This is a genomic window from Amycolatopsis sp. 195334CR (genome assembly GCF_017309385.1).
Taxonomy (GTDB): Bacteria; Actinomycetota; Actinomycetes; order Mycobacteriales; family Pseudonocardiaceae; genus Amycolatopsis.
Map to the genome: position 1 here is coordinate 3,374,059 of NZ_JAFJMJ010000001.1, position 922,746 is coordinate 4,296,804.

Annotated in this window: 744 protein-coding genes, 1 other RNA gene, 7 pseudogenes and 1 riboswitch (2 of these 753 cut by a window edge); of the genes and pseudogenes, 422 read left to right on the forward strand and 330 right to left on the reverse strand. The window is 70.9% G+C overall.

From position 1 onward, the window contains the following. Positions 1 to 226, forward strand: partial view of a hypothetical protein gene (locus tag JYK18_RS16580; RefSeq protein ID WP_242579178.1) — the 3' end only. It extends 785 nt beyond the left edge of the window; 226 of the gene's 1,011 nt are visible here — the last part of the coding sequence; its start codon lies beyond the left edge, outside the window; it ends in the stop codon at positions 224 to 226. Positions 227 to 588: 362 nt separating this feature from the next. Here JYK18_RS16580 and JYK18_RS16585 read toward each other — a convergent pair whose 3' ends face one another. Genes JYK18_RS16585 through sdhC form a run of 4 tightly spaced genes read right to left on the reverse strand, consistent with a single transcriptional unit; the run spans position 589 to position 4,049 of the window. Continuing rightward, positions 589 to 1,365 carry a succinate dehydrogenase iron-sulfur subunit gene (locus JYK18_RS16585; RefSeq protein ID WP_206802904.1) on the reverse strand — a complete coding sequence of 259 codons (777 nt, stop codon included), beginning with the start codon at positions 1,363 to 1,365 and terminating at the stop codon, positions 589 to 591. Then, positions 1,365 to 3,152, reverse strand: a complete 1,788-nt coding sequence (sdhA, locus tag JYK18_RS16590; RefSeq protein ID WP_206802905.1) for a succinate dehydrogenase flavoprotein subunit — start codon at positions 3,150 to 3,152, stop codon at positions 1,365 to 1,367. The genes JYK18_RS16585 and sdhA overlap by 1 nt, the downstream gene beginning before the upstream one ends. A gap of 34 nt (positions 3,153 to 3,186) precedes the next feature. After that, positions 3,187 to 3,603: a succinate dehydrogenase hydrophobic membrane anchor subunit gene (locus JYK18_RS16595; protein ID WP_153035852.1), complete on the reverse strand. Its 417-nt coding sequence runs from the start codon at positions 3,601 to 3,603 to the stop codon at positions 3,187 to 3,189. Further along, positions 3,603 to 4,049 (reverse strand): succinate dehydrogenase, cytochrome b556 subunit, encoded by a 447-nt coding sequence (sdhC, locus tag JYK18_RS16600; protein ID WP_153035851.1) that lies wholly within the window; start codon positions 4,047 to 4,049, stop codon positions 3,603 to 3,605. Before sdhC ends, JYK18_RS16595 begins: the two co-directional genes overlap by 1 nt. Before the next feature lie 331 nt (positions 4,050 to 4,380). Here sdhC and JYK18_RS16605 point away from each other — a divergent pair, with 331 nt between their 5' ends. The 10 genes from JYK18_RS16605 (at position 4,381) to JYK18_RS16640 (ending at position 15,959) form a co-directional block, all read left to right on the forward strand. Further along, a complete protein-coding gene (locus JYK18_RS16605; protein WP_206802906.1) occupies positions 4,381 to 7,221 on the forward strand; it encodes a glycoside hydrolase family 95-like protein in 2,841 nt (946 codons plus the stop codon). A gap of 8 nt (positions 7,222 to 7,229) precedes the next feature. Beyond that, complete coding sequence (locus JYK18_RS46710) at positions 7,230 to 7,844, forward strand: glycoside hydrolase family 97 N-terminal domain-containing protein (protein WP_242579180.1); 615 nt, start codon at positions 7,230 to 7,232, stop codon at positions 7,842 to 7,844. Next, a complete protein-coding gene (locus tag JYK18_RS46715; protein WP_242581162.1) occupies positions 7,793 to 8,566 on the forward strand; it encodes a glycoside hydrolase family 97 catalytic domain-containing protein in 774 nt (257 codons plus the stop codon). Before JYK18_RS46710 ends, JYK18_RS46715 begins: the two co-directional genes overlap by 52 nt. A 16-nt stretch (positions 8,567 to 8,582) precedes the next feature. After that, the gene (locus JYK18_RS46720) at positions 8,583 to 8,822 is read left to right on the forward strand and encodes a glycoside hydrolase family 97 C-terminal domain-containing protein (protein WP_307795927.1); all 240 of its coding nucleotides are present in this window, start codon (positions 8,583 to 8,585) and stop codon (positions 8,820 to 8,822) included. Positions 8,823 to 9,099: 277 nt separating this feature from the next. Beyond that, entirely contained in the window at positions 9,100 to 10,215 is a 1,116-nt protein-coding gene (locus JYK18_RS16615; protein WP_242581166.1) for a BMP family ABC transporter substrate-binding protein, read from the forward strand. A gap of 127 nt (positions 10,216 to 10,342) precedes the next feature. Beyond that, positions 10,343 to 11,905, forward strand: a complete 1,563-nt coding sequence (locus tag JYK18_RS16620) for an ABC transporter ATP-binding protein (RefSeq protein ID WP_206802908.1) — start codon at positions 10,343 to 10,345, stop codon at positions 11,903 to 11,905. After that, positions 11,902 to 13,011 carry an ABC transporter permease gene (locus tag JYK18_RS16625; protein ID WP_206802909.1) on the forward strand — a complete coding sequence of 370 codons (1,110 nt, stop codon included), beginning with the start codon at positions 11,902 to 11,904 and terminating at the stop codon, positions 13,009 to 13,011. Before JYK18_RS16620 ends, JYK18_RS16625 begins: the two co-directional genes overlap by 4 nt. Before the next feature lie 35 nt (positions 13,012 to 13,046). Beyond that, positions 13,047 to 14,285, forward strand: a complete 1,239-nt coding sequence (locus JYK18_RS16630) for an ABC transporter permease (RefSeq protein WP_206804276.1) — start codon at positions 13,047 to 13,049, stop codon at positions 14,283 to 14,285. Further along, complete coding sequence (locus JYK18_RS16635) at positions 14,278 to 14,676, forward strand: cytidine deaminase (RefSeq protein ID WP_206802910.1); 399 nt, start codon at positions 14,278 to 14,280, stop codon at positions 14,674 to 14,676. Before JYK18_RS16630 ends, JYK18_RS16635 begins: the two co-directional genes overlap by 8 nt. Positions 14,677 to 14,681: 5 nt before the next feature. Beyond that, positions 14,682 to 15,959 carry a thymidine phosphorylase gene (locus tag JYK18_RS16640; protein ID WP_206804277.1) on the forward strand — a complete coding sequence of 426 codons (1,278 nt, stop codon included), beginning with the start codon at positions 14,682 to 14,684 and terminating at the stop codon, positions 15,957 to 15,959. Positions 15,960 to 16,116: 157 nt separating this feature from the next. Here JYK18_RS16640 and JYK18_RS16645 read toward each other — a convergent pair whose 3' ends face one another. Then, positions 16,117 to 17,214: a PA containing protein gene (locus JYK18_RS16645; protein WP_206802911.1), complete on the reverse strand. Its 1,098-nt coding sequence runs from the start codon at positions 17,212 to 17,214 to the stop codon at positions 16,117 to 16,119. Between the two features lie 256 nt (positions 17,215 to 17,470). Here JYK18_RS16645 and JYK18_RS16650 point away from each other — a divergent pair, with 256 nt between their 5' ends. Together JYK18_RS16650 and JYK18_RS16655 are read left to right on the forward strand one after the other, a co-directional pair. Beyond that, on the forward strand, positions 17,471 to 18,577 hold the full coding sequence (locus JYK18_RS16650; RefSeq protein ID WP_206802912.1) for an adenosine deaminase: 1,107 nt from the start codon (positions 17,471 to 17,473) through the stop codon (positions 18,575 to 18,577). Between the two features lie 119 nt (positions 18,578 to 18,696). Beyond that, on the forward strand, positions 18,697 to 19,878 hold the full coding sequence (locus JYK18_RS16655) for an MFS transporter (protein WP_206802913.1): 1,182 nt from the start codon (positions 18,697 to 18,699) through the stop codon (positions 19,876 to 19,878). A 29-nt stretch (positions 19,879 to 19,907) separates the two neighbouring features. Here the strand turns inward: JYK18_RS16655 and JYK18_RS16660 are convergent, their stop codons facing one another. Continuing rightward, a complete protein-coding gene (locus JYK18_RS16660; protein ID WP_206802914.1) occupies positions 19,908 to 21,167 on the reverse strand; it encodes a primosomal protein in 1,260 nt (419 codons plus the stop codon). A 149-nt stretch (positions 21,168 to 21,316) separates the two neighbouring features. Here JYK18_RS16660 and JYK18_RS16665 point away from each other — a divergent pair, with 149 nt between their 5' ends. Then, entirely contained in the window at positions 21,317 to 23,851 is a 2,535-nt protein-coding gene (locus JYK18_RS16665; RefSeq protein ID WP_206802915.1) for an RNA helicase, read from the forward strand. Between the two features lie 6 nt (positions 23,852 to 23,857). Here the strand turns inward: JYK18_RS16665 and JYK18_RS16670 are convergent, their stop codons facing one another. Continuing rightward, positions 23,858 to 24,721: a triacylglycerol lipase gene (locus JYK18_RS16670; RefSeq protein WP_206802916.1), complete on the reverse strand. Its 864-nt coding sequence runs from the start codon at positions 24,719 to 24,721 to the stop codon at positions 23,858 to 23,860. 207 nt (positions 24,722 to 24,928) lie between these two features. Between JYK18_RS16670 and rho the strand changes: the two are divergent. Together rho and JYK18_RS16680 are read left to right on the forward strand one after the other, a co-directional pair. Then, positions 24,929 to 25,993: pseudogene (rho, locus tag JYK18_RS16675) on the forward strand (transcription termination factor Rho); the annotation flags it as partial. A 719-nt stretch (positions 25,994 to 26,712) separates the two neighbouring features. Further along, positions 26,713 to 27,837, forward strand: coding sequence for a serine hydrolase (locus JYK18_RS16680; RefSeq protein ID WP_206802918.1), 1,125 nt, complete (start codon positions 26,713 to 26,715; stop codon positions 27,835 to 27,837). Positions 27,838 to 27,843: 6 nt separating this feature from the next. Here the strand turns inward: JYK18_RS16680 and JYK18_RS16685 are convergent, their stop codons facing one another. The 3 genes from JYK18_RS16685 to JYK18_RS16695 form a co-directional block, all read right to left on the reverse strand. Next, positions 27,844 to 28,323 (reverse strand): GNAT family N-acetyltransferase, encoded by a 480-nt coding sequence (locus JYK18_RS16685; RefSeq protein ID WP_206802919.1) that lies wholly within the window; start codon positions 28,321 to 28,323, stop codon positions 27,844 to 27,846. A gap of 93 nt (positions 28,324 to 28,416) precedes the next feature. Then, on the reverse strand, positions 28,417 to 28,611 hold the full coding sequence (locus tag JYK18_RS16690; protein ID WP_206802920.1) for a ferredoxin: 195 nt from the start codon (positions 28,609 to 28,611) through the stop codon (positions 28,417 to 28,419). Then, positions 28,608 to 29,780 carry a cytochrome P450 gene (locus tag JYK18_RS16695; RefSeq protein ID WP_206804278.1) on the reverse strand — a complete coding sequence of 391 codons (1,173 nt, stop codon included), beginning with the start codon at positions 29,778 to 29,780 and terminating at the stop codon, positions 28,608 to 28,610. The genes JYK18_RS16690 and JYK18_RS16695 overlap by 4 nt, the downstream gene beginning before the upstream one ends. A gap of 166 nt (positions 29,781 to 29,946) precedes the next feature. On the opposite strand from JYK18_RS16695, the gene JYK18_RS16700 reads away from it, so the two are divergent. Continuing rightward, positions 29,947 to 30,588, forward strand: a complete 642-nt coding sequence (locus tag JYK18_RS16700) for a TetR/AcrR family transcriptional regulator (RefSeq protein ID WP_206802921.1) — start codon at positions 29,947 to 29,949, stop codon at positions 30,586 to 30,588. Between the two features lies 1 nt (position 30,589). On the opposite strand, the gene JYK18_RS16705 is transcribed toward JYK18_RS16700, so the two are convergent. From JYK18_RS16705 to deoC, 3 genes are read right to left on the reverse strand one after another with little or no spacing between them, the layout of a single operon-like run. Beyond that, entirely contained in the window at positions 30,590 to 31,456 is an 867-nt protein-coding gene (locus tag JYK18_RS16705) for an aldehyde dehydrogenase family protein (protein ID WP_206802922.1), read from the reverse strand. Then, positions 31,449 to 32,888 (reverse strand): aldehyde dehydrogenase family protein, encoded by a 1,440-nt coding sequence (locus JYK18_RS16710; protein ID WP_206802923.1) that lies wholly within the window; start codon positions 32,886 to 32,888, stop codon positions 31,449 to 31,451. Before JYK18_RS16710 ends, JYK18_RS16705 begins: the two co-directional genes overlap by 8 nt. Continuing rightward, complete coding sequence (gene deoC, locus JYK18_RS16715) at positions 32,888 to 33,865, reverse strand: deoxyribose-phosphate aldolase (RefSeq protein WP_206802924.1); 978 nt, start codon at positions 33,863 to 33,865, stop codon at positions 32,888 to 32,890. The genes JYK18_RS16710 and deoC overlap by 1 nt, the downstream gene beginning before the upstream one ends. 107 nt (positions 33,866 to 33,972) lie before the next feature. Between deoC and JYK18_RS16720 the strand changes: the two genes are divergently transcribed. Beyond that, entirely contained in the window at positions 33,973 to 34,308 is a 336-nt protein-coding gene (locus JYK18_RS16720; protein WP_206802925.1) for a hypothetical protein, read from the forward strand. Here the strand turns inward: JYK18_RS16720 and JYK18_RS16725 are convergent. The 5 genes from JYK18_RS16725 to JYK18_RS16745 all read right to left on the reverse strand — a co-directional run bounded on the left by JYK18_RS16725 (position 34,298) and on the right by JYK18_RS16745 (position 40,257). Then, the gene (locus tag JYK18_RS16725; RefSeq protein WP_206804279.1) at positions 34,298 to 34,918 is read right to left on the reverse strand and encodes a DUF1707 domain-containing protein; all 621 of its coding nucleotides are present in this window, start codon (positions 34,916 to 34,918) and stop codon (positions 34,298 to 34,300) included. The genes JYK18_RS16720 and JYK18_RS16725 overlap by 11 nt on opposite strands. 75 nt (positions 34,919 to 34,993) lie before the next feature. Further along, complete coding sequence (locus JYK18_RS16730; RefSeq protein ID WP_206802926.1) at positions 34,994 to 36,160, reverse strand: hypothetical protein; 1,167 nt, start codon at positions 36,158 to 36,160, stop codon at positions 34,994 to 34,996. A gap of 15 nt (positions 36,161 to 36,175) precedes the next feature. Continuing rightward, positions 36,176 to 38,107, reverse strand: a complete 1,932-nt coding sequence (locus tag JYK18_RS16735; protein ID WP_206802927.1) for a hypothetical protein — start codon at positions 38,105 to 38,107, stop codon at positions 36,176 to 36,178. After that, positions 38,104 to 38,937 carry a toll/interleukin-1 receptor domain-containing protein gene (locus tag JYK18_RS16740; protein WP_206802928.1) on the reverse strand — a complete coding sequence of 278 codons (834 nt, stop codon included), beginning with the start codon at positions 38,935 to 38,937 and terminating at the stop codon, positions 38,104 to 38,106. The genes JYK18_RS16735 and JYK18_RS16740 overlap by 4 nt, the downstream gene beginning before the upstream one ends. A 36-nt stretch (positions 38,938 to 38,973) precedes the next feature. Next, positions 38,974 to 40,257 carry a helix-turn-helix transcriptional regulator gene (locus JYK18_RS16745; protein ID WP_206802929.1) on the reverse strand — a complete coding sequence of 428 codons (1,284 nt, stop codon included), beginning with the start codon at positions 40,255 to 40,257 and terminating at the stop codon, positions 38,974 to 38,976. Between the two features lie 323 nt (positions 40,258 to 40,580). Here JYK18_RS16745 and upp point away from each other — a divergent pair, with 323 nt between their 5' ends. Then, the gene (gene upp / locus JYK18_RS16750; protein ID WP_206802930.1) at positions 40,581 to 41,204 is read left to right on the forward strand and encodes a uracil phosphoribosyltransferase; all 624 of its coding nucleotides are present in this window, start codon (positions 40,581 to 40,583) and stop codon (positions 41,202 to 41,204) included. A gap of 32 nt (positions 41,205 to 41,236) precedes the next feature. Here the strand turns inward: upp and JYK18_RS16755 are convergent, their stop codons facing one another. Continuing rightward, entirely contained in the window at positions 41,237 to 41,845 is a 609-nt protein-coding gene (locus tag JYK18_RS16755; RefSeq protein WP_206802931.1) for a TetR/AcrR family transcriptional regulator, read from the reverse strand. A 69-nt stretch (positions 41,846 to 41,914) separates the two neighbouring features. Here JYK18_RS16755 and JYK18_RS16760 point away from each other — a divergent pair, with 69 nt between their 5' ends. The 3 genes from JYK18_RS16760 to JYK18_RS16770 are packed head-to-tail and all read left to right on the forward strand — an operon-like array spanning position 41,915 to position 44,284. After that, positions 41,915 to 42,313, forward strand: coding sequence for a MerR family transcriptional regulator (locus JYK18_RS16760; protein WP_206802932.1), 399 nt, complete (start codon positions 41,915 to 41,917; stop codon positions 42,311 to 42,313). Between the two features lie 53 nt (positions 42,314 to 42,366). Continuing rightward, the gene (locus JYK18_RS16765; protein WP_242581174.1) at positions 42,367 to 43,293 is read left to right on the forward strand and encodes an aldo/keto reductase; all 927 of its coding nucleotides are present in this window, start codon (positions 42,367 to 42,369) and stop codon (positions 43,291 to 43,293) included. Positions 43,294 to 43,297: 4 nt separating this feature from the next. After that, a complete protein-coding gene (locus JYK18_RS16770; RefSeq protein WP_206802934.1) occupies positions 43,298 to 44,284 on the forward strand; it encodes an aldo/keto reductase in 987 nt (328 codons plus the stop codon). Between the two features lie 64 nt (positions 44,285 to 44,348). Here the strand turns inward: JYK18_RS16770 and hisS are convergent, their stop codons facing one another. From hisS to JYK18_RS16785, 3 genes are read right to left on the reverse strand one after another with little or no spacing between them, the layout of a single operon-like run. After that, positions 44,349 to 45,635: a histidine--tRNA ligase gene (gene hisS / locus JYK18_RS16775; RefSeq protein WP_206802935.1), complete on the reverse strand. Its 1,287-nt coding sequence runs from the start codon at positions 45,633 to 45,635 to the stop codon at positions 44,349 to 44,351. Between the two features lie 14 nt (positions 45,636 to 45,649). Then, entirely contained in the window at positions 45,650 to 47,170 is a 1,521-nt protein-coding gene (locus JYK18_RS16780) for an MFS transporter (protein WP_374195023.1), read from the reverse strand. Continuing rightward, positions 47,167 to 47,856: an LppX_LprAFG lipoprotein gene (locus JYK18_RS16785; RefSeq protein WP_206802936.1), complete on the reverse strand. Its 690-nt coding sequence runs from the start codon at positions 47,854 to 47,856 to the stop codon at positions 47,167 to 47,169. The genes JYK18_RS16780 and JYK18_RS16785 overlap by 4 nt, the downstream gene beginning before the upstream one ends. A gap of 171 nt (positions 47,857 to 48,027) precedes the next feature. On the opposite strand from JYK18_RS16785, the gene JYK18_RS16790 reads away from it, so the two are divergent. Genes JYK18_RS16790 through JYK18_RS16805 form a run of 4 tightly spaced genes read left to right on the forward strand, consistent with a single transcriptional unit; the run spans position 48,028 to position 52,652 of the window. Continuing rightward, positions 48,028 to 49,257 (forward strand): MFS transporter, encoded by a 1,230-nt coding sequence (locus JYK18_RS16790; protein WP_206802937.1) that lies wholly within the window; start codon positions 48,028 to 48,030, stop codon positions 49,255 to 49,257. A 57-nt stretch (positions 49,258 to 49,314) separates the two neighbouring features. After that, positions 49,315 to 51,474 (forward strand): ATP-binding domain-containing protein, encoded by a 2,160-nt coding sequence (locus JYK18_RS16795; RefSeq protein ID WP_206802938.1) that lies wholly within the window; start codon positions 49,315 to 49,317, stop codon positions 51,472 to 51,474. Between the two features lie 39 nt (positions 51,475 to 51,513). Then, the gene (locus JYK18_RS16800) at positions 51,514 to 51,972 is read left to right on the forward strand and encodes a hypothetical protein (protein WP_206802939.1); all 459 of its coding nucleotides are present in this window, start codon (positions 51,514 to 51,516) and stop codon (positions 51,970 to 51,972) included. Positions 51,973 to 51,992: 20 nt separating this feature from the next. After that, a complete protein-coding gene (locus JYK18_RS16805; RefSeq protein ID WP_242579184.1) occupies positions 51,993 to 52,652 on the forward strand; it encodes an HAD family hydrolase in 660 nt (219 codons plus the stop codon). Here the strand turns inward: JYK18_RS16805 and JYK18_RS16810 are convergent. Next, positions 52,649 to 53,101, reverse strand: a complete 453-nt coding sequence (locus JYK18_RS16810; RefSeq protein ID WP_206802940.1) for an NAD(P)H-dependent oxidoreductase — start codon at positions 53,099 to 53,101, stop codon at positions 52,649 to 52,651. The genes JYK18_RS16805 and JYK18_RS16810 overlap by 4 nt on opposite strands. A gap of 45 nt (positions 53,102 to 53,146) precedes the next feature. Here JYK18_RS16810 and JYK18_RS16815 point away from each other — a divergent pair, with 45 nt between their 5' ends. Further along, a complete protein-coding gene (locus JYK18_RS16815) occupies positions 53,147 to 53,422 on the forward strand; it encodes a DUF6412 domain-containing protein (protein ID WP_206802941.1) in 276 nt (91 codons plus the stop codon). Between the two features lie 72 nt (positions 53,423 to 53,494). Beyond that, a complete protein-coding gene (locus JYK18_RS16820; protein WP_206802942.1) occupies positions 53,495 to 54,196 on the forward strand; it encodes a membrane protein insertase YidC in 702 nt (233 codons plus the stop codon). Here JYK18_RS16820 and JYK18_RS16825 read toward each other — a convergent pair. After that, positions 54,174 to 55,814 carry a phospho-sugar mutase gene (locus JYK18_RS16825; protein WP_374195024.1) on the reverse strand — a complete coding sequence of 547 codons (1,641 nt, stop codon included), beginning with the start codon at positions 55,812 to 55,814 and terminating at the stop codon, positions 54,174 to 54,176. The genes JYK18_RS16820 and JYK18_RS16825 overlap by 23 nt on opposite strands. Positions 55,815 to 55,869: 55 nt before the next feature. Here JYK18_RS16825 and JYK18_RS16830 point away from each other — a divergent pair, with 55 nt between their 5' ends. Next, positions 55,870 to 57,033 (forward strand): glycosyltransferase, encoded by a 1,164-nt coding sequence (locus tag JYK18_RS16830; RefSeq protein WP_206802943.1) that lies wholly within the window; start codon positions 55,870 to 55,872, stop codon positions 57,031 to 57,033. Here the strand turns inward: JYK18_RS16830 and JYK18_RS16835 are convergent. Next, positions 57,020 to 57,808: a purine-nucleoside phosphorylase gene (locus tag JYK18_RS16835; RefSeq protein WP_206802944.1), complete on the reverse strand. Its 789-nt coding sequence runs from the start codon at positions 57,806 to 57,808 to the stop codon at positions 57,020 to 57,022. The genes JYK18_RS16830 and JYK18_RS16835 overlap by 14 nt on opposite strands. Before the next feature lie 108 nt (positions 57,809 to 57,916). On the opposite strand from JYK18_RS16835, the gene JYK18_RS16840 reads away from it, so the two are divergent. Next, positions 57,917 to 58,549, forward strand: coding sequence for a GPP34 family phosphoprotein (locus JYK18_RS16840; protein WP_206802945.1), 633 nt, complete (start codon positions 57,917 to 57,919; stop codon positions 58,547 to 58,549). On the opposite strand, the gene JYK18_RS16845 is transcribed toward JYK18_RS16840, so the two are convergent. Next, a complete protein-coding gene (locus JYK18_RS16845; RefSeq protein ID WP_206802946.1) occupies positions 58,546 to 60,330 on the reverse strand; it encodes a serine/threonine-protein kinase in 1,785 nt (594 codons plus the stop codon). The genes JYK18_RS16840 and JYK18_RS16845 overlap by 4 nt on opposite strands. Positions 60,331 to 60,429: 99 nt before the next feature. On the opposite strand from JYK18_RS16845, the gene JYK18_RS16850 reads away from it, so the two are divergent. The 6 genes from JYK18_RS16850 (at position 60,430) to JYK18_RS16875 (ending at position 68,675) form a co-directional block, all read left to right on the forward strand. Further along, complete coding sequence (locus tag JYK18_RS16850) at positions 60,430 to 62,316, forward strand: methylmalonyl-CoA mutase family protein (protein WP_206802947.1); 1,887 nt, start codon at positions 60,430 to 60,432, stop codon at positions 62,314 to 62,316. Further along, the gene (gene scpA / locus JYK18_RS16855; protein WP_206802948.1) at positions 62,316 to 64,496 is read left to right on the forward strand and encodes a methylmalonyl-CoA mutase; all 2,181 of its coding nucleotides are present in this window, start codon (positions 62,316 to 62,318) and stop codon (positions 64,494 to 64,496) included. The genes JYK18_RS16850 and scpA overlap by 1 nt, the downstream gene beginning before the upstream one ends. 6 nt (positions 64,497 to 64,502) lie before the next feature. Beyond that, positions 64,503 to 65,495 (forward strand): methylmalonyl Co-A mutase-associated GTPase MeaB, encoded by a 993-nt coding sequence (gene meaB, locus JYK18_RS16860; RefSeq protein WP_206802949.1) that lies wholly within the window; start codon positions 64,503 to 64,505, stop codon positions 65,493 to 65,495. A gap of 59 nt (positions 65,496 to 65,554) precedes the next feature. Next, positions 65,555 to 65,839: a hypothetical protein gene (locus JYK18_RS16865; protein WP_242579192.1), complete on the forward strand. Its 285-nt coding sequence runs from the start codon at positions 65,555 to 65,557 to the stop codon at positions 65,837 to 65,839. Between the two features lie 211 nt (positions 65,840 to 66,050). Next, a complete protein-coding gene (locus JYK18_RS16870; protein ID WP_206802950.1) occupies positions 66,051 to 67,349 on the forward strand; it encodes a M20 family metallopeptidase in 1,299 nt (432 codons plus the stop codon). 300 nt (positions 67,350 to 67,649) lie between these two features. Further along, on the forward strand, positions 67,650 to 68,675 hold the full coding sequence (locus tag JYK18_RS16875; protein ID WP_206802951.1) for a hypothetical protein: 1,026 nt from the start codon (positions 67,650 to 67,652) through the stop codon (positions 68,673 to 68,675). Between the two features lie 58 nt (positions 68,676 to 68,733). Here the strand turns inward: JYK18_RS16875 and JYK18_RS16880 are convergent, their stop codons facing one another. After that, the gene (locus JYK18_RS16880) at positions 68,734 to 69,186 is read right to left on the reverse strand and encodes a gamma-glutamylcyclotransferase family protein (RefSeq protein ID WP_206802952.1); all 453 of its coding nucleotides are present in this window, start codon (positions 69,184 to 69,186) and stop codon (positions 68,734 to 68,736) included. Between the two features lie 135 nt (positions 69,187 to 69,321). Between JYK18_RS16880 and JYK18_RS16885 the strand changes: the two genes are divergently transcribed. Together JYK18_RS16885 and JYK18_RS16890 are read left to right on the forward strand one after the other, a co-directional pair. Continuing rightward, on the forward strand, positions 69,322 to 70,725 hold the full coding sequence (locus JYK18_RS16885; protein ID WP_206802953.1) for an NAD(P)H-quinone dehydrogenase: 1,404 nt from the start codon (positions 69,322 to 69,324) through the stop codon (positions 70,723 to 70,725). 197 nt (positions 70,726 to 70,922) lie between these two features. Continuing rightward, positions 70,923 to 71,630: a VOC family protein gene (locus JYK18_RS16890; protein WP_242579197.1), complete on the forward strand. Its 708-nt coding sequence runs from the start codon at positions 70,923 to 70,925 to the stop codon at positions 71,628 to 71,630. Between the two features lie 74 nt (positions 71,631 to 71,704). Here the strand turns inward: JYK18_RS16890 and glpK are convergent, their stop codons facing one another. Both glpK and JYK18_RS16900 read right to left on the reverse strand, forming a co-directional pair. Continuing rightward, positions 71,705 to 73,210: a glycerol kinase GlpK gene (glpK, locus tag JYK18_RS16895; protein ID WP_206802955.1), complete on the reverse strand. Its 1,506-nt coding sequence runs from the start codon at positions 73,208 to 73,210 to the stop codon at positions 71,705 to 71,707. A 29-nt stretch (positions 73,211 to 73,239) separates the two neighbouring features. Next, positions 73,240 to 73,989: an MIP/aquaporin family protein gene (locus tag JYK18_RS16900; protein WP_206802956.1), complete on the reverse strand. Its 750-nt coding sequence runs from the start codon at positions 73,987 to 73,989 to the stop codon at positions 73,240 to 73,242. Positions 73,990 to 74,200: 211 nt separating this feature from the next. Here JYK18_RS16900 and JYK18_RS16905 point away from each other — a divergent pair, with 211 nt between their 5' ends. After that, positions 74,201 to 75,967: a glycerol-3-phosphate dehydrogenase/oxidase gene (locus JYK18_RS16905; protein WP_242579198.1), complete on the forward strand. Its 1,767-nt coding sequence runs from the start codon at positions 74,201 to 74,203 to the stop codon at positions 75,965 to 75,967. Positions 75,968 to 76,047: 80 nt separating this feature from the next. Here the strand turns inward: JYK18_RS16905 and JYK18_RS16910 are convergent, their stop codons facing one another. From JYK18_RS16910 to JYK18_RS16990, 17 genes are all read right to left on the reverse strand, one after another. Beyond that, complete coding sequence (locus JYK18_RS16910; RefSeq protein ID WP_307795929.1) at positions 76,048 to 77,376, reverse strand: fatty acid--CoA ligase family protein; 1,329 nt, start codon at positions 77,374 to 77,376, stop codon at positions 76,048 to 76,050. Beyond that, positions 77,355 to 77,885, reverse strand: a complete 531-nt coding sequence (locus JYK18_RS16915) for a GNAT family N-acetyltransferase (protein WP_206802957.1) — start codon at positions 77,883 to 77,885, stop codon at positions 77,355 to 77,357. The genes JYK18_RS16910 and JYK18_RS16915 overlap by 22 nt, the downstream gene beginning before the upstream one ends. 22 nt (positions 77,886 to 77,907) lie before the next feature. Further along, complete coding sequence (locus JYK18_RS16920) at positions 77,908 to 78,531, reverse strand: response regulator transcription factor (protein ID WP_206802958.1); 624 nt, start codon at positions 78,529 to 78,531, stop codon at positions 77,908 to 77,910. After that, positions 78,528 to 79,763 carry a sensor histidine kinase gene (locus JYK18_RS16925; RefSeq protein ID WP_242579200.1) on the reverse strand — a complete coding sequence of 412 codons (1,236 nt, stop codon included), beginning with the start codon at positions 79,761 to 79,763 and terminating at the stop codon, positions 78,528 to 78,530. The genes JYK18_RS16920 and JYK18_RS16925 overlap by 4 nt, the downstream gene beginning before the upstream one ends. A 96-nt stretch (positions 79,764 to 79,859) precedes the next feature. Next, positions 79,860 to 80,249 carry a DUF1707 domain-containing protein gene (locus JYK18_RS16930; protein ID WP_206804286.1) on the reverse strand — a complete coding sequence of 130 codons (390 nt, stop codon included), beginning with the start codon at positions 80,247 to 80,249 and terminating at the stop codon, positions 79,860 to 79,862. A 97-nt stretch (positions 80,250 to 80,346) separates the two neighbouring features. Continuing rightward, positions 80,347 to 82,146 carry an acetyl/propionyl/methylcrotonyl-CoA carboxylase subunit alpha gene (locus tag JYK18_RS16935; protein WP_206802960.1) on the reverse strand — a complete coding sequence of 600 codons (1,800 nt, stop codon included), beginning with the start codon at positions 82,144 to 82,146 and terminating at the stop codon, positions 80,347 to 80,349. Between the two features lie 38 nt (positions 82,147 to 82,184). After that, entirely contained in the window at positions 82,185 to 82,778 is a 594-nt protein-coding gene (locus tag JYK18_RS16940) for an acireductone dioxygenase (protein ID WP_206802961.1), read from the reverse strand. Between the two features lie 22 nt (positions 82,779 to 82,800). Then, positions 82,801 to 83,421, reverse strand: a complete 621-nt coding sequence (gene mtnB / locus JYK18_RS16945) for a methylthioribulose 1-phosphate dehydratase (protein WP_206802962.1) — start codon at positions 83,419 to 83,421, stop codon at positions 82,801 to 82,803. Continuing rightward, on the reverse strand, positions 83,418 to 84,137 hold the full coding sequence (gene mtnC / locus JYK18_RS16950; RefSeq protein WP_206802963.1) for an acireductone synthase: 720 nt from the start codon (positions 84,135 to 84,137) through the stop codon (positions 83,418 to 83,420). The genes mtnB and mtnC overlap by 4 nt, the downstream gene beginning before the upstream one ends. Positions 84,138 to 84,289: 152 nt before the next feature. After that, entirely contained in the window at positions 84,290 to 85,300 is a 1,011-nt protein-coding gene (locus JYK18_RS16955) for a s-methyl-5-thioribose-1-phosphate isomerase (protein ID WP_206802964.1), read from the reverse strand. Continuing rightward, positions 85,300 to 86,457, reverse strand: coding sequence for an acyl-CoA dehydrogenase family protein (locus JYK18_RS16960; protein ID WP_206802965.1), 1,158 nt, complete (start codon positions 86,455 to 86,457; stop codon positions 85,300 to 85,302). Before JYK18_RS16960 ends, JYK18_RS16955 begins: the two co-directional genes overlap by 1 nt. Further along, complete coding sequence (locus JYK18_RS16965; protein WP_206802966.1) at positions 86,450 to 87,196, reverse strand: nucleoside phosphorylase; 747 nt, start codon at positions 87,194 to 87,196, stop codon at positions 86,450 to 86,452. Before JYK18_RS16965 ends, JYK18_RS16960 begins: the two co-directional genes overlap by 8 nt. Next, a complete protein-coding gene (locus JYK18_RS16970; protein WP_206802967.1) occupies positions 87,193 to 88,047 on the reverse strand; it encodes an ABC transporter permease in 855 nt (284 codons plus the stop codon). The genes JYK18_RS16965 and JYK18_RS16970 overlap by 4 nt, the downstream gene beginning before the upstream one ends. After that, positions 88,044 to 89,072, reverse strand: coding sequence for an ABC transporter permease (locus tag JYK18_RS16975; RefSeq protein WP_242579204.1), 1,029 nt, complete (start codon positions 89,070 to 89,072; stop codon positions 88,044 to 88,046). The genes JYK18_RS16970 and JYK18_RS16975 overlap by 4 nt, the downstream gene beginning before the upstream one ends. 109 nt (positions 89,073 to 89,181) lie before the next feature. Continuing rightward, a complete protein-coding gene (locus JYK18_RS16980) occupies positions 89,182 to 90,621 on the reverse strand; it encodes an ABC transporter ATP-binding protein (protein ID WP_206802968.1) in 1,440 nt (479 codons plus the stop codon). Further along, on the reverse strand, positions 90,618 to 91,649 hold the full coding sequence (locus tag JYK18_RS16985; RefSeq protein ID WP_206802969.1) for a BMP family ABC transporter substrate-binding protein: 1,032 nt from the start codon (positions 91,647 to 91,649) through the stop codon (positions 90,618 to 90,620). Before JYK18_RS16985 ends, JYK18_RS16980 begins: the two co-directional genes overlap by 4 nt. Before the next feature lie 99 nt (positions 91,650 to 91,748). Then, positions 91,749 to 92,027, reverse strand: a complete 279-nt coding sequence (locus JYK18_RS16990; RefSeq protein ID WP_153037615.1) for an SAV_915 family protein — start codon at positions 92,025 to 92,027, stop codon at positions 91,749 to 91,751. Between the two features lie 189 nt (positions 92,028 to 92,216). Here JYK18_RS16990 and JYK18_RS16995 point away from each other — a divergent pair, with 189 nt between their 5' ends. Next, positions 92,217 to 92,924: a hypothetical protein gene (locus JYK18_RS16995; RefSeq protein ID WP_206802970.1), complete on the forward strand. Its 708-nt coding sequence runs from the start codon at positions 92,217 to 92,219 to the stop codon at positions 92,922 to 92,924. Between the two features lie 6 nt (positions 92,925 to 92,930). Here the strand turns inward: JYK18_RS16995 and JYK18_RS17000 are convergent, their stop codons facing one another. Both JYK18_RS17000 and JYK18_RS17005 read right to left on the reverse strand, forming a co-directional pair. Next, positions 92,931 to 94,277: a dicarboxylate/amino acid:cation symporter gene (locus JYK18_RS17000; protein ID WP_206802971.1), complete on the reverse strand. Its 1,347-nt coding sequence runs from the start codon at positions 94,275 to 94,277 to the stop codon at positions 92,931 to 92,933. A gap of 114 nt (positions 94,278 to 94,391) precedes the next feature. Then, positions 94,392 to 95,012, reverse strand: coding sequence for a nucleoside triphosphate pyrophosphatase (locus tag JYK18_RS17005; RefSeq protein WP_206802972.1), 621 nt, complete (start codon positions 95,010 to 95,012; stop codon positions 94,392 to 94,394). 157 nt (positions 95,013 to 95,169) lie between these two features. On the opposite strand from JYK18_RS17005, the gene JYK18_RS17010 reads away from it, so the two are divergent. Next, a complete protein-coding gene (locus JYK18_RS17010; protein ID WP_242579206.1) occupies positions 95,170 to 96,996 on the forward strand; it encodes a glycoside hydrolase family 3 N-terminal domain-containing protein in 1,827 nt (608 codons plus the stop codon). 19 nt (positions 96,997 to 97,015) lie between these two features. Here JYK18_RS17010 and JYK18_RS17015 read toward each other — a convergent pair whose 3' ends face one another. From JYK18_RS17015 to JYK18_RS17030, 4 genes are all read right to left on the reverse strand, one after another. Next, a complete protein-coding gene (locus JYK18_RS17015; protein ID WP_206802974.1) occupies positions 97,016 to 98,569 on the reverse strand; it encodes a DHA2 family efflux MFS transporter permease subunit in 1,554 nt (517 codons plus the stop codon). Beyond that, positions 98,553 to 99,170, reverse strand: a complete 618-nt coding sequence (locus tag JYK18_RS17020; protein ID WP_206802975.1) for a PadR family transcriptional regulator — start codon at positions 99,168 to 99,170, stop codon at positions 98,553 to 98,555. The genes JYK18_RS17015 and JYK18_RS17020 overlap by 17 nt, the downstream gene beginning before the upstream one ends. Before the next feature lie 163 nt (positions 99,171 to 99,333). Continuing rightward, entirely contained in the window at positions 99,334 to 99,552 is a 219-nt protein-coding gene (locus JYK18_RS17025; protein ID WP_206802976.1) for an acyl-CoA carboxylase epsilon subunit, read from the reverse strand. A gap of 11 nt (positions 99,553 to 99,563) precedes the next feature. Next, positions 99,564 to 101,207: an acyl-CoA carboxylase subunit beta gene (locus tag JYK18_RS17030; RefSeq protein ID WP_206802977.1), complete on the reverse strand. Its 1,644-nt coding sequence runs from the start codon at positions 101,205 to 101,207 to the stop codon at positions 99,564 to 99,566. Between the two features lie 98 nt (positions 101,208 to 101,305). On the opposite strand from JYK18_RS17030, the gene JYK18_RS17035 reads away from it, so the two are divergent. Next, positions 101,306 to 101,701 (forward strand): PPOX class F420-dependent oxidoreductase, encoded by a 396-nt coding sequence (locus JYK18_RS17035; protein ID WP_206802978.1) that lies wholly within the window; start codon positions 101,306 to 101,308, stop codon positions 101,699 to 101,701. A 5-nt stretch (positions 101,702 to 101,706) separates the two neighbouring features. Here JYK18_RS17035 and JYK18_RS17040 read toward each other — a convergent pair whose 3' ends face one another. From JYK18_RS17040 to JYK18_RS17050, 3 genes are read right to left on the reverse strand one after another with little or no spacing between them, the layout of a single operon-like run. Next, positions 101,707 to 102,762 carry an epoxide hydrolase family protein gene (locus JYK18_RS17040; RefSeq protein WP_206802979.1) on the reverse strand — a complete coding sequence of 352 codons (1,056 nt, stop codon included), beginning with the start codon at positions 102,760 to 102,762 and terminating at the stop codon, positions 101,707 to 101,709. A 29-nt stretch (positions 102,763 to 102,791) separates the two neighbouring features. Beyond that, positions 102,792 to 103,481, reverse strand: a complete 690-nt coding sequence (locus JYK18_RS17045; protein WP_206802980.1) for a tetratricopeptide repeat protein — start codon at positions 103,479 to 103,481, stop codon at positions 102,792 to 102,794. A gap of 9 nt (positions 103,482 to 103,490) precedes the next feature. Then, positions 103,491 to 104,171, reverse strand: coding sequence for a TetR/AcrR family transcriptional regulator (locus JYK18_RS17050; protein ID WP_206802981.1), 681 nt, complete (start codon positions 104,169 to 104,171; stop codon positions 103,491 to 103,493). A 45-nt stretch (positions 104,172 to 104,216) separates the two neighbouring features. Between JYK18_RS17050 and JYK18_RS17055 the strand changes: the two genes are divergently transcribed. Next, positions 104,217 to 105,014 (forward strand): thioesterase family protein, encoded by a 798-nt coding sequence (locus JYK18_RS17055; protein ID WP_206802982.1) that lies wholly within the window; start codon positions 104,217 to 104,219, stop codon positions 105,012 to 105,014. 2 nt (positions 105,015 to 105,016) lie between these two features. Here JYK18_RS17055 and JYK18_RS17060 read toward each other — a convergent pair whose 3' ends face one another. Beyond that, positions 105,017 to 105,949 (reverse strand): TetR/AcrR family transcriptional regulator C-terminal domain-containing protein, encoded by a 933-nt coding sequence (locus JYK18_RS17060; RefSeq protein ID WP_206802983.1) that lies wholly within the window; start codon positions 105,947 to 105,949, stop codon positions 105,017 to 105,019. 159 nt (positions 105,950 to 106,108) lie between these two features. Here JYK18_RS17060 and JYK18_RS17065 point away from each other — a divergent pair, with 159 nt between their 5' ends. Then, positions 106,109 to 107,317 carry an FAD-dependent monooxygenase gene (locus JYK18_RS17065; RefSeq protein WP_206802984.1) on the forward strand — a complete coding sequence of 403 codons (1,209 nt, stop codon included), beginning with the start codon at positions 106,109 to 106,111 and terminating at the stop codon, positions 107,315 to 107,317. Between the two features lie 20 nt (positions 107,318 to 107,337). Here JYK18_RS17065 and JYK18_RS17070 read toward each other — a convergent pair whose 3' ends face one another. After that, the gene (locus JYK18_RS17070; RefSeq protein ID WP_206802985.1) at positions 107,338 to 107,625 is read right to left on the reverse strand and encodes a hypothetical protein; all 288 of its coding nucleotides are present in this window, start codon (positions 107,623 to 107,625) and stop codon (positions 107,338 to 107,340) included. Positions 107,626 to 107,773: 148 nt separating this feature from the next. Between JYK18_RS17070 and JYK18_RS17075 the strand changes: the two genes are divergently transcribed. Beyond that, positions 107,774 to 108,574 carry a DUF2804 family protein gene (locus tag JYK18_RS17075; protein WP_206802986.1) on the forward strand — a complete coding sequence of 267 codons (801 nt, stop codon included), beginning with the start codon at positions 107,774 to 107,776 and terminating at the stop codon, positions 108,572 to 108,574. Here JYK18_RS17075 and JYK18_RS17080 read toward each other — a convergent pair. Genes JYK18_RS17080 through JYK18_RS17090 form a run of 3 tightly spaced genes read right to left on the reverse strand, consistent with a single transcriptional unit; the run spans position 108,546 to position 110,139 of the window. After that, entirely contained in the window at positions 108,546 to 108,686 is a 141-nt protein-coding gene (locus JYK18_RS17080; protein WP_206802987.1) for a hypothetical protein, read from the reverse strand. The genes JYK18_RS17075 and JYK18_RS17080 overlap by 29 nt on opposite strands. A 1-nt stretch (position 108,687) precedes the next feature. Beyond that, a complete protein-coding gene (locus tag JYK18_RS17085; protein WP_206802988.1) occupies positions 108,688 to 109,143 on the reverse strand; it encodes a VOC family protein in 456 nt (151 codons plus the stop codon). A gap of 42 nt (positions 109,144 to 109,185) precedes the next feature. After that, entirely contained in the window at positions 109,186 to 110,139 is a 954-nt protein-coding gene (locus tag JYK18_RS17090; protein WP_206802989.1) for a C40 family peptidase, read from the reverse strand. 75 nt (positions 110,140 to 110,214) lie between these two features. Between JYK18_RS17090 and JYK18_RS17095 the strand changes: the two genes are divergently transcribed. From JYK18_RS17095 to JYK18_RS17130, 8 genes are all read left to right on the forward strand, one after another. Then, positions 110,215 to 111,057, forward strand: coding sequence for a biotin--[acetyl-CoA-carboxylase] ligase (locus JYK18_RS17095; protein WP_307795930.1), 843 nt, complete (start codon positions 110,215 to 110,217; stop codon positions 111,055 to 111,057). Between the two features lie 47 nt (positions 111,058 to 111,104). Beyond that, the gene (locus JYK18_RS17100) at positions 111,105 to 111,659 is read left to right on the forward strand and encodes a PH domain-containing protein (protein WP_206802990.1); all 555 of its coding nucleotides are present in this window, start codon (positions 111,105 to 111,107) and stop codon (positions 111,657 to 111,659) included. Between the two features lies 1 nt (position 111,660). Beyond that, on the forward strand, positions 111,661 to 112,590 hold the full coding sequence (locus JYK18_RS17105; RefSeq protein ID WP_206802991.1) for a hydroxymethylglutaryl-CoA lyase: 930 nt from the start codon (positions 111,661 to 111,663) through the stop codon (positions 112,588 to 112,590). A gap of 98 nt (positions 112,591 to 112,688) precedes the next feature. Beyond that, positions 112,689 to 113,159 carry a YbaB/EbfC family nucleoid-associated protein gene (locus JYK18_RS17110; RefSeq protein WP_206802992.1) on the forward strand — a complete coding sequence of 157 codons (471 nt, stop codon included), beginning with the start codon at positions 112,689 to 112,691 and terminating at the stop codon, positions 113,157 to 113,159. Further along, positions 113,156 to 113,461 (forward strand): hypothetical protein, encoded by a 306-nt coding sequence (locus tag JYK18_RS17115; RefSeq protein ID WP_206802993.1) that lies wholly within the window; start codon positions 113,156 to 113,158, stop codon positions 113,459 to 113,461. Before JYK18_RS17110 ends, JYK18_RS17115 begins: the two co-directional genes overlap by 4 nt. A 10-nt stretch (positions 113,462 to 113,471) precedes the next feature. Then, complete coding sequence (locus JYK18_RS17120) at positions 113,472 to 115,190, forward strand: TNT domain-containing protein (RefSeq protein WP_206802994.1); 1,719 nt, start codon at positions 113,472 to 113,474, stop codon at positions 115,188 to 115,190. Continuing rightward, positions 115,187 to 115,459 carry a hypothetical protein gene (locus JYK18_RS17125; protein WP_153035764.1) on the forward strand — a complete coding sequence of 91 codons (273 nt, stop codon included), beginning with the start codon at positions 115,187 to 115,189 and terminating at the stop codon, positions 115,457 to 115,459. The genes JYK18_RS17120 and JYK18_RS17125 overlap by 4 nt, the downstream gene beginning before the upstream one ends. 42 nt (positions 115,460 to 115,501) lie before the next feature. After that, positions 115,502 to 116,092, forward strand: coding sequence for a GNAT family N-acetyltransferase (locus JYK18_RS17130; protein WP_206802995.1), 591 nt, complete (start codon positions 115,502 to 115,504; stop codon positions 116,090 to 116,092). Here the strand turns inward: JYK18_RS17130 and hisN are convergent. Next, complete coding sequence (gene hisN / locus JYK18_RS17135) at positions 116,089 to 116,871, reverse strand: histidinol-phosphatase (RefSeq protein WP_374195025.1); 783 nt, start codon at positions 116,869 to 116,871, stop codon at positions 116,089 to 116,091. The two genes, JYK18_RS17130 and hisN, sit on opposite strands and share 4 nt — an antisense overlap. Positions 116,872 to 116,913: 42 nt before the next feature. On the opposite strand from hisN, the gene JYK18_RS17140 reads away from it, so the two are divergent. Beyond that, positions 116,914 to 117,615, forward strand: coding sequence for a response regulator transcription factor (locus JYK18_RS17140; protein WP_153035760.1), 702 nt, complete (start codon positions 116,914 to 116,916; stop codon positions 117,613 to 117,615). A 3-nt stretch (positions 117,616 to 117,618) separates the two neighbouring features. Further along, on the forward strand, positions 117,619 to 118,905 hold the full coding sequence (locus JYK18_RS17145) for an ATP-binding protein (RefSeq protein ID WP_206802997.1): 1,287 nt from the start codon (positions 117,619 to 117,621) through the stop codon (positions 118,903 to 118,905). Here JYK18_RS17145 and JYK18_RS17150 read toward each other — a convergent pair whose 3' ends face one another. From JYK18_RS17150 to JYK18_RS17165, 4 genes and pseudogenes are all read right to left on the reverse strand, one after another. Beyond that, positions 118,906 to 119,451, reverse strand: coding sequence for a GtrA family protein (locus tag JYK18_RS17150; protein ID WP_206802998.1), 546 nt, complete (start codon positions 119,449 to 119,451; stop codon positions 118,906 to 118,908). Positions 119,452 to 119,479: 28 nt separating this feature from the next. Then, positions 119,480 to 119,995: a GtrA family protein gene (locus JYK18_RS17155; RefSeq protein WP_206802999.1), complete on the reverse strand. Its 516-nt coding sequence runs from the start codon at positions 119,993 to 119,995 to the stop codon at positions 119,480 to 119,482. A 49-nt stretch (positions 119,996 to 120,044) separates the two neighbouring features. Then, positions 120,045 to 120,968 (reverse strand): hypothetical protein, encoded by a 924-nt coding sequence (locus JYK18_RS17160; protein WP_206804436.1) that lies wholly within the window; start codon positions 120,966 to 120,968, stop codon positions 120,045 to 120,047. A 706-nt stretch (positions 120,969 to 121,674) separates the two neighbouring features. After that, positions 121,675 to 122,436: pseudogene (locus JYK18_RS17165) on the reverse strand (RNA polymerase sigma factor); the annotation flags it as partial. A gap of 60 nt (positions 122,437 to 122,496) precedes the next feature. On the opposite strand from JYK18_RS17165, the gene JYK18_RS46725 reads away from it, so the two are divergent. The 6 genes from JYK18_RS46725 to JYK18_RS17195 all read left to right on the forward strand — a co-directional run bounded on the left by JYK18_RS46725 (position 122,497) and on the right by JYK18_RS17195 (position 129,661). After that, the gene (locus tag JYK18_RS46725) at positions 122,497 to 123,330 is read left to right on the forward strand and encodes a GGDEF domain-containing protein (RefSeq protein WP_307795931.1); all 834 of its coding nucleotides are present in this window, start codon (positions 122,497 to 122,499) and stop codon (positions 123,328 to 123,330) included. A 187-nt stretch (positions 123,331 to 123,517) separates the two neighbouring features. Continuing rightward, complete coding sequence (locus JYK18_RS17175) at positions 123,518 to 124,882, forward strand: glycosyltransferase 87 family protein (protein WP_206803000.1); 1,365 nt, start codon at positions 123,518 to 123,520, stop codon at positions 124,880 to 124,882. Then, positions 124,857 to 126,026, forward strand: a complete 1,170-nt coding sequence (locus tag JYK18_RS17180; protein ID WP_206803001.1) for a glycosyltransferase 87 family protein — start codon at positions 124,857 to 124,859, stop codon at positions 126,024 to 126,026. Before JYK18_RS17175 ends, JYK18_RS17180 begins: the two co-directional genes overlap by 26 nt. 12 nt (positions 126,027 to 126,038) lie before the next feature. Then, positions 126,039 to 127,223 (forward strand): 5-(carboxyamino)imidazole ribonucleotide synthase, encoded by a 1,185-nt coding sequence (locus JYK18_RS17185; protein ID WP_206803002.1) that lies wholly within the window; start codon positions 126,039 to 126,041, stop codon positions 127,221 to 127,223. 204 nt (positions 127,224 to 127,427) lie between these two features. Further along, positions 127,428 to 127,925 (forward strand): 5-(carboxyamino)imidazole ribonucleotide mutase, encoded by a 498-nt coding sequence (gene purE, locus JYK18_RS17190; protein WP_206803003.1) that lies wholly within the window; start codon positions 127,428 to 127,430, stop codon positions 127,923 to 127,925. A gap of 26 nt (positions 127,926 to 127,951) precedes the next feature. Beyond that, a complete protein-coding gene (locus JYK18_RS17195) occupies positions 127,952 to 129,661 on the forward strand; it encodes an acyl-CoA dehydrogenase (protein WP_206803004.1) in 1,710 nt (569 codons plus the stop codon). Between the two features lie 51 nt (positions 129,662 to 129,712). Here JYK18_RS17195 and JYK18_RS17200 read toward each other — a convergent pair whose 3' ends face one another. Continuing rightward, complete coding sequence (locus tag JYK18_RS17200) at positions 129,713 to 131,374, reverse strand: class I adenylate-forming enzyme family protein (RefSeq protein ID WP_206803005.1); 1,662 nt, start codon at positions 131,372 to 131,374, stop codon at positions 129,713 to 129,715. Between the two features lie 102 nt (positions 131,375 to 131,476). Here JYK18_RS17200 and JYK18_RS17205 point away from each other — a divergent pair, with 102 nt between their 5' ends. Next, positions 131,477 to 132,640, forward strand: a complete 1,164-nt coding sequence (locus tag JYK18_RS17205) for an acyl-CoA dehydrogenase family protein (protein WP_374195051.1) — start codon at positions 131,477 to 131,479, stop codon at positions 132,638 to 132,640. Positions 132,641 to 132,684: 44 nt separating this feature from the next. Here JYK18_RS17205 and JYK18_RS17210 read toward each other — a convergent pair whose 3' ends face one another. Continuing rightward, entirely contained in the window at positions 132,685 to 133,368 is a 684-nt protein-coding gene (locus JYK18_RS17210) for a site-specific integrase (RefSeq protein ID WP_242579209.1), read from the reverse strand. 89 nt (positions 133,369 to 133,457) lie between these two features. Between JYK18_RS17210 and JYK18_RS46730 the strand changes: the two genes are divergently transcribed. Further along, positions 133,458 to 133,841: an HAD family hydrolase gene (locus JYK18_RS46730; RefSeq protein WP_242579210.1), complete on the forward strand. Its 384-nt coding sequence runs from the start codon at positions 133,458 to 133,460 to the stop codon at positions 133,839 to 133,841. Between the two features lie 185 nt (positions 133,842 to 134,026). On the opposite strand, the gene JYK18_RS17220 is transcribed toward JYK18_RS46730, so the two are convergent. Both JYK18_RS17220 and JYK18_RS17225 read right to left on the reverse strand, forming a co-directional pair. Further along, entirely contained in the window at positions 134,027 to 135,418 is a 1,392-nt protein-coding gene (locus tag JYK18_RS17220) for a PIN domain-containing protein (RefSeq protein ID WP_206803007.1), read from the reverse strand. A gap of 822 nt (positions 135,419 to 136,240) precedes the next feature. Further along, positions 136,241 to 137,494 carry a helix-turn-helix domain-containing protein gene (locus JYK18_RS17225; RefSeq protein ID WP_206803008.1) on the reverse strand — a complete coding sequence of 418 codons (1,254 nt, stop codon included), beginning with the start codon at positions 137,492 to 137,494 and terminating at the stop codon, positions 136,241 to 136,243. Positions 137,495 to 137,889: 395 nt separating this feature from the next. On the opposite strand from JYK18_RS17225, the gene JYK18_RS17230 reads away from it, so the two are divergent. The 9 genes from JYK18_RS17230 to JYK18_RS17270 all read left to right on the forward strand — a co-directional run bounded on the left by JYK18_RS17230 (position 137,890) and on the right by JYK18_RS17270 (position 155,156). After that, positions 137,890 to 139,434, forward strand: a complete 1,545-nt coding sequence (locus JYK18_RS17230; RefSeq protein ID WP_206803009.1) for a CocE/NonD family hydrolase — start codon at positions 137,890 to 137,892, stop codon at positions 139,432 to 139,434. Next, positions 139,431 to 140,357, forward strand: a complete 927-nt coding sequence (locus tag JYK18_RS17235; RefSeq protein WP_206803010.1) for a R2-like ligand-binding oxidase — start codon at positions 139,431 to 139,433, stop codon at positions 140,355 to 140,357. The genes JYK18_RS17230 and JYK18_RS17235 overlap by 4 nt, the downstream gene beginning before the upstream one ends. 147 nt (positions 140,358 to 140,504) lie before the next feature. Beyond that, positions 140,505 to 141,698, forward strand: a complete 1,194-nt coding sequence (locus JYK18_RS17240) for an MFS transporter (protein WP_206804290.1) — start codon at positions 140,505 to 140,507, stop codon at positions 141,696 to 141,698. 140 nt (positions 141,699 to 141,838) lie between these two features. Next, positions 141,839 to 143,575 carry a fatty acyl-AMP ligase gene (locus JYK18_RS17245; protein ID WP_206803011.1) on the forward strand — a complete coding sequence of 579 codons (1,737 nt, stop codon included), beginning with the start codon at positions 141,839 to 141,841 and terminating at the stop codon, positions 143,573 to 143,575. Then, complete coding sequence (locus JYK18_RS17250) at positions 143,572 to 149,991, forward strand: beta-ketoacyl synthase N-terminal-like domain-containing protein (RefSeq protein WP_374195026.1); 6,420 nt, start codon at positions 143,572 to 143,574, stop codon at positions 149,989 to 149,991. Before JYK18_RS17245 ends, JYK18_RS17250 begins: the two co-directional genes overlap by 4 nt. After that, positions 149,946 to 151,532 carry an acyl-CoA carboxylase subunit beta gene (locus JYK18_RS17255; protein ID WP_206803012.1) on the forward strand — a complete coding sequence of 529 codons (1,587 nt, stop codon included), beginning with the start codon at positions 149,946 to 149,948 and terminating at the stop codon, positions 151,530 to 151,532. The genes JYK18_RS17250 and JYK18_RS17255 overlap by 46 nt, the downstream gene beginning before the upstream one ends. A 14-nt stretch (positions 151,533 to 151,546) precedes the next feature. Then, a complete protein-coding gene (locus JYK18_RS17260; protein ID WP_206803013.1) occupies positions 151,547 to 152,521 on the forward strand; it encodes an alpha/beta hydrolase family protein in 975 nt (324 codons plus the stop codon). Between the two features lie 26 nt (positions 152,522 to 152,547). Then, on the forward strand, positions 152,548 to 153,783 hold the full coding sequence (locus JYK18_RS17265) for a lipase family protein (RefSeq protein ID WP_242579211.1): 1,236 nt from the start codon (positions 152,548 to 152,550) through the stop codon (positions 153,781 to 153,783). A gap of 152 nt (positions 153,784 to 153,935) precedes the next feature. Then, a complete protein-coding gene (locus JYK18_RS17270; protein WP_206803014.1) occupies positions 153,936 to 155,156 on the forward strand; it encodes an acetyl-CoA carboxylase biotin carboxylase subunit family protein in 1,221 nt (406 codons plus the stop codon). A 21-nt stretch (positions 155,157 to 155,177) separates the two neighbouring features. Here JYK18_RS17270 and JYK18_RS17275 read toward each other — a convergent pair whose 3' ends face one another. The 3 genes from JYK18_RS17275 to JYK18_RS17285 all read right to left on the reverse strand — a co-directional run bounded on the left by JYK18_RS17275 (position 155,178) and on the right by JYK18_RS17285 (position 157,178). Beyond that, positions 155,178 to 155,654 (reverse strand): helix-turn-helix transcriptional regulator, encoded by a 477-nt coding sequence (locus tag JYK18_RS17275; RefSeq protein ID WP_206803015.1) that lies wholly within the window; start codon positions 155,652 to 155,654, stop codon positions 155,178 to 155,180. Beyond that, the gene (locus JYK18_RS17280; protein ID WP_206803016.1) at positions 155,651 to 155,911 is read right to left on the reverse strand and encodes a hypothetical protein; all 261 of its coding nucleotides are present in this window, start codon (positions 155,909 to 155,911) and stop codon (positions 155,651 to 155,653) included. Before JYK18_RS17280 ends, JYK18_RS17275 begins: the two co-directional genes overlap by 4 nt. Before the next feature lie 82 nt (positions 155,912 to 155,993). Next, complete coding sequence (locus tag JYK18_RS17285) at positions 155,994 to 157,178, reverse strand: helix-turn-helix domain-containing protein (protein WP_206803017.1); 1,185 nt, start codon at positions 157,176 to 157,178, stop codon at positions 155,994 to 155,996. Positions 157,179 to 157,417: 239 nt separating this feature from the next. Here JYK18_RS17285 and JYK18_RS17290 point away from each other — a divergent pair, with 239 nt between their 5' ends. From JYK18_RS17290 to JYK18_RS17305, 4 genes are all read left to right on the forward strand, one after another. After that, the gene (locus JYK18_RS17290) at positions 157,418 to 157,732 is read left to right on the forward strand and encodes a type VII secretion target (protein ID WP_206803018.1); all 315 of its coding nucleotides are present in this window, start codon (positions 157,418 to 157,420) and stop codon (positions 157,730 to 157,732) included. Continuing rightward, positions 157,733 to 159,334, forward strand: coding sequence for an alpha/beta hydrolase (locus JYK18_RS17295; RefSeq protein ID WP_206803019.1), 1,602 nt, complete (start codon positions 157,733 to 157,735; stop codon positions 159,332 to 159,334). Between the two features lie 12 nt (positions 159,335 to 159,346). Further along, entirely contained in the window at positions 159,347 to 159,745 is a 399-nt protein-coding gene (locus tag JYK18_RS17300; RefSeq protein WP_206803020.1) for a hypothetical protein, read from the forward strand. An 81-nt stretch (positions 159,746 to 159,826) separates the two neighbouring features. Continuing rightward, positions 159,827 to 160,645: a DUF1206 domain-containing protein gene (locus JYK18_RS17305; protein ID WP_242579212.1), complete on the forward strand. Its 819-nt coding sequence runs from the start codon at positions 159,827 to 159,829 to the stop codon at positions 160,643 to 160,645. A 1-nt stretch (position 160,646) separates the two neighbouring features. On the opposite strand, the gene JYK18_RS17310 is transcribed toward JYK18_RS17305, so the two are convergent. After that, a complete protein-coding gene (locus tag JYK18_RS17310) occupies positions 160,647 to 160,892 on the reverse strand; it encodes a hypothetical protein (protein ID WP_242579213.1) in 246 nt (81 codons plus the stop codon). Positions 160,893 to 160,909: 17 nt separating this feature from the next. On the opposite strand from JYK18_RS17310, the gene JYK18_RS46735 reads away from it, so the two are divergent. Next, complete coding sequence (locus tag JYK18_RS46735) at positions 160,910 to 161,449, forward strand: hypothetical protein (protein WP_242579215.1); 540 nt, start codon at positions 160,910 to 160,912, stop codon at positions 161,447 to 161,449. Between the two features lie 160 nt (positions 161,450 to 161,609). Then, on the forward strand, positions 161,610 to 162,050 hold the full coding sequence (locus JYK18_RS17320; protein WP_206803021.1) for a DoxX family protein: 441 nt from the start codon (positions 161,610 to 161,612) through the stop codon (positions 162,048 to 162,050). A gap of 1 nt (position 162,051) precedes the next feature. Here JYK18_RS17320 and JYK18_RS17325 read toward each other — a convergent pair whose 3' ends face one another. From JYK18_RS17325 to JYK18_RS17335, 3 genes are all read right to left on the reverse strand, one after another. Continuing rightward, positions 162,052 to 162,756, reverse strand: coding sequence for a TIGR03089 family protein (locus JYK18_RS17325; RefSeq protein ID WP_206803022.1), 705 nt, complete (start codon positions 162,754 to 162,756; stop codon positions 162,052 to 162,054). Positions 162,757 to 162,766: 10 nt separating this feature from the next. Further along, entirely contained in the window at positions 162,767 to 164,269 is a 1,503-nt protein-coding gene (locus JYK18_RS17330; protein ID WP_374195027.1) for an LCP family protein, read from the reverse strand. Positions 164,270 to 164,364: 95 nt separating this feature from the next. After that, positions 164,365 to 165,948, reverse strand: coding sequence for an LCP family protein (locus tag JYK18_RS17335; RefSeq protein ID WP_374195052.1), 1,584 nt, complete (start codon positions 165,946 to 165,948; stop codon positions 164,365 to 164,367). A 232-nt stretch (positions 165,949 to 166,180) separates the two neighbouring features. On the opposite strand from JYK18_RS17335, the gene rfbB reads away from it, so the two are divergent. Further along, complete coding sequence (gene rfbB, locus JYK18_RS17340) at positions 166,181 to 167,167, forward strand: dTDP-glucose 4,6-dehydratase (RefSeq protein WP_206803023.1); 987 nt, start codon at positions 166,181 to 166,183, stop codon at positions 167,165 to 167,167. Then, positions 167,164 to 168,051, forward strand: a complete 888-nt coding sequence (gene rfbD / locus JYK18_RS17345; protein ID WP_206803024.1) for a dTDP-4-dehydrorhamnose reductase — start codon at positions 167,164 to 167,166, stop codon at positions 168,049 to 168,051. Before rfbB ends, rfbD begins: the two co-directional genes overlap by 4 nt. A gap of 62 nt (positions 168,052 to 168,113) precedes the next feature. Here rfbD and JYK18_RS17350 read toward each other — a convergent pair whose 3' ends face one another. The 3 genes from JYK18_RS17350 to JYK18_RS17360 are packed head-to-tail and all read right to left on the reverse strand — an operon-like array spanning position 168,114 to position 172,648. Next, positions 168,114 to 169,199 carry a glycosyltransferase family 1 protein gene (locus JYK18_RS17350; RefSeq protein ID WP_206803025.1) on the reverse strand — a complete coding sequence of 362 codons (1,086 nt, stop codon included), beginning with the start codon at positions 169,197 to 169,199 and terminating at the stop codon, positions 168,114 to 168,116. Continuing rightward, positions 169,192 to 171,690, reverse strand: a complete 2,499-nt coding sequence (locus JYK18_RS17355; protein WP_206803026.1) for a glycosyltransferase — start codon at positions 171,688 to 171,690, stop codon at positions 169,192 to 169,194. The genes JYK18_RS17350 and JYK18_RS17355 overlap by 8 nt, the downstream gene beginning before the upstream one ends. A gap of 34 nt (positions 171,691 to 171,724) precedes the next feature. Next, a complete protein-coding gene (locus tag JYK18_RS17360) occupies positions 171,725 to 172,648 on the reverse strand; it encodes a glycosyltransferase (RefSeq protein ID WP_307795933.1) in 924 nt (307 codons plus the stop codon). 18 nt (positions 172,649 to 172,666) lie between these two features. On the opposite strand from JYK18_RS17360, the gene JYK18_RS17365 reads away from it, so the two are divergent. Genes JYK18_RS17365 through JYK18_RS17375 form a run of 3 tightly spaced genes read left to right on the forward strand, consistent with a single transcriptional unit; the run spans position 172,667 to position 175,865 of the window. Beyond that, positions 172,667 to 173,788 (forward strand): glycosyltransferase family 1 protein, encoded by a 1,122-nt coding sequence (locus JYK18_RS17365; protein WP_307795934.1) that lies wholly within the window; start codon positions 172,667 to 172,669, stop codon positions 173,786 to 173,788. A 40-nt stretch (positions 173,789 to 173,828) separates the two neighbouring features. Continuing rightward, the gene (locus JYK18_RS17370) at positions 173,829 to 174,968 is read left to right on the forward strand and encodes a glycosyltransferase family 1 protein (protein ID WP_206804298.1); all 1,140 of its coding nucleotides are present in this window, start codon (positions 173,829 to 173,831) and stop codon (positions 174,966 to 174,968) included. 30 nt (positions 174,969 to 174,998) lie between these two features. Beyond that, the gene (locus tag JYK18_RS17375) at positions 174,999 to 175,865 is read left to right on the forward strand and encodes a glycosyltransferase family 2 protein (RefSeq protein ID WP_206803029.1); all 867 of its coding nucleotides are present in this window, start codon (positions 174,999 to 175,001) and stop codon (positions 175,863 to 175,865) included. Between the two features lie 74 nt (positions 175,866 to 175,939). Here JYK18_RS17375 and JYK18_RS17380 read toward each other — a convergent pair whose 3' ends face one another. Next, complete coding sequence (locus JYK18_RS17380) at positions 175,940 to 176,341, reverse strand: hypothetical protein (protein WP_206803030.1); 402 nt, start codon at positions 176,339 to 176,341, stop codon at positions 175,940 to 175,942. 147 nt (positions 176,342 to 176,488) lie between these two features. Here JYK18_RS17380 and JYK18_RS17385 point away from each other — a divergent pair, with 147 nt between their 5' ends. Beyond that, positions 176,489 to 177,568, forward strand: coding sequence for a sugar phosphate nucleotidyltransferase (locus JYK18_RS17385; protein WP_206803031.1), 1,080 nt, complete (start codon positions 176,489 to 176,491; stop codon positions 177,566 to 177,568). Next, positions 177,561 to 178,469: a DNA-3-methyladenine glycosylase gene (locus JYK18_RS17390; protein ID WP_206803032.1), complete on the forward strand. Its 909-nt coding sequence runs from the start codon at positions 177,561 to 177,563 to the stop codon at positions 178,467 to 178,469. Before JYK18_RS17385 ends, JYK18_RS17390 begins: the two co-directional genes overlap by 8 nt. Positions 178,470 to 179,068: 599 nt before the next feature. Here JYK18_RS17390 and JYK18_RS17395 read toward each other — a convergent pair. Genes JYK18_RS17395 through JYK18_RS17420 form a run of 6 tightly spaced genes read right to left on the reverse strand, consistent with a single transcriptional unit; the run spans position 179,069 to position 183,928 of the window. Continuing rightward, complete coding sequence (locus tag JYK18_RS17395; RefSeq protein ID WP_206803033.1) at positions 179,069 to 179,473, reverse strand: GntR family transcriptional regulator; 405 nt, start codon at positions 179,471 to 179,473, stop codon at positions 179,069 to 179,071. Next, positions 179,470 to 180,261 carry a hypothetical protein gene (locus tag JYK18_RS17400; RefSeq protein WP_206803034.1) on the reverse strand — a complete coding sequence of 264 codons (792 nt, stop codon included), beginning with the start codon at positions 180,259 to 180,261 and terminating at the stop codon, positions 179,470 to 179,472. The genes JYK18_RS17395 and JYK18_RS17400 overlap by 4 nt, the downstream gene beginning before the upstream one ends. Before the next feature lie 56 nt (positions 180,262 to 180,317). Next, on the reverse strand, positions 180,318 to 180,854 hold the full coding sequence (locus JYK18_RS17405; protein ID WP_206803035.1) for an NUDIX hydrolase: 537 nt from the start codon (positions 180,852 to 180,854) through the stop codon (positions 180,318 to 180,320). Then, positions 180,851 to 182,191: a coenzyme F420-0:L-glutamate ligase gene (locus tag JYK18_RS17410; protein WP_206803036.1), complete on the reverse strand. Its 1,341-nt coding sequence runs from the start codon at positions 182,189 to 182,191 to the stop codon at positions 180,851 to 180,853. The genes JYK18_RS17405 and JYK18_RS17410 overlap by 4 nt, the downstream gene beginning before the upstream one ends. Further along, entirely contained in the window at positions 182,184 to 183,182 is a 999-nt protein-coding gene (cofD, locus tag JYK18_RS17415) for a 2-phospho-L-lactate transferase (RefSeq protein WP_206803037.1), read from the reverse strand. Before cofD ends, JYK18_RS17410 begins: the two co-directional genes overlap by 8 nt. After that, on the reverse strand, positions 183,179 to 183,928 hold the full coding sequence (locus JYK18_RS17420) for an N-acetyltransferase (RefSeq protein ID WP_206803038.1): 750 nt from the start codon (positions 183,926 to 183,928) through the stop codon (positions 183,179 to 183,181). Before JYK18_RS17420 ends, cofD begins: the two co-directional genes overlap by 4 nt. 43 nt (positions 183,929 to 183,971) lie before the next feature. Between JYK18_RS17420 and JYK18_RS17425 the strand changes: the two genes are divergently transcribed. From JYK18_RS17425 to dapC, 3 genes are all read left to right on the forward strand, one after another. Next, positions 183,972 to 184,148 (forward strand): hypothetical protein, encoded by a 177-nt coding sequence (locus JYK18_RS17425; protein WP_206803039.1) that lies wholly within the window; start codon positions 183,972 to 183,974, stop codon positions 184,146 to 184,148. A 141-nt stretch (positions 184,149 to 184,289) separates the two neighbouring features. Further along, positions 184,290 to 184,610, forward strand: a complete 321-nt coding sequence (gene fdxA, locus JYK18_RS17430; RefSeq protein WP_153035717.1) for a ferredoxin — start codon at positions 184,290 to 184,292, stop codon at positions 184,608 to 184,610. After that, positions 184,607 to 185,692 carry a succinyldiaminopimelate transaminase gene (dapC, locus tag JYK18_RS17435; RefSeq protein WP_206803040.1) on the forward strand — a complete coding sequence of 362 codons (1,086 nt, stop codon included), beginning with the start codon at positions 184,607 to 184,609 and terminating at the stop codon, positions 185,690 to 185,692. Before fdxA ends, dapC begins: the two co-directional genes overlap by 4 nt. Here the strand turns inward: dapC and JYK18_RS17440 are convergent. Further along, the gene (locus JYK18_RS17440) at positions 185,689 to 186,318 is read right to left on the reverse strand and encodes a TetR/AcrR family transcriptional regulator (RefSeq protein WP_206803041.1); all 630 of its coding nucleotides are present in this window, start codon (positions 186,316 to 186,318) and stop codon (positions 185,689 to 185,691) included. The two genes, dapC and JYK18_RS17440, sit on opposite strands and share 4 nt — an antisense overlap. Before the next feature lie 71 nt (positions 186,319 to 186,389). Between JYK18_RS17440 and JYK18_RS17445 the strand changes: the two genes are divergently transcribed. Continuing rightward, complete coding sequence (locus JYK18_RS17445; RefSeq protein ID WP_206803042.1) at positions 186,390 to 187,733, forward strand: FAD-dependent monooxygenase; 1,344 nt, start codon at positions 186,390 to 186,392, stop codon at positions 187,731 to 187,733. A 72-nt stretch (positions 187,734 to 187,805) separates the two neighbouring features. Continuing rightward, a complete protein-coding gene (locus JYK18_RS17450; RefSeq protein WP_277992167.1) occupies positions 187,806 to 188,834 on the forward strand; it encodes an IS30 family transposase in 1,029 nt (342 codons plus the stop codon). 57 nt (positions 188,835 to 188,891) lie between these two features. Here JYK18_RS17450 and JYK18_RS17455 read toward each other — a convergent pair whose 3' ends face one another. Genes JYK18_RS17455 through JYK18_RS17465 form a run of 3 tightly spaced genes read right to left on the reverse strand, consistent with a single transcriptional unit; the run spans position 188,892 to position 191,433 of the window. Then, positions 188,892 to 189,875, reverse strand: a complete 984-nt coding sequence (locus JYK18_RS17455) for a CHAD domain-containing protein (protein ID WP_307795935.1) — start codon at positions 189,873 to 189,875, stop codon at positions 188,892 to 188,894. A gap of 39 nt (positions 189,876 to 189,914) precedes the next feature. After that, complete coding sequence (dapD, locus tag JYK18_RS17460; RefSeq protein WP_206803044.1) at positions 189,915 to 190,895, reverse strand: 2,3,4,5-tetrahydropyridine-2,6-dicarboxylate N-succinyltransferase; 981 nt, start codon at positions 190,893 to 190,895, stop codon at positions 189,915 to 189,917. A gap of 25 nt (positions 190,896 to 190,920) precedes the next feature. Next, on the reverse strand, positions 190,921 to 191,433 hold the full coding sequence (locus JYK18_RS17465) for a hypothetical protein (protein ID WP_206803045.1): 513 nt from the start codon (positions 191,431 to 191,433) through the stop codon (positions 190,921 to 190,923). Between JYK18_RS17465 and dapE the strand changes: the two genes are divergently transcribed. From dapE to JYK18_RS17485, 4 genes are all read left to right on the forward strand, one after another. After that, positions 191,432 to 192,490, forward strand: coding sequence for a succinyl-diaminopimelate desuccinylase (gene dapE, locus JYK18_RS17470; protein WP_206803046.1), 1,059 nt, complete (start codon positions 191,432 to 191,434; stop codon positions 192,488 to 192,490). The genes JYK18_RS17465 and dapE overlap by 2 nt on opposite strands. Positions 192,491 to 192,593: 103 nt before the next feature. Then, positions 192,594 to 194,408 (forward strand): glycoside hydrolase family 9 protein, encoded by a 1,815-nt coding sequence (locus JYK18_RS17475; protein ID WP_206803047.1) that lies wholly within the window; start codon positions 192,594 to 192,596, stop codon positions 194,406 to 194,408. Positions 194,409 to 194,418: 10 nt separating this feature from the next. Then, complete coding sequence (locus JYK18_RS17480; RefSeq protein WP_374195028.1) at positions 194,419 to 195,207, forward strand: TIGR00730 family Rossman fold protein; 789 nt, start codon at positions 194,419 to 194,421, stop codon at positions 195,205 to 195,207. Beyond that, on the forward strand, positions 195,207 to 195,788 hold the full coding sequence (locus JYK18_RS17485; RefSeq protein WP_206803048.1) for a TIGR00730 family Rossman fold protein: 582 nt from the start codon (positions 195,207 to 195,209) through the stop codon (positions 195,786 to 195,788). The genes JYK18_RS17480 and JYK18_RS17485 overlap by 1 nt, the downstream gene beginning before the upstream one ends. On the opposite strand, the gene JYK18_RS17490 is transcribed toward JYK18_RS17485, so the two are convergent. After that, a complete protein-coding gene (locus JYK18_RS17490; protein WP_206803049.1) occupies positions 195,773 to 196,402 on the reverse strand; it encodes a hypothetical protein in 630 nt (209 codons plus the stop codon). The two genes, JYK18_RS17485 and JYK18_RS17490, sit on opposite strands and share 16 nt — an antisense overlap. Before the next feature lie 69 nt (positions 196,403 to 196,471). On the opposite strand from JYK18_RS17490, the gene JYK18_RS17495 reads away from it, so the two are divergent. Next, positions 196,472 to 197,419 carry a glucosyl-3-phosphoglycerate synthase gene (locus tag JYK18_RS17495; protein WP_206803050.1) on the forward strand — a complete coding sequence of 316 codons (948 nt, stop codon included), beginning with the start codon at positions 196,472 to 196,474 and terminating at the stop codon, positions 197,417 to 197,419. 9 nt (positions 197,420 to 197,428) lie between these two features. Here the strand turns inward: JYK18_RS17495 and cydC are convergent. The 4 genes and pseudogenes from cydC to JYK18_RS17515 all read right to left on the reverse strand — a co-directional run. Next, positions 197,429 to 198,832 (reverse strand): annotated as a pseudogene (cydC, locus tag JYK18_RS17500) (thiol reductant ABC exporter subunit CydC); the annotation flags it as partial. Beyond that, a complete protein-coding gene (cydD, locus tag JYK18_RS17505; RefSeq protein ID WP_206803051.1) occupies positions 198,823 to 200,373 on the reverse strand; it encodes a thiol reductant ABC exporter subunit CydD in 1,551 nt (516 codons plus the stop codon). The gene cydD and the pseudogene cydC, both read right to left, overlap by 10 nt. A gap of 9 nt (positions 200,374 to 200,382) precedes the next feature. Then, positions 200,383 to 201,339 carry a cytochrome d ubiquinol oxidase subunit II gene (locus tag JYK18_RS17510; RefSeq protein WP_206803052.1) on the reverse strand — a complete coding sequence of 319 codons (957 nt, stop codon included), beginning with the start codon at positions 201,337 to 201,339 and terminating at the stop codon, positions 200,383 to 200,385. Positions 201,340 to 201,341: 2 nt separating this feature from the next. Further along, a complete protein-coding gene (locus JYK18_RS17515) occupies positions 201,342 to 202,505 on the reverse strand; it encodes a cytochrome ubiquinol oxidase subunit I (RefSeq protein ID WP_206803053.1) in 1,164 nt (387 codons plus the stop codon). A 117-nt stretch (positions 202,506 to 202,622) separates the two neighbouring features. Here JYK18_RS17515 and JYK18_RS17520 point away from each other — a divergent pair, with 117 nt between their 5' ends. The 6 genes from JYK18_RS17520 to JYK18_RS17545 all read left to right on the forward strand — a co-directional run bounded on the left by JYK18_RS17520 (position 202,623) and on the right by JYK18_RS17545 (position 206,013). Then, positions 202,623 to 202,961, forward strand: coding sequence for a helix-turn-helix transcriptional regulator (locus tag JYK18_RS17520; protein WP_206803054.1), 339 nt, complete (start codon positions 202,623 to 202,625; stop codon positions 202,959 to 202,961). Beyond that, positions 202,943 to 203,626 carry a permease prefix domain 1-containing protein gene (locus JYK18_RS17525; RefSeq protein WP_206803055.1) on the forward strand — a complete coding sequence of 228 codons (684 nt, stop codon included), beginning with the start codon at positions 202,943 to 202,945 and terminating at the stop codon, positions 203,624 to 203,626. Before JYK18_RS17520 ends, JYK18_RS17525 begins: the two co-directional genes overlap by 19 nt. Next, positions 203,623 to 203,928, forward strand: a complete 306-nt coding sequence (locus JYK18_RS17530; protein ID WP_206803056.1) for a DivIVA domain-containing protein — start codon at positions 203,623 to 203,625, stop codon at positions 203,926 to 203,928. The genes JYK18_RS17525 and JYK18_RS17530 overlap by 4 nt, the downstream gene beginning before the upstream one ends. Continuing rightward, positions 203,928 to 204,383, forward strand: a complete 456-nt coding sequence (locus JYK18_RS17535) for an SRPBCC family protein (RefSeq protein WP_206803057.1) — start codon at positions 203,928 to 203,930, stop codon at positions 204,381 to 204,383. The genes JYK18_RS17530 and JYK18_RS17535 overlap by 1 nt, the downstream gene beginning before the upstream one ends. Then, positions 204,380 to 204,943, forward strand: a complete 564-nt coding sequence (locus JYK18_RS17540; protein WP_206803058.1) for a DNA-3-methyladenine glycosylase I — start codon at positions 204,380 to 204,382, stop codon at positions 204,941 to 204,943. Before JYK18_RS17535 ends, JYK18_RS17540 begins: the two co-directional genes overlap by 4 nt. A gap of 122 nt (positions 204,944 to 205,065) precedes the next feature. Further along, entirely contained in the window at positions 205,066 to 206,013 is a 948-nt protein-coding gene (locus JYK18_RS17545; protein ID WP_206803059.1) for a hypothetical protein, read from the forward strand. A gap of 97 nt (positions 206,014 to 206,110) precedes the next feature. Here JYK18_RS17545 and JYK18_RS17550 read toward each other — a convergent pair whose 3' ends face one another. Continuing rightward, positions 206,111 to 206,914, reverse strand: coding sequence for an enoyl-CoA hydratase-related protein (locus tag JYK18_RS17550; RefSeq protein WP_206803060.1), 804 nt, complete (start codon positions 206,912 to 206,914; stop codon positions 206,111 to 206,113). Positions 206,915 to 207,106: 192 nt separating this feature from the next. Here JYK18_RS17550 and JYK18_RS17555 point away from each other — a divergent pair, with 192 nt between their 5' ends. Then, complete coding sequence (locus tag JYK18_RS17555; protein WP_113698116.1) at positions 207,107 to 207,274, forward strand: DUF3117 domain-containing protein; 168 nt, start codon at positions 207,107 to 207,109, stop codon at positions 207,272 to 207,274. Between the two features lie 85 nt (positions 207,275 to 207,359). Then, complete coding sequence (locus JYK18_RS17560; protein WP_206803061.1) at positions 207,360 to 208,814, forward strand: M17 family metallopeptidase; 1,455 nt, start codon at positions 207,360 to 207,362, stop codon at positions 208,812 to 208,814. On the opposite strand, the gene JYK18_RS17565 is transcribed toward JYK18_RS17560, so the two are convergent. Continuing rightward, a complete protein-coding gene (locus tag JYK18_RS17565; RefSeq protein ID WP_206803062.1) occupies positions 208,805 to 209,710 on the reverse strand; it encodes a LysR family transcriptional regulator in 906 nt (301 codons plus the stop codon). The two genes, JYK18_RS17560 and JYK18_RS17565, sit on opposite strands and share 10 nt — an antisense overlap. 62 nt (positions 209,711 to 209,772) lie before the next feature. Here JYK18_RS17565 and JYK18_RS17570 point away from each other — a divergent pair, with 62 nt between their 5' ends. Then, positions 209,773 to 210,960: an MFS transporter gene (locus JYK18_RS17570; RefSeq protein ID WP_206803063.1), complete on the forward strand. Its 1,188-nt coding sequence runs from the start codon at positions 209,773 to 209,775 to the stop codon at positions 210,958 to 210,960. On the opposite strand, the gene JYK18_RS17575 is transcribed toward JYK18_RS17570, so the two are convergent. Further along, positions 210,949 to 211,575 (reverse strand): class I SAM-dependent methyltransferase, encoded by a 627-nt coding sequence (locus tag JYK18_RS17575; protein ID WP_206803064.1) that lies wholly within the window; start codon positions 211,573 to 211,575, stop codon positions 210,949 to 210,951. The two genes, JYK18_RS17570 and JYK18_RS17575, sit on opposite strands and share 12 nt — an antisense overlap. A gap of 200 nt (positions 211,576 to 211,775) precedes the next feature. Between JYK18_RS17575 and sigE the strand changes: the two genes are divergently transcribed. From sigE to tatB, 4 genes are all read left to right on the forward strand, one after another. Next, entirely contained in the window at positions 211,776 to 212,405 is a 630-nt protein-coding gene (gene sigE / locus JYK18_RS17580; protein WP_206803065.1) for an RNA polymerase sigma factor SigE, read from the forward strand. Further along, the gene (locus tag JYK18_RS17585; RefSeq protein ID WP_206803066.1) at positions 212,402 to 213,043 is read left to right on the forward strand and encodes an anti-sigma factor; all 642 of its coding nucleotides are present in this window, start codon (positions 212,402 to 212,404) and stop codon (positions 213,041 to 213,043) included. Before sigE ends, JYK18_RS17585 begins: the two co-directional genes overlap by 4 nt. Before the next feature lie 257 nt (positions 213,044 to 213,300). After that, positions 213,301 to 214,836 carry a S1C family serine protease gene (locus JYK18_RS17590; protein ID WP_206803067.1) on the forward strand — a complete coding sequence of 512 codons (1,536 nt, stop codon included), beginning with the start codon at positions 213,301 to 213,303 and terminating at the stop codon, positions 214,834 to 214,836. Between the two features lie 68 nt (positions 214,837 to 214,904). Beyond that, a complete protein-coding gene (tatB, locus tag JYK18_RS17595; RefSeq protein ID WP_206803068.1) occupies positions 214,905 to 215,324 on the forward strand; it encodes a Sec-independent protein translocase protein TatB in 420 nt (139 codons plus the stop codon). A 309-nt stretch (positions 215,325 to 215,633) separates the two neighbouring features. Here the strand turns inward: tatB and JYK18_RS17600 are convergent, their stop codons facing one another. From JYK18_RS17600 to JYK18_RS17615, 4 genes are read right to left on the reverse strand one after another with little or no spacing between them, the layout of a single operon-like run. Next, a complete protein-coding gene (locus JYK18_RS17600) occupies positions 215,634 to 216,779 on the reverse strand; it encodes an Mrp/NBP35 family ATP-binding protein (RefSeq protein WP_206803069.1) in 1,146 nt (381 codons plus the stop codon). 9 nt (positions 216,780 to 216,788) lie between these two features. Beyond that, on the reverse strand, positions 216,789 to 217,301 hold the full coding sequence (locus JYK18_RS17605; protein WP_206803070.1) for a DUF1003 domain-containing protein: 513 nt from the start codon (positions 217,299 to 217,301) through the stop codon (positions 216,789 to 216,791). Next, positions 217,294 to 218,592 carry a magnesium transporter MgtE N-terminal domain-containing protein gene (locus tag JYK18_RS17610; RefSeq protein ID WP_206803071.1) on the reverse strand — a complete coding sequence of 433 codons (1,299 nt, stop codon included), beginning with the start codon at positions 218,590 to 218,592 and terminating at the stop codon, positions 217,294 to 217,296. The genes JYK18_RS17605 and JYK18_RS17610 overlap by 8 nt, the downstream gene beginning before the upstream one ends. A 9-nt stretch (positions 218,593 to 218,601) precedes the next feature. Next, positions 218,602 to 219,504, reverse strand: coding sequence for an aminoglycoside phosphotransferase family protein (locus JYK18_RS17615; RefSeq protein ID WP_307795936.1), 903 nt, complete (start codon positions 219,502 to 219,504; stop codon positions 218,602 to 218,604). A gap of 64 nt (positions 219,505 to 219,568) precedes the next feature. Between JYK18_RS17615 and JYK18_RS17620 the strand changes: the two genes are divergently transcribed. Beyond that, positions 219,569 to 220,372, forward strand: coding sequence for a slipin family protein (locus tag JYK18_RS17620; protein WP_206803072.1), 804 nt, complete (start codon positions 219,569 to 219,571; stop codon positions 220,370 to 220,372). On the opposite strand, the gene JYK18_RS17625 is transcribed toward JYK18_RS17620, so the two are convergent. Continuing rightward, entirely contained in the window at positions 220,369 to 220,758 is a 390-nt protein-coding gene (locus JYK18_RS17625; RefSeq protein WP_206803073.1) for a DUF4190 domain-containing protein, read from the reverse strand. The two genes, JYK18_RS17620 and JYK18_RS17625, sit on opposite strands and share 4 nt — an antisense overlap. 233 nt (positions 220,759 to 220,991) lie before the next feature. Between JYK18_RS17625 and JYK18_RS17630 the strand changes: the two genes are divergently transcribed. From JYK18_RS17630 to JYK18_RS17655, 6 genes are all read left to right on the forward strand, one after another. Continuing rightward, positions 220,992 to 222,188 carry an acyl-CoA dehydrogenase family protein gene (locus JYK18_RS17630; RefSeq protein WP_206803074.1) on the forward strand — a complete coding sequence of 399 codons (1,197 nt, stop codon included), beginning with the start codon at positions 220,992 to 220,994 and terminating at the stop codon, positions 222,186 to 222,188. Between the two features lie 73 nt (positions 222,189 to 222,261). Further along, entirely contained in the window at positions 222,262 to 222,792 is a 531-nt protein-coding gene (locus JYK18_RS17635; RefSeq protein ID WP_153037599.1) for a general stress protein, read from the forward strand. A gap of 272 nt (positions 222,793 to 223,064) precedes the next feature. Beyond that, on the forward strand, positions 223,065 to 224,387 hold the full coding sequence (locus tag JYK18_RS17640; RefSeq protein ID WP_206803075.1) for an ABC transporter substrate-binding protein: 1,323 nt from the start codon (positions 223,065 to 223,067) through the stop codon (positions 224,385 to 224,387). Next, positions 224,384 to 225,337, forward strand: a complete 954-nt coding sequence (locus JYK18_RS17645; RefSeq protein ID WP_307795937.1) for a sugar ABC transporter permease — start codon at positions 224,384 to 224,386, stop codon at positions 225,335 to 225,337. Before JYK18_RS17640 ends, JYK18_RS17645 begins: the two co-directional genes overlap by 4 nt. Next, positions 225,337 to 226,179: a carbohydrate ABC transporter permease gene (locus JYK18_RS17650; protein ID WP_206803076.1), complete on the forward strand. Its 843-nt coding sequence runs from the start codon at positions 225,337 to 225,339 to the stop codon at positions 226,177 to 226,179. Before JYK18_RS17645 ends, JYK18_RS17650 begins: the two co-directional genes overlap by 1 nt. An 8-nt stretch (positions 226,180 to 226,187) precedes the next feature. Continuing rightward, positions 226,188 to 227,369 carry an ABC transporter ATP-binding protein gene (locus JYK18_RS17655; protein ID WP_206803077.1) on the forward strand — a complete coding sequence of 394 codons (1,182 nt, stop codon included), beginning with the start codon at positions 226,188 to 226,190 and terminating at the stop codon, positions 227,367 to 227,369. Positions 227,370 to 227,677: 308 nt separating this feature from the next. Here JYK18_RS17655 and JYK18_RS17660 read toward each other — a convergent pair whose 3' ends face one another. The 4 genes from JYK18_RS17660 to corA form a co-directional block, all read right to left on the reverse strand. Then, entirely contained in the window at positions 227,678 to 228,517 is an 840-nt protein-coding gene (locus JYK18_RS17660; protein WP_206803078.1) for a chromosome partitioning protein ParB, read from the reverse strand. Beyond that, a complete protein-coding gene (locus tag JYK18_RS17665; RefSeq protein ID WP_206803079.1) occupies positions 228,514 to 229,176 on the reverse strand; it encodes a metallophosphoesterase in 663 nt (220 codons plus the stop codon). The genes JYK18_RS17660 and JYK18_RS17665 overlap by 4 nt, the downstream gene beginning before the upstream one ends. Before the next feature lie 24 nt (positions 229,177 to 229,200). Further along, entirely contained in the window at positions 229,201 to 229,596 is a 396-nt protein-coding gene (locus tag JYK18_RS17670; protein ID WP_307795938.1) for a hypothetical protein, read from the reverse strand. 152 nt (positions 229,597 to 229,748) lie between these two features. After that, on the reverse strand, positions 229,749 to 230,822 hold the full coding sequence (gene corA / locus JYK18_RS17675) for a magnesium/cobalt transporter CorA (RefSeq protein WP_206803080.1): 1,074 nt from the start codon (positions 230,820 to 230,822) through the stop codon (positions 229,749 to 229,751). 331 nt (positions 230,823 to 231,153) lie between these two features. Between corA and JYK18_RS17680 the strand changes: the two genes are divergently transcribed. Together JYK18_RS17680 and JYK18_RS17685 are read left to right on the forward strand one after the other, a co-directional pair. Further along, the gene (locus JYK18_RS17680; RefSeq protein WP_206803081.1) at positions 231,154 to 231,657 is read left to right on the forward strand and encodes a MaoC family dehydratase; all 504 of its coding nucleotides are present in this window, start codon (positions 231,154 to 231,156) and stop codon (positions 231,655 to 231,657) included. Further along, complete coding sequence (locus JYK18_RS17685) at positions 231,650 to 232,747, forward strand: DUF2332 domain-containing protein (RefSeq protein WP_206803082.1); 1,098 nt, start codon at positions 231,650 to 231,652, stop codon at positions 232,745 to 232,747. Before JYK18_RS17680 ends, JYK18_RS17685 begins: the two co-directional genes overlap by 8 nt. A gap of 71 nt (positions 232,748 to 232,818) precedes the next feature. Here the strand turns inward: JYK18_RS17685 and JYK18_RS17690 are convergent, their stop codons facing one another. Next, positions 232,819 to 233,226 carry an NUDIX hydrolase gene (locus tag JYK18_RS17690; protein WP_206803083.1) on the reverse strand — a complete coding sequence of 136 codons (408 nt, stop codon included), beginning with the start codon at positions 233,224 to 233,226 and terminating at the stop codon, positions 232,819 to 232,821. 324 nt (positions 233,227 to 233,550) lie between these two features. Between JYK18_RS17690 and JYK18_RS17695 the strand changes: the two genes are divergently transcribed. The 6 genes from JYK18_RS17695 to JYK18_RS17720 all read left to right on the forward strand — a co-directional run bounded on the left by JYK18_RS17695 (position 233,551) and on the right by JYK18_RS17720 (position 237,269). Further along, positions 233,551 to 233,712, forward strand: a complete 162-nt coding sequence (locus tag JYK18_RS17695; RefSeq protein ID WP_113696211.1) for a hypothetical protein — start codon at positions 233,551 to 233,553, stop codon at positions 233,710 to 233,712. A gap of 23 nt (positions 233,713 to 233,735) precedes the next feature. Then, the gene (locus JYK18_RS17700; RefSeq protein ID WP_206803084.1) at positions 233,736 to 234,296 is read left to right on the forward strand and encodes a PH domain-containing protein; all 561 of its coding nucleotides are present in this window, start codon (positions 233,736 to 233,738) and stop codon (positions 234,294 to 234,296) included. Positions 234,297 to 234,325: 29 nt separating this feature from the next. Then, the gene (locus JYK18_RS17705; RefSeq protein ID WP_206803085.1) at positions 234,326 to 235,192 is read left to right on the forward strand and encodes a PHP domain-containing protein; all 867 of its coding nucleotides are present in this window, start codon (positions 234,326 to 234,328) and stop codon (positions 235,190 to 235,192) included. Further along, on the forward strand, positions 235,192 to 235,818 hold the full coding sequence (locus tag JYK18_RS17710) for a MarC family protein (RefSeq protein WP_206803086.1): 627 nt from the start codon (positions 235,192 to 235,194) through the stop codon (positions 235,816 to 235,818). The genes JYK18_RS17705 and JYK18_RS17710 overlap by 1 nt, the downstream gene beginning before the upstream one ends. Before the next feature lie 200 nt (positions 235,819 to 236,018). After that, complete coding sequence (locus JYK18_RS17715; protein WP_206803087.1) at positions 236,019 to 236,894, forward strand: PD-(D/E)XK nuclease family protein; 876 nt, start codon at positions 236,019 to 236,021, stop codon at positions 236,892 to 236,894. A 15-nt stretch (positions 236,895 to 236,909) separates the two neighbouring features. Next, positions 236,910 to 237,269 carry a hypothetical protein gene (locus JYK18_RS17720; RefSeq protein WP_242579223.1) on the forward strand — a complete coding sequence of 120 codons (360 nt, stop codon included), beginning with the start codon at positions 236,910 to 236,912 and terminating at the stop codon, positions 237,267 to 237,269. Here JYK18_RS17720 and JYK18_RS17725 read toward each other — a convergent pair. Genes JYK18_RS17725 through JYK18_RS17735 form a run of 3 tightly spaced genes read right to left on the reverse strand, consistent with a single transcriptional unit; the run spans position 237,266 to position 241,073 of the window. Beyond that, a complete protein-coding gene (locus JYK18_RS17725) occupies positions 237,266 to 238,162 on the reverse strand; it encodes an alpha/beta fold hydrolase (RefSeq protein WP_206803088.1) in 897 nt (298 codons plus the stop codon). The two genes, JYK18_RS17720 and JYK18_RS17725, sit on opposite strands and share 4 nt — an antisense overlap. Before the next feature lie 9 nt (positions 238,163 to 238,171). Next, positions 238,172 to 239,479 carry a hypothetical protein gene (locus tag JYK18_RS17730; protein ID WP_206803089.1) on the reverse strand — a complete coding sequence of 436 codons (1,308 nt, stop codon included), beginning with the start codon at positions 239,477 to 239,479 and terminating at the stop codon, positions 238,172 to 238,174. Positions 239,480 to 239,483: 4 nt separating this feature from the next. Further along, complete coding sequence (locus tag JYK18_RS17735) at positions 239,484 to 241,073, reverse strand: DEAD/DEAH box helicase (protein ID WP_307796010.1); 1,590 nt, start codon at positions 241,071 to 241,073, stop codon at positions 239,484 to 239,486. A 404-nt stretch (positions 241,074 to 241,477) separates the two neighbouring features. Between JYK18_RS17735 and JYK18_RS17740 the strand changes: the two genes are divergently transcribed. The 3 genes from JYK18_RS17740 (at position 241,478) to JYK18_RS17750 (ending at position 243,800) form a co-directional block, all read left to right on the forward strand. After that, a complete protein-coding gene (locus JYK18_RS17740; protein WP_206803090.1) occupies positions 241,478 to 242,134 on the forward strand; it encodes a ferritin-like fold-containing protein in 657 nt (218 codons plus the stop codon). Positions 242,135 to 242,178: 44 nt separating this feature from the next. Beyond that, on the forward strand, positions 242,179 to 242,409 hold the full coding sequence (locus tag JYK18_RS17745) for a DUF3107 domain-containing protein (RefSeq protein WP_206803091.1): 231 nt from the start codon (positions 242,179 to 242,181) through the stop codon (positions 242,407 to 242,409). Between the two features lie 146 nt (positions 242,410 to 242,555). Continuing rightward, positions 242,556 to 243,800, forward strand: a complete 1,245-nt coding sequence (locus JYK18_RS17750; protein ID WP_307795939.1) for an acyltransferase family protein — start codon at positions 242,556 to 242,558, stop codon at positions 243,798 to 243,800. Positions 243,801 to 244,102: 302 nt separating this feature from the next. On the opposite strand, the gene JYK18_RS17755 is transcribed toward JYK18_RS17750, so the two are convergent. Next, entirely contained in the window at positions 244,103 to 244,435 is a 333-nt protein-coding gene (locus JYK18_RS17755) for a DUF4873 domain-containing protein (RefSeq protein ID WP_206803093.1), read from the reverse strand. Next, entirely contained in the window at positions 244,432 to 245,196 is a 765-nt protein-coding gene (locus JYK18_RS17760) for a TetR/AcrR family transcriptional regulator (protein WP_374195029.1), read from the reverse strand. The genes JYK18_RS17755 and JYK18_RS17760 overlap by 4 nt, the downstream gene beginning before the upstream one ends. Before the next feature lie 74 nt (positions 245,197 to 245,270). Between JYK18_RS17760 and JYK18_RS17765 the strand changes: the two genes are divergently transcribed. Together JYK18_RS17765 and JYK18_RS17770 are read left to right on the forward strand one after the other, a co-directional pair. Beyond that, complete coding sequence (locus tag JYK18_RS17765; protein WP_206803095.1) at positions 245,271 to 246,176, forward strand: diiron oxygenase; 906 nt, start codon at positions 245,271 to 245,273, stop codon at positions 246,174 to 246,176. Then, complete coding sequence (locus JYK18_RS17770) at positions 246,173 to 247,057, forward strand: alpha/beta fold hydrolase (protein ID WP_206803096.1); 885 nt, start codon at positions 246,173 to 246,175, stop codon at positions 247,055 to 247,057. The genes JYK18_RS17765 and JYK18_RS17770 overlap by 4 nt, the downstream gene beginning before the upstream one ends. A gap of 74 nt (positions 247,058 to 247,131) precedes the next feature. On the opposite strand, the gene JYK18_RS17775 is transcribed toward JYK18_RS17770, so the two are convergent. Beyond that, positions 247,132 to 247,761 (reverse strand): TetR/AcrR family transcriptional regulator, encoded by a 630-nt coding sequence (locus JYK18_RS17775; protein WP_153035660.1) that lies wholly within the window; start codon positions 247,759 to 247,761, stop codon positions 247,132 to 247,134. Positions 247,762 to 247,881: 120 nt separating this feature from the next. Between JYK18_RS17775 and JYK18_RS17780 the strand changes: the two genes are divergently transcribed. The 11 genes from JYK18_RS17780 to JYK18_RS17830 all read left to right on the forward strand — a co-directional run bounded on the left by JYK18_RS17780 (position 247,882) and on the right by JYK18_RS17830 (position 261,817). Then, positions 247,882 to 248,865, forward strand: coding sequence for an alpha/beta fold hydrolase (locus JYK18_RS17780; protein WP_307795940.1), 984 nt, complete (start codon positions 247,882 to 247,884; stop codon positions 248,863 to 248,865). 80 nt (positions 248,866 to 248,945) lie between these two features. Continuing rightward, on the forward strand, positions 248,946 to 250,067 hold the full coding sequence (locus tag JYK18_RS48010) for a DUF3152 domain-containing protein (protein WP_206803097.1): 1,122 nt from the start codon (positions 248,946 to 248,948) through the stop codon (positions 250,065 to 250,067). Between the two features lie 110 nt (positions 250,068 to 250,177). Next, entirely contained in the window at positions 250,178 to 251,356 is a 1,179-nt protein-coding gene (gene moeZ, locus JYK18_RS17790) for an adenylyltransferase/sulfurtransferase MoeZ (protein ID WP_206803098.1), read from the forward strand. 42 nt (positions 251,357 to 251,398) lie between these two features. Continuing rightward, positions 251,399 to 252,205: a TIGR02569 family protein gene (locus tag JYK18_RS17795; RefSeq protein WP_307795941.1), complete on the forward strand. Its 807-nt coding sequence runs from the start codon at positions 251,399 to 251,401 to the stop codon at positions 252,203 to 252,205. A 120-nt stretch (positions 252,206 to 252,325) separates the two neighbouring features. Next, a complete protein-coding gene (locus JYK18_RS17800) occupies positions 252,326 to 254,371 on the forward strand; it encodes a molybdopterin oxidoreductase family protein (RefSeq protein WP_206803099.1) in 2,046 nt (681 codons plus the stop codon). Continuing rightward, a complete protein-coding gene (locus JYK18_RS17805; RefSeq protein ID WP_206803100.1) occupies positions 254,368 to 255,807 on the forward strand; it encodes an FAD-dependent oxidoreductase in 1,440 nt (479 codons plus the stop codon). The genes JYK18_RS17800 and JYK18_RS17805 overlap by 4 nt, the downstream gene beginning before the upstream one ends. A 17-nt stretch (positions 255,808 to 255,824) precedes the next feature. Next, on the forward strand, positions 255,825 to 257,168 hold the full coding sequence (locus tag JYK18_RS17810) for a NarK/NasA family nitrate transporter (RefSeq protein ID WP_206803101.1): 1,344 nt from the start codon (positions 255,825 to 255,827) through the stop codon (positions 257,166 to 257,168). An 11-nt stretch (positions 257,169 to 257,179) separates the two neighbouring features. Next, positions 257,180 to 259,690 (forward strand): nitrite reductase large subunit NirB, encoded by a 2,511-nt coding sequence (nirB, locus tag JYK18_RS17815; RefSeq protein ID WP_206803102.1) that lies wholly within the window; start codon positions 257,180 to 257,182, stop codon positions 259,688 to 259,690. Next, positions 259,687 to 260,028 carry a nitrite reductase small subunit NirD gene (nirD, locus tag JYK18_RS17820; RefSeq protein ID WP_206803103.1) on the forward strand — a complete coding sequence of 114 codons (342 nt, stop codon included), beginning with the start codon at positions 259,687 to 259,689 and terminating at the stop codon, positions 260,026 to 260,028. Before nirB ends, nirD begins: the two co-directional genes overlap by 4 nt. Further along, positions 260,025 to 261,140 carry a uroporphyrinogen-III synthase gene (locus JYK18_RS17825; protein ID WP_206803104.1) on the forward strand — a complete coding sequence of 372 codons (1,116 nt, stop codon included), beginning with the start codon at positions 260,025 to 260,027 and terminating at the stop codon, positions 261,138 to 261,140. Before nirD ends, JYK18_RS17825 begins: the two co-directional genes overlap by 4 nt. Before the next feature lie 2 nt (positions 261,141 to 261,142). After that, a complete protein-coding gene (locus JYK18_RS17830; protein ID WP_307796011.1) occupies positions 261,143 to 261,817 on the forward strand; it encodes a sirohydrochlorin chelatase in 675 nt (224 codons plus the stop codon). A 61-nt stretch (positions 261,818 to 261,878) separates the two neighbouring features. On the opposite strand, the gene JYK18_RS17835 is transcribed toward JYK18_RS17830, so the two are convergent. Continuing rightward, positions 261,879 to 262,976 (reverse strand): winged helix DNA-binding domain-containing protein, encoded by a 1,098-nt coding sequence (locus tag JYK18_RS17835; protein ID WP_206803106.1) that lies wholly within the window; start codon positions 262,974 to 262,976, stop codon positions 261,879 to 261,881. 11 nt (positions 262,977 to 262,987) lie between these two features. Beyond that, a complete protein-coding gene (locus JYK18_RS17840; RefSeq protein WP_206803107.1) occupies positions 262,988 to 263,383 on the reverse strand; it encodes a DUF3224 domain-containing protein in 396 nt (131 codons plus the stop codon). 62 nt (positions 263,384 to 263,445) lie between these two features. Between JYK18_RS17840 and JYK18_RS17845 the strand changes: the two genes are divergently transcribed. Both JYK18_RS17845 and JYK18_RS17850 read left to right on the forward strand, forming a co-directional pair. Continuing rightward, on the forward strand, positions 263,446 to 264,408 hold the full coding sequence (locus JYK18_RS17845; protein WP_206803108.1) for a YafY family protein: 963 nt from the start codon (positions 263,446 to 263,448) through the stop codon (positions 264,406 to 264,408). After that, positions 264,401 to 265,198, forward strand: a complete 798-nt coding sequence (locus tag JYK18_RS17850) for a uroporphyrinogen-III synthase (protein ID WP_206803109.1) — start codon at positions 264,401 to 264,403, stop codon at positions 265,196 to 265,198. Before JYK18_RS17845 ends, JYK18_RS17850 begins: the two co-directional genes overlap by 8 nt. Here JYK18_RS17850 and JYK18_RS17855 read toward each other — a convergent pair. Both JYK18_RS17855 and JYK18_RS17860 read right to left on the reverse strand, forming a co-directional pair. Beyond that, positions 265,195 to 266,028, reverse strand: coding sequence for a siderophore-interacting protein (locus JYK18_RS17855; protein ID WP_206804308.1), 834 nt, complete (start codon positions 266,026 to 266,028; stop codon positions 265,195 to 265,197). The two genes, JYK18_RS17850 and JYK18_RS17855, sit on opposite strands and share 4 nt — an antisense overlap. A gap of 32 nt (positions 266,029 to 266,060) precedes the next feature. Continuing rightward, positions 266,061 to 266,372: an MGMT family protein gene (locus tag JYK18_RS17860; RefSeq protein ID WP_206803110.1), complete on the reverse strand. Its 312-nt coding sequence runs from the start codon at positions 266,370 to 266,372 to the stop codon at positions 266,061 to 266,063. A gap of 107 nt (positions 266,373 to 266,479) precedes the next feature. Between JYK18_RS17860 and JYK18_RS17865 the strand changes: the two genes are divergently transcribed. The 4 genes from JYK18_RS17865 (at position 266,480) to JYK18_RS17880 (ending at position 274,607) form a co-directional block, all read left to right on the forward strand. Continuing rightward, a complete protein-coding gene (locus JYK18_RS17865; protein WP_206803111.1) occupies positions 266,480 to 269,671 on the forward strand; it encodes an ATP-dependent DNA helicase in 3,192 nt (1,063 codons plus the stop codon). Beyond that, complete coding sequence (locus JYK18_RS17870) at positions 269,668 to 272,940, forward strand: ATP-dependent helicase (RefSeq protein ID WP_374195030.1); 3,273 nt, start codon at positions 269,668 to 269,670, stop codon at positions 272,938 to 272,940. Before JYK18_RS17865 ends, JYK18_RS17870 begins: the two co-directional genes overlap by 4 nt. A gap of 65 nt (positions 272,941 to 273,005) precedes the next feature. After that, the gene (locus JYK18_RS17875; protein ID WP_206803112.1) at positions 273,006 to 274,079 is read left to right on the forward strand and encodes a TrkA family potassium uptake protein; all 1,074 of its coding nucleotides are present in this window, start codon (positions 273,006 to 273,008) and stop codon (positions 274,077 to 274,079) included. 60 nt (positions 274,080 to 274,139) lie between these two features. Beyond that, a complete protein-coding gene (locus JYK18_RS17880) occupies positions 274,140 to 274,607 on the forward strand; it encodes a hypothetical protein (RefSeq protein ID WP_206803113.1) in 468 nt (155 codons plus the stop codon). 70 nt (positions 274,608 to 274,677) lie between these two features. On the opposite strand, the gene JYK18_RS17885 is transcribed toward JYK18_RS17880, so the two are convergent. After that, positions 274,678 to 275,799 carry a neutral zinc metallopeptidase gene (locus tag JYK18_RS17885; RefSeq protein WP_206803114.1) on the reverse strand — a complete coding sequence of 374 codons (1,122 nt, stop codon included), beginning with the start codon at positions 275,797 to 275,799 and terminating at the stop codon, positions 274,678 to 274,680. A gap of 215 nt (positions 275,800 to 276,014) precedes the next feature. On the opposite strand from JYK18_RS17885, the gene JYK18_RS17890 reads away from it, so the two are divergent. From JYK18_RS17890 to JYK18_RS17910, 5 genes are all read left to right on the forward strand, one after another. Then, positions 276,015 to 277,184, forward strand: coding sequence for a YciC family protein (locus tag JYK18_RS17890; RefSeq protein ID WP_206803115.1), 1,170 nt, complete (start codon positions 276,015 to 276,017; stop codon positions 277,182 to 277,184). Further along, positions 277,181 to 277,798 carry a DUF4129 domain-containing protein gene (locus tag JYK18_RS17895; protein WP_206803116.1) on the forward strand — a complete coding sequence of 206 codons (618 nt, stop codon included), beginning with the start codon at positions 277,181 to 277,183 and terminating at the stop codon, positions 277,796 to 277,798. Before JYK18_RS17890 ends, JYK18_RS17895 begins: the two co-directional genes overlap by 4 nt. Positions 277,799 to 277,965: 167 nt before the next feature. Then, a complete protein-coding gene (locus JYK18_RS17900) occupies positions 277,966 to 279,102 on the forward strand; it encodes a DUF4350 domain-containing protein (RefSeq protein WP_206803117.1) in 1,137 nt (378 codons plus the stop codon). Further along, positions 279,099 to 280,058, forward strand: a complete 960-nt coding sequence (locus JYK18_RS17905; protein ID WP_206803118.1) for a MoxR family ATPase — start codon at positions 279,099 to 279,101, stop codon at positions 280,056 to 280,058. Before JYK18_RS17900 ends, JYK18_RS17905 begins: the two co-directional genes overlap by 4 nt. Beyond that, the gene (locus tag JYK18_RS17910) at positions 280,058 to 281,329 is read left to right on the forward strand and encodes a DUF58 domain-containing protein (RefSeq protein WP_206803119.1); all 1,272 of its coding nucleotides are present in this window, start codon (positions 280,058 to 280,060) and stop codon (positions 281,327 to 281,329) included. Before JYK18_RS17905 ends, JYK18_RS17910 begins: the two co-directional genes overlap by 1 nt. Here the strand turns inward: JYK18_RS17910 and JYK18_RS17915 are convergent. After that, entirely contained in the window at positions 281,326 to 282,333 is a 1,008-nt protein-coding gene (locus tag JYK18_RS17915) for a stage II sporulation protein M (protein ID WP_206803120.1), read from the reverse strand. The genes JYK18_RS17910 and JYK18_RS17915 overlap by 4 nt on opposite strands. Positions 282,334 to 282,411: 78 nt before the next feature. Between JYK18_RS17915 and JYK18_RS17920 the strand changes: the two genes are divergently transcribed. The 7 genes from JYK18_RS17920 to JYK18_RS17950 all read left to right on the forward strand — a co-directional run bounded on the left by JYK18_RS17920 (position 282,412) and on the right by JYK18_RS17950 (position 290,461). Beyond that, positions 282,412 to 283,254, forward strand: coding sequence for an RDD family protein (locus tag JYK18_RS17920; RefSeq protein ID WP_206803121.1), 843 nt, complete (start codon positions 282,412 to 282,414; stop codon positions 283,252 to 283,254). Positions 283,255 to 283,342: 88 nt separating this feature from the next. Then, complete coding sequence (locus JYK18_RS17925; protein ID WP_307795942.1) at positions 283,343 to 285,013, forward strand: DUF2207 domain-containing protein; 1,671 nt, start codon at positions 283,343 to 283,345, stop codon at positions 285,011 to 285,013. After that, positions 285,010 to 286,269 carry a DUF2207 domain-containing protein gene (locus JYK18_RS17930; RefSeq protein ID WP_206803123.1) on the forward strand — a complete coding sequence of 420 codons (1,260 nt, stop codon included), beginning with the start codon at positions 285,010 to 285,012 and terminating at the stop codon, positions 286,267 to 286,269. The genes JYK18_RS17925 and JYK18_RS17930 overlap by 4 nt, the downstream gene beginning before the upstream one ends. A gap of 10 nt (positions 286,270 to 286,279) precedes the next feature. Further along, positions 286,280 to 287,566, forward strand: coding sequence for a pitrilysin family protein (locus tag JYK18_RS17935; RefSeq protein ID WP_206803124.1), 1,287 nt, complete (start codon positions 286,280 to 286,282; stop codon positions 287,564 to 287,566). Continuing rightward, positions 287,563 to 288,939, forward strand: coding sequence for a pitrilysin family protein (locus tag JYK18_RS17940; RefSeq protein ID WP_206803125.1), 1,377 nt, complete (start codon positions 287,563 to 287,565; stop codon positions 288,937 to 288,939). Before JYK18_RS17935 ends, JYK18_RS17940 begins: the two co-directional genes overlap by 4 nt. Next, the gene (gene nudC / locus JYK18_RS17945) at positions 288,936 to 289,955 is read left to right on the forward strand and encodes an NAD(+) diphosphatase (protein ID WP_206803126.1); all 1,020 of its coding nucleotides are present in this window, start codon (positions 288,936 to 288,938) and stop codon (positions 289,953 to 289,955) included. Before JYK18_RS17940 ends, nudC begins: the two co-directional genes overlap by 4 nt. Continuing rightward, positions 289,952 to 290,461 carry a hypothetical protein gene (locus JYK18_RS17950; RefSeq protein WP_206803127.1) on the forward strand — a complete coding sequence of 170 codons (510 nt, stop codon included), beginning with the start codon at positions 289,952 to 289,954 and terminating at the stop codon, positions 290,459 to 290,461. Before nudC ends, JYK18_RS17950 begins: the two co-directional genes overlap by 4 nt. Here the strand turns inward: JYK18_RS17950 and JYK18_RS17955 are convergent. Genes JYK18_RS17955 through JYK18_RS17965 form a run of 3 tightly spaced genes read right to left on the reverse strand, consistent with a single transcriptional unit; the run spans position 290,447 to position 293,115 of the window. Continuing rightward, a complete protein-coding gene (locus JYK18_RS17955; RefSeq protein ID WP_206804310.1) occupies positions 290,447 to 291,538 on the reverse strand; it encodes a bifunctional RNase H/acid phosphatase in 1,092 nt (363 codons plus the stop codon). The two genes, JYK18_RS17950 and JYK18_RS17955, sit on opposite strands and share 15 nt — an antisense overlap. A gap of 2 nt (positions 291,539 to 291,540) precedes the next feature. Continuing rightward, positions 291,541 to 292,278, reverse strand: a complete 738-nt coding sequence (locus tag JYK18_RS17960; protein ID WP_206803128.1) for a zinc ribbon domain-containing protein — start codon at positions 292,276 to 292,278, stop codon at positions 291,541 to 291,543. A gap of 24 nt (positions 292,279 to 292,302) precedes the next feature. Next, positions 292,303 to 293,115 carry a Nif3-like dinuclear metal center hexameric protein gene (locus JYK18_RS17965; protein ID WP_206803129.1) on the reverse strand — a complete coding sequence of 271 codons (813 nt, stop codon included), beginning with the start codon at positions 293,113 to 293,115 and terminating at the stop codon, positions 292,303 to 292,305. Between the two features lie 32 nt (positions 293,116 to 293,147). Between JYK18_RS17965 and JYK18_RS17970 the strand changes: the two genes are divergently transcribed. The 4 genes from JYK18_RS17970 to JYK18_RS17985 are packed head-to-tail and all read left to right on the forward strand — an operon-like array spanning position 293,148 to position 295,921. After that, positions 293,148 to 293,711, forward strand: a complete 564-nt coding sequence (locus JYK18_RS17970; RefSeq protein WP_206803130.1) for a chorismate mutase — start codon at positions 293,148 to 293,150, stop codon at positions 293,709 to 293,711. Positions 293,712 to 293,766: 55 nt separating this feature from the next. Further along, positions 293,767 to 294,180, forward strand: coding sequence for a protein tyrosine phosphatase (locus tag JYK18_RS17975; protein ID WP_206804312.1), 414 nt, complete (start codon positions 293,767 to 293,769; stop codon positions 294,178 to 294,180). Then, the gene (locus tag JYK18_RS17980; RefSeq protein ID WP_307795944.1) at positions 294,177 to 294,998 is read left to right on the forward strand and encodes a fructosamine kinase family protein; all 822 of its coding nucleotides are present in this window, start codon (positions 294,177 to 294,179) and stop codon (positions 294,996 to 294,998) included. Before JYK18_RS17975 ends, JYK18_RS17980 begins: the two co-directional genes overlap by 4 nt. Positions 294,999 to 295,030: 32 nt before the next feature. Further along, the gene (locus JYK18_RS17985; RefSeq protein WP_206803131.1) at positions 295,031 to 295,921 is read left to right on the forward strand and encodes an SURF1 family protein; all 891 of its coding nucleotides are present in this window, start codon (positions 295,031 to 295,033) and stop codon (positions 295,919 to 295,921) included. Between the two features lie 88 nt (positions 295,922 to 296,009). Here JYK18_RS17985 and JYK18_RS17990 read toward each other — a convergent pair whose 3' ends face one another. Next, positions 296,010 to 296,948, reverse strand: coding sequence for a cobalamin biosynthesis protein (locus JYK18_RS17990; protein ID WP_206803132.1), 939 nt, complete (start codon positions 296,946 to 296,948; stop codon positions 296,010 to 296,012). Between the two features lie 102 nt (positions 296,949 to 297,050). Here JYK18_RS17990 and JYK18_RS17995 point away from each other — a divergent pair, with 102 nt between their 5' ends. Next, entirely contained in the window at positions 297,051 to 297,536 is a 486-nt protein-coding gene (locus JYK18_RS17995) for a gluconokinase (RefSeq protein ID WP_206803133.1), read from the forward strand. Here the strand turns inward: JYK18_RS17995 and JYK18_RS18000 are convergent. From JYK18_RS18000 to JYK18_RS18010, 3 genes are all read right to left on the reverse strand, one after another. Continuing rightward, positions 297,533 to 300,340 (reverse strand): AAA family ATPase, encoded by a 2,808-nt coding sequence (locus JYK18_RS18000; protein ID WP_206803134.1) that lies wholly within the window; start codon positions 300,338 to 300,340, stop codon positions 297,533 to 297,535. The genes JYK18_RS17995 and JYK18_RS18000 overlap by 4 nt on opposite strands. Before the next feature lie 505 nt (positions 300,341 to 300,845). Then, positions 300,846 to 301,184: a zf-HC2 domain-containing protein gene (locus JYK18_RS18005; RefSeq protein WP_206803135.1), complete on the reverse strand. Its 339-nt coding sequence runs from the start codon at positions 301,182 to 301,184 to the stop codon at positions 300,846 to 300,848. 16 nt (positions 301,185 to 301,200) lie between these two features. Continuing rightward, entirely contained in the window at positions 301,201 to 301,716 is a 516-nt protein-coding gene (locus JYK18_RS18010) for a sigma-70 family RNA polymerase sigma factor (protein ID WP_206804313.1), read from the reverse strand. 287 nt (positions 301,717 to 302,003) lie between these two features. Here JYK18_RS18010 and JYK18_RS18015 point away from each other — a divergent pair, with 287 nt between their 5' ends. The 6 genes from JYK18_RS18015 to JYK18_RS18040 all read left to right on the forward strand — a co-directional run bounded on the left by JYK18_RS18015 (position 302,004) and on the right by JYK18_RS18040 (position 307,144). After that, complete coding sequence (locus tag JYK18_RS18015) at positions 302,004 to 302,795, forward strand: DUF4142 domain-containing protein (RefSeq protein ID WP_206803136.1); 792 nt, start codon at positions 302,004 to 302,006, stop codon at positions 302,793 to 302,795. A gap of 84 nt (positions 302,796 to 302,879) precedes the next feature. After that, complete coding sequence (locus JYK18_RS18020) at positions 302,880 to 303,704, forward strand: ferredoxin (protein ID WP_206803137.1); 825 nt, start codon at positions 302,880 to 302,882, stop codon at positions 303,702 to 303,704. Continuing rightward, positions 303,701 to 304,972 (forward strand): NAD(P)/FAD-dependent oxidoreductase, encoded by a 1,272-nt coding sequence (locus tag JYK18_RS18025; RefSeq protein WP_206803138.1) that lies wholly within the window; start codon positions 303,701 to 303,703, stop codon positions 304,970 to 304,972. The genes JYK18_RS18020 and JYK18_RS18025 overlap by 4 nt, the downstream gene beginning before the upstream one ends. A gap of 38 nt (positions 304,973 to 305,010) precedes the next feature. Further along, positions 305,011 to 305,793 carry a hypothetical protein gene (locus tag JYK18_RS48015; protein ID WP_206803139.1) on the forward strand — a complete coding sequence of 261 codons (783 nt, stop codon included), beginning with the start codon at positions 305,011 to 305,013 and terminating at the stop codon, positions 305,791 to 305,793. Positions 305,794 to 305,811: 18 nt separating this feature from the next. Beyond that, positions 305,812 to 306,220: RNase P RNA component class A (gene rnpB, locus JYK18_RS18035), an RNA gene on the forward strand. A 42-nt stretch (positions 306,221 to 306,262) separates the two neighbouring features. Further along, a complete protein-coding gene (locus JYK18_RS18040) occupies positions 306,263 to 307,144 on the forward strand; it encodes a hypothetical protein (RefSeq protein WP_206803140.1) in 882 nt (293 codons plus the stop codon). Between the two features lie 206 nt (positions 307,145 to 307,350). Here JYK18_RS18040 and JYK18_RS18045 read toward each other — a convergent pair whose 3' ends face one another. Then, positions 307,351 to 308,916, reverse strand: coding sequence for a DUF1996 domain-containing protein (locus tag JYK18_RS18045; protein WP_206803141.1), 1,566 nt, complete (start codon positions 308,914 to 308,916; stop codon positions 307,351 to 307,353). 675 nt (positions 308,917 to 309,591) lie between these two features. On the opposite strand from JYK18_RS18045, the gene JYK18_RS18050 reads away from it, so the two are divergent. The 7 genes from JYK18_RS18050 to JYK18_RS18080 all read left to right on the forward strand — a co-directional run bounded on the left by JYK18_RS18050 (position 309,592) and on the right by JYK18_RS18080 (position 318,444). Then, positions 309,592 to 309,858, forward strand: coding sequence for a hypothetical protein (locus JYK18_RS18050; protein WP_113696269.1), 267 nt, complete (start codon positions 309,592 to 309,594; stop codon positions 309,856 to 309,858). A gap of 7 nt (positions 309,859 to 309,865) precedes the next feature. Next, complete coding sequence (locus JYK18_RS18055) at positions 309,866 to 310,303, forward strand: hypothetical protein (RefSeq protein ID WP_206803142.1); 438 nt, start codon at positions 309,866 to 309,868, stop codon at positions 310,301 to 310,303. A 3-nt stretch (positions 310,304 to 310,306) separates the two neighbouring features. Continuing rightward, entirely contained in the window at positions 310,307 to 313,237 is a 2,931-nt protein-coding gene (locus JYK18_RS18060) for an ATP-binding protein (protein WP_206803143.1), read from the forward strand. Positions 313,238 to 313,298: 61 nt separating this feature from the next. After that, complete coding sequence (locus JYK18_RS18065; protein ID WP_206803144.1) at positions 313,299 to 315,368, forward strand: magnesium transporter; 2,070 nt, start codon at positions 313,299 to 313,301, stop codon at positions 315,366 to 315,368. Between the two features lie 3 nt (positions 315,369 to 315,371). Then, positions 315,372 to 315,977, forward strand: a complete 606-nt coding sequence (locus tag JYK18_RS18070; protein WP_206803145.1) for a hypothetical protein — start codon at positions 315,372 to 315,374, stop codon at positions 315,975 to 315,977. A 3-nt stretch (positions 315,978 to 315,980) separates the two neighbouring features. Next, positions 315,981 to 316,979: a C40 family peptidase gene (locus tag JYK18_RS18075; protein ID WP_206803146.1), complete on the forward strand. Its 999-nt coding sequence runs from the start codon at positions 315,981 to 315,983 to the stop codon at positions 316,977 to 316,979. 10 nt (positions 316,980 to 316,989) lie between these two features. Then, entirely contained in the window at positions 316,990 to 318,444 is a 1,455-nt protein-coding gene (locus tag JYK18_RS18080) for a hypothetical protein (RefSeq protein WP_206803147.1), read from the forward strand. A gap of 1 nt (position 318,445) precedes the next feature. Here the strand turns inward: JYK18_RS18080 and JYK18_RS18085 are convergent, their stop codons facing one another. Next, complete coding sequence (locus tag JYK18_RS18085; protein ID WP_206803148.1) at positions 318,446 to 319,546, reverse strand: chitinase; 1,101 nt, start codon at positions 319,544 to 319,546, stop codon at positions 318,446 to 318,448. A 126-nt stretch (positions 319,547 to 319,672) separates the two neighbouring features. Here JYK18_RS18085 and JYK18_RS18090 point away from each other — a divergent pair, with 126 nt between their 5' ends. Genes JYK18_RS18090 through JYK18_RS18100 form a run of 3 tightly spaced genes read left to right on the forward strand, consistent with a single transcriptional unit; the run spans position 319,673 to position 322,130 of the window. Next, positions 319,673 to 319,870 (forward strand): hypothetical protein, encoded by a 198-nt coding sequence (locus tag JYK18_RS18090; RefSeq protein WP_206803149.1) that lies wholly within the window; start codon positions 319,673 to 319,675, stop codon positions 319,868 to 319,870. A 60-nt stretch (positions 319,871 to 319,930) separates the two neighbouring features. Beyond that, positions 319,931 to 321,337: an RNB domain-containing ribonuclease gene (locus tag JYK18_RS18095; RefSeq protein WP_206804314.1), complete on the forward strand. Its 1,407-nt coding sequence runs from the start codon at positions 319,931 to 319,933 to the stop codon at positions 321,335 to 321,337. A 10-nt stretch (positions 321,338 to 321,347) separates the two neighbouring features. Next, positions 321,348 to 322,130: a helical backbone metal receptor gene (locus JYK18_RS18100; RefSeq protein WP_206804315.1), complete on the forward strand. Its 783-nt coding sequence runs from the start codon at positions 321,348 to 321,350 to the stop codon at positions 322,128 to 322,130. On the opposite strand, the gene JYK18_RS18105 is transcribed toward JYK18_RS18100, so the two are convergent. Both JYK18_RS18105 and gabT read right to left on the reverse strand, forming a co-directional pair. Continuing rightward, positions 322,087 to 323,496, reverse strand: coding sequence for an aldehyde dehydrogenase family protein (locus JYK18_RS18105; protein WP_206803150.1), 1,410 nt, complete (start codon positions 323,494 to 323,496; stop codon positions 322,087 to 322,089). The genes JYK18_RS18100 and JYK18_RS18105 overlap by 44 nt on opposite strands. Then, positions 323,493 to 324,815, reverse strand: a complete 1,323-nt coding sequence (gene gabT, locus JYK18_RS18110; RefSeq protein ID WP_206803151.1) for a 4-aminobutyrate--2-oxoglutarate transaminase — start codon at positions 324,813 to 324,815, stop codon at positions 323,493 to 323,495. The genes JYK18_RS18105 and gabT overlap by 4 nt, the downstream gene beginning before the upstream one ends. A 74-nt stretch (positions 324,816 to 324,889) precedes the next feature. Here gabT and JYK18_RS46750 point away from each other — a divergent pair, with 74 nt between their 5' ends. Further along, positions 324,890 to 326,842, forward strand: coding sequence for a PucR family transcriptional regulator (locus tag JYK18_RS46750; RefSeq protein ID WP_242579231.1), 1,953 nt, complete (start codon positions 324,890 to 324,892; stop codon positions 326,840 to 326,842). Between the two features lie 11 nt (positions 326,843 to 326,853). Here JYK18_RS46750 and pip read toward each other — a convergent pair whose 3' ends face one another. Beyond that, positions 326,854 to 327,807, reverse strand: a complete 954-nt coding sequence (pip, locus tag JYK18_RS18130; protein ID WP_206803152.1) for a prolyl aminopeptidase — start codon at positions 327,805 to 327,807, stop codon at positions 326,854 to 326,856. 285 nt (positions 327,808 to 328,092) lie between these two features. Continuing rightward, positions 328,093 to 328,968 (reverse strand): 3-methyl-2-oxobutanoate hydroxymethyltransferase, encoded by an 876-nt coding sequence (panB, locus tag JYK18_RS18135; protein ID WP_206803153.1) that lies wholly within the window; start codon positions 328,966 to 328,968, stop codon positions 328,093 to 328,095. 248 nt (positions 328,969 to 329,216) lie between these two features. Between panB and lysX the strand changes: the two genes are divergently transcribed. The 7 genes from lysX to JYK18_RS18170 all read left to right on the forward strand — a co-directional run bounded on the left by lysX (position 329,217) and on the right by JYK18_RS18170 (position 338,350). Continuing rightward, complete coding sequence (lysX, locus tag JYK18_RS18140) at positions 329,217 to 332,525, forward strand: bifunctional lysylphosphatidylglycerol synthetase/lysine--tRNA ligase LysX (protein WP_307795945.1); 3,309 nt, start codon at positions 329,217 to 329,219, stop codon at positions 332,523 to 332,525. Positions 332,526 to 332,562: 37 nt separating this feature from the next. Further along, positions 332,563 to 333,192 (forward strand): DUF998 domain-containing protein, encoded by a 630-nt coding sequence (locus tag JYK18_RS18145; protein ID WP_206803155.1) that lies wholly within the window; start codon positions 332,563 to 332,565, stop codon positions 333,190 to 333,192. 10 nt (positions 333,193 to 333,202) lie between these two features. Next, on the forward strand, positions 333,203 to 333,784 hold the full coding sequence (locus tag JYK18_RS18150; RefSeq protein WP_206804317.1) for a DinB family protein: 582 nt from the start codon (positions 333,203 to 333,205) through the stop codon (positions 333,782 to 333,784). A gap of 319 nt (positions 333,785 to 334,103) precedes the next feature. Further along, positions 334,104 to 335,885 (forward strand): cytochrome c oxidase subunit I, encoded by a 1,782-nt coding sequence (gene ctaD, locus JYK18_RS18155; RefSeq protein ID WP_206803156.1) that lies wholly within the window; start codon positions 334,104 to 334,106, stop codon positions 335,883 to 335,885. 70 nt (positions 335,886 to 335,955) lie between these two features. Further along, positions 335,956 to 337,185, forward strand: a complete 1,230-nt coding sequence (gene serB, locus JYK18_RS18160; RefSeq protein WP_206803157.1) for a phosphoserine phosphatase SerB — start codon at positions 335,956 to 335,958, stop codon at positions 337,183 to 337,185. After that, positions 337,182 to 337,934: a peptidyl-tRNA hydrolase gene (locus JYK18_RS18165; RefSeq protein ID WP_206803158.1), complete on the forward strand. Its 753-nt coding sequence runs from the start codon at positions 337,182 to 337,184 to the stop codon at positions 337,932 to 337,934. The genes serB and JYK18_RS18165 overlap by 4 nt, the downstream gene beginning before the upstream one ends. 11 nt (positions 337,935 to 337,945) lie before the next feature. Beyond that, entirely contained in the window at positions 337,946 to 338,350 is a 405-nt protein-coding gene (locus JYK18_RS18170; RefSeq protein ID WP_206803159.1) for an OsmC family protein, read from the forward strand. Here the strand turns inward: JYK18_RS18170 and JYK18_RS18175 are convergent. Beyond that, complete coding sequence (locus JYK18_RS18175; protein WP_206803160.1) at positions 338,325 to 338,870, reverse strand: TetR/AcrR family transcriptional regulator; 546 nt, start codon at positions 338,868 to 338,870, stop codon at positions 338,325 to 338,327. The two genes, JYK18_RS18170 and JYK18_RS18175, sit on opposite strands and share 26 nt — an antisense overlap. Positions 338,871 to 339,074: 204 nt before the next feature. Here JYK18_RS18175 and JYK18_RS18180 point away from each other — a divergent pair, with 204 nt between their 5' ends. After that, complete coding sequence (locus JYK18_RS18180; protein ID WP_206803161.1) at positions 339,075 to 339,482, forward strand: DUF4267 domain-containing protein; 408 nt, start codon at positions 339,075 to 339,077, stop codon at positions 339,480 to 339,482. A gap of 11 nt (positions 339,483 to 339,493) precedes the next feature. Here the strand turns inward: JYK18_RS18180 and JYK18_RS18185 are convergent, their stop codons facing one another. From JYK18_RS18185 to JYK18_RS18195, 3 genes are read right to left on the reverse strand one after another with little or no spacing between them, the layout of a single operon-like run. Next, the gene (locus JYK18_RS18185) at positions 339,494 to 339,841 is read right to left on the reverse strand and encodes a hypothetical protein (protein ID WP_206803162.1); all 348 of its coding nucleotides are present in this window, start codon (positions 339,839 to 339,841) and stop codon (positions 339,494 to 339,496) included. Between the two features lie 56 nt (positions 339,842 to 339,897). Continuing rightward, complete coding sequence (locus JYK18_RS18190; RefSeq protein ID WP_206803163.1) at positions 339,898 to 341,976, reverse strand: ATP-dependent DNA helicase; 2,079 nt, start codon at positions 341,974 to 341,976, stop codon at positions 339,898 to 339,900. 27 nt (positions 341,977 to 342,003) lie between these two features. After that, positions 342,004 to 342,594 (reverse strand): biotin transporter BioY, encoded by a 591-nt coding sequence (locus tag JYK18_RS18195; protein ID WP_242579233.1) that lies wholly within the window; start codon positions 342,592 to 342,594, stop codon positions 342,004 to 342,006. A 259-nt stretch (positions 342,595 to 342,853) separates the two neighbouring features. Here JYK18_RS18195 and JYK18_RS18200 point away from each other — a divergent pair, with 259 nt between their 5' ends. Then, positions 342,854 to 343,510, forward strand: a complete 657-nt coding sequence (locus JYK18_RS18200) for a hypothetical protein (RefSeq protein WP_206803164.1) — start codon at positions 342,854 to 342,856, stop codon at positions 343,508 to 343,510. 18 nt (positions 343,511 to 343,528) lie between these two features. On the opposite strand, the gene JYK18_RS18205 is transcribed toward JYK18_RS18200, so the two are convergent. Continuing rightward, positions 343,529 to 344,101, reverse strand: coding sequence for an isochorismatase family protein (locus JYK18_RS18205; protein ID WP_206803165.1), 573 nt, complete (start codon positions 344,099 to 344,101; stop codon positions 343,529 to 343,531). A 14-nt stretch (positions 344,102 to 344,115) separates the two neighbouring features. After that, positions 344,116 to 345,411 carry a nicotinate phosphoribosyltransferase gene (locus JYK18_RS18210; RefSeq protein ID WP_206803166.1) on the reverse strand — a complete coding sequence of 432 codons (1,296 nt, stop codon included), beginning with the start codon at positions 345,409 to 345,411 and terminating at the stop codon, positions 344,116 to 344,118. A 64-nt stretch (positions 345,412 to 345,475) separates the two neighbouring features. Here JYK18_RS18210 and clpS point away from each other — a divergent pair, with 64 nt between their 5' ends. From clpS to JYK18_RS18240, 6 genes are all read left to right on the forward strand, one after another. Then, positions 345,476 to 345,769: an ATP-dependent Clp protease adapter ClpS gene (clpS, locus tag JYK18_RS18215; protein ID WP_206803167.1), complete on the forward strand. Its 294-nt coding sequence runs from the start codon at positions 345,476 to 345,478 to the stop codon at positions 345,767 to 345,769. Continuing rightward, positions 345,766 to 346,323, forward strand: coding sequence for a DUF2017 domain-containing protein (locus tag JYK18_RS18220; RefSeq protein WP_206803168.1), 558 nt, complete (start codon positions 345,766 to 345,768; stop codon positions 346,321 to 346,323). Before clpS ends, JYK18_RS18220 begins: the two co-directional genes overlap by 4 nt. Next, a complete protein-coding gene (locus JYK18_RS18225) occupies positions 346,320 to 347,321 on the forward strand; it encodes a P1 family peptidase (RefSeq protein ID WP_307795946.1) in 1,002 nt (333 codons plus the stop codon). The genes JYK18_RS18220 and JYK18_RS18225 overlap by 4 nt, the downstream gene beginning before the upstream one ends. A 66-nt stretch (positions 347,322 to 347,387) precedes the next feature. After that, entirely contained in the window at positions 347,388 to 347,798 is a 411-nt protein-coding gene (locus tag JYK18_RS18230; RefSeq protein ID WP_307795947.1) for a M67 family metallopeptidase, read from the forward strand. A 57-nt stretch (positions 347,799 to 347,855) separates the two neighbouring features. Further along, positions 347,856 to 348,134 carry a MoaD/ThiS family protein gene (locus JYK18_RS18235; protein ID WP_153035571.1) on the forward strand — a complete coding sequence of 93 codons (279 nt, stop codon included), beginning with the start codon at positions 347,856 to 347,858 and terminating at the stop codon, positions 348,132 to 348,134. Positions 348,135 to 348,137: 3 nt separating this feature from the next. Further along, positions 348,138 to 349,088, forward strand: a complete 951-nt coding sequence (locus tag JYK18_RS18240; protein ID WP_206803170.1) for a PLP-dependent cysteine synthase family protein — start codon at positions 348,138 to 348,140, stop codon at positions 349,086 to 349,088. Positions 349,089 to 349,147: 59 nt separating this feature from the next. Here the strand turns inward: JYK18_RS18240 and JYK18_RS18245 are convergent, their stop codons facing one another. Then, on the reverse strand, positions 349,148 to 349,573 hold the full coding sequence (locus tag JYK18_RS18245; protein WP_206803171.1) for a Rid family hydrolase: 426 nt from the start codon (positions 349,571 to 349,573) through the stop codon (positions 349,148 to 349,150). Between the two features lie 109 nt (positions 349,574 to 349,682). Between JYK18_RS18245 and JYK18_RS18250 the strand changes: the two genes are divergently transcribed. Then, a complete protein-coding gene (locus JYK18_RS18250; RefSeq protein WP_206803172.1) occupies positions 349,683 to 350,159 on the forward strand; it encodes a MarR family winged helix-turn-helix transcriptional regulator in 477 nt (158 codons plus the stop codon). Here the strand turns inward: JYK18_RS18250 and JYK18_RS18255 are convergent. Then, the gene (locus JYK18_RS18255) at positions 350,149 to 351,021 is read right to left on the reverse strand and encodes a LysR family transcriptional regulator (RefSeq protein WP_206803173.1); all 873 of its coding nucleotides are present in this window, start codon (positions 351,019 to 351,021) and stop codon (positions 350,149 to 350,151) included. The two genes, JYK18_RS18250 and JYK18_RS18255, sit on opposite strands and share 11 nt — an antisense overlap. 108 nt (positions 351,022 to 351,129) lie before the next feature. Here JYK18_RS18255 and JYK18_RS18260 point away from each other — a divergent pair, with 108 nt between their 5' ends. Further along, on the forward strand, positions 351,130 to 351,762 hold the full coding sequence (locus tag JYK18_RS18260; protein ID WP_206803174.1) for a dihydrofolate reductase family protein: 633 nt from the start codon (positions 351,130 to 351,132) through the stop codon (positions 351,760 to 351,762). Between the two features lie 198 nt (positions 351,763 to 351,960). Here the strand turns inward: JYK18_RS18260 and JYK18_RS18265 are convergent, their stop codons facing one another. Beyond that, on the reverse strand, positions 351,961 to 352,479 hold the full coding sequence (locus JYK18_RS18265; RefSeq protein WP_206803175.1) for a methylated-DNA--[protein]-cysteine S-methyltransferase: 519 nt from the start codon (positions 352,477 to 352,479) through the stop codon (positions 351,961 to 351,963). 52 nt (positions 352,480 to 352,531) lie between these two features. Between JYK18_RS18265 and JYK18_RS18270 the strand changes: the two genes are divergently transcribed. Next, positions 352,532 to 353,161, forward strand: coding sequence for a rhomboid family intramembrane serine protease (locus JYK18_RS18270; RefSeq protein WP_206803176.1), 630 nt, complete (start codon positions 352,532 to 352,534; stop codon positions 353,159 to 353,161). Here the strand turns inward: JYK18_RS18270 and JYK18_RS18275 are convergent. After that, on the reverse strand, positions 353,158 to 356,241 hold the full coding sequence (locus JYK18_RS18275; protein WP_206803177.1) for an amidohydrolase family protein: 3,084 nt from the start codon (positions 356,239 to 356,241) through the stop codon (positions 353,158 to 353,160). The two genes, JYK18_RS18270 and JYK18_RS18275, sit on opposite strands and share 4 nt — an antisense overlap. Before the next feature lie 124 nt (positions 356,242 to 356,365). On the opposite strand from JYK18_RS18275, the gene JYK18_RS18280 reads away from it, so the two are divergent. Genes JYK18_RS18280 through JYK18_RS18290 form a run of 3 tightly spaced genes read left to right on the forward strand, consistent with a single transcriptional unit; the run spans position 356,366 to position 358,616 of the window. Further along, a complete protein-coding gene (locus tag JYK18_RS18280; protein ID WP_206803178.1) occupies positions 356,366 to 357,025 on the forward strand; it encodes a rhomboid family intramembrane serine protease in 660 nt (219 codons plus the stop codon). Next, positions 357,022 to 357,822, forward strand: coding sequence for a glutamate racemase (gene murI / locus JYK18_RS18285; RefSeq protein ID WP_206803179.1), 801 nt, complete (start codon positions 357,022 to 357,024; stop codon positions 357,820 to 357,822). Before JYK18_RS18280 ends, murI begins: the two co-directional genes overlap by 4 nt. A gap of 26 nt (positions 357,823 to 357,848) precedes the next feature. Then, positions 357,849 to 358,616, forward strand: coding sequence for an MBL fold metallo-hydrolase (locus JYK18_RS18290; RefSeq protein ID WP_206803180.1), 768 nt, complete (start codon positions 357,849 to 357,851; stop codon positions 358,614 to 358,616). Here JYK18_RS18290 and JYK18_RS18295 read toward each other — a convergent pair. After that, positions 358,604 to 359,434 (reverse strand): hypothetical protein, encoded by an 831-nt coding sequence (locus JYK18_RS18295; protein ID WP_206803181.1) that lies wholly within the window; start codon positions 359,432 to 359,434, stop codon positions 358,604 to 358,606. The genes JYK18_RS18290 and JYK18_RS18295 overlap by 13 nt on opposite strands. Positions 359,435 to 359,529: 95 nt before the next feature. Here JYK18_RS18295 and rph point away from each other — a divergent pair, with 95 nt between their 5' ends. Next, positions 359,530 to 360,303, forward strand: coding sequence for a ribonuclease PH (gene rph / locus JYK18_RS18300; protein ID WP_206803182.1), 774 nt, complete (start codon positions 359,530 to 359,532; stop codon positions 360,301 to 360,303). Further along, positions 360,300 to 360,905: an RdgB/HAM1 family non-canonical purine NTP pyrophosphatase gene (gene rdgB, locus JYK18_RS18305; RefSeq protein ID WP_206803183.1), complete on the forward strand. Its 606-nt coding sequence runs from the start codon at positions 360,300 to 360,302 to the stop codon at positions 360,903 to 360,905. The genes rph and rdgB overlap by 4 nt, the downstream gene beginning before the upstream one ends. Here the strand turns inward: rdgB and JYK18_RS18310 are convergent. The 5 genes from JYK18_RS18310 to JYK18_RS18330 all read right to left on the reverse strand — a co-directional run bounded on the left by JYK18_RS18310 (position 360,902) and on the right by JYK18_RS18330 (position 365,751). Then, the gene (locus tag JYK18_RS18310) at positions 360,902 to 363,892 is read right to left on the reverse strand and encodes an NACHT domain-containing NTPase (protein ID WP_206803184.1); all 2,991 of its coding nucleotides are present in this window, start codon (positions 363,890 to 363,892) and stop codon (positions 360,902 to 360,904) included. The two genes, rdgB and JYK18_RS18310, sit on opposite strands and share 4 nt — an antisense overlap. A 1-nt stretch (position 363,893) precedes the next feature. After that, positions 363,894 to 364,367, reverse strand: coding sequence for a thioredoxin-dependent thiol peroxidase (gene bcp / locus JYK18_RS18315; protein ID WP_206803185.1), 474 nt, complete (start codon positions 364,365 to 364,367; stop codon positions 363,894 to 363,896). A 20-nt stretch (positions 364,368 to 364,387) separates the two neighbouring features. Then, the gene (locus JYK18_RS18320) at positions 364,388 to 364,921 is read right to left on the reverse strand and encodes a hypothetical protein (RefSeq protein WP_206803186.1); all 534 of its coding nucleotides are present in this window, start codon (positions 364,919 to 364,921) and stop codon (positions 364,388 to 364,390) included. A 222-nt stretch (positions 364,922 to 365,143) separates the two neighbouring features. Beyond that, the gene (locus JYK18_RS18325; RefSeq protein ID WP_206803187.1) at positions 365,144 to 365,326 is read right to left on the reverse strand and encodes a hypothetical protein; all 183 of its coding nucleotides are present in this window, start codon (positions 365,324 to 365,326) and stop codon (positions 365,144 to 365,146) included. Positions 365,327 to 365,352: 26 nt separating this feature from the next. Continuing rightward, the gene (locus JYK18_RS18330) at positions 365,353 to 365,751 is read right to left on the reverse strand and encodes a helix-turn-helix domain-containing protein (protein ID WP_206803188.1); all 399 of its coding nucleotides are present in this window, start codon (positions 365,749 to 365,751) and stop codon (positions 365,353 to 365,355) included. 116 nt (positions 365,752 to 365,867) lie between these two features. Here JYK18_RS18330 and JYK18_RS18335 point away from each other — a divergent pair, with 116 nt between their 5' ends. Together JYK18_RS18335 and JYK18_RS18340 are read left to right on the forward strand one after the other, a co-directional pair. Further along, positions 365,868 to 367,289 (forward strand): DHA2 family efflux MFS transporter permease subunit, encoded by a 1,422-nt coding sequence (locus JYK18_RS18335; protein WP_206803189.1) that lies wholly within the window; start codon positions 365,868 to 365,870, stop codon positions 367,287 to 367,289. Between the two features lie 103 nt (positions 367,290 to 367,392). Continuing rightward, on the forward strand, positions 367,393 to 368,361 hold the full coding sequence (locus JYK18_RS18340) for a glycoside hydrolase family 25 protein (RefSeq protein WP_206803190.1): 969 nt from the start codon (positions 367,393 to 367,395) through the stop codon (positions 368,359 to 368,361). 50 nt (positions 368,362 to 368,411) lie between these two features. Here the strand turns inward: JYK18_RS18340 and JYK18_RS18345 are convergent, their stop codons facing one another. Beyond that, a complete protein-coding gene (locus JYK18_RS18345) occupies positions 368,412 to 368,933 on the reverse strand; it encodes a DinB family protein (RefSeq protein ID WP_206803191.1) in 522 nt (173 codons plus the stop codon). A gap of 579 nt (positions 368,934 to 369,512) precedes the next feature. Between JYK18_RS18345 and JYK18_RS18350 the strand changes: the two genes are divergently transcribed. The 3 genes from JYK18_RS18350 to JYK18_RS18360 all read left to right on the forward strand — a co-directional run bounded on the left by JYK18_RS18350 (position 369,513) and on the right by JYK18_RS18360 (position 371,126). Further along, positions 369,513 to 369,818, forward strand: a complete 306-nt coding sequence (locus JYK18_RS18350; RefSeq protein ID WP_206803192.1) for a hypothetical protein — start codon at positions 369,513 to 369,515, stop codon at positions 369,816 to 369,818. Positions 369,819 to 369,994: 176 nt separating this feature from the next. Further along, positions 369,995 to 370,225 carry a DUF397 domain-containing protein gene (locus tag JYK18_RS18355; RefSeq protein WP_206803193.1) on the forward strand — a complete coding sequence of 77 codons (231 nt, stop codon included), beginning with the start codon at positions 369,995 to 369,997 and terminating at the stop codon, positions 370,223 to 370,225. A gap of 31 nt (positions 370,226 to 370,256) precedes the next feature. Further along, positions 370,257 to 371,126, forward strand: a complete 870-nt coding sequence (locus tag JYK18_RS18360) for a Scr1 family TA system antitoxin-like transcriptional regulator (RefSeq protein ID WP_206803194.1) — start codon at positions 370,257 to 370,259, stop codon at positions 371,124 to 371,126. 3 nt (positions 371,127 to 371,129) lie between these two features. Here the strand turns inward: JYK18_RS18360 and JYK18_RS18365 are convergent, their stop codons facing one another. The 5 genes from JYK18_RS18365 to JYK18_RS18385 form a co-directional block, all read right to left on the reverse strand. Beyond that, positions 371,130 to 372,977: a CheR family methyltransferase gene (locus tag JYK18_RS18365; protein WP_206804320.1), complete on the reverse strand. Its 1,848-nt coding sequence runs from the start codon at positions 372,975 to 372,977 to the stop codon at positions 371,130 to 371,132. A gap of 7 nt (positions 372,978 to 372,984) precedes the next feature. Then, positions 372,985 to 373,728 (reverse strand): ATP-binding protein, encoded by a 744-nt coding sequence (locus tag JYK18_RS18370; protein WP_206803195.1) that lies wholly within the window; start codon positions 373,726 to 373,728, stop codon positions 372,985 to 372,987. Then, positions 373,725 to 374,708: a chemotaxis protein CheB gene (locus tag JYK18_RS18375; protein WP_206803196.1), complete on the reverse strand. Its 984-nt coding sequence runs from the start codon at positions 374,706 to 374,708 to the stop codon at positions 373,725 to 373,727. The genes JYK18_RS18370 and JYK18_RS18375 overlap by 4 nt, the downstream gene beginning before the upstream one ends. Positions 374,709 to 374,815: 107 nt before the next feature. Continuing rightward, the gene (locus JYK18_RS18380; RefSeq protein WP_206803197.1) at positions 374,816 to 375,295 is read right to left on the reverse strand and encodes an ATP-binding protein; all 480 of its coding nucleotides are present in this window, start codon (positions 375,293 to 375,295) and stop codon (positions 374,816 to 374,818) included. A gap of 80 nt (positions 375,296 to 375,375) precedes the next feature. Next, positions 375,376 to 376,029: a GntR family transcriptional regulator gene (locus tag JYK18_RS18385; protein WP_206803198.1), complete on the reverse strand. Its 654-nt coding sequence runs from the start codon at positions 376,027 to 376,029 to the stop codon at positions 375,376 to 375,378. Positions 376,030 to 376,070: 41 nt separating this feature from the next. On the opposite strand from JYK18_RS18385, the gene JYK18_RS18390 reads away from it, so the two are divergent. After that, a complete protein-coding gene (locus JYK18_RS18390) occupies positions 376,071 to 376,502 on the forward strand; it encodes a VOC family protein (protein ID WP_206803199.1) in 432 nt (143 codons plus the stop codon). A gap of 39 nt (positions 376,503 to 376,541) precedes the next feature. On the opposite strand, the gene JYK18_RS18395 is transcribed toward JYK18_RS18390, so the two are convergent. After that, positions 376,542 to 377,135: a YdcF family protein gene (locus tag JYK18_RS18395; protein ID WP_206803200.1), complete on the reverse strand. Its 594-nt coding sequence runs from the start codon at positions 377,133 to 377,135 to the stop codon at positions 376,542 to 376,544. After that, entirely contained in the window at positions 377,132 to 378,010 is an 879-nt protein-coding gene (locus JYK18_RS18400) for a TIGR03620 family F420-dependent LLM class oxidoreductase (RefSeq protein WP_374195031.1), read from the reverse strand. Before JYK18_RS18400 ends, JYK18_RS18395 begins: the two co-directional genes overlap by 4 nt. Before the next feature lie 65 nt (positions 378,011 to 378,075). Here JYK18_RS18400 and JYK18_RS18405 point away from each other — a divergent pair, with 65 nt between their 5' ends. Next, a complete protein-coding gene (locus JYK18_RS18405) occupies positions 378,076 to 378,507 on the forward strand; it encodes a VOC family protein (protein WP_206803201.1) in 432 nt (143 codons plus the stop codon). 1 nt (position 378,508) lies between these two features. Here JYK18_RS18405 and JYK18_RS18410 read toward each other — a convergent pair whose 3' ends face one another. Next, on the reverse strand, positions 378,509 to 378,841 hold the full coding sequence (locus JYK18_RS18410) for a helix-turn-helix transcriptional regulator (RefSeq protein WP_206803202.1): 333 nt from the start codon (positions 378,839 to 378,841) through the stop codon (positions 378,509 to 378,511). A 23-nt stretch (positions 378,842 to 378,864) separates the two neighbouring features. Then, a complete protein-coding gene (locus JYK18_RS18415; protein WP_206803203.1) occupies positions 378,865 to 379,068 on the reverse strand; it encodes a hypothetical protein in 204 nt (67 codons plus the stop codon). 116 nt (positions 379,069 to 379,184) lie between these two features. Between JYK18_RS18415 and JYK18_RS18420 the strand changes: the two genes are divergently transcribed. Next, entirely contained in the window at positions 379,185 to 379,460 is a 276-nt protein-coding gene (locus tag JYK18_RS18420) for a GlsB/YeaQ/YmgE family stress response membrane protein (RefSeq protein WP_206804322.1), read from the forward strand. A 55-nt stretch (positions 379,461 to 379,515) separates the two neighbouring features. Here JYK18_RS18420 and JYK18_RS18425 read toward each other — a convergent pair whose 3' ends face one another. Next, positions 379,516 to 380,205 carry a TetR/AcrR family transcriptional regulator gene (locus JYK18_RS18425; RefSeq protein WP_206803204.1) on the reverse strand — a complete coding sequence of 230 codons (690 nt, stop codon included), beginning with the start codon at positions 380,203 to 380,205 and terminating at the stop codon, positions 379,516 to 379,518. A 38-nt stretch (positions 380,206 to 380,243) separates the two neighbouring features. On the opposite strand from JYK18_RS18425, the gene JYK18_RS18430 reads away from it, so the two are divergent. Next, the gene (locus JYK18_RS18430; RefSeq protein WP_206803205.1) at positions 380,244 to 381,620 is read left to right on the forward strand and encodes an FAD-dependent monooxygenase; all 1,377 of its coding nucleotides are present in this window, start codon (positions 380,244 to 380,246) and stop codon (positions 381,618 to 381,620) included. Here JYK18_RS18430 and JYK18_RS18435 read toward each other — a convergent pair. After that, on the reverse strand, positions 381,613 to 381,990 hold the full coding sequence (locus JYK18_RS18435; protein WP_206803206.1) for an SgcJ/EcaC family oxidoreductase: 378 nt from the start codon (positions 381,988 to 381,990) through the stop codon (positions 381,613 to 381,615). The genes JYK18_RS18430 and JYK18_RS18435 overlap by 8 nt on opposite strands. Before the next feature lie 95 nt (positions 381,991 to 382,085). Between JYK18_RS18435 and JYK18_RS18440 the strand changes: the two genes are divergently transcribed. Then, positions 382,086 to 382,724 (forward strand): TetR/AcrR family transcriptional regulator, encoded by a 639-nt coding sequence (locus JYK18_RS18440; RefSeq protein ID WP_206803207.1) that lies wholly within the window; start codon positions 382,086 to 382,088, stop codon positions 382,722 to 382,724. A 67-nt stretch (positions 382,725 to 382,791) separates the two neighbouring features. Here the strand turns inward: JYK18_RS18440 and JYK18_RS18445 are convergent, their stop codons facing one another. The 3 genes from JYK18_RS18445 to JYK18_RS18455 form a co-directional block, all read right to left on the reverse strand. Continuing rightward, complete coding sequence (locus JYK18_RS18445; protein ID WP_242579235.1) at positions 382,792 to 383,469, reverse strand: SDR family oxidoreductase; 678 nt, start codon at positions 383,467 to 383,469, stop codon at positions 382,792 to 382,794. Between the two features lie 51 nt (positions 383,470 to 383,520). Then, entirely contained in the window at positions 383,521 to 384,078 is a 558-nt protein-coding gene (locus JYK18_RS18450; protein WP_206803208.1) for a TetR/AcrR family transcriptional regulator, read from the reverse strand. Positions 384,079 to 384,170: 92 nt separating this feature from the next. Further along, entirely contained in the window at positions 384,171 to 385,769 is a 1,599-nt protein-coding gene (locus JYK18_RS18455) for an alpha/beta hydrolase (protein ID WP_374195032.1), read from the reverse strand. Between the two features lie 264 nt (positions 385,770 to 386,033). Between JYK18_RS18455 and dnaE the strand changes: the two genes are divergently transcribed. After that, positions 386,034 to 389,567 (forward strand): DNA polymerase III subunit alpha, encoded by a 3,534-nt coding sequence (gene dnaE / locus JYK18_RS18460; RefSeq protein ID WP_206803209.1) that lies wholly within the window; start codon positions 386,034 to 386,036, stop codon positions 389,565 to 389,567. On the opposite strand, the gene JYK18_RS18465 is transcribed toward dnaE, so the two are convergent. Continuing rightward, entirely contained in the window at positions 389,512 to 390,906 is a 1,395-nt protein-coding gene (locus JYK18_RS18465; RefSeq protein ID WP_206803210.1) for a nitrilase-related carbon-nitrogen hydrolase, read from the reverse strand. The two genes, dnaE and JYK18_RS18465, sit on opposite strands and share 56 nt — an antisense overlap. Beyond that, positions 390,890 to 391,465: a TetR/AcrR family transcriptional regulator gene (locus JYK18_RS18470; protein ID WP_206803211.1), complete on the reverse strand. Its 576-nt coding sequence runs from the start codon at positions 391,463 to 391,465 to the stop codon at positions 390,890 to 390,892. The genes JYK18_RS18465 and JYK18_RS18470 overlap by 17 nt, the downstream gene beginning before the upstream one ends. An 88-nt stretch (positions 391,466 to 391,553) precedes the next feature. On the opposite strand from JYK18_RS18470, the gene ligD (JYK18_RS18475) reads away from it, so the two are divergent. Further along, positions 391,554 to 392,528 carry a non-homologous end-joining DNA ligase gene (gene ligD, locus JYK18_RS18475; protein ID WP_206803212.1) on the forward strand — a complete coding sequence of 325 codons (975 nt, stop codon included), beginning with the start codon at positions 391,554 to 391,556 and terminating at the stop codon, positions 392,526 to 392,528. On the opposite strand, the gene JYK18_RS18480 is transcribed toward ligD (JYK18_RS18475), so the two are convergent. Further along, positions 392,517 to 393,737 (reverse strand): cytochrome P450, encoded by a 1,221-nt coding sequence (locus JYK18_RS18480; protein ID WP_206803213.1) that lies wholly within the window; start codon positions 393,735 to 393,737, stop codon positions 392,517 to 392,519. The genes ligD (JYK18_RS18475) and JYK18_RS18480 overlap by 12 nt on opposite strands. A gap of 104 nt (positions 393,738 to 393,841) precedes the next feature. Beyond that, complete coding sequence (locus JYK18_RS18485) at positions 393,842 to 394,747, reverse strand: aminoglycoside phosphotransferase family protein (protein ID WP_206803214.1); 906 nt, start codon at positions 394,745 to 394,747, stop codon at positions 393,842 to 393,844. A gap of 115 nt (positions 394,748 to 394,862) precedes the next feature. Between JYK18_RS18485 and JYK18_RS18490 the strand changes: the two genes are divergently transcribed. Next, on the forward strand, positions 394,863 to 395,474 hold the full coding sequence (locus tag JYK18_RS18490; RefSeq protein ID WP_206803215.1) for a TetR/AcrR family transcriptional regulator: 612 nt from the start codon (positions 394,863 to 394,865) through the stop codon (positions 395,472 to 395,474). Here JYK18_RS18490 and JYK18_RS18495 read toward each other — a convergent pair. Continuing rightward, complete coding sequence (locus JYK18_RS18495) at positions 395,471 to 396,211, reverse strand: SDR family oxidoreductase (protein WP_206803216.1); 741 nt, start codon at positions 396,209 to 396,211, stop codon at positions 395,471 to 395,473. The two genes, JYK18_RS18490 and JYK18_RS18495, sit on opposite strands and share 4 nt — an antisense overlap. Positions 396,212 to 396,309: 98 nt before the next feature. Here JYK18_RS18495 and JYK18_RS18500 point away from each other — a divergent pair, with 98 nt between their 5' ends. Next, a complete protein-coding gene (locus JYK18_RS18500) occupies positions 396,310 to 396,783 on the forward strand; it encodes an Rrf2 family transcriptional regulator (protein ID WP_206803217.1) in 474 nt (157 codons plus the stop codon). Here JYK18_RS18500 and trxA read toward each other — a convergent pair. From trxA to JYK18_RS18515, 3 genes are read right to left on the reverse strand one after another with little or no spacing between them, the layout of a single operon-like run. Continuing rightward, positions 396,780 to 397,112, reverse strand: a complete 333-nt coding sequence (trxA, locus tag JYK18_RS18505) for a thioredoxin (protein WP_206803218.1) — start codon at positions 397,110 to 397,112, stop codon at positions 396,780 to 396,782. The genes JYK18_RS18500 and trxA overlap by 4 nt on opposite strands. After that, entirely contained in the window at positions 397,109 to 397,507 is a 399-nt protein-coding gene (locus tag JYK18_RS18510; RefSeq protein ID WP_206803219.1) for a MerR family transcriptional regulator, read from the reverse strand. Before JYK18_RS18510 ends, trxA begins: the two co-directional genes overlap by 4 nt. Positions 397,508 to 397,535: 28 nt before the next feature. Continuing rightward, on the reverse strand, positions 397,536 to 398,162 hold the full coding sequence (locus tag JYK18_RS18515; protein ID WP_206803220.1) for a TetR/AcrR family transcriptional regulator: 627 nt from the start codon (positions 398,160 to 398,162) through the stop codon (positions 397,536 to 397,538). Positions 398,163 to 398,247: 85 nt separating this feature from the next. Between JYK18_RS18515 and JYK18_RS18520 the strand changes: the two genes are divergently transcribed. Then, complete coding sequence (locus tag JYK18_RS18520) at positions 398,248 to 399,744, forward strand: NAD(P)/FAD-dependent oxidoreductase (protein WP_206803221.1); 1,497 nt, start codon at positions 398,248 to 398,250, stop codon at positions 399,742 to 399,744. Between the two features lie 56 nt (positions 399,745 to 399,800). Beyond that, on the forward strand, positions 399,801 to 400,550 hold the full coding sequence (locus JYK18_RS18525; RefSeq protein ID WP_206803222.1) for a cyclopropane-fatty-acyl-phospholipid synthase family protein: 750 nt from the start codon (positions 399,801 to 399,803) through the stop codon (positions 400,548 to 400,550). A gap of 4 nt (positions 400,551 to 400,554) precedes the next feature. Here JYK18_RS18525 and JYK18_RS18530 read toward each other — a convergent pair whose 3' ends face one another. After that, complete coding sequence (locus JYK18_RS18530; RefSeq protein ID WP_206803223.1) at positions 400,555 to 401,016, reverse strand: hypothetical protein; 462 nt, start codon at positions 401,014 to 401,016, stop codon at positions 400,555 to 400,557. A gap of 277 nt (positions 401,017 to 401,293) precedes the next feature. Here JYK18_RS18530 and JYK18_RS18535 point away from each other — a divergent pair, with 277 nt between their 5' ends. After that, positions 401,294 to 402,121 carry a nitroreductase/quinone reductase family protein gene (locus JYK18_RS18535; RefSeq protein ID WP_206803224.1) on the forward strand — a complete coding sequence of 276 codons (828 nt, stop codon included), beginning with the start codon at positions 401,294 to 401,296 and terminating at the stop codon, positions 402,119 to 402,121. A gap of 42 nt (positions 402,122 to 402,163) precedes the next feature. Here the strand turns inward: JYK18_RS18535 and JYK18_RS18540 are convergent, their stop codons facing one another. Next, positions 402,164 to 402,892: an SDR family NAD(P)-dependent oxidoreductase gene (locus JYK18_RS18540; protein ID WP_206803225.1), complete on the reverse strand. Its 729-nt coding sequence runs from the start codon at positions 402,890 to 402,892 to the stop codon at positions 402,164 to 402,166. A 58-nt stretch (positions 402,893 to 402,950) separates the two neighbouring features. On the opposite strand from JYK18_RS18540, the gene JYK18_RS18545 reads away from it, so the two are divergent. Continuing rightward, positions 402,951 to 403,544 carry a TetR/AcrR family transcriptional regulator gene (locus tag JYK18_RS18545; RefSeq protein ID WP_206803226.1) on the forward strand — a complete coding sequence of 198 codons (594 nt, stop codon included), beginning with the start codon at positions 402,951 to 402,953 and terminating at the stop codon, positions 403,542 to 403,544. A gap of 11 nt (positions 403,545 to 403,555) precedes the next feature. On the opposite strand, the gene JYK18_RS18550 is transcribed toward JYK18_RS18545, so the two are convergent. The 4 genes from JYK18_RS18550 to JYK18_RS18565 all read right to left on the reverse strand — a co-directional run bounded on the left by JYK18_RS18550 (position 403,556) and on the right by JYK18_RS18565 (position 409,503). Beyond that, a complete protein-coding gene (locus JYK18_RS18550; protein WP_206803227.1) occupies positions 403,556 to 403,693 on the reverse strand; it encodes a hypothetical protein in 138 nt (45 codons plus the stop codon). A gap of 656 nt (positions 403,694 to 404,349) precedes the next feature. Continuing rightward, positions 404,350 to 405,429, reverse strand: coding sequence for a LacI family DNA-binding transcriptional regulator (locus tag JYK18_RS18555; protein ID WP_206803228.1), 1,080 nt, complete (start codon positions 405,427 to 405,429; stop codon positions 404,350 to 404,352). A 9-nt stretch (positions 405,430 to 405,438) separates the two neighbouring features. Continuing rightward, positions 405,439 to 406,926 (reverse strand): radical SAM protein, encoded by a 1,488-nt coding sequence (locus tag JYK18_RS18560; protein WP_206803229.1) that lies wholly within the window; start codon positions 406,924 to 406,926, stop codon positions 405,439 to 405,441. Further along, the gene (locus tag JYK18_RS18565; protein ID WP_206803230.1) at positions 406,927 to 409,503 is read right to left on the reverse strand and encodes a glycosyltransferase; all 2,577 of its coding nucleotides are present in this window, start codon (positions 409,501 to 409,503) and stop codon (positions 406,927 to 406,929) included. Positions 409,504 to 409,583: 80 nt separating this feature from the next. Here JYK18_RS18565 and JYK18_RS18570 point away from each other — a divergent pair, with 80 nt between their 5' ends. Then, complete coding sequence (locus JYK18_RS18570) at positions 409,584 to 410,750, forward strand: MFS transporter (RefSeq protein ID WP_242579239.1); 1,167 nt, start codon at positions 409,584 to 409,586, stop codon at positions 410,748 to 410,750. On the opposite strand, the gene JYK18_RS18575 is transcribed toward JYK18_RS18570, so the two are convergent. Further along, positions 410,742 to 411,185 (reverse strand): hypothetical protein, encoded by a 444-nt coding sequence (locus JYK18_RS18575; protein WP_206803232.1) that lies wholly within the window; start codon positions 411,183 to 411,185, stop codon positions 410,742 to 410,744. The two genes, JYK18_RS18570 and JYK18_RS18575, sit on opposite strands and share 9 nt — an antisense overlap. Before the next feature lie 52 nt (positions 411,186 to 411,237). On the opposite strand from JYK18_RS18575, the gene JYK18_RS18580 reads away from it, so the two are divergent. Then, positions 411,238 to 412,497 carry an MFS transporter gene (locus JYK18_RS18580; protein WP_206803233.1) on the forward strand — a complete coding sequence of 420 codons (1,260 nt, stop codon included), beginning with the start codon at positions 411,238 to 411,240 and terminating at the stop codon, positions 412,495 to 412,497. A gap of 193 nt (positions 412,498 to 412,690) precedes the next feature. Further along, positions 412,691 to 412,879, forward strand: coding sequence for a hypothetical protein (locus tag JYK18_RS18585; RefSeq protein ID WP_206803234.1), 189 nt, complete (start codon positions 412,691 to 412,693; stop codon positions 412,877 to 412,879). A 166-nt stretch (positions 412,880 to 413,045) separates the two neighbouring features. On the opposite strand, the pseudogene JYK18_RS18590 reads toward JYK18_RS18585, so the two are convergent. Then, positions 413,046 to 413,885 (reverse strand): annotated as a pseudogene (locus tag JYK18_RS18590) (family 16 glycosylhydrolase); the annotation flags it as partial. Between the two features lie 205 nt (positions 413,886 to 414,090). On the opposite strand from JYK18_RS18590, the gene JYK18_RS18595 reads away from it, so the two are divergent. Beyond that, positions 414,091 to 415,047, forward strand: coding sequence for a glycoside hydrolase family 6 protein (locus JYK18_RS18595; RefSeq protein ID WP_206803235.1), 957 nt, complete (start codon positions 414,091 to 414,093; stop codon positions 415,045 to 415,047). On the opposite strand, the gene JYK18_RS18600 is transcribed toward JYK18_RS18595, so the two are convergent. Then, positions 415,044 to 415,631: an SMI1/KNR4 family protein gene (locus JYK18_RS18600; RefSeq protein ID WP_206803236.1), complete on the reverse strand. Its 588-nt coding sequence runs from the start codon at positions 415,629 to 415,631 to the stop codon at positions 415,044 to 415,046. The two genes, JYK18_RS18595 and JYK18_RS18600, sit on opposite strands and share 4 nt — an antisense overlap. 82 nt (positions 415,632 to 415,713) lie before the next feature. Here JYK18_RS18600 and JYK18_RS18605 point away from each other — a divergent pair, with 82 nt between their 5' ends. From JYK18_RS18605 to JYK18_RS18620, 4 genes are all read left to right on the forward strand, one after another. Continuing rightward, on the forward strand, positions 415,714 to 416,295 hold the full coding sequence (locus JYK18_RS18605) for a TetR/AcrR family transcriptional regulator (RefSeq protein WP_206803237.1): 582 nt from the start codon (positions 415,714 to 415,716) through the stop codon (positions 416,293 to 416,295). Beyond that, positions 416,292 to 417,842 (forward strand): carboxylesterase/lipase family protein, encoded by a 1,551-nt coding sequence (locus tag JYK18_RS18610; RefSeq protein ID WP_206803238.1) that lies wholly within the window; start codon positions 416,292 to 416,294, stop codon positions 417,840 to 417,842. Before JYK18_RS18605 ends, JYK18_RS18610 begins: the two co-directional genes overlap by 4 nt. An 83-nt stretch (positions 417,843 to 417,925) precedes the next feature. Continuing rightward, positions 417,926 to 418,936, forward strand: a complete 1,011-nt coding sequence (locus JYK18_RS18615) for a YhjD/YihY/BrkB family envelope integrity protein (RefSeq protein WP_206803239.1) — start codon at positions 417,926 to 417,928, stop codon at positions 418,934 to 418,936. Between the two features lie 103 nt (positions 418,937 to 419,039). After that, positions 419,040 to 419,768, forward strand: coding sequence for a GAF and ANTAR domain-containing protein (locus tag JYK18_RS18620; protein ID WP_206803240.1), 729 nt, complete (start codon positions 419,040 to 419,042; stop codon positions 419,766 to 419,768). Between the two features lie 3 nt (positions 419,769 to 419,771). Here JYK18_RS18620 and JYK18_RS18625 read toward each other — a convergent pair whose 3' ends face one another. Both JYK18_RS18625 and JYK18_RS18630 read right to left on the reverse strand, forming a co-directional pair. Then, complete coding sequence (locus JYK18_RS18625) at positions 419,772 to 420,170, reverse strand: ATP-binding protein (protein WP_206803241.1); 399 nt, start codon at positions 420,168 to 420,170, stop codon at positions 419,772 to 419,774. 114 nt (positions 420,171 to 420,284) lie between these two features. Next, positions 420,285 to 421,715 (reverse strand): glycoside hydrolase family 76 protein, encoded by a 1,431-nt coding sequence (locus JYK18_RS18630; protein ID WP_206803242.1) that lies wholly within the window; start codon positions 421,713 to 421,715, stop codon positions 420,285 to 420,287. 100 nt (positions 421,716 to 421,815) lie between these two features. Here JYK18_RS18630 and JYK18_RS18635 point away from each other — a divergent pair, with 100 nt between their 5' ends. Further along, positions 421,816 to 422,910: an MsnO8 family LLM class oxidoreductase gene (locus JYK18_RS18635; RefSeq protein WP_307795948.1), complete on the forward strand. Its 1,095-nt coding sequence runs from the start codon at positions 421,816 to 421,818 to the stop codon at positions 422,908 to 422,910. 274 nt (positions 422,911 to 423,184) lie between these two features. Here the strand turns inward: JYK18_RS18635 and JYK18_RS18640 are convergent, their stop codons facing one another. Beyond that, entirely contained in the window at positions 423,185 to 423,940 is a 756-nt protein-coding gene (locus JYK18_RS18640) for a group II truncated hemoglobin (RefSeq protein WP_206803244.1), read from the reverse strand. A 54-nt stretch (positions 423,941 to 423,994) separates the two neighbouring features. Between JYK18_RS18640 and JYK18_RS18645 the strand changes: the two genes are divergently transcribed. Next, a complete protein-coding gene (locus tag JYK18_RS18645; protein WP_206803245.1) occupies positions 423,995 to 424,339 on the forward strand; it encodes a helix-turn-helix domain-containing protein in 345 nt (114 codons plus the stop codon). Here JYK18_RS18645 and JYK18_RS18650 read toward each other — a convergent pair. The 6 genes from JYK18_RS18650 to JYK18_RS18675 all read right to left on the reverse strand — a co-directional run bounded on the left by JYK18_RS18650 (position 424,326) and on the right by JYK18_RS18675 (position 429,518). After that, the gene (locus JYK18_RS18650) at positions 424,326 to 424,550 is read right to left on the reverse strand and encodes a helix-turn-helix transcriptional regulator (protein ID WP_206803246.1); all 225 of its coding nucleotides are present in this window, start codon (positions 424,548 to 424,550) and stop codon (positions 424,326 to 424,328) included. The genes JYK18_RS18645 and JYK18_RS18650 overlap by 14 nt on opposite strands. Further along, on the reverse strand, positions 424,550 to 425,194 hold the full coding sequence (locus tag JYK18_RS18655) for a hypothetical protein (RefSeq protein WP_206803247.1): 645 nt from the start codon (positions 425,192 to 425,194) through the stop codon (positions 424,550 to 424,552). The genes JYK18_RS18650 and JYK18_RS18655 overlap by 1 nt, the downstream gene beginning before the upstream one ends. Positions 425,195 to 425,257: 63 nt before the next feature. After that, positions 425,258 to 426,676, reverse strand: coding sequence for an FGGY-family carbohydrate kinase (locus JYK18_RS18660; RefSeq protein WP_374195033.1), 1,419 nt, complete (start codon positions 426,674 to 426,676; stop codon positions 425,258 to 425,260). Further along, a complete protein-coding gene (locus JYK18_RS18665; RefSeq protein ID WP_206803248.1) occupies positions 426,673 to 428,013 on the reverse strand; it encodes an MFS transporter in 1,341 nt (446 codons plus the stop codon). The genes JYK18_RS18660 and JYK18_RS18665 overlap by 4 nt, the downstream gene beginning before the upstream one ends. Before the next feature lie 90 nt (positions 428,014 to 428,103). Continuing rightward, complete coding sequence (locus JYK18_RS18670) at positions 428,104 to 428,892, reverse strand: DeoR/GlpR family DNA-binding transcription regulator (RefSeq protein ID WP_206803249.1); 789 nt, start codon at positions 428,890 to 428,892, stop codon at positions 428,104 to 428,106. Continuing rightward, positions 428,889 to 429,518 (reverse strand): histidine phosphatase family protein, encoded by a 630-nt coding sequence (locus JYK18_RS18675; protein ID WP_206803250.1) that lies wholly within the window; start codon positions 429,516 to 429,518, stop codon positions 428,889 to 428,891. Before JYK18_RS18675 ends, JYK18_RS18670 begins: the two co-directional genes overlap by 4 nt. 77 nt (positions 429,519 to 429,595) lie before the next feature. On the opposite strand from JYK18_RS18675, the gene JYK18_RS18680 reads away from it, so the two are divergent. The 6 genes from JYK18_RS18680 to JYK18_RS18705 are packed head-to-tail and all read left to right on the forward strand — an operon-like array spanning position 429,596 to position 435,602. Next, positions 429,596 to 430,279 (forward strand): HAD family phosphatase, encoded by a 684-nt coding sequence (locus JYK18_RS18680; RefSeq protein ID WP_206803251.1) that lies wholly within the window; start codon positions 429,596 to 429,598, stop codon positions 430,277 to 430,279. After that, positions 430,276 to 431,967 (forward strand): dihydroxyacetone kinase family protein, encoded by a 1,692-nt coding sequence (locus JYK18_RS18685; protein ID WP_206803252.1) that lies wholly within the window; start codon positions 430,276 to 430,278, stop codon positions 431,965 to 431,967. The genes JYK18_RS18680 and JYK18_RS18685 overlap by 4 nt, the downstream gene beginning before the upstream one ends. Next, positions 431,964 to 432,425: a ribose-5-phosphate isomerase gene (locus JYK18_RS18690; protein ID WP_153035484.1), complete on the forward strand. Its 462-nt coding sequence runs from the start codon at positions 431,964 to 431,966 to the stop codon at positions 432,423 to 432,425. Before JYK18_RS18685 ends, JYK18_RS18690 begins: the two co-directional genes overlap by 4 nt. A 31-nt stretch (positions 432,426 to 432,456) precedes the next feature. Next, positions 432,457 to 433,488, forward strand: coding sequence for a 2-hydroxyacid dehydrogenase (locus tag JYK18_RS18695; protein ID WP_206803253.1), 1,032 nt, complete (start codon positions 432,457 to 432,459; stop codon positions 433,486 to 433,488). Between the two features lie 5 nt (positions 433,489 to 433,493). After that, positions 433,494 to 434,951 (forward strand): FGGY-family carbohydrate kinase, encoded by a 1,458-nt coding sequence (locus JYK18_RS18700; RefSeq protein ID WP_206803254.1) that lies wholly within the window; start codon positions 433,494 to 433,496, stop codon positions 434,949 to 434,951. After that, positions 434,952 to 435,602: a class II aldolase/adducin family protein gene (locus JYK18_RS18705; RefSeq protein ID WP_206803255.1), complete on the forward strand. Its 651-nt coding sequence runs from the start codon at positions 434,952 to 434,954 to the stop codon at positions 435,600 to 435,602. A 16-nt stretch (positions 435,603 to 435,618) separates the two neighbouring features. Here JYK18_RS18705 and JYK18_RS18710 read toward each other — a convergent pair whose 3' ends face one another. Next, complete coding sequence (locus JYK18_RS18710; RefSeq protein WP_206803256.1) at positions 435,619 to 436,350, reverse strand: SDR family NAD(P)-dependent oxidoreductase; 732 nt, start codon at positions 436,348 to 436,350, stop codon at positions 435,619 to 435,621. 92 nt (positions 436,351 to 436,442) lie between these two features. On the opposite strand from JYK18_RS18710, the gene JYK18_RS18715 reads away from it, so the two are divergent. Beyond that, a complete protein-coding gene (locus tag JYK18_RS18715) occupies positions 436,443 to 436,805 on the forward strand; it encodes a helix-turn-helix transcriptional regulator (RefSeq protein ID WP_242579247.1) in 363 nt (120 codons plus the stop codon). Positions 436,806 to 437,045: 240 nt separating this feature from the next. On the opposite strand, the gene JYK18_RS18720 is transcribed toward JYK18_RS18715, so the two are convergent. Then, positions 437,046 to 438,014, reverse strand: coding sequence for a helix-turn-helix domain-containing protein (locus JYK18_RS18720; RefSeq protein WP_206803258.1), 969 nt, complete (start codon positions 438,012 to 438,014; stop codon positions 437,046 to 437,048). Between the two features lie 52 nt (positions 438,015 to 438,066). Here JYK18_RS18720 and JYK18_RS18725 point away from each other — a divergent pair, with 52 nt between their 5' ends. Further along, the gene (locus JYK18_RS18725) at positions 438,067 to 438,456 is read left to right on the forward strand and encodes a cupin domain-containing protein (RefSeq protein WP_206803259.1); all 390 of its coding nucleotides are present in this window, start codon (positions 438,067 to 438,069) and stop codon (positions 438,454 to 438,456) included. Here JYK18_RS18725 and JYK18_RS18730 read toward each other — a convergent pair. Continuing rightward, positions 438,453 to 439,421: a TDT family transporter gene (locus JYK18_RS18730; protein ID WP_242579249.1), complete on the reverse strand. Its 969-nt coding sequence runs from the start codon at positions 439,419 to 439,421 to the stop codon at positions 438,453 to 438,455. The genes JYK18_RS18725 and JYK18_RS18730 overlap by 4 nt on opposite strands. A gap of 226 nt (positions 439,422 to 439,647) precedes the next feature. On the opposite strand from JYK18_RS18730, the gene JYK18_RS18735 reads away from it, so the two are divergent. Beyond that, the gene (locus tag JYK18_RS18735; RefSeq protein WP_206803261.1) at positions 439,648 to 440,559 is read left to right on the forward strand and encodes a LysR family transcriptional regulator; all 912 of its coding nucleotides are present in this window, start codon (positions 439,648 to 439,650) and stop codon (positions 440,557 to 440,559) included. Here JYK18_RS18735 and JYK18_RS18740 read toward each other — a convergent pair. Both JYK18_RS18740 and JYK18_RS18745 read right to left on the reverse strand, forming a co-directional pair. Further along, a complete protein-coding gene (locus JYK18_RS18740; protein WP_242579250.1) occupies positions 440,483 to 440,950 on the reverse strand; it encodes an ABA4-like family protein in 468 nt (155 codons plus the stop codon). The genes JYK18_RS18735 and JYK18_RS18740 overlap by 77 nt on opposite strands. Continuing rightward, the gene (locus JYK18_RS18745; protein WP_242579251.1) at positions 440,947 to 441,894 is read right to left on the reverse strand and encodes a hypothetical protein; all 948 of its coding nucleotides are present in this window, start codon (positions 441,892 to 441,894) and stop codon (positions 440,947 to 440,949) included. The genes JYK18_RS18740 and JYK18_RS18745 overlap by 4 nt, the downstream gene beginning before the upstream one ends. Before the next feature lie 123 nt (positions 441,895 to 442,017). Between JYK18_RS18745 and JYK18_RS18750 the strand changes: the two genes are divergently transcribed. From JYK18_RS18750 to JYK18_RS18765, 4 genes are all read left to right on the forward strand, one after another. Beyond that, positions 442,018 to 442,647, forward strand: coding sequence for a MerR family transcriptional regulator (locus JYK18_RS18750; RefSeq protein WP_206803262.1), 630 nt, complete (start codon positions 442,018 to 442,020; stop codon positions 442,645 to 442,647). A 21-nt stretch (positions 442,648 to 442,668) separates the two neighbouring features. After that, positions 442,669 to 443,535 carry a spermidine synthase gene (locus tag JYK18_RS18755; RefSeq protein WP_206803263.1) on the forward strand — a complete coding sequence of 289 codons (867 nt, stop codon included), beginning with the start codon at positions 442,669 to 442,671 and terminating at the stop codon, positions 443,533 to 443,535. A 7-nt stretch (positions 443,536 to 443,542) separates the two neighbouring features. Continuing rightward, positions 443,543 to 444,757, forward strand: coding sequence for an MFS transporter (locus JYK18_RS18760; RefSeq protein WP_206803264.1), 1,215 nt, complete (start codon positions 443,543 to 443,545; stop codon positions 444,755 to 444,757). Positions 444,758 to 445,008: 251 nt separating this feature from the next. Further along, a complete protein-coding gene (locus JYK18_RS18765; RefSeq protein WP_206803265.1) occupies positions 445,009 to 446,238 on the forward strand; it encodes a GGDEF domain-containing protein in 1,230 nt (409 codons plus the stop codon). Positions 446,239 to 446,515: 277 nt separating this feature from the next. Here JYK18_RS18765 and JYK18_RS18770 read toward each other — a convergent pair whose 3' ends face one another. From JYK18_RS18770 to JYK18_RS18780, 3 genes are read right to left on the reverse strand one after another with little or no spacing between them, the layout of a single operon-like run. Beyond that, the gene (locus JYK18_RS18770; protein ID WP_206803266.1) at positions 446,516 to 447,175 is read right to left on the reverse strand and encodes a response regulator transcription factor; all 660 of its coding nucleotides are present in this window, start codon (positions 447,173 to 447,175) and stop codon (positions 446,516 to 446,518) included. After that, the gene (locus JYK18_RS18775) at positions 447,172 to 448,587 is read right to left on the reverse strand and encodes an ATP-binding protein (RefSeq protein ID WP_206803267.1); all 1,416 of its coding nucleotides are present in this window, start codon (positions 448,585 to 448,587) and stop codon (positions 447,172 to 447,174) included. The genes JYK18_RS18770 and JYK18_RS18775 overlap by 4 nt, the downstream gene beginning before the upstream one ends. Continuing rightward, the gene (locus JYK18_RS18780) at positions 448,574 to 448,840 is read right to left on the reverse strand and encodes a hypothetical protein (RefSeq protein WP_206803268.1); all 267 of its coding nucleotides are present in this window, start codon (positions 448,838 to 448,840) and stop codon (positions 448,574 to 448,576) included. Before JYK18_RS18780 ends, JYK18_RS18775 begins: the two co-directional genes overlap by 14 nt. Before the next feature lie 168 nt (positions 448,841 to 449,008). Between JYK18_RS18780 and JYK18_RS18785 the strand changes: the two genes are divergently transcribed. After that, entirely contained in the window at positions 449,009 to 451,144 is a 2,136-nt protein-coding gene (locus JYK18_RS18785; protein WP_206803269.1) for a molybdopterin oxidoreductase family protein, read from the forward strand. On the opposite strand, the gene ahcY is transcribed toward JYK18_RS18785, so the two are convergent. Continuing rightward, positions 451,138 to 452,598 (reverse strand): adenosylhomocysteinase, encoded by a 1,461-nt coding sequence (ahcY, locus tag JYK18_RS18790; protein ID WP_206803270.1) that lies wholly within the window; start codon positions 452,596 to 452,598, stop codon positions 451,138 to 451,140. The two genes, JYK18_RS18785 and ahcY, sit on opposite strands and share 7 nt — an antisense overlap. 18 nt (positions 452,599 to 452,616) lie before the next feature. Next, a riboswitch (S-adenosyl-L-homocysteine riboswitch) is annotated at positions 452,617 to 452,698 on the reverse strand. 56 nt (positions 452,699 to 452,754) lie between these two features. Between ahcY and JYK18_RS18795 the strand changes: the two genes are divergently transcribed. The 3 genes from JYK18_RS18795 to epsC all read left to right on the forward strand — a co-directional run bounded on the left by JYK18_RS18795 (position 452,755) and on the right by epsC (position 456,255). Then, positions 452,755 to 453,762 (forward strand): GTP-binding protein, encoded by a 1,008-nt coding sequence (locus tag JYK18_RS18795; RefSeq protein ID WP_206803271.1) that lies wholly within the window; start codon positions 452,755 to 452,757, stop codon positions 453,760 to 453,762. A 103-nt stretch (positions 453,763 to 453,865) separates the two neighbouring features. Then, positions 453,866 to 455,662, forward strand: a complete 1,797-nt coding sequence (asnB, locus tag JYK18_RS18800; RefSeq protein ID WP_206803272.1) for an asparagine synthase (glutamine-hydrolyzing) — start codon at positions 453,866 to 453,868, stop codon at positions 455,660 to 455,662. Then, on the forward strand, positions 455,662 to 456,255 hold the full coding sequence (gene epsC / locus JYK18_RS18805) for a serine O-acetyltransferase EpsC (RefSeq protein ID WP_206803273.1): 594 nt from the start codon (positions 455,662 to 455,664) through the stop codon (positions 456,253 to 456,255). The genes asnB (JYK18_RS18800) and epsC overlap by 1 nt, the downstream gene beginning before the upstream one ends. A gap of 145 nt (positions 456,256 to 456,400) precedes the next feature. Here epsC and JYK18_RS18810 read toward each other — a convergent pair whose 3' ends face one another. Together JYK18_RS18810 and JYK18_RS18815 are read right to left on the reverse strand one after the other, a co-directional pair. Continuing rightward, a complete protein-coding gene (locus JYK18_RS18810) occupies positions 456,401 to 457,081 on the reverse strand; it encodes a helix-turn-helix domain-containing protein (RefSeq protein ID WP_206803274.1) in 681 nt (226 codons plus the stop codon). A gap of 210 nt (positions 457,082 to 457,291) precedes the next feature. After that, a complete protein-coding gene (locus JYK18_RS18815; RefSeq protein WP_242581428.1) occupies positions 457,292 to 458,110 on the reverse strand; it encodes an AfsR/SARP family transcriptional regulator in 819 nt (272 codons plus the stop codon). Between the two features lie 271 nt (positions 458,111 to 458,381). Between JYK18_RS18815 and JYK18_RS18820 the strand changes: the two genes are divergently transcribed. The 4 genes from JYK18_RS18820 (at position 458,382) to JYK18_RS18835 (ending at position 464,786) form a co-directional block, all read left to right on the forward strand. Next, positions 458,382 to 458,543 carry a hypothetical protein gene (locus tag JYK18_RS18820; protein ID WP_206803275.1) on the forward strand — a complete coding sequence of 54 codons (162 nt, stop codon included), beginning with the start codon at positions 458,382 to 458,384 and terminating at the stop codon, positions 458,541 to 458,543. Position 458,544: 1 nt separating this feature from the next. Beyond that, complete coding sequence (locus JYK18_RS18825; RefSeq protein ID WP_206803276.1) at positions 458,545 to 460,803, forward strand: TOMM precursor leader peptide-binding protein; 2,259 nt, start codon at positions 458,545 to 458,547, stop codon at positions 460,801 to 460,803. A gap of 25 nt (positions 460,804 to 460,828) precedes the next feature. Further along, positions 460,829 to 462,283 carry a SagB/ThcOx family dehydrogenase gene (locus JYK18_RS18830; protein WP_307795950.1) on the forward strand — a complete coding sequence of 485 codons (1,455 nt, stop codon included), beginning with the start codon at positions 460,829 to 460,831 and terminating at the stop codon, positions 462,281 to 462,283. 100 nt (positions 462,284 to 462,383) lie between these two features. Then, the gene (locus JYK18_RS18835; protein ID WP_206803277.1) at positions 462,384 to 464,786 is read left to right on the forward strand and encodes a sensor histidine kinase; all 2,403 of its coding nucleotides are present in this window, start codon (positions 462,384 to 462,386) and stop codon (positions 464,784 to 464,786) included. A 180-nt stretch (positions 464,787 to 464,966) separates the two neighbouring features. Here JYK18_RS18835 and JYK18_RS18840 read toward each other — a convergent pair whose 3' ends face one another. Further along, the gene (locus JYK18_RS18840; protein WP_113696430.1) at positions 464,967 to 465,572 is read right to left on the reverse strand and encodes a DNA-binding response regulator; all 606 of its coding nucleotides are present in this window, start codon (positions 465,570 to 465,572) and stop codon (positions 464,967 to 464,969) included. Between the two features lie 441 nt (positions 465,573 to 466,013). On the opposite strand from JYK18_RS18840, the gene JYK18_RS18845 reads away from it, so the two are divergent. The 16 genes from JYK18_RS18845 to JYK18_RS47520 all read left to right on the forward strand — a co-directional run bounded on the left by JYK18_RS18845 (position 466,014) and on the right by JYK18_RS47520 (position 483,653). Further along, entirely contained in the window at positions 466,014 to 466,430 is a 417-nt protein-coding gene (locus JYK18_RS18845) for a hypothetical protein (RefSeq protein WP_206803278.1), read from the forward strand. Positions 466,431 to 466,477: 47 nt separating this feature from the next. Then, positions 466,478 to 467,299: a helix-turn-helix transcriptional regulator gene (locus tag JYK18_RS18850; RefSeq protein WP_242579253.1), complete on the forward strand. Its 822-nt coding sequence runs from the start codon at positions 466,478 to 466,480 to the stop codon at positions 467,297 to 467,299. A 132-nt stretch (positions 467,300 to 467,431) separates the two neighbouring features. Then, complete coding sequence (locus JYK18_RS18855) at positions 467,432 to 468,430, forward strand: DUF1702 family protein (protein ID WP_206803280.1); 999 nt, start codon at positions 467,432 to 467,434, stop codon at positions 468,428 to 468,430. Positions 468,431 to 468,615: 185 nt separating this feature from the next. Beyond that, on the forward strand, positions 468,616 to 469,590 hold the full coding sequence (locus JYK18_RS18860; protein WP_206803281.1) for a DUF1702 family protein: 975 nt from the start codon (positions 468,616 to 468,618) through the stop codon (positions 469,588 to 469,590). After that, positions 469,587 to 471,512: a CRTAC1 family protein gene (locus JYK18_RS18865; protein WP_206803282.1), complete on the forward strand. Its 1,926-nt coding sequence runs from the start codon at positions 469,587 to 469,589 to the stop codon at positions 471,510 to 471,512. The genes JYK18_RS18860 and JYK18_RS18865 overlap by 4 nt, the downstream gene beginning before the upstream one ends. A gap of 3 nt (positions 471,513 to 471,515) precedes the next feature. Beyond that, complete coding sequence (locus tag JYK18_RS18870; protein WP_242579262.1) at positions 471,516 to 472,592, forward strand: enediyne biosynthesis protein; 1,077 nt, start codon at positions 471,516 to 471,518, stop codon at positions 472,590 to 472,592. Further along, positions 472,589 to 473,971: a cytochrome P450 gene (locus JYK18_RS18875; protein ID WP_307795951.1), complete on the forward strand. Its 1,383-nt coding sequence runs from the start codon at positions 472,589 to 472,591 to the stop codon at positions 473,969 to 473,971. The genes JYK18_RS18870 and JYK18_RS18875 overlap by 4 nt, the downstream gene beginning before the upstream one ends. 487 nt (positions 473,972 to 474,458) lie before the next feature. Next, positions 474,459 to 474,989, forward strand: a complete 531-nt coding sequence (locus tag JYK18_RS18880) for a DUF5987 family protein (RefSeq protein ID WP_206804332.1) — start codon at positions 474,459 to 474,461, stop codon at positions 474,987 to 474,989. Beyond that, positions 474,986 to 476,638 carry an FAD-dependent oxidoreductase gene (locus tag JYK18_RS18885; protein WP_206803283.1) on the forward strand — a complete coding sequence of 551 codons (1,653 nt, stop codon included), beginning with the start codon at positions 474,986 to 474,988 and terminating at the stop codon, positions 476,636 to 476,638. Before JYK18_RS18880 ends, JYK18_RS18885 begins: the two co-directional genes overlap by 4 nt. Positions 476,639 to 476,642: 4 nt before the next feature. Then, on the forward strand, positions 476,643 to 477,236 hold the full coding sequence (locus JYK18_RS18890; protein WP_206803284.1) for a hypothetical protein: 594 nt from the start codon (positions 476,643 to 476,645) through the stop codon (positions 477,234 to 477,236). 2 nt (positions 477,237 to 477,238) lie between these two features. Continuing rightward, a complete protein-coding gene (locus JYK18_RS18895; protein WP_206803285.1) occupies positions 477,239 to 477,835 on the forward strand; it encodes a DUF6239 family natural product biosynthesis protein in 597 nt (198 codons plus the stop codon). 35 nt (positions 477,836 to 477,870) lie between these two features. Next, a complete protein-coding gene (locus tag JYK18_RS18900; protein ID WP_206803286.1) occupies positions 477,871 to 478,908 on the forward strand; it encodes a carboxymuconolactone decarboxylase family protein in 1,038 nt (345 codons plus the stop codon). A 192-nt stretch (positions 478,909 to 479,100) separates the two neighbouring features. Continuing rightward, positions 479,101 to 479,895 carry a TIGR03084 family metal-binding protein gene (locus JYK18_RS18905; protein WP_206803287.1) on the forward strand — a complete coding sequence of 265 codons (795 nt, stop codon included), beginning with the start codon at positions 479,101 to 479,103 and terminating at the stop codon, positions 479,893 to 479,895. Next, positions 479,892 to 480,707, forward strand: coding sequence for a methyltransferase domain-containing protein (locus tag JYK18_RS18910; RefSeq protein ID WP_206803288.1), 816 nt, complete (start codon positions 479,892 to 479,894; stop codon positions 480,705 to 480,707). Before JYK18_RS18905 ends, JYK18_RS18910 begins: the two co-directional genes overlap by 4 nt. 31 nt (positions 480,708 to 480,738) lie before the next feature. Beyond that, complete coding sequence (locus tag JYK18_RS18915; RefSeq protein WP_206803289.1) at positions 480,739 to 482,289, forward strand: class I SAM-dependent methyltransferase; 1,551 nt, start codon at positions 480,739 to 480,741, stop codon at positions 482,287 to 482,289. Then, positions 482,289 to 483,653: an FAD-dependent oxidoreductase gene (locus JYK18_RS47520; protein ID WP_206803290.1), complete on the forward strand. Its 1,365-nt coding sequence runs from the start codon at positions 482,289 to 482,291 to the stop codon at positions 483,651 to 483,653. The genes JYK18_RS18915 and JYK18_RS47520 overlap by 1 nt, the downstream gene beginning before the upstream one ends. An 85-nt stretch (positions 483,654 to 483,738) precedes the next feature. Here JYK18_RS47520 and JYK18_RS18925 read toward each other — a convergent pair whose 3' ends face one another. Then, on the reverse strand, positions 483,739 to 484,158 hold the full coding sequence (locus JYK18_RS18925; protein WP_206803291.1) for an enediyne antibiotic chromoprotein: 420 nt from the start codon (positions 484,156 to 484,158) through the stop codon (positions 483,739 to 483,741). A 234-nt stretch (positions 484,159 to 484,392) separates the two neighbouring features. Further along, positions 484,393 to 486,003, reverse strand: coding sequence for an MFS transporter (locus JYK18_RS18930; protein WP_206803292.1), 1,611 nt, complete (start codon positions 486,001 to 486,003; stop codon positions 484,393 to 484,395). A gap of 250 nt (positions 486,004 to 486,253) precedes the next feature. Between JYK18_RS18930 and JYK18_RS18935 the strand changes: the two genes are divergently transcribed. From JYK18_RS18935 to JYK18_RS18980, 10 genes are read left to right on the forward strand one after another with little or no spacing between them, the layout of a single operon-like run. After that, positions 486,254 to 487,303: a PrpF domain-containing protein gene (locus JYK18_RS18935; protein ID WP_206803293.1), complete on the forward strand. Its 1,050-nt coding sequence runs from the start codon at positions 486,254 to 486,256 to the stop codon at positions 487,301 to 487,303. After that, a complete protein-coding gene (locus JYK18_RS18940; RefSeq protein ID WP_206803294.1) occupies positions 487,300 to 488,406 on the forward strand; it encodes an acyl-CoA dehydrogenase family protein in 1,107 nt (368 codons plus the stop codon). Before JYK18_RS18935 ends, JYK18_RS18940 begins: the two co-directional genes overlap by 4 nt. Next, on the forward strand, positions 488,394 to 489,755 hold the full coding sequence (locus tag JYK18_RS18945) for a dihydroorotase family protein (protein ID WP_206803295.1): 1,362 nt from the start codon (positions 488,394 to 488,396) through the stop codon (positions 489,753 to 489,755). Before JYK18_RS18940 ends, JYK18_RS18945 begins: the two co-directional genes overlap by 13 nt. An 11-nt stretch (positions 489,756 to 489,766) precedes the next feature. Continuing rightward, positions 489,767 to 491,032, forward strand: coding sequence for an MFS transporter (locus JYK18_RS18950; protein ID WP_206803296.1), 1,266 nt, complete (start codon positions 489,767 to 489,769; stop codon positions 491,030 to 491,032). Positions 491,033 to 491,044: 12 nt separating this feature from the next. Continuing rightward, the gene (locus tag JYK18_RS18955) at positions 491,045 to 492,286 is read left to right on the forward strand and encodes an ATP-grasp domain-containing protein (protein WP_206803297.1); all 1,242 of its coding nucleotides are present in this window, start codon (positions 491,045 to 491,047) and stop codon (positions 492,284 to 492,286) included. After that, positions 492,283 to 493,104, forward strand: coding sequence for a hypothetical protein (locus JYK18_RS18960; protein ID WP_206803298.1), 822 nt, complete (start codon positions 492,283 to 492,285; stop codon positions 493,102 to 493,104). Before JYK18_RS18955 ends, JYK18_RS18960 begins: the two co-directional genes overlap by 4 nt. Continuing rightward, positions 493,101 to 494,357, forward strand: coding sequence for an acetyl-CoA carboxylase biotin carboxylase subunit family protein (locus JYK18_RS18965; protein WP_206803299.1), 1,257 nt, complete (start codon positions 493,101 to 493,103; stop codon positions 494,355 to 494,357). The genes JYK18_RS18960 and JYK18_RS18965 overlap by 4 nt, the downstream gene beginning before the upstream one ends. Further along, the gene (locus JYK18_RS18970) at positions 494,350 to 495,480 is read left to right on the forward strand and encodes an NAD(P)/FAD-dependent oxidoreductase (protein ID WP_206803300.1); all 1,131 of its coding nucleotides are present in this window, start codon (positions 494,350 to 494,352) and stop codon (positions 495,478 to 495,480) included. Before JYK18_RS18965 ends, JYK18_RS18970 begins: the two co-directional genes overlap by 8 nt. After that, positions 495,480 to 496,454: a PLP-dependent cysteine synthase family protein gene (locus JYK18_RS18975; RefSeq protein WP_206803301.1), complete on the forward strand. Its 975-nt coding sequence runs from the start codon at positions 495,480 to 495,482 to the stop codon at positions 496,452 to 496,454. Before JYK18_RS18970 ends, JYK18_RS18975 begins: the two co-directional genes overlap by 1 nt. A 15-nt stretch (positions 496,455 to 496,469) precedes the next feature. Continuing rightward, positions 496,470 to 497,192: a class I SAM-dependent methyltransferase gene (locus JYK18_RS18980; RefSeq protein WP_206803302.1), complete on the forward strand. Its 723-nt coding sequence runs from the start codon at positions 496,470 to 496,472 to the stop codon at positions 497,190 to 497,192. A gap of 503 nt (positions 497,193 to 497,695) precedes the next feature. Here JYK18_RS18980 and JYK18_RS18985 read toward each other — a convergent pair. The 3 genes from JYK18_RS18985 to JYK18_RS18995 form a co-directional block, all read right to left on the reverse strand. Then, a complete protein-coding gene (locus JYK18_RS18985) occupies positions 497,696 to 498,895 on the reverse strand; it encodes an acyltransferase (RefSeq protein ID WP_206803303.1) in 1,200 nt (399 codons plus the stop codon). Positions 498,896 to 499,142: 247 nt separating this feature from the next. After that, positions 499,143 to 500,585: an extracellular solute-binding protein gene (locus JYK18_RS18990; protein ID WP_206803304.1), complete on the reverse strand. Its 1,443-nt coding sequence runs from the start codon at positions 500,583 to 500,585 to the stop codon at positions 499,143 to 499,145. Positions 500,586 to 500,822: 237 nt separating this feature from the next. Beyond that, the gene (locus JYK18_RS18995) at positions 500,823 to 501,284 is read right to left on the reverse strand and encodes an SRPBCC domain-containing protein (RefSeq protein ID WP_153035430.1); all 462 of its coding nucleotides are present in this window, start codon (positions 501,282 to 501,284) and stop codon (positions 500,823 to 500,825) included. 309 nt (positions 501,285 to 501,593) lie between these two features. On the opposite strand from JYK18_RS18995, the gene JYK18_RS19000 reads away from it, so the two are divergent. Both JYK18_RS19000 and JYK18_RS19005 read left to right on the forward strand, forming a co-directional pair. Further along, a complete protein-coding gene (locus JYK18_RS19000; RefSeq protein ID WP_206803305.1) occupies positions 501,594 to 502,805 on the forward strand; it encodes an acyl-CoA dehydrogenase family protein in 1,212 nt (403 codons plus the stop codon). Beyond that, positions 502,802 to 504,442 (forward strand): AMP-binding protein, encoded by a 1,641-nt coding sequence (locus tag JYK18_RS19005; RefSeq protein WP_206803306.1) that lies wholly within the window; start codon positions 502,802 to 502,804, stop codon positions 504,440 to 504,442. The genes JYK18_RS19000 and JYK18_RS19005 overlap by 4 nt, the downstream gene beginning before the upstream one ends. A gap of 272 nt (positions 504,443 to 504,714) precedes the next feature. Here JYK18_RS19005 and JYK18_RS19010 read toward each other — a convergent pair whose 3' ends face one another. From JYK18_RS19010 to asnB (JYK18_RS19040), 7 genes are read right to left on the reverse strand one after another with little or no spacing between them, the layout of a single operon-like run. Then, entirely contained in the window at positions 504,715 to 505,869 is a 1,155-nt protein-coding gene (locus JYK18_RS19010; protein WP_206803307.1) for an acyl-CoA dehydrogenase family protein, read from the reverse strand. Between the two features lie 17 nt (positions 505,870 to 505,886). Next, on the reverse strand, positions 505,887 to 506,639 hold the full coding sequence (locus tag JYK18_RS19015) for an SDR family NAD(P)-dependent oxidoreductase (protein ID WP_206803308.1): 753 nt from the start codon (positions 506,637 to 506,639) through the stop codon (positions 505,887 to 505,889). 1 nt (position 506,640) lies between these two features. Then, a complete protein-coding gene (locus JYK18_RS19020) occupies positions 506,641 to 507,423 on the reverse strand; it encodes a thioesterase II family protein (RefSeq protein WP_206803309.1) in 783 nt (260 codons plus the stop codon). 9 nt (positions 507,424 to 507,432) lie between these two features. Continuing rightward, complete coding sequence (locus JYK18_RS19025) at positions 507,433 to 508,146, reverse strand: aspartate/glutamate racemase family protein (protein WP_206803310.1); 714 nt, start codon at positions 508,144 to 508,146, stop codon at positions 507,433 to 507,435. Position 508,147: 1 nt separating this feature from the next. Beyond that, on the reverse strand, positions 508,148 to 510,421 hold the full coding sequence (locus JYK18_RS19030; RefSeq protein ID WP_206803311.1) for a condensation domain-containing protein: 2,274 nt from the start codon (positions 510,419 to 510,421) through the stop codon (positions 508,148 to 508,150). Positions 510,422 to 510,468: 47 nt separating this feature from the next. After that, positions 510,469 to 512,277: a non-ribosomal peptide synthetase gene (locus JYK18_RS19035; RefSeq protein ID WP_206803312.1), complete on the reverse strand. Its 1,809-nt coding sequence runs from the start codon at positions 512,275 to 512,277 to the stop codon at positions 510,469 to 510,471. 13 nt (positions 512,278 to 512,290) lie between these two features. Beyond that, entirely contained in the window at positions 512,291 to 514,138 is a 1,848-nt protein-coding gene (gene asnB, locus JYK18_RS19040; RefSeq protein ID WP_206803313.1) for an asparagine synthase (glutamine-hydrolyzing), read from the reverse strand. A gap of 250 nt (positions 514,139 to 514,388) precedes the next feature. Between asnB (JYK18_RS19040) and JYK18_RS19045 the strand changes: the two genes are divergently transcribed. The 4 genes from JYK18_RS19045 (at position 514,389) to JYK18_RS19060 (ending at position 522,294) form a co-directional block, all read left to right on the forward strand. Next, positions 514,389 to 515,816, forward strand: a complete 1,428-nt coding sequence (locus JYK18_RS19045) for an NAD(P)/FAD-dependent oxidoreductase (RefSeq protein ID WP_206803314.1) — start codon at positions 514,389 to 514,391, stop codon at positions 515,814 to 515,816. Between the two features lie 102 nt (positions 515,817 to 515,918). After that, positions 515,919 to 519,092, forward strand: a complete 3,174-nt coding sequence (locus tag JYK18_RS19050) for an AMP-binding protein (protein WP_206803315.1) — start codon at positions 515,919 to 515,921, stop codon at positions 519,090 to 519,092. A gap of 5 nt (positions 519,093 to 519,097) precedes the next feature. After that, positions 519,098 to 520,708, forward strand: a complete 1,611-nt coding sequence (cmdF, locus tag JYK18_RS19055) for a tyrosine 2,3-aminomutase (RefSeq protein ID WP_307795952.1) — start codon at positions 519,098 to 519,100, stop codon at positions 520,706 to 520,708. Between the two features lie 23 nt (positions 520,709 to 520,731). Beyond that, entirely contained in the window at positions 520,732 to 522,294 is a 1,563-nt protein-coding gene (locus JYK18_RS19060; RefSeq protein WP_206803316.1) for a 4-hydroxyphenylacetate 3-hydroxylase family protein, read from the forward strand. Between the two features lie 265 nt (positions 522,295 to 522,559). Here the strand turns inward: JYK18_RS19060 and JYK18_RS19065 are convergent, their stop codons facing one another. Both JYK18_RS19065 and JYK18_RS19070 read right to left on the reverse strand, forming a co-directional pair. Then, positions 522,560 to 522,976 (reverse strand): SgcJ/EcaC family oxidoreductase, encoded by a 417-nt coding sequence (locus JYK18_RS19065; RefSeq protein WP_206803317.1) that lies wholly within the window; start codon positions 522,974 to 522,976, stop codon positions 522,560 to 522,562. 19 nt (positions 522,977 to 522,995) lie between these two features. Continuing rightward, a complete protein-coding gene (locus tag JYK18_RS19070) occupies positions 522,996 to 524,177 on the reverse strand; it encodes an acyl-CoA dehydrogenase family protein (protein WP_206803318.1) in 1,182 nt (393 codons plus the stop codon). A gap of 189 nt (positions 524,178 to 524,366) precedes the next feature. Between JYK18_RS19070 and JYK18_RS19075 the strand changes: the two genes are divergently transcribed. From JYK18_RS19075 to JYK18_RS19085, 3 genes are read left to right on the forward strand one after another with little or no spacing between them, the layout of a single operon-like run. Then, the gene (locus tag JYK18_RS19075) at positions 524,367 to 525,710 is read left to right on the forward strand and encodes a condensation domain-containing protein (protein ID WP_206803319.1); all 1,344 of its coding nucleotides are present in this window, start codon (positions 524,367 to 524,369) and stop codon (positions 525,708 to 525,710) included. A 27-nt stretch (positions 525,711 to 525,737) separates the two neighbouring features. Then, entirely contained in the window at positions 525,738 to 525,983 is a 246-nt protein-coding gene (locus tag JYK18_RS19080) for a phosphopantetheine-binding protein (protein WP_206803320.1), read from the forward strand. Further along, positions 525,980 to 526,816, forward strand: a complete 837-nt coding sequence (locus JYK18_RS19085) for a phytanoyl-CoA dioxygenase family protein (RefSeq protein WP_206803321.1) — start codon at positions 525,980 to 525,982, stop codon at positions 526,814 to 526,816. Before JYK18_RS19080 ends, JYK18_RS19085 begins: the two co-directional genes overlap by 4 nt. A 145-nt stretch (positions 526,817 to 526,961) precedes the next feature. Here JYK18_RS19085 and JYK18_RS19090 read toward each other — a convergent pair whose 3' ends face one another. Further along, a complete protein-coding gene (locus tag JYK18_RS19090; RefSeq protein ID WP_206803322.1) occupies positions 526,962 to 528,188 on the reverse strand; it encodes a cytochrome P450 in 1,227 nt (408 codons plus the stop codon). Between the two features lie 408 nt (positions 528,189 to 528,596). On the opposite strand from JYK18_RS19090, the gene JYK18_RS19095 reads away from it, so the two are divergent. From JYK18_RS19095 to JYK18_RS19140, 10 genes are all read left to right on the forward strand, one after another. Then, positions 528,597 to 534,446 carry a type I polyketide synthase gene (locus tag JYK18_RS19095; RefSeq protein ID WP_206803323.1) on the forward strand — a complete coding sequence of 1,950 codons (5,850 nt, stop codon included), beginning with the start codon at positions 528,597 to 528,599 and terminating at the stop codon, positions 534,444 to 534,446. Between the two features lie 2 nt (positions 534,447 to 534,448). Then, complete coding sequence (locus JYK18_RS19100) at positions 534,449 to 534,940, forward strand: thioesterase family protein (RefSeq protein WP_206803324.1); 492 nt, start codon at positions 534,449 to 534,451, stop codon at positions 534,938 to 534,940. 137 nt (positions 534,941 to 535,077) lie between these two features. After that, entirely contained in the window at positions 535,078 to 535,551 is a 474-nt protein-coding gene (locus JYK18_RS19105; protein WP_206804334.1) for a flavin reductase family protein, read from the forward strand. A gap of 13 nt (positions 535,552 to 535,564) precedes the next feature. Beyond that, complete coding sequence (locus JYK18_RS19110; protein WP_307795953.1) at positions 535,565 to 536,602, forward strand: NAD-dependent epimerase/dehydratase family protein; 1,038 nt, start codon at positions 535,565 to 535,567, stop codon at positions 536,600 to 536,602. Continuing rightward, positions 536,599 to 536,838, forward strand: coding sequence for a DUF6222 family protein (locus JYK18_RS19115; RefSeq protein ID WP_242579268.1), 240 nt, complete (start codon positions 536,599 to 536,601; stop codon positions 536,836 to 536,838). The genes JYK18_RS19110 and JYK18_RS19115 overlap by 4 nt, the downstream gene beginning before the upstream one ends. 212 nt (positions 536,839 to 537,050) lie before the next feature. Further along, positions 537,051 to 538,583 carry an acyl-CoA carboxylase subunit beta gene (locus JYK18_RS19120; protein WP_206804337.1) on the forward strand — a complete coding sequence of 511 codons (1,533 nt, stop codon included), beginning with the start codon at positions 537,051 to 537,053 and terminating at the stop codon, positions 538,581 to 538,583. Next, positions 538,580 to 538,783, forward strand: a complete 204-nt coding sequence (locus tag JYK18_RS19125; protein ID WP_206803325.1) for an acyl-CoA carboxylase subunit epsilon — start codon at positions 538,580 to 538,582, stop codon at positions 538,781 to 538,783. Before JYK18_RS19120 ends, JYK18_RS19125 begins: the two co-directional genes overlap by 4 nt. 97 nt (positions 538,784 to 538,880) lie before the next feature. Then, positions 538,881 to 539,045, forward strand: coding sequence for a hypothetical protein (locus JYK18_RS19130; protein ID WP_206803326.1), 165 nt, complete (start codon positions 538,881 to 538,883; stop codon positions 539,043 to 539,045). 21 nt (positions 539,046 to 539,066) lie between these two features. After that, complete coding sequence (locus JYK18_RS19135) at positions 539,067 to 539,534, forward strand: MarR family winged helix-turn-helix transcriptional regulator (RefSeq protein WP_206803327.1); 468 nt, start codon at positions 539,067 to 539,069, stop codon at positions 539,532 to 539,534. A gap of 38 nt (positions 539,535 to 539,572) precedes the next feature. Then, the gene (locus JYK18_RS19140; RefSeq protein ID WP_206803328.1) at positions 539,573 to 540,487 is read left to right on the forward strand and encodes an LLM class flavin-dependent oxidoreductase; all 915 of its coding nucleotides are present in this window, start codon (positions 539,573 to 539,575) and stop codon (positions 540,485 to 540,487) included. On the opposite strand, the gene JYK18_RS19145 is transcribed toward JYK18_RS19140, so the two are convergent. Then, positions 540,470 to 541,177: a bifunctional 2-polyprenyl-6-hydroxyphenol methylase/3-demethylubiquinol 3-O-methyltransferase UbiG gene (locus JYK18_RS19145; RefSeq protein ID WP_206803329.1), complete on the reverse strand. Its 708-nt coding sequence runs from the start codon at positions 541,175 to 541,177 to the stop codon at positions 540,470 to 540,472. The genes JYK18_RS19140 and JYK18_RS19145 overlap by 18 nt on opposite strands. Further along, positions 541,174 to 542,211, reverse strand: a complete 1,038-nt coding sequence (locus JYK18_RS19150; RefSeq protein ID WP_206803330.1) for a DNA polymerase IV — start codon at positions 542,209 to 542,211, stop codon at positions 541,174 to 541,176. The genes JYK18_RS19145 and JYK18_RS19150 overlap by 4 nt, the downstream gene beginning before the upstream one ends. A 116-nt stretch (positions 542,212 to 542,327) precedes the next feature. Between JYK18_RS19150 and JYK18_RS19155 the strand changes: the two genes are divergently transcribed. The 3 genes from JYK18_RS19155 (at position 542,328) to JYK18_RS19165 (ending at position 545,650) form a co-directional block, all read left to right on the forward strand. Next, a complete protein-coding gene (locus tag JYK18_RS19155) occupies positions 542,328 to 542,822 on the forward strand; it encodes an SRPBCC family protein (protein ID WP_206803331.1) in 495 nt (164 codons plus the stop codon). 55 nt (positions 542,823 to 542,877) lie between these two features. Beyond that, a complete protein-coding gene (locus tag JYK18_RS47530; RefSeq protein ID WP_277992172.1) occupies positions 542,878 to 544,272 on the forward strand; it encodes a S9 family peptidase in 1,395 nt (464 codons plus the stop codon). A gap of 295 nt (positions 544,273 to 544,567) precedes the next feature. Beyond that, positions 544,568 to 545,650 (forward strand): IS110 family transposase, encoded by a 1,083-nt coding sequence (locus JYK18_RS19165; RefSeq protein WP_206803332.1) that lies wholly within the window; start codon positions 544,568 to 544,570, stop codon positions 545,648 to 545,650. A gap of 34 nt (positions 545,651 to 545,684) precedes the next feature. On the opposite strand, the gene JYK18_RS19170 is transcribed toward JYK18_RS19165, so the two are convergent. From JYK18_RS19170 to JYK18_RS19205, 8 genes are all read right to left on the reverse strand, one after another. After that, positions 545,685 to 546,281: a peroxidase-related enzyme gene (locus tag JYK18_RS19170; protein WP_307795954.1), complete on the reverse strand. Its 597-nt coding sequence runs from the start codon at positions 546,279 to 546,281 to the stop codon at positions 545,685 to 545,687. Beyond that, complete coding sequence (locus tag JYK18_RS19175) at positions 546,239 to 546,661, reverse strand: DUF6187 family protein (protein ID WP_206803333.1); 423 nt, start codon at positions 546,659 to 546,661, stop codon at positions 546,239 to 546,241. The genes JYK18_RS19170 and JYK18_RS19175 overlap by 43 nt, the downstream gene beginning before the upstream one ends. Then, entirely contained in the window at positions 546,654 to 547,973 is a 1,320-nt protein-coding gene (locus tag JYK18_RS19180) for an FAD-dependent oxidoreductase (protein WP_206803334.1), read from the reverse strand. The genes JYK18_RS19175 and JYK18_RS19180 overlap by 8 nt, the downstream gene beginning before the upstream one ends. Positions 547,974 to 547,976: 3 nt before the next feature. Next, positions 547,977 to 548,462 carry a DUF6423 family protein gene (locus JYK18_RS19185; RefSeq protein ID WP_194240373.1) on the reverse strand — a complete coding sequence of 162 codons (486 nt, stop codon included), beginning with the start codon at positions 548,460 to 548,462 and terminating at the stop codon, positions 547,977 to 547,979. A 263-nt stretch (positions 548,463 to 548,725) separates the two neighbouring features. Beyond that, positions 548,726 to 549,028 carry a DUF6235 family protein gene (locus JYK18_RS19190; RefSeq protein WP_206803335.1) on the reverse strand — a complete coding sequence of 101 codons (303 nt, stop codon included), beginning with the start codon at positions 549,026 to 549,028 and terminating at the stop codon, positions 548,726 to 548,728. Between the two features lie 168 nt (positions 549,029 to 549,196). Continuing rightward, the gene (locus JYK18_RS19195; protein ID WP_242579272.1) at positions 549,197 to 549,658 is read right to left on the reverse strand and encodes a hypothetical protein; all 462 of its coding nucleotides are present in this window, start codon (positions 549,656 to 549,658) and stop codon (positions 549,197 to 549,199) included. A gap of 115 nt (positions 549,659 to 549,773) precedes the next feature. Then, positions 549,774 to 550,166, reverse strand: a complete 393-nt coding sequence (locus tag JYK18_RS19200) for a YchJ family protein (protein WP_206803336.1) — start codon at positions 550,164 to 550,166, stop codon at positions 549,774 to 549,776. Positions 550,167 to 550,200: 34 nt separating this feature from the next. After that, entirely contained in the window at positions 550,201 to 551,550 is a 1,350-nt protein-coding gene (locus tag JYK18_RS19205) for a hypothetical protein (RefSeq protein ID WP_206803337.1), read from the reverse strand. A 44-nt stretch (positions 551,551 to 551,594) separates the two neighbouring features. Between JYK18_RS19205 and JYK18_RS19210 the strand changes: the two genes are divergently transcribed. The 8 genes from JYK18_RS19210 to JYK18_RS19245 all read left to right on the forward strand — a co-directional run bounded on the left by JYK18_RS19210 (position 551,595) and on the right by JYK18_RS19245 (position 563,073). Then, the gene (locus JYK18_RS19210) at positions 551,595 to 551,960 is read left to right on the forward strand and encodes a PH domain-containing protein (RefSeq protein ID WP_206803338.1); all 366 of its coding nucleotides are present in this window, start codon (positions 551,595 to 551,597) and stop codon (positions 551,958 to 551,960) included. A 101-nt stretch (positions 551,961 to 552,061) separates the two neighbouring features. Next, on the forward strand, positions 552,062 to 554,386 hold the full coding sequence (locus JYK18_RS19215; RefSeq protein ID WP_206803339.1) for a lanthionine synthetase LanC family protein: 2,325 nt from the start codon (positions 552,062 to 552,064) through the stop codon (positions 554,384 to 554,386). A 72-nt stretch (positions 554,387 to 554,458) separates the two neighbouring features. Beyond that, the gene (locus JYK18_RS19220; RefSeq protein WP_153035399.1) at positions 554,459 to 554,653 is read left to right on the forward strand and encodes a ferredoxin; all 195 of its coding nucleotides are present in this window, start codon (positions 554,459 to 554,461) and stop codon (positions 554,651 to 554,653) included. Further along, positions 554,650 to 555,846: an NAD(P)/FAD-dependent oxidoreductase gene (locus tag JYK18_RS19225; RefSeq protein WP_206803340.1), complete on the forward strand. Its 1,197-nt coding sequence runs from the start codon at positions 554,650 to 554,652 to the stop codon at positions 555,844 to 555,846. The genes JYK18_RS19220 and JYK18_RS19225 overlap by 4 nt, the downstream gene beginning before the upstream one ends. Before the next feature lie 119 nt (positions 555,847 to 555,965). Next, positions 555,966 to 557,423 (forward strand): sorbosone dehydrogenase family protein, encoded by a 1,458-nt coding sequence (locus JYK18_RS19230; RefSeq protein WP_242579273.1) that lies wholly within the window; start codon positions 555,966 to 555,968, stop codon positions 557,421 to 557,423. Continuing rightward, positions 557,416 to 558,348, forward strand: a complete 933-nt coding sequence (locus tag JYK18_RS19235; RefSeq protein ID WP_206803341.1) for a hypothetical protein — start codon at positions 557,416 to 557,418, stop codon at positions 558,346 to 558,348. Before JYK18_RS19230 ends, JYK18_RS19235 begins: the two co-directional genes overlap by 8 nt. A 154-nt stretch (positions 558,349 to 558,502) precedes the next feature. Continuing rightward, positions 558,503 to 560,560: a type IIA DNA topoisomerase subunit B gene (locus tag JYK18_RS19240; RefSeq protein WP_206803342.1), complete on the forward strand. Its 2,058-nt coding sequence runs from the start codon at positions 558,503 to 558,505 to the stop codon at positions 560,558 to 560,560. 26 nt (positions 560,561 to 560,586) lie between these two features. Further along, entirely contained in the window at positions 560,587 to 563,073 is a 2,487-nt protein-coding gene (locus tag JYK18_RS19245) for a DNA topoisomerase (ATP-hydrolyzing) subunit A (protein ID WP_206803343.1), read from the forward strand. Between the two features lie 63 nt (positions 563,074 to 563,136). Here JYK18_RS19245 and JYK18_RS19250 read toward each other — a convergent pair whose 3' ends face one another. The 3 genes from JYK18_RS19250 to JYK18_RS19260 form a co-directional block, all read right to left on the reverse strand. After that, entirely contained in the window at positions 563,137 to 563,955 is an 819-nt protein-coding gene (locus tag JYK18_RS19250) for a trypsin-like serine protease (protein ID WP_206803344.1), read from the reverse strand. Between the two features lie 294 nt (positions 563,956 to 564,249). After that, complete coding sequence (locus tag JYK18_RS19255) at positions 564,250 to 565,284, reverse strand: radical SAM protein (protein ID WP_206803345.1); 1,035 nt, start codon at positions 565,282 to 565,284, stop codon at positions 564,250 to 564,252. Between the two features lie 10 nt (positions 565,285 to 565,294). Further along, on the reverse strand, positions 565,295 to 566,305 hold the full coding sequence (locus JYK18_RS19260; protein ID WP_206803346.1) for a hypothetical protein: 1,011 nt from the start codon (positions 566,303 to 566,305) through the stop codon (positions 565,295 to 565,297). Between the two features lie 182 nt (positions 566,306 to 566,487). On the opposite strand from JYK18_RS19260, the gene JYK18_RS19265 reads away from it, so the two are divergent. Continuing rightward, on the forward strand, positions 566,488 to 567,228 hold the full coding sequence (locus tag JYK18_RS19265) for a hypothetical protein (RefSeq protein WP_206803347.1): 741 nt from the start codon (positions 566,488 to 566,490) through the stop codon (positions 567,226 to 567,228). On the opposite strand, the gene JYK18_RS19270 is transcribed toward JYK18_RS19265, so the two are convergent. Beyond that, positions 567,121 to 567,987, reverse strand: coding sequence for a LysR family transcriptional regulator (locus JYK18_RS19270; RefSeq protein WP_206803348.1), 867 nt, complete (start codon positions 567,985 to 567,987; stop codon positions 567,121 to 567,123). The two genes, JYK18_RS19265 and JYK18_RS19270, sit on opposite strands and share 108 nt — an antisense overlap. A gap of 99 nt (positions 567,988 to 568,086) precedes the next feature. Here JYK18_RS19270 and JYK18_RS19275 point away from each other — a divergent pair, with 99 nt between their 5' ends. Beyond that, a complete protein-coding gene (locus JYK18_RS19275) occupies positions 568,087 to 568,563 on the forward strand; it encodes a cupin domain-containing protein (protein ID WP_206803349.1) in 477 nt (158 codons plus the stop codon). On the opposite strand, the gene JYK18_RS19280 is transcribed toward JYK18_RS19275, so the two are convergent. From JYK18_RS19280 to JYK18_RS19310, 7 genes are all read right to left on the reverse strand, one after another. After that, positions 568,555 to 569,736 (reverse strand): alpha/beta hydrolase, encoded by a 1,182-nt coding sequence (locus tag JYK18_RS19280; protein ID WP_206803350.1) that lies wholly within the window; start codon positions 569,734 to 569,736, stop codon positions 568,555 to 568,557. The genes JYK18_RS19275 and JYK18_RS19280 overlap by 9 nt on opposite strands. Positions 569,737 to 569,777: 41 nt before the next feature. Then, complete coding sequence (gene cysC, locus JYK18_RS19285; RefSeq protein WP_206803351.1) at positions 569,778 to 571,604, reverse strand: adenylyl-sulfate kinase; 1,827 nt, start codon at positions 571,602 to 571,604, stop codon at positions 569,778 to 569,780. Continuing rightward, positions 571,604 to 572,506, reverse strand: a complete 903-nt coding sequence (gene cysD, locus JYK18_RS19290; protein WP_206803352.1) for a sulfate adenylyltransferase subunit CysD — start codon at positions 572,504 to 572,506, stop codon at positions 571,604 to 571,606. Before cysD ends, cysC begins: the two co-directional genes overlap by 1 nt. Before the next feature lie 573 nt (positions 572,507 to 573,079). Continuing rightward, positions 573,080 to 573,706, reverse strand: coding sequence for an alpha-ketoglutarate-dependent dioxygenase AlkB (locus JYK18_RS19295; protein ID WP_206803353.1), 627 nt, complete (start codon positions 573,704 to 573,706; stop codon positions 573,080 to 573,082). A 34-nt stretch (positions 573,707 to 573,740) separates the two neighbouring features. Next, positions 573,741 to 574,400 (reverse strand): response regulator transcription factor, encoded by a 660-nt coding sequence (locus JYK18_RS19300; RefSeq protein WP_206803354.1) that lies wholly within the window; start codon positions 574,398 to 574,400, stop codon positions 573,741 to 573,743. Between the two features lie 38 nt (positions 574,401 to 574,438). Next, positions 574,439 to 575,053 (reverse strand): helix-turn-helix transcriptional regulator, encoded by a 615-nt coding sequence (locus tag JYK18_RS19305; RefSeq protein WP_206803355.1) that lies wholly within the window; start codon positions 575,051 to 575,053, stop codon positions 574,439 to 574,441. Then, positions 575,053 to 576,738 (reverse strand): BTAD domain-containing putative transcriptional regulator, encoded by a 1,686-nt coding sequence (locus JYK18_RS19310; protein WP_206803356.1) that lies wholly within the window; start codon positions 576,736 to 576,738, stop codon positions 575,053 to 575,055. The genes JYK18_RS19305 and JYK18_RS19310 overlap by 1 nt, the downstream gene beginning before the upstream one ends. 60 nt (positions 576,739 to 576,798) lie before the next feature. Between JYK18_RS19310 and JYK18_RS19315 the strand changes: the two genes are divergently transcribed. The 6 genes from JYK18_RS19315 (at position 576,799) to JYK18_RS19340 (ending at position 584,726) form a co-directional block, all read left to right on the forward strand. Continuing rightward, the gene (locus JYK18_RS19315; protein ID WP_242579275.1) at positions 576,799 to 577,473 is read left to right on the forward strand and encodes a response regulator transcription factor; all 675 of its coding nucleotides are present in this window, start codon (positions 576,799 to 576,801) and stop codon (positions 577,471 to 577,473) included. Next, positions 577,470 to 578,711, forward strand: a complete 1,242-nt coding sequence (locus JYK18_RS19320; protein WP_206803357.1) for a sensor histidine kinase KdpD — start codon at positions 577,470 to 577,472, stop codon at positions 578,709 to 578,711. The genes JYK18_RS19315 and JYK18_RS19320 overlap by 4 nt, the downstream gene beginning before the upstream one ends. A 91-nt stretch (positions 578,712 to 578,802) precedes the next feature. After that, positions 578,803 to 580,554 carry a fibronectin type III domain-containing protein gene (locus JYK18_RS19325; protein WP_206803358.1) on the forward strand — a complete coding sequence of 584 codons (1,752 nt, stop codon included), beginning with the start codon at positions 578,803 to 578,805 and terminating at the stop codon, positions 580,552 to 580,554. Then, a complete protein-coding gene (locus JYK18_RS19330; RefSeq protein WP_206803359.1) occupies positions 580,551 to 581,510 on the forward strand; it encodes a MoxR family ATPase in 960 nt (319 codons plus the stop codon). Before JYK18_RS19325 ends, JYK18_RS19330 begins: the two co-directional genes overlap by 4 nt. A 4-nt stretch (positions 581,511 to 581,514) precedes the next feature. After that, positions 581,515 to 582,633 carry a DUF58 domain-containing protein gene (locus tag JYK18_RS19335; protein WP_206803360.1) on the forward strand — a complete coding sequence of 373 codons (1,119 nt, stop codon included), beginning with the start codon at positions 581,515 to 581,517 and terminating at the stop codon, positions 582,631 to 582,633. Further along, on the forward strand, positions 582,630 to 584,726 hold the full coding sequence (locus tag JYK18_RS19340) for a transglutaminase domain-containing protein (protein ID WP_206803361.1): 2,097 nt from the start codon (positions 582,630 to 582,632) through the stop codon (positions 584,724 to 584,726). Before JYK18_RS19335 ends, JYK18_RS19340 begins: the two co-directional genes overlap by 4 nt. Here the strand turns inward: JYK18_RS19340 and JYK18_RS19345 are convergent. Both JYK18_RS19345 and JYK18_RS19350 read right to left on the reverse strand, forming a co-directional pair. Then, positions 584,723 to 585,943, reverse strand: a complete 1,221-nt coding sequence (locus JYK18_RS19345) for a protein kinase (RefSeq protein WP_206803362.1) — start codon at positions 585,941 to 585,943, stop codon at positions 584,723 to 584,725. The genes JYK18_RS19340 and JYK18_RS19345 overlap by 4 nt on opposite strands. 7 nt (positions 585,944 to 585,950) lie before the next feature. Further along, positions 585,951 to 586,565, reverse strand: a complete 615-nt coding sequence (locus JYK18_RS19350) for a TetR/AcrR family transcriptional regulator (protein WP_206803363.1) — start codon at positions 586,563 to 586,565, stop codon at positions 585,951 to 585,953. Between the two features lie 109 nt (positions 586,566 to 586,674). Here JYK18_RS19350 and JYK18_RS19355 point away from each other — a divergent pair, with 109 nt between their 5' ends. Both JYK18_RS19355 and JYK18_RS19360 read left to right on the forward strand, forming a co-directional pair. Beyond that, positions 586,675 to 587,631, forward strand: a complete 957-nt coding sequence (locus JYK18_RS19355; RefSeq protein ID WP_206803364.1) for an ATP-binding cassette domain-containing protein — start codon at positions 586,675 to 586,677, stop codon at positions 587,629 to 587,631. Continuing rightward, positions 587,628 to 588,431 carry an ABC transporter permease gene (locus tag JYK18_RS19360; RefSeq protein WP_206803365.1) on the forward strand — a complete coding sequence of 268 codons (804 nt, stop codon included), beginning with the start codon at positions 587,628 to 587,630 and terminating at the stop codon, positions 588,429 to 588,431. Before JYK18_RS19355 ends, JYK18_RS19360 begins: the two co-directional genes overlap by 4 nt. On the opposite strand, the gene JYK18_RS19365 is transcribed toward JYK18_RS19360, so the two are convergent. Then, positions 588,421 to 589,149 carry an LmeA family phospholipid-binding protein gene (locus tag JYK18_RS19365; protein ID WP_206803366.1) on the reverse strand — a complete coding sequence of 243 codons (729 nt, stop codon included), beginning with the start codon at positions 589,147 to 589,149 and terminating at the stop codon, positions 588,421 to 588,423. The two genes, JYK18_RS19360 and JYK18_RS19365, sit on opposite strands and share 11 nt — an antisense overlap. 102 nt (positions 589,150 to 589,251) lie before the next feature. On the opposite strand from JYK18_RS19365, the gene JYK18_RS19370 reads away from it, so the two are divergent. From JYK18_RS19370 to JYK18_RS19405, 8 genes are all read left to right on the forward strand, one after another. Next, complete coding sequence (locus tag JYK18_RS19370; RefSeq protein WP_206803367.1) at positions 589,252 to 592,536, forward strand: DUF4132 domain-containing protein; 3,285 nt, start codon at positions 589,252 to 589,254, stop codon at positions 592,534 to 592,536. Further along, positions 592,533 to 593,618, forward strand: coding sequence for an AAA family ATPase (locus JYK18_RS19375; protein WP_206803368.1), 1,086 nt, complete (start codon positions 592,533 to 592,535; stop codon positions 593,616 to 593,618). Before JYK18_RS19370 ends, JYK18_RS19375 begins: the two co-directional genes overlap by 4 nt. Beyond that, positions 593,618 to 595,804, forward strand: coding sequence for a DUF5682 family protein (locus tag JYK18_RS19380; protein WP_206803369.1), 2,187 nt, complete (start codon positions 593,618 to 593,620; stop codon positions 595,802 to 595,804). The genes JYK18_RS19375 and JYK18_RS19380 overlap by 1 nt, the downstream gene beginning before the upstream one ends. Beyond that, a complete protein-coding gene (locus JYK18_RS19385) occupies positions 595,798 to 596,907 on the forward strand; it encodes a VWA domain-containing protein (RefSeq protein ID WP_307795955.1) in 1,110 nt (369 codons plus the stop codon). The genes JYK18_RS19380 and JYK18_RS19385 overlap by 7 nt, the downstream gene beginning before the upstream one ends. Next, positions 596,904 to 599,051: a hypothetical protein gene (locus JYK18_RS19390; RefSeq protein ID WP_206803370.1), complete on the forward strand. Its 2,148-nt coding sequence runs from the start codon at positions 596,904 to 596,906 to the stop codon at positions 599,049 to 599,051. Before JYK18_RS19385 ends, JYK18_RS19390 begins: the two co-directional genes overlap by 4 nt. Before the next feature lie 306 nt (positions 599,052 to 599,357). Then, complete coding sequence (locus JYK18_RS19395; protein WP_206803371.1) at positions 599,358 to 601,619, forward strand: molybdopterin-dependent oxidoreductase; 2,262 nt, start codon at positions 599,358 to 599,360, stop codon at positions 601,617 to 601,619. 85 nt (positions 601,620 to 601,704) lie between these two features. Continuing rightward, positions 601,705 to 602,217, forward strand: a complete 513-nt coding sequence (locus JYK18_RS19400) for a toxin-antitoxin system HicB family antitoxin (protein ID WP_206803372.1) — start codon at positions 601,705 to 601,707, stop codon at positions 602,215 to 602,217. Positions 602,218 to 602,256: 39 nt separating this feature from the next. Continuing rightward, positions 602,257 to 603,102 (forward strand): DUF4097 family beta strand repeat-containing protein, encoded by an 846-nt coding sequence (locus JYK18_RS19405; protein WP_206803373.1) that lies wholly within the window; start codon positions 602,257 to 602,259, stop codon positions 603,100 to 603,102. A 104-nt stretch (positions 603,103 to 603,206) separates the two neighbouring features. Here JYK18_RS19405 and JYK18_RS19410 read toward each other — a convergent pair whose 3' ends face one another. After that, positions 603,207 to 604,241, reverse strand: coding sequence for a Glu/Leu/Phe/Val dehydrogenase (locus JYK18_RS19410; protein ID WP_206803374.1), 1,035 nt, complete (start codon positions 604,239 to 604,241; stop codon positions 603,207 to 603,209). A 112-nt stretch (positions 604,242 to 604,353) separates the two neighbouring features. Between JYK18_RS19410 and JYK18_RS19415 the strand changes: the two genes are divergently transcribed. Then, positions 604,354 to 604,815, forward strand: a complete 462-nt coding sequence (locus tag JYK18_RS19415) for an Lrp/AsnC family transcriptional regulator (protein WP_206804344.1) — start codon at positions 604,354 to 604,356, stop codon at positions 604,813 to 604,815. Here the strand turns inward: JYK18_RS19415 and JYK18_RS19420 are convergent. After that, positions 604,812 to 606,119, reverse strand: coding sequence for an NAD(P)/FAD-dependent oxidoreductase (locus JYK18_RS19420; RefSeq protein ID WP_206803375.1), 1,308 nt, complete (start codon positions 606,117 to 606,119; stop codon positions 604,812 to 604,814). The two genes, JYK18_RS19415 and JYK18_RS19420, sit on opposite strands and share 4 nt — an antisense overlap. Before the next feature lie 62 nt (positions 606,120 to 606,181). Further along, complete coding sequence (gene cobF, locus JYK18_RS19425; RefSeq protein ID WP_206803376.1) at positions 606,182 to 606,919, reverse strand: precorrin-6A synthase (deacetylating); 738 nt, start codon at positions 606,917 to 606,919, stop codon at positions 606,182 to 606,184. 31 nt (positions 606,920 to 606,950) lie between these two features. Here cobF and JYK18_RS19430 point away from each other — a divergent pair, with 31 nt between their 5' ends. Beyond that, positions 606,951 to 609,155, forward strand: coding sequence for an ATP-dependent RecD-like DNA helicase (locus JYK18_RS19430; protein ID WP_206803377.1), 2,205 nt, complete (start codon positions 606,951 to 606,953; stop codon positions 609,153 to 609,155). A 9-nt stretch (positions 609,156 to 609,164) separates the two neighbouring features. Here the strand turns inward: JYK18_RS19430 and JYK18_RS19435 are convergent, their stop codons facing one another. Beyond that, on the reverse strand, positions 609,165 to 609,551 hold the full coding sequence (locus JYK18_RS19435; protein WP_206803378.1) for a hypothetical protein: 387 nt from the start codon (positions 609,549 to 609,551) through the stop codon (positions 609,165 to 609,167). Between the two features lie 125 nt (positions 609,552 to 609,676). Beyond that, positions 609,677 to 612,154: a BTAD domain-containing putative transcriptional regulator gene (locus tag JYK18_RS19440; RefSeq protein ID WP_206803379.1), complete on the reverse strand. Its 2,478-nt coding sequence runs from the start codon at positions 612,152 to 612,154 to the stop codon at positions 609,677 to 609,679. A 521-nt stretch (positions 612,155 to 612,675) separates the two neighbouring features. Between JYK18_RS19440 and JYK18_RS19445 the strand changes: the two genes are divergently transcribed. Beyond that, on the forward strand, positions 612,676 to 615,450 hold the full coding sequence (locus JYK18_RS19445; protein ID WP_206803380.1) for a LuxR family transcriptional regulator: 2,775 nt from the start codon (positions 612,676 to 612,678) through the stop codon (positions 615,448 to 615,450). Positions 615,451 to 615,633: 183 nt separating this feature from the next. On the opposite strand, the gene JYK18_RS19450 is transcribed toward JYK18_RS19445, so the two are convergent. Genes JYK18_RS19450 through JYK18_RS19470 form a run of 5 tightly spaced genes read right to left on the reverse strand, consistent with a single transcriptional unit; the run spans position 615,634 to position 620,742 of the window. Further along, complete coding sequence (locus tag JYK18_RS19450) at positions 615,634 to 616,842, reverse strand: cytochrome P450 (RefSeq protein ID WP_206803381.1); 1,209 nt, start codon at positions 616,840 to 616,842, stop codon at positions 615,634 to 615,636. A 9-nt stretch (positions 616,843 to 616,851) separates the two neighbouring features. Then, positions 616,852 to 617,655, reverse strand: coding sequence for a 2-oxo acid dehydrogenase subunit E2 (locus JYK18_RS19455; protein ID WP_206803382.1), 804 nt, complete (start codon positions 617,653 to 617,655; stop codon positions 616,852 to 616,854). Beyond that, the gene (locus tag JYK18_RS19460; protein WP_206803383.1) at positions 617,652 to 617,876 is read right to left on the reverse strand and encodes an acyl carrier protein; all 225 of its coding nucleotides are present in this window, start codon (positions 617,874 to 617,876) and stop codon (positions 617,652 to 617,654) included. Before JYK18_RS19460 ends, JYK18_RS19455 begins: the two co-directional genes overlap by 4 nt. Beyond that, positions 617,873 to 619,711 carry an HAD family hydrolase gene (locus JYK18_RS19465; RefSeq protein ID WP_206803384.1) on the reverse strand — a complete coding sequence of 613 codons (1,839 nt, stop codon included), beginning with the start codon at positions 619,709 to 619,711 and terminating at the stop codon, positions 617,873 to 617,875. The genes JYK18_RS19460 and JYK18_RS19465 overlap by 4 nt, the downstream gene beginning before the upstream one ends. Next, positions 619,711 to 620,742, reverse strand: coding sequence for a 3-oxoacyl-ACP synthase III family protein (locus JYK18_RS19470; protein ID WP_206803385.1), 1,032 nt, complete (start codon positions 620,740 to 620,742; stop codon positions 619,711 to 619,713). The genes JYK18_RS19465 and JYK18_RS19470 overlap by 1 nt, the downstream gene beginning before the upstream one ends. Positions 620,743 to 620,897: 155 nt before the next feature. Between JYK18_RS19470 and JYK18_RS19475 the strand changes: the two genes are divergently transcribed. The 8 genes from JYK18_RS19475 (at position 620,898) to JYK18_RS19510 (ending at position 628,162) form a co-directional block, all read left to right on the forward strand. Beyond that, on the forward strand, positions 620,898 to 621,563 hold the full coding sequence (locus tag JYK18_RS19475) for a response regulator transcription factor (RefSeq protein ID WP_153035353.1): 666 nt from the start codon (positions 620,898 to 620,900) through the stop codon (positions 621,561 to 621,563). After that, positions 621,556 to 622,899 (forward strand): cell wall metabolism sensor histidine kinase WalK, encoded by a 1,344-nt coding sequence (locus tag JYK18_RS19480; RefSeq protein ID WP_206803386.1) that lies wholly within the window; start codon positions 621,556 to 621,558, stop codon positions 622,897 to 622,899. The genes JYK18_RS19475 and JYK18_RS19480 overlap by 8 nt, the downstream gene beginning before the upstream one ends. A gap of 215 nt (positions 622,900 to 623,114) precedes the next feature. After that, a complete protein-coding gene (locus tag JYK18_RS19485; RefSeq protein WP_206803387.1) occupies positions 623,115 to 623,561 on the forward strand; it encodes a hypothetical protein in 447 nt (148 codons plus the stop codon). A gap of 11 nt (positions 623,562 to 623,572) precedes the next feature. Continuing rightward, positions 623,573 to 624,631, forward strand: a complete 1,059-nt coding sequence (locus tag JYK18_RS19490) for an HlyD family efflux transporter periplasmic adaptor subunit (RefSeq protein WP_206803388.1) — start codon at positions 623,573 to 623,575, stop codon at positions 624,629 to 624,631. Then, on the forward strand, positions 624,628 to 625,311 hold the full coding sequence (locus tag JYK18_RS19495; protein WP_206803389.1) for an ABC transporter ATP-binding protein: 684 nt from the start codon (positions 624,628 to 624,630) through the stop codon (positions 625,309 to 625,311). The genes JYK18_RS19490 and JYK18_RS19495 overlap by 4 nt, the downstream gene beginning before the upstream one ends. Continuing rightward, positions 625,308 to 626,528, forward strand: coding sequence for an ABC transporter permease (locus JYK18_RS19500; protein ID WP_206803390.1), 1,221 nt, complete (start codon positions 625,308 to 625,310; stop codon positions 626,526 to 626,528). The genes JYK18_RS19495 and JYK18_RS19500 overlap by 4 nt, the downstream gene beginning before the upstream one ends. 97 nt (positions 626,529 to 626,625) lie before the next feature. After that, entirely contained in the window at positions 626,626 to 627,111 is a 486-nt protein-coding gene (locus JYK18_RS19505) for a hypothetical protein (protein WP_206803391.1), read from the forward strand. 4 nt (positions 627,112 to 627,115) lie between these two features. After that, a complete protein-coding gene (locus tag JYK18_RS19510; protein WP_206803392.1) occupies positions 627,116 to 628,162 on the forward strand; it encodes an efflux RND transporter periplasmic adaptor subunit in 1,047 nt (348 codons plus the stop codon). Positions 628,163 to 628,239: 77 nt separating this feature from the next. Here JYK18_RS19510 and JYK18_RS19515 read toward each other — a convergent pair whose 3' ends face one another. Then, complete coding sequence (locus JYK18_RS19515) at positions 628,240 to 629,373, reverse strand: hypothetical protein (RefSeq protein WP_206803393.1); 1,134 nt, start codon at positions 629,371 to 629,373, stop codon at positions 628,240 to 628,242. Positions 629,374 to 629,719: 346 nt separating this feature from the next. Here JYK18_RS19515 and JYK18_RS19520 point away from each other — a divergent pair, with 346 nt between their 5' ends. After that, positions 629,720 to 631,339, forward strand: a complete 1,620-nt coding sequence (locus JYK18_RS19520; RefSeq protein WP_206803394.1) for a PQQ-binding-like beta-propeller repeat protein — start codon at positions 629,720 to 629,722, stop codon at positions 631,337 to 631,339. A 52-nt stretch (positions 631,340 to 631,391) separates the two neighbouring features. Here JYK18_RS19520 and JYK18_RS19525 read toward each other — a convergent pair whose 3' ends face one another. Beyond that, the gene (locus JYK18_RS19525; protein WP_206803395.1) at positions 631,392 to 631,610 is read right to left on the reverse strand and encodes a DUF5988 family protein; all 219 of its coding nucleotides are present in this window, start codon (positions 631,608 to 631,610) and stop codon (positions 631,392 to 631,394) included. A gap of 246 nt (positions 631,611 to 631,856) precedes the next feature. Here JYK18_RS19525 and JYK18_RS19530 point away from each other — a divergent pair, with 246 nt between their 5' ends. Continuing rightward, the gene (locus JYK18_RS19530) at positions 631,857 to 632,624 is read left to right on the forward strand and encodes an AfsR/SARP family transcriptional regulator (RefSeq protein WP_242579277.1); all 768 of its coding nucleotides are present in this window, start codon (positions 631,857 to 631,859) and stop codon (positions 632,622 to 632,624) included. 155 nt (positions 632,625 to 632,779) lie between these two features. Here the strand turns inward: JYK18_RS19530 and JYK18_RS19535 are convergent, their stop codons facing one another. From JYK18_RS19535 to JYK18_RS19575, 9 genes and pseudogenes are all read right to left on the reverse strand, one after another. Then, complete coding sequence (locus JYK18_RS19535) at positions 632,780 to 633,955, reverse strand: cysteine desulfurase-like protein (protein WP_206803396.1); 1,176 nt, start codon at positions 633,953 to 633,955, stop codon at positions 632,780 to 632,782. Continuing rightward, a complete protein-coding gene (locus JYK18_RS19540; RefSeq protein ID WP_206803397.1) occupies positions 633,952 to 635,112 on the reverse strand; it encodes a serine hydrolase in 1,161 nt (386 codons plus the stop codon). The genes JYK18_RS19535 and JYK18_RS19540 overlap by 4 nt, the downstream gene beginning before the upstream one ends. Positions 635,113 to 635,153: 41 nt before the next feature. Then, positions 635,154 to 638,642 (reverse strand): annotated as a pseudogene (locus tag JYK18_RS19545) (type I polyketide synthase); the annotation flags it as partial. A gap of 47 nt (positions 638,643 to 638,689) precedes the next feature. Then, positions 638,690 to 643,981 (reverse strand): type I polyketide synthase, encoded by a 5,292-nt coding sequence (locus JYK18_RS19550; RefSeq protein ID WP_374195053.1) that lies wholly within the window; start codon positions 643,979 to 643,981, stop codon positions 638,690 to 638,692. A gap of 14 nt (positions 643,982 to 643,995) precedes the next feature. Next, the gene (locus tag JYK18_RS19555) at positions 643,996 to 662,229 is read right to left on the reverse strand and encodes a type I polyketide synthase (RefSeq protein ID WP_206803400.1); all 18,234 of its coding nucleotides are present in this window, start codon (positions 662,227 to 662,229) and stop codon (positions 643,996 to 643,998) included. Positions 662,230 to 662,243: 14 nt separating this feature from the next. Further along, positions 662,244 to 663,212: a hypothetical protein gene (locus JYK18_RS19560; RefSeq protein WP_206803401.1), complete on the reverse strand. Its 969-nt coding sequence runs from the start codon at positions 663,210 to 663,212 to the stop codon at positions 662,244 to 662,246. A 44-nt stretch (positions 663,213 to 663,256) separates the two neighbouring features. Beyond that, positions 663,257 to 664,177: a phosphotransferase gene (locus tag JYK18_RS19565; RefSeq protein WP_242579281.1), complete on the reverse strand. Its 921-nt coding sequence runs from the start codon at positions 664,175 to 664,177 to the stop codon at positions 663,257 to 663,259. Between the two features lie 7 nt (positions 664,178 to 664,184). Then, positions 664,185 to 664,940, reverse strand: a complete 756-nt coding sequence (locus tag JYK18_RS19570) for a thioesterase II family protein (RefSeq protein ID WP_206803402.1) — start codon at positions 664,938 to 664,940, stop codon at positions 664,185 to 664,187. 21 nt (positions 664,941 to 664,961) lie between these two features. Further along, positions 664,962 to 666,377, reverse strand: a complete 1,416-nt coding sequence (locus JYK18_RS19575; protein ID WP_206803403.1) for an acyl-CoA carboxylase subunit beta — start codon at positions 666,375 to 666,377, stop codon at positions 664,962 to 664,964. Between the two features lie 270 nt (positions 666,378 to 666,647). Here JYK18_RS19575 and JYK18_RS19580 point away from each other — a divergent pair, with 270 nt between their 5' ends. Then, on the forward strand, positions 666,648 to 667,574 hold the full coding sequence (locus JYK18_RS19580; RefSeq protein ID WP_206803404.1) for a proteasome assembly chaperone family protein: 927 nt from the start codon (positions 666,648 to 666,650) through the stop codon (positions 667,572 to 667,574). Here JYK18_RS19580 and JYK18_RS19585 read toward each other — a convergent pair. Further along, on the reverse strand, positions 667,569 to 668,396 hold the full coding sequence (locus JYK18_RS19585) for an alpha/beta hydrolase (protein WP_206803405.1): 828 nt from the start codon (positions 668,394 to 668,396) through the stop codon (positions 667,569 to 667,571). The two genes, JYK18_RS19580 and JYK18_RS19585, sit on opposite strands and share 6 nt — an antisense overlap. A 124-nt stretch (positions 668,397 to 668,520) precedes the next feature. Between JYK18_RS19585 and JYK18_RS19590 the strand changes: the two genes are divergently transcribed. After that, a complete protein-coding gene (locus JYK18_RS19590; protein WP_206804347.1) occupies positions 668,521 to 669,264 on the forward strand; it encodes an SDR family NAD(P)-dependent oxidoreductase in 744 nt (247 codons plus the stop codon). Positions 669,265 to 669,440: 176 nt separating this feature from the next. Here JYK18_RS19590 and JYK18_RS19595 read toward each other — a convergent pair whose 3' ends face one another. Next, positions 669,441 to 670,187: a FadR/GntR family transcriptional regulator gene (locus tag JYK18_RS19595; protein WP_206803406.1), complete on the reverse strand. Its 747-nt coding sequence runs from the start codon at positions 670,185 to 670,187 to the stop codon at positions 669,441 to 669,443. 163 nt (positions 670,188 to 670,350) lie between these two features. Here JYK18_RS19595 and JYK18_RS19600 point away from each other — a divergent pair, with 163 nt between their 5' ends. The 3 genes from JYK18_RS19600 (at position 670,351) to JYK18_RS19610 (ending at position 674,665) form a co-directional block, all read left to right on the forward strand. Next, positions 670,351 to 671,253 (forward strand): M23 family metallopeptidase, encoded by a 903-nt coding sequence (locus JYK18_RS19600; RefSeq protein WP_206803407.1) that lies wholly within the window; start codon positions 670,351 to 670,353, stop codon positions 671,251 to 671,253. A gap of 7 nt (positions 671,254 to 671,260) precedes the next feature. Beyond that, complete coding sequence (locus tag JYK18_RS19605; RefSeq protein WP_206803408.1) at positions 671,261 to 673,129, forward strand: sialidase family protein; 1,869 nt, start codon at positions 671,261 to 671,263, stop codon at positions 673,127 to 673,129. A gap of 63 nt (positions 673,130 to 673,192) precedes the next feature. Further along, positions 673,193 to 674,665 (forward strand): alpha/beta hydrolase, encoded by a 1,473-nt coding sequence (locus JYK18_RS19610; RefSeq protein ID WP_206803409.1) that lies wholly within the window; start codon positions 673,193 to 673,195, stop codon positions 674,663 to 674,665. 46 nt (positions 674,666 to 674,711) lie between these two features. On the opposite strand, the gene JYK18_RS19615 is transcribed toward JYK18_RS19610, so the two are convergent. Together JYK18_RS19615 and JYK18_RS19620 are read right to left on the reverse strand one after the other, a co-directional pair. After that, positions 674,712 to 675,953, reverse strand: a complete 1,242-nt coding sequence (locus JYK18_RS19615; protein WP_206803410.1) for a hypothetical protein — start codon at positions 675,951 to 675,953, stop codon at positions 674,712 to 674,714. A gap of 81 nt (positions 675,954 to 676,034) precedes the next feature. After that, positions 676,035 to 678,992: a BTAD domain-containing putative transcriptional regulator gene (locus tag JYK18_RS19620; protein ID WP_307795956.1), complete on the reverse strand. Its 2,958-nt coding sequence runs from the start codon at positions 678,990 to 678,992 to the stop codon at positions 676,035 to 676,037. Between the two features lie 150 nt (positions 678,993 to 679,142). On the opposite strand from JYK18_RS19620, the gene JYK18_RS19625 reads away from it, so the two are divergent. Both JYK18_RS19625 and JYK18_RS19630 read left to right on the forward strand, forming a co-directional pair. After that, the gene (locus tag JYK18_RS19625; protein WP_206803411.1) at positions 679,143 to 679,805 is read left to right on the forward strand and encodes a hypothetical protein; all 663 of its coding nucleotides are present in this window, start codon (positions 679,143 to 679,145) and stop codon (positions 679,803 to 679,805) included. 49 nt (positions 679,806 to 679,854) lie between these two features. Beyond that, entirely contained in the window at positions 679,855 to 681,408 is a 1,554-nt protein-coding gene (locus tag JYK18_RS19630) for an alkaline phosphatase (RefSeq protein ID WP_206803412.1), read from the forward strand. On the opposite strand, the gene JYK18_RS19635 is transcribed toward JYK18_RS19630, so the two are convergent. Together JYK18_RS19635 and JYK18_RS19640 are read right to left on the reverse strand one after the other, a co-directional pair. Then, positions 681,405 to 681,827 carry a cold-shock protein gene (locus JYK18_RS19635; RefSeq protein ID WP_206803413.1) on the reverse strand — a complete coding sequence of 141 codons (423 nt, stop codon included), beginning with the start codon at positions 681,825 to 681,827 and terminating at the stop codon, positions 681,405 to 681,407. The genes JYK18_RS19630 and JYK18_RS19635 overlap by 4 nt on opposite strands. Positions 681,828 to 683,056: 1,229 nt before the next feature. After that, on the reverse strand, positions 683,057 to 684,001 hold the full coding sequence (locus JYK18_RS19640; protein ID WP_206803414.1) for a methionyl-tRNA formyltransferase: 945 nt from the start codon (positions 683,999 to 684,001) through the stop codon (positions 683,057 to 683,059). Between the two features lie 198 nt (positions 684,002 to 684,199). On the opposite strand from JYK18_RS19640, the gene JYK18_RS19645 reads away from it, so the two are divergent. The 3 genes and pseudogenes from JYK18_RS19645 to JYK18_RS19655 all read left to right on the forward strand — a co-directional run bounded on the left by JYK18_RS19645 (position 684,200) and on the right by JYK18_RS19655 (position 699,482). Beyond that, entirely contained in the window at positions 684,200 to 685,549 is a 1,350-nt protein-coding gene (locus JYK18_RS19645; RefSeq protein WP_206803415.1) for a lysine N(6)-hydroxylase/L-ornithine N(5)-oxygenase family protein, read from the forward strand. Positions 685,550 to 685,584: 35 nt separating this feature from the next. After that, a pseudogene (locus JYK18_RS19650) lies at positions 685,585 to 699,291 on the forward strand (amino acid adenylation domain-containing protein); the annotation flags it as partial. Then, positions 699,288 to 699,482: an MbtH family protein gene (locus tag JYK18_RS19655; protein ID WP_153035317.1), complete on the forward strand. Its 195-nt coding sequence runs from the start codon at positions 699,288 to 699,290 to the stop codon at positions 699,480 to 699,482. The pseudogene JYK18_RS19650 and the gene JYK18_RS19655, both read left to right, overlap by 4 nt. Before the next feature lie 154 nt (positions 699,483 to 699,636). On the opposite strand, the gene JYK18_RS19660 is transcribed toward JYK18_RS19655, so the two are convergent. The 3 genes from JYK18_RS19660 to JYK18_RS19670 all read right to left on the reverse strand — a co-directional run bounded on the left by JYK18_RS19660 (position 699,637) and on the right by JYK18_RS19670 (position 704,214). Beyond that, positions 699,637 to 700,704 (reverse strand): iron-siderophore ABC transporter substrate-binding protein, encoded by a 1,068-nt coding sequence (locus JYK18_RS19660; protein ID WP_206803416.1) that lies wholly within the window; start codon positions 700,702 to 700,704, stop codon positions 699,637 to 699,639. 100 nt (positions 700,705 to 700,804) lie between these two features. Further along, on the reverse strand, positions 700,805 to 702,562 hold the full coding sequence (locus JYK18_RS19665) for an ABC transporter ATP-binding protein (RefSeq protein ID WP_374195034.1): 1,758 nt from the start codon (positions 702,560 to 702,562) through the stop codon (positions 700,805 to 700,807). Continuing rightward, positions 702,559 to 704,214, reverse strand: a complete 1,656-nt coding sequence (locus tag JYK18_RS19670) for an ABC transporter ATP-binding protein (RefSeq protein ID WP_206803417.1) — start codon at positions 704,212 to 704,214, stop codon at positions 702,559 to 702,561. The genes JYK18_RS19665 and JYK18_RS19670 overlap by 4 nt, the downstream gene beginning before the upstream one ends. Before the next feature lie 89 nt (positions 704,215 to 704,303). Between JYK18_RS19670 and JYK18_RS19675 the strand changes: the two genes are divergently transcribed. Both JYK18_RS19675 and JYK18_RS19680 read left to right on the forward strand, forming a co-directional pair. Then, positions 704,304 to 705,356 carry a FecCD family ABC transporter permease gene (locus JYK18_RS19675; RefSeq protein WP_374195035.1) on the forward strand — a complete coding sequence of 351 codons (1,053 nt, stop codon included), beginning with the start codon at positions 704,304 to 704,306 and terminating at the stop codon, positions 705,354 to 705,356. Further along, a complete protein-coding gene (locus JYK18_RS19680) occupies positions 705,326 to 706,408 on the forward strand; it encodes an iron chelate uptake ABC transporter family permease subunit (RefSeq protein WP_307795958.1) in 1,083 nt (360 codons plus the stop codon). The genes JYK18_RS19675 and JYK18_RS19680 overlap by 31 nt, the downstream gene beginning before the upstream one ends. 8 nt (positions 706,409 to 706,416) lie before the next feature. On the opposite strand, the gene JYK18_RS19685 is transcribed toward JYK18_RS19680, so the two are convergent. Next, positions 706,417 to 707,277, reverse strand: coding sequence for a DUF11 domain-containing protein (locus tag JYK18_RS19685; protein ID WP_206803418.1), 861 nt, complete (start codon positions 707,275 to 707,277; stop codon positions 706,417 to 706,419). Positions 707,278 to 707,649: 372 nt separating this feature from the next. Here JYK18_RS19685 and JYK18_RS19690 point away from each other — a divergent pair, with 372 nt between their 5' ends. Next, positions 707,650 to 708,885 carry an HNH endonuclease signature motif containing protein gene (locus tag JYK18_RS19690; RefSeq protein ID WP_206803419.1) on the forward strand — a complete coding sequence of 412 codons (1,236 nt, stop codon included), beginning with the start codon at positions 707,650 to 707,652 and terminating at the stop codon, positions 708,883 to 708,885. Positions 708,886 to 708,928: 43 nt separating this feature from the next. After that, complete coding sequence (locus tag JYK18_RS19695) at positions 708,929 to 709,675, forward strand: SDR family oxidoreductase (RefSeq protein ID WP_206803420.1); 747 nt, start codon at positions 708,929 to 708,931, stop codon at positions 709,673 to 709,675. A gap of 178 nt (positions 709,676 to 709,853) precedes the next feature. On the opposite strand, the gene JYK18_RS19700 is transcribed toward JYK18_RS19695, so the two are convergent. The 3 genes from JYK18_RS19700 to JYK18_RS19710 all read right to left on the reverse strand — a co-directional run bounded on the left by JYK18_RS19700 (position 709,854) and on the right by JYK18_RS19710 (position 716,595). Then, a complete protein-coding gene (locus JYK18_RS19700) occupies positions 709,854 to 711,305 on the reverse strand; it encodes a glutamate synthase subunit beta (protein ID WP_206803421.1) in 1,452 nt (483 codons plus the stop codon). After that, positions 711,298 to 715,833: a glutamate synthase large subunit gene (gene gltB, locus JYK18_RS19705; protein WP_206803422.1), complete on the reverse strand. Its 4,536-nt coding sequence runs from the start codon at positions 715,831 to 715,833 to the stop codon at positions 711,298 to 711,300. The genes JYK18_RS19700 and gltB overlap by 8 nt, the downstream gene beginning before the upstream one ends. 471 nt (positions 715,834 to 716,304) lie before the next feature. Continuing rightward, positions 716,305 to 716,595, reverse strand: a complete 291-nt coding sequence (locus JYK18_RS19710) for a hypothetical protein (protein ID WP_206803423.1) — start codon at positions 716,593 to 716,595, stop codon at positions 716,305 to 716,307. Positions 716,596 to 716,769: 174 nt separating this feature from the next. On the opposite strand from JYK18_RS19710, the gene JYK18_RS19715 reads away from it, so the two are divergent. Further along, positions 716,770 to 719,550: an FAD-binding and (Fe-S)-binding domain-containing protein gene (locus tag JYK18_RS19715; protein ID WP_206803424.1), complete on the forward strand. Its 2,781-nt coding sequence runs from the start codon at positions 716,770 to 716,772 to the stop codon at positions 719,548 to 719,550. A 161-nt stretch (positions 719,551 to 719,711) separates the two neighbouring features. Here JYK18_RS19715 and JYK18_RS19720 read toward each other — a convergent pair whose 3' ends face one another. Continuing rightward, a complete protein-coding gene (locus tag JYK18_RS19720; RefSeq protein ID WP_206803425.1) occupies positions 719,712 to 720,638 on the reverse strand; it encodes a phosphotransferase family protein in 927 nt (308 codons plus the stop codon). Positions 720,639 to 720,691: 53 nt separating this feature from the next. Here JYK18_RS19720 and JYK18_RS19725 point away from each other — a divergent pair, with 53 nt between their 5' ends. Next, a complete protein-coding gene (locus JYK18_RS19725; RefSeq protein WP_206803426.1) occupies positions 720,692 to 721,900 on the forward strand; it encodes an aminotransferase class V-fold PLP-dependent enzyme in 1,209 nt (402 codons plus the stop codon). Here the strand turns inward: JYK18_RS19725 and mtnA are convergent. Together mtnA and JYK18_RS19735 are read right to left on the reverse strand one after the other, a co-directional pair. Next, complete coding sequence (gene mtnA / locus JYK18_RS19730; protein WP_206803427.1) at positions 721,878 to 722,858, reverse strand: S-methyl-5-thioribose-1-phosphate isomerase; 981 nt, start codon at positions 722,856 to 722,858, stop codon at positions 721,878 to 721,880. The genes JYK18_RS19725 and mtnA overlap by 23 nt on opposite strands. Positions 722,859 to 722,872: 14 nt before the next feature. Beyond that, positions 722,873 to 724,465: a DASS family sodium-coupled anion symporter gene (locus JYK18_RS19735; RefSeq protein ID WP_206803428.1), complete on the reverse strand. Its 1,593-nt coding sequence runs from the start codon at positions 724,463 to 724,465 to the stop codon at positions 722,873 to 722,875. 105 nt (positions 724,466 to 724,570) lie between these two features. Between JYK18_RS19735 and JYK18_RS19740 the strand changes: the two genes are divergently transcribed. The 3 genes from JYK18_RS19740 to JYK18_RS19750 all read left to right on the forward strand — a co-directional run bounded on the left by JYK18_RS19740 (position 724,571) and on the right by JYK18_RS19750 (position 727,017). Then, positions 724,571 to 725,455 carry a LysR family transcriptional regulator gene (locus tag JYK18_RS19740; protein WP_206803429.1) on the forward strand — a complete coding sequence of 295 codons (885 nt, stop codon included), beginning with the start codon at positions 724,571 to 724,573 and terminating at the stop codon, positions 725,453 to 725,455. 73 nt (positions 725,456 to 725,528) lie between these two features. Further along, positions 725,529 to 726,593, forward strand: coding sequence for a tartrate dehydrogenase (locus JYK18_RS19745; protein WP_206803430.1), 1,065 nt, complete (start codon positions 725,529 to 725,531; stop codon positions 726,591 to 726,593). A 10-nt stretch (positions 726,594 to 726,603) separates the two neighbouring features. Continuing rightward, the gene (locus JYK18_RS19750) at positions 726,604 to 727,017 is read left to right on the forward strand and encodes a RidA family protein (protein ID WP_206803431.1); all 414 of its coding nucleotides are present in this window, start codon (positions 726,604 to 726,606) and stop codon (positions 727,015 to 727,017) included. Here the strand turns inward: JYK18_RS19750 and JYK18_RS19755 are convergent. The 8 genes from JYK18_RS19755 to JYK18_RS19790 are packed head-to-tail and all read right to left on the reverse strand — an operon-like array spanning position 726,983 to position 735,058. Then, positions 726,983 to 728,086 (reverse strand): acyl-CoA dehydrogenase family protein, encoded by a 1,104-nt coding sequence (locus tag JYK18_RS19755; protein ID WP_206803432.1) that lies wholly within the window; start codon positions 728,084 to 728,086, stop codon positions 726,983 to 726,985. The genes JYK18_RS19750 and JYK18_RS19755 overlap by 35 nt on opposite strands. Beyond that, positions 728,079 to 728,498: a RidA family protein gene (locus JYK18_RS19760; protein WP_206803433.1), complete on the reverse strand. Its 420-nt coding sequence runs from the start codon at positions 728,496 to 728,498 to the stop codon at positions 728,079 to 728,081. Before JYK18_RS19760 ends, JYK18_RS19755 begins: the two co-directional genes overlap by 8 nt. After that, positions 728,483 to 729,310 (reverse strand): enoyl-CoA hydratase family protein, encoded by an 828-nt coding sequence (locus JYK18_RS19765; RefSeq protein ID WP_206803434.1) that lies wholly within the window; start codon positions 729,308 to 729,310, stop codon positions 728,483 to 728,485. Before JYK18_RS19765 ends, JYK18_RS19760 begins: the two co-directional genes overlap by 16 nt. Next, positions 729,307 to 729,999, reverse strand: a complete 693-nt coding sequence (locus JYK18_RS19770; protein WP_206803435.1) for an SDR family NAD(P)-dependent oxidoreductase — start codon at positions 729,997 to 729,999, stop codon at positions 729,307 to 729,309. The genes JYK18_RS19765 and JYK18_RS19770 overlap by 4 nt, the downstream gene beginning before the upstream one ends. Then, positions 729,996 to 731,495, reverse strand: coding sequence for a benzoate-CoA ligase family protein (locus JYK18_RS19775; RefSeq protein ID WP_206803436.1), 1,500 nt, complete (start codon positions 731,493 to 731,495; stop codon positions 729,996 to 729,998). The genes JYK18_RS19770 and JYK18_RS19775 overlap by 4 nt, the downstream gene beginning before the upstream one ends. Next, the gene (locus JYK18_RS19780; RefSeq protein ID WP_206803437.1) at positions 731,495 to 732,238 is read right to left on the reverse strand and encodes a creatininase family protein; all 744 of its coding nucleotides are present in this window, start codon (positions 732,236 to 732,238) and stop codon (positions 731,495 to 731,497) included. Before JYK18_RS19780 ends, JYK18_RS19775 begins: the two co-directional genes overlap by 1 nt. Position 732,239: 1 nt before the next feature. Continuing rightward, complete coding sequence (locus JYK18_RS19785) at positions 732,240 to 734,261, reverse strand: FAD-dependent monooxygenase (RefSeq protein ID WP_206803438.1); 2,022 nt, start codon at positions 734,259 to 734,261, stop codon at positions 732,240 to 732,242. After that, entirely contained in the window at positions 734,258 to 735,058 is an 801-nt protein-coding gene (locus tag JYK18_RS19790; protein WP_206803439.1) for an LLM class flavin-dependent oxidoreductase, read from the reverse strand. Before JYK18_RS19790 ends, JYK18_RS19785 begins: the two co-directional genes overlap by 4 nt. A 90-nt stretch (positions 735,059 to 735,148) precedes the next feature. On the opposite strand from JYK18_RS19790, the gene JYK18_RS19795 reads away from it, so the two are divergent. The 3 genes from JYK18_RS19795 to JYK18_RS19805 are packed head-to-tail and all read left to right on the forward strand — an operon-like array spanning position 735,149 to position 737,870. After that, positions 735,149 to 735,934, forward strand: a complete 786-nt coding sequence (locus JYK18_RS19795) for a PaaX family transcriptional regulator C-terminal domain-containing protein (RefSeq protein WP_206804353.1) — start codon at positions 735,149 to 735,151, stop codon at positions 735,932 to 735,934. Next, positions 735,931 to 736,719, forward strand: a complete 789-nt coding sequence (locus JYK18_RS19800; protein ID WP_206803440.1) for a tryptophan 2,3-dioxygenase — start codon at positions 735,931 to 735,933, stop codon at positions 736,717 to 736,719. Before JYK18_RS19795 ends, JYK18_RS19800 begins: the two co-directional genes overlap by 4 nt. Continuing rightward, entirely contained in the window at positions 736,716 to 737,870 is a 1,155-nt protein-coding gene (locus JYK18_RS19805; protein ID WP_206803441.1) for an aminotransferase class V-fold PLP-dependent enzyme, read from the forward strand. Before JYK18_RS19800 ends, JYK18_RS19805 begins: the two co-directional genes overlap by 4 nt. Here the strand turns inward: JYK18_RS19805 and JYK18_RS19810 are convergent, their stop codons facing one another. After that, the gene (locus JYK18_RS19810; protein ID WP_206803442.1) at positions 737,871 to 738,461 is read right to left on the reverse strand and encodes a GGDEF domain-containing protein; all 591 of its coding nucleotides are present in this window, start codon (positions 738,459 to 738,461) and stop codon (positions 737,871 to 737,873) included. Between the two features lie 184 nt (positions 738,462 to 738,645). On the opposite strand from JYK18_RS19810, the gene JYK18_RS19815 reads away from it, so the two are divergent. From JYK18_RS19815 to JYK18_RS19830, 4 genes are read left to right on the forward strand one after another with little or no spacing between them, the layout of a single operon-like run. Continuing rightward, positions 738,646 to 739,101 carry a helix-turn-helix domain-containing protein gene (locus JYK18_RS19815; RefSeq protein WP_206803443.1) on the forward strand — a complete coding sequence of 152 codons (456 nt, stop codon included), beginning with the start codon at positions 738,646 to 738,648 and terminating at the stop codon, positions 739,099 to 739,101. A gap of 4 nt (positions 739,102 to 739,105) precedes the next feature. After that, the gene (locus JYK18_RS19820) at positions 739,106 to 739,654 is read left to right on the forward strand and encodes a hypothetical protein (protein WP_206803444.1); all 549 of its coding nucleotides are present in this window, start codon (positions 739,106 to 739,108) and stop codon (positions 739,652 to 739,654) included. Next, positions 739,651 to 740,781, forward strand: coding sequence for an MAB_1171c family putative transporter (locus tag JYK18_RS19825; RefSeq protein WP_206803445.1), 1,131 nt, complete (start codon positions 739,651 to 739,653; stop codon positions 740,779 to 740,781). The genes JYK18_RS19820 and JYK18_RS19825 overlap by 4 nt, the downstream gene beginning before the upstream one ends. Then, positions 740,778 to 741,983 (forward strand): NAD(P)/FAD-dependent oxidoreductase, encoded by a 1,206-nt coding sequence (locus JYK18_RS19830; protein WP_206803446.1) that lies wholly within the window; start codon positions 740,778 to 740,780, stop codon positions 741,981 to 741,983. The genes JYK18_RS19825 and JYK18_RS19830 overlap by 4 nt, the downstream gene beginning before the upstream one ends. A gap of 67 nt (positions 741,984 to 742,050) precedes the next feature. On the opposite strand, the gene JYK18_RS19835 is transcribed toward JYK18_RS19830, so the two are convergent. Both JYK18_RS19835 and JYK18_RS19840 read right to left on the reverse strand, forming a co-directional pair. Then, positions 742,051 to 742,785, reverse strand: coding sequence for an alpha/beta fold hydrolase (locus JYK18_RS19835; RefSeq protein WP_206803447.1), 735 nt, complete (start codon positions 742,783 to 742,785; stop codon positions 742,051 to 742,053). Positions 742,786 to 742,811: 26 nt separating this feature from the next. Continuing rightward, positions 742,812 to 743,960, reverse strand: coding sequence for an NAD(P)/FAD-dependent oxidoreductase (locus JYK18_RS19840; protein ID WP_206803448.1), 1,149 nt, complete (start codon positions 743,958 to 743,960; stop codon positions 742,812 to 742,814). Between the two features lie 108 nt (positions 743,961 to 744,068). Between JYK18_RS19840 and JYK18_RS19845 the strand changes: the two genes are divergently transcribed. The 3 genes from JYK18_RS19845 (at position 744,069) to JYK18_RS19855 (ending at position 746,729) form a co-directional block, all read left to right on the forward strand. After that, positions 744,069 to 744,629, forward strand: a complete 561-nt coding sequence (locus JYK18_RS19845; protein ID WP_206803449.1) for a TetR family transcriptional regulator — start codon at positions 744,069 to 744,071, stop codon at positions 744,627 to 744,629. Positions 744,630 to 744,795: 166 nt separating this feature from the next. Beyond that, the gene (locus JYK18_RS19850; protein WP_206803450.1) at positions 744,796 to 745,869 is read left to right on the forward strand and encodes a Glu/Leu/Phe/Val dehydrogenase; all 1,074 of its coding nucleotides are present in this window, start codon (positions 744,796 to 744,798) and stop codon (positions 745,867 to 745,869) included. Next, positions 745,866 to 746,729: a serine hydrolase gene (locus JYK18_RS19855; protein ID WP_206803451.1), complete on the forward strand. Its 864-nt coding sequence runs from the start codon at positions 745,866 to 745,868 to the stop codon at positions 746,727 to 746,729. The genes JYK18_RS19850 and JYK18_RS19855 overlap by 4 nt, the downstream gene beginning before the upstream one ends. On the opposite strand, the gene JYK18_RS19860 is transcribed toward JYK18_RS19855, so the two are convergent. Beyond that, complete coding sequence (locus tag JYK18_RS19860; RefSeq protein WP_206803452.1) at positions 746,714 to 747,916, reverse strand: LysR family transcriptional regulator; 1,203 nt, start codon at positions 747,914 to 747,916, stop codon at positions 746,714 to 746,716. The genes JYK18_RS19855 and JYK18_RS19860 overlap by 16 nt on opposite strands. An 84-nt stretch (positions 747,917 to 748,000) precedes the next feature. Here JYK18_RS19860 and JYK18_RS19865 point away from each other — a divergent pair, with 84 nt between their 5' ends. Continuing rightward, positions 748,001 to 748,954 (forward strand): MBL fold metallo-hydrolase, encoded by a 954-nt coding sequence (locus JYK18_RS19865; protein ID WP_206803453.1) that lies wholly within the window; start codon positions 748,001 to 748,003, stop codon positions 748,952 to 748,954. A gap of 80 nt (positions 748,955 to 749,034) precedes the next feature. Here JYK18_RS19865 and JYK18_RS19870 read toward each other — a convergent pair whose 3' ends face one another. Continuing rightward, complete coding sequence (locus tag JYK18_RS19870) at positions 749,035 to 749,223, reverse strand: DUF5302 domain-containing protein (RefSeq protein ID WP_153035279.1); 189 nt, start codon at positions 749,221 to 749,223, stop codon at positions 749,035 to 749,037. A gap of 152 nt (positions 749,224 to 749,375) precedes the next feature. On the opposite strand from JYK18_RS19870, the gene JYK18_RS19875 reads away from it, so the two are divergent. Further along, complete coding sequence (locus JYK18_RS19875) at positions 749,376 to 750,164, forward strand: SgcJ/EcaC family oxidoreductase (protein WP_206803454.1); 789 nt, start codon at positions 749,376 to 749,378, stop codon at positions 750,162 to 750,164. On the opposite strand, the gene JYK18_RS19880 is transcribed toward JYK18_RS19875, so the two are convergent. Together JYK18_RS19880 and JYK18_RS19885 are read right to left on the reverse strand one after the other, a co-directional pair. Continuing rightward, positions 750,146 to 751,861 carry an FAD-dependent oxidoreductase gene (locus JYK18_RS19880; protein WP_206803455.1) on the reverse strand — a complete coding sequence of 572 codons (1,716 nt, stop codon included), beginning with the start codon at positions 751,859 to 751,861 and terminating at the stop codon, positions 750,146 to 750,148. The two genes, JYK18_RS19875 and JYK18_RS19880, sit on opposite strands and share 19 nt — an antisense overlap. Next, positions 751,861 to 753,309 carry an NAD(P)/FAD-dependent oxidoreductase gene (locus tag JYK18_RS19885; RefSeq protein WP_206803456.1) on the reverse strand — a complete coding sequence of 483 codons (1,449 nt, stop codon included), beginning with the start codon at positions 753,307 to 753,309 and terminating at the stop codon, positions 751,861 to 751,863. The genes JYK18_RS19880 and JYK18_RS19885 overlap by 1 nt, the downstream gene beginning before the upstream one ends. A gap of 119 nt (positions 753,310 to 753,428) precedes the next feature. Here JYK18_RS19885 and JYK18_RS19890 point away from each other — a divergent pair, with 119 nt between their 5' ends. The 3 genes from JYK18_RS19890 to JYK18_RS19900 all read left to right on the forward strand — a co-directional run bounded on the left by JYK18_RS19890 (position 753,429) and on the right by JYK18_RS19900 (position 757,070). Beyond that, a complete protein-coding gene (locus JYK18_RS19890; protein ID WP_206803457.1) occupies positions 753,429 to 754,475 on the forward strand; it encodes an AraC family transcriptional regulator in 1,047 nt (348 codons plus the stop codon). 65 nt (positions 754,476 to 754,540) lie between these two features. Beyond that, the gene (locus JYK18_RS19895; protein WP_206803458.1) at positions 754,541 to 755,995 is read left to right on the forward strand and encodes a carotenoid oxygenase family protein; all 1,455 of its coding nucleotides are present in this window, start codon (positions 754,541 to 754,543) and stop codon (positions 755,993 to 755,995) included. A 343-nt stretch (positions 755,996 to 756,338) separates the two neighbouring features. After that, complete coding sequence (locus JYK18_RS19900; protein WP_153035273.1) at positions 756,339 to 757,070, forward strand: TetR/AcrR family transcriptional regulator; 732 nt, start codon at positions 756,339 to 756,341, stop codon at positions 757,068 to 757,070. A gap of 196 nt (positions 757,071 to 757,266) precedes the next feature. Here the strand turns inward: JYK18_RS19900 and JYK18_RS19905 are convergent, their stop codons facing one another. Further along, positions 757,267 to 757,878, reverse strand: a complete 612-nt coding sequence (locus JYK18_RS19905) for a hypothetical protein (RefSeq protein ID WP_206804438.1) — start codon at positions 757,876 to 757,878, stop codon at positions 757,267 to 757,269. Between the two features lie 134 nt (positions 757,879 to 758,012). Here JYK18_RS19905 and JYK18_RS19910 point away from each other — a divergent pair, with 134 nt between their 5' ends. The 6 genes from JYK18_RS19910 to JYK18_RS19935 all read left to right on the forward strand — a co-directional run bounded on the left by JYK18_RS19910 (position 758,013) and on the right by JYK18_RS19935 (position 764,939). Beyond that, entirely contained in the window at positions 758,013 to 759,020 is a 1,008-nt protein-coding gene (locus JYK18_RS19910) for a LacI family DNA-binding transcriptional regulator (RefSeq protein ID WP_374195036.1), read from the forward strand. Positions 759,021 to 759,134: 114 nt separating this feature from the next. Continuing rightward, entirely contained in the window at positions 759,135 to 760,502 is a 1,368-nt protein-coding gene (locus JYK18_RS19915) for an ABC transporter substrate-binding protein (protein ID WP_206803459.1), read from the forward strand. Then, positions 760,499 to 761,386: a carbohydrate ABC transporter permease gene (locus tag JYK18_RS19920; protein ID WP_206803460.1), complete on the forward strand. Its 888-nt coding sequence runs from the start codon at positions 760,499 to 760,501 to the stop codon at positions 761,384 to 761,386. The genes JYK18_RS19915 and JYK18_RS19920 overlap by 4 nt, the downstream gene beginning before the upstream one ends. Continuing rightward, positions 761,383 to 762,270, forward strand: a complete 888-nt coding sequence (locus JYK18_RS19925) for a carbohydrate ABC transporter permease (RefSeq protein WP_206803461.1) — start codon at positions 761,383 to 761,385, stop codon at positions 762,268 to 762,270. Before JYK18_RS19920 ends, JYK18_RS19925 begins: the two co-directional genes overlap by 4 nt. A gap of 30 nt (positions 762,271 to 762,300) precedes the next feature. Next, positions 762,301 to 763,920, forward strand: coding sequence for an alpha-amylase family glycosyl hydrolase (locus JYK18_RS19930; RefSeq protein ID WP_206803462.1), 1,620 nt, complete (start codon positions 762,301 to 762,303; stop codon positions 763,918 to 763,920). Beyond that, positions 763,917 to 764,939, forward strand: coding sequence for a glycoside hydrolase family 99 protein (locus JYK18_RS19935; protein WP_206803463.1), 1,023 nt, complete (start codon positions 763,917 to 763,919; stop codon positions 764,937 to 764,939). The genes JYK18_RS19930 and JYK18_RS19935 overlap by 4 nt, the downstream gene beginning before the upstream one ends. A 75-nt stretch (positions 764,940 to 765,014) precedes the next feature. Here the strand turns inward: JYK18_RS19935 and JYK18_RS19940 are convergent, their stop codons facing one another. Next, entirely contained in the window at positions 765,015 to 766,859 is a 1,845-nt protein-coding gene (locus tag JYK18_RS19940; RefSeq protein WP_206803464.1) for a VanW family protein, read from the reverse strand. A gap of 147 nt (positions 766,860 to 767,006) precedes the next feature. Between JYK18_RS19940 and JYK18_RS19945 the strand changes: the two genes are divergently transcribed. After that, a complete protein-coding gene (locus JYK18_RS19945) occupies positions 767,007 to 768,017 on the forward strand; it encodes a PHP domain-containing protein (RefSeq protein WP_206803465.1) in 1,011 nt (336 codons plus the stop codon). A gap of 29 nt (positions 768,018 to 768,046) precedes the next feature. Here JYK18_RS19945 and JYK18_RS19950 read toward each other — a convergent pair whose 3' ends face one another. The 3 genes from JYK18_RS19950 to JYK18_RS19960 are packed head-to-tail and all read right to left on the reverse strand — an operon-like array spanning position 768,047 to position 770,558. Then, positions 768,047 to 768,637 carry a TetR/AcrR family transcriptional regulator gene (locus JYK18_RS19950; RefSeq protein WP_206803466.1) on the reverse strand — a complete coding sequence of 197 codons (591 nt, stop codon included), beginning with the start codon at positions 768,635 to 768,637 and terminating at the stop codon, positions 768,047 to 768,049. Between the two features lie 36 nt (positions 768,638 to 768,673). Next, positions 768,674 to 769,843 carry a trans-acting enoyl reductase family protein gene (locus tag JYK18_RS19955; RefSeq protein WP_206803467.1) on the reverse strand — a complete coding sequence of 390 codons (1,170 nt, stop codon included), beginning with the start codon at positions 769,841 to 769,843 and terminating at the stop codon, positions 768,674 to 768,676. A 10-nt stretch (positions 769,844 to 769,853) separates the two neighbouring features. Continuing rightward, positions 769,854 to 770,558 (reverse strand): TetR family transcriptional regulator, encoded by a 705-nt coding sequence (locus JYK18_RS19960; protein ID WP_206803468.1) that lies wholly within the window; start codon positions 770,556 to 770,558, stop codon positions 769,854 to 769,856. Positions 770,559 to 770,616: 58 nt separating this feature from the next. On the opposite strand from JYK18_RS19960, the gene JYK18_RS19965 reads away from it, so the two are divergent. Then, positions 770,617 to 771,432 carry an SDR family oxidoreductase gene (locus JYK18_RS19965; protein WP_206803469.1) on the forward strand — a complete coding sequence of 272 codons (816 nt, stop codon included), beginning with the start codon at positions 770,617 to 770,619 and terminating at the stop codon, positions 771,430 to 771,432. Positions 771,433 to 771,436: 4 nt separating this feature from the next. On the opposite strand, the gene JYK18_RS19970 is transcribed toward JYK18_RS19965, so the two are convergent. Next, positions 771,437 to 771,700 (reverse strand): hypothetical protein, encoded by a 264-nt coding sequence (locus JYK18_RS19970; RefSeq protein ID WP_206803470.1) that lies wholly within the window; start codon positions 771,698 to 771,700, stop codon positions 771,437 to 771,439. A 234-nt stretch (positions 771,701 to 771,934) separates the two neighbouring features. Here JYK18_RS19970 and JYK18_RS19975 point away from each other — a divergent pair, with 234 nt between their 5' ends. The 6 genes from JYK18_RS19975 to JYK18_RS20000 are packed head-to-tail and all read left to right on the forward strand — an operon-like array spanning position 771,935 to position 778,399. Beyond that, on the forward strand, positions 771,935 to 772,789 hold the full coding sequence (locus tag JYK18_RS19975; RefSeq protein WP_206803471.1) for a fumarylacetoacetate hydrolase family protein: 855 nt from the start codon (positions 771,935 to 771,937) through the stop codon (positions 772,787 to 772,789). Then, a complete protein-coding gene (locus tag JYK18_RS19980) occupies positions 772,789 to 774,087 on the forward strand; it encodes an enolase C-terminal domain-like protein (RefSeq protein ID WP_206803472.1) in 1,299 nt (432 codons plus the stop codon). Before JYK18_RS19975 ends, JYK18_RS19980 begins: the two co-directional genes overlap by 1 nt. Next, entirely contained in the window at positions 774,084 to 774,824 is a 741-nt protein-coding gene (locus tag JYK18_RS19985; protein WP_206803473.1) for an SDR family NAD(P)-dependent oxidoreductase, read from the forward strand. The genes JYK18_RS19980 and JYK18_RS19985 overlap by 4 nt, the downstream gene beginning before the upstream one ends. 32 nt (positions 774,825 to 774,856) lie before the next feature. Beyond that, positions 774,857 to 775,894 carry a sugar ABC transporter substrate-binding protein gene (locus tag JYK18_RS19990; RefSeq protein ID WP_206803474.1) on the forward strand — a complete coding sequence of 346 codons (1,038 nt, stop codon included), beginning with the start codon at positions 774,857 to 774,859 and terminating at the stop codon, positions 775,892 to 775,894. Continuing rightward, complete coding sequence (locus tag JYK18_RS19995; protein ID WP_206803475.1) at positions 775,891 to 777,393, forward strand: sugar ABC transporter ATP-binding protein; 1,503 nt, start codon at positions 775,891 to 775,893, stop codon at positions 777,391 to 777,393. The genes JYK18_RS19990 and JYK18_RS19995 overlap by 4 nt, the downstream gene beginning before the upstream one ends. Further along, positions 777,386 to 778,399, forward strand: a complete 1,014-nt coding sequence (locus JYK18_RS20000; protein WP_206803476.1) for an ABC transporter permease — start codon at positions 777,386 to 777,388, stop codon at positions 778,397 to 778,399. Before JYK18_RS19995 ends, JYK18_RS20000 begins: the two co-directional genes overlap by 8 nt. A gap of 106 nt (positions 778,400 to 778,505) precedes the next feature. Here JYK18_RS20000 and JYK18_RS20005 read toward each other — a convergent pair whose 3' ends face one another. Then, on the reverse strand, positions 778,506 to 779,198 hold the full coding sequence (locus JYK18_RS20005) for a FadR/GntR family transcriptional regulator (protein WP_206803477.1): 693 nt from the start codon (positions 779,196 to 779,198) through the stop codon (positions 778,506 to 778,508). A 69-nt stretch (positions 779,199 to 779,267) separates the two neighbouring features. Here JYK18_RS20005 and JYK18_RS20010 point away from each other — a divergent pair, with 69 nt between their 5' ends. From JYK18_RS20010 to JYK18_RS20020, 3 genes are all read left to right on the forward strand, one after another. Next, complete coding sequence (locus JYK18_RS20010) at positions 779,268 to 779,594, forward strand: L-rhamnose mutarotase (protein WP_206803478.1); 327 nt, start codon at positions 779,268 to 779,270, stop codon at positions 779,592 to 779,594. Then, positions 779,591 to 780,550 (forward strand): aldo/keto reductase, encoded by a 960-nt coding sequence (locus JYK18_RS20015; protein ID WP_206803479.1) that lies wholly within the window; start codon positions 779,591 to 779,593, stop codon positions 780,548 to 780,550. The genes JYK18_RS20010 and JYK18_RS20015 overlap by 4 nt, the downstream gene beginning before the upstream one ends. 61 nt (positions 780,551 to 780,611) lie before the next feature. Continuing rightward, positions 780,612 to 780,905, forward strand: a complete 294-nt coding sequence (locus JYK18_RS20020; protein ID WP_113698167.1) for a WhiB family transcriptional regulator — start codon at positions 780,612 to 780,614, stop codon at positions 780,903 to 780,905. Between the two features lie 16 nt (positions 780,906 to 780,921). On the opposite strand, the gene JYK18_RS20025 is transcribed toward JYK18_RS20020, so the two are convergent. After that, positions 780,922 to 781,380, reverse strand: coding sequence for an ANTAR domain-containing protein (locus JYK18_RS20025; protein WP_206803480.1), 459 nt, complete (start codon positions 781,378 to 781,380; stop codon positions 780,922 to 780,924). 279 nt (positions 781,381 to 781,659) lie between these two features. Between JYK18_RS20025 and JYK18_RS20030 the strand changes: the two genes are divergently transcribed. From JYK18_RS20030 to JYK18_RS20085, 12 genes are all read left to right on the forward strand, one after another. After that, entirely contained in the window at positions 781,660 to 782,343 is a 684-nt protein-coding gene (locus JYK18_RS20030; protein WP_307795960.1) for a response regulator transcription factor, read from the forward strand. Positions 782,344 to 782,513: 170 nt separating this feature from the next. Further along, the gene (locus JYK18_RS20035) at positions 782,514 to 783,038 is read left to right on the forward strand and encodes a hypothetical protein (RefSeq protein WP_206803482.1); all 525 of its coding nucleotides are present in this window, start codon (positions 782,514 to 782,516) and stop codon (positions 783,036 to 783,038) included. Beyond that, complete coding sequence (locus JYK18_RS20040; RefSeq protein WP_206803483.1) at positions 783,035 to 783,592, forward strand: DUF3558 family protein; 558 nt, start codon at positions 783,035 to 783,037, stop codon at positions 783,590 to 783,592. Before JYK18_RS20035 ends, JYK18_RS20040 begins: the two co-directional genes overlap by 4 nt. A gap of 11 nt (positions 783,593 to 783,603) precedes the next feature. Further along, complete coding sequence (locus JYK18_RS20045; RefSeq protein WP_206803484.1) at positions 783,604 to 785,055, forward strand: hypothetical protein; 1,452 nt, start codon at positions 783,604 to 783,606, stop codon at positions 785,053 to 785,055. Between the two features lie 29 nt (positions 785,056 to 785,084). Then, positions 785,085 to 785,852 carry an ESX secretion-associated protein EspG gene (locus tag JYK18_RS20050; RefSeq protein ID WP_242581573.1) on the forward strand — a complete coding sequence of 256 codons (768 nt, stop codon included), beginning with the start codon at positions 785,085 to 785,087 and terminating at the stop codon, positions 785,850 to 785,852. Between the two features lie 26 nt (positions 785,853 to 785,878). After that, positions 785,879 to 786,763 carry an Ldh family oxidoreductase gene (locus JYK18_RS20055; protein ID WP_206803486.1) on the forward strand — a complete coding sequence of 295 codons (885 nt, stop codon included), beginning with the start codon at positions 785,879 to 785,881 and terminating at the stop codon, positions 786,761 to 786,763. Further along, positions 786,751 to 788,190, forward strand: a complete 1,440-nt coding sequence (locus JYK18_RS20060) for a mannitol dehydrogenase family protein (RefSeq protein ID WP_206803487.1) — start codon at positions 786,751 to 786,753, stop codon at positions 788,188 to 788,190. The genes JYK18_RS20055 and JYK18_RS20060 overlap by 13 nt, the downstream gene beginning before the upstream one ends. A 3-nt stretch (positions 788,191 to 788,193) precedes the next feature. After that, the gene (locus tag JYK18_RS20065) at positions 788,194 to 788,958 is read left to right on the forward strand and encodes an SDR family NAD(P)-dependent oxidoreductase (protein WP_206803488.1); all 765 of its coding nucleotides are present in this window, start codon (positions 788,194 to 788,196) and stop codon (positions 788,956 to 788,958) included. 50 nt (positions 788,959 to 789,008) lie between these two features. Continuing rightward, a complete protein-coding gene (locus JYK18_RS20070; protein ID WP_206803489.1) occupies positions 789,009 to 789,950 on the forward strand; it encodes a S8 family serine peptidase in 942 nt (313 codons plus the stop codon). Positions 789,951 to 790,049: 99 nt separating this feature from the next. After that, positions 790,050 to 793,421, forward strand: a complete 3,372-nt coding sequence (locus tag JYK18_RS20075) for a pyruvate carboxylase (protein ID WP_206803490.1) — start codon at positions 790,050 to 790,052, stop codon at positions 793,419 to 793,421. A gap of 4 nt (positions 793,422 to 793,425) precedes the next feature. Further along, entirely contained in the window at positions 793,426 to 794,964 is a 1,539-nt protein-coding gene (locus JYK18_RS20080; RefSeq protein ID WP_206803491.1) for an adenylate/guanylate cyclase domain-containing protein, read from the forward strand. Positions 794,965 to 795,180: 216 nt separating this feature from the next. Continuing rightward, positions 795,181 to 796,005 carry an arginase family protein gene (locus JYK18_RS20085; protein WP_206803492.1) on the forward strand — a complete coding sequence of 275 codons (825 nt, stop codon included), beginning with the start codon at positions 795,181 to 795,183 and terminating at the stop codon, positions 796,003 to 796,005. Here JYK18_RS20085 and JYK18_RS20090 read toward each other — a convergent pair. Beyond that, the gene (locus JYK18_RS20090) at positions 795,983 to 796,693 is read right to left on the reverse strand and encodes a SagB/ThcOx family dehydrogenase (protein WP_206803493.1); all 711 of its coding nucleotides are present in this window, start codon (positions 796,691 to 796,693) and stop codon (positions 795,983 to 795,985) included. The genes JYK18_RS20085 and JYK18_RS20090 overlap by 23 nt on opposite strands. Positions 796,694 to 797,007: 314 nt before the next feature. Between JYK18_RS20090 and JYK18_RS20095 the strand changes: the two genes are divergently transcribed. After that, positions 797,008 to 798,354: a CdaR family transcriptional regulator gene (locus JYK18_RS20095; protein ID WP_206803494.1), complete on the forward strand. Its 1,347-nt coding sequence runs from the start codon at positions 797,008 to 797,010 to the stop codon at positions 798,352 to 798,354. 59 nt (positions 798,355 to 798,413) lie between these two features. Here JYK18_RS20095 and JYK18_RS20100 read toward each other — a convergent pair whose 3' ends face one another. The 5 genes from JYK18_RS20100 to JYK18_RS20120 form a co-directional block, all read right to left on the reverse strand. Beyond that, complete coding sequence (locus tag JYK18_RS20100; protein WP_277992174.1) at positions 798,414 to 799,442, reverse strand: IS30 family transposase; 1,029 nt, start codon at positions 799,440 to 799,442, stop codon at positions 798,414 to 798,416. A 112-nt stretch (positions 799,443 to 799,554) separates the two neighbouring features. Further along, entirely contained in the window at positions 799,555 to 800,175 is a 621-nt protein-coding gene (locus tag JYK18_RS20105; protein WP_206803496.1) for a TetR/AcrR family transcriptional regulator, read from the reverse strand. A gap of 75 nt (positions 800,176 to 800,250) precedes the next feature. Then, complete coding sequence (locus JYK18_RS20110) at positions 800,251 to 801,942, reverse strand: NAD(P)/FAD-dependent oxidoreductase (protein WP_206803497.1); 1,692 nt, start codon at positions 801,940 to 801,942, stop codon at positions 800,251 to 800,253. Next, positions 801,939 to 802,715 carry a carbon-nitrogen hydrolase family protein gene (locus JYK18_RS20115; RefSeq protein WP_206803498.1) on the reverse strand — a complete coding sequence of 259 codons (777 nt, stop codon included), beginning with the start codon at positions 802,713 to 802,715 and terminating at the stop codon, positions 801,939 to 801,941. The genes JYK18_RS20110 and JYK18_RS20115 overlap by 4 nt, the downstream gene beginning before the upstream one ends. Continuing rightward, complete coding sequence (locus tag JYK18_RS20120; RefSeq protein WP_206803499.1) at positions 802,712 to 804,145, reverse strand: amino acid permease; 1,434 nt, start codon at positions 804,143 to 804,145, stop codon at positions 802,712 to 802,714. Before JYK18_RS20120 ends, JYK18_RS20115 begins: the two co-directional genes overlap by 4 nt. A gap of 228 nt (positions 804,146 to 804,373) precedes the next feature. On the opposite strand from JYK18_RS20120, the gene JYK18_RS20125 reads away from it, so the two are divergent. Then, positions 804,374 to 805,186, forward strand: coding sequence for an FAD-binding oxidoreductase (locus tag JYK18_RS20125; protein WP_206803500.1), 813 nt, complete (start codon positions 804,374 to 804,376; stop codon positions 805,184 to 805,186). 9 nt (positions 805,187 to 805,195) lie between these two features. After that, positions 805,196 to 805,747, forward strand: coding sequence for a GNAT family N-acetyltransferase (locus JYK18_RS20130; protein WP_206803501.1), 552 nt, complete (start codon positions 805,196 to 805,198; stop codon positions 805,745 to 805,747). On the opposite strand, the gene JYK18_RS20135 is transcribed toward JYK18_RS20130, so the two are convergent. After that, positions 805,686 to 806,057, reverse strand: coding sequence for a hypothetical protein (locus tag JYK18_RS20135; protein ID WP_206803502.1), 372 nt, complete (start codon positions 806,055 to 806,057; stop codon positions 805,686 to 805,688). The two genes, JYK18_RS20130 and JYK18_RS20135, sit on opposite strands and share 62 nt — an antisense overlap. A 92-nt stretch (positions 806,058 to 806,149) precedes the next feature. Continuing rightward, positions 806,150 to 806,857, reverse strand: coding sequence for an SRPBCC domain-containing protein (locus tag JYK18_RS20140; protein WP_206803503.1), 708 nt, complete (start codon positions 806,855 to 806,857; stop codon positions 806,150 to 806,152). 109 nt (positions 806,858 to 806,966) lie between these two features. Between JYK18_RS20140 and JYK18_RS20145 the strand changes: the two genes are divergently transcribed. Both JYK18_RS20145 and JYK18_RS20150 read left to right on the forward strand, forming a co-directional pair. Next, positions 806,967 to 807,386 carry a YciI family protein gene (locus tag JYK18_RS20145; RefSeq protein WP_206803504.1) on the forward strand — a complete coding sequence of 140 codons (420 nt, stop codon included), beginning with the start codon at positions 806,967 to 806,969 and terminating at the stop codon, positions 807,384 to 807,386. A 100-nt stretch (positions 807,387 to 807,486) separates the two neighbouring features. Further along, on the forward strand, positions 807,487 to 808,902 hold the full coding sequence (locus tag JYK18_RS20150; protein WP_206803505.1) for a trypsin-like serine protease: 1,416 nt from the start codon (positions 807,487 to 807,489) through the stop codon (positions 808,900 to 808,902). Positions 808,903 to 808,954: 52 nt separating this feature from the next. On the opposite strand, the gene JYK18_RS20155 is transcribed toward JYK18_RS20150, so the two are convergent. After that, entirely contained in the window at positions 808,955 to 810,754 is a 1,800-nt protein-coding gene (locus JYK18_RS20155; RefSeq protein ID WP_206803506.1) for a S8 family serine peptidase, read from the reverse strand. Further along, a complete protein-coding gene (locus JYK18_RS20160; RefSeq protein WP_206803507.1) occupies positions 810,754 to 812,283 on the reverse strand; it encodes a S8 family peptidase in 1,530 nt (509 codons plus the stop codon). The genes JYK18_RS20155 and JYK18_RS20160 overlap by 1 nt, the downstream gene beginning before the upstream one ends. A 344-nt stretch (positions 812,284 to 812,627) precedes the next feature. Here JYK18_RS20160 and JYK18_RS20165 point away from each other — a divergent pair, with 344 nt between their 5' ends. After that, entirely contained in the window at positions 812,628 to 815,489 is a 2,862-nt protein-coding gene (locus JYK18_RS20165) for an AAA family ATPase (RefSeq protein ID WP_242579282.1), read from the forward strand. 33 nt (positions 815,490 to 815,522) lie between these two features. Here the strand turns inward: JYK18_RS20165 and JYK18_RS20170 are convergent, their stop codons facing one another. Together JYK18_RS20170 and JYK18_RS20175 are read right to left on the reverse strand one after the other, a co-directional pair. Then, on the reverse strand, positions 815,523 to 815,879 hold the full coding sequence (locus JYK18_RS20170) for an Lsr2 family protein (RefSeq protein WP_206803508.1): 357 nt from the start codon (positions 815,877 to 815,879) through the stop codon (positions 815,523 to 815,525). Positions 815,880 to 815,973: 94 nt separating this feature from the next. Next, on the reverse strand, positions 815,974 to 816,804 hold the full coding sequence (locus tag JYK18_RS20175) for an aldo/keto reductase (protein ID WP_206803509.1): 831 nt from the start codon (positions 816,802 to 816,804) through the stop codon (positions 815,974 to 815,976). 74 nt (positions 816,805 to 816,878) lie between these two features. On the opposite strand from JYK18_RS20175, the gene JYK18_RS20180 reads away from it, so the two are divergent. Beyond that, complete coding sequence (locus JYK18_RS20180) at positions 816,879 to 817,781, forward strand: LysR family transcriptional regulator (RefSeq protein WP_206803510.1); 903 nt, start codon at positions 816,879 to 816,881, stop codon at positions 817,779 to 817,781. A gap of 241 nt (positions 817,782 to 818,022) precedes the next feature. Here JYK18_RS20180 and JYK18_RS20185 read toward each other — a convergent pair whose 3' ends face one another. Together JYK18_RS20185 and JYK18_RS20190 are read right to left on the reverse strand one after the other, a co-directional pair. Continuing rightward, a complete protein-coding gene (locus tag JYK18_RS20185) occupies positions 818,023 to 818,382 on the reverse strand; it encodes an STAS domain-containing protein (protein ID WP_206803511.1) in 360 nt (119 codons plus the stop codon). A 42-nt stretch (positions 818,383 to 818,424) separates the two neighbouring features. After that, positions 818,425 to 821,592, reverse strand: coding sequence for a BTAD domain-containing putative transcriptional regulator (locus JYK18_RS20190; protein ID WP_206803512.1), 3,168 nt, complete (start codon positions 821,590 to 821,592; stop codon positions 818,425 to 818,427). Positions 821,593 to 821,742: 150 nt separating this feature from the next. Between JYK18_RS20190 and JYK18_RS20195 the strand changes: the two genes are divergently transcribed. Next, entirely contained in the window at positions 821,743 to 822,618 is an 876-nt protein-coding gene (locus JYK18_RS20195; protein WP_206803513.1) for an NAD(P)-dependent oxidoreductase, read from the forward strand. Continuing rightward, positions 822,615 to 823,349 (forward strand): SDR family oxidoreductase, encoded by a 735-nt coding sequence (locus JYK18_RS20200; protein ID WP_206803514.1) that lies wholly within the window; start codon positions 822,615 to 822,617, stop codon positions 823,347 to 823,349. The genes JYK18_RS20195 and JYK18_RS20200 overlap by 4 nt, the downstream gene beginning before the upstream one ends. Before the next feature lie 78 nt (positions 823,350 to 823,427). On the opposite strand, the gene JYK18_RS20205 is transcribed toward JYK18_RS20200, so the two are convergent. Genes JYK18_RS20205 through JYK18_RS20215 form a run of 3 tightly spaced genes read right to left on the reverse strand, consistent with a single transcriptional unit; the run spans position 823,428 to position 826,251 of the window. Then, a complete protein-coding gene (locus tag JYK18_RS20205; protein ID WP_206803515.1) occupies positions 823,428 to 824,216 on the reverse strand; it encodes an SDR family NAD(P)-dependent oxidoreductase in 789 nt (262 codons plus the stop codon). A gap of 5 nt (positions 824,217 to 824,221) precedes the next feature. Further along, on the reverse strand, positions 824,222 to 825,055 hold the full coding sequence (locus tag JYK18_RS20210; protein ID WP_206803516.1) for an aldo/keto reductase: 834 nt from the start codon (positions 825,053 to 825,055) through the stop codon (positions 824,222 to 824,224). 29 nt (positions 825,056 to 825,084) lie between these two features. Beyond that, a complete protein-coding gene (locus tag JYK18_RS20215; RefSeq protein ID WP_206803517.1) occupies positions 825,085 to 826,251 on the reverse strand; it encodes an MFS transporter in 1,167 nt (388 codons plus the stop codon). Positions 826,252 to 826,392: 141 nt separating this feature from the next. Between JYK18_RS20215 and JYK18_RS20220 the strand changes: the two genes are divergently transcribed. Genes JYK18_RS20220 through ligD (JYK18_RS20230) form a run of 3 tightly spaced genes read left to right on the forward strand, consistent with a single transcriptional unit; the run spans position 826,393 to position 828,943 of the window. After that, positions 826,393 to 826,842 (forward strand): MarR family winged helix-turn-helix transcriptional regulator, encoded by a 450-nt coding sequence (locus JYK18_RS20220; RefSeq protein ID WP_206803518.1) that lies wholly within the window; start codon positions 826,393 to 826,395, stop codon positions 826,840 to 826,842. Positions 826,843 to 826,877: 35 nt separating this feature from the next. Continuing rightward, on the forward strand, positions 826,878 to 827,951 hold the full coding sequence (locus tag JYK18_RS20225) for an ATP-dependent DNA ligase (RefSeq protein WP_206803519.1): 1,074 nt from the start codon (positions 826,878 to 826,880) through the stop codon (positions 827,949 to 827,951). Next, positions 827,948 to 828,943, forward strand: coding sequence for a non-homologous end-joining DNA ligase (gene ligD, locus JYK18_RS20230; RefSeq protein ID WP_206803520.1), 996 nt, complete (start codon positions 827,948 to 827,950; stop codon positions 828,941 to 828,943). Before JYK18_RS20225 ends, ligD (JYK18_RS20230) begins: the two co-directional genes overlap by 4 nt. A 22-nt stretch (positions 828,944 to 828,965) precedes the next feature. On the opposite strand, the gene JYK18_RS20235 is transcribed toward ligD (JYK18_RS20230), so the two are convergent. After that, positions 828,966 to 831,164, reverse strand: a complete 2,199-nt coding sequence (locus JYK18_RS20235; protein WP_206803521.1) for a germacradienol/geosmin synthase — start codon at positions 831,162 to 831,164, stop codon at positions 828,966 to 828,968. Positions 831,165 to 831,329: 165 nt separating this feature from the next. Between JYK18_RS20235 and JYK18_RS20240 the strand changes: the two genes are divergently transcribed. Beyond that, on the forward strand, positions 831,330 to 832,118 hold the full coding sequence (locus JYK18_RS20240; RefSeq protein ID WP_206803522.1) for an MBL fold metallo-hydrolase: 789 nt from the start codon (positions 831,330 to 831,332) through the stop codon (positions 832,116 to 832,118). A gap of 5 nt (positions 832,119 to 832,123) precedes the next feature. On the opposite strand, the gene JYK18_RS20245 is transcribed toward JYK18_RS20240, so the two are convergent. Continuing rightward, entirely contained in the window at positions 832,124 to 832,753 is a 630-nt protein-coding gene (locus tag JYK18_RS20245) for a class I SAM-dependent methyltransferase (RefSeq protein WP_206803523.1), read from the reverse strand. Between the two features lie 36 nt (positions 832,754 to 832,789). Here JYK18_RS20245 and JYK18_RS20250 point away from each other — a divergent pair, with 36 nt between their 5' ends. Next, a complete protein-coding gene (locus JYK18_RS20250) occupies positions 832,790 to 833,236 on the forward strand; it encodes a MerR family transcriptional regulator (protein ID WP_206803524.1) in 447 nt (148 codons plus the stop codon). A 498-nt stretch (positions 833,237 to 833,734) separates the two neighbouring features. Here JYK18_RS20250 and JYK18_RS20255 read toward each other — a convergent pair whose 3' ends face one another. The 4 genes from JYK18_RS20255 to JYK18_RS20270 form a co-directional block, all read right to left on the reverse strand. Next, entirely contained in the window at positions 833,735 to 835,279 is a 1,545-nt protein-coding gene (locus JYK18_RS20255; protein ID WP_206803525.1) for a DHA2 family efflux MFS transporter permease subunit, read from the reverse strand. Between the two features lie 212 nt (positions 835,280 to 835,491). Beyond that, positions 835,492 to 836,706: a cytochrome P450 gene (locus JYK18_RS20260; protein WP_206803526.1), complete on the reverse strand. Its 1,215-nt coding sequence runs from the start codon at positions 836,704 to 836,706 to the stop codon at positions 835,492 to 835,494. 331 nt (positions 836,707 to 837,037) lie between these two features. Continuing rightward, complete coding sequence (locus JYK18_RS20265; protein WP_206803527.1) at positions 837,038 to 838,897, reverse strand: ABC transporter ATP-binding protein; 1,860 nt, start codon at positions 838,895 to 838,897, stop codon at positions 837,038 to 837,040. Next, positions 838,894 to 840,537, reverse strand: a complete 1,644-nt coding sequence (locus JYK18_RS20270) for an ABC transporter ATP-binding protein (RefSeq protein ID WP_206803528.1) — start codon at positions 840,535 to 840,537, stop codon at positions 838,894 to 838,896. Before JYK18_RS20270 ends, JYK18_RS20265 begins: the two co-directional genes overlap by 4 nt. 276 nt (positions 840,538 to 840,813) lie before the next feature. Between JYK18_RS20270 and JYK18_RS20275 the strand changes: the two genes are divergently transcribed. The 4 genes and pseudogenes from JYK18_RS20275 to JYK18_RS20310 form a co-directional block, all read left to right on the forward strand. Continuing rightward, on the forward strand, positions 840,814 to 841,848 hold the full coding sequence (locus JYK18_RS20275) for a GDP-mannose 4,6-dehydratase (RefSeq protein WP_206803529.1): 1,035 nt from the start codon (positions 840,814 to 840,816) through the stop codon (positions 841,846 to 841,848). 214 nt (positions 841,849 to 842,062) lie between these two features. After that, a complete protein-coding gene (locus JYK18_RS20280) occupies positions 842,063 to 869,416 on the forward strand; it encodes a type I polyketide synthase (protein ID WP_206803530.1) in 27,354 nt (9,117 codons plus the stop codon). An 8-nt stretch (positions 869,417 to 869,424) separates the two neighbouring features. Continuing rightward, complete coding sequence (locus JYK18_RS46770; protein WP_242579283.1) at positions 869,425 to 891,111, forward strand: type I polyketide synthase; 21,687 nt, start codon at positions 869,425 to 869,427, stop codon at positions 891,109 to 891,111. Between the two features lie 56 nt (positions 891,112 to 891,167). Beyond that, a pseudogene (locus JYK18_RS20310) lies at positions 891,168 to 896,312 on the forward strand (SDR family NAD(P)-dependent oxidoreductase); the annotation flags it as partial. A 308-nt stretch (positions 896,313 to 896,620) separates the two neighbouring features. Here JYK18_RS20310 and JYK18_RS20315 read toward each other — a convergent pair. The 4 genes from JYK18_RS20315 to JYK18_RS20330 are packed head-to-tail and all read right to left on the reverse strand — an operon-like array spanning position 896,621 to position 901,453. Continuing rightward, a complete protein-coding gene (locus JYK18_RS20315; RefSeq protein WP_206803532.1) occupies positions 896,621 to 897,805 on the reverse strand; it encodes a cytochrome P450 in 1,185 nt (394 codons plus the stop codon). A gap of 11 nt (positions 897,806 to 897,816) precedes the next feature. Next, positions 897,817 to 898,992 (reverse strand): cytochrome P450, encoded by a 1,176-nt coding sequence (locus tag JYK18_RS20320; protein ID WP_206803533.1) that lies wholly within the window; start codon positions 898,990 to 898,992, stop codon positions 897,817 to 897,819. A 2-nt stretch (positions 898,993 to 898,994) separates the two neighbouring features. Next, on the reverse strand, positions 898,995 to 900,053 hold the full coding sequence (locus JYK18_RS20325) for a DegT/DnrJ/EryC1/StrS aminotransferase family protein (RefSeq protein WP_206803534.1): 1,059 nt from the start codon (positions 900,051 to 900,053) through the stop codon (positions 898,995 to 898,997). An 8-nt stretch (positions 900,054 to 900,061) separates the two neighbouring features. Further along, entirely contained in the window at positions 900,062 to 901,453 is a 1,392-nt protein-coding gene (locus JYK18_RS20330; protein ID WP_206803535.1) for a glycosyltransferase, read from the reverse strand. 116 nt (positions 901,454 to 901,569) lie between these two features. Here JYK18_RS20330 and JYK18_RS20335 point away from each other — a divergent pair, with 116 nt between their 5' ends. Next, positions 901,570 to 904,335, forward strand: a complete 2,766-nt coding sequence (locus JYK18_RS20335) for a LuxR family transcriptional regulator (RefSeq protein WP_206803536.1) — start codon at positions 901,570 to 901,572, stop codon at positions 904,333 to 904,335. 76 nt (positions 904,336 to 904,411) lie between these two features. On the opposite strand, the gene JYK18_RS20340 is transcribed toward JYK18_RS20335, so the two are convergent. Both JYK18_RS20340 and JYK18_RS20345 read right to left on the reverse strand, forming a co-directional pair. Continuing rightward, entirely contained in the window at positions 904,412 to 906,019 is a 1,608-nt protein-coding gene (locus JYK18_RS20340) for a bifunctional 3-(3-hydroxy-phenyl)propionate/3-hydroxycinnamic acid hydroxylase (protein WP_206803537.1), read from the reverse strand. Positions 906,020 to 906,031: 12 nt separating this feature from the next. Beyond that, positions 906,032 to 907,180, reverse strand: a complete 1,149-nt coding sequence (locus tag JYK18_RS20345; protein WP_242579284.1) for a 3-deoxy-7-phosphoheptulonate synthase — start codon at positions 907,178 to 907,180, stop codon at positions 906,032 to 906,034. Positions 907,181 to 907,427: 247 nt separating this feature from the next. On the opposite strand from JYK18_RS20345, the gene JYK18_RS46775 reads away from it, so the two are divergent. Next, positions 907,428 to 915,161 carry a type I polyketide synthase gene (locus tag JYK18_RS46775; RefSeq protein WP_242579285.1) on the forward strand — a complete coding sequence of 2,578 codons (7,734 nt, stop codon included), beginning with the start codon at positions 907,428 to 907,430 and terminating at the stop codon, positions 915,159 to 915,161. A gap of 36 nt (positions 915,162 to 915,197) precedes the next feature. Further along, positions 915,198 to 922,746, forward strand: partial view of a type I polyketide synthase gene (locus tag JYK18_RS48020; RefSeq protein ID WP_307795963.1) — the 5' portion only. Its footprint extends 25,382 nt past the window's final position; 7,549 of the gene's 32,931 nt are visible here — the first part of the coding sequence; it begins with the start codon at positions 915,198 to 915,200; the stop codon falls past the right edge of the window.

The following is a 922,746-nucleotide window of genomic DNA, read 5'->3' on the forward strand; positions in this document are numbered from 1 at the left end:
GTACCACACGAACATCGAGGCGGGCGGGTCGATGCGGATTACCGAGGTGGGGAATGACTTCGGTAAGCGGAGGCATTTGGGGGTGTTTCACGCGCCGATGGCGGGAGCCCCGGACAACGGGCGGTGCGCGGCGCCGTCGTTCGGGACGGATGGGGGCGTGGAGTACATGATTTATGAGGCGGGGGCGCGGTTGGAGGGGTCTATTGCGATTGCCCGGGCGGTGTGAGGGTGGGGTAGCCACCCCGGTTTTTTATTGTGACTACGGCGAAGGCCGGTTAGTCAAGGCGGGAAAGATGCCTTGACTAACCGGCCTTCGCCGTGTTTTTGGCTGTGGACCGGGGATGGGGAGGGGATGGGTGGCGGGGTGGTTCCGTCTCGTGCCCGGCCGCCGGTAGGCACCCGGGTGGCTGCCGGTGTCCCGTTGGCACCCGGGCTTCCCGTTGGCGCCCCGGCTGCCCGTTGGCGCCCGAGTGGCTCCGGTGTCCGGTTGGCGCCCGGCTTCCCGTTGGCACCCGGTCGGGCCCTGTTCTGTGCTGTGAATGTGGCTTTCACTGCGGAATCTGCAGTGAAAGCCACATTCACAGCGGGTCAGACGCGCTTGAACAGGAGGGCGCGTTTGACTTCCTGGATCGCCTTGGTGACCTGGATGCCGCGCGGGCAGGCATCGGTGCAGTTGAAGGTGGTGCGGCACCGCCACACGCCTTCGGCATCGTTCAGGATGTCGAGGCGTTCTTCGGCGCCTTCGTCACGGGAGTCGAAGATGAACCGGTGGGCGTTGACGATCGCCGCCGGGCCGAAGTAGGAGCCATCGCTCCAGTAGACCGGGCACGACGAGGTGCAGCACGCGCACAGGATGCACTTCGTGGTGTCGTCGAAGCGCTCCCGGTCCGCGATGGACTGGACCCGCTCGCGCGTCGGCTCGTTGCCGTACGAGATGAGGTACGGCTTCACCGCGCGGAACGCCTCGAAGAAGGGCTCCATGTCGACGTAGAGGTCCTTCTCCGTCTTCAGACCCTTGATCGGCGCGATCGAGATGGTGGTCGGCTTGCCCTTCTTCGCCAGCAGGTCCTTCACCAGCACCTTGCAGGCCAGCCGGTTGATCCCGTTGATCTGCATGGCGTCGGACCCGCAGATGCCGTGCGCGCAGGACCTGCGGAACGACAGCGTGCCGTCCACGTAGTTCTTGATGCTCATCAGCAGGTTGAGCACTCGGTCGGTCGGCAGCGCCGGCACGTCGTAGGACTCCCAGTGCGGCTCGGAGTCCAACTCCGGGTTGAACCGCAGGATCTTCACCGTGACGGTGAGCGAGCCCTCCGGGGCGGGGATCTGCGAGGTGTCGTGCGCCTGTTCGGCTACCGCGGTCATCAGTACTTCCGCTCCATCGGCTCGTACCGGGTGAAGGTCACCGGCTTGTAGTCCAGCCGGATGTCCGCGAGGAAACCGGTCAGCCCGAGCGGGGCGTCCGGGTCCTCTTCCTCCGGCATCTGCTTGTACGACATCGAGTGCCGCATGAAGTTCACGTCGTCGCGGTTCGGGTAGTCCTCGCGCGCGTGCCCGCCGCGGGACTCCTTGCGCGCCAGCGCGGCCACCACCAGCGCCTCGGCGAGGTCGAGCAGGAAGCCCAGCTCGATCGCCTCGAGCAGGTCGGTGTTGAACCGCTTGCCCTTGTCCTGCACCGCGATCCGGCCGTAGCGCTCCTTGAGCGCCTGCACGTCGGTCAGCGCCTGCTTCAGCGTGTCCTCGGTGCGGTAGACCGCCGCGTTCGAGTCCATCGTCTGCTGCAGCTCGGTCCGGATGTCGGCGACCCGCTCCCCGCCGTGCGCGGTGCGCAGGTGCTCGACCATGCCCTCGACCAGGTGCGCCGGGTTGTCCGGCAGCTCGACGAAGTCGTGGCCGGCGGCGTACTCCGCGGCGGCGATGCCGGCGCGGCGGCCGAACACGTTGATGTCCAGCAGCGAGTTGGTGCCCAGGCGGTTCGCGCCGTGCACCGACACGCAGGCCACCTCACCGGCGGCGTACAGGCCGGGGATGACGTTGTTGTTGTCCCGCAACGCCTCGCCGTGGACGTTGGTCGGGATGCCGCCCATCGCGTAGTGCGCGGTCGGGTACACCGGCACCGGCTCCTCGACCGGGTCCACGCCCAGGTAGGTGCGGGCGAACTCGGTGATGTCCGGCAGCTTGGTCTCCAGCACCTCGGCCCCGAGGTGGGTGCAGTCCAGCAGCACGTAGTCCTTGTTCGGCCCGGCGCCGCGGCCTTCGAGCACCTCGAGCACCATCGACCGGGCGACGATGTCACGGGGCGCCAGGTCCTTGATCGTCGGCGCGTACCGCTCCATGAACCGCTCGCCCGACTCGTTGCGCAGGATCGCGCCCTCGCCGCGGGCGCCCTCGGTGAGCAGGATGCCCAGCCCGGCCAGGCCGGTCGGGTGGAACTGGTAGAACTCGATGTCCTCCAGCGGCAGGCCCTTGCGGAAGTAGATGCCCATGCCGTCGCCGGTCAGCGTGTGCGCGTTCGAGGTGGTCTTGAAGACCTTGCCGAAGCCGCCGGTGGCGAACACGATGGACTTGGCCTGGAAGACGTGGATCTCGCCGGTGGCCAGCTCGTAGGCGATCGCGCCGGAGGCCTTCGGGCCGTCCGGGGTGTCGGTCATCGCGATGTCGAGCACGTAGAACTCGTTGTAGAACTCGATGCCGTGCTTGACGCAGTTCTGGTACAGCGTCTGCAGGATCATGTGGCCGGTGCGGTCCGCGGCGTAGCAGGCGCGGCGCACCGCGGCCTTGCCGTGGTCGCGGGTGTGCCCGCCGAACCGGCGCTGGTCGATCTTGCCCTCGGGGGTCCGGTTGAACGGGAGCCCCATCTTCTCCAGGTCGAGCACCGCGTCGATGGCCTCCTTGGCCATGATCTCGGCGGCGTCCTGGTCGGTGAGGTAGTCACCACCCTTGACCGTGTCGAAGGTGTGCCACTCCCAGTTGTCCTCTTCGACGTTGGCCAGTGCCGCGCACATCCCGCCCTGGGCGGCACCGGTGTGCGACCGCGTCGGGTACAGCTTGGTCAGCACCGCGGTGCGGGTGCGCTGGCCTGCCTCGATGGCGGCGCGCATGCCGGCGCCGCCCGCCCCGACGATCACCACGTCGTACTTGTGGAACTGCATTTGCCGCTTCTTCCTGAAGACCGTGTGTGGTGGGTTAGCTGGCCGGCATGTCCGGGTCGAAGGTGAAGATCACCATGGTGCCCACGGCGAGGATCAGCACCATCGAGACGTAGAGCACGATCTTCAGCCAGAACCGCGTGCTGTCCTTGCGCGCGTAGTCGTCGATGATCGTGCGCACGCCGTTGCCGCCGTGCAGCTGGGCCAGCCACAGCATGGACAGGTCCCAGAACTGCCAGAACGGCGAGGCCCAGCGGCCGGCCACGAAGCCCCAGTTGATCCGGTGCACGCCGCCGTCGAGGATGTTCATGATGAACAGGTGGCCGAGCACCAGCACCATCAGCGCGACGCCGGAGATGCGCATGAACAGCCAGCTGTACAGCTCGAAGTTGCTGCGCCGGGCGGCCGGGCGCCGCGGGCTGCGCGGCTTGTCGAGTGGGAGCGCTGCGCTCATCAGTGACCGCCTCCGAACATCGTGCTGACGGTCCGCTCCAGCATGAAGTAGGTGCCGGGGACCATCACCAGCACCCACAGCCCGACCAGGCTCCAGAGCATCTGCTTCTGGTAGCGCGGGCCCTTCGACCAGAAGTCGACCAGGATCACCCGCAGCCCGTTGAGCGCGTGGAACAGCACGGCGCCGACCAGGCCGACCTCGATCAGGTTGACGATCGGGGTCTTGTAGGTCTCGATGACCTCGTCGTAGGCGTTCGGGGAGACGCGGACGAGCGCGGTGTCGAGCACGTGGACAAAGAGGAAGAAGAACGTGAGCACGCCGGTGATCCGGTGCAGGACCCAGGACCACATGCCGGGGTCACCGCGGTAGAACGTCCCGTTCCGGCGCGAGGCACCCGCCCGATCGCTTTGCGCCGCTTCGCTCGCGGCGCCAGCAGTGGTGGACATCGGTGAACGGCCTCCAACGTCACTGATGGACTTGAACCCCGGTGACCTGGCTTCGACGTGTTCACCTGCGACTTCTCCGGTGACGACGCCTTGGTCAAGGTCATCGGGCGTGGATGCAGAGGATGCTAGACCTGCCCTTGACGCGGGGCTCACCCTCGGGTTGCCGTATGTGATGAGCGTTATGTCCGTGCGGTTCGGCTGACCCGGCTTACGAGAGCGCTTACATCGGATCTATCGGCCATCCGTGTGCGACCAACTCCGGTTCGTTGACGGTAATTGTCTACGGTCATACGTTGTTCAAGACCGAGACATCCGATCAATGGAGCTCTTGATGGCTCATCGTGGCGAGTTCTCCCGGCGACGGCTGCACGGACTGGCCGGTGGGGTGGTGGCCGGAGCGGTACTGGGCGCGCCACCCGCGACGGCCGCTGAGGAGGCGGTGCCGGAGCCGAGCGGCTGGCTGCGCGACCGGATGCGCACGGACGGCGAATGGGCGCGCTTCCTCGCCGGGCAGGACCTCGTCTGGCGGCGCGTGCCCCGGACCTGGTACGAAGGCCCGTTCCTGGGCAACGGTTTCCTCGGCGTGCAGGTCTACCGCGAGCCGGGCGCGAACGCGCTGCGGTTCACCGTGGACCACAGCGAGGTGCAGGACCACCGCCCGAAGTTCGGCAACGAATGGGGCGTCGCGCGGCTGCCGGTCGGCCGGGTGCGGCTGACCCCGGTCGGCGAGATCACCGGCGTCGACCTGCGCCTGGTCCTGTGGAACGCCGAGCTGCGCGGCACCGTTTTCACCACCTCGGGTGAACTGGCGATTCGCTCGTTCGTGCAGGCGGAGCGCGAGCTGTTCCACCTGGAGGTCAGCGCGGACGGCGGCGAGCGCGAGTTCGAGCTGGAGTTCACCCCGCTCCCCGCGGTCAGCCCGCGCACCGTTCGCGAGGACCCGCCGGCGAACTTCACCCCCAACCCGCCGCCGGTCACCACCACCGAAGGCGAGCTGACCGTGGTCGTGCAGCCGATGGTCGCGGGTGGGCAGACGGCGACGGCCTACCGCGTGCGCCGCTCGCCGGGTGGCGCGGACCTGCTGCTCTCGACGACCCACAGCTTCCCGGCGGCGGACGCGGAGCAGCGGGTGCGCGCGATCGCCGCCGGGGCCGCCGACGAGCGGGCCCACCGGGACTGGTGGCACACCTTCTACCGGCGCAGCTTCCTGTCCATTCCGGACGGCCTGCTCCAGAGCTTCTACTGGATCCAGCTGTACAAACTCGCCTCGGCGGCCAGGGCGGCGGCGCCGGTGATGGCGACCACCGGACCGTGGATCGAGCCGACGCCGTGGCCGTCGGTGTGGTGGAACCTCAACGCGCAGCTCGAATACTGGCCCGTCTACGGCTCGAACCACCTGGAACTCGACCCGATCCCGCGCACGATCCAGGAGAACCAGCAGGTGCTGGTGGACGGCCTGCGCCCGGAGTACCGGCACGATTCGATGGGCCTGCGCCGCAGCACGGACGCGCGGTTCGCCGACGCCGGGTACGTCGGCGTGCCGAACCCGAACAGCGACGCGGAGATCGGCGACCTGCCGTGGTTACTGCACAACGTGTGGCTGACCTACCGGCACACCATGGACACCTCGGTGCTGCGCGAGGTGTTGTTCCCGGTGCTGACCAAGGCGGTCAACTACTACCTGCACTTCCTCTACCTGGGCCCCGACGGCCGGATGCACCTGCCGCCCACCTTCTCGCCCGAGTACGGCCGCGCGCCCGACTGCAACTACGACCTCGCCCTCATCCGGTGGAGCTGCGCGACGCTGCTGGAGACCGCGAAGATCCTCGGCGTTTCCTCCCCGCTGGAACCCAAGTGGCGCGAGGTGCTGGACAAGCTCGTCGACTACCCGACCGACGCCAACGGGTTCATGGTCGGCGCCGGCGTGCCGTTCGCGAAGTCGCACCGGCACTACTCGCACATGCTCGCGGTCTACCCGCTGTACCTGGTCAACGCCGAAGGCGACCGCGAGTTGATCGAGCGGTCGCTGGAGCACTGGATCAGCTTCGAGGGCGCGTTGCGCGGCTACAGCTTCACCGGCGCCGCCGCCATTTCCGCGCAGCTGAACCGCGGTGACGACGCGCTGGCCCACCTGCGCGAGTTCGTCGCCAGGTTCGCGCAGCCGAACACCAACTACTACGAGGCCGGGCCGGTGATCGAGACGCCGTTGTCCGGGGCGCAGTCCCTGCACGACATGCTGTGCCAGAGCTGGGGCGGGGTGATCCGGATCTTCCCGGCGGTGCCCGGGGCCTGGGCCGACGTGACCCTGCACAACTTCCTGGCCGAGGGCGCGTTCGAGGTGAGTGCCGTGCGCAAGGCCGGGACCACGCGGTTCGTGCGCGTCCGCAGCCTGGCCGGGCAGCCGCTGAAGCTCAAGCCCGGTATCGACGGCCCGCTCACGGTCGCCGGTTCTGGTGGGCGGGTGAAGTGGACCGAACTGCCCGGCGGCCTGCTGGAGATCGACCTGCCGAAGCACGCCGAAGTGCTGGTGCACCGGAAGGGACCCCGGCCGGACCTGGTCATCGAGCCGGTGCGGACCACCGTGCCCGCGCCGCCGTGGGGGCTGCCCGAACTGCCGCCCGGTGGCGCGTCGGTGCCGGTCGACCTCACCGCGTTCCTCGGCAACGACGCGATCACCAGCGAGTTCTACCTCGGTGACGGCGATTTCGACGGCGCGGGCAACACCTATCCCGCCGCGCAGCTGCCGCAGACCGGGAAGGTGGTCGACGACGGCATCGAGTTCACCTTCGTCAACGGCCACGAAGGCACGCCGAACAACGTCGTGCCCGGTGGTGGGCCGATCGCGTTGCCATCGGGGGCGTTCCGCGCGCTGCACCTGCTCGGCGCGAGCGACAACGGCAACACCAACACGAAGATGACCATCACCTACACCGACGGTTCCACCGCGGAGCTGCCGCTGCGGCTCACCGACTGGCGGAACTCCGCCGCGTTCGGGGAAAGCGAGGCGATCACCACCAGCCAGCTGCACGCCAAGGACGGGCCGAAACCGGTGAAGCTGGCGATCTTCCACCAGACGATCGAGCTGGACCCGGCCCGCTCCCCGAAAGCACTCACCCTGCCCGCCGCCACCAGGCCTCGACCGCACCTGTTCGCGATCACCTTGGAAAAGTGAGGAAAGCGATGAGGAAACGCGCGCTGGCGGCCGCCGTGCTGGTGGCCGGTGCGATCACCGTCGCCGTGCCCGCGCTGGGCGCCGCGGCCGAGCGCTGGACGATCACCGCGCCCGGGATGTCCGCGCGGGCCGGTGGTCCGGTCGCGGAGGTGGCGCTGGACCAGGCGGGCAAGCTCAGCCTCGGTGTGCGTCGCGGGGCGACCACCGTGCTGGAGCCTTCGGCACTGGGCCTGGAGGCGGCGCACGCCGACTTCACCACCGGCCTGGAGCTCACCGGCCTGACCCAGCGGGTGGTCAGCGAGCGGTACACCACCGTCACCGGGCGCCGGACCCAGCACAGCCTGGACGCCTCCGAGCTGACGCTGAAGCTGACCAGCGCGTCCCAGCAGCCGTTCGAGCTGGTGGTGCGGGAGGCCTCGGAGTTCCGGGTGCCCGGCGATGCGGACTCCTTCCTGCTGCCCTACGACAACGGCCGCGGCGACTACGAGAGCGCGCACGTGCACGCGAAGCTGTCCGCTCAGGCACGGCTGAGTACGGCTACCCCTCGCTGTTCCACGTCGGCGACAGCTGGCTGGCCGTCATGGAGTCCGATGTGGACGGCCGGTACGGCGGCTCGCGGCTGACCCTGGACGGCGGCTCGCTCCGGCTCACCCTGCCCGACCCGGCCGAGACCTCGACCGGGCCGCTGGCCACCCCGTGGCGCACGATGGTGGTCGGCGACCTGGCCACGGTCACCGAAAGCGATCTGGTCACCGATCTGGCGAGCCCGTCGAAGATCGCCGACACGTCCTGGATCAAGCCGGGCGCCGCGGCCTGGTCGTGGTGGGCCGACAACCTGGTCGACTCCGGCTGGGACGCGAGCTGGATCCCCGAACTGGTGGCCTACGCGAACGCGCGGAACGTGAAGATCTGGCTGTGGGTGCGGTGGCAGACCGTCGACACCGACAGCGAGCGGGAGAAGCTGTTCCGGCAGTACGCCGACTGGGGCGCGGTCGGGCTCAAGATCGACTTCGTGGAGTCCGACGGGCAGGACCGCATGCGCTGGTACGACGAGGTCTTCGCGGCGACGGCGAAGTACCGGCTGATGCTGAACTTCCACGGCGCGCCCATCCCGCGCGGCACCGAGCGGACCTGGCCGCACGTGGTCACCGTGGAGGCGGACTTCACCCCGGTGACCTTCAGCGGGGTGCGGCCGAACAGCGACGCCGGTGAGCTGGCACTGGCCGTGGTGTACGAGTCCGGGGTGCAGCACTTCGCGGACAGCCCGGCCAACTACGCGAAGCAGCCGCTGGCCGAGCAGCTGCTGCGGGTGGTGCCGACGGTCTGGGACGAGACGCGACGGTGACCCCGGGAAGCGGGCGGTGCTGGCGTGGCACTCCGGTGCCGAGTGGTTCGTCGGCGGCATCATCGCCGGGGAGGCGACGCGGCTGTCCACCGGTCTCGGCTTCCTCCCGCCCGGGAACTGGGTCGCCGAGGTGTACTCGGACGGTGCCGATCAGAAGATCGCCTTCTCGACGCGGCAGGTGACCTCGGCTTCGGTGCTCGACCTGCCGGTGGCGAAGCACGGCGGGTTCACCGCGCACCTGCGACCCGCGCCCTGAGCTGGGCGTTCCGCTCTCGTGGGGTCCCACAAAGCGCCTTGTGGGACCCCACGCTTCGGTGACCATGAGTACACGATCGATCGCACGGGCGAACCGTGAACAAACATTTGGGTTACGTAGCGTGCCGTCGATGTGTCCCCGTCATGGCGGACGGGTACGGTTCGCCCGTCGAACCCGGCAGTGGAGCCGGGTTGTTCTCGGGCACCGTTGTGAAAGACAGCGGGGAGGGAGAAGCACCGTGCGCGGTACACGCAATCGCACACTGGCCGCCGTCGCCATGGCCGGTGTGCTGGCGCTGGCCGGTTGTGCGAAGGATTCCGGCAACACCGGCGGAGATGCCGCCGCACCGGCCGACCAGGGCGCACAGGGTTGCGTCACCGCGCCCAAGCCGCCCGCCGCGGCGCCGGCCGGGGAGAGCAAGGCCCAGGACAGCGAGAAGGTGGACGCCTCGAAGCTGAAGGTCGGGCTGGCCTACGACGTGGGTGGCCGGGGTGACGCCTCGTTCAACGACGCCGCCGCCGCGGGCGCCGACAAGGCCAAGGCCGAGCTGGGTGTGCCCGAGATCAGCGAGAGCACCGCCACCGGCACCGAGTCCGAGGACTCGAAGCAGCAGCGCCTCAACCAGCTGGCCAGCGAGGGCTTCAACCCGATCATCGCGGTCGGCTTCGCCTACGCGGACTCCATCAAGGCGGTCGCGCCGAAGTTCCCGGACACCAAGTTCGCCATCGTCGACGACGACTCGGTGCAGGCGCCGAACGTCACCCCGCTGGTGTTCGCCGAGGAGCAGGGCTCGTTCCTGGCCGGCGTCGCCGCGGTCTACAAGAGCAAGAGCTGCCACGTCGGCTTCGTCGGCGGGGTGGACACCCCGCTGATCCAGAAGTTCGAGGCGGGCTTCCTGCAGGGTGTGAAGGCGGCTTCGTCCAAGGCCAAGATCGAGGACGAGTACCTCACCCCGGCCGGTGACATCTCCGGCTTCAACGACCCCGGCAAGGGCAACATCAAGGCCGCCGCGCAGATCAACAAGGGCGCGGACGTGATCTACCACGCCGCCGGTGCCTCCGGTAAGGGCGTGTTCGAGGCCGCGAAGTCCTCGGGCAAGGCGCTGGCCATCGGGGTGGACTCCGACCAGTACAACCAGAAGACGGTGGAGAACGCCAAGGACGTGATCATCACCTCGATGATCAAGCGCGTCGACGTGGCCGTGTTCGACTTCATCAAGGCCGTGGCCAAGGGCGACACCTCGACCCTGCCCAAGCGGTTCGACCTCAAGGTCGACGGCGTCGGCTACGCCACCTCCGGTGGCAAGGTCGACGACATCAAGGACGTGCTGGACGGGTACAAGGCGCAGATCGTCAGCGGCGCCATCACCGTGTCCGACAAGCCGCAGAAGTAGTGCGGGGGTCTGGGGGTCGCTCCCCAGATCAATACAGTCCGCTTTATTCCACAAAACGCGTGGGGCCCTCCGGCGGCGAACCCGTCCGGCGGGCCCCCCGCGTTGTTTCCGGGAGTCATTCGTAGTCATGACACAGCCGCAGCCCGAGCCCGGGTCACGCAGGCCGGTGGTCGAACTGGCCGGGATCACCAAGCGCTTTCCCGGCGTGGTCGCCAACTCCGACGTCAATCTGACCGTGTACGAGGGCGAGGTCCACGCGGTCTGCGGGGAGAACGGCGCCGGCAAGTCCACCCTGATGAAGATCCTCTACGGCATGCAACGGCCGGACGAGGGCACCATCACCGTCAACGGCACCCAGGTCGAGCTGCGCAACCCGCAGGACGCGATCAAGGCCGGGATCGGCATGGTGCACCAGCACTTCATGCTCGCCGACAACCTGACCGTGCGCGAGAACGTGCTGCTCGGCGCCGAGTCGCTGCACGGCATCGGCCGCGCGGCCAAGGCGCGGCTGGCCGAACTCGCCGAGCGCACCGGCCTGCGCGCCGACCCGGACGTCCTGCTCGAGGACCTCGGTGTGGCCGACCGCCAGCGGGTCGAGATCGTCAAGGTGCTCTACCGCGGCGCGAAGATCGTCATCCTGGACGAGCCGACCGCCGTGCTGGTGCCGCAGGAGGTCGACGCGCTCTTCGAGACCGTGCGCGACATGCAGCGCCAGGGCTTCACCTTCATCTTCATCTCGCACAAGCTCGACGAGGTGCGCGCGATCGCCGACTCGGTGACGGTGATCCGCCGCGGCACCACGGTCGGCTCGGCCGACCCGAAGAAGATCAGCTCGCGCGAGCTGGCCGAGATGATGGTCGGCAGCGAACTGCCCAGCCCGGAGACCCGCGAGTCCACCGTGACCGAGCGCGACGTGCTCCGGATCTCGGGGCTGCGCCTGGAGGTCGAGGGCTCGGACCGGGCGGTGCTCGACGACATCTCGTTCAGCGTGCGCGCCGGCGAGGTGCTCGGCGTGGCCGGGGTCGAGGGCAACGGGCAGACCGAGCTGGTCGAGACGATCATGGGCATGCGCAAGGCCTCCGGCGGCACGGTCGAACTCGTCGACGCCGACGGCAAGGTCCGCAACCTGACCAGGCTCGGCACGCTGGCCCGCCGTGAGGCCGGCATCGGCTACATCGCCGAGGACCGGACGCGGCACAGCCTGCTGCTGACACAACCGTTGTGGGCCAACAGAATTCTCGGGTACCAGACGCGGAAACCGGTGGCCAGCGGGCAACTGCTGGACATCGCGGGCGCGCGCCAGGACACCGAGCGGATCGTCGCCGACTACGACGTGCGGACCCCGGGCATCGACGTGCCCGCCGCCGCGCTGTCCGGCGGCAACCAGCAGAAACTGGTGGTGGGCCGGGAACTCTCCGGCGACCCGGTGCTGCTGATCGCCTCGCACCCGACGCGCGGGGTGGACGTCGGCGCGCAGGCGCTGATCTGGGAGCAGATCCGCGTCGCCCGCGCCAACGGGCTGGCCGTGCTGCTGATCTCCGCGGACCTGGACGAGCTGATCGGGCTCTCCGACACGATCCGCGTCATGCTGCGCGGGCGCCTGGTCAGCGAGGCCGACCCGGCGACCGTGACGCCGCAGGAACTGGGCTCGGCGATGACCGGTGCCGCTGAAGAAGGTGAAGTCGCATGAGTTCGTGGCGCACCAAGCTGCTGCCACCACTGCTGGCGATCGTGTTCGCCGTGCTGATCTGCACGGTGGCGCTGCTGATCTCGGGAGCCGACCCGCTGCGGGCGTTCGGCACGATGATCGCCCAGTTGTTCAAGGGCACCACCGCGATCGACACGCTGAACCTGGCCACGCCGTACTACCTGGCCGGGCTCGCGGTGGCGATCGGCTTCCAGATGAACCTGTTCAACATCGGCGTGGAGGGCCAGTACCGGTTCGCCGCGGTGGTCGCCGCGATCGCCGGTGGCGCGCTGCACCTGCCGCCGGTCATCCACGCGATCGTGATCATCCTGGTCGCGGTGCTGGCGGGCATGCTCTACGCGGCCATCCCGGCGGTGCTGAAGGTGACCCGCGGGGTCAGCGAGGTCATCTCGACGATCATGCTGAACTCGATCGTCATCGGCATCATCGCCTTCCTGATCAACCCCGAGCAGTTCGGCGTGCAGCGCGGCAACAACGTGCACACCGAGCCGATCGACGACTCGGGCCTGATCCCCGGCATCCCGCTCGGCCGCCTCGGTGAGCTGTTCGGCTTCGTGCTGATCGCCATCGCGGTCGGCGGCGCGTACTGGTTCATGCTGAACCGCACGCGCTTCGGCTTCGAGCTGAAGGCCAGCGGCGAGTCGACCACGGCCGCCGCGGCCGGTGGCGTGAACGCCAAGAAGATGACGCTGATCGCGATGCTGCTCTCCGGTGGCGTGGCCGGGCTGGTCGCGCTGCCGGAACTGCTCGGCCGCGACCACGTCTACGCCATCACCGCCGCGCAGGGCTACGGCTTCACCGGCATCGCGGTGGCGCTGCTCGGCCGCAACCACCCGGCGGGCATCGCGCTCGGCGCGGTGCTGTGGGCCTTCCTGGACAAGTCGGCGGTCTCGCTGGAGCAGATCCAGGTGCCGAAGGAGATCGCCACCATCATGCAGGGCACGATCGTGCTGTCCGTCGTGGTCGCGTACGAGATCGTGCGGCGCGCCGACCTGGCCGCCGAGCAGCGGCGCGTCGGGCGGGCACTGGCGGGCAACGGCCGCAAGCGCGGCAAGCCGGCCGACGTCAGCGAAGGGGGTGCGGTGTGAGCGTGCCGACCGATACCAATCCGGCGCCCGCGCCGATGACCGTGACCGAGGCCAAGCCGAAGCGGCGGCTGCCGGGCTGGGCCCGCGCGATGCTCTGGGCCGCCGCGGCGCTGGTGGTGCTGTCCACCACCTCGTACCTGACCGGCGTGCCGGACCTGACCTCGTCGAACACCTCGCAGACGGCGTTGCGCCTGGCGCTGCCGATCCTGCTGGCCGGGCTCGGCGGGCTCTGGGCCGAACGCTCCGGCGTGATCAACATCGGCCTCGAGGGCATGATGATCCTCGGCACCTGGGGGGCCGCCTGGGGCGCGTACTACGGCGGCCCGTGGGCCGGGCTGGTGGCCGCGATCGTGCTCGGCGCGCTCGGCGGGCTGCTGCACGCGATCGCCACGGTCACCTTCAACGTCAACCACATCGTCTCCGGGGTGGCGCTGAACCTGCTCGGGCTCGGCGTGGCGAAGTACCTGGCGAGCCTGGTGTTCCGGCCGCTGTCGGGCAACCCGAAGCAGTCGCCGCCGGTGGAGAAGTTCGACACCTACTCGGCCACCTTCCTCTCCGACTGGCTCGGTGACCTGGAGAACGCCCAGCGGGTCGGCATCTCCGACGTGGCGGGCATCGTGCGCGGCCTGATCACCGGTGTCTCGCCGCTGGCCATGCTGGCGATCCTGCTGATCCCGGTGAGCTACTGGGTGCTCTGGAAGACCCGGTTCGGCCTGCGCCTGCGCTCGTGCGGGGAGAACCCGGTGGCCGCGGAGTCCCTCGGCGTGAACGTCTACGTGCACAAGTACGTGGCGCTCGCGGTGTCCGGTGGGCTGGCCGGCATGGGTGGCGCCTCGCTGGTGCTGCTGCCCGGCGGCGCGGACTACCTGGAGAACCAGACCAACGGCCGCGGCTTCATCGGCCTGGCCGCGATGATCTTCGGCAACTGGCGGCCGGGCGGCCTGCTCGGTGGCGCGGCACTGTTCGGGTACGCCGACGGCTTGCAGCTCTCCGGTGGCGGCGAGGCGGTGCTGGCGCTGCTGTACGGCGCGGTGATCCTGCTCGGCGTGATCGTGGTGATCCAGCTGGTCCGCCGCAAGTGGGTGGCGGCCGCGCTGGGCCTGGCCGGTGCGCTGGTCCTCTACTACATCTACTGGTCCAACGACGAACTGCCGAGCGACCTGATCCCGTACTCGGCGCACTTCGTCACGATCATCGTGCTGGCGGTGGCGTCGCAACGACTGCGGCCACCGAAGAAGATCGGTGCCAAGTATCGGCGAGGCGAGGGTGACTGAGTTTTCTGTTGACTGGGAAGCGTTGCGGGCCAGCGCGGTTCGGGCCGCGCAGCTCGCTTATGCGCCGTACTCGGGACTTCTGGTCGGCGTGGCGGCCATTGTGGACGATGGCCGCGAGATCACCGGCTGCAACGTGGAGAACGCCTCGTACGGGCTGGGCCTGTGCGCGGAGTGCACGATGGCCGGGCAGCTGCGGTTGTCCGGCGGCGGTCGCCTGGTCGCGGTCGCCTGCCGCAGCGGTGACGGCGACCTGCTGATGCCGTGCGGCCGGTGCCGCCAGCTGCTCTACGAACACGGTGGTCCGGAGTGCCTGGTGGACACCCCGAGCGGCATCCTGCCGATGTCGGCGGTGCTGCCCGACGCCTTCGGCCCGGAGCACCTGCCCGCATGAGCGCCGTGGAACCGTTCGCCGCCGTCGACGTCATCAGGTCCAAAAGGGACGGTGGACGGCTGACCGACGAGCAGATCGACTGGGTGGTCGGCGCGTACACCCGCGGCGTGGTCGCCGAGGAGCAGATGTCCGCGCTGGCCATGGCGATCTTCTTGCGGGGCATGGATTCCGGGGAGATCGCGCGCTGGACCGGCGCGATGATCGAGTCGGGGGAGCGGCTGTCGCTGGCGGTGTCCCGGCCGACCGTGGACAAGCACTCCACCGGCGGGGTGGGCGACAAGATCACCCTGCCGCTGGCGCCCTTGGTGGCGGCCTGCGGGGCGGCGGTACCGCAGCTGTCCGGCCGCGGGCTCGGCCACACCGGTGGCACGCTCGACAAGCTGGAGTCCATTCCCGGCTGGCGGGCGGCGCTGTCCACCGAGGAGATCACCCGGCAGCTCGACGAGGTGGGCGCGGTGGTCTGCGCGGCGACGCCGACGCTGGCCCCGGCGGACCGCAAGCTCTACGCGCTGCGGGACGTGACGGCCACGGTGGAGTCCATCCCGCTGATCGCCAGCTCGATCATGAGCAAGAAGATCGCCGAGGGCTCGGCGGGCCTGGTGCTCGACGTGAAGACCGGCTCGGGCGCGTTCATGAAGACCCGCGCGCAGGCCACTGAACTGGCCGAGGCGCTGGTGGCCATCGGCAAGGCGCACGGCGTGGCGACCACCGCGCTGATCACCGAGATGGGCACCCCGCTGGGCCGCGCGGTCGGCAACGCGGTGGAGGTGGCCGAAGCGGTCGAGGTGCTGCGCGGTGGCGGTCCGGCGGACGTGATCGAGCTGACCGTGGCGCTGGCGCGCGAGATGCTGGCGCTGGCCGGGCTGGGTTCGGTGGACCCGGCCGCCGTGCTGGCTTCGGGGGAGGCGTACGAGACCTGGTGCCGGATGATCCGCGCCCAGGACGGCGACCCGGAGGCGGCGCTGCCGACGCCGGCGCACGTCCACATCGTGGAAGCCCCGGCGGACGGCGTGCTGTCCACACTGGACGCCTACGCGGTCGGCGTGGCCGCCTGGCGGCTCGGCGCGGGCCGGGCGCGCAAGGAGGACCCGGTGCAGTACGCGGCGGGCATCCTGTGCCACGCGAAGCCGGGCGACCGGGTCCGCGCCGGCGACCCGCTGCTGGAGCTGCACACCGACACCCCGGAAGCCGTCCCGAGCGCCCTCCGTGCCCTGGACGGCTCCTACACCCTCACGGACACCGCCCCCGCCCCACCCCCCGTCATCCTGGACACCTTGCGCTGACGAGTGCAGTGAATGTGGCTTTCACTGCCGAATCCGCAGTGAAAGCCACATTCACTGCATCGCCGAGGGCCCCGGACGTGACGGTGGGGCGGTGCTCCGAAGAGCGCCGCCCCACCTCTGTCACCGATCGCTCCGGCCGGGGGCCGGGGCTGGTGGCTCAGCTGTCGCTGCTGTCCTCGCCCTCGCCGGAGGTCTTGGCCTTGGCGTCGGCGGCCTTCGGGGCGCGGCCGTTGCGGGCGCGCCGCGGCTGCCGCGGGGCGGGCGGGGTCACCGCGACCACCGGCTGCGGCGAAGCGGGCCCGCCACCGAGCATCAGCTCGGCGAAGGTGGCCATCGCCTCGTCCAGCTGACCGCCGATGCGCCGCTCGGACTCCTCGTTGCTCTTGCGCACCAGCGAGGTCACCGAGTCGGTGTCCGGGCGGTTGTTCAGCGTGCCCTCGACCTTCGACAGGCCGCTCTTGATCGAGCCGTCCAGGTCGCCGAGCTGCGCGGCGAAGCCGTCCTCGACCTTGTCCAGCCTGCTGCCCAGGTCGTCGAGGCGGTTGGTGACCTGCTCGAGCCGGTTGCCCAGCTTCTCCAGCCGGTCCGAGGCGTCGATCATCTCGCCGGTCTCGGTCAGCGCGGTCTTGAGCGCCTCGGTGTTCTGGCCGATGCGCTCCTTGGTGGCGCTGTCCAGGTCGTCGATGCGGGCGCGCAGGTCGCTGTCGCCGGCGTCGATCCGCTCACGCAGCGTGGCCTCGGCGGTGTCGATGCGCTCGCGCACCGGGCCGTGCACCGACTGCGGGATCGAGTCGAGCTTGCTGTCCTGCTTGTCCAGGTGCCCGTTCAGCTCGTCGATGCGGCGGTGGATGTTCTGGAGCTTGTCCTCCAGCCCGTCCATCCGGCCCGCGACACCCTCGAACCGGGCGCCGACGCCGTCGAGCCTGCCGTCGAGCTGCGCGAACGGCTTGGCCAGCTTGTCCACCAGGCCGTCCACCGCGCGGGCGATCTCGGCGAGCGCGTTGTCCTGCGCTTCCAGCCGGGACATGGCCTCGTCCAGCCGCTCGGCCAGCACGCTGACCTCGGTCCGGTCGGGGAGTTCGGAGAGCCGCTTGCGGACCGCGCCCAGCGAGTCCACCGGGGCCAACCGGGCGTAGATGTCGTCGAGAGCGTCGAAGATCTGCTGCTGCTCGCTCTCCCTGACCTCGGCGGCGCGCACCAGCATGTTGCGCATCCGGTCGAAGGACGGGGCCCCAAGGTGGTTGTCTGTGGTCACTGCGGTGTCCTCCGTCGGGGAAAAGGGACTGGGGCCGAGCTTAGCGATCGTCCAATTGCTCACAGTATCCGGCCCGTGAAATGTAAATGTCGTGGTCAACTCGTTGGACGATTAGGGTCCATGATCGACAAAGCTCTGGGTAAAGTCGAGACTCAGAGTTACGGCCACGTAGGTGACCGATGTTCACCACAGTAGCCCGCCACGCAAGACCCGTTCGGCGCAGCCCCTCACCGGTGCGCGCAAGTACCGTTGTCGCATGTCGTCCGATATCCCATCCCAGACTCTGGACCCCGAAAACATCCGCCGAGCGCCCAAGGTGCTGCTGCACGACCACCTCGATGGCGGATTGCGCCCCGGCACGGTGATTGATCTCGCTGACTCGATCGGTTATCGAGACCTGCCGGTGACCGATGTGGGTGAGCTGGGCCGGTGGTTCCGTGACGCGGCGGATTCGGGCTCGCTGGAGTCCTACCTGGAGACCTTCGCGCACACCTGCGGCGTGATGCAGACCGAGGAAGCGCTGGTCAGGGTGGCCGCGGAGTGCGCGGAGGACCTGGCGGCCGACGGCGTGGTCTACGCCGAGGTCCGCTACGCCCCGGAGCTGTTCGTCGAGCGCGGACTGTCACTGCCCGCCGTGGTCGAGGCCGTGCAGGCGGGGTTCGCCGAAGGGGAGCGCCGGGTGGCCGCCAACGGCGGCCGGATCCACATGAGCACGCTGCTCTGCGCGATGCGCCAGCACGCCAGGGCGCACGAGATCGCCGAGCTCGCGGTGCGCTACCGCGACAATGGTGTGGCCGGTTTCGACATCGCCGGCCCGGAGGCCGGATTCCCGCCCACCCGCAACCTCGACGCATTCGAGTACCTGCGCACCAGCAACGCCCATTTCACCATTCACGCAGGTGAGGCCTTCGGGCTGGCGTCGATCTGGGAAGCGATTCAGCACTGCGGCGCCGAGCGGCTCGGCCACGGCGTGCGGATCGTGGACGACATCAAGACCTCCGCCGACGGGGAAGTCCAGTTGGGACGGTTGGCGAACTACGTGCGCGACCGGCGGATCCCGCTGGAGCTGTGCCCGTCCTCCAACGTGCAGACCGGCGCCGCGCCGTCGATCGCCGAACACCCCATCGGCCTGCTCACGAAGCTCCGCTTCCGGGTCACGGTGAACACCGACAACCGGTTGATGAGCGGCTGCACGATGTCCAGCGAGTTCGCCGCGCTGGCCGAGGCCTTCGGATTCGGCTGGGCCGATCTCCAGTGGTTCACGATCAACGCGATGAAGTCCGCATTCCTCGATTTCGACAAACGGCTCGATATCATCAACAACGTGATCAAGCCGGGTTATGCGGGCTTGATCGGTTCTTGACCGATTCGCGACTGCCAGCCCCGCCCGGAAGCGGTTTTCCGGGCGGGGCTTGTTTTATTTAGCCTTGCGAAGTAAAGTCCATATAGTAGGAGTTGTGTTCCACTATTTGGGAGGACGTGATGGTCCAGGCGGTCACCGCGAGTCGCCGTCGCTGGCTGGTGCTGGCGCTCGGACTGCTCGCCCAGGCCGCGAGCTGCGCGTTCCTCTACGGCATCCCGTTCCTGGTGCCGGTGCTCCAGGAAGCCGAGGGCCTCTCCCTCGCCGCCGCGGGCGCGGTGGTGGCCGCACCTTCCATCGGGCTATTGCTGACCCTCATCGTGTGGGGCGCCGCCGCCGACCGTTACGGAGAGCGACTCATCATGGCGCTCGGCCTGGGCGCCTCCGGTTTGCTGTTGAGCTACACCGCGTTGAACCCGACTTCACTGCCCGTGTTGTTCGGCGTCTTCCTGCTCGCCGGGGCCGCCACGGCGTCGGTGAACGCGGCCAGCGGGCGGGTGGTGATGGGCTGGTTCAGCGCGAGCGAGCGCGGCATGGCGATGGGCCTGCGGCAGACCGCCCAGCCGATCGGCGTCGGCATCGCGGCGCTGGCGCTGCCGCCGCTGGCGCAGGCGCACGGCTGGCGCGCGGCGTTGTTGTTCCCCGGTTTGCTGGCGATCCTCGTCGCGGTGCTGGTGGCCGCGCTGGTCACCGACCCGCCCCGGCCGGAGCCGGTCGCGGGGGCGTCGGGCAAGCCGCCGTCGCCGTACCGCACGCCCGCGCTGTGGCGGCTGCACGGCGCGAGCGCGCTGCTGGTGGTGCCGCAGTTCGCCGTGTCCGCGTTCGCGCCGGTCTACCTGGTGGCCGTGCGGGACTGGAGCCCGCTGGCCGCCGGGTGGTTCCTGGCCGCGGTGCAGGCGCTGGGCGCGCTCGCGCGCATCGGCACCGGGTACTGGTCGGATCGCGTGGGCAGCAGGCTGCGGCCGATGCGTCAGCTGGCCATGGCGAGCGCGGCGGTGATGCTGCTGGTCGCGGCCGGGGACGCGACCGCGCCCTGGCTGGTGGTGATCGCGCTCGTGCTGGCCGCGGTGATCAGCGTGAGCGACAACGGCCTCGGCTTCACCGCGTCGGCCGAACTCGCCGGGCACGCGTGGGCGGGTCGCGCGATGGGCGCCCAGAACACCGGCCAGAACATCGCCGCGGCGGCCACGCCGCCCCTGCTGGGCCTGGTGATCGGCGATTCGCGGTACGCACTGGCGTTCTGCGTGGCCGCGGTCTTCCCGCTACTGGCCATCTGGCTCACCCCGGTCCGCGCCGAGCGATGACCTCGCCCGGCGCGGACCCGAGTGCTGGGTCAGTGCGTGCGCAGGCGGTCTTCGAAGGACTCGACCAGCTTGCGCCAGGCGCCTTCCTCCGCGTCGAACGGGGCGCTCGGCGCGAGCCGCGTCGGGTCCGGTTCGATGACGAAGTTGACCAGCCAGCCCAGGCTCTCCGACTTCTGCAGCGCCTCGCCGACGCTGTCGTCGTCGGCCCAGTCGGCGGTGTCGGTGAGCAGTTCCACCGCCAGCTCCAGCTGGGTCGGGTCGATCGCGTCGATGCCCTCGGCGATGTCCTCGTCCAGCCCGGCCAGCACGTAGGTGTTGTCCTCGTGGACCTCGATCTCCAGGTCCCCGCCGGTGGCCTTGGCCAGCACTTCGTCCCAAGTGGACACTTCGGCCAGCTCGCTGCCGGCCAGTTCCTTCGGCTCGGCCAGCGCCCTGGACAGCGCGCGCGGCGAGCCGTAGACGTCGATCCGGCCGTCGGAGCCGAGGAAGATCGGCTCGTCGTCGAGGTAGCAGCGCAGCGAGTAGTACTCGTCGGACTTGGTGACGATCTTGATCGGGTCGATGCCGACCTCGGCCCAGAACCCGGTGGGCGCCTCGTCCTCTTCGGTCTCGGCGTCCTCGCCGTCGACGGCTTCGAGGTCGTCGTCGGTGCCCTCGGCCGCGGCGGCCTCGGCTTCGGCCGACTCCTCCAGGAAGGTGGCCAGCTCCTCGGCGGTCTGCTCCAACAGGGTGGCGTCCACGTCCGGCACGGTCACCAGGCCGTCGATCGCGTCGAGCACGACGTCCCACTTCTCGGAGACGGCCTCGGACAGATCGGTCCACAGGCGCTCGCCCTCACGCCCGGTGAACGGCAGCCTGCCCTGCTCCAGCAGCGAGAAGCCCTCGCAGCTGTCGAGCACCTCGTGCACCTCTTCGAGCTCGCAGACGTCCGCGAGCGAGCGCACGATGCCGACGATCTCGGCGAGTTCGCCGATGGTCCAGGAGTCCGGCTCCTCGGCGACCAGCTCGGGCACGCCGACCAGGTCGTAGGAGTGGTCGTCGTCCGGGATCAGCTCCGGCACGTTCAGCGCGGGCACCACGTGCCACGCCGGGTGGTCGATCAGGTCGTGCTGTTCGGCCGTCCGGACGAACGCGGCGAGGTGGGCCGCGTCGGGGAAGGCGTACAGGTCCTCCTCGTCGCCGAGGAAGGCTTCCCACTCCTCGCCGTCTTCCCGCCAGCGCGGTGCCCAGAGGGTCACCAGGTCACCTTGGGGCAACCCGAGCTCGACCGGGACGATGTCCTGTGCCATTACCTGTCCTCCGCCAATCACCCACCGTATGCGCTCCGGCCCAGGCTTCCCCCTGTCGGTGCGCGGTATGCGCAGCCTACGGGTTCGGCCCTCGCGGCGCGATCACCCCCGCCCGTCCGGCTGGCGGAGATGGCACGATGACTTCCCTGATGAGCACACAGCCCGCACCGAGCACCCAGCGACTCGACGACCGCCTCCCGGCGGTCCCCGAGCCCGACGCCCTGTTCGAAGCCTTCGCCGACTGGGCCGCCGACCGCGGCCTGCAGCTGTATCCGGCGCAGGAAGAGGCCTTGATCGAGGTCGTCTCCGGCGCCAACGTGATTCTGTCGACGCCGACCGGATCCGGCAAGAGCATGGTGGCCGTCGGCGCGCATTTCACCGCCATGGCCCACGGCAGGCGCAGTTACTACACCGCCCCGATCAAGGCGCTGGTCTCGGAGAAGTTCTTCCAGCTCATCGAGATCTTCGGGCCGGCCAACGTGGGCATGATGACCGGCGACTCCAGCGTCAACGCCGACGCGCCGATCATCTGCTGCACGGCGGAAATCCTGGCGAACATCGCGTTGCGGTTCGGTGCCGGGGCCGATGTGGGCCAGGTGGTGGCCGACGAGTTCCACTTCTACAGCGAGCCCGATCGCGGCTGGGCCTGGCAGATCCCGCTGCTGGAGCTGCCGAAGGCGCAGTTCGTGCTGATGTCGGCCACCCTCGGCGACGTCTCCTTCTTCGAGAAGGACCTGACCCGGCGCACCGGCCGCGAGACCGCGGTGGTCACCTCGGCGCAGCGGCCGGTGCCGCTGACCTACCGCTACGCGCTCACGCCGATGCACGAGACCATGTCCGAGCTGCTCCACGGCGGCCAGGCACCGGTGTACGTGGTGCACTTCTCCCAGGCGGCGGCGATCGAACGCGCGCAGACGCTGATGAGCATCAACGTGTCCAGCAAGGCGGAGAAGGAGGCGATCGCCGACCTGATCGGCGAGTTCCGGTTCTCCGCCGGGTTCGGCAAGACCCTCTCGCGCCTGGTGCGCCACGGCATCGGCGTGCACCACGCCGGCATGCTGCCCAAGTACCGCCGACTGGTCGAGCAGCTGGCCCAGGCCGGGCTGCTCAAGGTGATCTGCGGAACCGACACCCTCGGCGTCGGCATCAACGTGCCGATCCGCACGGTGGTGTTCTCCGCGCTGACCAAGTACGACGGCGTGCGGCAGCGGCACCTGAAGGCCCGCGAGTTCCACCAGATCGCCGGGCGCGCCGGCCGGGCGGGCTACGACACCGACGGCTACGTGGTGGTGGAGGCGCCGGACCACGTCATCGAGAACGCCAAAGCACTGGAGAAGGCCGGTGACGATCCGAAGAAGAAGCGGAAGATCACCCGCAAGAAGGCGCCAGAGGGGTTCGTGAACTGGACGGAGAGCACCTTCGAGCGGCTGGTGTCCGCCGATCCGGAGCCGCTCACCTCCAGCTTCCGGGTCAGCCACTCGATGCTGTTGAACGTGATCTCCCGGCCGGGCAACGCCTTCGACTCGATGCGGCACCTGCTCGAGGACAACCACGAGGACCGCCCGGCCCAGCGCAAGCACATCCTGCGGGCCATCGCGATCTACCGCGCGCTGCTCGCCGCCGGCGTGGTCGAGCGGCTGCCCGAACCGGACGAGCAGGGCCGGATCGTCCGGCTCACCGTCGACCTGCAGTTCGACTTCGCGCTGAACCAGCCGCTGTCCCCGCTGGCGCTGGCCGCGATCGAACTGCTGGACACCGAGTCGCCGAGCTACGCACTGGACGTGGTGTCCATTGTGGAATCCATTGTGGACGACCCGAGGCCGGTGCTGTCGCAGCAGCAGTTCAAGGCGCGCGGCGAGGCCGTGCAGGCGATGAAGGCCGAGGGCATCGAGTACGACGAGCGGATGGAGTTGCTGGAGGAGGTCACCTACCCGAAGCCGCTGGCGGAACTGCTGGAGGTCGCCTACCGCAGCTACCGCCAGGGTCACCCGTGGGTGGACGACTACCAGCTCTCGCCGAAGTCCGTGGTGCGCGACATGTACGAGCGCGCGATGAACTTCGTCGAGTACATCGGTTTCTACCAGCTGGCGCGCTCGGAGGGCCTGGTGCTGCGGTACCTGGCCGACGCCTACGACACGCTGCGGCACACCGTGCCCGACGAGGCGAAGACCGAGCCGCTGCAGGACCTCATCGAATGGCTGGGCGAGCTGGTGCGCCAGGTCGACTCCAGCCTGCTCGACGAGTGGGAAGCCCTGCGGCACCCCGATTCCGACGATCCGCACGCACCGCCCGCGCTGCCGGAAGGACCGCCGCCGGTCACCCGCAACGAGCGGGCATTCCGCGTGCTGGTGCGGAACCAGCTCTTCCGGCGGGTCGAGCTGGCGGCCCGGCGGAACTACTACGAGCTGGGTGAACTGGACGCCGCGTCCGGCTGGAACGCCGACGAGTGGGAAGACGCGATGGAGGAGTACTTCGAGGAGCACGACGACCTCGGCACCGGCCCCGACGCGCGTGGCCCGGCGTTGCTGATGATCGAGCGCGAACCGGAACTGTGGAAGGTGCGCCAGATCTTCGACGACCCGGACGGCAACCACGACTGGGGCATCAGCGCCGAGGTTGACCTGGCGGCGTCCGACGAGGCGGGGACCGCGGTGCTGCACGTCACCGCGGTCGACCGCCTCTGAGGGGCTCTACCAGTCCCCGTTGCGGCTCAACGCGTTGTAGGCCGTTTCCAGCGGTGCCCAGCCGTTGGTGGTGTCGTGCTCCTTGCCCTCACTGGAGTGCCAGTAACGCAGGTTGAACTTCTCCTTGCCGGGCGCCAGCTTCCGGATGTTCGTGTGCGAGATGTCGTAGTCGGCGTCCGGGCGGTACCGGTACTTGTGGTCGGCGTGGTAACCCTTGTCGATGGCCGAGTCGTAGCTGACCGTACCGTCCTCATCGGACCCGACGAAGCTCCAGTCGGTGCCCTTGGCCCAGCTCTCGGTGAGCCGGTTCTCCGGCGCGTGCAGCACGTCCATGAAGGTGGAGCCCGGCTTCATCGAGTCCCACTGGGTGCTGTTGTACTTGCCGGGGTCGGTGATGCCCTGGTGCGGGGTGGCCAGCGTGACCACGTCGCTCACCTTGAGCTTGCCCTTCGGGAAGCCTTCCCAGCCCTGGGCCGAGCCGAGCAGCGCGACGCGCGTGACCAGTCCGCCCATCGAATGCCCGACGATCTCGACGGATTCGCCCTTGCTGGTGTGGTCCCTGTAGATGCGGTTCGCCAGGTCGGCGGCGACGTGCTTGATCCGCGTGCCGGTGCTGGCGTTCGCCACGGTGACGTCGCAGTTGGTGTCGCCCGCGTAGTAGCCGACGGTCTTCAGGTCGCTCCGGCTCTTGCCGCGCTCCTTGAAGTAGTCGATCGCGTTGCCCCACAGGGACGCGCAGTCCGACTTGCCGGTGTCGTTGTAGCCGTGCACGAAGTAGACCGGCTGGGCTTCGGCGGCGTGTGCTGCGGTCAGGCCGCTGACTGCGAGTCCGGCCGTGACCAGTGCCGCGACCGTCCTGCCGTACTTCATCGAGTGTCCTCCTCGGTTCGGGTATTCGAGATGGGACGCGGCGGGGCCCGCCGCGGTTCCCGGTTGCGCACCTCGGCCCCGCTGGGTTACCGTGGTGTCATCTCCTCCGGCGGATGAAGGCCTCGCCTCCCGCCTCGGACCTGCTTTCTCCACCTGTCACCGGCGCTGATCCGCCGGCCCCTCATTCATTTCCCTGCAGAAGGATTCATCATGACTACCAACGGAATACTCGACATCGTGCGCAACCGCGCACAGGTCCGGGCCGACGGCTACCTGCCCGGCCCGGACGACGTACCCATCCCGCAGCAGGTCGTCCGCGAGCTGGGCCTCCGCCGCGGCGACCTGATTTCCTTGGGGGACAACGGGAAGGTGGTCGGCGTCAACGGCCACGACCCGAACCGGCGGCCGCGCCCGGCCTTCGCCGACCTGGTTCCCCTGTACCCCAACCAAAGGCTCCGCCTGGAGACCGAGCAGCACGAGCTGACCACCCGGATGATCGACCTGGTGATGCCGGTCGGCAAGGGGCAGCGGGCGTTGCTCGTGGCGCCGCCCAAAGCGGGGAAAACCACTGTGCTGCAAGCGATCGCGCACGGCATCAGCAAGAACCACCCGGAGTGCCACCTGATGCTGGTGCTGGTCGGTGAGCGCCCGGAAGAAGTGACCGAGCTCTCCCGCGCGGTACCGGGCGAGGTGATCGCCGCCACCTTCGACCACCCGCCCACCGACCACACCGCCCTGGCCGAGTTGGCCATCGAGCGGGCCAAGCGCCTGGTCGAACAGGGCCGGGACGTGGTGGTGCTGCTGGATTCCCTGACCCGGCTCGGCCGGGCGTACAACCTGGCGGCCCCGGCCTCGGGCCGGATCCTGTCCGGTGGCGTGGATTCCACCGCGCTGACGCCGCCGAAGCGCTTCCTCGGTGCTGCCCGCAACATCGAGAACGGGGGTTCGCTGACCATCTTCGCCACCGCCCTCATCGACACCGGCTCGGTCGGCGACACGGTGATCTTCGAGGAGTACAAGGGCACCGGCAACGCCGAACTGCGCCTGGACCGTCGGCTGGCCAGCAAGCGGGTGTGGCCGGCCATCGACCTGCCGCAATCCAGCACCCGCCGGGACGACCTCCTGGTCAGCCCCGCCGAATCCCACGCCGTCAAGTCCCTGCGGCGTGCACTGGAAGGCCGGGACCGCCCCACCGAAACCCTGCTCGACGGCCTACGCAAAACCGAGACGAACCAGGAGTTCCTGGCCCAGCTGGTGCGCCCTCGCCCCTGATTCCTGGTTGTGCCGGGCAACCTCAACCACCGCACCAGCTTCCTTCCGCAGCCCGCAGCCCGCAGCCCGCAGCCCGCAGCCCATCGCCGCTCGCCGCCCGTCCGGCAAGACCCACGCCCCAGCGCGAAACCCGGAGCCCGCAGCCCGCTTGCCGCCCGCCGCCCGCCGCCCGCCGCCCGGAGTTCAGCCCCGGAGCCCGCCGCCTGTCCGGCGAGATCCGCGGCTCAGCGCGGAACCACGCGCCCGCAGCCCGCAGCCAGCCGTCCGGCGCCCGCCGCCCGCAGCAGCCCGGAGCGCAGCAGTCCGGAGCCCGCCGCCCGTCCGGCAAGATCCGCGCCCAGCGCGCTGCCCGTCCGGCAAGATCCAGGCCCCAGCGCGGAACCACGCGTCCGCCGGTCACGTCCATCGAGTTGATGTTCAACCACCAGGACGGAGCGCGAACCGCGTGACCACGTACCAACCCCCGACCGCCCACCGGCCACCCGCCACCCCGGCGCCACCCGAGAACCTCGAAGAGCTGCAACGATCCTGGGACCTGCACTCCGGCCCGCGAATTCCTGCTCACGGCGGCGAATCCCGCGACCTCGGGCACCCGCGATGGCACCCGCGCGATGGCCTCCACGTCACGATCGCGTTCGCGGCGAATTGGCGGAACCGAGTTTACATCAGTATTTCATCGGCTCCTCCTAGCGTGGGCGCGAACCCGCCGAGGAGGAACCATGATCGCGAAGACCACCGCGCTGTTGAGCCTGGTCGCGGCCGCGGTACTGACCGCGCCCACCACCGCGTCGGCGCAGGTTGCCGAGCACGCTGAAACCCAGGCCGCGCTGAACAGCTACCTCGCCCACGCCGGGCCGGGCGCCTCGGTGTACGCCGGTGACGCCACCGGCTCATGGTCCGTGCAGAGCGGAACCGCCACCCCCGGCAAGAACGTGGCGATCAAGCCGGACGACCACTTCCGGGTGGCCAGCCAGACCAAGATCTTCACCGCCGCCGCCGTGCTGAAGCTGGTGGACGACGGTGCGGTCCAGTTGGACGCGCCGATCGAGGGCTACCTTCCCGGTGTGGTCACCGGCAACGGCTACGACGGCACCCTGATCACCGTGCGCCAGCTGCTCCAGCACACCAGCGGCATCGCCGAGAACCAGACCGCGCCCAACCCGCAGGCCGGTCCGGACGGCATCTTCTCGCTCGCTGAACTGGTGCGGGACGGCCTGTCCCACACCCCGGTTTTCCCACCGGGCGGCGGTTTCCAGTACTCCAACACCAATTACCAGATCCTCGGCCTGCTCATCGAAGCCGTCACCGGCCAGCCCGCGGAGGAGGCCATCGCCGCGCGGATCTTCCAGCCGCTCGGCCTGACCGGCACCTCGTTCCCGGCGAACAAGAGCCTGCCCGCGCCCTACCTGCACGGCTACGAGGGCGGCCGGATCGGCCCGATCTACTTCTGGAACGACGTCAGCAACTGGCTCGACCCGAACCTGCTGCGCACCGCGGGCTCGGCCGTGTCGACCCAGACCGATCTGGCCGAATTCGAGCAGTCCCTCGCCGCGGGCGAGGTCGTGTCCCCGGCGCTGCTCGCCGAGATGCGCGAAACCGTCGCCATCCCCGGCGGCGCGCACGCGATCACCGGCGACGGCTACGGCCTGGGCGCCTTCCGCCTCGACCTGCCCTGCGGCGGCCAGGCGTGGGGCCACGCCGGTGACACCAAGGGCTACAGCTCGCTGACCATGGCCACCGACGACGGCCGGTACGCGTCACTGGTCACCAACACGATCGTGACCAGCACCAACAACCCCGGTCGCTTCACCGTGGTGGAAACCGCGCTGTGTGAAGGAAAGTGACCTCGCTCAGAGGGAAAACCGGAGGACCGTGCGCGGCCCCAGATCGTCCAGGCCCACTGCTTGTTCGTGCGCGCGTAGCTCACGCAGGCCCGGGGACGGGTCGAGCACGTCGGTGAAGCCGAGCTTCCGGTAGAACGGGCCGTTCCACGGGATGTCCGCGAAGGTGCACAGCGTCACCGCGGGGAACCCGTTGTCCCGCGCCCAGTCGACGACGGCGCGCACCAGCAGCGTGCCGATGCCCTGGCGGAAGTGCGCCGGGTGCACGGCGAGTTGTTCCAGGTGCGCGTTGCCGTCGACCACCTCGACCCTGGCGAAACCGGCCGGCGGGGTGCCCGCGACCAGCACCAGCCGGGCGGCGGCCAGCTCGTCGGGACTCCCCGGCGGCGGCAGCGGCGGGAATCCCAGTTCGGCGAAGATCGAATCGGCGGCCGATTCGAGTGCCGGCAACGTGGCCAGCTCCGCGACGGTCGCTTCCCGGATCTGCATACGGTCTTCTACCAGCCGCCCCCGCGCCGCGACAACCGAATTAGCCCGGCACCGGTGCCGTGAAAGCCACCTTCACGGCACCGGTGCCGGGCACTAGTCCGAAATGGACAGAGCCTGCGCCGGGCAGATGTAGGTGGCTTCCCGCACCCGGTCCGCGGTCTCCCCGCTCACCTCGTCGGTCAGCAGGACGACCGTGCCGTCCTCCTCGTTCTGGTCGAACACCTCCGGCTCGGCGAGCACGCACTGCCCGGCACCGACGCAGCGGTCGACGTCCGTGCTGATCCTCACGACCACGCCACCGGCAGCGAGTGCAGCCCGTAGATCGTGCTGTTGCGCTTGTAGTCCAGCTCGTCGATCGCCCGCGCGATGCGCAGCGACGGCACCCGCCGGAACAGCGTGTCGAACACGATCTGCAGTTCCATCCGCGCCAGGTTCTGGCCGAGGCACTGGTGCGCGCCGAAACCGAAGGCCACGTGGTTCCGCGCGCCCCGCGCGATGTCCAGCTCGTCCGGCCGCTCGTAGGCCGCCGGGTCGTGGTTCGCGGCGTTCGACAGGCCGAGCACGCCCTCGCCCGCCTTGATCAGCACCCCGCCGATCTCCACGTCCTCGGTGGCCAGCCGGGTGGTGGCCAGTTCCGCGATGGTGAAGTACCGCAGCAGTTCCTCGACCGCGCTCAGCGTGACACCCGGGTCGTCGCGCAGCAGCTGCAGTTGGTCCGGGTGTTCGAGCAGCGCGACCACGCCGAGCGAGATCATGTTCGCGGTGGTCTCGTGCCCGGCGACCAGCAGCAGGAAGCCGAGGCTGACCAGCGCCTCGTGATCGACCTCGCCCTCCTCGCGCTGCTTGAGGATCTGCCTGCCGAGCAGGTCGTCGGTCGGCGCCTCCTCCTTCTCCGCGATCAGCTTGTCCAGGTACCCGGTGAGCTGGTCGACCGCGTCCCGCCGGTCCTCGGGCGGGGTTTCCCGGCTGAGCAGCCTGCCCGAGTGCTGCTGGAAGAACTCGTGGTCGGCGTACGGCACGCCCAGCAGCTCGCAGATCACCAGCGACGGCACCGGCAGCGACAGGTGGGTGACCAGGTCGGCGGGCTCGCCTGCGGCCAGCAGGTCGTCGATGGCCTGGTCGACGATCTCCTGGATCCGCGGCCGCAGCGCCTCCATCCGGCGCACGGTGAACTCCCCGACCACCGCGCGCCGCGCCGGCCCGTGCTCGGGCGGGTCCATAGAGATCAGCGAAGGCTTGAACGACTCGCGCACCCTCGCGTTGTCCACCAGCGCCGGAAACCGCGGGTTCGCCCGGTCCGAGCTGAACCGGGGGTCGGCGAGCATGGTGCGCACGTCCTCGTGCCGGGTGAGCACCCAGGCCCGCTTGCCGGTGGGCAGTTCGACCTGCGACACCGGGTTCTCCGCGCGGATCCGGTCGTATTCGGCGGGTGGGGCGTACGGGCAGCGGCGCTCCATCGGGAACGACGGGACCCGCTCGGTGGTGGTTTCGGACACGGCTACCTCAATCCGGACGAATCGTATGTGGAGGTTTACCTTCCGTTTTTCACGGTACCGATGTGGAATGCGAGCGTCCACATCCGTTGGGGTGAGACAATCCCGCGGAAGCTGAGAGGTGGCTGAGATGACGGTGGAACAAGAGGAGACCCGGTTGCGGGCGGACGCGCGGCGCAACCGCGATCAGATCCTCGCCGCCGCCAAGGAGTTGTTCGCCGACGCCGGGCCCGACGTGCCGATGGAGGAGATCGCGCGCCGCGCGGGCGTCGGCGTCGGCACGCTCTACCGGCGCTTCCCGGACCGCACTTCGCTGCTGCGCGAGATCGCCAGGGACACCTTCCGCAGCGTGCTGCTCGAGGCGCGGGCCGCGGAGGAAGAGGAGCCGACGGCCTGGGACGCACTCGTCCGGTTCCTCCGGCTCACCCAGAAGGTGAAGCTGAGCGTGCAGCTGGCCATGCTGTCACCGCTCGCGCGGGAGGTGCTCCAGGAGGACCCGCGCACCCGCGAATTCCGCCGCGAGGCGCTCGGCATCCTGGACCGGATCGTCGAGCACGCGCAGGAGGAGGGCACGCTGCGGCCCGACGTGGGTCCCGGCGACGTGACCATCATGCTGTCGCTGCTGCTGCGTGAACTGCCGCCGAGGTCGGCGGCGGTGGCCTCGTTCGCCACCGAGCGCTGCATCCAGCTGATGCTGGACGGGCTGAGCGCCCGGCCGGGCACGCCGTTGCCCGGCCGGGCGGTGACCAGCGCCGATCTGCTGATGGAGTAGGTCAGACGCCGAGCGGGTGCCAGACCGTCTTGGCCTCCAGGTACCGCCGCAGCCGCTTGATGTCCGGCTGCGCGGTCCAGTCCGGCTCCTCGGCGGGCACGCTGAGCACCCGCTTGACCGTGCCCGCGGCCGCCTTCGCCAGCTCGGCGCGGTCGGCCTCGGCCGCCCCGGTCGGGTCCAGCGCGTTGACGTCCCCGTGCGAAGCCAGCCAGGAACCGAGTTCCGCGGCACGCCCGGTGAGGATGTTCGCCACCCCGCCCGGCACATCCGAGGTGGCCAGCACCTCGGACAGGGTGATCGCCGGCAACGGCCGGTCGGCGCTGCTCACCACCACCGCGGTGGATCCGGTGGCCAGCACCGGCGCCAGCACGCTGACCAGGCCCAGCAGGGACGACTGCTGCGGCGCCAGCACGCCGACCACCCCGGTCGGCTCCGGCACGGTGAAGGAGAAGTACGGGCCCGCCACCGGGTTCGCCGCCCCGAGCACGGTGGCGATCTTGTCGGTCCAGCCCGCGTACCAGACCCAGCGGTCGATCGCGGCGTCCACCAGGGACTCCGCCTTCTTGGCCGGCACGCCTTCGCAGGCGCTCACCTCGCTGACGAACTGGTCGCGGCGGCCTTCGAGCACCTCGGCCACGCGGAACAGCACCTGGCCGCGGTTGTAGGCGGTGGCGCCGGACCAGCCGCCGAAGGCCTTGCGCGCGGCCACCACGGCGTCGCGGACGTCCTTGCGCGAGGCGTGCGAGGCGTTGGCCAGGAACTTGCCCTTGGCGTCGGACACCGGGTACGAGCGCCCGGACTCCGACCGCGGGAACTTCCCGCCGATGTAGAGCTTGTAGGTCTTGGTCACCGAAAGACGATCAGACATCGAGGTAAGCCTCCAGACCGGTGCGCCCGCCCTCGCGGCCGAAGCCCGATTCCTGGTAACCGCCGAACGGAGCGGCGGGATCGAAGCGGTTGAAGGTGTTGGCCCAGACGACGCCGGCCCGCAGCCGGTTCGCCATCCACAGGATCCGGGAGCCCTTTTCCGTCCAGATCCCGGCGGACAGGCCGTACGGCGTGTTGTTCGCCTTGGTGACCGCTTCCTCCGGCGTGCGGAAGGTGAGCACCGACAGCACCGGCCCGAAGATCTCCTCGCGGGCGATCCGCATCGACTGCTGCACGTCGGAGAACACCGTGGGAGCGAAGAAGAAACCCCGCTCCGGCACCGGGCACGGGCTGGTCCACCGCTGCGCGCCCTCGGTGTCCCCGGACTCGACCAGTTCCTGGATCTTGGTCAGCTGCTCGCGCGAGTTGATCGCGCCGATGTCGGTGTTCTTGTCCAGTGGGTCACCGATGCGCAGCGTGGACACGCGGTACCGCAGCTTCGCCAGCACCTCGTCCACAATGGACTCCTGGACCAGTAGCCGCGAACCGGCGCAGCAGACGTGGCCCTGGTTGAAGAAGATGCCGTTCACGATGCCCTCGACCGCCTGGTCCAGCGGCGCGTCGTCGAACACCACGTTCGCCGCCTTGCCGCCCAGCTCCAGGGTGAGCTTCTTCGGCGTGCCCGCGACCGTGCGCTGGATCAGCTTGCCGACCTCGGTGGAGCCGGTGAAGGCGATCTTGTTCACGTCCGGGTGGCCGACCAGTTCGGCGCCGATGTCCCCGGCACCGGGCAGGATGTTCACCACCCCGGGCGGCAGTTCGGCCTGCTGGCAGATCTCGGCGAAGACCAGCGCGGTGAGCGGGGTGGTCTCGGCCGGCTTGAGCACCACGGTGTTGCCGGTGGCCAGCGCCGGGGCGATCTTCCAGGCCAGCATGAGCAGCGGGAAGTTCCACGGGATGACCTGACCGGCCACGCCCAGCGGTCGCGGGTCCGGCCCGTAGCCCGCGTAGTCCAGCTTGTCCGCCCAGCCCGCGTGGTAGAAGAAGTGCGCGGCGGCGGTGGGGATGTCGGAGTCGCGCGACTCCTTGATCGGCTTGCCGTTGTCCAGGCTCTCCAGCACGGCGAGCTCGCGCGCGCGTTCCTGGATCAGCCGCGCCAGGCGGAAGATGTACTTGGCGCGCTCGGCGCCCGGCATCCTGCCCCAGGTCTTCTCGTAGGCCCGCCGCGCGGCCTTCACCGCGGTGTCCACATCGGACTTCGACGCGGTGGAGACCTCGGCCAGCACCTCCTCGGTGGCCGGGTTGACCGACTTCAGCGGCTCACCGGCACCGTCGACGAACTCACCGTTGACGAACGGCCGGTAGGCGGGCTTGAGGTTCGCGAGGTCGCGGGATTCGGGCGCGGGCGCGTAGTCGAAGGGTGAGTCGGGCATCAGTCCACCGTCACGTAGTCGGGACCGCTGTAGTGGCCGTCGAGCTGGGTGCGGCGCTGCAGCAGGAGGTCGTTGAGCAGGCTGGAGGCGCCGAACCGGAACAGGTGCGGGTCGAGCCACGGCGGCCCGGCGACCTCGTGCACGGCGACCAGGTACTTGATCGCGTCCTTGGTGGTGCGGATGCCACCGGCCGGCTTCACCCCGCGCAGTTCGCCGGTGACCTGGTGCCAGTCGTGCACCGCCTGCAGCATCACGTGGGTGACCGGCAGGGTGGCCGCCGGGGAGACCTTGCCGGTGGAGGTCTTGATGAAGTCGCCACCGGCAAGCAGCGCCAGCCAGGAGGCGCGCCGCACGTTGTCGTAGGTGGCGAGTTCGCCGGTCTCCAGGATCACCTTGAGGTGGGCCTGGCCGCAGGCGGCCTTGATCGCCTGGATCTCCTCGAACACCTGGCCGTAGCGCCCTTCGAGGAAGGCACCGCGGTCGATCACCATGTCCACCTCGGTGGCGCCGGCGTCCACGGCCATCGCCACGTCGGCGAGCTTGATCTCGCGGCTCGACCGGCCCGACGGGAAGGCGGTGGCGACGCTGGCCACTCCGATCCCGGTGCCGTGCAGCGCCTCGACCGCGGTGCCGACCAGGTCCGGGTACACGCAGACCGCGGCCACGCGCGGGGTGTCCGGGTGCTCGGGGTCGGGCAGCTTGGCCTTGGCGGCCAGCGCGCGGACCTTGCCCCGGGTGTCGGCGCCCTCCAGCGTGGTCAGGTCGACCATCGAGATGGCGGTGTCGATGGCCCAGCGCTTGGCGGCCTTCTTGATGCTGCGGGTGCCGAGCCCGGCCGCGCGCTGCTCGACGCCGACCTGGTCGACGCCCGGCAGCCCGTGCAGGAACCGGCGCAGGCTCGTCTCGTCGCGCGTGGCGTCGGCGAGCCGCTCGGGCAGCGGTGACGGGGTGTCCGTCGCCGTTGACGTAGCTGTCATGCCCGCGAGTCTAGGCGACGTCGATCCGGGAAATTCGACGTTAGTGTTTTGGTCGTAATACGGCGTATTACGATGAGGACAGGTAGGTGAAAAATCGAGGAGGCGCGATGTCCGACGACTTCCCCACCCGGCGGCTGCAGGAGGCCGCGCGGCGGGCCGAGGAGGAGATCGAATCGTTCATGCGCCGGCCCGAGCCGTCGAAGGGGCCGAGCGAGGTCTACAGCGTCCGCCTGCCGGTCGAGCGACTCGAGGAGCTGCGGTCGCTGGCGGACCGGCGCGGGGTGCCGCCGACCGCGCTCATCCGCAACTGGGTGCTCGCGCAGCTGGACGCCGCGAACGGCGGCAGCGGGGAGACCAAGCAGTGGGAGGAGGAGCTGCGCGAGACCACCGACCGGCTGCGCGCGCTCCTCGACGAGCGGCCGTGGGTGCCGGTCAGGGAGTGATCTGCTTGGCCTGGCTGGGGGCCTGACGCGGTTTGCGGATCACCGTGACCGCGCCCCAGAAGGCGAAGCCGGTCACCTTGAGCACCGGCGCGTCGTCCGGGGCCTGCTGCACGTCGCCGCGGTCGTGGCTTTCGAAGGCGCCCATGAAGCCGATACCGGTGACGTCGAGAATGATGTCGTCGGGCACCACGATGTCGATGCCGGCCATGATCGCGACCGCGTTGATCGTGGTGTGCTGCTCGGCGAAGCGGGCGTGCATCAGGTTGATGTCGACGCCGCCCCAGAAGGCGAAGCTGTTGTGCGTGGCCGGGATGACCCAGCTGCCCTTGCGCTCGGTGCCGGACATCACCGCGACCGAACTGGTCGAGCCGGGGCGCCCGCCGACCAGGTTGTGCGGGCTCGTCACCGCGCGGGAGGTGGACGGCGCCACCACTCCGGCGTTCCCGTCCACCGGCAGGTCGAGGGTCACCGGGTGCAGATCGGCCGCCGTTTTGGCGGCGTAGACCACGGAGAGCCGCTCCTCCAACTCCTCGACGGTGATCCGGCCCTCGCTCATCGCCTTGTGCAGGATCTGCGCGACCCGCTCCCGATCAGCGTCGGACACCCGCATCTGCGACGGTTCGGGAAGGCCAGGGTGCTCACTCACGGCAGGCAGCCTAGCGCCCCGGCAGACCCCGCGCGTCAGTCATTCGTACGACAGGCTGCGGTCTCCGTCCGCCGGCCACGAAACCGCCTCGTTCTCCGTGTGTTCGGCCGTGTCCACTGTGTCATCACCGGGTTGGTCGGCAGGGGCGTCAGGTTCGGTGTCGGTCGGCAGGTCGAAGTCGCGCCGGATCTCCTCGGCGATGTCCGGCCGTCCCGTGGTCTCGGCCGAGCGCGCCAGCCGGTGGGCGAGCAGGCTCCACTCCGGGTCTCCTGGATCGAGGCCGATCTCGGTCATCCAGGTCCGGAGGTAGCGGGTACGCGTGGTTTGGTCGGCGTCGGCGTACATCGCGTCGAAGGCGGTGTCCGCCGCGTGGCCGTTCAGGTCTGCCCCGGACTGCGGGTCCATCAGGAAGTTGCGGAACAGCGGCGGGATCTCGGTGTTGTTCGCCGCCGCTGAGAGCTGGGCGAGGTTGCCGATGAGGTCCACCGTCTCCTGGATCGCGGTGTCCTTCTTGGCCAGCCACCACACCACGGCACTGCCGGTGTCCTTCAGCACGTCCTCACCGAGGTACTGCCGCTTGTTGCGCTCGTACTCGCGTTCGTGCTCCCAAACCTCGCGGTTCTTGCGGACGTCGGCGAGGGACCGCAACCGTGCTTCGTCGTCGGGGGCCAGTGAGACCTTGATGCTGTTGGCCGACGCCTCCACCACGCCGCCGGGATCCTGCCGGGTGGTGCCGAGCACGCCGCTCAGGTGGTGTTCGAGCAGGGAGTAGTCCTCGGGATTGGCCTTCACCGCCTCGTGCTGCGCCTGCCGGACGACCAGGCTGATGGCCAGCCCGGCGGGATTGGCGTGGGCGATCGGTGGGCGGCCGGGGGTGAAGCGCCACCAGACCTTCGCGGAGAAGACGAACCGGTAGTCGGCCGAAGCGCTGGGCAGGTAGGTGGCGCCGACCAGCACCTCTTCGTATTCGGACGGTTCCGGGACCGGCTCGGCCGGGAGGTACTGGCTCATCCGGGCGTCCTGGAGCTGCTCGCCGCGAATGCGTTCCGCGATCGCCGCACGCACGACCAGTACGGCGCCGACCGAAGCCACCGTGATCAGCACCCACAGCCAGGTCGGCCAGGCCAGGCTCAGTCCGGCGGTCACCGGCGCGAACACGGCGAGGAAACCGAGAACGATCAGGAGGGTTTTGTCCCGTTGGGTCACCTTGGGCTCCAATGTTCAGCAGGCGGTGGGGTCGAAGTCCTGGGCCTGGTCGATCTGCTCGATGAATCGGGTGAAGGTGTCGCGAGCGGGCACCGGATCCGCGTGTGCGCCGCGGACCCACTCCCTGGCGATGCCGAACATCCGGGAGCAGGCACCGTCCACCTCGCTCGCCGCGACGGCGAGGACTTCGGTGAGCTGGGCGCCGAGCGGGTTCTGCCCGGCCTCGTCGAGCCACGCCGTCACGTGGTCCGGCCAGTTCGACGGTTTCCGCCTCGAGAGCACGTCGGACCACAGCCGGACCAGCGTGCGGCGGACGCCTTGGTCGGCGAGCAGCGGCTGGGTCCTGCGGTCGGCGCGGGTCACCAGGACCGGGTTCGCGATCTCGAGGAAGAGGCTGAAGTCCGCGGCCCGCCGATTCTCGGCCGGGTAGTGGCCGAGCCGGGCGAGGAGACGCCGGAACAAGCGCCCATCCGGCTCGCACAAGAGCTTGAGCGCGTCGCGGGCCAAGGCGTACGCGTCCCGCGTGCTGTCTTTGCGCCTGGCCAGCCGGTGGAGCCGAACGAGGGCTTGTTCGGGGTAGCGCGGCGCGATGGTGTCCACGCAGAGCTGGATCAACACCTTGGCCAGCGGATCGGGCAGCATCGCCTTGCCACTCCAGTAGTAGAGCTGCTGCCGGAACTCACCGGCCCAGCGCTCGTCGGTGAGGCCTTGCTGCAGCAGTTGGGCGGCGGGCTCCGGATAGGTGCCCGCCCACGCCTCGGCCAAGTTCCGCAGGTCCGCCGTCCGGCCGGTGCGCAGGCACTGCACGGCGAGCTTGCCCGCGACCTCGCGGCGTCCCGCGTCGCTCAACTCGCGAAGGCGCACGACCCGGTCGGCCCACGTGGTCAGCTTGGCCCGCAGGTCCGGGAAGTTGTCCCAGAAGTACCGGAGAACCGCCTCGTCCTTGGCCAGGTCGAGGAAGCGAACCGTTCGCGCGTCCGTGATCTCCGCGCGTATACCCCGCAGTCGGGTGCTGAGCGCGTTCCTCGAGAGCACGGGTTCGGGCGGTTCGGGATGGGCGGTGATGCGGAGGATTTCGTTCGCCGCGTGGTGCACGACGTCAGCGGGACCGTTCTCCAACAGGGCAACGGACAGCATGGCGGCTCTGGCTGGGCCGTCGGTGATGCTTCCCAGCTCCAGCGCCACATCGCTGTCGCGTTTCAACCACGACTTTTTCGCGGTGGCGAGCCAGCTCTTGAAGTCGAGTTCCGAGTTCTTTTCGCGAGCTGCCTTCACGAGTTCGACGAGGCGTGCCAGGCGTTCCAGCGAATCGATTTCGAGTTTCTCGTGGATTTCCTCGTCCACCGCGTCCGGCTCGAACTCGATGCCATCGGCTTTCAGGTGGCGGAAGAACGCGGTTCGCGCGTGGGGGCGGCCGATCGTGACGACGGAGTCGCGCAGTTCCGGGACCAGGTCCTCGAAGGCGTTGTGCGGGAGCACCACCAGCAGATGGGCGCCTCGTTCGGCGATCAGGGGCAGAGCCGTGACGAGGTGCTGCTGTGCCGAACGGAAGGTGGGCCGGTCACTGGCGGAGAGGTCGAGCAGGAACCGATCGCCCGGCTCGACCTGGGTTTCGTCCAGCAGCGGTTCGTCACCGTCCGAGCGGTCCGGGAGTTCCCGGAAGCCGGTTGTTGTTCTGGCGAGGCCGTAGAGCAGCATTTTCGCCGCGCTTTGGCGACCACTGCCCGGCGCGCCGCCGAGGAGGACGGTGCCCGGTTCTGCCACGGTCCGCTGTGCTTCGGCGTAACCGCGGGGGTAGGCGTAGCGCCGGTACAGCCACTGCAGGTAGGTGCGGGCCGCCTGCCGGTGGTTCGCCCTGGGGCGCCGTCCGGGGAAGTCGCCGTAGTAGACGTGGTTCTGCTGGTTGACCACCGTGCCGGCGGTCGGCGCGGTGGTGTGGCTGGTCATTGGCTGGGGCCGTTGTCGCGGCGGTCGCCGAACTGCACGTCGCCGTCGACCTTGCCGACGACCGGTCCGTCGCCGAACTCCTGCGAGCCGACGATGGCCCCCTCACCAAACTGCTGCGAGCCGACGACGGATCCCTCACCGAACTTCGGCGAGCCGACGACGGACCCGTCGCCGAGCGTGGGTGAGCCGACAAAGGATCCGTCGCTGATTGCGGGCGAGCCGATAAAGGATCCGTTGCCGAGCGTGGGCGAGCCGACGATCGAACCGTCGCCGCCGATGTTGACCGAGCCGACGCCGTGCAGGTTGTGCGACCGGTCGCGGGTTTCGCGCGGTGTGTCCGGTTCGGGGGCCACCGTCCGGTCCACCAGTCCGGGCACCAGGTCGGCCACGTCCGCCGCGATCTTGTCCAGGCAGGCCGCCGAGTCGCGGGTGTCGAAGAGCAGGCTCTGGCGCTGGGCCAGTTCGACGAGTTCGGGCGGGAGGTCGCCTTCGCTGAGCCGCTCGGTCTTGCGGCCGACGAGGATCGGGATGACGTGGACGCCGAAGTCGAAAGCCGTGATGATCTCGCGCCGGGTCCAGTCCGCGGGGTTGTCGATCGCCCGCTCGCCCCGGCTGTTCGCGGCCAGCCAGTCCGGGCCGATCACGGCCAGCAGCACCGTGCTGCGCCGGACGGCAGGCAGCAGTTCCTTGGTGAAGTTCTCGCCCGACTTGATCGACTGGCTGGCGTAGAAAACGTGTTCGCGGCCGAACCGGCGGCTCAGGTCGGCCTGGATGTGGTCGGCGACGCCTGCTTGGTCCGCCGTTCGATAGTTGACGAAGATTTCGGGCATGGTGAAGCGATCCCTCCTCTACCGGGTGAACTGATTTCAGGCAGTCGGTGCGTGCAGCGCGGCGTCGAGCAGCGGGGAGACCTCGCGCACCGCCGGCTGGCTGCGGAAGCGCGCCAAGGTCCGCCTGAGTCGCTGCACGTCGAGCGTGATGGTCGCCGAACTGACCACGTCGATGAGGCCGATCAGCTCGTGGGTCAGCGCGCAGGCGTGGTCGACCTCGTTGGCCGTGGCATGCGCGAGCGCTCGTCTGATGCCGTAGCGAGCCCTGGTGCGCAGCGCCTCCGCCGGGATGAGGTCGACCTCCCGGTCCAGCACCTCCGCCGCTTCTCGTGCCCGGCCCATGTCGAACATGCACCAGCCGAGCACCATCTTCGCCGGGTTGGGCAGGTTCGTGGTGCCCAGCACGGGCCCGGGCGCCGCATCCGCGCGCCCGAGGAGTTCCTGGGCTTCGTCGAGGCTGCGCAGGCAGGCGTCGCGGTCACCGGCGAGCGCGTGTCCCTGTGCTTCCCGTTGCGCGGCGAGCCCGCGAATCCTGGCTGGTACCGGGAAGGACTGCGCGTGCTGGGCCAGCTCGATCGTCTGCCGCGCGTCGTCCCGGTAGAGGGTCACCAGTGCGCGGCGGACCAGCGAGTAGGCCGCGAGGTCGTGGTCACCGCCGGCCTCCGCCATCTCCACGGCGCGATCGGTCCACCAGAGCGCGGCCTTGTCGTCCCCGGACTCCTGAGCCATCCAGCCGGCGTATTCGGCGTACCGGGCCCCGAGCAGCAGCAGGTCGTTCCGGTGGTGCTCGGTGGCCCGCCCGGCCAGTTGCTGGATCGTATGGGTTTGCGCGACCAGCGCGGGAAGCACGACGCCGGGGCTCGCCGTCTGGCCGAGTCGGCGGAACTGGTCGAAGTGGGCGTGCAGGGCGGCCAGCGCGGTGGTTTCGCCCGAGGTGGCGCCGAGCCCGGCGGTGCCGAGCCCGAAGCCGATCGCCGAGCCGACGCCCATCGCCATCGCTTCCCGGCGGCCCATCGGCCGGAACCAGCTCGACCCGTCCGCGGAAAGGTTCATGATCCACACCTCGCTGTCATCTTGGGTTTCCGGAAGCGGAGCTCCGGTCAGATGCGCGGGGACGAGCGCGGTGAGCGCGCCCTTGGCGGCGAGAGCGACGTCGCACAGGCGAGCCAGCTCCGGCGGAGGTGGCTTGCGATTCGTCTCGATCTTGCTCAGATATCCCTTGCTGTAGTGCACCTTGGCGGCCAGCTGGGTGAGGGAGAGCCCAGCCTCGTTCCGGCGCCGCCGGAGCTCCGTACCGAACAGTCTGCGTCCTTCGGCCACGTCGACCCTTCCGTTGCCGGTTGCCTCTTCCGGTCGTTCCCGGGAAACACCCGTGAGCGCAGAATGTGCCTGCTTGCCTACGGAAGGTAGTGCGGTCACCGGCTCGAGTGGAGCGGGCTGCCGAAGGGAAACTCGAATGGACCAAGGCCGGGTCGTTCGCGCGCTTTCCACCTGGCACCCCCGTCGACCGCATTCCGGCATTGGCATCACCGTTGCGATTCTGACCAGGTCGAGGCCCGTTTTTGTAGTCGCTCGCCGGGTTTCCTGTTGCCTACTCGCAGGTAACAACAGGGGGTGGTGCGGTGGCGGCTACGGTGTCCACCATGGACGTCCACGTCGTCGATCATCCGCTGGCCAAGGCCCGGCTCTCCACCATGCGGGACGCCCGCACGGACAGCGCGGCCTTCCGGGCGGCGCTGCACGAGCTGACCATGATGCTGATCTACGAAGCCACCCGCGACGCGCCCGTGCGGGTGGAGCGCATCCACACCCCGGTCGCCCGCACCGACGGCTACCGGCTGGCGAACCCGCCGTTGCTGGTGCCGGTCCTCCGGGCCGGGCTCGGCATGGCCGACGAGGCCCACAAGCTGATCCCGGACGCCCAGATGGGCTTCGTCGGGTTGGCCAGGGACGAGGAGACGTTGCAGCCGACGCCCTACCTGGAATCACTGCCGGAATCGCTCGGGGGCCGGCCGGTGCTGGTGCTCGACCCGATGCTCGCCACCGGTGGCTCGATGGCGTACACCATCCGGCTGCTGATCGACCGCGGCGCGACCGACGTCACCGCGATCTGCGCGCTCGCCGCGCCGGAGGGCATCCGGCACCTGGAGGAGTCCGGGATGCCGGTGCGCGTGGTCACGGCCAGCATCGACGAGCGCCTGAACGACTCGGGCTTCATCGTGCCCGGGCTCGGCGACGCGGGCGACCGGCAGTACGGCGCCGTCTGAGCAGCAGCCGTCGTACGGTGCCGTCCGAGCCGTCAGTTCGGTGCTGGTTGCGTGCGCAGCCAGCCTCGGCCGTTGGCCCGCAGGGCGGCTTCGTACGCACCGCTGACGTCGAAGCCGGGTGGCAGGTTTCCGTTGATCTCCAGCGAAACCATGCCGTGCGCGATGCCCCACGACGACGCCGCTATCCGTTCGGCGGGCTCGTTGACGAAAACCCCGTCGGCGATGCCCGTGCGAATGGTGTCCAGCAGCGGGTTCATCGTCGACCGCGCGAGGTCGGTGGCCGATTCGTCCGGTTCGAAGCCGGGCACCGCCTTGGTGAACATGATCGAGTACATGTGCGGGTCGGCCAGCGCGCTGGCCCGGTAGGCCAGGCCCAGCGACACCAGGTCCTCGAAGTGGTCGCCCGTGCGCACGATGGCCGCCAGCCGCTTCTCGAACCGGGCGAACCCCTCCACGTACAACGCGCTGATCAGATCGGGCTTGCTGCCGAACAGCGAGTACACCGCGGTGGTCGAGGTACCGGCGTCCTTCGCGAGCCGTCGCAGGCTCAGTGCGCCGGGGCCCTCGCCGGAGAGGAGTTCACCGGCGCGGTCGAGCAGCCGGACGCGGAGGCCGTCGTCGTGGGTTCTGGGGCGGGCCATGCGCGCAGCGTAACGCGGACGGGCTTCGGGAGTTGACCTGGAGCGCACTCCAGGTCGTACCGTCGAGACATGAGCTTTTCGATAGCCGAGGCCGCCCGCCGGAGTGGCCTGTCGATCGACACCCTCCGGTACTACGAGCGCATCAAGCTGCTCGAGGCCCCGGCCAGGGATACGGCCGGGCGCCGCGTCTACTCCGACGACGACCTGGCCTGGTTGGGCTTCCTGACCAAGCTCCGCACCACGGGCATGCCCATCCGGATGATGCGCGAGTACGCCTCGCTGCGCCGCCACGGCGCGGCCAGCGCCGGCCGCCGCAAGGCGATCCTGGTCGAGCAGCGCCGCTCGGTCCGCGAGCGCATCGAGGAACTGCAGGGCTGCCTCGAGGTGCTCGACTACAAGATCGACAACTACGACCAGATCGAGCGGAAGTTCACCGAACAGAACGCTCCGATCAAGGAGACCGCGTGAGCACCACCAAGAAGCTCGGCGAGCTGACCGTCGGCGCGCAGGGTCTCGGCTGCATGGGGATGAGCCAGGCCTACGGCGTCCGCGACGACGAAGCCGAGTCGATCGCCACCATCCACCGGGCGCTGGAACTGGGCGTGAACCTGCTGGACACGGCCAACGTCTACGGCGCGGGCGCCAACGAGGAACTGGTCGGGCGGGCCATCAGGGACCGGCGCGACCAGGTCGTGCTGGCCACGAAGTTCGGCATCGTCTGGGGCGAGGGCGGCGCGATGAGCGCCCGGGGCGACGCCGGGTTCGTCCGCCAGAACTGCGAGGACTCGCTGCGCCGGCTCGGCGTGGACCACATCGACCTCTACTACCAGCACCGGGTGGACCCGGACACGCCGGTGGAGGAGACCTGGGGCGCGCTGGCCGGGCTGGTCGCCGAGGGCAAGGTCCGCTACCTGGGCATTTCCGAGGCGGGCGCGGAGACCATCCGGCGGGCGCACGCGGTGCACCCGGTGACCGCGCTGCAGAGCGAGTGGTCGCTGTGGACCAGGGGCATCGAGGACGAGATCCTCGGCACCTGCCGGGAGCTGGGCATCGGCATCGTGCCGTTCTCGCCGCTCGGCCGGGGCTTCCTGACCGGCAACATCACCTCGGTGGACAGCCTGCCCGCCGACGACATGCGCCGCGGCCTGCCCCGGTTCACCGACGGCAACCTGGAGCGCAACCTGGCCATCGTCGAGGCGCTGCGCGGGCTCGCCGAGCGCAAGGGCGTCACCGCCGGGCAGCTGGCGCTGGCCTGGGTGCAGCACCAGGGCGACGACGTGGTGCCGATCCCGGGCACCAAGCGCCGCAAGTACCTGGAGGAGAACGCCGCCTCCGTCCACATCGAACTGTCCGAACAGGACATCGCCGAGATCGAAGCGGCCGCGCCCGCCGAGGCCGTCGCCGGGGCGCGGTACCCCGAGCGGCTCGCCCGCGCGGCGGGGAAGTGAGCTGATGGAAGAGCGCAAGCTGGGGTCGCTCACCGTGGCCGCCCAGGGGCTGGGCTGCATGGGCATGAGCGAGTTCTACGGCGAAGGCGACGAGACCGAGTCGATCGCCACCATCCACCGCGCGCTGGAGCTGGGCGTGACCCTGCTCGACACGGCCGACATGTACGGCTTCGGGCGCAACGAGGAACTGGTCGGGCGGGCCATCGGGGACCGGCGCGACCAGGTGGTGCTGGCCACCAAGTTCGGCATCCTGCGCGACGAGAACGATCCGTCGAAGCGCGGGGTGCGCGGGGACGCGGCCTACGTGCGCGAGGCGGCGGAGGCGTCGCTGCGACGGCTCGGCGTGGACCACATCGACCTGTACTACCAGCACCGCGTGGACCCCTCGGTGCCGATCGAGGAGACCGTCGGCGCGATGGCCGAGCTGGTCACCGCGGGCAAGGTGCGGCACCTCGGCCTGTCCGAGGCGGGGGCCGAGACGATCCGGCGGGCGCACGCGGTGCACCCGATCACCGCGCTCCAGACGGAGTGGAGCCTGTGGTCGCGGGACATCGAGGACGAGGTGGTGCCGGTCTGCCGCGAGCTGGGCATCGGCGTGGTGCCGTACTCGCCGCTCGGGCGGGGGCTGCTGACCGGGCGGTTCCAGTCCAAAGCAGACTTCGGGGCCGGTGACTTCCGGCAGCAGAGCCAGCCGCGCATGGCGGACGGCAACCTGGAGCGGAACCTGGAACTGGTGGCGAAGCTGCGCGAGCTGGCCGAACGGCGGGGTGTGACCGCGGGGCAGCTGGCGCTGGCGTGGGTGCAGGCGCGCGGGGCGGACGTGGTGCCGATCCCGGGTACCAAGCGGCGGAAGTACCTGGAGGAGAACGTCGCCGCTGCCGGGCTGGAACTGTCCACTGAGGACATCGACGAGGTGGAGCGCACGGTGCCGCGGGAGGCGGTCGCCGGGCAGCGCTACCCGGACGAGGGCATGCGCCTGGTCGGGCGCTGATCCGGTGCCGTGAATGTGGCTTTCACCGCGGAATGCGCGGTGAAAGCCACATTCACCGCATTCGTCAGAGGAGCGAGGCCACCGAAGCGGCAGCCGAGTCGACGGCGACGGTGGACTGTTCCCGGGTGGCCAGGCTGCGCACGGTGACGTTCCCGGCGTCCCAGTCCTCCTGACCGACGATGACCACGGCCCGCGCGCCCGCCTTGTCGGCGCGCGTGAGTTCCTTGCCCAGTTTCCGGTGCTCCAGCGGGCTCGACGTGCGCAGCCCCGCCGACCGCAGCTTCGAGGCGACCGTGCGCGCGGCACCGGTCAGCTCGGCCGTCACCGGGATGACCGCCACGTCGTACTCGCTGCGGGGCGAGGGCACCAGGCCGTGCGTGGTCAGGAAGTCGATCAGGGTCACGTCACCCATGCCGAAGCCGATGCCCGGGATCTCCTTCGCGGTGAACAAGCCCGCGAGGTCGCTGTACCGGCCACCGCCGAACAGGGCGCGGTTGTTCTCCGGCGAAGTGTCGAACACCTCGAACACCGTGCCGGTGTAGTACGCCAGGCCCCGCACGATCAGCGGGTCGAACTGGACCAGGTCGGCCGCCTCGCTGCGCAGCACCCGCACCAGGTTGGACGCGTCCTTCACCTCGGCGGGCAGCTCGTCCAGCAACGCCGTCCCGGCGCCCAGCGTCTCGGCCAGGCGGGCGAACTGCTTGTCGCTCAGGCCGATCTCCTCGGCGTCGGCGGCGAGCTTGTCGCGGTCGTACTTCTCCCAGCGGTCCACCAGCGAGTACACCGCGGCCAGGTGTTCCGCGGGCACGCCGGCGAGATCGGTGAGCGCGCTGGCCAGCAGCGTCCGGTCGTTCGCGCGGACCGCGTACATGTCCCGCGTGGCGCCGAACTCGCCGAGCAGCGCGTGGATCACCTCGAAGATCTCGATCTCGCAGCTGGCCGCGTCCGAGCCGAAGATGTCCACGTTGAGCTGCCAGTGCTCGCGCACGCGACCGCGCTGCGGGCGCTCGTAGCGGTGGCAGTTCGGGTGGCTGTACCAGCGCACCGGGAACTGCAGCGAACCCGCGTTGCCGGCGATCATCCGCGCCACCGACGGGGTCATCTCCGGGCGCAGCGCCAGCCGCCGCCCGCCGCGGTCGGTCAGCGTGTAGAGCTGCTGGTCGGCGATCTCCTGGCCGGACTTGGCCTCGTAGATCTCCGCGGACTCCAGGATCGGCCCGTCGTAGCGCTGGTAGCCGAAGCGCTCGACCACGTCGTAGAGATGGCCGAACACCTGCGTCCGGACGGACATCTCCGCGGGGAGGAAGTCCCTGGTTCCCCGGTAGGGGGCGGTCGGCAGGTACTCGGGCACGATCGATCCTTCGACTAGGTCAGCTGGTCGGCTCCAACTCTAGCTTTCGGCCCGATCAGCAGGGCCAGCAGCGCCCCGCCCGCGCAGAGGAACGCGGTGATCAAGAAGATCTCGCCGTACTGGTCGAGCAGGGCCTGCTTGAGCGCGGTGGTGTACCGGCTCAGCGCCACCTCGTACTCCTCCGGCGACGGGAACAGCACCTTGATCGGCGTGTCCAGGTCGGCGGTCAGCTCGTGGAACCGGTGCAGCCCCCACGCCGACAGCGCCGCCACGCCGACCAGCATGCCGGTCATCCGCGCCACCACCACGCCCGCCGACGCCACGCCGTGCTGTTCCGCCGGGGTCACCCGCAGCACCGCCGAGGACAGCGGCGCGATCACCAGCCCGAGCCCGAACCCGGTGACCACCAGGTCCACGTCGAGCCGGGGCAGGCCGAGCAGCACGCTGCGCGCGGCCAGCACGTCCAGCGGCCACGCCGAGACCAGCACGAACCCGCCCGCCGCGATCAGCAACCCGGCGAAGGCGACCCAGCGCTCACCGAGCCGCGAGGACACCATCCCGCCGACCACCGCGCCGACCGGCAGCGCGATCAGGAACCGCAGGAGCAGCAGCACGCTGCCGTGGTCGTCCCGGCCGAGCAGGGTCTGGGCGAACAGGTCCACGTCGACCAGCGTCACCATCAGCGCGGCACCCGCCGCGACCGACGCCCCGAGCGTGGCGAAGAACGGCCCCAGCCGCAGGCCGGTCGTGTCGATCAGCCGGACCTTCGCCCGCTTCTCCCAGAGCACGAAGGCCACCAGCACCACCAGCGCCGCGGCCAGCACCGGCCAGCCCCAGCTCGGCAGCACCTGCTCACGCGGGTTCGGGTTGTACAGCCCGACCACCAGCAGCGCGAGCGTGACCGCGAGCAGGCTCGCGCCGACCACGTCCGCCTTCGGCCGCGGGCCGTCCGGGCGCGGGCTCGACGGCAGCGAGAACCACACCGCGACCATCGCGAGCACGGCCAGCGGGACGTTCACCCAGAACACCCCGCGCCAGTCGGTCAGCGCGGACAACACGATGCCGTACACCGGGCCGAGCACGCTGCCCAGTTCCTGCGCGCCACCGACCACGCCGAGCACGGTGGCGCGACGGCGTTGCGCCCACAGGTCGGCGGCCAGCGCCATGGTCACCGGCAGCAGCGCGCCGCTGGCCACCCCCTGCACCACGCGCCCGACGACGAGCACCTCGAGGTTCCCGGCCAGCGCGGTGATCGCCGAACCGGCGAGGAAGCCGCCGAGGCAGAGCTGCAGCAGGGGTTTCCGGCCGAACCGGTCGGAGGCCTGCCCGAGCAGCGGCATCGCGGCGACGTACCCGAGCAGGTAACCGGTGACCACCGGGGTGACCTGCTCCAGCCGGTTCACCGGGATCCGCAGCTCGTCGATGATCTGGCGGAGCAGGCCGATCACCACGTAGGTGTCCAGCGCGCCGAGCAGCACGGCGAGCCCGCCGGCCGCGATCGCGCTCGCCCGGCCGCGGCGGGTGGTGGTGATCACGCCGGCGGGGTCACCGTGACGGGCTTGTCCACATCGGACAGCTTGACGTCGACCGTGGCGTTGTCCGGGAACTTCGCGGTGGCCTTGACCGGGAGCTTGGTGTCCTTGGCCAGCCAGAAGGTGAGGTCGGCGTCGGCCTGGATGCCGGGCAGCAGGCCGACGAGCACGTCCTTGCCGATCCGGCCGGAGACCTTCCAGGTGGCCGTGCCGTCGACGTCCTCTTCGGCCTCGGTCTTCGGGTTCTGCAGGCTGGAGACCAGCTTCGCGATGCCGCGCTGCGGGTCCAGGATGGCCGACGGGTCGTAGACCAGCGCCGCGGTCAGCGCCGGGATCTTCTGGAAGGTGCCGGTCGGGCCCTTGAGGTAGAAGTTGTCCTGCACCACCACGAACTCGGCCTCGATCAGCTGCCCGCCGACCTCGATCTTGCCGGTGCCCTTGGCCGCGCCGGACGGGCCGCCCTCCTTGGTCAGGTCGCCGTCGAGGCTCTGCACGCTCAGCCCGGTGATCGACCCGTTCACCTGGAGCGAGAAGTGCGTGCTCCGCACCGCCGAGGTGGCCGCGGTGGCCTCCTGGACAAGTTGTTCCGCTGGGGGGAAGGAACTGGTGTCCGGCTCGTCCGAGGAACAGCCGGTGGCGGCGGTGACGGCGAGCGCGAGCGCTCCGAGCAGGATCCGGCGCATGAACATGCGTGCATCGTAGGGCGGCGGGGGTGGCCGTGGAGCAGAGGTTGCCGCTTTCCGGTCCGTGAATTCCTGGTCTGAATCGAGCAATCCGTCGTGCTCTTCGTAATCGGGTGATTGCTGCGCGTGTCCGCGGAACTTAACATCAAGTCACTCCGTGTGCTGGAGGGAGTGGCCATGTCGGGAAAGGACCGCCGGTTGACCTGGCTGCTCTCCGCGAGTTCGGCGTCGAACCTGGGCGACGGCGTCGGCAAGGTGGCCTTCCCGCTGCTGGCGGCCACGCTGACCAGGGATCCGCTGCTGATCGCCGGCCTGTCGGCCACCCAGTTCCTGCCCTGGCTGCTGTTCGCGCTGCCGGTCGGCGCGCTGCTCGACCGGGTGGACCGGCGGCGCGCGATGGTGGCCGCGAACGCCGCCCGGGCCGTGCTGGTCGGGCTGCTCGCCGTGCTGGTGCTGAGCGGCGCGGTGTCCATCTGGGTGGTCTATGCCTTCGGCCTGCTGCTCGGTGTGGTGGAGACGGTCGCGGACAGCGCGGCGAACGTGCTGCTCCCGTCGGTGGCGGGCCGCGGTGGGCTGGAGAGCGCGAACAGCAAGCTGCAGGCGGTCGAGGTGGTCGGGCAGAACTTCCTCGGCGGACCACTCGGCGGGGTGGCGTTCGCGGTGTTCGCCGCGTTCCCGTTCCTGCTGAACTCGGCCGGGTTCGCGCTGGCCGCCGCCCTGCTGCTGGGCGTCACCGGCTCGTACCGGCCGGAGGCAGCCGAGCGCGGATCGGTGCGCGCCGAGATCGCCGGCGGGCTGGGGTGGCTGCGGCGCAACCCGTTCCTGACCCGGCTGGTGCTCATCGCCGGGGCGACCGCGCTGCTGGTGGAAATGCCGATGGCGCAACTGGTCCTCTACGGACTGGAGGACCTGCGGTTGTCCGAAGTGGTGTTCGGGGTGTTCGCATCGGGTGCGGGGGCGGGCGGCCTGCTCGGTGCGGCGGTGGCGCCGAGGCTGATCTCGCGGTTCGGCCGTCGGGGGGTGCTGCTGGGCGGGATGCTGGCAGTCGCCGTGCTGATCGGCGGCATGGGCTTGGTGGCGCATCCAGTGGTGGCCGGGGTGCTGTACGGGCTGTTCGGTGCCGCGGTGGTGGTGGTCAACGTGGTGCTCGCGACGCTGCGCCACCTGCTGGTGCCGAGTGAGTACCTCGGCCGGGTGATGGGGGCCTGGCGCACGGTGGTCTGGGGGGCGGTGCCGCTGGGCGCGTTGCTCGGCGGGCTGGCCTCGTCGCTGCTGGGCAGCGCGAGCGCGACGTTCGTGCTCTCGGGTGCGCTGCAGGTGGGGTTGGCGGTGGTGGCGGCCGTGGCGTTGCGGCGCCGGGCCGAGGAGTTCGCGGCGAAAGCGGAGCCGGTGCTGCACGACGGCTGAGGCCGCCGGAAAGAACAAGACTGTTTCTTGCCGGGTTCGCCGCGCATTCTCGTCGGCATGAGCAGTGGGGAACTCGCGGTCGAGCAGCGCTATCTGACCGAGCTCTACCGGCGGGTGGACGCCCTGCGCGCGGAGGCGGCCGAGGGGGAGGGCGAGTTCTGGCGCGGTGAACTGGCGCGCCTGGAGTCGGTGGAGGACGGGTTGTGCTTCGGGCGGCTGGACCTGACCGACGGCCGTCGTGTCTACATCGGACGCATCGGGTTGTTCGACGGGGACGAGCCGCTGCTGCTCGACTGGCGGGCCCCGGCGGCCAGGCCGTTCTACACTGCGACCGCGGTCGACGCGCAGGGCGTGCGGCGGCGGCGCCGGATCACCACGCGCGGGCGGACGGTGGTCGCACTGGACGACGAACTGCTCGACACCCCGGCCGGAGACGACGAACTGGTCGGCGAGGCGGCCCTGTTGTCCGCGCTGACCGCGGACCGCACCGGGCGGATGCGCGAGATCGTCACCACCCTGCAGGCGGAGCAGGACCGCATCGTGCGCGACGAGCACCTCGGCGTGCTGGTGGTGCAGGGCGGTCCCGGCACCGGGAAGACCGCCGTCGCCCTGCACCGGCTGGCGTACCTGCTCTACACCCGGCCGCACCTGCGGTCACGCGGCGTGCTGGTGATCGGTCCCAGCCGGGTCTTCCTCGACTACATCGGCCAGGTCCTGCCCGGTCTGGGCGAGCACACCGTGGTCACGGCGACGCTGCCGGACCTGTGGCGCGGTGGGGTCGAACGGGTCGAAGTCAACGTGGAGAAGGGCCGCGCGGAGATGGCCGAGCGGGTGGCCGCCGCGGTATGGGCGCGGATCCAGGAAGAGACCGTCGAATTCGAGTTCGAGCAGCAGGTGGTGCGGTTGGAACCGGCTACCTGGAAGCGAGTCGTGGCGACTGCCAAGGGGTTGCCGTACCGCCAGGCGCGGCTCGTCTTCGAGCGGGGAGTCGTGGTGCTGCTCGCGCGGGAGTTGGGCGACCGCATGGAGAGCGTCGTGCTCACCGAGGCGGGCGAGGCCATCGACGGGGGCGACGCCGACGGCAGCCTGAGCGCGGCCGACCTGCGGGCACTGGCGGCGGCGGGCGTGGTGGTCGATCCGGACGAGCCCCAGGGGCCGCGGCACGTACTGGACGACACCGACCGGGCCGGCCTGCGGGCCGCGTTGCTGGCCGACGCCGGGGTGCGGGAGGTGCTGGACCGGGTGTGGCCGCCGTTGACCGCGGAACAGGTGGTGGCCGGTCTGGTCGGCACCACCGCGTGGAGCACCGCGGACGTCCCGCTGCTGGACGAAGCCGCCGCGGTGCTCGGCGAGGGCGTGCCGACGTTCGGGCACGTGGTGGTCGACGAGGCGCAGGAACTGTCCGAAATGGACTGGCGGATGCTGGTGCGGCGGTGCCCGGCCAGGTCGATGACGATCGTCGGTGACCTGGCGCAGACCGGGAGCGCGGCGGGCGCGTCCGGGAGTGCGGCGGGCGCGTCCGGGAGTGCGGCGGGCGCGTCCGGGAGTGCGGCCGGCGCGACTGGCTGGGCGGCGGGCGCGACCGGCTGGGCGGAGGTGCTGCGGCCGCACGTGGCCGACCGGTGGCGACTGGCCCAGCTCACCGTCAACTACCGCACGCCCGCGGAGATCATGGCCGCCACCGAGGAGCTGTTCGCCGCGCACCACCCGGGGCTGCGGCCGCCCCGGTCGGTGCGCTCGACGGGCGAACAACCGTGGCGGCTGGGGACCACCGCCGCCGAACTGGCCGACGTCGTCGCCCGCCTGGTCGCGGCCCACCAGGAGGGCAGATGGCCGGTGTGCGCACCGCCAGCGCACCAGGAGGAAGGCCCGGCGGTGATCGCACAGCCGGGCCACCACGCGGGCAACCTGGCGGTGATCGCACCGCCCGTGCACCGCGAGAGGCTCGCGGAGGTGTTGCCGGTCGCGGGGCCGCCCGAGCTCACCGAACCGGTCGTCCTGCTCACGCCCGGCGAGGCCAAGGGCCTGGAGTTCGACGCGGTGCTGATCGTCGACCCGGCGGCGATCCTGGCCGCCGGGCCGTTGGGGCACAACGATCTCTACGTCGCGATGACGCGGGCCACGCGGCGCCTCGGTGTGGTGCACCCCGGCCCGTGCCCGGCCGTGCTGGCCGGGCTCGCCGCCTCCCCCGGTGGAGGGAATGCATTCCCGCCTTGAGGGGAGGCGGTTGCGCCGTCCGCCGGACAGCCTGGACGGATGAAAAGAGCACTGATCACCTTGCTGGGCGCCACCGCCCTCGCACTGTCCACTGTGGGCACAGCGGCCGCCGCGACGGGCGGCTCGGTGCTGGGCGGCGCCGAGATCGAACTCACCGACCCCTACTCGGTCTTCGAGTTCTCCGTGCACGCCTCCGGCGACGGCCGCGCCGGTCAGGGCGTGGTCTGGCTGGCGCACCGCGACGACCAGCGGATCGGCTGGATGGTCGCCAGGGTCGACTGCGTCCGCGTGACGGGCTCGCTGGGCGTGGTGACCGGGGTGGTCAGCGACGCGCAGGACTTCGCCGTGGCCGCTCCGGGCGACCCCATCGCGCTGACCGTGCGGGACGGCGCGAAGGACAGCATCAGCTTCGCGTCCAGGGAAGAAGCGCGGAAGTGCGGCCGCTCGCCCGCGCCCGCGCACGAGATCACCCGGGGCGACTTCCGCGTTCTTCGCTGACGGGCTGGTACTCCTGGAACATGACCGAACTGCGGGCAGTCGTGTTCGACTGGCGAGGCACCCTGGTGACCGGGCTCGGCGGCAAGGAGTGGGTGGCGGAGGCGCTGCGGCGACTCGGCCGGGACGCCTCTCCGGACCGGGTCGGCGCGGTGTGGGAGCTGATCGCGGAAGCCGCCGGGGACCCGGACCGGCTGGACGCCCCGGGGGTGGACAGCGACCGGGACCGGCACCGGGCGGTGTACTACGACGTCTTCGCCGACGCGGGCGTCGACGCGAACCTGGCCGACGCGCTCTACGCCGTGGAGTCGGACGCGTCGCACAACCGGTTCGCCGTGGACGTGGAACCGACCTTGCGCGCGATCGCCGCGAAGGCGCGCAAGATCGGCGTGCTCAGCGACATCCACTTCGATCTGCGCCCGGCCTTCCGGGCGGCCGGGCTCTCGGACTTCGTCGACCTGTTCGTGCTGTCCTACGAGCACGGGGTGCAGAAACCCGATCCGGCGATCTTCCACGTGGCGCTGGACGGGCTCGGCACCCGCGCGGAGGAGACGCTGATGGTCGGCGACCGGCCGGTGCAGGACGGCGCGGCGGTGGCGGTCGGCATGCCGGTCCTGCTGGTGCCGCAGCTCGGTGACGTCGCCGAGCGCCGGCTCGGCCTGGTCCGGACCCTGCTGGGTTAGGGCATCAGCGTCGCGGCGACCGTGGCGCCGAGTTCCCAGCAGGCGGCGAGGTCGTCCTTGCTGGGTTCACCGGTGACGGTGACCGCGGCGGCGGCCGACGCCCAGCCGAGGCCGGTGGTGATCGACTCGATGCCGCGGACGGTGCCGGAGACGTCGCTGCCGCCGTGCACGTAGTACCCGAACGGGCGTCCCTTGGTCGTGTCCAGGCACGGGTAGTACACCGTGTCGAAGAAGTGCTTGAGCGCGCCGCTCATGTAGCCGAGGTTCGCCGGGGTGCCGAGCAGGTAGCCGTCCGCGGCGAGCACGTCGGCGGCGGTCGTGGCCAGCGCGGCCCGCCGGACCACGTCCACGCCGTCGATCTCCGGGTCGGTGGCGCCCGAGACGGCGGCCTCGAACATCGCCTGCATGCCCGGCGACGGCGTGTGGTGGACGATCAGCAAGGTGGCCACCCCGCCATCCTCGGCTACGCTGGTGCTGACGCGAAAGGGGGAGTCATGCTCACGCTGCTCTTCCCGGCACTGGTGGCCACGGCCGCCGACCTGCTCGGCAACCCCGCCGCGCTGCTCGCGCTCGCCCTCGGCCTGATGCTGGTCATCGCCGTGCACCAGGTGCACGGTTCGGACCTCGACCTGTGGGCGCTGCCCGCCCGCGGTCGGGCCAGCGCGTTGACCGAATGCGCCCGTCAGGCCGCTTTCCTGCGCCTGCGCGATCCCCGCGCACCCGGCAGGCGGCAACCCCGCGCACCTTCCGCGGCCCTCCTGGCCGCTTAGTCCACCTCACGCAGCGGCCACTCCCGGTCCGTTTTCTCGCCATCCGAACCCCGGAAAGAGTGCTGCGCAAAAATGTTCGAATTCCTCGACGTGCCGGTTTCCGGCGCGCTCTTCCTCGTCGACCGCTTCGCCGGATTCATCGACCCCGTCACCGCGCCGATCAGCGTGGCGGCGACCATCGTGGTGTTCACCGCCGCCGTCCGCCTGCTGCTCCTGCCGTTGAGCCGGGCCGCGGTGCGCGGGGAGAAGGCCCGCGCCAAGCTCCTGCCCGAACTCAAGAAGCTCCAGGAGAAGCACAAGAACGACCCCGAGAAACTGCGCGCGGCCGCGGCCGATCTGCAACGCGAATCCGGCACCTCGTTCTTCGCCGGGTGCCTGCCCTCGCTCGCGCAGATCCCGTTCTTCATGGTGATGTACCGCCTGTTCGCCTTCCCCACGGTCGGCGGGGCACCGAACCCGCTGCTCGACGACACGCTGTTCGGCACCCCGCTGGGCGCGCACTTCGGCAGCGCGGCCGGGCCGGTGTTCTTCGGCCTGTTCGCGCTGCTCGCCGTGGTCGCCTGGGTCTCCTCGCGCTGGCAGGCGAAGCTCATGGCAGGTAACCCGGCGCCCGGCGGCGCGCTGCTGCGGCTCCTGCCGTTCGGCACGCTGCTGGTGGCCGCGTTCGTGCCGCTGGCCGCCGGGCTCTACCTGCTCACGACCACCACGTGGACGCTGGTAGAACGGGCCGTGCTCCGGCGTGAACCCGGGCTCACGACCCCAGTAGCGGGCTGAGGTCCGCGCGCAGGGCGGCCAGTCGTTCGGCCGCCCCGCGCCGGGCGTCCGCCAGCGAATCGGCGTCCGGTACCGGCTCGGAGACCTCCAGGTACGCCTTCAACTTCGGTTCCGTGCCCGACGGGCGCACCACCACCCGAAGGCCGTCGGCACGCAACCGCAGCACGTCGGCCTCGGGCAGCAAGTCCTCTGTGGACACCGCGAGCCCGGCCAGTTCGGTGGGCGGGGTGGCGCGCAGCTGGGCCATCACCGCGCCGATCCGGCTCAGGTCCGTCACCCGCACCGAGATCTGGTCGGTCAGGTACACCCCGTGCCGCACCGCCAGCTCGTCCAACGAGTCCACAAGGGACTTACCGGCCGCCTTCAGCGTGGCGGCCAGGTCACAGGCGAGCGTGGCGGCGGCGATGCCGTCCTTGTCGCGCACGAAATCCGGGTTCACGCACAGGCCGAGCGCCTCTTCGTAGGCGAAGACCAGGCCGTCCCCGGCGCGCGCCAGCCATTTGAAGCCGGTGAAGGTCTCCTTGTACCGGGCGCCGTGGGCCTTCGCGATCTCCGCCAGCATCGACGAGGACACGATCGTGGTGGCCACCAGCGGATCCGGCGTGGACACCGTGTCCAGCACGTGCGAACCGAGCAGCACACCCGTTTCGTCACCCCGCAGCATCCGCCACGAGCCGTCGCGGTCCCGCACGCCGAGTGCGCACCGGTCGGCGTCCGGGTCGAGCGCGATGGCGAGGTCGGCGTCCTTCTCCTCGGCGAGCGCGAGCAGGAGGTCCGTCGCGCCCGGTTCCTCCGGATTGGGGAAGGAAACCGTCGGGAAGTCCGGATCGGGCGTCGCCTGCTCGACGACGAGGTGCACATCGGTGAAACCGGCGCGGTTCAACGCGGCTTCGAGCGGCGCGGCGCCGACGCCGTGCAACGCGGTGGCGGCCACCCGCAGTTCGCGCGCGGTGCCGCGCGGCAGTTCGGCGACCTTGCCGAGGTACTCGTCCAGCACCTCGTCGCCGAACACCCGGAACCCCGGCGTGCGCGGCACGGAAACCGCGCCGGGCGCGGCCGCGATCGCCGCTTCGATGCGGGCGTCGGACGGCGGCACGATCTGCGTGGCGGTGCTGTCGTAGAGCTTGTACCCGTTGTCCGCCGGGGGATTGTGCGACGCGGTGATCTGGATCCCGGCCACCGCGGCGAACCGCTTCACCGCGAACGCCAGCACCGGCGTCGGCAACGGCCCCGGCAGCATCCGCACGTCGAACCCGGCCGCGGTGAGCACCTCGGCCGCGGCGGTCGCGAACGCCTCCGAGCCGTGCCGCGCGTCCCGGCCGATCACCACCGTGCCGCCGTCACGACCGTCCTCGACCAGCCAGCGCGCCACCCCGGCGGTGGTCCGGACGACCACCGCGCTGTTCATCCCGTTGGGCCCCGCCCGCACCGGCCCGCGCAGGCCGGCGGTGCCGAATTCGAGCGGCCCGGCCATCCGGTCCTCGAGTTCGGCGAGTGCTTCGGCTTCGCCGCCCATCGCCCGCGCCAGCACGGTTTGCAGTTCCGTGCGGGCGTCCGCGTCGACGTCGTCGGCGATCCAGCGGAATGCGCGGTCGCGCAGTTCGGGAGTCAGCTTCACGGAGTTCACCCTACGGCCGTGGCGACCGGCCACGGGAATGGCTACGCTCGATGCAGTGCGAATTATTTTCTCGAGCCTGGACGCATTCGGGCATTTCTACCCTTTGCTCCCGCTCGCGACGGCCGCCGGGGAAGCCGGGCACGAAGTCGCTTTCGCCACGGGGGAGCAGTTCCACCCGACCCTGACCGAACTCGGCATCGAACCGCTGACCGCGGGCAAGAGCATGCGCGAGGTGATCGCCGAAGCCAGCGGCGATCCGAACCACGATCCGCGGCACACCAGGGAACACGCCAGTCCCGAGGAACTGGAGCGGCTGATCGCACGGGCGTTCGGGCGGGTGCTGCCGAGGGTGTGGGTCGAGCACCTCGCTCCCATTCTGGCCGAGCGTGAACCCGATCTGGTGGTGCAGGAGGTCGGGGCCGCCGGGGCCGCCTTCGCCGCCCTGCTCGCCGGGGTCCCGGTGATCGGGCACGGCTTCGGCCGGGTCAGCACCGACGACAGCACCACCCGCGCGATCGCCCGCGAGCAGCACGAGTTCGCCCGCGAACTGGGCCTCGACCTGCCCGAGGACTTCGCGCACGGCCTGCCGTTCGTCGACATCGCGCCGCGGTCGCTGCAGGACAAGACCTTTCTCGCCACAGCGAACCGGATCGAGCTGCGCCCGGTGCCGTTCGCGACGCCGGGCCCGCTGCCCGCGCTCGCCCGGGCCGACCGGCCGCGCCCGCTGGTCTACCTGACCCTGGGCACCGCGTTCGGCGCGGCCGAACTGCTGCGCGAGGCCATCGACGGGCTCGCCCCGCTCGACGCCGACGTGCTGGTCGCCGCCGGGCCGACGGTCGACCTCGCCTCGCTCGGCGAACTGCCGCCGAACGTGGTCGTCGAATCGTGGGTGCCGCAGGCGGACCTGCTGCCGTTCACCGATCTGGTGGTGCACCACGGCGGCAGCGGCACCACGCTGGGCGCGCTGGCCGCCGGTGTGCCGCAGCTCGTGCTGCCCCAGGGCGCCGACCAGTTCACCAACGCCGCGGCCGTGCTCGAAGCCGGGGCGGGGGACCGGCTGCTGGCGGGTCAGCTCGGCGAGCTCACCGCGCGGGCGCGGGCGCTGCTGTCCGATGTGGACGTCCGGACCGCCGCGCGGGCCTTCGCCGGGGAGATCGCGGCGATGCCGTCCCCGGCCGAGGTCGCGCGGCGGTTGCCGGAGTACGTCAAGCGCGGGTGACCAGCTCGCGGAGCAGGGCGCCCATGCGCTCGGCCGCGGCCTGCCCGGCTTCGAGCACTTCCTGGTGGTTGAGCGGCGCCCCGGTGATGCCGGCGGCGAGATTGGTCACCAGGGAGAGGCCGAACACCTCGAGCCCGGCCGCGCGGGCGGCGATCGCCTCCAGCACGGTGGACATGCCGACCAGGTCCGCGCCCATGGTGCGCAGCATGCGGATCTCGGCCGGGGTCTCGAAGTGCGGCCCGGGGAAGCCCGCGTAGACGCCCTCCTCCAGGCTCGGGTCGATCTCCTTGGCGATCGCCCGCAGCCGGGCGGCATACAGATCGGTCAGGTCGACGAAGTTCGCGCCGACGATCGGGGAGCGGGCGAGCAGGTTGATGTGGTCGGAGATGAGCACCGGCTGGCCGACCTCGAAGCCCTGGCGGAGCCCGCCGGCGGCGTTGGTCAGCAGTACCGTGCGCGCCCCCGCGGCGGCGGCGGTGCGCACGTTGTGCACCACCGGTTCGACGCCCTTGCCCTCGTAGAGGTGGGTGCGGCCGAGCAGGATCAGCGCGCGCTTGTCGCCGACCTGCACCGAGCGGGCGGTGCCGCCGTGGCCGACCGCGCTGGGCGCGATGAAACCGGGGAGCTCGCCGAGCGGGATCTCCGCTTCGGCGGTGCCGATGACGTCGGCGGCCGGGCGCCAGCCCGAGCCCAGCACGACCGCGATGTCGTGCTTCTCGACTCCGGTGCGCGCGGCGATCGCCGAGGCAGCCGCCGCAGCTTGTTCTTGACTCATGGAGCCGGAGCCTAGTCGGCCACGCGCTGTGTCGCGGGTCACGCGGCGCCGGAGTTGAGTGTGCCGTCGCGGCCGGGTGTCTGCTGGTGCCAGCCGAGAGGAGACACCATGAACCCGACCTTGCCGCAACGGCTCTACCTGCTCGTTTTCCGCCCGGAGGAGAACAAGCTCGACTCCGCCAGCGCGCTGGTCCGCGGTCAGCTGGTGCGAGCCGGGGCGGTGGCCGAGCTGAGGCTGACCGGGCTGCTCCACGACCACGGCGGCAAGGCCGTGCCGAACCCCGCCACCCCGCCGCCGCGCGATCCCTTCCTGGCCGAGGTGTTCCACGACGCGCCGCGGACCTGGTTCAACCTGGTGGACCGCAACTGGCACAAGGCCGAACGCACCGTGCGGGACCAGCTCGAAGCGGCGGGCGCGGTCACCGTCGGCAAGGGCCGGGCGCTGGGGCTCTTCCCGACCCGCGAGCCCAGCCTCGCCGAGCCGCGGCGGGTGGGGGCGCTGCGGGAGCAGGTGCGCAACGCGGTGCTGCTCGGCCACGACCCGGCCGGTGTCCCGGTGGCGGACGCGGTCATGGCCGTGCTCACCGCCGACTGCGACGTCCGCAGTGTGTTCACGCCCAAGGAACGCCGGGCGCACAAGCCCGCGCTCACCGCGTTGCGGAACCACGTCGACGCCGTGCTGCCGGGCTTGCGCAAGGCGACCGAGCTCTCGATAGCCGCCCGTCGAGCAGGCGCGGCCTAGTCCGCCGGGTCGAAGGTGGGCTGGATGCGGTCGAACAGCTCCCGGCGGCCCGAGTCCTCCTGCTCGGTGGGCACGGTGACGCGCACCGACCACAGGCTGGTGCCCCGGCGGAAGACGTGCGCGAAGGTGGTCCGGCCCATGCTGCCCGCGGTGGGCGCCTCCTCCCGCGTGCGGTAGGTCAGCATCAGGTCGTCCGAGATGCCCTGAGTGGGGGTGTACTCGTTGAGCCGGAACGCGCCGAGGGGCCAGCCGGTCTGCAGGCTGGCCACGTAGTCGTCGATCTTGCTCGTGGTGAAGAAGTTCGCGAAGCGCTCCACGCTCAGCGTCTGCCGCCCGTCGACCGAGACGTACTGCACCAGCGTGCTCGGCGGCAGCGGTTTCGCCGCGCGCTGGGTGACGAACGGGGTCCAGTCGCGCGGCACGTCCACCGAGAACAGGCCGCCGGTGGTGCCCTTGAGATTGGTGGCGTCACCGTTGCGCGTGACCAGCTCGGCCAGCGGTGGCGCGGGCACGCTGGGCGCGGACGCCGGGACGGGCGGGGTCAGCGGCTGCGCGGCCATCAGCCTGGTCATGGTGAAGCCCCCGGCGGCGGCCGCGAGGAAGATGAGGACCGCGGCGATGGTCAGCGCGGTCCCGGCCAGCGCGCTGCGGCCCGGCCGTTCCTCGGCCACCGCGACCGGGGCCGCGGTGGCGGCGGGAGCGGGTGCGGGTGCTGGGCTGGGGGTCGCCGCGGGAGCGGCCGAGCCGTCCACGGCGAACGGCAGCGGACCGGGGTCGGCGGCCAGTGCCGGACCGTCGTCGGCCGAAGCCGCCGCCGAAGCCGCCGCCGACGGTGGTGCGATCGGCTGCGGCGCGATGACCTGGGTGTCCCCGCCATCCAGCTGGTCGGGGTCACGCGGCTTGACCGGCGTGGCGAACAGCGCGGCCTCGAACAACCGGTCGCGCGGGGTGGTCAGCAGCGGGTGCAGCCGCCGCCGGACCTCGGCCAGCGAGAGCCGCTTCTTCGGCTCCTTCGCCATCAGCCCGCGGATGATCGGCTCCAGCGGACCGGGCTTCGGCTTGGGCACCTTGCCGTGCACGACCTCGGTGACCGTCTGCAGCGGATCACCGTTCACGTCGTAGGGCGGACGGCCTTCGAGCACCGCGAACAGGGTCGCGCCGAGGCCCCACAGGTCGGCGGCGTGGGTGACCTCGCCGCCGGAGGCCACCTCCGGCGCGATGTAGGCGGGTGAACCCAGCATCATCCCGGTGCTGGTCATGGTCGCCTCGGAGACGTTGCGCGCGATGCCGAAGTCGGTCAGCTTGATCCGGCCGTCCTCGGCGAGCAGCACGTTGCCGGGTTTGACGTCGCGGTGCGTGATGCCCGCCGCGTGCGCGGCCTCCAGCGCGGCGGCCACCGCGTCGGCGATCGCGGCCGCCTGCTCGGTGGTGAACGCGCCGTGGTCCCGCATGAGCGTGGCGAGGCTGTGCGAGGGCAGCAGCTCCATCACCACGAACGGCTCGCCGTTCTCCCTGGCCACGTCGTGCAGGATGATCACGTTCGGGTGGGACAGCACGGCGATCGCCCTGGCCTCCCGCAGGGTCCGCTCGCGCAGCTCGTCGGCCTGCGTGACCTGCACACCCGGCGGCAGGCGGACCTCCTTCACCGCGACCGGGCGGTGCAGGAACTCGTCGTAAGCCGCCCAGACGGTGCCCATCGAGCCTGAGCCGAGCACGGACCGCAACCGGTACCGCCCGGCGACCACACGTGACTCTTCGGCTGAGGCAGACACAGCGCACATTCTGTCGGATCACCCGTCCGGGCGGCCTGTCGGACACCCCGTGCGGACGGGACGAGTGTCACAGGTAGGGGTTGTTCACGGGCCCTAACATCAATGGGTATGACGAACGTGGGTGAGAAAGCCGGGTCAGCGCCGACCCCGGTGGACCCCGAGGAGCCGGGCAGGCTGGCCCTCGCCGCCGAGTTCCCCGCCGCCGACCAGGAGAAATGGCGTGACCTGGTGGCCGGGGTGCTGCGCAAGTCCGGTGCGCTGGAAGAGGACTTCGACGGGCTCCCGGAGAGCCTGCTGAACACCCGCACCTACGACGGCTTCGACATCCGCCCCCTCTACACCGCCGAGGACGCCGCGCCCGCCGCCGGCTTCCCCGGCCTGCCGCCGTTCGTGCGCGGCGGGGTGCCGGAAGGCCGCGTCGCCACCGGCTGGGACCTGCGGCAACGGCATTCCGGCACGGATCCGGCGGCGGCCAACAAGGCCATGCTCGCCGACCTCGAAGGCGGGGTCAGCTCGCTCTGGCTGCGCGCGGGCACCGGCGGCATCCCGGTCGGCTCGCTGGCCGACGCGCTGAACGGGGTCTACGTCGAGCTGGCGCCGGTGGTGCTGGACGCGGGCGCGGAGTACGAGGCCGCCGCCGAGGCGCTGCTGGAGGTCTTCCGCGAGCGCGAGATCCCGGCGAGCGCGGTGACCGGCGGGCTCGGTGCCGACCCGATCGGCCTGCGGGCGCGCACCGGTGAAGCCCACGACGTCCGGCCCGCCGCCGAACTCGCCGCGCGGCTCAACGGCCAGTACCCCAAGTTGTCCGCGCTGGTGGTCGACGGCCTGCCGGTCCACGAAGCCGGTGGTTCGGACTCGCAGGAGCTGGGCGCGGCGGTCGCCGCGGGCGTGGCGTACCTGCGTGCGCTCACCGAGGCCGGGCTGAGCGTGGACGACGCGGCGGCCCAGCTGGAGTTCCGGCTCGCCGCCAGCGCCGACCAGTTCCTCACCATCGCCAAGCTGCGGGCCGCGCGGAAGCTGTGGGCCAGGGTCACCGAGGTCTCCGGGGCCGGGGTCGCCGCGCGCGGCATGCGCCAGCACGCGGTCACCTCGCCCGCCATGTTCACCCAGCGCGACCCGTGGGTGAACATGCTGCGCGGCACGGTCGCCTGCTTCGGTGCCGCGGTCGGGGGTGCCGACGCGATCACCGTGCTGCCGTTCGACGCGGCCATCGGCGAACCGGACGCCTTCGCCAGGCGGATCGCCCGCAACACCAGCGTCATCCTGCACGAGGAGTCGCGGCTGGGCGGTGTGATCGACCCGGCGGGCGGCTCCTGGTACGTGGAGAACCTGACCGCCGAACTGGCCAGGGCGGCCTGGGCGGAGTTCACCGCGATCGAGGAGGCGGGCGGCATCGAGTCCGCTTTGGACTCCGGTTTCCTCGGTGAGCGCCTGGCCTCGACGTGGGCGGCGCGCTCGAAGCGGATCGCCCGGCGCAAGGACGCCATCACCGGGGTCAGCGAGTTCCCGAACCTGACCGAGAAGCCGGTGGCCCGACCCGAGTCCACTGTGGAGCCTTCGGGTGGGCTGCCGCGGATCCGGTACGCCGAGGCGTTCGAGCGGCTGCGCGACCGGTCCGACGCGCAGGCCGAGCGCCCCCGGGTCTTCCTCGCCACGCTGGGCCCGATCGCCGCGCACACCGCGCGGGCGAGCTTCGCGGCGAACCTGTTCGCGGCGGGCGGCATCGAGTCGGTCAACGGCGGCGCCACCTCGTCCACCGAGGACGTGGTCAAGGGCTTCACCGAGAGCGGCGCGCGGATCGCCTGCGTCTGCGGGACCGACAGCCAGTACGCCGAGCAGGCGGCCGAAGTGGCCGCCGCGCTGAAGGCGGCCGGTGCGCAGCGAGTTCTGCTGGCCGGACGCGGGGAACACCCCGAAGTGGACGAGAACCTCTACGCCGGTTGCGACGCGCTCGCGGTGCTGACCGGCACCCTCGCCGAGCTGGGAGTCGAGTGATGACCATCCCGAACTTCGCCGGTGTCCCGCTGGAGGACGGCGAACCGACCGCCACCCAGGCCGACTGGGCGCAGGCGCTGCAGGACCGCACCGGCAAGGGCCCGGACGCGCTCGCCTGGGAGACCCCGGAGGGCATCGGCGTCAAGCCGGTCTACACCGCCGACGATCTGTCCGATGTGGACTTCCTGGGCACCTATCCCGGGATCGCGCCGTACCTGCGCGGGCCGTACCCGACGATGTACGTGAACCAGCCGTGGACGGTCCGGCAGTACGCCGGGTTCTCCACCGCCGAGGAGTCCAACGCCTTCTACCGGCGCAACCTGGCCGCCGGGCAGAAGGGTCTCTCGGTCGCCTTCGACCTGGCCACGCACCGCGGTTACGACTCCGACCACCCGCGCGTGTCCGGTGACGTCGGCATGGCAGGCGTGGCGATCGACTCGATCTACGACATGCGCCAGCTCTTCGACGGCATCCCGCTGGACAAGATGAGCGTGTCGATGACGATGAACGGCGCCGTGCTGCCGGTGCTGGCGCTGTACGTGGTGGCCGCCGAGGAGCAGGGCGTGCCGCCGGAGAAGCTGGCGGGGACCATCCAGAACGACATCCTCAAGGAGTTCATGGTCCGCAACACCTACATCTACCCGCCTCAGCCGTCGATGCGGATCATCTCCGACATCTTCGGCTTCACCTCGCAGCACATGCCGCGGTACAACTCGATCTCCATCTCCGGCTACCACATGCAGGAGGCCGGGGCGACCGCCGACCTGGAACTGGCCTACACCCTGGCCGACGGGGTGGAGTACATCCGCGCGGGCGTGGACGCCGGGCTGGACGTGGACAAGTTCGCGCCGCGCCTGTCGTTCTTCTGGGCGATCGGGATGAACTTCTTCATGGAGGTCGCGAAGCTGCGCGCGGCGCGGTTGCTGTGGGCGAAGCTGGTCAAGCAGTTCGAGCCGAAGTCGCAGAAGTCCTTGTCCCTGCGCACGCACTCGCAGACCTCGGGCTGGTCGCTGACCGCGCAGGACGTCTACAACAACGTGGCGCGCACCTGCGTCGAGGCGATGGCGGCCACGCAGGGGCACACGCAGTCGTTGCACACCAACGCCCTCGACGAGGCGCTCGCGCTGCCGACGGACTTCTCCGCCCGCATCGCCCGCAACACCCAGCTGATGCTGCAACAGGAATCCGGCACCACGCGGGTGATCGACCCGTGGGGCGGCAGCGCGTTCGTCGAGCGGCTGACCTACGACCTGGCGCGCAAGGCGTGGGCGCACATCGACGAGGTCGAGTCCGCGGGCGGCATGGCGCGGGCGATCGACGCGGGCATCCCGAAGCTGCGCATCGAAGAGGCGGCCGCGCGCACGCAGGCACGGATCGACTCCGGCCGTCAGCCGGTGATCGGGGTCAACAAGTTCCAGGTCGCCGAGGACGAGCAGATCGACGTGCTCAAAGTGGACAATGCCGGGGTTCGCGCGCAGCAGCTGGAAAAGCTGCGGCGACTGCGTGAAGAGCGCGATGAAGAGTCCACTCAGGACGCTCTGCGGCGGCTGACCGCCGGGGCCGAGGCGGGCGGGAACCTGCTCGCGCTGGCCATCGACGCCGCCCGCGCGAAGGCCACCGTCGGCGAGATCTCCGATGCGCTGGAACGCATCTGGGGGCGCCACTCCGGCCAGATCCGTACCATTTCCGGGGTGTACCGGGAGGAAGTCGGCAAGTCCGGGAAGGCGCCGAACGTGGAGAAGGCACGCGAAGAGGTCGAGGCCTTCGCCGAGGCGGAGGGCAGGCGGCCGCGCATCCTGGTGGCGAAGATGGGCCAGGACGGGCACGACCGCGGCCAGAAGGTGATCGCCACCGCGTTCGCCGACATCGGCTTCGACGTCGACGTCGGCCCGCTGTTCTCCACCCCGGCCGAGGTCGCGCGGCAGGCGGTGGAGGCCGACGTGCACATCATCGGCGTCTCCTCGCTGGCCGCCGGGCACCTTTCGCTGGTGCCCGCGCTGCGGTCGGAACTGGCCGAGCTGGGTCGCGAGGACATCATCGTGGTGGTCGGCGGGGTGATCCCGCCGCAGGACTACGACGAACTGCGCGAGGCGGGCGCGGCGGCCATCTTCGGGCCCGGCACGGTGATCGCGGACGCGGCGCTGGACCTGCTCGAACAGCTCAACGCGCAGCACTCGTAGGCCCGCATGCCACGGACCATCGACGTCACCGCGTACGCCAAGGGCGTGCTCGCGGGTGATCGCGGCCTGCTGTCCAAGGCGATCACGCTGGTCGAGTCGCAGCGCGCCGACCACCGCGGGCAGGCCCAGGACCTGCTGGTGGAGCTGCTGCCGCACGCCGGTGGCGCGCAGCGCGTCGGCATCACCGGCGTGCCCGGCGTCGGCAAGTCGACCTTCATCGACCAGCTGGGCACCGAGCTGACCGAGGCCGGGCACAAGGTCGCGGTGCTCGCCGTCGACCCGTCGTCCACCCGGACCGGCGGCAGCATCCTCGGCGACAAGACCAGGATGGCGCGGCTGTCGGTGGACCCGTCCGCGTTCATCCGGCCGTCGCCGACCTCGGGCACGCTCGGCGGCGTCGCCCGCGCCACCCGCGAGACGATCGTGCTGATGGAGGCGGCCGGGTACGACATCGTGCTGGTCGAGACGGTCGGCGTCGGGCAGTCCGAGGTGACCGTGGCGAACATGGTCGACTGCTTCCTGTTCCTCACCCTGGCCCGCACCGGCGACCAGCTGCAGGGCATCAAGAAGGGCGTGCTGGAGCTGGCCGACGTGATCGCGGTGAACAAGGCCGACGGCGACCACGAGCGCGAAGCCAAGCGCGCGGCCCGCGAGCTGTCCGGGGCGCTGCGGATGATCTACGGGCCCGAGGCCGACTGGACGCCGCCGGTGCTGACCTGCAGCGCGCTGCACGGCGTCGGGCTCGGCACGGTGTGGGAGCAGATCGGCAGGCACCGGGACGCGTTGTCGGCCTCCGGTGAGCTGGCGGAGAAGCGGCGGCGGCAGAACGTCGACTGGACCTGGTCGATGGTCCGTGAGCAGCTGCTCGGCCGGTTGTCCGCGCACCCCGGCGTGCGCTCGGTGGTGCCGGAGGTCGAGCGGGCGGTCCGCGAGGGCGAACTGACCGCGACTTTGGCCGCCGAGCAGATCCTCGAGGCTTTCACCGGCCCCGTCGAGTGACTCGCGGTCGCCGGGGCGGCACACTGAGGAGCAACCGTTCGTCGGAAAGGGTTGCCGTCTTGATCACGAAGCTGCGCGGACTGCTGCCGGCCGTTCTGCTGGGCCTGCTGGTGCTGCTGCCCGCTCCCGCGCTCGCCGCCGGGGAACCGGCCACCGCGGTCTCGGTGGTGGTGGCCCAGGACCCGAGCCCGCCGCCGGGCCCGGTCCTCGACCCCGCCGAGAGCGAGCGCGCGAACAGCGAGAAGACCAAGAACCAGCTGATCGCGGGTGGTGCGGCGGTGGTGTTGCTCGGCATCGTTCTGTGGGGGAGGCGGGTGCGCGCCAAGCGCCGCAAGTCCGGTTGATCACCGGGGAAAGATCTACAGCCAGGCCGAATTCCGCTACGCCGTTCAGCGCAGATCCACTACCGGCCGTCTCGTGATGGCTCGCCGCTTGAGCGGCTTGCCAGGTGCATGGTGCAGGATCAAGGCAAATGCGTACGACTTTGCTCACATTTCGAACGGCAGGCCGGGTGCTCGGCGCCCAGTTGGCCCGCGCTACGAACGGCGGTGCGGCGTGACAGTGCTCGACTCCCGATGGGACATCCCCGGGGATCACAGCGGTGGTGAAGGTGCCCCATCCGGTGGCCCCGCCGCGCTGCTGTCCTCGGATGGGGTCAGCATGGCACCCGTGGGAGATGTCGGAAGTGGCCGTGGTCCGTTCTGGCTGGACGAGTGGCTCGAGAAGAACGCGGCCGACGTGATCGCCTGGCGGCGGCACATCCACGCGCACCCGGAGCTGTCGCGGCGCGAGTTCGCCACCACCGAGCTGGTGCTGAAGGTGCTCAGCTCGGCCGGGTTGAAGCCGCAGGTGCTGCCGGGCGGCACGGGCGTGCTGTGCGACATCGGCGACGGGCCGCGCTGCGTGGCGCTGCGCGCCGACATGGACGCGCTGCCGCTGACCGAGGCCACCGGGCTGCCGTACGCCTCCACCGTGGACGGCGTGGCGCACGCCTGCGGGCACGACGCGCACACCACGATCCTGCTGGCCGCGGCGCTGGCGCTGAACTCGGCGCCCGAGCTGCCCGGCCGGGTGCGGCTGATCTTCCAGCCCGCCGAGGAGGTCATGCCCGGTGGGGCGCTGGACGCCATCGCGGCCGGTGCGCTCAACGGCGTCGGCCGGATCTTCGGGCTGCACTGCGACCCGCGGCTGCCGGTCGGCAAGGTCGGTACCCGGGTCGGCGCGCTGACCTCGGCCGCCGACCTGATCGAGCTGCGGCTGACCTCGCCGGGTGGGCACACCTCGCGCCCGCACCTGACCGCCGACCTGGTGCACGCGCTGGGCACGGTGATCACCTCGCTGCCCTCGGTGCTGTCCCGGCGGGTCGACCCGCGGTCGGGCACGGTGCTGGTGTGGGGCGCGGTGCACGCCGGCGAGGCGGCGAACGCCGTGCCGCAGGAGGGGCTGCTGCGCGGCACCCTGCGGACGGCGGACCACGAGGTGTGGAGCGCGCTGGAACCGCTGGTCGCGGCGGCGGTGGAGTCGCTGCTGGCGCCGACCGGGGTGGGGTTCCAGCTGGACTACCGGCGGGGGGTGCCGCCGGTGGTGTCGGATCCGCTGTCCACCGACGTGCTGCGCGCCGGGGTGGAGGCCGCGCTGGGCGAGGACTCGCACGCGGCGACCGAGCAGTCTTCGGGTGGGGAGGACTTCGGGTGGTACCTGGAGCACGTGCCGGGCGCGTTCGCGCGGCTGGGCGTGTGGCCGGGCGAGGGCCCGATGCGCGACCTGCACCAGCCGACGTTCGAACTGGACGAACGGGCTCTGCTGGCCGGGGCGCGGGTGATGGTGCACACGGCACTGGCGGCGTTGGCCTGAGGCTGGCGCTCGGCTGCGGTCGGTGCTCGGTGCTCGGCTGATGCTCACCGGATGTTGGCGCTCGGAGGTTGGTGCTCGCCGGAGGTCGGTGCTCGCCGGACGTTGGCGCTCGGCGGAGGTCGGTGCTCGCCGGACGTTGGTGCTCGGCTGGGGCTGGTGCTCGCCCATCCTCGGCGCTTGCCGAAGGTTGGTGTTCGCCGAGGGTGGGCGCTCGCCTGAGTTGTCCACATCCCCCGGGTTATCCACAGGCTTGCCCACAAGCCCTTGGCTCCCACCCCCACCCGGTGTGACGGTGGACCCATGTTCCCGTTTCCCGAGGGCAGCCACGGCGCCCACCAGCGTTCGGCGCTCGAAGCCACGATCGGCGTCGAGCGCGTCCGAGCCGCGCTCGCGCAGGGCTGGTTGTCCCGCTATTCGGCCTCTGTACTGGTAGAACGCCGGCGGTTCGCGGAGTTCCGCACGCGGGCCGCCGCCGCTCTGCTGCACGCCGGCCCCCAGGCCGCGCTGACCGGCGACTCGGTCTTCGCACTGGCCGGGTTCACCTCCGCCGCGGGCCGGTGGGTCGAGGTCCTGGTACCGGATCCCCGCCCGGTCCGGCGAAGACCGGGCCTGGTTATCCACAGCGCCGAGTTCTCCGAAATCGACGTCGACGTGCATGCCGGCCTTCGAGCGATGACCCCGGATTTCGCACTGGCCGAGCTGTTGAGCCGGGACCGCGGCTTCGCCTGTCTGGAGGAGGCGCTGGCATCTTGCCCACCCTCCCGGCGCGAGGGCCTCCGGACCAGCGTGCTGGCCAGGATCATGGCGCGCCCGGACTCGGGCGGCCGGGCGCGGGCGCGCTTCCTGGTGGACCTGGGTACCGGCCTGACGAGGTCGCCCCTGGAAAGCCGGGTGCTCCTGCTCACCGTCGATGCAGGCTGGCCGCGGCCCGTCGCACACTTCCCGATCCGGGGTTCTGCCGGTCGGACCCTGTACCACTTACCGCTGGCCTGGCCAGATGCCCGAGTGGCCCTCGCCCCAGAGCCCGCCCCGGCCCCCGAGCCCACCCTTGCCCCCGGACCCTCCGCTGCTCCCGGGACCGCCGCCGCTGAGCCCGGGACCGCCGCCGGGGAGGCTCGCGCTGACGAGATCGATGCTGCTCGCGAGGCGACTGCTGCTGCTCGCGAGGCGGCCGCTGTTGCTCGCGAGGCTGCCGCTGCCCAGGACGAGGACCTATGGCGCCGCGGCTGGACGATTCTCCGGCCCACCGCCGCCGATCTGCGGGCCCCGGTGCACTTCCTCTCCGATCTGCATGCCGCCCTCACCCAAGGCGGACTCGCCGCATGAGCCCGTACGCACGTAGAACTCCCCTACCCGAACGAGGGGCCCGGCCAGCGCGGAGAAATCAGGGGGTGATGCCCGTACAGGGCCGCGTCCGCAGGGCTTCCACGTAGTCCGCCGGGGCCGAGGCCGCTTCGGCCGCATCGGCCAGGGCGCCCAGGTACCGCGCCGACGGCAGGCCGCCTTCGTAGGCGTCGAGCACGTACAACCACGCGAGCACCGAACCCTCCAGGGTCTGCACGCGCAGCCGGATCTTGTTGTGCATTCCCAGCTCGCCGCCCTCCCAGCGGTCCAGCCGGGCCTCGTCCTGGGGGAGCACGTCGTAGAGCACCACGAAAACCCGGGAATCCGGGGCCTCGACGATCGTCGCCAGCGCGCCTTCCCAGCCGATGTCCTCGCCGCCGAAGGTGAGCCGCCAGCCTTCGAGCCAGCCGGTCCCCGCCATCGGCGAGTGCGGCGCGCGCTGCATCATCTGGTTGGGATCCATGTTGGACCCGTACGCGGCATACAAGGGCACGGCGACAGCCTAGCGACCTTCCGCCGCCGAAGCGGACGCACTCCGCGTGTCCGGCCACTCGACCGGACGAACGGTCCTCCGCGTACGGTGAGCGCGAGCCGGTGACCCACGGCGCACAGAAGGAGGAGAGCACAGGTGACCAGGATCGTCATCATGGGCGGCGGACCCGCGGGCTACGAGGCCGCGCTGGTGGCCGCGCAGCACGGCGCCAACGTGACCGTGGTCGAGCGCGATGGCCTGGGCGGCGCCTGCGTGCTGTACGACTGCGTGCCGTCGAAGACGTTCATCGCCTCCTCCGGGGCGCGCGCCAGCCTGCACGGGCTGCACGAGCTCGGCATCGCCACCGATCTGGCCGACACCAGCGTCGATCTGCACACCGTGCACGGGCGCGTCCGGGGCCTGGCGCTCGCCCAATCGGCTGATATTCGGGCCAGGGTGCAGCGCGAGGGCGTCCGGGTGATCACCGGCACCGCCCGCTTCTGCGACGAGGAGCCCGGCCTGGCCACCCACAAGGTCGCGGTCAAGGCCGACAACGGCGACGAAGAGGTGCTCGACGCCGACGTCGTCCTCATCGCCACCGGCGCCACCCCGCGCGTGCTGCCGGGCGCGGTGCCCGACGGCGAGCGCATCCTCGACTGGCGCCAGCTCTACGACCTGCCCGAACTGCCCGAGCACCTCGCCGTCATCGGCTCCGGTGTCACCGGCGCCGAGTTCGCCTCCGCCTACACCGAGATGGGCGTCAAGGTCACCGTCGTCTCCAGCCGCGACCGCGTGCTCCCGCACGAGGACGCCGACGCCGCCGCGGTGCTGGAGGAGGTCTTCTCCCAGCGCGGCACCACGGTGGTCAAGCACGCCAGGGCCGACCGCGTCGAGCGCACCGCCGACGGCGTGCTGGTGCACCTCGCCGACGGCCGGGTGATCGAGGCCAGCCACGCGCTGATGACCGTCGGCTCGATCCCGAACACCACCGACATCGGCCTGGAGACCGTCGGTATCGAGCCCGGCCCCGGCGGCTTCATCACCGTCGACCGGGTCTCGCGCACCAACGTCTCCGGCATCTACGCCGCCGGTGACTGCACCGGCGTGCTGATGCTCGCCTCGGTCGCCAGCATGCAGGGCCGCATCGCGATGTGGCACGCGCTCGGCGAGGGCGTGGCCCCGATCAAGCTGAAGACGGTCGCGGCGAACGTGTTCACCCACCCGGAGATCGCCACCGTCGGCATCAGCCAGCAGGCGATCGACTCCGGCGAGGTGCCCGCCCGCACCATCATGCTGCCGCTGGCCACCAACGCCCGCGCCAAGATGGAGGGGCTGCGCCGCGGTTTCGTCAAGCTGTTCTGCCGCCCGGCGACCGGGGTGGTGGTCGGCGGCGTGGTGGTGGCGCCGACGGCGAGCGAGCTGATCCTGCCGATCGCGCTGGCCGTGCAGAACCAGCTCACCGTGGAGCACCTGGCGCTCACCTTCTCGGTGTACCCGTCGCTGTCCGGGTCGATCACCGAGGCGGGCCGCCAGCTCATGCGCCACGACGACCTGGACTGACCCGCCGCCCATTTTCGCCGTCCCGAATTCGGTTCGTTTATCGCGGACCGCGGCGAAACACGCCCGCATTTCGAGTGGGTGGAAAATGGTGGGTGGTGTGCTAGAAAATCCCGGCGTAGCAGGGTCAACGGCGGGAGCTCGGGATGCCCATTCGTTATTCACCGTGGCCGCGCGGCATGCCGTGCTGGGTCGATCTGATGATTTCCGACCTGACCAAGGCCAAGGAATTCTACGGACAGTTGTTCGGGTGGGAGTTCGAACACCGGGCCGGCCGGCTGCGCTGCACGATCGGGGGACGCGAGGTGTCCGGGATCGGGGAGCGGACCGGTCCGGAGACCGCCGCGGTGTGGACCACCTACTTCGCCGTGCCCGATCTCGACGCCACGCTGCGCGCGATCACCGGCGCCGGTGGCCGCGTCCTCCGGCCGGCCACCGAAGTCGGGAACGACTGCCGGTTCGCCGTGGTGGGTGACCCGAGCGGCGCGGTGTTCGGGCTGTGGCAGGCCGGGGCGCGGATCGGCGCCCAGGTCACCGACGAGCCCGGCGCGCTGGTGTGGAACGACTGCTTCACCGCGAACGTGACCGCCGCCGCGGCCTTCTACACCGGGATCTTCGGCTACGGCTCGGCGGACCTGTCCGCGCCGGGGTTCAGCTACACCGCGCTCACCCTGGGCGGGGAGGCGGTGGGCGGACTGGCCGAACTGCCCGCCGACGTGCCGGGTGAGGTGCCCGCGCACTGGGTGACCTACTTCGCCGTCGCGGACGCCGACGAAAGCACCGAGAAGGTGCGGGAACTCGGCGGCAGCGTGCTGAACCCGCCGTTCGACTCACCGGACGGGCGGCTGGCCGCGGTGACCGACAACCAGGGCGTGTCGTTCTGCCTGGTCGGCCCGAGCGCGGGCTGAGGCGGACCGACCAAGGTGGTGTCGTTCTGCCTGATCGGCCCCAGCGCGGGCTGAGGCCGACCAGGCAGCCGGGCTCACTCCACCCAGTCGAAGGTCTTGGTGACGGCCTTCTTCCAGTTCTTGTACTGGCCCTCGCGGGTGTCCGCGTCGAGCTCCGGCGTCCACTCCTTGTCCTTGGCCCAGTTGGTGCGGATGTCGTCCTCGCTCTTCCAGAAGCCGACCGCCAGGCCAGCCGCGTAGGCGGCGCCGAGCGCGGTGGTCTCGTTGACCACCGGCCGGATCACCGGCACGCCGAGGATGTCCGCCTGGAACTGCATGAGCAGCTCGTTGACCACCATGCCGCCGTCCACCTTCAGCGAGGTCAGCTCGACCCCGGAGTCGGCGTTCATCGCGTCGATGACCTCGCGGGTCTGGAAGGCCGTGGCCTCCAGCACCGCCCGGCACAGGTGGCCCTTGTTCACGAACCGGGTGAGGCCGACGATCGCGCCGCGGGCGTCGGACCGCCAGTACGGCGCGAACAGGCCGGAGAACGCGGGCACGAAATAGGTGCCGCCGTTGTCCTCGACCTTGCGGGCGTGCTCCTCGATCTCCGCGGCCGAGCCGATCATGCCGAGGTTGTCGCGCAGCCACTGCACCAGCGAACCGGTGACCGCGATCGAACCCTCCAGCGCGTACACCGTGTCGTTCGAACCGATCTTGTAGCAGACCGTGGTGAGCAGGCCGTTCTCCGAGAGCACCTTCTCGGTACCGGTGTTCAGCAGCACGAAGTTGCCGGTGCCGTAGGTGTTCTTGGCCTCACCGGGGGACAGGCACGCCTGCCCGAAGGTGGCCGCCTGCTGGTCACCGAGGATGCCGGCGATCGGCACCCCGGCCAGCGCGCCGCGCTCGCGGACCTTGCCGAACTCCTCCGAGGAGGACCGGATCTCCGGCAGCATGGACAGCGGGATGCCCATGTCCTCGGCGATCGAGGCGTCCCAGGACAGCGTGTCCAGGTCCATCAGCAGGGTGCGCGAGGCGTTGGTCGGGTCGGTCGCGTGCACGCCGCCCTCGGGGCCGCCGGTCATGTTCCACAGCACCCAGGTGTCCATGTTGCCGAACAGCAGGTCACCGGCCTCGGCGCGGGCGCGCGCACCGTCCACATTGTCCAGGATCCACTTGATCTTCGGCCCGGAGAAGTAGGTGGCCAGCGGCAGCCCGGTCTTGGCGCGGTAGCGCTCCTGCCCGCCACCGAGCGCGCCCAGCTCCTCGACGATCTTGTCGGTCCTGGTGTCCTGCCAGACGATCGCGTTGTACACCGGCTTGCCGGTCTTGCGGTCCCAGACCAGCGTGGTCTCGCGCTGGTTGGTGATGCCGACCGCGGTGATGTCGGCGGCGGTGATGTCCGCCTTGGCCAGTGCGCCGGCGGCGACCGCGCGGGTGTTCTCCCAGATCTCCTCGGCGTTGTGCTCGACCCAGCCCGCCTGCGGGAAGATCTGCTCGTGCTCACGCTGGTCCACCGCGATCGAGCGGCCGGCGTGGTTGAAGATCATCATGCGGGTGGACGTGGTGCCCTGGTCGATCGCGGCGACGTAGGAAGTCATTTCGCTTCAACTCTCCGGTGTCAGTGGGGTCAGGCGGCCGTCGGCAGCACGAGGAACAGTAGGGCCGCGAGTGCCCCGCCGACCAGCGGGCCGAGCACCGGAACCCAGGAGTAGCCCCAGTTCGGGTTGGCCTTGCTGCGGATCGGCAGCAGGAAGGCGTAGGCGATGCGCGGGCCGAGGTCACGGGCGGGGTTGATGGCGTAGCCGGTCGGCCCGCCGAGCGAGGTGCCGATCACCAGCACCACGAAGGCGACGCCGGCGTAGCCCAGCGCCGAGTTGCCGAAGTCCGGCACCCCGCCGTCGCCCGCCTTGACCACCGGGCTGAGCAGGATCCAGGCCACCAGCACGAAGGTGCCGATGATCTCGGTCACCAGGTTCCACACCTTGTGCGGGATCTGCGGCGCGGTGGAGAAGATGCCGAGCGTGTTCTCCGGCTCGGGGTGGTCGTCGAACTGCAGTTTGTAGGTGGCCCAGCACAGCGCCGCGCCGATGATCGCGCCGAGCATCTGCGCGAGGAAGTAGATCGGCACGTCGGCCCACGCGGTCTTCCCGGCGACCGCGAGGCCGAGGGTCACCGCCGGGTTGAGGTGCGCGCCACTGGGCGCGGCGATGCTGGCGCCGGCGAACACGGCGAAGGCCCAGCCGATGTTGACAAAAAGGAAGCCGGTGTTGTGCCCGTTGTTCTTGCGCAGCACGTGGTTCGCCACGACACCGTTACCGAGCAGGATCAGCACCGCCGTGCCGATCAGCTCCCAGATGAAAATTTCCCCAGCTGCCATCTCGTCCCTCCACAACGGACACTTCGCGCGCAGGGTCGATCACGGCGTGCCACGGCGCCGTTGCCGACCCACGATCATGGGAACGCTACTAGTTGGTAGTCGAACCTTCCAGGCGCGAACGGCGTCAATTTTTCAAGATCAGGTGAACCGCCGGAAGACTGCTCAGTCACACTCGGACGCTCGCCGGGATGCGGGCGCTTGAAGACGTGACATGCTGGACGGCGAGCATGTCGAGGAGGATGCGGTGACCGATTCTGCACGCGGGGCTGGCCAAGCCGAACTGGGGCCGCGGACCCGTGAGGACTCATGGCGGCGACTGGGCGGGGAGAGCTTCGACCTGGTGGTCATCGGCGGTGGCGTGGTGGGCGCCGGGGTGGCGCTCGACGCGGCGACGCGCGGGCTGCGCGTGGCGCTGGTCGAGGCTCGGGACCTCGCCTCCGGCACGTCGAGCCGGTCCAGCAAGCTGTTCCACGGTGGGTTGAGGTACCTCGAACAGCTGGAATTCGGGCTGGTGCGCGAGGCGCTGCGCGAGCGCGAGCTGATGCTCACGCGGCTCGCCCCGCACCTGGTCAAGCCGGTGAGCTTCCTCTACCCGCTGACCAAGCGCGTCTGGGAGCGGCCGTACACCGCGGCCGGGCTGTTCATGTACGACACCATGGGCGGCGCGCGGTCGGTGCCCGGGCAGAAGCACCTGACCAGGGCGGGGGCGCTGCGCATGGTGCCCGCGCTCAAGCGGGACGCGCTGATCGGCGGCATCCGCTACTACGACGCGCAGGCCGACGACGCGCGGCACACCATGACGGTGGCCCGCACCGCCGCGCACTACGGCGCGGTGGTCCGCACGTCCACCCAGGTGGTGCGCTTCCTGCGGGAGGCCGACCGGATCTCCGGCGTGCGCGTGCGCGACGTCGAGGACGGCCGCGAGACCGACATCCAGGCCAGCGCGGTGATCAACTGCACCGGGGTGTGGACGGACGAACTGCAGCGGCTGTCCGGCAGCCGCGGCCGGTTCCGCGTGCGCGCCAGCAAGGGCGTGCACATCGTGGTGCCGCGCGACCGGATCGTCTCGGAGTCGGGCATGATCCTGCGCACCGAGAAGTCCGTGTTGTTCGTCATCCCCTGGCGCAACCACTGGATCGTGGGAACCACCGACACCGACTGGAACCTGGACCTCGCGCACCCGTCGGCCACCAAGCACGACATCGACTACCTGCTCGAACACGTCAACACCGTGCTGGCCACGCCGCTCACGCACGACGACATCGAGGGCGTGTACGCCGGGCTGCGGCCGCTGCTGGCCGGGGAGAGCGAGGAGACCTCGAAGCTCTCGCGCGAGCACGCGGTGGCCAGGGTGGCGCCGGGGCTGGTCGCCATCGCGGGGGGCAAGTACACCACCTACCGGGTGATGGCGGCGGACGCCGTCGAGGCCGCGGCGGTGGACCTGCCCGGGCGCCCGCAGCCGTCGATCACCGACAAGGTGCCGCTGCTCGGCGCCGACGGGTACCACGCGCTGGTCAACCAGGCGGACCACCTGGCCGCGCAGCACGGCCTGCACCCGTACCGCGTGCGGCACCTGCTCGACCGCTACGGCTCGCTGGTGCACGAGGTGCTCGCGCTCGGCGAGGGGCGTCCCGAACTGCTCAAGCCGCTCGAAGCCGCGCCGGACTACCTGGGCGTGGAGGCGGTGTACGCGGTCAGCCACGAGGGTGCGCTGCACCTGGAGGACGTGCTGGCCCGGCGGACGCGCATCTCGATCGAGTACCCGCACCGCGGGGTGGACTGCGCGCGGCAGGTCGCGAAGCTGATGGGCGAGGTGCTCGGGTGGTCCGATGAGGAGACCGCACGCGAGGTCGAGGTGTACATCGCCCGGGTCGAAGCCGAACGGGACTCCCAGTCGCAGCCGAACGACGAGGCCGCCGACGAACGCCGCAACGCCGCCCCCGAAGCCCGCTCGCGCCTGACCGAACCCGTCAGCTAGCCCGTATCCGCCTGACCGAACCGGTCAGCTGAGTGCAGTGAATGTGGCTTTCACAGCGTCAGACGCTGTGAAAGCCACATTCACTGCAGACGTTTCCGGTCGAGCTTGCCGATGTGGGTGAGTGGTAGCTCGGCAACGAACTCCACGGTGGCCGGGACGAAGTGCGGCTGCCCCAGCGTGGTGGCCACGTGAGCACGCAACACCGAGGCGGTCACCGGGCCCTCGGCGACCACCATGGCGTGCAGCACAACACCGTCCGGAGTGGACCGTCCGAGGACGGCTGACTGCCGCACGCGGGGGTGCGCACCCAGCGCCTCCTCCACCCGCGCCGGGTGGACCTTCGTGCCGTGTTCGCCGGTGATGATCACGTCGTCCGAGCGGCCGTGCAGGTAGAGGTAACCGTCCTCGTCGAACTCCCCGAGGTCGCCGGTGCGCAGCCACTCCTGGTCGAACGGCCGGTCCAGGTAACCGTCCATCAAGGACAGTCCCTGCACCAGCACCTCGCCGTCCTCGGCGACGCGGGCGCGCATGCCGGGCACGATGCGGCCGACTGAGGCGAGTCGCGAAGGGTGCCCCTCGTACTCGGCCGCGGTGATGGTGGCGATCATCGGCGCCTCGGTCAGGCCGTACCCCTGGCCGACGATCGGGCCGAACACCGCCAGCGCCTGCTCCAGCCGGTGCACCGGCAACGGGCTGGCGCCGAGCGAGACCGCGCGCAACGCGCTCAGGTCGGCCTCGGCGAGCCCCGGGTGGTCCAGCAGCGCGCCGAGCCGCGCCGGGGTCAGGCTGAACCGGGTGATCCGGTCCCCGGCCAGCGCGGCGACCACCGCACCGGGCTCGAAACCGTCGTGCAGCACCACGGTGTCCCCGCAGAGCAGGGCGCCGAGCACCGCGGCGTTCCCGGTCAGGTGCGAGATCGGCGCGACCACCAGGATCCGGTTCGGGCCCGCCGGATCGGGGTGGAAGACGTGCACCATGCCCTCGTACGTGCCGGAGTGCCGGATCAGCTTGGGCGGGCCGGTGGTGCCGCCCGAGGTGAACACCGTCTCGGCGCGTTCGGGCAGCTCGATCTCGACCGGATCCGCGTCCAGCGAAGCGGGGTCCAGCAGGACGGCGTCAGCCGCGTCGAGCGCGGCCTGGCGGTCGGAAGGCGCGGCGGACGCGGCGATCAGCAGCACCCGGCCCCCACGCAGTTGCGCGGCCAGCTGGGTGAGCACCGCGTCCGGCTCGTTGCCCGCGGCGATCGCGACGGTCCGGCCGTCCAGTGGAGGCAGCGCGGCGTGCAGCCGTCGCAGGCGCTGCCCGGCTTCCGCGTACGTCAGGTCCATTGTGGAGTGACGGAACAGGACCCGCCCGGCGTACTCGTCGAAGACCTCGAGCACGCGGTTCAGGAAGAAGCTTTTGTCCACACCAGGTCCTTCTCGCCCGCGGTCGGCACCACGGCTTCACCGATGTGCGTGAACCCGCAGCGCCGCGCGATCTTCGCCGACGCCTCGTTCGTCTCGGCGTGCCGGTATTCGACCAGCTTCAGGTCCAGCGCCCCGAACCCGAACCGCAGCGCCGCGGCCACGGCCAGCGTGCCGATCCCCTTGCCACGCCCGCGCGGGTGCACCCAGATCGCCGCCTCGGCGGTGCCCGCGGTCAGGTCGACCTGCTTCAGCCCGACCTCCCCGAGCAGGTCGCCGGTGGTCGGCTCGGCGATGGCCCACGAGCAGCGCGTGCCGTCGGCCCACTCCCGCGCCCGCAGCGCCACGTACTCCCCGGCTTCTTCGAGCGTGTCGATCGGGTAGTTCGGCACGTACCGGCGGTGCACCGGATCGCCGAACGCCTCCACCAGCGCGGGCCGGTCGTCCATCAGGTCGTCCGCGCGCAACTGCCGCAGGTAGTACGTGCCCGCGTTGATCTCCACCGGTTCCACGCGATGAAGATACCCGCGCCGATCAGCTCAGCAGGCCGCGCCGGTACGCCTCGCCGACCGCCGCCGCGCGGTCGCGCACCTCCAGCTTCGCGTAGATGTGCAGCAGGTGCGTTTTGATGCTGGCCTCGCTGATGAACAGCTTCGCCGCGGCCATCCGGTTGGTGGCCCCGTCGGCGACCAGTTCGAGCACCTCCATCTCGCGCTTGGTCAGCGTGTTCTTCGGCGCGGGCGCCCGCATCTGGCCGAGCAGCTTGACCGCCACCGTCGGTGAGAGCACCGACTCGCCCTTGGCCGCCGCGCGCACCGCGCGCAGGAGTTCGGCGGTGGGCGCGTCCTTGAGCAGGTAACCGGTGGCACCCGCTTCGATCGCGGGCAGCACGTCGGCCTCGGAGTCGAAGGTGGTCAGCACCAGCACCTTGGTGTGCGGCGCGATCTCGCGGAGTTCGCGGATCGCGGACACCCCGTCCATCCGCGGCATGCGCAGGTCCATCAGCACCACGTCCGGGGCGAGCGCGCCCGCCAGCACCAGCGCTTCGGCGCCGTCGGCGGCCTCGCCGGCGATCTCCAGGTCGGTCTCGCCGACGAACGCGCCACGCAGGCCGTCCCGGACGATCGGGTGGTCGTCCACCAGCAGCAGCCTGATCATGTGGGCTCTCCGTTCGCGGTGACGATGGCCGGTAGCTGGGCGTTGATCGTGGTGCCTTCGCCGGGGGTGCTCTCCACGGCGAGCGTGCCCGCCACGCGCTGCACCCGCTGGCGCATGCCGGACAGGCCGAACCCGCCGCTGTCCGACGGCGCTCCCGGGGTGAAGCCGACGCCGTCGTCGCGCACGTCCAGCATCACCACGTCGTCCACATAGGACAAGGTGAGCGCGACGCGGCTGGCCTTCGCGTGCTTGCCGGTGTTGGTCAGCGCCTCCTGCGCGACGCGGTAGAGGGTGACCTCCAGGTCCGGCAGCAGCGGGCGCGGGTCGCCGGTGACCTCCACCTTGACCGGCACACCGGAGGTGTCGGTCCAGGTGCGGCCGAGTTCGGCCATCGCGTCCGGCAGGCGGGAGTCGGCCAGGCGTTCCGGGCGGAGCGCGCGCACCGAGCGCCGCGCCTCGGTCAGGTTCTCCCTGGCCAGGGCGTGCACGTTGTCGAGGTGGCGCTGGCGTCGTTCGGCGTCGGCACCGCTGCGTTCGGCGGCCTGCAACTGGGTGATGATCCCGGCCAGGCCCTGGGCGATGGTGTCGTGGATTTCCCCGGCCATGCGCTGGCGTTCGTCGAGCACGCCGGTTTCCCTGGCCTGGCTGAGCAGCTGGGCGTGCAGTCCGGCGTTCTCCTCCAGCGCGGTTTCCAGCTTGGCGTTGGCTTCTTCGAGCTGGGCGTTGGACTTGCGGCGCTTCTCGCTCTCCGAGCCGACCACCCAGCCCGCGTAGAGCAGGGGCGCGGCCACCGAGACCAGGGTCACCCAGGTCGGGCCGTCCGTGCCGCCGCGCGCGACCATCGGCAGGATCGCGGTCGCGGCCACGCCGAAGAAGCTCATCCGGGGCGTGAGCAGGCCGAAGGCCAGCGGGTAGCCGACCGAGGCGAACACCGCGAAGCCGTCGCCGCGCGGGCTCAGCGCGGTGGCCAGTGCGAGGAAGCCGAGGTAGTAGAGCACCACCAGCCCCGGGGTCGACGTCCGGCGGGGGAACACCCAGATCACCAGCGGCATCCAGAGGGTGGCCGCGCCGATCAGCACGAGCGTGCTGGTGGCGGTGGTCGCGTCGGGGGCGGTGAGCACGTGCCAGACGGCCGAGATGGCCAGCCCGGCGAGCCCGACCGCGGCGAACACGCAGCCCGCACGCCGCTCGTCGCGGCGGGACAGCGTTCTCGGCAGCACTCCGACCAACATCCTCACCTCCCGTTTCCCGCGATTCATCATCGCAGCGGAAAACTGGGTGAAAGGTCGGCGATCTCGTCAATCCCCATCCACCGATCGGTGGATGAACTACCCACGTCGATTGCCGCGCTGGAAGCCGCCAGCCAGCAGGGCGGCGGCCGCGGGCAGCAGGAACACCGGCCAGAAGCCGCGCGCCACGGTGAAGAAGAGGACCAGCGCGATCACCGCGGTGATCGGCACCGCCTTCGCGGCCAGCGCCTGGGCCGGGGTCAGCCGCGGCGCCGGGCCGGTGATCGACGGGGTGAACAGCTCGCGGCTGAGCACGCTCGGGTGCGGCGCGGGGAGGTCCGCGAACAGCGGTTCCAGCTCCCCGCGCCGGGTGGCCACGGTGACCTTCGCCGAGCGGTCGGCGTACTCGTCCACGTCGAGCCTGCCGGTGCGGACGTGCTCTTCGAGCGCGTCCAGCGCCTCCTGCCGCTCGGCGTTGCTCAGCCGCATCTCGCCCGGGTTGTCACCCATGGGACGAGTCTACGGTTGGAATCGAGGCCGAGCGCGCAGCGCTTCCGTTGAGGGTGGTGGTGGGCTGGCGGGCGGGTCAGTCCTTCAGCTCCAGCAGCGCGGTGCCCTGGGAGACCGCCGCGCCGACCTCCGCGGTCAGGCCGGTGACCGTGCCCGACTTGTGCGCGGTGACCGGGTTCTCCATCTTCATCGCCTCCAGCACCACGATCAGCTCACCGGCCTCGACCTGCTGGCCCTCTTCGACCGCGACCTTGACGATGGTGCCCTGCATCGGCGCGGTCACCGCGTCGCCGCTGACCGCGGTCTTGCCGCCGCCGCTGCGCTTGCGCGGCTTGGCCTTGGCCACCGCGGCACCGGCGCCACCGCCACCACCGAGGGCCAGGTTGCCGGGCAGGCTGACCTCCAGCCGCCGCCCGCCGACCTCGACCACCACGTTCTGCCGCGGCTGCTCCTCGTCCTCGACCTCGGCCGGGGAGGTGAACGGCTCGATCTGGTTGTCGAACTCGGTCTCGATCCAGCGGGTGTGCACGCTGAACGTCGTGCCGTCGCCGATGAACGCCGGGTCGCGCACGATCGCGCGGTGGAACGGGATCACCGTGGCCAGGCCCTCGGCGACCAGCTCGTCCAGTGCGCGGCGGCTGCGCTCCAGCGCGTTCTCCCGGTCGGAACCGGTGACGATCAGCTTCGCCAGCATCGAGTCGAACTGCCCGCCGATCACGCTGCCGGACTCGACGCCCGAGTCGACGCGGACACCGGGACCGCTCGGCGCGACGAAGTTGGTCACCGTGCCGGGCGCGGGCAGGAAGTTGCGGCCGGCGTCCTCGCCGTTGATGCGGAACTCGATCGAGTGGCCGCGCGGCTCCGGGTCCTCGGTGAAGCGCAGCTTCTCGCCGCGCGCGATGGCGAACTGCTCGCGCACCAGGTCGAGGCCGGTGGTCTCCTCGGACACCGGGTGCTCCACCTGCAGGCGGGTGTTCACCTCCAGGAAGGAGATGGTGCCGTCGGTGCCGACCAGGTACTCGACCGTGCCGGCGCCGGAGTACTGCGCCTCGGCGCAGATGGCCTTCGCCGAGCTGTGGATGGTGGCGCGCTGCTCGTCGGAGAGGAAGGGCGCGGGGGCCTCCTCCACCAGCTTCTGGTGCCGCCGCTGGAGCGAGCAGTCACGCGTGCCGACCACGATCACGTTGCCGTGCTGGTCGGCCAGCACCTGCGCCTCGACGTGGCGCGGCTTGTCCAGGTAGCGCTCCACGAAGCACTCACCGCGGCCGAACGCCGCCACCGCCTCGCGGGTGGCCGACTCGAACAGCTCGGGGATCTCCTCGATGGTCCTGGCCACCTTCAGCCCGCGGCCACCACCACCGAACGCGGCCTTGATGGCCACCGGCAGCCCGTGCTCCTCGGCGAAGGCGATGATCTCCTCGGCTCCGGCCACCGGCTCCTTGGTGCCCGGCACCAGCGGCGCGCCGGCCTTGAGCGCGATGTGCCGCGCGGTCACCTTGTCGCCGAGGTCGCGGATGGCCTGCGGGGTTGGGCCGATCCAGGTCAGCCCGGCGTCCAGCACGGCCTGCGCGAAGTCGGCGTTCTCGGAGAGGAAGCCGTAACCGGGGTGCACCGCGTCGGCGCCCGAGCGGGCGGCGACGTCGAGCAGCTTGTCGAAGACCAGGTAGCTCTCCGCCGCGGTGGTCCCGCCCAGTGCGAAGGCTTCGTCGGCCAGCCGGACGTGGGGTGCGTCGCGATCGGGATCGGCGTAGACCGCGACGCTGGCGATGCCCGCGTCCTTGGCCGCTCGGATGACCCGTACCGCGATTTCGCCGCGGTTGGCGACCAGCACCTTCGTCACCGGTCCGCCCTGGCTCGCGCTGGCTGCTTCGGGCACGCCCTACCTCCATGTGTGGCTACTGGCTTCGCAGCAGTTTACGGACTTGGCGTCGAGTTCGTCTTGAGAGCCGAGTCACCCTCGCGGGTCAGCTCGTCCATCGGCGGGAAGCGATCCGCGATGGATTTCTCCAGGAAATCCCCGACCCAGCCATCTGTATCGTGGAAGAACCGAATGGACACGTAATCCGGCTTCGTGCCCATGTCGAACCAGTGCGTGGTCTTCGCCGGCACGCTGAGCAGATCGCCCGCGGTGCACAGCACGGCGTGCACCTTCCCCGCCAGGTGCAGGTAGAACACGCCGGAGCCGCGCGCGAAGAAGCGGTCCTCGTCGTCGTCGTGGGTGTGCTCGCTGAGGAACTTCGCCCGCGCTTCGGCCGCGCCGGGATCCTCCGGGCTGAGGCTCTTGACGTCGACGAAGGTGTAGCCCTCGGTGCGGATCACCTCGTCGACCTCGGCGCGGTAGGCGTCGAGCACCTGCTCCTCGGTCGGCGTGGCGGGCAGCTCCCGCACCGGCCACCGGTCGAACTTGACCCCCAGCTCGCCCAGCACGGCGCCGATCTCCTCGGCGTCGGTGGTGCGCCGGAGCACCGTGGCGGGATCTTGCTCCGCCCAGACGGTCAGCAGGGTCATGATGGCCACCTTTCACCTGTTCTCACTGGGGAGACCCCTCGAATGCACGGTACAAGCGGGTTCTGAAGCGGAGCAGCCATTCGAGGCACTCGAGGCGCTGGCGGGCGTGGGCGAGGTCGTCGCCCCAGACGTAGATGCCGTGCCGCGCGACGATCAGCGCCGGGGTGTCGGCGCGGAACCCGGCTTCGAAGGCGTCCCCGAGCACGCGCATGTCCTGGTCGTTCGGCACCACCGGCACGGTGACCAGGTCGTCGTGCGCGCGGCGGCCGAAGCCCTTGAGCATCTCCAGGTCGCGCAGTTCGACGCCGTCCGGCCAGAACTCGGCGGCGAGCACCGGCGCCATCGCGTGGACGTGCACCACCGCGCCCGCGCCGGCCACCCCGGCGATCCGCGCGTGCAGGCCCGCTTCGGCCGACGGCGCCTGGTCCTGGCCGGGCACGGCCTGGCCGTCGGCGTCCACTTCGACCACGTCCTTCGCGGTCAGCGCGCCCTTGTCCAGCCCGCTCGCGGTGACCGCCAGCCGCAGCGGATCCCGGGAGAGCGTGACCGAGAGGTTGCCCGAGGTGCCGCGCATCCAGCCCATCGCCTCGTAGCGCGCGGATTCGGTGGCGAGTGCGCGTCCGGCCAGGTCGAGCACGCTCATCCGAGCCCGATTTCAAGGTCGTCGAACGAAGCCACCGTGCGGTGCAGGCCGAAGTCGGCCTTCTCGTACGGCTCGCCGGACCGCGCCAGGCCGACGACCTGCCAGCCCGCGGTCTTCGCGGCGTCCAGTTCGGCCGGGACATCGGAGAGGAACAGGATCTCCGAGGGCAGCGGGTCGCCGAGGCCGTGCGCGATGGCGTGGTAGGAGGCGGCTTCGCGCTTCGGGCCCGCGTTCACCGTGTCGAAGTGGTGCTGGAAGAACGGGCGCAGATCGCCCTCGGTGGTGTTGGAGAAGGAGGCGATCTGGCCGGGCACCGAGCCGGAGGAGAACACGGCCAGCGCCAGGCCGCGGTCGCGCCACGCCCGCAGCGCCGGGACCACGTCCGGGAAGTACTCCGAGGTCAGTTCCCCTCGGGCGTAACCCTGTTCCCAGATCAGTCCCTGCAAGGTCTTGAGCGGGGCGGCTTTTTTGTCCTCGTCCATCCAGGAATGCAGTACGCGCACCACTTCCCCGGTACCCGCGTCGGCGGGCAGGCCGCCCTCGGTGCGGGTCGCCTCGACCGCCTCGGTGACCCGCGGGTCCTCCGGGTGCTCGTCGATCCACGGGCCGAGCCGGGGCCGGGCGTAGTCGTAGAGCACCACGTGGACCTGGCTGGTGGCGGTCAGCGTGCCTTCGATGTCGAGGACCACCCAGCGGGTGGTCAGCTGCTCGCTCACGATTCTCCTTGTCGTCGGCCGCGCCTTCGGCGCGGCGGGCGAGGTCGCCGGGAAGCCGAGGGCTTCCCTCGGCACGTCAGACCGCTGGGCGGCCTGACGCACCTCAGTCCAGCCCTCGGCGCGACCTCGCGATGTAAGTGGTGAAGCGGTCGTCACGGTTCTACTTGCTCGTAGTACTGGTTCAGGTGCGCCGGGCCCAGTGGACCACGGTCGGTGACCACGGTGGTGACGAACTCCGGCGGCGTCACGTCGAAGGCGGGGTAGAGGCCCTGGACGCGGGTGCTCGCGGTCCGCCGCCCCAGGGTGTGCAGGACGTCGTCGCCGTCGCGGTATTCGATCGGGACGTCGGCGGCGGTCGGCGCGGCGCGGTCGGGGGCCTGCACCTGGGCGTGGAACGGCACGCCGAACGCCTTGGCGGCCACCGCCAGGCCGAGCGTGCCGATCTTGTTGACCACGTGCCCGTCCATGCTGACCCGGTCCGCGGCGGTGACCAGCGCGTCCACCAGGCCCTGGCTGAACAGCGAGGCCCCCATGCCGTCGGTGACCAGCGTGGTCGGCACGCCCATCTCCGCCAGCGTTTCCGCGGTCAGCCGGGCGCCCTGCAGGTACGGGCGCGTTTCGGTGCAGAAGAAGCTCAGCTCCTTGCCGCGCCGCTGGGCCGCGGCCACGGTCTCGGTCAGGTACAGATCGGCCCAGCAGTGCGTGAGCACCCTGGCGCCGTCCGGTAGCAGGTCCACTGTGTACTCACCGAGCGCGCGGCTGCGGGCGCGGTACAGCTCGTCCCCGGCCCGGGCGCCCCGGAGTGCCGACTCGACGACATCGCCGTCGTCTTTGTCCACTTCGGACAGCACGGCGCGCACGGCCTTGCCGAGGTGGTTGTTCGTCGACCGGCTGGCGATCAGCCGGTCGCCCGCCACCCCCAGCGCCGCCCGCGCCTCGTCCCGGGGCAGGTCCGCGGCCGCGCGCGCGGCCAGCACCATGCCCCACAACGCCGCGAAGTACGGGCCGGAGGACTGGGTGACCATGTCCTCGATCGCCTTGGCCACCTCCTCGACCGTGCGGCAGTGCACCCACACCCGCTCGAACGGGAACACCCGCCGGTCGAGGATGTGCACGCCGTCGTCGGCCAGGCGCACGCTGTCGGCCAGGATCGGGGTGGCCATCAGCTGTACCCGGTGACCGGCGGGAACTCGCCGTCGAGCAGGTTCCGGCCGACCTCGGTGGCCTTGTAGGCGACCGGATCGTGCAGGGTCAGCGTGCGGGCGTTGCGCCAGAACCGGTCCATGCCGTACTTCGCGCCGGTGGCCCGCGCGCCGGTCAGCTCGAAGACCCGGTTGCCGATCTCCAGCGCCACCTCGGTGCTGACCACCTTCGCCTTGGACAGCAGGATGCCGAGTTCGCCGCGCTTGTGCTCGTCGATCTCGCGCGCGGCGTCGTCGAACGCCGCGGCCGCCGCGTCCACCAGCAGTTCCGCCGCGGTCAGCCGGGAGGCCAGCGTGCCGTAGGCGGCCAGCACGTGCGGGTCGTCGGCTGCTCTGTCCACACCAGACAGTGGCCAGGCGCGGGAGCTCTCACTGGTGTAGCGCGCGCCTTCGGCCAGCGCACCACCGGCGATGCCGACCTGCACCTGGGCGAGCAGCAGCTGGAAACCCAGCGGGGCCAGCGAATCCCGCCAGCGCCGGGGTTCACCCTCGCCGGGCTGGTGGCCGAGCAGTTCGGTCTCGGGCACGAAGACGTCGGTGAACTCGACGCCGCCGCTGGCCGACAGGCGCTGCCCGAGGTTGTTCCAGTCACCGAGGAACCGGACGCCCTCGGTGCGCGCGGGCAGGGTGAAGGTCGCCTTGCGGTCGCTGCCCGTCCAAGTGCCACTGACGATCAGTTGGTCGGCCACCGAGGCGCCGGTGGCGAAGAACTTGCGGCCGTGCACGGTGAACCCGCCGTCGGCGGGGCGCAGTTCGAGCGCGGCGTCCCGCGGATTGCTGACCCCGGCCCAGAACCAGTTGCCCGCCGCGCTGTCCCGCTCCAGCCGGTCCGCGATCGGGGTGTCGAAGAGCCTGGTGCGCCACAGCTGGAAGTAGTGGTACCCGAGCAGGTGCCCGAGCGAGCCGTCCGCGACGGCGATCCGCCGGATCACCCGGTGGGCCAGTGGCCAGTCGCCGCCCGCGCCACCGTGCTCGGCCGGGATGAGCAGGCGCAGCAGGCCGGACTCCCGCAGCAGCTCGATCTCGGCACGGGGTTCGGCCCCGCGTTCCTCCCGCTCGACCGCGTCCCCGCGCAGCTTCTCGGCGACCTCCGCCGCCACCGCCTGCCAGTCACTCATCCGCCTGCCCCATCCCGATCAACGCGTCCAGCACCACACCGGTGGCCCGGTGCACCCCGTCGGCGACCACGTCGCGGTGGGGGTCGTAGGTCGACGGCCCCACGTCGTCGCCCGCCGCGTTGCCGTCGATCACCAGCGCACCACCCGCCGCCAATCCATTCAACCCGGCGAAAACGAACAGTGCCGAAAGCTCCATCTCGATCGCGATCACGCCGGCGGCGAGGTACTCGCGCATCGGCAGCCGCAGCACGCCGGGGGAGAACGCGGCCCGCGTCCAGACCACGCCGCGGTGGAACGGCACCTGGTGCGTGCGGGACGCGCCGACCAGCGCCGGAACGGTTTCCGCGGTGGCGAAGGCCGGGTACTCCGCGGGCACGAGCTGCTGGCTGACGCCGTCGTCGCGGACCGCCGCCTCGGCGATCACCAGGTCGCCGCTGTGGATGTCCTTGCGCAGCGAGCCCGCCGTGCCGAGCCGGAGGAAGGTGTGCACGCCCGCCTCGGCGAGTTCGGCGAACGAGCAGACCGCGCCCGGTCCGCCGACCCCGTGCGACGCCACCGTGACCGGAGTCCCGCGCCAGGAACCGGTGTACGTGCGGTACTCGCGGTTCTCCCCGGCTAGTTCGGCGTCGTCGAGCCGGGCCGCGATGTCGGTCGCGCGCTGTGGCGCGCCGACCACCACCGCCAGCGGGGGCAGCCCCGATCGGGGGATGCCGGTGACCGGCAGCGTCGAACCTGTCATGTGGTGCTCCTTTCGCGGCGGAAGAGCCGCTGGGAAAACAGGGCCAGCAGGGTGACCACGTACGGCGCTGCGTCGGTCGCCTGCTGCGGCAGGCCGAGGCCCTGCAAGCGGAAGCCGAGGCCTTCGGCCAGGCCGAACAGCAGCGCGGCCAGCAGCACGCCGACCGGTGCGGCCATGCCGAGCATCACCGCGACCACGGCGATCCAGCCGCGTCCGGCGGTCATGTTCTCGGAGAACAGCGTCACGTTGCCCAGCGCCAGTTGCGCGCCGCCGAGCCCGCACAACGCACCGCCGGCGATGATCACGCGGTAGCGCTCGCGGGCCACGTTCACCCCGAGATTGGCCGCCGCCTCGGCGTTCTCACCGATGCCGCGCACCTTCAGGCCCCACGTGGTGCGGTAGAGCAGGAAGGCGAGCACGGCGACGGCCACCCACGCGGCGTAGACCAGCGGCGAATGCCCGAACAGCACCGGGTCCAGCCCGCGCAGGCCGGGGTCGCTGAAGCTGCCGGTGGTGCCGAAGACGGTTCGCAGCAGGAAACCGGTCAGGCCGACGGCCAGCAGGTTCATCGCGATCGACAACACGATCGGGTCCCCGCCGAGCGCCACCGAGCCGATCGCCAGGATCAGCGAGTACGCCGCCGACGCGAGCACCGCGGCCAGCACGCCGAGCCACGGGTTGCCGGTGAACCAGCTGCCAGCCACCGCGGCGAAGCAGCCGACCAGCATGGTGCCTTCGAGCGAGATGTTGAACACGCCCGCGCGCTGGCACAGTGCCCCGGCCAGCGCGGCGAACAGGATCGGCGTGACCGCGCGCAGCACGGACGAGAGCAGGGCGAGGTCGAAGTTCACCGCGCACCCGCTTTCCGCCGGTTGAGCAGCCCGGTCGCGGCGGCCAGGAAGATGATGATCACGGCTTGCAGCACCGCCGTCAGTTCGCGGGGGGCCTGCGTCACGCGTTCGGCCTCGAAGCCGCCGTTGGTCAGCGCCGCGAAGAAGAACGCGGCGATCACCGTGCCCAGCGGGTGGGCCCCGGCGAGCAACGCGGCCAGCAGGCCGATCCAGGTGTAGGTGGGGGTGATCAGCGCGCCGTCGATGAACCGGTGCGGGAAGCCGAGCACCATGATCGCGCCGACCAGCCCGGCGAGGCCGCCGGAGGTGGCGAGCACGCGCAGCGTCAGGCGTGGCCTGCTGATCCCGGCGTACGCGGCGAACCGCGCGCCGAGGCCGGTCATCCTGATCTCGTAGCCGATCGGGGCGCGGGCGTCGATCACCACGTACGCGACCGCGGCGACGGCGACCAGGACGAGCCCGATCCCGGTGACCTCGATGGCCACGCCGTCCGGCAGCCGTTCCGACTGGGGCAGGCTCGAACCGGCGTCCGCCAGCGGGAACCGCACCAGGTAGGAGGCGAAGGACATCGCCGGGTAGCTCAGCAGCAGCGTGCTCACCAGGAGCGGGACGCCGAGCTTGTTCTCGAAGAACGCGGCGAGCGCGGCGTACGCGGCCCCGGCGAGCGAGCCGCCGAGGAGCGCGAGGATGACGGTCGGCACGGCGGGCAGTGGACTGGACAACCCGATCACGGTGCCGGCGATCGCGCCGAGCACGAGCTGGCCCTCGCCGCCGAGGTTGACCATGCCCGCCCGGAGCGGGACCGCCAGCGCGACGGCCATGCCGACCACGGGCACCGCGTACGCGAGCGTGCCGGGGAAGCCGTCGGCGCCGAACGCGCCGGTGATGATCGAGGAGTACGCGCTGAGGGGGTCGGCGCCGGTGCCGGCGAGGATGAGCGTGCCCAGCACGAAGGCCCCGAGCAAGGCGACCACCACCGCCCAGCGGCGCCGCCCGGAGGAGGCCATCCCGGTCCAGCGGCTCATGCGAGGCCTCCCGGTCGCGGCCTCGGTCGTGCAGTGAATGTGGCTTTCATAGCGTCAGGCGCAGTGAAAGCCACATTCACTGCATCGGCCACCACAGCGCAGCGGCGGGTCATGAGGGTTCTCCTGCCATGGCCAGGCCGAGGCGTTCCTCGGTGGCCTCTTCGCGGGACAGTGAAGCGACGATCCGGCCGTCGAAGAAGACGATCACGCGGTCCGCCAAGCCCCGGATTTCGCTCAGCTCCGCGGAAACCACCACGATCGCGTGTCCGGCGTCCCGGTGGGCGACGAGTTCGGCGTGGATGTCGCGCACCGAACCGATGTCCACACCCCGGGTCGGCTGCTCGGCGATCAACAATGGCGCGTCGCGCGTGAGTTCCCGGCCCAGCAAGGCTTTCTGCTGGTTCCCACCGGAGAGCACCCCGATCGGAGCGGTCACCGAAGCCGCCTTCACGTTGAACCGCGAGACGATCTTCTGCGCGTGCGCGCGCATCTTCGCGGGCGAAAGCAGGCCGCTCCGGTGATATCCGACGACCAGGTTCTCGGCGAGGCTCGCCGTCTGCGCCGAGCCGACCTCACCCCGGTCCTCCGGCAGGTACGCGACCGCGGCACGCGTGAGCGGCTTACCCAGCAACGAGACGCTGCCCGTGAACGCCCGCAGGCCCGCGAGTGCTTCGGCGAATTCGCTCTGCCCGTTGCCCGCGACCCCGGCTACCCCGAGGATCTCCCCGGCCCGGACGGTCACCGAAGCGTTGTCCACCAACGGTTTCGTCCCGCCCGCCACGGTCAGCCCGCGCACGTCCAGCACCACGTCGCCCGGGGTTCCCGGCGGCTGGATGACGTCGAGTTCGATGTCGCGGCCGGTCATCGCGCGGGCGAGGTCGGCGGCGGTGGTGTCCGCGGTCCGCAACCCGGCGACACGACGGCCGTCTCGCAGCACCGTCACGCGAGAGCTGATCGCCAGCACCTCGCGCAGCTTGTGGGTGACCAGGATGACGCTGCGGCCTTCGGCGGCCAGCTCGCGCAACACCTCGAACAGCCGGTCGGCCTCGGCGGGCGTGAGCACCGCGGTCGGCTCGTCCAGGATGAGGATCCGGGAATCGCGGTACAGCAGCTTGAGGATCTCGACCCGCTGCCGCACGCCGATCGGCAGGTCCCGCACGCGGGCGTCCGGATCGAGGCCGAGGCCGTACCGCTCGATCAGCCCGGCCACCTCGGCACGTGCCTTCCGCGCCAGCACACCCCGGTTGTAGACCACGTTCTCGGTCACGGTCAGCCCGCCGAACAGCATGAAGTGCTGGTGCACCATGCCGATCCCGGCGGCGATCCGGTCGGCGGGCCCGTGCCCGCGCGCCGGTTCGCCGAGCAGTTCCACGCTGCCTTCGTCCGGCCGTTGCGTGCCGTACAGAATGGACATCAGCGTGGTCTTGCCCGCGCCGTTCTCCCCGACCAGCGCGTGGATCTCGCCGCGGTCGACGCTCAGGTCCACGCCGTCGTTGGCCAGGACCCCGGGAAAGCGCTTGGTGATCCCGCGGAGTTCGACCGCGGTCATCCGGCGGCGGGGTCGGTCACCTTGATGGTGCCCGCCACGATCTCGTCCCGCAGTTTCCGCACCTGCTCGATGACCTCCGGGTGCTGCGCGATGACGCACTGCGAGGTGGCCACGTCCGGCAGCAGGCCGTTGAGCCCGAGCCCGTCCTCGGCCAGGCCGTACGACCGCGCGGTGCCCGGCTGACCGTCCAGAATGGCCTTGATGCCGTCCGCGATCACCACGTCGGTGCGCTTGACCACGTTGTCCACCACCTGACCGGGGCTGGCCGGGCACTGGTTGGCGTCCACCCCGTAGGCGAAGAACCCGCCCGCCTTGGCCGCCTCGAACACGCCGAGGTTCCCGGCCGCCGAAGCCGCGCCCATCACCTGGTCGACGCCGTTCCCGGCGAGCGTGCCCGCCAGTTCCTTCGCCCTGGCCGGGTCGTTGAACGGGTTCTGCCCGCCGATGAACAACTGGCTGAACACCACGTCCGGGCGGGTCTTCCTGGCGCCCTCGCCGAACGGGTCGGAGAACCGGTGGAACTGCGGGGAATCCAGCACCACCACCGCGCCGACCTTGCCGGTCTTGGTCAGCAGGCCCGCCTGCGCGCCGGCCAGGTAGCTGGCCTCGTACTCGCGGAAGGTGGCGCAGGTGACGTTCGGGAACTGCTTCTCGGTGCAGGAGTCGACGAACAGGAACTGCTGCTGCGGGTTGCGCTCGGCCTCCTGCGCCAGCACGTCGGCGAAGTTGAAGCCGACCGCGACGATCACGTCCGGCTTGTCGCGCACGGCGGCGGCGACGTTCTGCTGGATGCTCGCCGGATCGCTGCTCTCGTAGGTCCGGGTGGTGGCGCCGTGCGCCTGCGCGGCGTCACCGATGCCCTTCACGGACAGCTTGAGGAAGTCGTTGACGCCGACCGGGTTCGGGGTGACGAGCACGAACGACTTGCCGTCGGCCGCGGGCGCGGCGGCCTGGTTCGAGGACGCGTTGCAGGCCGCGGTGGCGAGCAGCACGGCCGCGGCGATGGGGAGCAGTACAGGGCGGGGCATGGGGATCCTTCGCTAGCCGGGAGTCCACATGCTAAAGCCGATTCGGCACGGTGAAGAGGCACTTCCCGGGTGGTGGGAAGTGCCTCTCCGGGCGGGTGGTCAGCTGATCCGGTGCGAGGCCGGGATGTCCAGGTCGAGGTAGGCGACGTCGAACGGTTGCGCCGCGTGGATCTTGTCCAGTTTGTCGGTGCGCATCAGCACCCAGGACTGCTGGTCACCGCAGCAGTTGACCAGCCGGTCGAGTGCCGAGTACGCGAGCAGGGCCGTGCGGCCGTCCGCGGTCCGGCGCAGCTCGACGATGGCTTCGGTCTCGGAGGCGTACCTCGGCCCGGTCGGCAGGTACACGGCGGGCGGGAATCCCTGTGTCTGCTTGAGCATGGTCACCGTCACGATTCTCGCAGACCCGAATACGGGGAGCGACGCCGACTCCCGCCTTCCCAGCCGTCGGGAGCACCTTGTCAGGCGGTGTCCGGTGTGAGTCCGCTCGATGGGCCGCCTGGGCGCGGAGACCGCGAGCCGACTCGCCGGACAGCGCCTACGCTGCGGAAGGCGGGAGAGGAGGGGAAAGTGGCTGCTCCGCGTTCGATCGTGGTCACCGCGGTGCTGGCGGTGCTGGTGACGGCGGGTGCGCTGGTGACCGCGGTGCTGTTGCGCCCGGACGCGCCGCGCACCGCCGTGCCGGGGGCGGGCGGGGTGCCGACGTCCTCCGGCACCGGTTCCGAATGCGGGCCGAGGGCGTGCCAGGTGCTGGCCAGCCAGCCGGTCAAGGGCACCACGGCCGAACTGCTCGCCGACCCGGAGGGCCGCTCGGCGCACGTGCGCTTCGGCGGGCTCGGCTCGGACTTCGTGCTGGAGAGCGCACTGGCCTCGATGGAGGTGGCCGTCGGCCAGGACTCGCTGCAGTGCGTGGACGGCCCGCTGGCGGCCTGCCTGGTGCACGGCGACTACCAGGGCGGCGAGATCGCCGAACTGCTGGTCGCGCCCGCGGACACCTGGCGCCAGTCGGACCGGCTGTACTTCTCCGACGCCGGCCGCGTGCTGCTCGCGCAGGTGGCCGGGGACGCGGCGCCGGAGGTGGTGGTCGTGCGGCACGAATGCGCCTCGGCCGCACCGGCCGCGCCGGGGTGTCCGCGCGGGCCGGTGCTGGCCGAGGTCTTCGATCTGAGTGGGAAGCAGACCGGCTGCACCAAGCGCTACTCGACGCCGTCGCAGCTGCGGGGCTGGCCGGACGTCCGGCTCAGCGAAGCCGATCTGCGTCCCTGCCCGACTTCGTGACCGGGATCAGGCGGGCGCGGGTTCCGGGCGGCGGCTGGGCGTCGCGCCGGTGTCGCTGAGCAGCGGCGGCGTGCTCGGGGTGTTGAGCACCTCGTCGTCGAGCAGGCCCTCGCCGCGGGCGACGATGGTCGGCACCACGATCTGCCCGGCCACGTTGGTCGCCGTGCGCGCCATGTCCATGATCGGGTTCACCGAGTAGATCAGCGCGATGCCCAGCGCCACCTGCTCCGGGGCCAGCCCGATCAGGCCGGTGGTCAGGGTCAGCGCGGTCAGCCAGCCGGTGGTGCCCGCGGTGGCCAGCGCGCCGAAGATCGCCACGAAGACGATGCCGACGTACTGCCACACGTTCAGCGTCACCCCGGAGATGTTCGCGATGAAGATCGCGCCGATGGCCGGGAAGACCGCCGCGCAACCGTCCATTTTGGTCGCGCTGGCCAGCGGGGTGGCGAAGCTGGCGTACCCGGGGTTGACGCCGAGGTTCACCGCGGACTGGCGGGTCAGCGGCAGTGTCGCGGCCGAGGACTGCGAGACGAAGGCGAACTGGATGGCCGTCCACGCCTTGCCGAAGAACTTGGCCGGCGAGACCTTCGCGACGAACCGCAGCAGGATCGGGTACACCACGAAGAGCACCAGCCCGGCGCCGATCCACACCGCGCCGGTCAGCCAGGCGAGCGGCCCGAGCAGGGCGTCGCCGTAGTTGGCCACCGCCGCGCCGATCAGGCCGAGCACGCCGATCGGGGCGAGCCGGACGATCCAGCCGAGGTAGCGCTGCACGATCTCGAACACGCTGGTGGTCAGGTCGACGAACGGCTTGGCGCGCTCACCCAGGCTGTAGGCGGCGGCACCGAACAGGATGGCCAGGAACAGCACCTGCAGCGTCTCGCCCTCGGCGAAGGCGGCGAAGAAGTTCTGCGGCAGCAGGCCTTCGATGAAGGCGGTCCAGGAGCCGCCGGTGGCCTTCGCGGCGCGTTCGGCGTTCTTCGCGGTGGCCTCGGCGGCGAACCCGCCGCTACCGGGGTCGACGATCTTGCCGACCGCGATGCCGATCAGCACCGCGATGAACGAGGTGATGGCGAACCACATCACCGTCTTCCCGCCGAGCCGCGCCGCGGTCTTGCCGCCGCCGAGGTTCCGCAGGCTGCTGATGCCCACCACGATCGCGGTGAACACCAGCGGGATCACCGCGATCTGCAGCAGCGTGGTGAACGCGCTGCCGATCTGGTCCAGGGTGTCGGTCAGCCACTGGGTCTCGGTGGTCCTGGCCAGCACACCCAGCAAGGCGCCGACGACGAGTCCGCCGAGCACGGCTCCGGCGAACACCGACGGCTTGTTGTAGGTCCGTATGAAAGACACGGGCTCGCTCCGGTGCGTGAAAGTTTCGTGAACTGCCGAGCGGGTTCAACGCTCGGCGCTGGGAGACTCTTCCGCAACCGGGGGTCGTGTGGGGCGGCTCTCAGAATGTGAGAGCTATTCACGCCAGAGGTCGGTGACCCGCACGCCGACCTCCGCCAGCAGGTTCCTGGTCAGCGGCAGGCTGATCCCGATCACGCTGGACGGGTCGCCGTCCACGCCTTCGACGAACCAGCCGCCCAGACCGTCCAAAGTGAACGATCCGGCTACGGAAAGTGGTTCGCCCGTTGAGATGTAGCGCTCCAGTTCCTCTTCGGACGGAGCGGCGAAGCGCACCGTGGTCGACCGGGACCCGGCGGCCTCGGCCACGCGCTCGCCGTTGCGCAAACGGATCACCGAGTGCCCGGTGAGCAGGTCGCCGGAACCGCCGGACATCGCCGCCCAGCGCTTCCGCGCCACCTCCGGCTGACCCGGTTTGCCGACCATTTCCCCGCCGATGGACAGCATCGAGTCGCAGCCGACGACCACCGCCTCGGCGTGCGTGGCGGCCACCTCGTCGGCGACCACGGCCGCCTTGGCCCTCGCGAGCGCGACCACGAGTTCGCTGGGTGAGGGGTCGGTCAGCGCCGCGGCAACGGCGTCCTCGTCGACACCGGAGACCACGACGCTGGCGTCGATGCCGGCGGCGCGGAGCACCGCGAGACGGGCGGGTGAGGCGGAAGCGAGAACGAAGCGCACGAGGCGAAAGGTTAACGGACCTGCCGCTGTTATCGAATTGTGACTCCTGTGGGCCAGGTCACGGTCTACTTTGTTGTCGCGCGCAACATATGCCCGAAATCCCTCTCCCCGGAGGACACCGATGTCCCTTCGTCTCCGTGCCAGGAGATCGTCCCGAATGGCGGGCGTACTGGTCAGCGGCCTGCTGCTGACCGGCGCTGTGCTCACCCCGGCCACCGCGTCCGCCGCGCCCGAGGCGTTCTGGCCGCTGTACAAGAACCCGTACCTGCCGGTTCAGCTGCGGGTGCACGACCTGATGAACCGGATGAGCCTGGACGACAAGATCGGCCAGATGACCCAGGCCGAGCGGCAGGCGGTCACCCCGCAGCAGGCCGCCGACCTGCGGCTCGGCTCGATCCTGTCCGGCGGTGGCTCGGTGCCGACGCCGAACACCCCGGCCGCGTGGGCCGACATGTACGACGCGTACCAGAAGGCGGCGGTGTCCACGCCGCTCGGCATCCCGAGCCTCTACGGCGTCGACGCGGTGCACGGCCACAACAACGTCTACGGCGCGACGATCTTCCCGCACAACGTGGGCCTCGGCGCCGCGCACGACCCGAAGCTGGTCGAGAAGATCGGCAAGGTCACCGCGTCCGAGGTCCGTTCGACCGGTCCGACCTGGGACTTCGCCCCTTGCCTGTGCGTCTCCCGCGACGACCGCTGGGGCCGCGCGTACGAGTCGTTCGGCGAGACCCCGAAGGACGCCATCGACAACGCGACCATCGTCAACGGCCTCCAGGGCCGCTCGCTGAAGGCGAAGGGCTCGGTGCTGGCCACCGCCAAGCACTACGTCGGCGACGGCGGCACCACCGGCGGTGACGACCAGGGCAACACCGAGATCAGCGAGAGCGAGCTGCGGAAGATCCACCTCCCGCCGTTCCAGGAGGCGCTGAAGCGCGGTGCCGGTTCGGTGATGATCAGCTTCTCCTCGTGGAACGGCCAGAAGGCCCACGGGCACAAGTACCTGATCACCGACGTGCTCAAGAAGGAGCTGAAGTTCTCCGGGCTGGTGGTCTCCGACTGGAACGGCATCCACCAGCTCAACGGCAACAACGACGACCTCACCGCGGAGGAGGTGCGGGAGTCGGTCAACGCGGGCATCGACCTGTTCATGGAGCCCTACGACGCGCCGAAGTTCATCTCGCTGCTGCGCGCCGAGGTGGACGCGGGCCGGGTGTCGAAGGCCCGGATCGACGACGCGAACCGCCGCATCCTGACCAAGAAGTTCGAGTCCGGGCTGTTCGAGAACCCGTACGCGGACCGCTCGCTGCAGAAGGACTTCGGCAGCGCCGAGCACCGCGCGGTGGCGCGTGAGGCGGTCAAGAAGTCGCAGGTGCTGCTGAAGAACGAGGGCGCGCTGCCGATCAAGAAGGGCAGCAAGGTCTTCGTCGCGGGCAAGAACGCCGACGACATCGGCAACCAGTCCGGTGGCTGGACCATCACCTGGCAGGGCAGCAGCGGCCCGATCACCACGGGCACCACGATCCTGCAGGGCATCCAGCAGGTCGGCGGGGCGAAGACGAAGGTCACCTACGACCGCGAGGGCGACGGTGCCGACAAGAGCTACGACGTCGCGGTCGCGGTGGTCGGCGAGACGCCGTACGCCGAGGGTGAGGGCGACCGGCCCAACGGCCTGAAGCTGGACGCCGAGGACCTGTCGACCATCGCGAAGCTCAAGGCGACCGGCGTGCCGGTGGTCGTGGTGACGGTGTCCGGGCGGCCGCTGGACATCACCTCGGAACTGGGCGGCTGGAACGCGCTGCTCGCGGCGTGGCTGCCGGGCACCGAAGGTGCCGGTGTCGCCGACGTGCTCTTCGGTGACCACAAGCCGAGCGGCAAGCTGACCTTCTCCTGGGCGGAGAACTTCAGTCAGCTGCCGATCAACGTCGGCGACGGCAAGAAGGCGCTGTTCCCGTACGGGTACGGCCTGACCTACCAGAAGTAGGCGCGGTGGGTGCGCGGGGTCAGTCCCGCGCACCCACTTTGCCGCGTGCCCTGCGCATGGTGAACGCGGCCGCCACGCCGGCCAGCAGCACGACCGCGGGCAGCAGCAGCGCGCTCTTCGCCGAGCTGACCAGTGCGTCGAGGATGATCCCGGCACCGAGTTCGGCGTACTTCCCGCCGGTCGGCGGTGGCCCGAACTCGCTCCCGCTGCCCGCCGCCTCGGTGAGCCCGCCCACGAACGCCGCGCGGTCTTCTGCGGGCAAAAGCAGGCTCGCCGAGGTCGCCGAGCCGGTGATCGCCGAGGTGATCCTGGCCTGCAACAGCACCCCGACGCCCGCGCTGCCGAGCACCCCGCCGACCTGCCGCGCGGTGTTGTAGACCCCCGACGCCGAGCCGGTCAGCTCGCGGTCGACCGAGCCCATGGTCAGCGTGCTCATCGGCGGGAACAGCGATCCGATGCCGACCCCGCACAGGAACAGCGCCGGGACCAGTGCCCACGGGCTGGTGCCCGCTTCCGCCTGCGTCGACAGCAGCGTCAGCCCGCCCGCCAGCGCCACCAGTCCGGCGATCAGCACGTACCTGGCGTCGAACCGATCGGACAGCTTGCCCGCCAGCGGGGCGACAAACCCCTGCGTGAGGCACATCGGGATGGTCACCAGCGCGGCTTCGGTCGGGCTCAGGCCCAGTCCGCCCTGGAGGTAGATGACCAGCGGGATGAAGATCGCGGTCATCGCGAAGCCGACGGTGATCGAGACGAAGGTGCCCGCGGAGAAGTCCCGGTTGCCGAACAACCGCAGCGGCATCAGCGGTTCCTTGCGGTTGCGCCGCTGCCAGAACACGAAGACGAGCAGGCAGAGCACGCCGGCGCCGATGATCTCGGGCACGGTGATCGGACCGGCCACGGTGCCCCAGTCGTAGTGCTGGCCGTTCTGCAGGCCGAACACGACCAGCGTCAGCCCGGCCGCGGAGAGCAGGATGCCGGGCAGGTCGAAGGAGTGCGCGTGCTTCGGTTGCCAGTCCGGCACCAGCACCAGCGCGGCGACCAGGGCGATCACCCCGACCGGCAGGTTCACGAAGAAGATCCACTCCCAGCCGAGGTGGTCCACCAGCACCCCGCCGAGCAGCGGGCCGGAGATCGTGGCGATCCCGGCGACCGCGCCCCAGAAGCCCATCGCCGCGCCGCGGCGGGCCGGCGGGAACAGGTGCGTGATGAAGGCCAGCGTCTGCGGGGTCATCAGCGCCGCGCCGATGCCCTGGAACGCCCGCGCCACGATCAGCGTGGTGATCGAACCGCTCAGCCCGCACCACAGCGAGGCCGCGGTGAACAGGACGAGTCCGGTCAGGTACATCCGCTTGGGGCCGAACCGGTCGCCGAGGCGGCCCGAGAGCAGCATCGGTACCGCGTAGGTGAGCAGGTAGACGCTGGTCACCCAGACCACCGAGTTCAGGTCGGCGCGGAGGCCGGTGATCATCGACGGGATCGCGATCGACACGATCGTGGTGTCCAGCAGGATCATGAAGAAGCCGAGGCACAGCGCGACCAGCGCGGCCCAGGGATTAGCCGTTCTGGGCACCGGAACCGTCCTCGGTGAGCAGGGTCAGCGCGGGTTTGTCCTCGTGCCAGGAGATGCGCCCGTGCTTCAGGTCGTCGATCAGCTGCCGGGTCCACTCCAGCTCGAACTCGCGGCGGGCGGCGGAGTACCGCCAGTGGAGCTGGTGCACGCCGGCGACCTGCTGCTCGTGCAGCTTGGCCAGGATCACCTGGTCGGCGGCGACGCCGGTGGCCAGCTCCAGCTCGCGGCGCCGCAGCTCGACGATGGCCTCTTCGGCGCCGAGCTCGTCGATGAGGGAGAGGCCATTGACGAACTCGGGGTACTCCTCGGCCGGGGTGCTCAACATGGCGCGGGCGCGTTCGAGCACTGCGTCGCGCCCGGCGGGGGTGATCCCGTAGACGGTGCGTTCGGGGCGTTTGCCGTCGCGCTGCGTGCCGACGACCTCGATCAGTTCGGCGGCCGCGAGCCGGTCGACGGTGTGGTAGAGCGAGCCGGCCTTCACCTTGACGTGGTGGTCGGTGAAGCGCTCGCGCATGAGCTGGGCCATCTCGTACGGGTGCATCGTCTTCTCGTGGAGCAGCGAGAGCACCGCGACGGCCAGCGGGGTGAGCTTGGCGCCCATCCTGGATCCCCCAGAGGTAGTCCTTACCGTTTATTCCATGCGGACTATACGGCGGGGATCATTCCCCTGTCGACCAGGACAAACCGGGCGGGCTGAATGCTATGAGTGGGGCATTACTTGCATTCAACGCAAGTAATGCCCCACTCATAGCATTGGGCTGGGGTCAGCGGGGGAGGGCGGAGGCGCGCCAGGCGCCCGGGCCCGGCTGCATCGGCTGCCGCAGGTTCGCGGTCCGGTCGGCCCACCTCGACCGGCGCCTCGGTGGCTCGGACCGGCTTTCGCCCGCGGAAGCCGCCGCGGCGATCACGGCGGCCAGCGCGGCCAGTTCGTCGTCGGCCGGGGTGCCGCGCACCACGCGCAGCAGCGGTCGGTTCTCGGACATGCGGTACCCCCTTACAGCGGGATGTTGCCGTGCTTCTTGGGCGGCAGGGTCTCGCGCTTGTCGTTGAGCAGCCGCAGCGCGCGGGCCAGGTGGCTGCGGGTGTGCGCGGGCACGATCACCGAGTCGACGTACCCGCGCTCGGCGGCCACGTACGGGTTGCACAGGGTGTCCTCGTACTCCTGGATCAGCTTCGCGCGCAGGCCGTCGACGTCGCCGTTCTCCTTGGCGGCCTCTTCGGCCAGCGTCTTCCGGTGCACGATGTTCGCCGCGCCCTGCGCGCCCATCACCGCGATCTGCGCGGTCGGCCACGCCAGGTTCAGGTCGGCGCCGAGGTGCTTCGAGCCCATCACGTCGTACGCGCCGCCGTAGGCCTTGCGCGTGATCACCGTGATCAGCGGGACGGTCGCCTCCGCGTAGGCGTAGATCAGCTTCGCGCCGCGGCGGATGATGCCGTTCCACTCCTGGTCGGTGCCCGGCAGGAAGCCCGGCACGTCGACGAAGGTGAGCACCGGGACGTTGAACGCGTCGCAGGTCCGCACGAACCGCGCGGCCTTCTCGGAGGCGTCGATGTCCAGGCAGCCGGCGAACTGCGTCGGCTGGTTGGCCACGATGCCCACGCTCTGCCCGGACACCCGCCCGAAGCCGACGATGATGTTCGGCGCGAACAGCTCCTGGACCTCCAGGAACTCGCCGTCGTCGAGCACGCGGGTGATCACCTCGTGCATGTCGTACGGCTGGTTCACCGAGTCCGGGATCAGCTCGTTCAGCTCGCGGTCGGAGTCGGTGACCTCGTCGTGGATCGACTCGCCGGTCGGCTGCGGGGCCTCGAACACCGGCGCCTCGGAGAGGTTGTTCGCCGGGAGGTAGGACAGCAGTTCCTTGACGTAGGCGATGGCGTCCTCGTCGTCGGAACCCATGTAGTGCGCGTTGCCGGACTTGGTGTTGTGCGTGCGGGCGCCGCCGAGTTCCTCCAGCGTCACCTCCTCGCCGGTCACCGTCTTGACCACGTCCGGGCCGGTGATGAACATCTGCGAGGTCTGGTCGACCATCACCACGAAGTCGGTCAGCGCCGGGGAGTAGACGTGCCCGCCCGCGTTCGCGCCCATGATCAGCGAGATCTGCGGGACCACGCCGGAGGCCTTGACGTTGCGGGTGAAGATCTCGCCGTAGAGGCCGAGCGAGACCACGCCCTCCTGGATGCGCGCGCCACCGCCCTCGTTGATGCCGATGATCGGGCGGCCGGTCTTGATCGCCAGGTCCATCACCTTGACGATCTTCTCGCCGTAGACCTCGCCGAGCGAGCCGCCGAAGACGGTGACGTCCTGGCTGAACACGCAGACCGGGCGGCCGTCGACGGTGCCGTAGCCGGTCACCACGCCGTCGCCGTAGGGGCGGTTGCGGTCCTGGCCGAAGTTGGTCGAGCGGTGCCGGGCCAGCTCGTCCAGCTCGATGAACGAGCCGGGGTCGAGCAGGAGGTCGATGCGCTCGCGGGCGGTTTTCTTGCCCTTGGCGTGCTGGCGCTCGACCGCGCGCGCCGAGCCGGCGTGCACCGCTTCGTCGTAGCGCCGGTACAGGTCGCCGAGCTTGCCGGCGGTGGTGTGGATGTCCGGTTCTTCGCTCGGGGGCGTCCCGACAGGCTCCGTCGCACTGCTCATGGCTGGCGAGCTTAACGACGCGAGGCGGTTTTCGGGGGTCTGGCGTCGCCTATGTCACCGGGGTCTGGGGGTTCACCTACCGCGATAGGTTTCCCGGCATGGGTGTGGAACTGAGCGAAGCGGTGCGGGCGCTGGTCGACGGGCGCAACTACGCGGCACTGGCCACGATCAACGCGGACGGCGGGCCGCAGACCTCGGCGATGTGGGTCGGCCGCGACGGCGACGACCTGCTGTTCTCCACCGTCGCGGGGCGGTTGAAGGACCGGAACATCCGCCGCGACCCGCGCGTCAGCGTGACGATCATGGACCGGGAGGACCCCGAGCGCTACACCGAGATCCGGGGCCGGGCGAGCATCACGCCCGATCCCGAGCGGTCGCTGGACCACGAGCTCTCCCACAAGTACGACGGCCGCGACGCCGGCCCGGACGCCCCCGGCGCCGAACGGGTGATCGTCCGGGTGGTCGCCGAGCGCGTCACCGGCCACGTGCGCTGAACCGCCTAGCCGAGTCCGCCGAAGAACTCGCGCAGGTCGGTGACGATCGAAGCCGGGTTGGCCATGGCGATCATGTGGCTGCCCCCGGCGTCCCGGTTCTCCCAGTGCACGATGTGGTTGTTCGCCGCGGCGACCTGGCGGAGCTCGTCGGGTCCGCCGTGGGAGACGCCCGTCGGGACCAGCGCCTGGTCGATCGGCATGCCCGCCGAACCCGTGTAGTACGGCCACGCCGAGCTCGCGCCGGTCTCGGTCAGCCAGTAGACGCTCGCGTTGGTCAGGATCCGGTCGCGCTCGATCGGCTCGGTGCTGCCCGCCTGGTGCCAGCCGTCGAACTCCTTGAACCGCTCGACCAGGTAGGCCAGCTGCGCGACCGGCGAATCGTGCCAGCCGTACGCAAGCGTTTGCGGCCTGGCCGCGAGGTACTCGGCGTACCCACTGCCGCCGACGCCCCACTCGGCCATCATTTCCTGCGTGATGCCCAGGCCGCCGGTGATGTGCACGCCGGCCACGTGCTCGGTGTCGACCACCGCGAGCTGCGGCGACACCAGCGCGCCGGCGTCGTTGCCGTGGGCGCCGTAGCGCTCGTAACCGAGGCGGCTCATCAGCTTCGCCCAGGTCCGCGCCACTTTCTCGACGTCCCATTCGGGTTCGACGAGCGGCGAGAAGCCGAAGCCGGGCAGCGAGGGCGCGACCACGTGGAAGTCCTCCGACAGCGGCCCGAGCACCTCGCCGAACTCCGCGAACGAGTTCGGCCAGCTGTGGGTGAGCAGCAGCGGGAGCGCGTCCGGCTTGGCCGAGCGGAGGTGGAAGAAGTGGATCGGCTGGCCGTCGATTTCGGTCAGGAACTGCGGGAACTCGTTGAACTTCGCCTCCTGGGCCCGCCAGTCGAAGCCATCGCGCCAGTATTCGGCCAGTTCGCGGAGGTAGGCGACCGGGATGCCCCGGCTCCACTCGCCGCCGGGCAGCTGGCGCGGCCAGCGCGTGCGGGCCAGGCGTTCGCGCAGGTCGTCGAGGTCGGCCTGCGGGATTTCGATGCGGAAGGGCTTGCTCTCGGTGCTCATGGAGCAACCGTAGGAAGCATGTAGGTCAGTTAGTGACCTAGTTTACGACGGACCATCCGGCGAACCAGCGTCGGCGCGAACCAGGAGTAGAGCGCGTAGGCGAACCAGGCGACGCCGAGCAGGACCGCGAGCGGGGTCAGGCCGAACATGCGCAGGCAGAAGATCACCACGATGACCCCGACCCAGGTCTTGATCGGCCCGAACCGGTTGAGCGGCGCGAGCGGCCGCAACAGCGGGTGCCGCTCCACCCGCTGCTCCTCCTCGTCGGCTGCTTTTGCCCGCAGAAGCAGGTCACGGGTGCGGCGGGTGACGTCGGCGGCCGGGGTGGCGCGGTCCAGCAGGTCGGCGGCTTTCTGCAGCTGACCAGCGTCGATGCAGACACGGGCGTAGGCGCAGAGCAGGTGGGTGTCGTCCGGGCTGAGCGCGAGCGCGTCCAGCAGGGCGCGTTCGGCCTTCGGCAGCTTGCCGAGCGAGTGGTACGCCTGCCCGAGCACGCTGAGCAGCGGCGCGTGCGGGCCGAACCGTCTTATCCCCGCGGAAGCCGCTTTGACGGCGTCGGCGTCCTGGTCGTTCATCCAGAGCGCCAGCGCGCGCAGATAGGTGGAGTCGACCTCGTCGCGCCAGCGGAAACCGTCCAGCTCGGCCAGCGCGCGGTCGTACCGGCCCTGTTCGAGCCACATTTTCGCGGGGGCGAGCCGATCCTGCTCGGGTTCGGTCACGCCGTAACCCTAGTGCCCGCGCCACTCTTTCGTGAGGGCGTCGAGGCCCGCAGACAGCGCCTCGCTCGACGGGGTCGCCTCGCGCGGGATGCGGGAGGCGAGCACGCTGCCGAACCCGGCCATGCGGATGGTGCCGTCGATCAGCGCGTCCCGGTCGGCCGGCCAGGCGAACTCCGGATGCGCGATCAGCAGCGTCACGCACCCGTGCAGCGCCGACCACAGGCCGACCGCCAGCGACTCCGGGGCGCCGCGCATGATCCCCGCGTCCACGCAGGCCGCGACGGCTTGGACGATGTGCCGGAAGCACGCGTCGGCACCGGGCGAGAGGCCGCTGGTCGGGCGCATCATCAGCACGCGGTACTGCACCGGGTGGTCGAGCGCGAAGTTCGCGTACACCCGCCCGCACCGGCCGAGCGCGCGCAGCGGGTCGTCGACGCCACTGGCGTGGTCGTGCATCCGCGCCGCCAGCTCATGCCAGACCCGCAGGCAGACGGCCTCGAGCAACGCGCTTTTGCCCGCGAAATGCAGGTAGACCGAGGGGGTGGTGACGCCGACCTGACGGGCCACGGCCCGCAGCGTGAGCGCCTCCTCGGTACCCGCTTCGATCAGCAGCGCCTCGGCGGCTTCGAGGATCTCCTCCCGCAGCTTCTCGCCGTCACCCGCGTTCGCCCGCTGTCGTTTCCCGTCCACCGGACCAGGTTGACAGCGTCAAGTTAACAGTGTCAATGTGCACCCATGGGTAACTTCCAGGAGGCCACCGCGCTCGTCCGGCGCTCCGAAACCGAGTTCGACGCCGAACTGGACCCGCAGTGGTCGGTCGGCGGCAAACTGCACGGCGGCTACCTGCTCGCCGTGCTCGGCCGGGCCACCGCCGAGCTGGCCCCGGCGCACCCGCACCTCACCGCGGTCAGCGGCTCGTTCTCCGCACCGCCCGACGCCGGGGCCGCGCAGGTCACGGTCGAGGTGCTGCGGGCCGGTCGCGGCGTGACCCAGCTGCGCGCCCGGCTGGCGCAGGACGGCAAGCCCCGCGTCGAAGCCCTGGTCACGCAGGGTCTGCTGGACGAGGCCGACCCGTGGTGGTCCGGGATCGAGCCGATCGACATCCCGCCGGAAGAGGACTGCGTGCCCGCGCCGGCCCGGGCACCGGGCGCCGGGTTCACGGTGGACCTGATGAACGTGGTCGAGCAGCGGCTCGACCCGCGTGTGCTGGGCTTCACCGTCGGCAAACCGGCTCGTGGTGGCGTGATCTCGTCGTGGCAGCGGCTCGCCGACGGCGCCGACTGGGACCCGCTGAGCCTGCTGGTCGGCCTGGATCCGGTGCCGCCGGTCTCCTACGACCTCGGCCTGTCCGGCTGGGCGCCGACCGTGCAGTTCTCGGCGTACGTGCGGCGGCTGCCCGCGCCCGGCCCGATCCGCGTCCGCATGACCGCCGGCGACGTCGGCGGCAACCGGATGGACGAGGTGGCGCACGCCTTCGACAGCAAGGACCGCCTGGTCGCGCAGGCCATGCAGATCGCGGGCGTGCGGCACTAGCTTCAGCGGGGGAAATCCCGTCGTTCGAGCGAGGCGGCGATGCCGTCGAGCGTCCAGCGCAGGCCCAGTTCGAACAGCACGTCCAGGTCCAGGTCGAAGTCGTCGTGCCGGGCGAGGTCGGCGAAGGCGGGGATGGCGCCGGACGCGACGATGCGGTTGAACTCGGTTTCCTGCGTTTCGAGCCACTCGTCCGCGCTCAGCCCGGTCTCGCGCTCGGCCTCCGCCTCGGGCTCCAGGTTCGCGGCGGCCCCGCGGACGTAACCGAACACGGCGAGGTGGAAGTACAGCGTCGTCGACCGGGGCAGGCCGAGTTCGCGGAGTGCCTGGATCGCCCATTCCGCGTGCCGGAGCAGGTTCTCCAGCGGCTGCGGGCGGGTCATCGAGATGACCTGCGCCAGCCACGGGTGGCGCCGGTAGGTCTGCCACTGCGTGCGTGCCGCCAGTTCGAGCCGCGCCCGCCAGCCCGGAGGTGCTTCCGCGGGCAAAAGCAGCTCGCCGAAGCAGGCGTTCGCCATGAGCAGGACCAGTTCGTCCTTGCCGGGGACGTAGCGGTAGAGCGACATGGTGGCGGCGCCGAGGTCGGTGGCCACCCGGCGCATGGACAACGCGGGCAGGCCCTCGGCGTCGGCGATCTCGATGGCCCGCCGCACCACGGCCTCGCGGCTCAGTTCGGCCTCGGCCATCCGGCGGCGGGTCGCGCGCACCGGCGGCGCGGGGACCTCGGTGGTCCGCACCACGGTGCCGACCCCGGGCACCGCGCGCACCAGGCCCGCCCGGCGCAGCGTGGTGAGCACCTTGGTGGCGGTGGCCATCGCCACGCCCCAGTCCTGGGTGATCTGCCGGGTCGACGGCACCCGGTCGCCCGGCTTCAGCTCGCCCGCCTCGATGCGCGCCTTGATCTCGTCGACGATCCGGGCGTACGGCGCGGCGTTCATCGCGGGACTCCTTTCCGTGGGCGGCCACCATCCTAGTGCACCATGTTGCTGCACTAGTGCGCATGCGCAGTAAAAACCCGATTTACTGGACTTATGTAGGGCGTACGGGTATCTATGTACAGTGTACGTAGCGCACTAGGCAGAACTTGGGGAGAAACCATGAAGAACGTCCTGATCTCCGGTGCCAGCGTGGCCGGTCCGGCGCTGGCCCACTGGCTGCGCCGCCACGGGTTCGCGCCGACCGTGGTCGAGCGCGCGCCCGCGCCCCGCCCCGGTGGGCAGGCGATCGACCTGCGTGGTGCCGCGCGCACGGTCATCGAGCGCATGGGCCTGCTCGACGCGGTGCGGGCCGCGCACACCGGCGTCCGCGGCATGGCCAACGTCGACGAGTCGGGCCGCCGGGTGGTGGAGTTCCCCGCCGAGGCGCTCGGCGACTCCGGCGGCATCATCGCGGAGCTGGAGATCCTGCGCGGCGATCTGGTCGAACTGCTGGTGGGGGCCGCGCAGGACGGGGTCGAGTACCTGTTCGGCGACAGCATCACCAGCCTCACCGAGCACGCGGACGGTGTGGAGGTCACGTTCGCCGAGGCGGGCACGCGGACCTTCGACCTGGTGGTGGGCGCGGACGGGCTGCACTCGAACGTGCGGGCGCTGGCCTTCGGCCCGGAGCGCGAGTTCGTCACCGATCTCGGCTACCAGCTGGCGATCTTCGGCCTGGACGCGCCGCCGTCGCTGGGGGACTGGCAGCTGATGCTCAACCTGCCCGCGGCGAACGGCGTCGGCGGGCGCATGGCGAGCCTCTACCCGACACCGCGCGGCGCGCGGGGGTACCTCTACTTCGTCGCCCCGACCGGCTTCTGCGGGCAAAAGCAGGCGGTGGCGGCGGCGTTCGAGGGGGCGGGCTGGGAGGTGCCGCACCTGCTGCGGGGGATGTGGGCGGCCGACGACTTCTTCACCGACCGGGCGGCGAAGGTGCACGTCGACGGCTGGTCGCGCGGGCGGGTGGTGCTGCTCGGGGACGCCGCGTTCGGCGGGTCGGTGGGGATGGGCACGAGCATGGCGCTGGTCGGTGCCTACGTGCTGGCGGGCGAACTGGCGGCGGCGGGCGGGGACCACCGGGTCGCCTTCGCCGCGTACGAGGCGAAGCTGGGGGACTACGTGCGGGCGAACCAGCGGCCGATGCCCGGCGGTACTCGGGCGTTCCTGCCGTCGTCGGCGCTCGGGATCCGGCTGCGCAACGGGGTCACGCGCGCGATGCTGGCCGGGCCGTGGCGCAAACTGCTCACCGGCGACATGCAGTCGAAGTCAGAATCGGTCGAACTGGCGGACTACGGCGTGGTGGTCCAGGGATTCGGTCGAGGCGCCTGAGCGTCGAGCGGGGACGGGCGTCAGGCGGCTTCCGGCAGGGCCTCCGCGGCGCGCGCCCGGGCGTGTTCGGCGAACTTGTGCCTGGTCGACGCCACTTTCCGCCAGCGGCGCCCGCGTTCCGGGTCGAGCAGTTCGGTGCGGCGCGCCAGCACCTCGGCGGCCTGCGCGGCCGAGGTGATCTCGGCCGCCGCGGCCAGGTACTGCCCGGCCTCGATCAACGCGTAGGCGTGCCGCATCTCGGTCTGGGCGGTGGCGTACACGGCGTAGGCGGTGAAGTTGTCGGCCAGCGGTCCGAGTGGGTGGGACATCGCTTTCTCCGTTCCGGTCAGCGGGTGCCTTCACCTCTACGTCGAAGCCGCCCGCCGGATATCGACATCGCCTACGAGAAAATTCTGCACCGGTTCTCCCTAGGGGATACGTCAGTGCTTCGGTGTGTCGCGTCCTTAGGATTGCCCGATGCGTGAACTGCCCTGGCGTGGTGACGGATCCGGACCGCTCGATCCCACGCGGTTACCCGCGTTTCGCGGACTGCGCCCCCTCAAGCGCTGGCGCTACGTCGGCGTCTACGGACCGCGCCTGCAACTGTGCGTCGGCCTGGTGCGGATCGCCGGCGCGCCGCAGTCGTTCTGGGCCGTGCACGACCGCGAGCGCGGCGCGTTCCGGGAGCGCACGGTGTTGCGCAAGGCCGTCGACCTGGCCGGTGACCGCGTGCTCTTCCCCGGCGGCGAACTGCGGCTGACCAGCGCCGGTGATCGGGTCGAGGTGGTCTCGCGGCACGGCGAGCACCCCATCTGGACGCGCAAGACCCCGCTGCGCGTGCACGGCTGGGTCGACGCGGGCGGCGAGCGGATCGAGGTCGACGCCCCGGGCCTGCTGGACGAGTCGGCCGGGTACCACGCGCGAGTCACCGAGTGGCGCTGGAGCGCCGGCTGCGGGACCACCACGGACGGCCGCCCGGTCGTCTGGAACCTGGTCGACGGAATTCACGACGGCAGTTCTTCGGAACGCACCGTGTGGGTGGACGGAACGGCGAAGGAAGTGCCGCCCGTGCATTTCGCCGACGATCTTTCCGAGGTCTCCGGTGCGAATGAGACCCTGCGGTTCACCGTCGAGGAGGAACGGTCCCGCCACGACCGGCTGTTCTTGGTGGACAGTGCTTATCGACAGCCGTTCGGCCGCTTTTCCGGCGTCGTTCCCGGTGGGGTGGAACTGGCCGAGGGCTTCGGGGTCATGGAAGCGCACTCGGTGCGCTGGTGAGCCGGAAGCCGATCCCCTCCGGGCTGGTGATCCGGCCGGAACCGGGGTGGTCGACCGGCAGTTCGAGTTCCCACGCGGCCGAGCCGCCGACGAACTCGGCGGAAGGCGGCACCTCACCCAGCACGTTCTCGTAGAAAGCCCGTGCCGCCGCGGGATCCGGGCAGGCGAGCACCAGCCTGCCCGGCGGTTCCGGCCACCCGCGGAACGCGGGCCTCCCAGAACGACACGGCGGCACCGGTCGGATCGAGCAAAGTGGACAGACGACCCTGGTCCCCGGCGTCGAACGGCCCCGCCACCAGCCGCGCCCCGTGGTCGAGCGCCACCGCGGTGCGGCGGTCGACGTCGTCGACGGCGAGGTAGAAGGCCAGGTGCGGCGGGGTTTCCGGCGGGTAGACCGGGTTCGCCAGATCGCTCACCCCGCCGAGTTCGCGGTCGCCGAGGTAGATCTTGGTGGCCTTGCGCCAGTCCTGCTCGTCCACGGCGAAGCGCCAGCCCAGCGCGGCCGAGAAGAACTCGGCGGTGCCCGTCACGTCCCGCGTCTTCAGGTCCAGCCAGCAGAAGTCGGTCACGGCCGTGACGGTAGGGGAACCCGGCGGCGCCGGGCACCGGAATTACCGCGGGCGCGCGGCCCCGGCGTAGTCGTCGCCGCGGGTGCGGTAGCTGTGCAGCTGGATGGCCTGGCCTTCGGTCGGCGCGTTCACCATCAGCCCGTTGCCCACGTACATGCCGACGTGGTGGATCCGCCCGTGCCCGTAGAACACCAGGTCGCCGAGCGAAGGCTCCGCCGCCGACGCGCCGAGCGCGCGGAACTGGCTGTCGGCCGTGCGCGGCAGCTCCACACCCGCGCTGTCGTAGGCGGCTTTGGTCAGCCCCGAGCAGTCGAAACCGGCTGCCCCGGCGTCCGGCCCGTTGCCGCCCCACACGTACGGCAGGCCGATCTGGTCGAGCGCGAACCGGGTGGCGCGGGTGGTCGGGGCCGTCGCGAGTTCCGGGTTCAGCGAGAGCGTGGCGTAGAGCTGCGCGTTGCCGAGCGCCTTCTGGCGGAAGAGTTCGCCGTCGGTGGCGGAGTACGCGCCGACCGCCTTCCACCAGCCGGTGTTCAGGTCGACGCCCTTGTCGCACAGCTTGCGCCCGGCGGCGATCGCGCCGTCGGCGGAACCCCCGCGGTGGTTGTGCTCCGCCTTGCCCATCCCGGCCAGCGTGACCCAGGTGAGGTGGCAGTCCGGCCGTTCCTCGCGCAGCTTCAGCTCACCGGTGGCGTACGCGGCCAGCGCCTGCGGCGGGATGTCCAGCGGTCCGGCCAGCTTGGCCACCCAGACGTCCAGTTCGTTCGGCGCCGCGGCGGGTGTCACGGCTTCCACCGGCGCGGTCTCGCGCAGCGTCGACGGCCCGGCGGGCACCGCGCCACCACCGACCGGGTTCGGCGCGGCCGCCTGCGGCACCGGTTGCGCCGACTCGGGTTCGGCCAGCAGGTACCCGCCGATCGCCAGCGCGCCGACCAGCGGAACTGCCACCAGTGCCCGCCCGCCCGCGCCCGCGAGAAAGCGGTGGAGTCGATTCGCCACGCGGTCAGGCTAGAGGGGCGGCCGGGAGCCGACCGCCGAATGTCCCGAAGCGCGGGACTCTTCTAACCTGAAGGGGTGAATCACCGGAGCGCCCCCGTGGACGCGGCCCCTCTTCGCGCCGCCCTCCTGCCGCCGAACGGCCCGTACGCCGCGATCGACGTGGTGGCCAGCACCGGCTCCACCAACGCCGATCTCCGCGCCGCCGCCACCACCGACGACGGTTTCCAGGCCGAGGACCGGACCGTGCTGATCGCCGACGAGCAGACCGCGGGCGTCGGCAGGCGCGCCCGCGACTGGCGGTCGCCGAAGGGCGCCGGGATCTACCTCAGCGTGCTGCTGCGCCCGCGTGAGGTGAGTTTCGCCGGCCTCGGCTCGCTCGCCGTGGTCGCCGGGCTCGCGCTCGTCGACGTGGCCGCGGACCTCGGCGTGGACGCGGTGCTGAAGTGGCCGAACGACGTGCTCGCCGGACCCGATCGGGCGAAATGCGCCGGCGTGCTGTCCGAGGCGCTGTCCTCCGACGAGATCGGCGTGGTGCTCGGCATCGGGCTGAACGTGCTGCCGCTGAAGGAGAAGGTGCCGCCGGGCCCGGGCGGGCTGCCCGCCACCTCGCTGGCCGAGCAGGGCGCGCGGACCACCGACCGCACGGAGATCGCGCGGCTGCTGCTGACCGCCTTCGCCGAACAGGAAAACCGCTGGCGGGCGGCGGGCGGCGACCTGGCGCGGGCCGGGCTGCTGGCCGACTACCGGCAGCACTGCGCCACCCTCGGCCAGGGCGTCAACATCATCACGCCGGACGGCGGCGCGGTGCCCGGCGAGGCGGTGGACGTGGACTCCTCGGGGCAGCTGGTGCTGCGCACGCCGGGTGGTGAGCGACGCACCATCTTTGCCGGTGATGTGGTGCACCTGCGCCCCAGCTGACGAGTACGGTAAGGCCCACCTGCAGGCTTCGAGCACGGGAGCGTCACGTGGCTTACCCAGACGATCTGCTCAGCGAAGGCGAGCGCGTCGTGGTGCACAAGCACCCGCACTTCAAGATGCTGGTGGTGCCGTTCCTGGTCCTGCTGATCACGATCGGCGCGGGGATCTGGCTGGCCACGCTGGCCGTGGACGCGACGCCGCCGTGGGACATGGTGTGGCTGATCGCCATCGGCGCGGTCGGGCTGCTGTTGATCGTGTGGTTGTTCCTGACCCCGTTCGTGCGGTGGCGGACCACGCACTTCATCGTCACCACGGACCGGCTGATCGCCCGTGAAGGCGTGCTGAAGCGGACCGGGATCGACATCCCGATGTCGCGGATCAACAGCGTGCGCTTCGAGCACGGGCTGATCGACCGCGTTTTCGGCTGCGGCACGCTGATCATCGAGTCGGCATCGGACGAGCCGCTCACCTTCGAGGACATCCCGAAGGTCGAGCAGGTCCACACGCACATCTACCGCGAGGTCAACGACAACCCGTACGACGACTTCGTGCAGCAGCAGGCCCCGCCGCAGGAGCCGCCGCCGCGCGGACGGGGGCGCTGAGTTGGGCGCACGCGAGGTCGGCCTGCCCGACCGGGTGGCCGCGGCCGGACTGCCGGAGCGGGTGACGATCTGGGAGGTCGGCGCGCGCGACGGGCTGCAGAACGAGCAGTCCGTGGTGCCGGTCGAAGTGAAGCTGGAGTTCCTGGACCGCCTGGCCGACGCGGGGTTGTCCGTGCTGGAGGCGACCAGTTTCGTGCACCCGAAGTGGGTGCCGCAGCTGGCCGACGCCGAGCAGTTGCTGGCCGGGCTCGAGCAGCGCGACGGGGTGTCGTACCCGGTGCTGGTGCCGAACGCGCGCGGGCTGGACCGGGCGCTGGCCGCCGGGGTGTCGAGCATCGCCATCTTCGCCAGCGCCACCGAGACCTTCGCCAAGCGCAACCTGAACTCCAGCCTGGACGAGCAGTTCGGCATGTTCGAGCCGGTGGTCTCGCGGGCGCTGGCCGAGGGGCTCGAGGTGCGCGGGTACCTGTCGATGTGCTTCGGCGACCCGTGGGAGGGCGCCGTGCCCGCCGAGCAGGTGGTCGCGGCCGGGCAGCGGCTGCTGGACCTGGGCTGCTTCCAGCTCTCCCTCGGCGACACCATCGGGGTGGCCACGCCGGGCCAGGTGGAACGGGTGGTCGGCGGCTTCGGCTCGCCGGAGAAGCTGGCCGTGCACTTCCACGACACCTACGGCCAGGCGCTGTCGAACACGCTGGCCGCGCTGCGCCTTGGTGTGTCCACTGTGGACTCCTCGGCCGGTGGGCTGGGCGGTTGCCCGTACGCCGAGTCGGCCACCGGCAACCTCGCCACCGAGGACCTGGTCTGGATGCTGGACGGCCTCGGCATCGAGCACGGCACCGACCTGGACGCGCTGGTGCGCACCAGCGCGTGGATGGCGGAGAAGCTCGGGCGCCCCAGCCCGTCGCGGGTGGTCAAGGCGCTCGCCGGCTGAGCCGGCTCGATGTGGCCACATTTTCCCGCCGGGTGGAACCGGCGGGCCCTCTGGCGCGTCAGAACCGTTGCCGACCGCTGTGGCTGGAGGAGACCGTGGTGACCGAGCATCGAGCGCGCGTGGACGAACTGCTCGCCGACTACCGGCGCAGCCGTGATCACCTGGCCGGCGTGCAGCGGGAGCTGGCTGCCGTGCGGGCCACCGCGAGCAGCGGCGACGGGCTGCTCAAGGCCACCGTCGGCCCCCAGGGCGCGCTGACCGGGCTGGAGATCGGCGCCGCCGCGTACCGCGAGTACGGGCCCGCCGAGCTCGCCAGGGAGATCGTCCGGCTGGTCGACACGGCCGGGATGAAGGCCTTCACCAGTGCCGAAGAAGTGCTGGCCCCGGCGTTGCCGAAGGGCACCGATCCGCATGCCCTGCTGCGCGGCACGGCCGATCTGGACGCCGCCGAGCTGGTGCCGGAAGCCCCGCCCGCCAAGGAAAGGGAGCCGGTCGAGGACGAGAGCTTCGAGGACCAGGTCTGGCTGGACGACGAGGGCTGGCCGACCGCCGGGTCGGACGGGCGGTGACCGGATTCGAGGCCGACGCCCGCCTGCTGCGGGTCAAGGCCGGTGAGTTCGAGGGGTTCGCCGAGCGGGCGCGGCACATCGCGGCCGATCTCGAGTGGGCGCTCGAAGCCACCGGGGAAGCCTGGGGCACCGACACCCCGGGGCAGAGCTTCGCCGCGTCGCACGCCGCGCCGGCGGCGGAGACACGCGCGCTGGTGCAGGGGTTGAGCGCGCGGCTGGGGGCATGGGGTACGAAGTTCTCCACAGCGGCGGGGCAGTACACCGGGGCGGATGCCGCGGCGGCAGAGGAACTGAACGGCTAGGGGGAGCGGAATGGGCATCGAGCTTCCCGGCGAGCTGGCCGAGGTGGCCGAGGCGGTCGGGCTCGAATGGCCGCAGGCGGACGAGGACGCCCTGCTGGAGCAGGCGGGCGCCTGGCGCGAGGCGGAGCGGCAGTTGTCGGCGCTGGCGTCCGAAGCGGACGTGGTCGCCAGCGAGGCGCTGACCGCGCTCTCCGGTGACGCGGGGGAACTCGCGCGCCGGGCGTGGGCCGGGTTCGCGGACGCGGACACCGGGCAGCTGGTCGCGGCGGCTCGCGGGGCCGGGCAGGCGGCGTCGCGGTTGGAGCACGCCGCCGCCGAGATCGGCGCGGCGAAGGTGGAAATGGTGCGCCAGCTGGTCGACGCGGCCAAGAACCGCGACGCCGCGCTGGCCGCGGCGGACGCCGGCCACCCGGCGGCGGCGCTCGGGGTGGACACGGTGCTGACCGGCCTCGCGGCCAACCTCGGCGCGGTGTCGGACCGGCTGACCACGGCGATCGGCCCAGGCGACGAGGGCTTGGCGGCGGCCACCGAACTGGTCGACCCGAACCCGGGGGCGCACCTGCGCACGCCGCTGTCGCTGCCGGTGCTGTCCGAAGTGGACGGTGGGGCGGTGCTGGGTACCGGCCCGATCGCGCTGCCGCCCGGCGAATACCAGGGCTTGCTTCCCCAGGGCGGCTTCGAAGACGTACCGACGCCGCCCTCAGGCCTGGCGGCGGCGATGAAGACCGGGCCGATCGGGCCGTTGCCGATCTCGGGCACAACTGCGGCCGCTTTCGCGGAGGCTGCTGGGGTGCCGGGTGCGGCGCAGCAGGTCGGGGCCCAGCAGGTGGCGCCGCAGCAGGCTGGGGTTCAGCCGCCGGTGCCACCGCAGCAAGTGGTGGCACAGCAGGCTGCGTCCCATCAGCAGGCCTCGCCCCATCAGCAGGGGGTGGGCCACCAGCCGGTCGCGGCGCCGCAGCAACCGGTCCGGCAGCCGTACTACCCGCCCGCGTACGCACCGCAGCAGTACCCGCCGCCGGGCGCCTACCAGTGGGGCGGCCACCGGCCAGCCCAGCAGTACCCGTACCAGCCCTACCCGCACCCACCCCAGCATCAGCCACACCAGCCGCCCCAACAGCCGCCGCTGGGGACGCCGCGCAAGGAGCGCGAGAGCATCGTCGCGTTGTTCCTGGTGCACATGTTCCCGATCGGCCACCTGCCGGTCGCCTCCGACCGTCCGGCCCGCCAGCTTCCCTTGCCCGCCAGGGGCTTCCCGCCGCACGACCACCCCGAGTCGCACCTGATCGACACCGAGGAGGCGCTCGCCGGCGTCCGCGCGGGCCGGTGGCGCGTGGCCGGCCCACCCGGCGAACCACCCGCGCTCGACCCAGTGGTCACCGAACCCGATGACCAGCACCCCGGCGACCCGGCGACCCCCGACGACCGGCACCCCAGCGACCCGGCGACCCCACCCGACTGGCATCCCGGCGACCCGGTCGTACTGGCCGAGGGCACCCTCATCGACCGCTTCGGAACCGTCGAGGGGCGCATCTTCGCCGCCGACGGGCTGCCGTACCACCGGCGCGCGCTCCCGCTGTCGTACTTCGAAACCGGTTACCGCCGCTACCGCGTGTGCCGCGCGCTGCCGATGTGGGCCGGTGACGACCGCTACCGCGCGCTCTACTCGGCCGACGAACTGGTCACCCTCGGCTACCTCGCCGACATCACCTTCGAAAGGGTTGAGGCGTGAACACCGACTCGATCACCCGCTGGCTGGATTCGCTCGGCGTGCCGTCCGAGGTCGTGTCGATCGGCGCCGAGGCGGACAACGCCTGGTGCCTGCTGCGGGTCGAGGAGCCGGAACCGGCCTGGGAGGTGTTCTGGCGCGAGCAGGGCAACCGCTACGACTGGGCGCGGTTCACCAACGAGCAGGTGGCCTGCCACTACCTGTTCGGCAGGCTGGCCTGGGCCCAGGTGGCGCGGGGCGCGGTGGGCGTGCTCCCCGGCGCCCGAACTTAAATCGCTCGCTTGTTCGAGCTCGCCGGTGTCACGCTGCTGACCATGACAACGTGGGAAATCAGGCGCGAAGGTGAGCTGGGACGGGCGGAGCACGCCCAGCTCGCGACCCTGCTCCGGGCGGCGTACCCCGATTTCCCCTCGGCGTTCTCCGGCGAGCTGACCTGGTACGGCTCCCGGCCGGAGGCGCGGGTGATCGGCCGCGAAGGCGATCGGGTGATCGCGCACGCGGGGGTGCTGCGGCGGTTCGTCCGGGTGACCGAAGGCGGCGAAGTGACCGAAGGCGGCGAACCGCTGGAGGTGCTCGTCGGCAACGTCGGGCTGGTCGCGGTGCACCCCGAATTCCAGGGCCGCGGCATCGGCCGCGAACTGGGCACCCGGGTCACCTCGCTGCTCGGCGAGCTGGCCGTGCCGTTCGGCCTGCTGATGTGCGGGGAGCACTCGGTGGGCTACTACCAGGCGCTCGGCTGGTCGCGGTTGCCCGAAGTGCACGTGCGCTACCTCGACTTCGAGCAGCGCGACCCGTACCGGGTGATCGACGAGCAGTGCGCGACCACCATGGTGCTGCCGGTCCGCGTCCCGCTGCGGGCCTGGCCGACGGTCGACCGCCTCGACTGGGCGGGCAGCCAGGTCTAGCGCTTCAGGATCCGCAGTGCCTCGTCGTGCAGCAGGCCGTTCGAGGACAGGGCCGACCCCTGGTCGTAGCGCGGCCGTCCCGACAGGTCGCTGAACCGGCCGCCCGCCTCGGTGACCAGCACCTGCGCGGCGGCCACGTCCCACGGGTTCACCACGGCCTCGGCGGCCAGGTCGATGGCACCTTCGGCGACCAGGCAGTGGTGCCAGAAGTCGCCGAACGCGCGGTTCTCCCAGCACGCGTCGGTGAGCGCGAGATAGGCCTCGCGGGAGTGGTACTCGACCCAGGAACCGAGGTGCGTGGTGGACAGGTAGGCGTCTTCGAGCGAGGACACGCTCGACACGGAGATGCGGCGTTCCCCAGCAGCGTCGCGGACCCAGGCGCCGGAACCGGTCGCCGCCTGCCAGCGGCGGCCGAGCAGCGGGGCGCTGACCACGCCGACCACCGGTTCGCCGTCCTCCACCAGCGCGATCAGCGTGGCCCACACGGGCAGGCCGCGCAGGAAGTTCTTGGTGCCGTCGATCGGGTCGAGCACCCAGGTGCGCCCGGTCGCGGCCGCCTCCCCGCCACGTTCCTCGCCGGCCACGGCGTCGTCCGGGCGCTCGGCGGCCAGCAGCTCGCGGATGGCGTCCTCGACCGCGGTGTCCGCGTCGGTCACCGGGGTGCGGTCGGGCTTGCGGTCCACGCGCAGATCGAGCGCGCCGAAGCGCGCGGTGGTGATGGCGTCGGCGGCGTCCGCCAGCCGGGTGGCGAGCGCCAGGTCCTCGGTGAAGCGCGGCATGATCACCATGCTTTCACGAGGGGTCCCCGTAGAGTTGCTCAGGTGAGCACGGTTCTGCTGGCTGAGGACGATCCCGCGATCGCGGATCCGTTGTCGCGCGCGCTGCAGCGCGAGGGGTACACGGTGAAGGTGGTCGGCGACGGTCCATCCGTGCTCGACTGCACCGCCGCCGACCGGGTCGACCTGCTGGTGCTCGACCTCGGCCTGCCCGGCATGGACGGGCTGGAGGTGTGCCGCCGCCTGCGGGCCAGCGGTACCGAGCTGCCGGTGCTGATGCTCACCGCGCGCACCGACGAGGTCGACTTCGTGGTCGGCCTCGACGCCGGTGCCGACGACTACGTGGCCAAGCCGTTCCGGCTGGCCGAACTGCTCGCCCGCATCCGCGCGCTGCTGCGCCGCCGGGCGCCGGACGCGCTGGAAGCCGGTGGCGTGCGCATGGACCTCGGCGCGCGAATGGTCACTGTGGACGGTCGCGAGGTGCAGCTGGCGAACAAGGAGTTCGAGCTGCTGCGGGTGCTGATGAGCCGGGCCGGGCAGGTGGTCAGCCGCGAGGAGATCCTCGCCGAGGTGTGGAACGACCTGGAGTCCAAGACCTCCAAGACGCTGGACATGCACATGTCCTGGCTGCGCCGGAAGCTGACCATCGCCGGTGAGGACGGGCTGTCGCGGCCGGGCAAGCCGAACGACGCCGAACGCCGGATCGCCACCGTGCGCGGGGTCGGGTTCCGCTTCAACGCCGAATGACCCATGCGCCGCCGCATCCTGCTCGCCATCCTGCTGGCCGTCGCGGTCACCGGGGCGGCGCTCGGCATCCCGCTCGGGGTGACCGCGTGGCTGCTGGTGGACAACCTGAACGGCGAGGACCTGGCGGCCAGGGCGCAGGTCATCGCGGCCACCATCGACGACGACATCGCCGCCAGCCGCACCCTCGAACTGGACAAGCTGCGGGCCGGTGTGCCGCCGGACGGCCGCCTCATCGTCAAGCAGCGCAACGAGGCGGACAAGCTCTACGGCGTCGACCCCGGCAGCGATCCGGTGACCGTGACCGTGCCGATCGCACGCGAGGGCACGGTCACCCTGGAGAGCCCGTCCGGCCCGCTGCGGACCACGCAGACGCAGGTCACGCTGGCCGTGGTGCTGCTGGTGGTGCTGTCGGTGGGCATCGGCACGGTGGTCGCCACGGTCACCGCGCGGCGGCTCGCGAAGCCGCTGCGGCACGTCGCCGACCGGGCCGCGCGCCTGGGTGGCGGCGACTTCCGGCCCGACCCGAAGCGGTACGACGTCGGTGAGCTGGACATGGTCGCCGAGGCGCTGGACTCCTCCGCCACCGCGCTCGCGCAGCTGGTGCAGCGGGAACGGCAGCTGGTCGGGGACGTCTCGCACCAGCTGCGCAGCCGGCTGACCGCACTGCAACTGCGACTGGAATCACTCACCCTGTCCGGGGATCCCGAGGTGGTCGACGACGCCCGCGCCGCGCAGGAGCAGGCCGACCGGCTGGCCGAGGCGCTGGACGAACTGCTCGAAGCCGCCCGCGCGGCGAGCGAGGTCGGCGCCGAGCCGATGGACCTGCCCGCCGAGCTGCCCGGCATCGCCGAGGAGTGGCAGCAGACGCTGCGCGCCGAGGGTCGTCACCTGAGGCTGCGCGTGGCCGAGGGCCTGATGGCCAGGGCCACGCCGAGCCGGTTGCGCGAGGTGATCGGGGTGCTGCTGGACAACGCGCTCCGGCACGGCTCCGGCACGGTCACGCTGGCCGCGCGGCGTGGCGACGCCGACGGCACGGTGGTCGTCGAGGTGCACGACACCGGCGCGGGCGTGCCCGACGAACTCGCACCGCACATCTTCGAACGCGGCTTCTCCGGCGGCGGCTCCACCGGTGTCGGCCTGGCGCTGGCCAGGGCGCTCGCCGAGGCCGACGGCGGCAGGCTGGAGCTCTCGGTCAAGCGGCCGGCGACGTTCAGCCTGTTCCTGCGCGTGCCGCGGCCGGCGGACGCGGTCGCCGCGATGAACTGGCCGGTGGAACGCACCCCGCGGTGATCAGCGGGTGGGGAACTCGTGCACCTCGGCGTCTTCTTCCTCGGTGTCCCGGCGGCGGTGGCCCAGCTCGTCCGGGAACACCCACTTCTTGAAGCCCCAGAACCGGAAGACCATGGCCAGCAGCATGCCGATGATCGAGCCGCTGGTGAAGTCGGCGATCTCCTGCGCCCAGTACGGCACGTGCGGCACCTCGAGGTCGAGCACGTATCTGGAGGTGTAGAGCGGGATCAGGTTCACCACGATCGCCACGCCGCTGATCAGGAAGAACAACGCGGCCTCGTGGTGGCGTTCGCGCCCGCCCCTGGTGCGGAACGACCACTCGCTGTTGAGCACGTACGACACGATCGTCGCGACGATGATCGCGACGGCCTTGGCCGTGGTCGGCTTGGACTCCAGCACGGTCAGCTTGAGCAGGTACCAGACCCCGTTGTCGACCAGGAAGGTGGTGCCGCCGACGATGGCGAACTTCAGCAGCTCCCGGTGCTTGATCAGGATCGAGCGCAGCGGTTTCGGGACGCGACTGAGCACCGTCTCGACAATGGTCACGGCTTGAAGTGTACGTAGCGTGCGGTTTTCAGGCGGCCCGGTCCTGCGGAATCGCCGGGTCCGGCGGGGTGCGGCGCCGCGTGCGCGGGCGGGCGCCCGCCTCCGGGAAGACCCATTTCTTCATCGCCCACCAGCGGAAGACGGTGCCGAGCAGGGTGCCGATGATCATTCCGCTGAGGAAGTCGGCGACCTCCTGGGTGAGCATCGTGACGGTCGGCACGCGCAGGTCGAACACGTACCGTGAGATGCCGAGTGGCAGCGCGTTCAGGCCGAGGCTGATCCCGCTGATCAGGAAGAACAACGCGGCTTCGTGGTGGCGTCGCCGGCCGCCTCTGGTGCGGAAGGACCACTCGCTGCTGAGGACGTAGGACACGATCGTCGCGACCAGCACGGCGATGCCCTGCGCGGTCACCGGGTGCGCGGTGAGCACGGTGAACTTCAGCGCGTAGTTGACCGCCAAGGTCAGCACGAAGCACACCCCGCCGACCAGCGCGAACCGCACCATTTCCCGGTGCCGGGCCAGCAGCAGCCTCAGTTTCCCCATAGTGCGGGGCACGCTATCGAACCCGCGGCCCCGCGGCTGTCGAGGGTCGTCAGAGGAAGGGCAGGTCCCAGCGCGGGCCCGGCGTGAGCGCGGGTGGCGCCGGTGGTTGCGGCGGCGAAGGCGGCTGCGGTTCCGGCGAAGGCGTGGACGGCGTCGGCTCGGAGGTCTCGCTGGACGGCGGCGTGCTCGACGGCGTCGACGGGTCCGAGCTGCTCGGCGGGCTGGTCGTCGGCTTCGAGGGTGGCGTGGACGACGGGGTCGGCGTCACCGACGATGACGGCGGCTTGCACTTGCGACCCCAGCAGTCGAAGGTCACCGTCTGCGACTCGACGTCCTTGCCCAGCTTCGCGGTCACCGTGACCGTGACGTCCTTGCTCGGCTGCTTGTCCAGCAGCACCCAGATGTGCAGCCGGTCGCCCGGGTTCATCGCCTTCTTGCTGGCGCAGCTCGTGGTCCCGCCCGCCGTGGTGCAGGTCGCCCGGTACGTGCCGAGGATCAGCTTCGCCGGGCTGTCGACGGTCACCGTCGCCGGTTTGATGGTCGGGCCCGCGTTGTGCAGGCTGATGTGCAGCACCGGGTGCCGCGCCCACGGGAAGGTCGAGGTCCACGCCTGGCTGACGCTCAGCTTCACGTCGTCCTTCGCGGCCGCGACCGGCACCTTCACCGCCACCGGCACGGTCGTGCCCGACGAGACCGAGCCGGTCACCTGGCTCTCGTCCGCCGTGCCGTCGGCGATCAACCGGAACGTCAGCACCGCCTGCTGCCCCGGCTCCAGCCCGGTACCCGTCGTGCAGGTCACCGTGCCGGACCCGCTCGGGCAGCTCACCGCCAGCGGCGGCGGCGGTTCGGCGGACGGCTGCTGGGCGCGCGCGGCGCCACCGCCACCCCCGGGCATCTGCACCGCGCTCACGCCCGGCGGCAGGTTCAGCGTGACCGTCACCGGCTCCGACACCGTGCCACCGGTGTTGTTCACGGTGAACGGAACATCGACCGCCTCCCCGCCCGGGGTGAGTTCGAGGCTCGCCGGCGGCGGGGTGGTGACGATGTTCGACGGCTCCGGCGCGGGCGGTTCCGGCTCGGGAGCGGGCTCCGAAGGCTCCGGCTGGGGCGCCGGTTCGGGTTCGGGAGCGGGCTCCGGCGCGGGTTCCGGCGATCGGAAGGGGGGCGGGGAGGGGAATAGTGTACGGTGTAGTGGGCGTCGTGGAGGTTGGAGGGATAGCAAAAAAAAAAAGAAATACGTCCACGGCGCAGGCGGCTACGGGCCGGCTGCTCCATCCTCGCTTACTGTCATTCTTCCCGTTTTTATTCATAATCGCCCCGGACCCTCCATCGACCACAACGTCAACGTACGCCCTTTCCTTCCCCGTCTCTCTTCCGATCTCGATGAACTGCCGGGGTCCCGACGCGGCCAGGTTCGCCATCGCGCCACCGCCACCACCCGACGAGGCGCCAGCGCCGGCCCCAGCCCCGGCGGCCGCGGCACCGGCCGCCGCCGCTCCCGCGGTCGCCGCGGAGGCCTTCGTCGCACCGGCCGCGGCCAGGTAGGCGAATACCGCGCCACCCAGCACCAGCGGGGCGACCACGGCGCGCAGGGCACCGTTGACGTCGGCGAGTTCGGCGGCCAGCGCCGAACAACGCTCACACTCGTCGAGGTGCGTCTCGACCTGGGCGCGTTCCCGTTTGGACAGTCCGTCCCTGGTCCACGCGCCGAGCCGGTCGGCGGTCGCGCGGCAGCGTTCTGCCGAGGTCTCGGCCAGGTGGACCTGCAGGTACGCCTGCCGGAGGCCCTCGCGGGCGCGGTAGGCCAGCGCGGAGACGCCGTTCGCGGTGAGCCCGAGCAGCGGCGCGACCTCGGCGGGCGTCTGCTGCTCGATCTCGGTGTGCCAGAGCACCGCCTGCCAGCGCTCGGGCAGCCGCGCGAAGGCCTTCGCGGCCATCGTGCGCTCCAGCCCGGCCACCGCGGTGTCGGAGAACTGCACGGTCAGCGCCTCGGCACCGACGGTGCTCATGTCCTCGTTGAGGTCGACCTTCTTGTCCTTGCGCGTCTTGTCGTAGGCGGTGTGGCGCAGCGCGGTCAGCAGGTAGGCGCGGAAGGCGGTGTCCGGGCCCTTGCCCGCCCGCAGCGTGTCCAGCACCTTGGCGAAGGCTTCGGAGACCAGGTCGTCGGCTTCGGCGGGCGAGCGGGAGAGCTGCCGCGCCAGGTTGTACGCGGCGTTGACGTGCCGTTCGTACAGCTGTCCGTACGCGGAAATCGTGCCCGTGCGCACCGAAGCGATCAGTTCGGCATCGCTCTGGCCGCTGACATCAGCGGGTACGGTGGCCACGGTCCTCCCCTTCACAACCGGCGGCGCTGCCCGCGCGCCGCGACCAGTGTGACTGAGGCTCTCCTGAACGTCACGCCATGGGTGTGCCGGACAACCGGATTGGTCGAACCGCGTCACGCGCGGCGCCCCGTCGCGTCCCCTTCCCGTCGAACCCCCATGGACGAAGGGAACCCTGCGGTGACGGATGTGCTCGGCTGGCCGCCCAAGGCCACCGGCTCAGGCGCGCTCGGTGCCGGGACCCGCACGCTGCGCGACCGCTGGCGCACCGCCAGCCTGGCCGCCGGCTGGCGGTTCCCGAGCGACTGGGCGCTGCCCGAGGTCGACATCGTCTGCGCCGCGGTGGTCGGCGGCACCCCGCCCGAGGTGGCATTGGCCGGACTCGGCCGGGCCAGGGCGGCCGCCGGCGCCGGGCTCGCCGAGACGCTGGCCGATCTGGCCGCCCTGCACGCGGTGCTGGCCCAGCCGGACTGCGCCGAGGGGCTGGTCGTGCCGAATGTGGACGCCACCCCGTCGAACCTGCTGAGGGTGACCGCGGTGGCCTGGGCCGACGTCGCGCTCGACCAGCTCGCCAAGGCCGAGGTGACCGACCCGCTGACCAGCCTGCCGACCGCCGCCTACCTGCGGACGCGGCTGGCCGAGGTGTACCGGGAAGCCACCCGCCGGGGTGAGCCGGCGTCGATGGACCACATGTTGCTGGTGGTCACGATGGACTTTTCGGCGCTGGCCGGCTGGCCCCGGCTGACCGGCATGATCCTGGTCGCCGACGCGGTCCGGCAGGTGTTCGACGGTGGGGAGAGCGTGGCCGCGCTGGGCCCGTCGACGGTGGCAGTGCTGTTGCGCCGCGACGGCGGGATCGCGCAGCGTGGCGTCCTGCTGCGCCGGGAACTGCACGAACGGCTGAGCGTGGACGCCCAGTTGCACCAGGCCGGTGATCCGCGGATCCGGGTGCTGCGGCTGCCCGCCACGCACGAAGGCGCCTGCGAACTGCTCGGCTCGCTGGGGCGCGCTTGATCGCCCGGGGTGGCTGACTCGGTGGGCCGCGCGTGATTGCGTCAACCTGGCTGAGTCGCGGGTGCACGCCCGGCCTGGCTGACTCGGCGGGCCGTGCGTGATCGTCCGGCCTGGTTGGCGTGCTGGACCGCGCTTGCTCGTCAGACCTGGCTGACCTGCGGGGGCGGCCCCGTGATTTGCTGGTCGGGTGACCCAGCACGCGCCGCCCGCCACCGACGGCGAGGTCGCTCCACCGGCCCGCCACCCCCGGCTGGCCCTCCGCACCTCGCTCGCCAGGCTGTCCGTCCGGCCCCGCTCGATCCTGCTGCTGGCCGCCGTGCCGCTGATCGCGATCGCGGCCGGCGTGGTCGGCTGGCTGCTGGACTGGCGCCTCGGCGTGGACAGCGCGGTCTACCGCGCCGGGGCACTGACCCTGCTCAACGGCGACCCGCTCTACGACTCGAACACGCTGAGCACCGAGCCGTGGTGGGCGCTGCTGCCGTTCACCTACCCGCCGACCGCGGCCCTGTTCTTCGTCCCGCTGGCGATCATGCCGATCCAGGTCGCCTGGGGCGTGCTGACCGCGATCTCCATCCTCGCCATGGCGTTGTGCATACGCATCGCGATCGGTTCGCTGCCGCGCCCCGAGCCGGACGCCCCGCGCTGGTGGGCCTCCCCGGCCCGCGCCACGCTGGTCTTCTCGGTGGTGCTGCTGGCCATCGAACCGGTCTGGCGGACCGTGTTCCTCGGCCAGATCAACCTGATCCTGATGGCGCTGGTCATGCTGGACGTGCTGGTGATCTCGGCCCGCGGTTCGCGCTGGGGCGGCGTGCTGACCGGCGTCGCCGCGGCGGTGAAGCTGACCCCGCTGATCTTCATCGCGCACCTGCTGTTCACCGGCCGCTGGAAGGACGCGCTGCGCGCGCTCGGCACCTTCGTCGCGCTGCAGGGCCTGATGTTCCTGCTCGTCCCGCACGACGCGTGGCGGTACTGGACGCACACCCTGCCGGACACCGGCCGCATCGGGCCGTTGCACTGGGCGGGCAACCAGTCGCTGAACGGGCTGGTCAACCGGCTCACCGACCTGGCACCGTGGGCGTCGACGGCGAGCCACGCGGCGGCCGCGCTGCTGGCCGCGCCCGCGGTCTGGTTGATGCTGCGGTTCCACCGGCGCGGGCAGCACCTGGCCGCGCTGTTGGTCACCGCCTTCTGGATCCTGCTGGCCTCGCCGGTGTCCTGGTCGCACCACTGGGTGTGGGCGGTGCCGCTGATCGTGCTGCTGGTGTCGCGCCTGCCGCGGACCACCCCCGCCGTGGCCTGGCGCCGCTGGGCGGTCGCGCTCGGCGTGGCGGGCATCTTCGTCAGCTGCGTGCTGCTGATCCTGCCGAACGGCCGCAACATCGAGCTGCACTGGGAGTTCTGGCAGTTCGTGCTGGGCAGCGCGTACATCCTGGTGCCGTTCCTGCTGGCGCTGCTGCTGCTCGTGCGCTGGCTGGTCTTCCGGCGCCGGGGCGCGGAGGAACCGGCGGAACCGGTCTCGGAACAGCATGTCGACGTTACGTCTGCGCGCTGACCTCAGGTGGTGGCCTGCCGGCGCGCTGGCGGGTGCCGCACTCGCGGTCGGCGTCGCGGCCTGGCTGCTGAACTGGCACCTCGGCGCGGACAGCGCGGTGTACCGGGCAGGCGCGCTGACCATGCTCAAGGGCGAGCCGCTCTACATCCGTGAGCACCTGACCACGTTGCCCTCGTGGGTCCGGCTGCCGTTCACCTACCCGCCCGCCGCGGCGCTGCTGTTCTCGCCGCTGGTGCTGGTGCCGCCGGGCCTGGTCTGGGGCGTGATCGGCGCGCTGTCCGTGCTCGGGCTGGCAGCCGTGGTGAAGGTCAGCCTGCGGTCGGTGAACCGGTCGGTCGGCTGGCCCGCGGTGGCCGGGCTGACGGTGGCCGCGTTCGCGCTGGAGCCGGTCTGGAAGACGGTGTTCCTCGGGCAGATCAACCTGATCCTGATGGCGCTGGTCATGCTGGACGTGCTGGTGCTCTCGGCGCGGGGTTCGCGCTGGGGTGGCGTGCTGGTCGGGGTGGCGGCGGCGGTGAAGCTGACGCCGTTGATCTTCATCGCGCACTTCGTCTTCACCGGCCGCTGGAAGGACGGGCTGCGCGCGCTCGGCACCTTCGCCCTGCTGCAGGCGCTGATGTTCGCGGTGATGCCGGCCGACGTCGTGCGCTACTGGACCGAGGCCGCCTCCGACGCCGAGCGCATCGGGGCCACGCACTGGATCTTCAACCAGTCGCTGAACGGCATGCTCGGGCGGGCCACCGAGGTGGCGCCGTGGGGCATGCCGGTGGCGCTGGCGATCGGCGCGCTGCTGGCGGTGCCCGCGGTCTTCCTGGTGGTGCGGTACCACCGGCGCGGCGAGGCGCTGGCCGCGGTGCTGGTGACCGCGTTCACCGCGTTGCTGGTGTCGCCGGTTTCCTGGACGCACCACTGGGTGTGGACGGTGCCGCTGGTGGTGCTGCTGCTGGCGAAGCGCCGGTACTGGCTGGCCGCCGGGGTGGTGGCGCCGCTGGCCGGTTGCCTGATCATGCTGGTGCCGAACGGGGGCACCACCGAGTTCGGCTGGGGTCCGGTGGAGATCGTGCTGGGCAACGCGTACGTGCTCGTCACCGCGGTCGCGCTGGTCGTGCTGGCCGCGCGCGAACTGCGGCGGCCGTCGAATTAGGGTAGGCGCATCATGGACAAACGAACCGGACTGCCGATCGTCGGCATGGTGGGCGGCGGCCAGCTGGCCCGGATGACGCACCAGGCGGCGATCGCGCTCGGCCAGTCCCTGCGGGTGCTGGCGGCCGACGAGAACGACTCGGCCGGCCTGGTCGCCGGGCAGGTGGTGCTCGGCAGCCACACCGACCTGGACAAGCTGCGCGAGTTCTCGTCCACTGTGGACGTGCTCACCTTCGACCACGAGCACGTGCCCGGTGAGCACCTGCAGACGCTGACCTACGAGGGCGTGGTGGTCCGGCCGGGGCCGGACGCGCTGCTGCACGCGCAGGACAAGCTGGTCATGCGCGAGCGGATGCAGTCGACCGGCATCCCCGGGCCCGCCTTCGCCAGGGTGTCCGATGTGGACGACGTGCTGGCGTTCGGCGAGGCCCAGTCCTGGCCGATCGTGCTCAAGGCGGCGCGCGGCGGGTACGACGGCCGCGGGGTGTGGATGCTCGACTCCGCCGAGGAAGCCGCGAACCTGGTGCCGGAGCTGATCGAGGCGGGCACGCCGCTGCTGGTGGAGCAGAAGGTGGCCATGCGCCGCGAGCTGGCCGCGCTGGTCGCGCGCTCGCCGTTCGGGCAGGGCGCTGCGTGGCCGGTGGTGGAAACCGTGCAGCGCGACGGGATCAACACCGAGGTGCTCGCGCCCGCGCCGGGGCTGTCGCAGGAGAAGTGGCAGCAGGCGCAGGACCTGGCGCTGCGGGTGGCCGCCGATCTCGAGGTGGTCGGCGTGCTGGCCGTCGAGCTGTTCGAGACCGACGAGGGCCTGCTGGTCAACGAGCTGGCCATGCGCCCGCACAACTCCGGCCACTGGACCATGGACGGTGCGCGGACCTCGCAGTTCGAGCAGCACCTGCGGGCGGTGCTCGACTACCCGCTCGGGACCACCGAACTGCTCGCGCCGCACTGCGTGATGGCGAACGTGCTCGGTGCGCCGGAGGCGCCGCGGATGGGGCCGGACGAGCGCGTGCACCACCTGTTCGCGCGGTACCCCGACGTCAAGGTCCACCTCTACGGCAAGGGCGAACGGCCGGGGCGCAAGCTGGGCCACGTCAACCTGCTCGGGGACGACCTCGACGACCTGCGCCACCGCGGGAAACTGGCCGCGCACTGGCTGTCCCACGCCGAGTGGCTCGACGGCCACGAGATCCACTAGAGAGTCGAGTGCGTGGCTTGCGTGGCGGTGCGGGTGGCGGAACCTCAGGCGCCTTCTCGCTCCGGGAGCTCCACCTCATGAATGCCGATTCACCACGGTGAAGCTGTCCTCGCGAGAAACCGCCTGAGAACCCGCCGCGGTGCGGGTTGATGGCCCACAGCAAGCGGCTCCGCCGCTTGGGAAACGATGAGGAGATCGTTCGAAATGTCTGCCGTTGTCGGTTTGATCATGGGTAGTGACTCGGACTGGCCGGTGCTCGAGGCCGCCGCCAAGGCGCTGGATGAGTTCGAGGTGCCCTACGAGGTGGGCGTGTACTCCGCCCACCGCACCCCGCGGCGGATGATGGACTACGCCGAGTCGGCCGCCGAGCGCGGGCTGAAGGTGATCATCGCCGGCGCCGGCGGTGCCGCGCACCTGCCCGGCATGGTGGCCTCGGCCACGGTGCTGCCGGTGATCGGCGTGCCGGTCCCGCTGAAGTACCTCGACGGCATGGACTCGCTGCTGTCGATCGTCCAGATGCCCGCGGGCATCCCGGTGGCCACGGTCTCGGTGGGCGGCGCGCGCAACGCGGGCCTGCTCGCGGTGCGCATGCTGGCCGCGAACGACGAGTCCCTGCGGGCGCGGATGGTCCGCTTCCAGGCCGACCTCGAGCAGCTCGTCCTGGACAAGGACGCCGCGCTCCGGGCGAAGCTTGGTTCCTAGCCCGGTCTTTGTTACTGTCCAGTAACATGGAACTGTTCAACCCGCGTACGTACGACCCCGCGCACTTCGACGCGGAAACCCGGCGCCTCCTGCGGGCCACCATCGACTGGTTCGAGGCACGCGGCAAGACCGCGCTGATGACCGACTACCACGCGCAGACCTGGTACGCGGAGTTCCTGGAGTTCGTCGCCAAGGAGCGCGTGTTCGCCACCCTGCTCACCCCGTCGGCCGACGCGGACGGCGACGAGAACAAGCGCTGGGACACCGCCCGCGTCGCCGCGATGTCCGAGCTGCTCGGCTTCTACGGGCTGAACTACTGGTACACCTGGCAGGTCACCATCCTCGGCCTCGGCCCGGTGTGGCAGAGCGAGAACCCGGCGGCCCGCGCGCACGCGGCCGGGGTGCTCGAGTCCGGTGGCGTGCTCGCGTTCGGACTGTCCGAAAAGGAGCACGGCGCGGACATCTACGCCACCGACATGGTGCTCACCCCGGACGGTGACGGCTTCCGCGCCACCGGCGGCAAGTACTACATCGGCAACGGCAACGTGGCCGGCGTGGTCTCGGTGTTCGGCCGCCGCGCCGACGTCGACGGCCCCGAGGGGTACGTCTTCTTCACCGCGAACAGCGCGCACCCGAACTACCACCTGATCAAGAACGTGGTGCCCTCGCAGATGTACGTCAGCGAGTTCCGGCTGGAGGACTACCCGGTGCGCGCCGAGGACGTGCTGCACACCGGTCCCGCCGCCTTCGACGCCGCGCTGAACACGGTCAACGTGGGCAAGTTCAACCTCGGCTTCGGCGCGATCGGCATCTGCTCGCACGCGCTGTACGAGGCGGTCGCGCACGCGCACGGGCGCCTGCTCTACGGCAACCGCGTCACCGAGTTCCCGCACGTGCGCCGCGAGCTGGTCGACGCCTACGCGCGGCTGAGCGCGATGAAGCTGTTCGCCGACCGCGCGATCGACTACTTCCGCACGGCCGGGCCCGAGGACCGCCGGTACCTGCTGTTCAACCCGATCACCAAGATGAAGGTGACCACCGAGGGCGAGCGGGTGATCGACCTGCTGTGGGACGTCATCGCGGCGAAGGGCTTCGAGAAGGACACGTACTTCTCGGCGGCTTCGCGGGACATCCGCGGCCTGCCGAAGCTCGAAGGCACGGTCGCGGTCAACCTCGCTCTGGTGCTGAAGTTCATGCCCGCGTATTTGTTCAACCCGGCTTCCTACGAGCCCGTGCCCACGCGCCAGGACGCGGCCGACGACGAATTCCTGTTCCGCCAGGGTCCGGCGAGGGGACTCGGGAAGATCCGTTTCCACGACTGGCGGGAGCCCTATTCGCAGTACGCGGAAGTGCCGAACGTGGCCCTTTTCCGCTCGCAGGCCGACGCGTTCTGCACGCTGCTGACCACGGCCGCGCCGGACGAGGCGCAGCAGAAGGACCTGGACTTCCTGCTCACCCTCGGCGAGCTGTTCACGCTGATCGTCTACGGGCAGCTGGTGCTGGAGCAGGCGCGGATCGTCGAGCTGGACACGGACACCATCGACCAGATCTTCGACGTGCTGGTGCGCGACTTCTCGCGGTACGCCACCGAACTGCACGGCCGGGCCTCCTCGACGGAGGCGCAGCAGGAATGGGCCCTCTCGCAGGTGCGCAAACCAATCGGGGACGCGGACCGGTACGCCCGGATCTGGGCCACCGTCGAAGCCCTCGCGGACACCTACTTGATGCGCCCCTGACCGATGCAGTGAATGTGGCTTTCACAGCACATTTCGCTGTGAAAGCCACATTCACTGCAGCTGGTCGCGTAGTTTTCGCTTCAGGATTTTTCCGGCGCCGGAGATCGGCAGCTTGTCCACGAAGTGGAGTTCGCGCAGGCGTTTGTACGGCAGCACGAGGTCGTTCACCGTCGCCATCAGGTCGGCGGCGGTGGCGTCCGCGTACCCCGGCGCGCGCACCACGAAGGCGACCGGCAGCTCCCCGGCCGCCTCGTCCGGCCGTCCCACCACGGCCGCCACGGCGACCGCTGGCTGCGCCGCCAGCAGTTCCTCCAGCTCCCGCGGGTAGACGTTGTACCCCTTGTACAGCAGCAGGTCCTTCTTGCGATCCACAATGGACAGGTAGCCGTCCTCGTCGATCGTGCCGATGTCGCCGGTGTGCAGCCAGCCGTCCACCAGCACGGCGGCCGTCTCCTCCGGCCGGTTGTGGTACCCCGGCATCACCTGCGGCCCGCGCAGGCACACCTCCCCGCGCGAACCCGCGGGCAGCGGCTCCTCCCCGCCCTCCGCGGCGACGATCTTCACCTCGGTGTCGGCCAGCGGCACCCCGACCGTGCCCGGCTTCCGCAGCCCCGACCGGAAGGCGGGCGCCGCGATCGCGCCCATGGTCACCTCGGTCAGCCCGTAGCCCTCGGCGATCACCGCGTTCGGCAGCCGTTCGCGCAGCAGCTTGATCGTCGACACCGGCAGCGGTGCGGCCCCGGAGGTGACCAGCCGCACCGAGGTCAGGTCCCGCGTCTGGAAGTCCGGCACGGCCAGCAGCGCGGCGAACAACGCGGGCGCGCCACCCACCATGGTGACCCGCAGGCGCTCGGCGTCGGCGAGGTACGCGGCCGGGTCGAGCCGGTCGTGCAGGACCACGCTGTAGCCGGTGAGCACGGGCGCGTTCAGCGCGGCGATGATTCCCATGGCGTGGAACCAGGGGGTCAGATTGATGGCCACGCCGGTGCCCAGCGGCACGGGCCACTCCTCCGGCGAGCCGATCTGGTCGAGCACCAGATCGCCGTCGGTGTTGAGCGCGGGGACCGCTCCGTGGGACCACGAGCTGTACTGCAGCGTGTTCGCCACCACGTGCCGGTGGGTCAGCCGGACGCCCTTGGAGCGGCCGGTGGTGCCGCCGGTGTAGGCCAGGTGCGCGAGCGTCTCGCGGACGTCGATGGCGGCGGCCGGGCGCTGGTCACCCGCCTCCCGGTAGAAGGCGCCGAACTCGACCGCGCCGGGCGGCAGCTCGCCGATCGGGTTGGCCACCAGCACGATGCGCACCTCGGTGCGTTCGAGCACGCTGGTGAGCGTGCCGGAGGCAGCGCCGCAGGTCACGGCCACCACGGCGCCGCTGTCGGCCAGTTGCGCGGCCAGGTCCTCGGCGGGCAGCAGCGGGTTCGCCGGGGTGAAGGTGGCCCCGGCGAGCAGCGTGCCGTAGTAGGCGATCGGGTAGGAGAGGCAGTTCGGCAGGTGGATGGCGACCACGTCGCCGGGACCGATGCCGTGCGCGCCGAGCGCGTTGGCGAACCGGCAGGCGGAGCGCCAGAGCTGCTCGTGGCTGAGCTGGGCGCCACCCTGCCGGAAGGCGGTGCGCCCGCCGTAGCGGGCGGCCGAGCCGGCCAGGATCGAGCCGACGGGAACCTCGGGATAGACCAGGGAGCGCGGGAGACCCGGGGGCGAGGTGATCGACATCACTGAACCGTACGAAGAGTGCGAGCGAGGACACAAGCTCCACATTGTGAACGAGCGCTAACATTGACAGTTGATCCCGCCAACGGAGATGAGGTGGCACGAGTGACTGAGGGCGTCGGGCTGTACCGGCTCGCGGAAGAACACGAGGAGCTGCGTGCCGCCGTGCGGGCGCTCGCGGAGAAGGAGATCGCGCCGCACGCGGCCGACGTCGACGAGAACGAGCGCTACCCGGTCGAGGCGGCTGCCGCGCTGGTCCGCTCCGGGTTCAACGCGGTGCACATCCCCGAGGAGTACGAGGGGCAGGGCGCGGACGCGATCGCCGCGTGCATCGTGATCGAGGAGATCGCGCGGGTCGACGCGTCGGCCTCGCTGATCCCGGCGGTGAACAAGCTGGGCACCCAGCCGATCTTGCTCTCGGCCTCCGAGCAGCTGAAGAAGAACGTGCTGCCGTCGATCGCCTCCGGTGACGCTTCGGCGTCCTACGCGCTGTCCGAGCGCGAGGCGGGCTCGGACACCGCGTCGATGCGCACGCGGGCCCGGTTGGAGGGTGACACGTGGGTGCTCAACGGCACCAAGGCGTGGATCACGAACGCCGGTGAGTCGACCTGGTACACCGTGATGGCGGTGACCGATCCGGAGGCGGAGAAGAAGGCGAACGGGATCTCGGCGTTCGTCGTGCACAAGGACGACCCGGGGTTCTCGGTGGGGCCGAAGGAGCGGAAGCTCGGCATCAAGGGCTCGCCGACGCGGGAGATCTACTTCGAGAACTGCGTGATCCCGGAAGATCGGATCATCGGTGAGCCGGGGACCGGGCTGAAGACCGCGCTGCGGACGCTGGACCACACGCGGCCGACGATCGGGGCGCAGGCGCTGGGGATCGCGCAGGGTGCGTTGGACGCGACGCTGGACTACGTGAAGGACCGCAAGCAGTTCGGCAAGTCGATCGCGGACTTCCAGGGCGTGCAGTTCATGCTGGCGGACATGGGCACCAAGATCGAGGCGGCCCGGCACCTGGTCTACGCCTCGGCCGCGGCTTCGGAGCGCGGTGACGCGCGGGCGGGGTTCATGGCGAGCGCGGCGAAGTCGTATGCGTCGGACATCGCGATGTCGGTGACGACGGACGCGGTGCAGTTGTTCGGCGGGGCCGGGTACACGCGTGATTTCCCGGTCGAGCGAATGATGCGCGACGCGAAGATCACCCAGATCTATGAGGGCACCAACCAGATCCAGCGGATGGTGATGGCTCGGGCTCTGTTGAAGGGCTGATTTGATCTCTCGCCGGTAGTTCGGGCGGGTCCTGGTTTCCATGATCAGGCCGCCTCCAGGCCGTCATCGTCACCAGGCCGCCCGAACACCGCGTCGATCGCCTTCCTTGCCCGCTCGTGGCTGGACGGCACCAAGTGCGTGTACGTCCGCAGCGTGAACCCGGCGTCCGCGTGCCCCAGGTACTCCGCTAGCTCCTTAATGGACACACCGCGTGACAGCAGTGTGGACGCGTAGAAGTGCCGCAGCGCATGCATTCCGTCACCACGGCCCCGGTGTTCGATCTTGGCTTTCCGGAAACCGCCCATCCACACCACCTTGGTGAACAGGTCGCCCGTGTACAGCCGCCCGTTCTCGCCGGTCATGAGCAGGCGAACGGTCACCGGCTCACCGTCTGGGGTACGCCAAGGCAGCGCGACGGCCGTCGCGGGGAACTGGTCTTCGTGGTCGTCGATCTCCGCCAGCACGGCGGGGGAGACGGGCACGGTCCGCGACTTCCCGCCCTTCGGAGGCGTGAACATCATCACGCCCCGGACCGTCTTGATCTGCCGCTGAACCCGGACCACCATCTCTGACCGGTCGATGTCGTCCGGCGAGAGCGCCAGGATGTCACCCTGCCGCGGGCCGAGCCCGGAGCCGAGCGGTACCGCAACCTTGAACGGTCCGGCAGGCCCATGTGGACCACCATCGCCAAGGAGTACACCCCGGTGACCATCGGCGACGAAGGCCAAGGCCCGCGAACTCCTGGCCAACGCCAAAGCCCTACTCCTGGACTTCGGCGGCCCCATCTGCTCCGTCTTCGCGGGCCTACCCGCCGCGGTTGTCGCCGAACAACTACGCGTGGTTCTGGCTGACGGCGGCCACACCGACCTACCAGAACCCGTCGCCACCCCCGACGCCCTTCGACGTCTTCCGCCACGCCGCCACCCTCGGCGACGACGAAGCCCGCTACGTCGAAGCCGCCTTCACCGCCCTCGAAGTCGAAGTCAACACCACCGCCGAACCCACCCCAGGCGCCCACGACCTCATCCGCGCTTGGCACGAGACCGGCCGCCCACTTGCCATCGTCAGCAACAACAGCACTTCTGCAGTCGCAGAGATCGACTTCATCTCGGCACGCGTTGGTTATGATGCTGAGTTCTCAAGCTGGATCCGACTTTATAATCGCGACACTGCGGAATCTTCTGATGAATCCAAGTCATAGTGTAATGATCGGCGACTCTGTGACTGACATTCAAGCGGCGGTAAGAGCAACTATTGGAAACATCGGATACGTCAACCGGGCTGGCAAACTGGAGGATCTGAAAGCAAGTGGATGCATGGCTGTCGTCACCGACATGACTTCATTGCAAACGTGGCAGTGCGTCGACTGGTTAACTTAGGTAAGCTTTACTCCATCTCCGTCGCTGTCAGTTCGCTGGTGACCTCTACTAGCCTACTCTCGGCGCGCTGCAGGCGCTCTTCGGCCTTATGGAGCTCGACGAAATCATCCCTTATTGCGCTGACTTCGTTGATTAGTCGCTGCGAGCTTTCCAGGTCGTGCATACTTCGGCTTATGACGTGGTCAAAATGTTCCAATTCGACAAACGCGCGACTTGATTCATTGTTGTCGGCGGCGGAAGAGGAATCTGTAGATGCCAGGATTTTCCGCAGGTTGTCACGTTCAGCTGAAAGAGTTGCGATTCGTGCGGTCGTCTCGGCATGGTCTAACTCGGCTCGCGTCAAAAGGTCGCGAAATTCAGAAAAGCTGCCAGGCCAAGTTTCATTGAGTCTTCCTCTCAATCTTTCGACGGCGACTCGTTGCTCCTCGAAATGCTTGAGTGCGCTGCCGTAGGACTGTCGAATCTGGTTGAGTCTCCTTCTTCTGACTGCGGCTTGCCTGTCTAGCATTCTCCCTCGTTCGAGGGTGGCGCTTATTTCGCGAACCTCCTCCACGGTCTCTTGCGATACGCTCGTGTTTTGGACTTCGTTGAGTGCTTGCACGAAATTCTGCACGCGGTAGGCGTAGAACCTATGTCCGGCTTTCGTGTAGAACTCCGCGCGTAAGCTAGGGTGTGGACCCAGGCGTTCACCCTTAGAGGTCCACCACCAGTCGTCTTTGCCATCGTCGGTGACAAAAATTATGTCTTGCGACTCATTTTTGGCGTAATCAATTACCTGTTTCCATATGACGAAATCTCCATACTTTTTATCGCCATCCTTGTTCTGGTCGTTGAATCCGGGAGGGATCTGATTTTTGAAACGCTCGTCACCCTCCTTGCGAATAAGCTCCCAGTCGCTCTCTGAATACGGAGATCCCACGCGTTGGTCATACAATGTTACTATTTCGTTCAGTATCGGATCACTCTGCGGCGTGATAGCGTATTGTGACGCCCTCGTGCGGCAGCGCTCCACCTCTTCCTTATGTAAAATCTCAAAAAACTCCGAGATTCTTTTCGAGATTGCTTTAATTTCAACAAAGGGATTCGTTCCCAGATTGTCTAGGTGAGAGCTGGCGCTCCTCGAAACCTGTTTGATGTTCTTATCTAGATTCTCGCAGAAAGCTTGCTGTTCACGTATCACGCCTACGCGACGTCGATGGAATTCATCGGCGACTTGATGCGGAATCCAAAGTCGTCGGGAAATGCTCTTCAGTCCTGTAAGAAGCTCCCGTCGTGCCTTGGGTGTGTATCTGTAAAGGTTAAGTAGTGCATTGGTATCCAGTACAATCGTGGCGTTCTGAAGCAGGCTCGCATGTTCGTCTTCTTTTAGTGGAATATAGCCATGAAATAAGTCGCGCAATTTCTCTCCTGTAACTGATCTGGCTATCGTTCGACATGCACGGGCGGTCGGCAGGTTCCATCTTCTCGCTCGCCTGCCGAATTTGGCTCTATGGGATCAAGAGCGCGCCGCCAGCGGCGGCGCGCGGGTCGCCCGAGCCGGCCGTCCGCGCGCGGCGAGCGCATCCATACCGACACACCGGGCTCCCGCTCCGCTCCGCCCGGCGACAGGTCGGCGCGCCCGCCGAACGTACGGCCGGGCTCGGCAGCCGCCAGCGGCGCGCGTGAGCCTTCGAGCATCGGACCTCCCTGTCGAGCGTCGTTCAAGCGGAGTCGGTAGACGCGCGTGGGCCGTTACGGCGAGTAAGCATGCGGTGATCACCCCGAAGCCTGATCGTGACAACGGCCGGTCACGCCGCGTCAAGGCGGGAAAGCGTGCCTTGACCCGTCGCAACTGGCCGCGTAGGGGCTTCGTGTCGGGGTGATGGGGGGCGTGGGCGGTCCCGCGTCAGGCCGTCTCTAGGCCGTGGGAGCGCGGGCAGGAGCAAGAACCGGCGAGAACTGGTGGTAAGTATCCGCGCTGGTCAGAGGTCATCTACGGGCAAGATCGGCAGGTGGTCAAGATCCGGGCGAGAGATCACCCAGATCTATGAGGGCACGAACCAGATTCAGCAGATGGTGATGGCTCGGGCTCTTTTGAAGGGCTGATTTTGGGCTGGTTGCCGACCGGGGTGAGGGGAGGACTGGATGGGCTCGTGATTGGGTTTCGTGTCTGGCTGCCGGTTGGTATCGCGGTTATGGGGGTGGGTGGTGGCGGTTTGTTGCCCGGCTGCCGGTGCTCTTCTTATTGCTGTTCCAGGGGGTTGTCGTGCAGTAGGCGGTGGGCTTCCAGTGAGAGTTGCATTTCGAAGCGGAGTTCTGGGGTGTTCAGGCGGTCACCGAACAGCTCGGTGAGTTGGTTCAGCCGGTAGCGCACGGTTTGCGGGTGGATGTCCAGGGCCTCGGCCACCTCCGGGGTGCTGCCCCGGTACTCCAGCCAGGCCAGCAGCGTGCTTCCCAGGCGGACCTGCTGCTTCGGCGTCAGGCCCGCCAGCGGCGCCAGCGCGCGTTTGCTCAACTGCCGCAACAGGAACTCGTCCGAGAGCAGGAGGAGTTTCGAGAGGTGGTCACCGCTGCGCGTGATGGGGGCGTTGGGCAGGATCGCGCGGTGGACCAGGTCCAGGGTTCGGCGGGCCCAGTGCAGGGACGTCGCCGCCTCGGCCAGGGGGACGTGCGGGCCGGCGGCGGCGCGCCAACCCTCCAATTCGGACTCCAGGGTGGCCAGGTCGCGCTTCGGGTCCGGGGTGAGCAGGTACGGCTGCGTGCCTTCCAGGTCCAGCAACACGTCCGCGTGCACGGCCGGCGTGTGCGGCCGGTCGATCCGGGCCTCCAGCGCCACCAGGGTGACCGACTCCGGGACCGGCCACTCCGCCGCGGCCGCCATCGCGGCGATCGTCTGCGCCGAGGACGTTGGGGTGGCGAGGATTCGCTCCAGCAGCCGTTGCCGCCGCCGCTCCAAAGTGCCCGCCGCGCGGGCCTGCGCCATGGTGTAGCCCTCGACCGAGTAAGCCGAAATCTCGTCCACGAAAGCGAAAATCGCCTCCGCGCCGACGCAGAGCATGGAGGCGGGCAGGCGTAGCTTCTGGCCGAACGCCGACACGTACCGCCACGCCGCCCGGCCGCCGACGCGGTAGGCCGACTGCAGCGAATCCAGGCTGCGCCCGTCGTTGTACACCCGGCGGCCGATGCCGCGGAACAGGTCGTCCCACTTCTGCTGCGCGGTGCCCCGGCCTTCGATGCTGTCGATGCAGTTCAGCACCGCGCGCTCGATACCGAGCGTGATCACCTTGCCGAACTGGCCCTCCAGCGGCTGGGCGTACTCGGGCACCGCGCGCTGGATCTCCTCCAGAATGGTGCCCGCCAGCTGGTCCGCGTGCGGCCGGAACCGCCTGGCCACCTCGCCGGGGAGCGAATACCAGAGGCTCTGCGAATGGCTGGTCTGGCTCTCCGGCACCGCCGGGACCTGCTGCCGCAGCGCATTGTCGCTTGCCGGGTGCATCTTGCCCCCTTTGTGCTCGCAGTAGTTTCCACGCTGATCACGTACCGCGCCCGGAGTATGCACTCACGGTCAGAACAGTTCTGGCAACCCTTGTGTCCGATGCCTCACGAGAACTTGTCAGCGCCGGAGTGCGGCGGCAATGATCTTTGTCCGTTTTTGCCAAACGCCACCCTTTCGGGGGTGCGGTAGTTGCGCTGGGTGGTCGGCTGCGCCGGGGTGAGCAAGGCCCGCCGAGAACTTGTGCTGCGCATGACAAGTGGGAAACGCACACCTTCTCCGCGCTGATTGCCGACTGCTACCTTTCGATCTCCGACGAGGTCCGGGGCCGGGAACGCTTTCCGCCGGACGAATTTCGCGAATCATATTCACCTTTCCGCGAGGAGGTTTTCGCGCGCATGATCCGCCGGGCGAAATGGGTGGTCCACCGGGTGCTCGCGGTGGTGTTGCTGAGCGCCGTGGTGGCAGCTCCGGCCGTCGCCGCCGAGGGCTTCACCACCAGGTTCGTCACCGTGCCCGCCGCCGACGGCATCGGGCTCGGGGCGATGGTGCTGGAGCCGAGAGCCCCGGGGCCGCACCCGGTGGCCGTGTTGATCAGCGCGTGGGGCGGCGGTTCGACGCAGAACGTCGTCCCGGCCAAGAACCTGGCCGACCGCGGGTACGTGGTGGTGGCCTATGGCGCGCGGGGATTCGGTGAATCCGGTGGTCAGGTCGAGGTCGCGGGTGCGGCCGACATCGCGGACGTGTCCACGGTGCTCGACTGGACGCTGGCGAACACCGACGCCGACCCGGCGCGGATCGGCGTCGGCGGGGTGTCCTACGGCGCCGGGATCGGCTTGATCGCGGCCGGCGCCGACGCCCGGATCAAGGCGGTCGCTTCGCTCAGCGGCTGGTCGGACCTGGCCGAGTCGCTGTCGCAGAACGAGACGCGGCACGGGCTGGCCGGACTGGTGCTCTACCTGTCCGGAAAGGCCAACGGCGAACTCAGCCCGGAAACCGACACCATGCTGACGAAGTTCCTCACCCCGCACCTCTCGGACGCCGATTCGGCGGCGATCATCGAATGGTCGAAACCGAGATCGCCGAGCACGCACCTGGACCGGATCAATGCCAACCACCCGGCCGTGCTGACGATTCAGACGTGGAGCGAAACGGTATTCCCGCCGGATCAAATGGTCGAGCTGCACCAGAACCTGACCGGCGCGAAACGGGCGGAATTCCTGCCCGGTGACCACGCTTCCGCGGAATCCGGCGGGCTGCTCGGCCTGCCCAGCGAAACCTGGAACTCGGTGTACCGCTGGTTCGACGCCCACGTGGCGGGCACCGACGACTCGATCACCCGCGAGAACCCGATCGTGACCAGGGCTCGTCCCGGTATGCAGGCCCCGGAGACCTTCCCGAACTGGGAAGCCGCGGTCGGCAGCCCGTCACGGTGGGAGCTGGCGCCCGCCGAACTGACCACCGGCCGCGACACCCCGGCCAACGGCGGTGTGCCGCTGGCCACCTACAGCCTCGAAGCGCTGACCGGTGACCCGCCGACCGCCTTCCTTCCGCTGGTGAGCAAGCGGGACGCGGCGATCTGGCAGCAGGCACCGCTGACCTCGCCGATGCGCATCCGGGGCGCGTTGACCGCGCAGCTCACCGCCACGCCGTCCGCGCGCAACGGGACCGTGATCGCCTACGTGTACGACGTGGACCAGTTCGGCGTCGGCAGGCTGATCAACTACCTGCCCTACAGCTGGAAGAACGCCGAGCCCGGCAGTCCACTGAGGATGGACTTCGAGTTCTCGCCGACCGCCTACACCGTGCCGGCCGGGCACCGCCTCGCGCTGGTCACCGACACGAAGGACCCGCTCTTCCTGGACTGGACCACCGAGGAAGGCCCGCTGACCTTCTCCGCTCCGTCCTGGTTGGACATTCCGACGAAGGGATCGCAGGGATGACCGCGTTCACCACACTGCGTGCCGACGGCCTCACCTGGGACGCGCTGCCGCTGCGGTTGTTCGACAAGGGCAACGCGAAGTTCTGGAACCCGCGTGACCTCGAATTCGACCAGGACGCCAAGGACTGGGCCGCGTTGTCGGACGAACAGCGCTTCGTCGCGACGATGTTGTGCGCCCAGTTCGCGGGCGGCGAGGAGTCGGTCACGCACGAGATCCAGCCGTTCATCGCGGCGATGCGTGCCGAAGGCCGGTTCGGCGACGAGCTGTACCTGACCCAGTTCTGCCTGGAGGAAGCCAAGCACACCCAGGTGTTCCGGCTCTGGCTGGACGCCGTCGGGGTGACCGAGGACCTGCACAGCCACGTCGAGAACAACCCCGGCTACCGGGCGATCTTCTACGACGAGCTGCCCACCGCGCTCGGGCGGTTGACCGACGATCCGAGTCCGGAGAACCAGGTGCGCGCTTCGGTGGTCTACAACCACGTCGTCGAGGGCGTGCTGGCGCTGACCGGGTACTTCGTCTGGAACCGGGCGTGCCGGGCGCACGGCATCCTGCCCGGGATGCAGCAGCTCATCCGCCACATCGGCGACGACGAGCGTCGCCACATGGCCTGGGGCACCTTCACCTGCAGACGCCACGTCGCCGCGGACGACCGGAACTGGGACGTGGTGACCGAGCAGATGCAAGCGCTGCTGCCCCATGCGATCGCGCAGATCGAGTGGACCACGCGGCAGTTCGACGGCGATCCCTTCGAGTTGCGGCTCGACGGGGTCATGGACTACGCGGCCGGGCACGCGATGCGGCGGTTGCGGGCGATCGAGGCAGCACGTGGCATGCCGGTGGACCGAATTGACCTCGACTACAGCCCGGAGCGACTGGAGGAGGAATTCCGCTCCGAAGACGAACAGGCCCTCGGCGACTGAGCGGAGGCGGGTGCGGTGGCCAGCCGGAACCCCGGTCAGAACATCGACCGGAACGCACATGAGGAGGTCCGCGACGGCACCGGCCAGGACGGTGGTGCGGACCCGGCCGAGGAAATTCTTCAGGACGTTGCGGTATCGGGTCGTGCGGTGGTCCCCACGCTGGTGGTGATCGCGCTGGGCGGGTTCGTCACCAGCCTGGACAACAACATCGTCGCGGCCGGGGTGCCGTCGATGGCTCGCGAGCTCGGCCTCGGCCTCGGCGAACTCCAGTGGGTCAGCATCGGCTACATGCTGCCGTTCGCCGCGTTGTTGCTGGTCGCGGGCCTGCTGGTGGACCGCCTGGGGCAGGCCCGCACGCTCGTCGGCGGGTTGATCGGGTTCGGCATCGGCGCGGTGGCCGGCGGGTTCGCCACCACCGGCTGGGTGCTCATCGGCGCCCGCGTGCTCCAGGGCACGGCCGCGGCGTTCATGGTCCCCGGCCTCCTGAGCCTGTTGCGCACCAACCTGAACAGCCGCCAGCGCGCGGTCGGCGCCACGCTCTGGACCGCGAGCCTGGCCGTCGCGCTCGCGGTCGGCCCGACCGTCGGCGGGCTGCTCAGCGAATACCTGCACTGGGGCTGGATCTTCTTCAGCAACCTCCCCTTCGTGGCCGCGATCGCGCTGCTCGTCCCGGCCACCGCGGGCGGACGACGACATCGCGGCGGGCGGATCCACCTCCGGCCGATGTTCCAGGCCTTCTGGCAACGGGTGTTCGTCAGCGGACTCCTGGTACAGATCCTCTGGGGCCTCGGGGTGTCCGGCGTCTTCTTCTTCACCCCGTTGCTGCACCAGGAATCACTCGGCCTGACCCCGTTGCTGGCGGGCCTGCCACTGGTGCTGGTGGCACTGGCGATCATGGCCGCCACCCCGGCGGTGCCGTGGTCGGTGACCCGCTTCGGTCCACACTGGACGGTGGCGGTCGGGCTCACCGGGGTGGCGGCCGGCCTGGTCGCGGTCGCACTGGTCAACCACATTCCGGAAATACCGCCCAGAATTCCCGGGCTGCTGCTGATCGGCGCGGGATCGGCGCTGACCACCCCGCTGACTTCGTTCGCGCTCGAAGTGGTGCCCGGTGAACACGCCGGAATGGCGTCCGGGCTGCTCACCGCGTCCAGGGAACTGTCCGGCGCGGCCGGGGTCGCGTTGATCGGCGTCGTGCTGACCTCGGTCCGCGCCACGCACCTCCAGCTCGGCGAAGGTCCAGCACTGGCAACGGGTTACACCGCCGGGCTGTACACCGCGGCCGGGCTGGAACTGGCCGGTGCGGCACTGGCACTCGCGGTCTTCCGCCGCCGTGAATGAGGTTTTGTGCGGCGGGTGACAAGCCGGCCGAAAATTGTCCACGCCGGGGTGAGCAGGCGAATTCCGGTTCGTTGACACCCCACGGCACCCTTCCTATCTTCAGAAAACGGTTTTTGTTCCCGGCACGATTTCGAGGGACGATGACGACTTCAGCCTCCGCCTCCGTCGCGGAAATCCAGGACCAAGACACCACCGAAACGCTGGCCACCCTGCTGCACCACTGGGCGGCCAGGCACGGCGACGAGATCGCGGTGACCTTTTTGGACTACCGCACCAGCGAGGACGGCCGCGCCGCCTTCCTGACCTGGCACGAGCTGGACGACCGGGTCAGCGCGGTGGCCGCGCGAGCGCTGGAGCTGGCCGCCCCGGGTGACCGCGCGGCGGTGCTGGTCGAGCAGTCGGCCGACTACGTGGTCGCCTTTCTCGGCGCGATCCGCGCGGGGCTGGTGGCCGTGCCGCTGTTCGCGCCGAACCTGCCGGGGCACGCCGGGCGGCTGACCGCGGTGCTCGCCGACTGCGACCCGCGCCTCGCGCTCACCACCGCGCCGCAGCTCGATCAGGTCGCCGAGTTCGTCGATCCGAAGAGGACGGACCTGGTCGCGGTCGACCTGGTGCCCAGGGCCCGCGAACGCGACTGGCCGGTGCCGGACCCGGACGATCTCGCGTACCTCCAGTACACCTCGGGGTCCACGCGCAGTCCGGCCGGGGTGATGCTCAGCCACCGCAACGTGCTCGCGAACGCGCGTCAGGCGTGCGCGGCGTACGGCGCGGTCACCGGGCAGACCACCACGGTCAGCTGGCTGCCGCTGTTCCACGACATGGGCCTGGTGCTCGGCATCGCCGCGCCGATGGCCGTGGGCATGGCCGCCACCCTGCTGGACCCGGTGGCGTTCCTGGAGAACCCCGTCCGCTGGCTCCGCGCGCTTTCGGCGAGCCCCGGCGCGATCAGCGCGGCGCCCAATTTCGCCTACGGCTACGCCGCTTCACGCGTTTCGGAGCGCGACAAGAGCTACCTCGAACTCAGCCGCGTGGTGTCGTTGATCAACGGGAGCGAGCCCGTGCTCCCGTCGACGATCGCGCAGTTCCAGAACGCGTTCGGCGAGTGCGGGCTCGACCCGGCCGTGCACCGGGCCTCGTACGGACTCGCCGAGGCGACCGTGCTGGTCTCGGTCAGCGACGCCGGAGAACCACCGCGGCAGGTCGACTTCGACCGCGACCGGCTCGCCGCCGGCGCGGCGGTTCCGGCGGGGAAGCACAAATCGTCCACTTTGGTCTCCTGCGGGTACGCCGCCGGCCAGCAGTTGAGGATCGTCGACCCGGAGAAGCGCAAGGCCGTGCCCGGCGGCACGGTCGGCGAGATCTGGGTGCGCGGGGAGAACGTCGGCCGGGGTTACTGGCGCAATCCCCAAGCCTCCGCAGGCGTCTTCGGGCTCCCACTCGACGGGGTCGACGGCTGGCTGGCCACCGGCGACCTCGGGGTGCTCTTCGACGGCGAGCTCTACGTCACCGGCCGGAGCAAGGACCTGGTGATCGTCGACGGCCGCAACCACTACCCGCAGGACATCGAGCAGACCGTGGAAGCGCATCCGGCGGTGCGGCGGCATTCGGCCGCGGCGTTCGCCATACCGCTCGACGAGGGGGAGGCCGCCGTGGTGGTGCTGGAACGCGCGAAGAACCTGGCGCCGGACGAAGCTAACCTGGTGGCCGCGACCGAAGCGCTCCGCGCCGAGGTGGCCACCCGGCACGGGTTGAAGCTGACCGACCTGGTGTTCCTCGCGCCCGGTGAGGTGCCACGAACGTCCAGCGGCAAGATCAGCCGGTCCTCCTGCCGGGCGCGGTACCTCGACGGTGCCTTCGCCGACCGGAGGCTGTCGTGAACGCCGCCGAGCTGACCGCCTGGCTGGTCGGGCGGGTGGCCGCCCTGCTCGGCCGCCCGGCGAGCGAGATCGACACCCACCGCCCGCTGCGCGAAGCCGGACTGTCCTCACGCGACACCATCACGCTGACCGGCGAACTGCGGCGGCTGCTCGGTCGCGCCCTGCCGCCCACCCTGCTGTGGGAGCACTCCACCATCGCCAGTCTCGCCCAAGCACTGTCCACTGAGGAACAGAACACCCGGCAGCCGCTGAAGCCCGCCGAGGAAGGCGAGCCGATCGCGGTGGTCGGCATCGGCGTCCGGCTGCCCGGCGGGGTGGAGTCACCCGCCGACTTCTGGCGCCTGCTCGACGGTGGTCGCGAGGCGATCGGCACGGTCCCGGATGGACGGTGGGAGGCATTCGCCGATCCCGCCGCGCTGGCGGCCATCCCGCAAAGGGGCGGTTTCCTCGCCGACGCCACCGGGTTCGACGCGGGCTTCTTCGGCATCACCCCACGGGAAGCGGAAGCCATGGACCCGCAGCAGCGCGTGCTGCTGGAGGTCGCGTGGTCCGCACTGGAGCACGCGGGCATCCCGCCGAGCACCCTCGGCGGCACCCGGACCGGGGTGTTCACCGGGGTTTCCGCCAGCGAGTACGGCATGCTCACGATGAGCGATCTCGACACCATCGACGCCTGGTCCGGCACCGGCGCGGCGATGAGCATCGCGGCGAACCGGTTGTCCTACCTGCTCGACCTGCGCGGTCCGAGCCTGACCGTGGACACCGCCTGCTCGTCTTCGCTGGTCGCCGTGCACATGGCGGTGCAGAGCCTCCAGCGCGGCGAGAGCGAGACCGCGCTCGCCGCCGGGGTCAGCCTGATGCTGTCACCCGGGATCACGGCGAACTTCCACCGCGCCGGTGTGCTCGCCGAGGACGGCCGCTGCAAACCGTTCGCCGGGGACGCCGACGGCATCGTGCGCGGCGAGGGTTGCGGCGTCGTGGTGCTGCGCCGGTTGAGCGAAGCGCGCCGGGCGGGAGACCGGGTGCTCGCGGTGATCCGGGGCAGCGCGGTCAACTCCGACGGCCGGTCGAACGGCCTGATGGCGCCCAATCCACGCGCACAGGAGATGGTGCTCGCCGACGCCTACGCGGCGGCCGGCGTCGACCCGGAGGGGGTCGACTACGTGGAGGCGCACGGCACCGGCACCCCGCTCGGTGATCCGATCGAGGCGGCGGCGCTGGGTACCGTGCTGGGCAGCGGCCGGGAGTGGGGGCGGCCGCTGCTGATCGGTTCGGTGAAGAGCAACCTCGGCCACCTGGAGGGCGCGGCGGGCATCGTCGGCCTGATCAAAGTGGTGCTGGCGCTGGGGAACCGGCGCCTCCCGGCCAGCCTGCACTTCGGCACGCCCAACGCGCAGATCGACTTCACCGGCCTCGGCCTGCGGGTGGTCGGCGAACCGGAACGCTGGCCGCGGTACTCCGGCATGGCCAGGGCCGGGGTGTCGGCGTTCGGCTTCGGCGGCACCAACGCGCACGTGGTGCTGGAGGAGTGGCCCGCCGGGGCGTTCCCGGCGAAGCGCACCGGCGACGGGCCGGGGGTGTTCGCCCTTTCCGACCGCACCAAGGAAGGCGTCCGCGCCCGTGCCGCGGACCTGGCTCGCTGGCTGGACACCGAGGAGGACGTGCCGCTCGCCGCGCTGGCGTCCACTTTGGCCGGTCGACGCGAGCACCTGCCGATCCGGTCGGTGGTGCTCGCCGACGACCGCGCGCGGCTGGCGGACGGCCTCCGCGCACTGGCCAAGGGCTTGCCCGGTGCCGAGGTGGTCAGCGGGGAAGCGGCTCCGACGCCACCCGAACCGGTCTTCGTCTTCTCCGGTTACGGTTCGCAGTGGCGGGGGATGGGCCGCGAACTGCTCGCGACCGAACCCGCCTTCCGCGACAAGATCGACGAACTGGAGCCGATTTTCCTCAACGAGGCCGGGTTCTCGTTGCGTGGTGCCCTCGAAGGGGAACCCGAGGGCCTCGCGGGCATCCAGCTCGCACTGCTCGGCACACAGCTCGCGCTGGCCGCGCTCTGGCGGTCGCACGGGGTGGAACCCGCTGCCGTGCTCGGGCATTCGATGGGCGAGGTCGCCGCGTCGGTGGTGGCCGGCGCGCTGGAGGTCGCCGACGGGGTGCGCGTGATGGCGATCCGGTCGCGGCTGCTGGAGACGATGGACAGCACCGGCGCGATGGCCGTGGTCGAACTGTCCCCGGCCGAACTGTCCGATTTGGAGGCGAACTTCCCCGGCATCACCGTCGCCGTCTACGCCTCACCGACGCAGTGCACGGTCAGCGGGGACGCCGACCAGGTGGCGGCGCTGGTGGCGCACGTGGAAAGCCTCGGCAGGCTGGCGAAACCGCTGAAGGTGGCCGGTGCCGGGCACTCGTCGGCGGTGGACGGGCTGCTCGGGCGGTTCCGCGCCGAACTCGGTCCGCTGCACCCGCGCGTCCCCGAGATCGCCTGCTACACCAGCGTGCTCGACGACGCCCGCGAGGAACCCGACTTCGACGTCGAGTACTGGGCCGCGAACCTGCGGCGGCCGGTGCGGTTCACCCAGGCACTCGACGCGGCGATGGTCGACGGGCACACGTTGTTCCTGGAGATCTCCCCGCACCCGGTGGCACTGGCCGCGATCGAGCAGACCGCCGCCGGTCGCGCGACCGGCCTCGGCAGTTCGAACCGGACCGCCGGCGAGCGCACTACGTTCCTCACCTCGCTGGCCCGCCTGCACGTGCTCGGCGTGCCCGGTGTGCTGGAATCGCGATGCACCAAGGCAACACCCGTCGAACTGCCCGGCCCGCGCTGGCGGCACCAGCGGTTCTGGCCGGTGCGCCGCCCGGGGCAGTCGGGCGCGCACCCGCTGCTCGGCACGCACGTCGAACTGCCGGACGACGGCAGGCACGTGTGGCGCGGTGAAGTCGGCACCGACGCGCACCCGTGGCTGGTGGACCACGCGGCGCTGGGCGTGCCCGTGTTCCCCGGCACCGGCTACCTCGAACTGGCGCTGGCCGCCGCGCGCACCGCGCTCAAGTCGGACGCGGTGGTGGTCACCGAGCTGGAGCTGTTGAAGCTGCTGCCGTTGTCCGCGCGGACCGAGGTGACCACCACCTTCGCCGCCGGTCGCGTGGAGGTCCACGCGAAGTCGGCGACCGGCGAGTGGATCCGGCACGCCACCGCGAAGATCCGCACCGGTGAGGAACCGGCCGAACCGCTGCCCGGCGCCGAAGACGGCGAGCCGTTCGACCTGTACCGGGCGCTCGACGCGATCGGGCAGAGCTACGGACCCGCCTTCCGGGGCCTGCGCGAGGTGTCCGCCGCGCCCGGCCGGGCCACGGCCTCGATCTCACCGCCGGTGGAACCACAGTTCGTGCTGCACCCCGCGCTGGCCGACGCCTGCCTGCACGCCCTCGCCGCGGCCGCCGATCTCGACCAGGCGGAAGGCATCTACCTGCCGCTTTCCCTCGGATCGGCCAGCTTGCACGGCGATCCGCGGCACGGCGCCCGGGTGCAGGCGGTGATCGAGTCGATCGAGGACGACGGGCTGGTCGGCTCGGTGCGGCTGCTCGACGCGTCGGGTGCGGTCGTGGTGGCGATCAACGAGGTCTACGTCCGGCGGTTCCAGCGGTCCTCGTTGCCGGTCCCGCTGTCCGGCAAGGTTTTCGAGGCGCGCTGGGAACAGGCCGAACTGCCTGCCGAAGAGCCGGGCGGCCGGACCTGGCTGGTGCTCGGGGAACTGGCCGAGCCGGAACTGGCCGCCTTCCGCGACGCGGTGTCCGGCCGGGGCGACGACCTCCTGGTGCGCCGCGAAACCGAGGGCCTGGCCGCCTTCCTGCGGGACAAGTCCGAAGTGGACGCGGTGCTCTACATGGTCGGGCACGGCACGATGGAGCCGGAGGACGGCGAACGGTTCGTGCTGGCCACCGGAGCCGTGGTCGCCGAACTCGCCGAGTTGGCCGACCCGCCGCGCCTGTGGCTGATCGGCTCCGGCAGCGCGGTGATCGAACCCGGTGAGGCGGGCTGTCCCGGCATCGCGGCTCTCCGCGGCCTGGTCCGGGTGCTCGCCTTCGAACACCCCGAGCTCCGCGCGACCCTGCTCGACTTCGACGCCGAGCCCGATCCCGCGCGGTTGTGGGTCACCGAACTGCACGACGAGATCCGCGCCGACTCCCCGGCCGACGAAGTCGCCTGGCGCGAAGGTGTCCGGTACGTGCGACGGCTGGCCCGGCCGACGCTGACCCCCGGTGCGCCCGCGGTTCGCGACGGTGCCTACGTGATCACCGGTGGCCTCGGCGGGCTGGGCCTGCACGCCGCGCGCTGGCTGCTCGACCGGGGTGCCGACCACGTGGTGCTGTCCAGCCGCCGGGGTGGTGAGGCGCCGATGCCCGGGGTCGAGGTGGTCGCCGGGGACATCGCCGAACCCGGGGTGGCCGCGCGCCTGGTCGAGGCCGCGACCAGGGACGGCCTGCCGTTGCGCGGGGTGCTGCACGCGGCCGGCGTGCTCGCCGACGGCGCCGCGATGAAGCTGACCGCCGAGCAGGTGCGGCGGGCGTGGTGGCCCAAGGCGCACGGCGCGTGGCAGCTCCACGAGGCGACGATGGGGCACGAGCTGGACTGGTGGCTCGTCTACTCCTCGGCCGCCTCCCTGCTCGGCTCGCCCGGCCAGGCCGCCTACGCGACAGCGAACGCCTGGATGGACTCGCTGGTGGAGTGGCGGCGCGCGAACGGGCTGCCCGCGACCACGATCAACTGGGGTGCCTGGGGCGACATCGGCGCGGCGGCCGGGACGAAGAACCCGGTGCTCGAACCGCTCAGCCCGGACGAGGGCCTCGAAGCGCTGGAGGCGGTGCTGGCCGACGGCCGGGCCGCGACCGGTGTGGCGCGCCTCGACACCACGACCGTGCTGAACCTCTTCCCGCAGCTCACCGCGCGCACGTTCTTCGCGTTGCTGGCACCGGATGAGGTCACGTCCGAGGTGAGCTGGGACGGCATGGCCGCGTTGCGGTCGGCCGAACCGGCGGCAGCGCGGGCGGCGCTGGCCGACCACCTGGTGGCGATCGTCGCCGGGCTGATGGGCTTCGAACCCGAGCAGATCGACCGCCACTGCCCGCTGACCCAGCTCGGCCTCGACTCGCTGCTGGCGATGCGGGCGCGGGGTGCGGTGGAACGCGACTTCGGGCTGTCCCTGCCGATGCCGTTGCTGCTGCGTGGTGCCTCACTGGCCGAAGTGGCCGCGCACCTGGCCGAGGCCGCCGGGTTCGGCGGCGAACTGCCGGCGGTCGTGTCCACTGTGGTCGGACCACGTGATCCGGCCGAGCGGTGGGTGGCGCGGGTCTGGCGTGAGGTGCTGGCCGGTCGTGAACCCGGGGTCTACGAGGACTTCTTCCTGGTCGGCGGGGACGCCGAGCGGGCAGAGCGGTTGCGCGCGGCCATCTCGGAGGAACTGAGCGCGGTCCCCGACGAGCGGACGTTGTTCGCCGCGCCGACCATCGCCGCGATGGCCGACCTCCTGCGGGCCGAGATCGAAGGGCACGGCGGTGGCCCGATCCGGTTGCTGCGGGACGGCGTCGCGACCGACCCGGTGTTCCTGTTCCACCCCGCCGGTGGTCCGACCAGTGTCTACCGCGCGCTGGTCGACCGGCTGACCGACGGCCAGCCCGCGTACGGCTTCGAACGGCTCGACGATCTCGAAGACCTGGAGGACAAGGCCGCCTGCTACGCCGAGCTGGTCCGCGAGGTCCAGCCGACCGGCCCGTACCGGCTGGGTGGCTGGTCGTTCGGCGGCTGCCTCGCCTATGAGACCGCGCAGCAGCTCGCCGCCGCCGGCGAGGAGGTCGACCTGGTGTTCCTGATCGACTCGATCCTGCCGCTGCCCGCGCCGGGCCGGTCCTCGGCGGACCTGCTGCTCGAACGGTTCGGCCGGTTCGCCGAGCACATCGAGCAGACCTACGGCGCCGAGCTGGACCTGAACGGGCTGGAGCTGGGCGGACTGGACGAGCGGGCGCAGATCCGGGCGGTGATGGACCGGCTGGCCAGCAAGGTGCCCGGGCTCGGCCAGGGCGTGCTGCACCACCAGTACACGTCCTATTTGGACGCCCGGGTGGCCGAGCGCTACCGGCCGCGTCCCTATCCCGGCCGGGTGGTGCTGTTCCGCGCCCAGGAACCGCACCCGCTGACCACCACGCTCGACCCGCGGTACCTGCGCACCGACGACGCGCTGGGCTGGGACGAGCTGTGCGCGGCGCTGGAGGTGGTCCGGGTGCCCGGCGACCACCTGTCGCTGATCGACCCGCCGAACGTCGAGGTGATCGCCGGGCGGCTGAACCGGTTGCTGAACGGAGGGAGTACGGCATGGACCACGCCGACCGCGGCCACCACTCGACCGCCTACCGCATAGCCGAGCTCGCCGACCGGCGCGACGAGGTCGAGCGCATCGCCGAGAAGCGCGCCGTCGACCGCCAGCACGCCAAGGGAAAGCTCACCGCCCGCGAACGGGTCGAGCTGCTGGTGGATCCGGAGTCCTTTGTGGAGCTGGACCAGTTCGCCCGGCACCGCTGCACGGACTTCGGCATGGAGGCGAACCGGCCGTACGGCGACGGCGTGGTGACCGGGCACGCCACCATCGACGGCCGCCAGGTGTGCCTGTTCTCGCAGGACTTCACCGTGTTCGGCGGCAGCATGGGCGAGGTCTTCGGCGAGAAGGTGCTGAAGGTGATGGACCTGGCGATGACCATCGGCTGCCCGGTGATCGGCATCAACGATTCGGGTGGCGCGCGGATCCAGGAGGGCGTGGTCTCGCTCGCGCACTACGCGGAACTGGGGCGCCGCAACGCCTTGGCCTCCGGGGTGATCCCGCAGATCTCGATGATCATGGGCCCGTGTGCCGGTGGCGCGGTCTACTCGCCGGCGATCACCGACTTCACCGTGATGGTCGACCGCACCTCGCACATGTTCGTCACCGGACCGGACGTGGTGCACGCGGTCACCGGGGAACGGGTGAGCACCGAGGAACTCGGCGGCTCGGCGACCAACAGCGAGGTCTCCGGCAACGCGCACCACCGGGCGGTCGACGAGGAGGACGCGGTCGACTTCGTGCGGACCCTGCTCGGCTACCTGCCGTCGAACAATGTGGACGGTCCGCCGGAGTTCGCCGACGAGACGGCGGCCGGGCTGACGCCGTCCGACCTCGAACTCGACCGCGTGATCCCCGATTCGATCAACCAGTCCTACGACATGACCGAGGTGATCGCGCGCATCGCGGACGACGGTGACTTCCTGGAGATCCACGCCGGGTTCGCGCCGAACATGATCTGCGCGTTCGCCAGGATCGAGGGGCACACGATCGGAGTGGTCGCCAACCAGCCCGCGCGCCAGGCGGGCGTGATCGACATCGACGCGTCGGAGAAGGCGGCCAGGTTCGTCCGGTTCTGCGACGCGTTCGGCATCCCGATCCTCACCCTCGCCGACGTTCCCGGTTATCTGCCGGGCGTCGACCAGGAGCGCCACGGGATCATCCGCCGCGGCGCCAAGCTGATCTACGCCTACTCGGAAGCCACCGTGCCGAAAGTGACCGTGGTGACCCGCAAGGCCTACGGCGGCGGGTACGCGGTCATGGGGTCGAAGCACGTCGGCGCCGACGTGAACATCGCCTGGCCCACCGCGGAAATCGCGGTGATGGGGGCCGAGGGCGCGGTGCGCGTGCTGCGGCGTCGGGAGCTGGCCGGGCTCGACGGTCCGGAAAGGACATCGGCCGAACGGCGGTTCGTCGACGAATACCGGGAATGCCACGGCGGCCCGTACACCGCGGCCGACCGCGGTTACGTGGACCTGGTGATCCCGCCGTCGCAGACCCGCCTCCAGGTGGCCAGGGCGTTCCGCCTGCTGCGCGGCAAACGGCAGGTCCTGCCCGCCAAGAAGCACGGCAACATCCCGCTTTAGCGAATGGAGGACGGATGAAAAGACGCTGGCTGCTGGCACTACCCCTGCTGGTGGCACTGGTCATCCCGGTGCCGGCGGCCACCGCGGTCCCGCCGGTGACCGCGGACAACGGCGCGAAGATCGTCAAGGAGACCCACGTCGACGCGCGCACGGTGGACATCGAGATCAGCTCGCCCTCGCTGGCCGGCACCGGGATGGTCCGCCTGCTGCTGCCGTCGAAGTGGGCGGCCGAGCCGAACCGCACCTGGCCGACGCTGTACCTCCTGCACGGCTGCTGCGAACCGGCGGACTACCGCTCCTGGGACCAGTTCACCGACGTCGAGCAGTTCACCGCGGACAAGGACACCATCGTGGTGATGCCCACCGACGGCAAGGCGGGCATGTACACCAAGTGGTGGAACCTCGGGCTGAAGTCCACTCCGGACTGGGAGACCTTCCACACGCTGGAGGTGCGCCAGCTGGTCGAGCGCGGGTACCGCGGCGGCACCCAGCGCGCGGTCGCCGGGGTGTCCATCGGCGGTTACGGCGCGATGGCGTACGCCTTCCGGCACAAGGGGATGTTCGGCGCCGCCGCCTCCTACAGCGGGATGCCGAACACGCTGTTCCCCGGCACGCCGGCGGTGATCAAGGGAATCCTGGTCCGCGAGGGCTTCTACAACTGGTTCGACCTCTGGGGCCACGAGATCACCAACATCTTCACCTGGTCCGACCGCAACCCCTTCGACCACGTCGACGACCTGCGCGGGACCGCGCTGTACATCTCGTGCGGCAACGGCCGCACCGGACCGCTCGATCCGCCGGGGCAGAGCGACGTGCTGGAACCGGCGGCCGAGCTGACGTCGCGCAGCTTCACCGATCGGCTCAAGTCGCGGGGGATCCCCGCCACGGTCGACTACTACGGCGACGGCACGCACAGCTGGCCGTACTGGGAACGCGCGCTGCACAACTCCTGGCCGGTGCTGGCACCCGCACTCGGGCTGCCCGCCTGACCGTCCGTCTATTTTGGAGGAATTCCTTGAGCAAGCACAGAATCGGCCGAGTGCTGCGGGCGGGCGCCTGCGCGCTCACCGCCCTGCTGGCACTTTCGGTGACCAGCACGGTTTCCTCGGCCGTCGAACCCGCCGCCCCGGAGGCCGCCGCCGCCGGGTTGCCCGGCCCGTTCGACGACTCCTTCTACACCCCACCGTCGACCCTGCCCGCGGGCAAACCGGGTGACGTGATCCGGTGGCGGCCATCGATACCCGGGCTGAACACGCTCAACGCGAACGCCTGGGAGGTCATGTACCTCTCGGTCAACGCGCTGGGCAAGCCGAACGCGGTGACCGGCACGGTGCTGGTGCCCAAGGGCGTCGACCCGGCCAAGGCGCCGATCGTCGGCTTCGGCGTCGGCACCCAGGGCCCGGCGTTCAAGTGCACGCCGTCGAAGGCGATCTCCCGCGGCACGCTGTACGACCAGCCCGCGATCAACGACTCGCTGAGCGCCGGGTACGCGGTGGCGGTCACCGACTACGAGGGTTACTCGAAGGACACCGTCCCGACCTACATCGTCGGCCAGTCGATGGGCCCGGCGCTGATCGACTCGGTACGGGCGGCGCAGAACCTCGACGCGGCGAAGCTGTCGAAGACGTCGAAGGTGGTCTTCCAGGGTTACTCGCAGGGCGGCGGCGCCGCGATGTGGGCGGCGGAGAAGCAGCCGTCGTACGCACCGGAGCTGAACCTGGTCGGGGTGGCGGCCGGTGGTGTGCCCGCCGACCTGAACGAGGTGGCGAAGGGACTCGACGGGTACCTCGGCTTCGGCTTCCTCGCCTTCGCCGCGGTCGGTCTCGATACGGCGTACGCCGACCTGAAGCTGGATTCGTACCTGAACGACACCGGCCGCACGGAACTGCAGGAGGCCAAGGAGAACGCGTGCGTGGTGGAACTGCTGGCGAACTACCCGTTCAAGAAGATCAGCGACTACACCACCAGCAATCCGCTGAACACCCCGCAGTGGCAGGCGCGGCTGGCGCAGAACAAGCTCGGCGCCAACCCGCCGAAGGTGCCGGTGTTCCAGTACCACGCGGTGGCGGACGAGATCGTGAACACGCCGCAGGCCGACGCGCTGCACAAGACCTACTGCGGCAAGGGCGTCAAGGTGCAGTGGAACACCTACCTGGCCGAACACCTGACCGGCATCTTCGCCGGGAACGGTGACGCGCACCAGTGGATCACCGACCGGTTCGCCGGTGCTAGCGCACCTTCGAACTGCTGATTGTTCATTGTTGCGCGGCTTTCCCGGTGAATTCGCCGGGAAAGCCGCGCGGCTCGAGAACTGCTGGGAAACGGCTCGATCGCGATTGAAAGCGATGTGAAAAACGAACTACCCTGGGGTGGAAAATGTCTGCGCGAGCCCCAGGGGATTCGATGAAACGGCACATCACGATCATCCACCGGTGGCGGGAGCAATACGCCGAATACGCGGAGTACCTCGACCATTCCGAGAACAACGTGACCTACATCACCACCGATGTCGGGGTATTGGGCGTTCCGGAGGGTGCCGCGGCCACCGCGCTCGTGGTGAACACCGACGACATCGACGAGGTGCGCGCGAAGGTGGTCGAGCTGGCGGCCCGGTTCGGGAAGCCGGCCGGGATCGTCGCGCTCAAGGAGGACGACCTCGAGGTGGGCGCGGCCCTGCGCGAGGAGTTCGGCTGCCCCGGCCCGCGGGTGTCGGCGTTCGTGCCGTTCCGCGACAAGCTGGTGATGTGCGGGGTGATCCGGGACGCCGGGTTGCCGCTGCCCGCGTTCGGCCCGGCCGCGACCGCCGAGCAGGTGCTCGGGTTCGCCGAGGAGCACGGGTGGCCGGTGATCGTGAAGCCGCGGAGCGAGAGCAGCAGCGCGGGCGTGGTCATCGTCCAGGACGCCGAGCACCTGGCCACTTTGGACCTGGACGACTCGCGCATGGTGCAGAAGTTCGTCGACCACACGGTGTTCCACGTGGACGGTTACTTCGACGGGGTCGAGGTCCGCCGGTGGAGTTCGGCGGAGTACCTGAACACCTGCCTGACCTTCCGCGGCGGTGGGGTGCTCGGCTCGGTGGAGGACGACGACCCGGAACGCCTCAAGGCGGTCGGCAACGCGACGGCGCAGTTCATCTCCGCGCTGACCGACGAGCCGACGGCGTTCCACCTGGAGGTCTTCGTCGCCCCGGCGGCCGACGGCGGGTTCGAGGTGCAGTTCCTGGAGGTCGGCGCGCGGGTCGGTGGCGCGGAGATCCCGTTCCTGTGGCGGGACGTGCACGGCTACGACCTGATGCGGGCGGCGTTCGAGTTGCAGCTGGGCCTGGTGCCGCAGGTGACCGACGCGCTGGAGGACAAGGACCTGGCGGGCTGGATGCTGGTGGCCGCGCCGGCGAAGCGCCCGTGCCTGATCACCGAGTCCACGCCGGTGCTGGGCCTGACGCCCGGGCCGTACGCCGAACGCGTGCTGGAGGTCGGGGAGATCCTGCCGAACGCCGCCGCCTTCTACGAACACGTCGGCGGCCGATTCCGCTTCCGCGGGTCGACCAGCGCCGAGATCATCGAGGCCATCGAGAACACGGTGCGTCACTTCCGGGTCGCCGCCACCCCCATCGAACCGGACTGACATTTCGGCAGGGGTGGGCGGTCAGAAGCGCTGGAGTCGCAGCAACCGTTGTCGAAGCCAGTCCGGCGGCACCTTGCACAGTGCCGCCGCGGCTTCGATGGCATCGGGCGTGAGCCGGATCAATTCGTTGCCGTAAGTCTTTGCCCAGGCTGCGAGCGGCTTCAGCGGCGGATCGTCGAGCTGCCGCAGGCGTGGGGCGCGAATCACCTGTGTCCGTCGGCCGTCCACCGGCCACACCGACTCCACCGGCCGGCCGACCACGTGGCAGAAATCCATCAACCGGTCGATCGGGATCTGTCGCGTGCCCGCTTCCCAAGCGCTGATCGTGCCGACAGACGGCCGGCTCACCATGCGTTCGGACACGTTCTCGCGGGTGAGGTGGGCCATCGCCCGAGTCATGCGCAAGTTGCGCCCGAGTTCGGCCTGAAACGTCGTCTGTGCCGTCACAATGCGCGGCCGCATGTCGCGATCCCCGGCACCGGAGTTGCCGGTGCTCACCGGGCGTCGTCCGCGTCCTCGACCGGCCAGCCGGGGTCCCGTCCGGTCCGGCACTGCCGTTGATGTAGCAGGGCATCGAAGATCGACCGGCTCACCGCGCGGCACCCACGGCAGGAACGCCACCAACGCAGCGCGACGGCGTAGCTCGCCGGGTCCTCCCACCGCGTCGCGGGCACCTCGCCGACGGCCGGTAGCTCCGCAGAAACCCCTGGCAGAAGCAGGGGCTCGACTTCGCCGAACTCGAGTCTCGCACTCACTTCGTGTACCTCCCGTGATCAGAAGGTCACGCTAGAAGCGCGTCACGGGCAGTTGTGTCCAGGAGGACACAACCACTGATGTTCACCCGGTCGGGGCCAAGCCCATTCGCCAGGCCAGACCGCGCAGGTCTCGGCTGTCGGCGCTCGGCGGGGCGGTGTTGAGCATCGTGGAGACCGCCTCCCGCACGAATGGGTTCGTGCGCAACTTCTGCGGCGCCAGCTTCTCGGCGGTCAGCAGGGCACTCATGCCCTGGTTACGCAGTTTGCGCTCGGTGAGCAGACCGCGCCCGAGGTCGGTCCAGAAGGCCGCCTGGCGATGCGGCGCGACCTCGGACAGGTGTACGGCTTCGGCGAACTCGGCGACCTTCGCGCCGTAGCCCAGCTCGACGCCGATGGTGACACGCCAGATCCCGACGTTGGACCGCCCGAAGTCCGATGGCCGGTACGGCTTGTCTTCGGCGTCGGTGACGTTCGTGAGATCGGTCGCTTCGGCCAGGTGGTCCAGCGCGGCGCCCTCATTGCCGAGTACGGCCGAGGCCAGAGCGGCAGTCAGGTGTGCCATGCCGCGCATGTACCCCGGGATCTCGGTCGAGGTGGCGATCCCGGTGGCCAGTTCGTACTGGCGGTGGCGGTTGGAGCCGCTGAGCAACTGCGCGCGGCGCCAGGACACATCGGCCAGGTAGTGCGGGTCTTCCAGCTCTTCGGCGGCCTGTCGCATGCGCTCGACGGCGAGCGTCGGCAAACCGTTCTGCCCGAGGTCGTGGGTCAGGTAAGCCGCGGTCTTGTAGGCGCTGATCAGGCCGACGAGTGCGGGCTGCCGATGTTCGTCGGATCCGACGAGCCGGAGAAGGTCGCGGATCAGCCCGGGGAGCATGGCGGCCTGGGCGGCGTAGTCGGCGTTCGGGCGCAGCACGGTATCGAGGTGGCGCAGGTCTGCCTGCACGTCCTGCCATGGGCGGCCGGGGGTGTCGGGTACCTCGCCTACTCGCCAACCCGTGAGCGCGTCCGAGATAACCGGGAGCGCGGAGTGGATGCCGTCGGACTCCGAGTCCGTGGGGGTGTAGGGCTTGCCGAGGAGGTCGCTCGGGGCGACCCGTAGCGCTGTCGCGAGCCCTTCGAGCACTCGGCGGCTGTCTATTGCCTTTTCGCCGCGCTCGATCTTCCCCAGATAGCCGTGCGAGATCCCGGCCAGTTGCGCGCAGGGCCGGAGACCGAGCTTGCGCCAGTTGCGAATCTCGCGCACCCGGCGGCCGAAGGCAGGTTGCATGGCCACACCTCTTCGCGGTCGACCCCTCCGCGAAACCCCGGCCCGTCGACCCAGGGCATGTGTAACTCCGCGAAGAGATACGGCCCCAGGCTACCTGCCGTACTGGCAATGCAACTAGCAGTGCCGGAAGCGGGCGTGGACCCCACGGGTTGCCGGGCATTAGACCGGCAGGTCGCGACCAAGGTTGTGGGTAATCATTCCGTCCCCGGGTCGGCGCCAAGATCGTTAGAGTGGCGCCGATGTCGAACGGGTACGAGGTCCACCTCGAGGCACTGCGCCGGGCGGCGCTGGCTGCTGATTCGGCCGCTGAGCAGGTCTCGGCGGCCGACCTCGGGAGCGCGCTCCGCGAGGCGGTGGCCGGGCTGCCCGGCGCCCGGTGCGCCCAGGCGGTCGAGGCGGCCGGCGAGGCCTGGCGCGGGGAACTCGCGGACTGGTCGTCGCGGGCCCGGGGTTACGGGCAGTCGCTGACCGGCGCGGCCGACGGCTACGGCCGCAACGATGCCGCTGTGGCACAGGACTTCCTCGGCGTCCGCATCGAGGGAGGCGTGCCGTAGATGGTCAGCTACGGGGAAGTGCGGCAGTGGCGGCCCGGTCCGCTCGACAGCGCCGAGCGGAGCCTCAAAGCCCTGTCCGACAAGCTGCTCGACCAGTCGGACGAGTTCGTCGTGCGGGGCACCCCCGCCGGGTGGACCGGTGACGCCGCCGCCGCGGCGGCGCGGCAGCGCACCACGATCGGTGACCGGATGGACGGCATCCTCGCGGGCGTGCGGACGGCCCGCGGCGGGCTGGCGAGCGCGGCGGACGCGGTCACCAGTCTCAGCCACGCCGTCCAGGAAACGGACAACCTCGCGCAGGTGAACGGTTTCGGAATCGGCGACAACGGCGCCGTCCGCGATGTGGCGCCACCGCGGCAGGTGCCCGCCGAACTGGTCGACGAGGTCCGGCGGCAGCGGCAGCGCATGGCCGACGAGCTGGTGGACCGCGTGGAACGAATCCTGTTGCGGGCCAACGACATCGACGGGGAGCTCGGCTCGCTGCTGAGCAAGATCGCCACGGGCGAGGCCGAAACGGCGCAGGCGCGGGTGTCCGTGGCGGAACCGCCCGACGGCACCCCGGCGGAGAACGCCTCGTGGTGGAACTCGCTGTCGGAAGACGAACAGCAGCGGATCATCGAGAACCACCCGGACTGGATCGGCAACCGCGACGGCATTCCGGCGACGGATCGCGACCAGGCCAACCGGTCGATCCTGGCCGACGAGAAGGTCCGGCTGGAAGCGGAAGAGGCCGCGCTGCGCGCCGACCTCGACGACAACTTCTTCGGCGGGATCTTCACCGACGACGACTCCGAGCTCGAAGCGGTCCAAGGCAAGTTGAAGGGCATCGAGGCGATCGAGTCCAAACTGGACAGCACGGCCGGGCTCGGCCAGAGCGAGCGGCACTACCTCCTGGGCTTCGACACCGGCGAAGACGGCAAAGCCATCGTCGCCAAGGGAAATCCCGACAGCGCCGACAACGTGGCGACGTTCGTGCCCGGTACCGGCGCCGACCTCGAAGGCGTCGGCGGTCTGCTCAACCGCGGCGACAAGATGTGGCTCGCGGCCGACGATTCGAGTGCCGACGAGTCCACTTCGGTCGTCACCTGGCTCGGTTACGACGCGCCGGACAACATTCCGCTGGCGGCGTCGCAGGAGTACGCCACCGGCGCCCGGCAGGACCTGGACAGCTTCCACGACGGACTGCGCGTGACCCACGAGGGCGGGCCGTCGCACAACACGGTCATCGGCCACAGCTACGGCAGCACGGTGATCGGGCACGCCGGCCGCGATCTGGACCTCGACGTGGACAAGATGGTTTTTGTCGGCAGTCCCGGGGTCGGCGTGGACCACGCGAGCGAGTTGAACATCGATCCCGGTGACGTGTACGCCACCACCGCGCGGGAGGACATCATCCGCCTGACGCCGGAATTCATCCACGGCAACCACCCGGTCGACGACGACTTCGGGGCGCACGAGTTCGAAGCGGATCCCGGCGAGGGCGGCATTTCCGGTGGTGTGCACACCCACAGCGCCTACTGGGACGACGGCAACAAGGCGCTGACGAACCTCGGGCATATCATCGTCGGCAACACCGACCGGCTCAGCTCATCCGCACACTGACGGGGATCAGGCATGGATTCGACGATCACCCTCGACGAGGCGAACCGCCGGCTCGACGCGTACATCGAGCAGGCGCTGGCCCAGCTGCCCGCCGGGACCGGCCTGAAGGAACGCCTGCGGATCGAGGAAGAACCCTGCGACGACGTGGCGGGGGTCAGGGGAAAGCAGCAGGCGAGCCGCAACTACCAGGTCATCGGCATCGACGCGGCGAACATCCCGTCCTATTTCGACACCCTGCGTGTTTGGTGGCAGGACAACGGGTTCCGGATCTTGGACAACGATCCCGTCGACGGGTTCCTGTGGGTGGAGAACAACGCCGACGGCTTCCGGATGACGCTGAAAGCCGCCGACGGGGGCAGGCTCATGCTGATCTCGTCGTCGCCGTGCGTCTGGCGTGACGGCACTCCGTAGCTAGGCCGGATGGAGCAATTGCGCCAGGGGTGGGTTTTCCGGCCCATTTCTCGGGGAACAGATTCCCGAGGAGGCGAGCCGATGACCACCAGCACCAAAGCGAGCCAGGCCAGGCACAGCAAACCCGTCCAGGTTCTGGGGCGGGTGGGGATGGCCTGCTACGGCGTGGTCCACCTGATCATCGCGTACCTGGCGGTGCGCATCGTCGCCTCCGGTGGTGGGCAGGAGGCCGACGGCCGCGGGGCGATCAGCGAGATCGGCTCCACCGGCGTCGGCGGGTTCCTGCTCTGGGTGGTCGCCATCGGCCTCATCGCGTACGGGTTGTGGCAGGCGCTCATGGCCGCCACCGGGTACTCGTGGGTGAGCAAGCAGCGCCGCCGGGTGATGAAGCGGGTGGCCTCGGTGGCCCGCTGCGTGATGGGCGTTTCCCTGGGCGTGTACGCGATCCAGCTCACCGTCGGCTCGGGCAGCCAGGGTTCGGGGGACCAGCAGCAACAGGAGGTCACCGGCAAACTGCTCGCCATGCCCGCCGGGCCGTTCCTGGTCGCGGTGCTGGCCGCGATCGTGCTCGGGGTCGCCGTCGCCGCGGCGGCCAAGGGGATTCGCAAGACCTTTCTCGACGACCTCGACTTCTCCTCGCTGCCGAGCGGCACGCGCACCTGGGTCGAGCGCCTCGGGCGCATCGGTTACCTGGCCAAGGCTGTGGTGTTCGGCGTGGTCGGCGTGCTGATCGGGGTCGCCGCGTTCAGCCACGACCCCGGCCAGGCGGGCGGCCTCGACGCCGCGTTGCGCACGCTGGCCGCCCAGCCCTTCGGCCCGGCTCTGCTCATCGCGGTCGCGGCGGGCCTCGCGGCCTTCGGCGCGTACTGCTTCGGCGCGGCCTGGGCCCACCGGAACTGAGCTACAGGAAGATCTTCACCAGCTGGTCCCGCCCGTCGCTGTCGCGCAGTAGAACCTGTTTGCCCGCACGGAGTTCCGCGTCGACGAACTCGTAGACCAGCAGGGCCCGGTTGACCAGGTCGACCTTCTTCAGCCCGGTGCGTTCCTGGAGCTTGCCGAGCGCCTCGACCGCTTCGGCGACCAGCGCCACGTTGACCCGGTCCACGGCGGCGGGCCGACCGGGTGCGTTGCCCTCGACCGATGGCATGCCTCTCCTCTCGCCGGGTGTCAGCCTGGCAGATCGACTGCCGGGCCGCCACATATTTCGCAGCGAATGTGTGTGAGAACAGTTGCGATCTTGGTCGCCGCGGGCTTAAGCTCGACCTGACCATTTTGCTCGAACGCGCTGGTCGGCACGAGGGGGAGCCGGTCGTGCGCGGCGGCGAAAGTGGTCCCCAGCGTGCCGGGTCCACTCGGGGCTCGCCTGACTGGGTTCAGGAAGGGCACTGCTCGATGGGTGCCGAAGTTTTGGGCGAGCGAGAGCCCAATGAGGAAGAGTCAGGCCGGGATGACGGCATCCCGACCTGGGGTTCGCTGATCCGGATCGAGACGGCGGAGCTGACGGGCGAAGTGGTCGTACCGCCCAGTCAGACGCGTCACCTGCTCGACACGGCAGTGACCGCGTTGGTCGCGCTCGGGGCGCTCGCCGGCCCCGCGCTCACCTTCAAGGTGGTTCCCGCCGCCTTGCCCGGGTGGGCGGCGGCCGGTACGGCCGTCGGGCAGCTCGTGGTGTTCGCGTTGGTCGTGCTCATCGCGCGGAAGTGAGTGCCGATCGGGGGCGTCGAGCCGGCGCCCCCGCCGGCGTTTCGCACCTGTCGGTAACCTGTCGACTCGCTGTCCGGTCTCTGTGGTCGGGCGACTACCGCTGGTTTGCTCACTAGGGTCCCGGTTGGTTGAAACTTCACACACCGGGAGTTGGTAGCGCATGTTCGCTCGAGTCAAGGATGTCGCCGCACTGGTCGGCCGGATCGGGATCGCCGTGGTGTTCCTCGCACACGGGCTGCAGAAGTGGGACAAGGGCGTGGACGCCACGGCGGGCATGTTCGAGGGCCTCGGCCTGCCGCTGCCCACCGTGGCCGCGTTGTTCACCATCGCGGTGGAGATCCTCGGTTCGCTCGCCTTCCTGCTCGGGCTCGCGATGCCGCTGGTCGGCATCGGTTACGCGATCGTCGGCGTCGGCGCGATCTTCACCGTGCACCTCGACAACGGCCTGACCGGCCAGGGCGGCTACGAGCTGGTGCTGGTGCTCGCGGCGGCCGGCCTGGCGATCGGCTTCAACGGCGGCCGCTTCTCCCTGGACCACCTGCTGTTCACCCGCAAGCGCGAGAACGCGGGCGCCGAGCGGCTCTCGGCGCAGACCGCCTGAGTCAGCCCAGTTCGCGGGTGGTGCGCTCGGTGCTGCCGCGGTCGGCGAGCTTCGCCGGGTCCGGGTTGCTGACCTGGACCAGCGAGGCCCCGGCCGCGAGCGGCGCCAGCAGGCCGCGCAGCACCCCGTCCGACAGGCTCCACTCCACAGTGGACAGCACGCGATCGCCCGCCGAGATGCCGTCCTTGTCGGCGTACGAACGGGCTTGCGCGAGTGCTTCCTCCACAGTGGACGAAAGAAGCGCCGGTGCGCCCGGCTCGACCGGGAACAGCGGCGAATAGGTGTCACCCGCGGTGCGGGCGTCGGACAGGAAGTCCACGGCGTCCGCGCCCGGTGCGTTCGACAGCCCCCGGCCCATCGGGTCCAGCGAGACCACCGCGGTCAGCTCGGCTTCACTGCTGGTGGTGTCCGGGCCGGTGAAGGCCACCTTCGCCCCGGCCGCGTCGGCCACCACGTGCGCCCCGCACCACCAAGCGCCGAGCAGCACTCCGGCGGTCTGCCAGTGCGCGGGCAGCGCCACCGCCACCGGGTCGCCAGGCTCGATCTCCGGCTCCTCGACCAGCCAGTTCGCTGTTTTCGAAGCCCAGTTGACCAGCGTGGTCACCGACAGCTCGACCCGCGCGCCGGTGGCGTCGTCGTAGTGCGTGATCAGCGGTTTCGCCGGGCTGGACAGGTGGGGGCGCAGCAGTGCTTCGGTAAGGCTCACGCCACCGACCCTAATCCACGCAGGTGACCCCGTCGTTCTGCCGCAGGGCCGCGCCCGGCGCGGAACCACCGCCCGCGGCGGGCTGGCCACCGCGCCCGGCGAGTTCGGCGACGAACTGGCGCACCGCGTTGAGGTCCACCTCGATGATGCTCTGGCCGTCCTCGCTGCGGGCGCCGACCGCGACCACCGGGATGGTCTGGAAGTTGACCTCGCCGGAGGCGATGTCCCTGGCCTGGCCGGCGAACTCCAGCAGGTCCAGCCCCGGGTCCACGACGATGGACTTCTTCACCGCCTCCATCAGCTGGTTCAGCTTGTCCGGGCTGGTCAGCGTGCCGGCGGAGAGCACCTGGTGCAGTGCGGAGGAGAGGAACGCCTGCTGGCGCTGGATCCGCCCGAGGTCGCCGCCGGGCAGGTTCTTGCGCTGCCGGACGAACGACAGCGCCTCGCCGCCGGAGACGGTCTGCACGCCCTTGCGGAAGTTGGCGCCGGAGTCCTTGTCCTCGGTGGCGTGGTTCAGGCACACCTTGATGCCGCCGAGTGCCTCGGTGAGCAGGTAGAAGCCGAGCAGGCCGACCTCGGCGTAGTGGTCGATCCGGATCTGGGTGAAGTCCTGCACGGTCTTCACCAGCGCGGTGCGGCCCGCCTGGTCGGAGTCGCGCTCGACCTCGGCGTCGTCGCGCTTGCCCTGGCGGCGCAGGTCGGTGGCGGTGTTGGCCTTGGTCACCCCGTACACCGAGTTGATCTTGGCCTGGCCGCCCTGCGGGACGTCGATCCAGGTGTCGCGCGGGATGGAGACGGCGGCGGGTTTGCCGCCGTTCTTCGGGATGCGCAGGATGATCAGGGTGTCGGTGTTGACCCCGGCTTTCTCCTCGGTGCGCAGTTCCTTGAGCACCCGCAGCGGCAGCGGGTTGCCCTGCATGTCGGTGCGCGAGTCGGCGCCGACGAGGAGGATGTCGGTGGCGCCGTCGTCCGCGGGCGGGGCGGCCGGGTCGTCGGGGTCGACGATCAGCGCGTCGGCGGTGCCGACGTTGTCCTGGAAGTCGTCGAGGGTGGTGTAGGCGTAGCCGGTGGTCGCCAGCGCGATGATCGAGAGCAGGGCGAGGAACACCTTGCCGGTGTTCCGGATCGGCCGGCGCCTGGTGGCGGCCGCGGTCGCCGCCTCCGCCTCCGCTTCGGATGCCGACTCTGCCGGGGTCTCCGCTTCGGCCTCCGGGCCAGGCTCTGCTCCGGCTTCGCTGCCGGACTCCGGCTGCGGCTCGGCGCCCGACGCGGCTCCGGCGATCGGTGCGGCCGTGGCGCCGGGCGAGTCCTCGGCTTCCGGCGCGGCTCCGGCCTCGGGCTCGGCGGCGGGTTTGGTGCGCGGCACCGGCGACGGCACGAACTTCCGCTTCCCGGAAGAGGCGGGCGTACTGTCCGTTTTGGACGAATCGGCGGTGGTGTCCTCGGCGGTTTCGGTGCCGTCGGAGAGCGGTGTACCGCTGTCCTGCTCGTCGTCGTGCTTCTGGTCGCCCACGCCGGTCACCTCCCCGTTTCTCCCGCGTTCGCGCCCCTCGTCAAGGCTAAGGCACTAACCCGTTGGTGTAAGCCAGTGCCTGGACCTTCACCGGGTCAGTTCACACAGGGGACGCCGCCCGCGGTGATCGGCGGCGGGCCGGCCGGGGGCGCGTCGGCGGGCGGGGCGGCCGGTTCCTCCGGCTGCGACGGCTGCGACGGCTGCGACGGCGCCGAGGACTGCCCGGCACCGGCGGCACCGTTCGCGTCCACCTTGTAGTCACGGCCCAGCAGCACCCGGACGTGCCCGGCGGGCACATCGGCGTCCGGCTCGGTCTGGACCTTGTCGCCCATCGCCTGCTTGATCGCGTCCGCGGCTTCCTGCTCACCGGGCGCGAACCGCACCACGGTGGTCGCGCGGCCGTCCAGCTGGGTGCTCGCGCCGTCCCGGAAACCCTTGCTGCGCAACAGTTCCTTCAACTGCGTGGCGGTGCTCGCGTTGCCGCTGGCGTTGAACACGTCGACGGTGACCTTCTCCGCGCCGGGGATCTTGCCGTCGGGCGCGCCGGTGGCGGGCGGGGCCCCGGCCGGCCCGTCGTCGGTCAGCCCGTCGACGAACGCCTTCACCTTGTCGGTGTCGATCTTGACGATGTCCGCCCCGCCGTACTTGCCGTTGCCCTCGGTGGGAATGGTGCGGAACTCGACCTGGCCGCCGGTCATGCCGCGCATCTGCTCGGCGAACTCCAGCAGGTCCCAGTCCTTGGAGAGGATGACCGACTTCTTCACCGCGTTGATCACGTCGGTGATCCGCGCCGGGCTCATCAGCACGTCCGGCGAGAGCACCTTGCGCGCCAAGCCGGACAGGAACGCCTGCTGGCGCGCGATCCGGTCCAGGTCGCCGTTGGGCAGTTCGTAGCGCTGGCGGACGAACGCCAGCGCCTGCTTGCCCTCCACCTCCTGCAGCCCGGCGGGCAGGTCCACCCCGGAGCGCCACTCCTTGACCGGCTGGTTCAGGCAGACCTCGACGCCGCCGATGGCCTGGGTGACCTCGTAGAAGCTGAGCAGGTTGACCTCGGCGTAGCGGTCGATCATGCCGGGCTTGCCGATCAGCGTCTCGATGGTGCTGATCAGGTTCTTGCGGCCGGCGATCTTGGCCTGCTCGTCGACCTTCTTCAGGTCGGCCTCGCCCTGCTGCTGCAGGGTGCTGGAGGTGTCGTTGTAGGCGTAGACGAAGGCGCTGTTCAGCTTGTGCTTGCCGTAGCCGCCGGACAGCTCGACCAGCGAGTCGCGCGGGAAGGAGATGGCCGAGGCCCGCTCGCCGTTCTGCGGGATGTGCACCAGGATCATCGTGTCCGTCTGGCGCTCGCCGTCGGCCTTGCCGGCGTTCAGCATGTCGAGCACCTCGCGGGGCATCGGGTTGCCCTCGTTGTCGGTGCGGCTGTCCTGGCCGACCAGCAGGATGTCGACCGCGCCGTCGAGCGGCTTCTTCTGGAACCCGCCGCCGATCACGTCGGTGGTGGTCAGCCCGTTGTTCAGTTCGCCGAGCACCTGCGAGCCGTACCAGGTCATGGTCAGCACGACCGCGGAAACCAGGGCGACCAGCGTTCTCCCGCTCCAGAGCGCGAACGCGGCGGGCGCGCTGCGCCGTCGCGGCGGCGCTCCCGCGGATTCGGTGTGTGGCCGCGGCGGCCCCTCGGTCACCACGCGCGCTCCTCCCAGCCGGTCAGCGATCCCGGTTTTTGCCTTCGATCATCGCCGAAGCCTCGTGCGAATTCGCGCGTGAACCCCCGGTGCCGGCCAGCCCGCCGGACACCCGCGCTACCCGCTCACCCTACTGTGTCCGGTGTGTGACGTCCGTGGGGTCACGAAAGGTTGCCTCGCGGCGATGAGACCGACCGTACGGACAGCGGAAGAACACGAGAAGGTGGAGTCTATGCGGGTTCTGGTCACCGGTGGCGCGGGATTCATCGGTTCGCACTATGTGAGACAGGCCCTGACCGGCGCTTATCCGGCGCTGGCCGAGGCCGAGATCGTGGTGCTGGACAAGCTGACCTACGCCGGGACCGAGGCGAACCTGGCTCCGGTGGCGGCCGAGGACCGGCTGCGGTTCGTCCGCGGCGACATCTGCGACGCCGACCTGGTCGCCGGGCTGATGAAGGGCGTCGACCTGGTCGTGCACTTCGCCGCGGAATCGCATGTGGACCGGTCGATCAACGGTTCGGCCGACTTCGTGTTGACCAATGTTCTCGGCACCCAGACCCTGCTCCAGGCGGCGCTGAACGCCGAGGTCGGCAAGTTCGTGCACGTCTCCACCGACGAGGTGTACGGCTCGATCGAAGAAGGCTCGTGGTCGGAAGATCACATCTTGGAACCGAATTCCCCGTATTCCGCTTCGAAGGCCTCTTCGGATCTGCTGGCCAGGTCGTTCCACCGCACGCACGGAATGCCGGTGTGCATTACCCGGTGTTCGAACAACTACGGTCCGTATCAGTTTCCGGAGAAGGTCATCCCGCTATTCGTCACCAATCTGCTCGACGGCCGGAACGTGCCGCTCTACGGCGACGGGCTGAACGTGCGTGACTGGCTGCACGTGGACGACCACTGCCACGGCATCCAGCTGGTCGCCGACGGCGGCCGCGCGGGCGAGATCTACAACATCGGCGGCGGCACCGAGCTGACCAACCGCGAGCTGACCGAACGGCTGCTGGCCGCGCTCGGCGCCGGCTGGGACCGGGTGGAGCAGGTGACCGACCGCAAGGGCCACGACCGGCGGTACTCGGTGGACATCACCAAGATCGCCGACGAGCTGGGGTACCGGCCGCGGGTGTCGTTCGACGAGGGGCTGGCCGCGACCGTGCGCTGGTACCAGGAGAACCGCGCGTGGTGGGAGCAGCTCAAGGATCGGGCCGCGCTGCGATGACCGCGCTGGAGCTGCTGGTCCCCGGCGGAACGGGGCAACTGGGGCAGGACCTGGCCGCGCTGGCCGGGCCGGGGCTGGGGGTGACCGCGCCCGGTTCGGCGGAGCTGGACGTGACCAAGCCGGGCGCGGTGATCGAGGCGGTGACCGCGCTGGCCGAGCGCGCGGCGGCGGCCGGTGCGCGGCCGGTGGTGGTCAACGCGGCCGCCTACACCGCGGTCGACCAGGCGGAAACCGACGAGGAGCGGGCTTTCGCGATCAACGCGGACGGCCCGCGGGTGCTCGCGGCGGCCTGTTCGTCGCGGCGGGTGCCGCTGGTGCACGTGTCCACCGACTACGTGTTCGCCGGGGACGCCACCGTGCCGTACGAGCCGGGTGCCCCGCTGGGTCCGCGCACCGCGTACGGCCGGACGAAGGCCGCCGGTGAGGACGCGGTGCTCGGTTCCGGCGCGTCGGCGTGGGTGGTCCGGACCGCCTGGGTCTACGGCAAGCACGGCGGCAACTTCGTGAAAACCATGGTGTCGCTGGAATCCTCGCGCGACACGCTGTCCGTTGTGGATGATCAGCGCGGTTCGCCGACGTGGTCGGCCGATCTCGCGGCGGGGCTGGTCGAACTGGCCCGCCGCATCGCCGGCGGCGAGGGACCGGCCGCGCGTGTACTGCACTGCACGGGCGGCGGCGAGACCACGTGGTTCGGCTTCGCGCAGGCGATCTTCCGGCACCTGGGCGCGGACCCGGCGCGGGTTTCCCCGTGCACCACGGAGGACTTCCCGCGTCCGGCGCCGCGACCGGCCTACTCGGTGCTTTCGGGCAAGGCCTGGCAGGACGCGGGCCTCACCCCGCTGCGCCCCTGGGACGAGGCACTGGCGGCCTACTTCGCCTCCTAGCCGATGTCACGAATGTGGCTTTCGAGACCTCAGGCGTCTCGAAAGCCACATTCGTGACACTGTCAGCGGGCGGCGGCTTGGCGGTAGGCGTCGACGGTCTTCTCGGCGCAGAGGCGCCACGTGTAGCTCGCGGCGTGCGCGCGGCGCGAGACCGAAGTGGACGCCGCGTGCGGGTCCGAGACGGCGGACCGCAGCGCCTCGACCAGTGCGTCCACCTCGCGGTACGGCACCAGGTGCGAGTACCCCCCGGAAACCTCGGCCAGCGCCGGGATGTCCGTGCAGACCACCGGCACGTCGCACGCCATCGCCTCCAGCACCGGCAGGCCGAAACCCTCGTCCCGCGAGGGCAGCACCAGCGCCGCCGCCCCGGCGACCACCGAGCGCAGGTCGACCGGCGGCAGGTAACCCAGGTGCGTCGACCGCTCCGACAGGTCGAACTTCCCCGGCCCGGTGAACACCAGCGGCGGCAGGTCCTCGGCCGCCGCGTGCGCCTCCATCAGCCACGGCAGGCCCTTGCGCGGCCCGGCCGCGCCGACGAACAGCAGGTACTCCGACGGCAGCCCCAGCCGTTCGCGCTGCTCCTTCGACAACGGCCGCGCGGTGAACCACGCCGGGTCCACGCCCAGCGGCGTGACGACGATCTTCGAGCGCGGCACGTCGAACCGCGAAGCCACCGCGTCGGCGACCGCGGCCGTCGGCGTGCAGATCACGTCGGCGCGCGCGGCACCCCGCCGGACCAGGACCGGCAGGTCCGCATCGGACGGTGACAGCTCCTCCGGCGCGTCGATGAACGCCAGGTCGTGAATGGTCAGCACGCCGGCCGCGCGCGCGATGCCCGGCAGCACGAAGTTGGTCCCGTGCACCACATCCGTCGATCCGGCGAACAGTTCGACCGGCGGGAAGTTGCTGCGCACCCACGACCGCCGCAGCAGGCGGGCGGCCACCGGCATGCCCCGCGCGCGCACGCCGTGCGGCAGCACCCGCCGCAGTTTCCGCCAGCCGCGCAAGGTGAACGCCACCGCGCGGGTGTCTACAGAGGACAGTGAGGCGAGTTCTTCGGACAGGGAAGCGGTGTAGTGGCCGATGCCGGTGCGGACCCCGAGCAGCGGGGTGCCGTCGAGCAGGACGCGCAGGGGTCGGTCAGCCATTGCGGCGAGCCACTTTCAGCACCCGGCCGCCGACCCGCTTGGCCAGCTCGCGCACCCCGCCGTCGGCCAGGTACTCCTTCACCAGCGCCAGGTCTCTGCGGACGACTTCCGCGCCGCGCAACGGATCCGAGGGCGCCAGATCGCTCGCGCCGGGCAGCCGGTCCGCGGCCGGACGCGGGTCGCGGCAGAACTCCACCAACGGCTCCAGCGCCCGCGGCCAGGCGAACCGCTGCGCCACCTCGGCGATGCGCTCCTTCGCGGCGTTCGCGAATTCCGTGTCGTACAGCGCCTTTTCCAGCGCGTCCGCCAGTGCCTCGGAATCCTCCGCGGGCACCACGACACCGAGCTTCTCCGCCCGCACCAGATCGGCGAAGGCGTCGCCGTCGGTGGTCACGATCGGCAATCCGGACCACAGGTAGTCCAGCACCCGCGTGCGGAAGGCGAAGGTGGTCTCCACGTGCTCGTAGTGCGTGGTCACCCCGCAGTCGGCGTCGAGCAGCCAGTTCTGCCGCTCGCCGTAGGGCACCCACTGCTCGTTGAAGAACACGTGCTTGCCGGTCAGCCCGAGCGAGTCGGCGAGCCGGATGGTCCGCGCGCCGATGTCCATCTCGGCGACCTCGGGGTTCGGGTGCTTCATGCCGAGGAACACCAGCCGCACGTCACCACGGCGCTCGCGCAGCCGGTCGATCGCACGCACCAGGGTCAGCGGGTCGAACCAGCTGTACACCCCGCCCGCCCACAGCACCACGTGATCGGTCTCGGCGATGCCCGGCACGTTCGCGCGCAGGCCCGGTCCGGTGCGGCGCGGGGCCTCCGGCGACAGCCCGAACGGGACCACCGCCAGCAGCGACTGCGTGGTCGGGTCGGCGTCGTAGAGGCGCGGCGAGAGGCGCCCCATCGCGGCCAGGTGCCCCAGCCAGAACAACCGCTGCCGCTCGGACGCGCAGAGGAAGAAGTCCCCGCGTTCGAGCTGGGCCTCCAGCACCCTGGTCACCCCGACCAGGTCCGCGGCCCGCTTGTCGTCCGGCACGCCGCGGCCCTGCTCCAGCAGTTCCAGGTGCATCGGGTCGTAGAGGTCGCAGACCACGATCTTGGTCGAGTCCGCCTTCTTCAGCTGGGGCGCCATCTCCAGCACGTGCCCCTGCAGGATGACGATGTCCGCCCACTCGACCGGCTCGGCCAGGTCGCGCCGCTTGGCCGCGCTCACCGCGAACGGCGCCGGCGGCGGGTCCGCCAGCGGGTTCACCGTGACCAGCCGGACCTCGTGCTCACCGGCCAGCGAGGCGGCGATGTTCCAGGCGCGGATCGCCGGGCCCGCCATGCGCTCGGTGATCGCGTCGCCGGTGATCACCAGTACCTTGCGGCGCTGCCCGAACACGCTCTCGATGCCGAACGCCTTGACCAGGATCTCGTGCGCGTCCAGGTACCGCGGCAGCGGGTACGCGGGTTCCAAAGCCTTGCGCAGCAACGGAATCAGGTCCGCGTCGGTGCGCACGCGCGCGGCCTGCTCGACCGCGCGGGACTCGGCCAGCGACGGCATCAGCTCGACGAACTGGTCGATCGCGAGCACCCCGGCCAGCGAGGTGCGGGGCACGGCCACCGGGTCGGTCTCGACCGGACCGACGCCGCGCTGGAGGTCCAGCTGCGTCGCGTCGATGTCACCGCGGGCGGTGGCGCGGCGCACGGTCAGCGCGAGTGCCGCGGGCAGCACCCGCGCCAGCGTCTCGTCGGAGAGGTTCTTGTACAGCGCGGCGAGTGCGTTGCGCTCCAGCAGGAAGGTCTCGCGGCCGGTGTCCGGCGCGTCGACGGCGGCCATGGTGCCGTGGTGGCGGTGGTAGGCGACCGACTCCGGCACGTACCGCACGCGCCAGCCGCGCAGGTTCATCCGCCAGCCGAGGTCGACGTCCTCGTAGAACATGAAGAAGCGCTCGTCGAAGCCACCCAGTTCGGTGAACACCCCGGTGCGCACGAACATCGCCGAGCCGGTGCCGAACAGCACGTCCTTGGCGACCTCGTGCTCGGCGGCGGGCACGTCGGCCAGCGGTCCGCCCGCGTGGCGCTTGTAACCCATGCCGAACCAGGTCAGCCCGCCGTCGACGAAGTCGGTGCCGGTGCCGTCCCAGTCGAGCACCTTGCTGGCCACCGCGCCCACGCGCGGGTCGCCTGCCAGTTCGGCGACCGCCGCGCGCACCCAGTCGCGATCGGGGCGGGCGTCGTTGTTGAGGAAGGCGAGCACGGTGCCGGTCGCGTGCTTCGCGCCCAGGTTGCACCCACCGGCGAAGCCCAGGTTCTCCGCCGACTCGACCAGCTTCACCCCGGGCACCCCGGCGGCCCTGATCCGCTCGGCCTCACCGGAGGCGTTCTCGACGCAGATGAGCTCCAGTCGCGGGTAGTCGACCTCGGCGAGGGACCGCAGGCAGGTGATGGTGTCGTCCGCGCCCCGGAAGTTGACCACGATCACCGAGACCACGGGCAGCGCGCCTTGGGTCAACACCGGACTCCTTCGGTTTGGGGTTTCCCAGAGCCTAACCGCCCGCCCACCTGCGCCAGACCGCACCTCGGCCGATCGTGGCACGCGCGCCGATCCGCCGGCGGGCCCCGATCGTGCCCGGCAACCGGAGCACCACCTCGCCGAGCACGCGCAGCCGGAGCCCCGGCCGGAAGTTGGCCGCGTCCGGAACATCCCGTTTGATCGGCAGCAGCGCGGTGAGCACGGCGAACCGCGCCAGCTCGCGCAGCGCCACCGCGGCCGGGGCGCACCGGAGCAGGGTGAGCAGGCGGTTGCGCTCGTTCCAGCGGTGGAACGCGGGGGAGCCGGGCCGGGTGCTGGCGCCGTGGAGGTGCCGGACCTCGGTGGGCGAGCCGAGCACGCGCCAGCCGCCGAGCCGCAGCCGCCAGGCGGTGTCGGCGTCCTCGTAGTAGCAGAAGTAGCTCGCGGGCACCCCGCCCGCGGCACGCAGGGCCGAGGTCCGCAGCAGCACCGCGCCACCGCAGAAGCCGAACACCTCGGCGGCCGGTTCGGTGTGGTCGGCGCCGTGGCCGTCGGCGGTGAGGCGGACGCCGGTCGACTGCGTGGTGCCGTCCGGCAGCACCAGCGTCGAGGTCACCGCGGCCGCGTCCGGGGCCGCGTCGAGCGCGTCCTCCAGGTCGGCCAGCCAGCCGGGGCCGGGCGCGGCGTCGTCGTTCAGCCAGGCCACAAAAGGCGTGCTGACCTGCGGCAACGCGGCGGCGATGCCACCGGCGTACCCGGTGTTGCGGGGCAGGCGCAGCACCTCCGGCGCGGCCGGGTGCGCGGCGAGCAGGGCGGCGGTCCCGTCGTCCGACGCGTTGTCCACCACCAGCGTCCGATGTGGACGGTCCTGGGCGGCGAGCGCGGCCAGGCAGTCCGTCAGGTGCCCGGCACCGCGCCAGGTGACGACCACGACCGTGCTGCGGGGCGGGGATGACACGCTGAGCACAATAGGCGGGTGCCCGAGCTGGTGGTCATCGCGGAGCAGTTGCTCGCGCCCGTTCCCGGGGGAACCGGGCGGTACACGGCCGAGCTGCTGCGCGCGCTGGCCGAGACCGTGCCGGACGGCTGGACGCTGTCGAGCGTGGTGGCGCGGCACGGTGACGTCGAAGCGGCCAGGGTGCCCGGGGTCGACGGCCCGCGGGTGCTCGCGCTGCCGCCGCGGGCGCTGGTCGCGGCCTGGCAGCTGGGGGTGCCCTGGTGGCCGGGCGGCGACGCGGTGCACGCGACCACGCCGCTGGCCCCGCCGCGGGCGCCGCGTGGCCGGCGGCTGAGCGTGACCGTGCACGACACCGTGCCGTGGACGCATCCCGAGACGCTCACCCCGCGTGGCGTCTCCTGGCACCAGTCGGTGATCGCGCGGGCCGCGCGCCGGGCGGACGCGCTGGTGGTGCCGACCCAGGCGGTGGCCGACGACCTGGGCGCGCGGGTGGCGGGCAAGGCGCCGGTGCACGTCATCGGGCACGGCGTGACCGACCTGCCCAGCGAACCGGTCGACCTGCTCCTGCCCGCGGAATACGTGCTGGCGATCGGCACCGTCGAACCGCGCAAGGGCATCGGGCTGCTGATCGAGGCGATGGCCCGGTTCGACGGCCCGCCGCTGCTCCTGGCCGGTCAGCCGGGCTGGGGCGAGCTGGACCCGGCCGAACTCGCGCGCCTGCACGGCCTGCCCGCCGACCGGCTGCGCGTGCTGGGCCGGTTGACCGACGCCGAACTGGCGGCCGCGTTGCGCGGGGCCTCGGTGCTCGCCATGCCGAGCCTCGCCGAGGGGTTCGGGCTGCCGGTGCTGGAGGCGATGGCGGCCGGCGTCCCGGTGGTGCATTCGGACGTGCCCGCGCTGGTCGAGGTTTCGGGGGGCGCGGCCCGCGTGGTGCCGAGCGGCGACGTCGGTGCGCTGGCGGCCGCGTTGCGGGAGGTGCTCGGCTCGCCGTCGCTCTCCGCGACCATGCGGACCAGCGGTTTGACCCGATCGGATGAATTCAGTTGGCGGTCGGCGGGCCGGGCGCTCTGGGCAGTGCATACGACGGCTTTGCCCGAGCCAGGCCCCGAGTTTGGTGGTTCCCCACCCCACGCCAGTTGAACGGCCGTACGCTGCATGCGTGGTACCTGGTGAACCTCGTGTGCTGATCGACGCCACCGCCGTGCCCGCGGACCGCGGGGGTGTCGGCCGCTACGTCGATTCGCTCGTCGCCGCCCTGGACGCCGACGGCGCCCCGATCACCGTGGTCTGCCAGCCCCGTGACTTCCGGCTGTACTCCCAGCTCGCGCCGAACACCCGGGTGCTCCCGGCCACCGAATCCACCTCGACCAGGACCGCCCGGCTGACCTGGGAGCAGACCACGCTCCCGATGCTGGCGCGGCGGCTGGGCGTGGACGTGGTGCACTCACCGCACTACACGATGCCGCTGGCGCTGAACAAGGCGTCGGTGGTGACGCTGCACGACGCCACCTTCTTCACCGACGCGGTGCTTCACTCGTCCGTGAAGGCGCGCTTCTTCCGGGCGTGGACGGTGGCCGCGCTGCGGCGGGCCTCGCTGTGCGTGGTGCCGAGCGAGGCGACCGCCACCGAACTGGCGAAGGTGACCCGCGTGCGGGCCTCGGAGCTGGAGGTCATCCAGCACGGGGTCGACGTCGAGCGGTTCCACCCGCCGTCACCCGACGAGGTGCGCGCGGCCCGTGAGGCGATCGGGCTGGGCAACACCCCGTACATCGCCTTCCTCGGCGCGCTGGAGCCGCGCAAGAACGTGCCCGCGCTGATCCGCGGGTACGCCAAGGCCATGACCGGCCGGGCGAACCCGCCCGCGCTGGTGCTCGCCGGTCAGCCGGGCTGGGACACGCAGGTGGAGAAGGCCCTCGAAGGCGTGCCGCACCGGCTGCGTGTGATCCGGGCCGGGTACATGCCGTTCGGCACGCTGGCCGGGTTCCTCGGCGGCGCGGAGATGGTCGCCTACCCGAGCCTCGGCGAGGGGTTCGGCCTGCCGGTGCTGGAGGCGATGGCCTGCGGTGCCTGCGTGCTGACCACGCGGCGGCTGTCGCTGCCCGAGGTCGGCGGGGACGCGGTGGCCTACTGCGGGGTCGGCGCCGGTGACGTCGCGGCCGCGATCGGCGAGCTGCTCGACGACCCGGCCCGCCGGTCCACCCTGGCCGCCGCGGCGCAGCGCCGGGCGAAGGAGTTCTCCTGGGCGGTCACCGCCGAACGGCACCGCGAGGCGTACGGCCGGGCGTGGCTGGCGTGGCGCTCCGGTGGGGGGCACCAGTAGCGGTGGGTGACCAGGGCACAATGTCCTGTCGTGCACCCCAAGTATGGCGATGAGCTCGCCGTCGTGGTCGTGACCTACTTCCCCGGCGAGACACTGGAACCGTTCCTCGACACGCTCGACAAGGCCACCGCGCGCGACGTCCGGGTGGTGCTGGCCGACAACGACACGGACGCTTCGGACGAGTCGCTGGACAAGGCCGCCGAACGCGAGAACGTGCACCTGCTGCGCATCGGGGAGAACCTCGGTTACGGCAGCGCGGCCAACCGCGGGGTCGCCGAACTGGACGAGCGGTACGGCTGGATCGTCATCGCCAACCCCGACCTGGAGTGGCACCCCGGTTCGCTCGACGAACTGCTCGCGGTGGCGGAGCGCTGGCCGCGCGGTGGCGCGTTCGGCCCGCTGATCCAGGAACCGGACGGCACGGTCTACCCGTCGGCGCGCCTGCTGCCCTCGCTCGGCCGCGGCATCGGGCACGCGGCGCTGGGCAAGGTCTGGCGCGGCAACCCGTGGACCAAGCAGTACCGGCAGGAGACCGCGACGCCGGCCGAGCGCACCTCGGGCTGGCTCTCCGGCTCGTGCCAGCTGATCCGGCGCGAGGCGTGGGATTCGGTGGACGGCTTCGACTCGCGGTACTTCATGTACTTCGAGGACGTCGACCTCGGTGACCGCGTGGGCCGCGCGGGCTGGCTGAACGTGTACGCGCCCTCGGCGTCGGTGATGCACATCGGTGGTCAGGCCACGAAGCGCGCCTCGGCGAAGATGCTCGCGGCGCACCACGAAAGCGCCTACCGCTACCTGGCCGACCGGCACCGCGGCCTGCTGTGGAAGCCGGTGCTGGCCGCGGTGAAGCTGGGCCTGGCGGCCCGGCTGAAGCTGGCCACCCTGCGCGACCGCTGACCCCCGAATGCTATGAGTGGGGCATTACTTGCATTCAACGCGAGTAATGCCCCACTCATAGCATTGGCTCGGGCTCAGATCCCGTCGAGGCGGCGGGAGAGGTTCGAGCGCTTGGTCTGGGTGGTGGTCGGGATCAGCCCGCCCACGTCCTTCTCCTCGATCACCGGGTCGGCGGGCTGCTCCTCGAACAACGAGGGCAGCGGCATCGGCCGGGTCGGGCGGGGCCCGCGCGGGGCCTCCAGCCGGGAGGTCGGCTCCGGGCTGGCCAGGTGGTAGTCGTTGGCCTCGATGGTCGCCGCGGACACCTGGGTGGTGGAGTCCGGGTCCTGCGCGTCGATGCCCTCGACCACGGATCTGGGGATCTGCTGGGTGTTGGCCGCGTCCATCGGCGAGGTCGCGTCGTCCGGTGTGACCACAAAAGCTCCACGGGCACGCGCCCGCGAGAGCAAGGCGTCCGCGCGATCGCGGGGGTCCATCCCCTCGGCCTCCCGACTAACCCGAGGCCCTCTCCAACCGGGGCCGCCTGTGTGCTGTCTAGGGTAGGCCCTCCGGGCCGCTCGCGTCAGCGTTTCCGGCGGTTTGTCACCAGGTGTTCCGCGAATGTGGGAGGAAGGGATGCGCGCATGACTGCCGCACCGGGGGTCGATGCCGTCGTGCTCGTCGGCGGAAAGGGCACGCGACTGCGGCCGTTGACCCTGTCCGCACCGAAGCCGATGCTGCCCACCGCGGGCGTGCCCTACCTTTCCCACCTGTTCTCGCGGATCCGCGCGGCCGGGATCACGCACGTCGTGCTCGGTACCTCGTACCGGGCCGAAGTGTTCGAGGAGCACTTCGGCGACGGTTCCGCGGTGGGCCTGGAACTCGAATACGTGGTGGAGGAAACGCCGCTGGATACCGGTGGTGCCATCCGCAACGTCTACGACCGGCTCCGCGCCGACAACGCGGTCATCTTCAACGGCGACATCCTTTCCGGCGCGGATCTCGGGGCGCTGGTGGAAACGCACCGGTCCACCGGGGCGGACGTCACCTTGCATTTGCAACGAGTTGACGATCCGAGCCGATTCGGTTCGGTTCCGACGGATTCCACCGGGCGCGTCACCGAGTTCCTGGAGAAAACGCCCAATCCGCCGACGGATCAGATCAATGCCGGTTGCTACGTGTTCAAGCGGTCGGCGATCGAGTCCATTCCGGCCGGTCGGCCGGTTTCGGTGGAGCGCGAGACCTTTCCCGGGCTGCTCGAAGCCGGCGCGCACGTGCAGGGTTTCGTGGACGCGTCGTACTGGCTGGACGTGGGCACGCCCGAGGCGTTCGTCCGCGGCTCCGCCGACCTGGTGCGCGGGGTCGCGCCCACCTCGGCGCTGCCCGGCCCGACCGGCGACGCGCTGGTGTTGGACGGCACGAAGGTCGCCGACGACGCTGTGCTGACCGACGGGTCCACGCTCGGCGCTGGTGCCGAAATCGGGGCGGGCGCGCGGATTTCCGGTTCGGTGCTGTTCGACGCCGCGGTGGTCGGCGAGGGCGCGGTGGTCGAGCGCTCGGTGCTCGGCAAGGGCGCGCGGGTCGGTGCGGGCACGGTGCTGCGCGGTGTGGTGCTCGGCGACGGCGCGGTGGTCGGCGCCGGGTGCGAGCTGGTCGACGGTGCGCGGGTGTGGCCGGGGATGACCATCGCGGACGGGGCCGTGCGGTTCTCGAGCGATGCCTGAGTCGCGCCGCTGGCGGCCTTCGTACGCGCTGGATTTCCGGCGCGTGCTGGCGCCGTTGCGCCGGGGGCGCGGGGACCCGGCTGTCCATTGGGACGCGCCCGGGCGGGTGTGGCTGACCGCGAACACGCCGGAGGGGCCGGGAACGCTCGGTTTGCGCCGGTTGTCCGATGGTGAGTTCGAGGCGATGGCTTGGGGCGCCGGGGCTTCGGTGTTGCTCGACGGCGTGCCGGAGCTGCTGGGCTCTTCGGATGATGATGAGGGTTTTGTCGCGCACCACGACGTGATCGCGGATGCGCGGCACCGGCGGCCGGGGCTCCGGTTGCCGTCGACCGGGCGGGTGTGGGACGCGCTGGTGCCCGCGGTGCTGGAGCAGAAGGTGACCGGGATCGAGGCGCACCGGTCGTGGCGGGAGCTGTGCCGGTGGTTCGGCGCGCCGGCGCCGGGGCCGGGTCCCGGGGTGCTGCGGGTGCCCCCGTCACCGGCGGCGGTGCGGTCCATTCCGGACTGGAAGTGGCACCAGGCGGGCGTGGACCTCAAGCGCCGCACGGCTTTGGTGGCGGCGGCCGGGGTGGCCCACCGGCTGGAGCGGGCGGCTTCGCTGCGCGGTGCGGAGGGCCGGGCGCTGCTGCGGAAGGTCCACGGGATCGGCGTGTGGACCGCCGCGGAGATCGCCCAGCGCGCCTGGGGTGACCCGGACGCGGTCAGCTTCGGGGACTTCCACATCCCGTCGATCGTGGGGTACGCGCTGGTCGGGCACGCACTGGACGACCAGGGCATGGCGGAGGTGCTGGCGCCGTACGCGCCGCAACGGCAGCGGGCCGTGCGGTACCTGGAAGCGGCAGGCGTGACGCGCCCCCGATTCGGCCCGAGAATGCCGATCCGGGACTACCGGGCCCTGTAGGGGGATGCTGTGAATGTGGCTTTCACTGCGGAATCGGCAGTGAAAGCCACATTCACAGCACTCGGCTGCGGGGGCTACTGGCCCTGCGGCGGCTGTGGGCCTTGCGGCGGCTGCGGGCCGGACGGAGGCTGCGGGCCCGAGGGCGGTCCCGGCGGGTACTGCCCGGGCGGAAGCTGCCCCGGCTGGCCCGGGAACTGCGGCCCCGGCGGCTGCTGACCAGGCTGCCCTGGCTGCCCCGGGAACTGGCCCGGCTGCCCAGGAAACTGGCCGGACTGGCCCGGCTGCTCGGGAAACTGACTGGACTGGCTCGGCTGACCCGGAAACTGACCGGACTGGCTCGGCTGACCCGGGAACTGACCGGATTGGCCTGGCTGCCCGGGAAACTGGCCCGGCTGACCCGGGAACTGGCCCGGCGGGTACTGCCCACCCTGCCCGTACGGGTACTGCGCGGGCGGCACCTGCTTCTTCTTCCCGTTCATCACCAGTACCACCGTCACCACCACACCGATGACGACCACCAACAGGACCAGCAAAATCAGCAACATAGTGGGCGAGATTCCAATCATGTCCGCCTCCCGGTCGACCGCACCCGAGCGTAGTCAGCGCGCCGGGCGCGGGGTGAGGCGCGGCACCCCCTGGGCCGACCGGCCGCCGTCCAGGGCGGCGGACACGATCGCCAGTGCTTCCCCCTGGCTCAGGCCGAGCTTCCGCACCACCCCCGCGTACTCCGCGGCGGCTTCCTGCGCGCGCTGCCGTGACTGGTCCCCGGACGACCCGACGAAGCTCCCCGCCCGCCCGCGGGTTTCGATCAGGCCCGCCTCCTCCAGCTCCCGGTACGCCCGCGCGATGGTGTTCGGCGCGATCCCGAGATCGGCGGCGAGCTTCCGCACGGTGGGCAGCTTCGTGCCGACCGGCAGCGTGCGGTCGTTGATCTGCCGGGCGAGCGCCGACCGCACCTGCTCGTACGGCGGCACGGGGGAGTGGGCGTCCACGCTGAGCATCATGGTGCGCTCACCCTACGCTCCCCGACTCGGTTCAGCCGACGTCTGCCGACGAACCAGCACACCATCGAGGTGATCAACAACCCGGCCAGGGAGAGCTGGACGGCGACCAGATCGGTGAAGTTCGTCGTCGCGCCGAAGGCGAACGTCATCATCACCGGAAAGGTCGCGCTGCGCATCTCGTCCGCGCGCAGGCGGTCGTCGACGAGCAGGGAGAGCGCGTCCTCGGCCAGTGCCGGGCGGTTGAGCGCCCGTCTCGTCTGCCAGGTCGCCGCAGCCACTCCGAGCAGCGTCATCCCGGCCAGTACGCCGCCCGCCGGCAGCTCGCCGAGCGCGAACAGGCCCGCGGCCATGCCGAACCCGCCGAGGTAGGTCAGCACCAACGCGCAGGCGACCCAGCCGTTGAGGAAATCGGTCAGCTTCGGCGCGACCGGGCGGGCGACGCGGCGGGGCAGGGTCGCCGCGAGACGGCGCTCGCCGACCGCCTGCTCGTGGTTGAACCAGACCCGGATAGCGAAAAAGATGGCGTAGAGAAGGGTCGAGTACCAGGCCTGGTGGTCGGGGGCCCAGGTCGAGAGGGCGGAAAAGCCCGCAACCCACACCGCGGCGAGCAGGCCGAGCGCGATCGGGTGCCGGTTGGTGAACTCCTGGTACCGGATCGGCCCCTGCCCGGTCAGGCGCATCGCGACGAACCGGGTCGGCTGAGCGTGGATGCCGTGTCCGTGCAGCCAGGCCCGGGCGAACTCGATCTGGAACTGCCCCGCCGGCGGCGGCCCGAACACGCTGGTCATGTCTCCCCCTGTGTCATCCCCTGTAGCAAGAGGATGACACAAAGGTCGACACAAAATCAACCGTGGTCGACGGCTGCCGCGATCAGTTCGGTCAGGTCCTCCGAGCCGGCGGGCAGGGCGGCGATCGGCCACCACCGCAGGTCGTCCGACTCGTCGCTGCGCACGGGTTCCGCGCCCTCCGGTGCGTGCGCCACGAAGCGCACGTCGAAGTGCCGCGTCGGCACGCCGAGCGAGCAGGTGATCGGGTGCACGTCCAGGTGGACCGGCTCGGTGTCGATGGTCAGCCCGCTGATGCCCGACTCCTCGGCCGCCTCGCGCAGCGCGGCGTCGGCCAGTGCGGTGTCGCCGGGTTCGCAGTGCCCGCCCAGCTGCAGCCACCGCCCCACGCGCGGGTGCAGGGTCAGCAGCACCCGCTCCCCGGCGTGGTCCAGCACCACCGCGGACGCGGTGACGTGCCCGGCCTCGCAGGACCGCGCGCAGGTGTCCTCCCTGGCGGCGACGAAGCCGAGGAACGCCTGCCGCAGCGATTCCTGCGCCGCGGTCGGCGCCTTCCAGCTGTCCAAAGTGGACAAGGTATCGGCGTGCAGGCTCACAGTTCGACCAGCCCTTCGTCGAGGTCACGGGGTGGGCGCGGGCCGGACGGGCCGTCCAGCGGGTGCCCGATGGCGACCGCGCCCAGCGGCTGCCACTCGGCGCCGAGCCCGAGCTGCGAGCGCACCACGTCGGCGGAGAAGATCGTCGAGCCGACCCACAGCGAGCCGAGCCCTTCGGTGGCCAGCGACACCAGCAGCCCCTGCACCGCGGCCCCGGCCGCCACCGTGAACATGGTGCGCTCACAGGCGTTGCGCCGGTCGTCGGGATAGGTGTGCGCGCCTTCCGGCACCAGGAACGGCAGCACCAGCTCCGGCGCGGTAAACAGCAGGTTCCCCCGTGCCAGGCGCTTTTCCACCTGCTCCGGGGTGAACCCGTCGCCCTCCAGGTCCGCGCGCCAGTGCGTGCGCATGGCCTCCAGCAGCGCCCGCCGCCTGGCCTGGTCGCGCACCCAGATGAACCGCACCGGCCGCGTGTGGTGCGGCGCGGGCGCGGTCAACGCGACGCCGACCGCGCGGCGGATCACTTCCGGCTCAACGGGTTCTTCGGTGAACGACCGCACGGAACGCCGCACCAGCACGGCTTCCTTGCGCCCCTGCTCGATGGCTTCGTTGGTGCCGAGGCGGAACAGGTCGTACTCCAGCGGGCGGACCAGGTCGCGCGCGGTGGACTTGTCGTCTTCGATGGCCAGCCCGCGGACCACCGCCACCGGGGTACCGCCCAGCTTGCCCTTGACCAGATCCGCCGCGGCGGCCAGTTCGTCGGCCACCGCGATCTCGGTGACGGCCAGCTCGTTGCCGTGCTCGTCCACCTCACCGGCGTACGAGTGCAGCACGCGCAACCCCGACGACCCGATCGCGGCGTCGGTCTGGCCGACCCGCCACGCCCGGCCCATGGTGTCGGTGATGACCACCGCCACCTCCACGCCGAGCCGTTCACGCAGGCCGTTGCGCAGCGCCAACGCCGAGGCGTCCGGCTCGGCCGGCAGCAGCGCCACCTCGCCCTGGTCCACATTGGACGCGTCGACCCCGGCGGCGGCCTGCACCAGCCCGTTGCGGTTCTCGGTGATCACCGTGCGCGCGATGCGGGCCACCACGCGCACCGACTCGTCCTCGATCAGCTTGCGGCGCGCGGCATCCCTGGCCTCCGGGTCGCGCGGGACCGAGATCAGCCGTCCCTCGATCTTGGAGACGACCTTGCTGGTCACCACCACCACGTCACCGGACCGCAGCCAGCGCGCGGCGTCGGCGATCGCGCCGGTCAGGTCGTCGCCGGGGCGGAACTCGGGCAGGCCGGTGACCGGCAGGATCTCCAGCTTCGCCGAGGCGTGGTCAGTCAACGTCCACTCCGGACAGGTCGAGTGCGGCGAGCGCCATCTTCGCGGTGGCGTCCACATCGGACATCAGCAGCGGCACCGGGCGCACCGCCACCCCCGGCACGTCGGCGGTCTCGCCGCGCTGGATCAGCCAGCCGTCGAGCAGGCCCTCCGAGGTCTGGCGCGAGCCGTAGTGCCTGCCGACGGCCTGCGCGGAGGTCTCCACGCCGATCGCGGTCAGGCAGGCGTCGGCCATCCCGCGCAACGGTTTCCCGCCGATGATCGGCGAGATACCGACCACCCCGGCGCTGGTCTTGCGCAGCGCGTCGCGGATGCCGGGCACGGACAGCACGGTGCCCACCGAGACCACCGGGTTCGACGGCGCCAGCAGCACCGCGTCCGCCTCGGCGATCGCGTCCAGCACCCCGGGCGCGGGCGCGGACTCCTCGGCGCCGACCGCGACGATCGAATGCGCGGTGAGCTCGGCGTGGTACCGCACCCACCACTCCTGGAAGTGCAGCGCCTTGCGCGCGCCCTCCTCGTCCGGATCGTCGACCACCACGTGCGTCTCCACCCGGTCGTCGGTCATCGGCAGCAGCCGGACGCCCGGCTGCCAGCGGTCGCACAACGCCTCGGTGACCGCCGAAAGCGGGTAACCGGCACGCAGCATGCGGGAGCGGATGAGGTGGGTGGCGATGTCCTTGTCCCCGAGGCCGAACCAGTCGGGCTCGGCGCCGTAGGCGGCCAGTTCCTCCTTGACCGTCCAGGTCTCCCCGGCATGCCCCCAGCCGCGCGCGGTGTCGATCCCGCCGCCCAGGGTGTACATGCAGGTGTCCAGGTCCGAGCAGATGCGCAGGCCGTGCATCCACACGTCGTCCCCGGTGTTCACCAGCGCGGTGATCTCGTGCGGGGAGCCCTCGGGGGCCGGGCCGATCGGGGGCAGGCCGAGCGCGGCCTTCACGCCGAGCAGGAAGCGGGCGCCGCCCACCCCGCCGGCTACAACGACAACCTTCACGATGAGCGATCCTCGCACGAGGCGGCAGCGGGGACCCAGTAGCGGTACCGATGGTGCTCGGTGAATCCCAGCCGCTCGTACAACGCGAGCGCCGGGGCGTTCGTCACCGACACCTGCAGTGCGCAGCGGGTCGCTCCGCGTGCCGCGCCCCAGGCACCGGCCGCGGCCATCAGGTCGACGGCGAGCCCCTTGCGGCGGTACGCCGGGAGCACCGCCAACCGGGAGACGTGCACCACGTCGTCGACGACGGCACCGCGGACCGCGCCGACGGTCTCGGTGCCGACCTCGGCGACGCCGTAACCCAGCGCGGGCGCGGTGGTGAGCACGTGCCGCGCCGCTTCCGAAGGCTCGCTGGTCCCCGCGCACAGTTCCCACCAGCCGAACGTCGGTTCCTCCAGTATCCGCGAGGTTTCCGCTGGTCCACCCGGTGGCCCGAGCAGTACCGACACCTCGTGACCGGCTTCGTGGGCCACGTTCGGCGCCCAGCCGAGATCGGCCAGCGCGGGCTCGAGCGCGCCGCCCTTGACCGTCTGCACCATGGGATCGAGGCCGTGCGAGTGGGCGAAGTCACACACCCGGTCCAGTGCCCCGGCCAGTGGCAGGCCGGGATCGCCGATGGCCAGCGCGCTGTTCGCGCGGCCGGTGAAGCCGTCCGCCGCGCGCAACCACCAGTTCCCGAGCCGCTCCCCGGTCACCGGCGGCCAAGCCAGTGCACACTGGAGTTCGAGTGTTTCCGCAGGTTCCACGGGCTAGATTGTGCCCGTGGGCGCCGACTGGCTGGAGGAGTAGATGAGCGTCTCCCGCAAGGACGACCGGCACAACGAGGACCTGGTCAATGAGATCGCGGACAGCTTCACCAAGGCGGTCCGGGCGAAGCAGGCGGAATCCGGCGGCGACCAGCCGAAGCCGGCTTTCGTGATCACCGGCGACCAGCGCGACCAGGACCGGAAACGACGCTCCCGCTGATTCGCATACCCCGGGTATGGTGACTCCGGAATCTGGGGTGTTCCACGCTGAAATAAGGGTGGCCTCACCACCACGGATCCCTTCCGACCGCGTAATGTCGGCCGGGCGGCCAGACCGAACAGACACAAGCAGGAGAGCACTGTGACCTACGTGATCGCCGAGCCCTGCGTCGACGTGCTCGACAAGGCGTGCATCGACGAGTGCCCCGTCGATTGCATCTACGAGGGTGATCGGATGCTCTACATCCACCCCGACGAGTGCGTGGACTGCGGTGCGTGCGAGCCGGTCTGCCCGGTCGAAGCCATCTACTACGAGGACGACGTCCCCGACGAGTGGGCGCCCTACACCAAGGCGAACGTGGACTTCTTCGACGAGCTGGGCTCGCCGGGCGGGGCGTCGAAGGTGGGCAAGACCAGCCACGACCCCCAGTTCATCAAAGACCTTCCCCCGCAGGGCGAATGAGCGTCGCCCTACCCGATTTCCCCTGGGACTCCCTCGCCGCGGCCAAGGCCAAGGCGCAGGCCCATCCGGACGGCGTGGTCGACCTCTCCGTCGGCACCCCGGTGGACCCGGTCCCGGCCGGCGTCCGCGACGCGCTCGCGTCGGTCTCGGACGTGCCGGGATACCCGGCCACGCACGGAACCCCGGCGTTGCGCGCGGCGGTGATCGACGCGATGCGCCGCCGCCACGGGGTGGACGGCATCGAGCCGGACGCGGTGCTGCCGACGATCGGTTCCAAGGAACTGGTCGCCTGGCTGCCGCGGCTGCTCGGCGCCGGTCCCGGTGACCTGGTGGCCATCCCCGAGCTGGCGTACCCGACCTACGAGGTCGGCACGCTGCTGGCCGGGGCGACCGTGGTCCGCGCCGACGGGCTGACCCAGCTCGGCCCGCAACGGCCCAAGCTGCTCTGGCTGAACTCGCCGTCCAACCCGACCGGGCGCGTGCTCGGTGTCGAGCACCTGCGCAAGGTGGTCGAGTGGGCCCGCGAGCGCGGCACGATCGTGGTGTCCGACGAGTGCTACCTGGCGCTGGGCTGGGACGCCGAGCCGCTGTCGATCCTGCACCCGTCCGTCCACGGTGGACGGCTCGACGGGCTGCTCGCCGTGCACTCGCTGTCGAAGTCGGCGAACCTGGCCAGCTACCGCGCGGGTTTCGTGACCGGTGACCCGAAGCTGGTGGCCGAGCTGCTGGCGGTCCGCAAGCACGCGGGCATGATCGTGCCCCGGCCGGTGCAGGAGGCGATGGTCGCCGCGCTGACCGACGACGAGGCGCTCGGCGCCCAGCGCGAGCGGTACGCCCGCCGTCGCGAGTCGCTGCGGAAGGCGTTGAAGGACAGCGGTTTCCGGATCGACCACTCCGAGGCCGGGCTGTACCTGTGGTCGACCAGGGATGAAGACGCCTGGCAGACCGTGGACTGGCTCGCCGAGCGCGGCATCCTGGTCGCCCCTGGCACCTTCTACGGCCCTGGCGGCGGCCGTCACGTGCGCATCGCGCTCACCGCCACCGACGAGCGCATCCTCACCGCGGTGAACCGCCTGGCCTAGCCGGACAGCGCCTGGCCGGACAGCGCGGTTCCGCCGGTGATGGCGCGGTGGACGAAGTCGGTGAGCAGGTCGATCGCCTCGTCGTCGGGGAGGTCGCGGCCGGTGCCGCCGGCCACCAGCCAGGTGTAGGCGAACTGGTCCATCAGCGCGGTCATCGCCGAAGTGACCAGTTCCGGGTCGCCGGGCAGGTTCGCGACGTTCGCCAGGTGCCCGCCGAGGTGCCGCTGGTCCGCCACGGTCAGCTGCCGCAGCCGCCTGCCGAGGTCCTCGTTGACCATCGCGGCCTGGCGCAGCGCCACCATCTCCGGCAGGTGCTCCTGGTAGAACCGCCAGAAGTGCGCCACGTGCCAGCGCACCGCCGACCGCTTCGAGAAGTCCTGGTCGTGGCCCGGTTCGGTCACGCCCTCGTCGGCCTCGGCGAACATGTCCACCAGCAGCGCTTCGAGCAGTTCCTCCTTGCCCGCGAAGTGGTTGTAGAACGAGCCCGCGGCCCGGCCCGCTTCGGCCGTGATGTCGGTGATCTTGGTGTTCAGATAGCCCTGCCTGGCGAACACGCGCCGCGCCGCGGCCTTGAGCGCCGCCTCGGTTTCCGCCGCCTTCTGCTTGCGGCTGGTCGCACTGGTCACCGCCACCTCCTTGACACCGAACGCTAGCAGCGTCCATAGTGAATCTAAATTCAGTGAATGGAGATTCAGTCATGCGGGTGCTGATCGCGGGAGCCGGTCCGACCGGCCTGACCCTGGCCATCGACCTGGCGCGCCGCGGGGTCGAGGTGCGGGTGGTGGACAAGGCGGCGGAGTTCTTCGCCGGATCGCGGGGGGACGGGTTGCAGCCGCGCACGATGGAGGTCTTCGACGACCTCGGCGTGGTCGACGCGGTGCTCGACGCCGGGATCGCGCCGCCGCCGCTGCGGACCTACGTGGCCGGGGAGTTCGCCGGTGAGCACGTGATGTTCGCACTGCGGGAGCCGACGCCGGACGTGCCCTACCCCAACGGCCGCATGCTCGGCCAGTCGCGGACCGAGGCGATCCTGCGCGAGCGGCTCGCCGGCTTCGGCGTGCGCGTCGAACTCGCCACCGAGCTGATCGGGTTCACCCAGGACGACACCGGCGTCGACGTGGTGCTCAACGACACCGAGCGGATGCGCGTCGACTACCTCGTCGGTGCCGACGGCGGGCGCAGCTTCGTGCGGAAGTCGCTCGGGATCCCGTTCGAGGGCAGCACGGACGAGTCGGTCCGGATGCTGCTCGGGGACGTCGCGGCCGACGGGCTGGACCACGACTTCGGCCACTGGTTCGGGCTGAGCCGCGATCCGCGCGAGGGGATCGTGCTGACGCCGTTGTCGGGTGGCGCGCAGTTCCAGTTCGCCGCGCCGCTGGTGGGGGACCCGTCGCTGGCGGGGTTGCAGGCGCTGCTCGACCGGTACTCCGGGGGGATGGACATCCGGCTGCACGACCTGACCTGGTCGACCGTGTGGCGGCCGAACACCCGGCTCGCCGCGCGGTTCCGCGAGGGCCGCGTCTTCCTGGCAGGCGACGCCGCGCACACGCATCCGCCGACCGGCGGGCAGGGGCTCAACACCGGCGTGCAGGACGCGGTCAACCTGGGCTGGAAGCTCGCCGCTTCGCAACACCTGGACACCTACGAGGCGGAACGCCTGCCGGTGGCGGCTTCGGTGCTCGGGCTGAGCACGGCCTCGCTGAAGAAGTACACCGACGGCGACGCCGACGCGCACCGGCGGGGGAGCGAGTTCCAGCAGCTCGGGATCAGCTACGCGGGTGGGCCGCTGGCGTTCGATTCGCGTGCGGTGCCGGGCCGGGTGGTCGCCGGTGACCGCGCCCCGGACGGGCCGGTGGACGAGAAGACGCGGCTGTTCGACCTGTTCCGGGGTCCACAGTGGACGACGCTGGCGTTCGGCTGCCCGGCGCCCGCCGAGGAGCACGCGCACCGGATCGACGGCCCGGCGCTGGAGATCTACGACGTGACACCGGGCACGATCGTGCGCGTGCGACCGGACGGCTACATCGGCTCGATCAGCTAGCGCCAGGTGCGGTGAATGTGGGGTGGTCTCAATCGGTTGTTGCAAGTAGCGGCAGCTGATAGGAGATCTTTCATGCCAGGGCCCCGGTTGACGTGCGAGGAACGAGTGATGATCCAGAACGGTCTGGATCAAGGGCTTACCCAGGACGCGATCGCGAAAGTCCTGGGTAAGTCACCCTCGACGATCTCCCGTGAAGTACGCCGCGGCGGTGGACCGCGGTGTTCCAGGCCCGGCACCACGATCACCGGCCGGCCTCGCCGCTACCGGGCCGACCGAGCCCAGCGTCTGGCCATCGAACGCGGCCGCCGCCCGAAACCCCACCTGCTGGCAGGCGAACTGGCGGCGGTGGTGACCGGTCTGCTGGAAGCAGACTGGTCACCCCAGCAGATCTCGCAGATGCTGCCGACGTTGTTCCCCGATGATGAGGCTATGCGGGTGAGTCACGAGACGATCTATCAGTCGTTGTTCGTCCAAGGCCGTGGTGAGCTGCGGCGGGAACTGGCCGCTCACCTGCGCAGCGGCCGCACCGGCCGCCGGTCCCGCGCGGCCACCGGGGCGCGCCGCGCGGGCCGTATCGCCGGCATGGTCCCGATCAGCCAGCGTCCCGCCACCGCCGCCGACCGGGCCGTTCCCGGGCACTGGGAAGGCGACCTGCTCCTGGGCGGTACCGGCAAGGGCGCGGTGATCACCCTGGTCGAGCGAACCTCGAGGTTCGTGCTGCTGGCACCACTACCGGACAGTCACAAGGCCCTCGACGTCCGCACACTGCTCACCGGCATGATCACCGCCCTGCCCGACACGCTCACCCAGTCACTGACCTGGGACCAGGGCAACGAGATGGCCCAGCACGCCCAGTTCACCCTCGACACCGGCCTGCAGGTCTACTTCTGCGACCCACACAGCCCCTGGCAACGCGGCACCAACGAAAACACCAACGGCCTGCTCCGCCAGTACTGGCCCAAAGGCTCAGACCTACGCCACCTCACCCAAACCCACTGCGACACCATCGCCCTGCGCCTGAACACCCGCCCACGCAAAACCCTCAACTGGCACACTCCAGCACAAACACTCGACAAAGCCCTACTTGCAACAACCAGTTGAGACCGCCTGGCTTTCACAGCACCTGGCGCTGTGAAAGCCACATTCACCGCACTCTCGTCAGCGCTTGCGCAGCAGGACCGCGGCGGCGTCGTCGATTTCGGCGACCACCTCCGGCCAGACCGAGCGCGCCACCGCGCAGCGCAGCTGCTCGCGTTCCACGATGCGCCCGGCGATGAAGGCGACCGCCGGGTCCACGTCGGCGGCCAGCGCGCGCACGCGCTCCGCGGCGACCACTGCGTCCTGGTGGTCGCCGAGCACGGTCTGCAGCCGCTCGGCGGCCTTCACCAGCACCTTGATCGCCTGCTTCGCGGCCTTGTCCGGCGCGGCCGGTTTCGCCAGCTCACCGGCGTACCGCAGGCGCTTGCCGTGGATGCGCAGCGCGTGCAGGTCGTCGTTCGGCGGGTTCTCGCCCAGCGCGGCCACCGCCTTGGCCAGCTTCCGGTACGGCTTCTTCAGCGCGCCGACCAGATCCACCTCCTCGCGCTTCGCCGGAACGTCCACATCGGACTCCACGGGCTCCACCTCGGCGGTCCGCGAGAGCTGGGCGGTCATCGTCAGCACGGTGGCGTACCGGCTGCTGTTGAGCACCCTGGTCATCCGCCGCTTCGCCTGGCCGCGCTGCGCGACGAACCGGGCCACCAGCTGCCGCGCCGCGAGCTGGTCGGTGGTTTCGAACTCGGCGACCACCTCGCGCAGGTGCTCGATCAGCACGTCGAAGTCCCGCACCTCGCCGAGGGCGTTGCCGAGCCAGCCCAGCTCGGCGCGCACCTCCTCGGCGGTCGGCCCGAGCAGGCCGCCGGAGACCTTCAGCACGCTGCGCATCCGCCGGATCGCCACCCGGAGCTGGTGCAGGTGCTCGGGATCGGTGCCCGCGCGGGTGCCCGGCTCGTGCTCGAGCACCGCGCGCAGCTGCCGGTCGAGCTTGGTGCGCACGTGCGCCACCGGCGGGTCGTCCGGCCCGGCCTTGGGCGGATTCGGCGGCAGACCGAGGTCGGCCGCGGTCCTGACCTGGGGCCGGGGTGGTTCCGTCACGGTGCTCACCTGGTTAATGGTAGGTGAACACCGTTGATCCAATCGGGGTCAGTTGGCGTGCAGCGCAGCGTTCAGCTCGATGCCGGAGCCGGTGCGGGGCACCACTTCCACCGCGCCGTTGGCCGAGTTCCGGCGGAACAGCGCGCCCGAGATGCCGGACAGTTCCCGCGCCTTCACCGTCTTGCCGTCCACGACCACCTTCGTGCCCGCGGTGACGTACAGCCCGGCCTCGACCACCGAATCGTCGCCGAGCGAGATGCCGATGCCGCCGTTCGCCCCGATCAGGCAGCGCTCGCCGATCGAGATGACCTCCTTGCCACCACCGGAGAGCGTGCCCATGATCGACGCGCCGCCGCCGACGTCGCTGCCGTCGCCGACCACCACGCCGGCGGAGATGCGGCCCTCGACCATGGAGGCGCCGAGCGTGCCGGCGTTGTAGTTCACGAAACCCTCGTGCATCACCGTGGTGCCGGTGGCCAGGTGCGCGCCGAGGCGGGCGCGGTCGGCGTCGGCGATCCGGACGCCGGACGGGGTGACGTAGTCGACCATGCGCGGGAACTTGTCCACGCCGTAGACGGTCACCGCGCCGCGGGCGCGCAGCCGCAGCCGGGTGGCCTCGAAGCCCTCCACCGGGCACGGGCCGTGGTTGGTCCACACCACGTTGGCGAGCAGGCCGAAGATGCCGTCCAGGTTCTGCCCGTGCGGGCGGACCAGGCGGTGCGAGAGCAGGTGCAGGCGGAGGTAGACGTCGTGCGCGTCGGCCGGGGCGTCGGCGAGGCTGCCGATCCGGGTGCGCACGGCGACCACCTCGACGCCGCGATCGGTGTCCTCACCGAGCAGTGCGGCCGCGGCCTCGCCGAGGGCGTCGACGGCTTCTTCCCGCGAAAGCCGCTCGGTGCCGCCGCCGTTGCCCGCGTCCGCCAGCTTCGGCTGGGGGTACCAGGTGTCCAGCACCACACCGTCGGTGCTGATGGTGGCCAGCCCGACGCCGCTGGCCCCGGTGGTCTCGGGTGAAGGGTTCTCGGTCACGGCTGAGACGGTAACCGAGCCAGGGTCACCCTGTCGCCGTGGGCGCTTCGCGCAACCGTGTGCGGACAGTGTCCAAACCGGCCGCCAACTGGTCCAGCTGGCGTAAGCAGATGGCCGCGTCCGGGGCGCTTTCCGCCTCACAACCTGCGCCTCGGTAGTTGTCGATGCCGGTGCGCAGCTGCTGGCCGGGTTCACGGAGAGCGACGAAGGTCTCGGCGAGCTTGTTCACCGTTCCGGTGAAGCTGCCGAGTTGCGTGACGTACTTCTCGCACAGCCAGAACCGCTGCTTCTCCGGTTCGGTGAAGCAGGGGTCCGCGGTGAGCGCGGTGGCCTTGGTGAGCAGCGCCTCCGGGCTCACTTCGCCCGGCTTCGGCTGGGCGGGCGCCGGGTCGTCACCACCGCAGCCAGCCAGGGCCAGCGAACCGGCCGCGATCAGTGCGAGGGGGAAATGGCGGATGCGCACCTGGTCACCGTACTTCGGCGGGTCGGGGGTCCGGGGGTCGTCCCCCGTGCGGACGACGCAGTAGGTTGCGGCCATGGCTTTGGACCTGCGTGCCGACCCGATCGACCTGACCGCCGCACTGGTGGACGTGCCCAGCGAGTCCGGGCAGGAGGCGGAGCTCGCCGACGCGGTGGAGGCGGCGCTGCGCGCGGACGCCCCGCACCTCGAAGTGGTCCGCAACGGCGACGCGGTGCTCGCGCGCACGAACCTCGGCCGGGCGAGCCGGGTGATCCTGGCCGGGCACCTCGACACCGTGCCGGTCAACGACAACCTGCCGGTCCGCCGCGAGGGCGGGCACCTGCACGGACTGGGCACAGTGGACATGAAGGGCGGCGACGCGGTCTTCCTGCACCTCGCCGCGGCGATCACCGAGCCGAAGCACGACGTGACCTTCGTCTTCTACGACTGCGAGGAGGTCGACGCCGCGCGCAACGGGCTCGGCCGCATCGAGCGGGAGCTGCCGGACTGGCTGCGTGCGGACCTGGCGATCGTCGGCGAGCCGTCGAACGCGGTGATCGAGGCGGGCTGCCAGGGCACCATGCGGGTCCGGCTGAAGGTGAGCGGGCAGCGGGCGCACACCGCGCGGGCGTGGCGCGGCTCGAACGCGATCCACGGGCTGGTCGAACCGCTGCGCCGGCTGGCCGAGTACCAGCCGCGCACGCCGAAGATCGACGGCCTGACCTATCGCGAGGGCCTGCAGGCGGTCCGCGTGCACGGCGGGGTGGCGGGCAACGTGGTGCCGGACGAGGCGGTGCTGGAGATCAACCACCGGTTCGCCCCCGACCGCTCGCCCGCGCAGGCCGAACAGCACCTGCGCGAGGTGTTCGACGGGTTCGACCTGTCCGTTGTGGACATTTCGCCGGGGGCGCTGCCCGGGCTGGACGCGCCGGCCGCGGTCGAGCTGGTCCAGGCCGCGGGCGGGCAGCCGGTGGCGAAGCTGGGCTGGACGGACGTGGCGCGGTTCTCGGCGCTGGGCATGGCGGCGGTGAACTTCGGGCCGGGGGATCCGGCGTTGGCGCACACGCAGCAGGAGAACGTGGCGGTTGCCGACATCACCCAGGTGACCAAGGTGCTCCGGACCTTCCTGGGCTGACGGCCGTTGACGATCGGCGCTGGCGGGCGCTACCTTCTCACTCTGCTGGAGAACAGTTAAGAAAGTTTCCTATCTATTTCCCGCCGCCGGAAAAGGGGAAACCGTGAGACGATCCGCGCTCGCGCTGCTCACCGTCCTGCTGTTGTCGCCCGCCGCCCCGGCCATCGCCGCGCCCGCCCCCGGCGAGCTGCGCGTGGACCAGGTCGGCTACGGGCCCGCCGAGACCAAGATCGGCTACCTGCTGGGGAAAGCACCCGCCGAAGGCACCCCGTTCCGCGTGGTCGACGCGCGCGGCAAGACGGTGCACACCGGCAAGACCCCGGCCGCCGCCGGAGCCTGGAACGCCGCTTATCCCGCCGTGCACCAGCTTGACTTCAGCGCGGTCAAGAAGCCGGGCACCTACCGCCTGAAGGTGGGCGAAGCGACCTCACCGGAGTTCCGGATCGACGCCGGGCTCTTCACCCCGCTCGCCCGCGCGAACAACGAGTTCTTCCAGGCCCAGCGCGATGGCGAGCACGTCATCCCCGGGCGGCTCAACCGCAAGCCCGCGCACCTCGCGGACCGGAAGGCCACCATCTACGCCGCGCCCGAGTTCGGGGGTGACTTCGGCGACGAGATCCTGGCCCCGCTGAAGCCGATCGGTGGGCCGATCGACGTCGAGGGCGGCTGGGCCGACGCCGGCGACTACGTCAAGTTCACCTCCAACTCCGCGTACTCACTGGCCGAGATGGGCTACGCCCTGCGCACGCGGTACGACCGCGCGCTCGCCGACGAGGTCCGGTTCGGCCTCCGGTGGCTGGACAAGATGTGGGACGCCCGGACCGGCGTGCTCTACGCGCAGGTCGGTATCGGCACCGGCAGCGAGAAGTTCGGCTTCCTCGGCGACCACGACGTCTGGCGCCTGCCCGAGGCCGACGACGCGCGCCAGGTGGAGCCGGGCCATCCCGAGTACTACGTCAAGCACCGCCCGGTCTTCCCGGCGAACGCACCCGGTGAGCCGGTCAGCCCGAACCTGGCCGGTCGCGTGGCCGCGGCCTTCGCACTCGGCGCCCAGGTCGAGCGTGACAAGAACCTGGCGCGGAAGTACCTCGACGAAGCCGCGTCGATCTTCGCCAAGGCCAAGACCACCGGGGTCGGCGAGCTGGTCACCGCCTTCCCGCACTCCTACTACCCCGAGTCCTCCTGGCGCGACGACCTGGAGCTGGGGGCCACGCAGCTCGCGCTGGCCGGGCAGCGCCTCGGCGACCGGCGTGCCAAGGAGTGGACCGAGCAGGCCGTGCACTGGGCACGCGAGTACATCGGCGGGGACGAACGGGGCACGCTGAACCTGTACGACACCAGCGCGCTCGCGCACGCCGACCTCGCCAGGCTCGCGCCGCACGCCCGCGGTGAACTGGTCGCCGACCTGCGGCGGCAACTGGACGAGGGCGTCGCCGGGGCCAAAACCAGCCCGTTCCGCACGGCGGTCGACCTGACCCAGTTCGACGCGGCCACCAAGAGCTTCGGCTTCGCGGCCACGGCCCGGCTCTACCGCGGGGTCACCGGCGACGGCGCCTACGACGCCTTCGGCACGCAGCAGCGGAACTTCGCGCTCGGCGCCAACGCGTGGGGCATCTCGCTGGTGGTCGGCGCCGGGAGCCGGTACCCGAACTGCCCCCACCACCAGGTGGCGAATTTGGCCGGGAGCACCGAGCCGGGTGCGCGAATCCTCCACGGGGCGGTGGTCAACGGGCCGAATGGCACGGCGAACTTCGACGGGCTGACCCCGCCGGACGGCGCCACCGCGTGCAGCAAACCGCTCGCCGCCTTCGACACCCCGGACACCCGCTTCTTCGACGACCTGAGTTCATGGCCGAGTTCCGAACCGGCCATCGACTTCACTTCCACCGCGCTGCTGGGCTTCACCCTGAGTCCGTAAGCTCGGTTCGGTGACTGAGCAAAACGCAGCGGTGCCCGGCGAGCAGTACCCGGAGCACCCGCCGGAGAAGCACCGCGGCCCGGTCGTCCTGCGACGCGAACGGCGCACCGAGGCCACCACCACCGATCAGCGGCTGCTGGACTCGCGCGGCCCGTCCGACTGGGTGCACACCGACCCGTGGCGGGTGCTGCGCATCCAGGCCGAGTTCGTCGAGGGCTTCGGCGCGCTGGCCGAGGTACCGCGCGCGGTGACCGTGTTCGGCTCGGCACGCACGCCCCGCGAGCACCCCGAGTACGAACTCGGCCGCAAGATCGGTGGGGCGCTGGCCAACGCCGGGTTCGCCACCATCACCGGTGGCGGGCCCGGCGCGATGGAGGCGGTCAACCGCGGTGCCTCCGAGGCGGGCGGGTTCTCCATCGGCCTCGGCATCGAGCTGCCGTTCGAGCAGGGCCTGAACCCGTGGGTCGACCTCGGCGTGAACTTCCGGTACTTCTTCACCCGCAAGACCATGTTCATCAAGTACTCCCAGGCCTTCATCTGCCTGCCCGGCGGCTTCGGCACGCTGGACGAGCTGTTCGAGGCGCTCACCCTGGTGCAGACCAAGAAGGTGACCAAGTTCCCGGTGGTCCTCTTCGGCAGCGAGTACTGGGGCGGCCTCTACGACTGGATCGCGAAAACCCTGTTGCGCGAGGGCAAGATCGGGCAGAAGGATCTGGACCTGCTGCACGTCACCGACGACGTCGACGACGCGGTGGCGGTGGTCCAGGAGGCGTACAAGGCATGGGAGGAAGCCCACTAGTGAAGCGGGTCTGCGTGTTCTGCGGCTCGTCGCCCGGCAACAGCCCGGTCTACACCGAGCAGGCGGCCGCACTGGGGAAACTGCTGGCCGAGCGCGGGATCGGGCTGGTCTACGGCGGGGCGAGCGTGGGCACCATGGGCGTGGTCGCCGACGCCGCGCTGGCGGCGGGCGGTGAGGTGATCGGGGTGATCCCCGGGCACCTGATGAGCGCCGAGGTCGGCCACCACGGGCTGACCGAACTGCACGTGGTCGACACGATGCACGAGCGCAAGGCGATGATGGCCGAGCTGTCCGACGCGTTCCTGGCGCTGCCGGGCGGCGCGGGCACGCTGGAGGAGCTGTTCGAGGTGTGGACCTGGGCGCAGCTGGGCCTGCACGCGAAGCCGCTGGGCCTGGTGGACGTGGCCGGGTACTTCGAGCCGCTGCGGAAGTTCGTCGACCACATGGTGGACGAGGGCTTCCTGCGCGCGCAGCACCGCGAAATGGTGTCGGTCGACCCGGATCCGCGGGTGCTGCTGGAGATCTTCGCCTCGCACAACGGCGTCGTGGTCGACAAGTGGAGCGGTCAGACCCCGAAGTGATAGATGTTCGGCAGCCCGGCCACCGGTAGGCAGGAGTTCTCCTCGCCGAAGCAGATCTCGGTCCGGCTGAGGTCGATCTGCGCGGGCACGTCGGCGTAGGCGGACACGTAGTACGCGACGCCTTCGCGCAACTGGGTCTCCGACGCCGAGGCCGCCCCTTCACGCAGGACGTCGGAATCCGCGCGGGCCTTGGTTTCCGGGGCGAAGCTGCCGAACGCGATGAACTGCGCGGCGCAGTCGCTCAGCGAGACCGGGGCGCACGCCCCGGTGCTGGGGAAGCGCACCGTCGCCGGGAGCACGGCGTCGCCGGTCACCGCGGTGGGCAGGTCGGAGATCCGCAGCACCACGCCCAGCGTGGTGCGGCCGGCGGTCTCCGGCCTGCCGCGGAACCGCGTGCTGGTGCCCTGCGCGACGCCCTGCGCCACGAACGCGGCGGCGCGGTAGGCGGGCCCGCTCGGCGCGGGCAGCGTGCGGACCGGCATCGGGTCGGGCGGCCGGGTGGTGGTGGCCGGTGGGGCGCTCGGCGCGCCGGGTGCGGCTGGGCCGGCTCCGCAGCCCGTCAGCAGGGATGCCGCGCAGAAACCGGCCAGCAGTCTTCGATATCCAGAGTCCATGCCGGTGCCGACGGTACCGCCGGAAGGGGCCTCGGCGGGGTAACGGTTTCGGCGCCATAGGCTGTACTCATGAGTAGTCTCCGGACCTGGCAGGACCCGCGCTGGTCCGTCGGCGAGCTCGTCGAGGCGAAGCGCGACCGCACGGTCTCGGTGGTGCTGCCCGCGCTGGACGAGGCCGAGACGGTCGGCGGGGTGGTCGCCTCGGTGCTGCCGCACGTGGGCCCGCTGGTCGACGAACTGGTCGTCCTCGACTCCGGCTCCACCGACGACACCGCCGAGGTCGCCGCCCGCGCGGGCGCGCGGGTGGTGCGGCGCGAGGACGTGCTCCCGGACCTCGAACCGTGGCCGGGCAAGGGCGAGGTGCTGTGGCGCGCGCTCGCGGCCACCAGCGGCGACCTGGTCGTCTACCTCGACTCCGACCTGGTCGACCCCGACCCGGCGTTCGTGCCCGCGCTGCTCGGGCCGCTGCTCACCGCGCCGGGCGTGCACCTGGTCAAGGGCTTCTACCGCCGCCCGCTGCGCCTGGAGACCACCGAGATCGGCACCGGCGGCGGCCGCGTCACCGAACTGCTCGCGCGCCCGCTGCTGTCCGCGCTGCGCCCGCAGCTGGCCGGGCTGGTCCAGCCGCTCGGCGGTGAGTACGCGGCCACCCGCGAGTTCCTCGAATCGGTGCCGTTCGCCGCCGGGTACGGCGTCGAGATCGGCCTGCTGCTCGACGCCGAGGCCCGCTACGGGATCGACGCGCTCGCGCAGGTCAACCTCGGGGTGCGCAAGCACCGCAACCGGTCACTGCTGCAGCTGGGCGTGATGGCCAGGCAGATCCTCGGCACCGCGCTCGCGCGCTGCGGCATCGACCAGGCGGGCGGGGAGCTGACCCAGTTCGTGCAGGTCTCCGGCGAGTGGCTGCCCGACGTCACCGAGGTCCTGGTCGCGGACCGGCCGCCGATGCTCGAAGCCGCTCGCCTCGGCGGGGTCGTGCGTGGCCAGCACCACGGTCGCCCCGGGGCACGCCCGTAGGACGCCGTCGAGCACGCGCCGGGCGTGGGCCGGGTCGAGGCCCTCGGTCGGTTCGTCGAGCACCAGCACGCGTGGCCGGGCCAGTACCACGCGCGCCAGCATCAGCCGTCGCCGCTGCCCGCCGGACAGCGTGGTCGCGTCGAGTTCCCAGTCGCAGTCCAGATCCGCGGCCTCGCAGGCGCGGCTGAGTTCTTCGTCGGTCGCATTGGGGGCGGCGAGCAGCAGGTTCTCCTTGACGCTGGACCGGAAGACGTGCGCGTGCGCGGTGGCCCCGCTGACCAGGCGAGGTAGTTGCGCGGGGTCGAATTCGGCGAGGTCGCGCCCGTTCACGGTGACCCGGCCCGCCTGCGGTGCGAGCAGGCCGAGCAGCACGTGCAGCACGGTGGTCTTGCCGGAACCGCTCGGCCCGAGGAGCGCGATTCGCTTGCCCGGTGGCAGATCCAGGTCGCCGAGCTCCAAGCCCCGCGCGGTGACGCCTTGCAGCCTCACGTGGATCGGGCCGTCGGGAATGTCCGCGGTGCCCGGTTCCGGCGCTGGTTCGGCCAGCAACGCCCGCAGCCGTCGCACGGACGCGCGGGCCTCGACCCAGCGTTGGGCGGCGGCGGGCAACGGCAGGACCACTTCGAAGGCGGCGAGCGTGCCGAGCGCGAGCGCGGCGGTCAGCGGGGTGGACACGTCCGCGATCAGGCAGACCACCAGCGTGGTGCCCAGTTGCAGCGCCACCCCCGCCGCCGCGAGCGCGTTCACCCAGCGGGTGCGCTCGGTCGACGCGAGTTCGTCGACGGCCGCCGCGGCCCTGGTCAGCGCGCGTTTCTCGGCACCGTAGGCGAGGAGTTCTTCCGCACCGCGCACCAGGTCGACGGCGTGTTCGCCGACGGCCGCCCGCGCCGGTGCGCTGCGGTTCGCCGCGTTGGTCGTCAACCGGGCGCAGCACCAGGGCAGCAGGACGCCGCCGAGGACGAGGCCGGTAGCGAGCGCGAGAGCGGCGTTGAGCGAGAAGAACGCGCTGACCACCACCGCGACCGTGCCGGTCAGCGCGGCGACCGCGGCGGGCAGCAGGCAGCGCAGCACGGCGTCCTGCACGGCGTCCACATCGGACACCACGCGGGCGAGCAGGTCGGCGTCGGACGACCGCGGATCGCGGTGCGGCAGCAGCGCCCGGTACACCCGTTCCCGGACCTCGCCGATCGCCGACAGCACGACCTCGTGCCCGGCCAGGCGTTCGGCGTACCGCAGGGAACCCCGCAGCAGGGCCAGCGTGCGCACCGCGACGATCGCCACGGTCAGCGCGGAGATCGGCGGGTGTTCGGCCGCGCGCAACAGCAGCCACGCGGCGATGCCCATCAACGCGAGCCCGGCCAGTTCGGCCGCCGTCGCGAGCAGGGCGGCCCAGAGCAGCTTGCTCAAACGCATGCTTCCTCCCGCAGAACGCCGTGGCGCAGTTCGACCACCCGGGTGGCCAGCGCGGTCATCGCCGGTCGGTGGGCGACCAGCACGGCGGTCCGCCCTTCGATCAACTTCGCCGCGGTGCGCAGGATCGCGGCTTCCGTGCCGGTGTCCAGGTGGGCGGTCGGTTCGTCGAACAGGAGCAGGCCGGCGTGCGGTCGCATGAAGGCGCGGGCCAGTCCGATGCGCTGGCGTTGCCCGGAGGACACGCCCTGCGCTCGGGTGAAGTCGATTTCGGCGGCCTTCGCGGCGGCCTTGGTGTCCCCGTCGGCGCCCAGACTGATGTTGTCGTCGAGGCCGCCGGGGAAGATCGTCGGCTGCTGCGGTACCCAGGCGAGCTTCGCGCGCCAGGCTTCCATGTCGAGTTCCCGCAGGTCGACGCCGTCGACGAGGACGCGTCCCCCGGTGGGCTGGACGAAGCCGAGCAGCACGGCGAGCAGGGTGCTCTTGCCCGACCCGCTCGGCCCGACCAGCGCCAGCCGCTCACCCGGCCGAATCGTCAAGTCGACGTTGGACAGTGCATTGTGGTCCCTGCCGGGGTAGCGCACGGTCACCCCGTCCAGGTGGATCACGCCTTCGCCAGGTTGCTCGGTGCCGTTCGCCGGAGGCTGCGGCAACGCGCGAACCTCGTCCAGAATCGTGAGGCCTTCCGCGCTGGCGTGGAACTTGGCGCCCGCCGCGCGCAGGGGCAGGTACGCCTCGGGCGCCAGCAACAGGATCACCAGTGCGGTCTGCGCGGCGATCCCGCCTTCGAGCAGGCGCAGTCCGACCGGTACGGCGACCAGCGCCACCGACAGCGTCGCCACCAGTTCCAGCACCAGCGCGGACAGGAAGGCGACGCGCAGCGTGCGCATGGTCGCGTTCGCGTGCGCGTCAGCCATCCGCCGCACGGTTTCCGCCTGCGCCTTCGCCCGGCCGAACACCTTCAGCGTGGGCAGTCCGGTCACCACGTCCAGGAAGTGACCGCCCAAAGTGGACAGCAGCCGCCACTGGCGCTCGGTGCGGGCGCGGGTGTGCGCGCCGACCAGCGCGGCGAACACCGGGATCAACGGCAGCGTGAGGGCGACCGTCAGGCCCGCCACCAGATCCGCGGTGAGCAGCCGCGCCAGCACGGCGAGCGGGACGACCACCGACGCGACGAGTTTCGGCAGGTACTCGGCGAAGTACCCGTGCACGCCGTCGATCCCGCGGGTGACCAGGGTGGCCGTGTGCCCGGCGTCCCGCGTGCCCAGCGACCTGGCGAGCACGCGGTTGCGCAGCGTGGTCTTCACCGTCGTGGTGTAGCGGTCGGCGATCGCCCCGCCGGCCCACGTGAGCACCGCCCGGCCGAGGATCGCGCCGCCGAGCGCGATGGCCGGTCCCGCCGCCGGGGCGGTGAGCAGTGTCGCCAGCAGTTCCGCCTGGAACAGGATCGCGGCGGCGGTCACCGCGGCGAGCACGCCCAGTGCGGTCAGGTAACGGCCGAAGCCGGGCAGTTCCTCGCGCAGGCGTGGATCGATCGGGCGCATGCGTTCCCCTCAGAAGTGCAGCAGCGTGCGGTCGCCGACCGGCCGCCGGTTCATCCGCCAGGTCAGCCACTGCACGAGCACCACGACGGCGAGCGCGGGCACCGCGACGAAGGTGAGCAGCCGCAACGTCCCCGGCGACGCGGCCGCGTCGTGAAGGTCCAAGGACAGCAACAGATGTGGGAACCGCAGCGTCCCGACGAGCACCACGGGCAGCACCGCGAGCACCATCGAACCGGCCAGCGCGACCTTCGGCGATCCCCGCCACACCACCAGCAGCGCCCCTATCGCCGCCGCCAACACGGCCACCGCGGGCCAGGTGCGGTCCACAGTGGACATGATCTCCCCGGACACCACCATCCACCCGGCGACGGTGATCACCCACGCCGCCACCACCAGGACCAGCCGCCGGGCCAGGTAGCGCCCCTTCGCGGCCAGTTCGGCATCACCGCGCACGGCCAGGAAGTTGGCCCCGTGCAAGGCGGACAACGCGACGAACCCGAAGCCCCACAGCAACGAGAACGGATCGGCGACCGGGACCGGTCCGGTGGCGGGCAGCCCGCGCACCAGGTTCCCGAAGAACACGCCCCACGAAGCGGTGGTGACCAGCGCGCCACCGGTGATCAGCAGGTCCCAGCCGCCCCGCCCGGCGCCGGGCCGCCTGCTCCGCAACTGGACGGCCGCGGTGAACGTGATCAGCCCCAGCAACATGGCCACCACGACCAGGTAGTTCTGCTTGAACACCTTGCCTTCCAGCAGCGGGAACGCGCCGAAGAGCAGACCGACCGCGGCCACCAGCCACACCTCGTTGCCCAGGAAGAACGGCCCGAACGAGCCGAGCACGCGGCGGCGTTCCGGTTCGTCTCGGCCGAAGGCGCGCACCAGCAGGCCGACGCCGTAGTCGTAACCGGCGAGCGCGAAGTACCCCGCGAGCAGCAGCCCCAGCAGGCACCAGAAGAAGATTTCCATGATCAGACCCCAGTCAGGACGGGCGAAGCGGGTGCGGGCTGGACCTCCGGCTCCGGCCCGCGGCGGGCCAGGCGGGACAGCAGCACCCAGTCCGCGACGGCGAGCGCGGCGAAGAGCGCGGTGAACGCGATGAACGAGGCGAGCACCTGGCCCGCGCTCAGGTCCGACATGGCGTCGGCGGTGGTCAGCTTGCCGTACACCAGCCACGGCTGCCTGCCGAGCTCGCGCACCAGCCAGCCGCAGATCGCCGCGATGAACGGCAGCGGGATGCCCCAGAGCATCAGGTGCAGCAACGGCCGCGCCCGCGCGATCCGCGCCTTCGCCAGGAACGGCAACGCGATCAAGCTCGCGAAGACGAAGAACTGCCCGATCATCACCATCAGCCCGAGCGGCAGGCCGACCGCGCCGCCGTCGAGCTTGTCCGGTTGCAGGTCGCCGATCGCCGGGAACTGGGCCGTGCCGAAGCCGAACACCACCGGCGCGGTGACCAGCGTGACCACCACGCCGAGCCGCATCGAGCGCAGGAAGAACTCGACCTCCTCGGTGCGCCGGAGGAAGTGGTACGCGCTGATGCCGACCACGAAGACCCCGCCGGTCAGCAGGGCCGCGCTGAGCACGTGCGGCAGCGCGGCGACGAAGGTCGGGTTGGTCAGCAGCGCGCCGAAGTCGGTCAGCCGCAGCACGCCGTTCTCCTCGGTGGCGCCGACCGGGTTCTGCAGGAACGAGTTGGCCGCCATGATCCAGAACGCCGAGGCGTACGCGGTCAGCGCGACCAGCCAGATCAGCGTCAGGTGCAGCCATCGGCCCATCCGGTCCCAGCCGAACAGCCACAGCCCGAGAAAGGTCGATTCGAGGAAGAAGGCGACCAGCGTCTCGATGGCCAGCGGCGCGCCGAAGATGTCCCCGGCATAGGTGGACAACCCGCTCCAGTTCAGCCCGAACTGGAATTCCATCACGATTCCGGTCGCGATTCCCAGTGCGTAGTTGACCACGTAGAGCCTGCCCCAGAACCGCGTCATCCGGCGGTGCACCGGGCGGCCGGTGACGGCGTACCGCGTCTGCATCACCGCGACCAGCGTCACCAGTCCCAGCGTGAGCAGCACGAACAGGAAGTGGAACGAGGTGGTGGTGGCGAACTGCAGTCTCGCGATCGGAAGTGCTTCCATGGCTCCGCAGACTACATGTAGGCACGCTACATGTAGCGGTCAAATTTATGGATTCAGGGAGAAGTCAGGGTTGTCTCCGGTACCTCCCCGAGACCGGCATCAGTAGAGTGCCTATCTATGAAGGCGGACGCGTTGCGCGGACATCTGGACGCCCTGCTGCTGGCCGTGCTGGACGGCCGCAAGCTGCACGGGTACGCGATCATCGAGGCGCTGCAGGCCCGCAGCGGCGGGGCGCTCGACCTGCCCACCGGCACGGTGTACCCGGCGCTGCGGCGGCTGGAGCGCGCCGGGTTCCTCGCCAGCGAGTGGGACGTGGTGTCCGGGCGCAAGCGGCGCACCTACCGGCTGACCAGGGCCGGGCAGAAGTCACTGGCCGCCGAGCGCGCCGAGTGGCAGCAGTTCACCACGGTGATCGGCGCGGTACTGGGAGGGCAGGCATGGCCGGCGCAGGCGTGATCGACCGCTACCTGGAGGACCTGGCGGGCTCGCTGTACGGCTCGCCCGCGCGCAAGTCGGACCTGCTCGCCGAGGCACGCGACAGCCTCGACGACGCCACCGAGAGCTACCGGTCGGCGGGGTACTCGGAGGAGGAGGCGCAGCGGCGCGCGGTCACCGAGTTCGGCGCGGTCGCCGAGGTGCGCGAGGACTACCAGTCCGAACTGGGGCTGGCGACCGGGGTGCAGGCGCTGCGCTCGCTGGCGCTGGCGTTGCCGCTGATGCACGTGCTGTGGGAGCTGACCAGGCTGACCACCTTCGGGTCGTGGAGCAACGTCGGCGTGGTCATGCCCGACTGGTACGGGCCGCTCGCGCGCACCGCCGACTACACCGGGTACGCCATGGCCGGGCTCGGCCTGGCCGCGTTGCTGGTGGCGCGGGTGCTCTGCCGGTACGCGCGCTCGGCGCGGGCCGGGCGGTGGATCTCGCTGGTGGCGGCCACCGCGGTGGCGGCGGACCTGCTGGTGCGGGTGGCGCTGGTCAGCGCGAGCGGGTTCATCGACACCAGCCTGTTGCTGCTGTCCTGGCCGTGCGCGGTGGTGGGGCTGCTGTCGATGATGATCAGCGCGCGACTGGTCGTGCTGGCGCGACGGTCGTGGCGGGCCTGTGTCACGATCGTGGCGTGACCACCGCGCTGATCTACCTAGTCGTCATGCTGCTGGTCGCGGCCGTGGTGTTCCTGCTGGCCGCGGTCGTCTTCGGCCGGGGTGAGGAGCTGGCCCCGCTGGCGCCGGGCGCGTCGCCGACCCGGTTGCCCGCCGAGGACCTGACCGGCGAGGACCTGCGGGCCGTGCGCTTCCAGCTGGTCCTGCGCGGGTACAAGATGTCCGAAGTGGACTGGGTGCTGCGCCGGGCGGGCAACGAGCTGGACGCGCTGCGGGCCAGGGTGGCGGAGCTGGAGGGCCGCCGCCGCGAGGACGTGGGCTGATGCCGGAGCTGGTGCTGTCGGTGCGCGTGGCCGCGCCCGCGGGGACGACCTGGCTGGCGCTGACCGACTGGGCGCGGCAGGGCGAGTGGATGCTCGGCACGCGCGTCGAGGTGACCGCGGGCAACGGGCGCAGCGTGGGCTCGCGGCTGTCGGCGTTCACCGGTCTTCTGGGCGTCGGGTTCACCGACACGATGGAGATCACCGGCTGGGAGCCGCCGGTGCGGTGCTCGGTGCGGCACACCGGGCGGGTGGTGCGGGGGACGGGGTCGTTCCACGTGCACGCGCAGGGGGCCGACCGGTCGACGCTGGTGTGGTCGGAGCAGTTGAAGTTGCCGCTGGGGCCGCTGGGCCGGCTGGGCTGGCCGGTGGCGAAGCCGGCGTTCGCGCTGGGGGTGCGGTATTCACTGGACCGCTTCGCGCGGTTCGCGGAGTCCTATTCGGTGGGTGGCTCATGAGTTTGGTGGGCGCGGACGGGGTTTCGCGGTGTGCCTGGGGGAATTCGGCGCCGGATTACGCGGAGTACCACGACAAGGAATGGGGATTTACCCTGCGCGGGTCGCAGGCCCTGTTCGAAAGGCTTTCCCTGGAGGCCTTCCAGTCGGGTTTGTCGTGGATCGTCATCCTGCGGAAACGCCCGGCCTTCCGGGCGGCTTTCGCGGACTTCGACCCGGCCGCCGTAGCCACCTTCGATGACGACGACGTCGACCGCCTCCTGGGGGACGCGGGGATCGTCCGGAACCGCTCCAAAATCCTGGCCACGATTCGCAACGCCCGCGCCGTCCAGGAGCTGGACCAGCCCCTGGACGAACTGCTGTGGTCGTTCGCCCCTTCGTCGTCGCCGAGGCCCGCCACCATGGAAGACGTCCCGGCCATCACCCCGGAATCACGGGCGATGGCGAAAACCCTGAAGAAACTGGGCTTCGCCTTTGTCGGCCCCACGACGTGCTACGCCCTGATGCAAGCCACCGGCATGGTCGACGACCACGTACGATCCTGCTTCCGCGCCACCTCGTAGCCGCCCCGCCGTGCAGTGAATGTGGCTTTCACTGCGGATTCGGCTGTGAAAGCCACATTCACTGCACGTCGGGCCGAAAGTGTCGGTGCTCCGGAGCAGCATCGGCGACCATGAAACCAAACATGGGAACCGAACCCTGCCTGCGTGACCACAGCAGGCACGGGGTCATCCGCGTCGCCAAGCTCGCCGAACTCGGCGTGCCATCGAGCACCACCTACCGGCGTTGCCAGCCGGGTGGGCCGTGGACGTACCTGCTGCCCGGGATAGTGCTCCTGGACAGAACGCGGCCGACCGCACGACAACGCGTCGAAGCCGCCTTGCTCCATGTTCGTGGGGTCGGGCTCGTGACCGGCTTCGAGGCAGCTCGCCGTTACGGGATGCGCAGCGTACCGACGGGCAACGAAGTGCACCTACTGGTGCCGGCCGACTGCCAAGTCCGCAGTCCCGGCTTCGTGCTGGTCGAGCGCACCACGTCCCTACCGGAGAAGACCATCGTGGGCGGTGTGCCGACGGCACCGCCTGCCAGAGCGCTGCTCGACGGGGTGCGGCGGATTCGCGACCGCGACGCGGTCATGGCGTTGCTGATCGAGGCACGCCAATCCGGGCTCTGCACGCTGGCAGAGCTCGCGGCCGGACTGCGAACTGGTAGCCGTCGTGGCACCGCGCTACCTCGTACGGTGCTGAAAGCGTTGGCCGAAGATGTCCGCTCGGTCGCCGAGGTGCACGCGGGCGCTATCTGGAGAAGAGCGGGACTGCCCCCGCCGCTGCGCAACCCCGTGCTCGTGCGTTCGGGCGGCAGTTACGTCGCGAGACCGGATCTTTGGTGCGACGAGGTGGCGTTGGCTTGGGAGATCGATTCCTTCGAACACCACTTCCAGCGAAGCGACTACGCCGGGACGCTGGAACGCAATGCTCGTTACGCCGGGGCGGGGGTGGTCGTCGTGCAGACCGTGCCCAGCAGGCTGAAGACCGCACCGGATGCGGTGATCGCGGAACTCCGCGCCGCCTACGAAGCGGCAAGGAATCGCCCACGCCCCGACGTGGCGATCCAACACCCCGACGCCGCCTGACCGGCAAGTAGCTGCTGTGAATGTGGCTTTCACAGCGAAATCCGCTGTGAAAGCCACATTCACGCCACGAGGAGGGCGCGACGAGGCGCGCCGCGGGTTACTTTCCTTGGAAGGTGGGGCGGCGCTTGGTGACGAAGGCGTCCACGGCTTCCGCGTGGTCCGCCGTGCCGCCCAGGGCGGCCTGCGCGGATTCTTCCGCGGCCAGCGCCTCGGCCAAGGTGCTTTCGGCGGCGACCGAGAGCACCTCCTTGATCTTCGCGTAGGCGACCGTCGGGCCGGCGGCGAGGCGAGCGGCGATGGCCCCGGCGCGCGCCGCCAAGTCTGAGTCCGGCACGACTTCGCTCACCAGGCCCAGCGAGAGCGCCTCATCCGAAGAAACCTTCCGCGCCAGCAACATCAGTTCCGTCGCCCGGCCCAGGCCGATGAGGCGTTGCAGCGTCCACGACGCGCCCGAGTCCGGACCCAGCCCGACGTTCGCGAAGGCCATCAGGAAGTTCGCCGACGAAGCCGCGATGCGGATGTCGCTGGCGTACGCGAACGCGGCACCGGCACCCGCCGCCGCGCCGTTGACCGCGGCGATCACCGGCTTCGGCATCCCGGTGATCAGCTCGACGATCGGGTTGTAGTGCTCAGCCACCGTGTGCAACGGCGCCGGGTCGTTCGCCTGCAGCAACCCGACGTGCTCCTTCAGGTCCTGCCCGGCGCAGAACGCCTTCCCCGACCCGGTCAGCACCACCGCGCGCACCCCGTCGTCGGCCGCCGCGTCGCGGAGGGCGGCCAGCAGCCGCTCCTTCAACTCGACGGTGAGGGAGTTGTACGCCTGCGGCCGGTTCAGCGTGAGCGTCCGGACACCCGGCGTGTCCGTGCTGTCGCTCACCAGAAGAACGTCCTCTGTGGTCACTGCTGCTCCTGTCGTTCCTCGGGGTTCGACTGGCGAGTCTGACACCCCGGCGAGCCGCATACCAGCACCGATGATGTGTGAAAAGATCGGTCCGCGCGCGCGGCCGCTCGCTGATGAGGGAGAATGGTTACTACCCGGTTGGCTTTGGCGAGCGCGACCCGGGCGCGCCGGTTGATACGGAGGGAGCACGCTATGGCGGCCATGAAGCCCCGGACCGGAGATGGTCCCCTCGAAGTGACTAAGGAGGGGCGGGGCCTCGTGATGCGCGTACCGGTCGAGGGCGGTGGGCGTCTCGTCGTCGAGCTCTCGGCCGAGGAAGCGAAGGATCTCGGGGCCGCGCTCCAGGAAGCCACCGGCTGAACGAGCTTCGGTTGGACACCCCGGTCCCCGTCACGGAGACCGGGGTTAACTCTTGCCCGGATTCCGCCTGTTCTGGAGGTCGCTGATGGCGCGCGTTCCGTTACCGTCCGTACCCGGTCGGCTGGTCGAGGTCGAAGTGCTGGACGCCTCCCGCCGCGGCGCGCTGGAGGCGGTGCTCGTCGCGTTGCCGGAGGGCGACGCCGAACTCGAGCCGATCGCCGGCGTCCACCCCTCCGGCAAGGCCGGTGAGGTCAAGCTGGTGCCCGGCGACCCCAAGGTCCGCTGGCTGGTCGGCGTCGGCAAGGGCAAGGCGGAGCACTACCGCGCCGCCGGTGCCGCGCTGGCCAGGGCCGTCGACGCCTACCTCGAGCACGATCCGGTGAAGTCGGTGCAGATCGCGCTCGACGAGGACGCCACCACCGAGACCGCCTACGAGCTGGCGATGGGCGCGATGCTCGGCGGCTACCAGTACAAGGTCACCGGCGAGGAGCCGAAGCCCCGGCTCAAGACGCTGCGCCTGATCCCGCGGTTCGAGCGCGCCGTGCCGGAGTTCGCCGAAGCGGTCGACCGCGCGCGTGAACTCGCCGCGGCCGCCTCGCTCGCCCGCGACCTGGCGAACACCCCGTCCAACGTGAAGGACCCGGCCTGGCTGGCCGGGACCACCGAGCGGCTGGTCGCCGGCGTGGCCGGCCTGACCGCCACCATCCGCGACGAGAAGTGGCTGGCCGAGCAGGGCTTCGGCGGCGTGCTCGCGGTCGGCGGCGGTTCGGCGAGCCCGCCGCGGCTGATCGAACTGGACTACAAGCCGCGCGGCGCCGTCCGGCACCTGCTCTACGTCGGCAAGGGCATCACCTTCGACACCGGCGGCCTGTCCATCAAACCGGCCGACGGCATGCACCTGATGCGCACCGACATGGCCGGTGGTGGCGCGGTGATCGCCGCGGTCCGCGCGATCGCGGCGCTCGGCCTCAAGGTGCGGGTGACCGCGCTGGTCCCGGCCGCGGAGAACCACGTGTCCGGCTCGTCCTACCGCCCCGGCGACATCGTCCGGCACTACGGCGGCAAGACCACCGAGGTCGGCAACACCGACGCCGAGGGCCGCATGGTGCTCGCCGACGCGCTGGCCTACGGCATCAAGCGGTTCAAGCCGGACGCGGTGGTCGACGTGGCCACGCTGACCGGCGCCATGAAGGTCGCGCTCGGCCTGCGCACCGGTGGCCTGTTCGCCAGCGATGACGACCTCGCCGCCCGGATCACCGCCGCCGGTGAAGCGGCGGGCGAGGCCTGGTGGCGGATGCCGCTGCTGGACGCGCACGTGGAAGCGGTCAAGGGCGAACTCGGCGACGTCAAGCAGACGCCGGGCGGTCCCGGCGGCATCACCGCGGCGTTGTTCCTGCGGGAGTTCACCGGCGGGGTGCCGTGGGCGCACCTCGACATCGCGGGCCCGGCGAGGGCGGACCGCACCTACGCCGACGTGGTGCCCGGCGGCACCGGTTTCGCCGCCCGCACGCTCGTCGAACTGGCTGCCGCCTACGCGTGATCCAGCACGTGCGCGCGGAAGGCGCGCACGGCGGGGGTGAGGTCGGTCCCGGCCGACCAGACCAGCCCGATCGTCCGGGTGACCGGCGGTTCGAGCGGGACCTCGGCGACGCCCGCCGGTGGTCCCGGCTCGAACCGGGGGAGCAGCGCTACGCCCATCCCGGCGGCGACCAGCCCGCGCACGGTGTCCGATTCCTGACCTTCGAAGGCGATCGATGGGGTGAATCCGGCGGCGGCGCACAGTTCGTCGGTGATCTGGCGGAGGCCGTACCCCGGTTCGAGGGTGACGAAGGCTTCCTCGGCCAGTTCCCCGGTGTGCACGCGGTCGCGGGTGGCCAGCGGGTGCCCGGTCGGCACGCTCAGCCGCAGTTCCTCGTGGGTGAGCGTGAACGATTCGAACGCGGGGTCGGCGGGCAGCGGGGCGACCAGCGCGAGGTCCAGTTCGCCGGCGCGGAGCCGGTCGAGCACGTCCTGGCGCGACCCCTGCGCGAGGCTGAACCGCACGTTCGGGTGCGCGCGCCGGAACCCGGCCAGCAGCGAGGGCACCAGGGACCGGCCGAGCAGGTGGAGGAAGCCGAGCACCACGTGCCCGCGGTCCGGATGCACCTCTTCCCGAGCTAAGCGAGCACCGCTCTCCAATAAGAGCAGTGCTCTCTCAGCGGTGTCGGCCAGCAGCTGACCGGGTCGCGTGAGCCGGACGCCCCGGCCGTCGGGCGCGGTCAGGGAGGCGCCGAGGCGGCGGCCGAGCGCGCCGAGGCGGCGGCTGGCCGTCGGCTGCGGCAGGCCGACCAGTTCCGCCGCCCGGGTGATGTTGTTGGTCACCCGGAGCGCGGCGAGCAGGGCCAGATCCGGCGCCAGCTCCTGGACAAAGCGCTGGTCGGTGGATTCATTCAGCACGGTATCGATTATCGCTTATGGACGTATTGGACGTATTGGTTAGCGCGGCTTAGCTTCGGCCCGTGACCACTACCGCCCCCGCGCCCACGTCCGAGGTCGCCGCACCGACGCGACGGGTCACGGTGGCCGTCGCGGCGGCGGGCATCTCCTCGTTCGCCCTGCTCTACGCACCCCAGCCGGTGCTGCCGCAGCTGGCCGAGCGGTTCCACCTCGATCCCGGCGGCGCCTCGCTCGCGGTCAGCGTGGCGACCGGCGCGCTGGCGATCTCGGTGCTGCCCATCGCGACGCTGTCCGAGGTGGTCGGCAGGCGACGGGTGATCCTGGCGTCGGTGGTCTCCTCGGTGCTGCTCGGCCTGGCGCTGCCGTTCGCCCCGGACTTCACCTCGTTGCTGGTGCTGCGCGCGCTGCAGGGGATCGCCATCGCGGGCTTCGCCGGGGTCGCCGCGGCCTACCTCGCCGAACGCCTCGGCAAGGCCGGGGTGGCCGCGGCGGTGGGCGCGATGATCGCCGGGAACACCGTCGGCGGCATGCTCGGGCGGCTGTCGAGCGGGTTCGCCGCCGACTGGCTCGGCTGGCCGGGCGCGCTCGGCCTGACCGCCGGGCTGGCACTGGTCTGCGCCCTGCTGACGGTGTTCACCCTGCCGAAGGCGGAGGTGCGCCGGGGCGGGTTCAAACCGCTCAGCGGGTTCCGCGCGGCGCTGTCCAGCCGGGTGCTGCTCGCGCAGTACGCGGTGGCGCTGCTCGCGATGGGGTCGTTCGTCGCGCTGTACAACGCGGCCGGGTTCCGGCTCACCGGCGACCCGCTCGACCTCTCGCCGTCGATCGCGTCACTGGTGTTCCTCGCCTACGCGATGGGCACCTTCACCTCGGGGTACGCGGGACGGCTGGTCGGGCGGTTCGGCAGGCTCCGCACGCTGGGCGGCGCGCTGGTGATCACCGTGCTGGGCGCGTCGCTGACCATCGTCGACTCGCTGATCTGCGTTGCCATCGGGTTCGTCGTGCTGACCGGGGGCTTCTTCGCCGCGCACGCGACGGCCAACGGCTGGGCCGCGGCCGAGGCCCCACCCGGCGCGCGCGGGCCGGCGGGCGGGCTGTACACGCTGGCCTACTACCTGGGCAGCAGCGTCGGCGGCACGGTCGGCGCGACCGTCTACGGGCACGCCGGGTGGGCGTGGCTCATCGCGCTCGCGGCGGCGTGGCTCCTGCTCGCCCTGCTGATCGCGGTGCTGGCCGCCCGGTCAAAGCACTGACGCGACCAGCAGGCCGCCGCCGACCGGCAGCACCGCGGGCACCAGCCGGTCGTTCTCGCGCACCGCCCGCGCCACGTCCCGCATGGCCAGGGTCTCCGGGTCCCGGCCGTTGCGGACCCCGGACAGCAGGTTGTGGAAGGCGATCACCCCGCCGGGGCGCAGCAACTGCACGCCCTCGTCGAAGTAGTTCGGGTACTCGGCGCGCGCGGCGTCCACGAAGACCAGGTCGTAGCCGCCCGCGGTGAGCCTCGGCAGCACGTCCAGCGCGCGGCCCATGATCAGCCGGGTGCGGCCCGGCGGCAGGCCCGCCTCGAGAAAGGTCTTGCGGGCCGCGCGGTGGAACTCCGGTTCGATGTCGATCGAGGTGAGCACCCCGTCCTCGGCCATGCCGCGCAGCAGGTAGAGCCCGCTGACCCCGACCCCGGTCCCGACCTCCACCACCGCCCTGGCCTGCAGCGTCGCGGCGAGAAAGCTCAACGTGGCCCCGCAGGCCGCGCCGACCGGGGCGCACCCCAGCTCGGCCGACCTGGCGCGCGACGCGACCAGGACCTCGTCGTCGGGCAGATAGCCCTCGACGAAGACGCCCAGGTCGTCCAGGTGTGTGTCGGAGTGCACGGAGTGAGGTTAGCGGGGTCTGTCGACATATCAGCGCAGGACGCCGGGCAGGTCCGCGAGAACCGGCGCCGAACACTTCTCAGGCTCCTCTCAGCGCTGTCTCACTACAACCATAAGGAAGCCGGACAGACTCTGGGCAAGGAACCGGGAACACCCTGCGCCGGGACAGCGTTAGGGGAAGTAGTTGGGAGATCAGCCTGATGGAGGTGCCTTCCCCCACGATGCAGAAGAGCACGCAGGTCGAGCCGGTGGCCGTCGACGAGGCCACCGAGGCTTCCTGGACGCCGCCGTCCTGGGACGAGGTGGTGCGCGAGCACGCCGACCGGGTCTACCGCCTGGCCTACCGCCTCACCGGTAACACCCACGACGCCGAGGACCTCACCCAGGAGACCTTCATCCGGGTGTTCCGCTCGCTCGCCAACTACAAGCCGGGCACCTTCGAGGGCTGGCTGCACCGCATCACCACGAACCTCTTCCTCGACATGGCCCGCCGCCGCTCCCGCGTGCGGATGGAGGGCCTGCCCGAGGACACCGACCGCATCGTGGGCGACGACCCGAGCCCCGAGCAGGTCTACTCGGACACCCACCTCGACCCCGACCTGCAGGCCGCGCTGGACGAGCTCCCGCCGGAGTTCCGCGCCGCGGTCGTGCTGTGCGACGTCGAGGGCCTGTCCTACGAGGAGATCGGCGCGACGCTCGGGGTCAAGCTGGGCACCGTGCGCAGCCGGATCCACCGCGGCCGCCAGGCCCTGCGTGCCTCGCTGGAGCGCGCGCGGGCGATGAAGCGGGAGGCCATCCCGGTGCCGTCCCCGGTGGGGGCGCCGGCATGACCGAAGCGCGCGGTTGGGGACTGCCCGAGTCGCATCTGCTGCCCGACGCGGTGGTCGCGTTCGTCGACGGTGAGCTCTCCCTCGGCGCGCGGGACCGCGCGTCGAGCCACCTCGCTCGCTGCCCTTCGTGCGCGGGTGAAGTGGCCGCGCAGCGCCAGGCCCGCGCGGAGGTCAAGCGCGCGGACGCCCCCGCCATGTCGGCGGGCTTCCTGGCCAGCCTTCGCGACATCCCCCAGCACACCGAGTTGAGCACCACGCCGGACAACCTGGCGATCACCGAGGACGGCCAGCTCGTGGCCATCCAGCGGCCCGATCGGGTGGCGGGCTTGCGGGACGGTTCCGCGCCGCTGGGTTCGTCGGCACCGCTCGGCAACTCGCGCAACGTGCTCGGCGGCGGCCGCTTCGGCGTGTCCGGCCGTCGGGCCGCGCAGGGTGCCGGGGTGGTGGTGTCCGGGCTCGTGCTCAGCGCGCTCGCGCTGGTGGTCACCGACGGCGGGGACGTCGCCGATCCGCAGCAGAACCCGCTTTCCGGCGTGATGCCCGCGCAGTTCGGCGCGAACCCGGCGCCGGTGCCGAGCTTCGTGCCGCCGACGCCTTCCTCGGCCAGCACCACGCCGAGCGCGCCCGCGGGTCGCTGACCTCACCGCCGCCGGACTGAGCAGGCTCGCCGAGCCCGGTGCTGAGGCATTGCCGGGCGTTTGATGTCCGCTCGCGGGGTGGCTGAGCAGCCTGGGGCCGGCTCGTCGAGCTTCGAGCCCGTGCTGAGGCATTGCGCCGTCACCCCGCCGGGCGGCTGAGCAGGGGCGAAACGCCTACTTCACCGGCCAGGCGGCAGAATTCCCGGCAAACGTCCGGCGTGGAATCGCGCCGACGCCGGTCACGCGTCGAGGAATGAATGAGCCAGCAGCCCAACCCGCAGCAGGACCCGTCCGGCGCGCCGCGGCGCGAGGACAGGCTCGCCCCACGGCCCCTGGACCGCCCGCCGGTGGATCCGGCGCAGGCTTCGGTCTTCGGCCGCCCGCGTGGCGTCGACGGCGCCTTCGACCGCCTCTACGCCCCCGACGCGCGTGCCAACGGCAAGGCCCAGCAGGTGACGCTCGCGCCGCCGCCCCCCGAATCGCTGGCCGAGGCCTTCCGACGGCCGCCCGAGGCCGCCGGGGTGGTGTTGCAGCGCCCGGCCGACGACGCCGGCGCGCAACCCGAGACCGAGGCGCCGCTGTGGTCCAAGCCCGCCGACCCGTGGCGTGACCCGAACGCCGGCGCGCTGCTCGGCGGCCCGGCCGTGGCCACCGAGGAAGAAACCAAGGAAGACCCGGAGGAGCGCCCGCGCGGCGCCATGCTCAGCCTGCCCGAGGTGCTGTTCGGCCGTCGCGTGAAGCCCACCGCGCTGGCCCTGCTCGGCGTGATCGCGCTGCTCATCGGCGCGGTCGGCGGGCTGGCGGGCTGGTGGCTGTCCGACCGCGGTGACGCGCTGACCGGTGAGCTGAACATCGCCGAGGCCGAGGCGGGCAAGGAGCGCCCGCCGGGTTCGGTGGCCGACGTCGCGCGCCGGGTGGCGCCTGCGGTGGTGTCGCTGGAGATCCGGATCGGCGAGGGCGGCGGCAGCGGCTCCGGCGTGGTGATCGACCCGCAGGGCTACATCCTCACCAACGACCACGTGGTCTCGATGGCGGTCAAGGACCAGTCCGCCAAGATCACCGCGGTGTTCATCAACGGCGCGCGGACCGAGGCCAAGGTGGTCGGCACCGATCCGAAGACCGATCTCGCGGTGGTCAAGGTGAACGTGCCGGACCCGGTGGTGGCGCAGGTGGGCAAGTCCGCCGATCTCGCCGTCGGGGATTCGGTGCTGGCCGTCGGCTCGCCGCTGGGCCTGGAGAACACGGTGACCAGCGGCATCGTCAGCGCGCTGAACCGGCCGATCGGCATGCCGGGCGAGAACGGCGGCCCGCCGTCGAACTACGGCGCGATCCAGACCGACGCGCCGATCAACCCGGGCAACTCCGGTGGCGCGCTGGTGGATTCGACCGGGGCGCTGGTCGGCATCAACACCTCGATCCTCGGCGGCGGCGAGGGCCAGGGCGGCAACATCGGCATCGGCTTCGCCATCCCGATCGACCAGGCGATCAAGATCAGCCGCTCGCTGATCGAGCAGGGTTCGGTCAAGCACGCCGACCTGGGGCTGAACGCGGCTTCGGTGGCGGCGAACACCTCCGAGGGCGCGCAGGTGCAGAACGTGGCGCCGGGCAGCCCGGCCGCCGCGGCCGGCATCGCCGAGGGTGACGTGATCACCAAGGTCGGGGACCGGATCGTGCGGACCGCGACCGAGCTGACCGTGGTGGTGCGGGAGCACAACATCGGCGACGTGGTGCCGGTGCAGTTGTCGCGGCAGGGCAGGCAGCTGGTGGTCGACGTCACGCTGGGCTCGGACTGACCCTGGGTTCGTCACCGGATCGGGCGGTACGCTGAGCTTGGCGCAGTGCACAAGGCGGAGGTCACAGGGTGTTCGAGAGCGTTGGCTGGGGCGAAATCCTCGTCCTCATCGTGGCCGGGCTGTTCATTCTGGGCCCGGAGCGGCTGCCGGAAGCGGCGGCCTGGCTCGGCAAGAGCATGCGGAAGGTGCGCGATTTCGCCAGTGGCGCGCGGCAGCAGCTCAAGGACGAGATGGGCCCGGAGTTCGAGGAGTACCGCAAGCCGCTGGAGGACCTGCGGCAACTGCGGAACTTCGACCCGAAGCGGGCGGTCACGCAGCACCTGTTCGACGGTGACGCGGACCCGCTGGGCCTGAACAACATCAACGGCAACGGGGGCGGTTCGGCGGAGGCCGCCAAGCCGAACGGGCACCCGGCGGCTGCCGCGTCACCGGCCGCGGAACCGCTGAAACCAGGCGAAAAGCCCCCGGTCGACCCGGACGCCACCTGACCCACCGGCGGACGCCACCGGCTCCACCGGCGGACGCTACCGGCTCCACCAGCGGCCGCCACCTGACCCACCGGCGGCTCGCCACCGGCCCCACCGGCGGACACCACCTGACTCACCGGCGGCCCGCTCGGCTCCGACCGCGACCCGACCCGATGTCACCAATGTGGCCGGGGTACCTCGCGCGCCCCGACAGCCCGCCGATCAGACGGGGACGCCGTGGCGTTCCTGGCGGCGAGGACAGCCCGATGTCATGAAGGCGGCTTTCGAGACAGCGTCCCGAAAGCCACCTTCGTGACGTGAACTCCGAGGTCAGCGACCCGCCGGGGTGACGTTCAGCATCATGCCCGCCAGCCCCCGCGCCCGTACCGAAAGCTTCTCCGCGGCCGCGGTGAGGACCTGCGCGGCGGGGGCATCCGGCGAAGAAAGCACGATCGGCGTACCGGCATCCCCCTGTTCCCGCAGCCGCGGGTCCAGCGGCACCTGACCGAGCAACGGCACCGTCGAGCCCACCGACTTCGACAGCGAGTCGGCCACCGACTGGCCGCCGCCGGAGCCGAAGATCTCCATGCGCGTGCCGTCCGGCTGCTCCAGCCACGACATGTTCTCGATCACCCCGGCCACCCGCTGCCGCGTCTGCAGCGCGATCGCCCCGGCCCGCTCGGCCACCTCGGCCGCCGCCTGCTGGGGGGTGGTGACCACCAGGATCTCCGCGTTCGGGATCAGCTGCGCCACCGAGATCGCGATGTCACCGGTACCCGGCGGCAGGTCCAGCAGCAGCACGTCCAGGTCACCCCAGAACACGTCGGCCAGGAACTGCTGCAGCGCGCGGTGCAGCATCGGCCCGCGCCACACCACCGGCGTGTTGCCCGGGGTGAACATGCCGATCGAGATGACCTTCACCCCGTGCGCCTGCGGCGGCATGATCATCGTGTCGACCTTGGTCGGCTTCTCCCCGGCGCCCAGCATGCGCGGCACCGAGTGGCCGTAGATGTCCGCGTCGACCACGCCGACCGAGAGCCCGCGCTTGGCCATCGCCACCGCGAGGTTCACCGTCACGCTCGACTTGCCGACGCCACCCTTACCGGACGCGACGCAGTACACCCGGGTCAGCGACCCCGGCTGGGCGAACGGGATGACCGGTTCCTTCGCGTCGCCGCGCAGCGACTTGCGCAGTTCGGTGCGCTGCTCGTCGCTCATCACGTCCAGCTCGACGCGCACGCCGCGCACGCCGCCGAGCTTCTCCACCGCGGCGGTGGTGTCCTTGGTGATGGTGTCCTTGAGCGGGCAGCCGGCCACGGTCAGGTAGATCGCGACGACCACCACGCCGTCCTCGCCGACCGTGACGTCCTTGACCATGCCGAGCTCGGTGATCGGTTTCTTGATCTCCGGGTCGTAGACGGTCTTCAGCGCCTCGCGGACGTCGTCGGTGCTCGGGAGCTGTCCAGTGCTGGTCACCCTTCCATGTTACGTATCGGTAGTGCTGCTCCGAGCCCGGCTCTTCCGCGGCTTGGTGTCGAGGTCCTCGCGCAGCTTGTCCAGTTCGCCGCGCAGGTAGTCGCGCGTGGCCACCTCACCGATCGCCAGCCGCAGCGCGGCCAGCTCCCTGGCCAGGAACTCCGTGTCCGCCTTGGTCTGCGCCGCCCGCGTCCGGTCCTCGTCCAGCGAGACGCGGTCCCGGTCGTCCTGGCGGTTCTGCGCGAGCAGGATCAGCGGCGCGGCGTACGCGGCCTGGGTGGAAAAGGCCAGGTTGAGCAGGATGAACGGGTACGGGTCCCACTGCAGCGACACCGCCACCAGGTTCAGCGTGATCCACACGATCACGATCAGCGTCTGCCAGAACAGGTAGGTCCCGGTGCCGAGGAAGCGCGCGACCCGCTCGGTGAACCGGCCGAAGGCGTCCGGGTCCAGCCGCACCCCGATCCGGCGGCGGCCGGCCCGTGGCTGGTCGAGCCGTCGTCGTGGATGCAGCTCAGGCACGTTCCCACTCCTTGGAATCCGTCGCGCGCACGTCGTGCAGGCCGGTCTCGCGCCAGCCCTCGGGCAGCAGGTGGTCGAGCACGTCGTCCACGGTGACCGCGCCGACCAGGTGGTCACCCGCGTCCACCACCGGCCCGCAGGCCAGGTTGTACGCGGCGAAGTACCGGGTGACCTCGGTCAGCGTGGCCCCGGGGTGCAGTGCGGGCAGGTCGGTGTCGACCGCGCTGGCCACCAGTTCCGCCGGGGGCTCCCGCAGCAGCCGCTGGAAGTGCACGCAGCCGACGTACCGGCCGGTGGGCGTGGCCTGCGGCGGGCGGCAGACGAAGACCATGGTGGCCAGCGCGGCGGGCAGTTCCCGGTTGCGGATGCGGGCCAGCGCCTCGGCGACGGTGGCGTCCGGCGAGAGCACCACCGGCTCCGGGGTCATCAGCCCGCCCGCGGTGTCCGACGAGTACGCCAGCAGCCGCCGGACCGGCTCGGACTCCTCCGGCTCCATCAGTTCCAGCAGCCTGCTCTGGTCCGCCGGGGTCAGCTCGGCGAGCAGGTCGGCGGCGTCGTCGGGGTTCATCGCCTCGAGGATGTCCGCGGCCCGCTCCTCGGCGAGGTAGCCGAGCAGGTCCTTCTGGTCGTCCTCGGGCAGTTCTTCGATGACGTCGGCGAGGCGCTCGTCGTCCATCGCGTCGGCGACCTCGTGCCGTCGCTTGACCGGCAGGTCCCGCAGCGTGGCGGCGATGTCCACGGCCCGCATGGTGTCGAACAGCATCAGCAGCTGACCGGCGCCCTGCGGCTGCTGGGCCAGGTCGGTCAGGCCGAGCCCGGCGACCTCGGTCCACGGCAGGACCTGCAACGACGACCGGCGGCGGCCCAGCCCGAGCCGCGAACTCCGCTCCCGCACGGCCAGCTTCGACAGCACCCAGTCGCGCGTGCGGGTCGGCTCCATCGCGGCGTCGGCCACGGTGACCCGGACGCCGGTGGCGGCCAGCGAGGCCTGGGCGTCGGCGAGCTGGCCGAGCACCAGCACCTCGTTGGGGCGGCGGTGGAACTGGCGCATGTTCACCGAACCCGTGGCCAGCCCGACCGCGTTCGGCTCGATCGAGGTGACCCGGAGCATCGGCACGAACACCCGGCGCCGGGTGGCCAGCTCGACCACCAGCCCGAGCACCCGGGGCGCCTGCTGGTCCAGCCGGAGCCCGGCGACCAGGTCACGCACCTTGCCGATGGATTCGCCGTCCGGGCCGAAAACCGGCAAACCGGCCAGTTGAGCAGCGAAAACGCGGTTCACGGCGGCCATGGCCGAAGACTATCCGAGGGCGAGCGCGTTCGCCGGAAGCCGCCGCGCCCAGTCGAGCACCGGTTCCAGCGCGCCCAGCAGCCACCGGTCGCCGGCCGCGAGCGCGTAGAACCACGCGTCGACCAACCGGAACAGCACCCACCACCGGGCCAGGTCCAGATCGAGCCCGGCGACCGAGACGATCGTGCGCAGGCGGTCGGCCACCGGGGTCTCGGTGGCGCGGTTCCACAGCAGCGGGATCACCCCGAACTCGGGATCACCCGCGAGCGGCTGCGGATCGATCACCAGCCACGGCCGCCGCGTCCCGGCGAGCACGTTCTCGTAGTGCAGGTCCTGGTTCACCAGCAGCGAGGCGGTTTCCGGGCCGCGTTCACGGGCGAAGCCGACCGCGGCGTCCACCAGCCGTGACGGCAGCGGGTGGCCGAGTTCCCGGGATTCGCGGGGGAGTTCCTCGGTCCAGCGCTCGCTTTCGGTGCGCAGGTGCCGGGGCAGCACGGGGGCGGGCACGGCCAGCTCGGCCAGTAGCGCGGCGGCGATCTCGACCGCCGGGCCGATCGGTTCGGTGCTCAGGTCGCGGGTGCTGTCGAGCCGTTCGAGCAGCAGCGCGCCGGGTTCGTGCGCCAGCAGCAGCACCGCGCCCCGGCCGTTCCAAGTGGACAGTGCGAGCGGCTCGCCCGCGGTCTCCGCGTCCTGCCAGGTCAGCTTCAGCACGGCGGGCGTGCCGTCGGCGCGGCGCACCGGCTGCACCACCGCGGCGTACCCGTGCCGGACCGGGCCGTCCACGGTCAGCGACCAGCGGTCCAGCAACCGGCGCGCCAGCTCGGGCAGCTCGTCCAGCCAGGCGCGCCCGGCGTCGCCTTCACGCCGGGAAATCCGCTCGTGGAACGGCTCGGGGACCTCGAATTCGGGCACCGGATCACCTTCCCAGCCGGAGTAACATCGAAGCGAGGGGGTTTCGCGCGTCGCGGGAGGCGCCATGGTGCTGGAAATCCTCACCGCCGCCGTGGTGGTGGCCGGGATCGGACTGGGTTCGGCGGTCCGCGTGGTCAAGCAGTACGAGCGCGGGCTGATCTACCGCTTCGGCCGGGTGCGGCCGCACGTGCGCGAGGCCGGGCTGGTGCTGCTGGTGCCGTTCGTGGACCGCATCCAGAAGGTCAACATGCAGATCATCACCATGCCGATCCCCGCCCAGGACGGCATCACCCGCGACAACGTCACGGTCAAGGTGGACGCGGTGGTCTACTTCAAGGTGACCGATCCGGTGCTGGCCGCGGTGAACGTGGAGGACTACCGGTCCGCGGTGGGCCAGGTGGCGCAGACCTCGCTGCGCTCGATCATCGGCAAGAGCGAGCTGGACGACCTGCTGTCCAACCGCGAACACCTCAACGAGGGCCTGGAACTGCTCATCGACAGCCCGGCGCTGGGCTGGGGCATCCACATCGACCGGGTGGAGATCAAGGACGTCGCGCTGCCGGAGGGCATGAAGCGCTCGATGTCGCGGCAGGCCGAAGCCGAACGGGAACGTCGCGCCAGGGTGATCTCGGCGGACGGCGAGCTGCAGGCCTCGCACAAACTCGCCGAGGCGGCGGCCACGATGGCCGACACCCCGGCGGCGCTGCAACTGCGGCTGCTGGAGACGGTGGTCCAGGTGGCCGCGGAGAAGAACTCGACCCTGGTGCTGCCGTTCCCGGTGGAACTGCTGCGGTTCCTCGACCGCGCGGCCAAGGCGGAGGACAACGACGGTGCCGTCGCCCCCCAACCGCGCGAGCCGAGCGGCTAGTCGAAGTCCCAGTCGGTGGCGATCCCGGCGATCACCAGGATGATCACGCCGATCAGCAGCAGGCCGACCACCACCCAGCCGATGATGATCGCGGCCAGCGCCATGCCCTGGCCGCCCGCCTCCCCGCGCTTGGCCTTGGCGTAGGCGATGTGGCCGAGCACCAGGCCGACGATGGACAGGATGCCGCCGCAGGCGACCAGCCCGACGATCGAGCAGATCATCGCCGCCACGGCCATGCCCTGGTCCTGGTTCTGCATGGGCATCGGCTGGCCGTAGCCGTACCCGTACCCGGGTTGCTGCGGGTACGGCTGCTGCGGGTAGCCGCCCGACGGCGGGCCGTAGGACTGCGGCTGCTGCTGGCCGTAGGGATCCTGGGGGTAGCTCATGGGCGAACTCCGATTGGCTGGTGAGGCGAGCCGGCGGGTAGCACGAACGGGTGGACCATGCTGATCGCCGAGCTGTCCGGCCGACGCATCGGGCCCCCTCACGTGCCACCGATCCGGCGCTCACCGTAGCGCCCCGGTGGTGAGCGCGCTCATAGCAGTCCGGAACGAGTCAGGTCATACTCACCGGTAACACACCAATGCCGCGCCGCGTTCGGAAGATGAAGGAGCCAATGATGGCCCGCCTCGCCCAGACCGCCGGACTGACCGACATCCAGTCCGAGATCCTCGCCACGGTCCGTTCCTTCGTCGACAAGGAGGTCATCCCGCACGCCCAGGAGCTGGAGCACGCGGACACCTACCCGGCCGACATCGTCGAGGGCATGAAGGAGATGGGGCTGTTCGGGCTGACCATTCCCGAGTCCTACGGCGGGCTCGGCGAGTCGCTGCTGACCTACGCGCTGGTGGTGGAGGAGATCGCGCGCGGCTGGATGAGCGTGTCCGGGGTGATCAACACGCACTTCATCGTGGCGCACATGATCTCCCGGCACGGCACCGAGGAGCAGAAGAAGCACTTCCTGCCCCGGATGGCCACCGGTGAGGTCCGCGGCTCGTTCTCCATGTCCGAGCCGGATCTGGGTTCCGACGTGGCCGCGATCAAGACCAAGGCGCGCCGCGACGGCGACGACTACGTGATCGACGGCGCGAAGATGTGGCTGACCAACGGCGGCAGCTCGAACCTGATCGCGTTGCTGGTGCGCACCGACGAGGGCGCCGAAAAGGCGCACCAGAACCTGACCACTTTCCTGGTGGAGAAGCCGGAGGGCTTCGGCGAGGTCGCGCCCGGCCTGACCATTCCCGGCAAGATCGAGAAGATGGGCTACAAGGGCGTCGACACCACCGAAGCGGTGTTCGACGGCTTCCGCATCGGCGCGGACAAGGTGCTCGGCGCCGCGCCGGGCAAGGGGTTCGCGTACATGATGGACGGTGTCGAGGTCGGCCGGGTGAACGTGGCCGCGCGCGCCTGCGGCATCGCGATCAGGGCGTTCGAGCTGGCGGTGGAGTACGCCCAGCAGCGGAAGACCTTCGGCAAGCCGATCGCCGAGCACCAGGCGATCGCGTTCAAGCTGGCCGAGATGGCCACCAAGGTCGAGGCCGCGCACCTGATGATGGTCAACGCGGCGCGGCTCAAGGACTCCGGCGCGCGCAACGACGTCGAGGCGGGCATGGCCAAGCTGATCGCCAGCGAGTACTGCGCCGAGGTCACCCAGGAGGCGTTCCGCATCCACGGCGGCTACGGCTACTCCAAGGAGTACGAGATCGAGCGGCTGATGCGCGAGGCCCCGTTCCTGCTGATCGGCGAGGGCACCAGCGAGATCCAGAAGACGATCATCAGCCGCGGCCTGCTCCGCGAGTACAAATCCCGAGGCTGATCGGGGTACCTGGTTAGCCAGGAGCGCGCGGGGTTGGCAGGATGGAGGCGTCCCTCCGCGTAGAGCACAGGTGATCAACTTGACCGGTCCGTTCTCCTCAGCGCGTCCCGCGCCGGGACAGCCGCGCCTGCCCACCCCGCCCACCGGCTGGCCGGTGGGTTCGTACGGCACCTACGAGGAAGCCCAGAGCGCGGTCGAACACCTCGCCTCGAACGAGCTCGAGGTGCGCGACGTGACCATCGTCGGCGTGGACCTGATGCTCGTCGAGCGGGTGGTCGGCAGGCTGTCCTGGGGCAAGGTGCTCGGCACCGGCGCGATTTCCGGTGCCTGGCTGGGCTTGCTGATCGGGCTGCTGCTGAGCGTGTTCTCCCCGCCGGGCAGCAGCCCGGCGCCGCCGATCCTGGTCGGCCTGGCCGCCGGGGTGCTGTTCGGGCTGATCACCGCGGCGATGAGCTACTCGCTGACCAAGGGCCGCCGCGACTTCTCCTCGACCAGCCAGCTGGTGGCCGGCCGGTACGACGTGCTGTGCCAGCCGCGCAACGCGGAGAAGGCGCGCGACCTGCTGGCCAAGCACGCCATGCGCTCACCCGGCGCACTGGGCTGAACGGCCCCGGGGGCGAGCCCCGTTTTGTTGCCGCTACGCTGTGCCGTTTTGCTGTATACCGCAAGATTTCCCTAAGTTCAGCCTAAATCGCTGAATCGTTACGGTCATTGCTTGCGGCCGGTGATCGCCGGGCATAAGTTGCTGTGCACCGGTCGGGCCGCACGAGGCGGTCTTTCGTGCCAGCCCGACGCCATGCACGTCGGGGTGCTGGCGTGGCTCTCCACCTCACCGCGCCTGGTGCCACCGAGCGTGCGCGCTGGGAAGGAGGCCAGATGGGGAAAGCGAACGCCAGGAACCGGCGAGGACGTTCGCCCGGACGGGCGATGTCGGTTCTGGGCGCGGGGCTGATGGCCGCCGGGCTGCTCACCGCCTGCGGTTCGAGTGGCGGCCTGAAGATCAACATCTACTACGCGCCGGAGGACAACTTCCAGAAGGTTGTCGACCAGTGCAACACCAAGGCGGGCGGTCGCTACGAGATCGTCTACAACAAACTTCCGCGTGGTGCGGACGGTCAGCGCGAGCAGATGGTGCGCCGCTTGGCCGCTGGGGATGAGGGCCTGGACATCCTGGGCCTGGACGTGAACTGGGTGGCGGAGTTCGCCGAGGCCGGCTGGGCCGAGGAGTGGACCGGCGACAACAAGGCGCAGGCTTCGGCCGGGGTGCTGCCCGGTCCACTTGAGACGGCGACGTGGAACGGCAAGCTCTACGCCGCGCCGAAGAACACGAACGTGCAGTTGCTCTGGTACGACGACCGGGTCACCCCGGCGCCGCCGGAGACCTGGGACCAGATGATCGACCAGGCGCTCGCGCTCAAGGCGCAGGGCAAGCCGAGCGAGATCCTGTTCACCGGCGCGCAGTACGAGGGCCTGGTGGTCATCTACAACACGCTGGTCGAGTCGGCGGGCGGGCGGATCCTGTCCGAGGACGGCAAATCCGTGGTGATGGACGAGGGCGCGGTCAAGGCGCTGGAGATCCTCAAGCGGGTGACCTCGTCGGGCATCACCAACGCCTCGCTGACCAACCAGAAGGAGGACGAGGTCCGCCAGCAGTTCCAGCGCGGCACCGGCGCCTTCGAGCTGAACTGGCCGTTCGTCTACCCCTCCTACAAGAAGGAGAAGCCGGACGACCTGGCGCACTTCAAGTGGGCCACCTACCCGTCGGTGGTGCCGGGCCAGCCCGCGCGCACCACGATCGGTGGGTACGACCTGGCGGTCAGCACCGCGTCGCAGCACAAGCCGGAGGCGTTCGAAGCCGCGCTTTGCCTGCGCAGCCCGGAAAGCCAGAAGTTCTCCGCGCTGAACGACGGCGTGCCGCCGACGCTGGAGGCGCTCTACACCGACACCACGCCACTGGACCCGGGCAAGCCGGCCGGGGACGACAACCCGAGCATGGACACGCAGTACCCGATGCGGGAGACCATTCTCGAGGCGCTGAAGAACGCCGCGGTCCGTCCGCTGACCCCGGCGTACCAGAACCTGTCGACGGTGATGTCCAAGGTGCTGTCGCCGCCGTCGGCGATCGATCCGCAGGCCACCGCGGAGGAACTGCGCAAGCAGCTCGCCGACGCACTCGAGTCGAAGGGAGTGATCCCGTGACCGTCGCCGAACCAGCGGCGCCCGCGGCGACCGCCGTCAACGGTGGTAAACGCGGGAAGCCCCCGTTGAGCGAAGGCAAGAAGGCGGAACGGCGGCTCGGGCTGCTGCTCTGCGCCCCGGCCGCGCTGGTGATGATCGCGGTCACCGGCTGGCCGATCATCTACTCGGTCTGGCTTTCCCTGCAGCGCTACGACCTCCGCTTCCCCGGGCAGCAGGAGTTCGTCGGCCTGGACAACTACGTCGCGGTGCTGACGAACTCCTACTGGTGGACCTCGTTCGGGACCACCATGTTGCTCACCGTGGTGTCGGTGGCGATCGAGCTGGTGCTCGGCATGGGACTGGCGCTGATCATGCACCGCACGCTGGTCGCCCGCGGCCTGGTGCGCACGGTTTCGCTGATCCCGTACGGCATCGTCACCGTGGTGGCGGCGTTCTCGTGGTACTACGCGTGGACGCCGGAGACCGGTTACCTGGCCAACCTGATCGCGCCGGAGTCGGCGCTGCTGACCGAGCGGCTGCCGTCGCTGGCCATCATCGTGCTGGCCGAGGTGTGGAAGACCACGCCGTTCATGGCGCTGCTGCTGATGGCCGGGCTGGCGCTGGTGCCGGACGACCTGCTCAAGGCCGCGTCGATGGACGGGGCGAGCGCGTGGCAGCGGTTCACCAAGGTGATGCTGCCGGTGATGAAGCCGGCCATCCTGGTCGCGCTGCTGTTCCGCACGCTGGACGCGTTCCGCATCTTCGACAACATCTTCGTGCTGACCAACGGCGCGCAGGACACGTCGTCGGTGTCGATGCAGACCTACAACAACCTGATCAAGGGGCTGAACCTCGGTATCGGATCCACGATGGCCGTGCTGATCTTCCTCACCGTGGCCATCATCGCCTTCATCTTCATCAAGGTGTTCGGCACCGCGGCGCCGGGCAGTGATCCGGGAGGTAAGCGCTGATGGTCATGGGAGGTGCGGCCACCGGTGGCCGCAAGCTCAAGTGGACCCTGATCGACATCGTGGTGGTGGTCTACGCGCTGTTCCCGGTGCTGTGGATCGTGTCGCTGTCGTTCAAGAGCAAGGAAACCCTGGCGGACGGCAGTTTCATCCCGACCGAGTGGACCCTGCAGAACTACGCCGACATCTTCGCCACCACGGAGTTCATCCGGGCGCTGGTCAACTCGATCGGCATCGCGATCATCGCCACGCTGATCGCGGTGGTGCTCGGCACGATGGCGGCCTACGCGATCGCGCGGCTGGACTTCCCCGGCAAGCAGCTGCTGGTCGGGGTCTCGCTGCTGATCGCGATGTTCCCGCAGGTCTCGCTGGTCACCCCGCTGTTCAACATCGAGCGCGAGCTCGGCCTGTTCGACACCTGGCCGGGGCTGATCCTGCCCTACATCACCTTCGCGCTGCCGCTGGCGATCTACACGCTGTCGGCGTTCTTCCGGGAGATCCCCTGGGAACTGGAGAAGGCGGCGAAGATGGACGGGGCGACGCCGGCCCAGGCGTTCCGCCGGGTGATCGCGCCGCTGGCCGCGCCCGGGGTGTTCACCACCGCGATCCTGGTGTTCATCTTCTGCTGGAACGACTTCCTGTTCGCCATCTCGCTGACCTCGACCGAGGCCTCGCGCACGGTCCCGGCGGCGTTGTCGTTCTTCACCGGTTCCTCGCAGTTCGAGGACCCCACGGGCACGATCTCCGCGGCGGCCGTGGTGATCACCGTGCCGATCATCCTGTTCGTGTTGTTCTTCCAGCGTCGCATCGTGGCGGGGCTGACCTCCGGCGCCGTTAAGGGGTAAGTGCGGAAATGGCTGAGATAGTTCTCGAGAACGTGAGCAAGCGCTACCCCGACGGAGCGCTCGCGGTGTCCGAGGTCAACCTGGAGATCGCCGACGGCGAGTTCATCATCCTGGTCGGCCCGTCCGGCTGCGGGAAGTCCACCACGCTGAACATGGTGGCGGGACTGGAGGACATCTCCTCCGGTGAGCTGCGCATCGACGGCCAGCGCGTCAACGAGAAGGCACCGAAGGACCGCGACATCGCCATGGTGTTCCAGTCCTACGCGCTCTACCCGCACATGAGCGTGCGGGAGAACATGGCCTTCCCGCTGCGACTGGCCAAAGTGGACGACGCGACGGTCAAGTCCAAGGTGGACGAAGCAGCGCGGATCCTGGACCTGACCCAGCACCTGGACCGCAAGCCGGCCAACCTCTCCGGTGGCCAGCGCCAGCGGGTGGCGATGGGCCGGGCGATCGTGCGCAGCCCCAAGGCGTTCCTGATGGACGAGCCGCTGTCCAACCTGGACGCCAAGCTGCGCGGGCAGATGCGGACCTCGGTGTCCAAGCTGCAGAAGCAGCTGGGCACCACCACCCTCTACGTGACGCACGACCAGACCGAGGCGATGACCCTTGGTGACCGGGTCGTCGTGCTGCGGGGTGGGTACGTGCAGCAGATCGGGTCACCGCAGTTCCTCTACGACAACCCGGCGAACCTCTTCGTGGCCGGGTTCATCGGCTCCCCGTCGATGAACTTCGTACCGGCCACACTGGAGAACGGGGCTTTGCAGACCCCGTTCGGCGAGGTTGCGTTGAGTGACCGCGTGCGGCAGCTGGTCGAGGCCTCCGACGGCGGCCGCGAGGTCATCGCCGGTGTCCGGCCGGAGCACTTCGAAGACGCCGCGCTGCTCGACGACGCCCAGAAGAGCGGCGGCGTCACCTTCACCGCGACGGTGGACGTGCTGGAGTCGATGGGCTCGGAGAAGTACGCCCACTTCTCGGTCGAGGGTTCGGAGGCGACCTCTTCGGACCTGGCCGACCTGGCCGCCGACAGCGGCTCGGCGGACGTCCCGGACAGCGGCTCGGCGATCGTCACTCGGTTGTCGGCGTCTTCGGGTGCGAAGGAGGGGGAGCCGCTTGACATTTGGTTCGATGCGGACAAGGTGCAGATCTTTGATCCGTCGTCGGGGAAGAACCTGACTTACGCTGGTTGAGGTTTGGCTGGGGGCCACCCCGGTTTTTTAGTGTGACTACGGCGAAGGCCGGTTGGTCAAGGCGGGAAAGATGCCTTGACCAACCGGCCTTCGCCGTGTTTTGGGCTTTGGACCGGGGATGGGGAGGGATGGGTGGGCAGGTGGTTCTGTTTTGTGTCCGGCTGCCGGTTGGTGCCGGCTGGTAGTCGGTTGGTTCCGTCTTGTGCCCGGCTGCCGGTTGGTGCCCGTCCGGTTGTCGGTTGGGCTGAGTGCTGTGAATGTGGCATTGGCTGCGAAATCCGCTGTGAAAGCCACATTCACTGCAACGGCTAGCGGCGGGTGCGTAGGGTTTCGATGACCTCGTCGTCCCAGCGGTGGGTGCGGATGAGCCGGTACCGCTCCCCGGCCACCCACATGTACGCCTCCGCTTCCGTCCGGCCGCGGATCAGGTCGGCCTGGTGCAGCATCCGCACCACCGGCTCGTACTCCTCGGCGAACCACCGCGCGGCGATCGTCGGGCGATCGAGGAAAGTTCCTTCGTCCTGCATCAGGCGGAAGCCCCACGCTTCCACGTGCTCGCCCAGCTCCGCGTAATCCCACGGATCCGTGACCAGCACCGACGCCCGCGCCTGGCCGGTCAGCGGGACCCGCTCCAGGAAGATGCGCCGGTAGTCCTTGACGATCAGGTCACCGCGGTACCGGATGCCCGCCGGGTCCAGTTTGGTCCTGACCTCCGTCACCTGCGCGTCGATCGTGCCGAGACCCATCGCGTGTGCCACCGACACCCGGTGGTGGCCGTCGATGATGAAGTGCAGTTCCCCGATCCGGTACACCTCGATCGGCGGGATGCTCTCGCCGCGCCGGGCCGCCAGTGCCAGCCGTTCCCAGCGTTCGCGCACGCGGCCCGAGGTGGGGCGGAAGCGGCGGTCGAAGTCCCGGCCGCGGTCGACACTGCCCACAATGGACGAAAGCTGGATCACCCTCGACCCGATCCGCCGCTCGCCCACCCAGCCGAGTGCGTCCACCACCTCGTGGAACGGCAGCATGATGTTGACGTCGTCGGGCTCGCGGCGGAGCCAGTTCGCCAACCGCGAGAGCACCTGCCGCCGCCGGGCGCGGAGGAAGTCGCTTTCCGCGTCGGCCCTCGGGAAACCCGTGTCACCCTTCATCGCCCCACCCCTTCGAAGGAAATGATGTGGTACCCGACCACGTTGCGCACCACGGTTTCCCCGATGCGCCGGTCGGGCGTCGGCTCGCCGTGCGGGTGGATGTGCCCGTGCAGCAACCAGCGCGGCGCGAGCTTCTCGGTGGTGCGGTGCAGGCAGTCGAAACCGTGGTGCGCCGGGTCTTCCCGGTCGCCGAGGTGTCGGGGCGGGGAGTGCGTCAGCAGGACGTCGACCCCACGGCCGTCACGACGGCGGCGCCGCGCCGCCCGGCGCACCAGCCGCCGGGCGCGGCGCGCCTGCTGCGCCTGCGTCCACTGGTTCGGACCTTCGTTGTACCGGACCGAACCACCGAGCCCGGCGATCCGCAGACCGCACACGTCGACCACCCGCCCGTCCGCGTTCACCCCACCGGCCGGGCCGGGCCAGTGCGCCGGGAAACCGTCCCGCATGGACAGACCTCCGTACCTGGTGAAGCCGGACAGCTCCGGATCGTGGTTGCCGGGCACGAAAACGCACGGCCGATCCAGCGCGTTGGCCAGGAATTCCAGGTAGTCGAACGGCAGATCACCGGCACCCAGGATGAGGTCGACGGCCAGCCCGCCGGTCGCGCCGGCCCACAGCCGCTCGTCCACCTCGTCGGCCACCACCAGCGCGCGGAGCATGCGCCCAGCCTACGACAGCGGCACTCACGGCACCGGCGGCGAGAACCCGGCGGTCCACCGCCCGTCGCTCTCCTTGACCGCCAGCGCGTAGCTGAACGGGGCGCCGTCGCCCAGTTCCGCTTCCACCACGGCGAGTTCACCCCGCAGCACCACCCGCACGTCGTGCACCCCGGCGGTGCCGAGGTCCTCGACATAGGACCGGGCGAAGCTCTCCCGGTCGGCCTGCGGGTAGTCCAGCAGGTCGGCGAGCCCGGCGGCGTCGCGGTCGTTCAGCGTGGCGGCCAGCCTGCCGCGCAACTGCTCGGCCGAATCGGCACCCGGGTCCGGTTCGGTCGCGACCAGCGTGGTGAGGTACCCGAACCACACCACGGTCAACGCCACCGCGCCGGACAGGACCAGCCGCCGCCGGGTGAACTTCACTGCGCCCCGTGGGCGAAGTCGGGGTTCTTGGCGATGATCGCGATCACCACGATCAGCCAGGACAGGGACAGGGCCAGCGCCCAGAACTTGAGGTTGGTCAGCAGCCGGACCACGATAAACCTCCTCGAGGATTCACGGGAAGAGAAGATGACTCAGAGCCAGCGGTTCTTCCGGAATATTCGGTAGAGGATCAGGCAGACGATGAGGATCAGCCCCATCACCATCGGATAGCCGAAGCGCCAGTGCAGTTCGGGCATGTAGTCGAAGTTCATCCCGTACACGCCGACGCCCATGGTGGGCACCGCGATGATCGCCGCCCACGAGGTGATCTTGCGCATGTCGGTGTTCTGCTGCAGCGTGATCTTGGCGAGGGTGGCGTCGACCAGGGTGGTGAGCAGCTCGTCGAAGTTGACCACGCGCTCGGACACCTGCGTGAGGTGGTCGTCCACGTCGCGGAAGTACGAGCGCACCTCGTCCGGCACCAGCCTGCTGTGCCCCTCGGCGAGCCGCTTGAGCGGGGTGGCCAGCGGCATCACCGCGCGGCGCATCTCCAGCACCTCGCGCTTCATGAAGTAGATCGTCTCGGCGGTCACCGACGAGCGCGGCGCGAAGACCTGCCCCTCCATCTCGTCGATGTCGTCCTCGAGGTGGTCGGTCACGTCCAGGTAGTGGTCGACCACGTGGTCGGCGATGGCGTGCAGCACCGCGGCCGGGCCGAGGTGCAGGCGCTCGGGCTCCTGATCCAGCTCGCGACGCAGGCGGGCCAGGCCGGAGTGGTTGCCGTGCCGGACGGTGACGATGAAATCCTTGCCCAGGAAGGCCATCAGCTCGCCGGTCTCGACGATTTCGTTGGCAGTGCTGGGAGATTCGTGCTCGACGTAGCGAACCGTCTTCAGCACCAAGAACAAGGTGTCGTCGTAGCGCTCCAGCTTGGGGCGCTGGTGCGCGTGGACCGCGTCCTCCACCGCCAGCTCGTGCAGGCCGAAGGTCTCCGCGACGCCCTGGATCTGCTCCTCGTCCGGCTCGTGCAGGCCGATCCAGACGAAGCCGGAACCGCGACGGCGGACCTCCTCGATCGCCTCGGAGTGCGTCCAGCGGCCGGACAGGCGCGCGCCCTCGTCGTAGACCGCGCAGTCGACCACGTACGCCGAAAGGGGGACGGGCAGCGGACGCGGACCGTCACCACGGCCGTTGCCGCGACCGCGCAGGGAGGGAAGAGAAGGCATGGCAACTCCTGGGCTGACGTCGTGCCTGGGCACAGTGCACTACGACGGACCAGAGCGGACGAACACGGACCGCTCCGGCGACTGCCAGCGTCCGAGCGGGGCTCTACCAGGGAGAACGCGAGCCGGACCGGTGCATGAGGACGCTGGTACTACTAGGGAGCGGACTATCGCCTGTACTCACTGCGTACCTCACCTCCTCCGGGCCGGGGACCTTCGCCTGACGTGTCGCTGCTCGCGTTGACGCACCGACACCGATGGTCAAGGGTACTCCTCGACATGAGTCCTTGTCGCCGCAGGTAGGTGTGGCGTTACCCGCCGAGGAGGAAGCCGCGTGCAGTTCGGGCGCTATTTCGAGGAGTTCGAGGTCGGGGCCGTGTACAAGCACTGGCCGGGCAAGACGGTCACCGAGTACGACGACCACCTCTTCTGCCTGCTGACCATGAACCACCACCCGCTGCACCTCGACGCGCACTACGCCGGGGAGACCACGGACTTCGGCAAGAACGTGGTGGTCGGCAACTACGTCTACTCGCTGCTGCTGGGCATGTCCGTGCCGGACGTCTCGGGCAAGGCGATCGCCAACCTGGAGGTCGAATCGCTCAAGCACGTGAAGCCGACCTTCCACGGTGACACCATCTACGGCGAGACCGAGGTGCTGGACAAGACGCCGTCGAAGTCCAAGGACGATCGCGGGGTGGTGTACGTGGAAACGCGCGGGTACAAGCAGGACGGCACGATCGTGTGCGTGTTCCGCCGGAAGGTGATGGTGCCGAAGCAGTCCTACGGTGAGGCGAGGGGCGGCGAGCAGCCGGGCCGCCCGGTGCCGCATGAGTGATCAGCTCGCCGAGGTCAAGCGCAGGCTGGCCGCTTTCGCGGAGCGGGAGGCGGCCGGCGTCTCGCCGTTGTACGAGCACCTGGCCGCGCACGCCGCCGAGGACGACGAGATCGCCGGGCTGCTGCTCGCCGCGCCCGCGCCGGAGGACGCGCGGGCGCCGCTGCTGTTCGCCGTGGCGCACCGGCTGGTCCAGGCCGAGCCGATCCACCCGCTGTCGCGCTACTACCCGTCGCTCGGCGGGTTCGACGGCGTGGACGCCGGGACGTGGCCGGAGTTCCGCGGTTTCCTGGTCGAACGGGCGGACAAGGCCAAGGCGCTGATCGCCTCGCGGTACACGCAGACGAACGAGGTGCGCCGGGCGGCGCTGCTGTACCCGGCGGTGGCGCTGGCGGCGAAGGCGGCCGGCGGCAAGGTCGCGCTGCTCGAAGCGGGCTGCAGCGCCGGGCTGCTGCTGGGCCTGGACACCTTCGGCTACCGGTACCAGTGCGGGGGCGACCAGCTCACCGCCGGGCCGGCCAAGGCGGCGGTCGGCCTGCACTGCGCGCTGGAGCTGGCCGACGGCGCGGTGGCGCCCAAGCTGCCGAAGAAGCTGCCGGTCGGCGCGAAGCTCGGGCTGGACCGCGCGCCGGTGGACGCGGCCGACGAGGACGAGCTGGCGTGGCTGGAGGCGTGCGTGTGGGCCGACCAGCCCGACCGCATCCGGCTGCTGCGGACCGCGGCGGCGGCCCAGCGGAAGAACCCGCCCGAACTCGTCACCGGCGATCTGGTGGACGACCTGCCCGCCGCGGTGGAGCGGCTGCCCGCCGAACTGCCGCTGGTGCTGCTGACCAGTCACGTGGTCACGTACCTGCCCGCGGCGAAGCGGGCCGCGTTCGTCGAGGCGGTGTCGGGACTGGGGCGGCCGGTGTGGTGGGTGAGCCAGGAGGCCTACGAGGTCGGCATCGAGCCGCTGCTGCCGGGCCGGGACGACCTGCGCTTCGCCGACACCGGGACCAGCACGCTGGCCCTGGTCGAATTCGGCGACGGCGCGCCGCGGGCCACGGCCCTGGCGAGAACGGCGCCGCACGGCCAGCGCATGACCTGGCTCTGACCCCGTCCCTGGCCCCGTGCCGAATGCTATGAGTGGGGCATTACTTGCATTCAACGCAAGTAATGCCCCACTCATAGCATTCGCGGGAGGGCGTTCCAGGAGCGCAGGGTGTCGGCGAGGAGCGGGACCAGGGAGCCCGAGCGGTCCAGTTCGGCGAACTCGGCGCCGGTGACCCAGCGGGCGTCCGAGGCGTCGTCCCCGGCCGTCAGGGAGCCCGCGACGGCGGTGCAGCGGTAGTCGTAGATGTCGAACGGGCCGCGCTCGACCACGCCGACCAGTTCCCCCGGCACCACGTCGAGCGCGGTTTCCTCGCGCATTTCCCGGATCAGCGCGTCACTGTCCGTTTCGTCCCGCTCGACCCGCCCGCCCGGCAGCGACCAGAGCCCGGCGCCGGGCTCGTTGGCCCGCCGGATCAGCAGGAGGCGGCCGTCCTGGTCGCACGCGATGCCGCCTACGCAGCGGATCCTCGACTGGTTCATCCGACGGATTGTCGCCGAGTCTCGGATGGGGTGAATGTGACTCTGGTTACCCGTGATGATCAACGGCTGGGCCGTTCGGGGGGTGCCGGTGCGGTGACCGAGTGCAGCCGCCGCACCAGGCCGGAACTGGGCCTTCCTGGGCGTTCCTGCCTCCGAATGATCTTCGAGCGGCCTGCTAGGTCACCTAGAGTAGCTGTCCGGTACCATCGCTCGCGGCGGCTGACCCAAGCGCGGGACATTCTTCCCGTTGAGCGGCGCAGTGCGGTACAACGTTATTGGCTACCTTGGCGGACAGGGTCGGACACAGAGACGGGATTGATCGTCATGAACGCGAAGAAGCTCCTGACGTTCGCTGGTATCGCGTTGGTGCTGTTCTTCGTGATCGCCCAGCCGCAAGGCGCGGCGGGTCTCGTCACGAACATCATCACCTTCCTGCGCGAATCGGCCGAATCGGTGATCACCTTCGTCAGCAACGTGTTCAGCTGACCGACAGGGGTTAGCCTGAGCTGATGTTCGCTCCCCGCGACCCAGACGAGTACCTCCTCGACACCGAACGCCGGGTCATCCGCATCCGGCGGCACTGGGCGACGCTCCTGTGGGACAGCTTCGAGGCGGCGGCGCTGCTGGCCATCTGCGTGCTGGTCTCCTACGTGCTGCCGCCGTCGATGTGGCTGGTCAACAACATCCTCTGGTACGCGGCGCTGCTGGTCATCCTGCGCTTCGCCTACCTGGTGATGGAGTGGTGGGTCGAGCGGCTGGTGGTCACCGACAAGCGGTTCGTGATGACCACCGGGGTGTTCACCACCAAGGTGCTGATGATGCCGATCAGCAAGGTCACCGACCTCACCTACCAGCGCACGGCCTGGGGCCGGATGCTCGGCTACGGCACCATGGTGGTCGAGTCGGCCGGGCAGATCCAGGCGCTGAACAAGATCGACTACCTCCCGAAGCCGGAGGAGTTCTACGACACCATCTCCGAGCTGGTCTTCGGCGACAAGCAGAAGCAGGCCGAGCGGTTCTCGATGATCAAGGCCCAGCGCGCCGCGCGCGGCAAGCGCATGGTGGGCTGATTGCGGTGTGACCGGCGACATCGTCCAGAATGGACGCTGTGCGCATAGATCTGCACACCCACTCCACGGTCTCCGACGGGACGGACAGTCCCGCCGGGTTGATGGCCGCTGCCGCCGCCGCGGGGCTGAACGTGATCGCGCTGACCGATCACGACACCACCGCGGGCTGGCAGCCCGCCATCGAGGCGCTGCCGCGCGGGCTCACCCTGGTGCCGGGTGCCGAAATGTCCTGCGTGTCCGGTCCGCCGGGTGCGCGGATCGGCGTGCACCTGCTGGGCTACCTGTTCGACCCGGAGGCCGAGGTGCTGGTCGCCGAGCAGCGCAGGCTGCGTCAGCAGCGGCGCACCCGGGTGCGCACGATGGCCGAGCGGATGGCCGCGGACGGCCTGCCGGTGGACCCGGACGAGGTGCTCGGCCTGCTGCCCGACGACTCGCCCGCCGGGCGGCCGCATCTCGCGCAGGCGCTGGTCCGCGCGGGTACGGTGTCCACTGTGGACGAAGCTTTCGCGCGGTACCTGGCCAGCGGGCGCGGGTACTACGTGCCGGGCGCGGACACCCTGGTGGAGACCGCGCTGGAGATGATCGCCGCGGCCGGCGGGGTGACCGTGCTGGCGCACCCGTTCGCGCACACCCGCGGGCCGACGCTGAGCGAGGAGGCCATCGCGAAGCTGGCCGCGCTCGGGCTGACCGGCATCGAGGTGGACCACCCGAACCACGAGCCGGTCGACCGCGACCGCCTGCGGACCCTGGCCGCCGACCTGGACCTGGTGGCCACCGGGTCCAGCGACTACCACGGCACGAACAAGACGATCGCGCTCGGCGCCGAGACCACCGCGCCCGAGGCGCTGGAGGAGCTGGTCGGCCGGGCCACCGGCTCGCACCTGGTGACCGGCTGATGGCCGTCTCGGACTACTTCGACGCGACCCTGTTCATGGAGGCCACGATCACCCTCGTGGTGATCATGGACCCGCCGGGCACGGTGCCGGTGTTCCTCAGCCTGACCGGCCGGAAGTCGCCCGCGGTGCGCGCCCGCGCGGCCCGGCAGGCGGTGCTGGTCTCGCTGCTGGTGATCTCGCTGTTCGCCATCGCCGGGCAGGCGATCCTGGCCTACCTGCACATCGGCATCCCGGCGCTGCAGGGCGCGGGCGGGCTGCTCCTGCTGCTCATCGCGCTGGACCTGCTGACCGGCAAGGGCAGCACCGATCCCGAGGTGGCCGACGACGTCAACGTGGCGCTGGTGCCGCTGGGCACGCCGCTGCTGGCCGGGCCCGGTGCGATCGCCGCGACCATCGTGTTCGTGCGGCAGGCCGACGGCAGGGTCGGCGCGTACGTGGCGCTGGCGCTGGCCATCGTGACCGTGCACTTCGTGCTGTGGATGTGCATGCGGTACTCGGGCGTGGTGATCAAGCTGATCCGCGAGTCGGGCATCACCCTGCTGGCCAAGGTGGCCGGCCTGCTGCTGGCCGCGATCGCGGTCGAACTGGTGGCGGATTCGGTGAAGGGCTTCATCACCGGCGGCTAGGTGCTGTCCGGCAAGTCTGCTTGATGGGCTTCGTGATCCAGGTGGTTCCTGGCGGTGCGGCGGATTCGGCCTCGTACTGGCCGTACTCGGCCGAAGCCGCCGTGCCGTCAGGGGCCGCCTGGGCGCGAAGACCGCGAGCGTGACTTGCCGGACGGCGGCTAGTTCCGGAACTGTCGGTGGTGGTGCGTACGCTGGGTGTCGTGTCGCAGATCGGGTTCGACTTCGGGGACCAGCAGCCGCGGCGGCTGACCAGGGTGACCCCGGCCAAGCTGGCCACCTTCGACGACTGCGCGCGCCGGTACCGGCTGACCTACCTCGACCGGCCGACCCCGCAGCGCACCGGCGCCTGGGCGCACAGCACGCTCGGCGCGGTGGTGCACAACGCGCTCAAGGCGTTGTTCGACCTCCCGGTGGACCGCCGCAGCCCGCAGCGGGCCGCCGCGCTGGTCGCCGAGCACTGGAAGGACGCCGGTTTCGTCGACGAGGTGCAGGCGGCGAAGTACCGCCGCCGGGCGCAGGAGTGGGTCAGCGAGTACGTCGAGCGCAACGACGTCGCCTTCGACCCGGTGGGCCTGGAGCGCTGGGTGTCCGCGCCGACCGGGGGCGGGCCCGGCGGGCCGACCATCATCGTCGAGGGCCGCGCGGACCGGATCGACGATCGCGGTGGTGAGCTGGTGATCGTCGACTACAAGACCGGCCGCCGCCAGCCCGACGAGTACGAGGCGCGCAGTGCGCAGGCGCTGGCGATGTACGCCGTGGCGGCCACGCGCACGCTGCGCATGCCGTGCACCAAGGTCGAGCTGCACCACGTGCCCACCGGCACGGTCGCCGCCGCCGAGCACACGCCGGAGAGCCTGAAGCGCCACGTCACCCGCGCGGAGGAGACCGCCGCCGATCTGCAGAAGGCGACGGATACCCTGGCCGAAGGCGGTGACGGGCAGGAGCTCTTCCCCGCCAGGACCGGGCGCCACTGCTCCTGGTGCGATTTCCGGCCCAGCTGCGCCGAGGGCCAGCAGGCGATGCCGGAGATGCGGTCGTGGGACCTGCTGGCGCCGCTCGAAGCCGACGACGAATAGCGAGAGTTGCCCGACGTGCACCACGCAGACATCGCGAACGCGCGGACCGACGAGTTCGAGGTGCCCGACGCCACCGAGCCCCACGCGGTGCCCACCGGCCCCCGGCCGCGGCGCTGGTGGCGGGGGCTGACCGGCGCCTTCGCGGCGGGCATGGCGATGCTCGCGCTGGCGGAGGTGGTCATCCAGGTCTACGCGTTGTTCGTCGACTCACCGGGGCCGGGGCTGCCGTCGCTGCTCGGCCACTTCGCCGCCGCGGCGGCGGTGGTGGTGGCGCAGCGCCTGGCCGACCGCCTGATCGGCCCCCGCGCGGCGGCCTGTGGGGTGGCGGTCGTCGTGCTGACGTTCGGGACGCTGTGGTTCTTCTGGTGGGCTTAGCTGGTCCAGCTGCGCCAAGCTGGTAGGAGGACGGCGAGCAGGCCGTCCGGGTTTTCGGTGTTCGGGGAGTGTGCTGCGCCCGGGACCAGGGCGAACGGCACGTCCAGCCGTTCGGCCATGTCGCGCTGGGACGGGATGCTCCACGCGTCGTCGTTCTCGCCGGCTACCACCAGGCCCGGGATGTTGTTGTCCCGCAAGGACTTCGCCAGCTCGTCCACCCGGTCCGGCTCGGTCCGCAGCACGTCGGCCATACCGAGCAGGCCCGGCGCGCTGGAGCTGACGAACCGCTTCCGCAGGAACGCCTTGACCTCCTCGGGCACCAGCGCCCACGCCGGAAACCGCGCGCTGACCTCTTCGCGGACGGCGTACGCGGCGGCCAGGCCGTCCTGCCGCAGCAGCGGTTCGCCGAGCGCGAGCGCGGTCCGCCTGCCACCTTCCGGCAGCTGCCCGGGACCGCTGTCCATCAGGGTCAGCCCGGCGATCCGCGCCCCGGCCAGCACCGCGCCGCGGGCGACCAGGCCGCCGAACGAATGCCCCAGCAGCACCACCGGCCGCGGCCCGAGCCCGGCCACCAGCTCCGCGACCACCTCACCCAGCTTCGCCGGGGTGTAGGCGGCTTCCTCGGCCGCCCCCGGCGATTCGTACTGGCCGGGCAGATCGACCGCGATCGCCTGGAACCCCGCGTCGGCCAGCTGGTCGAGCAACGGGGCGAAGTCCTCCTTGGAACCGGTGTACCCCGGCACCAGCAACGCCGTCGCCTCGGCGGGCGCGGTGGTGCGCAACGCCGCGATCGGCCCGTGCGGGCCGTCGAACTCGGTGCGTTCCGCGCGGTGCGGCCACAGCTGCGACGGCCGCGGCGGCGTGCCCTCGGCCAGGCCGGGATGAGTGCCCATGCGTTTCCCCTAGCGCAGGGCGGCGAGCGTGTCGCCGCGTTGTTCCAGCAGGACCGGGCCGAGCGCGGCGAGGCGCACCGGACCGGTGTAGCCGTGCCGGTCCACGCCGATGGTGCGCAGCGTGCGGCCGGTGGACTCGTCGACCACCGCCAGCCCACCCGGTACCGGCACCACCAGCTGCCCGGCGAACCCGACGGCCGGCCCCAGCGTACCCGTCAGCGTCCACTGTGGACTGAGATTGTCCCTGGCCAGCGCCACCGTCTTCGAACCGGTGAACCAGTAGAAACCGCCGGTGCCCTTGGTCACCGGCTGGACCTGGCCCTGCGGCGCGGTCAGGTCGGCCGGCGGCAGGTCGAGCGGGTAGGCGGTGCGCTGGTTGCCGTCCTGGTCGTAGATGACCAGCAGGTTCTGCTCGGGCAGCGCCACCGCGGTGGAGTCACCGGAGATCGCCACCAGCCGGACCGAGCGCCCGGCGGTGACCGAGCTGTAGGAGACCTCGGGCTGGTCGCTCTCCTTGGGGGTGGCCTTCATCAGGGTCAGCCGGTCGGCCGGGTCCTCCGCGCACTGCTCGATCACGCCGACCTTGCCCGAACCGGCGGCCACCGAGGAGTAGGTGCAGCCGGTACGCGGCTGCTTGTTCGGGTTCGTCAGCACCGGGACCTGGCCGTACTCCTGGCTGCGCACCAGGTCGTCGCGCCAGGTGTTGAGCAGCTTGGTGCCGGTGGTGGTCACGTGCGAACCGTCGTCGACCAGCTGCGTGCCCAGCTCGCTGTCCCCGTTGCGCAGTGCCGTGCGCTTGCCGGTGCCGGGGTCGAGCTGCGTGACCTCGCTGCAGTTGAGGTCCTTGTGGTAGACCGCCACCGCCTTCGACCAGGCACCGGCGACCGTGCAGAGCGGCAGGTCGCGGGCGTAGCGCCAGCGCACCTCACCGGTCATCGGGTCGCGGCCGGCCACCTCGCCGCCGTTGCCGGTGACCGCCGTGGTGCCCTCGGCCACCGGGACCGGCGTGGCCGGGCTCGGTGCTTGCCACACCTCGGTGAGCGTGCCGGGCACCTCGGTGGGTGCTTCCGGCAGCGTCGGCGCGGCGGCCGCGGTCTCCGAAACGGTGGCGCGGCTGTCGCTGTTCAACCACACCACCCCGGCCGCGACCAGCACCGCGACCACGATCCCGGCGGCGATCGCCTTGTCGCGGCCGCGGTTCCACGGCGACTTGCGTGCTCTGACCGGCCGCTCGGCCGGAGCGGCCGCCTCCTCGTTCTCAGCGGAGGCGGCCAGCACGTTCTCGGGGGCTACCGATTCGGGGTGGGGCTCAGGCACGTGCTCAGTCTGCCGAAGCCGGTGTGTCGGCCGTGTTGGCCGGGGCACCGGCGCGACGGCGACGACGGCGGCGCGCCGGGCGCTCCCCGTTCTCGCCCGCCGCGGATTCGGGCTTCTCGTTGGTGGCCGAGGCGTCCCCGTTGGGCTTGCTGCCCCCGGCCCCGCGGGTGCGGGTGCGGCGGCGCGGCCGGTCCTCGGCCTTGCCCTCGGCCGAGCCCTCCGACTTGGCGGCGTCGGCCGCCTCGATCGCGGCGGCCGCGTCGGCCCCGCCCCTGGTCCGGCGGCGCGGGCGGCGGGTGCGCTTGACCGGCGTCTCGGTCTCGGAACGGCCACCGCGGCGCTTGCCGCCGAGGTTCTCCTCCGGCTCGGCTGACAGCCCGGCGCGGGTGCGCTTGGCCAGCGGCAGCCTGCCCGAGGCGTCCTCCGGGATGCCCAGGTCGCTGAACAGGTGCTTCGAGGTGGAGTAGGTCTCCACCGGGTCCGGCTTGTCCAGGCCGAGCGTGTCCGAGATGAACTTCCAGCGCGCTTCCTCGTCCCAGTCGACCAGGGTGACCGCGACGCCGGTCTTGCCGGCGCGGCCGGTGCGGCCGATGCGGTGCACGTAGGTCTTCTCGTCCTCGGGCGTCTGGTAGTTGATCACGTGCGTGACGTCGTCGACGTCGATGCCGCGAGCCGCCACGTCGGTGGCCACCAGCACGTCGATCTTGCCCGCGCGGAACGCGCGCAGTGCCTGCTCACGGGCGCCCTGGCCGAGGTCGCCGTGCACGGCCGCGGCGGCGAACCCGCGCTCGGCCAGCTCGTCGGCGACCTTCTGCGCGGTGCGCTTGGTGCGGGTGAAGATCATGCAGAGGCCGCGGCCCTCGGCCTGCAGCACCTTCGCGATCAGCTCGGTCTTGTCCAGCGAGTGCGCCCGGTAGACGAACTGCGTGGTGCGCTCGTGCACCGCGCCCGCGTCGTTCTCCTCGGCGCGGATGTGCGTCGGCTGGTGCAGGAAGGTCCTGGCCAGGGTGATGATCGGGCCCGGCATGGTGGCCGAGAAGAGCATGGTCTGGCGCTCGTCCGGGACCATGCCGAGGATGCGCTCGATGTCCGGCAGGAAGCCGAGGTCGAGCATCTCGTCGGCCTCGTCCAGCACCAGGTTGCGCACCTTGCCGAGCACCAGGTGCTGCTGCTCGGCGAGGTCGAGCAGGCGGCCGGGGGTGCCGATGACCACGTCGATGCCCTTGCGGAGGGCGGCGATCTGCGGCTCGTACGGGCGGCCGCCGTAGATGGCCAGCGTGCGGATGCCCAGGTGCTTGCCGGCGTCGGTGAGGTCGCGGGCGACCTGGAGGCACAGCTCACGGGTCGGCACCACGATCAGCGCCTGCGGGGTGCCGTCGCCGGGGGTGACCACCCGGTGCAGCAGCGGCACGCCGAAGCCGAGGGTCTTGCCCATGCCGGTGCGGGCCTGGCCGATCACGTCGTCGCCGGCCATCGCCAGCGGCAGGGTCAGCGACTGGATGGCGAAGGTGCGCTCGATGCCGCTCTCGGCGAGCGCGCGCACGATCTCCGGGCGCACGCCGAACTCGGCGAACGTGGGGGCTTCCGGCTCCACCGGGGCACCGGCCTGGAGCGGGTGGGACGGGTCGGTCTCCGGCAGCCCGGTCTCGCTGTGCTCCAGCGCGATCGGATCGCTACCGGCAGTGATGTTCTCGTCGTGGTTTTCGCTTGCGGTCAGGGTGATCGCCTCTCTCGTACCAGCGCGCACAGCCTGGCTTCGTGACACTCGACCGCGGCCCGTGGCTCGCGGGAATGCCGTCGGTGTGGAGGCGTACGCACACATTTCACCGCTACCCCGGCGCGTCCGCCCCGGTCTTTCCGCCGGGGGACGCGCCGCCGTGGTGCGGCAGATCCTCTTGATCCAACGCGAAGTGTACCCCGCCGGATTCGGGAAACGACTACCCGCCGCGCCCGCCAGGTGATCTCGGTCACCCGTTGCGGGCGACTACGCTCACGGACGTGACCGACGGAAAAGACAAGATCAGCGAGGGTGTCGTCGATCTGCTGGGGGTGCTCGCGTACGGCGAGCTGTCCGCGTTCGACCGCCTCGCCGAGGACGCGAGATCCGCCCCCACGCTGGGCGGGCGCGCCGCGCTGTCGTGCATGGCGGCGGCCGAGATCGGGCACTACCAGCAGCTGTCGGAGTACCTGTCGAGGCACGGGCTGACGGTCGAGCGGGCGATGGAACCGTTCGTCCGGCCGCTGGACGCCTGGCACGCCTCGACGGCCCCGAAATCGTGGCTGGAATCACTGGTGAAGGCCTACGTCGGCGACGGGCTGGCGGCCGATCTGTACCGCGAGATCGCGCACTGGCTGGACCCGGAGACCAAGGACCTGGTGCTGACCGTGCTCGCCGACACCGGGCACTCCGCCTTCGCCGAGCAGGAGGTGGCCGCGGCCATCGAGGCCGAGCGCACCCAGCGCGACAAGCTCGCGCTGTGGGGGCGGCGGCTGCTCGGCGAGGCGCTGACCCAGGCCCAGTACGTGGTCGCCGAACGTGACGGGCTCGCCGAGCTGATCGTCAGCGGATCGGGTGACCTGTCCGGCATCGCCCAGCTGTTCCGGCGGCTCCAGCAGGGTCACACCAAGAGAATGCAGGTGCTCGGGCTCGGTTAGCCTGGCCGCGTAGGTTTCATCCCAGATCCAGGCGGAGGTCCCAGGTGGAGGTCAAGATCGGCATCAAGGACACCCCACGCGAGCTCGTGGTGTCCAGCGGCCAGTCCGCCGAGGAGGTGGAGAAGCTGGTGTCGGAGGCGCTGAACGCCGCCGACGGGCTGTTCCGCATCTCCGACGACAAGGGCCGCAAGTTCCTGGTGCCCGCCGACCGCATCGCGTACGTCGAGATCGCGCCGAACGACGCGCGCAAGGTCGGCTTCGCCGTCGGCGCCTAGTCGCTGACCGGGGGAGGCCGCCAGCGGCTTCCCCCGGAAGTGTTCAAATCGTTGTTTTTGCCACACTCTTAGCTCCATCTCAGCTACGCAGGGCACACTGTTTCGCGGGTCTGGGGGCCCGCTGGCCGTCGATGCGGAGAAATGAGGTGGACGGCGTCACTTCGGCACAGGCACGCGCCGGCGTGCTCGACGATGCTCTTCTGTCCGAGCGGCGCACGCTGCGGCTGACCGGGGTCGACGTCGCCAGGGGCGTCGCGGTGCTCGGCATGTACGCGGTGCACGTCGGCCCCCATCCCGCGCACGGCGGCCTGAACCTGGCGTTCCTGCCGTTCGAAGGCCGGTCCGCGGCGTTGTTCGCGGTGCTCGCCGGGGTGTCGATAGCGCTGATGTCCGGCGGTGAGGTGCCCAAGACCGGGCGGCCGTGGGCGCAGGTGGTGCTGCGGCTGCTGACCAGGGCCCCGCTGCTGATCGCGCTGGGGTTGTTCCTGACCAACCTGCACACCGGGTACCTGATCATCCTGGCCTACTACGGGGCCTGTTTCGTGCTGGCGATCCCGTTCCTGCGCCTGGGCATCCCGGCGCTGATCGCCGGGGCCGCGTTCTGCGCCACGGTGATGCCGTTCCTGTCCTTCGCCATCCGGTCGCACATCGCGCCGCGCGACCTGGTGCTGTGGATCCCGGACGCGACGATCGAGACGTTCAGCACCGCGTCGTTCGACTACATCCTGCAGGTGCTGCTGCTGACCGGGACGTTCCCGGCGGTGAGCCTGATGGCGTACATCTTCGCCGGGATGGCGATCGGGCGGATGAACCTGCGGTCGGAGCTGGTCTGCCGACGGCTGGTGGCCGGGGGCGCGATCACCGCGGCGGTGGCGTACACGCTGTCGTGGCTGGCCACGGACGTGCTCGGCGGGCGCGAGGAGATCTACCGCTCGCTGATCCCGGCGGCGGGCGCGGCCGGGGTGAGCCCGGCGGAGTTCTACGAGCAGAACGTGAACCAGTCGTTCGGCACGCCGCCGACCACCACGCTGGCCTGGGAGTTCGTCGCGAACGGGCACTCGTACACGCCGTTCGACCTGGTCGGCTGCATCGGCATCTCGGCGGTGGTGATCGGTGGCTGCATGCTGCTGGCGCGACGGCACGGCAGGCTGCTGCGGCCGATCGCGGACCTGGGCTCGATCGCGCTGACCGCGTACGCGGCGCACTTCGTGGCGATCTGGTGGTTCTTCCGGGAGAAGGACGCGTTCAGCCTGACGCACTGGCTGTGGTTCGGCGGGGTGGCGGTGGTTTTCGCGGTGGCGTGGAAGAAGTGGATCGGGCGGGGGCCGTTGGAGTGGGTGCTGCATCAGGCTTCGCGGTGGCCGGGGAAGTTGATTCCTCGGCGGTCGTGATGGGGGGCCACCCCGGTTTTTAGTGTGACTACGGCGAAGGCCGGTTAGTCAAGGCGGGAAAGATGCCTTGACTAACCGGCCTTCGCCGTGTTTTGGGCTGTGGACCGGGGATGGGGAGGGGATGGGTGGGCGGGTGGTTCTGTTTTGTGCCCGGCTGCCCGTTGGTGCCCGGCCTTGTGCCGTCCCGGTTGTCGGTTGGGCCCGTCTTGCGCCCGGCTGCCCGTTGGTGGCCGTCCTGTGTGTGCTGTGAATGTGGCATTGGCTGCGGAATGTGCTGTGAAAGCCACATTCACACCACGGAGCTAGGCGGTGGCGGCTTCGATCTCGTCCAGGGATTTCGGGACGTGGAAGGGTGGGGTGCTGGTGCCCATGATCCGGTAGCGGTCCCAGGTGTCCGGGTCGGACAGTTCGCAGGGGGCCGTGCCGTCCGGGGTGCGGATTTCCGCCTTCGTCTTCTTCCCACCCAGCAAAGTGGACAGTTCCGGGGACGCCGAGATCCGGCCGTACCAGTGGTAGTAGCCGTCGATCGGCTGGAAGTGGCCTCGCAGTTGGACCCGCACCGCGAGTTCCGTTTCCCCGACCACCACGGTCGCGTCGCCGGTGTAGCCGTCTTCGTCGTGTTCGTGCTCGCTCACGCCGTCTCGTCCTTTCCCCGTGCCAACTGCACGACCTTGTTCTGCTCCAGCGGCAGGTTCGGATCGACCACCACACCCCGCTGGCGCAGCAGCCCGTCGATCGCCGCCCAGATCAGCTGGGTCAGGTACTCGACCACGCTGTCGCGGCTCATCGACCGCCGTTCCAGCCACCACTCGCCGGTGTTCTGCACCAGGCCGACGATGCCGTGCGCCCACGGCTCCGCGGCGCCCGAGTCCATGTTGAACATCCGCATGTAGTCCCCGAGCAACGCGGTCAGCGCGGTCGCGATGAGTTCCTTGTCCTCGGCCACCACGTCCGAATCCACCGGCTTGTCCGGCCACGACCCGCGCGCCAGCAGGCGGTACAGGTTCGGGTGCTCCTCGATCACGCCGAAGAAGGCGTCCAGCGCCATGCGGATCCGGGGCAGGGGCGCGAGTTCGGCGTTGATCGCCGGGATCAGGCGCTCGAAGAGGATGTTCGTGCCGCGCTGGCCGAGGGCCACGAACAGATCAGCCTTGTCCTCGAAGTGCCGGTACAGCACCGGCTTGGTCACCCCGGCCTCCGCGGCGACGTCCTCCATGCCGAGGTCGGGGCCGTGCTGGTCGAGCGCCCGCAGCGCGGCCTCGACGAACTCCGCGCGCCGCGCGATGCGGTGCTTGCGCCAGCGGTCGCGGCGGGCATCCCCCGTTTCCGGCTCGCCGGACGACGACGCCGGCTGCTTGCTGGCTTGCTTGCTGTTGCGCTTGACACGGCCGACCATGTCTCGCATGCTACCAGAGGTAACTGTTACCTCAAGTTACACACAAGTGCGGGTGTGGGAAGGCAGGGTCGGCAATGACGCGGACGCTCAAGGACGCGGGTCGGGAGAAGACCGCGGAACGACTGCTCAAGTCTTCGGCGAACAAGTTCTACGACCCTGACGTCGACATCGACTGGGACGCGCCGCTGGTGCCGGGCAAGCGCTACATCCCGGAGCACCGCTCCAGCCTCTACGGCACGGAACTCTGGGAGAAGCTGACCCCCGAGCAGCGCATCGAACTCGGCAAGCACGAGGTGGCCAGCGTGGCCACCACCGGGCTCTGGTTCGAGATCCTGCTGATGCAGATGCTGCTCAAGGAGGTCTACGCGGCCGACCCGACCAGCAGTCACGCGCAGTACGCGCTGACCGAGGTGGCCGACGAGTGCCGCCACTCGACGATGTTCGCGCGGATGTCCGCCCGGATCGGCTGCCCGGTGTACGGGCCGGTGCCCGCGCTGCGCCAGCTGGCCAAGCTGATGCCGGCGATCAGCTACGGTCCCGCCCGCTACGGCGCCATCCTGGTCGCCGAGGAGGTGCTGGACCGGCTGCAGCGCGAGCAGATGAACGACCCGGACATCCAGCCGCTGGTGCGCATGGTGAACCGGATCCACGTGCTGGAGGAAGCCCGTCACGTGACCTTCGCGCGGGAGGAGGTCGCCCGCGGCATGGCCAAGCTGAACCGGGCCGAGCTGGTCTACCAGCAGTTCCTGATCGCGTTCATCTCCTACTTCGTGACGCGCTCGTTCATCAACCCGAACGTCTACAAGGCGGTCGGCATCCGGCCGCGTGACGGGGTCGAGGCGGCGCTGACCAACCCGAACTGGCACCAGACCATCGGCTGGGCCGGCGACAAGATCATGCCCTTCCTCCAGGAGGCGGGCATGGTCGGCAAACCGGGGATGTACTTCTGGAAGAAGTCGTTCCTGCTCCCGGCCCGATGAGCGCGCGCGAGTTCGTCACCGCCGACGGCACGCCGCTCCACCTGGAGCTGAGCGGACCGGACGACGCCGCGGTGACGCTGGTGCTGGTGCACGGCTGGACGCAGGACCTGACCTGCTGGGAACCGGTGGTCCAGCGGCTGCCGGGACAACGGCTGCTGCGCTACGACCACCGCGGGCACGGCCGGTCGGCACCGGCGAAGAAGGGGACGGCGACGATCGAGCAGATCGCCGACGACCTCGCCGAGGTGCTCGAAGCGGTGGTGCCCGACGGCAAGCTGGTGCTGGCCGGGCACTCGATGGGCGGGATGACGATCATGGCGCTGGCCGAGCGCCATCCGGAACTGGTGTCGCGCCGGGTCGCCGGGGTGGCCTTCGTGGCCACCTCGTCCGGCGAGATGAACCAGCTCACCCTGGGCCTTCCCGGACTCGCCGGGCGAGGGGTGCCCAGGGTGGAACCGCGGGTGCGCACCCTGCTCGAACGACGGCGCAAGGACACCCTGCCGGGCAGGCCGGGCTTCCTGGCGCCGTTCACGCGGTGGCTCGCGTTCGGGCGGGGAGCGGCGCGGGCCGACGTGCTGGACGTCGCGGCACAGGCCCTGCGCGCGCATCCCGCGAGCATCGCCGGCTTCCTGGAGGCGATCACGCGGCACGACCGCCGGCTCGCGCTGGCCGCACTCCGCGGCACGCCGGCGGTCGTGCTGGCCGGCCAGCTGGACCGGTTGTGCCCGGTGCCGCACGCGCGGGTGATCGCGGACGAGCTGCCCGCCGCGGAGTTCGTCTACTTCCCGAAGGCCGGGCACATGCTGCCCTACGAACGCGCCGACGAGGTGGCGGCGCGGATCCGGGCCCTGCTGAAGGTCCCGGTGCTCGCCGCGGTCTGAGCCGCTCGAATGCTATGAGTGGGGCATTACTTGCATTCAACGCAAGTAATGCCCCACTCATAGCATTGGCGGGGTCAGGAGTGCTGGAGGGGGAAGCCGGCGCCGATGCCGCGCCAGGCCAGGGTGGAGGTCAGCGCGACCGCCTCCTCCCGGCTGATCGAGCTGTGGTTGGCCAGCCAGAACCGGGCGCTGACCTGGCTCAGCCCGACCAGGCCGACGGCCAGCAGGCGGGCGCGGTCCTCGTCGAGGCCGGCGTCCGAGGTGATCGTCTCGGTGATCGCGTCCACGCTCGCCGAGGTCGCCCGGTCCACCGCCTGCTGCACGGCGGGCTCGCCGCGCAGATCCGACTCGAAGATCATCCGGAACGCCCCGGCGTCGCCGTTGACGAAGTCGAAGAAGGCGCCGACCGTGGCCGGGACGCGCTGCTTGTTGTCCGTGGTGGAGTCGAGCGCCGCGCGCACCCGCCGCACCAGCTCGTCGACGTGGCTCTCCAGCAGCGCGATGTAGAGGTCGAGCTTGCCGGGGAAGTGCTGGTAGAGCACGGGCTTGCTGACCCCGGCCTGCTCGGCGATCTCGTCCATCGCCGCCGCGTGGTAGCCGTTGGCGGCGAACACCCGCTGGGCGGCGGTCAGCAGCTGGGCCCGCCGTTCCGTGCGAGGCAGCCGCACCTGCGTTCGCGGGGTGCTTTGAGCCGCTTCCGTCATCAGTCCCTCCAGACCATCTCGCCTCGCGCGGGGGTCACCACGGCCGAAGCGTCCCCCTGACATTACTCGTCGGTACTGATCGAACGCCAAGCGTCCGGCCAGATCAGGCATTCTGGAGCAGTGCCGCCGACTACCCCCAACGGCAGAACGCCGATCACCCATGTGCCGCTGAGCACCACCCCGCTGCCGTCGCTCGACCCGCACGTGGCGCCGTGGCCAGGCAAAACCGAGGAAATCGGCGGCATCGGGCTGCACCTGCGCCGGACACCGGGCGCGGACGGGGCCCTCGCGGTCTACGTCCACGGCCTCGGCGGCTCGTCGACGAACTGGACCGAGCTGTCGGCCCTGCTGGCGCCCTTCGCCACCGGGATCGCGGTCGACCTGCCCGGGTTCGGCTTCTCCGAGCCGCCCGCCGAGTTCGACTTCGGCCTCAACTCGCACGCCGCGCTGCTCGCCGAGTTCCTCGACGGCCTCGGCAAGGGCCCGGTGCACCTGCTTGGCAACTCGATGGGCGGGGCGATCGCGCTGCTGGTGGCCGCGCGCCGGCCCGAGCTGGTGCGCACGCTGACGCTGATCTCCCCGGCCATGCCGGACCGCCGGGTCGACCACCGGCGGCTGTCCGACCCGCGGATGGCGCTGGCCTACCTGCCGTTCGTCGGCAAGCGGGTCCGCCACGCGCTGGCCTCGCTCGGCCCGGAGGAACGCGCGAAGCAGGTGATCAAGCTGTGCTTCGCCGACCCGGCCGCCTTCCCCGAGCGGCGGCTCGCCGAACTCGCCGAGGAGCACAGCGCGCGGGCCGAGTTCGCCTGGGCGGCGCCCGCGATGGCCAAGAGCACCTTCGGCATCTTCCGCGCCTGGTTCAGCCGGGGCCCGGCCTCGCTGTGGGCCGCGGCGGCGGAGGTGACCGCGCCCACCCTGGTCATCTGGGGGGAGAAGGACCGGGTGATTTCGGTGCGGCGCGCATCACGGACGGCGACGCTGGTGCCGCGTGCCCGTCTCTTCGTGCTCCCACGAACGGGCCACGTGGCCCAGATGGAACGCCCGAATGCCGTAGCGAAGGCCGTGTTGGGTATGTGGGAGCGTGTCGAAGCCGACCGCTGGTAACCCGTTCGGGTGAGGGATTTCCGGGGTGTCGGGCGCCGGTCGGCGACGGCATAACGTTTTGGATATGGCACCCTGGACGCGTGGCGAACCGGGTGACGAATGGCGCGCGAGGCGGCGGTGAACGGTCGCCGCACTCCTCGTCGGCCCGTCGCTCCGACCGCTACGGCAGCTACCACACGGGCAGCGGACGAGCCGTTCGCGCCGGTGAAGAGCGTTACCGCCCGGGGTCCCGGCGCACCGCCGCGGAACCGCTGAGCGCGTCGTGGCGCCCCCGCGAGGAGGAGCCGGAGCCCGCGCCGAAGCGCGGCAAGGTCGGCAAGCTGACCAAGACCTACGGCTGGCGCGTGTACGCGCTGCCGGTGCTGGCGGTGGTGACCGCGCTGGTGGTCTTCGACACGGCGACCAGCCCGCCGGAGACGCCCCCGGTGGAGCAGGGCTCGACCACGCTGGCCGGGGAGGGCCCCGGGACCAACGGCGAGGGCGAGGCCGCGCCCGCCGGTGCCGAGCTGCCCGCCCCGCAGAACGACCTGAACATCCCGACCGCCGACCTGCCGGAGGGCAAGCCCTACGCGCAGAAGGGCGAGGGCACCTGGCACGTGGTGCCCGGCAAGTCGGAGCCGTACGGCAGCGGCGGCAAGCTGTGGAAGTACACGATCGAAATCGAGGACGGCATCCCGCCGGACGACATCGGCGGTGAGGACACCTTCGCGAACACCGTGCAGGGCATCCTGTCCGAGGACCCGCGCGGCTGGGCGGGCAGCGGGCAGCTGCGGCTGCAGCGGGTGGACAACAGCGACCCGTCGGCCGACTTCAAGGTCGCGCTGACCACTTCGGACACCGCGAAGCAGGTGTGCGGCTCGTCCATCCCGTACGAGGCCTCGTGCCGCAAGGGCGACACCAAGCAGGTGGTGATCAACCTCGCCCGCTGGGTGCGCGGCGCCAAGGCGTTCAGCTCCGACCTGCTCGCCTACCGCGAGTACGCGATCAACCACGAGGTCGGGCACGCGCTGGGCCACGGCCACATCGGCTGCGGCAAGGACGGCGACCTGGCCCCGGTGATGATGCAGCAGAGCTTCGGCGTGGCCAACGACTACGTGGCCAAGCTGAACAACGTGCCCGGTGGCGACCGGAACTCGGTGCCCGCCGACGGCAAGGTCTGCAAGCCGAACAGCTACCCGAACCCCGGAGCGCAGGCGGGCTGAGCCCGCCACCCCGTCCCATCAGGTGGACGCGGGGAAGACCGCGCCGGATTCGTGCGTTAGTGATACTGGTACGCGAAGCAACTCCGCGCGAAGTATGGAGGTCCACCACGATGTCAGGCACGCTGCCGCCGCTCGTCGAGCCGGCCGCCGAGCTCACCAAGGACGAGGTGGCCCGCTACAGCCGGCACCTGATCATCCCGGATGTCGGGATGGACGGGCAGAAGCGGCTCAAGAACGCCAAGGTGCTGGTCATCGGCGCCGGTGGGCTGGGCAGCCCGGCCCTGCTGTACCTGGCCGCGGCCGGGGTCGGCACGCTGGGCATCGTCGACTTCGACGTGGTCGACGAGTCGAACCTGCAGCGCCAGGTGATCCACGGGCAGAGCGACGTGGGCAAGCTGAAGGCCGCCTCCGCGCAGGAGTCGCTGGCCGAGACCAACCCCAACGTGAAGGTCCACCTGCACACCGAGCGGCTGGAGAGCTCGAACGCGCTGGACATCTTCCGCGACTACGACCTGATCGTCGACGGGACGGACAACTTCGCCACCCGCTACCTGGTCAACGACGCCGCGGTGATCCTCGGCAAGCCGTACGTCTGGGGCTCGATCTTCCGGTTCGAGGGCCAGGTCAGCGTGTTCTGGGAGGACGCGCCGAACGGCAAGGGGCTGAACTACCGCGACCTCTACCCCGAGCCGCCGCCCCCCGGCATGGTGCCCTCGTGCGCCGAGGGCGGGGTGCTCGGCGTGCTGTGCGCCTCGATCGGCTCGATCATGGTGAACGAGGCGATCAAGCTGATCACCGGCATCGGTGAGCCGCTGCTCGGCCGCCTGATCAGCTACGACGCGCTGGAGATGCGGTACCGCGAGGTCAAGATCCGCAAGGACCCGGACACGCCGAAGATCACCGAGCTGATCGACTACGAGGCGTTCTGCGGGGTGGTCTCCGACGAGGCGCAGCAGGCCGCGTCGAACAGCACGATCACCGCGGCGGAGCTGAAGGCCAAGTTCGACAACGGCGACAACTTCGAGCTGATCGACGTCCGCGAGCCGCACGAGTACGAGATCGTGAACATCAAGGGCGCGAAGCTGATCCCGAAGGACCGGATCCTCTCCGGCGAGGCGCTGGCCGAACTGCCGCAGGACAAGCCGATCGTGCTGCACTGCAAGTCGGGCGCGCGCTCGGCGGAGGCGCTGGCGGCGTTGCACCAGGCGGGCTTCAAGGACGCCACGCACGTCGGTGGCGGTGTGCTCGCGTGGGCGCGCCAGGTCGACCCGAGCCTGCCGACCTACTAAGGATCCCTTGATCCCCAGCCCGGGCGCGATAGCGTGCGGGGTGTGACCGCACCGGCCCCGAGACGCCAGCCCCCGCCGCCGCACGCCATGGCGGCGTTCGGGGCGAAGGGCGCCGACCCGGAGCCGATGCCGTCCGGACTGGGCTGGCGGTGCGGTGACCTGGTGCTCAAGCCGGTGCACGACCGCGCGCGAACGCTGTGGCAGGCCCGCACGATGGAGCGCATCACGCTGCCCGACGTGCGGGTCGCCCGGCCGGTCCGGTCCACCGACGGCCGGTCGATCGTGGCCGGCTGGACGGCGTGCCGGTTCATCTCCGGCACGCCGCAGCCGCGGTACGACGAACTGGTGCTGGCTGCGGTGAAGCTGCACCAGGCGACCGCGGCCGAGCCCCGGCCGGACTTCCTGGCCGGGCGCCGCGACGTGTACGCCGTCGCCGACCGGATGGCCTGGGAAGAGGCCGAGCCGGAGCTCGACGAGCGGAAGGGCGGCGGCTGGTTCGAGGTGCTCGCCGGGGCGCGCCGCCCGGTGCACGGGCCGGACCAGCTCGTGCACGGCGAGTTGTTCGGCCGCGTCCTCTTCGACGGCGACGAGCCGCCCGGCATCGTCGACTTCGAGCCGTACTTCCGGCCCGCGGAATGGGGCGCCGCGGTGGCCACCGTGGACGCGCTCGCCTGGGGCGGCGCCGACCCGCAACTCCTGCAGCGGTGGGCACATCTGCCCGAGTGGCCCCAGCTTGTGTTGCGCGCCACACTGTTCCGGCTGGCGATCATCGCGCTGGACGCCGAGTTCACCCCGTCCTCACTGGATGGCCTGCGCGTGGCCGCCCGTGAGGTCAGCGCGCTGCTCTGAAACTCCGGAACTTCACCGCCTCACCGCCGTGATCGTCCGGGCAATGTCAAACGCCTGAAACATTCGGTCGTTTTCGAGTAACAAGCGCTCCTTACCGTCGAGACCGGCGGAAGGAGGCCGATGACCGCGATCAGCGAGCCGGTGACCAGCACTGCGACGCACTGCCCGTACTGCGCGCTGCAGTGCGCGATGGCGGTGCGCGGCACCGAAACCGCGCCGGCGGCCGACGGCGGGCTCTGCCAGAAGGGCTGGACCGCGGGCAGCCTGCTGCGGTCCCCGGCGCGCCTGACCACCCCGCTGATCCGGGTCGACGGCGAACTCCGCCCGGCGAGCTGGGACGCGGCGCTCGACCTGGTCGCCACCCGGTTGGCGGAGTTGAAGCACGAGTACGGCGCGGACGCGAACGCGGTGTTCGGCGGTGGCGGGCTGACCAACGAAAAGGCGTACCTGCTGGGGAAGTTCGCCCGCGTGGCGCTCGGCACCTCGCAGGTCGACTACAACGGACGGTTCTGCATGTCCTCGGCGGCCGCCGCCGGGATGCGCGCGTTCGGCCTCGACCGCGGACTGCCGTTCCCGCTGGAGGACCTCGCGGAGGCGGACGCGATCCTGCTCGTCGGCTCGAACCCGGCCGAGACCATGCCGCCGTTCGCGCGGTACCTCAAGCGCGGCCTGATCGTGGTCGACCCCCGGCGCACGGCGACCGCCGAACTGGCCGAACTGCACCTGCAACCGGCTCCCGGCACCGATCTGGCGCTGGCACTGGGCATCCTGCACGCGGTGGTCGCCGACGGCCTGCTCAATCAGTCCTATGTGGACGAGCGAACGACCGGTTTCGAAGCGGTGTGGCGGATCGCGGCGGCGTGGTGGCCGGAACGCGTGGAGCGGATCACCGGGGTCTCGGCCGCCGACCAGCGCGCGGTCGCCGCCCGGCTGGCGAACGCGCGCAACGCCTACGTCCTCACCGCACGCGGTACCGAGCAGCACGCCAGCGGCGCCGACATGGTCAGCGCGTGGATCAACCTCGCGCTGGCACTGGGCCTTCCCGGCCGCGCCGGCTCGGGTTTCGGCTGCCTGACCGGGCAGGGCAACGGGCAGGGCGGCCGCGAGCACGGGCAGAAGGCCGACCAGCTGCCCGGGTACCGGCGCATCGACGACCCGGCCGCGCGGGCGCACGTGGCCGGGGTGTGGGGCGTGGCACCGGAATCGCTGCCCGGTCCCGGTCGCTCGGCCTACGAACTGCTGGACGCGCTGGGCACCGTGAACGGCCCGCGCGGGCTGCTGGTCTTCGGCAGCAACGTGCTGGTGTCCGCGCCGCGGTCGGCGCGGGTCGCGGATCGGCTGGCCGCACTGGACTTCCTGGTGGTCGCCGATCTGGTGCTGTCCGAAACGGCCGCGCTCGCCGACGTTGTGCTGCCCATCACGCAGTGGGCCGAGGAGGAGGGCACGATGACCAACATCGAGGGGCGGGTGCTGTTGCGCCGCCGCGCGATCGATCCGCCCGAAGGCGTCCGCACCGATCTCGACGTGCTGTCCGGCCTGGCGAGCAGGCTCGGGCAACCCGACGGCCGGTTCCCGGTGGACGCCGAAACCGTCTTCGACGAACTCCGCGCCGCCTCGAAGGGCGGCCTCGCCGACTACTCCGGGGTGAGCTACGACCGGCTGCGCGCCGGGGAACGGCTGCACTGGCCGGTTCCCGAGCGGGACCACCCCGGTTCCCCGCGCGTGTTCCTCGACCGCTTCGCGCACGCCGACGGCCGGGCGCGGTTCCACCCGGTCGACCACCGCGGCCCCGCCGAGCCGACCGACGCCGAATTCCCCTTGCAGGCCACCACCGGCCGCGTGCTCCAGCACTACCAGTCGGGGGCGCAGACCAGGCTGGTCGAGGAGCTGACCGACGCGGTGCCCGAGGCCTTCGTCGAGGTGCACCCCGACACCGCCGCGCGGGCCGGGCTGGCCGACGGCGACTGGGCCGAGGTCGAATCCCGGCGCGGTGCGGTGAAGGCCCGCGTCCGCTGCGTCGCCTCGATGCGGCCCGACCTGGTGTTCCTGCCCTTCCACTTCCCCGGCGCGCAGCGGGCGAACCTGCTCACCAATCCCGCGCTCGACCCGACCAGCCGCATGCCGGAGTTCAAGGTGTGCGCGGTCCGGCTGGCGGGTGCGCGATGACCCGCGAAGTGGTGGTGATCGGCTACGGCATGGCCGGGGCCAGGGTGGCCGAGGAAATCCGGCGCCGCGACCCGGCCGGTGCCCGGGTTTCGCTGACCGTGATCGGCGCGGAGTCCTACCCCGCCTACAACCGCGTGCTGCTCTCCGGCGTGGTCGCCGGCACCATGCGCCCGGAATCGGTGTGGCTGCACGACAACGAGTGGGCCAAGGAGAACGACGTCGACCTCCGGGTGGGCACCGCGGTGGCGCGGATCGACCGGGCGGCCCGCCGGGTCGAACTGGCCGACGGGTCCACAGTGGACTACGACGCGCTGGTGCTGGCCACCGGTGCCGCGCCGTGGCTGCCGCCGGTCGAGGGGCTGACCACGGAAACCGGTGAGCCGTCGCCGGGGGTGGTCCCGTTCCGGACCCTGGCCGACTGCGAACGCATTCTCGACGCGGCCGGGGTGGGCGCGCCGGTGGCGGTGCTCGGCGGCGGGCTGCTCGGCCTGGAGGCCGCCCGCGGCCTGGCCGGGCGCGGCAACCTGGTCACCGTGGTGCACCCGGTCGGGCACCTGATGGAACGCCAGCTCGACCCGGAAGGCGGCCGGGTGCTCGCGGAAACCCTGCGAGGGATGGGCATCGAGTTCAAGCTCGGCGCGACGGCGGCGCGGTACCTGCCCGGCGACGGGCTCAAACTGGACGACGGTTCGTACGTCCAGGCGGATCTGGTGGTGGTCTCGGCGGGGGTCCGCGCGGACACCGCGCTCGCCCGTGAAGCCGGACTGGCCGTCGACCGCGGCGTGCTCGTCGACGACTCCCTGCGCACCAGCGACGGGCGGGTGTTCGCCATCGGGGACTGCGCCCAGCACCCGGGCACGGTGTCCGGACTGGTGCAACCCGCCTGGGAACAGGCGGCCGTGGTGGCCGATCTGGTCACCGGAGAGAACACCGCCACCCGCTACCGCGGCACCCCGGTGGTGACCCGGCTCAAGGCGCGCGGGGTGGACCTGGCGGCGTTCGGGGACACCGACGCCGCCGGGGCCGAAGTGCTCAGCGTGTCGGACTCGAGCCGGGGCCGGTACGCGAAACTGCTGGTGCGTGAGGAAAAGGTGGCCGGGGCGATCGTGCTCGGCCTGCCCGACGCGGCGGCGAACCTCACCCAGCTCTACGACCGCGGTGCCCGGCTGCCCGAGGACAAGCTCGCGCTGCTGCTCGGCCGCGCGCTGCCCGGACCGGGCGAAGCGGCGGCACCGTCGGTGAACCCGGCCAACCTGCCCGCCTCCGCGGTGGTCTGCCGCTGCAACTCGGTGACCAAGGGGCGGCTGGTCGAGCAGTGGCGGGCGGGGGCCACCGACGTACCCGCGCTGGCCGCGGCGACCAGAGCGACCACCGGCTGTGGTGGCTGTGCCGATGCCGTCCGGGGCATCGCCGGCTGGCTGGCCGAAACCTCCTGAACGGCGAAAGGCACTACATGCGCACGAAACCCTGGATCCAGCACTGGGAACCGGAGAACGCGGAGTTCTGGGAGTCCACCGGCAAGCGGGTGGCCCGGCGCAACCTGTGGTTCTCCATCTTCGCCGAGCACGTCGGCTTCTCCATCTGGACGCTCTGGTCGGTGATGGTGCTGTTCATGGGGCCGGAGTACGGCTTCTCGGCAGCGGACAAGTTCCTGCTGGTGTCCACCCCGACCGTGGTCGGCGGGCTGATGCGGTTGCCGTACACCTTCGCGGTGGCCAGGTTCGGCGGTCGCAACTGGACGGTGATCAGCGCGGCGCTGCTGGTGGTGCCGACCACGCTGGCCGCGATCGTGATGGAGCCGGGCACCTCGCTGGGCACCTTCCTGCTGGTCGCCGCGCTCGGCGGGGTCGGCGGCGGCAACTTCGCCTCGTCCATGACCAACATCAACACCTTCTACCCGGAACGGCTCAAGGGCTGGGCGCTCGGGCTGAACGCGGGCGGCGGCAACCTCGGCGTGGCGGCGATCCAGCTGGTCGGCCTGCTGGTGATCGGCACCGCCGGGGCGATGGCCCCGCGCCTGGTGCTGTTCATCTACCTGCCCCTGATCGTGCTGGCCGCGTTGTTGGCCTACCTGTACATGGACAACCTGGCCAGCGTGCGCGGGGACACCAAGGCCATGCGCGAAGTGGTCAAGGACAAGCACACCTGGGTGATGTCGTTCCTCTACATCGGCACCTTCGGCTCGTTCATCGGGTACAGCTTCGCCTTCGGCCTGGTGCTGCAGAACCAGTTCGGCCGGACCCCGCTGCAGGCCGCCGCGGTGACCTTCCTCGGCCCGCTGATCGGCTCGCTGATCCGGCCGGTGGGCGGCACGCTGGCCGACCGGATCGGCGGCGCGAAGGTGACGCTGTGGACCTTCGGCGGGATGGCGGTCGCCGCGGTGGGCGCGATCCTGGCGTCCAACGCCAAGTCGCTGGGGCTGTTCACCATCGCCTTCATCGTGTTGTTCGTGCTCTCCGGGATCGGCAACGGGTCCACCTACAAGATGATCCCGGCGATCTTCCGCGCCAAGGCGCAGTCGGCCATCGAGACCGGCGCGTCCGAGACGGCCGAACTGCTGCGGGCGCGGCGCCTGTCCGGTGCGCTGATCGGCCTGGCCGGCGCGATCGGCGCGATCGGCGGGCTGTTCATCAACCTGGCCTTCCGCGCCTCCTTCGCCGGTACCGGCGGCGGGGTGCCCGCGTTCGTCGCGTTCGGCGTGTTCTACCTGATCTGCGCCGGCGTGACCTGGGCCGTCTACCTGCGCCGCGAAGGCGTGCGCTCGCCGAGCCCCGCGTTGGCCGGGGCCGGGGTCTGAAAGGAGCTGTGATGCGGACACTGGTTGTCGCCGGGCACGGCATGGTCGCCCACCGGCTGGTCGAAGGGGTGCGGGCGGGCGAGAGCGACTGGCGCGTGGTCGTGCTGGCCGAGGAGTCGCGCCCGGCGTACGACCGGGTCGCACTGACCTCCTATGTGGACGGATGGGACGCGGAACTGCTGGCGCTGCCCGGTTCCGACTACGCCGGTGACCCGATGGTGGAGTTGCGCCTCGGGGATCCGGTGGTGTCGGTCGACCGCGAGCGGCGGGTGGTCCGCACCGAAGCCGGGTTCGAGCAGCCCTACGACGCGCTGGTGCTGGCCACCGGGTCGAAGCCGTTCGTGCCGCCGGTGCCCGGCCACGACCTGCCCGGCTGCTTCGTCTACCGGACGATCGAGGACCTCGACGACATCCGCGCGGCGGCCGGGGCTTCCGGTCAGACCGGTCGAGGTCGCCGGTCGGCGATGGTGGTCGGCGGTGGCCTGCTCGGCCTGGAGGCCGCGAAGGCGTTGCGGGACATGGGACTCTCGCCCCACGTGGTGGAGATGGGCCCGCGCCTGATGCCGTTGCAGGTGGACGACGGTGGCGCCGGCCTGCTCCGCGACCTGGTCGCCGCGCTGGACGTGACCGTCCACACGGGAACGTCGGCCAGCGTCATCGAGGCCGACGGCGACCGCCTGCTGGCCAAGCTGGCCAACGGCACCGAGCTGGACCTGGACCTGGTGGTGTTCTCGGCGGGCATCCGCCCGCGTGACGACCTGGCCCGGTCGAGCGGGCTGGAGGTCGGCGAACGCGGTGGGGTGCTGGTGGACAACCGGTGCCGCACCAGCGATCCGGCGGTCTTCGCGATCGGCGAGTGCGCGGCCGTGGAGAACCGCGTGTACGGCATCGTCGCGCCGGGGTACGCGATGGCGGAGATCGTCGCGGCGCAACTGCTCGGCGGCGACGGCGAGTTCGGCGAGCAGGACATGTCGACCAAGCTGAAGTTGCTCGGCGTCGATGTGGCCAGCTTCGGTGACGCGCACGCGGCCACCGAAGGCGCGCGTGAGGTGGTCTTCGCCGATTCGATCGATGGCTACTACAAGAAGCTGGTGGTCTCCGAAGACGGCAAGTCGCTGCTCGGCGGGGTGCTGGTCGGGGACGCCTCGCAGTACACGATGCTGCGGTCGTTCGTCGGCCGCGCGCTGCCCGCGTCCCCGGGTTCGATGCTCGCGCCGTCCGGTGGTGGCGAGGGCGTCGGCGTGGACGCGCTGCCGCCGGACGCCCAGGTCTGCTCGTGCAACGGCGTGACCAAGGCGGCGATCACCGACGCCATCCTCGAACACGAGTGCACCGACGTGCCGAAGCTCAAGGCCTGCACGCGAGCGGGCACGGCCTGCGGTTCGTGCGTGCCGATGCTGTCGAAGCTGCTGGACTCGTGCGGGGTCGAGCAGTCGAAGGCGTTGTGCGAGCACTTCTCCTTCTCCCGCGCGGAACTGTTCGAGATCATCAGCGCCACCCGGATCACCACCTTCGGCGAGCTGATCGGGCGGCACGGCACCGGCACCGGCTGCGCGATCTGCAAGCCCGCGGTGGCCTCCATCCTGGCCACCCTCGGCAACGGGCACATCCTCGGCGGCGAGCAGGCCACCCTGCAGGACACCAACGACCGGTTCCTGGCGAACATCCAGCGCAACGGGTCGTACTCGGTGGTGCCGCGCATCCCCGGCGGGGAGATCACCCCGGCGAAGCTGAAGGTGATCGCCGAGGTGGCCGAGGACTTCGGGCTGTACACCAAGATCACCGGCGGGCAGCGGATCGACCTGTTCGGCGCGACGGTGGACCAGCTGCCGCTGATCTGGCGGCGGCTGGTGGACGCCGGCTTCGAGTCGGGGCACGCGTACGGGAAGTCGCTGCGCACGGTGAAGTCGTGCGTCGGCTCCACCTGGTGCCGGTACGGCGTGCAGGACAGCGTCGGCATGGCGGTGGAACTGGAGCTGCGGTACCGCGGCCTGCGGTCCCCGCACAAGCTGAAGGCGGCGGTGTCCGGGTGCGCCCGTGAATGCGCCGAGGCCCGCGGCAAGGACTTCGGCGTGATCGCCACGGAGAACGGCTGGAACCTCTACGTCGGCGGCAACGGTGGCACCACGCCGCGGCACGCGCGGCTGCTGGTGTCCGATGTGGACAGCGAGACGCTGTTCCGCACGATCGACCGGTTCCTGATGTTCTACGTGCGCACCGCCGACCGGCTCCAGCGCACCGCGCCGTGGATCGAGGAGATGGAGGGCGGCCTCGACCACCTGCACGACGTGATCGTCAACGACAGCCTCGGCATCTGCGAGGAGCTGGACGCCGCGATGCTGAAGCACATCGACACCTACGCCGACGAATGGCGCGGCGTGCTGGAGGACCCGGAGAAGCTCGCGCGGTTCACCTCGTTCGTGAACGCGCCGGGCACGCCGGACCCGACCATCTCGTTCCGCGTCGAACGTGAGCAGAAGGTGCCCGTTTCACTGGGGATCCCGGAGGTGGCAGCGCGATGACCGCGATGCAGGAGCGAACCTGGCTGGCCGTGTGCCCGCTCGAATCGGTGCCGCTCGGCGCCGGGGTGGCCGCGCTGCTGCCGGACGGGGCGCAGGTGGCGATCTTCCGCGCGGACGACCGGGTGTACGCGTTGTCCAATGTGGACCCGTTCAGCGGGGCCGCGGTGCTCTCGCGCGGCATCGTCGGGGACCGCGGCGGGGTGCCGGTGGTGGCCTCGCCGATGCACAAGCAGTGCTTCGAGCTGGCCACCGGCCAGTGCCTCGACGATCCGGAGGTGCGGGTGGCGGCCTACCCGGTGCGGGTGGCGGACGGCACGGTGGAGGTGGGCGGGCCATGACGGCCCTGCCACCGCTGGCGGGTTTCGCCATCGGGATCACGGCGGCGCGCCGGGCGGACGAGCTCGGGGCGCTGTTCGTGCGAAAGGGGGCCACCGTGCGGTACGGCCCGGCGATCCGGATCGTGCCGCTGTCCGACGACACCGAACTGCACGCCGCCACCCGGCGGCTGCTGGACGAGGCACCGGACGTGGTGGTGGCGACCACCGGCATCGGCTTCCGCGGCTGGATCGAGGCGGCCGAGGGCTGGGGCCTCGGGGACGCCGTGCTGGCGCGGCTCGGTGAGGCGGCGGTGATGGCCCGCGGGCCGAAGGCGAAGGGCGCGGTGCGGGCCGCCGGACTGTCCGAAGTGTACTCCCCGGAGTCGGAGAGCAACGCGGAGTTGTTGCAGCACCTGCTCGGTTCCGGGGTGGAGGGGCGCCGGGTGGCGGTCCAGCTGCACGGTGAGCCGTTGCCGTTCTTCGTGGAGTCGTTGCGCGCGGCCGGGGCCGAGGTGATCGAGATCCCGGTGTACCGCTGGGTGGGGCCCGCCGATCCCGTCCCGCTGGAGCGGCTGCTCGATTCCGTGCTGGAGGGCGGGATCGACGCGATGCCGTTCACCAGCGCGCCCGCCGCGGCGAGCATGTTCGCGGTGGCCAGGCGGACCGGGCGGTACGCGGAACTGGTGGACGCGCTGACCCACCGGGTGGTGGTCGCGTGCGTCGGCCCGATCACCGCCGCGCCGTTCGCCGCGCTCGGGATCCCGGTGGTGCAACCGGAACGCTCGCGCATCGGCGCGCTGGCACGCACGCAGTCGCAGGCGCTGCTGGACCGGGTGCCGCGGTGGCGGGTGGCCGGGCGCGAGGTGGAACTGCGCGGGCAGGCGGTGGTGGTGGACGGCGAACTGCGGTCGCTCGCTCCCGCGCAACTGGCCGTGTTGCGGGCGCTCGCGCGGGAGCCGGGCCGGGTGGTCTCGCGGCGGCAGCTGATGACCGTGCTGCCCAGCGGCGGCGACGAGCACGCGGTGGAGACGGCGGTCGGCAGGCTGCGGACTTCGCTGGGTGAGGGAAAACTGGTGCAGACCGTGGTCAAGCGGGGTTACCGGCTGGCCGTGGAGAAGGTGGGGATCGCTTGATCGTGCTGGTGGCACACGGAACCCGGGCACCCGCCGGGGTTCGCGTGATCTCGGAGCTGGCGGAACTGGTGCGGGAGCGGGTCGACGTGGAGGTGCGCGTCGCCTACGCGGACGTGCTCCAGCCCGACGTGACCAGCGTGCTCAGGGAGGTGCCGGGCACCGCCGTGGTGGTGCCCGCGTTCCTGGCGTCGGGGTACCACGTGCGGACGGACATCCCAGCGCAGGTCGAGGCGAGCGGGCACCGGTCGGTCAGCGTCACGCCCGCGTTCGGGGCGGCGCCGGAACTGCTCGACGTGCTCGAACAGCGGCTGGTCGACGCGGGTTACCGCGAGGGCGACGCGGTGGTGCTGGCCGCCGCCGGCTCGAGTGATCCCCGTGCGCTCAGCGAGGTCCGGGTGGCCGCGCGGGCGTTGCGCGCCAGGCTGGGCGTGCCGGTGCGTGTCGGTTTTGCCGCCACCGCAAGGCCTTCCGTGGCCGAGGTGGTGGATTCGTTGCGCTGGCACCGGGTCGCGGTGGCGTCGTGGTTGCTGGCGCCCGGCTTGTTCCACCGGCGGCTGGTCGACTCGGGCGCGGCCGTGGTGGCGGAACCGCTCGGCGCGCACCCCGCGATCGCCGAGCTGGTGGTCCGGCGGTACCAGTCCACCCTCACGGCGGCTCTGCCGAGGAAGGCGTGCTGAGCACGAACGAGGTCTCCCGCGCGAAAGGTGACGTGCGAAGGCCGTCCGCCACCGCGCCCGGTCAGGACCAGGCCACGGTGTGCAGCGTGAGCCCGCGCGCGGCGGCGACCACTTCGGCTTCCTGGGCGACGCGGGCCCGGACGTCCGGGGCCAGCGGCCAGAACGTGGACACCGTGACGGTGAGCCGCTTCCCGGAGGTCTTCGGGCGCCAGACACCGGCGATCTCCCCGTCGGCGAGCACCGCGCCCGGATTGCCGAGGATCTTCCAGAGCTCCTTCTGGTGTGCCTTCTCCGGCACCAGCAGATCGCGATCCCGGGACTGGAGCAGCGGATCCGACGGCGGCAGCAGGCGCACGACGTCGGGTTCCGGCGGGTTCTCCAGCAGGGGCAGCGAATCAGCGGGCAGGTAGCGCTTCTTCTTGTCCAGCTGGACTTCCACCAGCTCCGACGGCCACATCTCCTTGGCGACGGTGGCCGTGGTGCCGGAGAAACCACCCGCGTCGCCGTGGGTGGCCGGGCCGTGCAGGCGGAGGTAGGCCGCCATGACCGCGGTCGCGGCCGGTACGTCCAGCTTGGTGGGCACCGGGCCGCGGTTCTTCAACGGCGTCAGCGTGGCCGGGGTCGCGTCGGGCACGAGCGCGATCCCGGCGAGCGGCGCGGCCAGGCGCATCAGCTGTTCGAAGATGTGCGTGACCCCGCAGCCGCGGCACCAGACCGAGAGGCCGTCCGGCACCAGCTTGGTGACCGCGGTGCTGGCGGCGCCCTTGGTCATCGTCTTGCCGACGGCCTTGCGCAGGGCCCGCGCGGCGACCGTCAGCGCCTCGGCGGCCGGGACCCCGGCCCGGGCGACCTGCGTGCGCTGCCACCCCATCCGGGCTTCGGCGTCCACTTCGGACAGTGGGACCAGGCCGGCCACCAGCTTCTTCAGATCGCCGCGCCGGTGCAGGTGCGGAGCGCCGCGGTGCGACCAGAGCAGGGCGAAGCGCTCGTCGTCGGCGACGGCCGGGGTGGACAGGCGCGCGGCCAGCGCGATGGCCGGGCCGCCGCGCTGGTTGTCCTGCACCCCGAGATCGAACACCGCCAGTTCGTGCGGATCGGCCGTCTCACGGTGCAACCCCTGCGCGGCGATCCGATAGGCGAGGACCTGCTGCCTGTCCACAAGCGACCCTCCTAGATGGAGTGCTCGAAGGTGTAGTGCACCGCGCACTCGCCCTTGGCGCCGGCGATGGTGCCGGTGCCCCGCAGGCCGGTCAGCTCGCCGGTGCCCGAGCCGTCGACCACGGTGAACGTGCCGTTGATGCCGGTGTTGTCGAAACCTACCTCGTGCCGGATGACGAAGCTGCCCTTGCGGCCGTCGACCGAGCCCTCGATCCGCTCGAACCCCGGTGCGGCGTAGCCCGCGCCGTCGTAGCCGGGGCCGGAGTAGTACAGCAGGTAGTCGACCGAGGACTCGCCCTCGATCAGGCCCGTGTAGGTCATGACGGCGTGCGCGTGGGCGTACCGGGGCTGGTCCTCGGCACCGCTGACCACGCTCTCGTCCCAGGTCTTCGTCGAGAAAGTATTCATGGGGAGCACTCTGCCGCCCTTACCTGACAGCTTGTGTCAGGTTTTCCGTCATACTGGCTTTCATGCGGGCGAGCAGATTGCTGTCGGTGTTGCTGCTGTTGCAGAACCGCGGCCGGATGACGGCCGACGAGCTCGCCGCCGAGCTGGAGGTCTCGGTGCGCACGGTGTACCGGGACATCGAGGCGTTGTCGGCGGCGGGCGTGCCGGTCTACGCCGACCGCGGGCGGTCCGGCGGTTACCAGCTCGTCGACGGGTACCGCACGCGGCTGACCGGCCTCACCGAGGAGGAGGCCCGGTCGCTTTCGCTGGCCGGGTTGCCCGCGGCGGCCTCCGAACTGGGGCTCGGCACCGTGCTCGCCGCGGCCCAGCTGAAGCTCTACGCGGCACTGCCCGCCGACCTCCGCGACCGCGCGGCGACCGTCTCCCAGCGCTTCTACCTCGACGTTCCCGGCTGGCACCGCGGGATCGAGAGCCTGCCGCAGCTGGCGGAGGTGGCCGAGGCCGTCTGGCAGACCCGACGGTTGCGGATCGACTACCGGCGCTGGGGGAACCAGCAGGTCACCCGCGAGATCGAGCCGCTCGGCCTGATCCTCAAGGGCGGCAACTGGTACCTCGCCGCGCGGTGCGAGGACAGCGACCGGACCTACCGGATCTCCCGCATCGAGGCGCTGACCACGCTGGAGCCGTTCACCCGGCCCGCCGATTTCGACCTCGCCGCGTACTGGCGGGACTGGTCCGAGCAGTTCGAACGGCGGATGTACCCGCGGACCGCGGTGGTGCGCCTGTCCCCGCTCGCCCGGGTCCTCGTACCGTTCTACCTGGGCGGTGTCGGCGCGCGGGCGCTGGACACGGCCGACGAACCGGACGAGGACGGGTGGATTCGGATGGAGCTGCCGGTGGAGCAGGGCCGCCCGGCGATCGGGGAGCTGCTGCGCTTCGGGCCGGGGCTGCAGGTGCTGGAACCCGCCTCGCTGCGGGATGAACTGGCGGAGGCGATCCGGGAGATGGCGGCGCACTATGGGTGAACTTTCCGGGGTCACCATCGGGATCACCGCCGAACGCCGCGCGGAGGAGTTCATCACCGCGCTGGAACGGCACGGCGCCTCGGTGCGGCACGCACCGACCATCCGGATCGTGCCGTTGCCGGACGACGCCGTGTTGCGCGCGGCGACCGACGCCGTGCTCGCCGCGCCGGTCGACCTCACCGCGATCACCACCGGCGCCGGGTTCCGCGGCTGGGTTTCCGCGGCCGAGGGCTGGGGTGTGGCCGAGGACCTGCTGACCCGCCTCGGTGCTTCACGCGTGGTCGTGCGGGGGCCGAAGGCGATGGGCGCGGTGCGCGGGCTCGGCTTGTCGGAGGACTGGTCGGCCCCTGGCGAGACGAACGCGGAGCTGTTCGAGCACCTGCTGGCGTCGGGCGTGGCCGGCCGGCGGGTCGCGGTCCAGCTGCACGGGACGCCGTTGCCGGAGTTCACCTCGCGGCTGGCCGACGCCGGGGCGGAGGTGGTCGAGGTGCAGCCGTACCGGTGGCAGTGGCCGTCGGACCTGGACCCCGCGCACCGGCTGATCGACGACCTCATCGGCGGTGAGGTGCGGGCACTCGCGTTCACCAGCGCCCCGGCCGCGGCGAACCTGCTGACCCTGGCCGGAGACCGCCGGGACGCCCTCGTCGACGCGTTGCGGAGTCACGTCGCCTGCGCGTGCGTCGGCTCGGTGACCGCGGCCCCGCTGACCGAGCTGGGCGTGCCGACCCTGCAACCCGACCGCCCTCGGCTCGGGGCGCTGGTCAAGCTGCTGGTGCGCGAACTCGGTTAGACGTCGTCGGCGGGTTCGGGTTCGCCGGATTCGATGCGCCGCACGCTTTCCCGGCCGACCTCCTCCTCGCTCTTGCCCTGCCGCCAGTAGCCGGTGAAGGTGATGGCCCGCTTGGTGATGCCGCGGTCGCGGACCAGGTGGCGCCGGGTGAACTTGACCAGGCTCGCCTCCCCGGACAGCCACGCGTACGCCGTGCCGTCGGGCAGCGAGGCCGCGCGGACCGCATCGAGCACGGCCTCGCCGTGCGGCCGCGTGCCCCGGTGGACCCAGGTGATCTCGACGTCCTTGGCGGCCGTGTCGAAGGTCTGCTCCTCCTCCGGCCCGGACACCTCGACGAAAGCCCGCAGCACGGCGTGCTCCGGCAGCCCTTCGACGATCGCGCCGACCGCGGGCACCGTCGACTCGTCGCCGACCAGCAGCTGCCACTCGGTGTCCTCGGGCACCGAGTACAACGCGTGCGGCGGGGCCAGGAAGATCAGCTCGTCACCGACGGCGGCGTGCTCGGCCCAGGTCGACCCCGGACCGGCGTCGTGCAGCACGAAGTCGACGTCCACCGCGCCCGGCCGGACCGCGCGCAGGGTGTAGGTGCGCATCGGCGGCCGTTCGGCGTCCGGCATCGCGAGGTAGACGCGGTACCAGGAGAGCACTTCCGAGTCGCCGTCGAGCGGCGGCGGCAGCACCGGCCGCGCCTGGCCGGGCGCCGGGAAGAACAGCTTGACGTACTGGTCGGGCCCCACGTCGTCGACGTCGACTGCCACGTCGAAACTGATCCGGGCCATGTGCGGGGTCAGCCGCCGGACGGCCGACACGCGCAGCGGGTGGTACGTCATACTCGCCATTAGGCAAGGCTAACCATAAGAGATCACCAGAGGCCACCCTCCGGCTCCTCCTGTTGCCAGCGATACACCCGCAGGTCCACCTTCTGCCCGTCGGCCAGCACGCCCTCGGTGCGCAGCCGGGCCAGCTGCTCCTCGGCCAGGTGCGGGGCCGGGGTGCCGTTCGCGCGCAGGATCCGGTGCCACGGCAGGTCGCTGCCGTCCTCGGCGAGGATGGCGCCGACCAGGCGCGGGGACGGCGCGCCGGCCAGCGTCGCGATGTCGCCGTAGGTGGCGACCTTGCCGGGCGGCACGTCGCTGATCACCGCCCGCACCCGTTCGTGCAGTTCTTCGTCCATGCGCACAGCTAACCGGAAGACACCGACAGTTCCGACCGGGTGCCGCTACCCGGTGCCGATCACCGCTCGTGGTCCAATCGGGTGTGGCAAGCAGGACGAAGCACCGGGTGAGCGCGCGACTGGTGCGCCGCCCGGTCGTGCCCCCGCGTCCTCGCCACTGGGAGCCCGACGCCCACCGGGCGTTCCACGGCCCGGTCGGTTTCCTGCGCGTGCTGGGCGGTCCCGGCACCGGCAAGACCGCGCTGCTCGCCGAGGCCGTCACCCGCCGGATCCGCGACCAGGGCGTCGATCCCGAGCGGATCCTGGTGCTGACCACGTCCCGGCGCGCGGCCGAGGCCCTGCGCGCCGACATCACCCGCCTGCTCAACGACGGTGACCCCGACGCCCCGCGCACCATCCGCGAGCCGATCGTGCGCACCGTGCACTCGTACGCCTACGCCGTGCTGCGCATGCAGGCCCGGATGCGCGAGGAACCGGCACCGCGCCTGCTCAACAGCGCCGAGCAGGACGTGATGGTGCGCGAACTGCTCGCCGGCGACCTGGAGCTGGGCGCCCACGACTGGCCGGTCGAACTGCGCCCGGCGCTGACCGTGCCCGGGTTCGCCGAGGAACTGCGCGACCTGCTGCTGCGCGCGGCCGAACGCGGGCTCGGCCCGGAGGACCTGATCAAGCTCGGTGAGGAGAAGGGCCGCGAGCAGTGGGTCGCCGCGGGCACCTTCTGGCGGCAGTACGAGGACGTCAGCGCGTTGCAGGGGGCTGGGGGCAACGCGCTCGCGCTGCCCGGTGCCACCGCCTACGACGCCGCCGAGCTGGTGATTTCGGCGTTGATCGCGCTGAACTCCGAGCCGGAGCTGATGCTGCGGGAGCAGGCCCGCGTCCGGCACCTGTTCGTCGACGACGCGCAGCACCTCGACCCGCTGCAGTTCCGGCTGCTCCGGCACCTCGGTTCCGGCGCCGAGGACTTCGTGCTCGCCGGCGACCCGGACCAGTCGATCTTCTCCTTCCGCGGCGCCGATCCCACGCTGCTGGAGCGGGCCGACCGCCGCGGCGACCAGACCATCCGGCTGACCAGGAGCCACCGGCACGCACCCGCCATCGCGACCGCGGTCAACCGGCTGATCACGCACCTGCCCGGCCCGAAGCGCCTGCCGCTGCGGCCCGCCGGCACCGAGGACGAGGGCACGGTCAAGATCCGCCTGCTGTCGACCCCGGCGGCCGAGGGCGCGTGGATGGCCGACCAGCTGCGGCGCGCGCACCTGATGGACGAGGTGCCGTGGTCGGAGATGGCGGTGCTGGTGCGGTCGCCGTCACGGACCTTCCCGGTGCTGATCCGCGCGCTGCGCGCGGCCGGGGTGCCGATCGCCGCCGCGGCCGAGGAGCTGCCGCTGGCCAAGCAGCCCGCGGTCCGGCCGCTGCTGGCCGCGCTCCGCGCCGCCGACGACCCGTCCACTGTGGACGCCGATGTGGCGGAGATGCTGCTGGCTTCCCCGTTGGGCGGCGCCGATCCACTGGCGTTGCGGCGCCTCCGTCGTGGGTTGCGGCGGCTGGAGCTGTCCGCCGGCGGGGAGCGGTCCAGCGACGAACTGCTGGTGGAAGCCCTGCTGGACAACGATCCGCTGACCATGCTGGCCGAGGCGGAGGCCGGTCCGGTGCGCCGGGTGGCCGGGCTGATCGCCACCGCGCGGGAGTCGATCGCGCAGCACCGCAACGTGGAGAACGTGCTGTGGGACCTGTGGCAGGCCAGCGATCTCGAGGCGCGGCTGCTGCGGTTCGCCGACCGCGGTGGGTCGCTCGGATCGCAGGCCGACCGCGATCTGGACTCGGTGGTGGCGTTGTTCCACGCGGCCGGTCGCTATGTCGACAGGCTGCCGCATTCCACGGTCACCGCGTTCGCCGACTACCTGGCCTCGCAGCACATCGCCGGGGACAGCCTCGCGCCGAAGGCGGCGCGCAAGGAGGGCGTCACCCTGCTCACCGCGCATGGCTCGATCGGTCGTGAGTGGACGGTGGTGGCGGTGGTCGGCGCGCAGGAGGGCAGCTGGCCGGACCTGCGGTTGCGCGGATCGCTGCTGGGCGTGGAGAAGCTGGTCGACCTGTTGTCCGGTGTGGACGGTGAGCAGGTCTCCGCCACGGCACCGCTGCTGGCCGAGGAGCGTCGCCTGTTCTACCTCGCGGCCAGCCGGGCGCGCCGGACACTGCTGTTCAGCGCGGTGCGCGGGGAGGACGAGCAGCCTTCGCGCTTCGTCGACGAACTGGACGAGGCCGCGCCGGACGAGTCGGCCGCCGATCCGCGGCTGAAGACCGGTGGCCGGTCGCTGGTGCTCGCCGAACTGGTCGGGGAACTGCGCCGGGTGGTGTGCGACGCCGAGGCCGCCACCGAACGCCGTCAGCTCGCCGCGCGCCAGCTCGCCAAGCTGGCCGCCGCCGGGGTGCCCGGCTCGCACCCGGCCACCTGGTACGGCGTGCCCCAGCCGTCCACCGAGGTGGCCCTGTTCAGCCCCGGTCAGCTGGTCAGCGTTTCGCCGTCCACTGTGGACGTACTGGCGCGCTGCCCGTTGCGCTGGCTGCTGGAACGCCACGGCGGTGACGATCCCGCGCAGCTGGCCGCGGTCACCGGCACCCTGGTGCACGCGCTCGCGCAGGCCGCCGCCGAGGGCACCGGGGACGCCGAGCTGCGCGCCGCCCTGGATGAGGCGTGGACCAGGGTCGATGCCGGGGCGCCGTGGTTCTCCCGTCGTGAACGCCGTCGCGTGGAACAGATGCTGGAGAACTTCATGGCGTGGTTGCAGCACAGCCGCGCCGAGCTGACCAGCGTCGGGAACGAGAAGGACGTGCAGGTGGTGCTGCCGCCGGAGCACGGCGACGGCGAGGACGAGCTGCTCGTCCGGTTGCGCGGCCGGGTCGACCGGCTGGAGCTGGACGAGCAGGGCCGTCCGGTGATCGTGGACATCAAGAGCGGCAAGACCCCGGTCACCGCGAACGACGCCGAGCAGCACCCGCAGCTCGCGGCCTACCAGCTGGCCGTGCTGCTGGGCGCGTTCGGCGAACACGGCACCGAGCCCGGCGGCGCGAAGCTGGTCTACGTGGCCAAGGCGAACAAGAAAACCGGGGCCACCGAACGGCAACAGGCCCCGCTCGACGAGGAAACCGGCCCCACCTGGCTGGACCTGGTGCGCCGCGCGGCCGGATCGGCGGCCGGACCGGGCTTCGAAGCCCGTGAGAACGCGGACTGCCCGCGGTGCCCGGCGCGGGGTTCCTGCCCGGTGCGGCCTGAGGGACGGCAGGTGACCGGCCCGTGACCGCGGTGGAAAATCGCCTCGTCAGCCCGGCCGACGTCGCCGAGGCGCTCGGCCTGCACCCGCCGACGCCCGAGCAGGCGGCGGTGATCGCCGCCCCCACCGAGCCGTCGCTGGTGGTCGCGGGCGCGGGCGCGGGCAAGACCGAGACCATGGCGGCCCGCGTGGTCTGGTTGGTGGCCAACGGTTTTGTCACCCCGGAGCAGGTGCTCGGCCTGACCTTCACCCGCAAGGCCGCGCGCCAGCTCGGCGAGCGCGTGCGCGCGCGGTTGCGGCGGCTGGCCGGTTCCGGGCTGCTGGAGCGGGTCGACCCGAGCGGCGGCAGGCGGGCCGCGGTGATGGCGGGTGAGCCGACCGTGCTCACCTACCACGCGTACGCCGGTCGCCTGCTGGCCGAGCACGGGCTGCGCCTGCCGGTCCGGCCGGGCGCCCGGCTGCTCTCGGAGACGGCGTCCTGGCAGCTGGCGCACCGCGTGGTCGCGCACTGGGACCCCGATCTCGACACCGACAAGGTGCCGCCGACGATCACCGCGCACGTGCTCGGCCTGGCCGGCGAGCTGGGCGAGCACCTGGTGTCCACGGACAAGCTCGCGGAGTACACGACCTGGTTGTGCGAGCTGATCGAGAACGCGCCGAAGGCCAAGGGCCAGCGGGACGCGCTGCCGGTCAAACTGCAGGAGATCGTGGCCGCGCAACGGTTCCGGCTCGGCCTGCTGCCGCTGGTCGAGGCCTACCACGAGCGCAAGCGGGCCGAGGGCGCGCTGGACTTCGCCGACCAGATGTCGCTGGCCGCCGGGCTGGTCACCGAGCACGAGGAGGTGGTGCTCGGCGAGCGCGAGCGCTACAGCGCGGTCCTGCTCGACGAGTACCAGGACACCGGGCACGCGCAACGCGTGCTGCTGCGCGGGTTGTTCGGCATGGGCGAGCACCCGTCGATGCCGGTGACCGCGGTCGGCGACCCGGCGCAGGCCATCTACGGCTGGCGTGGCGCGAGCGCGGCGAACCTGCCGCGGTTCACCACCGACTTCCCCCGGGCCACCGACGAGGGGCTGCGGCCCGCCGACGAATACGGCCTGCTGACCAGCTTCCGGAACCCGCCCGAGGTGCTGGTGCTGGCCAACGCGATCGTGGAACCGCTGCGCGCCAAGGGACTCGGCGTCAAGCAGCTGCGGGCGCGGGTCGGCGCGCACCCGGCGGACGTCTCGTGCGCGCTGCTGCCGGACATCCGCGTCGAACGCGAGTGGGTCGCGGATCGGCTGGCGGAGCGGTGGTTCACCGCGATCGAGGCGACCGGGGAACCGCCGACGGCCGCGGTGCTGGTCCGCCGCCGGGCCGACATGGCGCCGATCGCGGCCGAGCTGCGGGCCCGCGGCATGCCGGTGGAAGTGGTCGGCCTCGGTGGCCTGCTGGAGGAACCCGAGGTCGCCGACCTGGTCAGCACCCTGCGGGTGCTCGCCGATCCGCTGGCGGGCACGGCGGCCGCGCGCCTGCTCACCGGGGCGCGGTGGCGGCTGGGCGCGGCGGACGTGAAGGCGTTGTGGAGCCGGGCGGTCGAACTGTCGGCGGATCCGGAGGCGCCGAAGGAAACCGAGGCGACCCTGGTGCCGGAACGCGCCGAGCACACCGGCCTGGTCGACGCGATCGACGATCCCGGTGAGGCGGAACGCTATTCCCGCGAGGGCTTCCGCCGCATCCAGCGGCTCGGCGCCGAGCTGGCCACGCTGCGCCGCAGGCTGGACCAGTCGCTGCCCGAGCTGGTGTCCGATGTGGAGCGGACGATGCTGCTCGACGTGGAGGCGCTGGCCCGCCCGCACGCCGCTGGTCGCGCGCACCTGGACGCCTTCGCCGACGTGGTCACCGAATTCGCCGAGACCTCGCCCACCGCCACGCTGATGTCCTTTTTGGACTACCTGGCCACCGCCGAGCACGCCGAGGACGGGCTCAGTCCCGGTGAGGTCGAGGTGGTGCCGGACCGCGTGCAGGTGCTCACCGTGCACGCGGCGAAGGGCCTGGAGTGGCAGTACGTGGCCGTTCCGCACCTGGTCAACGACGTGTTCCCGAGCAAGCGACGGTCCTCGTCGTGGCTGCGCACGGTCACCGCGCTGCCCGCGAAGTTCCGCGGTGACGAGCAGGACCTGCCGAAGCTCCGGCTCTCCGGCGGGGAGAACCGCAAGGAAGTGCTCGAAGAACTCGAACTGCACGAGGCCAACTTCGCCGATCGCGAGGCTGACGAGGAACGGCGGCTCTGCTACGTCGCGCTGACCCGGTCCGAGCACGGGCTGCTGGTTTCCGGGCACTGGTGGAACGAGAGCAGCGCGAAGCCGAAGGGGCCGTCGACCTTCCTCACCGAGGTGCGCGAGGTGGTCCTCGAGTACGGCGCCGACGACATCGGCGTGATCGAGCAGTGGGCCGACCCGCCGGAAAACGACGACGAGAACCCGCTCACCACCTCGACGCGCACCGCGGTGTGGCCGGTGGATCCGTTGGGCGGCAGGCGATCCGCGGTGACCGAAGGTGTCGAGCTGGTGCTGGACGAGCTCGCCGTGCTCAACCGCCGCGACCCCGGCGAGCCGGACCCGGACGAGGGGCACGAGGACCCGGACGGCTGGATCGCCGACACCGCGGTCCTGCTCGCCGAGCGCGCGAAGGCGGCGAGCCGGACCGAGGACATCGTGCTGCCCGACCACCTGTCGGTGAGCCAGCTGGTCGAACTGGCCGCCGATCCGGAGTCGCTCGCGGGCAAGCTCCGCCGCCCGCTTCCCGCGCCACCGAACAGCTTCGCCCGCCGCGGCACGGCGTTCCACGCCTGGCTGGAGCAGCGGTTCAGCGGGGACCGGCTGCTCGACTTCGACGACCTGCCCGGCGCGGCCGACGACGAGGCGGTCGGCGACGGCGAACTGGAACTGCTGCAACGCGCCTTCGAGCGGAGCGAATGGGCCGGCCGGACCCCGCACGACGTGGAGGTCCCGTTCTCCGCCGAGGTCGACGGCATCAACCTGCGCGGCCGGATGGACGCGGTGTTCGCCGACGCCGACGGCGGCTGGACGGTGCTCGACTGGAAGACCGGCGGGGTGCCGGGGCCGGACCGGATGCCCGCGCTGTCGGTGCAGCTGGCCGCGTACCGGCTGGCCTGGTCGGTGCTGGCCGGGGTGCCGCTGGAGAAGGTGCGCGCGGCGTTCCACTACGTGCGCGACGGGCGCACGGTCAACCCGGTCGACCTGCTGGACTTCGACGGCCTGCGGGAACTGCTGCGGTCCGTACCGGAGGAATGAAACGTGGCCCCGGTCACCGTCGGCTACGCTCGCCGCGTGATCGACGCACGCCTCGGGGAGCAGGCATGATCAAGCGCTTCCAACTGGGAGACCGGCTGCACGACCAGCCCGACCACGAACTGGTCGGCGTGATCAAGATGCCGGAGACCACGGTCAGCCCGCTGCGCGCCATCGTCAAGCGGGTGATCGGCGCCGGGCTGGCGCTGCTGGCCACCGTGCTGATCGTGTACCTGGACCGGGACGGCTACCGCGACGCCAACGGCGACGGGCTGACCTTCCTGGACAGCGTTTACTACGCCACCGTCTCGCTGTCCACCACGGGTTACGGTGACATCGCGCCGGCCACGCCGTCGGCCAGGTTCGTCAACGTCGTCATCATCACCCCGCTGCGGGTGCTGTTCCTGATCGTGCTGGTCGGCACGACGCTCGAGGTGCTCACCGAACGGTCGCGCCAGGCGTTCAAGATCCAGAAGTGGAGGCACAAGGTGCGAGACCACGTGGTGGTCGTCGGGTTCGGGACCAAGGGCCGGGCGGTGGTGAAGACCCTGCTCGGGGACGAGAACATCGAGCCGAGCCAGATCGTGGTGGTGGACACCGACCAGGCCGCGCTGGACGCCGCCGGGGTGCTCGGCCTGGTCACCGTGCACGGCTCGGCCACCCGGTCGGACGTGCTGCGGGTGGCCGGGGTGCAGCGGGCGCGGGCGGTGGTGGTCGCCTCGAACCGCGACGACTCGGCCGTGCTGGTCACGCTGACCGCGCGGGAGCTGGCGCCCAAGGCGCACATCGTGGCCTCGGTGCGCGAGGCGGAGAACGTGCACCTGCTGAAGCAGTCCGGCGCGAACCAGGTGGTCATCTCCAGCGAGACGGCCGGGCGGCTGCTCGGCATGGCCACCTCGACGCCGCTGGTGGTGGACATGGTGGAGGACCTGCTCACCCCGGAGTCCGGGCTGGCCATCGCCGAACGCCCGGTCGAACCCTCGGAAGAGGGCGGCTCGCCGCGGCACCTGCCGGACATCGTGCTGGGCCTGGTGCGGGACGGACAGTTGTTCCGCGTGGACGCCCCCGAGGCCGATGCGATCGAGCCGGGGGACAGGCTGCTCTACGTCAAGAAGGTCACCCCGGCGGAGCAGTCCACCTGATGATCTTGAACCATCCGGCCTCGGTGGGTTTTGTTATGACGATCTGGAACCATTGCCGGTGTGAGCGGACGGTCGGGGACTTCGGCTAAGCGCGCCTTGCCGCGCTGGCGCGAGGTCGCCGTCGCGGTGGTCACCGGGGTGCTGGTGGTGCTGGCCGTCGCGTTGACGCCGGGTGTGCTCGGCGGCAGTGGCGGGAGCGGTGACGCGGTGGTCCGCGCGACGGTGACCAAACCGCTGCCGTGCACCAACACCGGGGCGCGCGAAGGCGTCCGCGTCGAGGTCGACGGGCAGCGGCGGGACGCCACGCTGAGCGCGTGCGGGCACAACGAGGGCGAGCAGTTCGACGTGGTCCTGCCCGCGGACGCCGGGGCCGGGCCGCTGGAGGTCCGGATCGCGCCGTCGGTCGCCGGGCAGAGCACGCTGCTGCGGCCGGTCGCGCTCGGCCTGCTCGCGCTGAGCTGCCTGAGCGGCGGGCTCTACGCGTGGCTCTTCCTGCGCGGCCCGCGCCGGCGCCCGGTCCTCATCTGAGGCCCTGGGAGACGTGCTGTGAATGTGGCTTTCACTGCACATTCCGCAGTGAAAGCCACATTCACAGCAGCTAGGAGACTTCCGAGCTGCTCGCGGAGAACGTGTTGCAGTCGACGATCCGGTTGTCCTTGGCCCCGGCCCGCCACCACGAGGCGTAGTGCGCGTTGGTGCCGTGGTCCCGGCTGCCCGAGGTGTTGTCGCCGCGGGTTTCCTGGTCGTCCCACGCCTTGTCGTACATGTCCCGGCTGATCGTGCCGCCGCGGTCCACGTGCGCGCCGAGGAACATGCCCGAGAAGCACTGCGCCTGCAACTCCTTGCGCCGCGCCATCTCCAGGCCCTTGTCCGAGTTCTGCCCGGCCGCGTAGATCTCCTCCCACGCGGCGTCCATCAGCCCGGCGACCTCCTGCACGTGGTGGCCGTACTCGTGGGCGAACAACGCCAGGTACACCCCGGGGTTGTTGCCGTACTGGTCGGTCTGCAGCCCGCGGAACGGCACGTACAGGTTGTTCTCGCAGTAGTACGCCGCGGTGGCGATGCCGACCTGGATGTTCCCGCATTCGGTCTGGAAGCTCGAACCGGTCGGGAAGTGCAGTGCGGGCGGCGAGAACGGCAGGTTGTAGTGCTCCAGGAACGGCCCCCACGCCGCGTCGAGGCACTGGCTCGCCGCGGTGAAGAACGCCTCCGCCGCGGCCTGGTTGCTCTGCCAGCCGGGCAGGTTGCACACGCGGTTCTTCAGCCCGGCCGCCGGGTCCTGCAGGATCGGGTGGTCGGCGAGCTTGTACACCTTCTGCGGGCCCGAGGTGGACGGGCTGTCCGAGGACTGCCTGCTGCTCGGCGCCGGCTTGCTCGACGAGGCCGTGCTCGACGAGCCACCGGTGCGCTCGCTCGGGGTGTTGCTCAGCGTGGCCGGCGGGATGCTGCCCCCGGCCACCGGGTCCTTGTCCGAGCTGACCGCGACGACCACCACGACCAGGCCGACCACCAGCAACGCGGCGGCGCCGAGGCAGATCGCGATGATCGGCCCGTTCGACTTCTTCGGCGGGCGGCCGTACGGCGGCTGCTGACCCCACTGCGGTGGCGGGTAACCCGGCGGGCCGGGTGCCGGAACGGGCGGCGGGAGCGGCCCGGACGGCGGGTGTTGCTGGTTGCCATAGCCGTGCGGTGGCCAGGGGCCCTGCGGCGGTTGCGTCATGAAAATGGTCCCCGGCTGTTCGTCCCGGCACGGCGGCCTCGGCGGTCACGGCTGCCGAAAGCATATCGACTCACCCGCGTCGCCGGGGCTCATACGGGCGAATCCACCACGCAGCGTGGTTTGCGCCACCCGGTTCCGCCGAGTCGCGTTGGCCTGCGCCTACCTGCTCTGAAAGAGTGTGGACCTCACCGCGAACGACGTTTTGGCAGGAGCCGATGAGCGACACGAATGGGTGGGCCACCCCGGGCGGACCGCCTCCGCAGCAGCAGCCGTACGGCTGGTCGCCGCCCCCGCAACCGCGCTGGAACCCGGACGGCTACGGCAGGCCGGGGGTTATCCCGCTGCGGCCGCTGAACGTCGGCGAGATCCTCGACGGCGCGTTCAACACCGTCCGGCGCAACCCGGCGGTGATGCTCGGGGTGTCGCTGGTGGTGGTGCTGATCACCCAGTTCGTCGGGTACGTGGTCAGCCTGCCGCTGCTGGACGACCTCAACCGCGCCACCGAGGCCAGCAACCGGGTGCTCACCGAGCAGCAGGCCCTCGACATGGCGGTGGACCTGCTCGGGTCCAGCGCGCAGGTGGCGGTGATCACCGGGCTGGTCACCGCGCTCGGGTCGAGCTTCCTCGACGGCTTCCTCACCGTGGTCGTCGGCAAGGCCATCCTCGGCCGCAAGCCGACCTTCGGCGAGGCGTTGAAGGAGGCCACCCCGCGGTTGCTGCCGCTGCTCGGGATGACCCTGCTGTACACGCTGATGATCTTCGTCGGGCTGCTGCTGTGCATCGTGCCCGGGGTGTACCTCGCGGTGGTGTTCGGCCTGGCCACGCCGGCGCTGGTGCTGGAGAAGGCGGGCATCGGCACCGCGTTCAAGCGGTCGAGCCTGCTGGTGCGGAACGCGTTCTGGCGGGTGCTCGGCGTGCTGCTGCTGGCGATCGTCATCTCGTGGGTGATCAACCAGGTGGTTTCGCTGCCGTTCTCGCTCGCCGGTGACTTCAACGGGTTCACCTCGATGTTCTCCGGCGAGGTGCCCGAGTACACCGCGTGGGGGCTGGCGCTGACCACCCTCGGCACGGTGATCGCGGCGACCTTCACCGCGCCGTTCTCGGCCGGGGTGCGGGCGCTGGTGTACATCGACCAGCGGATGCGCAAGGAGGGCATGGACCTGCAGCTGGCCCGCGCGGCGGCGGCGCCGGTGGGGCCGCCCGCGGGTTCGACGGATCCGACGCCGCCGTCCGGGATTCCGATGGGTCAGGCCGCGGAGCCCGAGGAGACGCCGAAGCCGCTCGGGGCGATCGAGGCGGCGGAGCGCGAGAAGGCCACCGAAGCAGGGCAAACCCCCGAGGAGGGGAAGCCCCAGCAGGACCCAGAGCCGCCGCGACCGTCATGATCCCGGTCGACATCGGCCGGGACGAGGCGGCGGAGGCCGCCCGGCGCGAACTCGCGGACCCGGCCTACCAGGCGGCCGAGCCGTCCTGGCTGGCCGGGGCGATCGAGTGGCTGCTCGGGCGGCTGGACGCGCTGTTCACCGCGGCGGCCGGGCTGACCACGGCCGGGCCGCTCGCCTGGGTGCTGCTCGGCCTGCTGGTGGTGGTCGTGGTGCTGGTCGTCCGGTGGCGCCTCGGCCCGACCCGTCGGCGGGCGAAGGCTTCGCACACCGTCTTCAGCGGGGAAAAGCTGACCGCTGTGGGGTACCGGCAGGCGGCCGAGGCCGCGCTGGCCGAGGGAAGGCTCGCCGACGCGGTGCGGGACCGGTTCCGCGCAATCGTTTGCGGCCTGGAGGAACGCGGGGTGCTGGAGGTGCGCTCCGGGCGCACCGCCGACGAGGCCGCGAACGAGGCGGGCACCCGCCTGCCCGCCCTCGCCGGTGACCTCCGGCAGGCCGCGGTCCAGTTCGACGACGTCTTCTACGGCGGCCGCGCGGCCACCGAGGAGGGCTACCGACGACTGGTCGCCCTCGACGAGACCACCGCCGCGACCCGCCCGCTGGCGGCCGCCCGGTGACCTCGACGCCACCCGAGCCCGCTGGTCACCGCCCGGCGATGTCGCCTGCGCCTGCTGATCGTCGCCCGGTGACGGCACCTGAGCCTGCTGATCGTCGCCCGGTGACGGCACCTGAGCCCGCTGATCGTCGGCCGGTGACGCCGCCTGCGCCTGCTGATCGTCCGCCAATGACCTCGACTTCTCCTGACGCCGCGAAGGTCTGGCGTGCGGCGAAGAAGCCGCTGATCATTCTCGCGATCCTGCTCGCGGGGGTGCTCGTGCTGATCATCGTCCGCGGTGACCAGGGCGCCCGCGAGGAACTGCACCCCGACTCCTACGCCCCCGACGGCGGGCGCGCGCTGGCCCAGGTGCTCCGCCAGCAGGGCGTGCGCGTCGACCAGGTGGACGCGTTCACCGAGGCCGAAGCCGCCCAGAACGCCACCGTGCTGATCACCCGCCCCGACCTCCTCCCACCCGAGCGCCTGCTCCGGCTCCGCGACCAGGCCAAACACCTGGTGCTCGTCGGGGCGCAGGGGCCGGGTGTGGCCGCGGTCCTGCCCGGCACCGAGGTCGCCGGGGTCAGCGAGGTGGAGAACCGCCAGCCGGAGTGCCCGCTCTCCGCCGCGGTGGCCGCCGCCGAGGCGACCTCGGGTGGCGTGCGCTACCAGCCGGGCGACGGCGTGCTTTCCTGCTACCCCGACGACGGCGCCGGCACCCTCGTCCAGCGCTTCGGCGGCCCCGACACCACGGTGACCCTGCTCGGCACCCCCGCCCCGCTGACCAACGAGCGCCTGGACGAGGCGGGCAACGCCGCCCTCGGTCTGCGCCTGCTCGGCACGGGCGACCGCCTGGTCTGGTACGTGCCGTCCCCGACCGACGCGGCGTTGCGCGGTGACGAGAAGTCCGTCGCCGAGCTGGTTCCGGACGGCCTGAAGTTCGGGCTCGTGCAGTTGTTCATCGCCGCCGTCGTGCTGGCGTTGTGGCGGGCGCGGCGCTTGGGCCGCGTCGTGCACGAGAAGCTGCCGGTGGTCGTCCGCGCCGCCGAGACGGTCGAGGGCCGCGCGCGGCTCTACCGCCGTTCCGGGGCGACCGCGCACGTGGCCGGAACCCTGCGCCAGGCCACCCGAGCCCGCCTCGCGCCACGGCTGGGCCTCGCCCCCGACGCCGAACCACCCGCGTTGATCGGCGCGCTCGCCGCCCGCACCGGACGGCCCGGTGCGCACCTGCACGCCCTGCTCCACGGCCCGCCGCCGGACAGCGATCCGGCGCTGGTCCGGCTCGCCGATGAACTTGACCGACTCGAGAAAGAGGTCGACGACCGATGACGTCCGCTGCTGACGCCCGCGAGGCACTGATCGCGCTCCGTGCGGAGGTCGCCAAGGCCGTGGTGGGCAACGACGGCGCGGTGAGCGGCCTGATCGTGGCCCTGCTGTGCCGCGGTCACGTGCTGCTCGAAGGCGTGCCAGGGGTGGCGAAGACGCTGCTCGTGCGGGCCTTCGCCACCGCGCTCGACCTGCAGACCACCCGCGTGCAGTTCACCCCGGACCTGATGCCGGGTGACGTCACCGGCTCGCTGGTCTACGACGCGCGCACGGCCGACTTCTCCTTCCGCGAGGGCCCGGTCTTCACCAACCTGCTGCTCGCCGACGAGATCAACCGGACGCCGCCGAAAACCCAGTCGTCCCTGCTGGAGGCGATGGAGGAGCGGCAGGTCTCGGTGGACGGCACACCGCGCGCGCTGCCCGACCCGTTCATCGTGATCGCCACCCAGAACCCGGTGGAGTACGAGGGCACCTACCCGCTGCCCGAGGCGCAGCTCGACCGGTTCCAGGTGAAGCTGACCATGCCCGCGCCCTCGCGCGAGGACGAGTACGGCATCCTGCTGCGCCACGCGGAGGGGTTCGACCCGCGCGACCTGACCGCCGCCGGGGTGAAGCCGGTCGCCGGGCGGGCGCAGCTCGAAGCGGGCCGGGCCGCGGTCGCCGACGTGAAGCTGCGGCCCGAGGTGATCGCCTACATCGTCGACCTCTGCCGGGCGACGCGGACTTCGCCGTCGGTGCGGCTGGGCGTCTCACCGCGTGGCGCGACGGCGTTGCTGGCGGCCGCGCGGGCGTGGGCGTGGCTCGCCGGTCGTGACTACGTGACGCCGGACGACGTGAAGGCGCTGGCCAGGCCCGCCCTGCGGCACCGGCTCGGCTTGCGGCCGGAGGCCGAGCTGGAGGGCGCGACCGCGGACGGGGTGCTGGAGCGGGTGCTCGCTTCGGTGCCCGTCCCGCGCTGATGGCGATCACCGGGCGCGCCGGGCTGCTGGCGCTGGCGGGGGTGGTGGTGGCGGCCGTGTGGCCGTCCGGGCTCACCCTGCTCGTGCTGGCTTCGGTGCTGCTGCTGGCGATCGGGGTCGACCTGGTGCTCGCGGCGAGCGTCCGCGCACTGACCTTTTCCCGCTCCGGCGCGGATTCCGTGCGGTTGGGCGAAAGCGCCGAAGTCACGTTGACGGTGGAGAACCCGGGGACGCGCACGTTGCGCGGCCGCCTCCGCGACGCGTGGCAGCCGAGTGCCGGGATCGCGGAGGACCGGCACGACGTGGTGATCCCCGGTGGGGAGGGCCGCCGGGTGGTGGCCCGGCTGACGCCGACGCGCCGGGGTGACCGGCTCGCGGTCTCGGTCACCGTGCGCTCGTTCGGTCCGCTCGGCCTGGCCGCGCGGCAGGGTTCGCACGCGGTGCCGTGGACCCTGCGCGCGTTGCCGCCGTTCCACAGCCGTCGTCACCTGGCGTCGCGGCTTTCCCGGCTGCGTCAGCTGGACGGCCGCCAGGCGGTGCTGATTCGCGGGCAGGGCACGGAATTCGACTCGCTGCGCGAGTACGTCATCGGCGACGACGTGCGGTCGATCGACTGGCGCGCCTCGGCCAGGGCGGCGGACGTGATGGTCCGGACCTGGCGGCCCGAGCGCGATCGGCACGTGGTCCTGGTGCTCGACACCGGCCGCGTGGCGGCGGGCCGCGTCGGTGACGTGCCGCGGCTGGACGCCTCGATGGACGCGGCGCTCCTGCTGGCCGCACTGGCCGCGCGTGCGGGGGATCGGGTGCAGCTGATCGCCTACGACCGCGTGCTGCGGGCGGCGGCGCAGGGCGCGGGACCGTCACTGGTGAACGCGATGGCACCGCTGGAGGCGGAACTGGTCGAGCCGGACGTGCGCGGAATGGTGACCGAGGTGCTGCGGCGGGCGGGACAGCGTTCGCTGGTGGTGTTGTTCACCGGCTTGGAATCCGTGGAGGACGGCTTGCTGCCGGTGCTCACTTCGCTGACCGCGCGGCACCAGGTCGTCGTGGCGGCGGTGGCGGACCCGCGGGTGTCGGAAATGGCGCGCGCTCGCGGTGACGCGGAAGCCGTTTACGACGCGGCAGCCGCGGAACGCACGCTCGCGGAACGCCGCCAGGTGACCGGCTTGCTGAGCCGGCACGGCGTCGACGTGGTGGACGCGGTCCCCGAGGAACTGCCGCCCGCTCTGGCCGACCGGTATCTCGCGTTGAAGGCCGCGGGCCGGCTCTAGGCCGAACTGGGCGCCGTGTCGGCGGTGAAGCGGGCGTCGAGGTCACCGGTTTCGCCCGCCCGCGCGGCTCGGCGGCCCAGGACGAACACGTAGGCGAAGAAGACCAGTTCCGCGACCACGCCGATGCCGACGCGGGCCCAGGTCGGCAGGCCGGACGGGGTGACGAAGGCTTCGATCACCCCGGTCACCAGCAGCACGCACGCCAGCCCCAGCGCCATCAGCACCACGGTCCGGCCCTCCGCGGCGAGCGCGGCCGCCCTGGTCCGGCGGCCGGGGTCGATCACCGTCCAGCCGAGTTTCAGCCCGGTCCCGGCGGCGACAAAAACCGCGGTCAGCTCCAGCAGGCCGTGCGGGGTGATCAGGCCGAGGAAGATGTCCAGCCGCCCGGCGCTCGCCATCAGCCCGCCGGACAGGCCGACGTTGAGCACGTTGGTCGCCAGGATGTAGAGCACCGGCAGGCCGAACAACACGCCCAGCAGCAGGCAGCCCGCCGCCACCCAGGCGTTGTTCGTCCACACCCGCGCGGCGAACGAGGCCGCCGGATCGCTGGAGTAGTACGACTCGAAGTCACCACCGGGCGCGGTCAGCTGCCGGATCTCCTCCGGCGCCGCGACCGCGGCCTGCACCTCCGGGTTCAGCGCGATCCACGCCGACACCGCGGCCGAGGCCAGCAGCGACACCACCATCACCGGCACCCACCAGTGCCAGCTCCGGTACACCGCGGCCGGGAAGCGCCGCGAGAAGAACAGGCCGAACTCGCGCCAGGCCGGGCTGTGCGTCCCGGTGACGGCCGACCGCGCGCGGATCACCACCGCGGACAGGTGCTCGACGAGCACGGGATCGGGGGCTTTCGCGCGCAACGTGGACAGGTGCGTGGCCGCGCGCTGGTAGAGCCGCACCAGTTCGTCGGCCTCGGCGCCGGTCAGTCTGCGGCTGCGCTTGGTCAGGTGTTCGAGCCGATCCCACGCGGGCCGGTGCGCAGCGACAAAAACGTCGACGTCCATCCCGGTCCGTTCCCCTCGATTCCAGTCCGTCCGACAGTACTACCCTCGTGCGCAAGCCTTTGCCGTCGAGGGAGCGCGATGTCCGAACTGGTCACCGGGGAAGCGGTGGTGCTGCGGTTGCGCGTGGCCGCCGTGCCCACCCGCTGCCTGGCCTTCCTGCTCGACGTGCTGCTGCAGGGCGCCGCGCTGGTCACCCTGCTGATGGTGGCCGGGGTGGCGCTGGCCACCAGCGTGGACGAGGCGTTGTTCCTGACCATCTCGCTCGCGGTGGTGGTGCTCACCCTGGTCGGGTACCCGGTGCTGATGGAGACCCTGACCGGCGGGCGCACGCTCGGCAAGATGGCGCTCGGCCTGCGCGTGGTCCGCGACGACGGCGGCCCGATCCGGTTCCGGCACGCGCTCACCCGCGGCCTGGCCGGCTTCTTCGTCGACTTCTGGGCGCTCGGCCTGGCCGGGTCGGTGGCGCTGGTGGTGTCCTTCCTTTCCGGGCGCGGCAAGCGCGTCGGCGACTACCTGGCCGGGACGGTGGTGATCGCCGAGCGCGCGCCGGAGGCGGTGACGCCGATGATCATGATGCCGCCCGGCTGTGAGGCCTGGGCCGCGCAACTGGACCTCGCGCGCCTGCCGGACACCGCCGCGCTCGACGCGCGCCAGTACCTCGGGCGCTGGCGCGAGTTCAGCGAGGACGCCAGGGCACAGCTCGGCTTCCAGATCTCGAGGGAGATCGGCGAGGCGATCGGCACGCCGGTGCCGCCCGGCATGCCGTACTGGACCTATCTCTCCGCGGTGCTGGCCGAACGACGACGGCGCGATCACGTGCAGGCCTGGCAGCAGCAGCACCAGCAGTACCGTCCGCCGCCGGGGCCTCGGCCGCCGCAGGGCGCTCCCCCTGGAGAACAACCGTTCGCCCCACCGAGCTGAGCCGCTGATGGAATTCCGCGAAACAGTTGCGTTATGTTCTCCGGGAAACGGGTCTCCGGCCGCACGTGGTGGTCTATGGTCTAGCACCGTGTTCAAGCTTGTGGGGGCCGTCGCCGCCGCGTTCGCGCTCGTCCTGGGCGGTGGCGCGGCCGCCGTGGCCCAGGAGCCGGTGCAGCCGGAGACCCAGTCGGATTCCGGCGTGACCGTCGGGGTCGAGCTGAAGGTCGAGCCGGACGGGCTGCTCTCGGTGACCGAGACGGTGACCGTCCCGAGTGGACAGGAAGCGAACCGGCACGCGCCGCTGCGGCTGCTCGTCGGCGAGGACACCGAGCGGGTGTTCGCCGTCCGCGACGTGACCGCCGACGGCGCGGGCGCGGCCGAGGTGGCCGGCGACGAGTTCGTCATCCGCGCGCCCGAGGGCGAGACCACCGTCAAGTACACAGTGGACGGTGCGGTGGCCGAACTGCGCGACCAGCAGGAGATCCGCTGGCGGCTGGCCGGTGGCTGGGACACCGACCTGGCCGAGCTGACCGCCTCGTTCGCCGCGCCGGTGGCCGAGGCATCGTCGATCCGTTGCCTGGCCGGGGCTTCCGGCCGCCAGTGCGAGCTGGCCGAGACCGGCGACGGCGGCGTGATCAAGATCGAGCAGACCGAGCTGGAGGCGGGCGACCCGGTCGATCTGGCGGTCGGCCTGCCCTCGGCGACGGTGCCCGCGAACGCCCGCTTCGCCGACACCGCCACCCTGGCCAACGCCTTCGTGCTGACCAGCACCGCGGTGCTCGGCTTCACCCTCGCCGGGCTGGGGATCGTGGCGTGGTGCGTGTTCCTGTTCTGGAGCCGCCGCCGCGACGGGAGCGTGCCCGACGTGCCCGCGCGGCCGTCGGAGGTCCTGCTGCGCGAGGGCGACCGCGTGTCCTTCGCCTCGCCGGACGGCGTGCTGCCCGGTCAGGTCGGCACCATCGTGGACGGCAAGGCCGACGTGGTCGACGTGACCGCCACCGTTGTCGACCTCGCCGTGCGCAACTACCTGCTGATCTCCCCGGTGCGCGACGCCGACGGCATCGCCGACTGGCGCCTGTCCCGCAAGAACGACCCGGACGACAGCCTGCACCCGTACGAGCGCGCGGTCTTCCACGCCGTGCTGCCGTCGGGCGCGGACACCGCGCTGCTGTCCGAACTGCGCTCCGGGCGCGGCATCGACCTGAAACCGTTCGACGAAGCGATGTACACCGACGTCGTCGCGCGTGGCTGGTTCTCCCGGCCGCCCGGCTCCGGCCGCGGGTTCGCCGGCTGGGCGGGCATCGTGCTGGCGCTGCTCGGCCTGTTGCTCACCGTGGTGCTGGCACTGTCCGAAGGGGACGCACTGCTCGGCCTCGCGCTGATCGTGTTCGGCCTGGCGATCACCGCCGGCGCCCCGCTGCTGCCCCGGCGCACCGCACGCGGGCGCGCGCTCGCCGGGCAGATCCGCGGGCTCATCGGGTATCTGCACGACGTCCCGGCCGGCGAGATCCCGGAGGCGGACCGGGAGCTGGTGTTCTCCCGCTCCCTGCCCTACGCCGTGGTGCTCCGCGAAACCGAACGCTGGCTGAACACCTTCGCCGACCTCGACCCGGAGGCCGACGGCGCGGCCGGGCTGTACTGGTTCGGCGGGCTGGAGGGCGAACGCGACCTCAAGCGGCTCGGCACCCACCTGCCCGCACTGCTCACCGCGCTCGACGGTGTGCTCGCCGAGGCAGGGCACCTCCGGTCGTTGCGGTGATCCCGCTGGTAGCCGCGGTCCTGTTCGCGGCGGCGCCACCACTGCCGACCTTGCCGCAGAGCGCGGAGATCGAACTGCGCGTGGAGCGCGACGGCGCGCTGTCGGTCATCGAAGCGGTGGCCGCGACGGAGTCGATGACGCGCGAACTACCGCTGCGCCAGCCGGTCGGCGACCACCGGGACCGCGTGCTCACCGTGCGGGACGTGGTGGTCGAAGGCGACGGGCACGCCGAGCTGACCGCGGACTCGTTCAAGCTGGAGCTGTCCGGTACCGCGGTGGTCCGGTACACGGTGGACGGTGCGATCACCGCCACCCCGGCCGGGCCGCAGGTCTCGTGGCCGCTGGCGCAGGGCTGGAGCGAGGAGCTGAAGTTCGTCCGCGCCTCGCTGGCCGCGCCGAAGATCCCGGAGGCGGTGCGGTGCGTGGCCGGGCCGAAGCCGTGCCTGGCCGCGCAGATCGACCACGTCGGGCTGACCCGGTTCAGCCACCGCAACCTGGCGCCCGGCGACCGGATGATGATCACCGTCGAGCTGCCGCCCGGTTCGGTGCCCGCGACCGAGCGGCTGGTCCCGTCCGCGACGCTCGGCGGTGCCTTCCTGCTCACCGAGCCGGTCGCCTTGGCGTGGGTGGTGCTGGGTTTCCTCGTGCTGTGCTGGGCGTGGTTGATCTTCTTCCTGCGGCAGTGGTGGCCACGGGCGCTGACCGGCTTCCCGCCCGGGTACGCGGGCACGCTCGCCGACGGCCGCGCGGACGCGATGGACGCCGGGCTCACCCTCGCCGACCTCCGTGACCGCGGCCACCTGTCGGTCACCGGCGCGACGCTGACGCGGGGTGAAGACGAGCCGTCGCGCCCGTTCGAACGAGCTGTGCTCAAGGACCTGTTCGCCGGTGGAGAACAGGTGGGACTCGACGACGTCCGGATCGACCTCCGCGAACTCGATCAGGCGGTTCGCGCCGACCTCCGCGCCGACGGCCTGCTGCGTGGTCCCCGGTTGCGCCGGGCCGGGATCCGGATCGTGTTCTACGGCCTCTTCCTCACCGTGTTGCTCGCGCTGACCGTCGGATACGCCCAGCTCGGCGTGGTGGTGTCGGTGGCGGGCGCGGCACTGGCGCTCGGCTCGCCCGCGCTGCCCGCCCGGACGATCAAGGGCACCCGGGTGCTGCGCGGCCTGGCCGAGGCGTACCGGCCGGGCGAGGCCGACGAGTTCGCGCTGGCCGTCGCCGGTCGCTCCCACCGTGAGCGGGCTAACCCGTAGGGTGGCGGTCATGGCCGTACCCGAGCTACACAGGTTCAAGTTGGACAACGGGCTGCGCGTGGTGCTCGCGCCGGACCCGACCGCGCCGGTGGTCGGTGTCGCCGTGCACTACGACGTGGGCTTCCGCTCCGAGCCCGAGGGACGCACCGGGTTCGCGCACCTGTTCGAGCATCTGATGTTCCAGGGCAGCGAGAGCCTGGAGAAGCTCGCCCACTTCCGGCACGTGCAGTCCAGCGGCGGGACCTTCAACGGGTCGACCCACCCGGACTACACCGACTACTACGAGGTGCTGCCCGCCGCGGCGCTCGAGCGCGCGCTGTTCCTCGAAGCCGACCGGATGCGCGCGCCGAAGCTGACCCAGGAGAACCTGGCCAACCAGATCGACGTGGTGAAGGAGGAGATCCGCCTCAACGTGCTGAACCGGCCGTACGGCGGGTTCCCGTGGATCCTGCTGCCGCCGGTGCTGTACTCCACCTTCGCCAACGCGCACAACGGGTACGGTGACTTCGTCGATCTCGAACAGGCCACCCTGGACGACTGCGCGGCCTTCTTCGACACCTTCTACGCCCCGGCCAACGCGGTGCTCACCGTCGCCGGTGACTTCGAGGTCGACCGGGCGCGCGAGCTGGTCGAGAAGCACTTCGGCGACGTGCCGTTCCGCCCGGCCCCGCCGCGCCGGTCGTTCGCCGAGCCGCGGCCGACCGAGGAGCTGCGCGGGTTCCACAGCGACCCGCGCGCCCCGCTGCCCGCGCTGGCGGTCGGTTACCGCATGCCGGACCCGGTCGGTGAGCTGGACGCCTACCTGGCGAACCTGGTGCTCGCCGGGGTCCTCACCGACGGCGACGGTTCGCGGCTGCAGCAGCGGCTGGTGCACCGCGACGCCATCGTCACCGACATCGGCGCGGGTGCCGGGCTGTTCGGCCCGTTCGAGGCCCGCGACCCGGACACCTTCTCGATCACCGCGATCCACGCCCCGGACGTCACCGGCGACCGCGTGCTCAAGGCCATCGACGAGGAGATCGACCTGCTCGCGGCCACTCCGCCGGACGAGCGCGAACTGGCCAAGGTGACCGCGCGCTGGGTGGCCGGCATGCACTCCGAGCACGACCGGATGGTCTCGCGCACGCTCGCGCTGGGGTCCTTCGAGCTGCTCTACGAAGACGCGAGCCTGGTTCACGGCCTGGCCGACCGGTTCGCCGCGGTGACCGCGGACGACGTCGCCGCCGCGGCCAAGGCGCTGCGCCCCGATTCACGTGCGGTGCTGGTCGTCCAGCCCGAGCAGGGAGGAAGCAAGTGACCGCCGCGACCCACCGGAGTGCCGAGGAGATCGGCCGGACCGAGCGCGGCCCGCGCGAGGTGCCGCCGCTCGGCGCGCAGCGCGCCGCCGCCGAACTGTCCCATGTGGACACCACGCTGGCGAACGGGCTGCGCGTGCTGGCCGTGCGCAAGGACACCGTGCCGCTGGTCGAGCTCCGGCTGAGCATTCCGTTCGCCGGCACCGATCCGCTGCACCCGGCCACCGCCGAGGTGCTGGCCGAGACCATCGTCACCGGCACCGCCCGCCGTGACCGGGTGGCCATCGACACCGAGCTGGCGCTGATCGGCGGCGAGCTGAGCACCGTGGTCGACCCGGAGCGGCTGGCGGTCAGCGCCAGCGCGCTGGCCAGCGGGCTGCCCACGCTGCTCGACGTGCTGGCCGACCTGCTCACCGAAGCGTCCTATGTGGACGCCGAGGTGGCCAGGGAGTCGGCGCGGCTGATCGAGCGGCTGGCCATCGCCCGCACGCAGCCGCGCACCATCGCCCGCGAAGCCCTGCAGCGCAGGCGGTACGGCAACCACCCGGTGACCCGCGAGGTGCCCGAGGCCGAGGACGTGGCCAAGGTGGACCCCGCGGCGGTGCGGCAGCTGCACGCGAACGCCGTGCTGCCGCGCAATTCCACCCTGGTGATCGTCGGTGACGTCGATCCGGAGCAGGTGGTCGCCGATCTCGAGCGCGCGCTCGGCGGCTGGGCGTCGGACAAGTCGGCGAACGTGCTGCCGGACCTGCCCGAGTTGACCGGCGGTGACGTGCTGCTGGTGCCGCGGCCCGGTGCCGTGCAGTCGCAGCTGCGGCTGTCCGCGCAGGCGCTGCGCCGCACCGACCCGCGGTACGCGCACCTCCAGCTGGCGAACCTGGCCTACGGCGGGTACTTCTCCTCGCGGCTGGTGGAGAACATCCGTGAGGACAAGGGGTACACCTACAGCGCCCACTCCGGGTTCGAGTTCACCGGCAACACCGCCACGCTGCTGGTCGACGCCGACACCGCCACCGACGTGACCGCGGCGGCGCTGCTGGAGACCCGGTACGAACTGGCCAGGCTCGGCCTGGTGCCGCCGACCGCCGACGAGGTGGAATCGGTGCGCCAGTATGCGATCGGCTCGCTGGGCATCTCCACCTCCTCGCAGACCGGGCTGGCCGGGCAGCTGTCCGCGCTGGCGCAGACCGGGCTCGGCTTCGAGTGGCTGGCCGGGCACCCCGAGCGGCTGGCCGCGGTCACCGCGGAGGAGGTCGCCGAGGCGGCGCTGGACTTCTTCGCCCCGCACCGGTTCACCGGCGTGGTGGTCGGGGACGCGGACACGATCGGCCGCGGCCTGGAAGCGGTCGGCGGGGTCACGGTCGGCGAAGCATGACCCAGCCCTACCAGCTCGACCGGCTCCCCACCCTGTCGCGGTCCACTGTGGACCGCCAGGAGAACCTGCGCGGGGATCCGGACCGGCTGCGCGCCCGCTGGGCGAACGCGCGGGTGGTGCTGCTGGACGCCAAGTCCGGTCGCACCCCCGTGCCTCGCGACGGCGACGCGCTGGCCACCCGCAAGGCCCTCTCGTTCGGGGACGCACCGCCCGAGGAGGCGGTCTTCCTCGGCGAGTGGCAGGACGTGGACTACTGGACGGTGCCGGGGAAACCGCCGGAGAACGGCGAGTGGGTGACGCTCACCGGCAGCTGGGGCCTGCGTGACCAGGCCCCGCTGGCCGACGGTGAGGTCTGGGTGGACCTGCGTGGCCACGGGGATCTGCTCGACGACACCTCGGCCGGCCTGTTCACCACCGCGATGGCGTTGCGGAACTGGCACCACCGCGCGGTTTTCTGCGCGCGATGCGGGGGAAAGCCGCGGCTGGTGCAGTTCGGCTGGGCGACCCGGTGCCCGGACTGCGGGCGGGAGGAGTACCCGCGCACCGATCCCGCGGTGATCTGCCTGGTGCACGACGACGTGGGCGTCAACGGTGAGCACGTGCTGCTGGCGCGCCAGCCGATCTGGCCGCCCGGGCGGTACTCCGTCCTGGCCGGGTTCGTCGAGGCCGGGGAATCGCTGGAAGGCTGTGTGGAGCGGGAAATCCGCGAGGAGGTCGGCGCCGAGGTCTGGGCGATCCGCTACCTCGGCAGCCAGCCGTGGCCGTTCCCCCGCTCGATCATGCTCGGCTTCACCGCCCGCGCGGACGCCTCGAAACCGCTGGTACCGCAGGACGGCGAGATCGAGGCGGCGCGCTGGGTGAGCCGGGCGGAGGTGCTCGAAGCCTTCGAACTCGGCCGCGAGGGCCGTCCCGATCCCGAGGACCCCGGCTTCGACCCGGAGCGGCTGATCATGCCGGGCAACTCGTCGATCGCCCGCGTGATGCTGGAAGCCTGGGCGAACGCTCCCGTTTCGTGACCGTCGTCGAGAAGTTCCTCGACCGCCAGCTGGCCGAGGACGCCAGGTATGGCGGGCGGATGGACCTGGACGAGTGCCCGCCGCTGCCGCCGGCGCTCGATCGCCACCTGCGTTCCCGCGCCCGGCAGGCGGGCGCGCGGCTTCGCGCCGTCCAGGAGATCCGGGCCGCCGGGTTCGTCCGGTTGCTGGCTTACGCCTACGCCGGGATGCCGGGCTACCGGGACACCTGGCAGCCGGACTTCACCGAAGGGCCCCTGCCGGAGCGGTGGCGCGAGGAGGAGCGCCTGGCCCGCGCGGCCGCCGAGGAGGCCGGGATGGAGTTCAGCTGGCGGGAGGTCGAGCGTCAGGACGGCCAAGGCCTGGTCATCGACGGCTTCGGCCGACCGCTCTGGGAGACCGCCGTCTACCCGGAGGACGGTTTCCAGATCTCCCGCAACGGACCCGGCCGGGTGCTGCGCGAACTGGCTGCCCGGCGCGAGTTCCTGGTCCTTTCAGGACAGATGTGAGATGTCGTTCGCCAGGCGGACGGAGGCGTTGCCGTCGGGGTAGAACTCGACGATCGACAGCGACGCGAGGTCCAGGTGCAGCCGGAACAGCAGCGACGGCCCGGCGTCCAGACCCAGCCGCAGCAGCGACTTGATCGGCGTGACGTGGCTGACCACCACCACGGTCCGCCCGGCGAAGCGCTCGACCAGGTCGTCGCGCACCGCGCGCACCCGCCGGTGCACGGCGTCGAAGCTCTCGCCGTCCGGCGCGGGCACCGACGCGTCGCTGATCCAGCGCGCGTGCAGGTCGGGATCGCGTTCGGCGGCTTCGGTGAAGGTGAGCCCCTCCCAGCTGCCGAAGTCGGTTTCGATCAGGCCCTGGTGCGTTTCCACCCGGCCGCCGAGCGCGTCGGCCACCGCCTGCGCGGTCTGCTGGGTGCGCAGCAGCGGGGAGGAGACGATCGGCGCGGGCTCGCCGTCGGTGATCAACCCGTCCATCGCGGCGATCCGCTTCGCCGCGGCGGCCACCTGGCGCTGCCCGTGCTCGGTGAGCGGGACGTCGCCGCGCCCGGAGTAGCGGCGGTCCACGGACATCTCGGTCTGCCCGTGGCGCAGCAGGAGGAACTTCGTCGGCGTGCCCTGCGCGCCGCTCCACTTCGCCGGGGACACCCGGTCCGCGGTCTTGGCGGCGGGTTCCTTGCCCGCCTGGGTGTCCATCGCCTCGTTGGCGAGTCGGTCGGCGTGCGAGTTGCTCGCGCGCGGGATCCACTCGTACTGCACGCGGTCGAAGTTCGCCGCCAGTTCCCGTGCCCGCGCGGCCAGCGGCTGCAGGTCCGGGTGCTTGATCTTCCAGCGGCCGGACATCTGCTCGACCACCAGCTTCGAGTCCATCCGGACGTCCACAGTGGACGCACCGAGCTCGGCGGCGGCGGCCAGCCCGGCCAGCAGGCCGGAGTACTCGGCGAAGTTGTTGGTCGCCACGCCGAGCCCGGCCTGGCGCTCGGCGAGCACCTCCCCGGTCTCGGCGTCCTTCACCACCGCGCCGTAGCCGGCCGGCCCCGGGTTGCCCCGCGAGCCGCCATCGGCCTCGATGGTCACCCTCACAGGCCGGACTCCATGGTGCGCACCAGGATCGCGTTGCAGTTCTCGCACTGCACGACCTCGTCCTCGGCCGCCGACTTGATCTCCGAGACGGTGTTGCGGTCCAGCTCCAGCTGGCACGCCCCGCAGCGGCGCGAGCGCAGCAGTGCCGCGCCGATCCCGCGCTGCGCGCGCACCCGCTCGTAGAGCTTGGTCAGCGGCTCCGGGAACTTCGGCGCCAGTTCGGCGCGGTCCTGCTCACGCCGCGCCTGGGTGGTGTCGATGTCGGCGAACGCCTCGTCGCGGCGGCGGGCCGCGTTCTCCAGCTGCCCGGTCACCTTGTCCACCTCGGCGCCGGTGCGCTGGGCGTCCAGGTCGAGCGCCTCGCGGCGTTCCATCAGCTCCAGCAGGTCATCCTCCAGCGCGGTCTGGCGGCGCTGCAGGCTCTCCATCTCGTGCTGCAGTTCGGTGAGCTGCTTGGCGCCGACCGCACCGGACTCCATCGCCTTGCGGTCCTTGTCGCTGCGGGTGCGCACGGAGTCGATCTCGCGCTCCTGCCTGGTCACCTCGCGGTCCAGGTCGGAGGCGTTGGTCTGGACCGACACCAGCGCGTCCTTCTTGGCGCGCAGCTCCTGCTCCAGCTCGGCGATCTCGGTCAGCTCCGGCAGCGTGCGGCGACGGTGGGCCAGCCGCGACAGCTCCGCGTCGACCTTGGCGAGCTCCAGCAGGCGGCGTTGCACGGCGGGTTCGGCCTTCACGGTGTCGTCACTCCCTCGGGGACTTCAAGCGCGGATCGTCCACGGGTCGGTGCACCGCGTGGAGACGTGAATGTCGACGGTACCGGCAAGCGCCGCGCGCATGACGGCCGAGGCTTGCCCGCACCACGGCCATTCGCTGGCCCAGTGCGTCACGCCGACCAGCGCGGGCACCGACGGCCCGGCTTCCAGGTGCTCGCCCGCCGGGTGGTGGCGCAGATCGGCGGTCACGTAGGCGTCCACCCCGGCGGCCTTGGCGGTGGCCAGGTAGCTGTCGCCGGACCCGCCGGACACCGCGACGGTGCGGATCTCGCGGTCCGGGTCGCCGGCGCCGTAGACCCCGGGCCGGGTTTGCGGCAGGGCGGCGGACACCCGCTCGACGAAGCGCGCGAACGGTTCGGGCTCGGGGAGTTCGCCGATGCGGCCGAGGCCGGTGTCGGTGCCCGGCGCGGTGGGCGCGAGCGGCCGGAGCACGCGCAGTCCGATGGCCTCGGCGAGCGCGTCGGAAACACCGGGATTGGCGGAGTCCGCGTTCGTGTGCGCGCAGAACAACGCCACGCCCGCGCGGATCATCCGGTGCACGAGCTTGCCCTTGGTGCTGTCGGCGGGGACGCCGTGCACGCCCTTCAGCAGCAGCGGGTGGTGCGCGACGATCAGGTCGGCGCCCAGCTCCAGCGCCTCGTCGACGGTGGACTCGACCGGGTCCACGCAGACCAGCACCTTCGCCACCGGCTCGGCGGGATCGCCGCAGACCAGGCCGACCGCGTCCCACGGTTCGGCGAGCCCGGGCGGGTAGGCGGTTTCCAGCGCGGTGATCACGTCGGCGAGTTGGACGGGCATGGCGGTGATCCTCGCATGTACCGTGCGGGGTCATGCGCCGTCGGTTGCTGACCGTCCTGCTCGCCGTCCTGCTGCTCGGTACCGCGTCGCCCGCGGTGGCCGCCCAGCCGTCCTCGTTGCGGCCGCTGGCCGACCTGTCCGGGCAGCGGGTGCGGATCGCCGACAAGGTCGCCGCGGCCAAGTTCGGCACCACCCAGCCCATCGACGATCCGGTGCGCGAGCAGCAGATCCTCGACGGCGTGGCGGCCAAGGCGCCGGGGCTCGGCCTCGACCCGGCCGGCGCGGTGGAGTTCTTCCGCGACCAGATCGAGGCGAACAAGGTGGTGCAGCGCGGGCTGTACGAGCTGTGGACCGCGCATCCCGAGCAGGCGCCGACCGAGCGCCCCGACCTGCCCACCGAGGTGCGGCCGGTGATCGACCGCCTCAACGCGGGCCTGCTCGACGAGCTGGCGGCCACTTCGGACACGCGGGCGCGGCCGTGGTGCGGGGGCGCGCTGGCGGTGTCGATCGCGGTCACCGGCCACCGCCTGCACCTCGACCGGCTGCACGAGCGGGCCCTCCGCCGATCACTGGACTCGGCGTGCGAGTCACACTAGTGGGGTGAGCCTCCACCTCTGCTTCGTCTGCTCGGGCAACATCTGCCGGTCGCCGATGGCGGCACTGGTCTTCCGCGAGCAGCTGCGGCGGGCCGGGCTGGCCGACCGGGTGCGGGTGAGCAGCGCGGGCATCGGGCCGTGGCACGTGGGTGAGCCCGCCGACGGCCGGGCGCGCGCGACGCTGACCGCCGCCGGGTACCCGGTCGACCACATCGCCGCGCAGGTCGACGCCGACCACCTCGCCGCCGATCTGCTGCTGGCCGCCGACCAGGGCCACTTCGCCGAGCTGCGCCGCAAGGTCGACGACCCCGAGCGCGTGCGGCTGCTGCGCGACTTCGACCCGTCGGCCGGGCCGGACGCCGAGGTCCCGGACCCCTACTACGGCGCCGATGACGGGTTCGGCGAGGTGCTGGGCATGATCGAACGGTCGGTGCCGGGCCTGCTCGACTGGGTGCGCGAGCGGCTGTGAAGGCGGTCGAGCGGCTTCTCGGCGAGCCGGTCACCCGGTCGGCACCGCTGGGTGGCACGGCCGACCGGATCGAGACCGGCTCGCGAACGGTCGTCGCCAAGCGGGGGCCGGTCGAGGCGGAGGCCGCCGGACTGCGCTGGCTCGGTGAGCACGGGGACGTCCCGGTGCCTTCGGTGCTCGCCGCGGACGACGAATGGCTGATCACCACGTACGTCGAGAGCGGCAGCCCCGGCGTCCGCGCGGCCGAGGAGTTCGGTCGCGGGCTCGCGGCGTTGCACGCCCGTGGCGCCGAGGCGTTCGGCGCGCCGCCCCCGGGTGGTCCGGTCGACGCGTGGATGGGCCCCGAGCCGATGCGCAACGTCGCGCACGACACGTGGGCCTCGTTCTACGCCGCCGAGCGGATCACGCCGTACGTGCGGACCGCGGCCGACCGGGGCCTGTACGGGCCGGGGGAGATCGAGGTCTTTGATCGCTTGTGCGGCCGGCTGGACAAGCTGGGCGTGCCCGAGGAACCACCGGCCCGCCTGCACGGCGACGCGTGGAGCGGGAACGTGCTGTGGGCGGCCGACGGTCGCGTGTGGCTGATCGACCCGGCGGCGCACGGTGGTCACCGCGAACAGGACCTGGCGATGCTGGCGTTGTTCGGCACGCCGCGGTTGGAGCGCGTTCTCGCCGCGTACGACGAGGCCGCGCCGCTGGCCGACGGGTGGCGCGACCGGGTCGGCCTGCACCAGTTGTTCCCGCTGCTGATGCACGCGGCGGCCTTCGGTGGCGGGTACGCGGGGCAGGCGCTGGCGGTCGCACGCGGGGTTGGGTGAACGTGACGCGGGCGACCGCTTACCGTTGAGGGGTGCGGTTCAAGTTCCTGCTCAGGCCGAGCTGGCTGGCGTTGACGCTGGTGGTGTTCGCGTTCGCGGCCATCTGCTACACGTTGCTGGCCCCCTGGCAGTTCAGCCGCGACAGCGAGCGCGAGACGCAGAACGCGGCCCTGTCGGCGTCCTTCACCGCCGAGCCGCGGTCGGTGGAGGCCGTGCTGCCGGGTGGCGCGGCGCCCACCGAGGCCACCCAGTGGGACCGGGTCACCTTCACCGGCACCTACCTGGGTGACGCCGAGGTGATCGCGCGACTGCGGACCGTGCTGGGCGAGCCCGCGTTCGAGGTGCTCACGCCGCTGCGCACCGCCGACGGGCAGATCGTGCTGGTGGACCGCGGTGTGGTCCGGCCGGACGACCGCACGCGTGTCCCGGCGTACGCGCCGCCGCCCGCCGGTGAGGTGACCGTGGTCGCGCGGGTGCGCATCGACGAGACGGACCCGAAGGCCCGCGATGCGTTCGCCGACGAGTCCACCGACGGCAGGCTGCACAGCTACACGGTCGACTCGCGGGTGGTCTCGCGGGCGACGGGCTTGCCGATCCGGCCGGGGTACTTCCAGCTGGACGTCGAGCAGCCGGGCGGGCTCGAACCGCTGCCGCTGCCGAAGCTGGAGGCGGGGCCGTTCTTCTCGTACGCGCTGCAGTGGATCGCGTTCGGCACGATGGCGGTCCTGGGGTGGCTGTACTTCACCGTGCGGGAGCTGAAGCCGGGCGGGGCGCTGGCCGGTGACCGCCCGGAGCGGCGGAAGTCGGTGGCGCAGCTGCTCGCCGAGGAGGAAGCGGAGTACGCCCGGACGGCGGAAACTTCGGCCCCGAATGGCAGATCCGAAGTATCCGAAGCCGCCGGGGACAAGCGCCCGGTCTCGTAGCGGCCCGAGCTTCGCCCCGATGCTGTGAATGTGGCTTTCACTGCCGAATCCGCAGTGAAAGCCACATTCACTGCACTCGCCGGGGCGGTCAGCGGCGCCGCAGGCCCAGGATCACGGCCAGCACGGCCGAGCTGATCCCGGCCAGCCACCCCACCACGCGCGACAGTTCCACGGCTCGTGTCACGTGGCCCGCGTCCGGGTTGCGGCCGTCGCCCAGCACCGGCAGTTCCTCGACCCCGTGCGGGTAGACCGTCCGCCCGCCAAGGCGGATCTCCAGCGCACCGGCGAAGGCGGCCTCCACCCGGCCCGCGTTCGGACTGGGGTGCGCCGAGGCGTCCCGCTGCCACGCCCGCCACGCCCCCGCGGCCGAACCCCCGACCACCGGCGCGCCGCTCACCGTCAGCGCCGCGGCGACCCGCGTCGGCAGCAGGTTGACCAGTTCGTCCAACCGCACCACGACCCAGTTGAACCGGTGGTGCTCCGGCGAGGAACTCAGCCGTCGCAGCACCTTCACCGCCCGAGCGCCGAGCAGCCCCGGCGCGCCCGCGACCGCACCCCAGAACAGCGGCGACACCACCGCGTCCGAAGTGCTCTCCGCGACCGTCTCCACCGAAGCCCGCGACAACGCGATCACGGTCAGCCCGTCGGTGTCGCGCGGGTCCAGTTCGGACAGCGTGTCGCGCGCGGCGTCCAGCCTGCCGGTCTCCAGGTCGCGCGCCAGCTCCGTGCCGTCGATGGCCAGCGCCGCGCCGCCGAGCACGGCCCACGTGGTGATCGCCGTGCCGGTGGCCTGCAGCACCGGGCTGCGCCTGCCCACCCGTTCGGTCAGCACCCCGAGCAGCACCGCGCCCCCGGCGAGCAGGCCGGCGTGCACCGCGCCCGGTACCGGGTGGTCGGCGTAGACCTTCTTCTCCAGCGCCCGCGCCAGGCGGGCGAATCCGGCCACCGGACGGCCGTCTTTCGGGTGCCCGACGATGCCGTCGGCGGCCACCCCCAGCAACAGTCCGATCGCGCGCCCCGCGCTCACCCCTGGCTCCCGTTCGCCTGGCCCCATGTCACCTGTGTTGAACGCCCAGATTACTGCGCGGGTTGCCCCGGCCCGCGAGCCGCCTGTGCGAACATGCCCGCTATGACGGTCGTGGTCGTGATGGGTGTTTCCGGGTCGGGCAAAACCACCGTGGGCACCGGGCTGGCGGAGGCGCTCGGCGTGGCCTACGCCGAGGCGGACTCGTTCCACCCGGAGGCGAACATCGAGAAGATGACCGCGGGCACCCCGCTCACCGACGAGGACCGCTGGCCCTGGCTCGACGCCATCGCCGGGTGGATCCGCGAGCACCAGGAGACCGGCGGGGTGGTCACGTCGTCGGCGTTGAAGCGGCGCTACCGAGACGTGCTCCGCGGTGGTGGTGACGTCTGGTTCGTGCACCTCGACGGCCCGCGCGAGGTGATCGCGGGGCGCATGGCCGGGCGGTCCGGCCACTTCATGCCGCCGTCGCTGCTGGACTCCCAGATCGCCGACCTCGAACCGCTGGCCGAGCACGAGCGGGGCGTGGTGCTGGACATCACCGAGTCACCCGAGGCGATCATCCGGAAGGCGCTGGACTCCCTGCCCTAACCGGGGAAGGCCGCCGACAGGTCCGCGCGGCCGGAGATGCCGAGCTTGCGGTACGCCCCGGACAGGTGCAGTTCCACGGTCCGCCGGGTCAGGTGCAGCGCGTCGGCGATCTGCCGGTTCGTCAGCCCCTGCACGGCCATCGCGGCCACCCGGCTCTCCTGCCTGGTCAGCCCGTGCGTGCTGGTCTTCGTCTCGCTCAACGCCGATTCGCACGACCGCAGCTCGCGCCCGGCCAGCCGGGACAGCGGTTCCGCGGCGCACTGCGCGGTCAGGTCCAGCGCCCGCCGCAGCTGGGGCACCGCCTTCTCCGGGTGCCCGCGCCGCCGCAGCAGCGAACCCAGCTCGAACAACGCTTCGGCCAGCCGCAGCTTCGCCGGGGACGCCGACAGCGATTCGATCGCGGACTGCAGCGCGTGCTCGGCCTCGTCACCGTCCTCACCGGAGATGCCGACCGCCAGCAACGCCGTGCCGACCACCCGCGGGGTGCCCCACTGCCTGGCCAGCCGCAGGTTCTCCGCGGCCAGCTCGGCCGCGGACTCCCGGTCGCCGAGCAGCAGGTGCGCGCGCACGGCCTGCTCGCGCCACGCCAGCACGGCCGGGTTGACCACCCCGCGCTCGTCCAGCCGCCTGCCGCAGTCGAGCAGGTCGTCGAGCGCGCCCTGGCCGTCCCCGCCGGCCAGGCGGAGCTTGCCGCGCGCGAACAGCAGGTGCACGTCGGGGAACAGCTCGCCGATGGTGACGTGCGAGAGCATCGCGGTCGCCTCGTCGAGCCTGCCGAGGTCCACCAGCACCTCGGCGTACCAGGCCAGGCACAGGGTGGCCATCGGGCAGCCGCCCGCCGCGCCGGAGTCGAGGAACATGCGCACCGGCGAGGCGAAGAAGGTGCGGGCCTTGGGCAGGTCGCCGAGCAGGTGGATGGCCATGCCGTGGGCCAGCGACGCGGCGATGCCCTTGCGCAGGTGGTAGTCGTGCGGTTCGCGCATGCCCTCGACCAGCCTGCGGAACCGCTCGGCGTGCTCCGGCTCGTCCGCGAGCGCCGTGCTGAACATCGCGAACACGTACGGCTGGCCGAAGGCCGGGATCGGGTCGCCGTTGAGCGCTTCGGCCGCGTACCGGAGGAAGTCGGCGTGCGAGCCCGCTTCCCTGGCGTGCGCGAGGGACACCAGCAGCGCGTGGATGCGCCGCAGCTGCTCGGTCTCCGGGATCTCCGCGCGCAGGTCGTCGAAGACCCGCCTCGCGCAGGCGGCCGCGACCCGCGAACCACCGGCGGCGGCGAGGTAGGTGGTGTACCGCAGGCGCTGCGCGACCTCGCGCTGGGCGGAGCCGAGCCGCGCGATCACCTCGGTGGCCACCGAGATCGCCAGCCGGTTCGCCGCGTCACCGCAGGACCCGAGCACCATCGTCTCGGCCACTTCGGCGGCGGCACCGGGGTCCTCGGCCATGGCCAGCGCGTCCCGCAGGCGGGCGCGCCCGGCTGACCGGTCCACACCGAACTCGACGTGCCCGAGTTCCAATTGGACGGCGAGCCGCCGGTCCGGTGGCAGGCGTTCGTCGAGCGCGCGCCGCAGGCAGGCGCCCGCGAGATCGGGGTTCTGCTGGTGCACCGCGCGCCGGGCGGCCCGGCGCAGCACCTCCACGCCCCACGGCAGCCGGATCGGGCCCGCTTCGAGCAGGTGCGCGGCGACGCGCTCGTCCGGCACCCCGGCGTCGAACAGCAGCCGGGCCGCGGTCGCGTGGCTGGCGGCCTGCTCGGCGACGCACATGTCGTCGAGCACGCCGTTGCGCACGTAGGAGTAGGTGAAGGCCGGGGGATAGCTGTCGGCCAGCACGTGCAGCCGGACCAGCGTGTCCACCGCGCGGAGCGTCACGCGCGGGGACAGCCCGGCGAGCGCGCCGACGGCTTCGAGCGTGGCGTCCTCGCCGAGCACGGCGACCGCGCGCGCGACGTCGGTGGTGCCGGGGATGCCGCGCAACCGCACCCGCAGGATCTCGCCGATCAGCGGCACGGAGATGGCGCGGATCTGGTCGGCGGTCAGTTCGCCGATCTTGTGGGAGCGGTGCTGCAGGGTGCTGACCAGCGAGCGCAGCAGGTACGGGTTGCCGCCGGTGACCTCGCGGCAGGCGGCGGCGAACCCGGCGTCCTGGCGGCCGGTCGCGGCGCGCACCAGGCCGGACACGCCGGGCAGGTCGAGGCCGCCGAGTTCGATCACCTCGGGGGTGGTGCCGGTCAGCTCCGGCAGGGTGACCTCGCTGAGCGGGGCGAGCCCGCGGTTGGCGGTGGTCGCGATGACCACCCGGTGCCCGGTGAGGCGGGGCCTGGCGTAGGCGAGGCAGCGCATCGACCAGGCGTCGGCGAGGTGCACGTCGTCCACGGCGAGGAACAGCGGCCGGCGCGCGGCGGCGGTCCTGACCAGCAGCTGGAACGATTCGAGCGCGTCGAACTCGGAGTTGGCGCGCACCGGGGCGGGCAGCGCGTTGGTGCCGTCGCTGTCGATCACCTCGAGCAGCGCGTCGGACAGCTGGTGCACGATGCCGCCGGCCAGCCGGACTTCGAGCCGGGCGCCGCGCGCGATCGCCACGGTGAAGCCCTGCGCCCGCGCCCGGCGTGCGGCGGCGTCCAGCAGCGCGGTCTTGCCGCCGCCGAACTCGCCGAACACCATCAGGTGCGCGTCGAGGCCTTCCCTGGCGCGGGCGAGCAGCCCGCCGATGGTGTCCAGCTCCTTCTCCCTGCCGAAGAAGGGGCCGGCCCCGACCAGCTCGGCTGGTCTTCGGGCGGCGGGAGCCAGCGCGGAAGAGGTAGTCACGTGTAGTTCTCCGATCCGCGGCACCTCGGCCGCTCTCGGTGTCCCCTGCGGAGTGAACGCGCGTGGGACCCGGAGAATGCACCATCTCTTCGGGCCTTGTCCAGGGCTCCGACCGTGACCGGCGGTAATACCGAAGGGCCGAACGCCCAACTCTCCGTGTTTCCTACGGTGCCTACCGTAGAGACTCGCGGACCATTCGGCGGCAGAATTGGCCCTACCCCAGTAGTGCCGGTCACCCAGGGTGCACCGGCCGAACCCGTCGAGACGGTGGTGACGCCCATGGCGCCCGGCAGCGAGGACACCCCCGCGAGTCCGGACGGCTCGGCGAGCCCGGCCGACCCGGTAAGCGCGGCCGACCCGGTGAGCCCGGCCCACCCGGTGAGCCCGGCACGACCGATCAGCCCGGCACGACCGATCAGCCCGGTGAGCCCGGTCGGCTCGGCGCGGCCGATCAGCCCAGCGAGCCCGGCCAGTCCGGTGCGGCCGAGGACGGCCGCGGCCGCGGTCACCTGCTCACCAGGAGCAGCACGCGCCGCAGCCGCGACCGGCAGGACAGCAGCCGGCGCCGCAGCGGCACCGGTTCGGTCCCGCGCGCATCGGCTGCCCCGCGCACGTCCGGTGCTTCCGCCGGTGTCCGCTGGTGGGGAATGGCGTCCAGCAACGGGTTGAGCATGCCGGTCTCCGCCGCGTCGCGGAGCACGCCGAAGATCCCGGCCTCCGCGTACTCGGTCAGTTCGCCCCGGCAGCGCCCGCAGCGCGTCAAATGCCGCTCGAATTTCCTGGCTCCGCTCTCGTCCAGTGCGTCCAGTGCGTAGGCCGCGAGCGCGGAATGCCGTGAATACATCACATCACGCCTCCCCTCAGGTCCACTCCTGCAGTGCATTCCTGATCAGTCGCATGGACTTGTGCAGACGCGATTTCACGGTGCCTTCCGGAACCTGCAGAATCTTCGCCGCCTCGCGCACGGTGTGACCTTTCACATACGTTTGATAAATCGCCGCGCGCTGCTCATTGCTCAGCCTGCTGATGACATCGACTATGACCATCACCGAAAGGGATTGGTCGGTCTCGTCCGGGCAGCCCGCCATTTCCGGGCGGAGCAGTTCCACTTCCTGCGGCCGGGCCTGCCGCGAGCGCCAGCCGTCGATGACGATGCGCCGCGCGACGGTCAGCAACCAGCCCCGGAGCATGCCAGGTTCCCTGGTCAGCGTGGCGGAGTTCTGCCAGGCGCGGATCAGCGTCTCCTGCACAACGTCCTCTGTCCACTGCCGGTCATAATTCGTCAGTCGTAGTACGTGGCTGAAAAGTCTCTCGCGGAACTGGTGATACAGCATCGTCACCAGCTCTTCGTCCGGACCATTTCGGGTCATTTCCATGAAGCGACCTGCCTCCCTGAAGGCGAGGTGAAAGAGTTCGGTACCGCGGCGCGCCGAATGCGGAGTCGGGGGAATTCGATCGCGCTCGAGCGGTGCGATCACAATACTGCATCATCCGGAAGTGAACCAGGTTCACGTCCGTGATTTCGGGAGGAACGCAGCGTAACCGCACTGTGATCCAGGTCACACCATTTGCCTGAACTGCGGACCGAACCGGTTGCTGATCACTGCCGTACCACACAGGTGAATCCCCCGAAATGCACGAACTTTCCCCGAAGGGGCATGCGATGGCCAACCCCGCCCGGTCCCGGCACGCGGTGACACCGCGCTCACGCCGGCTGCTGTCCCTGCTCGCCGCGAGCGTGGTGTTCTCCTTGCTGTTCGGCGCTTCCCCGGCGTTCGCGCAGCAGGAACTGGCGCCGACCGACGAGGAGATCCTGGTCAAGGTGCGGCTCGCCGGGCTGTGGGAGGGCCCGATCAGCAAGCTGATCTCCGAGCGCACCACCAATCCGAAGGTCAAGGACGTCGGCGGGCACCTGTCCGACGAGCACGCGGTGCTCGACGGCGAAGTGCAGAAGACCGCCGCCCAGGTCGGCGTCAGCCTGCCCAGCCAGCCCACCGCGCAGCAGCAGGGCTGGATGGACGAGATCTCCGGCAAGACCGGCGCCGAGGCCGACCGCACCTACGTGAACCTGGCCCGCGCCGCGCACGGCACCGTCTTCCCGCTCGTCGCCACCGTGCGCGCGACCACCAAGAACGACGCGATCCGCTCCTTCGCGCAGAAGGCGGTCAACGCGGTGATGCGCCACATGACCCTGCTGGAGAGCACGGGACTGGCCAGGGCCGATTCGCTGACCGGTGCCACCGCCTCCTCGGCCACCCCGGCCGCGGCGGGCGTGGCGAACAACGTGGCCGGTTCGCGGCCGGTGACCACCACCGGCGCCGAGGCCACGGACGAGATCGGCTTCGGCGGGGTGGTGCTCGGCGTGCTGGCCGGACTGGTGGCCATCGCCGCCACGCTCGGCCTGGTGCGCTGGTTCGGCGCCTACCGCCGCGGCTCCCGCCACGCCAGCGATTAGCCGCCACCGCCGCGCCGCGCCGGTCACCGCCGCCCGGGCGCCGCGGCTCTCCTCGAGTTTTCCCTGATCCGGAGGCACGACTTAATGCCCGACCCCCTGCTCCTGCAGGCCGCCACTTCCCCGCACGACGCCGGTGTCCGTGAGATGGCCGCCCTGTCCGCCAGGATGGCCTACGTCGCGATGTGCCTGACCCTGTGCTGGGGCGTGTTCACCGCCACCGGCTGGGTGCGCCGGCTCTCCGGGCACCACGCCCTGCGCGGCGGCCACCAGATGCTCGCTTCGTTCACCATCGCCACCGGGGTCACCCACGCGGCCGCGTTCCCCTTCCTCGACGACATCGACTTCGGCCTGACCAAGGTGCTGATCCCGTTCGCCGACGGCGGGCTGGCCCGGCACGCGCTGGGCATCATCGGCCTGGAGCTGATGGTCGCCATCGCGCTGACCGCCGGACTGCACCGGACGGTGAAGTACCTGAACTGGCTGCGGTTCCACCAGCTGGCCTACCCGGCGGTGGCGATGACCGTGGTGCACGCCTGGTTCGGCGCCGCGGCCAACGGCAACCTGTCCCTGCTGTGGCTGGGCGGCATCACGCTGCTCGCCCCGGCGCTCACGCTCAGCGTGCTGCGCCTGATGCCGCCGAAGCACCTGGTGCGCATCGGCCTGCTCGACGCGCCGCCGGTCGGCCCGTCGAAACCGGGCAAGGCGGTGGTGATGCGGGTCAGCGTGGACAACCAGCGCTGCCGCCGGTACGGCATCTGCCAGCAGGAAGCCCCCGACGTCTTCCAGCTCCGCGAGGACGGGCGCCTGCGCTACACCCGCAATCCGAACGCCGGGCAGAACGACCAGGCGCAGGCCGCCGCTCGTGCCTGCCCGATGCGCGCCATCCAGCTCCAGGGGGTCGACCAATGAGAGCCAGACAATCCGCCGAGCGCATCGTCATCGTCGGTGCGGGCCTGGCCGGGCTGCGCGCCGCCGAGCGCCTGCGCGAACTGGCCTTCGACGGCGAGATCGTGCTGATCGGCAGTGAACCGCTGCGGCCGTACCACCGCCCCGCGCTGTCCAAGGGTTTCCTCAGCGGCGCGATGAGCGCGGCCGACCTGCGGTTGCAGCAGTACCAGGAACTGGGCGCCATCTGGCGGCTCGACACCACCGCGCTGCACCTGCAGCCGCGCCGCCGGGTGGTCCACCTGCCCGGCGGCGAGCAGATGACCTACGACGGCCTGATCATCGCCACCGGCGTGGAACCCAAGCGGGCGGCCAACATCCCGCACGGGCACCCGCGCGTGGTGGTGATGCGCACGCTGTCCGACGCGCAGCGGCTGCAGAAGAACCTGGCCGGCACGCGCGGCCCGGTCGCGGTGATCGGCGGTGGCTTCACCGGCTGCGAGATCGCCTCCAGCCTGCGCGAGATGGACCGCGAGGTGACGCTGATCGGCCGGTCGAAGAACCTGATGGGCAACGTGCTCGGCGAGGACCTCGGCGAGCGGCTGACCCAGTTGCACCGCGACCACGGCGTCCGGCTGGCGCTGGGCAGTTCGATCCAGGACTGGCTGCCCGGGCACACCGGGATGGGCATCCGGCTCTCCGACGGGCAGATGCTCGTCGCCTCCTGCGTGGTGGCGGCGGTCGGCACGGTGCCCGCGGTGTCGTGGCTGCGCGGCGCCGGGCTCCGGATCTCGGACGGGGTGGTGTGCGAATCCACCTGCCACGTGGTCGGTGCGGACGACGTGGTCGCCGCCGGGGACGTGGCGCAGTGGCCCAACCTGCGCTTCGACGCCGTGCCGCGGCGCGTGGAGCACTGGCTCAACGCGATCGAGATGGGCCGCGCCGCCGCGGAGAACCTGCTCGCCGGACCGGCCGCGGCCAAGCCGTTCACGCCGATGCCGCGGTTCTGGTCCGAGCAGCACGGGGTCCGCATCCAGGCCGCCGGGGTGCCGAAGCTCGGCACCGACACGGTGGCCCTCAGTCCACCCGCCGGGGGCGGCCGGACCGTGACCGGATATGTCCGGGACGGCCGCCTGCTCGGCGTGGTCGGGATGAACAGCCCGTCGGCGGTGCTGGCCTGGGCGGCGGACCTGGACCGGCAGTGCCCGGTGCCGGGTGAGCTCGAAGTGCCGGACCGGCCGGAGTTCAGCACGGGTGAGATGAGCCGCGCGAGGATCCTCGCCGGCCGGTGACGAGTGGTTGACCGTGGCGGTCGGGGAAGGGGACTCGGGTGGCGGCTCGACATGGGGCGGGGCAGCGGCCGCGGGGCGCGGGGTCGTGGCGGGTGGCCCGCCGGGGCGCCGGCGACCTCCGCCGCGCCACCGTGCTCTGGTTGCGCGACCTCGGTGAGCTCGGCAGGCGGGCCGGGCTCACCACCACGGTGGGCAAGGTCGCGCTGGGCGCGGTGGGCGCGCTGCTGGTGGTCGGCCTGCTGAACTGGTGGAGCGAGGACGGGTCGGAGGTGCCCGCTTCGGTGGCGTCCGAGACCGCCGAGACCTCGGCGGCGCTGGTGAAACCGCCGGTGCTGGCCTCCGACGATCCGAGCGCGCGCGACCTGGCCGAGCTGGACGAAGGCGTCCAGGCCCCGGAAACCGCGCCGGAGACCACCATGCCGTTGCCGCCGGCCGGTTCGGGGCAGGCGGTGAAGCTGGTGGCCCGCAGCGTGCCGTCGATGGGCGTGACGGTGACCGACGGGAACGGGGCGGTGCTCTACCGGTTCGAGAAGGACCGGGCCGGGCCGTCGAAGTCGGTCTGCGACGCCGACTGCGCGAAGACCTGGCCGCCGGTGCTGACCGAGCGGCAGGCCAGCGTCGAGGGCATCGCGCCGGAGCTGGTCGGCACCGTGCAGCGGGCCGACGGCAGCTGGCAGGTCACGCTGGCCGGGCGGCCGCTGTACCGCTTCGCCGGTGACCGGCTGGCCGGGGACTGGAACGGGCACGGGCGCGACGGGCAGTGGTTCGCCGTGCGCGCGGACGGTGAGCGGAACCAGCGCGCGCCCGCGGCGGGTGGGTGAGTACCCTGGAGCGCTGGACGAGCTGGCAGGGCGGTCGCGTGACCCGGTCCCCTCGGGGAGCGGGTTTCGAGGAAAGTCCGGACTCCGCAGGGCAGGGTGGTTGCTAACGGCAACCCGGGGTGACCCGCGGGACAGTGCCACAGAGAACAGACCGCCCAGCCGTTCGCGGCTGGGTAAGGGTGAAACGGTGGTGTAAGAGACCACCAGCGTCCCGGGTGACCGGGACGGCTCGGTAAACCCCACCCGGAGCAAGGCCAAGAGGGAGCGCGAGCTCCTGCGCAGGCGATCGAGGGCGGCCCGCCCGATGCCTGCGGGTAGGCCGCTGGAGCCTGCCGGCGACGGCAGGCCGAGATGGATGACCGCCCACCGCGGTCCCGGTCCGCCGGGAACGCGGGGACAGGATCCGGCTTACATGCCAGCTCGTCCTTCCTTTCTTCCCGGCGGCCCTACCCGGCGGTAGCCTCCGGACATGGAACTCGCTGAGGCCAAGGAAATCGCGTACCGCTGCCACCGCGTGCTGGAACCACTCCACGCGATGGTCTACTTCGCCCCGGAGGCGGAGGAACGCTTCACCGAGGTCGGGCTGCGGCCGGGCCGGATGGGTTACTTCGCCAGCCGCTCGGCGCCGATGGGCGCGGTCGGGCCGGGGCCGGTGGCCGCCACCTTCTTCAACTTCAACCCGGAGCTGGTCGCGCGCCACATCCCGCGCGCGTGGACGCTGGCCGACCCGCGTGAGGTGGTCGAAGCCCGCTTCGCCGCGGCGGACGCCGCGCTGCGGCGGTTGCTCGGAGACGAGCTGGCCGAGTCCGAAGTGGTCACCGAGGCCGCCGAGCTGGCGCGCGAGGTGGCCGACGGATGCGTGCCGGAGGGCCGTCCGCTGTACGCCGCGCACGCGGATCTGGAGTGGCCGGACGAACCGCTGCTGGTGCTGTGGCACGCGGCTTCGCTGCTGCGCGAGTTCCGCGGGGACGGGCACATCGCGGCGCTGGTCGGGGCCGGGCTGAACGGGATCACCGCGCTGGTCACGCACACCGCGACGGGCAAGGGCTTCCTGGAGCCGGCGGCGAAGAAGAGCCGCGGCTGGTCGGACGAGCAGTGGGACGCGGCCGCTGACTACCTGCGCACCGAAGGGATCCTGGACGCCGACGGGGCGCTGACCGAGCAGGGCCGCGCGGTGCGGGACGGGGTCGAGGACACCACGAACTTCTCGGCCGCGGCGCCGTGGATCCGGTTCGGGGGCGACAAGGCGGACCGGCTGCACGGCCTGGCGCGGCAGCTGAGCCGGACCGCCGTGGCGAACGGTGCGTTCCCGGGCAACGTCTTCGGCACGGGCTCGGAGAAGGCCAAGTAGCCGCTGTGAATGTGGCTTTCACTGCGGAATCGGCAGTGAAAGCCACATTCACAGCACTCGTCGGGGGCGGACGTGAAGAGGCCCGGGGCGGCGGATGCCCCGGGCCTCGTACGGGAAGGCCACCGCGACCGAGTCGGGGGACGCCGCGGTGGCCTTCGCCGGTAACGGAGTGCTCGTGCAGTGAGATCCTTGGCGGGGCCTCCTTTCTACTCGTTGCAGGTGCGGCCGGAGTTGATGCAGTCCACGACCCGGGTCATGATCGCGTTCGACATCACGTTGGCGAAGTCGTCGTGGTCGGAGAGGGGGTTGTGGTCCTCCTCCGGGAAAGCGTCCACTTTGTACTGACCGGCGAGCTGGACCTCGCGGGGGATCTCGTAGGTCAGGCTGATCCGCAGCTGCGGCACGGCGGTGAAGCCGTCCTCGCACTGTCCGTTCTCGTTGGGGTAGACGATGTGGTCGCGGTGGTTCTCGCTGTCGATGTTCTGGCCGTCCCAGCAGCTCGGGAAGTCGTGGACGCGCATCACGTCGCTGCCCTCGGGGCAGATGGTGTACTTGTCGATGCGCACCTGGTCCTCGAAGCCGGTGCAGGTCCACGACTCCTGGGCATTGGCGGGGCCGTTGGTGGACACCTTGGCGTCGCCGTAGAGCACGCGGAGGAACTTGGGCATCGCCTCGACCTCGGTCACCGGACTGCCGCGGAACGTGATGTCGACGACGGAGGGGCGCTGGATCTCGCCCTCGTTGCCGGGGAGCTCCCCGTTCTCGTCCTGCGGGGGCAGGGCTTCGTCCTCGTTGCCGCCCTGACCCTGGTCACCTTGGCCCTGGTCCTGGCCACCCTGGCCCTCGCCTTGGCCGTCCTGGCCTTGGTCGCCCTGGTTCTGGCCGTCCTGGTTCTGGCCACCTTGGCCGTCCTGGCCCTGCCCGTCCTGGCCCTGCTCGTTCTGGCCTTGGTCGCCCTGGCCACCTTGGTCCTGACCGTTCTGGCCCTGGTCACCCTGGCCGTCCTGGCCGCCTTGACCCTGCTGGCCTTCGCCGTCCTGGTCCTGACCCTGCTGGTCCTGCTGGCCCTGGGCGCCTTGGTCCTGGGCGTCCTGGTTCTGGCCACCGTTCTGGTCGCCCTGGTTCTGGTCGCCCGGGGCCTGGCCGTCGCCCTGGTCGTCCTGGGCCTGGTCGCCGTTCTGGCCGTCGTTCTGGCCGTTCTGGGCGCCGCGCTGGCCGACTTGCCTGCCGTCCTGGTTCTGGGCGCCGCCGCGTCCGGCCTCTTCGGCCTGCGCCTCCTCGGCGTTGTCCTGCTGCTGCTCCTCCTCGCTGTCGCCCTCGGTGTCGATGCGGACGACCGGCCAGAAGTAGGCGGACTTGTCGCCGTTGGCGCAGGTGGTGCCCGCGGCCTGGAGGCTCTGGTTGTTCGAGTCGGCGTCGGTGGACAGGTTGCCGACGTAGTCGTGCAGGTGCTGGGCGCCGTTGCGGACACCGGGCTGGGCGATGAAGTTGTCCGGGTTGAAGTGCCCGTTCTCGTTGCGGCCGCAGTCGACGGTGGAGGTGCCGGTGGAGGCATCCTGCTGGGCGTCCGGTTCGTTCACGTTCGGTTCGACGGTGGTGATGTCGACGAACTGGCTCTGGTCGGGGCTGTCGGCACTGGCCTCCGGGGGTGAGCCCGTGGTCGTGAAAACGGCCAGCGCACCGACCGTGAGCACCGCGAGGCCGATGCCGCCGGTGGTCAGTTTGGCTTTGCGGGAGACGCGGTGCCTTCCCTGGAAGCGGTCTCGGGCCATCGACTGTTTCACCTCTTGTTCGGGGCGGTTGGGTCTGACTGGCGCGCCGCTCGGGGATACGGGCGTTCCGCGCGCGGTGGACGAAAACGAGGCCTGTTCGTTACTCTGCCGTTATAAAGTCATCGTCGCTGCTGGGGGGCCTGCCCCCTCGGCGGCAAGATCACCGAGAAGAGCGCCGGATGACGGAAAGTGAGGGAAACCGGAGGTTTGCGGTAACCCGCGTCGCGTTCTCGCCGTTCGAACGGGTGAGCCCCGCAAATGTGAAGTCGATGTGAGGAGCCGTCACCCACTGGAGGCCGCAGAAGGGACCGAACGGGGCATGCCACACTGTTCCCGGCGCGATCCGCCCCCTACCTCGGCCACCTGGAGTAGTCAAAATCCTCGCGTGTGAGTGAGTCGATTCGCACACTAGGAAATCCGGGTGGACTGGGTTAATCCTGGACGCCCCGGCAACGATGATGGAGGGGATGGGTATCGGTGAGAGTGGTCCATGCCCGCGTGGCGCGGGCGCGGGTACGGCACGGGCGCATCCGGCGCGTGCGCTTTGACCACCACATCTCGTACGGCCATCATGTTTCTCGCGCACAGTAGTAGGTTCGGCACGTTCGGCAATCACGGCGGACCGGAGGTACCGGGCCCGCCCCGGCCCCGCCCGCGGTACTCAGGAGTTAAGCGATGACCACCATGACCCTCGCGGCCCTGGCCCAGGATGGCGAACTGGGCACCAAGGGCGTGCGCGACTGGATGATCGACAACATCATCCCTCTTGTCCTGCTGGCCGTCGCGTTGCTGCTGCTCTGGCTGGGTGGCGGCAAGGGTGACAACGCCGGTGTGATGCGGCGCCTGGCCGGGGTGGTGATCGCGCTGGCGATCATCGGCCTCGCGGTCAGCGGGCTCGGCGTGGACGTCGGCGAATGGATCGCCGGCTTGTTCACGGGCTGAGGCACCCGTGCGCATCCGAACCGACGACGAGGTCTACCGCGTCGACGCCGTCTGGCTCGGCCCGCCGAAGGCGACCTTCCCCTGGCGGGCAAGGTACGTGGCCTGGGCCGTCGGCATTCCCGTCTTCCTCGTCGTGCTCACGATCGAACGCCAGATCGGGCTCGGCTTCGGCTTCTTCTCGACAGCTTGGGCGTTCATCGCCACCATCGTGATCACGCGGCTGATCACGGCCAAGATCAGCCACGAACGCCCGCTCAGCGCCGTGCTCACCATGTGGGTGCGGGAGCTGAACACCCCACGTGAGCGTTCCACCGGCACCGGTGGCGCGGTCAGCGCGAGCAAGGTCCGGGTGCGGACCGAACGACCCCGGCCCCGGGGTGCTCGCGGACGAGCCAGCCAAACACGAGCGCGCCGCGGTGGCACCCACGCCGTGGCGGGGAGGTAGTCGTTGTCCGGTCGTAGCCGAGGTAAGCGGGACCAGCGCCCCGTCCAGCCCAAGCAGGGCAGCGGCGGCAGGCGTGGCCGCAGACTGCCCGGCGAGCAGGCGGTGCCCTCCTACACCCCGTCGATCGCCGCGCGCAGCATCGACGGGCACCTCCTGCGCACCGGGCACGAGGTCTACGCCTGGTACCGGCTGGCGCCGCAGCGCTGGTCGTTCCGCTCGGACTCCCAGCGCCGCGACCTGATCGCGGCCATCGCCGGGCAGTACGCCGAACTGGCGGGCCGCTGGCTGCACCTGCGGGTGACCAACCGGCCGTACCCGATCCGGATGTGGGCCGAGGCCCACGTGCACAACGCGCACGACCGCCCCCGCGACGTCCCCGGCGCGCTCTCCTTCGACGACTACCTGATCGGCGAGCAGCAGCAGCTGATGGGCCGGTCGATGGCGGAGAAGGAGGTCTACCTCGGCGTGCAGGTGCAGACCCGCCGCGCGGTGGACCGCGCGGTCGAGCGGGCCGCGCCGCTGCTGCGCAAGATCCTGCCCGAGGCCGTGGACGCCGAGCTGATGGCGCTGGACTCCGAGGTCGAGCACCTCGACCAGGTGCTCGGCTCGGCCGGGCTGGAGGGCAGGCCGGCGCACGCCGACGAGATGTCGTGGCTGATGCACCGGTCGTGCTCGCTGGGCCTGCCCGCGCCGCGGAACATGCCCGCCGTGCCGGGTGCCGCCTGGGAACCGGAGGACTTGGCCAGCTTCACCGACGCCGCCGACTTCCACGCCGACCCGTACGCCCCGACGCTGACCGTCCGCGGCCGCACCGGGTCGAACGCCGGGGTGACCCGCAACCTCGCGGTGCTCACCGTCGGCCAGATGCACGGCCTGCAGATCCCCGAGGTCGACGACCCGTGGGTGCAGCACGCCGACCGGCTGCCCGCCTCGGTGGAGTGGTCCGCGCGGATCTACGTGCGGCGCCCCGAGGAGGTCGCCGGCGAGCTGCAACGCCAGATGAACAAGGTGCGTTCGCAGGTCAAGCACTACACCGACGAGCACGAGCTGGAGCCGCCGCAGTCGCTGGCCCGGCAGGCGTCGCGGGTGCTCGAGATCGACGACGAGATGACCTCGGGCTTCACCGCGCTGGCCACCCGCGTGCGGTCGTGGTGGCGGCTGGCGGTGTCCGGGCCGACCGAGCGCGACGCGCTGCGCCTGGCCCAGCAGCTGCTCGACCTGTACAAGCCGAAGATCGCCATCGAGCACCCCGAGGCGCAGTACGCGATGGCCAGGGAGTTCATCCCCGGCGAGCCGCTGGCCTCCGGCGCCTACACCCGCCGCGGGTCGGTGGTCTGGGCCGCCGCCGCGGTGCCGACCGCGACCGCCGAGGTGGGCGACCGCCGCGGCATCCTGCTCGGCGAGACCTGCACCGCGACCCGTCGCCCGGTGGCCTGGGACCCGTGGATGGCGCAGGAGATCCGCGACGGCTCCGGCCTGACCGCGATGGTCGCCGGGCTGGGTGGCGGCAAGTCCTTCCTCGGCGGCGGCATCGTCTACAAGACGCTGCGCGCCGGGGCGCACTGGACCATCCTCGACCCGTCCGGCCCGCTGTCGCGCCTGTGCGACCTGCCGGAGATCCGGCCGTACGCGCGGCCGATCAACCTGCTCAACGCCGAACCGGGCATCCTCAACCCGTACCGCGTGGTGGCCGAGCCGCTGCTCGAGCACTTCATGGACGAGGACGACCCCGAGCGCTCGTGGCGCCGGGAGAAGGCGCTGGCCGGTGCCACCCGGCGGCGGCTGGTGCTGGACGTGCTGACCGGCGTGCTGCCGTACGAGGTGTCGCGCATGCCGCAGAGCCGGATCGTGCTGCTGCGCGCGGTCCGCGCGGTCGGCGGCCGGTTCGACGCCGATCCCGGTCAGGTGATCGACGCGCTGCGCCGCGACTCCAGCGAGCACCACGAGCACGCGGTGGTGGTCGCCGACTTCCTCGACGAGATGCGCGAGCGCATGTCGCTGCTCATCCCCGAGCAGAACGAGGACCCGTACTCGGACACCCGGGACGACCGGATGACCGTGCTGACCATGGCCGGGCTGACGCTGCCCAAGGACGGTGTCGGCCGCGAGCACTGGACCGACGCCGAGGCGCTCGGCGTGGAGATGCTGAACCTGGCCGCGTGGCTGACCCAGCGGTCGGTCTACGAGCGGCCGAAGGAGTTGCGCAAGGGCGTCTGGATCGACGAGGCGTTCTTCCTCTCCGAGGTACCGACCGGGCGGGTGCTGATGAACCGCTTCGCCCGTGACTCGCGCAAGTGGAACGTCCGGGTGCTGCTGTCCTCGCAGATCCCGGCGGACTTCCTGCGCATGCAGGGCTTCGTCGCCCTGCTCGACTCCGTTTTCGTCGGACGGCTCGATGACGACGAGGCACAGGCGGACGCGCTGCGGCTGCTGAAGGTGCCGGTCGGCGTCGGCTACGAACAGGTGGTGGCCGCGCTCGGCCGCCGCCCGGGCGCCCATCGCGACACCGAACGCGACCGGGAGCCGCGGCAGTTCATCTTCGGCGACGGCGCCGGTGGTGTGGAGCGGATCCGGGTGGACTTCTCCGGTCCGCACCTGGAGCACCTGCGCCACGCGATGGACACCACGCCGGGTTCGAAGGACGCGCCAGGGCAGGTCCGGCCCGATCCCGCTCCGGCACCGGAGCCCCGCCACGTCCCGGTACCACCGGACGACGACTCCTCGAGCTACGCGGAGTCGGACTTCGAACTCGCGGCGGAGCTGGAGGTCGGGTTGACCGAGGAGCAGGTGCTGTCCGAACCGGTGCCGGGCGGTCAGCCGTCCGACGGCGCCGGTGGCGAGAACGGCAACGGCAACGGCCGGGGACCCGACGGCGGTGGTGGGGTCCGGGCTTCGGCGGGCTCCCAGGGCGGACCGGGCCGGGACGCGGCATGAGCCACTCGGCCCGAGCGGCGGCCACGGCCGTCCGCGGGAACCCCGCTGCGGGTGACCTCGCATGATCACCGTTCTCGTGCTCCTGGCGGCGGCCGGGGCCTGGCACCACCTGCGCCGGCGCAAGCGGCGCGAGCCTTCCCCGGTGCGCCGCAAGCGGGCCGCCATGCTGATGGTGGTGGCGATCCTCGGCGTGCAGGCCGTGGTCACCGCTCCGCAGGCACTGGCCGCCGAATGCGGTGCCGCCCCGAACCCGGAACGCCCGGGCTCCGGCATGGTCGGCGCGCTGGACCCGGCGTTCGAGACGCGGGGCATGGCGGACAGCCCGTACGACCAGTACAGCTACGCCGGCATGGTGTGGAACGTCTTCGAGACGAACTGCGGCCCGATGGCCGGCTTGACCGACCCCAACTCGACGATCGACACCTGGGGCGGCAACCAGCTGTTCAACATGGGCAAGAACATCGTCGGGGCCACCAACTCCCTGCACTACACGGTGATGGAGGGCGGCCTGCTCACGCCGCTCTACAACGCCGTCAAGACGGGCGCCGAGAAGATCTACGGCAACATCTACGCCCAGCTGTTCGGTCTTGCCGCACTGCTGCTGGCCATCATGATGTTCCGCAACATCTGGCGCGGGGACCTCGCCACGGTGAGCAAGCGCGCCCTGTTCGCGCTCGGCGGCATCTGGCTCGCCGCTTCCTCGCTGGCCTTGCTCCGGTACTTCGATCCGATCGACCAGGCGATCGTCCAGACGACGACCAACATCCAAGCCGGATTCGTGGACGACACGGAGAACACCGTGGTCCGGCACGTGCTACCGACCAACCTGCACAACCAGGTCGTCTACAACAACTGGCTGCGCGGTGAGTTCGGAGCGGCCGACTCGGTTCAGGCCGAGCAGTTCGGCCGCAAGCTCCTCGACGCTCAAGCCTTCACCCGGGATCAGCTCCGCAGTGGTGCCGACGCCGATCAAGCCGTGGTGGACGCGAAGAAGGGGGAGTTCAAGAACATCTCCACCCAGCTCGGTCCCGCCACGGGCTACTTCACCGGCGAAGACGGCAGCCGCACGGGTGCCGGTTTCCTGGCGTTCCTGCAGAGCTTGGTCTATTCGCTCTTCCAGCTGTTCGCCAAGGCCGCCGTCCTGCTGGCCCAGGTGCTGGTCCGCTTGTTCACGCTGACCGCGCCGTTGATCGGCCTGGTGGCGATCCTGCACCACGACATCCTCCGCCGGGTGGCGAAGGTGCTCGGGGCGGTCGCGTTCAACCTGATCGTGCTGTCCGTGCTGGCCGGCGTGCACGCCCTCCTCCTGCAGGCGATCTTCGACGCGGGCAACTCGCTGTCGATGCTGGTGCAGATGGCGATGGCCGGCCTGGTCACCATCCTGCTGTTCCTGGTCGGCCGCCCCGGGCGGCGACTGTGGCAGATGGTGGAGATGTCGGTGAGCATGGTCGGCTCGGCCGTGCCGACCCCGCGCGGCGGGCTGTTCTCCCGCTTCCGCAAGCACAGCAACGAACCCAGCCCGCAGGACGAGTTCTGGCAGAACGTCCGCGACACCGACGAGACCACCGGCACCGAGCAGCGCGGCCCGATCGGCGCGACCGCCGGCGGTGGCCGCTTCCGCCCGGAGGCGACCGTGTTCGCCACCTCGCAGCGGCTGGACAACACCAGCCTCGGCAACCGCCCGGCCGCGGCCTGGTCCGGCGCCATCCCCGGCGCTCTGCCCGGCAACGGCCACGCCGAACTTCCCCCGGGAAGCAACGGCATGCCGGTGTTCGGCGGCTTCCTGCCGGGCGGCAACCTGCCCGGCAACCAGCTCCCGCAACCGGCCAGCCGCCGGGTGGACACCTCGCCGGTGTTCGACCGGGGCTGGGACCGCGGCGACGACCCGGAGCCGGTGGTGATCCCGTCCAGGATGACCTCGGCCAACGGCACCCAGCCGGAGGCGGCCTTCGCGCCGCCGGTGGCCGTGCCGTCGACGCCGTCGGCCGCCGCCATGCCCGCACCGCGCCAGCCCCGCCGGGTGGACCCGGAACTGGTGGGCGGCAGGCCGGTGCACGTGATCTATCGCCCTTCGCGCGGGCTCGAGGTGCGCGAGGACCTTCGTGACACCGACCGTGCCGTGAGGGGGTGACCCATGCCCATCAGGACCAACCGCGGCCGCGCCGCGGTGTACCGGAGGCTGTGGGGCTGGCCGCTGCGCTCGACCACCCACCTGACCATTTCGCTGGTGGTGCTGGCCGTGTTGCTGATCGCGGCCGGCGTCCTGGTGCCGAAACTGGTGGGGGACAACGGATCGCAGCGCACCGGTCGCGCCGGGGAGATCTCGGTGAACCCGGACGACGGCAAGGCCGCGCCGCCGGCGTCGCGCGGCACCACCGGCCCGCTGCCGACGCGGCTGTCCGAGCCGAGGGAGTCGCCGACCTCGGCGGCGCCCAACGGCGACGCCATGCGCGTGGCCGAGCAGTTCGCCGCGGCCTGGGTCAACCACCCCGACGGGATCACCACCGAGGCGTGGATGGCCGGGCTGAAACCGTTCACCACCGACGAGTTCCTGCCCACGATGTCCACTGTGGACCCGGCGAACATCGCGGCCACCCGGGTGACCGGGGCGCCGGTGCCGATCAGCTCGCTGACCAGCTCACTGGAGGCAGAGGTGCCGACCGACGGGCCCAAACTGTCCATCACCGTGGTCAGCACGAACGTCGGCTGGCGGGTTTCGGCGCTCGACCAGGCGGGCTGAGCCGTGAAGATCGGCGTGCTCGTCGGAGTGCTGGTCACCGTGTTGTTCGCCGCCGTGGTCACCGCGGGCACCGTCGCCGTGGTGGTGGACAACCAGCAGGAGCAGCAGGCGCTCGGCGTGGTCAACCTCAGCTGCGACGCGGCGATCGGCCCGAGCCAGCCGGGGCAGCAGGGCAAGGGCGCGGCGGACGCGGCCAACCTGAAGGACGAGCAGCTGCAGATCGTCACGCTGATCATCACCATCGGCAAGCAGCGGCAGCTGTCGCCGCGCGCGTGGCAGATCGCCATCCAGGCCGGGATGACCGAATCGGGCCTGCGCAACCTGAACTACGGTGACCGCGACTCGCTGGGCATCTTCCAGATGCGGCCGTCGATGGGCTGGGGCACGGTCGCGCAGGTGACTGATCCGCCGTACCAGGTCAACAAGTTCTACGACGTGCTGCTCGCGGTGAAGGGCTGGGAGACGATGCGCCCCGGCGAGGCGGCGCAGGCGGTCGAGCGCTCGGGGTTCCCGGACCGGTACCACAAGTGGGAACCGATGGCCGTGCACCTGGTGGAGAACGTCGGCGAGGTGGTCGACGCCGCGGGCTGCGGTGAGGGCACCGGCGCGGTGCTGCCGCCGAGCCAGACCGCGGCCAAGGCGATCGAATTCGCCTTGGGGGAACAGGGAAAGCCGTACGTGTGGGGGGCGACCGGGCCGAACTCGTACGACTGCTCGGGGCTGATGCTGCGGGCCTACGAGGCGGCCGGCGTCACCCTGCCGAGGGTTTCGCGGGACCAGTACAAGGCGGGCGCGATGCTGCCGGTGGAGCAGGCCCAGCCGGGTGACCTGCTGTTCTGGGCGTACGACCCGTCGAACCCGAAGACCATTCACCACGTGGCGATGTACCTGGGGGATGGGAAGATGGTGGAGGCGCAGCAGAGCGGCGTCCCGGTGCACACCAGGAAGGTCTCCTGGGACGAAGGCGAGCTCGTCGCGCAGGCGGTCCGGCCTGGTGTTTAAGGAGTAGTGGGTGGCGAAGAAGTTCGGCAAGCGCGGCAAGAAGAAGGGCGCCCCGGAGGACCCGAGGAACATGTTCGGGCCGCCGATGCCGCGCCGCGGCGGGCCGCCCGCGTCGAGCACCCCGCTCGCCGATTTCCTCGACCGGGGCCCGATTCCCGGGGTGGACGAGGGGTATGTGGTGCTGCCGCGGTCCCTCGCGGAGGGCATGTCGTTGCCGTGGCAGCAGCAGACGGTGGAGCTGCTGTCGCAGTTCCACGGCACGCACCGCGGGTTGTCGTGGCCGATCTACCGGGTGACGCCGTCGCGGTACGAGCGGCTGGTCGATCTGGACGAGGAGCAGCTCGCGGAGGCGGGCTACCTGGTCGAGATCGATATGGACGGGGACCTGGTCTACCGCGAGCGGAGCGGCAGGCGGGTGGAGAACCCGGAAAGCACGACGGTGCTGGTGGCCACCTTGGACCCGATCGTGCGGCAGCGGCCGCCCGCGCGGCCGCGGCCGGAGGCCCCGGTGGAAGGCGCCTCGCGAGCGCCGGTGCCGATGAACCTGCCCCCTGCGCCGGTCTGGCGCACGACCCCGGCGAAGGCGGACTCGGGCGCGCCGCCGCTGCCGGTGCCGGAGCCGTCGAAGAACGTCGCGCCCGCCCCCACGCGGGAGGCACCGGCTCAGGCGCCACCCGCCGCTGCGCAGCAGGCCGCCTCCCAAACGCCGCCAGCCTCGGCCGAGTCGCCGGTGCCGCCCGCCGCGGCGCCCCAGGTATCGCCCGCCGCAGCGCAGCAGGTATCGCCCGCCGCAGCGCAGCAGGCCGCTTCCCAGATGCCGCCTGCCCCGGCCGAGTCGCAAGTGCCACCTGCCTCGGCGCCTCAGGTGCCGCCCGCCCAGGCGCAGCATCAAACGCCAGCCGAGGCTCCGAAGGCACCACCGGTACCGATCGGCTTCTCGCAGCCCGCCCCGCCAACCCAACCCGAGCCCTCAGCCCAGCCCGAGCCCTCAGCCCAGCTGCCCACCCGGCCCGAGCCCTCAACCCAGCCGCAGCCGCCCACCCAGTCCGAGTCGCCAGCCCATCCCGAGCAGCGAACCCACCCCGAGACCTCAGCCCACCCCGGGCCGCCAGCCCAGCCGAAGCCCCCGGTCAATCCGCCGCTCGCACCCGGCGAGACCGCCGTCTCCACCTCCGGGCAGCTCCCGGCGATCCCGCCCGTCTCGGCCCGGCCGGTCACCGATCTCGACGAGCCCTTCGCCGTGCCCTCGCACACCACCGAACACGCCACCGAACACAACACCGACAACACCGACGACACCGACACCCCGCCCCGCGGCCTCCGCCTCCCGGTCGACGACCGCGGCTGGTTCGACGAGCTGCCCGACTCGGCCTCGGCCGCCTCCTCCTCGGAACCACCCCAGGAGGAAGCGACCTTCGGCCCCAGCGGCGACCCGACCGAGATCCCCTACCGCTACCGCAAGTAGCTCACCGGGGCAGCTTCGCCCGGTGCGCCTTCGAGAACTCCTGGCCGGTGAACTTGTCCCAGTTGATCGACCACGACATCAGCCCGCGCAGGTTCGGGTACACGCCGCGCGGCTTGTACGTGCCGCAGCCCTGCGCCTTCATCAGGCAGTCCAGCGACTTGTGCACCTCGGCCACCGGGGTGAACCCGTTGCCCGCATAGGAGTTGGCAGGCAACCCGAAGGCGACCTGGTCCTGGCGCAGCGGCGGGAACGGGTTCGCCGCGTTGCCCTCGATCGGGAACCCGGCCAGCACCATGTCGGTCATCGCGGTGTGGAAGTCCGCCACGCCCATCGTGTGGTACTGGTTGTCCAGCCCCATGATCGGCCCGGAGTTGTAGTCCTGGACGTGCAGCAGCGTCAGGCTGTCCCGCATCGCGTGGATCACCGGCAGGTACGCCGCCGCGCGCGGATCGGCGCCACCCCACTGGCCGCTGCCGTAGAACTGGTACCCCAGCTGCACGAAGAACGTCTCCGGCGCCATGGTCAGCACGAACTCCGCGCCGTAGCGGGCTTTCAGCGACTTCAGTGCGGAGATCAGGTTGACGATCACCGGGGTGGTCGGGCTGGCCAGCGTGCGGTCGCCGGGGTTCAGCGACAGCGAGTGCCCCTCGAAGTCGATGTCCAGCCCGTCGAGGCCGTACTTGTCGATGATCGCCGCGACCGAGCTGACGAACTTGTCGCGGGCGGCGGTGGTGCTCAGCTGGACCTGGCCGTTCTGTCCGCCGATCGAGATCAGCACCTTCTTGCCCTGCGCCTGCTTCGCCTTGATCGCCTGGGTGAACGCGGCCTCGCTCTCCACGTTCGGGCACTCTGCCGCGGGGCACAGCGAGAACCGCAGGTCACCCGAGGTGACCGAGGTCGGCTCGGCGAAGGCGAGGTTGATGATGTCCCATTCATCCGGAACGTCCTGCATCCGCACGTAACCGGAGCCGTTGGCGAAGCTGGCGTGCAGGTACCCGACCAGCACGTGCTTCGGGAGCGCGGCCGAAGCCGTGCCGGGTGCCACCAAGAGCAGCGCGAGCATCGGCAGCAGCGCCGACAACGCCGTGAACAGTCGTCTCATCCGGGCCTCCCGAAGGCTGGTGACGCAGGTCACCCTAAATTGGACTAGACCAATGGGAGACTTGTCAAGTGGTCTGGACCAGTTGGCGGGGTCGCGCGAGCGCGCCGGAGGTGCCAGGCTCGGGGCATGGCGAAGGATCCGAACCCAGACCCCGGCTGGTACTACAACACCAGGACCAACGAGGTGGAGCACCTGGAGCGGGCGCGCTCGGTCGACCTGCTCGGCCCGTACCCCGACGAGGCGACCGCCCGGCGCGCGCTGGACATCGCCCGCGAGCGCACCAAGGCGGCCGACGCCGCCGACCGCGACTGGGACGAGGACTGACCCCCGCGAAGAGCCCGGATCAGGCCTTGCTCGGGTTAGGGTCGTGTGGTGGCCCCTGTAGTGCTAGGCACGCACCCGGCCGGTGGTGACTTCGGCCGGCTGCGCACCGAGTTCGCGCTGCCCGGCGGGTTCGGCGCCGACGTGCTGGCCGAGGCCGAAGCCGCGGTGATGGACCCGCTGCAGCTCGACGGCGACCGCGAGGACGCCACCGGCCTGCCGCTGGTCACCATCGACCCGCCCGGGTCGAAGGACCTCGACCAGGCGCTGCTGGTCGAACGCCGTCCCCGCGGCTTCCGCGTGCACTACGCCATCGCCGACCTGGCCGCCTTCGTCGCGCCCGGCGGCCCGATCGACCGCGAGGCCCGCCGCCGCGGCCAGACCCTGTACCTGCCCGACGGCAACGTGCCGCTGCACCCGCCCGTGCTCTCCGAGGACGCGGCGAGCCTGCTGCCTGGCGAAACCCGCCGCGCGGTGCTCTGGACGATCGACACCGACGCCGACGGCGAGCCGCTCTCGGTCCACGTGCGCCGCGCGCTGGTCCGGTCCACCGAGCAGTTCGACTACGAGACCGTCCAGGCCGCCGCCGACGCGGGCCGCGTGCACCCGTCCATCGAGGCCCTCCCCGTGCTCGGCCGCCTCCGCCGCGAGCTGGCCGTGCACCGCGGCGCGCTGGAACTCCAGCTCCCCGAGCAGGAGGTCAGCGCCGACGAGGAGGGGAACTGGCGGCTGACTCGCCGCCCCCGCACCGACGTCGACGCGTGGAACGCCGAGATCTCCCTGCTCACCGGCATGAGCGCGGCGCGGATCATGATCGACGCCGGCGTCGGCGTCCTCCGCACGCTGCCCAAGGCCGAGCCGGACGCGGTGAGCTGGCTGCGCCGCTCGGCCCGCGCGCTGGGCATCGACTGGCCCGCCGAGGCCGGGGTCGCCGAACTGCTGTCCACTCTGGACCCCCGGCAGCCGGAGTCGCTGGCGCTCTACGCCGACACCACGCGCCTGCTGCGCGGCGCCGGGTACACCGCCTTCGACGGCACCGCGCCCGAGGTCAGCACCCATGCGGGCATCGGCGGCCCGTACGCGCACGTCACCGCGCCGATCCGGCGGCTGGTGGACCGGTTCGCCACCGAGATCTGCCTCGCGGTGACCGCGGACCGCCCGGTGCCGGATTGGGTGCGTGAGGCGCTGGGCCGGGTGCCCGAGCTGATGAGCGCGTCGGACACGCTGGCGGCCAGGGTCGAACGCGCCTGCGTGGACCAGGTCGAGGCGTGGATACTGGCCGACCGCATCGGCGACACCTTCGGCGCGGTGGTGCTGCGTGCCGAGGAGACCAGGGCCGAGGTGCTGCTGGAGGAGCCGCCGGTGCTCGCCAAGAGCAGCGGCGAGGGCTTCACCGAGGGCGCGCGGGTGACCATCCGGCTGACCTCGGTGGACGTGGACAAGCGCAAGGTGAGCTTCGAGCGGGTGTGAGCGCATGCGGATGACCGATGACCTCGGCGAGGACGTGCCGCTGACCGGTGCGCCGGACCGGATCGTCTCGATGGTGCCGTCGCTGACCGAGGCGGTGGCGGTGAGCGCACCGGGCGTGCTGGTCGGCGTCACCGACTACTGCACGCACCCGCCGGGGCTGGACCTGCCGCGCATCGGCGGCTCGAAGTACCCGAAGGTGGACCGGATCCTCGACCTGCGCCCGGACCTGGTGCTGGCCAACGCCGAGGAGAGCCGCCCGGAGGATGTGGAACGCTTGCGCGCCAACGGGATTCCGGTGTGGGTGATGGCCGCCGCGGCGACCGTGCCCGCCGCGCTCGGCTCGTTGCGCCGCCTGCTCACCCAGGGCCTCGAACTCGACGAGCCGGACTGGCTGGTGCGCGCCGAGGACCTGTGGCGCGACACCCCGCCGGTGCGCGCCAAGGCGGTCGTGCCGGTGTGGCGCAAGCCGTGGGTGGTGCTCGGCCGCGAGACCTTCGGCGGTGACGTGCTGCGCCGCCTCGGCGTGGAGCTGACCTACGCGGACCACGAGGACCGCTACCCGCGCCCGTCGCTGGACGAGCTGCGCGAGCAGTTCACGAGCGGCGCGGCGGACCTGCTGGTGCTGCCCGACGAGCCCTACCTGTTCACCGACGAGGACGGGCCGGAGGCCTTTCCCGGAGTGCCGTACGTGCTGGTCTCCGGGCGGTTCCTGACCTGGTACGGCCCGTCGCTCGTCGAGGCGCACACGGCTACAGCGGCAGCCCTGTCAGCACGGTTACCCGCTCTTCCGTGAAGTCGAGCATGGCCGCGGCCGGACCTTCGCGCCCGACGCCGGAGTCCTTCACCCCGCCGTAGGGCATCTGGTCGGCGCGGAAGCTCGGCACGTCACCGATCACCACGCCGCCGACGTCGAGGCGCGCGGCGGCTTCGAACGCGGTGGGCAGGTCGCGGGTGAAGACGCCGGTCTGCAGGCCGAAGCGCGAGTCGTTGACCCGCTCGAACGCCTCTTCCACGGAGTCGACGCGGTTGAGCGTGACCACCGGGCCGAACACCTCGTCGGCGAGCACCTTCGCGTCCTCGGCCACGTTGGTCAGCACGGTCGGGGACAGCGTCGCGCCGTCGCGGGTGACGTCGCCGCCCGCCTCGCGGACCCAGGCCTCGACCCGTTCGGCGGCGGCCGTGTTGATCAGCGGGCCGACGTCGGTGCGGTCGTCGTTCGGGTCGCCGACGCCCAGCGCCGACACCGCGGCGGTGACCTTCTCCACCAGCTCGTCGAACACCTCGGCGTGCGCGTAGACGCGCTGCACCGAGATGCACGACTGCCCGGCCTGGTACATCGCGAAGGTGGCGATGCGCTGCGCGGCGAACTCCAGGTCCGTCCAATCAGGACAGACGATGGCCGCGGCGTTGCCGCCGAGTTCGAGCGCGACGTGCTTGCGCGGCGCGCTTTCCCGGATGCCCCAGCCCACCGGCACGGAACCGGTGAACGAGACCACCGGCAGCCGGGGGTCGGTGACCAGCCGCGCGGCCACGTCGTTGCCCGCGGGCAGGATCGACCAGCTGCCGACGGGCAGCGTGGTCTCGGCGAGCAGTTCACCGAGCAGCAGCGCGGTGAGCGGGGTGGCGGGCGCGGGCTTGAGCACGATCGGCGCGCCGACCGCGATGGCCGGGGCGACCTTGTGCGCCACCAGGTTCAGCGGGAAGTTGAACGGGGTGATGCCGAGGATCGGGCCCTTCGGCACGCGCCGCACGAGCGCCATCCGGCCGGTGCCGCCGGGATCGGTGTCGAGCCGCTGCAGTTCGCCGGTGAAGCGGCGGGCTTCCTCGGCGGCCCAGCGGAAGGTCGACGCCGCGCGGGCGACCTCACCGCGTGACCACTTGATCGGCTTGGCCGATTCCGCGGTGATCAGGCGGGCGAACTCCTCGGCGCGTTCGGTCAGCTGCCGGGACACGTGGTCGAGCGCGGTCGCGCGCACGTGGGCCGGTGTGCGCGCGGTCTCGTCCCGCGCGTCGTGGGCCGCTTGGACGGCGGCGTCGACTTCGGCGTCGCCCGGCACGTGGTGCTCGCCGGCGGTGGAGCCGTCGTATGAGCTGCGGATCGTGGTGGTTTCGCCGCTGTGGACGGGTTTTCCGGCGATCCAGAAGGGGAAGGTGGTCATTTTCCGGCCTCCGTGAGGATGGCCTGCTCCAGGACGGAAAGGCCCTCGTCGAGCAGTGCGGGGGAGAGGGACAACGGCGGCAGCAGCCGCACGACGTTGCCGTAGGTGCCGCAGGTCAGCACCACCACGCCGGCCGCGTGGCAGGCCTTCGCGATGCGGCCGGTCAGCGCCGCGTCCGGCTTGCCGCCGGTGACGAACTCGGCGGCGAGCATGGCGCCCCGGCCGCGGACGTCGCCGATGACGCCGGTGCGTTCGCCGATCGCGCGCAGCCGGGGCAGCACGGTCTCGGCGATGCCGCGGGCGGCCAAGTCCAGGCGCTCGGCGCGCAGGGTCTCGATCGAGCCGAGCGCGGCGGCGCAGGCGATCGGGTTGCCGCCGTAGGTGCCGCCGAGGCCGCCGGACGGCACCGCGTCCATCAGCTCCGCGCGCCCGGTGACGGCGGCGAGCGGCAGGCCGCCGGCGATGCCCTTCGCGGTGGCGATGAGGTCCGGCACCACGTTCTCGTGGTTGGACGCGAACCAGTCGCCGGTGCGGCAGAAGCCGGTCTGCACCTCGTCGGCGACGAAGACCACGCCGTTGCGCGCGCACCAGTCGGAGAGGGCGGGGAGGAAGCCGGGTGCGGGCTCGATGAAGCCGCCCTCGCCCTGGATCGGTTCGAGCACCACGGCGGCGACCTGGTCCCCGCCGATCTGCTTCTCGATCCGGTCGATGGCGGCGGCCGCGGCCTCGGGGCCGGTCAGGCCGTCGCGGTAGGGGTAGGAGCCGGGGACGCGGTAGACCTCGGGGGCGAAGGGGCCGAAGCCGTGCTTGTACGGGACGGACTTCGCGGTCAGCGCCATGGTCAGGTTGGTGCGGCCGTGGTAGGCGTGGTCGAACACCACGACGGCCTGGCGGCCGGTGGCGGCGCGGGCGATCTTGACCGCGTTCTCGACGGCTTCGGCGCCGGAGTTGAAGAGGACCGAGCGCTTGGCGTGGTCGCCGGGGGTGAGGTCCTGGAGTTCCTCGCACACCCGGACGTAGCCCTCGTACGGAGTAACCATGAAACACGTGTGGGTGAACTCGGCAGCCTGCGCGCGGACGCGGTCGACCACGGCGGGGGCGTTGTGGCCGACGTTGGTGACCGCGATGCCGGAGCCGAGGTCGATCAGGGTGTTGCCGTCGGCGTCGGTGAGCAGGCCGCCATCGGCGGAGGTGATGTAGACGGGCAGCACCGAGCCGACGCCCGCGGCGACCGCGTCGGCGCGGCGTTGCTGCAGGGCGCGGGAGGCCGGGCCGGGGATTTCGGTCAGCAGCCTGCGCTGCGTGGTCTGGGCGGTCATGGCTTCAGGATGCGGTGGGGGGCTGGTTTGGTCAGGTGCCAGTTTGGACATCGGGAGCGGTAAGATTCGCCAACATGGCACTTTCGCTCGGTTCGCTGGCTGCTGCTGAAGGCCTGCCCGTCCTGGCGGGCTCGGGCGGCTTGGGGCGGGTGATCGGCTGGGTGCACCCGACGGAACTGGTGGACCCCACCGCCTTCCTCGACGGCGGCGAACTCCTCCTGACCACGGGACTGGCTTTCGAACTCGAGGCTGCCGCCCCAACCACAGCCGACGACTCCGCCTCGACTTTGGCTGCGGCCGCCGATTCTGCCTCCGCGCTGGCCGCGGTTGGTGAACCTGCGTCCGCTTCGGGCGCCGCTGGCGATCTTTCGCCCGCTTCAGGCACGGCCGATGATCTTGCGTCCGCATTGGGGAAGGCTGGTGATCCTTCGTCGACTTCGGGCGCGGCTGGTGATCCTGCGGCCGCCACGGGGGCGGCTGGTGATTCTGGGTCGGCTTCCGGTGCGGCTGGCGGTCCTTCGTCCGCTACGGGGGCGGTCGGTGGGCTTTCGTCGGCGCGGGGTGTGGCTGGTGGTCCCGGGGTGGCGGCCTCTGCGGCATATGAGGCCTATGTGGAGCGGCTGGCGCAGGCTGGGGTGGCCGGAATCGGGTTCGGGAGCGGGGTGATCCACGATCAGGTGCCGCCGGGCCTGGTCGCCGCCGCGGAAGCCGCCGGGTTGCCGTTGCTGGAGGTGCCGCACGAGGTGCCGTTCATCGCGATCACCAAGGCGGTTTCGGCAGCGGTGGCGGCCGACGAGTACGCCACCGTCGTGCGGACCGGGCGCGGCCAGCAGGAACTGACCAGGGCGGCGGTCGGCCGGGGCGGGCCGGGCGCGGTGGTGCGCCGCCTGTCTCGGCTGGTCGACGGGTGGGTGCTGTTGCTGGACTCGGGCACTCCGGTGGAAGGCGTCCCCGGCACGGGCACCCCGGTGGAGGCCTTCCCCGCCTCGGCGCGCACGCATGCGGCTGCGCTCGACGTCTCGGGTTTGCGGGGAACGCGGGGCACCCGGCTCGCATCGGGGGATGAGGTCGTTCTGCACTCGCTGGACTCGCGGACGGTGCTCGCCGTGGGGCGCGAGGTGGAGCTGGACGCGGCGGAGCAGTTCATCGTGAACACGGCGGCGTCGCTGCTTTCGCTTGCGCTGCAACGAAACCGGGAACAGAGCGGGGTGCTCGGTCAGTTGCGTTCGGGCTTGTTCGACCTGCTGCTGGCCGACGAAGACCTCGCGGTGGCGACGATCCGGAGGCTGTGGCCCGCCATGCCGGAGCCGCCCTGGCGGATCGCGGTCGTGGTGGGCTCCGGGGCCGCCAGGCGCGCTTTCGCCGAGGCTTTGGGGGAGGCGTTCTGCGTGGTGCGGGACTCGGATGTAGTGGTGGTCGCGCCGGAGGTCGAGGCGGTGGAGGCACTGGTGCGTCGGCTTGGGCTGCACGGTGGGATTTCTTCTGCCGGTGGCAACCCAGCCGCCGTCGGCGGGTCCGGTAGCTCTGCCAGCTCAGCGGCCGTTGCCAGCCCCCGTAGCTCTGCCCGCTCGGCTGCCGCTGGCTCGGCTGCCGCCGCTGGCTCGGCTGAGGCTGCCGGCTCGGCGGGGGCTGCTGGCTCGGCCTCCGGTGGCGGAGAGCGGGCCGTTGGTGCGGCTACTGCGCTTCGGCAGGCTGTGCGGGTGGCGCAGGCTGCTCGCGCCCAGCATCAGCCCTGGCTTGGGTTTGACGAGTACACCGGCTCTGGGTTGTTGGCACTGCTTCCGAAAGAGAGCGGTGCTCTCTTTGCGGATGCGGTGCTCTCGCCGTTGAGCGGTGATCTTGTGGAGGCGCTTCGCTGTTGGATTGAGGAGCATGGCCACTACGACGCCGCCGCCACCCGGCTGAACATTCATCGGCACACTCTTCGCAAGCGTTTGCGCAAAGTGGAAGAGTTGACGGGGCGGAGCCTTGCTTCGCCTGGCACCCGCGCGGAGTTTTGGGTGGCGCTGGCCATCGCTGGGCGGTGACCCAAGCAAGCTCACCGAAAGCGGTCCGTAGCCGCCCTCAGCCCGGCCAGGACGCCCAGGTCGTTCACCGCATGCCCAGCCGTGTTCAGCAGGTGCAGCTCCGAACCCGGCCAAGCCTGGTGCAACTCCCAAGCCGTCGTCGGCGGGCACACCACGTCGTACCGCCCCTGCACCAGCACCCCCGGAATCCCGCTCAACTTCGCCGCGTCCCGAATCAACTGTCCATCATCGAGCCACGCGCCATGACTGAAGTAGTGCAAAGCGATCCGCGCGAAGGACAGCGCGAACCCCGGCCGGCTGTAGTTCTGCAGATAACTCGGCTGCGGCACCAGCGAGACGATCGCGCCTTCCCAAGCGCTCCAAGCGATCGCCGCGGCCTCGCGCACCCCGCGCTCCGGGTGGTAAACGAGCCGGTGGTACGCCGCCAGCGGATCATCCCGCGAAGCCTCCGCGAGCGGCGCGAGGTAAGCACCCCAAGCATCCGGGTAAAGCCGCGAAGCGCCGTCGCGGTAAATCCAGTCCAGTTCGCTTTGCCGCGCTGTGAACACCCCGCGCAACACGATCTCGCTGACCCGCCCCGGATGCGTTTCGGCATACGCGAGCGCGAGCGTCGCCCCCCACGAACCGCCGAAAACCTGCCACCGGTCGATCCCCAGGTGCGCGCGCAACAGCTCCAGATCGGCCACCAGGTGCCAGGTCGTGTTCGCCGACAGGTTCACCTCGGGCTCGGTGATGCTCGGCGTGCTGCGCCCCGAACCACGTTGGTCGAACTGCACGATCAAGTACGCCGACGGGTCGAAATGCCTGCGGGACAACGGAGTCAGCCCGCTACCCGGCCCGCCGTGCAGCACCACCACCGGTTTGCCGTCCGGATTGCCGGAGGTTTCCCAGTGCACCAGGTGCCCGTCGCCGACCTCGAGCAGTCCGGTCCGGAACGGCTCGATCGCCGGGTACAGCTCATCCATGCGCACCACTGTGCCTCATGCGCGGGCACAGCGGTGCGCACGGACGGAAGGTGGGGGCTCGCTCCCGCCGCCAGACTGAACGAGCCCCCGGTCCGGGGGGATTTCAGGGAGCGAGGACCCGGCGAAGGGCACGGGATGAGCCCGAGATGTCTGTGTTCGCGGCGCGCGGTACGCGCATCGTTTCCTCCTCGTCGAGGACCCGTGGCGGCGGTGGGTAAACGCTAAGCCACGGACTGAATACAGTCAAGCATGTGACCTGCATTCATATACCTGAACGACGAGGGCTCAGTGGAAGGAGTGCTCCGGACCGGGGAACTCGCCGCGCCGCACGTCCTCGGCGAAGGCGGTGGCCGCCGACGAGAGCGCACCCGCCACATCCGCGTACCGCTTCACGAAGCGCGGCGCCTTGCCCCGCCGCAATCCCGCCATGTCCTGCCACACCAGCACCTGCGCGTCGCAGTCCGGACCCGCGCCGATGCCGATGGTCGGGATGCGCAGCGAGTGCGTGACCTGCTTGGCCGCCTCCGCCGGCACCATCTCCATCACCACCGAGAACGCCCCGGCCTCCTGCAGCGCCAGCGCGTCGGCGACCAGTTCCTCCCCGGCCGCGCCACGCCCCTGCACGCGGTACCCGCCCAGGTTGTGCTCGCTCTGCGGGGTGAACCCGATGTGTCCCATCACCGGCACCCCGGCCGAGGTCAGCGCCTCCACGTGCGGCGCGAACTTCCGCCCGCCCTCCAGCTTCACCGCGTGCGCGCGGCCCTCCTTCATGAACCGGACCGCGGTCGCCAGCGCCTGCTCCGGGGACAGCTGGTACGAGCCGAACGGCAGGTCGGCCACCACGAGCGCGTACTTCACCGCCCTGGTCACGCCGCGCACCAGCGGCAGCAGCTCGTCCACCGTCACCGGGAGCGAGGTGTCGTAGCCGAACACGTTGTTGGCCGCGGAATCACCGACGAGCAGCACTGGGATCCCGGCTTCGTCGAACAGCTCCGCGGTGTACATGTCGTAGGCGGTGAGCATCGGCCACGCCTCGCCGCGCTCCTTCAGCTCCCGCAGGTGGTGCACGCGGACCTTCCTGCGCGGCGCGGCTTCCCTGGCCGAAGGACCGGAGCCGTACGGTGCGGCCAGTTCGCCGCCATCAGTGCCGGGGGCAGACATCGTCGTCGACCGTCCCTTCGCTCGTGGACCCGGTTCCGGGTGGATGAACCAGCCTGACACCACGCCCGGGCGCCCCCAAGCGGGCTGCGACCAGCTTCACACCGGTACCGTCGGGCCGCTACCGGCGGATCCCCCGTTCGACGGAAGGATCGAGCCCGGCGGTCAGACTCGCGGATGATGTCGGATGACCGATGGCGCGGGTTGAGTAAGAACTCCAGATGCCGGCGAGAACGACTGGAAGCCCGACCGTGAGCAAGCCACCCGTGCCCAGATGGCAGGCGAGGACCGCGGGCCTCGTCGCCACCGTGGTGCAGCTCGGCGCCTTCTCCTCCCTGCTGCTCCTGCTGCTCGGTGACGACGGGCGCTGGCTGCGCCACGTCCTCGCCGGGGTGTTCTGGCTGCTCAGCATCCCCGCCGACGCGAACCTGGTGATCGCGCTGGTGCTGGTGGTGCTCGGCGCCGCGCTGCGCCGCCGCAAGCGCGCCGCGCTGTACACGCTGGTGCTGTTCCAGGTCACCGGCCTGGTGATCATGCTCGCCGGGCAGGCGCTGCTGCTGTGGGCGCCCGACCTGGTCGACCTGCGCCCGGAGGAGTACGCCCAGGTACCCGAGATCGTCGCCGCGATCGGCGGGCTGGAACTGGTCTCCGTCGCGCTCACCGCCCTGCTGCTCGCACTGCGCCCCGCCTTCCCGGCCCGGCTGGCGCCCGGCGCCTTCGTGCGCGGCTTGCTGGTGCTGTTCGCCGGCATGGCCACGGTGACCGTCGGTGGCTGGATCCTCGCCGAGATCTTCCCCGGCACGCTGGCGAGCAGCTGGGAGCGGTTCGTCTGGGCGGCCAACCACTCCACCGGTGAACTGCTGCGGCTGGGCCGGTTCGGCGTCGGGCACGGGCCGGACTGGCTGGACGTGCTGCTCGACCTCGGTGGCACGTTCGCCACGGTCGCCGCGCTCTTTGTCTTCTTCCGTGGTGTGCGCACCCGGCACCTGCGCACCGACGAAGAGGAACTGCGGCTGCGGGAACTGCTCGCCGAACACGGCGAACCGGATTCGCTCGGCTATTTCGCCACGCGACGGGACAAAAGCGTGGTTTTCGCGCCGTCCGGACGGGCAGCGGTCACCTACCGCGTGCTCGGCGGCACGAGCATCGCCAGCGCGGATCCGGTCGGCGACCCCGAGGCGTGGCCCGCCGCGGTGCGGGAATGGCTGGCCGAAGCCCGGCGGTACGGCTGGGTTCCCGGTGTGCTCGGCGCGAGCCGCCGGGGTGCCGAGGTGTACACCGCGGCCGGGTTGAAGGCACTGGAAATCGGCGACGAAGCCATTCTCGACGTCCGTGACTTCAGCCTGAGCGGACCCGATCGGCGAACCGTGCGGCAGGCGGTGAGCCGGATCGAGCGCGCCGGGTTCTCCAGCCGCGTCCGCCGCCATTCCGAGATTTCCCATGAGGAAATGGCGTCGCTGTTGAAAAAGGCCCAACAATGGCGTGGCGGGGAAAGCGAACGCGGGTTCTCCATGGCGCTCGGGCGGCTCGGCGACCCGTCCGACGGCCGGTGCGTGATGGTCGAGGCCTTCGACGCCGACGGTGAACTCCGCGGCCTGCTTTCCTTTGTGCCGTGGGGACGTCGCGGGCTTTCGCTGGACCTGATGCGCCGCGACCGCGACGCGGGCAACGGGCTCAACGAGTTCCTGCTCGCCGAACTGGTCGCCGCGTGCTCCCGCCTTGGCGCACAACGGATTTCGCTGAACTTCGCGATGTTCCGCGCGGTGTTCGCCGGCGGGGAGCGGATCGGGGCCGGGCCGGTGCTGCGGGCGTGGCGTGCGGTGCTCAGCGTGTTCTCGCGGTTCTTCCAGCTCGAATCGCTGTACCGCGCGAACGCCAAGTACGGGCCGGAATGGGAGCCGCGGTTCCTCTGCTACGCCTCGGCGCGGCGGTTGCCGAAGGTCAGTCTGGTCGCCGGTGCGCTCGAAGGGTTCGTGCCCAGCGTCGGCGCGCATCGCGCGCTGCGGCTGGAAACCGTCACCGACGACTTCGTCGGCGAGGTGCGGCGGATCGAAGAACGCGCGGCGGCCACGGTCGCGGTGAAACCGGTGCGGCGCCCGGAACAGGTCCGCGTGCGGATCGCCAAGCTCGACCGGTTGCGCGCGGCCGGGGTGGAGCCTTACCCGGTCGGGTTCGAGCGCGACTCGGTGCTCGGCGACGTGGTGACGAAGTTCGCCGGCCTGGAACCGGACCACCACACCGGCGAACGCGTGCGCGTGGCCGGGCGGGTGGTCGCGCTGCGCAACCTCGGTGGGCTGTGTTTCGCGCGCCTCAAGGACTTCAGCGGGGAACTGCAGCTGATGCTCGCCGCCGACGTGCTACCGCTGGACGACTGGCGGTCCGGAGTGGACCTCGGCGACCACGTCGGCGTGACCGGCGAGGTGGTCACGTCCCGTCGCGGCGAGCTTTCGGTGCTCGTCACCGAGTGGACCGTCACCGCGAAGTGCCTGCACCCCCTGCCTGACCGCCGCAAGGGCCTGGCCGATCCCGAGGCCAGGGTGCGCAAGCGCTACCTCGACCTGGCGGTCAACCCCGATTCGGCGGCCATGCTGCGGATGCGCGGCACGGTGGTCCGCGCCCTGCGGGAACGCCTGTACCAGCGCGACTTCCTCGAGGTCGAGACGCCGATGCTGCAGACCGTGCACGGGGGTGCCAACGCCCGCCCGTTCGTCACCCACATCAACGCCTACGACATGCGGATGTACCTGCGGATCGCGCCGGAGCTGTACCTCAAGCGGCTGTGCGTGGCCGGGGTCGAGCGCGTCTTCGAGCTGAACCGCAACTTCCGCAACGAGGGCGTGGACGCCACGCACAACCCCGAGTTCACCATGCTGGAGGCGTACCAGGCCTACGCCGACTACAGCACCATGCGACGGCTGATGCGGGAGCTGGTGCAGTGCGCCGCCGAGGCCGCGTACGGCAGCCAGGTGGTGCGGCGGCCGGGCCTCGGTGAGGTCGACATCTCCGGGGACTGGCCGGTGATCACCGTGCACGACGCGGTGTCCGAGGCGTTCGGGGAACGGATCGACGCGGGCACCACGGTGACCGAACTGCGGCGGTTGTGCCGCCAGGCCGGGGTCCCGCTCGACGGCGCCGACGAGCTGGGTCAGGGCGACCTCGTGCTCAAGGCACACGAGCACCTGGTCGAGCCGCACACCACCAGCCCGGTCTTCTACACCGACTACCCGACCGAGGTCTCCCCGCTGACCCGGCGCCACCGGGTGGACCCGCGGCTGGCCGAGCGCTGGGACCTGATCGCCTTCGGCGCCGAGATCGGCACCGCCTACAGCGAGCTGACCGATCCGCTCGAACAGCGGCGGCGGCTCGAAGCGCAGTCGCTGCGGGCGGCCAGCGGGGACATCGAGGCGATGGAACTGGACGAGGACTTCCTGCTCGCGCTGGAACACGGCATGCCGCCGACCGGCGGGCTGGGCATGGGCGTCGACCGGCTGTTGATGCTGCTCACCGGCGCGTCGATCCGGCAGACGGTGGTCTTCCCGTTCGTCCGGGCCAGGGCCTGACCACGCCCGCGCTGACTGGCGTGTCACTCTGTGGCGCGTGAGGGGATTCCGGCTGGTCCGCCTGGTGGCGATGGCGCTGCTCGCGCTGGCCGTCGCCGCCTACTCGGCGTGGGTGCTGGAACTGGTGGTGCCGACCGGGCTGTCCGTGCTGCGCTCGCCGGTCGACGAGTTCGCCGCGCGGGACCAGCCGTACGGCGAGCTGTTCCGGACCGCCGAGGTGATCGCCGGGGCCGCGTTCATCGCGGCGGTGCCCCCGCTGAACCGGCTCGCCCCGACGCACTGGGTGTCGCGGCTGTCGGTGGTCGCCGTCGGGGTGTTCGGGGTGGCGCTGATCGTGCACGCGGCGCTGCCGCTGGACTGCGCGAGCTCGGTCAACGAGCTGTGCGTGGGCACCACCCCGGCGCACCACGCGCACGTGGTGCTCACCGAGGTGCTGACCGGGATCTACCTGGTCGGCGCGGCGAGCCTGATCGTCTGGTGGCCGCCGCGGTGGCGGGCGGTGGCGATCGTGGTGTTCGTGCTGGTCGCGGGCAGCGAGGTGGGGGTGCACCTGGTCGAGCCGGTGGCCGGGCTGGCCACCCGGGTGCAGGCGCTCGCGATGGCGGCGCTGCTGCTGGTCGGCGCGGCTTATCTGAGTGATGCCGAACGGCTCCGCCGGGTGGCATGATGCGCTCGTGATGGATGCCAACGCCGGTCCGGTGGCCGACGAACGCGAAGGCCTGCTCGCCTTCCTCGAACAACAGCGGCGCGTGCTGCGCATCGCCGCGCACGGTCTCACCGACGAGGAGGCCCGGCGGGCGCCGAGCCGCAGCGCGCTGACCGTCGGCGGGCTGGTGAAGCACGTGGCGGTCACCGAGCGGAACTGGATCGACCTGATCGAGTTCGACGATCCGCCGCAGCCCGCGATGGAGGACTACGCTGACGCGTTCACCCTGCGCGAGGACGAGACGCTGGCCGGGGTGCTCGACCTGTCCGCCGAGGTGGCGGCGCGGACCGCGCGCGTGATCGGCGGCGTGGCCGACCTGGGGCAGCCGGTGCCGGTGCCGAAGGGTGTGCCCTGGTACCCGGACGGCCTGGAGGCGTGGTCGGTGCGGTGGGTGCTGCTGCACCTGATCGAGGAGGCCGCGCGGCACGCCGGCCACGCCGACATCGTGCGCGAACACCTCGACGGCGCCACCGCCATGCCGCTGCTGGCCGCCGCCGAGAACTGGCCCGCGAGCCCGTGGCTGCAACCCTGGACCCGCTCCCAGCCGCTGTGAATGTGGCTTTCACTGCCGATTCCGCAGTGAAAGCCACATTCACAGCGCGTCGGTGCGTCTCGGTGCGCCTCGGTGCGCCTCGGCGGGGTGAGGGAGGCCACAGTGCCGCCACCTCTCCCCGAAACGGGTGGTCGAGCGTGGTTCCCGGCGGTGTGACCAGCCGGATTCGCGCGGGTCAGCGCCGGTGCGCCCGCCCGATCCCGCGATCTTGCCAGCCGGTGCGCGCCCCCCTGGCGGGTGCGGGCTACGATCCCGGTAGCCACTCGGCCGTGGCCTGTCCGCGGCCGGGACCACCACAAGAGCAGTGCAGGAGGCAGGAGTGACGGCCGTAGCCCCCAAGCCGATCGCCACGCGCCCGTACCCGGCGCGCGAGTCGGTGAAGGGTTCGTACCTGCTGCGGTTGTTCCGCACGACGGACCACAAGCAAATCGGCATCATGTACCTGGTCACCTCGTTCGCCTTCTTCATGGTCGGCGGCGCGATGGCGATGCTGATCCGGAGCGAGCTGGCCCGGCCGGGGCAGCAGTTCCTCTCCCAGGAGCAGTACAACCAGCTGTTCACCATGCACGGCACGGTGATGCTGCTGCTCTACGCGACCCCGATCCTGTTCGGCTTCGCGAACTTCATCCTGCCGCTGCAGATCGGCTCGCCCGACGTGGCGTTCCCGCGCCTGAACGCGTTCAGCTACTGGCTGTACCTCTTCGGCGGGCTGATCGTGATGTCCGGGTTCATCACCCCGGGTGGCGCCGCCGACTTCGGCTGGTTCGCCTACACCCCGCTCTCGGACGCGATCCACTCGCCCGGCGTCGGCGCCGACCTGTGGATCTCCGGGCTGGTGGTGTCCGGTCTCGGCACCATCCTCGGTGCGGTCAACATGATCACCACGGTGGTCTGCCTGCGCGCGCCCGGCATGACGATGTACCGGATGCCCATCTTCACCTGGAACATCCTGGTCACCAGCATCCTGATCCTGCTGGCCTTCCCGATCCTGACCGCGGCGCTGATGGGCCTGCTGGCGGACCGGCACCTCGGTGCGCACGTGTTCGACCCGGCCAACGGCGGGGTGATCCTGTGGCAGCACCTGTTCTGGTTCTTCGGCCATCCCGAGGTCTACATCGTCGCGCTACCGTTCTTCGGCATCGTCTCGGAGATCTTCCCGGTGTTCAGCCGGAAGCCGATCTTCGGCTACAAGGGCCTGGTCTGGGCGACGCTGGGCATCGCCGCGCTGTCGGTCGCGGTGTGGGCGCACCACATGTACGCCACCGGTTCGGTGCTGCTGCCGTTCTTCTCGTTCATGACCTTCCTCATCGCGGTGCCCACCGGGGTCAAGTTCTTCAACTGGATCGGCACCATGTGGAAGGGGCAGCTGAGCTTCGAGACGCCGATGATCTTCAGCGTCGGCTTCATCGTCACCTTCCTCTTCGGCGGGCTGTCCGGCATCCTGCTGGCCGCCCCGGCGATCGACTTCCACGTCTCCGACAGCTACTTCGTGGTGGCGCACTTCCACTACGTGCTCTACGGCACGATCGTGTTCGCCACCTTCGCCGGCATCTACTTCTGGTTCCCGAAGATCACCGGCCGGATGCTCGACGAGCCGCTGGGCAAGCTGCACTTCTGGACCACGTTCATCGGCTTCCACGGCACCTTCCTGGTCCAGCACTGGCTGGGCAACGAGGGCATGCCGCGCCGGTACGCCGACTACCTGGTCAGCGACGGGTTCACCACGCTGAACACGATCTCCACCATCGGCGCGTACATCCTCGGCGCCTCGACGCTGCCGTTCCTGTGGAACGTGTTCAAGAGCTACCGCTACGGCGAGATCGTCACGGTGGACGACCCGTGGGGCTACGGCAACTCGCTCGAGTGGGCCACCTCGTGCCCGCCGCCGCGGCACAACTTCACCGAGCTGCCGCGGATCCGGTCCGAGCGCCCGGCGTTCGAGCTGCACTACCCGCACATGATCGAGCGGATCCACAAGGAAGGCGAGATCACCTTCACCGGCAAGCCGAAGGTGCACGGGGAGCCGAAGGCCCCCTCGCAGGTGCTCACCGAAGCCGCCATCCCGGGTGACCACAGCAAGGACAACTCGGGCGAGCAGTGACCCAAGCCGCGAAGCGCGCATCCCGGACCCGGGGTGCGCGCTTCGTCTCTGTCCGAGGGAAGGGTGCCGCGTGACGAAGACCCCAGTTCTGATCACCACGACCGGGCCGGACAAGCCGGGTGTCTCCTCGGTGCTGTTCGCCGCGCTGACCCGGCACGGGGTCGACCTGCTGGACGTCGAGCAGGTGGTCATCCGGGGGCAGCTGGTCCTCGGTGTGCTGGTGGCCGTGGAGAGCGATCCCGAGGGCCTCCAGGAACTGGTCGAGCAGGCCATGCACTCGGTGTCCATGCAGGTCGACGTCAGCATCGGCTCGGCCATCGGCGAGGACCCGTTCGCGCCGGCCCGCCAGGACTCCAGCCACGTGCTGGTGGTGCTGGGCCTGCCGTTCACCGCTCGCGCGTTCACCGAGGTGGCGCGGCGGCTGGCCGCGCTGAACGTGAACATCGACTCGATCCGCAGCATCGCCGACTACCCGGTGACCGGGCTCGAGGTCTACGTCTCGGTCGCCGAGGACACCGAGGCCGCCGACGAGGCGCTGCGCAGCGCGCTCGCCGACGTGGCTTCGCGCGGGGGACTGGACGTCGCGGTCGAGCGGGCCGGGCTGGCCCGCCGGGCCAAGCGCCTGATCGTGTTCGACGTGGACTCCACGCTCATCCAGGGCGAGGTGATCGAGATGCTCGGCGCGTTCGCCGGGGTCGAGCCGCAGGTCCGCGAGATCACCGAGGCCGCGATGCGCGGCGAGCTGAACTTCACCGAGTCGCTGGAACGCCGGGTCGCGCTGCTCGAAGGGCTGCCCGAGACGGTGCTCGACGAGGTGGCGTCGTCGCTGCAGCTGACCCCGGGCGCGCGCACCACGGTCCGCACGCTCAAGCGGCTCGGTTACCGCTGCGGCGTGGTCTCCGGCGGGTTCACCACGATCATCCAGAGGCTGGTCGACGACCTCGGCCTGGACTTCGCCGCGGCGAACGAACTGGAGATCGTCGACGGCAAGCTGACCGGCAAGGTGATCGGCGAGGTGGTCGACCGGCCGGGCAAGGCGGTCGCGCTGCGCCGGTTCGCCGCCGCGTACGGCATTCCGCTGACCCAGTGCGTGGCGGTCGGCGACGGCGCGAACGACATCGACATGCTCTCCGCGGCGGGCATGGGCGTGGCCTTCAACGCCAAGCCCGCGTTGCGCGAGGTGGCCGACACCGCGTTGTCGCACCCGTTCCTGGACGCGGTGCTGTTCATGCTCGGCATCACGCGTGCCGAGGTCGAAGCGGCCGACGCCGCCGACGGGCTGCTGCCGGAGCGGCCGTGATCCTCGCTCCGCTGGCCGCGCGGTACGCGTCGTGGCTGGGCTTGCCCGCCGAGGAGACGGCCCTCCCGGAGGCGTCGCCGGACGAGGTCCGCGCGATGCCGGTGATCCTGCGCATGGAGAAGGCGGAGCCGCCGGGACGTACGCCGTTGCTGGAGGCGGCGGCCGCCGCCGCGCTGGCGGTGTGCCTCGACGAACGCGCCAAGCCGGGTGGCGAATGGCACGAACCGGTGCGGGACTGGGTTTCCGGGCACATCCGCAAGGTCGCCCGCCGCGCCAGGGGTGCGCACTGGCAGGCCGTGCAGGACCTGCCGGGCGTGACCGTCTCGATCGACGGCGCCGAGGCGCGGGCGTTGCTGCCGGGCCGGGTGGTCGACGCGCCCAAGGAGGTCTCGCGGTTGCAGATCTCCGGGAGCGAGCTGCCGCCGGACGAGCCGGGTCAGGCGCCCGGCGCCACGCCGGTGCTGCTGCTCAACCCCGGTGTGACGATGACCGTCGGCAAGGCGGCGGCCCAGGTCGGGCACGGCACCATGCTGCTGGCCTCCCTGCTCGACGAGGACCGGCTCGCGGCCTGGGCGGACCGCGGTTTCCGGTGCGCGGTCCGGGTTCCCGGGCAGCTGGAGTGGGCCGAGCTGCACCCGGGCGAGGACCCGGGCCGGGCCTGGTCGGAGCGGTCGGTGATCGCCGTGCGGGACGCCGGGTTCACCGAGGTGGACCCGGGTACGGTCACGGTCCTGGCCCAGTGGCGGTAGAGGAGGAGCGCATGGGGCTCGAGGTGGAGCGGATCGGTGAGCACGTGTTCGCCGGTCGCAACGAGCGGGGCGCCGAGGTGCGGATCGGCCGCAAGGGGCAGGAGGACGTGTTCTCGCCGGCCGAACTGCTGCAGATCGCCGCGGCGGGCTGCGCCGCGGTGACCGCCGAGGACCTGGTGGTGCGGCGGACCGGTGAGGACGCGAAGTTCCGCGTCGAGGTGACCGCCGACCGCAACGAGGCCGCGTCGGAACTGGACGCCATCCACGTCGCCTTCGACCTCGATCTGTCCTCTGTGGACGCCGAACGCCGGGCGGCGCTGGCGGTCGCGGTGGACCGCGCGATCGAGCGGCTGTGCACGGTGAGCCGCACGCTGAAGAAGGGCATCCCGGTCACGGAGTCCTTCCCAGCAGAGTGACCAGCAGCGCGACGCGTTCCTCGCCGAGGCCGTCGCGCAGCCTGCTGTGCCGGGTGAGCAGGACGAGCCCGTGCATCGCGCTCCAGGCGACCTCGGTGAAGGTCTCCGGGTCCTGATCGCCCGCCTGCGGTGCGAACACGCGGTACAGCAGCCCGAACGCCTGCTTGAGCGACTCGGGCGCGTTCGGCCCGAACTCCAGCTCCGTGCGGAGGGTGAACATCGCGTCGTAGAGCACCGGGTGGTCGAAGGCGAAGTCGGTGTAGGCGCGGACCAGCTCGGCGACCGAACCGGCGCCGCGCAGGGCCGCCGCCAGCTCGTCGACGCCCTGGAGCGCGACCGCGGTGACGATGGCGTCCTTGCCGGCGAAGTGGCTGTACAGCACGGGCTGGCTGTAGCCGATCAGCTGGGACAGCCGCCGGGTGGTGACCGCGTCCCAGCCCTCCTGCTCGGCCAGCTCCCGAGCGGTGCGGATGATCAGCTGGTGGCGTTCGGCGCGCTCCCGCGCCCGGCGATCGGACATGACCCGGATGCTAGCAGCGCTAGCTTTCCGCTCGCGGTTCGCCGAGCCACAGCTGACCGCGCGTGGTCCTCGGGAGGCGCGCCGCCCGGCCGCCGGGCCCGGCACGCCCGCGGGCGCCCACAGTCGCAGCATGCTGCCATCGGGGCGGAACTCGTGCTAGCGTTGCTAGAAAATCTAGCAACGCTAGTTCCTGGGAGGGCTCTGATGGGTCGCAAGATCGCCAACGGCATCGCACTGCTGGTCGGCCTCGGCATCATCTACGTCGGCGCGAATTTCCTGCTGGCGCCGGTGGACGCCGCGGCGGGCTACGGCGTCGCGGCGCCGGGGGACGAAGGTGCCTACTTCTCGGTGAAGGGCATCCGGGACATCGCGTCCGGGCTGGTCGTGCTGACCTTGCTCGCGCTGGGACAGCGGCGCGCGCTGGGCTGGGTGCTGCTGGCGATGACGATCATCCCGCTCACCGACGGGTTCATCGTGCTGAGCCACGGCGGTTCGGCCGTCTCAGCGTTCGGCTGGCACTTCAGCACGGCCACGCTGATGCTCGTGGGCGTCTCCCTGTTCCTGAAGACGCCGGACGCGGTCGTGCGGCAGCCGAGCCTCCAGCGCGGCTGACCGTGAGAGGCTCAGGCCTCGTCGCCGGTGGCCTTCCAGACCACGTACGCCTCGTCCGCGTCCGTGGTCATGGCCTCGACGAACTTGTCGTTGTCGAAGCCGGGCAGGGCCTGGAGGCGTTCGATCAGTGCGTCGGCCGCCGGGTCACCGCTGGGGATCGCGGTGCCCTTGCCGTCGGCACCGGCCAGCATGATGAACACGTCCTCTTTCCAGGGCCCCTCGGGAATCACCCTGATCACCACGGCGGACAGTTCGGCCCAGGTGACGGACTCCTCGGTGCCGTCGGCGAGCTGGCGACGGACTCCGGTGTCGTCGACGCCGACCGTACGGGACTGCGCGTGGGTTGAGTCCTGGGACAACTACGACTCCTCAGTCTTTGCGTTCCGTTTACGGTACTGCCGCGGAGTACGAGGGTTCAGGCGGGGGCGGCGGCGTCGAGCCTGCGCAGTGCCGCTCTGGCCACTTCCGGGTCCGTGGTCGGCCAGAACGGCGGCAGCGAAGCCCGCAGGAAACCGCCGTACCGCGCGTTCGCCAGCCGTGAGTCGAGGATGGCCACCACGCCCCGGTCGCTGGTCGACCGGTGCAGCCGCCCGACGCCCTGCGCCAGCAGCAGCGCCGCGTGCGTGGCGGCGACGGTGAGGAAGCCGTTGCCGCCACGGGCCTCCACCGCGCGCTGGCGGGCCGAGGACACCGGGTCGTCCGGCCGCGGGAACGGCAGCCGGTCCACCAGCACCAGCTGCAGCGACGGGCCGGGCACGTCCACGCCCTGCCACAGCGACAGCGTGCCGAACAGGCAGGTGCGCGGGTCCTCGCTGAACTTGCGCACCAGCAGCGAGGTCGAATCGTCGCCCTGGCAGAGGATCGGGTGCTTGATCCGGTCCCGCAGCTCCTCGGTGGCCTGCTTCGCCGCCCGCATCGAGGAGAACAGGCCGAGCGTGCGCCCGCCCGCCGCGTCGATCAGCTCGGCGATTTCGTCCAGCGTGCGCTCGGCGAGCCCGTCCCGGCCGGGCGTGGGCAGGTGCTTGGCCATGTAGAGGATGCCGTTCTTGCGGTGGTCGAACGGCGAACCGACGTCGAGGCCGGTCCAGCGGATGGTCTCCTTGTCCGACGGCGCCGCCTTCTCGGTGGCCGTGCCGGGGTCGGCCTTGCGCTCGGCCGCCTGCGACGGCGGCAGCCCCCACTGCCTGGCCAGCGTGTCGAAGGTGCCGCCGAGCGCGAGCGTGGCCGAGGTGAGCACCGTGGTGGTCGCGCCGAAGACCCGTTCGCGCAGCAGCCCGGCCACGCTCAGCGGGGCCACGTGCAGCGCGGGCGGGCGCGGGTTCGACGAGTACGGGTCGCCGCTGAGCCACACCACGTCCGGCCGGTGCGCCTGGTCCTCGTCGAACGCCTCCAGCAGCCGGACCGCGGTGTCGTGGATCTCCTCCAGCAGGGTGCGCGCGAGCTTGCGCGCGGTGGCTTCGTCGGCGCCGTCGTCCTTGCGATCGGAACCGAGCGAGCTCAGGCAGGTGTGCGCGGCGTCGCGAACCGCGGGCAGCGCGCCCTTGAGCGCCTGCGGCAGCGAGTCCAGCCGTCCGGCCGGGAGGTCGTCGAGCACCAGCGCCAGCCCGTCGCTGGCCTCCATCAGCCGGTCGGCGACGTCGGCGTCGATCAGCTTCCCGCAGCGGCGCCCGGCGGTGGAGACCATCGCGCTGGTCAGTTCGGCGGTGGCCACCGAGGTGACCCGGTCGACCAGCTCGTGCGCCTCGTCGATGACCACCAGGTCGTGCTCGGGCAGCACCTGGTAGCCCTGCAGCGCGTCGATGGCGAGCAGCGCGTGGTTGGTCACCACCACGTCCGCGCGCCCGGCCTCACCCCGCGCGCGCTCGGCGAAGCAGTCGGTGCCGATCGGGCAGCGGGACACGCCGAGGCATTCGCGCGCGGACACCGACACCTGCCGCCACGCCTGGTCGGAGACCCCGGGCACCAGCTCGTCCCGGTCGCCGGTCTCGGTGTCCGACGACCACTCGTGCAGCCGTTTGACCTCCTTGCCCATGCGCGAGACGGCGAACGGGTCGAACAGGCCCTGGTCCTCCGGCTCCTCCGGGGCGCCGGTGTCGAGCCGGTGCAGGCAGAGGTAGTTGCGGCGGCCCTTGAGGATGGCGAAGGTCGGTTCGCGGCCGAGCGGCTTCTTCAGCGCCTTCGCCAGCCGGGGCAGGTCCCGGTCGACGAGCTGCCGCTGCAGCGCGATGGTCGCGGTGGAGACCACCACCGTGGTGCCCTTCTGCACCGCGTGCCGGATCGCGGGCACCAGGTAGGCGAGCGACTTGCCGGTCCCGGTGCCCGCCTGCACGGCGAGGTGCTCGCCGGTGCGGATGGCGCGGCCGACCGCGTCGGCCATCTCCACCTGACCGGCGCGCTCGGCCCCGCCCACCGACTCCACGGCGTGCGTGAGCAGCTCCAGCACCCCCGGAAAGCTGTCCTTGCGTGCGGCGGTGAGTTCAGCGGGCTTCGGCACGAGGAGCAACGGTACCGGGGGCCACCGTCAGTTCTGGCGGCGGAAGCGGTTCACCAGCGCCCAGGTGACCGGCAGCAGCCCGGCGGCCACCACGATCTTCAGCGCGTCGCCGATCAGGAACGGCAGCACGCCCTTGTCGAAGGCGGTGCCGAGGTCCATCGAGGCGGCGGCCATCAGCCACGGCACGCCGACCGCGTAGATCACCAGGTTGCCGAGCACCATGGTGCCCGCGGTGCGCAGCGGGGTGCGGTCACCACCGCGCCCGGCCAGCGCGCCGACCAGCGCACCGGCGAGCACGAAGCCGGCGATGTACCCGGCGCTCGCGCCGAACATGCCCGAGGTGCCGCCGTTGAACCACGGCACGCCCGCCGCGCCGACGAGCAGGTACAGCAGCATCGCGGCACCACCGCGCTGCCAGCCCAGCGCCGCGCCGACGAGCAGGGCGGCGAAGGTCTGCCCGGTCATCGGCACCGGGCTGCCCGGCACCGGGATGACCAACTGCGCGGCCAGGCCGGTGAAGCCGGCGCCGGCGGCGACCAGGGTGAGGTCGCGGGCCAGCGCACCGGGGATGAGATCCGCCAGCACCGGACGGCGGGCGGCGAGGGACAGCGTCGACAAGGCGGCCTCCACGAAAGCGTTGTGCCAAGGGCTTAAGAGGGTGCGCAAACAGGGCGCGGCGGGCGCCGCCATGCCCTGTTTGCGCACCCTCTGAGGCAGGCTAACGCCGGTGGACCGGCAATTTCCCTCTAAGTCGGGTAGCTCACTGTCCGGCGCTGTCCACTCTTCCGGGTGGTAGCCGCCCGGCGGGGTTCGGCTGTTGATCTCCCCGGCCGATGTCGATGAAGGGACATTCACGTTTTGGGTGGAGGGAGACCCCGTGTCGAAGTTGAGGAAGGCCTGGCTGGCCGCGGTGGTGGCGGGTGCCTGCGGTGGACTGCTGCTCCCGGCGGGCGTGGCGCAGGCGGAACCGGTGGCCGTCGCGTCGGCGAGCGCGGGCACGGTCGACGTGACGGCCGGCGCGCAGACCGTGCAGGAGGGCCCGATCGCCGAGTGCAGGCTGGGCGAGCAGGACAGCGCCAGTTCACCCGGGGTCGAGGCCGGGACCACGAAGTTCGGCAAGAGCGAGTCCCAGTGCTCGCGGGCGGCCGACACCGGGTTCGCCACGTCGATGGTGCGCGGGCAGCGCTTCGAGACCAAGGTGCTGCGCAAGTACGGCGGCCCGGTGCTCAAGGTCCGCTCGTTCAGCGCGCGCTGCGACACCACCACCAACGGCGCCAGCGGCCTGGTCGAGCTGAGCGACGTCACCGGGATCGAGGTGCCGCCGTCCATCCCGGCCGGGTACACCGTGGACGTGCCCGGCCAGGACGGCAAGCCGGTGGCCAGGGTGGTGCTGAACGAGATCGTCGTGCCCGACCCGCCGGACGGCAGCCTGACCACGCACGCCATGCGCGTCGAGCTGTTCCCGGACGGCGGCCCGGTCAGCGGCGAGATCCTGGTCGGCTCGGCCAGCTGCGCCCCCTACGGCTGGGACTGACCAGCGGGTCCCCGGTGGTCAGCCGCTGACCACCGGGGTGCCGGTCAGTTCCGCGCCCGCGGTGCGCAGCTCGGCCAGCGCGTTGTCCACGGTGGACCGCGAGACGCCCGCGGTCAGGTCCAGCAGCACCCGCACGGCGAACCCGGCCCCGGCGGCGTCCAGCGCGGTGGCCCGGACGCAGTGGTCGGTGGCGATGCCGACCACGTCGACCCGGTCCACGTCCCGCGCCCGCAGCCAGTCCGCCAGGGTGTCGCCGGTGTCGGTGACGCCCTCGAAGCCCGAATACCCGTCGCTGTACTGCCCCTTCGAGAAGACCGCCGAGATCGGCGCCACGTCGAGCGCCGGGTGGAAGGCGGAGCCGGGGGTGCCCGCCTCGCAGTGCCGCGGCCACGAGCGCACGAAGTCCGGTTCGTCGCTGAAGTGCGCGCCGGGGTCGATGTGGTAGTCCCTGGTGGCCACCACCTGGTCGTAGACGTTCTCCCGCAGGAAGGCGGAGATCCGCGAGGCCAGTTCGGCCCCGCCCGCCACCCCCAGCGCGCCGCCCTCGCAGAAGTCGTTCTGCACGTCCACCACGATCAACGCGTTCGCCATCGCAGGCGCCCCTTTCAGCGGAAAACGGTGGGCACGGCGGGCTCGCCGTGCGACAGCTTGAGGCCTTCCCACGGCAGGCTGACCAGCCCCTTGCGCAGGAGTTGCCGCGCGTCGTCCAGGGTGGGCAGGTCCTCGGCCCGCTGTCCAGCCCGGACCAGCGGGATCTGCAACTCGCGGTCGTCGGGGCCGAGTTCGGGCGCGGGCCCGTCGGCCGGGTAGACGACCTCCTCCAGCGCGGTGCCGGTCGGCTTGTGCCTGCGGAACGCGCCCTTGCGGCCGCCGCGCGACTCCTTGTGCGTGCTGCGCTTGGCGACCGGGCGGCCGTCCACCTCGACCAGCTTGTAGACCATGCCCGCGGTGGGCGCGCCGGAGCCGGTGACCACCGAGGTGCCCACGCCGTACGCGTCCACCGGCTCGGCGCGCAGGCCCGCGATGGCGTGCTCGTCCAGGTCGCCGGAGACGACGATGCGGGTGTCCTTGGCGCCGAGCGCGTCGAGCTGCTCGCGGGCCTTGCGGGCGAGCACGCCGACGTCACCGGAGTCGATCCGGATGGCACCCAGCTCGGGGCCGGCCACGCGGACCGCGGTCTCGATGCCCGCGGTGATGTCGTAGGTGTCCACCAGCAGCGTGGTGTCCGCGCCGAGCTTGTCCACCTGCGCGCGGAAGGCCTCTTCCTCGCTGTCGTGCAGCAGCATGAACGCGTGCGCGACGGTGCCGCGGGTGGGGATGCCGTAGCGGCGGCCCGCCTCCAGGTTCGAGGTGGTGGCGAAGCCGGCCAGGTAGGCGGCCCTGGCGGCGGCGACCGCGGCGTACTCGTGCGTGCGGCGCCCGCCCATCTCGATGATCGGCCTGCCGTGCGCGGCCCCGGCCATGCGCGCGGCCGCCGAGGCGATCGCGCTGTCGTGGTTGAGGATGGACAGCACCAGGGTCTCCAGCACCACGGCCTCACCGAAGCTGCCCCGGACGGAGAGGATCGGCGACCCGGGGAAGTACAGCTCGCCCTCGGCGTACCCGTCGACGTCCCCGGAGAACTCGTAGTCGGCCAGCCAGGACAGGGTCGGCTCGTCCACCACCGCGGTCGACGCCAGCTGCTCAATCTCGGCGTCGGTGAACCGGAAGTCCCCGATCGCGTCGACCACCCGCGCGGTGCCCGCCACCACGCCGTAGCGGCGGCCGTCGGGCAATCGCCTGGCGAACACCTCGAAAACGCACGGCCGGTCGGCGGTGCCGTCGGCGAGCGCGCTGCCCAGCATGGTCAGCTCGTAGTGGTCGGTGAGCAGTGCGGTGCTGGCGGTTCGCGTACTGGCCATGGTTCAACCCTATGGGCTGACCTGCCGAACCACCGGAAGTGGGCGACGTGACACCATGGAGGCCATGAGTACGCCTGCCGCCGAACCGATGGTGGAGCCGTCCGCGGCCGACCTGGGGGCTGAGGACAAACCGTGGCAGACCGTGGTCTGGAACGACCCGGTGAACCTCATGTCGTACGTGACCTACGTCTTCCAGAAGCTGTTCGGGTACAGCCGCGACCACGCCACCAAGCTGATGCTGGACGTGCACCACAAGGGCAAGGCCATCGTCTCGTCCGGGGGCAAGGAGAAGGTGGAGACCGACGTGGCGAAACTGCACGCCGCGGGGCTCTGGGCGACCATGGAGCACCCGTCGTGAAGCCGTGGCGCCGCAAGGGCGCGCGCCTGCAGGCGGGCTTCGAGCAGCAGGAGGCCGCGGTGCTGCGCGGCCTGATCAGCCAGGTCGACGACATGCTGCGCGCCCGGTCGGAGGAAGCTCCGCAGGACGAGCTGGCCGAGCTGACGGGCATCCGCACCGGCCCCAGCGAGGCGCCGAGCGACCCGGTGCTGTCGCGGTTGCTGCCCGACTTCCACCGCCTCGACCCGGACGCCCCGGCCAAGGAGGACCTCGACTCCGCCGCCGCGCTGCGCTCGCTGCACGAGCCGGAGCTGCTGGACGCGAAGGTCGGCGTGGCCGCGGTGGTGCTGGAGACGCTGTCACCCGACGGCGGTGAGGTGCGGCTGAGCTTCGAGCAGGCCGACGCCTGGCTGTCCGCGCTGAACGACGTGCGCCTGGCGCTGGGCACCGCGCTCGACGTCACCGAGGACATGCCCGACGAGCTGCCGCCGGAGGACCCGCGCGCACCGCACCTCGGCGTCTACCACTGGCTGACCTGGGTGCAGGAAAGCCTGGTCCAGGCGCTGACCGAGTGAACGCGCTGACCGACGTGCCCGGCGTGCTGGTCGGGCACCACCAGCGGGTCGGCGACGGCTGGGCCACCGGCACCACGGTGGTGCTGGTGCCCGACGGCGCGGTCGGCGCGGTCGACCAGCGCGGTGGCGCGCCCGGCACCCGCGAGACCAACCTGCTCGAGCCGGAGAACCTGGTGCAGCGGGTCAACGCGGTCTGCCTGTCCGGCGGGAGCGCGTACGGGCTGGCCGCGGCCGACGGCGTGATGCGCTGGCTCGGCGAGCGGTCGAAGGGCTTCCCGGTGGGGGCCCAGCCGCACGAGGTGGTGCCGATCGTGCCCGCCGCGGTGCTGTTCGACCTGCCGCGGAGCGAGTGGGGCAACCGGCCGGACGCCTCGTTCGGCTACGCGGCCTGCGAAGCCGCCGCTTCGGGTGAATTCGCGCAGGGCACGGTCGGGGCCGGCGCCGGGGCGGCGGTCGGCTCGCTCAAGGGCGGCATCGGCACGGCGAGCGAGCGCGTCGGTGAGTTCGTGGTCGGCGCGCTGGCCGCGGTGAACGCCTCCGGTGAGGCCGTCGACCTGAGCACGGGCCGGGCGTTCGCGGCGGACCACGAGGTCGATGGCGAGTTCGGGGTGCGCTGGCCGGACCGGCCGGGTGAGGTTTCCGCCGCGCCGACCGACCTGAACACCACGATCGGCGTGGTCGCGACGGACGCGGCGCTGTCGAAGGCCGAGGCCCGGCGGCTGGCCGTCGCCGCGCAGGACGGGCTCGCGCGGGCCGTGCGGCCGGCGCACACCATGTTCGACGGCGACACCGTGTTCGCGCTGGCCACCGGGGCGCGGCAGCTGCCGGTGGTGGAGGGCCCGTTCGCCGACGCTTCGCGCGCGGGCGCGCTGGACCAGCTGTGCTCGGCCGCCGCGCGGGTGTTCGCCAGGGCGATGGTGCACGGCCTGCTGGCCGCGACCGGCGCCGGTGGCCTGAAGGCCTACCGCGAGGTGTGGCCGGAGGCCTTCCCCGGCTGAGGTCAAGCACCCGAGGCCTCGGTCTCACTAGGTGGACGCCCGTTGTCCAGCACATAGGATGTGATCGTGCTTCGGATCCGCCGTGACCTAGTCGACGAGATCATCGCGCACGCCCGCCGGGACCACCCGGACGAGGCGTGCGGGGTGATCGCCGGGCCGGACGACGGCTCGGGCCGCCCCGAGCGGTTCATCCCCATGCTGAACGCGGCGCGCTCGCCGACGTTCTACGAGTTCGACTCCGGTGATCTGCTCAAGCTGTACCGCGAGATGGACGCCAACGACGAGGTGCCCGTGGTGATCTACCACTCGCACACCGCCACCGAGGCCTATCCCTCGCGCACCGACGTGTCCTACGCCTCCGAGCCGTTCGCGCACTACGTGCTGGTCTCCACCAGGGACCCCGAGGTGCACGAACTCCGGTCGTACCGGATCGTCGACGGTGAGATCACCGAGGAGCCGGTCGAGATCGAGGAATAACGGCACTCGCCCGAACGTCAGCCCACTACGAGAGATCCCTAGCGGAGGTAAAGATCCATGGCCGTGAACGTGTCCATCCCGACCATCCTGCGCACGCACACCGGCGGCGAGAAGTCCGTCGAGGCGAGCGGCAAGACGGTGCTCGAGGTGATCGACGACGTGGAGAGCCGCCACGGTGGTATCAAGGCGCGCCTGGTCAAGGACGAGAAGCTGCACCGGTTCATCAACGTCTACGTCAACGACGAGGACGTGCGCTTCGCCGGTGGCCTGGAGGCCGAGGTCAAGGACGGCGACACGCTGACCATCCTGCCCGCGGTGGCCGGCGGCGCGCGCTAGGCCATGGCGCGCTACGAGTCGCTGCTCGACGCGCTCGGCGGCACCCCGCTGGTGGGGCTGCCCAGGCTGTCGCCGACGCACGACGTCCGGCTGTGGGCGAAGCTGGAGGACCGCAACCCGACCGGTTCGATCAAGGACCGGCCCGCGCTGGCGATGATCGAGGCCGCCGAGCGGGAGGGCGTGCTGCGCCGCGGGTCCACCATCCTGGAGCCGACCTCGGGCAACACCGGGATCGCACTGGCGATGGCGGCGAAGCTCAAGGGGTACGGGCTGGTCTGCGTGATGCCGGAGAACACCTCGGCCGAGCGCAAGCAGCTGCTGCAGGCCTACGGCGCGCGGATCGTGTTCTCGCCGGCGGCGGGCGGGTCGAACGAGGCGGTCCGCCGGGCGAAGGAACTGGCCAAGGCCAATCCCGACTGGGTGATGCTCTACCAGTACGGCAACCCGGCGAACGCCGACGCGCACTACCGGGGCACCGGGCCGGAGCTGCTGAAGGACCTGCCCACGCTGACGCACTTCGTCGGCGGCCTCGGCACCACGGGCACGCTGGTCGGTGTCGGCCGGTACCTGCACGAGGCGAAGCCGGACGTGCAGATCATCGCGGCCGAGCCGCGGTACGGCGAGCTGGTCTACGGCCTGCGGAACATCGACGAGGGCTTCGTGCCCGAGCTGTACGACGCGAGCGTGCTCAACGGCCGCTACTCCGTCGGTGCCTACGACGCGCTCCGGCGAACGCGGGAACTGCTGGAGCACGAAGGCATCTTCGCGGGGATCTCGACCGGTGCCGTGCTGCACGCGGCACTGGCGGTGGCGGAGAAGGCCGCGGCCAAGGGGGAACCGGCCGACGTCGCCTTCGTGGTCGCGGACGCGGGGTGGAAGTACCTGTCCACCGGCGCCTACAGCGGCACCCTGGACGACGCCGCCGCCCGGCTCGACGGTGAGCTCTGGGCCTGACCCTCCCTTGTGGACTGACGAGGCGGCTCCCGGATTCTCCGGGAGCCGCCTTCGTTGTTTCAGCTCCCGGAGCCGACGATCGCGGTGACGCGGATCTCGATGCGCATGGCGGCGAGGCCGAGCACGGTCACGCCGGTCTCGGTCCAGATCGGCGCGCGGCCGCCGAGGCGGAGGCGGAACTGCTCGGCCATGACCTTGTTGTGGTCGTCGCCGATGACGTCCTCGCCGGGGCCGACCTTGTGGTACGAGTTGACGTGGATGACGTCCTTCCAGGTCGCGCCGACGGTGTTGAGCGCGCGCTCCACGTTGTCGAAGGCCCGGACGATCTCCTCCTCCAGTGAGTCGGGGATGTTCAGGTCGTCGTCGACCCCGGCCTGCCCGGAGATCTCGACCCGGTCGTCGACGCGGACGGCCCCGCTGTAACCGAGTGCCGCGTGCAGCTTCTCGCCGTAGCCGGGGACGACGCCGAAGGTAACGGTGCTCATGGTGCTCGCTCTTCCTTGTTCCTAGGGGTGCGTTCCCTCGGGTTTGAGTTCACGCGTAAAGTCATAGTAGCGCCGGATGACTTCAAGCGCAAAGTGACGGAGGGTGTTCATGAGCGAGGACGAGGAACTGCGCTGGCTCGACGAGCCGGAGAAGGCGGCGTGGACGGGGCTGATCTCGCTCGTGCTGTTGCTGCCCGGCAAGCTGGAGTCGCCGCTGCGGCAGGACCACGGGCTCACCCTGTTCGAGTACCTGGTGCTCAGCCACCTGTCCGAGGCGCCGGAGCGCACGCTGCGGATGGGGCAGCTGGCCTTCCTCGCCAGCGGGTCGCTGTCCCGGCTGTCCAATGTGGTCAAACGCTGCGAGCAGCGCGGCTGGGTGGTGCGCACCCCCGATCCGGCCGACGGGCGCTACACCCTCGCCGAACTCACCGACGCGGGCTTCGAGGTCGTGCGCGAGGCGGCGCCCACGCACCTGCGGTCGGTCCGCCGGATCGTGCTCGACTCGCTCAACGCGGCCGACCAGAAGGCACTCGTGCGCATCGCGGAGAAGCTCCGCATCGTGCCGGACGACTTCGCTAAGCCGTGATGGCGGCGGCCGCCTCCACCAGTGCGGCCAGCAACGCGGCGGTGGCGGGCGGATCGGGTGGTTCGCCGTAGGTGGCGGCGTAGATGTGTTGGCGCACAGGCAGTTCGCTCGCCACGATGCCGTCGGCGCGGTGGGCGCGGAGCGCCAGGCCGGGGCTGGTCGTCACGCCCAGCCCCGCCACGACGAGCGCCTGCATGACGACCATGTCGTCGGAGGTGTAGCCGATCCGCGGTTCGAAGCCCGCGTCGGCGCACATCGACAGCAGGTGCACGCGGCACCGCGCGCACCCGGCGATCCAGGTGGCGTCGCGCAGGCCGGCCAGCGTTTGGCCGGGGCTGGTCGCGAGCAGGTACAGCGGATCGTCGAGCAGGTGGTGCAGCCGGACGTCCGGTGGCTCGGGTTCGGTGTCGTCGTAGCGGAAGATGATCGCGATGTCGATCTTGCCGGTGCGCAGCATTTCCAGCGCTTCGGGCGGTTGCGTGTCGGTCAGGCCGATCTGGAGGCCGGGGTGGCGTTCGGTCAGCGCCGCCACCGCGCGCGGGACGAGCGAGCCGATCACCGACGAGAAGCTGGCCAGGCGCACGCGCCCGGCGCTCAGGCCGACGTGCGCGGACAGTTCGGCGTCGGCGGCGTCGATCCGGCCGAGGATCTCGGCGGCCCGGGACGCCAGCAGCTGCCCGGCCGGGGTCAGCCGGATCCCGCGGCCCACCCGCTGCAGCAACTGCGCGCCGGTCTCGGCTTCGAGCCGGGCGAGGTGGTGGCTGATCGTCGGCTGGGTGTAGTGGAGCTCCTTCGCCGCGGCGGTCACCGAGCCGAGCCGCGAAAGCGCGTCGATGACGCGCAGCCTGGTCACGTCCAGCATGCATCGACTCTATCTATGGGACAGCAACAGCATTGACATTGGACGTATGAATCAGCCCGCGACAGGCTTGGGGCCCGACCACGGTGATGACCGAGAAGGAGCCGCACGATGGCCCTCGTTCGCGTGCACAACTTCGCCATTTCCCTCGACGGCTACGGCACCGGTGCCGGGCAGAGCGCCGAAGCGCACTTCGGGCACGCCGGGGATCGGCTGCACCAGTGGATGTTCGCCACGCGGTGGTGGCAGGCGGGCGGGAGCAGCGGCGTCGACGACGCCTTCGTCCAGCGGCACGAGCCGGGGATCGGTGCCGAGATCATGGGGGCCGGGAAGTTCGGGCACCCGGGGTGGCACGAGGACCCGGACTGGAAGGGGGCCTGGGGCCCCAACCCGCCGTTCCACACGCCGGTTTTTGTGCTCACGCACCACACCCGCGCCCCGATCGAAATGGCAGGCGGCGCGACCTTCCACTTCCTGGACGCTTCCCCCGCCGAGGCGCTCGAAGTCGCCCGCGAGGCCGCCGGAGGCAAGGACATCCGCATCGGCGGCGGGCCCACGACGGTCCGCGAATTCCTGGACGCCCGGCTGATCGACCACCTGCACGTGGGGGTCGTGCCGATCCTGCTGGGCCGGGGCGTCGGCCTGTGGGACGGGCTGGAGGGCCTGGAACAGGACTACCGGATCGAATCCGTCTCCTCGCCGAGCGGCGTCACCCACCTCACCTTCACGCGGCGCACCAGCTGACCCGAGGGCCCACTCGACCGGAGCCGGCCCCCGGCGGGGAGCCGGGCTCCTTGGCCGCGTGACACGCACTCGCTTCGTCGAGTTGCCCTCCCCGATGCCGTGAAAGCCACATTCACGCCCGATTTCGCAGTGAAAGCCACATTCACGGCACCCGAGCACCCCTGAGCCCGGCCGCCGCGGCCGACCTCATCGTCGGGGTCACCAGAGGCCCTGCGGCAGCCGACCCTCCAGCGTGAGCAGCTGCCGTTTCGACGGCACCCCCTCGCCCCCGCTGAACCCGCCCAGGCCGGTGCTCGCCAGCACCCGGTGGCACGGCACCACGATCGGGATCGGGTTGCTGCCCATGATCGAGCCGATCCCGCGCGCGGGCACCCCGGTCCCGCTGAGCTCGGCCAGCTCACCATAGGTGACCGTCTTGCCGTACGGCACCGTCTCGTACAGCGTCCCGAGCACCCGCTGCTGCGTCGCCGAGTACAGGCGCCAGTCGACGGCGAAGCCGAACCGCTCCCGCGTGCCGTCGAAGTACTCGCGCAGCTCGGCCAGCACCGGCTCCACGCGCGCCGGATCGTCCACCACCGGCAGGCCGAGCCGCGCGGCGATGCCCTCCCGCAGCGCGGCCGTGTCGTCGAAGGCCGTCGAGGCCAGGCCCGCCGGGGTGACCGCGACCAGCACCTTTCCCACCTCGGTCGCCAGGCTGCCGAACGCCACCGTGTCCATGACCTTCATTATCCGGCCACCACCGACAGAACCGGACGGGTAGCGTCGAAGCATGACGTTGCCCGAGCCGTCGCCCCAGCCGCCGGTCCCGCCCGGCAAGCGGATCCTGCCGCCGAAACCGCTGGCCTCGCTGATCGTGGTGACCGGCTTCGTCGGGCTGCTCTGGGTGATCGAGGGCATCGACACCGTGCTCGCCCACCCCTTCGACGACGACGGCATCTGGCCCCGCACCATCGAGCAGTGGGACGGCCTGATCTGGGCCCCGATGCTCCACTTCGGCTGGGACCACCTCGCCGCGAACTCGGTACCGCTGCTGGTGCTCGGCCTGCTCGCCACCTCCGGCGGCCTCCGCCAGTTCTTCGGCGTGGTCACCATCATCTGGCTCTTCGCCGGCGTCGGCACCTTCCTGATCGGCAGCGAGGGCGTGCACGCCGGCGCCTCCGGACTGGTCTTCGGGCTGCTCACCTTCCTGCTGCTACGCGGCCTGTTTGCTCGCAGCCTGCTGCAGATCGTGATCGCCGTCGGCGTTTTCGCGCTCTACGGCTACGCGCTGTGGGGCGTGCTCCCGAGCGAGCCCGGCGTCTCGTGGGAGGGCCACCTGTGCGGCGCGATCGGCGGGATCGTCGCGGCCTGGATGGTCGGCAGGTCACTCCGACCGCCCAAGCCGCAACTCACCTCCTAGATCCCGCAGCAGACGTGCTCGGACCACTCCGGCCGGTGCCACCAGTGCGCGGCCGTGGTGTTCGCCGGGAGCACCGGGTTCACGATGGACGCCGAACCCGGTGACCGGAACGGCGCCAGCAGGTCGTCCACCCGGTGCGCCACCCCACCGACAAAAACCTGCCGCACCGCCGCCGCGGCCCGGATGTCCGCCAGCGGGTTGCCCTCCACCAGCGACAGGTCCGCGTACGCCCCCGGCCGCAGTTCACCGAGCCGCCCGGCCAGGCCGAGCCGCCGCGCCGGGTTCCGCGTCGCGGTGACCAGCGCTTCGTACGGGGTGAAGCCGAATTCGACCATCGCGCGCAGGTTCTGGTGCAACGAGATCGCGATGCTGTCGAGCGGGGTGTCCGTGCCGCTGATGACGAACCCGCCGGCGCGGTGCACGCGCAGCACCATGTCCACGTTCCCGGCCAGCACGTCGCGCACGTAGGCGTTCTCCGGCTTGCCCGCGTTCTCGGCGTCGGTGACCAGCCGGTCGTACTCCCACTGGGGGAATAGGACCTTGGTGCGCTCGTCCTCCACGAGTGACTTGTCGTCGGCGTAGAGGGCCTTGGAGTTGAACAGCGTCGGCGTTATCGACATGCCCGAGCGCACGAACAACTCGATCGAGTCCTGGTACGTCCACCCGGTCCGGCTGATCGTGTGCGAATAACCGAGCCGGTTGGTCGCGCCGACGTGCTCCATCCCGTCCATGCCGAGGTTCGCCGCCGGGAACAGGTAGTGCGACGACAGCGGGATGCCCGCCCGGTGCGCGGCTTCAACGGTTTCGCGCTGCAGCCGGACCGGAAGGCGCACATAGGTTTTGATCAGGTCGTAACCCAGCGAGACCGCCCGGTCCAATTCCAGCTTCAACTGCTCCGGCGAAAGCGTCGGCCGCATGAAGTTGTAGTAGACGCGGGAACCGTCGATCGCCTCACCGGTGCCGAAGAACCGCGGCCCGAGCCGGGCCCCGGATTCGAGCGCCTCGCGGGTCTCGATCATCTGGTACACCGGGTCGCCGGGGGAGCGCGTGGTGGTGATGCCGTAGGACAGCCAGAGCCTGCCCTGCCGGTCACCCCAGTGCCTGCCGCGCAGGTGCCAGTGGTTGTGCGCGTCGATCAGGCCCGGTATGGCCGTCAGCCCGGACGCGTCCACGTCCGCGGTGCCCTGGTGCGGCCGGATCTCCTTGATCCGCCCGTTCTCCACCACCACGTCGACGTTCTCACGCAGCTTCTCGGCCGTGCCGTCCCAGAGCCCGCCGACGTGGATGACCGTGCGCTCGGCCGGTTTCGGGCGCCGCCAGCTGAAGTCGAGGCGGATCGTGCGTGGTTTCCCGCCGTCCACCGCGACCCGGCGCAGCTCGCCCTTGCACAGGTAGACCAGCGTGCCGTCGTCCAGCCAGGCCAGCGAGTCGGTCACCTCGCGGGTGACCTGCCGGGGTTCGCCGAGGAACGCGCCCTTGCCGTCCACCGGCACCACCCACGCGGTGCTCTCCACGGTGAACGCCATTCGCTTGCCGTCCGGGGAGAACAGCGGCCCGTCGTCACCGCGGGTGGCGAGCGAGCGGAACGGCATCGGCTCGGTGTAGGTCAGTTCGCCGCCACCGGCGGGCACGGTCAGGATCTGGCTGGTGCCCTCGCGGAACCGCTTGGAGAACGGCTTCACCGCGGCCAGCGCGATCGTGCTGCCGTCACCGGACCAGCTCGGCCTGCCCGGCATGAACAACGCGGGCGTCAGCTGCCGCACCTCCTTCGAGGCCACGTCCAGCGTCCACAGCGCGCCGTCCTGGTCGGTGTAGGCGATCTTGCCGCCGTCCGGGGACCAGCGCGGCGCGACCTGCGCGCCGGGCAACGCGGTGAGCACCGTGTCCTCACCGGACGCGAGGTCGCGCACCCAGAGGTCGGCGGTGCCCAGCCGGTCGCTGGCGTAGACCAGCTTCTTGCCGTCCGGCGAGAAGTCGGGGTCGGAGCTGAAGTACTGGTCCGAGGTGAGGCGCTGCGGCTTGCCGCCACCGGCGGGCACCAGGTACAGCGCGTTCAGTGCGCGGAAGGCGATGGTCTTGCCGTCCGGGGAGACCACCGGGCCGGCGATCCCGCGAACCGGTTGCGGGGCCAGGGAATCGAGGTCGCGCACGCGGTGCCGGTAGTCCCGGCGCTTGATCGGCACCACCGCGCTGAACGGGATGTCCACAGTGGACTCGGCAGTGCGGCGGCGGATGCGGCCGTCGCCGGTGTAGAGCACGCCGGAATCGGTCCAGGTGGCGGCGAAGCCGAACACGTCCTCGCCCTGGGTCACCTGCTGGTCCCCGAGCATCAGGTCGGCGGTGGCGCCACGCAGCAGCAGGTAGCCAGGGGTCTGGTCGTCCGGGCCGAACGCCGGGCCGTAGATCTTGCCCCCGGCGGGTGCGGTCAGCAGCGTCTTGCGCTCGCCGCTCGCCACGGTGATCGCGTCGATGGCCAGGTCGTCCACGGTGAACAGCACGCGCTGCCCGTCGCGGGACCAGCGCGGCGCGCTCTCCTCCGCGGCGGTGTCGGTCAGCGCCTGGAGCTGCCCGGTCGCCGGATCGAGCAGCCAGATCCCGTAGCTGCCACCGCGGTCGCTGCTGAGCGCGATCCGCTTGCCGTCCGGCGAGAAGGCCGGTTCGCGGTGGTCGTACGGCCCGCTGGTGAGCTGGCGCGGTTGGCCGCCGGCCACGTCCAGCGAGTACAGGTGGTAGTTCCCGTCGCGGTACGACTGGAACACCAGTGCTTTGCCGTCCGGGGACCAGTTCGGCAGGGTCGCGTCCTGCAGGTCGTCGGTCAGCCGCCTGGCCTCACCGCCGGCCGCCGGGAGCAGCCAGATGCCGGTGACCAGGTCCATCGCCAGGGTGGTGCCGTCGGGCGACAGCGCCACCGAGAAGTTCGTGCCTTCGGTCAGCCGCACCCCAGGACGGCCGTTGCTTTCGGGAGCCGCTCCGGGTTCCTCGGCCAGCGCCACGGCGAGCGGGTCGGCCACGCTCAGACCGGCGGCGATCAGGCCGCCGCGCAGGAACACCTCACGGCGGGACAGGCTTTCGGGTGACATTCCCACCACCTCCCGGGCAAACTATGCCGGGACGCGCATCCGTCGTCCAGATCAATTTCCCCGAGTCCGACATCAGGGATTTCTCCCGAGGCGGCGCCCGCTTCGGGGACTTAGCCTGGAAATCGTGAGCACACTTCCAGCGCAACCCACCGGCGGCGGCACGCCGGCCACGGATCCGGCCAAGCGCGTGCTGCCCGACCGGCCGAAGGCCGCGGCGCTGCTGGCGCTGGGCTTCGTCGTCCTGCTCTACCTGGTCGAGCTGGTGGACGTGATCCTGCCGGCCAACCTGGACAACGGCGGCATCCAGGCCAGAACGCTGGCCGGGCTGGACGGCATCATCTGGGCGCCCGCCCTGCACGACGGCTGGAGCCACCTGTTCGCCAACACCATCCCGGTGCTGGTCTTCGCCTTCCTCGCGATGGCGGCCGGGATCGGCCGGTTCCTGGTGGTCACCGGCATCATCTGGGTGGTCGGCGGGCTCGGCGTGTGGCTGGTCGGACCGGGGGACGCGGTCACCGTCGGCGCCTCGGGGCTGGCCTTCGGCTGGCTGGCCTTCCTGCTCGTGCGCGGGCTGTTCAACCGCAGCTGGGGCCAGCTGGGCGTGGCACTGGCGCTGCTCGCCATCTGGGGCGGGATGATCTGGGGCGTGCTGCCCACCGATCCGAACATCTCCTGGCAGGGCCACCTGTTCGGCGCGTTGTCCGGCGTGCTCGCGGCCTGGCTGGTCAGCCGGAAACGCGCGGTCAAGCCCGCCCCGGCCACCCCCGGTAACCTCGACGTGTGACCGACCCCAGTGCGCCCATCGGCGTCTTCGACTCCGGCGTCGGCGGGCTCACCGTGGCCAGGGCGATCGTCGACCAGCTGCCCGGCGAGCAACTCCGGTACGTCGGCGACACCGCGCACAACCCCTACGGCCCGCTGCCCATCGCCAGGGCGCGGGAGCTGGCGCTGGCCGCACTGGACGACCTCGTCGAGAGCGGGGTCAAGGCACTGGTGATCGCCTGCAACACCGCTTCGGCCGCCTGCCTGCGCGACGCGCGCGAGCGGTACGACGTGCCGGTGGTGGAGGTGGTGCTCCCGGCCGTGCGGCGCGCGGTCGCCGCCACGCACTCCGGCCGCATCGGGGTGATCGGCACCGAGGGCACCATCCGCTCCCGCGCCTACGAGGACGCCTTCGCCGCGGCCAGGGACGTCGAGGTGACCAGCGTCGCGTGCCCGCGGTTCGTCGACTTCGTCGAGCGCGGGGTGACCTCTGGCCGCCAGGTGCTCGGCCTGGCCCAGGGCTACCTCGACCCGCTGCTGCGGGCGGAGGTCGACACGCTGGTGCTGGGTTGCACCCACTACCCGCTGCTCACCGGCGTGCTGCAGATCGTCATGGGCCAGGAGGTCACGCTGGTCTCCAGCGCCGAGGAGACGGCCAAGGACCTGGTGCGCGTGCTGACCGAGCTGGACCTGTTCGCCGAGCGGACCGAGCCGCCGCGCCACGAGTTCACCGCCACCGGGTCCGCCGAGCCCTTCACCCGGCTGGCCCAGCGTTTCATGGGATTCACCCCAGGTGTGTTCTCGGCCATGAGCGGTTAGCGGGTCCACGTGGCAGAGTGCCGGGGGTGCGATTGACGATCCTCGGTTGCTCGGGCAGCATCCCCGGGCCGAACCGCGCCGCGTCCGGGTACCTGCTGGAGGCCGACGGCTTCGTGCTCGGCCTCGAGCTGGGCAACGGCGCGCTCGCACAGCTGCAGGTCGCCCGCGACCCGTTCGAACTGGACGCGCTGCTGCTCTCGCACCTGCACCCCGACCACTGCGCGGACGTCAGCGCGCTGACCGTGTTGCGCCGCTACCACCCCGAACCGCCGTACGACCGGCGGCCGGCGAAGCTCCCGCTGTTCGGCCCGGCCGACACCGCGGCGCGGCTGGCGAACGCGTACGCGCCCAACCTGGCCGAGCTCGCCGAGACCGACCTGTCCGATGTGTACGACTTCCGCGAGCTGACCAACGGCACCCTGCACGTGGGGCCGTTCGAGGTGGAGGTGGCCGAGGTCGACCACCCGACCACCGCCTTCGGCCTGCGGATCCGGCACGGCGACCGCACGCTCGCCTACACCGGGGACACCGGCCCGTGCGCGGCGCTGGCCGCGCTCGCCGCCGACGTCGACGTGCTGCTCAGCGAAGCCTCGTGGACCGACGCCCCGGACCGGCCGCCGGGTGTGCACCTGTCCGGGAAGCAGGCCGGTGTGCTGGCCCGTGAGGCGCGCGCGGGCAGGCTGTTGCTCACCCACGTCGCACCGTGGACCGATCGGGACGCCGTGCTCGCCGAGGCCCGCCTGGAATTCCGCGAGGCGGAACTGGTGGAGCAGGGTGCGGTCTACGAGGTCTGACCGTCGGCCAGGTCGGCGAGGTAGTCGTCGAAAAGTTCGTAGAAGTAGGCGTTGGCCAGCAGCAGCATGCTGAACGTGCCGCCGCCGATGTCGAACTCGGCCAGGTCGAGCGCGAGTTCGGCGCCCTTGCGCGACGGGGTTTCGTTGGTCACGTCGGTGAACCAGTCGAGAAAGGTGACCTGCTGCGGTGAACCGGGCGTGCCGCCCGGCGAGAACAGGTCGAGCAGCGGCGGCCGGTTGCGCAGCACCCAGCGGTAGAACTCGGAGTAGGCGAAGAAGCGCTCCTCCACCGCGCTCGCCGGTACGCCGTGCACCTCCTCGGCCAGGCGCACGCCGTGCTCGGTGGAGGCCTGCTCGGCCTGGCTCCACGCGCGGTCGTGCGCGGCGCGGCCGGTCAGCTGCCCGTCGCGCAGCTTGAGCAGGTAGTCGGCCCACTTCGCCGAGCCCGGGTTGCCGAAGGTGTCGGTGCCCCGGCCGAGCGCGATGGCCAGCCCGCGCTCGATGCCCTCCACGATCCCGGCGTCCACATAGGACACCCAGCTGCCGGGCGCGCCCATGTCGTGGTCGCGGAAGAAGCCGATGATGCCCTCGATGTTGCGCCAGCGCGGGGCGTACCCGGGCAGCAGTTCGGCGGCGGGACCGGCGGACATCTCGCGGACGAAGGCCAGCCGCTCCGGCATGCTCATCAGGTTGATGTCCTCGGCGGTGCACTCCAGCGTCGCGGTGCAGTCGTCGTCGGCGGCGGCCACCGCCGGGGCCGCACCCCCGGCCAGCACGGCGCTCAGCAGGACGAGCAGGACGGCGCGGACCCGGTTCATCGGACCTCCCCAGTGAGTCCAGTCGGACGGATGCTGACGGTAATCGCGTACGCACCGGTCAACAAGGGCTCCGGGCCGGGTTCTAGAGTGCACGGGTGGCGAGAAAAGACGGCAGGAACGACGACCAGCTCCGCGAGGTCAAGATCACCCGCGGCTTCCAGCAGTGGCCGGCCGGCTCGGTGCTCATCGAGTTCGGCAGCACCAGGGTGCTGTGCGCGGCGAGCGTGAACGAGGGCGTGCCGAGGTGGCGGGCCGGTTCCGGGCTCGGCTGGATCACCGCCGAGTACGCGATGCTGCCCTCGGCCACCAACACCCGCAGCGACCGCGAGTCGGTCAAGGGCCGGGTCGGTGGCCGCACGCACGAGATCAGCAGGCTGATCGGCCGCTCGCTGCGGGCCTGCATCGACCTGGCCGCGCTCGGCGAGAACACGATCATGATCGACTGCGACGTGCTCCAGGCCGACGGCGGCACCCGGACCGCGGCGATCACCGGTGCCTACGTCGCGCTGGCCGACGCGATCACCTGGCTCGGCGCGGCGGGCAGGCTGGCCGACCCCCAGCCGCTGGCGACCTCGGTGGCCGCGGTCAGCGTCGGCGTGGTCGACGGCCGCGTGCGGCTCGACCTGCCGTACGAGGAGGACTCGCGCGCCGAGGTGGACATGAACGTGGTGGCCACCGACGCGGGCACGCTGATCGAGGTGCAGGGCACCGGCGAGGGCGCCACCTTCCAGCGGTCCACTTTGGACACCATGCTGGACTTCGCGCTGGCGGGCTGCGCGCAGCTGGTGGAGAAGCAGAACGAGGCGCTGGCGCTGCCCTACCCGGGTGAGCTGCCCGAGCCGAAGCCGGACAAGAAGGCCAAGAAGTGACCACCAAGTTGCTGGTCGCGTCGCGCAACGCGAAGAAGCTCGGCGAGCTGCGGCGCATCCTCGACGCGGAAGGCCTCGGCGCCATCGAGGTGCTCGGCCTCGGCGACGTGCCGGAGTTCCCGGAGGCCCCGGAAACCGGCGCGACCTTCGAGGAGAACGCGCTCGCCAAGGCGCGCGACGCCGCGGCGGCCACCGGCCTGCCCTCGGTCGCCGACGACTCGGGGCTGGCGGTGGACGCGCTCAACGGCATGCCGGGCGTGCTGTCGGCCCGCTGGTCCGGCGGGCACGGTGACGACCAGGCCAACCTGGACCTGGTGCTGGCGCAGCTGTCCGACACCCCGGACGAGCGGCGGGGCGCGGCGTTCGTCTGCACCACCGCACTGGTGATCCCGGGCGGCGAAGAGACCGTCGTCCGCGGTGAGTGGCGCGGCACGCTGCTCCGGGAAGAACGCGGCACCAACGGTTTCGGCTACGACCCGATCTTCGTACCGGAAGGCGGTTCGCGGACCTCGGCCGAACTGGATCCGTCCGAAAAGGACGCCCAGTCCCACCGGGGGCGGGCGCTGCGTGCTTTGCTGCCCCACCTGCGTGCGCTGGCCTAGAGGAATTTCAGCTTGACGCTCGGACCGAGCACGCTGAGGTCGGCGCCGTCGTAGTCCTGCAGGATCAGTTCCGTCAGCGGGAGCGCGCGTAGCGGGGAGAGGTCCACCCGCCCGGCCGGGCGGATGTTGACCATGGTCAGCGCCGGGAACGTGGCGGGTACCGGAGCCAGCTCCGGTTCCTGGTCGAACAGCGCCAGGCTGGCCAACTCGGGCAACGGCCGGGTCGCTGCCAGGCAGTCGGCGGAGTACTGGGTCAGCACCAGCCACCGCAACTCCGGCAGCCGGTGCAGGGCGTCGAGGTTCGGCAGCGTGCCGGTGTTGTCCAGGCTGAGCCAGACCAGTCGCGGCGTGTGCCGGAGGAACTCCAGGTCCTCCCACGGCTTGCTCTGGCTCAGCCCGAGATCGGTCAGGTGGGAGAGCGTGGCGAGCACGGACAGGCCGCTGAAGTGGTGCGCGCGGTACACCCGCAGCCGCTTGAGCTGCGGGTGGTCGCGAAGCCAGTGCAGATCCACCGGGCGATCCGGGTCACCGAAGAACATCAGGTCGTCGAGCTTGGGCAGACCGCCGAGGTCACCGAAGTCGTCGGGCGGATCGGTGTACACCGAGAGGGCGCCGAGGTGCCGCAGCCGCCCGACGAAGGGCAGGCACTTCAGCGATCGGACGATCAGCCAGCCGTTGCGCAGCGGGGCGTCCACGAGCACTTCGTCCGCGTACCGTTCCGGGTCGAAGAACTGCCATCCGTGCTGCAGCTCGTCCTGTACGCCGTCGCGGGGATCCTTGGCGTAGCCCGAAAGCAGGCTCAACGCGGCCGCGTCGCCGGTGAGAGCCGCGGTTCGGACCGTCGCCGCCGCCTTCGCGTCCGAGAGTTCCGACAGGTCCGTCGGCAGCAGTTTGAGGACGCGGTGCCCGACCGTCGCCAGTGACGCCGTCTCGCGGAGATCGCGCGGCGGCACCAGCTTCCCCAGCGCCGCGTCGACGCGGGCGTGCGTGGCCGGATCGATGTCCCGCACGGTTTCCAGGCAGGCGGCGGCGAGCAGCCTCAGGCGACGAGCACGACGGCGTTCGGCGGTGGCGCGGTCCAGCAGCCCGTCGACCAGTTCACCGGCCTGGCGCGCGGTGGCGTGCCCGCACGCCATCACCACGGTCTCGCGCCACGTGTCCAGGTGCGCGTGCGCCACCAGCGTCGGGATGTGGTGCTGCTGCACGGCTTCGTCGGCGGCGAGGTACTCCTGGAAGGTCCGGTGCACGAAGTCGACCCGGCCGGGCACCGGCTCCCGCAGCACGCCGCTGCGTTCGAGCAGGTGCGCCAGCAGCGCCTCCGGATCCGCGGTGACGTTCGGCATCGCGGGCAGCTTCGTGGTCAGGTGCCGCAGCGCCTCGTCCCGGGACAGCTCGACCCGGTTCGCCAGGGTGAGTCGCCACGCGAGATCCCGCAGCAGGACGCGCTTCTCGGCGTCCCCGAGCAGCCCGCTCAGCCCGCGTTCGGTGTCGCGCAGGTGCAGCAACATCGCCAGCGCCTTGGCGTACAGGTCCATCCGGCTGCTCGGCAGGCTCGCCCGGTGCGACAGGTTCAGCGCGCACAACATCGCGCACAGCAACGGGCTCGCGGCCAGCTCACGCAGGTGCGTGCGCTCCAGCTGCGCGCTGAGACGGCGGTGCGCGGTGGCCACGTCCGCCTGCACACCGGCGGATTCGGCGGCGTCGTGCCAGCGGCGCAGGAAGGCGCGGACGTTCGTCGGCCCCATCGGGTCGAGCGTCACCGCCGAGAAGCCCTCGTCGGACAGCCAGCCCTGGTCCGCGGCCGCCGGGCGCGCGGTGACCACCACCTTCACCGACGGATGGGCGTCGAGCAGTTCGCGCAGCCACGCCTTCACCTCGCGGCGCCGGGGAGCCGGCACCTCGTCCACCCCGTCGACCAGCAGGATCGCGCCGCCGCGCAGCACGCGGTGCACCCAGCCCGGCGGCATCAACCCGGCGATCGCGCTCGCCCCGTGCGCGACGAACTCCTCGGGCGCGGGCAGTCTTCCGCCCGCGAAAGTGCGCAACCGCACGACGAACGGCACCAGCCCGTTCCAGCCGCGCAGCTCACCCCGGAACTCGGCGCGTGCCGCGGTGACCGCCAGCCAGTGCAGCAGGGTCGTCTTGCCCGAACCTGCTTCTCCCCGCAGAAGCGTGCGATCGGCGCGGCCGACGGCCCATTCGACCGGCATCTCGCCGCGCCACGACTTCTCCTCCCGCTCCTCGTGGCGGTCGCGGGTGGTGGTGGACACGCGCAGGCTCAGGTAGGCCACGGTGAGCGGAAGGCGCGGTTGCTCGTCTGCGGGCAGGCCTAGCAACTCCAGCCGATCGAGCGACTTCGCCACCGCACGCAGGTACGCCTGGCCGAATTCGGTGTCGTGGTCGGTGCCGCGTGGCGCGAGCAGGGTGGTGACCGGCGTGGTGGTGAGCAGTTCCTCCAGCCTGCTCAGCCGCGACAGCACCTCGGCGAGCGCGGCGGGCTGGAACGCGGGCAGGTACCGCACCACCTGCACCAGGTGGCGGCACGACTGGTCGAGCGCGAGCTCGTACAGCGGCCACGCCCGTTCGGCCAGCGCGACCTCGGCGGGCCGGTCGGCGAACTGCTCGCGCACGCGGCGCGCCAGCGCCTCCGGATCGGCGTCGGCGGCCAGCAGCGCCTCGTCGGAGAGGTCGACCTGCCGGAGCACGTCGGTCACCGCGAGCACGGCGGCCTCGACCTCGTTGTCCGGCAACGCGGCGAAGCGGCTGTCCAGCACCGGCGCGAGCTGCTCGGCGACCAGCGTTTCGACGCGGTCGACCAGGTTGTCCAGGTTCCGGCGCTTGAGCGGGCCGCCCAGTTCCTGCTCGGCCAGCTCGGCGAGGCTGGCCGACCGCTCGAACTTCGCTCGGCGGCGCTGCAACCAGAACCTGGCCGCGTGCTGGGCGACCGAGCCGCCCAGCTTCAGCGCCGCGGACTCCAGGCCCGCCACGTCAGGCGGAGACGCCCAGGTCCCTGATCAGCTTCGCCACGTGCCCGGTGGCGCGGACGTTGTAGAACGCGTTGGCGATCTTGCCCTCGGGGTCGACCACGAAGGTGGACCGGATCACGCCCTGCACCACGCGGCCGTAGTTCTTCTTCTCGCCGAACGCGGCCCACTCGGTGAGCACGGTCTTGTCGGGGTCGGCCAGCAGCGGGAAGGTCAGCGACTCGGCGTCGACGAACTTCGCCAGCTTCTCCGGCTTGTCCGGGGAGATGCCGAGCACCTGGTACCCGGCGTCGTTCAGCTCGGCGAGGTTGTCGCGGAAGTCGCACGCCTGCTTCGTGCAGCCGGGGGTGCCCGCGGCCGGGTAGAAGTAGACGATCACGTACTGCCCGCGGAAGTCCGACAGCGAGACCTTGGCGCCCGTGCTGTCGGGCAGGGTGAAGTCGGGGGCCGCGTCGCCGGGGGAAAGTCGCTCGCTCATGCCCGGAGATTACCGGGTGCTCAGGCCTGCCCGGTGTACAGCGCCGAGGCCTGGCTGTCGGGGCCCGGCCGCACCGACATCTTCAGCTCCACCGGGTCGGCGGGCATGGCGAAGGCGAAGGTGAGGCGCACGTTGCGGCCCGGTTCGACGTCCTTCCCGGCGTCGACGATGCCGGTGAAGCCCTGCGCCGAGTCGACCACCTGCTTGGCCGGTTCCCCGGCGACGGTGGCCGAGGCGGAGAAGCCGGAGAGGCGGTAGGGCTGCTTGCCGTCGTTGAGCAGGTTGACCTCGAAGGCCACCGCCCTGGCGCAGCGCGGGTAGGCGGTCGCGCTGGGCTGGAAGGTCCTCGGCGTGGAGACGAGCACGGTCAGGCCGTCCGGGAAGCGGAACTCGCGGCCGAAGTCGACCCGGCTCTCGGCGGGCACCATCGCCTGGTGCGCGGCCGGCTCGGTGCCGGGAATGGTCATCGCGGTGTTGGGCTCCATCTGGGTGGCGCCACAACCCGCCGTCGCCAGCAGCACGCAGGCGAGCAGCAGGGGTCTCCGCGAGCGCACTGGCCCTTCTCCTGTCCGCGTTCGGTGGTCGTTGGTCCGATCGGCGTAGGTACTTCGGCCGACGCGCTCCACTCTCTACGTACCGTGCGGTACGCGCGAGCCGGATGGTCCGGTTGACGCGGAGCTGACGTCGGCCCGTGGCCGATCCGTGACCGATAATGCACGGCGGGTGACAGACGTCACGCAAGTGTCAGTGTTCAGAAGAATGCGCGAAACCCCATCTCAAACCGCGAGAGCGAAGAAGAGTACGAAGATCGCCAGGCCGGCCAGCCAGGCGACGAGCAACCAGCCGAAGTCACGCCACGGGTTGACCGGGCGGGTGTCCTCGCCGGGGACGTAGACGCCACGCGCCTCGAACCAGTCGGCCCAGTCACCGATCCAGCGAAACGGGTTCTTCGCGGGCACGGGCTCACCTCCTGGTCGCCGCCACCCTAGCCAACAGTGGCCGCGTTCGCCGCGTCGTAGCGTTCGCGGGCGGCGGAAATCGTTTCGCGGTGGCGCTCGGCCCACCGGGTCAGGCCGCGCAGCGAGCCGTACAGCTCCAGCGCCATCTCGGTGGAGGTGTACTCGACCTTCGGCGGCACGGTCGGGTAGACGGTCCGGACGAGCAGGCCGTCGCGTTCGAGGTTGCGCAGGGTCAGCGTGAGCATCCGGCGGCTGATGCCCTTCACCGCGCGCTCCAGCTCGGTGAACCGCACCGGCCCGTTCGACGCCTCCAGCAGGATCCCGATGGCCCACTTCCCGCTCACCCGCTGCAGGGCCTCGAGCACCGTGCACATCTCTTCCCCGTGGCTGACCTGCTCGGGCACACCGATGTTCCCCTGAGACATGAAAGTGCCTCCTTCCGCTCGCGCTCATGGTCACACAAGATGATCGCTGTAACAAGAAGTGCCCTGGCGCTGGCCAGGGGAAATTCTCTGATTCAGCATTCTTGAGGGGATGGATCATGCCCGAAAACGGTGGCTCGAGGTGGTTCGCGCTGAGCGTGCTCAGCGCGGCCACGCTGATGGTGGTGCTCGACGGCTCGGTGGTCACCGTCGCGCTGCCGTGGATCCAGCGCGACCTCGGCTTCTCCCAGGCCGGGCTGGCCTGGGTGGTCAACGCCTACCTGATCGCCTTCGCCGGTTCGCTGCTGCTGTCCGGGCGGCTCGGCGACCTGCTCGGCCGCCGCCGGGTCTTCCTGGCCGGCATGGTGGTGTTCACCGCGGCCTCCCTGCTGTGCGGGATCGCCGCGGACCGGACCGCGCTGGTGGTCTTCCGGTTCCTCCAGGGCGCGGGCGGCGCGATGGCCTCGGCGGTGGTGCTCGGCATGATCGTCACGCTCTTCCCCGAACCGCGTGCGCAGGCCAAGGCGATCGGCGTCTACAGCTTCGTGCAGGCCGGTGGCTCGTCGATCGGGCTCATCGCGGGCGGTGTGCTGACCCAGGGGCTGAGCTGGAACTGGGCCTTCTTCGTCAACCTGCCGATCGGCGTCGCGGCGATCGCGCTGACCTGGCGGCTGGTGGCCGCCGATCGCGGACCTGGGCTGCGGGAGGGCGCCGACCTCGCCGGTGCCGGACTGGTCACCGGCGGGCTGATGCTGCTGGTCTACACCATCGTGCAGGCCGAGGAGCACAGCTGGGGCAGTGCGCGGAGCATCGGCCTACTGGTGTTCTCGCTCGTGCTGCTGGCCGGTTTTGTGCTGCGGCAGGCGAAGGCGGCCAAACCGCTGCTGCCGCTGCGGGTGTTCCGGGTCCGCGCGGTGGCCGGGGCGAACCTGGTGATGGTGCTGATGGTGGCCGGGTTGTTCGGCTTCCAGTTCATCACCGCGCTCTACCTGCAGCGGGTGCTCGAACTGGACGCGCTGTGGACCGGGCTCGCCTTCCTACCCGCGCCGGTGACCATCGCGGTGTTCTCGCTCGGGTTCGCCGCCCGGCTGGCCGAGCGGTTCGGCGCCCGGCACGTGCTCACCGGCGGGCTGGTGCTGGTCGCGCTCTCACTGGCCTGGCTGGCCAGGGTGCCCGAGGCTGGACTGTACACAGTGGACGTTCTGCCGGTGCTGGTGATGATGGGGGCCGGCTTCGGCTCGGCGATGCCCGCGTTGATGGGACTGGCGATGTCCGGCGCCACGGCGAGTGATTCGGGCATCGCGTCCGGACTGATCAACACCACGCAGCAGGTCGGCGCGGCGATGGGTACCGCCGTACTGGCGACAGCGGCGACCACGCACAGCGCTGAGCTGCTCAGCACCGGCGTGGCGGAGAAAACCGCGCTGACAGAAGGCTTTCAGTTGTCGTACGGCTTGAGCGCGGGATTCGTGGCGCTCGCGGCGGTGACCGCCGCGGTGTTCCTGCGCCGCTCGGCCGAACGGGTGCACGCGGTGCGGTGAAGGCGCGCGCGCGAACCACGATCGGGTTACGATCGGTGCCGCGGCACGGGTTTTCCCTGCCGCGGCAAGGTTGTGGGCTCGACCGCTAGCGCATGGAGCGACGATGGTCCTGTTCGGCCTCGACATCAGCCATCACCAGGGTGGCAATCCCAACCTGCACCAGGCACGCGCGGAGGGCGTGGAGTTCGTCATCTGCAAGGCGACCGAGAGCTCGGGTTTCGTCGACTCGCGCTTCCACGACAATATCGCGCGGGCCAAGGACGCGGGGCTGCTGGTCGCCGCGTACCACTACCAGCGCGCCGGGGTTTCCGCCGCGGCGCAGGTGGACAACGTGCGGCGGGTGGTGCCGCCGGGCATGCCGGTGATCCCGGACGTGGAGGGCAACAGCGGCAGCGTGGCGCTGACCAGGGAGATCGTGGATCGCTTGCGCGGGGCCGGTTATCCCGTTCCGCTGACGTACCTCCCGCGCTGGTACTGGCTGCAGCTCGGCCAGCCGTTGCTGGCCGGACTGCCCCCGCTGTGGTCCTCGCGCTACCCCGACAACGTGCAGGGCACGATCCCCGAGGAATTCGCCGACGTGCCCTCGCACTACTGGAACGGGTACGGCGGCCTCGGCGTGGCGCTGCTGCAGTTCTCCAGTTCCGGCCGGGTCGCGGGGTACGCGCCGCTGGACCTCAACGCCTTCCGCGGCACCAGGCAGGAGTTCGCCGCCCTGCTCGGCGGGGGAGCACCGCCGGGATCTGACCCGACCATCGAGGAGGAGAACCACATGGAGCTGGGCCCCGGAAGTACCGTGAGCAAAACGCTGGTCTGCCCCGCGGTACCCGCGGATCTGGTGATCAGCCTCGGTTTTGTCTCGTTCACCGTGCACCACATCAAGTTCTTCGGGCCGACCCCGGAAAGCGGGCACGCGGAACTCGCCTCCTACGGCGAGCAGGTGGTCGACCCGGCGCGGCCGTACGTGAAGCCGGCGCCGGAGGGCGCGATGACCGCGGAGATCCTGTACAGCCTGGCCCCCGCGGCCGAAGGCACCCCGCAGCACACCGCGGTGGCGGCCTTCCGGGGCCGCTGACCCCGGCGGCTTCCTAGGCCGCCGCGCGCAACAGGCGGAGCTGGCCCTTCCTAGGCCGCCGCGCGCAACAGGCGGAGCTGGCCGATTTCGGCGGCGTTCTTCATCAGTTCCGCGTTCACCCAGGCCACCGTGTGCCCGACCGTCTTCGTCGGGTCGTCCGGCCACGGGAAGGTCGCGGGCGCGTCGAGTTCGGCGGCGGTGAGGTCGGCCAGCACGGCCGTCCACTCCGCGTGCAGGCCGCGCAGCCAGTCGATGGCCGGCTGACCCGGGCCGGGCCAGGCGATCTCGGTGCGCTCGCGCGGGGTGCGGCCCCGCGCGTGGTCCAGGGTGACCGACCACCACCAGCCGAGGTGCCAGGTGACCCAGCCCAGGGTCGGCACCGGGATGGGCGACGGCTCCTCCTCGGCGAAGTCCGGTACCCAGCCCCCGTCCGGGCCGGGGCGCATCGTCCAGTGGTGCTGGGCGGTGGTCCAGCCGAAGTCCTCCGGCACCAGTTCGGCCAGATGGAGTTCGAGCAGGGACCAGGTCAGTTCGTACTGCCAGCGGAGCAGTTCGGTACGCGAGTCGGGCACCGGCGGATGGTGGCATGTGCCCGGTCCGTCCCGGAAGCGGTTTTCCCGGTGGCCGCGCGGTCCGGTTGGGCGGCCGCCTCGCACGGGATGCACGTGCATCTGCGTGTGCAAGATCGGCCCCGCTGTGGCATGATGGGTGCGCGGCCGAACCCGGCCGACCGCCCGCCGCTCGCTTTCGGCCGCTGGGCGATCGAGGACGGCGAACGCCGGAAAAATGGTGTTCGATTCACCGCGCTCATTTTATTCGCGCATTGTTCGCGAAATTGCGGTGAAGCTTCCGCGCGCGCCGACCCATTAGTGGTCGTCCGCGTTCTCGGGCTGCGCCGGTACCGGTGTTCGGTCACTCGATCGAGTTATCCTCGAATATTCAACTAATGTCGATGGCTGAGGTTGTTGACTATTTTCGCCCCGGATGCTGCGGGCAATAACGGTCGTGTGTAAAAATGCCTGAGATCTTACGGACGTAACTTTGGCAGGTCGAATATTCGACCGGGGCGGGGTGGTCCCAAGATCAAAAAGGCGTGACTCCCATTGGCCGGGAGCCACGCCGGATGCCGCACACCCGTGAAGGAGCACAACGTGACGATTGTAGATCCCGCGACCCCGGAACCGCCGGGCGCCGACCCGGCTCGTTCGCCTGATCGGGCGGCGCGGCACCGCCGCCCGCCGCGGTCGTGGCCGGAGCTGGCCGCCGAGGTGCTCGGCGGCTGGGCCACCACGCTGCGCGTGGCGCTGCTGGCCGCGGTGCTGCTCGGGGGCGCGGGGGTGGTCTTCTTCGGCGCCTCGGCCGGCGCGGGCATCTCCGGCTCCGTGCTCGCGGTGACGATCCTGCTCGCCTGCCTGCGCGGACGCGCCCCCGGCGGGCCCGCCGAGCCCGCCGAGTGATCACCCCGGCGGCGCCGGGTCACCCCCGGCGCCGCCGTCCCCGCCGAACCCGATGGAGTGAGAAATGCCGGAACCAGCCAGGACAGCCGCCGCGCGGGCTTGCGCATCGAATATTCGATCCACATTCTTGAATCGAATATTCGAGGTTCCGTACCGGCGAGCAGCGAGGGGGACTCATGCAGACCTACGACCCGTATTCGATCGGCGACCGCTTCGCCCCGGCGGGCTGGCAGCGGCCGGCGGCCTGCGGCCCGAATGGGGCGAACTGCGTCGAAGTGAACGTGGCCGGCCGGGAAATGATCGGGGTGCGCGACGGCAAGCTCCCCGATTCACCGGTGCTGGTTTTCGAGGCCGGGGAGTGGGCCGACTTCGTCGAGTCGGTCCGGGCCGGCCAGTTCGACAGCTGAGCACCGGCCGGAATGGCGAGCGGAGCTTTTCGTGAGCCATTCCGGAACGGCCGATTCGGTCCGCGCCCGGCGCCGCCGGATCGGCTCGCTGCTGCGGGCCGCGCGCAAGGCGGCCGGCGTGACCCAGGTCGAGGTGAAGGGTGTGCTCGCGTGCAGCCAGTCCACCGTCACCAAGATCGAGAACGGCACCACCACGATCTCCGCGGAGAACCTCGGCGAGCTGATCGACTTCCTCGACGTCGACCAGGTCACCGCGGCCGAACTCCGGCGGCTCAACGAGGTGAACTCGGTCAGCAGGCTCCGGCCCGGCCGCCGCCGGGCCGGGCCCGCCTGGTTCGGGGACGTCCCCGAACTGGAGCTGCGGGCGTCGGAGATCCGGTCGTGGACCGGGGAGCGCATTCCCGGGGTGCTCCAGTCCGAGCAGTACATGCTGGCGCAGTTCCAGGCCGCGGGCTGTGCCAACGTGCCCGACCTGATCGCCGCCCGCAAGGATCGGCAGCGCATCTTCGACCGCGAGGGCCGCCGCGAGTTCCTGCTCAGCGAGTCCGCGCTGGACCGGCTCTGCGCCACCGCGACCCCGCTGATGGCGCTGGACGAGGTGCAGCACCTGCTCAAGACCGGCGAACTGGCCGGGGTCCGGATCCGGATCGTGCCGTACGGCCGCGGCCTCTACCTGGAGCCGGACTTCACCATTCTCGGCTTCCCCGACGAGCCCGATCAGGTGTACGTCGAGTACGTGAGCGGAAAGCTCCTGCTGCACAAGAAGAACGACGTGACCGAGCACCAGCGCGCGTGGGCCGCGCTGGACGGGCGGGCGGCCACCGCGGCGGAGTCGGCCCGGTTCCTGGTCGCGCTCCGGGACCGGCTCGACGCGAGCCTGTTCGGCAAGGCGGCCCGGTGATCCTCACGGCTCCTCCGGCTCCATCAGCAGGATGGTCCCGTGGATCTCGTGGCCGGTGGTGTGCAGCGAACCGCAGTGCAACCGGAGCGAGATCCGGCGGCCCCGCCGGTTCACCGCCTTCAGCGACAGGGTCTCGGTGAACTGCGCGTCCTGCAACGCCGCGCGCACGCTCGGGCGCAGGTCGGCCACCGGCAGGCCGATGTCGAGGTTCAGCAGGTGCTCACCGATCGCCTCTTCGCTCCGGATGCCCCACAGGTCCTCGGCACCGCGGTTCCACGCGGTCACCCGCATCTCGGTGTCGGTGATGATCACGCCCGAGCGCAGTGAGGTCAGCACCGCGGCCAGGAAGTCGTTGACCTGGTTGAGCTCGACGCTGCGGTCGCGCAGCGTGTCGTTGATCGCCTGCAGTTCGTCGTTGGTGGACTGGAGTTCCTCGTTCATCGTCTCCAGTTCCTCGTTCGTGGACTGGAGTTCCTCGTTCGTGGTTTCCAGCTCTTCGACGGTGGACTGGAGTTCCTCGTTGGTGGTCTCCAGTTCCTCGTTGGTCGACTGGAGCTCCTCGTAGGCGGATTCGAGCTGCCGGTTCGCGTGGGCGAGTTCGTCGAGCAGGGACCTGGCCGCGGTGACGTCGTGGAACGAGATCGCCACCCCGAGCAGCCCGTTCTCCGTGTCCACCAGCGGGTTGACGTGGATCTCCAGCCACATGGTCTCGCCGGGCCCGCGCTGCCACTCGACGTCCTTGATCCGGATGCTCCGGCGTTCCACTTTGGACTGTTCGACGTAGCCGCGCAGTTCGACCGGCCGGTAGGACAGCTCCAGGTCGCGCAGTGGGCGCCCGACGTCGCGGTGGGACAGCCCGAACACCTGCTCCGCCTGCTGGTTGATCAGGGCCACCAGATCGTCCCCGGTGAGCACCATCTGGGCGACCGGGGAGGTCGAGTACGCGTAGTTCCGCAGCTGGTCGAGGCTGCCGATCTCGCCGCCGCGGTCGTGCGCGAAGGACTGGGTGGAGAAGTACCCGGTCCCGGACGGGGAGGTGATGGACTTGCGGAACAGCCGCTGCTTCAGATCGACCGGCTCGAAGAGCCGGCTGTGGGACAGCAACATCTCCGCCTTCCCCAGGAACAGCAGGCCCCTCGGGGCGAGCGCGAAGTGCAGCCGGTTGAGGATCTTCGCCTGGGTCTCGGCGTTGAAGTACATCAGCGTGTTGCGGCAGACCAGCAGGTCGATCCGGGAGATCGGGGCGTCCTGCACCAGGTCGTTGCGGCCGAAGATGACCGAGCGCCGCAGGTCCTTGCGGAAGGTGAACTTGTCACCCTGGCGTTCGAAGTAGGTAGTGCGCAGTTCCGACGGCACGTTCTCCACCGCGTTCTCCGAGTACGCCGCGTGCCGCGCGTCCGCGAGCGCCGGCTCGTCCACGTCGGTGGCGTAGATCTTCACCCGCTGACGGAAGCGCTCGGGGCCGATCGCCTCGGCGAACGCCATCGCCAGCGTGTAGGCCTCTTCACCGGAGGCGCAGCCCGCGCTCCAGATCCGGATCTGGTCCTCCGGGGAGCGCTCGGCGAGCAGTGCCGGGATGAACGTCTCGCGCAGCACGGCCCACGCGTCGGGGTCGCGGAAGAAACTGGTGACGTTGATCAGGATCGTGTCGAACAGCGCGTTGAACTCTTCGACGTCGAGCTGGAGGTGATCGATGTAGTCGGCGTAGTGCTCGATCCCGACCTGGTGCATCCGCCGCTGCACCCGGCGAGCGAGGCTGGTCCGCTTGTAACCGGTGAAGTCGAACCCGCGCGACTCCTTCAGGTACAGCAGAACCGCCTCGAACTCGGGGTCCGCCTGGTTGTCCGCCATTGCCACATCAGGCACCGTACTCGGCGACCCGTAGCGTCGCCCAGACCACCTTGCCGCCGCCGGTGGTCGGCATGCAGCCCCACGCCAACGCGGTCTGGGCCACCAGCAGCAGCCCGCCGACCCCGTGCAGGTCGAGCCCTGGATCGCGGACGGCCACGGTGCCCGGCACCTCGTCGGACACCGAGACGCTCAGCAACCCGCGGCGCAGCTCGGTCCTGACCTCGGCGGGCGACCGGGTGTGCACGACCACGTTGGTCACCAGCTCGCTGACCAGCAGGATGGCGTCGTTGAGCAGCGGTCCGGTCACGCCCCAGGCGGTGCCCACCTCGCGCATGAACCCGCGCGCGAGGCGGGCACTACCGAGGTCGTTGGCCAGCTCGACGCGGTCCACCCGGCGCGGTGCCGGGTCCTCGATCGCGTCGAGGGCGTCGGCCACGCTGTCGTGCACGGGCACGTAGCGCCGGGTGCGGTTGGTGGTGAGGAGTTGCTTGTTGTGCTCGTTGCCGTCGGCGAGCAGCAGCGGTACCCCCGGCCACTGGTCGAGCCGCGAGTGGATGGTGGTGAACACGGCCAGTGCCGTGGCGGAGACGATGTCGAGCCCGCGCAGGTCCACGATCACCGCGCGGGGGCAGTCCGTGCCCGCCTTGGTCAGGTGGTCGCGCAGCTCGCGGTAGGTCGAGAGCTCCAGTCGCCCGGCCGGGGTCACCACCGTGGCGCCGGCCAGGGTGGTCTGCTCGAAGCGCAGGGTCACTTCGCACCGCCCAGGCCGAGTTGCCGTCGGATCACGGTCGCGGCTTCGATGGTTTCGTTCGCCTGCTCCCGGTAGCGGGCGGCGATGGTGAGGCTGCCCCGCTCGTACGCCTGCTCGGCCATTCGTGTGCTCAAGGCCGTTCGCTCCTCCAGTGTGCGCAAGGCGGTCCACAGCGCGCGATCCAGCGCGGATCCCTGGGCGGCCAGCAGCGCGTCGGCGCTCCAGGCGTGCCCGACCCGGCACCGGTACCACCGGCCTCCGTCGATGTCGGCGAGTACACCGTCGCAGTCGGGACAGGAGAATTCCGATGGTGCGCCCACGTGCTCCACCTCCCGGTACGGCTGCTTCCCACCGGCGATGGTGTTTTCCCAGCGCAGCAGTTCCGACGCGGAGAGCTCGTTTTCCACGGTGCTCTCGGTGATCTTGCCGAGCACCTCGCCGATGCCGGTGGCGGGCAGGACGTGGTCGGGGGTGAGTACCGCCAGCGCGTGCTGGGGCATCGCGGAGTAGAGCGCGTCCGTCGGTTCCTGGACCACCACCGTGCCACCCTGGGCGGCGATCGCCCGCAGTCCGGCGACCCCGTCGTCGAGCACCCCGGACAGCAGAACGCCGGTCACGGCGGCGCCGTGCGCCACGGCCGCGGAGCGGAAGAGCGCGTTGATCGCCGGGCGGTGCCCGTTCTCGGTGGGGCCGCGGGAGAGCGCGATCTGGTCGTCGACGACCAGGAGGTGGTGGCCCGGGCGGGCGACGTGGACGTGGCCCCGCGTCAGCCTGCCGCCGTCCTGGGCGTTGGTCACCGGGAGCGGACCCGCCCGCGCCAGGATGCTGGCCAGCGCACTGGTACCGCTGGGGGGCAGGTGCAGCACGACCAGCACCGCCGCGGCCAGGTCCTGGGGCAGGCCGGCCACCATCGAACGAAGGGCTTCGACCCCACCCGCGGAGGCGCCGACCACCACGACGTCACGGGGGCGCAGTGCCATCGGATACCTCCTCGGCGGCGGGGGGACTCGCGCCAGGTATACCCGGCATCGTCCCAGTCAACCGACCTGCCCGCCAGGGGGTGGTACGTCGCTGTACCGGTGGTTTTTCACCGTCCCGGGGTGAGGGCGCACCACCAGCTCATCCGGATCGTGGTGCCGAGCGCGTTCGAGCGCATCAGCACCTCGTCGGCGAGTTCGTGCATCATGCCGAGCCCGCGTCCGCGGAAAGAACCGGCGACCGTTCTCGGGCGGCGCCAGCGCCCCCGGTCGGTGATGGTGATCGTGCACCGGGTCGCGGTGGCGTGCCCGTGGAGTTCGAGTGGTCCGGCCGGGCCGGCGTAGGCGTGGTCGACCACGTTGGCCATGGCTTCGTAGGCGGCGAGCACCACGTCCTCGTGCAGGTCGCCGCCCAGGCCGAGGTCGCGCAGCCAGCGGGCGAGCGCGCCACGCAGGCGCGACGCGTTCTCGGCGGTGGCCTGCTCGCGGTGGTGCAGCACCGCCGTGGCGGGTGGCAGAGGTGGCAGGAGATCGACTTCGGTGGCCAGGTTTCCCAGTGTCTGTCCGGCGGCGTCCGCTGACCGTCGCATGGTGTCGGTCCCCCTTCCGCGGTGCTGAGATCGGTTACCCCGGTCGGGGGTACGCCAAACAGTGCCGCGGTCACCCCTGGTCAGCGGCTCAGGATCTCGAAGGCGTGGCGGCGGTGTTCGGCGAACGCGGCGAGCGCGGTCCCGGCGTTCCGTGCACGCAGGGTACCGGCGAGCTCGCGGTGTTCGGCGGGGATGTGGGCGAGGTAGTCCGTGGTGCTCAGGGTGATCCGGGTGAGCAGGAACAGGTGGACCTGGTTGCGGATCGCGGCCCAGGCCTCGGCGAGGCGCCGGTGGTGGGCGGCGGCGTAGACGGCGTCGTGGAAGGCCAGGTCGGCGCGGACCATCTCGTGTTCGTCGGCGGCCCGGTCCATCAACGCGACGGCGTGGTCGATCCGGTCGAGGTCCGCGTCGGTGGCGTGCTCGGTGACCCGCTGTACGGCGAGCGCTTCGAGAGCGCCGCGAAGGCTGTCCAATTCGGCCACGTCGTCGGGGGTCAGATCGGTGACCGTGGCACCGCGGTGCCACTCGCTGCGGACCAGGCCCTCGCGTTCGAGCCGGAGCAGCGCCTCGCGGACCGGCCCGCGGCTGACGTCCATCGCCGCGGCCAGTTCGACCTCGCGCAGTTGCGTGCCGGGGGCGTAACCGCCGTTGAAGATGGCGTCGCGGATGCGGTCGGCCACCTCGTCGGCGAGTCCGCGGCGGCGGGCGGGGGCCACGGCTGGGGGGTGGTTCACGTCTCACCTCTCGTTGTTTGTCTGAATGTTAACATTGCGACATGACTGTTCTCGACTCGCCGATCCCGCGGTTCCACCTGGCCATGCCGGTGGACGACCTGGCCGCCGCCCGTCACTTCTACGGAGAGGTGCTGGGCCTGCCGCAGGGCCGCAGCTCCGACACCTGGGTGGACTGGAACCTGCACGGCCACCAGTTCGTCACCCACCTCGCCGCCGAGGGCACGAAGCGGATCCACAACCCGGTCGACGGGCACGACGTGCCGGTCCCGCACTTCGGCCTGGTGCTCACCGTCGAGGAGTTCGGCAAGCTGGCCGACCGGCTGCGCGCGGCGGGCACCGAGTTCGTGATCGAGCCCTACGTCCGGTTCCAGGGCGAGCCCGGCGAGCAGTGGACCATGTTCCTGCTGGACCCGGCGGGCAACGCGCTCGAGTTCAAGGCCTTCGCCGACGACAGCCAGGTGTTCGCCGTCTGACCGTTGTCCACATGTTGTGGATACCGCTGTGGATAGCCACTACATGGCCGCGCGCCGCGCCAGTTCGCGTTTGCCGAGCGCGAGTTTGCGCAGGCCGTGGGCGGCGAGCAGCGGCTTGAGAGGCCACGCCTCGCCGAACCGGTAGTCGCCGCCCCGGACCAGGCGCGCGGCCAGGTCCGGGTGCTGGTGGTGCAGGTAGAGCCGGGCCTTCTGGGCGTGCAGCGGGTTGGACACGATCTTGATCTGGTCCACTCCGTCGAGCAGGGGCGCGAGGAACTCGATGTTCTGCCAGGTGCTGCGCGAGCGGTCCTCCAGGCGGACCTCGCCGGTGAAACCGAGCGCCGCCGCGTGCCGCGCCAGCAACGCGGCCTCGGGCACCGGCCCGCCGCCGGCGCCCGAGCAGACCAGCACCGAGTCGAGCGCGGGGTCGATCGAGCGCAGGGCCGCGCGGACCCGCCACCGGTTCATCGCATTCGCCTCGGTGCCGCGGTCGCGGTAGCCGAGCACCACCACCGCCTCGGACCGGGCGGGGCGCCGGTCGTGCACCAGCGCGCGGGAAGCCCGCCAGTGCACCACCTCGCTCCAGCCGACCAAGCCCGCGAAACCCAGCAGCACCAAGGCGATCCGCTTCATCCGCCGATACTGGCACGCGGCAGCAGCGCCTCGGCCAGCCGCCGCCAGTGCGGCATCGCCGACGCGCCGGGTTCGACCCCGATGACCTGGATGCCGACGTGGTCCGCGCCCGCGTCGAGGTGGCCGTGCAGCTTGGCGGCGATCGTGTCGACGTCGCCCCAGAAGACGAGGTCATCGACGAGCCGGTCGCTGCCACCGTCGATGTCCGCTTCGGTGTAACCGAGGCGCAGGAACTTGGCGACGTTGTACTTCTGCGTCAGGTAGGGGTGCAGGTGCTCGCGGGCGATTTCCCGTGCCTTGGCCGGATCGGTCTCGAAGAGCACCGCGTGCTCGACACCGAGGAACGCGTCACCGAGCACCTCGCGCGCCTGGGCCGTGTGCTCGACCGTCACGTGGTAGGTGTGCGCGCCGGCCGAGCGCTCCCTGGCGAGTTCGAGCATCTTCGGGCCGTAGGCCGCGAGGATCCGCCGCATCGGGCCGGACGGCGCGGGGTTGACGTCGGTCGCCGCGTCGAGGTCGTCCAGGTACTGGCGCATCGCCCGCAACGGCTTGGTCCCCGGACGCGCGCCCCCGAAACCGAGGCCGAGCACGTGGCGGCCGGGGTAGGCGTCGGCGAGCAGTTTCGCCCCGCCGTGGGTCCACCGCGGTTCGCGGGACCAGATCTGCGCGATGCCGTTGACCACGGTGATGCGCTCGGTGGCGGCGAGCAGGAAGCCGGCGTGCGTCAGCGCCTCGCGGCCGAGCAGTTCCGGGACCCAGAACGCGGGCCAGCCCAGTTCTTCCAGTTCCCGCACCGATTCCCGCATCGCGCTCGCCGGCTGGTGCTCGAAGTCGAAGGTCCACACGCCGAAGCGGCCCAGTTCCAGTTCGCTCATGCATCGAAGTATCGCAGAACTTCGATATGAACTGCGCCGAGGGGGCCGGTGGATAGGGTGGGCCGATGTCGATCAGGAAGTTCCAGGTCACCTTCGACTGCGCGTCGCCGGAGCGCGTCGCCCGGTTCTGGTGCGAGGTGCTGGGTTACGTCGTGCCGTCACCACCGGCGGGACACGCCACCTGGGACGACTACAACGACTCGCTGCCGCCCGAGAAGCGGGACGCGGGATTCGTCTGCAGCGACCCCACCGGCGAGGGGCCGCGGCTGTACTTCCAGCGCGTGCCCGAGGGCAAGGTGGTCAAGAACCGGGTGCACCTCTGCGTGCGCGTGGGCACCGGGCTCGTGGGCGACGAACGCCTCGCCACGCTCCAGGCCGAGTGCGACCGGCTGATCGCGCTCGGCGCGGAGCACGAGCGCACGCTGCTCGCCGACGGCGAGGAGGAGTCGTGCATCGTGATGCGGGACATCGAGGGCAACGAGTTCTGCCTCGACTGATTCAGAGGGACCGGCCGAGCACGTCGACCAGTTGCGCGATGCGGTCCTCGTCGCGACGGTAGTGCGTCCACTTGCCGACGCGGGTGGCGCGGACGAGACCGGCGCGCTGCAGCGAGGCCATGTAGGCGGAGACGGTCGACTGCGCCAGTCCGGCCTTGGCCTGGATGTGGCTCACGCACACGCCGACCTCCTGCGGATCGGCGATGCCCTCCTCGACCGGGAAGTGCCGTTCCGGTTCGCGCAGCCAGTGGAGCACCTGGAGGCGCACCGGATTGGCGAGCGCCTTGAACACGTCAAGGAGCTGCGCGACGGGGAGTTCGGTCTCGGTGGTCATGTTCGCCCCGAGTATAGAACCGCTCAGCCGTCGAAGAATCCGGCTTCGCCGTGGGTCTTGTGGTGGGGCCAGCCGCGGGGGGTCGGCCGGATCGGCGGTGCCGCCGGGCACTCGCCCGGGGAGGACCGCCACTGCTCGCGCCAGCCGCGGACCACGCGCCAGGTGCCGCACGGGCAGGTCTGGTGCCGGATCCGCCGGTGCCGGGCCACCGTTTTCCAGGTGTGCACGGGATCCACGGTCCGGTCGGGCTGTGGTGCGTGTCAACCCTTACCGGCGGCGCCGGGGCGCGCGGACGGGTAGCGTGATCTGTGCAAGCATCCACCGGACAGTGAGGGGACTCGTTGTGTTCTGGACCATTCTCGGGTGGCTGCTGTTCGGCCTGATCGCCGGTTTCATCGCCCGCGCGCTGGTGCCCGGCAAGGACGACATCGGGTTCCTGGCCACCATCCTGCTGGGCATCGTGGGCTCGGTGGTCGGCGGCTTCCTCTTCGGCCTGTTCACCGTGGGCTTCCGCGGTTTCGAACCGGCCGGCTGGATCGGCTCGGTCATCGGCGCCATCATCGTGCTCGTCATCTTCAACAAGGTGACCGGGCGCAAGAAGAAGCGATCCCGCGTTTAGGCGTCGTCCGGCAAGTCTCGCTCGAAGCCCATCGAGCAGACCTGCCGGACAACACCTAGCCGGATTCCAGTCCGTCCAGCAGCCACTCCAGGATCGTTTCGAAGGTCTGCGGCGGGGTCTCGTCGCGGGCGGGGTCGTTGGCCCACTTCGTGAAGTACGGGTACTTCCCCGAGGCGGCGACGCGCTCCAAGTAGGGCCGCGCCGCCTCGGCGAGGTCCGCGTCGGTGGCGCCGCCGATCCCGGCACGCATGGTGCGTTCCTCCAGCAGTGCCAGCCCGGAGCCGAACACGTGCCCGAAGACCGTGTTGACGAAGCCCATCCGGGTGGCCGCCGGCAGGTCCAGTGAATCGAGCTCGGCGAGCGCCGCGTCGTAGAGCGCCATCGCGTTCGGGCCGAGCGGCGGCCGGCTGAACGCGAGCCGCGCGAACCACGGGTGTGCCTGCACGGCCGCCCAGGCCGACAGCCCGAGTGCGCGCAGCGCGGGCCGCCACCCTTCGCCCCTCGGCACGGTGATCAGGCCGTACGCGTGGTCGGCCATCAGGTCGGCCAGCCCGTCCTTGCTCCCGACGTAGCGGTAGAGCGCCATCGGACTGCGCACGCCGAGCTTCTGCGCGAGCGCGCGCATGGTGATCTCACCGTCGGCCTGCGCGTCGGCGAGTTCCACGGCGGCGGCCACGATCCGCTCGCGGCTGAGCGGTTGCGTGGGGCGCGGCGGCTCGTCGAACCACACCAGTTTCTCGTTCATGGTGGACGTAGGCTAGCAGTCGGTGTACAACGTACATCATGAGTGGACAACGTACACTGATTGTCGGCGGTGGCCTGGTCGGCCTGACCGCCGCGCTGGTGCTGCGGCACCACGACGTCGACGTGACCCTGGTGGAACGCCGGTCGACGACGTCACCGCAACCGAAGGCCCGCCGCTTCCACGTCCGGACCATGGAGATCTTCCGCGAGCTGGGCCTCGCCGGACTGGTCCACGAGGCCGCGCGCGACCTGGCCGGCCACGACCACATGGCCTCGGGTCGCACCCTCGCCGAAGCCACGCAACAGCCGCTGTGGCAACCGCCCGGCGGTGCGGACGCGATGGACGTGAGCCCGGAGCCGCCCTGCCTGATCGCCCAGGACGTGCTCGAACCGGTGTTGCGGAAGGCGGCCGTCGAAGCCGGTGCGGACGTGCGGTTCGACACGGAGTTGCTGGACTTCGAACAGGACGCCGACGGGGTGACCGCCCGGTTCGACGGAATGGAGCTCCGCGCGGACTACCTGGTGGCCGCCGATGGCGCGCGCAGCGGCGTACGGCAGGCGCTGGGCATCGAACGATCCGGCCGGGGCGCGGTCGGCGAACCCAGTGTGAACGTGTACTTCCGCGCGGACCTCACCGAAGTCGTGCGCGGGCGGGAGTTCAACCTGTGCATGCTCGACCACCCCGAGGCGGCCGGTGCGCTGGCCTCGGTCGACGGGCGGCGGCGCTGGGTGTTCATGGCTTCGGGCGGGGAGACCGACCGCGACTGGCCCGCGGTCCTGCGCACCGCGCTCGGCGTGCCGGTGCCCGATCTGGAGATCCTCAGCGTGCTCGGCTGGCAGGCGGAGATGCTGGTGGCGGACCGGTATTCGGCGGGCCGGGTGCACCTGGCCGGCGATGCCGCGCACGTGATGCCGCCGTTCGCCGCCAGCGGGGCGAACACCGGCATCGCCGACGTGCACAACCTCGGCTGGAAGCTGGCCGCGGTGCTCCGGGGTGAAGCCGCACCCCGGTTGCTCGACAGCTACGACGCCGAACGGCGACCGGCGGGCTGGTTCGCCGCCGACCAGTCCACCCGGCGCGCGGACACCTTCCGCCTCGGCACCGAGGACCCGACGCTGGCGCACCCGTTCGTGCTGGCGGCGGGCGGGTTCCAGTACACGGCGGGGGCGTTGGTGCCGGACGGCTCCATCGAACCGGTCACCGACTTCGCCCCGGCCGGACGCGTCGGCACGCGCATCCCGCACCGCTGGCTCGACGACGCGCGCACTCGGTCCACACTGGACCTGGCGGGTCCGAAGTGGACGGTCACCGAGTTCGACGGCGACTGGCTGCTGGTGCGGCCGGACCAGGTGGTCGCCTGGCGCGGTGGTTCGGCCCGCGAAGCCGAGGCCGTGCGCGCCGAACTGCTCAGCTGAGCACCGGCGTGGTCTGCGCGGAGGCGATCTTCCAGTCGTCGCCTTCGCGCACCACGACGTAGGTCAGGCTACCCGTCGAGGGCAGTCCTCCGCTGTTCTCGCGCTCGTCGGACACGTGCTTCACGCAGCTCACCAGCGCCACGTCGGACGTGGTGAACCGGATGTCCACGATCTCGGTTCTGGTCAGCACCTTCGCCAGCGGGGTGGCCAGCGCCTGCTCCATCGCCTGCCGGATCGCGTCGCGGCCGAGCACGCGGCGCCCGGCGATGTTGACGATGAGCGCGTCGGCGGTGTGCAGCGCGACGAACTCGTCGGTGTCGTTCTGGTGCTTCTCCGCGTTCGCGATGGTCTGGCGGATCGCGTCGGTCATCGGGACTCCCTCGGTTGTTATCGGAGCGAATCGCTCCGTTAGCTCGAAGGTACCGGCGGAGCGGATCGCTCCGCAAGGGCGTTAGGCTGCGTGGGATGACCAGGAAGGCCGAAGCCGAGCGGAACGACGAGGCGCTGCTGCGAGCCGCGCGCGAGGTGCTGGCGGTGGACGGCGCGCACGCGTCGGTGGCGGCGATCGCGGCCCGCGCCGGGGTCGGCATCGGCAGCCTGTACCGGCGGTACCGCACCAAGGAAGAGCTGTTCCAGCGCCTGTGCGTGCTCGCGCTCGACGACTACCTGCGCGCCGCCGAGGAGGGCCTCGCCGACGAGGACCCGTGGGAAGGCCTCGCGCACTACATCCGGACGGCCATCGAAATCGGACCGGGCTCGCTCGCCCCGCTCGCCGGGCTGATCGAGGTCACCGAGGAGATGGCGGACAAGAATTCGCGCTCGGACGAGGCGGTCGCCGCGCTGGTCGACCGCGCGCACCGCGCCGGGGTGCTGCGGGCCGACGTGACCATGGTCGACCTGGCGCTGCTGATCGAGCAGCTGGCCAAGTCGCCGCTGCTGGACCAGCTCGGGAAGCAGGGCCGAGACGATCTGGTCGAGTCCGCGCGGGGGGCGCGGGCGCGGATCAACGCCATCGCGCTCGACGGCCTCCGCGCCACGGCGGCCCACCCGCTCCCGGGTGAGCCACCGGGGTACGAACTGTTCTCCGAACGCTGGGAGCACTAGGCGGACTCGCGCTGGGAACGCTAGGCGGACTCGCGCCGGGAACGCCAGGCGGACTCGCCGGACGTCGCTAGGCGCTCAAGGCGGCCTTCGCCTGGCGGCTCAGTTCGTCGGCGATGATCTCCGGGCGGCCTTCCGCGAGTGCGTCGAGCGCGAACGCGGCCACCGCGCCGGGATCGGATTTCTGGTCGGCGGGCACGTTCGCCGCCATGTCGGTGTCCAGGTAGCCGACGTGCAGCCCGGCCACGTGGATGCCCTTCGGTGCGAGCTGCTGGCGCACCACGTTGGTCATCGCCCACGAGGCGGTTTTCGCGGCGCTGTACGCACCGAGGTCCGGTATGTGCAGCCAGGACAACACCGACAGCACGTTCAGCACCGCGCCCCCGCCGTTGGCTTCGAGCACCGGCGCGAAGGCCCGCGTCACTTCGAGCGTGCCGAAGTAGTGCGTGTCCATCTCCCGCCGGATGTCGCCGAAGTCGCCGCCGATCAGCGGGGTCATCGTAGAGATCCCGGCGTTGTTGACCAGCAGGGTGGCGTCGGTGGCGATGGCGGCGGCCGCCTCGATCGACGCGCTGTCGCCGAGGTCGAGCCGCAGCGGGATCGCGCCGGGCAGGTCCACCGCCTCCGGCCGGCGCGCGGTCGCGTAGACCTTGGCGCCGCGTTCGAGCAGCTGCTCGGCGAACCGCCTGCCGAGGCCGCGATTGCTGCCGGTCACCACCGCGACCGCGGTCGCCAGTTCGATGCCCATCGGGACTCCTTCTGTTGAGAACGAACGGTGCAGAATCAGCGCAAAAAAAATTCAGTCGAGCAGGGCGTAGAGGCTTTCGGCCATCCGGTGCAGCTGGGCGGCGGACTTCCCCGCGCGGGCCTGCACCCGGAGCCCGAGCCAGGCGTTGAACAGCAGCGTGCCGAGCGCCTCCGCGTCCCGCCGGTCCCGGTCGCGGGCGACCAGGTCGACCAGCAACTGCCTGGTCCGCTCGAAGTGCCGTTCGACCTGCTCGGCGGCTTCGGCGTCACGCGGGGCGAGTTCGGTCGCGCAGTTCACCAGCATGCAGCCGCGGCTGTGCTCGGTACCGGCTTCGATGGACCCCTCGATCAGCGCGCGCAAGGCCGCCTTGCCGTCCGCATGAGCATCCACCGCGGACCGGAAGGTGGCCTCGGCGCGGCTGGTGTAGTGGTCCAGCGACTTGAGGAACAGGGTGTGCTTGTCGCCGAAGGTGTCGTACATGCTGCGCTTGTGCACGCCCATGTGCGCCACCAGGTCCTGCATCGAGGTCTTCTCGTAGCCCTGCGCCCAGAACACGGCCATGGCCTGGGCCAGTACCGCCTCCGGGTCGAACTCCTTCTGCCGTGCCACGTCCGCCACCGTACTCTGTTGAGAACGAACGGTGCAATATCATCGCCGAAAAGCGGGGCGGGTCACCACCCGCCCCGCCTTTGTCGAACGGTCTAGCTGAACGGCTGGACGTTCGGCTGGAACACCTGGCCGTCGGCGGGCACCTTCAGGTCGATCAGGTAGTCCGCGGCGATCTTGTCCACCCCGGCCGCGTCACCCAGGATGCAGTGGCCGAAGGCGTCGACCGAGACCAGCCGCGCGTTGCCGAGCTGGTCGGCCATGCGCTGGCTGAACTTGTACTGCGTGGCGGGGTCGTAGTAGTTGCCGACCACCAGGATCGGGGTGTCGGTCTTGGCCCGCCACGGGCCGCGGTAGACGTCCGGGTTCTTCGCCGGCCACACCGGGCAGGCGGCGATGTCGGAGAACACCTGGTAGCGGCCGAAGGTCGGCGACTTCCGCTCGGTGTCCGCGGCGATCTGCGGCACCTTGCTCTGCTTGACGTTGATCGGCTTGTCCGAGCAGTTCACCGCGAAGTACGAGTCGTCCGAGGTGTACGGGCTGTCCGGATCGATGTCGACGAGGCCGTTCTTGCCGGGCACCAGCGTCTTCATCGCCGGAGCCGCGGCCACCGCGACCGCGTCCCCGCTCGGGTGGATCGTGTCGTACAGCGCCTGCAGGTCCTCGGCCAGGCCGGGGAACCGGGTGGGCGAGTAGAGCGCGCTGGCCACGCCGCCGGTGAAGAGGCTGATGTCGACGCCGTCGATCGGCTGCTTGCGCAGGTGGTCACGCACCTCGTCGAACTTCGCGCGCGGGTTGCCCGAGCTGAACGCGCACTTCGGACCCACCTGCTGGCACTTCTCCAGGTAGGCGTCGAGCGCGATCTCGAAGCCGTCGGCGCGCTGCTGGTCGTACGCCACGCCGTCGCTGGTGCGCAGCTTCGGGTCGACGTTGCCGTCCACCACGATCGCGCGGGTCTGCTTCGGGAACATGCCGGCGTAGGTCGAGCCGATCAGCGTGCCGTAGGAGAAGCCGACGAAGCTGAGCTTCTGGTCGCCGACCGCCGCGCGCAGCACGTCGAGGTCGCGCACCACGTCCTTGGTGGACATGTGGTTGAGCAGCGAACCGGCGTTGTTCTTGCAGAACTGGCCGTAGTCGCGGTAGGCGGCGAGGGTGCCGGAGATCTCCTGGCGGCTCTGCGGCACGCCGATCATCGCGTTGAACACCTCGGCGGCGTCCTCGTTCGTGGTGAAGCAGCGCAGCGGGTTGCTGTCGCCCACCCCGCGCGGGTCGAAGCCGATCACGTCGAACCGGTCGAGCACCTGCGGCTGGAAGTAGAACTGGCTGCTGATCGGCATCCGCAGGCCGGAGCCGCCGGGACCGCCGGGGTTGAGGAACAATGACCCCACCCGCTGGTCGGTCACCTTCGCCGCGCGCTTGAGCAGCGCGATGTCGATGGTGCCGAGCGAGGCGTTGTCGTGGTCGATCGGCACCCGGTACCGCGCGCAGCTGTACAGCTGGACCTGGTCGGCCGGGACGCCGGCCAGCGTCTCCTTGGCGCACGCGCCCCAGTTGACCGGCGCGGTGGCGCCGACCTGCGCGGCCTTGACGCCGCCTTCCTCGGCGGCGGTCGCGGCCGGCGCCAGGCCGCCCAGCGTTCCCGCGACGAGCGCGCCGACGAGTGCGGCCACCCCTGCGAATCTCGGCAAGGTCACTCCCTCGTGAAGGTGTCACCGCGCGGACACGCGCGGTTCTTCTCCCGCGAGACTCGCACAACTCGGTGCCGCCCAGACCGGTCGAAAGTATGGTGAAACCGCGTCCGGAAATGGCGCTATCACGTGGGAAAGCAACATCGAGTTCAGCTGCGGTGACAACCACTGGTTGTCCGGTTGCGGCGTGTCGGTTGTTGGACACCGGGTCACCGCCTCGGATCGAATGCCCTGGCCCGGTTCTGTCGTCACAACCGCTGGGAGTCGATTGTGGACTCTTTTGTTCATCTGCATGTGCACACCGAGTACTCGATGCTGGACGGTGCGGCGAAGATCGCGCCGTTGTTCGCCGAGGCGTCTCGGTTGGAGATGCCGGCGGTGGGGATGACCGATCACGGCAACATGTACGGGGCGGATGAGTTCTACCAGCAGGCGCGCAAGGCTGGGATCAAGCCGATCATCGGGATCGAGGCGTATGTGGCGCCGGAGTCGCGGTTCCACAAGAAGCCGGTGTTCTGGGGGCAGTCGAACCAGCGTGGGGCCGATGAGTTCGGTGAGGGTGGCGACGTCTCCGGTGGTGGCGCCTACACGCACATGACGATGCTGGCGGAGAACGCGCAGGGGTTGCGCAATCTGTTCCGGCTGTCGTCGCTGGCCAGTCTTGAGGGGTATTACCGCAAGCCGCGGATGGATCGGGAGCTGATCTCCGAGCTGCACGAGGGGATCATCGCCACGACGGGGTGTCCGTCGGGTGAGGTGCAGACTCGGTTGCGGCTGGGGCAGAAGGCCGAGGCGATCCAGGCCGCGTCGGACTACAAGGATATTTTCGGGCCGGACAACTTCTTCCTGGAGTTGATGGATCACGGGTTGCCGATCGAGCGGTCGGTGCGTGAGGGTTTGCTGGAGATCGGCAAGCAGCTGGGGATCCGGCCGTTGGCGACGAACGACTCGCACTATGTGACGCGGGATCAGGCGGATACGCATAGTGCGTTGCTGTGTGTGCAGGCGGGCAAGACGCTCAATGACCCGAACCGGTTCAAGTTCGATGGTGATGGTTACTACCTGAAGTCCGCGGAGGAGATGCGGTCGTACTGGGACACCGAGGTCCCGGGCGCGGCGGACTCCACGTTGCTGATCGCCGAGCGCCTCCAGTCCTATGAGGACGTTTACGCGCATCGTGACCGCATGCCGCAGGTCGAAGTCCCGGACGGGCACGACGAAGCGAGCTGGCTGCACCACCAGGTGATGGACGGGCTGCGGTGGCGGTTGCCCGACGGGGTTCCGGCGCCGTACGTCGAGCGCGCCGAATTCGAGATCGACGTGATCACGCAGAAGGGCTTCCCGGCCTACTTCCTGATCACCGCCGACCTGATGAACCACGCTCGTGAGGTCGGCATCCGCGTCGGCCCCGGCCGAGGTTCGGCGGCGGGCTCGCTGGTCGCCTACGCACTGGGCATCACGAACCTCGATCCGATCGACCTCGGCCTGTTGTTCGAGCGGTTCCTCAACCCCGAGCGCGTGTCCATGCCGGACATCGACATGGACTTCGACGACCGCCGCCGCGGCGAGATGATCCGCTACGCCACCGACAAGTACGGCGCCGACCGGGTGGCCCAGGTGATCACCTTCGGCAAGATCAAAACGAAGGCGGCGATCAAGGACGCCGCCCGCGTCCACTACGGACAAGCGGGCTACGGGATCGCCGACCGCATCTCGAAGGCACTGCCACCACCGGTCGCGGCGAAGGACATCCCGCTCGGCGGCATCGTCGATCCCGCGCACGAGCGGTATGCGGAAGCCGCCGAGGTCCGGGCACTGGTGGAGAACGACGCCGAGGTGTCCACCATCTTCGAGACCGCGCGCGGCCTCGAAGGCCTGATCCGCAACGCCGGCGTGCACGCCTGCGCGGTCATCATGTCGGCCGAACCACTTGTCGACACCATCCCGCTGTGGCGTCGCGACGACGGCGCGGTGATCACGGGCTGGGACTACCCGTCCTGCGAGGCCATCGGCCTGCTGAAGATGGACTTCCTCGGCCTGCGCAACCTGACCGTCGTCGGCGACGCCATCGACAACATCAAATACAACCGGGGCGAGGACATCGATCTCGACACGCTCAAGGTCGACGCCCCGGCGACCTACGAACTGCTCGCGCGCGGCGACAGCCTCGGTGTGTTCCAACTCGACGGCGGCGCGATGCGCGACCTGCTGCGTCGCATGCTGCCCACCGGGTTCGACGACATCATCGCGGTGAACGCGCTCTACCGGCCGGGCCCGATGGCGATGAACACGCACAACAACTACGCCGACCGCAAGAACGCGCGGCAGAAGATCGAGCCCATCCACCCGGAACTGGCCGAGCCGCTGCGGGACATCCTCGCCGAAACCCACGGCCTGGTGGTGTACCAGGAGCAGATCATGCAGATCGCGCAACGGGTCGCGGGCTTTTCCATGGGCCGCGCGGACGTGCTCCGCCGGGCGATGGGCAAGAAGAAGAAGGAGGTGCTGGAGAAGGAGTTCGAAGGCTTCCAGGCCGGGATGCGCGAGAACGGCTTCTCGGACGAGGCGGTGCAGGCGTTGTGGGACACCATTCTGCCGTTCGCCGGGTACGCGTTCAACAAGTCGCATGCCGCCGGGTACGCGCTGGTCGGCTACTGGACCGCCTACCTCAAGGCGAACTACCCCGCGGAGTACATGGCCGCGCTGCTCACCTCGGTCGGGGACAACAAGGACAAGTCCGCGATCTACCTGTCCGAATGCCGCCGCCTCGGGATCAAGGTGCTGCCACCGGACGTCAACGAATCGGTGGTGCGGTTCGCGGCCGTCGGGGACGACATCCGCTTCGGCATGGGCGCGGTCCGCAACGTGGGCGCGAACGTGGTCGAGTCGATCATCAAGACCCGTTCGTCGCAGGGGAAGTACTCGTCGTTCACCGACTTCCTGGACAAGTCGGAACTGGTGGTGTGCAACAAGCGGGTGCTCGAATCGCTGATCAAGGCCGGTGCCTTCGACTCGCTCGGCAACACGCGGTTGTCGCTGGTCCAGGCGCATGAGGAAGCCGTGGAAGCGGTCGTACCACTCAAACGCCGGGAAGCGATGGGTCAGTTCGACCTGTTCGGTACCGAAGCCGGGCCGTCGTCGTCACCGCTGACCCACCTGCGCTTCGGCGAGGACGAGTACCCGCGCAAGCAGATGTTGGGCTACGAACGGGAAATGCTCGGGCTCTACGTGTCCGCGCACCCACTGGACGGCGCGGAATCGTTGCTGCGCAAGCACGCGAAACGGCCGATCGGCGCGATCCTGGCCGATCCACCCCGGGAAGGCGAACTGATCGTGGCCGGTTTGATCACCGCGCTGGAACGGCGGGTCAACAAGAAGGGCGAGCCGTGGGCGATCTGCACGGTCGAGGATATCGACGGTTCGCTCGAAGTGCTGTTCTTCCCGAAGTCGTACGCGTTGTTCTCGGCGGAGCTGACCGAGGACAACCCGGTGGTGGTCAAGGGCAGGGTCAACTGGCGGGAGGGCAAGATGTCGGTGTTCGGGGCGGGCGTGGATCCGCTGGACCTCTCGAACCTCGGTGAGGATTCGCCGCTGGTGCTGCGGGCGAACGCGGAGAAGCTCGACCGGGAAGTGGTCGGCGAGCTGAAGTCGGCGCTGCTCGCCCATGCCGGGGACACGCCGGTGCGCATCGAACTCGTTGCCGGGCCACGATTGCGCCGCTACGCCCTGGACGACTACCCGGTCCGGGTCAGCTCGATGCTGCTGGGTGAGCTGAAGGGGATTCCCGGTATTTCCGTAGCCTGAAAGCCTTCCCCAAAGCCAACACAGTCAGCCCGACGCACAACCACCCGAACCAGTCGCCGAATCGCGTGTAGACAGTCGCCCCCGGTCCGAGCGGCACATCAGCGACTACGGTCGTGAACCCGTCAGCGTTACCGGTAGGTCGTTCACCAATGATGCGACCATGTCCGTCGGCGAGGGTGAGCATGGTCTGCCGCCCACCCCAGGCCACCGCCTGCCCGTTCTCGACCCCGCGCAGCACCGCCGTCCGGCTGTGCTGCCACCCGTTCAAATCCTCGTCCGAAGCCGGGATCGCGAGCAACCGCGTGCCACCCGCCGCGTAATCCTGGCTCGGATCACGGAAGTTGATGTCCAGGCAGATCAACACCCCGGCTCCGCCGGGCGTGACCACGAGATCCCGCCCGGTCGGGCTCACCGTGTCGTTGTGCTTCAGGTACGCCTGCGGTTCCCCACCCCCAGCCGGGAAAACGAGCGCGTAGTTGAATTTCGCCTGGCCACTCCAGTGCGCATACCCGACCACGATGTCGAACCCGCGCGCGGCGGCCAGCCGTCGCATCGGCTCGACCAGCACCGCGGGCCGTGCTTCGTCCGAACCGAACGCGGCTTCCGGCAGCACCACCGTCTTCACCCCGTCCGGCAAGGCGTCGAGCTGCCCGAGGTAGTCGTCGAGCAGGCTGGTGTCCTCGCGAAGATCCGCCGCCCAGCCCTTCTGGTTGCTCGCGACGAGCGCGATGCGCTGCGTTTCCTCGTCACTCCCGGCGAGCCGCAACGCACCACCGCCCAAAGTCACCGCGAGCGCCACCGCCGCGACCACAGCCGGGCGCACCTTCACCGCGGCGATCGCCGCGGGCACCAGCATCAGCACGAACTCCACACCCCACGCCCCGGTGACCGAAGCGAGCTGCAACACCACCGGCACGTCGGCCTGCGTGGTCGCCAGCGTGCCGGTGATGCCCATCGGATTGCTGACCGACACCACGTGCAGCACCGCCGTCCACAGCGCCGCCGCACCGACCGCCGCCAGCAGCGGGCTGGCGAACAACGCCCGGTACAACGCGACCGACGCGGCGAAGGTGAGTCCGAAGCAGACGGTGACCACCGCGCCCCACGGCCACAGCGGGAGGTCGTGCGAACCGGCGGACCAGTACCAGGTGTTGGTCGAACCGAGGAAGCACGCGGCGAACCCGGCACCCGCCGCCTGCCAGCCGGAAAGACTTGGCGCGATGAGGAAAACCGGCAGCGGTGCGAGCCAAGCGAGCACCGGGACCGGATCGAGCCCGGTACCGGAGAAGAACAGCAGTGCGGAGGCCGCGACCGCAGCGAGCTTACCGGCGAAGTCCATTGAGGACCCTCCTGGTCGTCCGGGCGCACAACGCGCGGAACTCCGGTTCCGGCAGGTTCATCCGCCCGCCGAGGTAGAGCTGGACAAGGCCGACCGCGGGCATGGTGAGCGCGAGCGTCACTTCGAGCGGGTCGTCCTCGTCCAACGCCTTCTCGCGCATGCCCTGCTCGACCGCGGACCAGACGGCACCGAACGCGGGGGAGAGCCCGTCGCGGAAGTCCTCGGGAAACCGGCGCACCGGTTCGCGGCGGTCGGTGATCAGGAACTTGTACAGGTTGGGACTGCCCAGCGCGAAGTCGAGGAAGTCGGTGAGGAGCAGGTCGATGCGTTCCTCGAAGTCCACCGTCTCGGCGTGGGGGCGCCAGCTCTTCCCCAGTTCGGCGAAGGCGGCGTCGGCCACCGCGCGCAGCAGCGCCTCGCGGTTCGGGAAGTGCCGGTAGGTGGCCATCGGGGTGACCCCCACCTCGGCGGCCACCCGCCGCATGGTCACCGCCTCCGCGCCTTCGGCCAGCAAGATCCGCAGCGCCGCGGCTGCGATCCGGTCCCCGGTTTCGCCCATGTCTACACCGTACACCTCGATGTCTACGCTGTACACACGGCGGGCGGGACTAGGCCGTCCGGGTTACCTTGGCGAGCGGGAGGCGAAAATGGCAGCCGTACCACCCGCCGTGGAGCCGATGCTCGCGCAGGCCGGCCCCCTGCCGGACGACGCCAGGTACCACTACGAGTTCAAATGGGACGGTTACCGCGCCTGCCTCCGGGTGGGCCCCACCGGCGCGATCCGCTTGAACAGTCGCAACGGCAACGACCTCACCGCCGAATACCCCGAACTCGCCGGCGGCCTCGGCGACATGCTCGGCGGCCGCGCCGCCGTGTTCGACGGTGAGATCGTCGCGCTCGACGAGGGCGGCGTCCCGGACTTCACCCTCCTGCAGAACCGCCGCACCCGCCGCCACGCGCTGAGCTTCTTCGCCTTCGACCTGCTCCGGCTCGGCGCCGAGGCACTGGAGAACCGGACCTATCGTGAACGCCGCGACCTGCTCACCGCGCTCGAACCCGGCAACCCGAACCTGTTCGCCATCCCGCCCGCCTACAGCCACGCCGACCTGTCCGCCACCGGCCTCACCCCGGACGGCCTGCTCGACGTCGCCCGGCAGTCGCGGCTGGAGGGACTGGTCGCGAAGGCGAGTGAGTCCCGGTACCACCCCGGCCGCCGCAGTCCGGAGTGGATCAAGCACGCGCTGATCACCACGCAGGAGGTGGTGATCGGCGGCTGGCGTCCCGGCGGTGGCCGCCGCACGGGCACGCTCGGCGCGCTGCTGCTCGGGGCCCACGACGACCGCGGCGACCTGCGGTACATCGGTGACGTCGGCACCGGCTTCACCCAGCAGGCGCTCGACGACCTGCACACCCGATTGGGCGAACTCGGCCGGAACACCAGCCCGTTCGCCGACCAGGTCCCGCGCGACCGGGCCAAGAACGCGCACTGGGTCGAACCGCGGCTGGTCGGCGAGGTGGTCTACCGGCGGTTCACCTCGGACGGCCGCCTCCGGCACACGGCCTGGCGTGGCCTCCGCCCCGACCGGGACCCGGCCGAGGCGAAGCTGGAGTCACTGCGCTGAAAGCACCACCGGCAGTTCGTGGACACCGTAGATGTTCATGTCCGTCTTGAGCCTCACCTCGCCGGCGGGGATGGCGAGCCGGAGGTCGGGGAAACGGCGGAGCAGGCCGGTGAAGCCGGCGCGCATTTCGATGCGGGCCAGCTGCTGGCCGAGGCACTGGTGGATGCCGTGGCCGAAGGACAGGTGGCCGCGGGCGGTGCGGTGGATGTCGAGCTCGTCGGGGTTCTCGAAGCGGTTCGGGTCGCGGTTGGCCGCCAGCAGCGAAACTACGACGGTCGAGCCTTCGGGAATCGTTTCGCCGCAGAGCTCGATGTCCTCCACGGCATAGCGGAAGAAAACGTCCGCAATGGACAGATACCGCATGAGCTCCTCGACGGCGCCGGGCATCAGGTCCGGGTCGGCGCGCAGTTCGGCGAGCTGGTCGGGGTGCTCCAGCAGCGCGAAAGTCCCCAGTCCCAGCATGTTCGCGGTGGTTTCGTGGCCCGCGAACAACAGCAGGAAGCCGATGCCGACCAGTTCCTCGATGCTCAGGTCGTCCTGGCGGGCCAGGTCGGACAGGAGGTCGTCGCCGGGGTTCGCGCGCTTGCCCGTGACCAGTTCCGCCAGGTATGTGCTGATCGCGGTGTATGCGGCCATCTTGTCTTCGAGCGTGATGTCCCGCTCCATGAACTTCGCGGTGTTGACCTGGAAGGTGTCGCGGTCGGCGTAGGGCACGCCGAGCAGTTCGCAGATCACCAGCGAGGGCACCGGCAGGGCGAACTCCTTGACCAGGTCGACCGGCTGAGCCAGCTGAGCCAGTTCGTCCAGTTGCCGCTCGGTGATCTCCTCGATGCGCTCCTCGAGCTGCTTCATCCGCTTGACGGTGAACGCGCCGGTGAGCTTGCGGCGGAGCCGCGTGTGGTCCGGCGGGTCCATCGAGAGAAAGATGCCCGGCTCCGGTGGTGACGGTTCGGTCATCACGGGCATGCCGGGGGTTTCGTACGGCATGTGGAGGATGCCGATGTCCTGGCGCGAGCTGAACCGGGTGTCGGCCAGCAGCTGGCGGACCGCTTCGTAGCCGGTGACCAGCCAGCCTTCGTGGCCGTCGGGGAAGAGCAGCGGGCTGACCGGCCGCGTGTCACGCAGCCGGGTGATCTCCCGTGGCGGGTCGAAGGGGCCCGCGTCGCGCTCCATCGGCAGGCCCTTCGGGGTGGGAAGCGTTTGCGTCATCGGCGTTCCTGACTGTGTGGTGGGCATCGTAATGCCAAGATGGCACAGTAGTGATGCCATGTAAAGCCGTGCTGGCACGTTTAACGGTGCCAGCGCGGCTCGGATTAGCGCGACCGCGCGCTGAGCGCCTCCGCGAGCGCCAGTTGCACCGGCTGCAGCCGGGTCTCGCCGTCCTCGATGTCCCACAGCGAGTTCTGCAGGATCCGGGCCATGGACCAGGCGTAGGCGCGCCGCCGGTCCAGGCCGAGTGCCTCGGTCAGCAGGTCGAACCGGCGCAGCACCGCGCGGGGCACGTCGCCGGTGGCGACCACGTCGGCCCAGCGGTTGTCCAGTGCGGGCAGCAGGTCGAACCCCGGGTCACCGGCGAGCGGTTCGGGGTCGATGGCGAGCCACTTCTCGCGGCCACCGGCGAGGATGTTGTCGTAGTGCAGATCCCAGTGCAGCAGCCGATCGCCCGGCTCACCGAGCACTTCGGCGGTGGCCGCCGCGCACCGGAGGACCAGTTGCCGCTCGGCGGGATCGGCCAGTTCGAGCACGGCTTCCGGGGTCTGGTCGAGCATCGCCTCGGCCACGTCGGCGAGCTGCCGCATCCCGGCGGGCGCGGGCCTGGCGGTCAGTCGCGCGAGCAGTTCGGCGAGCACGGTGAGCGCGGTGGTGTCGTCCGGGACCGTGGACAGCGGCCTGCTCTCGTCCAGCCGTTCCAGCAGTTGCGTGCTGGTTTCGCGGTCGTACTCGAGCAGCCGGACGATGCCGTCGCCGTCCCACGTGCGCAGCGCGAGCGCGGTTCCGGCGTTCTCTTCGGTGGGCGGCTGCAGTTTGAGCGCGGCGGGCGTGCCGTCCTCGCGCGTCACCGGCAGCACGAGCGAAGCGCAGCCGTTCCAGGTGGGCCCTTCCGGGCGCAGCGACCAGCGGTCGAGGAACTCGGTGACGAGCCGGGGTAGGGCGGCGAGCCAGTCCGGGTGTTCGTCCTGATGGGACTGGACCAGTTGCCTGGGCACGTCGAAGTGCATGAGCGGGAACTCCTTCGTCGGGTTTTCGGGTGCGTGACGAAGGAGGTGTTGGGGGTGCCCGGCAGCCGGGCCAGCGTCAAAGCATGATCCCACCGTACCCGGCTAGATTGACCCCATGGCAGAGCGGGACGGGTTGCGCGAGCGCAAGAAGGCGGCGACGCGGGAAGCGCTCAGCGCGGCGGCGTTGCGGCTGGCGCTGGAGCGCGGGCCGGAAAACGTGCGGGTGGACGACATCGCCGAAGCCGCCGGCGTCTCCCCGCGCACCTACAACAACTACTTCTCCAGCCGGGAACAGGCGATCGTCGCCGCGATCGCGGCCGAGCGCGCGGAGCGGATCGGTGCGGCGCTGCGGGCCAGGCCGTCGGACGAGCCGTTGGCCGAAGCCGTGGTGGAAGCGGTGGTCGAGCAGCACAGCGAGCCGTCGGGGGACGCGCTGACACTGATCACCACGGCGCCCGCACTGCGGGCCGAGTTCATCGAAACGGTCGTCTCCATCGAGTCGCCGCTGGCCTCGGCGATCGCCGAACGGCTGGGGCGCGAGGAAGATCTCGCGACCGCGGTGCTGGCCGCCGCGGTCACCGCGGCCGCGCGGGTGGCGGTGGAACGCTGGGTCGGCGGCTGGCCGCGGGGCGCGGGCGAACTGCTGGTGGTCCCGCAGGGCCCGCCGTTGGCGGACCTGCTGCGGGAGGCGCTGGCACAGGTGGTGCCCGCGCTGCGTGACGCCTAGAGAGCCAGCCACTCCTTGTAGGTGATCTTGCCGAGGCGCGGGTTGTCGCCGGGCGTGAGCGAGCGGTCGTCGATCGCCGCGCCGAAGTAACCGGCGGCCTCGTCGGCCACCACCTCGCGCGGATCCTGCTTCTGCGCCAAGTGATCCCGGACGAAGTCGGACAACCCCCGTGCCTCGGGCCCGGCCAGTTCCCGCTGCCCGTTGACCGGGTCGCCGAGCACCACGTCCGCCAGTGCGGCGGCGACGTCCTCAGCGGCGACCGGCTGGAACTGCGCCGGGGACAGTCGTACCTGGTTGCCGTCGGTGCTCGTGGCGGCGATGCCGTCGAGGAATTCGAAGAACTGCGTGGCGCGCAGGATCGAGTACGGCACGCCCGATTCCGCGATCAGCTTCTCCTGCGCGACCTTCGCCCGCATGTACCCGCTGTCCGGCAGCCGTTCCGCGCCGACCACCGACAGTGCGACGTGGTGTCCCACTCCGGCGGCGGCTTCGGCGGCGAGCAGGTTCCGGCTGCTCGTGGTGAAGAACTCCAGCACGGCGTTGTCCTCGAAGGACGGCGAGTTCGACACGTCGGCGACCACCTGCGCGCCGTCGAGCGCCTCGGCCAGGCCTTCGCCGGTCAGCGTGTTCACGCCGGACGACGGGGCCGCGGCCGTCACCTCGTGCCCGCCCGCGCGCAGCCGCTCGACCAGCTTGCTCCCGATGAGACCGGTACCGCCGATGACCACGATTTTCATGGCTGCCCACTCCGTTGGCTCGAACTCGGACACCGTTTGTCCGAGTTGATCGCCATCCTACTCGGACAACTTGTGTCCGAGTCAAGTACGCTGGTCAGGTGAAGATCTCCGGCGGTGTCGAGTGGGCGCTGCACTGCTGTGTCGTGCTCACCGCGGTCGACCAGCCGGTGCCCGCTGCGCAACTGGCGGAACTGCACGACGTCTCGGCCAGCTACCTGGCCAAACAGCTGCAGAGCCTGTCGAGGGCCGGGCTGGTCCGGTCGGTGCAGGGGCACGCGGGTGGGTACGTGCTCACCCGGTCGCCCGAGGAGATGACCGTGCTCGACGTGGTGGAGGCGGTCGACGGCGCGCGGCCCGCGTTCACCTGCACGGAGATCCGGCAGCGCGGGCCGCTGGCCGCTTCGCCCGAGATGTGCACCCGGCCGTGCGCGATCAACCGGGCGATGTCCGCGGCCGATCGCGCCTGGCGCGAGGCACTGCGGGAAGTGACCATCGCCGACCTGGCGAGGCAGGTCGGCGAGGACTACGACTTCGACGCGCTGGGCGGCATCCGCCGCTGGCTGTCCGCCTAGGCGACCGGCGTCCCGAGCGCCGCGTCGATTTCGGCCAGCAGCTTGGCCTTCGGCTTCGCGCCGACCAGCGTGCGCACCGGGACGCCGTCGCGGAACAGGATCAGCGTGGGCAGCGACATCACCTGGTAGTCCCGCATGGACAGCGGGCTCTCGTCGGTGTTCAGCTTGCGGATGGTCAGCGAGTCCGCGCGCTCCTCGGCGATTTCCGCGAGCACCGGGGCGATCATGTGGCACGGCGGGCACCACTGCGCCCAGAAGTCGACCAGCACCGGCCGGTCGTGCTGGAGCACCGCGGTGTCGAAGGTGTCGTCGGTGATCGTCTCGATCATGTCCGTGTCTCCTGGTTCTGTGTCACCCGGCACGGGTCCGGCTGCCGCGCCATGGCCGCGGCCAGCTTGGCCAGCAGGTCGGCCCGCACCGAGTTGAGCCGGTCGAGGCAGGCGTCCACCTCGGCCAGTTTGCGTTCGTAGACCTCGATCGAATCGGCGCACGAGTCCCCGGCCTCGTGCCCGGACCGCAGGCAGTCGACGAACGGCCGGGTGTCGTCCAGGCTCAGCCCCGCCGCCTGCAGCGTCCGGATCTCGGCGACCATCCGGACGTGTTCCTCGCCGTAGTCCCGGTAACCGTTGGCCGCGCGCGGCGCGTCGAGCAGGCCCTGCGCTTCGTAGAACCGCAGTGCGCGCGTCGTCGTCCCGGCTCGCCTGGCCAGTTCGCCGATTCTCATGCTTCGACGGTAAACGTTGACGTGAGCGTCAAGGCAAGATGAGCCGTTCGGTCAGCGTCGCGCCGATGGCGGCGAACTCGTCGACCAGCTCGTCCTCGGTCAGCTCGACGGCACCGGTCAGCCAGCCGTGCAGCACCTCGTGGATGCCGCCGATGAGCAGCAGCGCGGTCGCCTCCACTCGCGCGCGGGCCGGGTCGCCGCTGAGCGCGAGCACCTGTTCGGTGATCACCGCGGTGAACGTCTGCACCACCTTGGCGCGGTGCGCGCGGAGGAGGTCCGAGGTGAAGCACTCGACGTAGGCGCGGGCCTGGCGCGGATCCGCCGCCAGCGCGCGGATCATCGGCCGCAGCGCGCCGGCGTACTTGTCCCGGGGGCTCGCGTCGGCCGGTACCGCGTCCGCCGCGTGCAGCACCTGCTCGCTCATCTGCCCGGTGAGCTGGTCGAACAGCGCGATGAGCAGTTCGTCGCGGTTGGCGAAGCTCTCGTAGAAGTACCGCTCGGTCAGCTTCGCGCGGCGGCACACGGCGGTCATGGTGAATCCGTCGCGACCGTGCTCGCCCAGCACGTCGAGCGCGGCGTCGAGCAGTTGCCCGCGCCGGGTGGCACGGCGGTCCTGCGCGCTGACCCCGCGGAACGGGCGGACGACGGGTGGCATGCGCTCCATCTTGACAGACCCGCCGGTCAGGTGTGAGCCTCTGTTGACAGGGCGCCCTGTCATCTTTCGACGGTCAGGAGTGGCGATGACGCACTACGACGTGCTGGTGGTCGGGGCCGGGTTCTCCGGGATCGGCGCGGCCATCAAGCTCCGCGAAGCGGGGTTCGACGACTTCCTGATCGTCGAGGACGGTGACGGGGTCGGCGGGGCGTGGCACTGGAACACCTATCCCGGTGTGGCCGTGGACATCCCGTCGTTCAGCTACCAGTTCTCCTTCTACAAGCGCGACGACTGGTCCCGCGTCTACGCGCCGGGCGACGAGCTGAAGAACTACGCCGAGGACTGCGTCGACCGCTTCGGCCTGCGCGACCGGCTCCGCCTGAACACCCGCATCGACTCCGCGTCGTTCGACGAGGCCCACGACCAGTGGAAGCTCGGCACCACCGGCGGCGACCAGTTCACCGCGCGGCACGTGGTGGTCGCCACCGGGGTGCTGACCCAGCCGAAACCGCCCGCCATCGACGGGCTGGACTCCTTCGGCGGCACGCTCATGCACACCGCGCGCTGGGACCACGACGTCGACCTGCGGGGCAAGCGCGTCGCGATCATCGGCACCGGCGCGTCGGCGGTCCAGGTGATCCCGTCGATCGCGGAGACCGTGGACCGGCTGACCGTCTTCCAGCGCACGCCGATCTGGTGCCTGCCCAAGCCGGACGCGCGGTTGACGCGTCCGCTGCGCGAGGCGTTGCGCCGGGTGCCGGGCGCGAAACGGCTGACCCGCGTGCTCAGCCAGGCCTACGTCGAGGCGAACTTCCCGCTCGCCGCGCACTTCACCGGCGTGCCGGTGGCGAAGTTCGGCGAGAAGCTGGCGCGGCGGTTCCTGCGCAAGGAGGTCGCCGATCCGGTCGTCCGCGACCAGCTCACCCCGCGGTACGCGCTGGGCTGCAAGCGCCCGAGTTTCTCCAACGACTACCTGCGCACGTTCAACCGCGACAACGTGGTGCTCGAGACCGCGGGCATCGAACGCGTGACGCCCCAGGGGATTCGCACGGTCGACGGGGTGGAGCACGAGGTCGACGTGCTGATCCTGGCCACCGGGTTCAAGGTGTTCGAATCCGGGAACATGCCGCCGTTCCGCACCACCGGGGTCGGCGGCACCGACCTGGAGACCTGGTGGGACACCCACCGTTTCCAGGCGTACCAAGGGGTCAGCGTGCCGGGCTTCCCGAACCTGTTCATGATCCTCGGGCCGTACGGCTACAACGGATCCTCCTACTTCAACCTGATCGAGACGCAGAGCAGGCACATCCTGCGCTGCCTCACCGAGGCCAGGCGGTCCGGCGCGACCAGGGTGGAGGTCACCGCGGAGGCGAACCGGGCCTACTTCGAACAGGTGCTCGCCCGCCGCCCGCAACAGGTGTTCTTCCAGGGCGGCTGCGGGTCGGCGAACAGCTACTACTTCGACAAGCACGGCGATGTGCCGTTCCGGCCGTCGCTGACCCTGGAAACCATGTGGACCAGCGCGCGGTTCGACCTCGGGCACTACCGGTTCGCCGGAAAAGCGGTGGACGGCGCGGCCTGACCCTGCTTAGCCTCACCGGCGACCGCGTTCTCCCCGCACAGCAAGGAAAATCCGTCTTGCCGGATCTGCCGAGGCAGTTCACCATCCGTGAAAGCTGCCACCGCGTCCACAACCCGTTCACCGAGGAGAAGCTGGCGACGCTGGGGCGCGCGCTGCACCTCACCCCGGGCACGCGACTGCTCGACCTCGGCTGCGGTTCGGGCGAACTGCTCTGCACCTGGGCGCGGGACCACGGGATCACCGGGACCGGGGTGGACATCAGCACGGTGTTCCTCGACGCGGCGCGGGCGCGGGCGGTGGAGCTGGAAGTCACCGATCGGGTGGACTTCGTGCACGCCGACGCCACCGGTCACGTCGCCGGGGAACCGGTCGACGTCGCCGCCTGCCTCGGCGCCACCTGGATCGGCGGGGGGCTGGCAGGCACGGTCGAGTTGCTCCGGCGCAGCCTGCGGCCGGGCGGGATGCTGTTGGTCGGGGAGCCGTACTGGCGGCTGGAGCCGCCGGATCAGGCCACTGCGGAGGGTTGTCACGCGCGGACGCGCGACGACTTCCGCGCGCTGCCGGAATTGCTTTCCGCTTTCGGGGAAATGGGCTGCGATGTGGTGGAAATGGTGCTCGCCGACCAGGGGGACTGGGATCGGTACGCCGCCGCGCAATGGTTGAACACCCGGTTGTGGCTGAACCGGAACCCGGACGACGAACTGGCGCCGGAAATGCGTGCGGAACTGGATTCCGCGCCCGTTCAGCACGTGCTTTACCAGCGCGAGTACCTCGGCTGGGGTGTGTTCGCGCTGATGGACCGCTGAATTGCTAACGGCCGCCGAGTGAAGCCGCGAGCGCTTCCGCTTCGTCCCTGGTGAAATTGCCGGCGATCTCGATTTCCCCGCCGGGGATCGGGCTGTTGATGATCGGCGCGGACAGGACCTGGCCGTTCGCCACCATGGCCACCTGCTTGCCGACGTTCTCCTCGGTCAGCTTCCCGAACTGCTTCCCGAGGTCCTCGGGTAGGGAGAGGCCGACCACGAAGCCGCCCGCCTCGGGCCGGAACACCATTTCCACCTTGGTGAACCGGTCGAGCACCAGCACCACCGGCCCGACCTCGTGGGCGGTGCCCTGCTTGTCGGTCAGCGTGGTGCCGCCGCCGGGCGTGACCACGCGCAGTTCCACCGGGGTGCCCGCGGAGAACACCGGGGCCGGCGTGGCTTGGCCGGAGACCGGATCGGAACACGCGGACAGGACCAGGGCGAGCAGCAGCAGGGGCAGCAGGCGCATGCCCCGACGATAGCGGGGTGGTTGCCATCGCGGTGGCGATTGCTCTACAGTCGTTATCGTGACTGCCGGGTCGGCCTTGGGCCAGAATCGAGATGGGTTCCCGGCCGAGGCGTGAGCCCTCGGCGGGCGAGAGCCCCGCCCCGCTGCTTTTTCTACCCCGGTCCTCCGCGTGACTGACGCGACGCCCGTTTCTGCCTTCTCCTAGCTCCTTTGTGCCTTTTCCTGTCCGCCGGTGTCGGCGGTAATTCGTCCTGCCCGAAAACTACGAAAGAAGCGTATGCCCAACGATTTCAACCAGCCCGTGATCGACGAGTTCCGCGCCAACGGCGGCCGCGTCGGTGGTTACTTCGAGGGAGCGAGGCTGCTCCTGCTGACCACCACCGGCGCGCGCTCCGGCAAGCCGCACACCGTGCCGCTCGCCTACCTGCCCGACGGGGCGGAGCGCCTGCTGATCATCGGCAGCGCCGGGGGCGGGCCCCGGCATCCCGCCTGGTACCACAACCTGCTGGCCAATCCGCGGGCCACCGTGGAGACCGGGGTGTTCACCTACGAGGCCGAAGCCACCGTGCTCGACGGCGCCGAACGAGAGGAGATCTTCGCCCGGGCCGTCGAAGCCGACGAGGGCTGGGGCGACTACCAGAAGAAAACCAGCCGCGTGCTGCCCGTGGTGGCGCTGACCGAGGTGGCGGGCGGTCCGCCGAACGCGTCCTCGCCCGGGGCCGCCCTGAAGCTGGTGCACGACGCGTTCCGGCGGGAGCTTTCCTTGATCCGCAAGGAATTCGCCGACTCCGGTGCTTCGCTCGGCGTGCAGTTGCGGATGAACTGCCTGACCCTGTGCCAGGGCCTGACCTTCCACCACACCGGCGAGGGCACGGCCCTGTTCCCGTACCTCGTCGACCGCTATCCGGAACTGGCGCCCACGATCGACCGGCTGAACCAGGAACACGAGAAGATCGCCGCGCTCATCGAGGAACTCTCGGCCGTGGTCGGCGCCGACCACCCGGACACCCTGTCCGTGCTGCCCGAAGTCGAGCGGCTGACCGAGGAGCTGGAGCGCCACCTGACCTACGAGGAGGCCCAGCTCATCCCGCTGCTGGACGCGTGACCATCCATTGTGGACCTGTTGGTTGACAACTGAAGAGTGGTTTCAGACCGCCGAATAACCACCGTCGACGGAGAGCAGGGCGCCGTGGATGTTCGCGGCGCCGTCCCCGGCCAGGAAGAGCACGGCCTGCGCGATCTCCTCCGGGGTGCTCGTCCGGCGGGACGGGGTGCGGGCGATCAGCGGCGCGATGTGCTCGCTCCAGCCCGCCGTCTTCTCGGTGGTCGTCGGGCCGGGGGCGACGGTGTTGACCCGCACGCCGGACGGGCCGTACTCGTCGGCCCACGACTTGGTCAGCGAGTGCACCGCTGCCTTGGTCGTGCTGTACAGCGCCGATCCGGCGCTCCCGGCCAGTCCGTTGATCGAACCGAGGTTGATGATGGCGCCGTGGCCGCGCTCGGCCATGCCCGGTGCGAGCAGGCCGGTCAGCAGGAAGGCGGCCTTGATGTTGACCGCGAGCGCGCGATCGATGGTGTCCTCGGTGACCTCGGCGGTGGGGGCCGGGGCCAGCAGCATGGCGGCGTTGTTCACCAGGATGTCGACCGGTTCGGTGGCCAGCGCGCGGGCCGCGCTCAGGCCCTCGGCCAGGTCGGCGCGGACGAAGGTGGCCTCGCCGCCGGCCTCGGCGATGCCCGCGACGACCTTCTCGCCGCGGGTGGTGTCACGGCCGCTGACGATCACGCGGGCGCCCTCGGCCGCGAGCGCGCGAGCGATGGCGACGCCGATGCCGTCGGTGGATCCGGTGACCAGTGCGGTGCGATTGCTCAGGTTCATGCCCCGAGCCAACGCCGATTAAAATGGACCCGCAAGTCCAGAAAAGGGGAGGGTCCCGATGAAGCTGACCGCCAAGGGCGCGGCCACCCGGCAGCGCATCGTCGAGGGTGCCGCGGCCGAGATCCGCGAACACGGCGTCGCCACCACCACCCTGGACGACGTGCGTGCGCGGACCGGCACCAGCAAGAGCCAGCTCTTCCACTACTTCCCGGGCGGCAAGGAGGACCTGCTACTGGCCGTGGCACGGTACGAGGCCGACCGTGTGCTGTCGGACCAGCAACCACAACTCGGAGACCTGGGCTCGTGGCCCGCCTGGCAGGCGTGGCGGGACAAGGTGGTGGCGCGGTACCGGAAGCAGGGGCAGCAGTGCCCGCTGAACGTGCTTTTCTCGCAACTGGGGCGCAGCACTCCAGGCGCACAGGCGGTGGTGACCGAACTGATGCTCCAGTGGCAAACCGAGCTGACCGCGGGGATCCGCAAACTGCAAGCCACCGGTGCCGCCGATCCCACCACCGATGCCCCCAAAACCGCCGCCGCCCTCCTCGCCGGCATCCAAGGAGGCGTCCTACTCCTCCTCTCGACGGGCAGCACCACCCACCTAGAAGCCGCCCTCGACGTAGCCATCGAAAACCTACGCCACCATTCCCCCTAACCGGGCCCAGCTCACCTACCCTCGCCCTCGCCCTCGCCCTCGCCCTCGCCCTCGCCCTCGCCCTCGCCCTCGCCCTCGCCCTCGCCCTCGCCCTCGCCCTCGCCCTCGCGCGTGCCGTGCCGTGCCGCTCCATGCCTTCGCGGCCCCACCCTCCCGGCCCCACCCTCCCGTGTCGCCCACGCGCGTGCCGCGCCGCTCCTTGCCTTCGCGGCCCCACCCTCCCGGCCCCACCCGGCCGTGCCGCCCACGCGCGTGCCGCGCCGCTCCCTGCCCTCCCGGCCACCCTGCCGACCTCACCCCCCGTGCCGCCCACGCGCGTGCCGCGCCGCTCCTTGCCTTCGCGGCTCCACCCCGCCTGCCCCGCCCTGCCGGGGCCGCTCGCCTACCGCGTCGCGCCACCCCCGCCCGCTTTCGTCGCCCTCGCACTAAGCCAGGCTGCTCGCGGGGTGATCCATGTTCCTCGCCGCGCCACTACTCACCGCCAGCCGCGCCGCTCCTGGCCCACCTGCCGCCGAGCCCGCTGCCCGCAAACCGCCGCCCGGCTCCGGGCCGCCTGCCGAGCTCATCCATGTCCCCTCCGCACCGTCCCCAATCACCCGCCGTACCACCCCACGGCACTGCCGACCCGATTCACCTCACCCGCGATCCCGACGGAATGCGGGCAGATACGTCCCACAGCGACCGAGTCCCTCGCAACGCCGCCCCGGGACACCAACCCCCCGAACCACCAAGAAGCCCCACCCACCCAGAAGCCCCACCCACCCAGAAGCCCCACCCACCCAGAAGCCCTACCCACCAAGAAGCCCTATCCCACCGGCCCAGTAGACCCCCGCACCACCAACTCCGTCTCCAACACCACCGGCCGACCCACCCCCCGCCCCGCCAGCAAATCCAGTGCCATCCGCCCCGCCGCCCGCCCCTTACCTGCCAAGTCCTGCCGCACGGTCGTCAGCGCCGGAGTGCTCCATCCCGCCTCGTCCGTGTCGTCGAAGCCCAGTACCGACAGGTCCTCCGGCACCCGCAACCCCAGCTCGCCCGCCGCCGCCAGGGTGGCGATCGCCAACTCGTCCGACATGCACAGCACAGCCGTCGGCCGGGGGGTCGTTTCCAACACGGCCCGCGCGCTCACCTGCGCCTCCGCCCGCGAAAGGCCCGAGGTCTCCCAGATCGGCACCGCACCGGGATCGACGCCCGCCGCCGAGAGCGTGTCCAGGTACCCGATCATCCGCTCGCGGTTGTCCCGGAACCGGCTCCGCCGCGCGTCCTCCAGCGACAACGGGCCGCCGCGCGGGGTGGAAAGGCACTGCGAGGACAGGATGCCGAACCGCCGGTGCCCCAGGTCGAGCAGGTGCCGGGCGGCAGCCGCGGCACCGGCGCGGTCGTTGATGCCGACCACCGCCGCGCCCGCCACCACCGGCTGGTCGATCACCACCAACGGCAACCGGCGCTGCTTCACCGCCTTCAACGCCGGGGCGCCGTCGGCGAGCGAGTACGCCACCGCGAGGTCGGCCTGCGCGGCCAGCACCCGCTCCGCCCGCGGACCGCCGTCGTCCCCGCCGGGAAGGAGGAGCAGCGCGTAACCCTCGGTGTCCACTTCGGTCGACAGGGCGTCCAGCGTGATGGACAGCGCCGGGTCGGAGAAGGCCGCGCGCAGCGGCGTGTCGAGCATGAACGCGATCGCCCCGGTGCGGCTGGTGGCCAGGCTGCGCGCCACCGGGTTCGGCCCCGGATACCCGAGGCGGCGGGCCGCCCGCAGCACCTCCTCGCGCAACTCGGCGGAGAGCTGGTCGGGCCGGTTGAACGCGTTCGACACGGTCGCCCTGGACACGCCGACGGCCTCCGCCACGCTGTCGAGCGTCGGCTTCCGCTTCCGGGGGGCAGGCACCCCGGTAGCTTACGGTGACAACGCGGGGGCGAGCTCGCTCGTGGCGTCGAGTTCGGTGTTGATGATCGCCTCGACCAGCACCTCACCGTCCGGCGTCAGCTCGACGCGCCCGGCCCGCTCGTCGAGCCGGAGCAGGCCGCGCTCGGCCAGCGAGGCGAACTGCGCGCGCCACGGCTCGGCGAACAGCGAACTGCCCGGGAAGCGGCTCCGGTGCAGACCGTCGTCGAGTGGCTGCAAAGTGGACAGAGCCATCTTGATCGCCCGGGCCTCCTGCGCGGAGGCGGAGAAGCCGGTCGCCGAGCCGAGCGGGATGCGGCCCGCCTCCACCGCCTCGGCGTACCGCTTCCAGTGCACGTCGGTGATCGCCTCGGAGGCACGGCAACTGGAACTGCCGCCGAGCCCGATCGCCACCTCGGCCTCCTGCCGGTCCTGGTCGACCATGATCGACTTCCACTTCTCCGGCCCGAGCCCGTCCCTGGCGAAGTACATCGTCGGGTGCTCGGTGTACCCGCCGGCGCGCAGGCCCTCGGTGAGCACCTCGCGCATCTGGTATTGCTCACCGAGCGGCGGCCAGCGGTGCCCGGCGGCCACCAGCCGGTCGCGGTAGTCGGGCAGCTGCCACGCGGCCGGTTGCACCCCGGCCACGCCGGTGCGGGTGTCCGTGTAGGACTTGAGGTGCAGCTTGGTGCACACCACCGCGGTCGGCCGCTCGGCGAGCACGATGTCCAGATCGCGCCGCACGCTGTCCACGGTCTGGTCCAGCAGCCCGTACATCAGGTCGATGCTGATCCAGTCGAAGCCGGTGCGCTGCGCGTTGCGGATGAACTCGACGCACATCTCGGCGCTGTGCTCCCGGCCGGACTGGTGCAGCACCGGATCGTCGAAGGACTGCACGCCACTGGACAGCTTGGTGCAGCCCAGTTCCGCGAGCAGTTCGAGCTTGTCCGGGGTGAACGTGCTCGGGTCGCCCTCGAAGCGGATCGTGGTGTCCGGGCCGAAGCCGAAGTTCTCGCGGTAGAACTCGAGCAACCGCCGGATCGCGTGCTTCGGCAGCAGTGACGGCGTGCCGCCGAACACGTTGAACTCGCCGACCGGCGCCGAGGCCAGCGACGGCACCTGATCGAGCCACAACCGCGCCTCGCGGATGTTCCAGTCCACCCACTGGCTCGCCTTGGCGTCGGTCACCTCGGGGCTGCCCTTCACCAGCACCACCGGGTACTGGCAGAACCGGCAGCGGTAGGCGCAGGTCGGGATGTAGGACCACAGGTGGATCGGCGCCGAGTCGGCCAGCTGCGCTTCCAGGTCGGCGAGGAAGGACTCGGGGGAGTAGTCCGGTTCGTTGCCGGGGAAGACGTGCGCGCCGAACGGATCCTCGACCACGTACTCCAGCAGGTGCCGGTTGGCCGGGGCGGTGAGCGCGTCGAGCACGGCCGGGACCGGGGCGCTGGGGTCGGTTTCCCGCAGGGAGGCCAGCGCCTGCTCGTAGGTCATCGTCATTCAGAACACCCCTCCGTTGCCGAAGTAGTTGTGCGCTTCACCCGATTCGCGGTCCTCGCAGTAGTACTTCACGAACTCGGCGAACCGCTCGGGCGGCACGTCGTCGAAGCACGACGGCAACGGGGGCGGGTAGCCGATGTCCTCGCCGACCGCGGCCCGCAGGCACGCGAAGAGTTCGTCGGCGAACTCGAAGTACAGGCGGTAGCAAGGGGTTTTGTACGAGTGGATCGGGGTGAAGTCGGTGACCCGCATCTCCTCCTTGAGCTCGGCGATCCGCCTGCCGAGGCGGTCGGCGAGGTCGGCGCCGAAGAACTCGATCACCGCGTCGTCGTCGAGCAGGGACGGGGTGAGCAGCACCGGGAGAATGGTGTTCTTCGGCGTGAAGTCCTTGATGGAGAACTCCCACGCCTGCCGGGCTTCCGCCTCGGTGAGGTCCGATTCGCGGGCGGGTTTCGGGTCCTCGACCCGGATGTCGCGCATCACGATGATGCCGTCCGAACCGTAGGCGCGGCCGGTGATCACCTCGTCGATGGCGTGGTCCACCCGGCGCGGGTTGATCTCCACCCGCGATCTCGGCGCGTACAGGATCTCCTCGCCGGAGCCGCGCACCTTGATGCCGAAGTCCCAGTCGTCGGACAGGTGGTTGACGAACTTCCCGTCCTGCAGCTGGTAGAAGACCTCGATGCCGCCGACGCGGTCGTAGGCGTCGCGGTCCACGGCGAAGCCCTTGCCGTCGGGGAAACCGCCGAACAGCGCGAAGGTGACCGCCCGGCAGCGCAACGTGCGGGAGATCGCCTCCCACAGGCGCGGGCGGCCGGTGAAGTGCTCGGGCGAGTAGTAGTAGTCGCAGACGCCGATGGCCGCCTTGCCGGATTCCATCGCGGCGAGCAGTTCCGCCAGCCAGTCCGGGTCGACGCGGCAGTCGGCGTCGGCGGAGACCAGCAGGAACCGGTCGTCCGCGCCGCGGTTCTTGCTGCGTGCGCTGGCGAAGTTCATCCCGGTCCGGCGGGCGGTGGACACGCCCTGCTCCGGTTCGGGCACCACGTGCAGGGCCAGCTCGGGGTGCGCTTCGGCGAACCGGTGGGCGATGGCCACCGTGTCGTCGGTGGAGTTGTTGTCCACCAGCACGACCTCGTACGCCGAGCGGTCGATGCCGTGCTGGTGGTAGAGCGAGTCCAGCACCGCGGGCAGGTTCGCCGCCTCGTTGTACACCGGGAGCACCACGCTGAGCCGGGTGTGCTCGCCCATCGGCGCGAGGAACAGCTCGTCGAGGAGACGCTCGGCCCGCCCTTCACCGAAGTGCCGTTGTCCCAGCGCGTAGTTGTGCTCCGCCATCTTCGCCCTTTTTGTCTCGTCGCGGATCAGTTCGGCCACCTCGTCCACAAAGGACTGGGTGGGCAGGTCGTGCCGGCGCACGTCCAGCACCGGCGCGCGGAAGCCCTTGTCGCCGTAGACCGTCTGGTACAGCTCGTACCGGCTGGTCAGGTACGGCACGCCGGAGGCGATGGCCTCGCCGATCGGGTTGCCGTAGCTCTCGTAGTCGTAGGAGGTGAGGAAGGAGACCAGCTGGGCGTGGGCGAGCAGGTCGCGCACGGAGTACCCGGGCCTGCCGAGCTCGGCGTCGTGCGGGGAGAGGCGGCCGCCGAAGACCACGCGGTCGCGTACCCCGAGCCGGACCGCGAGCTCGCAAAGTCTGGTGAACTCACCAGGGTGTTCGGCCGGATCACCGGCGACGAACAGGTGGGTGCCGGGCAGCGCGGCGATCAGGTGCAGATCGCGGTCGACGCGCTTCTGCGGCACGATCCTGGTGAACCGGGCGATCAGCGGCACGTGCTCGGGAATGCCGTGCGCGGCACGGAAACCGGCGTTGTGCTCGGTGATCTCGGCCGGCCGGTGGGTGAAGGTGTTCGGCAGCACGCTGAGCCGGCGCAGGTGCGGGGCCCACTCCAGCGTCCGCCGCCGCGCCTCCTCGTGCAGGGCGACGTAGTGGATGAACGGGCTGTGCACCGGGGCCGGGGTGTGCGGATAGGGGAATTGCCCGTACTTACCGCTGCTCGGCTCACTCTGCCACATCAGATCGTGGTCGCGCCAGAGCACGAAACAACCCAGCCGATGGCGGTTGCCGTATTCCTCGATCGCCTGGTAGAGCGCGCGCGTGTAGATGATGTTCTCGGGCAGCGTGCCATTCTCGACGAGAACGAAAGAAATGCCGAGTTCGGTCCACTTGTCCAGTATTCGGTCACGCAGGGTGGCGGTCACCGAATTCATCACCGACCGTAGTCGCGAGTCGTCGCCGCGGCCGATCACCTCGGCCAGCACCGCGGTGACCAGTTCCGGGGTGTAACCGTCGATCCCTTGTACAGCGCCGATCCGGTCCAGCTGGATCCACTCGGGAAGCAGGTCGGCCTCGTCGGTGTAGGGCCGGAAGAAGGCGTTCTTGTCCGCCTTGATGTCGTACCCGAGGTCGAGGTGCACCCGAATTCCCCGGTCGTGGAAAAAGCGCGCGGTCTTGACGAACTCGACGATCAATCCGGAGATCGGTGTGCCGTCGAACGAAATTCCCCAGAGGGTGGTCATGGGCTCGCGCTCACTCCCTCGGTCGGGTGGGGTTAATGTTACGGGCGAATACGCCGGTTCGCACCCAGGAGGAGTTCGGCTTGCCTTCGTCGCGCACCGCGGTCGCCGTCGCGTTCGTGGTCAATGGAGCGCTCTACGGCTCGTGGGCGGCCCGCGTGCCCGCGCTCGCCGAGCAGGCCGGCGTGGGGACCGGCGGGCTCGGGCTGGCGCTGCTGGGCCCGAGCGTGGCGATGATCCTGACCGCGTCACCGGCGGCGAAGGCGTGCGCGCGCTGGGGTGCGCGGCCGGTGCTCGCGGTCTGCCTGCCCGCCGCCTGCCTGCTGCTGCCGCTGCTCGGGCTGGCTGGTTCGGTGTGGACGCTCGGGCTGGCGCTGGCCCTGCTCGGCGGCCTGATGGGGGCGGTGGACGTGTCGATGAACATCGGCGCGGTGGCCGTGGTGCGGCAGCTGGACCGGCCGCTCATGCCGATGTTCCACGCCGGGTTCAGCTTCGGCGGGCTGGCCGGTTCGCTCGGCGCCGCGGGGGCGGCGGCGCTCGTCGTCGAACCGGCGGTCCAGTTCGGTGTGGTCGGTGCCGCGGGACTGGCGGCGGTGGCGGTGACCGTGCGTGCGGTTCCCGGTGAGCGCCCGGCCGCCGGGGAACGCCCGGTGGGTGGTTACCGACAGGTGATGTCGCGCGGCCGGTTGTGGTTGCTGGCCGGGGTCGCGGTGTGCGCGGCGGTCGCGGAGGGTGCCTGCGCGGAGTGGTCGGCGTTGTTCCTGGTGGACGCGCGCGGTTTCGGCGAGGCGGGCGCGGCGGCGGCCTACTCGGTGTTCGCCGTGGCGATCGCGGTGACCAGGCTGACCGGCGAACGGGCGCAGCGGCGGTTCGGCCCGTACCGGTTGCTGGTGGGCAGCGGGGCGCTGGCCGCGTTCGGCGTGTTCCTGGCCGCCGTCGTGCCGTCCGGGGTGGCGGCCTACCTCGGCTTCGGGCTGGCCGGGATCGGGCTCGCGTTCTGCTTCCCGCTGGCGATGGACCTGGCGGGCGCGGCAGGCCGTGAGCCGGGTGGCACCGGTGGTGAGCGGGAGCTGGGCTTTGTCACCACGGTCGCCTACGCGGGACTGCTCGGCGGCCCGCCGGTGATCGGCGGCGTCGCCACGGTGACCGAACTGCCGGTGGCGATGGCGGTGGCCGGGGTGGTCGCGCTGCTCATCGTGCCCGCCGCGCTGGCCGCCCGCCGGACGAGCCCCGCGCCGGTTTCAGGCTGACTCGAGTTCGTGCGCCAACCGGGCCAGCCCGGTCTTGATGAGGCGCCCGTACTCGTCGTCGGCGAGCGCGTCGGCGGCGGCGAGACCGAGGTCGAGGTGTTCGCGCGCCAGGGAAAGCTCGCCCGCCCGGCGGTAGGCGTCACCGAGGTTCACGTGCAGCGACGGGTAGAACGCCCGCACCGGCACGATGGAGCCGACCTCGGTGGGCCGTTCGTCCGTGATCGACGAGGCCAGTTCGAGTGCGACGAGGTCCCAGCGCAGTTCCTCGCGCACGTCTTCCTGCTGGTCGGCGAGGTGGTGCGCGATCATGCAGCGGTGCAGGGGATCCGTGGTCTCCGCCCACAACTCGGTGAACTGCTCGCGGGCGGCTTCGCGGTCGCCGCGCACCGAGAGTTCGATCGCGGCACCGATCCGGGGCATCATCTCCTCGGTCACCGGGATCCTCCCGTCTCGACAGGAACCCAGTTTACTTGCGAGAGTGGCGATCATGGGGTTTCGGCGGGTGTTGGCGGGCAGCATGGCCGGTGCCGTGCTCGAGTGGTACGACTTCGCGCTGTACGGGTTGCTCGCGGCCACCGTGCTCGGGCCGCTGTTCTTCCCCGGCGACGATCCGGTGGCGAAACTGCTGCTCGCACTGGCCACCCAGGGGCTCGGGTTCGTCGCCCGCCCGCTCGGCGGGGTGGTGTTCGGCCACCTCGGCGACCGGTTCGGCAGGCAACCGATGCTGGTGATCACCTTCGCCATGCTGGGGTCGGCGACCGCGGCCATCGGCCTGCTGCCGACCTACGCCGACGCCGGGCTGCTCGCGCCGGTGCTGCTGGTCGTGCTGCGGATGGTCCAGGGCTTCGCGCTGGGTGGGGAATTCGGCGCGGCAGTGCTGCTGGTCAGTGAGTACGGCGAACCGCGCCGCCGCGGGTTCTGGGCTTCGTGGCCGCAGGCCGGGGCGCCGGCCGGCACCGTGCTCGCCACCGTGGTGCTCAGCGTGATCGGGAGCTTCACCGACCTCGGCGACTGGGGCTGGCGGCTGGCCTTCCTGCTCGCCCTGCCGTTGCTGGTGGTCGGGTTCTGGATCCGGCGCGGGGTCGAGGAATCACCGGTGTTCCAGGCCGCGCGGGCCGGGGCGGCGAAGGTGCCGCGGTCGGGTGTGCTCGAAGCGCTGGCGCGGCCGAAGTCCGTGCTGCGCGGGCTCGGCATGCGGCTCGGCGAGAACATCGCGTTCTACATCTACACGGTGTTCGTGGTCGCCTACGCCACGACCTACTTCGACTTCGCCCGCAACGAGGTCATTCTCGCCGTCACCTTCGCCTCGGTGTGCCAGCTGATCGGCATGATCGGCGGCGGCTGGTGGTCCGACCGGGTCGGGCGCCGCGTCGCGATGCTGGTGCCGACGGTCGCCCTGCTGGTCTGGGCGCCGGTGTTCTTCTGGCTGGTGCACTGGGAAAGCCTGCCGTTGCTGTGGCTCGGCGTGTGCGTCGGCGCGTTCTTCCACGGCCTGCTCGCCGGGCCCGAAGCCGCCTGGATCGCCGAACTCTTCCCGACGCACTGCCGGTACGCCGGCTCTTCACTGGTGTTCCAGGGTTCGTCGATCATCGCCGGGGCCCCGGCGCCGCTGATCGCCGTCGCACTGGTCGACGGCATCGGCGCCGGGGCGGTCGTCGCCTACCTGGTGGTGACCATGGTGATCACCGGCGTCGCGGTGCTGAGCAGCCGCGAAACCCGAGGCACCGACCTCAGCGAGATCCGGTGACCAGCGAGTGCCAGGCGCGAGACACAGTTTGGGCGAACTACTCGAAAGGATGAGGCTTTCGCGGGTGTCCCTCCTCGGCAGTCTGGTCTCGCAGCCAGTCAACAGCTGATACAAGCGGAACGAGGGTGAGCCCAGAGCCGAAAGATCTTTCATGCCCAGACGTTCTTCCTGCAGTCCCGTTTCCCTCTACCGCTTGGACGCCGAACTGGTGGAGTCGTTCAGGGTGCAGGGTGTCCGCGGTCAGCGGCCGTACGTGGTCGGCGCTGATTTCGAACTGGCCGACCTCATCGAGCCGCTCGCCGGGATTCCGTTGGCGGAGCGAATGGCGACGCTCACCCCCGCCCGGGTCATGGCCTGCGGCGATCAATCCGGCGAGACCTGAGGCGCTGCGGCAACTGCACGGCAAATCCCCGCGGCGGCTTCAGATGACCTTGCGGTTCGCCGAGATTCCGTACGTGCCGAAGGTCAGTGGGCACTCTGCCGCCGCGTAGTCAGGGCCGCTGAGGTGGCCGACCTGTCCAGGCAGGCCACCTCAGCGGCGAGACTCAGTTGGTCACCCGCACGTAGTCGACCACCAGCTGCTGCGGGAACTGCGTGTTGCCGTCCGGGTTGCCCGGCCAGTCGCCGCCCACCGCGAGGTTCAGGATCATGAAGAACGGGTGGTCGAACACCCAGCGGTTGCCGTTCAGATCGGCCGGCGTCCGGGTCTGGTACGCGTTGCCGTCCACCGACCAGGTGATCTTGTCCGGCGCCCAGTCCACGGTGAAGGTGTGGAAGTCGTCGGAGAAGTTGGGGCCGTTGTAGACGCCGCCGATGCCGCCCGCGCCCGAATAACCCGGGCCGTGCAGGGTGCCGTGCACGCTGTTCGGCTCGAAGCCGACGTTCTCCATGAAGTCGATCTCACCGCAGTTCGGCCAGCCGTTGGTGCCGATGTCCTCGCCCAGCGCCCAGAACGCCGGCCACATGCCCTGCCCGCGCGGGAGTTTCATCCTGGCCTCGAACTTGCCGTAGGTCTGGGTGAACTTGCCCGCCGTGTTCAGCCGCGCCGAGGTGTACTCGCACCGGCCGTACCAGCAGTTGTAGTCGGCGGGATTCTCCTTCTTGGCGGTGATCACCAGATTGCCGTTGCCGTCGAGCGCGGCGTTGTTGGTGCCACTGGTGTAGTACTGCCGCTCGTGGTTGTTGCCGCCGTTGTCGCCGGTTTCCAACTGCCACTTGCCGCCGTCGACACCGCTGCCCGCGGCACCGTCGAAATTGTCCTCGAACACCACGGCCGCCGGTGCGGCGGGCTCGGCGTTGCTCAGCGGTACGGTCAGCACGCCGGCGGTGGCCAGCACCGCGAGCGGTACCAGCAGCCGGCGCGCGGCTTTCGACATCTTCGTTGACATCAGCTCTCACCTCGTGGGGACGCGGGTGGGGGCGGAGCTCCGTTTGTTGCTAGCCACAACAAATTAGCCCGCGATCGTCGGTGGAGACAAGGCTTGCGGGTGGAAAATTTCTGTCCTGATTTCTGACAAATGTCATCTGGGCGGCGGCCGGGGCGCGTGCCACGATCGAATCCTCCCCCTGTTCCCTGCCTGCCAGGAGATTCCCGTGCGCCGTCTTGCCGCTGCACTCGGCACCCTCGCCCTGTTGGTCACCGCCGCCCCGGTGGCCGCGGTCGCCGCCGAGGGCAATCCGCTGGAGAAGACCAACGGTTTCTACGTCGACCCGGACTCCAACCCGCGCCGGTGGGTGCGCGACCACCCCGGCGACTCGCGGGCGGCCAAGATCAGCCAGGCGATCGCCGACAGACCGGGCGCGCGCTGGTTCGGCGACTGGAGCGGCGACATCCACACGGCCACCGACCAGTACACCTACGCCGCCGACGTGGTCGACAAGCTGCCGGTGCTGGTGGCGTACAACATCTTCGGCCGTGACTGCGGCAGCCATTCCGGTGGTGGCGCCAAATCCGAGGCGGAGTACCGCACCTGGATCAGCGCGTTCGCCAAGGGCATCGGCGGCAAGCCGAGCGTGGTGATCCTCGAACCGGACGCGCTCGCGCAGCTCGACTGCGTGCCGGAGGCGGGCAAGCAGGTCCGCCTGAGCCTGCTGAAGTACGCCACCGAGCAGCTGCGGACCTACGCCACCAACACCTGGGTCTACCTCGACGCCGGGCACTCCGGCTGGCACCCGGCCGCGACCACCGTGCAGCGCCTCGTCGACGCCGGCGTGGCCAACGTCCGCGGTTACTCGCTCAACGTGTCGAACTACCACACCACCGCGAACAACGTGACCTACGGGAACGCGGTGAAGTCCGGCCTGGCCGGGCGCGGGCTGACCAAGACCTTCGTGGTGGACACCAGCCGCAACGGCAACGGCCCCGGCAGCGACTGGTGCAACCCGGCCGGGCGCAAGCTCGGCGTCCCGTCCCAGCTCGGCGGCGGCTCGGAGCTGCTGCTGTGGGTCAAGGTGCCGGGTGACTCCGACGGCGACTGCGGGATCGGCGCCGGTGTCCCGGCCGGTCAGTTCAGCCCGGAAATCGCCGTCCGCCTGATCGACGGGGTCTAGGTCAGACCACGCACGTCCCAATGCCGCTTGCCGCCGCGTGACTCGACTTCGAGGTCCGCGGCGGCGAGCGCGCGCAGGTAGGCGTCGGCGCCGGGCGCGAGAACGCGGCGCTCGTCCTCGTCCGGCCCCATGATGATGAACTGGCCGTGTGTGCCGCCGTCGAGCGGCGCGGTGTCCACCGCGATCGCGTTGCCACCGCCGTCCCGGGCGATCGGCAGCCAGCCCGGGATCCAGTACTGGCAAGCCACCTTCTCCGGTTCCGGCACGGTGACCGCCTCGGCGTGGTCGGCCATGCCGTCCGGCCCCTCCTGTTCGGCCAGTTCCTGCCAGATCCGCCATTCCGCGACGGCCCCTTCGAGCGGCAGGAAGCGGTACCTCGGGAGCACAAGAGCGCCGTCGTCCGCCTGGCCGTCGGCGAGCCGGTAGAGCGCCTCCACCTCGGTGGGCAGGGTGATCCCGGTTTCCCGCGTCAGCGCGGCGAAGTCCGCGTCGGACGCGCCCGGCCGCAGCGTCTCGCGCACCGCGAAGCCGTGTCCCTCCAGCACGTCCAGCCAGCCGGACCAGGACTGCTCGATATCGCTCATGTCGTTCCCCCATTTGCGCGTCGGTGACGGTGCAGGGTAGCGTCTTGCTCAGTTGAGCAAAAACTAGCTTGAGTGAGCAACGATGGCATCCGTGACCGAGCAGGCCCGCCGCAAGCAGATCGTCGACGCCGCCGTGGCGGTGATCGCGGCCGAGGGCTACGCCAAGGCCTCCTTCGGCCGCATCGCCAAGCAGGCCGGGTTGAGCAGCACCGGCTTGATCTCCTACCACTTCGCGAACAAGCGCGAGCTGATGGAGGAAGTGGTCCGCGCGGTACTGGCCGAGTTCACCGAGTTCGTGCTGACGCGCACGGACACCGCCGAGGGGCCGGCCGCCCAGTTGCGGGCGTTCATCACGGCGAACGTGGAGTTCGCCGGCACCCATCGCACCCACCTGCTGGCCATGCTCGACGTGGCTCGCGCCGAACCGGGCGAGGGCCCGGATCCCTTGCTGGAAGCGGATTTGCGCGGCCTGGCCGAGTTGCTGCGCGAAGGCCAGCGGCTGGGGGAGTTCCGCGAGTTCGATCCGGTGGTGATGGCGGTGGCCATCCGCTCCGCGCGTGACGGCCTGCTCCTCCGGTTGCGTGCCGAGCCGGAGTTGGACCTGGCGATCTACGCCGAGGAACTCGGCACCCTGTTCGATCTCGCGACCCGGAGGACCCGATGAGGATCGCCGCCGCGCTCGCCGCGCTGCTCCTGCTGACCACCGCCTGCGCCGCACCGGAACCGGCCGGCAGCGCCAGTCCCGAGGCCAGTCCGGCCGCCGGTCCGGTGCGCGGTGTGGTGACTGAACACCAGCGCCAGTTCCTCGGCATTCCCTACGCGGCGAAGCCGGTGCGCTGGCAGGCACCGCAGCCCGCCGAACCCTGGACCGAAACGCGTGACGCCACCAAACCGGGCAGCCTGTGCCCGCAGGAGGGCACGGAGTACGCGAAGACCAGCAGCACCAACGAAGACTGCCTGTTCCTCAACGTCACCGCGCCGAACACCGGCGAGGACAAGCCGGTGCTGGTGTGGATCCACGGCGACGGCGTGGTCGGCGGCGGCAGCATGTTCGACCCGGCCGCCCTGGTGCGCACCGGCGACGTCGTGGTGGTCACGGTCAACTACCGCCTCGGCGTGTTCGGTGCGTTCGGGTACCCCGGCCTGACCGGTTCGGGCACCTTCGGCCTGCAGGACCAGCAGGCGGCGCTGCGCTGGGTGCGGGACAACATCGAGGCGTTCGGCGGTGATCCCGGCAACGTCACCCTGTTCGGCGAGTCGTACGGCGCCCAGTCGGTGAGCGCGCACCTGCTCGCGCCGGCGTCGGCCGGGTTGTTCCACAAGGCCGTCATGCAGAGCCCGATGACCCTGCTGGACATGCCTGCCGGTGCGCTGATGCCCGGCCTCGAAGCCGGGCCGTGGCTGGCCTGGCGCAGCACCGAAGAGGTGACCGGGGTCGGCACCGCGATGGCCGCGCAGTTCGGTTGCGCCGACCCGGCCACCGCGGTCGACTGCCTGCGCGCGCTGCCGCCGGAGCAGCTTTTCCCGCTGATGCGGGTGTTCCAGGCCGTCGCCTACGGCAACGAGGTGCTGCCCGACGCGCCGGACGCCGGGTACGAACAGGGGAAGTTCCACCAGGTTCCGGTGTTGCTCGGCATGACCCGCGACGAGCACCGCGCGTTCGTCGGCCTGTTCTACGAACTGGCCGGGCAGCCGGTGACCGCCGAGCAGTACCCGCAGTTGCTGCGGGCCGCGTTCGGGGACAAGGCCGAACAGATCGCCGCGGAGTACCCGCTGAGCCGGTTCCCGTCGCCGGGTGTGGCCTGGGCCGACGTGCTCACCGATCGCCTGTGGGCGTCGGGGACGGACCGCCTCGCGAACCTGATCAGCGCGCGGAATCCCTTGTACACCTACGAATTCGCCGATCGCGAAGCACCGTCGTACCTGCCCTTCCCGGACACCTTCCCGACCGGCGCCTACCACGCCGCCGAAGTGCCGTACCTCTTCCGCGACGCCGGTTTCGAACAGGACTCGACGCCGCCGCAGAAGGAACTCTCGGAGAAGATGATCCGCTACTGGACCGGTTTCGCCAGGACCGGCGTGCCCGCCGGGGACGGCCTGCCGGAGTGGCCGCGCCGCGCGACCCAGACGCTCGCCCCCGGCCCGGACGGCATCCGGCCCGCCGACTTCGCCCGCGACCACCGCCTCGACTTCTGGGCCACGCTCCGGTAGATCCGCTCCGGACGGCGCGCGATCCTCCCTCATCCGGGCGGGTCGTGCAGACTTCCGGCCGCCGCAGCGGTTAGTAATGGTCCGTGCACAATCTTCCCGCGCGGCTCCGTGCCCGCTACCGGTCGATCGACCACCTCTTCCGTGCGGTCGACCGGTACCTCGGGTACCACGGCTACCACTACGTCGCCTCGATCACCTACTTCAGCCTGCTGTCCGTGGTGCCGATGCTGATGGTGGCGTTCTCGGTGGCCGGGTACGTGCTCGCCGGGCAGCCGGAACTGCTGAAGGAGCTGTCCGACGGCATCCTGCGCGTGGTGCCCGGCCCGCTCGGCGAGGGCGTCGGCGAACTGCTCGGCAAGCTGATCGAGCAGCGCACCTCGGTCGGCGTGTTCGGCCTGCTGATCGGCCTGTACTCCGGCTGGAACTGGATCAACTCGCTGCGGGACGCGCTGACCGCGATGTGGGACCAGGACCGCACCGATCCGCCGTTGCTGCAGATGATCTTCAAGGACTTCCTGGCGCTGCTGAGCCTGGTCGCCGCGCTGATCGTGTCGTTCGCGCTGACCGTGTCCGGCGGGGCGTTCGGGGACTGGCTGCTGCGGCTGACCGGCCTCGACCACACCGGCTGGGCCGCGACGCTGCTCGGCATCGGCTCGGTGGTGCTGGCGCTGCTCGCCAACGCGCTGGTGTTCCTGTGGGTGCTGGTGAAGCTGCCGCGGCAGCCGGTCGGCACGCGCAGCGGCGTCCGGGGCGCGATCGCCGCCGCGATCGGGTTCGAACTGCTCAAGCAGGCGGGCGGGATCTACCTCCGGCTGGTGAGCAGTTCACCGACCGGTGCCGCGTTCGGCTCGGTCATCGGCGTGCTGGTGTTCATCTCGCTGGTGTCGCGGATGCTGGTCTTCCTCACCGCCTGGACGGCGACGGCCCGCGACGCCCCGGTCACCGTGCGACCGCCGTCGCCGGTGGTGATCCGGCCGGTGCTGCCGCCGCGGCGCACGGCGTCGGCGCTGCCCGCGGCCGCCGGTGTGCTCACCGGTGTGATCGCCACCCTCGGCGTGCAGCGACACCGTCGTCGCCGTCGCGGTCTCGGCTAGTATCGCGTGCGGTTCCGTTGAGACGCAGCGGCCGAATTTCGGATCGAAGTCCGGGTTCGCACGCGTCCGCGGGCTCCCGGCGACGGCTGGGAGCGGGATTGAGATGGAAACTGTGGAGCAGTCCTTGAGACACTTGGACGAGGTCACCGGGGCCCTGGAAGATCTGGCCGCCGCGCTCGGCGACGCCGACGAGATGGGCCCGGTGCTGCAGGCCGTCTGCGAGCAGGTGATCCGCGTGGTTCCCGGCGCGGACGTCGCCAGCATCACCCTTCGCTCCGACGGCGGGTACCGGACCGCCGCCTCGACCGATCAGCGCGCCGCCGAGATCGACGGCAAGCAGTACGAGCAGGGCGACGGCCCGTGCCTGCGCGCGATGGAGAGCGGCAAGGTGGTCCGCGTCGAGGTGGAAACGGCCGTGGAACTGTGGCCGGAGTTCACCGCGGTGGCCCGTGAACTGGGCATCGGCAGCTACCTGGCCTCGCCGCTGACGGTGGATTCGGACTTCGTCGGCGCGATCAACCTCTTCGGCTTCGGTGCGCACGGCTTCCGCGAACTCGACGAGAAGTACCTGGAGATGTACACCGTCATGGTGGAGACCACGGTGCGCGGCACGCACCGGTACCTCCAGGCGAAGGAGCACATCGCGCAGCTGCGCCGGGCGATGGAGTCGCGCGCGGTGATCGAGCAGGCCAAGGGCATCCTGATGGCGGCGCGCGGGATCTCCGCGGACTCCGCGTTCCGGGAGCTGGTGAGCCAGTCGCAGCGGGAGAACGTCAAGCTGCACACGATTGCGGAGAAGTTCGTCGCGCAGATGTCGGCCGAAACGTCCTGAGTCTCAGGCCGGCGGCAGGTCCTTGACCAGGCGCACGGTGGTGCCACCGGCGCCGCCTTCGACGGTGACCTTGTCCATCAGCTGTTCCATGATCCGGCGGCCGTGGCCACGGGTGCCGCGGTCCAGCGGTGGTGGCCGCCAGGTACCGCGGTCGCTGACCACGATCTCCAGCCGGTCCACCCCGAACGTCGCGTGCACCAGCACCTTGTCCGGGCCGGCGCCGCGGTAGCCGTGCTCGATGGCGTTGGCGCAGGCTTCCCCGGCGGCGATCAGCACGTCCTGCACGTCCTCGGCGGGCAGTCCACCGGCGGTGAGCCAGGCACGCAGCGCGTGCCTGGCCGGAGCCAGTGCCGCCGGGTCGGCGGGCAGGGCGTCGGAGTACACCGCCTCGTTGTCCCGCACAACACCACCTCGGCAGGGAGAAACCGCCGGTTTTCCTTGCTGGTAAGGAAATCACCCGAACGGTCGCTTTTCTGCGAGGCTACGCGCCGGGTTGGTGGCGCGCAATTCGGGCGGTCACGGGGTGGCGTTGAGCAGGTCGAGCGCGCTGTGCTGGCGGGCGGCGTCGGCCACGTCGAACGGGCCCGCCCACCGGAGTCCGTAGGTGTTGAGCGCGGTCCGGTTGTGCGCATAGGCGGAATCGGCCTGTCGCCGCAGGTAGGTCGTGTAGGGACGGTCGGGCAGCGCGGTGTTGAGCTGGCCGAGCCCGCGGGTGAAGGCGCCCTTGAAGCTCGGCCCGTCGGCGGCGCAGTTCGCCGGTTCGCACGGGTCGCGCAGGATGCCGCCGGGGTTGAGCGTGCCGTCGGTGGTGGAGGCGTTCGCCAGCTGGCGGGCCCTGGTCAGCAGGCCGGCGTCCCCGGTCGCGCGGTGCAGTTCGGTCAGCCCGGCCACCAGGACGCCCTGGTTGTAGGACCAGACCGGCTTGCCGTCGTTGACGCAGGAGCTGGTCAGGCCGTCGTTGACCAGGTTCGACGAGTTGATCATGCCGCTGGCGCTGAACCAGGCCCAGCCCGCGCTCGCCCGCTGCCGGAACACCGTGTCGCCGGGGATCCGGTTGTGCAGGGCGGCGTTGAGCTGGATGTAGAGGGAGTTGGTGATGGCGTTCTTCACCGGCCGGTCGGTCCGCCACCACACCCCGCCGCGGCACACGTTGTCCCAGTAGGCGTGCATGTGCTCGGCGTCGATGCGCGCGGTGGTCAGGTAGCGGCTGTCGCCGGTCAGGTCGTAGGCGGCCACCCAGGCCAGGCCCCACCAGCCGGTGTCGTCGAGGTACTCGTTGCGGAACTCGCCGCCCTGCGCGGACCGGTTGCGGTCGTAGGTGTTCGCGATCGCGTACCGGTAGCTGTCCATCCCGGACACGCGGATGCCGTCGATGATGCCGGTGAGCGCGTTCGCCGCGTTCCACCAGCCGGTGGTGCGGAACAGGCCGGTCCCGTTGTCGTAGAACTGCATGAGCCCGGTGGCCGCGGCGGTGCGCCGGTCCCAGGCGTTCCACGTGGTCCGTGCCCACGCGGTGCAGGCGATGGCGTTCTGACCTGCCGGTTTGCCGCAGGCTCGCAGGGCGCCGACCCCGCGGTTGGCCCAGTCGTCCACGTTGTACATCAGCGTGCGCCAGCCGGTGGCCCCGGCCGGGACCTGGGTGGCGCCGAGCTTGCTGCCCGAGGCCCAGGTGTGCCCGCCGTCGAAGGAGCGGTCGAGCCAGACCTCGTCGCCGCCGGTGCCGCCGGACACCGAGGCCCAGCCCATCGCGGCGGAGTCGTCGAAGAGCAGGGCGTACCTGCGACCGGCGAGGTCCGCGGTCACCGCCTGCCGGGGTTGGGGCGCGAGCGCCGGGTCCCGTGGTTCGCAGTACTTGTTGCAGATGGCCGCCGCGGCCTGCGCGGGCACGGCGATCGTGGTGAGCAGGACGGCCGCGGACACGACGGCGCCGAGCAGTGATCTCGCCATTGAGACCTCCGGAAGGGGAAAGGGGAGCACTTCGGACGGTAAGCAGGCGATAACCCGGGGTCAACGGGAATGTCCGGTACTGACTGGCGTTGGAACCGGTGTGACCATTCCGGACCGGTTGTCGGTGCTCGACCGCTCGCCCATGCCCCATGGCTCGACCCATGCGGCGGCGCTGCGGGACACCGTGCGGTTCGCCGTGGAGCTGGAGGAGTTGGGGTACCACCGGTTCTGGGTGTCCGAGCACCACTCGGTGCCCGGGATCGCGGGCTCGGCGCCGACCGTGCTGGCGGCCGCGGTCGCGGCGGCCACGTCCCGCATCCGCGTCGGCACCGGTGGGGTGATGTTGCCGAACCACCAGCCGCTGGTGGTCGCCGAGCAGTTCGGCGTGCTGGAGGCGCTGCACCCGGGCCGGATCGACATGGGGCTGGGCCGTTCGGTCGGCTTCACCGGCGGCATCCGGCGCGCACTGGGCCACGACAAGGCCGACGCGGAGGCGTTCCCGGCTCAGCTGAGGGAGTTGCTGGGTTATTTCACCGGGGACCAGGACGTGCACCCTTCGGTACACGCCCGCCCGACCGAGGGGTTGTCGATCTCGCCCTTCGTCCTGGCCACCGGTGCGGGCGCCGACAATGCCGCCGACTTCGGCCTGCCCCTGGTGATCGCCGCCATCGGCGGTGACGACCGCATGGCGGAGACGATCGAGCGGTACCGCACCCGATTTCGTCCGGGCCCGTGGGGCTCAGCGCCCTACGTGGTGGTGAGCCGCGCGGTCGCGGTGGCGGAGACGCGTTCGGAGGCCCGGGACCTGCTGGTCTCGGAGGCTTGGTCGAGCGCCTACTCGCGCACGCGCGGAGAGTTCCCGCCCCTTCTCTCCCCGGCGGACGTGGCCACCCTCACCATGACGGACCGCCAACGCGAGTACTTCAACGACTCCCTACGGGGCCAGATCTACGGAACCGCCGACGAAGTGACCGAGGCGCTCGAAAAGCTAACCCACCACACCACCCCGGACGAACTCCTCATCACCACCAGCGGCTACGACCGATCCGCCCTCCTCGACTCCTACCGCCGACTGGCCGCCCTCCACGCCACCGCCACAACCACCGCAGCCCACACCACCACCACCACGGCCCGCACCACCACCACGGCCTCCCCCACATCCGCGGCCCACCTCACCTCCGCAACACAGCTCTAGCCCTCGGCCCGCCCACAGGTCAGCCCACCGTCCGGATCCAGGCCGCGCTCCCGACCCGGGCCTTGCGCAGCCCTGACCCCGCAGCCCGGCTCGGCCGCGGCTCACGCTGCCAGCCGCGGCCCCGGCTCACGCCGCCAGCCGCAGCCCCGGCTCGTGCTGCCGTCCGCGCCGCGGGTCTCGTGCGCCCCAAGCCCAAGCCCAAGCCCAAGCCCAAGCCCAAGCCCAAGCCGGGGTCGGGGTCGGGATCCCAACTCCAGCCCCAGGGCGGGCGGGCCTAGCTCGGCTGCCAGGGGCGAATCGCGCCCCAGCCCCATCGGGGCATCGGCTCATCGGGGTTCGGCTTGGCACCCGGCTGGGACAGCACCAAAGCCATCCGACTGCCCCATTCCACGTAAGCCGCGAAGGCCGAGCGGAACTCCGGATCGCCGGGCAAGCCGACCTCGTCGGCGGTGTCCATCAGCAGCGTGACCCACCGCCGCCGCTGCGGTTCGGTGAGCGCCCGGCCGAGATGCCTGCCGACCATTCGAGCGTGTCCGCCCACGTACGCCTCCGGCCCACCGAACACCTGGCCGAGCCACGTCGCGACGTGCTTCGCGTGGTCGGGGTGCATGTCCGCGAACACCGGCGCCAGCACCTCGTCCTCGGGCACCCGCTGGTAGAACGCGGTGAACAACTTGTCCAGCGCCTCCGCCCCGCCCGCCCATTCGTACAGCGTCGGCACGGCGGCGCCGTCGCCCTCGATACCGATCTGCCGGTAGTGCCGCATTTCCTCGATACAGGGCACGTAGTCGCGAATTTCCGCCAGGAATTCACCGAACAACGCGCTACCCCGGAAGCCCTCGAGGTGGTCACGCGTGGACGTCCAGCGAATGCGCAACACGTAGCACTCGCCATCCTTCTCGCACTGGGTCAGTTCGTAGTCGACGCACTGCGGTGCCCGGCTCAACGGCACCGCCGCACGGCGGTAGGCAGCTTCGAAGGCGCCGGCCCGCTCGCCCGGCACGCGGTAGCGGATGTATTCGACGATCACCGCCTGATTCGAGCAGCTTGGCCGAACCCCCGGCAAGTACGTACTTTGTGGTGCGTGAACGTTCGGCGCACGCGCTACCACTGTCCGGTCGAAGTCACCGTGGAGCTGATCGGCGGCAAGTGGACCGTGGTGCTGCTGGCCCACCTCAAGCAGGGCAAGCGGTTCTACGGCGAACTACGACGCCTGATGCCGGGCATCACCGAGAAGATGCTCACCCAGCGCCTGCGCCAACTCGAACGCGACGGCCTGATCGAACGCGAACCGGAGAACGGCCGCGTCGGCTACCGCCTCAGCGAGGAGGGCGCCGGTCTCGCGCCGGCGTTGCAGGCGCTCTACGACTGGGGAGAGGCCCGTGCCGAGCGTGAAGGGATCCGGATCGAGCCGGTCAGTCCCGTCTGACCGACATCAGATCGCCGGGCTGGCAATCGAGCACCTGGCACAGTTTCGACAGCGTGGAGAACCGGATCGCCTTGGCGCGTCCGTTCTTCAGCACCGAGACGTTCACCGGCGTGAGGCCGACCCGTTCGGCCAGTTCGGTGACCGTCATGCCGCGCTCGGCGAGCAGCGCGTCGAGGTGGATCTCGATGCCGTGCGGTTCCTCGGGCGGCATCAGATCGTGCCCTCCAGTTCTTCACCCATGCGGACCTCGATGCGCAGCAGTTTCGCCACGATCAGCGAAGCGACCCCGGCGAACACGCACCACCACGGGAAGTGCATCTGCAGCTCCTGCAGCCAAGCCGAGTACCGCGCGTTGAAGTCCTCGTCGATGCCCACGCTCACCTTGTGCAGCAACCGTTCCGCCAGTTCATAGGTGAAGTAGTACTGCACCGCCTCCGACGCCGGTCCCGCCACCAGGACGAACCAGCCGAAGATCCGCAACCGGCCTGGGGTGACCGGCGAGTGCAGACCCGGCCGGGCCGCGCCCCACAAGAACCAGCAGAGCAGCAACAACGCCACGAAGCTGAACAGCAGTCCGGGCACCGCGGTGGCCAGCGAAAGCATCCGTTCGGTGCCGTCCGGCCCGTTGACCGGGCACACCCTGGCGGTGGCGACCGAAACCGAAGCCCCGTCGCCCGGTATCAGCGCGCCTCCGTCGAGCCAGTAGCCGACCGGTGCGCCCTCACCGGCTTCCACGCAGGCGCGCCCCGCTGCCTGCCGCAGCTCTCCGTAGTTGACCAGCAGGAACGCGCCCACGAAGAACGTGACGGCCAACGCGACGATGCGTTTGTCAGTGGTGTTGAGCAGCTTGGCCATCGAGTCCCCCGACCCATCGTTTATCGATGCTATCGAAAGACGATAGCATCGAATATCGATAGGTCAAGCGACGTACCCCCTCTCTCGCAGCTCCGCCCGGAACCGCTGGTACGACGCGTCGAGCGCGTCCCGCTCCGCCGGATCCGGCGGAACCACCGTTTCCGGTGCCGGGATCCGTTCGCATGCTTCGGTGATGCCGCCGGACAGCAGCCCGCCCGCGGCGAGCAGCGCCGCGCCATATCCCGTCTCGGCATTCGGGGACACGGTGATGTCCAACCCGGTGACCGTCGCCCTGATTCGAGTCCACAGTGGACTCCGACTGCCGCCGCCCGCCGCGAACAACGGTCCGGCCACCGCGATGCCGAGTTCGGCGAGGTGTTCCAGCGCCAACCGTTCGACGAAGGCCACCCCTTCCAGCCGAGCGCGGTGCAGGTCGACCGCGTCAACCGGTTCACCCACCACGAAACCGCGTGCGTCCGATGTGGCGAACGGAAACCGCTCACCTTCGCGGCGCAGCGGATATGCGACCACTGTGGACGGACCGCGCCGTGCCGCGGCTTCATCCAACTCGGCCAACCCCGGTGTGCCGGAAACCGACTCACCGCCGGTGTTCGACGCTCCGCCCGGCAACCACCACCCGTCCGGGTGCCGGTGGCTGTACATCGCGCCCGACGGATCCGCGACGAGTTCCTCGGTGACGCCCTTGAGCACATACGTGGTGCCCAGAATCCCGACGAACTGTCCCGGCCGGACCGCCCCTGCCGCCAGCTGCCCAGCGCAGCCGTCGGTCATCCCGCTCACCACCGGGCAACCACGCGGCAACCCGGTGGCCGCGGCGGCTTCCGCGCTGACCACACCCAGCACGGTCGACGGCGCCACCACCTCGGGCAACCAGCTCTCCGGCACGCCCAAGCCGTCGAACACCTCGTGCGGCCACTGCCCAGCCAGTGGATCGAACCCGCTTTTCAAGGCGTGGGACCAATCCGTGGCTACCGGGGCGCCGGTCAGCCTGCCAGCGATCAGGTCGGGCGTGTGCTGAATCCCTTGTGCCTGCGAGAAGTTCTCGTGCAGCCAGGCGATCCGGCCGAGCGCCGCGGTCGGGGACACGCCCAGCCCCAGCGTTCGCCACCGCGCCTCGCCCAGCTCAGCGGCCTTGGCGTTGTGCTCGGCACCACGCCGGTCGTCGTACATCAGCGCCGGTCCGGCCGGCGCTCCCGCCCTGTCCACCGCGACGATCGTGCCCGAGGTCGCCGCAATGGCCACCGCGTCGACGGGCGTGCGCACCTGGCTGGTCACCGCGCGCAGCACCTGCTCGGCGGCGGGCCACCAGCTCGCCGCGTCCTGCTCGCTGCGCCCTGGCTGGTCCCGCCTGGGTTCGGGCAGCCGAACCGAAGCCGAGCCGAGCACGCTCCCGTCCGCGGCGACCGCGAGGGCACGAACCCCCGCCGTCGCCACGTCCAGGCCGATCGTCACTGCGCTCACGCGGTGCTGACCTTCCCTCCCACGTCCTGCAGGCTCGCGTCCTGCTCGATCGCTCGTTCCGTCTCCTCCGGCAGTTTCAGGAAGCGCACGAGTACCGCGGCCACCACGTACAGCGCAGCGAAGATGATCACCACGCCGGCCGCCCCCACCGGACCGAGGAACAGGCTCACGATCGCCGGGCCGACAAAGGCCGCCGCGCCCGCGCCGAAGTTCAGCAGTGCCATCGCGCCGCCCTTGTTCTCCGGGGACAGCGAAGGCAGCAGCGCCGAGATCGGCACGAACCCGGCCAGTGTGGCGCCGTAGAGCGCACCCACCAGCAACGCCACCCAGTAGTAGTCCGCGCCCAGCGCGAGCGGCACGAAGTAGAGCAACAGGATGGAGATCGCACAGCCGATCGCGCCGAACCAGAAGATCGTGGTCCGCCAGCCGATCTTGTCGCTGAGCACACCGAAGATCAGGTTGAAGAAGATGTTCGTGCCGTAGATGACCGAGACCAGCAGCAGCCACCGGCTCTCGCCGAAGCCGATCTGGCTGATGAAGATGGTCGGGAAGAACACCAGCATGCCGAACTCCGGCGCGGTGTTGATCACGCGGACGATCATGCCGATGCCGATCCGCGGTTTGCGCCAGGCGATGGACAGGCTGGACACCATGCTCTGCACCGGCTTCACCTCGGGCGGAGCGAGTCGTTGATAACCGGTGCGCTCACGCACCCCGAGCAGGCAGACCAGCCCGCCGAGCCCGAGGATCGCCACCGACAGCCACAGCGTGCCGGTCTGCCCCATGATCGGGTTGGTGAAGCTGGCCACCAGCGAGCCGAGCGTGGGCAGGCCGCCGGTGAAGGCGAAGTAGAACCAGCCGACCGCCGCGCCGAGCCGCGCCACCGGGGCCACCGCGGTGATCCACACCAGGAAACCGAAGGCGAACATCGGATAGCCGAACCCGCGCAGCCCGTAGAAGATCAGCATCAGCGGGTAGTTCTCGCCGGAGACCGCGACGGCCAGGAACAACGCGTCGAACACCAGCCAGATCGCCAGGCCGGCGAGCATCACCCGGCGCGGGCCCCATAGCTCGGACAGCGCACCCGACAGCCAGGACGCCAGCATCACCGCGACGCCGTACACGGTGATCACGTAGGACGCCCTGATCTCCGTGCCCGCCCCGTTCTCGGCCATGTACGGCGCGATGAACCCGGCCTCGACCCCGTCGCCGATCATGAACAGCAGCAGGCCGACGTAACCGAGGAACAGCGGGGCGGGCAGCCCCCACTTGGTCAGCAGCCGGTGGAACGAGCCCGGTTCGTCCGGGGACAACCGCGTTGTTGCCGTCGATGTCATGAACGCCTCCATGATGTGTTACCGGCATATCATGGAGCCTGTTAAGTTAACACGCAAGATGTTAGGCGGAACTTTCTTCGTTCGCCCAGCTCAGCCCTCGGACCAGGCGGCCCGTTCGGCGGCGGTGTGGCCGCTGACCTCCGCGAGCACCTCGACCGGGGTCGCCGGACCCAGCACGACCAGGTCGAACTCGCGCACCGGGGCCAGCCGGTGCAGCGCCGTCTTCGGCATCTTGGTGCTGTCCATCAGCAGCACCTTCTTCCTAGCGCTGGCCAGCATCGCGCGCTTGACCATGACGATCTCCGGCTCCTGGTGGTAGGTCAGCTCGGTGGTCATCGCCGAGGTGGACACGATCGCCATGTCCACGGTGAGCCGTTCGATCGCCTCCAGGCAGGCCATGCCGAGGAACGAGTCGTGCGTGCTGGAGTAGTCGCCGCCGATGCCGATCAGGCGCACGTCGTCGACCTTCTTCAGCTCGTCGATGGCACGCAGGTAGTTGGTCGCCACGGTCAGCGGGGTGACCTCCGAAAGCAGTCCGATCAGCGCGAGCGCCGAGGTCGAGTCGTCCAGCAGCAGCGACATCCCCGGTTCGAGGTGGCTGGCCAGGTGCGCGGCCATCGAGGACTTCTCCCCGGTGTTCGCGTTGAGCCGGTACTCCGCGTTGCTTTCGAACACCGAGGACGGCAGCGCCGACACCCCGCCGCGGTACTTGCGCAGCAGTCCGCGCCTGGCCAGTTCGTCGACGTCGCGGTGCACGGTCATGTGGCTGACCCCGGTCAGCTCCACCAGGTCGGCCTGGGTCGCCGAACCGTGCTCCAGTACGTAGTCCGCGATCATGGCCTGCCGCGCGCTGCGCGAACGCGGGTGGTCGTTGCTCATTGTTCGATTATCACGTGCGGTGGGATGGAGTTGAGGCTCAGCAGGCCGGTCCGCGTGCCGTCGATGTCGACCTCCGACGGCGAGGCGTTGGCGAGCAGCGGCAACACCGTGCGGTAGGTGTGCAGCGGGATGCCCAGCAGTTCGCACAGGGCCAGGCGCAGCAGCGTGTTGTGCGCGACGACCAGCACCGGACCGGTTTCCGCGGCGGCGATCTCCCGCAGCGCGGCGGCGCCCCTGGCGGCTGCTTCGGCCGGCGGTTCCGCACCGGGGAAGGCGCCGGTCACCGGGTTCGCCAGGAACCGTTCGACCACCTCGGGATCGGTTTCGGCCAGTTCGGCCCTGGTCCGGCCCTCGCCGACGCCGAAGTGGGTCTCACGCAGGTCTTCGACGATCCGCGGCCGCAGGCCCAGCGCGCGGGCGGCGGGTTCGGCGGTGCGTCGCGCCCTGTCCTGGGGTGAGCAGTACAGCGCGACCGGCGGGTCCTGGCGGGCGGTGACGACCGTGGCCAGCCGTTCCGCCTGCGCGAGCCCCTCCTCGGTGAGATCGACCTCGCTCGAACCGGCGTAGCGGTTCTCGGCGTGCCAGACGGTCTGGCCGTGCCGGGTCAGCAGCAGGCGGGTGCCCATGGCTCCTCCGAACTCGTTGATGACATATCTCAATCCGGATGTTAAGTTAACATCGACGATGTGAAAGGGGATCCCGCATGGCGCTCGCCGCGGTCGTGTTCGACCTGGACGGAGTCCTGGTCGAGAGTGAACACCTCTGGGAGGAGAACTGGGTGGCCTACGCCGCCCGGCAGGGGGTCGAGTGGACTGCCGAGGACACCTCGACGGTGCAGGGCATGAGCGCGCCCGAATGGGCGGCCTACCTGGCCGAGCGCAGTGGCACCGCCGAATCGGTCGAGCAGGTGGAACAGGCAGTGGTGGACGGCATGATCGCCGCGATCGAGGGCGGGGAGGCACCGCTCTTGCCGGGTGCGGGCGAGATGGTCCGCGAGGTGAGCGCGAGGGTGCCGGTGGCGCTGGCTTCCTCGGCCGCGCGCCGGGTGATCGACGCGGTGCTGGACACGCACGGCCTCACCGGTGAGTTCACCGCCACGGTCAGCAGCGCGGAGGTGCCCAAGGGCAAGCCCAGCCCGGACGTCTATCTCGAGGCGGCTGCCCGCCTCGGCCGGTCCGGCTCGGAATGCCTGGGCGTGGAGGATTCCAGCAACGGCATCCGCGCGGCCGCCGCGGCCGGGTTGACCGTGATCGCGCTGCCGAACCCGACCTATCCGCCGAAGCCGGACGCGCTGGAGCTGGCCAGCGCGGTGGCTGAGGACAACCACGACGTGCGGCGCAAGCTGCTCGCCTACCTCTCCGGTGAGCTGGTGGGGGAGCGGTCATGACCACGCTGGGCACGGCGAGCACCTTCAAGCGCGACTGGGTGGACGGTTTTGTCACCGCCTACGGCCGGACCGTGCGCAAGGTGCCCGGTGCCTACGGAGTGGTTGGCAGGCAGGTGCCGCGGCCGGGCAAGGTGGCCGTGGTCATCGGCGGTGGCTGCGGGCACTACCCGGCCTTCGCCGGGCTGGTCGGTCCCGGCCTCGCCGACGGCGCGGTGATCGGTGACGTGTTCACCAGCCCCAGCGCCGAGCAGGTGTACCGCACCGCGCGGGCGGCCGACGGTGGCGCCGGTGTGCTCTTCGGTTACGGCAACTACCAGGGCGATGTGCTGCACTTCGGGCTCGCCGCGCGGCGGCTGGCGGCGGAGGGCATCGACAGTCGCACCATCCTGGTCACCGACGATATCGCCAGTGGCTCGGCCGACGACGTGGACCGCAGGCGGGGGGTGGCGGGCGACTTCCTGGTGTTCAAGATCGCTGGAGCGGCCGCCGAACGCGGGGACGACCTGGCCGGGGTGCACGCGGCGGCGGTGAAGGCGAACGCCGCCACGCGGACCTTCGGCGTGGCCTTTGGTGGCTGCACGCTGCCTGGTGCCGCCGAGCCGCTGTTCACCGTGGACGAGCAGAAAATGGAGCTGGGCCTCGGCATCCACGGTGAGCCGGGGGTGCGCACGGTGGGCAGGCTGAGCGCGCGGGACCTGGCCGACGAGCTGGTTTCCGGGCTGCTGCCGGAGCTGCCGTCGGGCAAGCGGGTGGTCGCTCTGCTCAACGGGCTGGGCCGTACCAAGTACGAGGAGATGTTCGTCGCCTACACCCGGGTGCACGAGCGGCTCGCCGAAGCCGGGCTCGAGGTGGTGGACACTCAGGTGGGCGAGTTCGTCACCTCGCTGGATATGGCCGGGGTCTCGCTATCGCTGATGGTGCTCGACGAGGAACTGGCCGAGCTGTACGCCGCGCCGTGCGACACACCGGGTTACCGGAGCACGGGTGCCGAACTGGCCACGGTGCCTCTGGAGTCCACAGTGGACGCCACGTTGGCGCGGCCGGAGGGCGCCGCGGGCGATCGGTTGGTCGACCGCGTGCTCACCGCCGCGCTCGACGCGATCGAGGGAGCGGAGGACGAACTCGGTCGGCTCGACGCGGTCGCCGCGGACGGGGATCACGGGCTGGGCATGACCCGGGGCATGCGGGCAGCGGTGGCCGCCGCGCGTTCGCCAGAAGCCGGGGAAACCGTGTCCGGGGGCCTGCTTGTGGCAGGCACCGCCTTCGCCGACGCGGCGGGTGGTGCTTCCGGAGCGCTCTACGGTGTGCTGCTCGCCGAAACCGGCGCCGGGCTGCGGGGCGAGGTCACCGGCGAGACTCTCGCGGATGCGGTGGACAACGCGGTGCGTGCGTTCGTCGAACTGGGCAAGGCCGAGCCTGGCGACAAGACCATGCTGGACGCGATCCTGCCGTTCGCCGAGACGCTCCGGGCGCGAGCCGGGGATGGCGCGGTGACGGCGTGGGCCGCCGCCGCCGAGCGGGCCACCGAAGCCGCGCGGGCGACCGCGGACCTGGTGCCCGCCAAGGGCAGGGCGGCCCGGCTCGCCGAGCGCAGCAAGGGGCACGCGGATCCGGGCGCGACCTCGTTCGCGCTGCTCGTGACGGCCGTCGGCGAGGCGCTGTCGGCCGGGAAGGTGGTAGGAGTATGAGGATCGTGGTCGCCGCCGACAACGCGGGCGCGGAGCTGAAGAACCAGCTGCGTGATCTGTTGCGGGCCGACGGGCGGGTGGCCGAGGTGACCGACCTCGGTGTGCCGGACGCCGCCGACGAGCGGCCGTACCCGGAACTCGGACTGGCCGCCGCCGAGGTGGTGGCCCGGGGTGAGGCCGATCGCGGGGTGCTGGTGTGCGGGACCGGGATCGGCGTGGCTATTTCCGCGAACAAGGTGCCGGGGGTGCGGGCCACCGTGGTGCACGACTCCTACTCCGCCGAGCGCTCGGTGAAGTCGAACGACTGCCAGATCATCACCTTCGGCGCCCGGGTGATCGGGCCGGAGCTGGCGAAGAAGATCGTCGGTGAGTGGCTGGACTACCGCTTCGACCCGGAGTCGGCCAGCGCCGGCAAGGTCGCCCGCATCACCGCTTATGAGCAGGCCCATTCGTCCTGACGGACAATCCCGGTTCAAGGAGGAACCACAAGTGCGCATTCTCGCCGCAGGAGACGAGTTCGTCGGCACCGATCTGCTCAAGCACGCGGTGCGCGCCGAGCTGGGCACCGAGCCCGCGTTCAGCGAGCTGTCGCTGCCCTGGCCGGTGGTGCCGTTCGGCCCGGTGGGCGGGGTGAACGAAGCCAGTGGCACCGAGGAGCAGGTGATCGAGGCGCTGGCCGGTGCCGAGGTCGCGGTCACCCAGATGGCGCCGTTCACCAAGGCGGTGTTCGCCGCCGCGCCGGAGTTGAAGCTGGTGTCGGTGAGCCGGGGCGGTCCGGTGAACGTGGACTTGGCCGCGGCCACCGAAGCCGGGGTCGCGGTCACCTACGCGCCCGGCCGCAACGCCGGTGCCGCCGCGGAATTCGCCGTCGGCATGATCCTGGCGGCGATGCGCCGGCTGGCCACCTCCTCGGCCGAACTGCTGGCGGGGAACTGGCGCGGGGACTACTACGCCTACGACAGGACCGGGATCGAGCTGGACGGCAGCACGGTCGGGCTGGTCGGGTACGGCGCGATCGGCTCACGGGTGACCAAGGTGCTGGTGGCCTTCGGGGCCCGGGTGCTGGTGTCCGACCCGTATGCCGATCCGGCGGCGATCAAGGCCGACGGTGCGGTACCCACCGACCTGGACGAACTGCTGCGGGCCAGCCAGGTGGTCAGCCTGCATGCCCGGCTCACCGAAGAGACACACCACCTGATCGACGCGGAGAAGCTGGCTCTGCTGCCGCACGGCGCGGTGCTGATCAACACCGCGCGTGGCGGCCTGCTGGACTACGCGCCGCTGCCGGAGTTGCTGCGCTCCGGGAAGCTGGGCGCACTGGGGCTGGACGTGTACGACGTGGAGCCGCCACCCGCGGACTGGGCGTTGCGAGACGCGCCGAACGTTATCGCCACCCCGCACCTGGCTGGAGCGAGCAGGCAGACCGCTGAGCGCGCGGCCCAGATCGTGGCGGCCGAGGTCGGCCGGTACGTGCGTGGTGAAAGCCTGGCGCACGTGGCCAACCCCGAAGTGCTTGGTTGAAGCCAATGACCGGGCGCATCATCGGAGTGGACATCGGCACCTCGCTGACCAAGGCGGTGGTGTTCGACGACGCTGGCGTGTCCATTGTGGACGCGTGTACCCCGTCGGAGGTCCGACACCTGCCCGGCGGGCGGGTGGAGCAGGACCTGGAGCAGGTGATCGGCACCGTGGCCACGGTGGTCCGCGAGGTAGTGGGCCGGTTGGACGAGCCGGTCGAGGCGTTGGCGCTGACCGGCCAGGGCGACGGGCTGTGGCTGCGTGACGCCGACGGCCGGCCGGTGCGGCCCGCGCTGTCCTGGCTGGACGGGCGGGCGAACTCGCTGGTCGCCAAGTGGCAGGCCGAAGGAGTGGCGAGGGAGATCTACCGCCGCACCGGTTCCGGGGTGTTCCCCGGGTGCCACGCGCCATTGCTGTCCTATTTGGACAAGCATGAGCCGGAGTCGCTGGACCGGGCCGCGGTGGCCGGGTACTGCGTGGATGCCGTGGTGCAGCGGCTGACCGGGGAGATTACCGTCGACGTCTCCGATGCGTCGCTGCCCTTTCTCGACCCGATGACCAGGCGCTATGACGAAGGCGCCATCGAAGCCTGCGGCCTCGGGCACCGGCGTGGCCTGCTGGTTGAGCCCGCGCCGGGCCCGTCGGTGTTCCGGCTGAACCAGGCGGGCGCGGAACTGCTCGGGCTGCCGGTCGGGCTGCCGGTCACCGCCGGGCCGTTCGACCTGCCGGCCAGTGCCATCGGCGCCGGGGTGCGCGAACCGGGCGACGGCATCCTGACCGCGGGCACCACGCTGGCCTGCCAGGTGCTCACCAGGGACGTCACCTGGGATCGCGAAGGCGAGCCGGCCGGCATGTTCCTGGCCACGCCCGCCGAACACGACTACCTGCGGGCGATGCCCGCGATGGTCGGCACCGCGGGCATCGACTGGATCTGCGGGCTGCTGGGGATCGGCGTCGAGCAGATCGGCGGGCTGCTCGCGGAGAGCACCCCGGGCGCCGGACGGGTGCGGGCCCTGCCGTTCCTGTCCGCGTCCGGGGAGCGCGCTCCGTTTGTCGACTCCTCGGCGCGGGCGCAGTTCGCCGGGCTGAGCCTGGAGAGCACCCGCGCCGATCTCGTGCGGGCGCTGTGCGAGTCGATCGCTTACGCGGCAAGGCATTGCTTCGAGTCCGCCGGGTTGTCCGGCACGTTGTACGCCTGCGGTGGCGGGGTGCGCTCGGCCGAATGGACGCAGATCTTCGCCGACGTGCTGGGGCGGCCGATCGTCATTCCGAGCGATCCCGGGGTGGGCGCGCGGGGTGCGGTGCTCACCGCGGCGGAATCGCTCGGGCGGCCCTTCGATGTGGAACTCTGGGCGTCGAACTCGCGCACCGTGCGGGTGCGTCCGGAAAACGCCGACGTCTACCAGCAGGGGTACGGGGAGTACCTGGAGTCGCTGGGGTCGGCCCGAGCTTTGTGGAGGCTGTAGATGCTGCTCGCCGAGGAGCGCGCGCAGGTCTGCGAGTACGCGCGGCGGATGACCGCGGATGGGCTCGTGGTGGGTACCTCGGGGAACATCTCGGTGCGGGTGGGTGAGCACGTGGCCGTCACACCGACCGGTGTCGCCTACGAGGCCCTGCAACCGGCGGACGTGCCGGTGGTCGCGCTCGACGGTTCGCCGGTCGAGGGCGACCTGCTGCCGACCAGCGAACTGCCGATGCACCTGAGCATCTACCAGCGAGCCGAAGATCCCGACGGGGCGCCGATCACCGCGGTCGTGCACACCCATTCCTCGCATGCGACCGCGGTGTCGACCCTGGTGGCCGAGGTGCCGCCGATCCACTACATGCTGGCCTCGATCGGTCCGACCGCGCGTGTGGCCGACTACGCCACCTACGGCACCGAGGCGCTCGCGGAGTCCATGCTCACCGCCCTCGCCGGTCGGCGTGGCTGCCTGCTGGCCAACCACGGCACCACCACCTACGGCGACGGCCTCTCCGCCGCGTACCACCGGGCGCAGCAACTGGAGTGGTGCTGCCAAGTTTGGTTGCTCGCCCGTTCCGCCGGTGCGCCCGCCGTCCTCCCCACCTACGAAGTCGCTCGAGTCGTGGACAAACTCCGAACCTACGGCCAACGCTGACGGCGCTTCGCGCTCGCTAGACGGCGATGGCGCCGCCGTCGGCGGTGATGGTGGTACCGGTGAGGTAGCTCGACCTCGGCGACGCGAGGAACAGGATGACCTCGGCGATCTCCACGGGGGCCGCGGTGCGGCCCAGTTGGGTCATGGTGCCGAGCTTCTCCACCAGGTCGCCGTCTTGGGCGAGGACCTTCTCGGTGTGCACCGGGCCCGGCGAGACGTTGTTCACGCGGACCCCGGAGCCGCTGAATTCGGCGGCCCAGGTGCGGGTCAGTGACTCGAGCGCCGCCTTGCTCGCGCCGTAGACCGACGAGTCGGGCATGCCGACGGCCGCCGCGATCGTGGTGACGTTGATGATGCTGCCCGAGCCCTTGGCGACCATCTTCGGTACCAGCGCGGCGGTCAGAAAGTAGGGCGCCCGCACGTTCACGTCGAACATGGCGTCGAAGTCCGGGACGTCCTGCTCGACCGTCGGCGCGAACGGGAAGATGGCCGCGTTGTTGACGAGCACGTCCACTTCGCCGACCTCGGCGGCCAGTCGACGCACCGCATCAACATCGGCCATATCGGCGGCGATGAAACTCGCCCGGCCACCGGCGGCTTCGATGTCGGCGACGGTCTTCGCGCCGCCCGAGGGATTGCGGCCGGTGACAAGCACGGTGGCCCCTTCACGGGCGAGGAGCTTGGCCGTTTCCCGGCCGATTCCGCTGGTGGCACCGGTGACAAGCGCGCGCTGGTCCTGGAGTTCCATGCCCATCCTTTGTTCGACGTTCGTCAATTGTCGAACAAGCTAGCATCCCTCGTTCGATGTTCGCCAATCTTCGAACGAGTATTCTTGGCCTCATGCGACGGCAAGAACATCCCGGGGTCGACGAGCTGAAGCTCACCGAGGTGATGGCCGCGCTCGGCGATCCGCTCCGCGTGGGTCTGGTCCGGCTGCTGTCGGATGGGGTGGAGCGCAACTTCGGCGAGCTGCGCGCGCCGGTCGCCAAGTCGACGCTCAGCCACCACCTCAAGGTGCTCCGCGCGGCGGGCATCACCTGCAGCCGTGAGGAAGGCACCCGCTGCTACGTGCGGCTCCGGCGGGATGATCTCGAATCGCGCTTTCCGCAACTCCTCGACGCCGTACTGACCGCGGCGGCGGATGAAGGCGTCGGTGAGCACGTCGGCCTGCGCGCCGCCCCGGCGACCGACGGCGGTGCTTGAGGCGGTCGCGGTGGTGAGCCACGGGCGGTCGCGCCCGAACCAAGCCGCCGGGGCAGGCGCTTGAGGCGGTCGCGCCGGTAAGTCACGGGCGGTTGCGCCGGTGAGTCGCGGGCGGTTGCGCCCGAACCAAGGCGCCGGGGTGTCCGAAACGGGCCGTCAAGGTGGCGGGGCGTGCCTCGATCGAGCTGTCGGAATGGTCGCGCGAGGCGATCAAGCGGGTGGTCGAAGGGCGTGCCCGGATCAAGCCGTCAGGGTGGTGAAGCGGCGGCGGTAGGCCGTCGGGGTCAGGCCGGTTCGGCGGCGGATTTGGGTCCGCAGGTTCGACGCCGTGCCCAGGCCGCTGGCCCGCGCGACCAGCTCCAGCCGTTGCTCCCCGCGTTCGATGAGGCGGCAGGCTAGCGAGACCCGCTCAGCGGTCAGCCAGGCGAGCGGGGTGGTGCCGAGTTCCGCGCGGAACCACCGGTGCAGCGTCGCCGGGCTGACGGCGGCGTAGGCCGCCAGGTCGCCGATGGTCAGCGGCTGGTCGAGGCGTTCCTGCGCCCACGCGAGCACTGGGGCCAGTGACGCATCGGGGACCTCCGGCACCGGGCGTTCGATGAACTGCTGCTGCCCGCCGTCTCGGTGGGCGGCGAAGACCAGGCGTCGGCTGACCGCGTTCGCGACCTCGGCACCGTGGTCCTGGCGGATCACGTACAGCCCGAGGTCCAGCGCCGCCGCGCTTCCGGCGGCTGTGAGCACGGTGCCGTCGTGCACAAAAAGCACGTCCGGCGCCAGTTCCACCTCGGGGAAGCGCGAGGTGAACAGCGATGCCCAGCGCCAGTGCGTGACCGCGCGCCGTCCGTCGAGGACGCCGGCCGCGGCGAGGGTGAACGTGCCGGTGCAGAAGCTCATCAGCCGGGCACCCCGCCGATGCGCGCGCCGGATCGCGTCGAGCACGCGAGGGTCGGGCGCGGACTCGGGATCTGGGCGGTTCGGCACGATCACCGTGTCCGCCTCGTCCACGGCGTCGAGGCCGCGCACTCCGGACAGCGTGAAGAACCCTGAGTGCATGCGGATCGACGGCTCGGCCGCGCACAACGCGAACTCGTACCACGGCCGGTCCAACTCGGGGCGTCGCAGCCCGAACAACTCCGTGGCCACGCCCAGTTCGAAGGGGTTGGACCCGTCGTCGACGATGGCCACGACTCGATGCGAGGATTCACGCGACATATGCGATTCCTAGCACTCACGCCCGCGCGGCGCCAGCACGCATGCTGAGCCCATGAGCAAGCAACCGATCTCCCTCGACGACGTGCTGGCGGGCTTCGACCAGGCGTGGAGCCCGCGCATCGTCGCCTTCGTCAACGACTACGACGTGCGCGTAGCCAAGTTCGCCGGTGAACACGTGTGGCACGTCCACGAGCACACCGACGAGTTCTTCCTGGTGCTCGACGGTGAAGTGCGCATCGGCCTGCGTGACGGCGAGGAACGCGAAGTCGTGCTGCCGAAGGGATCCAGCTTCGTGGTGCCGCGCGGCGTCTTCCACAAGCCATCCTCTGTGGACGGTGCTTCGGTGCTGCTGTTCGAGCCGACCGGCACCCTCTCCGTCGGAGACCAGCACGACCCGGTGCCTGAGCACGTCGACGAAACCACGGGTCACGTGGTGGCCTAACCGCGGCGGGCGAGGCGCAGGGTGCGTGGGGCGACAACCAACCACGCACCCACCAGGCCGACATAACCCAGCACGGCCACCGCCGCGAAGAGGCCGGTGTGGACTTGGGCGAACAGGGCACTCGCCCCGGTGACGACGGTGCCGACCGGGAAGGTGAAGCTCCACCACGACAAGGTGAACGGCAAGCCTCGCCGGGCCGCACGCAGGGTGAGGGAGGCGGCGATCGCCGACCAGATCAGGGCGAAACCCAGGGTGGGCACGCCGTACAACAGCCCGAAAGCGACTGCCGCCTGGGCGTACGGGGCGGGCAGCGCCTCGGCGGCGGGGACGGCCAGCAGGTTCGCGGCCGTGATCGACTGACCGAGCGGGCCCAGCACGATCCAGCTCGTCGGCACGTTGTCTGCCCGGCCGAGCACCAGCTGTTGCCAGATTTGCGGCAGCAGGCACAGCGTCGCGAACAGGCTCACGCCGAACATCGTGTAGCAGGCCAGCACCATCGCCTGCCGGTAGTCCGCGGGCAGGTGGGGTGCCAGGAGTGCGCCGCCGGAGGCGGAGACCATCGGCGGCACCACCGGCATCAGCCAACCGGCGAAGGTGTCCGACGAGCGGACGTGCTGCGTGGTCATCATCTTCACCGGCACCCAGATGGCCGTGCCCAGGCCGAACAGCGTGCCGACCGTCCACAGTGTCCAGTCGACGGCGAGCGCGGCGTCCAGGCCGATCCAGTCCTTGCCGAGCAGCAGGGTTCCGGAGCCCACGGTGCACAGGGCCATCGGCGGGGCGCCCCAGAACTGCGCCATCACCGGGTCCCCGGCGTACGACCGGCGCAATCGGACCAGTGCCACCGCGCAGACCACCACCAACAGCACCGCCGCGGCGGCCCAGACCAACGTCGCGGCCGTGCGCAGGCCGGGGAACTGCAACGGGAGGCTGGCCGCGGCGGTGGCCACGATGCCGGTGCCCATGATCGAGGCAAACCAGTTCGGCCCGAACGCGGGCGCACACGCCCCCGGCGAGGCAGCTTGGGATGGGTGAGGCGTGGGAGGGGAGGCTGCGAGCGGTGAGTGAGGTGCGGGTGGCGAGGCCAAGAGGGGCGAAGTAACAGGGTTGGTGCTGGTCACGCCCTTACCCTCCGGGTGAACGGCGCCGGTCGGTAGACCCCGAATTGCTATGGATGCATAAGCTGGGGCTATGCCTTTGTCCGCCAGGGTGAGTGATCTGACCAGCTTCGACCTGCTGCTCAGCGTGGCCGAGCTCGGCAGCATCGGCCGGGCCGCGCGGGTGCATGGGATGTCCCAGCCCGCCGCGAGTGTGCGGCTCAGGCAGTTGGAGGCCCGAGCGGGCGCACCCCTGCTGCACCGCGGCGCTCGCGGAGCGCGCCTCACCACCGAGGGCCAGCTCGTCGCCAGTTGGGCGCAGCCCGTGCTTGATGCGGCCTCCGATCTCGAGGCGGGCATCGCGGCCCTGCGGGCTGACCGCGACAGCCACGTGCGGATTGCCGCCAGTCTCACCGTTGCCGAATACCTGCTGCCGCGCTGGTTGATCGCGCTCAAGGCCGTCGACCCCGGCACTGTGGTCGCGTTGACCTCCGGCAACTCCGCCGACGTTGCGGCTCAGGTCCTCGCGGGCACCGTCGAACTCGGGTTCGTCGAGGGGCCCGACATCCCCGAGGGCTTGCAGGACAAGGAAGTGGCGCGCGACGAGCTGGTCCTCGTGGTCGCTCCCTCGCACCCGTGGGCGGCGCGGCGCCGACGACCGAGGGCCGCCGAGCTCGCGGCGACGCCGTTGGTCAGCCGCGAGCCGGGGTCCGGTACGCGCCAGGCGCTGGAGCGGGCCCTGCGAGCGCACGTCGACGCGCTCGCCGAGCCCGCGCTGGAGGTGTCGTCGACCACCGCGATCAAGGCCGCCGCGGTCGGTGGCATCGGGCCCGCCGTGCTCAGCGCGCACGCCGTCGCGCCCGAACTCGCGGCGGGCACGCTGGTCCGCCTCGTGGTACCCGACCTCGACCTCGGCCGACAGCTGCGCGCTATCTGGCCGAAGGGCCGGACGCCGCGGGGACCGGCTCGCGACCTGCTCGCGATCGCCCTGCAGCCGACCGGATGACCAGCCAGACCAGCGCGCCGATCGGCGCCAGCAGAATGGTCAGCACCAGCAACGGCGCCATCACCAGCGGGTGCACCCCCCGCTCCCGGCTCTCCAGGTACATCCACCGGCCGACGAACAGGTCGAACGCGATGATGTGCGCCCAGACCAGCGTCGCCGCGCCCGGTTCGGCCATCAGTTCCTGCAACCCCGTGAGCGACGGCGACGCCACCGCGGGCAGCACCTCGGCCAGCCGCGGCACCGCGATCCCCAGGTAGAGCAACGCGGGCGGGGCGAACACCACCGGCGACGACACGATCCGCCGCGTCCACGACCAGCCGGGCGCCAGGATCATCAGCGCCCAGAACGGCGCGGCCAGGACGAAGGTCAGGTCGAACAGGCTGGACATCATCGCTGCAACTCCAGAACGCGTTGGGGGACAAGGGCTTTGCGGGTGGCGAGCGCCGTACCGAGCACCAGCAGCGCGAACGCGCCGAGGGTGAGCGCGTCGGGCTCGGTGAGTGGCTGACCACGCAGGGCCTGCCAGGTGACCAGGGCGAGCAGGCCGGTGTACGCGCTCGCCGCCACCCAGATCAGGCGACGGCGGACGTCGCCGTCTCGCAGCACGGGCACCCGTCGCGCCGCCGCGGTCAGCGCGATCAGCAGCAACGGCAGCACCTGCAGCGCGTGCATGCCGACGAAGTGCGGGATCCGCAGGTCACCGCCCGTGGTGCTCCACCCGGTGACCGGCATGCCCGGACCGCCGTCCACCACGCCGACCGAATGCGCGCCGACGGTGTCGGTGATGCCGGTGGCCAGCTGGTTCGCCGTCGGCAGCACCATCAGCACCCCGAGCGCCAGCCCGATCCCGGACAACAGCATGCCGAGCCGGATCGCGGTGGCCGACGCGCGATCGGCGTACCTGCCGGCCAGCAGCACCGCGCCGAGCACGAAGTGCGCGACCAGCAGCACCGAGATCGTCGCCCCCATCACGTCGAACACCAGCGCGTCGAACTCGCTGCCCACGTTGAAGTGGCTGCGCGTGCCGCGGACCACCTGCCCGACGATGGCCACCATCTCGATCGTGCCCGCGACCGCGATCACCGTGCCGGTCCACCAGCCCAGCCGGGGCCACCGGCGCTGGAACGACAGCATCCAGGCCCAGGTCACCGCGTAGGCCAGGAACGAGACGCCGAACTTGAACGGCTTGAGCCAGATCGGCGCCCCGAGCAGCACCCGGTCGTCGAGCACCAGCCCGGCCGCGGCGAACACGGCCGTGCCGGCCATCGCGGCGGCGAACAACATCAGTGGCCGGTGCCACTCACGCAGCGAGCGCGCTTCCATGGTTCCTCCCATTTATGGATAGTGGCGCTGTCTACTATCGGATACCGACACTATCCACTCTGCTCGAGGGGAAGGCAAGGGGAAATGGATAGCGGAGGTGTCCGTAGGCTGAGGGGTGGAAGAACGGGAGAGTCGATGCGCGTTGCGGAACTGAGCCGGCGGAGCGGGGTGCCGGTGCCGACGATCAAGTACTACCTCCGCGAGGGACTGCTCCAGCCCGGCGAGCTGACCAGCCCGAACCAGGCGCGCTACGGCGACGAGCACGTCCGGCGGCTGAAGCTGGTGCGGGCGCTGCTCGACGTCGGCGGGTTGTCCGTGGCGGCGGTGCGCGACGTGCTGGAGACCATGGCGAACCCCGGCAAGTCGATGTTCAAGGTGCTCGGCACGGTCCAGCACAACCTCGCCGGCCACGTGCCCGCGGCCGAGGGTGAGCACCACGAGACGGCCAGCCGGATCGCGCACGAGCTGGTCGAACGGCACGGCTGGCAGATCAAGCCGAACTCCCCGCCGCTGGACTCGTTGATCGCCTCGCTCGGCACGTTGATCGAGCTGCACGGCGAGGACCTGCTGGAACTGCTCGACGCCTACGCCGACGCCTCGCAGCGCATCGCCGCGTTCGACATCGACTACACCCGGCGCGGGACCGATCGCGGCGACGCGGTGGAACGCATGGTGATCGGCACCGTGGTCGGGGATGCGATCCTGAGCGCGCTGCGCAGGCTGGCCCACGAGAACGAGGCCGCTCGCCGCTTGCACAGCGGTTAACGTTGAGTGGTGGAGGGCGCGATGGGACGGCGGAACAGGGCGGGCACCCCGGTGCCGGGGGTGTACCCGGTCCGGTTCGGCACCGCGGAACTGCTGCGCGACCTCGACCGGGCCAACGGCTGGCAGCTCAGCGTGGACGGCGTCCCGCAGTCCTATGTGGATCTTGACCGGCCGTCGCACCTGGAGTTCGAGTACGTCCGCCGGATCGGGGACGTGGTCGACTGCCTGCCGGGCCTCGCGCTGGACGTGCTGCACGTCGGCGGCGGCGCGTGCACGCTGCCGCGGTACGTCGCGGCGACCCGCCCGGGTTCGCGGCAGCTGGTCTTCGAAGCCGACGGCCCGCTGATCGAACTCGTGCGCGAGCACCTGGATCTGCGGTCCGTGCCGGGGTTGCGGGTGCGCGAGTCGGACGGCCGCGAGGGCGTGGCGAGCCGTCGCGACGATTCCGCGGACCTCGTGGTGCTGGACGCCTTCGAGCGCGCGTCCATGCCGAGCCGCTTGGCGACGCTCGAGTGCACCCGGGACATCGCGCGGGTGCTGCGGTCCTCCGGCACCTACCTGGTGAACATCTCCGACGGACCGGGGCTGCGGTTCGCCCGGCGGGTCGTCGCGACGGTGACCACCGTCTTCGACCACGCGCTGCTGCTCGCGGAACCGGCGATCCTGCGCGGCAGGCGGTTCGGGAACCTGGTGCTGGCCGCGTCGGCGGTGGAACTGCCGTTCGAGGAGGTCGCCCGCCGCTCGGCGTCGGCCGCGTTCCCGGCGCGCTGCCTGGCCGACGACGAGCTGAAGTCGTTGCGGGGCAAGGCGAAGCCACTGACCGATGCGGACGCGATGACCGGCCCGGTGCCCCCGGACGACGCTTTCGGCCTGGCCGGACGGCGGTGAACCCGCCGTGGCCCGCGCGTCCTACGCCGCGGTCTTCCGGGTGCCGTCGTTCACCGCGATGTGGTTGTCGCAGGTGGTTTCGGTGGCCGGCGACCAGCTCGCCAGGGTGGCGCTCGCGGTGCTGGTCTTCGAGCGCACGGGTTCGGCGGCGTGGACCGCGCTCGCCTGGGCGCTGACGTTCCTGGCCGACCTGATCGGCGGCCTCTTCCTCGCCGGGCTGGCGGACCGGTACCCGGCGCGCGCGGTGCTGATCGCCGCGGATCTGGTCCGGGCAGGGCTGGTCGCGGTGATGCTGGTGCCGGGACTGTCCATCTGGGCCCTGTGCGCGGCGGTGTTCGCGGTGCAACTGCTGTCCGCGCCGTTCTCCGCCGCGCGGGCCTCGCTGCTGGTGAAGTGGTTGCGGCCACTGGGTTTGCACGACCTCGGGGTGAGCGTGGTGAGCACCACGTTCCAGGTGGCGCTGCTGATCGGCTTGCCGCTCGGCGGGGGACTGGTCGCGCTGCTCGGCGTGCCCGTGGTGCTGCTGGTCGACGTGGCGACGTTCCTGGTGTCCGCCTTGGTGATCGCCGTCGGGGTGCGGGCGGACGTCCGGATGGGACCGGTCGCCGGGATGACCCCGTGGGGCCGGGCGCGGGCGGGCGCGCGGTTGATCTCGCGGCGGCCGAAGCTGCGGACGTTGCTGCTGCTGGCTTGTGTGGCGGGGTTCTACACCGCGCCGGAAGGGCTGGCGATCCCGTACGCCGAGCAGATCGGCGCGGGGGCGGCCGGGGCGGGGTGGCTGCTGGTGGCGAACCCGGCGGGGACCGTGCTGGGGAACCTCGTGCTCGCGCGCTGGGTGCCGGAGCGCTGGCGGCTGCGGTTGCTGGGTCCACTCGCGATCGTCAGCTGCCTGGTGCTGCTGCCCTCGTTCGTCGCACCGGAACTGTGGATTTCCTTGCTGCTGTGGACTTTGTGCGGGGTGGCGTCGGCGCACGACATGGTCACGCAGGCGGCGTTCGTGCGGGAGACCCCGGAGGAACTGCTCGGGCAGGCGTTCGGCCTCGCGGGTGCGGCGCTGCGGGTGGCGCAGGGACTGGGCATCGTGGCGACCGGGGCGCTGGCCGCGTTGACCGGTCCGGCCGTGGCCATCGGGCTGACCGCCGCGGTGGGGACGGTGGCCGCGGTGGTCGCGGCGGGGGCGTGGCGCCGGGCTTCGGCATCCCCGTCCGAGGCTGCTGGCTGACAGTCGCGGACGGGGGGCGGCCGCTGCTCGGTCACCAGTTGTTCTCCTGCTTGCGCATGGGGAATGTCACCTCTTCTCGTACTGAGGAATCGACGCGCGGACGTTCTCGGGTTCACCAGTTGTTCTCGCGCATGGCGGCTCACCTCCCCCGGCGGGCGGATCCCGGCAGCCACTCGGCTGTCCGGGTGGTTTCAGGATCAGGTATGACCGCCCCTGTACACAAACCGTGATCGGTTGGTTACTGTGACGATATGGGTTCGTTCCGCCGCCCCACCGGCTGGGCCCTCTGGACAGCACCACGCCAGGTCGTGGTGTGGGTGCTGGCCGTCGAGGTGGTGGCGCTCGCGGCCACCGCGGGCACCGCGGGACTGGCGCCGGTGGACGCCGCCGGGCTGGCCGGCTTCGCGCTGCTCGGCGCCTGCCTGCTCGCGCACGTCGAACTGTCGAGGACGATCGAGCGCAAACGGGAGATCTCGGCCGGCGCCGGACCGTACCTGAGCACCACGAGCGTGTGGAACTTCGCCGCGGTGATCGTGCTGCCCCCGGTGCTGGCGAGCGCGATGGTACTGCTGGGGTACGGCTACATGTGGTTCCGGGTGTGGCACCGGCGCGGCACGATGAAGCCGCATCGCTGGTGGTACTCGGCCTGCACGGTGCTGCTGGCCAACCAGGCGGCGGTGGTGGTGCTGACGCTCGACCCCGGCATCCCGGCGACGGCGGGCGCGGTGGCCGTGGTGGTCGCCGCGGGTGCCGTGCGGTGGTTCGTGAACTACGCGCTGATCTGCGCGGTGAAACTGCTGTCCGAACCGCGTGCCCGGATCCGCGACGTGGTCGGCGGCTTCGGTGAGCAGATCCTCGAGGTCGGCGCCATGGGCCTCGGCCTGCTGGCGGCTTGTGTCATGGAGACACCGGCGGTGCTGCTGGTCGGGGTGCCCGCGGTGCTGGCGGTCCTCGGCCGGTCGGCGCAGGTGGCGCGCTTCCGGAAGGCCGCCGAAACCGACGGCAAGACCCAACTGCTCAACGCGACGGCGTGGACGGACTTCGCCACGCACGCGCTGGACCGCACGAGTCGCCGGGGTGGCACGTTCGGCGTGTTGATGATCGACCTGGACCACTTCAAGCGGATCAACGACGAACACGGGCACGGCGCCGGGGACGCCGTGCTCAAGGCGGTGGCTAAGTCGATCACCGCCGGGGTGCGCTCGGGGGATCTGGTGGGCCGGTTCGGCGGGGAGGAGTTCGTGGTGGCGCTGCCGGACATCACCGCCGTGGAACTACTGGCCGTCGGGGAACGCCTGCGCCGAGGCGTGGCGGCCCTGCCGGTGCCGAGCGGCCAGGTCTCGATCTCGATCGGTGCCGCCTTGGCCCCGGACAACGGCATCTCGGTACAGGACCTGCTGACCACCGCCGATGCCGCCATGTACACCGCAAAACACGAAGGCCGAAACCGAGTAGAAGCAGCCAACGGCCTACTCGGCTAACCACGGCCCCAACCCGGCAGCCGGCAACGGCACCAACCACCCCACGGCACCCAACCGCCACCCAGCAACGGCACCAATAACGGGACTAAACCCCCCCACGGCCCCAACCCGCCACCCGGCAACGAAACGGGACCAACGATCCCATCCCCACCTCCCCCATCCCGATCCAAAGCCAAAACACGGCGAAGACCCCGATGTCAAGGCATCTTTCCCGCCTTGACATCGGGGTCTTCGCCGTAGTCACACTAAAAAACCGGGATGGCGGCCACAGAAACCCTCACACCAACCGATACCCCATCCCCCGCACCGTAGCGATCCGATCCTGCCCCACCTTCCGCCGCACCGTTCGCACGTACACATCGACCACATTCGACCCCGGATCGAAGTCGTACCCCCAGACGTGCGACAGGATCTGCTCCCGCGAAAGCACCTGCCCCGGATGCCGCAGGAACAACTCCAGCAAAGCGAACTCCCGCGCCGTCAAGTCCGTAGTGGACTCCGGCGTCTGCGCCCGCCGCGTCCGCAGGTCCAACGACAAACCGCTGTGCCGCAACACGGTCAACTCCGGCGCCCCACCCGCCGGCTTCAAGCGCAGCCGGATCCGCGCCAGCAGTTCCTCGAACCGGAACGGCTTCGTCATGTAGTCGTCCGCGCCACCCTCAAGCCCCGCCACCGTGTCCCCGACCGAATCGCGTGCGGTCAGGATGATCACCGGCGTCAACGTCCCGGCGGCACGCATCGCCGTCAGCACCTGGAAACCGTCCCGCCTTGGCAAACCCAGGTCGAGCACCACCAAATCGAAGTCCTCGGACACCGCGCTGGCCAGTGCCGCGTCGCCGTCGGTCACGATGGTGGTGCTGAAACCGTTGGCACGCAGGCCCTTCTCCACGAACGACGCGATGCGCTGCTCGTCCTCGGCGATCAGGATGCGGCTCACCGCGTACCTCCAGGTAGTTCGATGCCGAACGTCGCGCCCTCACCCGGCGGCGAATGGACCAGCACCCGGCCGTGGTGTGCGTCGGCGATGGCCTTCACGATGGCCAGACCGAGCCCGGCGCCCTTGGGATCCCGGGCACCCGAAGCGCCACGGGAGAACCGTTCGAAGATCTTCGACGCCTCTTCCGGCGGCACCCCGGCCCCGCTGTCGGTCACCCAGAACGAGACCGTGTCCCCGATCAACGCGGACCCGAGGCGGATCGCGTCGCCGTCCGAAGTGTGCTGGACCGCGTTCTGCGCGAGTTGCACCACGGCCTGCGTGACGCGCTGGCCGTCCAGCCACGCCTCGCCCTCGCCGATGGCCTCCAGCGACCACGCCCGCGGCGCGATCGCGCGCACCTTCGCGTCCAGGTCGCTGGTCAGCTCCGGCACCGAGGTCCACTCCGGCCGCAGGAAGTCCGGCTGACCTGCTTTTGCCAGCAGAAGCAGGTCGTCGACGATGCGGGCCATGCGGTCCAGCTCGTCGGTGCACAGCCGGACCACCTCGGCGCGCTCGGCCGGGTCGTCACCGAGCAGCTCCAGGTGACCGCGCACGATGGTGATCGGGGTGCGCAACTCGTGTCCGGCGTCGTCGAGGAACTCGCGCCGGGTGCGGAACGCCTGCTCCAGGCGGTCGAGCATGGCGTTGAACTGCTCGGCGAGCGCGGCGATGTCGTCACGGCCGTCGACCGGGATGCGGTGGGTCAGGTCGTGCTCGGTCAGCCGCGCCGCGGTCAACCGCACGGTCCGGATCGGCGACAGGATCTGCCCGGCCGCGAACCACGAGATCCCGGCCCCGAGCACCAGCGCGATCGCACTGATCCCGATCAGCGAGCGCACCGTGGACGCGGCCTCCGGCCGGACGGCGTCGGTGAAGAAACCGCTGATGAACCAGCCCGCCGGCTGGTCGCCGCTGGTCGCGGGCAGCATGTCCACCCGTGACCAGCGCAGCTCACCGCCCGGCGTGGCGATCGTGCCGGTCGAGTCGCCGCTGGTGATGATCTGGCTCACCGCGGCCTGGTCGGGCCCCTTCTCCTTGGGGTGCCCCTGGAACACCAGGTCCGGCGCGTCCGGCGTGCCGACCGCGCCGATCAGCACCTCGGCCGGATCGGTGTACTGGGTCTGCAGGTGCAACTGCAGGATCTGCCGCGGGTCCCGCAGCGGCTGCCCGTCGGGGCTGATCGCGTTCGCGGCGAAGGTGCGGAACTCCTCGGAGTCCTGGTCGAGGCTGCGGTTCACCCGGTCGTCGATGGCGTCGTACTCGAACTCGGCGACCAGCAGCACGACGGCGGTCAGCCCGGCGGCCATCACCAGCACGAACCAGCCCATGATGCGGACCCGCGCGGGAATGCGCCGCGGGTCAGTCGTCGTCATCGTCGTCCAGATCGTCGTCGTCCACCGGCGGAGGTGGCGGCAGCCAGGTCTCCGAGGGCGCCGCGCTCGTGCTCGGCGGAACCGGCGCGGTCGACGACGGAGGCGGTGGTGCGAACGTCGCCGACTCGCCGATCCGCACGGTCGCCGGTTCCTTCGGCGGGTCCGGGTCGGTGAGCAGCAGCAGCACGATCGCCGCGCCCACCGGGAGGGCGAGTGCGGCGAGCAGCGCGAGCAGACGCGGCCCCTTGGTCATGGCACCCACCTTCCGCCCGCTCGGGAAAACCCGGATGAAGCGATGATGAGGAAACCTTCATGATCGCGCCAGCCGAGCCGGAGACCGGGCCAAGACCGCAGTCGAGAGGAATTCCGGCGCCGCGCCCCGGGCAATGATGCAAGGACCACCACCCCCTGGGAGTAGGCGATGAGAACCGCGCACCGGACCTGTTCCATCTGTGACGCCGTCTGCGGCCTCCGGCTCACGCTGGCCGACAACAACCGGGTGACCTCGGTGAAGGGCGATCCGGACGACCCGTTCTCGCAGGGGTACATCTGCCCCAAGGGCGCCAGCTTCGGGCAGCTCGACGAGGACCCGGACCGCCTGCGGCACCCGATGGTCCGCCGGGGCGACACCTGGCACGAGGTCAGCTGGGACGAGGCGTTCGCCGAGGTGGAGCGCGGGCTCAACGCGGTGGTGGCGGAGCACGGCCGCGAGGCGCTGTCCGTCTACTTCGGAAACCCGACCTTCCACACCATGGCCGGCTTCATGTACCGGGTGCCGCTGACCCAGTCGCTGGGCAGCCGGAACGTCTACTCGGCGGGCACCATCGACCAGATGCCCAAGCACGTGGCCAGCGGTTACCTGTTCGGCGACCCGATGGCGATCGCGGTGCCGGACGTGGACCGCACCGACCACCTGCTGGTGATCGGCGCGAACCCGCTCGAATCGCACGGCTCCCTCTGCGCCGCCCCCGACTTCCCGCGACGGCTCAAGGCGCTGCGCCGGCGCGGCGGCAAGATCACCGTGGTCGACCCCCGCCGCACGCGCACCGCGAAGTTCGCCGACGAGCACCTGTTCATCCGTCCCAGCACCGACGCCTTCTTCCTGCTCGGCGTGGTGCACACCCTGCTCGCCGAGGACCTCGATACGGTCACCCTCGACGCGAACGGCCTCGACGAGCTGCGCGCGCTGACCGCCGAGTTCACCCCCGCCGCGGTGTCGCCGATCTGCGGCATCCCGGCCGACGACATCGCGCGGACCGCCCGCGAGCTGGCCGCCGCGCCGACCGCCGCCGTGTACACCCGGATCGGCACCTGCACCTCCGAGTTCGGCACGCTCACCCAGTGGCTCGTCGACGTGGTCAACATCCTTACCGGCAACTTCGACTCGCCCGGCGGCGTGATGTTCACCCGGACCGCCGCGCTGGAGGTCTTCCGCACCGGACAGGCGTTCACCACCGGCAACTTCCACAGCCGGGTGCGCGGCCTGCCCGAGGCGCTCGGCGAGCTGCCGGTGGCCACGCTCGCCGACGAGATCGAGACGCCGGGCGAGGGCCAGGTCAAGGCGCTCATCTCGATCGCGGGCAACCTGGTGCTCTCCGCGCCGAACGGCCCGCGCCTGGACCGGGTGCTGCCGGACCTGGACTTCATGGTCTGCGTGGACCCGTACCTGAACGAGACCACCAAGCACGCCAACGTGATCCTGCCGCCGCCGCGCATGCTGCAGATGCCGCACTACGACTTCCTGCTGCTCACCGTGACCGTGCGGAACTACACGCGGTTCTCCCCGGCGATCCTGCCGCTGGCGGACGACCAGCTCTCCGAAGCCGAGATCATGGCGAAGCTGACGCTGATCGTGTCCGGGCAACCCGCGAGCACCCCGGCCTCGGTGCTCGACGAGATGATCGTCGGCCAGCTGACCGGCGGGTCCGAGGAGATGCGGGCCGGGCTCACCGGCGACAGCGGCCCCGAGCTGATGCTCGACGCGATGCTGCAGCTCGGCCCGTACGGCCTTTCCCTGCGGAAGCTGCGCGAGAACCCGCACGGCATCGACCTCGGCCCGCTGGAGCCGCGGCTCAAGGAGCTGGTCTGCACCCCGTCCGGGCGGGTGGAGCTGAGCCCGCCGGAGATCACCGGCGATCTCACCCGCCTGCGTGCCCGGCTCGCCGAGGAGGCGCCGGAATTCCTGCTGATCGGACGGCGGCAGCTGCGGTCCAACAACAGCTGGCTGCACAACGTGCCGGGTCTGCGCGGCGGCAGCAACCAGTGCACGCTGCACGTCAACCCGGCCGACGTCGAACGGCTCGGCCTCGGCGAGCAGGCGGTGGTCCGCTCGTCCGCCGGCGAACTGGTGGTGCCGGTCGAGCCGAACGACGGGATCATGCCCGGCGTGGTCAGCCTGCCGCACGGCTGGGGCCACTCCGGCCGCGGTCAGCGCGTCGCGACCACCGACCCCGGCGTGAACGCGAACACGCTGACCGACGAGCAGGTGGTCGACGTGCTCTCCGGGAACGCCGTGTTCAACGGCGTCCCGGTGAGCGTCGCGCCGGTGGCTCAGTAGCGGTAGTGGTCGGCCTTGTACGGGCCGGCCACATCCACCCCGATGTACTCGGCCTGCTTCTTGGTCAGCTCGGTCAGCCGCACGCCGAGTGCGTCGAGGTGCAGCCGCGCCACCTTCTCGTCCAGGTGCTTCGGCAGCCGGTAGACGTCGGTGTCGTACTCGCCCGGCTTGGTGAACAGCTCGATCTGCGCGATCGCCTGGTTGCTGAACGAGTTCGACATCACGAAGCTCGGGTGCCCGGTGGCGTTGCCCAGGTTCATCAGGCGGCCCTCGGAGAGCACGATGATGGCGTGCCCGTCGGGGAAGACCCACTCGTGCACCTGCGGCTTGATCTCCACCTTGCGGATGCCGGGCACCTTGGCCAGCCCGGCCATGTCGATCTCGTTGTCGAAGTGGCCGACGTTGCCGACGATGGCGTTGTGCTTCATCCGCGCCATGTCGGCGGCCATGATGATGTCCAGGTTGCCGGTGGTGGTGATGAACAGGTCGCCCCGCTCGATCACGTCGTCCAGGCGCACCACCTCCAGCCCCTCCATCGACGCCTGCAGTGCGCAGATCGGGTCGACCTCGGTGACCACCACGCGCGCGCCCTGGCCCCGCAGCGATTCGGCGGCGCCCTTGCCGACGTCGCCGTAGCCGCAGATCACCGCGAGCTTGCCGCCGAGCATCACGTCGGTGGCGCGGTTGATGCCGTCGGCCAGCGAGTGCCGGATGCCGTACTTGTTGTCGAACTTCGACTTGGTCACCGAGTCGTTGACGTTGATCGCCGGGAACAGCAGCTTGCCCTCTTCGGCGAGCTTGTAGAGCCGCTTCACGCCGTTGGTGGTCTCCTCGGTGACGCCCTTGATCTCCTTGGCGATCCGGGTGAACCGGCCGTTGTCGGCGGCCAGGCTCTCGCGGAGGGTGCGCAGGATGATCCGGTACTCCTCCGGGTCCTCCTCGCCGGCTTCCGGCACCGCGCCGGCGGCCTCGAACTCCGCGCCCTTGTGCACCAGCAGGGTGGCGTCACCCCCGTCGTCGAGCAGCATGTTCGGCGCGTGCCCGCCGGGGAAGGTGAACAGCTGCTCGGTGCACCACCAGTACTCGTCCAGCGTCTCGCCCTTCCAGGCGAACACCGAGGTGCCGGTGGGGTGCTCGACCGTGCCCTCGCGCCCGACGACCACCGCGGCGGCGGCCTCGTCCTGGGTGGAGAAGATGTTGCAGGACACCCAGCGCACCTCGGCGCCGAGGTCGACCAGCGTCTCGATCAGCACCGCGGTCTGCACGGTCATGTGCAGCGAGCCCGCGATCCGGGCGCCCTTCAGCGGTTTCGCCGCCGCGTATTCGGCGCGGATCGCCATCAAACCGGGCATTTCGTGCTCGGCGAGGCGCAGTTGGTGGCGGCCGGATTCGGCCAGCGAGAGATCGGCGACGGCGAACTCGAGCCCGTCGACCTGCTGCAGTTTCGCGTTCACGGAAAAAGGCACCTCCAGAAGTCGGAGGCGCCCTTGTTCGTCGGTCGTGCGAAGGCCGAGCGTGGCGGACCGCTGGTCCGTCGCAGCGCCTCTCGGCCTCCGCCGCCCAGGGTTCCAGTCCCGGCCGGGGGCTGTCAACGCCGTCGGTAGGGTGAAGTGATGCGGACGCAGATCCCGGTCGTGCTGGTCGCCGGTTTCCTCGGGGCCGGTAAGACCACGCTGCTCAACCACTTGCTGCACAACAGTTCCGGCGCGCGCATCGGCGTGGTGGTGAACGACTTCGGCAGCATCGGCATCGACGCGATGGCGGTGGCGGGCCAGGTCGACTCGATGGTGTCGCTGAACAACGGCTGCCTGTGCTGCGCGGTCGACGCGAGCGGGCTGGACGGCATGCTGGCGCGGTTGTCCGGTGCCGACCTCGACGTGATCGTGATCGAGGCGAGCGGGCTGGCCGAGCCGCGCGGGCTGATCCGGCTGCTGCTGGCGAGTGAGCACGAACACATCGAGTACGGCGGCCTGGTCGAGGTCGTCGACGGCGCCGAGTTCAACACCGTCCGAGCGGAACACCCGGAACTCGGCGAGCACGTGCGACTGGCGGATCTGGTGGTGCTCAACAAGATCGACCGACTCGCCGACGGGGTGCGCGAGACCGTCGAGGAACTGGCGCACGGCGTGCCGGTGCTCGGCGTGGAGCACGGCCGGATCGACCCGTCGATGTTGTTCGAACTGCCCGAGCGCCGCGAGGAGTACGCGCGGCAGCTGTCCTTCCTCGATCTGTCCGAAGAGGACGAAGACCATTCGCAGCACGCCCACGCGCGTTACGACAGCGTCGAATTCGAGAGCGAGGTCCCGTTGCACCCGCGCCGGTTCATGGAATTCCTGGAAAACCGGCCGGCCGGGATCTACCGCATCAAGGGCGACGTCGACCTCGGGGTGCCGGGCCACGACAAGAAGTACACCGTGCACACCGTCGGTGCCTTCCTGCGGTTGCGCCGGTCCGGCTGGGCGGCCGGGGAACGCCGGGGCACCCGGCTGGTGCTGATCGGCGCCGGGATCGACGGCGAGGTGATCGGCAAGCAACTGCGCAGTTGTGAAGAACCCGATCCGTCCCAAGTGGACTCCCAGGCGATGCTGCCGGTGCTGCGCTTCCTGCCCGAGGAATAGCCTTCAGCCGGGCTCGACACGACATCGAGCGGTTTACGCGATCTTTGTGATTGACGTGCCGCAGGACTGTCTGCCTGCCTGTGAGGCTGGAGAGCGAAAGCCCATGTGCCGAATCTACGGTTTTTTCAACGCGAAGGCGACACCGCACGAGCTGCGGGCGGTCGCCGCACTGCAACACCACGGCGGCCCGGACGGGCGCGGGACCGCGCGGTCCGGTGGCTGGGGGATCGGGAACAACCGGCTGGCCATCGTCGACCTCGACGGCGGCGCCCAGCCCTACGAACTCGGCGAGCGGATCAAGGTCGTGTTCAACGGTGAGATCTACAACCACGTGCGCCTGCGCGCGGAGCTCACCGCGAAGGGTTACCGGTTCGACGACCACTGCGACGGCAACGTGCTCCCCGCGCTCTACCACGCCTACGGGGACGCGTTCGTCGACCACCTCGACGGCATGTACGCGATCGCCGTGGTCGACCTGCGCGGGGCGGAACCGCGGCTGCTGCTGGCCACCGACCACATCGGCATGAAGCCGCTGTACTACCGCTGGGACGCGGCGGCGCGCTCGCTGCACTTCTCCTCGGAGCTGCCCGCGCTGCTGGGCTTCGGCGAGGTCGCCCCGGCCGAGTGGGAGGGCGGGCTGGACGCCTACCTGGCCACCAAGACCCCGTTCGGCGAGCAGACCATGTTCGACGGCGTCAAGGTCATGCCGCCGTCGACCACCATGGTCTGCACCGAGTACTCGGGCCTGCACACCTACCGCCGCCGCCCGCCGGTCGCCGAGGTGCTGCCGGAGGACGACGCCGCGGTGGCGAGCGATCTCCAGGAACGCCTGCGGTACGAGGTCGGGCAGCTGCTGGTCGCGGACGTGCCGGTGGCCACCATCACCTCCGGCGGGCTCGACTCCAGCCTGGTCACCGCGCTGGCCGCCGAGTCGGCCACCGAACTGCACACTTTCAACATCGCCTACACCGGCAACTGGCCCGCCGACGAGCGCCGCTTCGCGCGGCAGGTCTCCGACCGCGCGGGCACCACCTACCACCAGGTGGAGATCGACCCGGCCACCTTCCCGGACCTGCTCGCCGACGTGGTCTGGCACCTCGGGCAGCCCAACGCCGACCCGATCACGCTGAGCACCTACGCGTTGTTCAACGCGGTGCGGGACAGCGGGTTCAAGGTCGCGCTGACCGGGGACGCGGCCGACGAGGTGTTCGGCGGCTACTCGCGGATGACCGCGGCGACCCGGGCTTCGCTCGACGACAAGCCTTGGTACGACAAGTACCTCGACGCGCTGGGCGTGCTGCCCGCGGCCGCGCGGCACGAGCTGTACACCGACGACTACCGCGCCGCGCTGGCCGACGGTGGTCCCGCCATCCCGGCCGAGGCGACCGCGCGGCTGGCCACCGGTGAGGGTTCGGTGCTGGAGCGCATCACCGAGTTCGAACTGGGCCACCGGCTGCCCGCGTACCACCTGCGCCGGGTCGACCACCTGAGCATGTCCGGTTCGGTCGAGGTCCGGCTGCCGTTCTGCCAGCGTTCGGTGGTCTCGCTCGGGCGGGCGCTGTCCGACCGGCGGCGCATCGACGGCACCGGCGTCAAGCGGACGCTCTACGCCGCGGCCGCCGGACTGCTGCCGGACGAGGTGCTGAACCGGCCCAAGCAGCCGTTCACCCTGCCGATCACCGCGATGCTCACCCCCGGCTGGCCGTTGTGGGAGTACGCCAGGGATCTGCTCGCGGGTTCGCGGCTGAAGGCGGCGGGCCAGGTCGACGCGAGCGCGGTGGACCGGCTGTTCGCGCAGCAGGCCACCGAGCCGGAGGACACCACCGCGCTGACCATCTGGGCGCTGGCGGTGCACGAAATCTGGCGGGAGCAGTTCTTCGGCGCGAAGCGGGGCCGCTGATGGCGGGGCTGATCGGGCGGCTGCGCCGGGCGGTGGCCGCGAGCACGGAACTGCTGGACGTCATCATCGACCGCGACCCGTCGATCCGCTCGCGGAGTGAGGCGCTGCTGCACCCGACGGTGCTCGCGCTGGCCGGCTACCGCGTGGGGAACCGGTTGTACCGCAGGGAAAGGTTCAAGTCGGCGCGCGCGGTGTGCATGCTCACGCGGGTGCTGACCGGCGGTATCGAGATCCACCCCGGCGCGCGGATCGGGCGGCGGTTCTTCATCGACCACGGTTGTGGGGTGGTGATCGGGGAAACCGCGATCATCGGCGACGACGTGTCGTTGTTCCACCAGGTGACGCTGGGTTCGTACGGCTGGTGGCAGGACCGCGGGCGGGCCGACGGCCGTCGGCACCCGAAGCTGGGCAACGGCGTCACCGTCGGGGCGAACGCGAGCCTGCTGGGCCCGATCACGGTGGGGGACAACGCGCTCATCGGGGCGCAGTCGCTGGTGCTGCAGGACGTGCCGGCGGACTCCCACGTCCGGGCGCCGCTCGGTGACGTCCGCGCCACGGCGAACACGGTGGTGCGGTTGCCGCGCGCGAGCTAAGACCCTTCAATGCTATGAGTGGGGCATTACTTGCATTCAACGCAAGTAATGCCCCACTCATAGCATTCGCGTGTGTTGTGCGTAGGCGGAGGCTGGAACGAGCCGGGGTCCGGTGGAGGGAGTCGCGCCGGGCCCCGGCTCAGCTTCAGCGGACGGCCAGGCCCTCGACCTTGCGCGGCGCGGCCGGGATGTGGAACAGGTCGGCGAACAGCTCCAGCAGCGCCGGGTCCCCGGAGATGCTCAGGATGCCCTGGTCCAGCGCCTCCGCCGCACTGATCTCCTTGGAGAACACCGGCTTGATCGAGCCGTAGCAGGTGATCGTCATGTCGGCGTCGGGGTACGGGCCCTCGCCGACCTTCAGGTCCTCGCCGTCGACCAGCGCGTGCAGCGTCATCGTCGGGCCGTAGTGCAGCTCGTAGCTGACCCGCACGTTCGAGGCGATCTCCGGCCGGAACGTGGTGTACAGCGACAGGATCGCGGAGTCGGTGGTGAACACGTCCTCCTCACCCATCGAGCCGAGGGACCGGGCGCCCCACAGCCCCAGCTGCAGCACGACCGCCTCCAGCTCGGCACCGTACTCGGTGAGCTCGTAGACCACCGAGGCGTCCAGCTGCGGCAGCACCCGGCGCCGGACCACGCCGGCCTCCTCCAGCTCGTTCAGCCGGGCGGAGAGGATGCTGGACGGGATGCGCGGCAACCCGGCGCGCAGGTCGGTGAACCGCTTCGGGCCGAGCAGCAGGTCGCGGACCACCAGCATGCCCCAGCGCTCGCCGACCATCTCCATGGCACGCGCCAGGCCGCAGAACTGTCCGTACTTTCGACTCATCGTAAATCCCCACTCTTCGTCAGGTTGAGACTTCGGTTGGACGGAGATGATCGGGCTGTCGCCATAGCTGCGGTCCAGCGTCTTCGGGCTGACTCGGGAACCGCTCGACACCCGAACGAGCACCTGCACACGGTGCCCGTGGCCGAGTTGACACGCTGCGAAAAAGCTTCACCCGCAACGAAACCTTGGCGGTGAGCGGGTAACGACGCATCAGGAGGGATCCCCGGCGGAGAGCAGTTCGTGGTGCAGCAACTGCAACTCGTCGCAGGGTTCCACGCCCAGTTCGGTGGTCAGCCGCGTGCGCAGCTGCCGGTAGGTGGCCATCGCGTCGGACCGCCTGCCGCTGCGCCCCAGCACCCGCATCAGCTGCCCGTGCAGGCCTTCGTCGAGCGGGTTCGCGGTGACCAGCGAGCGCAGCTCGCCGACCAGTTCGCGGTGCATGCCGGCCTCGATCTCCGCCTCGATGCGCAGGTGCTGCGCCGCCCGGCGCTGCTCGGCCAGGTCCACCGCGTAGGCGGCGAGCACCGACCCGCAGTTGACGTTGGCCAGCGCTGGTCCGGACCACAGGCCCAGCGCGCTCCGGAACGACCGCGCCGCGTCGGCGAAGCGCCGCGCGTCCATCTCGTCGCGGCCGCGGCGGCACAGCTGCTGGAACTCGAACACGTCCACCTGCGCCGGGTCGATGCGGAACACGTACCCGGGCGGTTTGGTGGCCAGCATGGATTCCGGGTCGGCCGCCAGCCGGTTCTGCTCGATGCAGCGGCGGACCTGGTAGACGTAGGTCTGCATGGTGGTGCGCACGCTGCGCGGTGGCTTGTTCGCCCACAGCTCCTGGATGATGGAGTCGATCTGCACGACCTTGCCCGGCCGCATCAGCAGCATCGCCATCAGCTGCAGTATCTTCGGCGCCGTCGGCGCGTAGTCGATCCCGTCCTTGAGCACTTCGAGCGGGCCGAGGAGGGTGAACGTCACCGCGCTTTCGGCCGTGCCGCCGGGGTTGCCACTCCCGGCCGGAACTTCGGAAACCAACACGTTCGTTCCCTCCCAGTCACATCGACGCGTGATCCGACCGTCTCCCCGGCGCTGGCTGCTCTCCGGCGACAGTCGTGCGTTTCTCGAAGATTGACAGAAATGCCCTGGTCAGCGGCAGTGAGAGGGGCACCAGTCGTGACGTGAATATGGCTGGGGGCCATGTGAAAAACACATATCGGACCCATGTGGGCGGCACTGGAAGTGCGACCGGCGATCGACGGAGGATTCTCCCATCACCGAAGAACACCCGCAAATCGGAGGATCGACGATGGACAAGCAGAACGTGGTCGAACTGCCCCGCGAGGACAACGTGGTGCTGGTGATCGACCGGTTCGACCAGTGGCACAACCCGGCCGACGGCGTCCGGCGCGGTTGCACCGGCAGCACCCTCAGCGTTTCCGCGCTGCACGAGCTGCCGGAAGCCGCCTGACATGGACAGCGGTGTCGCGGCTGCGAGAATCCCCGAATTCAAACGCCACCTGCGCGCGGAAGTGAACGAAGGCGAGGGGGCCTACCTGTTCTCCGAGCACGGCGTCACCGCGCTGCGGGGGGCGGCGATCGCCTCGCTCGCGGCACTGCTGGACGGAAAACGTGACCTGGCCGACCTGCTCGAAGCCCGTCCCGGCGGGATGAGTTCGACGCAGGTCGCCAGCCTGATCGAGCAACTGGTCGACGTGGGCCTGGTCAGCCTGCGCGACACCGGGGCGTCCCCTGTGGACGAAAGCGAGGTCGCCTACTGGGACGCGTGCGGCGTGGACTTGGCCGACGCCGCACGCGCCGCGGTGGCCACGGTCGCGCTGGTCGGCACCAAGTCCACGATGGACCTCGCGCCGTCCCGCCGGGCGCTCGCGGAGACCGGGGTGGATGTCCACACCGGACCCAGCCCGGCGGCCGAGCTGACCGTGGTGGTCTGCGACGACTACCTCGACCCGGCACTGGCCGCCATCGACGCCGCGCAGCGGGCCGCGGGGAAGCCGTGGCTGCTGAGCAAACCGGTCGGCACTCGAGTCTGGCTCGGGCCGTTCTTCAGCCCGGCTCAACCCGGTTGCTGGCACTGCCTTTCCCACCGCCTCTGGGGGCACCGCCACGCGGAGGCCTGCGTGCAGGCCACGCTGGGCAAGGAAGGCCCCGCCGACCGGCCCGCCGCCTCGGTGCGGCCGCTGGCTTCGGCGGCGGCACACCTGATGGCGCTCGAAGTCACCAAGTGGCTGGCCGGGCACCGCTACCCCGGCCAGAGTTCGGTGTGGACATTCGACACGCACGACCTCGAGGGCACCCGGCACGAACTCCGGGCCCGGCCCCAGTGCGCGAACTGCGGGGACGCGGCGCTGTTCACCGCCCGCGCCTGCAAGCCGATCGAGCTGAACCCGGCGCGCAAGGCCGCCTCGGCCGGTGGCGGGCACCGCACCCTGCTGCCCGCGCAGGTGCTCGACCGCTACCGCCACCTGGTCAGCCCGGTCACCGGGATCATCAAGGAGATCAAGCGCGACCCGGACGCGCCCTCGTTCGTCAACGCCTACCGCTCCGGCGTGAACGTCTTCCGCGGCAGCACCGGACTCGGCACGCTGCGCGCGAACCTGCGCTCGGAGAACGGCGGCAAGGGGCTCACCCCGCTGGACGCCGAGGTGGGCGCCCTGTGCGAGGCGGTCGAACGGTTCTCCGGCACCTTCCAGGGCGACGAGTTCCGCCTGCGGGCGAGCCGCCGCGCGCTCGGGGACGTGGCGTTGCACCCCAACGACTGCACGCTGTTCGACGAGCGGCAGTACGCCACCCGCGACAGCTGGAACCCGGCGCACTCGGCGTTCAACTACGTCAGCGAGCCGTTCGACGAGGACGCGGTGATCGACTGGACCCCGCTGTGGTCCATCACCGAGCGCAGGCACCGCCTGCTGCCCACCACGATGCTGTACTACGGCGGCCCCGCCCACCGGTCGCTGACCGCGGACTCCAACGGCAACGCCGCGGGCAGCAGCCTCGAGGACGCCGTGCTCCAGGGCACGCTCGAACTGGTGGAGCGCGACGCGGTGGCGATCTGGTGGTACAACCGCCTGCGGCTGCCCGGCGTCGACCTCGACGCGTTCGGCGAGTCGTGGATCGGGGAGCTGCGGACCCAGTACGCCCGGCTCGGCCGGGAGGTCTGGGTGCTGGACGCGACCTCGGACCTCGGCGTGCCGGTGATGGTGGCGGTCTCCCGCCGGATCGACCGCCCCGGTGAGCGCATCATGCTCGGCCTCGGCGCGCACCTGGACCCGCGCCTGGCGCTGCGGCGGGCGCTGACCGAGCTGAACCAGTTCCTGCCGAACGTGCTCGACGAGCAGATGGGGGAGGGCGACCCGGACGCGGCCAACTGGGTGAACGAGGCGACCGTGGCGAACCAGCCGTACCTCCTGCCCGACGACGCCGTTCCCGCCCGCGGCCCGGCCGACTTCGGCTACGTGGCCCGCGAGGACGTGCGCGAGGACGTGGACGCGCTCGCCGCGTTGTTCGCCGAGCGCGGCCTGGAAATGCTCGTGCTGGACCAGACCCGCCCCGACATCGGGTTGCCGGTGGTGAAGGTGGTGGTGCCGGGCCTGCGGCACTTCTGGGCGCGGTTCGCGCCGGGACGGCTGTTCGAGGTACCGGTCCAGCAGGGCAAGCTTTCCCGCCCGACGCCTTACCACGAACTCAATCCCATGCCACTCTTCCTCTAACGACCCCTATCTCAGAGGAGCCGCGGTGAGATCGACGGACGAGGTCGGGACCACGATCCGGCTCTGGTCGCTGAGCGAGGACGCCATGGTGGAGGACGACGGCGAGAACGGCTCGGTCAACGTGGTCACGCGCTGGGGCGAGCTGAACGTCGAGCACGCGAGCGCGTTCGCCATCGAATCGCTGCGGCGGATGGAACTGGGGCCGGTGTCCCTGCAGAACGTGGTCGCCGCGCGCAAGGCGAGCCCGGTCCGGCGGCTGCACGACCTGGCCGGGCTGGAACGGGTGCTGGACCAGGTCAGCGGCTCGGTGGTGCACTCGCTCGGCCTGCCGGACGGGCGGCGGCCGCTGCTCTCGGCGGTCCCGGTGGTGGCCGCGCCGGAGTTCCACCCCACCGCCGTGCCCGCCTCGCTGGCGATCCGGCTGTCCCGGTTCGCCGTGCTCCGGCCGCAGGGCGGTGACCTGGTGCTGGAGGCACCGCGGGCGGACTTCCGGGTGGTGCTGAGCCAGCCGCAGGCGGTGCGGATCGCCTCCGCGCTGGCCGCCCCGGCCACCATCGCCGGACTGGCCGGGGACACCGGGATCCCCGAAGCGGTGGTCGCCGACGCGGTCGCCTTCCTGGTCGCGGCCGGGGTGGTGCTGGCAGGCGACGAGAAGGACGAGTTCGCCGAGGACACCGACCTCGACCTGCGCCACTGGTCGCCCCACGAACTGCACTTCCACACGCACAGCCGGACCCGGCAGAGCGCGGACGGCGACGCGGGCGATTCGGTGTACCGGCAGGCCACCGAGACGCAGCCGCCGCTGACCAGGACCCCGCCCGACGGCGAGCGGTTCCCGTTGCACCGGCCGGCGCCGGAAGCACTGGCGGCCACCGATCCGCCGCTGACCGAACTGCTGGAGACCGACCACGAGTGCCCGCGGTTCTCCGGCACCGCGCTCACCGCGGAGGAACTCGGCGAACTGCTGTACCGCAGCGCGCGCGTGCGCGGGGTCGGCCCGGCCCACCCGCCGATGCCCGCCGGGCACGACGCCTCGCAGCGGCCCTACTTCTCCATCGCCTGCCTGTACGAACTCGAGCTGTACTTGAGCATCGGGCACTGCACCGGGTTGCCGACCGGGCTCTACCACTACGACCCCGCCGCGCACGCGCTCACCCAGATCAGCCGGGACGCCGCCGACGTCGGCACCGTGCTCGACCTCGGCAAGGTCGCCGCCGGCAGCCTGCGCCGCCCGGCGGTGATGATCACGATGACCGCGCGGATGGAACGGACCTCGTGGGTGCTCGGTGGCGCGGCCTACGCGACCACGCTGCTGCACGCGGGTGCGCTCCAGCAGACGCTTTACCTGTGCGCCAAGGCGATGGGCCTGTCCGCGCACGCGGTTCCGGTGGACGCCAGCGACACCGTGGACCGGTTGTTCGGCCTCGACTGGCCCGCCGAGATCGGAGTAGGGGAATGCGTGCTGGACTCCGGTCGCTGACTCCGCCCCCACCCCTACGTGGTTGCCCGGCGGAAACACCGCTGGGTAGCCTCGGCAGCGCCTTTCGGCGTCCTGGCCGGCGGTCGTGAGGGGAGATCCGGTGAGCGCCACCCAAGCGGAAACGCGATCGAACGACGGCAGACCGGCCGGTTTGGACCTGGCCGGGGAAACCGCGGCCGGCAAGCCGAAGTGGCTGCCGGACCTCCCGCCCAAACTGGCTTTCGGCATTCTCGCGATGGTCCTGGTCGGACTCTCGGTCAACGCCACGCTCGGCGTGATCTTCCGGATCGGCACCTTCTGGGACGTCGTCTTCTGCATCCTGTGCGTGGTCGCGATGACCGCGCTCCAACTCGGGTACGTCTCGCGGCCGAGCGCGGTGAAGACCCGGCGGCGCACCACGTGGGCCCTGCTCGGGCAGGCGCTGCTCGTCGGCGTCCCGCTGCTGGAGTTCGGCCCGCGCTGGCACGGGTTCACCGGGGTGTTCCTCGGCAGCGTGCTGTTGCTGCTGCCGGCCGTGGTGGCCTGGCCGGTGCTGGGCACGGTGGTGGCCCTGATGGGCTTTCTCGAGGTCACCCGCGGCGCCGGGCTGGTCGCGACGCCGTGGGCGGTGGTCAACGCGATGGTGGCCACCACGCTCACCGCGATGATCACCTACGGCCTGTCCCGGTTGGTGCGGCTGGTCAGCGATCTGCACACGGCCCGGCACGACCTGAGCCGGATGGCCGTGGCTGGCGAACGCCTGCGGTTCTCCCGCGACGTGCACGACCTGCTGGGGCTGAGCCTGTCGGCGATCACGCTGAAGACCGAGCTGACGAACCGGCTGCTCACCGACTTCCCCGATCGGGCGCGCAAGGAACTCGACGACGTGCTGGTGATGTCGCGCCGCGCGCTGGCCGACGTGCGCCTGGTGGCCAGCGGCCGCCGTCGCCTCTCCTTCGACGAGGAGTGCAGGCAGGCGCAGGCCGCGTTGTCCGCCGCCGACGTCGATGTGCGGATCACCAGGGACGACCGCGAGCTGGAGGGCCCGGCGGGCACGGTGCTGGCGACCGTGCTGCGCGAGGGCGTGACGAACGTGCTGCGGCACAGCGAGGCCGCCAGCTGCGAGATTTCCGTGCGGGAGGTCGACGGCGCCATCCGGCTGACGATCACGAACGACGGGGTCACCAGGACGGTGGCCGACACCGCGCCCGGTGCCGGCAACGGCACCAGGAACCTGTCGCACCGGGTCTCGCAGCTGGGTGGTGAGCTGACCGCGTCGGCCGAGGGCGGCAGCTACCGGTTGCAGGCGGACGTGCCGTTGTCGGCGGTGCTGGTGCGCGGGGACGCGGACGAAGGCACCGACGGGGCTGGCGACCCCGCCGCCAAGCCGCTCTGGGTGCCGAGCATCGCGCCGAAGATGGCCAACGCGATCCTGGCCGTGGTGCTCGCCGCGGTCGCGGTGAACACCAGCACCGGGATCGCGGTCAGCCTGGGCAACCCCTGGCAGGGCCTGCTCAGCGCGACCATCATCGGCCTGCTGGCCGGCCTGCACTTCGGGTACGTCTCCCGGCTGAACGCCGACCGGACGCCGCTGCGCACCGCACTGGTGCTGCTGGCCGTGGCTGGGCTGGTGTTCCTGCCGATCCTGCACTTCGGCCCCCTCTGGCACGGCCTGGTCGGCCTGTTCGCCGGGAGCGCGCTGGTACTGCTGCCCTCGTTGCCCGGGCTGGCGCTGGTGGCCGCGTCGCTGGTCGCCATCGGCGTGCTCGAACTGCTCACCGGCCTGCCCGGGATCACCTCCTGGTACTCGGTGCCGTTCGTGGTGGTCGGGAACTCGATCATCACCCTGGTGGTGTTCGGCCTGTCCAGGCTGGTGCGGCTGGTCGGGGAGCTGCACGCGGCGAGGGACGAGCTGAGCCGGATGGCGGTGGCGGAGGAGCGGTTGCGGTTCTCCCGTGACGTGCACGACCTCCTCGGGTTGAGCCTGTCGGCGATCACGCTGAAGACGGAGCTGACGAACCGGTTGCTCACGGAGTATCCGGAACGCGCTCGCAAGGAACTCGAGGACATGCTGGTGCTGTCCCGGCGGGCGCTGGCCGACGTGCGGATGGTGGCCAGCGGTCAGCGCGAGCTCTCGCTGGACGAGGAGTGCAAGCAGGCGAAGTCCGCCCTGTCGGCGGCCGAGGTGGACGTCCGGATCTCGCGGGACGCCGGCGAACTGGACGGTCCGGTCGGCACGGTGCTGGCGACGGTGCTGCGCGAGGGCGTGACGAACGTGCTGCGGCACAGCGAAGCCGAATGGTGCGAGATCACCGTGCGGGACCTGGACGGCACGGTGCGGCTGGTGATCGCGAACGACGGGGTGACGGTGAACGGCGCCGCGCCGGCCCCGAACGCGGGGAACGGCATCCGGAACCTGTCCCACCGGCTGTCGCGGCTGGGCGGGGAGCTGATCGTGGAAACCGATCCGGAGGGCCGCTACCGCCTCCGCGCCGACGTGCCGCTGGCCGCCACGCCCTCCTGAGCGGACCGGTGGCCGGACCACTGGGCCGAAAAGGTGAAGGCCGGGCTCGACCGGGTGTTCCACTACGCAAAAACCAGCTCGGTGATGATGATCGTCATCGTCACCGGGAGCCCGTTCGACGGTATTTTTAACTGCGCCATTCAGGTAATGCGAACCCCGGAATACGCGGTATTCAACCGGTCACAGCCAGTCGTTTTCCTTCGCGATGCGGATGGCGTCCACGCGATTGCGCGCATTGAGCTTGGTGACCACCGTAGTCAGGTAGTTACGCACGGTTCCGGGAGAAAGAAACAACTGCGCCGCGATGTCGGCCACGTTCTGACCGGCGGCGGCCAGGCGCAGGATCTCGATCTCCCTGGTGGCCAGCGGGCAGTCCTCGGTGTCCCAGGCGGCCAGCGCGAGCTCGCTGTCGATGACCCGCCTGCCGACGGCCACCTGGCGCACCGCGTTGGCCAGCTTCTTCGACGGCGCGTCCTTGAGCATGAAGCCGTTGACCCTGGCGTCCAGCGCCCGGCGCACCGTGCCCGGCCTGCCCAGACTGGTCAGGATCAGGGTGCGGCAGTCCGGCACGCTGGCGTGCAGCTCGGTGGCCGCGGTCAGGCCGTCCTTGCCGGGCAGGTCGATGTCGATGATGGCCACGTCGGGCTGGTGCTTCTGGGCGGCGGGCAGGATCTCGTCGCCGGACGCCACTTCGGCGACCACGGTGATGTCGGCCTCGAGGTTCAGCAGGGCGACCAGCGCGCCGCGCAGCATGTGCATGTCCTCGGCCAGTAGAACATTGATCACTTCGCGCCTTTCGCTCGACGTAATCGCCTCCTCAGAATAATCGCTCATCGGTGTTCTCCGTGTCCTTCGAACGAGAAAAAATTCGCACAGGCGTTATACCGAGGGTGCACTTTTTCGCCCCCGATCTGACTATGCGCAACCCCATTGGGTCTCGGTCTCGTTTCGTCCAGGGCTTGAGTCGCCGAATGCATGCTTACTCCCAGCAGTTGAGTCGGGTCGGGACGCTGGGGAGGGACAATGGCAACGAACCTCTGTGCTTCGGCGTCCTGCCGGACCGGTCGCGCAACCGGCTCCGCACCCTCGATCATCCCAGGTCCGCGTTTGTGCGCCCAGTGCCGGGCCCGCCTGGAGCAAGCCTTCCGCGAACTGCCCGGTTGGTACGCCCGGTGCGCCAGGGTGCTGGCGAACGGCCGCGCGCCTGCCGCCGGTCGGCCGTCCCCCGTGACGCCATCCGGCCGCCGGGCCACCGCCGCCGCGGCCGAGCTCTGCACCGCGCTGAACACCTTCCTGCGCTCCTGGTGCGAACGCACGGTGACGAACGTCCCCGTCGACGGCTCGCTGCCGATGGCCGCCTTCCTCTCCGCCAGGCTCGACGAGCTGGCCCGGCACCCCGAAGCGGGCGCGCTGCTGGACGGGCTGGACGCGCTGATCGCCACCGCCCGCCTGGTCGCCCACCCCAACCCGTTGCTGCACACCGAACTGGGACCGTGCCGCCACCCCGGTTGCGACCGGGTGGTCCGGGTCGCGGTCCGCGCGAACTCCGAACTTCCGCCGCCGCGGCTCAGCTGCGACGCGGGACACCCGTGGCTGCCCGCACCGCGAGCCGCCGAACGGTACCGGCCGGAGCGCGCCGCATGAACCGACGCGGTGAGCTCGCCAACGATTCCAACCAGGGAGTGCCCATCATGCAACCGGCCGTCCGCCAAGCCATCGCCGCGATGCACGAGCGCTACTTCGAGCCCATCACGCTGAACGACCTCGCCGCCGAGGTCTTCGTCAGCCCGTTCCACTTCTCCCGGATCTTCTCCAGGGCCACCGGCGTCACCCCCGGCCGGTACCTGACCGCGGTCCGGCTGTTCGAGGCCAAGCGCCTGCTGCTGACCACCTCGCTGACCGTGTCCGACATCGTCTGCAGCGTCGGCTACAGCAGTGTGGGCACCTTCACCAGCCGGTTCACCAGGGCGGTCGGCATGAGCCCGACCCAGTACCGCGACCCGATGGTGAGCGAGCTGCTGGTCGCGATGGCCCCGCACTTCCAGCGGCTGCCGTCGCTGAAGACGCTGCGCGACGCCGGCCAGAGCTGCGCGGTGCCGCAGCACAACGGCGGTTCGGTGGTCGGCAGGCTGGACATGCCGCCCGGCAAGACCACCGGCAACGTGCTGATCGGCGTGTTCGCCGAGGCCATCCCGCAGTGCGGCCCGGTGGCCTTCAAGGGCATGGCCGACAGCGGTTCCACCGAGCTGATCCTGAACAACGTGCCGCCGGGCCGCTGGCACGTGATCGCGGTGGCCGAGCACAACGGCGCGGTCGGCGAGGGCCGGTCGTACTCGATCGCGACCGCCGCGCCGATCGCCATCGCCGGTGACGAGACCGCCGCGGTGAACCTGCGCCTGCGCCCGGTGCGGCCGACCGACCCGCCGATCGCGATCACCCTGGCTTCGCGGGTCACCGCGGACGTCGGCGCGGTCGCGCTGCCCCGAGTCCAGGAACTGCCCGCGGTCGCCTAGAGCGTGTTCGACCTGGTTTGCGTGGCGGTGCGGGGTGACGGCCCACCACCAGCGGCTCCGCCGCTGACAAAACACTGCCCAAGCGATGCCCATCGTGACCACTCAGCGCCGCTGAAAGTGAGGAAGTCCCCGATGTCGACCCTGCTCGGCTCCCTGCGGCGGCGCGTGCTCGCCCCCTCGTTCAAGGCGGTCAGCTTCGCGGGCCGCGGCTTCGCGGTGGAACCCACCGAAGCCACGGCCCGGCTCGAAGCCATCCCCCAGTCCGTGGTCGCCGGTTTCGAGTGGGGGATCGACAGCCCCGGCCAGTGGGACCTCGAACGCCGCCTGGGCATGGTCGAGGCCGAGTACCGCGGCTTTGCCTACGAAGGCGCGACGATGGCCTCGGCGGTGCTGGACGCGATGAGCTTCCGCCCGTCGAGCCGGACCCGCGACCTGCTGCTCGGCCCCGGCCAGCCGCACATCTTCCTGACCTACATCGGGATCGGCTTCGCCATGGCCCGGCTGCCGCGCCCGCTGTGGAAGAAGATCGTGCCGGACATCAGCGGCACCCCGTACCACCCGACGATGAGCTGGCTGGCCGTCGACGGCTACGGCTTCGACCGCGCCTACTTCGACACCAAGAAGATCGTGGACCGGCAGCACGTGCTCAAGCCGTACCCGTGGGACGGCCACCCCGCCTACTTCGGGCGCGCGGTGGACCAGGGCATCGGGCGCGCGCTGTGGTTCATCAACGGCGGCCACCCGGAGAACGTGGCGGCGGCGGTGGCGAAGTTCGCCCCGGCGCGCCACGGCGACCTGTGGAGCGGGGTCGGGCTGGCGGCCACCTTCGCCGGTGGGGCCGGCGCGGCCGGTCTGACCTGGCTGCGGACCCCCGCCGGGCAGCACGCGCCGGAGCTGGCGCTGGGCGCGGTGTTCGCCACGAAGGCCCGCACCTACTCCGGGTTCGTGCCACCGCACACCGAGACCGGCATCCGCGCGCTGGCCGGAGTGTCCATTGAGGACGCCGTGCGCATCGCCGACGAAACCGAGGTGGCGCACGAAGAGGGAACGACGGCCACACCGGCCTACGAAATCTGGCGTGAGCGCATTCGTCGTGAATTCTCCACCTCGAAACTGCGCTCCGTTGCCTGATGCAGCCTGATCGAAAAGGTCCAGCGGCCGCCGCTCTCTCCCGTGGAGCGGCGGCCGCTTCCGTCTGCGGGCCGCTGACCTGCGAACCTTCGGCAAGCAAGGAGTAGAGCGGGTCCGGCGCTTCTTGGGACAGTGAATGCGCGAGTGCTCCGGAATTCGATTCTACCCGATAGGGGGAGAGCGAGTTGGGTAATGGCTGGCGCGCGCTACGGCGCCGCATTCTGACTCCGAACGTGGTGGAAACCACTTTGGACAAAAGGGGTTTCCACAAGAAGAGCCCGGCCGCGCAGGAACTGCTGGAGAAGGTCGGCAGGGTCTTCCTCGAAGGGTACGCGTACGCGGTCGAAGCGAAGACGACCGCCGACGCGATGGAGCGCTTGGACGCGATGCCGGAGCGCTGGCGCGGGTTCGCCTACGAGGGCGCCGGGATGGGCTGGGCCATGCTCGACGGCCTGCCCCTGCCCGGCAAGGGCCGCACCCAGCAGAGCCTGGACAGCGGCGGCGACCCGCACAACTACCTGATCTACGTCGGCGTCGGCTGGGCGATGGCGCGGCTGCCGAAGTTCCGCTGGCCCGACCCCGAGGCGTTCGACCCGCTGCTGCGCTGGCTGGTGCTCGACGGCTACGGCTTCCACCAGGCGTACTTCCGCACCCGGAAGTACATCAACGAGCAGTACCAGGACGAGCGCTTCGCCTGGCCGGTCGCGTCGCCCTACGCCAACCGCGCGATCGACCAGGGCATCGGCCGCGCGCTGTGGTTCATCGGCGGGACCGACGCCAAGCTGGTCACCTCGATGGTGCGCGACTTCCCCGAGTCGCGGCACTCCGATCTCTACGGCGGGATCGGCCTGGCCGCGACCTACGCCGGCGGCGCGGACCCGGAGGAGTTGCGCTACCTGCGCGACAACGCCGGTGAGCACCGCTGGATGCTCGCGCAGGGTTCGGCCTTCGCCGCCGAGGCCCGCGTCCGCGCCGACCTGCTCGTGCCGCATTCCGCGGCCGCCGCGGAGATCCTCTGCGGCACCGACGCGGTGACGGCCGCCAAGGTCACCCAGGACGTCCGGCCCGCCAAGCCGGTCGACGGCGAGGTGCCCGCCTTCGAAACCTGGCGTCAGCAGATCGCAAACGAGTTCGTTTCCATTGGAGGTGTTCACCTATGACCGCGACAGTCCACTGGCTGCGCAAGCAGCTGGCCGGGATCGTTGCCCTCGTCCTCGTGGCGGGCATGTTCCTGGTCAGCAGCCTGCCGGAGACGTCGGCGGCCGAGCAGGACGAGCTGGCCTCTGGCTACGGCTTCGCGCCGAAGTCGGTCGCCATGCCCAGCGGCTTCCCGCAGCAGGAGATCCGGAAGGTCAACCAGGACTACAAGGACATCGACGCCTGGATCTCCTCGGTGGGCGCCGGTATCGCGATGAACGACGTCGACGGCGACGGGCTCGCGAACGACCTGTGCATCACCGATCCGCGGATCGACCAGGTGGTGATCACCCCGACCCCGGGCAAGGGCGACCAGCGCTACGCGCCGTTCGCGCTGCAGACCGGTGCGCTCCCGATGAACGACGTGATGGCGCCGATGGGTTGCGCCCCCGCGGACTTCAACGAGGACGGCAGCACCGACCTGCTGGTCTACTACTGGGGCCGCACGCCGATCGTGTTCCTCGGCAAGCCCGAGGCGAAGGGCAAGCCGCTCGACGCCAACTGCTTCCTCCCGGTCGAGCTGGTTCCCGGCGCCACCGCGGCGAAGTACAACGGTCCGCAGTGGAACAGCAACGCGGTCGCCATCGACGACTTCGACGGTGACGGGCACATCGACATCTACCTCGGGAACTACTTCCCGCACAGCCCGGTCCTCGACCCCTCGGTCAAGGGCGGCGTGGAGATGAACGACTCGCTGTCGAACGCCTCCAACGGCGGCGAGGACTACTTCTTCCGCTGGACCGGCGCGAGCGCCACCGGCGTGCAGTACCAACAGCTGGACGACGTGATCCCGGTCGACCTGTCCAAGGGCTGGGTGCTGGGTGCCGCGGCGAACGACGTCGACGGCGACCTGCTGCCCGAGCTGTACCTGGCGCAGGACCACGGCAAGGACGCCATGCTGCACAACCGGTCCACCCCGGGCAACATCAAGTTCGAGCCGATCGTGGACAGCAAGACCCCGCTGGTGCCGAAGTCCAAGCGCATCGGTGGCGACTCGTTCAAGGGCATGTCCGCGGAGTGGGCCGACCTCGACCGCAACGGGCTGTACGACCTGTTCGTCAGCAACATCACCACCTCGTTCGGCATCGAGGAGAGCAACTTCCAGTTCATGAACACCTCGGGCAGCCAGTCGGAGCTGCGGGCGCAGCTGCAGGCCGGTGACGCGCCGTGGGAGGACAAGAGCACCGACCTCGGCACCGCGTGGTCCGGCTGGGCCTGGGACATCAAGTCCGAGGACTTCAACAACAGCGGCAAGCCGGCCATCGCCCAGGCGACCGGGTTCGTCAAGGGTGAGATCAACCGCTGGCCGCAGCTGCAGGAGCTGGCCACCGCGAACGACCTGACCGTGCACGACCCCGCCTGGTGGCCGAACATGGTCAAGGGTGACGACGTGGCGGGCAGCCAGCGGCTGGCCTTCTTCGCCCCCAAGGCGGACGGTACCTTCGTCAACCTGTCCGAGCGGCTCGGCCTCGACGTGCCGGTGCCCACCCGCGGCATCGCCACCGGTGACGCCGACGGTGACGGCCGGATCGACATGGCCGTGGCCCGCCAGTGGGACCAGCCGGTCTTCTACCAGAACACCGCGCCATCGGCCGGTGAGTTCCTCGGCCTGAAGCTGACCCACCCGGACGGTGCGCCGGTGGTCGGGGCCCAGGTCTGCGTGAAGACCGCCGACGGCCGGACGATCCTCGGCCGCGTCGACGGCGGCAGTGGCCACTCGGGCAAGCGCAGCAACGACGTCCACATCGGACTCGGTGACGTGCAGGGCGCCCAGGAGGTCAAGGTGTGGTGGCGCGACCGCAACGGTCAGGCCCACGAACAGGAACTGAAGCTGACCCCGGGCTGGCACTCGCTCCAGCTCGACACGCAGGCCAAGGAGAAGTGAGTCATGGCCGAGCAGAAAACCAGCGCCCCGCCGCAGAAAACCGGCGCCCCGCCGCAGAACTCCGGCGGTCCGCCCCGCGACCCCAAGGTGATCACCGCCCTGCGCCGGTTCGCGATCTCGATGACCGTGTTCAACATCCTCGGGTACACCGTGCTCGGGTTCGAGCAGCCGTGGCTGTGGCCCTTCATCGCACTGGCCACCGGGTACACGGTGGAACTCGGGCTGGAGATGATCAACGCCAGGGTCGAGGGCCGCGCCCCGCGCTTCCTCGGTAGCGGGTTCAAGGGCCTGGTGGAGTTCCTGTTCCCCGCGCACATCACCAGTCTCGCGGTGAACATGCTGACCTACCCCAACGACCAGATCCTGGTGATGCTGTTCGGCATCGTGGTCGCGGTGGGTGCGAAGTGGGTGCTGCGGGCGCCGGTCCGCGGCAGGCTGCGCCACTACATGAACCCGTCGAACTTCGGCATCGCGGTGATCCTGCTGGTGTTCCCGTGGGCGAGCATCGCGCCGCCCTACCACTTCACCGAGAACGTCTCCGGCGTGATCGACTGGCTGATCCCGGTACTGATCATCGTCGCGGGCACGATGCTGAACGCGAAGCTGACCGGCCGCATGTGGCTGATCTTCGGCTGGCTGAGCTTCTTCGCCCTGCAGTCGGTGGTCCGCGGCTGGTTGCTGGACACCGCGATCCTCGGTGCGCTGGGCACGATGACCGGCGTGGCGTTCGTGTTGTTCACCAACTACATGATCACCGACCCGGGGACCACGCCGTCGAAGCCGGGCTCGCAGTTCGCCTTCGGGGCCGGGGTGGCCACGCTGTACGGCGTGCTCACCGGGGCGGGGATCGCCTACGGGCTGTTCTTCGCCACGGCGGCGGTCTGCCTGATCCGCGGTGGTTTCCTCTGGGCGCTCCACTTCGTCAACAAGGCGCGGCTGCAGTTCGAGGCCGAGCAGAAGGCGGCGGCGGAGAAGGCGAAACTGGAAGCGGCGCCACCGGCGGAAACCGAGTCGCTCCCGGCTCCGGTTTCCATCGCGGCCAAGGCGGTCGATCCGCCACCGGCCGAGAAGGCGGCGTGAGCCTGCGGAAGCGGACTCGGGTTTCCGGCGGCACCCCTCGACGGGTGCCGCCGGGCCCGCCCCGGTCCGCGACCTTCCGGTTGCTCAAGCACCTGGCGGGTGACCGGCTCCGGCTGATGTCGGAAGCGGCGGACACCTACGGCGACGCGGTCCGGATGGCCATCGGGCCGAAGACGTTGTACTTCTTCAACCACCCGGACCCGGCGAAGTACGTGCTGGCCGACAACGCGTCGAACTACCACAAGGGAATCGGCCTGGTGCAGGCGAAGCGGGCGCTCGGGGACGGCCTGCTCACCAGTGAGGGCCAGCTCTGGCGCAAGCAGCGCAAGATCATCCAGCCGGCGTTCCAGCACAAGCGGATCGTGGGGCAGGCCGGGATCGTGGCCGAGGAGGGCGCGAAACTGGTCGACCGCCTCCGCGCGCGGGCCGGTGGGGAGCCGGTCGACATCACGCAGGAGATGACCGGGCTCACCCTCGGGGTGCTCGGCCGGACCCTGCTCGACGCCGACCTCGGCGCGTTCGACGCGGTGGGCCACTCGTTCGAAGCCGTGCAGGACCAGGCGATGTTCGAGATGGTCACGCTGTCGATGGTGCCGATGTGGGTGCCGTTGCCCAAGCAGCTGCGCTTCCGCGCGGCACGGCGGGAACTGCAGCGCGTGGTCGACGCACTGGTCGCCCACCGCGACGCCGCCGGCGGCGCCATCGGCGATGATGTCCTTTCGCGACTGATCGTGTCCACCAGGGAGGAAGCGGATCCGGCGGTCGGCGAGCAGCGCATGCGGGACGAGCTGGTCACCCTGCTGCTGGCCGGTCACGAAACGACGGCGAGCACGTTGAGCTGGTCGCTGCACCTGCTCGACAAGCACCCGGAAGTGGCGGAACGCCTTCGGGCGGAAGCCATCGAGGTGCTCGGCGACCGGTTGCCGCAACACGAGGACATCCGGAAGCTGGTGTACACCAACCAGGTCATCTCGGAAGCGATGCGCCTGTACCCGCCGGTGTGGATCCTGCCAAGGCTCGCACTGGAGGACGACGAGATCGCCGGTTACCACGTGCCGGCGGGTTCGGATGTGGTGGTGTGCCCGTACACCCTGCACCGGCACCCGGCCTTCTGGGACCGCCCGGCCGAGTTCGACCCGGACCGCTTCGCCCCGGACGCCACCGCGGGCAGGCCGCGGTACGCCTACATCCCGTTCGGTGCGGGCCCGCGGTTCTGCGTCGGGAACAGCCTCGGCTTGATGGAGGCGGTGTTCGTGCTGGCGATGATCGCCAGGGAACTGACGCTCACCGGGGTTCCCGGCCACCAGGCCGTCGCGGAACCGATGCTCTCGCTGCGCGCGAAAGGCGGTCTGCCGATGACCGTGCGCAAGGCGGAATGACGGCCGGCGGGTCCCCGCCTCCCACCCCACGGGGACCCGCCCGGCTCCTTCCCATCCCGGGAGCATGCAGTGAATGTGGCTTTCACAGCACATTCCGCAGCCAATGCCACATTCACAGCACCACGCGGCACCCACCCCACCCCCGGCACCCAACCGCCACCCGGCGACGAAACGGGACCAAACGACCCACCCATCCCCGGCACCAAACCGGCAGCCGGGAACGAGACGGGACCACCCAGCCAACCTCACCTCCCCATCCCCGGTCCCAAGCCAAAACACGGCGAAGACCCCGAAGTCAAGGCATCTTTCCCGCCTTGACTTCGGGGTCTTCGCCGTAGTCACACTCAAAAACCGGGGTGGCTCGCCCGCCAAAGGACAACCCAGAAGACGCCCCCCGAACCCCCGCCCTGATCGAATGGAAAGCAAGGTCCGTAGAGAGGAGACGCCCGTGGACGCGGCCAATCCCGACGCGCGTGCGGTCAAGGTGATGACGCTCGAGGCGTACGCCGACACGATCGTTCCCGGCGAGAAGCGCCATCCCGAAGACCATGCCATCGCCGGGGTTTCCGAGGGGCCCGGCTCGGTCGAGGCCGGCGCCATCGAGCTGCTGGAGACCGAGGCCACCGGGGTCACCGCCGGGCTGGACTTCCTCGTGCCGATGCTCAACGGGCACGCCAAGGCCTACGCCGATGAGCACAACAAGACCCTCGACGAAACCCTCCCCGAGTTCGTCGCACTGTCCTATGAGGACCGGGTCCAGCTCATCCTGAAGCTGACCAAGAACGGCCACCCGGAGAAGGACGGCTGGGTCAGCCTGGCCCTGTTCTGCAACATGGCCTTCGACAGCGCCCCGCACCTGAGCACCGCGCAGGCACTCGCCGACGGGCACCCCGGCCTCCGCGCGATGGGCATCACCACCCCCGACGCCGACGGCCTCTGGCGCTTCCCCAACTACTCCTACGGCCGCAAGCTCGCCGAACTCCACCCGGACACCACGCCCTCAGGGAGCCCCGCATGACCAGCGACAAGACCGAGGTCCTCATCGTCGGCAGCGGTTTCGGCGGTGCCATCGCGGCCTACCACCTCGCCGCCGGCGGGGCCAAGGTCACCGTGCTCGAACGCGGCCCGTGGCTGGAGACCAAGGACTTCGACCACGACTTCCTGCTCGGCTCCTCCTACACCAGGGCGTTCGACTTCGTCGTCGGTGACGGGATGAGCGTGCTCGGCGGCAACTGCGTCGGCGGCGGCAGCGTGGTCTACTTCGCCGCGATGCCCCGCGCGCCGCGGTTCGTCTTCGAGCGCCACGGCAGCATCGGCCGTCGCATGTGGCCGGCCGAGATCAGCCGCGACACCCTCGACCCGTGGTACGACCGGGTCGCCGAGGCCATCCCGGTCACCCAGCAGGACTGGAACGACGTCACCTACTCCGGCGGGCTGTGGGCCGCCGCCTGCCACCACTCCGGCCGCACCGCGAACCCGACCCCGGTCGCCATCGACAACGCCAAGTGCACCAACTGCAACTGGATGATGGGCGGCTGCCGGTTCGACGCGAAGCGCTCGATGCTGACCAACTACCTGCCCGCCGCGATCTCGCACGGCGCCACCATCCGCCCGCTGCACGAGGTGCAGAAGATCGAGCGCACGCACGACGGCGGCTACCGGGTGCACTACAACATCGTCGACGAGGTCGACTACCGCGTGCACAGCGAGAGCGGCGTGATCGAGGCGAAGATCGTCATCCTGGCCGCCGGCGCCGGGGCCACCCCGGTGATCCTGCAGCGCTCGGAGGAGGCGCTGGGCAAGATGCCGCACGGCGTCGGCCGCTACTTCTCCGGCAACGGCGAGCGCCTGAACACCGCGATCCTCAACGAGGACAAGGTGCGCGAGGTGCTCGGACTGTCCCGTGAGGACGGTCTGGCGTACGAGGCGAACCAGATCGGCAAGGGCCCGACCGTGGCCTGCTGGGACCGGCTCGACGAGAAGCTGCCCGAGTACTCGCGGTACTCGATGGAGCAGCTGTACTTCCCGCCCGGCCTCGGCACCATCCTCGCCCAGGTCCCCGGCGGCGACGCGCCGACCTGGTTCGGCAAGGAGAAGAAGGAGATCCTCAAGCGCTGGCGGTCGTGGCTGACCATCTTCCTGATGACCGAGGACGACAACGAGGGCGTCTTCGGCCCGCCGCCGCCCACCGGCAACGCCTTCCGCGTCTCGCAGCAGATGCTCGGCCGCGGCGCGCTGAAGTACGACCCGACGCCGAACACGCTCAGTGGCTGGGCCAAGGCCGACGCCGAGGTCAAGGAGATCATGGAGAAGGACGGCCTGGCCACCATCGCGCCGTGGACGAACGACGTGGTCGGCGCCTACACGGTGCACCCGCTGGCGTCCTGCCGCATCGGCGACGACGCGGGCACCTCGGCGCTGCACCCGAACCACGAGCTGCGCGACCACCCCGGCATCTTCGTCACGGACGGCTCCGCGGTGCCCGGTGCGCTCACCGTCAACCCGGCGATGACCATCGCCGCGCTCGCCGAACGCGCTGTTCCCGGAATTGTCAAGGCCGCACAAAATCGCGGAATCGACGTAAAGTACGGCGCACCGTCGCCGGACGGATCGATCAGCGGACGGCGCGGCGTGACCAAGTTGGCTCTGAGTCTGGCGGGAGACTGAAACGATGGCGGAAACGCGGACCTCAGGCGGCTGGAAGGCGTTCAGCGCGAAGCTGAACACCGACTGGCACAAGCCCGCTCTGCTGCTGTACAGCGTGGTCGTGCTGGCGCACTGGGCCGAGCACATCGCCCAGGCCATCCAGGTCTACGGCCTCGGCTGGCCGCTGCCGGAAGCCAGGGGCGTGCTCGGTATGCCATTTCCCTGGCTGGTTACCTCCGAATGGATGCACTACGGTTACGCCATTCTGATGATGGTGAGCTTCATCATTCTTCGCCACGGTTTTGTCGGCCGGTCGAAGACGTGGTGGAAGGTCGCCATGTGGATCCAGGTCTGGCACCACTTCGAGCACCTGCTCCTGCTGCTGCAGGCGCTCACCGGGGCGAACCTGATGGGCGGGGCGAAGCCGATCAGCATCGCGCAGCTGCTGATCCCGCGGGTCGAGCTGCACCTGTTCTACAACACCATCGTCTTCATCCCGATGGTGATCGCGATGATCTACCACCTGCGCCCGAGCGCCGAGGAGCGGGCGATGATGCGCTGCGCCTGCGCGCTGCGGCACGTCGAACCGGCCGAGAAGCCCAAGGCCGGGGTGGCCTGACCATGTCGCGGGTGACGCAGGGTCCGCACGACCACGTGATCACCTTCGGCGTCACCACCGGCACGCTCTGGTTGCAGGTGCTGCTGGTCGCCGCCGCGCTCACCGTCGCCGCCTGCGCGCTGGTCCGCCCGTTCTTCGCCGAACAGGAGCGGGTCGCGCGCGTGGCGGTGGCGTGGGCGGCGGCGGTGGCCGGCGTGCTCACCCTGCTGCTCACCGACGGCCTCGACCTGCCGCGGCAGTTCGCCGTGCTGTTCCTGGCCGGGCTCGGTGTGCCGCTGTTCCTGGCGCGCCACACCGAACCGCCGGCCACGGCACCGCTGCGGGTGGTCCACCACCTGACGCCGTGGGTGCTGCTGGCCGCGGCGACCGGCGCCAGCGTCGAGTTCGCTCGAGCCTGGCTCGGGGCGGGCTCGGACCGGGCCGGAGTGCTGCTCAACACCGGGCTCGTGATCGCCATGGTCGGGCTGTCCTGGTTCGCCGTCTGGCGGCCCGCTCCCGGCCGGGCCAAGGCGCTGGTGAACACCGTGGGCTGGGCGCTGGCCAGCGCCGTGGTCGCGGGCACCGCGCACGTCGCCACCTTGACCGTGGCCGCCGGGTAGCCGTCTCGGTGGCCTCTCCCGACGAAGGGGTCACCATGACACCGTTGCCGATCCGGCTCGCGCTGCGCCGCACCCTCAAACAGGTCCGCCACGTGCGGCCGGTCCGGCCACGGAGCGCGACCGGACTGGTCAAAGCCGTCTACCGCCAGGTCGAGCGGGACTTCGGCATGCTGGCGCCGCCGACCGCGCTGCACTCGCCCGCGCCGGAGGTGCTCGCCGCGGCCTGGACGATCCTGCGCGAGTCGCTGATCGCCGGGCGCACGGCGAGCCGGGCCGCGAAGGAGGCCGTGGCCTCGGCGGTTTCGGTGCGCAACGCCTGCCCGTACTGCGTCGAGGTGCACAGCGCCACGATGGCCGGGCTGATGTCCACAACGGACGCCGCGGCGATCTCCGAGGACAACGTCGACGCCGTCACCGACCCGGAGATCCGGGCGGTCGCGGCCTGGGCGCGCGGGGACGGCTCGGTGGAGCTGCCCGCCGCGCAGGCGGCCGAGCTGATCGCGGTGGCGTTCACCTTCGAGTACCTCAACCGCGTGGTGCACGTGTTCCTCGGTTCGTCCCCGTTGCCGCCCGAGGTGCCGGAGAACGCGAAGGAGTTCGTACGCGGCATGCTCGGGCGGTTCCTGCGCCCCAGTGCGGAACCCGTTCCGGGGGCCGCACTCGACCTGCTTCCCGGTGGTGGCGAAGCGCCGGACTGGGCGGACGGCGTGCTCGGCGACGCCTTCGCGCGCGCGTTCACCGCGTTCGGGAAGGCGGGGGAGCGCGCGCTCTCGGCCGGGGTTCGAGAACTGGTCGAAGGCCAGTTGCGCGAGTGGAACGGCGAGTCGAAGGGCCTGAGCCGCGCGTGGGTGGAACCGCTGGTTTCCGCGTTGCCCGAACATGATCGGGCCGCCGCCCGCTTCGCCCTGCTCACCGCGTTCTCCGCGTACCAGGTCAACGAGTCCATTGTGGAACAAGTGCCCGGCGGTGACGTCGTGGTGGTGGAAATCGCCTCCTGGGCTGCCTTTTCCGCGGCCCGCCGGGCGGTGGAGCTGCGCGGGGTGAGGGCGGGAAAGGAGAAGACCGCCCGCTGAAACCGCCTCCATACTCGAACACGTCAGATCGCCGGCCTGGCCGAAGCGAGACCGCCACAACCTGAAACGACGGTTCGGCTTCCGCGCGGGCCTCCCTTCCGCGATCTGCGCCCCGGCGAGCGCCGCGCACCCGTACCTCGGTCACGGGTGCACGGCGAACGTCATGTTCACGCGTGGAGAGAGGACGGACGGGTGAAGGACTTCCAGCAGGTGATCGCCGATCTGACCGCCGAAGCTGAAGAGTTCGACCGGCTGGTGGCGGAGCTCCCCGACGCCGAGTGGGCCAAGGCGACCCCGGCACCGGGGTGGAGCATCAAGCACCAGGTCGGGCACCTGGCGTTCATCTTCAAGATCGCCGGCCTGGCCGCCGCCGAGCCCGCCGTGTTCAACGCCATCACCTCGAAGATCGGTCCGAACGGCTTCGAGGCCGCGGTCAACGGCGCGCTCGAGGAGTACATCCACGACCCCGCCGAATCGGTGCTCACCCGCTGGCGGGCCGAGCGCGACACCGGGATCAAGGCGCTCGCCGCGGTGCCCGCCGACCAGGTGGTGCCGTGGCTGGTCAACCCGCTGCCGCCGGCCGTGCTGGCCTGCGCGGGCATGATGGAGCTGTTCGGCCACGGCCAGGACATCGCCGACGCGCTCGGGGTCACGCGCGAGAAGACCGACCGCATCGGCAACCTCGTCGGCTTCGCCGTGCGCACCTGGAACTTCGGTTACCAGTCGCGGAACCTGCCCGAGCCCGACGTCCAGTTCCGCTTCGAGCTGACCTCGCCGTCCGGTGCGCTGTGGGCGTTCGGCCCGGCCGAGTCCGAGGAGCGGATCACCGGGGACGCGTGGGACTTCTGCCTGCTGGTCACCCGCCGCCGCCACCGCGACGACCTCGACCTGACGGCCACCGGCGCGGAGGCCGACCGCTGGCTCGACCTCGCGCAGGCCTACCGCGGCCCGGCGGGTGAGGGCAGGCAGCCGGGCCAGTTCTCATGAGCATCTCCGACGAGATCGGCAAGCACTACGACGAGCGCTCGCCCATCGGCGATGAGCTGCGCGACGGCCAGATCCACATGTGGTACTGGTTCGACCGGCACGACGACGCCACGCTGCCCGAGGCCGTGCACCGGATGAGCCGCAAGGTCACCGAAACCCTCGGCCTGCGCCCCGGCGAGCACCTGCTCGACGCGGGCTGCGGTCCCGGCGAGACGGCGGTGTACCTGGCCGGGGAGTACGGCGTGCGGGTCACCGGCATCACGCTCAGCGCGTACGAGATCGCGCAGGGCGGGAAGCGGGCCGAGGCGGCGGGCGTGGCCGAGCGCACCCGGTTCGAGTACGGCGACTTCACCGCACTGTCCTATCCGGACAACTCCTTCGACGCGGTGCTGGCGCTGGAATCCCTGCAGAACGCGCCGGACCTGCCGACCGTGCTCGGCGAGTTCTTCCGGGTGCTGCGGCCCGGCGGGCGGCTGACCTTCTCCGACTTCAGCCTGGAGTCCGATCGCGACCCCGCGCGGGTGGCGAAGTTCGTCGAGACGCTGAAGCTCGGCGCGTTGCCCACGCTGCCCGAGTGGCTGGACCTGACCCGCGCCGCCGGGTTCGCGGTGGAGGAGTACACCCAGTGCGGCCCGCGGGCGTTCGGGATGAAAACGAAGTACCTGGAGACCGCGATGCGGAGCCGGGACGAGATCACCGCCAAGTTCGGCGAGGCGGCGGTGGGTGAGTTCTCCCGCAACCACCTCGGGTTCTTCGCCCCGCGCAAGGACCAGATCGGGTACGTGATCGTCTCCGCCCGCAAACCCGGCTGAGCAGCCAAAACCGTGGAAAGGACGCGCAGAAATGACTGACGCCGTTACCGACTCGACCATCGCCGAACTGGTGAAGGCGTTCGCCAGCGCCCAGCCGGAGCAGCTGCAGGCCGAGTTCGACAAGCTGGCCGGTGCCGTGTGGAGCGAGGGCGTCCTGACCGAGCTGGCCCTGCCCGCCGCCCCGGTGCTGGTCGACGTGCTCGACCAGGTCACCGAGGAGCACCAGGGTCGCCTGGTGATCCTGCTCGGCCTGCTGGCCGAGGCCGAGTACCCCGAGCAGGGGCCGGTCAACCAGGCGGTGCGCGCCGGGCTCGACCACTACCTGGCGCTGGTGACCCGCGAGTCGAACTCGCCGGCGTTCACCCTCGCCCTGCTGTACCTGCTCTCCCACTTCCCCGGAGACCGCGAGCGCATTCTCGGTGCGGTCGAAGGGATCGGGCTCGGCCCGGAGGAGCAGACCCGGCTGGAGCGCGCGCTGGCCTCGCTCGACCTGGCCAAGCCGGACCTCGGCCGGGTGTGGCCCGCGCCGTCGATCTGGGCGCTCAACGCCTCCGAGCAGGACTTCGACCAGAGCTGGATCAACGACCTCTCGGTCGAGCAGATCACCACGAACTGGGAGAACGACACGAAGACCGTGTTCGGCTTCTCCGGGGCGAAGGCGTACTGGGCGGTGCTGAACGGCACCCCGGTGCAGGTGGCGCAGAGCAAGCCCGCGCGGTCCGAGTCGGACGAAGGGGTCGACCAGAGCACCTCGGGCCTGTTCGGCGCGCACGTCGACGCGTTCCGCTGCGCGAACTGCTCCGGTGCGCTGGAGATCCGCAACGAGACCGTCCGCTGCCCCGAGTGCGCCACCGCGTACCCGGTCGCCAACGGTGTGCTGGACCTGACCGCGGGCATCGCCGAGACGATCAGCACCGGCAACGACGACGAGACCGCGGACCTGCTGCAGAAGCTGGCCGAGATGCCGACCATGGGCCTGTACTACGAGTCCGTGCTGCGCCCGGCCTACCTCCAGATCGCCGGTTCGAACTGGGGTGGCGCGATCACTCCGTCCGATGAGGACGCTTACATCGCCACGCACATCGAGCCGGTCGACGGCCCGGTGCTCGACCTGGCGGCCGGCGCGGGCCGGTGGACCACGGTGGTTTCCGACACCGTCGGCCCGGACCGCCTGCTCGCGCTCGACATGGGCCTGCCGATGCTGAGCGTGCTGCGCAGCAGGCTGCCCGAGGTGCCCGCGGTGCAGGGCAGCGCGCTCGACCTGCCGTTCGCCGACGCCAGCTTCGGCGCGGTGAACATGTGGAACGCGCTGCAGGCCTTCCCCGACGACGCGGAGACCGCGATCCTCGAGGTCGGCCGGGTGCTGCGGCCGGGTGGCACGTTCACCTGCATGACCTTCCTGTTCGGCCAAGACCCGATCTACCGGCACTTCCAGAAGTCGCACTTCTTCCCCAGCCGTCCCGCCGGGCACCTGCTCTTCGAGCTGGAGGACATCAAGGCGTGGCTGGACCGGGCCGGGATGCGGATCGTCGAGCTGTCCGGGCCGGAGACGTTCGTCTTCTTCACCGCCGAGCGGATCTGATGGCCGTCCGGTTGCCGGGGCAACCCGGTTACGAAGCGGCGACCGCGGTGTTCAACCTCACCGCGCCCGCCACCCCGGCGGCCGCGGTCGAGGTGTCCACTGTGGACGAGATCAGGGCGGCGCTGGAGTACGCCAGGTCGTTCCGGATGGGCGTGCGGATGCACACCACCGGGCACGCGTCGCCGACGCAGCGGCCGATGTCCGACGCGGTGTTGCTCAAGGTGAAGCCGTCGGGCCCGGTCGAGGTCGACGTCGCGCGGCGCGTGGCGAGGATTCCGGCGGGCACGTTGTGGGGTGCGGTCGCGGAGGCGGCGGCGCCCTTCGGGCTCGCGGCGCCGCACGGGTCGTCGGGGACCGTGGGTGTGGTCGGGTATCTGCTGCGGGGCGGGATGAGCTACTACGGGCGGCAGCTCGGGGTGGCGACGAACCTGGTGCGCGCGGTGGAGCTGGTCACGGCGGACGGGTCGTTGGTGCGGGCTTCCGCTGCGGAGAATCCTGAGTTGTTCTGGGCGGTTCGCGGTGGTGGCGGGGGCTTCGGCGTTGTTACCGCGCTGGAGGTCGAGCTCTTTCCGGCGGCGAAGGTGATCACCGGGTCGGCGTTTTGGGCTGGGGAGTTCGCTGGTCCGTTGCTTGACGAGTGGTTGCGTTGGTCGGTGGACGCGCCGTGGGAGGCGACGACGTCTCTGCAGATCATGAATCTGCCCGATCTGCCGGAGATTCCCGAGGTGTTGCGGTCCGGGCCCGTGTTGAGCGTGGACGGGGCCGTCCTGGCGGTGACCGAGGACGGCGTCGCGACCGCGCAGGAGCAGGCGGACGAGTTGCTCGGGCGGTTGCGGTCGGTGGCGGAGCCGGTGATGGACAGCTGGGCGCTGACCAAGCCTTCGGCGGTGCTGGAGGCGCACATGGATCCGGAGGACCCGGTGCCGATCGCCGGGGATCACCTGTTGCTGTCGGACCTGGATCCGGCCGGGGCCGCGGAGTTCCTGCGCGTGGTGGGGCCGGAGTCGGGGTCGCCGTTCATCAGTGCCGGGATGCGGCAGCTGGGTGGCGCGTACTCGGTGGCTGATCCGGCGGGTGGGGCGTTGTCCTCGTTTGCCGGCCGGTTCGCGTATTCGGGGGCCGGGCTGGTGGTGGATGCCGAGTCACGGGCGGCCGTGGAGGGGCATTGCGCGGTGGTCCGGTCGGCGTTGTCGCCCTGGGATTCCGGGTGGACGGTGCCGAGTTTTGTGGAGAACTGGGAGCAGCCTCAGCGGCACCTTTCTTCGGCGGCGGTTGCTCGGGTGGATGCCGTCCGGGCTGCGGTTGATCCGGATGGGGTTTTTTCCGGGGACATTTCTCCGGGGGCCACCGCCCCGATTTCTTAGTGTTTTTGGTCTGCGCCATCGAAATGTCATGAATGTGGCCTTCCGGGACGGATTTCGTCCCGGAAGGCCACATTCATGACGTGGCTCAGCTGAAGGAGACGGTGGTGGAGCCGCCGGCGGTGGCATCGGCGTTGTAGACGCCGATCACGCACTGCACCACACCGCAGTCGACGGTGACGGTGCCCCCGCCGCCGACCGTGCCGGTGAACGTCTTCTTCACGGTCAGCGGGGTGCTCGCCGCCCCGTTGGCGTTGCTGGTGACCGACACAACCCCCGTTGCGTCACACCCGTACTGGCCACCGACGGTCCCGCACAGACCGACGAAGTGCTCCAGGTTCGGGGTCAGCCCGGTCGCCGAGACGGTCACCGTGGCACCGCTGGTCAGGCCCGTCGCCGGGGTCACCGAAACGGTGCCCGCGGCCGACGCACCCGCCTGCGAAGCCAGGGTGAGCCCGCCCGCCAGCGCGAAAGCGGCGGCGGTCTTGGCGATCAGCTTCTTCTGCACAGTCGAACTCCATTCAGCCGTGTGAACAAACAATGTGGTGGAGAATCCCGGAAGTTGATAACCGTCGGCGGTTGTGTGATTGCCGTCTGTCATCTACCAACAAAGTTAGCGAAAGGCTGGCAAATCGGTCAACGGGGGCGAAGTTGATGTAGCAAGATGGAAGAAGGGGATAAAATGAAGCGACCCCCCGCCAGGCCCGGACTGCCTGGTGGGGGGTCGCTTTTGTGTGCGGTTCTACTTCGTGATGGTGCTTTCCTCGGCGGGGGCGTCGGCCTCGGTGGCGTCGGCTTCCGCGGGGGCTTCGGCCTCGGCGGCACCCGTGGGGGGCGCGTGCCGCAGCACCGTGGCGGCGACGACGGCCAGGAGCACCGCCATGCCGGCGCTGACCGTCACCGTGGTGCTCAGGCTGGTGCTGAACGCCTCCCTGGCGACCGAGAGCAGAGCCGCCCCGGCCTCGCCCGGCACCGACTGCGCCGCCGCGGCGGCACCGGCGATGCTTTCGCGAGCCGCGTCGGCCGCGGCGCCCGGCACGTCGGCGGGGATGGCGACGTCGTCCATCTGACCGCGGTAGACCGCGGTGCCGATGACACCCATCGTCGCCACGCCCATCGCGATGCCGAACTCACCACCGGTCTCCGACAGCGAGGACGCCGAGCCCATCTTCTCCATCGGAACCGAGGAGAACACCAGCCCGGTGCCGAGCGAACCCATCGGGCCCGCACCGGCCGCGGAGACGACCAGACCGGCGATCACGATCGCCAGCCCACCCGGACCGTCCACAAAGGTCAGCAGGAAGTAACCGGCGGCCACCGCGACCAGACCGGCGGCGATGGCGTAACCCGGCCGCACCTTGCGGGCGATCATCGGCGCCACCATCACGCTGACGATGGTGGTCGCCGCCGAGGGCAGCAGCCACAGCGCCGCCTGCAGCGGCGACAGCCCCTCGACCACCTGCAGGTACAGGTTGATCAGCAGGTAGCTACCGCTCATGATGCCGCCGGCCGTGGTGATCGCGATGGCGGCGGTGAACGTGCGGTTGGAGAACAGGCTCATGTCCAGCAGCGGGTTCTCCAGCGCGTGCTGCCGCTTGACGAAGACCACGCCGATGATCAGGCCGACCACGATCGCGCCGATGCTGACCACGCTGAACTCGAGCTTGGCCAGCTCCTTCAGGCCGTAGATGACGGGCAGGATGGTGGCCAGCGAGAGCACCACGCTGACCAGGTCGAGCTTGCCGGCGTTCTCGTCCTTGTACTCCGGCAGCAGGAACGGGCCGAAGACGACCAGCGCCAGCATCACCGGAACGGCGAGCAGGAACACCGAACCCCACCAGAACGCGTCCAGCAGCGCGCCACCGATGACCGGGCCGAGCGCCATACCGCCCATGAAGCAGGCCATCCAGACACCGATCGCGGTGCCCTGCTGCTTCGGGTCGGTGAACATGTTGCTGATCAGGGCCAGGGTCGAGGGCATCAGCGTGGCACCCGCGATACCCATCAGCGCCCGGCTGGCGATCAGCATTTCCGGGCTGCCCGAGAAGGCGGCCAGCACCGAGGCGATGGCGAAGGCGACCCCGCCGATCATCAGCAGCCGCTTGCGACCGACCCGGTCACCCAAGGTCCCCATGGTCACCAGGAAACCGGCGATCAGGAAGCCGTAGATGTCGGTGATCCACAACTGCTCGGTGCCGGTGGCGCCCAGGTCCGCGCTGAGGTGGGGCAGCGCGAGGTACAGCACGCTGAGGTCCAGCGACAGCAACAGGGTGGGCAGTGCGAGCACCGCCAGCCCCAGCCATTCTCGCCGCCCGGCCCGCGCACCGGACCCGGCGTCGGCGGTCGTGTCCATAGAAATTCCCTCCGTAATGAGTTTTGTCCGGGTCGTCGGGACAAATCGGTCACCTAACAGGATCGGTGTAAGCCGTAACGCTTCGCCAGTGTCCCGTTACCCGGTTGGACGTGCGTTTTTCATGGTCACGGGAGTAAAGAAACCGCTCGAAGCCCACTCGAGAACGGGGGACTAGCGCAGCGACGGAGAAGCGCCGTGGTGATCGCGCCAACAGAATGGGCAAGGTCCACAAGCCCGATGGAGGTGCGGCATGATCGGACATCTCGCGTATGCCGTTGGCAGTCCCTGTCCGACCCTGGTGCTGGACGCGCGGCACCTGCCACGGGACCGCGACGCGCTGCTGGCCGCGCTCGGCGACGCGCGGCGCTGGATGTCCGACGCCGGCGGTGACCACGTGCTCAAGGTGGCGCTGATCGAACCGTCCAAGCACCCGCTGTGCGATCTGGACTACCGGTTCATCCAGGCCCTGCCCGAGGACCACGGCAAGTTCGACCTGCTGGGTTCGTGCGGGCACTCGGTGCTCTCCGCGATCACCTCGGCCGCGGAGAACGGCATGGTGCCGCGGCTGGTACCGGGGCAGCGGGTGCGGGTCAACGTGCTCAACAACGGTGACTACCTCGCCTGCGAAGTCGACGAGGTGACCAAGGAGAGCACCCGGTTCACCATGCACTTCCTGCAGACCCCGCCGCGGCCGGTGTCGGCCATGCTGCTCGACGGCGCCCCGGTGACCACGCTCGAGGTCGACGGCACGCACGTCGACGTTTCGCTGGTGTCGGCGGGGAACCCGTACGTTTTCGTCGGTGGCAAGGGAGCCGGGGTGGAGAACGCGGACGAGTTGTTCGCCGACGACCCGGTGCTGTTCGACCGGCTCAACCGGATCCGGGTGGCCGCCGCCGAGCACCTCGGCATGCCGACCGACAGCGTTTTCCCGAAGGTCGCGGTGACCATTCCCGGCGAGGAGGGCAAGCTCGTCGTCCGGGCCATCTCGGTGCCCTCCTGGCACCCGACGCTGGCCATGACCGGCACCGCCTGCCTCGGCGTGGCCGCCGGCATCGAGGGCTCGATCCCGTGGCAGGCCGCCCAGGAGGCCGGGTGCGGCGACAACGTGATCAGCGTGGTCACCCCCGGCGGGGTGGTCGAGGTCTTCGCCGCGATGAGCATCCAGGACGACGAGCGGCACGTCGCCTGGATCACCGTCGGCGACAAGCGGGTCGACTTCCACGGCTCGTTCTTCATCGAACCGCTCGCCCACTTCCAATTCAAGGAGACGTCCGAATGCCTGTCGGAGTCAGCAGCATGACTGACCTCGCTTCGACGCTGGAGATCTTCCGTGAGGCCGCGTCGCGGTCCGACGACACCAACGTGCCCGACGACCAGGCGCTGATCGAACTGCGCAAGTCGGGCCTGCTCGCCACCGCCGTGCCCGCCCAGTACGGCGGCAGTGGCGCGGACACCGTGGAGCTGAACGAGCTCGTCTCGAAGGTCGCCGAGGTCAACCCCTCGATGTCGATCATCATGTTCCAGCACTTCGCGGTGTGCGCGCGGATCAATGAGTGGGGCACGGCGGAGCAGAAGGCGCTGTGGCTGCCGTCGATGGCCACCGGGGACACGCTCGGTGCCTCGGCGTGGAGCGAAACCGGGGCGGGCGCGGCGAAGAAGAACCTGGCCACCTCGGCCGAGCGCATCGAGGACGGGCGCTGGCTGCTGAACGGCGCCAAGTCGTTCACCACCGGCGCCGGCGTCGCCGACATCTACCTGGTGCTGGTCGGCACCTCCGACGGTGCCGAGCAGGAACAGGACACGACCAACGTCTACGGTTCCGCCGGGCAGACCTTCTTCCTGGTGCGCAAGGAGAACGAGGGCCTGATCGCGAACCTCGGGCTGGAGCTGGCCGGGATGCGCGGGTCGGCAACCGGGTTCGTCTCGCTCAAGGACTGCGTGGTCTCCGACGACGACCGGCTCGGGCCGGTCGGGCACGCGCCGGCGATCATCGCCGGGGTGCGGCAGTCGGGTGCCACGCTCGGCGCGGTCTCGGTCGGCGTGGCGAAGGCCGCGCTCGACGTGGCGCTCGCGCACTTCACCAAAACCGGGGCGCTGGAGGCGCCGACCGTCCGGCACCGGGTGACCGAGCTGAGCGTCCAGGTCGAGGCGGCCCGCGCGATCGTCGCCTTCGCCGGGACCCGCCGCGGGGAGGACCCCGGCGCGGTCACCTTGCGCAGCAAGCTGTTCGCCTCGGTCACCGCCGAGCACGTGTGCTTCGAGGTGGCCCGCATGCTCGGTTCCGCCGCGTACCTGGTGAACCACCAGCTGAACCGGCTGATCTCCGACGCCAGGGCGGTGGCGCTGATGGGTCCGACGAACGAACTCTGCCGAGAGCTGGTGTCCGCGTCATGGGTGAAGTGAAGTCCGACCTGGTGATCACCGGCGGCCGCGTGGTCACCCCGGACGGGGTGCGCGCCGCGGCCGTCGTCGTCGACGGCGGCCGGATCACCGCGGTCACCGAGAACCCGCCCGCCGCCGAGTCCACTGTGGACGCGAAGGGCGCCTACGTGCTGCCCGGGCTGATCGACACGCACGTGCACTTCCGCACGCCCGGCCTGCTGCACAAGGAGGACTGGGCACACGGCAGCCGCGCGGCGGTGGCCGGCGGGGTGACCACGGTGATGGACATGCCGAACACCATCCCGCCCACGCTGGACCCGGAGACCGTGGTCGCCAAGGCGGAGCTGGTGCGCGGCAACTCGCTGGTGGACTACCGCTTCCACATCGGCGCCGACCCCGAGCGCCCCGAGGTGCTGGCCGGGCTCGACCCCGAGATCGCGGTCAGCGCCAAGGTGTTCATGGCCGGGCACCACACCGCGCCGACCGTGGTCCGCGACCCGGCGGCGCTGGAGAAGATCTTCGCCACCGCCGCGGGCAGCGACCTGCAGCTGGTGCTGCACGCCGAGGACGACTCGCTGTTCGAACTGCTCGACCAGTGGCAGGGCCCGCCGGTCTCCTACGCCGAGTACGAGCAGCGCCGCCCGCGCAGCGGCGGGATCGCCGCCGTGGCCAGGGTGCTGGAACTGGTCCGCCGGTACGGCACCAAGGCGCACATCCTGCACCTGTCCAGCCGCGAGGAGGCCGACCTGGTGTGCGCGGCCAAGGCCGCCGGGCTCCCGGTCACCTTCGAGGTCACCGGGCACCACCTGTCCTTCACCGACTCGGACACCTGCCGCGGTGGCGCGCGGACCCGGCTCTCGCCGTCGATCCGCGCCCAGGCCGACCAGGACCGGTTGTGGGAAGCGGTGCGCGCGGGGGAGGTCGCCAGCATCGGCAGCGACCACGCCCCGCACACCGTCGAGGAGAAGACCCGCTCGGTCGCCGACTCGCCGCCCGGCCTGCCCGGGGTCCAGGAGCTGGGCACCGCGGTGTGGACCGGGATGCGCCGCCGGTTCGACGAGCCCGAGGACGTTTCGGCGGCCCGGCTCGCGTCCGTGCTCTCGGCGAAGCCCGCCGAGCTGTTCCGGTTGGCGGGCAAGGGAAGGATCGAGCCGGGGGCGGACGCCGACTTCGCCATCTTCGACCCCGCCGAGACCTGGATGCTCTCGGCGCACCACGTCTACGCGAAGTGCGGCTGGTCGGCCTACGAGGGCTGGACCATGTCGGGCCGCGTGCGCCGGACGATCCGCGGCGGCCGGGTGGTCTGGGACGCCGCCACCGGCACCTTCGGCGAACCCGATGGACGGTGGCTCACCGGGAGGGAAGCCTGATGTTCGAGGGCATGAACCGCAACATCAAGATCCGCATCGGCGTCGGCTTCGTCCAGCGGTTCCTGGACGTCATGCTGATCCCGCTGATGGTGATCTACTTCTCCCAGCTCTACGGCGCGGCCACGGCCGGCGTGCTGACCATGGTCGCCGCCGCGGTGGCGATCGGCTGCACCTTCCTCGGCGGGCACCTCTCGGACGTCCGCGGCCGACGCAGCACCCTGCTCGTCGGCGAGGTCGGCAGCCTGGTCGCGTTCGTCGGCATGGCGCTGGCGAACTCGGTGTGGGAGTCCGGGATCGCGGTCTACCTCTTCTACCTGGCCAACACCGGGCTGATCGCGATCGTGCGGCCGGCCAGCGACGCGATGGTCATCGACGCGTCCGAGCCGGAGATCCGCAAGGCGGTCTACGCGGTCATCTACTGGTCCACCAACGTGGCCTTCGTGGTCGGCGCGCTGGTCGGCGCCTTCCTGTACAACAGCCTCAACGAACTGATGTGGGCCGCGGCGGCGGCCACCGCGGTGGTCGCGGTGGTCACCTGGTTCTGGGTGTCGGAGACCAAACCGGAGGACTCCGGCGAGCCCGCACCCCAGCGCAACTGGCTCGTCTCGATGCTGCGCGGGTACGTGGACGTGCTCAAGGACCGCGTGTTCGCCAAGCTGTTCTGGGGCATCCTGCTGTTCACCTGCGTGCAGGTGCAGCTGTCGTCGTACATCGCGGTCCGGCTGGCCGAGGAGTTCACCCCGCAGCGGCTGTTCGACCTCGGGTTCTGGCAGCTCGACGTGGACGGCGTGAACATGTTCGGCATCCTGCGCTCGATCAGCTGCTTCCTGGTGGTGTGCCTGGCCCTCTACGCCCGCAAGGCGCTCGCGAAGACGAGCGACGGCAAGCAGCAGACGGCGGGCACGCTGATGTTCACCGCCGGCTACATGACGGTGGCGGTGGCCAACGACCCGTGGGTGCTGATCGCCGCGGCCGCGGTGTTCGCCCTCGGGGAGATCGTCTGCTCGCCGTCGCGGCAGGCGCTGCTCGCCGACGTGGTGCACCCCGGCGCGCGCAGCAAGTACATGGCGGTCTACCAGTTGCAGTTCCGCATCGCGCTGGTGGTGGGCCCGCTGTTCATCACCCTGGGCACGCAGGTGTCGTCGGTGGTGATCAGCCTGCTCTACGGCGTGTTCGGGATCGCCTCGCTCTTCCTCGTCCAGCTGACGATCCGGGACCGGGACGCGGGCCGCGCGGCCGGTGCCGAGGCCCCGCTCGCCACCGCGGGCAAGAACTAAGGAGAGCGAACGGTGACCCCCGAGAACACGGTGCTGCTCGTCGGCGCCACGGTGAAGGTGCTGGATGCGGCCAGGGCACACGGGCTGTCGGTCATCCTGATCCAGCACCAGAACAAGTTCACCCCGCAGCAGGCGGACCTGGCCGACATCACGCTGATCGCCGACTTCACCGACTGGGCCGCGGTCCGCCCGCACGCCGAGGCGGCCTACGAGCGCTGGGGCTACGCCACCGCGATCGGGCTGACCGATCCGGCACTGGACGCGGCGGCGCGGATCAACGACCTGTTCGGCCTGCCCGGCACCAGCTACCAGGTTTCCCGGCTGCTGCAGGACAAGTACCAGATGCGGCAGCGCCTGGCCGAGGCCGGGACGGCCACGGCGATCGGCGCGCGGCTGATGGCGGACAAGCAGAGCCTGCTCGAGTTCGGCGCGGAGTTCGGCTACCCGTTCGTCGCCAAGCCGACCGACACCGCGGCCAGCCTCGGCGTCTTCCGCGTCGACACGCCGTCCGATGTGGACGGTGTGTGGCGGGAGCTGGAGGCGCTGCGCGGTGGCCCGGCACCCGGCTGCGGCGGACTGTTCACCGTGCGGGACGTGCTCATGGAGGAGTACGCCGACGGGCCGGAGTTCAGCGTCGAGTCGTTCAGCTTCGGCGGGCGGCACGTGGTCGTCTCGGTGACCGAGAAGACCACCGGGGCCGGGCACTTCGCCGAACTGGGCCACACCGTGCCCGCGCGGATCGACCGGTTCCGGGAGAACCGGATCGTCGGTGCCACCCAGGAGTTCCTGGACGCGGTCGGGCTGACCGATGGCCCGAGCCACACCGAGATCCGGTTCGGCAGGCGCGGGCCGGTGGTGATCGAGTCGCACAACCGGATCGGCGGTGACCGCATCCACGACCTGGTCGAGGCGGTCTACGGCATCGACCTGACCTACTACGCGGTGGGCTGGCCGTTCGGCCTGGTCGACGAGCTGCGCGACCGGCCGAAGCCGGTCGGCGGCGCGGCGGTGCGCTTCGTCGAGGCGACCGAAGGCACCGTCGTCGCGATCGACGGCCTGGACGAACTGCGGACCCGGCCCGAGGTGATCGCCGCCGACGCGCTGGTGTCGGTGGGCGACCAGGTGCGCGCGGCGCGGGACAACAACGACCGGCTCGCGCTGGTCGCGGCGACCGGCCCGACCGGCGACGCCGCGGTGAAGCTCTGCGAGGAACTGATCGAGAACACCCTGCGGATCCAGGTGGTGCCGAAATGACGATCGTGATCTTGGACGGATTCCCCGGTCCGCTGCCGCCGTACGCGGACTGGCTGCGCGACAGCGGCAAGGAACTGCTGCTGGTCACCGGCCGCGCCCGGGACGAGGTCGGTGAGGGCTACGACCGCGTCGAGGTGGTCGAGGGGTACGCGAACTCCCCGGCGGTGGACCGGTTCCTGCTGAACCTGGGACAGCGCACCGAACTGTCGGCGATCGTCGCGACCGAGACGCCGGACCTGATCCGCGGCGGTGCGTTGCGCGACTACTTCGGCATCGCCGGGCAGAGCCGCGACGACGCCGTGGTGCTCGCCGATCCGGTCGCCGTGCGCGAGCGGCTGGCCGAAGCCGGCGTGCCGGTGCTCGGGTGCGCGCCGGTGCTGCGGATCACCGACGTCTACGCGGCGGCCGCGAAGTTCGGCTACCCGGTGCGGATCCGCGAGCGCAAGATCGCCGGTCACCCGACCGCCGCGGTGCTCAACGACGAGGGCGAGGTGCGCATCTACACCCAGGGCGGGCTCACCCCGGACCTGATCTCGGTGCCCAGCCTGTTCGCCGAACCGTGGGTCAACGGCGAGCGGCACCGGGTGGTCGCGCCGATCGCGGCCGACGCCGGTGAGCGCCCGGAGCTGGTGTCCATTGTGGAGGCGGCGCTGGCCGCGCTCCCGGTGGTGCCCGGTCAGCCGTACGCGGTCGAGGTGGTGCACACCACCGACGGCCGCTGGCTGGTGGACGGGGTCGGCGCGGAGACGGCCGACGAGGACGAGCACCGGACGGCCGTCCGCGTGCAGGCGGGGCTTGAGACAGGAGTGAAGCGATGACCGTCCTTGTGCTGCACCACCGCAGTTCGCTCGCGGCCTGCCCGTACCCGCAGTGGCTGGCCGGGTACGACGGCGACGTGGTGCTGATCGCCTCGCGCGAGCACCTCGGCTGGGTGGGGGAGGACCTGCCGACCGGGGACGACCACGGTTACCGGCACATGGAGGCCATCGACGACTACGAGGTCGGCGGGGTGCTGGAGGAGCGCGTGCTGGAGCTGGCGCGCAAGTACGACGTCAAGCACATCTTCACCTTCCAGGAACACGACATGGAGCGCGCGGCGCAGCTGCGTGAGCTGCTCGGGTTGCCCGGCACGACGCTGGAGAACGCGATCCCGTTCCGCAACAAGCTGGTGATGAAGCAGGTCGTCGAGGCGGCGGGCATCGAGGTCGCGCCGCACGCGCCCGTCGAGTGCGCGGCGGACCTGCTGGTGTTCGCCGAGCGGCACGGGTTCCCGGTCGTCGTCAAGCCGCGTGATGGCGCGGGTTCGATCGGCGTGAAGGTGCTGAACGACGCCGCCGAGCTGGACGCCTTCCTCGACGAGGACCTCGACATCTACGGTCCGCTGCAGTCGAACCTGATGGTGGAGGCGTTCGTCCCCGGCTCGATGGCGCACGTCGACGGGCTGGTGGTCGACGGCGAGGTGGTCTTCTCCTGGCCGTCGCAGTACCTGTTCCAGCTGGCCTCGTTCAAGGAGGAGCGCGGCGGCAGGCACGACGTCACGATGGACCGGGACGACCCGCTCGCCCAGCGCATGATCGACTTCGTGGACCGGGTGATCGAGGCGCTGCCCTCGCCGCCGAACTTCGTGTTCCACTGCGAGGTCTTCCGCACGCCGGACGACCGGCTGGTGCTGTGCGAGATCGCCGGGCGCACCGGTGGCGCGCAGACCCGCGCGGTGATCCAGACGCTGTTCGGCGTCGAGCTGAACGAGTGCTGGCTGCGCGCCGACGTCGGCCTGCCGCTGCCGGTTTCCGCGGCCGAGGGGCGGTTGCAGCCGGCCAAGATGACCGGGCAACTGGTGCTCGGCAAGCGGCCGGGCAAGGTGCTCGCGGTGCGCGGCGAGCCGCCGTTCGACTGGGTCGAGCGGCAGAAGGTCTTCGTCGAGGTCGGCGAGGTCATGCCGGTGCCGCGGTACTCGGCCGACTTCATGGCCGCGTACCTGGTCTCCGGGCCGGACCGCGCGACCGTGCAGAACCGGCTGAACGAGCTGGAGACGTGGTTCTTCGACGGTCTGGTGCTCGGTGATGAGTGAGCGCAGAGTGGTGGTCGCCGGTGGTGGCATCGGCGGCCTCGCACTGAGCATCGGCCTGTCACGCGCGGGGTTCGGCGTGACGGTGGTCGAGCGCGCCGACCGGATCGCCGACGTGGGCGCCGGACTGGTGTTGTACCCCAACGGGATCCGCGCGCTGGACACGATCAGCGCGCCGCTCGGCAAGGCGGTGCGCGCGGCCGGGCACGTGGCCGAACCCGGGGACGTGCGCCCGCACCTGCGCTCCGACGGCGTGCGGTTGTCCGGGGACCCGATCGGGGACCTGGAGAACCGCTGGGGCACCCCGCACGTGATGCTGCTGCGCTCGGCGTTGCAGAACGCACTGCTGGACGAGGCGCTCGCGGTGGACGTCGACCTGCGCATCGGCCGTGAGGTGGTGGCGCACCACGACGACGGGTCGCGGGTGGAAGTGTCCCTTTCGGACGGTTCGACGGTGACCGGTGACGTGCTGGTCGGCGCCGACGGCCTGCGGTCGGGGGTGCGCCGGCGCCTGCTCGGGGAGACGCCGATCCGGTACCGGGGTTACTCCTCGGTGCGCGGGCGGACGGCGACCTCGCACAACTTCCCGGTCGGGGTGACCGCGGCCGGGCCCGGCATCGACCTCTTCGTCGGCGCGGTCGGCGGCGGTCTGCTGTACTGGACCGCGAAGATCGTGGCACCCCAGGGCGCCTGGCCCGCGAAGGCGCCGGACGAGGCGCTGGCCGAGCTGCTGGCCGAGATGGCGGACTGGGACCCGGCGCTGCGGGAGCTGGTCGAGACGACCGACACCGCCGCGGGCGTGGTGATGACCGACATCGTCGACCGCGACCCGATTCCACAGTGGACGTTCGGCAGGGTGACCCTGCTCGGCGACGCCGTGCACCCGATGGCGCCGACCCTTGGCCAGGGCGCGGGCATGGCGCTGGAGGACGCGGCCGTGCTGACCGCGTGCCTGGCCAACGACTCGCTGGCGGACTACGAGCGCGTCCGCGCGCCGCGGACCCGCGAGATCGTGCTGCTGTCCCGCCGCACCGGCGGGGTGGACTACGAGCGCGCCGTCGAGTTCTCCACCTCGGACGACCAGTTCTCCCGACTTTTCGGCTGGCAGACAGAAGGAGTGCAGTGATGACCGATTCCAAGCTCGGGCCGGGGATCATTTCCGGGCTGGAGGACCTCGTCGGCCGCACGCCGATGGTGCGGCTGCGGTTGCCCGACGTGCCCGACCACGTGCGGTTGCTGGCCAAGGTGGAGATGCTCAACCCGCTGGCCAGCGTGAAGGACCGCGCCGCGCTGTGGATGCTCCGCGACGCCGAGCGCACCGGCAAGCTGCCGCTGGACGGCGGCGGCACGGTGGTGGAGGCGTCCTCGGGCAACACCGCGATCTCGCTGGCCGCGCTGGCCGCGATGCGCGGGCACCGGTGCGTGATCGTGCTGCCGGACAACGCGACCGAGGAGCGCAAGGCGATCCTGCGCGCGTACGGCGCGGAGCTGGTGCTCGCCGACCACACCCAGGGCCTGCCCGCGGCCATCGCCAAGGCGGCGGGCATCGCGAAGTCCATCCCCGGTTCGTGGTTGTGCGGCCAGGAAGCCAACCCGGTGAACGTCGAGGCGCACTACCACACCACGGCGCCGGAGATCTGGGAAGCCACCGGCGGCGAGGTCGACGTGGTGGTGTGCGGTGTCGGCACCGGCGGCACGCTGACCGGCATCACGAAGTTCATGAAGGAGCGCCGCCGCATCCACACCGTGGCGGTGGAGCCGACCGGTTCGCCGGTGCTGTCCGGTGGTGAGCGCGGCCCGCACAAGATCCCCGGCATGGGCGGCGGTTTCATCAACCCGGTCACCGACGTCGACTGCATCGACCAGGTGATCACCGTGGCCGACGAGGCCGCGGCGGACTCGGCCAAGGAGCTGACCCGTTCGCTGGGGTTGTTCGTCGGGGTTTCGTCGGGGGCCGCGGTGCACGCGGCCCGTGTGCTCGCCGCCAGTGAACGCTGGGCCGGGGCCACCATCGTCACCGTGCTGCCGGACAGCGGTGAGCGGTATCTGTCCATTTGGGAGTCACTGGGGTCGCAGGCACAGCAAGCACGCGCCGCCTGAGGTTGGAGAGCAAGTATGAGTGAATCGACCACGCACTGGAACGACGTCGGCATCGACTACGACAAGGTGCTCAACACCGACGAGTCGAACGTCAAGCTGCTGGCCGCCGCGGTCGGCCTGCTGCCGCCGGAGACGAAGGACCTGCTGGACATCGGCGCCGGCACCGGGCGGCTCACCTCGCTGGTGCGCAAGGCCCTGCCGGAGGCGACCATCCTCGGCGTCGACCCGGCCCCGACCATGGTGGAGGCGGCGGAGATCAAGTTCGCCGACGACCCGAAGGTCTCCTTCGCCGGTGGTTTGGTGGAGGACCTGTCCTTCATCCCGGACAACAGCTTCGACGCGGTGATCTCCAGCTTCGCGCTGCACCACCTGGAGCTGGACACGTACAAGCTGGCGGCGGCGGAGCTGTTCCGCGTGCTGCGCCCGGGTGGGCGGTTCGTGAACGCGGACCAGTTCTGCCGGGTGATGGGGCCCGCGGGCAGCCCGGACCGGGCGAAGGACGTGCTCGACCTGCTCACCGCGAAGGCGAAGCACTACTTGGAGCACGCCAGCTTCGAGCGGATGCTGCTGCAGATCGACCTGCTGCCGCGCTTCATGCGCGAAGACGGCGAGATCCTGACGACGCCGGAGTTCTGGACGGAGAAGCTGCTGAGCGCCGGCTTCGCCGAGGCGCACATCGTCGAGACGCCGCCGGCCGAGCTGTACAACCGGGTGATCTGGGCGGTCAAGCCCTCCTGATCCCCTCGTACTCGCTAGACAGGGCCCCGCCTCCCACTCCGGAGGCGGGGCCCTTTCGCTGCCCCTCTCGACCCCTCCGGGATGCTGTGAATGTGGCTTTCACAGCGAAATCCGCAGTGAAAGCCACATTCACAGCACCCCCACACCCCACCCCCAAGGCGAGCCGGGCCCGGCACCCAACCGCCGCCCGGCGATGAGACGGGACCAAACGACCCACCCCGGCACCCAACCGCCGCCCGGCGACGAGACAGGACCAAACGACCCACCCGCCTCGGCACCCAACCGACAGCCGGGAACAAGACGGGACCAAACGACCCGCCCACCCCGGCCCCAAACCGCCACCCGGCGACGAGACAGGACCACCCAGCCAACCCCACCTCCCCCATCCCCGGTCCAAAGCCAAAAACACGGCGAAGACCCCGAAGTCAAGGCATCTTTCCCGCCTTGACTTCGGGGTCTTCGCCGTAGTCACACTCAAAAACCGGGGTGGCCAGCCCCCCGCACTACCGCACCGACGTCAGGTGATCCGGCCGTTCCAACGTAGCCACGCCCACTTCCTTCGGCGCCTTCCCGAGCTTCTCCCGCAACCGCATCGCCGGGCTCTCGATCACGTAGTAGCTCAGCGTCGCCGCCACGATGCTGCCCGCCAGGCAGATGCCCAGCAGCTTCCAGAACCCGTCGGCCCCGAAGGCACCCTCGTTCCAGAAGTAGATGATCGCGATGTGCCACAGGTACAGGCCGTACGAGATCCTGCCCAGGAACAGCATCACCGGGTTCGTCAGCACCGCGTCGATCAGCCGCGAGCGCGTGTTCGGCAGGGTCAGCGGGGCCACCGCCAGCAGGCCGAACGACAGGTACAGCACCTGCTCGACCATGCCCTGCGCCATGTCCGGGTAGTTCGCGCTGCCGGAGTCACCGAACGGCTGGAAGCAGGCGATGAGGTAGACCACCAGCGCCGCCGCCCAGGCCGAGGCCGGCTTGCGGGCCAGGAACCGGTACAGCGCCGGGGACTTCTCCGGCTGCAGCTCCGCCGCGGCCGACAGGGTGGCCAGCGCCATCCCGACCGCGATGAAGCCCATCCACTTCAGCGGCCACTTGTCCTCGATCGGCCAGCTGCCCATCGACTCGGTGAAGGTGTAGGCGGCGAAGCCGAACCCGGCCACCACGACCACCCCGAGCACCAGCAGGATCCGGCGGGCCTTGGCGGCCACGTCGGCACCACCGCGGGCCACCCGGTGCAGCGCCCACGCCAGGACCGGCAGCAGCGCGTAGAAGGCGATCTCGGTGGAGAGGCTCCAGCTCTGCTCCAGCCCGAACACGAACGCCTGGTCCTCGTACACGTGCAACAGCAGGAACGGCCGCACCACGTGCCACAGGTTCTGGATGCCCTCGCTGTTGAACGCGATCAGCACCACCGCCAGCGTCACCCAGAACGCGGGCAGCGTCCGCAGCGCACGACGCCACAGGTAGGGCTTGACCCCCGGCTTCTTCGTCCCGCCCAGCGCCGCCAGCACCCACGGGCGGTACAGCAGCACACCGGACAGCACGAAGAAGATCGGCAGGCTCACGTGCAGCTGCTGCAGCAGGACGCCGGCGAACCCGTTCCCCGGCTGCTCCATGCCCGGGAACTCGGTCAGCGCCACCTGGGCGGAGTAGAGACCGACGTGGGTGAGCAGCACCCCCAGCGCGGCGAGCCCGCGCATCCCCTCCAGTTGCGGGAAAAATCTGCGCTTCGTAGAGCGGACCCGAGGTTGTGGGTCCACCGCGCTCTTAGTCACCATAACGGCTCCCTCACGGATTAATCTGACTCGGACAGCTTCGGCCAGAACGGCTATCCGGGGCATCTCTCCGATTGCGGCCCGGGAACTGCGCAGCTTTCGAGACCCGTGACGCGGGAACGGCCCGGCACCGGCGGGGTCGCCGATACCGGGCCGTGCGCGGGGAAGCCTGTCAGCGGTTGAGCTTCACCACGTTCTCGAGATCGGCCGCGGAGTAGTCGCGCCCGGCCATCAGCGTGGTGAAGTACTCCACCTTGTGGCTGCTGTTGGGGCCGTCCGGGTCGCGGGGCCAGTCGCCGAGCGCGTAGGCGTTGTAGGTGTCCAGCAGCGCCTGCGCCTCCTCGGTGGCCTGGGTGAACCGGGTGATCGGGTCGGCGCCGCGGAGCACGTCGCCCATCGCGCGGGTCATCACGTCCTGGTTGCCGGCGAAGTCGCCGAACACCGCGCCCTGCTGGGCGGGCACCGCGTCGGCGGGCACGCCGTCCGGCCGGACCGCCTTGGCCGGGAAGCGGGTGACGTGGTCGCTGGCCACCCGGTGGTACGGGTGCTGCTCGAACCAGCCCTCCCGCTCCAGCAGCTCGAACGAGGCGTGGGTGACCGGGGCGAAGCTGTTCGCCTTGTGCCGGTCGGCCGCGTTGCGGGCGTTGTGCATGTACTGCAGGAAGGTCAGCGCGCCGTCCTGGGTGGCCTCGTCCAGGCCGCTGGTCAGCCACATCGACGTGCCCGCGATGGCGTTGCCGACGTAGGGCTGGGTGTCGCTGAACGGGAACAGGCCGACCTCGATGCCGAAGCCGTTGTCCTTGGCCGCCTGCACCATGTAGTTCACGTCGTTGGACGAGGAGATGCGGATCGCCACGTCCTGCTCGGCGAACGCCCGCAGGGTCTGCGCCCAGTCGGGGATGCCGCCGGTGTGCAGGTAGTGCCCGTCGCGGTGCAGCTCGCGCCAGATCTCCGCCCAGGCCAGCATTTCCTTCGAGGCCAGCTCGGCCTCGGTGGCCCGGCCGCTGCGGCCGTTGTCGTTGTTCACCAGCAGCCCGCCCTGGGTGGCGACGGCCTGCTGGTAGAAGGTCCCGTGGTTGGACCAGGTGATGGCGTGCTTCGGGCCGCCTTTGGCGCGAGCGATCTGCTCGCAGACCGCGGCGACCTCGGTCCAGGTCTGCGGGAGCTCGGTGACGCCGGCCTTCTCCAGCAGCTCGGTGTTGGCGTAGAGCAGGCTCGTGGTGCACACGGACGGGAACGACATCAGGTCGCCGCCGACGGTGTAGTACTCGCGGAACGGCGTCATCAGGTCGCCGAGCACCACCGGCTCACCGTTGATCTCCGTCCGGCCGGCCACCGCCCGCTCGACCGAGGTGAACAGCGGGCTGCCGTCGGCGTGCCGGAGGTCGCGGGCCACCTGGCCCATGTAGAAGTACAGCTCGGCCAGGGTGGGCGGGGCACCGGCTGCGGCGGCGCGGGAGACCTCCTGCGGGAAGGTCCAGAAGTCCTTGCCCTGCACGCGGACCTCGTACTGCGGGTACACCTTCTCGAAGTCCTTGCCCAGCTGGAACCAGCGGTCCATCCAGCCCGGAAAAGTCAGATCGGGGACCCAGACGTCGATGACCACTTTACTCATTCGATCTCTCCTCCTGGATTTCCCGCGGCGCGGACGACTACCCGATCGGTCACTCACCGTCCACGATTTCGCACGCCCGCCCCCGGTCGCGTCTTCCCGATTGCTGGTCGCTCTCCGCCTGGAAAAGACGTGAAAAACACCGAAACGGGGGTGGCGGAAAACGGATTCCTCCGCTTTCCGCCACCCCCGTCGGGTGGCGCAGTTCACCGCGTTCCTAGCGAACCGTGGGTACTACGTTCAGGACTTCTTGGTCAGGTACTCTTCGAGAGCGTCGAACCAGCTGACCCAGCCTTCCTTGGCCTGGGGCAGCTCCTCCTCGGGGAGGTAACCGGTCTGGCGGAAGGCCAGCTTGGTCTTGCCGTTGGTCTCGGTGAAGGTCAGGGTGACGGCTTCCTCGTTCTCGCCGGCGGCCTGCTTCGCCTCGAACTCCGGGTCGTTCGGGTCGATGAGCGAGAACACCAGGCGGGAGTTCTCCTCGACCTCGCTGTAGACGCCGTAGAAGGGGATCTCGGTGCCCTCGTAGTCGAGGGTCGCCTTCCAGCTGCCGCCAGGACGGACGTCCATCGAGATCGTCGGCAGCGGCGCCCCGAACCAGTGGGTGAAGTGCTCGGGCTCGGTCCAGGCCTTGAACACCTGCTCGGGCTTGGCGTCGATGGTGCGGGTGATCTTGATCTCGCGGATCGTGCGCTCTTCGGTCATGGGGTTTCCTCTCTGGATGCGGTCCGGGCGGAAATACGCGGTCATGGCACGCCGGCCAGTTCAGACTCAGTGAGCGTCGTTACGTCATCGGTCCGTTACCGGATTCTGTCAGCGGCGCCGCGGGCACGACCAGTGCCGCGTGCACCACTCCTCTATGTATTCCTCATGTCGGCCGCGCGCCTTCCTCATTACTGCTGTTCGGCGCCCTGCCCGGAGCTGGTGCGCAATCGGGGAGACGTGGTCGCGCGCGCGGGATGTGAGGGTAGGGCGGAGCCAGCCAGGCCGCCGGAGAAAAGGATTCGTGCAGCGATGACAGCCACGGTGGAAATTCCCGAACCGGAGCTCACCCCGGACCAGGTCGTCGCGCGGGCCGAGGCGATCGCGCCCACGCTCGTGGAACGCCAGGCGGAGACCGAGAAACGCGGTTACTACGCCGAAGACACCCACGAGGCGTTCCGCGCCGCCGGTTTCTACCGGATCCTGGTGCCCCGCCGCTACGGCGGTTACGAGTTCGGCCTGGACACCTTCATGCGCGTGGTGCAGGCGCTGACCAGGGGCTGCCCGTCCACCGGCTGGATGTACTGCCTCGGTGCCGCGCACGCGCACGCCGCCGCGTCGATCTTCGACGAGCGCGTGCAGGACGAGATCTTCGCCGGGGGCGACTTCATCTGCCCGGCCACCGTCGCGCCGGGCGGCCAGCCCGAGCGGCTGGAGAACGGTGACTGGCGGCTCAGCGGGACCTGGAACTACTGCTCCGGATCGCCCTACGCCACCCACTTCATCGGGCACACGCTGGTCTTCGGCGAGGACGGCACGCCGTCGCCGATGATGTTCGTGGTGCCGCGCGAGAAGTGGACCCGGCTCGACGACTGGAACACCACGCTCGGCCTGCGCGGCAGCGGTTCGCACAGCATTGCGATGGAGAACGCGCACATCCCGGCGCACCACATGTTCGAGATGCACCTGAGCCAGGTCGACGTCTCCGAGGGCACGCCGGGCGCGGCGCTGCACGGGAACCCGTTCTACGGCGGCGGTCTGCTCAGCTTCATGGTGCTGGAGGACGCGGTGCTCGCGGTCGGCATGGCCCAGAGCGCGCTGGACGCGTGCGAGGAGCTGATGAAGACGCGGTCGACGATCTTCCCGCCGATCCAGGGCCGCGCGCAGGACCCCGACTACCAGTTCCGCTTCGGCCAGGCCACCGGCATGATCGCCACCGCGGAGGCGGCCTTCCACAACGCGATCCAGCAGTGGGAGCAGGCGGTTTCGGAGGGTTCGGCGGCCTTCACCCCGGAACGCGAACTGCGGATCGCGTTGATCTGCCGCGAAGTGGTGCGGTTGAGCTTCGACGCGGTGCAGGCGCACCTGGTGCCGACTGCGGGTTCCAGCGCGGTGCGCAACGGCGCCCGGGTCGAGCGGGTGTGGCGCGACCTGTCGATGCAGCACAGCCACGCCGGCATCTCGGTGTTCCTCTCCGCGATCGCGCAGCGCGAGTACAGCCAGGCGCGGCTGGGTGCGGCATGAGGGTGCGGCCGAGCTATTCGTCCGGGGCGTCGGCCACCTCGCTGCTCGGCGAGACCATCGGCGCGTACTTCGACCGGGCGGTCGAGGACTTCGGTGACCGTGACGCGCTGGTGGACCGCCCGACCGGGCGGCGGTGGACCTACGCCGAACTCGGCGCCGAGGTCGACGTGCTCGCGCTCGGCCTGCTCGACCACGGCATCCAGCCGGGGGACCGGGTGGGCATCTGGGCGCCGAACTGCGCGGAGTGGGTGCTGGTGCAGTACGCCTGCGCCAAGATCGGCGCGGTGCTGGTGAATCTCAACCCGGGGTACGGCAGGCACGAGATCGAGTACGTGCTGAACCTGGCCGGGGTGCGGCTGCTGATCTCCGCGGAGTCCTTCAAGACCTCCGACTACGCCAGGATGATCGCCGAGATCGACTGCCCGGCGCTGGAGCAGGTGGTGCTGCTCGGCGGGGACGCGTGGGCCGAGGTGCTCGACCGCGGCCGCCGCGGTGATCCCGCGCTGCTGGCGAAGGTCGGTGCGTCGCTGCACGCGGACGAGCCGATCAACATCCAGTTCACCTCGGGCACGACGGGCTTTCCCAAGGGCGCGACGCTGTCGCACCACAACATCCTCAACAACGGCTTCTCGGTCGGCGAGCTGTGCGGGTACGGGCCGGAGGACCGGGTGTGCGTGCCGGTGCCGTTCTTCCACTGCTTCGGCATGGTGATGGGCAACCTGGCGGCGATGACGCACGGGGCGAGCGTGGTGATCCCGGCGCCGGTGTTCAACGCGCGCGCCACGCTGGAGGCGGTCGAGGCCGAGCGGTGCACGTCGCTGTACGGCGTGCCGACGATGTTCATCGCCGAGCTGGCCGATCCGGACTTCGCCGCGTTCGAGCTGTCGTCGCTGCGGACCGGGATCATGTCCGGGACGCCGTGCCCGATCGACGTGATGCGCCAGGTGGTCGAGCTGATGGGGATGACCGAGGTGACCATCTGCTACGGCATGACGGAGACCTCGCCGGTGGCCACCCAGACGCGCGCGGACGATTCGCTGGAGCGCCGCGTGTCGACGGTCGGCCGCGCCGGGCCGCACGTGGAGATCAAGGTGGTCGACCCGCGCACCGGCCTGACGGTCCCGCGCGGCGAGGCCGGCGAGGTGTGCATGCGCGGGTACTCGGTGATGATCGGGTACTGGGACCAGCCGGACAAGACCGCGGACGCCATCGATGCCAACGGCTGGATGCACAGCGGCGATCTCGGGGTGATGGACGAGCACGGTTACCTGAACATCACCGGGCGGATCAAGGACATGGTGATCCGGGGTGGCGAGAACATCTACCCGCGTGAGGTGGAGGAATTCCTGCACACCCACCCGGACATCGTCGACGTGCAGGTGATCGGTGTGCCGGACGCGCGGTACGGGGAAGAGCTGATGGCCTGGGTCCGGTTGCGGCCGGGGGCGTTCTTGGACGCGGCTTCGTTGCGTTCTTTTTGCGAGGGCGAGTTGGCTCGGCACAAGATTCCGCGGTACGTGCACCTGGTGGATGAATTTCCGATGACGGTGTCGGGGAAGGTGCGGAAGGTCGAGATGCGGGAGATGGCGGTGGAGTTGCTGGGGCTGGGGGAGTTGCTGGGGACTCGGCACGCTTGATTTTTGGTGGGGCCATCCCGCTATTTCAGTGTGACTACGGCTGAGAACCCTTTGTCAAGGCGGGAAAGATGCCTTGACAAAGGGTTCTCAGCCGTGTTTTGGCTTGGGATCGGGATGGGGGAGGTGAGGATGGCTGGGTGGTGCGGTTTCGTTGCCAGGTGCGGTTTGGTGTCGGGGTGGTGTCCGGGCTCCGGGTGGTGCAGTGAATGTGGCTTTCACTGCCGATTCCGCTGTGAAAGCCACATTCACTGCATCGTTGTGGGATGGCGCTACTACGGGGCGAGGAGGGTTCGGGCGATGAGCATGCGTTGCACCTCGCTGGTGCCTTCGCCGATTTCCAGGATCTTCGCGTCCCGGTAGAAGCGGGCTACCGGGTAGTCGTTCATGAAACCGTAGCCCCCGAAGATTTGGGTGGCTTCGCGTGCGTTGTCCATGGCGGCGTTCGAGGAGACCAGTTTGGCGATCGCCGCCTCGCGCTTGAAGGGTTCGCCGGCGACCAGGCGGGCGGCGGCGTGGTACCAGGCCAGACGGGCGGTGTGCGCGCGGGCTTCCATGTCGGCGATCTTGAAGGCGATCGCCTGGTGGTCGCCCAGTGGCTTGCCGAAGGCCTCGCGGTCCCGCGCGTAGCGCACGCATTCGTCCACGCAGCCCTGCGCCAGGCCCGTGCCGACCGCGGCCAGCGCGATGCGGCTTTCGTCCAGCACCGAGAGGAACTGGGCGAAGCCGCGTCCCTCCTCACCAACCAAATTCCCCACCGGGACTCGGCAGTCCACAAAGGACAACTCGTGGGTGTCCGAAGCGCACCAGCCGACCTTCGAGTACGACGGGGCCACCGAGAAGCCCGGCGTGCCCGAAGGCACGATGATCGCCGAGATCTCCTTGCGGCCGTCCGCCGTCACGCCGGTCACCGCGGTGACCGTGACCAGCGCGGTGATGTCTGTGCCCGAGTTGGTGATGAAGCACTTGCTGCCGTTGATCACCCACTCGTCACCGTCCCGCACCGCGGTGGTGCGGGTGGCGCCGGCGTCGGTGCCGCCGCCGGGTTCGGTCAGGCCGAACCCGGCCAGCGCCTCGCCCGCGCACAACGCGGGCAGCCACCGCTGCTTCTGCTCGGGCGTGCCGAACTTGTGGATCGGCAACGCCCCGAGCGAAACCCCGGCCGACACCGCGATCGCCACCGACGAGTCCACCCGCGCCAGCTCTTCGAGCGCCAGCGCCAGTGCGAAGAAGTCGCCGCCCATGCCGCCGTGCTCCTCCGGGAACGGCAGCCCGAACAACCCCATCCGGCCCATCTTCGCGACCAGCTCGTACGGGAACTCCTCGCGCTGGTAGAGCTCCCCGATCACCGGGGCGACCTCCGAAGCGGCGAACTCCTCGACGGTCTTGCGCAGGGTCTCGTGCTCCTCCGGCAGGCGGAAGTCGATCACGGTCGTGCTCCCCCTGATCAGGCGGCCACGGCGGTCACCAGGCCGCCGTCGACGACGAACTCCTGCCCGGTGACGTAGGCCGACTTGGCCGAGAGCAGGAAGGCCACCGTCTCCGCGACGTCACCCGGCTGCCCGAGCTTGCCGAGCACCACCTGGCTGCGGAAGAACTCGCGGACCTGCTCGTTCGGCGCGACCTGGTCGAACATCTCGGTCTCGGTGTGCCCCGGCGTCACCGTGTTCACCCGGATGCCCTGCGGCGCCAGGTTCGCGGCCAGCGAGCGGCTCAGGTTCAGCACGGCGGCCTTGCTCGCCGCGTACAGCGCGCCGGGCGCCATGCCGCGGTGCACCAGCCAGGAACCGTTCAGCACCACCGAAGCGCCCTCGTTGAGGAACGGCACGGCCTTGGCCACGGTGAAGTAGGTGCCCTTGAAGTTGGTGCCGACGACCCGGTCGAACTCCTCCTCGGAGACGTCGCCGAGCAGCCCCGCCGAGGCGGTACCCGCGTTGGCGAACACCCCGTCGAGCTTGCCCACGGTCTCGCCGACCTTGGCGAACAGCGCGTCGAGGTCGGCGGTGCTGGACACGTCGGCCCGCACGGCCACCACGCGGTCACCGGCGTCGAGTTCCTTGACCGCGGTGTTCAGCCGCTCCTGGCTTCGCCCGGCGAGCACCACGCGCCCGCCGGCGGCGACCAGCCGCTGCGCGGTGGCGAGGCCGATACCGCTGCCACCACCGGAAATCAGTACGGACTTGCCTTCGAACTCAGTCATGTCACCAGGGTCCTTCCTCGGCCTGGACCTGCGCGTCTTCCCGATTGCCGAGGCAGGCTCGAGCGATCTCGGCAGCCACCTCGCCCACGTGCGGTTCCGCCAGCAGGTAGAAGTGCCCGCCGTCGAACATCCGCGCGCGCAGCCCCGCCCCGGCCCGCTCCCGCCACGCGGGCAGCTCGGCCGAGGGCACCAGCTGGTCGTCGTGCGCGCCGAGCACGGTCAGCGGGACGGCGACCGGGCCGAGGAAGCTCACCTGGGCCAGCCGCAACCCCAGCGTCAGGTCCGAGCGCAGCAACGCCATCACGTGCTCGCGCCAGAACGGGCTGGCCAGGATCTCGTCCGGGGTGCCACCCCCCGCGCGCATGATCTTGACCAGGTCGTCGTCGCTCCACCGGCCGGCCCGCTCGGCCGCCGAACCCCCGGACGGGTAGGCGCTGAGCACCAGCCCGGCGAACGGTTCCGGCTTGGCCAGCGCGATCGCCGCGGCCACCGCGGCGCCCATGCTGTGCCCGAACAGGACGGTCGGCAGCGGCGGCAGCGCGACCAGCTCGTCCAGCACGCCCTCGACCACCGCGTGCGGGTCCGACGGGGTTTCCTTGAAGCTCTCGGAGAACCGGCGCTCCCGGCCGGGCAGCGTCACGCCGAGCACGTCGTACGCCGCGGGCAGGCAATCTGCCAGCGGCATCAGCACGTTCGGCCCGGCTCCCGCGTGCGGGATCAGCACCACGCGTGCCTCGGGTTGTCCCTGGGCGGCCCGCAGCACCGCCGTCCACGATCCGGCCATCAGTACTCCTTAAACAGCGATTCGGAGCGGTGTCGCCGCCCGGTACAACTCCTCCGCGCAGGCGGTGGCCAGCGCGTCCAAACTGGACACCGACGACTCCGGCGGCAACCCGGCGGCGGTGTAGGCGATCGGCAGTTCCGTGCACGCGGTGACCACCGGCCGCCCGTCCCGCCGCCACAACGACGCCAGCGCCTCGGCGAACACGTCGCCGCCATCACCGGTCCGATTCGCCTTCACCAGCGAAGCCGCGTGGTGGACGCGGTGCTGCAGCGCCTCGTCCGGCACCAGCAGCGGGTACCCCAGCTCGGCCGCCCGGTCCTGGTACAGCCCGCTGGCCACGGTGCCAGTTGTCGCGGTCAGCCAGGCGCCGTCCGGGCTCACCCGCCTGGCCATCCGCAGCGTCGCGTCCACGATGTGCACCAGCGGCACCGGCAACTGCGCGCTGAACCGGTCGAGGTAGGCGTGCGCGGTGTTGCACGGCACGGCCAGCAGGTCCGCGCCCCAGCCCACCAGCGTCCGCAACCCGTCGTGGAGCGGGCGCAGCGGGCCGTCGTCCCCGGCCAGCAGCGCCTCGGTCCGGTCCGGAATGGACGGTTCGGACAGCAGCAGGAGCCGCGGGTGCTCCTGGTCCGTGCGCGCCGGGACGCGCAGGGCCAGCAACCGCAGGAACTCGGCCGTGGCCGCGGGTCCCATGCCGCCCAGCACGCCCAGCGTCGCGGGCACGTCAGGGCAACCGATCGGCGACCTGCCGCGCCACCTCGTCCGGCACGCCCTGCCAGGTCAGCCGCAGCTTCCCGCCCCGCACCGCCCCGGTCACCGAGATCCGGTGCGGCCCGCTGCCCGGCAGTTCGGTGAAGTCGACCTCGGGCAGGTCGGCCACCCGCACCGGGGCGGACGGCGGCAGCAGCGCGGTCACGTCGCCGAAGTAGTCGTAGCGGACCTCGGCCGGCCCGTCGACCGGCTCGATGCGGTCCGGCCAGACCCGCCAGCAACCCACCTCGGACAGCCTGCCGACGATGCGGCCGGTCCGGTGGTGCGGGGCCGTGTGGTCGGCCACCTCGACGGTCACCGAGTCGGTGCCCAGCCAGGCGGGCAGCACCCCGGCCAGCGCACCCAGCGCGAGCCCGGCCGGACCGGGGTCGATGGGCACCGGCTCGGGCGCGATCGGCGTGCTGCCGGGGAAGGCCTCGGACCGCGCCAGCTCGACCGGCTCACCGGCGCCGAGCTGGCGGCACGCGGTGACCACGTCCTCCAGGATCAACCGCCACGAGGCGGTGTCCGCCGCCAGCTCGTGCAGCACCAGCAGCAACCCGCCGGGCCGGGCCCCGCGTTCCAGCGCGGTCACCTGCAGCACGCGCCCCTCGGCCGGGTCCAGCCGCGACCGGAGCTTCGCCACCGCCCGGCGCAGGAGCGCGGGCTCCTCCTCGGGGCTGACCGCGGACAGGTCGAGCCGGACCACCGGCAGCGAACCACCGGTCCCCGCGGGCTGCTGCCGCCACTCGTGCCCGTCCTTGGTGAACTTCATCCGCATCGCGTCGTGCTGCATCAGCAGCTGCAGCACGATCTTCTTGACCTTCGCGGTGTCCACCGCGCCCGGCAGCGTGACCAGCAGCGCGCGGGCCTGCTCGGCCAGCGGCGTCCGCTCGGTCACCCGCAGCTGGGACGGCGTGAGCGGGTGCGACGAGTCCTCGTTGCCGCGGCCGAAGCGGGTGGCGACCGGGGCCTTCAGCGCCGACCGGTCGACCACGCCCGCGGTGCGCGGGATCTCGCCGACGGCCACCCAGCGCTCGGGCACCAGGCCCTCCGGCAGCACCGCCGCGACGGCCGCCCGGATGCTTTCTTCGACACCACCGTTCGGTACGTAATACGCTGTCATACGCGCACCGAGGTGGGGATGATCGGCGGGGTCGGGGTAGCCGATCTTGGCCAGCATGCGCTTGACCCGCGTGCTGTTGACCGGCCCCTGGAGCTCCTCGTTCGCCTCGGCGACCGAGAGGTGCCCGAGCCGGACCTCCCACCGCGTCGGCGCCTCGTAGTTGTGGAACCCGCGCTCGGCCGCGTGCACGTACACGCCGACGTCGTTGATCAGGCAGTTCGAGCTGCAGAAGCCGGTGTCGTCCGGGTGCGCCCAGATCTTCGACCGCGACTTCAGCAGCGCGCGGATCTCGTCCTTGGTGACCTCGGAGTAGCGGTAGAAGTCGACCACCTCGACCGCGTCCACCGCGGCGGCTTCGGCGCCGGTGCCGCTGGACTGGTGGTAGACGCGGCGGCCCAGCGCCAGCTTCTCCTCGATCTCGTCGCGGTCGAAGATGCCCTGCTGGTGGAACCACGACAGCCGCTCGTCCATGATCTGCCCGCGCGAGAGCCCGGTGACGATGCTCGGGATGCCGCGGTGGTGCGCCAGTTCCGTGCTCAGGTCCAGCAGCGAGCGGAAGCAGCCGTTGCACACGCTCTTGTGCTCCTGCAGGCTCAGCAGGAAGATCTTGTTCTGGTCGGCCCTGGTCTTGGTGACGTGCTCGATGCCGAGCTCGCCGGTCACCTCTTCGACGTTGCGCAGCGCGGTGGTGGAGATGAAGCCGTTGTCGAAGGTGAAGGTCATCACGCGCAGGCCGAGGTCGACCAGCCGGTAGAGCACGTAGGTGCTGTCCTTGCCGCCGCTGAACAGCAGCAGGCAGTCGTACTCCGAGCCGGCCGCCTCGGCCTTCGCGCGCAGTTTCGGGGCCAGTTCGGAGAGATCACCCCAGTAGGCGTCGATCTGCTCGCGGTTCTCCTCGTACAGCACGCACAGCGAGCAGACGCCCGCCGCGTCGAAGGTCAGCCCGGGGTACTTGCCGGTGATGCCGCAGCGCACGCAGTTCCGCCTGGCCGTGTCGCCGGCGCCGGCGAAGACCACCGCGCAGTCGGCGACGCCCCCGTGGCGCAGCAGTGCCGCTTCGACCTCCTGCTCGATCACCTGGGCCTGCGCGGGATCGGTGGAGAGCAGATTCGGTTCGGTCATCGTTCAGCCTCCAGTGGGCTCAGGTCGGCGCGAGCCGTCGGCGGCCGTCACAGGCCCAAGTCGTCGGTGTCGTCGGCGATCAGGGAGCCCTCGATCAGCCCGGCGACGGCCGCCACGGTCGGTGCGGAGAGGAAGTCGTGCAGGGGCACGGAAACCCCGAACTCGGCGCCGAGCCGGGAGAGCAGTTCGATGACCAGCAGCGAGCTGCCGCCCGCGTCGAAGAAGTCCTGCCGGATGTCGACCGCGCCCGACTGGCCGGGCAGCACGCTCGCCCAGATCCGGGCGATGGCCTGCTCGGTCGGCGTGCGGGCCTCCAGCACGTCGGCCGGGGTGTCCGGAGTGGACGGTGCGGTGGCCGGGAGCGCGCGGCGGTCGATCTTGCCGCTGATCGTGCGGGGGAGTTCGGTGGTCGGCGCGAAGACCGCGGGCACCGCGGCCTCCGGCAGCCGCTCGCGCAGGAAAGCACGCAGCACGGCGGGATCGACGTTGGTGTTCTGCTCGTAGTGCGCGCAGAGGAACGGGATGCCGTCGGCGGATTCCCCGGCGACGACGGCGGCTTCGGTGACCGCGGGGTGCTCGCGCAGGATGCTCTCCACGCCGCCCAGTTCGACGCGGACGCCGCCGATCTTCACCTGGTGGTCCTTGCGCCCCAGGTATTCCAGCACGCCGTCGGTGGAGAAGCGGCCGAAGTCGCCGGTGCGGTAGACCAGTTCGCCGTCGCGGGGCACGAAGGCCTTGGCGGTCGCCTCGGGCTGGCGGTGGTAACCGAGCGAGCGGTGCGCGGTGCGCAGGTGGATCTCGCCGACCTCACCGGGCGCGGCCGGTTCGCCGCGGTCGGTGAGCACCAGCACCTCGGTCTCCGGCATCGCGCGCCCGATCGGGATCGAGTCGCGTTCGGTGTCGGCCCGCGTGACGAAGTGGAAGGTCTTGGTCATCGTGGTTTCCGACGGGCCGTAGAGGTTCAGCAGCTTGGTCCGCTCGCCGAAGCGGTCGAACCAGCCCGCCGCGTCGCGCGGGGCCAGCTTCTCGCCGGACAGCGCCACGCACTCCAGTGCGGCGAACCGGTGGTCGCCGGGCGCGGTGGCGAAACGGCGGAACACCGACGGCACGCAGTGGACCAGCGAGATCTCCGCCGCCTCCAGCCAGCGGCTGAGCGCGGCGGCGTCGAGCAGGGTGTCCGCCGGGGGCACGCAGATCGTGGCACCGGTGGTCAGCGGGACGAAGATGTCGCGCAGCACGGCGTCGAAGGCCGGGCTGATCAGCTGGCTGACCCGCCACCCGGCGTCCACGCCGAGCAGCTCGGTCTCCCAGCGGATGTAGTGGTCGACCGAGCCGAGCCTGCCGACGATGCCCTTGGGGCGGCCGGTGGAGCCCGAGGTGAAAAAGAGGTAGCAGGGGTCGTCCGGCCGGGGCTCGTGCGCGACCACGGCCCGGCGCGCGCTGGTGCCCGCGGTGTCGGCGATGTCGATGCGGGTGGTCTCGGTGGCCCCCGCCGCGGCCAGCACCTTGGCCGGCAGGCCGCCGAGGTCGGAGCCGGTGACCACCCAGGAGGCGTCGGTGTCGTTGAGCGCCTGCTCCAGCCGCCGCTGCTGCGCGGTGGCGTCGAGCGGGACCACCACCCCGCCGATGCGCAGCACGCCGAGCACGGCGGCGACCAGTTCGCGGCGGTCCTCGGCGAGCACCGGCACCAGCGCGCCGGGTGCCGCGCCCGCTTCCTGCAGCGCGGCGGCGATGTCGTCGGCCCGCCGGTCCAGCTCGGCGTAGGTGAGCTTGCCGTCGGCGCACTCGACCGCGACGTGGTCCGGGAAGCGGCCGATCGCCTTGGCCACCAGCGCCTGGATCGCTTCGAAAGCCATCTGTCCGTCTCCTTCAGCTAAGCCCGAACTCGTCGAGCAAGATGCCGAACGTCAGCACGACGAGCAGCAGGTCGTCGTCGAAATGCGGGTGGACGTCGAAGCCTTCGCGCAGGTAGCGCGCCTTGAGGTGGTCGACGACGTGCGGGTCGAAGTAGCCCTGGCGCTTGATCCGGTCGTGCGAGAGCAGGTCCTGCACCCAGTCCAGGTTCCGGCGCAGCAGCCCGGGGCTGCCCGGCGCGCGGAACCCGTACTTCTCCCGGTTGATGATCTCCGGCGGCACCAGGCCCTGCGCGGCCTGCTTGACCACGAACTTCTCGCCGAGCCGGTGCACCTTGAGGTGCGCGGGCACGGTGCGGGCGAACTCGACCACGTCGCGGTCCAGGAACGGGTACCGCGCCTCGATCGAGTTGGCCAGCGCCATCCGGTCGCCGTGGTCGGAGAGCAGGTGGTCCGACATCCGCAGTTTGAAGTCCAAATAGGACCGCTGGCTCAGCCGCGGCCGCCCGGCCAGCATCGCCGGGTCGACCACCGGCGCGGCCAGGCAGTCGAACTCGGCGAAGGAGGCCTGGAGCTCCTCGCTGAAGATGTCCATCTTGGACTGCCGCCAGGCGTGGTACTGGCGCTCGTAGAACAGGTCCGCGTCACCCCAGAGCCGTTGGCGCAGACCGTCTTCGAGCGCGTCCTCGAGCGGGTCGCCGGTGCGCCCGTTGCCGCGCCGGCCGTCGAACCGGTAGCCGACGTAACCGCCGAACAGCTCGTCCGCGCCCTCGCCGGTCAGGATCACCTTGACGCCGTGCTCGCGCGCCAGCGCGGACAACACCATCGAGCAGGTGTTGTAGCTCTCCTTCACCGGGGTTTCCGCGTGCACCACCATCCGGCGCAGCTCGGTGGCGATGTCGTCGTCGGAGAACGGGGCCTCGTGGTGGATCGAGCCGATCTTGCCCGCCATCAGCCGCTGGTGCCCGGATTCGTCGATATCCGCTTCGGGGAAGGTGATCGAGAACGAGTGCGGGTCACGCACGGCCTCGCCGACCAGTGCGCCGATCAACGAGGAGTCGAGCCCGCCGCTGAGGTAGAAACCGACGCCGACATCGGCCTGCAACCGGCGGCGCACCGAAGTGGTCAGCAGTTCGCGCAGCGTTTCGACGTAGTACTCGTCCGGCTGCGACTGGCCTTCCTCCACCGGGAAATCCAGGTCCCAGTAACGCTTCTCGCGCACTTCGCCGTCGCGCACCAGGAGGTAGTGGCCGCCGGGCAGGCTGGACACGCCGCGGAACATGGTGCGGGGGCTGACCAGACCGGGAAAGGTGAGCACCTGGTCGAGTCCGGTCAGGTCGACCGCGCGGGGAACGCCGGGGTGTTCCAGGATCGCCTTGATCTCCGAGCCGAACACGAAGTGGTCGTTCGTCCTGGTGTAGAACAGCGGCGCGATGCCGGCGTGGTCGCGGGCCAGGAACAACTGGCGCTCGCGGCGGTCGTAGAGGGCGAAGGCGAACTGGCCGTTGAGCCGGTGCAGCAGGTCCGGTCCCTCTTCCTCGTACAGGTGGACGACGACCTCCACGTCGCAGTTGGTGCGGAAGCGGTGGCCCTTGGCCTCCAGTTCCGCCCGCAGCTCGCGGTGGTTGAAGATCTCCCCGTTGCAGACCAGCGCGACTTCGCCGTCCTCGCTGAACATCGGCTGGCTGCCGCCGCCGAGGTCGATGATGCTCAGCCTGCGGAAGCCCAGCGCGGCCGGGCCGTCGAGCCAGAACCCGTCCTCGTCCGGACCGCGGTGCACCAGTTCGGCGGTCATCCGGCCCAGCTCGGCGGCCGCGATCGGCCGGGCGTGGGGCAGGGCGACCGATCCCGCGATTCCGCACATGCGCCCGCGCTCCTCGCTCGTCTCGAAAGGGAATTCTCTCCACCGCCGAAAATCAGCGTACGACAGCGGAAGTCGTTTGCGGGGCGGTGGAACGCGGTCCCGCAATGACGGAGAAGAACAGGTGGAGGCCGCATTCCAGGAGATGCGCGTCACGACCGCCGCGCGTGACGATGTCGTGGTGAAGATCGATGGTTCGCCGGAATTCGTCGGCACCTGATCACTATCTGCGGATTTCGAGGAGACAACCGTTATGGCCGACGTGACCAAAACACGCGCGGTGGTGCTCGGTGGGAGCATCGCGGGGCTGTTCGCCGCCCGGGTGCTCGCCGATGCCTACGACGAGGTGCTCATCGTGGACCGCGACGCGCTCATCGGCGTCGACGGGCCGCGGCGGTCCTGCCCGCAGGGCAAGCACATCAACGGCCTGCTCGCCCGCGGTCAGCTGGCGATGGAGGAGATGTTCCCCGGCATCACCGAGGAGATCTTCGCCGACGGCGTGCCCACCGGCGACCTGGCCGGCGACGTGCGCTGGTACTTCAAGGGCAAGCCGATCAAGCAGCAGGACGCCGGGCTGACCTGCGTCGCGGCCAGCCGCCCGATGCTGGAGAAGCACATCCGCCGGCGGACCAACGCGCTGGAGAACATCACCTTCGTCGAGAAGCACGACATCCTCGGCCTGGTCACCAGCGAGGACAAGCGCCGCGTGACCGGGGTCAAGGTGCAGCGCATCGGCACCAAGGCCGCGGAGAAGGTGCTGAACGCCGACCTGGTCATCGACGCCACCGGCCGCGGTTCGCGCACCCCGATCTGGCTGGAGGAACTGGGTTACGGCCGGGTCGAGGAGGAGCGCAAGAAGATCGGCCTCGGCTACGTCACCCAGCACTACCGCCTCACCGAAGAGGTCTACCACGGCGACCTGTCGATCAACCCGGTCGCCTCGGCCGACCTGCCGCGTGGCGCGATCTTCACCAAGACCGACGGCGGCCGGGTCGAGCTGACCACCTACGGCCTGCTCGGCGACCACCCGCCCACCGACCAGGCCGGCCTGTTCGAGTGGCTGAAGACCCTGGCCACGCAGGACATCTACAACGCGGTGAAGACCGCGGAGATCCTGGACGAGCCGACCGCCTTCCGCTTCCCGACCACGCTGCGCCGCCGGTACGAGAAGATGGACCGCTTCCCGGACGGCCTGCTCGTCGTCGGTGACGCGGTGACCTGCTTCAACCCGGTGTACGCGCAGGGCATGACGGTGTCCGCGCTGTCCGCGCTGACCATCCGCGGTCACCTGCACAGCGGTGCCACCCCCGACCCGAAGATGTACTTCGCCGACCTGGCGCGCGACGTGATCGATCCGCCGTGGGAGATGACCAACACGGTCGACCTGAGCTTCCCCGGGGTCGAGGGCGAGCGCACCTTCGCGCTGAAGGTGCAGCAGTTCTTCCTGTCGCTGACCCAGACCGCCGCCTCGCGCGACGGGGACGTGGCGGCCGCGTACATGAAGACCGCCGGCATGGTGGCCAAGCCGGAAACGCTGATGCAGCCGAAGATCCTGTTCAAGATCATCAAGGCGGTGCTGTTCGGCAAGAAGAACCAGGCCGTGCCGCGCAGCGCGGCGGCGCCCAAGAAGGTGACCGCGCTGCCGCAGAGCACGGCGACCGAGGAGAAAAAGGCGGCCTGACGCCGCCCGCGCGCGGCGGATCGAGTGTCACGAAGGTGGCTTTCGAGACGCCAAACGTCTCGAAAGCCACATTCGTGGCACTCCCGGAGGACGGAGGAAGCGGTGTCGGAGACATCGGAGACACAGGGCGGCCCCGCCGTCACCTCTGTTCGGCAGGACGAAGCGTGGTTCGCCGACCGGCTGGACCCCGGTTCGGCCACCGCCGTGCGCAGCCGGGCCTACCGGGTCAGCGGGGCGCTGGACGTCGCGCTGCTGGGCCAGGCCTGGCAGGAGGTGGTGCGCAGGCACGACGTGCTGCGCGCCACCATCACCGAGGTCGGCGGGCGGCCGGTGCAGCACATCGCCCCGGTCGACCAGGCAGCCAAGTCCTTTGTGGACATGGGCGTGGTGGAGGACGCGGAGGACGCCGAGGACGAGCTGTGCGCGGACATCATCGGTGAGCCGATGTGGCTCGCCGAGGGACCGCTCGCCCGGCTCACCGTGGCGGGCACCGCGCCCGACGAGTACGTGGTGGTGCTCGTGGCGCACCGCGCGGTGGCGGACGAGTCGTCGATGGTGATCATGCTCGACGAGCTGTCCCGGTGCTACACCGCCGCGGTGAACGGCCGCGCGCCCGCCGAGGCGTTGCGCGCACCGCTGCTCCAGTACGACGAATTCGCGCGCTGGCAACGGGAACGCGAGGGCTCGGCCGAGCACGCGCGCATGCTGGACTGGTGGCGCGGGGAACTCACCCCGGCGCCGCCCGCGCTGACCCTGCCGCTGCACCGCGACCGCCCGGCCGGGCTGTCCACCGCCGGCGGCGTCGTGCGGTTCAACTGGGGCGCGGAACTGGCGACCACGCTGGGGCAGTTCGCCCGCGAGCAGGGCGTGGACCCGGCGGCCGTGCTGCTGACCGCGTTCACCTGCCTGCTGCACCGCTTCGGCGGCGCGGACCGGATCCCGGTCGGCCTGCCGGTGCGGTCCCGGCCGTGGTCGGCCTTCGACCGCGCGGTCGGCCCGTTCGACTCGCAGCTGGTGCTCACCGTCGCCTTCGGTGGCCGGCCGACCTTCCGCGAGGTGCTCAACCGGGTGCGCATCCAGCTGCGGGACACGGCCGCGCACGGCGGCCCGACCGAGGGGCAGCTGGCCGCCGCGGTCAACCCGCCCCGCGACCCGCGCCACAGCCCGTTCTTCGACGCGGGTTTCGTCTACCGCGAGCACGAGTCCATTGTGGAGTCCGACGGGCTGCTGCGCGGGGTGGACGTCAAGGACCCGGCGTTGCGGTTGCGCGGGTGCACCGTGCGTCGCGAGCGCGTCGACCCGCAGTGGTCCGAGGTCGACCTCGCCCTGCTCATCGACGAGGTGAAGCCGGAGATCAGCGGCGGTTTCCGGTCCCGCGCCGTGATGATCGACGCCCGCATCGCCCGGTTCGTCGCGGTGCAGCTGCGCACCGTGGTCGAGACGGCACTGGCCAGTCCCGACCTGCCGGTGGCGCACCTGCCGCTGGACACCCCGGTCCGGCTCAAGACCGCGGTGGTCGCCGCCGACCGGATCGAGGCGACCGCGCCGGTCACCGCCACCGTCGCCGAGTTGGTCCGGCGGCACCGCGGCGAAGCGCTGCCCGGGGTTTCCTACGAGGAACTGCTGGCGCGTGCCGATTCCATCGCCGCGGTGCTGCCGACCGGCCCGGTCGCGGTCCGGATGGCGAGCGGCGCCGGCCAGGCGGCGGCCGTGCTCGGCGCGTTCACCGCCGGGGCGCACGTGGTCTGCCTGGCGGCCAGCGATTCGGGGGAGCGGGCGCGGTCGGTGCTCGCCGACCTCAAACCCGTGGCGCTGCTGGTGGAGAACGCGGCGGACGACGACAAGATCGTGCAGTGGTACCGGGAAGAGCTCGACGGCACCGTGGTCGACATCAACGCCGTCGAACCCGCGAAGCCGCGGCCGACGGCCGTCGCGCTCACCGATCTCGCTTACGTGGCCTACACTTCCGGCTCCACCGGACGGCCGAAGGGCATCACGCAGGACCACGCCGCGCTCGCGCAGTTCACCGGCTGGTTCGCCACCGAGTTCCGCCTCGGCGAAGGTGCCAGGCTCGCCCAGTGGGCGGCCCCGGGGTACGACGCCGCGCTCTGCGAGACCTTCGCCGCGTTGGTCAGCGGCGCGACCCTGCACCCGGTTCCCGAGCGCATCCGCGCGAACCCGGAGAAGCTGACCGCGTGGCTGGCCGCCGAGGGCATCACGCACTTCCAGACCGTGCCCAGCTTCGCCCGCGAGGTGCTCGGTGTGCTGGAGCGCACCGGTGAGCGGCTGCCCGCGCTGACCCACGTGCTGCTGGCCGGGGAGGCGCTGCCCGCCGAGCTGGCCAACGGCCTGCGTGCCGCGCTGCCGTCGGCTCGCCTGGTGAACCTGTACGGGCCGACCGAGTCGATCCTGGCCACCTGGTACGAGGTCTCGGTCAAGCTGCACGGGGTCGCGCCCATCGGGCGGCCCATCCCCGGCCGCCAGGTGCTGGTGGTCGACGGGGAGGACCGCCCGTGCCCGGCCGGGGTGACCGGCAACGTGGTGCTGCGCAGCCCCTACCTGACCCCCGGTTACCTGGGCGACGTCACCACGAACGCCTTCGAGCCGCTGCGGGCCCGGCCGGAGCTCGGGGTGGCGGGCGGTGCCTGTTACCGCACCGGCGACCTCGGGCGCTTCCGCCACGACGGCGTGCTCGAGTTCCGCGGCCGCGCCGACTCCCAGGTGAAGGTGCTGGGCATGCGGATGGAACTGGGCGAGGTGGAGGCCGCGCTGGCCGCGCACCCGTCGATCGCCGACTGCGCGGTGATCGGCGTGCCCGGTGCGGACGGCCTGGTTTCGCAGCTGCTGGCGTACGTGGTGCTCGCCGAGGCCGGCGAGGCACCGGTCACGGAGTGGCGCCGGCACCTCATGCGGCGGTTCGGCAAGACGCTGCTGCCGCTGACCTACCAGACCGTGGATTCCCTGCCGCGCAACGTTGGCGGCAAGATCGACCGGCGGCGGCTGCCGTCGCCGGAACCCGCTGCCACGGCGGTGCGCACCGAGCCCGACGGCCCGGTGCAGCGCACCATCGCGGCGATCTTCGCCGAGCTGACCGGCTCGGCCGAGGTCGCCGCGGACGACACGTTCTTCGCCGTGGGCGGGCATTCGGTGCAGTTGCCCCGGCTGCTGCACCTGATCCGCGAACGGCTGGGAGCCGAACTGTCCCTTGTGGACTACTTCGCCGATCCGACCCCGGCCGGTTTGTCCGTGCTGTGCACTTTCGAAGACAAGGAGTGAGGAACGTGACTGATTCTGTGGTCGATGCCGAGATGCCGGTTACCTTCGACGGCGAAAGCCTCGACATCGCCGGTGTCCGCCGGGTCGCCGCGCGCGAGGTGAAGTGCACGGTGGCGCCGGAGTCCATGGCCAAGGCCGCGACCAGTCGCAAGATCTTCGAGGAGACGGTCAACCAGGGCGCGCCGGTGTACGGGGTCACCACCGGCTACGGCGAGATGATCTACATGCAGGTGGACGTCTCGAAGGAGGTGGAGCTGCAGACCAACCTGGTGCGCAGCCACAGCTCCGGGGTGGGCCCGCTGTTCTCCGAGGAGGAGTCGCGCGCGATGCTCGCCGCCCGGCTCAACGCGCTGGCGAAGGGCTACTCCGCGGTGCGGCCCGAGTTGCTCGACCGGCTCGCGCTGTACCTGAACCTCGGCATCACCCCGGCCATCCCGGAGATCGGCTCGCTGGGTGCCTCCGGTGACCTCGCGCCGCTCTCGCACATCGCGATCACCCTGATCGGCGAGGGCTACCTGCTCAAGGACGGCCAGCGGGTGGAGACCGGCCCGGTGCTCCGGGCGCACGGCATCAAGCCGCTCGAACTGCGGTTCAAAGAGGGCCTGGCGATGATCAACGGCACCTCGGCGATGACCGGGCTCGGCTCGCTGGTGGTCGGCCGCGCGCTGGACCAGGTGCGGCAGGCGGAGATCGTCACCGCGCTGGTGCTGGAGACCCTGCAGGCCTCCACCAGCCCGTTCCTGGCCGAGGGCCACGACATCGCGCGCCCGCACCGCGGCCAGATCGACACCGCGTTCAACATGCGCGCGCTGATGGAGGGCACCGCGCTCGCGCTGGAGCACGCCGAACTGCGCCGCCAGGCCGAGGCCGCCCGCGACGAGACCGGTGTCACCAAGACCGAGGTGTACCTGCAGAAGGCGTACACGCTGCGCGCCATCCCGCAGGTGGTCGGCGCGGTCCGCGACACGATCTACCACGCCCAGGAGAAGCTGACCACCGAGCTGAACTCCAGCAACGACAACCCGTTGTTCTTCGAGGGCCAGGAGATCTTCCACGGGGCGAACTTCCACGGCCAGCCGATCGCCTTCGCGCTGGACTTCGTCAACCTGGGCCTGACCCAGCTGGGCGTGTTCTCCGAGCGGCGCACGAACCGGCTGCTCAACCGCTACCTCAGCGAGGGCCTGCCCGAGTTCCTCGTGGCCGGTGACCCGGGCCTGAACAGCGGTTTCGCCGGCGCGCAGTACCCGGCCACCGCGCTGGTCGCGGAGAACCGGACGATCGGCCCGGCCAGCATCCAGAGCGTGCCGTCCAACGGCGACAACCAGGACGTGGTCAGCATGGGCCTGATCGCCGCCCGCAACGCGCGCAAGGTCTCCGGCAACGTCAACTACATCCTGGCCGTGGAGTTCCTGGCCGCGGCGCAGGCGGTGGACCTGTCCGGGCGCTACGAAGGGCTGAGCCCGGTCTCCAAGGCGACCTACGACATGGTGCGCTCGCTGGTGCCCACGCTGGACCGCGACCGCTTCATGAGCGACGACATCGAGGCCGTGGCCGCGGCCATCTCGCGCGGCGAGTTCCTCGACGCGGCGCGGCAAAGCGGCGTCGAACTGCGCTGAGCGAATCCACAAGGGAGAGTCCGATGACGGACGAGCAGAACGGGGTGCGGAAGACGCGCCCGTTCACCGGTGACGAGTACGTCGAAAGCCTGAAGGACGACCGGGAGATCTACATCTACGGCGACCGGGTCAAGGATGTGACCACGCACCCGGCGTTCCGCAACCCGATCCGGATGACCGCGCGGCTCTACGACGCGCTGCACGACCCCGCCCAGCGGGACGTGCTCACCGCGCCGACCGACACCGGGTCCGACGGGTACACCCACCGGTTCTTCACCACCCCGCACAGCGCCGAGGACCTGGTCGCCGACCAGCAGGCGATCGCGGCTTGGTCGAGGCTGAGCTACGGCTGGATGGGCCGCAGCCCCGACTACAAGGCGTCGTTCCTGGGCACCCTCGGGGCGAACGCGGACTTCTACGCGCCGTTCGAGGACAACGCGCGGCGGTGGTACCGGGAGTCGCAGGAGAAGGTGCTCTACTGGAACCACGCCATCGTGCACCCGCCGGTGGACCGGAACCGGCCACCGGACGAGGTCGAGGACGTCTTCATCCACGTGGAGAAGGAGACCGACTCGGGCCTGGTGGTCAGCGGGGCGAAGGTGGTGGCCACCGGGTCGGCGCTGACGCACTACAACTTCATCGCCCACTACGGCCTGCCGATCAAGAAGAAGGAGTTCGCGCTGGTCGCCACGGTGCCGATGGGCGCACCGGGCATGAAGCTGATCTGCCGCCCGTCCTACACGGCCACCTCGGCCGTGATGGGCAGCCCGTTCGACCACCCGCTGTCGTCCAGGTTGGACGAGAACGACACCATCCTGGTGCTGGACAAGGTGCTGATCCCGTGGGAGAACGTGTTCATCTACGGGCACATCGGGAAGGTCCAGCTGTTCACCGGGCGGTCCGGTTTCCCCGAGCGCTTCACCTTCCACGGCTGCACGCGGCTGGCGGTGAAGCTGGAGTTCATCGCCGGCCTGCTGGCGAAGGCGCTGGAGATCACCGGCACCAAGGACTTCCGCGGGGTGCAGAGCAGGCTGGGCGAGGTTCTCGCCTGGCGCAACCTGTTCTGGGGCCTGTCGGATGCCTCGGCCCGCAACCCGGTGGCGTGGAAGAACGGTGCCGTGCTGCCCAACCCGGCGTACGGCCAGGCGTACCGGTGGTTCATGCAGATCGGGTACCCGCGGGTGCGCGAGATCGTGATGCAGGACGTGGCCAGCGGCTTGATCTACTCGAACTCGAGCGCCGAGGACTTCGCGAACCCGGAGATCCGGCCGTACCTGGACAAGTACGTCCGCGGTTCGGAGGGCGTGGATTCGGTCGAGCGGATGAAGGTGATGAAGCTCCTGTGGGACGCCGTCGGCACCGAGTTCGGCGGGCGGCACGAGCTGTACGAGCGCAACTACGCGGGGAACCACGAGAACACCCGGGTGGAACTGCTCAACGCGCAGCTGGCCAGCGGTGAGGTCGAGGGTTACAAGGCCTTCGTCGACCAGTGCATGTCGGAGTACGACCTGAACGGCTGGACGGTCCCCGACCTCTCCTCGTTCAACGACCTCCGCCAATTCCGAGGCAACATCCTGAACGGCTAGCACCACAACAACAAGGGCTCCCGAGGCAACCCCCTCGGGAGCCCTTTTTTTCAGGCCCACGCACCGGCAGCCGGCCGCAATCCGGCACCAAACCGGCGGCCGGCAACGAAACGGGACCAACCACCCCAACCTGACCTCCCCCATCCCGGTCCCCAGCCAAAAACACGGCGAAGGCCCCCAAGTCAAGGCATCTTTCCCGCCTTGACTTGGGGGCCTTCGCCGTAGTCACACTAAAAGACCGGGTTGGGGGCCCCGATCACCCGCACTACCCCCGCGGGCTGTTCTGATACGCGGCCAGCTTCCACTGGCCCTCCTCCTTCACCACGACCCACGACGCGCGGATCGCACGCTCGTCCGAAACCTCCGTCTCGGACCCGTGCATCACCCCGCCCTGCGTGATGAGGACACCAGCCTCCGCGCTGAAGAACTCGATGCTGATCGGCTGCCCGGTGACCCGGGTGCCCTTGTACGGCCCCGAGAACGCGCCGGCCATGAACGCGCGGATCTCGTCCTTGCTCTTGCGGAACAGCCCCGGCAGGATCATCGTGCCGTTCTCGGTGAACACGTCGGCGAAGGCGTCGGCGTCGTGCGCGGCCCAGGCCGCGATGATGCGCTGGGGGATGTGCGCGACGGCGGCCTGGTCCCCGGCGGACGGGGTGGTCCGGACTGCGGCAGTGGTCATCTCCGGTGTCTCCCTCGGCTCAGATGTACAGGGTGTTCGGCTCGAGCCCGCACAGGACCCGCCCGTACAGCTCGTTGTTGGTGTTGGGGTGCATCAGCGCGTGCAGGTTGACCGCCTGGATGTCCCGCGAGATCCGCTGGATCGGCACGTCGCTGTAGATCGACGAACCACCGCTGGCGGTGGCGAAGATGTCCACCGCCTCCTTGGCCAGCTTGACCACGGCGCCCATGTCGGCGCGGGCCTGGGCGCGCTCCTCGAGCTTCCACTCGGCGCCCTGCTCGCCCTTGCCGTCCACCAGCGACGTCAGCCGCTGGGCGTGGAAGCCGATCTGATCGACCTTCAGCGTGCCCTCGGCCGCCTGGAAGTGGGTGATCGGCGCCTCGGCCTGGTTCTCGTAGGCGGTGTAGGTGATCTTCCGCTTGCCGACGCGCTCGAAGAACGCCTCCTTCGCGGCCTGCGCGACACCGACCACGGTGCCGATCGAGGACGCGGACGCCACCGGCAGCAGCGCGTTGCGGTAGATCGGCGAGTTCGCGTTCAGCTGCGACGCGTACTGGCCCTGCAGCACCAGCGGCAGCGGGATGACCCGGGCCGAGGGCACGAAGAGGTCCTGCGCCACGGTGCTGACGCTGCCGGTGCCCTTGAGGCCCGAGGTGTGCCAGTCGTCGACGATGGTCAGCTCGGACATCGGCACCAGCGCCATCACCGGCACCGGCTGCTGGTCGGGCGCGATCAGCACGGCGATGATCTCCTGCCAGTGCGCGTGGTGCGCACCGCTGATGAAGCTCCACTTGCCGTTGACCACGATGCCGCCGTCGACCGGTGCGGCCATCGCGGACGGGCTGAGCGTGCCGCAGATGCGCACGTCAGGAGTGGAGAACACCTCGTCCTGGACCTCGTCCGGGAAGGTGCAGGCCATCCAGGTGGGGATCCAGTAGACGGACGCGGTCCACGAGGTGGAGGCGTCGGCGCGGCCGAGCTCGGTGGCCACGTCGACCAGGGTGCGCGTGTCGGCTTCGTAGCCGCCGTAGCGCTTCGGCACGCGGAGCTTGAACACGCCGGCGTCGGCCAGCGCCTCGATCGACTCGTCGTGGATGCGCCGGTTCTCCTCGGCCCAGGCCGCGTGCTTCTTGATCAGCGGCGAAAGCTCGGACGCGCGACGAACAAGTTGCTCCCGCGTCGGAAGATCGATCGTCGTCATCAGTATTTCCTCCTAGAAAAAAATTGGCCGAGAATCACCCGACAATCCTCCCGATGGTCGCATTCCCAGCGGCGAGCGGAGTCTTCTCGATTGCCGCACCGGCCAGGCAATTCGGGAGAAGCGCGGCCGGTTCGCGGCTCGATACGATCCGATTCCGCCGGATGAATCACCAGAAGGGTGCGGGAGAACATGAGCACTGCACAGGACCGGATCCCGCTGTCGCTCAACCAGGAGTTCCTGTGCATGTGGGACCAGGGCGACGAGGCGGGGCCGTTCGGCCCGAAGTACAACATCATCTTCGGCGTGCGGATCGACGGCACCGTCGACGAGGGCGTGCTCCAGTCCGCTTTGGACGATGTGGTGGAGCGCCACGAAGCCCTGCGCACGCTGATCATCCGCGATGAGAAGTACCAGAAGGTGCTGCCGCCGAGCCGGGTCCCGCTGACCGTGCGCGAGCTGGGCGACCTCCCGGTGGGTGACCGCCAGCTGCGCGCCGAGCAGTTCATCGGCGAGATCGAGTCGGGTTCGTACGGCGCGGTGGAACTGCCGCTGATCCGGGCGTTCCTCGGCCGGTTCGACGCGACCGACGCGGTGCTCGTGCTGATCGTGCACCACACCGCGGCCGACGAGTGGTCGATGCCGCTGATCATGCGCGACCTCGCCGCGCTCTACGCCGGCCGGCTGGAGAACCGCCCGCACGGGCTGCCCGAAGCCCGCCAGTACCCCGAGTACTCGGTGTGGGAGAAGGAGAAGCTGACCTCCGAGTCGGCCGCGAAGTCGCGCGAGTTCTGGGCCAAGGAACTGGAAGGCGCCCAGATCCTGCCGCTGAAGACGCACTTCGCGCGCTCGGAAGGCCGGGACAAGACCACCTCCTGGCACCGGTTCTCCATCGCCGAGGACCTCGGCGCGGCGCTGCTGAGCACCGCGAAGGCCACCCGCAGCTCGCCGTTCATGGTGCTGCTCGCGGCGTACAACGCCTTCCTGCACAAGCTGACCGGCGAAACCGACGTGGTGGTGATGACCTTCACCTCCGGTCGTGGCGAGGCCGCCTTCCACGACACCGTCGGCGCCTTCTTCAACTACCTCCCGCTGCGCACCGACCTCAGCGGCTGCGAGACCTTCGCCGACGTGGTGAGCCGGACCCGGCGCACCTGCCTGCGCGCCTACGCGCAGGACATCCCGTTCGGCGAGATCGCCGGCCAGGCCCCGCAGCTGATGGGGCCGGGCATGGCCGACGACGGCGCGCCGTGCGCGTTCCAGGTGTTCCGCTCGCCGTTCGCCGCGGCCGGTGACGCGGGCGGGTTCACCTACACCGAAATCCGCCGCCGCCTGCTGCCCCAGGCCGCGGGCGGCGACATCCCGGACGGCTCGATGTGGCACATCGACATGGAGTTCGAGGGCGAGATGGCAGGCACCCTCGGCTTCAACACCAATCTGTACGACGCGGACGGCATGCGTGAGCTGGCCGCGAACTTCCTCGGCACGCTGAAGAACACCGTCGGCGCGCCGGACACCCCGCTGGACCAGATCTAGCCGACGAACAACCGGAGGATGGGCGAGATGACGAGCAACCTGGACCTCGAGCAGGCGGTCGGGAAGATCTGGAAGGAGGTGCTGAGCGTGCCGGACGGCAAGGGCGAGGCCACCTTCTTCGACCTCAACGGCGACTCGATCACCGCGGTGCGCCTGGTTTCCCGGATCGAGGACGAGATCGGCGTGGAGATCGAGGTCGGTGACATCTTCGAGGAGGACCCCTCACTGGCCGTGCTGGTCAAGGACGTGGCGGCGAAGGCGGCGGCCCGGTGAGCGGACTGGTCCGCGTCCGGTCCGGCCACAGCCTCGACGAGGTCGAAGAGATCCTCGAGCGTGATGGTGCGATCGTCGTCGAGGACTTCGCCGACGACATCACGCGTGAGGCGCTGCTGGCCGACTTCCGGCCGGCGCTGGAGGCACAGGGGTACGGCGAGGACTGGTACAACGGCACGCGCACCCGCCGGGTGTCCTCGCTGTTCGGGCGCACCAAGGAACTGACGCCGATCGTGACGCACCCGCTGTACCTCGGGGCGGCGCGGCGGATCATGCAGAAGCCGGTGCCGATCTGGCTGGGCCGGTCGCGCGTGGAGATGACGCCGACCATCCAGATCAGCGGTACGCAGTTGATCGAGATCCACCCGGGGCAGGGCAAGCAGCCGCTGCACCGCGACGACGCGCTGCACCTGCGGCGGCACCCCGGCCCGACCAGCCGGGTGCAGATCATGGTGGCGCTGAGCGAGTTCACCGCGGAGAACGGTGGCACGCTGGTGATCCCGGGGAGCCACCACTGGGACGACGAGCGGGCCCCGCTGGCGAGCGAGGCCATCCCGACGGAAATGGCGCCCGGTGGGGCGTTGATCTGGCTGGGCGGCGTCTACCACGGCGGCGGGAAGAACGTGGCCGAGACTCCGCGTACCGGGATGACCATCGCGCTGGACCTCGGGAACCTCCGGCAGGAGGAGAACCAGTACCTCGCCGTGCCGCGGGAGATGGTCCTCGCCTACCCGGAGGAGGTGCGGCGGCTGCTGGGGTACGACCGGTGCCCGCCGGGGCTGGGCTGGTACGAGATGGAGGACCCGTACGAGCTGCTCACCGCGGAAGACTGAACACCGACCACGAAGGCCCCCGCGCACGGGATGCGCGGGGGCCTTCGTGGTGCCTTCCTGCCTATGTGGGTGAAAAGACGAGTGCTGTGAATGTGGCTTTCACTGCGGAATCCGCAGTGAAAGCCACATTCACAGCATGGGGCCGTCAGGCCGGCTTCAGGATCACCGGGAGGGAGCGGTGGCCGTTCATGATGAAGGTGGGCAGCGGCTGCAGCTCCTCGCGCGGCACCGCCAGGTCCAGCTCGGGGAAGCGGGCGAACAAAGTGGACAGGCCGATGGTGGCGACCGCCCTGGCGATACCGGCGCCGAGGCAGAAGTGCGGGCCGAGGCCGAACGACAGGTGGTCCTTGTCCTCACGGGTGATGTCGAAGACGTCGGCGCTGTCGCCGTGCACCGCGGGGTCGCGGCCGATGGCGCTGTAGTTCACCAGGAGCGCGTCGCCCTTGGGGATGGTGACGCCGTCCAGCTCGATGTCCTCCACGGCGTAGCGCAGCGGCAGGTGCGCCAGGGGCGACTCCACGCGCAGCGTCTCGTCGATCACCGCGTCCCAGTCCAGCTGACCGCTGGTGACCAGGTCGAGCTGGTCCCGGTGGGTCAGCAGCGCGGTGATCGCGTTGTCGAAGAAGTTGATCGTGGTCTCCGAACCGGCACCGAGGATGGCGAAGATGGTGTCGGTCAGCTCGTCCTCGGACAGGCGCGTGCCGTCCTCGTCGCGGGAGGCGATCAGGTCGCTGGTGATGTCCTCGCCGGGGTTCGCGCGCTTCTCCGCGATCAGCTCGGCCATCGCGCCGCGCCAGCCGCCGAGGATGGCCTGGGCCTGCTCCGGGGTGACGGTGGTGTCCACCATCATGTCGATCACCTTGGCGGTGCTCTGCCGCGCCGCCTCGCCCATCCCGATCAGGTCGGCGACCAGCATCGCGGGCAGCGGGTAGGCGAACGCCTCGCGCAGGTCGACCTGCTGGCCGGCGGGCACCTGCTCCAGCGCGCCGATCAGCATCTCGGTCAGCTCGTGGATGCGCGGCTTGATCGCCTCGGTGCGGCGGCGGGTGAACGCCTTGCCGACCAGGCGGCGCAGGCGCACGTGGTCCTTGCCGTAGGCGGTCACCATGTTGTCCATGGCGATCCAGCTGATCATCTCCCAGTCACGCGGGATCTCGCCGTTGATGAAGGCGGGCCAGTGGTTGCGCGCGCTCTTGGTCACCCGCGAATCGGTCAGCACCTTCTTGATCTCGGCGTAGCTGTTCAGCGACCACACGACCACGCCGCCGGGCAGCTCCACCTGGACCGCCGCGCCCTGCTTGCGCAGGCCGTCGGCTTCGCCGTGGATGTCCCGGCCGGTGGTGTCGAGGGCGTAGGGGCAGCGTTTCTCCATCTGATCTCTCCCGGATTCGTGCCAAAGGCCACCGGAAAGCCGGCGGGGCTACACACGGCGGATGCTACGGACGGAAAACGCACTGGTGAAGGCCCATTCGCGGCATTCGGAGCAAGGCGGCAATCGAGAAGAGGGACAATTCTCCGGAATTGCCGCGGAATGCTCGCGAGATTGACCACCGGCACCGCCCGGTGATTCACTCGCGGTTCGCGTGAGCGATGACCGGCGGGCGCGTGAGGAACCCATAGCGCGAGCGGGAAGAAGTTCGCTCGAGTACCGCTGACCTGCGCGAAGGCCCCGTGGCGCTGGGCACAATGGGAGAAGACGCCGCCGAAGCCGCGCTGCATGCTGGAACCCGATCGTGTGAACCTCGCGGTGAGACGAAAAAGGACTGATGGGGAGTGCGGCGTGAGTGTTGAGCGGATTTCGATTGTCGGCATCGGTCTCAGCTACCCCGACGCCAGTTCTCCGGACGAGCTCTGGGAGAACGTGCTGGCGGGGCGGCGAGCATTCCGCCGGCTACCCGACGAGCGGATGAACCGCGAGGACTACTACTCGCCGGACCCCGAAGCGCCGGACCGGTTCTACGCGGAGAAGGCCGCGGTGCTGCGGGACTTCGAGTTCGACCGGGTCAAGTACAAGGTCGCGGGCAGCACCTTCCGCACCACCGACATGACGCACTGGCTGGCGCTGGACGTGGCCGCCAGGGCGCTGGCCGACGCGGGCTTCCCCGAGGGCGAGGGCCTGCCCAAGCTGAGCACCGGCGTGGTGCTGGGCAACAGCCTCACCGGTGAGTTCTCCCGGGCGAACATCATGCGCCTGCGGTGGCCCTACGTCCGCCGCACGGTCGCCGCCGCGCTGGCCGAGAAGGGCTGGGGCGAGGAGGACATCGCCACCTTCCTCGGTGAGCTGGAGGTCCAGTACAAGGCGCCGTTCCCGGAGATCAACGAGGACACCCTGGCCGGTGGCCTGGCCAACACCATCGCCGGCCGCATCTGCAACTACTTCGACCTCGGCGGCGGCGGGTTCACCGTGGACGGTGCCTGCTCCTCCTCGCTGCTGTCCATCGTGACCGCGGCCAACGCGCTCGTCGAGCACGACGTGGACGTGGCGCTCGCCGGCGGTGTCGACCTCTCGATCGACCCGTTCGAGGTGATCGGCTTCGCCAAGACCGGCGCGCTGGCCACCGGCGAGATGAAGGTCTACGACGCCGACTCCAACGGGTTCTGGCCCGGCGAGGGCTCCGGCATGGTCGTGCTGATGCGCGAGGAGGACGCGATCGCCCGCGGCGCCCGCATCTACGCGACCCTGGCGGGCTGGGGCGTTTCCTCCGACGGCAAGGGCGGCATCACCCGGCCCGAGGCCGCCGGGCACCGCCTCGCCCTGACCCGCGCGTACAACCGCGCCGGGTACGGCGTCGAGAGCGTGTCCTACTTCGAAGGCCACGGCACCGGCACCGCGCTCGGTGACGAGACCGAGATCATCGCGCTGTCCGGCGCCCGCCGCGACGCCGCCCCGGACGCGGAGAAGGCAGCGCTCGGCACCATCAAGGGCAACTTCGGCCACACCAAGGCCGCGGCCGGGATCGCCGGGCTGATCAAGGCGACGCTGGCGGTCTACCACCAGGTGATCCCGCCGGGCACCGGGCAGAACGAGCCGCACCCGCTGCTCACCGCCGACGACGCCACCATGTACGTGCCGCGCGAAGCCGGGCTTTTCCCGGCGGGCAAGGAAATCCGCGCCGGTGTCTCGGCGATGGGCTTCGGTGGCATCAACTCCCACGTCACCGTCGAGCAGGGTCCGGACGTCGAGCGCCGCGAGGACCTCGACGAGCGCACCCGCGCGCTGGTCACCGGCCGCCAGGACGCCGAGCTGCTGCTGCTCGACGCCGAGGACCTGACCCAGCTGCGCGACCGCGTCGCCGAACTGGTCTCCGTCGCCGCGAAGCTGTCCATGGCCGAGCTGACCGACCTGGCGGGCACGCTCGCCGGTGAGCTCTCCGGTGGTGCCGCCCGCGCCGCGATCGTCGCCACCAACCCCGAGGACGCCGCGCGCAAGCTCGACCGGCTGCGCGGCCGCCTCGACGGTGGCGAGAGCAGCGTCTTCAGCGCGTCGGAGGGCATCTACGCGGGCAACCGCAACGCCACCCCGAAGATCGCCTACCTGTTCCCCGGCCAGGGTTCCGGCCGCGGCGCGGTCGGCGCGATCCGCCGCCGCTTCACCGCGGCCGAGGAGATCTTCACCCAGGCCGGGCTGCCCACCGACGGCGATCAGGTGGCCACCGAGGTGGCCCAGCCCCGGATCGTCACCGGCTCGCTGGCCGCGCTGCGTGTGCTGCGCGGGCTCGGCATCGAGGCGGACACCGCGGTCGGGCACAGCCTCGGCGAGCTGACCGCCCTGCACTGGGGCGGCGCGATGGACGAGCAGCAGGTGCTGCGCCTGGCCGGGATCCGCGGCAAGGTGATGGCCTCGGCCAGCGACGGCGGCGGGGCGATGGCCGGTCTGCAGGCCGAGCCCAACCAGGCCGAGCGCTTCGCCGAGGGCGAGGACGTGGTCATCGCCGGGTACAACGCCCCGCGCCAGACCGTCCTTTCCGGACCGGCCGACGCGATCGACCGGGTCTGCGAGAAGGCCCGCGCCCAGGGCGTCACCGCCACCCGCATCAACGTTTCGCACGCCTTCCACTCGCCGCTGGTCGAACCGGCCGCGGTGGCGATGACCGAGCAGCTCGAGGGCATCGGCTTCGAGCGGCTCACCCGCCCGGTGATCTCCACGGTGACCGGCGACGTGCTGCACGCCGCGGAGAACCTGGCCGAACTGCTGCGCGACCAGATCGTGCAGCCGGTCCGCTTCCGCGAGGCGGCCGCGAAGGCCGCCGAGCGCAGCGACCTGGTGGTCGAGGTCGGCCCCGGCCGTGTCCTTTCCGGACTGTTCAGCGAGATCGCGCCGGACACCCCGGTGCTCTCGGTGGACACCGACAGCGGCTCGCTCTCCGCGGTGCTCGGCGTGGCCGGTGCGGCCTTCGCGCTCGGCGCGGCGCTGGACACCGCGGCGCTGTTCGCCGGTCGCGCGGTCCGGCCGCTGCCGCTGGACGGCGAGATGTCCTTCCTGGAAAGCCCCTGCGAGGCCGCGCCCTCGATCGACCTGGAACTGCTCCGCAGCCAGCAGAGCGCCGAGGCCAAGGCGACCGCCGCCGCGCAGGCCGCTTCCGCCACCGAGACCGACCCGGCCAGCAGCACCCTCGACCTGCTGCGCAAGCTCGCGGCCGAGCGGGTGGAGCTGCCGCTGGAGACGGTCACCGCGGACACGCACCCGCTGGACGACCTGCACCTGTCCTCGATCACCGTCGGCCAGATCGTCAACGACGTGACCCGCGCGCTCGGCCGCCCGCCGCTGGAGGGCATGCCGAACTTCGCCACCGTCTGCCTCGGCGAGCTGGCCGAGATGATCGACGAGCTGGCCGAGACCGCGCAGCGCTCGGACACCGACGCGCCGAAGGGCGAGGTCCCCGGGGTGGCGCCGTGGGTGCGGCCGTTCGCGGTCCAGTACGTGCGGGCCCCGCGCCCCTTCGCCGACATCGGCTCGGGCGGCAGCACCGCCGACTGGACGGTGTACTCGACGGAGGACCACCCGCTGGCCGAGCCGCTGCGGTCGGCGCTGGCCGCCGCGGGCATCGGTGACGGGGTGCTGCTCTGCCTGCCGCCGGACGCCGACGAAAGCCACGTCGGGCTGTTCCTCGACGCCGGCCGCGCGGTGATGGGCGCGCCGACCGGTACCCGCTTCGTGCTGGTGCAGCAGGGACTCGGCGCCTCCGGCCTGGCCAAGACGCTGCGCCTGGAGGATCCCTCGATCCGCACCACGATCGTCGACCTGCCCGACGCCGCGGCCACCAACCCGCTGGCCGTCGAGGAGGCGATGGGCTTCGTGGTCAGCGAGGTCGCCTCGACCATCGACTTCGCCGAGGCCCGCTACGACGCGGGCGGCAACCGCTGGGTGCCGGTGCTCAAGCCGCTGCCCGCGCCGCCGGAGGACCCCGGCCCGTCGCCGCTGTCCGCCGGGGACGTGCTCCTGGTCACCGGTGGTGGCAAGGGCATCACCGCGGAGAGCGCGCTGGCCATCGCCAAGGAGTCCGGCGCGAAGCTGGCGCTGCTCGGCCGCAGCCTGCCCGAGTCCGACACCGAACTGGCCGAGAACCTGGACCGGATGACCGCGGCGGGCATCGACTTCCGCTACGAGTCGGCCGACGTCACCTCGGCCGAGCAGATCAAGGACGCGGTCGAGAAGATGCAGGCCGAACTCGGTGCGGTCACGGCGATCCTGCACGGCGCCGGGCGCAACGAGCCGAGCGCGTTGTTCAGCCTCACCGAGGACACCTTCCGCAAGACGCTCTCGCCGAAGATCGACGGCCTCCGCGCGGTGCTCGCCGCGGTGGACGAGGACAAGATCAAGCTGCTGGTCACCTTCGGCAGCATCATCGGCCGCGCCGGTCTCCGCGGTGAGGCGCACTACGCCACCGCGAACGACTGGATGACCGAGCTGACCCTGCGCTTCGGCCGGGAACACCCGAACGCCAAGGTGCTCGCGCTGGAGTGGTCGGTCTGGTCCGGGGCCGGCATGGGCGAGAAGCTCGGCGTGGTCGGCGCTCTGATGCGCGACGGCATCACGCCGATCCCCACCGAGAACGGCATCGAGATGCTGCGCCAGGTGCTGGCCGACCCGGACTCGCCGCCGGTGCTGGTGGTCTGCGGGCGGACCGGTGGCCTGGCCACCCTGCCGGTGGAGCGCCAGGAACTGCCGCTGACCCGGTTCGTCGACCGCGCGGTGGTGCACTACCCGGGCGTCGAGCTGATCACCGAGGCCGACCTGTCCGCGGGCAGCGACCCGTACCTGGCCGACCACCTGCTCGACGGCGACCTGCTCTTCCCCGCGGTGATCGGCATGGAGGCGATGACCCAGGTGGCCGCCGCGGTCACCGGGCAGAACGGCCCGCCGGTGCTGGAGAACGTCGAGTTCCTGCGGCCGATCGTGGTCTCGCCGGGCGGCTCGACCACCATCCGGCTGGCCGCGCTGGCTCGCAGCGGCGAGGCGGTCGACGTGGTGATCCGCAGTGAGGACACCGGGTTCAGCGCCGACCACTTCCGGGCCCGCCTGCGCTTCCCGCGGCCGGACCTGGGTGCCCAGCCGGGTGCCTTCGCCGACCTGAACAACCCGCTGCCGCCGGTCCCGGTCGACCCGGTGACCGAGCTCTACGGCACGGTCCTGTTCCAGGGCAAGCGGTTCCAGAAGCTGACCGGTTACCGGCGGGCGAGCGCCCGGCACGCGGTGGCCGAGGTGTCCACCGACAGCGGCCACTCGTGGTTCGCGCCCTTCCTGCCGCAGCAGAAGCTGCTGGCCGACCCGGGCACCCGCGACACGATGATGCACGCGATCCAGTGCTGCGTCCCGGACGCGACGCTGCTGCCGCAGGGCATCGAGCGGCTGTTCCTGGCCGACCCGGCCGACCAGGACGTGGAGTACGTGGTGCTCGACGCCCGCGAGCGGTCGCAGGACGGCGACACCTACGTCTACGACCTCGACATCCGCGAGCCGGGTGGCGATCTGGTGGAGCGGTGGGAAGGGCTGTCGCTGCGGGCGGTCCGCAAGCGCGACGGGGCGGGCCCGTGGACGCCGTCGATGCTGGGTTCCTACCTCGAGCGGGCGTGTGAGCGCGTGCTCGGCGGCACCCGCGCGGTGGTGGTGGAGCCCGATCCCCTCGGCGTGGACGTCGGTGCCACCCCGGAGCGGCGGGCGCAGACCAGGCTGGCGCTGTCCAGGGCGATCGGCCGTCCCGCCGAGGTGCAGTACCGCCCGGACGGCAAGCCGGAGACCGACGGCTTCGAGATCTCCGCTTCGCACAGCTCGCGGCTGACCCTCGCGGTGGCCGGGTTCGGGCAGCTCACCTGCGACGTGGAAACCGTAGTCGAGCGCACCGACGACGACTGGGCCGGCCTGCTCGGCAGTGAACTGCTGGCGGTCCGCGACCTCCTCGCCGCCGAAACCGGCGAGTCCGTGGCGGCGGCGAGCACCCGGGTGTGGAGCGCGCTGGAGTGCATCCGCAAGACCGGCGAGATGACCCAGGCGCTGACCGTGCAGCAGGTGCACCCCGACGGGTGGGCGCTGCTGTCCAGCGGCGAGGCCCGCATCGCGACCTGGGCCACCACGATCGAAGACCGGCCGGACCCCGTGGTCTTCGCGGTACTCGAGGGAGAGGAAAGCTGAGAATGTCGGGCTACTACGAGATCCGCCACACGGTCGGGTTCGAGGAGACCAACCTCGTCGGCAATGTCTACTACGTCAACTACCTGCGCTGGCAGGGGCGGTGCCGCGAGATGTTCCTCAAGGAGAAGGCGCCCGCGGTGCTCGAGGACGTCCGCGACGACCTGAAGCTGTTCACGCTCAAGGTCGAGTGCGAGTTCTTCTCCGAGATCACCGCCTTCGACGAGCTGTCCATCCGGATGCGGCTGGAGGAGCTGACCCAGACCCAGATCCAGTTCAGCTTCGACTACGTCCAGGTCACCGGCGGCCAGGAGAACCTGGTGGCCCGCGGCCGCCAGCGGATCGCCTGCATGCGCGGGCCCAACACGAACACCGTGCCCTCACGGGTGCCGGAGCAGCTGCGCGAGGCGCTCGCGCCGTACGCCGAAGGTCCGAAAGCCGCGGCCGCCGTCAAGGACACTGCCGCAGCGGCGGCGGCCAGGAGCAAGGGGGTCTGACCGTGTCGGAAACCGTGCAGGCAGAGTCAGCGGAGCAGGCCGGCAGGCCCGCTCCGGTGGCGCCGCTGAAATCGCTGTCGGTGCTGCCGTCGCAGCGCCGCAAGCGGTTGTCCACCCCGACCACGCTGCGCGAGGTCATGTCCCAGTTCGCCACCGGGATCACGGTGATCACCGCCGGTGGCGAGCGGGGGCACGGGATGACCGCCAACGCGTTCAGCTCGGTGTCGCTGGATCCGCCGATGGTGCTGTGCTGCGTGTCCCGCGCGGCCAGGATGCACGACGCGATCCTGTCGGCGAAGGCGTTCGCGGTGTCCATCCTGGGCGCCGAGCAGCGGGAGATGGCGCGGTACTTCGCCGACTGGCGGCGGCCGCGCGGGCTGGCCCAGTTCGACGCGGTCGACTGGTTCCCCGGTCCGCACACCGGCTCCCCGCTGCTGTCCGGTTCGCTGGCCTGGGTCGAGTGCAACCTCGCCGAGGTCTACGAAGGCGGGGACCACTCGATCTTCCTCGGCAACGTGGTCAGCTCGAAGCGGGGCACCGGCCCGCACGCCCTGACCTTCTTCGGCGGCGACTACCACCAGGTCGGTCCGGATGTCCGCGCCTCGGCCTAGGTTGCTGGTCACCGTGACGGGTGGCACCGGGTTCGCCGGTGCCCACTCGGTCGCGGCGATCGTCGCCCGCGGGCACCGCGTGCGGCTGCTGGCGCGGGACCCGGCTTCGGCCGGTCCCGCGCTGGAACCGCTGGGCGTGGACCCCGCCGCGGTCGACGTGGTGGCGGGCGACGTCACCGACGAGGCCGCGGTGACCGCCGCGGTCCGCGGTGCCGACGCCGTGCTGCACGCGGCCGCGGTCTACTCCTTCGACAGCCGTCAGCGCGCGGTGATGCGGGCGGTCAACGAACGCGGGACCGAGGTCGTGCTGAGCGCGTCGCGGCGGGCGGGCGTCGGCCGGATCGTGCACGTTTCCAGCGTGGCGGCGTTGTTCCCGTCGAAGGAGCCGCTGGGCCCGGCCTCGCCGGTCGGGACACCGCGCGAGACCTACATGGCGACCAAGGCCGCCGCGGAGGCCGTCGCGCGGCGGCACCAGGCCGAGGGCGTGCCGGTCGTGATCAGCTACCCGCCCGCCATGCTCGGCCCGCACGACCCGAAGCTCGGCGACCAGAACGCCAGGCTGCGCAACGTGTTGCGCGGGCTGATGCCGTTCTGGCCGCGGGGCGGGCTGCCGATGGGCGATGTCCGCGACACCGCCGCACTGCACGCGCTCGTGGTGGAGAACCCCGGCCCCAACCGGGTTTTCGGCCCGGGCCGGGCAGTGTCCACACGCGACTACGTGGCGGCGGTGCGCGCGGTGACCGGCCGCGCGCTGCCCGCCCTGTTCCTGCCGCCCGCCGCGCTGGTGCCGGTCGGCAGGCTGGCCGACCTCGCCCAGCGGGGGTGGCCGTGGCGGATCCCGGCGGAGTACGGCGCGATCTACGCCTGCGCGTGCGACGCGCGGGTCGATCCGGCCGCACCCAGTGCTGGGCTGAGCCCGCGGCCGCTGGCCGCGACCCTGACCGACACGGTGCGGTGGTTGCACCGCACCGGTTTTCTGTCCGATCGGCAGGCTGGCGTGCTCGGCACGCCGGTGCCGATTCCGTTGTTAGCAGGAAGGGCTGTCCGATGAGCGCCGAATCCGTTCCCCAGCCGGCCGAGCCGGAGACCGACCAGCCGATCCCGCTGTTCGGCCGCGCCGAGCCGCCCGCCGCCGCGGCGGACGCGCAGGACGCGCCGGACCCCCGGTGGCTCAGCGGCCCGCCGTACCCCTCGGTGCCGCGCCTCGGCCGCGGGCTGCGCTGGAGCGACCTGGTCGCCCAGATGGAGGCCGACCACGCCGAACGAGAGGCCAGGAGGGCGGCGTGAGCGAGCGGACGGACGCCAACGCCTACGCGTTCGACCGCGGCCCGGCGGCCCCCGCCGGACCCGCGGCGGCCGAGCGCGCCGTGGGGGGTGACGACGTCGTTGTGCCCTTCCCGCGCCACCGCACCGAAGAAGGCAGGCGGGGCCGCGCCCCGGGCGGCGGGCGCCAGCGCTCCGTCCGCGAGCGCGGCCGCGACTACGCCGCGTCGCGCACCATGGACGGCCTGCGCGAGCGGCTCGGCGAACAACGCGCCAAGATCGTCGAAGGGCAGCCGGAGCGCCAGCACAAGCTCGGCAAGCTGACCGCGCGCGAACGGCTCGACCTGCTGCTGGACGAGGACTCGTTCACCGAGGTCGAGCTGTACCGCAGGCACCAGCTGAGCGGGCCGAAGCTGGGGGACAACCGGCCGTTCACCGACGGGGTGGTGGCCGGTTCCGGCACCATCGAGGGCCGCCGGGTCTTCGTCTACTCGCAGGACTTCGCGTTGTTCGGCGGTTCGCTCGGGCAGGCGCACGCGGCGAAGATCCACAAGGTGATGGACCTGGCGCTGGCCACCGGGTCGCCGCTGATCGGGCTGAACGACAGCGGTGGCGCCCGGATCCAGGAGGGCGTCGAGGCGCTGCACGGCTACGGCGGCATCTTCCGCAGGCACGCGGCCGCGTCCGGGGTGATCCCGCAGATCAGCGTGATCCTCGGGCCGTGTGCCGGTGGCGCGGCCTACTCGCCGGCACTGGCCGACTTCACCTTCATGGTCCGCGACACCGCCCGGATGTACCTGACCGGGCCGGATGTGGTCGAGGTGGTCAGCGGCGAACGGGTCAGCCACGACGAACTGGGCGGCGCCGACGTGCACGGCGAGCTGTCCGGCTCGGCCGCCGTGGTGCACGACGACGAGGAGAGCTGCCTCGCCGACGTGCGCTACCTGGTGTCCATGCTGCCGCGCAACAACCTCGAACCGGCACCCCGCACGGTGGGCAGCGGTGCCGGGCAGGAGGTGCGGCCCCGGCTGGCCGAGATCGTGCCGGTGGAGCCCAACCAGCCCTACGACATCCGCGAGGTGATCGCCGAGGTCGTCGACGACGAGGACTTCTTCGAGATCCACGAGCTGTGGGCGCGCAACGTGGTGTGCGCGTTCGGGCGGATCGACGGCGAACTGGTCGGGGTGGTCGGCAACCAGCCGATGGTGCTGGCCGGCGTGCTGGACCGGGAGGCCTCGCAGAAGGCGGCGCGGTTCGTCCGGTTCTGCGACGCGTTCAACATCCCGCTGATCACCCTGGTCGACGTCCCCGGCTTCCTGCCGGGCACCGAGCAGGAGCACAACGGGGTGATCCGGCACGGCGCGAAGCTGCTCTACGCCTACTGCGAGGCGACCGTGCCGCGGATCCAGGTGGTGCTGCGCAAGGCCTACGGCGGCGCGTACATCGTGATGGACTCGCGGTCCATCGGCTGCGACCTGTCGCTGGCCTGGCCGACCAACGAGATCGCCGTGCTCGGCGCCGAGGGCGCGGTCAACGTGCTGTTCCGCAAGGAGCTGGCGGCCGAGACCGACCCGGAGCCGCTGCGCCAGGAGCTGATCGGGGCCTACACCGAGGAGTTCCTCGACCCGGCCTACGCCGCCGAGCGCGGCCTGGTCGACGACGTGATCGATCCGGTGGACACCCGGGCGGCGATCGCCCGCGGGCTGGCCATGCTGCGGGACAAGCGCACCGAGCGACCCCGCCGCAAGCACGGGAACGTGCCGCTGTGACCGGCGAGGAGCCACTGGTGCGGGTGGTCCGCGGTGCGCCCGACGACCACGAGCTGGCCGCGGTCACCGTGGTGCTCGCGGCGTTGCTGGCCGCGGAACCGGCCGCACCGGTGGTTCCCGCGCCCCGGTCCGGCTGGGCCGATCGGTCCCACTCGCTGGGAATTCCGGCCCAGCATGCCCCGGGAGCGTGGAATTCCTAGGGAATCCCTCCCGAATCGAGGTGCGTGAGAGTCAGAATTTAGTGACCCAGGGCACACTGGGACAGGTAGTGCGCAGTTCGGCAACGGAGGTCCGCTGATGGAGTACTCGAACCACGGGGAGAACCCGGTCGCCACCACGCTGGCGCCGGACCTCATCGAGGAGGCCTTCGGCGTGGACCCGGCGGCCGAGGCGTCCGCGGTGCCGCCGCCGCGGAAGCACCGCGAATACGTCGAGGGCCCGATCGTGCTCGGTTACAACTGATCGCTGGCTAGGCTCGCTCGCATGGGTGAGCTCGAGGGCACGATCGGGGTGGTGGCCGGCCTCGTGCGGTCGGCCTTCCTGGTGAACGCGGTGTACGCCGAGTCAGGACGCGAGCACGGGATCACCCCGCAGCAGGGGCAGTTGCTGTGCGTGCTGATGGGCGGCCCGCGCGGGATGAGCGAGCTGGGCGCGATGCTCGGCCTGGCCAAGTCCAGCCTGACCGGGCTGGTCGACCGCGGTGAGCGCAACGGCCTGACCCGGCGTGAACCGGATCCGGCGGACACGCGCGCGGTCCGGGTCGCGCTGACCGAGGACGGCGCGGTGCTGGCCGCGGAGTTCTACGCCGAAACCTGCCGTCGCGTCGAACGGCTCACCGACGGGCTCGGGGACGCCGACCGGGCGGCGCTGGGCGAGCTGCTCGGCCGGGTGGTGCGGGACAACGAGGTGCCGGAGGTCTTTCTCGAGGTTGCAGTTCGTGATGCGAACTAATATAGTTCGTGGCACGAACTCAATTTCTGGGGGAACTCATGAACGTGCTCTTCGGCTTCGGGACCGTGCACGACGTCGCTGACCGCGCGGCCCTCCTGGGCAGCGTCGAGCAGGCCGACCGCGACGGGCTGGACCACTTCTCGATGAGCGATCACCCGTACCTCGGCGCGCGGCTGGACGCCTACGCCACGGTCGGGTTCGCGCTCGGCCGCACCGAGCGGATCTCCGGGTTGGTCAACGTCACCAACCTGCCGACCAGGCCGGCGCCGATGCTCGCGCGCACGGTGACCTCGCTGGCCGCGCTGTCGGAGGGGCGGCTCGTGCTCGGCATGGGCGCGGGCGGGCTCTGGGACCGGATCGCCGACCTCGGCGTGGCGCCGCTTTCGCCGGGTGAGGCGGTGGACGCCTTCGAGGAGGGCATCACGCTGATCAGGAAGCTCGCCGGTGGCGGACCCGCGATCACCCACGACGGACGCCACTACCGGGTGCGCGAGATCGAACCGGCGCCGTTCGCGGCCCCGCCGGTGTGGACTGGTTCGGTCGGCCGGAAGTCGCTCGCCGCCACCGGCCGGGTGGCCGACGGCTGGATCCCCGGGCACGCGGCGGACTGGCTCAGCAAGCGGTACCGCGAGTCGCGCCCGGTGATCGACGAGGCGGCGGTGTCCGTCGGCCGCGACCCGAGCGAGATCCGCACGGTCTACAACCTGCCCGGGCGGATCACCGCGGAGCCGCTGGCGGCCACGCGTGATCGCGAGGGTCGCTGGCTCGGCGGCTCGCCCTCGCAGTGGGTCGAGGAACTGACCGGCGCGGTACTGGACCACGGTGCTTCGGGCTTCACGCTCTTCGGCCCGTCCGGCGGCTCGCCGGACCCGGTCACGCTGAGCCGGTGGGCTTCGGAGGTCGCCCCGGCGGTCCGTGAGGCGGTCGCCCAGCGCTCAGGGCTTCTCGGCTGAGACGAGCAGGAAGTTCGGCAGGCGCACGTATCCGGTGAGCCCGGGTTCGTGCACCTCCGCCGGGTCCAGTCCGGGTTCGGCGACTTCGCGCAACCGGCACCCGAGCGCGGCGAGTTCGTTCAGATAGGCCGAGAGCGGCCGGTGGAAGTCCGTCGCGGCCGGGCCAGGGATCTCGTACTCGACCAGGTACTCGCGCACGCGGTACTCGCCGTGCTCCCGCCACGAGCGGTACAACTGCTCGAACGCGGGGTGCACCACGGCGAACACGAAGAGCCCGCCGGGCCGCAGCGCGTCCACGCAGGCGCGCATGGCGGGCCGCCAGTCGGGGATCGCCATCAGGACCATGCTGCACACCACGGCGTCGAACTCCTCGCCGAGCTCGGGCAGCCGGGTCAGGTCCGCCTGGTGGTAGGTGACCCCTTCGCCCTGCTCGCGGGCGAACTCGACCATGCGCGCCGCGGGCTCGATCCCGACCACCCGTGCCCCGCGCCCGGCGAGCATCCGGCTGAAGTAGCCGTTGCCGCAGCCCGCGTCCAGCACCAGCCGGCCGCGCACGTCACCCAGCAACCGCAGCAGTTCCGGGTTCACCAGGTGCCGTTTGGCGAAGTCCCCGTCCCGGGCCGTGGCCGTCATCCCGGCTCGGGTGGCGGAAGCGTTCCACTGCCTGATCGCGGCCTCGTTCGCGGTCATCGGTCCTCCGGTGGGGTGAATTCGGCGCGCACGCCCAGCAGGCGCACCGGCCGCCCCAGCTCGAAGCGGCCGAACACCTCCAGCGCCGCCTCCTCCAGTTCGGCGCCGTCGGTGGTCGGGGCGGGCAGCGTCTTGCTGCGCGTGTGGGTGAGGAACGGGGCGAACCGCACCTTCACCGCGACCCGCACCGCCGGGCGGCCCTCCGCCAGCACGTCCTGGGTGACGCGCGCCGCGAGCTTCCGGATCTCCTCGGCCAGTTCACCCGGATCGGTGAGGTTCTGCTGGAAGGTGGTCTCCCGGCTGCGCGAACGCGCCACCCACGGAGTGCTGGTCACCTCGGTGTCGCCGACGCCCAGCGCCAGGATCCGGTACCACGGCCCCATCGTCGGGCCGAAGCGCGCGGCCAGCGCCTTCGGGTCCGCCGCGGCGAGTTCGGCCACTGTGGACACATCGAGCTCGGCGAGCTTCTTCGCCGTCTTGCGGCCGATGCCCCAGAGCGCCTCGGTCGGGCGCTCGTGCATCACCTCGGCCCAGTTCGCCGCGGTCAGCCGGAAGACCCCGGCCGGTTTGGCGAAGCCGGTGGCGAGCTTGGCCCGCAGCTTGTTGTCCCCGATGCCGACCGAAGAGGACAGTCCGGTCCGCTCGGTGATCGCCGCGCGGACGCGGTTCGCCAGTTCCTCGGGGTCGTCGGTCTCGGCGCCGATGAAGCCTTCGTCCCAGCCCATCACCTCGACCACCACCGGGAACTCCCGCACGGCGGCGAACACCCGCTCGGAGACCTCCTCGTAGGCGGGCGCGTCGGTCGGCAGGAACACCGCGTCCGGGCAGCGCTTGGCGGCCAGCCGCAGCGGCATGCCCGAGTCGATGCCGAAGGCGCGCGCCTCGTAGGAGGCGGTGGCCACCACCGCGCGCTCGGCCGGATCGCCGTTGCCGCCGACCACCACCGGTCGTCCGCGCAGCTCGGGGTGCCGCGCCACCTCCACCGCGGCGATGAACTGGTCGAGATCCACGTGCAGGACCCAGCTTTCCGGCATCTGCCCAGTGTGCACGCCGAACCGGGGTTGACATGTGACCTTTTGGTCACATAACCTGCCGTGGACAGGCGGTACAGCAGGCGCGGCGAGCCCGAAAACGAGCTGGAGGACAACCCATGAGCACCGAGACCACGCAGATCCACCGCGTCTACATCAAGGCGACCCCGGAGCGGGTCTGGGAGGCCATCACCTCGCCGGACTGGAACGGCAAGTACGGCTACGGCGCGCCCGCGAAGTACGACCTGCGCCCCGGCGGCAAGTACGAGGCCTACACCAACGACCAGATGAAGGCCTACGACCCGAACCTCGGCGACATCGCGGTGGACGGCGAGGTGGTCGAGGTCGATCCGCCGCGCAAGCTGGTGCAGACCTGGCGGATGTGCATGGACCAGGGCATGAAGGAAGAAGGGTTCACCCGGCTGACGTGGCAGATTGATCCCAGTGTCGACGGCGTGTGCAAGCTGACCGTGACCCACGAGCTCACCGGTGCGCCGAAGCTGGCCGACATGGTCGACGGCGGTCAGGAACACGTCGGTGCCGGTGGTGGCTGGGCGTTCGTGCTCAGCGACCTCAAGTCGCTGGTGGAGACCGGGGCGCCGCTGGCCGGCTGAACCCGCGGCGGCCGGGACCCCTCCCGGTGGCCGCCGACCTGCGAGGACGGAGATCATGGACCTGCGCTCGAGGAGGTGGGGCAGGGCGCTGGTGCTGGTGGTCGTCCTGCTCGCCGGCCTGTTCACCGCTGCCCCCGCGACCGCGGCCGGGCGGCAGACCCACACCGGGGTGATCGGCGGTGCGGCCTTCCGGGTGGAGACCCCGGAGCGCTGGAACGGCACGCTCGTGCTGTACAGCCACGCCTACTTCAGCGACGGGCTGCCGATCCCGCCGGAGGTCTGGCTGGCGAACCGCAAGGAAACCGAGAACTGGTTGCTGGCCAACGGGTACGCGCTGGCCGCGTCCGACTACGATGGCCGGTTCGGGTTCGCCGTGGAACCGGCGTTGCGCGACCAGGTGGCGGTGCTGGACTGGTTCGAGCGCAACGTCGGCAAGCCGCGGCGGACCGTCGCGAGTGGAATGTCGATGGGTGGCGGCATCGCGGTGCTGCTGGCCGAGCGGAACCCGCGGCGGATCTCCGGGGTGGTGGCGACCTGCGCGGACATCGACCACCTGGCGCCGTACAACATGTCGCTGGACGTGACCTTCGCGATCCGCACGCTGCTGGCGCCCGGTGAGGACATCGACCTGGTGCTCGCGGACGACCCGGCGGCCAGCACGCAGGCGCTGCTGGCGGCGGTCGAACGCGCACTGTCCACTCCGGAGGGTCGCGCGCGGCTCACCCTGGCCGGTGCCTTCGGCAACCTGCCGCCGTGGAAGCACGCGCACCACGCGCCGCCGGTCGAGCTGGTGGAGCGGATCAAGCAGCAGGCGGGCTGGGCGCAGAGCTCGTCCTCGGCGCTGGGGCCCGCGGGGCGCGCCGACCTGGAACGCCGGGCGGGCGGGAATCCGGCCTGGAACGCAGGCGTCGACTACGGACGGCAGCTGGCGGCTTCGAGCCAGCGGGGCCTGGTGGAGGAGGCGTACCGGGCGGCGGGTCTCGACCTGGGGGCGGATCTGGCGCGCCTCGCGGTCGAGCCGCGCATCGCGCCGGACGCGTCGGCCGTCGGGTACATGTACCGGTACGCCATTCCGCGGGGGATCACGCCCGCGCCGGTGCTGACCCTGCACAACACCGGGGACGGCGGGGCTTCGACGGACCAGGAGCAGTGGTACGCGGCGCAGGTCGCCCGGAGCGGTGATCCGGACCGGGTGCGCCAGGTCTTTTCGGCGCGGGGCAACCACTGCGCGTTCAGCGGGGCCGAGGAGATCGTGAGCCTGCGGACGATGTTCGACCGGGTGGAGACGGGGCGCTGGCCGGACACCTCGCCCGCCGCGTTGAACACGGCGGCGGCGGCTTTCGGGCCGGAGTACCACGTGGTGACGAACTTCGGTGACTTCGCGGATGCTGTGCTGGCGCCGTCGTTCGTGGAGCACGCGCCGGCTCGGTTGCAGCGTCCGTCACGCTGACCGCAAAACGAATGTGGCTTTCCTGGCGTCAGGAAAGCCACAGTGATGATGGTGTGTATGGACGGGGGCTGCCCGGGGGCTTGGCCCGGAAAGCCACTGATGCCCTGGCCGGGGTTGTCTTGCGAATGATCTGCCGGTTCCGGGGTGGTCTCCGTTCGTGCACGTCACCAGGCCAGGGGATGTGACTTGATAGGAGCCTGTGCCACCAGGACACCCATCACTGTGCTGTCCACCCCTGCTGGCCCGGTACGTGCCCTCCCTGACCACTGAACACCACGGGACGGCAGAGACCAGGATGACTGATCAGCACGGCATCGTCGACACTGCCCAGCACACCGCGGTGATCGCCGGGGTCGATACCCATAAAGACACCCACACCGCCGCCGCGCTCGATCCTGTCGGCCGGGTACTGGGCACGCACACCTTCCCGGCCACCACCGCCGGCTACACCGCGCTGGGCACCTGGCTGGCCGGGTTCGGCACGGTGTCCGCGGCCGGGGTGGAGGGCACCGGTTCCTACGGCGCGGGCCTGGCCCGCTACCTGGCCGGCGAGGGTGTCACGGTGGTGGAGGTCAACCAGCCCGACCGGCATGCCCGCCGCCGCAAGGGAAAGACCGACACCCAGGACGCGATCAACACCGCCCGCGCCGTCCTGGCCGGCCACGCTGAGGCCACCCCCAAAGCCGGCACCGGGCCCGCCGCCGCGATCACCGCCCTGCGCACCGCGCTGACCAGCGCGGTCAAATCCCGCACCGCCGCGCTCAACCAGCTCCACGCCCTGATCGTCACCGCCCCCGCCCCGCTACGCGAATCCTTGTCCGGCCTGACCGGCACAACCCTGATCAGGGCCTGCGCCCGGCTGCGCCCCGGCACCGACCTCACCAGCCCCGTCAACGCCACGAAAACCGCGCTCCGCCGCCTCGCCCGGCGCATCACCGACCTCACCACCGAGATCACCGACGCCAAAACCGACCTGAACACCCTGACCCGCCAGGTCCTGCCCGCCACCACCGCCGTGTTCGGCGTCGGCCCCGACACCGCCGCCCAGCTCCTGGCCACCGCCGGAGACAACCCCGACCGCATCACCACCGAAGCCCAGTTCGCCCACCTCTGCGGCACCGCCCCGATCGACGCCAGCAGCGGCCGCAACAACCGCCACCGCCTCAACCGCGGCGGCGACCGCCACGCCAACGCCGCCCTCCACCGAATAGTGATCGTCCGCCTGCGCCACTGCCCCCGCACCCGCGCCTACCTCGAACGACGCACCCGCGAAGGCCTCCCCAAACGACACATCATCCGCTGCCTCAAACGCTACGTCGCACGCGAAATCCACCGAACCATCACCACAGACATAGCCAACCTCGCAACAACCCCTTGACCTCAATAGGAGCATCATTCGTTGCAGGTGAAGATCAGTCCAGTAGGGTGGCGAGGCCGGTGTAGCCGCCGTCGGCCAGGCGTTTGCCCGAGACGGCGAAGTAGTCCGGGGAGGATTCCACGCCGAGGCCCTCCACCATGCGGTTCATGAAGTTGAACAAAGCGCACACCAGCACCGCGTCGTGCAGGGCCTTTTCGTCCCAGCCGGCGGCGTACACGGCTTCCGCGTCCGCCTCGGTCATACGCGCGGGGGTGCGCGTCAGCTTGCCGACATAGGCCAGTACCGGCTTCATCCGCGCCTCCACCGGGGAAGCGTCGAGATCGGTCAACGCCGCCACCAGCAGGCCTTCCGGCACGCCGAACTGCTCGGCCGTCACCGTGTGCACACCGTGGCAGTAATCGCAGCCGTTGAGCCCCGAAACATAGGCGGCGATCAGTTCCCGTTCACCCGCCGAAAACGGGGAAGGGGAGCGCATCACCAATTCGTGGTAATCGAGCAGCGGGCGCGCGGTTTCCGGGAACTTCCGGAAAACCGAGAGCAGCGCCGAATCCGTGCCCAATGACTTCAGGAAAGACATCGGCGAATCCTTCAGGAAGAGTGACGGTCGATTTCCTCGCGCCGCAGCCAGCACGCGGCCAGATAGGCCACTGTGGACGGTCCGGCCTCGCCGAGGTCGCAGTCGCCCAGCAGGCGGAGGGTTTGCTCCCAGGCGAGCCGCAACGAGGCGGCATCCGGGGCCGGGCCGCCGCCGGCGGCGAGGGCGTCGCGGGCGGCCAGCCAGCGACTGGTGCCCGCGGCCACCAGGGCGTCGAGCGAGAACTGCAGTGGTGCGTCGTGCCGGGCGTGGTCCACCGCCAGGGTGACCTGCCCGGGATCGTCGAACAGGGACGCGAGCCCGAGCCCGGCGAGCAGCCGCCGGGCGTCGAGCCCCATCAGGATCACGCCGACCTCGGCCGACGCCGAACCGTCCACCGACGGCAGCGAGAACAGGGTGTCACGCGGACTAGACACCGGCGACCGCCTTCGTCGTCAGCAGTGGTTCACCGCGTTGCACGCCGTGCGCCACGGCCGCCGCGACGCGCGCGGTGGCCACCCGGTGGCCGTCGATGTTGCGCGCCGCCGGGCCGAGTGCCATGCCCGCCGCCGCACCGACCGCGAACACCCGCGGCGCCCGGCAGTAGGCCAGCGACCGCTCGTCGAGGTCCGGCCAGCCGTTGCGCTCGCCGACGAGCTCCTCCGGCATCAGCTGGTCCCCGATCCACGGCACCGTGCCCAGCGCCAGCGCGATGTGGTCACCACGCACCACCGAGCCGTCGGCCAGCCGGACCTCACCGGTGCGGACCCCGGTCACCTGCTGCCCGCGGTGCACGACCAGCCTGCCGTCCGCCTCCGCCCGCTCCAGCCCCGGCCGGAACTCGAACATCACCGACGCCCGCCGGAACATGCCCATCAGCCCGAGCCGGTCCTCCCAGCTCACGCTGTCGAACCGGTTGCGGCCCTCGGGGCGGAAGAACGACGAGTTCACGTCCGCGCACTGGTACCGCTCGCCGGTCTCCCGGAACACCCAGTGCACCTTGGCGCCCCGGGCGAGCCCGTTCGAGATCAGGTGCGCGGCCGACAACCCGGCCCCCACCACGATCAGCTCTTCGGTCCCTTCAGGTGCCCGTTCGTCCCAATACCGGACACCCTCCGGAGTTTCCAGGCCGGACCACCAGCCACCAGGTGCCTGGCGCCGCTCCTCGCCGGTGCACAGCACCACGAACCGCGCCGACACCTCGTGCTCGCCCGCCCGCACGGTGACCGAGTTCTTGCCCGGCAGCACCGCGTGGACGTTGGCCTGCCAGGTCCGTTCGGTCACCCGGTGGGTCGAGGCGACCTGGCGGCAGTAGGCCTCGAACACGTCGACCGGGACCACCGACCGGTGCCCGGCCTGCGCCATCCGGACCTCACGGCGTTCCACCGGGGTCAGCCGCGCCCAGTTCAGCCGCGCGAAGTCGAGCAGTTCGCAGTCGCGGTACCCCTCCGCGCCGGGGTGGTGCTCGTAGGGGGAGCGCAGCACGCGCTGGCCGAGGGTGTCCACCCGGTCGAAGAACCGGCCGCACGGGCGGGTCCCGCGATCGAACAGGACGAGGTCGCGCACTCCGTGGTGCCAGAGCGCGGCGGCGACCGCCAGGCCGGCCGGGCCGGCCCCGACGATCACCGCGTCGGCGGTGCGAGGGGGCTCGTCGAGCCTCGCCGCACCGCCGAGAGCGGCGGGGAGCGGCCAGTCACGGCCGCGCGGGGAGTCCAGGAGGTGGGGCTCCGGGACGAAGACGGTCGGCACGAATCACCCGACGATGGTCACGGGCACGATCAGCTCGACCACCTGGCGCTGCGGCATGCCGTTGGTGATCAGGCCGTCGAGCGTCTCGGCCGACTTCTCGGCGCTGTCGGTGGCGATCGGGCTGTAGCGGGAGTAGGCGTAGGCGGGGTTCGTGCCGCCGGTCTCCAGCGTGTACACCTTCAGCACCGCTTCGCCGGGCCGGACCTCACCGTCGTAGAAGGTCACCCGCCGCTGGTCCGGGGTCATGAAGGTCTTCGAGAACTGGCGCGACATCAGCATGGTGTCGGCGTCGTTGACGATGGTGGAGTCCTCGTCGGTGGTGACCTGCATGGCCACCCAGGTCTTGTCGGTCAGGTTGGTCTCGGACTTGATGATCTGCCACCGGCCGGGCTCGGGCAGGTTCACCGTGACCGACACGTCGTGGTCGGTGGTGTCGATCGCGCCGGTGATCATCAGCACCCGGCGGGCCACGTCGGCCACGCCCGCCATTTGAATGTCACGCGCGCGCACGCGGCCCGAAACGTCGAGGCCGGGAAATTCCGGGTTTTCCGGTGAATCCATTTTATTTACTCCTCGCAATTCCCGGCGAAGAACGCCCCATTTGTCAACCGAAACAAAGAGTTTCACACGGTCAGGGGGCTGTCAAGGAGTCGGTTATAGGTGTGATTGGACCTCATGTGGAAATGTGAAATCCTCATCCCGGAACGGCCGCGACTGGTCCATTCGGCCGATGGGCGGCGCGGCGGTTCGGGCTAAGCCGCGGCCGGCGGTGCCTCGGGGGGAGCCTCCGGCAGCCCGGCGTCCTCGGGCGTGCCGATGAACACCACGCCGAACGAGTCGAAGTGGTGCAGCCTGATCTTGACCAGCAGCTTGGGCCGGACCCGGACGTAGAACTCCTCGGCCCGGTCCTCGTCGTCGATGATCTCGTAGGTGCGGAAGACCGATCCGTCCAGCACCGTGAACAGCGCCGTGTACAGCGCGTTCTTCTCCGCCTGGTACGCCTCGGCGGCCCAGTGCTCGATCACCCGGATCCCGGACCGCAGTCTCGCGCTCATGGTCATCTGGCCGGCCTCCTCCAACGGGCTCCAGCCGATCCTGACAAAGGAGCACAGCGACGCACGCCCCGAAGCCACCCACTCCCGACCCCACCCGCGTGCACCTACCCATGGTGCTCCACCGGTCACCGGGAGTCTTCTTCGATCTTGCGTGCTTCCGGCACGGCTTCAGCACATGCGGACCTCCACCGGCGGGCTGAACCGGGTCCGCTTGGACCAGCCCTGCTCGGCGCCGATGGAAAGAATGAGGCTGCGGTCCGACGGTGCCCAATAACCGATGCGCTGGAAATAGGTTTCCATCGTGCACAGCTTTTCGCAGGTGCGTTTCCCGCTGATCAGGTCCCAGCCCCATTGGCGGCCGCTGGCCTCACCGCCGTTGCGCCGGACGAACATGCGCGGATTGCCGATTTCGCGGTAGTAGGCGTGCCCGGCGACGATCCGCAGCCTGCCGTCGATCAGGTAGCTGTGGTTGTCGTTGTACAGGCTGAGCAGGCCGGCGATCTCGAACTCCACGCTGCCGCTCTTCGGGCCGGTCAGCGTCCAGCGCAGGCGGAAGTCCTTGATGCCGTCGTCGTCTTCGGCCGCAGCCTGGCTGCCCGTCGCGTTTTCCGGTGCCGTGCTCGACGACATGTCCGCCTCCCGTCCAAGACCGTGGATGTCCGATTTTTACGGTATTGCCGCTGAACGGAAACGCAATGCGGGCCGGGGGATTTCACTCGAAGAGGTAGGACGAATTCTTTTCGCGTTACCGATCGGCTAGTGCGATCAGGTACCACCACTGACCACCCTCGCGGAGGAATCTGCTGTTCTCCCGTAACTCGCCGTCATGCCCGTGCGCCCGGTACCGCGCCACGAATTCCACCGTGCCTTCGGTGTGCAGCAGGCCGCCGCCGGTGCGCCCGAGTATTTCCAGCGAGGTCCACCGCTGCGCCGGATCGAACTCGATCGAGGCCGGGCGGGTGTCCGGGTGCCAGGTGCGCAGCAGGTAGTCCGCGTCGGCGACGGCGAACGCGCTGAACCGCGACCGCATCAGCTGCTCGGCGGTGGCCGCGGTGGCTTCGCCGTCGTGCAGGCGGCCGCAGCAACCGGGGTACGGCTCACCCGATCCACACGGGCAGGGGCGGCTCTTTCGCGACATGCGGTGATTGCACCACAGCGCGCTCCCCGGACCATCAGTAGTCCGGGCGGTCCTCCTCCGTCGGGGGCGGGTCGAGCACGTTGGCCAACGCCCGCCCGGCGTGGGCGTCCCCGGCCTCGGCGCGGTCGGCCAGCTCCTGGAACAGGCGTTTCCGCACCAGCACCCGGGCCAGGTGGTGGGCCACGCCCGCATGCCCGGCCTCGACCAGCGACCGGAGTTCGTCGTCGCGGCCCTGCTCCTCCAGCGCGTCCAGGTAGTTGATCCACGCGCCGTTGCCGCCGCCGTTCAGCGCGCGGGCGCGGTAGGTGTCGAGATCCGGCTTCGGCGGCGGTGGTTTGCGCGCGGCTCGGCGAGCCCGGTTGGCGAGTTCGCGCTGCGCCACTTCGGAGCCGGATTCGGCGTACCGGCGCAGGTCCTCGTCACGCCCCTGCTCGCGGAACAGCTGGACCAGCGCCTGCTCGGCCAGCTCCCCGCCCTCGTCCGCCAGCCGGCGCAGCGTTCGCTCGTCACCCCGTTCACGGAAGGCGGTGATCCAATAGATCTTGGCCCACGCGTGGCCCGCTTCGGCGTACGGCCGCAGTTCGTCGGTCAGCCGCAGCCTGCCCAGCACGTCGATCAGCAGGTCCCTGGCCTTGAGGTCCCCGGCGTCGGCGAACTCGCGCAACCCGGCCACGTCCTTCTGCCTGGCCAGCAGCTCGAGCAGTTCTCGATGGGCGTTCCGGCTGGTGGTGGCGAGGGCGCGCAGCTCGTCGGTGCGGCCGAGGGCGCCCAGCAGCCGCTCCCGCGTCGAATCACCCCCGGGACCCGCCCAGGTCAGTGCTTCGAGCGCCTTTTCGAGTTCGCCGTTCTTTTCGTAGTGGTACGCCAGGGTGCCGGCCACACTCGTGTCGCCGGCGCGGGCCAGGCGTTCGACCTCGGCGGGTTCGCCGGCGCGCAGCAGGTGCCGGACGTAGGCGGACCTGCTGGCCCAGTCGCCCGCTTCGGCGTCCGCGCGCACCTCGTCCAGCCTGCCGAGCCGGATGAGCAGCCAGGGCAGTTCCGTGGCGGCGTGGTACGACCCGGCGGCCGCCCTGGCCCGCAGTTCGCCGATCGCCTCCTGCGCGACCAGCCGTCGGACGAGGATCTCCTCCGACGGCCGGTGCCCCTGGTCGGCCAGCGCGCGCAGGCCGGTCAGGTCGTCGTCGAACGAGCGCTGCACGGCCATCCGCCGGATCGCGTAGGCGTTGCCCGCGGCTTCGAGCGCGGGCAGTTCGTTCTCCCAGCCGAGCAGGGCGCCCAGGTCGTCGTACAGTTCCGCGGCGAAGGTGCTCCCGGCGTACGCGCGGTCCCGCAGTTCCGCGAACGAACCCGAGACGACCAGCTCGCGGACATCGTCACTCCCCATGGTGCGACGGTACGGTGAAGATCAAGCCGACGAGGGGGTTTTCGATGGACAAGCCGGTGTTCGACAGGCGAGCGCAGTACGAGCAGATCGTCAGCGGGTTGCTGGAGGGGGAGAAGGTGATCGCGGTCTACGACGCCATCGGCGCGGGCACCGGGTTCATCGGCATCACCGACCGGCGGGTGATCGTGCAGGACAAGTCGTTCGTCGGCAAGAAGACCGCGCTGGTCTCGCTGCCGTACGCGAAGATCACCAGCGTCGCGGTGGTGTCGAACAAGAGCTGGACCGGCGGCTTCTTCAGCACCAGCTCGATCGCGGTGACCGCGGGCGCGAGCGTGCACGAGGTCGAGTTCCGCGGCCACGACAAGGCCCACCACGCGCACAACGCGATCCTCTGGCACATCACCCGCTGACCCACCGGTGTTATTCGTCAGGTCCGTGTTGGACCGTTCGGCGCCTGGACTGCCCCTTCCCGATGTGCGGGAATTCCGGGGAGAGGGGGCAGCACGCCGAAATGACAGAAGAAGTGCTCGACCGGCTCGGGGAAATCGCCGCCGGGCGGCGGATCACCGTGCGCGGGAACTGGGCCGGGGTGCGCGGTCGCGGCACGATTCCCGCGCAGGGCTGGAAGATCCACGTCTCGGCCCGCCCGGTCACCCTCGGCCAGACCCTCGAACTCGCGCTGCCGATCCTGCTCTCCGCCGACTGCGAGTTCCGCGTGGTGCGCTCGCCGGGCGTGCTGCGCGAGCTGAACGCCGGTGACCCGGCCACCACCGGCCACGCGCTGGTCGTGCACGCCGCCGACGAGGTGGCGGTCCGGCTGGCGGCCGACCTGGCCGCCGCGCTGACCGGACTGGCCGCCCCCGAAGTCCCCGGGGCACGGCGGTTCCGGCCGGACGCGCCGGTGTACTACCGCTTCGGCGCCTTCGCCCCGCAGTTCGATGTGGACGAATACGGCGACCTCCGGCCGGTGGTGCGTGAACCGGACGGCGTGCCGGACCCCTTCCCCCGCAACGATCCGGTGGCCGAGCCTGGGCGGATCGGCCGCTACCGCGTGGTTTCCGGGCCGTCCGGGAACATCTACCGCGCGCTGGGCCCGGGTGGTGACGCCGTGGTGCTCAAACGGGCCGCCGCCTTCGTCGGGGAGAACGAGGAGGGCATCGACCTGCGCTGGCAGCTGCGCAACGAACGCCGGGTGCTCCAGGCGCTGGCCGGGGTCGACGGCGTGCCGAAGCTGCTCGACCACTTCCGCATCGACGAGAACGAGTACCTGGTCACCAGCGACGCCGGTGCGAAGAGCCTCGCCGAAACCGGCCGGGTCCGGCGCATCGGGCCGCTGGCCGCGCAACTGGTCGCCGTGCTCGACGCGGTGCACGAACGCGGGGTGGTGGTCCGCGACCTGTCCCCGAAGAACATCGTGCTGGCCGAACGCGGCTGCACGCTGGTCGACTTCGGCACCAGCCGGTACGACGGCTACCAGCTGCCCGGCTGGACCCCCGGCTACAGCGTGCCGGACCAGCACAGCGATCGCGCGGCGGTGCCGGAGGACGACTACTTCTCCCTCGGCGCCACGCTGTTCTTCGCCGCCACCGGACTGGAACCGGTGACCGCCGACCCGGACCCGCTGCGGAACCTCGACCGCACGCTGCTGGCGTACCGGCGGGTGGAGTCCGGCGGCCTGGTGCCGCGGTTGCTCAGCCTCGACCCGGCCGAGCGCGTGGCCGCGGTGAAGGACGTCCGCGCCGGGCGACGCCGTCGCGCGAGCCCGCTCCAGGCCGCCGAGCCGGAGATCACCGGCGACCTGCTGGAGTCGGCGATCGAGAGCACGGTGGCCGCCTGCGTGCGCCACGCCGTACGCGCGCTGGAGGACGAGCCGCTCGCCACGAACGTCTACCGCGGGGCCGCCGGGCTCGGCATGGAGTTGCTGCACCACACCGCCGGCGTGCCGGTCGCGCGGGAGCTCGCGCGCCGGATCACCGAGCACCCGCCCCCGGTCCCCCCGCCGAACGGCCTGTTCTCCGGGCGCACCGGCACCGCGTTGTTCCTGGCCACCGCCGGGCTGCCGGGGCCGGCGCTCGAACTGGACGGCCACGAGCCCGCGGACTACGTGCACGGCGTGGCCGGGATCGGCATCGGTCACCTGCTGCTGCAGTCGGTCGCCGAGCGGTCGGAGAACTTCACCGTCGCCGACGAATGCGCGCGCCGCGCCTTGACCGATACCGGTACCGAGCGTGGTTTCGCCCGCGGCCAGGCCGGGATCGCCGCCTTCCTGCTCGCGCACCACCGCGCCACCGGCGATCCGGCCACCGGCGCCGCGGCGGTCCGGTTGTTCGAGCGGCTGCGGGCCGAGGTGGCCGAGCGGACGCGGGTGCTGCGCCGCCGGACCGCGCCCGCGAGCGGGGCGGACTGGTGGCAGGGCGTGGCCGGACTGGTCCCGCCGCTGCTGGCCGCCGCGCGGGCCTACGGCGAGGACCGCTACCTCGAACTGGCCAAGGAGGGGGCGCGGGCCTGCCTGACCGCGGCACCGCGCGTGCCCTCGGTTTCGCAGGTCCACGGGCTGGCCGGGATCGGCGAGACGCTTGCCGACGTCGCGCTGGCCACCGGGGACGAGGAGTTCTGGGCCGGGGCCACCCGGATCGCCGAGCTGATCCTGCTGCGCTCCGGCGGGCGCTACGAGAAGCCGGTTCTCCCAGGTGGGGCGGGATGGGGCGACGGCGCCGCCGGCGTGCTCAGCTTCCTGCGCAGACTTCACGGGCGGGCGGGGGCCCGGCCGTGGAGCCCGGAGTGGTCGCCGCCCCCGCGATCACTCCGGGTCACCCCGAATCGCGATAGCGTGTGAGTCGAGCCGGGCTGAGGAATTTCTCGACGCCGGGATGGGCACAATGTCCGGTAGCGAAGACTGGAGGCGCCGATGAAGATCACGATCGACCGGGACCGCTGCTGTGGTGCGGGCCAGTGCGTGCTCGCCGCACCGGACGTGTTCGACCAGGACGACGAAGAGGGCCTGGTCGTGGTGCTGGAGGAGTCGCCGGCGCCCGAGCACCACCAGGCGGTCCGCGAGGCGGCGTCGGTCTGCCCGACCGCCACGATCGAAGTCACCGAGTGAGCGTTGTCGTTGTCGGCGCTTCGGCCGCCGGTTTCGCCACGGCCGAAGGACTCCGCCGCAACGGCTACGACGGCGCGCTGACCCTGGTCGGCGCCGAACCGGAACTGCCGTACGACCGCCCGCCGCTGTCGAAGCAGGTGCTCACCGGGCAGTGGGACGCCGAGCGGATCCGCCTGTGCGGGCAGGACAAGGCCACCGAACTCGGCCTCGACCTGCGTCTCGGCACCCCGGCCGCGGGGCTGGACACGGCGGCCAGGCGGGTGAGCCTGGCCGACGGCACCGAGCTGCCGTACGAGCAGCTGGTGCTGGCCACCGGCGTCGGGCCGCGCCCGCTGCCCGGTACCGAGGGCCTGCGCGGCGTGCGCATGCTGCGCAGCCTCGAGGATTCCTTGGCGCTGCGTGCCGAACTCCGCCCCGGCACGCGGCTCGTGGTGATCGGGGCCGGGTTCCTCGGCACCGAGATCGCCGCCGCCGCGCGCACGATGGACGCCGAGGTGTGGCTGGTCGAGCCTGAGCCCGTCCCGCTCGGCATCGCCGTCGGTGCGGAGGTCGGCGAGTTCGTCGCCGGACTGCACCGCGAGCGCGGGGTGCACCTGCGCACCGGTCCCGGTGCCGCCGTCCGCGACTTCAAGGCCAACGCGGGCCAGGTCGAGGCGGTGGTGCTCGACGACGGCACGGAACTGCGGTGCGACCTGGTGGTGGTCGCCATCGGCTCGGTCCCGTCGACCGGCTGGCTGGCCGGTTCGGGGCTCACCCTGGGTGACGGGATCCAGTGCGATTCCCGGTGTTCGGCCGCACCGGGCGTGTACGCCGCCGGTGACGTGGCGTCCTGGTTCCACGAGCACGCGGGCGTCCGCGTGCGCCTGGAGCACCGCACCAACGCCACCGAACAGGGGCTGTACGTGGCCAGGGCCCTGTTGGGCCAAGCGGGCGAACCCTTCACCCCGGTGCCGTACTTCTGGTCGGACCAGTACGACACCAAGCTCACCGCCTTCGGCCTGCTCCGCGGTGCCGACGAGATCAGGGTGGTCGAGGGATCGATCGCCGAGGGTGCGTTCGTTGCCTTGTACCGCAAGGGAAGCCGGCTGACCGGGGTGCTCGGCGTGCGCCGCGCGAAGTCCGTGCGGCAGTGGCGCGCGCTGCTCGCCGCCGGGTCCGGTTGGGACGAAGCACTGGCTGATAGTCCTCAATAGACTTGTCCGCAATCGGACAGCTCTGGCGGCGTTTCTTGCCCCGGCCTGCCCCGGCTCGGTAATGTCTGCTCCCGCTGGCCTTTGAAAGCGCTTTCACGACGTCGTGGGAGGTAGCTGAGTTGAGCGGACGCTTCAGGCCGGCGCGCTGGTTGCTCACCGTGTTCACGGTGCTGTCGCTGGCCGCGCCGCCCGCACTCGCGCAGGACGACGACCCCATCCTCGATCCGTTCCCGGCGGACCCGGCGCTGGCCGATTTCGGCCTGGTGCTCGAGGAAATGACGCAGATGCCGAAAACCGAGGCGGTGCCGCCGACCCCGGACGACCGGATCAAGCGCCACGCGCGGATCAACTACGTCGGTGAGGTCCCCGACGGTTCCGGACGGCTCTACGTGCCGGACCTCAACGGCAGGATGTACTTGCTGCAGAACGGCGTGCCGCAGGTCTACCTGGACGTGGGCGCGACCTTCGAACCCGATTTCTGGTCGCACCGCGGCCTCGGCAGCGGGTTCGGCTTCGTCGCCTTCGACCCGGAGTTCGCCGAGAACGGTCGGTTCTACACCACCCACACCGAGGCCGACGCGGCGCTGACCACCAAGCCGCCGGACCTCTGGGCGCAGCCGAAGACGGTGATCCACAGCGTGATCACCGAGTGGACGGCCGACGACCCGGCCGCCCCGGTGTTCACCGGCAAGAAGCGGGAAGTGCTGCGGCTCGGCTTCATGAGCTACATCCACGCGATCCAGCAGATCGGCTTCAACCCGGTGGCGAAGCCGGGTGACCAGGACTACGGCCTGCTCTACCTCGCCGTCGGTGACGGCGGGCGTGGCGTGAGCAGCGACGACCCGCAGAACCTCGCCGTACCGCAGGGAAAGATCCTGCGCATCGATCCGCGCGGGACCGACAGCCAGAACGGGAAGTACGGCATCCCGGCGGTGAACCCGTTCGTGGGCAAGGAAGGCGCGCTCGGCGAGATCTACGCGTACGGCTTCCGCGACCCGCACCGGTTCAGCTTCGACACCGGCGGCCGCAACCGGCTCTACGTCGGCAGCATCGGCGAGCACGAGATCGAGTCCATCTACGACGTGCGCGCCGGGGACAACCTCGGCTGGGGCGAGCGCGAAGGTCCGTTCGTGTTCAAGCGGTCCGACAAGTGCAACCTCTACCCGCTGCCCGCCGACGACGCGAAGTACCGCTACACCTACCCCGTGGCCGCCTACGACCACGACCCGCCGCCGGGCCTGCCGTGCGGGGCCGACAGCGGGCACGCGGTGGCCGGTGGTTTTGTCTACCGCGGCGACAACATCCCGTTCCTGCAAGGGAAGTACCTGTTCGGCGACCTGGTGGACGGCCGGATCTGGTACACCGACTCCGGCGAGATGCGCCACGGCGCCAGGAAGCTGGCCACCATGCACCAGCTGCGCCTGTTCGACACCGACGGCAACGAGAAGACGATGGCCGACTTCGCCGGGGACGACCGCATCGACCTGCGGTTCGGCGCCGACGGTTCCGACGAACTCTTCGTACTGGCCAAGGCGAACGGCAAGATCTGGCGCGTCAAGGACGTGAAGCATGTCTAGGCGCCTGCTGGCGGGCGCGTTGGCGGTGCTCGGCTGCCTGTCGCTCACCACGCCCGCCTCGGCGGCCGGTGAGTACGTCCTGCCCTCGCTCGAACCGGACCTCGTCGCGTACTACGACTTCGAGCACCCGGCTCCGGGCGATCCCGCGCGGGAGCTGGACCAGGGCTTCTCCGGCACCACGCTGGACCTGGTCAACGGCGGCCAGGAGATGCGCGTCCCCGGTGGCGCGCATCCGGCCAGCGGAACGCACCTGCGGACCAAGCAGGTCGCGCCGGAGACCGCGGGCAACGACGACTGGAAGGCCGGGCTGTACTCGCCGACCGGGGTGCCGAGCATGCGCGCGTTCAACGCGGTGCGCGAGACCACGGTGATGGGCTGGTTCCGGATGTCCGCCGCCAACCCGGCCCCCAACTCCAACACGCCGGCGACGGGTGACTTCTACAACGCCGTCGGCCTCGCCGGTGTGCTCTCCGGCACATCCGACGGCCACGGCGTGCGGGCGCTGCTGGAGCTGATCCAGGTCAACGGGGAACTGAAGGTGGTCGCGCTCGGCCGCCGCCTCGACAGCGGAGCGTCACAGACCTTCGCCGCCGAGCAGGACTGGCGGAGCATCCTGCCGCCGGACGAGTGGGTGTTCCTGGCCGCCACCTTCGACTTCGACACCGGGAAGATGGCGCTCTACCGCAACGGCAGGCCGTTGCCGGGCACCTACGTCACCCCGGGTGATCCCTGGGAGCTGGACGGGCCCGGCCCGCACCTCAGCTCGCCGACCGATCCGCGCGGGATCAAGATCGGCGGCAGCTTCCCGCAGGACACCCGGGAGGCGAACCCGTGCGACTGCGGGTTCGACAGCCTGATGTTCCTGGACCGCGCGGTGACGCGCTGGGAGGTCCTGGCGCAGTACCATCGCGCCGTGCGCGGGTGATCCTGGGCTCTCCGACCTGACACGCGGGCACCCTCGACCGAACATATGGTCGGGGGTGCCCGCTAGTCTCGAGTAGGGTGAGACGCCGCCGCGCGCCGCCGCCCATGTCGAGATCAGGCGTGCCTCGCACGCCGTGAGCTGGGAGAACGACCCTGTGACTGCTTCTGCCGAGTCCCTGTACGGGGCAAACGACCTCACCCACCTGGAAGGTCTGGAAGCGGTCCGGAAGCGGCCCGGCATGTACATCGGGTCCACCGACAGCCGCGGCATCAACCACCTGTTCTCCGAGGTGGTGGACAACTCCACCGACGAGGGCGTGGCCGGGTACGCCACCAAGGTGGTGGTCACCCTGCACGCCGACGGCAGCGTCCAGGTCGACGACGACGGCCGCGGCATCCCGACCGGGGTGCACGCCAAGTCCGGCCTGTCCGGGGTCGAGCTGGTGCTCACCCGGCTGCACGCGGGCGGCAAGTTCGGCGGTTCCGGCTACAAGACCTCGGGCGGCCTGCACGGCGTCGGCGCCTCGGCGGTGAACGCGCTCTCGCACCGGTTCGACGTGACCGTCAAGCAGAGCGGCAAGGTGCACCAGATGTCGTTCGCGCACGGGAAACCGGGCGTTTTCGACGGTCCCGGGCCGAAGGCGAAGTTCACCCAGCGCTCCGGCCTGCAGGTGACCGGCAAGATGAAGCGCGGTGAGCGCACCGGGACGTCCATCCGGTACTGGTACGACGCGCGGTACTTCGAGAACGGCGCCGCGCTGGACACCGAGGCCGTGCGGATGAAGCTGCGCAACACCGCGTTCCTGGTGCCCGGCGTCACCTACGTGCTGCGCACCGCGGTGGACGACTCGATCAGCGAGGAGACCTTCCACTTCCCCAACGGCCTGCAGGACATGGTCGAGTTCCTGGCCCCGGACAACGAAAAGCCGGTCTCCGGCACGCTGCTGATCACCGGTGAGGGCACCTACCGGGAGAACGCCGCCGACGAGAACGGCGTGATGCAGTCCAAAGTGGAACGGCGCGCCGAGGTCGAGGTGGCGCTGCGCTGGGGCACCGGCTACGAGCGCACGGTGGAGTGCTTCAGCAACACCATCCGCAACGTGCACGGCGGCACGCACAAGCGCGGGTTCGACCGCGCCGCGGTGAAGGCGATCAACGAGGCGGTGTCGAAGACCCGCGGGCTGCTCAAGCCCAAGGAGGACCCGCCGACCATCGAGGACGTGCTCGAGGGCATGACCGCGGTGATCCACGTGCGCATCCCGGAGCCGCAGTTCACCTCGCAGACCAAGGACGAGCTGTCCACCGCGGGCATCACCAAGGTGATCCAGGGCGTGGTCGAGCGGCACATCAAGGCGTGGACCGAGGACCGCCGGACCAAGACCGAAGCCAAGACGGTGCTGCAGAAGATCGTCGACGCCTCGCGCGTGCGGCTGACCCAGAAGCAGCAGAAGGACGCCGCGCGCCGCAAGACCGCGCTCGAAGGCGCCGCGATGCCGCCGAAGCTGGTCGACTGCCGCTCCACCGGCGTGTCCCGCGCGGAGCTTTTCCTGGTGGAGGGCGACAGCGCACTCGGCTCGGCGCGCATGGCGCGGGTTTCCGAGTACCAGGCGCTGCTCCCGCTGCGCGGCAAGATCCTCAACGTGCAGAAGGCCAGCCTCGGGGACACGCTGAAGAACGCCGAGATCGCCTCCATCGTGCAGGTGCTCGGGGCCGGCACCGGCCGCACCTTCGACCTGCCCGCGATGCGCTACGGCCGGGTCATCCTGATGGCCGACGCCGATGTGGACGGTTCGCACATCCGGACCCTGCTGATCACGTTGTTCGCCAAGTACATGCGGCCGGTGATCGAGGACGGCAGGCTCTACGCCGCGATGCCGCCGCTGCACAAGGTGGTCACCAAGGGGCGCAACCCGGAGACCATCTTCACCTTCACCCAGCGGGAGATGGAGAGCACGGTGGCCAGGCTGGAGGCGGCGGGCAAGCAGATCGTCACCCCGGTGCCGCGGTTCAAGGGCCTCGGCGAGATGGACGCCGACGAGCTGTGGGAGACCACGATGAACCCGGCCACCCGCTCGGTCCGCCGGATCACCCTCGACGATGCCGAAGCCGCCGAAGCCGCACTCGAACTGCTGATGGGCGAGAAGGTCGAACCGCGCCGCAACTGGCTCGTCGAATCTTCGCACCGGGTCGACCAGGAAGCCATCGACGCGTAACCCCGCGTCGATCGACTAGGAGAGAAATGGCTCGCCGCAAGGGAACCACGACCAAGATCGACCCGTCGGCCTTCGACCGCGCCGGGGCGAACGTGTACGACAACTCGATCAAGACCGAGATCGAGGACTCGTACCTGGAGTACGCCTACTCGGTGATCCACTCCCGCGCGCTGCCCGACGCGCGCGACGGGTTGAAGCCGGTGCACCGCCGGATCCTGTTCTCCATGAACGAGAACGGCTACCGGCCGACGCACGCGTACGTGAAGTCGTCGCGGGTGGTCGGTGACGTGATGGGCAAGTACCACCCGCACGGCGACACCGCGATCTACGACGCGATGGTCCGCATGGCGCAGGACTTCTCGATGAACGTGCCGCTGGTCGACGGGCACGGCAACTTCGGCAGCCCGGACGACGGCCCGGCGGCCAGCCGGTACACCGAGGCGCGGATGTCGCGCGAAGCGATGCTGCTGGTCGGGGAACTCGGCGAGGACACCGTCGACTTCCGGCCCAACTACGACGGTTCGCTGGCCGAGCCGTCGGTGCTGCCCGCGGCGTACCCGAACCTGCTGGTGAACGGGACCTCCGGGATCGCCGTCGGCATGGCGACGAACATGATCCCGCACAACATGTTCGAGGTGATCACCGCCGCGCGCTGGCTGATCAACCACCCGAACGCCACGCTGGACAAGCTGATGGAGTTCGTGCCGGGGCCCGACCTGCCCACCGGTGGCCTGCTGCTCGGCCTGGACGAGGTGCGCAAGGCGTACGAGACCGGGCGCGGCGTGGTCCGCATGCGCGCCAAGGTAGAGACCGGCCCGCTGGAGGGCAGCCGCGGCCGCCAGGCGATCACCGTCACCGAACTGCCCTACGGCGTCGGCACCGAGCGGATCATCGAGAAGATCACCGACGAGGTCAACAAGTCCAAGCGGCTCACCGGCATCGCCGATGTCAAGGACCTCACCGACCGCGAGAACGGCACCCGGCTGGTGATCGAGTGCAAGGTCGGGGTCAACCCGCAGGCGCTGCTGGCCGACCTGTACCGGCTCACCCCGCTCGAGCAGTCCTTCGGCATCAACAACCTGGTCCTGGTCGACGGGCAGCCGCGCACGCTCGGGCTGAAGGCGCTGCTGGAGGTGTTCCTGGCGCACCGGTACGAGGTGGTCACCCGGCGGACGCGGTACCGCCGCCGCAAGCGCGAGGAACGGCTGCACCTGGTCGAGGGCCTGCTCAAGGCGCTGCTGAACATCGACAAGGTGATCCGGTTGATCCGGAACAGCGAGAACGCGCAGGAGGCCAAGGACGGCCTGATGTCGCAGTTCAAGCTGTCGGAGATCCAGGCCACCTACATCCTGGACACCCCGCTGCGCCGGCTGACCAAGTACGACCGGCTGGAGCTGGAGGCCGAGCAGGACCAGTTGCGCGAGGAGATCGCCGAGCTGACCAAGATCCTCGAGGACGAGTCCGTGCTGAAGAAGGTGGTCTCCAGCGAGCTGGGCAAGATCGCCAAGGAGTTCTCCAGCGAGCGCCGGACCGCGTTGATCGACGGTGACCTCAAGGAGGTGCTCGCCGCCTCGAAGCCGGCCGGCCCGCTGGAGGTGGCCGACGACCCGTGCCAGGTGATCCTGTCCGCCACCGGGCTGGTGGCGCGCACCGCGGCCGAGTCGGAGGAGGTCTCGGAAGGCCGTCGCCGCAACGGCCGCGCCCGGCACGACGCGGTCGCCGCGGTGGTCCACTCCACCGCGCGCGGGCAGATCCTGCTGATCACCAGCAGCGGGCGGGCGTTCAAGACCGACGTGCTGCCGTTGCCGGTGCTGCCGGAACAGGTGGGCACGGTCTCGTTGCGCGGCGGCATGGCGGCGAGCGAGCTGGTGCCGTTGGAGAAGGGCGAGCGGGTGATCGGCGTGGCGCCGCTGGGCGAGCAGGCCGCCGGTTCGCCGGGGCTCGCGCTCGGCACGCGCAACGGGGTGGTGAAGGTCTGCGCGCCGGAATGGCCGGTGCGGTCCGACGAGTTCGAGGTGATCTCGCTCAAGGACGGCGACGAGGTGGTCGGCGCGACCTGGCTGACCGACGGTTCGGAGACGCTGGCTTTCCTGACCTCGCAGGCTTCCCTGCTGCGGTACGCGGCTTCACTGGTCCGGCCGCAGGGCCTCAAGGGCGGCGGTATGGCGGGGATCAACGTGGGCGCGGACGCCCGCGTGGTCTTCTTCGGCGCGCTGCGGACGGATGACGGTGAACACGGCGAGCCGATGGTGGTCACCGCGACCGGGCAGAGCGTGAAGGTGACGCCGTTCGAGGAGTACCCGGCGAAGGGCCGGGGTACCGGCGGGGTGCGGACGCACCGGTTCCTGAAGGGGGAGACGGGGTTGGCCGTCGGCTGGATCGGCCCGCGGCCCGCGGGTTCCTCGTCCAGTGGTTCGCCGGTGGAACTGCCCGAAGTGGACCTGCGGCGGGACGGTTCCGGTGCGGCTCACCCGGGACCGGACGTGGTCGGCCACCTCATCGAACGCGGCTGAGCTCCGTCCCCGGACATGGCTTTCGGGGCGCGCGTGGTGCGCGCCCCGAAGGCCACTGGAGTGCTAGATACTGTTCGCGGCGGAGGCGATCGCCGAGGCGAAGGTGCTCACCTCGGTGTAGACGCCCGGCTTCTGCGCCAGGGCGCAGCCCTCGCCCCAGCTGGTGATGCCCACCTGGATCCAGGCGTTGTTGGCGTCGCGGCGGAACATCGGGCCGCCCGAGTCGCCCTGGCAGGTGTCGGTGCCACCGGTGGCCCACACGCCCGCGCAGATCTCGGCGGCGGAGATCAGGCCGGAGTAGCTGCCCCCGGCCGACTTGCACTGGGTGTCGCTGATGAACGGCACCTTGGCCTTGAGCAGGTACCGCTGCTGGGCCCCGCCCTGGGTGGCCGCGCCCCAGCCGGCGATGTCGAAGGTGCCGCTGTTGTAGCTGGTGTTGGTCGCGATCGGCAGGGTCGGGATGTTGTTCACCGGCGAGGCCAGCTTGATCAGGGCCCAGTCACCACCGGTGGAGGTGGGGTAGGTGGGCGACCGGTAGACGTAGGTCGACTTCACCTTGATGGCGCTGGAGCTCTGCAGGTCGACCACGCCGAGCGTGGCGGTGATGCCGGTGTTGGCGCCGGTCCGGCTGACGCAGTGCGCCGCGGTCAGCACGATGTTCGGCTTGTACAGCGCCCCGCCGCAGCCCATCGAGAGCCGCACCATCCAGGGGAACTCGCCCTGCGCCGCCTTGGTGCCGCCGACCACGGTCGGCTGCACGCCGCCGTCCGGCGTCGGGGGCGCGGCCACCGCCGGCGCGGTGGCGAGACCGAACGCCGTCGCGGCGCCGGCCACGACGATCGCGGATTTTTTGAGCAGACTGGCCCACCTGCTGGTCTTCATCGGGCATTCCTTCCGGTGTCCGCGGGGTGCGGGAGGAGGAGAAGATGTGTGACCGTTCGACTACAGCAGAATTGATTCCCAGGAAGTACCGACTTTCCGGTGGTTTTTTCCCGGTAACGTACCCACTGCTCCCTGTGGGTGACTGGCGATGGCCAACAGGCCAGGTCAGCCGGGCTTCAGCGCGCCTTCAGGCCGCCCGCTACGCTGCCCGCCGCCGTGGGTTTCGAACACGTTAAAACTGTGAAATACCGACAGTTGACACCCCGCGAAGATTCATTCCAGGAGCGAAACTTTCTACACGCGGATGATCCGCTTGTACGACACGGAGAGCACCCGCGGGCGGTCGTGGCTGCCGGACCGGCCGCCGGTGTACTCGCTCGCGTTCACCGTCGGATCGGCCGCGTACCGCGTGAGTTCGTTGTCCCGCCCAGGATTCGCCCTGAAGCGGCCCTCCTCGACGCGGCCGAGGAGGGCGTCGGTGCCGAACGCCTCCGACGAGATGTAGACCTCCCCGTTGGGGTACAGCACCACGCGATCACCGTCGGCGTAGAAGCTGCCCGCCGCGTGCGGGTGGTACTCACCTGACGCGCACAGCGCCCGGTACTCGGCTTCGCTGACGAACAACGGCGGATACCGCACGCGGAGGTCACCGTCGTCCCGGGCGAGTCCGCGCAGCCGTGCGCAGGCTTCGGCCCAGTGGTCCGGGCCGACCACCAGTTCGGGGTGCGCCAGTGCGTTTCCCATGGGCGACACCAGGTGCAGGTTCAGCAGGCGGACGCCGAGTTCCCGGCACAGCGCGAGCATCGACGGGAGTTCGTCCACGGTGGGCCGCGTGACCGTGTGCGTGATCTCCACGGTCCAGCCGCGGTCGACCAGCCACCGGATGTTGGCGCTGGTCCTGGCGAAGGTGCCGGCACCACGGACCGAGTCGTGCGGTTCGGCGCTGTGGCCGTCCAGGCTCACCGCGACGAGGAAGTCCGACGGCTCGGCCTTCGCCGAGTCGAAGTGGAAGAAGCCGGTGAGGTTGGTGGTGACCCGCAGTTCACCGACGCCGAGCGCGGTCAGGCCGCCGAGCACCTCGTTGATCCCCCGGTACAGGAACGGTTCCCCACCGAGCACGGTGACCCGGCGCAGGCCGGGGAAGCTCGCGGCGAAGGCGACCAGATCCGGGGCGTGGTAGCTCTCCGCCGCGTCGAGCAGTCGATCGCCGACGTAGCAGTGCTGGCAGCGCAGGTTGCAGGCGGAATTGACGTAGAGCACCAGCTCCCGCGGTCGCAGGCCCAGCCGCCTCAGTGAACCGGCGACCTCGGGGGAGACGGTTCTGGGCACGGCGGCGCTCCTATCGCGGCGCCACCAGCACGGACTCCGCCTCCGACACGGTCCGGTCGATGTCGGCGAGGTAATTCATGAACGGATGGTACCCGGTTTCCAAGGTCCACCCCAGAACCATTGCCTCGTTCCGGAAGCTGGGCGTGTTCGGAATGGGGAGCAGAACCAGCCGGTCGTCGGAGACCACCGCGTCGTAGTTCGAATGCGCGATCGGAACGTAGACCAGTCGCTGTTCGCCGATGGCCCGGGCGATCACCGGCAGTTCACCGTGCGCGGTGGCCGGGTCGAAGACGAACCGTTCGAAGAAGTGCTTGGTCTGCGCGATGACCACCTGGTCGTCGCGCGAGACTATTTTGACCTGGCCACCGTCGGCCAGTATCCGGCGCATCGCCTCGCCGAGCGCCGTGGATTGCTCACTGCTCTTGCTGAACCACGATTTGTTCGTGCCGCCGACCAGGTAGAACCTCTTCCGCGCGGAAAAGCACAGGTCGTTCCAGAAGCGGTACACGTCGGGCATGGCGAATTTGGTGGCGTAACAGGTCGGTGCGAAAACCGGGTTCTCCTCCGGCGCGTCGGCGACCCGAGCGGGCGACGCGGTGGTGCCACCGCTTTCGGCGGGTTCGCGGGCCAGTGCGCGCAACACCATCATCAGATCCCGGTCGAGCGGTTCCTTGCGGTAGTTGCTCTCCCAGGTCCAGTGCTGGTCACGGAGCTTGGCCACGGCCGCCCGCCGATCACGGGCGGGCACCCCGGCCCAGTCGTCGAGCGCGAAGAGCATTTCCATCGCGGCCCGGTCGTTCTTCACCAACCTGGCCGTGACCACCCGTTCGAAGATCTCGATGAACCGGCGCGCTTTGGCGTTCGGTGAGGCGGACGCCCCGGTCGCGCCGGTGACCACCGGGAGTTCGAGCAGTGGTGAGGTCTCCAGTTCGGCGGCGTACAGCCCCGGCGGGATGAGCGCTTTCAAGGCACCGAGGTACTGCTTGAGCTGTTCCGGTTCCCGGGTGCGCTCTGCGGCCAACGTGATTCCCCTCGTTTCGTGCACCGGCGGTTCACGACATCAATCGGACGGTTCCCGGCGGTTTCCGACCTTCTTCGACCGAACGGGTGAGACTCGACGGAACCGGGCGGAGTTCGGCGCCCGGTTCGGCGTCCGGGCGGCGCAGACTCGGGGCACGCCGGGTGCGTGAAGGAGTAACCGCCATGCCCAACACCCTTGCTCGCCGGATCAAACCGTGTGCCGCTCGCCTGTTCCCCGGCACACCGTACCGCCGGTCGGCGGGCCGCGGCGGACCGCGGCACCGGTCGATCATGGTGCTGGACCTGACCGGGTTCGGTGGCTGGGACAACCGCGCGCAACTGCGTGCGCGGGCGGTGCTGCGGGGTGCGGTGCGATCGGCGTTCCGCGCTTCGGGGGTGCGCTGGTCGCGGTTGTCGGTGGAGGACCGGGGCGACGGGCTGATCGTGCTCGTGCCCGCCACCGTGTGCAAGGTCGCGCTGATCGATCCGTGGCTGGCGGAGCTGACCTCGGCGTTGGAGGTGGCGAACGCGGGTGTGCGCCAGGAGAACCGCCTCCGCCTGCGGGTCGTGCTGCACGCCGGTGAAGTGCACCGGGATCGCGCGGGATGGGCGGGCAGCGATCTGAACCTGGCTTGCCGCCTGGTCGGCAACGCACACGCTTACCGGCTCCTGCGCGACCTGCCGGAGACGACCGTGGCGCTGACCGTTTCGCCGGTGATCTACGACGGCGTGGTGCGGCACGGGTACCGGCGGATCGATCCCCGCGAGTACCGGCGCATCCGGGTGGTCGCCAAGGAGGTCGATACCGCGGCCTGGTTACGCGCAGGCGGCGGCCAGCGCGCGGATTCGGCTGGTTTCGCCGGAGGTGAGCCAGACCAGGCCCCAGTGCACCGGGGGTGCGTGCCGGAACGGGATGAAGCGTAGGGAGGGGCGGGCGAAGTAGTCCGCGGCGTGGGCCGCCAGTGGGCAGATGCCGGTGCCGGTGGCGACGGCCGAGAGCAGTTCCTGGAAGGTGCGGACCGGCTCGCCCCGGTGCACCGGGTGGCCGTCCGGGGTGAGCCACGGGTCGTCCTGCCAGTACGGTGCCGGTGGGTGCGCGGCCCGCAGGACGGTGTCGCGGGCCAGATCCTCCAGGGTGACGAACTCCTTGGCGGCCAGGGGATGCCGGGACGACACCGCCAGCACCATTTGTTCACTGTGGACACTCGGGCCGGTGGTGATGTCCGGCTCGTCGGCCGGGAGCAGGGTGATCAGGGCGTCCACCTCGCCGTCGCGCAGGAGGGCGAAGGGATTGGCGAAGTCGGCTTCGCGGATTCGTACCACGCACCCGGGATTCTCGCTTCGGAAGATGTCCAAAGTGGACGAAATTAGTTCCGCGACCCCGGGCGCCTCGAAACCGAGGCACAGTTCGCCGGTGACGCCGCGACCGGCGGCCTTCGCCCGCGCGAGCCCTTCCTCGATCCGGCGGTAGGCCGGCCGCAGGTCGTTGCGCAGCCGCTCGCCGATCGGGGTCAGCGCGACCCGGCGGCTGGTCCGCTCGAACAGCGGGGCACCGATCTGCCGCTCCGCCTTCCTGATCGACTGGCTCACCCGCGCCTGCGACACCCGCAGCCGCTCGGCGGTGTGGCCGAAGTGCAGCTCCTCGGCCAGCACCAGGAAGATCTCGATCTCGCGCAACTCCACGGATCGATAATACTGAGGTTATCGAGCGTTGCGCCGATCGTCGTTGTTCCGCCTGCTCAGCGCCACAACACTGGAGTCATCACCGAAGAAGGAGCAACGATGAACCACCACCTGGTCCGCGCCACCGAAGCCGAAACCCTGACCGGCGACCCCGGGGCGCTGATCGAGCTGCTCGCCGACACCGGCACCACCGGCGGCGCGCTCACCGCGAACCGCACGATCTTCCGCACCGGCGCCGACGGTGCGCCGCCGCACTTCCACACCAAGGCGTCCGAGCTGTTCTTCGTGCTCGACGGCGAGCTGGAGGTCCTGCTCGGCGAAGAGGTCGTCATCCTCAAGAAGGGCGACCTGCTGGTGGTGCCGCCGCGCACCCCGCACGCGTTCGGCGCGGTCGAAGGCAAGGAGGCCGACGTGCTCTTCGTCTTCGCGCCGGCCATGGGCCGTTTCGACTACTACCGCCTGCTCGACCGCGTGCACCGCGGCGAGACCGAGCCGAAGGAGATCGGCGCCTCGCAGGAGCGCTTCGACAACCACTACGTCGACAGCCCGGAGTGGCGCAAGGCCCGGTCACACTGAGATGAGCCTGCCGAGGACGAGCCGGGCGGTGAGCAGCCTGCCGAGCACCTTGCCCGGACCCCGGCGCGGCAGCGCGGCGAGCCGCGGCGCCAGTCGCGGCAGCCGCCGGTGCCCGCCGTCGGCGACGATCCTGGCCGCGGTCAGCGCGGCCCGCCGGTGCGTGTCGAGCGCGCTGTGCCCGGTGTCCGCCAGCGGCACCAGCACCCCGTCCGGTGCCAGCGAAGCGATGCGGGCGGCGATCGAGCGCGGGGTGCGGATGTCGTTGTCGCCGGACAGCACCGCCACCGGCCAGTGGAACCGGCGCAGCGCGGTGGTCAGGTCGAACGGCTCCCCGCGGAACGGCGGGTACCGCGGCGCCAGATCGGCGAAGTAGAGGTTCACGTCGAGCGGTTCACCGTCGGGCTCCGGCGCGAAGCCGAGCTCACCGAAGGCGATCGCGCCGACCAGGTCGAACTCCATCACGAACCGGTTCACCTTGGTGGTCTCCAGCTCGCCGAGGCCGTGCAGCCACCGCCACACCCCGGCGCCGCGACCGCTGGCCATCAGCGCCAGCAGCCGCTCGACCTGCTGTTTCCCGCCGAACTCGTGCACCACCTGGAGCACCTGCCCGGTCTCCTCGGCCGCCACGATCCCGGCGTCGATCAGGCCGGTCAGCGGGCCGCCGAGGTACAGCTCGCGCAACGCGGCGCGCTGCGCGTGGTCGTCGTCCGCGGACAGCATCGGCGAATCGAGCACCATCGACCGGACGCGGCCGGGGTGCCGCACGCCGAGCCCCTGCGCGAGGTACGTGCCGTACGACGAGCCGTACACCACCGCCCACCGCACCCCGCAGTCGTCGAGCACGGCGGCCAGGTCCTCGACCACCTGCTCCACGGTCAGCGCGGAGAACGGCAGGTCGTCACCGTTGTCGTCGGTGCGCGACAGCCCGACGCCCCGGTGCTCGACCATCACCACGTCGAGCCCGCGTGCGGCGGCCTCCCGGCGCAGGTGGTGGTACGGCAGGACCGACGCCAGTCCCGGTCCGCCCGGCACGACCAGCAGCGGGCAGTCGCTCGGCGGCCCGGCGCGCACGTAGTGCAGGTCGAACGAACGCCCGTCGCCGAGGGGACGGCGCAGCCGGTGCACCCCCGGCATGGCGGCGACCCGGGCGCGCAGGGCTTCCCCCTTGATCATCGTCGACCTCCTGCGGTCGAACATAGCAAGGGAGCAGGGGGTTACCGCAGGTGCGAAAGAACGAGAGCGGCCATCACCACCGGATCGCCGTCCTCCGGGCGCAGCACCAGTTCCGGCTCGGCCGGGGCCTCGTACGGGTCGTCGATGCCGGTGAACCCGGTGATCTGCCCGGCGCGCGCCTTGGCGTACATGCCCTTCGGGTCGCGGTCCTCGCAGATCTCCAGCGGCGTGTCGACGAAGACCTCGATGAACGGCAACCCGGCGAGTTCGTGCGCGGCCCGGACCTTCGCCCGGTCGGCGGTGTACGGGCTGATCAACGACACCACGGCGACCACCCCGGCGTCGGCGAACAGCTTCGCCACCTCGCCGGCCCGCCGCACGTTCTCCGCGCGGTCCTCGGCGCCGAAGCCGAGCCCGGCGTTGATGCCGGTGCGCAGGTTGTCGCCGTCGAGCAGGTACGCGGGGCGCCCGGCGTCGACGAGCAGCCGTTCGATTTCCACCGCCACACTCGACTTGCCGGAGCCGGACAGGCCGGTCAGCCAGATCGTGGCGCCGCGCGTGCCGCGTTCCTCCCTGGCCACCGCGGTCGCCTGCCAGACCACGTCGGCGGTGCCGCCCGGCGCGAGCACGGTACCGGCCGCGACCGTGCCGCCGGTCTGCTCGTCGATCAGGATGAACCCGCCGGTGGCCCGGTTGCGGCGGTACTCGTCGAAGAAGAGCGGCTCCTGGGTGCGCAGGCTGATCCGGCCGATTTCGTTGATTTCCAAGGAATCCGCGTGCTCGTCGCGGTGCAGGGTGGTGATGTCCAGCCGGTAGTCGACCGCGCGCACCAGCGTCCGGGTGCTGCGCGTGGTGTGCTTGATGAGGTACTTCGTGCCGGGGGTCAGCTCGGTGCGATCGGTCAGCCAGCAGACCATCGCGTCGATTTCCTGGCTGACGTGCGGTTGGTTGCGCGGGCGGCAGATCAGGTCGCCGCGGCCGACGTCCAGCTCGCCGTCGAGTTGCACGGTGACCGCCTGGGGCGGGAACGCCTCGGCCAGCGGTTCACCGCCGGGGCCGGTGATCGCCGAGATGGTGGTCTTGGTGCGCGACGGCAGCACGAGCACCTCGTCGCCGGGTTTGAACACGCCGCCCGCGATCGTGCCCGCGTACCCGCGGAAGTAGCCGTCCTCCTGCTGGCGGCGGATCACGTACTGCACCGGGAGCCGCGCGTCGATCAGGTTCCGGTCCGAGGCGACGTGCACCTCTTCCAGGTGGTGCAGCAGCGAAGTTCCTTCGTACCAAGGCATCGCGGCGCCGCGGTGCACCACGTTGTCGCCGGTGAGCGCGGACATCGGGACGAAGGTCAGGTCGTGCACGTCCAGCTTGGCGGCGAACCGGCCGAACTCGGCGCGCAGTTCGTCGAACCGGTCCCGCGACCAGTCCACCAGGTCCATCTTGTTCACGCACAGCACGAGGTGCGGAATTCCCAGCAGTGAAGCCAGGAACGCGTGGCGGCGCGACTGCTCGACGATGCCCTTGCGCGCGTCGACGAGGATGAGCGCGAGGTCCGCGGTGGAGGCGCCGGTGACCATGTTGCGCGTGTACTGGATGTGGCCGGGGGTGTCGGCGATGATGAACTTGCGCCTGGGGGTGGCGAAGTAGCGGTGCGCGACGTCGATGGTGATGCCCTGCTCGCGTTCGGCGCGGAGGCCGTCGGTGAGCAGCGCGAGGTTCGGCTGGTCCTCGCCGCGCTCGCGGCTGGTGCGCTCGACGGCGGCGAGCTGGTCGGTGAACAGGGCTTTCGAGTCGTAGAGCAGCCTGCCGATGAGCGTGGACTTGCCGTCGTCCACGCTGCCCGCGGTGGCGATCCGCAGCAGTTCGGTCATCAGAAGTACCCCTCCCGCTTGCGGTCTTCCATGCCCGCCTCGGAAATCCGGTCGTCGGCGCGGGTGGCACCGCGCTCGGTGACCCGGCTCGCGGCGACTTCGGCGACCACCGCCTCGGGGGTGGCGGCGGTCGAGGCCACGCATCCGGTGCAGGTCGCGTCGCCGACCGTGCGGAAGCGGACCAGGGCTTCGTAGGGTTGCTCGTCGGCGCGCGGGCTGAGGTGCGGGCCGACGGCGAGCAGCATGCCGTCGCGTTGGAAGACCTGGCGGCGGTGCGCGTAGTACAGCGGCGGGAGTTCGATCTCCTCGTCGGCGATGTACTGCCAGATGTCGAGTTCGGTCCAGTTGGAGAGGGGGAAGACGCGGATGTGCTCGCCGGGGCGGTGCTTGCCGTTGTAGAGGTTCCAGAGTTCGGGGCGCTGGTTGCGGGGGTCCCACTGGCCGAACTCGTCGCGGAAGCTGAACACGCGTTCCTTGGCGCGGGCCTTTTCCTCGTCGCGCCGGGCGCCGCCGAAGACGGCGTCGAACCTGTTCTCGCTGATCGCGCGGAGCAGCGTGGTGGTCTGGAGGCGGTTGCGACTGGCCTCGTCGGCGACGCGGCCGGCGTCGATGTCGTCCTGGACGCGGGCTACGGCCAGCCGGACGCCGAGCTTGGCGACCGTGCGGTCGCGGAACTCGAGGACCTCGGCGAAGTTGTGGCCGGTGTCCACGTGCAACACGCCGAAGGGGAGTGGGGCGGGCCAGAAGGCACGCGCGGCCAGGTGGAGGAGGACCACGGAGTCCTTGCCCCCGGAAAAGAGCAGCACGGGGCGCTCGAAGGTGGCCGCTACCTCGCGGAGGATGTGGACCGCTTCGGCTTCGAGTGCTCGCAGGTGGGTCAGCTGGTAGGTGCCCGCCGCCATCGACCACGCTCCTCCGCCGTCGGGTAGAACGTGTTCTAATTTGCCACCGGGGAGGCGCCCCGGTCAATGGGCAGGCTTCGCGCGAAGGGTTGGCATCGCGAGATGGCGCGACTTCGCGGCCAGTGTGGGGCGGCGTGCCGCCGCGCGGGCTCAGCACCGCGCCGGCTGGGCGCTCCGTGGCCTGGGCGCTGCGCGACTTGGTTGCGCCGGGTGGTGCGCACCACCCGGGCCGGGCGCCGTGCGGGCTGACTTCGCCAGATGGCGGGCGCCGTGCGGGCCGAGTGCCGTGCGAACCGGGCGTTCCGCGGGCTGGTTCGCCGAGCGGCGGGCGGCGCGCCCTGAGCGGTGGCGCGCGGGCTGCTTCGGCGAAGCGCCGTGCAGGCTGAGCGCTGCGCGGGTTGGTTGCGCCGGGTGGTCTGCGCCGTGCGGGCTGGGCGCGCCGCGCGGGTTGGTCTCGGCGGGCGGCTTGCGGCGTGCGGCCTGAGCGCCGTGCAGGCTGGCTTCGCCGAGTGCCCGGTAGAGCCGCTCGGCGGCGCGCGGCGGAGGCCGTGCCCCGGATTCAGTTGTGAGAGGTTATCGGACTCCTCTCGGGCGGAATTGGATGCTGATCCTCGGGCCCACCGCCTTGCTCGTTTTCGGGATGGCGTGTTCCCAAGTGCGCTGACAGGAACCACCCATCACGATCAGGTCCCCGTGCCCCAACGGCCGCTTCACGACCTCGCCGCCGCCGCGCGGGCGGAGGGCCAGGGTTCGTGGCGCCCCGACGGACACGATCGCCACCATTGTGTCCTCGCTGCTCCCGCGGCCGATCGTGTCCCCGTGCCACGCGACGCTGTCCCGCCCGTCGCGGTAGTAGCAGAGCCCGGCCGTCCGGAACGGCTCGCCGAGTTCCGCCGCGTAGTGCGTGCTCAGCTCCTGCCGCGCCGACGCGAGTACGGCGTGCGGAAGCGGCTGCGACTCCTCGTAGAAGCACAACAACCGCGGCACGTCGACGATCCGCTCGTACATCCACCGCTGCTCCCCGTGCCAGGGCACCTCGTGCACCAAGCGGTCGAACAGCTCGCTCGCCCCGGTGAGCCAGCCGGGCAGCACGTCGATCCACGCGCCGTCGCCGAGCGTGGTGCGCTCGATGCCGTTGAGCGGGCGCAACCCGATCTCGGCCGCGGTGTCGAAAAGAGACCCCTGGAGCTCGGTGGACATGCCGCCAACCATACACGAAGATCGAACACCTGTTCTACTCTTCGAGTCGGTAACCCACGTTCCGCACGGTGTGGATCAGCGGGGGCTGCCGCAGCTTCCGGCGCAGCTGGCCGATCAGCACGTCCAGCACGTTCGACGCCGGATCGGCCATCTCGTCCCACGCGCTCCTGATCAACTCCGCCCGCGGCACCGGCTGCCCGTCCGCCGCCAGCAGCAGCCGCAGCACGGTGAACTCCTTGCCGGTCAACGTGAGCAGCACCCCGCCGCGGCGCACCTCGTGCCGCCCGGTGTCCAGTTCGAGATCACCCCGCCGCAGCACGGGCGGCGGACCGGACCCCAGCCGGCGGCACAGGCTCCCCACCCGCGCCACCAGCTCCGGCACGGCGAACGGCTTGACCACGTAGTCGTCCCCGCCGTCGCGCAGGCCGGCGATCCGTTCGGACACCGCGTCCATCGCGGTCAGGAACAGAACCGGGACCGCCCAGCCCGACCCCCGCCGCGCCCGGACGTAGTCGAGCGAGTCTCCGCCGGGCAGCTTCCGGTCGAATACCACGCAGTCGTAGGAATTGACGTACAGCGCCTCGTCCGCGGCCGGGAGGTCGGCCACCGCGTCGACCGCGAAACCGGTGCCGCGCAAGGCGGCGGCCACCGCCGTCCGGAGATCTTCATCGTCCTCGACCACCAGCACACGCACCCACCGATACTAGTGGTCACGATCGGCGGATCCACCGATTACCCCGACGGACTGCCGACCGCAACCACTAGGTGAGCGGCTTCCCCCACGCCGGCGGGCAGCCAGCCCCGGTCCGCCGCTCGTGCTCCCGCCTGGAACCGGCTCCGCGCGCCGAGTCGCAGCATCAGGTCCGCCGCGGTCCGCCGGACGGTGCGCACCGAGACACCCAGCCGCAGCGCCGCCGACTCGTCGGTGATCCCGCTGGACAACAGCGCCAGCAGCTCGCGCTCCCGCTCGGACGGCAGTTCCTCCCCGCGGGGCGCTGAAACCGCCCAGATCCGTTCGAACAGCTCGACCGTCGTGCCGATCACCCCGGGCAGTTCGAACACGGCGAACCCGTTGCGCTCGGCCGGGAGCACGGCGAACCGGCGGTCCACCACCAGCGCGTCCGTCGGCACCTCGGGCGCGGTGCGGATCTCCGCACCGGGCGGCAGCGCGAACTCACCGGGGCACAGCACGCGGTAGGCGACCCCGCGCCGCAGGTTGTACCGGTCGATCTCACGCGGCCTGGCCAGCGCCAGCGACCCGGTGCTCAGCACCAGCACCTCGCTCGTCGCGGTGGCCAGCAGAGCGGTCAGTTCCCGGTTCCCCCGGGTCAGGACAGCGACCCCCATCACGCCACCCTGGCCGGGAGCCCGGTGGCGGCCACCGACCGGACCGCCGGGTGACAGGCGTAGACCTCACCGGCGCGGGGATCGAGCAGGTGCCGGTCGGCCAGCGCCTCCAGCGCCCGCATCGCCTCCGCGCGGCTCAGCCCGGCCAGCTTCGCGGCCAGTTGCACGTCCACCTCGGCGTACCGGCCCAGTCCGGCGAACAGGCGCCGCTCCGGTTCGGCGAGCCGCCGGTAGCTCGGTTCGAGCAACTCGGCCATGCCCGGCAGGCCGTCGGCGGCGAGCCGCGCGGCCAGCCTGCCCACAGTCCACAGTGGACGCGAGCGCAGTCGGGCCGCGGCGGCGCGGAGCACGGCGGGCAGGCCCCCGCACAACCCGACGAGTTCCGCCACCGCCGCGGGTTCCGCGTCGGTGCGCCAGTCGCCGACCCCGGTGCGGAACATCTCCGCCGCCGACCACGCGTCCAGCGGCGTGAGGGTCAGCCCCCGGGTGTCTTCCACGGCCAGCGCCCGGTTCCGCGTGGTCACCAGCACCAGGCAGCCCGCGGTGCCCGGCAGCAGCGGCGTGACCTGGGCCGCGTCCGCCGCGTCGTCGAGCACCAGCAGCACCCGGCGCCCGGCCAGTTCGCCGCGCCACAGCGCCGCGCGCTCGTCCAGATCGGCCGGGATCGCCGAATCCGGCACCCCCACCGCGCGCAGCAACCGAGCCAGCGCGTCCGAAGCCGACAGCGGGGCGTGCGCCCGCAGGTCGACGAACAACCGCGCGTCGGGGTAGTCCGCGGCGACCTCGTGCGCGAACCGCACGGCCAGCGCGGTCTTCCCGACGCCGGGCATGCCGTCGACCACCAGCACCGGCACCGGCCCGCCATGCCTCCGCTGTGCCCGCAGCGCGTCCAGTTCGGACTCGCGTCCGGTCAGCGTTGGCAGGTCGCGGGGCAGGTCGTCGCACCGGCGACGGCCACCGGGTTCCAGCGCCTCGGTGAACGCGGCGTTCAGTTCGGGGCCGGGTTCGATCCCCAGTTCCGCGGACAGCAGGGTTCGCGCCCGGCTGAAGGCGGACACGGCCTCCTCGCGCCTGCCCGCCCGGTGCAGCGCACGCACCAGCCGAGCCCACGCGCCCTCGCGCAGCGGGTCCTCGTCGACCAGTTCGTGCAGCAACGCGATGGCGTCGGCGAAGCGGTTACCGGCGAGCCACACGTCGGCGAGGCCGAGCCGCAGTTCGTGGCGGAGTCCCTCCAGCCGGGTGAGCACCGGCTCGGCGAACTCCGTGGCCAGCCCGTCGAACGGGCGGCCGCGCCACTGGACCAGCGCCTCGGTGTACCGGCGCGCGGCTTCGTCCGCGTTGCCGTCGGCCAGCGCCTGCCTCGCCGCCGGGACCGCCGCGGTCACCAGGTCGGTGTCGAGTTCGCCGTGGTCGACGCGCAGCCGGTAGCCGCCCGGCCTGCTCTCGATCCGGTCGCCGGGCAGCACCCGCCGCAACTGCCAGATGTAGGTCTTGAGGTTCGCCTCGGCCGAGGCGGGCACGGCCTGTTCATGCCAGGTCGCGCCGATCAGCTGAGCCACACTGGTCCAGCCGTTAGGGTTCAGCAGCAGGGTGGCCAGCACCGTGGTCGGTTTCCTGGCCCCCAGCTCGAGCACGGCCCCCGCCGGTGTTCGTGCCTCGAGCGGCCCCAGCACCCGGAACAGCACGCCGCACCTCCTCGTTCGATGATCTGCGGCCCACCTTCCAGCAGCACACATGAGGATTCGATGACAGCAACAGGCCAGGCGCGGGTGATGGTCGTCGAGGACGACGAGGATCTGCGGGTCGCGGTCGCGGCCGAGCTGCGCGCGGCCGGGCTCGACGTGGTGGTGGCGGGCGATCTGGCCGCCGCCGGGCAGGTGCCGCCGCCGCTCGCCTGCGCGGTGTACGACCGGATGCTGCCCGACGGCGACGCGATCACCCACGTGCACCAGCGGCGGCTGACCGGCTGGGCGGTGCCGGTGTTGTTCCTGACCGCCCGCGACTCCCTCGCCGACCGCGTCGACGGCTTCGCCCACGGCGGGGACGACTACCTGGTCAAGCCGTTCGCGCCGGGGGAGCTGACCGCGCGGGTGCTGGCGCTGTGCCGCCGTGCGGGTGCCGGGCGCCCGTCGGTCCTGCGGCACGCCGACCTCGAAGTGGACTGCGCGCGCCGCGAAGTCCGCCGTGGCGGGGTGCTGCTCACGCTCAGCGGCAAGGAGTTCGCCGTGCTCGAATACCTGGCCGCCCGCCCGGACCAGGCGGTGCCCCGCGCCGAGCTGCTGGAGCACTGCTGGGACGCCGAGGCGGATCCGATGTCCAACGTGGTCGACGTGGTGGTCCGGCGGTTGCGGCGCAAACTGCGCGAACCCGACCTGATCCACACCGTGCGCGGGCGCGGTTACCGGCTGGCGGACTCGTGAAGAGCGTCTCCGCCGAGCGTCTCCGCCGGCTGCGCGTGCTGCTGACCCTGTTGTTCACCACGCTGAACGCGGCCGGGTTGATCCTGCTCGCGTGGCTGGTCGTGCAGTCCGACAGCGCGTACGGCGAGCAACTGCTGGACGGCGAGCTGAACCGCGTCACCTCCACCTCCGCCCGGCTGGTCCAGTACGGCGACGGCATCGTCACCGACTACATCGGCAAGGACGTGCTGAGCGACCAGTGCCCGCAGTTCGCCGTGCTCCCCGGTGGGGCCACGCCGTTTTCGCCGTACTACAGCGCGCGCAACTGCGTCGAGGTGGACCGCGCCGTGCTCGACCAGCTCGCGACGCAGACCGTCACGACCAACCGCGTGCTGCACACGTACGTGAACGACGGGGACGCGCGGGTGCGCACCGAGGCGTTGCGCAACGAATCCGGCCAGAACATCGGGGCCGTGGTCGCCTGGAGCGACGCGCGGCAGGTCGCCGCCGACCACCAGCAGCTGGTGCTGAGCGTGGCGGGCGGGTGCCTGGTGCTGGTCGCCGCGGTCGCGCTCGCCGGGCACGCGCTGGCGGGCCGGGCGCTGCGACCCGCCGCGGCCGCGCTCGAACAGCAGGAGGTGCTGCTCGCCGAGACCGCGCACGACCTGCGGACCCCGGTCGCCGCGCTCCGGGCACTGGCCGAGACCGCGCTGCGGCACCCCGACCAGCGCGCCGAACTGCTGCCGCGCACGGTCCGGCTGGCCGGGCGGATGGGCGGCATCATCGACGGGTTGCTGGTCCGCGCGCGGCTCGCGGCCGGGGTGGAGCAGCTGGCGATCCAGCCGGTGTGGCTCGACCAGTTGGTCACCGCCCTGGTCGAGGAAACCCCGCACGAGGGCGCCCGCGTCACGGTCACCGCGGCGGCGACCAAGGTCTCCGCCGATCCCGCGCTGCTGCAACGGGCCATCGGCAACCTGCTGGACAACGCGCTGCGGTACGGGAAACAACCCGACCAACCGGCGATCGTGCACATCACGGTGGCGGGCGGCCGGGTCACCGTGGCCGACCACGGACCGGGGATCGACGCGTCGCTGACGGACGACGCCTTCGACCGGTTCAGCAGCGGTGGTGGTTCGTCCGGGCTCGGGCTGGCGATCGTGAGCTGGGTGGCGCAGTCGCACGGCGGCACGCTCACCGTCTACAACGCGGAGGAGGGCGGCGCGATCTTCGAACTGGCGCTGCCGGTCCTCCGCGGCTGAATGTACCGGTAATGGACCGTTACTGGACCGGTTGGCCTATTCTCGCTGTGTGATGGCGCGGGGTCGGGGCCGGTGGCGTGGTCGTTCACCGATGGTGATCACCGTGGTCGCGGTCGCGACCGCGGTGGGGGTCGCCGTGTCCGGTGCGGCGAAGCCCGACGGCGGCATCGACTTCTTCCAGTCCGGGCACTGGGTGTTCAGCAATCTGCTCGGCACCGTGTTCCACATCGACGGCGCCAGCCGCAACGTCGACGCGCAGCTGGCACTGCCCGGCGCCGATCCCGGCAGCCAGGTGGTCCAGGGCGAAACCGGCGGATATGTGGTCGGTGGCAACCGGATCATCGAGTTCGGCAAGTCCGATCTGGCCGTGGAGAAGACGATCTCCCCGCCGGCCGACGAGCGGCCGGTGGCGCTGGAGGTCGCGGGTGGCCCGTACCTGGTGTACCGGCAGGCCGGGCAGATCGTCCGCCTCGGTGACGACACGCTGACCGTGTCCGCCGGGGGCAAGCTGGGCGAGCCGGTCGCCACCACCGGTGGTGACATCTGGTTGCACCACACCGAAAGCAACGCGATCTGCGAACTGGCGCGCGACGCCGACCGGCTCGAATGCCCGACGAACGCACCCAGCGGGCACACCGGCGGGCTGACCGTCGTCGCCGATCGCCCGGTGTTCGTGGACACCTCCACCGACACCGTGCACGCGATCGACGGCAAGAACCTCGGCCCCGGCACCGCACTAGGTGTCGACGCGCCGCCGAACGCGCGCCTCGCCTCGACCGACGTCGGCGGCCGGATCGCCGTGCTCGACGGGCCGGGCAAACGCATGCACCTGGTCGACACCACACCCGCGAAGGCCAACCCGGTCACCGTCGACCTGCCCGACGGGGACTACGCCGACGTCGCGTCCTCCGGGCAGTCCGTGGTCCTGCTGGATCGCGCCAAGAACAACGTGCTCACCTACGACCGCGACGGCAATCCGCGCAAGACCACCCCGGTCCCGCCGAGCAAACCGCGGCTGTCCAGGGGCGAGGATTCCCGGGTCTACGTCGACAGCGACGACGGCGGGCACGTGCTGGTGGTGGACAACGACGGCGCGGTCAACCCGGTCGACGTGGCGCGTGAGCGGCAGCCCACGCCGCCGCCCGTGCCGGTGCAACCGCAGCAACCGCCCCAAGCCCAGCCGCAGCAACCACCGCAACAGCGCACCCCGCCGCCGGCGAAGCCGAAACCCCCGTCGCAGCCGGAAAAGCCGGCTCCGCCCCCGGCGAAACCGGCCAGCCCGCCGGGCGCGCCGCCCGGGGTCAAGGCCACCGCCGGGAACGCCGCGGTCACGGTCAACTGGGGTGCCGCGTCCCCGAACGGCGGCGCGATCTCGAACTACCACGTCTCCTGGACCTCCAGCTCCGGCAGCGGCGAGAAGACCGTCGGCGGTGGCGTCCGCTCGACCTCGCTCAGCGGCCTGACCAACGGGACCACCTACGTGGTCACGGTGACCGCGCAGAACTCCGCCGGACGTGGTCCCAGCGCCAGTTCCGCCGGGGTGACGCCCTCCGCACCGAAGTCGATCACGATTTCGCGGGGTACCCCGGAGGCGTACAACGACGAGTGCTCGCTGCCCGACTGCGCGTTGATCCGGGTGGTGGCCAAGGGGTTCGAGCCGGGCACCCGGGTCAGGTTCGTCCCGCACGCCAACTCGTCGTACACCAACGAGGGCAAGACCATGGAAATCGATCCGGACGGCACGGAGTCCTTCGAGGCGTTCCACTTCGGACAGGTGGGGCGCACGGTGTGGGTCACCGCGGACGGCGTCGAATCGAATCGAATCGTGTGGGAGGAAGGGTGACCCAGCCGAAGTCGGCCGAGGTCTACGAACTGCTCGCGGCCAACGTGCAGCAGGTGATCCGGGGCAAGCCCGAGGTGGTGCGCCTGGCGATCACCGCGCTGCTCGCCGAAGGCCACCTGCTCGTCGAGGACGTGCCCGGCCTGGGCAAGACCACGCTCGCCCGCTGCCTCGCGCGCAGCGTGGGCGGTTCGTTCAACCGCATCCAGTTCACCCCGGACCTGCTGCCCGGCGACATCACCGGCGTGATGGTGTACCACCAGAAGGAGGAGCGCTTCGCCTTCCACGGCGGGGGCATCTTCGCCAACGTGGTGCTCGCCGACGAGATCAACCGCGGTACCCCGAAAACCCAGTCCGCGCTGCTCGAGGTGATGGCCGAGCGCACCGCGACGGTGGATTCGGTGCGGCACGAGGTACCCCACCCGTTCCTCGTGGTGGCCACGCAGAACCCGATCGAGATGGAGGGCACCTACCGGCTGCCCGAGGCCCAGCTCGACCGGTTCCTGATGCGGTTGTCCGTCGGGTACCCGGACCTCGACGCCGAGATCCTGGTGATCATGAGCGACTGCGCGGGGATCAGCCCCGAGGACCTGCCCGCCGTGGTGGACCTCGGGCGGCTCAAGGAGGCCATCGCGGAGGTGCGCGCGTCGCACATCGACCGCGAGGTGTGCGCGTACGCGGCCAGGCTGGCGGCGGCGACCCGGACGCACGCGGCGATCCGCTACGGCGCGAGCCCGCGCGGCAGCATCTCGCTCGTCCGCGCCGCGCAGGCCTACGCCGCCACCGCCGGCCGCCTCTACGTCACCCCGGACGACATCAAGGACGTGGCGAAGCCGGTGCTCGCGCATCGCCTCGTGCTGACCGCCGACGCCGAGCTGAACCAGCGCGGCGCCGACGACGTCCTCGACGAGATCCTGGCGGCCGTCCCGGTGCCGTCGGTCAACGCCGCGGGACGGTGACCTGGTGCGCCTGACCCGGCGCGGGGTGGCCGTGCTGGTGCTCGCCGTGGTGCTGCTCGGCGCCGGGATCTGGGCCGGGCACCCGATGCTGCGCGCGCTCGGCGGGATCTGCGCGGGCGCGGTGCTGGTCGCCGTGCTGCTGGTGGGGCGCAGCCCCAAGGTCGCGGTGTCGCGGGCGGTCTACCCGGATCGCGTCGAACGCGGCCGCCCGGCGCTCGCGCGGCTGCTGGTGCGCAACGAAGGCACGCGACGGCAGGCGGGGTTCACCGCGGGCGACCGCGTCGGGTCCGGGGTGCGCGCGGTCGGCGTGCGGGCGCTGGCTCCCGGTGCGGAAGCCGTGTACCACTACGAACTGCCGACCGAGCAGCGTGGCAAGTTCGAGGTCGGACCGCTGGTGCTGGAGCGGTCGGATCCGCTCGGCCTGGCCAGGAACCGGCTCGCCAGCGGGGATCCGGTGACGTTGTGGGTGCACCCGCGCCGCCACCCGGTGCGCGCGGTCTCCGGCGGGCAGCCCCGCCACCACCACGAAGGCCGGGCTGCCGACGACGCGCTGCACGGCTCGCTCGACCTCCGCGACGTGCGCGAGTACGTGCCCGGTGACGAGGTGCGCCACCTGCACTGGAAGGCCACCGCGCGCACCGGCAGCCTGATGGTGCGCGAGTTCGCCGACCCGGACCAGCCGCGGCTGACCCTGGTGCTGGACACCAGGGCCGAACGCGGGTTCGAGGACGCCGTCGAAGTCGCCGCGTCGATGCTGAACGCCGCCGCGTTGTCCGGGCACCGCTGCCGCCTGGTCACCCCGGCCGGGCTCGACGTGTCCACTTCGGACGGTCCGCAGGGAGCGCGGCGGCTGCTGGACGAGCTGTGCGTCGCCCAGGCCGAACCGGCGCAGATCTCGTTGGTACCGAAGGCGTTGACCAGGTCGCGGTCGCGCGGGGGTGCGCTGGTGGTGGTCGCCACCGGGCCGTCCGACCCGGCGGAACTGGCGCGGTTGCGGCCGTTCTACCCGGTGTTCACCGTGTTCTCCCTCGGTGGCCGGATGGCCGCGGTGCCCGGCGCGCGCCTGCTCGAAGGACCGTCGGCGACGGGGCTGCTCCAGCGGTGGAACACGGTGGTCAAGTGAAGCTCAGGGTGGAAACCGCGGGTGTGCTGCTCGCCGGTGCGGTGGCCGGGGTGCTCTTCGCCCCGGTGTTCGGGTTCGGCGTGCTGGTGCTGCCGATCGTGGTGGTCAGCCTGGTCACCTTCGGGGTGGCGGAACTGGCCACCAGGAAGCCGTCGCTGGAACCGTGGCGGCCACTGCTGGTCGCACTCGCCGGGCTGCTCGGGCTGATCGAATCGGCGTTGTTCCCGACCACCGCGGGCGGGCTGCCGACCGGGGAGACCTTCGGCGCGTTGTCGGCCGGGCTCACCGAATCCTGGCGGCTCGCGCTGCAGTCCACCTGGCCGACGCGGCCCGAGGCGCAGCTGTTCCTGTTCGTGCCGCTGGCCGTGCTGGCCGCCGCGGTGCTCGGCATCGAACTGCTGCACCGCACCCGGAAACCGTTGCTCGCCCTGCTGCCGAGCTTGGCGGTGTTGTGCCTGAGCCAGCTGTATTCGGCGGCGCCGGGCTCATCGGCGGTGCCGGGCGCGCTCGGGTACGCGGCGGCCGCGGCCATCGCGCTGGCGGCCGGGGCGCGCTGGTCGAAGACGGCGGTCGCGGCCATCGCGGCGCTGGTCGTGGTGGCGGTCGGCGGCGCGTCCGCGGCGGCGGTGTTCGACCCGGCGGGCAGGCCCGCGTATTCGTTGAAGGAGAACGAATCCGCGCCGATCCCGCCGGCCAGGGTGGCCAGCCCGCTGGCGGAGATCGGGGCCCGGCTCGCCGCGCCGGAGGTGCCGCTGTTCCGGTACACCGCGAACGCCCCGGTCGACCGGTGGTCGCTGGTGGTGCTGGACACCTTCGACGGGGTGAACTGGAAGCCCGGCGGGGAGTTCCGGCGGCTCGGCGTGGAGATCCCGCCGGGTCCGGGCCTCACCGCGCCGGTGATCAAGCGCGAGGCGACGGTCAGCACCGGTGGGTTGAGCGGGCCGTGGCTGCCCAGTCAGGCGTGGCCGGCGTCGGTGACCGGCGCGGAGCCGTTCGTCGGGGAGGGGCGCGGCACGCTGCTCGGCACCGGCGCGCCGACCGGCTACCAGCTGAGCTGGTGGGAGGCGCAGGTCAGCGGCAATCTCCCGGTCGACACGATGATCGACCCCCACGCGCCAGGCGGTCTCGGCGGCGTCGGCGCGATCCCGCCCGGCATCAGCGAACTGGCGAACCAGGCCACCGGCGGGCAGCGCCCGTCGTTCCAGTCGGCGTTGCTGCTGGAGCGCTTCCTCAGCGACAACTACCGCGCGGTCACCGGTGCGGACCGGCCGACCGGGCATTCCTGGCCGCAGCTGCGGCACTTCCTGCTGGAGAGCAAGGAGGGCACCAGCGAGCAGTTCGCCGCCGCCTACGTCGCGCTCGCGCGGATCGAGGGCATTCCGGCGCGGCTGGTGGTCGGCTTCCAGTCGCCCGCGCTGCCCGGCCCGGACGGCGCGTTCCAGGTGCGCAACGCCGACGTGCTGGCGTGGCCGGAGGTGGCGGTCGCCGGGGTCGGCTGGGTGGCGCTCGACCCGACCGGTACCGCGGCGAAGAGCCGGGGCGGTGGCGGGCTGGGCGAGGTCACCGCGCAGGCCCGCGATCGCCTGCCCGACCCCGAAGCGCTCGACGGTCCGGAGGCCGACGAGGACACCTCCGCGCCCACGGAACCGGAGGCGACCGAGGACGGCGGGCTGCCGCTCGCCCTGTTGCTGGCCCCGGTGCTGGTGGTGCCGCTCGGCTGGCTCGGCGGAGTGCCGTTGCTCAAACGGATCCGGCGGCGTCGTCGGCGTCGTGCGGCCGGGAACGGCGCGGTCGCCGGTGCCTGGGCCGAGGTGCGTGACCGCCTTCGGGCGCACCGGGTCCCGGTGACCAGCGGGATGACCGTGCGCGAACTCGCCGACGCCACCGCGAAGGTGGCCGACCCGTCCACTGTGGAGGGAGTGCGGGTGCTGGCCGGTGCGGTGGACGCCGCGCTGTGGTCCGGCGCGCGGACCAGCCCGGAGCTGGCCGACTGGGCCTGGCGGGCGGAAGCCGAAGTCCGGAAAGGACTGTCACGGCGCCCGCTGCGGGACCGGGTGCGTGCCGCGCTCGACCCGCGCGGCCTGCGGTCCTAGGGCTTGCAGGTCGCGCCGCGGATCGGCCGCGGCGGGGTTTCCACCGTCTGCGCGCCGTTCGTGCCCTGGATGGCGAAGCAGTAGGGGACGCCGGGCGACACCGGCACCTCGAAGGAGTGCTTGCGCTCGGCGTAGATCGTCTTGTTGGGCTGGTCAGCCGGTGCGACGACCACCGCGAAGTCCAGCACCTCCGGACTCGACCAGGTCAGCTTCACCTTGTCACCGAGATCGACCGGCTCTTCGAGCATCAGCTGCGGCGGCTTGGACGGCGTGGGCACCAGCGGCGCGATCGGGGCCGAGCCCGCCTCCGCGGGTGGTGTGGAGCCCGAACGCTGGGACAGCAACAAGATCGGCGCCGCGGCGAGCAGGGCGAGGGCCGCGGCGATGCCGAGGATCAGGCCGAGCTTGCCCTGCCGGTCCGCGGGCGCCGCCCGTTTCACCGGGGTCGGCCCGATCACCTTGATCGGCGTGCGCGGCAGTTCCGGTTCGCGCAGCCACGACAGTTCCTCGGTGACCGCGGCCGCGTTGTCCGGGCGGCCGGCGGGATCCTTGGCCAGCAGGCGCCCGATCAACGCACCGAGTTGCTCGTCGTCCACCGGTTCCGGGTCCTGGTGCAGCACCTTGAGCACGCGCTCGCCGTCCTGTTCACCGGCCTGGAAGCGGAACGGCGCCGCACCGGTCAGCGCGAACCGCAGCACCGCGCCGAGGCCGTACAGGTCGGCGGCTTCGTCGGCGGTGCCGTCGCGCACGGTTTCCGGTGCGGTGAACTCCAGTCCGGGCAGCACGGGCCGCGGGAAGGCGGCCCGCAGCACCACGCCGAAGTCGGTGACCAGCGGTTCACCCGTCTCGCGGAAGAGCAGGTTGCCGGGGTGCACGCCGCCGTGGACGATCCCGGCCTGGTGCGCGGTGGCGAGCGCGGCCGACAGCGTCAGCCCGATGGTGACGGTGTCCTCGGCCGACAGCGGGCCGTTGCGCTCGACGAGCTGGGCCAGCGACTGCGCGCACCGCTCCATCCGCAGCGCGGGCCTGCCGTCGGGCAGCACCTCGACGCCGTCGGGCACCAGGATCGGCCGGGCGTCCCGGAGGGTGCGGAGGGTGGCCAGCTCGCCGTCCAGGTCCGCGCGGGTCTGCCGGTCCAGCGGCGCCGGGAAGGTCTTCAGCGCGCTGCCGCCGTCGGCGTACACCACCGCGACCGGTCCCTCGCCGATCGTCTCCATGGGCACACTATTCCGGGTCGGGGGCCGCCTTGGCCACCACGCGTCCGGTTGTTGCCGGGGTGACGCGGTCGACCAGCGTCTCGATCAGCGCGTCCAGCGGAAAGGGGGCGAGCACCTCCGGCAGCGTCAGGTGTTCCACCACCAGGCCGGTCATCGCCAGGTAGAGCAGGAGCACCGTGTCGCGGTCGCCGGGCAGCCCGGCGTCCAGGTGGAAGCCGATGTTCTCGGCCAGGTTCGCCTTGAGCGTCTCGGTCAGCGTGGCCTGCAGTTCGGGGCGGCGGGTCGCTTCGAGGCGGAGTTCGAGGAGCGCGAGGTAGTTGACCCGGCCGTCGGAGAGCCGCCGGACGATGTCGTGCATCAGGCGGGTCACCAGCGCGCGATCACGCGGCGCGCGCATGATCTCGTCGATCTCGTCGGCGCCGGGGCCGAGTCTGAGGTGGATGCGCTGGCCCGCCTGGGTGAGCAGGTCGTCGCGGTTGGCGAAGTAGTTGGACGCGGTGCCGACCGGGACGCCGGCTGCCGCGTCGACCGCGCGGAAGGTCAGCCCGCGAGCGCCCTCGCGCGCCAGCACCTCGATGGTCGCGTCGACGAGGGCAGCTCGCCTGGCCTGGTTGCGCCGCATGAGCCGGAGACTACTACGCCTGAAGTGGTCAAGCCAGTGGGCCGTGCCTCGCCGCCCTTTTGCCAATCGAACCGTATGCTGTACGGTACAGTGCACGGAAGGGAGTCCGATGAGTTCTGACGAGTTCGCCGTCCAAGCCGACGGCCTGCGCAAGCACTACGGCGACAAGCGCGCCCTGGACGGCTTCGACCTGCGCGTACCCCGCGGTTCGGTCTGCGGTCTGCTGGGCCCGAACGGGGCGGGCAAGACCACCTCGGTGCGCATCCTCGCCACCCTCGTCCGCCTCGACGGGGGACAGGCGCGCGTCGGCGGGTTCGACGTGGCGACCGAGCCACACCGCGTGCGCCGCACCATCGGGCTGGTCGGTCAGCACGCGGCGGTCGACGAGGTGCTCAGCGGTCACCAGAACCTGGTCATGTTCGCGCGCCTGCACCACCTGGACCGGCGCGCCGCGCAACGGCGGGCCGCCGAGCTGCTCACCCGGTTCGGCCTCGCCGACACCGGGACCAAGCCGGTCAAGTCCTACTCCGGCGGCATGCGGCGACGGCTGGACCTGGCGGCGAGCATGATCCTCGCGCCGGCCGTGCTGTTCCTCGACGAACCCACCGTCGGGCTGGACCCGCGCGGGCGCAACGAGGTCTGGGAGGCCGTGCGCGAGCTGGTCGCCGACGGCACCACGGTCCTGCTCACCACCCAGTACCTCGACGAGGCCGACCAGCTCGCCGACCGCATCGCGGTGATCGACCACGGCCGCGTCATCGCCGAGGGCAGCCCGGGCGAACTGAAGTCGCGGATCGGCGGCGACCGGATCGACGTCATCCCGCACCACGCGGCCGACCTCGCCAAAGCCGCCGAGGCGCTGAAAACCCTGCTCGGCGGCGAACCGGACGTCGATCCCGACACGCGCCGGATCAGCGTCCGCGTCACCGGGCACGCCGCCGCGCTGCCCGGTGTGGTGCGCGCGCTCGACGACGCCGGGGTCCGCCTCGACGACCTCGCCCTGCGCCTGCCCACGCTCGACGAAGTGTTCCTGCAGCTCACCGGCCGGACGGAGGCAACGGTATGACCACGACCGACCACGGGGTTCGCTGGCTGCTCGCCGACAGCTGGACGCTGACCCAGCGCGGGTTCGCGCACTGGGCGCGCAATCCCGGGCCGATCATCTTCGGCCTGCTGTTCAACGTGCTGATCGTGCTGATGTTCGCCTTCCTGTTCGGCGGCGCGATGCGGGTCCCCGGCGGCGGGGACTACCGGGAGTTCCTGATGCCCGGCATGTTCGTGATGACCATGCTCTTCGGCGTCGGCATGACCGCCACCGCGGTGCTCGCCGACGTCGAACGCGGGGTCACCGACCGGTTCCGGGCGATGCCGATGGCCTCGGCCTCGGTGCTGGTCGGCCGGGCGGTGGCGGATCTGGTGCTGGCGGCGGTCACCCTGGTGGTGATGGTGCTGGCCGGGCTGGCCATCGGCTGGTCGGTGCACGGCACGCCGGCCGAGGCGGTGACCGCCTTCGGGCTGATCCTGTTGCTGCGCTTCGCGTTGATCTGGGTGGGTGTCTACATCGGACTGACGTTGCGCGGGCCGGAGGCGATGACCGGGGTGCACACCCTGGAGTTCCCGGTGGGTTTCCTGTCCAGCGCCTTCGTCTCACCGGACACCATGCCGGGCTGGCTCGGCGCGATCGCCGAGTGGAACCCGCTCTCGGCCACCTCGGCCGCGATCCGCGACCTGTTCGGGAATCCCGGTGTGACCGGGGATTCGTGGGTGGTCCGGCACGCCGCGGAAATGGCGGTGGTCTGGCCGCTGGTCCTGCTCGCGGTGTTCCTGCCGCTGTCGATCCGGGCGTACCGGCGGCTCAGCCGGTAGACCGCAGCACCCAGCCCAGCAGGTCGAGCAACGGCACCCGCGCCAGCCGCTCCGGCCACTGGGCGGCGGCGAGTTCGAGCACGAGTTCGCCGGGCCGCACCGCGATCCCGGTCAACCGCAGGCCTTCCGGGAATTCCGGCAGGTCGAGCGTGATCGGGTCGACGCGGGTTGGCAGGCGCAGACCGGCGACGCGGAGTTCGCGGGGGACGAGGACCACCGCGTCGCCGGTCAGCGTGGGCACCAGGTCGAGGTGACCGAGCCGCGGTGCCTTCGCCCAGCGGACGCGGCCGAACCCGTCGGCCAGTTCCGCGACCAGATCCGGGCGGAGTTCCGCGATCCGCTCGGCGACCACCTCCGCCGCGACCCTGACCTCCAGCTCCACCGAGGCCGGGGTCGCGGTGATCGCGGGCAGCGACCGGATCCGCACGTCCCGCCCGACCACGGTGACCCGCCGCAGCGGGACCTCCGCCCAGTTCACCCGATCGGCGACCAGCCGGACGTCCCCGAGCCTGCCCGCGGCCAGCCGCAGCGTGTCCGCTTCGTAGTCCAGTTCGGTCACGGTGAATTCGACGTCACGGCCGTCGACCCGCACGGCGAGCCGCCGCCCGGTCACCCGTTCCGCGGCCGTGCGCAGGATCGCCGCCGGGCTGAGCGCCGTTCCCGGCACCAGCGCCGCGGCCAGTCCGGCCAGTTCGCCGAACAAGTTCCCGCCGTCCATCCCCCCAGTGTGAACCAGCGAAAAACCCCGAATCCCGTCAACCCCCCAGTTCTGTCAGACCCCCACCCTAACCTCCCCCCACCAGCACCCAAGGGGGAAAAAATGCACCACACCGACCCAGCCGAGCACACCTTCACCCAGCCCGCCCACTGGCGCCGCCTGCTCCACCCCCGCCGGGGCGGCCTCCCCGGCCCGTCCCCGCACCCCGGCAGACAGGCGCTCACCCTCCTGGAACCACTCCTGCCCGCCCTGCGCGACGCCGTGCACCACCCGCGCGGCGAACCCGCCCCGGCCAAGGCGGCGCTGGCTTTCCTGGACGGTGAGCCCACCCCGCCCGGCGCCGCCGCGCTGGCCTCGATGGTGGCCGTGAAACCAGGCACAGCCCCGAAAAAGAGCCACCTGGAACGGATCGCCGATCTCTGGCTGCTCGATCACGGCCCCGCCTTCGCCGCCGAAGCCGCCACCTGCCTGCCACTGCTCTCCGCCGGTTTCGACGCCGACGGTTTCCACGTGCGCGAAGCGATCCCGCCACCGCGCAACTGCGGCCTGCCCGCCGATCCGGTGGTGCACCGCCTGCGCGCCCACCTGGCCGAAGCGTCCGAAGTGGACTATCGAACCGCGGTCGGGGTGCTGGCCGGGCACCGGCACACCCCCGGACAACGTGGTGTCGCCGCCTTTCTCGCGCCAGGGGAAGCGGAATGGGCCGAGGAGTTCGTGGCCGAAGCGCTCGCGCTCGGCCATCGCGCCCCGGCCGAAGCGGTGTTGTGCACGCTGGGCACCGGCGCCCAGCTGGCCGCGGCGTGCGCGGCCGACACCCTGGCCTGGGCGTTGCGCAATCCGCGGGTGATCCCGACCCTGGTGGACGGTGTCGGCGTGGCGGCGGTACCGGCCCTGGCCACGTGGGCGACGTACTACGGCGCCGAAACCACCAAGCGGGTGGCCGAGGCGCTGGCCGTGCTCCCGTCCGACGACGCCTTCGAAAGCCTGCTCGACCTCGCCGACCACCGACCGGCTCGCGAGGCGTTACCCCTTGCGATGAAACGGTTTCCGGTGCGTTCGCTGCGCCTGCTCGCCCGGCGCTGCGCCGGGCCGTCGAAACCGGCGAGGTTCGCCGAACGCCTGCTGAGGGCACGGGTATTGGTCGATCCGGTGGTGGTCGACGAAGCCCTGCCCACGCTCGACGAGCAGACTAGGACGGTGGTCGAGCGGGTACGCGCCGAGAACCGCCCGTTCCCCGAAGCGCCCGAGGACGCCTTGCCCCGGGTGCTCGTCGTGCCACCGTGGGCGAAACCACGCGCGATCACCGAGCAGGTCGTGCTCGACCTCGATCCCGGCAAACCACAGGTGACCTGGGCTCCCGGCGAGCGCGAGGCGTGGCGCGCCGCGAAGACGTGGGCCTTCCAGCAGCCCGACGCCCTGGAAAAGGCCGTCGGCCAACTGCGGGCCGGCGTGCTGGACGCCCACCTGACCGGCCAGCTCCTCGCGCACGGCCCGGACGAGGTGAGCGGGCCGCTGCTGGAGCGGTGGCGGCCCGCCGATCTCTGGTTCGCCGAATCCTGGCTGCCGCCCGCACTGGCCCGCCACGAACTGGCCGCGCTACCGCTCGCCCTGCACGTGGCCAGGGCGATCCCGCAGGCCGCGGGCGAATTCCTGGCCCCCTTCGCCAGTGCCGAAGTCGCCGCCTTGATGGCCGACTGGCTGGCCCGGCTGAAAGGCCGCGCGCGCGAGGTCGCGCTGGCCTGGCTGGACCGGCACGCCACCACCGCCGCCCGCCTGCTGATCCCGGTCGCGCTGGGCGAACCGGGCCGGACGCGGTCCGCCGCCGAGGCCGCCGTCGACCACCTCGATCCGGCCATTGTGGACAGAGCCGCCCAGGCGCACGGCCCGGCCGCGGCCGCCGCGATGTCCCGGTTCCTGGCCACCGACCCGCTCGACGTGCTGCCCGCCCGCATCCCGGAACTGCCGGACTGGGCCGACCCGGCCTCGTTGCCCCCACTGCTGCTCCCCGACCAGCGAGCGCTCCCGACCGCCGCGGTCCGGTACTTCCTCACCATGCTGGCGATGTCCCGGCCCGGTGAACCGTACGCGGGCGTCACGATGGTCACCGATCTGCTCGATCGCGGTTCGCTGGCGCGTTTCGGCTGGGAGTTGTTCGAGGCCTGGCAGGCCGTCGGCTCACCGAGCGCGCACGGCTGGCCGCTCAGCGCGCTGGCCTGGCTCGGTGACGACGAAGTGGCCCGTGAACTCGCGGTGGTCATCCGCGCGCTGCCGGGCGAAGGCGGGCACATCCGGGCCGTGCTCGGCCTGGACGTGCTGGCCGAGCTGGGCACCGACACCGCGTTGATGCAGCTGCACGCCATCGCGCAGAAGGTGAAGTTCAAGGCGCTCAAGGCCCGCGCCACGGACAAGATCACCGAGGTGGCCACCGGGCTCGGGCTGACCGCCGAGCAACTGGCCGACCGGCTGGTCCCCGGGTTCGGCCTGTCCGCCGAGGGCAAGCTCCGGCTGGACTACGGGCCGCGCCAGTTCCTCGTCGGGTTCGACGAGCAGCTCAAGCCGTTCGTCACCGATACCGACGGCAAACGCCGCCGCGAGCTGCCCAAACCCGGGGTCCGCGACGACGCCGACCGGGCCACGGCCGCCCGGAAGCGGTTCGCCGCCTTGAAGAAGGACGTGCGCACGGTCGCCGCCGACCAGGTCCGCCGCCTCGAACGCGCCATGGTGCACGGTCGCGAGTGGACGGTCGACGAGTTCCGGCGGCTGTTCGTCGAGCACCCGCTGCTCTGGCACATCGCCCGCCGCCTGGTCTGGCTGGCCGATTCCGGGGACGGGGTGCGTGCGTTCCGCATCGCCGAGGACCGCACGTTCGCCGACGTGGCCGACAACCCGTTCCGCCTGACCGACGGCGACACCGTCCGGATAGCCCATCCTGTGCACCTCGGCGAGACCGTGGCCGCCTGGGCGGAACTGTTCGCCGACTACGAGATCCTGCAACCCTTCCGCCAGCTCGGCCGCGAGGTGCACAAGCTGACCGCGGCCGAACGCGCGCACCACCGGCTCGACCGGTTCGCCGACCACACCGTGCCCGCCGGAAAGCTGTTCGGCCTCGGCCGGTCCGGCTGGGAGCGGTCCGCCGCGCAGGACGACGGCATGCGGCCGTGGCTGTTCCGCCGGGTCGGCGAGGCGAGCGCGGTGGTCATCGGCCTCGATCCCGGCATCCCGTTCGGGCTGGTGGACGAGCTCCCCGAGCAGCGGATCACCGCGGTCTGGCTGAACGACCGGCCGGAGGGCGCGCTGATGCCGCGGGTCTCCGGCCTGAGCTTCGGTTCGCTCGACCCGGTGACCGCCTCCGAGGTGCTCGCCGAACTCACCGAGCTGATCCGATGACGGCACCGAAAGCGCCGAGCGAGGTCCAGCGCCCGCCAGCCGAAGTGCGCCACGCCGAGGAACTGGCCCGGCTGCGCGAGACCGATCACGATCCGCGGCCGCCGGGCTGGGCACTGAGCCTGCGTGCCGCCCGCCGGTTCATCGTCGGTGACGAACAGGCGGGCGTGCGCGGGAAGTTCGTCGGCGATCCATCCCTTGTGGACAGAGCGCTGGTGGCACTGGCGACGAACCGCGGGCTGTTGCTGCTCGGCCGCCCGGGCACGGCGAAGTCCCTGCTGTCCGAACTGATCGCGGCCGCGATCAGCGGTGATTCCACGCTGACCGTGCAGGGCGGTGCGGCCACCACCGAGGACCAGATCAGGTACTCGTGGAACTACGCGATGCTGGTCGCCGAGGGCCCGTCGCCGCGGTCCCTGGTTCCCGCGCCGATGCTGCGCGGGATGCGCGAGGGCCGCGTGGTGCGGTTCGAGGAGTTGACCCGCTGTCCGCTGGAAGTCCAGGACTGCCTGCTTTCCCTGCTGTCGGAACGGGTACTGGCGATTCCCGAGCTGTCCGGCGAGCACGCGGCGGTGTTCGCCGCGCCGGGCTTCAACGTCATCGCCACGGCCAACACCGACGATCGCGGGGTCAACGAGATGAGCACCGCGCTCAAACGGCGGTTCACCTTCGAGACGGTGTTCCCGATCGCCGATTTCGACACCGAGCTGGAGTTGGTCCGCGCCGAGGCCGCCGCGTTGCTCGACCGGTCCGGCGTCGGCGCGGCGCCGGACCGCGATCTGCTCTCCGTGCTGGTCACCACCTTCCGCGAGCTGCGCGAGGGCACCGGTGCGGAGCGCCCGTCGGCCGTGCTGAGCACCGCGGAGGCGGTTTCGGTGGCGCACGCGGTCGGCGTGCGCGGCTGGTACCTGCGTGGTGAACCGGGCACTGCGGCGGATCTGGTCGAATGCCTCGCCGGGACCGCGGTGAAGGACAGCGAGCCGGATCTGACCCGGCTCCGCCGTTACCTGGAGCACCAGGTCCCTCGTAAGCAGGGCGCGTACTGGCGCGCGCTGCACGAGGCTCGCGATCGGCTGCCGGGCTGATGGCCGCCACCTTTCTCGGGGTCCGCCACCACAGCCCGGCGTGCGCGCGGCTGGCCGGCTCCGTGATCCACCGGCTGCGACCGGCGCACGTGCTGGTCGAGGGCCCGGCCGAGCTGAACGGCAGGCTGGGCGAGTTGCTGCTCGGGCACCAGCTGCCGATCGCGGTCTTCAGCCACTACCGCGACGCCCGGCGCACCCTGGCGTCCTGGAGCCCGTTCTGCGAGTACTCGCCGGAGTGGGTCGCGCTGACCACCGGGCTGGCGGTGGGCGCGCAGGTGCGGTTCATCGACCTGCCCGCGTGGCATCCCGCGCTGGCCACCCGGCGCAACCGCTACACCGACGCCGAAGACCGGTACGCCGACGCCGTGGCCCGGCTCTGCGCGACCTTCGCCGTGGACAACGCGGATTCGTTGTGGGACAGGCTGTTCGAGGTCGAGCCACCGGACGGTTTGCCCGAGCGGCTGACCGCCTACTTCGACCTGCTGCGCGGTGAATCCGAAGCGAGTGAGGACGACGCGGCACGTGAGCGCTACATGGCGTCGTGGGTGCGGGCCGCGGTCGCCGACGCCGGTGCGGCGCCGGTGGTCGTGGTCACCGGCGGTTTCCACCGGCCCGCACTGGAACGCCTGGCCGCGGGCGAATCCGACGGCTGGCCGGAGGTCCCGGCCCCGCCGCCGGGCGCCACCGGGGAGAGCTTCCTGGTGCCGTACTCGTTCCGGCGGCTGGACGCGTTCACCGGCTACCAGTCCGGCATGCCGTCGCCGGAGTATTACCAGCTCCTGTGGGAAGGCGGGCCGGAAGCGGCGGCGGCCGGGTTGATCGAAGCCGTGGTGACCCGGCTGCGCCGCCGTGGCCTCCCGGTCTCCACCGCGGATCTGGTCACCGCGCACGCGCTGGCTGCCGGGCTGGCGAACCTGCGCGGGCACCCGCGTCCCGCGCGCGCCGATATCCTCGACGCGCTCGCGAGCACGTTGATCGCGGACGACCTCGAGCAACGGCTCCCGTGGAGCACCCGAGGGCCGCTGCGGGCGGGCGCGCACCCGGCCGTGGTCGAGATGGTCGCCGCGCTCAGCGGGGACCGCACCGGCCGTCTGCACCCCGACACCCCGGCGCCACCGCTGGTCCGCGCGGTCACCACCGAACTGGCCGAACTCGGGCTCGACGGCGACGGTCCGGTCCGCCTCGATCTCGGTCGCGACGGGCGGCGCAGCCGCGTCCTGCACCGGTTGCGCGTACTGGAGATCCCGGGTTTCGAACGGCAGCGCGGCCCCGGCTCGGGCGCCGATCCGGTGTGCACCGAACAGTGGCGGCTGACCGTGACGGAGCTGCGCCTGCCCATGTTGATCGAGGCGGGCGCGTACGGCGGCACCCCGGCCGACGCGGCCGCCGCGGTGCTCGCCGAACGCGCTGCGGGCGCGGAGGTCGGCGAGTTGGCCGGTGTGCTGTTCGACGCGGTGCTGTGCGGGGTGGTCGACCTCGCCGAACAGCTCACGGCCGAGTTGCGGACCGGCCTGGCTGCCGCGGCCGATCTCGGTGCGCTGGGCCGGGTGCTGGCGGTGGTGCTCGGCCTGTGGCGGCATGGTGACCTCTGGCAGACAGCGGGCAGCGATGCGCTGGCCGAGGTGCTGACCGCCGCCGTGCCCAGGCTGTTGTGGCTGGCCGAAGGCGTGCGCGGTGGTCCGGCGCCCGCCGACGCCGATCGGCTCGACGCGATGGTGGCCCTGCGCGACGCCCTGCGGTACGCCACGCCGATGCTCGATCCGGCGGCCGTGCTCGCGGCGTGCCGTCGGATAGCCGCCGATCCGGGCGCGCCACCCGATCTGCGCGGTGCGGCCTCCGGTCTCGTCTGGTCTTCAGGGGCAGGCGATCCGGTCGGCGCGATCCCCGGCGGACCGCACACCGTCGGCGATTGGCTGGCCGGGCTGTTCGCGGTGGCCAGGGCGCAGGTGCTCGCCGGGAACCAGGTGCTGACCGTGCTCGACGAGCTGGTCGGCGGGATGGCGGACGAGGAGTTCCTGGTCGCGTTGCCCGCGCTGCGCCAGGCGTTCGCCTACTTCCCGCCGTACGAACGCCGTCAGCTCGCCGCCGCACTGCGCCGCGAACCACCGGCGGCGCCACCGGTGCCCGCCGACCCGTCCATCGAGTCCACAGTAGACGCTTTACTCAGAGCGGAGGGCCTGTGCTGACCGAACCTTCCCGCTGGCGGCTGGTCCTCGGCGAACCAGCCGCCCCGCACACCTGCCCGCTCGACGCCGAGGCCGCCGAGCGCGACGCCGCACTGGATTGGCTGTACGGCCGGGATCCGGCGCGGGCCGAACGCGGCGAGCGCCGCGGTGGCTCCGGCCCGTCCGCACTGACCACAGTGGACTGGCTCGACGGCATCCACCGGCTGTTCCCGCGCGCCACCGTGGAACGGCTGGAACGCGACGCCGTCGAACGCTACGAGATCCACGAGGTGGTCACCGATCCGGCGGTGCTGGCCAGGATCGAGCCGAATCCCACCCTGCTGCGGGCGATCCTGCGCACCAAGCACCTGATGCACGAGGGCGTGCTCGCGCAGGCGCGGCGCATCGTCGAGGCGGTGGTCGCGGACCTGACCGGCAAGCTGGCCACCGAACTCGGCCGGGCCTCCTCCGGTGCCAGGACGAGGCGGCCGTCGCGGTTCCGGCAGGCCCGCGACTTCGACTTCCACGGCACGATCCGGGCCAATCTCGCGCACTACCGGCCCAGCAGCGGGCGGATCGCGATCGCGCAACCGCGGTTCGTCTCCCGGACGCGCCGCCACGCCGAGCGCTGGCAACTCGTCCTGCTCGTGGACCAGTCCGCGTCGATGGCCGGTTCGGTCATCCACGCGGCCGTCACCGCCTCCTGCCTGTGGCGGCTGCCCGGTCTGAGCACGCATCTCGTGGCCTTCGACACCGAACTCGCCGATCTCACCTCGGAGGTGACCGATCCAGTGGAACTGCTGATGAAGGTGCAACTCGGCGGCGGCACGGACATCGCCCGCGCCGTCGCCTACGCCGCCACCCTGGTCGAAAACCCGCGACGCGCCATCGTCGCGGTGATCAGCGACTTCTTCGAAGGCGGCAACGAACAGGAGCTGGTCCGCTCGGTGGCCAGGCTGACCGGACAGGGCACGCGCGTGCTCGGGCTGGCCGCGCTCGACGAGGAGGCGAACCCGGCCTACCACCGCGAACTCGCCCAGCGACTGGCGAACGCCGGTGCCCGGGTCGGTGCGATGACCCCGGGTGAGCTGGCCGGCTTTGTCGCGGAACGGATCGCCCGATGACCCGCCAGGACCTGCTCGCCCTCACCCCGGCCGCACTGGTGGCGCTCGCCAATCGCGGTCTGGTCAAGCGTGCGGTCAAGGAGTTGGACGCGGGCGCGATCCCGTCGCTCGACCTGTCGGCGGATGGCGCGCTGCACGGCCGGTTCGCCGACGGTTCGGAGACCGTGCTGCCCGCCGACGCGGGATTCGACGGTGCCGGGTGTTCCTGTGGAGCGGTCGGGACCTGCCGTCACCGGGTCGGCCTGGTGCTGGCGTACCAGCGTCGCCATCCGCCGGGGGAGCTGGTGGTCACATCCCCCGGCGCGATCACCGACGAGGAGTTGGTGGCCGCCTTCGGCAACCGGGCGCTGGCGGCGGCGCGGCGGGTGCACCGCGCCGGGTACTCGGCACGTATCCGCCGGGCGAGCGCGGACGATCCGGTGGCGGAGGTCGAGCTGCCCGCGTGCACGGTCCGCTTCCTGGTGCCGGGGGAGTTGGGTTACGTGCACACCGAGGCGACCGAGGCGAAGCGTGAGCAGACGATCGTGCTGGCGGTGTGGGCGTGCCGGGCCGCCGACGAAACCGCGCCCGAGGTGCCGGAACTACGGCTGGACGTCGGTGGTGCCGAGGTGCGGTCGGCCACCGGGTTGGAACCCGCGCTGGTGGTGGCCGAGCGCCTGCTGCTCGAAGGCGCCGCCGATGCCGGTCCGGTCCTGCTCGCGAGCCTGGACCGGTTGCGGGCGGACCTCGAAGCCGCCGAACTGCGCTGGCCCGCCGCGGCGGTCGCCGAACTGGGGGAGCAGCTCGGTTACCACCGGTCGCGCAGCGCGCACTACCGCGCGAGGCGGTTCGCCGAGTTGCTGACGGAACTGCACGCGCGCCACCGGGCGGCGCTGTCCGGGACGAGCCCGCGCTCGCGGGTGCTGGGCACCGGCGAGCCGGGGGAGACACCGTTGCGGCGGGTGCGCCTGACCAGCCTCGGTTGCCGGATCTCCGGCGTGCCGGGCGGGCGGCTGGCGGAGATCTACTTCGCCGACGCCCGCAGCGCCACGGTCCTAGTGCTGCGGCGAACCTTCCCGGTACCCGACGGCGAGACACGCACCGGGCACGACCTCGCCACGCAACGGATCAACGGCACGTCGTTGCTCGCGCTGGCGGGCTCGAACGTGGTTTCGGAATCGGCCTACCGCAGCGCGAGCCGCGTCCTGCGCCTGGCTTCGGCTCGCGTCGCCCAAACCACCACCACCCCGGTCGGCAATTCGTGGGCTCGGCTGCCCTCTTCGCTGGTCATCCGCGACTACCGGGCCTTCGCCGCCGAACTCGCCGCGCTGCCGCCGTCCCTCATCCGCCCCCGCGTGGCCGCCGAACAGGTGCGGGTCCTCCAAATCGCCGGCGTGCGCCACCTCACCTACCACCCCGGCGACCAACTCCTGGAGGCCGAAATCACCGACGCCCAGGGTGTCTCAGGCACCATCCGGGCCCACCACTCCGAACACCGCCCAGGCGCCCTGGATGCCCTAGCCGCTGCCCTCTCCGCAACCCCCCACTACCTAAGCGGCTCCGTCCACCAGGTCCGAGGTGCCCTGGTCGTCGACCCCATCGCCGTCCTGACCTCCACTCCCCAGCCCACCTCTGCCCAACCCACTCCCGCCCAACCCACTCCCGCCCAACCCACTCCCGCTCTGACCGCCCCTGCCCTGACCACTCCCGACCAAACCGCGCCCGCCCAACACACCCCTGCCCAAACCATCCCCGCCTTGACCGCCCCCGCCCAAACCACTCCCGACCAAGCCGTCTCTGCCCAAAGCACCCCTGCCCTGGCCACTCCCAACCAAGCCGCCCAGGCCCTGACCACCACCCTGATCCACCCAGACCTAGCCCCCACCACCCACCCGATCCGCCTCCCCCTGGCTCCCGCACTCACCCCAGACCCGATCACCACCGCCCTAACCCTCCTCGCCGATGCCGCCCACCAGGGTCTCCTGCACACCACCCCCGCCGACGCCGCTCTCACCCAGACCGTCTCCGCCCTGACCGATGCGGGCTACCCCTCGGCCGCCAAGGCACTGGCCGCCTTCGCCACCTCCCTCCGCACCCGAACCGACCTCCCCGTCACCTGGCTCGCGGCCTACCTGCGCCTGACCCTCACCACCCCGCACCCATGACCACACCCGCCGCCGCCTCATTACCGAAGGAGCCCATGCACCCGAAGAAGCCCCTCACACTCGCCACCGAGCAGCCCATGCCCTCGCACTCCCCACCGAGGCAGCCCATGCACTCGACCCCATGCCCTCGCCCTCGCACCCCGGGCCTGCGCCACCGCGCCTCTCGCCCGCCGCGGCGTAGCGCGAAGGCGGGCGAGCCACCCAGCCAGCTACCCGAGGCGCCGCCGCCTTCGAGCCCCAGGGCCCGCGGCTGTCTCACCTCCCGCCCACCCCGAACCGTCGGGGTGGCTCGGTAGCGTGGCGGATATGAGCAGGCCACACCTGACCCACTGGGGCGCCTTCCAGGCGAGCTCCGACGGCACCCGCCTGACCGAGGTCCGCCCCTTTCCCGGCGACCCCGAGCCCAACGAGCTCATCCACAACGTGGCCTCCGCCCAGCACCACCCGACCAGGGTCGACCGCCCCTACGTCCGGGCCGGGTGGCTCGAGCACGGCCCCGGCAGCGCGCCCCGCCGAGGCACCGAGCCCTTCGTGCCCCTCGACTGGGCGCGCGCCGAGGAGCTGCTCGGCGCCGAACTGCGCAGGGTGTACCGCGAGCACGGCGGCACCTCCGTCTTCGGCGGCTCCTACGGCTGGGGCAGCGCCGGCCGCTTCCACCACGCCCAGAGCCAGGTCCACCGCTTCCTCAACACCCTCGGCGGCTACGTCCGCTCCTTCGGCACCTACAGCTACGGCACCAGCGAGGCCCTCCTCCCGCACATCCTCGGCGACGCCTGGGCGATCATCCGCGGCTCGACCTCGTGGGAACAGATCGAGCGCCACACCGACCTGGTCGTCGCCTTCGGCGGCATTTCGGCCAAGAACTCCATGATGTCCTCCGGCGGCGTAGCCCGGCACCGGATTCGGGAGCGGCTGGCGCGCGTCAAGAAGTCCGGCACCCGCGTCGTCTCGATCAGTCCGATCGCCGACGACACCCCGCCAGAGGCCGACGCCGAGTGGCTCGCCCCGCGACCCGGTACCGACGCGGCGCTGATGCTCGCCTTGGCCCACGTCCTGATCACCGAGGAACTCGTCGACCACGCCTTCCTCGACCGCTACACCACCGGCTACGGCAAGTTCGCCGCCGACGTCATCGCGCACGGGCGCACGCCGGAATGGGCCGAAACCCAGACCGGCCTGCCCGCCCAGCGCATCAGAACCCTGGCCAGGGAAATGGCCGCCGGGCGCACGATGATCTCGGTGAGCTGGTCCCTGCAACGGTCCCGCTTCGGCGAGCAACCGCTGTGGCTCGGCGTGGTGCTGGCCGCGATGCTGGGCCAGATCGGCCTGCCCGGCGGCGGGTTCGGCCACGGCTACGGTTCCTCCGCCTACCCCGGCGAGGGCGGTTCGGCGATCTCGCTGCCCGCGCTGCCCCAGGGCCACAACCCGGTCCGTGAGTTCATCCCGGTCGCCCGCATCGCCGACATGCTGCTCCACCCCGGCGCCCCCTACGACTTCAACGGGCGCCGACTGTCCTATCCGGACATCCGGCTGGTCTACTGGTGCGGCGGCAACCCGTTCCACCACCACCAGGACCTGGCCCGCCTGCGTGAGGCGTTCACCAGGCCGGAAACGGTGGTGGTGCACGATCCCTTCTGGACCGCGACCGCGCGCCACGCCGACTTCGTGCTGCCCTCGACGATGACCGTGGAGCGCGACGACTTCGGCATGGGCAACGCCGACGCCGAACTGTGGGCCATGCCCGCGCTCACCGCCCCGCACGGCGAAGCCCGCGACGACTACACGATCTTCAGCGCACTGGCCGCCCGGTTCGGTGTCGAGCGGGAGTTCACCGAGGGACGCGACGCCCGTGCCTGGCTGGAGCACCTCTACACCAGCTGGAAACAGGACCGGAACCAAGACCTGCCCGACTTCGAGACCTTCTTCGCCACCGGCTTCGCCGAACTGCCGGTGCGCCCGGTGGACCAGGTCCTGCTCGGGGACTTCCGCGTCGATCCGGAAGCGGCGCCGCTGCCCACGCCGAGCGGCCGCATCGAGATCCACTCCGCGACCATCGAGGGCTTCGGCTACCCCGACTGCCCCGGGCACCCGGTCTGGCTCGACCCCGGCCCCGAACCAGCGGACCGCCCGCTGCACCTGCTGGCCAACCAGCCGAAGTCCCGCCTGCACAGCCAGCACGACGTCGGCGCGCACAGCCGTTCCACCAAGCACCACGACCGTGAACCGCTGCGCATGCACCCGGAGGACGCCGCCGCGCGTGGTCTCGACGAGGGCGCCATCGTCCTGGTGCGGGGCGAGCGCGGGTCGTGCCTGGCCGCGGTCCGGCTGTCGGACGCGCTCCGGCCCGGCGTGGTCCAGCTGTCCACCGGCGCCTGGTACGACCCGGACCCGGCGGATCCGACATTCTGCCGCCACGGCAATCCGAACGTGCTGTTCGCCGACGCCCCGACCTCGGCCCTTTCCCAGGGGTGCGCCGGTGCGCACACGCGGGTCGAGGTCACCGCCTACGATGGGGAACTACCGCCACTGACCGTGCTTGAGCCACCCGTGAGCCATAATGGCACCTGACTGGCGCGCGCTGACCTTGTGTGATCCCCCTCGTGTTCCGCGACCTCCGCTTGCGGTGGTGCCAATGTGATGCCATCATCGTGCCATGGATCTGACGCCGTATGTCGACAACCTGCGTGCCGAGCTGGCGATGGCCGCCGAGGCTTCGGGCGACCACGCCCGCGAGCTCGCCGAGCGCCTGACCGGGCCGCTCGAGTCGGCGGTCCGGCTCACCCTGCTGGAGGCGCTGACCGCGGCCGCCGAGGAGATCACCCGTGATCTCGCGCCGGGTTCGGTGGACCTGCGCCTGCGCGGGCGCAACACGCCCAGCTTCGTGGTCTCCGCGCCCGTGGCGCCCGCCGCCGACGTGCCCGAGCCCGAAGCACCCCCGGTCGCCGACGACGACGGGCCGTCGGCCCGGATCAACCTGCGGCTGCCGGAGAACCTCAAGCAGCGGATCGAAGAGGCGGCCGGTGCGGAGGGGCTGTCGATCAACGCGTGGCTGGTCCGGGCGGCCGCCGCGTCGCTCGCGCCCGGTGACCGCCGCGGCCGCGGACGCCAGGCTTCGGGCCAGTGGAACGGACTGGGCGGCCAGCGCCTCACCGGCTGGGTCCGCTAGCCCGCACACTCCACATCGGACACCTGCCAGAGGACGACCATGCCTGTTTTCACCACACCCGCCCCGATCACCGTGCGCCTCGACCTCCCGGTCGGTGCGGCCAGGATCGTCGCCGGGGACCGCACCGACACGGTGGTGGAGGTGCATCCCGGGAGCCCGGGCAAGAAGCACGACGTCGAGGCCGCCGAGCGGACCACCGTCGACTTCAGCGGCAACCGGCTGGTGATCCGCGCGCCGTCGCCCAAGTCCTCGCTGTTCGGCCGGACCAGTTCGGTGCGGGTGACCATCGAACTGCCCGCCCACTCGACGATCCAGGCCGACGCGCAGTTGACCACGTTCAGCACCGAGGGCACGCTCGGCGACTGCCGCCTCACCACCGGCGGTGAGGTGCGCCTCGACCGGGTCGGCACGCTGTGGCTGAACTCGAGCCTCGGCGATGTGGCGGTCGAGCACGCCGATGGCGATGTCGAGGTCACCGCGGGCACGGGTGAGGTGCGCATCAGCGAAATCACCGGCGGCGGGGTGATCCGGAACTCCTCGGGCAGTTGCTGGGTCGGCCGGGCCGGTGGGGACGTGCGGTTGAACACGGCCAGCGGGAACATCACCGTCGACCGCGCCGGGGGCGGGGTCGAAGCCAGGACGGCATTCGGCGAGATCCGGATCGGCGAGGTCTCGCGCGGCCGGGTGAAGCTGGAGACCTCGGCGGGTGAGATCGAGATCGGCGTCCGCAAGGGGGTTGCGGCGTGGCTGGATGTGAGCACCGGGTTCGGCGAGGTGAGCAGTGAGCTCGACGACGTCGGCGAGCCCACCGGCGACCCCGCGGACACCGTGGAGGTCCGCGCCCGCAGCGGCTACGGGAACATCCGGATCAGCCGCGCCCGCTGAGACCGTGGAGGTTCGCGCGCAGCGGTTATGGGTCAACTGCGCCCGCTGGGACTCGGCGGCTCGCGCGCAGCGGTTACAGAAGTCCGGGTCCGCCCGTTGAGCGGCTACGGCTTGGTGCGGGTGTCGGCCAGGGCGATGGCTTCGGCCAGTGGGGTGGTCCCGTTGGCCCTGGCCCGCGTCAGCAGGAGGTCGGTGGTCTGCTCGATGCCGCCGACCTCTGCCGTGGCGTGGTCGTGGGACAAGCCCCTGATCTCCCTGGCCAGCGTGTAGATGATGCCCCCGGCGCTCGCCACGAAATCCGGGATCCAGGTGAAGCCCTGGCTGTCGAGCCGATGGGCCATCGAGTCCTCGGTCAGCTGGTTGTTCGCCGGCCCGACGATCAGCGGCGCGGTGAGCAGGCTGATCACCGACGGCGTCAGCACCCCGCCGACCGCGGCGGGCACAAAAACGTCGGCGGGCTCCGCGGGCGCGTCCTCGGGATGCACCCAGCCGTAGCCGAGTTCCAGCGCCCGGGCGCGGGCCGCATCGTCCACATCGGACACGACAACCACGGCACCGTCGGCGGCCAGCGAGGCGGCCAGTGCACTGCCCACCGCGCCGAAACCGCTGATCACCACCTTCCGCCCGGCCACCGAGTCACTCCCGAACACGTGCCGCGCCCCGGCTCGCAGGGCGGCCAGCACGCCGACCGCGGTCGGCCCGCTCGACGAGCCGACGCCCCCGTGCGCACGGGGCAGGCAGAACACCTGCGACGCGTGACGCCGGAGGACCACCATGTCCTCCGGCCCGGTGCCGACGTCCGGCCCGGGGATGTACGAACCACCCATCGAGCCGATCAGCTCACCGAGGTCCTCCAGCGCCGCCAGCCGCAGCTCCGGTGAGGTCGACGCGGGCAGCCCGACCACGCTCTTCCCACCGCCGAACGGCACCCCGGCCACCGCGCACTTCAACGTCATCGCCTTGGCCAGCCGCAGCGCGTCGGCCAGTCCGTCCCGCCAGTCCGGGTAGTGCCGCAGCCGGCAGCCCCCGATCGCCGGTCCGAGCGACCGCGAGTGCGCGGCCACCGTGATCGGCAGCCCGGACCGGGGCCCGCGCCGGAGCACGACCTCGTCGTGCTGCCAAACTCCTGTGGTCGACAAATCGTCCTCCTGCTTCGAAACTGAACAACCAGGCAGCGTCGAAGCTAGTCAGAAGCGCGGCACACAGGCATGATCACCGAACGATATTCGGCACAGGAGGGCACAGGGCATGCTGGACGAACTTGATTCGGCGATCGTCCGGCTTCTGCAGGAGGATGCACGGCAGTCGAACCGCGACATCGCCCGCAAGATCGGCATCGCGCCGTCGACCTGCCTGGAGCGCACGCGGCTGCTGCGTGAACGCGGGGTGATCCGGGGCTATCACGCGGACATCGACCTGCCCGCGCTCAACCGCGGCGTGCAGGCCCTGGTCACCGCGCAGGTGCGCCCGCTGAGCCGGACGGTGATCGACACCTTCTGGCAGTCGGTGGCGCAACTGCCCGAGGTGCTCTCCATCTTCGTCACCGCCGGCAGCGACGACTTCCTCCTGCACGTGAGCGCGCAGGACAACGAGCACCTGCACTCGTTCCTGGTGGACCGCCTGGCGAAGCGGCGCGAGATCGTCAGCTTCCGTACCTCGATCGTGTTCCAGCACCTGGCCAAGAACGTGCTCGCGCCGCTCCCGGAGAGCTAACGGCGAAGCCGGGGCAGCTCCGGCGAATCGGTGTCCAGCGGCACGGTGCCCGAGCGCACCAGGCCCAGCTGCACGGTCTGCCGCTTGCCCAGCGCCTCCAGTGCCCAGTCGACCGCCGTGCGCACGCGGTTGCCCGGCATCGCCATCAGGTGGTACCCGCGGGTGACCACCTTCGCCGGGAAGCCGGAAAGCGGGATGTGCAACGGGTTCGCGGCCGCCTGCCACTCACCGAGGTCGACCACGAAGCCGAGGTCGCGGTGGCGGTACTTCTTCAGCTGCCCGCCCTTCAGCGACGCCGCCACGTTGTGGCCGGCGAGCTTGCCCTGCCGCTGCGCGTGCTGGGCGGTCATCGTGGTGATCTCGCCGGGCCTGGTCAGGTCCGGCACGGCCGCGGCGTCACCGCAGGCGAACACGTCCGGGTGACCGGGCACGTTCAAGCAGGCGTCGGTGACCAACCTGCCCTTCTCGGTGTCCAGGCCCAGCCCGGAGACCAGCGGGTCCGGGCGCACGCCCACGCACCACACCAGCGTGCGCGACGGCACGAACTCGCCGTTGGTGAGCTTGACCCCGGTGCGCTGGGCCTCGTCGATCGAGGTCTCCATGAGCACCTCGACCCCGCGGTCGCGCAGCACCCGGTCGGCCGTGCGCGAGAGGCGCGGGTCCAGCTCCGGCAGCACCTTCGGCGCCAGGTCGAGCAGCAGCCAGCGGATCGGCTGGTCCGCCAGTTCGGGGTGCCGGGCGGCCAGCGCCTTGGTGAACGCCGGTCCCTGCGCGGCCACCTCGGTGCCGGTGTACCCGGCGCCGACCACCACGAACGTGCAGCGCTCGGCGCGTTCGACCGGGTCGTCGGTGGCGGCGGCCAGCTCGATCTGCCGGGTGACGTGGTCGCGCAGGTACAGCGCCTCCGGCACGCCGCGGAAGCCGTGCGCGTGCTCGGTGACGCCGGGGATCGGCAGCAGCTTGTTCACGCTGCCCGCGGCCAGGACGAGCTTGTCGAAGCCGAGCTTGTGCTCCTCGTCCTCGGGATCGAGGTAGGTCAGCTCGTGGGCGCCGAGGTCGGCGTCGGTCACCTCGCCCAGGACCAGCCGCACCCCGTGCAGCGTGCCGGGCAGCGACACCGACACGCGCCGCGGATCGATCACGCCCGCGGCGACCTCCGGCAGCAGCGGTAGGTAGAGGAAGTAGTCGGTGGGGTTGACCAGGACGATCTCGTGCTCGTCCCGGCTCAGTTCCTTGGCCAGTGCCTTCGCCGCGTGGTAGCCGGCGAACCCGCCGCCGACGACGACCACCCGTTTGCGTGCCATTACGCCTGCCTCCTGGAGATCGTGTCCAGTGATTCGCGTACCCGGCGGGGGTGGGGAGGAAACTAGCTTCGCGCGCGGAGGAGGTAGGTGTCCATGATCCAGCCCTTTTCGGACCTCGCCTCGGCTCGGCGGCGTTCGATTTCCGGGCCGAGTTCGTCCAGCGGACCGGCCAGCAGGATCTCGTCGTCCGTGCCGAGGTAGGCGCCCCAGAAGATCTCCAGGTCTTCGCCGTAGTACTGCCGGAAGGTGCAGTGGGCGTCGAGCAGGACCACGGCGTCGCCCGGCCGGTCCTCGGCGAGGCGCCGCCCGGTGGTGAACTGCACCGGTTCGCCGATCCGGTTCAGCGTGATGCGGTGCCGCGCGGCCAGCGTGGACACGCTGCTGATCCCGGGGATCACCGAATATTCGAGGTCCACCCGCCGCGAAACGGCTTCGACCAGGGTGATCGTGCTGTCGTAGAGCGCCGGGTCGCCCCAGATGAGGAAAGCGCCGTGGCCGTCCTCGGGCAGTTCGTCGAGGATCAGCCGGGTGTACAGCTCCACGCGCAACCGGTGCCAGTCGGCGACGGCGGCCCGGTAGTCGGCCGGACGGCGGTCGCGGTCGGGGTCCTGCGCGTGCACCACCCGGTAGTCACGGCCGTAGCGGTCCAGGATGCCCTCGCGCAGGTCGACCAGGTCGCGCTTGGCCGCGCCCTTGTCCAGCACGAAGAACACCCGCGCCCGCTCGATCTCGCGGATCGCCTGCACGGTCAGCTGATCGGGGTCGCCCGCCCCGATCCCGATCACCGATATCTTTCGCACCACCGGGAGTCTGCCTTAGTAGGGTCCGGGCATGACCGAGCCGTTCCGTCACGCCACGCTCGAGGCGACGCTGGAGCGGATCACCTTCGCCAGCGAGGACACCGGGTACACCGTGGCGAAGGTGGACACCGGACGCGGCGCCGACCTGGTCACCGTGGTCGGCGCGCTGCTCGGCGCGCAGCCGGGCGAGGCGCTCCGGATGCGCGGCCGCTGGGGTTCGCACCCGCAGTACGGCCGCCAGTTCCACGTCGAGGACTACCGGACCGTGCTGCCCGCCACCATCCAGGGCATCCGCCGCTACCTCGGCTCCGGGCTGATCAAGGGCATCGGGCCGAAGCTGGCGGACAAGATCGTCGAGCACTTCGGGGTGGACTCGCTCGAGGTGATCGAGCACCACCCGGAACGGCTGATCGAGGTGCCGAAGCTGGGCCCGAAGCGCACCAAGCTGATCGCCGACGCCTGGGAGGAGCAGAAGGCGATCAAGGAGGTGATGGTCTTCCTGCAGGGCGTCGGCGTGTCCACCTCGCTGGCCGTGCGGATCTACAAGCAGTACGCCGAACGCTCGATCGACGTGGTGCGCACGGAGCCCTACCGGCTGGCCACCGACGTCTGGGGGATCGGCTTCAAGACCGCCGACACCATCGCGAAGGCGGTCGGCATCCCGCACGACAGTCCACAACGGATCAAGGCGGGCCTGCAGTTCACCCTGTCCGAGGCGACCGGCGGCGGGCACTGCTACCTGCCCGACACCGAGCTGATCGCCGAGGCGATCAAGATCCTCCAGGTGGACACCGGGCTGGTGATCGACTGCCTGGCCGAGCTGGTCGACGAGGAGGGCGTGGTCCGCGAGGAACTCCCCGACGGCGACGACCGGGTGTCCGCGATCTACCTGGTGCCCTTCCACCGCGCCGAGCTGTCGCTGGCCGGGCAGCTGATGCGGTTGCTGCGCACCAGCGCCGACCGGCTGCCCGCGTTCGCCGACGTCGACTGGGGCAGGGCGCTGGCGTGGCTGCACCGGCAGACCAAGGCGGAACTGGCGCCGGCGCAGGAGGAGGCCGTCCGGCTCGCGCTGACCGAGAAGGTGGCCGTGCTCACCGGCGGCCCCGGCTGCGGCAAGAGTTTCACCGTGCGCTCGATCGTCACGCTCGCCACCGCCAAACGGGCCAAGGTGCTGCTGGCCGCGCCCACCGGCCGCGCCGCCAAACGGCTCACCGAGCTGACCGGGCACGAGGCCGCGACCGTGCACCGGCTGCTGGAACTCAAACCGGGCGGGGACGCCGCCTACGACAAGGACCGGCCGCTCGAAGCCGATCTGGTGGTCGTCGACGAGGCGTCGATGCTCGACGTGCTGCTGGCGAACAAGCTGCTCAAGGCCATTCCGCCGGGTGCGCACGTGCTGCTCGTCGGCGACGTCGACCAGCTGCCGTCGGTCGGTGCCGGTGAGGTGCTGCGCGACCTGCTGGCGCCCGGCACGCCCGTGCCGCACGTCCGGCTGACGCAGATCTTCCGCCAGGCGGGCGAATCCGGTGTGGTCACCAACGCGCACCGGATCAACGGCGGCGACTACCCGATCACCCAGGGCCTGTCCGACTTCTTCCACTTCGACGTGGACGACCCCGAGGACGCCGCCAAGCTGACCGTGGACGTGGTGGCCCGCCGCATCCCGAAGAAGTTCGGCCTGAACCCGCGGCGCGACGTGCAGGTGCTGGCGCCGATGCACCGCGGCCCGGCGGGGGCGGGCGCGCTGAACTCCCTGCTGCAGGAGGCGGTCACCCCGCCGAAGGAGGGCGTGCCGGAACGGCGGTTCGGCGGGCGCGTCTTCCGGGTGGGGGACAAGGTCACGCAGACCAGGAACAACTACGACAAGGGCGCGAACGGCGTGTTCAACGGCACGCAGGGCGTCGTGGTCGCGATGGACCTCGACGAGCAGACGCTGCTGGTGCGCACCGACGAGGACGAGGACGTCGAGTACGACTTCGCCGAACTGGACGAGCTGATCCACGCCTACGCGGTGAGCATCCACCGCTCGCAGGGCAGCGAGTACCCGTGCGTGGTCGTTCCGCTGACCACGAGCGCGTGGATGATGTTGCAGCGCAACCTGCTCTACACCGCGGTCACCCGGGCGAAGAAGCTCGTGGTGCTGGTCGGTTCGAAGAAGGCGATCGGGCAGGCGGTGCGCACGGTCGGCGCCGGGCGAAGGCACACCGCCCTCGCCCACCGCCTCCGCATCGCTTAGGCCGACGGCCTATTCGACGACCTTCGTGGTTTCCCGGCAGAACACCTGGTTTCCATTGTTCCAGCCACAGGCGTCGAATGTGGCCGTGTCACCGTTCGTGAAACTGTTCGGCAGGTCGATGCAGCTCGTGTTGCCGTTGTAGGCGTGGGTGCTCTCCTTCCAGGAACCGAATCGCACCGTCAGCCCGACGGACGTCCCGGCCGGTGAGAGGTGGTCCGTCAGGCACAGGATGTCGCGGTCGTCACCGCCGTTGCTGTCGTCCCAGGTGACGTGCCCCCAGCTGTCACCACTGCCGATGTACCAACGCTTTCCGTCCGGCGTGTCGGCGGCCGCGGACGCCGGACCGGCGAAGGCGCCCAGTGCCGCGGCGGTCAGTGCGGCACCGACGAGGATCATTCGCTTCATTTTTCCCCCAGTTTCTCGAATTCGGGATGGTGCCCCGGTTCCGGTGGGGCACGCGGATCAGTGTCACCGGCGGCAGGAGCCCGGCACACCACCTTTTCCCTGGGAGGAAAAACCGGTCAGGAACAGGAGGACGCCTCTTCCGGGGTGACCCAGTCACCCGCGCGTGCCTGCTTTTCCGCGAGCACCCGCCGCGGCAGTTGTGAACGGGCGACCTCACGCAGGAGCGGACTCCGGAACGAATATTCGACGCGGATGCCGTCGGCCAGCCGCCGGTGCGCGCGCAGCAGGTCCCGCCGGGCCAGTGCCTCCAGCGGCTTCACCACGTCGCTCGGATCGCTCCCGCCGAGCGCGGCGACGGCCTCCGGCGTGAACGGGTCGTCGAGCACGGCCGCGTCCTGCACCACGGCCTTCTCCGCCGGAGCCAGCGAATCGAGCTGTGCCGCCAGCATCGCGTGCACGGCGGGTGGCACGGCCGGGGCCGCGCACACCGCCCACCGCGTGGCCGCGGCCAGCCACGCCGGTGAGGGCGTGGCCCCCGGTGTCTCCTGCCGCAGCACCCTGGCGTACTCGGTGGCGATCCGCGGATTGCCACCGATCCGCGGGACCAAGCGCTCGTACCGCCGGGAAGGCTGCCCGGTCAGCGTGCCGAGCAGGCGCGTGGTGGCGGCGTCGGACAACGGCTCCAGCGTCATCGTGGTGGTGTCGCGGTGCGCCGGTTCCGGTTTGCCCGCGGTGACCACCAGCAGTGGCAACCGCTGCGCCAGGTCCTCGACGAACCGGTGCACCGGCTCCCCGGCGAGGTGCAGGTCGTCCAGCAGGACCACCAGCGGCGCGCTGGCCGCGGCGGCTTCGAGCAGCGCGCGGCAGCACAGCACCGACTCGGCCAGCGCCGCGCTGCCCGGCTCCCACACCAGCGTGCGCAGGTGCGCGGCCACCCAGGCGGCCGGGGGCCCGCTGCCCACCAGCCGGTGGACCGTTTCGGCGAGCTGCGCGGCCATGGCCCCGAACGAGCCGCCCGTGTCGATCCCGGCGCACGACCGCACCAGTTCGGCGAACACCGCCAGCGGTTCCCCGCCGCGGGCCCGCACCACCCGCACCGGCTCGCGGAGTTCCTGGGCCGAACGGCCGAACTCGGCCAGCAGCCTGCTCTTGCCGATCCCCGGTTCGCCGAGGATCGCGACCAGGTGCGCGCGCTGCCACCGGCGCACCTCTTCGAGCAGCCCGTGCAGCTTGCCGAGTTCGCGATCCCGGCCGATCAGCTGCCCGGCGCCCGGCTCGGTGCTGACCAGCGTCCCGTCCACCCGCGCGCTCTCGCCGGAGACGGTGAACTCGAACGCGTGCCCGGTCGCGGCCCTGGTCGCCGCGCAGACCCGGACCTCGCCGGCCGGAGTGCGCGCGAGCAGTCGCAGTCCGGTTTCGAGCAGGCCGCCGGAGACCTCGGGTGCCCGTCGCCCGGACAGCGACACGAGCGCGTCGCCGGTGGTGACGGTGGCGTGCGCGCGGTCGAGCCGGTCACGCAGCGCGAGCCCGGTCCGCACGGCGTTGACCGCGTCGTGCTCGCCGGTGCGCGGCACGCCGAACACCACCAGCCAGGTCGAGCCGATCGAACCGCGGACGCTGCCGCCGAACCGCCTCGCCTCGGTGTGCACCACTTCGCTCTGCTCGTCGTGCAGGTCGCCGAGGTCCTCGGGGTCGTCGGTACCGGGATCCGGGTCGGCCCGCACGAGCATCGCGCTGATCCGCTTGCGTTCGAGCGTGACGCTCGGGCGCGGGACCACCGGGAACTCCAGTCGCGCGATGCTGGCCAGCTCGGGCGAGGTCTCGCCGCGCGGGGCGGGCAGCGCCAGCGACGCGTCGTGGTTGAGGATGGCGCGCTCCAGCGCCTGCAGGTCGCGGCTGGGATCGAGGCCGAGGCTGTCCACCAGCGCGGTGCGCGTGCGGCGGTAGGCGGTCAGCGCGTCGGCCTGCCTGCCGCACCGGTAGAGCGCGAGCATCAGCTGCCCGGCGAGCCGTTCCCGCAGCGGCTCGGCCTCGGCGATGGCTTCGAGTTCGCCGATCACCTCGTGGTGGCGCCCACCGGCCAGCTCGGCCTCCATGCAGTCCTCGATCGCGGCGAGCTTGGCGTTCTGCACGGTGAGCAGTTCGGGCCAGCGGATCCCGGACTCGACCAGGTCGGCCAGCGCGGGCCCGCGCCACAGCGCGAGCGCCTCGCGCAGGGTGGCCGCCGCGGTGTCGAACGAGCGGGCGGTCAGCTCGGCGCGGCCGTGCTCGACCAGTTCGTGGAAGCGGTACAGGTCGACCTGCCGAGGGTCGATCCGGAGCAGGTAGCCGGGTGCCCTGGTGAGCAGGTCGGGCGCACCGGGACCGGCGGCGGCGAGCACCCCGCGCAGGTCGGCGATCGCGTTGTGCAGGATCTTGCGCGCGGTTTGCGGGGCGTCACCGGCCCACACCGCCTGCAGCAGCCTGCTGGTCGCCACCACGTTGTTCGCGTGCAACAGCAAAAAGCCGAGCGTCGCCCGCCGATTGTGCCCGCTGATGCCGATCGGAATATCGCCGGAGAATATCTCCAGCGGACCAAGCACATTGAATCGCATGACCGTCCGCCCTCGGTCGGTGTATTTCGTGGACAGCTCTGCCCAATTCTTGACTGGCCTGCAGCGCCCGATCGGGGCGGACTTTCTCAGAAAGCTTACCGAACGCTCAACATCGTGTGAAGGGGTTCGGCGGGTGATTAACGCGCTTGGTCAATTATTTACTTAGAAAATCCTTATAACCAACCGGTTACGGTCCAGCTGTCGGGATAGCCCCGCTCGCTGGTCGTGTCGCGCGCTAATGCGGTCGCGTTCCCGGCCTGATCGGGACGGGTTCCAGTACGGAAAATAATCGAACGTGCACCGAGAATGACTCGGCCGTTCGGGGTAATCCGACTTAGTGCAGGATCATCAGTTCGCCGGACTGGCCCGGGTCGATGTGTGCCGAATTTCCGGCCAATGGGTCGGTTTCGCCGACTTTCCTACGAAAGTTGCTAGTTTGTTCAACGGTGCAACGAGGCGCTGCTGTCAGCAGGAGGAAAGCAGCACCGTTGTGCGGTGCCGAGCGATCCGGGGGGATGGCGATGGAACTGGTGGAACGAGAGGAGCAGCTGCGCGTACTCGGGCTGCTGCTCAACGAAACACTGGTCAGGAAAGGTCAGGTCGCGCTACTCGACGGCCCGGCCGCGAGCGGGAAAACGGAACTGCTGCGGGTGTTCGCCGAACGCGCGCAGAAATCGGGTGTGCTATTCCTGAGCGCGTTGTGCTCGCGGTCCGAGCGGGCGCTGCCGTTCGGCGTGATCAGCCAGCTGGTGCACAGCGCGGTGCTGCCGGCGGAGCTGCACGGGCGGCTGGTGCGCCTGCTCGACGAGGGCGTGGCGGAGGCGCTCGCCGCCCGGTCCCGGCCGGAGCCGCCGGAACTGGGGCAGGTGTTCCACGGCATTTCGCTGGCGCTGCTGGAACTCGCCGCGCTCGACCCGCTGCTGATCGGGGTGGACGACCTGCGGCACGTGGACACCCTGTCGCTGCAGTGCCTGCTGTACCTGATCCGGCGCCTGCGCTCGGCCAGGGTGCTGGCGGTGCTGACCGACGACACCGATCCGGTGCCGTCGCAGCGCCCGTTCGGCGCGGAACTGCTGCGCCAGCCGCACTTCCAGCGGATCAGGGTGGGCCCGCTGTCGGAAGCGGGGGTGGCGCGGCTGCTGGCGCGGCGCGCCGACCTGCCCGCCGGACTGGCGCCGGAGTTCCACGCCGCCACCGGCGGCAACCCGCTGCTGCTGGCCTCGCTGGCCGAGGACCACCGCGAGCTGGGCACCGCCCGGCCGGAGGGCTACGGCCTGGCCGTGCTGAGCTGCTTGCACCGCGGCGACCCGGTCCGGACGCGGGTGGCCCGCGCGGTGGCCGTGCTCGGCGGGGACGGTTCCCCGGAAACGCTGGCCGCGCTGGCCGGCGCCGAACCGGACGTGGTGCGGCAGAGCTGCGCCGCGCTGACCGCGGCCGGGCTGCTCGACACCGGCGCCTTCCGGCACCCGGTCGGCAGGCAGGCGGTGCTCGACGACCTCGCCCCGGACGACCGGATCGAGCTGCACCGGCGGGCCGCGCGCCTGCTGCAGGAGGTGGGCGCGTCCGCGATGACGGTGGCCGGTCACCTGATCGAGGCCGGCGACGTCCAGCCGCCGTGGGCGGTCACCGTGTTGCTGGAGGCGGCCGAACAGGCGCTGCTGTCCGACCGGATGGAGCTGGCCGCCGACTCGCTGCGGCTGGCCCACCGCGCCAGCCTCGGGGAGGAGGACCGGGCGGCCATCCGGGCCCGGCTGGCCTACGCCGAATGGCAGGTGAACCCGGCCGCAGCGGCCGAGCACCTCGCCCCGCTCGCCGCGGCCATGCGCGCCGACCAGCTCAACCGGCGCGATTGCATAGTGCTGATCCGGCAGCTGCTCTGGCACGGCCGCGCCGACGAGGCGATGGACCTGCTCGACCGCCTGCGTTCCTCGGTGCGCGAGCAGCACACCGAGGCCGCGGCCGAACTGCGGCACACGGAGCTGTGGCTGACCAGCGTGCACCCGCCGCTGGCCAGCCGTCGCCCGCCCGCGCACCCGGCCGGGCCGCAGCCCGCGCTGGTCACCCCGAAGGCCGATCCCGGCCTGCAGTCCACCGCGATGCTGGCCGACGTGCTCGCGCGCGGGCGCAGCCACGAGGCGGTCGACCGGGCCGAAGCGGTGCTGCGTGACATCGACCTGAACCGCAGCACCTCGTGGGCCGAGGAGTCGGCCATGCTCGCGCTGCTGGTGCTGATCACCGCCGGCCGGGCGAAGAACGCGGCCGACTGGTGCGATCGGCTGCTCAGCGCGGCCGAACAGCGGCGGGCCCCGGTGTGGCGGGCGATGTTCGCCAGCGCCCGCGCCACCATCGCGGTGCGCCAGGGCGAACTGGCCGCGGCCGCCGAACACGCCGAACTCGCGCTGACCCAGATGGCCCGCAAGTCGTGGGGCGTCGCGATCGGACTGCCGCTGGGCAGCCTGATCCTGGCGAAGACCCGGATGGGCCGGTTCGAGGAGGCCGCGCAGCTGGTCACCTACACCGTGCCGGACGCGATGTTCCAGAGCCGGTACGGGCTGCCGTACCTGTACGCCCGCGGGAACTACTACCTGGCCACCAACCACCACCACGCCGCGCTGGCGGATTTCCTGTCCTGCGGGGAACTCATGCAGGGCTGGCGGCTGGAGGTGGCCGGACTGGTGCCGTGGCGCACCTCGGCCGCGGAAGCGTGGCTGCGACTGGGCAATCTGGAGCAGGCGCGGTTGCTCGTGCACGACCAGCTGGCCCAACCGGGCACCGACGGCTTCCGCACGCGCGGGGCGTCCCTGCGCCTGCTCGCGGCGTTGAGCCCGTCACCGCGGCGCCTGCCGTTGCTCACCGAAGCACTGGAACTGTTCGAATCGGCCGGTGACTGCTACGAACAGGCGCGCGTGCTGGTCGATTTGAGCCGCGTCCACTACGAAGCCGACGACAAGCGGCGGGCGCGGAAGGTGTTCCGGCGGGCGTGGCACCTGGCGAAGGTGTGCGACGCGCAACCGCTGTGCGCGGAGCTGCTGTCCTCCAGCAGCGATCTGTCCACAGGGGCCGGTGCCGGTGAGGACACCGCGGGCATCACCTCGCTGACCAGTTCGGAACGCCGGGTCGCGGCACTGGCGGTGATCGGGTACACGAACCGGGAGATCGCCGGCAAGTTGCACATCACCGCGAGCACGGTGGAACAGCACCTGACCCGGGTGTACCGCAAGCTCAACGTGAAACGCCGCAACGACCTGCCGCTGGACCTGCGTGCCGAGCCGGCACCACGGATTCGCCTGGCATAACAGGGGTTATGGCTCGTCGGGCGGTTGAGAAAGCCCCCGGCGCTCGAGGGGGAGGTGGCGCCGGGGGCTCAAGGTCGGCCGAGGGGGGTGGCCGACTTCGTCAGCGTACCGCGTGGTCTGGCTCCGTGGGGGGCGAAGGCCGGAATTCTCGATTCTCACTCACAAGTTCACCCGATGCGCGCCCTACCAGGCGACCGGCAGGGCGTGCAAACCGTAGACCGCGCCCTGGCGCTTGTACGGCAGGTCCTCCACCGGCGCGGCCAGGCGCAACGTGGGAATGCGCGAGATCAGCTCGCGGAACAGGATTTCCAGTTCGAGGCGCGCGAGGTTCTGCCCGACGCACTGGTGCACCCCGTAACCGAAGGCGATGTGATGACGCGCACCCCGCTGGATGTCGAACACCTCAGGACTGGGGAAAACCTCAGGATCCCAGTCCGCGGCCCCGAGGAGCGCGATCAGGCCCTCGCCCGCCTTGATCGTTGTTCCACCCAGCTCGATGTCCTCGGTGGCGATGCGGGCCGGCACGATGTCGCCGATGCTCAGGTATCGCAGCATTTCCTCGACCGCGGACCCGACCAGTCCCGGGTCGGCGCGCAACGCGGCCAGCTGGTCGGGATTTTCCAGCAGCGCCAGCGTGCCGAGGGAAATCATGTTCGCCGTGGTCTCGTGCCCGGCGTTGAGCAGCAGCAGAATGGTGGCCAGCAGGTTCTCCCTGGTGACCTCGCCCTTCTCCAGGTGGTTGTGCACCAGGCTGCTGACCAGGTCCTCGTCCGGGTGGCGCTGCTTCTCGCTGATCAGGTCGCCGAGGAAGGCCCTGATCTCGGTCATCGCCTTGGCCACCTCGTCCGGCGTGCTGTCGAAGGAGAGCAGCACGCCGGTTTTGTCCTGGAAGAACTCGTGGTCGGCGTAGGGCACGCCGAGCGTCCGGCAGATCACCAGTGAGGGCACCGGAAGCGCCAGGTGGGTGACCAGGTCGGCGGGCTGGGGCTGGGCCAGCAGGTGGTCGAGCTGCTCGGTGACGATCCGCTCGATGGCCGGGCGCAGCACCTTCATCCGCCGCACGGTGAACTCCGGGATGAGCATCCGGCGGTACAGCGTGTGCTCCGGTGGGTCCTGCCGCATGAACGGCGGTTTGTGCCCCTGCTTGACGATGTCCTTCTGGATCGGGATCAGCGGCGGGAACCCGGGTTTGGTGATGTCCGCGCTGACCGTGGGGTGGGCCAGCACGGCACGCGCGTCGGCGTACCGGGTGAGCAGCCAGGCCGGGGTGCCGTCGGGCAGCTGCGCGCGGCTGACCGGTTCGGTCTCGCGCAGCTTGGCGTACTCGGACGGGGGGTCGAACGGGCACCTGCGGGCCATCGGGAACTCCGGCGTCTCCGGATCCTGGGTCATCCTTGGCTCCTATTCGTTGGTCCCGCCGACCGGGGCGACTTCTCGGCGGTGGGGGTGGTGGGCGGGGAAACTTTCCAGGCCCTGCTTGATCTCGGCCAGCACGTCCGCGGCCTCCGCGCCGTCGATCACGCGGTGGTCGAAGGCCAGGCTCAACCGCATCACCGGGGCGGCGGTGATCCGGCCGTCGCGCACCACCGGCCGGTCGGTGATCCGGCCGAGGCCGAGGGTCACGGTGGTGCCGCCGACGGAGTGGAAGCCGTCCACCGGGCGGTGGCCCAGCGAGGTGACGGCGAAGGTGCCGAACCGCTGGGCCCGCACTTCCAGCGGGCGCACCGCCATCGCGAACAGCACGCGCCCGAGCCACGGCGGCAGCCGGTGCAGCTTGCGGGCCCCGGCGAACTCCGGCATGGTCTCCGCGTCACCGTCGCGGAAGTGGTCCACTCTGGACTGGATCCCGGCGAGGTCCTCCTCGTGCACTCCGTCGAGCACGGTGGACAGCACGACGCGCCTGCCGTTGACCCGCTTGTCCAGGGTGACCTTCGCGGCCACTCCGCCGTACCTGGCCACCCTGGCGAACAGTCCACCGTGGATCGCCGCGTTCGCTTCGGGGTGCGCGGCCAGCACGCGGGCGGCCGAGTGCACCACGTAGGTGATCACGGAGATCCGCGTGCCCGCCGCCTTCGCCTGTTCGCGGTGGCCGGTCACCGCGGTCATGTCGACCTCGGTGTCCAGGAAGACCGGCGAGAACCGCCGGATCTCGCGCAGGAAGTAGAGCGTGTGCCGCCGTTCTCGGTCGATCGCCGGGAACCTCATGCCGCCACCAGCGAGTACACGTCTTCGAGGCTGCCCGCTTCGAGCAGGTCCGGCAGGGAAACCGGCTTGCCGGTGCGCTTCTCCACCACGGTCAGCAGCCACAGCAGGTACACCGAGTCCCAGCCGGGCAGCTCGTCCAGGCTGCGTGCGGCGTCGGAGGTGGTGACCGGCAGGCCAAGCTCGTCACGCACCAGCGTGACCAGATCGTCCACTGTGTTCACTGGAGTGCTCCTGGGAAGTCGAGGTCGACGTGGGCGGGGACTTCGGTGATCTCGCCGAGGTCGTGCCGGAAGCGGGTGACCCCGCCGGACTCGGGCAGCGGGGTGAACCCGTAGCGGGGGTAGAAGTCGGCGACCTTGCCGTTCTTCGCGGTGGGCCGGTAGCTGCCGAACACCTCGGTGATGCCGTGTTCGCGGGCGTGGTGCAGCAGTGCCGACAGGCACGCCTGCTCGATGCCGCGGGAGAACACCCGGCAGCTCAGGATGAAGTTCTCCAGGTGGAGTGCCCGCGCTTCGCGCCGGGCGAAGACCACCCCGACCAGACCGTTCTCCCCGAACCGGTCGCTCGACCGGATGGCGAGCACCAGCCGATCGGGGTCCTCCGCCAGTTCCCGGACCTCCGGCAGCTGCAATCGCCGGGTGGTCAGGTTGAACTGGTTGGTGCGCAGGGAGAGCTGGGAAACGCGCGGGAACTCGGCCTCGGTCGCCGGGGCGAACCGCACCCGGATGCCGAGTTCGGCCAGGTACCGCTCGATTGAGTCGAAGCTGTCCAGGAAGTCCTTTCTGGACAGCTCCGCGCGGTACTTGTCCACCCTGGCGCGGTCCTCTGTGGTCAGTTCGCGCACGTCGAACCAGCCGTCGGCGAGCAGGGTGCCCACGTGCAGCGCCGGGTCCCCGGTCACCGGCAGCACCGCCACCGACGGCAGTTCGTCGCGGACCAGGCCGCATTCCAGCGTGTTGTCGTCGACGAAGGCGAACGAGTCCACGCCGAGGTTGAGGTCGGCGGCCAGCTGCCGGAGGTTGTCGTGCTTGGGCTGCCAGTTCGCGATGATCCGGACGAAGTCGTCCTCCGCCAGCGTCATCAGCGGGTTCTCGGTGAGCGCGCGCCGCACCGGGTCGAGGTCGTTCTTGCTCACCACGGCGAGCAACACGCCCTGTGACCCGATCTGCTTCACCACCCGCTGGAACGCGCGGAACGCCTCGCCGTGGTGACTTTCCGCGACCTCGATGCCGTCGTGACCGTCTTCACCGAGGATGCCGCCCCACACCGTGCCGTCGAGGTCGAGCACCAGGCACTTCTTCGTGCGCCCGGCGGTGTTCCTGGCCAGGTGCCCGATCTCGCGGGCGTAGCGGGCGAGCAGTTCCGCCGACAGGTGCATCTTCGCGTAGACGGCCAGCCTCGGGTCTTCGACCGGGATGCCTTCGGCCAGCAGCGGTTCGAGGTCGACCACCAGCACGCCCGGGTGCTGCTCGCCGAAGCGCAGCAGGCGCGCGTTGGCCTCGCGCCACAGCGCGCCGAGTTCCGCGCGGGAGCGGTGGTCGACCAGTTGCGCGGTGAACCGGTGGGGCAGCGGCAGCGTGTTCAGCACCAGCGTGCCCTTGCTGTTCGCCTCGAAGATCGACGCCAGTTTGTCCAGAATGGACAGCTTCTCGTCGAGCGCCGCGCGCACGTCGGCCGGTCGCCACGGCACCGGCACCTCGGCGAAGACCGCCTCGGCGTCGAGCACGCAGAGGGTGAGCTCGGCCTCGGCGCGGTGGATGGCACTGTCCGGATCGGACAGTTCGGTGAGGTAACCGCCGAAGTCGCCGACCGTCGGGCGCAGCAGCAGCCCGTGCCGGGCGACCTCGGCGGTCAGCGACGGGACCAGTGGCGACAGCGTGCCGTTGCCGGTGATCGCCACCCGCACCACGGTCGCCTCGTTCTCGTCGACGTCCAACTGGGCGAGCAGCCGTCCGGCACGCGTGAGTTCCGCGGGCGCGAGGTCGGACAGCAGCGCGGGCACGCGGTGGTAGGCCCCGGCGAGCTGCCCCTCGCGGTAGGCGGTGAAGAAGTCCATCAGATCTTCTCCACCGCGAAGCCGGACTTGATCCACTTGCTGGACTCGATCGCGATCCCGGCCACCCGGTCGCCCTGCGACAGCCACGGCAGCACCTTCTCCAGCTGCACGAACGGCATCGCGTTGCCGACGTTGCCGGTCTCGGCCACACAGCTGACCTCGTGCGCGTCCGGCACACCGAGCCGGTCGACGATGGTCTCGGTCATCTTCCCGGACAGCTGCGGTGGCAGCAGGTAGTCGAGATCGCCACCGGACCAGTCCAGTTCGCCGAGCACCTCCTCCAGCGCCTCGGCGGCCAGGCCGGGCACCGACTCCTCGATGGCCTTGTAGTCCTCCAGCACCGGCGCCCGGTCGTCGTCCCGGTCGGCCACGCCGAACCACTCGACCACCTGCCCCGGCGGGCGGCCGAGGCCGACCAGCCGGACGAACACGTGCCGCAGTTCCACCGCCTCCGGCCCCGGCTCGGTGCTCAGCACGGCCGCGCCCGCGCCATCACCGAAAAGGATGAAGTTCACCTGCTGCGCCGGGGTCAGCGCGGCGAAGTCGGTGTCGAAGTCGAGGTGCTTCACGCAGACGTCGCCGCCGAGCACGAGCGCGGTGCGGTGGCGCCCGGTGGAGAGCAGCTGCCGGGTCAGGTCGAGCGCCTGCACCGCGCCGGTGCAGCCGGATTGGAGCTGGTAGGTGGGCACCTGGTCGATGCCGAGCCGGTCGGCGATCAGGTTCACCGTGGCCGGCATCAGCTGGTCGGGGGTGGCGCTGCCCATCACCACCAGGTCGATGTCGCCGGGGGCCAGCCCGGCCCCGGTCAGCGCCCGCCGCCCGGCTTCCTCACCGAGGTCGGCCAGCGTCGCGTGCGGTTTGCCGGTCTCCGGATCGACCGCGAGGTGGCGGGTCCGGGTGCCGATGAAGGTGTCCACCCACTGCTGCCACGCGCCGGTGGTGCCGAAGCGGGCGGCCAGCGCCGCGTTGTCCACCAGCGGCCCGGGAAAGGCCGTGCCCGCGGCCAGGACGTACGTTTGACGGGCGCCCATCGAGTTTCCTCCCTGCCGAGAATTCGCCCCATGCTCGATCGGTGGACTAAACCGTTTCTTTCCCCGTACTTACGTCCGCCGGACTCAGGAACGTCTAATCGAGCTGTGCGATCGTGTTTCCGGTGGTTGTTTCCGGTGGTACGAAGGGCGGGACGATGCGGGTTCTGGTGGTCGAGGACGACGTCCGCCTCGCCGAGGTGCTGTCGTCGGGACTCACGGCCGAAGGCTTCGACGTGGACGTGGTCCACGACGGGTTCGACGGTTACTGGCAGGCCCGTGAAGGCGCGCACGACGTGGTCGTGCTGGACGTGCTGCTGCCCTCGATCAGCGGTTACACGGTGGCCAAGCGCCTGCGGGCCGAAGAGGTGTGGACGCCGGTGCTGATGCTCACCGCGAAGGACGGCGAATACGACGAGGCCGACGGGCTCGACGTCGGTGCCGATGACTACCTCCGCAAGCCGTTCTCGTTCGTGGTGCTGGTGGCCCGCCTGCGGGCGCTGGCCCGTCGCGGGGCGACGCCGCGGCCCCGGCTGCTCAGCCACGGTGGTCTCTCGCTCGACCCCGAGTCCGGGGAGTGCATGGTCAACGGCAAGCAGCTGACCCTGCAACCGCGCGAGCGCGCGCTGCTGGAGGCGCTGCTGCGCAACCGCAACCGGGTGATGTCGAAGGACCGCCTGCTCAACGCGGTCTGGGGGCTGGACTCGGCCGGGGACACGAACCTGGTCGAGGTGTACGTGTCGTACCTGCGCCGCAAGATCGGCGCGGCCCGCATCGAGACGATCCGCAGCCTCGGGTACCGCTTGGTGGACCCGGATGCCTAGGGTGCGGCCGCGTTCCCTGCGGTTGCGGTTGACCCTGGTGGTCACCCTGGCGGTCGGCCTCGCGCTGACCGTCGCCTCGTTCGTGCTGGTCAACAGCATGTCGAACACGTTGTTCGGCGGAATGGCGGAAAGCGCGGCGGCGCAGGTCGACAAGGTGGCCGAAGCGGTGGAGCGCGGGCAACCGCTGCCCCCGGAGGACCCGGCGTCGGCGACCATGATCCTGGTCGAGGACCAGGCCGGGAAGGTGGTCGCGTCGGTGCCGCAGACCGGTCAGCAGGCGGTCGAAGGCAGGCCGGTGCCGGTCGAACGGGCGCGCGCGACCGGTGCCGCCGAGGGCCGTCCGCCCGCCGAGGACTTCGAGATCGTGCCGGCGCGGCAGGTCTCCACCCCGCAGGGCGAGGTCCGCACGGTGCGGGCGATCTCGCGGTCGGGGCAGATCACCCAGAGCATCGACCTGGTGGTGAACTCGCTGCTGGTGGCCGCGCCGGTGCTGACGATCTTCGTCGGCTGGCTGACCTGGTTCGCGGTGGACCGCGCGCTGCGCCCGATCGAGGCGGTCCGGCGGCGCGCCGAGGCAATCAGTCACTCCACTTTGGACGAACGACTGCCCGAGCAGGACACCGGTGACGAGGTCGGGAAGCTGACCAGCACGCTGAACCGGATGCTCGACCGCATCGCCTCGGGCGCGCGTCGGCAGCGGGAGTTCGTCTCGGACGCTTCGCACGAACTGCGCACGCCGCTGGCCGCGATGCGGGCGGAGCTGGAAGTTTCGCTGGCGCACCGGGACAGCGCCGACTGGCGGAACGTGGCGACGAGGTTGTTGGACGACCACCGTCGACTGGAACGCCTGACCGGCGACCTGCTGACGCTGGCGCGGCTCGACGAGGCCGCGGTCTCCCGGCGGGCGGAACCCGTGCACCTGGACGAGATCGTGGCGGGCGAGATCACCGCGGTGCGGCACGCGGAGGTGCGCCCGTCGCTGACCCCGGTGGTGGTGACCGGCGTGGTCCCCGAACTGGTGCGGTTGGTGCGGAACCTGCTGGACAACGCGGACAAGCACGCTTCGGGCGTGGTCGAGGTGTCGCTGTCGGTGGACGCCCGGCACGCCCTCTTCACCGTCGACGACGACGGCCCGGGTGTGCCGCCGGATCAGCGGGAACGCGTCTTCGACCGCTTCTTCCGCGTCGACGGCAGCCGGGACCGGGCCAGCGGGGGCGTGGGTCTCGGGCTGGCGCTGGTACGCCGCATCGCCCGGAGCCATGGGGGCGAGGTCACCGTCACGGCTTCGCCTTCGCTGGGTGGCGCCCGTTTCGAAGTGCGCCTACCTCGCAACTAAACCCCGGCTCCACGAGCCCGTGGCACCGCTGTGAATGTGGCTTTCACTGCCAAATCCGCAGTGAAAGCCACATTCACAGCAGCCCTTCGTGGCTAGCACCCCCTTCTCTCGTCGTCAATCCGACGATTCAGCTTCTCCTCAGCGCGGCTAAGTCCCGTCCAAGGCCCGCTCGGCACAGTGAGGCGGACAACGAGAGAAGAGAAGGGGGTACGGCGATGTCCCGCTGGTCGATGGTGGTCCTGGCCCTGTTCCTCACGGCCTGCAGCGCACCCGAGCCACCCCAGGCACCCGTCGAGGACGTGTACCTCAAGTACGCCCAGTGCATGCGCGACAACGGCGTCCAGCTCCCCGACCCCCGCGCCGGCGACCCCGGCGCGATGTACGAGGGCATCGACACCGGCGCCGCCGCGTTCGAGACGGCCGACCGCACCTGCGGCGCCATCCTCGCCAACGTCGTGCAGGAGCGGCAGAAGCAAGACCCCGAGCAGCTCAAGTTCCAGCAGGAGGAACTGCTCGCCCTCGCCCGGTGCCTCCGCGAGCAGGGCATCGAGGTCCCGGACCCGGTCCCCGGGCAGCCGGGCGGTGCCTTCGGCCCGAGCCTCGACCGCAACGACCCCGCCACGGCGGAGGCGCTCAAAACCTGCGCCACCGCCGGAAAGTAAGGACTACAGCCATGAAAAAGCGCACGATCGCCTTCATCGCGGTCCCGGTGGTGGTCGCCGGAGCGGTCACCGCGGTGCTGCTGACCACCGGCCGCCCCGCGCCGCCCGCCGACGCGGGGCAGGCCGCGGCCAACACCGCGCAGGTCTCGGTCCGCGACCTCAGCCGGACCGAGACGATGAACGGGGTGATCGCCTACCGCGACGAGCGCGATCTGCCCACCGCCAAGGGCGGCATCGTGACCATGCTGCCCGGCGTCGGTGACACGGTGAAATCCGGCGGTGTGCTGATGCGCGTGGACGAGCGGCCGGTGGTGCTGTTCAACGGCACCATCCCCGCCTACCGCGACCTCGGCCCCGGCATCACCGACGGCCCCGACGTGGCGCAGCTCGAGGAAACCCTGGTGAACCTCGGCTACGGCAAGAAGTCGAGCACCTACCCCGACGCCCACTGGAACTCGGTGACCACCACCGCGCTGAAGAAGTACCAGGAGGACGTCGGCGCGGTCATCGACGGGATCGCCTCCCTCGGCGAGATCGCCTTCACCCCCGGCGACATCCGGATCGCCAAGCGCACCACCACGGTCGGCGCGCCGGTGGTGCCCGGCCAGCCGGTGCTCACCGTCTCCGGCACCGAACGCCTGGTCACCGTCGACCTCGATCCGGTGAACCGCGATCTGGTGACGGTCGGTGCCGCGGTGAAGGTGGAACCGCCGAGCGGCGACAAGCTCGACGGCACCATCGAGGAAGTCGGCACCGCGCTCGAAGCCGGCGCCGATGGCAAGCAGGTCTACAAGCTCAAGGTGAAACTGGCCGACGCCGCCGCGGCGGGCGAGAACGTCGCGCTGGCACCGGTGACCGTCCGCTACACCACCGTGGTCGCGCAGCAGGCGCTGACCGTGCCGGTGGCCGCGGTGGTCGGCGTGCCCGGCGGCGGTTACGCCGTCGACGTGCTGCCCCCGCAGGGCGGCGCCGCCGTCCGCACCCCGGTCGAACTCGGGGCCTGGGGCGACGGCTTCGTCGTGGTGACCGGTGGCGTGCAGGCGGGCGACAAGGTGGAGGTGCCGAAATGACCAGGCCCGTACTGGAGATCACCGACGCGGTCCGCGAATACCCCGGGGTGCCGCCGGTCCGCGCGCTCAACGGCGTCAACCTGACCGTCATGCCGGGTGAGTGGGTGGCGATCGTCGGCCCGTCCGGCTCCGGCAAGTCGACCCTGCTGAACCTGATGGGCGCACTGGACAAGCCGACCTCGGGTTCGGTCAGGATCGACGGCCACGAGGTCGGCAAGCTCAACGACGAGAAGCTTTCCGCGCTGCGTGGTCGTTCGCTCGGTTTTGTCTTCCAGTCCTTCCACCTGCTCCAGAGCCTGAGCGCGCTGGACAACGTGGGCACCGCGCTGATGTACCGCGGCATCCCGGCCGCCGAACGCCGTCAGCGCGCGGAATCGGCGCTGACCAGGGTCGGGCTCGGGCACCGGCTCGGGCACCGCCCGGCGCAGCTCTCCGGTGGCGAGAGCCAGCGCGTGGCGATCGCGCGGGCGCTGGTCGGCGATCCGGCGCTGGTGCTGGCCGACGAGCCCACCGGCAACCTGGATTCCCGCAACGGCGAGGAGATCATGCGCCTGTTCGGGGAACTGCACCACGACGGCGCGACCCTGGTGCTGATCACGCACGACGACGAGATCGCGCGTGCCGCCCCGCGCCGGGTGCACATCCGCGACGGCCAGATAGTCCAGGGGGCACTGGTATGACGATCACCGAGGAGAAACCACCGCGGCTGGAGAAGTCCGTGCTGCGCTTCCGCGACGCGATCGCGCTGGGCAAGCTGGGCGTGCTCGGCCGCCGCGGCCGCGCGATGCTGACCGCGGTGGGCATTTCGATCGGCATCGCCGCGATCGTCGCGGTGGTCGGCATTTCGGCCTCCTCGCAGGCGAACCTGTTGCAGGTGCTGGACGATCTCGGCACCAACTACCTGACCGTCAAGCCCGGCCAGTCGTTCAGCAGCGACGAGGAAGCGCAGCTGCCACCCGAAGCGGGCGGCCGTCTGTCCATTCTGGACCAGGTGCAGGCGGTGGCCACCGTGGCGCAGCTGGACGTCACCGTGCGGCGCACCGACCAGATGCCCGCCACGGACACCCGAGGCGTCGTGGTGCTGGCCGCCGAGGCCGACCTACTGTCCACATTGAACGGAAAGCTGGCGTCGGGTCGTTGGCTCGACGCGGGACTTTCCGGTTACCCGACCGTCGTGCTCGGCACCACCGCCGCGCAACGCCACGGCGTGGACATCAGCGAGGGCGGGCAGCTGGTCTGGCTCGGTGAGCAGTGGTTCGCCGTGGTCGGCATCCTGCAGCCGATGCCGCTGGCACCGGAACTGGACAGCTCGGCGCTCATCGGCACCGACATCGCGGCGCAGAAGTTCGGTTACCAGGGCTCGCCGACCACGGTGTACGTGCGGGCCAACCCGGACGACATCAACGCGGTCCGCGACGTGGCGGGCGCGACGGCGAACCCGGAGAGCCCGCAGGAGGTGGAGGTGACCCGGCCGTCGGACGCGCTGGAGGCGCGGGCCGCCGCGGACACCGCGTTCACCACGCTGCTGCTCGGCCTCGGCGGGGTGGCGCTGCTCGTCGGCGGGGTCGGCATCGCGAACGTCATGGTCATCTCCGTGCTGGAACGGCGGAACGAGATCGGCGTGCGGCGCGCGCTGGGCGCCACCCGGCGGCACGTGCGCTCCCAGTTCCTCGTCGAGGCGCTGGTGCAGGCCGGGCTCGGCGGGTTCGCCGGGGTCCTGCTCGGCGCGGGCGTGACGATCGTCTACGCGCTGGTGATGGGGTGGCCGATCGTGCTGCCCGTGGTCGGCCTGGCCGGCGGTGTGCTGGCCGCGCTGCTGGTCGGCGGCCTGGCCGGGCTGTACCCGGCGAGCCGGGCGGCCCGGCTCGAACCGGCGGAAGCGGTCCGGCCCGCCTGAGCCCGCTCAGGGTGTTCCAAGGCGCGTTAAGCCCGGTCCAAGGCGCGATCGGCACAGTTCTTCACGAAACCCAGAAGTCCCATGGAGGTGGACGGCCATGTCGAAGCGGTTGATCAAGGGCGGCGTGCCGGTGCTGGCCCTGCTGTTCGCGTTGACCGCCTGTGGCGGGAACGAACCGGCCCAGCCGGCGCAGGACAACAAGACGCAGGACAGCCTGCTGCAGTACGCCCAGTGCATGCGGGACAACGGCGTGCAGCTGGCCGACCCGCAGCCGGGCAGCCCCGGCGCGATGTACGAGGGGGTGGACAAGGACTCCGCGGCCTTCGTCGCGGCGAACAAGACCTGCGGGCACTTCCTCGACGGGGTGGTGCAGGACCGCCAGAGCCAGGACACCGGCGACCAGGCGCAGCAGGACGAGGAGATGCTCGCGCTGGCGAAGTGCCTGCGGGACAAGGGCATCAACGTGCCGGACCCGGTGCCGGGCTCGGACACCCCGTTCGGCGACAAGCTGGACCGGACCGATCCGGCCACGTCCAAGGCGCTCAAGGAGTGCCAGCAGTCGGCCGCGCCCTCGCAGGGGTGAGGTCGTGAAGCCGAAGGTCGCGGTGCCGGTGGCGCTGGGTTTGGTCGCCGTCGCCGGCGCCGCGGTCTGGTACGTGGCGGACAGCGGTGCCGAACCGGCCCCCCTCGCCGGTTCGGCACCGACCGCCGATGTGGCGGTCCGCGACCTGACCCGCACGGAGAAGCTGAGCGGCGTGGTCGCCTACCAGGACATGCGCGACCTCTCCTCGGCGCAGAGCGGCATCATCACCGAACTTCCCACTCCCGGCACCGACCTGGTCAACGGGGACGTGCTGATGCGGATCAACGACAAACCCGTGGTCCTGCTGAACGGGGTGGTGCCCGCGTGGCGCGACCTGAAGACAGGCATCACCGACGGGCCCGACGTGCACCAGCTGGAGTCCGCGTTGCTGGCGCTGGGCTTCGGCAAGCCGAGCGCGACCTATCCCGACGACGACTGGAGCCAGAAGACCACCGACGCGGTCCAGCAGCTCCAGAAGAAGATCGGCGCCGAGGACGACGGTGTGCTCTCGCTCGGCGAAGTCGTGTTCACCGAGGGGAACGTGCACATCGCCAAGCTCAACGCGCACGAGGGCGGGATGACCTCGCCGTCGGCGCCGGTGCTCACCGTGCAGAGCACGGACCGGGTGGTCAGCGTCGACCTCGACCCGCTGGACCGCGACCTGATCGAGGTCGGCAAGGCGGTCGAGGTCGAACTGCCCAGCGGTGACAAGGCGGCGGGCAAGATCGAGTCGGTCAGCACCACGCTGGAGTCGAACGCCGACGGCAAGGGCGTTTTCCAGGTCACCATCTCGCTCGACGCGCCGGACCAGGTGAGCGGGCTGGCGCTGGCGCCGGTGACCGTGCACTACGTGGCGACCGTGGCGCAGCAGGCCCTGACCGTGCCGGTGTCCTCGGTGATCGGGTTGCCGGGTGGCGGGAACGCGGTGGTGGTGATCGCGCCGGACGGCACCACGAAGCAGGTGCCGGTGAAGCTCGGCGAGTGGGGCGACGGTTTTGTGCAGGTCACCGGGGATCTCCCGGTGGGGACGAAGGTCGAGGTTCCGCTCTGACCCCCGCCGCGGCCGAACGAATGCTATGAGTGGGGCATTACTAGCGTTCATTGCAAGTAATGCCCCATTCATAGCAATCAGCCGGCGGTGGGCGGGTCCCACTCCCAGTGCTCGACGAGGTCGTTGCACATGAAGACCTGGCCGTCGAGATCGGCCTGGCCGGTCACCTTGAACAGGCGGCTGCCGACCATTCCGGCGTAGCGCCCGCTGACGCCGTCGGCCCACATCGCGTGCCATTCGTAGACGTTGTTCAGCGTCAGGTTGTAGACGCCGGAAGTGCGGATCGTGCCGTCGCGGAAGGTGATCGTCTGCTGCACGAACTTCAGCCCGATGTCGTTCGCCGGGTCCTTGAAGGGCGTGTACGAATAGCCCTTCGAAATGGCGACGAGCCTGCCGTCCTTGCGGAACTCGGATTTGTAGTGCATCGAGGAACCGGCTCCCGGTGGCCACTCACCGCCGTCGCCCGGCGCGGGTCCGTACTCCTCGGTCAGTTCCTCGCGCAGGCCGACGTGCACCTCGCAGTCGTTCGGGGGGACCGGGCTGTCGGCGGGGTCCTTGGGTGGCTCGGCCGCCTCGAGCGCGGCCAGCGCGTTGGACTGCTTCTCCGCCAGCGTTTCCTCGGCCTTGGGCTTCTTCGGGTTCCAGTCCCAGTTCTCTTCGAGGCCGCCGCACAGGTACAGCCCGGCGTTCAGGCTCAGGCCGAGCTGGGTGATCTGGAAGGTGCGGGCGCCGATCATGCCCACGTAGCGGCCGCTGACGCCTTCCGCCGAGATGTAGTTCCACTCGTTGTAGTTGTTGGGGGTGACGCTGTAGACCCCGGAGGTGCGGATGACCCCGTCGGTGAGTTCGATGGTTTCCTGCGCGTACTGAAGGATCACGTCCTCTTTGTCGTCGCGGTAGGGGACGTAGGAGTAGCCCTTCGAGGTGGCCACCCAGTTGCCTGCCTGGTCGCGCAGCTCGGCCTTGAAGTAGACCTGGTGGCCCACCTGCAGCCTGCTGCCGACCGGGGGATTGCTCGGGTCGGGGAAGATCGGGTACTTCTCCACGATCAGTTCGCTGAGGTTGTTGTGGTTGACGCAGTCGTGCGGCACCCCGGTGGACTCGGCGGCGCCCGCTGTCGCCGGAACCACCAGCGAGACCAGGAAGAACGCGCTCGCGACCAGTGTGATCCGGCTTCTCCGCCGGCGCGCTTTCTTGCGGAAAATGTGCATGGTTCTCCTTTCGGCGGGTCGAGGCTAGGAGCGGGCGCTAAACCGTGCCTTAGGTCCGTCCATAGGGGAGTAACAGGGGGCTTGGGGGCTCCCGGCAAGGCTGGCATGGTCTAGCGAGTGTTCGAACCGGTTTGCGTGGCGGTGCGGGTGGCGGAACCTCAGGCGTCTTCTCGCTCCGGGAGCTCCACCTCATGAATGCCGATTCACCACGGTGAAGCTGTCCTCGCGAGAAGCCGCCTGAGAACCCGCAGCGGTGCGAGCTGGCGGCCCACAGCAAGCGGCTCCGCCGCTTGGAAAACACGACCTAGCGAGCCCGCACGCGTTCGCGTGGGAGAAGAGGGAGACCATGATCCGATCCAGAACGGCTCGATGGCGCCCGGTCGGCTGGGCGATACCGGTGGTGTGCGCACTGGCGGTGCTCGCGCCCACCCCCGCGGTGAGCACCCCCAATGAGACCAGCAACGCCGGTTTCGCCGGTGGGGACTGGCCGACGTGGACCAAGGACGCCAGGGGGAGCAGGCACAACGCCGACGAACGTCGCATCAATCAGTTCACTGTGGACGACCTGTCGGTGAAGTGGGCGCACGCTTTCCCGCGCGGCACCGGCACCACCCTGCGCAGCCAGCCCGCGGTGGTCGGCGGCCGGATGTACTTCGGAGGCCCGGACGGGCTGTTCTACGCGCTGGACTCGAAAACCGGCCAGACACTGTGGACCTTCAACCTGAGCACGGTCGACCCGGCGGTCGGCGCGGCCAAGGTGGTGCGCGACAGTCCGTCCGTCGCGAATGGACGCGTCTACTTCGGCGACGGCCGCGGTTATCTGTACGCGCTGAACCAGCACACCGGCGCGCTGGAGTGGTCCCAGCGGCTCGACCAGAACCCCGCCGCGCGCCTGACCAGTTCACCGATCCACTTCGACGGCCGCGTGTACGTCGGCGTCGCGAGTGCCGACAATGCCGGTGGAGTGGACTCCGCGTGCTGCACCTTCCGCGGTCACGTCGACGCGCTCGACGCCCAGACCGGTGCGCTGGTTTGGCGCTACTACACGGTTCCCGAGCCCAAGGCGGTCGGAACCTGGCCCAGCGGTGCGATCCACTGGGCACCCTCGGGCGCCGGGGTGTGGAGTTCGCCGGTGATCGACCCGGCCACGCGCACGCTCTACGTCGGCACCGGGCAGAACTACACCGGCACCGAAGGCGACGCGGACTCCGTGCTCGCGCTGGACGTGGGAACCGGGGCCGTGCGGTGGAAGAATCAGCTCACGCACCCGGACACCTGGCGCGTGCTGTGCGCCGATCCGAAGGCACCACCGGGTTACTGCCCGGGCCTGGAGAACGGGTCCGCACTGGACTTCGACATCGGCACCGCGCCCAACGTGTTCACCGTCAAGGGCCGCACCTACGTCGGCGTCGGGCAGAAGAGCGGCGTCTACCACGTCCTCGACACCACCACCGGCGCGATCGTCTGGCAGCGCCAGCTGTCCTCCGGCGACACCACCTACTCCGAGTCCGGCATCCAGTGGGGCGCGAGCTACGACGGTGAACGCCTCTACGTGGCCACGAACCAGGGCAACCCGGGCGCGTTGCACGCGCTCGACCCGGAAACCGGTGCCCTGCTGTGGAAAACGCCGAACCCGGCGGACGGCTGCTCGTGGGGTGGTGCCGCGCTCGCGCCGGCCAGCTGCCTGCTGGCGCACGCGCCCGCGGTGAGCAGCAGTCCCGGCGTGGTCTACGAGGGCAGCTCCGACGGCAAGATCCGGGCGTACCGCGCCCGCGACGGCAAGGTGCTCTGGCAGTTCGACACCATCCAGGACTTCCAGGGCGTGAACGGGCTCGTCGGCCGCGGTGGCGGGCTGGTCGCGGCCGGGGGCGCGGTGGTGGCCGACGGCATGCTCTACGTGATGTCCGGGTTCCGCCCGCTCTACCCGAGCGACAAGGGATTCGTCCTGCTGGCCTTCGGGAAGTGACGTGAAAAAGGCGGTGAGCGCCGTTGCTCACCGCCTCACCCCCCGACGCCGGCTATTCGGCGACGTAGGTCCGCCCGGTCCATTCGAAGACCCGCAGCCTGCGACCCGCGTGCAGTTCGGTCTCCGCGGTCGGCCGGAAATGTTCGTAACGATTCCCGTTCGCCAGCTTCAGCGGGTGTTCCTCGTCGTGCACGCGGTGGAAGCGCGGGTTTCCACCAGGTAACGCGAGCGGGCCGCCCCGCAGCACCACGTTGGGCCCGATATCACTCATGGCACCGTCCTTTCCCCGGATGGTTTCGCTGGGTGACCAGGCCATCGTCCGGAGGCGGGCTAAAGCGGTGCTTTCGGCCTGCTTGTCCTTCGCCCGCGGGTGCGGTCAGGGGAGTACCGGTCGGTGCGTAGGGGCGGTTTCACGGGCCGGTTAGGGGCTTGGGTGAACCTTCGAACAGTGGCAAAGTCGGCCTTACCGGCACCGATAAGGACCCGGTCGGGGGAAGACGAGTCACCGGAGGGCAAGTTGCGATACGAGATCCTGGGCAGACTCAGAGTGGTCGACGAGGACGGCATCACCTCGCTGACCGCGCGCAAGATGGAAACGCTGCTGGCCGTGCTGCTCGGCCGGGCGGACCAGGTGGTGACCACCGATCAGCTCATCGCGGAGATCTGGGGGGACCGTCCGCCGCAGCGCGTGAACGCCGCACTGCACGTCTACATTTCCCAGCTGCGGAAGTTCCTGGACCGGCCGGGGCGGCAGGCCAGTCCGATCGTCACCCGCCCGCAGGGGTACCTGCTGCACCTTGGCGAGGACACGCTCGACGTGAACGACTTCCAGCTGCTGGTGAACCGGGGCCGGGAGGCGGCCCAGCGGGGACGGCACGAGGAAGCGGTCGCCCAGTTCGAGGCCGCGCTGGCGCTGTGGCGCGGCCGCGCGCTCAACGACGTGCAGGACGGCCCGATCCTCTACTGGTACGTGACCTGGCTGGAGGAAGCCAGGCTGGAGTGCGTGGAGATGCTCAACGACGCGTACCTGATGCTGAGCAGGCACCGCGAGGTGGTCGGCAGGCTGTACGTGCTGACCGGCGAGCACCCGCTGCGGGAGTCGTTCTACCGGCAGCTGATGCTGGCGTTGTTCCGCTCGGAGCGACAGGCTGACGCGCTGAAGGTCTACCAGCACGCCCGCGAACGGCTCAACGCCGAGCTGGGGTTGGAGCCTTGCCGCCCGCTGAGAGAACTACAGGGCGCCATCCTCAGAGGCGACGAACTGCTCAAGCACACCGTGGCCTAGAGATTATTGACTGTGGTTTGCGTGGCGGTGCGGGTGGCGGAACCTCAGGCGTCTTCTCGCTCCGGGAGCTCCACCTCATGAATAACCGATTCACCACGGTGAAGCTGTCCTCGCGAGAAGACGCCTGAGAACCCGCTGCGGTGGGCCGCATAGTACTAAGTGGACAGTGCGTTGAGCAGGCGGTCCACGTCTTCGCTGTTGTTGTAGTGGATGATGCTCGCGCGGACCGCGCTGCCGGAGTCCCGGATGCCCAGCGCGCCGGTGAGTTCCCACGCGTAGTTGTGCCCGTTCCACACGTTGACACGGGCGGCGGCCAGCAGTTCCGCGGTCTCCCGCGGGGTCTGCCCGTCGAAGGTGAAGTAGGCCACCGCGGTGCGCCGGGCCGGTGCGCCGTGGAGGGTGACGCCGCGGATCTGGCCGAGGCCGTCGAGCAGGCGCGCGAACAACTCCTGCTCGTGCGCTTCCGCGGCGGTCATCGAGGTGAGGAGCCGTTCGCGGCGGGTGCCCGTGGCGGTGGCGAGTCCGGCGAGGTGCTCGACCGCCGCGGTCACCCCGGCCAGATCGGCGAACGGGAGCGTTCCGGTTTCGAAGCGGTTGGGCACCTCGTCACTGGACGAGGCCAGCTTGTCCGGTCGCAGGGTTTCGAGCAACGCCGGGTCGGCGACCACCGCGCCGATGTGCGGCCCGCACCACTTGTACGCGCTGGTGGCGTAGAAATCGGCACCGAGTGCGGTCCGGTCGGTGGGCCCGTGCGGGGTGGCGTGCACACCGTCGACGTAGGTGAGCGCGCCGGCCGCGTGCGCGGCGGCGGTGATCGACGCGACGTCCGGCCGGGTGCCGAGCACGTTGCTCGCCGCGGTCACGGCGACCAGGCGCGTGCGGTCGGAGAGCAGCCCGTCGAACTGGTCGGCGGGCAGTTCGCCGACTGCGTCGATCTCCGCCCACTTCACCGTCGCACCGGCCTTCGCGGCGGCCTGCACCCACGGGCGGACGTTGGCGTCGTGGTCGAGCCGGGTCACCACGATCTCGTCGCCCGGCTGCCACCCCGCCGCGAGGGTGTTCGCCAGGCGGTAGGTGAGGGTGGTCATGTTGGGCCCGAAGACAACGCCTCGCGGGTCGCCGCCGACCAGGTCGGCCACCGCGGCGCGGGCGTTCAGCACGATCTCGTCGGCGCGGTGGCTGGCGGGGAAGGCACCGCCGACGTTGCCGATCCCGCGGCGGTAGGTGTCCGCGATCGCGTCGACCACCGACGTGGGGACCTGCGTCCCGGCGGCGCCGTCCAGGTAGGCGTAACCGTCCCGCAGGGCGGGGAAAGCGTCGCGGGCGGTCATGCCAGCGCCTGGTAGGCCGAGGTCCAGAAGTCCTGGTAGGGCTTGCTCAGCAACGGGAAGTCGGCGCGCTGGGTGAGCAGGACGCCGACCAGGTCCTCGTCGGGATCGGTGGCCCACGACGTGCCGAGACCGCCGTCCCAGCCGAAGCGGCCGGGGGTTTCGAAAATGCTGTCGCGACGCGTGGTGACCGCGACGCCGAAGCCCCAGCCGCGGTTGTCGAAGTAACCGGGGAAGAAGCCGGACACGGCTTTCTGCTCCGGGGTGAGGTGGTCGGCGGTCATCGTGGCGATCGTGGTGCGGGAGAGCACGTCCGACGCGGGGTCGAGGAACATGCGCCCGAAGGCGAGCACGTCCGCCGCGGTGGACACCAGCCCGGCCGCGGCCGACGGGAAGACCGGTGGTTTGCTCCATTCGCCCTCGACCTCGTCGTACACCTTCAGCTCGCCGGTCTGCTGGTCGGGCATGTAGGAGACGGTGAAGCGGTCGAGCTTGTCCGCGGGCACGCTGAACGCCGTGTCGACCATGCCGAGCGGGGTGAAGACGCGGTCCGTCAGGAAGGTTTCGAGGTCCTGACCGGAGGCGCGGATCAGCAGGGCTCCGAGAATGTCGGAGCCGGTGTTGTACAGCCAGCGCGTGCCCGGCTGGTGCATCAGCGGCAGTTCACCGAGCTTGGCGAGCCACTGGTCGGCGGTCAGCGTGGTCTTCGGCAGCGGCGGGCCGAACGGGTTCAGCTCGGCGGCGGCCTCCTGGATGGGGTGCAGCTCCGGGGAGAACGGCAGCATGCCGAAGCCGTTGCGGAAGGTGAGCAGGTCGCGCAGGGTGATCTCCCGCTCGGCGGGCACCGTGTCGTCGAGCGGTCCGGTGGGGTCGCGCAGCACCTTCGGGTTCGCCAGTTCGGGAAGCCACTCGGTGAGCGGCTCGTCAAGGCGCAGCACGCACTCCTCGACCAGCACCATCGCCCCGACCGCGGCGATCGGCTTGGTCATCGAGCTGATCCGGAAGATCGAGTCCCGCTGGAGGCCCTCACCGGTCACGTCGACGTGTGTCTCGCCCCGGCTGCTCAACGCGGTGACCGCGCCGGGCAGCAGCCCGGAGTCGACGTGGCGGGCGAGGGCGTGGTGGAGCCGATCGAGACGGTGGCGCACGAACCTGCTCATGGTCGCCGAGCTTAGGACGCTCGTGCCGCCCCGCCAAGATCTCAGTCGGCGGCCGCCAGCGTGTCCCGCAGGTGCGCGATCACCGCGCCCAGCGTCGGCTGGTCGTAGATCGCCACCGGCGGGATCTGCACCCCGGAAGCCACCTGCAGCCGGTTGCTCAGTTCCAGTGCGGTGAACGAGGAGAACCCGTGGTCCAGCAGGCTGTCCTCGACGCCGATCGCCTCCGGGCTGGTGTGCCCGAGCACGTCGGAGGCGTGGAACCGCACCAGTTCGGTGAGCAGCTGCTCGCGTTCCTCCCCGCGGGCCGCCAGCAACCGGTTGTCCGGCTCGACCTCCGGCACGCCGAGGTCCAGCTCCGCGACCACGTCCGGCGCCGAAGCACCCTGCCGCAACACGACCCCGACGGCACCGAGTTCGACGCCTTCCCACGCGATCGCCACGGACGGAACCGCCCGCGCCCGTGCCCACGCGGTGGCGTCGGCCGATTGGGCGCGCGTGGTGAACACGAAGACCGTCGCGTCGAGGTCGTCCAGCTGTGCCAACGTCTCCCGCATCTCGTCGAGCGTGGCGTCGGGCGCGATGACCCGCACGACGGCGGCCACGTCCCGGCCGGTCGTCACCACGTCGACTCCCTGGGCCTCGAACCACCGGGCCGCCCACGAACTCAGCTCGTCGTCACCCGGGATCAGCACGGGCCCGTCGGGGTGCCAGTTGCCGTCGAGTTCCGCGGGTTCCAGCCGTTCGTGGGTCTTCCGGAACGCCCACCGGTGCCGCCGCTGCCACGCGTCCAGCGTCGCCCGTTGCAGCTCGCTCAGCCCGAGCACGTCCACCGCCGAAGTCAGCTCGACCCGCGGCGCCTCCGGATCCAGCCAGTACCGCGACCGCTGGAACGCGTACGTCGGCAGGTCGACCCGCTGCGCCCCGGTGAACCCGGCGGTCCAGTCCACCGGGACACCGCGCACGTGTGCCTTCGCCAGCGCGGTGACCAGCGTGCGTGGTTCCGAGCGGCGAGACGTCAGCGCCGGGATGATCGCGCCGGGTTCGGCTTCCGGTACGCACGCCTGCATCGCGGGCGTCAGCACGGCGTCCGGCCCGATCTCGACGAAGGTGCGCACCCCGGAGTCGTGCAGGGTCCGCATTCCGTCGAGGAACCGCACCGGCAGGCGCACCTGCCGCACCCAGTACTCCGGCGAGGTCAGCTCGTCGGCGAGTTGTCCGGTCACCGTCGACACCACCGGGATGCGCGGTGCCGAATAGCTCAGCCCGCGTGCGACCCGCAGGTACTCGTCACGCATCGAGTCCAGGTGGGGCGAATGGAACGCGTGGCTCACGGTCAGGCGTTTGGTCCGGACGCCCCGGGACTTGAACTCGGCGCCGATGGCCAGAACCGGTTCCAAGTCGCCCGCGAGCACGACCGCGTTCGGGCCGTTCACCGCGGCGAGGTTCACCGATGCGCTCAGGTACTCCGAAACCGCCGACTCCGGAGCTTCGATGGCAACCATCGCCCCGTCATCACGGGCCGCCTCCATCAACCGGCCGCGGGCGGCGACCAGAATGCAAGCGTCCTCAAGGGACAGCACACCGGCGATGTGCGCCGCGGTGAGTTCACCGATCGAATGACCGGCCACAAAGGACGGACGCACACCGTAGGACTCGATCAGCCGGTACAGCGCGGTCTCCAGGGCGAACAACGCGACCTGCGTGTACGCCGTCCGGTTCAGCAGCGCGGCTTCCGGGGTGCGCTGCCCGGCGAACAGGATCGGCAGCAGCGGCCGGTCCAGCAGGCCGTCGAACAACGCGCAGATCCGGTCCAGTTCGGCGGTGAACACCGGGAACGACTCGTACAGCTGACGCCCCATGCCCGGCCGCTGGCTGCCCTGCCCGGTGAACAGGAACGCGGTCTTCCCGGTGGTGGCCTGGCCGCTCACCAGGTTCGTCGCCGGGGTGCCGTGTGCCAGGCCGGACAGGCCCTTGACCAGTTCCTCCTGCCGGTCCCCGAAAACCACCGCGCGATGGGCGAAGGTCGAGCGCGTGGCGGCCAGCGAATGGCCGACGTCGGCGGCGGTCAGCCCCGGGTTCAGGGTCAGGTGCCCCAGCAGCCGCTCGGCCTGCCCCTTCAGCGCGGCGGGCGACTTCGCCGAAAGCACCCACGGCACCGGGCCGGGCGCCACGCACGGTTCACCGGCGGGTTCGGCCGGTGGCGCCTGCTCCAGGATCACGTGCGCGTTGGTGCCGCTGATGCCGAACGAGGACACGCCGGCCCGCCGCGGATGGCCGTTCTGCTGCCACTTGGCCGGTTCGGTGAGCAGGGCGACCGCGCCGGAACCCCAGTCCACCAGCGGGTTCGGCTCGTCCACGTGCAGGGTGCGCGGCAGCTCACCGTGCCGCATGGCCAGCAGCATCTTGATCACGCCGGCCACCCCGGCGGCGGCCTGCGTGTGCCCGATGTTCGACTTGACCGAGCCCAGGTACAGCGGTTTCTCGCCGCGCGATTTCCCGTAGGTGGCCAGTAGTGCCTGCGCCTCGATCGGGTCGCCGAGCGTGGTCCCGGTGCCGTGCGCTTCCACCGCGTCCACTTCGGACGCCGCGACCCGGGCGTTCTCCAGCGCCTGCTTGATCACCCGTTCCTGTGAAGGCCCGTTGGGTGCGGTGAGCCCGTTCGAAGCGCCGTCCTGGTTGACCGCCGAGCCGCGCACCAGGCCGAGTACCTGGTGCCCGTTGCGGCGGGCGTCGGAAAGCCGTTCCAGCAACAGCAATCCCGCGCCCTCGGCGAATCCGGTGCCGTCGGCCGCGGACGCGAAGGACTTGCACCGGCCGTCGGCGGACAAGCCGCGCTGGCGGTCGAATTCGGTGAAGACCATCGGGGTGGCCATCACCGTCACTCCGCCGGCCAGCGCCAGCGAGCAGTCGCCGTTGCGCAGAGCCTGAGCCGCCAGGTGCAGCGCCACCAGCGAAGACGAGCACGCGGTGTCGATGGTGACGGCCGGCCCTTCGAGACCGAAGGTGTAGGCCACACGGCCGGACGCGATGCTGCCCGCGCTCCCGTTGCCGAGGTAGCTTTCGTAACCCTGGGGCGCGCGGTCCTGCAACCGGCTGCCGTAGTCGTTGTACATCACCCCGGTGAACACGCCGGTGTCGCTGCCGCGCAACGCTTCCACGTCGATCCCGGCGCGTTCGAAGGCCTCCCAGGCGACCTCCAGCAGGAGCCGTTGCTGCGGGTCGATCGCCGGTGCCTCACGCGGTGAGATGCCGAAGAACCCGGGGTCGAAGTCGGCCGCGTCGTAGAGGAAACCCCCGGCGTGCGGGCGGTCCCGCCGGTCCGGGTCGTGGTCGTAGACGTCGGCGGGCCAGCCGCGGTCGGCGGGAAAGCCCGAGATGGCGTCCCGGCCGGAAGCGACCAGCTCCCACAGGTCCTCCGGCGAGCTGACGCCGTGCGGGAAGCGGCAGCTCATCGCCACCACGGCGATCGGCTCGCGGGCCTTCTCCTCCAGGTCGAGCAGCTGCCCGCGGGTCCGGTCGAGATCGGTGGTGACCCACTTCAGGTAGTCGAGCAGCTTCTGCTCGGTCGGGCCGGTGCTCATGCGGTTTCCACCTTCCTGCCGAGTTTGCCGTCGATGAAGTCGAACAGCTCGTCCGCGCTGGCCGAGCCGAGTCCGGAGTCGGTGCCGCCCGCGACGGCCAGCAGTTCCCGCAGCCGGTCGGTGACGCGCGGGTCGGACAACCCGATCGGGTCCTCCTCCAAGCCCCGCAACCGGTCCAGCACGGCCGAAGCCGGATCGGGCTCTTCGGTGCGCGGGGCGAGTTCGGCCCGCATGTACCCGGCCAGCCCGGCGAGCGTGGGGTGGTCGAACACCAGGGTCGCGGGCAGCCGGAGCCCGGTCGCGGCGGTGAGCCGGTTGCGCAGTTCGACCGCGGTCAGCGAGTCGAAACCCAGTTCCTTGAACGCCTTCTCGGTGGGGATGGTGTCCGGATCGGTGTGCCCGAGCACGGTGGCCACGTGCCCGCGCACCACGTCGATGAGCAGGGCCTGCTGCTCGGACTCGGCCAGGTCGGCCAGCCGCTGCGCCAGATCGGCCATGCCGGCGCCCGCGCGCTTGGCCGGTGCCTTGACCAGGTTCTGGAACAACCGCGGCAGGGTGCCCGCGGTGGCTTGGTTCCGCAGCGCGGCAGTGTCCATTTTGGCCGGGACGACCACCGCGCGGCCGGTGGTGAGCGCGGCGTCGAACAGGGCGAACCCCTGCTCGGTGGCCAGCGGGACGATGCCGGCGCGGGCCATCCTGGTGTGGTCGGCGTGGTCGAGGTGACCGGTCATTCCGGTGGTCTCGGCCCAGTAACCCCAGGCGAGGCTGATCGCGGGCTTCCCCCGCGCCCGGCGGTGTTCGGCGAGCGCGTCGAGGTAGGCGTTGGACGCCGCGTAGTTGGCCTGGCCCGGCGTGCCGATCGTCGACGCGATGGAGGAGAACAACACGAACGCGGCCAGGTCGCCGGTCAGTTCGTGCAGGTTCCACGCGGCATCGACCTTGGGGCGCCACACGTTCGCCAGCTGCTCCGGGGTCAACGCGGTGATCGTCGCGTCGTCGAGCACCCCCGCCGCGTGCACCACGGCGGTGAGCGGCCTGGTCACGGTCGCCAGGAGGGACTCCAGCGCGGTGCGGTCCGCCGCGTCACAGGCCGCGATCGTCACCTCGGCGCCGAGATCGGCCAGGTCGGCGGCCAGTCCGGTGGCGCCGGGCGCGTCGAGGCCGCGGCGGGAGGTGAGCAGCAGGTGCCGCACGCCGTGGTTGAGCACCAGGTGCCGGGCGAGGTGCCCGCCGAGCACACCGGTGCCGCCGGTGATCAGCACGGTGCCCGCCGGGTCGAGCCGGGTGTGCGTGAGGTCGGCGGTCGTGCGGGCGAGGCGGGGGACCAGCGCCTTGCCGTTGCGGACGGCGATCTGCGGTTCACCCACGGCCGGGATCGACGCCGGGGAATCGGTGTCCACCAGGGTGAACCGGTCGGGGTGCTCGTTCTGCGCGGACCGCACCAGGCCCCAGACCGCGGCTCCGGTCAGGTCCGTGACGTCCTCGCCGGGCTCGGTGGACACGGCACCGCTGGTCACGAAGACCAGGCGCCGGTCGTCGGTGATGGCCTGCTGGACCAGGCGGAGTGCGGTCGGCACGTCGTCGGCCGTCACCACCTCGGGGGTGGCTTCCGCGGCGAGTTCGGTTTCCCGCAGGGGCGACCACTCGACGTGGAACAGCATGGAGCGATAGCCACTGGACCCGAGTCGTGCCGGGTTGATCCGGCGCGCGGTGAGCGTGTCGATGGCGGCGACCGGCGCGCCGACGCTGTCGGCCAGCGTCACGCGGTAGCTGTCGGGGCCCAGCGGCGTCAGGCGGACGCGCAGGGCCGTGGCGCCGGTCGTGCGCAGGCTCACCCCGTTCCAGGAGAACGGCAGGCTGATGCCTTCGCCGCCCAGGGATTCGCGGGCGAGCGGGTGCAGCGCGGCGTCGAGCAGGGCGGGGTGCAGGGCGCAGCGTTCGCCGTCCGCGTGCTGTTCCTCGGGCAGGACCACGTGGGCGTAGATCTCCTCGCCCAGCTTCCACACGCCCCGCAGGCCGCGGAAGGTCGGGCCGTAGCCGTAACCCTCGTCCTGCAGGCGCTCGTAGAACTCGTCCATTTCGACCGGCACCGCCCCCGCGGGCGGCCAGGAACCGGTCAGGTCACCGGCCACCTCCGGGGCTTCGACGCTCAGCGATCCGGTGACGTGCAGGGTCCACGGATCGTCGGGCTCGGCGTCCTCGGGGCGCGAGTGGACGGTCAGGCTGCGGTGGTCGTCCTCCACCGGACCGGCGGAAACCTGGACCCGCAGCGTGCCCTGCTCCGGCAGCACCAGCGGGGCCTGGAGCAGGAGTTCCTCGATCTGCGCGCACCCCGTCCGCTCGGCGACGAACAACGCCATGTCGACAAAGGCACTTCCGGGGAGCAGGGCGGTGCCGAGCACGGTGTGGTCGGCGAGCCACGGCTGGGCGTGCGGGGATAGCCTGCCGGTGAACACCGTGCTGTCGCCCTCGGCGAGGTCGAGCGCGCCGCTGAGCAGCGGGTGGTCGGCCGCGTCGAGACCGGCCGCGGTCGGATCGGTGGCCCCGGCCGGGGCGTCCAGCCAGTACCGCTTGCGCTGGAACGGGTACGTCGGCAGGTCGACGCGCTTTGCCGTGCCGGACGGGAAAACCGCGGTCCAGTCGAGGTCGACCCCGTTGACGTGGGCCTGGGCGGCCGAGGCGAGGAACTGCTTCCAGTCGCCGTTGTCCCGCCGCAGCGTGCCGGAAACCGTGCTGACGCCGTCCTCGCGCGTCTCGTCGAGGGTCTGCTGGATGCCGATGGTGAGCACCGGGTGCGGGCTGGTCTCCACAAAGGACCGGTGCCCGTCCCGGCGCAGGGCACGTACCGCGCTGTCGAGCTGCACGGTCTCCCGCAGGTTCCGGTACCAGTACGCGGCGTCCAGCTCGGTGGTGTCGATCGGTTCGCCGGTGACGGTCGAGTAGAACGGGATCTCCGCGGGCAGCGGTTCGACGTCGGCGAGCATGTCCAGCAGCGATTCGCGCAGCGTGTCGACGTGCGGTGAGTGCGAGGCGTAGTCCACCGCGATCCGCCGGGCGCGCACGCCCTCGGCCTCGTAGCCAGCCAGCAGTTCGTCGATCGCCTGCTTTGCGCCGGAGACCACAGTGGACTCCGGGCCGTTGATCGCCGCGATGCCGAGGCGTCCGTCGAGCAGCGCGGGGTGTTCGCGGATCTGCGACGCGGGCAGGGGGACCGAGGCCATGCCACCGCGGCCGCTCAGCGCCGAGACGGCCTGGCTGCGCCGGGCGACGATGAGCGCGGCGTCCTCCAACGTGAGCGCTCCGGCGATGTGCGCGGCGGCGATTTCCCCCTGCGAGTGCCCGATCACCGCGCTCGCCTTGGCGCCGATCGACTGCCACAGCCGGGCCAGCGAGACCATCACCGCGAACAACGCGGGCTGCACCACGTCGACCCGTTCCAGCGGCGGCGAACCGTGCGCGCCTTCGAGCACGTCCCGCAGCGACCAGTCGACGTGCGGGGCGAGTGCGTCGGTGCAGAGCTGGATCTGCTCGCGGAACACGTCCGACGTCCCGAGCAGCGGCACCGCCATGCGGGCCCACTGGGAACTCTGGCCGGGGAACACAAAAACCGGCTCGCGGGCGCCTGCGACCGGGTTCTGCGCACCGTGCGGGGTGGTGACCAGCCCGGTCGCCGACTCGCCACGTGACAGCCGGTCGAGCCCGTGCAGGAAGTCCTCGCGGTTGTCGGCGACCACCACCGCCCGGTGCGCGAAGGTCGATCGGGTGGTGGCCAGTGAGTAGCCGATCGTCGCCGGGTCCGAAGTGGACGCGACGATGTGGCGGCGCAGCTGCTGGGCCTGCACGTGCAGAGCGCGCTCACTGCGGGCCGACAGCAGCCACGGCACCGGACGCTGGTCTGCGGGCGTTTCGGGTTCGGCGGCCGCTTTCGGCGCCTCCTCCAGGATCACGTGCGCGTTGGTGCCGCTGATGCCGAACGACGAGATCCCGGCGCGGCGCGGGGTGTCGGTCTCCGGCCACTGCACCGGCTCGTTGAGCAGCGACACGGCACCGGCGGCCCAGTCGATGTGCGGGCTCGGCTGGTCGGCGTGGAGCGTGCGCGGCAGGGTTTCGTGCCGCAGCGCCAGCACCATCTTGATCACCCCGGCCACGCCGGCGGCGGCCTGCGTGTGCCCGATGTTCGACTTGATCGAGCCCAGCCACAGCGGACGGTCACGTTGTTTTTTTCCGTAGGTGGCCAGCAATGCCTGCGCCTCGATCGGGTCGCCGAGCGTGGTACCGGTGCTGTGCGCCTCGACCGCGTCCACTTCGGACGGTTCCAGACCGGCGGTGGCCAGTGCCTGCCGGATGACCCGTTCCTGCGACGGCCCGTTCGGCGCGGAGAGCTGGCTGCTGGCGCCGTCCTGGTTGACCGCGCTGCCGCGGATCACCGCCAGCACCGGATGTCCGTTGCGCTCGGCGTCGGACAGGCGCTCCAGCAGGATCAACCCGGCGCCTTCGGCGAACCCGGTGCCGTCGGCCGAAGCGGAGAACGACTTGCACCGGCCGTCCGGGGACAGCCCGCGCTGACGGCTGAACTCGACGAACGTGCTCGGGGTGGCCATCACGGTCACCCCGCCGGCCAGTGCCAGCGTGCATTCCGACTGCCGCAGCGACTGGGCGGCCAGGTGGATCGCCACCAGCGAGGACGAGCACGCGGTGTCGATGGTGACCGCGGGACCTTCGAAGCCGAAGGTGTAGGAGACGCGGCCGGAGGCGATGCTGGGCGCGCTCCCGTTGCCGAGGTAGCCCTCGAACCCGGCGGGCGCGCGGTGCAGCCGCGACGCGTAGTCGTCGTACATCACCCCCGCGAACACCCCGGTCCGGCTGCCGCGCAACGAAAGCGGGTCGATCCCGGCGTGCTCCAGCGTTTCCCACGCGGTTTCCAGCAGCAGCCGCTGCTGCGGGTCGATGGCCAGCGCCTCGCGCGGGCTGATGCCGAAGAAGTCGGCGTCGAAGTGGTCCGCGTCCTCCAGGAAGCCGCCCTGGCGGGTGTAGCTGGTGCCGACGCGCTCGGGATCGGGGTCGTACAGGTGCTCGACGTCCCAGCCGCGGTCGGCGGGGAAGCCGGAGATGGCGTCCGTGCCGGAGGCGACCAGTTCCCACAGCTCGGCCGGGGAGCGCACGTCACCGGGGTAGCGGCAGCCCATCGCCACCACGGCGATCGGCTCGGTGGCGCGGCCGGAGAGTTCGGCCACGCGTTCGCGAGCCTGGCGGAGTTCGGCCGTCGCGCGCTTGAGGTAGTCCCGCAGCTTGTCTTCGGTCGTCATCTTCTCCCGTTGCCCCTCTGTCCCAGTTCTTCGTCGAGAGCGTCGAAGAGTTCCTCGTCGCTCAGCGAATCGAGATCGGCCGAGGCGCCGTTGCCCGTACCGTTCGTGTCCCACTTGTGCAGCAGTTGTGCCATCCGCGCGAGCACCTCGGCCTGCCGGTCGGAGTCCATCGTGGACAGTTCGGCGGTCAGCCGGTCCAGTTCGTCGACCGGTGCCGGGGCCAGCTCGGCCCGCAGGTAGTCGGCGATCGCGGCCGGGGTCGGGTGGTTGAACACCAGCGTGGACGGCAGCCGCAGCCCGGTCTCCGCGGCGAGCCGGTTGCGGAACTCCACCGCGGTCAGCGAGTCGAAGCCCATCGCGAGCAGGCCGCGGTCGGCGTCGATGCCGTCCGTACCGGCGTGCCCGAGCACGTCGGCCACCGTGGTGGTGACCAGTTCCAGCAACCGGCGGCGCTGCTCGGCCTCGCTCAACCGGCCCAGCGAGTCGGTGTCGTTCGCCGCCGCCCGGCGGGTGCGCGTGACGCCCCGGTAGAGCGGGTGGTCGGCGGTGAAGTCCAGCTTCGCCGCGACGAGTGCCGGGTGCTCACCGCCGAGCGCGGCGTCGAACAGGGCGAGCGCGTCGCCGGGCAGCAGCGGGGCGATCCCGAGCTTGGCCAGCCTCGCATGATCCACTGTGGACAAGGAATCGGTCATGCCGCCGCTCTCGGCCCACAGGCCCCACGCGAGGCTGGTCGCGGGCAGGCCTCCGGCGTGGCGGTGGTGCGCGAGCCCGTCGAGGTAGGCGTTGGCCGCGGCGTAGGCACTCTGCCCGGCGCTGCCGAACGTGCCCGCGATGGAGGAGAACAACACGAAGGCGTCCAGGTCGAGGTGCCGGGTCAGTTCGTGCAGGTTCCACGCGGCGGTCACCTTGGGCCGGGCGACCTTCTGCCACTGGTCCTCGGTGAGCGAGGTGAGCACGGCGTCGTCGAGCACGCCGGCGGTGTGGACCACCGCGGTGAGCGGATGCTCGGCCGGGATGTCCGCGAGGACATCGGCGAGCGCGTCACGGTCGGCGGTGTCGCAGGCGACCACGCGCGCGTTCGGCCCGAGTTCCGCCGGTACCTCGCCACCGCTGCGGCTGACCAGGAGCAAGTGCCGGATTCCGTGGTGCTGCACCAGGTGCCGGGCGATCCGGCGGCCGAGTGCGCCGGTACCGCCGGTGAGCAGGACGGTGCCTTCCGGATCGAGTTCGCGGCCGTTGGCGGTGGCGCGTACCAGTCGCGGTGCCAGTACTTCGCCGTCGCGCACCCGGAGTTCGGGCGCGCCGGTCAACGGGGTGTTTTCCGGCTGGTCGGTGTCGACCAGGGCGAACCGGTCGCCGTGTTCGCGCTGGGCGGCGCGGACCAGACCGTGGATCGCGGCACCGGCCAGCTCGTCCGCCCGCGTGACCACGGTGAGCCGGCCACTGTCCTTGGTGAGGTGCTGCTGGAGCGCGGTGGCGACCCGCCAGGTGGCTTCGAGCACGTCGGTTCCGTTGGCGTGCAGGACTTCCGTCTCGATGTCGGCGGCCTGCGGTGCCGGTACCCAGTCCACGCGGAACAGGTCGAGCCGCTTGGCCGCACCGAGGTCCGCGGGCCGGGTTTCCAGCGCGCCGACGGTGATCACCGGCTGCCCGGCGGGATCGGTGGCGGACAGGCGGTAGGCACCGTCGCCGGCGGGCGTCAACCGGATCCGCAGGGACCGCGCGCCGGTCGCGTGCAGCGCGACATCCCGCCAGGCGAAGGGGACCCGCGTCTCGGTGGTGTCCAGCGCCAGGAGGTGGAACGCGGAATCGAGCAGCGCGGGGTGGATGCCGTGGCCTTCTTCGTTCGCGTCGAGGTGGAGTTCGGCGAACCGTTCGCCGTCGTGTTCCCAGACCGTGCCGAGGCATTGGAACGCGGGACCGTACTCGTAACCGTTCTGGGCGAGGCGGCCGTACATGTCGCCAAGGTCCATTTCGGACGCTTCAGCGGGCACGTCCCACGCGCTGGGCGTGCTCGTTGGCGTCCGAAGCGTGCCTTCGGCGTGCTGGGCCCAGGTTTCTTCGAGCTCCGGCCGGGAATGGATGGTGACCTTCTGCTCCTGGAGGGCGACCTGGAGTTGCACGGCCCCGGTTTCCGGGAGCACGAGCGGCGCCTGGATGGTCAGCTCCTCCAATTCGGGGAGGCCGGCCTGCTCCCCGGCGTGCAACGCCAGCTCGACCAGCGCGGTACCGGGAAGCAGGACTGTGCCGTCGATCGTGTGCTCGGCGAGCCAGGACTTCCGCGACAGGCGGCCGGTGAACACCAGCCCGCCACCCGCGAGTGCGACAGCGGCGCCGAGCAAGGGGTGCTCGCTCGAGCCGAGCCCGGCGGCGGTGACGTCGCCCGTGCCCTCGGGCAGGTCGAGCCAGTAGCGGCGGCGCTGGAAGGCGTAGGTCGGCAGGTCGACCTCGCGGCCGGTGAACAACGCGCTCCAGTCGACTTCGGTGCCGCGCAGGTGGATCTTGCCGAGTGCGCTGAGGAAGGCGTGTGCTTCCTGGTCGGATTTCAGGGAGGCGAACAGTTCGCCGTCCGGCACGCAGTCGGCGCCCATCGCGGTGAGCGTGTGCTGCGGGCCGATTTCGACGAAGGTGCGCACGCCGAGTTCGTGCAGTTTCCGCATGCCGTCGGCGAAGCGGACCGCGTGCCGTACGTGCCGCACCCAGTATTCGGGGTCGCGGAGTTCATCGGTGGCCACGTCGCCGGTGAGGTTCGAGACCACCGGGATGCTGGGTTCGTGGAAGGTCAATCCCTGGGCCACGCGGCGGAATTCGTCGAGCATGCCGTCCATGTGCGGGGAGTGGAACGCGTGGCTGACCCGAAGCCGGGTGCTTCGCCGACCCTGGGCTTTCCAGGTGGCGGCGACGTCGAGCACGGCATCGCGGTCGCCGCTGATCACGGTCGCGGAAGGGCCGTTGAGCGCGGCGATCGACACGCCGGTCACGCCCTTGAGGGAGGCGAGCACCTCGGCTTCGTCGGCCTCGATCGCCGCCATGCCACCGTCGTCGCGCAGGGCCTGCATGAGCCTGCCGCGCGCGGCGACGAGCCGGCAGGCGTCTTCGAGCCCGATCACCCCGGCCACGTGGGCGGCGGCCAGCTCACCGATCGAATGACCGACCACATGGGACGGGGTGATGCCGAGCGATTCGTAGAGCCGGTAGAGCGCTACCTCGATGGCGAACAGGGCGGGCTGGGTGTGGATGGTGCGGTCCAGTTCCTCGCCGGTGAACATGATCGTCTTGAGTGGACGGTCCAGTTCGGCGTCGAGGTGCGTGCAGATTTCGTCCAGTGCTTCGGCGAATCGGGGGTACCGCTCGTACAGTTCGCGTCCCATGCCCGGTCGCTGCGCGCCTTGGCCGGTGAACAGGAAGGCGAGGCTGCCTTCGTCGTCGCGGGTGGTGGCCGGGCCGATCTTGGCCAACCCGGACAGCAGCTCGTCGTGGTCGGCGGCCACCACCACGACACCCCGTTCGTGCCGGGGCCGTGTGGCGAGCAGGGAATGCGCGATGTCGACGGGTGCGTGTTCGGTCGCGTGCTCGGCCAGGCGGGTGGCCTGTTCCCTGAGTGCGGCGTCTGTCTTGGCGGAGAGCACGAACGGCAGCGGTCCGTGGTGCTCTTGTGGTGGCTGCTCGGCGGTTTCCGGCGCCTGTTCGAGGATCAGGTGCGCGTTGGTGCCACTGATGCCGAACGACGACACCCCGGCGCGGCGCGGCCGGTCGCGGTCCCAGCCGACCGGCTCGGTCAGCAGTTCGACGGCGCCCGCCGACCAGTCGACGTGCGGGGACGGCTCGTCGACGTGCACCGTCCGCGGCAGCACGCCGTGCCGCATGGCCTGCACCATCTTGATGATCCCGGCGATCCCGGCGGCGGCCTGGGTGTGGCCGATGTTGGACTTGATCGAGCCCAGCCGGAGCGGGGTCTCCCGGTCCTGCCCGTAGGTCGCGAGCAGGGCCTGCGCCTCGATCGGGTCACCGAGCGTGGTGCCCGTGCCGTGTGCTTCCACGGCGTCCACATCGGACGGTTCGAGACCGGAGTTCGCCAGCGCCTGCCGGATCACGCGTTCCTGGGACGGGCCGTTGGGGGCGGTGAGGCCGTTGCTGGTGCCGTCCTGGTTGACCGCGCTGCCGCGGATCACGCCGAGCACGTGGTGCCCGTTGCGCTGGGCGTCGGACAGGCGTTCCAGCAGGATCAGCCCGGCGCCCTCACTCCAGGCCGCGCCGTTCGCACTCGCGGCGAACGACTTGCAGCGGCCCTCCGGGGACAGCCCGCGCTGGCGGCTGAACTCGATGAACACCGCCGGGGTCGCCATCACGGTCACCCCGCCGGCCAGCGCCAGCGAGCACTCGCCGGTGCGCAGGGCCTGCGCGGCCAGGTGCACGGCGACCAGCGACGAGGAGCACGCGGTGTCGACGGTGACCGCCGGGCCCTCCAAGCCGAAGGTGTAGGCGACGCGGCCCGAGGCGACGCTGCCCGCGCTGCCGCTGACCAGGTACCCCTCGACGTCCTTGGGCGGGCTCTTCAGCAGCCGTGAGGCGTAGTCGTCGTACATGATCCCGGCGAACACGCCGGTGTCGCTGCCGCGCAGGGTGCCGGGGTCGATCCCGGCGCGCTCGAAGGTCTCCCACGCGGTTTCGAGCAGGAGCCGCTGCTGCGGGTCGGTGGCCGAGGCCTCGCGGGGGCTGATGCCGAAGAACTCGGGGTCGAACTCGTCGGCGTCGTGCAGGAAGCCGCCGTGCCGCACGTACGAGGTGCCCTGCGCTTCGGGGTCGGGGTCGTAGAGGCGGTCCAGCTCCCAGCCGCGGTTGACCGGGAACTCGGAGATCGCGTCGGTGCCCTCGTCGACCAGGCGCCACAGGTCCTCCGGCGATCGCACGCCGCCGGGGAACCGGCAGGCCATCGCGACGATCGCGATCGGCTCGTTGTGCCCGGTGGCCGCCTTCGTTCTGGTGGTGGTGGTGCGCGTGCCGCCGCCGAGCCGGTCGCGGAGGAAGGCCGCGACGGCCTGCGGGGTCGGGTGGTCGAACACCAGGGTCGCGGGCAGGCGGGTGCTCGCCGCTTCGCTGAGCCGGTTGCGCAGCTCGACGGAGGTGAGCGAGTCGAAGCCGAGGTCCTTGAACGCGCGTTCGGCCGGGACCTGCTGGGCACCGGCGTGCCCGAGCACGGCGGCGGCGTGGGTGCGGACCAGCTCGGTCAGGAGCTTGAGCTGCTCGGCGGGGTCGGCCGCGGCGAGGCGGTCGGCCAGTCCGGTGGTGACCCGGCGGGCGGGGGCGCGGACGAGCCCGGCGAAGAGCGGCGGCAGCGTGCCGTCGGCGGCGCGGCTGCGGAGTGCCGCGAGGTCGAGGTGCGCGGGGACGCGTACGCCGTGCCGGGCGGAGTCGAACAGGGCGAGGCCCTCGGCGGTGTCCATCGGGGCGAAGCCGCTCTGCGCGAGGCGGAGGCGGTCGGCCTCGGTGAGGTGGCCGGTCATGCCGGTCTCCTCGGCCCAGTAGCCCCAGGCCAGGCTGGTGGCGGGGAGGCCGAGGTCCTGGCGGTGGGTGGCGAGGGCGTCGAGGAAGGCGTTGGCGGCGGCGTAACCGGCCTGCCCGGCGGTGCCCGCGGTGCCGGCCACCGAGGAGAACAGGATGAACGCCGACAGCTCGCGGTCCTGGGTCAGCTCGTGCAGGTTCCAGGCGGCGTCCACCTTGGGCGGCAAAACCGTGAGCAGGTGCTCCACATCGAGAGCAGCGATCACAGAGTCGTCGAGCGCCCCGGCCGCGTGCACAACGGCGGTCAGGTGCGGGAGGCGGTCGAGGAGGGCGGCGAGCGCTTCGCGGTCGGCGGCGTCGCAGGCCGCGATCTCGACCTCGGCGCCGAGAGCGGTCAGTTCGGACTTCAGCTCGGGAGCTCCGGGCGCGTCGAGCCCGCGGCGGCTGGTCAGTACGAGGTGGCGCACGTTGTGCGTGGTCACCAGGTGGCGAGCGAGTCTGCTGCCGAGCACGCCGGTTCCGCCGGTGATCAGCACGGAGTCGCCGAGGTCGGGACGTTCGGGCTGGGCCTTGGCCAGGCGCGGCACGTAGGCGGTGTCGCCGCGGACGACGAGCTGCGATTCGCCGGACGCGAGCGCGGTGTCGAGCGCGTCGCTGGTGGCGTCCTGAACGTCGGCGAGCACGAAGCGGCCGGGGTGCTCGGTCTGGGCCGACCGCACCAACCCCCAGGCGGCGGCGCCGGCCAGGTCCTCGATGGGCTCGCCGGGGAGCGCGATGGCGCCGCGGGTGAGGATGAGGAGCTTGGCGGTCTGGTCCTTCGCGAGCCAGTCCTGCAGTTTCGCGAGCAGGCTGGTGACGACCTCGTGCGTGTTGGCAGGCACGCCGTGCTCGCCGGGCGGGCATTCGAAGGTCTCGTACTCGGGCGGCGGTTCGGTTCCGGGTTCGAGGCGCGTCCAGTCGACGGTGTACAGCTCGCGCTCGGTGGTGGAGCGGAGCCTGGTCGCGTCGATGGGCCGGGTGACCAGCGCGTCCACGGTGAGCACCCGCTCGCCCTCAGGGGTGAAGGCGCGGACGGCGAACGTGTCCCGCTGGCGGGTGACGTGCACACGCAGCGCGGTCGCGCCGCTGGCGGACCGGGTGACGCCGGACCAGGAGAAGGGCAGCATGACGTGGCCCGCCGGCGCCCCATCAGCGGTCAGCGCCACGGTGTGCAGCGCTGCGTCAAGCAAGGCGGGGTGAAGGCCGAACCCGTGCGCCGGAAGCTCCTCCGGCAACCGCACCTCGGCGAACAGCTCGTCCTCGTTGCGCCAAGCCGCGACGACCCCCTGGAAGGCGGGCCCGTAGTCGTAACCGCGCAGAGCCAACTTCTCGTACAACTCAGAGGGCTCGACTGCCTCCGCTCCTCCCGGTGGCCACTCCACCTCCGCGCCTTGGCTCCCTCCGATTCCGCCTTGCCCGACCGCACCGCCGTGCCCGGCGACTCCGCCCGGCCGGCCCTGCGCAGCCGGTCCGCCGTGCTCGGCCACCTCGGCTGCTTCGGAGCTGAGCTGGCCTGCGGCGTGCCGCACCCAAGGCTCCCCCTCTGCCCGCGAGTGGATCTCGATCGGCCGCCTGCCCTCGTCATCCGCCTCGCCGATGGTGACCCGCAGCTGCCGCGCGCTCTCCTCAGCGAGGACCAGCGGCGCATGCAGCATCAGCTCATCCAGCCGTCCACACCCGGCGAGCCTGCCCCCTTCGAGCGCGAGCTCGGCGAACGCCGCACCCGGCAGCAACACGGTGTCGAACACCCGATGATCCGCGAGCCACGGCAACGCCCGCAGGCTCGGCCGCCCGGTCAGCACCAGCGCCCCATCGGCCAGGTCCATGGTCGCGCCGAGCAGCGGGTGTCCGGTCGCGTCGAGCCCGGCCGCGGTCACGTCGCCGGTTCGCTCCGGCGCGTCCAGCCAGTACCGCTGCCGCTGGAAGGCGTAGGTCGGCAGCTCGGCCGGGCGCACGCCGTCGAAGGCCCAGCGCACGGCGCTCCCGCGAACGTGGACCCGCGCCGCCGAGTCGAGGAACCGCCCCCAGCCTTCGTCCCGGCGCAGCGAGCCGGTCACCAGCGCGTCGGTCTCGAGCGAGTCGAGCGTGCCCTGGAGTCCGACGGTCAGCACCGGGTGCGCACTCGACTCGACGAAGACGCGGTACCCGTCGGCGGCGAGGCGCCGGCTGGCCGGTTCGAAGAGCACGGTCTGCCGGAGGTTGCGGTACCAGTAGGCGGCGTCCAGCTCGGTGGTGTCGATCGGCTCCCCGGTGAGGGTGGAGTAGAAGGTGAGGTCCGAAGCACGCGCCGCGATCGGCGCCAGATCGGCGAGCACCTGCTCGCGGATCGCCTCCACGTGCGCCGAGTGCGACGCGTAGTCCACCGGGATCCGGCGTGCGCGGATGTCGCTGCCTTCGCAGTCGGCGAGCAGCTGGTCCAGCGCGGCCACGTCACCGGAGACCACGGTGGACGACGGCCCGTTGACCGCCGCGATGCCGAGACCGTCGCGGCCCATCAGCAGCGCTTCGGTGGCGTCGGCCGCCAGCGGCACCGACACCATGCCCCCGAGCCCGGCGATCTCCCTGATCGCCCTGCTCCGCAGCGCGACGACTCGCGCGGAGTCCGCCAGCGAGAGCGCCCCGGCCACGTACGCGGCGGCGATCTCCCCCTGCGAGTGCCCGACGACGGCCTCCGGTTCGACGCCCATCGACCGCCACAGCGCGGCGAGCGAGATCATCACCGCCCACAGCGCGGGCTGCACCACGTCGACCCGGTCCAGCCCTTCCCCGTGCAGGGCGTCGAGCAGCGACCAGTCGATGTGGGGCGCGAGCGCGTCCGCGCAGGCGAGCAGCTGCTCCCGGAAGACGGGCGCGGTGTCGAGCAGGTCGAGCGCCATGCCCGCCCACTGCGAACCCTGCCCGGGAAACACGAAAACCTTTCTGCCGAGTGCGTCGGCCGAGCCCAGCGCCGCGTTCGAGGCGGGCTCCCCGGCGACGATCGAGTCCAGACCGAGCAGGAAGTCCTCCCGGTCCGCGGCGAGCACCACCGCGCGGTGCGGCAACACCGCGCGCCGGGCCAGCGCCGCGCCGATCCCGCCGAGGTCCGGCTCGGGCAGGTCGGCCACGCGCGCTCGCAACTGCCGCACCTGCTCGCGCAGCGCCTCCTCACTGACCGCCGACACCGCCCACGGCACGATGCCCGCGGACTCCGGCCGGTGGTCGTCGGGCGGGGCCTGCTCCAGGATCACGTGCGCGTTCGTGCCACTGATCCCGAACGCGGACACCGCCGCCCGGCGCGGCCGGTCGCGTTCCCACTCGACCGGCGAGGTCAGCAGCTCGACCCCGCCCCCCGACCAGTCGACGTGTGGCGAAGGCGCGTCGACGTGCAGCGTTCTCGGCAGCACGCCGTGCCGCATGGCCTCGACCATCTTGATCACGCCCGCGACCCCGGCCGCGGCCTGCGTGTGCCCGATGTTGGACTTGATCGACCCGAGGTGGAGCGGGGTTTCGCGCTCGCCGCCGTAGGTGGAGAGCAGGGCCTGCGCCTCGATCGGGTCGCCCAGGGTGGTGCCGGTGCCGTGCGCTTCGACGGCGTCCACCTCGGACGGCCGCAGTCCCGCGTTGGCCAGCGCCTGCCGGATCACGCGCTGCTGCGACGGCCCGTTCGGCGAGGTCAGCCCGTTCGACGCGCCGTCCTGGTTGATGGCCGAGCCCCGGAGCACACCGAGGATCCGGCGGCCGTTGCGCCGGGCGTCGGAGAGCCGTTCGAGCAGGACCAGGCCCACACCCTCCGACCAGCCGGTGCCGTCGGCGGCCGCGGCGAACGGCTTGCACCGGCCGTCGGCGGACAGCCCGCGCTGGCGGCTGAACTCGACGAACACGTTCGGCGTCGCCATCACGGTGACGCCGCCCGCCAACGCCAGCGAGCATTCGCCCTGGCGCAGGGCCTGGCTCGCGAGGTGCATGGCCACCAGCGAGGAGGAGCACGCGGTGTCGATGGTGACGGCCGGTCCCTCCAGCCCGAAGGTGTAGGCGATCCGACCGGAGGCGACGCTCGTGGTGTTGCCGGTGAGCAGGTGGCCCTCGTAGCCGTCGGGCGCGGTGCCGAGCCGGGTGCCGTAGTCGTCGTACATCACGCCCGCGAACACGCCGGTGTCGCTGCCGCGGAGCTCGTCGGGGGAGACACCGGCGCGCTCGAACGCCTCCCACGCGGTCTCGAGCAGAAGTCGCTGCTGGGGGTCGGTCGCGGTCGCCTCGCGGGGGCTGATGCCGAAGAACTCGGCGTCGAAGTGCGCGGCTTCGTAGAGGAAGCCGCCGTGCTTGGCGTACGAGGTGCCGGCGTGCTCGGGGTCGGGGTGGTAGAGGTGCTCGAGGTCCCAGCCGCGGTCGGCGGGGAACTCGGCGATCGCGTCGGTGCCCGCCTCGACCAGCCGCCACAGGTCCTCGGGGGTGCGCACGCCACCGGGATAACGGCACGCCATGGCGACGATGGCGATCGGCTCGTCGGTGCCAACAAGCGTTGGCATGCTCGCGGTTTCGGTGGTTTCGCTGCCCAATTCGGTGTGCAGGAACTCGGTGAGGGCTGCTGGGCTCGGGTGGTCGAAGACCATCGTGGTCGGCAGCCGGAGGCCGGTCGCGGTGTTGAGCCGGTTGCGCAGTTCGACGGCGGTGAGCGAGTCGAAACCCAGCTCCTTGAACGCCCGGGTGTGCTCGATGGTGGCGTTCGCGTCGAGCCCGAGCACGACGGCGACCTGCGCGCGGACCAGCTCGGTCACCGCGCGGCCGCGTTCTGCGGGCGAAAGCGCGAGCATGCGCTGGGTCCAGGTGTCGCCGGTGTGGGGCTGATCCTCGACACGGCGTCGCGAGGGGCGGCGGAGGGCGTGGAACAGGGGCGGGAGCGTGGGCGCGCTCAGGTCGAGCTTCGCCGGGACGAGGACGGGACGGTCGTCGGCGAGTGCGGCGTCGAGGAGGGCGAGGCCCTGTTCGGTGGGCAGGGGAGCGATGCCGGTGCGGGCCATCCTGGCGCGGTCGCCGGCGCTCATGGAGCTGGTGAGGCCGCTGCTCTCAGCCCACAGGCCCCACGCGAGGCTGGTCGCGGGGAGGCCCTGGGCGTGGCGGTGGTGTGCGAGGCCGTCGAGGAAGGCGTTGGCGGCGGCGTAGTTCGCCTGGCCCGCGCTGCCGATGGTGGCCGTGACGGAGGAGAACAGCACGAAGGCGGCGAGGTCGCGGTCGCGGGTGAGTTCGTGCAGGTGCAGCGCGGCGTCCACCTTGGGACGCAGCACAGAGGACAGCCGCTCCGAATCGAGAGCAGTGATCACAGAGTCCTCCAGCACCCCGGCGGCGTGGAAGACCGCGGTGAGGTCGGGGATGCCGTCGAGGAGGGACTCGAGCGCGTCGCGATCCGAGGCGTCACAGGCCGCGATGGTCACTTCGGCACCGGCGGCGCGGAGTTCGTCGCGCAACTCGGGCGCGTGGCCGCGGCGACTGGTCAGCACCAGGTGGCGCACCCCGTGCCGCTCCACCAGATGACGGGCGACCAGGGCGCCGAGCACGCCGGTGCCGCCGGTGATCAGCACCGTGCCCGCTGGGTCGAAGGCTCCGTCACCTGGGTTTGAGGCTGCGCTCGCCGGGTTGGAGGCCGGGCCCGCTGGGGCGAAGGCGGTGCTCGCCTGGTTGGAGGTTGCGCCCGCTGGGTTGGAGGTTGTCCTCGCCAGGCTGGAGGCTGTGCTCGTTGGTTCGAGGGCCGCGCTCGTCGGCGGTGCGGCTGCGCTTGCTGAGCTGCGGTCGGCCTCTGCATCAGCGCGGGAAGCCTCGCTGGGCGAGGCGATCGGAGCAAGGGAGGCGGGTTGGGCGGTCCCAACGACTGCTTTCGTTCGGGTGAGGTGGGGGGCGAAGGCCCGGCCCTCGCGCACGGCCACCTGCGGCTCCCCGGTCACCACCACCGGCGCCGAACCGTCGGTGTCCACCAGGATGAAGCGCCCCGGGTGCTCGGTCTGCGCCGAACGCACCAAGCCCCAGACCGCGGCCCCGCCCAGGTCGGGGACGTCTTCCCCGGCGTGCGTAGCGATCGCGCCCCTGGTCACGACCACGAGTGGCCCACCATCCTCCTTGCGAAGGTGCGCCTGGACCGCCTCCAGAGCCGCGGCCGTGACCGCGTGCACGTCGTCTCCGCCGAAGGTCAGGACGGCGGCTGGGGCGCTGGTCGCGCCCGTGACCTCGGTCCAGGTCACCTCGTACAGCGAGTCGAGAGGGGTGGCACTCGCGCTGGCGAGCAGCTCGGCTGACATCGGCCGCAGCAGCAGGGAATCAACCGACGCCACTGGCAATCCCGAGGAGTCCGCCAGTGCGAGTGCCACCCTGTCCGCGCCGTGGGGGGCGACGCGGACACGCAGCGCGGCGGCACCCGCCGCGCCGAGTCGGACGCCGTCCCAGGAGAACGGCAGCGGGATCTCGCCGTCACCCCTGGTCAGCGGTACCAGCCCGACCACCGCGTGCAGTGCGGCGTCGAGCAGCGCCGGGTGCAGGGCGAAGTCCGCCGCGTCCCCGGCATCGGGCAGCCGGACCTCGGCGTAGACCTCGGTGCCGAGCCGCCAAGCCGACCGCAGGCCGCGGAAAGCCGGGCCGTAGTCGTAACCGCGTTCGGCGAGCTGGTCGTAGATGCCGTCGAGGTCGACCGGCGAGGCGCCGGCGGGCGGCCACTCCGTGCTCAACGGCACGAGCTCGCCCTCCCCACTGCCGAGCACGCCGGTCGCGTGCAGGGTCCACGCCTCGCCGGTGCGGGAGTGGATCCGCACCTCTTCCCCGTCGACCACGACCTGGATCCGCACACCGTCTTCTGCGGGCAAAAGCAGGGGCGCGTGGAGGGTGAGGTCCCGCAGCGAGGGGTATCCGGCCTGGTCACCGGCTTGGATGGCGAGTTCGACGAACGCCGTGCCCGGCAGCATGACCGTGCCCCGCACGGCGTGGTCGGCCAGCCACGGGTGCGTGCGCAGCGACAACCTGCCGGTCAGCACGAGGCGGTTCTCCTCGGCGAGCGCGACCGCGGCGCCGAGCAGCGGGTGCTCGGCGGGGTCCAGGCCGGAAGCGGCCGGGTCGCCGGTCGCGGCCGGGACGTCCAGCCAGTACCGCTGCCGCTGGAACGCGTAGGTCGGCAGCTCGACCGCACGCGTGCCCGGCGCGAACAGCGAACCCCAGTCGATCCGCGTGCCCGTGGTGTGGAGGCGCGCTGCCGACTTGAGCACGCGGTCCCAGGCACCGTCGTCGCGGCGCAGGGTGCCGGTGACCACGCCCGCCTCGTCGAGCGTTTCGCCGAGGCCGTTGGCGAGCACCGGGTGCGCGCTCGTCTCGACGAACACCCGGTGCCCGGCAGCGGCGAGCGCGCGAGTGGCCTGCTCGAACAGCACCGGCTGCCGCAGGTTGCGATACCAATACGCGGTGTCGAGCTCGGTGGTGTCGATCGCGTCGCCGGTGACCGTCGAGTAGAAGGCGATGTCGGCGGCGCGCGGGGTGATCCCGGCGAGCACGTCGAGCAGCTCGTCGCGGATGGCCTCCACGTGCGGGGTGTGCGACGCGTAGTCCACCGGGATGCGGCGGGCGCGCACCTGCTCGTCGGCGAGCAGTTCGCCGAGCGCGGCGGGCTCGCCGGCGACCACCGTCGAGGCGGGACCGTTGACCGCGGCGATGTGGATGCGGCCGGGCCAGCGGGTGAGCAGCTCTTCGGTGTCGGCCGCGGGCAACGGCACGGAGACCATGCCGCCGGTGCCTGCCAGCGCGACGATCGCCTTGCTCCGGAGCGCGACGATGCGGGCGGAGTCCTCCAGCGAAAGCGCCCCGGCGACATAGGCGGCGGCGATCTCGCCCTGCGAGTGGCCGATCACCGCGTCGGGGTGCGCGCCGAGCGAGCGCCACAGCGCGGCGAGCGAGATCATCACCGCCCACAGCGCGGGCTGCACGACGTCGACGCGGTCGAGGCCTTCGCCGCGCAGGGCGTCGAGCAGGGACCAGTCGGTGTGCGGGGCGAGCGCGTCGGCGCAGGCGAGCAGTTGCTCGCGGAAGACGGGCGAGGTGTCGAGCAGGTCGAGTCCCATGCCCGCCCATTGAGAGCCCTGACCAGGGAAGACGAAAACTATACGACCGGTCGTACGTGAACTGGCCAGGATGGTGGAGGCGGAGTCCGTGCCGTTCGCCAGGGCGGACAGGTTCGCGCGCAGCTCGTCCTCGGAGTTGCCGAGGATGACGGCTCGGTGCTCGAACGTCGGGCGTGTGGTCACCAGTGCGAAGCCGATTTCGGCAGGTGTGCCGACGGAGTGGTTCAGGGGTGCGCCCTGCGTATCAGCGTCGGCCTCGGCGCCGCCGACGGTGAGGCCGCCGGGCAGCTGGGATTCGCGGTGGGCGAGCAGGCGCGCGGCCTGGGCCCGCAGCGCGCCCTCGGTTTTGGCCGACAGCAGCCACGGGATGGTCGTGGTCATCCCGCCAGCTGGTGCGGCCTTCACCACCGGCGAGGCTTCCGTCACCGGCGTGGTCTCCGCGGCTGGCGCGGCTTCCACGACCGGCGTGGCTCCCATGATCGGCGTGGTCTCTGCGGCTGACGTGGTCTCGGCCACCGGGGCCTGTTCCAGCACGACGTGCGCGTTCGTGCCGCTGATTCCGAATGAAGACACTCCCGCCCGCAGCGGCCGGTTCCGTTTCCACTCGACCGCAGAGGTCAGTAGTTCGACCGCACCAGCCGACCAGTCGACATGCGGCGAAGGCGCGTCGACGTGCAGCGTCTTCGGCAGCACACCGTGCCGCATCGCCATCACCATCTTGATCACACCGCCGACCCCGGCCGCCGCCTGCGTGTGCCCGATGTTCGACTTGAACGACCCCAGCAGCAGCGGCTCCGAGCGGTCCCGCCCGTACGTCGCGAGCAGGGCGTCCGCCTCGATCGGGTCGCCGAGCGAGGTGCCCGTGCCGTGGGCCTCCACGGCGTCGACCTCGGCGGGTTCGAGCCCGGCCATGGCCAGCGCCGCCCGGATGACGCGCTCCTGCGACGGCCCGTTGGGTGCGGTGAGCCCGTTGGACGCACCGTCCTGGTTGATCGCCGAACCCCGGATCACCGCCAGCACCGGGTGCCCGTTGCGCTGGGCATCCGACAGGCGTTCGAGCAGCACCATGCCGGCGCCCTCGGCCCAGCCCGTGCCGTCCGCGCCCGCGGCGAACGCCTTGCACCGGCCGTCGGCGGACAGCCCGCGCTGCCTGCTGAACTCGACGAACATGCCTGGCGACGCCATCACCGTCGCGCCACCGGCCAGCGCCAGCGCGCATTCGCCGTGCCGCAGCGACTGCGCGGCCAGGTGCAGCGCGACCAGCGAAGACGAGCACGCCGTGTCCACGGTGACCGCCGGCCCACCGAAGCCGAACGTGTAGGCGATGCGGCCGGACGCCACGCTGGTCGTGTTGCCGGTGAGCAGGTAACCCCCGCCCTCGGAACCCTCGTGCAGGCGCGGCCCGTAGTCCTGCGCCATCGCGCCGACGAATACACCGGTGCCGCTGCCGTGCAGGGAAGCCGGGTCGATGCCCGCGCGCTCGATCGCCTCCCACGAGGTCTCCAGCAGCAGCCGCTGCTGCGGATCCATTGCGGCGGCCTCACGGGCGTTGATGCCGAAGAACGCCGGGTCGAAGGCGTCCGCGTCGTGCAGGAAACCGCCGTGCCGGGTGTAGGAGCGGCCGGGCTGGTCGGGATCCGGATCGTAGAGGCCGTCGAGGTCCCAGCCGCGGTTGTCCGGGAACTCGCTGATCGCGTCCACGCCGTCGGCGACCAGCCGCCACAGCTCGTCCGGCGTGGTCACACCACCGGGAAAACGGCAGCCCATCGCGACGATGGCGATCGGCTCGTCGGACGCCACCCCGGCGGTGGCCACCGTGGTCGACGGCGCGTCCAGCAGTTCGGCACGCAGGTAGCGGGCGAGCGCGGTCGCGGTCGGGTGGTGGTAGATCAGCGCGCCGGGCAGGTTCAAACCGGTGGCGCTGCTGAGCTGGTCGCGCAGTTCGACGGCGGTCAGCGAGTCGAAGCCGAGGTCCTTGAAGGTGTGACCGGTGTCGACGGCGTCCGCGGAGCTGTGCCCGAGCACCGCGGCGACCGACGTGCGGACGAGGTCGAGCAGCGCGGCTTCTTGCTCGGTTTCGCTCAGCCCGTCGAGGGGCGACGACGGCGTCTCGGCCTTCAGGCGCGTGGTTTCCCCGAACCAGTGGCGTTCCCGCTGGAAGGCGTAGGTGGGCAGGCTGATCCGCTGCGCGTCGCCAAATGCCTGGGACCAATCCACCGGGGCACCCGAGTTGTGCGCCGAAGCGAGTGCGTTCAGAAAGGTGCGCTCCTCGCTGCGGCCCTCGCGCAACATGGACGCCATCGTTACTTCGGAAACGGTGTCGCGCGCCATTCCGGCGAGCACGGGATCCGGGCCCAGTTCGACAAAATTGGTCACCCCGGCGTCGGCCAGGAAGCGGACGCCGTCGGCGAATCGCACGGCGTGCCGGATGTGCGACGCCCAGTAATCGGGGGAGCACAATTGCTCGGTGGTGGCGATTTCACCGGTGAGGTTCGAGACGATCGGCACACCGGCGGGCGCGAAATTGACCGCCGACGCGAGTTCGCGGAATTCGGCCAGGATCGATTCCATGTGCGGCGAGTGGAAGGCGTGGCTCACCCGCAGTTGCTTGGCTTTGCGCCCCTCGGCCTTCCAAGCCCGCGCCAGGGCCAGAACGGTGCCGTGGTCGCCCGACAACACCACGGAATCGGGACCGTTGATCGCCGCGATGTCCACGCCGTCAGTCAAAAGTGGACGGATCTCGGCTTCGGTGCCCTTGAACGAAACCATCGCACCCTGGGCCGTCACGGACTGCATCAGCCTGCCGCGTGCGGCGACCAGCGAGCATGCACCCGGCAAGGTGAGGACCCCGGCGACGTGTGCGGCGGCGAGTTCGCCGATCGAATGGCCCAGCAACAGGTCCGGCCGCAGGCCCCAGGACTCGGCGAGCCGGAACAGGGCGACCCCGAGGGTGAACAACGCGGGCTGCGTGTACCGCGTTTGCCCGAGCGCTTCGGCATCGGAAAACATGATCTCGCGCAGCGAAAGATCGAGATGATGATCGAAGTGCGCGCAGATCTCATCGACAGCAGCGGCGAAGACCGGATAACGCTCATACAGTTCGCGTCCGGCGCCCGCGCGCTGGCTGCCTTGACCCGGGAAAAGGAACGCGACCTTCGCCGCGGCAGCCACGCCAGGCCGTAGCGTCGCCAGATTCTCGCGCAATTCCTCGACGGATGAAGCGAGCACCACCGCCCGATGCTCATGCTGAGCCCGAGTATTGGCCAGAGAAAACCCGAGATCCCCCAGGGGCTCATCGGTGACGAAAGAAGCGAGCCGATCCGCCTGCGCCCGCAATCCCGGCAACGACTTCGCCGACAGCAACATCGGCACCACACCGGGAGCCGTGGAAACCCGCGCGGGCCGGTCCGGCGCGGCGGTGAGCACCAGGTGGCAGTTCGTGCCGCCCATGCCGAACGAGCTCACCCCGGCCACCCGCGGACCCGTCCACTCCTCAAATTCCTGTTGCACCGCAAGGTGTTCGAAGTCGATGTCCGGGTTCGGCGTGGCGAAGTTGAGGCTCGGCGGCAGCGCGCGGTGGTGGATGCTCAGCGCGACCTTCAGCAGCCCGACGATGCCCGCCGCGCCCTCCAGGTGCCCGACGTTCGTCTTGGCCGAGCCGACCCGCAGCCGATGCGATCCGAAGGCCGCGGTCAGCGCCCGCGCCTCGATCGGGTCACCGACGCGCGTGCCCGTGCCATGCAGTTCGACGTAGGACGGCAGCACGCGCGCATCCGAATAAACCTTGCGCAGCAATGCTTCCTGCGCCACCGCGTTCGGTACGGTGAGGCCGTCGGTGGCGCCGTCGTTGTTGACCGCTCCGCCACGAATGACCGCGTAGACCGGGTCGCCGTCGGCGAGGGCCCGCGCCAGCGGCTTGAGCACCACGAGCCCGCCGCCCTCACCGCGCACGTACCCGTCCGCGCGGGCGTCGAAGGTGTACGCCCGGCCGCTCGGCGAAAGCCCGCCGAACCGGGCCGCGGTCAGCGTGCTTTCCGGTGCCAGGTTCAGGTTCACCCCACCGGCGAGCGCGATCGACGACTCCCCGTTGCGCAGGCTTTCGCAGGCCAGGTGCACCGCGACCAGCGAGGACGACTGCGCGGCGTCGACCGCGACCGACGGCCCGCGCAGGCCGAGCGCGTACGACACGCGGTTCGCGATGATGCCGCGGTTCGTGCCGGTGATGGTGTGCTGGTTGATCAGGCCCGCGCGCTGCATGAGCGTGCCGTAGTCGCTGCCGATGGAACCGACGAACACCCCGGCGTCCGCGCCGCGCAGGGTGGACGGCACGAGGCCGGCGTCCTCCAGCGCTTCCCACGCCAGCTCCAGCACGAGCCGTTGCTGGGGGTCCATGATCGCCGCTTCCCGCGGCGAGATGCTGAAGAACGCCGCGTCGAAATCGGCCACCCCGTCCAGGAAACCGCCGCGTTCGGCGCCCGGCGGCACCGGGGTGTCGCTGTCCCAGCGGTCACCGGGCATGGTGGTGATCGCGTCCACCCCGTCCCGCAGCAGCGCCCAGAAGCGCCGGGGATCGGGGGCCTGCGGCAGGCGGCAGGAAAGTCCGACGATCGCGATCTCGTTCACGGACGCCCTTTCGGTCATTTGGCGGTCATCGCCTGGAGGGACTGGGTGAGCCACGCCCCCGTCCGCGCGGTGTGGGCGGGGGAGCCGTGCACGTCGTCGTGCTCCAGCAGGCTGAACTGCCGCACGTTCGCGGCGAGCAGCTCGATGTCCTGCGGGGGAATGATTTCGTCGCGCTTGCTGGCCACGTAGGCGACCGGGACGTCGATCGCGCGGAGTTCGCCGGGGCGCAACGCCCAGTCAGCGAGCCCACCGGGTTTCTCACCGGTCAGATGCACGATCGTGTCGACGGTGACCCGCGGTAGCCCCTGCTGCCAGGCGGCGTCGGTGAAGAAGCCGCTCACCGGCGCGCCGACGGTGAGCACGCCCTTGATCCGCCGGTCCTGCGACGCGGCGCGCAACGCGAGGTGGCCGCTGAAGCTCATCATCATCGCGTACGCGGAATCGGCGCCGAGCGCGTCGAGGATCGCGGGGATCATCCGCCAGCTCTCCGCGTCGTACGGCAGCGAATTCCCACCCGCCTGGGGAAGTTCGGTGACCACCCCGGAGAGCCCGGCGCCGATCAGCTGGCCCAGCAGGCCGGCCCACTGCTCCTTGATGCTGACGATCCCGCCGGAAACCAGCACGAGCGGGCCGGTACCACCGCGCCAGCAGCGGATCACCCCGGCTGGAGTGTCCACTTGGAACGGTTCCAGGCCGGAACCCGACCTGGCGAAGGTGTCGACGGCCTTGTCGAGCGCGTACTGCCGCGCCGGCCCGTCGACGAAGGGGAAGCGCGCCATGGTGTAGAGGCGGCTCGCGTCGACGAGTTGCTGCCGAGCCTCGAACTCCTCGGCGACCCTGGACCACTCACCCGTCCACGAACCGGGGTCGCCCCCGTTGTCGGTGGTGATCCGGCCGAGCACCGCATCGGTCAGCTCGGGCGGAACGCCCTGCGTCCTGGCGTGCACGAGGGCGAACTGCTTGAGCTCCTCGACATCGTTCATGCCCCCATGGTTGAACGCTCACCCAAAGCTGCCCTAAACCGCAGCTACAGCACGGCGTTCGCGCGGCGGAGGCGTTCGGAAGCCTGTGCGCGCAGGGTGTCGAGCGACAACGGCGCGGTGCCGTGCAGCGCCTCCCACCGCGCGTTGTGCGCGGCCGCCCACAGGCTGGCCGCCCACGCGACCTCCAGTTCCGCCACCGCGAACGCGCGCCCGCGGAAGTCCTGGTACGCCGCCAGGAACACCTCGGAACCCTCGATCGGCGCCAGCAGCGGTGGCCCGCCGCTCATGAACGCGCCGCTCGCCGCTCCCGCCAACGCCGCTTCCGGTTGCCACGCCAGGCTGTCCCAGTCGTGGACCGCCCACACCTCGACGCCGTGCCACCCGAGGTTGTGCGCTTCGAAGTCCGCGTGGCCCAGCACGCACGGCAGATCCGCGGCCAGCAGCCGCTTGCGCACGCGGACCGCGGTTTCGGTGACGTACGCGGGTACGCGGCTCTGATCCAGCGCATCGAGGAAATCGAGCGACGGCCAGAGACCGGGATCGGTGTGGTCCCACCGCGACCACCGCGGATTCGGCAAAGGTGGCTCGACGGTCACGGTGGCGAGCTCGTCCATCAGCCGGGCGAACACCTCGGCATACCGCGCGGCGATTTCCGTCGACTCCCCGCGCAACATCTCGCCGCCGGGACGGAACTCCTCGGCGTGCACGGCCAGCGAGCCGACGCCCACCACGGGCGTGAGCGGCAGTGCGCACGGGAACCCGCGCTCGGCCAGCCGGGCCTGCGCCGTGACGCAGGACTCGGCGCGGCCGTCTTCCGGACGTGACTTGACCACGACTTCCGTGCCGTCGGTCAACCGGAGCCCGAACACCACCGAGGTGCTTTCCCGCCGGAACAGCACCTCGGCGGGCTCGCCGCCGAGGTGCTCCAGGCACCAGCCGGGCAGCCAGCCCGGCAACTCGTCCAACGGCCGGTCAGAGCCGGCTGGGTGAGCGCAGGTGCGCGGCGATGATGTCCAGGAGGGCCGCGTTGTGCTCGTTGAGGAAGAAGTGCCCGCCGGGGAACACCTTCAGCTCGAACGCGCCGCTGGTGTGGTCCGCCCACGAGCGCGCCTCGTCCACCGTGGCCTTCGGGTCGTCGTCGCCGACCATGGCGGTGATCGGGCAGCTCAGGTCCGGGCCTTCCGCGTAGCGGTAGGTCTCGGCGGCGCGGTAGTCGGCGCGGATCGAGGGCAGCACCATCCGCACGATCTCGTCGTCGCCGAGCAGGGCCTGCTCGGTCCCGGCCAGGCTGCGCACGTTGGCGAGCAGTTCGTCGTCCGTGCCCTCGTGGAACTTCTCGTCCCGGTGCCGCGACGGCGCGCGGCGGCCGGAGGCGAACAGCCCGGCCGGCACGACACCGCGCTTCTCCAGCCGCCTGGCCACCTCGAAGCCGAGGGTGGCCCCCATGCTGTGGCCGAAGATGGCCAGCGGCTTGTCGGTGTACCCGTCGATCGCTTCGGTCACCTGGTCGGCGAGCACCTCGATCGAGTCGATCAGCGGTTCCGCGCGCCGGTCTTGCCTGCCCGGGTACTGCACCGCGAGCACCTCGATGCCCGGCGAGAGCGAGCGCGAGACCGGGAAGAAGTAGCTGGCCGAGCCGCCCGCGTGCGGCAGGCAGAGCAGCCGGTGCGGGGCGGCGGGCGCGGGGTGGAACCGGCGTACCCAGTCCTCGGCGGTACTCGCGGTCATGCTCCGTCCCTTCAGTCGCTGCTAGAGCGGGATGTTCCCGTGGTGTCCCCGTCCGGCGGGCGCGGCGGCCAGTGCCCGGACGAGCCTGGCACGAGTATTCGACGGATCGATGACTTCGTCCACCACCCCGATCGCCATCGCCCGCCCCACGCCCCCGGCGATCCGCTGTTGTTCGGCGACCAGCGAGGCCCGCAGCTCCTCCCGTTCGTGCTCGGGCGCGGCGGCCAGCTTCTTGCGGTGCAGGATGCCCACCGCCGCCTCCGCGCCCATCACCGCGACCTCGGCATCGGGCCAGGCGAACACCGCCGTGGCCCCGAGAGAGCGCGAGTTCATCGCGATGTAAGCGCCGCCGTAGGACTTGCGCGTGATGAGCGTGACCCGCGGGACGACGGCCTCGGCGAAGGCGTGCAGCAGCTTCGCGCCGCGGCGCACCACGCCGTCCCACTCCTGCCCGACGCCCGGCAGATAGCCCGGCACGTCGACGAGCACGATTAGGGGAATCCCTAGCGCGTCGCACAGCCGCACGAAACGTGAAGCCTTCTCCGCGGACAGCGAATCGAGGCAGCCGCCCTTGCGCAGCGGGTTGTTCGCGATGACCCCGACCGACCGCCCGCCGAGGCGCCCGAACCCGATCACCACGTTCGGCGCCCACTTCGCCTGCAACTCGACGAAGTCGTGGTCGTCGAGCAGGCCGCGGACCAGCGGGTGCACCGGGTAGGCCCGCCGCGGGGACTCCGGCAGGAAGGCGGCGAGGTCGCGTTCCTCCTGAACCTTGGCCAGGTCGAACAGCCCGGGCTTGGTGAAGAAGCCGGTGAGCTGGCGGGCGCGCGCGTAGGCGTCCTCCTCGGTTTCCACGGTCACGTGCACCACGCCGGACCGCTTCCCGTGTGCCTCCGTGCCGCCGAGCCCGGCCATGTCGATCTGCTCGCCGGTCACGCTGCGGACCACGTCCGGGCCGGTGACGAACACGCGTCCGGTTTCGGCCATCACGATCACGTCGGTCAGCGCGGGACCGTAGGCGGCGGCGCCCGCGGCGGGCCCGAGCACCACGGACAGCTGCGGCACCTTGCCCGAGGCCCTGGTCATCGCGGCGAACATGCGCCCGACCCCGTCCATCGACTCGACGCCGTCGGCCAGCTTCGCGCCACCGGAGTGCCACAGCCCGAGCACCGGCCGCCGCTCGCGCACCGCGGTCTCGATCGCGGCGATGATGTGGTCCGAACCAGCCGCGCCGAGCGAGCCGCCCATCCTGGTGGCGTCGGTGCAGTAGACGATCACGGTGGCCCCGTCGATGCGCCCGCGCACCGAGAACACCCCGCTGTCGTCCGCTTCCTGCAACGGGGTGATCGAGTCCTCGTCCAGCAGTTTCGCCAGGCGCACGGCCGGCAGGCGGTGGTCGGCGGCAGCGGTTTCCGTGGTGGTTGCAGTCAGGGACATCGGTGGTTTCTCCGCCCGCGAATTCGGTGGACTGGGGGGATACTGTGACCGGAACGGCCGGTCGCCGGCCTCGGCTTCAACGTGGCAGGCGTGATCGGCGCGGACAACCCCCTAGCCGAGGGCCGCGACCCGCGTAGGGGTCGGTTCGGGGGGTGCGGGCGACCTGGCAGGCTTGGCGCCACCGGGTGCGGTTGGAGCCCGGGTGGGATGAACTCGCCGCCGTTGGGCGTTGTAGCCGGAACGGGCGGCAGACGAGTGCAGGAGGCGGTAGTGGCGTTGGACCCGGATGAGCTGTACGAGGTGGACTCCGATGTCCCGGACCTGGCCGGGGCCGTGCTCCTGCACCACTTCGACGGGTTCGTCGACGCCGGATCCGCCGGTGGGCTGGTGGCCGAGCAGCTGCTGGCCGAGTTCGCGCACCGGGTGGTCGCGCGGTTCGACGTGGACCGCCTGATCGACTACCGCGCGCGCCGCCCGCCGATGATCTACGTCACCGACCACTGGGCGGAATACCGGGCGCCCGAGCTGGTGGTGAACCTGCTGCACGACCACGACGGCACGCCGTTCCTGTTGCTCACCGGGCCGGAACCGGACCGCGAGTGGGAGCTGTTCGCGGCCGCCGTGCGCCGCCTGGTGCAGCGCTGGAGCGTCCGGCTCACAGTCGGGTTCCACGGCATCCCGATGGGCGTGCCGCACACCCGGCCGCTCGGGCTGACCGCGCACGCGACCCGGCCGGAGCTGGTCGGCGGGTACCAGCCGCTGTCGGACCGGCTCAAGGTGCCCGGCAGCATCGCCGGGCTGCTGGAGCTGCGCCTCGGTGAACACGGTCACGACGCGATGGGCTTCGCCGCGCACGTGCCGCACTACCTCGCGCAGGCCTCCTACGCCGCGGCCGGGCTCACCCTGCTCGAAGCCGTCGCCGACGCCACGGGCCTGGCCCTGCCCGCCGACTCCATGCGCGAGTCGGCCCGCTCCACCGACGCCGAGATCGACCGCCAGGTCGAGGAGTCGGAGGAGGTGGCCGACGTGGTGCGCGCGCTGGAGCGGCAGTACGACACCTTCGCCGACGCGGAGGCCGAGAAGGACAGCCTGCTGGCCGAGACCGTCGAGCACATGCCGACCGCGGACGAGCTGGGCTCGGCGTTCGAGCAGTTCCTCGCCGACCAGCAGGGGCCGCCGCGCCCGGAGACCTCATAGGAGCAGGTCGGCCACCTCGCCGGCGCGCAGGACGAAGCCCATGTGGCTGGTGTCGAGGTCGTGCACGGTGAACGGGTTGTCCGGGGTGGCCGCGTCCGCCTCGGCGATGAGGCGGTCCTGCAACTCGACCGGCAGTGAGCGGTCGGCGAGCAGCCGGATGTAGGTGCGCGGCACCCGGCCCCAGCGGTCCGGGTGCACGCGTGCGTCGGCGGTCATCACCGCGAGCGACTCGTCCGGTTCGAGGTGGTTGACCGCGGCCAGGAACTGCTCGTCGGTGGCTTCGGCCATGGTCGCGGCCTTGAGCGCGTCGAGCAGGTCCGGGTCCGAGGTGCGGTAGTTCGCGCGGCCCACGCCCTCGGGCGCGCCGACGGCGAACCCGCCCAGGCCGCCGACCAGGCTGCGCGCGGCTTCCGGCTCCGCGAGGTAGGCGACCGGGCTCGGCAGGCTGGTGCAGATCCACGCCGAGAGGTACACGATCCGCTCGAGCAGCTCGGGCACCTGGTCGGCGACGCCGCTGATGGTCACCCCGCCGAGGCTCACGCCGACGAGCACCACCGGGCCGTGCTCGGCGACCCGGCGCACGATCTCCACCACGTGCGCCACGTTCTCGGCGAGTTCGACGCCGGTCATGCTCGACGGCTCGGCCGCCCACGCCATCAGGTCCTGCGGTGCCTGGTAGGCCCGCGAATACCGCGCGTCCGATCCGTGCCCCGGCAGGTCCACCGCGTACGACCGCTGCCCGCGCAACGCCAGTTCGCGCTGCACCGAGGCCCAGATCGTGCCGTTGCCGCCGGACCCGGGCACCAGCACATAAGTGCGCATTTCCACCCTCTCCACGTTCTGCTCGACGGAATATTCGACGTTCGGCGGCGGTCTCGCCTGCCAGGTGGCCGTGGTGGCGGGGGCCGTGGCCGGATTCGTGGGGACGGCGGGCAGACTGCTCGGCGTGAGCGGAACGGTGGTGGTCCTCGGGGGCCGCAGTGAGATCGGGATCGCGGTGGCCGAACGCCTGGTCGCGGACGGGGCGCGCACGGTGGTGCTGGCCGCGCGGCGCAGCGGGGACCTCGACGAGCAGGAGGCCGTGCTGCGGGCGGCGGGCGCGACCACGGTCGACCGCGTCGAGTTCGACGCCGACGACGTGGCCCGGCACCGCGAGGTGCTCGACGGCATCGTGGAGCGGCACGGTGAGCTGGGCGTGGTGGTCACCGCGTTCGGCATCCTCGGGGACCAGCGCCGGGCGGAGGCACAGGCCGAGCACGCGCTGTCGGTGGTGCACACCGACTACGTCGCCCACGTCTCGGTGCTGACCGAGCTGGCGAACCTCCTGCGCGCGCAACGCGGGGGCAGCCTGGTGGTGTTCTCCTCGGTCGCCGGCGTGCGGGTGCGGCGCGCGAACTACGTGTACGGCTCGGCCAAGGCCGGCCTCGACGGCTTCGCCAGCGGCCTGGCCGACGCCCTGACCGGCAGCGGCGTCCGGCTGCTCCTGGTGCGGCCCGGCTTTGTGGTCGGCCGGATGACCGAGGGCATGGACCCGGCGCCGTTCTCCAGCACGCCGGACCAGGTCGCGGACGCCACGGTCAAGGCACTGCGCAAGGGCCGCGGCGAGGTGTGGGTGCCGGGGGTGCTGAGGCCGGTCTTCTTCGTGATGCGGCACCTGCCGCGCGCGATCTGGCGTCGGCTGCCGCGCTAGCCCGCGCGCTTCGGCCTGCCGCCCCGCAGACATGCCCGAGGCGCGCGCTCGGGGCGAGACTCGCCGAGACGTGCGCTCGGGTAAGGCTTACCGAGACGGGCGCTCGGGGCGAGGCTGGCGTGCGCCCGGGCGAGGTTGGTTGAAACGCGGCCGCTGGTCGACCAGGCGAGGAGCAGCTAGCTGAGCCGGCGCCGGAGCTCGATGAGGCGGGTGATGCCCCGCTCCACGTGTGCCTCCGCCCGGGACCGGGCCAGTTCCCCGTGCCCGCCTTCGATGGCGATCAGGATGCCGCTGTGCTGCTCCACCGCCGACCCGAGGTCCGGGCTCTCCCCGCACGCGGGCAGCCACAGCAGCTCCCCGACCTCGCCCTGCAGCGTGATCTCGTCCCGCGTCAGCCGCTGGGACTGCGCCGCCGCCGCGATGCCGACGTGGAACCGCGCATCGGCCCGTCGCCGCTCGCCGATGGTTTTCGCCCGCGCCAGGTGTCCGACCAGCGTGCCGAGTCCGGAGCACTGCTCGGCCCCGGCGCGTTCGGCGGCCAGCTTCGCCGCCGTGCCCGAGACCGCGGTGTGGTGGTCGCCGATCTCCCGCAGCTCGTGCGGGCACAACCCACCCAGCAGGTCGCGCACCCGCGCGGCCGACGGCTCCAGCGGCGTCCGCACGAAGCTCCCGCCACCACGTCCGCGCCGCGTCTCCAGCAACCCTTGATCACGCAACGACGACAACGCCTCGCGCAAGGTCACCGTCGATACCTTCAACGACTCCGCCAGCACCGACTCGCTCGGCAGCTGCTCGCCGTCCGTGATCAGGCCGAGGCCGATCGCCCGGCTGATCCGCCTGGCCACCACGTCCACCCGGCCGCCGTCGCGCACCGGGCCGAAGATCACCCGCCGCGGCGCCCCGGACAACCCCTTCGTGCTCACCGCACGCCCTCCTTCCCGGCGAGCCGAAGGTAGCCAGCCGGGCTTAGAGGAACCTTGGGCGCGGCATTTTCCCTGGTCAGTCGCTTGTACGCAATTTATGCGCGGGTTATCGATGCTTCTCGTGGCGCCGGGGCGCACCCGGTGCGAGGAGAAGGGACCCTCGATGAGAGCCAGACGCGTGCTCGCCGCCGGTTTCGGACTGCTGATGGGACTGGCCGGCGTGGTCGCCACCGCCTCCCCCGCCGCGGCCGCCGGGCCGCAGCCGAACTTCCAGCTGCCCTTCCCGTGCAACCAGGCCTGGAACGGCGACAACGACAACTCCAGCGCCCACCGCGCCTACGAAATCGACTTCAACCGCGGCAGCACCCCCGGCGCCGACCTCGGCGACACCATCGTGGCCGCCGCCGCGGGCAAGGTGGTCACCTCCGCGCACCAGGGCTCCGCCAACGGCTACGGCAACCTGATCAAGATCGACCACGGCGGCGGCTGGTCCACCTACTACGCGCACCTGCAGTCCCGCTCGGTCAGCGTCGGCGCGCAGGTGGCGCAGGGCCAGAAGATCGGCACCCTGGGCAACACCAGCAAGCCGGGCAACAACATCAGCCCCCACCTGCACTACGAGGTCCGCACCACGGACACCACCTACCCGTCGAACATCAAGAAGGCCTACTTCAACGGCGTCGTCTTCGGTTACCCGAACCAGACGCTGACCTCGAAGAACACCTGCAGCGGCGGCGGCAACCCGAACCCGTACGAGCCCGCCGAGGTCTGCGGCTCCGGCTACAACGTCATCGACCAGCAGGAACTCGGTACCGCGGGCACCGCCTACCTGCTCTACAACGGCTCCTCGAACTGCGTCACCACGATCAAGAAGACCAGCGTCGGCACCGCCAGCGCCACCTCGGCGTTCCTCGAGGTCGAGGGTGAAGCGCGCAAGACCGACAGCGGCAGCTTCGAGTACTACGCCGGACCGGTCTCCGCGTCCGCACCGGCGAAGTGCGTGAAGTGGGGCGGTTCGGCCGGGGGTACGTCCTACGAGAGCCCGTTCGAGCACTGCGGGGCATGAGTCGGTCATGAAGCCACTGGGGGCGAAGAAGAACCGGCCGGGTCTGCTCACCGAGCTGACCCTGTTGCCGGCGTTGATCATGGGGTCGCTGGTGGCCACCCCGGCGAACACGGCTTCGGCGGTCGCCGAGGTCGCCAGCACCCCGGTCTACCAGGAGCGGTCCGAGGGTTACGACTGCTTCCGGATCCCGGCGGTGGTGCGGGCGGGCAACGGCGACCTGCTCGCGTTCGCCGAAGGCCGCAACGGCGGCGCGAAGTTCTGCGCCGACGCCGGGGACATCGATCTGGTCTACAAGCGCTCCACCGACGGCGGCAAGTCGTGGGGCCCGCTGAAGGTGGTCATCGAGGGTTTCGGTGACACCAAGGGCAACCCGGTGCCGATCGCGGTCCCGGGCACCGGCCGGATCGTGCTGCTGTCCACCTACGAATGCGTCAAGGCACCCGACTGCGGCCGCAAGCCGCGGGTGTCGATCAGCGACGACAACGGGCACAACTGGTCCGTTCCGCGTGAGATCACCCAGGAACTGGGGTTCAGCGCACCGCCGCCGTGGCTGGCGACGGGACCTTCGCACGGCATCGTGCTCGCCCGGGGGGAGCACGAGGGCCGGCTGGTCGCCGGGCTGAACTACTCCATCGGTTCCGCGCATTCCGGCGCCCTGATCTACAGCGACGACCAGGGCGCCACGTGGAAGCGAGGGGCGGTGGACACGCCGGCCGCCGGGCTGAAACCGCAGGAGATCAGCCCGATCGAGCTGGCCGACGGGCGGGTCTACGCCGCCGCGCGCAACGACTGGAACAGCTCCGGCGACCGGTGCGCCAACCAGGGCAAGGACAACCGCGCGTTCGCGATCAGCTTCGACGGCGGCGGCAGCTTCTCGAAGAAGTTCGCCTTCGAGCCCGACCTCATCACCCCGCCGGTGCAGGGCTCGACCCAGCGGTTGCGCGCGACCGACGACGGTTCGCTCTACAACCGCGTCCTCTTCGCCGCACCGTCCACATGCGACCGACGCAAGGAGCTGCGGGTCCGTTCCTCCTACGACGAGGGCGCGAACTGGCAGACACCGGGCGTGCTGGTGTGGGGGCAGGACGCGGCCTACTCCGACATGGTCCAGCTCGACGGACGCAACACCGGCCTGCTGTTCGAAGCCGGACCCGAGATGAACGCCAACGCCTCCATCCGCTGGGCGGTGCTGTCGGAGGCCTCGCTCGGCCTGCCCGACGGCAGCACGGCGGGCCTGCCGGTGACCCCCGACGCCGCCGGCGCCAACCACGCCTACCTGCGCGGCGGCCCCGCCTTCGGCACCGGCCGCCTCGGCAAGGCGCTCACCTTGGACGGCAAGGACGACTACGTTCAACTGCCGTTCGCCGAAGCGCTGGCCACCGGTGGCGGCGACTTCACCTGGTCCGGCTGGTTCAACTACGGCGCTTCGACGGCGAGCCAGTCCCTGCTGTGGGCGTACAACCAGGGCGAGGGCTTCTCCCAGGTCTGGTTGCGAGCGGAACCCGGCAGCAACCGCCTCCGCGCGCACCTGGAGAACGGCCCGACCGGGAGCATCACCGTGGACGCGCCCGGCGCGCTCAACGACCAGAAGTGGCACCACTTCGCGCTGACCCGCTCCGGCGGCACGGCTTCGCTGTACGTGGACGGAAAACTCGCGGGTTCGGCGTCGGGACTGACCGGTTCGGTGAGCCCGGGACGGCCGTTCGCGATCCACCTGGGCCAGCGGCTGGACGGGCAGTACCGGTTGCAGGGCTCGCTCGACGAGATCCGGTTGTACGGCCGATCGCTGACCGCCGCGGAAATCTCCGCGCTGGCAACGGGATCCGGTCCGGATTCGGGACTGCGGCTGCGTTTGCCGCTTGATGCGACCAGGTGAGGCAACGATAGGGTTCCCCCAGACGTTCACGGCGCGCACGGAACGCGCCGTCTGGGAGGAACTTTGCGTAGTTCAGTCAAGTTCGGCGTGCTCGCGGCCGTGTTGTCGCTCCTGCCGGTGGCGGGCGTGGCCGGTGCGGCGCAGCCGGTCGAATGGGAGACCTGCACCGGTGCGCTGACCGGCGAGTGCGCCACCATCGAGGTGCCGATCGACTGGGCGGATCCGGCGGACGGCAGTTTCCAGCTGGCCATCGGCCGGCTGCCCGCCCGCGACCAGGCCAAGCGCATCGGCGTGCTGTTCGTCGCGCCGGGCGGGCCCGGCTCGTCCGGCATCGACCGCTACACGCTGAACCCCGGCATTCCCGAGGACAGCGTGCTGCGCGACCGGTTCGACATCGTCACCTTCGACCAGCGCGGGGTCAAGCGCAGCAGCGAGGTCCGGTGCACGCAGGCGCTGCTCGACCAGCGCCCGGCCGAATTCCCGGAAACCGAGGCGGAGTACCAGCAACTGCTCGACTACAACCGCCGCCTCGGTGAGGACTGCCGCGAGCTGACCGGCGCGATCTTCGACCACGTCGACACCGAGAGCGTGGTCCGCGACATCGACGCCATCCGCGCCGCGCTCGGCGAGGAGAAGCTCAGCTTCTACGGCGCTTCCTACGGCACGCAGGTCGGCCAGCAGTACGCCGAGCTGTTCGGCGGCCGCGTGCGCGCGATGACCATCGATTCCACTATGGACCACAGCATCACCTCGGGCTCGAAGTACATCGAGACCGCCAGTTCCGACCTCGAAGGCTCGTTCCTCGCCTTCGCCGACTGGTGCGCCAGGACCGAGGGCTGCGCGCTGAAGGGCCGCAGCGTGCGCAAGGTGTGGACCGAGGTCCACGCGAAGGCAGAGGCCGGGCAGCTGCCGGTGACCGCCGAGGCGTTGCGCGGTGAACTGATGAACGGCATGTACTCGCCGGAGAAGCAGTGGTTCCCGCTCGCCACCAGGCTGGCCGAACTCGCCGACGGCACCGCCGCGCCCGCCCCGGCCGGTGAGCCGAAGGCCGAGACCGGGCAGAACTCGTACCAGGCGATCTGGTGCCAGGACTGGAAGTGGGAGGTCAGCGGGGTCGACGAGCTGCGCCGGTACGCCGAACGCGCGAACCGGGCCGCGCCCCACACGCGCATCTCACCGTTCTGGAGCGACGTGACCAGCTGCCTCGGCTGGCCGTCGGAGGTGCGCAACCCGCAGCACCGCCTCGAGGTGCGCGACGCGCCGAAGATCCTGATCACCAAGGCGAAGTACGACGTGGCCACTCCGCGGGCGTGGAACTACGAGGTGGCGCGGCAGCTGCGGAACGCCGCGCTGCTGGAGTACGAGGGCATCGGGCACGGGCAGTACAACCGCAGCACCTGCGTCCGCGAGCAGGTGGAGAAGTACCTGGTGTCGTTGAAGACGCCGGGCTTCGGGGCCCGGTGCGCCGCGGTCTGGCCGAAGACGCCGGAACCGGCGACCACCGCGGACGGTCCCGCCGAGCGGCCGACGCACTGAAAACAGCCGTGAGTGCGCGGGCGTCCCGCGCACTCACGGCTTCAGCTCAGGCGCACTTCGGCGCGACGGGGTTGTCGGAGCCGGTGTAGACGTAGGTGTCGGAGATGTAGTGACCGGTGCCGATGCGGTTCCAGATGTTGCTGGTGCCGTAGGTCCCGGTGACCGTCTCGCCCTCGACGTAGCACTCGATGAGCACCTTGGCCTTGTTCGCCGCGAGGCCCTTGATCGCGGCCGTGGTGCTGGCGCTGGCGCGCACGTTCATCGGATCGCCCGCGGTGTTCACCGTGCCGCTCGGGCCGGAGCCGGTCCACAGGTACGAGACGTTGACCCACGAGTTGTCGGTGAGCTTGAGGCCGTCCCAGAAGGTGCCGTCGGCGAGGTCGATGCCTGCCGGGTTGCCCACCTTGCGGCCGAACTCGTCCTTGCCGCCGTTGTAGTTGTCCTGGTAGGCGGCCTGCGCTTCGGGCTTGCCCTGCGGGAGGTCCTTCCACATCTGGCGCGTCGCCGACGGGTTCCAGTAGTCGTCCTTGGTGTTCCACGGGCCGACGTCCCACACCGGCGCGTACTCGCAGCGGCTGTTGTCGGTCTTGCACACGCGCACGGTGTAGTCGCCGGTGTTCTTCGGCGCCAGTCCCCGGCGGGACGGCAGCGCGACGAAGTGGTCGCGCGACTTGATCACGTGCCCGTTGGCCGTGGTGCCGCCGACCAGGCCCTCACGGGTGGCGTAGACCTTGTAGGTGCGGGCCGCGGCCGCCTCCGCGCGGGCCTGCGGGCCCTCGTCCGCGGTGAGCTTCACGCTCGAAACCGACGGCGCCGCGGCGGAATCCTTGGTGTAGAGGCCGATGCGGACCTGGACGGTGGTCACCGCGTCGCTGAGCACGGCCGGTTCGGCCGCGGCGGGGGTCCACTCGGTCCAGTTCTCGCCGCCGAGGTGGCCGCGCACGTCCACGTCGACCGCGGCACCGGCGGGCACGTTCGCCGCCAGTTCGGCGGTGATGCGATTGGCGGGCTTGCTCAGCGCGCGCTCCCCGACGACCAGGTACCCCTCGCTGATCGGCTGGTCCGGCGTGCGCTTCCAGGCGGGGTCGGCCAGCGCGAGCGCGCCGCCGCCGTACCGCACGTTCAGATCGTTGTCGTCCACAGAGGACAGTGGGACGGTCCACTGGTCGGCGGCGAGCGGGGCCGCGTTCACCGGGGCCGCCGAAAGCAGCAGCGCGATCGGGGCGGCCAGCGCCACCGCGGCTCGCGCCCCGCGTCTGCGGCCGCCGATCTTCGAGGTCCGGACCATGCCGGCCTCCCTTCCACCAGGTGGGGAATTCGGTCAGCCGAAGTCTGGGGAAGTGGTGTACACGATCGATACAAAGAAAAATCAGGCCGAGGCGATGTGCCTGCGCTTGCGCCGCGCGGGCAGCGACGCCCCGCCGGGCAGCCCGTTCATCCGCTCGGCGACGGCGGCGGCCTCGTTTTCGGCGGACAGCTCCCGCCAGATCGACAGCGAGCGCTCGTAGTACCCGCGGGAGCGCTCCGGCTGGCCGAGCGCCTGGTGCAGGCGGCCGAGCAGATCGGTGACCTCGGCCTCGGACCGCCGGTCGCCGTTGCGGCGGTGCACGCTGAACGAGTTCACCAGCAGCAGTTGCGCGTAGGCCAGGTCGCCGCTTTCCAGGCAGAGCTCGCCGAGGTTCTGGTTCGCGTAGCCGACGCAGTGGTCGTCGCCGAGTTCCTCGAAGATGGCGATCGCCCGGTTCACCTGCTCGCGGGCCTCGGTGAGGTTGCCACGACGCTGGTGCAGCATGGCGATGCGCTTGAGCGCGTGTGCCTCGCGGTGCCGGTCGCCGATCAACGCGGACAGGTCGTAGGCCTCGCCGAACCAGCGCTCGGCCTCGTCGAAGGCGTCGACCACCAGCCAGCACGCGCCGATGGCGATCTTCGCCACCGCCTCGCCGTGCGGGTCGCCGGCGCGCCGGAACAGGCGCAGCGCGTCGACGCTGCGGTCGAGCGCCTGCTCGCGGTGCCCGCTGATGCGCAGCGCGCTGCCCAGCCCGGCCAGCGCGATGGCCGCGCCGCGGTCGTCGGGGACCTGCCGGAAGAGCCGGTGCGACTCCTCGAAGCCGGCCACCGCGTCGCGGTAGCTGTCCTGGTACAGGTGGATCTGCCCGAGGTTGCGGTGCACGATGGCCTGCCCGCGCAGGTCGCCGGTGCGGCGGGCGGCGGCCAGCGCGATGGCGTGCGTGTGCTGCCAGTCGGCCTGGTGCCCGCGTATGTCCAGGTACGGGGTGAAGGCCGCGGTCAGCCGCCAGGCCAGGTCGTCCAGTCCCCACTCGGCGGCCAGCGCCACCGCCGCCACCCCGGTCCGGCGCTCGGCGTCGAACCAGGCGAGCGGGTCGCCGAGCACCGCTTCGGCGTCCGGCACGCGCCAGCCCTCCGGCCCGTCGACCGCGTACAGCCCGAACACGTGCAGCGGCATCAGCGCGACCGCGCTGGTCGCCAGCGCGAGGTAGCCCTCGAGCACCCGGCGGATCACCCCGCGCCGGTCCGCCTCGCTGTCGTCGATCTCGCCCTGCCTGGCCGCGTAGACCCGGAGCAGGTCGTGCAGCCGGTAGTGCGGCTGGCCGTTGGCGTCGGAGCTGACCAGCTCCACCAGGTGCGCGTCGACCAGCACGTCGAGCACCTCGTCGGCCTCTTCGCGGTCGAGCACGGCGGCCACCGCCCAGCTCGGGAACAGCACCGGGCCGAGCAGGCCGAGCCCGCGGAACGCCTGCGCCGCGCCCCGCGGCAGCATGTCGTAGCTCAGGGTCACGCTCGCGTGCACGGCGAGGTCGCCCACGCGCAGCTCGTCCAGCCTGCGGCGTTCGTTGCGCAGCCGGTCGGCGAGCATGCGCAGGGTCCACGACGGCCGGTGGGTCAGCTTCGCGCCGACGATCCGGATGGCCAGCGGCAGGTAGCCGCACGCCTTGAGGATCGCGGCGGCGCTGTCCGGCTCGGCCAGCACGCGTTCGCGGCCGATGATGCCGGCGAGCAGGCGCAACGCGTCCTCGTCGGGCAGCACGTCGATGTCGACGGGCCGCGCGCCCTCGAGGTCGGGCAGCCGGACGCGGCTGGTGACCAGCACCGCGCACGCCCCCGCACCCGGCAGCAGGGGCCGGATCTGCGCGGCCCCGCCCGCGTCGTCGAGCACCAGGCACATCCGCCGCCGGGACAACCGCGACCGCAGCAGTGCCGAGCGTTCCGCCAGCGTGCGCGGCATCGCCGAGTCCGGCACGCCCAGCGCCCGCAGGATCTCCGGCAGCACGTCCATCGGCGCCCGTGGCGACGGTGAGGTGCCGCCGAGGTCCAGGTGCAGCTGCCCGTCGGGGAATTCGGCGCGGACCTCGTGGGCCACGCGCACCGCGATGCTCGACTTGCCGACCCCCGGCGCACCCGAGAGCACGACCACGGTCGGGGCGCCGCTGGCCCGCTGTTGCCGGAGCAGCCTGACCAGGTCGTCGATCACCTCGGTGCGCCCGGTGAAGTCGGGCAGGTCCAGCGGCAGCTGGCAGATCGGGAACGGACTCGGCACCGCGGGCCGGGGTCTCGCGCCGCCGGGGCGGTTCGCCGTGAGCAGCCGGGTGTGCAGGCCCTGCAGCCGGGGCCCGGGTTCGGTGTCGAGCTCGTCCAGCAGCACCTGCTCGACCTGGGCGTAGGCCTGGAACGCCTCGGCGTTGCGGCCGTCGGCGTCGAGCGCGATGATCAGCTGTTCCCACAGCTCCTCGCGCAGCGGGTGGTCGGCGAGCAGCCCACGCAGTTCGACGATGGCGTCGGTGTGCTGGCCCAGCTCGACGCGGGTCTTGAGCCGCTGCTCCTGGGTGGACAGCCGCAGCTCGTCGAGCCTGGCCACGGTGGATCCCCAGGTGTGGCTGTGCGGCAGGTCCTCCAGCACCTCGCCGCGCCACAGGGCGTCGGCCTCGGTCAGCAGCTCCAGCGCCTGCTCGGGTGGCAGCTTCTGGGCCCGGGCGGCCAGCTCCTGGAACCTCGTCGCGTCGAGCTCGCTCTCGTCGGCGGTGAGGATGTACCCGGCGGACCGGCTCTGGATGCGTTCCGCGACGTCGGGTGACCCCTCGGCGAGGCGCCGTCGCAACGCGTGCACGTAGGTGCGGATGTTCGCGGCCGCCGAGCGCGGGGCCTTCTCCGGCCAGAGCACGTCGATCAGCGCGTCCGCGGAGACCGCCACGTTCGGCTGCAGCAGCAGCGTGGCCAGCAGCAATCGCGGCTTGGGCCCGCCCAACGGCAGCACCCGGCCGGACACCGTGACCTCGAGCGGCCCCAGTACGCGAAACGAGATCGCAGTCACAGCACCGCCCGCCTGGAGTAGAACAAACCGGATCGTATGGGGGTCTGTGATCTGTTGACTAGTGCCATTTGTGGGTATTTGCACCGGCGTGCGGAGTAGCGCGCGCACGGTTTGTACGAATCGTGTACAACACCCTCGCACGCTGGGCCGATGAAGCACTCCTCGATCCGCAGATCGGCCGCGAGAACGGCGGCCGTGCTCCTCGCCACCGCGGCGTTGTCGCTGGTCAGCATGGTTCCGGCGCAGGCGGCCGCGACCGGAACGGTGCAGACCGCGGGTGATCCGCTGAACGTCCGCCGGGCCCCCACCACCGCCGCCAGCGTGGTCCGGACCGTGGCCAACGGCGCCTCGGTGAGCATCGACTGCCAGACCACCGGGCAGTCGGTCACCGGCCCGCTCGGCACTTCCACCCTGTGGGACTACATCCCCGCGCTGGGTGGCTACATCTCCGACACCTACGTCAAAACCGGCTCGGACGGCCGGGTCACGCCGGACTGCGGGGTCGGCAGCGGCAGCGCCGAGTGCTCCACCGGCGTGTGCGCGGCCGAAGGCCTCTTCCGCTCGTCGGACGCGCGCTTCTCGGTCTGGGACCGCGACGCCGACGGCAAGTCGGCGGTCGTCGCGTACTGGCTCAAGGGCGGCGTCGGCCCCCTCTACGTCTGGAACTCCGGTGGCAACGGCACCCAGGTCGACAAGGTGGTGAACGTTCCGTCCGGTGGCTGGGTCCACTACAAGGTCTGCGTCGCGAACTACTCCGCCACCAGCCCCGTGCTCGAGGCCTGCAGCAACGGCATCACCGACTTCGCTGCCTGAGGCCCGCTTTTCTCTCTCCCCGAACTCCCTACCGCAGGAGGACTCTGCCATGACCCAGGTGAATCGGCGGCTGGTGCTGCTCGGCGGGCTCGCGGCCGCCGGGTCGTTCGCCACCGCCGCGTCGGTGCCCTCGTGGGCGAGCACCCGGACCCGGATCGCCGCCCCGGCCATCCACGACCCGTTCCAGCTGGGCGTGGCCTCGGGTGATCCGCTGCCGGACAGCGTGGTGCTGTGGACGAGACTCGCGCCGGCCCCGCTGAACCAGGACGGTTACGGCGGCATGCCGGACGCGACGTACAACGTGGACTGGGAGATCGCCACCGACCAGGCGTTCGGCTCGGTCGTGCAGAAGGGCACCGTGGCCACGAGCCGCGCACTGGGGCACAGCGTGCACGTCGAGCCGAAGGGCCTCGACCCGGCGCGCGCCTACTTCTACCGGTTCAAGTCGGAGGGCTTCATCTCGCCGGTGGGCCGGACCCGGACCGCACCGGCCGCGGGGGCGGCGGTCAACCAGCTGAAGTACTGCATGGCGTCGTGCCAGCATTGGGAGGAGGGCTGGTACCACGCGCACCGCGGCATCGCCGCCGACAACCCGGACCTGGTGCTCTTCCTCGGTGACTACATGTACGAGAAGCCGTCGACCAACGCCGCCGTGCCGCGGGTGCGGGCGATGGCGCTGACCGCGGAGACCACCACGCTCGCCCACTACCGGGCGCGGCACGCGCAGCACAAGACCGACCAGTACCTGCAGGCCGCGCACGCGGCGGCGCCGTGGATGGTGGTCTTCGACGACCACGAGGTGGTCAACAACTGGAACTCCAGCACCGCGCCCGCCGCCACCGCGCGCAAGGCCGCGGCGTTCCAGGCGTTCTACGAGAACATGCCGATCCGCTCGACGGCGAAGCCGAACGGGGCGTCGATCCAGCTGTACCGGCAGTACGTTTGGGGGAACCTGGCGCGCTTCCACCTGATGGACACGCGGCAGTACCGGAGTGTGCAGGCGACCACCGCGCAGGGCTGCACCACGATGCGCGACCCGAGCCGCACGCTGACCGGGAGCGCGCAGGAGCAGTGGCTGCTGAAGTCGTTCGAGACGCACCCGGCGACGTGGGACTTCCTGGGGCAGCAGGTCTTCTTCGCGCAGCGTGACGGCGACGGCAAGAAGGACACCTGCGAATCACCCGATTCGTGGAACGGCTACGCGGCCTCGCGCGACCGGATCACGAAGGGTTGGGTGGACCGCAAGGTGCCGAACCCGATCGTGCTGACCGGCGACGTGCACCGGCACTGGGCAGCGGACCTGCGGCAGGACTACTACGACCACAGCGACCCGATCGTCGGGTCGGAGTTGGTGACCACCTCGGTGACGAGCAACAGCGTGGGCTCGTCACCGCCGAGCTCGACCTGGCTGTCGCACAACCCGCACGTCAAGTACTGCCTGGGGGAGCGGGGTTACGTGCGGGTGACCACCACCCCGGCGCAGATGCGCGCCGACTTCATGCGGGTGTCGAGCGCGCTGGAGCTGGACCCGGCGAAGGCGTTGATCACCACGGACCGCAGCTACGTGGTGCAGGCCGGGACGAAGGGCCTGCAGCGGGTTTAGCGTTCCACCCAGTTGTGCGCCTGGGCGAGCTGCACGATCTTGCGGCGGAGCAGCACGATCTGCGAGCCGGTGAGCGTGGGCGCGGTCTCCAGCATGGCTTCGGTGAGCTCCTGGCGGAACTCGGTTTGCGAGAGGAGGTCGGCCAGTCCGTCCTCGACCACGCGCGGGGCGCGGGCGGACTGGTCCCCGTGTCGCGCCGCGGCGGCCGCGGCCTCCCGATCGGCGAGGTGGACGTTGGAGGCCTTGAGCCCGCGCCCCCCGTCCTCGACGTCGAAGGTGACCGTCATTCCGGGTTGGAAGAGGTGCTTTTCGTCGCGGAGGTCATTGGCGTGCATGAATACGTCCTCGCCACCCTCGTCGGGTGCGATGAAGCCGTATCCCCGCACTTCGTCGAACCGCAGGATCTTCCCTGAAGTCACCCAGACCACCTCAACCCCATGCACCGGTATGCCCTGTTCCCGTGCGCGAGAACGCGGGGGAGCATACCGCCGTGTGGGGGGCGCGGCCATCGCAACAGCCCCGGTCGAGTAATCCCAACAATGGGGTAGCGGATATGCAACATGCAATCCGAAACATTCTCTTGCGGGGGCGGGGTTGGTGTCCGCCGCCAGTTGCCCGGAGGTTGCTTTTTACGCCGTCCACGTACTAGTCGGTCGCTTTTGGCTACGGCTTCATCCATCCGCGCGCATACCCACCCGCTTGCTTGGCTGCGCTCGCTGGCGCACACCCGGCCGAGCGGACCCGGAGCCTCACGTCCGAACACCAAGCCCCAGCGCCGAGAACCTAAGTCCCGCACTCACGCACACAAATCGCACTTACTCGCACACAATCACTCCCGCCGAGTTTCCACGGAGCCTTCGGTCAAGAGTCCTCGCCTCACCGCGCAGACTCGCTACCCACCGATCGTCCCCGCGGCGAGCCCCACCAAGTCCACAATCGACAACCGTCGCCCCCCGAAGTCGCGCGCCCCATCCACCACGCGAAGCCCACTCCCTCTGCCCAGGCCGCAAATCCCAAACGGGCTCTACCTCAAGCCAGCCACCTTCCACCCGGCGAACCGGTTCACCCCCGAGCCAGCCACCTTCCACCCGAGCGAGCCGGTTTCACCCCGAGTCAGTCAACTTCCACCCGGGCGAGCCAGCTCCCCTGAGCCAGTCAACTTTCAACCCGAACCAGTCAGTTTCCGACCAAGTCAGTCAAGCTTCGCCGACCGAGCGACCCGCCGCCCCTTGGCGCCCCGCCTCAGGCTCAAGGCGCCCGTCCCCCGGCTCAAGTCAATCCCGTCGAGCCAGCCGAGCCCTTCCAGGCAAAGCCAGTCAAGCTTCCCGGGGGCAAGGCCAGCCAAGACCCGCCAGTTCAATGTGGCCGGGCCCCATCCAGGCACCAGCCAGCCCAGACCTCAACCAACCAGCCGCCCCAGCTCTCAACAAAAGCCGATCGACCCGCCCCCAAAACAGCCGAGCGCCACCCACCCCACTGCAAAGCAGCAAAGCCCAAGCCCTCACGACAGGCCCCCACCCTCCCAGGGGGCGGCCCCTATCACCATCCTACCCGCCGCCCCCGTCCAAAAGGCCTGCTCAGCGGCACCCTGGGGACAACCCGTCCCCTGTGGACAACTCGAGGGAGCCCCCGCCGCGCCGGGGTATCGTCAGGGTTGTCCCGTCAGATAACCACCCATGGTCCGGAAGTAGTCGCCGGCCGCGAGTTCCTGGTCGTTTTCGGTGCGCACCCGTTCGATCAGCAGCCCGTGGTTCCGCCCGCTCCGCGCATCGGCGCCGGCGACGATCACCACGCCGTCCCCTTCCGGGATGAAGATGCGACCCGGCGTCCCCCCGTACCGACCCGCCGAAACGGAGGCCTGAACGATTCGCAGCCGCGCACCGCGGTGGTAGGTGAACGCGTTCGGATACGGATCCGACTGCGCGCGCACCAGCCGCTCGATGTCGGCGGCGGGCCAGGTCCAGTCGATCCGGCTGTCCTCAATGGCCCGTTTGTGGAAGAAGCTCGCCTTCGACCGGTCCTGCTTGACCGGCTGCACCGTGCCCTGCTCGATCTGCGTGAGCGCCTCGGTCACGATCGGGCCGATCAGGTCCACCGTGCGGTGGAACAGATCGGTCGTGGTGTCCTTCGGCCCCACCGGGATCGCCCGTTGCAGCACGATCTCGCCGGCGTCCAGATCCGCGTCCATCATGTGCGCGGTCACGCCGACCTCCGGCTCGCCGTTGATCAGCGCCCAGATCAGCGGTGAGAAACCGGCGTAGGCGGGCAGCAGCGAGTCGTGCACGTTGAGCGTGCCGTGCCGCGGCAGGTCGAAGATCTCCGGCGGCAACCACGTGCGCCAGTTGTTCGCCACGATCAGGTCCGGCGCCGCCTCGGTCAGCCTGCGCACGACCTCATCGTCTGGCCGGTTCCGCAGGATCGTCGGGATGCCGTTGGCCTCGGCCAGGTCGGCCACCGAGTCCGACCAGATCTTCTCGTACGCGTGCTCGCTCTTCGGGTGCGTCACCACCAGCACCACCTCGTGCCCGCCGGACAGCAGGGCTTCGAGGGTGCGATGCCCCCAGGTCTGGTACCCGAACATCGCTACACGCATGGGGCTCCTCAGGTCGGCTGCGGCGCAAACCGGGGCAGTTAAGCAAGCCTTGCCTAAAGAGTGCAACCGTGTCGAGCGGAGAGGTACATCACCCACGAACGTACTAGTAGAGCCTCGCCTAAGTTAGGTTAGGGTCCCCTAGGTAAGCGCTGTATTACGCCGAGGTCGCGGCCACCAGCCGCTGGAAATGGGACAGGTATGCCAGATACGGGAACGACGCACGCCGCACCGCAGATCCCGGTCTACGACCTCGTCGGGGTCGGCTTCGGTCCGTCGAACCTCGCCCTCGCGATCGCCCTCGCCGAGTACAACGCGGGCCCCGGCGAGCCGGTGACGGCGCAGTTCCTCGAGCGCCAGCCCCGGTTCGGCTGGCACCGCGGCATGCTGATCGACGACGCGACCATGCAGGTCTCCTTCCTGAAGGACCTGGCCACCATGCGCAACCCGACCAGCGAGTTCAGCTTCCTCAACTACCTGCACGCCAAGGGCAGGCTGGTCGACTTCATCAACCACAAGAACCTGTTCCCGCTGCGGATCGAGTTCCACGACTACTTCGAGTGGTGCGCGGCCAAGGTGGACGACCTGGTCGCCTACGACAGCGACGTCGTCGCCATCGAGCCGGTCACCGACGGTGACGCGGTCGAGTACTTCGATGTGCGCGTCCGCACACAGGCCGGCGACGAGTCCGTGTTCCGCGCCCGCAACCTGGCCATCGGCACCGGTCTCCGCCCCAACCTGCCCGAGGGCGTGGTGACCAGCGAACGGATCTGGCACAACCACGAGCTCCTCTACCGGGTGGAGAAGCTCGAAGCCGCCGACCCGTCGCGGTTCGTGGTGGTCGGCGCCGGGCAGAGCGCCGCCGAGGTCACCGCCTTCCTGCACGAGCGCTTCCCGCGGGCCGAGGTGTGCTCGGTGTTCGCGCGCTACGGCTACAGCCCGGCCGACGACAGCTCCTTCGCGAATCGAATATTCGACCCGGAAGCGGTCGACCACTTCTACGACTCACCGGAAGCCTTCAAGCAGCGCCTCGTCGGCTACCACGCCAACACCAACTACTCCGCCGTCGACCTCGACCTGATCGACGAGCTGTACCGCCGCGTCTACCAGGAGAAGGTGCTGGGCGTGGAGCGGTTGCGCATGTTCAACGTGTCCCGCCCGGTCGAGGTGACCGAGACCCCGGACGGCGTGCGCGCCACCATCGCCACCCTGACCACCGGCGAGCAGACCGTGCTCGACGCCGACGTGGTCGTCTACTCCACCGGGTACCGCCCCGCCGACCCGACGCCGCTGCTCGGTGACCTGGCCGGATTCTGCCGCCGCGACCACGACGGCAGGCTGCTGATCGAGCGCGACTACCGGCTGCGGACCGCCGACGAGGTGCGCGGCGGCATCTACCTGCAGGGTGGCACCGAGCATTCGCACGGCATCACCTCCTCGCTGCTGTCCAACACCGCCGTGCGCGTCGGGGAGATCCTGGGCTCGCTGCTGGCGCGCCGCACGGCCGCGCCTGAGCCGGAATACGCGGGTACCGGGGCCGGAACCAGGTGACCGGGCAGTTCACCGAGCCGGGTCGGTCCGATGCGGAGCTGACCCGGCTCATTGCCGAGTTCGGTCGTGACGACCGCGAGGTGCCCGAGCTGACCTGGCCGGTCGCTTTCGAGGCGCAGGTGCGACGCGCGCCGGACGCGATCGCGCTGGTGTGCGAGGGCGAACGCCTCACCTACCAGGAGCTGAACTCCGCGGCGAACCGCCTGGCCCGCCTGCTCCAGCAGCGCGGCGTCGGCGCGGAGGACGTGGTCGGCGTCGCGCTGCCGCGCACCCCGTTGCTGGTGGTGGCGTTGCTCGGGGTGATGAAGGCCGGTGCGGCATACCTGCCGCTCGACCTGGACCACCCGGAAGACCGCCTCGCCTACATGCTCGCCGACTCCGGCGCCGGGCACGTGCTGTCCACAGTGGATCTCGCCGGAGAGCTGCCGAGTGGCACCGAGCGGATCCTGCTCGACGATCCAGCGTTGGGCCTGGAAGCGCTTTCGGATACCGATGTGGACAGTCCACATGAGCTGAACGGGGCCGCCTACGTCATCTATACCTCTGGGTCCACTGGTCTGCCCAAAGGCGTGGTGCTCTCCCACGACGGCATCGGCAGCCTGATCGCCACGGCGACCGACCGCCTCGGCATCGGGCCGGAAAGCCGCGTGGTGCAGTTCGCGTCCGTCGGTTTCGACGTGACGGTCTGGGACCTGGTGATGTCGCTGTGCGTGGGCGGCCGGGTGGTCCTGGTGCCGTCGCACCGCCGCGTCCCCGGTCCCGAGCTGACCGAATACATCGCGGAAAACGGCGCCACGCACATGATCCTGCCGCCGTCGCTGGTGGCCGCGCTGCCGTCGGACTGCGAGCTGCCCGAAGGCGCGGTGCTCGTCGTCGGGACCGAAACCGTGCCGCCCGAACTGATCGCGCGCTGGTCGCGCCGCCTGCGCGTAGTCGCCGCGTACGGCCTCACCGAAGCCACGGTGAACTCCACCCTCTGGCTCGCCGAGCCGGACTGGACCGGCCCCGTACCGATCGGCAGGCCGGACCCGAACACCCGTTGCTACATCCTCGACGACCACCTGCGCCCGGTGCCGGTCGGCGCCGAGGGCGAGCTTTACGTTGCCGGACGCGGGCTCGCGCGTGGTTACGCCGGGCGCCCGGGGCTCACTGCCGAGCGATTCGTCGCCGATTTGTTCGGTGACCCCGGCGACCGCATGTACCGCACGGGCGACCGGGCCCGTTGGCGGGCCGACGGCAACATCGACTTCCTCGGCCGCGCCGACCACCAGGTCAAGATCCGTGGGCACCGCATCGAACCCGGCGAGATCGAATCCGTGTTGGCCGAACACGAATCCGTCGGCCGCGTGGCCGTGGTGCCGCGTGAGGTGAAGCCCGGCGACCGCCGCCTCGTTGCTTACGTCGTACCGGAAACGACCGAGCAGAACGAGGAAACCGAGCTGGCGCAGGTGAGCCAGTGGAAGGGCCTGCACGAACTGCTGTACTCGGTCGCGGACGACGAGGGGTTCAGTGGCTGGAACAGCACCTACGACGGTGAAGCCCTGCCGCTGGAGGACATGCGGTCCTGGCGTGCGGCCACAGTGGACCGCATCCGCGAACTTCAGCCGAAGCGCGTCCTAGAGATCGGTGTCGGAAGTGGACTGATCCTGTCGCAGGTCGCGCCAGACTGCGAAAAGTACTGGGGCCTGGATCTGTCCGAAGAGGTCATTTCCGTGCTCAGGCAGCGCATCAACAGCGAGCTCGCGGAGAAGGTCGAACTCCGAGCCCAGCCCGCCCATGACTTCTCCGGTCTGCCTTCGGATTTCTTCGACACCGTGGTGATCAACTCGGTGGCGCAGTACTTCCCGAGTGCCTCCTACCTGGCTGATGTGGTGCGCCAGGCAACCGGTCTGCTCGCGCCCGGTGGATCCGTGTTCCTCGGCGACATGAGGAACTTGCGCACCTTGCGGGCTCTGCGGGCGGCAGTGGAGGTCGAGCGCCACGGCGAGAACGCTTCCCGTGTCGCGGTTGACGCGGCCGTTGCCTGGGAAGGCGAACTCCTCCTCGACCCCGACTTCTTCCCAGCGTTGGCCGCTGAACTCGGCGTCACCGCTGACGTGCGCCTCAAGCGCGCGACCTACGACAACGAACTGAGTCGGCACCGGTACGACGTCGTGCTGAGCAAGGAACCGGCCAAGTCGTCAGAGTCCACAATGGAACTAACCTGGCCGGGACTCGACGGGCTGCGCGATCGACTGACCGCCGAGAAGCCGGAAAGCCTGCGGGTCACCGGTGTCCCGAACGCCCGCCTCGTGCCGGATCTTACCGCCCTGCAAGCGGTCGACGGCGGTGACGACCCGGCTACCGGCGTCGATCCCGAGGCCGTGGCCGCGCTGGCGGCGGAAGTTGGCTATGAGATCGCGCTGACCTGGACCGGCGATGCTCTGAACGGCGAGTTCGACGCCGTGCTGACCGCGCCCGGCACCCCGCCCGTCGACGTCTATCGCCCGGCCAGCACCGAGTTCCGCGAGCTGGCCGCCTACGCCAACACCCCCGCGACCTTCCGCGACGCGGGCGTGCTGATGAAGGCCCTGCGCAGTTACGTCGAGGATCGGCTCCCCGCGTACATGGTGCCTTCGGCGTTCGTGGCACTGGAAAGCCTGCCGATCATGACCAACGGCAAGCTCGACCGCGCCGCGCTCCCGATGCCCGACTTCGGCGCTCTGAGCACCGGCCGTGCCCCGCGCACCCCGCGCGAGCACCTGCTGTGCGAGCTGTACGCCGACGTGCTCGGCCTGGAAACCGTGGGCATCGAGGACGACTTCTTCATGCTCGGTGGCGATAGCATCACCTCGATCCGGCTGGTGCTCGGCGCCGCTCGACTCGGCCTGGAGATCTCGCCGCGGCAGGTTTTCAGTCACCGCACGGTCGAAAAGCTCGCGGGCGTCGCGGTCGCGAAGACCGGCGAAGCCGTTCCGGAACCGGAGATCGCGCCGATCGAGCTGGAACAGGACGAACTGGCCGGGTTCGGTGAAGTCGAGGAAGTCCTGCCGGTGACTCCGTTGCAGGAAGGCTTCTTCTTCCACGCGCGGTTCGATCCGGAAGCCGGCGACGTCTACACCATCCAGGAGATCTTCGACCTCGACGGCCCCGTCGACCCCGACGCGCTGCGCCGCGCCACGCAGGATCTGCTCGATCGCCACGGCTCCCTGCGCTCCGGTTTCCGGCAGCGGCAAGACGGCCAGGTGGTGCAGATCGTCACCGGGCACGCCGAACTTCCTTGGCGTGAAGTGGATTCCGACGCCGAACTGGAAGTGGACCGGACGACACCGTTCGACCTCGAACGCCCGCCGCTCCTGCGCGCGACGCTGGTCCGCGGTGAACGCACCCGGCTCGCGATCACCTTCCACCACATCGTCGCGGACGGCTGGTCCGTGGTGGTGATGGTGCGCGAGCTGCTCGCGCGGTACGCGACGCCCGCCGAGCTGCCGCCGACCAGTTCCCGGCGCGCCTACCTCGCCGCGCTCGCGAGCCGCGACCACGAAGCCGCCCGCGACGCCTGGCGCCGCGCATTGTCCGGAGTGGACGAACCGACGCGGCTGGTTCCCAGCGCACGCGGCCGTCGGCAGCCGGGCAAGGTGCACCTCCAGCTCGGCGAACGCACCACCAGCCGCCTGGTGGGCAAGACCCGCGAGCGCGGCCTCACCGTGGGCACCGTGCTGCACGGCGCGTGGGGTCTGCTGCTCGGGCAGCTCACCGGCCGCGACGACCTGGTGTTCGGCAGCACGGTTTCGGGCCGCGGCGCCGAAGTCGAGGGCATCGAAGCCGCGGTGGGCCTGTTCATCAACACCGTGCCGCTGCGCTTCCGATACGCGCCGGGGGACACCCTCGCCGAAACGGTCACCAGGCTGCAACAGGAGCAGGCGGCCCTGCTCGACCACCAGCACCTCGGCCTGTCCGAGCTGCAGCGGATGACCGGGGCGCAGGGCGAACTGTTCGACACGCTCGTGGTCGTCGAGAACTACCCGCAGGCCGGCGACGTCGGTGGTGCGCTGCGAGTGTCCGATGTGGAGATCGTCGACGCGGTGCACTACCCGGTCGCGCTCATCGTCGCACCGGGACAGCGGCTCGAGTTCAGCCTGAAGTACGACGCCGCACGCCTCGCTCCCGAGCAGGCGCAAACGCTTGCGGCCCGGTTCGTCCGCGTGCTGGAGGCCATCGCCGCCGATCCGGACCAGCCCGTCGCCAAGGTCTCGCTGCTCTCCGAAGACGAACGCGCACGCATCGACGCGCGTCACGCGACGGACCACGAGGTGCCCGAGAAAACGCTGGTGCAAGCGTTTGCGCAACAGGTTGCGCGGACGCCGGACGCCATCGCCGTCATCGCCGAGGACGCTGAACTGTCCTATGCGGAGCTTGACCGGCGCGCGGAGTCGCTGGCGGACCGGCTGCGCGCCCGCGGCGCCGGTCCTGAGCAGGTCGTGGCGGTCGCCGTCCCGCGATCCGCCGAGTTGATGGTCGCGTTGCTCGGTGTGCTGAAGTCCGGTGCTGCCTACCTGCCCGTCGACCCGGACTACCCGGCTGACCGCATCACGTTCATGCTCGAAGATTCCGGCGCCCGCCTGGTTGTCAGGCCGGGGGACCAGATCGAGTCGGTTCGGGACGACGTCCCGGAGGCCGCGCCGGGCGAGGGCGGCCCGGACAGCCCCGCGTACTTGATCTACACCTCCGGCTCCACCGGCCGCCCCAAGGGCGTGCTCGTCACCCACCGCGCCATCGTCAACCGGCTCACGTGGATGCAGTACGAATACGGTCTGACCAGCGAAGACCGGGTGCTGCAGAAAACCCCGTCGAGCTTCGACGTGTCGGTGTGGGAGTTCTTCTGGCCGCTGTGCGAAGGCGCCGCCGTGGTGTTCGCCAAGCCGGACGGCCACCGCGACCCGGCGTACCTCGCGGAACTGGTCCGCGCGCAGGGCGTCACCACCATGCACTTCGTGCCGTCGATGCTGGGGGCTTTCCTCGCTGCCGACGAGGTGACCGCCGATCCGAGCTGGGCGGCGAGCCTGCGCCGTGTGTTCGCCAGCGGTGAGGCACTGCCCGGTGCCGCCGCGTTCCGCTGGGACGCGCTGACCGGCGTGCCGCTGCACAACCTGTACGGACCGACCGAAGCCGCCGTCGACGTCACCTACCAGCCGTTCGACGGCGCATCGGATACGACCGTCCCCATCGGACGTCCGGTGTGGAACACCCGGCTGTACGTGCTCGACTCGGCGCTGCGACCGGTGCCCGACGGTGTCCCGGGGGAGTTGTACCTCGCCGGGGTCCAGCTGGCGCGGGGTTACCACGCGCGCCCTGGGCTGACGGCGGACCGGTTCGTCGCGGATCCGTTCGGTGAGCCGGGTGCGCGGATGTACCGCACCGGCGACCTGGTTTCGCGGCGGGACAACGGCGTGCTCGATTACCTGGGCCGCACCGACCGGCAGGTGAAGATCCGCGGCAACCGGGTCGAACTCGGCGAGATCGAGGCGGCGCTGGCCGCTCAGCCGGGCGTCACCAGGGCGGCCGTGATCGCCAGGGACGGCAGGCTGGTCGCCTACCTCGTGGGCTCGGCGGACCCGGCGGCGTTGCCCGCCGAACTGGCGGAAGTGCTGCCCGCGCCGATGATCCCAAGCGCCTTCGTGGTGCTCGACGAACTGCCGCTGACGCCGAGCGGGAAGCTCGACACCGCCGCACTTCCCGCGCCGGAACAGCGCAGCACCAGCAAGAGGGCTCCGGAGACGGCTCGCGAACGTTTGCTCACCGAGGTGTTCGCGGACGTGCTCGGCTTGACCGAAGTCGGCGCCGACGACGACTTCTTCCTGCTCGGCGGCGACAGCATCTCGTCGATCAGCGTCTCCAGCCGGGCACGCGCGGCCGGTCTGGTGCTCAGCCCGAGCGACGTGTTCACGCGACGCACCCCGGCCGCGCTGGCTGCGCACGCCACCGTTGCCCAGGGGTCCACTGTGGACCAGGATGTCGAGCTGCTTTCGCTGAGCGACGTCGAGATGGAGCGGGTTCGACGGACCAGCCCTGGTCCGGTGGCCGAAGTCTGGCCGTTGTCCCCGCTGCAGGAAGGCTTGTTCTTCCATTCGGCCTACGACAGCTCCGGCATCGACGTCTACACCGTGCAGGAAGCGATCGACTTCGACCGGCGCCTGGACCTCGACCGCTTGCGGTCCGCGTGCGCGACGCTGCTGGCGCGGCACGCCAGTCTACGTGCCGGGTTCACCAGCGAAGGACTGTCCGGCCCGGTGCAGTTCGTGCTCGCCGGCGCCGAGCCTCCGGTGTCCGAAGTGGACCTTTCCGGACTGTCCGAGGACGAAGAAGCCGAACGCCTGGCCGCGTTGATGGCCGAGGACCGCGGCAAGCGATTCGACCTCAGCGCCCCGCCGCTGTTCCGCGTGTTGCTGATCCGGCTTGGCGGGGATCGTGACCGCGTGGTGCTGCACCGTCACCTGCTGTTGTGGGACGGCTGGTCGGCGTGGTTGTTCATCGAGCAACTGCTGGGGTTGTACGACTCACCGGACGTCGCGTTGCCCGCCTCTGGGTCCTATCGCGACTATCTGTCCTGGCTGTCGAAACAGGACATCGAGGAAGCCACCGCCGCCTGGCGGAAAGCCATGGCCGGGCTCGACGAGCCGACGCTGATCGGCCCGGCGGACCGCCCGGGTGAACCGGTGACGCCGACGAACCTGGACGCGTTGTTCACCTCCGACGAAACCGAACGGCTGCGCGAACAGTCGCGCCTGCACGGCGTGACGGTCAACAGCGTGCTGAACGCCGCATGGGCCATGGTGCTCGCGGGAATCCTGGGTCGGGAGGACGTAGTTTTTGGTGCGGCCGTTGCCGGTCGGCCGACCGAGGTGCCCGACATCGAGTCGATCGTCGGCATGTTCCTGAACACCGTGCCGGTGCGCGTCACGCTGGATCCCGCCGAGCGGGTAGCCGACCTGCTGCGGCGACTCCAGGACGAGCGGATGGCGCTCAACCCGTATGAGTTCATGAGCCTGGGCGTCGTGCAGTCGGAATCGGGGCACCGTCAGCTCTTCGACACCCTTTTCGCGCTGCGCAACGCCGATGGCGAGGAACGCTTCGGCGAACTGCGTTCCCGGCACGGGGTGACCGCGCTGGCCAACTTCGACGCCACCCACTACCCGCTCACGCTGATCCTCACGCCGGGCGAGCGGCTGCGGGTGACACTGTCCTATCGCGACGATGTGCTCGAAGCGACGACCGCGACCGCGCTGCTTGACCGGTTTGCCGGGCTGGTCAGGGAAATGATCGGCGACCTGTCCGCGCGCGTGGGCACCTTGGGGGCGCCCACGGCGGAACAACGGCGCGAACTCGAGGCGACCTGGTCCGGTAAACGACATGAGCTGCCCCGCGACACCGTGGCCGACTTCCTGGAGTCGCAAGCTTCACGCACACCGGACGCGACCGCGCTGGTCTTCGGTGACGAGATCCTGACCTACGCCGAACTGGACACCAGGATCAACCGGATGGCGCGGTTGCTGCTCGCGCACGGTGCCGGTCCGGAGCGCGTGGTGGCGCTCGGGCTGCCTCGGTCGATCGACATGGTGGTGGCCCTGTTCGCGGTGTTGCGCACCGGTGCCGCCTACCTGCCGCTGGAACTGGACTACCCGGCCGACCGGCTCGCCTTGATGCTGGAGGACGCCTCGCCGTGGTGCGTGGTCACCACTTCCGGGGTGCGAGCCACGCGACTGGCCACCGGCGAGGCCCGGGATTGGCTGGTGCTCGACGAAGTAGACCTGTCCACATACGACGGAAATTCACTATCCGATGTGGAGCGTCCAGGGTTCGAACGGGATCGAGCCGACCGCATGGAACACCCCGCGTACGTCATCTACACCTCGGGTTCGACCGGCAGGCCGAAGGGCGTGGTCACCCCGTACCGCGGGCTGACCAACATGCAACTGAACCACCAGGAGGCCATCTTCGGCCCGGCGGTGGCCAGCGCGGGCGGACGACGGCTGCGGATCGCGCACACCGTCTCGTTCGGCTTCGACATGTCGTGGGAAGAACTGCTCTGGCTCGTCGAGGGCCACGAAGTGCACATCTGCGACGAGGAACTGCGCCGCGACGCTGAGGCTTTGGTGTCCTATTGCGACACCCACCGCATCGACGTCGTCAACGTCACGCCCACCTACGCGCACCTCCTGTTCGAGCAGGGGCTGCTGGAGCGGGGCGACGGCAGGCACCGGCCGGTGCTGGTGCTGCTGGGCGGCGAGGCCGTGTCCGAGCAGGTGTGGTCGCGGCTGCTCGAAACCGAGGACACCTACGGGTACAACCTGTACGGCCCGACCGAGTACACGATCAACACGCTCGGCGGTGGCACCACCGAAAGCCGCACGCCGACGGTCGGCGGGCCGATCTGGAACACCGACGCGTACATCCTCGACCCGTGGCTGCGGCCGGTGCCGGACGGGGTGGCCGGGGAGCTGTACATCAGCGGGGCCGGGCTCGCGCGTGGTTACCTCGGACGCCCGGCGCTGACCGCGGACCGGTTCGTCGCCGATCCGTTCGGGCCGGCCGGCGGCCGGGCGACAGGTGGGCGGATGTACCGGACCGGGGACCTGGTCCGGCGGCGGCCGGACGGCATCATCGACTTCCTGGGCCGCACCGACGACCAGGTCAAGGTCCGGGGTTACCGCGTCGAACTGGGGGAGATCGAATCCGTGCTCGCGGGTTTCGACGAGGTGGCGCGCGCGGCGGTGATCGCGCGGCCGGACCCGTCGGCGCCCGGGCTCAAGCGCCTGGTCGGCTACGTGGTCCCGGCGCGGCCGACCGGTGAGGTTCAGGCCGGAAGCAGCGCCCCTTCTTCGGCACGCGGTGCCGAGGAACTCGCCTCCATGCTGCGTACCGATCTGAAGCAGAGCCTGCCCGACTACATGGTGCCGTCGGCGCTGGTCGTCCTCGACGAACTTCCGCTCACCGACAACGGCAAGCTCGACATCAAGGCCCTCCCGGAGGCGGACCTCGCCGTTCGGCTCACCGAGTCGCGAGCACCGGAGACGCACGCCGAGGAGGTGCTGTGCCGGCTCTTCGCCGAGGTCCTCGGCCTGCCTTCGGTTGGTGTCGAGCACAATTTCTTCGACCTCGGCGGGCACTCGCTGCTGGCCACGCGGCTGATCAGCCGGGCCCGCACCGACCTCGGGGCGGAGCTGGCGATCCGCGACCTGTTCGAGGCGCCGACCCCCGCCGACCTGGCCCTGCGCACCGGCGCCACCCCGGCCCGGCCGGCGATCGAGTCCGCCGAGCGCCCGGCACTGGTGCCGTTGTCCTCGGCTCAGCAGCGGCTCTGGCTGCTCGACCGCATGGGCGGCGGTGCGGGGTACCACTTCCCGCTGGTGTTCCGGCTGACCGGCGCGCTCGACGTGGACGCCCTCCGGCTCGCGCTCGGTGACGTCCTGCGACGGCACGAGGTGCTGCGCACGGTGTTCCCCGAGCGGGACGGCGAGCCGCACCAGCTGGTCCTGGACGATCCCGCGCCGGAGTTCGTGGTGCGCGACGTGACCGAGTTGCCGGACCTGGACGAGCTGGTCCGGCGCCCGTTCGACCTCGGCACCCAGGTGCCGATCCGGGCCGACGTGCTGCGCCTCGGTGCCGACGACCACGTGGTGGCGATCCTGCTGCACCACATCGCCACCGACGAATGGTCGGACCGGCCGTTCCTCACCGACCTGGCCACCGCCTACCGCGCGCGGCTCGACGGCGCCGCCCCGGAGTGGGCGCCGATGCCGGTGCAGTACGCGGACTACGCGCTCTGGCAGCGCGCGCTCCTGAGCGGGCCTTCCGGTGAGCGGCAGGCGGAGTTCTGGGCTGAGGCGCTGCGCGACCTCCCCGAGGAGATCGCCCTGCCCGCGGACCGGCCGCGCCCGCCCCGGCCCACCGGGCGCGGGGGCAAGGTCCGCGTCGAGGTGCCGGACCGGATCGCGCGCCCGCTGCGGGAGCTGGCCGCCGAGTCGGGGGCGAGCATGTTCATGCTGGCGCACGCCGCGGTTGCCACCCTGCTGCACCGGCTCGGTGCGGGCACCGACATTCCGCTCGGCGCCCCGATCGCCGGCCGCACCGACGCCGCGCTGGAGGACCTGGTCGGCTTCTTCGTGAACACGCTCGTCCTGCGGACCGACCTCAGCGGCGACCCGGCGTTCGACGAGGTGCTGTCGAGGGTGCGGGAGGTGTCGTTCGCCGCGTTCGAGCACCAGGACCTGCCGTTCGAGCGGGTCGTCGAGGTGGTGAACCCGGAGCGCGTGACCGGGCGCAACCCGCTGTTCCAGGTGATGGTGGCCTACCACCACCGCCCCGGCGGCGACCCCGACGTGCTGGGCCTGCCCACGGAATGGCTGGACGCCGACACCGGCGTCTCACAGTTCGACCTCGGTTTTGTGGTGATCGACCGGCCGGAGGCGGGGGAGCTGACCCTGCAGCTGAACTACTCGGCCGAGCGTTTCGACGTGAGCACGGCCTCGGCCCTGGCCGACCGGCTGGTCCGCCTCCTGGACCAGGTCGGCAGCGAACCTCGCCGACCGGTCGGCTCGCTGGAGGTGCTGACTGCCGCTGAGCGGGAGCAGGTGCTGCACGCGTTCAACGCCACCGACCGGGACGTGCCCGCCGAGACACTGACCGAACTGTTCACCGGCCGGGTCTGGACCGCGCCGGACGCGGTCGCCGTGGTGGACCGCGCGCGTTCGGTGACCTACCGGCAACTCGACGAGCAGGCGGACCGGGTCGCGCACTTGCTCGCTTCGCACGGCGTCGGACCGGAGAACGTGGTCGGCATCGCGGTGCCGAAGTCGATCGAGATGGTGGCGACGGTATTGGCGGTACTCAAGCTGGGTGCCGCTTACCTGCCGCTGGACCTCGCGCACCCGGCCGACCGAATCGCCTACATGCTCACCGACTCGGGCGCGCGTCTCGTGGTCGCCACCAAATCCGACCCCGTCCCCGAAGTCGAGGGCGTGCAGCGCCTAGACCTGGACACCGCGCCCCTGCTCCCAACCTCGCCCCCAGCCCAGACTCTGCAGTCGCCCCCGGCCCAGACCTCACACTCGAGCCCGGACCAGCACCTGGCACCAAGCCCGGCCTCGGCATCGAGTCCAGCGGTCCCGGCTCTGGGCGCGGGCCCAGCCAAGCTCGACTCAGCGTGCTACGTCATCTACACCTCAGGCTCCACCGGCCGCCCCAAGGGCGTGATCGTCCCGCACGAGGGCATCGCCAGCCTCGCGGCGACCGCCATCGACCGCATGCAGCTGACCGCGGACAGCCGCGTGCTCCAGTTCGCCTCGGTCGGCTTCGACGTCGCCGCCTTCGAGCTGACCATGGCCCTGTGCGTGGGCGGCCGCCTGGTCATCGCCCCCGACGAGGTGCGTGTCGCCGGTCCCGCCCTCACCGACTTCCTGCGCGAACGCCGGATCACGCACATGATCCTGCCGCCCTCCCTGGTCTCGGCCCTACCACCGGACTGCGACCTGCCGGACGGCTCGACGATCCTGGTCGGTACCGAAGTCGTGCCCCCGGACGTGATCGAGCGCTGGGCCCACCGGCTCAACCTGCTCGTCGCCTACGGCCTCACCGAGGCCACGGTCAACTCGACCCTTTGGCGCGCCGAGCACGGCCACGCCGGCGCGGTGCCCATCGGCGTGCCCGACCCGAACACCACGGCCTACGTGCTCGACGAGTACCTGCGCCCGGTACCACCCGGCGTGGTCGGCGAGTTGTACATCGCCGGCCGCGGTCTCGCCCGCGGCTACCTCGGCAGGCCAGCGCTGTCGGCGGAGCGGTTCGTCGCCTGCCCGTTCGGCGAGCCGGGTTCGCGGATGTACCGCACCGGGGACCGCGCGCGCTGGCGTGCGGACGGCAACATCGACTTCCTCGGCCGCGTCGACGACCAGGTGAAGATCCGCGGCTTCCGCATCGAACCCGGCGAGGTCGCCGCCGCGCTGTCCCGGCACCCGTCGATCGGCCAGGCCACGGTGACCGTCGACCGGACCGGCGACGTCGCCAGGCTGGTCGGCTACCTGGTGCCGACCACGGCTGTCGACCAGCGCGACCTGCGCGCCCACCTGGCCGACCTGCTGCCGGAGTACATGATCCCGTCGCTGCTGATCGAGCTCGACGGCCCGCTGCCGCTCACCCCGAACGGCAAGCTGGACCGCCGCGCGCTGCCCGCCCCGGACTTCTCGGTCCTGGCCGGCGACGACCAGCCCGTCACCGCGGACCAGGAAGCGGTGGCCACCCTGGTCGCCGAGGTACTCGGCCTGCCGCGGGTCGGCCTCCACGACAACTTCTTCGCCTTGGGCGGCCACTCCATGGCCTCCATGCGCCTGATTGCACGCATCCGCACGGAGCTCGGCTCGCAACTGCGCATCCGCGACGTCTTCGACGCACCCACCGTCGCCGGCCTCGCTGACCTGCTCGCGACCGCAGGTGCGGGGGCGAGCTCGGGTACGAACCTGCACGCACAACCCCGACCCGAGCGCGTGCCCCTGGCCCCGGTCCAGCGCCAACGCTGGGCCGAGTACCAGGCCGCGGGCCCGCGACCGGGTTACGACATCGCGCTCGCCATGCGCTCACCAGGCTTCGACGAGGCCGCCCTCGACGCGGCACTGCGCGACGTCTTCGCCCGGCACGAGCCGCTGTCGACTGTCTTCGAGGAGGTCGAGGGCGAGGTCTGGCAGCGACTCCGCGACCCGGGCCGCATCCTCGAGACCGCGCACGGCGACCTCGAGGCCCTCGTGCTCGAAGGCGGCGACCTGACCGCCGAGCCACCGGCTCGCTTCCGCCTCGTCCCGCTCGAGTCCGGCGAGCAGGCGCTGCTGTTCACCGCTTACTACGTCGGCGTCGACGAGTGGTCGGTCGTGCCGTTGCTGCGTGACCTCGACACCGCCTACGCCGCACGCATGGCAGGCCGCGCTCCGGAGTTCGCGCCCCTGCCGGTCGGCTACGCGGACTACGGCCGCTGGGCACACGAGCAGGAGGGCAAGCACCTCGGCTACTGGCGACAGGTGCTGCGCGGCCTGCCCACCGAGCTGGCCCTGCCATCGGACCGGCCGCGCCCCGCCGAGCCGAGCCGCGGTGGCGACTTCGTCGAGTTCGCCATCGAGCCGGACCTGCACGCCGCGGTCGACGCACTCGCCCAGCAGACCGGCACGAGCATGTTCATGGTCTTGCAGGCCGCGCTCGCCACCGTGCTGACGAAGCTCGGCGCCGGTACCGACCTGCCCATCGGCGCACTGGTCGCCGGCCGCGAGGACGACCGCCTCGCGGACCTGGTCGGCTGCTTCTTCAACACCGTGGTGCTCCGCACCGACACCAGCGGCGAACCCAGCTTCACCGAGCTGCTCTCGCGAGTGCGCGAAACCGACTTGAGCGCCTTCGAGCACCAGGACGCCGCCCTCGCCGACGTGCTGGCCGAGGTGCCGGGCTGGCGGGGTCCGCAGGTCATGCTCGTGCACCATGAGACCGTCGCCGCGCTGGAGCTGAGTGGGCAGAACGCGCGCTACGAGTCGATCCGCCTCGGGACCACCAACGCCGACCTGACGCTCAGCTTCTTCGAAGCCCCCGGCGAGGTGCCCTGCTACCTGAGCTACGCCACAGACCTCTTCGAAGCCGACACCGCGGCACAGTTCGCCGCGTCGTTGCTCGAAGTGCTGGCCAAGGCCACGGCCTCCCCGGAAACCCCCGTTAAGGAGAACAACCGATGAGCAATCCCTTCGACAACCCCGACGGCACGTTCTCGGTGCTGGTCAACGAGGAGCAGCAGCACAGCCTGTGGCCGGAGTTCGCCGAGGTACCGGCCGGCTGGACGGTCGCCTTCGGGCCGGCCCCGCGTCAGGAGTGCCTGGACTACGTCGAGACCAACTGGACCGACCTGCGCCCGGCGTCCCTACGCTGACCGGCCGGACCTGACCTGCGTCCGGCTTCCCCTGCGCTGACCTGAGCAGCTTGACCTGCCGATGCCGGGCTGACCCGGGCATAAACCGAGCGGGGCACCACTTGCGCTGAATCGCAAGCAGTGCCCCGCTCGATGCGTTCGGGCCCGGTCCGGCTCAGGAGGTTACGGGCTTGACCTCGGTGGCCGGGTTGCCGTCCACCGCCGCGCTCAGCTGCGGCACCAGCCGTTCGACCACCCACGGCACCGACAGCGGCGACACGAACGAGATCCCGGCGCCGTACGGGCTGCCCTCGTCGATCAGCACCTCACGCTTCTCCTGCGCCACCCGCATGCCCGAGTAGAGCGTGTCCTTGTCCAGGGTCGCGCGCCCCTCGTCCACCCCGGCGACGATCCACGAGAGCGCGTCCACGTTGAGCAGGTCGGTGCGCTCCGGACTGATGTTCGCGCCGAACTTGTCGCCGATGACCTGGTCGAGGTTCGGCGGCAGGACGAAGCCGAGCGACGCCAGCACCCGCGAGCGCGGGTCCTCACTGCCGTAGATGAAGTAGCCCTGGTAGGTGGTCGCCATCAGCGCGCTCTTGCCCGCGAACTCCGGGTGCTCCTGCTTGACCGCGGCCAGCTTCGCGTCCACCTCGGAGATGATCTGCTCACCGGCGCCGCCCCGGCCCACGGCCTTGGTGATCCGGCGGGTGCTCTCCTGCCACGGCACGCCGTAGTCCTTGAACTCCTTGGGCTGCGCGACCGTCGGCGCGATCTGCGCCAGCTTGTCGTAGTGCTCCTGGGTCAACCCGGAGTAGAGGCCGAGGATAAGGTCGGGACGCAGCGAGGCGATCTTCTCGAACTGCGGGTCCGCGGTGCCCTTCATCACCTCGGGCAGCGGCGCGCCGTTCAGCTTCTGCGTCGCCCAGGGCCCGATCGCGCCGGGGAACTCGCCGACGAACTCGCTGGTGGCGACCGGCACCACGCCGACCGCGAGCAGCGCGTCCTGGTCGGTGTACCCGACCGTGACGATCCGCTTCGGCTCCGCCTTGATCTCGGTGGACCCGTACTTGTGGTCGATCGTCACCGGGAAAGCGGCGGGTTCGACCGGGACGGCACCCGGAGCGGTGGGCGCCGCGGGCGCTTCCTCGCTGCCGCAGCCGGCCAGTGCGGCGCTGGCCACCAGCGCCGAGGTCAGCAACCCGGCGAAACGCCGGAGGCGGCGGGTCGGGGATCGATCCATCGTCAGGTCCTTAGGGTCGAGTCGAGCAAAGGCAACTCAGGTTTGCCTAACCAAATATGTACGTCAAGTCCCGAGTGGCTCCCCTCGCAGCACAGCTTGGTTACTGTCGCTGACCGGACCACGCCGCCCACAGCCGCGCGTACCGCCCACCTGCGGCGACCAACTCGTCATGCGTGCCCGTCTCGGCCACGCGGCCATCGTCGAGCACCACGATCCGGTCAGCAGCCGCCGCCTGGCTCAGCCGGTGGGCAACCACCAGCCCGGTGCGTCCTCGCAACGCGGCCGCGGCCGACGCTTCCAGGACCCGCGCCCCCGCACTGCCCGCCTCGGCGGTCGCCTCGTCGAGGATGACGATCGGCGGATCAGTGAGGATCAGCCGTGCCAGCGCCAGCTGCTGCGCCTGCGCGACCGTGAGACGGTGCCCGCCGTCGCCGACCACGGTGGCGAGCCCGTCCGGGAGCGCGGTCGCCCAGTCCAGCGCGCCGACCTCGGCCAGTGCCGAGTGCAGCTCCTCATCGGTCGCCGTCGGCTTCGCCAACCGGAGGTCGTCGGCCAGCGGACCGGCGAACACGTGCACTTCCTGGCTGATCAGCGCCACCGTGCGCCGCGTCGCGGCCGGCCCTAGCTCGGCCAGTGGCACCCCGCCCAGCGAGATCGACCCGCTCGAAGGCGGATGGATCCCGGCGATCAGCTTCGCCAGCGTGGTCTTGCCGGCACCACTGGCACCCACGAGCGCGACGCGCTCCCCGGTGCCGATGTGCACGCTGACCTCGTGCAGCACGTCGTGACCGGGCACGTACGAGTGCCCCACCTCGGCGGTCTTCACCGAAGCGTCGACCGGAGCAGGCGACCGCTCGGGCTCCGGGGTGGACGGCAGGTCGGCGACGCCGATCAGGCGCGCGAGGCTCGCCGTGGCCGCCTGCGCGTCGTCCACCAGCGCCAACGCGGTTGTGATGGGCCCGAACAGCCCGTGGAAGTACAGCGCCGCCGCCGTCGCCGTGCCGATCGTGACGCCACCGCCGCGCACCAGCAGGAACCCGGCGATCAGCATCGCCGACAGTCCGATGAACTCGGCGTAGTTCAGCCGGGCGAAGAAGGTCGTCATCAGCCGGATGCCGCGCAACGACAGGGTGACCGCGGCATCGGACCGCTTGCGCATCCGCTCGACGTGGCTGTCGGCCAGCCGGAACGCCCGGACCGTCCGCGCACCACCGACCGTGTCGAGCAACTGCTGGTGCTGGGCACCCGCGGCCACCCGCTGAGCGGCGTACAGCGGAATCGCCTGGCGCGTGTACCGGCGCACGGCGAACACCTGGACGGGCGCCGCCAGCAGCGCCGCGAGCAGGAACCGCCAGTCCAGCAGTGCGAGTGCGCCGAGGGTGAGCACGATGGTCAGCGTCGCGCGGGACAGCTCCGGCAGTGCCTCACGAACGGCGCGTGCGATCACCGAGACGTCGCTGGTCACCCGCGAGGTGAGGTCGCCGGAACCCGCGCGCTCGACTTCGGACAACGGCAGGTTCAACGCCCGCGCGACGAAGCTCTCCCGCAGCGAGGCGAGCATGGTCTCGCCGAGACGAGCCACCATCGAGATCCCGAGCGCCATCGCGAGCCCCTGGGCCAGCGCGACCACGACCAGCGCGACCACCGGCACCACCAGCGCGTCGGCGGCCTCCTTGTTCGCGACCAGGTCGACGATCGAACCGAGCAGCGGGGCGATCGTCAGCCCGATCGCCGTGGCCGCGAAGAGCATGGCGAACGTGCCCAGCGCGCGCCCGCGTTGGGCACCCAGCAGGCCGGCGACGACAGTCCACGTACGCGCGCCGGACGCGATCGGCAGCAGAGGACGTTCCGCGCTCACGAGAGCACCGCCGCACGGTAGGCGGGGAGGTCACGGACCAGGTCGACATGTCGTCCGACCGCGCTCACCGCGCCATCCTCGATCAACGCCACCCGATCCGTCTCGGCCAGCAGGGCCGGGCTCGTGGTGACCAGCACGGTGGTGCGCGCACGCCGGAACTGCGCCAGCCCGGCGGCGATGCGTGCCTCGGTGACCGTGTCCACGGCTGTTGTCGGGTCGTGCACCACCAGCACGGGCGCCTCCACGGCTAGAGCGCGAGCCAACGCGACCCGCTGCCGCTGCCCGCCGGAAAGCGATTGCCCGCGTTCGGTGATCGCGGTGTGCACGCCATCGGGCAGCGCACTGGCGACCTCGTCCGCGGCGGCCGCGGCCAGCACCTCTTCGGAGCCCACGTTGTCCAGGAGGCTGCCTTCGAAGAGGTCGGCATCATGCGCGGCAACCAGGATCGCGGCGCGAACCTCGTGCGGGTCCATCGACGACAGGGGAGTCCCGTCGAGGAGGACGGTGCCTTCGGCCGGATCGACGTCGCGGCCAAGGCAGGCCAGCAAGCTCGTCGCGGCCGCCGGGTCGCCGGCCACGACCCCGACCAACTCCCCGGCCGCGACCTCCAGGTCCACGCCCTTGAGCGCGCCATGCCGCACCCCGGACAGCCGAATCTCCCCGGCGACCTCCGCCGGAACCGTCCCCGTGCCGCCTTCGACCGTCTGCGGCGCGGCCAGCACCTCGGCCACCCGTGCCGCCGACGCCCGCCCCTGCGCGAGTTCGGCGTTCGCCCAGCCGAGCACGCTCAGCGGCGCGAGCAGGTACTGCGCGAGCCCGACGGCGGCGACCAGGTCGCCGATGCTGATCGAGCCGCTGATCGCAAGGTTCCCGCCGACCAGCGCGACCAGGGCGATGAAGATGCCGGTCAGCGTGAGCACGGCGCCGCTGTGCCAAGCCTGCGCCCGGGCCGCCCGCAGGGTCGCGCCCAGCGAGTCCTGGCTGGTGCGGCGATACCGGTCGATCGCCGCGGGCTCGGCGCCGATGCCCTTGAGCACGCGCAGCCCGGCGACCAGATCCGCGGCGATGCCCGACGCGTGCGCGGCCCGCTCCTGCTCGACACCGCTGCGCCGCTCGAGCGGCTTGCCGATCACGTGCCCGAGCCAGAGCAGCGGCGGTACGCCCAGCAGCACTAGCAGTCCGAGCGGCACGCTGATGAGCAGCAGGAACACGGCGCTGACCACGATCCCGGTGGCGGCCGCGATGCCGAACGGCAGCACCCCGTTCACCGAGCCGACGCGCCGCGCGTCCTCGGTCGCGATGTTGACCAGCGCCCCGGGCAGGTGTCCCGCCTCGGCACCGCCGCGCGGATGCAGGATCCGCTCGCTCAACTCCAGGCGGATGCGGTGCCCGGTGTACTCGGCAGCGCGTTCGGCGAGCCGCAGCGCGTGGCGGTAGGTGTTCGACAACGCGGCGAACAGCACCAGCAGCACGATCAGCCAGGTCACCAGCTCGGCTGCCGAACCGGGCGCGATCGCCTGGTCGACCACCACGCCGATCAAAACGGGCACCAGCGCTTCACAGCCCTGGTGCGCGGCAGCGAGCACGGAAGCCGCGGTGAGGCGTCCCTTGTGCCCGCCGATCGCGCGTCGGAGCACGTCTCGGCCGGTCAACGTCGCCTCCCTGAGTCACCTGAGGAATAGCTAGGTAAGGCTACCCTATAAGCTGCCGTGGATTCGCTCATCGGAGGCTGGAGGCCGGGTTGGTAGTCGCACCGCCTGCCGAGCAAACCGAGCAGATCAAGCCGGCCGGAGCGCGCACGAACCTGCTCCGCCTGGCCGGGATCGTGCTCGCCCTCGGCGTGCTCGCCTTCGTGTTCGTGCTCAGCATCGCGATCGGAACCAAGGACATCCCGCTCGCCACCGCCTGGCACGTGCTGTGGAACAATGACGGTTCCAGCGAGGCCGTGATCATCCACGAGCTGCGCATCCCGCGCACGCTGCTCGGGATCGTCATGGGCGCGGCGATCGGCCTGTCCGGTTCGCTGATGCAGGCGCTGACCCGGAACCCACTGGCCGATCCCGGCCTGTTCGGGGTCAACCTCGGCGCGGCCGCCGCGATCGTGATCGGTATTGCCTTCCTCGGCGTGACCTCGATCTTCGGCTACGTGTGGTTCGCCTTCGCCGGCGCCGCGGTGGCCTCGGTGGTCGTCTACGTGCTCGGCTCGGCGGGTCGCAGTGGTTCCTCTCCTGACCGCTTGGTCCTCGCCGGCGCCGCGGTGACCGCGATGCTGTTCGCCTTCATCAGCGCGGTGGTGCTGCTCAACGTCGAGGTGTTCAACAAGTTCCGGTTCTGGAACGTCGGCTCGCTGGTCGGCCGCGGCACCGACACCCTGTTGCAGGTGCTGCCCTTCATCGCCCTCGGCGTGCTCATCGCGCTGATCCTGGCGCGCCCGCTCAACGCCCTCGCGCTCGGCGACCAGGCAGCCAGCGCGCTCGGCGCGAACGTCACCGCGACCCGTGTGGCCGGCGCGATCGCGGTGACCCTGCTGTGCGGCGGCGCCACCGCGGCGATCGGCCCGATCGGCTTCGTCGGCCTGGCCGTGCCCCACGCCGCGCGCTTGATCGTGGGCCCGGACCACCGCTGGGGCTTGCCCTATTCGATGGTGCTCGCGGCCATCCTCCTGCTCGGCGCCGACGTGCTCGGCCGGACCTTCGATGACACGGAAGAGGTGCAGGTCGGAATCATGACCGCGATCGTGGGTGCGCCGGTGTTCATCGCACTGTGCCGCCGCCGGAAGCCGGCGCGACTGTGAACACGCTCAAGACGACCGGCGCCAACCGGATTCTGCGCGCTCCCGGCGGCCGGGTGTCGCTGCGCGTCCCGGCCCGTGCGGTCCTCGTTTGCCTGGTGCTGGCCGTCGCCGTGGCCGCTGTCTCGGTGGTCAGCCTGACCACCGGCGACTACAAGCTTTCCGTGCCGGAAGTGGTCGCCACGCTCTTCGGCCAGGGCCCACCCGGCGCCGACTTCATCGTCACCACGCTGCGCCTGCCGCGCCTCCTCGCCGCCCTCCTGGTCGGCGCCGCACTCGCGGTAAGTGGCGCGATCTTGCAGAGCCTCTCCGGCAACGCGCTCGGCAGCCCCGACATCATCGGCTTCACCCACGGCTCCGCCACCGGCGCGCTCATCGTCATCATCACCACCGCGGGCGGCATGCTGGAAACCGCCTTGGGCGCGCTGGTCGGCGGCATGGTCACCGCGATCGTGGTCTACCTGCTGGCGTTCAAACGAGGCATGCACGGCCTGCGCATGGTGCTCATCGGCGTCGGCGTGAGCGCGATGCTTCTGTCGGCCAACTCGTACCTGATCACCAGGGCGAGCCTGCAGGACGCCGTTTCCGCACAAGCCTGGCAGGTCGGCGGCCTGAACGGCCGTGGCTGGGAACACGTCCAACCGGTCGCCATCGCCGTCGCCATCCTGTTGCCCATCGCCGCTTACTACGGTCGGCGCCTCTCCATGCTGGAGATGGGCGACGACGCGGCCAAGGGCCTCGGCGTGCCCGTGGAGCAGAGCAGGCTGGTCCTGTTCGGCGTCAGCGTGACGCTGTGCGCGGTAGCGACCGCCGCCGCCGGCCCGATCACCTTCCTCGCCCTCGCCGGACCGCAGCTCGCCCGCAAGCTGACCCGCGCTCCTGGACCGAACCTCCTGTCGTCTGCGCTGATGGGTGCTTTCCTGCTGATCGCCAGCGACCTAGCGATCCAGCGACTGTTCCCGTCCCAGCAACTGCCAGTTGGGATCGCCACCGGCATCCTCGGCGGTGGCTACCTCGCGTGGCTCCTCGCCGTTCGTTGGCGCGGTCGCAGTTAGGCGACCTGCTAGCCGCAGTTCGCCAGCAGCGGAGTGAGCACCGTGCAGGTCACCGACGACTTGTCGTTCGCCGAATTGAGGTCCTCGGGCACTGCGCCGGACCGGTTCGCGGTGAAGGTGAAGGGCAGGCCAATGGTCAGCAGGCCATAAGGCACAGAGAAGGCGGCCGTGCCCTTCGCCCCGTTCGCCAGCTCGCCGACTGTGCAAGCCACCGTGCCAGCTGACGGAGTGCAGCCAGCTCCGGCTGTCGCCTTCAACCCGGCCGGAAGGCTAGTGGTGACCGCGGTGCTCGTGGCCGGATCCGGTCCGTTGTTCGTGACACTCACGGTGAAGTCGATTCGTCCACCCAGCAGGCCCGGCCTCGGGGTGCCGGTGAGCTTGATCGCGCGGTCCGCCCTCGCGTCCACGGTCAAGGTCGGGCCGGCAACACGCTCGGTGGCGTAATTACTGCCGAAGAACTGCCCCTGCAGGGTATGTGTGAAGTCAGGCGCGTTCGCCGTGATCTTCAACGTAAAGGTCACCTGTGCGGCTTCACCCGCCGAAAGGGCCTCGGGCAGCGTGCCCTGGTAACCGACCGGGCCATCAGGCCCGTCCACAGTGGAGCACGCGACCCCGGAGCAGCTGACCAGCGTGGTGTACGAGGTCAGATTCTGAGGCGTGCTGAACAGCCGGGCCGCCGGGTGAAGCACCGTGAACCCGTTGACGTTCGTAATCGTTTCCGTGACGGTCACCGTCTCGCCGGGGTGCGCGATGGAAGTCGACGTGGAGAGCTGGACTTCGGGAGCAACTGCTCCGGCCGTCGTTGCGCCTGCCAACGTCACGACTCCGCCAAGGAGCACGACAGCGAGCAGTCGTCGGGTTCGGCGCATCGTGGCACCCTCTCGCCAGGGCGAGCCCAGGGCGGGCCGCCGCTATCCATGATTCGTCCTACCGACCGAAGCCGTTACACCATCTGCACGAGCTCCTTGCTTCCACGCGTCCGGCCAACCCGTCAGCGACTGCTTCAGACGCTCTACCAAGATCAACCGGTCGCTGCCGGCACGCGGTCGCGCCGCGTCGTGCAGTCCGGGTGACCTGGCTACGTCTCTCTGGGATCTTCATACCTGAACGACCCGATGTTGTCGATTTCCAACTATGCGAACGGTGTATTTATTGCGATTTTCGCCGAGAACTGCTCCGTTCGACAGCCTATTTCGGCCAGGTAATCGACATCTGACCCTGTTGCTGCTTACCGTTGTTGCGTGTCCGAGCAATCACGGAAACTTTCCGACCAAGAACTCACCGCTAGCCATGTCGATGCCGTGCGCAAGTTCGACATGGCGTACGCGGAGCTGCTTCGTGGCATCGCTGAGATGCGGGACAGGGGGCTGAAGCACGGCTTCAGCAGTTTCACGCACTTCCAGACCGAGACTGACCACGTCACCAAGGGTGAGGCTCTGGCCCGAGAACGTGCAGCCGACCTGCTGTACCGACAACGTGGTCCAGATCCGCCCGTGCTCGCAGCGGTTGGTGAGGCATTGACCAAGGGGACCATCAACCGTGAACACGTGACTGAGATCTGCAAGGTGGTCAATGCCTTGTCGGACAAGGTTTCCGTCGAAGACCTGACGGTTCACGAGAGAACCTTGATCGACTTGGCGCGGCAGGCGCGACCGCACGAGGTGCGCCGGGTTGGCCAGCGAATCGTGGACTATGTCGAACAGAGCAGCAAGTCGCCTGAGGACGACGATCGTGAACAAGTTCGCCCACAGTGCGCGTTGAAAATCTGGCAGGACGGAAGCGGACACTGGCAGTTGCGAGGTGCGCTCGATCGTGTCGGTGCGCAGACCCTGCAGGGGCTTCTCGGCGTGCTGGCCAAGCCGAGGCCGAAGGATCCGGCGACCGGCGCCTTCGATCCGCGCTCCACGGCAGAACGGCAAGGCGATGCTCTGGTCGAAATCTTGGAACTCGCGGCGCGAAGTGACGACCTGCCGGTGCAAGGCGGCGAGTCGGCGGTCCTGACGTTGAATATCAACCTGGACGAGATGAAGACGAACCAGCCGGTGTTGCTCAACGAGTCGGCCTATGTCTCGATGAACACCGCTCGTCGGATCTGCTGCGGTGGTGCCTCCGTCACGCCGATGATCTTCCGCGGTGACGGGGAGGACCTGGTGCTCGGCAGGATGAGTCGCACAGCCACCAAAGCCCAGCGAAGAGCCTTGGCGGCCCGAGACCGCGGATGTACCTTCCCGGGCTGCACACGTACTCCTAAGTGGACCGAGCCACACCACGTCGTCTACTGGACGCACAGCGGTCAAACCGACCTCGACAACCTGGTCCTGCTGTGCAGTCACCATCATCGCGTCATCCACCACACCGAGTGGCACATTCGCATGATCAACCAGCGGCCAGCCTTCTACGCACCGCGCTGGCTCGACCCCGCACAGACACCGCAGTACAACCTCGCCCACCGCATCCCCGATCGGGCCACCGCGTAGATTCTCGGGGGCATGTTGATCGGCCCGGGAAGGAGACGGCGGAATGGTTTCGACGGAGAAGGTCGCGGTGGTGACCGGTGCGGGTTCCGGCCTCGGCAAGGTGGTGGCGCTCGCGCTGCTGGAGGACGGGTACCAGGTCGCACTCGCCGGACGGCGGCCGGAGCCGCTGGCCGAGACGGCGGCCGGGTTCGACGGGGCCGAGGTGATCCCCACCGACGTGGCGTCGGCGGACTCCGTGGCCGCGCTGTTCGATGCCGTCCGGAACAAGTGGGGACGGGTGGACCTGCTGTTCAACAACGCCGGGACGTCGGGGCCGGCCGGGGACGTCGACGAGATCTCGCCGGAGGACTGGGCGAGCACGGTCGGTGTCAACCTGACCGGTTCGTTCCTTTGTGCACACCACGCCGTGCGGCTGATGAAGGAGCAGCGACCGCGGGGAGGGCGGATCATCAACAACGGCTCGATCTCCGCGCACTCGCCGCGACCGCAGCGGGCTGCTTACACGGCGACGAAGCATGCGATCACGGGTTTGACCAAGCAGATCTCGCTGGACGGGCGTGCTCATGACATCGCGTGTGGCCAGATCGACATCGGGAACGCCGCCACGGACCTTGCTGCGGCGTTCGCGGACGGGGTTCCACAGGCCAACGGAACGGTGATGGCCGAGCCGACGTTCGATCCGGCTCACGTCGCTAGTGCGGTGCTCTATATGGCGAACTTGCCGCTGAACACGAATGTGCAGTTCATGACCATCGCTGCGACGAACATGCCGTTCATTGGGCGAGGCTGAGCGGTGCCGCCTGGGCGAGGCTGAGGGCCAGGGCTGGGGCAGCGGGGACCAGTCGCTGGGATTAGGAGCGGGATTGCGAGGCTGCTGAGGCAGGCGGGGAAGGTAGGGAACAGGCGGAGAGGATGGGGAAGCGGAGGAGGTCCGGCGACGACGCTGGCACCGGGCCTCCTCCGCCGACTCAGGCGATCGGCCGGTCGGTGGGCGCGATCGGGGTTGGGAGGATTTCCCGGCCGGTGAGCTGGGCGTCCACCGCGGCGGCGGCGGAGCGGCCTTCGGCGATTGCCCAGACGATGAGCGACTGGCCGCGGCCCATGTCGCCGGCGACGAAGACGTCGTCGAGGCTGGTGCGGAACTTCGCGTTGCGGGCGACGTTGCCGCGCTGGTCCAGATCGACGCCGAGGTTTTCCAGGAGGCCGGGGCGTTCTGGGCCGACGAAGCCCATGGCGAGCAGGACGAGTTCGGCGCACAGTTCTCGTTCGGTGCCCTCGACGGGGACGAACTTTCCGTTCTCCGAGCGGACTTCGACGAGGCTCAGTGCGCGTACTCGGCCTGAGCCGTCGTCGACGAACTGCTGGGTGTTGACCGAGTAGAGGCGCTCGCCGCCCTCTTCGTGGGCCGAGGAGACGCGGTAGATCATCGGGTAGGTCGGCCACGGGTGGGCGTCGGAGCGGGACTCCGGCGGGCGCGGCATGATCTCCAGCTGGGTCACCGAGAGCGCGCCCTGGCGGTGTGCGGTGCCGACGCAGTCCGCGCCGGTGTCGCCGCCGCCGATTACCACGACGTGCTTGCCGTGCGCGTTGATCGTCGGGGTGTCGAGCGTGCCGGCGGCGACGCGGTTCGCCGGGGGCAGGTACTCCATCGCCTGGTGCACGCCGTCGAGGTCGCGGCCCGGGATGGGGAGGTCCCGCCAGGCTGTCGCGCCACCGGCGAGGACCACGGCGTCGTGGTCGGCTCGCAGGTCCTCGACCGACAGGTCCACGCCGACGTTCACGCCGGTGCGGAATTCGGTGCCTTCGGCGCGCATCTGGTCCAGGCGCCGGTCCAGGCGGTGCTTCTCCATTTTGAACTCGGGGATGCCGTACCGGAGAAGGCCCCCGATGGCATCGGCTCGCTCGTAGACCACGACGGTGTGGCCCGCGCGGGTGAGCTGCTGCGCGGCGGCGAGGCCGGACGGCCCCGAGCCGACCACGGCCACCTTCTTCCCGGTCCGGTTCTCCGGGATCTGCGGGGTGACCCACCCTTCCTCGAAGGCGCGGTCGATGATGGAGATCTCCACCCGCTTGATGGTGACCGGGTCGTCATTGATCCCGAGCACGCAGGCCGTCTCGCACGGAGCCGGGCACAGGGTGCCGGTGAACTCCGGGAAGTTGTTGGTCGCGTGCAGCCGTTCGGCCGCCGCGCGCCAGTCCTCCTTCCACACCAGCGTGTTCCACTCCGGGATCAGGTTCCCCAGCGGACAGCCCTGGTGGCAGAACGGGATGCCGCAGTCCATACAGCGGCCCGCCTGCTTCTCCAGCTTGCTGGTCGCGAAGTCCTCGTAGACCTCCCGCCAGTCGAGCAGGCGCAGGTCCACCGGCCGCCGCTGCGGCAGTTCGCGTTCGGTGGTCAGAAAGCCCTTGGGGTCAGCCATGTGCGGCCTCCATGATCGCCTCGTTCACGTCGCGGCCTTCGCGTTCGGCGGCGGCCTGCGCGAGCAGCACTCGCTTGTAGTCCTTCGGCATCACCTTGCCGAACCTGGTCACCGCGGCGTCCCAGTCGGCCAGCAGCTCGCGGGCGATGGCCGACTCGGTCTCGTCGTAGTGCCGTTCGACCGCGTCGCGGAGCAGTTCGGTGTCCTCGTCGTCGAGGGGCTCGAGCTCCACCATCTCGGTGTTGAGCCGCTTCGTGTCCACGTCGAGCAGGTAGGCGATGCCCCCGGACATGCCGGCCGCGAAGTTGCGCCCGACCGTGCCCAGCACGACCACCCGGCCGCCCGTCATGTACTCGCACCCGTGGTCGCCGACGCCTTCCACGACGGCCAGCGCACCGGAGTTCCGCACGCAGAACCGCTCCCCGACCCGGCCGCGGATGAAGATCTCCCCGCTGGTCGCGCCGTAGCCGATCACGTTGCCGGCGATGATGTGGTCCTCGGCGGCGTACTGCGCCTCGCGCGGCGGGCGGACCACGATCCGCCCACCGGACAGGCCCTTCGCCACGTAGTCGTTGCCGTCGCCGATCAGGCGCAGCGTGATGCCCTTCGGCACGAAGGCGCCGAACGACTGGCCCGCGGTGCCGGTGAAGGTCACGTCGATCGTGCCGTCCGGCAGGCCCTCACCGCCCCAGCGCTTGGTCAGCTCCGAACCCAGCATGGTGCCCACGGTCCGGTTCACGTTGCGCACCGGCAGCTCCAGCCGCACCTTGTCACCCGACGAAAGGGCGCCCTCGGCCAGCTGGATCAGCGTGTTGTCGAGCGCCTTGTCCAGCCCGTGGTCCTGCGCCACGACCTGGTGCCGGGACGCACGCGGCTCCAGCTCCGGCACGTGGAAGATCGGCGACAGGTCCAGCCCCGAGGCCTTCCAGTGCTCCACCGCCTTGCGGGTGTCGAGCAGCTCGGCGTGCCCGACCGCCTCGGCGATCGACCGGAACCCCAGCTGCGACAGGTACTCCCGCACCTCCTGCGCGATGAACTCGAAGAAGTTCACCACGTACTCCGCCTTGCCGCTGAACTTCTCGCGCAGCACCGGGTTCTGCGTGGCCACCCCGACCGGGCAGGTGTCCAGGTGGCACACCCGCATCATGATGCAGCCGGAGACCACCAGCGGCGCGGTCGCGAAGCCGAACTCCTCCGCACCCAGCAGCGCGGCGATGATCACGTCCCGGCCGGTCTTGAGCTGACCGTCGGTCTGCACCACGATCCGGTCCCGCAGCCGGTTCGCCAGCAGCGTCTGCTGCGTTTCGGCGAGCCCCAGCTCCCACGGGCCACCCGCGTGCTTGATCGACGACAGCGGCGAAGCACCGGTACCGCCGTCGTGCCCGGAGATGAGCACCACGTCGGCGTGCGCCTTGGACACCCCGGCCGCCACCGTGCCGACGCCCACCTCGGACACCAGCTTCACGTGGATGCGGGCGTTCGGGTTGGCGTTCTTCAGGTCGTGGATCAGTTGCGCCAGATCCTCGATGGAGTAGATGTCGTGGTGCGGCGGCGGCGAGATCAGGCCGACCCCCGGCGTGGAGAACCGCGTCTTCGCGATCCACGGGTACACCTTCGCGCCGGGCAGCTGCCCGCCCTCGCCGGGCTTCGCGCCCTGCGCCATCTTGATCTGGATGTCGTCGGCGTTGACCAGGTACTCGCTCGTCACGCCGAACCGGCCGCTCGCGACCTGCTTGACCGCCGAGCGGCGCTCCGGGTCGTACAACCGGTCGGCGTCCTCGCCGCCTTCACCGGTGTTGGACTTGCCGCCCAGCCGGTTCATCGCGATCGCCAGCGTCTGGTGCATCTCCTTCGAGATCGAGCCGTAGGAGATGGCGCCGGTGGCGAACCGCTTGACGATCTCGGACACCGGCTCGACCTCTTCGATCGGGACCGGCGCCCGCGTGCCCTCCTTGAAACCGAAGAGCCCGCGCAGCGTCAGCAGCCGCTCCGCCTGGTCGTCGACCTGCTTGGTGTACTCCTTGAAGATCTCGTACTTGCCGGACCTGGTGGAGTGCTGCAGCTTGAACACCGTCTGCGGGTTGAACAGGTGCGGTTCACCCTCGCGGCGCCACTGGTAGTCGGCGCCGGTCTCCAGCTCGCGGTGGCTCGGGCGCACCCCGTCGACCGGGAACGCCCGCCGGTGCCGCAGCGCGACCTCCTGCGCGATGGTCTCGAACCCGATGCCGCCGAGCCGCGAGGTGGTGCCGGTGAAGCAGGTGCTGATGACCTCCTCACCCAGTCCGATCGCCTCGAAGATCTGCGCGCCGGTGTAGGAGGCCACGGTGGACACACCCATCTTCGACATCGTCTTGCGCACGCCCTTGCCCAGCGCCTTGATCAGGTTCCGGGTGGCCTGCTTCGCGTCGACGCCGTCGATTTTCCCGGCCGAGGCGAGCTCCTCCACCGTCGCCATCGCGAGGTACGGGTTGACCGCGGCCGCGCCGTAGCCGATGAGCAGCGCGATGTGGTGCACCTCGCGGGCGTCCCCGGCCTCGACGAGCAGGCCGACCTGCGTCCTGGTCTTCTCGCGGACCAGGTGGTGGTGCACCGCGCCGGTGAGCAGCAGCGACGGGATCGGCGCGTGCTTCTCGTCGACGCCGCGGTCGGACAGCACGATCAGCCGGGCGCCGTCGGCGATCGCCTGCGACACCTCCGCCCTGATCTCGTCCAGCCGCCGGGTGAGCGCCTCGGCGCCACCGTCCACTTCGTACTTGCCGAACACGGTGACCGCGCTGAACTCCGGCAGGTCGCCGTCGTCGTTGATGTGCACCAGCTTGGCGAGCTCGTCGTTGTCGAGCACCGGGAACGGCAGCACGATGCGACGGCACGACCCGGCGTCGGCGGTGAGCAGGTTCGGCTCGGCGCCGAGCTGCGCACCGAGCGCGGTGACCAGCTCCTCGCGGATCGCGTCCAGCGGCGGGTTGGTCACCTGGGCGAACAGCTGGGTGAAGTAGTCGAACAGCTGCCGCGAACCGCTGGACAGCGGGGCGAGCGGCGAGTCGTTCCCCATCGAGCCGATCGGCTCCGCGCCGGTGCGGGCCATCGGCTCGAGCAGGACGTCGAGCTCCTCTTCGGAGTAACCGAACGCCTGCTGCCGCCGGACCAGCGCGGCGTGCGGGGGTACCTCGCGCTCCCGCTCCGGCAGGTCCTCCAGCTGGAGCAGGCCCTGCTCGACCCACTCCTGGTACGGGTGCTCGGCGGCGAGCCCGCCCTTGATCTCGTCGTCCTCGACGATGCGGCCTTCGACGGTGTCCACCAGGAACATCCGGCCCGGCTCCAGCCGTCCCTTCCGGACGATCGACGCCTGGTCGATGTCCAGCACGCCGACCTCACTGGCCAGCACGACCAGGCCGTCCTCGGTGACCCAGTAGCGCGCGGGCCGCAGGCCGTTGCGGTCGAGCACGGCGCCGATCTGGGTGCCGTCGGTGAAGGCGACCAGCGCCGGCCCGTCCCACGGCTCCATCAGCGTGGAGTGGAACTCGTAGAACGCCCGGCGGGCCGGGTCCATCTCCTCGTGGTTCTCCCAGGCTTCCGGGATCATCATCAGCACCGCGTGCGGCAGCGGCCGCCCGCCGAGGTGGAGCAGCTCCAGCACCTCGTCGAAGGAGGCGGAGTCGCTGGCACCACGGGTGATCACCGGGTAGAGCCGCTCCAGGTCGCCGGGGATCAGCTCGCTGGCGAGCATCGACTCCCTGGCGTCCATCCAGTTGCGGTTGCCGCGCAACGTGTTGATCTCGCCGTTGTGCGCGACGTACCGGTAGGGGTGCGCCAGCGGCCACGACGGGAAGGTGTTGGTGGAGAAGCGGGAGTGCACCAGTCCGATGGCACTGGTAACGCGCTCGTCGGTGAGGTCGGGGAAGAAGCTCTCCACCTGCGCCTCGGTGAGCATTCCCTTGTAGACGATGGTTCGGGCCGACAGGCTCGGGAAGTAGACCTCGTCCTCGGCCAGTTCGTGTTCGGCGCGCTTGCGCACGCAGAACGCGGCGCGCTCCATGGCGAGCCCGGTCTGCTCGGGGGAGCGCGGGCCGAGGAAGAGCTGGCTGAAGTGCGGCATGGTGGCGGCCGCGGTCGGTCCGGTGTGCTCGGTGCGGACCGGGAGTTCGCGCCAGCCGAGCACCTGGGTGCCCTCTTCGGCGGCGATCCGTTCGATCGCGCTCATCGCGCGGCCGCGGGCCGTTTCGTCGACCGGCAGGAACGCGGTGCCGACGGCGTATTCGCCCGGCTCGGGCAGGTCGAAGTCGGTGACCGCGCGGAAGAACTCGTCCGGGACCTGGATCAGCAGGCCCGCGCCGTCACCGGTTTCCGGTTCGGCGCCGCGGGCGCCGCGGTGTTCGAGGTTCCGCAGTGCGACCAGTGCCTTGCGAACGATCTGGTGGTCTCGTCTCCCGGTGAGATCCGCGACAAAGGCGACCCCGCAGGCGTCGTGCTCGTACTGCGGGTCGTACAGGCCGGCTGGCCTGCGCTGGTGCTGATCATGGCGGGTCACGGCTGGCCGCCTCCTCGGGCGTAGGCAGTACCGGGCTGTCACCCGATCGGGCCGGTCTGGCGGACTCGGCTAACGGGCGGACCCCGGACTGCGATGGTCAGTCGAGAGCGAAGACGCGTAAGCCCGGAAAAATCCTGGGCACGCTGATCGACGGGACCACACGGCACTGGGTGGCCTGTGCACGGCACTGTGCACGTCGTCGGTGTGCGCTGGGCACACGTGGGTAAGCGCGGCGGCCGAGATCCGCGTGGTGGTGGTCTGCTCGGCGTGCGCTACCTACTCCCGGGTTCGCCGGGTCTTATGACAGTAGTGTGAAATTTCCATTATCGGGACACGTCGCGGTCACGGCGTGGGAAATGCCACGCGACGGTTGACGGCCCGGTTAAGCCCGCGTTAACCGCGCCCTGGACCGTGGACAGGGCGCTGACCTGCGCAAATGCCACTTGCGGCGGCAACTTGATCGTTCCGGCGTCAGGCGGCGGCCGAGCCCGGTCCGGGTGCGGCCGACCCGGAAATCACCCGGAAGCCAATCGCCCGGTAACCCGCGGCAGTCAGCTTCGCGGGCACTCGGCGGCCCGGCGCGCCCGTCGCGGCCGCGGTGAACAGGCCCCGATGGGCCAGCTCCCGAACGGTGTTCTGGTGGCAGCAGGCGATGCCGTCGACGAACAGATCCGGCTCGCTGCTGCAGGTGGTCTCGGCACGGCCCCGGCCGACCGCGCGCAGGATCGCGCGGTCCCGATGGCTGAGCTCTTCGAGTGGCATCTCGAGACTCCTTCCCCGCAATGACAGTGAACCTCGCGGCACCGACAATTTCGGACACGGACGACGAAGCGAACGGGTTCACCCCGAAGCGTGTCCGTCCTATTGGGAGTCGCCAACTTGTTCAGCCCGACCTTGCCGGTCGCGGCTCCCGCTGATCTTGTCTTCAATGGGGTGATGCGGGAGCTGCGGACGGCGTTGCGGGCGGAATTGGGTTCGAGGGTGGCCGTCGACGCGGCGACTCTCGCGTTGTACAGCACGGATGCGTCGAACTACCGGCACGAACCGGTCGGGGTGGTGTGGCCGCGGTCGGCGGAGGAGACCGAGGAAGTCGTCGCTGCCTGCCGGACGGCCGGCGCGCCGATCGTCGCGCGCGGGGGCGGGACGAGCATCGCGGGCAACTCGTGCGGACCGGGCGTGGTGTTGGACTTTTCCCGCTACTGCAACCGGTTCGGGGAGATCGATCCGGAAAACCGGACAGTGAGGGCGGAACCGGGCGTGGTGCTCGACCGGTTGCAGGCGGCGGCCGCGCCGCACCGACTCCGGTTCGGCCCGGACCCGTCCACGCACAGCCGGTGCACGCTCGGCGGCATGATCGGCAACAACGCCTGCGGGTCGCACTCGGTGGCTTGGGGGCGGACCGTCGATGCCGTGCGGAGCATGGACGTCCTCCTCTACGACGGCACGCGGCTGACCGTGGGCCCGGACGTCGGCGTGCCACCGGAGCTGCGGACGCTGGTGCGCGACCACCTTTCCCTGCTGCGCACCGAGCTTTCGCCGTGGTCCCGCCGGGTTTCCGGGTACGGGCTGGAGCACCTCCTGCCGGAGAACGGAACGAACCTGGCGAAGGCGCTCGTCGGCAGCGAGGGCACCTGCGTGACGGTGCTCGGCGCGGAGTTGGCACTGGCCGAGTTGCCCAGGGAACGCGTGCTCGCCGTGCTCGGCTTCGAGTCGGACATCGCGGCGGCCGACGCGGTGCCGTCGATCCTGCCGTGGTCGCCGCTCACCGTCGAAGGAGTGGACGCGGAACTCGTGTCGCTGCTGGATTCCTCGCGGGGCACGGATTTGCCGCGCGGCGGGGCGTGGCTGTACGTCGAACTAGGCGCGGACACGCAGCAGCAGGCGCTGGCTCGTGCGCGGGCGCTGACCAGGGACCTTGCCGCGCAGCTCACCGGGCACGTGGTGCTCACCGAACCGAAGGCGCAGCGGCAGTTGTGGCGCATCCGGGAGGAGGGCGCCGGACTGGCGACGCGGCTGGCGGACGGTTCGGAGGCGTGGCCCGGTTGGGAGGACGCTGCGGTTCCGCCGGAACGCCTTGGCGCCTACCTGCGCGAGTTCAAGCAGTTGATGGCCGAGCACGGTCGCAAGAGCGTGGTGTACGGGCACTACGGCGAGGGCTGCCTGCACATGCGGCTGGACTTCGACATGCTGTCCAGGCCGGGCCTCGCGGGCTTCCGGAAGTTCCTGGAGGAGGCGGCGGACCTGGTCGCCGCGCACGGCGGCTCGCTCTCCGGTGAGCACGGGGACGGGCAGGCCCGCTCGGAACTGCTGTCGCGGATGTACAGCCCCGAGATGATCGCGCTGTTCGGTCGGTTCAAGGGAATATTCGATCCGGGCGGCCGGATGAACCCGGGGGTGCTCGTCGAACCCCGCGCGCTCGACGCCGACATCCGGGTGCGGACGGCGCCGCCGTCGATCGACTCGGTGACCTTCCTCGGGTATCCGGAGGACCGCGGGAGCTTCGGGCAGGCGGTGCGCCGGTGCGTCGGGGTGGCGAAGTGCCGCAACACCGAGGGCGGCGGGGTGATGTGCCCGAGCTACCGCGCGACCCTCGACGAGAAGCATTCGACGCGAGGTCGCGCTCGCCTGCTCGCGGAGATGATCAACGGCGAGGTGATCCGGGACGGCTGGCGGTCCGAGGAGGTGCGGGAGGCGCTGGACCTGTGCCTTTCGTGCAAGGGGTGCCTGTCGGACTGCCCAGTGGATGTCGACATGGCGACCTACAAGGCGGAGTTCTACTACCAGCACTACCGTCGGCGGCTGCGCCCGGCAGCGCACTACTCGATGGGCTGGCTGCCGCTCTGGCTGCGCTTCGCCGGACTCGCGCCCCGGCTGGCGAACTCGGTGGTGAAGCGCCCGCGGCTGGCTCGGTTGCTGAAGCGACTCGGCGGCATCGCGCCGGAACGCGACCTGCCGACGTTCGCGCGTCCGTTCACCAGGACGCCGGTGAGGTCCGGGGCAGGGCGTGGTGTGGTGCTCTGGCCGGACTCGTTCAACAACTACTTCACCCCGCACGTGCTCGAAGCCGCGGCCGAGGTCCTCACCGCGGCCGGGTACCGGGTCGTGGTCCCGAGCAAGGAGGTCTGCTGCGGCCTGACCTGGGTGTCGACCGGGCAGCTGGGCGTGGCCCGGAAGGTGCTGCGGCGCACGCTGTCGGTACTCAAGCCCTATCTCGACGCCGGGTACCTGGTGGCCGGGGCGGAGCCGAGCTGCACTGCGCTGTTCCGTGGTGACCTCCAGGCGCTGCTGCCGGACGACCCGCTCGCCGCGGTCCTGAGCTCGCGGACGCGGACACTCGCCGAGCTGGTGGCGGACTCCTCGCTGGAGTTCCGCTCACTGGACGTGCCCGCGGTCAGCCAGGTGCACTGCCACCAGCACGCGGTGCTCGGCTTCGACGCCGACGAGCGCGTGCTCGCCGGGGCGGGGGTGCGGAACTCGACCCTGGACTCGGGGTGCTGCGGGCTGGCCGGGAACTTCGGGTTCGAACGCGGGCACTACGAGGTCTCGGTGGCGTGCGCCGAGGACCGGCTGCTGCCCGCCCTGCGGGAGACGGACGCCGGCACGCTGGTCATCTCGGACGGCTTCAGCTGCCGGACGCAGATCGCGCAGGAGTCGGGCCGGGAAGCCGTGCACCTGGCCGAAGTCCTGCGGCGGGCGTTGCCGGAGGAGCGTGCTTGACACCGCGCGGCCGAAGCCGCCCTTGGGTCAGCGTCGGAGTCTGAGTCCGGGGCTGCGGCCGGAGCCGCCGGTGGGGCAGCCTTGGAGGCTGCGGCCGGGGCGGGAGGCTAGGTTGCGCGGTCAGGTCGGGAGGTCAGGTCGGGAGGCCAGGTCGTGCCTGGTCAGGCGCCGAACCAGCGCTGGGCCAGTGCGTCCAGCGTCGGACGTGCCGGCTCCGGCATGACCTTCAGGTACCAGGGCAGGTTGCTGTAGACGTGCAGCAGCGTGTACGCCAGGCACCGGCGCGCGAAGTCGGTGTCCAGCTGCTCGGGGGTGTAGCCGTAGGCCAGCAGCAACCGGCGGAAGAACGCCAGGTCACCACCCGCGACGAACACCCCCACCCCGACCAGGTCGTACTCCGGCGCGCCTCGCATGGCGGGTTCGAAATCGAATATTCCGCTCAGCGCCCACCCCCCGGGCCCACGCTGGACCAGGAGGTGGTCCCGCATGAACTCGGTGTGCAGGAGCACCGGCTCCGGAGTGCCGAGTTCGACCTCGGCGAGGAAGGCCGGGATCTGCTCCAGCCACTCCTCTGCCAGTCCGGCCGACCGCTGGCGCTCGACGGCGTTCGCGCGCTGGGTCGCGATGAAATCGGACCAGTCGGCCGGGCCCAGGTCCGGAGCCGGAGTCCGGTGCAGCGCGGCGAGCGCCTCGCCTAGCCGCTGGGCCAGCGCGTCCTTGTCCTCGCCGGTGAGCTGTCCCCACACGCTGCTGAGCGACTCGCCGGTGAGGCGGCTCATCAGCACGTACCCCCAGCCGTCGACCTCGCCGGTCCGGGCGAGGTGCGGAGTCGGGATCGGGAGCTTGCCGTCGAGGGCGCGCAGCACCCCGGCTTCGGTGGCGACCTCGTCCAGGTGCACCGGCGGGAACAGCTTGAGCACCAGCTCGTCGCCGACCGCGTAGACCGGCAGCGACCCGTCCTCGAAACGCTCGACCCGCTGGTCGGCCATGTCCAGCTCGGCCAGCAAGGCGGTCACCCCGGGCCGCAACTGCTCTTCGGTGAGCGCTTCGAACTGCGCCTCGGTCGCGGCCCCGGGAAAGATCGGCATGCGCGGACGGTAGACTACGGCGGCAGCCCCGGCGACGGAATTATGGTGGGCCGGTGACCCTGCAGCACGCGCGCGAACTCGACCAGGCCGACCCGCTCTACCCCTTCCGGGACCGCTTCCTGCCCGCCGACGAGAAACTGGTGGCCTACCTCGACGGCAACTCGCTGGGCAGGCCGCCGCGCGCGGCGCTCGACCGGCTCGAGGCGCTGGTCCGCGAGGACTGGGGCGGCCGCCTGATCCGCGGCTGGTCGGACGGCTGGACGGACCTGCCCACCCGCCTCGGCGACCGGCTCGGCGAGGTGGTGCTGGGCGCCGCGCCCGGTCAGGTGGTGCTCGGCGAGTCGACCTCGGTGTGGCTGTACAAGCTGCTGCGTGCGGCACTGGCCCTGCGGCCCGGCCGGCACGAGATCGTGACCGACCGGCACAACTTCCCGACCGATCGCTACCTGGTCGAGGGCATCGCCGAGGAACTCGGCTGCCGCATCCGCTGGGTGGAAGCTCCACTCGAGAGCGGGCCGACGGTGGACCAGCTCGCCGAGGCGATCGGGCCGGAAACCGCGGTCGTGACGCTGAGCCAGGTCGACTACTGGTCGGCCCAGATCGCCGACCTGCCCGCGATCACCCGCCTCGCCCACGACGCCGGGGCGCTGGTCGTCTGGGACCTCTGCCACAGCGCGGGCTCGATCCCGTTGACCCTCGATGCCGACGAGGTGGACTTCGCGGTCGGCTGCACCTACAAGTTCCTCTGCGGCGGACCGGGCTCCCCGGCGTTCGCGTACGTGCGCCGCGACCTGGCCGAACAGGTGCGCCAGCCGATCTGGGGCTGGTTCGGCCGGAAGGACCTGTTCGAGATGGGGCCCGGCTACGAACCGGCGGACGGGGTTCGGCGCCTGCTCTCGGGCACGCCGCCGGTGGTCGGGCTGGCGGGCGTGGAGGCCGGGGTCGAGCTGATCGCCGAGGCCGGCATGCCGCGGATCAGGGACAAGGCGATGGCGCTCACCGAGTTCGCCGTCGAACTCTTCGACGAGATGCTCGCGCCCCTCGGCTTCGCACTCGGCTCACCTCGCGACCCGGCGATCCGCGGTGGTCACGTGACGATCCGGCGTGCCGACGCGCGCGAGCTGTCGGCCGCGCTCATCGAGGCCGGGGTGCTCATCGACTTCCGCGCACCCGACGGCATCCGGCTCGGGCTCTCGCCGCTGACCACCGGGTTCGAGGAGCTGTACCGGGCGATGGAGGTCATCCGGGACCGTGCTCGGTGACCACCGCGGTGACCAGTTCGGCCGGGGTCACGTCGAAGGCCGGGTTGAACACCGGGGCGCCGGCCGGCGCGGTCCGGACCCCGCCCCAGGTGGTCACCTCGTCGGCGGCGCGCTCCTCGATCTCGATCAGCTCGCCACTCGGGGTCGCCGCGTCCACCGTCGACGACGGCGCCACCACCACGAACGGGATCCGGTGGCGGGCGGCGGCCAGCGCGAGACCGTAGGTGCCGACCTTGTTGGCCACGTCGCCGTTCGCCGCGATGCGGTCCGCGCCGACGACCACGCAGTCGACCAGGCCGCGCGCGATCGCCGACGCCGCCGCGACGTCCGGCAGCACGCGGTACGGCACCCCGACCTCGGCCAGTTCCCACGCGGTCAGCCGCGCACCCTGAAGCAAGGGCCGCGTCTCGTCGACCAGCACGTACTCGACCTGACCTGCCGCGTGGAGGTGCCAGACCACGCCGAGCGCGGTGCCCCAGCTGACGGTCGCGAGCCGGCCCGCGTTGCAGTGGGTGAGCAGGCGCAGCGGCCGCCGGGCGCATTCGCGCAGGATCAGCTCGGCAGCGTGCCCGGACGCTTGGCGGCACAGCTTCTCGTCCTCGTCGAGCAGTGAAAGCGCCTCGTCGAGCACGGCGCTTGCTCCCGAGGGCAACTTCGCCAGCGCCCGCCGCACACCCCACGCCAGGTTGACCGCCGTCGGCCGCGCCTGGGCCAGCCGCTCGGCCTCGCGCTCGACGTCGGAAGCGTGCTCGTGACGCCGAGCCGCGAGCGCGACCCCGAGCGCACCGGCCGCACCCAGCGCCGGCGCGCCCCGGATCGCCAGCCGCTGGATCGCGTCGATCAGCTCGGTGACGGTCTCGAGTCGCAGCTTCCGGTGCGCACCGGGCAGCGCGCACTGGTCGACGATGACCACCGCGCCGTCGTTCCAGTCGATGGTGCGTTGGTCAACAGGCCCCATGGGCCGAGGCTAACTCAGGTGAGCCCGGCGAGGGCGGCTGTCAGCGGCAGCGCGGCCACGATCAGGATCGCGCCGCAGACGTCGAAGGTGATGCCGGACCGGATCATCCGCGTGATCGGCACCGTGCCCGACCCGTAGACGATCGCGTTCTGCGGGGTCGCGACCGGCAGCATGAAGCCGAACGAGGCGCCGAAGGTCGCGGCCAGCGCGGGCATCAGCGGATCGATCCCGGCGGCCGCCGCGATCGGGATGATGATCGGCACCACCACCGAGGCGGCCGCGGTGTTGCTCGTCGCCTCCGAGATCAGGATCGCCAGCAGCACCGCGAACAGCGTGATCGGCAGTGAACTGGCCAGGCCCAGCGTGCTCGACGTGGACTCACCGATGGTCTTCGCCAGCCCGGTCGCGGCGAGCAGCGAACCGAAGATGATGCCCGCGCCGAACAGCATGATCGTGCCCCAGTCGATGCGCGCGGCGTCCGACCAGGTCAGCGTGAACCTCCGGCGCTTCCACTCCACGGGAAGCAGGAACAGCAGCGACGCGCCCAGGACCGCGACCACTCCCTCGTCGAGGCGGTCGCTGACGGTCTTCGACAACGCCGAGTCGTTGCCCGCGGCCAGGCCGACGATCGCCGGCACGATCCACAGCGTCACCGTGAACGCGAAGGCGACCAGCGTGTTCTTCTCCGAACGCGACAGCGGCCCCATCTTCGCCCGCTCCTCGGCGACGTACTCGCGCACGCCCTCGATGCGGCGGATCTCCGGCCGGTTCAGCAGCAGGAGCACGACCCCGAGCACGACGAACATCAGCAGGCAGAGCGGCAGCGCGGAGATGACCCACTGGAGGAAGGAGATCCGGATGCCGGTGGCCTCCTCGATCTGGGCGCGCCCGATCAGGTTCGGCGGCGAGCCGACCGGGGTGAGCAGGCCGCCGACGCTGGCTCCGTAGGCGAGCATCAGCATCAGGGCCGTGCCCACGCGCAGCCGTCGCGGGTCGAAGTCGCTCGCCACCACGCCGCGGTCCTGCATCAGCTTCGCGATCACGGTCAGGATGCCCAGCGCGGTCGGCAGCAGCATGGCCACCGTCGCGGTGTTCGAGACGAACGCCGAGAGCAGGCAGGTGATCGCGCCGAAGGCGAGGATGATCCGCGTGGTCGAGCTGCCGACCCCGGGCAGCGACAGCACCCGGAAGGCGAACCGCCTGGCCACGCCGTGCTTCAGCATCGCCTGCGCGATCACGAACGCGCCGATGAAGGTGAAGATGGTCGACGAGCCGAACGGTTCCAGCACGTCGTCCACCGGTGCCACGCCCAGCAGCACGGTGGCGGCGATGCCGATGAACCCCGAGACCGGCAGGGGGAGCGGCTCGCACACCCAGAGCACGACCACGCCGAGCAGGATCCCGGCGAGGGTCTGCTGGTTGCCCGCCAGATCCAGCGGCAGGAGCAGGAAGACCACGGTGACCAGCGGTGCCAGCCACAGCCCGGTGGTCTTCCGCCGTCGTTCGAAACGCTCCTCACCGGCGGAGAGGCGTTCCGAGCCGAGGCTCTCACGATTGGCCCTGAGCAGGACGTCTTCGACGTCGGTGACCGACGGCTTCGTTGCCATGCCGGATATTGAAGGGCGGCCGCCGGGGTGTGTCCAAGACCACTTCGCTACCAGGGTGGTAGGCAGGACCTATCAGGATGAGGGCCCTGAGCGGCAGGAGGCCGGATGGACGCACGGCAGTTGCGCTATTTCCTCGCGATCGTCGACGAACAGGGCTTCAACCGCGCCGCCGAACGGCTGCACCTGGCCCAGCCCTCGCTCTCGCAGGCGATCCGCACCCTCGAGCGCGACCTCGGGGTGGAGCTGTTCCACCGGATCGGCAGGCGGGCGGTGCTCACCGAAGCCGGGCACGCGCTGATCGAACCCGCCCGCCAGGTGCTCCGCGACCTGGACACCACCAGGTCGACCGTGCGCTCGGTGGCCGGCCTGCGGACCGGGCGGGTGGAGGTGGCGTCGATGCCGTCGCAGTCGGTCGAGCCGCTCAGCGCCATGATCACCCGGTTCCACCAGCGGCACCCCGGCGTGCTGGTGGTGATCCAGGCCTGCTTCACCCCGCAGTCGGTGGTCGACGCGGTGCGCGGCGGCAAGGCGGAGGTCGGCCTGCTCGGTGCCGCCGACGACGTGGCGATGCCGGGCGTCCGCGTGCACCGGGTGGAGCAGCAGCCGTTCGTGCTGGTCGCGCCGCCGGGTTCGGAGCTGGGCAGTGACGGCTGCGTGCGCCGGGAGGAGCTGGCCGGGGCGAAGGTGATCGCCGCGCCGCTGGGCAACCGCATGCGCCACGTGGTCGACGAGATCCAGGCCGCGGGCGTCGACCTGCGGATCGTGGTGGAGACCGCGCACCGCGAGGCGATCCTGCCGCTGGTGCTCAACGGCGTCGGCGTGGCGGTGATGACGCAGTCGTGGGCGTGGATCGCGCGCCGGGCCGGGGCGCGGGTGCTCGACCTCGACCCGCCGTCGAGTCTGCGGATCTCGCTGGTCCACCGGCGGGGCCGCCTCACCCCGGGAGCGCACGACTTCGTCGCGACGGCACTCGACGAGGAGCGCGGATAGATAGGCCAGCCCTACCAAGTGGATCATCGATCGGTCTTGGACGGTGGCGGCCGCGCGCTTGTTTGATGGCGGCATGAAGACCTTCCGCATCGCCGCCATCCCCGCCGACGGTGTCGGCCGCGAGGTGGTCGCCGCCGGTCGTGAGGTGCTGGACGCGCTCGCCTCCGGTCGGGACTTCACCTTCGACTGGGCGGAATTCGACTGGGGCTGCGACTACTACCACCGCACCGGCCGGATGATGGCCGAGGACGGGCTCGACCAGCTCAAGGACTTCGACGCGGTGTACTTCGGCGCGGTCGGCTGGCCGTCGGTACCCGACCACATCAGCCTGTGGGGCCTGCGCCTGGCCGTCTGCCAGGGCTTCGACCAGTGGGCGAACGTGCGGCCGGTGCGCTTCCTGCCGGGGGTGACCAGCCCGCTGCGCAAGGCCGACGAGGTGCCGCTGGACTGGGTCGTGGTCCGGGAGAACAGTGAAGGCGAGTACGCCGGGCTCGGCGGGCGCAACCTCGCCGCGCGCGGACCCGGCAACGAGGTCGCGATCCAGTCCTCGTTGTTCACCGAGGTGGGCTGCGAGCGGATCATCCGGTTCGCCTTCGAGCTGGCCGCCACCCGCGAGCGCAAGCACGTGACCAGCGTGACGAAGAGCAACGCGCAGCAGTTCGGCATGGTGCTGTGGGACGACGTGTTCCGCCGCGTCGCAGCCGAATATTCGACTGTCGAGAGCGAGAGCTGCCTGGTCGACGCCATGGCCGCGCGGTTCGTGCTGCGGCCGGAGGACCTGTCGGTGGTGGTCGCCTCCAACCTGCACGCCGACATCCTGTCCGACCTCGGCAGCGCGCTCGCCGGCAGCCTCGGCCTGGCGACCAGCGCGAACCTGAACCCGGAGCGCCGCTTCCCGAGCATGTTCGAGCCGGTGCACGGCTCGGCCCCGGACATCGCGGGCCAGGGGATCGCGAACCCGATCGGCGCCATCGGCAGCGCGGCGCTGATGCTCGACCACCTCGGCCTGCCCGACGAAGCGGCGCGCCTGGACCGCGCGATCGAGGCGACCACCGCGGCCGGCCTGCTGCCCCGCGACCTCGGGGGCAAGGCGAGCACCCAGGAAATCACGTTGGCGGTGATCGACTCCCTCGGGTAAGAACGGGCAGGTGAGCATCCTCCGGACAAATCCCCCTGCCCTGCACGTCCCGCCCGGCTACCACCACGTGACCATCACCGAACCCGCGCAGCTCGTTTTCCTCGCCGGGCAGTGCCCGCTCGACGCCGAGGGCGCCACCGTCGAGGGCGGCCTTCTCGCGCAGGTCGACCAGGTCGTGGCGAACACGCTCACCGCACTCGAGTCCGCCGGCGCGTCCCCGGCCGACGTGGTCCGCACCGTGATCTACGTGGCCACGACCTCGGCCGACGAGCTGTCCGCGGTCTGGGACCGGCTCAACGCCTCCGCCCTGGCCGAGGCCTTCAGCACCGCGAGCACCCTGACCGGGGTGACCGTGCTCGGCTACCCCGATCAGCTCGTCGAGCTGGACGTCACCGCCGCACTGGGAACAACCCGCGCGCGATGATCTCGCGCTGCACCTCGGAAGCGCCCTCGTAGATGCGGGGTGCGCGCACCTCGCGGTAGAGGTGTTCGAGCAGGTGCCCGCGCTCGAGGGCGCGGGCGCCGTGGACCTGGATCGCGGTGTCGACCGCGTGCTGCGCGGTCTCGGTGGCGAACAGCTTCGCCATCGCGGCCGCCGACGCGACCTCGGACCGGCCCTCGTCGTAGGCGGCGGCCGCGTCGTGCACCAGGAGGCGGGCGGCCTTGAGTCTGGTCGCGACCTCAGCCAGCGAGTGGGACACCGCCTGGAAGTCGTGCAGTCGCTTCCCGAAGGCCTCCCTGGCACCGGCATAGGCCACAGCCGCGTCGAGTGCGGCCTGGCCCATGCCCACCGCGAAGGCGCCGACACTGGGCCGGAACAGGTTCAGCGTGCCCATCGCCACGCGCATGCCTCGACCCACTTCCCCGAGCACGTGGGTCCGCGGCACGAAGACGTTGTCGAAGACGAGTCGCCCGATCGGGTGCGGCGACACCAGCGGGATCGACTCCCCGCTCAGCCCGGGGGACGAGCCCGGCACGCAGAAGGCCGTGATGCCGCGCGCCCCCGCGTCGCCGGTTCGCGCGAACACCGAATAGATGTCGGCGTCCGGTGCGTTGGAGATGTAGACCTTCTCGCCGTTGAGGCGGTAGCCGTTGCCGTCCGGGGTCGCGCGCAGTGACAGCGAGGCGACGTCGGACCCGGCGCCCGGCTCGGTCAGCGCGAACGCGGCGACGGCCTCACCAGCGGCAACCCGCGGAATCCACTCGTCGACCACCTCTGGCCTGCCCGTCGACAGGATCGGGTACGACCCCAGCCCCTGCACCGCGAACGCGGTCTCCGCCTCGGTGCAGTGCCGAGCCAAACCCTCGCGCAGCAGGCACAGCACCATCGCGGTCACCGGCCGGTAGCCCGCACGATCGCGCACGAACACCAGGTCCAGCAGGCCGTGCTCGGCCAGCGCGCGCACGAGGGGCCGGTTGATCCGGCCGTCCTCGCGAGCCAGCGTGCGCAGTTCCTCGCCGACCTGTTCGGCGCGGGTGAGCAGGTCACCCATCGGCGATCACCGCCGTGCCGACCAGTTCGAGCTTCGCCGCCGGGTCGAACAGCTCGGCCACGCCGAGTAGCGCGATCGCCGGATAGTGCCGCCCGAAGTGCTTGCGGTACAGCGGCGCCAGTTCCTTCAACGCCGCCCGGTAGGCGGGCACGTCGGTCACGTAGAACAGCAGGGACACCAGGTCGGAGGGCTGACCGCCAGCCGCGCGCAACGCCGCGGCGACGTTCCCGGCGGCCACGTCGAACTGCTCCACGATCGTGTCGCCGACGATCTCGCCGTCGCGACCTTGCGCGGTCTGCCCACCGAGGTACACCGTGCGCCCGGGCGTGGCCACGACCGCGTGCGCGAAGCCGACCGGCTCCGCCAGTTCCGGCGCCACCACAATCCGGTGCGTGCTCACCGACCCGTCCACTGCGGACTCCTTCCCGCCGTCCACGCGCGGTAGAACTCGCCGTGGTCCTTGCTGGTCATCAGCAACGCCTGGGTCATCGCCTCCAGCTCGATCGAGCTGCCGAGGTCCATGTCCAGTTCCCTGGTGAGCAGCACCTTCGTGGTCGAGTACGCCAGTGCGGGACCGTCGGCCAGGCGTCTGGCCAGCTCGGCGGTCGCGGTCGGCAGCTCCTCGTCGTCGACCACCCGCGACGCGAGGCCGATCTGTTCGGCCTTCTCAGCGCGGAGCTTGTCACCGAGCATCAGCAACTCGGTCGCGCGCCCGAGCCCGACCACGCGCGGCAGCAGGTAGGCCGAGCCCATGTCCGCCCCGGCCAGTCCGACCTTGGTGAACAGGAAGGCGAACGCCGCCGAGCGCGCCATCAGCCGGAAGTCGCTGGCCAGCGCGATCACCGAACCGGCGCCCGCGGCGATCCCGTTGATCGAGGCGATCACGGGGAGTGGGCACTCGCGCAGCGCCTTCACCACCGCGCCAGTCATCCGGGTGAACTCCAGCAGCTGCGCGGTGTCGAACTTCTGCAGCTCGCCGATGATCTCCTCGACGTCTCCACCCGAGCAGAAGCCGCGTCCCTGACCGGCGATCACCAGCACCTTCGCGTCACCGCGGTGCGGCAGTTCGGCGAGCAGGTCGCGCAGGTCGGCGTAGACGTCGAAGGTCAGCGCGTTGAGCTTCTCCGGCCGGTTCAGCGTGATGGTGGCCACGCCGTCGGCCACCTCGAAGTCGAAATGCGCCCACTGCCCGGTGAAGCCGGGCGAAGCGCGGAACGGGCTCATAGCTGGATCCCACCTCCGTCGAGAACGATGGTCTGCCCGTTGACCGCGGCGGCCTCGGGTGCGGCGAGGAAGGCGACCGCGTGGGCCACCTCCTCGGGTTCGAGCAGGCGCCCGACTGGGGACGCGGCGGCCAGCGCCGCTTCGGCCTGCACCGCGTCACGCCCGGTCGAGCCACTGATTCGCTCGATCGAGGTACGCGTCATATCAGTGCGCACGAAAGCCGGGCAGACCGCGTTCGAGGTGACCCCGGTGCCCGCGACCTCGGCGGCGACCGCCCTGGTCAGGCCCACCGCGGCGTGCTTGGACGCGGTGTACCCGGCGGTGTAGCGGTAACCCACGTGCCCGGCGGTCGAGGCCACGGTGACAATCCGGCCGGAGTCGCGCTCGCGCATGCTCGGCAGCACAGCCCGCGTGCAGAGAAACGCGCCGGTCGCGTTGACCTCGTGCTGTGCTCGCCAGTCCGCCAGCGAAGTGCGGGCCAGCGGCGCGCTCGTCGAGATGCCGGCGTTGTTGACCAGCACGTCGACCGGGCCGAGGTCGTCGAAGAAGGCGGTCACTGCGGCTTCGTCGGTCACGTCGCAGTCGGCGCGACCCGGCGCGACGACCTGGTCGCCGGCGTCGGTGAACCGCGCGGCGATGGCGGCGCCGATGCCGCGCGTGCCGCCGGTGACCACCACGAGTCTGCTCATCGGTCCTCCGTTCGCAGCGCGCGGCGGTCGAGCTTGCCGTTGGCCGTGCGCGGCAGGGTGTCCACGAACACGATCTCCCGCGGGTACTTGTGCCCGGCCAGGCGCGCACGCGCGTACTCACGTAGCTCGTCCTCGGTGACGGTCCCGCTCCGCACCACGAACGCGCGTACCCGGGCGAGCCCGTCCTGTTCGTAACCGAGTGCCGCGCATTCGACCACGTCCGCGTGGCCCAGCAGGCAGTTCTCGATTTCGCTCGGCGCGACGAAGATGCCGCCGATCTTGAGGAGGTCGTCGGCGCGGCCGTGGTGGGTGAAGAAGCCCTCGGCGTCGCGGCTGAACAGGTCGCCGGAGCGCAGGGTTTCGCCGTCGAAGGTGCGTGCCGATTTCTCGGCGTCTCCCCAGTATTCCCCGGCGATCGTCGGGCCGGTCACTTCGAGGGTGCCGATTTCCCCATCCGGCAGCACCGCCCCCGATTCGTCGATGACACGTGCCGAATAGCCGGGTACTTCCCGGCCCAGACTGCCGCGTTTGGCCGCGCCCGGTCTGTTCGACAAAAAGATGTGGTACGCCTCGGAGGAACCGATTCCGTCGACGACCTCGACGCCGAAGGTCTCATCCCATTTCCGGTGCACCTCGGCTGGCAATGCTTCGCCGGCCGACGTGCACAACCGCAGGCAGCTGAGATCCTGCTCGGCGGCGGCCGGGTGGGCCAGCATCGCGCTCATCATCGTCGGCACGTTGACCAGGATCGTCGGCCGGTGCTCGGCGATCAGGTGGAACAGCAGCTCGGGCGTGGTGCGCTCCGGGAACGCGATGCCGGAGCCGCCGACCCCGAACGGGAACATCGCGACCAGGTCGCGGGCGTACCCGAAGAACAGCTTCGGCACGCCGAGCACCTTGTCATCGGCGTTGATGCCGAGGATTTCCTTGGCGTACAGCTCGAAACTGCGGATCGGGCTGCGGCGGGTGTGGGTGCACGCCTTGGGCGCGCCGGTGCTGCCGGTGGTGAACTTCCAGATCGCCACCTCGTCGTCCGGGCCTTCGACCGGATCGAGCTGGTCGGCGGCCTCGGCCAGCAGCGCGCTCAACGAATGCTCGCCCGGCCGCAGTTCGCTCTCGTCGACCCCGGCGACCACGAGGTTCCGCGCGCCCGCCTCGCGCAGCGGACCCAGCGTGGTGGCGTCGGCGATCACCGCGAGCGCCTCGGTGTAGTTCAGGAAGTACTCGTAGTCCTTCGGCTGCAGGAAGGTGTAGACCTCGGCGGTGACCGCGCCGATCTTCTGCGCGCCGTACCACACGGCGACGAAGTCGACGCCGTCGTTCAACGCCAGCAGCACTCTTTGTCCACTGCGGACCCCGAGTTGGTGCAGCGCGTTTCCGGCACGATTGCTCAGTGCGATGAGTTCGGCGTAGGTGACCGTTCGTTCCGGCGTGATCAACGCCGTGCGCGAACCTTCGTTGCGGTCCAGGAAGTACGAGGTGATGTTCGAGTACATCAGCACGCCCCCGTCGCGGTCGCGCGAATGGTTTCGACGAGCATGGTGGTCAGGGTTTCGAAGGTTTCCGCGCCTTCTTCGGCGGTCGCTTCGGCCGGGGCGCCGCAGTAGGCCGCGCTCATTCCCATGTCCCGGAAATCGGACTGCCCGGCACGCATCGCCGAGGGCAGGTCGACGGGTACCGCGGGCAGTGCGCGCATGGCCGTGGTGTCGACCAGGTCCGGGCGGTCGGCGAGCACCAGCGAGGTCTCGTACTGCCCGGCGTGGCACGAACCGCTGCGGAACTCGTCGGTGAGCCGTTCCGCGTTTCGCCGCCGCACCAGGTCGAGATACGCGGCACCGGTCGACTCGGCGGCGCGGCGCAGCGTCGCCACGTGCTCGGGTTCGAAGTGGTTGTTCACGATCACCACGCGGCGCAGGCCCTGCCCGGCCAGCGCCCGGCACACGTCGCTGACCAGCGCGAACAGAGTCTCTGCGGCGATGTGCACCCCGCCAGCGAACCCGCGCGCGAACTGCGTCACGCCGTAGGGGAGCGCGGGCAGGATCAGCACGCGCACCTCCGGATCGTCGTGGAGGCGGCGGGCCGCGCGCTCGCACATGCCCTGCGAGATCAGCGGGTCGGTGCCGAGTGGCGCGTGCGGGCCGTGCGGTTCCACTGCGCCGACCGGCAGGAGCAGCACCGGCTTGCGCGGGCCGGCCCGCAGGGCGTCGACTTCGGGGGAGGTCAGCTCGGCGAAGTACATCTCAGGCCTCCACGGTGAGCAGGCAGAGATCCGCGCGCCCGGCGGCGAGCACGGTGTTGACCTCATCGGTGCTGGTGAGGTGGCCGCCAACAAGCGTTGGCACGGCTGCCTCGGCACGAATTCGGTCGCTGAGCGTGGTGAGGAAGCCCCGCCGGTAGACCGGCCGGGTCTCGGCCACGGTCTGCCCCGCTTCGACGTGGATCATCGACGCGCCCGCCTCCGCGAAGGCGCGGGCGTACGCCACACCATCCTCGATGGTCGCGCCTCGCGGAGCCCAGTCGGTGACGGTCAGCCGGACCACCAGCGGGCGCTCGTCCGGCCATGCTTCGCGGCACGCGCTGAGGACCTCGAGTGGGAAGCGCAGCCGGTCCTCGGCGGGATTGGTCAGCGGCGACAGGAAGCTCGCGAGCAGCCTGCCCTGGGCGAAGTCCAGTTCGAGCAGGTCGAACCCCGCGGTCGCCGCCTCGGCTGCCGCCGAAGCGAACTGGTCGCGAATCCGGTTCAGGTCCGCCTCGTCGGCGGCCTTCGGTACCTGGCTCAGCGGCCCGTACGGCACTGCCGAGGCGGACAGCAGCGGCCAGGCCTCGTCCGGCGGCAATGGCACGTCGACCCCGTACCGCGCGGGCCGGGTCGCGCCCCGGCGACCGGCGTGCGTCAGGCACGCCATCGCCAGCGCGCCCGCCTCGTGCACCGCACCGACCGGCGACGAAGCCACGCCGACCTGGGTCTCCGGCGTGATCCGGCCGTCCTCGGACACCGCGATCGGTGCCGTGCGCACGAGCCCGGCACCACGCGGGTCGCCGGTCACCACCAGCCGGTTCGGGATCAGGGCCTTGCCTAGTTGCAGGGGGGTGAGGAACGGCGGCGGGGCGAACAGCCGGTCGGGTTCGCCCGCGAAGTCGAGGTCCGCCCGCCGGACGAACTCCGCATCACGCAGGGCCAGGTTCGCGTGGCTGATCCGCCCGCTGCGGGTGAGCAGGTTGACCGCGAACTGCCGCGGCGGCAGGCCGGTGTGGTGCCGGACGCGCTCGAAGTAGCCGGCGCTGTCGGCCGCGGCCTGCTGGAACCGGTCCACCATCGGGCGCCGCTCCAGTTCGTAGTGCACCAGCGCGGCCCGGATCGCGGCGCGGTCGTGGTGGCCGTGCCGCACGAACGCGTTGGCCAGCGAGACCGCGTCCTCCATGGCGAGCTTCGTGCCGGAGCCGATGGAGAAGTGCGCGGTGTGCGCGGAGTCGCCGAGCAGGACCACGTTGCCGTCACTCCACCGGCGGTTTCGGATGCGCGGGAAGCTGAGCCAGGCCGATTTGTTCGACAGCAGGCTGTGCCCGTCGAGGTCGCGGGCGAACAGGTCCTCGCAGAAGGCGATGCTCTCCTCGTCGCTCATCCGGTCCAGCCCGGCGGCCCGCCAGGTCGGCTCGGGGCACTCGACGATGACCGTGCTCGTGTGCTCGTCGAAGGGGTAGGAGTGGGTCTGGATCAGGCCGTGCTCGGTCTCGGCGAAGCTGAACCGGAAGGCGTCGAGCACCAGGTCCGTGCCGTACCAGATGTACTTGCAGCCCTGCGGGGTCGAGCGCGTGCCGAAGTCGCGCGACCGCCGCAGCACGCTGTTCACCCCGTCGGCGGCGACCACCAGATCGGCCTCCGGCAGGTCGGCCGGGTCCTCGATGTTGGTCTCGAACCGCAGCACCACGCCCAGTTCGCGACAGCGTTCCTGCAGGATGGCGAGCAGTTTCTTGCGGGCGATCGCGGAGAACCCGTGTCCTCGCGAGCGCAGGACCTCGCCTCGGTAGCGGATGTCGATCGCGTCCCAGCGCGCGAAGGTGTCGGTGATCCGCAGGAAGGTGGCGTAGTCGGCGTCGCGCAGTTCGCCGAGCGTCTCCTCCGAGAAGACCACGCCCCAGCCGAAGGTCGCGCCGGGCGCGTTGCGCTCGAAGATCTCGATCTCGTGCGTGGGGTCGGCGCGCTTGAGCAGGATCGACAGGTACAGCCCCGCCGGCCCCGCACCCAGTACGCAGACCTTCATGCCAGCACCTCGGCCAGGCGCTCGACCTCGTCCAGGTCGGCGACGGTCGGGAAGAGGATGAGCTCGTCGCAGCCCTCGGCCGCGTACCCGCGCACGAAGTCCTTGATCGCGCGGGCGCTGGTCAGGTTGGCCGCGGCGATCGTCTCGGCGAACGGGCCGGTGAAGGCGTAGTAGTCGCGCAGGTAGGCGGAGCCGCGGTCGGGGTCACCGAGTGCGAAGTAACCCTGGCCCCAGAGCTTCGGCGTGCCGGGACGGCCGAGGTCGTGCCACGCGGCGCGGGCCCGGGTCGCCGCGGAGGCGAAGGCGCGGGGCGGGCCGCCGCCGTGGGCGAACCCGTCGGCGTAGCGCGCCATCCTGGCGAACGCCGCGCCGCTGCTGCCGCCGACCAGCAGTTCGAGGTCGGTGTTCTCCGCTCGCAGGTGCGCGAGCTGCGCGGACAGGCGTTCGCCGCGGGTGCGGTGGTCGGCCTCGGCGGCGGTGTAGTCGTCGCGCCGCGCTCCGACGCCGAGCCCGAGGGTGAACCGGCCGTCGCTGAGGCGCGCTACCGAGTCCGCCTGCTTGGCCAGCATCGCGGCGCTGCGCAGCGGGCCGATGGCGATGTTGGTGGCCAGCCGCACCCGCTCGGTGACCGCGGCCGCCGCGGCGAGCGCGGTGAACGGCTCGACGCTGTCGTAGACCAGCCGGTCCAGCACGGCGACGGTGGAGAACGGGCCGTCGTCGGCCCGCCGCGCCCACTCGGCCAGCAGCCGGCCGGTCGCGTCCGGGGTGGTGTTCGGCAGTCCGATTCCGACCTTCATCGAAATCAACCTACACGGGAGCCGGGTGGGGTGTATAGAGTCGGACGGGTGGACCCCGCTGCCTTCGAGCCCGCTCCCCAGGAGCTGGTGATGACCCTGCTCGGCGGGTATGCCGAACCGCGGCGCACCCGCCAGGTCTGGTCGGGCGGGCTGGTCGCGCTGCTCGCCGAACTCGGCTTCTCCGAGGGCGCGGCCCGGATCGCGCTGACCCGGGTGGTCCGCCGCGACCTGCTCGAACGGCACAAGGACGGCAGGCGCGTCTACTACCGGCTGACCCGGCGCACGCTGTCCGTGCTGGAGGACGGCGACCGGCGGATCTTCTCCCTTGGGCGCACGACCACGCGTGCCGGCGACTGGACCGTGCTCTGGCACCAGATTCCGGACGACCGCCGGGTCGCGCGCGAGCGCCTGGTGCGGCGGCTGCGCTTCCTCGGGTTCGGCTCGGTGCAGGACGGCACCTGGCTGGCGCCGCACGATCGGGAGCAGGAGGTGCTGGATCTGCTGCGCGAGCTGGAGGTGACCGCGCACGCCGGGCTCATGCTCGGCAAGCCGTCGACCGGGCTCGACATCGGCGTGTTCGCGGCGCGTGCCTGGGACCTCGACGACCTGGCCGCCCGGTACGGCGCCTTCGTCGCCGAGTTCGACGCCTACGCCGACGAGCGGGCGCGTGCCGCCCTCGACGACGCGGCCGCGTTCGCCCTGCGCACGCGGCTGCTCCACATCTTCCGGGAGTTCCCGGCCAGGGATCCGGAGCTGCCGGGGGAGATTGTGCCGGCACCGGCCGCGCGCGCCCGGGCAGTGGCGTTGTTCCATGACCTGCAGGCGGCCTTGGCGCCCGCCGCGCAACGACACTTCGACGAGGTGACCACCCCATGACCGAGCCGACCGCGAACAACGCGGCCCTGACCTACACCTCGTACCTGGCGCTGGACGAGGTCCTCAACGCGCAGCGCCCGCGCTCCGAGGAGCACGACGAACTGCTGTTCATCGTCATCCACCAGGTCTACGAGCTGTGGTTCAAGCAGATCCTGCACGAGCTGGCCGAACTGCAGCGGCAACTGGAGGCGGGTGCGACCGCGCACGCGGTGCGCTCGCTGCGCCGGGTGCTGACCATCTTCAAGGTGATCGTCGCGCAGATCGACGTGCTGGAGACGATGACGCCGAGCCAGTTCACCGGCTTCCGGGCGCGGCTGGACGCGTCGAGCGGGTTCCAGTCGGCGCAGTTCCGCGAGCTGGAGTCGGTGCTCGGCCGCCGGGACGACCGCGCGGTGGCGCACCACCCGGCCGGCGAAGCGCGGGACCGGGTCACCGAGGCGATGGCGCGGCCGTCGGTCTTCGACTCGTTCGTCAGCTACCTGGCGAAGTGCGGGTACGACGTGCCGTCGGGCCGGGACTTCACCAAGCCGCTGGAGCCGTCGCCGGAACTGCAGGACGTGCTGCTGAAGGTGTACAAGGACGACGGCGGCCCGTCGACACTCGCCGAGCACCTGGTCGACCTGGACGAGGGGGTGCAGGAGTGGCGGTACCGGCACGTGAAGATGGTCGAGCGGACCATCGGCGACAAGACCGGCACGGGCGGCTCCTCGGGGGCGCGCTACCTGCGGGAGACCCTGTTCCGGCCGATGTTCCCGGACCTGTGGGCCGTGCGGAGCCGGCTGTGAACCCGCTCGCCGCGCACTACCGCCGGTTCCGGGTGGCCGACCGGCTGCTGCTCTCGGCGCATTCGCACCAGGCCTGGCCGGATGTCGCGCTGGAAGGCCAGGTCCAAGCCTTCGAGGACGCCGCACTCGAGGTCGACGCGAAGTGGGACCGGGCGTTCGCGAAGGCGGACGAGGTCCGCGCCGCGTTCCGGGGCTGGCTGGGCGACCCGGCGGCTGAGCTGGCGCTCGGAGCGAACACGCACGAGCTGGTGATCCGGCTGCTGTCCGCGCTCGACCTGCGCTCGCGACCTTGCGTGGTGACCACCGACGGCGAGTTCCACACGCTGCGCCGCCAGCTCGCGAGGCTGGCCGAGGCCGGGGTGGAGGTGGTGCGCGTGGCCGCCTCGCCAGTGGAGTCGCTCGCCGAACGCCTCGCCGACGAGGTCGACGACCGGACGTGCGCGGTCTTCGTCTCGAAGGTGCTGTTCGAGACGTCGCGCATCGTATGCGATGTGCAATCGCTGGCCGAGCGGTGCGCCTCGCGTGGTGCCGAGCTCGTGGTCGACGCCTACCACGCACTCGGCGTGGTGCCGTTCTCGATGGACGGGCTCGAAGAGGCCTGGATCGTCGGCGGCGGGTACAAGTACCTCCAGTTCGGCGAGGGCAACTGCTTCCTGCGCGTCCCGCCGCACGCGGCCGACCTGCGCCCGGTCGTGACGGGGTGGTTCGCCGAGTTCGGCGCGATCGCCGACGCGCGGCGGCCCGGCGCGGTCGCCTACGCGGCCGGGGGCGACCGGTTCGCGGGCGCCACCTACGACCCGACCAGCCACTACCGGGCAGCCAGGGTGGCCACCTTCTTCACCGACCAGGGCCTGACCGCCGAGCGGCTGCGGGAGATCTCGCTGCGGCAGAACACCCGCCTGGCGGATCAGTTCGACGCGCTGGACCTGCCGCCTTCACTGATCACTCGCGAGCAGCTGCCCCGGGAGGCGTTCGGCGGGTTCCTCGCGCTGCGGAGTCCGCGGGCCGGGGAGCTGTGCACCGAACTGGAGAAGCGCGGGGTCCGGACCGACAGCCGCGGCGAGTACCTCCGCTTCGGACCTGCGCCCTACCACGCCGACAGCCAGCTCGACGCCGCCATGGCCGCACTCGGCGAGGTCTGCGGGGATTAGTCAGACGACCGGCGGCAACGAGATCCGATCGCGACCTGAGCGCTTGGCCGTCTGCAGGGCGGCACTGGCCTCGCCGACGAGTTCGCGCAGGCCGGTGCCCAGTCCGGGGTGGTGCACGCCGACGCCGATCGAGCCGGTCAGCTCCTCGATGACCACCGTATGGCCGATCGCGGATCGCACGGTGACCACGATGGTCCTTATCCTGGTACGCATGTCCCGCGCGATCGAGAGGCCCTGTTCGAGCCGGGTCGCGGGCAGGAACACGAGGAACTCGTCCCCGTCGTGCCCGCCGAACCGGCCGAGGACGTCGCCGTCGCGCACGGTGTTCCGCAGCGCGAGGGCCACCGAAGTCAGCACCGTGTCCCCGGCGAGATGACCATGCGCGTCGTTGATGGCCTGGAACCGGTCCAGGTCGACCAGGAGCATCACCCCCGGTCGGTGGGCCAGCTCCTCCAGGGCGTGTCCGGCCTGGTGGTCCCACTCCCAACGGCCCGGCAGGCCGGTGAGCCGGTCCATCGCGCGGTAGCCCAGCGGTTCACCGCATCGCTCGCAGCAGAGGCCACGATCGGCGGTGCGCACGGCGCCGGGCACGGTGGCAGCGGATCGGTCGCGTCCGCTTGTACTCACATACAGTGTCCGGCTGCTACCCTCTTTCGCATCAGTCAATCCGGTCACGCTCTGGAGACTAATGGGCGCGGACCGTGGTTTCAACTGAAGCGAAGAAAACCGACGAGATGGACTTCTTCCTCAGTCGAAATGTGGAGAGGTGGACACGGTGGATCGGGGTAGCCGGAGCCTGGCGGACAAGCTCAACCACTTGTTCGCCAACCAGACACCGCGCAACGGGCAGGAATACAGCAACGAGCACGTCGCGGCGACCATCTCGGACCAGGGCGACGGCGACGTCAAGATCTCGCAGAGCTACATCTGGCAGCTGCGCAAGGGCAAGAAGGACAACCCGACCTTCAAGCACCTCCAGGCCCTGGCCGGCTTCTTCGGCGTGCCCGCCAGCTACTTCTTCGACGACGCCGTCACCGATAGGGTCGACAGGCAACTGGCGGAGCTGAAGTCCGAGCAGGCGCGCCTCAACGAAATCGCGGGCAGCAGCGACGCGCAGCTGATGGCCATGCGGGCGGGGGAGCTCTCGCCCGAACGCCGCCGCCTGGTGATGGAGCTGCTCAACGTCGTCTACCGCGAGGAGCAGGCCGCCCGAGCCGATACGGAGGAGTGATCCGGTGCGCGAGCGAGCGTTACGCCGGCAGTGCAGGCAGCTGCTGAACGAACTGGACATCCGCCCGCCGCTGGACGTGACCGAGCTGTGCCGCAAGGTGGGTGAGCGCCGGGGCAAGCCGATCCGGCTGATCGCGCACGCCATCCCGGTGCCCGGTCCGTTCGGCGTCTGGATCACCACCCGGTCCGCCGACTACATCCTCTACCAGCAGGAAACCAGCAAGGCCCACCAGGGCCACATCATCCTGCACGAACTCGGCCACATCCTGGCCGGGCACCACAGCGACGAGGGCGACGACGCGCTGCTCGCCGAGCTGTACCCCGACGTGGAGCCGAACGCGCTGCGCGAGCGGTACCCCGATCTGGAGTCCGACGCGGTGCGCCGCGCCCTGCGCCGCACCTCCTACGACACCGAGCACGAGCGCGAGGCGGAGACCGTCGCCACGATCATCCTCGAATGGGCCTCGGTGCTCGACCGGGTCGCGCCGGGCGCGAACGCGCCGTCCACCCGCCGGATGGAGGCCGCGCTCTCCGACCGGTTGGGGTGGCTGTGAGCGCCGGACTCATCGCCTACGGCGTCGTCGCCGTCGCCGCGCTGACGTGGCTGCTGATCCGGCTGGTCCGCTCGCCGCGCTCGGCCCCGCTGTGGTGTGTGACGATCGCGGTCGGCTGCCTGGCCGTGGCGTACCCGTTCGGCCTGATCGCCGGTGAGAACCAGGTCTTCCTCGGCCTGCCGCCGATGGTGTCGCGGCTGATCCAGCACGGTATCCTGCTGGTCGCGGTAAACTGCCTGATCTCGTTCTTCCTCTTCTCCGCACTGGACCAGCGGGAGGCGCTGCGCAAGACGACGCGGTACCTGATCCCGCTGGCCGTCGCCGAGGTCGTGCTGATCGTGGCCGCGGCGATCACCCCGGCCGGCGTGGCCACGAACGACCACAGGGTGACCGGGGTGGCGTTGTTCTTCGTCACCGCCGACGCCTACATGGGGCTCGGGTTCGGCCTCGCCGCGCGCTGGGCGTTCAAGTCCGCGAAGGGCGCCGAACGCAGTGTGCGGCGCGGCCTGCGACTGGCGGGCATCGGCATGTCGATGATCGTGGTCGCGGACTGCCTGTTCATCCCGGCGGTGATCCTGCGCTGGCTGGGCATGGCCGCCGCGCCGGGTGCCGACGGCTCGGCGCAGACCTCGATCGGCTCGATCGGGGCCATGTTCTTCCTGCTGCCCGGCATCGTGATCTTCCTGATCGGCTTCATCTACCCGGCCGCCGCGCGGAAGCTGGCCGCGGCCGCGGTGTGGCTGCACCACCGCCGGATGTACCGGCGGCTCGGCCCGCTCTGGACCGTGCTGCACCAGGAGTTCCCCGAGGACGCGCTCAGCCGCGTGCCGTCCAGCCGGTGGCGCGACGTGCTCAGCGTGACGGGTGTGCACCGCCGGTACTACCGTCGGGTGATCGAGTGCCGGGACGGGCTGGTGCGCATCAGCCCCTACCTGGCTGATCTGCGGGAGCAGCCGGTGACGCACGAGAACCTCGCGGGCAAGCTGAAGGAGGCGCTGCGCACCCGGTCCACCGGGGACCCGGTGCCCAAGCAGGCGGTGCCGGTGGCGATGCCCGCGGCCGAGGGGCTGGACGCCGACGTCCGCGAACTGGTTGCCCTCTCCCGTGCATTGCAGGCGAGCCGATGACCCACGCCCTGATCATCGGCGGGGGCATCGCCGGTCCGGTGACCGCGATGGCCCTGCGCAAGGCGGGTATCGACTCGGTGGTCTACGAGGCCTACCCGACCGGCGCCGACGACGTCGGTGCCTTCCTCACGCTGATGAGCAACGGCCAGGACGCCCTGCGCGCGATCGGCGTGCACGAGCAGGTGGCCGACCAGTCGTTCCCGGCGTCGAAGGTGGAGTTCCTCAGCGGGACCGGCAAGTACCTCGGTGAGGTGCCGCTGCGGCGCGAGGGCGTGCTCGGGCCGCGCACCCTCAAGCGCGCCACGCTGTACCGCGTGCTCCAGGACGAACTGGCCGCGCGCGGCATCCGGATCGAGCACGGCAAGCGGCTCACCGGCGCGCGCAACACCTCCGACGGCGGGGTGGTCGCCACCTTCGCCGACGGGGACCAGGCCAAGGGCGACCTACTGATCGGCGCCGACGGCATCCACTCGGTCACCCGCGCCCTGATCGACGAGACCGCGCCCCGGCCTCGGCACCTCGGCAACACCACCATCTGCGGATACGCCGAGAACGCGCCTTCGCCGGCCCCGGACGGCACCTACCGGATGGTCTACGGCAAGCGCGCCTTCTTCGGTTACGTCACCGCGCCGAACGGCGAGACCTGGTGGTTCACCAACGCGCCCGGTGCGGAGTTGAGCAAGGCCGACCTCGCCGGTATCGATGCCGAGGAGTGGAAGGCCAGGGCGCTGGAGCTGTTCGCCAAGGACAACACGCCCGCGTCGGACATCGTGCGCGCCACCGGAGCCGACGTGACGGCGAGCAACGCGTACCACATCCCGTCCACCCCGGTCTGGCACGCGGGCTCGATGGTCATCCTCGGCGACGCCGCGCACGTGGCCGCGCCGAACGCCGGGCAGGGCGCGTCAATGGCCGCCGAGGACGGGGTCACACTGGCACGTTGCCTGCGGGACGTGGCGCAGATCGGCGACGCCTTCCGCGCCTACGAGGGACTTCGCCGCGAGCGGGTGGAACGCGTGGTGGCGACCAGCGCTCGCATGGGCGGCACCGCGGTGCCGGGCCCGCTCAAGCGCATGGTGCGGGACGCGGTCCTGCCGCGCGTGCTCAAGAAGGGGCCGCGCAACAACGCCGACTGGCTCACCAAGCACCACATCGACTGGGAAGCTCGCGTCTCCCTCGACGACGCCGTCGCCACCAACTGAACACCCGCCGGCGGTCATTGAGCGGGCTGCTGTGCTCGCGACCTCAGCGCAAGCGGTCCAGTAGACCTCAGCGCAGGCGGTCCAGCAGCGGGAGCAGCGCGGCGGGGTCCTCGACGTGGGCGTTGTGCCCGAGCCGGGGCAGCACCACCGGGTCCGGCACGAGCTCGCGCAGGTGCTCCGCCGGGCACATCGGGTCGTGCTCGCCCGCGGCCAGCACCACCTTGCCGCCGGCCGCGGCGAGCAGGCCACGCATGTCCGGCGCGCCCACCCCGAACGCGCCCTGGTCGAGGGCCACCCGCCAGCCGTCGCCGTCCGGGACCACGCCCGCGCTCACCGCCTCCAGCGGCACGAGCCCGACCAGCCCGGACACCTTGAGCCAGCGGTCCGCCGCCTCCTCCCGGGTGGCGAACACGCGCGCGGGCTTCGCCGCCACCGCGGCCGCCTTCGCCAGGTCCTCCTCGCTCCAGCGGACCTTGATGCCGAGCCCGCAGACCGCCGGGACCCGCGAGCCGAACCAGCCACTCGCCAGCGTCAGCGCGAGCACCCCGCCGAGCGAATGCCCCACGACGGTCACCTCGCCGCTGATCGACTTCGCGATCTCGGCGGCGAGCCCGCCGAAGGTGTAGGAGGGCACCGAGGCCGAACGCCCGTGCCCGGGCAGGTCCGGCACCACCCAGTTCCACTCGCCGGGAAGCCGGTCGGTCAGGCCCTGCCACACCTCGCCGGTCCCGCCCAGCCCGTGCAGCAGCAGAAGCGTTCGATCCCCGGAACCACCACGACGCACGAACAGTTCACCGGTCATGCCGGAGATCCTGCCATCGGAGCGCGTCACCGGTCCGCCACTCCGGCGAGCCGCTTGGTCAGCATCACCCGGAAAGCGGGCACCTTCGCCAGCACCGACAGCACCGCGTTCCGCACCGGCCGCGCCAGCGGGCTCGCGGTCGCTAGCCGAGTCAGCCGCCCGGCGAACTTGACCACCTCCTCCGCCTTCGGACGCTGGGTCGCGGCGTACTCGTCGAGCAGGCTGTCCGGCCCGCCCTTGACCACCGCGCCCAGTGCCTCGCCCAGCGCGACCGCGTCCCGCAGGCCGAGGTTCATGCCCTGACCACCGGCCGGGCTGTGCACGTGGGCGGCGTCCCCGGCCAGGAGGACCCGGCCTTCGCGGTACCGATCGGCCACCCGGTGGTGCACCCGGAACCGCGACCCCCAGACGACCTCGGCGATCCGCGCGGTCCCGGCCGCGGGACCCCGGCGGTCGAGCAGGTCCTGCACGAAGGCGAGGTCGGGCTCCTCGGGCGGGTCCTCGACCTCGGCCACGATGCGGAACGAACCGTCGGGCAGCGGGGCCGAGACCACCATGCCCGCACCCGAGAAGAACAGCACGACCTCCTCACCGGGCAGGCCGCCGTCCCGCAGCCGCACGTCCGCGAGGGTGAACGTCTCGCCGGCGCTGTCCTTGCCGAAGCCGATGCCGCTGAACGTCCGCACCGCGCTCCGCATGCCGTCGGCACCGACCACGTACCGCGCGGTGATCCGGTGCTGCCCGTCCACGGTCGCGACCACGCCGTCCGCGTTCTGGTCGAGCGCGGTGAGCCGGTGCGGGCGCAGCACCTTGCCGCCCAGCTCGGTGAACCGTTCGAGCAGCACGCGCTCGGTGGTCGGCTGCGGAACCATGAACAGCGTCCGGTACGGGCTCGGAACCTGGTCGAACTCCAGCGGCACCAGCACGCGGTCGCGGTCGCGGATGGTGAACCGGCCGGCGCGCAGCGACAGCCCGGCCAGCCGGTCCGCGACGCCGAGCCGGTCCAGCGCCTCCATCGTGCGCGGGTGGACCACCGCGGCGCGCGAGGTGTTCGCGCCCTCCGCCTGCTGGTCGAGCACCGTCACCTCGACCCCCTGCTGGGCCAGGCTCACCGCCACGGCCAGTCCGATCGGTCCGGCACCCACCACCAGCACCTCGGTCTGCTCGGGAATCATCTCGGCCGCCTCTCTCGAAGAAGTCAACATCTGTTGGCCAACGCCTGTTGGCAAAGTTAGACCCGCCGGTGCTGGCATGTCAACACGTGTTGGCCTACGGTTGTTGGCATGGCAGAAACGGCACGCCGGTCCGACCGGACGAGGCAGGCGATCCTGGCGGCGGCGCGGGAGCGCTTCGCCACGGACGGCTACGAGCGCGCGACCATCCGGGCGATCGCCGCGGACGCGCGGATCGACCCGTCGATGGTGATGCGGTACTACGGCAACAAGGAGCGCCTGTTCGCCGCGGCCGCCGAATTCGACCTTCAGCTGCCGAACCTGACCGAGGTGCCGCGCGCGGAGGTGGGCAAGGAGCTGGTGGCCCACTTCCTCGACCGCTGGGAGCACGACGACACGCTGAAGCTGCTGCTCCGCTCGGCCGCCACCAACCCGCCCGCCGCCGAGCGGATGCAGCAGATCTTCGCCTCCCAGCTGCTCCCGGTGGTCATCCTGCTGGGGCCGCCCGACAACCAGTTCGCCGCCAGGGCCGGGCTCATCGCCAGTCAGGTGCTCGGCCTCGCGCTCTGCCGGTACGTGCTGGCACTGCCGCCGGTGGTGGACATGGACCGCGAGACGGTCATCGAATGGGTGGGCCCGGTGCTGCGCCGATACCTGGTCGAGCGCGCTTGAACTCTGGTGAAACACCCCCTTGGCGACGGGGATCTTCCCCCTCTACGGTTCTCGTTGGGACCCTCCGGCCGCGGGAACGACCTTCCCGGCGGGCGTGATCCCGGTTGCAACCGAACCCCGCGCGTGCCACAAGCCACGTGCCGGTGCCAACGAAGGAGTCACCACCGTGACGGACGGTGTATTCGGCCGGGATACCGGTCATGAACAGGTCGTTTTCTGCCACGACAAGGCCAGCGGTCTCAAGGCCATCATCGGCATCTACTCCACCGCACTGGGCCCTGGCCTCGGTGGAACCCGGTTCTACCCCTATCCCTCCGAAGCCGAAGCGCTCGACGACGTGCTCGCGTTGTCGAAGGGCATGGCCTACAAGAACGCGCTCGCCGGGCTCGACCTCGGCGGCGGCAAGGCCGTCATCATCGGCGACCCGGCCACCATGAAGTCCGAGGCGCTGCTGCGGGCGTACGGCCGCTTCGTGCAGTCGCTCAACGGCCGCTACATCACCGCCTGCGACGTGGGCACCTACGTGCAGGACATGGACGTCGTCGCCCGCGAGAGCCGGTTCGTCACCGGCCGCTCGCCCGAGGACGGCGGTGCCGGTGACTCCTCGGTGCTCACCGCGTTCGGTGTCTTCCAGGGCATGCGGGCCTCGGCCGAGCACCTGTGGGGCAGCCCCGAACTGGCCGGGCGCCGGGTCGGCGTGGCCGGCGTCGGCAAGGTGGGTTACCTGCTGGTCGGGCACCTGATCGAGGCCGGCGCGCGGGTGGTGATCAGCGACGTCTCGGCCGCCGCGATCGAACGCACCAAGACCAAGCACCCCGAGGTCGAGGTGGTCGGCAGCGCCGACGAGCTGATCCGCGCCGAGCTCGACGTGTTCGCGCCGTGCGCGCTGGGCGGCGCGCTGAACGACGAGACGGTCCCCGAACTGCGGGCCAAGATCGTCTGCGGGGCGGCGAACAACCAGCTCGCGCACCCCGGCATCGACAAGTTGCTCGACGACCGCGGCATCCTGTTCGCCCCGGACTACCTGGTCAACGCCGGTGGCGTGATCCAGGTCAGCGACGAGCTGCACGGGTTCGACTTCGCCAGGGCCAAGCGCAAGACCGCGCAGATCTTCGACACCACGAAGTCGGTGTTCCGGCTGGCCGAGGCCGAGGGCGTGCCCGCGGCCACCGCGGCCGACCGCCTGGCGGAGCGCCGCATGACCGAGATCGGCGGGCTCCGGGCTATACATCTGGGGTGATCGAGAACCACTTCGAGGCGGCGGGCGTGCGCGGATGGCTGCACGCCCGCCGTCTTGGCACCGGGGACGAATGCGGTTGGCGCGCCGACGAGCCGGTGGTGCTGGCCTCGGTGGTGAAGGTGCCGCTCGTGCTGGAGTTCGCCCGCCAGGTAGCGGCCGGGCAGCTCGACCCGCGTGACCGCGTGTGCATCGGGGCCCGCGACCGGCTCGGCGGGTCCGGCACCGCGGGGTGCGCGGACGATGTGGAGCTGAGCCTGCGCGACGCGGCCTACTTCGCGATGACCGTCAGCGACAACACCGCGGCCGACGTGCTGTGCGACCGGGTCGGGCTCGACAACGTGCGCTCGCTGGTGCGCGAGCTGGGGCTGACGCACACGCGGATCGCCGGTGCGCCGCGGGACATCGTGGCGTCGATGATCGAGGACGCGGGCGGGCCGGAGCGGTTCGCGGAGCTGTTCCGGAGCTTCTCCGCGGACCGGGTGCTGGCGATGCGCGCCCTCGACCCGGGCTGGACGAACGCGAGCACGCCTCGCGAAATGACCGCGTTGCTGGAGCATCTGTGGGCCGACCGGGGCGAGGCCGCGGCCCAGGTCCGGCAGTGGATGGGGCAGCAGGTCTTCTGGAGCCGGCTCGGTGGCGCGTTCCCGGCGGAGGCGCGGGTGTGGGGCAAGACGGGCACGCTGCCGTGCATCCGGAACGAGATCGGCGTGGTCGAGTACCCGGACGGTGCACGGTTCGCGGTCGCGGTCTTCACCCGATCGGGGTCGCTGGTGCAACGGGAGCCAGCCGTCGAGGCGGCCATTGGCGCTGCAGCGGCCGCAGCGGTGGGCGAACTGCGCGGGGATCAGTCGGTGCCGTAGACCACGTTCCAGGGGCGCGGCGCCGCTGGGTCGTGGGAACGGTCAGGGTCGCTGGGTGAGGTATCGGGCAGGGCCAGCGTGCTGGGCGAGTCGGAGTCACCAGGCGAGGCCGAGCGAGCAGGCAGTGCTGGGATACCGGGCGAGGCCGATCTAGGGGGCAGGCTCGGTAGGTCGGGTGGGATCGCGCTGTCAGGCAGAGCGGGGGCGCTGGGGGTGGCTGCTGGAGCTGGAAAGCGAGGCAAAGCTGGGGAGCGGGGGAAGGTTCGGGTGGTGGGCAAGGCCGTAGTGCCGAGCGGGCTGGTGGCGGGCGTGTTCAGCGCGGCGAGTGCCACCGACGCGAAGGCCTTAGCTTCGGGGTGCGCGTTGCCGGACGGCCAGGCGAAGCACAGCCGCCGCAGGGGTGCTGGAGTGAGGGGCCGCCACACCACCCGGGTTTCCTTCTGTGCGACGGTGCCTTCGGCCAGCGCCACCCCGTGCCCGGCCAGGACCATGCCGAGGACGAACTCCGGCGTTCGCGCGTGGTGCACCGCGGTCGGCCGGAAGCCGTCTTCCCAGCACGCGCGCAGGAGCGCGTCGTAGTACCCGGGCGCCGACGCGCGCGGGAAGAGCACGAGGCCCTGCCCGGCCAGGGCGGACGGATCGAGTTCCGCACGGGCGGCCAGCGGCGAGTCCCGGGGGAGCACCACGCCGAGCGGGGTCTCGAGCGCGGGGCCCAGCTCCAGCCCGGTCACGTCCACCGGCAGGTGCAGCAGTCCCGTGTCGAGCTCGCCCTCGGCGAGTAGGCGCAGTTGCTCGGTGGTGGTCAGCTCCTGCAGTTCGACGCGGACGCCGGGCCGGTCGTGGGCGAACGCGGTCAGGATCCCGGCGAGCGCCCGGCCCGGCATCTCCGGTGGCACGCCGGCCCGCAGGGCGTCGAGTTCACCGCCCCCGGCCTTGCCGACGAGCGCGACCGCGCGATCCCAGCGCGCGATCAGGTCGCGTGCTTCGGCGAGCAGGATCTGCCCCGCTTCGGTCAGGTCGACGTGCCTGCTGTCGCGGTCGAACAGCTTCGCGCCGAGGTCGCGTTCGAGCCGCTGGATACGCTGGCTCAGCGGCGGCTGGGCGATGCCGAGCCGGTCGGCGGCGCGGCCGAAGTGAAGTTCTTCGGCGACCACGACGAAGTAGCGCAACGCGCGCAGGGGGTCCACGCTGCGACGATATCGAATCGCATATCGCGGTTCGCGTGTCGCGATCTTGGACAGCGCCCGGGCTCGCGTGCTCGGCTGTCGATCATGAGTGATGGACGGACCAGATTCGGCAGACGCGGTTTCCTCGGGGTCTCGGCCGCGGTGGCGGCGAGCCTGCCCGGCATTCCGGCAGTGGCGAACCCCAGCCCGCGCGCGAAGGCTGACGTGACCCTGCGCTGGTGGGGCAACAACAGCTGGGAGCTGCGCCTGCCCGGTGGCAAGGTGGTGCTGATCGACCCGTGGCTGACCCGGTTCAAGACCGGCACGTACACCAAGGAGGGCGCGGACCCGAACACGCGCATCGAGGTCGATCGGGGGCTCATCGACCGGCTGGTGGACTCCGGTGAGCTGCATGCCGACCACATCCTGGTCACCCACGGCCACTACGACCACATCAGCGACGTGCCGTACCTCGCCAAGAAAACCGGCGCGACGGTGATCGGGACCGAGACGCATCTGAGCCTGCTGCTCGCCCTCGGCGCCCCCGAGGAGCAGCTCGCGATCGCGACCGGCGGCGAGTTCCACACCTTCGACGGTTATTCGATTCGCGTGCTCCGCTCACTGCACTCGGCGAGCGGCGACCGGGCGAAGGTCGCGTTCGCGGGTACGCGCCCGCTGTCCCGGCGGGACCGGCCGCGGGTGATCAGCGACCTGCTCGAAGGGGGCACGCTGGCCTACCAGGTGGAGAGCGCGTCGGGGTTCGCGGTGATGAACTTCGGCGGTTCCAACTACGTGGAGGGGGAGCTGGCCGGGCTGCGGCCGGACGTGCTGCTCCTGCCCGCCGGCGGGGATCGGGTGGCGGAGTACGTGCCGAGGCTGCTGCGCACGCTCGGGTTTCCGCCGTACGTGGTGCCGACCCATTGGGACGACTTCGACTTCCCGCTGGACGAGCCCGCCAAGGACTGGGGCGGGCTCACCAAACTGCGCGACGCGGTGGCCGTGGCCAGTCCGGGGAGTGCGTTCCGGGTGGTCGACCACCGCGAGGTGTTCACGCCTTAGAAGGGGTGAGCGAAACAGGTGCTCTAAGAAGTGAGCACTGCTCTCAAATGAGAGCAGTGCTCCAAAACAAGAGCAGCGATCTAGCCGCTCTTGCGCCGGAACTCGCGCTTGCCGCCCGCGGGGCCGTGGGCGTTGTGCACCTTGGAGCCCCGGTCCTCGTGGGCGGCCCGGGCCTTGGTCTGGGCCTGCTTCCGCTCGAGTGCCTCGCGGAACTTGCGCTTGACGTCGTCCTCCTCGCCGGTTTCCGGCGTGGGTTGCGTGTCAGACATGTGAAACCTCCGAACAACGTCGTGTGTCACCGGCCAGCCTGTCAGTCGCTCGCCTGGTTGGCGAGCGGATTTCACCGGTTTGCACCCCACTGGGCATATAGGTAGTGTCGCGACATGTAGCGACACTATCTATGAAAGCAGCTGGAGGGATCATGGGGAAGCGACGAATCGGCTGGGCGGTGGCCGCGGTGGGCGTGCTGCTGATCACGGCCGTCCCGACCTCGGCGGGCGAGGAACATCAGCCCGCCGGACAGCAGTCCACGGGCCACCAGACCGCCGGTCTCCAGTTCGCCGGTCATTGGGGTGGCGGTCACCAGTTCGCCGGTCATCAGAGTGGCGGCGACCAGTCGACCGGCCTCCAGGTTGATGGCCTCCAGACGGCTGGCAGCCAGCCCGGCGGCTACCCGCCAGCCGGGGCGCAGTCGGCGGGCCACGCACTCGGCGGGCAGTCGGCGGGTCTCGTGCCCGGCGAGCGGGAGGCGGGTCGCGGGGCGGACGCGCAGGAGGCGGGCCTCATACGCGGCAGCCAGTCAGCCGACTACAAGCCCGGTGATCAGGCTGCCTTCGACAAGCTGCATGAGCGCCAGGCCAAGGCCTGGGCCGAAGAAGATGGCGCTGCCTTCGCAGCCACGTATACCGAGCAAGGCGACGTAGTCACCTTCAACGGCGAGCACCTCCACAGCCGCGAGGGCATCGCGCGCGGGATGCAGTACTACTTCGACAACTACATCGACGGCAGCCGGATCAAGCGGCTGAGCGAGAAGGTCCGGTACCTCGACCGCAACACCGTGGTGGTCATCCGCTCCTCGTGCCTGACGCAGGGCGACGTGCCCGACTGCCGCCCCGATTCGCACTCCACCAACACCAACCTCCTCGTCCGGCGGCACGGCCAGTGGCTGCAGGAGTCCTTCCAGAACACCCGCTACTTCGAGATCCCCTGATCGGACGGCCACACCGGCCGGATCGGCAGGCGCAGCGCCGCGGGCGCGCTCGGCGGCACGACCGGGCGCACCGGCGGTACCGCGCTCAGCCGCCGGTAGGCCGCGCCGAGCGGCGGCCGAGGATCCTCCTCGCCCTTGTTCGGCCAGAACGACATCGCGCGCTCCGACTGCGCGGTGATGGTCAGCGACGGGTTCACCCCGAGGTTCGCCGAGATCGTCGAGCCGTCCACCACGTGCAGGCCGGGGTGCCCGTAGAGCCGCTGGTACGGGTCGACCACCCCGGTGTCGCTCGAATCGCCGATCGCGCAGCCGCCGATGAAGTGCCCGGTGATCGGGATGTTCGCCAGCTCGGTGACCGACCCCTGCGGCAGCCCGCCGATCTTGTCGGCCACCCGCCGGGTGACCTCGTTGCCCACCGGGATCCACTCCGGGCTGGGCAGCCCGTCCCCCTGGCGGGTGGTCATCCGCCGCCTGCCCAGCAGCCCGCGCCGGGTGTAGGTGGTCACCGAGTTGTCCAGGTTCTGCATCACCAGCAACCCGATCATCCGCTCCGACCACCGGCGGGGGTTGTGCAGGCGGAGCAGGTTCCGCCGCTGCCGGAACAGCTCGCGCAGGCCGAGCACCCAGCGCCGCTTCCCGGGCTCGGCGTCCACCAGCACGGTGGCGAGCAGGCCCATGGCGTTGCTGCCCTTGCCGTAACGCACCGGCTCGACGTGCGTGTCCTCGTCCGGGTGAATCGACGAGGTGATCGCCACCCCACGGGTGAAGTCGGTGTCGTTGCGCAACGATTGCGCGGCGAGCACGGCCTCGGAGTTCGTGCGGGCCAAATAACCGAGCCGAGCGGAGATCCGGGGCAGCGCGCGCCGGTCGCGCAGCTTGTGCAGGAGCCGCTGGGTGCCGAGCGCGGCTGCGGAGAAGATCACCTGATCGGCGTAGAAGGTCCGCCGGGCGAACCCGCCGGTCCGCACGGTCTTCACCGCGTACCCGCCACCGGGCATCGGCCGCACGTCGACCACCGTGCTCCGCTCGTGCACCTGCGCGCCGGCCTGCTCCGCGAGGTACAGGTAGTTCTTGACCAGGGTGTTCTTCGCGCCGTGGCGGCACCCGGTCATGCACTCGCCGCAGTGGCTGCACCCGCGCCGGGACGGTCCCGCACCGCCGAAGAACGGGTCGGGCACCTCCTCGCCGGCACGCTCGCCGAAGAACACGCCGACCGGCGTCGGCCGGTAGGTGTGCTCGATGCCCATGTCCGCGGCGACCTCGCGCAGCACCCGGTCGGCGGGCGTGGTCGCCGGGTTGTCCGTCACCCCGAGCATGCGCTTGGCCTGGTCGTAGTGCGGGGCCAGCTCGCTCTTCCAGTCGGTGATGTGCGCCCACTGCGGGTCGGCGTAGAACTTGTCCGGGGGCTCGTACAGCGTGTTCGCGTAGACCAGCGACCCACCGCCGACCCCGGCGCCGCTCATCACGAACGTGTTCTTCAGCAGGGTGAGCCGCTGGATGCCGAAGCAGCCGAGCCGCGGGGCCCACAGGTACTTCCGCAGCCGCCACGAGGTCTTCGCGAACTCGTCGTCGGCGAACCGGCGCCCGGCCTCCAGCACCCCGACGCGGTAACCCTTCTCGGTCAGCCGCAGCGCCGAGACGCTCCCGCCGAAGCCGGAGCCGATCACCAGCACGTCGTAGTAGTCGAAGTCGGACATCAGTCACCCACCGTCCTGAACTCGGAAAGGCGCAGCCGCCGGGTGCGGAGGTGGTACTCCGAGACCAGGCCGGGCCAGTTGGTGGAGACCCGGCCGTCGGCCTGGCGGTACCAGCTGGAGCAGCCGGTCCACACGCTGCCCGCCAGCCGCGACTGGATCTCCTCGTCGTACTCCTGCTCCACCTCCGGCCGGACGTCCAGGTAGGACACCGACGGCCGCGACAGGTGCTCGACGGCCTGGCGGATGTACCGCGCCTGCCGCTCCAGCATGTAGATGATCGAGCCGGCGCCGAGATTGGTGTTCGGGCCGTACATCCAGAACAGGTTCGGGAACCCGGGCACGGTCATGCCCAGGTGCGCGCGGGCGCCCTTGGCCCACACCTCGGCCAGGTCGCGCCCGCCGAGGCCGCGGATCTTGAGCGGGCCGAGGAAGTCCAGCGCGGCGAAGCCGGTGCCGTAGATCAGCACGTCGGCTTCGTGCTCCACGCCGTCCTCGGTGCGCACGCCGCGCGGGGTGATCTCGGCGATCGTGCCGGTCTCGACGTCGACGTTGGGCGAGGCCAGTGCGGGCAGGTAGTCGTTGGTGAACAGGATCCGCTTGCAGCCCATCGGGTAGCTCGGCGTGATCCGCGCGCGCAGGCCGGGGTCCTTGATGTGGCGCCGCCGCAGCTGCTCGGTGCGCAGCTCGAACGGTTTGGTCAGCAGGCCGTGCCCGGTCATCGCGAAGGTGGCGTACTCGGCGAGCAGCCAGATCCGCAGCCTGCCCAGCAACTGGGTGAACGGCAGGTGCCGGAACAGGAAGCGGTGCCAGCGGCGGTAGACCGTGTCGTTCTTGGCCATGATGTAGGGCGGGGTCCGCTGGAACACCGTCACCTGCCGGGCGTCCCGCCGGATCTCCGGCACGAACTGGATGGCGCTGGCCCCGGTGCCGATCACCGCGACCCGCTTGCCGCTCAGGTCGACGTCGTGGTTCCAGCGGGCGGAGTGGAAGGCGGGGCCGTCGAAGCTGCCGAGACCTCGAATATTCGGCAGGGCGGGCTCGGACAGCTGGCCGGTGGCGGGCACGAAGACGGTCGCCTCGAAGGTCTCGCCGGTGCTCGTCTCCACGGTCCAGCGCCCGTTGTCGAAGGACGCGCTGGTCACCTCGGTGCCGAAGCGGATGTGGCGGTCGACGCCGTACTCCGCTGCGACGCGCTTGAGGTAGGCGTGGATCTCGGCCTGCCCCGAATAGCGCCGCGGCCAGTCGGGGTTGGGCGCGAAGGAGAACGAGTAGAGCGGCGACGGGATGTCGCAGGCGGCGCCGGGGTAGGTGTTCTCGCGCCACACACCGCCGATCTCGTCCGCGCGCTCCAGCACGGTGAACTCGTGCAGGCCGGCCCGCTTCAGCTCGATGGCCAGTGCGATGCCGCCGAACCCGCTGCCGGCGATGAGAACGGACGCTGTGCTCATGGGTGACGAAGTTACGTCCCGGTGGCGGCCCGGTGAAGTGCACGAACGGTCAGTCGATCGAGATTTTCGGCCACGACCGGGGTGGCGCGCGGCCACGCCATCGATCGATAATTCCGGCCATGGTGGAGTTCGCCGCGCCGGCGGTGCGCGACTGGGACTTTCCGCGGAGCACCGCGAGCGTCCTGCTGATGTCGGTGTTCGCCGCCGAGCACGGGATCCACGGGGTGCTCTCGGGCACCTCGCTCACCCCTGGCCAGGTCCGCGACCCGGAGCTGCAGATCGACGCGCGCCAGGAGCTGACCGTGGTGCGCAACCTGCTCAACGGCCTGGCGCCGGGCCAGGACCCGGACGCCGCGGCGATCGCGCTCGGCGGCCGCTACCACGTGACCACCTTCGGCATCTTCGGCTTCGCCTGCATCAGCAGCCCGACCCTGGCCGACACGATGGCCTTCGCGCTGCGGTACCTGGACCTGAGCTTCACCTTCTGCATCCCGCACGTGGCCGTCGACGGCGGCGAGATCCGGCTGGTGCTGCACGACGAACTGGTCCCGGCCGACGTCGCCCGGTTCCTGGTGCTGCGGGACCTGTCCGCCATCTACACCGTGCTCGGCGACCTGCTGCCGCCGATCACCCTGCGGCGCCTCGGCTTCCGCTTCCCCCAACCGTCTACTGTGGACGCCTATGTGGCGGCCTTCGGGGTGCGCCCGTCGTTCGGTGGCCAGGTCAACCTGCTCGCGCTCGACGCCGCGTACCTGGACCAGCCGCTGCCGCAGGCGAACGAGCACACCGTGGCCATCTGCGAGGCGCAGTGCCGCGAACTGGTCACCCGGCGCCGCGCCCGCACCGGGATCTCGCACCAGGTCAGGGAACGGCTGATCCGCCTCGGCGGCGCCGACACCGGCATGGACGCCATCGCCCGCGACCTCACGATGAGCCCCCGCACGCTGCGGCGCCGGCTGACCGAGGCGGGCACCAGCTACCGCGCGCTGGTCGACGAGGTCCGCGAGGCGCTGGCGGAGGAACTGCTGGCCACCGGCGCGCTCTCGGTGGAGGCGGTGGCGGTGCGGCTGGGCTACGCCGAGGCATCCAGCTTCATCTACGCCTTCAAGCGCTGGAAGGGCGTGACCCCGGCGGCGTACGCCCGTTCACTCGGCCGGACCGGCTGAGCGGGTGGTCCGCCCGCCCGGGAAAACGTAGGGTTGAAGTTCGCCGTCCAGCCTGGGAGGCCGCCTTGACCAGCAGCCACGACCAGCCGGTGATCGTGGCCGGTACCGACGAGCCCAATCCCTACCTGCTCGGCGTCTACGCGCCGGTGACCACCGAGATCGACAGCGGCGACCTGCAGGTGATCGGCCGCATCCCGCCCGACCTCAACGGGGTCTACCTGCGCAACGGCCCGAACCCGCGGTACCGCCCGGAAGGCCGCTACCACTGGTTCGACGGGGACGGCATGGTGCACGCGGTGCACCTGGAGAACGGCCGGGCCCGCTACCGCAACCGGTGGATCCGCACCAAGGCCTTCGCCGCCGAGTCCGAGGCGGGCCGCGCGCTGTGGACGGGGGTGATGGAGAGCCCGAAGGGCAACCCGTTCGGCAACCACCACGGGCTCGGCCTCAAGGACGCGGCCAACACCGACGTGATCTTCCACCGCGGCAAGGTGCTGACCACCTGGTACCTGTGCGGCAGCCCGTACGGCATCGACCCGCTGTCGCTGGAAACCCTTGGCGCGGAAGACTTCCTGGGCACGCTGGTGGGCGACATGATGGCCCACCCCAAGGTCGACGAGCGCACCGGCGAGCTGTTCTGGTTCGACTACGGCCCGACGCCGCCGTACCTGCGTTACGGCGTGGTCAGCGCGGACGGGCGGGTGGTGCACACCACGGAGGTCGCGCTGCCGGGGCCGCGGCTGCCGCACGACATGGCGATCACCGCGAACTACGCGGTGCTGATGGATCTGCCGCTCCTGCAGGACGCCGAGGCGGCGCGGCACGGTCGGCACAAGCTCGTCTTCGACCGGTCGCTGCCCGCGCGGTTCGGCGTTCTGCCGCGGTACGGCACCGGTGATCAGGTGCGCTGGTTCGAGGCTTCGCCCTGCTACATCTACCACGTGGTGAACTCGTGGGAGGCGGGCGAGGAGATCGTGCTCGACGTCTGCCGGGTGAGCAGGCCGCAGCCGCGCGCCGACGCGCGCACCCCGCTGGCGAAGATGCTGTCCTACCTGCGCCTCGACGCGCAGTTGCACCGCTACCGGTTCAACCTGCGCACCGGCGCGGTCAGCGAATCGCCGATGGACGACGCGAACACGGAGTTCCCCAGCGTGGACTCGCGCAAGGTGGGCAGGCTGAGCCGGTTCGCCTACCACGTGAGCATTTCGCCGGAGTCGACGCTGCTGTTCGACGGCCTGGTCCGCTACGACAACGCGACCGGGGTGAAGGCGGAGCACCGGTTCGGGCCGGGGCGCTGGGGTAGTGAGGCGCCGTTCGCCCCGCGCGACGGCGCCACCGTGGAGGGCGACGGCTACCTGGTCACCTTCGTGCAGGACGAACGCGAGGGAGTGTCCGAATTGGACATCTTCGACGCGGGTGATCTGGCCGCCGGGCCGGTGGCGCGAGTGCTGCTGCCGCAACGGGTTCCGCTGGGTTTCCACGCCACCTGGGTGCGGGCTGATCAACTCGGTTTCAACTGAGGGGAACCGTGGTGGCGGACGCGGCGTCGATATTGGTGCACATCGCGCTGACGCGGGTGTGCGACCGGTCGACGACGCGGCGTCCGCGATCCGGCACGTTCTCACCCGGGGGGAGAGCGATCCGGAGGGCGCCGCGCCGTTGCGGGCGGTGAGCGAGCAACCGCAGACCGAAACAGCTTGTTGATACTCGCCCAATCCGGCATGATCCACTTGACGATTACCGGGCGATCGTGATTGGACAGGCATCGGAAGATGATCACCGAATGTCTCGCTGAACAGGCAAAACAACAACATTTGGCACTCTGTCAAGCATGGTCATCCAATGAGCATTAAGCTTCCTGGAATGGCTGGAGCCCCAGAGAGTCCTTCGCCGCTGCCGGGCCAGCAGCGGCCCCGGTCCCGGTTCGCGGCCGGCCTGCCCGCGGTGACCGCGGAGCGGATCGTCGACGCGGCGCTGCGGTTGACCGTGGAACGCGGCCTCGACAGCTGGACCCTGCGGCAGCTGGCCTCGGCGGTGGAGGCCTACCCCGCCGTCATCTACCACCACGTCGGGGACCGGGAGTCCGTGGTGCGTGCGGTGATCGAGCGGGTGGGCGAGGAGATCCCGCTGCCCGACGCGAACCTGCACTGGCGGGACTTCTACTGGCAGCTGCTCGCGGACCTGCGGGTGGTGCTGCGGCGTTATCCGGGCGTGGCCAGGCGGTTCTCGCTGTACGGGCCGCTGATCCCGTCGATCAAGCCGCTGATCGACCGCGGGGTGCGGGTGCTGCAGCGCGACGGGTTCGGCGAGGAGAGCGTGACCGCGTACAACCTCCTGCTCGGCACGGCCGCCGCGCTGGTGTCCAAGGAGGACGACCACCTGGCGCAGCCGCTGATCAAGCCGGACAGCCCCGAGGTCTACGCCGAAGCGCGCGACCGGGAGGACCTGCCGGGCCTGGCGGCGCTCGGGCGGAACGTCTACGAGCGCGTGAAGGACCCGGAGCGGCTGGCCGCGCACTTCACCGAGTTCTACGAATATTCGGTCCAGATCGCCATCGACGGCTTGGAGCGGCGGCTGACGCGGATCCACCCGTAGGGTCGGCTCTGTTTGCGCGGCCCGGCCGGGTGGCGGGGCTTGGCCGGTCCGGTCGCCTGGCTCGGCCGGATGGCGCTGCTTGGCCCGGCGGCGGTCGGGTGGCCTGGCTCGGCCGGATGGCGCTGCTTGGCCTGGCGGCGTGGCTTGGCCGGTCCGGCCTGGCTCGGGCGTGGCTTGACCGGTCGGCTCGGTCGGGTCAGCCGCCGGGGCGTTCGTCGCGGTAGGGGCCGCGGTCCTCGCGGGGAAAGTAGCTGTCGGGCGGGCCGGCGCGGTGGCGGCCGGGGCCGTCGCCGAACTCGCGGGCGATGCCGGGCCTGCCGTCGCGGGGACCGTCGTGGCTGAACGCGGCGATCATGCCGACCACGCCGCCGCCGACCAGTACGCCGGCCAGGCCGACCGCGACCAGCCCGGTCGCGCGGTGCCGGACGAACCGGCCGAACTTGCCGGGCGGTGCCTTGGTCGGCGCCCACCCCGGCGGCGGACCTTGATGCGCGGTGGCGGGTCCGGCTTGGTGAGCAGAGGTCTGCTGCTCGCCTCCGGACTGCGCGGGTCCCGGCTGCTGCATGGCGGCGGTCTGAGCCGCGGTCGGTTGCTCGGCGCCGGGCTGAGGCGCGGCGGGTGGCGGGGCTCCGGCGCCTGACCGCGCGGCGGACTCCGCCCCGGGCTGGGGAGGCGGGCTCGGCTGCTCGACTGTGGGCTGCTCCGCCCCCGGCTGGACAGCGCCTGGCTGGTCAGCGCCGGCCTGGTCGGCCCCTGTCTGGGCAGCGCCTGGCTGGTCGGCGCCCGCGGGCTGGTTCTTTTCGGTCATCGTGGCTCCCGTGGTGGTCGGCGGGTCCTCCCGCCGCCTCCGAGCATGGCGCTGCTTCCTGTGGCGCCCCTGATGCGGACCTGTTCATCAGCTGTGTGCGGATACTTGCAACCACCTGTCCCATAATTGCGGGCATGAAACGTCGGATCGCGGAAGTCGCGAAGCAGGTGGGGGTCAGCGAGGCCACGGTGAGCCGGGTCCTCAACGGCAGGCCGGGGGTCGCCGAGAGCACGAGGACCGCCGTGCTCACCGCGCTCGACGTGCTCGGGTACGAACGCCCGACCCAGCTGCGCGGCGAACGAGCCCGCCTGGTCGGGCTGGTCCTCCCCGAACTGCAGAACCCCATCTTCCCCGCCCTCGCCGAGGTGATGGGCAATGCGCTCGCCCAGCAGGGCTTCACCCCGGTCCTCTGCACCCGCACCGCCGGCGGCGTCTCCGAGGCCGACTACGTCGACCTCCTCCTCCAGCAGCAGGTCTCCGGCGTCGCCTTCGCGGGCGGCCAGTACGCCCAGGCCGACGCCGTGCACACCCACTACCACCGGCTCGTCGAACGCGGCCTGCCCACCATCCTGCTCAACGCCGCCGTCGGCGAGCTCGGCATGCCGCAGGTCTCCTGCGACGACGCGATGGCGGTCGAGCAAGCCATCGGCCACATGCTCTCGCTCGGCCACGAGCGCATCGGCCTGCTGCTCGGCCCGGCCGACCACATGCCCTCCCGCCGCAAGCTCGAGGCCTTCCACGCCTGCCTGGACGCCGCGGGCCTCGACGTCGACCCCGAGGCCGTCGCGCACGGCATGTTCTCGCTGGAAGGCGGCCACGCCGGCGCCGTCCGGCTGCTCAACCGCGGGGTCACCGCCATCCTCTGCGCCAGCGACCCGCTCGCCCTCGGCGCCATCCGCGCGGCCCGGCGCCACGGGCTGGCCGTGCCCGACGACATCTCCGTGGTCGGCTACGACGACTCCGCGCTGATGCAGTGCGTCGACCCGCCGCTGACCACGATCCGCCAGCCGATCGAGGCGATGGGCCGCGCGGTGGTCGAGCTGCTGGTCAAGAAGATCAACGGCGGCCAGGTACCCGCCGAGGAACTGCTGTTCGCGCCCGAACTGGTGGTCCGCAGCTCGACCGGGAGGGTGCCGCACTGATCACCCGGCGTAAGGCTGTCTCATAATTCCAAAACTCTGTCAGCTTCTTGCGGAACACGGCTTCACACTTTAGAGTGACTGCCGTCACAAGAGGCCGGCCGAGAAGAGGCGTCCATGAAGAGTCCGCGCTCCCGCAGAGTCCTGGTTTCCCTGGCCGCGATCGGGCTGGTGGCCACCGTGCCCGCCTGCTCGGGCGGTTCGGGGGAGGAGCGCTCGGGCGACGGCAGGCTCAAGGTCTCGATCAACGGCCAGCCGCCGCAGACGCAGGCCTTCGAGCGGATGATCTTCGACCAGGACGTGGCCGAGTTCGAGGCCGCCCACCCGGACATCGACCTCGAACCGCACGAGGGCTTCATGGAGGTCGAGTCCTTCTCCGCGAAGCTGGCCGGCGGGCAGCTGGAGGACGTCTACTACGTCTACTTCACCGACCCCGCGCAGATCATCGCCCGCCGCCAGGCCGCCGACATCACCGACGCGGTCAAGGACCTGCCGCACGTCGACCAGCTCCAGCCGCAGCTGCTGGACGTCTTCCGCGGCGAGGGCGGCAAGCTCTACGGCCTGCCGACCGCGAACTACTCGATGGGCCTGGTCTACAGCCGCCCGCTGTTCACCAGGGCCGGGCTCGACCCGGACAACCCGCCCCGCACCTGGGCCGAGGTCCGCGCCGCCGCCGACAAGATCGCCGCGCTCGGTGACGGCGTGGTCGGCTACGCGGACTTCAGCAAGGGCAACCAGGGCGGCTGGCACCTGACCGCCTGGCTCAACTCCCTCGGCGGCCAGATCGCCCGCAAGGAGGGCGACGGCTGGAAGGCCGACTTCAACAACGACCTCGGCCGCACCGCGCTCGACCACCTCAAGCAGATGCGCTGGACCGACGACTCGATGGGCAGCAAGCAGCTCCTGCAGGACGCCGACGCGCAGCGCATGATGGGCGCCGGCCAGCTCGGCATGTACCTGGCCGCGCCGGACAACATCCCGACGCTGGTCAAGCAGTTCAACGGCAAGTACGAGGACTACGGCCTGGCCCCGGTGCCCGAGGGCAGGGGCACGCTGATCGGCGGCGAGGGCTACATGGTCAACCCGAAGGCGTCGCCGGAGAAGATCAAGGCCGGGCTCACCTGGATCCAGTGGAAGTACCTCAACCCGGACCGGTTCGACTCCTTCACCAAGCGCTACGCCGACGGTCAGCAGCCGGTCGGCCTGCCCGCCCTGCCGAACCCGGACATCTGGACCGGTGCCCTGCGTGACCAGCAGGAAGCGGTCAAGGCGAAGTACGCGAACGTGCCCGCGCAGAACTACGCCGCCTACCTCAACGCGAGCACCACCATCAAGGGCCACCTCGAACCGCCGAGCGCCCAGCAGGTCTACGCCACCCTCGACACGGTGATGCAGGCGGTGCTGACCGATCCGGCGGCGGATCCGGCGGCCCTGCTCAGCGCCGCGGAGTCGAAGGTCAACGCCACCCTGGCCCAGATCAGGTGAGCACGACGGCCAGGCGGCGCCGCAGGCTCGCCGAGAACGTCACGGCTTACGGCCTGCTCAGCGCCGCGCTGGTCGTCTTCGCCCTGTTCTCCTGGTTCCCCATCGTGCGCGGCGTGGTGCTCAGCTTCCAGCAGGTGAACTTCGTCGACGCCCCGGAGTGGGTCGGCCTGGAGAACTTCGAGCTGCTCTTCGCCGACCCGCTGTTCGGCGTGGCCTGGCGCAACACCCTGCTGTTCACCGGGCTGGCGCTGGTCTTCGGCTTCGCCATCCCGTTCCTCACCGCGGTGCTGCTCAACGAACTGCGGCACGCGCGGGCGTACTTCCGGCTGGTGGTGTACCTGCCGGTGATGCTGCCACCGGTGGTCACCGCGCTGCTGTGGAAGTGGTTCTACGACCCGGGTCCCGGCCTGTTCAACGAAGGGCTGCGCGCGGTCGGGCTGCCCGGCTCGGCCTGGCTCGACTCCGGCGACACCGCGATGCTGTCCCTGGTCCTGGTCTCGACCTGGGCGAACATGGGCAGCACCACGCTGATCTACCTGGCCGCGCTGCAGACCATTCCCGGTGATCTGTACGAGGCCGCCGAACTGGACGGCGCCGGGATCTGGCGGCGGCTGTGGCACGTCACCGTGCCGCAGACCCGGTTCGTGCTGCTGGTGCTGCTGCTGATGCAGGTGGTGGCGACCATGCAGGTGTTCACCGAGCCGTTCGTGATGACCGGCGGCGGCCCGGACGACTCCACCGTCACCGTGCTCCTGCTGCTCTACCGGTACGCGTTCGTCTACAACGACTTCGGCTCGGCGAGCGCGCTGAGCCTGCTGCTGTTCATCGCGCTCGGGGTGTTCTCGGCTGCGTACGTCCGGATCACGAAGAGGAGCGCGGAATGAAGGGCGCACCCGGACCGCGCACGCTGGTCTCCCCGTCGCAGCTGCGCAGCACCCGCGGCAAGGTCGTCTACTGGGTGGTCTTCTCGCTGGTGCTGATCGCGTTCACGCTGGCCTTCCTGTTCCCGCTGTACTGGGCGGTGACCGGGGCGATGAAAACGCCGGACGAACTCGCGCGCGTGCCACCGACCGTGGTGCCCGAGCAGTGGCACCCGGAGACCTTCGCGCAGGCTTGGGACGAGCTGGACCTGGGCCGGTACTTCCTGAACACGATCGTGGTGGCGGGCGGGGCCTGGCTGCTGCAGCTCGCCGTCGCGGTACCGGCCGCGTTCGCGCTGTCGAAACTGCGCCCGGTGCTCGGTGGCGCGGTGCTCGGGCTGATGCTGGCCACGCTGATGCTGCCCGCGTCGGCGTTGCTGGTGCCGACCTACCTGACCGTGTCCGACGTGCCGCTGCTCGGGGTCAACCTGCTCAGCACCCCGGCCGCGATCTGGCTGCCCGCCGCCGCCAGCGCGTTCAACATCTACCTGCTCAAGCGGTTCTTCGACCAGATCCCGGACGAGCTGATCGAGGCCGCCACCATCGACGGCGCCGGGCCGGTGCGCATCCTGCTCCGCATCGTGCTGCCGATCTCGCGCCCGGTGCTCGCGGTGGTCTCGATCTTCGCCGTGGTCGCGGCGTGGAAGGACTTCATCTGGCCGCTGCTGGTGTTGCAGGACCCCGGCACGCAGACGTTGTCCGTGCTGTTGCAGCGGGTCGCCCCGGATCTCCGGCTCGACCTGCTGGTCGCCGGGCTGGTGCTGGCCAGCCTGCCGATGGTGGGGCTGTTCCTGGTCTTCCAGAAGCAGATCCTCGCCGGACTGACCGCGGGCAGCCTCAAGGGCTGACCCCGCACCCGACACCAGAAAGGTGCTGCAGTGAGCGAATCCCCCCAGTGGTGGCGTCAGGCGGCGATCTACCAGGTCTACCTGCGGAGCTTCGCCGACGGGGACGGTGACGGCATCGGCGACCTCGCCGGGGTGCGGGCCCGGCTGGGCTACCTCGCGGACCTCGGCGTGGACGCCATCTGGTTCACCCCGTGGTACCCGTCCCCGATGGACGACGGCGGGTACGACGTCGCCGACTTCCGCGACATCGAGCCGACCTTCGGCACGCTCGCCGACGCCGAGCGCGTGCTCGACGAGGCCCGCGCGCTCGGCCTCAAGGTGATCATCGACATCGTGCCGAACCACTGCTCGGACACCCACCGGTGGTTCACCGCCGCGCTCGAGGCCGGGCCGGGTTCGCCGGAGCGGCAGCGGTTCTGGTTCCGCGACGGCCGCGGCCCCGACGGCGCCGAGCCGCCCAACAACTGGCGCTCGCGCTTCGGCGGCTCGGCCTGGACGCGGGTGGTCGAGCCGGACGGCTCGCCCGGCCAGTGGTACCTGCACCTGTACAGCTCGCGGCAGCCGGACCTGAACTGGGAGAGCCGGGAGGTGCGCGCCGAGTTCGAGGACATCCTGCGGTTCTGGTTCGACCGCGGTGTCGACGGCTTCCGCATCGACGTGGCCGACGGCCTGGTCAAGGACCCGGACCTGCCGGACGTCGAGCCCGGCGACGAGACCCCGTTCTCCGACCAGGAGGGCGTGCACGAGATCTACCGCGCCTGGCGGCGGATCGCGCGGAGCTACCCGGCCGAGCGCCTGCTGGTGGGGGAGATGTGGCTGCCGGACCTGCGGCGGTCGGCGCGTTACCTGCGCGACGACGAGATGCACGCCGCGTTCAACTTCGACTTCCTGGTCTGCCCGTGGGACGCCGGCCGGTTCCGCGAGGTGATCGACCGGACGCTGGAGTCGCACGAGGAGGTCGGCGCCCCGCCGTCGTGGGTGCTGTCGAACCACGACGTGACCCGCCCGGTCACCCGGTACGGGCGTGCCGGGGACACCGGGTTCAGCTTCGCCGACCGGCTGCACGGCACGCCGGTGGACCGCGAACTCGGCACCCGGCGGGCGCGGGCGGCGGCGTTGCTGGCGATGTCGCTGCCCGGCGGGATCTACCTGTACCAGGGCGAGGAACTGGGTTTGTGGGAGATCGAGGACATTCCCGGCGAGCTGCGACAGGACCCGGTGTGGGAGCGCAGTGACCACGCCGATCCCGGCCGCGACGGGTGCCGGGTGCCGATGCCGTGGTCCGGTGCGCGGCCGCCGTTCGGGTTCAGCGGGGAGGACGCGGAGAAGGAGCCCTGGCTGCCGCAACCGTCGGAATGGGCTTCGTACACCGCCGAAGCGCAGGCGATCGACCCCGGTTCGGTGCTCTCGTTGTATCGATCGGGTTTGCGGTTGCGGAAACTCGCGGAGGGTGAACTGCGGTGGCTCGACCAGGCGCCGGGTGTGCTCGCGTTCCAGCGGGGTTCGTTCGCCTGCTTGCTGAACTTCGCCGAGGAGCCGGTTCCCCTGCCGGAACACCGGGAAGTGCTGTTGTCCAGTTCGCCGCTGGTGGACGGGGCCCTGCCCGCGGACACGGCGGTGTGGTTGCGCCTGGAGGGCGGTTCCCGATGAGGATCCTGCTCGCGGTGATCATGGCGCTGGCCGTGCTCACCACGCCCGCCGCAGCGGAACCCGTTGCGCTGTCGGAGAAGACGCACATCTTCTATTACCCGTGGTACGGCAACCCGGAGGGTCACGGGTCCTACCGGCACTGGCCGCAGGGCGGGCACCAGCCGCCGCAGGACATCGGCGCGGACTTCTACCCGTCGCTGGGCCCGTACGACTCCGGTGACTTCGCCGGCGCGGTGGACCAGCACATGGCGTGGATCCAGCGCGCCGGCGTGGGCACGCTCGTCTACAGCTGGTGGGGTCGTGGGTCCTATGAGGACGGTCTGGTGGAAGGTGTGCTGGCGGCCGCGGCGAAGTACGGGCTGAAGGTGGCCTGGCACCTGGAACCGTACGGCGGCCGGACCGCGCAGTCCACTGTGGACGACATCGCGTACATCAACCAGCGCTACGGGTCGAGCCCGGCCTTCTACCGCGACGCCGCCCACGGCAACCGGCCCGCGTTCTACGTGTTCGACAGCCTCTCGGTGGCCGACTGGTCGCCGATCGGACCGTTGCGGGCGAACAACATCGTGCTCGCGCAGACCACCGACCTGAGCCGGGTGACGCACTTCGGCGGCATCTACACCTACGACGTGCTCGCCACGATGAACCCGGTGGGGTGGCGGGGAATCGCCGACTACGCCCGGGCGAACGGCCTGGTGTGGGCGCCGTCGATCGGCCCCGGCTACGTCGACGACCGGGCCGTACCCGGGAACACCACGCCGACTCTGGCCCGCGACAACGGCAAGACCTACGACACGCAGTGGTCGACGGTTCTCGACCCGGCGAACGGGGGTGAGCCGGACTGGGTGTCGATCACGTCGTTCAACGAGTGGCACGAGGGTTCGACCCTGGAACCAGCCAGCTCGGCGCCCCCGTCAGGCCACGGCTACCAGACCTACGACGGCGCCTACGGCCAGACCGGCGCCGCCGCGGAAACCGCCTACCTGGACCGAACCGCCCACTGGACCGCCCAGTTCTGAGGACCCCGAATGCTATGAGTGGGGCATTACTTGCATTGACCGCAAGTAATGCCCCACTCATAGCATTGGCTCGGGTCAGGCTCCCGGGCAGACGATCTTCGGCTGCGGGTTGTACTTGACGTTCCTCGGCTCCCGCTTGACCTCGCGGCCCGAGGCGGCGTCCCGCAGGACACGCGTGTCGCTCACGGTGAAGCCCTGCGCACCGGCGCTCGGCTGGCAGTTCTCCGCCGGGCCCTGCTTCTCCTGCGGCTCGGTGAAGTTGTGCCGCTCACCCGGCACCGACTCCACGTTGTACCGCTTGGTACCCCACAGCTTCACCGTGATCGACGACGAGTTCCAGATGGTCTGGATGGCCACGCCGGTCTCGCTGTCGTTGGTGAACTTCAGGTCGATCACGCTGCCACCGCTGTGGTTCTGGAACACGGTCGCCTCGCGCGCCGGCGGGTACCGGCTGATGTAGTAGCTGTGCTCCTTGTGCCCCGCGTCCTTCATGCCCGCGAAGTAATAGGCGTTGTAGAGCGTGGTGGCGAACTGCGAGATGCCACCGCCGACCTCGCGGCCGGGCGCGCCGTCGGAGATCACGCCCGCCTCGACGTAACCCTGCGCCTTCGTGCGCGGGCCGGTGAACCCGTTGAGGCTGAAGGTGTCACCCGGCTTGACGATGGCGCCGTTGACCTTCTCCGCGACCACGCGGATGTTCACGCCCGAGTCCTGCGCGAAACCCTTCGTGGTGAACTCGCCGATCACCTCGGTGATGCCGAGCTTGTTCGCCTCCTCGGTGGTCACCTTGGCCGGCTTGTTCTCGTAGACCGCCTTGACCTCGCGGACCTCCGGCTGCTTGAGCACCTCGGGCAGCGGCACCAGGGTCGGCTCCCAGTTGATCTTCTTGCCGTCCTCGGACGGGTGCACCGCGGGCTTGCCGCCCTCGAAGACGATCTCCGCGTCGCGCCCCTCCTTCTCGGTGGAGGCGAGCTGCGGCAGCGCGGCTTCGGCGAACTTGCCGTTGTCGATCTTCGGGACCAGTGCGCCGTCCTCGGCCACCTCGAAGGTGATCGTCTTGCCGATGGCGTCCGGCGCGACCTTCGCGTCCTTGCCCTCGCCCTTGACCGTCACCGGCGCCGACACCGCGGGCTTGGCGAACTGCTCCAGCGCCGCCCGCACGCTCTCCGGCGAGGACTTCACCGGGGTCAGCCCGACCGGCAGCTCCAGCACCTGGCCGGACGCCCACTGCGAGAGCAGCAGCTGCGAGGCGGCGGGCACGTCCAGCGCCTGGCCCTGCTTCGGGTCCACCGGGACCGGCGTCGCGCCGTCGAAGGTGATCGTGCCCTCGACCGGACCGCGGTCGACCTGGGCGCGCAGGTTCTCCATCGCCGGGGTCAGCGTGGCCTGGTCGGCGTTGGTGGCCAGGCCGGTCTCGCGGGTGGTGAAGAACGAGGCGATGCGGGCGAACGGGTTCAGCGGCTGCTCGCCGGCGCGGTCCAGGGTGGCAGGCCAGTCCAGGATCAGCCCGGTCTCGCGCGGGTCGAGGGTGTGCTCGACGTCGCCGGCGCGGACCCGGACCGGCTGGTTCAGCCGCGGCTCCAGCTGGCCGCGCAGCTCCTGCTCGGCGTTTTCCCGGCTCATGCCGCCGACGTCGACCCCGGCCACGGTCACCCCGCGCGGCACGTCCCCGGAGTTGATCAGCAGGTCGGCGCCGTAGAGCACGACGAACGCGCCGAGCACGGCACCGGCGATCAGCCCGCCGCGCTTGAGCTTGCGCTTGCGCTCGGAACCGTCGTCCTCCGGTTCGACCTGGTGCACGAACGCGGTCTGCGTGCCGAACGCGTCGGTCTGCTCGGGGTCGACGAGCTTGCCGGAGACCGCGGGGAACACGTCGGTCTCCTCGGACCGGGAACCGGGCCACTGACTGTCTTGCGGCAAGACTTCGCTCCTGTTCGCGATGGCGCCGTCGGAAACATGGGCGTCCACCACAAGATACGTGGCTCCACCATGGTGACTTCGCCTCACCCTTGTGTGGGAGGGGCGTGCTCGCTCCGGCAACGGGCGCGGGTCCGGCAGAATCACCGCATGGAACCCTCCCGGGCACTGCGAGACATCGCCTACGAACTGGAGAAGCGCGGGGAGCCGACCTACCGGGTCCGCGCCTTCCGCAACGCGGCTTCGGTGGTGGACAAGCTCACCCCGGAACGGCTGGCCGAACTGGCCCGCACCGGCAGGCTGACCGCGCTCAAGGGCATCGGGGCCGCGACCGCTTCGGTGATCGAGGACGTGCTGGCCGGGAACGTGCCCGAGTACCTGCGCAAGGTGGAGGCGGAGGAGGCCCCGGAACTGCCGGACGGCGGTGACCTGCTGCCCGCGTTGCGTGGTGACTGTCACACCCATTCGGACTGGTCGGACGGCGGCAGCCCGATCGCCGAGATGGCCGAGGCGGCCAGGGCGCTCGGCCACGAGTGGATGGTGCTGACCGATCACTCCCCGCGACTGACCGTGGCGAACGGGCTGTCCGCGGAGCGGCTGGCCCAGCAACTGGTGGTGGTGGCCGAGCTGAACAAGGAACTGGCCCCGTTCCGGATCCTCACCGGGATCGAGGTGGACATCCTGCTCGACGGCGCGCTCGACCAGGACGAGGACCTGCTGTGGGAGCTGGACATCGTGGTCGCCAGCGTGCACTCCGAGCTGCGGATGGCGCGCAAGGAGATGACCGCGCGGATGCTGGCGGCGGTGTCGAACCCGCGGGTCAACGTGCTGGGGCACTGCACCGGCCGGAAGGTCGCCGGGCGCAACCGGCCGGAGTCGGAGTTCGACGCGGTCAAGGTGTTCGAAGCCTGCCGGGACAACGGGGTCGCGGTGGAGATCAACTCGCGCGTGGACCGGCTGGACCCGCCGAAACGGCTGCTCAAGCAGGCGGTGGAGATCGGCTGCGAGTTCGCCGTCGACAGCGATGCGCACGCGCCGGGGCAGCTGGCGTGGAAGGCGCACGGGTGCGCACGCGCACTGGAGTGCGGGGTCGGCATCGACCAGGTGATCAACACGCGCACTGCGGACGACCTGCTGGCGTGGCGGCAACCGCGGGGTTAGGCGGAGACCGCGGGCGTGACCTGCCGGGCCTAGGACCTGCCGGCGAACATCCGCATCACCTCGGTCAGCACGCCGACCGGGATGCTCGGGTCGATCGCGCGCTGCACCCCGAGGCCGATGCCCAGGCTGAGCAGCGCGGTCGCGCAGTCCTCGGCGGGCATCGGCAGCTCGATGCCGTACTCCTCGGTGTGCTTGGCCAGCACCCCGGTGATGGTGTCGCGGATGGCCTTGTCGCGGATCGCCAGCTCGTCGCGCAGGCGCGGATCCCGGCGCACGTTGGTGGCGAACTCCACCTCCAGCGCGGTCCACGCCTGATCGCCGATGCTGCGCTCGGCCCAGCGCTGGAAGGCGTCGAACATCGCGTCCAGCTCGGTGACGCCGTCGAGCGAGGCGGAGAGCTGTTCGGCCTGCTCGGCGTGGATCGCGTCGAGCACGGCCAGGCACAGCTCGTCCTTGTTGCGGAAGTTCGAGTAGACCGCGCCCTTGGAGTACCCGGCCTCGTCGGCCACCTTCTCCAGTGACGTCGCGGTGTACCCCTCGCGCAGGAACAGGTCTTTCGCGCCGGCGATCAGCTGCTCGCGGGTGCGGGCCTGGCTTTCCGCGCGGGTGAGTCGGGGCATGCCGGTCAGCCTAAGCGGTTACCCCGACAGTCCGGGTCAGTTCCGCACCACCCGGAACACGATTCCCGCGTCGACCAGGCGTTTCACCAGTGCGTCGCCCATTGCCACGGCGGTGGTGAGCTGGCCGGACACCGCGGGCAGGTCGTCCAGCGCCAGGCACATCGCGGACTCACCGAGCATCTTGGCCGTCTCGTCGTACCCGGGGTCACCGCCGGCCACTTCGGTGACCACCCGGCGCCCGCCGCCGCTGCCGTGGAAGCGCACCTTGAACCACGACCGCGCCCGCTTCTCCTCGTCCGGCCCGCCACCGGGGCCGACGAGCTTGATCAGCGCCTTCCGCGCGGGCGGCAGCTGCGCCAGCGCGAACACCGCGCCCAGGCCCACGGCCCCGGCGACCACGGTCGGCAGCCGCTTGACCGACATGAACTGCCGGTAGGTGAAGTCCGGCCCGTACTCGTCCAGCTCGGCCGCCGACCGCGCGACGATCTGCGGGTCGATGGTGGTCATCGGCACCGCCCACCGGCCGCTTTCCGCGTCGCGGTGCGGGGTTCCGACGACCGTGCGGGCGCGCCTGCCGGTCGGCCGCTCCTCGGCCCGCGCCCGCTGCTTGGCGATCTGCGTCATTTCGAACAACCGGGAGAACACGGTGATCGCGGAGGCGAAGGTGCCGCCGGAGAACGTCGCCCCGGCGCGGACGTACCCCTTCAGTTCGATTTCCGCGTCCCGCGGCAGCTTCTGCACGGTGTAGAGCGCGCCGAGGTCGTAGGGGATCGAGTCGAACCCGCACGCGTGCACCAGCCGCGCCCCGGTTTCCCGCGCGAGGCCGTCGTACCGCAGGTACATGCGGTCGACGAACTCCGGTTCGCCGGTCAGGTCGGCGTAGGCCGTGCCGTGCTCGGCGCAGGCGGCGACCAGCGGTTCGCCGTAGGTCAGGTACGGGCCGACCGTGGTGGCGACCACGCGGCTGGTCGCGGCCACCTCGGCGAGCGACGCGGCGTCGCCGATTTCGGCGTGCAGCAACGGCATCTCCGCCCAGCGCGGGTGGATCGCGGCCAGCTTGCCGCGCACGGCCTCCAGCTTCGCGCGGTTGCGCCCCGCCAGCGCGAGGCGGAAGCCCTCCGGCGCGTGGCGGGCCAGGTACTCGGCGGTCAGCGCCCCGGTGAAACCGGTGGCGCCGAACAGGGTCACGTCGTGCCGGCGCTCCATCGGGTCCCTTTCAGTCGTGTTCGGACAGCAGTCGCAGGGTCCGTTCGCTGACCGCGACCGGCTGGTCGGGGTCGAGCACGATGCCCTCGGTACGCAGTGCGCCGTCGACCGCGCTCCACAGCAGTGCGGTCAGGTACTCGGTCAGGCTTTCGCGGCTCATCGTGCGGCGGTCCAACCACCACTCGGTGGCGGCCTCGACCGCCCCGACGATGCCGTGCGCCCACACCTCGGCGCCACCGCTGTCCGCCTTCCGCGCCCGCAGTTCGTCGGTGAAGATCGTCGCGATCACCGCCGCGAGCACCTTCTTGTCCTCGGCCACCGGATCGGCGCCGTCGCCGAGTTCGAGCCGCCGCCGCGCGCCGAGGAAGCGGAACACCTGCGGGTGCTCGTCGACCAGGCCCAGGTAGGCCGCCAGCGCCTGGCGGACGCGCTGGTGGATCGGCGCCGGTTCGGTCAGCGCGGGCTCCAGCCGTTCCCAGAGCATGCGCGAGGTGCGGTCCACGATCGCGCCGAACAGGTCGGCCTTGTCCGCGAAGTGCCGGTACAGCCGGGGTTTCGACACTCCGGCGGCCGCGGCGATCTCGGCCATGCCCGCGCGCGGGCCGTGCTCGGCCAGCGCCGCGAACGCCGCGTCGACGAACTCCGCCCGGCGAGCCACCCGATGGGCTCGCCAGCGCTCCGACCGGCCGTCGACCCGGTTGACACCCTCCGGCATGCCTTGGATAGTACTTCAGGTAACAGGTACCGGCAGTATCCCGTAAAAGGAGCACGGCATGCGCCAGTTCGCGGGCAAGGTCGCGGTGATCACCGGTGCGGGCTCGGGCATCGGCCGGGCGCTCGCGCTGAACCTGGCCGCCCGCGGTGCCCGGCTCGCACTGTCCGATGTGGACAGCGCGCGGGTGGCGGACACGGTGGCGCTGTGCGAGAAAGCCGGTGCCGAAGCGCGGTCCTACGTGCTCGACGTGGCCGACCGCCAAGCCGTGCTGGCGCACGCCGACGCGGTGCGCGCCGACTTCGACCGGGTGAACCTGGTGGTGAACAACGCCGGCGTGGCGCTGATGGCGGACTTCGCCTCGATGAGCTGGGAGGACCTCGACTGGATCGTCGGGATCAACTTCTGGGGCGTGGTCCACGGCAGCAAGGCGTTCCTGCCGCACCTGATCGACTCCGGCGACGGCTACCTGGTCAACATCTCCAGCGTCTTCGGCCTGATCGCGGTGCCGACCCAGTCGGCGTACAACGCGACGAAGTTCGCCGTGCGCGGGGTGACCGAGGCGCTGCGCCAGGAAATGCGCATCGCCGGGCACCCCGTCGGCGTCAGCTGCGTGCACCCCGGCGGCATCAAGACGAACATCGCCCGTGACGCGCGCGGGGTCCCGGACGGCGACGCCGATGCGGCCGCGAAGCGGTTCGACCGCATGGCGGGCACCACCCCGGAATCGGCCGCGCGCACCATTCTCCGCGGGGTGGGGCGCGAGCAGGCGAAGATCCTGGTCGGTCCGGACGCCTACCTGCTCGACGCCATGCCCAGGGTGCTGGGCTCGGCCTACCAGCGCATCGTCAGCGCGGTGGCCAAGCGCAGCGTCTGAGCGATCACCTCGGGTAGTTGACCCACAGCTCCCAGCGCGGCGGGTCGCCCATCCAGAAGCAGCGGAAGGTCAGTCCCGGCTTGCTGAACTGGAGCTGCTGCCCGGCCTGCTGGCAGGACAACTCGTTGGGATGGGTGGAATCCCAGTTCGACGGGCTCATCGGCGCGTAGACCGGCGGCGCCTGCCCGGCCGACGCCACCGGTGCGGTGGCGAACAGCGCGGCCACGGCCGCCACGGCGAGACCCGTTCTGCGCAGCGTGTTCTTCATCTTCTTTACCCCCAGTCGGTTGAATGGCCGAAAATAGCCGGTTCGTCCCGAACCGGCCACCGGTTTGCCGGAACGCGGGCTTGTCCGCGCTCGCCGCCGCGTGCTGGAGTTGAGGTGTCGTCCAGGCAGTCGGGAAACTGATCGGATCAATCTGCGGCTTTGTCTGCTCCTCCTCTAGATCTGACCCATCGTGGTGCGGTATACATCGGATGTCTGCTCGAGGAAGGAAGACCTGTGCAGCTGCTGCGCCTCGGTGATCCCGGTGCCGAACGGCCCTTTGTCCGCTCGGCCGGAGGAGTTCTGTACGACCTCAGCCCGCTCACCGCCGACATCGACGGCGCCTTCCTGGCGGCGGACGGCCTTTCCCGGGCCCGTGCCGCGGTCGAAGCGGGTGAGCTGCCTTCGGCGAGCGAGTCCGGTCAGCGCGTCGGCCCGCCGATCGCGCGGCCCGGCAAGGTGGTCTGCGTCGGGCTGAACTACCGGCGCCACGCCGAGGAGACCGGCGCGCCGATCCCGGACGAACCGGTCCTGTTCATGAAGGCACCCGACGTGGTGGTCGGACCACACGACCCCGTGCTCGTCCCGCGCGGGTCCACGGCCACCGACTGGGAGGTCGAACTGGGCGTGGTGATCGGGAAGACCGCCCGCTACCTGGACCGCCCGGACGACGCCCTCGCGCACGTGGCCGGGTACGTGATTTCCCACGACGTAACGGAACGCGCCTACCAGTTCGAGCGCGGGGGCACCTGGGACAAGGGCAAGTCGTGCGAGAACTTCAACCCGCTCGGACCGTGGCTGGTGCCCGCCGAGGACGTCGGCGACCCGCAGGACCTCGCGCTCTCGCTGACCGTCAACGGCGTGGTGCGCCAGCAGTCCACCACCAAGGACATGATCTTCACGGTGGCCGAAGTGGTGCACTACCTCAGCCAGTTCATGGTGCTGCGGCCCGGCGACCTGATCAACACCGGCACGCCGGAGGGTGTCGCGCTCGGCCGGCCCGAACCCAAGCCGTACCTGCGGGCCGGGGACGTGGTGGAACTGGAGATCGCCGGGCTCGGCACCCAGCGACAGCGCGTGGAGCAGGCCTGATGGCGCGCATCACCGGGATGGAAGTGCTGGACGTGCGGTTCCCGACCTCGCGGGAGCTGGACGGCTCGGACGCGATGAACCCGGATCCGGACTATTCGGCGGCCTACGTGGTGCTGCACACCGACGGCGGCCCCGACGGCTACGGCCTGACCTTCACCATCGGCCGCGGCAACGACGTGCAGGCGGCGGCGATCCAGTCGCTCGAAGGGCACGTGGTCGGCAAGGCGGTGCCCGAGACCGCGAGCGAGCTGGCCGCGCTGTCCGCCGCGCTGGTCGGGGATTCGCAGCTGCGGTGGCTCGGCCCGGAGAAGGGCGTGGCGCACATGGCGCTCGGCGCGGTGGTCAACGCCGCGTGGGACCTGGCTTCCCGGCGCGCGGGCTGTCCACTGTGGAGGTTCCTGGCGGAGATGAGCCCGGAGGAGATCGCCGGGCTCGTCGACTACCGGTACCTCACCGACGCGCTCACCGAGCAGGAGGCGCTGGACCTCCTGCGGGCCGCCGAACCGGGCCGGGCGCAGCGCACGGAACACCTGCTGGCCAACGGGTACCGCGCCTACACCACCTCACCGGGCTGGCTCGGTTACTCCGACGCGAAGCTCGTCCGGCTGGCCAGGCAGGCGGTGGACGACGGCTTCGACATGATCAAGCTGAAGGTCGGCGGTGATCTCGAGGACGACATCCGGCGGATGAAGCTGGCCAGGGAGGCGGTCGGCGACGGAGTCCGCATCGCGGTGGACGCCAACCAGCGGTGGGACGTCGACGCCGCGGTCCGCTGGATGGGCGCGCTGGCCCCGTTCGACCCGTACTGGATCGAGGAACCCACCTCCCCGGACGACATCCTCGGGCACCAGGCGATCGCCGAGCGCATCGCGCCGATCCGGGTGGCCACCGGTGAGCACGTGCAGAACCGCGTGGTGTTCAAGCAACTGCTGCAGGCCGGCGCGATCTCGGTGCTGCAGCTGGACGCCAGCCGGGTCGGCGGGGTCAACGAGAACGTGGCGATCCTGTTGCTGGCGGCCAAGTTCGGCGTGCCGGTCTGCCCGCACGCCGGCGGGGTCGGGCTGTGCGAGCTGGTCCGGCACCTGGCCATGTTCGACTTCGTGGCGGTGTCGGGCACCGAGACCGACCGGTCCATCGAATGGGTCGACCACCTCCACGAGCACTTCACCGATCCGGCCCGGGTGCGTGCGGGTCGCTACCTGGCGCCGGTGGAGCCGGGCTTCTCGGCCCGGATGCACGACGCCACCCTGCGGCGATTCCGCTTCCCGGACGGTCCCGAATGGACGGAGAACCGATGACTGAGTTCGACGGGCGCGTCGCCGTGGTGACCGGTGGCGCGTCGGGCATCGGCGCGGCGGCCGCCGCCCTGCTGGCTTCGCGCGGGGCGAAGGTCGCCGTGCTCGACCTGAACCCCGGCAGCGACGGTTTCCGGTGCGACGTCAGCGATGACGCGCAGGTGCGGTCCGCGATCGAGGCGGTCGCCGAGCGCTACGGCGGCATCGACGTGCTGGTCAACAACGCCGGGATCGGCGCGCAGGGCGACGTCGCGGCCAACGAAGACGAGGAATGGCACCGGGTGCTCGACGTCAACGTGGTCGGCATGGCCAGGGTGAGCCGCGCCGCGCTGCCGCACCTGCGCCGGTCCGACGCCGCGGCCATCGTCAACACCTGCTCGATCGCCGCCTGGCAGGGCCTGCCCAACCGCGCGCTGTACTCGGCGAGCAAGGGCGCGGTGCTGGCGCTGACCCTGGCGATGGCCACCGACCACCTGCCGGACCGGATCCGGGTCAACTGCGTGTGCCCCGGCACGGCCGACACCCCCTGGGTGGGCAGGCTGCTGGACGCGGCGGCGGATCCGGCGGCCGAACGCGCCGCGCTCGCCGCGCGCCAGCCGATGGGCAGGCTGGTCACCGCCGACGAGGTCGCGCACGCCATCGCCTACCTGGCCGGCCCGGCGGCGGCCTCGACCACCGGCACGGCGCTGGCCGTGGACGGCGGCATGTACGGACTCCGGCCCCGCGGGCCGGTCAACTGACTTTCGTTCGCCTGCCCATCAAGGAGGATGCGGTGTCGAAGAACCTGATCAGGGCGGCGGTCGCGGTGCTCTTGCTCACCGCGACCGCCTGCGGCTCCACAAAGGACAGTGCCGCGCCGGCGGCGGGCGGCGGCGGGCAGGGCGGCCCGGTCGGCGCCACGGTGCCGCTGCTGACCTCCCCGTTCTGGCAGGCCTACAACAACTACGTGCCGCAGATGGCCACCAGCGAGGGCGTCGAAGCGCTGCCGACGGTCAACGCCAACAGCGACCCGACCAAGCTGATCACCGACCTGAACAACCTGCTCAACCAGGGCGTCAAGGGGCTGGTGGTGACCCCGCTCGACTCCGCGGCCGTGGTCGCCGGGCTGGAGCAGGCCGAGCGCAAGGGTGTGCCGGTGGTCGCGGTGGACGTGGCGCCCGAGGGCGGCAAGGTGGCCATCGTGGTCCGCGCGGACAACAAGGCCTACGGCGTCAAGGCGTGCGAGCACATCGGCGGCAAGGTCAGCCAGGGCAAGGTCGTCCAGATCATGGGTGATCTCGCCTCGGTGAACGGGCGCGAGCGGTCGGAAGCCTTCCGCGACTGCGTGAAGACCAAGTTCCCGGCGCTGCAGGTGCTCGAGGTCCCGGCGGAGTGGAAGGCGGACAAGGCGGCGTCCGGCCTGGAGGGTGTGCTCACCTCGAACCCCGACGTCAAGGCGGTGTACATGCAGGCGGGCGGGACCTACCTGGCGCCGACCGTGCAGGCGTTGCAGCGCAAGAACCTCTTCTTCCCGGTGGGCGACCCGAAGCACGTGGTGCTGGTCAGCAACGACGGCATCCCGCAGGAGCTGGAAGCGATCCGCAAGGGCGAGCTGGACGCCACGGTCTCCCAGCCCGCCGACGACTACGCCAGGTACGGCCTGCACTACATCAAGCGGGCGATGGCCGGTGAGGTGTTCAAACCGGGCCCGACCGACCACGGCAGCACCATCGTGGAGACCCGGCCCGGCATCCTGGAGGACCAGCTGCCCGCGCCCGTGGTGACCAAGGACAACGTGGACGACCAGGGCCTGTGGGGCAACCAGCTGTGAGCGCACCGGTCGCGAGCGTGCTGGGCGTCGGCAAGCGGTACGGGCCGACGGTCGCGCTGCACGACGTCAGCCTGACCGTGCGGCCGGGCGAGTCGCACGCGCTGGTCGGCCGCAACGGGGCGGGCAAGTCCACCCTGGTCTCCATCCTCACCGGACTGTCCAAACCGGACACCGGCGCGGTGGGGTTCGGTGGCGAACCGGCGCCGCCGGTGGCCGACCGCGAGGCGTGGCGGGCGCGGGTCGCCTGCGTGTACCAGCACTCCACGGTCATCCCGCACCTGACCGTGGCGGAGAACCTGTTCCTCAACCGCCAGCCCACCGGCCGGTTCGTGATCAGCTGGGCGAAACTGCGGCGGCAGGCGGCGGAACTGCTGGAGTCGTGGCGGGTCTCGGTCGACCCGGACCTGACGGCGGGCGAACTTTCGGTGGAGGACCGCCAGCTGGTGGAGATCGCCCGTGCCTTGTCCTACGGCGCCCGGTTCATCGTGCTCGACGAGCCGACCGCGCAACTGGACAGCCAGGCGATCGACCGGTTGTTCGTGCGCATGCGCGAGTTGCAGGACGGCGGGGTGACCTTCCTGTACATCTCGCACCACCTGCAGGAGGTGCACGAGGTCTGCCAGGCGGTGACCGTGCTGCGCGACGCGCGGCACGTGCTCACCGCCCCGGTCGACCGGCTCAGCCGCGCCGAGCTGATCGACGCGATGACCGGTGAGGAGGGCGGCCTCTCGGTCGCCGACGGTGCCGCCCGCGACCCGTTGCCCGAGGGAACCGCGCTCGCGCTGGAGGTCGACGGCCTGTCCGGGGACTCGTTCGAGGACGTGTCCTTCGGCCTGCGCCGCGGGGAGGTGCTCGGCCTGGCCGGGAGCAACGCCAGCGGCAAGCACCAGGTCGCCGAGACCGTCTACGGCCTGCGTGCCCCGGCCGCCGGTTCGGTGCGGGTGGCCGGAAAACCGCTGCCTGCCGGGGACGTCGCCGCCGCGCTCGCCGCCGGGATCGGTTGTGTGCCAAGGGATCGGCACCACCAGGGGCTGGTGCTCGGGTTGTCCGTCGCGGACAACGCCACGATGACCGTGCTCGACCGGCTCGGCCGCGCGGGCACCGCACCACCCGCCGTGCGCCGGACCGCCACCGAGAAGTCCATTGTGGACTACAGGGTGGTGGCGGCCGGGCCGGACCAGCCGGTGGCCGACCTGTCCGGTGGCAACCAGCAGAAGGTGGTGCTGGCCAGGGCGATGGCCACCGATCCGGCGGTGCTGGTGCTGATCAACCCGACCGCCGGGGTGGACGTGAAGTCGAAGGAGGCGCTGCTCGCGGTGGTCGACCGGGTGCGCGCCGACGGCAAGGCGGTGCTGATCGTCAGCGACGAGCTCGACGACCTGCGGCCGAGCGACCGGGTGCTGGTGCTGCGGGCCGGGCGGCTGGTCGCCGAGCACCAGGCGGGCTGGTCCGACGGCGAACTGGTGGCCGACATCGAAGGGGTGCAACGCGATGACTGAGACGGCGACCCGGCAGCAGGCCGCGCCCGTGGCGGCGTCCCGGCGGCGGCAGCTGCCCCGGCTGCGCGAACTGGCCCTGCTGCCCGCGTTCGGCGTGCTGCTGGTGGTCGGCGGGCTGGTCAACGACCGGTTCCTCACCGCGGACAACCTGATCAGCATTCTCGGCGCGTCGGCCGCGCTGGCGCTGGTGGTGCTCGGCGAGTCCCTCGTGCTGATCTCCGGCAAGTTCGACCTGTCGCTGGAATCGACCGTCGGCATCGCGCCGGTGCTCGGCGCCATGCTGGTCATCCCGGCGGTGGCGGCCGGGTTCGGCACCGAGCTGCCCACCCCGGTCGGGCTGCTGGTGATCGTGCTGGTCGGCGCGGCGATCGGCGCCTTCAACGGGTTCCTGATCGTGAAGTTGCAGCTCAACGCGTTCATCGTGACGCTGGCGATGCTGATCGTGCTGCGGGGCGTGCTGGTCGGGCTGACCGAGGGCAAGACGCTGTTCGAGATGCCGGACGCGTTCTTCGCGCTGGCCACGGAGACCTTCCTCGGCCTGCCCGCGTCGGTGTGGTTGGCCGCGGCGGCCTACGCGATCACCGGGTTCGTGCTGCGGTACCACCGGGTCGGCCGCGCCCTGTACGCGATCGGCGGCAACCGCGACGCCGCGCGGGCGGCGGGCATCCGGGTCGACCGGATCTCGTGGCTGGTCTTCGTGGTGGCCGGCGCGCTCGCTTCGCTCGGCGGGCTGGTGATGACCGGGTACGTCGGCGCGATCAACGCCAACCAGGGCGACGGCATGATCTTCACCGTGTTCGCCGCCGCGGTGATCGGCGGGATCTCCCTGGACGGCGGGCGCGGCACCATGTTCGGCGCGCTGACCGGGGTGCTGCTGCTGGCGGTGGTGGAGAACCTGCTGACGCTGGCGCAGGTGCCCTCGTTTTGGATCCAGGCGCTCTACGGCGGCATCATCCTGATCGCGCTGATGATCGCGCGGTTCACCGGTGGGAAACCGCAGACGTGAGCGGGCCGGGCGCCGCCCGCCCGGCGGCGGCGCTTCGGCCGGTGCGGGCGGATGGGGCAGGCTGCCCGGCGGTGGTGCTCCAGCCGGTGCGGGCCGCCCAACCCGCTCAGGCGGGGTGCTCCGCGGTGCCCAGCGCGTTGCGCAGCCACTGCTCCACCCCGGCCACGTGCACGGTGGCCCACGAGCGCGCGAGTTCCGGCTCGCGGGCGGCGATGGCCTCGTAGATGGCGGTGTGCTGCTCCCTGGTCTTCGCGACCGCGCCCTCCTGGGTGAGGCCGCGCCAGATCCGGGCGCGGGTGGTCGGCCCGGACAGGCTGTCCAGCAGGGAGCACAGCACCGGGTTGCCGGACCCGTCGGCGATCTTGCGGTGGAAGGCGAGGTCGTTGGCCACCAGCGCTTCCACCGTCGGCGCGTCCTCCAGTTCGTCGAGCAGCCTGCGCAACTCGGTGATGTCGGCCTCGGCCATGTGCTGCGCGGCCAGCGCGGTCGCCGCGGGCTCGAGGATCCGGCGCACGGCGAGGAAGTCGAGCACGGTGTCGTCGCGGTGGAAGTCGACCACGAAGGTCATCGCGTCCAGCAGCAGGTTCGGTTCGAGGCTGGTCACGTACGTGCCGTCGCCCTGGCGGACGTCGAGCACGCGGATCAGGCACAGCGCCTTGACCGCCTCGCGCAGCGAACTACGGGACAGGCCGAGGCGCTGGGCCAGCTCCGCCTCCTTCGGCAGCCGGTCGCCGGGGGCCAGCTCGCCGGAGATGATCATGCCCTTGATCTTGTCGATGGCTTCGTCGGTGACCGGCATGGCGCGCCCCTCGATCCGTGCAAACCTCGGATGTTTCGCTGCCCAGATAACCACGAAAGGAGGCGGCCGATGGCGGTACCCCACCCCCAGCGCGTCGCGCTGCACACCCGGTTGAAGCCGGGCATGGAAGCGGAGTACGACCGCGTGCACGCGGCGATCCCGCCCGAGCTGAACGCGGCGCTGCGGGCCGCCGGGGTGCGCTCGTGGCGGATCTGGCGCCACGGCCTCGACCTCTTCCACGTGGTGGAGACCGACGACTACGCCGCGATGCGGCACGCGCTGCGCGAGCACCCGGCGAACGTGGCGTGGCAGGCGCGGATGGCCGAGCTGCTCGCCGTCGAGGACGACTACTCGGGCAACGACTCGGGCCTCGGCCTGGTGTGGGAGCTGCCGTGAAGTTCGGCAGGTGGGGGCTCGGCTGCGCGCAGCTCGGCAATCTCTACACCGCGATCACCGACTCGGCCGCCGCCGCGACCGTCGAGCGGGCCTGGGTGGAGGGCGTCCGCTACTTCGACACCGCGCCGCACTACGGCCTCGGGCTGTCGGAACGGCGGCTCGGCGCCGCGCTGGCCGGGCTGCCCCGGTCCGAGTTCGTGGTGTCCACCAAGGTCGGCAGGCTGCTCGTGCCCGATCCCGCCGGCGCCGGGCGCCGCGACGACCAGGGCTTCGACGTGCCCGCCGCGTACCGCCGGGTCTGGGACTTCAGCCGGGACGGCGTGCGGCGGTCGCTGGAGGCGAGCCTGACCCGGCTGGGCCTCGATCGGGTGGACGTCGTCTACGTCCACGACCCGGACGCGCACTTCGCGGCCGCGCTGGACGGGGCGGTGCCCGCGCTGGCCGAGCTGCGGGACCAGGGCGTGATCGGCGCGGTCGGGGTCGGCATGAACCAGGCCGCGATGCCCGCGGAGTTCGTCCGGCGCGCGGACCTCGACGTGGTGCTGGTGGCCGGCCGGTACACCCTGCTCGACCAGCCCGCGCTGGACGAGCTGCTGCCGTTGTGCGCGGACCGCGGGGTGGCGGTGGTCGCGGCCGGGGTGTTCAACGGCGGCATTCTCGCCACGCCGTCGCCGGGCACGATGTACGACTACGCCGAGGCCCCGCCGGAGCTGGTGGCCAGGGCGGAGCGGATCGCCCGGGTCTGCGCGCGCCACGGCGTGGAACTGCCGCAGGCGGCGATCGCGCTGCCCGCCGGGCACCCCGCGGTGACCTCGGTGCTGCTCGGCGCGCAGTCCCCGGCCCAGGTCAGCGCCAACCTGGCCAGGGCGCGGCGGCCGGTGCCCGCCGGGCTGTGGGCCGAGCTGACCGAGGCGGGGTTGCTCCGTCCGGACGCGGGCTCGCGGGCGGAGGTGTAGCAATCGGGGGAAGTGGGTAACACGCCGTCAGCGACCCAGCTTGATGGCGGAGGTGATCTTCATGGCGGACACGTCTCGGCTCCCCGAGCCCGTCGCGGAGACTTGGGAGTGGCAGCGCAAGGGGAATTGCCGGAACTTCGACAGTTCGATGTTCTTCCACCCGGACGGGGAGCGCGGGTTCGCCCGTGCCGATCGGGTGGCCAGGGCGAAGCAGATCTGTCAGAGCTGCCCGGTGATCGTGGAGTGCAGGCACCACGCGCTGACGGTGGAGGAACCGTTCGGCGTGTGGGGCGGGCTCGACGAGAGCGAACGGCGGGAGGCGATCGCGCGGCGGCGGCAGTTGCCGGTGGCCTGATCGGGCCACGCGGTAGTCACTCCAGCGCCGCCGCCAGCACGGTGTAGGGCGGGATCCAGCCTCGGTCCAGCAGGAGCTTGTGCAGCTCCGAAACGGCCTCCGGGGAACCGCCGGCGAGTTTACGGGCCACCTCCACGAGGGCGGTTTCGAAGTCGCCGGTCAAGGATCCCGCCTCTTCCGTGCCTTCGTCCGCGGCCTGCTTGAGCAGTGACTCGAGCTGGTGGGTCTCCGCCTTCGCGGCGAGCTGGACGAGCAGGTCCGCCACCCGGTGCAGTTTCACGTTGTGCTGCTGCGACAACCGGATCAGCAGGCGGAAGGCCTGTTGCGGGGTGCAGCGGTGCGCCACCACGAGCACGCCCATCGCCTGTTCGATGGTGGCGCGGCTGCGCAGGGCGCGGCGGAGCCCGTCGAGTTCCGCCTGGAGTTCTTTCACCCGGCGCCGCAGTTCGTCGGCGCCTCGGTCTTCGGTGGTCACCTCGCGTTGCCCGCCCCGCTCAGCGTGCGGGGAAACGTCGGCGGTGCATGGAGTGTTCTCCCCTCGGTCGGCAGGCGTGCTGGCTGACGAGGTGACGTGCGGGAGCACGGCACGCAGCGTCTCGCTGCGGCTGCTTGCTCAACCGCTTACCGGTCCAGCTTAAAGATCCCCGCGTCGGGCCTGGAATCGGGGTCCGGCCAGGCAGACTAGTCCGTGATTCTCGTGCAACTGGATGAGGACAAGCACGCTGTGGTGTCGCAGGGTGTTCGGGTGAATCCGGTGCGTGCGTTTCTTGTCGATGATCAGGAGTTGCTGGCGGAGGCGCTGGCGGCGAAGTTGTCCGCCGTGGGGGGCCTGCTGGTGGTCGGGCGGAGCTCGACCACCGACCCGGGCCTGGTCGATGCGGTGGCCCGGTCCCGGCCGCACGTGATCACCGTCGACATCCAGCCGGTGGGGCCGGCCACCGCGAACCTCCTCGGCCGCCTGGGCGCGGCCGCCCCCGACGCCAGGATCGTGGTGCTGACGGGGTCGCACGACCCGGTGCAGGCGGTGGTCGCGGCGCGCTGGGGCGCGACGGCGTGGGTCGGCAAGGACAGTTCGACGGAGCACCTGGTCGCGGTGCTGCACGGGGTGTGTGCCGGGAAGGCGTACTTCTCGCCGGACCTGCTGGGGTTCGTCCTGGCGGAGTTGCGGGCGGATGTGCAGCGGGTGCGGGATTCGAACGGGCCGCTGGACGTGCTGTCCGCGCGGGAGCGGGATGTGCTGCTGGGGATAGTGGAGGGGAAGCGCGGGAGCCAGATCGCGGCGGAGCTGTTCCTGTCGGTCAACACGGTGCGGACGCACACGCACAACATTTTCAGCAAGCTGAAGGTGCACAGCCGCCTGGAAGCCGCGTCGCTGGCGCGCGCGGCGGGGATGCAGCCGCGCATCCATTCGGGGCTGCGGAAGGGGCCGGTACAGTGACGTGGCTGACGCCCGACCGGGTGACCCCTCGCTGAACAGGCTTTTTCCACTGCGCGGAGGCCTCGTGAGTTCGGTGAACCGCTCCCTTCACCAGGGTATGACTGCTAGCGTGTTGGGCTGAACACAAGCGGTCGCCGGGGGACGGTCTTCAGGGAGGGGCAGGCGCGGTCATGACCAGTGGTGCGAACTTCGACACCCAGTCGCAAGCGGAGAAGCAAGGTGGCGCCCCGCCCCCACCCCCCGCCGCCGGCGACGCCGGCAACAGCTTCCTCGACAACCTGTTCGCGGTGGATCCCTTCGACGAGGAGTCGGTGAAGCAGTTCACGGCGGACACCCAACAGCTCAAAGATTGGGCTGATGCAGGGCCGGGAAACGGTGGCTTCGCCATCAACGAAGAGGGCGGCCAGCGCTATCTCGACATGTGTGATCGATACTTGGATGGGTTCGGCAACATTCAGGCACGTTTCCATGAGCTCTTGCAGCGTCCGAAGCTGGGGATGAGTCCATATGCCCAACGCGTCGGTGACCACGACCTCAAGGTTGCCGACGGTGACGACGCTTCGTTGCTCCCGAACCTGGAAGAGCTCAAGCTCGGTTTCCAGAACTTTCGTGATGCTATTGAGATCGCTAGATCGAAGTACCAAGAAAAAGATGCCGAGTTTGATCAAAAGTTCCGGGGGATCGACTCAGAATGAACTTCACAGTACGTCGTACGGTCTTGTTGCTGACGGCTGCGGCCGCGCTTGTCCTTGTCGGCGCGTGCACGCCGACGGAGACGGGAAATGCCACGCCGACAGCGAACCAAGATCCGCCTTCCGGGGCACCGACGCCTTCCGGTGAAGCCGACGTATTCGCTGATGTGGAGGAGTGTCAGATTCTTGACAAGGCACTCGTGAATGAAGGCTTTCCGCCTGCCCGCAAGGAGACTGCGGGTGGGGAGCGGGGCTGTATTACTGACAAGCCTCGCTACGGGACAGTGGGCATCGTTCTCGACGACCAACAGGGCATCGACGATGTGAAATCAGACCCGTCGAAGCTGTTCGGTGGTGATGTGAACGGGCGGCGCTCCCTGCTGGACAAGGAATCATTGCCGAGCACGAGTGGTGACTGCACGGTTTACCTGGAAGTGGCGGCAAAAGCCAGGGTCATGGTGAACACCGCGCTGTCGCGGGGGACGACCGACGAAGCTTGTGAATTCATCTCCAGGGTTTCGGTGGCCGTCGAGCCCCAGTTGCCCAAGGTCAAGTAGAGGATCTGGTCATGGCTGGCGAGTACGACGGTGCCACATATGAGTCTGAGGTCTACGATCGGACGTACAGGCAAGCTGGTGGTGGCGAAGGAAACATCTTCGCCGAGTTCTCGGCGCGAAGTGAGGCAGAGGCCGTAGCCAGTGCCTACTCCGTCACCCGTGGACAGGTACTCATGGAAGGGCAGGACTTCCGGCCGGGCCTCGACACCTCCGATCAGGAGTACCTCGGAACATCTCACGATGAGCTCTACAACATGGTGCACACCGAAAATGATCCAGCGGCGGTTGATGAGCAGGGCAAGATCTTTCGTGACCTGGCTGGCCTGTTGAATTCCGTGGCTGCGGATGCGGCCGCTGCCAGCAACGCGGAAGAGGCCAACTGGCAGGGGCCTGCCGCGGCGAAGGCTCATGGGTTCGTCAAGAGCACTGGTCAGTGGTTGGACGGCACGGCTCAAGGCGCCGACCTGGCCTCGAACAGATATTCACAGCAGTCTGCCGCGGCGATGAACGCGCAGAACTCGATGCCCGAGCCCGTTCCCTTCAATCAGGCCGAAGAGATGGCCAAGGCCCAGCAGGCCTTCCAGAGCGGCGGCTTCGACGCCAACATGCAAGGCGTCAAGGCGCTCGAGGAGATGAGCGCCAAACAAGAAGCCTCCCAGGCCGCCCACCAGCAGGCCGCCCAGGTCATGCACACCATGGACAACACCCTCTACGAGACCGGCTCCACCCAGCCCTCGTTCGCTGCGCCGCCGACGCTCGGGGGTGGCCAGCCCAGCACGCCGGTCGCCGGGACCGGAGCTGGGCCGGTGACCAGCGCGCCGGGCGGGCCGACCGGCGGGATGCCTGGTGGGATGCCCGGCGGTGGCTACGTCGGCTCCGGCCCTGGCTCCGCGCCCGGGTACACCCCCGGCGGGCCCGCGCCGGTCACCAGCAACGCGCCGGCAGGAGGCGGGTTCAAGGGGACCCCGCCCGCCATCGCGGGGCAGGTCGGCGGCGGCAACCTCGGCAACCTCGGCGCCGACAAGAACCGCGCCCCCAAGCCCACCACCGGCATGAAGTTCGGCAACCCCAGCGCCGGGGCCCGCGTCTCCGGCGGGGGCACCTACAGCCCACCCAAGGGCCCGGCCGGCGCGGCGGGACGCCTCGGGGGCACCCCCGCCGGCGGCGTCCCCAAGGGCGCCGAGCAGGCCGCCGGGGCGGGCAAGTCCTCCGGCTCGGGCGGCCCCCCGCCCAAGGAAGGCACCATGCGCGGCGGGGCCGCCGCCGCGGCCTCCACCGCGGGCGGCAAGCCGGGCGCCGGGATGGGCGGCGCGCCCGCGGGCGCCGGCCGGGGCAAGGAAGAGGACAAGGACAAGAAGCGCCCCGACTACCTGCAGGGCGAGGACCCCGACGAGTTGTTCGACGCCAAGCCCGCCGAGGGCCTCGACGGCGCCAAGCCGGTGCCGCCGGTCATCGGCTCCTGATCCGAGAGGTCCGAGAACCCGCCGTGCCGATGGAATTCTGGCTGCCCACGAAGGTGATCGACGTGCTCGGTGAGCGCTTCGGCACCGCGCTGGTCCCGCCGCCGTTCGAGGTGCCCCACGCCGGCTCGACCACCGGCGAACGGCAGCGCGTCCGCGAGGAGGCCTGGCACACCCTGCGCGAGGCCCGCCTGGCCAAGGGCGACAAGCTGGACCCGGACGTGGAGAACCTGCTCCGCGTCTGGTACCGGCCCGAGGTGCTGATCACCGGCCGCCTCACCCAGCAGGAGGGCCAGCGCGACATCCGCTACCGGGCCGTCTCCGAACACCTGGCCGGCGTGCTCAGCGGCCAGGTCGGCGACCAGATCTCCTTCGAGGCCTGCCACGCCGACGACCTGGTCACCGGCCTGCTGCGCTACCTGCCCCGGCTGAACCCGGTCAACCTCCGCCCGATCGCGGTGACCGAGCAGGCCAAGCGCCCCAAACCGGTCGACGAGGACGAGATCGACCCGCGCGACCTGATCGACGCCTACGGGGAGGCCGAACCGCCCGAACACCGCGCGGTGCAGGCCTTCTTCAGCTGGCCGATCGGCCGGTTCGGGGTGTTCGACCTGTGGGTGCGCGGCCGCGACGGCCGCCTCGACGCGCTCGGCGGCGTGCAGTTGTTCGACACCGAGGGCGGCCGCTTCGTGATCATCGGGGAGAAGCTCTCCGACGGCTCGAAGCGCCGCCACTTCGTGCCGTCGGACGGCAGCCACCTCCGGCGCTGGATCCACGAACGGATCGCCGGCGCCCGCTGAACCGTCTACAAAGGACAGACCAGTCGGTGGAATGGTCCGCTTCCGAAGCGGCCGCCGACCTGGCAAAATCGCCAGCCCCGCTGTTCACCGCCGAGGAACGGGGTGGTATGGACAACCCGGAGCAGGTGCTCCCGGCCGGTGAACTGCACGCGCTGGCCGCGGACGTACTGGAAGTGGCGGGCACCCCGCCCGGGCACGCGGCGATCGTGGCCGGTTCGCTGGTCCGGTCCAACCTGCTCGGCCACGACGCACTGGGCGTGCGGCGGCTGCTGCGCTACGTCCCGCAGATCCACGCGGGCGAGATCGATCCGGAGGCCCGCCCGAAGGCGGAAACCATCCGGCCCGGCGCGGTCGTGGTGCACGGGCGACGCGCCTTCGGGCAGCTCGCCGCCGGCTTCGCGGTCCGGGAGCTGAGCTTGCTCACCGTCGACCACGGCAGCGGGGTGGCGGCCATTCGCGACGGCAACGACGTGGGCAGGCTCGGCGAATACGTCGGAGCGCTGGCCGACACCGGCCTCGTCGCCTTCGCCTTCGGCAACAGCGAGCGCACCCCGCTGGCGTGGGCGCTGCCGCGCGCCACCGGCAGGCAGCCGCTGGTCTTCGACGAGGCCGCGGTGCCCGGCGCCGAAATTTTCGCCACCCTGGTGGGTGGTTTGCTCTCCGGGCACGGCCTGCGCGGTTTTCCCGGCTACGACGGCGATTCCGGCACCGTGCTGATGGCGGTGGACATCGCCGCCTTCCTCGACCCGGGAACTTTCCGGGAACAGGCGGAATCGTTCTGTGAGAGCCTTTCCCCAGCGCCCGGTGAGCCGGAGGAGCTGATCCGCCGTCGCCGCGTCGCGGAAGGGGTGCCGATCCCGGGGCCGGAGCTGGCCCGGCTCTGGGCACTTTCGTCGGGATGGAACGGATAGGTGACACGATGGCCGTGCCGCGGCTGAGCCGGAGGACACTGGGCGAGCGCCGGCCGGAACTGCTCGACAGCGTGCAGGGCGAGGACATCGGCGCGGGCATCCTGCACCTGGGCACCGGTGCCTTCCACCGCGCGCACCAGGCGGTGCTGACCGAGCAGGCGCTGCTCGTCGAACCGGGTGACTGGGCGATCCGCGGCGTCAGCTACCGCGGCCCCGGCGCGGCGGACGGGCTGAACCCGCAGAACGGTCTGTACACAGTGGTCGAACGCGGTGCCAACGAGCGCTTCCGCATGGTCGGTGCCGTCCGCGAGGTGCTCTACCAGCGCCCGGACGAAGTGCGCTCCGCCCTGGCGTCGAGCGAATGCCGGATCGTCACCATCACCGTGACCGAGGCCGGTTACCGCCACGACCCGGCGACGAACCGGCTCCGGCGCGACGATCCGGAGCTGGCCGCGGATCTGGCCGGCCGCGCGCCGCGCACGGTGATCGGGCAGCTCGCGGATGGCTTGCGGGCACGCCGTTCCCGCGGCGAGGACGCGCCGATCACCGTGCTCTCCTGTGACAACCTGCTCGACAACGGCAAGCTCGTGGCGGGATTGGTCAGGGATTTCTGCGCACTGGCTGGCGATCCGGCGCTGGCCGACTGGATCGACGGGCACGTCGCCTTTCCGTCCACTGTGGTCGATCAGATCGTGCCCGCGCCCACCGAGGACTGCCTGCGCGAGGTGGAAACCCGGCTGGGGCTCAGCGATCGCGCGGCGGTGGCCGGGGAGGGCTACCGGCAGTGGGTGATCGAGGAGTTCGACGGCCCCCGCCCGGCGTGGGACCGGGTCGGCGCCCGCTTCGTGCCGGACATCTCCGCCGCGCAGGCGCGGAAACTGAGGCTGGTCAACGGAACCCACTCCGCGATCGCCTACCTCGGCCTGCTCGCCGAGCTGGAGACCACCGCGGAACTGGTGCACGAGGAGGACTTCGCCGGCTACGTCCACGCGCTCGTGCGCGGGGAAACCGGGCCCAGCCTGGGAAACGAGGCCGTCGAAGAGGCGGAGCGGATCGTGCGGCGCCTCGCCACACCCCGGATCGACCACCGGCTCAAGCAGATCGCCGGGCAGGGCGCGCGCAAACTGCCGCAGCGCCTGCTCGAACCCGCGCGCGAACTGCTGGCCGCCGGTCGCGAGCCGCGCCTGATCTGCCTCGGCATCGCCGGCTGGATCAGTTTCCTGCGCCGCGCGCCCGAACTCGACGAGGACAGCCGGGCGCTGGCCGCCGCGCCGGACGTCGCCCGCCTGCTCGGCGCCTGGCGGGGTTGCCCCGAGGACCTGCGGGAGTCGAGGATCTTCCGTGACCTGATCGCGGACGCGCTGGACGGGCTGCGGTCGGACGGTGTGCGGAAGACCGTGCGCCGGGCGGTGGGCGAAAGGAACTAGGGCGTGCGGCTCAACGGAACGGTGGCCGTGGTGACCGGTGGCGGCACCGGGATCGGCCGGGCGACGGCACTGGCGCTGGCCGACGCCGGGACGCGGGGCGTGGTGGTCAACTACTCGCGCTCGGCGGACGAGGCCGAACAGACCGTGGCGGACCTGGCCGCGCGGGGCTGCGAGGCGGTGGCCGAGCAGGCCGACGTCGCCGACGACGCGCAGGTGCGCTCGCTCGCCGGCCGCGTGCTCGACCGGTTCGGCCGGGTCGACGTGCTGGTCAACAACGCGGGCACCACCTTCCGCGCCCCGCACCCCGACCTGGACTCGCTCACCGACCAGGTGTGGCACCAGGTGCTCGACGTGAACCTCCTCGGCCCGTTCCACTGCGTGCGCGCCTTCGCCCCCGCGCTGACCGAAGCCAGGGGCGCGGTGGTCAACGTCGCCTCGATCGCGGGATACCGGGCGGGTGGTTCTTCGGTGGCCTACGGCGTCAGCAAGGCCGCGCTGTTGCAGTTGACCCGCAACCTCGCGGTGAGCCTGGCCCCGCACGTCCGGGTGAACGCGATCGCGCCCGGCACCGTCGCCACCCGCTGGCAAACCGGCCTGCACGGCGCCGAAGCCTTCGAGGAACGCGCCAGGGCGGAACGGGAAATCGTGCCACTCCGTGAGATCTCCGGGCCCGAGCACGTGGCGCAGGCGGTGCTGGGGGTGCTGATGATGGACCTGGTGACCGGTGAAGCGGTCATCGTCGACGGTGGCAAGCACGTGCTCTACTGACCAGCCGTTGGTAGGTGGCCTTCGGTGTCAAGTCCGCGTAAAAGGATTTCATGACCCTTCGCCGAGCACGTGCCGCAACCGTGTCCGCCACCGTTCTCGTCGCCGTGTTCGCCCTCGCCGCACCGGCGCAGGCGGGGCCGGGCGAGCAGCTGAACCCGCCGAGCTGGGGCCTGGACCGGATCGACCAGCGGGCCGGCTTCGACCAGCGGTACCAGTTCGAGACGCGGGCCGAGACGGTGACCGCGTACGTGATCGACACCGGGGTGAACCCGCTCCCCGATCTCGCCGGGCAGGTGCTGGCGGGCAAGGACTTCATCGACGGCGACACCAACCCCGCCGACGGCAACGGCCACGGCACGCACCTGGCCGCGATCATCGGCGGCGAGAAGTACGGCGTGGCCAAGGACGTGAAGATCGTTCCGGTGCGGGTGCTGGACAACAACGGCAGCGGCACGGTCTCGAACGTGGTGGCCGGGATCGACTGGGTGACCAAGAACGCGGTGCAGCCCGCGGTGGCCGTGCTCGGCGTGGGTGGCGCGCCGAACACCACCATCGACAACGCCGTGCGCGCGCTGGCCGCGGTGGTGCCGGTGGCCGTGCCCGCCGGTGGTTCGGCCAGCAACGCGGGCAACTTCTCACCCGCGCGCGTGGCCGAGGCGCTCACCGTGGCGTCGTCGGACCAGCAGGACCGCGCGGCGAGCTCGTCGAACCACGGCGCTTCGGTGGACCTCTACGCACCCGGTGTATCGATTCCGTCGCCGACCGCCGACGGTGGCGTTCGAGTGCTTTCGGGCACGTCCACCGCCGCCGCCCACGTGACCGGGGCCGCCGCGCTGTACCGGGCGCTGCACCCGGACGCGACCGCCCCGCAGGCGGCGCAGGCGGTGGTCGACGCGGCCACGAAGGACAAGCTGAGCGGCGTCCCGGCGGGCACCCCGAATCGCCTGCTGTACACGCTCACGCCGTCGGCGGCCGCGCAACCCGAACGGTGAATGATGTCCATCACCTGGACTTCAACTCCCGGTGTGCGGGACTAACACGGTAACGTGCCTGGACCGACCTACCGATCCGTTAACAGGAAGGACCGGGGCATGTTCCGCAAGGTGCTCGTCGCCAACCGCGGGGAGATCGCGATCCGGGCGTTCCGGGCCGGCTACGAACTCGGCGCCGGTACCGTCGCCGTCTTCCCGCACGAGGACCGCAACTCGCTGCACCGGCTCAAGGCCGACGAAGCGCATGAGATCGGCGAGCCGGGTCACCCCGTGCGCGCCTATCTCTCCGTCGAGGAGATCGTGCGCGCCGCCAAGAAGGCCGGTGCCGACGCGGTCTACCCCGGGTACGGCTTCTTGTCGGAGAACCCGGACCTGGCGCGGGCCTGCGAGGAAGCGGGCATCACCTTCGTCGGGCCGAGCGCGGACATCCTCGAGCTGACCGGCAACAAGGCGCGCGCGGTGGCCGCCGCGCGCGAGGCCGGGGTGCCCGTGCTGGGCTCCTCCGAGCCGTCCTCGGACATCGACACCCTGGTCGCGGCGGCCGACGAGCTGGGCTTCCCGGTGTTCGTCAAGGCCGTCGCCGGTGGTGGTGGCCGCGGGATGCGCCGCGTCGAGGACCCGGCCACGCTGCGCGAGTCGATCGAGGCGGCGGCCAGGGAGGCCGAGTCGGCCTTCGGCGACCCGACCGTGTTCCTGGAGAAGGCGGTCGTCGAGCCGCGGCACATCGAGGTGCAGATCCTCGCCGACGGCCAGGGCAACGTGGTGCACCTCTACGAGCGCGACTGCTCGGTGCAGCGGCGGCACCAGAAGGTGGTCGAGCTGGCCCCGGCGCCGAACCTGCCGTCCGAACTGCGGGACCGGATCTGCGCGGACGCGGTCAACTTCGCCAAGAAGATCGGCTACCGCAACGCCGGTACCGTCGAGTTCCTGCTCGACCGCGAGGGCAAGCACGTGTTCATCGAGATGAACCCGCGCATCCAGGTCGAGCACACGGTGACCGAGGAGGTCACCGACGTCGACCTGGTGCAGTCGCAGCTGCGCATCGCGGCCGGCGAGACGCTGGCCGACCTCGGCCTCTCGCAGGACAAGATCTACCTGCGCGGTGCCGCGCTGCAGTGCCGGATCACCACCGAGGACCCGGCCAACGGGTTCCGCCCGGACACCGGCATGATCAGCGCCTACCGCTCGCCCGGCGGCTCGGGCATCCGGCTCGACGGCGGCACCGCCTTCGCCGGGACCGAGATCAGCGCGCACTTCGACTCGCTGCTGGTGAAGCTGAGCTGCCGCGGCCGCGACTTCAAGACCGCGGTCGGCCGGGCCCGGCGCGCGGTGGCCGAGTTCCGCATCCGCGGGGTCGCCACGAACATCCCGTTCCTCCAGGCGGTGCTCGACGACGAGGACTTCCAGCAGGGCCGCGTGACCACCTCGTTCATCGACGAGCGCCCGCACCTGCTGACCGCGCGGCACTCCGCCGACCGCGGGACGCGCCTGCTCACCTACCTGGCCGACGTCACGGTGAACAAGCCGAACGGCGAGCGGCCGCGGTCGATCAACCCGTCGCAGAAGCTGCCCGCGCTGCCCGAGCACGACCCGGCACCGGGGTCGAAGCAGAAGCTGGTCGAGCTGGGCCCGGCCGGGTTCGCCCGCTGGCTGCGGGAATCGCCGAACATCGGCGTCACCGACACCACCTTCCGCGACGCGCACCAGTCGCTGCTGGCCACCCGCGTGCGGACGAAGGACCTGCTGGCGGTGGCCCCGGTGGTGGCGCGCACGCTGCCGGAACTGCTTTCACTGGAGTGCTGGGGCGGCGCCACCTACGACGTCGCGCTGCGGTTCCTCGCCGAGGACCCGTGGGAGCGGCTGGCCGCGCTGCGCGAGGCCGTGCCGAACATCTGCCTGCAGATGCTGCTGCGCGGGCGGAACACGGTCGGCTACACGCCCTACCCGACCGAGGTGACCAACGCCTTCGTGCAGGAGGCTTCGGCCACCGGCATCGACATCTTCCGCATCTTCGACGCGCTCAACGACGTCGAGCAGATGCGGCCGGCGATCGAGGCGGTGCGCGAAACCCCGTCGGTGGCGGAGGTCGCGCTCTGCTACACCTCGGACCTCTCCGACCCGGCGGAGAAGCTGTACACATTGGACTACTACCTCAAGCTGGCGGAGCAGATCGTCGGCGCGGGGGCGCACATCCTGGCTATCAAGGACATGGCCGGGCTGCTGCGGGCACCGGCCGCGGTCAAGCTGGTCACCGCGCTGCGCAAGGAGTTCGACCTGCCGGTGCACATCCACACGCACGACACCCCCGGCGGTCAGCTGGCCACCTACCTGGCCGCGATCAACGCCGGTGCCGACGCGGTGGACGGTGCGGTGGCGTCGATGGCGGGCACCACCTCGCAGCCGTCACTGTCCGCTTTGGTCGCCGCGACCGACTACTCGGCGCGCCCGACCGGACTGGACCTCGGCGCGATCGGGGAGCTGGAGCCGTACTGGGAGAGCGTGCGCAAGATCTACGCGCCGTTCGAGGCCGGGCTCGCCTCGCCCACCGGCCGGGTGTATCACCACGAGATCCCCGGCGGTCAGCTGTCCAACCTGCGCACCCAGGCGGTCGCGCTGGGGCTGGGCGACCGGTTCGAGGACATCGAGGTGATGTACGCCGCGGCGGACAAGATCCTCGGGCACCTGGTCAAGGTCACCCCGTCCTCGAAGGTGGTCGGCGACCTGGCGCTGCACCTGGTCGGCGCCGGGGTCGAGCCGGCCGACTTCGAGGCGGACCCGAGCAAGTTCGACATCCCGGACTCGGTGATCGGCTTCCTGCGTGGTGAGCTGGGCGACCCGCCCGGTGGCTGGCCGGAACCCTTCCGCACCAAGGCACTGGAGGGCCGCGCGGACGCCAAGCCGGTGGCCGAACTGTCCGAAGAGGACCGTGAGGACCTGGCGAAGGAACCGCGCCGCACGCTCAACCGGCTGCTGTTCCCCGGGCCCACCAAGGAGTTCGAGAACCACCGCGCGGCCTACGGCGACACCAGCGTGCTGCCGAGCAAGGACTTCTTCTACGGCCTGCGGCCGGGCGAGGAGTACCAGGTCGACCTGGAACCGGGCGTGCGGCTGCTGATCGAGCTGGAGGCCATCGGCGAGGCCGACGAGCGCGGCATGCGCACGGTGATGTCCAGCCTGAACGGGCAGATCCGGCCGATCCAGGTCCGCGACGCGTCGATCGCCTCGGACATCCCGGCCACCGAGAAGGCCGAGAAGGGCAACCCCAAGCACGTCGCCGCGCCGTTCGCCGGGGTGGTCACGCTGTCGGTGAGCGAGGGCGACGAGGTGGCCGCCGGTGCGACCGTGGCGACCATCGAGGCGATGAAGATGGAGGCCGCGATCACCGCGCCCAGCGGTGGCAAGGTCGGCAGGCTGGCGATCACTTCGGTGCAACAGGTGGAGGGCGGCGACCTGCTCGTCGTGCTGGAATGACGCGGTGACGACCACGGCGCGCCCGCTGGGCTCCTGGCTGCTGGGCTCGGCCGATCAGCGGGACACCGTCCTGCGGGTGCGCCTGAACCTGCTGCTGATCACCTCCATCGTGCTGGCGAACGTGATCGGCGCGGTGGTGGTGATCGCGCTGGTGGTCCTGGTCATCCCCGGGCCCAGCGTGTTCTCCGCCGACCTGGTGTTCTGGCAGGCCGTGGTGCTGCCGGTGTACGTGGGGTTCTCCTTGCTGGCCGGGGTGGTCTGGGGTCGCAGGCGGGCGGTGCGCACGCTGAGCTGGGTGTTCGAGGGCCGGGCGCCCAGTCAGCGCGAGCGGCGCGCGGCCCTGCGCGTGCCGATCCGGCTGGCGCGCGTGCAGGCGGTCTTCTGGCTCGGGGCGCTGCTGCTGTTCACCACGGTGACCGCGCTCGAACTGCCCGGCGCGGCGTTCAAGGTCGGCTTCACCGTGGCGTTCGGCGGCATCGTGGTCTGCGCGAACTCGTACCTGCTGAGCGAGTTCTCGCTGCGGCCGGTGGCCGCGCGGGTGCTCGCCGCCGGCCCGCCGATGCGGCGGCGGGTGACCGCCGGGATCACCGTGCGGATGCTGCTGGCGTGGTTGCTCGGGACCGGGTTGCCGGTGTTCGGGCTGATGCTGGTGGCGATGTTCGCGCTGATCCGCGAGGACGTGACGAGCGCCCAGCTGTCGGTGGCGATCCTGGTGCTCGGTGCGGTCATCCTGGTGTTCGGGTTCCTGCTGGTCACGTTGACCGCGCGGGCCACGGCGGCGCCGGTGCGGACCGTGCGCGCGGCGTTGTCCAGGGTGGAGAAGGGCGAGCTGGACACCGAGGTCGCCGTGTTCGACGGCACCGAGCTGGGGCAGTTGCAGTCGGGGTTCAACCGCATGGTCGGCGGGCTGCGGGAGCGCGAGCGCATCCGTGACCTGTTCGGCAGGCACGTCGGGCACGAGGTCGCCGCCGAGGCGCTGGAGCGGCAGGCCGGGCTGGGCGGTGAGGTGCGGGAGGTGGCGGTGCTGTTCGTCGACGTGATCGGCTCGACCACGCTCGCCGCGACGCGGCCGCCCGGTGAGGTGGTCGAGCTGTTGAACCGGTTCTTCGCGGTGGTGGTCTCGGCGGTCCACGCGCACGGCGGTTTCGTGAACAAGTTCGAGGGGGACGCGGCGCTGGCGGTGTTCGGGGCGCCGGCGGACCAGCCGGACTCGCCGGGGCAGGCACTGGCGGCCGCGCGCGAGATGGCCGAGCGGCTGGTGGCGGAGGTGCCCGAGTGCCAGGCGGGCATCGGCGTGGCGGCGGGGCAGGCGGTCGCGGGCAACATCGGCCACGAGAGCCGGTTCGAGTACACGGTGATCGGCGACCCGGTGAACGAAGCGGCGCGGCTGACGGAACTGGCGAAGTCGGTGCCGGGGCGGGTGGTCGCCTCGATGGCCGCCGTCGAGTCGGCGGCGGGGGCGGAGGCGTCGCGGTGGCACCAGATCGACGAGACGACCCTACGAGGCCGAACCGCCCCGACGAGGATCGCCGCCCCTCGCTGACCGGCCACCGCTGATCCGCCGCGGCTGACTTGCCACGGCTGAGCCGGAATCACCGCGCTTCGCCCAGCTGGCACGAAGTGGCTGGAATGGCGCCGGTCACCTTGGCCGTAGCCGCCGAGGATGGCTGCCTCCCGCCGAGCTGATCCCGGGCGGCAGGGCACCGAGTCGGCCGGAAATGCCGCGCCCCCACCCTGTCCTCCCGGTTACCTTGGCGGCGTGCGCATTCACGTTGTTCCCCAGACCCAGGGCGCGCTGACTCCGCGCGCCGCCCAGCTTGCCGGTGGGGCGCGGGCGCTCGGGGCGCTGGCCGCCGAGGTGCTCGGTGTGCTCGCCACCGAGATCACCCTCGACCCCACCCGTGATCCGGCCAAAGTGGACGGCATCGCCGACCGCGCCGCCCTGGTGCGCAACCGCGCCGCCCAGCTCGCCGCGTTGGAGGCGCCCGCGGCGAAGGTGCTCACCATCGGTGGCGACTGCGCGGTCGAACTGGCCCCGATCGGCGTGGCCCGCTTCCGCCACGGCGCGGGCCTCGGCGTCGCCTACTTCGACGCCCATCCCGACCTCAACACCGCCGAGACCTCCCCCTCCGGCGCCTACCACGGCATGGTGTTGCGCTCGCTGTTCGGCGAGGGCGACCCGGAGTTCGCCGCCTCGCCCGCGCTCGAGCCGGGCCGCGCGGTCCTGGTCGGCACCCGCTCGATCGACCCCGCCGAGCAGGAGGCCATCGACAGCGGGCTGGCCACCACCGCCACGCCCGCCGAACTCCCCGAACGCCTGCGCGACAGCGGCGCCGACCGCGTCTACCTGCACCTCGACCTCGACGTGCTCGACCCGGCCGAGTTCGCCGGGCTCAACTACCCCGAACCGGACGGGCTGAGCGTGCCCGAACTGGTCGCCGCGATCCGTGCACTCGGGGAGTTCGAGGTGGTCGGCGCGGCGGTCACCGAATGCGTCACCGACGACCGGGACGAACTGCGCAAGCTCGTCCCCGTCCTGGAGGCGATCCGCGACGTGCTGGTCAGGCCTTCTGACCCACGCTGAACAACATCGTGGCGATCTCCGAGTCGGGCAGGCACAGCAGGGCGCCGAGGGCGCGGTCGTCGAACGCCGAGATCGCGCAGCAGGCCAGCCCCAGCGCGGTCCCCACGGTGTAGAGGTTCTGCACCGCCACCCCGGCGTCCACGTGCAGCGTCCGGTAGTGCCGCAGCGGGTACTGGCTGAAGGCCACGTCCAGCCGCGCGGTCAGCGCGATGCTCACCGGCGCGTTCGCGGCGAACTCCGGCTGCAGGAAGACCTCGGTCAGCCGCTCGGTCGGGTCACCGCCGCCGATCTCGATCAGCTGGTGCGAGACCGACTCGTACCGGTAGATCCCGGGCGGCACCCCGTCGGCCTGGCGGACCAGCAGGTAGGCACGCAGGCAGAGCAGCCCACCGGCGCTGGGCGCCATGCCGAGCGGGTGCTTGTCCACCCCCTGCGCCTGCACGAACCGCTGCACGCCGAGCGCGAAGCGCAGCAACGCGCTCAGCGCGGCCATGTCGAGCGGCCGGTCGGCGAACTTGGCCGCGGACCGGCGTTGCACCAGCGTGCCGACCAGGTCCGCGCGCGGCGGTTCGAGGTCGGGCAGCGGGATCCGGTGGCCGTTGGGCTGCACGGGCCGGTCACGGGTGTCCTCGGACTGCCCGTTCAGCATCGCGTGCACGGCCTTCGCCGAGGAGAGCGCGTCCGCCATTCGCCCAACATAGTCGATTGCACCCGTTCGGCCGTACGCCAGACGATCTTTGGCCCAAGTTTCACGGACCGCGACGTCAGTTCGGCCGGGTGGTGGTGTGAAAGCGGCCCGCGAGCGCGCTGACCTGGCGGTAATTGTCAGTCGGTGACAGCGGGGCGCGGTGATTTTGTCACCCGGGTGACAAGAAATCGGTTTCTTCTGCGGGAGGTGACACGTTTGGGGTTACTTTTCCGATGTGCTCGACGTCACCCCGCAGTGCGTCGACGCCCCGGCGGGGGCGCGCGGTGGGGAACGAGCGGAGCAAAGGAGCTGCGATGACGGTCGAGCGCGGGCTGAACTCGGTGGAAACCCGCCCGGTACTTCCCCGGCGGCTGGCCGAGATCCTTCGCCCGGAGCTGCCGACGCTCGGCGGCCAGATCGTCGAGGAGATCCGGACCGTCATCCCGGAGTACGGCCGCCCGCTCGACGGCCCGTACGGCCGGTCCATCCGCGCCGGGGTGGACTGCGCTATGTCGTTGTTCGTCGACCAGATCGCCGATCCCGGCTCGATTAAGGAGGAACTGCTCGACGTCCACCGCAAGCTCGGCCAGCTGGAGATGCGCGAGGGCCGCAGCCTGGACACGCTGCAGGCCGCCTACCGGGTCGGGGCCAGGGTGGCCTGGCGCCGGATCATGCTGGTCGGGCGGCGCGCGGGGCTGTCCTCGGCGGTGATGTCGGAACTGGCCGACGCGATGTTCGCGTTCATGGACGAGCTGGCCTCGATCGCGCTGGACGGGTACCTGGAGGCCAAGGCCTGCTCGGCGGGCGCGCTGGAGACCTGGCGGCGCAGGCTGCTGCAGCTGATCCTGGAACGCCCGCAGCCGCCGCGCGAGGCGATCGCCGAACTGGCGCAGCTCACCGGCTGGGTGCTGCCCGCGAAGGTGTTCGCGGTGGCGGTCCGCACGCCGGGCGGGGTGTCGAGACGGATGCCGGCGCTGGACGAGGACGTGCTCGCCGAACTGGACGCGCCCGAGCCGCTGCTCCTGGTGCCCGGTGAGCCGGTCGACGCCCGGCTGTCGGCGATCCAGAACGCACTGCCCGGCTACCGGCTCTCGGCCGGTCCGGCGGTTCCGCTCGAAGCGGCGGCGGATTCACTGCGGTGGGCGCGTCGTGCGCTGACACTGACCGGCGAGGGCCTGCTCCCGGCTCGCCGGTTGATCCGGGCCGAGGAACACCTGGCCACCGTCCTGCTGCACTCGGACGACGGCCTGATCGCGCAGCTCCGCGAACGGCACTTCGCGCCGCTGCGGGGCATGACGGACAAGCAGCGCGGCAGGCTCACCGAGACCTTGCGCGCCTGGCTGGACGCGCAGGGCAACGTGCTGGAGATCGCCGAGCGGCTGAAGGTCCACCCGCAGACCGTGCGGTACCGGATGCGGCAGCTGCAGGCCACCTTCGGCGCCAGCCTCGACGACCCGGACGCCCGCTTCGAAATGGAACTCATCCTCCGCAGCGAGCCCAGGCCGGGCCTGCCGCGCGACGGCCGCGAAACCGGCGACGGCCCGAACGGCTCGTGGGCGCGGTACCGCCTGGCCGAGGTGATGCCGGTGCCGCGCACCGCGCACAACGCCCCGGCCACCCCGCCGCCGGGCACCTCGCGCTCCCGCCGCTCACCCGCCTAAGCCGCCGATGCTGTGAATGTGGCTTTCACTGCGGATTCCGCTGTGAAAGCCAGGCGGTCTCAACTGGTTGTTGCAAGTAGGGCTTTGTCGAGTGTTTGTGCTGGAGTGTGCCAGTTGAGGGTTTTGCGTGGGCGGGTGTTCAGGCGCTGGGCGATGGTGTCGCAGTGGGTTTGGGTGAGGTGGCGTAGGTCTGAGCCTTTGGGCCAGTATTGGCGGAGCAGGCCGTTGGTGTTTTCGTTGGTGCCGCGTTGCCAGGGGCTGTGTGGGTCGCAGAAGTAGACCTGCAGGCCGGTGTCGAGGGTGAACTGGGCGTGCTGGGCCATCTCGTTGCCCTGGTCCCAGGTCAGCGATTGGGTGAGCGTGTCGGGCAGGGCGGTGATCATGCCGGTGAGCAGTGTGCGGACGTCGAGGGCTTTGTGACTGTCCGGTAGTGGTGCCAGCAGCACGAACCTCGAGGTCCGCTCGACCAGGGTGATCACCGCGCCCTTGCCGGTACCGCCCAGGAGCAGGTCGCCTTCCCAGTGCCCGGGAACGGCCCGGTCGGTGGCGGTGGCGGGACGCTGGCTGATCGGGACCATGCCGGCGATACGGCCCGCGCGGCGCGCCCCGGTGGCCGCGCGGGATCGGCGGCCGGTGCGGCCGCTGCGCAGGTGAGCGGCCAGTTCCCGCCGCAGCTCACCACGGCCTTGGACGAACAACGACTGATAGATCGTCTCGTGACTCACCCGCATAGCCTCATCATCGGGGAACAACGTCGGCAGCATCTGCGAGATCTGCTGGGGTGACCAGTCCGCTTCCAGCAGACCGGTCACCACCGCCGCCAGTTCGCCTGTCAGCAGGTGGGGTTTCGGGCGGCGGCCGCGTTCGATGGCCAGGCGCTGGGCTCGGTCGGCCCGGTAGCGGCGAGGCCGGCCGGTGATCGTGGTGCCGGGCCTGGAACACCGCGGTCCACCGCCGCGGCGTACTTCTCGTGAGATCGTCGAGGGGGACTTACCCAGGACTTTCGCGATCGCGTCCTGGGTAAGTCCTTGATCCAGACCGTTCTGGATCATCACTCGTTCCTCGCACGTCAACCGGGGTCCTGGCATGAGAGATCTCCTATCAGCTGCCGCTACTTGCAACAACCGATTGAGACCACCCCACATCACAGCACACAGGCGCGCCAGGCGCGCCAGGCGCGACCGGCGCGACCGGCTCGGGCTAGCTCGTGCGGATCTCGTCGAAGACGTTGTTCACCAGGGTGAGCAGGCTCTTGCTGAGCAGCGTGTGCACCTGCTCCCGCGTCAGCGCGCCCCGCACCAGCCACTCCCGGCCGGCCGCCTTCACCATGCCGCCGTACGCCCGCACCAGCGCGTTCAGTTCGCTGTGGTGCGGGTCGGCGGCGGTGATGCCGACCGCTTCCAGGACACGATCCGCGGACTCCCGGTCCGCCTCCTCCAGGATCTGCTCGACCGCGAGGTCGCGCCCGATGCCCTCCGGCGCTATCGCGGCCAGCCACAGGTTCTCCTGCCGCCCGACCATGTCCAGGAACCACGACACCGCCGCGTCGACCCGGTGCTCCAGCGTGCCCTCCGGCAGGATCTCCACGGCGAAGTGCGGCACCGTCAGCGCCCGCCGGATCACCGCCAGGTACAGCTCCCGCTTGGTGCCGAAGTAGTGGTTGATCAAGCCCCTGGCCACGCCCGCCTCGGCTGCGATGTCCGAAGTGGACACTTCGGCGTACGGCCGCTGGCCGAACAGCTCCGCCGCGCAGTCGAAGATCTGTTCCTTCCTGGCGTCCGGTTCCAGTCTTCGCCACTTCGGTGCGGGCTCGGTGCTCATGTCCGGCATTTTCGCACGAACCCCCGCTCCCCACCCGGGGCACAACCCGGCTACCGCCGGGTAACGCCCGGGAATTCAGTCCGGCAGCACTACCGGCGCGATTTCGTCGAAAACGTCGCCGGGTCCGGGGTTGTCCGGATCGGTGCGCCCGCCGAAGTGGTGCAGCACGCCCCACACGGCGTTCAACGCGGTCTGCACCGCGCCCTCGGCCCAGCCCGCCGTCCACGACACGTCGTCGCCCGCCAGGAACAGGCCGCGGTAGCGCGCCGGCAACCGGTCCTGCATGAAATGGGTGAACAACCGTTCCTGGTACCGGTAGTGCCCGGGCAGGTTCGCCTTGAACGCGCCCATGAAGTGCGGTTCGGCCTCCCACGACACGGTCACCGGATCGCCGATGACGTGCCGCCGCACGTCCACCCCCGGATAGATCTCGCGCAGCGACTGCAGCATCACCTCCACCCGTTCGGTGGCGCTGAGCGGCAACCACTTCAGCGAGTCGTCGGCCCAGGTGTAGGACAGGCAGATCACCGCGGGCGAGTCCGGCCCGGAGTCGAGCAGGTAGGTACCGCGGGTCATCCGGTCGGTCAGCGTCATGCTCATCGTGTCGCGGCCGGTGACCGGATCGGGGTCGAGCCAGAACGGCCGGTCCACCGGCACGAACACCTTCGAGGACTCCATGTAGTGCGTCCGCTCGATCGCGGTCCAGTGGTCGATCGGGAACAGCGACTCGTCACACGCGATCTTCGCCAGCAGCATCCAGCTCTGCGCGGTGAACACCGCCGCCGGGAAGGTGCGGATGCCGCCCCGCGTGTCCGTCACGGTGATGTTGTTGGGCGCGGTCCGGTGCAGCCGCGCGACGCCGGGACGCGGCGCGCCGCCGTGCAGCGAACGCAGGCTGGTCCCGACGGGCCAGTGCGCCATCCGCGCCGGGACGCGGTCCCACAACCGCAGCGGGAGTTGCTGGCTGCCGCCGATGATGCTCCGGTGCTCGTCGTCGGCACCGGTGTAGACCACCCGGAGGATCTCCAGTATCGAGTTCGGGAAGTCGGTGTCCCAGCCACCGGTGCCGAAACCGACCTGCCCGAAGATCTCGCGGTGGCGGAACGAGGCGAAGGCGGGGGAGTCGCAGAGGAAGCCGTAGAACGTCTGGTTGTCCAGCTTCTGGACCAGCTCGTTCCAGATGTCCTTGATGCGCTTGACATCGCGGCGGCGGATCGCGTCCTGCATCTCGCCGAACGCGGCGTGGCGGTCGAGGGTGGCGTGCCAGGCCGACGACACCTCGCCGAAGACGTCCGGCAGGTCGGCGGGCGAAGTGGCGTAGTGCGACCGGCCCTTGAGGTCCACCACCGTGCTCGGGGTCCCCGGCGCCAGCGGGTTCGGGAACTCCTTCGTGCTCAGCCCGACCTTGTCGATGTAGTGGAACAGCGAGGTCGACGACGGCGGGAAGCGCATCGCGCCCATCTCGGCGACCACATCGGACGGACAGCCGTCGAACCCGACCGTGCGCAGCCGCCCGCCGAGCTGGTCGGCTTCGTAGACCACCGGCCGCAGCCCGAGCTTCATCAGCTCGTAGGCGGTGACCAGGCCGGACAAGCCGCCGCCGACCACCGCCACCTCGCGGCCGTGGTGCTCGGGCGGCACGGAACCGAGCCCGGCCGGGTGCGCCAGGTAGTCGTCGTAGGCGAACGGGAAATCCGGGCCGAACATGGTGATCGGCCCACCCGGCGGTTCCGGGGTGTGGATCGCGGTGGGCACGGCGGAGGTCATGCCTGGTCCTTCCTGTCGTACAACTCCGGCCGTCGATCGGCCAAGTGCGTGTTCTCCCGGCGTGACGCGGCCAGCCGCGCCGGATCGACCGTGGCCAGCAGCAGTTCCTCCCCGGCGCCGGCCCGTGCGAGTTCGGTTCCGTCCGGCGCCATCACCACGCTGCGGCCGCAGTAGGCCAGCTCGCCTTCGACGTCGCACCGGTTGGCGTAGGCCAGGAACACCTGGCTCTCGTAGGCACGGGCGGGCACCACCACGTCGGCGACGAGCTCGTAGGGCCGCATCAGCGCGGTCGGCACCACGAGGAGTTCGGTCCCGGCCAACGCGTGCGCCCGCACCATTTCCGGGAACTCGACGTCGTAGCAGATGAGCAGGCCGACGGTCAGCTCACCGAGCCGGGCCTGCACCACGGTCCGGTCACCGGGGGAGAAGTGCGCCTTGTCGAGGTCGCCGAACAGGTGCGTCTTCCGGTAGTTCGCCAGCGCGCGGCCGTTCGCGTCGATCAGCTGGACGCTGTTGTGGACGGTGCCGAGGTCGCGTTCCGGGTAGCCGTAGGCGATCGCGACCCGGTGCTCGCGGCAGAGGTCCGCGATGCGGCGGGCGGTCGGGCCGTCGGCCTGCTCGGCGAGATCCTCGGCGGCCTCACCGATGTTGTAGCCGGTGGTCGCCATTTCCGGGCAGATCAGCAGATCCGCGCCACTCGTGCGAGCCGCTTCGGCCAGCGCGGGCAGGAAGTCCACGCCGCCGGCCGGTCCCTGGAACACCGCGACGATCATGAGCGCGCCAGTTTCGAGCGGCGGATCCCGTAGGCGAAGTACAGCACCAGGCCGAACAGCATCCAGCCGGCGAAGGTGAGCCAGGTGGCGACGTCGAGGCTGAACATCATGTACGCGCAGCAGAGCACGCCCAGCAGCGGCGTGACCGGCGCGAGCGGCACGCGGAAGGTGCGCGGCATCTCCGGCCGACGGCGGCGCAGCACCAGCACGGCCACGTTGACCAGGCCGAACGCGAACAACGTGCCGATGCTGGTCGCGTCCGCCAGGTTGCCGAGCGGGATGAACGCGGCCAGTGCGGCGACAAAACCGGACACCACCAGCGTGTTGATCCGCGGGCTCCCGGTCTTCGCGTCCACCTTGGACAGTGCATTCGGGACCAGTCCATCCCGCGACATGGCGAACAGGATGCGCGTCTGTCCATACAGGACCGTGAGCACCACGCTGGAGATGGCCACCAGCGCCCCGGCCGCCAGTAGCGCGGCCCAGAGCTTGTTGCCCAGCACGGTGGTCACCACGTGCGACAGCGCGGCTTCGGAGCCTTCGAATCCGGTCCAGTTCAGCGCGCCGACCGCGGCGAGCGCGACCAGGCAGTAGAGCAGGGTGACGATGCCGAGCGACAGCAGGATCGCGCGCGGCAGATCCCGCTGCGGGTTCTTCGCCTCCTCGCCCGCCGTCGACGCGGCGTCGAAACCGATGTAGGAGAAGAACAACTTCGCCGCGCCCGCGCTCATCCCGGCCAGCCCGAGCGGCAGGAACGGGCTGAAGTTCCCGGCCTCCACCGCGCTGAACGCGATGAAGCAGAACAGCAGCAGGGTGGCCACCTTGACCACCACCATGACGGCGTTCGCCCGCGCGCTCTCCTTCGCGCCCGCCAGCAGCAGCACCATCGCCAGCAGCACGATCACGATCGCGGGCAGGTTGACCACGCCGCCGTCGCCGGGCGGGCTGCTCAGCGCGGCGGGAATGGTCACGCCGAGGGTGAGGTCGAGCAGTTCGTTGATGTACTGCCCCCAGCCGACCGCGACCGACGCCACCGAGACGCCGTACTCCAGCACCAGGCACCAACCGCAGACCCAGGCGACCAGTTCGCCGAGGGTGGCGTAGGCGTAGGTGTAGGATGAACCGGACAGCGGGATCATCCCGGCCAGTTCGGCGTAGGACAGCGCGGAGAACAACGCGGTGATCCCGGCCAGCACGAACGACAGCACCACCGCCGGCCCCGCCACCGGCACGGCCTCGCCGAGGATGACGAAGATCCCGCTGCCCAGCGTCGCGCCGATGCTCAGCATGGTGAGCTGGCTCAGCCCGAGGGTGCGCCGGAGTGTGCCGCCCTCGCCGTGGCCGCCTTCGGCGAGCAGGACGTCCACGGGTTTGCGGCGCACCAGCGCGGTGCGCAACCCCGCGCTGGACTGATCGGATCGCTGGCTCATCGGCCACACGCTATCGGTCGCTTCTGCGCCTCGAAACAGGCGATCATTGTGTGTTTCACGTCTCAGCCAACGATTTGTTGTGCACAGTCCGCCCATCACGACGCTTCATTGCTCCACCCGGAAACCCGTCCGGAGCCCCCGCCGAGCCCATTGTGACCGCCGCCCAGCGCCACCGCGAACCGAGCACGAGCCTCGCCTACTGACTGAACGTTCGGTTGTAATACCGAAGTGGCGCTCGACGCCGGGCTGCGGGCACACCTGCTCGAGCCTGCGAAAGCCGCCCTTCTCGCACCTCGGCTGGTCGACCCGGCGAAGGTCACGCTGGCCCTGCACTTCCCCGACGACGGCACCGCGCGAGCGGGTGAGATCACCGCCGCCCAGCGCGACCGGTCGGGCGCTGCCTTTGTGCCCGAAGCCAAGGTGACCGGCTTCGAACGCCGCAACGGGAAGGTCACCGGCGTGCCCGCGCGCGGCGAGGTCTGGCCCGCCGACGACGTGGTGCTCGCGACCGGCATCTGGGGCGCGGAACTGGGCCTGCCCCTGATCCCCGTCGCGCATCCCTACGGCTACGGCCCGAAGCGCGCGCCTCAGCCGCCGACGCCGTTCGTGCGCTGGCCCCAGCATCACGTCTACGCCCGCGACCACGGCGAACGCGACGGCTTCGGGACCTACGACCACGAACCGATCCCGGTGCACGACCTGCCGGACCGCGCCGAACTGCCGTGGCCGGGCGCGCTCTTCGACGACGCCATCGCCAAGGCGAGCGAACTCATGCCGACCAGGTTCGAGCCGGCGGAACGCCACAACGCCATCTTCTCGATCACGCCCGACCACCTCCCGCTCCTGGGGCGCCTCGAAACCGGGCTTTGGGCCGCCGTCGCGATCTGGGTGACGCATGCCGCGGGCGCGGCGGCCGTGCTGGCAAATCAGTTGATCGACGACGAACCCGACGGCATGCTCAGCCCGCACCGGTTCGACGGCGAAGCCGGGCTCGAAGCCCGCGCGCTCCGCTGCTACCGGGACATCTACGCCGCTGAATAGGGGAACACCGTGCAGATCCGTGAGTTCGCCGAAGCCGACTGGCCGCAGGTCTGGCCGATCGTGCGGGAAGTCGTGCGAAAGGCGGACACGTACACCTACGAGCCGGACATGAGCGAGGGCGAAGCCCACGACTCGTGGATCGAGAGCCCGCCGGGGCAGACCGTCGTCTCGGTGGAGGACGGCCGGGTGCTCGGGACCGCGAAGGTGGGCCCCAACCGTGCGGGCCCGGGCGCGCACGTGGCCACGGCGAGCCTGATGGTCGACGCCGAGGTGCGCGGCAAGGGCATCGGGACCGAACTCTGCCGGTACGTCCTCGCCTGGGCGAAGGAACGCGGTTTCGCCGGCATGCAGTTCAACGCCGTCGCCGCGTCGAACACCTCCGCGGTGGAGATCTACCGGCGGCTCGGGTTCGAGATCGTCGGCACCGTGCCCGGCGCGTTCGAGCACCCGGAACAGGGGCGCGTCGGGCTGCACATCATGTACTGCGACTTCGGTGAGGTCACCGCCAGGCCGCACCCCAGTGCCGCACCGGCGGATCCCCCAGCAGCCCCGCCGCGGTGAGGATGCGGACGGCCTCCGGGCCGACCCTGGCCACCTGCGAACCGCTCGACCGGACCTGCGCCATCGTGTCGTAGCGCCGCGGGGCCGGGCCTTCGTGGTGGGCCCACCAGGCGACGGTGGCACAGGTGGCTTCCCGCAACGCACGGCGGACGATCGGGCCACCGGGGCGCGGCGGCGTGTAGGTCGCGGTCAGCAGCAGGCCGTCCACCAGTGCCGACGCCCGGCTCAGCGTGGGCTCGATGCCCTCGGGCGGCGTGGGCAGCGCGCGCGAGAGCGCGTAGTCCTCGGGGGTGGCGTGCGCGGTGGTCATCTGTCCCCTTCCCGACGTGTGCGTCGGAAGTGGGACGCGGCAACCACGAACGTGTGACGGCAGTGGATCTGTGGCGCCGCACACGCTTCGTTCTACCGGTAGACGGTGTCCAGCCAGGCTCGCAACGCTTTGCCGCTGCTGTCCGCGTTGGCGTCACGGGAGAACAGGTGCAGGCTCACGCCGACCGGCCCGCCCCAGGTGTTGCGGCCGAACACGCGGTACAGCGCGTCTTCGGTGCGCAGCCCGAGGAACCACTCGTTGAGGTGGTCGACCACGGCCGTCCGCGGTTCACCGGCCAGCGCCACTTCCACCTTGTCCCCGGTCTCGCGCACGCCCAGCGCGTGCAGCAATCGGGTGAACCCGTCCGGCGCCATCGACGCCTCGGGCGCGTCGGCGGCGACGTAGGTGGCGGCGCGGCCGGGGAAGTGGCCGACGTACTGCCCGAGCGTGTGCAGGTAGAAGTCGGTGTGCTTGCTGGCGCCGTCGTATTCGCTGTCCCAGTCCGCGTCGGCGAGCATGCCGCTGTGCACGAAGCGCAGCACGGTACTGCCACCGCGCCCTTCGATGACCCATTCGAGGGCGTTGAACGAGCCGTCCGGTTGCTCGGCGCGCAGGGCGTACCGCTCCGGCGGCGACCAGTCGAGCACCCGGTGGTCGTCGAGCAGCCGGTAGCCCTCGGCGCTTTCGTCGGACTCGGTCGGGAACATCCAGCCCGGCGTGCCCGCGGTGATCGCCGCCCACACCTGCTCGGGCGTGGCCGGGAGGGTGACCTGGCGGTTGATCTCGAACTCGCGGGGCATCCGGCCACCGTCCCACCGAAAGAAAAACTTGTCAACACGCCCCGGTCGATCCCGGCCACCCCGGTTCGACGACTCGTCAGGAGCAACGCCGAACACGGAGGTCGACACCATGCGGTTCATGATCCTGATGAAGTCGGACGAGCGGACCGAGGCCGGGGAAGCCGCCGGTGAGGCCGAACTGGCCGCGATGTACAGCTACAACGAGCAGCTGGTGAAGGCGGGCGTGCTGCTCGGCGGCGAAGGCCTGCACTCGAGCGCGCGCGGTACCCGGGTCACCCTCACCGCCGACGAAACCGTGGTGGAGCACGGTCCCTTCCCACAGCCGCGTGAACTGGTCGCCGGTTTCTGGCTGATCCAGGTGAAGTCGCGGGAGGAGGCGATCGCCTGGGCGCGGCGGTGCCCGGCGCCCAGTGAAGGCCAGGCGGTGCTGGAGTTGCGGCAGGTGGTCGAGGCCGAGGACTTCGGCGAGGCGCTCACCCCGGAACTGCGCGAGGCGAACGAGCGGCTGCGCGAAATGACCCTGTCCTGAGTGGAAAAGTTCCGTAGCGATACGGATTCCGTCCTCGGTTGTTCGGTCCCGGTGGTGATCGGAAGGTGAAACTTCCGGTCCACCACCGAAAGGAACCACCGTGGAATCCAGAAAACGCCGCGCCGGCTTGCTCGGGCTCGCGCTGGCGACCGTGGTCACCCCGCTGCTGGCGGCCTCCCCGGCCGCCGGCGAAGGGGCGGCGGCCGTCGCCCCCACCGACGAAGCTCGCATCCCGTCCGGCCCGCACACCGCGATCTACAACGGACAGGACAGCTCCGTCGCCGAATTCCCGTTCATCATCGCGGGTTTGCGCGAAGGCGGCACCCGGCCGGTCGGCCAGTCGTGCACCGGTGCGGTGGTCGCGCCGCGCAAGATCCTCACCGCCGCGCACTGCAAGGACGCGGCGGGCGAGAAGAGCTACCTGTACGGGCTCGACGACCTGGAAACCGGTGGGGGCACGCCGATCGAGGTGCTCACGTACGACAAGCACCCGAAGTACGTCAACTTCGACCAGGGTTACGACGTCGCGGTGGTCACCACCAAACAGGACATCCCGGTGCCGGGCGGGAAGTACGCCGCCTTCGCCACCTCGGCGGACACCGGGCTCAACGCGCCCGGCAAGACCGGCGTCGGTGTGGGGTACGGCAAGAAGGACCACAACGACGATTCGCGTGACGTGACCGTGGACAAGGCGGAGTTCCCGATCCGGCAGCCCTCGGCGTGCGCCGGGGTGGGGGCCGGGTTCAAGGAAGCCACCATGATCTGCGCCGGTTTCCCCGACGGCAACCCGACCATCCTGCCCGGGGACAGCGGCGGCCCGCTGATCGTGGACGGCAAGGTGGTCGGCGTGGCTTCCTGGAGCCGCAGCGACTTCCGCTGGTACGGCGTGTGGGGCCGGTTGAACAACGACATGGGCGACTGGGTGAAGCAGCAGGTCGGCGAGAACAACGCCGGGCTCGCGGTGAATCCCGGCAGTGTCTCGGTCGAGCCGGGCGGGCACGTTTCCGCGACGGTGACGAACAATTCGACGGCCGCCGTGGAACTGACCGCGACCGGCCTGCCCGCCGGGGCGAAGGCGGTGTTCCAGCCGGCCACGGTCGCGGCCGGGCAGTCGGGCAAGGTGACCATCGAAACCGCACCGTCCACTCCGGAAGGTTCTTACCAGGTGGGCATTTCCGGTGGCGGGCAGTCGGCGACGCTCGGGCTGACCGTGGGCACCCCGCCGGCCGATGATCTGAAGCTGACCGCGTCACCGTCGTCCGGCACCGGTGGCTTCGGCGCTCAGGTGAGCACCACGATCACCGCGGCGGGCGGCACCGGGAACATGACGCTGTCGGCCGCCGCGCCGCGGGGCGTGTTCGCCTTCTTCAACCCGGCGACCGTGCCCAATGGCGGCAGCTCCACGCTGACGCTGTTCGTGCTCGACGCCCCGGCGGGCACGTATCCGGTGACGGTCACCGGGACCACCGCCGACGGCACCACGGGCAGCACCACCTACACGCTCACCGTGCGATAACGACAGTGGCTCTCCCCGTCCCGGGGAGAGCCACTGTCCTTTGTGGATACCGCTACCGGGTGGTCAGGGTGTAGACCGTGGAGCCGGTGGAGCCGTCCGCGCTCGTGGCGGTGACGGTGATCGGGTACGTACCCGCCGGGGCGTTGAGCACGAAGAAAGTCAGCGTGGAACTGCCGCCGCTCGCGATAGTGGCCGGGTTGAAGAAGGCGAACACGCCCTGCGGGGTCGCCGCCGAGAGCGTCAGGTTCCCGCTCCCGCCGGTGGCCTTGATGGTGGTGCTCACCTGGGTACCGAAGCCGCCGGTGCCCGAGGACGGCGACGCCGTCACGGTGAGGTCACCGGCCGGGGCGCCGACCACGAGCGTGACGTCGGCGGTCCGGCTCGCCGAAGCGGCCTTGCCGGTGACCGTGATCCGGTAGGTACCGTCCGGTGTGGACGATCCGGTGGCGATGGTCAGCTTGGCGCCTTCCCCGGCGGTGACCGAGGTCGGTGCGAAGGTGGCCGTGGCACCGGAAGGCAGCCCGGTGGCCGAGAGCGCCACCGACTCGGCGGTGCCCTTGACCAGCTGGGTGCCCACGTCCACCGAGGCGGAGCCGCCCGGCTCGTCGACGGTGACCGAACCCGGCGTCACCGACAGCGAGAAGTCGTTCGCGGGCTGCTGGCCACCGCCGATGAAACCGGTGTAGAGCAGGCGGTTCGGCGAACCGGAGCCCGCGTTCTTCACCACGCCCTCGGTGGCGTTCGAGTTCAGCGCCGAGTTGACCTGCGCCGGGGTCGCCGACTTGTTGGCCTGCAAGTACATCGCGGCCGCGCCGGCGCCGTGCGGGCTGGCCATCGAGGTGCCCGACATGCCGGTGCTGGCGGTGTCGTTGAGGTGGCTCGCCGAGGTGATGTTGCTGCCCGGCGCGAACAGGTCCACGCAGGTGCCGATGTTGGAGAACGACGACCGGTTGTCGCTCGCGTCGGTCGAGGCCACGGTCAGCACCTCGGGGATCTTCGCCGGGCCACGGCTGCACGCGTTGCCGCCGTTGTCGTTGCCCGCCGCGACCACCGTGGCCACCCCGGCCTGGAGCATGCCCGCCATGGCCTCGTCACCGATGCCCGCGGTGTCGAAGGTCATGCTCATGTTGGCGACCGCGGGCTTGGCCGCGTTCTTCGCCACCCACTCGATGCCTTCGAGCGAATCGGAGTCCGGCGCCGAACCACCGCAGCCGAGCACCTTCACCCCGACCAGCTTGACCTTCTTCGCCACGCCCCAGGTCTTGCCGCCGATGGTGCCGGAGACGTGCGTGCCGTGGCCGTGGCAGTCGTTCGCGTCCGGATCGGTGTCCACGAAGTCGTAACCGGACTTCGCGCGGCCCTCGAATTCGGTGTGGCTGTAGCGGATCCCGCTGTCGAGCACGTAGGCCGTGACGTCGGCGGCGGTGTTGTTGTAGGTGTAGTTCTTGTCCAGCGGCAGGTTGCGCTGGTCGATCCGGTCGATGCCGTAGGTGGCGTTGGGCTGCGTGCCGGCGGTGTCTGCCACGCGGGCGGTGCCGTCCTGGTAGACCGCCTTGACGGCCGGGTCGGCCGCCAGCCGCCTCGCCTGCGCCTCGCTCAGGCCGCGCAGGGCGAAGCCCCGCATCGAAACGCTGAACGTCGACTTGAGTTCACCGCCGTAGCGGCTGGTCAGCGTGGTCGCGGTGGAGTCCACAGTGGACGCCGCGACGGTGTCCCGCAGTGAGACCACGTACCCACCGGAGACCGGTTCGCTGGCCTGGACCACTGTCCCTTCCGGGGACGAAGCGGCCGCCGTTCCCGGCAGCACGGCCAAGAGCGCTGCCGAGCCGAGTATCCCGAGCAGTGTGCGCATCAGAAGCTCACCCCGAAGGAGTCGATGGAACCGGTGTCGTAGGCGTAGACGTCCCGCACCCGCAGCGTCCACGTGCCCGCCTTCGGCTCGGCCGAGGCGTTGACCGCGTACGTGGAGTTCAGGTTGATCGTGCTGGCGCCGCCCGCCTGCTTGAGGTTGTAGGCCTTGCCGCTCGGGCCGACCAGGTCGATCACCAGGTCACCGGTGTACGGATGGCGGATCGAGACGGCGACCTTGGTGCCCGCCGGAGCGTTGCCCTCGCAGGACTTGACCTCCACCGAGCTGGTGACCGCGGCCCCGGCGTCCGGGATGGCCACGTCGTCGGTGTTCGTCGCCCCGGCGCAGGTCGGCGGCTGGGTGGTCGCGCCGACGCGGAGCAGCTCGTTCGGCGAGCCGGACCCGGGGTTCTTCACCGCGTTGTGCGTGGCACCCCGCACCAGCGCGTCCCGGACCTGCGCCGGGGTCGCCGAGGTGTTCGCCGCCAGGTGCAGCGCGGCCGCGCCCGCCACGTGCGGGGTCGCCATCGAGGTGCCGCTGATCGTGTTCGTCGCGGTGTCGCCGGTGTACCAGGAGGAGGTGACCGAGGTACCGGGCGCGAAGAGGTCGGTGCAGGAGCCGTAGTTCGAGAACGACGAGCGGTTGTCCGAGCTGTCGGTGGCGTTGACCGTGATCGCCTCCGGCGTGCGGGCCGGGCTGGTGTTGCAGGCGTTGGTGTTGGAGTTGCCCGAGGCCACGGCGAAGGTGATCCCGGCGCCGATGGCCTTCTTGACCGCGTCGTCGACCGCGCTGTTCGCGCCGCCGCCGAGGCTCATGTTCGCCACCGCGGGCTTGGTCGCGTTCTGGGCCACCCAGTCGATGCCGCCGATGACCTGCGACCACTCGCCGTTGCCCTGGCAGTCCAGCACCCGCACGGCGACCAGGTTCACCTTCTTGGCCACACCGTAGGTCTTGCCGCCGATGGTGCCCGCGACGTGCGTGCCGTGGCCGTTGCAGTCGTTGGCCACGGCGTCGTTGTCGATGAAGTCGTACCCGTTCTTGGCGCGGCCCTCGAACTCGGCGTGGCTCAGCCGGGCGCCGGTGTCCAGCACGTAGGCCGTCACGCCCGCGCCGGCGTGGTCGGGATAGGTGTACTTCTTGTCCAGCGGCAACGCGGCTTGATCGATCCGGTCCAGCCCCCAGGTCGGGTTGTCCTGGGTGCCGGCGGCGGTGGCCACGCCGTCCTGCTGCACGTAGGCCACCGCGGGATCGGCCGCGAGCCGCCGGGCCTGCTTCGCGTCCATCCGGGCGGAGAACCCGTTGAGCACCTTCTGGTAGGTCTGCTTCACCTGGGCGCCGTAGCGGTTCGCGAGCGAAGCGCTCGCGCCGTCCTTGAGCACCACGATGTAACTGTCCGCGATCGCGCCCGGCTGGCCGGCCCCCCGGACCGGCCCCTCCTGGGCCTGGGCCGCGGTGGCGGACAGCCCCGCGGCCAGCAGCGCCGCCGCGCCGGTGACCAGGGCCCGTGACCAGGCCCGGTGTTGTGCACGCATTCACCCACTCCAATCCGCTCGGCCACCCCGGTGGCGGTGGCATTGATCAGCCTCAGGCGGCTGATCAGCGCGAACAAGCGAGGCGGTGTTCCGTACCGGTACGTATCTAATGCCCGTCCGGCCAGGTGGTCACCACCGGAGATACGCCATGGGTCTCGACGGCCCAGCTTCCCGCTGGACGCACCGCGCCAAGGCCCGAGTACGGCTCCGGTACGAGGGCCTCGGCGCGGCACGCCCAGCGGAAACCTGGGACCGCCGAATACCCACGGTGTATTTCCGGTGGTAACCACTAAGCTTCCTGAGATCCGGACATAGCGGTCCGGATGGTCCTCACTGGAGTGGTGATGTCGCGGAACGCGGTGCCGGAATCCAGCTCGCCCGTGCTGGTCGGCCGGTCGGCCGAACTGCGCGCGCTGGCCGCCGCGGTGACGCGGCCGCCTGCCGTCGTGCTGCTCGAGGGTGAGGCGGGCATCGGCAAGACGCGCCTGCTCACCGAGTTGCTGCGGCTGCCCGAGGTGGCCGCGCGACGGCCGCTCGTCGGGTACTGCCAGCCGATGCGCGAGCCGTTCCCGTACGGCGTGGTGCTCGAAGCGCTGCGCGAGGCGGGGGCGCAGCTGGCCACCGCGGAGCTGAGCCCGGTCACCGGCGTGCTGCGGCCGTACCTGCCCGAACTGGCCGCCTTCCTGCCGGAACCACCGGAGGCCGCCGATTCGCGGTCCGAACGACATCGGATGTTCCGCGCGGTCCGCGAACTGCTGGAGGTGCTCGGGCCCGCGGTGCTGGTGGTCGAAGACCTCCACTGGTCCGACGACGGTTCACGCCAGCTGCTGCGCTTCCTCACCGCCGACCTGCCGCCCGGGCTGAGCCTCCTGCTGACCTACCGGCGCGAGGAACTGCCGGGCGGCATCACCCTCGGCCGCGCCTTCCGCCCGGCCCCCGGCACCGCGAGCGAGGTCGTCGAGCTGAACCCGTTCGACGCCGAGGGCGTGCGCCGCCTGACCACCGCGATCCTCGGCGAGAGCGAGGTTTCCCCGGACTTCGCCGCCCTGCTGCACGAGCGGACGGCCGGGATCCCGTTTGTCGTCGAGGAAACGCTGCGCACGCTGCGAGGCGCGGAGGGCGCCGTGTACTCCGACGGCGCCACCGCGAAACGCCTGCTGGACAACGCCGAAGTGCCCGCGCTGCTGCGCGAGGCGATGCTGGAACGGTTGTCCGGCCTGCCGATCCCCGCGCGGCGGCTGGCGCACGCCGCCGCCGTGCTCGGCATGCCCGCGCCCCGCGAGATGCTCGCCGAGGTCGCCGGGCTGCTGCCCGGCCGTGCCGACGAGGCGCTGACGCGGCTGCTCGACACCCAGGTGCTGCGGGAGAGCAACCACTGCCGCTACGGCTTCCGGCACACGCTCGCCCAGCAGGCCGTCTATCGCACGCTCGCCGGGCCGGACCGCCAGCTGCTGCACCAGCGCGCGGCCGAAGCGCTGGCCACGGCCGAGCCGCCCCCGCTCGTCCGGCTCGCCGAACACAGCCGCCGCGGTGGCGACCAGGCCGGCTGGCTGCGTCACGGCGAGGCCGCCGCCGACCGGGCCGCCGAGGTCGGCGACCCGTCCACGGCCACCGGCCTGCTCACCGAACTGCTCACCGACGGCGTGCTGGCCGACGCCGACGTGGACCGGCTGGCGGTCAAGCTCAGCCGGGTCGCCGTGCTCGGCGTGGCCCAGCAGCACCAGGTGATCGAGGTGCTGGAGGGCCTGCTCACCGACCACCGGCTGGCCGAGGGCAGCCGCGGCCAGGTGCGGCTCAACCTCGGCCTGCTGCTGATCCGCCAGGAGGGCGGGCAGGAGTCCGGCCGCACCGAGATCGAGACGGCCATCCACGAGCTGGGCGAACGCGATCCGCTGGCGCTGCGCGGGATGTCCGCGCTGGCCCAGCCGTTCATCGGCACCACCCCGGTGGCCGAGCACCTGCGCTGGATGTCCAAAGTGGACGGCCTGATCGCGGACGTGACCGATCCGGCGGTGCTGCTCACGCTGATCGCCAGCAACGGGCCGTCGCGGCTGCACATCGGTGATCCCGGCGCCTGGGAACTGCTGGCCAGGCTGCCCTCGCACACCGAGGCCCGCGCCGAGCAGCAGCAACTGGCCAGGGCGCACTGCAACATCGGTGACGCGTGCGCGTGGACCGGGCACCTGCGCCGGGCGGAGAGCCAGTTGCGCACCGGGATCCGGCTGGCGCACGAGTGCGGGGCCTCGTACCTGGTCAGCATCGCCAGCGCCACGCAGATGCACCTGAACTGGCTGACCGGCGACTGGGACTCGGTCAGCGACCGGGCGCGGCGGCTGGCCGAGGAGTACCGCGAGCTGCGGCCGGTCGCCGACGAGCTGTCGCTGGTGCTCGGCTCGCTGGCGGTGGCGAAGGGCGAGTGGGACCGCGCGGCCCGGTACTTCGGCGACTCCGGGATCGGGCGCGCGGAGAACGCGGTGACCCCGGTGGCGCTGGCCGCCTACGGTGGCATGATCCGGGCGCTGCTGGCCAAAGAGGACGTGGCCGGCGCCGCTTCGGCCGCCGACGACGGGTTGCGGTTGTTGCGGCGCAAGGGAGTCTGGTCGTGGGCGGGGGAGCTGGTGCCCCCGGCCACGATCGCCTACTGCGAAGCGGACCGGGTGGACGCGGCGGCCGCGTTGATCACCGAGTTCGCCGCCGCCATCGACGGCCTGGACACCCCGATGGCCGACGCGGCACTGGCCGAGGCCCGCGGGGTGGTCGAGGCGCGGCGGGGCGACGAGGCGCGGGCCGTCGAATTCCTCACCGAGGCGCGGTCCGGGTACGCCGCGCTGCCCGCGCCGTACTACGCGGCGCTGGTCGGGGTGCGGCTGCTGGAGCTGTCGCCCGCCCCCGACGGGGAACTGGCCGCGCTGGCCGAGGAGTTCACCGCGCTCGGCGCGACCAGGGACGCGGCGCGCTGCCGTCACCTGCTGCGCGCGAGCGGGGTGGTGGCACCGTCCCGGCGCGGCAGGCGGGGGTACGGGAACGAGCTTTCGCCGAGGGAACGGGACGTGGCGCGCTTGGTGGCGGGTGGCTCGACGAACCGCGAGATCGCCGAAGTGCTGTTCCTGTCCCGCCGGACGGTGGAACAGCACGTGGCGAACGTGCTGCGGAAACTGGATCTCCACTCGCGGGCGGACCTGCGGAACTCGGAGTTCGTCGGCTGAAAAGGGAAAGGCCGCCCGCGGGCGGCCTTTCCCCTACTTCTCCGTGGCTTCGAGGAAGGCGGATTCGACCTCCAGGGAAACCCGGCCCCGTTCGGAGATCTCGAATCCGTTCTCCCGTGCCCAGGCCCGGATCGCCTGCGCCCTGGCCCGCCGTTCGGTGGTGCCGACCACCGGCCCGGCATTGGGCATCGGCGGTGAGCCGCGCTTCTTCCGGCCGCTCACCCGGCGCGCGACCTCGACGAACCGGAACAGCGCGTCCCGCAGTTCGTCGGCGTTCTCGGCGGACAGGTCGATCACGTAATCGATCCCGTCGAGGCCGAAATGAACGGTTTCGTCGGCCGGCGACCCGTCGATGTCGTCGGACATCACCACGGAAACTTTTTGTGCCACGTCTTCCGCTCCCAGGACGATTCGGCGCACCCCCTGGTCCGCCATCCTCTTGGCACGATAGACGATCGGTGTACAACTGCGGTATTCGGCTTCCTCAGTCGTGATTCCCGGTGGCCGATTCCAGCCGTGCGCAGTCCTGATCGGACAGTGAAAGGGTGCGCGCGGCCAGATTTTCCTCCAGATGGCGGCGTGACGAAGTGCCCGGAATGGGCAACACCACCGGGGAGCGCCGCAGCAACCAGGCCAGTGCCACCTGCGCCGGGGTGGCGCCGTGGGCGGCCGCCACCGCGGCGACGGCGCCGCCCGCGGTGGTGCTCGGCTTGATCGGCAGCCACGGGATGAACGCGATACCACGGCGTTCGCAGTACTCGAGCACTGGTTCAGACCTTCGTTGTTCGAGGTTGTACAGGTTCTGCACGCTCGCGATCGGCGTGATCGATTCGGCTTCCGCCAGTTGCGCCACGCTCACCTCGGACAAGCCGATGTGCCGTATTTTCCCCTCCTCGCGCAGGCGGGTCAATGCGCCGATCTGGTCGGCCAGCGGAACGGCCGGATCGATCCGGTGCAACTGGTAAAGTTCAATTTGCGGAATTCGCAACCGCCGCAGGCTCAGTTCGGCCTGCTGCCGGAGGTATTCGGGCCGGCCGAGCGGAATCCAGTCGTCGCCGGGATGGCATTGGCCGCCCTTGGTGGCCACCACCAGTCCGGCCGGATAGGGGTGCAGCGCCTCGGCCAGCAGTTCCTCGTTTCCGCCGAGGTCGTAGGCGTCCGCGGTATCGATGAAGCCGACGCCCAGTTCCACCGCGCGGCGGGCGAGCCGGATCGATTCGGCACGCTCGGCCGCGTCCCGGCCGCGCAGTCGCATGGCGCCGAAGCCGAGCCGGTGCACCGGCAGGTCGCCGCCGAGGGTGATGCTCATGGTCATGTGCTCCACCCTGGGCGGGCGTGGCTGTTTAGACAAGCGAGTCTTGATGGGGGTTATCGCGTAGCATCGCTTAAGTGTTGAACCTCGAACGGCTGCGGGTGCTGCGGGCGGTGTCGACCACCGGCTCGGTCAGCGGCGCGGCGGCCCAGCTGCACGTCACCACCTCGGCGGTCTCGCAGCAGTTGGCGCGGCTGGAGCGGGAGGTCGGGCAGCGGCTGGTGGAGCGCAACGGCCGCGGCATCCGGCTCACCGATGCGGCCGCGCTGCTGGCGGCGCACGGGGATCGCCTGCTGGCACAGGTCGAACAGGTGGAGGCCGACCTCGCGCGACACCGGGGCGCGGTCGCGGGGCGGCTGTCTGTCGCGGCGTTCGCCACCGCCGCGCGGGGGTTGTTGCCGGGCGCGTTGCGGGGGTTGCGTGCCGAGCACCCGGCGCTGGACCTGCGACTGGACGAGCAGGAGCCACCGGAGGCGATCGCCGGGTTGTGCCGTGGGGACGTGGACGTGGCGGTGGTGCAGGACTGGGCGGAGGCGCCGCTGGAACTGCCGGAGGGTTTGTCGCGGGAGAACCTGCTCGACGATCCGCTGGACCTGGCGGTGCCCGTCGAACACGCGCTCGCCGCGCGGACCTCGGTGACGCTGGCCGATCTGGTGGCGGAGGAGTGGATCACCTGGACCAGCGGCCAGCTTTGCCACGACTGGCTCACCCGGAGCCTGGGGGAACCGCGGGTGGTGCACACCGCTTCGGAGCACTCGACGCAGCTGGCCTTGGTCGCCGCGGGGTTGGGGGTGGCCGTGCTGCCGCTGCTGGGCCGGGACCACCTGCCCGCCGGGGTGCGCTTGGTGGAGATCCGGCCGAGGCCCGCGCGGCAGGTCCACGTCCTCTGGCGCACCAGCGCCGCGCGACGACCGGCCATCCGGGCGGTGGTGACGGCCCTGCGCTCCGCCGCGGACGAGCTGACCGCGGAGACACGCTGACTGCGGCTCGCCAGACGACCTCCGCCGCGATTCGAGCCGGGGCAGACGCCGGGCGCGGCGAAGCGGGCAGGCGCCGGGCGCCGCGATTCGAGCCGGGGCAGGGCCGGGCGCCGCGATTCGAGCCGGGGCAGGCGCCGGGCGGGGCGAAGCGGGCCGGGACAGGCGCCGGGGGCGGCGAAGCGGGTCACGGCTCGAACCCCGGCGGAAGCCACGGGCCGGTGGTCGAACCAAAAGCCTCCGGTCAGGCGCAGGCGAGGGCGGCCGTGGCGGTCGGGTACAGCGGCAGGATCCGGTCCAGGCCGGTGACTGCGAGTGGCCGCCGCACCTGATGGGTGGCGGCGACTAGTGCGAACGGGATCCGCAGCGTGGCGTTCGCTTCGATGAGTACCGAAATCCCCGCGCTGGCCAGGAATTCCACCCCGCTCAGGTTCACCACCAGTGCCGCCGGTCCATCCGCGACGGCCTGCGCGATCGCCTCCGCCAGCATGGCGGCGGTGGTGGTGTCCAGCTCCCCGGTCACCGCCAGTTCCACCACCTCACCGTGCCAGGCGACGGCGATGGTGAGGCCTTCTTCCGCTGTGCACACCCCGGACGGCATCATCCAGCCATCCTGACACCCGACCCGTTCCCGGCACCACCGTTGTCACCCTTGAATGTCCACAAAGGACTCAGCAGGCTGGGTGCCGCCCTGGCGGAACAGCTCGGTGAACTCCGCTTCACCGAGCCCGGCACGGGCCGCGGCGGCCGTTCTGTCCACATCGCCGCGCTCGGCCTCGGGCAGCGGCGTGCCCACCGACTCCCTGGTCGCGGTGGCCGCACCGAGCAGGCGCGCGGCGGCGGCGTGGTCCCCGCCCGCCGCGTGCGCGCTCGCCAGCCCCTCCAGCGCCAGCGCGATCGAGCGCGGATCACCGGTGGCCTCCGCGGCGGCGTACCCCTCGCGCTGCCGGTCCAGCGCGAGCGCGACCTCCCCGCGCTGCTCGGCCGCGAACCCCAGCTCGGCCAGGATCAACGCCGTGCCGAGATCCCCGTCCACCTGGCGGCACCACTCGAGCCACTTCTCCAGGTGCGCCTCGGCGCGCTCGGGCTGACCCTGTCGCCGCGCGGAGAGCCCCAGCCCGATCTCGGCGAACTGCTCACCACGCTTGTGCGAATGCTGCGCGGACAGCTTCCGCGCGCGTTCGTGGTACTCGTCGGCCTTGGCGAACTCGCCCTTGAGCAGCGCGATCCGCCCGATGCCGGACAGCGTGTACGACACCTCGTTCCACAGGCCCAGCTCCTCGGCGAGCCGCAAAGCGTTGCGGTGCAGGCTTTCCGCGCGTTCGTAGTCACCGGCGACCTCGGCCAGCGAGCTGAGCGTGTCGGTCGACTTCACCTCGCCCCACCGGTCGCCGACCTCCCGGAACAGCTCGATCGCGCGTTCGGAATCGCGGGCGGCTCGCGCCAGCCCGCCGCGGGGGCGCGCCTGCATCGCCTGCAGGGCGAGCGCCGCCGCCTCGCCCCAGCGGTCGCCCAGCGCACGGAACCCGGCCAGCGCGCGGTCGACCCTGGCCGCGCCGACGGACAGATCACCCGCGCCGATCAGCGCGAAGCTCAGGAACCACTCGGCCCGCGCGCGGCCGAGCGGATCGTCGACGCGCTCGTACAGCGCCAGCACCTCCTCGGCCTCCTTGTGCAGGCCGGCGCCCTCGCCGATGAGAATCTTGAGCGCCGCCCGCCAGGCCATCGCGCGCGCCCACGCGACCTCCGGCGCGGGGGCGTCGATGCCCAGCGCGAGTACGACCGACCGGTGGCCCTCGCGCAACCGGCCGCGCAGGAACCAGTACCAGCCCAGCGCGTTGACCAGGCGGATCGCCAGCTCGGCGTCACCATCGGCCTCCGCGCCCTCCAGCGCCGCGCGGAAGTTGGCGCTTTCGGTGTCGAGCCGGTCGAGCCAGTCGCGCTGGTCGGACCGGCAGAGGCGCTCCTCGGCCCGTTCCGCCAGATCGAGGTAGAACCGGTGGTGCCGCCGCCGGACCCGGTCGTACTCACCGGCCTCGCGCAACCGCTCGACGCAGTACGCCGCCACCGACTCCAGCAGCCGGTACCGCGTGCGGCCACCGACCTCCGCCACGGCCACCAGCGACCGATCCACCAGCCGCGCCAGCAGATCCAGCACCTCGACCGGTTTCACGCCCTCCCCGGCGCAGACCACCTCGGCGGCTTCCAGCTCGCAGCCCTCGGCGTGCAGGGCGAGCCGCCGCAGCACGATCCGCTCGGCCTCGGTGAGCAGTTCCCAGCTCCAGCCGATCATCGCGCGCAGCGTCTGCTGCCGCGCCGGTGCCCCGCGGTGCCCGGTGACCAGCAAGCGGAACCGATCGTCCAACCGGGACAGCAGCTCCCGCGCGCCGAGCACGCGGATGCGGCTGGCCGCCAGTTCGAGCGCGAGCGGAACGCCGTCGAGCCGGCGGCAGATCTCCGCCACCGCTTCGCTGTTCTGCTCGGACAGGGTGAACCCCGGTGCCGCCGCGGCCGCGCGGGTGCGGAACAGTTCGACCGCGCTGGTCAGTTCGAGCGGCCGCACCCCGTGGACGAACTCACCGGCCAGGCCCAGTGGTTCCTGGCTGGTGGTCAGCACCCGCAGGCCGGGTGCGCTCCGCAGCAGCAGTTCCACCAGCTCGGCGACCGGTTCGACCAGGTGCTCGCAGTTGTCCAGGACCAGCAGCAGGTGCTGGTCGCGCAGGGCCTCGGCGAGCTGGTCCGATGGCAGCGGCAGCGCGCCGGCCTTGGTGTCCTCGCGCAGGTTGAGCATGCTGGCCGCGACCTCGGCGACCGAGCACGCGGCCTCCGGCGCGCCGTGCGTCCAGTGCCCGGCCAGCTCGACCAGCCACACGCCGTCGGCGAAGTCACCGACGAGCCGCGCCGCGGCCTCGATGGCCAGCCTGGTCTTGCCGACCCCGCCCGGACCGGTGAGCGTGACCAGCCTGTTCGCCGCGAGCAACTGCCGGACCTCGCCCACCTCGTCCTCGCGGCCGATCAGCTCGGTCACCGGCGCGGGCAGGTTCGTCGTGCGCCGGGCCGACGGGGTGAGCGCGGGATCCTGCCGCAACATCGACTGGTACAGCTCGGCCAGTTCCGGGCTCGGGTCGAGGCCCAGCTCGTCGGCGAGCCGCTCGCGCAACTCGGCGTACCCGGCCAGTGCCTCGCTCTGGCGGCCCGCGCGGTACAGCGCCAGCAGGTGCGCGCGGCGCAGCCGCTCCCGCAACGGGTTGCGCGCGACCAGATCGGTCAGCTCCCCGGCCAGTTCGCTGTGCTCGCCGAGGTCGAGCCGGGCTTCGGCCTGCTCCTCCAGCGCCACGAGCCGCTGTTCGTCGAGCCGGTGGACCGTCGGCGCGAGGAAGTCGGCGTCGGCGAAGTCGGCGAAGGCGGCACCTCGCCAGAGCGCCAGCGCCTCCGCCAGCTGAGCCGCCCGGGTACGTGGATCGGCGGCCTGGCGGGCCTGGTCCACCAGGTGCTCGAACCGGCTGTGGTCGACATCGGCCGCCTCGGCTCGCAGCGTGTAGCCCGACGGCCCGGAGACCACCAGCTCACGCCCGCCCGGCTCGCCCTGCTCCAGGGCACGCCGCAGCTGCGAAACCTTGGTCTGCAGCGCGCCGGTCGGATTCGCCGGTGGCTCGGCGCCCCACAGGTCGTCGACCAGGCGGTCCACCGAAACCGGGCGCCCGCGATGGGCGAGCAGATCCGCGAGGAGGGCGCGGACCTTCGCCTCCGGGACCTTCACCGGCCGCTGATCCGCCGTCCACACCTCAAGCGGACCGAGCACACCGAAACGCACGGGAGCCACCCTAGCCGGGACCACCGACAGCTTGCCGAAAGCGGATCGGGACCACCGACAGCCTGCCGAAAGCGGATCCGGACCGGACCGAAAGCCCCGGCGCGCACGGTGGAACTCGTTCAGGGGGAACCGAAACGAGGAAGAGGCACGATGACGGAGAACTCCACCACCCAGGTGACCTTCGCCGGGCTGGGTGACATGGGCCGGGCGCTCGCCGCCGCGGCGCTGCGGAACGGCTTCACGGCCACGGTGTGGAACCGCACACCGGGCAAGGCGGGCGAGCTGACCGCGGCGGGTGCGCACGAGGCGGCCGGGCTGGCCGAGGCGTTCGAGGCGAGCCCGGTGGTGATCCTGTGCGTGGTCGACAACAACGCGGTCGGCGAACTGCTCGACGCGGCCGGCGACCGGCTGCGCGGGCGGACCGTGGTCAACCTGACCAACGGCACCCCGCGGCAGGCCCGTGAGCTGGCGGAACGCGTCACCGCGCTGGGTGCGGAGTACGTCGACGGCGGCATCATGGCGGTGCCGCCGGGCATCGGCACCGAGGCGTCGTTCGTGCTCTACGCCGGACCGGAGCGCGAGGTCGAGGCGCGGCGCGCGCTGTTCGAAACCTTCGGCGGCGTGCAGTACGTCGGCGAGGACACCGGCCTGGCCGCGCTGTACGACCTGGCGTTGCTGAGCGGGATGTACGGCATGCACGCGGGGGTGATGCACGCCTACGCGCTGATCGGCTCGGCGGGTATCCCGGCCACCGACTTCTCGGCGTTGCTGGTGCCGTGGATCCAGGCGATGTCCGGGTTCGTCCGCGAGGCCGCCGACCGGATCGACCGCGACGACTTCACCAAGGACGTGGTGTCGAACCTGGCCATGCAGGCGCAGGCGTTCCCGAACCTGATCGAGGCGAGCAAGGAGCAGGGGGTGCGGCCGGACCTGCTGGAGCCGGTGATGCGGTTGTTCCAGGAGCGCGTGGCGCAGGGCCACGGCGACGAGGACGGTGTCGGCGTTATCCGGCTGCTGCAGTCGTGAGGGCGGTGGTTACGGGCGGGACTCACGGGATCGGGCTCGCCATCGCGAAGGCGGTGCTGGCGCGGGAAGGCCAGGTGCTGGTCACCGGCCGCGACGAGCGCAAGGTCGAGCAGGCCCGCGACGAACTGGGCCCGCGCGCGTTCGTGCTGCGCTCGGACGCGGCGAGCATGGCCGACATCGACGCGCTCGGCGGGGTCGTCGCGGACCGGTTCGGCGGCGTGGACGCGTTGTTCGTCAACGCCGGGGTCGCCTACACGCTGCCGTTCGCCGAAACGACCGAAGAGATCTACGACCGGACGTTCGACGTGAACACCAAGGGCGCGTTCTTCACCGTGCGGCGCCTGCTCCCGTTGCTGCGCGAGGACGGCGCGATCGTGTTCACCACCTCGATCGCCGACGAGGGCGGAACGCCGGGCATGGGGCCCTACGCCGGGTCGAAGGCGGCGCTGTGGTCGTTCGCGCAGGTGCTGGCCGCGGAACTGCTGCCGCGGCGGATCCGGGTGAACGCGGTGGCGCCGGGCTTCATCGACACCCCGAGCATGGGCCTGACCGGGGCGAGCGCCGAGGAACGCGCGGCGTTCTCGAAGGCGGGCGACCTGGTCACGCCGATGAAGCGGCACGGCACCCCGGAGGAGGTGGCGGCGGCCGCGTTGTTCCTGGCCTTCGACGCCACCTTCACCACCGCGGTCAAGCTCCCGGTCGACGGCGGCCTCGGCCGCAAGATCGCGTAGGCCGAAGTGCCGTGAATGTGGCTTTCACAGCGGAATCCGCTGTGAAAGCCACATTCACGGCATAGGCCGCGGCACGGGTCAGGGGACGATCGAATCGACGTAGCCGCCGTCGACGCGGACGGCGGCGCCGGTGGTCGCCGAGGCCAGCGGTGAGCTGAGGTAGACCACCATGTTCGCGATCTCCTCCGGCTCGATCAGCCGCTGCAGCAGGGACTGCGGCCGGTGCAGCCGCATGAACTCGCGCTGCGCCTCGTCCCACGGCAGCGCGCGGTCCACCAGCTGGTAGACGAAGTCCTCCACGCCACCGGTGTGCGTCGGCCCGGCGATCACCGAGTTCACCGTTACGCCGGTGCCCGCCGCCTCCTTCGCGAACCCGCGCGAGACCCCGAGCAGCGCCGTCTTCGACACGCCGTAGTGGATCATCTCGGCCGGGATCACCACCGCCGAGTCGCTGGCGATGTTCAGCACGCGGCCCCACCCGCGCCCGGTCATGCCGGGCAGGTAGGCGCGGGTGAGCCGGACCGCGGACAGCACGTTCACCTCGAAGTAGCGGCGCCATTCGTCGTCGCTGATCTCCAGCGGTGCCTCGGTGCCGAAGATGCCGAGGTTGTTGACCAGGACGTCCACTTCGGGCAGCCGCGAGACCAGTTCCGCGGCACCGTCCGCGGAAGCCACGTCCGCGACCGCCGCCACCGCGTCGCCGCCCGCCTCGCGCACCCGCGCCACCGCTTCGTCCACAGTGGACTGCTTGCGGCCGTTCACCGCGACCCGCGCGCCCGCTCGGGCGAGCCCGGTCGCGATGGCCAGCCCGATGCCCTGGCTGGAACCGGTGACCAGCGCGGTCTTCCCGCTCAGATCCAGTCGCACGCCGATCACGCCACGTTGAACGTGTCGGGGTCCGGCCCGGTGCGCTCACCGCGGTCCAGCGAGGCCAACGCCGACAGGTCCTCGTCGGCCAGCGCGAAGTCGAACACCGCCAGGTTCTCGCGGATGCGCGCCGGGGTCACCGACTTGGGGATGACCACGTTGCCCAGCTGGAGGTGCCAGCGCAGCACCACCTGCGCGGGGGTGCGGTCGTGCTTCGAGGCCAGCTCCCGCACCACCGGGTCGGCGAGCAGGTCGCCGCCCTTGGCCAGCGGGCTCCACGCCTCGGTGGCGATGCCGTGCTTCTCGTCGTACTCGCGGACCTCGGCCTGCTGGAGGTACGGGTGCACCTCGACCTGGTTGACCGCGGGCACCACGGAGCTGGTGCGGGCCAGTTCGTCCAGGTGGGACGGCTGGAAGTTGGACACGCCGATCGCGCGGACGCGGCCGTCGGCGTGCAGCTTCTCCAGCGCCCGCCAGGTCTCGGTGTACAGCCCGCGCTCGGGCGTCGGCCAGTGGATCAGGTACAGGTCGAGGTAGTCGAGGCCGAGCCGCTCCGCGCTGGCGTCGAACGCCCGCAGCGCCTGGTCGTAACCCTGGTCGGAGTTCCACAGCTTGGTGGTGACGAACAGGTCTTCCCGCGCGATCCCGGAATCGGCCAGCGCCTGGCCGACACCGCGCTCGTTGCCGTACACGGTGGCCGTGTCGATGCTGCGGTACCCGGCTTCGAGCGCGGAGGTCACCGCCGCCGCGGTCTCCGCGTCGGGTACCTGGAACACCCCGTACCCGAGCTGCGGCATCACTACGCCGTTGTTCAGGGTCACGGTGGGTATGCCGGTCATGGAACTTCCTTTCCTTCCGTGTGCATTCCTCAGTGGACGGTGACGAGCGGGGACCGCTTCCGGTCCAGCATCCCCGAGAACAGCGCGACCAGCAGCCCGGAGGCGGCCAGCAGGGCGCCGATCCAGTTGGGCGCGGTGTAGCCGAGGCCACCGTCGATGGCCAGGCCGCCCAGCCAGGCCCCACCGGCGTTGCCGAGGTTGAACGCGGCGATGTTCGCCGCCGACGCCAGCGCGGGCGCCTCCTTGGCCTGCGCCATCACCCGTGCCTGCAACGGCGGCACGGTGGCGAACCCCGCCGCGCCGAACACCGCGATGGTGATCGCCGCGGGCAGCTGGGCGTGCGCGGTGAACACGAACGCCAGCAGCACCAGCGCGAGCGCGCCGAGGATGACGTACAGGCTGGGCATCAGCGCCCGGTCCGCCGCGCGCCCGCCGAGCAGGTTGCCCGCGACCAGCCCGGCGCCGAACAGCACCAGCAGCCAGGTGACCGCGCCGGAGGAGAAGCCGGCCACCTCGGTCATCATCGGCGCGATGTAGGTGAACGAGGCGAACACCCCGGCGAAGCCGAGCGCGGTCATCGCCAGCGCCAGCCACACCTGCGGTTTGCGGAACACCGCGAGCTCGCTGCGCAGGCCACCGCCCTCGACGCGGTCCTGACGCGGCACCAGGGCGAGGATGCCGACCAGGCCGACCACGCCCAGCGCGCTGACCGCCCAGAACGTGGAGCGCCAGCCGAGCTGCTGGCCGAGCGCGGTCCCGGCGGGCACGCCGAGCACGTTCGCCACGGTCAGCCCGGTGAACATCATCGCGATCGCGCTGGCCTGCCGTGACGGCGCGACCAGCGAGGCGGCCACCACCGAGCCGACGCCGAAGAAGGCGCCGTGCGACAGCGCGGCCACGATCCGGCCGGTCATCAGCAGGCCGTAGCTGGTGGCCACGGCCGAGACCAGGTTGCCCGCGATGAACAGCACCATCAGCCCGACCAGCACGGTCTTGCGCGGGATCCGCGAACCGAGCGCGGTGAGCAGGGGCGCGCCGACCACCACGCCGAGCGCGTACCCGGAGATCAGCAGGCCCGCCGCCGGGATGGAGACGCCGAAGTCGGCGGCCACCTCGGGCAGCAGGCCCATGATCACGAACTCGGTGGTGCCGATGCCGAAGGCGCTGATCGCCAGCGCGAACAGGGCGACGGGCATAACAGTCCGATCCTTACGCCGATGGGTATCCTGTGGGGAGCAGATACCAGCGCGAGCAATAGTTGCAGACGCCGGTAATTGCCAACGACGGATACGCTAGCAGGCAACGATCGGGGATGCTCCCCGGAGGAGTGGTGAACCGTGTCACTGCCCGATGACGCCGTAGAAGCCCGCGCCCAGGGCTGGCGCACCTTGGCCGCGCTGCACGCGCGCATCGAGGACCAGCTGGAGCGCTCGTTGCAGCGCGAGCACCAGCTGTCGGTGAGCGAGTACACCGTGCTCGACGTGCTGGCCCGCCAGGACGGCTTCCACCTGCGGATGACCCAGCTGTCGAACGCGGTGGTGCTGAGCCAGTCGGCCACCACCCGGCTGGTGAGCAGGCTGGAGGACCGCGGCCTGCTCCAGCGCTACCTGTGCCCGACCGACCGCCGCGGCATCTACACCGAGGTGACCGCGGCCGGACAGGCGTTGCTGGCCGACGCCCGTCCGACGCACGACCGCACGCTTTCGCAGGCGCTCGCCGAAGCCGAGGAACTGCCGGAGCTGGCTCCGCTGGTCGGTGCGCTGGCGCGGCTGACGGAAGTTTCCTGAGTGCGTTTGCGCTGATCACGACCTACGATCTGGTCGTGGATCTGCCCGTGATGCCGCCGGTCAAGCCGATGCTGGCCAAATCCGTCCGCGACGTGCCGCGTGGACCAGGAGTGCTGTACGAGCCGAAGTGGGACGGCTTCCGCTGCATCGTCTTCCGCGACGGCGACGAGGTGGAGCTGGGCTCGCGCAACGACCGCCCGCTCACCCGGTACTTCCCGGAACTGGTCGACCTGCTGCGGGCCGCACTGCCACCGCGGTGCGTGGTGGACGGTGAGATCGTCGTGGTCACCGGCTACGGGCTGGACTTCGACACCCTGCAGAACCGGCTGCACCCGGCCGCGTCGCGGGTGCAGAAGCTGGCGGTGGAGACGCCGGCCAGCTTCGTCGCCTTCGACCTGCTCGCGCTCGGCGACCGCGACCTGACCGAGGAGCCGTTCGCCGAACGCCGCCGCCTCCTGGCCGGGCTGCTCTCCGACGCGCTTTCGCAGATCGTGCTCACCCCGGTCACCGACGATCCCGCGGTCGCCGAGGACTGGTTCACCCGGTTCGAGGGCGCCGGTTTCGACGGGGTGATGGCCAAACCGGGCGACCTGCCGTACGAGCAGGACAAGCGCGTGATGTGGAAGGTCAAGCACGAACGCACCGCCGACTGTGTGGTCGCCGGGTTCCGCTGGCACAAGGACGGCGAGAGCGTCGGCTCACTGCTGCTCGGCCTCTACGACGACGACGGCAGGCTGCACCACGTCGGCGTGGCCAGCAGTTTCACCGCCGCCCGGCGCCGGGAACTGGTCGACGAGCTGGCGCCGTTGCGCGAGAACGCGCTCGCCGAGCACCCGTGGCGCGACAGGGCCGAGGCTCAAGCGCACCTGGGCGGCCGGATGCCCGGCGGTGTGAGCCGGTGGACCGGCAAGAAGGACCTGTCGTGGGAGCCGCTGCGCACCGAATGGGTGGCCGAGGTCCGGTACGAGCACGTGATGGCGGGCCGCTTCCGGCACGGCGGCAGGCTGGCCCGGTTCCGGCCCGACCGCGACCCGAAGTCGTGCACCTACGCCCAGCTCGAAGAGGTCGCGCCCGCCGAGCTGACCGCGTTGTTCGGGACCGCCGGATGAGCGAGGCGGTGGTGATCGAGACCGACGGCGTCGAGGTGCCGATCACCTCGCCGGACAAGGTGTTCTTCACCGAACGCGCCGAGACCAAGCTCGACCTGGTGCGGTACTACCAGGCCGTGGCGGCCCCGCTGCTGGCCACCATCCAGGGGCGGCCGCTGCTGCTGGAGCGGTACCCGGCCGGGGCGAGCGGCAAGTCGTGGTTCCAGAAGCGCGTGCCGAAGTCGGTGCCGCCGTGGCTGCGGACCACGGTGGTGTCCACCCCGAACGGGACCACCAGCGACGCGCTCGTCGCCGCCGACCTGGCGCACATCCTGTGGGCGGTCAACCTCGGCTGCCTCGGGTTCCACGTGTGGCCGTACCACGCGGAAACCCCCGAGGTGACCGACGAACTCCGCATCGACCTGGACCCCTCGCCCGGCGTCGGGTTCGAGCAGCTGCGGGAGGCGGCCGGGCTGACCAGGGAGCTGCTGGCCGAACTGGGCATCGAGGCGCACCTGAAGACCTCGGGCTCACGCGGGCTGCACATCTACGTCCGGCTGGAGCCGAAGTGGGACGGCTACCAGGTGCGTGCCGGGGCGGTCGCGCTCGCCCGCGAACTGGAGCGGCGGCACCCCCAGCGGATCACCGCGAAGTGGTGGAAGGAAGAACGCGGCCCCCGGGTTTTCGTCGACTTCAACCAGAACGCGCCGCACAAGACGGTCTTCGGCGCGTGGTGCGTGCGACCGCGTGCCGGCGCGCAGGTGTCCACGCCGATCCGCTGGGACGAACTGGACACCGTCGTGCCGGACGAGCTGACCATCGCCACCGTGCCCGGCCGGGGCGGCGACCCGTGGGCGGGGATGAACGAGCGGCCGCAGTCGCTGGAGCCGCTGCTGGAGTGGTCCCGCCGGGACCTGGCCGGCGGGCTGATGGACGCGCCGTGGCCGCCGGTCTACCCGAAGCAGCCCGGCGAACCACCCCGTGTGGCCCCGAGCCGCGCCAAACGCCCCTGATCGCCTGGCGCGGCCCGGCGGCTCACCTGCTCGCCACCGCGTCCCGGATCCGGGCGGCGGAGGTGCCCAGGCCGGTGGGCGGGAACGAGAAGTCGACCGGCGGGGTCATGATCCCCCGCACGCGCTTCAGTTCCGGCTCGGTGTAGCGCACGCACTGGCGGTGCCATTCGAGGATCCCGGACATCCAGTCCTTCAGGTGCTCGGCGTGCCCGACCAGCGCGCGGCGCACCTCGTCGGAGAGGTCCAGCTCGTCGCACATGACCGCCAGCTCGTGCGCGACGATGTGCTCGAACTCCTCCATGCGTGCCTTCATCAGCTTCACCACGAACTCGGCGGCGATGAACCGGTCGACGCCGAGGAAGTTCTCCATCACCAGCACGAGGTTGTGCACCTCGCCCTCGAACTCGATCTCCTTCTGGTACGAGTACAGGTCGTTGGCGAAGCAGGCGTAGTCCTGCGCGGCGGTTTCCAGTTCGTGCAGGGTGCGGTGGTGGTGGACCTCGGGCGGTATCGGCGTGGGCCGGTTCAGCTTCGCCAGTGCCACGGTCATGTCCGAGCCGAAGGTCTGGCGCCGCATCTCCACGTAGTCGATCGGGTCCGGGATCCGGTTCTGCGCCTGGTTGTCCACCTCCCACACCCAGCTCGCGGCCATCTCCTCGACGGCTCGCCTGAACTCGTGCCGCCGCGCGTCCGGCAGCGGGCGGGCGGTGCGCGGCCAGAGGTCGGCGAGGCCGCGTTCGAAGGCGTTCTCCGGTTCGGGCACGGGGTCGCCGGGTTCGGGCATGAACAGGCACAGCCGCGCGGTGAGGGCCCGTGCGGCGGCGGGGTCGAGCAGCGGGTAGAGGTCGTCGCCGTAGGTGCCCCAGGTGAGCCAGTCCGAGGACAGGTCGAGCTGCTCGGGGGTGGCGTCGGGGTGGATCATCGCGGCGCAGTGCGCCAGGTCGATGCCGCGCATCCGGCGCTCGTCCCACAGCGGGATGCCGTCGAGCCCGGGCACCGCCTCGAACATGCCCATCTCCTCGGCCCATTCGGCGGTGTGGTCGCGGGCGCCGGGCAGGTGAGGGCTGGTGTGCACGGGGAACGGCATGTACAGCTCGGGCACCGGCAACGGCCCGACCGCCTGCCGCGGTACGTGTGAGTGCTGGCGGACCCAGGTGCGCGCGCCGGGCTCGAAGACGAGCTTGCTCGCCGAGGTGCCGAGTCCGGTCGGCCCGCCGAGCGGGTCACCGGTGGCACCTTCGTTCATGTAGCGGCTGGACCGCGCATGCCACTCGTGCCCGCCGGCCTGCCAGTCCTGCAACCCCTTGACGTAGGCGGCGACGGCGACCGCGTCCCGCGGTGCGGCCCCGGAGGCAGCGAGGAGGCCGGGCACCTCGGTCAGCGCGGTGTTCTCGAACTGCTGGAGGCGGGAGGTGAGCAGTTCGTTGACCAGTTCCGCGGCTTCCTGGGTGGAGCAGCCGAAGAACTTCTCGAAGACCAGGACGGCGTTGGAGTTCTCGCCCTCCTCCTGGACCTCGCGCTGGTAGGAGAACAGGTCGTTGCGCAGGTGGACGGCGTCGGAGAAGGTGTCGCGCAGTACCTCCAGCGGCCGGGTGGCGGCGAGCGCGCCCGGCACCTCGGCGGCGACGCACTCGACGAGGTTCGCCGACCAGGGCGCCCCGCCGACGCGGCGGCGCATCTGCATGTACTCGATCGGGTTCGCGATGCGCCCGCGGTTGATGTTGTCGAGCTCCCACATGGACTCGACCATCAGGTTGTGCGTGCTGGTGACGAACCGGCGGCGCCAGTCGTCGGACATGGCCGGGATGGTGCGGGCCCACAGGTCGGCGAGCCCGGCCTCGGCCGGGTTCACCGGTTCGGGTGGGTCGTCGGTCATGAAGAGTTCGAGGTGGTCGAGGTGGGCCTTGGCGCCGTCGAGGTCGCGGGAGTACTTGAACTCCTCGAGGAAGTGGTCGTCGAAGAAGAAGACCCAGACGTACCAGTCGGTGATGAGGTCGAGCATGGTGCCGTCGCAGTCGGGATGGGTGTAGGCGCACATGAGCGCGTAGTCCATCTTGGCGAGGGCGGGTTCGTCCCAGACCAGGCCGCCGCCGGGGGTGGGGGCGTCGAGCATGCCCCGGTCCTTGGCCCACTGCATGCTGTGCGCGCGGGTGCGCTCGAGGTGGGGGTTCAACCTGGCCGGGTACGGCATGTAGAACTCGGGCAGGGTGAAGGCCTGCATGCGGGTACCTCTGCTCTCTCTCGTCCGGGCCGTTCGGCGCAGTGCGCTGGTGCATATCGACGCTGGCAGCCGCCGCGAGAACGGGGCAACGGCCAGACGAGCGACGGCCGCCTCCCCAACGAGTGAACTCCCTACTGCAGAGCGGATACGGCTACCGTCTGGCCGATGCTGAGACAAGTAGCGGACGGGGTGCTGGTCCACCAGAGCGAGTTGCTCCAGAACAACACCGTGGTGGTGCGGGGTTCCAGCGGGGTGCTGCTGGTCGACCCCGGGATCACCGGCGGCGAAATGGCCGATCTGGTGAATGACTTGGACCAGACCGTGGTGGCGGGCTTCGCGACCCACCCCGATTGGGATCACGTGCTCTGGCACCCCGAACTCGGTGACGCACCCCGTTACGGCACGGCCCGGTGCGCGGCCTTCATGCGGGAGGTGTTGTCGGACGCGGACTGGAAAGCTCGGGTTTCCGAAGGATTGCCCCCGGAAATCGCCGACGACGTGCCGTTGGACTTGTTCGGGCTCATCACCGGTTTGCCCGCCGGCGCCACGGAAATCCCCTGGGATGGGCCGCGGGTACGGATTCTGGAGCACGAGGGACATGCCCAGGGGCACGCGGCTTTGGTGATCGAGGAGTCGCGGGTTCTGGTGGCCGGTGACATGCTCTCCGACATCCTGGTGCCGTTCCCCAATCTCGGCACCGCGGACCCGCTCGGGGACTACCTCGCCGGGTTGCAGTTGCTGGAATCCGTGGCGGACGAGGTCGATATCGTGATCCCCGGCCACGGTTCGGTCGGCCACGACATCCGGGCGCGAATCGACCTCGATCGGGCTTATGTGCGGGCGCTGGGGGAGGGCCGGGAGTGCGCCGATCCGCGCATCGGCCCGGAGGCCACGTTCGGGCGGGATTGGCTGCCGGGAATCTATGAATGGCAACGACAGCAGTTCGCCGAGTAGCGGTCTCACCGCCCGAGGACGCACGCCACGGGTGGGTCGAGGTCGAGCATCTCGGTCCGGAGGTGCGCGAAGCCGGCTCGGGTGAGCAGTCCCGCCAGTTCTTCGGCGGCTTCGGCCGCGGTGGCACCGGGGTGGCGGGGCTGGGACACCAGGGCGATGCGCCCGCCGGGCTTCAGCAGCCGGGCGATTTCGCGCAGCCGGGCGGTGGGGTCGGGCCACATGCCGACGGTGTTGACGGCCAGCGCGGCGTCGAACGGGCCGTCACCGGTCGGCAGGTTTTCGATGGAGGCGGTGATCAGCCGTACCCGGCCGGTGCGGACGGCGGCCCGGTTGCGGCGGCGGGCTTGGCGGATCATCACCGGCGAGTGGTCGACTCCGACGACCCGGGACGCGCGAGCCGCCATGGCGGCGACGGCGACGCCCGGCCCGCAGCCGAGTTCGAGGACGTGCTCGGTCGGCTGGATGTCCAGCAGCCGCACCGCCCAGCGGTTGCGCACCACATTCGACGACCGGCGGCCCATGATCCAGCCGACGAGGTGGCCCGTGGGGCCGGTCGGCCGGTGGAACTGCGCCAGCCGGCCGCGAGGCCCCCACCAGAGCAGGAGGCGGGTCAGGGTTCGGTCGGTGAGTTTCATGGGGTGAGCCAAGCAGTTCAAGTACCCTTGAAGTCAATGTTGTCCATTGGCGAACTGTCCGAGCGGACCGGTGTGCCGACCAGCGCGCTGCGGTACTACGACGAACTCGGCCTGGTGCGGCCGCAGGCGCGGGCGTCGGGCCGGCGGCGCTACACCCCGTCGGCGGTCAGGGATATCGGTCTGGTCGTCTTCCTGCGCGAGATCGGCTTTTCCCTGGCGGAGATCGGGCAGTTCCTGGCGGGGGAGCGGCAGGGGCCGGCGGGGGAGCGGCAGGAGTTGGCGGCAGAGCGGCAGGAGCTGATCGACCGCAAGCTGGCTGAGCTGGCCGAGCAGCAGCGGCGGATCGAAGTGGCCCGCACCGCCCTAGAACACGGCCGGAAATGCCCAGCCACGGACCCGATCCACTGCCCCCGCTTCTGGTCCATCATCGACGAACACCAGCGCGGCTCTTCGGTGGAAGAAAGCCACGCACGCGCGCACTGACTCTCTCCCGGGTGGCTGCCCGCGGCAGACGTGGCTCTCGGGCTGCCAGCGGCGGCATGGCCTGATCGACCATCGCTCGGAGGCGGCGGTGGAGGGTGACTGCCGCGGGGTTCTTAGTCGTTGCTCGGACCGGGTGGCGGAGGAATGGCCGCAGCGAGCACGGGCTCCCTTCGGAGAAGCAAGGGATGGGCTCCGGAAGCGCCGCCCGGGTGGGAGTGCGGGGGAAGCGGAAGAGGGCGGTGCCTCCTGAGGAGGCGCGGTTCGGGTGGGAGTGTGGGGGAGGCGAAAGAGGGGGCGTCTCTCGAGGAGGCGCGGTTCGGGTGGGAGTGTGGGGGAGGCGAAAGAGGGGGCGTCTCTCGAGGAGGCGCGGCCCGGGTGGAGGTGTGGGGGAAGCGGAAGAGGGCGGCGCCTACCGAGGAAGCGCCGCCCGGGTGAAGGCGTGGGAGGAAAGCAAAAAGGGCGACGCCTCTCGAAGAAGGCGCCGCCCCAAAAGACGGGTCAGTGCGTCAGGATCACCGGAGCGGGTTGTTGTGGTTCGCCCGGGTCCGCGGTCGGGGCGACCGGGGGCTTCCTCGGCAGGAACAGCGCCGGCACGAAGCAGATCGCCAGTAGTACCAGTGCCCACACGAAGGTCGAGGCGAACGAGTCCGCGGCCAGCACGGCGGCCTGGTCGTGGGTCGCCGGGTTCATCAGGGCCCCGGTGGCCGCCAGCTGACCTTCGTTCGTCGGCACGCCGAACTTTCCGGCGAGCAGGCCCGCCAGGATGATCGACATCACCGCCGAGCCGATGGCGCCCGCGGTCTGCTGCACGATGTTCGCCGCCGAGGAGGCGCGGGCGACCTTCTTCGGCGTCAGCGTCTGCAGCGCCGCGGTCATGATCGGCATCATCGTGGCGCCCATGCCCATCCCCATCACGAACAACGCGGTGAGCAGCTGCCAGTACGGCGTGGTCGCGCCGACCACGGTGAACATCACCATGCTGCCCACGATCAGCGCCATCCCGGGCAGCACCACCTTGCCCGCGCCGATCTTGTCCGCGAGCCGCCCGGCCACCGGCATGGTCAGCATCGCGCCGATGCCCTGCGGCGCCAGCAACAACCCCGCCTGCAGCGCCGATTCCCCGCGCACCAGCAGGAAGTACGTCGGCAGCAACAGCATGCTGCCGAAGAAGGCGATGCAGAAGAACGTGTTCGTCACCATCGCCACGGTGAACGTGCGGTTCCGGAACAACGTCAGGTCCACCAGCGGGTTCGGCACCCGCAGCGCCCGCACGATGAACCCGGCGATCAGCGCGATCCCGCCGAGCCCGGGCAGCCACACGCTGACCGCGGTGACCCCGCCCGCGGCCGGGATGTCGGAGACGCCGTAGATCAGCGCGGCCAGCCCCGGCGACAGCATCAGCATGCCGGGGAAGTCGAACTTCTCCGCGGGCTCCGGCTTGTCCGAGGGCAGGAACCGCCACGCCAGCAGCAGCGCGATGATCCCGATCGGCACGTTGATGTAGAAGATCCACCGCCAGCTCACCGAGTCGACCAGCCAGCCGCCCAGGATCGGGCCGCCGATCGGGCCGAGCAGCATCGGCACGCCGAGCACCGCCATCACCCGGCCGACCCGGTGCGGGCCCGCGGTCCTGGTCAGGATGGTCATGCCGGCCGGCATCAGCATGCCGCCGCCGAGACCCTGCACCACCCGGAAGGCGATCAGCGACTCGATGTTCCAGGCCAGCCCGGCCAGCATCGAGCCGATCAGGAACAGGGTGATCGCCAGCAGGTACAGCCGTTTCGTGCCGAACCGGTCGGAGGCCCAGCCGGTGACCGGGATGACCGTGGCCAGCGCCAGCATGTAACCGGTGGCGATCCACTGGATGGTGTCCAGCGAGGTCTTGAACTCCAGGGTCAGCGCCTGCAGCGCGACGTTGACCACCGTGGTGTCCAGGATCGCCATGATCGAGCCGAGCACCACGACGGCCGCGACCTTGAGCACGGCGCTGTCGAGTCTGTCGTTGTCCGGGGCCGTGTCTTGACCCGGGTTTGTCGTTGTCATTAAAGTCCGTTCGGGCGTGAGCGGTTCACCGCGCGGTGAACCGAAGTCGGGTAACCCCCGCCGTATGAGGCCCCCTCGCGGACTGGGGATTACGGTCGCCGATGCTATGGGCGGTCACCGACAGAATGCGACCGGTTTAGCTGCGCCTGTGCGCGCGGTCACGTTTTTGCCCGGCGGAATGCGGCAAAAGGCGCGAATTGCTCACGCGGTGATCACCAGGTGACTGGCAGTTCGTTCACGCTGTAGACCATCGCCGACGGGTTGCGGAACTCCAGCTCCTCCGGCTTCGCGGCCAGTTGGAGGTTCGGGATGCGCCGGACCAGCGTGCCCAGCGCGATCTGCATCTCGACGCGCGCCAGGAACTTCGCGATGCAGCTGTGGATGCCGAAACCGAAGGCGAACGGGTTGCTGCCGCCGCGGGTCAGGTCGAGCCGGTCCGCGTCGGGGTAGTTCTCGTCGTCGCGGTCCGCCGACGAGGTCAGCGCGATCACGCCCTCGCCCGCCCGCACGGTCTGCCCGGCCAGCTCCACGTCCTCGACCGCCACGCGCGCGACCCCGTGCTGCATGACGTTCTGGTGGCGCAGCAGCTCTTCGACGGCGCTGACGGTGATGTCCGGGTCCTCGCGCAGCAGCTTCATCTGGTCCGGGTTCTGCAGCAGCGCGAGCACGCTCAGCGACAGCGAACTGGCCGTGGTGTCGTACCCCGCCGACAACAGCATCATGCCGATGACCACGGCCTCGTTGCGGTTCAGCTCGCCCTTGCGGATCTGCTCGCTCGCCAGCCTGCCGAGCACGTCGTCGGTCGGCTTGCGCTCCTTGTCCGCGACCAGTTTGTTCATGTAGCCGAACAGCGCCGCCGCCGAGGCGTTGCGCGCGGCCGGGCTCGGGTTCGCCTCGACCAGCGTGTTGATCCAGCGGCCGAAGGCGAGCCGGTCGCCGTAGGGCACGCCGAGCAGGTCGCAGACCACCATCAGCGGGATGGGCCGGGCGAAGGTGGTGACCAGGTTGACCGGTTTCGGCCCGGCCAGCAGCTTGTCGATGTGCTCGTCGACGATCTGCTGGATCTCCGGGCGCAGCGATTCGGCGCGCTTCTTGGTGAACTGCCCCATGATCATCCGGCGGTACCGGGTGTGCTCCGGCGGGTCGACCGCGACGAAGGCGCCCGGCTGCGGGTCGACCGGGAAGTAGAAGCCCTTGGGGAAGCCGGGCGCGGCCACCTTGGAGCTGAACCGCTCGTCGGAGAGCACCAGCTTGACCTCGGCGTAGCGGCTGACCAGCCAGGCGACCTCACCCGAGGGCAGGGTGACGCGGACGATCGGTTCCTCCCGGCGCAGCCGGCGGTAGTCCAGCGGCAGGTCCAGCACGTGGTCGGCGTCGCGCGCCATCGGGAACGGGCAGGTCTGCTTGGCTGCGAGAGCTTCGTTCATGCGGCTGGCCCTACTTCTTCCACTCGAACCGGACGTGGGGCGTGATTAACCAACTTCGCCACGTGAGTGACTGTAATGAAACCGATACGCTGTGCATAACCCCTACCGCTCCCCTGTTCGCTCCTCGTGCAGGTCAGGACGCGTTGTCGCGCGACAATCAGCGCGCGGCAGGGGGTCTGCGAAGAACGTCTGCAAAGGACACGAAAAAGCCCGGGGCGGGCGGAGCGGATCCGGGACGACGTGGGTTGAGCGAAACCGTCATCCTTCGGAACCTCCACAGCATCGTTCCCCAGGCTTCACCAGTGTGCCTCGGGGACCGCTAGGTCATTTGCTAAGAGATCAAGTCGACCGGTGTGGCCGACGAAGCGGCGTGCAGGCGGGCGTAGGTGCCGTCGGCGTCGAGCAGTTCGGCGTGCGTGCCGCGCTCGATCAGGCGGCCGTTCTCCATCACCACGATCAGGTCCGCGGTGCGCACTGTGGACAGCCGGTGCGCGATGACGAAGCAGGTCCGGCCCGCTCGCAGCGAACTCGTCGCCCGCTGCACCAGTTCCTCGGTCTTCGTGTCGATCGAACTGGTCGCCTCGTCGAGCACCAGCAGCGACGGCCGGATCAGGAACGCCCTGGCCAGCGTGATCAGCTGCTTCTCACCGGCGCTGACGGTGGACGTCTCGTCGTCGAGCACGGTGTCGTAGCCGTCCGGCAGGGTGTGCACGAACCGGTCCACGCAGGTCGCCTCGGCCGCCGCGACGATCTCCGCACGGGTGGCGTCCGGGCGGCCGTAGGCGATGTTCTCCGCGATCGTGCCGTGGAACAGCCACGCGTCCTGCGACACCAGCCCGATCCGGGACCGCAGGTCCTCACGGTCCATCCGCGCGATGTCCTCGCCGTCGAGCAGGATGCGGCCGCCGTCCAGCTCGTAGAACCGCATCAGCAGGTTGCCCAGTGTGGTCTTGCCCGCGCCGGTCGGGCCGACGATCGCCACCACCTGCCCGGGCTCGGCGGTCAGCGACAGGTCCTCGATCAACGGTTTCCCCGGCAGATAACGGAAACTGACCCGGTCGAAGACCACCCGGCCGCGGGTCGGGCCCGGGCGCACCGGCTCCGGGACCTCGGGGCGCTGCTCCTCGGCGTCGAGCAGTTCGAAGATCCGCTTGGCCGAGGCCAGCCCCGACTGCAGCTGACCGGAGAAGTTCGCCAGGTCCACGATCGGCCTGCTGAACATCTGCGCGTACTGGACGAACGCCTGCACGTCGCCGATGGACAGCGAGCCGCTGGCCACCCGCAGCGCGCCGACCACCGCCACCAGCACGTAGTTCAGGTCGGTGACGAAGCGCGCGGCGGGTTCGATCATGCCGGTGATGAACTGCGCCCGCGAACCCGCGCGGTAGAGCGCCTCGTTGTGCTCGTCGAACTCCCGCTCGGCCAGTTCCCGCCTGCCGAAGCCCTTGACCAGCGAGTGCCCGGTGTAGATCTGCTCGATGTGCGCGTTGAGCGAACCGGTGGTGCCCCACTGCTCGGCGAACCGCGGTTGCGCGCGCTTGCTGATCACCCAGGCGATGGCCGCCGCCAGCGGCACGCTGAGCAATACGATCAACGCCAGCGCCGGCGAGATCACCAGCATCACCGCGAGCACGCCGAGAATGGTGAACACCGAGTTGATCAGCTGCCCGAGGGTGAGCTGGAAGCTCTGCTGGAGGTTGTCCACGTCGTTGGTGGCGCGGCTGAGCACGTCCCCGCCGGGGTTGCGGTCGAAGTGGCTCATCGGCAGGCGGCTCAGCTTCGCGTCGACCTGGGCGCGCAGGTCCCGCACGACGCGCTGCACGATGGCCGCCACCAGCCGCCCGCGCCAGAGCATGAACCCGGCGGCCACCAGGTAGACCCCGAGCAGGACCAGCAGCACCACGCCGAGCGCGGCGAAGTCGACGCCCTGACCGGGCACCAGGTCGGTGGTGCTGAACACGTTGGCCAGCGTGTCGCGGCCGTCCGCGCGCAGCTGGGCGATCACGTCCTCTTTGGACGATCCGGCCGGATAGCCGGTGCTGACCAGCCCGGCGAAGATGAGGTCCGTGGCGTAACCGAGCAGCTTCGGGCCGAGCAGGTTCAGCCCGATCCAGGCCAGGCCGAGCACGACCACCGCGGTGATGAGCGCCCGGTGCGGCCGCAGCAGCCCGAGCAGGCGACGGGCGGTCACGCGGAGACCACTCCCTTGTCCAGCACCACGACCCGGTCGGAGCGCGCCACACTGCTGGCGCGCTGGGTCACCAGCAACACGGTCGCCTCCGCGAGTTCGGGTTCCAGGTTCTCCCGCAGCGCCGCCTCGGTCCGGTGGTCCAGCGCCGAGAAGCAGTCGTCGAGCAGGTAGATGTCGGGGCGGCGCAACAGGGTTCTCGCGATGGCGAGCCGTTGGCGCTGCCCGCCGGAGACGTTCGTACCGCCCTGCGTGATCATCGCGTCCAGCCCACCCTCCATTTCGGACACGAAGTCCCTGGCCTGCACCACTTCCAGCGCGTGCCAGAGTTCGTCGTCGGTGGCGTCGGGACGGCCGTAGCGCAGGTTGCTGGCCACCGTGCCGGAGAACAGGAACGCTCGCTGCGGCACGAGACCGACGGTCCGGGTGAGCGCGTCGGCGTCCTGCTCGCGGACGTCGACGCCGTTGACCAGCACCGATCCGCTGGTCACGTCGAACAGGCGCAACGCGAGGTTCAGCAGGGTGGTCTTGCCGCTGCCGGTACCGCCGACGATGGCCACCTTCTCACCGGGCTCGGCGATCAGGTCGATCCCGCGCAGCACCGGCTGTTCCGCGCCGGGGTAACCGAATTCGGCGGCACGCAGTTCGAGCCTGCCGCGCCCGTGGGCGGGCACCGGGTGCGCCGCCGGGGTCACGCTCACCTCGGTGTCGAGCACCTCCTGGATGCGTCCCGACGAGACGATCGCGCGGGGGGCGCTGGTGAACACCATGGTCAGCATCACCACCGACATCACGATCAGGCCGAGGTAACCGAGCAGCGCGGTCATCTCCCCGAGCTGCAGCGTGCCGCCGTCGATGCGCCAGCCCGCCAGCCACACCAGGCCGACGGTGAACACGTTCAGCACGATGATCACCACCGCCGGGATCGCCGCCATCAGGCGTCCCACGCGCAGCGAATGCCGGTACATCTCGTCGTTCGCCCCGCCGAAGCGCTGGTGCTCGCGGCGGTCGCGGACGAACGCGCGGACCACGCGCACCCCGGTGATCCGCTCGCGCAGCAGCCGGTTGATCAGGTCGATGCAGCGCTGCATCGCGGTGTAGACCGGGCCCATCCTGGCCAGCATCACCACGATGGCCACGCCGACCGCGACGATCAGCCCGATCATCACGAAGCCCAGCGGCAGGTCCTGGTTGAACGCCAGCACCAGCCCGCCCACGCACATGATCGGCGCGATCACCGCCACGTCGAAGGTGGTGAGCACCAGGTTCTGCACCTGCTGCACGTCGTTGACCGTGCGGGTGATCAGCGAGGGCGTGCCGAACCCGCCCACCTCGCGGGCGGAGAAGTCGAGCACCCGGCGGAACACCGCCGAGCGCAGGTCGCGGCCGACCGCGGCGGCGATCTTCGCGCCGAGCAGCGCGGCGGCGATGGCGGTGGCGATCTGCGCCACCGCGATGACGGCCATCATCACCCCGGTGGTCCAGATGTAGCCCACGTCGCCGCGGACCACGCCGTAGTCGATGATCAGCGCGTTGAACGTGGGCAGGAGCAGGGTGGCCACCGTCTGGCACAACTGCAGCACCAGCAGGGCGGCGATCCGGCGGCGGTAGGGCCGCAGGCGGGGCAGGACTCTGGACAGCACAGCACTCTCCGGGTCGGCCGGGCGGAACCACAGTCGAACCCAAACAAACCCACAAAATACCTAGTCTTGCCCGCCGGGGCGGCCGCGGGGAAATCACTAGTGTTCGCCGCTCGCCGGTCCGCCGCCGGTGGCGCGCGGGGCAGGGTAGCGGCGGCTGGGGAGGCAAGACTCGAACATTCCCTAGTGCCCGCGCGCCTACCGTGCAAGCGCGGCCGGAGTCGAAGTGACGGTGGGCGGAGTCGACCCGAAGTGCTGGCGTAGTGGAGAGGGATGACGATGTCCAGGCGAGCTTTGATCACCGGGATCACCGGGCAGGACGGTTCCTACCTGGCCGAGTACCTGCTGAGCCAGGGGTACCAGGTGTGGGGGCTGATCCGCGGCCAGGCCAACCCGCGCAAGTCCCGGGTCAGCAGGCTGGTCGCCGATCTGTCCTTTGTCGACGGTGACCTGATGGACCAGGGCAGCCTGGTCTCCGCGGTGGACAAGGTGCAGCCGGACGAGGTGTACAACCTCGGCGCCATCTCGTTCGTGCCGATGTCCTGGCAGCAGGCGGAACTGGTCACCGAGATCAACGGCATGGGCGTGCTGCGCGTGCTGGAGGCGATCCGGATGGTGAGCGGGCTGAACAGCTCGCAGCGGGTGGACGTGGGCAAGCAGATCCGCTTCTACCAGGCCTCCTCCTCGGAGATGTTCGGCAAGGCGGCCGAGACGCCGCAGCGCGAGACCACCAGCTTCCACCCGCGCAGCCCGTACGGCGTGGCGAAGGCCTACGGGCACTTCATCACCAAGAACTACCGCGAATCCTTCGGCATGTACGCGGTTTCCGGCATGCTGTTCAACCACGAGTCCCCGCGCCGCGGGGCCGAGTTCGTCACCCGCAAGATCACCCTGGCGGTCGCGAAGATCAAGCTGGGCCTGCAGGAGAAGCTCGAGCTGGGCAACCTGGACGCGGTGCGCGACTGGGGTTTCGCCGGTGACTACGTGCGCGCGATGCACCTGATGCTGCAGCAGGAGGAGCCGGGCGACTACGTGGTCGGCACCGGGGAGATGCACTCGGTGCGCGACGCCGTGCGGATCGCCTTCGACCACGTCGGCCTGGACTGGCGCGACCACGTGGTGATCAACCCGGCGCTGGTGCGCCCGGCCGAGGTGGAGATCCTCTGCGCCGACACCACCCGGGTCAAGGCCGCGCTCGGCTGGGAGCCGTCGGTGGACTTCGCCGAGCTGATGCGGATGATGGTCGACTCCGACCTCGCCCAGGCGTCGCGGGAGCACGAGTACGCCGATCTGCTGCACGCCGCCAACTGGTGAGCTGCCATCTGTAGGGATTTCCCAGCCGTTCCGCCGCGAGACTGCGTACATGGTGGTCTCAGCGCGCGACCAGGTTCGAGTTGCCTTCGCCCGGAGCCCCCGGCGGCCGACAGTGCTGCCCCGGGGGACAACCCCCGGACCCCCGGCGGCGCCGAGCCTGCCGTGACCCGTGTTCCTGCCCGGCCGTCCGGTTGTCGAGATGGGTTGAGTTGAGATGGACAACGAACAGAAGCTCCGGGACTACCTCAGGCGCGCGAGCGCGGACCTCCGGCGGACGCGCCAGCGGCTGAACGAGGTCGAAGCCGCTTCGCAGGAGCCGATCGCCATCGTCGGCATCGGCTGCCGCTACCCCGGTGACGTGCGCACGCCGGAGCAGCTGTGGGACATGGTGATCGCCGGCGAGCACGGCATCACCGAGTTCCCGGCCGACCGCGGCTGGAACCCCGAGATGCTGGCGATGTCGAACACCCGCTCCGGCGGCTTCCTCCACGACGCCCCGGAGTTCGACGCGGACTTCTTCCGGATCTCACCGCGCGAGGCGCTGTCGATGGACCCGCAGCAGCGCGTGCTGCTGGAGGTCACCTGGGAGGCGCTGGAGCGGGCAGGCATCGACCCGACCTCGATCAAGGGCACGCAGACCGCGGTTTTTGTCGGCGCGATGGCGCAGGACTACCAGGTCGGCCCGGGTGAGGGCGGCGAAGGCTTCCAGCTGCTCGGCAACTCCAACAGCGTGCTGTCCGGCCGGATCTCCTACACCTTCGGCTTCGTCGGCCCGGCGGTCACCGTGGACACCGCGTGCTCGTCCTCGCTGGTCGCCATGCACCTGGCCACGCAGTCGCTGCGCAACGGCGAATGCGAGCTGGCGCTGGCCGGTGGCGCCACGATCATGTCCAGCCCGACCACCATCGTCGAGTTCAGCAGGCAGGGCGGGCTCTCGCCGGACGGGCTGTGCCGGTCGTTCGCCGAGTCGGCCGACGGCACCGGCTGGGCCGAGGGCGCCGGGGTGCTGGTGCTGGAGCGGCTGTCGGACGCGCAGCGCAACGGGCACGAGGTCCTGGCCGTGCTGCGGGGATCCGCGGTCAACCAGGATGGCGCGTCGAACGGGCTGACCGCGCCGAACGGACCGTCTCAGCAGCGGGTGATCCAGCAGGCGCTGATCAACTCGCGGCTGTCCGAGGACCAGATCGACGTGGTCGAGGCACACGGCACGGCCACCACGCTCGGCGACCCGGTCGAGGCGCAGGCGCTGCTGAACACCTACGGCCAGAACCGCGAGCGGCCGCTGCTGCTGGGGTCGATCAAGTCCAACATCAGCCACACCCAGGCCGCCGCCGGGGTGGCCGGCGTGATCAAGATGATCATGTCCATGCGGCACGGCGTGCTGCCGAAGTCGCTCGGCATCGACCAGCCGACGTCCCATGTGGACTGGACGGCCGGCGCGGTCGAACTGATCACCGAGAACACGCCGTGGCCGGAGACCGGGGAACCGAAGCGCGCGGCGGTGTCCTCGTTCGGCATCAGCGGGACCAACGCGCACACCATCATCGAGCAGGCCCCGGAACTGGTCGTCGACGGCGAGGCGCCGGAGCCGGTCGAGGCGGGCTCGGTGCCGGTGCTCGTCTCCGGCCGGAACGCCGAGGCGCTGAAGGCGCAGGCCGCGCGCATCCTGTCCATTTTGGACGACGAGCCGCCGGTGCTGGACCTCGCCTACTCACTGGCGACCACCCGCGCGAGCTTCGAACACCGCGCGGTGGTGCCGTCGGCGAACCTGCGTGCCGGACTGACCGCGCTCGCGGCCGGTGAAGCCGCGCCGGGCACGCTCACCGGGACCACGCACAGCCGGTCGAAGCTGGCCTTCCTGTTCACCGGTCAGGGCGCGCAACGCCTGGGCATGGGCCGCGAGCTGTACGGCCGCTTCCCGGTGTTCGCGGCGGCGCTGGACGAGGTGCTCGAACACCTCGACGTCCGCGACGTCATGTGGGGCGACGACCCTGACGCCCTGAACCGGACCGGCAACGCCCAGCCCGCGTTGTTCGCCATCGAGGTGGCGCTGTACCGGCTGGCCGAGTCGTGGGGCCTGAAACCGGACTTCCTCGCCGGGCACTCGATCGGTGAGATCGCGGCGGCCCACGTCGCGGGTGTGCTGTCCCTTGAGGACGCCGCGAAGCTGGTCAACGCGCGCGGAAAGCTGATGCAGGCGCTGCCGACCGGTGGCGCGATGGTGGCCATCCAAGCGACGGAAGACGAGATCACACCCGTCGAGGGTGCGTCGATCGCGGCGATCAACGGTCCGAATTCCGTGGTGGTTTCCGGCGACGAGGAGGCCGTCGAGTCGATCGTCGCGCAGTTCGAGGGGCGCAAGACCAAGCGCCTGAGCGTTTCGCACGCCTTCCACTCGCCGCGCATGGACGCCATGCTCGACGATTTCCGCGCGGTGGTTGCGGAACTCGACCTGCAGGCTCCGCTCATCCCGTTCGTGTCGAACCTGACCGGCGAACTGGCCCGCGTCGAGCAGGTCACGTCCCCGGACTACTGGGTGGACCACGTCCGGCAGGCCGTGCGGTTCGCCGACGGCGTGGCCTGGTTGCGCGGCCACGGTGTCGGCACGTTCCTGGAGCTGGGCCCGGACGGTGTGCTGTCCGCGATGGTCCAGGAGATCGTGGACGACGCCACGGCCGTTCCGGTGCTGCGGTCCGGCCGCGAGGAAGTCGAGACCGGCACCGCCGCGCTGGCCACCCTGCACGTCCAGGGGATCCCGGTCCGGTGGAGCGCGTACTTCGACCGCACCGGCGCGGTGCGCGTCCCGCTGCCGACGTATGCCTTCCAGACCAAGCGCTACTGGCCGAAGGGCGGTGGGTTCGGCTTCGGCGGTGACCCGCGTTCGTCCGGGCTCGGTGCCGCTCGGCACCCGCTGCTGGCCGCGGCGGTCTCGCTCGCGGACTCCGACGGCGCCCTGCTGACCGGCCGCCTTTCCCTGCACACGCACGCGTGGCTGGCCGACCACGCGGTGTCCGGCCGGGTTCTCTTGCCCGGTACGGCGTTCCTGGAGCTGGCCATCCGCGCCGGGGACGAGGTCGGCTGCGACCGCGTCGAGGAGCTGACTCTCACCGGTCCGCTGGTGCTGCCCGAGCAGGGCGGCGTCCAGGTGCAGATCTGGGTCGGCCGCCCCGACCAGGCCGGCCGCCGGACCGTCGACATCTACTCGCGCCTCGACACCGACGACGAGCAGCCGTGGACCCCGAACGCCACCGGTGTGCTGACCGCCGAGTCGAAGCAGGTTCCCTTCGACGCCAAGGAGTTCCCGCCGAAGGACGCCCAGCCGATCGACCTGACCGGACTGTACGACGGCCTGGCCGCCGACGGGTTCGCCTACGGGCCCTCGTTCCAGGGCCTGCGTGCCGCGTGGCAGCTCGGCGAGGACGTGTACGCCGAGGTCGCGCTGCCCGAGGACGTCGACAACGAGGCCTTCGAGCTCCACCCGGCGCTGCTGGACGCCGTGCTGCACGCCTCGCGGTTCGTCGAGTTCGGCCCGGAAAGCCAGGGCGGGCTGCCGTTCTCGTGGGAAGGCGTGTCGCTGCACGCGACCGGTGCCTCCACCGTCCGGGTCAAGCTTTCGCCGGTCGCCGACGACGCCATGTCGATCGCCGTGGCCGATGCCGCCGGTGAACCGGTCGCCTCGGTCGAGACGCTCGTCCTGCGCGCGGTCGCCACGGAACAGCTGAACGTGACCGTCGGCCGCGACTCGCTGTTCCGGCTCGACTGGGTGGCCGCGCAGCACGCCACCACCGAACCGACCTCCGCCGAGACTTCCGATCTCGCGTCCATTGTGGACGTGCCGGACTGGGTGCTGTACCACGTCGAAACCAGCGGGGACACCGTCGAGGCCGCGCACGCGGTCAGCGCGCACGTGCTCGGTGTGGTGCAGGAATGGCTGGCCGAGGAGCGTTTCGCCGACTCCCGCCTGGTCTTCGTGACGCGGGACGCGGTGGCCGCCGCCGAGGGCGACCTGCCCGACGTGGCCGCCGCGACGGTCTGGGGCCTGGTGCGGTCCGCGCAGTCGGAGAACCCCGGGCGCTTCGGGCTGATCGACGTGGACGGTGAATCGCCGCTGACCAAGGCGATCGGCGTCGACGAGCCGCAGCTGGCCATCCGGAAGAACAAGGTCTACGCCGCCCGGCTCGCCCGGGCGCTGCCGCAGCAGCGCGAGTTCGCCTGGGCCGGTCAAGTGTTGATCACCGGCGGTACCGGTGGTCTGGGCAGGGTCATCGCCAAGCACCTCGCCGGTGAGCACGGCGTACGCGACCTGCTGCTGGTCAGCCGCCGCGGCCCGGACGCCGAGGGCGTCGGCGAACTCGTCGCCGAACTCGCCGAGCTGGGCGCGGAAGCCCGGGTCGTCGCCTGCGACGTGACCGACCGCGACCAGGTCGCCGAACTGGTGTCCCAGCACGAGATCAAGGCCGTGGTGCACACCGCGGGTGTGCTCGACGACGGCACCATCGGCTCGCTCACCCCCGAGCGGCTCGACACCGTGCTCCGGCCCAAGGCCGACGCCACCTGGCACCTGCACGAACTGACCGGCGACCTGTCGGCCTTCGTGGTGTTCTCCTCGGCCGCCGGGGTGTTCGGCAATCCGGGGCAGGGCAACTACGCCGCCGCCAACGCCTTCCTGGACGCACTCGCCGCCCGCCGCCGCGCCGAAGGACACCCCGCGGCCTCGATCGGCTGGGGCGCCTGGGACCAGACCGGCATGCTGTCCGGCGCGGACGCCGAGCGCATGGCGCGCTCCGGCATGCCCGCGCTGACCGTCGACCAGGGTGTCGCGCTCTTCGACGCCGCGCTCACCGCCGAGGACGCGGCCGTGCTGGCGCTGCGCCTCGACCTGTCCGTGCTGCGGGCGCAGCCGGAGATCCCGCCGCTGTTCCGCGGGCTCATCCGCACGCGCTCGCGCCGGTCCGCGGTGGCCAGCTCCGAGGCCGCCGACACGCTGGTGCGCCGGCTGTCCGGGCTCAGCGAGGACGAACGCCGCGACGTGCTGCTCGAGCTCATCCGCGACCAGGTGGCCGCGGTGCTCGGCCACGCCGACGGCGCGGAGATCGAGCCCGACCGCCAGTTCAAGGACCTCGGCTTCGACTCGCTGACCGCGGTCGAACTGCGCAACCGGCTGACCGCGGTCACCGGCCTGCGCCTGCCCGCCACCATGGTCTTCGACTACCCGACGCCGAACGTGCTGGCCGGCTACCTGGCCGGGGAGCTGTTCGAGGCCGACGCGGTGATCCCGGAGCAGGCGCGCCCGGCCACGCTGACCGGCGACGACCCGATCGTGATCGTCGGCATGGGCTGCCGCTACCCGGGTGGCGTGGCCAGCCCGGAGCAGCTGTGGCAGCTGATGCTCGACGGCGAGGACGCGATCTCCGGCTTCCCCACCGATCGCGGCTGGGACCTGGAGAAGCTGTACCACCCGGACCCCGACCACCCGGGCACCTCCTACACCCGGTCCGGCGGCTTCCTGCACGACGCGGGGGAGTTCGACGCCGGGTTCTTCGGCATGAGCCCGCGTGAGGCGGTCGCCACCGACTCCCAGCAGCGCCTGCTGCTGGAGGTGTCGTGGGAGGCGATCGAACGGGCCGGGATCGACCCGGTTTCCCTGCGCGGCAGCCAGACCGGCGTGTTCGCCGGGGTGATGTACAACGACTACGGCGGCGCGATGGGCGGTGGCGCGTCCGAGGGTTACCAGGGCAGCGGTACTTCGCCGAGCATCGTCTCCGGCCGCGTTTCCTACACGCTCGGGCTGGAAGGCCCCGCGGTCACCGTGGACACGGCCTGCTCGTCGTCGCTGGTCACCCTGCACCTGGCGGCGCAGGCGCTGCGCAACGGCGAGTGCTCGCTCGCGCTGGCCGGTGGTGTCACGGTGATGTCCACGCCGATCGCGCTGATCGAGTTCTCCCGCCAGCGCGGGCTTTCCCCGGACGGCCGGTGCAAGGCGTTCGCCGACTCGGCCGACGGCGTCGGCTGGTCCGAGGGCGTCGGTGTGCTGGTGCTGGAGCGGCTCTCGGACGCCCGCCGCAACGGGCACGAGGTGCTCGCGGTGGTCAAGGGCTCGGCGATCAACCAGGACGGCGCGTCCAACGGGCTGATGGCGCCGAACGGGCCGTCGCAGCAGCGCGTGATCCAGCAGGCGCTGGCCAGCGCCGGGCTCACCACGTCCGATGTGGACGCCGTCGAAGCACACGGCACCGGGACCTCGCTCGGTGACCCGATCGAGGCGCAGGCGCTGCTGGCCACCTACGGCAAGCACCGCGACCGCCCGCTGCTGCTCGGTTCGATCAAGTCGAACCTGGGCCACACGCAGGCCGCCGCCGGTGCGGCCGGGGTGATCAAGATGGTGCTGGCGCTGAAGTACGGCGTCCTGCCGAAGACGCTGCACATCGACGAGCCGTCGTCCCACGTGGACTGGACGGCCGGTGACGTCGAACTGCTCACCGAGGCGAAGGAGCTGGCCGACGTCGGCCGCCCGTGGCGCGCGGGCATCTCCTCGTTCGGCATCAGCGGTACCAACGCGCACGTGATCCTGGAGCAGCCCGCGCCGGTGGTCGTCGAGGAGCGGCCGTCCCTGGACGGTGTGGTGCCGTGGCTGCTGTCGGGCAAGACCCGGGACGCGGTACGGGCGCAGGCCGCCCGACTGCTGTCCTATGTGGACGACAAGCCGGAGCTGGAGCCGGCGGACCTGGCGTACTCGCTGGCGACCGCCCGGTCAGCCTTCGAACACCGCGCCGCCGTGGTCGGCGAGGACCGCGAAGCCCTGCTGCGCTCGCTCGCCGCACTGGCCGCCGACAGCCCGGACGCCGGGGTGCTCACCGGTGAGTCGGGTTCGGGCAAGATCGCGATGCTGTTCACCGGGCAGGGCAGCCAGCGCGCCGGGATGGGTCGCGAGCTGTACCTGCGGTTCCCGGTGTTCGCCGAGGCCTTCGACGAGGTGGCCGACGCGCTCGACGCGCATCTGGAGCGCCCGCTGCGCGAGGTCATGTGGGATGACGAGACCGGCCTGCTCGACCAGACCGGCTGGGCCCAGCCCGCCATCTTCGCCGTCGAGGTGGCGCTGTTCCGCCTCGTTCGCTCGTGGGGCGTGAAGGTCCACTTCCTGGGCGGGCACTCGATCGGCGAGATCACCGCGGCGCACGTGTCCGAGGTGCTCACCCTCGCCGACGCCGCGAAGCTGGTCACCGCGCGCGGGAAGCTGATGCAGGCGCTGCCGACCGGTGGTGCGATGGTGGCGATCCAGGCGGCCGAGGACGAGATCACGCTCGTCGAGGGTGCGTCGATCGCGGCGATCAACGGCCCGAACTCCGTGGTCATTTCGGGCGACGAGGAGGCCGTCGAGTCGATCGTCGCGCAGTTCGAGGGGCGCAAGACCAAGCGCCTGAGCGTTTCGCACGCGTTCCACTCGCCGCGCATGGACGCCATGCTGGCGGAGTTCGGGCAGGTGGTGGCCGAGCTGGCCTTCGCCGCGCCCAAGATCCCGGTGGTGTCCAACCTGACCGGGCACTTCGACACCGACGCGATGTCCTCGCCCGACTACTGGGTGCGGCACGTCCGCGAGGCCGTCCGGTTCGCCGACGGCGTGCGCACGCTGCACGACTCCGGGGTGCGGACGTTCCTGGAACTGGGCCCGGACGCCGCGCTCGCGCCGATGATCGGCGAGGTGCTCGGTGAGGACGCCGGGAACGTGGTCGCCATCCAGCGCGCCGGTCGTGGTGAGGAAGCCACCTGCGTGACCGCGCTGACCCGGCTGCACCTGCACGGCGTGCAGGTCGGCTGGCCGAGCTTCTTCGACGGCCGCGGGGTGCGGCGGGTGGACCTGCCGACCTACGCCTTCCAGCACTCGCACTTCTGGCCGCAGGCGCCGGAGATGCCCGCGTTCTCGGCCGACCCCAGCGACGAACGCCTCTGGGCGGCGATCGAACGCGGTGACGCCGACGAGCTGGCCGCGCTGCTCCACCTCGGCGAGCAGCAGCAGTCCTCTTTGGACACACTGCTGCCCGCGCTGTCGTCGTGGCGGCAGAGCAACCAGCAGAAGTCCGTGCTGGACTCGTGGCGCTACCGGATCAAGTGGAGCCCGCTGCGGACCGGCGTCACACCGGTGCTCAGCGGGCAGTGGCTGGTGCTCACCGGTGAGCAGGACGCCGAACTGGCCGGACAGGTACGCGAACTGCTGGCTGCGCACGGCGCCGAGGCGCGCCAGATCGAACTCGATGCCGAATGCGCCGAGCAGGGCCCGATCACCGAACGCCTCGACGGGCTCGGCGAGGTCGCCGGGGTGGTCTCGCTGCTCGCGCTGGACGACCAGCCGTACGCACCGCATCCCGTGCTGTCCACCGGTCTGGCGCTGACCATCTCGGTGTTGCGCACCCTGGACGCTCCACTGTGGACGTTGACCCGCGGTGCGGTGAGCACCGGTCAGGGTGACGAGGTCGAGTCGCTGCCGCAGGCCGCGGTCTGGGGCTTCGGCCGCGTCGCCGCACTGGAGTACCCGCAGCGCTGGGGCGGTCTGATCGATCTGCCCGCCGAAACCGACTCGAACGTGCTGCGACGCCTGATCGGCGTGCTCACCGGCGACGAGGACCAGGCCGCGATCCGCACCACCGGGGTGCTCGGCCGCCGCCTGGCACACCGGCCGGTGGACGCGCTGCCCGCCGCCGACGAGTTCACCGCGGGCGGGACCGTGCTGGTCACCGGCGGTACCGGCGGCCTCGGTGCCGCCGTCGCGCGCTGGCTCGCCGGTCGCGGTGCGGAGAACCTGATCCTGACCAACCGCCGGGGCGAGGACGCGCCGGGCGCGGCCGAACTGCGTGCCGAGCTGACCGAACTGGGCGCGCGCGCGGAGATCGTCGCCTGCGACGTCGCCGACCGCGACGCGCTGGCCGCGGTGCTCGACGGCATCCCGCCCGCCCTGCCGTTGACCGGCGTGGTGCACACCGCCGGGGTCGGGCAGTCCTCGCCGCTGGAGCTGACCGGGCTGCCGGAGTTCGCCGACGTGATGTCCGCGAAGGTGCTCGGCGCGCGGAACCTCGCCGAGCTGGTCGGTGACCGCGAACTGGACCTGTTCGTGCTGTTCGGGTCCATCGCCGGGGTGTGGGGCAGCGGAGGGCAGAGCGCCTACGCCGCCGCGAACGCCTATCTCGACGCGCTGGCCGAGCACCGCCGTGCTCGGGGCCTGACCGCGACCTCGATCGCCTGGGGGCCGTGGGCCGAGGTCGGCATGGCCACCCACGAGGAGATGTCGGGCAGCCTGCTGCGCCAGGGGCTCGCCTTCCTCGACGCCGGGCCCGCGATCGCCGAACTGCACCGCGCGGTCGTGCAGCACGACGTGACGGTGACCGTGGCCGACGTCGACTGGAACCGCTACCAGCCGCTGTTCACCTCGCGCCGCCCGAGCGCCCTGCTCAGCGAGTTGCCCGAGGTCAAGGCGCTGGCCGAGGCCGAGCAGAAGCAGGCGGGCGAGTCGTCCACCTTCGCCGGCGAACTGCGCGAGCTGACCGAGGCCGAGCAGCGCCGCCGTCTGGTCGCCCTGGTGCGTGCCGAAGCCGCGGCCGTGCTCGGGCACAGCTCCGCCGAGGACGTCGGTGAGCAGAAGGCCTTCCAGGAGATCGGGTTCGACTCGCTGACCGCGGTCGAGCTGCGTCAGCGGCTCGGTGGCGCGACCGGGCTGACGTTGCCCGCGACGCTGGTCTTCGACTACCCGACGCCGAAGGTGCTCGCCGACCACCTGCACGCCGAACTGCTCGGTTCGGCCGCGGAAGCCGTGGTGTACCAGGCGAACCACGGCGGCACCACGGACGAGCCGATCGCCATCATCGGCATGGCGTGCCGCTTCCCCGGTGGCGCGAACACGCCGGAGGAGTTCTGGCAGCTGATCGCCGAGGGCACCGACGCGATCACCGAGTTCCCCGGCGACCGCGGCTTCGACATGGCCATGCTGTACGACCCGGACCCCGACCACCCGGGCACCACGTACTCGACCGCGGGCGGTTACCTGCACACCGCGGGCGACTTCGACCCGGCGTTCTTCGGCATCTCCCCGAGGGAAGCGGTCGGCATGGACCCGCAGCAGCGCCTGCTGCTGGAGACCACCTGGGAGGCAATCGAGCGCGCCGGGATCGACCCGGCTTCGCTGCGCGGCACCCGGACCGGCGCGTTCATCGGGTCGAGCTACTCCGAGTACGGCGCCATGGACGGCGGTGGTTCCGAGGGTTATGCGGTGACCGGCAGCAGCCCGAGCGTGCTGTCCGGCCGGGTTTCCTACGTCTTCGGCCTCGAAGGCCCCGCCGTCACCGTCGACACCGCGTGCTCGTCCTCGCTGGTCGCGCTGCACCTGGCCTGCCAGTCGCTGCGCAGCGGGGAGAGCACGCTGGCGCTGGCCGCCGGCGCCACGGTGATGCCGAACCCCAAGCCGCTCATCGCGTTCAGCCGTCAGCGAGCGCTCGCCCAAGACGGCCGGTGCAAGGCCTTCTCCGACTCCGCCGACGGCATGACCCTGTCCGAGGGCATCGGCATGCTGCTGGTGGAGAAGCTGTCCGACGCCGAGCGGAACGGGCACCCGATCCTCGCCGTGGTGCGGGGTTCCGCGGTCAACCAGGACGGCGCCTCGAACGGGCTGTCCGCGCCGAACGGGCCGTCGCAGCAGCGGGTGATCCAGCAGGCGCTGGCGAACGCGGGCGTCAAACCGTCCGATGTGGACGCGCTCGACGCGCACGGCACCGGCACCGCGCTCGGGGACCCGATCGAGGCGCAGGCGCTGCTGGCCACCTACGGCGTCGAACGCGACCCGGAGCGGCCGCTGCGGCTGGGCTCGGTCAAGTCGAACATCGGGCACGCGCAGTCGGCCGCCGGGGTGGCCAGCGTGATCAAGATGGTGATGGCGCTGCGCAACGGCATGCTGCCGCAAACCCTGCACGCGGACGCGCCTTCGTCGCATGTGGACTGGAGCTCGGGGGCGCTGTCGCTGCTGAACGAGCCGGTGTCGTGGGTGCGGAACGGCCGTCCGCGCCGCTGCGCGATCTCGTCGTTCGGCATCAGCGGCACGAACGCGCACACCATTCTCGAAGAGGCGCCGCCGGTTTCGGTGGAGCCCGCGCCGATGGTGATCGAGCAGGCGCCGGCGGTGCCGTGGGTGCTTTCGGCCCGCAGCGAGGCCGCGCTGACCGCGCAGATCGCCAACCTGCTGCCCGCGGTCGAGGGCGAGCGCCCGGTCGACGTCGGGTTCTCGCTGGCCACCACGCGCTCGAAGTTCGAGCACCGCACGGTGCTGATCGGGTCCGCCGAGGTGCGCGGGCTGGCCGACCTGGACGCCCGCACCACCTTCGTCTTCCCCGGCCAGGGCGCGCAGTGGGCCGGCATGGGCGCGCAGCTCATCGACGAGTCGCCGGTGTTCGCCGCGCGGATCGCCGAATGCGCCGCCGCGCTGGCGCCGCACCTCGACTGGTCGCTGCTCGACGTCCTGCGTGGCGTCGAGGGCGCGCCGTCGATGGAGCGGGTCGACGTGGTGCAGCCCGCGTCGTTCGCGGTGATGGTCTCGCTCGCCGAGGTGTGGCGTTCCTACGGCGTGGTCCCGGACGCGGTGGTCGGGCACTCGCAGGGTGAGATCGCCGCCGCCTGCGTGTCCGGCGCGTTGTCGCTGGAGGACGCCGCGAAGGTGGTCGCCCTGCGCAGCCAGGCGATCGCCAGGGAACTGGCCGGGCGTGGTGGCATCGCGTCGATCGCGCTGCCCGCCGACGAGGTCACCGAACGGCTCGCCGCCTGGGACGGCAGGCTGTCGCTGGCCGCCGAGAACGGCCCGCGCACGGTTGCCGTCTCCGGTGATCCCGAGGCACTGGACGAACTCCTGGAGACGCTCGCCGCGGAAGGCGTGCGTGTGCGCCGGATCGTGGTGGACTACGCCTCGCACTCCGCGCACGTCGAGGACATCCGCGACGAGATCCTGCGTGACCTGCACGGGCTCGACCCGCAGCGGCCGCGGATCCCGTTCCTGTCGACGGTCACCGGCGAGTGGGTCGATGGCGCCGAACTGACCGCCGACTACTGGTACCGCAACCTGCGCCAGACCGTGCACCTTGCCGGTGCCGTCCGCGATCTGGTCGCCGCCGGGCATCGGGCGTTCATCGAGGTCAGCTCGCACCCGGTGCTGACGGTCGGGGTGGAGGACACCCTCGCCGACGCCGGGGAGCGCGGCGTGGTCGCGGGCACGCTCCGCCGCGACCTCGGTGGCCTGGACCGGGTGTGGACCTCGCTCGCCGAGGTGTTCGTGCGCGGGGTCGCGGTCGACTGGGCGGCTGCCTTCGAGGGCACCGGCGCGCGCCGGGTGCCCCTGCCGACCTACGCCTTCCAGCACGAGCGGTACTGGGTGGGCGGGCCGCGGATGCCCGAGCAGCCGACCGGCACCGACCCGGTGGACACCGCCTTCTGGGCCGCCGTGGAACGCGCCGACCTGGCCACGCTCACCTCCAGCCTGCACGTCGACGAGGAGTCGCTGGCGGCCGTGCTGCCCGCGCTGAACTCGTGGCGCCAGCAGCACCGCGAGCAGTCCACCGCGGACTCCTGGCGGTACCGGGTCAGCTGGAAGCCGTTGAGCGGTAACCAGGCTTCGCTTTCCGGCACCTGGTTGCTCGTCACCGCCGATGGCATCGAGGACGACGACGTCTTCACCGCCCTGACCGAGAACGGCGCCGAGGTGCGCCGCGTGGTCTTCGACGGGTCGCCGTTGGACACCGAGGGCGTCACCGGGGTGGTGTCGCTGCTCGCGATGGCCGAGGAGCCCAGCGAAACCGAGCCCGCGCTGGCGCGTGGCCTCGACCTGAGCGTGAAGCTGGTGCAGCAGACGGACGTTCCGCTGTGGTTCCTCACCCGTGGTGCGGTTTCCACCGGACGGTCCGACAAGCTGACCCATCCGGTGCAGGCGCAGGTGATGGGCGTCGGCTGGACCGTGGCGCTGGAGCACCCGCAGCGCTGGGGCGGCATGATCGACCTGCCCGAGCAGCTCGACTCGCGCGCCGGGCAGCGGCTGGCCGCCGCGCTGGCCGACCCGGCCGGTGAGGACCAGTTCGCCATCCGCGCGTCCGGCACGCTCGCCCGCCGGATCGTCCGCGCTCCGGCCCGACCGGACCGCGCCCGCGAGTGGCGGCCGCGCGGCACCACGCTGATCACCGGCGGCACCGGCACGCTCGGCCCGCACGTGGCCCACTGGCTGGCCCACCAGGGCGCGGAGCGGATCGTGCTGATCAGCCGCCGCGGCATCGACGCGCCCGGCGCGCCGGAACTCATTGCCGCACTGCGCGAACTGGGTTCCGACGCGACGGCGGTCTCGTGCGACATCACCGATCGCGACGCCGTGGCCGCCCTGCTCGACGGCCTGCGTGCCGACGGCCACCAGATCCGCAACGTCATCCACACCGCCGCGGTGATCGGCCTGCACAGCCTCGCCGAGTCCACTTCGGACGCTTTCGGCCAGGTGGTCGACGCCAAGGTCCGCGGTGCCGAGCACCTGGACGCGCTGCTCGACGAGGAACTCGACTCGTTCGTGCTGTTCTCGTCCATCTCCGGCATGTGGGGCAGCGGTCAGCACGGTGCCTACGTCGCGGCCAACGCCTACCTCAACGCGCTGGCCGAGAACCGGCGTGGCCGCGGCCTGCCCGCGACCGCGGTGTCCTGGGGCATCTGGGCCGACGACCTCGGCCTCGGCCGCGTCGACCCGGAGCAGATCCGCCGCAGCGGCCTGGTGTTCATGAAGGCCCGCCTGGCGCTGTCCGCGCTGGGCCGCGCGCTCGACGAGAACGACACCGACGTGGCGATCGCCGACGTCGACTGGAACCGCTACCACCCGGTGTTCACCGCGACCCGGCCGACCACGCTGTTCGACGAGATCCCCGAGGTCCGGCAGCTGGCCGAGGAGGCGGCGAACGCGGCGCCGAAGGACGACGGCGGGTTCGCCGACCGCCTGCGCACGCTGCCCGCCGCCGAACAGGAGCGCGTGCTGCTCGACCTGGTCCGCACGCAGGTCGCCACCGTGCTCGGCCACTCCTCGGCCGACGAGCTGTCCGAGCACCGCGCCTTCCGCGAGATCGGCTTCGACTCGATCACCGCGGTCGACCTGCGCAACCGGCTCGCCGCGGCGACCGGGCTGACCCTGCCGACCACGATGGTCTTCGACCACCCGAACCCGCTCGCGCTGGTGGAGTTCCTGCTCGGCGAGATCGAGGGCGGGCCGGGCCGGGCCATCGCGCCGGTGGTGACCTCCGCCGTCGACGACGAGCCGATCGCCATCGTCGGCATGGCCTGCCGCTACCCGGGCGGGGTCAGCTCGCCCGAGGACCTGTGGGAGCTGGTGCTCGGCGGGGTCGACGCCATCTCCGGGTTCCCGGCCGACCGCGGCTGGGACGCCGACGCGTTGTTCGACCCGGACCCCGACCGCCCCGGCGGCACCTACTCGGTGCAGGGCGGCTTCCTGCACGACGTGGCGAACTTCGACCCCGGTTTCTTCGGCATCAGCCCGCGCGAGGCGCTGGCGATGGACCCGCAGCAGCGCCTGCTGCTGGAGACCGCGTGGGAGGCGTTCGAGCGCGCCGGGATCGACCCTGCCTCCCTGCGCGGCAGCCTGACCGGTGCGTTCATCGGTGCCAGCTACCAGGACTACTCGACCGGCGGCACGGACGCGGCCGGCGCCTCCGAGGGCCACATGATCACCGGCACGCTGTCGAGCGTGCTGTCCGGCCGGGTGTCCTACCTGTTCGGGCTGGAGGGCCCGGCGGTCACCATCGACACCGCGTGCTCCTCGTCGCTGGTCGCGATGCACCTGGCCTGCCAGTCGCTGCGTGGCGGGGAGAGCTCGCTGGCGCTCGCCGGTGGGGTCAGCGTGATGGCGACGCCGGGTGCGTTCGTCGGCTTCAGCCGCCAGCGCGCGCTCGCGCAGGACGGCCGCTGCAAGGCCTACTCCGACGCGGCCGACGGCATGACGCTGGCCGAGGGCGTCGGCCTGGTGCTGCTGGAGCGGCTGTCCGACGCGCGGCGCAACGGGCACGAGGTGCTCGCCGTGGTCCGCGGCAGCGCGATGAACCAGGACGGCGCGTCGAACGGCCTGACCGCGCCCAACGGACCTTCGCAGCAGCGGGTGATCCTGCAGGCACTGGCCAACGCCGGGCTCGAACCGTCCGAAGTGGACGCGGTGGACGGGCACGGCACCGGGACCGCGCTGGGCGACCCGATCGAGGCGCAGGCGCTGCTGGCCACCTACGGGCAGGCCGCCGACCGGCAGTTGCTGCTCGGCTCGGTCAAGTCGAACATCGGCCACACGCAGATGGCCTCGGGTGTGGCCAGCGTGATCAAGATGGTGCTGGCGCTGCGGCACGGGGTGCTGCCGAAGACCCTGCACGTGGACCAGCCCTCGTCCCACGTGGACTGGGGTTCGGGCGCGATCCAGCTGCTCACCGAGTCGACGCCGTGGCCGGAGACCGGCCGCCCGCGCCGGGCCGGGGTGTCCTCGTTCGGCCTCAGCGGGACGAACGTGCACACGATCCTCGAACAGGCCGAACCGGTCGAGGCACCCGCCGCGATCACCGAGTCGGGCCCGATGCCGGTGCTGGTTTCGGCCCGCAGCGAGGACGCCCTCCGCGCGATGGCCGGGCGTCTGCTGTCCACTGTGGAAGAGCAGCACCTGACCGACGTGGCCGCCGCGCTGGCGACCACGCGGTCCACCTTCGAGTACCGCGCCGCCGTGGTGGCCGAGGACACCGCGGAACTGGTGCGGGGCCTGACCGCGTTGCGCGACGGGCAGCCGGGCGCCGGGCTGGTGCGCGGGACCGCCGCACGCGGCAGGCTCGCCTTCCTGTTCACCGGGCAGGGCAGCCAGCGGGCCGGGATGGGCCGTGAGCTGTACGACCGGTTCGAGGTGTTCGCCGACGCGCTGGACGCCGTGCTCGCGCACTTCGACACCGAGCTGGACCGGCCGCTGCGCGAGGTGATGTGGGCGGACCCCGAGGCCCTCGACGGGACGGGGTACACCCAGCCCGCGTTGTTCGCGCTGGAAGTGGCGTTGTTCCGGCTGGTCGAGTCGTGGGGCGTCAAGCCGGACTACCTGGCCGGGCACTCGATCGGCGAGCTCGCCGCGGCCCACGTCGCCGGGGTGTTTTCCCTGGAGGACGCCGCGAAGCTGGTCGCCGCGCGCGGCCGGTTGATGCAGGCGCTCCCCGCCGGTGGCGCCATGGTGGCCATCGAGGCGACCGAGGACGAGGTCACCCTGACCGAGGGTGTCTCGATCGCCGCCGTCAACGGGCCGAACTCCCTCGTGGTCTCGGGCGACGAGGACGCCGTCGCCGCGGTGGTGGCGCAGTTCGAAGGGCGCAAGACCAAGCGGCTCACCGTTTCGCACGCATTCCACTCGCCGCGCATGGACGCCATGCTCGACGACTTCCGCGCCGCCATCGCGGAGGTCACCTTCGAGGCACCGCGGATCCCCATCGCCACCACCGGCGACGTCACCTCGGTGGACTACTGGGTGAACCACGTGCGCGACACGGTCAGGTTCGCCGACAGCATTTCGTGGCTGGCCGGCGAGGGCGTGCGCAACTTCCTCGAACTCGGGCCGGACGGCGTCCTGTCCGGGATGGCCCGCGAGAGCCTGGGTGAGGACGCGCTGCTCCTGCCCGCGCTGCGCCGCGACCGGGCCGAGGTGACCGCGCTGCTCGGCACGCTGGCCGGTCTGCACGTCCACGGCGTGCGGGTCGACTGGGCCGGGTTCTTCGCCAAGACCGGCGGCCGTCCGGTCGAACTGCCGACGTACCCGTTCCAGCACCAGCGGTACTGGCCGGAGCTCAGCGCCGCCGAGGCGCCGGCGGACACCGCGGACCCGGTGGACGCCGAGTTCTGGTCCGCCGTCGAGCGGGCCGACGTCGCCTCGCTCGCGCAGGCACTGGACCTCGACGGCGACACGGTCACCGCGATGGTGCCCGCGCTGTCGACCTGGCGGCGCAAGCGGCAGGAGCTGTCCACTGTGGATGGCTGGTGCTACGCGGTCACCTGGAAGCCGGTCGACGCGGGCACCAAGCCGCTGACCGGGCCGTGGCTCGTGCTCGCGCGGGACGGTGAGCGGGCGGCCGAGATCGCCGACGGCCTCGGCGTGGAGTCCACGCTGGTCGAGGTCACCGGCGACGACCGGACCGCGCTGGCCGAGCGCCTCCGCGACCTGGGTGTCGCGGGTACCCGGCTCGGTGGCGTGCTGTCCCTTGTGGACCTGACCGCCACCACCGCGGTGGTACAGGCACTGGGCGACACCGGGATCGACGCGCCGCTGTGGTGCGTGACCTCCGGTGCGGTGTCGGTGGGCCGGTCGGAGGCGCTGACCGAACCGGAGCAGGCCGCGATCTGGGGCCTGGGCCGGGTGGTCGCGCTGGAACACCCCGATCGCTGGGGTGGCTTGATCGACCTGCCCGGGCGACTGGACCGCGCCACGCTGCGGCGGCTGCCCGGTGTGCTCGCCGGTGACGAGGACCAGGTCGCCGTGCGGCCGTCCGGGGTCTACGCCCGGCGGCTCGTGCACCGGCCCGCCGGTCCCGAACCGCGCGCCAGCTTCGAGCCGAGCGGCACGGTGCTGGTCACCGGTGGCACGGGTGGTCTCGGCAGGCACATCGCGCGGTGGCTGCTGGACAACGGCGCCGAGCACCTGCTCCTGCTGAGCCGTCGCGGCCCGGACGCACCCGGTGCGGCCGACCTCGCCGACGAGCGCGTCACGATCAAGGCGTGTGACGTCGCCGACCGGGACGCGCTGGCCGCCGTGCTCGCCGAACACCCGGTCGACGCGGTGGTCCACACCGCCGGGGTGGTCGAGGACGGGCTCGTCGACGCGCTCACACCCGAGTCGTTCGACGCGGTCATGCGGTCGAAGGCGATCGCCGCGAAGAACCTGCACGAGCTGACCGGCGAGCTGTCGGCGTTCGTGCTCTACGCCTCGACCGCCGGCGTGATCGGCGCGGCGGGCCAGGGCAACTACGCCGCCGCGAACGCCTACCTCGACGCGCTCGCCGAGCACCGCCGCGGCCTGGGCCTGCCCGCGACGTCGATCGCCTGGGGCCCGTGGGCCGAGGGCGGCATGGTCGCCGATTCGGCCGACGCGGTGGCGCACCGGCTGCGGCGCGGCGGGCTCAGCCCGATGGCGCCCGAGCTGGCGATCTCCGCGCTGAAGCAGGCGATCGAGCACGACCAGACCACGCTGGTGGTCGCCGACATCGACTGGACGCGCTACTACCCGGCGCTGACCGCGCTGCGCCCGGCGCCGTTCGCCGCGGACCTGCCGGAGGTCCGGCGGATGCGGGAGGTCGGGCCTGCCGGGCCCGCCGAGCAGCCGGCCGGGCACGAGCTCGCGGAGCTGGCCCCGGCGGAGCGGTCGCGCAAGGTGCTGGAGATGCTGCGGACGCAGGTCGCCGCGGTGCTCGGGCACGCCGACGCGAGCGAGGTCGAGCCGGACCGGGCGTTCAGCGATCTGGGCTTCGACTCGCTGACCACGCTGGAACTGCGCAACGGCCTGGCTGCCGCGACCGGCCTCACCCTGCCCGCCTCCCTGATCTACGACTACCCGACCCCCCGAGCCCTCGCCGAACACCTCCTGGGCGAATTGCTGGGCCGGGAAAGCCACCTTCAGGGCGAGGCCGGGCGCAGTGAAAGCCACATTCACAGCGGAATCGGCAGTGAAAGCCACATTCACAGCACCTCGGCGGTCGCGGATGACCCGATCGCCATCGTCGGGATCGGCTGCCGCTTCCCCGGTGGCGTCACCTCGCCCGAGGAACTGTGGGAGCTGCTCGCCGAAGGGCGTGACGGGGTCTCGGCGTTCCCCGAGGACCGCGGCTGGGACCTCGGCATGCTCGCCCAGGGCGCCTCGGCCACCCGCGAAGCCGGATTCCTCAGCGGGGTGGCCGATTTCGACGCCACCTTCTTCGGCATCAGCCCCCGCGAGGCACTGGCGATGGACCCGCAGCAGCGGCTCGTGCTGGAGACCGCGTGGGAAGCCCTCGAACGCGCCGGCATCGACCCGTCGAAGCTGCGCGGCAGCCAGACCGGCGTTTTTGTCGGCACCAACGGTCAGGACTATCCGAGCGTGCTCCGGCGCGCGTCGGCCGACGTGCAGGGGTACGTCGCGACCGGCAACACCGCGAGCGTGATGTCCGGCCGCCTGGCCTACAACCTCGGGCTGGAGGGCCCGGCGGTCACCGTCGACACCGCGTGCTCGTCCTCGCTGGTCGCGATGCACTGGGCCACCCGCGCGCTGCGTGCCGGGGAGTGCGGCCTGGCGCTGGCCGGTGGTGTCTCGGTGATGGCCAGCCCGGACTCGTTCATCGAGTTCACCACCCAGGGCGGGCTCGCCGCCGACGGCCGCTGCAAGGCGTTCGCCGAGGCCGCCGACGGCACGGCCTGGGCCGAAGGCGCCGGCATGCTGGTGCTGGAACGGCTGTCCGACGCCCTCGCCAACGGCCACCAGGTGTGGGGCGTGCTCAAGGGTTCCGCGGTCAACTCCGACGGTGCCTCCAACGGCCTGACCGCGCCCAACGGCCCGTCCCAGCAGCGGGTGATCCGGCAGGCGCTGGCCGACGCCGGGGTGGGCACCGCCGAGATCGACGCGGTGGAGGCCCACGGCACCGGCACCACGCTGGGCGACCCGATCGAGGCGCAGGCACTGCTCGGCACCTTCGGCGCCGACCGCGAGGAACCGTTGTGGCTCGGCTCGATCAAGTCGAACATCGGCCACGCGCAGGCGGCAGCCGGCGTGGCCGGTGTGATCAAGATGGTCATGTCCATGCGTCACGGTGTGCTGCCGAAGACGCTGCACGTGGACGCGCCTTCGTCCCATGTGGACTGGAGCGCGGGCGCGGTCTCGCTGCTCGACGAGGCACGGCCGTGGCCGGTGACCGACCGCCCGCGCCGCGCCGGGGTCTCGGCGTTCGGGGTCAGCGGGACCAACGCGCACGTGGTGCTGGAGCAGGCCCCGGCGATCGAAGCCGAGGTCGTCCCGGCGGTGGTGACGCCGACCGTGGTGCCGTGGCTGGTCTCCGGCCGGACGAAGGACGCGCTCGCCGCGCAGACCGAGCGCCTGCGTGCCTTCGCTGAGCACCACCCCGAAGAATCCACAGTGGACATCGGGTACTCGCTCGCCACCACCCGCTCCGCCTTCGCGCACCGCGCGGTGCTGCTGGTGACCGGCGGTGAGGTGACCGAGGGCGCCCGGGCGTCGGTGCGCCGGGGCGACGGGCAGACCGCGTTCCTGTTCACCGGTCAGGGTTCGCAGCGGATCGGCATGGGCCGCGAGCTGTACGACCGGTTCGAGGTCTTCGCGGACGCCTTCGACGCGGTGGCCGCGCACCTCGACGTCGAACTGGACCGCCCGCTGCGCGAGGTGGTCTGGGGCGACGACAGCGAACTGCTCCAGCAGACCGGCTGGGCGCAGCCCGCGCTGTTCGCCGTCGAGGTGGCGCTGTACCGGCTGGCTTCGCACCTGGGGCTGCGGGCCGACCGGCTCGCCGGGCACTCCATCGGGGAGATCGCCGCCGCGCACGTGGCCGGGGTGTTCAGCCTGGAGGACGCGTGCACGCTGGTCGCCGCCCGCGCTCGCCTGATGCAGGCCCTGCCTACCGGCGGCGCCATGGTCGCGATCAAGGCGACCGAGGACGAGATCACGCTCACCGAGGGTGTCTCGATCGCCGCGGTCAACGGGCCGTCCAGCGTGGTCATCGCCGGTGACGAGGCCGAAGTGCTGGCCATCGCGGAGGGCTTCGAGAAGACCTCGCGGTTGAAGGTGTCGCACGCCTTCCACTCGCCGCTGATGGACCCGATGCTGGACGACTTCCGGGCCGCCATCGAAGGCCTGACCTTCCACGAGCCGCGGATCCCGGTGGTCACCACCGGCGACGTGACCACAGTGGACTACTGGGTGAACCACGTGCGCGACACCGTCCGGTTCGCGGACAACGTGCGCACGCTGGCCGAGGCCGGGGTCACCACGATGGTCGAACTGGGCCCGGACGGCGTGCTGGCCGCGATGGTCACCGAGGACGCGCTCGTGGTCCCGTTGCTGCGCAAGGACCGCGACGAGGAACTCGCGCTCACCGCCGCGCTGGGCACGCTGCACGCCAACGGCGTCGAGGTGGAGTGGGCGAACTACTTCACCGGCACCGGCGCGTCCCGGGTCGAGCTGCCGACCTACGCCTTCCAGCGTGAGCGGTACTGGCCGGAGGGCACCATCTCGATGGGCCCGCCGGAGGCTGATCCGGCCGACGCGGAGTTCTGGGCGGCGATCGACCGCGCGGACGTCGATTCGGTGGCGTCCACCCTGGAACTGGACGACGAGACGGTGACCGCGGTGGTCCCGGCCCTGTCGTCCTGGCGTCGCCGTCGCCGCGAGCAGTCCGTTGTGGACAGCTGGCGGTATCAGACGGTGTGGACGCCGATCAGCGCCGGAGACGAGCTCGACGGCCGCTGGCTGGTGCTGCTCCCGGCGGAGACGGCCGAGGACGCGTGGACCTCCGACGTGGTGGAATCACTGGGCGACAACACCGTCTGCCTGGACGTGCGCAGCCGCGCCGAACTCGCCGGGTTGCTGCTGGAGGTCAACGACTCCGCGTTCGACGGGGTGGTGTCGCTGCTGGCGACCGAGGGCACCGAGGTGCCCGACCACGCCTGGCCCGCGGAACAACTGCAGGTGCTCGGCGAAGCGGGCATCACCGCGCCGCTGTGGTGCGTGACGCGGGGTGCGGTCGCGGTCGGTGACGAGGTCGCCGGGAACTTCGGGCAGGCCGCGATCTGGGGTCAGGGCCGGGTTTCCGCGCTGGAACAGCCGGACCGCTGGGGTGGTCTGATCGACCTGACCACCGCGGCCGGGCTCGCCGCCGTGCTCGCCGGGACCGAGAACCAGGTCGCCGTCCGGGAGCACGGGATCTTCGGCAGGCGCCTGGTCCGGGCACCCGGGGCCACCGGGTCCTGGACACCGGAAGGCACGGTCCTGCTGATCGGCGGCAACGAGGAGCTGGCGACCTGGCTGGCTCGCGGTGGCGCCACCGTGGTGACCGGGACCGCCGCCGACTTCGCCGACCACTTCACCGCCGTGGTCCACGCCGGGGCCGAAGACCTCGACAGCGTGCGTGAGCTGGACGAACTGGTCGGCGACCGGCCACTGGACGCCTTTGTGGTGCTCGGCTCGATCGCCGGGGTCTGGGGTGTGCGCGGCCGGGGTGCGCAGGCCGCGGTGGACGCGTACGCCGAGGCGGTGGTCCGCGCCCGGCGTGCCCGCGGGGCGACGGCACTGCACCTGGCCTGGGGTCCGTTCGCGGAGACGCCGGAAAGCCAGCTGGGGCGGCACCTGCGGTTGAGCGGGCTGCCCGGGATGGACGGGGAACTGGCGTTCGCCGCGCTGGGCCGGGCGGTGGCGGCCGGGGACACCTCGGTGACCGTGGCGGACGTGCGGTGGGAGCCCTTCGCGCCTTCGCTGCCGGGTGCGCTGCTCGCCGACCTGCCGGAGGCATCGGTCACTGAAGAGTCCGATGTGGACTCCTCGGCGCTGCGGGAGCGGCTGCTGTCGTTGCCCGCGGAGGACCGGGCCGACGCGCTGCTGGCCGTGGTCCGGGAGAAGATCGCCGTGGTGCTCGGGCACTCGACCACCGACGCGATCGAGGACGGCTCGCCGTTCCGTGATCTGGGCTTCGACTCGCTGACCTCGGTGGACCTGCGGAACCAGCTCAACACCGAAACCGGCCTGAGCCTGCCCGCCACCCTGGTCTTCGACTACCCGACGCCCGCCGAACTGGCCACCTACCTCCTCGACGAGCTCCTCGGCAGTGAAAGCCACATTCACAGCGAGGCTGGGCGCGGTGAAAGCCACATTCGCAGCACCGGAGCCGTCGACAACGACCCGATCGCGATCGTGGGCATGGCGTGCCGCTTCCCCGGTGGGGTGCGGTCGCCGGAGGACCTGTGGCAGTTGGTGACCGGTGGGGTGGACGCCGTCGGTGAGATGCCCGCCGATCGCGGCTGGGACTTCGACAAGCTGTTCGGGGACAAGCAGAGCATCACCCGCCAGGGCGGCTTCCTCTACGACGTGGCCGACTTCGACCCCGACTTCTTCGCCATCTCCCCGCGTGAGGCGCTGGTGATGGACCCGCAGCAGCGCGTGCTGCTCGAATCGGCGTGGGAGGCGATGGAACGCGCCGGGATCGATCCCGGCACGCTCCGCGGCACCGACGCCGGGGTGTTCATCGGCGGTGGCAGCGGTGAGTACCGCCTGCCCGCCGAGACCGCCGGGCACGAGTGGCAGACCGCGCAGTCGGCGAGCCTGCTCTCCGGCCGCCTCGCCTACACGTTCGGCTTCCAGGGCCCGACGGTCTCGGTCGACACGGCGTGCTCGTCCTCGCTGGTCTCGCTGCACCTCGCCGCGCAGGCTCTGCGCAACGGCGAGTGCTCGATCGCGCTGGCCGGCGGTGTGACGGTGATGTCCACCCCGGTGGGCTTCGTCGAGTTCAGCGCTCAGGGCGCGCTGTCGGAGGACGGCCGGTGCAAGGCGTTCGCCGACACCGCGGACGGCACGGGCTGGTCCGAGGGCGTGGGCATGCTGGTGGTCGAGCGGTTGTCCGACGCCCGCCGCAACGGGCACGAGGTGCTCGCGGTGGTCAAGGGCAGCGCGATCAACTCCGACGGCGCCTCCAACGGCCTGACCGCGCCGAGCGGCCCGTCCCAGCAGCGGGTGATCCGGGCGGCGCTGGCCAGCGCGGGCCTCGGAACGTCCGATGTGGACGCCGTCGAGGCACACGGCACCGGCACCAAGCTGGGCGACCCGATCGAGGCGCAGGCGCTGCTGGCCACCTACGGCCGGGATCGGGAGCAGCCGCTGCTGCTCGGCACGATCAAGTCCAACATCGGCCACACGCAGTCGGCGGCCGGGGTGGCCGGCGTGATCAAGATGGTGCTGGCCATGCGTCACGGCCAGCTGCCGCGGACCCTGCACGTGGACCGGCCGACCACCCAGGTCGACTGGAGCGCGGGCGCGGTCCGGCTGCTCACCGAAACCACGCCGTGGCCCGAGGTGGGCCGCCCGCGCCGGGCCGGGGTGTCCTCGTTCGGGGCCAGCGGGACCAACGCGCACCTGATCCTGGAGCAGGCCGAGACCCCGCCGCCCACCGAGGCCGTGGCGCCCGAGCGCAAGCCCGAGGTGATGCCGGTGCTGGTCTCCGGCCGCACCCCGGCCGCGCTGCGGGCGCAGGCGACCCGGCTGCTCGACCTGGCCCGCGAGAACGACGACCTGGCCGGGATCGCGCTGTCCGCGGCGACCACCCGAGCCGCCTTCGAACACCGCGCGGTGGTGCTCGCCGGCCAGCCGAGCGAACTGGTCGACGGCCTGGTCGCGCTGGCCGAGGACGCCGTCGCACCGCACGTGGTGCGTGACGAAGCGGCCCGCGCGGGCAAGCTCGCGTTCCTGTTCACCGGGCAGGGCGCGCAGCGGATCGGCATGGGCCGGGAGCTGTACAACCGCTTCCCGGTCTTCGCCACCGCGCTCGACGAGGTGCTGGAACGCCTCGACGTCCGCGAGGTCATGTGGGGCGACGATCAGGAGGCGCTGAACCAGACCGGCCACGCGCAGCTCGCGTTGTTCGCCGTCGAGGTGGCGTTGTACCGGCTGCTGGAGTCGTGGGGCATCAAGCCGGACTTCCTCGCCGGGCATTCGATCGGGGAGCTGTCCGCGGCCCACGTGGCCGGGGTGCTCACCCTCGACGACGCGTGCGCGCTGGTCTCCGCCCGGGCCCGGCTGATGCAGGCACTGCCCGCCGGCGGGGCGATGGCGGCCCTCCAGGCGAGCGAGGAGGACGTCCTGCCCTACCTGGTCGACGGGGTGTCGATCGCCGCGGTCAACGGGCCGAACTCGGTGGTCGTCGCCGGGGACGCGGAGCTGGTCGACAAGGTGGCCGAACCGTGGAAGGCCAAGCGCCTCAAGGTGTCGCACGCCTTCCACTCGGCGCACATGGACCCGATGCTCGACGAGTTCCGCACGGTCGCCGAAGGCCTGACCTACGCGGCGCCACGCATCCCGATCGCCACCGAGGGCGACGTGACCTCACCCGAGTACTGGGTGCGGCACGTGCGGGACGCGGTCCGCTTCGGCGACGCGATGCGGAGCCTGGACGGCCGGGGCGTGGCCACCTACGTGGAGCTCGGCCCGGACGCGGCGCTGTCGGCGATGGCCCGTGAGTCGATCTCACCGCAGGCGCTGGTGGTCCCGGTGCTGCGCAAGGACCGCGGCGAGGAGAACAGCCTGGTCTCCGCGCTGGCCCGGGTGCACACCCGCGGTGTGCGGGTCGGCTGGCGCGAGTTCTTCGCCGGGGTCGGCGCGGCCAGGCTGGACCTGCCGACCTACGCCTTCCAGCGGCAGCGGTACTGGCCGGACGCCGTGCCCGCCGCCCCGAAGGCGGAGACGGATGGCGTTTCCGACCAGGGGCTCTGGGAAGCCGTGGCACAGCAGGACTTCGCTTCGCTGGAGTCGGTGCTGGACGTGGACAGCGATTCGCTGTCGAAGGTGCTCCCGGCGCTGCTCGACTGGCGGCGCCAGCGCGCGGACCAGTCCGTTGTGGACAGCTGGCGGCACCGCATCGGCTGGAAGCCGCTGGGCGGCAAGAAGACCGACCGGCTCGAGGGCACCTGGCTCGCGGTCGTCCCGGCGGGACGCGGCGAGATCCTGGACGCGCTCGATGCCGAGTTCGTCCGCGTGGAGGTCGGTTCGACGGATCGCGAGCAGGTCGCCGAAGCGCTGAAGGCACACGGCGGCACCACGTTCACCGGTGTGCTTTCCCTGCTGGCACTGGCCGAATCGACCGGTGGCGGCGCCCCCGAGGGCGTGCTGCTGACCGCGACGCTGGTGCAGGCGCTGGGTGACGCGGGCATCACCGCGCCGCTGTGGTGCCTGACCAGCGGGGCGATCTCGGTGGGCCGGTCCGAAGCGCCGGTCAACCCGGAGCAGGCCGCGGTCTGGGGCCTCGGCCGGGTGGCCGCGATGGAGTACCCGGAGCGCTGGGGCGGGTTGCTCGACCTCCCGGCCCAGCTCGACGACCGGGTGGCGCGCGGGATCACCTCCGTCCTTTCCGGACTGGACGACGAGGACCAGGTGGCCGTGCGGACCAGCGGCATCTTCGGACGGCGGTTGCTCCCGGCTCCCGCGCCGACCCCGGCGCGCGAGTGGGATCCGAGCGGCACCGTGCTGATCACCGGTGGCACCGGCGCGCTGGGCGGGCACGTGGCCCGCACGCTCGCCGAAGCCGGGGCGCGGCACCTGGTGCTGGTCAGCCGCCGCGGGCCGGAGGCGCCGGGGGCCGAGGAACTGCGGACCGAGCTGGCCGGGCTGGGCGCGGCGGTGACCGTCGCCGCCTGCGATGTCGCCGACCGCGACGCGGTGAGCGGATTGTTGAACGGCATCGAGGACCTGACCGGCGTGGTGCACGCGGCCGGGGTGCTCGACGACGGGGTGCTCGACCGGCTCACCCCGGACCGGTTCCAGGAGGTCTTCCGGACCAAGGTGGACTCGGCGCTCCTGCTCGACGAGCTGACGCGGGACAAGGACCTGACCGCGTTCGTGCTGTTCTCCTCGGCGTCCTCGGCGATCGGCAACCCCGGTCAGGCCAACTACGCCGCGGCGAACGCGGTGCTCGACGCACTGGCCGAGCGCCGCCGGGCCGACGGCCACGCGGCGACCTCGATCGCCTGGGGTGCCTGGGGTGGCGGCGGCATGGCCGGGACCGACCAGGCGGTGGAAACCGCGCGCCGGGCCGGGGTGGCGATGATGGAACCCGAGCTGGCCTGCCAGGTGCTGCGGCAGCTGGCCGCGGAGAGCGAGCCGACCGCGGTGGTGGCCGCGGTCGACCAGAGCCGGTTCGCCTCGGGCGGGTTCCGCCCCAGCCCGCTGATGCGCGAGCTGGCGCCCGCGCCGGGCCAGGTCACCGAGACCGCGCCCGCCGAACCGGCACTGGCCGAGCAGGTGCTGAAGCTGGCCCCGGCCCGCCGGTACGAGGTGGTGCTGGAACTGGTGCGGACCAGGGCGGCCGAGGTGCTGGGCCAGGCCGATCTCGACGCGGTGCGCGAGGACCGCCCGTTCCGCGACCTCGGTTTCGACTCGCTCGCGGTGGTGGAGCTGCGCAACCAGCTCAACGCGGCGACCGGGCTGAGCCTGGCCTCCACCCTGGTGTTCGACCACCCGAACCCGAAGGCACTGGCCGAGCACCTGCTCGACCAGCTGGTGCCCGAGGGGGCCGCCGGCGATTCCGAAGAGGCGGAAGTCCGCGAACTGCTCGCTTCGGTGCCACTGGCGAAGTTGCGCGAGCACGGCATGCTCGACCAGCTGTTGCGGCTGGCCCGGCCCGGGGGCGGAGCCGAGCAGAACGGCGAAAGCGCCTCCATCGACACGATGACGGTGGACGACCTGGTGCAGGCCGCGCTCAGCGGCCAGGACAACGGCCACAGCGGTCACGACGGCTACGACGACGAGTCCGACCTTTCCTGGAAGTGAGTCTGACCATGAACGCGCCCAACGAGAAGGTTGTCGAAGCGCTCCGGGTCGCGATGAAGGACGCCGAGCGGCTGCGCCGGCAGAATCGCGAACTGGTGGCCGCCGCTTCGGAGCCGATCGCGATCGTGGCCATGAGCTGCCGGTTCCCCGGTGGCATCTCCTCGCCGGAGGCGTTGTGGGACCTGGTCGCCTCGGGCGGTGACGCCATCTCCGGCTTCCCGGCCGGGCGCGGCTGGGACACCGAGTCGCTGGCGTCGGCCGAGACCGACGACCGCGGCACCAGCATGAGCCTGCAGGGCGGGTTCCTGTCCGGGGTGGCCGACTTCGACCCCGGCTTCTTCGGCATCTCACCCCGCGAAGCCGTCACCATGGATCCCCAGCAGCGCCTGCTGCTGGAGACCACCTGGGAGGCGATCGAGCGCGCCGGGATCGACCCGTCGAAGCTGCGCGGCACCCGGACCGGCGTTTTCGTCGGCACCAACGGGCAGGACTACTCGCACCTGATGGTCCGTTCGGTGGCCGACGCCACCGGGGACATCGGCACCGGTATCGCGGCGAGCGCGATCTCCGGCCGCGTCTCCTACGAACTCGGGCTCGAAGGCCCGACCGTCACCGTCGACACCGCGTGCTCGTCCTCGCTGGTGGCGCTGCACCTGGCCGCGCACGCGCTGCGCAACGGGGAGTGCTCGCTGGCGCTCGCGGGTGGCGTGAACATCATGGCCACGCCCGGTTCGCTGGTGGAGTTCAGCCGCCAGGGCGGGCTCGCCCGCGACGGCCGGTGCAAGGCCTTCTCCGACGACGCCGACGGCACCGGCTGGTCCGAGGGCGTCGGCCTCCTGCTGCTGGAGCGGCTGTCCGACGCGCAGCGCAACGGGCACGAGGTGCTGGCCGTGGTGCGCGGTTCGGCGGTCAACTCCGACGGCGAGTCCAACGGCTTCACCGCGCCCAACGGCCGCGCGCAGCAGCGGGTGATCCGGCAGGCGCTGGACCGCTGCGGGCTCGCACCGTCCGATGTGGACGTTGTCGAGGCGCACGGCACCGGGACCCCGCTGGGCGACCCGATCGAGGCGCGGAGCCTGCTCGCCACGTACGGCCAGAACCGGGAACACCCGCTGCTGCTCGGGTCGATCAAGTCGAACCTCGGGCACACGCAGGCCGCGGCCGGGGTGGCGGGCGTGATCAAGATGGTCATGGCCATGCGGCACGACCTGGTGCCGCGGACCCTGCACGTGAGCAAGCCGTCCACGCACGTCGACTGGACCACCGGCGCCGTCCGGCTGCTCACCGAAGCCACGCCGTGGCCGGAGACGGGCCGGGCGTACCGCGCGGCCGTTTCGTCGTTCGGCGTCAGCGGGACCAACGCGCACGCGATCATCGAGCAGGCACCGCCGATCACCGTCGAGGCGCCGCCGGAGGTCCCTGAACCGGCGGTGGTGCCGTGGGTGCTGGCCGGGCGCACCCCGTCGGCGCTTCGCGACCAGGTCTCCCGGTTGCTGTCCGTTGTGGACGATCAGCGGCCGGTCGATCTGGCGCTTTCGCTGGCCACCACCCGGACCAGCTTCGAACACCGGCTCGCCGTGGTCGGCGGCAGCCGCGAGGAACTGTGCGAGTCGCTGTCGGCGTGGGTGGAGAACGGGACCGCGCGCGGTGTGGTGACCGGCGAGGTCAACGGCCGCGCCAAGCTGGGCGTGTTGTTCTCCGGCCAGGGCGCGCAGCGGATCGGCATGGGCCGCGAGCTGTACGGCCGCTTCCCGGTTTTCGCGACCGCCTTCGACGAAGTGCTGGGCGAGCTCGACCGGCACCTCGACGGCTCGCTGCGCGAGGTCGTCTGGGGTGAGGACGCCGAACTCCTGAACCAGACCGGCTGGACGCAGCCCGCGTTGTTCGCCATCGAGGTGGCGCTGTTCCGGCTGGCCGAATCCTGGGGCCTGGCCCCGGACTTCGTCGCCGGGCACTCCATCGGCGAGATCGCGGCCGCCTACGTGGCCGGGGTGTTCTCGCTGGAGGACGCCGCCGGCCTGGTCGCCGCTCGCGCGCGGTTGATGCAGGCGCTCCCGGCCGGTGGCGCGATGGTGGCGATCAAGGCCACCGAGGACGAGATCACGCTCACCGAAGGCGTGTCGATCGCCGCGATCAACGCCCCCGGTTCCGTGGTGATCGCCGGTGACGAGGCCGCGGTGCTGGAGATCGCGTCGGGCTTCGAGAAGACCACGCGGCTCAAGGTGTCGCACGCGTTCCACTCGCCGTTGATGGACCCGATGTTGGACGAGTTCCGCCGGTTCGCCGAGGGCATCGCGTACGCCGAGCCGTCGATTCCGGTGGTGTCCAACCTGACCGGTGAGCTGGCCACCGAGAACGAACTGCGCTCGGCGGACTACTGGGTGCGGCACGTGCGCGAGGCCGTCCGGTTCGCCGACGGTGTGCGCGCGCTGGCCGCCGCCGGTGCCGGAGTGCTGCTGGAACTCGGCCCGGACGGCGCGCTGTCCGGTCTCGCGCAGCAGAGCGCGGACCTGCCGGTGGCCCCGGCGCTGCGCAAGGACCGCGGTGAGGAAGCCGCGATCCTCGGTGCGCTGGGCAAACTGCACGTCCACGGCGTGGCGGTGGACTGGACCGCGGTGCTCGACGGCACCGGCGCGCGCCGGGTCCCGCTGCCCACCTATGCCTTCCAGCACGAGAAGTACTGGCCCTCGGTGTCCGTGCGGTCGGGCGACATTTCCGGACTGGGCCTGGATTCCGCGGAGCACCCGCTGCTCGGCGCGGCGACCACCGTGGCCGGGTCCGGTGAGCTGGTGATGACCGGCAGGCTGTCCCTGGAAAGCCACCCGTGGCTGGCCGATCACGCGGTCGGTGGCGCGGTGTTGTTCCCCGGCACGGGTTTCCTCGAACTCGCCCTGCGTGCCGCCGATCAGGTCGGCTGCGACCGCGTGCACGAGCTGACCCTGGTGGTGCCGCTCGTGCTCGCCGAGAAGTCCTCGGTGACCGTGCAGGTGTGGGTCGGTTCGCCGGACGCGGCCGGCCGCCGTCCGGTGAGCGTGCACTCGCAGCACGGCGGTGCCGACTCCTGGGTGCAGCACGCCAGCGGCACGCTCAGCGATGGCGCCGCCGTCGCCCCGTTCACCGCCACCGAGTGGCCGCCCGCTGGGGCGACCGCCCTCGATCTGGACGGCTTCTACGAGCGCTTCGCCGAGACCGGCCTGACCTACGGCCCGGTGTTCCAGGGCGTCCGGGCCGTCTGGCAGGGCGACGGCGAGATCTTCGCCGAGGTGGCGCTGCCGGACAGTGTCGAGGACGCCGGCGAGTTCGGCGTGCACCCGGCGCTGCTCGATTCCGCCCTGCACGCGAGTCTCTTCGTGCATCCCGACCGCGAGGACAGCGGCCTGCTGCCGTTTTCGTGGAGCGGCGTCTCGCAGCACGCCTCCGGCGCTTCGACCCTGCGGGTGCGCCTGGCCGCCACGGCCGACGACGCGATCTCGGTGACCGCCGTCGACGTCCAGGGCGAGCCGGTGCTGTCCGTGGAATCGCTGGCCCTGCGCTCGGCCACCGCGGAATCGACCGCCCGCGCGCAGAGCGAGCAGGACTCCCTGTTCCGCCTTGACTGGGTCACCCAGCCCGGCGCCAAGTCCACTGAGGACACTCGGTGGGCGATGCTCGGTACCGGTGAAGCCGCCTTGGGTGCCGCCGTCGCCGCGACGGGTGGGTCGCGGGTGGACTCACTCGACGAACTCGCCGAACTGTCCGGTGGCGTACCGGGCATCGTGTTCTGGCCGGTGGCGAGCGATGGCGAAAGCGCGGCCGACGTCCACGAGCTGACCGCGCGCGTGCTCGGCACCGTTCAGGATTGGCTCGCCGACCAGCGGTTCGGCGACTCGTGCCTGGTCGTGGTCACCCGGGGCGCGGTCGCCGCCGGTGACGAGAACGTGCACGACCTGCCCGCCGCCGCGGTCTGGGGCCTGGTGCGCTCGGCCCAGTCGGAGAACCCGGGCCGCCTGCTGCTGCTCGACCTCGACCAGACCGAAACCGACGTTCTCGGCACCCTGCCCGCGTTGCGCGCCAACGGTGAAACGCAGCTCGCCGCGCGCGAAGGGGAACTGCACGTCGGACGGCTGGCGCGGCTCGCCTCCGGGACCGCGCTGGTGCCGCCGGTCGGCGTGCCGTGGCGGCTGGACAGCGGCCGCAAGGGCAGCCTCGACGGCCTCACCCTCGCGCCGGTCCCGCAGCTGCTGGAGCCGGTGGAGGGCCGCCAGGTCCGGATCGCCGTCCGCGCGGCCGGGCTGAACTTCCGTGACGTGCTGAACGCGCTGGGCATGTACCCCGGTGACGCGGGCCTCTTCGGTTCCGAGGCGGCGGGCGTGGTGGTCGAAACCGGGCCCGAGGTGACCGAGCTGGAGCCCGGCGACCGCGTGATGGGCATGCTGTTCGGCGGCATGGGCCCGCTGGGCGTGGTCGACGAGCGCCTGCTGACCAAGCTGCCCGGCGAGTTCTCCTTCGAGACCGGTGCCTCGATCCCGCTGGTCTTCCTCACCGCCTACTACGCGCTGGTCGACCTCGCCTCGGTGCGGCCGGGGGAGAAGGTGCTGGTGCACGCCGGGGCCGGCGGTGTCGGCATGGCGGCGGTCCAACTGGCGCAGCACCTCGGCGCGGAGGTCTTCGCCACCGCCAGCGAGGGCAAGTGGGACACCCTGCGCGGCCTCGGCCTCGACGACGACCACATCGCCTCCTCCCGCTCGCTCGACTTCGAAGCGAAGTTCCCGCAGGTCGACGTGGTGCTCAACGCGCTGGCCGGGGAGTTCATCGACGCTTCGCTGCGCCTGCTCGTGCCCGGCGGCCGGTTCCTGGAGATGGGCAAGACCGACCTGCGCGACCCGGCGAGCCTGACCGAGGTCAGCTACCAGGCCTTCGACCTCGGCTGGGTGGACCCGGACCGGATCGGCGCCATGCTGGCCGAGCTGAAGGACCTCTTCGCCGCCGGGGCGATCCGGCCGCTGCCGATCGTCACCTGGGACGTGCGCCGCTCGCGGGACGCGTTCCGGTTCATGAGCCGCGCCCAGCACATCGGCAAGATCGTGCTCACCGTGCCGACCGGCTGGGACCCCGAGGGCACGGTGCTGATCACCGGCGGCACCGGTGGCCTCGGCGGGGTGCTCGCGCGTCACCTGGTCACGAAGCGCGGCATGAAGAACCTGGTGCTGGTCAGCCGGAGCGGGGAGAACGCGGCCGGCGCGGCCGAACTGCGCGACGAGCTGGTTTCGGACGGCGCCAGCGTCACCATCGCCGCGTGCGATGTCGCCGACCGCGACGCACTGGAGAGCCTGCTCGCCACGATCCCGAACCTGACCGCGGTCGTGCACACCGCCGGGGTGCTCGACGACGGCATCGTCGGTTCGATGACGCCGGAGCGCCTGGACACCGTGCTGCGGCCGAAGGTGGACGCCGCCTGGCACCTGCACGAGCTGACCCGCGACCGCGACCTCGCCGGTTTTGTGCTCTATTCCTCGGTTTCCGGGGTGATGGGCAGCGCCGGGCAGGCGAACTACTCGGCCGCGAACGTGTGGCTGGACGCGCTGGCCCACCGCCGCCGCAGCGAGGGCCTCGCGGCGACCTCGGTGGCGTGGGGCGCGTGGACGCCGGAGATCGGCATGACCGCCACGGTCAGCGACACCGACCTGCGGCGGATGAGCGAATCGACGAACCCGCTGTCGGTCGAGCAGGGCCTGGCGCTGTTCGACGCGGCGATCGGTTGCGACGAGGCGCTTCTGGTGGCGCTCAACGGCGGTGCCGGGCAGGGCGGTCCGGCGCAGGGGCACGTGCCCGCGTTGCTGCGTGGCCTGATGCGGGCGGGCCGCCGCACCGCGGCCAGCGGCACCAGCGGTGGCGAAGGCCTGGCCCAGCACCTGCTCGGCCTGCCGGAGGACGAGCGGATCCGGCACCTGACCGAGCTGATGCGCACCGAGGCGGCGGCCGTGCTCGGGCACAGCTCGCCCGAGGCGATCGGCGTGGACCGCGAGTTCCGGCAGCTCGGCTTCGACTCGCTGACCGCCGTCGAACTCCGCAACCGCCTCGGCTCGGCGACCGGCATGACCCTGCCCGCCACCCTGGTCTTCGACTACCCGACCCCGCGCGTGCTGGCCGAATACCTGCTCGACGAGCTGGTCGGCGCCGCGGAGGAGCTGACCGAGATCGCACCGCGGGCGGCGGGCACCGGCGACGACCCGGTGGTGATCGTCGGGATGAGCTGCCGGTTCCCCGGTGGCATCGACTCGCCCGAGGACCTGTGGCAGTTCCTGCTCGACGGCGGTGACGCGATCACCGACTTCCCGCCGGACCGCGGCTGGGAGTCCGACCCGACCGGCGGCACCGAAGGCGCCAAGGGCGGCTTCCTGGCCGACATGGCCGGGTTCGACACCGGCTTCTTCGGCATCTCGCCGCGGGAGGCCAAGGCGATGGACCCCCAGCAGCGCCTGGTGCTGGAGGTCTCCTGGGAGGCCATCGAACGCGCCGGGATCGACGCGGCCGACCTGCGCGGCTCGCAGACCGGCGTGTTCATGGGCACCGGCGGGCAGGACTACACCAACGTGGTGCTGCGGGCCAACGAGGACCTCGAAGGCCACGCCAGCACCGGCCTGGCCGCCGCGGTCATCTCCGGCCGGGTGTCCTACAGCTTCGGCTTCGTCGGCCCGTCGCTGACCATCGACACCGCGTGCTCCTCGTCGCTGACCGCGCTGCACCTGGCCGCGCAGTCGCTGCGCACCGGGGAAAGCTCGCTGGCGCTGGTCGGCGGGGTCGCGGTGATGAGCACGCCGATGAGCTTCGCCGGGTTCACCGCGCAGGGCGGGCTCGCGCCGGACGGCCGGTGCCGCGCCTTCTCCGACGACGCCAGCGGCACCAGCTGGTCCGAAGGCGTCGGCGTGCTGGTGATGGAGCGCCTGTCCGACGCCCAGCGCAACGGGCACCAGGTGCTCGCCACGCTGCGCGGCAGCGCGGTCAACCAGGACGGCGCGTCGAACGGCCTGACCGCGCCGAACGGACCGTCGCAACGCCGGGTGATCCGGGCCGCGCTGGCCGGTGCCGGGCTGGCGGCGTCCGATGTGGACGTTGTCGAGGCGCACGGCACCGGGACCAAGCTGGGCGACCCGATCGAAGCTCAGGCGCTGCTGGCCACCTACGGCCAAGACCGCGAGCGCCCGCTGCTGCTCGGCTCGGTGAAGTCGAACCTGGGCCACACGCAGGCCGCCGCCGGGGTCGCCGGGGTGATCAAGACCGTGCTGGCGCTGCGTCACGGCGTGGTGCCCAAGACGCTGCACGTGGCCGAGCCGACGTCCCATGTGGACTGGACGACCGGCGCGGTGCAGCTGGTCACCGAGGCCACCGAATGGCCGGAGGCGGGTCGCGCCCGCCGCGCCGGGGTGTCCTCGTTCAGCCTGAGCGGTACCAACGCACACGTGATCTTCGAGCACACGCCGGTGATCGAGGCCGCGCCCGCCGAACGGGACGAGCCGGAGGTCGTGGCGCTGCCGGTCTCGGCGAAGACACCGGAGGCGGTCGACGGTCAGCTGGCCCGGATCCGGACGTTCCTGGAAGACCACTCCGCGCTGGACACCGCGTACTCGCTGGTGACCACGCGCACCGAACTCGAACACCGCGCGGTTCTCCTGTCCACAAAGGACGGCGTGACCGAGGTGGCCAGGGGGAGCGCGGTCGACCGTCCGCTGGCCGTGTTGTTCTCCGGTCAGGGCTCGCAGCGGCTCGGCATGGGCCGTGAACTGCACGCCCGCTACCCGGTGTTCGCCGAGGCGCTGGACACCGTGCTCGCCGGGCTGGACCCGAGCGTGCGCGAGGTCATGTGGGGCGGTTCGGCCGAGCGGCTGAACGAGACGGGCTACACGCAACCCGCGTTGTTCGCCATCGAAGTCGCGTTGTTCCGGCTGGTCGAGTCGTGGGGCGTGAAGCCGCGGTTCCTGGCAGGCCACTCGATCGGCGAGATCGCCGCCGCGCACGTGGCCGGGGTCTTCAGCCTGGAGGACGCCTGCACGCTGGTCACCGCCCGGTCGAACCTGATGCAGGCATTGCCCGCTGGCGGCGCGATGGTGGCGATCCGCGCCACGGAGGCACAGGTCGCGCCGCTGCTGACCGAGGGCGTCTCGATCGCCGCGGTGAACGGGCCTTCCAGTGTGGTGATCGCGGGTGAGGAAGCCGCGGTGCTGGAGATCGCGTCGGGCTTCGAGAAGACCTCGCGGCTCAAGGTGTCGCACGCGTTCCACTCACCGCTGATGGACCCGATGCTGGATGACTTCCGCGCGGCCATCGAGGGTCTGACCTTCGCCGAGCCGCAGCTCCCGGTGATCACCTCCGGTGACGTGACCTCGCCGGAGTACTGGGTGCGGCACGTCCGCGAGGCCGTGCGGTTCGCCGACGCGGTGTCCACTTTGGTCACCGAGCGCGCCGGGGTGTTCCTGGAACTGGGTCCCGAGGGTGTGCTGTCCGCGATGGTCGCCGAGACCGCGCCGGACGCGGTGGTGGTGCCGGTGCTGCGCAAGGACCGGCCGGAGGAGGCCGCCGCGCTGACCGCGCTGGCGAAACTGCACGTCCACGGCGTTCCGGTGGACTGGAGGGGCTGGTTCGCCGGCACCGGGGCCCGGCGGATCGATCTGCCGACCTACGCCTTCCAGCACGAGAAGTGCTGGCCGTCGATGGCCACCGGGGCGCGGGCCGGGGACGTGTCCGGGCTCGGCCTGTTCTCCACCAAGCACCCGCTGCTGACCGCCGCGATGGCGGTCGCCGGTTCGGACGAGATCGTGCTGACCGGCCGGCTCGCGCTGACCACCCACCCGTGGCTGGCCGACCACCGGGTCGGCGGCCGGGTGGTGTTCCCCGGCACCGGTTTCCTCGACCTGGTCATCCGCGCCGGTGACCTGGTCGGCTGCGACCGCGTCGAGGGGCTGGCGCTGATGGTGCCGCTGGCCTTCGACGACCGGTCCGGGGTCGCGGTGCAGGTGCGCGTCGGCGAGCCCGACGACCACGGCCGCCGCGAGGTCGGGGTGTACGCGCAACCGGCCGACGGCACCGGTCGCGAATGGACCCAGCACGTCGGCGGAACCCTGAGCACCAGCGAAGCCGTGCCGGAGGGCATCGGCGAATGGCCGCCCGCCGGGGCCGAGGCCGTCGAGCTGGAGGGGCACTACGCCCGGCTCGCCGAGGAGGGCGGTCTGAGCTACGGCCCGGTGTTCCAGGGCCTGAAGGCGGTCTGGCGCGCCGAGAACGAGGTCTACGCCGAGGTCGAGCTGCCCGAGCAGGTCGAGGACGCGGCCGCGTTCGGGCTGCACCCGGCGCTGCTGGACGCGGCACTGCACGCGATCGTCTTCCTGGACGAGGAAAGCCGCGGGTTGCCGTTCGCCTGGCACGGTGCCTCGCTGCACGCGGTGGGCGCGTCGGTGCTGCGGGTCCGGCTGGCCCGCACCGGTGGCGACTCGATGTCCGTGACCGCGGTCGACGTCGAAGGCGCGCCGGTGCTTTCGGTGGAGTCCCTTTCGCTGCGGGCTTCTTCGGTCGACGAGGCACCGAAGCCGCAGGGCCGGGTCAACGACTCCCTGTTCGTGGTCGACTGGTCGGCCGCCGAACTCGCCACCGACCGGCCCGCCGCGAAGTGGGCGCTCCACGGCGAGAACCTGTTCGGCCTCACGCCGACCGCCGACGCCGAGGAAGCCGACGCGATCCTGGCCCAGTTCGAGGGCGCGGACGGTACCGAGGCCGTGCACGAACTCACCGCCCGCGCGCAGGAACTGATCCGCGACACCCTGGCCGACGAGGCCGGGAAACCGCTGGTCCTGGTGACCCGCGGGGCGACCGCCGTCGGCGGTGAAGCCGTGCGGGACCTGGCTGCCGCCGCGGTGTGGGGCCTGGTGCGCTCGGCGCAGGCGGAGAACCCCGGCCGCTTCCTGCTCGCCGACCTCGACGGAACGGCCGAATCCACGGCCGTGCTGAACAACCTGACCGAACTGCTCGAACTCGGCGAAACCCAGGTCGCTCTACGGGCGGGCACCGTCCACTTGGGACGGCTGGCCCGGCTTTCGGCGAGCCCCGCGCTGGTGCCGCCGGAGGGCACGCCGTGGCGGCTCGCCACCGCGAAAAAGGGCAGCCTGGACGAGCTGGTCCTGGCACCCTGTCCCGACCTGCTGGAACCGCTGACCGAACGCCAGGTGCGCGTGGCGATCCGCGCGGCCGGCCTGAACTTCCGCGACGTGCTCAACGCGCTGGGCATGTACCCCGGTGAGGCGGGCGTGTTCGGCAACGAGGCCGCCGGCGTGGTGGTCCAGACCGGGCCGGACGTGGTCGGGCTGAAGCCCGGCGACCGGGTGATGGGCATGCTGTTCGGCGGGTTCGGCCCGGAGGGCGTGGTCGACGAGCGCTTCCTGACCAAGCTGCCGGAGAACTGGTCGTTCGAGGAGGGCGCCGCGTACCCGCTGGTGTTCCTCACCGCGCACTACGCGCTGCACGACCTCGCCTCGGTCCAGCCGGGGGAGAAGGTGCTGGTGCACGCCGGGGCCGGTGGCGTCGGCATGGCCGCCATCCAGCTCGCCCAGCACTTCGGCGCCGAGGTCTACGCGACCGCCAGCGAGGGCAAGTGGGACACCCTGCGCGGGTTCGGCCTGGACGACGACCACATCGCCTCCTCGCGCAACGCCGACTTCGAGGCCAAGTTCCCGCAGGTCGACGTGGTGCTCAACGCGCTGGCCGGGGAACTGATCGACGCGTCGCTGCGGTTGCTCGGCGAGGGCGGCCGGTTCCTGGAGATGGGCAAGACCGACCTGCGTGACCCGGCGAGCCTGCCCGGTATCGCCTACCAGGCCTTCGACCTCGGCTGGGTGGAGCTGGACCGGATCCAGCAGATGCACGGCGAGCTGAAGGAACTGTTCGCCGCCGGGGTCCTCCGGCCGCTGCCGATCCGCACCTGGGACGTGCGCCGGGCGAAGGACGCGTTCCGGTTCATGAGCCGCGCCCAGCACATCGGCAAGATCGTGCTGACCGTGCCCGGCCAGTGGGACGCCGAGGGCACGGTGCTGATCACCGGTGGCACCGGCGGGCTCGGCGCCGAGCTGGCGCGTCACCTGGTCGGCACCCGCGGCGTCCGGCACCTGCTGCTGACCAGCCGTCGCGGCCCGGACGCACCCGGCGCGGTCGAACTGCAGGCCGAGCTGATCGCGCACGGCGCCGACGTCGACGTGGTGGCCTGCGACGCGAGCGACCGCGACTCGGTCGCCGCACTGCTCGCGGGCGTGCCCGCCGAGCACCCGCTGACCGCCGTGGTGCACACCGCCGGCGTGCTCGACGACGGTGTGGTCGGGTCGCTGACGCCGGACCGGATCAGCAAGGTGCTGCGGCCGAAGGTGGACGCCGCCTGGCACCTGCACGAGCTGACCCGCGACCTCGACCTCGCCGACTTTGTGCTCTACTCCTCGATTTCCGGCGTGATGGGTGCGGCCGGGCAGGGCAACTACGCGGCGGCGAACAGCTACCTCGACGCACTCGCCACGCAGCGCCGGGCCGCCGGGCTGCCCGCGTCCTCGCTGGCCTGGGGCGCCTGGGCGGGCGCCGGGATGGCGAGCGACATGGACGCCGCCGCGCTGGAGCGCATGGCCCGTGCCGGAACCCCGGCGTTGTCGGTGGAACTGGGGCTGTCGCTGTTCGACGCGGCGATCACGGTGGACGAACCGCTGGTGGTGCCCGCGAGCATCATCACCAGTTCGACTGCCGCGCCGATGTCGGTGCCGCCGATGCTGCGCGGCCTGATGACCACCGGCCGTCGCAAGGCGGCGAGCGGCGGCCGGAGCAGCGGCGCGCTGCGGAAGCTGGAGGCCCTGAGCCGCGACGAGCGCGTGCGGGCCCTCGTCGACCTCGTGCGCACCGAAGCGGCGGCCGTGCTCGGCCACGACTCGACCGACGCGGTGGACACCGAACGCGACTTCCGCCAGCTGGGCTTCGACTCCCTGACCGCGGTCGAACTGCGCAACCGGCTGGGCCAGGCGACCGGGATGAGCCTGCCCGCCACGCTGGTCTTCGACTACCCGACCCCGCAGGTGCTCGCGGAGTTCCTGAACACCGAGCTGTTCGGTGACGACGAGCCGGTGGACGACCTGCCGACCGTGGCGAGGGTGGCCGACGAGCCGATCGTGATCGTCGGCCTGAGCTGCCGCTTCCCCGGTGGCGTCAACTCGCCGGAAGAGCTGTGGGACCTGCTGGTCGACGGCCGGGACGCGATCAGCGGCTTCCCCGAGGACCGCGGCTGGAACCTGGAGTGGCTCGCCGGTGGTGGCCCGGGCAGCAGTGTCACCGGCCAGGGCGGGTTCCTGCCCGGGGTGGCCGGGTTCGACCCCGGCTTCTTCGGGATCTCGCCGCGCGAGGCGGTCGCGATGGACCCGCAGCAGCGGTTGCTCCTGGAGACCTCGTGGGAGGCGATCGAGCGGGCGGGCATCGACCCGGCTTCGCTGCGCGGCAGCCGGACCGGCGTGTACGTCGGCACGAGCGGCCAGGACTACTCGCAGCTGGTCATGGGCGCGCAGGAGAGCATGGAGGGCCACGCCGGAACGGGCACGTCGGCCAGTGTGATCTCCGGGCGCCTGTCCTACACCTTCGGGCTGGAGGGCCCGGCGGTCACCGTCGACACCGCGTGCTCGTCTTCGCTGGTGGCGCTGCACTTCGCGTCGCAGGCGCTCCGAAGTGGAGAGTGCTCGCTGGCGCTCGCCGGTGGCGTGACGGTGATGGCCACGCCGGGCATGTTCATGGAGTTCTCGCGGCAGGGCGGGCTCGCGCAGGACGGCCGGTGCAAGGCGTTCGCGGACAGCGCGGACGGCACGGGCTGGTCCGAGGGCGTCGGCGTGCTGGTGCTGGAGCGCCTGTCGGACGCCCAGCGGAACGGCCACAAGATCCTCGCCGTGGTGCGGGGTTCCGCGATCAACCAGGACGGCGCGTCCAACGGCTTGACCGCGCCGAACGGACCGTCGCAGCAGCGGGTGATCCGGCAGGCCCTGGCTTCCGCTGGTCTGTCCACTTCGGACGTCGACGCGGTGGAGGCGCACGGCACCGGGACCGCGCTTGGTGACCCGATCGAGGCGCAGGCGCTGCTCGCTACCTACGGCCGCAACCGGGAAGAGCCGCTGTGGCTGGGTTCGATCAAGTCGAACCTGGGGCACACGCAGGCCGCCGCCGGGGTCGCCGGCGTGATCAAGATGGTGCTGTCGCTGCAGAACCGGGTCCTGCCGCGCACGCTGCACGTCGACCAGCCGTCCACCCACGTGGACTGGAACACCGGCAAGGTCTCGCTGCTGACCGCGCCGCGTGAGTGGGAGCCCGCCGACCGGCCCCTGCGCGGTGGCATTTCGTCGTTCGGCATCAGCGGGACGAACGCGCACATCATCCTGGAGCAGGCGCCCGAAACCGAGGTCGCCGAGAAGCCGGAACCGACCTTCACCCCGGCCGTGGTGCCGTGGCTGGTCTCGGCGAAGTCCGAGGCCGCGCTGGACGCCCAGGTCGCTCGGGTCAAGGCACTCGACGGCGCCTCCCTCGACATCGGGTACTCGCTGGCCAACGGCCGGTCCCGGTTCGAACACCGGGCGGTGCTGGTCGACGGCACGGAGGTCGCGCGGGGCACCGCGAGCACCCGCAAGCTCACGTTCCTGTTCGCCGGACAGGGGTCGCAGCGGATCGGCATGGGCCGGGAGCTGTACGAGCGGTACCCGGTGTTCCGGGCGGCGCTGGACGAGGTGTTCGCGCACCTCGACATCCGCGAGGTGATGTGGGGCGACGACCAGGACGCCCTGAACCAGACCGGCAACGCGCAGCCCGCGTTGTTCGCGCTGGAAGTGGCGTTGTTCCGTCTGGCCGAGTCGTGGGGCATCAAGCCGGACGCGCTCGCCGGGCATTCGATCGGTGAGATCGCGGCGGCCCACGTGGCCGGGGTGCTGTCGCTGGAGGACGCGTGCACGCTGGTGTCCGCGCGCGCCCGGCTGATGCAGGCATTGCCGACCGGCGGCGCCATGGTGGCCATCAAGGCGGCCGAGGACGAGATCACCTTGACCGAGGGTGTTTCGATCGCCGCGGTGAACGGGCCTTCCAGTGTGGTGATCGCGGGTGAGGAAGCCGCGGTGCTGGAGATCGCGGCTGGTTTCGAGAAGACCTCGCGGTTGAAGGTGTCGCACGCGTTCCACTCGCCGCTGATGGACCCGATGCTGGATGACTTCCGCGCGGCCATCGAGGGCCTGACCTTCCACGAGCCGAGCATTCCGCTGCCCGGTGGGGTCACGTCGGTGGACTACTGGGTCCGGCACGTGCGCGACACCGTGCGCTTCGCCGACCACCTCACCCCCGACGCCGCCTACCTTGAACTCGGCCCGGACAGCACGCTCTCGGCGATGGCCGCCGAGGTCGCCGAACTCGCGGTGCCCAGCCTCCGCAAGGATCGCGACGAGGAGAAGTCGCTGGTCACCGCGCTGGCCCGGCTGCACGTCGCGGGGGTGCGGATCGACTGGACGGCCTTCTTCGACGGCACCGGCGCGCAGCAGGTCGAACTGCCGACCTACGCCTTCCAGCACGAGCACTTCTGGGTCGAGGGCGGTGGGTTCGGCACCCAGTTCGGTGCCGGGCAGGACCCGGTGGACCAGGCGTTCTGGGCCGCGGTCGAACGCGAGGACCTGGCCACGCTGGCCGAAACGCTGGAACTGGACGACCACACCGTCTCGGCCGTGGTGCCCGCGCTGTCGGCGTGGCGCACCCGCAGGCACGCGCAGTCCACTGTGGATTCCTGGCTGTTCCGCGAGGAGTGGCAGCAGCTCAGCCTCACCGACGACGCGTCCGGGAGCTGGCTGGTCGCCGTTCCCGCGGAAGCGGACGAGGTCTGGACCGGCGCGCTGATCGGCTCGCTCGGTGCCGAGGTCACGCGCGTCGAGATCACCGACCGCGCTTCGCTGGCCGGGCAACTGTCCGGCGTCACCGCCGACCGCGTGCTGTCCCTGGCCGGGGTCACCGGCACGACGACCCTGTTCCAGGCGCTCGGGGACGCCGGGGTGCTCTCGCCGGTCTGGGCGGTCACCCGGGGAGCGGTCTCGATCGGCCGCACCGATCCGGTGCTGGACGCCGGCCAGGCCGCCGTCTGGGGCCTCGGCCGGGTCGCCGCGCTGGAGCAGCCGCAGCGCTGGGGTGGCCTGATCGACCTGCCGGAGAAGCTGGACGACCGCGTGCTGCGGCGCCTGCCCGCGGTGTTCGGCAGCACCGAGGACCAGGTCGCCGTGCGGCCGCACGGGGTGTTCGGCCGACGGCTGCTCGCCGCGACCGGCGACCGTGCGGTCTGGGAGCCGACCGGCACCGCGCTGATCACCGGTGGCACCGGGGCGCTGGGTGCCCGGGTCGCGCGTGACCTGGCCCGTCGCGGTATCGGCGGGTTCGTGCTGGTCAGCCGCCGTGGTCCCGACGCGCCGGGCGCCGCCGAACTGCGCGAGGAGCTCACCGGACTCGGTGCCGACGTCACCATCGCGGCCTGCGACGTGGCGGACCGCGACGCCGTGGCCGCACTGCTCGACGAGATCCCGGACCTGACCGCCGTGGTGCACACGGCCGGTGTGCTCGACGACGGTGTGCTGGAAAGCCTGACGCCGGAACGGTTCGAGGCGGTGTTCGCGGCCAAGGTCGATTCGGCTCACGTCCTCGACGAACTCACGCGAGAGCGGGACCTCGCCGCGTTCGTGTTGTTCTCCTCGGTCGCCGGCGCGGTCGGCAACCCGGGCCAGGGCAACTACGCCGCGGCCAACGCGGTACTCGACGCACTGGCCCAGCAGCGCCGCGACCGCGGCCTGCCCGCCACCTCGATCGCCTGGGGTGCCTGGGCCGGTGGCGGTATGGCCGAGCAGGCGCGGGCCGGCTCCGCCACGCTCGACCCCGAACTGGCGATCACCGCGCTGTGGCAGCTCGCCGCCGAAGGCTCGGCCACCACGGTGGTCGCGGACCTGCGCCAGCCGCAGCTCCTGCACGGCCTGCTGAGCATGCGGCCGGCCCCGCTGCTGTCCGAACTGCCCGAGGCCCGGCGCGTGCTGGACGAGGTCGAGAACGAGCGCCGCGAGGCCGCCTCCGCCGCGTCCGAACTGCAGCGCAGCCTCCGCGCGCTGAGCGGCGAGCAGCGGGTCGAGCCGGTGCTGGACCTGGTGCGCACGCGGGCCGCCGAGGTGCTCGGGCACTCGGGCAAGGACGCGGTCAGCGTCGACAAGGCGTTCCGCGACCTCGGGTTCGACTCGCTCACCGCGGTCGAGCTGCGCAACCAGATCGCCGCGCTGACCGGGCTGACGCTGCCCGCGAGCCTGGTCTTCGACTACCCGACGCCGCAGGTGCTCGCCGAGTACCTGCTCGCCGAACTGCTCGGTGAGGGCTCGCTGCTCGACGAACCCACCGCGGTTGCCGAGGTGACCGACGAGCCGGTGGTCATCGTCGGCCTGAGCTGCAAGTTCCCCGGTGGTGTGAACACGCCGGAGGACCTGTGGCAGCTGCTGGTCGAGGGTGGCGACGCGATCAGCGAGTTCCCGGATGACCGCGGTTGGGAGACCGACTGGCTCAGCGGTGACGGCCCGTCGAGCGGGGCGACCGGGCGTGGTGGCTTCCTGCCCGGCGTGGCCGGGTTCGACGCCTCGTTCTTCGGGATCTCCCCGCGCGAAGCGGTCGCGATGGACCCGCAGCAGCGGTTGCTCCTGGAAAGCACGTGGGAGGCGATCGAGCGGGCCGGCATCGACCCGACCTCGTTGCGCGGCAGCCGGACCGGCGTCTACGTCGGCACCAACGGGCAGGACTACCAGCACCTGGTGATGCGGTCGCAGGACGACATGGAGGGCCACGCCGGTACCGGGACCTCGGCCAGCGTGATCTCCGGCCGCCTGTCCTACACCTTCGGCTTCGAGGGCCCGGCGGTCACTGTCGACACCGCGTGCTCGTCTTCCTTGGTGGCACTGCACTTCGCCGCCCAGGCGCTCCGAAGTGGAGAGTGCTCGCTGGCGCTGGCGAGCGGGGTCACGGTGATGACCACGCCGTCCAGCTTCGGCGGCTTCGACCGGCAGGGCGGCCTCGCGCAGGACGGCCGGTCGAAGGCGTTCGCCGACGGCGCGGACGGCACGGGCTGGTCCGAGGGCGTCGGTGTGCTGGTGGTCGAGCGGCTGTCGGACGCGGAACGCAACGGGCACAAGATCCTCGCCGTGGTGCGGGGTTCCGCGATCAACCAGGACGGTGCGTCGAACGGGCTGACCGCGCCGAACGGGCCCTCGCAGCAGCGGGTCATCCGGCAGGCGCTGACCAGTGCCGGACTGCAGCCGTCCGATGTGGACGCCGTCGAGGCGCACGGCACCGGGACCGCGCTGGGTGACCCGATCGAGGCGCAGGCGCTGCTGGCGACCTACGGCCGCAACCGGAACGAGCCGCTGTGGCTGGGTTCGGTGAAGTCGAACCTCGGGCACACGCAGGCCGCCGCCGGTGTGGCGGGTGTGATCAAGATGGTGCTCGCCATGCAGCACGGCGTGCTGCCGCGCACCATGCACGTCACCCGTCCCTCGTCCCATGTGGACTGGACCTCGGGCGCGGTGTCGCTGCTGACCGCGCCGCGGGAATGGCCCGAGGTCGACCGGCCGTACCGCGCCGGGGTCTCGTCGTTCGGCATCAGCGGCACGAACGCGCACGTGATCCTGGAGCAGGCGCCACCGCAGGCGCCGGTGATCGAGCAGGCGCGGATCGAACCGAAGGCGGTTCCGCTGCCGGTGTCGGCTCGCAGCCGGGCCGCGCTGGACGAGCAGATCGACCGGATCCGGGCCGCCGAGGGGAATCCGCTGGACACCGGCTACTCGCTGGTGACCGGCCGGGCGAACCTCGACCACCGCGCGGTGCTCCTGTCCACTGAGGACGGAATCAACGAGGTGGCCCGTGGTTCGGCCACCGGGCGCTCACTGGGTGTGCTGTTCTCCGGTCAGGGTTCGCAGCGGATCGGCATGGGGCGGGCACTGCACGCCCGGTTCGAGGTGTTCGCCGACGCCCTCGACGCGATTCTGGCGAAGCTCGACCCGCGGGTGCGCGACGTGATGTGGGGCGAGGACCAGGAAGCGCTGAACCAGACCGGATTCGCGCAGCCCGCGCTCTTCGCCGTCGAGGTGGCGTTGTTCCGGCTGATCGAGTCGTGGGGCATCAAGCCGGACCACCTGGCCGGGCACTCCATCGGTGAGGTCGCCGCCGCGCACGTGGCCGGGGTGTTCTCCCTGGAGGACGCGTGCAAATTGGTCAACGCCCGCGCGAGCCTCATGCAGGCGCTGCCCACGGGCGGCGCGATGATCGCGCTCCAAACCGCGGAAGACGAACTGGCGCTTCCCGAGGGCGTGTCGGTCGCGGCGGTCAACGGGCCGCGGTCGCTGGTGATCGCCGGGGACGAGGCGGCGGCCGAGGCGGTGGCCTCGAAGTTCGCCAAGTCTAGGCGTTTGCCGGTCAGCCATGCGTTCCACTCACCTTTGATGAACCCGATGCTGGACGACTTCCGTGCCGTGGTGGCGGGGCTGACCTTCGCCGAGCCACGGCTCCCGGTCGTGACCAGCGGAGACGTCACGTCGCCCGAGTACTGGGTCCGGCACGTGCGGGACACCGTGCGGTTCGCCGACGCCGTCACGACGATGACCGGCGCGGGTGTCACGGCGTTCCTGGAGCTGGGGCCGGACGGGGTGCTCACCGCGATGGCCGCCGAATCCGCGCCCGACGCGGTGCTGGTGCCGGTGTGCCGCAAGGACCGCGACGAGGAGACCGCCGCGCTGACCGCGCTGGCCAAGCTGCACGTCAGCGGGGTCGGCGTGGACTGGCGGCCGGTGTTCGCCGGCACCGGTGCCCGCCGGACCGACCTGCCCGCCTACGCCTTCCAGCACGAGGACTTCTGGCCGGTCACCGCCGGGGCGCGCCGCGGCGATGTCGGTGACATCGGCCTGGTCGCCGCCGAGCACCCGCTGCTCGGCGCGGCGATGCCGGTGGCAGGCTCCGACGGGCTGGTGTTCACCAGCCGGATCGCGCCCGCCGCGTTGCCGTGGATCTCCGAGCACGTGGTGAACGGCGTGGCGACCTTCCCGGAGACCGGCTTCGCCGAGGTCGCCATCCGGGCCGCCGACCAGGTCGGCTGCGATCGGGTCGAGGAACTGACCGTGACCGCGCCGCTGGTGCTCGGCGAACGCGACGCGGTCGCGTTGCAGGTCTGGGTCCGCGGTGCCGACGAGGACGGCCGCCGGGCCATCGAGATCTACTCGCGGCCCAGCGACTCGCTCGACACCTGGACCACGCACGCCACCGGGGTGCTGAGCACCGGCGAGCAGATCGCGGAGTTCCCGGCCGAATGGCCCCCGGCCGGTGCCGAATCCGTGGATCTGGGCGACTGGTACGACGACTCGGAGTTCGGTGCGACCTTCCGCGGCCTGACGGAAGCGTGGATCTCCGGCGATGAGGTGTACGCCGAGGTCGAACTGCCCGAGGACCTGGCGGACGCGGCCTACTTCGGGCTGCACCCGGCCCTGCTGGCCATCGCCACCCAGGCCGTCGATCTGGCCGATGTGGACGGTCTGGACGCCGGGCTCTCGCCCGCGGCCTGGACCGGGTTGTCGCTGCACGCCTCGGGTGCCACGGTGCTGCGGGTCAAGCTCAAGCGGACCGGCCGCGATTCGGTCTCGCTGACCGCGGCCGACGGTGAAGGCGCTCCCGTGTGCTCGGTCGAATCGCTGGTCATGCGGCCGCTGGTGGCGGTGCGGGAGACCGATCCGCAGCAGGACGCGCTGCTGACCGTGGATTGGGTGCCGGTGCCCGCCGAACTGGGGCCGGTGCCCGAGGGCAGCCGCTGGGCCGTGGTCGGGGCCGACGAACTGGGCGTCGGCGCGGCGGTCAAGTCCGCCGGGTTCGACGTCTCGGCGGCGGCGCAGTCCCTTGTGGACACCATTGCCGAATCGGACGGGGTACCGGATTTGATCCTGGTGCCGGTGACCGGTGGGGCCGAGGGTGATGTGCCGCAGCTGGTCCGCGAGGCCACCGGCCGCGTGCTCGGCATCGTGCAGGAGTACCTGGCGGACAGCCGGTTCGCCCGTTCCCGCGTGCTCTTCGTGACCCGCGGTGGTGGCGACCTGACCGCCGCACCGATCTGGGGTCTGGTGCGGACCGCCCAGTCCGAGAACCCCGGCAGCTTCCTGCTGGTGGACGTGGACGGCGAAGACCACTCGCTCGACCTCCTGCCGATGTTGCCCGCGCTGCTGACCTCCGGTGAGTCGCAGGTGGTCGTGCGCGACGGGGTGCCGAAGGTGGGCAGGCTGGCGCGGGCGGCCGAAGGCGCCCCGGCGCCGGAGTGGAACGCCGACGGAACCGTGCTGGTCACCGGTGGTACCGGCGGCCTCGGCGCGGAACTGGCCCGGCACCTGGTCGGCGAACGCGGGGTGAAGCACCTCGTGCTCACCTCACGGCGTGGCCAGGACGCACCCGGCGCGCTCGAACTGCGGGCCGAGCTGACCGCGCACGGTGCCGAGGTCGACGTGGTGGCCTGCGACGTGGCCGACCGCGCCTCGGTCGACGCCCTGCTCGCGGGCATCTCCGGTGACCTGACCGCGGTGATCCACACGGCCGGTGTGCTCGACGACGGTGTGGTCGGCTCGCTCACCCCGGACCGACTGGACACGGTGATGCGGCCGAAGGTCGACGGCGCGTGGAACCTGCACGAGGCCACCCAGGACCGCGGACTGGCCGCGTTTGTCCTGTACTCCTCGGTTTCCGGGGTGCTCGGCAGCGCCGGGCAGGGCAACTACGCCGCGGCGAACGTGTTCCTCGACTCGCTGGCCCGCCACCGCCACGCGCTCGGCCTGCCCGCCACTTCGCTGGCGTGGGGCCCGTGGACCCAGGACGGCGGCATGACCAGCGGCCTGGACGCGGGTGCGGTCGAGCGCATGGAGCGGTCGGTCACCCCGCCGCTGTCGCTGGCGCAGGGCCTGGCCCTGTTCGACGCGGCGACCGCCCGCGACGACGCCGTGCTGGTGCCGCTGCGGGTGCGGACCGGCAACGCCCGGTCCGACGCGCCGATCGCGCCGATCCTGCGCGGGCTGGTGCGCACCGGCCGCCGGACCGCCGGTGGCCGCGCGGGTGGCGGTGCCGGACTGGCCCAGCGCCTGACCGGGATGCGCGAGAACGAGCGCGTGCGGTTCGTGATGGACCTGGTGCGCACGCACGCCGCGGTGGTGCTCGGGCACGCGTCGGCCGACGCGATCGAGCCGGACCGCGAGTTCCGCCAGCTCGGGTTCGACTCGCTGACCGCGGTGGAGCTGCGCAACAGCCTCGCCGCGGCGACCGGTGCGGTGCTGCCCGCCACGCTGGTCTTCGACTACCCGACGCCCACGGCGCTCGCCGAGTTCCTGGTCGCCGAACTGCTCGGCACCGCGCCGGACGAGGGCCCGTCGCTGCTCGCCGAGCTGGACCGGCTGGAGAGCGCGCTGTCCGCCAGCGACGCGGGTGAACTGGCCAGGGCCGGGGTGGCCGCGCGGCTGCGGAACCTGCTCGCGCAGGTCGGTGGCGTGGGCAAGGCCGAAGAGGCGGCCCCGGTGGCGGAGCGGATCCACGCGGCGAGCACCGACGAGGTGCTGGCCTTCATCGACAACGAACTGGGCCGCGGCTCGGCTGATCGCTGACAGGGAGAGGTTTTCCGACGATGCCCGACGAAGAGAAGCTCGTTGAATACCTGAAGTGGGTCACCGCCGATCTGCACGAGACCCGGCGCCGCCTGGAGGAGGCGGAGGCGGGCAGGCACGAACCGATCGCGGTGGTCGGCATGGCGTGCCGGTTCCCCGGCGGGGTGGCCTCGCCGGAGGACCTGTGGGCGCTGCTGTCCGGCGGCACCGACGCGATCGGCGGTTTCCCGACCGACCGCGGCTGGGACCTCAGCGTGCTCGCCGGCGACGGCCAGGGCCAGAGCGCCACGCTGCAGGGCGGTTTCCTCTACGACGCCGCCGAGTTCGACCCCGGGTTCTTCGGCATCTCCCCGCGTGAGGCGCTGGCGATGGACCCGCAGCAGCGGTTGCTGCTGGAGGTGTCGTGGGAGGCGATCGAGCGGGCCGGGATCGACCCGCTTTCCCTGCGCGGCAGCCGGACCGGTGTGTTCGCCGGGACGAACGGCCAGGACTACGGGCACGTGCTGATCGCGTCGCAGGAGGACGTCGAGGGCCACGCGGGCATGGGCACCTCGGCCAGCGTGATCTCCGGGCGCCTGTCCTACACCTTCGGGCTGGAGGGCCCGGCGGTCACCGTCGACACCGCGTGCTCGTCCTCACTGGTCGCGATGCACCTGGCCGGGCACGCCCTGCGCAGCGGGGAATGTTCGCTGGCCCTGGCCAGCGGTGTCACGGTGATGACCACCTCGTCGAACTTCGCCGGTTTCACCCGGCAGGGCGGGCTCGCGCCGGACGGACGCTGCAAGGCGTTCTCGGACAGCGCCGACGGAACCGGCTGGTCCGAGGGCATCGGCGTGCTGGTGCTGGAGAAGCTGTCGGACGCGCAGCGCAACGGGCACCCCGTGCTCGCGGTGGTGCGGGGTTCGGCGGTCAACCAGGACGGTGCCTCCAACGGCCTTTCCGCGCCGAACGGGCCTTCGCAGCGCGAGGTGATCCGGGCCGCCTTGGCCAGTGCCGGGCTGTCTTCGTCCGATGTGGACGCGGTGGAGGCACACGGCACGGGCACCACGCTCGGCGACCCGATCGAGGCGCAGGCACTGCTGGCCACCTACGGCCAGGACCGCGAACGCCCGTTGCTGCTGGGCGCGGTCAAGTCGAACCTCGGGCACACCCAGGCCGCCGCCGGGGTCGCGGGCGTGATCAAGACGATCATGGCGCTGAACCACGACCAGCTGCCGCAGACCCTGCACGTCACCGAACCCTCGTCCCATGTGGACTGGTCGGTGGGCAAGGTTCAGCTGCTGACCGAGCCGACCCCGTGGCCGGACGCCGGACGGGCCCGCCGCGCGGGGGTGTCGTCGTTCGGCGTCAGCGGTACGAACGCCCACGTGATCCTGGAGCAGGCCCCGCCGGCCGAGGTGACCACCGAACCGGCGAGCGTGCGCACGGAACTGGTGCCGCTGCTGGTTTCCGGCAAGTCCGAGGCCGCTCTGGACGCCCAGATCTCGCGGGTGAAGGAACTTTCGGGCCTTTCCCCGGTCGACGTCGGCTACTCGCTGGCCACCACGCGTTCGCAGTTCGAGCACCGGGCCGTGCTGGCCGGTGCCGAGGAACTCGCTCGCGGCACGGCTTCACACCGGTCGCTGGCCGTGTTGTTCACCGGGCAGGGCTCGCAGCGGATCGGCATGGGCCGGGAGCTGTACGCGCGGTTCCCGGTCTTCGCGTCCGCTTTGGACGAAGTGTTCGCGCACCTCGACGTCCGTGACGTGATGTGGGGCGACGACGCCGAAGCGCTGAACCAGACCGGGAACGCGCAGCCCGCGTTGTTCGCGCTCGAAGTGGCGCTGTACCGGCTGGTCGAGTCGTGGGGTGCCAAGCCGGACTACCTGGCCGGGCACTCGATCGGTGAGATCGCCGCGGCGCACGTGGCCGGGGTGCTGTCGCTGGAAGACGCGTGCACGCTGGTTTCCGCGCGGGCGCGGTTGATGCAGGCTCTCCCGACCGGTGGCGCGATGGTGGCGATCAAGGCCACCGAAGAGGAGGTCACGCCGCTGCTGGGCGACACCGTCTCGCTCGCCGCGGTCAACGGTCCGTCCTCGGTGGTGATCGCGGGCGAGGACGACGCCGTGGCCGCCATCGCGTCGAAGTTCGAGGGTGAGGGCCGCAAGACGAACCGCCTGTCGGTGTCGCACGCCTTCCACTCGCCGCTGATGGACCCGATGCTGGACGAGTTCCGCGGGGTGGTGGCGGGATTGTCCTTCGCCGAACCGGAGATCCCGGTGGTGACCAGCGGGGACGTGACCTCGCCGGAGTACTGGGTGCGGCACGTCCGCGACGCCGTGCGGTTCGCGGACGCCGTGGGCTCGTTGGTGTCCAATGGGGTCGGCGCGTTCCTGGAACTGGGCCCGGACGGGGTGCTTTCCGCGCTGTCGCAGGAAAGCTTGGAGGACGCGCCGCGCAAGGTCGCCGTCGTCCCGTCGTTGCGCAAGGACCGGCCCGAGGAGAAGTCGCTGCTGACCGCGCTGGCCAAGCTGCACGTGAGCGGCGTCCGGCTGGACTGGCCCGCGTACTTCACCGGCATGGGCGCCCAGCGCGTCGACCTGCCCACCTACGCCTTCCAGAACCAGCGCTTCTGGCCGACCGGCGGCGCGCGCCCGGAAACCGGTGCGCCGCAGTTGCCCAGCGGCCACCCTTCGCTGTTCCATTTGGACTGGGCTCCGGGCACGGCCGAACTGACCCCGGCGGGTGGCGCGCGGTGGGCCGTCATCGGTGCGGACGAGTTCGACATGGCGCACAAGATGTACGGCGCCGGCGAGACGATCACGGCCTACGGCGAGACGCTGACCGGCACGCTGGTCGACGGCGGCCTGGCGCCGGACGTGTTCCTGGTGTCGGTGGCCGGCCGGGTGGACACCGACGGGCCCGCGTCGGTGCACGAGCTGACCGGGCGCGTGCTGAACCTGATCAAGGAAAGCCTGGAGGACCAGCGGTTCGCGAACTCGAAGCTGGTCTTCGTCACCAGCGGCGCGGTCGCGTTGCCGGGGGAGAAGGTGACCGACGTGGGCGCCGCCGCGGTGTGCGGCCTGGTGCGCTCGGCCCAGTCGGAGAACCCCGGGCGCTTCCTGCTGGTGGACCTCGACGACACCGAGACCTCGCCCGCGGTGCTGCCCGCGCTGTTGTCCTCGGACGAACCGCAGGTGGTGCTGCGCAAGGGAAGCGTGCGCGTGGCGCGGCTGGCCAGGCTGGACGTGGAGAACCTGCCGCGGCGCGAACTGGACCCCGAGGGCACGGTGCTGCTGACCGGCGGCACCGGCGGACTGGGCAAGGTGCTCGCGCGGTACCTGGTGGCCGAGCGCGGGGTCCGGCACCTGGTGCTGGCTTCGCGGGGTGGCCCGCAGGCGCCGGGCGCGGCCGAGCTCCAGGCGTCGCTGTCGGAGCTGGGTGCCTCGGTGACGGTGGCGGCCTGCGATGTCGCCGACGCGGCGGCCTTGGCGGAGACGCTGGAGTCGATTCCCGCCGAGCACCCGCTGACCGCGGTGATCCACGCGGCGGGTGTGCTCGACGACGGCCTGGTCGGTTCGCTGACCCAGGAGCGGCTCGACGCGGTGCTGCGGCCGAAGGTGGACGCGGCGTGGAACCTGCACGTCGCGACGCGGTCGATGGACCTGCCGGTGTTCGCGCTGTACTCGTCGGTGTCCTCGGTGACCGGCGCGGTCGGGCAGGGCAACTACGCCGCGGCCAACGCCTTCCTGGACGCGCTGGCCGAGCACCGGCGCGGGCTCGGGCTGGTGGCGACGTCGCTGGCGTGGGGGCCGTGGGCGCAGGAAAGCGGGATGACCAGCGGGCTGAGCCAGGCCGCGATGGAGCGGATCATGCGCTCCGGCATGCCGCCGCTGACGCCGGACCAGGGCATGGCGCTGTTCGAGGCGGCGATCTCGCGTGAGGACGCGGTGGTCGTGCCGATGCACTTCAACGAGGAGGGCCAGCGGTCCCAGGGCGGCGCGGCGCCGTTGTTCCGCGGTCTGCTCGGCGATCCCGTCGTGGCCACCACGGAGAAGGCGTCGGTGACCGTGCTGGACCGGCTGCGCGGCATGGACCCGGCCGGGCAGCAGGACGCGTTGCAGGAGCTGGTGGTGCAGACCTCGGCGGTGCTGCTGGGGCACAGCGATGCCGGTGAGGTCGACCCGGAGCGGGACTTCCTCGAACTGGGCTTCGACTCGCTGATCGCGGTGGAGCTGCGGAACCAGCTGTCGGAGCTGCTGGGCATGAAGCTGCCGAGTTCGGTGGTGTTCGACAACAAGACGCCGTCGAAGCTGGCGGAGTGGCTGCTGGGCGAACTGCCCGCGGCGGCTTCGCCTGCGGCTGGGGCCGGTGGCGCGCAGCAGCTGGTGGACCCGAACGACACCGTGCAGGGCCTGTTCATGAAGGCGGTGAACGAGGGCAAGGCGGTGGAAGGGCTGCGGATGCTGAAGTACGTGGCGCAGTTGCGGCCGACCTTCGACACGCCGGCTGAGCTGGAGGAACTGCCGGGTGCGGTGACGCTGGCCGAGGGCCCGTCGAACCCGAGGCTGATCTGCGTCAGCGCGCCGGGGGCGAGTGCCGGGGTGCACATGTACGCGCGGATCGCCGCGCACCTGCGGGGCAAGCGGCACGTGTCGGCGTTGCCCCTGGTCGGTTTCGCGCCGGGCGAGAGCCTGCCCGCGACCACGGAGGCGGCGGCGCGGGTGGTCGCGGAGAGCGTGCTGGAGGCGAGCGACGGTGAGCCGTTCGTGCTGGTCGGCCACTCGACCGGGGGAACCCTGGCCTACTTCGCGGCGGCGGTGCTGGAGCAGACGTGGGGGATCAGCCCGGAGGCGGTGATCCTGCTGGACACGCTGAGCCTGCGGTACGACAGCAACGAGGGCATCAACTTCGACGCGGTGTCGAACAACTACTTCAACACGATGGACTCGCCGGCGGTGAAGATGAACAGCGCGCGGTTGTCGGCGATGGCGCACTGGTTCATGAAGATGACCGACATCGGCCTGCACCCGGAGGCGCCCACCCTGCTGATCCGGTGCGCGGTCGAGGTCGACGGCACCGAGCTGGAGACGGCGATGACCGAGGTCCCGATCCCGACGACCGAGGTGCGGATGATCGAAGCGGACCACATGGCGATGGTGAAGGAGTCGTCCCACCTGACCGCCGAGGTGATCGAAGACTGGCTGACCACGGTGCGCTGAGGGGTGGGCCGGGGCCGGGGCCACCCCGGTATTTCAGTGTGACTACGGCGAAGGCCTCGATGTCAAGGCGGGAAAGATGCCTTGACATCGAGGCCTTCGCCGTGTTTTGGGCTGTGGACCGGGGATGGGGAGGGGATGGGTGGGCAGGTGGTCCCGTTTCGCGCCCGGGTCCCCGTTTTGTGCCCGCGGCTCCCGTTTCGTGTCCGGCTCTCGTATTGTGCCCGGCTCCCGTCGCGTTCGCCGCTTGGGCGGTGCAGTGAATGTGGCTTTCACTGCCGAATCCGCTGTGAAAGCCACATTCACTGCGATCACCAGGTGACCGGCAGGCCTCCCAGGCCGTCTGCCAGGCCGCCGCCGCGCATTTGGAGGTCGGCGATCGGGACGGCCAGGCGTAGCGAGGGGAGCCGAGTGAAGAGCGCCGAGAAGGCCACCTGCAACTGCACCCGCGCCAGCGGCGCCCCGATGCAGTGCCAGATCCCGTGCGCGAACGTCAGGTGCGCGTTCGGCGAGCGCGTCACGTCGAACGTCGACGGCTCGTCGAAGGCCTGCGTGTCGAAGTTCGCCAGGGTGAAGTCGATCAGCACCAGGTCACCGGCGCGGATGGTGACCCCGCCGATCTCGATGTCCTCCGCGGCGTACCGCGGCAGCGCCGACCCGCCCGCCTTCGCCGCGCGCAGCACTTCCTCCACGGCGGTGGGCAGGTTGGCCAGTGCCGCTTCCAGCTGCCCCGGGTTCGTCGACAGCAGGGCCACCCCGAGATCGATGTGCGAGGCGACGCTCTCCAACCCGGCGAACAGCAGGTTCGCCGCGATCGGCCCCACCTGCTCGTCCGTCGCGCCGTTCTGCACCATGCGCGAGATGACGTCCTCACCGGGTTCCGCCCGCTTGCGCGCGCCCAGTTCCGCGGCGTACGCGAAGATCGCGCCCATCCCGCCCTCGGCGTCCTCCCGGTCGTCCACCCCGCCCATCTGCTGCAACGGCTCCAGGATCCGGTCCCGCTCGTCCAGCGGCACGCCGATCAGCTCGCACAGCACCAGCAGCGCGAACGGGAACGAGAACCCGCCGTGCAGATCGGTCGGCGGACCGGACTCCACAAAGGAATCCAAAGTGGACGCCGCGATGGCCTCCACCCGCGGCTTCAGGTTGAGCACGCGGCGCGCGGTGAAGTTCGGCGCCAGCCACGCCCGCGTCTGCTTGTGCGCGTCCCGCGCGGCCTCGTGGTCCGGGATGATCAGCATGTCCAGCAACGGGTTGTCCACGTACTTCGGCGCGGACCCCGGATCCAGGTGCGAGCGCCCGATGCGCTCGTCCATCAGCAACTGCTTGACCTCGGCGTAGCGCGTGACCAACCACGCCTCGTCCCCGGCGGGCGTGCGCACCCGGCAGATCGGCGCCTGCTCCTGCAGATCCCGCAGCAGCGTGCTCGGCCGCAGCCGCAGCAGGCCTTCCCGCTCCGTCGCCAGCGACGGCAGCTCGTCCTGCGAAGTTGTCATTCCCCAGTCTCCTACCAGCAAACGGGCAGGGCGTGCAGCCCGAACAGCACACCGTCGTATTTGTAGGGCAGGCCTTCGGGAGCCTCGGCCACCTTGAGCGTCGGCACGCGCTCGAACAGCTTGCGGTAGGCCACATCCATCTCGACCCGCACCAGGTTCTGCCCGAGGCACTGGTGAACGCCGTAACCGAAGGCGACGTGGTGCTGCGCGGACCGGCCGGGGTCGAACTCACCCGGCCGCTCGAACATCGCGGCGTCGTGGTTGGCGCCGGCGACCAGCGGCACGATGCCCTCACCGGCCTTGATCAGCTGACCGCCGATCTCCACGTCCTCCACGGCCACCCGCAGCGCCACCATGTCGGCCACCGAGTAGTACCGCAGCAGCTCCTCGACCACCCGCTCGTCACCGATCCACTGTGGATTGTCGATCAGCGTCATCGCGCCCAGCGCGATGTTGTTCGCGGTGGTCTCGTGCCCGGCGATCAGCAGCAGCATCGCCACCCCGGAGATCTCCGACGGGTCGAGCGTGCCCGCCGAGACCAGCCTGCTGATCAGGTCCTCGCCCGGCCGCTTCTGCCGCAGCGAGATCAGCCGGTTGAGGTAACGCAGGATCTGCTGGCTGGCGTCGTCGCGCTCGGCGTCGCTGGAGCTGATGGTCACCAGGATCTGCGTCTTCGACTCGAAGAAGTCGCGGTCCACCTTGGGCACGCCGAGCAGTGAGGAGATCACCAACGATGGCACCGGCAGCGCGAAGTCCGCCACCAGGTCCGCCGAGTTCCCCTTGGCCAGCATGCGGTCCAGCACACCGTCCACAATGGTCTCCACCGCCTCGCGCATCTCCTTGATGCGGCGCACGGTGAACTCCGGGATCAGCGCCTTGCGGAACCGGGTGTGCTCCGGCGGGTCGAGCGAGACGAACCACCCGGGCACCTCGTGCGCCGAGGGCGCGCCCCCGGTCCGGCCGGGCCGGGGGAAGCCCTCCTTCGACGGGTTGGAGCTGATCTTCGGCTCGGTCAGCACCTTGCGCACGTCCTCGTGCCTGGTCACCAGCCAGACCGAGCCCCCGGTCGGCAGCGACGCCTTGACCAGCCCGTCCAGCTGCCGGAACTGCGCGTACTCGTTCGGGGGGAACGGCTGGCCCGGCCGCCGCAGCATGAACGGGACCATCGGCTGTTCGACACTCGACATGATCACTCTTCCCCGTAGAACGCGCGGATCTTCCCGATGATGAAGTCCTGGTCCGGTTCGGTCAGCTGGGTGTAGGTCGGCAGGTACAGGCCGGTCTCGGCGAAGCGGTTCGCGTTCAGCCGTTCCCAGCCCTCGGCGAGGTAGCCGGGCTGGCGGCTCATCGGCTTGAAGAAGTACCGCGTCTCGATGCCCTCGGCGGCCAGGTGCGCCATCAGCTCGTCCCGCCGGTCGGCCAGCAGGTCGTACATCCACAGCACGTCCCGCGGCGGCATCAGCGTGATGCCGTCGATGCCTTCGAGGCCGGCGGTGTAGTGCTTGTCGATCGCCGCGCGCCGTTCGAGGATCTCGTCCAGCCGCTCCACCTGCGCCAGCGCGACGGCGGCCTGGAGATTGGTGATGCGGAAGTTGTAGGCGAGCTTCTTGTGCAGGAAGTTGTGCTCCTTGTTGAACGCCATGCCCCGCAGGTGCGCGATCTGGTCGGCCAGCCGGTGGTCGTCGGTCAGGCAGATGCCGCCCTCACCGGAGGTGATGATCTTGTTGGCGAACAGCGAGTAGCAGGCGATGTCGCCGACCGGCCGCACCCCGTGCGCCTCGGCGGTGTCCTCGACCACGCGCAGGTTGTACTCGAACGCGAGCTCCATGATCGCGTCCATGTCGCAGCGCCTGCCGTAGATGTGCACCGGCATGATCACCTTGGTGCGCGGGGTGATCTTGGCCTCGATCAGCCCCGGGTCCATGTTCAGGTCGTCGCCGCAGTCGACGAAGACCGGGGTGGCGCCCAGGTAGGTGACCGCCCACGCGGTGGCGATCATGGTGAACTCGGGGACCAGCACCTCGTCGCCGGGGCCGACGCCGAGCGCGCGCAGCGCGAGCGTCAGCGCGGTGGTGCCGGACGAGCAGGCCACGCCGCGCTCGATGCCGTTGTAGGCGGCGAAGGCCTCCTCGAACTGCCGGACGTACGGGCCCTGCGAGGAGATCCAGTTGCCGGTGACCGCCTTGGTCACGTACTCCAGCTCACGACCTTCCAGCCAGGGCTGGGAAACCGGGTACTTGTAGCCCATTTCTCCGCTCAGTCCTTCGCCATCGCCGGGAGGCCGAGGATCAGGTCGGCGGCCTTCTCGCGGCCGCCCGCCTGGTGCTGGAGGCGCGAAAGCCGCTCGGCGCGGGTGCGGAACGCGCTGTTGCCGAGCACCCTGGTCACCTTGTCCAGCACGTCGTCGACGTCCATGCCGTGCGGCCGGTCCAGGGTCAGGCTGATGCCGAACGACTCCCCGCGCACCGCCTGGTCGAAGCAGTCCACCCACAGCGGCCGCATCACCTGTGGTTTCCCGAAGTAGACGCTCTCGTTGTAGGCGTTGCCGCCGCCGTGCGAGAAGAACAGCTTCACGCTGGGGTGCGCGAGCACGTCGAGCTGAGACGGGACCCAGCTCTCGATCCGCAGGTTGCCGGGCAGCTGGTCGGCGGGTGGCAGCCACTTCTTCTGCTCGGCCGGGAGCTTCCAGAGCACGTCGTGCTGCCCGTCGAGCCGCCGCGCCACTTCGACCAGCGCGCCGACCTGCTCGGCGGTGAGCCGGGTGATGGTGCCGAATCCCATGTAGACCACCGAATCCCGGTCGGACAGCCAGTCCGCCAGTTCGGTGTCGTCCGATTCGGGCAACGGCGGCACCAGCGCGCCGACCGTGCGCACCTTCTCCGGCAGTTCGAACGGGTAGTCCAGCTCGGGAATGGTGTTGCACAGCACCAGTTCCGCCTGCTCCACCCGGACGAATTGGCCGAACGCCTCCGGTGCCACGCCGAGTTCCGCGCGGACCTGGGCGTCCTCGGCCTGCCGCGCGCGCATCTCCTTGGACATCGCCATGGTCAGCGTGCGCCAGCCGAACAGCCGGTTGCTCACGCGCTGCGCCAGGGTGCCCCGGAACGGCAACCCGGAATGGGGCACGGGGAAACCCTTGGGGGTGTACGACTTGCCGATCGGCACGTACGAGGTGAGCAGGTTGCTCGGCACGAACGGCACGCTCAGCACGTACGGGATCTTCCTGGTGATGGCCAGTTCGATGCCGAACCGGCACATGCTCTCGATCACCAGCAGGGCCGGGTCGATCTTCTCCACGGCCTCTTCCAGCCTGCGGTACTTGGCCATCCGCAGCCGGGGTTTGTCGGTCTGCTCGATGACCGCGCGGCGGGCCTTGAACTTAGACTTCTGCGTGACCCGCCGGTAGGTCTCGTCGTCCCAGGTGGTGGAGGACAGTTCGGGGATCGGGTCGCCCAGTGAGAAGAACTCGACCGGGGAACCCGCGTTGAGCTGCTCGACCGCATCGCGGCGGTTCTCGTCGGTGGCGAACCAGAGCCCGGCGACGCCGCGCCGGGACAGCTCTTCGGCCAGCACGAGCATCGGGTTCAGCAATCCGCTCTCGGAATAGCTGACGAACAGGATGGGGCGGCTCGGACTCTCGGGCGCCATGGACCGGAGCATGACGCACCGCCGGAACCGTTGTCCCGGGGCTCACGGCAACTCGAGGAAAACCCCTAGTACCCGGGGTGTGCAGGGGAAATACGTGATTCAGTGCAGGTGGTGGAGTGGGTCGGAACGAGGAGTGCGCGAGCATGCCGGAGCCGGGCGCGGAACAGCCAGCGGGGCTGGTCGAGCGCGCCGCCCAGTGGCACCGCCTGACCGGGCTGCTCGAGGCGGGCGGCGGCCGCGTGGTGCGCCTCACCGGCCCGGTCGCCACCGGTAAGACCGAGTTGCTGACCGCGCTGGGTGAGGCCGTCACCGGGTACCGGCGGTGTGCGGCTTCGTGCTCACGGGCGGAACGCGCGCTGCCGTTCGGTGTGGTGCACCAGCTGTTCCACGGCCTCGACCTGCCGGCGTCCACCGCGGACCGGCTGAAGCGGATCCTGGAGATCGGCGCGGGCGAGACCGACGCGCGGGAGGCCGCGCGCGTGCGGCATTCGCTGTGCCGCGTCCTGCTGGAGCAGGGCCCGGTACTGGTCACCGTCGACGACGTGCAGCACGCCGACGCCGAATCGGTGCACTGGCTGTGCTACCTGCTGAGACGGCTGCACACCGCGGACATCCTCCTCGTGCTGACCGAAGTGGACAGTCCGCGCGCCGGCTATTCGCCGCTGCACGAGGAACTCGCGCGCCAGGGCGCCGAACACCTGGAGCTGCGGCCGTTGTCCGAGGACGGGGTGGCCGCGCTGGCCGCCGAGCAGCTCGGCGGGCGGCGGGCGCGGCGGCTCGCGCCGAAGCTGTACCCGATCACCGGGGGCAGCCCGCTGCTGGTGCGCGCGGTGCTGGCCGACCTGCCCGAGCAGCCGGGTGAGGTGGTGCCCGGCCGGTGCTTCCGCCAGGGCCTGCTGAGCAGCCTGCACCGCTGCGAGCCGGAGGTGCTGGCCGTGGCCCGGTCGCTGGCCGTGCTCGGGGACGCGGCGAGTCCGGCGATGATCGCGGACCTCGGCGGGCTGGGCGAGGCGGCCGTGACCGCGTCGATCGACCTGCTCAACGCCGCCGAGCTGCTGGAACACGGTCAGTTCCGGCACCCGGAAGCGCGGGCGGCGGTGCTCGGTGACATGTCCGCGGCCGATCGCCGGTCGCGCAGCCTCGCCGCCGCGCGCCTGCGGCACGACCAGGGCGCGCCCGCCGGTGAGGTGGCGCCCTTCCTGCTCGACGCCGAGGACGCGCACAGCCCGTGGACCGTGCCCGTGCTGGTGGAGGCCGCCGAGCAGGCGCTGCGGGACGAGCGGATCACCGACGCCGTGCGGTTGCTCGACCTGGCCCACCGCGTCTGCCCGGGACTGGCGGAGCGCGCGGCCATCGCCGCCCGGCTCGCCAGGGCCGAGTGGCGGGTCAACCCCTCGGCCGCCGCCCGCCGGTTGCCGCCGCTGGTCACCTCGGTGGACCGGCTCGCCGAGCCGGACGTGCTGGCGCTGGTGCGGCAGTTGCTGTGGGACGGGCAGTTCACCGAGGCCAAGCGCGCGCTGGAAGCGGTGGAGAAGCTGGCCCGCCCGGTGGCGCGCACGAATCCGGGTGAAGACGCGAGGGCGATGGAGCTGTGGCTGGCCTGCTCGCACCCGGCGCTGGCGTCGCGGGGTCAGGTGCCGCCGGACGCGGCCAGGCGGTCGCTGGACCTGACCACCGGGCCCGCGCTGAAGGCCACCGCCGCGCTGGCCGGGGTGCTGACGCACGGGCCGGGCGAGCAGGTGGTCACCGACGCGGAGCAGGTGCTGGAGGCGGCGCGGCCGAGCGACGGCGTCTCGTGGGGACCGGAGACGGCGCTGACGGCGCTGCTGGCGCTCGTCTACGCCGACCGGCTGGAGGTCGCGCAAACGGCCTGCGAACGACTGTTGCCCGAAGCCGCGACCCCGGTCAGCCAGGCGTTGTACGCGGCCGCGCGGGCGGAGATCGCGGTGCGGCGCGGGGAGTTGCCGGTGGCCGTCGAGCAGGCGCAGACCGCGCTCGACCTGCTGCCGCCGACCGGCTGGGGCGTCGGCGCGGGGTTGCCGCTGGGCGCGTTGATCACCGCGCTGACGCGGATGGGCAGGCACACCGAGGCGGCGAAGCGGCTGGAGCAGTCGGTGCCGGAGGCGATGTTCCAGAGCCGGCACGGGCTGCACTACCTGGCCGCGCGCGGGACCCACTACCTGGCCACTTCGCGGCACTACGCGGCGCTGGCGGATTTCCTGGCCTGTGGTGAGCTGATGACGAGCTGGGGCCTGGACATGCCGGGCCTGGTGCCGTGGCGGACCAGCGCGGCCGAGGCGTGGCTGCGGCACGGCAACCGCGACGAGGCGCGACGGCTGATCAACGAGCAACTGGCGAAACTGGGCCCCGGCGGCTCGCGGACGCGGGGCACGGCGTTGCGCCTGCTGGCCGCGACGAGCCAGCCGCACACCCGGCCGCAGCTGCTCGCCGACGCCGTGTCCATTTTGGAGGAACACGGGGACCAGTACGAGCTGGCGCTGGCGCTGGCCGACCTGAGCCGGACGCACCAGGCACTGCGGGAACACCGGCGGGCGTGGACGATCGCGCGCCGGGCGTGGCACGTGGCCAACGCCTGCGATGCCGCGGAACTGTGCGAGGAACTGCTGCCGAGCCGCTCGAAGCCGGAGGTGGCGCGGCGGAAGACCCCCGCGGCGAACGGCATCGACGCCCTGACCGACGCCGAGCGGCGGGTGGCCGCGCTGGCCGCCGTGGGGTACACGAACCGGGAGATCGCGAACAAGCTGTTCATCACGCCGAGCACGATCGAACAGCACCTGACACGGGTCTACCGGAAGCTGAACGTGAAGTACCGGAAAGACCTGCCCGCCGACCTGCTCACCGACCTGGCGGGCACCGCCTGATCTGGCGGGCACCGCCTGAAGTGGTGTGAATGTGGCTTTCACTGCGAAATCCGCAGTGAAAGCCACATTCACACCACTAGGCCGGTACCCCGGCCCGCGCGGTCAGGTGCGAGCGCAGCTCCTGCACCATGGTCGAGAGGTCCGCCCGGTCCGCCGCCGCCCCGTAGAGGTAGAAGTCCGGCCGTACCAAGGCTCCGACCACCTTCGACGAAGCCAGCCAAGGCAGGTACACGTCATCCGTGTCCTCCACCTCGAACGGCTCGGCCGCCGCCGACGGCACCACCCGCACCACGTGCGCCCCGATCTCGTCCAGGAATTCCAGGTCCGCGCCGTCCAGCACCGAGTACGGGTCGAACGTCGAGATCAGCACGAAACCCCGGCCCACCACGTCGTCGAACAACCCCGTCGACGAACCCCGCGTGACCCGCCCCTGCGGGCTCAGCTCACCCGCGGGCGCCAGCGGCTCCCCAGCGGAATTCCGCCGCACCACACCGGTTTCCAGCGAATAGAACGAAGAAGAATCCTCCGACGACGAACCGTCCGCGGACGGCGCCGCCTGCATGCCGAGCAGGTGCGTGTCCCGCGCGGCAGCCGCCACCGTGTCCAGTTCCGAGATGATCTTCCCCATCTCCACCGAGACGTTGATCGCGTGCCGCACCTGCGGGTCGCGCTCGGCCGGGTACTCGTCGAGCAGGGCCGCGTCGGACACCCCGCGCAGCACCAGGTCCAGCTTCCAGGCCAGGTTCGCCGCGTCCCGCACGCCCGAGCACATGCCCTGCCCGGCGAACGGCGGCATCAGGTGCGCCGCGTCCCCGGCGATCAGCACCCGGCCCTCCCGCCACTTGTCCGCGATCCGCGCCTGGAAGGTGTACATGGTGTGACGGCACAGCGTCGCGTTCTCCGGCGTCGCGTCGAACCGCTTGAGCAGCCGCCACACGTTCTCCGGCCGGTTCATCCGCTCGACCGTCTCGCCCGGCAGCCGCCGGAACTCCCACCGCCGGTGCCCGCGCCCGCTGGCCACCATGGTGGTCGGCCGCAGCGGGTCGCAGATCTGCCGGTCGTTCGGGTGGAACTCGCGCGGCTCGTGGAACAGCACGTCGCACAGCAGCCAGTCCTGCTTGAAGCCGAGATCGGTGTTGGTCGAGCCGATGTGCTCGCGCACGAAGCTGTTCGCCCCGTCGCAGCCGATCACCCACGACGCGGTGATCCGGTCGTAGCCCTCGTGCGGACCCGGCGCCTCGACCTCGACGTACGAGCCGTGGTCGGCCAGCCCGATCGCGGTGTGCCCGGTGAGCACCTTCAGCGTCGGCAGCTTCGCGGCCTGCTCCGAGAGCGCCGCCTCCAGCGTGGGGTGGTGGATGACCACGGCGGGTGGCCAGCCGTCACGGCCGGTTTCGAACGGCACGTCGAAGCGCATCAGTCGCTGCCCGGCGGAGTTCAGGAACTCGTACTCGCCGAGCCGCTCGTAGATCTCCGGCAGCGCGTCCCCGATGCCCGCGGCGGCGAAGTTCCGCGCGGTCTCGCCGTCGAACCCCTTGACGCGCGGGAACGGGTACGGCTCCGGCCAGCGCTCCAGCACGATCACCCGCCACCCGCGCTGGGCGAGCAGCATGGACAGGGTCTGGCCGGCCGGTCCGTTGCCGACGATCACCACGTCGGCGTCGTAGCGTTCAGTCTCTGGCATGTCCCATCCGCTCTAGAAAACGGTGTCGATCAGTTCGAAGGCCTGTTCCGGGTTGAGCCTCGGGTCGCACAGCGACTCGTAGCGGTCGGCGAGCTGTCGTTCGCCCGCCACCGGCCCGCCCACGCATTCGGTCACGTCGGCGGCCGCCACTTCCAGGTGCAGTCCGCCGGGGTGCGCGCCCAGCCCCTCGACGATCCGCGTGAAAGCGGCGGCCTCGTCGATGATGTCCGCCAGGTACCTGGTCTTCTGCCCAGTTTCCGCGCGGACGGTGTTGCCGTGCATCGGATCGCTCAGCCAGACCACCGGGTGCCCTGCCGCCCGCACCGCGCGCACCACCGGCGGCAGCGCCGCTTCGATCGCGCGGCCCATCCGCACGATCAGCGTCAGCCTGCCGGGCGTGCGGTCGGGGTCGAGCAGTTCGCACAGGCGCAGCGCGGTTTCCGGATCGGTACCGGGTCCGACCTTGCAGCCGACCGGGTTCACCGCCGACGCGAGCAGGTGGACGTGGGCGTGGTCGAGCTGCCGGGTGCGTTCGCCGATCCACGGGAAGTGCGTCGACGAGAGGTAGTCACCGCCGAGCCCGGCGCGGACCAGCGGGCGTTCGTAGTCGAGCACCAGCGCCTCGTGGCTGGTCCACGGGCCGCTGCGCCCGGGTTCCCAGTGCGTGCGCAACGCACCGAGCACGTCCGCGCTGGCCTGGTACGCCCACAGCATGCGGCGCGGGTCGTGCTGCCTGCCCGCGAAGTCCGGTTCGAACGAGTTGACCAGGTGCCCGCGGAAGACCGGCACTTCCACGCCGTTGACCGTTTCGAACGCGTTCGAGCGTGGTTTCGCGTACTGCCCGGCCATCCGTCCGAAGCGGACCACCGGCTGGGAAACCTTCTTGGCGAACAGATCGCCGAGTTCGGTGAGGACGGTGACCTTCGCGGCGGTGCGGGAAAGACTGGCGTCACCGAAGCTCTCGGCGCAGTCACCCGCCTGCAGCACGCGTGCCGAACCGTCGGCGACCGCGGCCAGCGCGCCGCGCACCTCCAGCAGTTCCGCCTCGGTGACCAGCGGGCCGGCTGCCGAAAGCCGCCGTTGCGTGCGCTCGAAGTCGCGGTGGTGCCGCCAGTCCGGCTGCTCGGCCGCGGGGAGCGGGCCGGGTTCGGCCCGGCGCATGGTGGGCTGCATTCGGCAACATCTCCTGCGTTGGCTGGCGAGCGGGGTCAACGGTGGAAAATGTGCACAAAACCGGACGCTACCAGCAGTCCGAGCCGCGATCGGCACGCTCGCGCACACACTAGGGAAATGACTGCACCGGGACGAAGATAGGGGGGTCACAGGGGGGTGATGCAGGGAAATTGCCGTTGTGCGACGGGCAGCATCGCGCCGGTGAACTGCACCGCCGATCCCGGGAGTTCCGCTGATGTTGCGTACAGAGCTGATCCGGCCCCTGCCCGAACTGCTGGCCGCGCACGCTGAGCGAATGCCGGCCAAGGTGGCCTTCCGCGACCACCGGCGGGCGGTCACCTACGCGGAGCTGTACCGGCGCACCGGCAGGCTGGCCGGGCACCTGGCGGGACTGCGGTTGCAGCCAGGCGACCGGGCGCTGATCTACCTGGGCAACTCGGTCGAGGTGATCGAGAGCTACCTGTCCATCGCCAGGGCCAGCGGGGTCGGCGTGCCGTTCAACCCGCATTCGGCGGCCGCCGAGCTGGAGCACGTGGTCGACGACAGCGGGGCCAGCGTGGTCATCACCGATCCCGCCCACCTGGCGCAGGTGCTCGCGCTGCTGGCCGGGCGGCCGTACCTGCGCGTGGTGCTCACCGGGGACGAGCCGGTGCCGGAGCACCCGGCCGTGGTGTCCTACGCGGACCTGATGGCCACCCCGCCGGACCTGCCCGCGCGCGACGACCAGGAACTCGACGACGTCGCCTGGATGCTCTACACCTCCGGCACCACCGGCAAACCCAAGGGCGTGCTGTCCACCCAGCGCAGCTGCCTGTGGTCGGTGGCCGCCTGCTACGCGCCGATCATCGGACTGTCCGAAGAGGACCTGGTGCTGTGGCCGCTGCCGCTGCACCACAGCCTCGCGCACATCTTCACCGTGCTCGGGGTGACCGCGGTCGGCGCCACCGCGCACCTGATGGACGGGTTCGCCGCCGAGGACGTGCTGCGCGCGCTCGGCGAGGACGAGTACACCTTCCTCGCCGGGGTCCCGGCGCTCTACCACTACCTGCTCGAGGCCTCGGCCGGTACCGAGGTCCGCGCGCACCACCTGCGGGCCTGCCTGACCGGCGGCACGGTCTGCCCGGCGGCGCTGCGGCACTCCTTCGAGCGGGCGTTCGGCGTCCCGCTGCTCGACTGCTACGGCAGCACCGAGGCCTGCGGTTCCTTCGTGGTCAACGGGATCAGCGGGACCAGGGTGGACGGTTCGTGCGGGCTGCCGATCCCCGGCGTGGCGGTGCGCCTGGTCGATCCGGACACCGGACTGGACGTGGCCTCGGGCGACGAGGGCGAGCTGTGGTTCCGCGGGCCGAACCTGATGGTCGGTTACCACAACCAGCCGGAGGCGACCGCCGAGGCGATGTCGAACGGCTGGTACCGCACCGGTGACCTGGCCCGCGCCGACGAGGCCGGCTACCTGACCATCACCGGGCGGATCAAGGAACTGATCATCCGCAACGGCGAGAACATCCACCCCGGCGAAGTGGAGGAAGTGCTCCGCAAGGTGCCGGGCGTGGCCGACGTGGCGGTGGTCGGCCGCCCGCACGACGTGCTCGGCGAGGTGCCGATCGCCTTTGTCGTGCCCGGTCCCGGCCTCGACCCCGAGCTGTTGTTCGACACCTGCCGCGAGCAGTTGTCGAACTTCAAGGTGCCCGAGGAGCTGTACGAGATCGACGAGGTGCCGCGCACGCCGTCGGGCAAGATCACCCGGCACGTGCTGCTCGACCGCCCGGCCCGGCTGCGCGCGGCCAGCGGCGGCAGGCACGAGTCCCTGTTGCGGACCGACTGGGTGCCGTTGCCTTCGGTCCGCCCCAGCACCGCGCCACCGCCGACCGACTGGGCGGTGCTCGGCCCGGACCACTTCGGACTGACCCAGGGCCTGGTTTCGGCCGGGATGTCGGTGCGGGAACACGCCGACGCCGCCGCGTTGCACGTGGCCGCGTCGCTGGGTGAGCCGGTGCCGGAGGTCGCCGTGCTGTGCTGCCCGACCGGTGGTGCCGGGACCGATGCCGCGCACGAGGCGATGCGCGAACTGTCGGACCTGCTGTGGTCGTGGGCGCACGACGACTGGCTCGCCGGCTGCCGCCTGGTCGTGGTGACCAGGGGCGCGCTGGCCACCGGCGCCGGCGAGGACGTCACCGACCTGGTGCACGCCTCGCTGTGGGGCCTGCTGCGGTCGGTGCAGGCGGAGTACCCGAACCGGTTCGTCCTGGTGGACCTCGACGAGCACTCGCCGCCGGTGCTGCCGTTCGCGGTGGGATCCGACGAGCCGCAGCTGGCCATCCGCGGCGGGATCGCGTTCCGCCCGCGGCTGATGCGCGTCACCGCGAACACCGACGGGCAGCCGATGCACCTCGATCCGAAGAGGACGGTGGTGGTCACCGGCGCCACCGGCCCGATGGGCGTGGCGCTGACCCGGCACCTGGTCAGCGCGCACGGTGCCAGGAACCTCCTGTTGATCAACCCGGGTGACGACGAGCTGGAAGCCGAACTGGGCAAGCTCGGCGCCCGCGTCACCACGGCGACCTGCGACCTCGGTGACCGCGAAGCGCTCGGCCGGGTGCTCGGCGGGCTGAAGCGGCCGGTCACCGCTGTGCTGCACTGCGACGGCGAGGTGGAGAGCCCGTCCGCCCCGCCCGGCGACCGGCGCCTGGCTTTCCGCTCCATTGTGGATGGTGCGGTCAACCTGCACGAGCTGACCGGCGAGCTGTCGGCGTTCGTGCTGCTGGGTTCGGTCGCCGGTGCGCTCGGCGCCGCCGGACGCGGTGACCAGGCCGCCGCCACCGCCTTCCTGACCGCGCTCGCGCAGTACCGCCGCGCCCGCCGGATGCCCGCGGTGTGCGTGGCGCTGGGCACCGCCGCGCAGGCGGCCGAACTGTCCACTCAGGAATGCCTGGCCATGTTCGACGCGGTCACCGCGATGGACCTGCCGCACGCGGTGGTGATGCGGGTCAACGAGCAGACCGCGTCGCGGACCGTGCCCGCCCTGCTGCGCGGTCTGGTCGACACCGCGCCCACCACCGATTCGGCCTCGCTGAAGGAACGCGTCGCCGCGATGTCGGCGGACGAACGGGAAACCTTCCTGGTCGACCTGATCCGCGCGGAGGTGGCGACCATCCCCGGTATCACCGGTGGGGAGCGCGCCGGTGCCGGGAAGACCTTCCGCGAACTGGGGTTCACCTCGGTCAGCGCGGTGGAACTGCGCAACCGCCTGGCCGCCGCGACCGGACTGGGCCTGACCGCGACGGTGGCCTTCGACTACCCGACCCCGGTGGCGCTGGCCCGGCACCTGCGGGCCGTGCTGCTCGGCGAGCAGGCGCCCAAGATCGTCGTCGAGACCGGCGCGCCGGATGAGCCGATCGCCATCGTCGGCATGGCCTGCCGGTATCCCGGTGGGGTGCGGTCGCCGGAGGACCTGTGGCGGCTGGTCACCGAGGGCGCCGAGGTGGTCTCGGACTTCCCCGCCGACCGCGGCTGGGACCTGGCCAGGCTGTTCGGCTCCGAATCCGGCGCCACCTACTGCCAGCAGGGCGGTTTCCTCTACGACGCACCGGACTTCGACGCCGGGTTCTTCGGCATCTCCCCACGTGAAGCGCTGGCGATGGACCCGCAGCAGCGGCTGGTGCTGGAAACCTCGTGGGAGGCGGTCGAACGGGCCGGGATCGACCCGCTTTCCCTGCGCGGCAGCAAGACCGGGATGTTCGCCGGGGTGATGTACCACGACTACGGCTGGGGGCTGGCCGATCCGCCGGAGGGGTCCGAGGCGTACTGGGGCATCGGCAACGCGGGCAGCGTGGTGTCCGGCCGGGTGTCCTACGCGCTGGGGCTCGAAGGCCCGGCGGTCACCGTGGACACCGCGTGCTCCTCGTCGCTGGTCGCGATGCACTGGGCCGGGCAGTCGCTGCGCGAGGGCGAATGCGACCTGGCGCTGGCCGGTGGGGTCGCGGTGATGTCTACCCCGCAGACGTTCGTGGAGTTCTCGCTGCAAGGCGGGCTGGCGCCAGACGGGCGGTGCAAGTCCTTCGCCGACGCGGCCGATGGCACCGGCTGGTCCGAGGGCGTCGGGTTTGTCGTCCTGGAACGCCTTTCCGACGCCAAGCGCAACGGGCACACCGTTCTCGCCGTGCTGCGGGGGAGCGCGGTGAACCAGGACGGCGCGTCGAACGGGCTGACCGCGCCGAACGGGCCGTCGCAGCAACGCGTCATACTCCAGGCGCTGGCGAACGCCGGGCTGAAGCCGTCCGATGTGGACGCGATGGAAGCCCACGGCACCGGGACCACGCTGGGCGACCCGATCGAGGCGCAGGCGCTGCTGGCGACCTACGGCCAGGATCGCGAACAGCCGCTGCTGCTGGGCTCGGTCAAGTCGAACCTCGGGCACACGCAGGCCGCCGCCGGCGTGGCCGGGGTGATCAAGATGGTGCAGGCGCTGCGGCATGGCGTGCTGCCGAAGACCCTGCACGTGGACCAGCCCTCGTCCTATGTGGACTGGTCGGCTGGTGCCGTCGAACTGGTCACCGAGCAGCGGGACTGGCCTTCGCACGACCGCCCGGCCAGGGCCGGGGTGTCGTCGTTCGGCATCAGCGGGACCAACGCGCACGTGATCGTCGAGCAGGCGCCACCGCAACCGCGGGTGGTCGAGCCCGCCGAGGTCACGCCGTCGGTGGTGCCGTGGCTGGTCTCCGCCCGCTCGGCCACCGCGCTCGACGCCCAGGCCGACCGGCTGCGCGCACTCGACGGCGACCCGCTGGACATCGGCTTCTCCACGGTGGTCTCGCGGTCGGTCTTCGAGCACCGCGCGGTGCTCATCGACGGCCTGGAGGTCGCGCGCGGTGAGGCCGCCGACCGTTCGGTGGCGGTCCTGTTCTCCGGTCAGGGCAGCCAGCGGATCGGCATGGGCCGCGAGCTGTACCAGCGCTTCCCGGTGTTCGCCCGGGCGCTGGACGAGGTGCTCGAACACCTCGACGTCCGCGACGTCATGTGGGGCACCGACGAGGAGGCCTTGAACCAGACCGGCGCCACGCAGCCCGCGTTGTTCGCCATCGAGGTCGCGCTGTTCCGGCTGATCGAGTCGTGGGGGGTCCGGCCCGACTACCTGGCCGGGCACTCCATCGGCGAGATCGCCGCCGCGCACGTGGCCGGGGTGCTCACCCTGGACGACGCGGGCAAGCTCGTCGAAGCACGCGCGAAGCTGATGCAGGCCCTGCCCGCCGGCGGAGCGATGATCGCCATCGAGGCCACCGAGGACGAAGTCGCGCCGCTGCTCACCGACGAGGTCTCGATCGCCGCGATCAACGGCCCGCGGTCACTGGTGATCTCCGGAAACGCGCAGGTCGCGGCCGGTATTGCCGGGTCTTTCGCCGAGCAGGGGCGGAAGTCTAGGCGTTTGCCGGTCAGCCATGCGTTCCACTCACCCTTGATGAACTCGATGCTGGATGACTTCCGGGCGGTGGTGTCGGGGCTGTCGTTCACCGCGCCGCGGGTGCCGGTGGTGTCGAACCTGACCGGGGCCGTCGCCACCGGCGCCGAGCTGTGCTCGCCGGACTACTGGGTCCAGCACGTGCGCGGCACCGTGCGCTTCGCCGACGGCGTGCGCGCGCTGGCCGACGCGGGCGCGGACGTCTTCCTCGAACTGGGCCCGGACGGGGTGCTCTCCGGCATGGCCGCGGACTCGGCGCCCGACGCGACGCTGGTCCCCCTGCTGCGCAAGGACCGCCCGGAGGAGGTCAGCGCGCTCACCGCGTTGGCGAAACTGCACGTCAGCGGGGTGCCGGTGAGCTGGCGGCCGGTCTTCACCGGCACCGGGGCGCGCCGGGTGGACCTGCCGACCTACGCCTTCCAGCGGCAGCGGTTCTGGCCCGAGCTGGCCGCCCCGGCCACCGCGACCGGCTCGGACCCGGTGGACGCCGCGTTCTGGAGCCTGGTCGACGACGGTGACCTGGCCACCGTGGCCGCGACGCTGGAGGTCGACCCCAAGATCGCCGCCACCATGGTGCCCGCGCTGGCGACCTGGCGGAACCGGCGGCGCGCCCAGTCCGTTGTGGACTCCTGGCGCTACCGCGAGTCGTGGGCGCGGCTGCCCGAGCCCGCCGCTCCGGCCGGGCGGTCGTGGCTGGCGGTCGTGGACCGCGAGGACGAGTGGTCCACCGCGGTGCTCGCCGCGCTCGGCCCCGACGTGGTGCGCGTCGAGGTGTCCGACCGCAAGGCCATGACCGCGAAGTTCGAGGACCTCGCCGGGCACGAGTTCGCCGGGGTGGTTTCGCTGGCCGGGCTGAGCGAAGCGCCGTCGCACGGTGCCGTCCCGGCCGGGCTGCTCTACTCCGTCGAAGTGGTGCAGGCCCTGGGCGATGCCGGGATCGAGGCGCCGGTCTGGCTGGTCACGCGTGGTGCGGTGGCGGTCGGGAACCCGGCTGAGGTGACCCGCCCCGAGCAGGGCGCGCTGTGGGGCCTCGGCCGGTCGGCCGCGCTGGAGCTGCCGCGCCGCTGGGGCGGGCTCGTCGACCTGCCCGAGCAGTTCGACGAGCAGGCCGGGAAGCGGTTCGCGGCGGTGCTGACCGGCGACGAGGACCAGGTCGCCGTCCGGGCCGGTGGGGTGTTCGGCCGTCGGCTGGTGCACGCCCCGGCCACCGGCGCGCGGCCGGAGGACTGGCGGTTGCGCGGCACGGTCCTGATCACCGGCGGCACGGGCGGGCTCGGCGGGCACGTCGCCCGGTGGGCCGTCGCGAGCGGAGCCGAGCACGTGGTGTTGACCAGCCGCCGCGGTCCGGACGCGCCCGGCGCCGCCGAGCTGACGGCCGAACTGGAAGCCGAGGGCACGCGGGTGACCGTCGTGGCCTGCGACGCGGCCGACCGCGACGCACTGCGCGAGGTGCTGGCCGATCTCGACGTGAACGCGGTGGTGCACGCCGCCGGGGTCGGAGTCGGGGACGCGCCGATCGGCTCGGTGACCGCGGCCCAACTGGACGGAATGCTGCGTTCGAAGCTGACCGCCGCGTGGAACCTGCACGAGCTGACCGGTGACCTGGACGCCCTCGTGTTGTTCTCCTCGGGCGCGGGGAGCTGGGGCAGCGGTGGTCAGCCCGGATACGCGGCGGGCAACGCCTACCTGGACGCGCTGGCGGCGCACCGCCGCGGCCAGGGCCTGCCGGCGACGTCGATCGCCTGGGGTTCCTGGGCCGACGCCGGACTCGGCGCCGACAACCCGGAACTGTCCGAGCACATGCGCCGCGTCGGCGTGCTGCCGATGGAACCGCGGCTGGCCATCGCCGCGTTGCAGCAGGCGCTGGAGGACGGCGAAACCCTGCTCACCGTGACGAACACGGACTGGAAGCGGTTCGCGCCCAGCTTCACCGCGACCCGGCCGAGCCCGCTGCTGGCCGACCTGCCCGAGGTGGCCGCGGCACTGGCCGCCGAACCGGAGACCGGCGCGGAACCGGAGTTGCGGCAACGGCTCGCGGACCTGTCCGAAGCCGATCGCGCCCGGCTCCTGCTCGACCTGGTGCGGGGCGAGGCGGCCGCGGTGCTGGGCCACGACCGTCCACAAGCGATTCCGGCGGACAGGGTGTTCCGCGAGCAGGGGTTCGACTCGGTGACCGCGGTGGAGATGCGCGAGCGGCTCCGGGTGAAGTCCGGCCTGTCGCTGCCCGCGGCGCTGGTGTTCGACTACCCGACCCCGCGGGCCGTGGCCGCCTACCTCGGCGAGAACCTGGTGACCGAGCCACCGCGCGGGTCGGCGGCGAGCGAACTCGACCGGTTCGAAGCGGCGCTGTGGGCGGAGACCGCCGACACGCAGGTCATCGGCGAACGCCTGGAAGCGATCCTGCAGCGGCTGCGCAAGCCCGCCGCCACGCGTTCGTCCGAAGAGGACATCAACTCGGTCCCGGTGGACCGGCTACTCGACATCATCGACGGGGAACTCTCCGACCTCTCGTGATGCCTCCTGGCTAGTCAGCAGAAAGAGGATGGACCAGTGCAGCAGGATGAGCAGCAGGACAAGGTTGTCGAATACCTGAGGCGAGTCACTGTCGACCTGCGCCGGGCCCGCGAGCGGGTCCAGGAGCTGGAGCGCAAGCACACCGAGCCCATCGCCATCGTCGGCATGGCCTGCCGCTACCCGGGTGAGGTGCGCTCGCCCGAGCAGCTGTGGGAACTGCTCGCCGAGGGCCGCGACGTGATCGGGGAGTTCCCCGGCGACCGCGGCTGGGACCTCGACACCCTGTTCCGCACCGGGGCCAGCAACGCCACCGAAGGCGGGTTCGTGCACGACACGGCCGACTTCGACGCGGGCTTCTTCGGCATCTCGCCACGCGAGGCGCTGGGCATGGACCCGCAGCAGCGGCTGCTGCTGGAGACCTCGTGGGAGGCGCTGGAGCGCGCGGGCATCGACCCGGAGTCGTTGCGCGGCAGCCAGACCGGCGTGTTCACCGGCACGAACGGCCAGGACTACGCCACCCTGCTGGCCGGAGAGGCCACCACCGGCGTCATCGCGAGCGTCATCTCCGGCCGGGTGTCCTACACCTTCGGCTTCGAGGGACCGGCGGTTTCCGTGGACACCGCGTGCTCCTCGTCGCTGGTCGCGCTGCACCTCGCGGTCCAGGCCCTGCGGTCGGGCGAATGCTCGCTCGCACTGGCCGGTGGGGTGGCGGTGATGTCCACGCCGGGCGCGTTCACCGAGTTCACCAAGCAGGGCGCGCTCGCCGCCGACGGCCGGAGCAAGGCGTTCTCCGACAACGCCGACGGCATGGGCTGGTCGGAAGGGGCCGGGCAGCTGGTGCTCGAGCGGCTGTCCGACGCGCAGCGCAACGGGCGCACCATTCTCGCCGTCATCCGCGGCACCGCGGTCAACCAGGACGGTGCGTCCAACGGGCTCACCGCGCCGAACGGCCCGTCGCAGCAGCGGGTGATCCGGGCGGCACTGGCGAACGCCGGGCTCAACCCGTCCGATGTGGACGCCGTCGAGGCACACGGCACCGGGACCGCGCTGGGTGACCCGATCGAGGCGCACGCGCTGATGGCCGCGTACGGCCAGGATCGTGAGCACCCGCTGAAGCTCGGTTCGATCAAGTCGAACCTGGGGCACGCGCAGGCCGCCGCCGGGGTGGCCGGCGTGATCAAGATGGTGCTGGCGATGCGCAACGACGCGTTGCCGAAGACGCTGCACGCCGAGCGGCCTTCGTCGCACATCGACTGGTCCTCGGGGGCGGTCGAGCTGCTGACCGAGCAGAGCCCGTGGCCGCGTCAGGAGCGCCGGGCGGGCGTTTCCTCGTTCGGTGTCAGTGGAACGAACGCGCACATCATCCTTGAGCAAGCGCCGCCGCCGGTCATCGAGGAAGAAGAGCCTGCGGGCGAAGCGCCCCTGAAGGGCGTGGTTCCGTGGTTGCTCTCGGCCCGGACCGAGGCCGCGCTGACCGCGCAGGCCGCGCGCATCCGCGACGCTGAAGGGTCCCTCGAGGACATCGGCTTCTCACTGGCCACGACTCGCGCGGCACTCGACCACCGTGCCGTGGTGCTCGATCGTGACGCGCTGGATGCCTTCGCCGGTGGGGAAGCCGCGACCGGAGTGGTCACCGGGGTGGCCGGCGCCGTCGGCCGGTCCGCGTTCGTGTTCCCCGGTCAGGGTTCGCAGTGGGTCGGCATGGGCCGCGAGCTGCTGGACGCCTCGCCGGTGTTCGCCCGGCGGATCGAGGAATGCGCCGCCGCGCTCTCCTCCTTTGTGGACTGGTCGCTGCTCGACGTGCTGCGCGGCGACGGTGACCTGGACCGCGTGGACGTGGTGCAGCCGGTGTTGTGGGCGGTCATGGTGTCGCTCGCCGAGCTGTGGCGCTCGGTGGGGGTGGAGCCGGAAGCGGTCATCGGGCACTCCCAGGGCGAGATCGCCGCCGCCGCGGTGTCCGGGGCGCTGAGCTTGGACGACGCGGCCCGTGTGGTCGCGTTGCGCAGCATCGCGGTGGCCGAATCCCTGGCGGGGCACGGCGGAATGGTCTCCGTGGCCCTTCCGGCCGCGGAGGTCGACCTCGGGCGGTGGGGCGACCGGTTGTCGATCGCCGCGATCAACGGTCCGGGTGCGACCGTGGTCTCCGGTGAGGTGACCGCGCTCGACGAGTTGCTCGCCGCCTGCGAAGCCGACGGCGTTCGCGCTCGGCGGATCACGGTGGACTACGCCTCGCATTCCGTGCAGGTGGAGGCAATCCGCGAGCGCGTGCTCGCCGACCTCGCGCCGATCACGCCTCGCAGCAGTGACATTCCCTTCTACTCCACGGTGACCGGCGAGCCGATCGACACGGCCGCGCTGGACGCCGAGTACTGGTACACGAACCTCCGCCAGACCGTCGAATTCGAGCGCGCCACGCGAAGGCTGATCGACGACGGCTTCGACGTGTTCATCGAGCCGAGCGCGCACCCGGTGCTCACCGTCGGTGTCGAGCAGACGCTCGAAGCCGCCGGGTCGACCGGCACCGTGCTCGGCTCACTGCGCCGGGACGACGGTGGTGCACTGCGGTTCCTGACCTCGGTCGCCGAAGCGCACGTCGCCGGGGTGGCCGTGAACTGGCCGGTGTTCTTCGGCGGCGCCCAGCGCGTCGACCTGCCGACCTACGCCTTCCAGCGGCAGCGCTACTGGCCGTCGGCCGCCAACGGGGCGGGCGACGTGCGCGCCGCCGGGCTGGGTGCGGTCGAGCATCCGCTGCTGGGTGCCGCGGTCGAGCTGGCCGAGGGCGAGAACGTCTTCACCAGCCGCCTTTCGCTGCGGTCGCACCCGTGGCTCGCCGAACACCTGGTGCACGGCAAGGCGTTGCTGCCCGGGACGGCCTTTGTCGAACTGGCCGTGCGGGCCGGGGACGAGCTGGGCTGCGACCGCGTCGACGAACTCACGCTCGCAGCGCCGCTGGTTCTGCCGGAACAGGGCGCGGTGCAGCTCCAACTGCGCATCGGCCTGCCCGACGACCAGGGACGGCGGGCCATCGCGGTGCACAGCCGCCCCGAGGACGCGGTCGACCTGCCGTGGACCGAGCACGCCACCGGCTTCCTGGGCACCGGTACCCGACCGTCCACATTCGACAGTGTCACTTGGCCGCCCGCCGGTGCCGAAGCGCTCGACGTGGACGGCTGCTACGAACGTTTCGCCGAGAACGGTTTCGCCTACGGCCCGGTGTTCCAGGGCCTGCGTGCCGCCTGGCAGCACGGCGATGAGGTGTTCGCCGAGGTCGCCCTGCCCGAAGGCGTTCCCGCCGAAGGATTCGGCCTGCACCCGGCTTTGCTGGACGCCGCGCTGCACGCCGCCGGGTTGGCGGACCTGGGCGTGCTGAGCGGTGGCGCGCTGCCGTTCGCGTGGGAGGGCGTTTCGCTGCACGCAGTCGGTGCGGCCACCGCGCGAGTGCGCCTGCGGGCCGAGGGCAAAGGCTTCTCGGTCGAAGTCGCGGACGCGGCCGGGGGGCCGGTCGCCTCGATCGACTCCCTGGTGCTCCGGGAGGTTTCCACCGACCAGTTCGGCGATCCCGCCCGTGACGGCTTGTTCCGGGTCGACTGGGTCCCCGCGCCCGCGGCTGCTTCGGAGCCGGTGCTGGCCGTGCACGAGACACTGGAGTCCATTGAGGACGTTCCGGAAGTCGTGGTGCTGCCGGAGACCGACGCGAAACGTGCCCTGGACCTGCTCCAGCGCTGGCTGGCCGACGACCGGTTCACCGATTCGAAGTTGGCTCTGGTCACCCGGAGTGAGAACGCAGTCTGGGGCCTGGTCCGGTCGGCGCAGTCGGAGAACCCGGGCCGGTTCATCCTGATCGAGGCCGAAGACCTCGCCCTGGTCCCGGCGGCCGTCGCCACCGGGGAACCGCAGCTCGCCATCCGCGGCGGCGAGATCCTGGTACCGCGCGTCGCGCGGGTGCCCGCTCCGGCTTCGCGGTTCACCTGGAACCCGGACGACCTGGTCCTGATCACCGGCGGTACCGGTGGTCTCGGCGGTGTGTTCGCGCGGCACCTCGTTGCCGAGCACGGGGTGCGGAACCTGTTGCTGGTCAGCCGCAGTGGTGCGGCCGACGTGTCGGACATCGACGCGAACGTGCGGGTCGAGGCCTGCGATGTGGCCGACCGCGAGGCGGTGGCCGCCTTGGTGGCGCGGTACGACGTCAAGGCCGTGATCCACGCGGCCGGGGTGCTCGACGACGGCGTGATCGCCTCGCTGACCCCGGAGCGCCTGGACACCGTGCTCCGGCCGAAGGTCGACGGCGCGCGGAACCTGCACGAACTCACCGGCGATCTGTCGGCTTTCGTGGTCTTCTCGGCGGGCGCCGGGGTGTTCGGCGGAGCTGGTCAGGGCAACTACGCGGCGGCGAACGCCGCGCTCGACGCGCTGATCCGTGAGCGGCACGCCGCCGGCCTGCCCGGCGTCTCGCTGGTGTGGGGCGCGTGGGACCGCACGATCGGCCTGACCGGCAGCGTCACCGACGCCGACCTGCGGCGACTCGCCCAGGACGGGATGCCGCCGCTGTCGGCGGAACAGGGCGTCGCGTTGTTCGACGCGGCACTGGCCGCCGGTGAGCCGGTGATCCTGCCGATGAACGTGGACCTTCCGGTCCTGCGCGGCCGGGGTGACGTCCCGACGCTGCTGCGCGGCTTGGTCCGGACCCGTTCGCGGCGGTCGGTCGCGGGGGCGCAGGCGGCGGACTCGCTGGTCGAGCGCCTGTCGGCAATGAATACGACCGGTCGTACGGAAACCTTGCTGGAGGTGGTGCGGGGCGAGGTCGCCGTGGTGCTCGGTTACGCGGGCGCGGCGGCGGTCGACCCGGTGCAGACGTTCCAGCACCTCGGCTTCGACTCGCTGACCGCCGTCGAACTGCGCAACCGCCTCGGCGCCGCCACCGGCCTGCGCCTCCCGGCCACCATGGTCTTCGACTACCCGACGCCCACGGTCCTGGCCGCCCACCTGCGCGACGAGCTGTTCGGCGGCAGTGAAAGCCACATTCACCGCACCGGATCGCGCCGTGAAAGCCACATTCACGGCGACGACCCGATCGTGATCGTGGGGATGAGCTGCCGCTTCCCCGGTGGCGTCACCTCGCCCGAGGAGCTGTGGGACCTGGTGGTCAACGGCACCGACGCGATCAGCGGCTTCCCCGCCGACCGCGGCTGGGACCTCGACTCGCTGTACCACCCGGACCCCGACCATCCCGGCACCTCGTACGCGCGCACCGGCGGTTTCCTGCACGACGCCGCCGAGTTCGACCCCGAGTTCTTCGGCATGAGCCCGCGCGAGGCCGTGGCGACCGACGCCCAGCAGCGCCTCCTGCTGGAGACCTCCTGGGAGGCGATGGAGCGCGCCGGGATCGACCCGGTTTCCTTGCGGGGCAGTCAGACCGGTGTGTTCGCCGGGGTCATGTACAACGACTACGGCACCCTGATCGAGGACGATGAGGGCTACCAGGGCACGGGCGCCCAGCTGAGCGTCGCGTCCGGGCGCCTGTCCTACACCTTCGGCTTCGAGGGCCCGGCGGTCACCGTCGACACGGCGTGCTCGTCGTCGCTGGTCGCGTTGCACCTGGCCGCGCAGGCACTGCGTGGCGGGGAATGCGATCTGGCGCTGGCCGGTGGTGTGACGGTGATGTCCACGCCGAGCACCTATGTGACGTTCTCGCGGCAGCGCGGCCTTTCCGAGGACGGCCGGTGCAAGGCCTTCGCGGATGCCGCCGACGGTGCCGGATTCTCGGAGGGCGTCGGCCTGCTGGTCCTGGAACGCCTTTCGGACGCGCAGCGCAACGGGCATCAGGTGTTGGCGGTGGTGCGTGGTTCGGCGGTGAACCAGGACGGTGCTTCCAACGGTTTGACCGCCCCGAATGGTCCGTCGCAGCAGCGGGTGATCCGGCAGGCGCTGGCCAGCGCGGGGCTGGGAACGTCCGATGTGGACGCGGTCGAGGCCCACGGCACCGGCACGACCCTGGGCGACCCGATCGAGGCGCAGGCGTTGCTCGCCACGTACGGGCAGGACCGCGAGCGCCCGTTGTTGCTGGGCTCGATCAAGTCGAACTTCGGCCACACCCAGGCGGCGGCGGGTGTCGCCGGGGTGATCAAGATGGTCATGGCCATGCGGCACGGTGTGCTGCCGGAAACCCTGCACGTCGACGCCCCTTCGTCCCACGTGGACTGGGAATCGGGCTCGGTCGAACTGCTCACCTCGCCGGTGGCTTGGCCCGAGGTCGGCCGGATGCGCCGGGCAGGGGTCTCGTCCTTCGGCGTCAGCGGCACCAACGCGCACGTGATCCTGGAGCAGGCCACCACCACACCGGTGGAGCCGACGCCGGTCGAGCACCCGGCACCGTTGGTCGTGTCGGCCAAGTCCGAGGCGGCACTGGAAGACCAGATCGCCCGCATCAACGCCCTACCGGATTCCCCGGCGGACATCGGCTTCTCGCTCGCCCTGCGCTCGACCTTCGAGCACCGGGCAGTGCTGCTGGATGGTGTCGAGATCGCCCGAGGCACCGCCGCCGAACGTCCGCTGGCGGTGCTGTTCTCGGGCCAGGGCAGCCAGCGAATCGGCATGGGCCGCGACCTATACGCCCGCTTCCCCGTCTTCGCCGCCGCATTGGACGAGATCCTGGCCCACCTCGATGTCCGCGACATCATGTGGGGCGACGACCAGGAAGCCCTGAACCAGACCGGCAGCGCCCAACCCGCCCTCTTCGCCCTCGAAGTCGCCCTTTACCGCCTGGCCGAGTCCTGGGGCCTGAAGCCAGATCACCTGGCGGGTCATTCCATTGGTGAGGTGGCTGCTGCTCACGTGGCCGGTGTCCTCAGTCTCGAAGACGCTTGCACCTTGATCTCCGCGCGGGCTCGCTTGATGCAGGCCTTGCCGACCGGTGGCGCCATGGTGGCGATCCAGGCCACCGAAGACGAGATCGCTCTCACCGATGGTGTCTCCATCGCAGCGGTGAACGGTCCCTCGAGCGTGGTCATCGCAGGCGAAGAAGCCGCCGTCCACCAGATCGCCGCTGGCTTCGAGAAAACCAGTCGCCTCAAGGTGAGCCACGCCTTCCACTCACCGCTCATGGAGCCGATGCTGGAGGACTTCCGCGCGGCCATCGAGCACCTGACCTTCCATGAACCCCACATCCCGATATCCACGACCGGTGATGTGACCACAGTGGACTACTGGGTCAACCACGTCCGCGACACCGTCCGCTTCCACGACAACATCGCCGCCATCGGAGACGCCCACTACCTCGAACTGGGACCGGGCGGCGTACTCGCGGCGATGGTCGCCGAACAAGCCCTTGCCGTGCCGATCCTGCGCAAGGACCAGCCGGAAGAAACCTCCGCACTGACCGCCCTCGCCCGCCTCCACGTGAACGGCGTAACGGTCGACTGGAAACCCTTCTACCCCGGCGCCCACCGCGTCGACCTGCCGACCTACGCCTTCCAGCACCAGCGCTTCTGGCCCACCGCCGACCACCCGCTGCTCGGCGCTTCCGTCGAACTGGGCGAGAACGAGTTCCTCTTCACCAGCAGGCTGTCCCGCTGGACCCACTCCTGGC

What these genes read in the sequence shown, in the direction of transcription:
- JYK18_RS16585 (WP_206802904.1), bottom strand. Translation starts at nt 1,365, where the DNA reads ATGACCGCGGTAGCCGAACAGGCGCACGACACCTCGCAGATCCCCGCC.
- sdhA (WP_206802905.1), bottom strand. Translation starts at nt 3,152, where the DNA reads ATGCAGTTCCACAAGTACGACGTGGTGATCGTCGGGGCGGGCGGCGCC.
- JYK18_RS16595 (WP_153035852.1), bottom strand. Translation starts at nt 3,603, where the DNA reads ATGAGCGCAGCGCTCCCACTCGACAAGCCGCGCAGCCCGCGGCGCCCG.
- sdhC (WP_153035851.1), bottom strand. Translation starts at nt 4,049, where the DNA reads ATGTCCACCACTGCTGGCGCCGCGAGCGAAGCGGCGCAAAGCGATCGG.
- JYK18_RS16605 (WP_206802906.1), top strand. Translation starts at nt 4,381, where the DNA reads ATGGCTCATCGTGGCGAGTTCTCCCGGCGACGGCTGCACGGACTGGCC.
- JYK18_RS46710 (WP_242579180.1), top strand. Translation starts at nt 7,230, where the DNA reads ATGAGGAAACGCGCGCTGGCGGCCGCCGTGCTGGTGGCCGGTGCGATC.
- JYK18_RS16615 (WP_242581166.1), top strand. Translation starts at nt 9,100, where the DNA reads ATGGCCGGTGTGCTGGCGCTGGCCGGTTGTGCGAAGGATTCCGGCAAC.
- JYK18_RS16620 (WP_206802908.1), top strand. Translation starts at nt 10,343, where the DNA reads ATGACACAGCCGCAGCCCGAGCCCGGGTCACGCAGGCCGGTGGTCGAA.
- JYK18_RS16625 (WP_206802909.1), top strand. Translation starts at nt 11,902, where the DNA reads ATGAGTTCGTGGCGCACCAAGCTGCTGCCACCACTGCTGGCGATCGTG.
- JYK18_RS16630 (WP_206804276.1), top strand. Translation starts at nt 13,047, where the DNA reads ATGACCGTGACCGAGGCCAAGCCGAAGCGGCGGCTGCCGGGCTGGGCC.
- JYK18_RS16650 (WP_206802912.1), top strand. Translation starts at nt 17,471, where the DNA reads ATGTCGTCCGATATCCCATCCCAGACTCTGGACCCCGAAAACATCCGC.
- JYK18_RS16655 (WP_206802913.1), top strand. Translation starts at nt 18,697, where the DNA reads ATGGTCCAGGCGGTCACCGCGAGTCGCCGTCGCTGGCTGGTGCTGGCG.
- JYK18_RS16660 (WP_206802914.1), bottom strand. Translation starts at nt 21,167, where the DNA reads ATGGCACAGGACATCGTCCCGGTCGAGCTCGGGTTGCCCCAAGGTGAC.
- JYK18_RS16665 (WP_206802915.1), top strand. Translation starts at nt 21,317, where the DNA reads ATGAGCACACAGCCCGCACCGAGCACCCAGCGACTCGACGACCGCCTC.
- JYK18_RS16670 (WP_206802916.1), bottom strand. Translation starts at nt 24,721, where the DNA reads ATGAAGTACGGCAGGACGGTCGCGGCACTGGTCACGGCCGGACTCGCA.
- JYK18_RS16680 (WP_206802918.1), top strand. Translation starts at nt 26,713, where the DNA reads ATGATCGCGAAGACCACCGCGCTGTTGAGCCTGGTCGCGGCCGCGGTA.
- JYK18_RS16685 (WP_206802919.1), bottom strand. Translation starts at nt 28,323, where the DNA reads ATGCAGATCCGGGAAGCGACCGTCGCGGAGCTGGCCACGTTGCCGGCA.
- JYK18_RS16695 (WP_206804278.1), bottom strand. Translation starts at nt 29,780, where the DNA reads ATGGAGCGCCGCTGCCCGTACGCCCCACCCGCCGAATACGACCGGATC.
- JYK18_RS16700 (WP_206802921.1), top strand. Translation starts at nt 29,947, where the DNA reads ATGACGGTGGAACAAGAGGAGACCCGGTTGCGGGCGGACGCGCGGCGC.
- JYK18_RS16705 (WP_206802922.1), bottom strand. Translation starts at nt 31,456, where the DNA reads ATGTCTGATCGTCTTTCGGTGACCAAGACCTACAAGCTCTACATCGGC.
- JYK18_RS16710 (WP_206802923.1), bottom strand. Translation starts at nt 32,888, where the DNA reads ATGCCCGACTCACCCTTCGACTACGCGCCCGCGCCCGAATCCCGCGAC.
- deoC (WP_206802924.1), bottom strand. Translation starts at nt 33,865, where the DNA reads ATGACAGCTACGTCAACGGCGACGGACACCCCGTCACCGCTGCCCGAG.
- JYK18_RS16720 (WP_206802925.1), top strand. Translation starts at nt 33,973, where the DNA reads ATGTCCGACGACTTCCCCACCCGGCGGCTGCAGGAGGCCGCGCGGCGG.
- JYK18_RS16725 (WP_206804279.1), bottom strand. Translation starts at nt 34,918, where the DNA reads ATGCGGGTGTCCGACGCTGATCGGGAGCGGGTCGCGCAGATCCTGCAC.
- JYK18_RS16735 (WP_206802927.1), bottom strand. Translation starts at nt 38,107, where the DNA reads ATGACCAGCCACACCACCGCGCCGACCGCCGGCACGGTGGTCAACCAG.
- JYK18_RS16740 (WP_206802928.1), bottom strand. Translation starts at nt 38,937, where the DNA reads ATGCCCGAAATCTTCGTCAACTATCGAACGGCGGACCAAGCAGGCGTC.
- upp (WP_206802930.1), top strand. Translation starts at nt 40,581, where the DNA reads ATGGACGTCCACGTCGTCGATCATCCGCTGGCCAAGGCCCGGCTCTCC.
- JYK18_RS16755 (WP_206802931.1), bottom strand. Translation starts at nt 41,845, where the DNA reads ATGGCCCGCCCCAGAACCCACGACGACGGCCTCCGCGTCCGGCTGCTC.
- JYK18_RS16760 (WP_206802932.1), top strand. Translation starts at nt 41,915, where the DNA reads ATGAGCTTTTCGATAGCCGAGGCCGCCCGCCGGAGTGGCCTGTCGATC.
- JYK18_RS16765 (WP_242581174.1), top strand. Translation starts at nt 42,367, where the DNA reads ATGGGGATGAGCCAGGCCTACGGCGTCCGCGACGACGAAGCCGAGTCG.
- JYK18_RS16770 (WP_206802934.1), top strand. Translation starts at nt 43,298, where the DNA reads ATGGAAGAGCGCAAGCTGGGGTCGCTCACCGTGGCCGCCCAGGGGCTG.
- JYK18_RS16785 (WP_206802936.1), bottom strand. Translation starts at nt 47,856, where the DNA reads ATGTTCATGCGCCGGATCCTGCTCGGAGCGCTCGCGCTCGCCGTCACC.
- JYK18_RS16790 (WP_206802937.1), top strand. Translation starts at nt 48,028, where the DNA reads ATGTCGGGAAAGGACCGCCGGTTGACCTGGCTGCTCTCCGCGAGTTCG.
- JYK18_RS16795 (WP_206802938.1), top strand. Translation starts at nt 49,315, where the DNA reads ATGAGCAGTGGGGAACTCGCGGTCGAGCAGCGCTATCTGACCGAGCTC.
- JYK18_RS16800 (WP_206802939.1), top strand. Translation starts at nt 51,514, where the DNA reads ATGAAAAGAGCACTGATCACCTTGCTGGGCGCCACCGCCCTCGCACTG.
- JYK18_RS16805 (WP_242579184.1), top strand. Translation starts at nt 51,993, where the DNA reads ATGACCGAACTGCGGGCAGTCGTGTTCGACTGGCGAGGCACCCTGGTG.
- JYK18_RS16815 (WP_206802941.1), top strand. Translation starts at nt 53,147, where the DNA reads ATGCTCACGCTGCTCTTCCCGGCACTGGTGGCCACGGCCGCCGACCTG.
- JYK18_RS16820 (WP_206802942.1), top strand. Translation starts at nt 53,495, where the DNA reads ATGTTCGAATTCCTCGACGTGCCGGTTTCCGGCGCGCTCTTCCTCGTC.
- JYK18_RS16835 (WP_206802944.1), bottom strand. Translation starts at nt 57,808, where the DNA reads ATGAGTCAAGAACAAGCTGCGGCGGCTGCCTCGGCGATCGCCGCGCGC.
- JYK18_RS16840 (WP_206802945.1), top strand. Translation starts at nt 57,917, where the DNA reads ATGAACCCGACCTTGCCGCAACGGCTCTACCTGCTCGTTTTCCGCCCG.
- JYK18_RS16845 (WP_206802946.1), bottom strand. Translation starts at nt 60,330, where the DNA reads ATGTGCGCTGTGTCTGCCTCAGCCGAAGAGTCACGTGTGGTCGCCGGG.
- JYK18_RS16850 (WP_206802947.1), top strand. Translation starts at nt 60,430, where the DNA reads ATGACGAACGTGGGTGAGAAAGCCGGGTCAGCGCCGACCCCGGTGGAC.
- scpA (WP_206802948.1), top strand. Translation starts at nt 62,316, where the DNA reads ATGACCATCCCGAACTTCGCCGGTGTCCCGCTGGAGGACGGCGAACCG.
- meaB (WP_206802949.1), top strand. Translation starts at nt 64,503, where the DNA reads ATGCCACGGACCATCGACGTCACCGCGTACGCCAAGGGCGTGCTCGCG.
- JYK18_RS16875 (WP_206802951.1), top strand. Translation starts at nt 67,650, where the DNA reads ATGTTCCCGTTTCCCGAGGGCAGCCACGGCGCCCACCAGCGTTCGGCG.
- JYK18_RS16890 (WP_242579197.1), top strand. Translation starts at nt 70,923, where the DNA reads ATGATTTCCGACCTGACCAAGGCCAAGGAATTCTACGGACAGTTGTTC.
- glpK (WP_206802955.1), bottom strand. Translation starts at nt 73,210, where the DNA reads ATGACTTCCTACGTCGCCGCGATCGACCAGGGCACCACGTCCACCCGC.
- JYK18_RS16900 (WP_206802956.1), bottom strand. Translation starts at nt 73,989, where the DNA reads ATGGCAGCTGGGGAAATTTTCATCTGGGAGCTGATCGGCACGGCGGTG.
- JYK18_RS16905 (WP_242579198.1), top strand. Translation starts at nt 74,201, where the DNA reads ATGCTGGACGGCGAGCATGTCGAGGAGGATGCGGTGACCGATTCTGCA.
- JYK18_RS16920 (WP_206802958.1), bottom strand. Translation starts at nt 78,531, where the DNA reads ATGATCAGGCTGCTGCTGGTGGACGACCACCCGATCGTCCGGGACGGC.
- JYK18_RS16925 (WP_242579200.1), bottom strand. Translation starts at nt 79,763, where the DNA reads ATGTTGGTCGGAGTGCTGCCGAGAACGCTGTCCCGCCGCGACGAGCGG.
- JYK18_RS16930 (WP_206804286.1), bottom strand. Translation starts at nt 80,249, where the DNA reads ATGCGGCTGAGCAACGCCGAGCGGCAGGAGGCGCTGGACGCGCTCGAA.
- JYK18_RS16940 (WP_206802961.1), bottom strand. Translation starts at nt 82,778, where the DNA reads ATGACCCTGCTGACCGTCTGGGCGGAGCAAGATCCCGCCACGGTGCTC.
- mtnB (WP_206802962.1), bottom strand. Translation starts at nt 83,421, where the DNA reads ATGAGCGTGCTCGACCTGGCCGGACGCGCACTCGCCACCGAATCCGCG.
- JYK18_RS16955 (WP_206802964.1), bottom strand. Translation starts at nt 85,300, where the DNA reads ATGGCCACCCCGATCCTGGCCGACAGCGTGCGCCTGGCCGACGACGGC.
- JYK18_RS16960 (WP_206802965.1), bottom strand. Translation starts at nt 86,457, where the DNA reads ATGAGTGACTGGCAGGCGGTGGCGGCGGAGGTCGCCGAGAAGCTGCGC.
- JYK18_RS16965 (WP_206802966.1), bottom strand. Translation starts at nt 87,196, where the DNA reads ATGACAGGTTCGACGCTGCCGGTCACCGGCATCCCCCGATCGGGGCTG.
- JYK18_RS16975 (WP_242579204.1), bottom strand. Translation starts at nt 89,072, where the DNA reads ATGAGCCGCTGGACCGGGATGGCCTCCTCCGGGCGGCGCCGCTGGGCG.
- JYK18_RS16980 (WP_206802968.1), bottom strand. Translation starts at nt 90,621, where the DNA reads ATGACCGCGGTCGAACTCCGCGGGATCACCAAGCGCTTTCCCGGGGTC.
- JYK18_RS16985 (WP_206802969.1), bottom strand. Translation starts at nt 91,649, where the DNA reads ATGCCCCGCCCTGTACTGCTCCCCATCGCCGCGGCCGTGCTGCTCGCC.
- JYK18_RS16990 (WP_153037615.1), bottom strand. Translation starts at nt 92,027, where the DNA reads ATGCTCAAGCAGACACAGGGATTCCCGCCCGCCGTGTACCTGCCGACC.
- JYK18_RS17010 (WP_242579206.1), top strand. Translation starts at nt 95,170, where the DNA reads ATGGCGGGCGTACTGGTCAGCGGCCTGCTGCTGACCGGCGCTGTGCTC.
- JYK18_RS17020 (WP_206802975.1), bottom strand. Translation starts at nt 99,170, where the DNA reads ATGGGCGCCAAGCTCACCCCGCTGGCCGTCGCGGTGCTCTCGCTGCTC.
- JYK18_RS17025 (WP_206802976.1), bottom strand. Translation starts at nt 99,552, where the DNA reads ATGTCCGAGAACCGACCGCTGCTGCGCGTGGTGCGCGGCACCCCGGCC.
- JYK18_RS17030 (WP_206802977.1), bottom strand. Translation starts at nt 101,207, where the DNA reads ATGAGCAGTGCGACGGAGCCTGTCGGGACGCCCCCGAGCGAAGAACCG.
- JYK18_RS17035 (WP_206802978.1), top strand. Translation starts at nt 101,306, where the DNA reads ATGGGTGTGGAACTGAGCGAAGCGGTGCGGGCGCTGGTCGACGGGCGC.
- JYK18_RS17040 (WP_206802979.1), bottom strand. Translation starts at nt 102,762, where the DNA reads ATGAGCACCGAGAGCAAGCCCTTCCGCATCGAAATCCCGCAGGCCGAC.
- JYK18_RS17055 (WP_206802982.1), top strand. Translation starts at nt 104,217, where the DNA reads ATGGGTAACTTCCAGGAGGCCACCGCGCTCGTCCGGCGCTCCGAAACC.
- JYK18_RS17060 (WP_206802983.1), bottom strand. Translation starts at nt 105,949, where the DNA reads ATGAACGCCGCGCCGTACGCCCGGATCGTCGACGAGATCAAGGCGCGC.
- JYK18_RS17065 (WP_206802984.1), top strand. Translation starts at nt 106,109, where the DNA reads ATGAAGAACGTCCTGATCTCCGGTGCCAGCGTGGCCGGTCCGGCGCTG.
- JYK18_RS17070 (WP_206802985.1), bottom strand. Translation starts at nt 107,625, where the DNA reads ATGTCCCACCCACTCGGACCGCTGGCCGACAACTTCACCGCCTACGCC.
- JYK18_RS17075 (WP_206802986.1), top strand. Translation starts at nt 107,774, where the DNA reads ATGCGTGAACTGCCCTGGCGTGGTGACGGATCCGGACCGCTCGATCCC.
- JYK18_RS17120 (WP_206802994.1), top strand. Translation starts at nt 113,472, where the DNA reads ATGGGCATCGAGCTTCCCGGCGAGCTGGCCGAGGTGGCCGAGGCGGTC.
- JYK18_RS17130 (WP_206802995.1), top strand. Translation starts at nt 115,502, where the DNA reads ATGACAACGTGGGAAATCAGGCGCGAAGGTGAGCTGGGACGGGCGGAG.
- hisN (WP_374195025.1), bottom strand. Translation starts at nt 116,871, where the DNA reads ATGCCGCGCTTCACCGAGGACCTGGCGCTCGCCACCCGGCTGGCGGAC.
- JYK18_RS17145 (WP_206802997.1), top strand. Translation starts at nt 117,619, where the DNA reads ATGCGCCGCCGCATCCTGCTCGCCATCCTGCTGGCCGTCGCGGTCACC.
- JYK18_RS17155 (WP_206802999.1), bottom strand. Translation starts at nt 119,995, where the DNA reads ATGGGGAAACTGAGGCTGCTGCTGGCCCGGCACCGGGAAATGGTGCGG.
- JYK18_RS17180 (WP_206803001.1), top strand. Translation starts at nt 124,857, where the DNA reads ATGTCGACGTTACGTCTGCGCGCTGACCTCAGGTGGTGGCCTGCCGGC.
- JYK18_RS17185 (WP_206803002.1), top strand. Translation starts at nt 126,039, where the DNA reads ATGGACAAACGAACCGGACTGCCGATCGTCGGCATGGTGGGCGGCGGC.
- purE (WP_206803003.1), top strand. Translation starts at nt 127,428, where the DNA reads ATGTCTGCCGTTGTCGGTTTGATCATGGGTAGTGACTCGGACTGGCCG.
- JYK18_RS17195 (WP_206803004.1), top strand. Translation starts at nt 127,952, where the DNA reads ATGGAACTGTTCAACCCGCGTACGTACGACCCCGCGCACTTCGACGCG.
- JYK18_RS17200 (WP_206803005.1), bottom strand. Translation starts at nt 131,374, where the DNA reads ATGTCGATCACCTCGCCCCCGGGTCTCCCGCGCTCCCTGGTCTATCCC.
- JYK18_RS17225 (WP_206803008.1), bottom strand. Translation starts at nt 137,494, where the DNA reads ATGCACCCGGCAAGCGACAATGCGCTGCGGCAGCAGGTCCCGGCGGTG.
- JYK18_RS17230 (WP_206803009.1), top strand. Translation starts at nt 137,890, where the DNA reads ATGATCCGCCGGGCGAAATGGGTGGTCCACCGGGTGCTCGCGGTGGTG.
- JYK18_RS17235 (WP_206803010.1), top strand. Translation starts at nt 139,431, where the DNA reads ATGACCGCGTTCACCACACTGCGTGCCGACGGCCTCACCTGGGACGCG.
- JYK18_RS17245 (WP_206803011.1), top strand. Translation starts at nt 141,839, where the DNA reads ATGACGACTTCAGCCTCCGCCTCCGTCGCGGAAATCCAGGACCAAGAC.
- JYK18_RS17255 (WP_206803012.1), top strand. Translation starts at nt 149,946, where the DNA reads ATGGACCACGCCGACCGCGGCCACCACTCGACCGCCTACCGCATAGCC.
- JYK18_RS17260 (WP_206803013.1), top strand. Translation starts at nt 151,547, where the DNA reads ATGAAAAGACGCTGGCTGCTGGCACTACCCCTGCTGGTGGCACTGGTC.
- JYK18_RS17270 (WP_206803014.1), top strand. Translation starts at nt 153,936, where the DNA reads ATGAAACGGCACATCACGATCATCCACCGGTGGCGGGAGCAATACGCC.
- JYK18_RS17285 (WP_206803017.1), bottom strand. Translation starts at nt 157,178, where the DNA reads ATGCAACCTGCCTTCGGCCGCCGGGTGCGCGAGATTCGCAACTGGCGC.
- JYK18_RS17290 (WP_206803018.1), top strand. Translation starts at nt 157,418, where the DNA reads ATGTCGAACGGGTACGAGGTCCACCTCGAGGCACTGCGCCGGGCGGCG.
- JYK18_RS17295 (WP_206803019.1), top strand. Translation starts at nt 157,733, where the DNA reads ATGGTCAGCTACGGGGAAGTGCGGCAGTGGCGGCCCGGTCCGCTCGAC.
- JYK18_RS17300 (WP_206803020.1), top strand. Translation starts at nt 159,347, where the DNA reads ATGGATTCGACGATCACCCTCGACGAGGCGAACCGCCGGCTCGACGCG.
- JYK18_RS17305 (WP_242579212.1), top strand. Translation starts at nt 159,827, where the DNA reads ATGACCACCAGCACCAAAGCGAGCCAGGCCAGGCACAGCAAACCCGTC.
- JYK18_RS17310 (WP_242579213.1), bottom strand. Translation starts at nt 160,892, where the DNA reads ATGCCATCGGTCGAGGGCAACGCACCCGGTCGGCCCGCCGCCGTGGAC.
- JYK18_RS17320 (WP_206803021.1), top strand. Translation starts at nt 161,610, where the DNA reads ATGTTCGCTCGAGTCAAGGATGTCGCCGCACTGGTCGGCCGGATCGGG.
- rfbB (WP_206803023.1), top strand. Translation starts at nt 166,181, where the DNA reads ATGCGGGTTCTGGTCACCGGTGGCGCGGGATTCATCGGTTCGCACTAT.
- rfbD (WP_206803024.1), top strand. Translation starts at nt 167,164, where the DNA reads ATGACCGCGCTGGAGCTGCTGGTCCCCGGCGGAACGGGGCAACTGGGG.
- JYK18_RS17350 (WP_206803025.1), bottom strand. Translation starts at nt 169,199, where the DNA reads ATGGCTGACCGACCCCTGCGCGTCCTGCTCGACGGCACCCCGCTGCTC.
- JYK18_RS17380 (WP_206803030.1), bottom strand. Translation starts at nt 176,341, where the DNA reads ATGGACCCCCGCGATCGCGCGGACGCCTTGCTCTCGCGGGCGCGTGCC.
- JYK18_RS17385 (WP_206803031.1), top strand. Translation starts at nt 176,489, where the DNA reads ATGACTGCCGCACCGGGGGTCGATGCCGTCGTGCTCGTCGGCGGAAAG.
- JYK18_RS17390 (WP_206803032.1), top strand. Translation starts at nt 177,561, where the DNA reads ATGCCTGAGTCGCGCCGCTGGCGGCCTTCGTACGCGCTGGATTTCCGG.
- JYK18_RS17395 (WP_206803033.1), bottom strand. Translation starts at nt 179,473, where the DNA reads ATGATGCTCAGCGTGGACGCCCACTCCCCCGTGCCGCCGTACGAGCAG.
- JYK18_RS17400 (WP_206803034.1), bottom strand. Translation starts at nt 180,261, where the DNA reads ATGACCAGCGTGTTCGGGCCGCCGCCGGCGGGGCAGTTCCAGATCGAG.
- JYK18_RS17425 (WP_206803039.1), top strand. Translation starts at nt 183,972, where the DNA reads ATGAGCGTCTCCCGCAAGGACGACCGGCACAACGAGGACCTGGTCAAT.
- dapC (WP_206803040.1), top strand. Translation starts at nt 184,607, where the DNA reads ATGAGCGTCGCCCTACCCGATTTCCCCTGGGACTCCCTCGCCGCGGCC.
- JYK18_RS17445 (WP_206803042.1), top strand. Translation starts at nt 186,390, where the DNA reads ATGCGGGTGCTGATCGCGGGAGCCGGTCCGACCGGCCTGACCCTGGCC.
- JYK18_RS17450 (WP_277992167.1), top strand. Translation starts at nt 187,806, where the DNA reads ATGCCAGGGCCCCGGTTGACGTGCGAGGAACGAGTGATGATCCAGAAC.
- dapE (WP_206803046.1), top strand. Translation starts at nt 191,432, where the DNA reads ATGGCTTTGGACCTGCGTGCCGACCCGATCGACCTGACCGCCGCACTG.
- JYK18_RS17465 (WP_206803045.1), bottom strand. Translation starts at nt 191,433, where the DNA reads ATGGCCGCAACCTACTGCGTCGTCCGCACGGGGGACGACCCCCGGACC.
- JYK18_RS17490 (WP_206803049.1), bottom strand. Translation starts at nt 196,402, where the DNA reads ATGGACTCTGGATATCGAAGACTGCTGGCCGGTTTCTGCGCGGCATCC.
- JYK18_RS17495 (WP_206803050.1), top strand. Translation starts at nt 196,472, where the DNA reads ATGAGTAGTCTCCGGACCTGGCAGGACCCGCGCTGGTCCGTCGGCGAG.
- cydD (WP_206803051.1), bottom strand. Translation starts at nt 200,373, where the DNA reads ATGCGCCCGATCGATCCACGCCTGCGCGAGGAACTGCCCGGCTTCGGC.
- JYK18_RS17510 (WP_206803052.1), bottom strand. Translation starts at nt 201,339, where the DNA reads ATGGAAATCTTCTTCTGGTGCCTGCTGGGGCTGCTGCTCGCGGGGTAC.
- JYK18_RS17515 (WP_206803053.1), bottom strand. Translation starts at nt 202,505, where the DNA reads ATGGAAGCACTTCCGATCGCGAGACTGCAGTTCGCCACCACCACCTCG.
- JYK18_RS17520 (WP_206803054.1), top strand. Translation starts at nt 202,623, where the DNA reads ATGAAGGCGGACGCGTTGCGCGGACATCTGGACGCCCTGCTGCTGGCC.
- JYK18_RS17525 (WP_206803055.1), top strand. Translation starts at nt 202,943, where the DNA reads ATGGCCGGCGCAGGCGTGATCGACCGCTACCTGGAGGACCTGGCGGGC.
- JYK18_RS17535 (WP_206803057.1), top strand. Translation starts at nt 203,928, where the DNA reads ATGCCGGAGCTGGTGCTGTCGGTGCGCGTGGCCGCGCCCGCGGGGACG.
- JYK18_RS17540 (WP_206803058.1), top strand. Translation starts at nt 204,380, where the DNA reads ATGAGTTTGGTGGGCGCGGACGGGGTTTCGCGGTGTGCCTGGGGGAAT.
- JYK18_RS17545 (WP_206803059.1), top strand. Translation starts at nt 205,066, where the DNA reads ATGGGAACCGAACCCTGCCTGCGTGACCACAGCAGGCACGGGGTCATC.
- JYK18_RS17555 (WP_113698116.1), top strand. Translation starts at nt 207,107, where the DNA reads ATGGCGGCCATGAAGCCCCGGACCGGAGATGGTCCCCTCGAAGTGACT.
- JYK18_RS17560 (WP_206803061.1), top strand. Translation starts at nt 207,360, where the DNA reads ATGGCGCGCGTTCCGTTACCGTCCGTACCCGGTCGGCTGGTCGAGGTC.
- sigE (WP_206803065.1), top strand. Translation starts at nt 211,776, where the DNA reads ATGGAGGTGCCTTCCCCCACGATGCAGAAGAGCACGCAGGTCGAGCCG.
- JYK18_RS17585 (WP_206803066.1), top strand. Translation starts at nt 212,402, where the DNA reads ATGACCGAAGCGCGCGGTTGGGGACTGCCCGAGTCGCATCTGCTGCCC.
- JYK18_RS17590 (WP_206803067.1), top strand. Translation starts at nt 213,301, where the DNA reads ATGAGCCAGCAGCCCAACCCGCAGCAGGACCCGTCCGGCGCGCCGCGG.
- JYK18_RS17610 (WP_206803071.1), bottom strand. Translation starts at nt 218,592, where the DNA reads ATGGCCGCCGTGAACCGCGTTTTCGCTGCTCAACTGGCCGGTTTGCCG.
- JYK18_RS17620 (WP_206803072.1), top strand. Translation starts at nt 219,569, where the DNA reads ATGGTGCTGGAAATCCTCACCGCCGCCGTGGTGGTGGCCGGGATCGGA.
- JYK18_RS17625 (WP_206803073.1), bottom strand. Translation starts at nt 220,758, where the DNA reads ATGAGCTACCCCCAGGATCCCTACGGCCAGCAGCAGCCGCAGTCCTAC.
- JYK18_RS17630 (WP_206803074.1), top strand. Translation starts at nt 220,992, where the DNA reads ATGGCCCGCCTCGCCCAGACCGCCGGACTGACCGACATCCAGTCCGAG.
- JYK18_RS17640 (WP_206803075.1), top strand. Translation starts at nt 223,065, where the DNA reads ATGGGGAAAGCGAACGCCAGGAACCGGCGAGGACGTTCGCCCGGACGG.
- JYK18_RS17650 (WP_206803076.1), top strand. Translation starts at nt 225,337, where the DNA reads ATGGTCATGGGAGGTGCGGCCACCGGTGGCCGCAAGCTCAAGTGGACC.
- JYK18_RS17655 (WP_206803077.1), top strand. Translation starts at nt 226,188, where the DNA reads ATGGCTGAGATAGTTCTCGAGAACGTGAGCAAGCGCTACCCCGACGGA.
- JYK18_RS17660 (WP_206803078.1), bottom strand. Translation starts at nt 228,517, where the DNA reads ATGAAGGGTGACACGGGTTTCCCGAGGGCCGACGCGGAAAGCGACTTC.
- JYK18_RS17665 (WP_206803079.1), bottom strand. Translation starts at nt 229,176, where the DNA reads ATGCTCCGCGCGCTGGTGGTGGCCGACGAGGTGGACGAGCGGCTGTGG.
- corA (WP_206803080.1), bottom strand. Translation starts at nt 230,822, where the DNA reads ATGCCTTCTCTTCCCTCCCTGCGCGGTCGCGGCAACGGCCGTGGTGAC.
- JYK18_RS17685 (WP_206803082.1), top strand. Translation starts at nt 231,650, where the DNA reads ATGAGTGATCAGCTCGCCGAGGTCAAGCGCAGGCTGGCCGCTTTCGCG.
- JYK18_RS17690 (WP_206803083.1), bottom strand. Translation starts at nt 233,226, where the DNA reads ATGAACCAGTCGAGGATCCGCTGCGTAGGCGGCATCGCGTGCGACCAG.
- JYK18_RS17695 (WP_113696211.1), top strand. Translation starts at nt 233,551, where the DNA reads ATGAACGCGAAGAAGCTCCTGACGTTCGCTGGTATCGCGTTGGTGCTG.
- JYK18_RS17700 (WP_206803084.1), top strand. Translation starts at nt 233,736, where the DNA reads ATGTTCGCTCCCCGCGACCCAGACGAGTACCTCCTCGACACCGAACGC.
- JYK18_RS17705 (WP_206803085.1), top strand. Translation starts at nt 234,326, where the DNA reads ATGGACGCTGTGCGCATAGATCTGCACACCCACTCCACGGTCTCCGAC.
- JYK18_RS17710 (WP_206803086.1), top strand. Translation starts at nt 235,192, where the DNA reads ATGGCCGTCTCGGACTACTTCGACGCGACCCTGTTCATGGAGGCCACG.
- JYK18_RS17725 (WP_206803088.1), bottom strand. Translation starts at nt 238,162, where the DNA reads ATGGGCACTCATCCCGGCCTGGCCGAGGGCACGCCGCCGCGGCCGTCG.
- JYK18_RS17760 (WP_374195029.1), bottom strand. Translation starts at nt 245,196, where the DNA reads ATGGTCGGCCGTGTCAAGCGCAACAGCAAGCAAGCCAGCAAGCAGCCG.
- JYK18_RS17765 (WP_206803095.1), top strand. Translation starts at nt 245,271, where the DNA reads ATGACGCGGACGCTCAAGGACGCGGGTCGGGAGAAGACCGCGGAACGA.
- JYK18_RS17770 (WP_206803096.1), top strand. Translation starts at nt 246,173, where the DNA reads ATGAGCGCGCGCGAGTTCGTCACCGCCGACGGCACGCCGCTCCACCTG.
- JYK18_RS17775 (WP_153035660.1), bottom strand. Translation starts at nt 247,761, where the DNA reads ATGACGGAAGCGGCTCAAAGCACCCCGCGAACGCAGGTGCGGCTGCCT.
- moeZ (WP_206803098.1), top strand. Translation starts at nt 250,178, where the DNA reads ATGTCAGGCACGCTGCCGCCGCTCGTCGAGCCGGCCGCCGAGCTCACC.
- JYK18_RS17800 (WP_206803099.1), top strand. Translation starts at nt 252,326, where the DNA reads ATGACCGCGATCAGCGAGCCGGTGACCAGCACTGCGACGCACTGCCCG.
- JYK18_RS17805 (WP_206803100.1), top strand. Translation starts at nt 254,368, where the DNA reads ATGACCCGCGAAGTGGTGGTGATCGGCTACGGCATGGCCGGGGCCAGG.
- JYK18_RS17810 (WP_206803101.1), top strand. Translation starts at nt 255,825, where the DNA reads ATGCGCACGAAACCCTGGATCCAGCACTGGGAACCGGAGAACGCGGAG.
- nirB (WP_206803102.1), top strand. Translation starts at nt 257,180, where the DNA reads ATGCGGACACTGGTTGTCGCCGGGCACGGCATGGTCGCCCACCGGCTG.
- nirD (WP_206803103.1), top strand. Translation starts at nt 259,687, where the DNA reads ATGACCGCGATGCAGGAGCGAACCTGGCTGGCCGTGTGCCCGCTCGAA.
- JYK18_RS17825 (WP_206803104.1), top strand. Translation starts at nt 260,025, where the DNA reads ATGACGGCCCTGCCACCGCTGGCGGGTTTCGCCATCGGGATCACGGCG.
- JYK18_RS17840 (WP_206803107.1), bottom strand. Translation starts at nt 263,383, where the DNA reads ATGAATACTTTCTCGACGAAGACCTGGGACGAGAGCGTGGTCAGCGGT.
- JYK18_RS17845 (WP_206803108.1), top strand. Translation starts at nt 263,446, where the DNA reads ATGCGGGCGAGCAGATTGCTGTCGGTGTTGCTGCTGTTGCAGAACCGC.
- JYK18_RS17850 (WP_206803109.1), top strand. Translation starts at nt 264,401, where the DNA reads ATGGGTGAACTTTCCGGGGTCACCATCGGGATCACCGCCGAACGCCGC.
- JYK18_RS17855 (WP_206804308.1), bottom strand. Translation starts at nt 266,028, where the DNA reads ATGACGTACCACCCGCTGCGCGTGTCGGCCGTCCGGCGGCTGACCCCG.
- JYK18_RS17860 (WP_206803110.1), bottom strand. Translation starts at nt 266,372, where the DNA reads ATGGACGAAGAACTGCACGAACGGGTGCGGGCGGTGATCAGCGACGTG.
- JYK18_RS17875 (WP_206803112.1), top strand. Translation starts at nt 273,006, where the DNA reads ATGATCAAGCGCTTCCAACTGGGAGACCGGCTGCACGACCAGCCCGAC.
- JYK18_RS17885 (WP_206803114.1), bottom strand. Translation starts at nt 275,799, where the DNA reads ATGACGCAACCGCCGCAGGGCCCCTGGCCACCGCACGGCTATGGCAAC.
- JYK18_RS17890 (WP_206803115.1), top strand. Translation starts at nt 276,015, where the DNA reads ATGAGCGACACGAATGGGTGGGCCACCCCGGGCGGACCGCCTCCGCAG.
- JYK18_RS17895 (WP_206803116.1), top strand. Translation starts at nt 277,181, where the DNA reads ATGATCCCGGTCGACATCGGCCGGGACGAGGCGGCGGAGGCCGCCCGG.
- JYK18_RS17900 (WP_206803117.1), top strand. Translation starts at nt 277,966, where the DNA reads ATGACCTCGACTTCTCCTGACGCCGCGAAGGTCTGGCGTGCGGCGAAG.
- JYK18_RS17905 (WP_206803118.1), top strand. Translation starts at nt 279,099, where the DNA reads ATGACGTCCGCTGCTGACGCCCGCGAGGCACTGATCGCGCTCCGTGCG.
- JYK18_RS17910 (WP_206803119.1), top strand. Translation starts at nt 280,058, where the DNA reads ATGGCGATCACCGGGCGCGCCGGGCTGCTGGCGCTGGCGGGGGTGGTG.
- JYK18_RS17915 (WP_206803120.1), bottom strand. Translation starts at nt 282,333, where the DNA reads ATGGACGTCGACGTTTTTGTCGCTGCGCACCGGCCCGCGTGGGATCGG.
- JYK18_RS17920 (WP_206803121.1), top strand. Translation starts at nt 282,412, where the DNA reads ATGTCCGAACTGGTCACCGGGGAAGCGGTGGTGCTGCGGTTGCGCGTG.
- JYK18_RS17935 (WP_206803124.1), top strand. Translation starts at nt 286,280, where the DNA reads ATGGCCGTACCCGAGCTACACAGGTTCAAGTTGGACAACGGGCTGCGC.
- nudC (WP_206803126.1), top strand. Translation starts at nt 288,936, where the DNA reads ATGACCCAGCCCTACCAGCTCGACCGGCTCCCCACCCTGTCGCGGTCC.
- JYK18_RS17965 (WP_206803129.1), bottom strand. Translation starts at nt 293,115, where the DNA reads ATGCCCGTCCAACTCGCCGACGTGATCACCGCGCTGGAAACCGCCTAC.
- JYK18_RS17970 (WP_206803130.1), top strand. Translation starts at nt 293,148, where the DNA reads ATGCGCCGTCGGTTGCTGACCGTCCTGCTCGCCGTCCTGCTGCTCGGT.
- JYK18_RS17975 (WP_206804312.1), top strand. Translation starts at nt 293,767, where the DNA reads ATGGCGGCACTGGTCTTCCGCGAGCAGCTGCGGCGGGCCGGGCTGGCC.
- JYK18_RS17995 (WP_206803133.1), top strand. Translation starts at nt 297,051, where the DNA reads ATGACGGTCGTGGTCGTGATGGGTGTTTCCGGGTCGGGCAAAACCACC.
- JYK18_RS18005 (WP_206803135.1), bottom strand. Translation starts at nt 301,184, where the DNA reads ATGTATTCACGGCATTCCGCGCTCGCGGCCTACGCACTGGACGCACTG.
- JYK18_RS18010 (WP_206804313.1), bottom strand. Translation starts at nt 301,716, where the DNA reads ATGGAAATGACCCGAAATGGTCCGGACGAAGAGCTGGTGACGATGCTG.
- JYK18_RS18015 (WP_206803136.1), top strand. Translation starts at nt 302,004, where the DNA reads ATGGCCAACCCCGCCCGGTCCCGGCACGCGGTGACACCGCGCTCACGC.
- JYK18_RS18020 (WP_206803137.1), top strand. Translation starts at nt 302,880, where the DNA reads ATGCCCGACCCCCTGCTCCTGCAGGCCGCCACTTCCCCGCACGACGCC.
- JYK18_RS18025 (WP_206803138.1), top strand. Translation starts at nt 303,701, where the DNA reads ATGAGAGCCAGACAATCCGCCGAGCGCATCGTCATCGTCGGTGCGGGC.
- JYK18_RS18040 (WP_206803140.1), top strand. Translation starts at nt 306,263, where the DNA reads ATGGAACTCGCTGAGGCCAAGGAAATCGCGTACCGCTGCCACCGCGTG.
- JYK18_RS18045 (WP_206803141.1), bottom strand. Translation starts at nt 308,916, where the DNA reads ATGGCCCGAGACCGCTTCCAGGGAAGGCACCGCGTCTCCCGCAAAGCC.
- JYK18_RS18050 (WP_113696269.1), top strand. Translation starts at nt 309,592, where the DNA reads ATGACCACCATGACCCTCGCGGCCCTGGCCCAGGATGGCGAACTGGGC.
- JYK18_RS18065 (WP_206803144.1), top strand. Translation starts at nt 313,299, where the DNA reads ATGATCACCGTTCTCGTGCTCCTGGCGGCGGCCGGGGCCTGGCACCAC.
- JYK18_RS18070 (WP_206803145.1), top strand. Translation starts at nt 315,372, where the DNA reads ATGCCCATCAGGACCAACCGCGGCCGCGCCGCGGTGTACCGGAGGCTG.
- JYK18_RS18085 (WP_206803148.1), bottom strand. Translation starts at nt 319,546, where the DNA reads ATGAGACGACTGTTCACGGCGTTGTCGGCGCTGCTGCCGATGCTCGCG.
- JYK18_RS18090 (WP_206803149.1), top strand. Translation starts at nt 319,673, where the DNA reads ATGGCGAAGGATCCGAACCCAGACCCCGGCTGGTACTACAACACCAGG.
- JYK18_RS18100 (WP_206804315.1), top strand. Translation starts at nt 321,348, where the DNA reads ATGACCGATGACCTCGGCGAGGACGTGCCGCTGACCGGTGCGCCGGAC.
- JYK18_RS18105 (WP_206803150.1), bottom strand. Translation starts at nt 323,496, where the DNA reads ATGACCACCTTCCCCTTCTGGATCGCCGGAAAACCCGTCCACAGCGGC.
- gabT (WP_206803151.1), bottom strand. Translation starts at nt 324,815, where the DNA reads ATGACCGCCCAGACCACGCAGCGCAGGCTGCTGACCGAAATCCCCGGC.
- JYK18_RS46750 (WP_242579231.1), top strand. Translation starts at nt 324,890, where the DNA reads ATGGCACTTTCGCTCGGTTCGCTGGCTGCTGCTGAAGGCCTGCCCGTC.
- pip (WP_206803152.1), bottom strand. Translation starts at nt 327,807, where the DNA reads ATGGATGAGCTGTACCCGGCGATCGAGCCGTTCCGGACCGGACTGCTC.
- panB (WP_206803153.1), bottom strand. Translation starts at nt 328,968, where the DNA reads ATGTCTGCCCCCGGCACTGATGGCGGCGAACTGGCCGCACCGTACGGC.
- JYK18_RS18150 (WP_206804317.1), top strand. Translation starts at nt 333,203, where the DNA reads ATGGATGCCAACGCCGGTCCGGTGGCCGACGAACGCGAAGGCCTGCTC.
- JYK18_RS18170 (WP_206803159.1), top strand. Translation starts at nt 337,946, where the DNA reads ATGGGGCTCGAGGTGGAGCGGATCGGTGAGCACGTGTTCGCCGGTCGC.
- JYK18_RS18175 (WP_206803160.1), bottom strand. Translation starts at nt 338,870, where the DNA reads ATGTCCGATCGCCGGGCGCGGGAGCGCGCCGAACGCCACCAGCTGATC.
- JYK18_RS18180 (WP_206803161.1), top strand. Translation starts at nt 339,075, where the DNA reads ATGGGTCGCAAGATCGCCAACGGCATCGCACTGCTGGTCGGCCTCGGC.
- JYK18_RS18205 (WP_206803165.1), bottom strand. Translation starts at nt 344,101, where the DNA reads ATGGCGAACGCGTTGATCGTGGTGGACGTGCAGAACGACTTCTGCGAG.
- JYK18_RS18210 (WP_206803166.1), bottom strand. Translation starts at nt 345,411, where the DNA reads ATGGCCAGTACGCGAACCGCCAGCACCGCACTGCTCACCGACCACTAC.
- clpS (WP_206803167.1), top strand. Translation starts at nt 345,476, where the DNA reads ATGAGTACGCCTGCCGCCGAACCGATGGTGGAGCCGTCCGCGGCCGAC.
- JYK18_RS18235 (WP_153035571.1), top strand. Translation starts at nt 347,856, where the DNA reads ATGGCCGTGAACGTGTCCATCCCGACCATCCTGCGCACGCACACCGGC.
- JYK18_RS18240 (WP_206803170.1), top strand. Translation starts at nt 348,138, where the DNA reads ATGGCGCGCTACGAGTCGCTGCTCGACGCGCTCGGCGGCACCCCGCTG.
- JYK18_RS18245 (WP_206803171.1), bottom strand. Translation starts at nt 349,573, where the DNA reads ATGAGCACCGTTACCTTCGGCGTCGTCCCCGGCTACGGCGAGAAGCTG.
- JYK18_RS18250 (WP_206803172.1), top strand. Translation starts at nt 349,683, where the DNA reads ATGAGCGAGGACGAGGAACTGCGCTGGCTCGACGAGCCGGAGAAGGCG.
- JYK18_RS18255 (WP_206803173.1), bottom strand. Translation starts at nt 351,021, where the DNA reads ATGCTGGACGTGACCAGGCTGCGCGTCATCGACGCGCTTTCGCGGCTC.
- JYK18_RS18260 (WP_206803174.1), top strand. Translation starts at nt 351,130, where the DNA reads ATGGCCCTCGTTCGCGTGCACAACTTCGCCATTTCCCTCGACGGCTAC.
- JYK18_RS18265 (WP_206803175.1), bottom strand. Translation starts at nt 352,479, where the DNA reads ATGGACACGGTGGCGTTCGGCAGCCTGGCGACCGAGGTGGGAAAGGTG.
- JYK18_RS18270 (WP_206803176.1), top strand. Translation starts at nt 352,532, where the DNA reads ATGACGTTGCCCGAGCCGTCGCCCCAGCCGCCGGTCCCGCCCGGCAAG.
- JYK18_RS18275 (WP_206803177.1), bottom strand. Translation starts at nt 356,241, where the DNA reads ATGTCACCCGAAAGCCTGTCCCGCCGTGAGGTGTTCCTGCGCGGCGGC.
- JYK18_RS18295 (WP_206803181.1), bottom strand. Translation starts at nt 359,434, where the DNA reads ATGAACCGGGTCCGCGCCGTCCTGCTCGTCCTGCTGAGCGCCGTGCTG.
- bcp (WP_206803185.1), bottom strand. Translation starts at nt 364,367, where the DNA reads ATGAGCGAGCGACTTTCCCCCGGCGACGCGGCCCCCGACTTCACCCTG.
- JYK18_RS18330 (WP_206803188.1), bottom strand. Translation starts at nt 365,751, where the DNA reads ATGTCTCAGGGGAACATCGGTGTGCCCGAGCAGGTCAGCCACGGGGAA.
- JYK18_RS18335 (WP_206803189.1), top strand. Translation starts at nt 365,868, where the DNA reads ATGCCCGAAAACGGTGGCTCGAGGTGGTTCGCGCTGAGCGTGCTCAGC.
- JYK18_RS18340 (WP_206803190.1), top strand. Translation starts at nt 367,393, where the DNA reads ATGGTCCTGTTCGGCCTCGACATCAGCCATCACCAGGGTGGCAATCCC.
- JYK18_RS18355 (WP_206803193.1), top strand. Translation starts at nt 369,995, where the DNA reads ATGCAGACCTACGACCCGTATTCGATCGGCGACCGCTTCGCCCCGGCG.
- JYK18_RS18365 (WP_206804320.1), bottom strand. Translation starts at nt 372,977, where the DNA reads ATGGCGGACAACCAGGCGGACCCCGAGTTCGAGGCGGTTCTGCTGTAC.
- JYK18_RS18375 (WP_206803196.1), bottom strand. Translation starts at nt 374,708, where the DNA reads ATGGCACTGCGCCCCCGTGACGTCGTGGTGGTCGGCGCCTCCGCGGGT.
- JYK18_RS18380 (WP_206803197.1), bottom strand. Translation starts at nt 375,295, where the DNA reads ATGCGACGGTCAGCGGACGCCGCCGGACAGACACTGGGAAACCTGGCC.
- JYK18_RS18390 (WP_206803199.1), top strand. Translation starts at nt 376,071, where the DNA reads ATGACTGTTCTCGACTCGCCGATCCCGCGGTTCCACCTGGCCATGCCG.
- JYK18_RS18395 (WP_206803200.1), bottom strand. Translation starts at nt 377,135, where the DNA reads ATGAAGCGGATCGCCTTGGTGCTGCTGGGTTTCGCGGGCTTGGTCGGC.
- JYK18_RS18400 (WP_374195031.1), bottom strand. Translation starts at nt 378,010, where the DNA reads ATGAGCGAACTGGAACTGGGCCGCTTCGGCGTGTGGACCTTCGACTTC.
- JYK18_RS18405 (WP_206803201.1), top strand. Translation starts at nt 378,076, where the DNA reads ATGTCGATCAGGAAGTTCCAGGTCACCTTCGACTGCGCGTCGCCGGAG.
- JYK18_RS18410 (WP_206803202.1), bottom strand. Translation starts at nt 378,841, where the DNA reads ATGACCACCGAGACCGAACTCCCCGTCGCGCAGCTCCTTGACGTGTTC.
- JYK18_RS18425 (WP_206803204.1), bottom strand. Translation starts at nt 380,205, where the DNA reads ATGAACGAGAAACTGGTGTGGTTCGACGAGCCGCCGCGCCCCACGCAA.
- JYK18_RS18430 (WP_206803205.1), top strand. Translation starts at nt 380,244, where the DNA reads ATGAGTGGACAACGTACACTGATTGTCGGCGGTGGCCTGGTCGGCCTG.
- JYK18_RS18435 (WP_206803206.1), bottom strand. Translation starts at nt 381,990, where the DNA reads ATGACCGACGCGATCCGCCAGACCATCGCGAACGCGGAGAAGCACCAG.
- JYK18_RS18440 (WP_206803207.1), top strand. Translation starts at nt 382,086, where the DNA reads ATGACCAGGAAGGCCGAAGCCGAGCGGAACGACGAGGCGCTGCTGCGA.
- JYK18_RS18445 (WP_242579235.1), bottom strand. Translation starts at nt 383,469, where the DNA reads ATGGGCATCGAACTGGCGACCGCGGTCGCGGTGGTGACCGGCAGCAAT.
- JYK18_RS18465 (WP_206803210.1), bottom strand. Translation starts at nt 390,906, where the DNA reads ATGGACTTCGCCGGTAAGCTCGCTGCGGTCGCGGCCTCCGCACTGCTG.
- JYK18_RS18470 (WP_206803211.1), bottom strand. Translation starts at nt 391,465, where the DNA reads ATGGGCGAAACCGGGGACCGGATCGCAGCCGCGGCGCTGCGGATCTTG.
- ligD (WP_206803212.1), top strand. Translation starts at nt 391,554, where the DNA reads ATGGCAGCCGTACCACCCGCCGTGGAGCCGATGCTCGCGCAGGCCGGC.
- JYK18_RS18480 (WP_206803213.1), bottom strand. Translation starts at nt 393,737, where the DNA reads ATGACGCAAACGCTTCCCACCCCGAAGGGCCTGCCGATGGAGCGCGAC.
- JYK18_RS18485 (WP_206803214.1), bottom strand. Translation starts at nt 394,747, where the DNA reads ATGCACTTCGACGTGCCCAGGCAACTGGTCCAGTCCCATCAGGACGAA.
- JYK18_RS18490 (WP_206803215.1), top strand. Translation starts at nt 394,863, where the DNA reads ATGGCAGAGCGGGACGGGTTGCGCGAGCGCAAGAAGGCGGCGACGCGG.
- JYK18_RS18495 (WP_206803216.1), bottom strand. Translation starts at nt 396,211, where the DNA reads ATGAAAATCGTGGTCATCGGCGGTACCGGTCTCATCGGGAGCAAGCTG.
- trxA (WP_206803218.1), bottom strand. Translation starts at nt 397,112, where the DNA reads ATGATCGAGACGATCACCGACGACACCTTCGACACCGCGGTGCTCCAG.
- JYK18_RS18510 (WP_206803219.1), bottom strand. Translation starts at nt 397,507, where the DNA reads ATGAGAATCGGCGAACTGGCCAGGCGAGCCGGGACGACGACGCGCGCA.
- JYK18_RS18515 (WP_206803220.1), bottom strand. Translation starts at nt 398,162, where the DNA reads ATGCCACCCGTCGTCCGCCCGTTCCGCGGGGTCAGCGCGCAGGACCGC.
- JYK18_RS18520 (WP_206803221.1), top strand. Translation starts at nt 398,248, where the DNA reads ATGACGCACTACGACGTGCTGGTGGTCGGGGCCGGGTTCTCCGGGATC.
- JYK18_RS18530 (WP_206803223.1), bottom strand. Translation starts at nt 401,016, where the DNA reads ATGCGCCTGCTGCCCCTGCTGCTGCTCGCCCTGGTCCTGTCCGCGTGT.
- JYK18_RS18535 (WP_206803224.1), top strand. Translation starts at nt 401,294, where the DNA reads ATGCCCAACGATTTCAACCAGCCCGTGATCGACGAGTTCCGCGCCAAC.
- JYK18_RS18540 (WP_206803225.1), bottom strand. Translation starts at nt 402,892, where the DNA reads ATGAACCTGAGCAATCGCACCGCACTGGTCACCGGATCCACCGACGGC.
- JYK18_RS18545 (WP_206803226.1), top strand. Translation starts at nt 402,951, where the DNA reads ATGAAGCTGACCGCCAAGGGCGCGGCCACCCGGCAGCGCATCGTCGAG.
- JYK18_RS18560 (WP_206803229.1), bottom strand. Translation starts at nt 406,926, where the DNA reads ATGACGATGACCTACGAGCAGGCGCTGGCCTCCCTGCGGGAAACCGAC.
- JYK18_RS18565 (WP_206803230.1), bottom strand. Translation starts at nt 409,503, where the DNA reads ATGACCACCCTCTGGGGAATTTCGTTCGACGGCACACCGATCTCCGGA.
- JYK18_RS18580 (WP_206803233.1), top strand. Translation starts at nt 411,238, where the DNA reads ATGGGGTTTCGGCGGGTGTTGGCGGGCAGCATGGCCGGTGCCGTGCTC.
- JYK18_RS18600 (WP_206803236.1), bottom strand. Translation starts at nt 415,631, where the DNA reads ATGAGCGATATCGAGCAGTCCTGGTCCGGCTGGCTGGACGTGCTGGAG.
- JYK18_RS18605 (WP_206803237.1), top strand. Translation starts at nt 415,714, where the DNA reads ATGGCATCCGTGACCGAGCAGGCCCGCCGCAAGCAGATCGTCGACGCC.
- JYK18_RS18610 (WP_206803238.1), top strand. Translation starts at nt 416,292, where the DNA reads ATGAGGATCGCCGCCGCGCTCGCCGCGCTGCTCCTGCTGACCACCGCC.
- JYK18_RS18620 (WP_206803240.1), top strand. Translation starts at nt 419,040, where the DNA reads ATGGAAACTGTGGAGCAGTCCTTGAGACACTTGGACGAGGTCACCGGG.
- JYK18_RS18630 (WP_206803242.1), bottom strand. Translation starts at nt 421,715, where the DNA reads ATGGCGAGATCACTGCTCGGCGCCGTCGTGTCCGCGGCCGTCCTGCTC.
- JYK18_RS18650 (WP_206803246.1), bottom strand. Translation starts at nt 424,550, where the DNA reads ATGCCGCCCGAGGAACCGCACGGCATCGAGATCCACCTCGACGCGCTG.
- JYK18_RS18655 (WP_206803247.1), bottom strand. Translation starts at nt 425,194, where the DNA reads ATGGCCAAGCTGCTCAACACCACTGACAAACGCATCGTCGCGTTGGCC.
- JYK18_RS18665 (WP_206803248.1), bottom strand. Translation starts at nt 428,013, where the DNA reads ATGACATCGACGGCAACAACGCGGTTGTCCCCGGACGAACCGGGCTCG.
- JYK18_RS18670 (WP_206803249.1), bottom strand. Translation starts at nt 428,892, where the DNA reads ATGAGCAACGACCACCCGCGTTCGCGCAGCGCGCGGCAGGCCATGATC.
- JYK18_RS18675 (WP_206803250.1), bottom strand. Translation starts at nt 429,518, where the DNA reads ATGGGCACCCGCCTGCTGCTGACCCGGCACGGCCAGACCGTCTGGCAC.
- JYK18_RS18680 (WP_206803251.1), top strand. Translation starts at nt 429,596, where the DNA reads ATGGCGCTCGCCGCGGTCGTGTTCGACCTGGACGGAGTCCTGGTCGAG.
- JYK18_RS18685 (WP_206803252.1), top strand. Translation starts at nt 430,276, where the DNA reads ATGACCACGCTGGGCACGGCGAGCACCTTCAAGCGCGACTGGGTGGAC.
- JYK18_RS18690 (WP_153035484.1), top strand. Translation starts at nt 431,964, where the DNA reads ATGAGGATCGTGGTCGCCGCCGACAACGCGGGCGCGGAGCTGAAGAAC.
- JYK18_RS18700 (WP_206803254.1), top strand. Translation starts at nt 433,494, where the DNA reads ATGACCGGGCGCATCATCGGAGTGGACATCGGCACCTCGCTGACCAAG.
- JYK18_RS18705 (WP_206803255.1), top strand. Translation starts at nt 434,952, where the DNA reads ATGCTGCTCGCCGAGGAGCGCGCGCAGGTCTGCGAGTACGCGCGGCGG.
- JYK18_RS18710 (WP_206803256.1), bottom strand. Translation starts at nt 436,350, where the DNA reads ATGGAACTCCAGGACCAGCGCGCGCTTGTCACCGGTGCCACCAGCGGA.
- JYK18_RS18715 (WP_242579247.1), top strand. Translation starts at nt 436,443, where the DNA reads ATGCGACGGCAAGAACATCCCGGGGTCGACGAGCTGAAGCTCACCGAG.
- JYK18_RS18720 (WP_206803258.1), bottom strand. Translation starts at nt 438,014, where the DNA reads ATGTCGCGTGAATCCTCGCATCGAGTCGTGGCCATCGTCGACGACGGG.
- JYK18_RS18725 (WP_206803259.1), top strand. Translation starts at nt 438,067, where the DNA reads ATGAGCAAGCAACCGATCTCCCTCGACGACGTGCTGGCGGGCTTCGAC.
- JYK18_RS18730 (WP_242579249.1), bottom strand. Translation starts at nt 439,421, where the DNA reads ATGGGCACCGGCATCGTGGCCACCGCCGCGGCCAGCCTCCCGTTGCAG.
- JYK18_RS18735 (WP_206803261.1), top strand. Translation starts at nt 439,648, where the DNA reads ATGCCTTTGTCCGCCAGGGTGAGTGATCTGACCAGCTTCGACCTGCTG.
- JYK18_RS18740 (WP_242579250.1), bottom strand. Translation starts at nt 440,950, where the DNA reads ATGATGTCCAGCCTGTTCGACCTGACCTTCGTCCTGGCCGCGCCGTTC.
- JYK18_RS18745 (WP_242579251.1), bottom strand. Translation starts at nt 441,894, where the DNA reads ATGGGAGGAACCATGGAAGCGCGCTCGCTGCGTGAGTGGCACCGGCCA.
- JYK18_RS18750 (WP_206803262.1), top strand. Translation starts at nt 442,018, where the DNA reads ATGCGCGTTGCGGAACTGAGCCGGCGGAGCGGGGTGCCGGTGCCGACG.
- JYK18_RS18755 (WP_206803263.1), top strand. Translation starts at nt 442,669, where the DNA reads ATGGGACGGCGGAACAGGGCGGGCACCCCGGTGCCGGGGGTGTACCCG.
- JYK18_RS18765 (WP_206803265.1), top strand. Translation starts at nt 445,009, where the DNA reads ATGGGTTCGTTCCGCCGCCCCACCGGCTGGGCCCTCTGGACAGCACCA.
- JYK18_RS18775 (WP_206803267.1), bottom strand. Translation starts at nt 448,587, where the DNA reads ATGACGACGACTGACCCGCGGCGCATTCCCGCGCGGGTCCGCATCATG.
- JYK18_RS18780 (WP_206803268.1), bottom strand. Translation starts at nt 448,840, where the DNA reads ATGACCAAGGGGCCGCGTCTGCTCGCGCTGCTCGCCGCACTCGCCCTC.
- JYK18_RS18785 (WP_206803269.1), top strand. Translation starts at nt 449,009, where the DNA reads ATGAGAACCGCGCACCGGACCTGTTCCATCTGTGACGCCGTCTGCGGC.
- asnB (WP_206803272.1), top strand. Translation starts at nt 453,866, where the DNA reads ATGTGCCGAATCTACGGTTTTTTCAACGCGAAGGCGACACCGCACGAG.
- epsC (WP_206803273.1), top strand. Translation starts at nt 455,662, where the DNA reads ATGGCGGGGCTGATCGGGCGGCTGCGCCGGGCGGTGGCCGCGAGCACG.
- JYK18_RS18810 (WP_206803274.1), bottom strand. Translation starts at nt 457,081, where the DNA reads ATGAGTCGAAAGTACGGACAGTTCTGCGGCCTGGCGCGTGCCATGGAG.
- JYK18_RS18820 (WP_206803275.1), top strand. Translation starts at nt 458,382, where the DNA reads ATGGACAAGCAGAACGTGGTCGAACTGCCCCGCGAGGACAACGTGGTG.
- JYK18_RS18825 (WP_206803276.1), top strand. Translation starts at nt 458,545, where the DNA reads ATGGACAGCGGTGTCGCGGCTGCGAGAATCCCCGAATTCAAACGCCAC.
- JYK18_RS18850 (WP_242579253.1), top strand. Translation starts at nt 466,478, where the DNA reads ATGCAACCGGCCGTCCGCCAAGCCATCGCCGCGATGCACGAGCGCTAC.
- JYK18_RS18855 (WP_206803280.1), top strand. Translation starts at nt 467,432, where the DNA reads ATGTCGACCCTGCTCGGCTCCCTGCGGCGGCGCGTGCTCGCCCCCTCG.
- JYK18_RS18865 (WP_206803282.1), top strand. Translation starts at nt 469,587, where the DNA reads ATGACCGCGACAGTCCACTGGCTGCGCAAGCAGCTGGCCGGGATCGTT.
- JYK18_RS18870 (WP_242579262.1), top strand. Translation starts at nt 471,516, where the DNA reads ATGGCCGAGCAGAAAACCAGCGCCCCGCCGCAGAAAACCGGCGCCCCG.
- JYK18_RS18880 (WP_206804332.1), top strand. Translation starts at nt 474,459, where the DNA reads ATGACGCTCGAGGCGTACGCCGACACGATCGTTCCCGGCGAGAAGCGC.
- JYK18_RS18885 (WP_206803283.1), top strand. Translation starts at nt 474,986, where the DNA reads ATGACCAGCGACAAGACCGAGGTCCTCATCGTCGGCAGCGGTTTCGGC.
- JYK18_RS18890 (WP_206803284.1), top strand. Translation starts at nt 476,643, where the DNA reads ATGGCGGAAACGCGGACCTCAGGCGGCTGGAAGGCGTTCAGCGCGAAG.
- JYK18_RS18895 (WP_206803285.1), top strand. Translation starts at nt 477,239, where the DNA reads ATGTCGCGGGTGACGCAGGGTCCGCACGACCACGTGATCACCTTCGGC.
- JYK18_RS18900 (WP_206803286.1), top strand. Translation starts at nt 477,871, where the DNA reads ATGACACCGTTGCCGATCCGGCTCGCGCTGCGCCGCACCCTCAAACAG.
- JYK18_RS18910 (WP_206803288.1), top strand. Translation starts at nt 479,892, where the DNA reads ATGAGCATCTCCGACGAGATCGGCAAGCACTACGACGAGCGCTCGCCC.
- JYK18_RS18915 (WP_206803289.1), top strand. Translation starts at nt 480,739, where the DNA reads ATGACTGACGCCGTTACCGACTCGACCATCGCCGAACTGGTGAAGGCG.
- JYK18_RS47520 (WP_206803290.1), top strand. Translation starts at nt 482,289, where the DNA reads ATGGCCGTCCGGTTGCCGGGGCAACCCGGTTACGAAGCGGCGACCGCG.
- JYK18_RS18930 (WP_206803292.1), bottom strand. Translation starts at nt 486,003, where the DNA reads ATGGACACGACCGCCGACGCCGGGTCCGGTGCGCGGGCCGGGCGGCGA.
- JYK18_RS18935 (WP_206803293.1), top strand. Translation starts at nt 486,254, where the DNA reads ATGATCGGACATCTCGCGTATGCCGTTGGCAGTCCCTGTCCGACCCTG.
- JYK18_RS18940 (WP_206803294.1), top strand. Translation starts at nt 487,300, where the DNA reads ATGACTGACCTCGCTTCGACGCTGGAGATCTTCCGTGAGGCCGCGTCG.
- JYK18_RS18945 (WP_206803295.1), top strand. Translation starts at nt 488,394, where the DNA reads ATGGGTGAAGTGAAGTCCGACCTGGTGATCACCGGCGGCCGCGTGGTC.
- JYK18_RS18950 (WP_206803296.1), top strand. Translation starts at nt 489,767, where the DNA reads ATGAACCGCAACATCAAGATCCGCATCGGCGTCGGCTTCGTCCAGCGG.
- JYK18_RS18960 (WP_206803298.1), top strand. Translation starts at nt 492,283, where the DNA reads ATGACGATCGTGATCTTGGACGGATTCCCCGGTCCGCTGCCGCCGTAC.
- JYK18_RS18965 (WP_206803299.1), top strand. Translation starts at nt 493,101, where the DNA reads ATGACCGTCCTTGTGCTGCACCACCGCAGTTCGCTCGCGGCCTGCCCG.
- JYK18_RS18970 (WP_206803300.1), top strand. Translation starts at nt 494,350, where the DNA reads ATGAGTGAGCGCAGAGTGGTGGTCGCCGGTGGTGGCATCGGCGGCCTC.
- JYK18_RS18975 (WP_206803301.1), top strand. Translation starts at nt 495,480, where the DNA reads ATGACCGATTCCAAGCTCGGGCCGGGGATCATTTCCGGGCTGGAGGAC.
- JYK18_RS18980 (WP_206803302.1), top strand. Translation starts at nt 496,470, where the DNA reads ATGAGTGAATCGACCACGCACTGGAACGACGTCGGCATCGACTACGAC.
- JYK18_RS18985 (WP_206803303.1), bottom strand. Translation starts at nt 498,895, where the DNA reads ATGCGCGGGCTCGCCGCGCTGGGGGTGCTGCTCACCCACGTCGGTCTC.
- JYK18_RS18990 (WP_206803304.1), bottom strand. Translation starts at nt 500,585, where the DNA reads ATGAGTAAAGTGGTCATCGACGTCTGGGTCCCCGATCTGACTTTTCCG.
- JYK18_RS18995 (WP_153035430.1), bottom strand. Translation starts at nt 501,284, where the DNA reads ATGACCGAAGAGCGCACGATCCGCGAGATCAAGATCACCCGCACCATC.
- JYK18_RS19000 (WP_206803305.1), top strand. Translation starts at nt 501,594, where the DNA reads ATGACAGCCACGGTGGAAATTCCCGAACCGGAGCTCACCCCGGACCAG.
- JYK18_RS19005 (WP_206803306.1), top strand. Translation starts at nt 502,802, where the DNA reads ATGAGGGTGCGGCCGAGCTATTCGTCCGGGGCGTCGGCCACCTCGCTG.
- JYK18_RS19015 (WP_206803308.1), bottom strand. Translation starts at nt 506,639, where the DNA reads ATGACTGAGTTCGAAGGCAAGTCCGTACTGATTTCCGGTGGTGGCAGC.
- JYK18_RS19020 (WP_206803309.1), bottom strand. Translation starts at nt 507,423, where the DNA reads ATGGCCGGATCGTGGACGGCGGTGCTGCGGGCCGCCCAGGGACAACCC.
- JYK18_RS19030 (WP_206803311.1), bottom strand. Translation starts at nt 510,421, where the DNA reads ATGACCGAACCGAATCTGCTCTCCACCGATCCCGCGCAGGCCCAGGTG.
- JYK18_RS19035 (WP_206803312.1), bottom strand. Translation starts at nt 512,277, where the DNA reads ATGGCTTTCGAAGCGATCCAGGCGCTGGTGGCCAAGGCGATCGGCCGC.
- asnB (WP_206803313.1), bottom strand. Translation starts at nt 514,138, where the DNA reads ATGTGCGGAATCGCGGGATCGGTCGCCCTGCCCCACGCCCGGCCGATC.
- JYK18_RS19045 (WP_206803314.1), top strand. Translation starts at nt 514,389, where the DNA reads ATGGCCGACGTGACCAAAACACGCGCGGTGGTGCTCGGTGGGAGCATC.
- JYK18_RS19060 (WP_206803316.1), top strand. Translation starts at nt 520,732, where the DNA reads ATGACGGACGAGCAGAACGGGGTGCGGAAGACGCGCCCGTTCACCGGT.
- JYK18_RS19065 (WP_206803317.1), bottom strand. Translation starts at nt 522,976, where the DNA reads ATGACCACTGCCGCAGTCCGGACCACCCCGTCCGCCGGGGACCAGGCC.
- JYK18_RS19070 (WP_206803318.1), bottom strand. Translation starts at nt 524,177, where the DNA reads ATGACGACGATCGATCTTCCGACGCGGGAGCAACTTGTTCGTCGCGCG.
- JYK18_RS19075 (WP_206803319.1), top strand. Translation starts at nt 524,367, where the DNA reads ATGAGCACTGCACAGGACCGGATCCCGCTGTCGCTCAACCAGGAGTTC.
- JYK18_RS19080 (WP_206803320.1), top strand. Translation starts at nt 525,738, where the DNA reads ATGACGAGCAACCTGGACCTCGAGCAGGCGGTCGGGAAGATCTGGAAG.
- JYK18_RS19090 (WP_206803322.1), bottom strand. Translation starts at nt 528,188, where the DNA reads ATGGAGAAACGCTGCCCCTACGCCCTCGACACCACCGGCCGGGACATC.
- JYK18_RS19100 (WP_206803324.1), top strand. Translation starts at nt 534,449, where the DNA reads ATGTCGGGCTACTACGAGATCCGCCACACGGTCGGGTTCGAGGAGACC.
- JYK18_RS19105 (WP_206804334.1), top strand. Translation starts at nt 535,078, where the DNA reads ATGTCCCAGTTCGCCACCGGGATCACGGTGATCACCGCCGGTGGCGAG.
- JYK18_RS19115 (WP_242579268.1), top strand. Translation starts at nt 536,599, where the DNA reads ATGAGCGCCGAATCCGTTCCCCAGCCGGCCGAGCCGGAGACCGACCAG.
- JYK18_RS19120 (WP_206804337.1), top strand. Translation starts at nt 537,051, where the DNA reads ATGGACGGCCTGCGCGAGCGGCTCGGCGAACAACGCGCCAAGATCGTC.
- JYK18_RS19130 (WP_206803326.1), top strand. Translation starts at nt 538,881, where the DNA reads ATGGAGTACTCGAACCACGGGGAGAACCCGGTCGCCACCACGCTGGCG.
- JYK18_RS19135 (WP_206803327.1), top strand. Translation starts at nt 539,067, where the DNA reads ATGGGTGAGCTCGAGGGCACGATCGGGGTGGTGGCCGGCCTCGTGCGG.
- JYK18_RS19140 (WP_206803328.1), top strand. Translation starts at nt 539,573, where the DNA reads ATGAACGTGCTCTTCGGCTTCGGGACCGTGCACGACGTCGCTGACCGC.
- JYK18_RS19145 (WP_206803329.1), bottom strand. Translation starts at nt 541,177, where the DNA reads ATGACCGCGAACGAGGCCGCGATCAGGCAGTGGAACGCTTCCGCCACC.
- JYK18_RS19150 (WP_206803330.1), bottom strand. Translation starts at nt 542,211, where the DNA reads ATGCCGGAAAGCTGGGTCCTGCACGTGGATCTCGACCAGTTCATCGCC.
- JYK18_RS19155 (WP_206803331.1), top strand. Translation starts at nt 542,328, where the DNA reads ATGAGCACCGAGACCACGCAGATCCACCGCGTCTACATCAAGGCGACC.
- JYK18_RS47530 (WP_277992172.1), top strand. Translation starts at nt 542,878, where the DNA reads ATGGACCTGCGCTCGAGGAGGTGGGGCAGGGCGCTGGTGCTGGTGGTC.
- JYK18_RS19165 (WP_206803332.1), top strand. Translation starts at nt 544,568, where the DNA reads ATGACTGATCAGCACGGCATCGTCGACACTGCCCAGCACACCGCGGTG.
- JYK18_RS19185 (WP_194240373.1), bottom strand. Translation starts at nt 548,462, where the DNA reads ATGGCGGGCGTGGCCGACGTGGCCCGCCGGGTGCTGATGATCACCGGC.
- JYK18_RS19190 (WP_206803335.1), bottom strand. Translation starts at nt 549,028, where the DNA reads ATGAGCGCGAGACTGCGGTCCGGGATCCGGGTGATCGAGCACTGGGCC.
- JYK18_RS19195 (WP_242579272.1), bottom strand. Translation starts at nt 549,658, where the DNA reads ATGTCGTCGAGCACGGCACCGGAAAACGCGACGGGCAGCCAGGCTGCG.
- JYK18_RS19200 (WP_206803336.1), bottom strand. Translation starts at nt 550,166, where the DNA reads ATGTCGCGAAAGAGCCGCCCCTGCCCGTGTGGATCGGGTGAGCCGTAC.
- JYK18_RS19205 (WP_206803337.1), bottom strand. Translation starts at nt 551,550, where the DNA reads ATGGGGAGTGACGATGTCCGCGAGCTGGTCGTCTCGGGTTCGTTCGCG.
- JYK18_RS19210 (WP_206803338.1), top strand. Translation starts at nt 551,595, where the DNA reads ATGGACAAGCCGGTGTTCGACAGGCGAGCGCAGTACGAGCAGATCGTC.
- JYK18_RS19215 (WP_206803339.1), top strand. Translation starts at nt 552,062, where the DNA reads ATGACAGAAGAAGTGCTCGACCGGCTCGGGGAAATCGCCGCCGGGCGG.
- JYK18_RS19220 (WP_153035399.1), top strand. Translation starts at nt 554,459, where the DNA reads ATGAAGATCACGATCGACCGGGACCGCTGCTGTGGTGCGGGCCAGTGC.
- JYK18_RS19235 (WP_206803341.1), top strand. Translation starts at nt 557,416, where the DNA reads ATGTCTAGGCGCCTGCTGGCGGGCGCGTTGGCGGTGCTCGGCTGCCTG.
- JYK18_RS19245 (WP_206803343.1), top strand. Translation starts at nt 560,587, where the DNA reads ATGGCTCGCCGCAAGGGAACCACGACCAAGATCGACCCGTCGGCCTTC.
- JYK18_RS19250 (WP_206803344.1), bottom strand. Translation starts at nt 563,955, where the DNA reads ATGAAGACCAGCAGGTGGGCCAGTCTGCTCAAAAAATCCGCGATCGTC.
- JYK18_RS19265 (WP_206803347.1), top strand. Translation starts at nt 566,488, where the DNA reads ATGCCCAACACCCTTGCTCGCCGGATCAAACCGTGTGCCGCTCGCCTG.
- JYK18_RS19275 (WP_206803349.1), top strand. Translation starts at nt 568,087, where the DNA reads ATGAACCACCACCTGGTCCGCGCCACCGAAGCCGAAACCCTGACCGGC.
- JYK18_RS19280 (WP_206803350.1), bottom strand. Translation starts at nt 569,736, where the DNA reads ATGATCAAGGGGGAAGCCCTGCGCGCCCGGGTCGCCGCCATGCCGGGG.
- cysC (WP_206803351.1), bottom strand. Translation starts at nt 571,604, where the DNA reads ATGACCGAACTGCTGCGGATCGCCACCGCGGGCAGCGTGGACGACGGC.
- cysD (WP_206803352.1), bottom strand. Translation starts at nt 572,506, where the DNA reads ATGGCGGCGGGCACCTACCAGCTGACCCACCTGCGAGCACTCGAAGCC.
- JYK18_RS19295 (WP_206803353.1), bottom strand. Translation starts at nt 573,706, where the DNA reads ATGTCCACCGAGCTCCAGGGGTCTCTTTTCGACACCGCGGCCGAGATC.
- JYK18_RS19305 (WP_206803355.1), bottom strand. Translation starts at nt 575,053, where the DNA reads ATGGGGGTCGCTGTCCTGACCCGGGGGAACCGGGAACTGACCGCTCTG.
- JYK18_RS19315 (WP_242579275.1), top strand. Translation starts at nt 576,799, where the DNA reads ATGACAGCAACAGGCCAGGCGCGGGTGATGGTCGTCGAGGACGACGAG.
- JYK18_RS19325 (WP_206803358.1), top strand. Translation starts at nt 578,803, where the DNA reads ATGGTGATCACCGTGGTCGCGGTCGCGACCGCGGTGGGGGTCGCCGTG.
- JYK18_RS19345 (WP_206803362.1), bottom strand. Translation starts at nt 585,943, where the DNA reads ATGGAGACGATCGGCGAGGGACCGGTCGCGGTGGTGTACGCCGACGGC.
- JYK18_RS19350 (WP_206803363.1), bottom strand. Translation starts at nt 586,565, where the DNA reads ATGCGGCGCAACCAGGCCAGGCGAGCTGCCCTCGTCGACGCGACCATC.
- JYK18_RS19355 (WP_206803364.1), top strand. Translation starts at nt 586,675, where the DNA reads ATGAGTTCTGACGAGTTCGCCGTCCAAGCCGACGGCCTGCGCAAGCAC.
- JYK18_RS19360 (WP_206803365.1), top strand. Translation starts at nt 587,628, where the DNA reads ATGACCACGACCGACCACGGGGTTCGCTGGCTGCTCGCCGACAGCTGG.
- JYK18_RS19365 (WP_206803366.1), bottom strand. Translation starts at nt 589,149, where the DNA reads ATGGACGGCGGGAACTTGTTCGGCGAACTGGCCGGACTGGCCGCGGCG.
- JYK18_RS19370 (WP_206803367.1), top strand. Translation starts at nt 589,252, where the DNA reads ATGCACCACACCGACCCAGCCGAGCACACCTTCACCCAGCCCGCCCAC.
- JYK18_RS19375 (WP_206803368.1), top strand. Translation starts at nt 592,533, where the DNA reads ATGACGGCACCGAAAGCGCCGAGCGAGGTCCAGCGCCCGCCAGCCGAA.
- JYK18_RS19380 (WP_206803369.1), top strand. Translation starts at nt 593,618, where the DNA reads ATGGCCGCCACCTTTCTCGGGGTCCGCCACCACAGCCCGGCGTGCGCG.
- JYK18_RS19390 (WP_206803370.1), top strand. Translation starts at nt 596,904, where the DNA reads ATGACCCGCCAGGACCTGCTCGCCCTCACCCCGGCCGCACTGGTGGCG.
- JYK18_RS19395 (WP_206803371.1), top strand. Translation starts at nt 599,358, where the DNA reads ATGAGCAGGCCACACCTGACCCACTGGGGCGCCTTCCAGGCGAGCTCC.
- JYK18_RS19400 (WP_206803372.1), top strand. Translation starts at nt 601,705, where the DNA reads ATGGATCTGACGCCGTATGTCGACAACCTGCGTGCCGAGCTGGCGATG.
- JYK18_RS19405 (WP_206803373.1), top strand. Translation starts at nt 602,257, where the DNA reads ATGCCTGTTTTCACCACACCCGCCCCGATCACCGTGCGCCTCGACCTC.
- JYK18_RS19420 (WP_206803375.1), bottom strand. Translation starts at nt 606,119, where the DNA reads ATGGCACGCAAACGGGTGGTCGTCGTCGGCGGCGGGTTCGCCGGCTAC.
- JYK18_RS19430 (WP_206803377.1), top strand. Translation starts at nt 606,951, where the DNA reads ATGACCGAGCCGTTCCGTCACGCCACGCTCGAGGCGACGCTGGAGCGG.
- JYK18_RS19435 (WP_206803378.1), bottom strand. Translation starts at nt 609,551, where the DNA reads ATGATCCTCGTCGGTGCCGCACTGACCGCCGCGGCACTGGGCGCCTTC.
- JYK18_RS19440 (WP_206803379.1), bottom strand. Translation starts at nt 612,154, where the DNA reads ATGCGATTCAATGTGCTTGGTCCGCTGGAGATATTCTCCGGCGATATT.
- JYK18_RS19445 (WP_206803380.1), top strand. Translation starts at nt 612,676, where the DNA reads ATGGAACTGGTGGAACGAGAGGAGCAGCTGCGCGTACTCGGGCTGCTG.
- JYK18_RS19450 (WP_206803381.1), bottom strand. Translation starts at nt 616,842, where the DNA reads ATGACCCAGGATCCGGAGACGCCGGAGTTCCCGATGGCCCGCAGGTGC.
- JYK18_RS19455 (WP_206803382.1), bottom strand. Translation starts at nt 617,655, where the DNA reads ATGAGGTTCCCGGCGATCGACCGAGAACGGCGGCACACGCTCTACTTC.
- JYK18_RS19465 (WP_206803384.1), bottom strand. Translation starts at nt 619,711, where the DNA reads ATGGACTTCTTCACCGCCTACCGCGAGGGGCAGCTCGCCGGGGCCTAC.
- JYK18_RS19470 (WP_206803385.1), bottom strand. Translation starts at nt 620,742, where the DNA reads ATGGGCGCCCGTCAAACGTACGTCCTGGCCGCGGGCACGGCCTTTCCC.
- JYK18_RS19475 (WP_153035353.1), top strand. Translation starts at nt 620,898, where the DNA reads ATGCGGGTTCTGGTGGTCGAGGACGACGTCCGCCTCGCCGAGGTGCTG.
- JYK18_RS19480 (WP_206803386.1), top strand. Translation starts at nt 621,556, where the DNA reads ATGCCTAGGGTGCGGCCGCGTTCCCTGCGGTTGCGGTTGACCCTGGTG.
- JYK18_RS19485 (WP_206803387.1), top strand. Translation starts at nt 623,115, where the DNA reads ATGTCCCGCTGGTCGATGGTGGTCCTGGCCCTGTTCCTCACGGCCTGC.
- JYK18_RS19490 (WP_206803388.1), top strand. Translation starts at nt 623,573, where the DNA reads ATGAAAAAGCGCACGATCGCCTTCATCGCGGTCCCGGTGGTGGTCGCC.
- JYK18_RS19495 (WP_206803389.1), top strand. Translation starts at nt 624,628, where the DNA reads ATGACCAGGCCCGTACTGGAGATCACCGACGCGGTCCGCGAATACCCC.
- JYK18_RS19500 (WP_206803390.1), top strand. Translation starts at nt 625,308, where the DNA reads ATGACGATCACCGAGGAGAAACCACCGCGGCTGGAGAAGTCCGTGCTG.
- JYK18_RS19505 (WP_206803391.1), top strand. Translation starts at nt 626,626, where the DNA reads ATGTCGAAGCGGTTGATCAAGGGCGGCGTGCCGGTGCTGGCCCTGCTG.
- JYK18_RS19515 (WP_206803393.1), bottom strand. Translation starts at nt 629,373, where the DNA reads ATGCACATTTTCCGCAAGAAAGCGCGCCGGCGGAGAAGCCGGATCACA.
- JYK18_RS19520 (WP_206803394.1), top strand. Translation starts at nt 629,720, where the DNA reads ATGATCCGATCCAGAACGGCTCGATGGCGCCCGGTCGGCTGGGCGATA.
- JYK18_RS19525 (WP_206803395.1), bottom strand. Translation starts at nt 631,610, where the DNA reads ATGAGTGATATCGGGCCCAACGTGGTGCTGCGGGGCGGCCCGCTCGCG.
- JYK18_RS19535 (WP_206803396.1), bottom strand. Translation starts at nt 633,955, where the DNA reads ATGACCGCCCGCGACGCTTTCCCCGCCCTGCGGGACGGTTACGCCTAC.
- JYK18_RS19540 (WP_206803397.1), bottom strand. Translation starts at nt 635,112, where the DNA reads ATGAGCAGGTTCGTGCGCCACCGTCTCGATCGGCTCCACCACGCCCTC.
- JYK18_RS19560 (WP_206803401.1), bottom strand. Translation starts at nt 663,212, where the DNA reads ATGAACGATGTCGAGGAGCTCAAGCAGTTCGCCCTCGTGCACGCCAGG.
- JYK18_RS19570 (WP_206803402.1), bottom strand. Translation starts at nt 664,940, where the DNA reads ATGACCGCGAGTACCGCCGAGGACTGGGTACGCCGGTTCCACCCCGCG.
- JYK18_RS19575 (WP_206803403.1), bottom strand. Translation starts at nt 666,377, where the DNA reads ATGTCCCTGACTGCAACCACCACGGAAACCGCTGCCGCCGACCACCGC.
- JYK18_RS19585 (WP_206803405.1), bottom strand. Translation starts at nt 668,396, where the DNA reads ATGCGCACTTATGTGCTGGTGCCCGGGTCCGGCGGCAACGGCACGATC.
- JYK18_RS19600 (WP_206803407.1), top strand. Translation starts at nt 670,351, where the DNA reads ATGAGAGCCAGACGCGTGCTCGCCGCCGGTTTCGGACTGCTGATGGGA.
- JYK18_RS19605 (WP_206803408.1), top strand. Translation starts at nt 671,261, where the DNA reads ATGAAGCCACTGGGGGCGAAGAAGAACCGGCCGGGTCTGCTCACCGAG.
- JYK18_RS19615 (WP_206803410.1), bottom strand. Translation starts at nt 675,953, where the DNA reads ATGGTCCGGACCTCGAAGATCGGCGGCCGCAGACGCGGGGCGCGAGCC.
- JYK18_RS19625 (WP_206803411.1), top strand. Translation starts at nt 679,143, where the DNA reads ATGAAGCACTCCTCGATCCGCAGATCGGCCGCGAGAACGGCGGCCGTG.
- JYK18_RS19630 (WP_206803412.1), top strand. Translation starts at nt 679,855, where the DNA reads ATGACCCAGGTGAATCGGCGGCTGGTGCTGCTCGGCGGGCTCGCGGCC.
- JYK18_RS19640 (WP_206803414.1), bottom strand. Translation starts at nt 684,001, where the DNA reads ATGCGTGTAGCGATGTTCGGGTACCAGACCTGGGGGCATCGCACCCTC.
- JYK18_RS19645 (WP_206803415.1), top strand. Translation starts at nt 684,200, where the DNA reads ATGCCAGATACGGGAACGACGCACGCCGCACCGCAGATCCCGGTCTAC.
- JYK18_RS19655 (WP_153035317.1), top strand. Translation starts at nt 699,288, where the DNA reads ATGAGCAATCCCTTCGACAACCCCGACGGCACGTTCTCGGTGCTGGTC.
- JYK18_RS19660 (WP_206803416.1), bottom strand. Translation starts at nt 700,704, where the DNA reads ATGGATCGATCCCCGACCCGCCGCCTCCGGCGTTTCGCCGGGTTGCTG.
- JYK18_RS19685 (WP_206803418.1), bottom strand. Translation starts at nt 707,277, where the DNA reads ATGCGCCGAACCCGACGACTGCTCGCTGTCGTGCTCCTTGGCGGAGTC.
- JYK18_RS19695 (WP_206803420.1), top strand. Translation starts at nt 708,929, where the DNA reads ATGGTTTCGACGGAGAAGGTCGCGGTGGTGACCGGTGCGGGTTCCGGC.
- JYK18_RS19700 (WP_206803421.1), bottom strand. Translation starts at nt 711,305, where the DNA reads ATGGCTGACCCCAAGGGCTTTCTGACCACCGAACGCGAACTGCCGCAG.
- JYK18_RS19710 (WP_206803423.1), bottom strand. Translation starts at nt 716,595, where the DNA reads ATGCCACTCGAAGAGCTCAGCCATCGGGACCGCGCGATCCTGCGCGCG.
- JYK18_RS19715 (WP_206803424.1), top strand. Translation starts at nt 716,770, where the DNA reads ATGCGGGAGCTGCGGACGGCGTTGCGGGCGGAATTGGGTTCGAGGGTG.
- JYK18_RS19720 (WP_206803425.1), bottom strand. Translation starts at nt 720,638, where the DNA reads ATGCCGATCTTTCCCGGGGCCGCGACCGAGGCGCAGTTCGAAGCGCTC.
- mtnA (WP_206803427.1), bottom strand. Translation starts at nt 722,858, where the DNA reads ATGGGGCCTGTTGACCAACGCACCATCGACTGGAACGACGGCGCGGTG.
- JYK18_RS19735 (WP_206803428.1), bottom strand. Translation starts at nt 724,465, where the DNA reads ATGGCAACGAAGCCGTCGGTCACCGACGTCGAAGACGTCCTGCTCAGG.
- JYK18_RS19740 (WP_206803429.1), top strand. Translation starts at nt 724,571, where the DNA reads ATGGACGCACGGCAGTTGCGCTATTTCCTCGCGATCGTCGACGAACAG.
- JYK18_RS19745 (WP_206803430.1), top strand. Translation starts at nt 725,529, where the DNA reads ATGAAGACCTTCCGCATCGCCGCCATCCCCGCCGACGGTGTCGGCCGC.
- JYK18_RS19755 (WP_206803432.1), bottom strand. Translation starts at nt 728,086, where the DNA reads ATGGGTGACCTGCTCACCCGCGCCGAACAGGTCGGCGAGGAACTGCGC.
- JYK18_RS19765 (WP_206803434.1), bottom strand. Translation starts at nt 729,310, where the DNA reads ATGAGCCCGTTCCGCGCTTCGCCCGGCTTCACCGGGCAGTGGGCGCAT.
- JYK18_RS19770 (WP_206803435.1), bottom strand. Translation starts at nt 729,999, where the DNA reads ATGAGCAGACTCGTGGTGGTCACCGGCGGCACGCGCGGCATCGGCGCC.
- JYK18_RS19775 (WP_206803436.1), bottom strand. Translation starts at nt 731,495, where the DNA reads ATGTACTCGAACATCACCTCGTACTTCCTGGACCGCAACGAAGGTTCG.
- JYK18_RS19780 (WP_206803437.1), bottom strand. Translation starts at nt 732,238, where the DNA reads ATGTACTTCGCCGAGCTGACCTCCCCCGAAGTCGACGCCCTGCGGGCC.
- JYK18_RS19785 (WP_206803438.1), bottom strand. Translation starts at nt 734,261, where the DNA reads ATGAAGGTCTGCGTACTGGGTGCGGGGCCGGCGGGGCTGTACCTGTCG.
- JYK18_RS19790 (WP_206803439.1), bottom strand. Translation starts at nt 735,058, where the DNA reads ATGAAGGTCGGAATCGGACTGCCGAACACCACCCCGGACGCGACCGGC.
- JYK18_RS19795 (WP_206804353.1), top strand. Translation starts at nt 735,149, where the DNA reads ATGACCCTGCTCGGCGGGTATGCCGAACCGCGGCGCACCCGCCAGGTC.
- JYK18_RS19800 (WP_206803440.1), top strand. Translation starts at nt 735,931, where the DNA reads ATGACCGAGCCGACCGCGAACAACGCGGCCCTGACCTACACCTCGTAC.
- JYK18_RS19830 (WP_206803446.1), top strand. Translation starts at nt 740,778, where the DNA reads ATGACCCACGCCCTGATCATCGGCGGGGGCATCGCCGGTCCGGTGACC.
- JYK18_RS19835 (WP_206803447.1), bottom strand. Translation starts at nt 742,785, where the DNA reads ATGACCGGTGAACTGTTCGTGCGTCGTGGTGGTTCCGGGGATCGAACG.
- JYK18_RS19840 (WP_206803448.1), bottom strand. Translation starts at nt 743,960, where the DNA reads ATGATTCCCGAGCAGACCGAGGTGCTGGTGGTGGGTGCCGGACCGATC.
- JYK18_RS19845 (WP_206803449.1), top strand. Translation starts at nt 744,069, where the DNA reads ATGGCAGAAACGGCACGCCGGTCCGACCGGACGAGGCAGGCGATCCTG.
- JYK18_RS19865 (WP_206803453.1), top strand. Translation starts at nt 748,001, where the DNA reads ATGAGTGATGGACGGACCAGATTCGGCAGACGCGGTTTCCTCGGGGTC.
- JYK18_RS19870 (WP_153035279.1), bottom strand. Translation starts at nt 749,223, where the DNA reads ATGTCTGACACGCAACCCACGCCGGAAACCGGCGAGGAGGACGACGTC.
- JYK18_RS19875 (WP_206803454.1), top strand. Translation starts at nt 749,376, where the DNA reads ATGGGGAAGCGACGAATCGGCTGGGCGGTGGCCGCGGTGGGCGTGCTG.
- JYK18_RS19880 (WP_206803455.1), bottom strand. Translation starts at nt 751,861, where the DNA reads ATGTCCGACTTCGACTACTACGACGTGCTGGTGATCGGCTCCGGCTTC.
- JYK18_RS19885 (WP_206803456.1), bottom strand. Translation starts at nt 753,309, where the DNA reads ATGAGCACAGCGTCCGTTCTCATCGCCGGCAGCGGGTTCGGCGGCATC.
- JYK18_RS19890 (WP_206803457.1), top strand. Translation starts at nt 753,429, where the DNA reads ATGGTGGAGTTCGCCGCGCCGGCGGTGCGCGACTGGGACTTTCCGCGG.
- JYK18_RS19900 (WP_153035273.1), top strand. Translation starts at nt 756,339, where the DNA reads ATGGCTGGAGCCCCAGAGAGTCCTTCGCCGCTGCCGGGCCAGCAGCGG.
- JYK18_RS19905 (WP_206804438.1), bottom strand. Translation starts at nt 757,878, where the DNA reads ATGACCGAAAAGAACCAGCCCGCGGGCGCCGACCAGCCAGGCGCTGCC.
- JYK18_RS19910 (WP_374195036.1), top strand. Translation starts at nt 758,013, where the DNA reads ATGAAACGTCGGATCGCGGAAGTCGCGAAGCAGGTGGGGGTCAGCGAG.
- JYK18_RS19915 (WP_206803459.1), top strand. Translation starts at nt 759,135, where the DNA reads ATGAAGAGTCCGCGCTCCCGCAGAGTCCTGGTTTCCCTGGCCGCGATC.
- JYK18_RS19925 (WP_206803461.1), top strand. Translation starts at nt 761,383, where the DNA reads ATGAAGGGCGCACCCGGACCGCGCACGCTGGTCTCCCCGTCGCAGCTG.
- JYK18_RS19935 (WP_206803463.1), top strand. Translation starts at nt 763,917, where the DNA reads ATGAGGATCCTGCTCGCGGTGATCATGGCGCTGGCCGTGCTCACCACG.
- JYK18_RS19945 (WP_206803465.1), top strand. Translation starts at nt 767,007, where the DNA reads ATGGAACCCTCCCGGGCACTGCGAGACATCGCCTACGAACTGGAGAAG.
- JYK18_RS19950 (WP_206803466.1), bottom strand. Translation starts at nt 768,637, where the DNA reads ATGCCCCGACTCACCCGCGCGGAAAGCCAGGCCCGCACCCGCGAGCAG.
- JYK18_RS19955 (WP_206803467.1), bottom strand. Translation starts at nt 769,843, where the DNA reads ATGGAGCGCCGGCACGACGTGACCCTGTTCGGCGCCACCGGTTTCACC.
- JYK18_RS19960 (WP_206803468.1), bottom strand. Translation starts at nt 770,558, where the DNA reads ATGCCGGAGGGTGTCAACCGGGTCGACGGCCGGTCGGAGCGCTGGCGA.
- JYK18_RS19965 (WP_206803469.1), top strand. Translation starts at nt 770,617, where the DNA reads ATGCGCCAGTTCGCGGGCAAGGTCGCGGTGATCACCGGTGCGGGCTCG.
- JYK18_RS19970 (WP_206803470.1), bottom strand. Translation starts at nt 771,700, where the DNA reads ATGAAGAACACGCTGCGCAGAACGGGTCTCGCCGTGGCGGCCGTGGCC.
- JYK18_RS19980 (WP_206803472.1), top strand. Translation starts at nt 772,789, where the DNA reads ATGGCGCGCATCACCGGGATGGAAGTGCTGGACGTGCGGTTCCCGACC.
- JYK18_RS19985 (WP_206803473.1), top strand. Translation starts at nt 774,084, where the DNA reads ATGACTGAGTTCGACGGGCGCGTCGCCGTGGTGACCGGTGGCGCGTCG.
- JYK18_RS20000 (WP_206803476.1), top strand. Translation starts at nt 777,386, where the DNA reads ATGACTGAGACGGCGACCCGGCAGCAGGCCGCGCCCGTGGCGGCGTCC.
- JYK18_RS20005 (WP_206803477.1), bottom strand. Translation starts at nt 779,198, where the DNA reads ATGCCGGTCACCGACGAAGCCATCGACAAGATCAAGGGCATGATCATC.
- JYK18_RS20010 (WP_206803478.1), top strand. Translation starts at nt 779,268, where the DNA reads ATGGCGGTACCCCACCCCCAGCGCGTCGCGCTGCACACCCGGTTGAAG.
- JYK18_RS20020 (WP_113698167.1), top strand. Translation starts at nt 780,612, where the DNA reads ATGGCGGACACGTCTCGGCTCCCCGAGCCCGTCGCGGAGACTTGGGAG.
- JYK18_RS20035 (WP_206803482.1), top strand. Translation starts at nt 782,514, where the DNA reads ATGACCAGTGGTGCGAACTTCGACACCCAGTCGCAAGCGGAGAAGCAA.
- JYK18_RS20040 (WP_206803483.1), top strand. Translation starts at nt 783,035, where the DNA reads ATGAACTTCACAGTACGTCGTACGGTCTTGTTGCTGACGGCTGCGGCC.
- JYK18_RS20045 (WP_206803484.1), top strand. Translation starts at nt 783,604, where the DNA reads ATGGCTGGCGAGTACGACGGTGCCACATATGAGTCTGAGGTCTACGAT.
- JYK18_RS20050 (WP_242581573.1), top strand. Translation starts at nt 785,085, where the DNA reads ATGGAATTCTGGCTGCCCACGAAGGTGATCGACGTGCTCGGTGAGCGC.
- JYK18_RS20060 (WP_206803487.1), top strand. Translation starts at nt 786,751, where the DNA reads ATGGAACGGATAGGTGACACGATGGCCGTGCCGCGGCTGAGCCGGAGG.
- JYK18_RS20070 (WP_206803489.1), top strand. Translation starts at nt 789,009, where the DNA reads ATGACCCTTCGCCGAGCACGTGCCGCAACCGTGTCCGCCACCGTTCTC.
- JYK18_RS20075 (WP_206803490.1), top strand. Translation starts at nt 790,050, where the DNA reads ATGTTCCGCAAGGTGCTCGTCGCCAACCGCGGGGAGATCGCGATCCGG.
- JYK18_RS20090 (WP_206803493.1), bottom strand. Translation starts at nt 796,693, where the DNA reads ATGGCGGACGCGCTCTCCTCGGCGAAGGCCGTGCACGCGATGCTGAAC.
- JYK18_RS20095 (WP_206803494.1), top strand. Translation starts at nt 797,008, where the DNA reads ATGACGGTCGAGCGCGGGCTGAACTCGGTGGAAACCCGCCCGGTACTT.
- JYK18_RS20100 (WP_277992174.1), bottom strand. Translation starts at nt 799,442, where the DNA reads ATGCCAGGACCCCGGTTGACGTGCGAGGAACGAGTGATGATCCAGAAC.
- JYK18_RS20105 (WP_206803496.1), bottom strand. Translation starts at nt 800,175, where the DNA reads ATGAGCACCGAGCCCGCACCGAAGTGGCGAAGACTGGAACCGGACGCC.
- JYK18_RS20110 (WP_206803497.1), bottom strand. Translation starts at nt 801,942, where the DNA reads ATGACCTCCGCCGTGCCCACCGCGATCCACACCCCGGAACCGCCGGGT.
- JYK18_RS20115 (WP_206803498.1), bottom strand. Translation starts at nt 802,715, where the DNA reads ATGATCGTCGCGGTGTTCCAGGGACCGGCCGGCGGCGTGGACTTCCTG.
- JYK18_RS20120 (WP_206803499.1), bottom strand. Translation starts at nt 804,145, where the DNA reads ATGAGCCAGCGATCCGATCAGTCCAGCGCGGGGTTGCGCACCGCGCTG.
- JYK18_RS20135 (WP_206803502.1), bottom strand. Translation starts at nt 806,057, where the DNA reads ATGACCACCGCGCACGCCACCCCCGAGGACTACGCGCTCTCGCGCGCG.
- JYK18_RS20140 (WP_206803503.1), bottom strand. Translation starts at nt 806,857, where the DNA reads ATGCCCCGCGAGTTCGAGATCAACCGCCAGGTCACCCTCCCGGCCACG.
- JYK18_RS20145 (WP_206803504.1), top strand. Translation starts at nt 806,967, where the DNA reads ATGCGGTTCATGATCCTGATGAAGTCGGACGAGCGGACCGAGGCCGGG.
- JYK18_RS20155 (WP_206803506.1), bottom strand. Translation starts at nt 810,754, where the DNA reads ATGCGCACACTGCTCGGGATACTCGGCTCGGCAGCGCTCTTGGCCGTG.
- JYK18_RS20160 (WP_206803507.1), bottom strand. Translation starts at nt 812,283, where the DNA reads ATGCGTGCACAACACCGGGCCTGGTCACGGGCCCTGGTCACCGGCGCG.
- JYK18_RS20165 (WP_242579282.1), top strand. Translation starts at nt 812,628, where the DNA reads ATGTCGCGGAACGCGGTGCCGGAATCCAGCTCGCCCGTGCTGGTCGGC.
- JYK18_RS20175 (WP_206803509.1), bottom strand. Translation starts at nt 816,804, where the DNA reads ATGACCATGAGCATCACCCTCGGCGGCGACCTGCCGGTGCACCGGCTC.
- JYK18_RS20185 (WP_206803511.1), bottom strand. Translation starts at nt 818,382, where the DNA reads ATGATGCCGTCCGGGGTGTGCACAGCGGAAGAAGGCCTCACCATCGCC.
- JYK18_RS20195 (WP_206803513.1), top strand. Translation starts at nt 821,743, where the DNA reads ATGACGGAGAACTCCACCACCCAGGTGACCTTCGCCGGGCTGGGTGAC.
- JYK18_RS20210 (WP_206803516.1), bottom strand. Translation starts at nt 825,055, where the DNA reads ATGACCGGCATACCCACCGTGACCCTGAACAACGGCGTAGTGATGCCG.
- JYK18_RS20215 (WP_206803517.1), bottom strand. Translation starts at nt 826,251, where the DNA reads ATGCCCGTCGCCCTGTTCGCGCTGGCGATCAGCGCCTTCGGCATCGGC.
- ligD (WP_206803520.1), top strand. Translation starts at nt 827,948, where the DNA reads ATGAGCGAGGCGGTGGTGATCGAGACCGACGGCGTCGAGGTGCCGATC.
- JYK18_RS20235 (WP_206803521.1), bottom strand. Translation starts at nt 831,164, where the DNA reads ATGCAGGCCTTCACCCTGCCCGAGTTCTACATGCCGTACCCGGCCAGG.
- JYK18_RS20240 (WP_206803522.1), top strand. Translation starts at nt 831,330, where the DNA reads ATGCTGAGACAAGTAGCGGACGGGGTGCTGGTCCACCAGAGCGAGTTG.
- JYK18_RS20245 (WP_206803523.1), bottom strand. Translation starts at nt 832,753, where the DNA reads ATGAAACTCACCGACCGAACCCTGACCCGCCTCCTGCTCTGGTGGGGG.
- JYK18_RS20250 (WP_206803524.1), top strand. Translation starts at nt 832,790, where the DNA reads ATGTTGTCCATTGGCGAACTGTCCGAGCGGACCGGTGTGCCGACCAGC.
- JYK18_RS20255 (WP_206803525.1), bottom strand. Translation starts at nt 835,279, where the DNA reads ATGACAACGACAAACCCGGGTCAAGACACGGCCCCGGACAACGACAGA.
- JYK18_RS20260 (WP_206803526.1), bottom strand. Translation starts at nt 836,706, where the DNA reads ATGAACGAAGCTCTCGCAGCCAAGCAGACCTGCCCGTTCCCGATGGCG.
- JYK18_RS20275 (WP_206803529.1), top strand. Translation starts at nt 840,814, where the DNA reads ATGTCCAGGCGAGCTTTGATCACCGGGATCACCGGGCAGGACGGTTCC.
- JYK18_RS20280 (WP_206803530.1), top strand. Translation starts at nt 842,063, where the DNA reads ATGGACAACGAACAGAAGCTCCGGGACTACCTCAGGCGCGCGAGCGCG.
- JYK18_RS46770 (WP_242579283.1), top strand. Translation starts at nt 869,425, where the DNA reads ATGAACGCGCCCAACGAGAAGGTTGTCGAAGCGCTCCGGGTCGCGATG.
- JYK18_RS20315 (WP_206803532.1), bottom strand. Translation starts at nt 897,805, where the DNA reads ATGACAACTTCGCAGGACGAGCTGCCGTCGCTGGCGACGGAGCGGGAA.
- JYK18_RS20320 (WP_206803533.1), bottom strand. Translation starts at nt 898,992, where the DNA reads ATGTCGAGTGTCGAACAGCCGATGGTCCCGTTCATGCTGCGGCGGCCG.
- JYK18_RS20325 (WP_206803534.1), bottom strand. Translation starts at nt 900,053, where the DNA reads ATGGGCTACAAGTACCCGGTTTCCCAGCCCTGGCTGGAAGGTCGTGAG.
- JYK18_RS20330 (WP_206803535.1), bottom strand. Translation starts at nt 901,453, where the DNA reads ATGGCGCCCGAGAGTCCGAGCCGCCCCATCCTGTTCGTCAGCTATTCC.
- JYK18_RS20340 (WP_206803537.1), bottom strand. Translation starts at nt 906,019, where the DNA reads ATGCCAGAGACTGAACGCTACGACGCCGACGTGGTGATCGTCGGCAAC.
- JYK18_RS20345 (WP_242579284.1), bottom strand. Translation starts at nt 907,180, where the DNA reads ATGCGCCGGGCCGAACCCGGCCCGCTCCCCGCGGCCGAGCAGCCGGAC.
- JYK18_RS46775 (WP_242579285.1), top strand. Translation starts at nt 907,428, where the DNA reads ATGTTGCGTACAGAGCTGATCCGGCCCCTGCCCGAACTGCTGGCCGCG.